This is a genomic window from Neobacillus sp. S1115 (assembly GCF_055385565.1).
The window spans coordinates 605,001-1,440,000 of record NZ_AP038275.1 but is presented as its reverse complement, the minus strand read 5'-3'; the positions used below and the strand labels follow the sequence as shown (position 1 = coordinate 1,440,000).

Sequence of the window (835,000 nt, the reverse complement as noted above, 5' to 3'; positions counted from 1 at the left end):
TCAAACAAACATGTATTGTCTGGCTCATATGTCCAGCTTATATCCTTAGAAAGGAGGTGATCCAGCCGCACCTTCCGATACGGCTACCTTGTTACGACTTCACCCCAATCATCTGTCCCACCTTAGGCGGCTGGCTCCTTACGGTTACCCCACCGACTTCGGGTGTTACAAACTCTCGTGGTGTGACGGGCGGTGTGTACAAGGCCCGGGAACGTATTCACCGCGGCATGCTGATCCGCGATTACTAGCGATTCCGGCTTCATGCAGGCGAGTTGCAGCCTGCAATCCGAACTGAGAATGGTTTTATGGGATTGGCTCCACCTCGCGGCTTCGCTGCCCTTTGTACCATCCATTGTAGCACGTGTGTAGCCCAGGTCATAAGGGGCATGATGATTTGACGTCATCCCCACCTTCCTCCGGTTTGTCACCGGCAGTCACCTTAGAGTGCCCAACTGAATGCTGGCAACTAAGATCAAGGGTTGCGCTCGTTGCGGGACTTAACCCAACATCTCACGACACGAGCTGACGACAACCATGCACCACCTGTCACTCTGTCCCCCGAAGGGGAAATTCCTATCTCTAGGAGTGTCAGAGGATGTCAAGACCTGGTAAGGTTCTTCGCGTTGCTTCGAATTAAACCACATGCTCCACCGCTTGTGCGGGCCCCCGTCAATTCCTTTGAGTTTCAGCCTTGCGGCCGTACTCCCCAGGCGGAGTGCTTAATGCGTTAGCTGCAGCACTAAAGGGCGGAAACCCTCTAACACTTAGCACTCATCGTTTACGGCGTGGACTACCAGGGTATCTAATCCTGTTTGCTCCCCACGCTTTCGCGCCTCAGCGTCAGTTACAGACCAGAAAGCCGCCTTCGCCACTGGTGTTCCTCCACATCTCTACGCATTTCACCGCTACACGTGGAATTCCGCTTTCCTCTTCTGCACTCAAGTCCCCCAGTTTCCAATGACCCTCCACGGTTGAGCCGTGGGCTTTCACATCAGACTTAAAGGACCGCCTGCGCGCGCTTTACGCCCAATAATTCCGGACAACGCTTGCCACCTACGTATTACCGCGGCTGCTGGCACGTAGTTAGCCGTGGCTTTCTGGTCAGGTACCGTCAAGGTACCGGCAGTTACTCCGGTACTTGTTCTTCCCTGACAACAGAGCTTTACGACCCGAAGGCCTTCATCGCTCACGCGGCGTTGCTCCATCAGACTTTCGTCCATTGTGGAAGATTCCCTACTGCTGCCTCCCGTAGGAGTCTGGGCCGTGTCTCAGTCCCAGTGTGGCCGATCACCCTCTCAGGTCGGCTACGCATCGTCGCCTTGGTGAGCCGTTACCTCACCAACTAGCTAATGCGCCGCGGGCCCATCTGTAAGTGTCAGCCGAAACCGACTTTCAACCTTCCCTCATGCGAGGGAAGAAATTATCCGGTATTAGCTCCGGTTTCCCGAAGTTATCCCAGTCTTACAGGCAGGTTGCCCACGTGTTACTCACCCGTCCGCCGCTAATCACCGGGAGCAAGCTCCCAGTGATTCGCTCGACTTGCATGTATTAGGCACGCCGCCAGCGTTCGTCCTGAGCCAGGATCAAACTCTCCAATAAAGTTGAGTTGATTAGCTCAAAAATGTTACGTTGGCTTCGTTTCAAAAGAAACGAATATTATTGTTTGTTGACGTTTTTGTTTGTTTAGTTTTCAAAGAACTATCTTGCGCGCCGCCCAAAAGCGACTTTATTAATATAACACATGGTGTTTGTTAATGTCAACACCTTTTTTAAAACCGTCTACTGCGGAAAACTTTTTGAAAATGTTTCGCAGCGACGGTTATTAATATATCAAGTATTCACGAAAAGGTCAATAGGTTTTTTTGTTTTTTTACGATAGTTTTTGACTAACGCGGTAACAGCGGTGAAAAACACCCTGTCCCTTTGTCTCAACATTAACGATTTCTAATAAATGTTTTTCAATTAAGTATTCAAGCAGGACTGACATATCAACGGAATACGGCATCAATTCCGGCTCACTCATGATTTCGCTAAACATCCAATGCTCTTTTTTACTTAAAACGTCTATTAAGTGGGAGGAACCGATGTTAGTTCTGGAGTGAATCAAGAATTCACTGGCAAGGAATAAAAGCTCGAGCCTTTGTTCCAATGTTTCCTCACTCACAACCAACTCAACATATAATTTATAAATTTCCGGTTCAATTTGCTTCACTTGCTGCCAAACCGTCAGTTCAGGATGAAGGCCATTTTCAATAATCGCTAATCTCGCCAGATGATGCAGGGAGTGAACGACATAATTATAGGCATCTAAATACTGTTTATTTTCAAACAGTGCTTTCCCATCCACATAGCGGCGGATTAACTTCGCAAATTCCAACCCCATTTTTATTTTTCGGCCATGGAACGGAAATTCTTCTAGTTCCTTTTTTAGATTGGCTACATATTCATTGCGGTCAAATAAAATTTTGGAATGATGAAGCCATTCAAAAATCTTTCGGTTGCTGCCTATTAAAATCCATTCTTGCAGCTGCGGCTCAGTGATAATATGCATGGCAGCTTTTTTGTCATCATACGAATAATGTTTTGTATATACAGGCTGATCTGCTTCTTTCACAATCATTAAAAGAATCGCATCAAACGAATCCGTCGTTTGACTTGACCGTTGTTTCTTTTCTACCAATAAAATCCCCAGGGTATTTAATTGGCTTGCCCTTTCTTGATAAATGGGCCGAAGAATGTCTTCCATCTTCTATACCTCCATTTTTCTAGCTAGCAATATATGTTCGACAGGAAGAAGAAATATCCTTCTAAAATTTAAGACAAAATTCGACATTCTTCTGTGTATCCTTTTTTCTCAATGGAGAATTGTGGTATAGTTTGTCTAGGAGGGAGAATCATGGCAAAATATTCGAGTAAAATAAATAAAATTAGAACGTTCGCATTGTCGTTGATCTTTGTTGGTTTTATCGTTATGTATGGTGGTATTTATTTTCGTACTTCACCACTTATTATGACCATCTTTATGATTTTTGGTCTGCTTTTTATTATCGCCAGCACGGTTGTTTATTTCTGGATTGGCATGCTGTCAACCAAAACCATTTCTGTCAACTGTCCCAGTTGCGGCAAACCCACTAAAATGCTTGGCAGGGTAGATATGTGCATGCACTGCCGCGAACCTTTGACTATGGATAAAGCCCTGGAAGGCAAGGAATTTGACGAAACTTATAATAAAAATAAAATGAAATAAAGGGATGACCAGCAATCGGTCATCCCCTTTTTTATAAACAAACAGCCGACTCCAAATTAGAATCGGCTTTACATTAGTGAACTTCTTTAGCAGAGCAATCTGGACAAGTGCCGTAAATTTCCATGCGGTGATTCGCCACTTTAAAACCAGTGACATGTGTTGCCAAGTGCTCCACTTCATCCAAGCCAGGATAGTGGAAATCAACAATTTTCCCGCATTCCTCACAGATTACATGATAGTGATGGGTCGTAACAAAATCAAAGCGGGCAGATGCATCTCCATAGGTCAATTCCTTTACAAGGCCTACTTCACGAAATACTCGTAAATTATTGTAAACCGTTGCCACACTCATATTCGGGAATTTGCCCTCTAAAGCTTTATAGATTTCATCTGCAGTAGGATGTGACATCGAGCTTATTAAATATTCAAGTATCGCATGACGTTGCGGAGTAATACGCACCCCAGTATCCTTTAAGGTATCCAACGCTTCTTTTAATTGATTCATCGCCATGCACCTCTTTTCAAAAAGATATTCTTACATTGTAATTGTTATAATTAGTTTACTAGGTAATTTGTACTTTTGTCAATATTGTAATACTGCAAACACCGAAGTTCATTAGCTATGTAATGTTTGTTCAGAAGCTCCTAACTGGTGGTTGACAAATCTTGCCGTGACAAACAACAAGTCAGAAAGACGGTTTAAATACGCCAGCACAAGCGGATTGACATCCTCCCCTAAGCCGACGGCACATCTTTCTGCTCTTCTTGCAATGGTCCTGGCCACATGGAAGGCTGCACCTGCAGGATGTCCCCCAGGTAAAATGAAATTCGTCAACGCCGGCAGGCTTGAATCCCATTCGTCAATTTGTTTTTCCAGTTCTTCAATATCCACTAAAGCTAATGACCACTTTACTTCCTTCCCTTTCGGAGTCGCGAGCTCAGCACCGACATGAAATAGGTTTGTTTGTATTTTATGATATGCTTTTTCAATTATTTCTTTCCCCTGAAAATTTTCCTTAGTTAAATAGCTTAATGCCAGTCCAATCATCGAATTCGTTTCATCACAGGTTCCGTAGGCCTCGACGCGAAGGTCGTTCTTTGCTACCCTTTGCCCGTAAATAAGTGAAGTTGTTCCTTTATCCCCTGTTTTCGTATAAATTTTCATTTTTCAATACCCCCTATTGGTAAATTTCAGCTTCACATGTCTATAAATCTTTTCTTCATCATATCACCTAGGTCATTTATTAGAAAAGAAAGAAGGCATAAAAAAGGGGTCCGAATGGACCCAATAAGTTTTATCTGAGGAGGTATGCCCTAATAAAATGATATTCACTTGAAGTACTTTTGCATTGGACAAAAGCCTTTTCTTGCGAAAATAGGCAGTCTATTATTGGTTTTCCCTGATATATGTTAAGGCTTCTTCGACATGCCCTTTCACCTGAACTTTTCTCCATTCCTTCGCAATATTGCCCTCTTTATCAATGATAAAAGTCGACCGTTCAATGCCCATGTATTCTTTCCCGAAGTTTTTCTTTAGCTTCCAAACACCGTAATCCCCCGCCACTTGATGATCGGTATCGGCAAGGAGCAGGAATGGCAGACCGTATTTCTCAACGAATTTTTGATGGCGGTCTACCGGATCTGGGCTCACGCCTAAAATAACGGCATTTAAGTCGGCAAACTGCTCATGTTGATCACGGAAATCACACGCTTCAGTCGTGCATCCCGGCGTCATATCCTTTGGATAAAAATAAAGCACAACATATTTTCCTTTTAACTCTGACAAAGTAACCTTCTCTCCAGTTTGTGCTTCTAGTGTAAAATCAGGTGCTTGTTTACCAATTTCTACTGTCATTTTATTCACTCCACTTTGAAAAATATTCCTATTTATAGCCTAACCAATGTGATAGAACAATACAACTTTCGTGCACCTGGGGATTTATTTTTCCCGATCAAACATGACCTTGGCAACGAAGGCCGCCGGGAGCGTATAGCCTATTAATGCTTCAATGACGGCAACCAGCCTTCCGATTCCCTGAGGAATCACATCTCCATTGCCAACTGAGAACAGCATCATCGCGCTAAAATAAAAGCTCGTTTCAAAAATGTTCCGGTGTTCGGTGTTATTTATTTCCGCCAAGACCTTCATTCCCGCTAATTCAAAAATTAAATAAATCAGCCCAAATCCGAAGATGACAGTTAAATAGCATGTTCCTAAATAAAAGAAATTGTCAAAGGACACCAATTTGCCCTTAATCGTGTTGGGAATAAACAAGGTTCGAATACTCATGAAGATGCAAAAAATCACAATCGGCAGCAAGAAATAAATCACAAGACCACCTCTAATATTTGTACAGATTAGTTCATTGTATGTGGGCTTGACCAATAAAATATCAAAAAACCGTGCCGAATGTAGCACGGTTTTAATTAATTATTAATTGCCGGCGCCGCGGTATTTTTTGACACCCTGATTCCAAAGGAATACGGAGAGCGAAAAAAAGATGATGCCGATTGCAGGTGTTAAAAACGAATAGATATACCATTCTTGTTTTTCAAGAAAAAAAGCAGCGGGATAGACGCCAACGAAAGCAAACGGCAAAATCCAAGTGAGCACGAAGCGGATCACCGTATTATAGATATTGACCGGATAGCGGCCGTAGTTGCTGATGTTGTACATCATCGGCATGAGCGAGGTTTTCGCATCCGCCCAGAAGCTGACGCAGGCGAGCATCACAAAGATGCCGCCGTAAACAAGCGCGCCGCCGATGACGAAAATAATAAAGAGAATCGGATCAAACCAATCCACCTGCAGGTTTAACCGGCTACCCGCATAAAACATGACAGCTAAGCCGGTGACCGCCCCTAATAAAGCTTCCAGTTCCAGCCGCTCGAGGATAATCTGAAAAAGACTATGAATCGGCCTAGTTAGGATACGGTCAAGTTCTCCCCTTACAATATAACGCTCGTTGAAATCCCAGATATTAAAGAAGGCCGAAAAGACCGCGTAAGGTACTAAGAAAAATCCATATATAAAAATAATTTCATCACGGCTCCAGCCGCCGAGCAGCTGGGTGTGGCCAAAGACGACCAGAATAAAGACGAGATTGATGGCCTGGGACATCAGGTCCGAGAAAAACTCGACAAACAGGTCAGACCGATATTGCAATCTTGTTTTCATATATTGCGACATGTATTGAAAAAACATCGTTACGTAAAACACCATTTACCCTCCTTGAATGACCAGCTGTTTTTTCGCAATAACCCAAAGAATTTGGATGGGAATGAGGAGGATGATAACCCAAATAAATTGCTGGCCGATGGCTTGAATGGCCTGCTGGTGCGTGAATCCCTCTGTATAGATCATGCTTGGTATATAGCTGATTCCCTGAAACGGCAGGAATTTCATAATTCCCTGCGCCCAGCCCGGGAAAAAACTCATCGGCAAAAGCAGCCCGGAAAACAGATCAATGACGACCCGCTTAGCACGGATTAGGCCTGAATTATTATATAAGAAGAAAGTCGTAATTCCGGTTAATAGATTTAACTGGGTGTTAATGAAAAAGCTTAGTAGGATGGAGATGGCGAATAATCCCCATACGTCTGGCTTTAATGTGATTTGGATCGGAAATACGAAATAAACAATAATGAGTCCCGGCAGCGAGAAGAAAAATAACCGAAAAATCCCTTCCCCCAGTCCCTGCATGGTTTTCATGCCGAGGTAGTTGTAGGGACGGATCAGTTCAACGGCCACCTTCCCTTCCATGATTTCCATCGCCATTTCCCGGTCCAGGTTGTTGAAATAAAAGGCCCGCGCCATCCAGGAAATCGCCACATAGGTTGTCATTTGTGTAATGGATAGACCCTGGATTTCCTCCTTGCCGCTGTAGATCGCTGTCCACAGAAAATAATAGGCGCCGATGTTGATGCCGTAAATGAGGATGCCCGTATAATAATTTGTTCGGTAGGCGAGCATCATTAAAAAACGGATGCGAATCATTTCTAAATATTTATCCAAATTCCACCGCACCCTTTTCGTAAATATTGCGGATGATTTCTTCCGTGGATGTTTCGTTGATTTTAATGTCCTTTATTTTAAAAGCAGCGACGATTTTGGCAATCAGCTGTGAGATGAGTTCGTCGTTATTTTGCATGTTGGCGGTAAAGATTTGTTCCTTTTCGTCGTGCTCCCATTTGACAGGAAGGGCGGCTGTAAGTTTTTTTACGGCTGGCAGATCGACATTTTCAAGGAACTGGAATTGCAGCTCTTTGCCATCCCCTAATGTGTCTTTTAAATTCTTCAAAGCCCCATCATAGATGATATTTCCTTCATCAAGCATAATGACGCGTTCGCATAATGCCTCTATGTCTGAGAGGTCGTGGGTTGTTAAGAGAATGGTTGTATTGTATTTTTCATTGATTTCCTTTAAAAATTCACGGATTTTTAATTTTACTAGGACATCCAGGCCGATCGTCGGTTCATCCAGAAAAAGAAGCGGCGGATTGTGGATGAGTGCCGCGGCCAGCTCGCAGCGCATTCGTTGTCCGAGCGATAGCTTTCTGACTGGTTTGTCGAGAAGCGGCTCGATATCAAGTGTTTTGATGACATGGTTCATATGGTCGTCATATTGTTCATCCGTTACCTTATATACCTTTTTGAGGAGCCGGAATGATTCCTGGACGGCGATGTCCCACCATAGTTGGGAACGCTGGCCAAACACGACGCCGATGGTTTGGACAAATTTTTCCCGCTCCTTATGGGGATTCATGCCGTTCACTTTGATTTGCCCGCCGGATGGGGTTAAAATACCTGTTAACATTTTGATAGTTGTTGATTTACCGGCCCCGTTTTCGCCGATATAGCCGACCATTTCCCCTTGCTTGACGTTAAAACTGATATCGTTGACTGCACGTGCTATTTTATAATTTCGTGTAAAAAGGTCGCGGAACGCGCCCGCTAAGCCGGAACGGCTGGAATAAGCTTTGAATTCTTTTCGTAAGCTGTTTACTTCTATAGCGTTCTTCATTTATATGGCACCTCCTGATGTGGCATGTGGCTTACCCTAATGTTTTAGTTTAGCCAATCAGGGGCGGAGGTACAACTATCTTGCTTTTTATTTTTGGAGAAGGATTGAGGCTGGAAGTGGGTTGCTGTTCTTGTAAATTGGGTGCGAGTTGATTCCTATTAGACAGTTCTTGATTTGAGACAGGGGAAATGTCTTTTAGAGGTGCTTTTATTGAACAAAACGTCCCACCTTCATCTCATGATGTCCTTCATCCGCCATATGAAGGACAAAAACCCTTCACCTCCACCCCATAATGTCCTTCACCCCCGCCCCACCCCAAAATGTCAAAATAGTAAATCACAAAAAACATGCTAGAATAGGAATGTTAATAAAAAAGGAGGAAACCCAAGTGCATTTTACCAATTCAGAACGAATACATAATGAAGCTCTCGAACATATTGTCGGCGGGGTCAACAGCCCATCCCGTTCCTATAAGGCAGTCGGCGGCGGCGCACCGGTTGTGATGGAACGCGCTCAGGGCGCGTATTTTTGGGATGTTGACGGCAACCAGTACATCGATTACTTGGCCGCCTACGGACCGATCATTACCGGTCATGCCCACCCGCATATAACCGAAGCCATCAAGCGCGCGGCAGAAACCGGCGTCCTATACGGAACTCCGACGCCGCATGAAGTAAAATTCGCCAAAATGCTAAAGGAAGCTATTCCTTCATTAGACAAGGTCCGCTTTGTCAACTCTGGAACAGAAGCGGTCATGACGACAATCCGTGTAGCCCGTGCGTACACAGGCCGAGACAAAATCATCAAATTTGCCGGCTGCTATCATGGTCACTCTGACCTTGTTCTTGTCGCCGCAGGTTCTGGACCGTCAACCTTAGGTACTCCGGATTCAGCAGGCGTGCCGAAGTCGATCGCCCAAGAGGTTATTACTGTCCCATTCAATGATATTGAACCGTACAAAGAGGCACTAGAAAAATGGGGCGATCAAATTGCCGCTGTTCTCGTTGAACCGATTGTCGGCAACTTCGGAATCGTAGAACCAAACCCTGGTTTCCTAGAACAGGTAAATGAACTTACCCACGCGGCTGGTGCGCTAGTAATCTACGATGAAGTAATTACAGCCTTCCGGTTCATGTACGGCGGGGCCCAAGACCTCCTCAACGTCAAGCCTGACCTTACCGCAATGGGGAAAATCATTGGCGGCGGACTGCCAATTGGGGCCTATGGCGGACGGAAGGAAATCATGGAAACAGTCGCCCCTCTAGGCCCTGCCTACCAGGCGGGAACGATGGCCGGCAACCCTGCCTCGATCCTATCTGGAATCGCCTGCTTAGAAGTGTTAAAACAAGAGGGCCTTTATGAATACTTAGATCGCCTTGGCGCGATGCTGGAAGAAGGTATTCTTGAGGCTGCTAAGGAACACAATATCCAAATTACCATCAACCGCTTAAAGGGTGCCTTAACCGTCTATTTCACTGATGAGAAAATTGAAAATTATGAGCAGGCGGAAAAAACGGACGGTGAGATGTTTGCGAAGTTCTTTAAACTGATGCTGCATCAAGGAATCAACCTCGCTCCATCCAAATATGAAGCTTGGTTCCTCACAATCGCCCATACTGAGGAAGATGTGGAAGCAACTCTCCACGCGGTCAGAAATGCATTTTCTTCACTAAAACAGGAATAAATATGCATATTTCATGCACGAAAGGGAGCTATACATGCTCTCTTTTTATTAAAAAAAACAAATTGTAAACGTTTTCATGTAAGGCTTTTCATCTATATTTTCGATTAAAATCATGCCAAATTGATATCCAAACTCTTGAATAATTATTTGATTTCTGAAAATTCGTATGATACGATATGTTTATTATTTTTCCTTTTTTCTCTTAACTTTTTTCCTGCAATTTTTCAAGTTATCAATTATCAGGAGGTGAAGCGGCTTCCTTTAGGAATTCTGAAGAAGCCCGACAAAATGACACAAAGATGGACGCCATCTCAATTTAAAGATTTTCATAAACATGAACACGATGCTTGTGGAATAGTCGCTTGCCTTGAAAAAGCACAGACCCCAACAAGGAACAACATTTTTGCTTGTATAGACGCTCTAGTGACCATGAACCACCGCGCAGGCTTTATTAACGGTGAGGGAGATGGCGTTGGAATCCATACGGATATCCCAAGGGACCTTTGGAAGGAAAAGCTGCTTCAGGCAGACCTGGACCCGGCACTCACGGAAAAAGAGGGCTTTGCTGTAGGTCATGTTTTTATCAGCAGGAAAGCAAATTGGGCTGAGGTTAAGCAAGAATTAGCAGACAAACTAGTAAAATATGAATTGAAGCTAATCTTTGAAACAACTGAGGTCACCAATCCATCAGCATTAGGTCCAATTGCCATTCAGGAAAACCCGATTTTCTGGCAATTTGCCATCCTATCAAACAAGAACGGCCAGGAATTAAACAAGGTCCTGTTCGAAGCATTGGTTGATTTTGAAAAAAATGAACTTGTTCACGTAGCGTCTTTCAGCCAAAACCATGTTGTTTACAAAGTAATGGGCGCAGGTGACATTCTGCCGCGCTATTACCAAGACTTAGCAAACCCACTTGTGGCTTCCACCATGACACTTGGCCACAACCGTTATTCTACAAACACTCTCTCCAGCTTTTTCCGGGTACAGCCTTTCAGCGTGCTTGGTCACAATGGTGAAATCAATACCATTTCCAAGCTTCGTGATGAGGCAAGAATGATTGGTGTACCACTTGTAAAAGACGGAAGTGATTCCCAGGATTTAAGCAGAACGATGGAAACATTAATCTGTCGTGATGGCTACTCCTTATTTGAAGTAATGGATTTATTATTCCCGCCGATTATTAATGAAATCAAAGCTTATCCAGAGCATTTACAAGATTTATATACTTATATGCGTGAAGCTTGGGGACATTTTGCCCAAGGGCCTGCCGGCATTATTTCAAGATATGGCGATGAGGCCGTGTTCAGTGTCGATGCACTTGGACTCCGCCCGCTGTGGATGCTTGAAACGGAAACTTCCTACCTATTCTCGTCTGAACCAGGAATCATTCCTTCAAACGAATACGTGAACGATCCGAAGCCATTAGCACCTGGTGAAAAGGTTGGCTTTAAGTGGAACGGAAACCAGCTTGAAGTTTTTGAACAAAGCCAATACCAAAATGTCGTTTATAACCGTTTTTCAAAACGGGTTAACCTCCAAGGAGCAAGACTGCGTCTGCAGCCGCCGGCACTTGGCAAAACCGTAACCATGAATTATCCAGATAAAATTCATAACGGGCAATACAAATCATTTGGCTGGGAACGCGAGCATATTCAATTAATCGAGCAAATGGCCGAAAAAGGGGCCGAGCCGATTCGTTCACTTGGCCACGACTCACCGCTTGCAGCCTTAAATCCAGAGCGTGTCAACATTGCCGATTATATTAAAGAAAGCGTAGCAGTTGTCACAAACCCAGCGATTGACCGCGACCGGGAAACAGAGCATTTCTCCACCCGTGTCATTATTGGCAAGCGCCCAACATTATTTGCAGCTGCCGAAAAAGCAGAATCAGTCATTGAATTGACAACACCGCTGCTCTTAGAAGGAAAAGCTGGCTTCGCATGTGCAGAAAGCTTAGGACAGCCGACTTTTGATCAGCTTGTCCAGCATTTCCAAGAGCAAAAGCTGATCGCTTATATTTCAACTACCTTCCAAACGGATGAAACGGTTGATGCTGCCATTGAAAGACTTGCAAACGAAGCTGTTCAGGCTGTTCAGGCCGGTAAGTCGCTGCTTGTCCTTGACGATGCAAAAGCCCATCAAGAGAATTCTTATTGGCTTGACCCGCATCTCGTCACATCGGCGATTGATCAAGCTTTAGTGAAAGCAGAATTAAGAAGAGATTGTTCATTATTGCTTCGCTCTGCTGCGATTCGTTCGCTTCATGACATTATTACTGTTTTTGGCTTAGGTGCAGATTTAATCAGCCCATACTACATGTTCTTAACGGTTCAGAATGAATCAACAACGCCGTTAACGAACCTTTACAGTGCATTAACCAAAGGGATAGAAAAAGTCATTTCAACGATTGGTATCCATGAACTGCGCGGCTATGGACGCCTGTTCTCCAGTATCGGTCTGCACGAGTCGATTGCCAATGTATTAAACATTGTGAACTTCTTCGGCTCCGATGAAATTGAAAATAATTTTGAAGCACTGAAACAGGATGCTTTAAAAAGAGCAGAAGATTATCAGAATGATAAGGAAAGAGTCGGAAAAACGTTCAGCCTCTTCCCACGGATTTGGAAAGCGATTGGCGAAGTGGCCTCCACTGGTGATTACAGCGCATATCGCGATAAAATCTCCGAGCAGGAAGCAGCAAATCCGGTTACAATCCGCCATTTAGTTCAATTAAAGCAAGGCCTAAATCAGGTATCGCCTAACGATGTTGATCTTCGTGTCGGTGATCATGATCTGCCGTTTTTGATTTCCTCTATGTCCTTCGGTTCGCAAAACGAAATTGCCTTCAGAGCTTATGCTGAAGGGGCTGACCGCTTGAACATGGTGAGCTTGAACGGTGAAGGCGGCGAGATCAAGGATATGCTTGGCAAATACCCAAGAACACGAGGCCAGCAGATTGCTTCCGGACGATTTGGGGTTAACGCCGAACTTTTAAACTCTTCTAATCTATTAGAAATCAAAATCGGTCAAGGTGCAAAGCCTGGTGAAGGCGGACACTTGCCTGGTTCTAAGGTGACGGCCAAGGTTGCGGCAGCACGTAATGCTACACTTGGTTCTGACTTAATTTCACCGTCCAATAACCATGATATTTATTCGATTGAAGACTTGGCACAAATGATTCAGGAGCTAAAAACAGCAAATGACCAGGCAAAGATTGCCGTTAAGGTGCCGGTCGTTCCAAACATCGGAACAATTGCAGTCGGTATCGCTAAAGCTGGAGCAGATATTATTACTCTGAGCGGATTTGATGGGGGTACAGGGGCAGCCAGAATCCACGCCCTGCAGCACGTCGGCCTCCCTGTTGAAATCGGCGTAAAAGCTGCTCACAATGCATTACTTGAAAGCGGCCTGCGCCACAAGGTGGAATTATGGGCTGACGGCGGTATGAAGAGTGTAATGGACGTTATGAAAATCATGCTTCTTGGTGCCAACCGTGTTGGCTTTGGTACATTAGCAATGCTGTCGATTGGTTGTACGACCTGCCGCGGCTGTCATTTAGATACCTGCCACGTTGGTATTGCCACTCAAATTGAAACGGAAGCACAGGCAAAAGACCACGGTCTTCGCCGCTTCGTTCCGCGTCAATTTGATTTAGCTGTACAAGGAATTATGAATCTATTCACTGCATTTGGTACTGAATTAAAAGCACTTGCAGCAAGCCTTGGAATCCGCAATCTGCAAGATGCCGTCGGTCATTCCGAACTATTAGAGCAAGTGAAAGGCCAAAATCAGTTGAACCTTTCTTACCTATTAAAGCCATTAGAAATCAGCCAGTTTGCTAAAATTGAAGCTTCTAAGTCTGTTTCCGAAGCGCAAATGCAAGTGGCAGCTGGCGCTGAGTATCTTGATGCAAGTGTGGATCAGCTTCACTCTTCAAGAGAATTCGTCAGCATCACATCTGAACAGCGGGTATTGGGAAGCCGAGTTTCCTGCCACCGTGTCCGCGGCAGATTGGATGGCTCTTACAAGCAGCTTCCGCCTGTCCAGCTTAAGTACAAAGAAGGCTCCATCCCTGGTAACGGACTAGGCGCATACAACAGTGAAGGAATTGAAATCACCGTTAACGGCGGCGGTCAGGACGGCGTTGGTAAGACCTCCTTTGGCGGTAACATTCATGTTCTGAAATCAAAAGGCAAAAACGGCCAATACGTCAACGGTTCTGTTGGTAAAGGCTTCGGCTACGGTGCCCAAAAGGGTCTCCTTGTTGCCCAGGGCAATGCTGATGCCCGTGCCGGAATCCGCCTCTCTGGTGCCGATCTTATAATCGGCGGACAGCTGAAAAAGCCGTTGCCTGAAAAAGAAAACGGCAATATCGGTTCCAACGCTAATATCAAAGGATTTGCGTTTGAATATATGACAAACGGACGCGGTCTTGTTCTTGGGGACCCAGGTCCATGGATTTGCGCAGGTATGACCGGCGGTGTCATCTATGTCCGCCAGCAGCCTGAACTCGGATTAACCAAGGAAGCTGTACAGAGACGCGTTGCCAAAGGCGCCAAAGTATCTGTCGTCAATTTAACCGAAAAAGGCAAACAGGATATTAATGAGCTCTTAGGCAAATATACAGCCCTGTTAGCCGAGAACGGCCAAACGGAAGAAGCCGAACAGCTTCAAAGCTTGCTGGCAAGCCCAGAAGAGCACTTCGTGCAAATTACTCCTGTTAAAGAGCAGGCTGATCCATCCGTATCTACAGAATAATAAATTTTCAAAAAAGCATTCGCGTACTATTGCGGATGCTTTTTTTAAGCAACTTTTAAAAATAATGTCATATAATTTCTCTTGATTAAATAGTTTAATCCCTGTATAGTACTTAATTGTTTAGCTCTCGAGCAAACTATTAAGAAATTATGTATCATTGAAAGGAATCTATTATCAAATGAAGTTAGGTGCCCGCATTTTAAAAACGGGAATTGCGATTGTCTTGTCTCTATACTTGGCCTATTTGCTGCATTCACCCTCTCCCGTCTTTGCAGCCATTGCCGCGATTTTTGCCATCCAACCGACCATTTACCGCTCTTATTTAACGATTATTGAACAAGTTCAAGGGAACATCATTGGCGCCATCCTTGCGGTCGTCTTTGTTCTTCTGTTAGGAAATCATACGATCGTCATTGGACTGGCAGCGATTATTGTCATCACGCTTAACCTTAAATTTAAATTGGAAAATACGATTGGGTTATCGCTCGTTACGCTTATTTCGATTATGGAGGCACCGGGAAGTGATTTTATCACCTTTGCCGCAATCCGCTTCTCCACGATCATGATTGGGGTATTTTCGGCCTTTATCGTCAACCTGGTGTTTATGCCGCCCAAATATGAAAATAAGCTTTATTTAAAAATTGGCAGCACAACCGAGGAAATCATCAGATGGATCCGCTTGAGCATACGCCACGATTACGACCATCAATTGCTGAAAACGGATATTGGCAAGCTGAAGGAAAACATCAAAAGCATTGAACAATTTTATACGATGTATAAAGAAGAACGAAGCTATTTTAAAAAGAACCTCTTAGAAAAATCAAGAAAACTCGTGGTTTACCGGCAAATGACCATAGCCGCTAGAAAAGGTCTTGATACCTTAAAAAGAATTCATCGCTTTGAAAATGAACTATTGCTGCTGCCAGAACCATTTAAGGAAGCCATCCAGGAGCAGCTTGACAGCCTCATTTACCAGCATGAACAGATTATGCTGCAGTTCATTGGGAAAATTCCTATTACAACAGCTTCACCCGTAGAAAAGGTCAGCACAGATAAAAAGCTGCTCTTTGACTTATTTCTAGTCCATCAAAAAGAGTTTGCAGCTGATGATGATAATCAGCATCTCTACCATACCATGCAAATTGTCGCCTCGATTATTGATTACAGCGAGCAGGTGGAGCATCTTGATGTGTTAATTACCAGCTTTCATTCTTTCCACCACAACGAAATATCCATTGAAGAAGAAAGCAACCAATAGAAAAACCGAAGCCATGACGCTTCGGTTTTTTTTAAATGGATGTTTGTTCATTTTTATTGTCCAGCTGCTGGACTTGAAATAGTTTATAATAGTTCCCCTGCTTAGCCATTAACTCATCGTGCGTACCTGATTCCACAATCTGGCCATGTTCAATTAGAATAATTCTGTCTGCGTGAGTGATGGTCGATAATCGGTGCGCAACAATAAAGGTCGTCCGGTCCTTCGCCAGTTCCTCCAGCGCCTCTTGAATGTAGTGTTCACTTTCCAAATCGAGTGCTGAGGTTGCCTCGTCAAGAATTAAGATGGGCGGATTTTTCAAAAAGACACGGGCGATGGCGACCCGCTGCTTCTGGCCGCCGGACAGCTTGACGCCTCTTTCCCCCACCTTCGTATCATAGCCTTCCGCCAGATGTTGGATAAACTCGTGGGCATTGGCCGCTTTTGCCGCCGCAAACACTTCTTCTTCGGTAGATTCTGGCTTACCCAGTAAAATATTATCCTTAACCGACTCACTGAATAAAATATTGTCTTGGAACACGACACCGATTTTATCCCGTAACGATTGAACCCTAAATTGGCGGATATCTACCCCATCAAGCGTAATCCGGCCGTTGGTGACATCGTAAAAGCGCGGAATCAAACTTACCAGCGTGGATTTCCCCCCGCCGCTCATCCCGACAAGCGCGATCGTTTCTCCTTTTTTCACTTGAAGGTTTATATTTTTTAATACCGACGCTTCGTTTTCGTTATAAGCGAAGGAAACATTTTCAAAGTTAATATTCCCCGTTACCTGCCCGCATTCCACCGCATCCGGGGCATCCAGCACATCATATTTTTCATCCAAAAATTCAAAAACCCGGTCCATTGATGCAAACGACTGAGTAATCGTCGTGGACGAGTTCACCAATCTTCTTAACGGATTGTACAGCTTATCAATATAGGCGAAAAACGCCACCATTGTCCCTAGGGAAAGCTGATGGTGAATCACCAAATAAGCGGAGTAGCCAATCACAATTAACGGAGCAATATCGGTAATCGTGTTGACTGCCGAAAATGATTTCGCATTCCAGCTCGTGTGTTGGAGTGCTTTTTCCAAAAAGTTCTTATTCTGCTTATCAAATTGGGTTTGTTCATATTCCTCAATCGCAAAGCTCTTAATTACCGGCATACCCTGCACCCGCTCGTGGAGATAGCTCTGCACCTCAGCAAGGGCTTGTGACCGTCTTCTCGTGAGATTGCGCAGATTCCCAAAAAAGTACCTAATCGAAAACGCATAAAGCGGGAACAACAAAATAGACACAAGCGTCAGCTTTACATTCATGGAAAACATGAGAATAATGGCAATAACGATGGTGGCGATATCAAGCCAGAGGTTCATCAATCCGGTCACAACAAATGTTTTTGTCTGTTCAACATCGTTGATGACCCGCGAAATGATTTCTCCTGCCCGGGTATTGGCATAATATTTAAAGCTTAATTTTTGAATATGTTTATACATTTTATTGCGGATATCATATAAGACCTTATTTGATGTCCATTGCGCATAATACTGGCGATAATACTCAATCGGCGGCCTCAGGATCACAAAAACGAGCAGCATGACGCCCATGATGAGCATTAATTTATGAATTTTTCCATCGGTGGATAATGCATGATTGCCAATGATATCATCGATCACATACTGAATTAAAATGGGAATGATGAGAGGAATGGAAAATTTAATAATACCGATGAAAATCGTGGCGATGATTTGCCAGCGGTATGGTTTGACAAATTGAAGGTATCTGCGGATGCTCTCCAAACCAGTTTCCCCCTTCGTGTTAAAATGAAGACATATAAAAACCTGTTGATGCTCATCAACAGGCGTTTGTTTCCTACACACCAATTAACGTCTGTATGTTAAATAACGTTCATACCAAATATCAATAAAATCTGGTGCGAATGGGCCGCTTCGCTGCCTAATCCATTGAATCAGCTTATCTACATTCCGTTTTAAAATTTGGTCAATGACATCCGGATAATTCATTTCCCGGCGGTGACGTTCGTATTCATCCTCGTCAAGAAGATTAAAAGTCATGTCAGGATACACCTTAATATCAAGATCATAATCAATATATTTTAACGCCTCTCCATCAAAGATGAAGGGTGAGCTTATATTGCAATAATAATAAATCCCGTCTTCCCGAATCATGCCAATCACATTAAACCAATATTGGGAATGAAAATAACAAATGGCCGGTTCTCGTGTAATCCACGTTCTGCCATCCGACTCCGTGACAAGTGTCCGATCATTTGCGCCAATCACTAAATTCTGCGACCCTTTTAAAATCGTTGTTTCTTCCCAGACGCGATGGATGTGCCCATTGTGTTTATAGCTATGTATTTGTACTGGTTCACCTTCGATGGGTACGCCCATTTTCTCCCCTACCTTCATTTCCGAACCTTTGCTAACCTGACCTGCTATTCAAATAAACCGACAAAAGGCAACAAAGTAAATTCCTTTTTCTATTATTATAACGGTTGAAGCCAGAATTTAAAACAAAAGAACCATATTTCTATGGTTCTTTGTAAATTTTGCGGATTATTTTTTCCTCTAAATGGTTTGTGTTAAATTCATTTCCCGGTAGGAATTGATCACTTCTTCAGTCTGTTTTTCAAACATCGCCTGAATTTCTTTTAATTCCTTTTTCATTTGTTGAATATCGGCTTGGATACTTTCTAAATCAGTTTCATTTTGCAATGCCTGTAATTCCGCTTCAATCTGCTGGCAACGCTCAAGTTCTGCTTGAAGAAAAAGCAACTTTTCCATTGTTGCCATTTGCTCGGAAACTAATCGATTAAAATGATCCATTTCCCTCACCGCCTTAATAATTGTCCTTACTAATAATTCTTTGTGGCAGATATTTTTTCCTTTGACTACTTATGTAAAGAAAAGGGAGGTTTTGTCGAATTTCCGCACCAAAAAAGAAGGCACTCTGCCGAATGAGAGTGCCTTCACGTAAGTATTTTTATTAGCTTTGGCCAAATTGACCAGATGTACCTTGGTTTTTACGAGCTTCTGATTGTTGGTTTTGCTGTCTTACTTCCTGTGCATTTGTTTCAGAACCAAATTCTGTTCCGAATTGGCCAGCTGCACCTGCACCAGCAGACTGAGCGTTTTGTTGTCTTACTTCCTGGATGTTAGTTCCAGCAGAAGTTTTGTTTGGTTGTTGATTGAAGTTAGCCATTTGTTATCACCTCCACGATTTTTAATTTACCCAGCCTCGTGGAGATTATCCTTAAATTTTTGAAAAATAAATTTAAACCAGAAGCGAAATGCCTCCATCAACGATAATTGTCTGTCCGCGAATCATGTTGGAGTCGTTTGAAAGCAGGAACATAATGCAATTTACCATATCATCCACTTCGACCATTTTTCCTGCAGGCGTTTTTTGTCTTGCCTCTTCTAGGAGTTCTTCGCGATTTGGAAATGATTTAAGGGCATCCGTATCAACAGCCCCTCCCGAAACGGCATTCACAATAATATTTTTCGGCGCCAGTTCCACTGCTAAATATCTAGTGAGTGCTTCTAGCGCCGCTTTTGATACCCCAACGGCTGTGTAATTTTCCAAATAGCGAATTGATCCTAATGAGCTGATGCTGACAATTTTTCCGCCACCGTTTCTTTCCATCAGTTTTGCCGCTTCCTGCGCGCAAAATAACAGGGCTTTACTGTTGATGTTTAGTGTCCAATCCCAATGTGATTCCTCCAGCTCCATCGCTGGCCGCTGAACACCGGATGCGGCGTTGTTTACAAATATATCTAAGCGGCCAAATTCCTCGTCAATTTGCTTGAACATTTCTTTTATTTTACTGACATCGCCGACATTGGCTTTGATAATGAACGCTTTCCTGCCTAATGCTTCCACCTGCTCCGCAGTTTCTAAGGCGCCCTTTTTGCTGCGCGCATAATTGATTACAATATCATATCCTGCCTCCGCTAACCGGATGGCGGCTACTCTGCCAATTCCACGGCTGCTGCCAGTTACTAATGCTACTTTTTGTGTCATCTTTCTGTCTCCTATCTTTTATTCAATTGGTTTCATTTTAGCTTTTCCATGAATAGATGACAATTAATATACAAAACTAAGGCAAGAAACCCTTTTGAAAGGATGTAGTCAAATGTATGTAGGACGAGATATGACCGAACTCTCGATGATGGCAAAAAATGATTGGAAGGATAGCGAACTTGCCTTTTTTCATCATGCCTTGCAGCAGATTACTCCCTATTTGAACAGTGAGGGACAATCTATTCACAGACAGATTATTGAAGAAATTGAAAACCGAGGTGGCTTCGACAGAACTGAAGCAAATTACACAAACGGCACCAAGCCCACATACGATTAACTGATTTATGCTCAAAAAAAGGGCCTAGCCCCAGAGCTGCATGACTGTGTTAAGCTTTAGCAGCATTGGGGCCAGGCCTATTTGAATATTCGAGATAGATTTTGAACATTTTTTGATAAGGGACTGGGAAGGCGTAGTCCTTTATTTCATCTATGGTGACGAGTTTCCAATCGCTTCCTTCCGGTATGTTGGATTGTAATTCTCCGTTATAAATTTTGATATTCCAGACAAGATGAGAAAAAACATGCTCGAGTTGCCCGATGATTTTTTCTAACTTTAAATGGATTTTAAGTTCTTGCTCAAAAAGATCGGAAATTTTTTCACGCTCATGGTGTAACGGGTGCTGAATTTCGACGTTCGGGAATTCCCATAAATTAGCAAGCAATCCATCCGATGGCCGTTTATGAATTAGGATTCTTCCTTCTTCATCTGTAAGCAGTACGGCTGCAAGCTGCACATCGCGGGTTTTATTCTTTTTCGTTTTGATTGGCAGTTCCGCTTGCACCCCTTCCTCAAACGCTTGGCAGTGTTCGCGGACTGGACAAAGCAGACAGGATGGCGAAGTCGGCGTACAAACTAGCGCCCCAAGCTCCATTAAAGCTTGATTAAAGGCTGAAGGATCCTCATGCGAAATCAATTCCCGGACAGCGTGTTCAAAAACTTTCCGTGAAGATGGTTTCGCGATATCCTCCCATATATTTAAAATCCTCGAAAACACCCTCATCACATTGCCATCTACGGCAGGTTCCGGAATTCCGTAGGCAATACTTAAGATGGCGCCTGCCGTATACGGGCCAACCCCTTTAAGCGTAGATATTTCTTCAGGGGTGTTCGGCACTTCGCCATTATATTTTTCTTTCACTTCTCGAACGGCGGATTGCAAATTTCGGACCCGCGAATAATAGCCGAGTCCCTCCCAAGCCTTAAGGACCTTGTCCTCATCAGCTTCCGCCAAGTCATCTATGGTCGGAAACCAATCGATAAAACGATTAAAGTACGGGATTACCGTATCCACTCGTGTCTGCTGCAGCATGATTTCGGAAACCCAAACCTTATAAGGGTCACGGTCCTTCCGCCAAGGCAAGTCACGCTGCTCTTCCTTAAACCAGGTAATTAAATCATGTTGAAAATCATTTATATTGATTTTTTCGATATTTTTTAGCTCAATCTTCATAAACTTACTCCTTCTTGCTTGTAAACAACTCTAAAAAGGGGGAATATAATATTAACAATTCTTTTTTAACGATATGCCATATTGGGCATTTTGACAAGATAATTTGAAGGGGGATTTTTTACCTTTGGATACTGGAACTCATGTTGTAATGGGCATTGCGCTCGGGGGGCTGGCCACGCTTGACCCGGCCGTATCCGCCAGCCATGCCACTGCTGCCAGTGTTTTAATTGGAACGATTGCCGGTTCACAAATACCGGATATTGATACGGTTTTAAAGCTTAGAAATAACGCCATTTATATACGAAATCATCGGGGAATTACCCACTCGGTTCCTGCCGTCCTGTTATGGCCGCTTCTCATTACTGGGGTGATTTATTTCTTTTTCCCGAATGCCAACCTGCTGCACCTCTGGGCGTGGACGTTTGCTGCGGTTTTTATCCATGTCTTTGTTGATATTTTTAACGCCTATGGAACACAGGCACTAAGGCCTTTTTCGGCTAAATGGGTTGCACTTGGTGTCATTAATACGTTCGATCCGTTTATTTTTACCATGCATATTATTGGGATCATCGCTTGGGTACTCGGAGCACCTCCTGGATATACTTTTTTAATCATGTATGTAATTATTATCGGTTACTATCTCAGAAGGTACCAGGCTAAAAAACGTGTTCTTGTCGAAGTTAGGGCTTTAATTCCTGATGCGACCGAGATCATAATTGCGCCAACGATGAAGTTCCATCAATGGCGGATTGCGGCCATGAATGAAAATATCTTTTTTGTGGCAAGGTCGATTGACGGGAAGGTCGAAATTCTCGACCGTTTTAGACGGATTCCTGTGCCAAAGACACCTGTCATTGAAGCAGCCAAAAAGGATCATAACATATCAGCGTTCCTTTCCTTCTCTCCAGTTTATCGCTGGGAGGTAGACGAATATAACAACTATTACGAGGTCCGCTTCATTGACCTCCGCTACCGGAGTAACGGCCATTATCCGTTCGTCGCTGTTGTCCAGCTTGACTGCGATTTAAAGCCAATCAGCTCCTACACCGGCTGGGTTTTCAGCGAGAAAAAACTGCGAAAAAAATTGGGGATTATTCCAGGATAACATAGAAAAAGCGGGGGATATTTTAATCACCCGCTTTTTTTAATGCAATATATTTTTTGCATGAGCTAAATATATTTCATATTTAGGATTGGTTGTCGTGAAATCATGCAGTTTGTCTCCATAATTTTCAATCCACTGTTTGACAACTCTCTCTGTCATTTCGCTGCCCATATACTCTTGGCCGGCCCTCGCGAATGTCGTTTCAAAATCGTCCCATAAAAGCTCTACCCATGTCCGGGCTTCGTTATAAGAAAGATGGTCATTTTTGTTTAATAATAGCTTGGTCAGTTTTTCATGATAGTCGTTCATCTATCCACCCCATTGGCAATTTCTTATCACATAAGCAAAAGAATTAAGTAAATAATAATAGTGCGTGGTCAGCATCAGGCTGTCCTATGCTTTTCATGTTTTCTCATTCCCTTTAACTGGAGGTACAGCATGAGAAATAAACAGCGCAGCTTTCCAAATCAAAATAACAACAAGCTCGAAGGAGAGCCACGGGCGAAAGCCGAATATGCTTCTAAAAGAGCAGACGGCACCATTAACACGCATCCGCAGGAGCGCATGAGAGCCTCTGGCGAGCGTGATGATGAATCGCCTCAAGTTTGGCAGTAAGTTTTAAAAACAAGCCAGAGACCTTGGGTTCTCTGGTTCGTTTTTATATTATTTCAGCCATTTTAATAAAGAAATCGGCAGTGCCTCTTGGGTTCCGTCCCCTTTCGTACGATAGCCCCAGGCAAAAACGCCGTTCATATAATCAATTTTGAAATACTCTCCAGGTGCACCCTCAATTTCGTAAATTTCACCAGGCTTAAAGGTACTAGGGTCCATTATGTACGCCTTTGCCATAAGCACCTTTCTTTCCAACACGGCAAATTCACTGACCATTCCCATTTGTTCCGCTTTGCGGGCTTTCTCTTGAAGCTTGGATATTTCCTGTCTTAATTCCTGCTCGGTCATGTCACTATACCGTTTCTCCTGCTGCATCGATAATTCCTCCCCGTTCCTCTTTATTTTAGTATAGTGATTTTTGTAAAATTAATAAAGGCAAAACTACGGAAGGATATGACGATATGAAAACAATTATTATTACCGGGGCTGGGTCCGGATTAGGAAAACAATTAGCGCTGCTTTTCTCCCAAAAAGGGTATCATGTAGTGCTGGCCGGCCGGACTGCTGAAAAATTGTCTACTGTGAGGAATGAACTTGCGGATGGCGGCGGGAATGCCGATGTTATGGTCGTGGATATTAGGAATCGTGAGGATGTTTTTTTTAAGGTAAAAGAATTGTCTGGCAGGTATGATGTGTACGGCCTAGTGAATAATGCCGGGGTCGGCCATTTTGGGCCTTTCGTGGAAATGGATGATGCTCAGATTGTGGAGATGTTAGATACCAATGTGTTGGGAACTATTCTTATGACGAAAGCGGTTCTGCCTCAGTTGGTTAGGCGCGGTGAGGGGCGGATTATGAATATAATCTCCACTGCCGGCCTGCGCGGAAAAGTAAACGAAGCCGTTTATTGCGCCAGCAAATTCGCGGTGCGCGGGTTTACGGAAAGCCTGCAGAAGGAAATTGAAGGGCGAGGCATTAAAATAAACGCTGTCTATATGGGCGGCATGGACACACCGTTTTGGACGGACAGCGACAATGTGAAAGACCCGTCGCGTTTGCGATCGGCCCGGGAAGTGGCGGAGATCATTATCGAGCAGATGGAGCAGGATACGATTGTTATTGAGAGCAATAAAGGATGACAGTTATTATTTAGTGCTATGGACTCCATGAAGGACATTTTGAAGGCGGCTCCCGGTGCGATTTGTCCTTCATTGGTTCGATGAAGGACTTTTTGAGACGGTATCTGAGGCAGTCTGGTCTTCATTGGCTTGATGAAGACCATTTTGTGGCAGCTCCTAATGTATTTTGTCCTTCATGGGCTTGATGAAGGACATTTTGAGGCGGCTCCTGATGTGTTTTGTCCTTCATGGGCTTGATGAAGGACATTTTGACCCGGACCCCCTGGTATTTTGTCCCTCATCAGCTTAATGAAGGACATTTTGAGGCGGCCACTAGGGTATTTTGTCCTTTAGAGATCTCCTATTGGACATTTCCTCTCCAAGCCCTACCCGTTTTGTCCTTTACCTGCTTTCTATTGGACATTTCCACTTAGAGCCGCTCCGGTTTTGTTCTTTAGAAGCTCTCTATTGGACATTTCCACTCAAACCCGCACCCGTTTTGTCTTTTAAAAGCCTCTTAATAGACATTTTTCTTCCAAAGGGATAGCATATTGTCTTTTACAACTCAGACAAGTACTTTTCAATCAACTCCATGGAAAAACCTTTCCGATAAAGTGCCTGTTTCATTTTTTGCTCGAATTCAAAACCGCTATATTGCGAGTATTTCCGAACGGCCTTTTCCCCTTGATAACGGATTGCTTCAAGCTCGCCACCACCACCGCCATCATCGTCAGCAGCATCAGCTCTCATCGTACCCGCATCCTCAAGCGCAATCTGAATAACCTCAAACGAATACCCTTTACGAAGCAGCATTTGTTCCAACTTTTGTTTTTGAATCCGCAGCGAATCCTTAGACTCCTTTTTGAAAAACTTCTCACAAAGCTTTGCGGCCTTTTCGATTTGCTGTTCCCGCGGAAATTCCTTTAGCGCCTCAACCAAAATTACCTCGATAATCCCCTTTTGTTTCAGTTCCTGCTTGACCACATCAGGGCCTTTATCCGTGGTATTTGCCTGTGTCCGCACATAGGCGAAGGCAAATTCCCTGTCATTTATGTATTTCTGAGCTGTCAGCTTATGAATCACTTCATTTACAACTGGCTCTTCCATTTCTTTTTCAACAAGATAGTCTCGTATTTCTTTCTCCGACCTTATTCGCCTTGCCAGGTAATGAACTGCTAAATTGTAGGCTTTTCGGATGTCGTCCTGATATTGAATTTCCAAAAGAGAAAATTCATCCACTTCCATCCCTTTTTTTAAGCCAAATTTGATCAGAACATCACTGTCAACACTAAAGGCAAACTGTTCACCTTTGCCATAATCCATAAAAATATTAAAACGGTCTGTATTTTTTTGCTGTGTGGTGATTTTTGTAATTATAGCCATCACGGTCACCCCCACTCTAATTTACCATATTGGTCAAAAAATATAATAAAATAAAGGTAATAAGGAGGGCGGAAAAATGAAAATAGCGATTGCGGGCGGAACAGGCTTTGTTGGCAAAGCACTTGTACATGAATTAACCAAAAACGGCCACCAGGTAATTGTTTTAACGCGAAACTCAAATCAGGATAGCCCCAGCGTTCAATATGTCCAATGGCTGCAAGCAGACTCAAACCCTGCCTCGTCCCTGGCAGGAACAGATATCATCATCAACCTAGCTGGCGAATCCATAAACAGCTGCCGCTGGACCGAGCAAAGAAAGCAAACCATTTTGAACAGCCGGCTCGAAGCCGTCCATGAGCTTCTAAAAATCATGAACGAATTAAACCCAAAGCCAAAAGCATTTATCAACGCCAGTGCGGTCGGGTATTATGGAACCTCATTCGATAAGACTTTTTCAGAAGAAAATGAAGGCAGCTGCGATGACTTCCTATCGCGTACAGTCATGGAATGGGAAAAGGAAGCCGCAAAAGCAACAGAAATCGGGATTCGAACTGTTTTCTGCAGATTTGGCATTGTCCTTGATCGAGCAGAAGGTGCCCTGCCAAAAATCGCACTCCCTTATAAATCGTTTATCGGCGGGCCCATCGGGACAGGAAAGCAGTGGATGTCTTGGATTCATATTGACGACGTTGTGAAGGCCATACTCTTTATCATCGAAAATGAGACGATTCAAGGTCCGGTCAACTTTACAGCCCCAAATCCTGTCACCATGAATGAATTCGGCCAAGTGCTAAGTAAAGTCCTCAAACGGCCGAACTGGCTTCCGGTACCTAGTATCGCCCTAAAAACCCTCTTAGGGGAAATGAGCACACTGGTTGTCGATGGGCAGAGAGTACTGCCAAATAAACTTTTGGAATCCGGCTACACCTTCCAATATCCAGATTTAAAACCTGCGCTGAAAAATATATTTTCCTAAAGACAGTATCTTTCCTCATCGATAAGGCAAAAATGGTGAAGTGTACATTATGTACCATTTTTACCTAATTCAAATAGTTGAAAGGAATGAGCATGATGTCAGAAAATAAGAAGCGCAATAAGGATCGGGAAAGAACTAATTTAACAAGTATGCAGGAGGTCGCGTACGGCCATGAGTTTAAAATGGCGGACCGGGCTGGCGGCTACACGAAACGTAAAAGATAACAACTAAAAACTTTATATAATTTTTCCATTAATGGACCCCTTGCCATTTGCAAATGCTAGTAAAGGGAGCAGGCCTTTTGCTCCACTAGCGATAAAATGAAAGGGGTTTTTTTAATGGGCCGTTCACACGGACATAAGAGTCGTGACAAAAACAAAGCCTCACTTCCTCAAGTACCGAAAAATATGAAATCAGATGGACAGGACGTAGAATTCTCCAAGGAAATGGCTGATGGAGCTGATTTAGAAGCAATGGCGCGCGCAAATGCGGCAAACCAGCGCGTCAGAAATCGCAAATAATAAATGAAAACTCGCCGATTGGGGAGTCCAAGAGGACGGTTCATGAGGCGTAGTTGAATTTATACTTTTAGCTAAAAAAAGAAGAAGCAGGATTCCTGCTTCTTTAATGTATTTAAAGGGGGAGTTAACGATTATTAATTGGTGCTGCCTTATTGCGTTTTTACTTCATTTACATGAGCTTTTTTGAAATAGCCTTTGATAAAAGGAACTGCATATCGGTCAAGACCGAAGTAGTAAGCTCCTGCACCTGCGAATAACAGAATCATCGCAGCTGTATAAAGAATTGGGTTCGTGCTTGTCGTACCTGCCAGCATAAAGTTCAAGTTCATAAATGCACCGGCAATCAAGGCTGGGATTGTGGCTAAACCAACGATTAAACCAAGACCGACTAACATTTCTCCCCAAGGTATTAATGTATTAAAAATTCCCACGTTAGGCATAGCGAATTGCTGTAAGAAATCTGCATACCATGCTTGAACCGCAGGGTGTTCGCCAGTTGCTGCCGCCATTGCTCCTTTTAGGAACCCTGTAGCATCGAAACCACCAGTTAACTTATGATAACCTGCTTCAATCCATTGTAATCCAAGCCAAACCCGTAATACTGTCCAAACAACTGCTGCGTAAGGAGTTTTGTACCATCTCATCATAATCATCTCCATAGCTTTTTGTGAAGTATTTCACAATTTTAACTTTAAGTTATTCCCTTAAGAAAGGGATTGATCAGCTAGCTGTGTCTTGTAAGGAAGTCCTTGTGAATTGCTTCACTATCTTCTTTACACTTTTAATATACTCTCCTGCTATTGAAAAAACAACGGCTTTCACAGTTTCTTAACATATTAATGTTAGATATATGAAGAGATTGTGAACGCAATACAGCACGTTCCCCCTCCTCTTTTGTGGACAATGTTAATAATGTGGACAACACCAGCTAACCCCTTATAAAATCTGATTTTCACAATCAGCTTTTCTGTTAATAACTAACAGTGGATAACCGCTTTCAAAATTGTGGATAATGTGCATAACATTGTTGACTACCTATAAATACAGGACTTTAGATGTGGAAAAAACACTGGATAAATGAATGTCCATTCATAACAAAAGGAGCATCACATAAAGATGCCCCTCAATCCAACCCTATAATGCCTTCGCTTCCTCAATACCCCTCACGAGGAATTCTTCCTTACCCAGGATCGAAAAATATTGAACCGATGGTTGCCTTTGCGCAAGCTGCTCGATGTCCTTTTTGGAACCCTTTAGGACAAAGATTCCCTCAGAGATTTCATCCACCAGGGTAATCGCGGGACTGCCATATTTTTGGACCAGACCCTGGACCAGCCAGTACTCCCTCTGGTGTTCACTTTTCAACTCAATGTCCTCCCCTGAGGTTTTCAAATAATTAGATTTCGTCACGTGGCTTTGACATACGTGGACCAAATCCTCGATTACGGCACTAGCCGTTGGGTACATGCCTGCGCCCGGTCCTTGAAGGGTGATTTCGCCAACGATATCAGATTTTACATTTACCGCATTCTCTACTCCCTCAACATGGTAAAAAGGGTGCTCAGAGCCGACCAGAACCGGCTTCACCGATGCCTGGATGCGGGTGCCTGACTTCCAGATGCTCGCAATATGTTTAAACCTTAACCCTAAGTTTTGCGCTGCTTCAATCAATTCACTCGTAATAGACGTAATCCCTACCCGTTCAACATCACGCCAGTCAGGCTCTTCTCCAAATGCCAGCCTGCTTAAGATCATCGTTTTATAAAAAGCATCATAGCCTTCCACGTCATTGGTCGGATCCGCCTCGGCATAGCCATTTTCCTGCGCCCGCAGCAAGCTTTCGGCAAATGACTGCCGCTTTTCCCGCATCTCGGTCAAGATGAAATTGGACGTTCCATTGAGGATTCCCAGGATCCGCTGGACACGATTAATTTTTAAAAGCTGACCAAGCGTTTGAATGACTGGAATCCCCCCGGCCACTGTCGCCTCAAAACCAACCGACACCTGATGCTGTTCTGCCAACTCGATAAGCTCATTCCCGTGGTGGGCAAACATCTCCTTATTCGCTGTAATGATGTGGCAGCCCCGTTGGATTGCTTTTCTTAAGTAGGAAAAAGTTGGGTCTTTATCCACGATGCATTCAATCACGACATCAAGCTTCGGCAATTGCAGAATTTCTTCGAAGTCCGTTGTCAGCAGAACATTCCCGCTAATATCCCGCGGCTTTTGCTTATTTCTAACAAGGACGGCAGCAACCTCTACTTCCTTCCCTAATTCTGCCGCCAGCTCATTGCTATGTGATTGAATGGTCCGATAAACCCCTTCACCTACCGTACCGAACCCGAGAATTGCCACTTTAATTACAGACATGTCTGCCACCCCTTTATTTTTTTGAAAAATAAAAACCCTCTTCATAAGAAGAGGGCTCTATTCCTCCTCTTATCTATCAGGCTACAAATAACCTGCAGGAATTAGCACCTTTTCAAGGAATACCTTGAAGGTTGCCGGGCTTCATCGGGCCTAGTCCCTCCGCCGCTCTGGATAAGAGTATTTATTTGATTTTTCATTAAATTTCCAAAGATATATAAAAAGTATATTATCTGAATTTTCAAGAGTTGTCAATATTAAAGTGGCAAAAGGGCGACCGTTTCTTTTGCTGCTAATTTCTCAACCATGTCCAGCCATTCCTGTGGTTTATTGGAAAGCACAGAATAATAGGTAGTTAGAAAGTCTTTGACAAGTGATGCTGGAATTTCGGCGATTTCTTCCTTAATCGGCATGAAGCATAGATCAAGGCCAGACACCGCTTCCCCGTTGTTTTCCCAGGATGGGTGCACGTAGGCAAGGTCAAGGCGCTGATAGCCTAAATGTGACAGAACCTCACGGCGCACGTACGGGTCCATGACCTTCACGCCGCCAAATTCGTGGTGCTCTACACGGTATGGGTCATAGATTTCGGCAAACATTCCGAACAGCTCCTTACCGTTTTGGGCAGCAAGCTGTTTTAAGTCCTTCAGACGATTTTCAGCTAAAAATCGGCCAAGCGAGAGGCCAGGTTTGCTGATAATCGTGAAGTCGGTCATCGCAATATTCCAGTCAGGATAATAGCGGTACTCAGTCGCACCGACGACCTGGTCCTGATCGACAGCAACGAATACGCGGATACTTGGGTCTTCTAACGGTTCTTTCCACAATTCATAATCTAGGACCTCTTCCGGTGGAAAAATCTGTCCCATTAAATCATGAAGCTTTTTAAAATTGGGGTCTTCAATATTGGTAATGCGTTTAAATTCCATTGGTTCTGATTCCCCTTATAAATTATTTAAATGGGTTCTTCCATTCCATTAATGCCGCATTGTTAAGGGATTCTTCGTCCTCTAAATAGTTTCTGGCGACACCGATTGGCACACGTCCGCAGCGAAGGAGAAAGCTGATGACAGGGTCTTTTAGCTCGCCTTTAATGACAGCGTCCAGATACTCTTCCGGCGTCATTTTTTCAGCCACTTTATGATAGCCCGGCATCCGCCCGCCGCCAAGCAGACGGTCATACCTTTTTTCAATGACCACATGGTACATGGCATGCATCATTAATTTTCCGAGTCCCAGCTTGCGGTACTTTGGGCGGACGCTGATATCGACAATGTAGAGGGTGTTGCCGTTCGGATTATGGTTGCGGATATAGCCGTGGTCAGTCACTTCTTCCCATGTATGGCTGTGATTAGACGGGTCCAAATCAACACAAACTCCGGTCAGGGAGCCCGCCAATTCACCATTAATTTCAACGCATAATGCCCCTTCCGGAAACAGTGTCACATGATTCGTTAATTGTTCTTCATTCCACCAAAGCTCGGATGGAAAAGGAGGCGGGAAGCATTCGGACTGGATTTCGATGAGCTGGTCAAAGTCCTCCATTGTGTAATTACGTACACAAACCGGCAGCGGCCGGTCCTGATCATAAACGTAAAATTCACTGCGATACATGAAAAGGCCTCCCTCGTTTTAATTCCAATCTGTATATAAATCAGTGCGGCGGTCGCGCCAGGTGGTCACAGACCCGCGCTCGCGAACTTCGTATAGCAGTTCCAGGTCAAGGTCGGCGGTTACGACCATGTCGTTGTTGATTTCCCCTTCTACTAAAAGCCCTTTTGGCGGGAACGGGATATCGTTTGGAGTGATGATGACGGCCTGGCCAAAGTTTGCCCGCATGAAATCAACAGTCGGCAGCGCACCAACCGTTCCGGTTAATACTACATATACCTGATTTTCAATTGCTCGGGCATGGCTTGTGTAACGAACGCGGTGGAAGCCGTGGCGGTCGTCCGTGCAGGATGGACAGAAAATCACGTCTGCACCCTTCGCCTTCGCCATCCGGACGATTTCCGGGAATTCAATATCATAGCAGGTTAACAGAGCAATTTTTCCTTTTTCTGTTTCAAAAATTTGAAACGAGTCCCCTGCTGCCATATTCCATTCGTTAACCTCGGTTGGCGTGATATGCAGTTTAGCCTGCTCGCCGACGCGGCCGTCCGGGTAAAATAAATGAGCAGTATTGTAAAGCTTGCCATCCTTTTCAAGGACATGGGTCCCCGCGATGATGTGCATGTTGGTTTCTTTTGCAAATTTGATAAATAGTTCACGGTATTGGTTGGTAAAGCTAGGCAGGTCATTGATGGTCAGGCTTTGTCCCTGGCCATTTCCAATGGAAAGTAGTTGCGTAGTAAAGAATTCAGGAAAAAGGACAAATTCAGCCCCGAATTCTTCGGCGGTTTTTATATAATGCTCACATTGAGCGGCAAATTCCGCAAATGAGTTGATTGTGTGAAGATGGTACTGAACAACAGATACTCTAAGTTTCATTTTTCGCCTCCAGGTAAGTTATTGGAAGATAGATTCCATATTGAATTATCTTATAATCTAGCACTTTATACAAATGAAATGCATTCCAAATTGAAAGTAGATAAAAAGCCAGCAGGGGCGCTGGCTTTAATGTAGATATCCTACTAATTTCTTTCCCAAAAGGTAATTTAGTTACCTATTAAACAGCTTACTGCTCTAGTTTTCCCTCAGCAAGTTTAATTTGCTCTCTTACCTGCTCTGGTGAGGTACCGCCAAAGCTATTTCGGACCGCCACCACATGCTCTGGCGCCAAAACAACGTAAATATCCTCTTCAAACAGCGTACTGAACTGCTGATATTCGTCCAGTGTTAAATCCAATAGGAATTTGCCGGATTGAATCGAGTAAAGAACAATTTTTCCAATCACTTCATGAGCCTCGCGGAATGGCAATCCTTTGCGGACGAGGTAATCGGCAATGTCAGTAGCATTAGAGAAGTCATTATTGATGGCTTTTCGCATGACATCCTTGCGAACGGTCATTGTTTCAATCATCGGTGCCAAAAGCTTCAATGAGCCTTCTAGGGTTGCCACCGTATCAAACATTCCTTCCTTGTCTTCCTGGAGGTCCTTGTTATAAGCGAGCGGCAGTCCTTTCAACACAGTCAGCAAGCCAATCAAATTGCCATACGTGCGGCCTGTTTTTCCGCGCAGCAACTCCGGTACGTCAGGATTCTTTTTCTGCGGCATGATGCTTGATCCTGTACAGAACGAATCATCGAGCTCAACAAACTGAAATTCCTGGCTTGACCAAATAACCAATTCCTCGGAAAGACGAGAAATATGTGTCATGATAATCGAGCCAATCGACAAGAATTCAAGGATAAAGTCGCGGTCGCTGACGGCATCCATGCTATTAGGATAAATGGTTTCAAAACCCAATTGCTCAGCAACAACCCCACGGTTAATCGGGAAAGTTGTTCCTGCCAATGCACCGGAACCAAGCGGAAGCCAGTTCACGCGTTTCAGCGAATCCAACAGTCTCTCCTTATCGCGTTCAAACATCCAAAAATACGCCATTAAATGGTGGGCGAATGAAACAGGCTGTGCGCGCTGCAAATGGGTGTAGCCCGGAATCAGCGTTTCGACATGCTCCTTCGCTTGTCCGATAATCGCCTGCTGAACCTCTTCCACCAACGTGATCAGTTCAGTAGTCTTTGTTCTTAAATAAAGATGCATATCCGTCGCCACTTGGTCGTTCCTGCTGCGGCCTGTGTGGAGCTTGCCGCCAACAGGTCCAATCTCTTCGATTAGCTGTCTTTCAATATTCATATGAATGTCTTCATCTTCAACTAAAAATTCGACCTCGCCGCGGTCTACTTTTTCCTTAATCAATAGAAGGCCATTTTTAATTTTTTCTGCATCCTCAACCGGAATGATGCCGCATTCACCAAGCATCTGCACATGGGCAAGGCTGCCTGCAATATCTTCCTTGGCCAGCTTTTGGTCAAAGGAAATCGAAGCTGTAAACTCTTCTACTAGTTTGTTAGTTTCCTTCGTAAAACGTCCGCCCCATAGCTTAGACATCACTTGCTCCTCCTAAATGTAAGAAGATTGCCCCCGAAACAGATTCGAGGGCACTCCGAATTTATTTTTCAATCCCAAATTATTGCTTTACAACCGATTCTTCTTTTTTATTAACCTCAGAATATACCTTTGTTGGCAGACCCCAAAGCTTAATAAAGCCAACTGCTGCATTATGATCAAATGCATCGCCTTTTGTATAAGTAGCAAGCTCTTCATTGTAAAGGCTGTGAACGGATTTACGGCCGACAACCATATGGTTACCCTTATGGAGCTTCACGCGAATGGTTCCGGAAACAACCTTTTGAGTTTCGTCAATAAACGCATCAAGAGCCGCTTTCAATGGTGAGTACCAAAGACCTTCGTAAATGATTTTCGCCATTTGCTGGTCTACCTGTGTTTTAAATTGAGTTACTTCACGTGGTAATGTCAAGAACTCCAATTCTTTGTGAGCATTAATTAAAATAAGTGCTGCTGGGTTTTCGTATACTTCACGGGATTTAATCCCTACTAATCTATTTTCAATGTGGTCGATACGGCCGACACCATGCTTGCCGCCAAGGGCATTTAACGTTTCAATTAATTGAACAAGCGGTAAAGTTTCACCATTAAGGGCTACAGGAACACCTTGTTCAAATTCGATTTCAATGTATTCAGCCTGATCTGGAGCTAATTCAATTGGGTTAGTCCAATCGTATGCTGCTTCAGGTGCTTCTGCCCAAGGATTCTCGAGAACTCCTGCTTCGCAGGCACGGCCCCAAATGTTGGCATCAATCGAGAATGGATTGTCTAAATCAACTGGAATCGGAATCCCATGCTCCTGTGCATAAGCGATTTCTTCGTCACGGGTCATCCCCCACTCACGAACTGGTGCAACCACCTTTAAACTTGGGTTTAAGGCTTGCACGGAAACTTCAAAGCGGACTTGGTCGTTTCCTTTACCAGTACAACCATGGGCAACTGCTGCTGCTCCTTCCTGCTCCGCTACATCAACCAATAATTTTGAAATTAATGGTCTTGATAGCGCAGAGGATAGTGGATACTTGCCTTCATATAAGCAGTTAGCTTTTAATGCAGGGATAATATAATCTTTTGCTAGCATTTCTTTAGCATCTACCATGATGGCTTTAATAGCGCCAACATTTAATGCCTTATTTTTAATAGCTTCCAAGTCTTTTCCTTCGCCGACATCAAGTCCTAGCGCGATGACATCATAGCCATATTTTTCTTGGATCCATTTAACCGAAACTGATGTATCTAAACCGCCTGAATAGGCTAATACGATTTTTTCCTTTGCCATTTTAAACGCTCCTTACATTACCGTGTATTTAAATTCATTCAACGGTATTATTATACAACAAATTTCAAAAAAAGAAAGTCTATTTCTCTAGTAAAAGTTTTAAAATTGCTTTTTGTGCATGAAGACGGTTCTCTGCTTCATCAAAAACAACGGAATGAGGGCCATCGATAATTTCTGCAGTTACCTCTTCGCCGCGGTGTGCAGGCAGACAATGTAAGAAAAGATAGTCGTCTTTTGCCAGCTTGCATAGTTCTGTATTCACTTGATAGCTTTGGAATGCCTCAAGGCGTTTTGCCGTTTCTTCTTCCTGCCCCATGCTGGTCCAAACATCTGTTACGATTACATCTGCATCTTTAACCGCTTCCTGTGGATTGTTTGTAATTGTAACGGTACTTCCTGTTTGTTGCCCAAACTTGATGGCTCTCTCGGCAATTTCCTCATTTGGCAAATATCCTGCCGGGCTGGCGATGCTGATATCCATGCCTACTTTTGCAGCACCTTCCATTAATGAATGAGCCATATTGTTATTTCCGTCGCCCACATAGGCAAGCTTTAAGCCCGCTAATTTCCCTTTATTCTCTAAAATGGTTAATAAATCTGCCAGGACCTGTGTCGGGTGCTGCAGGTCAGTTAAGCCGTTAATAACCGGAACGGTCGCATGCTCTGCTAATTCTTCAACCGTCTCGTGTGCAAACGTACGAATCATAATGCCGTCGACATAGCGCGATAAGACCTTTGCTGTGTCAGAAATGCTTTCCCCGCGGCCAATCTGGATATCTCTTGAACTTAAGAAAATCGCATGCCCGCCTAGCTGCAGCATTCCTACCTCAAAGGATACTCTTGTACGTGTAGATGATTTTTCAAAAATCATTCCCAGGACCTTGCCGCCCAAATGCGTGTGCGGCTTCCCTTGCTTTTGCTGGGCCTTTAATTCCTGGGCCACTTCCAGCATATAAAGAATTTCTTCTGTTGTATAATCAGCCAGCTGAAGGAAATCCTTCCCCTTCAGCTGTAATTTATTTGAATTTATTTTAACGGCTTCTAACATGAACCGCACCTTCCTTTTCCAATTGATAAAACTCACTTACAGTATGAACTGTAAAATCTGCTGCCACTGTTTTTTGCAAGTCGAGGATTGCTTTCACCGTATCAAGATGGGTGTACACCGGCACCTTATAGCGAATCGCCTGCTCGCGGATATAAAAGCCAAATTTCTGTTTGTTCCGTCCTTGATTTGGCATATTGATTACAGCTTTCATGTTTTGCTTTTTGAACAGGTCATTCACATCCTGGTCGTTTTTCACAACAGTCTCGACAACGATGCCATTGGCTGCTAAAAAGGCTGCAGTGCCTTCTGTTGCGGCAAGCTTCCATTTTCCTGCAAGCTCTTTTAGAATTGGCAGGCTTCCTGCTTTCTCACGGTCAGAAATGGAGCATAACAGGTAATCTTCTCCGGCCATTCCACCTATGGAAGGAAGTGCCTTATTGAGAGCCTCCTGGAAAGTTCCGCCCATACCAAGCACCTCACCGGTTGACTTCATTTCCGGACCAAGCACATGGTCAACACCCTTTAACTTGCTTGATGAAAAAATTGGTGCTTTTACGGAATAGTATGCCGGTTCAGGAAGCAAACCTGTTGTTTGACTCACATCCTTAAGAGTCTCGCCTAATTGAACTCGTACGGCCCATTCAATCATTGGAACGCCCGTTACCTTGCTGATAATCGGCACCGTTCTTGACGAACGCGGATTCACTTCCAAACAATAGACGATATTTTCATAGACGACGAATTGGATATTCATCATGCCGATGATGGAGGTCGCCTTGGCAATTTTGGCACCGTACTCGATTAACGTCTCTTTCGTATCTGCTGTTAACGAAATCGGCGGGAATACGGAGATACTGTCACCGGAGTGGACCCCTGCTTTTTCAATATGTTCAAATATTCCAGGAACGACAATATCGTTACCGTCACTGATAACATCAATTTCACACTCTAATCCTGGCATATATTTATCTACTAATAATGGCCACATTTTTTCGTTTGAATTTTTTTCAAGCTGCTGAATGTAACCAATTAATTCTTCCTCTGAAAAAATTGTAAACATGGACTGTCCGCCGATTACGTAAGACGGTCTTACGAGTACCGGGTAACCAAGGTTTGTTGCCGCATTGAGCAATTCCTTAGCATTTTCAGCTGTTTTCCCTTCGATATGCGGAATATCTAGTTCCTCTAAGAGCTGATAAAATTCTTTTCGGTCTTCGAGTTGATCGACATGTTTTACAGAAGTTCCTAAAATTTTGACTCCCTCTGCTTCTAACTCATGGGCAAGATTAATAGCTGTCTGCCCGCCGAACTGAATCAGGACGCCTTCAATCTGTTCTTTTTCAATCACATGCAGAACATCCTCGGCAGCAAGAGGTTCAAAGTAAAGGCTGTCGGCAACGGAGTAATCCGTACTGACTGTTTCCGGGTTATTATTGATAACAACCGCCTGATAGCCTTTTTTCTTGATAGCCTTAGCGGCGTGTACAGAACAATAATCGAATTCGATTCCCTGACCGATTCGGATTGGACCTGAACCGATGACAAGGATTTTGGGCAAATCTTCAGCTTCCACCTCGTCAAAGCCGTGCCAAGTAGAGTAATAATATGGCGTTACGGCGTCAAATTCTGCGGAGCAGGTATCAACCATCTTATAGCCTGGTTTCAGGTTTAGTTCTTTACGCTTGCTTCTAATTTCTTTTTCAGGAACACCATAGATTTGCGACAATAGCTTATCACCAACATTGGTGCGTTTGGCTTTCTTCAGGAGTGTGTCAGGCACTTCGCTCCATTGGTAACTAGCCAATTCCTTTTCCAGGGCCACAATAGAGCTAATTTTGTGTAAAAACCACGGGTCAATCTGAGTTAGCTGCTGTACCTGTTCAAGCGTCATGCCTCTTCTGAATGCTTCAGCAATGATAAACAAGCGTTGATCATTGGCCGTTTCCAAAAGCTGTACCAGGGCAGTTTCTTCTAAAGCTTGATTTGCTTCTTTGCAAAGACCGTATACATTCATTTCCATCGAGCGGATCGCCTTGTTTAGGGCACCTTCAAACGTACGGTCAATCGCCATGACTTCGCCGGTAGCTTTCATTTGCGTCCCTAGTGTCCGGTCTGCTTCCGGGAACTTATCAAACGGGAAGCGCGGCAGTTTTACCACAATATAATCAATTGCCGGTTCAAACGAGGCAAAGGTATTGCCTGTTATCGGATTCACAATCTCATCCAAGTGATAGCCAATTGCGCATTTAGCCGCCATCCTTGCAATCGGATAACCGGTTGCTTTGGAGGCGAGTGCCGATGAACGGCTGACCCTTGGATTTACTTCGATGATGTAATATTCGTTGGATTCCGGATGGAGTGCGAACTGAATGTTGCAGCCCCCGATAATCTCTAATTCTCTGATAACCTTTATAGAAACGTCACGGAGCATTTGATACTGAACATCTGTTAATGTTTGTGATGGAGCAACGACAATTGAGTCGCCGGTATGAACGCCGACTGGGTCCATGTTTTCCATATTACAAACGATGATACATGTATCATTGGCATCCCGCATGACCTCATATTCAATTTCCTTCCAACCCTTGATGCTTTTTTCCACTAATACTTGATGAATCGGGCTGGCTGCCAAACCTTTCTTCAAAACGATCTCAAGGTCTTCTTCGTTATAGGCAAAACCGCCGCCATCTCCACCGAGCGTATAGGCAGGGCGGATAATAACCGGATAGCCGATTTCGTTAACGAATGCCAGGCCTTCGTCGTACGTGTGAATAATCGCTGATTCCGGAATCGGTTCGCCGATTTGCAGCATCAAATTCCGGAACTTCTCGCGATCCTCGCCGTTTTTAATGGAGGCAACCGAAGTTCCAAGCAGCTCCACATTATATTTTTCAAGAATTTTTTGTTCAAATAATTCAACGGTTAAGTTCAAGCCTGTTTGCCCGCCTAGGGTACCAATGACCCCGTCCGGTTTTTCTTTTTGAATGATTTTTTCAATCGTTTCCACATTAAGGGGTTCAATATAGACCTTATCGGCAACTGCTTCATCTGTCATGATGGTCGCCGGGTTGTTATTGATGAGGACAACCTCAAGTCCCTCTTCCTTCAGGGCGATACACGCCTGCGTTCCTGCATAATCAAATTCTGCAGCCTGCCCGATGACAATCGGGCCTGATCCGATGACTAGTACTTTTTTCAGGTTTTTATTTAATGGCATAACGTGTCTCTCCCACTGAAGCAATCTTGCTTACGAATTCTGTTAAAATATAAGCGGTGTCGCTTGGTCCCGGGTGTGCTTCCGGATGAAATTGCACGGTTTGAATTTGATAGTTTTTATGTGTTAGTCCTTCAATGGACTTGTCATTCACATTTCGGTAGGTGACATTGAATACCTTTTCGTCGATGCTGTTGTCGACGACTACGTAGCCATGGTTTTGGGCGGTGATTTTTACCTTTCCGGTCATTAACTCTTTCACCGGATGGTTGCCGCCGCGATGGCCGTAGGCAAGCTTTTCTGTTTTAGCTCCGTAAGCAAGGGCAATAAGCTGGTGTCCAAGGCAAATGCCTAGTGTAGGATAGTTCTGGCTTATTTTCTTGATTTCCGGGAACCATTTTTGCAGTGACATTGGGTCCCCAGGGCCGTTGCTGATGAGGACTCCATCTGGATCTAAAGATTTTATTTTTTCAAAAGGTGTGTTGTAAGGAACAACCGTTACCGCGCAATTTTCTGCTAAAAGAGCGGTAAGGATCGATTTTTTATAACCGAAATCCATTAAGACCACATGCGGGCCGTTATTTTTGAAAAATTGCACCTTTTTCGTGGATACTTGGTCTACCCATAATGGTGCTTTTTCATCTTTCGTGAAGCTTGCTTCAGCCTTTTTGCTGATGTAGCCCTTAACGGTTCCGCGGCTGCGGATGGTTTTGACAAGAAGTCTTGTATCGACATTCACAATCCCGGGAACGCCGGCCTGTTTTAGTTTGTCAGAAAACTTTTGAAAGGATTGATAATGGCTCGGTGTTTCACATAAGTCACCGATGACAACCCCCGCAAGTGCCGGTGAAATACTTTCATCATCTAAGGCGTTGATTCCATAGTTTCCGATAATCGGATAGCAAAATGTAATGATTTGTCCAGCGTAGGACGGGTCAGTGATAATTTCCTGATAGCCAGTCATGCTTGTATTAAAAACTACTTCCCCGAGAGATTCCTTATTTGCGCCGATTAGCACACCTTCAAATACTTCTCCCGTTTCCAAAGTAAGATATCCCTGTTCCAACTTACCTCACTCGCCTTTCTCTAAACTTTGGAACGCCTTTTCCAGTTTTATAATAAATTCGTCGATTTCGTCTTTTGTAACAGTTAACGGCGGCAGAATTCTAACCACATTCGGGCCTGCTGTTAAAATTAACAGCTGGTTCTCGATGGCTTTTTTGACTATCGCTGAAGCATCAGTGTCAACGACCAAGCCTTTTAAAAGCCCTTTGCCGCGGGTTTCTTTAATAAACGCATATTTTGTTGACAGGTTCTCAAGCTGTTGATCGAGATACCCTGCCATTTTGTTCGCGTTGGTAAGAATGTCGTTTTCAAGTATATGTGTAACGGTTGCCAGCCCTGCTGCTGTTGCCAGCGGGTTGCCGCCAAATGTGCTGCCGTGGCTGCCTGGTTCAAATCCTTTTGCCGCTTCTTCCTTGGCAATAATGGCGCCGATTGGGAATCCAGAGCCAAGACCTTTAGCAACGCTGATAACATCCGGTTCAATGTTGTATTGTTGGTAGGCAAAAAGGGTTCCTGTACGGCCGATGCCGGTTTGGATTTCGTCAACCATCAGAAGAATCCCGTTTTCCTTACAAATCTGGTCGAGCTTTTGTACCCATTCCGGGAAGGCTGGAATAACGCCGCCCTCACCTTGGACAAGTTCGAGAAGAACAGCGGTTGGCTTTAATTCGCCAAGCTCTTCAAGTGCTTCCATGTCGTTGTAAGGCAGGTAGCTGAAACCTGGCATCAATGGCGCAAAGCCGTTTTGAATTTTTTCCTGGCCGGTTGCCGTTAAGGTCGCTAATGTTCGGCCGTGGAAGGATTGCTTGAAGGTCACGACTGTCGATGAGCCGCTCCCTTTTACTTTGTTTGCGTATCTTCTAGCCAGCTTAATCGCTGCTTCATTTGCTTCCGCTCCGCTGTTGCAGAAAAACACTTGATCGCCGCAGCTGTTGGCTGCAAGGAGTGCTGCCAGTTTTTCTTGATTTGGTATATTGTATAGATTTGAACAGTGCCAAAGGTTTTGCAGCTGTTCTTCGAGTTTTTCTTTTATAGCATCCGGTACATGGCCCAGGTTGCAGGTTGCGATCCCGGAGGTGAAATCTAAATATTTTGTGCCTTTATCGTCCCAGACGTAGCTTCCTTTGCCTTTTTCGAGAGTGACAGGGAAACGTCCGTAGGTTGGCATTACCGGTGAAAGTTGAGAGACGGTATTATTGGCTGTCATTACGCTATCTCCTCTTCTAAAACAATTTTTGTTCCTGTATTTTTTCCGTTCACGTAATCTAGTAAGCTGCTTTTTTCAAAACCGTTGATGATGGCCACTTCACTAATGTTATGGACAAGTCCATCGATGGCCGCTTTTACTTTTGGTATCATGCCGCCGTAAATGGTTTTGTTTTCGATTAATTCTTCAATAATCGCTTTAGAAACTTTATCAAGCTTCTTCTTGGCTCCATCTTCTTCGACCAGGATTCCTGGGATGTCGCTGATAAAGCAAAGGTTAGCCTGGAGCGCCTTGGCGATGGCAGACGCCGCGATATCGCCATTGATGTTGTAGCGCTGGCCGTTTGCGTCAATTCCGATTGGGGAAATAACTGGGATATAGCCTTGGCTGACGATCCCCTCAATCACATTTTTATTTACTTCAACAACTTCCCCTACAAATCCGAGGGTTTGGGCGTCTGCTGTTGGTTCAGCTTTTAACAAGCTGCCATCTACGCCGCTGACCCCAAATGCGGTTCCGCCGACTTCGGCGATATTTCTAACAACCTGCTTATTGACCATGCCGCTTAATACCATTTCCACGATGTCAAGGACATCATGGTTGGTTACTCGAAGTCCGTTCACAAATTTAGTTTCTATATTTAAACTTTTTAATAGTTGATTGATTAATGGGCCGCCGCCATGGACAATAACCGGAGTCCATTCGCCTGCTTCTTTCATTTTTACAATATCTTCATAAAACGACCTTGGCAGATTTTCTAACACACTTCCGCCACACTTAATGACTAAGTATTTCATTTTCAAAAAGCCTCCTTAAGTGCTAAGTGCGGTAGGATGCGTTGATTTTTACGTAATCATAAGTTAAGTCGCATCCCCAGGCGGTTGCACTGCTATTTCCTTGGTTTAACTCTACAAAAATTTGTACTGTTTCTTGTTCTAGGTAACTCTTTGCTTCTGCTTCGTCAAACGGACAAGGCAGCCCGTTTTCAAATACAGGAATGGAGCCTAATGAAACCTTTACTAGGTTTGGTTCAACTGGGACACCGCTGTACCCAATTGCCGTCACAATTCTTCCCCAGTTGGCATCGGTTCCGTAGATCGCTGTTTTTACAAGGTTTGAAGAGATAATGGATTTTCCAACTGCTCTCGCATCTTCTGCCTTTAAAGCACCATTTACCTGAACCTCGACAAGTTTTGTTGCCCCTTCACCGTCACGGGCAATTTTTTTAGCAAGGGTTTCACTGACAACTTTTAATCCGTTTACGAACACATCCCAATCTGGATGGTCTTTGGTAAGCTGGTCATTTCCAGCTAATCCATTTGCCATGACCAAAACCATGTCATTCGTACTGGTATCGCCATCAACTGTAATCATATTGAAAGTTTGGTTGGTAACTTCTCTAAGTGCTGATAAAAGATCTTCATGGGCAATGTTTGCATCCGTTGTGACAAAGCCAAGCATGGTTGCCATGTTTGGATGGATCATGCCGGAGCCTTTTGCTGCCCCGCCGATGCTGACAGTTTTGCCGTCAATTGTGAACTGAACGGCTATGTGTTTTGCGCAAGTGTCGGTAGTTAGGATTGCTTGCAGGAAGTTCTCCTCTGCTTCAAACTCGGGTTGAAGGATTTGGCTAATTCCTGTCGTTATCTTATCCATTGGCAGCAGTTCGCCTATCACTCCTGTTGAAGTGACAGAGACTAGGTGCTCTTGAATATTTAATTGACCTGCAAACTCTTTTTGAATCTGGTAAGCGTCTTGAATCCCCTGCTCCCCTGTGCAGGCGTTGGCGTTACCGGAATTGACAATGATTGCTTGAGTCTTATTTTCTTTTGCGATGCTTTCTTGTGTTACTAATAATGGAGCCGCTTGGAATAAGTTGGTTGTATATACTCCTGCCACATCAGCGGGAACCTCTGACACAATATAGGCCAAATCAAGTCTTTTTCTTTTCACTCCGCAGTGCATTCCGCCTGCTTTGTATCCCTGTGGTAATGTTATTCCTGCATTTTCTAAAACAACGATTTCATTGGTTGATGTTGCTTGTGTCAATGTCATTTCCCCCTTTATGGTTCCCTTGTTCGTATTCAATCAAACTAGTTAACTATCGATTTTTATTATGGATACATTGGGATATCTTGGAGACCTGCTCGCTCATCCCAGCCGTTCATTATATTTGCATTTTGGATTGCTTGCCCTGCCGCCCCTTTTACTAAGTTGTCAATAACGGATATGATGGTAAGGCGGTTTGTCCGTGGGTCAACATGCAGGCCGATATCGCAATAGTTGCTTCCCCAAACTTCTTTAGTTGCTGGCACTTTTCCGACTGGCCTTACCCTTACAAATGGTTTATTTTTATAAAATTCATCATATATTTGATGAACATCTTCGGTAGTAACCTTTTCTTTAAGTTTTAAATAAATGGAACACATAATTCCTCGAGTCATTGGCACCAAATGTGTTGTAAAAGATATCGTTATTGGTTGGCCGCTTTCGTCTGTAAGGATCTGTTCGATCTCCGGAATGTGCTGATGTGCGCCTAGTTTATATGCCTTTAGGTTTTCATTGATTTCGGCGTAATGGCTGGTGAGAGAAAGTCCCCGTCCTGCTCCGCTTACACCTGACTTTGCGTCAATTATGATAGAATCGCAGTCTGCAAGGTTTGATTTCAAGATAGGAATTAATCCCAGCGTAGATGCTGTTGGATAGCAGCCTGGATTCGAAATTAGGTTCGCATTTTTAATATTTTCTCCATAAATTTCACTTAAGCCATATACCGCTTCATTCAAATAATTTTCAGGTGCCGGTGAATGCTTATACCATGTTTCATATACTTCCGGCGACCTTAACCTGAAATCTCCAGATAGGTCGATACATTTTATACCTGTCTCCATCAATTGAGGGACAAGGTTACTGCTGACACCAGATGGCGTAGCTAAAAATACAATCTCATTTTCTTTAGCAATATTTTGAACATCAAACTTTTCCAAGGGTTGTTCTATAATCTCCGACAAATGCGGATAGCTTTCACTAAAGTTACTTCCTGCTTGAGAGTTAGAAATAACTGAACCAACCTCCAAATATGGATGCTTTTGGATTAATCTAATTAGCTCGATTGCTCCATATCCTGTTCCACCAATAATCGCTGCTTTCAATTCTTTCAACTCCTAAGTACCGTTAATAATGAATTATTATACATCTATATATATAATTATTCAATGCAAAAATCACATATTTTTCAGATTTAATTCTATTTTCAGGTATAAATTTGTGTAAACGCTTTCAATTTTTCTTAAATAAATATACAACTATTTATGCAATAATCCATAAAAAAAAGCCCATAAAGGGCCTGATACTATGTATTCTATTTATTGATTTAACAAGTTTAACATAGTTCTTAATTCATTAACTGCAATTTGTCCGGGGGCAGAACCAACCTTTGCCGCACCGAAAGTCAGTGCCGAACCAAATCCGGCTACACGAGTGATGGCCCCTTTTTGGCCCATCGAAATGGTAATAAACGGTCTGTCTGCATATTTTTCGTACATTGTATTTGTTGCATCTAACAATGTAAGTACATCTTCATTTGTTTTAGGCATTACGGCAATTTTCGGGAGGTCCCCTCCAAGTTCCTGTGCCCTGCGTAAGCGTGATACAATTTCTTCCTTTGGGGGGGTTTTTTCAAAATCATGGTTGGAAACAATCACTAAAACATTGTGTGAATGAGCAACCTTAATTAGTGTTTTAACATCCTTTTCTTCATTAAATAACTCCACATCAACCAAATCAACCTTGCCAGTCCTCGAGATTTCCATATTTAAATTGATGTAATCTGCTTGGCTGATTTCCCTTTCTCCACCTTCCTTCTCACTACGGAAAGTAAAGATTAAGGGGGTGTCCGTTAATACACTACGAATATTGTCAAGTGCCTCTTTTACTTGCAAGATGTCCTTTACCTGCTCGAAATAATCAACCCTCCATTCTACAAGGTCAAGGTCTAATGTCTTTAGCAGTCTGGCTTCTTCCATTAATTGGGGTGTTGTTTTCCCTACCATTGGTACACAAATTTTAGGTGCACCTTCACCTAACGTTAACCCCTTAACTTTAATTGTTCTCTTCATTACTTACACCTTCTCTAAAATTTCGTCGGCAATTTGCTCAGGAGATTTGTTATCAGTACTAATTTTTATTTGATGATTAGAATAAATTTCTCTTCTATTATTATAAAGTTGTTCCATTTCTTCGATTGTTTTTCCATGCAGGACTGGGCGGCTGTCAATGATAAGGTCTAACCGTTCTTTCCAGCATTCAAAAGAAATATCAAGTAAAATGACTGTAGCCTTGGATAAACAGACCGTGCGTATATCTTCTTGAAGAAAGGCACCGCCGCCTAACGAGAGAACTAGGTTCTTTTCCTCATTTAAGCTAGTGATTAGGCTTTTTTCCTTTTCTCTAAAAACCTTTTCGCCATATACTTTAAATATTTGCGAAGGGGGCATTTTGAATTCCTCTTCAATTAATTCATCTGTATCAATAAATTGCCGATTTAGTTTCTCTGCAACAAGTTTTCCTACAGTTGTTTTTCCTGCTCCCATAAATCCTATAAAAATGATGTTTTTATTTTCTGTGTTTTGGCGTACCGTCAAAATTTTCAACTCCTATCTTAGATGCGTATAGTCGATTTTTTATTGTAACAAACAGCCACTGTGAGGCTGAGATTGGATTGGAATGACGAGATCCCATAACATTAAGTCCCATGATAAAAAGGAATCTGCACCATAAAACTTCAAAGCTATTATAACTAATAATGCAGGTACAGTTGTAATTAACAACCAGTATATTAGCAGCCTTTTTTTATCTCTTTTTATAAAATGAACCACTAGAAAACACAATATTAGCATGATTGATATAGAAATTACCGATAGAAAAGGCATAGCGACTACGAAACTACCGCCTAAGGCAAAAGTAAAAAGAGCTAGAATGATTAATATAGCCGGTACTGCTAGGTACTTCAATCTACATCTCTCCTTAACATAATACCTTTTAAGAGTCTATACTTATGAAGGACATTTTCTGCTCATTCTATTCCCATTTTGTCCTTCATCGGCTTTATCAAGGACATTTTTAGCTCGTTCCATCCCCATTTTGTCCTTCATCGGCCTTATCAAGGACATTTTCCACCTGTTCCATCCCGATTTTGTCCTTCATCGACCTTATCAAGGACATTTCCCACCTGTTCCAGAACGACTTTGTCCTTCATCGGCCTTATCAAGGACATTTTCAGTACGTTTTAACCCCACTTTGTCCTTCATCGTCTCGTCTTAGTCCTTCATCCTATTATGAAAGATATTTTACCAAAACACCACAAGAAACTTAAATATTCTGCAAACTCATAAACTAGCACCCCAACAGAAAAGAGACCCCTCTAGGAGCCTCTCACGTTATTGTTTCATCTTCGGATCAAGCACGTCGCGCAACCCGTCCCCCATCAGGTTAAAACCTAATACAGTCAGCATAATCGCCATACCTGGGAAGAACAATGTCCACGGTGCTTGGGTAATATAGTTCTTAGAATCAGCGAGCATTTTCCCCCATTCAGGCTCTGGCGGTTGGGCGCCTAACCCTAGGAAACCAAGAGCAGCCGCTTCAATAATCGCAGTTGCAATCGCCAATGTTGCTTGGACAATAACCGGGGAAATACTGTTCGGCAAAATATGCCTCAACAGAATCCGGGAATCCTTCATCCCGATAGCCCTGGCTGCCATGATATACTCCTCCTGCTTGACGCTCAACACCTTCGAACGAACTAGTCGGCCAAAGTTTGGGATATTGATTACCGCAATCGCGATAAGAGCATTTCGTAAAGACGGTCCTAAAATGGACACTACTGCAATCGCTAATAGAATACTAGGAAACGCCAGCATAACATCAAAAACCCTTGAAATGATGGCATCCACCCAGCGGCCGTAATAACCGGCAACAATACCAAGTAGCGTTCCAACTACTACAGATCCTAATACGGAAAAGAATCCAACCCATAAAGAAATTCGCGCACCATATAAAATCCTTGAAAAAATGTCCCGGCCAAAGTCATCCGTGCCAAACCAATGCTTACTTGACGGGGCCTGCATCCGGTCGGCCAAAACTTGTTCTTTGAACCCGTATGGCGCCACCCAAGGAGCAATAAACGCAATAACAATAAAAAATAGCACGATACCCAAGCCAACAACGGCCAGTTTATTTTTATAGAAAGATTGCAGTGCTTCCTTCCATGGAGGTGTCAGCTTTTCTTCAGCAGGTACCACCGGGATATCTGCTGTATTTTTAGCAAGTTCAGCCACATTAACTCCCTCCTACTTATTGTATTTAATCCGTGGATCAACAAAGACATACAGTAAATCCACAATTAAGTTAATCAATACGAAAATCGCCGCGATAAGCAAAATTCCTGACTGGATAACAGGATAATCGCGATACGCAATCGCGTCATATAGGTATCTTCCGATTCCCGGCCAGCCAAAGATCGTTTCTGTTAGAATTGCTCCTCCTAAGAGAAGGCCTGTTTGTAGACCAATCACCGTTAAAACAGGTATAATGGCATTTTTCAAAGAATGTTTGTAAACTACCCAGAACATCCTTAAGCCTTTCGCACGTGCTGTACGAACGTAATCCGAGCGCATGACCTCAAGCATGGTGGCGCGCGTCATCCGGGCAATGATTGCCATTGGAATTGTCGCCAGTGCAAGGCTTGGCAAAATTAAATGCTGAACAACGGTCCAAAATTGATCAAATCTACCCTGCAGCAAGGTATCAATTAAATAAAGATTTGTAATCGCTGTGATGGGATCCCTAACATTCTCCCTGCCAGTAGTAGGCAGCCAGCCTAATTCAATCGAAAAAGCCCACTGTTCCATTAGACCGAGCCAGAAAATCGGCATCGAAACACCTACTAGGGCAAGAACCATTGCCACATAATCAAACCATGATTTAGAGAACCAGGCACTGATGATTCCTGCGTTTACGCCGACAATGACAGCTATAATCATCGCAACCAGAGTCAATTCAAATGTTGCAGCTAGATATGGCCAAATCTCCACGTTGATTGGACCTCTGGTTCTCAAAGAGGTACCTAAATCCCCTTGAAAAAGCTGGCCAATATAATCGAAATATTGTATGTACCAAGGCCTGTCCAACCCTAATTCCCTTGTTAACGTTGCAATCGCTTCAGCAGTAGCCCTTTGTCCAAGGATCACCTGGGCGGGATTCCCCGGAATCGCATGGATAATCGCAAATACCACAAGCGTCATTCCAAATAAAACTGGGATTAAAGAAAGAATTCGGCGAACTGTGTAAGTAAACATTTGTTTCACCTCTTTTTTTCAAAAGTTCTTTTCTAAAAGATTGCTGTTTCGTTATTTCGCTAATAGAACCTCGAAATTCGCTAATAAAATGCATTAATTCGCTAATAGAACGTTGAAATCCGCAAATAGAACTCAAAAATTCGCTAATAGAGTGTAGTTTTACACCTTTTTCGATCCCTTAAATACGGCAAACTGTACCTTTTGTTGATAAAAGGGGAGGAAAAAACTCCCTCCCCCATTCAAGATGGATTATTTAAAGTACACTTTTGTCAGAGCTTCAGAACCAGTTGGGTGCGGCAGATAGTCTGCTACATCTTTAGCTGCTGCTAACAGCGGTGTTGAGTGAACAAGCGGTACCCATGGAGCGTCTTCATGAATGATTTCCTGTGCTTTCTTGTAAAGCTCGTTACGCTTAGCTTGTTCTGTTTCGGTCTGCGCTGCAATCAATACATCATGAAGCTCGTCATTGCTGTATTGAGAGTAGTTGTTGCTGCCGATGCTGTCTTTATCAAGCAATGTGTATAAGAAGTTATCAGGGTCACCATTGTCACCAGTCCAGCCAAGCATGAACATGTCAAACTCACCCTTAGCGGCCTTATCTAGGTAAGTAGCCCAGTCAACAGATTGAATCTTCGCTTTAACATTGATTTTCGCTAAGTCTGCTTGGATAACCTCTGCAACTTTTTGTGCTTCAGGCATATAAGGACGTGCTACAGGCATTGCCCATAGGTCGATTTCAAAGCCTTTCTCATAGCCTGCTTCTTTCAATAATGCTTTTGCTTTTTCTAAATCGTAATCATAATCCTTGATGCTATCGTTATAGCCTTCAATGGAAGGAGGCATAGGGTTCTTCGCTGCAAGAGCCTTTCCGCCGTAGAATGCTTTGATAATATCCTTCTTATTAACAGCATGGTTGATTGCTTGACGGACAAGCTTGTTATCAAATGGCTTACGAGTAGTTGTTAAGCCAAGGTAACCAACGTTCATAGACGGACGCTCAATTACTTGAAGCTTGTCATTCCCTTTAACTGTTGCTTCGTCAGAATTGTTCAAGCCATCCATAACATCGATTTCGCCATTAGCAAGAGCGTTTAGACGTGCAGTGTTTTCCGGAATAACACGGAAGACTACTTTGTTTAACTTAGGAAGACCTTTTTGCCAGTAGTCAGGATTCTTTTCAAGTGTAATCGTATCGTTTTGCTTCCACTCTACGAATTTGAATGGACCTGTTCCAACTGGATTTTTTCTAAAGTCGTCGCCGTATTTTTTAACAGCCGTTGGGCTGGCGATACCGAATGGAGACATAGCCAGGTTCTTTAAGAAAGGAGCCTGTGGTCTTTTTAAAACGAATTCTACTGTGTACTGATCCACTGATTTCACTTCTTTAATGACGTGGCCTTCATCAGCCTTATAGCCGCCAAACATTGTGTAGTACGGGAATTTATCTTCGTTCCCGTTCATCCAGCGGTCGAAGTTGAAGACTACAGCGTCAGCATTGAAGTCTGTTCCGTCATGGAATTTCACGCCCTCTTGTAGCTTGAATGTATAAGTTAACCCATCATCGGAAACCTTCCATTCTTTAGCAAGACCAGGATGTAGAGTCGTATCTTGGTCACCATACTGCAAAAGTGTTTCAAAAATATTCTCAGTTACTTTGAAGGCTTCCCCTTCAGTTGTAGTGATTGGGTCTAAAGATGTGGAGTCACCGCCACGGCCATAGACTAGCGTATCCTTTGCTGAACCGCCGCTCTTAGCAGGTTCTTTTTCGCCGCCTGTTTCTTTGGTCGTTTTGCCGCCGCAGCCTGCTAAGAACATGCTGAGGGCCAATAAGGAAATCAACAGCAATTTAATTGACTTTTTGCTCATAAGCGTTTTTTTACCCCCTAAAGCTTTTTTATTTATCATCAATGCCGCCTATTACTTGTTATACAAATGACAGGCAACAAAATGACCATTAAGATTGTGTTCTGTTGGTCTAGTAGTTTTACAAATATCCATGCACTCCCCGCATCTTGTGTGGAAAGCACAGCCTGATGGCGGATTTGCCGGGCTTGGCAGTTCACCTTCTATTAAAATAGTCTTCTTTTTGACATCCGGGTCCGGAATCGGGACTGCGGACAGCAGTGCTTTCGTATAGGGATGCTTTGGATTTTCATAGAGTTCCTCACTATCAGCTAACTCTATCAATCTTCCTAAATACATCACGCCAACGCGGTCGCTGATATGGCGAACCACACCTAGGTCATGAGCGATAAATATGTAGGTTAACTGGAACTCTTTTTGGATGTCCTTCATCAGGTTCAGGACCTGTGCTTGAATCGAAACATCGAGTGCGGATACCGGTTCGTCGGCAATAATCAGCTTTGGCTTTGTCATCAATGCTCTGGCGATGCCAATCCGCTGGCGCTGCCCGCCGCTGAATTGATGCGGATAGCGTTTCGCATGATAGCTGCTCAAGCCTACAACCTCAAGCATTTCCTTAACACGTTTTTGGCGTTCCGTTTTTGTTCCAATTCCGTGCACAATTAAAGGCTCTTCAAGAATTTGCTCTACCGAATGCCGAGGGTTCAATGAAGCATAGGGATCCTGGAAAACCATCTGGATATCGCGGCGAACCTTCCTTAATTCCGAATTCGACATACTCGTAATCTCTTTATCTTCAAAAACAATTTTCCCATCACTAGCCTCAATTAAGCGCATAAGCAAGCGACCGGTCGTTGATTTGCCACAGCCGGATTCGCCTACGATGCCTAAAGTTTCACCTTTTTTCACATAAAAAGAAACATCATCAACGGCCTTTACTTCCCCTTGTTTTTTTCCAAAAAGTCCGCCGTTGATTGGAAAGTACTTTTTTAAACCATTAACTTCAAGAAGTAACTCCGACATGTTTGTCACTCTCCTCTTTCAATGTATGTAGGAAACAGCGCACTTCATGTCCGTCTTTTTCCGATTTAAATAATGGTGGAGAATCGGTATGGCATTGATCAAACGCTTCCGCACATCTGGCGGCGAAGCGGCAGCCATTGGTAACAGTGCCTGGGACCGGAACCGTTCCTGGAATGCTGTAGAGTCGTTCTTTCTTGCCTCTCAAGTCCGGGACCGATTTCAATAATCCTTTTGTGTAGGGATGCTGCGGGTCTTTTAAAATTCTTCTGACATCGCCCTGCTCAACGATTTGTCCGGCATACATGACGACGACACGTTCACATATTTCTGCGACTACGCCCAAATCATGAGTAATAAGGATGATGGATGTTTTCGTTTTTTCATTTAAATCCTTCATTAAGGCAAGGATTTGTGCCTGAATGGTGACGTCAAGTGCCGTTGTCGGCTCGTCCGCAATCAGGACTCTTGGGTTGCAGGCCATCGCCATGGCGATCATCACCCTCTGCCGCATGCCGCCTGATAATTGATGCGGATGCTCTTTTAAAATCCCTTCCGCTCTTGGTATTCCAACTAGCTTAAGTAATTCAATGCTTCGGACTCTTGCCTCTGCCTTAGAGAGGTCCGTATGTAAACGAATGGCTTCCATCAGCTGATTCCCGATGGTAAACAGTGGGTTTAAAGACGTCATCGGCTCCTGAAAAATCATCGAGATTTGGTTGCCGCGGATTTTCCGCCACTCTTTTTCTGTTAAATTCGTTAAATCAGTTCCATTAAAAATAATTTCGCCCTTTTCAATTTTTCCTGGCGGTGATGGAATTAAGCCCATCGTTGCTAAGGAGGTGACACTTTTACCGCTGCCGGATTCCCCTACAATTCCTAGGATTTCGCCTTCCTTAAGTTCAAAACTAATCCCATCCACTGCAGGTAAGAGCTTTTTTCCGGATTGGAAGGATACTTTTAAATCGTTTATTCGAAGAATGGAATTTTGATCCATACTAAACACCTGCCTGACTAGACTATTATTTTCAAATGAATAGTGTTCTGAAATATTATAATATAATAAATTTTAAAATTATTATGACATAAATCACCCTGTAAGCGCTATCTAAAAATGTCATTTAGGGGAAAATTTTTTAAATGAGGAAAAAATAGGGATAATACTTTAAAGCGTTAAAGTGGCAAAAAAACGCAGAAAAGGGCAATTTAATTCGTTAACGTAAAGAGGCCAGGCCCTTGCGTTCTCTTATCTTACGCAGTGTCGGCCTGACCTCAATGGTTAGTTATTTTTTATACCAGTATAGATTTGAATAGCATCTCTTAGAAACTCGGCCGTTCCCGGCTGGTCTTTGTCATAGTAGGCTTTGAATCTTTCATCGTCGACGTACATTTGCGCCAGTCCCGCATGTGCTTCTTTACTGTATTCCTTCCAGTAAAAGCTGAGCCAGCGCTTGTGGAGGTCTGCTGCTTTCTGTGCCAACTCTCCTGCCGGATTGCCAGTTTTTATAGCCTCCGCTAAGGTGGTTTTAATTTCCTCGCCTAACGCGGTGACCTCTTGATACTGCTCCTCGGTCATCTTCATAACCTTGGCATTCGATTGATTGACCGCATCATCGCCATACTGGGCGCGAACTTCCTTTCCATATTTCCCCTCATTTTCATCTATCATTTTCTTCTTGAAGCCTTCGAATTTTTCTTTATTAGACATCTTGAATCTCCCTTCTGTCATCGCGATTGTCTTTTCAACATTCGCGATTAACAAGTCTAATTGTTCCCTCTTTTCGAGGAGCTTTTGGCGATGTTCCATGAGTGCTTCGGCACCATCGAAGGAAGGGTCCGTTACAAACTCCTTGATTTGGTCGAGACTAACACCTAACTCCCGGTAAAACAGAATTTGCTGAAGCCGATCCACTTCTGCCTGCCCGTATATTCGGTAGCCTGATGAATTGATTCGTGCCGGCTTAAGAATCCCTATTTCATCATAATACCTTAGCGTCCGGGTGCTAATCCCTGCCAAACTCGCAAGCTTTTGCACCGTATATTCCATTCCTATCACCTCCTCACCAACAACGATACACCTTAACGCAACGTCAATGTCAATCACTAGTATGCCTATATTTTTTAAAAATTTCTTTGCACAAATTGTCGAGCAGTTTTAATAATAATTGGTTCTTTTTCCCTTTATAATGAGAGGGTGATTGTACTATTTTTAGAGGGTGAAAGGGGAAAGCAAAGATGGCTAAATTAGTTGTAATTTATGATCAACCGAAGGATCAAGAAGGTTTCGAAAACTATTATTTCAATGTTCATATTCCTTTAGCAGAAAAACTGCCTAATATCACAGGTGCGGAGGTTCACCGTGTTTTGCAAAAGCAAAATACGAGCGATAACCAATACCTTCTTGCAGAACTTCATTTTGAAAACCCAGCCATTCTAGCTCAGTCATTAGCATCCCCAGAGGGCCGTGAAGTCACTGCAGACGTGGCCAATATGATGCAATTTCTGAACAAACCCCCAGTTGTTTTAATCGTGGATTAATTAATAGGGATATTAACAAGCAGCAGGCACCAGTGCCTGCTGTTTTTTCATTCCAGAGAAACTATCTGTCATGGTTTGTCCCCATTATTGCATATGTATTACAAAGGAGGCGGACAAACATGCATACTTCATTTTCAACTATGAATTTACTGCGCTATTCGGTCGCATACGTGTTTATCATCTCGGGCTTAATGAAATTGCTTAACACTGATTTAGCCAACTATTTTTTGAGCCTGGGCCTGCCCTATCCTCAGCTCATGTTGAAGCTTGTCATCCTTCTAGAAATTGGCTGCGGGGCTTTAATCCTAGCGGGTAAAGCTGTAAAAAATGCCGTCATCCCCTTAATCGCAATTATGATAGCCGCTATTTTATTAACGAAGCTGCCTACCCTTAACACAGGGCTTTTGCAATTCGCTTTTAACGCCCGCTTAGACATCGTCATGTTAGTTCTATTAATCGCTTTATACAAACGAAATCCGTGATTAGGTTTACCAGATTGTTAATGCAATCTGGTTTTTTATTTATAGGAAATATTAGACAGAATCCGCGATAAATTTCCTATGATAAAATTATAGAAACAATATGGTTCGGGAAGGGAAAAAACATGGATTTAAAAGAAAAGGTAAAAAATCTCCCCCTCACACCCGGGGTTTATCTGATGAAGGATTCTGCCGGCCAAATCATCTATGTAGGAAAAGCCAAAAATCTGAAGAATCGCGTTCGGTCCTATTTCCAGCACTCCAAGGCTCATTCCAAAAAAACACAAAAACTTGTTTCGACCTTAAAGGATTTTGACTACATCCTGACCGACACAGAGTTTGAAGCTTTTCTGCTGGAATGCCAGTTAATCAAAGAAATCAAACCTTTTTTCAACTGGAAGATGAAAAACCCGCAGAACTATTCCTATATCGTTGTGAAAATGGACGAGCGTTATCCCTCACTTGAAGTAACGAATGTTTACATTGAAAATGACGGAAATCTTTATTTCGGACCGTTTATCAGTAAATTCGCAGTGGAAAAAGCGGTCCAGGGGATCAAGGAATTTTTTAAAATTAGCTGCAGCAACCGTTCCTCAGGAGGCTCTCCCTGTTTGAATCATTCTCTTGGTCTGTGCATCGGTTTGTGCACCGGAAAAGTCTCGAGAGAAAAATATGATAAGATTTTAAACCGCATTATTGCTTTGATTAAAGGAAATAACTTAAGCCCATTTGCGGAAATGGAGGAAAAAATGTCTGCTGCTGTGGAGCAATTGGATTTTGAACTGGCCGCAAAGAATAAAGGATATATCGAGGCAATCAGTTTTCTTCATTATAAAGAGGGTGTCATTGATTTTGCAGAGGCCAATCAAAATATCGTCACGATCGAATTTTTGGATGACGTCACTTTTAAACTTTTTTTAATCAAAGGCAACAGGGTGTTGTTTTCTGAGAAGTATTTGCTGGAGGGAACGGATGTCGATGTAACGGTAAAGTCGAATATCTTGACCTTTTTCAAAGGTGCCAGGGATGAAACTCCCCTTATTGTCCACAAAGAAGACCTTGATGAAGCGCAAATTATTTATAGCTATTTAACCGGTAATCATGGCAGGTACGTCCTAATTCCTGATGCTTGGCTTACGACGCAGGATCACACTCTCATGGATGATGCCATTCTAAAATTGCTATCAAAGCCCTAGAAATCTCGAGGGCTTTTTTATTATGGATAAATTACCTGACAAGGGTAAGGATATTATTTATTCGAAAATAATAACTATTTTAAAAAAACTTTCTTTTTATATAAAAATTTCATAAAAACACGATAAAATCAAGGTTTTAAGCCGAATTGTAAATATAATCCCAGAATTAAATTTTTGACGATTCTAAACTATAAAAGTATTATAAAATAATAAAAGGAGGTAGATTTATGTCAAACATAAATAAACAGAAAATTGTGGACAGTGTACCTCAGAAGGGTTTTTTCGGTCACCCTAAAGGCTTATTCACACTGTTCTTCACAGAGTTTTGGGAACGCTTTTCTTATTATGGAATGAGAGCAATTCTTGTATACTATATGTACTATGAAGTTTCCAAGGGCGGCCTTGGAATGGACCAAACCCTGGCATTGTCTATCATGTCCATTTACGGATCGTTAGTTTACATGTCCGGAATCATTGGCGGCTGGCTGGCTGACCGGATTTTCGGTACATCAAAAGCAGTGTTCTATGGCGGTATTTTAATCATGTTTGGTCATATTGCGCTAGCCATTCCGGGAAATATTACTTTATTCTTTGTTTCGATGGTATTGATTGTTCTTGGTACAGGACTGCTTAAGCCAAACGTTTCCACCGTGGTTGGTGATATGTATGCAGAGAACGACAATCGTCGTGATGCAGGTTTCAGTATATTCTATATGGGGATTAACCTTGGAGCCTTCATTTCACCATTAATCGTTGGATCCCTCATGAGTGTCAGCTTCCATTTAGGATTTGGAATCGCAGCTATTGGTATGTTCGTAGGATTAGTAATGTTTGTTTTAACAAAGAAGAAAAACCTTGGATTAGCTGGTACTACAGTTGCAAACCCGCTGTCACCTGCTGATCGAAAAAAAGTCTTTACTACTATTGGATTAGGTGTAGCCGTCATTGCGGTAATTTGCGCCATTGCGATTCCTAATGGGTATTTAACATTTGAAACCTTTGTTAACCTAATTGGTATTTTGGGTATCTTAATTCCCACTTTATACTTTATCGTCATGTACCGCAGCAAAAAAACAACATCAGTGGAACGCTCTCGTTTAATCGCTTATATTCCATTATTTATCGCATCTGTTATGTTCTGGGCGATTCAAGAGCAGGGTTCAACGATTTTAGCAAACTATGCGGACAAGCGTACCCAGCTTGATTTTGCAGGAATTCATATTTCTCCTGCATGGTTCCAATCCTTAAATCCATTATTCATTATCACCTTAGCTCCAGTTTTTGCTTGGCTTTGGGTGAAGCTTGGAAAAAGAGAACCAAATATTCCACAGAAGTTTTCATTAGCATTATTACTCTCCGGTTTATCATTTATCGTGATCTTGCTTCCTGCCTACTTTGGCGGTACAGATTCTTTGGTAAACCCATTATGGTTAGTGCTCAGCTATTTAATCTGCGTGCTTGGTGAATTGTGTCTATCACCAGTTGGATTGTCAGCTACAACGAAGTTGGCGCCTGCTGCGTTCACAGCCCAGACAATGAGCTTATGGTTCTTATCAAGTGCTGCTGCTCAAGCGATTAACGCGCAAATCGTAAAATTCTACACCCCTGAAACAGAAATGGTCTACTTTGGTACGGTTGGAGGGGCGTCACTAGTATTAGGTATCATCCTCTTAATGCTTGCGCCTAAAATTCAGGGATTTATGAAGGGAATTCGATAACGAAAAAAGGTGTCTCCCCTAAAATGGTGCAGACACCTTTTTTTATTTTTCAATGTTTTATTAAAATAGTAATTGTTGGTTAACATGTCATTGGAATTCCAATCTTCAAAATAGAAAACCGATAAGCACTTAGTTCCATCACTTTTATTGCAATATATACTTAATTGGCAATCTTTCTAATTTTGCTTTTTTCATATATTTTATTGACGATTTAATTATTATTAAATTAAGATAATTATATTAAAATAATAATATATCAACGGAGGAAATTATATGGATGCAGCAATGGACCGACAACTCAAATCCAAGCAATCAAAGAAGCACCCCCCTGGACTATACCTCTTATTTATGACAGAAATGTGGGAACGTTTTAGCTACTACGGCATGAGAGCCATTCTTGTCCTTTATTTGACGAAATCATTGGTCAGCGGCGGATTGGGTATGAAAGAAAGCACCGCCCTAATGTTATACGGATTTTTTACCGGTGCAGTTTATTTCACACCGTTAATTGGCGGCTATTTATCTGACAGGTTTTTAGGCCAGAGGCTTGCTGTTACGATTGGCGGTATTACAATGGCCCTTGGTAACATCGTATTGTTCTCTAATCAAAGTTTCACTGCCGTTTATATTGGTTTAGGATTATTAATTATTGGTAACGGCTTCTTCAAACCGAATATCTCTACTATTGTTGGTGAGCTTTATGACGCTAAAGACAAACGCCGCGATGCTGCGTTTACGATTTTCTATATGGGCATTAACACAGGTGCATTCTTCGCTCCATTAATCATTGGTTTTATTACTGATAAGTGGTTTGCGGTGCATGTACATGGCGTAATTGAATATGGTTATAAATATGGATTCCTTGCATCTGCAATCGGAATGATTATAGGCCAAATTCTATTTAATGCTTTAGGCAACCGTTTCTTAGGCGAAATTGGCAAAAAGCCGGTTGGAAAACCACAGGCTTCAAAATCTGGCACTACACAAAATCAAAAAATGACGAAGGTCGAAAAAAACCGAACAATCGTGATTTTCATTTTAGCTGCTTTTGTTGTCTTTTTCTGGGCAGGATTCGAACAGGCTGGAGGCGCATTAAGTATCTATACAGATAAGTTCGTAGACCGCACCCTTTTTGGCTGGGAGATTCCAACCTCATGGTTCCAATCTGTTAACCCGTTATTTATCATTCTTTTAGCACCTGTTGTTTCAATGTTATGGGTAAAACTTTCAAACAGCAAACGGGGAGATTTACCGGTACCAACGAAAATGGCATTTGGTATGATTCTTTTAGGAGCGGGCTTTATTGTTTTATTATTTGCCATCATGCAAACAGGCAGTGATGATAACCATATTACAACAAAAGCAAACATCCTGTTTATCGTTTTCACGTATCTGCTCCATACAATTGGTGAGCTGTTCTTATCGCCAGTTGGGCTATCCTTTGTAAGTAAGTATGCTCCTGTGAAATTCGCCTCTTTATTAATGGCAGTTTGGATGGCCAGCTCTTTTGTGGCAAACCTTCTTGCCGGCCAATTAGGTGCCTTTACTGAAACAATGGGTTACTTTGAAGTATTCTCTGTCATTGGTATCGCTGTAATTGTCCTTGGTCTGATTCTCCTTACACTTTCCAAGAAGCTTGTGAAAATGTTGGGTGAAGAGGAAACAAAAGAAGCGAAGCAAGCTGCATAAGCTTTTAACGCTGCTGATTAAAAAAGAACGAAGGCTCTTTGATAAGCCTTCGTTCTTTTTTATTTTTTATTAATCAAATGTTTTACTCCATAAATAGGATGATACAACAGCATCCACGGGCCGGAGTAGCGCATGACGGCTTTGATTTTTTGTCGGTAGGATGGTTTATAACAGTGAACTTTACAATGGGAGCAGGATGATTTCTCCTCACCAAAACGGCAGAAGGAGAGCCTTAACATACAGTAGTTTTTCAACTCCTGACATTCATTGCACAAACCATTGGGATGTTTATGCTTGCGGCGGCAATAAATCTCAATCATTTGCTTGACGATTTCTTTTTCCTTTTGGATAACTGGACCAGTGTTTGGTTCTATTAAACGCGCTCCCATGTTAAAAACCTCCTACTTTTAGATATTATATAAATCCTTATCTCTTACCTTTAACATATCATGGAATCTCTTAAATAGATGGAATACTATTTACAATTTCCGCACATTTAGAAGCAATAGAAAAGTGTCAATCCATTTTGGCCACGTTACCTAAAATGACAAAAAAACACTCATTTGGAGTCCTTTTTGTCACTAGATTTCACGAAAAAAAGACCGGACAATTTCGATCTTTTTGAGTATGAACCCTATTCCTTTTCCATCTCCGCAAATACTTGTTTTGCTGTTCTGAAGCTGTCAATTGCTGCGGGAACACCACAGTAGATGGCCGTCTGCAGGAATACCTCTTTAATCTCATCCTTTGTCAGGCCATTATTGATCGCTCCTCTAACATGAAGCTTCAGTTCATGCGGGCGATTGAGCGCCGTAATCATCGCAAGGTTAATAATGCTTCTCGTTTTTCTATCAAGGCCCGGTCTGCCCCACACTTCGCCCCAACAGTATTGTGTAACCAATTCTTGCATTGGCATATTAAAATCATCCGCATTCTGAATGGATCCATCTACATATTCAGCACCTAATACACTTCTTCTAATTTCTAGTCCCTTTTCAAATAACTCTTTATTCATGATCATTTCTCCTAACTATTTTTATTATTATTTTTCATGCAATGCATGGAATTAAAGCGTTAAGCGATTCTTACTGCTATACCTTCTAGCCCTTCCACTGCCGGGAACTTTTCCATTACAGCAGGGTCATGGCCTGGGATGATCAGGTCCGGAGACTCGGCCAGGTCGTTGACAAAGTCAAACGCATCATACATCTGGGCAAGGTTGGCGACGATTGAACTTGGCCGGTCTTCTTGGATGTTTTTATAAAAATGGCTCACATCCGAAGCAAGAATGACTTTTCCTTTTTCTGTCGGTACCTCAACCACCTGCAGTCCCTCGGAATGCCCACCCGTTTTATGTACAGAGATTCCCGGCAGGATTTCCTTGCTTCCATTGACAAACTTGACCCGCCCTTTAAAATTTTCTTGTACCAAATGAACCACATCATCAGGTCTTACATGGTGCAGAAATTCTTTTCTGGAAGCATATTTGCCTGTCCAAAAGGCCATCTCTGCTTCCTGAACGATAAATTGGCCATTCGGGATTTTATCCGCATTACCCAAATGATCGTAATGCATGTGGGTAATCACCACCTGCGAAACCGAGTCAACTTCGACCCCAAACTCTGGCAGGAGGCTGATCGGGCAGCGCAGAAAAGTGCGATTTCTTTTCTTTGCTTCCTCTTCATTGAATCCTGTATCCACAACAATTGCGTGCTCATCCGATTTTATAAGCCAGATGAAATAGTCCATGGTCATAGAGAAATCTTCATGCGGATCGGCCGGACCGTGGAAATAGCTGCTGCAGGTAGCGTCGCGTGTCGCGTATTTGATTGCATAAACCTCATACTTAGGTGCTTCATTCATTGTCATAAGAACCTCCTTCCCATAGCATTTTATCGACAGATTGTGAAGCTGACTGACCCTGATGCGTACAACCTCTCACTTTTTCGGGTGACGTGCTTATGAAACTACCTCCTTTTTGTGCAAGCGTTCATTCGAAATCTTTTCTAAAAACTTAATAATTTCCGTATGGTCCTGATCAGGTTCTCCCGTTCTTGCGGCTCCCTCATAGACTTGTTCGACTAAAGAAGCGAGAAGAACCGGTACTTTTGTGTCCTTGGCGATGTTATTGACCATGCCCACGTCTTTTAGTAATAAATTTAAAGAGAACCCTGAGTTATAGGTTTCCGGCAGGATAAAGGTTGGGAATTTATAATGGGTGGAAAAGCTTTGTCCTGAGCTTGTATTGATTGTATCCAGCGCCACATTCAAATCGATTCCAAGCTTATTAAGCAGGATCATTGCTTCACAAGAAGCATAAAGGGATGTCGCAGACAGGTAGTTGTTAACCGCCTTGAGTGCATGTCCTGCCCCGGACTGCCCGACTAGATTAATTGCTTTGCCTAGACATTCTAAAATTGGCAGCACCTTAGAATAATCCTTCTCCTCAGCTCCAACCATAATAGTAAGAGTTCCGGCCTTGGCTCCTTTAACGCCTCCAGATACCGGTGCATCAATTAAGGTTAAACCGAAGCTTTTCGCTTCTTCTGCCAGCTTTCTTGTGCTGAATACATAGGAACTGCTCATATCAATGATGATCCCGCCACTATTCATGGAGTGAAATAACCCGTCTGTTCCAGCTAAAATAGCTTCTACGACGCTAGAATTGGGCAGCATCGTGATCACAATGTCATTTTGTTTTCCCAATTCAAGAATGGATGTTGCAACGATGGCCCCCTTTTCTTGCAGTGGTTTCATTGCCTCAACATTTGTATCATAAACGGTAAGGCAGTAGCCGGCATCCAACAGATTTTCGGACATCCACCTTCCCATTTTCCCTATTCCGATAAAACCTATCTTCATAAGCTCTCATCCCTTCAATTTTTGTTCTTCACTCTACTCTGGAAATAATATTTCCAGTGACCGAAGCGATCGAATCTCCTGTTCATATATCGCTCGTTTTCCTGCACTGACGTCCTTTTCTATTAAGGCCTTTACCTGTTCCCTATGTTCATTTAAAGAAGAGGTTAAGTTGGACCCTTGTGCCATAGATAGCATTCTGAAAGGACGAGCAGATCGCCTTAAGGATAAATACATTTCACTTAAGACCTTATTGTTGGCGATGGAAAAAATTAAATGGTGGAATTCTTCATTTAATTCATAGTAAAGCTCAAGATCATAGTTCTCGACCGCTTGCTCCTGCAATTTGATAACGTTTTCAAATTTATCAATGCCATCTTGATCAATTTTAACGATTGCCTTTTCCATCGCAATTTCTTCAAGCCTGTAAATAACATCATACAATTCATAAATATCGGTTCTCGTAAACCTTCTTACTACTACCCCTTGATGGGGAACTCTCTGCACAAGCCGATCACGTTCTAGCATGAGGAGGGCTTCACGAACCGGTGAACGGCTTGTCTTAAATTCCTCTGCTATTGCAGCTTCAACCAGATGTTCACCAGGGTGTAGAATTCGCTTTCCTATTCTGGCAGTTATTTCTTCAGCAATTGTGATAGCTGTTGTCTTCTTTACATTTGTCACCATGTTTCCTCCCGATCAAATTAAACATACAATATTGTCGACAATTTAGTATGTAATCATTATGCCATTTGACAGATAATTTGGTCAATAGCTAATTTTTATAATATTCATAATACGTAAAATTACATTTACCCATAGAAGCATCCTCTTTATTTGTGCGCTACCAAGCGCACATAAAAAAGTACTCCCGCGAGTACTTTTTTAAATAACTTTATATCTCTTGCAAATCCTTGTGAAAAACAATATCGTCCAAGGCTAATTGCAGCGTTCCTTTAAACTCTGCCTTATGACTGATATCAACTCCCGAGGCAATCAGACTTTTGACAATTTCGGCCCGCATACCGGTGAGGATCGTTTTACAGCCCATCATCGAAAAGCCTTGGATGATTTGGACAAAGTTCCGTGCGGCTTCTTTTTCCATCGAGGCCACACCTGAAAGGTCGATTATTAAAGTTTGAATTTGCCGATATTCAATTTCAGTCAGCACTTTATTCTGAATCGTTGAAATACGCAGATCATCAAGTGTTCCAATTAAGGGCAAAATGCAAATCTCTTTATTAATTGGAATAATTGGAACAGATAGGTTTTCGACAAGCTTTCTTTGGTTCTCCAGCAATTCATCCTTATATTTCGTGTACGTGATAAAAAAGTGTGTCAGAAACTGATCAATTAATTCATTTATACTTTTTTCCATTGAAAAAAATGTAATTCTATCAGTCTCCAATTTATTGAAAGCATCAAAGTTATAGAGAAAATCCCATAGTGTTCGGCGGATCGCCTGAATCCATTCCAACTTAAACGCAAGGGTCAAGGAATGCTTCGCCCAAGCCATGCCCTCCTGCTTGGCAAATGAGATTAGTTCATGTTCCCGACCTTCAACGACATATAGAACTAACTTATGGGCATTGTTAAGTAAATTAATTCCGACATTATGTATATCATCAATTTTGTCACTTACATTCGTCGCCTCAGCCAGCAAACGGTCTTCAAATACTTTTTGATTTTCCAAAAAGTATTCCTTTATTGAATATTTATCGTCAAACATAACATCCAATTTTCTCACACCCCGTTGTGTTTTTTGCTGCTGTTGCGGAAGCCTTATCGTAAAAGTGGTTCCTTGATTTTTCTTGCTGTCAACCAAAATCATTCCGCCATGCTGATAAATGACTGAGAACACCTGAGCTAGTCCCATCCCTGTCCCCTGATCCTTGGTCGTAAAAAAGGGCGTGCCTAATAGCGAAAGTTTCTCTTCGGGAATGCCAACTCCTGTATCTTGAATCGTCACAATAACTTCATTATTCTTTGTGTAATGTGTCAGAGTAATGGCGCCTTCCCCGTCAATCGCTTCAATTGCATTTTTAATTAAATTAAAGAAAGCCTTTTTAAATTGATTTTTCCTGCCGTAAATAGCAGCGCCAGTATCTTGAAAATCAGTTTGGATGATAATCTCATACATCTTGTCCTGGAATAGGTTAATGATGGATTCCAATTCGACTGACAAATAAATAGTTTGGAATTCTTCGTCCTCCAGATCAGGCTTAGAAACCTGAAGGAGATTATTTAAAGTTTTCAGGGCGTTATCAAGTTCGGAATGAGCAATCTCTAGGTATTCATTTTTTTGATCTTGCTGCAAAAGCTGTAAAAACCCTTTGACCGCTGTTAATGGATTTCGCACTTCATGGGCAATTCCTGCAGCAATTTGGCCAATCGAAGCCAATTGGCTTAAATGATTGGCCATTCCATTCTCGGCGTAAACCTTTTCTTCGGTGTTCATCTTTTATAAACTCCTTTCCATCAAAAGGTACATAAGGGTTTATTTTCAATAGTTTGAATATTTCCATTCCCTAAATATTAGTTTACTAGAAAAATTTTCAAGGTAAATACTAAGAATTATGCATTCTTTTCCATTTCATATAGTAAAAAAGTCGTAATACCCCAAAAATAAAAAGGGGAAGAAAGACTCGTTATTTTAACTGTTCTTTTATTCCTTCTATGATGTCCAAGGGCATGACTCCGTAATGAGAGAGAACTTTTGCTTTTTCTTGTCCGGCCCTTGCATGAAGGTAACTTGCGGCAATCATAGCATGTAAGGGTTCCGCACCCTGGGCAAGAAATGAGGCAATCAAGCCAGTAAGAACGTCCCCGCTGCCTCCTTTTCCGAGGGCATCATGACCGAGCGGGTTTATATAGACCTGTCCATCCGGTGAGACAATAATGGACCGGTGTCCCTTCAAGAGCAAAAACACATGGCCCTCCTTCGCATATTCCCGGGCAATTTCAATGCGGTTTTCCTCCACCTCTTTGACGGTCCTGTTGACTAACCTCGCCATTTCACCTGGATGTGGAGTGAAAATGACAGGCCCCTTATACTGGCGGACCAAGTCCATCAAGCTTCGTATGAAATAAAGGCCATCCGCATCAATGATCAAAGCCTGACCGTCCATTGACCCAATTAGTAATTTGAGCCACTCCTCTCCGCCAGTAAACCGCCCCATCCCGGGACCAACGGCTACACAGTCAAACTGCTGAAGGTGCGGAATAATCTCATGAACTGCCCTGGCAGCAAAATGACCATGCTCATCAGATAAAGGCAAAAATAATGATTCCGGATTTTGCGCCGCCGCCATCGGATAAATCCCTTCCGGAACGGCCAGCGTTACCAGACCTGCACCAGAATGTAAGGCTGCCCTCGCTGAGAATATCGGGGCACCTACATATGGGCGTGAGCCGCCGACTATCAGGGCATGACCGAATGTCCCTTTATGACCATGCCTTGGCCGTTTTGGCAGCACCTCCCGCACAAGAGGCCCTGTTATCACCTTTGGCATGTCCAGCCCTAAATCTGCCGCGGCCGAGGGCGGTACAGAAATATCAACCGCCTTCCAGTCACCGATATATTTTGGCCCTTCCTGTAAAAAGAAGCCTTTTTTCGGAAAAACAAATGTTATCGTCTTATCAGCTTTAATTGCTTCTCCTACAACCTTCCCGGTATCGCTGCTGACACCTGAAGGGATATCAACAGACAAGATCAATTTCTTTCCAGTATATTCGTTGACCATGGAAATCACATTGCTGAAGGGTTCCCTGACAGGACCATTTACCCCAGTCCCCAAAATGGCATCGACAACCACATCCGCCGTGTTCAATTCATTTTTTAACCCCTTAAGTGAATGTTCTTGAAGGTAAAAGACAGGCAGCCCGCGATTCATATACACATCAAAGTGGATTTTTGCATCTCCCTTTAAACGGTCAGGATCGACGAGCAGACAAACAAGAGTCCTGACTCCCGCATCAATTAGCCTGCGGGCAATAACAAAACCGTCGCCGCCGTTATTCCCGCCGCCAGCAAGAACGATGACCCGTGGATTTGGGCAAGGGAAGTCCGCTATAATTTCCTCTACTACTCTTGCCCCGGCATTTTCCATTAGGACCACACCAGGTAAACCAATCCTTTCCATCGTATACTGATCCATCCGCTGCATGTCCCTTTGCCCCGCCGCAAACATGTCAAACCAACCTCCTCATCGAATATATCTAGTTTCATTTTACATCTTTTCCTCCAAAAAAGAGCCCAAGGTGTTTGGACTCTTTTGGAAATTATTCAGATTTTAGATCTGATTCATTTACATACATAATAAAATCAATTATTTCTTCTCCACTATGAAAAGAATTTCCGTTCGCAGTGGCCTTGATGGCCGCTTCCTCCCCAGAGCTTTTATAGGGTGTCCAGCCAAAAAACAAGTCCCTTGCAGGAAATACATCTTGAAAAAAATTCGACTGCTTTGCCTTGTTTAATTCATCAAAAGAATCGATAACGGAGCTCCATTCGGCGGGCATCCTTAAAACACCATAGGATTTACCGTCAAGAGACACCGTTTTTTCTAGCAGAATGCCCGGATAATAAGTCTCTATCCCGTCCCTTATTAGATAATTCCTGTCTTTCTTTAAATAAAACTTCATATCGCTGACCGCATCATCCGGGTGGATGTTCCATACAATCGTGTAGGTGGACGGAATCTTAGGGTTAACTCGCCAAACCTTAGGCTCGCCGGTATTATCAATATATACAGCCTTCCATCGATGATTTTTCCATGACCAATAGCTTAATCCGTAACGGTTATCCTTCGATACAAACGGGACAAGTTTATGACGTTCATCCACATGGATTATATCCTGAATGGCGTCAGCTGCCACTTCGGGAAATACATAATTTAATTCCTCAACCAATCGCTTATTCGTTAAAAATTGATCTGGCTTGGAAAAATAATACCAATATGCTGTAAACGCGGACAAGAGCAGGATTCCTATACCAGAAATAATCATCATCCGTTTTTTCATCTCATTGCCCGCCCTTTAATATCGATTCGTCCGAACGAAAATAATGCTGTTTTTCCGGTGTCGAAATCAATAACCCTTTTCCTTCGTTTTCAACGTAAACAATTACATTAAGGCCACTACCAAACTTGGGAGTAGAACCAATAAGCTGATAAGGGAATCGTTCACTTTTTTTATCCGTCTCTTCCTCTGACTCATGGAACCATTCCATACTGTGGATGGATTCTTCCATCATTTTTGGGAGCTGCTCTTGCAATGATTTTTTATCCAGGGTGAGGTTTTGTGCAGTAGGGAAGGTACTAATAATAGAAGCTCTCTCGATGTTTGAAATATAGACGTCTGCCTGGTTTTCCGGATAAATAAAATGATACAGCGGTATATAAGCTAAGGTTGTCGCTAGAAAAATATAATTAGCAGAAAATCCAAGCCAGGCAAAGTGCCGATAAATCTGCCACTGTTCTGTCCTGCCTCTTAACCAGAACAAGAACCAAACTCCTAATGGCAAAATAGCAAGCTTAATGGTCGTTTCAGACATCTTCCAATCGAAGGAAAAAGAAAAAACACCTATGAATAGAATAACAATCACTTTCCACACGCTTATTTTTATGGTCTGTTTTTTATAAATTCGATAGGCGAAATAACCGGTCATTCCCCATCCCAAAATTCCCAGCAAAACAGCGATGAGATTTACATTCCCAATAGAAACTCATCCCTTTCTCACTTTTTCCTTAATTTAACAATAAGGCATAAATAAGAATTTGCACATCCTAATTTAAATAATATTTCACATTTTTGGATATACAGGGTAAATTTAGTGAAAATGTTTTTATTTGTTTTTGCTCATCCTATGATTATAAGAAATTTTTTAAGAGGTGTTTAATAAATGGGGAAAGCCAATTTTCAACTGGTTTTGCAAACAGTTAACTTAGTTTTAGGGTTCATGATTTGGGTCATCATTTCTTCTTTAATATCTTTTATTCAAACTGATATTAAGCTTACACCCGGTCAGTTATCGATCGTAACAGCCATTCCGGTCATTCTCGGATCGATCTTAAGGGTTCCAATCGGCTTTTGGACTAACCGCTATGGCGCAAGATGGCTGTTTACAATTGGTCTGCTATTTCTGATTTTGCCTGTTTACTATATTAGCCTGGCGGATTCCTTCACCGATTTAATCATCGGCGGTTTAGCCCTTGGTGTCGGAGGGGCGTTGTTCTCAATCGGGGTCACCTCCCTGCCGAAATATTATCCAAAAGAACGGCATGGGTTTGTAAACGGCATCTACGGGGCTGGTAACATTGGTACAGCCTTTACTTCCTTTTCGGCCCCGCTTTTGGCCAATTCCATCGGCTGGCGAAGCACGGTTCAATTATTCTTAATTTTAATCGTGATTTTCGCGGTTCTGACATTTATCTTTGGTGACAAAAAAGAACAAACGGTAAGGGTCTCCTTAACCGCTCAAATTAAAAGTGTTTATAAAAATTATCGGCTCTGGTTTTTATGCTTGTTCTATTTTATAACTTTCGGTTCATTTGTTGCCTTTACTGTTTATTTACCTGCCTTCCTTGTTAACCATTTTCATTTAACGAAGGTGGATGCCGGTTTCCGAACAGCCGGGTTTATTGTCATTGCCACCATCATGCGTCCAATCGGGGGCTTTCTTGCTGATAAATTTAACCCTTATCTCATCTTGATTGTGATCTTTAATGCGATTACTTTTGCCGGATTTCTGTTATCGTTTACTCCGTCATTGCCTATTTACACCGTGGGCTGCATTTTAGTTGCCTTTTGTGCTGGAATCGGGAATGGTACCATTTTCAAGCTTGTGCCTTTATATTTTTCAAAACAGGCCGGCATTGTAAACGGTATTGTAGCGGCCATGGGGGGACTGGGCGGATTTTTCCCGCCAATCGTGTTAACGATTCTATTTAATATGACCGGCCATTATGCGATTGGCTTTATGGCTCTTTCCGAATTTGCACTTGCTGCTGCGATTATTGTGACAGCCCTATACTTCCTTGATAAATTACAGATTTCTAACCAGGTTATTGAAAGCACTGCGGAAGGAATCATGGTGACAGATTTAAAGGGGGTTATTCAACGGATTAATCCTGCATTCACTGCTGTTACTGGGTATTCGAAAGATGAGGCCATTGGCAATACACCCGTTATCCTTCGCTCCGGAAAACATGATGAAGCTTTTTATACAAAAATGTGGGAGGATATCCGTGAAAACGGCTCATGGCAAGGTGAAATTTGGAACAAAAAGAAGGATGGGCAAATTTATTTGGAGTTGTTAACCATCAGCACCATTAAGGATGAAAATGATAATCCGCTGAATTATGTGGGAATGTTTAATGAGCTGCGTTAGGTGTTTTTCGGACTTCTGAATTGATGGTCATTTTTCATCAAGAATAGCTGGCGATCAGCAAAGTGAGAAATGAATAAAGAAAAAATTATATCTAAATGAACAAAAGAGTTGAGGAATCAACTCTTTTGTTATTTTTATGATAATTTTCATTTTGTTGGAAATAGTAAGGGAATACTTGGAAAAGTACCCACATGAAAATCAAGTGTCAAGATGAAAGGATGGTTTGAATTGTCAGGACCTAGCTTAAAAAAACAAGATGCACATGACTTAATACATGAATCGGCATTAAACGAGGCGAAAGAATTAAGGATGTTATTACAAAAATGCGTGGAAGATGATCAAAAGGAAAAAGCCATTAAAGTTGCAGAGGTATCAATTGAACATTGGGAATCTAGGACATTGCAGCATGCAAGTTCAGAGGAAGAAGGTTTATATAAGGAAATGGTAACTGAAAAACCCCATCTAAAAACTCTTGTCATACAGTTGACTCGTGACCATGACCTTATGCGTAAAATAGTAGAACAAATGAAGGCTCTGTTAATAAATAATGAGATTGATGAAAGATTAGTATCTTTAATGGATTCCTTAATTATTGTTGACTCTCTACATAATGACGATGAAATGAATAAACTTCTAGGACATAACGAATTCTATAAGTTGGAAATTATGGAAGAGAGTGATGAGATTGCTTGAGGAAAGACTATTACGCTATGGAGCACCCGCCTTATATGACAAGATGGTTGAGACTTTCTCGAATTTTCATATTCATCCATATGATGTTCAATCCACAGTATTAAAAGTCGAGGACAAATTTGAAGTTTCATTGAAATTTTCTGCTGATTTTTCTCAATCTGTAACCCGTCAATTCACTATTGAACAAATGGAGCATCCTGATGAAGAAGTGACAAGCTTTTTTCAAGAATCTGCAGAAAAATGCAAGTCTATGTTAATTGCTGATTACTACAAAATGATGAAAGTGTGAAAGGAGTTGAAACGCTTTTGTTTTCATTTCAAGCAGATGCACTTTTGGTTGATGACCGAGAAGATTTGATTGCCGTTTTACAAATGAGATTCAGCACTTTACCGGGGGAAATGATCCAAAAAATTTATGAAATTAATGATATGAATACATTGCAGCGTCTCATCTTATCTGCTGCTAATTCGGCAAATTGGGATGTTTTTGTAGAAGATTTTAATGTCAGTAAAGATTCCTATCGATTATTGGGAGATAACTTTAACCCACTAAGAGATTTAATAAAGGAAGGAGAGATGTGCGATGGAGGAGCATAAGAATAATTTGTTCCATTCTCTTAAACATCTCGTTCGCGGAGACCGAATTAATGATGGTTGGACAGAAGAAAGTCCGCGTCCACGGGATTGGGAGTCAGCTTACCGTAATCGTTGGGGACACGATAAAGTCGTACGATCTACTCATGGAGTAAACTGTACGGGTTCTTGCAGTTGGAAAATCCACGTAAAAGATGGGATTATCACTTGGGAAACACAGCAAACAGATTATCCTTCTACTGGGGATGATTTTCCGGAATATGAACCCAGAGGGTGCCCTCGTGGTGCCAGCTTTTCATGGTACACATACAGTCCAACCCGTGTGAAATATCCATATGTTCGTGGCGAACTCTACTCTTTATGGAAAGAGGAATTGGAAAAAGCCAATAACCCAGTTCAGGCATGGGAAAATATCGTTACTGACCCTATAAAGCGTGAACGTTATGTTAAAGCAAGAGGAAAAGGCGGTTTTGTTCGGGGGAATTGGAATGACCTTTGTGAAATGATTGCTGCCGCCAGTATATATACGATAAAAAAATATGGACCAGATCGTATCGTTGGATTTAGCCCTATTCCTGCAATGTCAATGGTCAGCTATTGTGGCGGCACAAGATTTTTGTCCTTAATCGGGGGAACCATATTAAGTTTCTATGATTGGTATGCCGACCTCCCACCGGCTTCACCACAAGTTTGGGGTGATCAGACAGATGTTCCTGAAAGTGCAGATTGGTATAACACTAAGTATTTTATTATTTGGGGAACCAATATTCCACAAACGAGAACACCAGATGCCCACTTTATGGTGGAATCAAGATACAACGGGACAAAAGTAGTCGGGGTCAGCCCAGATTACGCAGAGTACGAAAAATTTGCTGACATGTGGCTGCCTGCCAAAGCTGGGACAGATGGAGCGCTTGCCATGGCGATGACACATGTGATTTTAAAGGAATTCTATGTAGATAAGGAAACGCCATATTTTATGGAATATGCAAAACAATATACGGATTTGCCATTTTTAATCACATTAAAAAAGAAAAATGATAGTTACCGTTCTGATTGTTTCTTACGTGCATCAGATCTTTCTGACCAAGAAGAATTAGGTGAATGGAAAACAGTGGTTTGGGATGAAACAACTGATAACTTTGCCATCCCTAACGGCAGCCAAGGTTTTCGCTGGGATAATGGAAATCAATGGAACTTAGATTTATATAATATTAATCCCAAAATGAGCTTCTTAGATGATTCAGATGATACCGCTATGGTCGAATTCCCTTACTTCGGCCAAAAGGATGGCGGTTTGATTAAGCGTGAAGTTCCAGTAAAAAAAATAAAAGATAAATCCGGAAATGAATTACTCATTACTACTATCTATGATTTAATGTTGGCCCATAACGGAATTAACAGAGGTCTAAAGGGTGACTATCCAAAGGACTATAATGACGATCAAAGTCCCTATACTCCTGCTTGGCAAGAAAGTATCACAGGCGTTAACAAAGCTCATGTCATTCAAGTGGCCAGAGAATTTGCGGAAAATGCAGCATTGACAAAGGGTAAATCAATGATTGCAATGGGTGGTGGAACAAACCACTGGTATCATAGTGACCAAATTTATCGCTGTATTTTAAATCTCATTCTTTTAACCGGTTCACAAGGTGTAAATGGCGGGGGTTGGGCCCATTACGTAGGTCAAGAGAAAGTACGTCCGCTTGAAGGATTCTCCCAAATTGCATTTGCTAATGATTGGGTGAAGGCTCCAAGGTTTATGAACGGTACTTCCTTCTTTTATTTTGCAACAGAGCAATTCCGCTATGAATATGAAAAAAAAGAAGAAGAATCAGAGTGGGGAAGCAAATATTCCAGCATGCATCCAGCTGATTTTAATGCCCTTTCAGCAAGATTAGGATGGTTACCAAGCTTTCCACAACTTTCTCAAAATTCTTTAGATGTAGTAAGAGAAGCACGCTCAGGAAACAAAAATGATCAAGCGGTTATCGAAGATATCACAAAACAACTAGTGGAAGGAAAGCTTGACTTTGCCATTGAGAATCCAAACGATCCACGTAATTTTCCGCGAGTCTTTTTCAACTGGCGTTCAAATTTATTAGGAGATAGCGGAAAGGGACATGAATATTTCGTGAAGCATTTAATTGGCGGACAAGATTCTGTATTAGGTGATTATGAAAATTCTTGGCAACCCGAGGATGTGAACTTGTCTGAAAAACCACCTGAAGGGAAAACAGATCTTTTCGTCAGCATGGATTTTCGAATGACTAGTTCAGGACTTTTCTCCGATATTATTTTTCCAGCTGCTACGTGGTATGAAAAATACGATATTAGCACCACGGATATGCATCCATTTGTCCATCCGTTTAATGCAGCCATTTCTCCTCCTTGGGAGACAAGAAGCGACTGGGATGCATTTAGGGAAATTGCCAAAAGTTTTTCTGAACTTGCTAAAAACCATCTTCCTGCTCAAGAGGACCTTGTTCTGTCGCCACTTGCACATGATACCATCAATGAAATTGCTCAGCCTTTCGGAAAAGTCAAAGACTGGCGAAAAGGTGAAGTGGAAGCAATACCGGGAAAAACCTTACCAAACTTTAATTTTGTCAAACGTGATTATCCAAATGTATACGATATGTGGATTACCGTTGGGCCAAATATTAAAAATGGATATGGAACAAAAGGGGTTAAAATTCCTGGTGATCAAGTTTACAAGGATTTACTTGACCGCTTAGGACCATCCAAACATATAGGAATTGGAAAAGGTTATCCTGACCTTTATACCGATATAAAAGCCATTAATGCCATTTTGTTAATGTCCGGTGCTACAAATGGCAAGCGAGCGGTTGAAGGTTGGAAATCCGTGGAGGAAAAGACAGGTAAAAAACTGACTCATATTTCCGAGGAACGTGCGGAAGAAGATTATACGTTAGACGCCTTAACCATTCAACCAAGACCAACCCTTTCTTCCCCAGTATGGAGTGGGCTCGAAAAGGATAATCGACGGTACTCTCCGTTTACGATTAACAAAGAATTTAATATACCGTGGCATACACTTACTGGAAGGCAAAGCTTTTATCTTGACCATGAAGTGATGCTTGATTTTGGCGAAGGGCTTCCTTTATATATTCCTCCGATTACAAGAGGCGCTTTTGTGAAAGGAGAAAAAGAAGTCGAAAATCAAGGAAAGTCCATTTCATTGCGTTACATGACTCCACACCAAAAATGGGGCATTCATACCATGTTTACAGATACGAATAACATGGCTCAATTGTTCCGTGGCTGGCAAGTCGTTTGGATGAATGAAGAAGATGCAGCCGCTATCGGCATTAAAGACAACGATTGGATTGAAGTATATAACCGCAATGGTGCTGTTGCTGCTAGAGCTGTTTTAACGTACCGTATGCCAAGAGGTGCAGTTTATATGTACCACGCTCAAGACAGGCATATGGGGGTTCCTGGGAATAACATTAACAAAGTACGTGGTGGAACCCATAACAGTGTGACCAGAATTTATCCAAAAGCCACACATATGATTGGCGGTTATTCTCAATTAAGTTATGGATTTAATTATTATGGACCGACTGGTAGTCAGAGAGACACAATGGCGATTATTAGACCGCTGAAGGAGGTCGATTGGCTTGAGGATTAAGGCACAAGTTGCAATGGTCATGCACCTTGATAAGTGTATTGGTTGCCATACTTGTTCTGTTACTTGTAAAAATGTATGGACCAACCGACCTGGAATGGAGTATGTGTGGTTCAATAACGTTGAAACACGACCTGGGGTAGGCTATCCAAAGGAATGGGAAAACACCAACCGCTATAAAGGCGGTTGGGTGTTGCGAAACGGTAAATTGCATTTAAGAGCCGGTGGACCTCTTACAAAATTGGCGAATATTTTTTACAATCCCAATATGGCAGATTTAAATGATTTTTATGAGCCATGGACGTATGATTTTCAGCATCTTCACAAACGGGATAAAGGAGATAGTTTACCTGTAGCCCGTCCTCGTTCCATGATTACAGGAAACTATATCGATAAACCGGTATGGGGTCCAAACTGGGATGATGATTTGGCGGGAGGGAGCGAATCTGTTCCAAATGACCCGAATGTACGAAAACTTCAGGAACACGTTAAAACGGAATATGAAAAGACCTTTATGATGTACCTGCCAAGGATATGCGAGCATTGCTTAAATCCTTCCTGTGTTGCCTCTTGCCCTTCTGGTGCTTTATATAAAAGGGACGAAGATGGAATTGTATTAGTAGACCAGGATGCTTGTCGGGGATGGCGGTTTTGTATGAATGGATGTCCATATCATAAGGTGTACTATAACTGGAATACACACAAAGCCGAAAAATGTAATTTCTGTTATCCGAGAACTGAAGCCGGTTTACCGACCATTTGTTCAGAAACTTGTGTAGGTCGAATTCGATATATTGGTGTGGTCTTGTATGATGCAGATCGGGTGAAAGAGGCTGCATCCGTTAAAGATCCTAAAGATTTATATGAATCCCAACTCTCCGTATTTTTAGACCCATTTGACCCTGAAGTCATTGCGGAAGCAGAAAAACAAGGAATCAATCATAGTTGGATTTTAAGTGCACAAGAATCTCCAATCTATAAGATGGCAATAAAGTGGAAGATTGCACTTCCGCTTCACCCAGAATACCGGACGTTTCCAATGGTATGGTATGTACCGCCGCTTAGCCCGATTATGAACCACATTACTAACGAACAAGATTTAAGTGCGGAAGGCTATATTCCAGCAGTAGATCAAATGAGAATTCCAATGGAGTATTTGGCTTCGATTTTAACTGCTGATGATACTTCTGTTATTCGTAAGGTCTTATTAAAAATGGCAGCGATGAGGGTTTATATGAGGTCAAAAACCGTTGGTGGAGTGGACGAACAAAAGTTGACTAAATTAATGGATGAAGCAGGTACCCATAATGAAGAATTAGAAGAGATGGCTCGGTTACTTGCAGTTGCAAAATACAATGAACGATTTGTCATTCCGACTGGCCGTCGTGAAATGAATGATGACTTACATTACAAACAGGGAGCGTGCAGCATTGAAGATTTAGCTCCTCCTGAAGGTATGATGACCTATCCATTTGAAAGAAGTGAAAATGCATAATGAATGAAGAAAAAGCGATTTTAATGCTTTTATCGCGTCTCTTGGATTATCCGGATACTTCTTTTTTTGAAGATCAAGAAACAATCATAAGCTTTATTTGCGAATCTATCACATCAGAGGATATTCAAAAGGAAGTATTGAATAGAATTTCTCCCTTCTATCAAATGCCATCGGTGCAATTGGAGCAGCTATATGTAGAGACCTTTGATTATAAGGAAGGAACCAATCTATATTTAACTGCACATGAACTAGGAGACAGCAGAAAACGCGGTTTTGCTCTTATCCAATTACAAAAACTCATATCTGAAGCCGGACTTGATTACATTGGACATGATATGGCAGATTATATCCCTATGTTGTTAGAACTTTTGGCGGTTGTACCCGAAGAGGAAAAAATCAACAAACTTTCAAGAAGAATTGCCTATGCCGTTGACCGGATCTTAACAAATCTTCCTGAGGATAATCCTTACAAGAAAGTGCTTGAATTAGGGATGATGTATGTTTTTGAAACTCCGAATGCAGAAGAGATCTCTGCTTTAGAAAGACTTCGGGAAGATGCTGACCTGGATGAGTTGCCATATCCATTGATGTATCGCTAAAAAGGAGGGGCTATGATGGAAGTTGTATTTTGGTGGACAATTTTTCCTTATATTTGCGGAACAATCCTAATTATTGCAACATTTTATCGTTTTGTTTTCCGTGGCAAAAGTTGGACTGCGCCTTCAACAGAAATTTTTGAAAAAAAAGGATTGGGAATTGCATCTGTCCTATTTCACTATGGGATTATCTTTGCTTTTGTTGGACACGTAATGGGCGTATTAATTCCACTACGTGTATACAATGCACTCGGAGTCAAAGACCATATCTATCATTTCTTTGCGATAGCAGGAGGTGGTCTTGCGGGTCTCATGGTGGTAATTGGGCTAGTTTTGATGCTGATTCGAAAATTCAATTCACCAAGGGTTCGTGCCCATACTACCGGGACAAGTTATTTCACCATCATATGGCTTATATTAGTTGCAGGGCTTGGGGCATATATGACGATCGTCTATAATACAACCGTAGGGGCATACGAATACCGTTTATCAATCGGACCATGGTTCAGAAGTTTGTTCACATTCCATCCAAGGTCGGATTTAATGCTTGGGGTGCCCTTGCTCTTTAAAATTCATATCATTGTAGCGTTTATTTTATTTGCTGCTATCCCATTTACAACTCTAGTCCATATGTTCAGTTTTCCATTAAGGTATCCTTCACGTGCTCCGCAACAGTACCGATCAAGAAATGGTTATAATAAGAATAGCAGGTAGAACTAGTTTAAGAAGGTTTTGCCTTACCTGATATAACCGTTCTTTTTTAAGAATTAACAATACAACAATAAAAGCAGTGCATTTCACAACTGAAAACTGCACTGCTTTTCCATGTTAATTTATCTACTTGATAAAGCCTTGTTATGATAGGACTCATTCATTTAATAAATTTGTAAATCTTAAGTCTCTTTTGTTTCATTTAACTCATCAATTAGCTGTTTTGTCCTCTTCGCATTCCCTTCCGCAAAGTTTTCTAGACGTTCTTTTAGCTCATCATCGTCATGAACCCGTTCGGCGGTAATTAAATATGTACGCATCAAATCTTCTTCTATTTCTAGAGAATCTTTGAGAACCGCTTCTAGATTTTCCTTTTCTTCATTTCCTTTAAAAAAACCCATCTGGCATCCTCCTTTTTATCATAGGATTCACCATTAGGCTATTGTATATCCAACATAAAAAGGATATGGAATTAAAATCCATATCCTGCTTTGCTGACAATTATTTTTTCATCCAAGATGGTTTTCCAAAACCCTTGAATTGGTCATCAATCACTTTTTCAAAATCTGCTGATTCAACAACAGCTTTAATATCTTTTGATAACTGTGAATCCTTGTTGGAGGTTTTTACTGCGACAATATTACGGTAATTGTCTGCCATGTCTTCTAGAGTTAATGCATCTAACAGATTCATTTTTGCAGCAAGAGCAAAATTTCCAGGTACAGCAGCTAAATCTGCACTTTCAACAGAGCGTGGAAGCTGGCCTGCTTCGATTGGCTGGAACTTAAGGTTTTTCTTGTTTTCAGCGATGTCTTTTTCAGATACTTTTAGTGGATCCGCATCTGCTTTGATAGTGATAAGTCCTGCATCACGAAGTGTGTTCAAAGCACGTGCTGCATTTGTCGGGTCGTTTGGAAGTGTAACAGTTGCCCCTTCTTTTACATCTTTAATCGATTTTATTGTGTTTGAATAAATTCCCATTGGTGCAGTTGGCACAGAAATAAGTGCTGTTAAATCCATGTTGTTTTCTTTCGCGAAATTTTGAAGGTAAATCGTGTGCTGGAAAAGGTTTGCATCGATATCGCCATTGTTTAATGCTTTGTTTGGCTGGATATAGTCACTGAATTCAACAATTTCAACTTTGTAGCCTTTTTTCTCTAGGCCTGGTTTAATCGCTTTTGTTACCATGTCGCTATATGGGCCGGCAGTCGCGCCTATTTTAATTTCTTTTGATTCTGTTGCTTTCTCTTTTCCACTGGCTGCTTTTTCAGTGTTGCTACCGCAAGCAGCTAGTGCAAAGACTACACAAAGTAATAGAATGCTTGTTAACCATTTTTTCATAATAATTTCTCCCCTTTATTTATCTTCTTTTATCTACAACTTTGGCGATATAGTCACCAAGAAGCTGAATGACCTGAACTAAAATAATTAAGATTAAAACTGTTGAAATCATAATGGTATTGTCGTACCGGTAATAACCGAAGCGAATCGCCAAGTCTCCAATACCGCCGCCGCCGACTGTTCCGGCCATAGCGGAAAATCCTACTAAACTGATGAGTGTTAAAGTGACACCTGAGATAATGCCGGATCTTGCTTCAAGTAATAGGACATCTTTTATAATCATCCACGGGGTTGCCCCGGCGGCAATAGCTGCTTCGATTACTCCTTTATCAATTTCTCTCAATGCATTTTCAACAATCCTTGCAAAAAACGGAATTGCCGCAACCGATAGCGAAACACTGGCGGCAGTTGGGCCTATGGTAGTCCCTACGAGTATGTTTGTCAGTGGGAGCAATGCCACCAATAATATAATGAAAGGAATCGACCGGACCATGTTGACAATAAAACCCAGGACATTCTGGACGGCTCGATTTTCCATAAACAATCCTTTATCGGTTATGTAAAGCAATATCCCAACCGGCAATCCGATTATCGTCGATACGACCAACGAAATCGCAATCATATAGATGGTTTGAAAAAATGCTTTATTAATATCCGGAATAAGCTCCATCAGATGTGCAAAATCAAAGCCCATTGTGTAACACCTCCACCTGTGCTGCCCGGTTCTCAATGTATTGAAGGGCTTTTTGGACTTCTTCTTTTTGTCCCTTTAGCTCCATTATGAAAATACCAAGCGGCAACTCTTGAATGTATTCAATCGAGCCATGGAGGAAATTCCCTTTTACGTTAAATTGTTGAAGAGTATCAGAAATGACTCCCTCTCCCGCCACCTTACCTTTAAAGGTAACTTTTATTATTGGCCCCTGGCAGCTTTTTAGAATGACTTCCGGGATTTCAAGGGTCACGACACTCTCAATAAATTCTTTTGTAAGTTCTGTATGCGGGTTGGCAAAAATATCATATACCGAACCTTCCTCCACAACTCGTCCTTCCTGCATAATTGCCATCCGGCTGCAGATTTCTTTTACAACATCCATCTCGTGAGTGATCAATACAATGGTGATGTTAAGTTCTTTATTGATTTTTTTCAATAGATTGAGTATCGACTTTGTTGTCGTAGGGTCAAGTGCAGATGTTGCTTCGTCACATAAAAGCACCTTCGGATTATTTGCGAGAGCCCTTGCAATACCGACTCGTTGTTTTTGACCACCGCTGAGTTGGGATGGATAGACATCACGTTTATCAGAAAGGCCGACCATTTCAAGGAGTGCCTCTACTCTAATTTTAATTTGTTCTTTTGGCATGTTGGCCGCTTTTAAAGAAAACGCAATATTCTCGTAAACCGTTTTTTGACTGATTAAATAAAAGTGTTGGAAAATCATACCAATCTTAAGCCTAGCTGAACGTAGTTGCTCGCCTTTAAGGGAGGTAAGGTTTGTGCCATCAACCATAATACTTCCCGATGTGGGACGTTCTAATAGATTAATACATCTGAGCAGGGAGCTTTTTCCGGCGCCTGAATAGCCGACAATACCAAAGATTTCACCTTCCTGGACGGTTAGTGAAACATTGTCAACACCTTTTACTTCACCCTTTTTTGTCTTATAAATTTTACTAAGGTTCTTTATTTCAATCATACTGATTACCTCATTTTTCCGATATCTAAACTAGACTTTATACCCAAACAAAAAGCCCCATTCATTCTGAAAGGGGCGTCGAAATTAAATAGAATTTCGGCTTATCTTTCAGAATGATAGTACAGTCATTCTGCAGGAATTGGCACCTTCCCAATCGGGGGTTGCCGGACGTCATCGGGCCATGTCCCTCGGTCGCTCTGGATAAGAAAATTAAATTAACAAATAATTAAGTTATATTAAGATAGTACAAATCTATTTTTGTTTTGTCAATCATCTAAATTATAGCGCAATTTACCCGATAGCGTTTTCAATATTGTCATATCAACTTATTATTAATTTAAAAATTTTTTTATTCGATTAGAAAAGAGCTTTTCGCATGAAAAGCTCTTTGTGCATAACATTAGGCTAGAGCACCAGCAACATCATAGTTATGAATATCAATTTCCAATTGTTTTCCGAGTGCTAGTTTAGCGAGTTCTGCCCCTAAGTATGGTCCGCTGGTTAATCCTGATGAACCGAGACCATTGGCTAATAAGATTCCTTCATAATTCGGAATAGCTCCAATAATGGGAAGAAAACCGGGAGTAAAAGGACGAAAACCTACCCTAGTTTCCAATATCATTCCACTGGCAAGTCCTGGAGCAACTGCCAAAGCTTTATTTAAGATTTCTTGGACACCTCCAGCCGTTACCCGATTATCAAATCCAGCATCATTTTCATGAGTTGCTCCAATGACGACACGCCCACCTTCAAAGGATAGAATATATTGATCGGATGGTGGCATGATTACAGGCCACGAATTTGTGTCCATATCTTGCATATGTAGATGTATGATTTGCGCCTTTTGTGGCCTTACCAAAAATTCAACTCCCAGCGGATCCAAAAGTTCCTTTGCCCACGCTCCTGCAGTGACTATGACTTGATCAGCAAAAAATGACCTATCTGATACTTTAACTCCTTGGACTTTATTATCACTACTAATTAATGAAGCATCCCCTTTAACAACTTGGGCTCCATTCTTGACTGCGGCGTCTACAAGCGCAGTACGCAATGCTCGGCCATTTACACGTGCCCCGCCACTAACATAAACCGCGCCATATTCATTGGACAACGGCGGAAAAAGTCGATTCGTTTCAGTTGGAGATAAAATTGTTATTTCGCCGATTTCGGGAGCATCCTCCCAACGGGTCCGTGCCCGTTCTGCCATCTTTTCCAACTTTGCTGGATCAGTGTGAATACTTAATGCCCCAACTCGTTTATAACCCGTATCTTTTTCCCCATCTGCTTCTAACTGAGCTATTAATTCTGGATAATACCGGGCTCCACCTTTAACCAACTGGTACCAGGCTTTATTACGCCGTTGGGACAACCATGGGCAAACAATCCCCGCAGCTGCGTCAGTGGCTTGACCGGGGACATGCCGGTCCACTATGATAACCTCGGCCCCCCATTTTGCAAGGTGATAAGCAGTGGATGCTCCGAGTATTCCTGCCCCAATTACAATTACCTTTTGCATAACTCACCTCAATACAAAAACTCAGTCTTACAGACTGAGCAAAGTAGATACTATATATATTACAACAAATACACTACTGCTTTAAAGTTCCTTTGTGCGCTGCCTTCTCTCCATTACTTGCTCACACACCATATTATACATAATCTCAACACCTTTTTCAGATGCTTCGAAGTTAAAGGCATTTTCAACATCAATCCCAAGACAGCCCGCTTCTTCCTTAGCATCGATGTTTGCCCCCAAAAAGATAAACTCCCAATTATATTTCTCCTTTTGGTGCTTGATGAGTTCCTTCACTTTTGTATAGGAAAATTCACTACTTGCGTTTTCCATTCCATCAGTCGTGATCACAAATATTACCTTACCGGGCTTATCATTTTCAGGAGTTGTGGATAACCGATATCCTACGTCAAGAATGGTTTTCCCCACTGCATCCAACATTGCCGTCATACCTCTTACGTAATAATCCTGATTCGTAAGTTCAGCCTTCTTTGCCTCAATTCCATTCCACAGTATTTCATATTGGTCATCAAATAAAACGGCTGTAACCAACGTATCCCCCTCTAACTTCCTCTGCTTTTCAATAAGCCCGTTAAACCCGCCAATCGTATCACTTTCAAGGCCTGCCATCGATCCGCTTCTATCCAGCAAAAAAATAATCTCCGTTAAGTTTGTATTCATTACTATCATCCTTTCAATATTGTTTATAAAATAATAATAGGGTATTAAATTTAGGAGATGGTCGCCTCTCAAGCGACATTTATGGGGGGAAAATTATGCTGGACAAACACTTACTAGTAGAATTGCAGGAATACGTTGAAAAAAACTTAAACTTCCTTACTTACTCCATGATGGAGTCTAATGAAATACATAGTCTCGAATTAGAGGATTTTATCAAAAACAAACGCCAGCCGACCTTCAACCAAACTTTATTCAAATTGATAGATAGAAAGGGCGCCGCCGACTTAGAAATCTATAAAAAAGCCGGATTGGACCGCAGGCATTTTTCTAAAATCCGCTCCAACCCCGAATACCGTCCAGGAAAAAATACGGTAGTTGCCCTTGGATTGGCCCTTGAATTAAACAAAAAAGAAACCGACAAACTGTTAAGTTCAGCCGGTTACTCTTTATCTGACAGCGATACCTTTGATTTAGTCATTCAATTTTGTCTGGAGAAAAAAATATATGATGTCCATGATGTTAATCAAGCGCTGGACTATTTTAGTCTGAAGCCATTGATGGGTGTGGCAGAGTAGAGAAAGGGGGGCCTTTACCAGGCTTCCCCCACATCAACCCTTATCCATTTGCTGATGGATGACTATCGGCATCGTCCAACTGTTGCGCTAAATCATCCGCTAATAACAATTGCTCAGATTTACCATCAGTGGTCTGTGCTAATAGAATTTCTTTTTCCGGAGCGGGCAATGATTTTTCTGCCACCAATTGCTCCAATCGGTCCACTCTTTCCAGTAGACGGGCATGTTCTCCCTCTTCCAATCTGGCTTTGGAAGAATAATACGGATCATTCACCCACCAGTCCATGCCTATTTCTCTTGCCTTATCAACTGAGGCGACCAACAGCCTGATTTTGATTGTTAATAAATCGACATCCGCCAGGGATATTTTAATATCACCCGCAATGACGACCCCTTTATCGAGGATTTTTTCCAAAACCTCAAGCAAATTTGAAGATTGAGGTGCATGCTGAATGGGCATAGTATCTCTCCTGTCGTTCGTCTTACAATAATCTCCCCAGCGGGCCTAGTTCTATATTTAGTTCTTCGTTTTCTAAACCAAAGACAATCTTTAATTCTTCCATTTTTTCTTCCAGTCTCATCAGTGTCAGCCCTAATTCCTCTAACTGTTCATCCGTAAGCGAATCACTTTCCACTCTCCGCATCGCCTGCCGTTCCATCAGCTGGCGAAGCAATTCGATAATCGTCAGGACTAATTTAGCTAACCCTTGCTCCACACTATTGGAGTCTAGCGGCAAGCGTTCCATTTTCTATTCCCTCCCTGCCATTCATACGTTCATAGGAACCAAAAGCACTTTCAATAGATGATATAAGCAGCTTAAGGTCGACAATGATTAAGTCAATATCGGCAATAGAGATCAGGATTTCCCCCCGCACCACCACACCTGTATCAATGATTCCATCTAATAAATCCAAAAGCGTTACTTCTTTGTTTTCTAAGGGATGATACCGTTCCATTACACCTTCTCCTTCACAAACTTAGTGAAGTGGTAGGGCGGCCATGGTCCTGTTATCTGAAACGAACATCCTAATGCTTCATACGTTTTTTCTAATTCAGCTATTTTATTTAAAAATTGTTCCACTTTACTTTCGTGAATAAGAAAATCAAAATTTCCGACCATCTCATCTTTTCTTTCTGTCACTTCTTTTCCCCAATTTTGGCGGAGATTTGAATCATCAATGACTGATCCAAGCTGGGGTAAAATCTCATGGCGCCATTTGGCTTGCTCAAGCTCGAATTCCGCAGCGACTAGTTGATCAAGCTTTTTTCTCATCAAAAATTGTTTTCCCTTTGGCATCGAGACTAATTTTCGCTTCATCTCTGTAATCGCTGGATTATTCTTTAACACATAGGATAAAGCCAGCCCCGAATCACAAAACAGCTTCAAATTCCATTCTTGTTTCCCCTTAAGATAAGTAAGTTTTTCTAGTAGTAGATCGTATTGTCCGGTCAGTAAGCTTTCCAAATTACCTTCGGTTTGAAAAATTGTACAAAATGACATCGGGAGAATGGTAAAATTCCGCTGAAATTCTGCAATGATTTCATGATGATGAAACGCTTTTCCCTGCAGCCATTTAGCATCCTTTAGTTGAAAATCAATTTGTTGTTGGGAATAGTTAGTGGCATTTACTGGGGTAACGAGAGCTGCTATCTCTTGAAAAATTTTTATGTTAATGGGGCTGTGGTCAATTCCTAAAACGTCTGGAACCTCTGATTTCTGCAGTTCCGCTGCTAAGCAAACTCCGTACACATAAATGAATTCTTTATCTACATTTGTAAGAGTCATGTTACCTCCCCTTAATCCCATTACTCGCCTTTTTCTCTTTCTTTTGCTGTTTTATAACGGTTAAGCAGTTCTTGTTCCTGCACTAAGTAGGTTTCTTCGTCTAGTTCCCCCATTTCGTACGCCAGGTGCAATTCCATCAACTGCTGTTGAATATACGGAATATTGTAAAGCTCCTGCTCAGCCTCATCCTGAATTTTCTCTGCAAGCTTTAGTATCGATCGAATGGGCAGTGTAAATAATTTATGAATCATGATTTTCTTCAATCCTCAATCGAATATTGACAAAGTTATACGCCGGCCATGGACCTGAATATTTAAATTCCGCCTTATCCTTCCAGGATTCATATAATTCGTTTACCTTTTGGTCAAAGGCTTCTTCTTGTTCCCGGTCCACTAAAAACGCGGCATTCAATAAAATTTTCCCGGGAATGGTATTATTCTGCTTGCCTGCCTCTGCCAATTCCAATAATGGTTCATAGATTTCCATGTCTGCTTGTGCTTCAAGACGTAATACAAAGTTTTGGGCTAATTCACCCAATTGGATTTGCTCGTAAAAAGAACCGGGGGCAGTGAGATTCTTTTTCCCAGACTTCCATTCATTTAAAATTGGGTCATTTGCTATTTCTTGTTCCACCCATTCCCGCCTGACCATAACCTTTAGACCAACTTCTATCTTGTTGTCTAATACTAAAAACAAGTTTTCAAAATGATCATGTAAATTCTCCATTATAAGCAGTACATCTTTATCAGAATGAAACACATTTCCAAAGCTCATCGGAATGACACAGTATTGTTTCATTACCTCCGTAATGGTTTGTTGATGAGCAAATAAATGATGACGGTCCGGTAATACTTCTCCACTAGCCTTGGCAGCAATCATCGCGGTATTTTTGTAGTGGATAGTATAAATCTCGCTTTCCTGTCCGTTAATCGTTACTTTGCCAAATGTTTTTGGTTTTGTTTCACGAATCGCACAGAAGACATACACTCCGCTTTGCTGGTCCATTACCCCTCTTCCCTTCTCAACATTTCCTGTAAAATTAGCTCCTTAATTTCTTTATGCTTTAAATCAGGAAAATTTTGATTCACCGGTCTTGTTAATACATCGAAGCAAAGTGTCTGATAATCTTTGTTCCCAGGGCCAATCGGTATATTTGCCTCCTTTGCAATCGTGGCAATCATAAGTGAGGCCCGCAAGCTCGGGCAAAATCTCTTTCCATAGCTTCTAAGATTGGAAACGAGTCTTACCACCTCATTTGCTTCGAATTCGCTAATTTCAGTTTTCTTTTTGATTATTTCAGCCTCTGTTTCTTTGTCACAATAATCGAGGTTAATCGTTATCAGCCTATCTAAAAGCGCATCTTGGGTATGAAAGGTCCCTGCATATTCATCCGGATTACTCGTAAAAATGATGGAAAAGTTCGGATGGCATTTTACAAACGTTTCCTTCTCTTTCCCGTAAACCGGGAGAATTTTCTCCTCCAATAGGGCTAAAAATATATTATTCGTTTCTGGGCGAGAACGTGAGAACTCATCGTAAATTACGATATGGCCGTTTTTCACGGCATCGATCAGCTGTCCCTGGACCCAAATTGGTTTTATTTCTTTTTCTGTTTTATAGACTGACCGAATATAATTATCTACTACCTCTCGCTTAACAACACCATAATGATGCCCTAACAGATCTTTGTTTGACATTTCATGGTGTCCGCGGATAACGGTAACAGGCCTGTTAAATTGCTTTGCGATATATAAAGCCAAGCTTGTCTTTCCTACACCGGATGGACCGACAAAATGGACAGGATAGCCGGCCTGCATATATCGGAGGCTCCTCAATATAATTTCATCGAAAAATGCAGTTTTAACAAACCCTCCATCTCCATCTATCTCCCTTCGCTGATTCAACATCATTTACTCCTTTCTTTTAGCAAAAAAGCCAAGGCTTTAAAAATATGCCTCGGCTCCAGCTTTTCAAACTATTTAAACTGCTTCTTCCATTTCAAGAAGTTCATCATCTTCTTTATCCTTTTTAAGGAGTCCAACCGCATCTGCATATTTCAACCATGTTTTTACACTGGCAATAACAATCCGTGCCTCAATTGTAAGCAGCTCAATTCCAACTAACGAAACACAAGCCCAGATGTCAATAACCACGCCTTTATCCAGAATACGGTCAACAACCTCGGCTAAGCTTGATGAATCTACACTTTTTTGAATGGCAGCCATTTCATCCCCTCCTTTCATTGACAAAAAACACGGGAGATTCCTATAGAATATTCACTCATTCACCTGCAGTTACTGAAGGCCGTCCCTTCATTACAATCATAGATAATACGAATTTCTATAGTATATGAACAAGAGTATGATTGGCATAGACAAGTGTTCTTATATTTGAATAATATCAAGTGAGTTAACAAAAGTTGCCAACAAAAAAACACCCAGTCCGAAGACTGGGTCCAATATTATTCTAATGTGATACTTTTTCTCCTCTTCTGGAACGAATCCCATGAATGATAAAGGTAACTAGGAACGCCAAGACAAGGACAACGATAAAGATCTCATTTGCAATATGAATATCGATAAGTGTCAATCCCATTTTTACAGCAATAAAGGTAATCAGCACATAAGCCGTTGTTTCAAGCTCCGGTACTCGGTTCATTAAGCCGATGAAAAACGTGGCAACGCCCCGCATCATAAGAATTCCAATCATTCCGCCCAGCAGAATGACCCAGACCTCATCGGAAACCGCCAGCGCGGTAAGGATACTATCCACTGAAAAAGCCAAATCCATCAGCTCAACGCTGATAACAGTCGCCCAGAAGACTCCAAATGTTTTCATTAACCAGCCCTTTGGCTCCCGTGCTTTTTCCTCTTCTCCATCCTCACTGCTCTTAAATCTGTCAATAAAGAACTTAACAGCAAGCCAAAGTAAATACAACGCACCAATTAATTTAATAAACCAAAGCTTGATCAAAAACGTTCCCAGTCCGATGAAAATAAAGCGAAATACGTACGCTCCCCAAAGACCGTATACCAATGCTTTCTTTTGCTGCTTTTTCGGTAAAGGTTTTACGAACGCCGACAACACCAGCGCATTATCCGCCGATAAGATACATTCCAGTACAGCCAATGAGAGAATTAATCCCCAAGCCTTAGGCGAAGTTAATACCTCTGCCCACATATGCCAGTCAAGCATCGAGACATAAGTGGCTAAAATATTATCTACCATTCAACATTACTCCTTTGTTGTTCTCTATCTAATATTACTACTTGTCAAGATTTTTATAAAATTATTTTGCTGCAATATCGTTGAGTTAGCTATTTTATGTCGTGTCCCTCTATTAGTACATAATTCCATTTTTGCTGTTAAATACTAACTTAACATGGTCATTAGAAGTCTGGTGGTGGACAAATGTTTTTTAAAAAGAGGCCAAAACAAAAAACGGTTACACATTATGAAACGCAAGAAAAAACCATCAGTGAAGTATTGGATAAAGCCAATCAATCCAGTGATTTTTCGACGATATCTTCTCCATCGAAAGATGATTTCATAATAGTAAGTTACTATAGCACGTTAATTGATTACGATTTACTTCATCGCTCACTGCTTCAAAAGATTAAGGAGAATTCTACTGTCATCACCACACTATCTGATTTAAAAAGGATTATTCCATTAGAAAACTTTCAGATAACCCGAGATGCAAAAGAAATTGAAAAAGGGCTCTTTAAAGGAGCCGCCATGGTCCATTTACGTAATGACAACCGGGAATATGCCCTCATTAGTCTAGAAAACTCCCGGCTTGGCATGCGGGAAACAAATGAAGGCGAAAATGAGTTTAGCGTGATTGGCCCGAAAGTTGGATTCATTGAGGATTTAACTACAAACCTTCATTTATTGCGAAGCCATTTAGTCACATCCGACCTTATCTTCGAAGAATTTGAAGTAGGGACAAGGTCTAAAACAAAAGTGATTGTCGCCCATTTGGCGGGAGTGACAAATCCGCAATACGTTCAAACAGTTAAACAGCGGATCCAAGACCTTGATATAGAAGTCATTTATGATAACACACAATTGGAACAGTTAATTTCTGATCACTCCTCAACCATATTTCCTTTGTATCTCACTACGGAAAGAGTAGATAGAACCGTTAGCACCTTGATTTCCGGTAGTATTGCCATTTTAAGTGATAAATCATGCTATGCCATCACAGGACCAACGACGTTAATGAATTTTTTTGCAACGCCTGAGGATTACTACTTACCTTGGGTGGTTGCAACATTTTTTAGATTAATTCGGATTATTGGCATCTTATTTTCCATTTTTGTTACGCCATTTTATGTAGCGATTTTAACTTTTCATTTTGAAGTAGTCCCAAAGGATTTATTAGGGCCGATTATTTTCTCTAGAGCTAATGTTCCTTTCCCGCCTGTGGTAGAAGTGTTATTCCTGGAGATCACCATTGAATTACTTAGAGAGGCAGGGGCGAGATTACCAACGAAAATCGGACAGACGCTTGGGATTGTCGGGGGCATTGTGATTGGCCAGGCAACTGTTGAGGCGGCATTAACCAGTAATATTTTATTGATTCTAGTTGCATTGGCAGCCTTGTCTTCCTTTACCACCCCGATTTATAAAATGTCCAATGCAGTCAGGCTATTGCGGTATCCGTTTATCCTGCTGGCGGCGATTTGGGGTGGTTTAGGGATTTATGTAGGGATCGTTTTTTTAATTGGGCATTTACTGCGCCTTAAATCTTTCGGAGTTCCTTATATGCTGCCACTTTTCCCCTATAGGAAAGGCGGTTTTTTCACTTCTTTTACACGTCTTAACTTTATTCGTCAAAAAAAACTCTCTCCCTATTTACGGCCGCTTAGCCGAACTAGTTTCAATCCTAAGGATAATCAAGATTCGGAAGATGGGCTTAATTCCGAATAAAGTACACACTGTCACGGCCCGGTAATGCATGATAAATCAAAAGGGAAAGATGCGATTCGAATGAAAAAATGGAAAACATTGTTCTTAGTCATCCTTTGTTTCGTCCTTCTGATCGGTTGTGCAAGAATGAACATCATCGATCAATTAAGCATTGTTCATGTATATGGATTTGATGTCTCTAAAGATGGACAATTGGTTGGTACAGTATTGTATCCAAACTATACAAAAAGCAGGGGTAATCCAAATATTCAATATTTAACTGAACATGCGCCTCCCAATTCGGTGATCTATGAAAAAATGGACAAGTACACCAGTACTCCTATAAAGCTGTCGAAAATCAGAGTATTAGTCTTTAGCAAAAAATATGCCAAGACAAATATAAGCGATATCATCAAACGATTCATTACCACCCCGGAGCTTGGAACTAACATTCAAATTGTGGTTTCGGAAAAATCAGCACAAGAAATACTGAAGGCCATAAAAGAGGGAGAAGACCTTACCTTAGCTGACAGATTAAAACAAAATATGCTAACACAAAATCTTCCGGATATGAACCTTCATGTTTTTTTAAACCATTTCTTTGGTGACGGGATGGATGCCTATGTACCGATTGTTTCCATAAACAGAAATAACGGTATTGACGTTGGCGGAGTCGGAATCTTCAAGGGTGACAAGTTTAAGTTGCAGTTAAACGAGGAGCAGAGCTTTTTCTTTTCCATCTTAGAAACGGTGAAAACTCAAGGATGGCATCGATTTAAAGTGGATGACAATGGTCAACGGGGGATTATTATTGTCCGTGGGTTCAGGAGCAAGAAAAATTGGGATTTAATAAACAAACAAAACAATCCGGAATTGAACCTCACCATGAACCTTGAGTGGACCGTTTTTAAATATCCAGACTGGTTGGACCTTTCAAATGATACGGACCTCAAACGGCTAAAAACCATGATTGAAGAGGAAGTCAAAAAACGAGTGGAACAATTATTAAATACTTTTAAAGAAAATAAAGTCGATCCGCTTGGGATAGGAAACATCGTTCGTGCACGAGACAAGAATTGGGAGGAGACTACCTTCTACAAAAAATATCCCAACCTGCCTATCCATGTGAAGGTGAATTTGGAAATCATCCATACCGGTCTTGAAAAATAATAAGCAAGGAGGAATGATCATGCAGACTAGGGTTAAAGAAAATATGATGGTATCACCTTATTTCCTGTTCTTCCTGATTCATTCCTCCCAGACAGGAATCACTGTATTAAAATACCAATCAAAAATTATTAAGGGTGCTGGACAGGATGCATGGGTCTCCGTTCTTTTAATTGGACTAAGCCTGCACCTAGTTTTCCTGATGATGGTCTATATCCTTACACACGCAAGCGAGAAGGATATTATTTCTTTCCATACGGATACATTTGGAAAATTTATGGGTGGAATGCTGAATATGCTCATGGTTTGTTACTTTTTATTGGCAGGATTATTACTCATGCATTCTTATGTTGATATTTTGCAAATCTGGGTGTTTGAAGGGATTAATGCTTGGGAATTTTCCCTTCTCCTTTGTGTCATCACTTATTATTTAATTGCTGGAGGGTTTCGAGTCATAACGGGAATTGCCTTTTGGGGAGTCATTATTCCAAGCGGGTTGCTGCTATCTATATTTTACTTACTTAGCTACAGTGAATTTTCATACCTTATGCCGTTCTTTAATCATGGGATGAAGGATTACATCCTCTCAGCAAAGGAATCTGGGCCTTTATTTTTTGGATTCGAAACCATGCTTGTTTATTTTCCGTTTATAAAAAATGGGGAAAGATCCAGTAAATGGGGCCATTTCGCATTATTATACACAACAATTCTTTACCTTGTCGTCACAATCACAACCTTTTCATTCTTCACCCAAGGAAAACTAAAACTATTAACCTGGCCCACCCTTACCATGATTAAAATTATCTCATTTCCATTTTTGGAACGATTTGAGTTTATATTTCTTTTCACCTGGCTGCTGGTCATTATTCCACCCATTTGTCTTTATTTATGGGCTTCTATTCGGACGATTAAATTGACCTTTATTAAGATTAAACCCACATGGGCCCTATTCTTTTTTCTTCTCTGTTATTTTTTGTACGATAGCATTTTAGTTGATATGTACTTTACACAAGTATTGAATAAGTTTTACAGCTATAGCGGATTTATATTCCTTTATGGTTATATACCGCTTCTATTTATCATCACTTTCATCAAGAACAAGATTAAAAACAAAAAAAGCATCAGACATAACTGTTGATTATGAATGATGCTTTCCCTGTTTTAATACTTTATTCACCTTGCTGCTCATGCACAAGATTCCGCCACTCCAAGTCACCGCGCTCCAAGCCACGGATCAGTATTTCCGCAGTTCCCATATTGGTGGCCAACGGTATAGAATACACATCACAAAGGCGGATAAGCGCTGAAATATCCGGCTCATGCGGCTGTGCTGTTAATGGATCCCGGAAAAAGAAAACAATATCCATTTGGTTTTTAGCAATTAAAGAACCAATCTCCTGATCTCCCCCCAGCGGCCCCGATTTAAAACGTGTAATTTTTAAATCTGTTTTATCCATAATTCTGCTGCCTGTCGTACCTGTGGAATATAATTCATGCTTGCAAAAAATCGGCTCATATGCGACTGCAAAATTTACGATGTCATTTTTCTTTTGGTCATGTGCTATAAAAGCAATTTTCAAAACATACACCCCGTTCTTATTTCAATTCACTCTATTTAATATCTTAAACCTTTTCCTACCTTAAAGTCGATAATTCATGTGATTCCCCGCTTGTTTTTTTTGAATATTAGGATGTTTTTAAGAAAAATTTAAGATTGGTCCTTTAGAATGGAGGAAATAATAATTTTAAGAGGGAGGGCCGAATGAAAAAGAATTTTAAGATTTATATTCCTATTATCATTACAGTTTTAATTTGCCTCATCCTAATCGGATTATTTCTATTTTATCAAATTACAAATCCTCACGATGGTCCGGAAAATTTAGCAGGTAAGCCCCGGGACCGCGAGGATGAAGGCGGAATTTTTAAACTCATGGGGAACGGTGCGATTTTGGCCGGAGCGTTGAGTTTTTCATGGTTTCTTTTGAAAAAGAAACTGAAATCTCCGTTTCCAATTGTTAAGATTGGTGCACGAAAAGCTCACAGCCTTCATACGTATGCCGGCTGGGCGGCCTTGGCCCTTGTTGTCATCCATGGCGGATACTATTTAATTAAGGAATTCACCAAAACAGACAATTTAACGGGCGCTTCTGCCTTTTTATTGCTGTTTTGTTTGGCTATATACGGATATGTACTGGACCGAAAGAAGAAAAAACCGATTCGCTCGGCTCACTTTGTTCTTAGTATTCTGTGGATTGCCGCCGTTCTTGTTCATGGCGGTGGATTTGCGGTTGGAACTGGGGTAACAATGGCCGTATTATATATTGGTGTGACATGGCTTGAAAGGAAAAACTTAAAGCCGGCAGGTGCGAAGTAATTAAAAATGGATCGTCTATCGAAGACGGTCCATTTTTTTGAGTTAATTTAGCAAAGCTTCGACCATAGTCTGTTGCTGACAGCTTCTGTGCTTCTTTCGATGATGGAGTAGGCTGCATTGGTGATTGCCTGGGCCAATGTTTCCCCAGTTCCCGTTACATCATTGAAGCAAACCTCTGATGGCCCTTTGTTTGTATAGGTAAATCCTAAATTCTCTAATCTGTCAACAATGATCATCGCATGATCCAGGTTGTGCTCCGGTTGAAAGTCTGCATCATGGATGAACATTCCCTTTTCATAATCGTACCAACGATCCCACCTATTTAACTTCCAACCTAGAATTCTCCGTGCAATTGAATCTACCTTGTTCATCATTTTTTCCCCTTTCATCCACATTGTTATATAACAACTTTAGTATTTACAAAGAATTATATAACAGTATTTTTAAAATTGCCACTGTCTTTTTTAAAAAATTTTCTGTACTTTTTGATTTTTTTCCCAACAACAAAATGAAAGCCTTTTCTTTTCCAGTGCTTTTTTTGATAGTAAAATGAATTCACGACCTTTCGAGGTAATATGATAGTTTTAAAAATTAATAGGTTTTCCAAGGAGGAGTTTTAGTGAAGAAAAAGGTTTTAGCTTTCGGATTGTCAATCGGTCTTGCCGCCAGTGCCATTGCCCCAGCATCATCATTTGCCGCACCCAAAAATGTCCTGTCCAACTACAAATACAATGAGCTAGCTGGATCCCCAGAGTTTATTTCAGGCAAGCTTACAAACCCATCAGGTAAAAGTGCAGAAGCCATTGTTCTTGAATATGTAAACGCTAACAAAGACAAATTTAAACTTGGTTCCAAATCCGCACTGGAATCGTTCAAAATCACCTCCAGCAATAAAGACAAGCTTGGCGGAACGGCGCTGAGACTCCAACAATTGTACAACGGTGTTCCTGTTTGGGGCGCTGCACAGGCAGCATTTGTCGCGGAGGACGGAACTCTGAATGTGTTCTCCGGAACAGTCACCCCGGACCTTGAAACGAAAAAGGGTCTGAAAAAGGAGAAAAAGGTCAATGCCAATCAAGCAATAAAAATTGCGGAAGCCGATCTTGGGATTTCTCCTGATTACGAGAAAAAGCCATCTGCCGACCTGGTTGTTTTCACACAGGGTAATGATGCTAACTATGCATATCTAGTAAACTTAAATTTCCTCGAACCAAAGCCAGGAAATTATAATTATTTTATTGATGCATCCACTGGGGAAATTTTAAATAAATACAATGACCTTCATGAAGCAAAAACCGGCCCAGGCGTAACAGGTACAAATACAACGGGCAGCGGAGTTGGTGTTTTAGGTGATACGAAGGCCTTAAACATGCTTTTATCCAGTTCAACTTATTATCTGCAGGATAATACAAGAGGAAACGGGGTAATCACATACGATGCATCCAACCGTTCCCGTACGCCGGGGTCACTTTGGACAAGTGTTGACAACCTCCTAAATAGCTCGTATGAAAGCCCTGCAGTTGATGCTCACTATTATGCAGGTAAAACCTATGATTATTATAAAAATGTCTTTGGCCGGAATTCCTATGATAATAACGGCGGAGCCTTAAAGTCTACGGTCCACTATGGACGAAACTACAATAACGCCTTCTGGAATGGCACCCAAATGGTGTATGGGGACGGAGACGGAACTACCTTTATCCCGTTATCAGGTGGTATTGATGTTGTTGCCCACGAGCTGACCCATGCGGTTACAGACACTAGTTCCGATTTGGTCTACCAAAATGAGTCCGGAGCATTAAATGAAGCCATTTCTGATATTTTTGGTACACTTGTTGAATTTTATAATGGGAAAAATCCAGATTATGAGATTGGCGAGGACGTTTATACTCCAGCAAAGGCAAACGATGCCCTTCGTTCGATGAGTGATCCGACGAAATACGGCGATCCGGATCATTATTCAAAACGTTATACTGGAACAAGTGACAACGGCGGCGTTCATACGAACAGTGGCATTATCAATAAAGCTGCCTATCTGTTGGCTGCCGGCGGAACTCATTATGGTGTCATGGTTCAAGGAATTGGCAACGATAAAGTGGGGGCAATTTATTATCGTGCAAATACCATCTACTTAACAGCCTCCTCTACCTTCAGCCAGGCACGCGCTGCTCTGGTACAAGCTGCTGCGGACCTTTATGGGGCTAGCTCTGCGGAGGTTACCGCAGTCAATAAATCGTTTGATGCGGTTGGCGTATATTAAATTTTTTTATAAAATAAAAAGAAGCTCCAGCATGGGTTGGAGCTTCTTTTTCAATTCAAATTTCACTGCGCTAATTTCATAAAAATAGGAACTCATTACAAAATTCAGGAGGCTTACTACATAATTTTGCTCCTTCACTACAAAATTCAGGAGTCTCACTACATAATTTTGCTCCCTAACTACAAAATTCAGGAGTCTTACGACAAACTTTGGAATAAAACGGAAACCAACGAAGTTTTCCTTTCCTAATCATGTACCGCAATAGGTTCTGTATGGTCTGTTCGCAGCTGCAGGAATTGTACAGTATTCTTCCTGTTCTGGTGTGTAGGCATAAGGGTTCGACAAAGCACTTAGCAGCTTCATCATGACGCTGAAGTCGCTTTGACTGACTGCTGCATCAAGCGCTTCCTCCACTCGGTGGTTGCGCGGGATGACTGCGGGATTGGAATTCCGCATTAACTGTTGGGATTCCGCTGTTGCTTCCTGCTGCCTGCCGAGTCTTTCCTGCCAGCGCTTCTGCCATTCGGAAAATTCCGGTGCTTTAAACAGCTTCGCTCCCTCCAACTGACCCAATGTTAAAGCTCGGAAGGTGTTGGTGTAGTCAGCACGATGTTTTTGCATTAGACTAAGCAGGTCTTCCGCAAGCGATTCATCTTCTGCCTCTTCATTAATAAGACCCAGCTTTGCCCGCATTCCGGCAAGCCAATTTTGGCGGTATAACCCGTCATATTCTGAAATAGCCTCTTGGGCCAATTTAACTGCTTCCTCCTCGTTTTCATGAAGCAGCGGCAATAAGCTTTCCGCAAATCGGGCCAGATTCCAACCGCCAATAAACGGCTGATTGCCATAGGCATAACGTCCCTCCCTGTCGATAGAACTGAATACGGTTGCCGGATCGTAGGTGTCCATAAAGGCACAGGGGCCATAATCGATGGTCTCTCCGCTAATAGTCATATTGTCCGTATTCATGACCCCGTGAATAAAACCGACGAGCTGCCATTTGGCAATTAGTGAGGCCTGACGTTTTATAACTTCCTTAAGAAATGAGAGGTACTTGTTATTATCAGTATCAGCTGTGACTTCTGGATAATGGCGTTTTATTGTATAGTCAGCCAGAATCCTTAATTCATCCACATTGCCTTTCCCGGCAGCATATTGAAAGGTTCCAACCCTAATATGACTGGACGCAACGCGTGTCAAAATCGCACCAGGAAGCTCGGTTTCACGATAAATGGCGTCCCCTGTAGTCACTACGGCCAGACTGCGGGTAGTCGGAATACCCAGCGCATGCATCGCTTCACTAATGATATATTCTCGAAGCATCGGTCCAAGCGCCGCCCGGCCATCCCCTCCGCGGGAAAATGGTGTTCTGCCTGAGCCCTTCAGTTGAATATCATACCGTTTTCCGTCCGGAGTGATTTGCTCCCCCAGCAGCACTGCCCGGCCGTCCCCCAGCATTGTAAAATGGCCAAATTGATGCCCGGCATAGGCTTGCGCAAGCGGCGCAGCACCTTCGGGTATTTTATTCCCAGCAAACACCGCAACAGCTTCTTCGCCCTGAAGAGCCTCGGGATTCAACCCCAAAGCAGATGCCAAATGACCATTAAGAATAACCAAGTTCGGTGAAGCAACTGGTGCAGGATTCGTATCAGTAAAAAAAGCCTGCGGGAGTCGGGCATAACTATTTTCAAAATTCCAGCCTGGATTACTCATATTTTCGTTTACCCCTTCTTTGAAGCATGGGGACGGTTCTTTTGCTTCTGAAGCAAAAGAACCGTCCCCATGATCTAATTTATATTCAGTTTATCCTAAGTGGGTTTAAATTAGCACTTATTTTATACTATGAAAATCTAGTAAATTATTAATGATAAATTAAGAATATTGTTGTAGACTTAGAATGTGTTATGGGATTAAAGTCGGTGGACTTGATACCGAGGTTATTAGGCATTTATGGGGGAAGATTTATGAATAACGCAGAAATGAATCTGGTTGGAGAAATACCTACCAGACGAGGCAAATCAGTCAAAGGCAATCGAAATTGGAAGTTTGTTGCAGCAAGCAGCGCCTCTATTATCGTACTTTTAATTGCAGGAATTAGTTATTACCAGGCAACCCGATTCAATTCGCAGACTACGATTAATGACATAAATGTCGGTGGGATGACGGCTGATCAGGCATTGAAAAAATTACAAACCACTGTCTTACAAAATAGGGTCTTTGTCGGACAGCAGCAAATTTTAGATGAAAACGATACAAAGATGGGTTTTGCGGATCAGGATTTGCCTGAGGTTAAGAAAATACTAAAAAGCCAGTGGACATTTTTTCCATCGACAAAGGCAAAAGGTTATCATCTGATACCTGAAAAGGCAGACCAATTCCGAACCGAAACAATGAAAAAGCTTGTGGAAGAAAAGCTCTTATTCATGAATAAAAGTTTAAAAGCACCCCAAGATGCAGCGGCGAAGCTTACGCAGGGCAGCATTATTATCACCAAAAGCAAAGATGGAGAACAATATGACGTCTCAAGCCTATTGAAGGAATACGACAAGCAGCATTATAAGAGTGACATTCATCTTAGTCCTTTATACATACAGCCAATCAAAGAAAATAGCGCAATTGTAAAAAATGAACAGAAAATGCTGCAAGAACTTCTTGGGCAGACTGTTGAATATAAGGTTCAGGATCAAGTCTTTTCTTTAAAGGCTAGTGAAGTAATTAAAAATGCCTCTGTGACTAAGGATTTAAAAGTTACAATTGACCCGAATGACATTAAAAACAAAGTTGCGGAAATAAATGATACAAAATCTACATTAAATAAAGACTTCTCCTTTAAGACCCACTCGGGTTCGGTCATATCTGTAAAAGGAAAAGGCTACGGCTGGGCATTAGATGTTGACAAAGAAACAGCTCAAATTCAAGCTGCTTTTGAAAAGGGAGAGAACTCCATTTCTGCATCCAATGTTATTGGACACGGATGGAAGGGTGAAGGCTACGGTTACGATACAACCGCGAACAATGGAATTGGCGGCACGTATGCTGAAGTATCCCTTGCCGAACAGCGAATTTGGATTTACAAAGATGGTAAATTGGTCATCACAACAAATGTCGTTACCGGGAAACACAGCACCGGTCATGATACATCAACAGGAGTTTGGTATATTCTTTATAAACGATCACCTTCCATACTAACAGGCAGGGAACTCGGTGGAAAACCAAGTTATCAAGTACAGGTAAATTATTGGGCTCCTTTTACGAACGATGGACAAGGGTTCCACGATGCCAGCTGGCGGAAAAATTGGGCAAGCAATGCCTATCTTAACGATGGCTCGCACGGCTGCGTCAACACACAACCAGACGATATGAAAATCGTCTACGAAAATCTCAGCACATACGAACCGGTTGTTATATACTGAAACATGGGACGGTTCTTTTGCTTCAAAAAATGAAGCAAAAGAACCGTCCCCTCTTTTTAATGATCCCTATTAACAATATAGTTCAGTAAATGCTTCAAAAAAGTCGTGTTGCGCGGCACTTCCTCTAGTGTGTCCATCGCCAGACAATAATGGTCCCACATCGCTTTTTTCGCATCTTCTGCGCCCAAGATGGATACAAACGTTGAGCTGTTGTTAGCAGCATCCTTGCCTGCGGGTTTCCCTAATACGTTCTGATCCCCTTCCAAATCTAAAAGATCATCCTTAATCTGAAAGGCAATGCCGGCATGCCTGGCGAATTTTTTCAAGGCGGACAGTTCGGACGCGTGAGCTTGTGCAAGAATCGCGGGCATGATTAGAGCCGCTTCGAAAGCGATTCCGGTTTTATAAAAGCACATTACATTCAGTTGATCCAGTGTTAATGGCTTGCCTTTAGATTCCAGATCCATCGCCTGCCCCTTACACATATCCTCTGTTACCTGGGCTGAATATTGAATCAAGCGAAGCACTGTTTCTGCATTGAACCGGGTAAGCGAAGTCTGTTCCTCGATCGCCTTTTGGGTTAAAAAAAGCGCAGTTAGTTCAGCAATGGCGATGTTATAGGTCTTATGCAGAGTTGGCCGCCCCCTGCGGATTGCAGCATTGTCCTGAGATGGAAGGTCATCAAAAATAAGTGATGCCGTATGCATGTATTCTAATGAACGTAAAAGCGGGGTAATGGAGGAACCATCCAATCCATATCCATCAACACCCATAACCCACGTCATAATGGGACGGAGCCGCTTCCCGTCACCCTCAAGACTGTAATTGGCAGCATCGATAATGGGGTCATTCCTTAATGGTACATCTTCAATTTTCAAGGTCCTGTTAATTTGGTCGCGAACCGTTTCGATTGTATCTAAAAAGTCGTCCTGCTCCATACGATCATTTTTTAAATTTGTAATAATATGGTCGCGCAGCAGCTTATCAAAGAAATCCACATCGTCTGCTTTCTGGACCATTTTTTGAATCACACGATTGAATTGCGGCATTCCTGAGGTAAAAAGCCCAAATATTTCGTTGTATTTTTGCGTTCCCATCCGCACTTTAAATCGCTTCAATCCGTTTATGGCGCGGTCCAGTATGACCTCGCATGTCTTTGGATCGGAGTGAAAGACATTGTGAATCAAATTAGCAATAACCGCCCAGTACAACTCAAATGGGTTGATAAGGTCATCGCGCTGGTTGTGGTATTTTATATAGTAGGTATACGGCGTGACGGCACCGTCCTTTATGTCATCGAACATATCGGCAAAATCATCGGCCAGTTGATTATAAATGCCGTAATAGAAGGTTCGGCTGTCAAACCCCTCATCCTCAGGAGCACTGATGACAGAACGGGCAATCAATCGGGACGAAGACGCTTTTAAAATAATCGGTATGTACAGTTCTTCATTGGTGTAATTGGGGTTGGATAAACTTTTAACGCGGTCCACTTCTTGAGAATTAAAAAAGATATAGGCCTGCTCGAAAAAATGCTTTCTCGTTCCCGGATGCTGATGGGACTTAATATAGTCAAAGGCATCGCGGAGTTCGGAATGAATATAACGAATGAGACTGGCATTAGGTCCTGTCCAGTTGCCTAAATCAGGAACCGATCCTGTAACAAGGGTGGTCCGGATTAAACTGGAGTATTCCTCTTCTTCTTTATCGGACAAAACACGGGCATCAAGTAGATCGTCAATAAAGGGATAGGTTAGACCGTAGGCATAGCCCAGCCTGATGGCTTCATCAAGCCTCCGGCTTCGTTCTTCTTGGGCAGTTTCATCAGCCATCTCTTCATTTACATGCAGGATGACCCCCGCAATGATTTTAATCAATTTTCGTTTGGCATGCTCGGGATCCATTCCCTCCGGAATGTTGTCGGATACGATTTTCAGTCTATTCATTAGCCAAATAAAGGCGGATTCAATCCCTTCCTTCTGCGCCCAGCGGTACAATCCGGCCATGCTGAAAAAATCAGTTTTGTCATCACGGCTTGTCAGGTTATTTTTTAAATTGGACACAACACTCCGTATCCTAGCCAGTGTCTCCGGTGACTCCAGAGATTTGCCGAGGTCCCGCATGTAAAGATAGGAAATGCTTCGGTCCAGATAATGGTCCAGTTTACCGGTATAGTCGAGCCATTGTATGTATTGGTGGTATCCCCGAACATCCGGCCTTTGCCTTCTTCGAAATAGGAAGGTTAATAGAGGATGACGAATATGGTTGTGTTTCCACTCTTGGAAATCCTTTGTCAAAGCAGTGACATAGCTTTTTTCTGTGACCAGTTTGTATAGCCTCCGAAAATATTCAGCAGCCTTCTCCTCACCCAGCTGATAGCACTCATCGGCATTTAATAATAACTCTTCAATCATTTGAAGCACAACCTCTGCTTAAGGTTTTTTATTTTTGCAATACTCATTAAATTGAGATTACCACAATCCCCTTCATTTTTTCTTATAAACTAGCAAATTATATTTAAATATAGTGCGAAAAAAATAACTTTATTACTGGAAAGCTTATTAAGTGCAAAAAAGCAAGTAGACTTGTCCACATAGACATCGTCTACTTGCCTGTTTTTTCGCAACTAGTTCTTTTAAAATTTTTTAAACTAGAGACCGGAGAATGAAAAACAGTAAATTTAAGTATAATTTCAAGTTTTTATGTAAGCGTTTTTGGTCTAAAACCGCCTTTCATTAAATATTTTTGTAGAGAGACAACCCATTACAAATGAAAGGTGAGGACCGCCTATGTTTGCTGTGCATTTTCTTGAAAACAAAAATGTTTTATTAACACAGCTGCTAAAACGTATTCCGGCCGTTGGAGAGGATTTAACCATTAAAGGCCGCAAAGCCAAGGTTTCAAACGTCGAGCATATTGACGAAAAAACGATACATGTGAAAGTGGTTTTAGAAGAAATCAAAAAAGGCAAAGTGGCTGTTGTCGATAATTCTAAGAAGAAAAAGAGATAGACAATGGGGACGGTTCTTGTGCTTCAAATTGAAGCACAAGAACCGTCCCCATGTTTCACTTATTCTCCTACTATCTTCGCGTCCTTAATTAAATCTTCTGTTAGGGTGATGCCTTCTTCAGCAGCGGCCTTTTTGTTGATGACGAGCTCTAGTTTTTCAGGGAAGCCAACTGGAATTTCGCTCGGTTTCTTTCCTTTTAGGATTTCGACTGCCATTTTACCAGTTGAATAGCCAAGGTCATGGTAGTTTAGTCCATAAGAGGCGAATGTTCCACGTTTTACAGAATCTCCTTCACCAACAAATGTTGGGATATCTTTCGCATTTGCTACAGTAATAACGGATTCAAGAGCAGCAACAACCGTATTGTCCTTTGGAATGTAAAGGACATCCACACGGCCAACTAATGATTCAGCAGCCTGCTTCACTTCGGAACCGGCTGTAATAGTTGTTTCAACTGCCTCTAGTCCCTCTGCTTCGATTGCTTTCTTGGCATTCTTCACGTTTACAACCGAGTTAGGCTCACCATTGTTATAGATGATGCCGACCTTCTTGGCATTAGGAACAAACTTCTTGATGGCAGCAATCGTATTCTTGATGGCATCTGGGTGCGTATCAGATGTTCCAGTGGCATTGCCGCCTGGCTTATCAAGGCTTTTAACCAATTGCGCTCCAACCGGGTCCGTGATTGCCGTAAACAAAACTGGGATTTCCTTCGTGTTTTTTAATACAGCCTGTGCACTTGGAGTGGCAATAGCTAAAATTACATCATTCTTGTCCGAAACTAATTTTTGGGCAATTGATAAATTGGTATTCATGTCGCCCTGTGCATTTTGGTAATCAAGCTTCAGGTTCTTTCCTTCTTCATAACCAGCATCCTTCAAGGCCGCGATAAACCCTTCGCGGGCGGCATCAAGGGACGGATGCTCCACGATTTGCGTAATCCCTATTTTTACTTCTTTTTCTTTCTTTTCCCCACTAGTTTCCTTGCTTCCCCCACCACAAGCAGAAAGCAGCAACAATACTCCCATCAAAACAATGGCTAAACTCTTTTTCACCTTTTCTCCCCCTCAGCGGACTATGTACGCAGTAATAACCGCTTTAATTTTTCTGAAAAATAAATAATATTCAGATTTTACCATATATTATTGTTATAGAACAATAGATTTTCGATAAAAATTTTATCACTTTAAACCAAAAAAGCGTTGCTCATTTTTGATAAAGCAAAGGGACGGTTCTTGTGCTTCAAAAATTGAAGCACGAGAACCGTCCCCACGTATCATATTTTTGTAAAAATAATCCCAAGAATCGCAGAAAATATGCCGACAAGCTGGTATCGTTTCAATTTTTCCTTAAAGAACCAACAGCCTGCCAGGATGACCACAAGGCAATTCAAGCTGACGATTGGGAAAATAATGCTGGCAATCCCAGTCTGCAGTGCAAAGAAATAACAGCTGTAACCGATAACACTGACCAGTCCGGCAACTGAGCCGACATTGGCTTCGGACCTTCTCCAGGTTTCCTTTTCCCGCAGGCTTGTCAGCCCCAAATAAATGCTGCCTCCGCCATACATACAAATTAATGTACTAAGCGAACTGATATGCAGATAAGATGTTGTTTTCATTAAAATCCCGAGCATTCCGAAAGAAAGAATGGCAAGTACAACCCTGTAGATCCATGGGCCGTAATTCGTGCCGTGGTTTGCACTCGGCGAATATTGAATCATCAGCGCAGAACCTAAGATTACCACAATTCCGAGCCAATGGTAAAGACTGATTCGTTCATGAAAAATAATCGCGGCTCCAAGAATCGGCATAATCGCATTTGCCCCAATGAGCGGTGAAGTTAAGCTGGCAGGCCCCTTTTCAAATGCTTTGGACATCTGAATATTGCCATTCGCATTTAAGATGCCAATCAGGCCGCCCAAAATGATGGCATAAAGATTAAACCGTAAATCCCCAACATAAATTCCATAAGCAAGTGTTAAGATAAACGCCACAAAATAAAAGAAAAACTGGATATGCACTTTGGACAAACCACGGCTTGTACTCCATTTAAAAATCGTGTTATTTGTACCGAAGCTTAAGGTAGTTACCAATGCTGCAGCAATCCACATGCTGAAACCTTCTTCCCTATCATATTACTCTCTCATTTTAAATCTATCAGAAGGGATATCGCAATATTTTATTTCCTGCTAAATTTGCAAAAAGAACCCACACTGGAATGGGTTCCTTTTTCTATAATTGAATGTTAAGCCGCTTTTTGCTTTGTATTATTTAAAGATTGCAAGTATGAATTTGCTTTTTGCTTATCAAACTGGCCTTCCCATTTAGACATAACCACTACAGCCAATGAGTTTCCAATGACATTGACAACGGTTCTAGCCATATCTAAAATACGGTCGATACCAGCAATAAACGCAAGTCCTTCCAACGGAATTCCTACTGTTCCGAGCGTGGCCAAGAGAACAACGAACGAAACCCCCGGAACACCGGCAATTCCTTTTGATGTTACCATTAAGACAAGCATCAAAGAAATTTGGTCAGCAATGGACAAATCGATGCCATACATTTGGGCAATAAACAGTGCTGCTAATGCTTGGTACAGTGTTGAGCCATCAAGGTTAAAGGAATAACCCGTAGGAATAACAAAGGAGGTAATCGCTTTTGGACAACCGAATTTCTCCATTTTCTCCATTAATCTTGGCATTACCGTTTCAGAACTTGACGTGGAATAGGCCAAAATTAACTCATCTTTTAGCAGACGGATGATATTAAAGATATTCACGCCGGCTAATTTGGCAACTGCCCCTAGGATCACCAATACAAAGAACAGCATCGTCGCATAGCCAATAATGACTAATTTGCCCAATGGCAGTAATGATTCAATACCGAACTTAGATACGGTCACGCCTATTAATGCGAATACACCGAAAGGGGCAAATTTCATCACTTGATTCGTTACCCAGAACATGGTTTCCGCGGTCCCTTGGAAAAAGGCAATTACCGGTTTTCCTTTTTCTCCGATGGCAGTAACGCCTAGTCCAAATAAAATTGAGAAGAAAATGATGGCTAGCATGTTTCCATCAACAATTGCCTTAATAAAATTTGGCGGGACTACGTTCACAAAGGTTTCTGCCATGCCATGACTTTCAACAGTTTCAGCAGTATCTACGTAACTGCCAATATCCGTTTTTTGTAATGAACTCATATCAACCCCAGAACCCGGGTGAAAAATATTCGCTGATAGCAGCCCAATTACAATCGCGATTGTTGTGATAATTTCAAAATAAATAATGGTTTTGCCGCCGATTTTCCCAAGCTTCTTTGTATCACCTACACTGGAAACCCCTACAATTAAACTGGAGATAACAATTGGAATGACAATCATTTTGATCAGTCTTAGGAAGATATCCCCGATTGGCTGTAAGTACTTTGCAACATCGGGATTACCATAGAAAACGGCACCAATCACAATACCAAGGATTAGTCCGATTAAGATTTGCCAAGCTAAACCTATTTTTTTCATTCAAGCACCTCTTTTTAATTTTTTTAACGATTTGGTCTTAGAAGAGTTTTTTTTCAATGGATTTCTAGCTAAAATAAAACTATAATTTGAGGCAGTGATTTACTGAGAGCGTTTTCAGTGGGGCTAGTCTTAATGTAAAATAGTAACTACACAATATAACAAGAAATCTACAAAAACCTACAAATTTTTTTTGCATTAAATGATGGATTGTTAGAATATGAGGTTGTGGCGAAAATTGAACATTAAAATTTTTTCAAAAAATGAACTTACCTTACTGGCGGCAATGGCCATTTTGGTTCCGCTTGCTGGGGAGGTGAAATTTTATCCATTTAATGAGGTCTATCGGGTGAGCTTTGGACCCCCTGCCCTTTTTCTCTTTTTATTGGGGCTAAGAAAAGTACCCGCTATTTTGTGCGGCACGCTTGCAGGGGTTTCCGTGCTAGTTTTTCGAATCCTTCTTGATGCTATTTTTCTCGAACCGTTTGATTGGCTGGTATCCATTCATACTAACCTGCCATCCTTTGTCTATTATTTCACCTATGCTTTGGTCTTTTTCTTATTGAAAATCCACCAGTTTAACCAGTTGCCTTGGGTGATAGGCCTATTGGGAATAGTAACAGAATTTGCGGCTGGAATGTCAGAGTTGTTTTTCGAAAGGCTTTTATTTGAAGAATTAACAACTATTGATGCCGTCCATAAAATTTTGATTTTCGCTGTATTTCGAAGTTTTTTTGTAGTTGGTTTATTTAGTACTCTTAAATACCATGAATCCAAGCTGAAGGAAACGGAAATCCAAAAGCGAAATGAACATATGATCATGGTCGTTTCGAATCTTTATGAAGAGACCATCCTTTTGAAAAAAACCCTTCAGTTTGCCGAGAAGGTCACCAAACAATCCTACAATCTTTACAAGGATTTGCACGAAATCAACGAGGGACAAAGAGACTTCTCATTGGCAGGGATTCCTCAGCAAGCCTTGCGGATTGCTGGTGAAGTTCATGAAATCAAAAAGGATAATCAACGAATTTTATCCGGGCTTTCCAAACTGATTACCGAGGAAAGTTTGCTTGATTATATTGACATTGACTCCCTTTTTTCAATTATTGTAAGGACAAATAAAAAGTATGCTGAGCTGTTGGGGAAAAAAATTGAGTTCGTCTTTTCAATTAGCGGAACACACCCCGATTATCATGCATATACATTTACCTCCATTGTCAACAACCTTGTTTCCAATTCCGTCGAGGCGATCAATGAAACGGGGAAAATTAAGCTATTGGCTGAACAAAATCAAGATTGGCTGACAATCCGCGTTAAGGATACCGGGCCCGGAATTCCCAGCCAATATAAAGATGTCATATTTAAACCCGGATTCACTTTAAAGTTTGACAGCACTGGCAAATCCTCCACTGGGATTGGGTTGACCTACGTTAAGGAAGTGGCAGAAATGCATGATGGCAATGTTCTGCTTAATGATTCGGAGGATGGCAAAGGGGCAGCTTTCACTGTTCACCTGCCATTGGCAAAAATAACGAGAAAAGAGTGATTTCATGCGATTTTTTATCATTGATGATGATATATCGATTCGTACGATGCTTAGCCATATTATTGAAGATGATGACCTTGGCGAAGTCGTCGGCGAGGCTGCCAATGGTTCCGAGGTTAGCGGAGAACTTTTAGATATGAAGAAGGTTGATATTTTACTAGTTGACCTGTTAATGCCGATTCAGGACGGCATCGAAACAGTCCAGAAAATCAAGCCGGTTTTTAAAGGAAAGGTCATCATGATTTCACAAGTGGAATCTAAGGACCTGATTGGACAAGCTTACTTAAAGGGGATCGACCATTACATAACAAAGCCGATTAATAAAATCGAGGTCGTTTCGGTTGTAAAGAAGGTTATCGAGCATGCCCGATTAGAGAAATCCATCCAGGATATCCAAAGGTCTATACAAAATGCGATGAATATTAGCTTTCAAAAACCAGAGGGCAATTTACATCGGGAAAAAGGGAAAACATTCTCTGATGCCGGGCGGTTCCTTCTTTCGGAACTGGGCATTGCCGGTGAAAGCGGGGGTAAAGACCTTTTGGAGATTATGCAGTTTTTCCATGACTACGAACAGCAGCAAACATTCACTAATGGATTTCCTTCCCTTAAGGAGACTTTTAGATTCATAGCTTTGAAGAAACTTGGTGAAGCAGCCAGCGAGGCAGATCTTCAAAGAGAAATAAAAGCCTCCGAACAGCGTGTCAGGAGGGCTATTTATCAATCGTTGAATGGCCTCGCTTCACTAGGGCTGACAGACTTTTCCCACCCAAAGTTTGAAAATTACTCATCAAAGTTTTTCGATTTTACAACCGTCCGGCAAAAAATGAAAGAATTAAAAGACAAAAAAACCGCCACACCGAGCCCACTCCGAATCAACATGAAAAAATTCATCCAAGCGCTCTATTTCGAAATACACCACCGAATGTAATAACCCAGCCCCGAAAAAGGACTGGGTTTATGTTTGCCCATTTTATGAAACAGAAAATAGACAATAGGTATTATCCTTGTGATATATGTAGAATCGAATAAACGACCCCACTTACATCTTTTACGCTACTTAAATCATTTAAGAAATAAAACACTTCGTACTTCCATCTCTCCGGATTATAAATAATAAGATATTCTGTCTCGTCTATTGTCGGGATGCTTTCCGCAATTTTATCCTTCAAGTTGTTTAGACTTTCTTGCGGTGGAATTTCTTTTGTGATTTGAAATATGTACTTATTGTCTGTGATTTTAGACGTAGTGGTATCAATCAGGGGAATTCCGACATTCACTTGCTGCCAGCCAAAGGAGTTTAGGATATTGTCATAAAACCCATTAAATAAAAACTTGTTCAGTCCGTTATTCCCTTTCCAAAGATATAACGGGCTATAACTGTTTTGCAAATTATTATGGATTCCTTTTTCAGTGATCAAATAGAGTTTAAACTTTAAATCTTCAAACCCGTCTGTTTTATGGCCATTATTTTTCACTCTGTCTCTGATTATATTCATATCATAATTGCTCGGCAGTGTAATCTTATATTGGGTTGCAATCATTTTTTCTCCACCTCCACGACACTATTTTAACAATTTTCCTTTACTTGTACCTCTACTTCCACCAATTAGTCGGTATCTTTTTTAAATCAATAAACCTCATTTTTTCCTCAGAATGGTTGCCTTCCTTCCAAATAATAAAAAAGAGGAGTTTCTCATCTTTATCATAAAACCCACAGTCATCCTTACATTCCCATTGGTAAAAGCCCTTTTCGTCCAAGGAAGGGATACCTGCTTCATAATGTGGTGGATGGATATTAAAATCGATATACTCGATTGATTTGCTGCCTTTATATTGAACTTCAATTCTATAACTACCATTAAGTCCAACTAATTTTGAGTTGATTTTAATGGACCAATTTGCATCTTCCCCCAAATATGTTACTGTTTTTGTTCGAAAATTCACGTCATATATTAAGATTAGCACTACCAATACAATGAGCGTTCGAATCAGTTTCCTTTTCATAAAAATACACCTCTATATAAGAGATGTACAAAATGGGTAAATATGACAGGGTGGTGGGACGGAATCCGGAACCAGCATGTCTTTTTTTCATTTAATCATTCCCTAATTGGTCCGTTCAACCATTTAATGGTATTATTTTTAAAAAAGCATAGGATATGATGAAACAGGTCATTCGGAACGGAAAAATTTGATGCACGGGGACGGTTCTTTTGCATCAATAATGATGCAAAAGAACCGTCCCCGTGTTACATTTATGGATGGAGGTGGCATCATGGCACGGGAGCGCAAGTTTTCGACGGAGGAATTATTTCAGTACACCAAGCAGCTGCTGCTCGAACATGGATATGAGGGTTTTACCTTCAGTCTATTAGCAGAACGAATGGAGATTTCCCGCGGCGCGATTTACAAATACTTCGAAAATAAGGAAGAACTGATTACCGATTATATGTTATTTGAGATGAAGCATTTCCTTTCAGAATTAAAGGAAATAGCCCAATTAGATGACTTTGACAGGCAATTTGAATTCCTTTTTGAACTTATTTTTAGAAATAGTGAAATCCATCAACTCATTGAGATAGGCAGGCAAATCCCTTCCTCCCTCACTGAAAAGGTACTGAACAATACGCAAGAGCTAGAAAAAATGCACTTGGAAATGTACAGTTATATGCAAAACTTTGTGACACTCGGGAAAGCCGAGAACAAGCTGAAGACCCATATTCCTGATGCACTAGTGCTAGGAATTATTTTTCAAACCATCGCCATTCCGAATCACTTCGGCATCCAACAAGATGTTTGGATTCAATCGATTAAAGAGATTATCAGTCACGGAATGTTCATAAACAAGTAATTGACACATCTGTCACTTTAAAAGATAATGTTAGTGACAATAGTGTCAATTACTTTTTATTAAAAGTGACACAAGTGTCACTTTGTGTCGGTTTTTAGAACAATAGTTTTATAAAAACTAACTCAGAAAGGTGCTTATGCAATGAAATCATTCTTGCAATCTCTCACAGACCGTGTCTCGACCAAAAAAGGAATGTGGATTACGCTTGGAATCTGGTTTGCGGCCGCAATGCTGTTGGCAGTCCTGGCCCCAGGCGCCAAGGACTATGAAGTATCCAGCCTCAAATCTATTCCGGAAGATGCCCAGTCGGTCATCGCCCAAAAGAAAGTGGATAAATACTTTAAAGACAATGAAGGAATCCCTGCGATACTCGTTTTTCAATCGAAGGATGGTGAAATCACTTTCCCTCAGCTGGCCAGCCTCGTTGATAAAATTGAAAAGGAAAAAATCCAGGGCGTGGACCAGATTGTGCCGTTATCAAAACTGCCGCCACAGGCTGCCGCAGGCTTCTTTTCAGACGATAAAACCACGGCAATTATTCCTTTAAGCATTGATTCATCAATTGAGACAAAGGAAATTAAAAAGGTGGAGGATGCGATTCAGGAAATCGTCAAGAAAAACTCCGATTTAACCTTGTACGTAACCGGCCCAGCCGGTATTGCCACCGATACTCTGGATCTATTTTCAAGAGCAGATATTGTTCTTTTATTATCAACAGTCGGACTGATCCTAGTGCTATTGATTGTGATTTACCGCTCACCGCTGTTGGCGTTAATTCCGCTGTTGGCTGCTGCCTTTGTGTATGAAGTGGTGATGCAGACACTTGGCCTTATGGGCAAGGCAGGACTGGTAATGAGCAGCCAAACGCTGTCTATCATGACGATTCTTCTGTTTGCCGCCGTGATTGATTATTCTTTATTTGTGTTCTCGCGATTTAGGGAAGAATTGAAAAAACATGAGAATAAATTTGATGCGATGAGGCAGGCGATGCGGGAAGTCGGAACCCCTGTGTTCTATTCCGGCGGGACCGTTCTTGCGGCCATGTTGGTATTATTTTTTGCAAGATTTGGTGATTACCGGAACTTTGCTCCAACATTTGCCACCACTATGCTGATTATCATGATTGCATCGGTGACATTAGTTCCAGCCCTGTTTGCCCTTTTTGGCAGAAAATCCTTTTGGCCGGTTATTCCTAAGGTGGGCCAGGATGCCATCAAAAACAATTCGTTATGGAGCCGGATCGGGCGCTTTGTTGCTAGAAAACCGGGGACTTCGGTGGCCGTGATTGGCTTGTTCCTACTGTTGTCAGCAGGCAATATGGTGAACATGAAATTTGAGTTTGATACGATGAAATCATTTCCGAAAGATATGCCATCCCGAATGGGCTATGAAATTCTAGAGGAGAAATTTGAGAAAGGCGACCTCGCGCCAACGACCGTTTTATTTGAAGGTTCAGAGCCACTATCTGCAGAACAACAGGATGCATTGAAAGACAAACTTGCTGAACAGGACTTGGTAAGCTCCGTTAGAGTCAATGGTACCGCAGAAGAGGGTAAAGTCGTTCAATACAGTTTAACTTTTGCGGAAAATCCATACTCCGCGAATACGATGGATACTTTGGAGGATATGCGGGACAGCCATGATAAAATTGCTGCCTCGGCTGGTGTGAACGGGGACATTTATTTTGCCGGCGAAACAGCCACGAAAGTCGATGACCGCTCCATTAATGACCGCGACCTTATCGTGATTGTGGCGCTTGAGACGCTTTTGATTTTCGTGATGCTGATAAGTTTGACCAGGTCAATCAAGATGTCGGTTTATATGATTGGGACCATCTTGATTTCATTCCTTGCCGCCCTGGGGCTGGGGATGTTCCTAAGCAATCTGTTCTTTGATATCGATACCATCAGCAACCGCGTTCCACTGTATTCGTTTGTATTTTTAATTGCACTTGGGATTGATTACAATATCATGTTGATTTCCCGTTACCAGGAAGAGCGGGCTAAGCACTCGGTGCGAGAGGCAGTCGAAATTGCGGTCGCTAGCACGGGAGGAGTCATTTCTTCCGCAGGACTAATTCTCGCGGCTACCTTTGCCGTTCTGATGACACAGCCCATTCAACTCCTATTCGTTTTCGGCTTCATCGTCGCCATTGGGATCCTGCTGGATACCTTCTTGGTAAGGGGTGTGCTGTTGCCAGGGTTGATTGTGTTGTTTGAAAAGCGGGAAAGGCAATTGGCGGGCAAACAATAATAAGGATCACAATGGGGAGCAGCTTCATGGGCTGCTCTTCTTTTTTCTTAACCCTTTTTTAAACAATAAAAGACTACCACTGGGCGCTTTTGACACTTTTCTGTATAGAGGCAAAAAAAGAACGAACACCATAGATGTTCGTTCTTGAGTCATTATTTTTCAGTTGCCATGTTCCCCATTGAAATAGAGATTCTATTCCAACTGTTGATTTGATTGATGATTAGAACAAGGTCAACATATTGTTTCTCGTCAAAATGTTTACGGACCCGTTGATAAAGCTCATCTGGAACACGTTTGGTTGGAATTAACGTGATGTGCTCTGTAAGCTCTAACGCCACCTTTTCTTGCTCGGTATAGAATTCACAGTCTTCCCAAGCGCTTACGCAGTATATTCGTTGTTCGGTTTCTCCCATTTTCCGAGCATCTTCTGAATGCATATTCAAACAAAATGCACATCCGTTAATTTGGGAAGCACGAATTTTTATCAACTCACGAAGTTTTCGATCGATTGCTGTTGTTTTCGTATACTTCTCCATCTCCATCATAATTTTCAAACCTTCAGGTGCAATGTCATAGTAGGGAACCCTTAAGACCATAAAGCAAGACTCCTTTGATTTAATATAAGACTATTATATCCTTCTAGTAATATTGGTACTAAAACTTTGTCTTATTTCATATCCCTTGCGCTATCTTTTCTCTATTCTTCCATCCCCGTGACGTGCAAATCTCCCATCCTCTGGTTCATTGACAGGGTCCATCCTGCCCCATGGCCAGCCGCCAAATTGTGTTCTGCGATAGTCATTAAAGGCTTGTATGATTTCCTGTTCTGAATTCATCACGAATGGGCCATGCTGCACGACTGGTTCGCCAATCGGTTCACCTTCAAGAACGAGAATATATGCCTCTTTTTCGCCATTGGTGATTTCGATTTCCTGGTCCCCTGAAAGCTTGACACGGTGATAAGCTTGGACAGTTGTCCCCTCCAGATGGATTTCTTCTCCTTCGTAAAAATAAATGTTCCGATTCAATGTTTTGGATACCGCTGGCAGTGTAAACGCTGCTCCTGGTTCCATCCGAATAAGGTAGATTCCGACATGATTAATAGGGTCTTTTGCCCATGAAGCAGCAGCCGGATCTAAGCTGTTTTTCCCCTGAAGTTTCCCTGCAATCAGCCGGACTGTCGTTTTCTTCCCATTTGCATCTGCGGATTCTATTTCAGGGATATCTTCAGCCCACAGCATTTTATAATCAGGATTAGCCGTTTTATCCTTAGCGGCAAGATTCAGCCAAATTTGAAAAAGCTCCAGCGGGTTGCCTTTGTCCTTATGGACAAGCGGAAACATTTCAGTATGCAGGCAGCCTTTCCCAGTTGTCAGCCACTGCACATCTCCATTTCCATAACGCCCCTTTGCCCCAGTCGAATCAAAATGGTCGACCAAACCCTCCAGAACAATCGTCACCGTTTCAAATCCCTTGTGCGGATGCGCCGGAAATCCCGGTACCATTTCGCCATGATACATCCGAAAGCCGTCTTTAATCGTAAAATCCTGCCCAAGATTTCTGCCGGCCAATGAAGTGCTTGGCCCCTGTTCATCATTTCCCGGTGGATAAGCATCCTTATGATGCACAGTCATCAAAAAAGGATCTTCCGTCACCCATGGAAAGCCCAACCTCTGTATATTAAGGATTTTCTTATTTGACATCTTATTTACCCTCCTAAATTTTCAAAAAATGTTCTTATTTATCTCAAAACAAAGTTATCTGAATCACACCTTCTTATACTCCCCAAAAGTACAATCGAATTGATTTTAACAAAAACAAAGGAGATGATGCATCTTTGCGGATTTTGAAGCACGGGGACGGTTCTCTTGCTTCAATTCTGAATGAGGCAAAAGAACCGTCCCCATGCATCACTTATCTTGATTTAGGAGGTTATTTTTTTGTTGAATATTTTGGTTTTTGTGTTGATTGCGGTTACTTTGGTTCTGTTGAGTATTTTTGTGGATGGGCTGATTGAGTTGAATAGGCAGGAGCAGGAGGATAAGAAACATTTTGTAAGAGATGGTTTGGAGGGTTATATGGACCAAACTTTTGGATTCGGGAGATTTAAAATCTTCAAAACGTTGCTTGATAGCGATGGCAACATCCGATATCTCGTATACCTCCCAAAGTACGAGTGGTTAAAAGCCCCGAAATATCAATGGTATGAGGTGTACGCAACCCAAAATGGCTATCACCATAGCGAGTTTGTAAGATAGTTTTTATAAGAACACCCTAAGGAAGTTCCCTTGGGTGTTCTTCTACTTAAGTCTTTTAAGTTAAACACTTCTCCATATCCTCGTAAGCGTTATGAAAAGGGAAAAGCGAGAGAATGGCCGCTCTCCCGCTTATCTATTTGAATTATTGAATTTGTTTTAATACCGCTTGATGGACAATAAAGCCACAGATTGGAAATACTCTGTCTGAAACGGAGTAGGTTTTGTCATTTATGAGGACGGTATTGTAATCCACCTTTTGACACTGATTTCCTCTTTCTTTCAGGTCGTGAACGACAATCTCGCTTAACTCTTCCTGAGTCCGATACTGATCATATAAATCTAATACGATGGTTTTCTTTTTTGAAAACATGGCTTTCAGCCCCCATACAAACCGCTTTTGTGAATCTATTTACATTATTATCATAACAGATTCATGTATAGGTTCAATTAGTTTGTTAAAAATTTCACAATGTTATCACAACTAGATAATTGAAGCCTGCCCCATTTTTTTAAAGCATCGTATTGGTCATTTCCCCCATGACCCAATTTGTCCGCGCACCAGACTCTCCAGTACTCGGGCACTTGCCGCCATCTCCTGTCAATTCCTCTACTATCGTTTCCACAAGAGGCTGATGAACATGCTGCAGCGGTTCAAAACTCCATTGCTCCACGCCTTCAGCAGTTGTCAAAACAATAGGTTCCGACCCAAAAGTGGAAAAGGTAATTTTCCCTTTGCTCCCGATGATTTCGTTGACATCGACATTTTCAAAAGCGGAAAAGCACCAAGTTCCTGTCCCATGGATTCCGGATTCGAACATGTATGTACCAGTCACAATATCTTCCGCCCGGTAATAATCCGCCTGGTTGGAGGCAAATCCGTTAACGTTCTTAATCGGCCCCAGTAGAAAATCGAGCAAATCAAGGGTGTGGCTGGCGAGGTCGAAATACAGCCCACCGCCTGAAATTTCAGGTTGCACTCTCCATGAAAGTTTTTCGGGGTCTTTTACGTCATCTGAAGCTTTTTGATACTGTGTTGTTGAAACAAAACGGACATCTCCGATTGCATTTTTCTCCAACAACTCTTTAATTTTTAAAAATCGAGGCATTTCCCTGCGGTAGTAGGCAACAAACAATGGAACGCCGGCGGCTTTGCAGGCAGCAATCATTTCCTGGCATTCGGCAAAGTTGAGCGCCATTGGCTTTTCTACATAGACAGGTTTTCCCGCTTGTGCAGCTTTAAGGGTATATTCTTTGTGTGAACCTGGCGGTGTAGCAATGTAGACAGCATCAACATCCGGGTCGTTTATAAGTGAATCGGCATTATCGTACCATTTCGGGACATGGTGTCTTTCCGCATAGTCTTTCGCTAGTTCACCGGTTCTCCTCATAACAGCAACTAACTCTGAATTCTTAACTTTTTGAAAAGCTGGCCCGCTCTTTACCTCGGTAACATCGCCGCAGCCAATAATACCCCAACGAACTTTTTCGAATTTCATGGTCATAGGTCTCCTTCTTCTTTGGTTGTCTCGGATTTATTAAATTTTCCCTAATTTATCTAGAAATACAGGTTGCTCTTGATATAAGGCCATTATCTCTATGTATATTAGAAAATCAATTTCTAAAGGTAAAAGTTTTTTTCACAAAAAATATCACCGGCCTCCAAGCAATTGATAATTTAAACGGCAAATCTTACCTTATGGTCAAATGATACACTGGGACGGTTCTTTTGCATCACTAAATGATGCAAAAGAACCGTCCCCTTGCTTCACTTGATTAAATTTGCTGGAGTGTCGCCTGTTAGGCCGGAAACGAGGTTAGTCGCCGCTGTCATTGCCATTTGAAAACGGGTTTCATAGGTGGCTGAGCCGATATGCGGCAGGGTTACTACGTTCTTCATGGAAAGTAGCGGATTGTCCATATTAATTGGTTCCTGGACAAACACATCCAAGCCGGCACCAGCAATTTCACCAGTTTGCAGGGCCTGAATCAATGCTTCCTCGTCAACGGTTTTCCCTCTTGATGCATTGATAAAAATCGCCGACTTTTTCATGAGTTCAAACTCTCTTTTTCCGATTAGCTTTTCGGTTTCCGGCATTAGCGGCGTCAGGAGACAGACAAAATCGGATATCTTCAACAATTCTTCCATTGAACAATAGGTGGCGCCATACTTCTCTTCTGCAGCCATATTTCTTGATCGATTGTGGTAAAGAATCTCCATATCAAAGCCACAGTGTGCCCTTTTGGCCACGGTAGTGCCGACTCCGCCCATGCCAATAATTCCCAATACCTTATGATGGACATCTACCCCATACCACTGTTCTTTCAGTTCGGATTGCCACTGCCCGGTTTTCATCCATTGGTCCAATTCCGGTATCCTTCTAGCTGCAGCCAAAATTAATCCCATAATCGTATCTGCTACCGTATCATTCAATACATCAGGGGTATTCGTTGCCATGACTCCACGTGCTGTCAATGCTGCTATATCCAAATTATCGTACCCTACTGACATATTGCTGACTATTTTTAACTGAGGAGCCTTGTCCAATAATTTGGCGTCCACTTTCAACCTTGAACCCAATATCCCATCTGCATTTTTCAATTCCTGAAAAAATGCAGGATATGTATTTGAATCTAGTTCCTCAAAATAAACAACTTCACATGTTTGCTGTAAAAATTCCAAAACATTAGAATCTACTTTTTTATAAACTATCACTTTTGGTTTCATCGTAATCCCTCCTATTTACATTATATAGCATTGAAACATAGGGACGGTTCTTTTGCCTCACGTAAGTGAGGCAAAAGAACCGTCCCCATGCATCACAAAATCTTATATTGGTTAACAGGCCGGCCAATTCCGCCATATTCGATGACGATTTCCACTTTTCCGCTTTGTTCGAGATATTCTAAGTATCGTCTCGCGGTGACACGGGCGAGGCCGATGCCTTCTGCGACTGCTTCTGCAGAGATGGCCTGGTCCTGCCCTTTTAAATATTCGATTACCTTTTCTAGTGTCAACATATTCAGTCCTTTTGGGAGCTCGCCTTTATCCTGCTTGCCTCGCTGAAATAACAAATGATCCAATTCCTGCTGGGAAATCGCATCTTTTTTCAAAAGGCTGCTATAATAATTCCGGTAATTTATCAAAGCTTGCTGAATCCGCTCAAATTTAAAAGGCTTCATGATATAATCAACGGCCCCATGCTGTAGGACATCACGGACCGTTTCAATATCACTTGCTGCCGTTACCGCAATGACATCCGTTCCGAGTTCCTCTGAGCGAATTTGTTTGATTGTCGTAATTCCATCCTGGTTGGGCATATAAATATCGATAAAAACGAGGTCCGGCCTTTCTTTTTTGATAAGCTCAATCCCCTCTTTTCCATTTGAGGCAACACCAATGACCTTATACCCTTCTACCCTCTCCACAAACTGCCTGTTTATTTCTTGAACCATCGGATCATCCTCTATTAACAGAACCCGAATTAGCCCTTCAGCCATATAACAATCCCCCTTGTTAAATCGTTACAATAAAGGTCGTCCCTTTTCCAAGGTCTGATTCTACCTGAATCGTGCCGCCCGCCCGATCAACGATTTCTTTTATTAAATAAAGCCCAATTCCATGATCCAAGCTGTCCTTGGTTGAAAAGCCCTTTATAAAAATATGCGGCAGAACGTTTTCAGGAATGCCGCTCCCGTTGTCTTCAACGAGAATCGATAAAATCTCCTCATCATGTTCGATACTAACATAAATATTTTTCTCATCTATATCCTTGTTCCTATAGGAATCAAACGCATTTTCAATGAGGTTTCCGATAATAATCACAAAATCATGTTCATCCAGCGGTTCTGGGAACGAATGCAGCCGGCTGTTGCGGTCAATATGTAAATGAATGCCCAATTCCTTGGCTCGGCTAACCTTACTGATCAACAGACCGGAAAGACTTTCACTCTTAATATTCTTCGACAAAAATTGTGTCAGTTCTTCTTGCTCTTCGGCTGTTTGAAATACATATTCAAGCGCTTTTTTCGGGTTCCCAAGCTGCAACAGTCCAGCAATTGTATGAAGCTTGTTCATATGTTCGTGATTTTGCACCCTTAAGGCACTGACAAAAGCTTTAAAGCCGGTTAACTCTTCGGCCAGTTTTTTCACTTCGGTGCGGTCTTGGAATATGGCAAGCGCTCCAATGATTTCATTATTTACTTTAATCGGAATGCGATTACTGTGTATATTTAAATTACGAACGGTCAGCTCTTTGTTATAAATCGGCTTCTTGAGCTCGAGAATTTCCGGCAATCTTGTGTCCGGTACTACCTCGGCAATAGACCTGCCAATCACATCTCCTGAAATCCCCATCATTGTTTTTGCTTTATCGTTAAAAATCGTAATCTTTTCTTCCTTGTCAATGGCGATAATCCCTTCATGCATGGCATTAAAGGTTTCCGTCCGCTCCTGCACTAATTGAGCAATCTCGTGCGGTTCCAAATTAAACATTTGCTTTTTCATTTTAGAAGCAAACAGCCAGGACCCCCAGCCGCCAAACAATAATGAGATGAAGCCGGCAAATAGAATTTCCATCCGTAAATCCCAAATCATTTCAAAAAAAGTAGGAAGTTTATAACCTGCCAGGACGACCCCGACTTGCTGATGCTCCTCATTCATAATCGGCACAAAGGCTCGAATCATGGTACCTACTTCACCTTTTGCTTTTGTCGTGTAGGTAAGTTCGGCAAATGCCGGTCCCTCATCGCTCCCATTGGACCTTTTTCCTATCAAGCTTGGAAGGGGGTGAGATAGACGCATATGATTCATATCCATCACAACAATATAGTCCGCATGATGGATGATTCGCAGTGTTTCCACTCGTTTGCGAATCTTCCTCTTGTCCTCCATGCTTCCCGTAATATTGGATTTGATTCCTCCATCCTCTGCAATGGTTTGTGCCGAAAGTAAAGCCCTTTTTTGTAATTCAGCCTCTTCAGTATTGATGAAATTACTAATAACGATAATTCCGGCAAGTAACAGAGAGAATGAAACAATAAAAAAGATCAGCGCCGTAATCTTGGTCTGTATTGAGAGACGATTCATAGGAGTATTCCTTTCAGATGAAATCTACTAAAATAATTTTAACATGTTAAAATAATAAGGAAAACAAGGGGGAATTTCTGATGAAGTATTTAATTGCATCAAGCGTGCTTGTCATCACCTTAATAATTGGTTTCTTCTTCTTGCCCGCCAGTTTGTTAAGCGGGAAGGAAATCCCCTATGATGATGAACAAGACGGATTGTCCAAACAAATCGTCATCCGTTTTAGCCACGTTGTTGCTGAAAATACTCCTAAGGGGCTGGCCGCGCAAAAGTTCGCCCGGCTGGTGGAGGAAAAAACAGATGGCTTAGTCAAAGTAGAAGTGTATCCAAATGGAAGTTTGCATACTGACGAAGATGAGCTCGACGCTCTTATTGATAACGATGTCCAAATGATTGCCCCCTCCGTATCCAAACTGACAAACCTGGCACCAGAATGGGGACTGTTTGACTTGCCGTTTTTGTTTGAGAATGATCAAGATATTGAAGAGACACTTTCAAGCGAGCTTGGTCATAGGTTTTTATCAATAAATGAGAACAAAGGAATCAAGGGGCTTGCCTTGTGGAGCAATGGCTTTAAGCAAATGTCAAGCAATCTTAACCCCCTTTTGTACCCAGATGACTTTAAAGGTCAAAGATTTCGAATTATGCCAAGTCCCATTATAGCTGAACAATTCGAGGCATTAGGCGCTCAGCCTGTCGAGGTTCCTTTTAACCAATTATATACATCGCTTCAGGAAGACCAATTTGACGGTCAAGAAAATACGATTTCAAATATTTATTCCAGACGCATTTATGGTATGCAAAAGTATATGACGGTCAGTAATCATGGATTTTTGGGTTATGCGGTTCTAATGAACAAAGAGTTTTGGGACAAGCTGCCTAAAGAGGTCCAGCGGGATATTCAAGAGGCAATGTCCGAAACCACCTCGTGGATGATTTCCGAATCACAACGGGTAAACAAAGAGCAGCTCAATCTAATAGAGCGGGAATCCTCCATCCAAATTTATCGATTAACGGAGCAGGAAAAAATGGAGTGGTATCAAGCCTTAAGACCTGTTTACCAGAAGTTTCTGCAAACTACAAAAGACAAGGAAATGAAAGAATTTGTAAAGAAAAGGATGGACCAACTGGAGACACACTAAAGTTTCGCTTATTGAAGAATTCTAATATGACCTTTAGAGCCTTGATTATTCAAGGCTTTTTTTGTTGATGTTTTCAGGACAGTGGAATGTCGAACACGCAGTACAGTACTAGCATATGTTACTACAAAGACTCAACATAAATTGTTCGGTCCACCCATTATGTAATGAAAGGATGGTGAAACTATGGAGTGGTTTGGGGATAATTATGCTAAGTTCGATTTTGAAATGTTTTCATTAAGTCATTTTATCATTATGGGTATCTTCTTGGGTTTTACAGCGGGACTTTACTATATGCGAGGCCGGTTAAAGGACGAAAAATGGAGACACGCAGAAATAGGCTTAGCCATCTCATTGATTATACTAGAATTGATTAACCATTTATGGATGTATGTAAATGGAAACTGGAAAGCAAGTCATTCTCTCCCGCTTGAATTGTGCAATATTAGTTTGCTTTTGACGATTATTTTCTTATTTTCTAGAAAGAAACTTCTTTATGAAATTTTGTTGTTCACAGGCCTGCTAGGTGCCACGCAAGCTATTTTCACCCCATCATTAAACTACGACTTCCCACATTTCCGCTTTTTTCATTTCTTTATTACCCATATGGTGATCGTTTGGGTGCCGCTTTATTTCACATGGGCAAAGGGGTATCGGCCAACGATTTGGTCCTGTGTAAAGCTGTTTGTATTCATAAATGTTTTGGCGCCGACAGTCTTCCTTATCAATCATCTTGTAGATGGAAATTATATGTACCTAAATCATAAACCCAAACATGCAAGTTTATTAGACTTCTTGGGCCCTTACCCATACTATATTCTTTCACTAGAAGTACTTACCATTATACTTACCTTAATCGTTTGGTTCGTTTTCAGAGAAAAAAAGGGGAAAATTAGATAGCTGAAAAATAGTCGAAATTGGGATTGCCTTGGCAGGCAGTCCCTTTTCTTATTATTAACACTAAATATACTTTGCCCAATTCTAAGACCAAAAAGACCAAAAAGACCATTATCACCTAAAATATTAAAATTTCAAATTATCAATTAATATGAAAACAGGGAGAAATGAAAACGTTATCAAACAAAGGGGGTAAATGGAATGAAAATTAATTTTCGCAATTTAACGGTTCAAGTTATTATCGGTATTATTCTAGGTATTGCAGTCGGGTTTCTGTTTCCAGAGTTTGGGGCAAAGCTAAAGGTTCTAGCAGATATCTTTATTAAACTAATAAAAATGGTCATCGCACCAATCATCTTCTTTACCATCGTCATCGGTATTGGAAATATGGGAGATTTAAAGAAGGTTGGCCGTATTGGCGGTAAGGCACTGCTTTATTTTGAAATTGTCACTACGTTCGCATTAGCAATTGGGATACTAGTTGTATCCATCATAAAGCCCGGACATGGCTTTAACACCAAAGGCGCTGAAGGAGCGGACGTAACGCAGTATACAAAGGCTGCTGCGGAATCAAGCCATGGCTTGATGGACTTCTTCATGGGAATTGTTCCTGATAACGCCCTTGCAGCACTTTCTGGAGGAGAACTGCTGCCTGTTCTGTTTTTTGCCGTATTATTCGGAATTGCAGCTGCTTCTTTGGGGGAAAAAGCAGCACCAGTGATCTCATTTTTTGAAAAAGTATCAGAGATCTTCTTCTCAATTGTTAATATCGTTATGAAGTTTTCACCAATCGCAGCATTCGGTGCGATGGCCTTTACAATTGGTAACTTTGGAATCGGCTCACTTCTTTCTTTAGGAAAATTGATGGGCTCCGTTTATCTTACAATGTTCCTTTTCATTGTTTTCATTCTAGGTACGATTGCGAAATTCTATAACTTTAATATCTTTAGTTTCTTAAAATACATTAAAGATGAAATCCTGCTTGTGTTAGGTACATCTTCTTCGGAATCAGCTCTTCCTAAAATGATGGAAAAGCTTGAGAAATTTGGCTGTTCTAAGTCAGTAGTAGGTCTGGTTGTTCCAACTGGTTATTCATTTAATCTTGATGGTACCTCCATCTATCTTTCAATGGCAGCGGTCTTTATCGCTCAAGCCTATGGAGTAGAATTAACTATTTGGCAGCTATTAACCTTACTTGGCGTATTAATGCTTACTTCAAAAGGTGCTGCAGGCGTTACCGGATCTGGATTCATTACATTAGCCGCTACGTTAGCTGCCTTCCCAATGATTCCTGTTGAAGGAATGGCGCTTATCCTAGGTGTAGACCGATTCATGTCTGAAGCGCGTGCGATTACCAACTTAATTGGTAACGGTGTAGCAACGGTTGTAATTTCAAAAACTGAAGGAGAATTTAAAGCAAGCAGCGCACCTGCGGCTAAAACAAAAACTTCTATTGCTTCTTAATAATACGTATAAAAAAAGGGCTGGCTCCACTGAGTCAGTCCTTTTTTGCATCTTCCCAAATGTCATAAATTCATAACATATCTAACAATAGTAAAGTGGATAATCATATTATAATAAAAATATAAAGGAAAGCGATTTCAAACATCTCATAGGTTTCAATAACTTTTTCTAATAGAAAGGAGTTCTTAGTTATGAACTACCTAGAAGTAAAGGAAAAATTAGAAGCTTCAAAACATAATTTAGAGAAAAGTTTGGAGAATCTTCAACTATCAAAGGAGGAAAAAGAAACTCTTCTTCATTCCATTGATAACTACAACTACATTATTGAATTAACCGATATGAATCATTACGCCCGAGGGTAACATCCTCATCTATAAATCTTAATGATAGTTCAAAAGCAACTGCCATGACGGTTAGTTACTTTTTTTATTAATTTTCTTTTCCTTCGGTACTAATTTCACCACTTTATACCCAGGCTTTAATTTAACCCTTCTTGTTTCCTTATCTGTTTTAAGTTGATAAATCGTATATTTACGCGGCTGATGTTCAACCAGATCAATCTTTTGGATGGATTCGTTTTTATAATATTTCCGTATTTTCTTTTCCTGCTTCTCTTGTTTTTCTCCATAAAACACATCATATAAAAAAATGAATACATACACGAAAATGGCGCCGACTACTAGCGTATAAAGAAGTGAAGACAAAATTGACACATGTGACATCCTTTCTTAATTAGCGGAAATAAAATATATTTTATCGTTTCTTCCGGCCGCTTTCCATTTTTTCTACAATTGTTCTTAGCTTGTTCATTTTTTATTCATATTCATTCTGTACCATAGATTTTATAAATGAAAACTCGCGATTGGCGAGTCCGTTTGGACGAAGACAGAGGCGTAGTTGAATTTATGCGTTAAGAAAGTATAAAGCTTTCGACAGAAAGTTTATACTTCTTACTAGCTAAAAATTTAGGAGTGAAATAATTGAAAAAATGGATTCTTTCAGGATTTATGGTTGGCGCTTTGGCTTTGGCAGGCTGCAGCAGCAGCTCCATCATGAAATCCGACGCAGGAAACATCTCTCAGGATGAATTATATCAAGCGATGAAAGACAAATATGGAACACAAACACTTCAGCAGCTTGCAGTGGAAAAAGTGTTGGCAAAAAACTATACCGTTTCTAAGTCTGAAGTGGACGCCCAAGTGAATAAAACAAAGGAGCAAATAGGTGATTCATTTCTATCCACCCTTCAGCAATATGGCTTTAAAGACGAAGACGACTACCGAAACTCTGTAAAACTAAATCTTCTGGAACAAAAGGCAGTGTTTAAAACCCTTAAGGTAACGGATAAAGAACTGAAGCAGGCATACGATGATTACAAACCGGAAATTCATGCCCGGCATATTTTAGTGAGCGATGAAGCAAAAGCAAATGAAATTGCAGCGAAACTCAAGTCTGGAGCTAAGTTTGAAGATTTAGCGAAGGAATCAGAGGATACCGCCACTGCCTCCAAAGGCGGCGACCTTGGCTGGTTTGGCACCGGCGTCATGGATCCTGATTTTGAAAAAGCAGCCTATGCTTTAGAAAAGGATCAAATCAGTGACCCAATCAAATCCTCCTACGGATACCATATCATCCAGGTAACTGATAAAAAGGAGAAAAAATCATACGAGGAAATGAAAAAAACCCTTACCGAACAGGTAAAGCAATCAAAAGTCACACAGGATCAGATTGTTAAAGTGTTAAAAGACGAGTTCAAAAAGGCAGATGTCAGCATTTCTGATAAAGATTTAAAAGCTGCTGCGGAGTTTTCTGCAACAGCTGTTCAATAAGAATTTTCCATAGAAAAAAGCCGAGAAAATGCTCTCGGCTTTTGCTTTTTTGGTTGAGGTTATGATTTAAATAGGGCATTTCATCAAAAAATCCTGCATGGCCTGAATTTTTAGTTTTCTTCTATTTCTCTACGATTTTTTTTAAACAACTTAGAAAGCACTTCATACACAATTGGAACAACGATTAAGGTTAATAGCGTTGAACTTGCTAAGCCGCCGATAACAGTAATGGCAAGACCTTTCGAGATTAATCCTCCGCCACCTTCACCAAGTGCCAATGGGATTAACGCGCCAATGGTAGCAATAGCGGTCATAAGGATTGGACGAAGACGTGTCGCTCCGGCCTCCAAAACGGCTTTCCTCATACTCAAGCCATCGCGTTCCATATGAATAATCCGGTCCACCAAAACGATGGCGTTCGTAACAACGATACCAATCAGCATCAACAGCCCCATCATGACCGAAACGGAAATGGTTTCCCCAGCAATTAACAAACCTACCAAGGAACCAATCACTGCAAATGGCAGTGAGAATAGGATGGCAAACGGCGCAACACCTTCACGAAAAGTAACAACAAGGATGAAGTAGACGATTGCAATCGCTGCTGCCATGGCCGCTCCTAGCTGGGTAAAGGTTTCCGTCATATCTGCTTGGACACCGGCAACGCCAACTGTCACTCCCTTAGGGAGATCCAATTTATCTATTTCTTTCCCCACCTTAGAGGTTACTTTCGAAAGGTCTTTGCCTTTGATTGTTGCTGAAACGGTTGCATAGTATTCACCTTTACTGCGCGCCAATGTATTCATCGTGGTCCCCTTCTTGACAGTCACTAACTCAGAGAGCGGCACATTTGCCCCTACTGCCGTCGGTACCTGTTTAGAAAGCATCTCATCGATAGATTCCGGCTGGGTCGTTTGGGCCTGCTGAACGATGACGTCTAAAGCTTTCCCGTTTTTGTCAACAGTTGTTAATACATCCTTCGTTTTCTGCGGATTTAACATCATCACAAGCTGGCCAGTTGTTAGCCCATACTTTAGAAGATGAGCTTGTTCAACTCGGAAGGTATACTCAATATAAGCATCCTCGGCAGTTGAAGTCACATCTTTTAAATCTTTATGTTTCTTCAGAACTGATTCGACTTTTTTTACTGAATCATTCAGTTTATTTAAATTTTCACTGTAGAACGTATAGCTGACTTCATTGGTCGATCCCGACATGGATGAGAAGTTCTGGCTTTTCCATGTTCCCGATTGGCCAAGACCTGTTACATACTTTTCGATCTTCTCCTTAACGGATGGGAAGTTCTGCGTATCCGGATCAAAAATCAGATACATTAATCCCCCTTTTGATCCGCCGCCCATCATAGCCCGCTGCGGGTCGCCTTCTTCGGTAATGGAGATTTGAACAATATCAATATCTTTACGTTTCAGCATTTTTTCTTCGACCGCTTTAACATTTTCCAATGTCTGCTCGTGAAGTTCGCCGGCTTTTGGTGTGTAGGATAAGTATATGACCTTATCTTCTTCGCTGCCCATGAAGCTGAAACCAATTAGTGGCGTTAATGCTAAGCTGCCGGCTAATAACAGTACAGCCAAAACAGAAGCGATGACTTTGTGGTTAAGTGCTTTTTCCAAAAACCACTTATACCATTCGGCAAGCTCCCCGGCATCTTTATGACGGATGGCCGTCTTCTCGCTGTATAATTTTTTCCTGAATAAGAAATGCGAAAGAGCCGGTACGATGGTAATAGCCACGAGCAATGAAGCTCCCAGTGAAAATGCCATCGTTAAGGCAAATGGTGTGAACAATTCACCAACCATACCACCTACGAAAATCAACGGTGCAAAAACGGCGACCGTTACCAATGTCGAGGACATAATTGGTTTGAACATTTCAATGGTCGCTTCACGGACCAAGGCGCGCCCTGTTAACATCTCTTCCTTTAAATGCAGGCGCCGGTAAATATTTTCCACGACTACTATGGAGTCATCGATCACCCGGCCGATCGCAACTGTTACTGCCCCAAGTGTCATGATATTTAAAGTGATATCCATCCAGTTCAGAATCAGCAGGGCCATTAGAATCGACACTGGAATTGAGACGATAGAAATAATCGTCGATTTAAAATCACGCAAGAATAATAGAATGATTAGAACTGCGATCAAACCGCCAAACACGGCCTTTTCTACCATCGTGTTTACAGATTCCTGAATAGGTTTCCCTTGGTCAAGCGTTACATCAATCGTAAGTCCATCATATTTCGCTTTTTCATCTTTTATTAATTTCTTTACCTTGTTTACAACATCTACGGTATTTGCCTGCTGGGCTTTGACAACTTGAATCGCAATCGCATCTTTGCCGTTTGTTCGGGAAATCGATTGCACCTTACCGATTGTCTTAACCTCAGCAATATCGCCAAGTTTCACAACCGGTGCTGGATTGGATGCTGATGGTGTAACAGGGATCAGCATATTGTTTAGTTCATCCACCGTCATGAACTTTCCGTCAATTGCAACAGCCTGCTCGCCTTCCTTAAACTGGTAAAGACCTAAGGAAACAGCCATGTTGCTCGCTTGAATCATTTGTTTTACTTTATCTTCTGTTAAACCTAACTCAGCCAATTTAGCCTTATTGTACGTAAGGTCTACTTCGTCAATATGCTGACCAGTAATGGTTGCAGATGCAACACCATCCAGTTTCTCAATTTTAGGAACCAAGCTTTCCTCAACGGTTGATGTAAGCTCAACAATATCCTCTTTTGAACTGCTGACACTTAGCGCAACGACAGGCATCATGTTCATGCTGATCGCTGTGGTCGTTGGTTTCTGCGCCCCTTCCGGCATTTTCAAGGAATCCAATGCCGATTTTAATTCACGCTTTGCCTCATCCATATCGATACCATACTCGTATTCCACCTGGATGCTCGCCATATTTGAATAGGAATTGGAATAAACGGCTTTAACGTGATCAAGGCCCTCCGCCGCTTTTTCAATTGGCATGGAGATGTCCTTCATAACCCGTTCTGGGGTGGCACCAGGATAAACATCCGTTACCATTAAGTACGGAATGGAAATATCGGGAATCATCTCGGTTTTCATTCGCATCCCCGAATAAATACCAGATACCGTAATGATGATAGTCAACAACCAAACTGCTAATTTATTTCTTAAGACAAAATTGACTAACCCTTTCACTATTACACCTGCCCTAAATTGACTTAATGAACTCAATTCCTTATAATAATGACCAATCAGTCATTTGTCAATTAAAGACCATAGGAGCGAGGTCAATAGATGATCAAAAAACAATTAATTATGGAAAAAGCGCTGGAGCTTTTTGCAGAGCAGGGGTTTGAGGCCACTTCGGTACAGCAAATTACAGAGCATTGCGGTATATCTAAAGGAGCTTTTTACCTGTCTTTTAAGTCAAAGGACGAATTGATTATTGCTTTAATCGACCAGTTTATGATGCAGGTTGTTACGGACATTGACCGCATAGTCAGAGATACTAACGATGAGCAGCTTTTATATGAATTTTATTATTCAATTTATCAGTCTTTTCACAAGCATTCTGACTTTGCCAAGGTACTCATGAAGGAGCAGTCGCAAACACTGAATAAAGAGCTCATTCAAAAAATGAGATCTTATGACAAATTATTAGAGGACACTATCCTTTCGATGATTGAACGTTTATACGGGGGCAGAGTCCAAGAGATAAAATATGACTTAATGTATTCGATAAAAAGCTTTATGAATATGTATTCTCATTTATTTGTATTCTACAGCATTCCAGTAGATTTGATGTTACTGGCTGACTCCCTTGTGGAAAAAACAAATTTGCTGGCTAACAACGCCACCGTCCCATTTGTTTCTATGGAGCTTCACCACATGATGGAGCCCATGAATGAAGAAATAACGAAGGAACAAATCCTAGACACTCTTGAACAAAAAATCGCAGAAATAGAAGAGCCAATTGAGAAAGAATCGTTGATTCTGTTAAAGCAACAGCTTTTAGAACCGGCCTTCAGTCAGGCAATTGTGAAGGGGCTGCTAGAGAATATTCGGAATCATCCACATTGTAAATGGATCTCCTATTTGCTTCGCCGGTATTATAAAGTTTAAATTAAAGCCATCCATAAAAAAAAGCCGAGATTACTCTCTCGACTTTTTTTATGTCGCTGGATGACAAGTCTTTCATTTCTTCGCGCCATCAATCCTGAGAATCTAGCTGTACGATCATTCCAGTTTGAATAGATTCATAACAAGCCTGAATAGCCCTTGTGTTATTAATTGAATTTTCTGCGGTGTAGGATGGTTCACCATCCTCTAAAATGACGTTTGAAATATGTTCGACCTCTAATTTATAAATATCGCCGGTAATTTTTTCTTCTCTTTTAACGAATTCCTTCTGAACAATGACTAGGCCTTCCCCGCCTTGATGGTCTGGGCGGAATGCTCGTGGGACTTGAATTTTTCCTTCCGTTCCGATGATTTCATACTCAGCTCTAAATGTCATATCAAAGCTGCAATCAAAATAACCAGTCATTCCGTTTGCTAGTTTCATGTAGACAAATGCTGAGGTATCCACCTCATGGTCCGGGTCAATGTTGGCATGAACATGGACTTCGACAGGTTCTGTTTGCAATACATTACGAATCGCATGTACACAGTAGCAGCCCACATCATAAATACTTCCGCCGCCTTTTTGCTTATCCATTTTGATATTCCCTTCCCGCTGGGCAAGTAAAAATGAAAAGCTAGCACGCATGTATTTCACTTCACCGATTTCACCGGAGGCAATAATTTCCCGGACCCGTTCATGCTGCGGATGAAACTGATACATAAAGGCTTCCATAAATTTCACATTTTTCTTCCGGCAAAACTCCGCCATTTCCCTTGTTTCATCAGGAGTCATCGACGCTGGCTTTTCGCAAAGAACGTGCTTGCCATGCTTTGCCGCTTCCATCGTCCATTGTTTATGTAAATGATTAGGCAGTGGAATATAGACAGCATCTATCTCGGGGTCTTGAAGAAGTTCCTCGTAGCTGCCGTAGCATTTGGGAATGTTAAACTTCGCCGCTACTTCCTCCGCTTTTCCACTACCACTGGCGATAGCCGCCACTTCCGCATTTTGCGCTCGGCCAAATGCAGGGATTAACTCTCTTTGGGCAATTTTTGCAGTACTTAAAATACCCCAACGAACCTTTTTCATTTGATATCATCCTTTTGTTTTAATCATTATCAATCTTTGGACCGAATAACCGTAATACTCTAAAAGGTTCCTCACCGAGGTTTTGCACCGTAAAGCCTGAAGCTTTTGCAGGGATAAAAAATTGGTCCCCTCTTTTCATTTCCTGACTTGATCCTTCATACATGAACTTAGCCTTACCAGACAAAACAAATAATCCGGAAAACACCCCGGTACCGATGACTTCTTCCTTATTCTGCACCTCCATTAAAGACATTCGAAAGTATGGTGTTGAACTGTACCCAATAAGCTCTGTCTCTTTATTGCCATTAGATTCTTTCAGCACTGATGGCGATACCTTCCATTTATTCAGCGTCTCTTCTCTTGAATAAGTATCATAATTGAAAACATCAAACATTTTTTCAAATCCTAATCCTTGATGACACATGAAATCATCTATTTTGAAGCCGGAAGGTGAAGTTTTTTCAATTCGAATAGTATAATCAGTTGGTTCCTGAATTTCCACTAATAAGCATCCAGAACCAATTGCATGAGGGGTTCCTCCCTCAATAATAAAGGTTTCTCCCGGATTTACATAAAATTTGTGCATACACTCAAGCATTCCCTGAATGTCCTGATCAAAAAACAGTTTTTCCCATTGTTCTCTTGTCACCCCTGGTTTAAACCCAAGGTAGACATACGGAGGTTCCCCGTCGATTTCTCTGCCGCCTAAAATGTGCCAGCTTTCAGTTTTTCCATAGGCTGATTGGAATATTTCCTTTGCTCTTTCACGGTCTGGGTGCACCTGAACCGTTAATCGTTCTGCAGAATCAATAATCTTCACTAATACACCCGTTTGATTGCCAAACTTCTGCACATGACTTTTCCCTAAAAACTCTTCAGGTTGTTGATCAATTAAGGTCTTTAAGGCAATTTCTTTATTAGGAAGGGCCAATTTGCTTAAACCCTCATCCTTTATGTGTTCCCTACCGACATTTCGGGCAGTAACAACAGACATAATCCATTCTTCGGGAAAATGACTATCAATGGAATCTTCTATACCATACAACTCATCAATTAATTTTCCTCCTAGGTAGGTGCGCCATGCACGTGTAGAGGATAACTTAAGTGGATTAAACGCTTCTTGTTTCATGGTGTTATTTTCCAAGTTAACCGTATCCCTTCTTATTAAATTAGACACCTGAGTAGGCCATAAACCCGCCATCAACTGGAACTGTAATCCCTGTTACAAAGCCGGAATATTCTTCATCTACAAGCCATAATAAAGTTCCTAGCAAATCCCTCGGTTCTCCGAAACGTTTCATCGGGGTGTGAGTGATGATTTTTTTCGTCCTTGGAGTATGTGAACCATCTTCATTTAATAACAGATTCCGATTCTGTGTCGTCAGGAAAAAACCTGGAGCAATGGCATTCACCCTTAGACCTGTCTCAGCAAAATGGACAGCCATCCACATCGTGTAGTTGTTGATGGCGGACTTAGCAGCACTGTAGGCCGGAACCTTAGTCATTGGTGAGTAGGAGCTCATCGATGATATATTGATAATCACTGGTGAATCCTGTTTAAGCAGTTCCTTTCCAAAAACCTGACAGGCTGCAAATGTGCCCGTGAAATTGCTCGAGAACACCTTATTAAATCCAGTTTCTTCTAAATCAAAAAACGATTTTTCACAAGGACCATCTTTAAAAGTTTCTACATCGGTTATCGCATCAGGATGGTTCCCGCCTGCTCCATTTATTAAAATGTCAACCGCCCCGAAAGTGTCTATAACCGCATCCTTCGCACGTTCCAAGGAAGAGCGGTCAAGAATATCGGCAGCAACGGCAATAGCGCGTCCACCTGCATTATTTATCTCTACCGCTACCGCTTCCCCCTTTTCTAAGGTTCTGTTGATAATCGCTACGTTAACTCCCTGGCGTGCCAGTTCCCGTGCCATTTCAGAGCAAAGCACTCCGCTTCCTCCAGTAATGACTGCGGTTTTTCCCTGTAAATTATTATGTAAAGGCAGCATTTATTTTTCCTCCTGTTTCACCGTTTGATAGGCATCCCATAATCCAAGCAGGTGCATAATCCCAAGGGCCCGGTCGTATAACCCATAACCTGGACGGCATTTTTCGCCCCAAATATGTCTTCCGTGGTCCGGCCGGACATAACCGTCGTACTGGCTGTCGGATAATACTTTTACAACCCCTTTAACATCAAGTGAGCCATCTGAAGATAAATGAGACGTCTCAATAAAATCGCCATTTTCAAAAATTTTAATGTTGCGGATATGCGTAAATGGCGAAAATTCCGCATATTGAGCAGCAAGTTCAACCACATTATTTTCCGGGTTTGAACCAAGCGAACCAGTACAAAAGGTTATTCCGTTAGATTTTGAATCTGAAATTTTTCGGAGTCTTTCAAAACTCTCTTTCCCAGTTATAATCCTAGGTAAGCCGAAGATGGACCATGGCGGATCATCCGGGTGGATCGCCATTTTAATGCCAGCCTCTTCCGCGACAGGAAGGATCTCTTGTAAAAAGTAACCGAGATTTTCCCATAAATCTTCCTCTGTCACTTCTCGGTATGCGGCAAATAACTCTTTTATTCTGCCAATTTTCTCAGGTTCCCAGCCAGGGAGAGTCATTTCTGAGTAATTAGAAAAGGTTGCAATAAGCTCCACTGGGTCGCGGTTCTCGACCTTTTCTTTTTCATAGAACATGGATGTTGATCCATCCGGCAACGCCCGAAACAGCTCGGAACGAGTCCAGTCGAAGATGGGCATGAAATTATAGCAAATCACTTTCACGCCAAATACACCTAAATTACGTATCGTTTGTTTGTAATTTTCGATATATCGGTTGCGCTCAGCGTTTCCAAGTTTGATAGATTCGTGAATATTTACGCTTTCAACCACGTCCGTATGAAAGCCAAAGGCCCTTATATAATTGATTTCCGCCTCAATTTCTTCCTTCTCCCAAACCGCGCCGACTTCCTTATGATGAAGCCCCCATACAATTCCTTTTACACCTGGAATTTGCTTAACATGCTCCAGCTGGACCGAATCATTCCCCCGGCCAAACCACCGAAATGTGATATTCATCTTTTTTCCTCCATTAATTATACATATGTAATTCATTACCAGGAATTTTCTGCAAGTTTATTAGATAAAGGATGCCAAATAATCGGCATCCTTGTCTATTCAAATTATTCGTATGATTTATTCCGGAATATTGGTATATTGCTTAATGTTTACCAAATACCATATCCGGAATAAATAGGACTAAATCAGGGAAGAATACCATAATTGCTACTACTGCACAAATTGTAATGTAGAATGGAATGGCTTCCTTCGCTGTTTCCTGCGGAGAACATCCCATAATTTGTGAGACAGTAAATAATGAAACCCCCATTGGCGGTGTCATGATTCCAAATGTAGTTACAGTCATCATTACCAGTCCAAAGTGGACGGGGTCAATTCCAACACTGGTAACGATTGGAACAAAAATTGGTGTAAGCAATAACGCAATAACTGTTGTTTCAACAAACATACCAGCTGCAATTAAGATAAGGATGATGATTCCAAATAAGGCATAATGACTTTGGGTAATTCCGGCGATTAATTCAGATAAGCTGTGCGTTACGTTATCATAAACTATACCGTATCCAAACATACCGGAAACTGAAATTATCAGCATAATCGCACCAATATCAATCGCACTTTCTTGAACTGTTTCCCAGAATTTTTTCCAATTCATATCTTTGTAGATGACCATTCCTACGAAAATGGCATATACACAGGCAAAAGCTCCTGATTCCGAAGGGGTAAATATCCCATATCTAATTCCGATAATTAAAATAATCGGGAATAACAATGCCCAGATACCATCTTTAATCGCAATGAAAACTTCTTTTAAACTAGGAAATTTTTCCCTTTCAGGCATATACTTTCTTTTTCTGCTTGTTAAAGAAACAGCAATCATAAGGGCGATCATCATCATAAGTCCCGGCATAATTCCACCAGCAAATAGCCGGCCGATGGAAACTTCACCAATAGAGCCATAAATGATTAAACCCATACTCGGAGGAATTGTAGCAGTTATTAAAGATGCGACTCCATTGATGGCCGCTCCGTAACCTCTGGAGTATCCTTTTCTCACCATATCTGGGCCTAAAACCCTTGATTGCATGGCTGCATCCGCAACCGCAGAACCCGAGACGCCGCCCATTAATGTAGCCAACACAACACTGATTTGGGCAAGATTCCCATACATATGTCCTGTTAAAACATCTGCCAACTTAATAAGCCTTTTCGTAATTCCCGTACTGTTCATTAAGTGCCCTGCAAAAATAAAGAGCGGAATCGCAAGCATCGTAAATGATTGCGAAGTCGTCAAGGTCCTTTGAACCGCGATAGAAAGGGGAACCTCAGGAGTATTCAGGAAAAACGTCAATCCTGCTATACCAATCGCGAAGGCTACTGGCATTCCAAAGAATAATAAGAACAAAAATACACCTAATACTATTAACATACGCTCCCCCCTACCAGTTCTCTTTTTTCAAAGCTTTGAATACTTTGATACTTGTGCTGATAATCATTAACAGTGAACCAATTGGCACACTGATGGTTGCCCAGGAATAACTGATTCCCAATGTTTGAAACAGCCTACTGGTACTTTCAATAGCCAGAGGGATACCATGCCATAATAGAAAGAATAAAAATAGTATGATTACGATGTTCCAAAAAATATAAATATATTTCTGTACTTTCTTTGAAAATTTATTTAACAATAAATCCATATTTACTAGTTCGGTATTTCTAAGTGCCATATCGGCACCTAGAAATACGACCCAGGCAAATAATAACATCGATAAATCTACTGCCCAATTCAATGGGTATTTTATTGTTCTAAATATAGCGGAAATAAAGACTAGGAACGTGATTGCAACTAAAAAGCTTTTAACCAGAGTCTCTTCTATTTTGCAAAAATACCCATAAATTTTTTTCATATCATTACCTCATAAACTATTCTTTGCCAATTTCTTTAAAGATTTTATCTCTCGTTTCTTTTAGTCCTAAAACATCATAAGCCTTTTCAGCAGCCTTTTTAAATGCGGCTACATCTGGCTCTACAATTGTCATGCCTTCATCTTTTAATTTCTTTTCATAGTCTTCTTGCAAGTTTGCAATTTCTTTTGCATTTTCTTCGGCAACTGCAGCTGTTTCATCTAATAGAAGCTTTTGCAAATCTTCCGGTAAAGTCTTAAACCATTTCTCACCGACGATAATTCCGTTAATTAATTGGAAGTGACCTGTCTTATCCACATATTTTACAACTTCATACATTCTGGATGGGTACGTTGAGGTATACTGAGCTTCTGCACCATCAATGGCACCTTGCTGCACAGCGGAATATGCTTCACCCCAAGGCATTGAGATTGGAGTTGCTCCCATAGCTTTGATTGATTCCTGCCAAACTGGTGAACCAGGAGTACGGATTCTAAGTCCTTTTAGGTCTTCTGGCTTTTTAACTGGTTCGTTTGTAAGGAAATGTCTTGGTCCATCATACCAGTTGAAGGAGAGAACTCTGACTCCATGTTCTTCAGCTAAGGCTTTCTCCCAAGTTTTAAAAGTTTTGCTTTGTGTAATCTTCAAAACATCTTCATAGTTATCAGCTAGATATGGTGCACCGATAATACCCATTTCTTTCACATAAAGCCCCATGCGGCTACCATCTGTAAGAACGGCTACGTTAACGCCTTGTTCAGCTTGCTCAATTACATCATCATCAGAACCAAGCTGTGCACTTGGATAAACTTCCATCTTTAATCTACCATCAGATTTCTTTTCTAATCTTTTGGATAATTCATAGAATCCTTTTACGATAGGTGATGTTTCTGCCTGCTGTGTTGACATCTTTAAAGTATAAACCTTGCTATCTTTTTTGCCTGAACCTTCAGAAGATCCAGAGGTGCTATTGCTGCATCCTACGGCCCCAATAGCAAGCAATAACACTAGGACAATACCGAATAATTTCTTCATACTTTTCCCCCACATATGTATTTTTTTCTTTACTGAAAGGCAATCCAGTATACTAAACTTTCAGTCTATTGGAATCGTTTCCAGTTACACTATTATCCTAGCATACCCATTTTTACCAAATCAATAGTTAATTTACTCAACAAACAAAATTTCAGAATTTATTTAGCACCTTTCGAATTTTACATAAAAAAAATAACATTTGTAATAATTTTACATGTATTATTATGGTAATTACTGGTTGCCTTTCTCTTTTTAACAAATGATATATCGATCTCTTTTTTACAAAAGTTCCCTTTCTCCAACATCACATTATAGAGTCCTCCATTTGAGAATAGTTTTCTAAAATAGAGTTCAACCGGGTCTGTGGAGAAACTTTCCCGTTTTCAATTGTCTAATACTAGAAAATCGCAACAGAAAAAGAATATGGAGAAGCAGCAAACTAACAACCTAATAGGTAAAGGCAGCTGACAAACGAAAAAAGATACGGCAAAAAAGCGCTCAGATTAACTCTAAGCGCTTTTCTCCAAATTTTCACCATTGTTATTGTATACTACTTTTGCAATACTCTAGACGCACTTGAGAATTTGGACGGATCATAAGATGCAATTTTCACCACATCACCTGTTTGCGGCGCATGAATATACTGTCCTCCGCCAATATAAATACCAACATGATAAGCGGGGTTACCCCTAAATACAAGATCACCCGGCTGCACTTGGCTTGGTGAGATTCTTGTTCCAACATTCTGCTGGTCACGTGAGACCCTTGGTAGACTAATCCCAACTGCATTCCTAAACACGTATGAAGTAAATCCAGAACAATCAAATCCGCTTGGCGTTGAACCGCCCCAAACGTAAGGAACGCCTAAGAATTGTTTTGCATAAGAAATAACCTTATTTGCCGCATCAGGGTCAGATGGGCTGGCAGCGGCAACCGTTGGCGCTGGCGCTGGGTTTGAAGCAGTTTTGACGGAAGGCTGCTGCACTTGCGCCGGCTGTTGCGGCTGGGCCAAGCGCGCTTGACGCTCTGCCTCTTCCCTTGCTGCTATTTGAGCCTGACGCTCAGCCTCTTGTTGAGCAGCGAATTGGTCCTGTTGATCTTGTAATTGGGTTTGAGCTGCCGCCAATGCCTGCCCAACTGCAGCTTTATCTTCTTCAATCTGTTTCTGTTCAGCAGCTAATGCTACCTGGCTCTTATTTAAATTAGCTAACTCATTTTGCAGTTTATCTTCTGCATTTGTTAATGCTTGTTGTTTTTCCTTTAACCCGTTCAGTTTGTCCGTGTCATTTTGAATAATTTGCGAAATCGCTGAAAAGCGTGTTAAAAACTCAGATAGATTATTAGATGAAAGCAAAACCTCTGCGTAAGCGGCGACGGAGATTTTACCCTCTGCCTGAATGCTTTTTAACCGCTCAGAGTATGCCTGTTTGTAAGCTTCCAAGTCATTTTTTGCTTTTTCAATTTCAACCTTGGATTTTTCGATTTCCCCTTGTTGAATTTGAATTTGGTCGTTCAAATTTTGACTTTTCTCTATCGCTAAGTTAATTCGGTTATCTAATTGTTGAACTTGTGTTTCAAGGTCATCGACATGCCCTTGAGTCGCATTAATTTGGCTTTGTGTAACATTTCCTGGTTCTGCAAAAGCAGGTGTTGCTTGTATCAAAGATGCGAGGACGACAGCCGATACTGTATATGTAAATAGTTTTTTTATCATCACAAATCTCCTCTAGCTTCCTAGTATTATTTCAAATTCTTAATCTATTATTAGTTTATATTCCCATTAGACTAAAAACAATGAAACTGTCGGATTTGTAATGTAATTGTAATTTTATGTAGAAAAATATGACAAAAATTTCGACATCTACGGAAAAAGGGCCAGATCCCGCACCTATAATGCGGGTTGACTGGCCCTTTTTTTTAAAACTCAACGTTTCAATTTTTCACCGTTTCTTTTAAAAATTATACAAGCTTATGAGAATACCATTTTTCCCCTTTGAATCTTCCAGTAAAAATCAATCCACGGACCGCCCATTCGATTACCATAGCGGCCCAAACACCGATAATACCAAATTCAAGGGTAATTCCCAAAATATACCCAAGGACAACACGGAGCAGCCACATCGACAGCAACGATGCCACTGATGTAAAGTTCGAATCTCCAGCTGCTCTTAGTGCGGATGGCATAATAAAACTAAGTGACCACAAAAATGGCTGGGCAATAGCAACGATTAAAGTCATCATAAAAATGGTTCCAACAATCTCTTCAGGTGGACTGAACATTTTGATTAATAGAGGATACAACGGCACAACGATTACTGCAGCAATCACAAAGAGAATCGAGGAAAAACCAATCAGCGATTTAGTAAATTTCCTCGCATCCGTGGTATTCCTTTGCCCGATACATTGCCCGACAACCGTTACACTTGCAATACTTAAGGCATTCGGACCTATTTGAAATAACAAAGCAAAGGAATTGCTGATCGCGTAGGCCGTCATTGCCATCGTCCCAAGTTGGACAATAAACGTTTGGGTTAACAGCTTTCCGCCATTGAAAAATAACTGTTCCGCCGCAAAAGGCAGACCTATTAACATTACTTTTTTAAGGATGGATACATCTATTTTCAAAGCCTCTTTTATTCGGAAATGAATTGTCTCATTGTATTTAATGATATAAATCATGGAAGCTGCCATTCCGATTACTCTTGCTAAAATAATCGACATCACAAGACCTTCCACACCCATATGAAAAATGGTTATAAACAACACATTGAGGATGGTGTTCGTTACATTCATGATTAAGGATAATTTCAAGCACGGCTTTGTCTCCCCAACACCGCGCAATGAACCGGACACAGCTTGAAAGATGGCGATGAAGGGATAAGAAATACAGCTGCCAATTAGGTAGATTCTAGCATTATGAAATACATCCGCTTCCGCTCTACCAAACAGGATATTTAAGGTTGGTGTATGAAAAATGATAATAAGGGAACTGATCAATACAGAAAATAAGGTAACAGCGGTTATTGCCTGCGTTGCCGTTTTGGAGACCATCCCCATGTTCCCACTGCCTTTATATTGGGCAACAATTACGGTACCTCCTGTCGCCACGGCAATAAAAACATTAACTAGGAAAATATTCAATGAATCTACCATACTTACCGCACTGACTGCAGCAGCCCCTGCGGAGCTGATCATCGCGGTATTTAAAAAACTCATCAAGACAAGGAATGCCTGATCGACAAAAAGAGGAATAATGATAGCAATCATTTCCCTGTAATCAATCGATTCTCCGCTAAAATATTTATTTAACAATGGTTTTGCCTTACTTTTCATCATTCCAAAGGTATTATTCATTCTCAACACTTCTTTGTTAAGATTTAATTTGTTAAATGATAGTGATTATTATACCACTTTTATCAAACTATCAAATCAAATAAAAAGTGCCTTCATCTCAAAACAGAAGAGGCACATTCATTCTTTATTTCCATGTAACATGACACAGGTAATTCGATTAACATACTTTTAATTTTGAGAAACTTCGCTAACCTTTTGCGTTTGAGATAATTTTCTTATAAGCTTCTGTTAGGACGATGGCATCCATGCTATACGCGACGGAATCAAATCCCATTGCAAAGTTTTTCTTAATATCTGGTTCAGATCCGGCAAAAATAAAGGCAAATTTATCGGCCTTTTTGCAGGCATTAAGCACTTTTTGCATTGCCGCTTTTACCTCTTTATCTTCGAATTGTCCAGGTTTGCCCAACGCCGTTGACAAATCAAATGGACCCACAAAGATGCCGTCTACTCCATTAAGGGCGGCAATTTCATCAATATTTTCCAAACAGCCATGTGTTTCACATTGCGGAATAAGTAACGTTTCATTGTTGCTGACCTCGAAATAATGCTCCAAGCCCTGTGAAGCATAGTCTGTATACCAATATGAGCTTCCGCTGGTAGGAGCAATACCACGTTCACCGACCGGAAAATATTTTCCGGATTTTATGATGTCTTTTACGTCTTCAACCGTTTGTACGTTGGGAATGATTAAGCCCATTGCTCCCACATCCAGCATCTTTAGGATAGAGTTTCGTTGTCCATCCTTTATTCGGACAAGCGGAGTAATTCCGGCCAATTTAGCTGCACGTATGTACGTTTGCGCACTTTCCACATCAAATGGTCCGTGTTCTGCATCGACAATCACATAATCAAGACCTGCATATCCTAAACACTCAACAGCAGTAGCACTGCCTATTGCGTGAAAAGTGCCCAAAGTTTTTTCACCTCTGAGCATCTTTTCTTTTATTTTGTTTTTCATATGATTTCCTCCCATCATTTTTAGATGATCTTTAAACTGCCAGAATTCTACTCCCAGCAGTTTTTTGAGGAACTATCCCTCGCCTTCTATGTTATACAATAAGCCTGATTAATTCATCTTTCATTTGGACATTCACGTCCTTGGTTGGAATCACATCTAAGTATTGGCCGGAATTGGTAATGACTACAGGAGTATTAACATCGTAGCCTGCTGCTTTAATTCTTTCAATGTCAAATTGAATCAGCAAGTCTCCCTTTTTAACGGTATCCCATTGTTTTACATGCGCAGTGAAAAATTGACCATGCAGATTAATGGTATCTACCCCAACATAAATCAAGATTTCGGCACCATTTTCTGATGTAATTCCAATGGCGTGATCGGTTGGAAACAGAGTGGTCACCATACCATCCACCGGGGAAACCACTTCACCCTTGGTTGGTTCAATCGCAATGCCTTTTCCTACCACTTCAGTTGAAAATAACGGATCTTCAATTTTGCTTAAGGGAATAATTTCTCCGCTTAACGGACTTAAAATGGTTTCCCTCTTTACATCTGCTAGTCCAAATTCTTTAATCGTTTTGGCTGATTCAGCTTTATTTTTTCCTTCATAGCCAATTACTAATGTAAGAACCAGTGCAAGTATTAACGCCGCTATAGTCCCAATTAAATAGAGTCCGATCGGTGTAAAGACAGGAATAGACAAGAAACTCGGGAGAGCAAAGGCAGTCCCTTTTACTCCAAATGCCCCATTAATAGCTCCACCAATTGCTCCGGCTATTGCCACAATCACCATCGTTCGTTTGTACCGTACAAGGATACCATATGTAATGATTTCAGTTGTACCAGCTAAGGCACTAGGAATAAGCCCAGATCCAGCCAGTGTTTTTAAGTCCCTATCCCTAGTTTTTAAGAGAACCCCAAGACCCATCCCAATTTGCGCAAATGGAGCTGCAGCTACCATCGGGCTAATCGGGTCACCGCCAGTGGCCAGATTAGCAATCATGATTGGCACAACTGCCCAGTGAAGACCTAATATGGTCAAGAATGACCAGGCAGCACCCAGCACTGCTCCTGTAAGAATACCGCTTTTTGCACTTAAAACTTTGATCACCAATGCTAAGCCCCCTCCTACATATGTACCAAAAGGACCAAAAACAAGTACGGTCAAGGGAACAATAATAGCTAATGAAATAAGAGGATTCAAAAACATTTGTAAGTCTTTATATATCACTTTTTTCAAAAACTTATCTAATACTGCATAAATGGAAGCAGCAATTAATATTGGAAAAACAGTTGAGGAATAGTTTGCTAATATAACCGGAATCCCTAAGAAATCTACGTTTTGAGCTTTTGATGCAACTAAATCCGTATAATGGGGTTCCAAAAGTGCAGCACCGATCGCACCGCCGACATAGCCATTAGCTCCAAGTTTTGTGGCTAATGTGATTCCAAGAAAAACTGGGAAGAAGTAAAAAATAGCATGCCCAGCTGCAGAAAGAATGGCAAAGGTTCCGCTTTTAGGAGATATCCACCCTAATGTCATTAGAATTGATAATAAAGCTGAAATGAGTCCGGATCCAGCAAGAACCCCTAGAATAGGTGCGAAACTCCCACTGATTACTCCTAATATTTTATTCATGACCGTTTCTTGTTTTTCTTCAGCAACATCTCTCGAAGTATTAATCGCATTCACGTTTATGATCTCCTTGGTTGAAATTTACGTTATTACGGACTTATCGTACAGCAACTTCATCTTATTGTTACTTTTTTCATTTAGAATCATCCTTAACATAGCCTATAAAAACTTGAAACCATTCGTAAAAAAACTATTACGAATGGTTTCTATAATAAATTCAATTTTGTTAGTGCTGCACCCGCTACTTGGTTCAACTAAGTTGACAAACTTTTTTTACCCACGTCAACTTAGTTGACAAACTTTATTATTAGTGTTATTATCAATCTAGTTGACATCAATTTGGATTGGAAGTGATCAATTGTTTAGTATTGGAGATATGGTCGTCTATTCCACACATGGCATTTGCAAAATTGATGATATTTGCGAAAAAACAGTATCGGGTAAAACAAGCCTGTATTATGTATTACATCCTACAGAGGGCAATCATCATTTAACAATAAGTGCTCCTGTTCACAATAGTAAAGTGATTATGCATGAACTTCCTGATAAAGGAGAAGCAAATGAAATAATAGAGTCTTTTAAATATCCGGGCGTAAAATGGAATGACAAACCTAACGTACGTCACCAGTTATATTCGAATATTGTTAATTCAGGTGATCGAAAAGAAATTGCTAAAGTGGTAAATACACTTATGAGGCAAAAAATTGAAGCGGAGTTACGCGGAAGAAAACTTTATGAACAAGACCGCAAACTTTTGGACACAATACAAAGTATCCTATTTAAAGAATTAGCTATTTCTCTTGATACGACTTCTGGAGAAATAAATGAAATGATCATTGATTTAATAACTGAAAACAACTAATTATTTTCAACGAAAGAGAAACCTCCTTTTGTATTAACAAGAGGAGGTTTCTCTTTAAACTAGCAATGATTATTATTCTATTCCCCAATCTAACTTTAATAGCTCCTTAAGGGCTTTCACTTGCTCTGCACCTATTTTTTCTGCAATTTTATTCTCAAACTGTTCTTTAAGAGCCGCGTTTTTTTCGTAGCATTCTTCACCTAAGGCAGTTAACTGGATGCACTTCTCTTTTCTGTTGTTTTCTGCATTGCTGATTTCCACTAGCCCTTTTGCAGCAAGGTTTTTCATAAATTTATGGATCGCCTGGCGGGAAATGTCTACGTTTTTTGTAACAAACGAGATGGTAGGTCTCTTTTTATAAATCCTGGCCATGATATACCACTCAGAATTTGAAATATATATATCACTTTGATCATTCCATGCTTTCTCCGAAATTCTTCTGACCAAAGTATGACGCTCGCTTAATAAATCTATAAGGTCTAAATTTTGTAATCCAGAGGCGGAACTCAAACGATTCACTCCAATCATCATCTTCGCCACTTACTATACAAAATTCCGTTATTATATGTCAACTTGCTTGACATATTTTGATTGCAACCTATTTTGCATTCGCATCCGGCTGATGAATTCCAAAAATATTCCCTTCGGTATCCAGATAGTATCCTTGCCAGGCCATCCCAGGCAGTGCATATTTAGGAATAGCAACCTTGCCGCCATGCTCAAGAATTGTAGCTTCGGTTACGTCGTAATTTTCCACTCCCATTGTACAAGCAAAAGCATTTAAAGCTTGGTTTGTTTCCGGCGGAGCACTTTGACGTTGCATTAAGGCACCATTAATTCCAGGTTCATCTTCATTCCCTGTCACTGCACCAAAGTAAGGCATTCCAGCATAGTCACTCCAATCTTGGAATGTCCATCCGAATACCTCTCCATAAAACTTCTTTGCCCGTTCCATGTCATTTACATGAATTTCGAAATGAATTAATCTTCCCATAATTACCTCCTGTAAATTTTTTAGCAAAATTTTCCATTCGATTTATTCGATCGTCTGCGTACAATTCCCCCTCTATTATCGAAAACTATTTGGAAAAATATTCAAACAACATTCGTTTATTTCATTTTAAGCTAGGAAAATTCGCAACCGAGTTTCTGGCGACAGTGTTTTTCTTAAAGTTTAGTTGAACTCAAGAAAGTAGTAATAAAATAATTACTATTTCTTTTTATTTATTGAACCAAATCCGAAATTAGTAATATAATTATTACTAATTTAAGGAGGATAGTATATGATTAAGGAAATAGCAAATGAATATATCGCCCTGATACCAAACCTTTTTGGGAGTTTTAGCGAATTAAACAAGGATTCTTCGGAATTATCACATATGCAGAATCACGTCATTGAATATATTTACATGCAAAATAGGGGTTTAAATCTTAAAGAAATTAGTCTAGGATTGAATATCGCCAAGCAGCACCTAACGAATATTGTCAAGGAACTGGAAGTTGGGGGCTATTTAATGAAAGTCCCGGACATTAAGGATAAACGCGCAGTTTTAGTTTCACTCACTCCAAAAGGAAAGGAAATAGAAGACAGTAAATGGACTAGGATTTATCAAAAATTCAGCGGAAATTTAGGCAGGTTAAATACGGAAGAGCAGTTAGACTTAAAATTTGCCCTTCACAAGGTTAATGTATTGTTAAAAAAAATGGAGGATTAGAGTAAAAGTTTTGCCTATCCAACTTTAAAGGAGTAATAATGATGGTCTTATCCCATAAAGTTAATTTAGAAAACGAAATGGAAACCCTTCTGATTACCTTATATGCAAAATCCTTAGATAGCCGTTCAAAAAATCCCATTCTTAATGATAAAAAGGCAGAAGAAATCATTCAGATGATTGACTACAACTTTGAAAAAATCAATAGTTTTGGGAACGAAATCATGGTCATTAGAGCAAAACAATTAGATACATGGATTCATGATTTTATACAAAATTATTCCGATGCAACGGTACTAAATCTTGGTTGCGGTCTGGATACAAGAATATCAAGAATAAATCCGCCATCAACTGTTCGTTGGTTCGATTTGGATTTCCCTGAGGTTATCGAAGTACGCAAGCACTTTTTTTCAGAACAGGCAGGATATACAATGATTTCGTCTTCAGTTACCGAAATCAACTGGTTAGAGCAAATCCCAAGCGACAAGCCTGTCATGATCATTGCTGAAGGAATGTTGGAATATTTGACAGAAGATGAAGTACAAATCCTTCTTAATCGGTTAACCAACTATTTCCCGCAAGGACAAATTGCTTTTGATATCATGAACTCATTTGCCGTCAATTCAGGAAAAGACCAGCTTAAAGAGACTACGGGAGCGGTACACAAATGGATTGTTGATGACATTCATAATGTCGATAGATTAAACTCCAAAATTAAAAGAATCGCCGACTTATCTATTTTTAAATCCAGGTTCATTCATAAACTCCCATTTAAAAATCGTTTGATTTTTACTGTAATGGCTCTTTTTCCAAACTTCAGGAATATGATGCGGCTATTGTTGTATAAGTTTTAACCCAATGCTACATCTAGAATCATCATCAACACGAAACCAACCATTAAACTCATGGAAGCCAAATCTTTATTGCCATTTTCTTGTGAACCTGGAATCACTTCTTCCGTCACTACGAAGATCATTGCTCCAGCCGCAAAACTCAATGCATAAGGTAATAGCGTTTCAATAAATGCGACAGCAAATGCACCAATGAGAGCAGCAATCGGCTCAACCATACCTGAAAATTGACCATATAAGAAGCTCTTTCTACGGGACATTCCTTCTCTTCTTAATGGCATGGAAACCGCAACGCCTTCAGGAAAGTTTTGAATACCGATTCCAAGGGCCAGCGTCAAAGCTCCGGCTAAGGACGCTTCCGTTCCTCCATTTGCAAGTGCACCGAATGCAATACCGACAGCCAGCCCCTCTGGGATATTATGTAATGTGATGGCGAGTACCATCAGTGTACTCCTTTTCCTCCCTTTTGGATGATATCCTTCCGCTTTGCCAATCGGCGCATTCGGATGAAGATGGGGTAAAATTTTATCGATGCCCCATAAAAAAACTCCGCCTATTAAAAACCCAAAAGCTGCCGGAAACCAAGTGCCGATTGAATTTCCTTCCGACATTTCGATGGCAGGAGCAAGTAACGACCAATAGCTGGCGGCAATCATGACACCGCCAGCAAACCCTAACATACTATCCATTAATCGCTGGTTGATTGTTTTCGTGGCAAAAACTAAGGCAGCCCCAATAGCAGTCATTCCCCAAGTAAATAGAGTAGCTATGAACGCTTGAGTTATAGGATTAAATTCTTGAAAAAACTCTACCATTATAATGAACCCCTTTATAGAACGAAATAGTATTATCGGAACTTCACCAATCATTATTCCTAGATTGATGAAATTTAGTTGATAATATCCGGAAAAATCAGAGCATTTTTAAACCGTGGCCATCCTCCAAAAAACAAATTGAGCATATAAATGTTTTTTACCGAGGTATGGTAAACTTAAAAAAGTGACGAAGTTTAAAATATTTAAGAGGTGGCAGCAGTGAAAACAGTCGTAGTGATTGGCGGCGGTATTACGGGACTTTCAGCCATGTATGAATTGCAAAAATGGAAGAAGACAAACGGATTAGACCTAAGGCTGGTACTGGCTGAAGCGTCCCAGCAGCTTGGCGGGAAAATCCGAACCGTCAAACAAAATGGATTATTGATGGAAGCGGGGGCGGATTCCATTGTCTCCCGGAAAATGGAGACAATGCCTCTATTCGAAGAGCTAGGTTTGGAAAAGGAAGTTGTTTACAATGCAACAGGCCGTTCCTTTATATACGTTGATGGAGAATTAAAGCCCATTCCGGATGATGCAGTTTTCGGTATTCCTGCAAGTATTGAATCACTGGCGAAGAGCACACTCGTTTCTGCCGAAGGAAAAGTGGCGGCACTGAAGGATTTTTATACAAAAAATGAAACGTTCACCAAGACTGACTCCATCGGTTCTTTTCTGGAGCATTTTCTTGGAAGGGAATTGGTTGAAAAACAAATTGCCCCTGTCCTATCCGGTGTCTATTCCGGAAAACTTAGTGACTTAACTATCGCCTCCACCCTTCCCTATTTAATTGATTATAAAGAAAAATACGGAAGTATCATCAAGGGCCTTGAAGCAAATAAGCAGAAATTTAAAGGTGGAGAAAGGAAGTTTCTTTCTTTTCAAAATGGCTTAGGCTCGCTTATAGATGCGTTTGAGGAAAAGCTCGATGAAGTGGAAATTTTACTAAATACAAATGTCACGAAAATAGAACAAGAAGGCAGTCATTACAAAGTGGTTCTAAACAATCAGGAAATCATCGAAGCGGATTACATTATCCTTAGTATTCCGCATACGGCTGCTGAATCCTTAATCAATGACCCTGATCTGTCACAAGATTTCGCTGGGTTGAAAAACAGTTCATTGATTAGTGTGTATGTTGGTTTTGACGTGCCTGACAGGGTCCTTCCTGCTAATGGAACAGGGTTTATCGCTGCGAATACAGATGAGTTGTCCTGCAACGCCTGTACTTGGACAAGCCGGAAATGGGAGCATACATCAAAGTCGGGAAACCTGCTTGTTAGATTGTTTTATAAAAGCAGCCATCCTGCATTCGGTGCATTAAAGGAAATGGATCAAGAAGAACTCCTAAAGGTTGCACTTGGTGATATTCACAAATCCCTTGGTATTACAGCAAATCCTGCTGCAAGTGTAATTACCAAATGGACCGAACAAATGCCGAATTATTTGATTACCCATCCGAAGAGTGTTGAAGCACTTGAAAGCAAAATGGCAGCCGCTTACCCGGGTGTTATCCTAGCCGGTTGTTCTTACTATGGCGTGGGAATCCCTGATTGCATTGAAAACGGTATAGATTCAGCAAAAAAGATTGTTCAGACGTTCTAACATTTAAAGGATAGCTGCTTTTATTCAGCTATCCTCTTTTTAAATTAAACATTATCAAACAGGTAATTCAACTATAAAAGCAGTCCCTTTATTTTCTTTACTTCTTACATCAATGTGACCACCATGCAGGTCGATAATTCTCTTAACAATTGATAAACCGAGCCCTGTCCCTTCAATGGTTCGAGTTCGTGCCTTGTCTGCCCGATAAAAGCGGTCAAAGATCCTTTCTAATTCCAAATTATTCATCCCTATTCCTGTATCCTCAAAAGTCACGTAAACGAATTTCCCTCTTTTTTCAATCGAAATATCAATAGTCCCATTTGGTCTATTATATTTCATAGCATTGGACAGAAGGTTATCCCAGACCGTATTCAGCATGGATGGGTCGCCGACAATCTCGATATCCGGCAGGGAATAGCTTAGCATGATCTCTTTTTCATTTATTGCCCATTGGTGATTTCGCACCAATTCCTTGATTTGCGCGCCAACATTAAATGGATTTTCCCTTAAAATATCCTCATTTCGATCTAGCGAGGCGAGGAGCAATAATTGCTTTGTTAAGGTGGAAAGCCTGCTAATTTCACCATTAATAATAGATAAAAATTGTTTTCTTTCTTCTTTACTTAACGATTGATTTTCTAATAGGTTCGTATATCCTTTAATATTGGAAAGCGGCGACTGGATATCATGAGAAATATTCGAGATAAATTCCTTTCTCATGTCTTCCATTTGTGCTAACTTTCTCGCCATCCGCGAAAAACTTTCGGAAAGTTCCCCTAACTCATCATGGCGGGTACTATCCAATTCCACATTAAAATCGCCGTTTGCCAGTGATTTTGTGGCTTTTGTCAGGTTAGAAATTGGCTTCACTAAATATTTTGTATTAATTAGGACCATCACAATGGTTAAAGTAATTGCCAGTACAAGGATCCAACCAAATAAAATGTGCATCTCGTTGAAAAGGAACTTGATATCCGGCCTAATAAAAAGAGCATAGTTTTTTCCTTTATGTTGCAATGGAACACCGATCGTATTCTTTAGCTCATCAGCAAAAAAGCCCGTAACAAATGTTTCCTGAGGAAAATGAAGCATCCCGTGAAAAATATCGCCACTTAATACATCCTGTTGAGTGGAAACTGGAAGACTTTTATCCCGAAACGGGTCTCCCAAAAAGATTCGGTTTCCATCCTTATCGACAAGGCATATTTGATAACCGACTTTAGTGATGCTTTTTAGATACTCCGTCAGGCTTACCTCAGGATGCGCCTCCGCAAAGGAAGCAATATCTAGTGCCACCTTTGTGTTTTTATCGTCATTATAAGGCTTCAATTTCTGCTGGTAATAGATATTGGAGACGAGGAAAGCTAAGATAAAGCTTATCAGCATCATTCCAATCGTAATCACGATAAATTTCACATAAAGTGTTTTCATTAATGGTGGACCTCCAATAGATATCCAACACCGCGGATTGTTTTTATTTGAAAGTCATGCGTCAACTTAGAAAACCGTTCTCGTAATCTTTTTATATGAACATCAACGGTCCGCGCATCCCCTTCATAATCCAAGCCCCAGATTTGTTCAATCAGGTGTTCTCTTGAAAACACTTGCTTAGGATTAGCTGCAAGATAATATAAAAGTTCAAATTCCTTTAAAGGCAAGAGTAATGTTCGGTTCCCAATCTGAACTTCATAGCTCTTTTTGTTGATTGTTGTACTGCCAATTCTTAGGATCGATTCATCTATTTGATGATTATATCGCCTTAACAACGCTTTAATGCGGTATGTTAACTCCCTAGGTTCAAAGGGCTTAACGAGATAATCATCGGTTCCTGCTTTAAATCCCTGCTCCTTATCTTCGATTTGATTTTTTGCCGTCAAAAGAATAACTGGAATATCGTAATCTTTACGAATCTCTTTTGTTAAATCATAGCCATCCATAAACGGCATCATCACATCCACTACTGCTATATCACAAGCATCCTTTTTCAGCATCTCCAATGCTTCCATTCCGTTCTTCGCCTGGAATACCGTATAGTCTTGTTCAGTTAAGTGAATATTTAATAGCTTTAATATATTGATATCATCGTCAACAATTAAAATATTTGGCATTCATGGTTCTCCTATTTTTTCTATCTGTAAAAATTAAACTGCACTTGGTAAAATCTGTCCATCACTCATTTTAATAATAGTGTCAGCAAATGACAGCATTTCTTCATCATGAGTCACCATTAAGGTCGTTATGTTAAGCGTTTTTGTTAAATTGCTGATTAACGTCATCACATCTTTAGACCTTTTTGAATCTAAACTGGCAGTGGGTTCATCTGCAAAGAGGACTTTTGGTTTATGGATTATGGCGCGGGCAATGGCAACCCGCTGTCTTTCACCACCGGATAAAGAAGCCGGGTAAGCATTTTTCCGATGATCCATTCCAACTAATTTTAGGATTTTAACAATTTCCTTTTTTTGCTCATGTTTCTTTAGTTTAGATTCCGATACATCCAACATTAGCATTAACTGCTCTTCTACGGTCAGAAAAGGTACCAGATGGGCAAATTGAAAGACGAACCCGAAATGATTAGCTCGGATTTGTCGCACCTGCTCTGAATTCATCGAAGTTATATTTTGCCCCTCAAATATTACTTGCCCGTCTGAAGCCGGCTGGAGTCCTGCCGCTATCGTAAGCAGTGTGCTTTTCCCGGAACCTGAAGCACCCACTAAGGCGGTTATCTCACCTTCTATTAAAGAAAGGCTAATTCCCTTCAGGATTTCCTCGTTAATTTCACCGATTGAAAAAGTTTTCCGTACTTCATCAATTGTAAATATAGTCATATTATATCTCTCCTTGTTGAATCGCCTGCAATGGCTCGACTTTTTTTATTTGTATACCCGACAGTGTAGCCCCAATAAAGCCAATCAATAGGAAAATGATGGACAATTGTACTGTTGTTTCAAGGGTTAGATGAAAAGGCAATCCTTTAGGTGCCGCCATATTAAAGATTTGGCTTAGGACAACAGATAAACTAAGCGAAATGGCTGTTATAAAAACCATTTGAGTCCACATCATTTTAAACAACGCACTCGTTTTGACACCAATGGCTTTAAGAATACCGTACAATCCCATTTTTTGAACGTTCATCATGTAGAAAAAGATGGCAAACAACATTCCGCTAATGACTACCAAAAAACAGATGATCATATTGAGGGACATCTGTTCAGCTTTATAACTCGAAATCGTGCTCAGAAACTGATTGTTCGAAAAAGCTTGTAAGCCTGCGAATTGTGCCCCATCCCCTCCAGGTATAAAGATCAATTGCATATCGTTAACCCGGTACATTTCCTTGAAGTCCTCCATATTAATAAAGGCAACTGGTGCATGGCTGAATTTTTGGTTGTCCACAAAGCCTTTAACAACAAACTTGCCATTATACTGATTGTTTGTAAAAGTTTCACCTATTTTAATACCATCTTCTTTCATCGACTTGTCCAGGATGATTTCTCCCTTTTTCACATTTTTAAACAGCCTTGAATCAGTCGAAGTAACAAAGGCGGCGCTTCGCTGCTTCCCATCACTGTCAATCAAAAATCCCATTTGAATGGAAATGGCTGCAGCGTTTTTTTGCTGATTTAAAACTTTTTCTTGGATACTGTGATTTATTCTTGAAAGGTTATAGTTTTTATCTGCATCTTTGGTCATATAAAATGTTCCATCGGGCAGATTTTTAATTAATGCTGCATTATCTTGTGATAATCCATTGGCCAAACCAGATATAATAAACGTGAGTAAACTGACGAGAAAAACGATTGACCCTAATATCAAAAACCGTGCTTTATTTTTCTTCATTTCTTTCCAAGCAATGTTCATGTTCATACCTCCATTTCCTTAATGACATTCTTAGTTTATAATCGCTGTGTGAACTGACGATGAACAGGAGGTTACATAAAAAAAAGAAACAATTTCTAATCGCTAGTTTAGAAACTGTTTCTTTTCTTTAGATTGCCATTCCTTTATAGTAACCCGACCATTTTCAGGCCGTGGAAAATTCCATTTTCATCAACGGATTTGGTTACATATTTTGCGGCTTTTTTCACCTTTTCTTCAGCATTCCCCATTGCCACACTATTCTCTACGGTTGTGAGCATTTCCAAGTCATTCAGTGCATCGCCAAAGGCATATTGCCGTTCCGGAGGAATTCCTAGTTTTTCAGCGATCCTTTCAATTCCTTTTGCTTTTGACCCTCCCTTTGGAAGAACATCAACAGCGAGGGGGTGCCATCTTATAAAATCAAAGTCATGGAAATCCCGTTCGTATTGTTTTTCTTCACCTTCCGTACAAAACAGGAGCGTTTGAAACAAATCTCGCCCTTTGTAATAGTGCGGGTCGTGCGTAGGAGTTCGATCGATTTTTAATGTTCCAATGCTTTCATTAATGTAGGCATGGTCCGGCACATTGGCTTTCATATCCTCATGGTCCATGAAGACAACGGGATGATTATTTATAAGCGCCGTTTCCGTTAGTTTTTCCAATGAAGTCGTATTCAGTGGATTGGTATATAAAACTTCCCCGTTTAACACAACATATTGTCCGTTGTAGCTTACAAATGTATTGATATCCAATTCTTCTCGCAAATCTTCAAACATAAAAGGAGCCCGTCCGGTAGCAATTGCGACAATATGTCCCAGTTCCTTTAATTCAAGAACGGCCTCTTTGGTTGCTGCAGGAAGCTCTTTTTTTGAGTCAAGCAGCGTTCCGTCTATATCGAAAAAAATCACGCTTTGTTTCACTTTTGTTCCCACTTTCAAAGTATAATTATTTTGTAACATTCCCAAATTTTCATTTTAGCAATCCTTCATTCCTGATCATTTATTAGTCTAATTTATGAAACGGGTTTCATGTCAATCAAAGAAAAAGGACCTTAAAGGGCCCTATTAAAGTGTATTCGATTCTAGTCGAAAACCTTCAACAATTACTTCTTCATCTACCTCCAGCAATAGGCAGCGTTTTCCTTCGTATGTTATGTATTTTACGTTTTTCAAGTCTTTCGGATTAATCGTTACATCGGCAATCTTGGTGCTTATTTTTATCGATTTCGGGACTAAACTGCTTGCCTTGAACTCATGCTTTTCATCAGCAACGACACTTTTGAAGGCATGCTCCACTTTGGCTGTATCGATATTTTCGACACCGCTGACTGTTAAGATCCGTTCGATGTCCCGATAGTCCAATGTAGGGATTTCACTTTCCTCGTTTTCTATATTCTCTTGTACTACCCTATCGATTTCCTCGTAAACATTTGAAATAACCGCGGAATCTACTTCGTCCCCTATTACCTCTTTTAAGACCTGATCAAAACTGTCCTTATCTTCCTGAGCCGTAATGATGTCTTCACAATTGAGAACCTCTTCAATAAATGTGAAATCAGGTTGATTTGCTTTCCCAGCACAGTAAAGAATATGGTTCACATCTGCTGCATTGTCATTAAAAGCAGGGAACAGAAAACCTGATAATGGGGAGTCTAAATTAATAATAGGATCCACAAAGTTATAGGATTTGAATTCTTTCTCGATATAATCAAACATTAATGCCTTTTTCGGTTGATCGGTTTTATTGAGGCTGCAAAGGATAATTCCGCTGGAATAAATCTCATCATCCCCGCCTTCTTCGGACTCCTGGTTCCGCTTCTTCGTCTGTTTTCGGTATTCCGCCCGAATAAATGTTACAACTGTATCAAATTCATAGGCCCCACGCGCAAACATTTTTGTGACAATTTCCAGCATGTATTCTTGCCAGTCTTCCGAGTCCGCCTGCAATCCTTCGTAGAGGAATGATTGTGTACTGTCTTCCACATCACGCGTGAACTTCAGCTCAAACAATTTGGCATCAAGTTGGCCAGTCAAAACTTTTTTAAAGTTTTTCAAAAACAATTCCTGCGTTTCCTGTTCTAGCATTTGAAATGGCTGGCTGACTTGGTGATAAATCTCACCTGATTCTTTTTGAACGTAAACATTGAAGATTTCACGAATGTTCATTCGATAATTGTCCAATTTAAATTCCTTGCGGATATTAGCGATGTCTTTTTTATTCATTTGTCTCATCTCCCATCCCTGATTATACTGTCTAAAAAAATATTCGGAAACCTCTAAGCTAGCTATGCTTGTACAATTTGGTTTGATTCGTATACGTGGATTCCTGAAGTGCCTTTTTGCGCAATACGAAGCATTGCACCTGCTACTGTTTCCGCATGAACAGGCTTGTACTTTTTCAGTGTTCCTAAGAAGAGCGGTGACAGTATACTAGAAAAGACTGCCGAAATGCGTTCTCCGAATCGAAATTCCTCCCGGTTACCAAGTAAAAGCGATGGCCGGAAAATGTGTAATGCGGAAAGACCAAGTTCACGCAATTCCTTCTCAACCTCTCCCTTCACGCGAATGTAAAATGTCCGGGATGCGGGATTTGCTCCCATTGATGTTATTAGGAGGAACTGCTTTGCCCCCTGGGCTTTTGCCATTCGGCCAAGTGCTAGCGGATATTCATAGTCTACCAAGCGGAAAGCCTTTTGGCTGCCTGCTTTTTTAATCGTCGTTCCAAGAGTGCAAAACACATCCGCTCCCGTCAAATCTACATCGGATTGCTCCAATCGGTTGAAATCGACGATCTTCTCCTGCAGCTTTGGATGGGCAATCCCTGTTGGCCGCCGGACAATAAGCGTTACAGCTGTGTATTCCGGATTGTTTAGTAAAAGCTTTACGAGCTCCTTTCCTACCAAGCCGGTCGCCCCAGCAACAACTGCTTTTCGATTCATCTTATTATTCCTCCCAATTTCCCGTTAAAAATCCTTTAAACAAGCTTTTTGTCAATATCTGATGTGTCGACGTGATCGCCAAACCAATCTTTAAGTTTTTCTTTTGCTTTATTTTTTATGTCCTCATCAATGTACATAGCAACTTGCAATAGCGCGACTCCTAACGCTCCTAAGTCATCCGTGTACCCGACACCGACCGCAACATCAGGAATTAAATCAAATGGCAGGATGAAATATCCCAAAGCGCCGATAATGATGGCTTTTGCTTTAGCCGGTACTTCCGGTTTTTGAAGTGTATAATATAAGAGCAAAACTGCATATACAACGGATGAACCCGCTTTTTTGGCAAATTTCTTTAATTTATCCCAGAACTTATCGTCGGAATAATTCTCACCAGAGGCTTCCATTTGCTTTTTGATATCTTCTTCGTTATTAGCCACTTTCCACAATCCTTTCATTTGTTCATATCATTATTTTACCTCAATTTATTATCATTAAGTAAAAAAGGAACCTCGTCCAATCGAACGAAAGGTTCCTTTCTAAATGTATTTAACATCTATTTATTTTAATAAACATCGCGCAGATAACGTCCTTGCTTCTGCAGCTCCTTCAGATATGCCTCAGCTGCCTCACGGTCAAACGAGCCTTCTTTTTCTATCACAGAAATTAGCGCATCATTAACATCCTTCGCCATATGTTCCTTATCTCCACAAACGAAGAAGTAAGCGCCCTTTTCCAGCCATTCAAATAATTCTTTGCCATGTTCAAGCATTTTATGCTGTACATAAACTTTTTGATCTGAATCGCGGGAGAAGGCAGTATCTAGCTTTGTCAGAACCCCATCTTTTTGATAGGTTTCCAACTCTGCTTGGTATAGGAAATCTGATGCTGCATGCTGGTCCCCAAAGAACAGCCATGTGCGGCCAGCTGCTTTATTAACGGCACGTTCCTGGATAAAAGAACGGAATGGTGCAATGCCTGTCCCTGGACCAACCATAATAATATCTGTATCACCCGACTCCGGCAAATGGAAATGCTTATTTGCCTGAACAAATACTGGCAAGGTATCTCCCTCTTGAACACGTTCTGCACATAAAACAGAGCAAACCCCTTTTCGCTCACGTCCATGTGAAGTGTAGCGAACAGCTCCAATAGTTAGATGAACTTCATCCGGATTAGCAGCAATACTGCTTGCAATAGAATAGAGGCGCGGTGTCATTTTTCTTAATAAAGAAACGATCTCCTGTGCAGATGCCTTCCATGGGCCAAAATCACGTAGCATATCGAGCAGGTCTCGCCCATAGCAATATTCCTTTAACTGAGCTGCATTTTCAACCAAAATAAGTTTTTGCAAATCTTCGTTTTCAGTGAATGTTGCTGCCTGTTGTAAAATTTTCTTCGATAGCAGTGTAATTTCAAAATAGCTTGTCAGCGCTTCCTTAAGGGACAGTGTTTCACCCTGCTTGCCAACCGTTACTTCCGTCTCTTCATCCCAGGCCATTTCCTCAAGAAGGGCTGCCACAAGTTCCGGGTCATTTGCAGGGACAACGCCAAGTGCATCACCTGGATTGTAAGAAAGGCCTGAGCCTTTTAATGATAACTCAATATGCCTTGTTTCTTTACTAGAGCCTGACCCATTTAAATTAATATTTTTTAGAACCTTCGCCTGAAAAGGATTGGTCCTTGAAAATGGCTGGATGTCACTTTTGGTATTTTTAGTATTTTCTAAAGTAAGTTGCATTTCCCATTACCTCCAAAAGTAATATATATCTAAGATAACATATCACTATCATATCAGATGTGTCGTTTCACACACACTGGTAAATAATTTTAAAATTATTGAAAAAATTCTTTTCTTTGGTAGGACTTAATGATGCAAAGAAGGAGATAGTCAATAAATGGCTATCTCCTATTAATGTTAATTATTATCCCTAAACATACGTAAGTTTAACTTTTAATATGTTCCAACAAGTATCTTCCCGTGATCGACTGCTCCGAATTGATGATTTTTGATGGTGTACCCTCGACAACAACCTGGCCGCCCTTACTGCCTCCGTCCGGTCCCATATCAATGATCCAATCCGCTTGGCTGATCACGTCGAGGTTGTGCTCGATGACAATCACCGTATTACCGGTATCCACGAGGCGGTTCATGATTCCTAAAAGGTGACCGATATCTGACATATGCAGGCCGGTCGTCGGCTCGTCCATCACGTAAATGCTTCCCTTTTTATGCAGCTCGCTTGCAAGCTTGATCCGCTGACATTCCCCGCCAGAGATCGTGCTAAGCGGCTGACCGAGTGTTAGATAGTTCAACCCCACATCACTCATCGCCTGAAGCTTTTTCACAACCTCTTTTAGCTGAAAAAAATCCAACGCCTGCTCCACGGTCAGCTCCAACACATCTGCAATTGATTTGCCGTTCAGCTTGTACTCGAGCACCTCTTCCTTAAACCGTCTACCTTCGCATACTTCACATGGCAGCTTTACACTGTCGAAGTATGAAAGGTCCTTATACACAACACCCAGCCCTTGACAGTTCTCGCAAGCCCCCTTGGAATTGAAGCTGAACAATCCTTGGTTGACTTTGTTCACAGAAGCAAACGCCTTGCGCACATCATCCATAATGCCTGTGTAGGTCGCGGGATTCGAGCGTGTTGACACTCCTATCGCCGATTGGTCGATGACGATTGCATCCGAATGCTGGCTGAGGAATACGTCGTTAATTAGTGTACTCTTGCCTGAGCCGGCGACACCCGTTACGACTGTTAGCACTCCGGTTGGAATATCTACACTCACGTTCCTTAGATTGTGCAGTGTGGCATCCTTGATAGACAGCTTGCCTGATGGCTGCCGTGAGGTCTGCTTTAGCTGGAGCGGCCGCTTCATATGAGTGCCTGTCAGTGTGCCTGACTCCAGCAGGCCTGGGAAGCTTCCCTCATACACGATGGTACCGCCGCGTGTGCCGGCGTGAGGCCCGACGTCGACGATATGATCTCCCACTTTGATTACATCGGGATCATGCTCAACAACAAGAACGGTATTGCCCTTGTCGCGAAGCTTTTGAAGTAACCCATTTAACCGGTGAACATCACGGGGGTGCAGGCCAACGCTGGGCTCATCGAAGATGTAAGTGACATCCACCAGACTGCCGCTAAGATGCTTCACCATCTTGACGCGCTGCGACTCTCCGCCGGACAATGTATCAGTCACACGGTCCAGCGTCAAATAATCTAGTCCGATATCCACCAGATGCTGCAGCCGCTCCGTCAGCGACTTGACGACCGGAGCGGCGCTCTCGTCATCAATCTCCCGAAGAATGCGGATTAGCTGACCCACCTCCTTAGCGGACATTTCCGCTATGTTGAGTCCATTGATCCGGCATCCCAGTGCAGCCTGACTGAGTCTCGCACCGTGGCAGCTTGGGCAAACTCCCTCGGAGATGTACGGAGCAACTGTTTGTTGTGTGCGCTCGGAATACGTCTTTAAATCCTTTTTGATGTACTTGTTGGTGAACTTCTCGAGGACGCCTTCCACTGTAATATTCACTGTCTTCCCGCCAAACTGCGTCGGCACTTTCCTCGCCTTGCTGTACAGAAGTTGTTTCAGCTCCTCCTCCGAATAACACTGGAGCTTCTTGTCGGGATCGAATGACCCCGACTGAAGGATCATGTTCCATTCCATGCTGTCAACCGAATAGCCCGGCAGCATGATGGCCCCTTCATTCAACGATTTTGACATGTCCAGTGCCTTACTCATGTCGACGGACATACTGCGACCAATACCGGTGCAAACTGGACACATACCTTGCGGATCGTTAAAGGAAAAACTCGACGCACTTCCGACATAAGGCTGACCCACACGGGAGAAGAGAAGACGGAGAAGAGGCGAGATATCGGTAATCGTGCCCATTGTAGAATGGGAACCTCCACCTAATCGTTTCTGGTCGACGACAACTGCCATGCTAAGATTTTCAATCGCGTCTGCATCCGGTTGCGGAAAACGCGGCAGAAAGGTCCGGACGAAAGTACTGAAGTTTTCGTTCAGCAAACGCTGGGATTCGGCGGCAACGGTATCGAAAACGATTGACGATTTGCCAGAACCGGATACTCCAGTAAATATAGTGATTTTGCGCTTGGGAATACGTAAAGATACATCTTTAAGGTTATTTTCGCGAGCGCCGCGGATTTCTATATATTCTTGGGTCATAAAATAACTTCCTTTACTCGTATTAAGCTCATTATCGATCCGAATCTGTTTATGCGTTTCATAACTTATTAATTGAACTTGTAAACTGAAAATCTAATGATATTTCTGCTATTAATTTTTTATTTTTGACAAATGGTATTTGTTTTATTCTCCTATCATCAAGTTTATAGGATTAAGCTTCAAAAGTATTGATCACACAAAAAGGGCGAACCCCCATTTTTCTTTTAAGGTTTCGCCTCTTATTCTCTTACTATTTTTGTTTATAGCACCTTGCTTAAGAAAGCCTTCGTTCTCTCATGCTGTGGGTTGCCGAATAACTGATTCGGTTCATTTTCTTCGACAATATACCCGCCATCCATGAAAATGACACGGTCTCCAACTTCTCGGGCAAATCCCATTTCATGCGTCACAACCACCATCGTCATACCTTCTTTGGCAAGCTGTTTCATAACTTCTAATACATCCCCTACCATTTCCGGGTCAAGTGCAGAAGTTGGTTCGTCAAAAAGCATGATTTTTGGATTCATGGCCAGCGCCCTTGCGATGGCAACCCGCTGTTTTTGTCCGCCGGACAGTTCTCCCGGATAGCTGCCTGCTTTTTCTTTAAGTCCCACCTTATCAAGTAACTCAAGAGCCTTTTTTTCAGCTTCCGCTTTATCTTTAGAAAGAATTTTAATCGGCCCTAACGTGATATTTTCTAAAACAGTTTTATGAGGGAACAGATTAAATTGCTGGAAGACCATTCCCACTTCCTGCCTGACTTTATTGATATTAATTTTCGGGTCAGTGATATTATGTCCGTTAATCACTACCTCGCCGCCCGAGATTTCCTCCAGGCGGTTTAAGCAGCGAAGGAATGTACTCTTTCCCGATCCAGAAGGACCGATTACACAGATAACTTCTTTCTCTTGAACCTCAGCATTAATATCTTTTAATACCTCTAGGTTCCCGAATGATTTTCTTAAGTTTTTTACAGTAATAATGCTCATCGCATCTCGATCCTCCTTTCTATAAAGTTAGCAAGTATGGTTAATAGATAAATAATGATAAAATAAATGACACCTACAGTCAGCCAAATTTTAAAGGCTTCAAAGGTTGCAGCAGCCTGTATTTGACCCTGTTGTGTTAAGTCAGCAATACCAATAACCGATAAAAGAGAAGTATCTTTTAAACTAATAATGGATTGGTTTGTAATAGTAGGGAGCATCCTTCTAAACGCCTGAGGCAGGATAATGAAACGCATCGTTTGTGCAGACGTAAAACCAATCGACCTAGCTGCCTCTGTTTGCCCCTTATCAATTGATTGAATACCCGCTCTGATAATCTCTGCAAAATATGCCCCAGCATTGATCGCTACAGTAATAATACCCGCTGTCGTATTGTTTAGGGAAACCAAATGCAGTGAATTTACTCCAAAATAAATAAAAAATAACTGCACGATAAATGGAGTTCCACGAATCGCATCGACATATACCTTCGCAATCCAATTCAAGATTTTAAACGGAGCAAGACGTAACAAGGCCATTAATAAACCAATTAAAAACCCTAGAATAATAGCAATAACAAATATATAAAGTGTGACTTCAAGTCCTTTTAATAATATTGGTAATGCTGCCGTAATTATATCCACTCTTTTTCATCCCCTTTCTAGAATAAAAAGCGCGCTGTGAGCGCGCCCTATATTTGATATTTATTTTTTGCCAAGGTATGTTTCTACAATTTTATCGTAGGTTCCGTCTTTTTTGAGTTCTTCAAGGCCTTTATTAATCTTCTTTAATACATCCTGGTTTTGTCCTTTTAGGACAGCAATTCCATATTGGTCGCCATTTAAGCGATCACCAACGATTTTCAAACCAAGGTCTTTTTGGGCAATAGCATAAGAAATTACAGGATAGTCTTCGATAAGCGCATCTGCATTTCCATTAGAAACTTCCTGGAACATTGCCGGGCTATCGTTGAATTGAACGACTTTAATTTCTAGTTTCGATGCATTATCTTCTGCATATTTGGCACCCGTTGTTCCTTTTTTAACGGCAACAGTTTTCCCTTTAAGATCATTAACTGATTTAATAGTTGAATTGTCTTTTTTAACAACAACTGTTAATCCTGCATCAAAATACGGTGTTGAAAAATCTACTACCTTTTTTCTTTCATCTGTAATACTCATTCCGGCAATGGCTACATCAAGCTGATTAGCTTGCATAGCTGGAATAATTCCACCAAAATCCATTGGATTAAGCTCAATTTTAATACCCTGATTTTTCGCGATTGCATTAATCAAATCGATATCGATACCCTTATAATCATTTCCCTCTTTATATTCAAATGGAGGGTAAGTGGTATCTACTCCAACCTTATATACCTTTTCATCTTTCGCTTTCTCTCCGGATGTTGATGTTTCCTTGCTTCCGCATGCTGCGATAAAGATCGTAAGGATTAAAAATAAACTAAATAAACCAATCTTTTTCATTCAATGTACCCCTTTTTAGATTATTTTTAATAGATAAAACATTAATACTTTATTAATATATCATACCTAAAAATCATATAAAACTATTAGTTTTTGGTAAATTGAATATTTTTAAAGTATTCCACTATTTTTTATTTTACTAATTTTCAGATTTTATTATTTATATATAACAAAAATAGTTTTGTTATTAGGTTTTTTGAAAACGTCACAATATATCCAAATCATTCTATAGGAAGCACATAACAAATGTTGAATTTTAAAAGTAAGAGAAAGTGGGGTGAATTTAATGCCGTGGTTGATAAAGAAAATTCGGAATTGGATTTGGTATCGGCACGGGAAAGTTAGATATCGTATTTGGCTTGACGAAGATAGATACATTATCTCTGCAACGAATGGGGAACTAACCGTTCATGATTGTTATGGCAGTACCCATGAAACAGCTAAAAACTTAGCGCTATTTAAGCTTCATCAAGCATTAAGCGATAAAGAAAAAAAACAAAAATGGATAACCAAAGGGAATGGATATGAATTATTTCGGATTAAATAAAAGACAAAGCCGTTCCATTTGGAACGGCTATTTTCATCGAATCAACTAATCATTTAATCCCTTTCCAGCGAGAATTTTCTCCATACATTTTTCAATCCTTGACACCCGGGTTTTGGATTGTTTGGGTGCTGAAAAATGAAGAATGTATGCTCTTTGCCGCCCCGGCGTCAATGCATCAAATGCAGTTTTCAAGGCAGGGATATCCTCAAATTTATTTTGAAGTTCTTCAGGAATTGGCTCTGGATTCTTTTTAGTATTCACTTTCAAACCAGCTTTTTCCGCTTCAACGGCTTCATAAATATACTCTTTTAAGACTGGTTCGAGCTCAACTATTTGCTTAACATTGGTGAACTTTACCAGGCGTCCCGCTTGCGTATTTTCCCCTGGCTTTTCTAGAATCCGATGGGCATCTTTTAACAGAGCACCTTTGAAAAAACTAAGCGAACAGTATTCTTTAAAAGCACTTATTATCAGTACATTACTTTTCTGAAATGTGTAACAAGGAACTCCCCATTTCAATTCTTCTGTCAACCCGCAGTCAAGAACAATCATTCTTAATTTCTTTAATTCTTCCTGCCAATTGTTGACTTTACAGTCGGGAGTAGCTCCCAGCGAGCAGCGCATACAGCCATCAATTAAATATTTATCAACCTTAGGATTCATTCACTGTCACCGACTCATCAATATTTTTCACAAAATGATCAAGCAATGCACGTACTTCATCTGTTGATTTCGTGCTCATTAATTGATTTCTTAATTCAGCAGCTCTTGGGAACCCTTTGACATAAATTTTGAAAAAGCGGTGAAGCCCTGTGATTGAACGCGGCAGTACTTCCGCATAGCGATCTTGTAGATCAAGCTGCAGTCTTAAAAGATCAAGGTATTCTTTACTGCTATGCTCTTTTGGCTCTTTTTCAAAAGCAAAAGGATTTTTAAAAATACCTCGTCCGATCATAATGCCATCAATACCATATTGTTCAGCAAGTTGCAGCCCGGTTTGCCGGTCAGGAATATCTCCATTGATTGTTAGTAGCGTATTTGGTGCAATACGGTCACGTAATTTTTTGATCTCCGGAATTAGCTCCCAATGCGCATCTACTTGGCTCATTTCCTTTCGTGTACGTAAATGAATTGAAAGGTTGGCAATATCCTGTTTTAAAATATGCGTTAGCCACTCCTCCCACTCCTGAACTTCTTTATAGCCAAGTCGTGTTTTCACGCTGACAGGCAGCCCGCCCGCTTTAGCTGCTTGAATAAGTTCTGCCGCAACGTCTGGACGCAGAATAAGGCCACTGCCTTTCCCTCTCGATGCCACATTCGGTACAGGGCAGCCCATATTAATATCGATGCCTTTAAATCCTAGCTCTGCCATGCCAATACTCATTTGGCGGAAATATTCGGGATTATCCCCCCAAATATGTGCCACCATTGGCTGTTCATCTTCTGTAAAAGTCAAACGGCCACGCACACTTTTCATGCCCTCTGGATGACAATAGCTATCCGAGTTTGTAAACTCTGTGAAAAATACATCCGGTCGACCCGCTTCACTTACTACGTGACGAAAAACAACATCTGTCACATCTTCCATTGGTGCAAGAATAAAAAATGGTCGTGGTAAATCACGCCAAAAATTATCTATCAATTCAAACTCAAATCCTCTCATAATGGATATAATTTCACGCACTAGGCCAAAAAATATAAAACCAAAAGTTTTACTTCTTTTACACTTATATCATGCTTTATAACTTATTTTCAAACACAAAATGTTCCTTTCAGGCGATGGTTGATTTCCGAAATAAGAATAAACCCAGTCCTGCGACTTGGTAAATGCTACAGACTGCAATTCCGCCCAAAAATCGAATTAATTTTTCTCAAGAAATTAATTCCAGATAGAAAAAGCAGACAAAATCTAGTAAGATATCCACATGTGACATTAGATAAGGAGTTAAAAAAATGAGCGTATTAAACGTACAAAATTTAAGTCACGGTTTCGGTGATCGTGCGATTTTTAATGATGTGTCTTTTCGACTTTTAAAAGGAGAGCACGTTGGACTAGTTGGAGCGAATGGTGAGGGTAAGTCTACTTTCATGAATATTGTTACGGGGAAGTTGCAGCCCGACGAGGGGAAAGTTGAGTGGTCACGAAAAGTTCGTGTAGGTTATTTAGACCAGCATGCTGTACTTCAAAAAGGTACTACGATGCGTGAAGCTTTGAGTACTGCTTTTCAATATCTTTTTGATGCTGAATCAGAGATCAATGAGCTTTATGCAAAAATGGGCGATGAAGGCGCTGATATTGATGCATTACTTGCAGAAGTTGGAGAGCTGCAAGAAACTTTAGATAGTAATGATTTCTATCGAATTAATGCAAAAGTGGAGGAAGTTGCCCGTGGTCTAGGATTAGACGATGTTGGACTCGATCGAGATGTAGATGATCTTAGCGGTGGGCAACGTACGAAAGTTTTGCTAGCTAAGCTTTTGCTAGAAAAGCCTGAAATCCTATTACTAGACGAGCCTACGAACTATTTGGATGAACAGCATATCGAATGGTTGAAGCGCTATTTACAGGAATATGAGAATGCATTTATCTTGATTTCACATGATATTCCATTCCTAAACAATGTTGTTAACTTGATCTATCACATGGAAAACCAAGAGTTGAATCGCTATGTTGGTGACTATGATAACTTCTTAAAAATATATGAAATGAAGAAGCAACAGCTAGAGTCCGCTTACAAGCGTCAACAACAAGAAATAGCTGATTTAAAGGATTTTGTTGCTCGTAACAAGGCAAGTGTTGCGACTCGTAATATGGCGATGTCTCGTCAGAAGAAGCTCGACAAAATGGAAGTAATTGAATTAGGGAAAGAGAAGCCGAAGCCAGAGTTTAACTTCAAAGAAGCTCGTGCAGCTAGTCGTTATATTTTCACGGCTGAAGATCTTGTTATTGGTTACAATGAACCACTTTCCCGCCCTCTGAATTTAAAAATGGAACGAGGACAAAAAATTGCATTCGTAGGTGCAAATGGTATTGGTAAGTCTACTCTTTTAAAAAGTATTCTTGGGTTGATTGATCCCATTTCGGGTAAAGTGGAACGTGGTGAGTATCAACACATTGGTTACTTCGAGCAGGAAGTTAAACAGTCCAACTACAACACTTGTATTGAAGAGATTTGGAGCGAGTTCCCAAGTATGAATCAGGCTGAAGTCCGAGCTGCTCTTGCAAAATGTGGATTAACGACAAAACATATTGAAAGTAAAGTCGAAGTCCTTTCTGGTGGCGAAAAAGCCAAAGTTCGCTTGTGTAAAATTATTAACACAGAAACGAATTTATTAATCCTAGACGAACCTACCAATCACTTAGATGTGGACGCAAAAGAAGAATTGAAGCGTGCTTTAAAGGCATATCGCGGAAGTATCTTGATGGTATCCCACGAACCTGATTTCTATCGTGAAATTGCGACCGATATTTGGAATTGTGAGGATTGGACTACCAAAGTGTTTTAATTAAAGATTAAGGGGTACCCAACACTTGGGTACCCCTTTTTACAAAACCATCTAAATTTTTTAATAAAAATATACTAAGATTTCTTAAAAAAGCTCATCCAATCTAAAGTTAGAATGAGGTTCTATCTATTTTAATATTAATTTTGCAACAGCTTCCACATGCGCCGTCTGCGGGAACATGTCCACTGGCTGTATATATTTCACATCATATTTGGAACTTAACGTTTGAATGTCTTTTGCCAAGGTCGATGGATTGCATGAGATGTAAATGAGCTTTGTTGGTTCTGCCTGAAGGATGGTTTGAATTAACTGTCCCTCAAGACCTGTTCTAGGTGGATCGACAACAATGACATCGGGCTTCCAACCCTTTTTGACCCATTTTGGCAGGACCTCTTCTGCCTTTCCAGGTACATATTTTGTATTGTTCAATCCGTGACGCTTTGCGTTTTTCTTCGCATCCTCAATCGATTCTGGGATGACGTCCATTCCACGGACTTCTCCTGCCTGATCGGCGAGCCATAACCCGATAGTGCCCACTCCACAATAAGCATCTACTACTTTTTCTTGACCAGTCAGCGCGGCTGCTTTTTTCACTTCATTATAAAGCTTTACGGTCTGAACTGGATTTAATTGAAAGAACGTCCTTGCAGAAAGCTCAAATTGAAGATCTCCTAGTGTTTCTTGGATAAACTCTTCACCCGCTAACGGAAGTGTTTCCTCGCCAAAAATAAGCGACGTCTTTTGCCCATTTATGTTCTGAATAATTGATTTCACATTTGGAAGACGTTTTTGGATTTCCTGAATGATGATGTCCACTTTTGGTAATTCTTTTTGTGTTGTGATTAGGACTATTTGTAGTTCGCCTGTTTGAATGCCAACCCGTGTAACAATGGTTCGAATAATACCTTTTCTGGATTTTTCATTATAAATAGGAATTTTTAATTCCTCTAAAATCCTTTTAACCGCTGATGTTGCTTCATTTGTTTGTGAATGCTGCACAGCACATTCGTCAATATTAATCAATTGATGGGAATTAAGGCCATAAAGCCCAGCAAGTACCTTGCCATCTATTGCCTTCACTTGAAAACTGCTCTTGTTTCGATATCCCCATGGGTCTTCCATTCCAATGGTTTCAAGGATATCAAGTTTTTCAATGTTGAGCTTTGTATGGCGTTCAAGCGATTGAATTACGATATCACGCTTTTCCTTAAGCTGCTGGTCATATTGTAAATGCTGCAGTTGGCAGCCTCCGCATTGGTCATATACCGGGCAAAGCGGCTTTACTCGATGCGGCGACTTAATGCGGATTTTCTTAATTTTTGCCTCAGCATGTTTCGGGTGGATATTTGTTGCCTCCACGACAACTTCTTCGCCTGGAAGCGCACCTGGCACAAACACGACTTGCTTTTTAAAATAGCCTACACCTTCGCCGTTAATGCCAAGTCTTTTGATGGTCAGCGGGAAGGTCTGTTTAGGTTGTATTTTGATATGTTGTTCTGTTTTCATAAAGTTCACTCCAAATTATTCGATGCTTCTCCATAAGTAAAGGGAAGCATAGCTTAAATAAGGCTCCCAGCCTTGTTTGTATTGTTCCATTTCTTCATAGGACGGCTTTTTTTCGAGCTGATATAGTTTCTTGATAGCGTTTTGTATGCCTATGTCAGCCAATGGAAAAAGATTTGGACGGCCCAGTCCGAACAATAAGAAATTTTCCACCGACCATCTGCCGACGCCGCGGATTTTCATTAGCCGTTCAAAAATTTCCTCATCCGATTGGTTTTTCGAGGCGTCTAAGTCGAGGCCATTTTCGACGATTTCTTTGGCAATTCCAATCATGTACTCAGCCTTCCTGCTGCTGATTTGCAGTGGTCTTAACTCTTCCACCGTTAACCTAGCAGTTGTTTCCGGTTGTGGGAAAAACCATACTCCATCTATCTCATAACCAAACGTTTTGACAAATCGCTCGGTCAAGGTATAAGCAAATTTCATATTTATTTGCTGGTGGATAATGCATTTTAATAACGACCCAAACAAATCGAAATCTAGAACCAGCGGGGTGCCAACGAAAGAATCGAATATTTCCTTTAAATCTGTTTTTTCAAAGTGGTCATGGACATTTGCTAAAGAAACATTCCATTGAAAAATTTCCGCTATGCGCTGGATGATTGCATCTTTGTCGGTATCGCTTTTTCCTGAAACGATGAACGCCGGTTCGCAGATTGTTCCAGCTGCCGTTACCTGTACTGCATGTGAACTGCTCCCGATTACTATCGGGATTCGAATTGTACGTTTGGCTAAATCGAGCACCTTCAAAGGATCCGGCGCATGTCTTTCCAATACACTGTCAAAATTATACGGACCGTCAATACGTATAGTTTCTTGCCACATATGGGCTCCATCCTTTAGTATTTTCCCCGTATTATAGCATGAAATTGAAAAAAACCGAATTTCAATGAAATTCGGTTACTTCTTCTTCGCTTTCTTCTTCTTTTCATTCGGTTTCTTCATCAAATGGTCGAGACTTTTGAATTTGTATCCTTTCTTTTTCATATCTTGGATGGTTTTTTCAAGAGCATCCGCGTTGTCCTTCGAAACGGAATGTAAGAGAATGATTGCACCTGGATGAACTTGCTTCATCATATTGTTGTATGAGTAATGCCAGCCCTTTTGGCTGTTTACATTCCAATCGACGAAAGCCAGGGACCAGAAAATATGTGTGAAGCCCTCTTCTTTTGCAATTTGCATCGTTCTTTCACTAAAAACACCACGCGGCGGGCGCAGATAGTGCATTTCTTTTTGACCGGTTATCTCCTTGGTTTTATCCCTTACTTTGCGCAATTCTGTGCGGACCCTTTCGTCACTAACGCGGGTAAAGTCAGGATGGTGCCAGGAATGATTCCCAATGATGTGCCCTTCATCAACTATTTGTTTAGAGAGTTCCGGCTGCGACAGCAGGAAATGCCCAGTCACAAAAAAAGTCGCCGGCACTTTTTCTTTTTTTAGGACCTTAAGAATCTTAGGGAGGTGTCCGTTCTCATAGCCGCTGTCAAAGGTAAGATAGATGATTTTTTTATTCGGGTCACCTTTGTAAACTGCCCCGTATTTAGCAAGAATTTCATCATATTCCGCCCCTGCCTCCGGTGGCACTTCATCAACTGCTTTTTTAAACCCCCAATGTATCGGCCGATTCGGCAACGCCGCATATGTAAGAGTCGGTAACAATAGAACCATTATGCTAAGTAAGCACAATAATTTTTTCATCCAAGTTTCCCCCAATATTGTTTTTTATAGTGTTTGTTCTCGGGGGGAAAACATAATTGGGATATAAAGGTATTTGGGGCTCATAATAAATTCGATGGTTCCTGTCTCCTGTATAGGGGAGATTTAATATAGAGAAAATATAGGTGGCGATTCTTGAGGAAGGCAGTTGAAGAAAACTACATAATTCTTGGTTTGTAATAGTTGGGCTAATAATTAGAAAATAATCATTAATTGCTTTTAAAAAGGCATCATAGGAAACAAACTCACATATGGGACAAATCCAGCTCATTCTATGATAATTCATAGGCGTATGTAAACATCTTGGACATATCACACCAGGAATAATTTCGTTTCTGAATATGCCAAACATTTTTAATACATCTGTTTCCTTTTGAGTATGGTTTTTTAATAATACCTCTATTATGTTTTCTATCGTGTTATTGTTTATTACATCCTTCTTAAAAATTTTCTCAGTGAACTCAATTACCCTTAATAAGTCACCCACTCTTCGAACCTTTTCCTCAGCTTCCCTATAACCAGTTTTAATATTCACTTCGGTGGAAGGTCTAGTAATGAGGACAAAAAAATCAATTGGAATAAAAGGAATTTGATACTGATTAAAAAAGGAATTTAATAAAATCTTGTGTCGATTCGCTTGTGTGATAGGGTTCTCATATGTTTCCCTCATGCCGTTATAAGTTTGGGTCATTTGCAAAGGATCAATTTGGAGTGTTCCTGAATGATTTTTCCCTTCAAGCATGAGTAAGATTTTTTTCGAAAGGAGCGCGGCATCAATTTGGAAGTACGTTTCACCATAGGGCAAGCGTATATCGTGGAAAATATGATACTTGTAACTGGGGATTTGCTTAAGGTAGTGATTAATTGCTTTTTCCCCGTTATATCCAGATTTCAAAGATTTTATCTTCATTTTAACATCTGGTATTTTCGGATGGTTAATTGGTATTCTCCCTTCAAGCGCCTCAGTTTGGAGCAGGATTTTTGGGACCATAATATCTCTGTCAAACAAAAAAATTCCTCCTTTAATTTTATTAACATACATTTCTCTACAAATTTTTGATATCCCTACTACAAATTCATAATACTTATGAACACTTTTTGTCATTTATCCTTAGGATAAAAAATTGGTATTTTTGTTTTCCCCTTTATTCCTGCTTTCTACATAATTTGAACCTCTCACAACTAAATTCCGGGGGTTCACTACATAAATCCCTCTTCTGACGACATTTTTTTGAATAAATAGGTAAATTTCTAAATCAGGTACATTCTCTCTAGATAATTTGAACCTCTCACAACATAATTTCGGGGGTTCACTACATATATTCCTACTTTCACGACATTTTTTGGAATAAACAGGTAAATCTCTAAATCAGATACCTTCTCTCTACATAATTTGAATCTCTCACAACATATTTTCTGGGGTTCACTACATAAATTCCTCTTCTCACGACATTTTTAGGAATAAAATAGGCAAACCGCTAAACCAGGTACATTCTCTCTACATAATTTGAATCCCTCACAACATAAATCCAGAACTTCACTACATAATTCCCTCTCGTCATGACATTTTACTTTTAAAAATAGGTAACTGCACAAAAAAAAGATAGACCCGCATAAGCGAATCTATCCAAAGTTACCTATTTAAAAACCGGCTCCTTAAACTGGGCCAATTTCTCCAAGGATGATTTGTCAACATCAGCATGTAAGCTGTTGCCATGCGAATCCATTGTAACTACCGCTTTGAAGCCCTCAACACGCAGATGCCACATTGCTTCAGGTATACCAAATTGCATTAGGTCAACGCCTTCGACACCCTTGATACAGTCAGCATAGTACTGGGCAGCGCCGCCGATGGCGTTCAAATAAACACCGCCATGCTCTGCTAAAGCAGCCAAAGTCTTAGGGCCCATTCCGCCTTTACCGATAACAGCGCGGATGCCAAATTTCTTCATGATGTCGCCTTGGTAAGGCTCCTCACGGATACTTGTTGTCGGGCCAGCAGCTTTCACGTGCCATACGCCGGCTTCATCCTTCAGCATAACCGGGCCACAGTGGTAAATCACTTGACCGTTTAAATCAACAGGTGCGTCATGGTCGCTTAAATACTTATGAATCGCATCGCGGCCAGTGTACATCAAGCCGTTGATTTGCACAACGTCACCGACTTTCAAAGCACGAATTTGCTCTTCAGTAATTGGCGCCTGCAAAGTGATGACTTCCTGTTCAGAAGCAGCAGCAACTTCTTGTTCTGCCTCATCTTGTGCGAAATCAATGAACTCGCCGTCTTGGTAAGCCCATTCAACAATTGCGCCAGTTTCAGGGTTAACGGAAACACCCATGCGGCGGTATGCCCAGCAGTTGTAAGCAACAGACACATAGAAGCTGGCAGGAATGCGGTGCATGACACCGATTTTACAACCTAGCAAAGTTGCTTCGCCACCGAATCCCATTGTACCGATTCCTAATTTATTTGCATTTTCAAGTACATACTCTTCCAATTTACGAAGATCTTCATTAGGATTCACATCATCAACCGAACGGAATAACTGTTCTTTTGCTAAATCATAGCCAGAGGAACGGTCGCCGCCGATGCCGACGCCGATGAAGCCTGCAGAACAGCCTTGTCCCTGTGCCTGGTAAACAGAGTGCATGATACACTTGCGAATCCCATCAAGGTCGCGGCCAGCCCGTCCAAGTCCTTCTAATTCACAAGGCAGGCTGTACTGAATGTTTTTGTTTTCGCAGCCGCCGCCTTTTAAAATCAGCTTCACATCAATATATTCTTTTTCCCATTGATCAAATTTAACAACCGGAACGCCGGCGCCTAGGTTGTCGCCACTGTTCTCACCTGTCAAAGAGTCAACAGCGTTAGGGCGTAGTTTGCCCTCTTTTGTTGCTTGAACAATCGCCTTTTTAATAGCTTCTTTTATTTCTAATTGGTTGACACCAACCGGAGTTTTAATTTTAAAAGTAGGAAGTCCTGTATCTTGGCAGATTGGTGATACCTGGTCGTCCGCCATTTTAATGTTGTTGGTAATGGTCGCTAGACTCATCGCAGCGCGAGTCCCGGCATTTTCTTGTTCCTTCGCTGCTTTGATAGCGCGGCGCACATCCTTTGGCAGCTTTGTGGAAGTTTCAACAACTAGCTCGTACATGCTTTCTTGGAATTTCTCGATATTCACGTGTCTGTTTCCCCTTTCCCTATTTTCCCCTAATTATGCATAAATTTTTACAACTTTTTGACGGTTATAATTATACTCCTATAGGCGAAAGAATTAAAGGATTTGGATGTAATCGATTTCGTGGAAACTTTTTCTCAAAAAAAAAGAGCCTGCTAATTAACAGACTCACTTAATTCACGGTTATTGAATTCTCTTATTTTTGATTCCAGCTCGTCAATCATCGTAATCAGACGGTCAATATCGTCTACATCGGTATCTTCCGGGTCAATGGCTTCTAGAATGTCGAGAAACATATTAAGACGATGCTTTAAAAAGTCTAATTGGGAATTTTTATCATGAGTGGGACTGCCCATCGAAATTCGCTCCTTTTTTTCAATTGCCTTTCTCATCCTAACCAAATTTCAGTGGTTTTGCAATCTTCTTTTTTAAAATGAAAACTCGCCGATTGGGGAGTCCGATAGGACGATGACAGAGGTAGTTGAATTTATATATTCCTATTAGCTAAAAAAGCTCCTGCCGAAACCATTGGCAGGAGCTAGTTCAAAATAAATTTAGCGTGGACGTTCGGAAGCGAGAAATCCAAAGGAAACATAGTCCTGCACAGGAATCCATGCACCGATTCCCTGTGAGGTTACGTTTTTGATGACAATGAATTTGCGGTTTCCTTTTAACATTAAGTAGACTTCACCATACGTTACTTTTCCCTTTTCATTCACGGCAGGCGCATAAGCATAAAGGTAACCAAGCCGGTTTGAAGGGATGTTATAAATGTGATCGTTCTTTGTACCGGCACCGATAATTGTATCAAATGAGAGCGGCAAATTCGTTTTTTGCATTGCCTTTAAAAGAATCATTTTCTTCACATCTTCGGCATTTGGAATTTTGGCCGTTAAACCGCCTCTGACAATTTTCTGTGCTTCCTGAACATATTTAATTTGATATGGGGCGTTGCCGCCGCGGTTATCAAAGTAATTCGTATTGATTTTTTGATACTCCCAGTTCGTCGAGGTTTCCAAAGACTCATAGTTCAACGGCCACTGGCCAAGGTAAATGATGGCGCGGTAGCCGACAGCAAACGGTGTGCCGTTTATGCTTGATTCGTTAAGCATGCGAATAAGGTCAGGGTTTTCAATTTTGACCTTTGAAGAATTTATAAGTTTTTTTGTCAAATCACTTGGCTGTAGAAAAGGCAAATCCTGAGTCGAATTAGGATATGTATTTTCCTTTGTGATATTCCTAACCGAGGATGGAATTTGGGTCTTTATCGGTTCCTTTTTTACAGCAGTTTTTTCAGAGAAGACAGACGGTATGAAAGAAATCATTAAAACAAAAATTAAAAGACCCGAGGCAATTTTTTTCAAAAGAAAAACTCCTTTCGCAAATAGCAAAAATAATCTGCTAGTAGTTTCTTCGGAGTTGGGCCATATTATCCATTGGCAAGTACTGCATTTGCAAATTTTCTCAGTGTCCTAATTCTGTATCTATCTGCGCGGTCAAAAAGTAATAAAAATGTAATAATCTGAACATTTACAAAATTCAGATTGCAAGTTATAATAAACTTAACTTTCAAAAAGGAGGGCTGCAATCAATCGACAAAGCTGACTTAGTTTAATTAATTATTATTATTAAGGAGGTTGGGATACTCTTATATATGCATTCAACAGTCGTGTTTTCATAAATTAAACATGAAGGTTGGTGGTTGATGGTCCCAAGTAATAGTAATAGCGATTGATGAATTTCCCTATATTATGAAAGAAAGCTCGGCCCAGAACATAAGACTTAACCCATATAAAAAGAAAAGACTCTAAGCCAATCGGCTTGGAGTCTTTTTACTGAAAATAATTATATTAGGTAGAATCCAATCCCCATAATGACATAGGCGGCAAGTAAGGTCAGACCTTCGAACCAGTTGGTTTCACCATCGTTGGAAATGACAACCATCAATAATACCGATGAAACCATCGCGATTAGTTCCTGCCAGCTGAATAGTAACGGCATAGATTTTTCGTATAACAAGGAAATTAACACTAAAACCGGGGCAACAAACATCGCAACCTGCAAAGTGGAGCCAATGGCGATTTCCACAGCTACGTCCATTTTATTTTTAAAGGCCATTAACACCGCTGAGGCATGCTCTGCCGCGTTTCCGACGATAGCCACAATGATAATCCCAATAAACAGCTCCGACCAGCCAAAGGATTCCGCCACAAATTCGAAGGTATGAACGAGATTCTCGGAAATGTAGGCAACCGCAAGCGTTGCTATAAGCAACACCAGGATGGCTCTTCCTTTCCCCCATTCCGGCTCTTCATCATGATGCTGGGCCTCGTTATCACTTTGATAAACCCCACGATGCGTAACAAGCTTAAAAAATAAAGCTGCGAGGTAAAGCAGGATTAAAATAACCGAAATGCCGACACTCAGAGATAATTTCTTAGTATCATTCATATCCATTGAAAAAACCTCTGGAATAACAAATGCAATCATCACCGCAAACATTAGCAATCCGGAATTATGGCGGGCGTCATAGACATTAAACTTCTGCCGTTTGTATTTTAAGCCGCCGACAAAGAAAGACAGACCTGCCACGAGCAGCAAATTCCCGAGCACCGAACCTGTCAACGATGCAAGGACAACCCCGACAAGCCCCGCTTTTAAGGCAAATACGGAGATAATCAGTTCGACGGCATTTCCAAAAGTGGCGTTCAACAGTCCGCCGATGCGCGGCCCAGCCACAATGGCCAAGCTTTCCGTTGCCCGCCCCATATAGCTTGATAATGCAATGATTGTTAAACAGTAAATAATAAATAGGATAATACTTGGCCAATGCATCAGTGTCCCAATAACTGAAACGGGGACCCCGATAAATGTCAGCAGCATAAAAATTTTATTTGTCACCGATTTCCCTCCATATATGTATTTTAATCGCTTCTCTTTTTTATCTTTCTTTCCATTATGCCCAAATTTTTCAAACTAAAGATTACCATTTCAAGGAATGAACTTGCAACATTTTTCTTGCAAATAAAGCATAATCTGATTTACCATCATTAGGAAGAACGTCTGAAGTAGAGGAATATTCAATGAAAAATAATTATCGGTTTACAATCCTAGTCAGCATTGTGGCCATCTCGGGTTTCTCGCAGGGAATGCTGCTGCCGCTGATTGCGGTTATTTTTGAAAAAGGCGGGGTGTCTTCCTCATTAAATGGACTTAACGCAACCGCTCTTTACATCGGAATATTGTGTGTGGCTCCTTTTATGGAAATGCTATTACGAAAATATGGCTATAAACCAATCATTATTGTGGGCGGCGGGCTTGTGTTTACCGCACTTGCTTTATTTCCGTTATGGAAGGCCTTTTGGTTTTGGTTCTTCCTAAGGCTGATGATTGGAATTGGCGATCACGCCCTGCATTTTGCGACCCAGACCTGGATTACCTCCTTTTCGCCGCCAGATAAACTAGGAAGAAACGTTTCCTTGTACGGCCTTTTCTTTGGCATTGGTTTTGCCGCTGGTCCGCTGATGACACCGCTGGTCAATCTAAATGAAGCCCTGCCATTTATAGTATCTTCCATTCTTTGCTTAATCGGATGGGGATTTGTCTTTGTGCTTAAAAATGAATTTCCTGAACAGGAAGTGAAAATTAATTCCTTTTTTTCAACAGTCAAACAGTTTACAAAAGCCTTAAAATACGGCTGGGTTGCTTTTTTGCCTACGTTTGTTTATGGCTTCCTGGAAGCTTCCTTGAACGGAAGCTTTCCGATCTACGCCTTACGAATGGATTTAGCAGTATCGAGCGTATCCCTTGTTTTATCGGGATTTGCCATTGGCAGCATCATTACCCAGCTGCCATTAGGACTGTTAAGTGACCAATATGGGCGAAGGAAAGTTTTAATGACAGTTCTTTTTCTCGGCTTTTGCAGTTTTACAGCCGCCAGTTTTGTCGAGCATTCGTCATTTGGCTTATTCCTGACCTTCCTTGTCTCCGGCATGCTCGTCGGGTCTACTTTCTCATTGGGAATCAGCTTCATGGCCGATTTGGTACCGAGAAATTTGCTGCCGACCGGAAATTTACTATGCGGCATTTTTTACAGCCTTGGAAGCTTAGCCGGCCCTGTTATCGGCGGTTTATTCATTAAGTATTTTCAAAACGTCAGCTTCTTCTATATTATTAGTACGCTGTTGTTGTTTGTCTCCTTCACCATCTTTATGTTTGGAAAAAGAAACGTCTTTATTCCCCACCAAGAAAATTCTTAGCGCAAAACCGTATCCATCACATAAAATGTATGGTACAATGAAAATAAATAAGAATAATTCTAATTAGTAAGTTCTGCTGTCATCGCTTGATGACAGCTTTCGTGTTTTTTAGGGGTTGTGATTTTGATTATTTTTCTCAATTAGAATTCATTAAAGGAGGGTGAAAAAAATGGTGTCCGAAACAAAAGTTCTCACGAAGGGAATTCCAAAGACCAGTTTTCTAGAAAAAATAAAACCGCATGCAGAATTGATTGCTGCCGGGTTAAGTGGTGTCTTCATCCTTGCAGGCTGGCTTCTCGATAAAAACGGCCAAGAAGCAGAATCAATTGTTGCCTATCTGCTCGCATTCGTCATTGGCGGCTTTGCCAAAGCAAAAGAAGGCATTGAGGCAACCTATGAAAACAAAGAATTAAATGTTGAAATGCTGATGATTTTTGCCGCGATTGGTTCTGCTATTATCGGCTATTGGACAGAGGGGGCTATCCTCATCTTTATTTTTGCTGTCAGCGGGGCAATGGAAACCTACACGATGAATAAAAGCCATAAGGAAATTTCCTCACTCATGGAGCTGCAGCCTGAAGAGGCCGTTCTGATTTCCGGCGGTTTAGAAAAGCTGGTTTCGGTATCTGAACTGCGGGTCGGCGACCTAATTCTCATTAAACCGGGCGAACGGGTTCCGGCCGATGGAATGATTGTCAAAGGGCATACAAATATCGACGAAGCAGCGATTACCGGTGAGTCAATGCCTGTTTCCAAAGGCGAACAGGAAGAGGTGTTTGCCGGAACTGTGAATCTGTCCGGTGCTATTACTGTCAATGTTTCTAAGGAAAGCAGCGATACTCTTTTTCAAAAAATCATTCAGCTCGTGCAATCGGCCCAAAGTGAAAAGTCGCCGTCACAGCTTTTCATCGAGCGCTTTGAGGGAACATATGTTAAGGTGGTCCTGCTAGTAGTATTGGCGATGTTCTTCGTACCACACTTTTTGCTTGGCTGGGACTGGCACGAATCCTTTTACCGGGCGATGATTTTATTGGTGGTAGCCTCCCCATGTGCGCTGGTGGCTTCGATTATGCCTGCCACTTTATCGGCTATTTCCAATGGAGCAAGGCACGGAATATTGGTAAAGGGCGGAGTCCATTTGGAAAACCTCAGCCATTTAGGAGCCATTGCTTTCGATAAAACCGGTACTCTTACAAAAGGCAAACCGGTTGTGACTGAAGTGATCGTCAAGGATGGGCTTGATAAAGACAGCCTTATTTGGAAAGCGGCTTCGATTGAAAGTCATTCCAATCACCCGCTTGCGCAGGCGATTGTGAAATATGCGAAGAAAAACTTTTCTAAGGAGTTATTTCACCCTGACAGCCTTGAGGACGTCCCAGGCTGGGGAATTAAAGCGGTAGTAAATGGGGAACAGTGGAAGATTGGTAAAGCTGCGTTTGTTGGGAAAGAACTAACAGAGAAATTCGCGGACGGTCTTGCAAAAGATCTTGCGAGCCAGGGCAATACCCTTGTTTATGTGGAAATTGACGGAGAATTAAGTGCCGCAATAGGCTTAAAGGATGTTGTCCGCGAAGAAACAAAGCTTGCTATTGACCACTTAAAAAAACAAGGCATTCATACGATTATGCTAACCGGTGACAGTGAAAAAACGGCGAGGGCGATTGCCGCAGAAAGCCACGTATCGGAATACTTCGCCGAATGCCTGCCGGAAACAAAAGTGGAGTATCTGAAAAAGTTAAAAGACAAATATAAAAATGTCGCCATGGTCGGTGACGGTATCAACGATGCCCCGGCACTCGCCATTGCCAATGTCGGGATTGCCATGGGTGAAGGATCGGATGTGGCCCTGGAAACGGCAGATATTGTTCTTATGAAAAACGACCTGCCAAGGATTTCAGAAGCCATTCGGTTGTCACAGCGAATGAACCGGATCATTAAGCAAAATGTTATTTTTTCGATTGCGGTCATCATGGTGTTGATTTCGTCAAACTTCTTTCAGATTATCGACTTGCCATTTGGCGTCATCGGCCATGAGGGCAGTACAATTCTGGTCATTTTAAATAGTTTACGGCTTTTAAAATAAGAATGCGGGCGCACTTCGCAAGTTGGCAGCGGTTATCCGCGAGTTAGGGCGCGTTATCCGCAAGTTGGGGCCGCCTATCCGCAAATTAGGCAATCATTAAGGACCGGGTACAAAAGTACCCGGTCCTTTTCTATAACTATAACCATTAATGGTATCCGTTTGACCCATTAGCGGATCCTGATGTCTTATTTCCTTTGCTGCCCTTGCCTTTTTGTTTCGTGCCGCCGTCTTTTTTTGTATGTTTTGTCATCGTCCAAACCTCCCTAGTAATGAAGTAGTCCCCAATCCTAGTTTGGACAGATAAACGGTTTTCATAAAGGTAAGTATTAGCAGTTAGAACGGTTTTCTTCACTGAAAAATGCATTAATTTCGCCGCCTAAAATGATGATAAAGGCTGAAATGTACAGCCAAAGCATCAACACAATAATTGCTCCAATACTACCGTAGGTAACCGAATAATTGCCGAAATTCCCCACATAGTAAGATAAACCAAGCGAGGAAATGATCCAGCCGACAGTCGCAAAGGCGGCACCCGGAAAGGCACTCCGGCAGCGAAGTTTAACATTTGGAGCCACCCAGTATAGTCCTGTAAAAATTAGAAATAAAATAATCGCGCTAACAGCCAGACTTAATGTATTCCAAAGTTTTAAAAATTCACTTGAATAGCCAAATTGCGAAAATAAAAACAGGCCTATTTCCCTGCCAAACACCGGCAATACGATGGCGACAATAAAAACGATTACCATTCCGAACGTCAGCAAAATGGCCATGCCGCGGGAAACGATAAAGGAACGACTTTCTTCGACATTATATGCCTTGTTAAAAGCCCTCATAATCGCATGAATTCCATTAGAGGACGACCAAATCGTCCCGATTACCCCGAAAGAAAGCAATCCGCCATTCCGGTGACTCATGATTTCACTTATATTTTTTTCAATCAATTTCATAGCATCTTCCGGCGCAAAGCCGCTTATGATCCCTAAAACATCATGTTCGTGAAAAGGGAGATAGGGCATTAGGGTAAAAATTACAATTAAAAGCGGAAACAGTGAAAGAAGAAAATAATAGGCTAACTGCGCACTCATTCCCGGAAGATCATCCTCGTCAATTCGGTGCCAAAGCAGGCGGATTAACGAAGATCGAACATTTCCTTTGTCCTTCATTATCACTTCTCCTTTATTTATTTGAATTCTTTTTCATCAAAGATTTCCTCAACAAAGTCGGCATCCACATCATCTCTGAAAGTTTTCTTTGTCTCCTTGATTGTCTCGGTCACTTTAGGTGTCAGGTCGCGAAGCTCATCCACCTTATCCATGATATAGGAGATATCTTCTCCCGCCTGTTCGACGGTATCAATAATTTTCTCTGCCGTTTCCTTTACCTTCCCGACCATTTCACCCGGATGCCGGACAATATGGGACACCTTTCCGGAAACTCTGCCCACGTGTTCTTTCATAATTCGCCGGGTTTGTTTATCGAACATACTGACCGCTCCGCCAGCAATGGCTCCAATGAGCATTCCCTGCCAAAATTTATTCTTTGTCATCTTAACCTCTCCTTGCTTAATCATAAAAATGAATGAAAATTATTCCAATGATTTTTCCTATCATTTATTTTGCTTTATCTAGAGAGGGTATGCAAGTCTGACCCTAATTTTTCTATGTTGACATCATTCAGTGAACATGAAAAGATGGACATATGAATTCCGAAAGGGTGACCGCGAAAATGGATTTATCGTTGAAGTCGGTAGAAAATGTTGAATATATGATTGAGCAAATTAAAGAGAAGTTAAAGGTTTTGAATCTAGGCGCAATTAAACCTTCCCATTTTGATGAGGAAATGTATGAAGAGTTGAAAGAGATTTATGAAATGGTAATGAAAAAGAATTCCTTCAGCCCTAATGAAATGCAGGCTCTAGTTGAAGAATTGGGAAACTTGCGTAAAAAATAAAAACAGACCTCGAATGAGATCTGTTTTTTATTTTTTAATCTTGATCAGTTAAAATGATCGGGCCATCTTTGGTGATGGCGATTGTGTGCTCATATTGGGCGGAATAGGTGCTATCGACGGTCCTTGCTGTCCATCCGTTTGAATCCATTTTGGTGAATAATAATCCGATATTCACCATTGGCTCAATCGTAAATACCATTCCCTCTTTAATTCTTGGGCCTTTACCTGGCAAACCGTAATGCGGTACATCCGGCTTTTCATGAATCACTGCTCCAATCCCATGTCCGATAAAGTCGCGGACAACCGAGAGTCCTTCACTTTCCACATAAGTCTGAATGGCATGACCAATATCGCCAATCCGGTTGCCTGGAACCGCTTGTTCAATTCCCTTGTACAAGGCTTCCTTTGTGACTTTTAACAAATGCTTAGTCTCTTCGGAAACCTCGCCAACTGCGTAAGACCATGCTGAATCAGCCAAGGCTCCGTTGTAATTAACAACCATATCAATCGTGACGATGTCCCCTTCCTGCAATGGTTCTTTGCGCGGGAAGCCATGGCAGATTTCATCGTTAATACTTGCGCATGTTGCGTATTCGTAGCCCTTATAACCTTTTTGTTCCGGAGTGGCATTATGCTTTTTTAAAAATCCCTCTACAAACTGGTCAATTTCCCAAGTGGTAATCCCTGGCATCATCATTTTTGCAATTTCTTTGTGACAGGCAGCGAGGATTTCCCCTGCCTTTTTCATTGCTTCGATTTCTCGTTGTGACTTTAAGACAATCATGTAATGTTCCCCTGCCTTTTTGAATAAATTCTTTTGTCTGGAGACCTATTTGTGCGAATGCTGGTATATAAAAAACGATTACTATATGACATTTTTGGCAACACTTTAATATTAACGCTAACGGACTTATTTTTCAAAACTACTTTCTCAATGTAAAAATTAATTATGCAAATTTCGATAATTTGCCATATTCCTTTGTTCTTAATATGGTACTCTCAAATTCTTTTTGATAGAATGATGTTATAAATTATTTTTAGGTGTGTGAGAATCCATGATAGGTGACCGCGTAAAGAAATTCCGCCAAGAGAAGAAGATGTCACTTTCTGAACTAGCAGAGCAGGCAGGTGTTGCAAAATCCTATTTAAGCTCGCTTGAGAGAAACCTTCAAAAAAATCCGTCCATACAGTTTCTTGAAAAGATTGCCGGTGTATTAAACATTCCGGTTGAGCATTTAATACATGAGCAGATTGACAAGACGGCATTGGACAATGATTGGATGAATTTAGTAAAGGAAGCCATGACCTCCGGTGTTTCAAAAGATCAATTCCGCGAGTTCTTGGAATTCAATAAATGGCGGAACAATCAAAGCAACAGCTAATATGAGCAAAAATAAAGCACCCTACAGAATGCTTAATTCTTGTAGGATGCTTTTTGCTTTTGATATGTATGAAACTGTTCAGATTTGTTGTTACCGCTAAGGAAATTTCTTATTTCCTCTACCGACAATCCAATTTTCTTAGCTTCCATAATTAGTGTCAACCAATCTCTGTCAATCTTCTCCATCTGCTCTATCCCCATCTTCATTTTAACAACCCCCTAAAATACTTACCCGTATTTCAGGCAGCCCGGCCATCATAGCTTCTCTCTATTTCCACCGTAGATCCTCGGCTTTGCGTCCCTGACTTTCACCAGGTTTGCCTTTTCTGAAATTTCCTATTTATTATTAGTCCTTAAATTCTAGGCCTAAATTCACATTATTATTTAGTAAGTTCATTATATCTAGTCCTTTTTTAACATAGTGTTAGTTTTTGTCAGCGTTTTTCATATTCTGAACCTCCTTGTTAGACAAATTTAGTCAAGTTTCCGCAACTTTTCCTTCAATTTCCATCCCTTTAAAGCGGAATATAAAAATAATAGAGCATTTGAAGTCGAATATTCTCCTAATTTGTGGGAAGAAAATTTTTCCTTCTTTATTTTTGGCTCTGATTTTATGACGAAAACATTTGTCTAATTTGTGACGATTAGCATATAATATTAACAACATAATAATATACAGAATATTGTTAATATTCAAATAGAGGTGATAGGCTTTGACCATTATTCATGTGTTAAACTTTTCAATCCCCATTGCTTTTATGGTATTTGCGGGTTATTTCTTAGACCGCATGTGCAAGCCTGCCAAATTAGAAGAAAAAGCTGGTGAAGAGGAATTGTAAAAATTCTCTCCTCGCCAGCTTTTTTTGGCTAATCAGAATTTATTTAAACCGTTTTTCTACCTTTTGTTCGTAATTTTTAAAAATGGACGAATTTGTTTTCGCCCCTCGTTTTGACATCAATTGATTAAAGCGAAGAAGCTTTTCATTTAACTTTTTTTGCAAATCTTCCTTCTTACCGCTGTCGTCACATTTTTTGATGAGATCCTCGATGGTCATCATCTCTTTGCGTAAATGGTTTTCTTCTTCTGAAAAGCCTGCATTTTTCATGATTTTGTAAGCCATGCGCAGTTCTTCTGGAATACCTGATAAATCTTCAAGCTTCAGCGGTTTTCCATATCCAGGAAGATTTTCAAATTCCCCATCTTTGTATGCTTTTTTAATCCGATCTTCTGAGACAATATGAAACATATCCATGTTATTGCCCTCCTTTTTTAGCATACTCACTAGATTTATTATAACAAAGGTCCATTTTGGTTGAAAAATAAATCGGTAATGATTTCAGCTTTATTGGGGCATGCTACAAGCGATAACGAAAGGAGTGTTAGACTTGGCACGTGGAGAACATTTTAATCATAAAAACAAAAACCATCCGGGTGAATTCCCAAAGAACACCATGACCGCGAGTCATGCTGAGCAGGCAATTGGTGATGAAGAATTTATTGTCACCCAGGAGGCCTTTAAAAATAGAATTGAGGAAGAGGACACGCGGCAGGATACCGCCCGCCTGCTTCCTGAGCAGACAGAGTAAAAGGCGTGAAGAGTTTTCACGCCTTTTTACTCTGTTTTATTTTTCGAAGCTTAATTTCTTCATAAACTGAGAAAATTCCACAGTTTTCAGCCATTCTGCCAGTCTTTCGATATCCTTCGAGAAGATGCGGTCCTGCTTAATGGATGCCACCTGCTCCCGGCCTTTTTCATAGAAGTTCTTCGTATGGGTCGCCATTTTCTCTACACCGCGATATTCGACGGCCTGCATGGCGCAAATCATCTCAATCGCAAGGACCCTGCGAGTGTTTTGGATGATTTGATGTGCATGCCTTGATGCTATCGTCCCCATGCTGACATGATCCTCTTGGTTTGCCGATGATGGAATGGAATCCACACTAGCTGGATGTGCCAAAGTTTTATTTTCTGAAACAAGTGCAGCCGCTGCATACTGCATAATCATTGCCCCTGATTGCAGGCCTGGCTGCGGGCTTAAAAACGGCGGCAGATCGCTTAATTGCGGATTAACTAACCGTTCCACACGACGTTCCGAAATATTAGCAAGCTCTGCTACTGCGATTTTCATAAAGTCCATTGCAAAAGCAATTGGCTGCCCGTGGAAGTTTCCACCGGAAATGACCTTTTCTCCATCATCAAAAATTAGTGGATTGTCAGTCGCCGCGTTCATTTCGATTTCCAGCTTTTCTTTTACATAATCAAGCGCTTGCCAGGAAGCTCCTTGAACCTGCGGGATGCAGCGAAGAGAATAAGCATCCTGAACCCTCAGTTCTCCCTGCATCGTTGTTAATAAGCTGTCACTCAAATAGCGGCGAATTCTTGCTGCTGTATCAATCTGCTGCTGGTAGCCTCTGGCCACTTGAACCTCTTCTGCAAAAGCATCGAGAATTCCATTTAACCCTTCAATCGTCATGGAAGCAATCAGTTCGCTCTCAAAAGCAAGCTGCTCTGCTTCTAGGTATCCGACGACCCCCATAGCTGTCATGGCTTGCGTTCCGTTAATGAGAGCAAGACCTTCTTTAGCCTCAAGTGTTAGTGGGAAAAGACCTTCCTGCTGAAGTGCAATGCCTGCTTCCACACGCTCGCCTTTATAGAATACTTCGCCTTCACCTACAACAACTAATGCCAAATGGGATAATGGCGCCAAATCCCCGCTAGCCCCTAGTGAACCCTGCTGCGGAATAACCGGAATAATGTCTTTGTTAGCCAGCTCAATCAGTCTTTCAATGACTACCGGACGAATGCCTGAGTAACCTTTTAACAGGGCATTGGCACGAAGTACGACCATTGCTTTTGACACCACTTCTGGGAATGGCTCCCCGACTCCACAGGCATGCGAGCGGATTAAATTCAACTGCAGATCCTGCACATGTTCTTTATCGATAAGTACATCGCTGAACTTTCCAAACCCGGTATTGATTCCATAAACCACTCTACGCTCAGAAACAATTCGTTCCACCGCTTCCCTGCTTTTGGCTGCTGCCTCCATGCTTTGTTCCGAAGCGCCAACCTTTTGGCCGCGGTACAATACTTCCTTCATTTGCTCCAATGTTAGACTGTTACCTGTTAATGTGATCATTTCTCTCCACTCCTCTATTACTTTAGTAAGATAAAGAAAGAGGCTGGATTCCATTTCTGATTAGATTTGGAATCCAGCCTCTTTAATAAACGTTATAAAATTTTGAACGGTTCTTCGGCGCTGCCTCATGATTTTCCACCCATTCTAAAAATTATTATTAGTTTGATAATATTTTATGTGACAGATACCTTGCCTGTCAACAAAATTTTCTGAATTTTAGCACATTATCACTTTAGCAGGATAATGAATGAAAGAGGCTATTCATAAAGAAATTCAATCTTCATGAATAGCCCCATAAGTATGGTGTTAATCAAACTTCAACCCTTTTAACGCGTCAGCCAACGCACTATTCAAAGGTCCTTCATCTTTGTCCTGGTTCTTTAAATATTTTTGTACTGTCCGTTTATCCACTTTTCCGACGGATTCTTTTTTCCGGCGTTCCTGGAAAACAGAAAGTTTCTCACGATATCCACATTTACATGCGAAGATTTGGCCCTCACCCTCGCCACGCAGCTCAAGTTTTTTATGGCATTGTGGACAGCGCGCGTTTGTAACACGTGAGACATTTTTACGATGCCCACATTCCCGATCTTGGCAAACGAGCATTTTTCCCTTTTTGCCATTCACTTCAAGCATTGGTTTTCCACAGTCAGGACAATTTTTTGTAGAAATATTATCGTGCTTATATTTTTTATTACTTGCTTTAATTTCAGCCACGATTTCTTTCGTGTAGTTTTTCATTTGGCTGATAAACACTTCTTTTTTCAACTTGCCATGCGCAATTTGATCAAGCTTTTGTTCCCACTCCGCTGTTAAAGCAGGGGATTTTAGCTCTTCCGGCACTAAATCCAGCAATTGCCGGCCTTTGGAAGTAATATGAATGTCTTTGCCTCGTTTTTCGATTAAGAACGAGTTGAATAGCTTTTCAATAATGTCGGCTCGTGTTGCAACAGTTCCCAGTCCACCCGTAGATTTTAATGTTTCTGCGAGGTGTTTATTGGTTGTTTCCATGTACTTTACAGGGTTTTCCATTGCCGAAAGTAATGTCGCCTCATTAAATCGAGCTGGCGGATTTGTTTGTCCAGCCGTTTGGGCGATCAGTTTCACAATTAATGTATCGCCTTTTTCGATGCGAGGTAAAATCTGTTCTTTCAAATCATCTGACGCATCGTCATCTTCAAAGCGATTATTGTAAACTTCTTTCCAGCCACTTGAAATAATCGTTTTTCCACGAGCCACGAAGTTCTCATCACCGATTTTGGCTCGCAGCGTTAACTGCTCGTACTCGAATGCCGGGAATAATACCGCTAAGAAACGTTTGACGACTAAATCATAAATTTTACGCTCTTTATCTGTGAAGGCTGAGAAGTTTACATAGCTTTCTGTTGGTATTATCGCATGATGGTCTGATACTTTGCTGTCATCAACAAAAGCTTTAGAAGCTTTAATAGGCTTACTTAAGACCTTATTAGCTAATGGACGATATTCACCTATTGCACATGCTTTCAACCGTTCAGGGAGTGTTCCGACAATGTCAGAAGAAATGTAGCGCGAATCAGTACGAGGATACGTTAAAACTTTATGCTGCTCGTACAGCTTTTGCATAATGTTTAACGTTTCCTTAGCAGAGTAGCCAAAGATTTTATTCGCATCGCGCTGCAATTCTGTTAAGTCATAAAGACCCGGAGAAAAAGATTTCTTAGGCTTTTTCTCAATTTCCGTTACAATAGCGTTTTGTCTGCCAAGCTTTTTGACAATGGCCTCAATTTTTTCTTTATCGAAGCTTCGGCTGTTTCCTTTTGAATCCTGCCAAGTCAGCTTTAGTTGGTTGGATGTTTGGGCTTCAATGCCGTAATAGGATTGCGCTCTGAAGTTTTTGATTTCGTCCTCACGTGCTGCAATTATCGCAACAGTAGGTGTTTGTACACGTCCGCAGTTTAGTTGGGCATTGAACCTAGTCGTTAAAGCACGTGTTGCATTCAGCCCAATATACCAGTCAGCTTCTGAACGTGCGACAGCTGAAGCATATAAATTGTCATAAGACTTGCCAGGCTTCAAGTTTGCAAAACCATCTTTAATCGCTTTATCAGTAACAGATGAGATCCATAGACGTTTAATAGGTTTATTGACTTTTACTTTATCAATAATCCAACGTGCAACTAATTCTCCCTCTCTCCCTGCATCCGTGGCCACGACTATTTCGTTGACATCATTCCTAGTCAGTTGACTCTTAACGGCATTAAATTGTTTCCCGGTCTGCCTAATGACTGTTAACTTCATACGTTCAGGCAGCATTGGCAGGTCTTCTAATTTCCATGTTTTATATTTCACATCATAATCTTCTGGGTCAGCAAGCGTGACAAGGTGTCCTAGTGCCCAGGTAACGATATATTTCTCGCCTTCTAGATACCCATTTCCTTTTTTATTACAATGAAGCACACGTGCAATATCACGTGCGACAGAAGGTTTTTCAGCAATTACAACACTTTTTGCCATTTTTAAAACATCCTTTCAAATTACAGTAAGTTAAATATAGCATACGTCTCTAATGGATTCAGTAATTCCGAAACTTCAACTACATTATTGTTAAACAATGATAGGAAAGCTGTCTCTTTTTTTCTTGTATTCCCTTCCACTTGAATAGTATGATAAATTGGCACGATTTTTGGAAATGGAGATTTTTTAATGCGGATTAGAGATTGGGATACGAATTTAAAGGTTCGCCTGTTCGGTGAGGCGGCCATGAATATTACTTATTGGATGTTCTTTCCGTTTCTGTCGATATATTTTGCAGAGGAATTCGGCAAGAGCAAAGCTGGTTTGTTATTGGTTTTTTCACAACTATTTGCGGTGGCGGCCAACCTGTTGGGCGGCTACTGTGCCGACCGATTTGGGCGGAAACGAATGATGGTTCTCTCTGCCATCGGGCAAGGGTTTTCCTTTTTAGCTTTTTCAGCAGCAAGTTCTCCCTGGTTTCAGTCCCCAATACTTGGATTCGCAGCGTTTGCGGCGGCCGGTGTTTTCGGCTCCTTTTATTGGCCGGCAAGCCAGGCCATGGTTGCGGACTTAGTGGAGGAAAAACACCGCAGCCAGGTATTCGCCATATTTTATACATCTATCAATATTGCAGTAGTCATCGGCCCAATTTTAGGCGGGATTTTTTATGCCCATTACCGCTTTCAGTTATTGCTTGCCGCTGCGATTGTTTGTATGATGCTTGGCATTATTTTAGGAAAATTAACAAAAGAAACAGTGCCCGTTCAAAAAACTTCAGCTTTATCCGTCAACGGAAAATGGTACTATTTTATAATTAATCAATTTCGGGATTATGCAATCATTGTACGGGATAAAACGTTTCTCTTGTTTATCGTGGCGGGGGTTTTAGCCGGCCAAACATTTATGCAGTTGGACCTATTGTTTCCTGTGTATATGAAGGATGTTGTTCACAATCAAAATCTACTTTCTTTTGGGGATTGGTCATTTAAGGTTGGCGGCGAGCAAGCCTTTGGAATGGTGCTTGCCGAGAATGGCCTGCTGGTTGCGTTATTAACTGTCATCGTGACCAAATGGACAGCTAATTTTAATGAAAGAAATATTTTCGTATTTTCATCGGTTGTATACGGAGTTTCATTGATTCTGTTTAGCCAAACGCAGTGGATTTGGGGATTGATGTTGGCAATGGCGGTATTTACTTTTGCAGAATTGATGGGTGCAGGTCTCCAGCAAAGCTTTGTGTCCAAACTTGCCCCCGAACATATGCGGGGCCAGTACTTTGCGGCAGCGAGCCTGCGGTATACCATCAGCCGAACCATCGCCCCGTTGTCCATCCCGATGACCGTTTGGATTGGATACAACTGGACATTTTTTGTACTATTTTTGCTCACTCTCCTCAGCGCCTTCTTTTATTGGCTGATGTTTTATTCATTTGAAAAAGAATCTATTAAACTGGGATCCTAGCTGAGCAGGGTCCCTTTAATTAATGTTCAAATTTCAGACAAAAAATTGTACTAAATTATTCACAATTACCCCTTTTAGTATTATACTTAGAGTGTAAACATTACATATTTCAAAGGCGGTGGACAAAGTGGAATTGTCAACATTTATGGCTCCCACTTCATTGTCAGGCATTATTACATTTATCGTTTTATTTTCCGCAGGGGTATATTTTAATATAAAAGTTTATGGCAGCAAACTGCAGTAGGAACACTATTCCTGCTGTTTTTTTTTGCTTAAAACACTGCCCCTCTATCATTTTCTTTTTCAAAATAAAAACGCTACAATAAAGGAAGATTCTGATAAAGGAGATTATACATATATGAGCCATTTTCAAACTAACCTTGAAAAATACGCGGAGCTTGCAGTTAAAGTCGGCGTCAATATTCAAAAAAATCAAAGCCTATTGGTCAACGCTTCCTTGGACGCAGTCGAGTTTGTCCGCTTAATCGTTAAAAAGGCTTATGAAGCGGGCGCCCGCAATGTCATTGTCAACTGGGCCGATGATGTAGTTACAAGAACCAAATATGAACTGGCACCAGATGAGGTATTCAACGAATACCCGCAGTGGCGGGCTAAGGAAATGGAAGAATTGGTTGAGCAGGGTGCTGCCTTTATGTCGGTGGTGTCTTCAAGCCCAGACTTGCTAAAAGGCGTTGACCCGCAGAGGATTGCCAACTTCCAAAAGGCTGCCGGAAAAGCAATGACTAAGCATCGTCAAGCGATTCAATCAGACAAGGTCAGCTGGACTGTCGTTGCCGCAGCGTCCCCTGCCTGGGCTGCCAAAGTGTTTCCGAGCGAACCTGCCGAAAAGCAGGTTGAAAAGCTTTGGGATGCTATTTTTAAAGCAGTCCGTGTGGATGCTGAAAACCCGGTTGAAGCCTGGAAAAAGCATGATGAAACCCTTCATGAAAAAGTCACATACCTCAACGAAAAACGGTATGCAAAGCTTCATTACAAAGCACCTGGCACAGACTTAACAATTGAGCTGCCGAAAAATCATCTGTGGGTTGGCGCAGGCAGTGTCAATGAAAACGGTGTAGAGTTTATGGCCAACATGCCAACAGAAGAGGTCTTTACGGTTCCATTAAAAACTGGCGTAAACGGCACCGTCACAAGCACGAAGCCGCTCAGCTACAGCGGAAATATCATTGACCGTTTTTCAATTACCTTTGAAAAAGGCAGAATTGTCGGGGTAAAAGCTGAAGAAGGCGAAGAAGTTCTGAAGCATCTTGTGGAAACCGATGAAGGCTCCCACTATCTTGGTGAAGTGGCACTAGTTCCGTATAACTCGCCAATCTCCCAATCTAACATTCTGTTCTTCAACACATTGTTTGATGAAAATGCCTCAAACCATCTTGCTATCGGAATGGCATATTCTTTCTGTATCGAAGGTGGCAAAAAAATGTCTGCCGATGAATTAAAGGAAAACGGGCTAAACGAGAGCATCACTCACGTTGATTTCATGATTGGATCGACTGAAATGGACATCGATGGCATTACCGCAGATGGACAGACAGAACCTATTTTTAAAGCAGGAAATTGGGCGTTTTAATCCAATCAAAAATCAAAAATGAAAGAGCAGGCACTCTAAGGCCTGCTCTTTCTCTATTGACTATAAATAACCGTACCATCCGGCTTTTTCATAATCTCATCACGCATTTTGTTTAGCTTTGATACAGGATCATTCGGAATCAGTATTCCCAGCAACTTTGAAATCCCCAGCGTGTTCAATAAGCTTTCTTCGATCTTTACCAATTGGTTAGTCAGAGTCGTGTCTGCCGGACATACCTGATTTAGGTCAACCTTTTTTGTTAATGCCTCATCGATTAATTGCAAGCCCAGTTCCTTCGTGATTACACCGTTTGCAGACTGAAGCTTTGAACAAACTGTCTGCACCGTCTGATTTGCCGTATTAACCGTACCGTTTACCACCGGTTCTAGCGGTTTGATGACAGGCTCCAACTGCTGCACGACCGGTTCTAGCGGTTTTAGTGCAGGCTTAAGTGGATTTAAAGCTGGTTCCAGCGGCTGCAATACTGGATCCAAGACGGTTTCTACAGGTCTCAAAACCGGGTCTAGTACACTAACAATCGGGTCTAACGGTTTTAAAACAGGCTCTAATGGCTTTGTCACTGGACTTAGCGGGTCCGTGATTCCACCAATTACGTCCTGAAGCGGGTCAGTAATTTTTCCAACCAGATCCTCCGAAGCCCCAGCAGTGTTACTATCAGCACAGGTAAGCGGCAGGTGTCCCGACATGATTTTTTCAATTTCCTTTTTCAATTGCTCCAAAGGAAGCTTGCTTAAATCTTGAAGGATTTGCAGCTTGCCCGGCTTTTCAGGGCCAGCGTTTCCTGAAACCGTTTTTAGTGTCAATTGATTGATGACGCTGTCATCTGACTCCATAAAGTGAGCCACCATCGTAACATTTTCCATCCCTAGCTGTGGGACTGTTTCTGCCGCATGGATACAGGCTCCTTTAAAGGAAATGGCCGAGATATCAACTGTCATTCCATATACGGTAACTGGTCCTTTTGCATTTAAGAAAATGCTTATTGGTCCGTTGCCGGAATTAACCCGCTTTGTTAATTTCATACCATATATCGTAGCCGATTTATATTTAATTTGCAGCATCGGCTTTTTGTCAGTTGCAGATGTTTCTCGCTCTACAATGGAAGCTGACATCCCAGTCCCAACCACTCGGTCTGCCTCAATGATAAAGCCTTCCATATCGGTTGTTGTTTCTGCCCTAGCACCGTAACTGAAAGAGAAGAGCGAGAAAAACATGATCGCAACACTGCAGCTTATCAAGAAAGATTTGTTTTTCCACCACATAATTTGGTCTCCTTTAGAAGGTGAAGGTGTGTTGAACGGTTTCTTCGACACCGCTTGACCTTGTAGACTTCACTTTAGCCGGTCCCAAGTGCCATGCTGTCAAGAGCGAACCTCCGATAATTCCAAAGATTGTTCCAAAGAGAAACCCGCCTAACGCCCCAATTACAGATAATATCGATAGGAATATTGTAAAAATCCCTAGAATTCGTGACGCATTAGGGAAAAATAAGGCAATGATTCCGATTAACGTTATCATCCCGCCAAATAATAAACCAATAACGGCAATCGACCCAGGAAGGAAGGTGCTTAAATATAAGTTTAACGGTACCCATAAAATCATCAGCCCGCTTATAATTGTTAGCATGGCACCCCAAAACGGCCGCTTTTTTCGCCATTTTTTCATACTAGTTCCCTCCTTATTTTTTAATTCTTTCTACAGTCAGCTTCATACCGTTCATATTAATCGTTTTCTGGAAAAGGTAATGCGTTTTCAATTTGGCGTGTTCCAAGATAATGGTCGAAGATTTTTGCTGGAATTGCTTTTGCCAGTCATCACTGTGATTCTCCTCGAGGACCAGGTTCTGGAACTTGGCATCTGCTTCAATAAGGCCGGCATCATGCTGCAGTCCGCTGATTTGAACTGGCTTGGAAGCCTGAATTTTGACTCGTATCCACTCACTGCCTACCTTAAAATCCTTGTATAATTGCAAATTGGTAATCGTTAGATTTTCAATAAGGTTTGTTCCTTGTGGTGCAGAATCCTCTGAGCTTGTTTCCCCCATCTTTGGATAGAAGGTATACCCTGTGCCTTCTAATTTATCAAACTCAACATAGAAATCACCTACACCCGCAATTGGCACTGCATAAGCGACACCAGAAATGCCGAATGACACTAACAGCAGTCCCAGAGCTAAAAACCCCGCTGTCAATGCTGACCAGAAAGCTTTCTTACTAATTGTTCCTTCAAGTTGAACTGGATTTTCCATAAAAACCCTCCTACAATTCCGAATATTTAAATAATAATTACTTACTTTACCTTACACTTCTTTTTAGACAACTACAATCACTGAAAATATCGGAAATTTATAAGGACCCCCGTCAAATGTCGGGGTAATACTACTAAGGGCGTATTGGAAATTTTTCCAATCCATATTATTATATAAATATAGATTGTCCGGAGGTGGAAGCTTTATGGAAGAAAAAGTGGAGCGGCTCTTATTAAAAGGACTTTCCATTCTTTACGAGCTAAGTTCACCCTTTTTAAAAGAGTGGAAGATACTTATGCCTTCATTAAAATATCGCAATCAAAGTTTAGTTGATGAAATTGATGTCATTATTCAGTTTGCTATTAAAGATGTATTTCAAAATAAAAGCCTTAATGCTGATTCTTTTATCCTATCCTTGCTTGCCGAATGGCAAAAGCGTTTTTCCAGCAAGCATGATGAATATGAAGCCCTTTCTCTTGTCACAACCATTGAAAATATGTTTCACAAGCTTCTGGACAGAAATCCAGAGTCCACATTTCTTGACCATCAGGCCATCCAAGCTTTTTTCATTAGAATACTAGACCAGGCACTTCTTAGTCAGGACATGGAATACCGAAACGAAAACAGCGCAAAAATCATTATTGAAACTAATGTTCTCCCTCTGAAGTGGGTTGCCATTGTGAAAAAAGACAAAGAAGAGTATGTCATCGATAGCGTTGTCTGTTCCGATGAGAATCCAGTAGACGGCCATTTGCTTGAAATGTGTAAAAGCTTAAAGGCTCGGGAAATCGGCCACCTATCCATTGCAATTGAAAGATTAATAGGCCAAAACTCGGGTGATTCTCCCCTTATCCAAATTCCTTGCTTAAATGACACCCTGCTTATTTGCCTTGAGAATGAGAATTTTCAAGTAAAAGAACAGCAAATCGATTTTATTAGGGAAATGTATCTTCATCAGCTAAAGCTTTACCATTTGGAAAGCAAAATTGATTGGAAAAATACTTCGCTTTTATTTTTACAGCACCTGCTTCTTTCCCGCAGTGCAGGCGATGCTGTTAATGCGATTACGACAGGCCTGGTTGAATATATGCCATTCGAACGCTGTGCCTTATTTTTATATAATCAGTATGAAGAAAAAGGGATTGGTGTTTCCGGTCATAATGTCAGCACATCGTCCGTCCAGCAAATTAGGGAGGAGATTTTTAAACTTCCCCTAATTAAAAAGTATCTAAATTCGTTAACGCATTCACAGCCTCTCTTTTTTTCCAATGCCGCAGAAGTGCTGCCAGAAAAATATATTCATGAATTTAAACTTCGCTCGTTAGTTGTGCTGCCTATTTTTGTTCCGACAAAAAACAAACTGATTGGAATCGCCATCTTGGACCAAGGGGAATATTCTGATTTTCTTGTGTCGAATCAAACCTTAACCACACTAATTAAATTTGGCCATTACGCTGGGGAGTTGTTGTTTTCCATTTGGGATGAGGCTCTCCAGCAGTTCGGAAGCTTTGACACACTGTTAACACCTAGGGAGAAAGACGTGCTAAAACTGATTGCCGAAGGAGCTTCCATTAGTGAAGCAGCTAAGGAGCTCCATTTAAGCAGCTACACAGTGCGTGATTATGTGTCGGTTATTATTCAAAAACTAGAGGCAAAAAACCGGACGGATGCGGCTGTCAAGGCGATTAAAATGAAATTAATTTCTTAGGTCTTTGGTCGGGGTTGCAGAAGTTTGCACTTATGGGTACAATTTTATATTAGCCATTAAGTGGAGGTAGAATTGTATGTGGAATGAATTTAAGCAATTTGCGATGAAAGGCAATGTCATCGATTTAGCAGTCGGTGTTATTATCGGCGGAGCGTTTGGGAAAATCGTCTCATCATTAGTTGCCGATGTGATTATGCCAATCATTGTATTGTTGACCGGGAAAGTGGACGTTAAAGACCTGGCCTATAAAAGTGTTAAATACGGTCAATTTATCCAAAATGTCATCGACTTCTTTATTATCGCCTTTACAATATTTCTATTTGTAAAATTTCTTAACCGCTTTAAGAAGAAGAAGGAAGAGGTAAAAGTGGAGGTAAAAGTCGACCGGACTGAGGAATTGTTAGCTGAGATTCGCGATTTGCTAAAAGAAGACAAAGTTTTTTTACGAAAAAATGAAACTCCTTGACCACTTTTTCGTATATCTTTAATGTAAGCAAATTATTTATGAGGTGAAGATAAATTGTATAATACACAAACTTCGACTGAAATGATGCCATCGGTATTACGGACGTTTGCGTTATCCCTTGCCATTGCCTTTGTTGGAACGATGGCCGGTGTTTATGTTCCTCCTGCCTTATTTATGCCATTAGCTATTTTAGAATTCATCATGATTCTTGCTGCTGTTTTCTTTAGAAGAAGGAAAGCCATCTCTTACTCTTTCCTTTATGTCTTTACGTTTATTTCGGGAATTACCCTGTATCCGATTGTCGCTTATTACGCAGCAACTGCCGGTGCCAATGTTGTTGTCATGGCGTTTGCTACAACAACCGTCGTATTTGGAGGAATTTCCATTTATGCGGCTAAATCCAAACGGAACTTCTCGTTCCTTGGCGGATTTCTGCTCGCTGCCCTGCTTGCGTTAGTAGCAATTTCCATTTTCAACATTTTCTTTCCGTTAAGCTCAACCGGGATGCTTGCCTACTCCTTCATCGGGGTACTGGTATTCAGCGGATATGTCCTTTTTGACATCAGCCGAATGAAGCATTACGGTGTACGCCCGGAAGATGTTCCAATGATGGCGTTAAGCCTGTACCTAGACTTTGTCAACCTATTCATCAGCATCCTGCGTATTTTCGGGATTTTGAATAGCCGTGATTAATTTCATATAACAAAAGGAGCTTGAGAACACACTCAAGCTCCTTTTGTTATATAAGTTCCAACCCCCGTTGAATTAATTGTTTGATGGAAGGGCCCCAACCCATTTGGTGAAGTGTTCTTATTAATCCTTGAACATTAGAATGGCCTGCATCATGTAATTGATAAAGTTCCAGAATTTCCAACCGCAATAACCACTCTTTTGGATAGTTGTCATCAAGGAGAGCTGTAATTTTCCCTACCTCCGAGGCATTCCAATTAGAGCTTTCGCGAATTTGGCGAATCGATTCATAAAGGCTTTCAAGTTCGGTTTCACAATCCCTTACCGTTTCTTCTTCAAGCGGTATTGCAGGCTGCATATCAAAAAAGGAGTATGGATCGGCGGCACCTGCAAAAACGGATGTAATTCCCGCCCCGACAGCCATGTCAAAGGTTCCCCAATCGGGCTTAAATAAAAGTTGATTCTTATGCCTTACCGTACAATCCTTAAATGAAATGAGAATCGGTTTCCCCTCAGCAAGCAGAATCTTCGTAACTATCCCTTCCACTTTAATACCACTTTCAAAACACAGGCTTGTTGGGCTATCCTCGTAAATTCCCAAGGCATGCAATTGTTCCGTTTTGCAATCCTCCAGAACAATCCCGTCTGCTAAGCGGCCAATCGGTGTTCCAAACCCTTTTCGGTGGGTTTCCGTACTATGACCTGTTAACTGTATATCATCAAAGGATAAGGCTGTCGGCCCGTTTGTCCGGAAATAAACGGCTTCCTCCCTGTCATCCTTAATCAACTCAGCCAGCGTCCCAGTTATCTGCAGGCCTGAGGAAAAAACAATCGTGGCGATTGCTTCCGTTCTTAATGCTTTTTCAAGGCTTTCCGTACCGCCTTTCCTGAAGGCCATTGTTTCGGCGAATTCATCAATTTCCGCAGCTAATTCTGCAAAGCTGCTACATACAAATAACTGTGGCTGCGGCTTGGTCACATCATACGGGGTGTGGATACATCCCTCAACGGAAAAGGGAATTTTCCGTACATCATCTGCAAGACAGCTTTGGCTTTCACCTACTGAAGAAAGAAGCCCTGCCCCGTAAATTTTTGGATAATCTAGGTCGCCAATTAATCCGTATTCAACCGTCCACCAGAAAAGCCGGGAAACTTTGTCGGCCTCTGTTAATCCCTTTACCTTCTTTCTTGCCTCGGCAACCCTATTCTCTGCTTCCCTTACCTGCTCGGGAGTAGATTTTGGGTCTTCTGCTACAATCGTTAAATGGCGTACCGCTTTAAATACCTCCAGCTTTTCCTTGCTTGAGAGAGCCTTTGCCCCCATTTCCCCTATTTTTCTAACAAACTCGCGGTATGATGGGTCCAAGAGAATAGGAGCATGTCCTGCCGCCTCATGGATAATATCCGGTGCAGGCGTATATGCGATATTTTCAATTTTTCGTATGTCTGTCGCGATTGGCAGAATGCGGTTTTCTAGAAAGCTATAAAAAGCGGCACCAGGAATCAAACCATCTATTGCTACAGCCCCCCAGCCAACTTGTGCTAATTTTTCATTCATTTCCTCAACCCTCGGAATCGATTCTATATTAATTCCAGAATCTTTCAATCCTTTTACATAAGCGGAATGAGCAATATTCTTCAAATAAAAATGGTTTTGCCGCATGACAAAACGCCAAACAGCGTGGTTAATCGGCGTATACTGCCGATAGTGCTGCTTGGCGATATATTGCTGCAGGTGGACAGGAATCTTTTTACTCACTGTGACCTTCCCCTTTTTTAAAAAATATTTATCTATAAAATATTATTCAATTTAGCGTTTTTAAAGTACTTTTGTCTAGTGTTCCATTGTTTTTGGAACAGTCCCCTTCATAAAAAAGGTAAGTCCAATTTTTTTGCAAACAGTAGCATAATGCATCAAGAACAATAACACCGAGCCTGTATTCATGCCAATAATGACTCCATTCATTCTCCACTCATACATCGAGCCAAGCCAAAGAATCAGAGCGAAGCCAATGACCGTCGACCAAATAATATGGAAAAACGCCTCTTTAATCATATCCAGTCCAATCATAAACGCCTGAAGCGGCATGATGAAGTAATGGAATAAGAAAAACGGCCAGAGCAACTGAAGATAAATAGCCGATGTTTCTGATTTAAAAAATAAAGAGGTTAACTCGGGTGCAAAAAAGTAAAAAATCGTAACTGCCGCAATACCATAGAAGAAGGTAAGGACCATTACCTGCTGAAGCATCTTTCTAAGCGATGAGTAATCCCGGTCAGAATGGGTTTTCGAGACGGCCGGGATTAGTACGATCAGCAAGGAGTGGGCTATAAACGCCGGGAAAAAGCCGATCGACATCGCCACTCCCATCAGCATCCCAAACTGTTCAGTCGCCGCTGTGTGAGTAAGGCCGGCATGGACTAGGGCCGCTTTGATAATAAAGGGCTGGATGGCACCCGTAAAAGCCGAAAACAAGCGCATGCTAGTGGTTGGAATAGAGACCGCCATTAAATTTTTCCTGACAAGCTTGCGATTGAGATTAGAAAACGGCTGGCGTTTCACGTGGTGATATTGAATCATGAACATGTAAATTAAATAAAGAAAGACGACAACTTCACTGCCAATCAGCGTCCCAAGGGCCACTAGCAAGGAGGTCTCAGCGTTAAATTCAAAAAAGCGGAACAGCGCAAACAAAAGCCCAAGCTGGACGGCTTTCCTGAGGAAATTAGAAATCGCAATCTTTCCCATTTGCTGCTTGCCCATAAAATAGCCTCTGGCAACAGAGGTAAAGGAAATCACCGGTATTAAGAGGAGCACAAGCCACCTGATGTATGGATGGTAGGTATCAAATACCGGGATAAACGGTATCAGCGCGGTTCCTGCCAGCAATAAGATACTTGTGAAGACAATTGTAAGTGTTATCGCATGATAGAGGATATTCCGATGATATCGTTCTTCTCTTTCCGCGACAAATTTCGAAATTGAGACAGGCAATTCAAAACTCGAAAGCAAGACAATGAGAAAAACGGTCGGAAGAATAGACATATACAGCCCGAGACCATGGGATCCCAATTCCCGCGCCAGGATCATATTAACCAAAACTTCAATTCCTTCACCTAAAAAAGCGGTTGCCGCCAAAAAGAAAATACCCTTGTAGTAAACAGCCATTTTGGATTCCCCTTTATCAATCTCACTTTTATAAACTTATGAGACAAGTTCTCGGATTAGTAGGGGATTTTTTCGGCGAATAAAAAAAAGGGCGCGTGGCCCTTTATGCTGTTGTTGTTACTGTTCGTTTTCTAATAAACCAAGTCATGAGAATAATGACGAGTACCAATGTTATTTGGGTTATGGTCGTTTCCATAGTAGGGTAAAGCCCGAGCCAATCAATAAACGGCAGGTTTTGAACCGTACTAGTTGGCAGGATGTTGGAAATTTGCAAAGCATGAATGCTGATTCCAAGAATTTTAAAGGCCAAGAAGTAGATTAAGATAGTAGCCACTTTAAAAAATAGGCTGATCGGTATTTTCACGCTGTAGTGAATAATCGCAAAGCCTACAACAGCGAGAATGGCAATGGCCAGCACGACACCAATCACAAGCTGCTGCAAACTGATATAAGGAGTTATTCCAGCATAGAAGATAATCGTCTCTGCCCCTTCGCGGAATACTGACAAAAAGCTGATAAAAGCAAAGGAAATAAGACTCCCTTTGGCAATCGCCTGCTGCATCTGTTGGTTAATTAACTTATTCCAACTGCCGATACTTGATTTATTATGCAGCCATGCGCCCACTGTCAGCATCATGATCACAGCCACTACTCCAGTAATTCCTTCGATATATTCCCGGCTCGAAGCTGCTGTAATGTTTGAAAAAATGATATTGATAATGACCGCCAAAACCGCACTCGCCACAATCCCAGCTGCTACTCCGCCCCAAATCCACTTTTGTTTCGCTGTCTGGCCCATTTTCTTTAAAAAAGCTAATAGCGTAGCAACGATTAATAAGGCCTCCAGCCCTTCACGCAATAGAATCAAGGCGGCATCCCATAAGGAATAGTTCATTTTGCTGGTTAAAGGCTCCAACCGCTCATTAAGATCCTTTACAACGTCCAGCGCTTTTTGGGAATCCACTGTTTTAGAGTTTAAAATACTGATGGCTGTTGGAACTTTCGTTTCGAGGTCGCTGTAAAGCTTACTGTCTCTCGTTTGCACATCGCCTTCGACCATCGGCCAGATAGTAAGAACTTCATTTAATTCATTTGAGGCCAGCGGATATTGTTTACCTGCAATCTGTTTTTCTGCTTTAGTTAATAGATTGGCTAGGTCCGTTAATGTGTAGCTCTCATTACCCTGTTTAGGAATCTTGCCAGCTAAAAAATCTTCAACCTCTTTTTTTAGAAGCTTTAGATTTTGTCCTGCCTTGTCAAGATCGGCCGGCTCTTGGGTAATCCCAATCCGGATAAGAGCCATATATTTTTCAATGTTCCCGTACGCAGTAATACTTGAATCATGAACAATTTTTTCCGATGCAGTCCACTGATTCATGAGAGTCTGGTATTGTGCTTTTAGTCCCTCTGAGTTCCCCTGTGTGATGGACTGCTGAAATTTTTCAATCTGCAGCAGCATCGCTTTTACCTTTTCTTTTTCCTTGGCTTTGTCAACCGGGTTCTGTTCCTGATCGTATTTCACGACAGAACTGGAAAGAGTAGATAGGCTTTTCGAAAGCGTTTCTAGATTTACATTCTTGTTTTTTAGCAGGCTCTGAACCTCTTTAAGCTCTTGATCCACATTTTTCGCCTGTTTACTATCCGTCTTCTTTAAGGAATTCCACTCCGATGCAAATGATTCAATGTTTTTGGAAACTTCAGCAGTATCACCTGCTTTTGCCTTCATAAGGCTGTCACCAATCAAAACAAAAAGCTCATCATGATTTTCTGCTGCTGTTCCATGATAGGCTGGCTGGAAAAATAAAACCAACGCCAATATTAGTAAAAATGGTCTCCACATGTTAAGCCTCTCTCCTTTAAAAACGGAAAACATTAACGAAAAAGTGTTTCTCCGATAAACCCGCCTTGTTTGCATCCTGGTAAACAAGCAAAAATGGCACTGCCGCGGTGGGTCGTATATTCATTTAATTTATCCATTTTCGCAAGCCGCTCTTGAATCGGGATAAATTGCTTGCTTGGTTTCCGCTGAAAACAAATGAACAATAGTCCGGCATCAAAGCTTCCCGTTTTCATATCCATGCCATTGGAATAAGAGTAAGCTCGGCGAAGAATTTGCTGAGTACCGTCCCCGTGTGAAAGGCGGACGTGTGAATCCGCCGGGATGTAATATTCACCCTTGTCATTCTTTTTCTTTAAATCCAGCTTTTCAAATTCCTTTTTCTGGCCAAGCGGTGCTCCATTGTCCCGATAGCGACCAAAGGTATTCTCTTGTTCCTTTAAGTTCGTACGGTCCCAAACCTCGATATGCATTTCAATTTTCCGGACCACCATGTAACTGCCGCCTGCGAGCCAATCCGGTCCATCTCCAGTCTGAACCCAAACCTGTTGATTCATTTGGTCCCCGCTGCTCACATCCGGATTTACCGATCCATCCTTGAAGCCAAACAGGTTCCGCGGAGTTTTCTCTTTTGGATCAGCTTGCTTCGAACGCTGGAATCCTGGCTGTGCCCATCTTAAGGTTGCTTTCCCTCTGGCAATCCTAATCAGATTGCGAACCGCATGAAAAGCGACTTGCGGGTCATCTGCACAAGCTTGGATACATAGGTCGCCGCCCGTCCATTCCGGTTCTAATGCATCGAGCGGAAATTTCGGAAGGTCCGTTAACTCTGCTGGCTGCTTAGCTTTGAGTCCAAAGCGGTCTTGGCCGTCCTTTTGAAAAAGACTTGGTCCAACACCAAAGGTAATTGTCAGGTTTGATGCCGATAAGCCCTCCGCTTCCCCGGTGTCTTTTGGCGGTAGGAATTCATTGCTGGTAAGATCCCCAACAGGTTTCCCCTCTGTCATTAATGCCGCTGCCTGTGACCAGTACTTAAAGAGTCTGGCAAGTTCCTCTTTATTAGCGGCTGTGACATCTAGGGCTGCAAAATAAAGATGGTTTTGCGTTTTCGTTGTAATGCCGCCTTGATGATTTCCATAAAACGGGACAATTTCAGCTTTGGCAGTACTTGTTGCCTCTCCCTCACTGATGGACAGGATGCCTCCTAATCCGGATGCTCCGATGAGAACCCCTACACCGCCGGCTCCTGCTGTTTTCAAAATATCCCTGCGCGTAAATTTCTGACTTGTCATAGGTGATTCAGTTTTTGACATGTTAGGATGCCTCCGTTACGACTCCGATTTGGGAAAGTGGTTCAGCAAGGGCGTCAATCGCCTGGCTAAGCCCTTTCACTTCCTCCTGAGATAAATCTGTATAGACCTTATATCCGGAATCTTGTTTATGTTTGTTTAATAGATTGTAAACATCCGCAAAACGTGCTTCGATTTCCTTTGAAACGTCCGCATCTTTCTTTTCTAACTCTGGTTTTAATAGCTGATAGATTTTCTCCGCCCCCTCCAGGTTCGCGGCAAAATCATATAAGTCAGTGTGAGAATAACGGTCTTCCTCTCCAGTAACCTTGGAAGTGGACACTTCATTTAAAAGGTCGACTGCACCAGTGATTAACATTTCTGGTGTCACCTCAACCGTTTCCACTTTAGCTCTCAATAGATTTACATCCTTCTTCAACTGATCGGCATATTGTTCATAGCCTTTTGTTGTATTTTCAATCCATAATCCTTTTTCAATGCGGTGATAACCGCCCCACTCTGCTTCAGGTACATCGCCCTCACGCGCATCAATTTTTGGATCAAGGTCACCGAACACCTCTGCAATCGGCTCCGCCCGTTCATAATGCATGCGTGCAGTTGGGTAAATCTCCTTTGCCTTTTCGATGTCACCTCTTTTAACAGCCGTCGTAAAGCTCTCAGTAGCCTTAACAAATTCCTCTATTTCTCCGATTGCGTATTTTCGGTACTCATCAGTCACTCCTTTTAGGGCTGCTGATTCGATTTTCTTTGATTCTTGTGGTTTTTGGGCCGCTGTTTCCTCATTAGGTTTGCTGCACCCAAACAAAAGACTGCTTGAGATTAATAGAATTCCAGATACTTTAAGTAATTTCATATTTATGTAATCCTCCGATATTAATTTAGAATGATAATCATTATCATTGATAATTATAATAACAGCAATTGAGAAAGATTTTCAATTGTTTTTTATTAAAAAATTTGAGAATGGTTTCGCTCACGACATAATTTGGTCGCCTCAAGACAAATTTTCGAACCCTCTCTACATGATTTCAGGTCCTCACGACATTTTTTGGAACAATTTGGATTCCCCTAGCACAAAACAAAAAAGACTCCCCACTCATGGAAAGTCCTTTGAAAAATTTATTGAATCAACGAATGCTTAAATGCATAAATAACCGCCTGGGTGCGGTCCTGGACATTGAGCTTGCTTAAGATATTGCTGACATGTGTTTTGACGGTTTTTAAAGCGATAAAAAGTTCGTCAGCAATTTCCTGATTGGTCTTGCCCTGGGCCATTAAAAGCAAAATTTCAAGTTCGCGGCTGGTTAGGTCCTCATGGGGCAGATGCTGGCTTTTTTGACGCATTTTCACCATCATTTTTCCGGTTACTTCCGGCTCAAGAACGGTTTGGCCCTGGTAAGTGGCACGAACAGCATTAGCGATTTCACTCGCCTTTGAGGTTTTCAACATATAGCTTGTTGCCCCAGCCTCCAACGCCGGGTACACTTTTTCATCATCCAAGAAGCTGGTCACGATAATGATCCTGGCTTCCGGCCACTGTTCGATAATCTGCCGTGTTGCCTCAATTCCGTCCATTTCCTTCATGACCAAATCCATTAAAATGATATCCGGGCGCAGCTGCAACGCCAGCTCCACTCCAGTTTTTCCATTATCCGCCTCACCGACAACCTCAATATCAGGCTGTGCTGAAAGATAAGCGGACACCCCAATTCTAACCATTTCATGATCATCGACAAAGACTACTCTAATCATCCGCACCCTCTCCATAACTCATCAACGGGACCTTCACTTCTAGCCTCGTCCCTTTATTTTTCATACTGACAACCTTTAAAGAACCGCCAACTTCCAGCGCCCGCTCATGCATATTCTGCATGCCATAAGAGCCGGCCTTCGCAGATTCAATCTCAAAACCAATTCCATCATCGACCACCCTCATGATAATCAGATGGTCTCGCTTGATTAACAGCACATCCAGTTTTTTCGCCTTCGCATGGCGCAATGTATTGGAAACCGATTCCTGAAGAATCCGGAAAAGATGATCCTCAACACCCTTATCAAGCGGAAACTCCTCTACCTTCCACTGAATATCCATCGATACCTTTTGCCTTAATTCGAGCAGCAGCTCCTCAATTCCTTCCTGGAGTGATTTGTTCTTTAAGGCAATCGGACGCAGATGGAGAAGGAGTGCCCGCATCTCAAGCTGGGATTGATGAATCATTTCTTCCACCATTTTTAACTGTTTTGACTCAAAGGATTCCGCAGATACTTCCCTTGTCTCATTGATGGCTGACATCATCATCGAGGCTGCAAATAGCTGCTGGCTGACGGAGTCGTGCAGTTCTCGTGCTAACCGATTCCGCTCCTGTTCAATTATTTCCTGAATGCGCGCTTCCTGGTCCTCCACCTTTTCAGTGGCGAGACGCTGTGAAAGCTTTGCCTGCTCCGCCAGCTGTTTGCCGATTTTTTCAATTCGTCCGGCAATCGCCTGCATTTCTGCCACCGGCTGTTTGCCAGTAACATCCGTATGCCTTCCCTCCTCCAGTTGATGGAGGGAGTGTTCAATACTGTGAAACTGCCTTCTCCAAAAAAGACCCGTCACAGCACCAAGCAGAATCCCGCCAGCAATACTGAAAGCGGGCACAAAAATGGCAATCGGAATATCCATGAAATTTCTCGTCCATAATTCTGACCAGTCTTTCAAAGGAAAAACTATCGTAAAAACGGCAGTAATCATAATCGCCAAACCTAAGGCAAAACTGATACTCCACATAATCTGACGGCCTGCTGCACTCATATACGGCTCACCTCTAAATTCCCGACGATGAGCGAAGTAAAGATTTTCACCTTGTGCTCGGCCTCTTCATAACCCGGTGTTTTTAATTGAAAAATCTGGTTAAACATTTTTGCTTCATGATGATCAAATACCGTTGAGGAACCGACCAGGCAGGAATGCTGGACACTGACGTCCACCTCATACGGGACGAGAATCTGCACATTTCCAATCAGGTTTCGGATCAATATGACCGTTTCCCCTTTTGGAAGCATCGTATAGCTAAGGTCAATGATTGTGTCGCCGATACCGGCCTGGATATTGATATCATTCCATTCATAAACACCGACCGGCGTTTTTTGCTGGCCCAACAAGATATTCTCAAATAATGGCTTTGTTTGAATGAGCATTTCTTCTTTAGATGTTTTTTCCGTTTCGATAATTTGCAAATCAATCTTATTAGGATTCTTTTTCGAGGTTATAAATTGTATAAAAAAGTGCAGTAAGATTGCTAATAGAAAAAATTTAAAAGTCATCATGTTTAAGACGCTGATGACAAAGAAAATGATTCCGCCGATGAAAAGCAGTTTGCCAGACTTTTTACCAGACCTTTTACGGCCCAAATAAACCATACCGCCTGCGATAAATAAAGAGAAAATGAGCCCGCTGTTGAAAAATAATATTTCTAAAAGCAATATGACCACGCCGACAAGCATCAGCCAGCCTAGATAGTCATTTTTTACATTTTTAAACATCGGTTCACCTCTCCTCTTGTTTTATGTATAGTCAAAAGGCGTAGGACCCTACGCCTTCTTTCATAAGAATACCATGTTTTGGTTAAGAAATGGACTTGCTTTCTTCCAATTTTATGTTTTTTTCTAGTTCGGCAACCCTTGCGTCAATCGTGCTGCGGTAATAAGAGCTGTTCACCTTGTGCTCAAGGCCATCAAGATAGTTCTCAATTTCCTTGAAGCGGGAGAAAGCTTTATCCGAATAGGTATTGGAGTCTAACACCTGATTCATGCGCTGGTTAGCACGCGTGACGTTCTCACGGCCCATCAGTTCCATCCGGCGAAGCTGCATGTCTTTCAGCTTATGCTTCATTTCTTCATATTTTCTTTCCAATTCCCCAAGCTGACCTTTTACCTGGTCAAGAGAGGCACTTAGGCGCTCGACACGGGCAGCATATTGCTGGAATTCGCTTTGAGCAAATTGATATAACTCTTCTTCTCCGGCTTTCGCAGCCACTTCTGCTTGATACTTTCTTTTCGCGGCCATTTCCGAAGCCTGATGGAGTTCTTTTGTAAATTCATCCCGCAGGCGGTACTGGCGCTCGACCAGTTTTCTTACCTTTTCAGTTTCCTGCTCGCTTTCACGAAGATATTGATTTAGCAGGGCAATCGGGTTTTTGTTTTCCTTTTGGTCAAGTGCCTCATGTAAATCGGCTAAAACAGTGTTTTTAATTCTTGTAAATAAGTTGGTCATGATCATACTCTCCTTTGATATTAGTTTTTGTTTAGATCGTTCCATTGTTTTTCAAAATTAACGAATGGATCGGATTCTTCCTTAAACTTGATGGTTTTGTTTTGATTCCATTTTTTGTAAATGATATATAGCACATATGCTGCGACGGCACCGATGATGGCAGGTACATTATGGAAAGCTGCCATCAGGACGATGAATCCGATAATCCCAAGACCTATTTTTGCCCAGATGGAATCTGCTTTTAAAAATTGCTTTGCTATGAAGTAAAGAAGCACCAGGCTGACCACTAATCCTACCATTGGACCGATAGTGGAAAGTAACACCACTGCGGCGATACCCCCCGCAACCAATAAACCAAACTTTTTCATTTTGTTGTTCACTCCCTTTCTTTATCTTGATTTCATCTTACCTTTTTCTCATGGTTTCCATAATTGCGCTAGAGCTTGATTTTTAGATAGGTCTCGAGACTTAGAAAGGGGTCGGCCCGAAGAAACATAAAAAGGGTCAGTTTCTTTTGAAACCGACCCTTCTTCCATGTTATTTAGATATAAACATTTGCACCCAATAATGCCCGTATGAACCGCCCTTTGCGTAACCAACACCGATATAAGTGTTAGAGCTTAAAATGTTGGCGCGGTGCCCAGAGCTATTCATCCATGACTGTACCACAGATGCCGGTGTTGTCTGCCCTGCAGCAATATTTTCGGCTGCACTGCGATAGGAAATTCCAAAACTCTTCATCATTGTAAACGGACTGCCATAGGTAGGACTTGTATGGCTAAAATAACCCTTGTCCCGCATATCCATCGCCTTATAGCGGGCAACCCGTGACAGCTCCCAATCCGCGGTCATCGGCTTTAAGCCATTTTTCGCACGCTCCTGATTGGTCAATTGAATCACTTGGTTCTCAATCGATTTTACCCCGCCTAAATCCGGTATCGTTACCTTTTGGCCAGGATAGATGAGAGCCGGATTTTTAAACTGGGGATTGGCAGAGATAATTTCCGAAAGACCTACCTGATACCTGACTGAAATTTTCCAAAGCGAGTCTCCCGGCTGAACCGTATAGATCTGCTGGGCAAAAGACACGCTTGGGATACAAAATAGAGCTAGCAAAAACAAGAAACTAAACCATAGAGATTTTTTCATTTTACACCTCCTCCGAATATAGAATTTTGATTTCAGGCTCAAAATATACAGGGAAGGATAAATATAATTTAAAGCCGATGTATACGAGGCTTGTGGAGGACTAAAAACGAGTGAAAGACATTTCCTGGATGACTTATATTATGTTAATTTTGGCGAGCTATCGTTTTACCCATTTAATTGTTTTTGATAAAATTACCGAATCGATTCGCAGGCCATTTATGAAAAAAGTAGAGGTAAAAACGGAGAACGGGGAGGTACATACCAAAGAGGTCCCAAAATCCCTGTTTGGTTACTTATTAAAGTGTTATTGGTGTGCCGGTGTCTGGAGTGCGATTATTCTGGGAGGCGCCTATTTGATTTTTCCCAAAATAACTTTAGTTTTTATTTTTATTTTTTCCATTGCCGGAGGCCAATCTATTATTGAGACGTTTGTCGGCGTCAATATTAAAAAAGTTGATTATTATTCAGAGCTAAAGAAAAAGGATAATTAGCAAGATTATTTCCCCTAGCGCATATATTTTTAAAAAGATTTTAAGGGGGAATATTGTGGGTGTCTGGTGGGTTACGACAATTGGCGTGGTGATTTGTCTTGGTCTTGCAGGTGGTGTATTGGTTCACTTTTTAAGAAGTGCCTTAGATATCGAAGACTCGACCCGTATAGATAAAATCGACAGCAATAACGAAACCCAATTTACAGACAAGTCTTAAATGGTGATATTCGCACGGACCCTGTTTACGCAGGGTTCTTTTTTATTTAGCTTACATTGATTTTTCATTTTAGGAAAAATTAAACAAGAGATTATTTTGGTAATGGAGGGTATTTATGAGTTCTAATAAAATTCCAAGATTCCCGAAGCCTTATTGGCGGGAAATCGAATTGCCTTCTTTTGAAGCCTTAAATGAAGATTTATCTGTTGATGTGGCTGTGGTCGGCGCTGGAATAACCGGTATCACCGCCGCCTATTTATTGACACAGGAAGGCCTAAAGGTCGCAATTTTGGAGGCCGGCACTGTGTTAAACGGCACTACAGGCCATACGACCGCTAAATTAACGGCCCAGCATGACATAATTTATGATGAATTGATTAGTCATTTTGGGGAGGAAAAGGCCCGACAGTATTACGAATCGACCTCTTCGGCTATTGAGTTCGTCGAACGGCTTGTAAATGAAAAAGGAATTGACTGTGATTTCAGCAAAGAAGATGCCTATGTGTATGCCACTACAGAGCAGTCGAAAAAGAAGCTAGGAACCGAATCTGAGGCCTACCAGCGCTTGGGGATTCCTGGCACGTTAAAGGATACAATTCCTTTCAATATTCAGGTAACAGGAGCTTTGGCCATGCATAACCAGGCCCAGTATCACCCGTTGAAATTTTTGCGGGCACTTTTGGATGAAGCTGTGAAGGCCGGCTGTCAGGTTTATGAACATACGACGGCTTGGGATATTGAGGATGCGGAAGGTTCCCAGCCTGTGGTGGTAACCAAAGGCGGCAATCGTGTATCGTGCAAGCATGTGATCATGGCTTCGCATTTTCCTTTTTACGATAAACCAGGGCTATATTTTGCAAGAATGTATGCGAGCAGATCCTACGCCATTGGAATCAAGCCAGCTAAAGAGTATCCCGGAGGCATGTATATCAGCGCCGACGACCCGCCCCGCTCCATCCGTTATACGCCTATAGATGGGGAAAAGTTGATTATTGTGGGCGGCGAAAAGCATAAAACTGGCCAGGGTGAAGACACGATGAAGCATTTTGAAGCTTTGGAGGCCTTTGCTGAAGAGGTATTTGGGATTAAGGAATATGGCTACCGATGGTCCGCGCAGGATTTGATCACCTTGGACAAGGTTCCATATATCGGCCCGATTACGGAAGACCGGTTGAATGTTTTGCTGGCGACCGGCTTTAAGAAATGGGGCATGACGACAGGTATTTTTGCCGGTCACCTGCTCCGGGATTATGTATTGGACCGGGACAATCCTTATAAAGACCTGTATTCACCGCACCGGTTCCAGGCAGACCCTGAATTAAAAAATGTCATTACGACGAACTTGGATGTAGCCAAACACCTTATTAAAGGGAAAATTGAATTTGTTCCGAAGGATGCCGATGAGTTGATTGCTGGCGAGGGCTGTTCCGTCATGTTTAACGGGAAAAGGGCCGGAGGCTACAAGGATGATAACGGCAAGGTTTTTGTGGTAGACACAACCTGCACCCATCTCGGCTGCGAATGTGAGTGGAATCATGCCGAAAAGACTTGGGACTGCCCATGCCACGGTTCCCGCTATTCCTTTAAAGGCGAAGTGATTGAAGGACCGGCCAAGGAAGGGTTGGAATTGCTGTCGGAAGGTTGAAATTAGGTCGAAGAGGTGCGGATTAGGACCTGGGTTGTGGATAACGACCTTTGTTGACCAATACTCAAAGGACATTTATGTTAGATATCTACAAACTATTAGCAGATATCTATAATTTTTTATGGATATCTACAAATTATTAGCGGTTATCTACAAAAATTCAAAGATATCTACAAATTTTTAGTGGATATCTACAATTCGACCTTCCTCCTAAAAAAAACGCCTCCCAGTCGCTCAAGGGAGGCGTTTTTATCTCAGTTATCTAGGGTTCCCGTGCGGACGGTTCTGTTTTAAAGCTTCGCCAGTTTCAAATTCAACCAATTCAGAGCTTGTTTTCATGGCTTTCTTGCGGTTGTTATTACGCTGGGCATTTGCGTTGCCAAGTTTCGTTCTACCCACACTAATCAGCTCCTTTTTTAAAAAGTCATTGATAGTATGAGTGAAAACAAAATGACTTATTCTAAACTTAAAACAGGTGCTTTTCTTAATTTTGTCAGCTGTTCGAATGCATAGGCCGCCTCAATCAAAACCGGTTCGCTGTAGGCGGTTCCGGCAAACGTGATCCCCACCGGCTCACCACTAACAGTAAACCCGGCCGGCACAGCGATGGATGGATAGCCCGCTTTGGCGCTAATGTGTGACCCTTCATCACCTGGAAAAACAATTGCATCCAACCGATATTTTTCCAAAGCATAATCAATTCCTTGCTCTGTCGAATGATATAAGTCGAATTCCAACGCATCCACATAAGCAGACTCTGTTAAAGATCCGCTTGTCTGTTCTGACTCCAGCAGCACTGCCTGGCCATATTTCAGCATTCTCTCTTCATCCGCATGGTTAAACGCAATCAAGTCGCGCAAGCTGCGAATTGTAATAGATGGATGTAAACCGTTCAAATAGGCATTCAGGTCTGGCTTAAATTCATAGGTTAACACATCATATTTCCATTCCGCTTTGGCGCAAGGAATTTCAATTTTCTCCACCACTTCCGCACCAGACGATTTCAAAGCCTCTATTGCCGCCTGTAAGACGTCCTGCTTTTCCTTTGTTAACAGCTCAAGAAACCCATCAACAGCGATGCCAATCCTTTTACCTGCCAAACCGTCCTTAAGAAGACTTTTTAAAAAATCGACCCCCGCCAGCGGATTCGTCAGCGTAATTGGGTCTGCCTTATCTCTGCCGCATAAGGCGCCCAGAAGAATCGCAGCATCTTCGACCGTTCTTGCCATCGGTCCTGCCGTATCCTGAGTATGGGCAATTGGAATAATCCCGCGCCGGCTAATCAAACCGACTGTCGGTTTAATGCCGACTAGCGAATTCTGACAGGAAGGATTTAAAATCGACCCAGAAGTTTCCGTCCCAACCGCGGCTGCCGCGAAATTGGCAGCCACTGCTGCACCCGAGCCCGAACTGGACCCGCCGACATCAAATTTACCTGGTCCATATGGATTTAATACTTGACCGCCGCGCGAGCTATAGCCGCTTTTCATTCCATACGCCATGAAATTGGCCCATTCCGTCATATTTGTTTTTCCAAGAATAACCGCACCGGCTTTGCGTAATTGCTCGGCTACATAGGAGTCCTTCAAGGCAATTGAATCCTTTAACGCTAGCGACCCGGCACTGGTATGCATTTTGTCATGAGTGTCAATATTGTCCTTTATTAAAATCGGAACGCCATGCAGCGGACTGCGCGGCCCCTTCACTTTTCGTTCTACATCAAGTGCTTCCGCTATCTGTAAGGCATCTGGATTTATTTCCAGAACCGAATGAATCTCCTTATCATAAACTGAAATCCGTTTTAAATATAACAGGACCAATTCCTTGGATGTAAGCTCGCCGCTTTCTAATCTTTCTTGAATTTCACTAATGGTGACTTCTTCAAGCCATTCTTCAAAAAACTTTTTTAATTTTGGACTTTGCATCACGTTTCCCCTCCAATTTCACCTCTTATTATTCAAGAAAGTTACCTAAAATCCTTTCCCATTATGAAAAAAAGGCTGTGGAAAATCCACAACCCTCTAACGCCGCAGCGTCTGCTGCTCCGCCACGATTTGCCCTCTATAGAAAATTCTTTTTTCAACCGACACTTTTAATTCCCGGCCATACTGTTTTAATTCCCGCTCTTCCCGGTCTGTTACCAGTGAGATGACCATGCCATCCGCTCCCATCCTTCCGGTTCTGCCGGCGCGGTGGATATACTGGGTAATATCTTTTGGCATGTCAATCTGGACAACATGAGTGACTCCCTGAATATCAAGCCCTCTTGCCGCCACATCAGTCGCAATCAGCATTTTCAGTTTTCCATCGCGGAAAGCCTTCAAAACCGCCTGACGGTCCAGCTTTTTCATTTCACTATGTAATATTCCAACTGAAAGTTCTTTAAAATCGAATTTTTCCTTCAGTACCTCGAGTTCGCCGATATCATTGATAAAGGCAAGCGACTTGCTGCCTTCAAGGCGGGCTATTTTTTCAAGCAATTTGATTTTGTCACGGCGTTCGCTGACAAAATAAACATGCTCAACCTCTCCACCGGCTGAAGCCAAATCATTCCGGGAAACTCGTAAAAATTCCGGCTCATTTGCTAATTCCTTAGCAGTCTTTTCGACCGCAGGCTTCAGTGTCGCAGAAAACAACACGACTTGCCGGTCGGCCATCGTGGATTTCACAATAGTTTGCACTGAACCCAAATGCTCATGAATAAGCAGCTGGTCGCCTTCGTCCAAAACAATCATTTTGACTTCGTGCATTTTCACTTTTTTCTGCTTAATCAATTCGAGCAGCCGTCCTGGTGTGGCAAAGATGACATGCGGGCGCTTTTTTAATTTTTCAAGCTGGCGTTTCAGGTTGGCCCCGCCAATAATCGATGTACCCCTGATGCCGCTGCCTTCCGACCACTTCTGGAACTCTTGAAAAATCTGCATCACCAGCTCCTGGGAGGAAGCCAGTACAACCGTTTGAAGGGACTGCGCATCAGCATCTATTTGATTAAGCAATGGCAGTAAATAGGCTAGAGTTTTCCCGGTTCCCGTGGGCGATTCGGCAATCACATCTTTTCCCTCTAGAATTAATGGAACTGCCTGTTCTTGGACGGCCGTTGCAGTTTGAAATCCAGACTTTTCCCATGCCTCTTGTAAAAATGGCTTTAAATTATTTAACATGTTGTACTCCCTTTTCTAAATCATTTATCATGTTGTATTTGATACTAACGTAATTAGTTGCAAGTGTCTAGTTGGCAAAGGTTAGGCTGAGGTATTGAGATAGAGGAGAATCCATACCATATGGAAAATTAGCACAGAAAAATAAAGAACACAGGCGGAAATTAAAAGGGTGCGAACCCTTCCCTTTAAGGGATTAAGATAATATAAACCAATTAACAAAAGGGGAAGGAAAACTTTAATCAGGTAAAAATACTCCCAGCCTTTTTCAATTACCGCCTTTATCAGAGGATTTCCCTCTTCCACGACTCCTAAAGATATTCCGAAATGTGTCAAAAGCGCATCCAGCGCCCCTGCACCCAACAAGAAAAAGCAAAGCCTCACATTAGTCCCCCTTTCACTATACAGTCTTTCTACAAAGCAATATGCCGATACGTGATATATATAAAGACAAAGATAAATTTATTATAACAAACAAACGAACGTTATGTTCTCAAAATAGAACAATATATCAAAAAAATGTATTGATAGATATCACTACAAGCAAATTAGAAACCAGATAAAATGGAATTAGAAATGGTCGATTAAGGAGTGGAATTAGAATGTGCTGTGAACATGGCTGCTCACATGAAGCTTCATGTCTCATGTCTGTACCTGTTTTTAAAGGGTTGAATGAGGTAGATCGACAAATTTTGCAAAAGGTAACAAGGAGCCGATCCTTCAGTAAAGGGGAATTCATTTTTCGCAATGGAGAACAATCTGAAGCCTTATTTGTAGTTAATGAAGGATTGATTAAATTAACTAAAATGTCTGCCGAAGGAAAGGAACAAATCGTCCGTTTGCTGTTCCCAGGGGATTTTTTCGGGCTGTTTTCCTTATTGAAAAATGATAAGCATTATGTAGATGCGGAAGCTGCCGGGCACCTTACTGTTATTTGTTACATTGATAAAAAGGATTTTCTGAAAACAATGGAAAGTAATGCGGATTTGTCCTATCGCTTTTTGCTTGCCCTAAATGACCGGCTTTTTGAAGCCGATGAATCTATGGGACAATTAAGTCTAATGGAAGTGGAACAGCGTCTGGCCAGAGCCTTGATACTATTTCATGATAAACAGCGGGCTGAAGGCGGGGCATTTACGCTTCCCATCACAAAAAGGGATTTAGCGAGTTATATAGGCACAACTCCAGAATCGGTCAGCCGTAAGCTTTTGGCGTTTGCGAAGCAAAAGCTGATTGCGCTGGACGGTCCAAGGCAACTTCAGATTCTGGAGCTGGAACAACTTAAGAAAATTGCCGAAATCTCTTAAAACTCATCAAGTTTGACGGACATGAGGCGGACATGCATCGGTTCAAGCTCATTCACAATGACATTCATCCCCAAGGACTGCAAATTCGCAATAAGCGGTTCCGCCCGAAATGGCAGATGAATCTCAAAAATAGTTCCGATGGGGGCTGCTTTAATAAAATTTAATATTTCTCGGCGTGGATGTTCCCCCTTAGCAATTCGTTCCCGGACATCCATGACCGCTTTCTTATCAACTATCTCAAACATAATTCATGCTCTCCCTTATATTGATTTAATTAATTGAAATCAGTATATCGTTTTCTTTGACTTGCCGAATTGATTCAAATCAAGGTCAACAAATTTTTTTTAAAACTAATAAGTAAATAGAAAACACAGACTGATAATTTGACATGTTTGTGAACAATGCTTTCAAAATAATATTCATGGGAAGAAAAATGATAGAATGAACAACAAGGATGTTAACAATATAATGGAGTTGAAAATAATGATAAAGAAAATCTCCTTCATGGTATCCATGTTGTTTTTTCTATTAGGAACCAATGTATTTGCACACTCCCATTTGGAAGATTCCTCTCCGAAAAATGGCGAGGTGGTAACACAGGAACTTAAAGATATTACCCTTACCTTTGAAACTAAATTAGAACAAACCAGCAGCTTTTCATTGAAAAATCAAAACGGTACGGAAATCCCTCTGACACAGGTTACTGTTGATGGCAATAAATTAGTGGGAACGCCAACGGATAAATTAGAAAACGGCGGATATACTGTACATTGGAAGATTATCGGAATTGACGGCCATTTATTAGAAGGCGATATTCCATTTACGGTGCAGCTCCCTGAGGTTCAAAAAGCTGCTGCTTCAACAGAAGGCACTTCTACTGAGCAAGCATCAACAGAAAAGGCAGACAAAACTGCCGATACTGCAACAAAGGAACAGAAAGCTAAGAGTGCCGCTGTTATGGCTAAGAATGTTGAAACAGACCAACCGACCTTTAAAAACTATGTGATCCCTGCCTCAGTCGGCCTTTTAATTGTCGTCGGTGCGGGAAGCTATTGGTTACTCTATAGAAGGAAGCGTGCTTAATGTTCATAGCAAATGTCCTTAGTGAAGCCTTACTTTATTTGTGCTTTTCCATATTGTTAGGAAGTTTTATTGTACAGCTTGTTCCGGAAACGGCACGCCCTCAAATAAAAATTCCAAAAGGTATACTGCTGACAGCAACTCTTGGAGTTGCTTTTCTTTCGTTTGTTCCGGTTTTAAAAATCATTCTTTATTTGTATAAGGACCTAGGGGTAGGTATGACCGTTAAATCCGTGCTCCTCAACTTTGAGGTTGGGAAGTCTTGGGTTCGTACTGCTGTGATCAGCTTTATTCTGTTGATTTTTTTATTACCTATCCGTCTTGAGAAAAAGCGATTCTTTTCCTTTATAGGGCTTATCTTTACCATCATTTTAATAAATGTGCGAGGCTCAGCGAGTCATGCCAGCTCCATTGCGGGATGGCAGGGTTATTTCACCCATTCGACCCATTTTCTTGCCGTTTGCACATGGATAGGAATTCTCGTAACGGTCGGCTGGTTTTCAAAAAATCATGATAATTGGAAGCGGTTCTTAAAGTGGTTTACCCCTGTGTCCGTCATTTGTTTAGTCCTGATTGCCCTGACAGGATTTGACCTGATGAGCTATACGATGAATGAAGGGGACTATGTCAATTCGTGGTCTTTATCTTGGGGACAGGCACTACTGCTTAAACATTTAGCCATTGCTCCGCTTTTGGCATTTGCTTTTATTAACAGCATCCTGATTCGGAAAAAACTAACAAGTGACGCGGCATTTAATCCGCTTCCTTGGGTGAGACTTGAAAGTGTTGTCGTGTTACTGATCTTTTCAATGACAGGGGCACTTGGCCAGGAATCGCCGCCGCATAATATCCAAACAACACTTTCTGAGTCTGGATACTCACCGCTCTATACCTTTTTTCATGATGGCAAGGTTACATTTCCGCTGCATTTTTCACCAGGTCTCATGTCAGTTGGGCTTTTCATATTAGCATTCATTTTTTTGGGAATGATCGTCTTAACCTTTACCAAAATGGCGCCAAAAATGATGTCCATTATCATGAGTATCCTATTTATCCTTGCTGGATATTTAGCTTTAATGCTGGCTGTTTAATAGCCAAAATAAAATGAGCGTGAACCTCTGAATGTGGTTCACGCTTTTTTTTAATGGCCACCGCTTCGCTCATGGCTTACTGATAAGCCAACTGCCGCCTCATTAGCGGCAATCCGCATATCCATAAAGCTTTCCTCCGCGTAGGCATGTTCGATAACGTCCTTGTATTTTTTCTGAATTTCCGGCAGGCGGACCTTTAAAGACGGGGTCAGTTCACCATCATCAACTGTCCACTCCTTACCAATAATGACAACCTTTTTTGGCTGTTCATACTTGGCAAACTTTTTCGTAAATTTGGCCACTTCCTTTAATAACAAGTGCTGCACTTCCGGCTCCCTTAACAGCTGCTCGATATTTCCGGAAAGCCCTTTCTTTTCTGCCCATGGCAAAAGATTCTCCAGGCTTGGGGTGATTAAGGCAATGACATACTTTTTGTCCTGGCCAACAAGAACTGCATTAGATATATAAATACTTTGAGTCATCGCATTTTCAACTGGCTGCGGGGCGACATTCTTTCCGGTCGTCAGGACAATAATCCGCTTTTTCCGGTCAACAATTTTTAAATAGCCTTCCTCATCGATACTGCCGATGTCCCCGGTTTTAAACCAGCCATCTTCGAATACCTCTGCGGTCGCTTCTTCATTCTTGTAATAACCCTTCATAACACTTGGACCTTTGACCAATACCTCACCATCCGGAGCAATTTTAATCTCCAAATTCGGAAGCGGTTTGCCAACAGTCCCTACTTTGGAACGGACCATCGGATTTGTACAGACGACAGGCGCCGTTTCCGTCAGACCGTAGCCTTCAAGTGCTGGAATATCGACAGCCCAGAAGAACTTGCCGATTTCTGGATTTAAAGCACCTCCTCCAGAAATAAGCCCTCTTACTCTGCCTCCAAGCTTAGCTTTAACCTTGTTGTAGACAAGGGCATTGGCAATCTTCCAGCTGCGCTTGATTTCTTTAGGCAGGAAGCCTTCTTTCATGAAATCATCAAAGCTTTTGCTTAAATAATGCTCGTATTTTTTCAAACCCACTCCAATTGCCCATTTAAATATTTTCTTCCGTAATGGCGTACCGGATTCGACCATTCTCTGGGCAGTTGCATAGACTCGTTCAAACAGGAGCGGTACGCTGACTAACACAGTTGGCCTGACCTCCAAAAGGTTTTCTTGAACCTTTTCGATTCCTTCAGCATAAGCGATGGTTGAGCCGACTGATAATGGCATAAATTGTCCGGCCATCCGCTCAAACACGTGCGATAGCGGCAAATGGGAAAGCATCACATCGGATGGTCTTGCCTCAAGCACCCAGAATTGAACTCCTTCGATGTTAGCCAGTATATTGCCGTGTGACAGCATTGCTCCTTTCGGGTTGCCTGTTGTTCCTGACGTGTGGATAATCGTGGCGAGGTCGTCCCTGGTCAATTCATCCCAAATTGATTGCCAATTATCTAACGGGTATACAGAACCAAGTTGGGCCAAATGCTGCAGTGAGAGAAGGGTGTCTGTTTCGGTGAAGTTCGTAGGTGTGAAGATAAGCGCCGTTTTCATGGGAACGCTCCCATTTTGAGGCACCTTTTTTAAATAGTTTTCATCTTGAACAAAAATAAAGGTGCAATCAGCATTATTTAATATATACTCGACCTGGTCATTTGGAAGCGTTGAGTGGATGGGCACGCTGACAGCTCCTAGACTTAAAATGGCCAAATCAGCTACCGGCCAGTAGGGGTTATTTTCTGATAATATCGCAATCTTATCATTTCGTTTTACACCAAGATGGGCAAGGCCTGCTGCCACCTGTTTCACTTTTTCCCAAAAGGTAAAATAGCTGATTCCATGCCATTTCCCATTCTGCTTCCATAAAAATGCATCTTTATCAGCGTAGCGGCGGGCAGTGCGGGCAACGACTTCCACTAGATTATTCGCCTTCATTGGCAACCTCCTATCAAATTTAGATTTTAAAGAAAACCCGGTAAATTACCGGGCCGCTTAATCTTACAAACTGTCTCTTACGTTATATTGACGAAGAATGCTTTCAATCTTTAAGGCCTTACCCATATCCCCTTTAATTTTCAGCTTGCCGGTCATGAATGCCATCGTGCCGTTTAATTTGCCGAGCATGAATTGGTGGAAACTTTTCAAAGACATAATCAAAGTACAGTCCGCTGGTGTTACAGAGCCTTCCTTGACCGCTGACTTGCCATCCTTGAATTGAAGCTGGTATGTGCCGCCATCATCGCCGGTTATGTCAAATTGATAGGTTGCTTGGAAGCCTTCAATCGGACCGGAATTCCCATTTAATGTTTCCTCAATTTTTTTCATTAAATCTGCTAAAGAATATTCTTCAATTGTTTTTGACATGATTAATCCCTCCTAAAATAGATATAAAGTATTAGCGGTCCGGAAGCATTATTGGTATCATATTCTTCTCCGCCCAGAAGGTTCTGTTCTGTGTCAAAGCAGTCTTTACATACCATCGTTATATTTAAAAGAAAATGATCCACTTTGTCTCCTTTGAATTGATAGTGCTGAATTTTCAGATATTTTTATGATACCAATACGTACTCGTATTACACAACCGAAAAATTTCGATACTTTTCGACATCCCCCCTATGAATATGTTGTTTTCCTCTGTATTCGGGCAAGAATGCCCCCAAAAAAAGCACCCGTTAATTGGTTAAATTAACGAATGCTGCGATAACTATTCGGTTGAGAAGCCGGGCTAAATCATCATAATGGTAAGGACTGTCATCCTTTCCTTTATAGTTTTGTACGACTACTTCATTTATAGCTCCAATCATGGCCTGGGATACGATATGTAGTTCTGTCTCGGAAGCAGTTTCAGGAAGGTAGCCTCGGACCGTTTGAAACATCAGCTGCGCAAATCGGAGGTGGGCCTCACTTCTGGCCATCTCAACGTCTTGGGAAACACCGACTGACTCCACCAGCATTAAATTGGCCACTTTTACGTCAGTAAAACAAATCTCGATATAGCGGCGGATACCGACATACGCCTTATAAGCTGTCCGGGTTTCTTTGTCAATGGCCAGGTTTACCTCTTGAAGGATTTCGGTTGCCACTACGTCAAAGAGGCTGGCCAATAATTCTTCCTTGCTGTTGAAATGCTGGTAAAAGGTTGTTTTTGAGACTCTTGCCATCTCGACAATATCAAGAACTGAGGTGTTTTTATACCCCTCATTTGTAAATAGAACTAGTGAGGAATAAAGGAGTTTTTCCTTCGCTTCCTTTGGCATTTCCGTAACAAAAAGCATCAATAAATCAGTCCAATCTATTTAATACCTGTTCATATGAGTTGTCTTAATTTTAAAAGATATTTTTCTATTTAACAAGAAACAGTTTTTCAAAAAAGACGGGCCTCTTAGTGGCCAACATAATTCGCATCCGGAATCAATTGCTGCCATTCTTTATAGGTAATAATCGTATCCCAGTGGCCGGTTAGTTTTGCCAAAACGACAACTATGAAAAACAATGCAAGAAATCCAACAGGAATGAACCATTTATTTACCTTTTTGTTCACTACCGTCATGTTCAATGTATCTTTAATTGGGCAAGCCTCCACACAGGACATGCAGGCATTGCAATTTGGCGAAGCGACAACCTTTTTGGTATGAACCTTGATTCTTTGCGGACAAACCTTTGTACACATTTCACAGTTCGTACAGGTATCTTCATTACGGCGCACCTTTGTAATTCTGAACAGGGAGCCAAGGCCGATCATTGCGCCATATGGGCACAGGAAGCGGCACCAGAAGTTTCTGAAGAATAAGGACAGGACAAAAATCACTAAGATGACCTTCAAAGCAAAACCGCCGATGTTTAAAAAGAACAGAAGCATTTTTACATCAGAAATTTTATTATACGGTTCCTCTAGAAATGCCTTTGCCTCAAACGTCGGCATCGCAAGAATCATACTGATGAAAAAGTACAGGAGTAAATATTTTAACGGAGTTAAAATCCACGTCATCCAAGTTGGTATCTCAAAATTCTTTTTAAAAAGCTTTCGTCCAAACCAAGCAGTTATTTCACTGACGGTTCCAACCGGACAGAACCAGCTGCAAAACGATTTGCGAAAGATAAGCCCCGAACCGATAAAAAAGGCAAATAAGACAAGTCCGGCCGGGTGAATCATATCAAATTCTCCGCTTGACAGCCAAACCTTCAACGCTACCAAGGCACTGATTGGAAGAAACCCCTCGACTGCCGATGGACGCTCAACAAAAGGCTTTTCCCCAAGCGTTTCAAAGTGCATATAAAACTGATAGAATCTTAGTCCAACGTATAACAAAAATAACAGGAAAATAGCTTGAACAGCATATCGTGTTATTTGAACAGGCTTTCGTTTCAACTGTTTCCTATACCAGGCTTTTGACTTCATAAAGTTCCCTCCGTTCCTCATATCTTAACTATAAGGAACAGGAAAATATGGATATGTGATTTTAATCATCGCATTTAGGTAATTCATAAAGCTGTCAAATTAGCGACTAAATTCTGTCAAATAATTTTTTTTAAAAAAAGTACTTGAAATATTATTGAAGTATAATATAATCAATCTATAAAATTTATTTCGACTTTTTAGAAACTTCAAAATCGATGACGAGAAGAGTAGCTTGTAATTCTTAGACTTTAGAGAGCCGGCGGGTGGTGAAAGCTGGTGTCAGGACGCAAGTGAAAATCATCTCCGAGATGCAGGGCTGAAAAACCAAGTAAGCTCTGCCGGACCGCCTGCCGTTACAATAGGACACGTATGATGGTACGTTGATCGAGAGCCGCAACTGTTTTTTTGTGTTGCGGAAGTAGGGTGGTAACGCGAGCATGCTCGTCCCTATCCATAGGGACGGGCTTTTTGTATTGTTTTTAGAAAATCGTCAAAAGGGAGAGAGAGTTATGAAAAAGAAAGACACACTATTTGTTGGACTCATGCTATTTTCAATGTTTTTTGGTGCAGGCAACCTCATTTTCCCACCCTTTTTGGGAATGGGCGCAGGAACTTCCTTCTGGCCGGCGATTACCGGATTTGTTGTAACAGCGGTTGGATTGCCTTTACTTGTTTTGGTTGCAATTTCCCTTGTAAAGGACGGCGCTAATACTTTAGGCAACCGTGTTCATCCATGGTTCGGGACCATTTTTACAATCGTTGTCTATTTATCAATCGGACCATTCTTCGGGGTTCCACGCAACGCCAATGTCGCGTTTGAAATGGGCTTCAAGCCGTTTTTGGGAAATGTATCTGTCGGCCAGACCGTTCTCTTATTCGGTTTTACGGCAGTATTCTTTCTACTTGTTTATTTATTAAGCTTAAATCCATCAAAAGTGGTCGACTATATGGGCCGCATCATCACACCTGCATTATTATTGTCAATTGTTGTTTTGTGTGTATTAGGATTTGCAAAACTTGATAAACCGCTTCAGGCTCCGTCTGAAACGTATCAAACAGCGTCCCTTTTCAAAGGCTTTATCGATGGCTATTCCACCATGGATGCCTTAGCAGCGCTAGCGTTTGGGATTGTAATTTTAACTGCGTTGAAACAAAAAGGTGTAACTGAGAAGAAAAAATTAACGGCTTACACTCTTAAAACGGGTATGGTTGCTGGTGTGGCACTGGCACTTGTATATGTTGCTATCGGGTTCCTTGGTGCAAAAATGGCGGCTTACGGAACATTTGATAACGGTACAGCATTGTTATCAACTGCTTCTACTATTGTCTTAGGCAGCAGCGGCAAGGTTCTGCTTGGTCTAATTTTTACACTCGCTTGCTTTACAACCTGTGTCGGCTTGACAATCGCTTGCGGTCAATATTTTTCAAAAATACTGCCAAAGCTAAGCTACCGTTTTGTCGTAACTGCTGTAACGATTCTTAGTTTCTTGATTGCTAACCTAGGCTTGAACCAAATTATCGCCGTTTCTGTTCCATTCCTTGTAATGGCATACCCATTAACAATCGTACTTGTCGTACTGGCATTCTGCCATCGCCTCTTCGGCGGTTCCCATAAGGTATACGCAGGAGCCATGCTGCTGACTGGACTTGTCAGCCTGTATGACGGCTTAAAAATGTTTGGTCTTGAGTCGAGCGTTCTAAACCATTTAATGAGCAATCTTCCATTTGCCTCTGTTGGTTTAGGCTGGGCTGTTCCAGCTTTGGCCGGTGGTTTGGCCGGGGTTGTTTTGGAAAAATTAAGTCGTTCATCCTCTTCGAATGAGGAATTACAATTAAAAAAAGCTTCTTAATTATAAAGAGGTGCCGGTGGATTTTATGGTTCCACCGGCATCTTTTTTTTTAATCTGTTTATGCCTGTTTTTCGGATGAATTAATAGCAACAATGGAAAAATATCAGTATTTATGATATGAATATAGATAGATAAGATGAAAGAGGTTGAAAAGGATGGATAATCAAACATCTAACTTTATTAAGGATATAATGATAAAAGATTTGGAATCAGGCAAGCACGACAAAATCGTGACCCGCTTCCCGCCTGAACCAAACGGCTATTTACATATTGGCCATGCCAAATCCATCATCTTAAATTTTGGCTTGGCGGATGATTTTAACGGACTGACTAACTTGCGCTTTGATGACACGAATCCATTAAAAGAAGATATTGAATATGTAAACTCTATCAAAGAGGACGTCAAATGGCTCGGCTTTGAATGGGACGACTTATTATTTGCCTCCAACTATTTTGAGGAAATGTACAACCGCGCTGTCCTGCTAATCAAAAAAGGGCTTGCATACGTTGATGACTTAAGTGCAGATGAAATTCGTGAATACCGAGGAACACTGACTGAGCCTGGTAAGGAAAGCCCGTATCGGGACCGTTCCATCGAAGAGAATCTTGACTTATTTGAACGGATGCGTGCTGGTGAGTTTAGTAACGGTGAAAAGGTGTTACGTGCGAAAATCGATATGGCTTCGCCAAATATTAACCTGCGCGACCCGGTTATTTACCGCATTTCTCACGCCACACATCATAATACAGGCGATAAATGGTGTATCTATCCGATGTATGCATTCGCTCATCCGCTCGAGGATGCGATTGAAGGAGTTACCCACTCTATCTGTACGATTGAATTCGAGGATCAGCGTCCACTTTATAATTGGGTTGTTGAACAATGTGAGATGGAGAACACACCGCAGCAAATCGAATTTGGCCGTTTGAATTTAACCAATACCGTAATGAGCAAGCGGAAGCTGAAGCAGCTAGTTGATGAAGGGTTTGTTGATGGCTGGGATGACCCACGCATGCCGACCATTTCCGGAATGCGCAGAAGAGGCTTCACCCCTGAGTCTATCCGGGCGTTTGTTCGTGAAACGGCTGTTACCAAAAATAATGCTACAGTTGATGTGGAAATGCTCGAGCACTTCGTCCGAGAGGATTTAAAATTAAAGGCGCCACGGACAATGGGTATTATTAATCCATTAAAAGTGGTCATCACCAACTATCCAGAGGGACAAATTGAGCTTTTGGATGCAGAAATCAACCCGGAAAATCCGGATATGGGAATGCGGAAAATTCCTTTCTCCCGTGAGATTTACATTGAGCAGGATGATTTTATGGAAAACCCGCCAGCAAAGTACTTCCGCCTCTTCCCTGGCAATGAGGTCCGTCTGAAGCATGCGTATTTTATTAAATGCGAGGAAATTGTCAAGGATGCAGATGGCAAAGTGGTTGAACTGCGCTGCACCTATGATCCTGAAACAAAGAGCGGTACGGGCTTTACTGGCCGAAAAGTAAAAGGAACTATTCACTGGGTCGAAGCGGCACATGCCGTTCCTGCTGAGTTCCGTCTTTACGAGCCGCTGATTTTAGACGAGACAGAAGAAGATGAAGGCGCGACTTTCCTTGATAAAGTGAATCCAAATTCGCTGGAAGTGCACCAAGGCTATGTTGAGCCAAACATGAAGGAATGCCAGCCGCATGACAAATTCCAATTTTTCCGGCATGGTTATTTCAATGTTGATCCTAAGGATACCGCGTATGGTGAAAAGCTTGTGTTTAATAGGATTGTTTCCTTGAAGAGTTCGTTTAAACTTTAACAATAAAGAGGCTGCCCCGGGTTTCGGGGCAGCCTTTTATATCATTCTGATTATTTAATTCGCTGATATAAACGGACGATTCGCTGATATACTTAAACCCACATTCTTTAATCCTATGATATCGGCACTTCCAGAATGATTTTCGTGCCAATCCCCGGTTCAGTATTAATCGACAAGATGCCGCCGACTGAACGAGCCCGTTCATCCATACTGAACAGCCCGACTCCTGGAGACTGATTCCCCAGATCAAACCCTTTCCCCTTATCTTCAACCATTACTCGGACAACATTGTCCATTTCCCTAACTGTTACGGAAGCATCCAAAACCTCGGCATATTTACGAATGTTTGTCAGTGCTTCCTGGATAATTCGGTAAATCGTCAATTCAATGCTGATGTCAAGGCGCCGGTTTAACGCGCAATCGAAATAGACGTCAATATTATAATGATTGGAATACCGAGAAAGATAAGAGCGAATCGCCGGAATTAAACCTAGGTCATCCAAGACAGAAGGCCTCAGTTCCCAAGAGATTTCCCGGATTTCTTCAATTAATTGGGTAGCTTCCTCCTGCATCTGCTGCAAGAGCGGATGGTCCATCTCCGACAAAAGGCGGTTAATGGTAATCAGGTGACTGTAGAGGTTTTGTCCGATTCCGTCATGAAGATTCCGTGAAAAACGCTTTCTCTCCTCCTCTTGGACATCGATGATCCGTGCCATCATTTTTTGCAGTTCCTGCTCGACCCGCTTACGTTCAGTAATTTCATAACGTATTGCCAAATACTGATACGGCCTGCCCTTATCATTTAAAAAAGGAACAATCGTCGTATCGACCCAATAATAGGTCCCGTCTTTGGCTTTATTACAAATCTCGCCCTTCCACACCTGACCGCTGCCAATTGTTCTCCACATCTCTTTAAAAAATTCTTTTGAATGATGTGCCGAATTGATGATACGGTGATCCTGCCCAATCAGTTCTTCCCTTGAAAATTTAGATATTAGGCAAAACTGGTCGTTAACATATGTAATCATCCCCCTCGCATCGGTGATGGCAACAATTGAGGAGGCATCAAGGGCAAATTTGTAATCCGTCAATTCATTTCTTGTTTGCTGTAAATCCTTGTCCATTTCCATCCCCCGCATCAAAATAAATGCTCCTTTAATAGCTGTTCGAGAGCTTGGGCAGATTCAGCCACCTTTTCCTGCTCCTCTTCTGCAAAGAAGTACTCCTTTCTTTTTCCGATAAGGAGCACTCCCTTTGGTATGCCACTAAAAAATAAAGGGACCGCATAGGTAGCCACAAGTTTTTCAGCAAGATTAATGGGATAATCCGTCACTTTTCCTATGATAGAGTTTGGAAAATTTGTAATCATCATAGGGCTGCCGCTTGATATAATTTTTCCTGCGATTCCTTTTCCGAAACGGACCGTTATTCGTTTGTATTTATCGTTTAAATTTCCGGAAGCGTAATGCCACCTGACATCAGGACCTGATTCATTTTGCAGGGCAAGCCCGACAAAATCGCAGCCGATCTCAGCTCTTAACCGCTCACAAACTATAAACAATTCTGGGAGTTCCCTTAACTCTGACATCTACGCACGTTCTCCTTAAATGCCATATCCCAATAGCCCCTTCCTAACGGCATATTCGACCAGCTCAGGCCGGGTTTTCATTTGCAATTTTTCCATCAGATTGCTTTTATGGGTTTCGACCGTTTTGACACTGATGACCAACTGCTCGGCAATCTCTTTATTAGAGTATCCTTTGGCAATAAGAGTAAGCACTTCTTTTTCCCGCTCGGACAACAGATTGTACGTATCATTGCCATCCTGTTTTACGCCTGCTAAGTATTCCTCCATCAGGCGTTTTTGTGCAGACGGATGCAGGTAGGCATCTCCTTTAGCCACAGATTCAATTGCCGACATTAATTCATCATGCGGGGCGCTTTTTAAAATACAGCCGCTGGCGCCGCCTTGGATGGCTCTGAACAGGTATTCCTCGTCATCATGCATCGTTAAAATTAAAATATTCACTTCAGGCATTTGCTTTTTTAATTCCATTGTTGCGGTAAGTCCGTCTTTTCCATGCGGCATGCTTAGGTCCATGACAACCACATTCGGTTTTAGCTTCAACGCTTTTTTGATGCCTTCATTGCCTTCAGATGCTTCTCCGACTACTTCCATTTCAGGATTCGTTTGAAGCAGCATTTTCAGGCCGCTTCTTACCACGGCATGGTCATCTACCAACAGGATTCTTATCAATGTAAACTCCCCTTTAATTCGATAATGGAAGAGATATTTCTATCGATGTTCCTTCTCCTATTTTAGAGGATATCACACACTTACCGCCAATCAGAAGCATTCTTTCCTTCATAGCCGCGAGCCCTGAAGAAGGTTCATTTCCTTGGAACTCTTCAGGCTGGAATCCTTTCCCGAAATCACGGATGGTAATCTTTAGTTCAGATTCTTTCCAGAAAAAATTCATTTTTACAATGGCTGTATCTGCATACTTTGCAATATTGGTTAATGCTTCCTGACATACACGAAATACGGCAATCCGTTGTTTTTCCGAGATTAATTTTCCCTCGCCGCTGGACTTTAACTCCACGATTATGCCAAATGTGGAGGTATAACATCCAATATAGCTTTTCATGGCCGGTAACAATCCAAGTGTTGTCAGGGCAGGCGGATGGAGTTCGACGGAGAGCAATCTAAGTTCCTGGATTGTTTTTTCAATCAGCAGGTTCATTTCCCTCATGTAGCTTTTCTTAGACGAGTCCTGTTCTCCTGATGCGAGAAACTGTAAGCCTGTTAAAATACTATATAAGTTCTGGCCAACCCCTTCATGCAGTTCATGCGCAATTCTTTTGATTTCCTCTTCTTGGGAGTCAATGATATATGTGCAAACATTAGGGTTTGTTCTTAATGAATCCATTTTTACCTGCCCTCCTGTCTTCTAATTCTCAATTTAAATATATCTCGATTCTAATTTTTAACCTATTGGTGATTTAAAAAGCTTATAAAAAAATTCAGGTTCTCCTAGAAGACCTGAACCTTTTTAAACGTATAGGTTAAACCACTTTCCTCATCGGCAGCCGACCACAAACCAGCAGACTCCGTTACTTGGCTTGCCAATGGCACTGCCAAAAAGTAAAAATCATCAAAATAGAAGCGGAGATGGGTTCCATCTGGGCAAAGCTGAACCTTTTTTATCGATTTGCTCACCACAGGGGCCTGGTCCCCACCCTCCCGGTCCTGAATGGCAATTTCAACTTCAGCACCGGCGAAACGCTCCTGTATTTTCTTGATATCAATGGACGCCACAGCTATTACATCCTCTCTCAACAGGGTAGATGAACATCTTGTAGCCTTGCAGGTACTCCCAAAACTTCTCTCCCGCGTTTTCCTCGATAAACTTAATCGTTTCGTCCTCGGACACCCAACTGCTCATCCCTTTAATTTCAGCAATCACCATTTCGGCACCTTCAACGACCTTTTCTTCGAGATACCAATTTAAACGTTTCTTGGCAAACAGCGATTTCAGCAGTTCGTCAATCTCCCCAGAAAATCCACCGGCCTGCGGGCGAACAAAGCAGAAATCAATATACGTTTCACTAGTCATTGACATTCACACCTTTTTTATAAATGATGAATGCAACTGGGAATAAGATAACATTCACAACAGCAGCGATGATGGTGCTGGTGTAATTTTCGTAAAAATATTGATGCACCATGTATTGTGTAAAAATAATATTTAACATCAGCACCACAAGCAGCAGGCCGACTGGGATATAACTACGCTTCATAACGCTTCACCCCCACGGCATAGACAGCGCCGTTTTCCACTTTCACATGGATTTCAGGCAATGGACGTCTTGGCGGGCCGGCAATTGGTGCGCCTGTTTCAACATCAAATTTTCCGTGATGGCAAGGACATAGCATCTCGCCTTCATCCTTTTGCCAAAAAACAGGACAACGCAGGTGTGTGCAGGCATTTTGGTACGCCACAAATTTCTTTTCCGATATGCGAATCAGAATGGCGCTGTCGTGTTCGCCAGGAAAATGAAAATCAACAGCGTCACCTACAGGAACCTGATCTAAATCAGCAATTTTATGTTTCGGATATTTTTTATCTTCTAAGCGGTTGAGCTCCTTTGCCGCCATGACTCCCCAAGGAAGTGATGAAACGGCGAACACTCCAGCGGCACCAACCAAGGTCTTCATGAAACCGCGGCGGTCCAACTTTCGTTCGTTATTTCTATTAATATTGTGGGTATAGTTATCTTCATTGAACGGGATTTTATTATTTTTATCGCTCATGGTAATCCCTCCTAGAACAGTTTAGTGACGCCCTGCAGGATTCCAGGGAGATTCACACGTACGTTAGTTTCGCCTTCTAAATATGGCATGCTGGTTACCCATTTGCCATTATCAAGATTAAATTGCTTTTGTTTTGCTTCGATTTCTTCGTCTGTTAACCATTGAAGTGTATTGGACGGACATACGCTCGCGCACATTGGCGGGATACCGTCCTTGGTGCGGTCAATACATAGGTCACACTTATACATTAAATTCTGCTCTGTATCGAACTTCGGTATTCCATATGGGCAGGCAATGGTACAGTTTTGGCAGCCGATACATTTTTCCACAAGAGCCGAAAGGACGGCTCCTGTTTCATGGATTTGGATCGCTTGGGCCGGACAACTGCGCGCACATGCCGGATTCACACAGTGAAGGCACATTAAAGGCATCGTCTGCCGGTTCTTAAGCGGATTTACATCGTAAACATAGTTGCGGTTGCGCTGTTCGTGTCCGCCGCACTGTGTGCAAGCAGCCAAACAGGAACGGCATCCTATGCAATTTTCCAGTTCAAGATATAACCTCTTTTTTACCACTTTATTGCACCTTCTTCATTTCTAGTTTTTCAATCTGTGCGGCACAAGCCTTGAATTCCGGCATTCTTGAAATGGGATCAAGAGCGGCAATTGTTAATAGATTGATAGATTTCTCGTGACCGAAATGGTACGGCACGAACACTGTATCCTTACGAATAGCTTCGGTAATTTTCACTTTATATTCAGCCTCTCCTCTGCGAGTATAAAGGCGGACATATTCTTCATGTTCAATATTATATTTTGCAGCTGTTTCCGGATGAACCTCAACATATGGCTCCGGACACATATCACGCAAGAATTGAATGCGGCGTGTTTGGTTACCAGATAAGTAGTGGAACACAACACGTCCGGTCGTTAAGCGCAACGGATATTCCGCATCTGGCTCTTCTGCAGGCGGGCGGTATGGCAATGCGCAAATTTTTGCTTTTCCGTCTGGATGATAGAACTTCTTATCTAAAAACATATGTGGTGTACCAGGATCCTTTTCATCACGGCAAGGCCAGAACACACCGTCTTGTTTATCGATTTTATCCCAGGTAGCGCCATAATAGTCAGCGTATCCACCTTTTGAAGCTAAACGGAATTCATCTGCTACATCTCTGGCTGTTTTTAAGTAGGAGAAATATTTTCCCCTGCCAAGTTTTTCAGCAAGCTCCACTTGCATTTGCCAGTCGGGCTTTGATTCGCCTATCGGCTCCTGCGCCTTATTGATTTTTATGATGCGCCCTTCAATATTTGTAACCGTTCCTTCATCCTCTGACCAAGTAACGGAAGGAAGAATAACATCGGCAAATTCTGCTGATTCAGAAAGATAGAAATCAGCGCAAACCATAAAATCTAATCCTTTTAATGCCTTACGGACAAAGTTTTGGTTTGGTGCAGATACCGCTGGATTTGAACAAAGCAAATACAAACCGCGTATTGTTTTTTGATCCATTAATTCAAACATTTCATAAGCAGATACACCTGGCTGCGGCATTTCTTCAGGGGTAATCCCCCACACCTGACATACTTCCTCAACATGCTTTGGATTAGTGAGCTTACGGTAGCCTGGCAGCAGGTCTGATTTTTGGCCATGCTCACGGCCGCCTTGACCGTTACCTTGGCCGGTAAATGTTGCAACACCTGATTTCGGACGGCCGATTTTTCCAGAAACTAACGCCATGTTGGTGTAACCAGAAACGTTGTCGACCCCTTTATGCTGCTGTTCGATGCCGCGTGCAAACATCACGACTGCGTTTGGCGCTTTACCATAAATCTCCGCAGCACGGATAATTTTTTCAACTGCAATTCCTGTAATCTCGCTTGTATATTCAGGAGTAAATTCTTTGACTAATTCTTTTGTTTCTTCAAAGCCATTTGTGTGTTGGTTGACGAATTCTTCATCAACATAGCCGTTTTGGATCAATAGGTTCACAATACCATTAGCAAGTGCCAAGTCTGTTCCCGGTCTTAAATCCAAGTGAACATCGGCACGTCTTGCAATCGGGGTTTCACGTGGGTCGGCAACGATCAGATAACCGCCTCTTTCCTGGACGTTCCAAACGCGGAACATCGAAGTTGGATGGCATTCTGCCGTGTTGCTTCCAGCGATGAACAAGCAATCTGTTTCATGGATATCGGTCCATGGTAATGTCGAACCACGGTCAACGCCGAATGAGCGAAGGAATCCGCCGGCTGCACTGGACATACAGAAACGTCCGTTATAATCGATATAGCGAGTTTGCAAACCAACTCTTGCAAACTTACCTGTTAAATAGCATTTTTCATTGGTCATTGATACACCACTGAAAACAGACAATGTATCTTTGCCGTATTTCCCTTGAAGCTCTTTGAATTTCCGAGCGATTAAATCATAAGCTTCATCCCAGGTTGCTTCACGGAACCCTTTGTCTGTTCCTTTTAAGGAAGCATCGTCACGGATTAACGGTCTTAAAATTCGGTCCGGATGGTTCGTCTGCTGGTAAGCAGTAACCCCTTTCGGACACATTTTTCCGACCGTAACCGGCCATTCATAGCGAGGCTCAACCCCGATAATTTTGTTTGTTTTTGTATTTACGCGTAAATTCATCCCGCACTGCATGCCACAATAGGCGCAGTGTGTTTTTATTAAGGTTTCATTTGGATGACGTACGTTTTCGATTTCTCTAAAAAATTTATCTTTTGGGGCTTTTTGGTTAACCTCTTGCATTCTGATTTGCCTCCTTGACCTTCACTTGATGGGTAGGGAATCCTGAGAATCTTGCGATACGGTACTTTCTGCGACATGGCAGGCACAATTCCGCAAGATTAAAGCCGTCTTCCATGTTGAACTCCATGTTGTTAGTTCCCAATACTTGAATAATATCGTTCGATTGTTCGACTGATACAAATTTATCTCCGCACACTTTACATTCTTTCATATGCTGTTCTCCATAATGTTCACGGTAGTTTCTAGCAAATACGCTCATCGGACGGAACGGAATATGAGCAAGCTTACCAAACGGAAGATAGATAAGCGTTACAATGACTGAAAACTGGTGGATCAGCGACATTTGCGGCTGCATCCATCCATGTAAGAATACGTTTTGGACTGTCAATAATAGACCAGTTACTGAAATAAATAACAACATATAGAGCGGCAAGAAATCGTACATGAATTTTTGCTCTGCTCTTGCCTGCATATTTTTCATGCGGCGGTAAAGCGCCATGCTGACACCTGAAATCACCATAATGGCTGAGATGTTTAAAGCGTTGTAAGAGAACCAAGCAATGATGCCATCTGCTTTAATCCGTACCAAGTCCATTCCCATTAAGACGACTGTGTAATAGCCATTTCCATCCATATTGAAGTACATCCAGCTGAACACGAGCGGGAAAGTAACTAAACAAGCAAGCACACAGCCCCACCCGATTAATACGTGCTGCATCCAGCGGTAAAATCCGCGCTTTTTGATGAAGTCGTAAATCGCTAAGTGGCTTACTACTGTTTTTGGAGTGCTTTTTCTAAAAAGCAGCTTTAAGCCCTTTTTAATGATAATTTTGGTTGGCGGTCTTTCTCCCCAGGAGATGAAGCGGTAAAAGAAACCTCCTATGAAAGTAATCGTTCCTACCATATATCCATAAAGGTTTAAGTCAATATGTGTAAACATTCTTGTTCCGATAAACACCAAAATCGCAAGTCCAGCTACGCTTAAAAACATTGATTTGGCAAAATGGGAAGCAAATGCATTATTGACGGTATTATCCCGTTTTTTCGCCGATTGAATAGTTGACTCCATTTTCTTGATCCTCCCTAAAAAAAATAACACTATCGTTTTCTTATTCTTATTGTAAGAAAAACGACAGTGTTATCTTTATCAGGGAACTCCCCCATCCTAGGGGGAAAAAACCCTTATATATTTCATATTTTGACAAAAGTTCGTCACATTTGCTTTTTGATGTACTTTTTATGCCATGAATAAAGAAGCAACACAAGCCCGATTATTAATTGCAGCGTGGACAAGGATGCATCCCAGAAATGATAGGTGGACGGTCCATAGCCAAAACAGTGGTGGATCGTAGTCATTGCATATAACATTTGCGGGAGATAATAACCAAAAAATAACGATAACGTAAGCCCTACACCCAACACATAAAATACGGTATAAGTGATAATCGTCTGCTTTTCTTCTTCAAATACAACCTCAGTTTGTCGGGCAGGTTTTCTAAATCTAAACCAGTTTCGAAAAACCTGCTGGGCATTTTCCATAAGATTGTAAACACCCGTCGAGTTTTCAAATACATAATATAAATCTGTTTTCATATAGATGCAGCACTGATAAATCATCCGAATAAAAGCATCTAGGACAATTACCTTCAGCACACTCAGGAAAATCCCTGACCCGTCTGCGAAAATCAACTGACCTAGCAGTGCTGCAAAAAGAACGAACGTATCAAAACAAAGCCCCGCGAAATATAAAACATTTCGATCTTTTGAAGGTAGTTTCCAAACAAATGACATATCTGTTTCGAAAACGACAAGGAAAAGGCGGTGTCCGATGGTTAATTTCGTGGGAAGCTGGTAAGCCCTCATGGCCAGCACATGCCCAAATTCATGAAGCAATACAAAGCAGAAGGATAAAACGAGCCACGCCGGGATATTCAGTACCATTAAATCAAAAATAAAGATATCCTTAAAATCCGGAAATAAGGATGGGTGGGTTAGAAAAAGAAAAACGTTGATGAAAAATAAGGCTGCGTAAACAGTATAAGCCGCTTTATTGAAAAAGAATTTTCCCAACTTAGGAGAAATCCACTCAAATCCAAGGGGATCTTGCTTCTTTATTGGGGCAGCGAGTTTCACACCATCCATTTCGACAACCAATTGCAGTTCGAGAAGCTGTTCGGCAAAATCGAGTAAATCGACCTCATCATGAGAATACTTGCTTTTAAGCCGGCTTTCAATTTCACCTAACTGATAGCCTTCGTTGATTAATTGAATCGCATCGATACAAACCTCCGGCATTTCATAAAATTCCCCGGAGTTGGTATCTTCAACGATATAATTCTTTTTATCTTTCCTAATTTCAATTGGGACTAATACGAGATGTGAATGGAGTGTAAGGTTCATTTTTTTACACCTTTAACCTGTTATTTTTCAATAAAGAAGGATGCATGGCATCATGCCAGCATCCACATTTATCATGGTTTATATCCTGGAACGAAAGGACACCACCAACACGTAGTTCTTACCTTTTTGAGTTTTCGAATTTTCATCCTCCTACCTCCTTAAATAATGTCATTTTGTCATTCCATGGATATTTAGAATGAAATTCAACCCATGCAGGATAAACCTTCTTAAATTGTTCAACCAGCATTGGATCAAATTGAGAACCCTTCCCTTCAATGACCCGGCTGTAGGCTTCCTCTACAGGCATAGCCGCCCGATAGGATCGGGAAGAAGTCATTGCATCAAAAGCATCTGCAATAGCGGTAACTCTCGCAAGTAATGGAATCGCTTCTCCCTTTAATTGGTCAGGATAGCCTTTTCCATCCCAGCGCTCATGATGAGAACGAATAACACTAATAGTATCCTTTATTCCCTCGACGTCTTTTACCGCATCAGCACCAACCACAGGATGAGATTTGATAATTTCATATTCATCATTACTTAATTTGCCAGGCTTCATTAAAATTGAATCAGGAATGTGAACTTTACCTATATCATGCAATAAACAGGAATAATAAAATGATTTTTGTTCATCTCCTGAAAAACTGCCAATTTCTTTAGCTAGTAACAAGGCGTAGCTTGCGACACGCTCACTATGTCCCCTAGTATATGGATCTTTTAACTCTAAAGTTGCAATAACCCCTCTAACCATCCCCTGCAATTGGTTATCATAGGAAGTGCTTATTGAACGAACATAACCTTGAAAACGAACCAATAAAAAGAAAGACATTATTGAGAGAACAGCAACTAAAATGATTGGAATTAAGACATAGGAGTTATTTAATATAATGCCGATTAAGGCGTATTTTAAAGTAATTCCAAGGCTAACTAGCCAAAAATATTTTGTATTAATAAATAGAGGTAACGATAAAATCAAATATACCTCAACAATATTCCCAGTAAAATATGAATCTCCTCTACCGTAATACATAAGTATATCAACAATAAAAGTCGTAAATAAATAACTAACAAAGAACACATATTTAATTAATGATTGCTTGTTTTTACGAATTAAATAATATGATACAGGCAGTAATATTAAAATAACTATATAGGTAAGGTATAAATATTTATTAGGTACCCCAATATCTTTTTTTGCTATAAAGACAGGAAAAAGATAATAGTAAAAAAAATCATACCCTAACAAAATGATATAAAAAAACACTAGAAACCATTTTACAGTCTGTTTCTCTTCATGTGGTATCATAAAATCCTCCAAATTACCCATCTCATTTGGTTCAGTCCAAGCAAGATAGAATAAAAGAATCCGAATCTTTTTGGCGGTTTGACAAAATCTATAAAAATTCTTTGTTCCTCTACATTATATCTTATTAGTTAAACCCTTGAAACATTTAATTTAGCTGATTTTTGTACAATTCGAGAACTAAACTTTAAAAATATTATTCTGGGATATCGGCAATCTGACTATAACTTTAGTCCCAGCTCCTAATATACTCTCAATTTTCAAACTGCCGCCATGGCCTTCAATAATTTCCTTAGTAACAACTAACCCTAGACCTGTCCCATCTTTTTTGGTCGTATAAAATGCTTCGAAAATATGTTCAAGTTTGTCCACCTCGATACCAGGGCCTTCATCCTCAATCACTATTAATAACGACGATTCTTCTGTCATTTTCATTTGGATTTTTAATAAACCACCATCCGGCATGGCCTCAACCGCATTCTTTAACAAATTAATAAATACTTGCTTTAATTGTTTTTCATCACAATCAATCAAAGGTATTGTAGCATCGGTATCTATTTCCACGTTCACACCTTGAACCTCTGCCTGCTGACAAATTAATGAAACTGTATAATCAACAATTCCTTTCATATCTGCCTTTTTAAAATTAATTTCCCTTGGTTTTCCAAGGTACATAAGGTCATCTACAATAGAATTTATTCTCTCAATTTCCTGAATCATAATTGGATAAAAGCCGCTGCTATTTGGATTCGATTCATGTTGTAATTGGGTAAACCCTTTTAGTGATGAGAGCGGGTTTCGAATTTCATGCCCTATCGCTGCTGCCATTTGGCCTATCACTGCAAGTTTTTCTTTTTTATTCAGTTCCTCATGAACAGATGTTAAAGACTTTATATATGAATAAAATCTAATTAAAATGATAAAGGCAATTGCCGATAAAATGATAATGACGAAAATAGGCGGTATGATATTAGTATCATGGAGTATTAGCCCTAATAGAACATACCTTCCAATCAATCCTAAAGTTACACTCCAATAGTATTCCTTATTAACAAACACTGGTGAAAAAAAGACAAACAAAAGCTCTACTATATTTCCTGAAGCAAACGTTAGATTAGTTCCATAATACTTCATAATAAGATCTATGCTATCAATTAGGATGTAACCAAATAACAAAAGGTATTTGACAATATAAGGATTTCCCTTTTTTATAAATGAAACGGAGATTGGCAGAAGCAAAAATACTAAAATATATAGCCAAAAACCAAGTCCGCTACCAGGGAATTGAACCGCTCCGTAGTCGGTAAATCTTGGTAAAACAATATACCAAAAAAAATCATATGCAATAAAGAAGAAATAAAATAACCATAAAAATAGCTTTATTGCCTTTTTTTCTTCATATATTAGTTTCGGTCCTTTGCTACTTATTTCCATGAGTGTTCTCCTTAAACTAGATACTATTCTAAAAATTCAAAATTTCGTTCATTACTCATACTATTCTACCACTTTTTTAGAATAACATTATAAAATAAATGAAAAAACGATGATTTTCGACATTTTATTGGGAAAATTTAAAGGGGAGTCCCATTTGAGTGGAACTCCCCTTAAATTAGCTGACCTTTTTCAATTGTCCAGATGAATTATTTAATGTCGAATGCTTTCGTCCATAGCCGAAGTAGACGAACAATCCAATTACCAGCCAAACACCAAAACTAATCCATGTTATAGCCGGCAGCTGTACCGCTAAATATCCGCAGAACAAGAATGCCAAAATCGGAATATACGGTACAAACGGGACTCTGAAGCCTGTTTTAGGCACTTGGTTGTTTTTTCGAAGATATAAAATCCCGACTGAAACTGTCATGAATGCGAACAAGGTTCCAATGTTTGTTAATTCAGCCAGTTTACTTAATGGAACAAATCCTGCAATAACAGACACCAATAAACAAATGATCCAAGAGTTTATAACCGGTGTTTGTTTCTTTTCATCTACCTTGGAAAACACTTTTGGCAGCAATCCGTCACGGCCGATTGCGTAGAATAGGCGGGATTGTCCGTAAAGTAAAACTAGAAGTACCGTTGTAATACCAGTGATTGCCCCAATTGAAATGAAACCCGCCACCCAATCCTGATGGATATAGGTTAAGGCGAATGCAACTGGGTTTTTAACGCCCAACAAATTGTAAGGTACAATTCCGGTTAGGATAGCGGAGACGACAATATATAAAACCGTACAAACAAGCAATGAAGCAATAATTCCGATAGGCATGTTGCGCTGCGGGTTTTTAACCTCCTCAGCAGCTGTCGATACAGCATCAAAGCCAATATATGCAAAGAAAATCGTAGCCGCTCCAGTCGCTACGCCGGAGAATCCGAATGGCATAAAAGGAGTCCAGTTAGCTGGCTTTACATACCATACACCAACACCAATAAATAAAAGAACAACAACAAGCTTGATAATTACCATGATGTTATTTAAACGGGTAGATTTCTTTGCCCCCTGAGATAAAAGCAAAGTAAGTAAAAAGACGATAACGATTGCAGGAACGTCAACAAATGTCCCGTTTGCCGGGTCAAACGCACTTGTTATGGCTTTCGGAAAATGAATCCCAAACCCTGCTAGCAGCCCTTGAAAATAGCCTGACCAGCCGCTGGCAACCGCCGCAGATGCAAAGCCGTACTCGAGAATTAAATCCCAGCCTAAAATCCATGCGATCAATTCACCAAAGGTCGCATAGCTGTAAGTATAGGCACTTCCGGAAACCGGTACATTTGAAGCAAATTCCGCATAACAGAGGGCAGCAAAAATGCAAGCTAAACCTGATAAGATAAAAGAAATAATGAGTGCTGGCCCAGCATGTTCCGCAGCAGCAACCCCTGTGACAACAAAAATTCCGGTCCCGATAATCGCCCCTATCCCAAGCATCGTTAAGTCAAAGGCCCCCAGCTCTTTCCTTAAAGCGGCACCTTTTTTCTCTGATTCCTGGATCAGGTCCTGAACTGATTTTTTCCTAAATAAATCCATTTATTATTTAAACCTCCTCAGGTTCGATGTTATAATTTTCTGAAAAGATAAATAAATTTATATCGGTATAATATAATCTTTTTATCGAAAAAGCAATATTTTTTTTAAAATAAAAAAATTGGTAATATTACACTGGGAATATACTGGTTTTGCATTGAATTAACATAAAATAAACCTTATTGAAATTCATCTTTTTTCTCTATTTTGATATAGTTTATCCGAATAAAAAAAACAGATGACATCAAACGAAAGGATGTCACCTGTTTTTACATTATTTTAACTGCTGTCGGTTCTTCATTAATGATACTGCTAACTAACTCTTCCTTTTTACCTGCTGGAAGAACAATTGTTACCGTTGTTCCCAAACCTGTTTCACTTTGATAGAAAACCTTTCCTTTTATCGTTTCAATAATTCTTAAAGATACCGAAGTCCCCAGCCCCGTTCCCTTATCTTTGGTCGTATAAAACAATGTTCCAATCCTCGATAGTTGTTCGGTTGTCATTCCTTTTCCGTTATCAGTAATCAAAACGGAGGCATGGGTTTGATCGGACTTTGTATGTATCGTGACAATGCCTTCCTCTGAGGTCGCTTCAATCGCATTTTTCACAAGATTTACAAGAGCCTGTTTTAACTGATTTCGATCTGTATAAAGGCAAAAATCGGATGTGTCCAATTCACTTTCTAGTTGTACACCCTGCTTTACAGCATAAGGTTCGAGCAGGGTGACTATTTCCTTCAATATGTCTTTTAAGGCGAATTCTTCTAGTTTTTCTAATTTCGGCTTGGCAAAATTCAAGTAATCGCTAATGATCGCCTCAGCCCTTCCTAATTCACTTAAAACCAGCCCAAAATATTCATAATTCTTCCCTTTCTCATCCTGCTGCATCAATTGTAGAAATCCCTTTACCACTGTTAAAGGGTTGCGGACTTCATGGGCGATAGAAGCCGCCAGTTCACTTAATGTATTAAGCTTTTCTGCTTTCAGTATCTCTTCCTTCATTTTATCTTTCTCAATCAGCCCTTCATATAACTTTGCAGCAAGCATTAGGGAAGCGGTATAAATAAGAGCGAAAAGCAGTAAATCGGGAATGTTTATAAACAATTTGAAGGTATTTCCATTTAGATAATGATAAGTTAGAAGTGATAAATAGCATAGAATTAAAGACCAGACGCCCGATAATAAAGTGAACTGTACTCTTCGATTTGAAGAAGCATTCCAAAAGCGGGTTCGCAAAAGGTAAGGGACAATAGAAGTAAGCAGGCAGCCCACAATGGCGTAATGGACACTGCCACCACCCATCATAATGCGAGCTCCAATAATAGAGGCAATGACCATCCCGCCGCCAGCAGATCCTGCATATAAAATGGCAAGAATAAGCGGAGCGTAGCGAAGATCCCAAATAAGGCCATAATTTGAATAACTAAAAATCATGCAGGCTATTGCTGCCAGACTGTGCATAGACCCACAGATGATTGGTGAATTCCATTTTTTCTTATAGTCAGTTAAAGCACTACAAAGCAGGACTGGTGCTAATACAATTAACAGTTGCAAAAGAAGCTTTTCCGCCAGCATCGTCATTCCCCCGAGGAATCAATTATATTATCCATTACAATACGACAAAAAACGGCACTTTCCTTCTTATGCTGAAAATTTTTTGGCAGAAAGTGTCGATGGCGGTTTTTCTTCTCCGGAAAACTTTTAAAAAGACGTCAACGGCTGTTGCCGGTAAATGTTCCGTAGTATACATAGCATTTGCGGTCTTCGTCAATCTCCCGCGAATCCAAGGCAAATTCTAAAAACTTATCTCCCCTCTCAATATAGATGAAATCCGAGTGAAGGACAGCCAGCACTTCCTCGTGTTCCCAAATAGCTTTCTGGTCGATTAAAATGCTCCCCTGGTCGTTTAGTTCCCTTATCTCAAATCCAATATGCGAATGATATTTATCCAGCGTATCATTACTGAACTTTTCTCTTTCAACATAAATGACTGCCGTTCCGTCTGGGTCAAGTGCAGTAGCGGTAACCTTGTACGTCTCATTGTTTTTTACAAAATATTCACAGGTCATTCGCGCGGCCGCTTCCGATTTGGAAATGTCGTAGTAGTGCCATAACGCAGGGTATTGCTGATTTTCTTCATCTAGCCGATATTCAAGCCTCAAACCAATCTCTCCTTTTTTCTTTTACTTTTCCATTGTTTTCCTTAAAATTCATTTTATAATAAAATTACAAATTGAAAAAGGAGAGTGAGAAGTTTGAAGAAAACTAGATTGCTTATCACGGGCGTTCTTACTTCTCTAATGGCCGGAACGATCGCTGGCTGTTCCGACGACCTGCCGCCCCAGCCGGATGACAGTAGCTGCCGGGACTGGGATTGGGATGATGAGCAAGGTGTCTGGCAATGTGACGACACAGGTTCTAGCCATTATGGGCACTTTTTTTATGGCGGCAAATATTTCCGAAATAAATCTTCGCTTCTGAAATCCTCCTCCTATAAGTCCTATCATTCCTCTTCCAGCTTTAAAGGGGGCTTTGGCAGCGGAACGAAGGGCGGATTTGGAGGTTAGAATGGGGGATTATTCTACACGGCGCAGACAGTTTTATTCGCAATTCCCGTCGTTTTGGTCAGACTTATATGGCAGTGAATACAGTTTATTTCACACTTTCCCCATTTCAAGTACGACCTCTTTGCTGATTAGAGAAGCAACGGAGAGAATGGGCAGAGTCCTTTTTAAAACAGCAACACTTCTGCGGAGCCTTCCGGATGAGCAGCTCTTGCAGCTTGGATACCCGCTTGAGAGCCTTCCATTTTTACGATTGAAAAATCTTTTTCCTGAATCAGTAATTTCCCGGTTTGATTTTGCTGTAACAGAAACGGGTGTGAAGTTGCTGGAATTCAACAGTGACACGCCGACCTTTATTGTGGAATGCTTCCACATCAACGGGAAGGTCGGCAAGGAATTTGGCTTAGTCGACCCGAATCAGGGCGGGGAGCGGCTTCTTTCTTCAGGCATTACCAAAGCGGTATTAGAGGCTGCTGAGGGAAAAACCTCCCCTAATGTCGTTTTTACAGCCCATCAGGATCACATGGAAGATTGGCAGACCAGCGTTTATTTAAGCGAGCTTTGTCAGGTAAGAAATAAATTGGTTCCATTGGCTGACCTGCGGATTACAGATGGTGCTTTAGCGGATGCCGATGGGATCCCTATCGATGTACTATACCGGCAGACATACCCGCTTGAACATTTACTGGAGGACAGAGATCCAATCAGCGGCGCTCTAGTTGGCATTGAACTTCTACAGCTAGTAAAAGATGGAAAGCTGGCTGTAGTCAATCCTATTTCAGCTTTTTTGCTCCAGCCAAAATCGGTCCAATGCTTAATTTGGGGATTGGCTGAGCAAGGCGTTTTTTATTCTGTGGAAGAACTAGGCTGGATCAAGGAATATATGCTGCCAACCTATCTTGATCCGGATGCCTTTGTTGGCAAGGCACCCTATGTTGAAAAGCCGTCCTTTGGGCGGGAGGGGGACACAGTGACGATTTGGGATGCTCATGCTAGGGTTTATGAACAGAATGCATTTGCAACCTATAAGGATGAATTGTCAGTCTATCAATCTTATTGTTCGCTTCCGACTGTAACGCTTGAAACAGAAAAGGGGCAGGAAGAGCTTTCCTATGTTATTGGATCCTTCCTCATCGCTGGAAAACCAAGTGCGATTGGAATCCGCGCTGGAGGAAAAATTACCGGCAATGAGTCTTACTTTTTGCCAGTTGGAGTAAAAAAGGGGGAATAATGGATCATGACGGATTTTTTATTATATTTGGCGGTTTCGCTTGGTTTGTTGATTGTTGGGCTATTTCTTATGGAGGTCACAACCAAGGTTAAGGAATTTTCCTTAATAGCTAAAGGGAATAAGGCAGCGAGTTATGTTCTTGGCGGCAGACTGCTGGGCCTCGCGATTGTGCTGTATTCTACGGCAGCTAATTCGGTTTCTTTGGCGGATATGGCCATTTGGGGCGGAATTGGAATTTTAGCGCAGATTATTGTGTTTTATTTGGCGGAGTGGCTGACGCCCAGGTTTAATGTCAATCAAAGCATTGAGGACGATAACCAGGCAGTTGGACTTTTTTTGATGTTTTTGTCGGTTTCTATCGGCGTGATCATCGCCGGATGTTTAACTTATTAGGTAAAAAAAACGCATCTCCACCGGGATGCGTTTTTTATATCCTTTGATAAGTTTTTTTGTCGCAAATAACAAACAGTCTCGCTTCTTTTGGGATTGGGTCGTGCCATTTTTTGAGGATGTTTAAGTCATCCCGATCGGCAATCAGCTGGGCTCCTTTATTTTTCAAGGATTCGTAGGCCTCGCCGTATGTTTTCCATTCCGGTTTTAATTCTACCTCCCAAAGGTCGCTCCCAGCGTCCCCATCCCTTCTGCTTAATAATTGTGTAAAAAGATGGCTCGTACCCTTGGTTTGGGCGGATTTAGCCATAAGGTTGGATACAGATTGGTGTGAAAGAATGAACTCGTCTACTTTTACATGGTTGAAATTACCGACATGCCTTTCATTTAATATTTCTGCGATGGTGTAAATATTACTTTCTGTTCCTTCATCATAGCGTTCGATGGAGGAAGCCGTTAGGAGTGTTTTCCCGTCAGCTAAATCGGGATTGGTGATGCCGTCAGGAGCAAAAAGCAATACCGCTTTTGCTTTTTCGATTCTTGCCCTTTTGAGGGTCTCCTCATCGGTAGGGCTTCCTTGTATGTAGAGGAACCGTTCATGCTCATACGGCGTTTTCTCCAACTCGTCAATTAGTACAATTTCCGTTTTGGGCTCCGCTGCAAACAGCTCTTTAATCGTGTTTTTGCTTTTGGCTGTCCAGCCAACAATGACAAAATGATTTTCACCTTTGAAGGTCATCCTGCCTTCCTCCTTCATTTGCTTATACCTGGAAACACTGTCAATAATCATCCCGATGACGGTGCCGAAAAGCCCGATACCCAGCGTATAGACGATGACCATCGCCCAGGTCCGCCCCAACTGCGTCGTCGGGTAAATATCGCCGTATCCGACCGTTGTCATTGTGGTCAGAATCCACCAGACCGCGTGAAAGGTATTTTCAAAGGTTTTCGGCTCCAGCATTCTCATAATCTCTGCATTGATAAATATGTAAATGGTTGTGAAAAGGATGACGGTTCGATAGCGGTATTTGGATGCCGTTAGAAATAATCTTCGGAAGAAGATCATGAAGGGACACCTCCTTTGCAAGAATTTGTTTTTAAGTTTTAAAACGACCAAGGACTCCGCTTTTCATCCAGTTCAGGTGTTATGAACCCTTCATAACGACCGAAGACTCCATTTTTCAACCGGTTCGGGCGTTATAAACCTTTCATATCGACCGAAGACTCCGTTTTTCATCCGGTTCAGGCGTTATGAACCTTTCATATCGACCCAAGACTCCGTTTCTCATCCGGTTCGGGCGTTATAAACCTTTCATATCGACCGAAGACTCCGTTTTTCATCCGGTTCAGGCGTTATAAGCCTTTCATAACGACCGAAGACTCCGCCTTTCATCCGGTTCGGGTGTTATAAGCCTTTCATAACGACCGAAGACTCCACTTTTCATCCGGTTCGGGCGTTATAAGCCTTTCATAACGACCGAAGACTCCACTTTTCATCCGGTTCGGGCGTTATAAACCTTTCATAACGACCGAAGACCCCGCCTTTCATCCGGTTCGGGCGTTATAAGCCTTTCGTAACGACCGAAGACAGTTATGCCCGCCTCCTCCACCAAATCGAATTTAAAATAACGGATTCGATTGCACCGGGATCCATATTTCTGTTTGTTCAAGTTGTCCGGCTAGAGCATACAATAAATCTTCCCGTCCCCGGGCGGCCATGAATTGTACTCCGACCGGCAGTCCATCCGGGGTGAGATGCACCGGAACTGTCATCGCTGGCTGACCGGTTAAATTGGCAAGCTGTGTGAAAGGAGTTCTCTTCAGATTATTTTCCGCTACCTGTTCGACCGTGCCGACCTTCTTCAAAATACCGCTCAAGGATAGCTTCCCTGCAGCAGTCATCGCCAGTTTCTCTGAACTGGTTGGCTCAAGTTCTCCGATTTTTGCCGGAGGGAAAGCGGTCGTTGGCGTCATAAAGAAGTCGTATGTTTCATGAAATGTTTCCATAGCAATGGCCGCATTATCCCATTCGCGAATACTTAAAACTATCTCTTCAGCAGATGTGGCCTTTCCAACTAATCCTAAAATCCAAGTAGGCAGCTCCACATCGCTCATCTTCGCTTTCCGGCCAAGGACATCTTCTAGAGATGCCAATGTCGCAGCAACTTCCCCGAAATACATCGTTAAATAGCTTTTTGCAATTTTCCTGCCATCCACAGGCGCATCCATTTCGACCACATTATGACCCAATGATTCCAGCAGTCTGGCTGTTTTATAGACTGCCTCCTGACATTCCATATGGACCTCCGCCCCTAAGGGAGACTGGATCGAAAAAGCAATCGTTAATTTCTCTGCTGGTCCGCTCTGTACCTGTTGAAAGTAGGAGCCATCAAATGGCGGGGCATGAAAGGCAGCCGCTTTTTCGTAAATCTTAATTTCATCAAGCATCGCCGCACTATCTCTTACCGTTCTTGAGAGGATATGATCAACAGAAGCCCCCTGCCAGAGCCGGCCGTAAACAGGGCCGACCGGCGTCCTGCCTCTTGTAGGCTTCATTCCAAACAGTCCGCAATATGAACCCGGAATCCGAATCGATCCGCCGCCATCATTCGCGCCAGCAATCGGTACCATCCCAGTTGCAACCGCCGCTGCCGATCCGCCGCTCGAACCGCCTGGTGTATGCCCTAGATTCCATGGATTTCGGGTAGGGCCATAATACTTTGGCTCGGTAATGCCCATTAAGGCGAATTCCGGTACATTAGTCTGCCCGACAAATATGACGCCCGTCCTACGTACTTGCTTTACATAGGTGGAATCTGATTTTGCCCGGTAGCCCTGATACGCCTTAGAACCAGCCGTAATCTTCTCCCCTTCCACTTCTTGAGTAATATCCTTTAACAGCATTGGCACACCTGCAAAGGCCCCCTCTAAATCAACATTTTCCGCCTGTTTTTCGGCTTTTTCGTAAAATTTATTAATCACAGCGTTAAGCTTTGGGTTATATTCCTCAATAGCTTTGATGGCTTCCGAAAACACCTCGGTCGGTTTCACATCTTTCTTTTTTATCAACTCCGCCAATCCAAGTCCGTCATAATTCTTATAATGAAAGCCCTCCATCTGGTCCCCCCCTTTTTAAATAAATACTTCTATTTACTATTCAAATAATCCTTTTTATAGAAATGTTTAAAAAAAAGCGGAAACCGCGAAGTCATTTTTACATTACCTATTGACAAACTTCAACTAACCATGTATTATTAAATTTCTTGCTTTTCATTTGTATAACTTGAAATAAATAGAGGATACACAATGTAAGAATTTTACTGGCTTTTCACTCGTGTTTTTTTTGGAAAGACTTATTCACACTGGAACGGCCTCGGAGCCGTAAGGATGTTAGAGAGGTAGGGCTGGCATCGTTTAGGTTTATAAAACCTACTGGTGGAAATTGTACCGCGGCATATTTAATTAAGAAATATTTAAATTTTTACATGAAGGCAGCATAATGAACTTGCAGCAATTCAAGTTACGATAAATCCTAAAATAAGGAAAGCATTAGAAGGCAGGGGAGCTATTCCTCTGCCTTCGTCCAATTTTCGGGAAACTATTGGATCACTATTGCTTGTTTGCCCATTTGCTCCCAGGCCTTGATGAAGTTTTCTCGGTCCAATTTTTTGTTCTTTGTACCGTATGGGTCATTGACATAGATGTGGGACTGGTCATAACCAGTAATCACCACACTGTGTTCACTGAAGGTGATGTCGATTTTTCCCTCTGGGGTATTCCAGGTTTGAAATACGTTTACCGGAGCAAAGCTTGTAGTCGTGATAATCCAAACTGGATGTCCTTGGTTTACTTTTTTCAACAGGTCTGAAAATGGACTACCCGTTAAATTTATGGCACGGTTCCCTGCATATTTTTGAGCAAGCTCGTAAACGGGGCCATTGTACACCCCAAGTCCCGGCCCATGTGCCATATCTCCAACAAATCCGGTATTTGGATTTCCTTTAAGACCATTACTATAGCTAAACGGAACTGTTTTAATATTTTCAGCAAGCTCGTTTTTCGTCACTTTGATTCCATGATACTGCATTACCATCGCAAGGCTTGTCACTTCACAGCCATTGTAAAGCAGCGGCTTATCCATTTGATTAATCAATGGGACATCGAGCAGCTTGCTCTCAGGCAAAATAGGACTATCTTTTTGAAGCGCTATCTGTCGTGTTTTTAGAGGCGGGGCTTCCAAAACGGATTCTGTTGCCGATCTTATCGCTTGAACTCCGATGATGGTTTTTGTACCAAAGAGAGTCGCTATGATAACAATAAGCACAATAATCGTTTTCTTCATATTTGATAAATACCTTTCCTGTTAACAATTAAATACAGTACTAATATACTAATATATTACTATACCAAACATTAAAAGAACCTAAAAGAGGAAAAGTTTCCAAATGAAATCCAGAGGCTGTTCCATGTATAAAGATGAAAGAACAGCCCCTTAGAAAAAATTTATATTTTTAACTTTCTTTCATTGATTTTCCGAATTACTTGATTGATCACTTCTGAGAAAACTAACCCAAAGGCGATAGTTCCCGCAAGCATCAAAACCTGAGCAGCAGAACCAAGTGCAGTGTTATAATTCTCTTCCACAAAATTTCTCATGGCATTATAAGCGAGTCCCCCTGGAACTAATGGAATAATTCCAGCAACGCTAAAAATAATCACAGGGGTTTTGTATAATTTTGCCAATTCCTGACTTAGCACAGCTATAAAGACCGTCGCCAGTAATGTTCCTAATACAGGATCATCATAATATCCTTCTACAAGATAATAAACCAGCCAGCCTCCTGCACCAATCAACCCGCATTTCACCAAGGTATTCCTCGGTGCATTAAAAAGGATGCCAAATGCCCCTGTTGCAATAAAGCTGGTTATGACCTGAGCTAAAATATCCACTTTTCCAAGACCTCACTCACAAGAATTTCAGTATTACCGCAATTCCAGCCCCAATGGCAAAGGCTGTCAGAAACGCTTCGGCACCTTTTGACAGTCCAGAAACAAGGTGGCCTGCCATTAAGTCTCTAATGGCGTTGGTTACTAATAGACCGGGTACTAACGGCATGACCGATCCAATAATGATTTTATCCAGCTGATGGCCCACCCCGACGATTACAAAAAGCAAAGAAAGCAGCCCAATCACAAATGCCGCCAAAAACTCGGAGAAAAACTTGATCGGTACAAAGCGATGGAAATAAACAAAGCTTAAATATCCCGCACCTCCAGCAATCATTGAAGGCAAAAAATCATTCCATTCACCCTTAAACATAATCATAAAACAGCCGCTTGCCAAGGAGGCTGCCGCGACCTGTAACCTAAATGGGAAGGAAAGGTCCTTGGCTTCAATTTCCGTTAGCTGTTTCATCGCTTCTTTACTATCCAGATCACCGCTTGATATTTTTCGTGAAATACTATTCACGATAGCAACCTTCTCTAGATCTGTCGAACGCTCTGAAATTCTAATCAACTTGGTTTTTGTCGGTTCCGACCCTTCGGCGGAAAATATAATGCCCGTCGGCGTAACATAGCTATGTGACTTTTCAATCCCGAACGAGGCTGCCATCCGCATCATCGTATCTTCCACCCGATACGTCTCCCCTCCGCTCTGCAGCATAATTTTCCCCGCCAGAAGACAAACCTCCATAATTTCATACGTTCGTTCTGCTTCATTTTTCATCTATATCTCACCACGTCAATTTCAACATTTGATAAATAGTTTAATTCAAAAACCTGTTATAAGGCAATTTCTAGTCAGTTTATCAAAATTTCGGGAAATTTGTCAAAATTCACAAAAAATTCGCTTGAATTCAGAAAATAATAAAATATAATAATATTATTCTAAATAGGAAAGGTGTGAATTTTTGTGAAAGCGTTTAAATCCATTATTATCTGGGGAGTCATTGCCGCCCTCGGTGCAGCAGGTTTTGCCGTGATGGCCTTAAACAGGGGTGAAAGCATCAGTGCGATTTGGCTGTTAACAGCCGCTATCTGCGTATATGCCATTGCTTACCGTTTTTACAGCAAGTTTATCGCAGAAAAAGTCTTTCAGTTAAACGATAAAAGGAAAACCCCTGCCGAAATTCATAACGACGGAAAAGATTTTGTTCCGACAAACAAATGGGTTTTATTTGGCCACCATTTCGCCGCTATTGCCGGTGCAGGACCATTAGTTGGTCCCATTCTCGCAGCTCAAATGGGATATTTGCCTGGAACACTTTGGATTGTCGTTGGTGTTGTTTTGGCTGGTGCTGTTCAGGATTTTGTTATTCTTTTCGCTTCCATGCGCCGCAACGGTAAATCACTCGGAGAGATGATTAAAGAAGAGATGGGCAAGGTTACAGGCGTCATTGCGATGATCGGGATTTTAGGAATCATGGTTATTTTATTAGCAGTTTTAGCCCTTGTCGTCGTAAAAGCACTTGTAGGAAGTCCGTGGGGAATGTTCACGATCGCAGCAACGATTCCGATTGCGTTATTAATGGGAATTTACATGCGCTTCATCCGCCCTGGCCGCGTTGGCGAAGCATCCATTATCGGTATTGTTTTACTTTTACTTGCCTTAGTTTTTGGACAGACAGTTGCCGAAACCCCAACTTTAGCAGCCATGTTCACGTTCAAAGGCGAAGCGATTGCCATTATGATGATTATTTATGGCTTTATTGCATCTGTGCTGCCTGTTTGGCTGCTGCTCGCACCACGCGATTACTTAAGTACGTTCTTAAAAGTGGGTACCATTATGGGACTTGCCATCGGTATTGTCGTAGTTGCTCCACACCTAGAAATGCCTGGTGTAACGAAGTTTATTGATGGTACGGGTCCAGTATTTGCAGGAAACCTCTTCCCGTTCTTATTCATAACTATTGCCTGCGGTTCTGTTTCCGGTTTCCATGCTCTCGTTTCATCCGGTACAACACCTAAAATGATTGAAACAGAATCTCATGCCCGCCCAATCGGCTATGGTGCGATGCTAACAGAATCGTTTGTTGCCGTCATGGCAATGATTGCTGCCTGCGTGCTGCATCCCGGTGTGTATTTTGCGATTAACAGCCCTGCTGCCTTAATTGGAACTGACGTTACCCAAGCTGCTTCTGTTGTATCCAGCTGGGGCTTTACGGTCACTCCTCAAGATTTAGCGAATTATGCCAAGGATGTAGGGGAAGCTTCGATTCTCTCCAGAACCGGCGGTGCCCCAACCCTAGCGATTGGTATGGCGGTTATTTTCTCAAAAGTTATTGGCGGAAAGGCGTTAATGGCATTCTGGTACCATTTCGCGATTCTTTTCGAAGCGTTGTTCATCTTAACAACTATTGACGCCGGTACTCGTGTCGGCCGCTTTATGATCCAGGATATTTTAGGAACCGTTTATAAGCCATTTGCGAAAACTGACGCGCTGGTTCCAAACCTTATTGCAACTGCATTATGCGTTCTATTCTGGGGTTACTTCCTGTATCAAGGCGTTATTGACCCGCTTGGCGGTATTAATACACTATGGCCGCTTTTCGGTATTGCCAACCAAATGCTGGCTGGAATCGCCCTGCTCTTTGGAACTACGATTCTCTTTAAAATGGGCAAAAAAGCGTATGCCTGGGTTACCTTGCTGCCGACCGCTTGGCTATTAATTGTTACGCTAACAGCAGGCTGGCAAAAGCTATTCCATGAAAATCCAAAGATCGGCTTCCTTGCTCATGCCAAAATATTCAAAGAATCGAATGATGCCGGCAAGGTTCTTGCACCAGCGACTTCTCCAGCACAAATGAATCAAGTACTGATTAATGATTACGTGGATGCCACACTAACAGGCATTTTCATGGTTGTTGTCATTTTGGTATTAATCGCTGCCATTCGAATTTGGCTTCAGGTTTTAAACGGCAAAAAATTAACGGTACACGAAGAACCATTTATTCCGCGTACCGAAGGGGATATGAAGAAATATGCTTAATCGCTTGAGAAAGCTCAACGCCTACCGTAAGCAATTTATTAGTTTACTGGTTGGAGTTCCAAGCTATGAAACATATGTAGCGCATATGGAATCGCACCATCCCGGTGAGCCTATTAAAACACGGAAAGAATTCTTTTGTGAGGCTCAGGATGCACGTTACAATGCGAAGGACGGTAAAGTTTCACGCTGCTGTTAAAACAGAAAAAACAGCCTAAGACCCAAGGACGGGTTTTTAGGCTGTTTTTTATTAATTGGCTGCAGGTGATTTCGCCATTTGGACAATCCGCTTATTTTTTCTTTCTCTAAAAATCAATCCAGTTAATACACAAAGGAATACAAACGGAATACTTGTTTTATAAAGCTCTGCGAAACTAGCCGAGATTCTTTTTTCAGCAAAATCTCCTACTTGTTTGGAATAGCCTTTAACCAAAATACCTGTTTTAACAATTTCCTCATCCACTTGCTTTTCCACTTGCTTATAAATTTGATCTTTGGCCGCGCTTCTTTGGTTTTCAGGAATAGAGGCTAATACTTTTGCAGCGTTGTCATCAATAATTTGCTGGCGCTCCGCTTTTGTGATGAAGTCTGAATCAGCTTTCTTCGTTTGTTTTTCATTGTTGATCGATTTTTTTGTTTCCGATAAAATCTGGGCTTTAACGGTTTCCGGCACATTCAGTTTTTCAAGTTTTTGCTGTGCATAATGCATAACATCCTGTTTTTTATCATGAATATTGTTCGTCAACCCGGCCACAAAAATTGCTACAGCTAAAACAACTCCCACCTGACGCAGCATCGAAAAAACACTCTGAGATGCCGTCAGCATTTCCCCTTCAAACGAAGACGTGCTGGCAATAGTTGCGGAAGAAATCACGAAGCTAAATCCCAGCCCGAGCAAACTGCAAAGCAGAATAATCTCCTTTGATGTGCTGTGAAGATTTAAGTTATGCAATAAATAATATGCCGTTCCCATAATGGCAAAGCCAATCATGACAGGAATCGTGTAACCAATTTTTTTTGTTAGCAAACCTGCAAAGTTGGAAAATACAAAGATGGCGGCGGATACAGGTGTGACGAGGAGTGCGGCTTGGAGCTCTGTCTTGTGCTGGAAGTTGGTTAAAAACTGTGGAAGCAGGACCATGACACCAATAAGGAAGATGAACCCTATAGTCACAATCACAACTGAACCTGTAAATAAACGGTCTCTAAAAAGATTTAAATTAACCATCGGCGCTTTTGATTTTTTCTCTGCAATAATAAAAAGTACAATGGATGCGGCTGTTAAAAGATAACAAATAATCGCCTGGCTGCTGTCCCAGCCCCAATTGTTCCCTTTGATTAGGACTAGATTTAGCGGGAATATGGCAGAAACCGAGAAGATTAGGCCGAACCAATCGATGGATGATTTTACTCTGTTTTCGTTTTTTAACGTTAAGATCATAAGAGAAGCGGCTATAGCAAGTAAACAAATCGGTACATTGACATAAAAGACCCAGTGCCAGCTAAGCTTTTCCGTGATAATCCCGCCGACTGTGGGACCGAGAGCAGTTGATAATCCTTGTGTTGCCCCAAGAAGCGTCAATGGCAGCACCCTTTTTTCAATCGGCATCGCAGCAATCCCAATCACCATGCTGCAAGGAATTAGGATAGCGGCCCCCAAGCTTTGGATGAACCTTGCGGCAATTAAGAATTCTCCGCTGTATGCCAGGCCGCATAAAGCCGAGCCAAATCCGAAAATAAACAACCCGACAATAAAAAATTTATTTCGTCCAAACATTTCAGCAAACCTTGCCAACGGAATCGCTAAAACTGCAATCGTCATCGTGTATACATTCAGCATCCAAGAGCTCGTTTCCAGCGATGTGTGCAGACTGTCCTGGATTGCCGGCAGCGTAATATTCATAATCGTTGAATCAAGCATACAAACAAATACCCCTACGCACATTAACAGTACTACCTTCATTCCGCCCGTCCCTTTCATGCTATTGCTCCCCTTTATCATTCAACTTTTTTAATTCTTCATCAATCATGTTCACAACCATTTCTGCCTGCCGAATACCAAACTGAAGAGTAAACCGCTTGTAGCGCTCCATGTCTGAACCGCACATTTCATCGATTCTGGTAAGATTGTCATACATCGCCTGGTTCTTTTCTCGTTCCTCCTCAAGCCACTCGATGATCTTTTCCTTGGTGGTAAACCGCCCGAAAAAAATACGGATTAGGATATCTGATCTAGTCACAGTTGGGTTTATTGGACTGTTAAGGTATTGCTGGAATTGTTCCCGGCCTGCATCAGTAATCGCAAATAAGTTCTTGTTTGGCTTCCCCTCCTGCTGAATGACCTGTTTTTCCACCAGTCCCTCTTTTTCCATTTTTCTTAATGCTGGGTAGATAGCACCGAACGATGCATCAAAAAAGTATGAAACGGAATTCTCCATCATTTGCTTTATATCGTAGCCGCTCATTGGCTCCTCATATAGAAAACCTAGAATGACATCTTGCATGTTCATATATTGTTCACCTCAATATTATTTATGTTTATATTATCAACATTAATATGTTTAGTGTCAATATATAAATTGGATATTTTTTCAAATCTTTTTAAAATACTGCTTCATAAATTAAAAAAAGCCAATCGAATCCTAATCGATTGGCTCCCATCTTGGGCTGAAGTAATTACACAAAGTTTAATTTAGGTCTAGCGGCCGCAGCTTTTCTTCTATCTCTTTTCGGCGATGCTCTAAAAATGGCGGTAATGCCAGCTTTTGACCCATTGTTTCCATCGGTTCGTCTGTTGCAAAGCCTGGGTCATCTGTTGATAATTCAAACAAAATGCCATTTGGCTCTCTGAAATATAATGCTTTAAAATAATAACGTTCTACTTTTCCTGAGTTCGGCAAACGATAATCCTTCAAACGTTGTGCCCATTGATTATATTCTTCTTCATTTGGAACACGGAAAGCAACATGATGAACTCCCCCACGTCCTAATCGAGCTTTTGGCAAATCGGGCCTTCTTTCAATATGCACTTCTGCGCCGCTGCCCCCTTCACCTGTTGCATAAACCAATATTTCAGGAAAATCCCCTTCAAGTGATGGGTATGATCCCACATATAGAAATCCCATGACTTCAGTAAGCACACCAATGGTAGGTTCTGCCATTCCAACAGTGAGGGTAACAGGTCCTAAACCTATTATGGCATGTTCTTTTGGAATATCTTCCCGTACCCAAGGAACCCCCGGCCTAACACCTTCACCGTTGTCGGCGACCAGTATTAAACGTGTCCCATCGAAATCTTTGAAGGCTAATGTATCACGATTTGCTCTTTTTTCAATTTCATCATGTTGAACACCAGCCTGTTTCAATCGTTCCTTCCAAAACAATAAAGAATTAGTAGTCGGAACTCTTAAGGATACAGTGGAAATATCTGAAGTTCCCCTGTATGAACTTCCAAGATTAGGAATGTCAAAGAAGGTTACCTCAGTACCGGGATTTCCTTCTGCATCCGCATAGAAGAGATGATATGACGATGTATCATCTTGGTTTACTGTTTTCTTTACCAATCTCATTCCTAAGATTTTTGTATAAAACTCATAATTTCTTTCTGCTTTTCCGGTCAAAATCGATACATGATGTAACCCTAAAAGTTTCATTTCTTTCACTCCTTACATTCTTATTTTTTCAAAATCGGTTAGAATAAATGTAATTATCTCGAATTCAAGATATTATTTCAAAAAATAACCTTCAATTACCCTAAACAGGATATCTTGAAGTTGAGATAATAGTAACCCTTTTACATTTATATGTCAATAGACTTTCTATTAGCGACTAAATGAAAACAAACTCCCACTTGGTTTACGAAAGCGAGAGTTTTTATTCCTACCAACATAACTCCAGGCCATCCATTCCTGGTGGCTTTGTCGTTAAAATCTACTCCCCAATATTGTTCTCAAACCATTCCTGCAACTCTTGTAATGAGGTAAAAGAGAAGATTTCTTCTCCATTCTGACCATTATCAAAACCGGTGTTTCCCCTTAAGGTAATCTTCCCTTCATCCTCTGAAATCAGAATCGCATAGGGATGATTCACATTTATGTACCTGGCATCCAAATCATTATCAATCCAGTTCTTACTTCGTAAAAAAGTTTCACAATGGTTCACTAATCATCACTCCTTCACTAAATATTGTTCCAAAAATGCAAAAAAAAAAAGAGACAAAAAAATTGTCTCCATTAAAGATTTTTTTCGATAAATTCTAATGTTTTTTCGATAATTACCTGCTGGTCGTTATCAAGTGTGGCCACATGGTAGCTGTCTTTCAACCGATGAAGTTCTTTAACCTCTGAGCGAATGTCATCATAAATGATTTGCGAGTTATCCGGCGGGACGACATGGTCTTCATCAGATACAAAAATTAATACCGGGCAGGAAATTTTGTGAAGGTCTGCTTTTACCTCATCCATAAAGGTCAAGATTTCCTTCACAGATTGAACCGGTGTTTTTTCATAGGCAAGTTCCACGACACCCGGCTTCTTAATATCTGAACCGATCGCATCTAAATAACGCACATCTTCTAATTGGCGGACTGGTAACATGGCCGGAATATCAACAGCCGCATTAATAGGGATAATCGCGCGAATTTCTGGATGGGTTTCAGCCATATACAAGGTTAATGTTCCGCCCATTGATAAACCAGTCACAAAAATCGTGTCACAGCATTCCTGCAGCCACTGGTAAGCTTCCTCTACCGAAGTAATCCAATCTTGATATGTAGTTTGCTCCATATCTTCATAATGTGTTCCGTGCCCTTTTAAACGCGGCCCGCAAACCGTGTAGCCTGCTTTGGCATAAGCCTCCCCAAGCGGGCGCATGCTTTGGGTGGACCCCGTAAAACCATGTGAGACCAAGATACCGACACGATTTCCTTCAAAATAAAACGGTTCAGCACCTTCTAGAACTGGATATTTTTCAGACATGAACTTCCCTCCCATAATAATTTGCATATACGTTTAAAATATTCGCTGCATACACCTTTTTCCCTTTCTTTTTTAAAACTATCTAATAATCTCTTTATGTATGTTTAACAATAGTTATAGGACAAATTGTAGTGTGCAGGAATATTTTTTCTTATATAATGATACTGGAGTAAAAATTTTTTGAACTATACAATAACGCTTCATAAAGGAGATTAACCCAATGACTAGAACGTCTTACTATCTCGGTGTTGATATTGGTACCACAAGTACAAAGTCAGTTCTTTTTGCAGAAAAAGGTAAAGTTATCAGCATGCATCATGTTGAATACCCTTTATACAGCCCTGCCCCGTCCATTGCAGAACAGGATCCGGAGGAAATTTTCCATGCTGTCCTAGAAACGATGAAAGTAGCTATCAAAAAGGGCGAAATCAATTTGGAACAGCTTAAGCTTGTTTCCTTTAGTTCCGCCATGCACAGCCTTATCGCCATGGATGATAACGGTAAACCAATTACCCGCTGCATTACGTGGGCAGATAGCCGCGCTACAGTAACAGCTGAAAAAATTAAAAACGAATTGAATGGTCTTGCCATTTATCGTAGAACCGGAACACCGATTCATCCGATGTCACCGCTTGCCAAAATTACTTGGCTAAAAGAGGATCATCCTGAAATCTTTAGCAAAACCAGCAAATTTATCGGTATTAAAGAGTACATATTCTTTAAGCTATTTAATCGTTATGTGATGGATTATTCCATCGCCTCTGCAACAGGGCTGTTTAACCTCGAACAGCTTAATTGGGATGCAGAAGCATTAAGTGTTGCCGGTATTACCACTGAACAATTGCCTGAACCAGTTTCAACAAAGTTTTATTTAACCGGCTTAAAAAATGAATTTGTCGAGGAGCTTGGAATATCAGGGAACACTCCATTTGTAGTCGGAGCAAGTGACGGTGTTCTTTCCAATCTCGGCGTCAATGCCATTGACCCAGGAGTAATGGCTGTCACGATCGGCACCAGCGGCGCGATTCGGACTGTAACGGACAAACCAGTGACTGATCCAAAAGGGAGAATTTTCTGTTATGCGTTAACTGAAAATCATTGGGTTGTCGGCGGTCCAGTCAATAACGGTGGGATGACCTTCCGCTGGGTTCGCGATCAGCTTGCCTGGTCGGAGGTTGAAACAGCAAAACGACTTGGCATCGACCCTTACGATGTCTTAACAAAAATTGCCGACAAGGTCACACCTGGTGCAGAGGGGCTCATTTTCCATCCGTATTTGGCGGGTGAACGTGCACCTTTATGGAATGCCAATGCCCGAGGTTCGTTTTTTGGACTTGGCCTTCATCACAAAAAAGAGCATATGATTCGTTCTGTCCTTGAAGGTGTCATTCTAAATTTATATACGGTTATGCTCGCCCTTCAGGAAATGATTGGCGTACCGCAAAAAATCCAGGCAACAGGCGGGTTTGCCCGGTCAGCATTGTGGAGACAAATGATGGCGGATATTTTCAACCAGGAAGTTGTTGTGCCGGAAAGCTTTGAAAGTTCCTGCCTAGGTGCTGTTGTCCTTGGAATGTATGCACTTGGGGAAATTGAGGATTTCTCGATTATGTCAGAATTGGTCGGTTCCACCCATGCTCACCAGCCAATTGAGGAAAATGTGGCCATTTATGAGGACCTAATCCCGATTTATATCCGCCTATCACGGTTATTAAGCGAAGAATACGGTGCCATCAGCAGCTTCCAGCAAAAATGGGTGAGGTAATCACCAATGTCGCAAAACTGTCTAGGAAAAATTCGTTCTTATTACGCAAGGCTTAGTGAAAAAGAAAAAAAGATTGCTGACTACATCTTGGACAGTCCCGAAAAAATCATTCATAACACCATAAACGAAGTGGCAGAGGATTTGAATGTCGCCGATGCCACTGTTTTTCGGTTTTGCAAAAGGATTGGTTTCAAGGGGTACCAGGCAATGAAAATTGCCCTCGCTTCTGAAATATTTGAACCTATTCAACAGATTCATGAAGAAATTAAGGAAGATGATACGGAGAAGACAGTAGCGGTGAAAATTTTTCAGTCAAATATCAGAGCATTGGAAAACACCTTGCAGATTCTCGATGGGCCTTCTATTCAAAAGGCAGTTGATTTATTATTGCAGGCTGACCGGGTTGAGTTCTATGGAACGGGCGGCTCAAATGTAATCGCCATGGATGCTTTCCACAAGTTTGTCCGGACAGGGATTAAAGCATTTGCCTTTATCGATTCCCATTTCCAGCTTATGTCGGCTTCCCAGCTCGGCGAAAAAGATGTGGCTGTGGTGATTTCTCATTCGGGAACAAACAAAGACACCATCAATATTTTAAGAACAGCGCAAAAAAATGGCGCCAAAACAATCGGTATTACAAGCTATCCAAAATCACCAATTGGACAAAACGTGGATGTTGCTCTTTTTACAAGCTCTGAAGAGACCGAATACCGCTCCGAAGCACTGTCTTCGAGAATCGGCCAATTAAGCCTGATAGATGCTATTTATGTTAACATGATGATCCGCAATAAGGACAAGGCCAAAAACTCACTTGATAAAGTTAGGGAAGCCATTTCTAATACACGAATGTAAATCTAAATGAGGATGCCTTTTTGAGGCATCCTCTGCTTTTTTACTTAGACAAGCATATTCACTATAAGTGCCCCAATAAAGGCGACAAAGGAAAGAATGGTTTCGAGTACCGTCCACGTTTTAAAGGTTTCTTCAAGAGTCAGTCCCAAGTATTCTTTAACCATCCAGAACCCGGCGTCATTGACGTGTGAGAACATTAACGAGCCTGCGCCTGTTGCAATAACCAGCAATTCTAAATTGACTCCGGACATTCCGGCCACAATGGGAGCAACGATTCCAGCGGCAGTCGTTAATGCCACTGTTGCAGAGCCTGTTGCAATCCGGATTAACCCTGCAATCAAGAACGCCAGCACAAGTGGTGATATGTTTAAATTTTGAGACATATCAGCAATGACCTTCGCCACACCGCTATCAATCAGAATTTGCTTAAAACCGCCGCCTGCACCAATGATTAAAATAATTGAACCGACTGGTATAATACATTCTTCCACGAGTTTCTTAATTGAGTTCCTATCCATTCCATGACGGAAGCCAAGGAAATAAAAAGCTAAGAAACAAGAAATTAACAGAGCGATGACTGGGCTGCCGATAAAGGTTAACACTTTTTGCGCACCAGCTGAAAGATGCAAATATGGTGCCGCTGTTCCTAATATCATTAATATGACTGGCATTAAGATCGATAGGAAGGAAACACCAACACTTGGTACCGACTTTTTATCGGCTTGATCGTCGATTTTCACCAACGTTGGTTCGCCGGTCGGGATAACCCGTTTGTTAATCATCCATGCAAATAACGGCCCGCCAATTATACCTGTAGGAATCGCAATAATTAAAGAGTACAGCAATACTTTTCCAAGATTAGCCCCATAAATTCCGATTGCCGCAATCGCCCCGGGATGCGGCGGGACAAGACCGTGTGTGATGGACAAACCAGCAATAGCCGGCAGACCAACTAATAAAATATTTTGTTTAGACGCTTTTTGGATGGAAATAACCAGCGGTAACAGAATTAAAATTCCCACTTCAAAAAATACGGGAATACCGATAATAAAGCCTGAGAAAAACATCGCCCATGGCAGCTTCTTTTCGCCAAATGCCCTAATAAAGAAATTGGCAATTTGCAATCCTGCCCCTGATTCAGCAAGCATTTTACCTAAAATTGTACCTAGTGCCAAAATGCCTACTAAATGTCCTAAGACTGCGCCGACCCCTGTTTCATAGGAACCGACAATCTTGTCCCAGCCCATTCCGGAAAAAATCGCCAAGAATAGTGCTGCGACCATTAAACTAATAAATGCATGCCACTTAAACCAAGAAACTCCTAAAATGACAATGATAATTGCCAGCAGTGTGATGAGTAACAAATATGCATCCATTATAACTGCCACCCTTCTGTAATGTAAAAAAGCTTATAAATGATTTGAAACCATTTTCACGCCTATTTGCTATATTTCTCCTTATTGTTCTTCAACGAGTACGAGCTTATACAAATAGCCAATCCGTCAAACCATAAATGTAAATAAAATTTCCTATTTAAATTTTTCTGAAATTTCGGTAAAATAATATTTAGAGAATCGAAATAAATACAGAAAGAAGTGTTATCTAACTTGAAACAACAGGACCAGGCAAAACGAAATTTGGCCATCATGTGGTTCGCCAACTTTTTTGTAGCTGGAAGCATGACAATGGTTCTGCCGTTTATCTCCCTGTACATCGAGTCACTTGGTGATTTTTCAGAGAAATACGTCCAGCATTGGTCAGGTTTAACATTCGGTATTACATTTGTGTCCGCCTTCCTCTTTTCACCGATTTGGGGCCGGATCGGCGACCGTTATGGCAGAAGAAAAATCCTGATCATTTCCGGAATGGGAATGGCTTTTTCAATCCTGTTAATTGGGTTTGCCCAATCGGTTTGGCAGCTTTTCATGCTCCGCTTTTTTATGGGCTTCTTCTCAGGATTTATTCCAATGTCACAGGCACTTATCTCCACACAAACGCCGAAGGAAATTGCCGGCCGTGTCCTCGGCACCCTGCAAACAGGAAGTATTACGGGTTCCTTATTAGGCCCGATGCTTGGCGGGGTTCTCGCTGACACCTTTGGCTATGCAGACACCTTTAAGTGGACCTCCGTCACGATTTTCCTTTCCGCCCTGCTTGTGCTAGCAGTAAAAGAAGTTCGAATAGAAGTAAAAAAGGGAGTGAAGTCCCACTATTCAAGCAAAGAAGTTGTCCAGCATATTATCCGTAATCCGGTCATGCTGACTGTTCTGCTCATCTCAGCCCTTGTACAAATCGCCCATTTTAGTATTCAGCCAATCCTATCACTATTTGTAGGCGAGCTGCATGGCCCTAAAAATATCGCCTTTTATTCAGGAATTGCTTTTTCTGCTGCTGGTTTAGGGAATTTATTGATGTCCAGAAGATGGGGAAATATTGCTGACCGGCACGGTTATATTAAGGTTTTGGTGATTCTTCTTTTCCTAGCGGGAATTATTTACTTACCTGGGGCCGCGGTTACAAATCTTTGGCAGCTAGTCATCATTCGGTTTGTTCTAGGGGTTGCCATCGGGGGAATTATTCCGGTGCGAATTGCTTATATCCGCCAGGAGGCACCTCTTGCCATGCAAGGTGAGGTTCTTGGCTATAACAACAGTCTGAGGTTTCTTGGAAACATCATTGGCCCAATGCTCGGCGGCTTTATTTCAGGATATCTTGGTTTTTCGGCTGTATTTATCAGTACCAGCGCGTTATTAATCATTAGCGGTGTAATTTTGTTGGTATCTATGTATAAGCATCCAAAGCTGGCAAAGCACACAGCATAGAGGGTGAGCAACTTTGCGCTCACCCTTTTTATTATTTATTTGCCTTGCTGCAGTTGCAGTTCATACACTTTTAAATTGGCATAAACAGCTTCTAAAACCGGAACTGGAATTTGTTCTTTACGGGCGATCGTTAATAAATACCCATGCAGATGGTCCGCTTCGACAGAAAGCTGCTTCTCCATATCCCGCTGCATCGAGGATTTCATCGCATAGCCCAAGCTATCAATTTGATTCAGTTGAAGTGCTGCTATATCTTCAGGCAGAGGCGCACCAATTTTGTTCATGACGGAAATGATTTCTTGTGACAGTTTTTCGATTGTTGCCCGGCCGCTTGGCATTTCCCTGATTGGTCCAATCGGCGCCCTCATCAGAGTCGTAATTCCTGACATCATCGAAATAAACAAATATTTGTTCCATAAATCCTGATTAATGTTGTCGCTGAGTCGATAGCCAGACCTAGTGCCGCTGAAGGCTTCTTCAATTTTTAAGATTCTTTCAGTCTTTTGACCGGTTAATTCACCAAAGACAATATCGTGTCTTGGGCTTGTTTGGATGATTCTTCCCTCTTGGTCTAGGGTAGTTTCAATAAAGCACAGGCCGCCAATGATCCGCTCTTGGCCGAACTCTGCTGCTAATTGTTCAATATGGGAGATTCCGTTTAATAATGGAAGAATGGCTGTCTTTTCATTTACATATTGCCGGAAGCTATCAATTGCACCTTGCAGGTGATAGGCTTTCGTCGAGAGGAGGATTAAGTCAAACGGATCCGCTTCTTCTCCTGACGAAATCAGTTTTGGAGTCAGTGTGACGCTGCCGTGAACACTATCAATGACAAGCCCTGCTGGGTCAAGCTGCTTCTTTCTTCCTTCTCTTACTAAAAAAGTGACATCAACGCCTTTTTCCTGCAAGCGTCCGCCAAAATATCCGCCAACTGCCCCTGCACCAACGACTAAAATCCTCATGCTACAAACCCCCTATGTATAAAACTATAATTCTAGTATAAGGGAATTCTTACTAAATAGTAAGATAAAAAAGCAGGATACTCTGTCATCCTGCTTTTAAATATTGGTCTGCCGTTTTGAAAAATCAATGTCTTGATAATAGCTGTTTTTGACAAGTATATTTGGGCCAAGACACCTTACGGATGGACAGTGGCAGCTCAGTTCTTTTGCTAAGTTCGAGGTTTGCCATGTCTGATACGCATCTTGAAGTTTCGTCGTTTGAATGTTTCCGAGCGGAGGAGCATCACCAAAATCAGTTACGATAATATCTCCGTTGAAGATGTTGACATTTAGACGGGAGCGGCCGTCAGGGTCGTTTCGAACGGTGATATTTTTGCTGGAATAGAGCCGTTTTAATAGGTTAAGGTCCTCCTCTTTATTGTTGCACGGATAAAATGGCAGTGTGCCAAACAGCATCCACGTTTTTTCATCCCTAATGTCCAACAAACGATGGATCGCCTCTCGTATTTCTTCGAGCGTCAGCACTTCCAAATTGCTAGCGAAGTCACTCGGATACATCGGATGCACCTCGTGCCTTTGGCAAAGCATCTCATCGACAATTTGCCGGTGAATTTTTTCAAGATGCGGCAGCGTCCGTTTGTTTAACATTGTTTCAGCGGATACCATCACACCTGCTTTGACAAGCTCGCGGCTGTTCTCTATCATTCTTTCAAAATATTTAGCCCGCTGCTGGTAATCAGGCTTTTTTTCCATCCGGGCAAAACCGCCCTCAACAAAATCGTCTATAGTTCCCCAGTTATGCGAAATATGTAGGACGTCCAAATAAGGAATAATTAATTCATAGCGGTCGAGGTCCATTGTTAAATTAGAATTGATTTGCGTCCGCACTCCGCGTTCATGTGCGTATTTTAAAATGGGAACGACATAATTTTTGATTGAGGAAAGGGAAAGCATCGGTTCGCCGCCAGTGATGCTAAGGGCTCTTAGTGTCGGGATTTCCTCCAGCCTTTGTAATAGCAGTTCGAGCGGAAGAGCCTCCGGATCCTTTGTCTGCAAAGTATATCCGACCGCACAATGCTCGCAGCGCATATTGCAAAGTGTTGTGGTGGTGAATTCAATATTCGTCAACTGGGGCTTTCCGTACTCCTCAATATCCAGATAGGCTTCCCAAGGATCATATTGAGGGGAAATTTTTTTCATCGTTTTCATGATTTGCTCCTTTAAATCGAATCTAACAAACTTAATTATTATAGCCGACTTTGTGGATTTTATGGTACACAAAAGCTTATGAACACCATTACGTTTATATTCAAATGGATGCTTTTCAATCTGCTTATCCGTTTATCGACAAATTGCCGGGGAAATAGAACAAATTTATAGGAATATCGACAAACTCTTTGAATTTTCAGGAATCTATATTCCCGTCTTTCAAAAAAGGCTGTACCTGACACTAGCGCCTTGTACAGCCAGGTTTTTATTTTTTTTTGCTTAAAAAATACACATATACTTTAATCATAAAATAACTCACTTCATCTGGGAGCAAATCTTTAATAGGTTTTAGGCGGTCCCGGCCAGCTTGTTCCACTGCTTTTTCTAAAAGCGGAATATACTCGCCTGGAATCAGCCTTGTAAAATCAACAGCAAGTCCCTGCTGGGCACACTGCAGCAAATGATTTTCGACAGTGCTTACTGCCAACTCGCGCTGTTCGGCTATTTCCTGAATGGATAATTGGCTTTGATGCAGGTTCAATGTCTCTAAGTGCGAATCTGTCACCGCTTTTTTCGCCGGCTTTTTTGCCACGACCGGTTCAGGTTCCAATTCGCTTTGGTAGTTTGGGTTTTCCTCTAAAAACGCTCGAATCACTTGGATAAACTCCAGTCCATATTTTTGAAGCTTGTGTTCCCCTACCCCGCTCACATTTAACATTTCTTCACTTGCTTTCGGCAGCTTAGCACACATATCCTTGAGCGTTGCATCTGAGAAAATCACAAACGGAGGGACTTTTTCTGCCTCGGCAATCCGTTTGCGGGCTTCCCTTAATTCTTCAAATAATGGGTCACTCTTAGTTACTTGTTTCACCTGGACAGTTTCCCTGCGATGGACCTGCTGATTTCCGAGTAAAACTTCTTTTCCCTTTGGTGATACATAAATGGTTGGAAAGGTACCTTGCTCAATCGCTAGTAAGTCCTGTGAAATCAAGAATTCAATAAAATCGCTGACATCCTTTGCACTTTTGTCCTTCATGATTCCGTACGTTGATAACCTTTCGAAACCCATTTCGGTGACTTTTTTATTTTTCGAGCCTGTTAATACCTGTGCGGTGATGTTTTTACCAAAGCGCTGCCCCATCCGAATCACACAGGACAAAACCATTTGCGCTTCTTTTGTTACATCAATGCTTGTCCTTGCGTCCGTGCAATTTCCGCATCTGCCGCACGGCTCCGTTTCTGTCTCACCAAAATAATGCAAAATAAATTCCTGCAGGCAGCTTTCTGTATGGCAATAATCGACCATCTGCTGGAGCTTTTCAAGTTCTTGAGTCATTCTGGTCCTATCGCTGGATTGGTCAATTAGAAAACGCTGAATTTGCACATCCTGCGGTGAGTAGAGCACGATACATCCGCTGGCGAGTCCGTCACGGCCTGCACGTCCCGCCTCCTGATAGTAGCTTTCCATGTTTTTTGGAAGCTGCAGGTGAATACAATAGCGGATATTGGATTTGTCGATTCCCATTCCAAATGCAGATGTCGCTACCATAACCGAAGCTTGGTCTGTTAGGAACCGTTCTTGTTCGTGGGCGCGTTCCGCATCCCCCATTCCGGCATGATAGCGGGCGACATTGATATTTTCCTTTCGGAGCCGTTCGTAAAGGATATCGACATTTTTTCGTGTCGCAGCATAAATAATGCCCGCCTCTTTGTCATTCTTTTTCAGATAATCTAACAGATACTTAAGACGATCCTGTCCTTTAATGACAGAGAATGAGAGATTTTCACGTTCAAAGCCTGTGATAATGGTGTTTCGTTCATCTATTTCCAGCAGGCTGCAAATATCTTCCCGCACCCTTGGTGTTGCCGTTGCAGTTAAAGCGATGACGCTTGGCCTTTGCGGCAGCATTTGAATCATTTTTTGGATATGCCGATAGCTTGGACGGAAATCATGGCCCCACTGCGAAATACAGTGCGCTTCGTCCACTGCGATTAATGGGATTTCCATTTGTCTAAGGTCGTTTAGGAATTCCGGCGATTCCAACCGTTCGGGTGCTATGTACAATAATTTGTATTCTCCGTGCTTTGCTGCTTGGATTCGTTCATAGGCCTCCTGGAAACTAAGCGAGCTGTTAATAAAAGTGGCTGGAATTCCTACCTGAATAAGGGCATCGACTTGATCCTTCATTAATGAGATCAGCGGAGAGACAACAATGGTGGTACCCGGGAGAATAAGAGCAGGAATCTGATAGCAGATCGATTTTCCGCCGCCAGTCGGCATGACGCATATAGTGTTATTTCCTGTTAAAACGGATTGAATGGCCTGCTCTTGGCCGGTGCGGAAGGAGCTGTAGCCAAAGTGGGATTGCAGCAGGGGAAGTGCTTGTTCAAACAAGGGAAGTCCTCCTTTTTTCTTTGAAGATTGGTTTTATCCCCTCTATTATACTACTTTCTAAATAGATATGAAAAATTGAATAGTTATGGTTTGGTTAATCTTCATAATGACAGGGGAATTGATTTCTTTCTTCGGTCGGGTGTTATGAGCCCTTCATAACGACCGAGGCTCCGACTTTACCCATCGGTCAAGTCTTATGAGTCTTTCATAACACCACGCTCAAAAAAATAAATAGATTAAACCTGACTGGCTGAAGCAAGCTGCAATTTAAAATCAGCCACTAATTCACCGATTATTTCATTACGGGCATTGCGCAATTTCGGGCGGTGGTACTCAGCAAGTTCTTCAATTTGCTCCGCAGTTAATAGATTCAGTTGTTTCAACACTTCGACTGCTACAGGAAAGACGGCACGGCTATTGCCGTCTTCAACCTTGATGGCAATCCCCAGCCCTGTTTCAAGATCACCTATACAATAAACAGCCTCAGCCCCAACCTTTCCTATGAATCTGCCTTTTCCTATCCTCATAAAATCGGAACAAAAACGGTCTGTCCCGCCAACCATTTCCGGGGCTGTTATCATTGCCTTCGCCACCCGTCTAACGGCATTACGGCGATTTTTAGGCAGGGCATCCGGCTGTGCCAAGCGGGCATATCCATAAGCGATTTTTTCAAGAGGCAGGCCATGAACCGGTACGCCGCATCCGTCGATACCTATTTCTATTTTTTCTATTGGATAATCTGTCATCTCACTGACAGCGGCAAGAATCCGCTGTTGAACGGGATGATTCAGCTCGTAATAGTTTTCCAGTGTTTCTCCTAAATGTTTGGCAGTCACGAGCATCCCGGTATGCTTTCCGGAACAATTATTATATAAAGGAGTAATCTCTTTACCTTCACGGATTAGCTCTTTATATCTCTCTTCCCATCGCGGCGGATGGGTTCCACATTTCAAGCAAATGTCTTCAAGGCCTGCCCTTGCAAGAATGGCTAGAACCCTGTCTGTATGCATTTTCTCTCCATTGTGCGAAGCACAGCATAACGAAAGATCGGCATCGCTGAAGCCATAATGATCAGCTGTCCCCGTTTCCACTACAGGAATGGCCTGAATCGGTTTCATCGAGGAACGTGCGAATACCACTGCATTAGGATTGCCTGCATAATAAAGTAAATTCCCCTTGGCATCCACCACTGCAATATGTCCATGATGAACGCTTTCAATTAAATTGCCTCTTGTTACGTTTACTAAGTTGGTAGAATTCAAGTTCATTCATCCCTTATATAAGTTTCAAAATCTTATAACAATTATGGAACAAAAATAGGTCCTTCACAACCAAGAAAAATGTTTTAAAAATGTTCAAATTTTACTCTGTTCTATGTGACTTATGTCACGAAAATGGAAGAAAACATTATATACAATTTAATTAAGTTATTAAAAGGGGGGAATTAAAAATGGCATTCGCTTGGTTGGTTACAATTGCTTCATTTATTCTTTTTTATTATACAACATCCGTTATTATGGAAGGACTTAGAGAAAGAGAACAATATGAATTATCTATTTTAGATGCTCAAATTCAAAGTAACTTCGCAAATCATTTAGAGATTCCCAAACAAGCAAGTTAGTTTGAGTTTTTAAAAAGCATTACTATTATAAAAACAGACTGCCGGTAGAAACCGGCAGTCTTTACTATTTTAATTAGGCTAAACCCCAAATTCCTTTGGTACTGCATCGCTCAAACTATCCCTTATTTGTTGGCCCTGGGTTGAAAAGCTCCTCTAATTGTTTGCGCAGAACGAATTTCTGGATTTTTCCGCTAGCGTTCCGCGGCAGCGCTTCACAGAAAATGTAATTGCGCGGACGTTTATAGTTTGCTAGGCTGTTGCTGTTTTTGCAATACTCGTCTAGGGCCTGCTCCGTGATATTCGGGTCCTTTTTCACAACGAAGGCAGTGACGGTTTCCCCCCAGCGGTCGTCAGGCTGACCGATGACAGCCACATCAAGCACACCATCATGTGCATGGAGCACGTCTTCCACTTCGCGTGGGTAAATATTTTCGCCGCCGCTGATGATCATGTCGTCGACCCGATCATTTACAAAAAGGTAACCCTCATCATCCATGTAGCCGATGTCGCCTGAATGATACCAGCCCTTATACATCGCCTTTTCTGTAGCCTCTTCACGATTATAATAGCCGAGCATCATACTTGGACCTCTTACAATAATTTCACCTGCTTCTCCTGCCGGACAAACATCATCCGGTTCGGACGGTCCATCTTCCTTAGTCCTGACAACCCGGATTTCATGGTTTAATCCTGCTTGCCCCGCAGACCCAGCTTTTCTCAGCTGATCTTTTTCCGACAAGAAGGTTATCGCAGGACCCATTTCTGTCATCCCGTAAGCTTGAATCAAGGAGATGCCCAAGCGGTCATGGAGAGCATGAACAAGTGATGGCGCCATTGGAGCAGCACCATATAAGCCTAGCTTCAGGCTTTCGGTATTGTACTTGCTTAAATCTTCCTGCAGAAGCATATTCCACATGGTAGGCGCTGCAAAGAACTTTGTGATTTTTTCGTTTTCGATTAATGACAGTATCACTTTCGGATTAAATTGATGCAGGACGACGTTTTTCGCCCCTATTTGCACCCTTGGCAGGAACGCACAGTGGAGTTCGGCACAATGGAACATCGGGGCTGTTACAAGGCCGACATCCTCTATTTCAAGCTTTTGGGAGGCAACGCAGAGCAGGCTTTGGTCGACCATATTGCGGTGGCTATGCATGACCCCTTTAGGTCTTCCCGTTGTTCCGCTCGTATAAATAAAGGCATAAATATCATTTTCATTTACTTCGGCTTGGATTGTTTCTGCAGTGGTAGAGGCGAGTTTTTCTTGGTAATTGGCGGCATAGGCTGGAGCCTCTTCATCAATAAACCAGAACGAGATTTTGTCAAAGCGGCTGGCAATAGCCGTGATTACTGGCTCCAATGCCTTTTCAAAAATTACAACCTTAGGGGCGGCATCGGATAAAATAAACGCTACTTCCTCCGACATCAGGCGGAAGTTAATCGGGTTGAAGATGGCACCGATTTTCGCACAGGCAAAAAAGGCGGTTCCTAGTTCTTCTGTATTAAACATAAAGGTGGAGATGCGGTCTCCTTTTTTCACGCCTTGTTTAAGGAGAGCATTTGCCAGACGATTAACCTGCTCATTCCACTCTTTATAGGTGTAGCGGACATTTTTGCGAACATCATAGAGGGCTTCCTTGTTGGGGTACTTTTGGACTGTTAATTCAAAAATTTTACCGATAGTCGTATTGCTCATTTACTCGCCTCCATTTTATTTGGATTTATAAGGAGGCAATCGGCCAGCGGCCAATTGCCATCATTATCAGGTGGTTTTTTATAATCCTAAATTTTTCGCAATTATGGTTTTCATAATTTCATTGGTACCTGCATAAATGGCTCCTACTTGAATATCACGGAACCGTCTAGCAATCTCGTATTCTTCCATGTAGCCGTAGCCGCCATGTAGCTGCATACATTCAGACGCGACTTTTTTTGCAATATCGGTCAGCTTCCATTTTGCCATGGACACCTTGGTCACAACGTTTTTCCCTTCCATATGCTCGGCAATCAACTGGTCCAAAAAGGCTCTGCCCATTTCAATTTCGGTGGCCATTTCGACAATTTTGAATTGCGTATTTTGGAACTGGCTGACTGGTTTGCCGAACGCTTCACGGCTTTTTACATATTCAATCGTCTTTTGCAGCATTACTTCGGCAGCTGTTTGCGCTCCAATTGCCACTAGCAGGCGTTCCTGCTGGAGTTTTTCCATCAAATAAAGGAAGCCTTTTCCCTCTTCTCCTAGAAGGTTTTCCTTAGGCACCCGGCAGTCTTCAAAAATTAATTCTGCCGTGTCCTGGGAATGGAGACCAACCTTGTTCAGCTTGCGGCCTCTAGAAAATCCAGGAGCGTCACGCTCAATGACCAGCAGGCTGACGCCCTTATGCTTTGGAACTGCCTGCAGATCGGTCTTCACCGCCACCACAATGAGGTCCGATTGAATACCGTTGGTGATAAAAGTTTTTTGTCCATTGACAATATAATGGTCCCCGTCAAGCTTAGCAGTGGTTTTAATATTGGCAAGGTCAGAACCTGTCCCTGGTTCTGTCATCGCAATCGCAGTAATGATTTCACCAGTGACGCATTTCGGCAGCCAGCGCTGCTTTTGTTCCTCTGTTCCATAAGCGGTTATGTAAGGAACGACTATGTCACTATGAAGTCCAATTCCAATCGTTCCGGTTCCGACTCGTTCAAGCTCTTCATTAATAACAACCGAAAAGCCCCAATCTACCCCGCTGCCGCCATACTTTTCATCGATGTCTGGACATAGGAAGCCTTGCTCACCCATCTTCGTCCAAAACGAGCGGGGAATGAGTCGATTTTCCTCCCATTGCTCATAAAAGGGATATGCTTCCTTTTCTAAAAATTTTCTTAAAGACTGGCGAAAAATTTCATGATCTTCGTTTAAATAGGGATGTTTCATTTCTACAAACCTCTCTTTCTAGAAAACGCTTTCTTTATTTTCTATTTTAACAAAAACAGAGACTTTTTTGTATTTTTAATCCTTATTTTTCCACATAAAAGATGTCGGTGCTCCTTTCTACTAACCAATTGCGGGACACTTTTGATTTTTACGTTTAGAATTAACTAGAAAAGTCAAATCAGTTACCTTTTTTTGAAAATTCCTATATCATTAGTTTAGATTGATTTGCAATGAATGGAGGAACCAAGCCTTGCGAAGAAAAATTGTAATTACCCATAACCTTGAACAACACCTGCTCAGTCAAATTAAAGAAGTAGTCCCCGATTGGGAATTGATAGCCAGCAAGGAGAAAGAAATCTGGCAAGCACATGCTAAGGATGCTGAAATTATTGCAGGGTGGAAAAAAGGCCTTGCTGAATACTGCCTTGCGCCTGATTCAAAACTGAAGTGGCTCCAAAGCTGGAGTGCCGGAGTCAATACCTTGCCGCTTGAAAAGCTGGAAGCCCATAATATTCTTTTAACAGGTGCAAGCGGCGTGCATGCCTATCCCATTTCTGAAACAATTTTCGCCTTAATGCTAGGTCTAACCCGAAAAATCCATACATATGTACGAAACCAGCAAGCCAAAACCTGGCATCATGCTAATATGAAGCTCGAAATCCATGGAAAAACGCTTGGCATTATCGGGGTCGGAACAATCGGAAAGGAAACCGCCAAAATCGCCAAAGCTTTTGGGATGAAGGTTCTCGGTGTACGGCATTCGGGCCAGCCGGCTGAGTTTGTCGATGAGATGTACACTACCGATCAATTGGACGCACTTTTACCGCAGTGCGATTATGTGGTAGTCACCTTGCCGCTGACGAAAGAAACACGCCGGATGTTTGGCGCCGAACAGTTCAAACTCATGAAACCTGAGGCCTTCTTTATCAATATCGGCCGTGGTGAAATCGTGGTTGAAGAGGAAATCGTCAAAGCCTTGCAGGAAGGTGAGATTGCCGGAGCAGGTCTAGATGTTTTCGAAAAAGAGCCATTAAGCCAGGACAGTCCGCTTTGGGAAATGGAAAATGTCATTATCACTCCGCACACCTCCGGTTCCACTGAGCATTATAATGATCGTGTCGTCGAAAATATCTTGATACCAAATTTAAAAAACTACCTTTTAGGTGAAGCCCCTTCTATTAATCTTGTTGATTATACAAAAGGGTATTAAATAGAAGAGAGACCACTTGCGGTCTCTCTTCTATTTTTTATATCTTCCAGGAGTGTATTTTTCACTCGCCTTAAAGTTATATACCGGTTTAATAAAGCTTGCAATCACGACGGTTTCTTCCACTTTTTCAAGAATTTCATTGATTGGCTTGTAGGCCATTGGCGCTTCATCGAGTGTCTCTTCGGAAACCGATGTCGTCCATACGCCCTTCATTGTGTTGTAGAAATCATCCAGCTTTAATTTCTTCAATGCCTGGGTCCGGCTCAAGACGCGGCCCGCTCCATGCGGTGCCGAGTAATTCCACTCGTCATTTCCTTTGCCTACCGCTAAAATCGACCCGTCCCGCATGTTGATAGGAATAATCAACCGCTCCCCTTTTTGTGCAGATACTGCGCCCTTACGCAAAATCAGGTTATCTGTATCGATATAGTTGTGTATTGTATCGAAACGGTCCGCTTCTTCGAACCCCATATTTTCAGTAATCGCTCTGGCGATTTCTTCACGGTTGGCTTTTGCGAATGCCTGAGCCAGTTTCATGTCATGAATATAGTCATTAAAATCCTCGCCTTCCAAATAGGCTAAATCATCCGGAATGATGGGATTTTTTTCTTTGTAGTTTTGAATCATAGTTTGAATTTCCCTTTGGCGCCCCTCAGCCTTTAGTTTTTCAATGATTTCGCTTAAATCATGCTTGCGGAGCTTAGAAATGGCCAACTTTTGATAATATTGAGCAATCTTTGCCCCAACATAGCGGCTGCCGGTGTGAATGGTTAAATAGTGAAATCCGTCAGAGTCAGTCGAAACTTCAATGAAATGGTTCCCGCCGCCAAGTGTTCCAAGACTATACAAGCTTTTATTCTGACTCAGTATGTGTGCCGCTTTAAATTCTACCGTTGACGGAAAACTCGTGTTAACGAAACCGACGGTCTCATCCGTATGAATCTCCTGCCCGCTAGGAACGTACGTCCTTATTACTTTATCCAGTTTATTAAAATCGACCTTTTTCTCCTGAAGCTTGACGGTCAGAACACCGCAGCCGACATCGACGCCTACTAGGTTCGGGACCACTTTATCCTTTAACTTAATGGTCGTGCCGATCACGCAGCCTTTTCCGGCATGATAGTCTGGCATAATACTAATTTTTGTATCTTTTAGAAATGCTTGATTACAAAGCTCTTTGATTTGCTCAAGCGCTGCTTCCTGCGGGTAATTGGAGAATACCTTTGCCTCCGACTGTGTTCCCGTTATTTTAATCACGAGTTTTTTCGCCTCCTTTTACAGATATTAACAATAGGCTACCATCGATGGGGGAATTAAACAATGGATTTTTTTGCGACAAATTTCTTTTTCAACTATCTAGATATATGAAGGACATTTTGATGCGGACGGCACCTGATTTTGTCCTTCATACGGCTTATCAAGGACATTTTGTTACTGTTGGCACCTGATTTTGTCCTTCATCCCGCTTATCAAGGACATTTTGCTACGGACGGCACCTGGCTTTGTCCTTCATCCCGCTTATCAAGGACATTTCGTTTCGGCCGACACCCATTTTTGTCATTCATACCGCTTATCAAGGACATTTTGCTACGGACGGCACCTGATTTTGTCCTTCATCCGGCTTATCAAGGACATTTTGTTACTGTTGGCACCTGATTTTGTCCTTCATCCCGCTTATCAAGGACATTTTCCCCTCAACCGCTCCTCTATTCATCCCCCAGCAAATAAAAAAAGAAGATGCCCACCACTGGACATCTCCCAACAAAAACTATTAATATATCGTCTGCATTCCTTTACCGGCCACTGTCATCCACTCGAACTGGCGCAGCCTTACCTCGAACAGCGTCAGCGGGTCGCGGAACATTTGCGGGTTGGCGTTCAACTTGTTCAGCATCTCGCGGTTTGCTGCCGCTTCTCCGCGCGTTTCTTCCACTGCAGATTTTAAGACACCTAGTGGACTCTTGAAAAACCAAGAGACATCCCTCTCCAACGATTTTTCAAATAGCTCGAACGGTTGGAAAAACTGGCGGCAGACCTGTGCAGCAACCTCTGTATAATCCTCGTTTTCCACAAAGGACTTGTATTTGTTATATACCATCGTTTTGTTCTGCGACAAGGCCCCAAACAGTTTCCCCGCACTTTTCAATAAGAACTGCGAAGGAGTCCGCTTCAGCAAAATATTGACAGGCTCAAGCACGAATCGGCTTGTCATTCGGTCGATATCGCGGCGCCAATCATCAAGCACCTTAAAATCACACTCAAGGCTAAGCCTCTCTTCGCCATACATTTGGTTGAAACCTGCGCCGAGCTCAATTAATAAATCCTGCCCTTGGTCAAATTCCTCCCGACAGCCCTTAATCCATTCCTGAAGCCTTGTATAGTAATTCGGCATTACCTGCTGCTCCAGATAATCTTGAATGCGGTTGTTCATCTCATGATTGAGGTCCAAATGAATGGTACTGAAATTACTGTCCTCCTCGATCAAGTTCGAGCACTCTGACAGCATTTTGGGAATAGCTTCAAAAATATCCGCTTCAATCGATTCCTTTACAGAGCGGTACAGCTTGGTGATTGACTTTGTTTTCTGCGATACCTCATCATTCAATTGATGGACAGCACCACTTAACTTCATATTCATTTCTTCGTTCCAATGAACCGTTTCAATTAAGCGATTTTCAACGTCAAGCCGCTTTTGCAAAAGACCTGCAATCGTCGCGCGAATAAAATATAACAGTTTAGCAAGACGTTTATCTGCTATGTTTCTTGTATTCCGAATTGAGTCGATAAACACCTGTAGATCGCTTAACTGCTGTACACGGTCATATTGCGAAGAAAAGCCTAACAACTTGGCATCAGGCAAATAAGAATGAATCGCATGCTTCGTTTCCTCATAAACCTGAATGGCATCCTGTTCATTTACAATTGTGTCCAGCTTACTCAACAGAAAATGAATCGGCAGGTCAGGGGCAAGTCCTTGGATTTGTGCCACAACCGCCCGCTCTTTTTCCGTAAACGGAGCATTCGCATCCAACACAAACAAAACAGAGTCAGCAAGATTTAAATACTTCAAAACCTCAAAACGGTCGTTTTGGTTCCCTTTTAACCCTGGTGTATCAATTATAGCCAAACTATTCTCCTGTAAAAAAGGAGTTGGCTGCTTAAATTCAATGATGGACTCAAGCGCATTACGAAGACGGTCCATGCGCTCTTGGAAGTCCGTAAATCCGGAAAGTGTCTTAACCTCTCCGTCAGTTATTTCGGTAATATCCACTTCCCCGCCGTTTTTAAACATCACAACGGATGAAGTCGGGCTGTCCTGGACGTCCTCACCGAAGATGGTATTGATAAAGGTAGACTTTCCGCTGCCTACGAGTCCGGTAACAAACAGATGCTGCGTATCGAAATCAACAAGCTGGTCAACAATCCAGTTCACACGGTTGTTTTTCCCCATATCGTTGACTTCCGCCCATTTAATAATCGCTTCAAATAACGACAAGCACTCTTCCAGTTCATCCATGTCACACTCTGTCTTGCTGATTAAATGTTCAGCCTCCTCCACAATGGAGACGCTGAGGCTTGCTGGAAATAGTTCGTTCCAGGACAAAATTGCCGCTGCCGCGGCAACTACATTCCCACCATCAGCTAGCCGAACCCAATTTGTCAGCAGGTCCGGAAGAAAATCATCAATTTGTTTAATGTAGTACTTACCGCCAATATAGTGAAAATACGTCTCTTTATGCAGTCGCGAAAGCTCGCGCAATTGATCTTGGCGGTCCAACTCCAGATTCAACAATAATTGATTGATTTCCTTAATCCAAAGCAGATAGGAATTTTCATTCATATAACTGTTCCATAACGATGAAACAAGCTGCTCAAATTTTTCCTTATTTACGCCATACAAACTAAATAAGGCATGGGAAAAATAGCTAGGTGACAGCGCCCGTGTCACTCCTTTTTCCACATAGGTGTTTAGAATTTCAAACCACTCAAGCGATTCTGTCCGCTTTGCTTCGTTTACCGCTAGTTCAATGGCATTATCCCAATCCTCCCGCTCTTCAAAAAAAGCGCGGGCCACATTCGTGACACTTGGGTAATCCGGATAAGCAGCCACCGTTCTTTTAATGACCGCCACAGCGGCATCAATTTTGCTCCGTTCAATATAAAGAGCAAATAACTTTAACGCGACCTCAGCATTCAACGTAGAATTATCGGTTTCAATCACCGTGTATATATCTTCCGCCGCCGACAACAGGCCCAGTTCATAATAAGCATCGGCGGTATTTTTTCTGGCCCACGGTTCGAGCTCGTTGATAATATTTTCCCATTTAAAAATAGCTGCTTCATAGTCCTTATGATGAAAATATACTTCTCCTTGGGCATACCTTATCCGTGTTAAATCCGGGAGATCCTTTCGGGCTTCCTCCTGAAATGCTTCCCCCAGCACCTTAATGGGGTGTTCATCTTCATGTTCATTAATGAACATTTTATAAAAGGTTTTGTCCTTTAATTGTTTTTCAAACGTCATTTCTATCCCCCCAATTGCCAACACTCTATTGTATATATGGTAAAGAGGCATAATTATTCCTCATACTATTCGAAGGTGATGTGGCTTATAAGTCCCTTTTTACCGATTTTACCAAATGTTTTTATGTAAATTATATCAGTTGTATTTCATTTTCGAGACAAACAACATACCTTCATTCTGTTTTAAAAAATAAAAATTACATCATACTTCCTTATTTACCTTCTCAAAAAGTATAATAAGACAAATAATCCAAAGGAGAAATCTATTATGGAAAGGGAGCAGGCATTATTTTTATCAAAAAAAATCGAAAACTTAAGGTCCACTGAATATGAGATAAAGAAATTAGAAACCGTTAATGGTACATTACCCAAGTTCCACCAATGGACGAATGGGAAGACTACCTTAGCTGCCTTTAAGGTAAATAAGCCAAGTACTGAAACAGGCTGTTACCTTCTATTTATTGATTGGCACCGCAAGGGAATCTATTACTTAGTTATATATGCTTATGACAAGTCTACTACCTTGGCAGAATTACGGCAGGTACAGGATATTGACGGAACTCCTCATATTATGTGGAGCTATAAACCTTTTAAGCGTGACGGAAAAAATGATCAACGAAAAGCTTATTTTAAACAGATGTTCGGTTCCACTTCAGTTCAAATTCCCTTCCCGGTTTCCGAAACGGATGTTGATGACTTTTTAACACAATTATTTAAGCTATGTCAAAATCGAATAAAAGCTGATCAAATTGTAAACGTATTCGAGCTTTAACATTTTTTTTCTTTTTGCGCCAAGCGATAGCTAAAGAAAAGGGAGGCATAATCCGCCTCCTTCCGTTTTCTATAAGACTTTACTTAAAAACGCCTTTGTCCGTTCTTCTTGAGGATTTTCAAAAATATCCTTCGGTACCCCTTCTTCGACCACAAAGCCACCATCCATAAAAATCACCCGGTCTCCTACCTCGCGGGCAAAGCCCATTTCGTGTGTCACGACCACCATGGTCATACCTTCTTTGGCCAGTTGCTTCATAACTTCAAGTACCTCGCCGACCATTTCCGGATCGAGCGCGGAGGTAGGCTCATCAAACAGCATGATTTTCGGTTCCATCGCCAATGCTCTTGCAATTGCCACACGCTGCTTCTGCCCACCTGACAGCGAATCTGGATAGGCATCTGCTTTTTCGGCCAAGCCGACTTTGTGTAAAAGCTCCAAGCCTTTTTCCCGGGCTTTTTCCGCTGGGACTTTTCTTACCTTAAGTGGCGCCAGCATGATATTATCAATGACCGTTTTATGCGGGAACAGGTTAAATTGTTGAAACACCATACCCACTTCAGTACGGATCGCGTTGATATCCGTTTTCTTATCGGTAATGTCAGTCCCTTCAATCCAAACATGGCCGTCTGTAATCGTTTCTAGCAGAGTAAGACAGCGCAGAAAAGTAGATTTTCCGGATCCTGATGGCCCGATAACCACAACTACCTCCTGAGGCTTTACGGATACGTTAATTCCTTTCAGTACCTCGTTCGTTCCAAATGTTTTTTTCAGATTCTTTATTTCTATCATTCTGTGGCCAACCTTCTTTCAAGTTGATTTAACAATAAGCTGAGTGAAAAAGTTAAGACCAAATAAATGAGTGCTGCTGTAATATATGGTTCCCATGCACGGTAGTACTGCCCCTGCATGGCCTGTCCCCAATACATCAATTCCTTAACAGCGATAATGGCTACCAGTGATGAATCCTTGATTAAGACAATAAATTCGTTTCCAAGCGGCGGAATCATCCTTTTAATAGCCTGTGGCAGGATAACGAAGCGCATTGACTGTACATGATTCATCCCAAGGGAGCGGGCGGCTTCCATCTGGCCCTTATCAATTGATTGAATACCGGCGCGGAAAATTTCTGCCACATAGGCTGCTGAATTTAACGATAGAGCTGTAATACCAGCGATAATGCCATTTGTTTCACCTATAATGAGTGGAATAAGTCCAAAGTGAATTAATAAAATCTGTACTAATAATGGCGTGCCCCGGAAAAACGTAATATAAGCCTTAAACGGGAAAGCAAGCCACTTATTCTGCACCATTTTCCCCAGCCCAATAAATAGTCCGAGGACAGTGCCTATTAAAATACTGGCAATGGAGAGGCCAATGGTAAGTAATGTTCCTTTTGCAAAAAATGGAGCATATTCAGCAAGTATGTCCCAACGAATATCCATTCATGAATCCCCCTATTTAAACCTTGTGCTTAACTGTGATGTTGTTAAGACAAAAATTGCGTAACTGCTAGTTTGTAAGAGTTACGCAATTCTAGTTTTAAAGATTATTTTTGTTGTGCTTTGACTTCGGTAAGGTCCGGATCTACCTTAAACCACTTCTTGTAGATTTTCGCATATTCACCGTTTTCCATGACTTCTTTAATAGATTTATCAAAATCAGTTTTTAACTTGCTTCCCTTAGGGAACAACAATCCGTAAAACTCTTTATCAAAGGCAGCTTCATCTTCTATGATGACAAAATTTTCTTTCGGATTATTTTTTACATACTCTTCAATGACAGTGTTATCAGCAACAACCGCGTCCGCACCGCCGCCTTTTAACTCCATAATTGCCAGATTGTTATCCTTAAACTTTTTAAGATTTTTATTTTCTGCTCCAAGGAGCTTTTCAACTGCTTCCTGACCGGTTGTTCCGTTCTGTACAGCTACGACCTTGTCTTTTAAATCCTCTGCGCTTTTAATAGGGCTGTCTTTTGGAATCATGATTTTATTAGTAGATAAGAAGTAAGGTACTGAGAAATCATAGGTTTGTTTACGTTTGTCGTTAATCGTAATAGCAGAAATTCCAATGTCCGCTGTTTTCCCTTTAATTTCAACGAATAATGGATCCCAGCCAACATGTTCAACCTTTACTTTGTAGCCCGCTTGCTTTGCCACAGCGTTAATAAAGTCGATATCAAATCCGACCACTTCCCCTTTATCTTGGTACTCGAACGGGGCATATGCCGCATCTGTCACGACTCTTAACGTCTTATCCTTGTCCCCTTCGCCCCCGCTTGTTTTGCTTGTTCCGCATGCCGAGAGAATGAACACAAATGCAGCAACCAAAATTGTAGTGAATAATTTAAATTTCTTCATTTTGGACCTCCTATATTTTTTTATTAAATCATTTTTTGTAATTCTAATAATATTTTGAATATACACTATTGAATAAATTTTTAAAAGTAGTTTATCAAAAATGTTTATAATATTGGGATAATAAATTTTTATACCTAACAATGTTTATCTATTCATAAACTTTAATTTATTACTATATTAATAAGTTAAAATCATATTATATATATAGTTTTTTGAAATCTTACACATTCCTAATTCATTTAGCTCATTTTTTAAAATTTTCAAAAGGGTTTTCCCTGGGTATTAGCCGTTGCTCCTCCACGAATACCTACATATTGTATATCACATGCACATAAATAAAGGAGTGTAGCCCAATGAATCCATACGGTTATTATCATATCCCGCAATCGCAAGTGGACTATAATGCCTATGTCCCGCAAATCCTTCCGCAAGGAACCCAAGCTCAGTTCGATCCGAATAGACAACCACAGCAACTTGAGCGCAGGGTCAACCAACTTGAAAGGGAAAATAATCGCCAGCAGAAGGAAATCGAGCGGCTTTCCCGTGAAGTTAACCAGCTCTCGCGCCGCCTGCAGCGTGTAAATCAACGCCTGCGTGCTGTTGAAAGAAGGTTTAACTTTCCGTTTACTCCATTCGATGGGGAATATTAATAAAAATGATCCAGGTCCAGCACCTGGTTCTTTTTTATTACCCCCGTAAGGTTTCCTTTCAAGTTCCCAAAACCCGTTTTAAAAATTATGTTACATAATCTCACAGAATCCCTGACAAAAATCGAAAATTCAGATAAATTTTCCATATAAAACTAGAGAGGATGATTCATATGAATCAAAAAAATTCCGTTCGATTAGCTAAAACGATTCTTCTTTTAGATAAATTACGGGATGAGTTATACGAAGAACTCATGAAAAACCTGGGCTCAAGAGGGCACGAATTATTAAGAAGACTTCAAAACCATTAAGCGTGGGGGGAAGTTTTACTAGATACCCTGTATAAATTTTTTCCCAAAGCAAAACAAAATAAATGTCAAATCGAATTACATGTGAGAAAATATAACATAAGAATATATTAAGACTTATTGGACCTTAGAATGGAGTGTGGTGAGAAGTAAACATGGGAAATGAATCATCTTACAAAGATAAAAAGGTTATTACCATCGGCATTGTTAGAGAACTTACCGGTTTATCCGAAAGACAGATTCGTTACTATGAAGAGCGGAAACTCATTTTTCCGGAAAGAACCGCCGGCGGCAGCCGGAAATACTCGTTCGCAGACGTGGAACTATTAGTGGATATCGCCAATAAAATTGAGGACGGTGTCCAGACACACGAAATCAGAAAGGAAATGCTGAAAACACAAAAGAAACAAAACCAGGAGGAAATTCGCAGAAAGATGATACAAGGTCAGCTAAATGCCCAATTCGGGATACGAAAAGGCCCAGCTTCTCATTAAGGAAGCCGGGCTTTTTTGTTGCCTACGGGCTGACTCTGATTCCAATATCAACAACGAAGACCTTCCAAATAGCAAAAACCATGTGAGAATTCCTAACAAGATTGTAGAACTCCTAACAAATACATGTAAAAATACAACTACACCAAACGTTACAAATACTAACATACTTTAAAGGAGGAACAAACATGGATACTTTATTTTTAATGAACAGTCTGTGGGTGATGCTGGGAGCAGTCCTCGTCATCTTGATGATCGGTGGCTTCATCCTCTTGGAAACAGGATCAACTCGAATGAAAAATGCCGGTCATGTGGCCGGGAAAACCATTCTTACCTTTGGTATTGGCTCCATTGTATTTTGGGCAGTTGGCTACGGCCTCATTTTTGGTAAAGGAAATTCTCTTATTGGTTTCTCCGACTTCTTTTACTCAGGATATGAAATTGATGGTTTGGCGCTGTCAGGTTCAGTATTCTTCCTATTCCAACTAGCATTTGCAGGCATTTCATTAACAATCGCCCTTGGGGGATTTGCCGAACGCGCTAAATTAGGCGCCTATCTCGTTTTCGCCCTCCTATTTTCCGTTATCGTCTATCCGCCGATTGCCCATTGGATCTGGGGAGGAGGCTGGCTGGCGGAGCATGGCAAACAAGATTTTGCTGGCTCCACTGTTGTTCATTTAACAGGAGCGATGGCGGCATTGGCAGCTACGATTATCTTAAAACCGAGGATCGGCAAATATAATAAGGATGGCTCCGCCAATAATCTTGCCGGTCATAACCAAGTATTTACCGCCCTTAGCGTGTTGCTTTTATGGGTAGGCTGGTTCGGCTTCAACGCCGGAAGCACGTTATCAGTTGACAAAGCCTTTTTCGGTTTTGTTGCCATCAATACCAACTTGGCCGCTGCTGCCGGTACCATCGCGGCGATGATGATCTCCTGGATGGTTTTAGGAAAAGCCGATGTGCCGATGATGTTGAACGGGGCACTAGCTGGTCTTGTGGCAATTACTGCTTCTTGCGCATTTGTTGAAACCTGGGCGGCAGTGGTAATCGGATTTATTGCAGGAATCCTCGTCTTCTACAGCATTCGTTTTTTTGAAAAAAGAAAAATTGATGATCCGATTGCAGCATTATCCGTTCATGGCACAGCAGGAGTTTGGGGTACCCTGTCAACTGGATTCTTCGCCACGAAAGAATTAGCAACGGTCGGGCAGCCGGGATTATTTTACGGTGGCGGCTTACATCAGCTTGGCATTCAAGCATTGGGGGTTTTGGTATGCGGCGCCTTTGCCTTTATTGTCTCCTTCATCCTTCTTAAGATTATGAAAACGACAATGAACGGACTGAGAGTAACTGAAGAGGAAGAAATTATCGGTCTTGATATGAGCGAACACGGCAGCTACGGCTACCCTGAATTACTAGAATCCGAACAACGGCTTAATGCTTAAGTTTTATCACTAATGAGACTGTTCTCGGACAGTCTCCTCTTTCAAAAAGGGGTGGAACCTAATGGAGGACTCCTCCTATATGGAAATCCGTAAATTTCGGGATGACAAAATGAATCAAGCATCTCACGACCACATTAAATTAAATCAACTCCACGATGAAATAATGAAAAAGGTCATCCATTTCTCCTTAAACCAAACTGCTGAAAAGCTCGGACCTTTGCCTTGTCCCTTCTCATTTTTTGTCATGGGTTCAGCCGGCCGGTTTGAACAGTCTATCTGGAGCGACCAAGATCATGGGATTATTTATCAGGATGATCGTGTTGAAACAAAGGTTTATTTCCTTGAACTTGGAAAAGAAATATCAAGGGGGCTATTCCAAGCCGGATATGCTTATTGTGATGGCGGGGTGATGGCCAGCAATCCGTTGTGGTGCAAATCCTTATATGAATGGGATCAGCAATTGATGAAGTGGATTTTTGAGTTCTCCTGGGAGTCTGTTCGCTATCTATTAATCTTTATAGACGCGAGAACATTAGTGGGTAATGAGGAATTTGTAGATACTTTAAAAAATCAAATCTATCAGACCGCCAATAAAAATCAGCTTGTTAAAAAAATGTTTAACAACACGAAGTACCTTAGAAATGGCATTAATGTATTCGGAAAGTTGGTAACTGAAACATACGGGCCATACGCAGGATGGCTAAACATCAAAGAAATCGGCATCTTACCTTACGTAAATGCCGTCCGTCTCCTTGCTATCAAAGAGAATCTGCTTATAACACCCACACTTGAACGACTAGATCAGCTTTCAGAACTACATTTTTCCGATATTGATTTAGATTTTTTTAAACATCAGTTTATTAAATTATTAAACTTTCGGCTTATCTATTGTAATCACACAAATTATGATTCTGGTCATTATTTGCCTGTTGCCCACTTATCGAAAGAGCAATCGAAAGAATTAAAAGATATGATCAAGTACGGCTCGGCCCTTTTTCACTCTGTCCGAAAGTTAATTGAAAAGGAAGATTCCCATGCCAATGAATGAAATGATTCAATTCTTCAGACAACTATCAGGAAAAATCAATTCTAATCTTTACGCAGGCCTGCCGTGGAGCTCTTCACCGCAGCATCAGGCATTCCTCAGGGAGCTGCAGAAAGAACTCAAGCAGATGAACACACTGCATATCCCTCTCCATGAGCTGCCCGTAGTAGTATTTGATATTGAGACAACAGGTTTTTATCCCGAGAAGGGGGATCAGATGATTTCGATTGGAGCAGTCAAAATGATCGGAGCAGAAATGAAAGCGGAGGAAACTTTTTATACTCTCGTAAAGTCAGACCTTCCTCTATCAAAGGAGATTTCTGAACTAACCGGTATTCAAGAGAAACAATTACGTCATGCCCCTAATCCCGCAGAAGTACTGGTGGATTTTTTCAAATTTATCAAAAGTAATATTCTTGTCGCCCATCACTCCAATCATGAGCTGAATTTTATGAGAAAGATGACAAGGGATTTTCTGCGCTGTAGTTTCGACCACCGTATTGTCGATACATCCTTCCTGCTTCGTCTTGAAGACCCATTCTTTAATCCAAGGCCGCTCGAGGAAATCTGCCAGAACTGCGGCATTGAAATAAAGAACCGGCACCATGCTCTTGGCGATGCGCTTATGACAGCCAAGATTTGGAGTCGTTATCTAAAAGCGGCAGAAACAAAAGGCTTTAAAGATCTGCAGGAAATATATGAATACCTTTCAAGGCTTAAGTAACGATAACAGTCAGTTGAATAAATATACAAGGCTCTACATTTTTTCTACTATAATTAATGGAAGGAAAAGTTAACTTTGTTTCCGTTTATTTCCTCCCCTCCAATTTAAATTCCCACAATAAATCTGCAAATAAAAAAATTCATAAATTTTTTTATTTTCGTTATATCCCCATGATGAAAGGATTGTAAACGCTCCCAGTTTGTTTAACTAGTTTGAATTGTCAGATTTTTATGTTGACCATGTCTTTAATTGGTTGTATGATAATCGTCAATAAGTACTAAGAAATTTTTCTTGGCGCCTTTATTCATTTCTTTATAAATGAGAACGACAAAGGCTCTTCTTTTTAATAACGGAATGGCTTGTCAATATGAAGAAACAAACCATGACCTGTCAGTTAGGAGATCGTAAAATGAGAAGCGATATGATTAAAAAGGGGATTGATCGTGCTCCCCACCGCAGCTTACTATACGCAACAGGGGTCAAAACGAGTGACCTAGAAAAACCGTTTATCGGTGTTTGTAACTCGTACATTGATATTATCCCTGGTCATAAACACCTTAATCATTTCGGTGAAATAGTCAAGGAAGCCATCCGTGAAGCCGGCGGTATTCCTTTCGAATTTAATACAATCGGTGTTGATGACGGTATCGCCATGGGACATATCGGAATGCGTTATTCGCTTCCAAGCCGTGAAATCATCGCAGACAGTGCCGAAACAGTCATCAATGCCCATTGGTTCGATGGAGTCTTCTACATTCCGAACTGTGACAAGATCACGCCAGGCATGTTAATGGCAGCAGCCCGAACCAATGTACCATCCGTTTTTGTATCAGGTGGCCCGATGGAGGCAGGTGTTTCACCAACAACAGGAAAAAATCTTTCCCTTACTTCAGTTTTTGAAGGTGTTGGTGCTTACCACAATGGTACCATCAGCCAGCAGCAATTGTTAGAAATTGAAACTAATGCTTGCCCTACTTGCGGCTCATGTTCTGGAATGTTCACAGCAAATTCCATGAACTGCTTGATGGAAGTTTTAGGAATGACCGTTCCTGGCAATGGAACGATGGTTGCTACTTCTGAAGAAAGACATGATTTAATTAAGCAAGCAGCAAGACATTTGATTGACTTAATTAAAAAAGATATTAAACCTCGCGATATCATTACACGTGAAGCCATTGATAATGCCTTTGCACTAGACATGGCGATGGGCGGATCAACTAATACTGTGTTACACACATTAGCGATTGCTCATGAAGCAGGTATCGATTATGATCTTCGCGAAATTAATAAAATTGCTGAAAGAGTTCCATACCTTTCCAAGATTATGCCCGCATCTGATTATTCAATGGACGATGTTCATCGTGCCGGCGGTGTAAGTGCCATCATTAATGAACTTTATAAAGTCGAAGGTGCTTTGCATGATAACTGTCTAACGATTACAGGAAAAACTCTTCGGGAAAATGTGAAGGAAGCAACAATCACCAATGAAGCAGTCATCCGGACAAAAGATAATCCATATAGCCCAGTTGGTGGACTATCCATCCTATATGGAAATATTGCTCCAGATGGCGCCGTAATCAAGGTTGGCGCTGTAGATCCTTCGATTAAAACATTTTTAGGTGAAGCAATTGTGTTTGAATCACAGGATGAGGCATTAGAAAGCATTCATAATGGAACGGTAAAAGCCGGCCATGTAGTAGTTATCCGCTACGAAGGTCCTAAAGGCGGTCCAGGAATGCCGGAAATGTTAGCTCCTACCTCCGCTATTATGGGCCGAGGCTTGGGGAAAGAAGTTGCCTTAATCACAGATGGCCGCTTCTCAGGTGCAAGCCGTGGAATTTCCATCGGCCATATCTCACCCGAAGCTGCAGAAGGCGGACCAATCGGTCTCGTTGAAAATGGTGACAAAATATTAATTGACCTCGAAGCACGTTCAATTGAACTTGTCGTGGATGATGTTGTGTTAGCTGAAAGACGCAAGAATTGGGTAAAGCCGGAGCCTAAAATCAAATCTGGCTATCTAGCAAAATATGCAAAACTCGTTACTTCTGCCAACACCGGCGGAGTAATGAAAATATAAAACTAAAAGCGGAAGCGCCCGTTTAGCGGCGTATGGCCTGGAGCGCTTCGACTGAGATAAAGGAAACACGAAGAGCGCTAGCGATTCGATGTTGACTTATCGTAGGGAGAAGAGCGAAGGACACTAGCCGCTGGGCGCTGGAGCTAGACAGTTATCTAGATAAAAAGTGGTAAAAAGATTATTAAACAAACCGGGAACCACTAGTACCCCTCCCCTTCTCTTAAGAAGTTAAGGTACTACAACAAAATCTTTGACAATAAAATAGTCAAATCGATGACGGGAATAAAGGTGTAGGAATTTGTATTTTCAGAGAGCTGGGGTTGCTGGAAGCCCAGTAATACAACCTACTCCGACATCATCCCTGAGTGTTATTCTGAACGGTTTTTAACTCAGTAGGTATAGCCGGGTGTCAACTTAGAGCACCTGTTACAAAAAGAAGCGTTTCTTTTAGATTAGTTGTCGCTTCATGAGGCAGTATTCGTAAGGATACTGTAAAACCCGGGTGGTACCGAGAAAATGAAAGGCCTTTTCTCCCCGAACATTCTGCTTTTGATGTACTTGACTGCAGTTTATTCGGAGAGAACAGGCCTTTTTTACTGTGTTTAAACACAGTTAAAGATTTAGTTTTTTAAATATTCAATTACCCATAAGGAGGGAACTATGACGTGAAAGCAGAAGCAAAGCTGGAATTCCAAACCAGTACGGCACCAAAAACAGGTGCAGACCTTCTCATCGATCTTTTAATTAAAGAAGGTGTTGATACATTATTCGGGTATCCTGGGGGTGCCGTCCTGCCGATTTACGATGCGATTTATCGGGCACAAAAATCCATTAAGCACGTCCTCTTCCGTCACGAGCAAGGAATGATTCATGCTGCTGAAGGGTATGCCCGAATTACCGGTAAGCCTGGAGTTGTCATTGCCACTTCTGGTCCTGGGGCAACGAACTTGGTTACTGGAATTACAGATGCCATGATGGATTCCTTACCACTTGTGATTTTCACAGGGCAGGTAGCACGGACAGTCATCGGAACAGATGCCTTCCAAGAAGCAGATGTAATGGCGATTACCACGCCGATTACAAAACACAATTATCAAGTGCAATCTGCAGCCGATCTGCCAAGAATTGTTAAGGAAGCTTTTCATATTGCTTCTACAGGAAGACCAGGACCGGTGTTAGTTGATGTACCGAAGGATATCTCTTCTGAAATTTTAGCGGCATACCCAGGAGAAGCTGCCATGGACCTGCCAGGCTATCAGCCAACAATTAAACCGAATCCATTGCAAATTCGGAAGCTTGCTGAGGCCCTTCCAAAAGCTAAAAAGCCTGTGATTCTTTCCGGCGCTGGCGTTCTCCATGCAAAAGCCTCCGCTGAATTAACGGCTTTTGCTGAAAATCATAAGATTCCAGTCGTAACCACCCTGCTTGGACTCGGAACCTTCCCGGCAGACAGCCCGCTCTCCTTAGGAATGGGCGGTATGCACGGAACTTATGCAGCTAACATGGCTTTATACGAATGCGATTTGCTCATCAATTTCGGTGCTCGTTTTGATGATCGATTAACAGGAAACTTGAAGCATTTTGCTCCATTTGCGAAAGTTGCTCACATTGACATTGACCCTGCGGAAATTGGTAAAAACGTTCCAACTCAAATTCCGATTGTGGCCGATGCCAAAGCAGCTTTAACACAATTGATTGAAGAAGCAGCGGATTCCCCATCAAATGAGGATTGGCTGGAAACTCTTAATCAAAATAAAAAGGACTTTCCGCTTTGGTATAAGCATGATCCAAACGGCATGAGCCCGCAATGGCTAATCGAAGCAGTTCATAAAGTAACGAATGGTGAAGCGATTGTCGCTACAGATGTTGGCCAGCATCAAATGTGGGCTGCACAGTTCTACAACTTCAATCATCCGCACCGCTGGATTACTTCAGGCGGACTTGGAACAATGGGCTTCGGCTTCCCTGCTGCGATTGGGGCGCAGATGGCTGAACCAAACAGTACCGTAGTGGCAATTGTCGGAGATGCCGGGTTCCAAATGACACTACAGGAATTGTCGGTCATTTATGAACGCAACCTGCCGGTTAAAATCATTATTGTTAATAACGGTGCACTTGGTATGGTTCGTCAGTGGCAGGAGCTTCAATATGATAATCGGATTTCCGAATCCCTGCTTCATACCCAGCCTGATTTTGTCAAACTGGCTGAAAGCTACGGAATCCGCGGTGCAAAAATTGATAATCAGGAAGACCTAGTTGCCTCCCTGCCAGAGCTTATGGCCTATGATGGTCCGGTTCTCATTGATGCCCGAGTCCTTCAGAAGGAAAAAGTATTTCCAATGGTTGCTCCTGGCAAAGGGCTTCATGAAATGATTGGGGTGAAACCAGAATGAAACGAATTATCACACTAACTGTTCAAGACCGAAGCGGTGTTCTAAATCGCGTGACGGGACTGCTGCAAAGGCGTCAATTTAACATTTCCAGCATATCCGTTGGTGCTACTGAAATCGAAGGCGTTTCTAAAATGACTCTTGTGGTTGAAGTAGAAGACGAGCAGCGCCTTGAACAAGTAACGAAACAACTTAACAAGCAGATTGATGTTTTAAAGGTTTCTGATATAACCGATAAGGCCATTGTCGCTCGGGAACTCGCCCTAATCAAAGTAACATCTGGTTCACAGCTGCGCAGCGAGATTAACGGGCTCATCGATCCATTCCGCGCGATTATTGTGGATGTATGTAAAGACAGCATTACCGTTCAGGTTACAGGCAAGCCTGATAAAATTGATGCCTTAATCGACTTGCTTCGCCCATTTGGCATTAAAGAAGTTGCCAGAACCGGCTTGACCGCCTTTTTACGAGGCCACCAGCCACAAGTAAATGAATTATCAGCATACTCACTAACAAAATAACTCTTAATTCTGAAAGGATGATTGTAATGGTTAAAGTACTATATAACGGAGATATTCAAGAGGAAGTTTTACAAGGAAAAAAAATCGCGGTAATCGGCTACGGCTCTCAAGGCCATGCCCATGCCCTTAACTTAAAAGAAAGCGGCTTTGATGTAGTTGTTGGTTTACGCGGCGGAAAATCTTGGGATAAAGCTGTTGAAGATGGTGTTGAAGTAAAATCTGTTGCTGATGCAACTGCGGAAGCTGATGTAGTTATGGTTCTTCTTCCAGACGAAATGCAGCCAAAAGTATATGAAGAAAGCATCAAGCCTAATCTTCAAGCCGGTAACTCTTTAGTATTTGCACATGGTTTCAATATTCACTTCAGCCAAATCGTTCCTCCTGCTGATGTTGACGTATTCTTAGTTGCACCAAAAGGTCCTGGACATTTAGTTCGCCGTACCTATACAGAAGGTGCTGGAGTTCCTGCACTGTATGCAGTTTACCAAGACTACACTGGCCAGGCTCGCGAGATCGCGCTTGCTTACGCAAAAGGAATCGGCGCTGCCCGTGCAGGTGTTTTAGAAACAACCTTCCAAGAAGAAACTGAAACTGACCTTTTCGGTGAGCAGGCTGTTCTTTGCGGCGGTACAACTGCCCTAATCAAAGCAGGCTTTGAAACACTTGTTGAAGCAGGTTATCAGCCAGAAGTTGCTTACTTCGAATGTTTACATGAATTGAAATTAATCGTTGACCTTCTATACGAAGGAGGACTTGAAAACATGCGTTACTCCATCTCTGACACTGCTCAATGGGGAGATTTCGTATCAGGTCCGCGCGTTGTAAACGAAGATACAAAAGCACGTATGAAAGAAGTACTAAAAGATATCCAAACTGGCGCATTTGCTAAGGGCTGGATTTTAGAAAACCAAGCTAACCGCCCACAATTCAACGCAATCAACCGTGCCGAAAATAATCATCAAATCGAAGTGGTTGGCCGCGAGCTTCGTGCGTTAATGCCATTTATTAAGAAGCCCGTAAATCAAAAGAAAGAAGTGGTGGTAAATGGTTCACGTTAACATCTTTGATACAACCTTACGCGATGGTGAACAGTCCCCTGGTGTAAATTTAAACCAACTTGAAAAATTGGAAATTGCCAGACAGCTCGAACGGTTTGGCGTTAACATTATGGAGGCCGGCTTCCCGGCTTCCTCTCAAGGAGATTTCGAAGCGGTAAGAGCCATCGCCAGAACGATTAAAAACTCTTCCGTCACAGGTCTGGCCCGTGCCACTAAATCGGACATTGACATTGCGTGGGATGCTTTAAAAGATGCTGCAGAACCAAGATTGCATGTATTCATTGCAACCTCCCCTATCCATATGCAGTACAAACTGATGAAAAAACCAGAGGAAGTCGTGCAAACCGCTGTTGAAATGGTGAAATACGCACGGAAAAACTTCCCGCAGGTTGAATGGTCAGCAGAAGACGCTTCACGTTCAGATTTAGATTTTCTGGTTCAAATCATTACGAAGGTAATCGATGCCGGCGCTACTGTCATCAATCTTCCTGACACCGTTGGTTATACCACACCGGCCGAATATGGACGCATGTTCCGCTATATCCGCGAAAACGTGCCTAACATCCATAAAGTAGCATTATCGTGCCACTGTCATGATGACTTGGGGATGGCTGTTGCCAACTCATTGGCTGCTATTGAAAACGGCGTTACCCAGGTCGAGGGCACCATTAACGGAATCGGTGAACGTGCCGGAAACGCGGCTTTAGAAGAAATTGCTGTGGCATTAAATATTCGTCAGGACTTCTATCCGTACACAACGGATCTTGTGTTAAAAGAAATCAAGCGCACCAGTGACTTAGTCAGCCGCTTTACAGGAATGAAGGTCCCTGGCAACAAAGCCGTAGTCGGAAAAAATGCCTTCGCACATGAATCCGGAATTCACCAGGATGGCGTGTTAAAAAATACGTTAACCTATGAAATTATTACACCAGAGCTTGTTGGTGTTGGATCCAATGACCTTGTTCTTGGAAAACACTCAGGACGTCATGCATTTAAAGACAAAATTGAGCAAATGGGCTTTGAATTAGAGCAGGATAAACTAAATGAGGCATTCCAGTCATTTAAGTCCTTAACAGATAAGAAAAAAGAAGTAACGGATGAAGATTTATTCACGATCCTAACAGACATTCAAACCTCGGGCTTCGATGTGAAAAAATACGAGTTAGTCGCATTCCAGGTTCAATATGCTTCAGCTAACCTGCCGACAGCTACTGTCGCATTAACCACTCCTGACGGTGAAAAAGTGGAAACAGCACGCACAGGCTCCGGAAGTGTAGAAGCTCTTTTTAACACGTTAGATGCTCTAATTAAAGAAGAGATTCATCTAACAGATTATAGTTTAAGCTCAGTCGGCCGAGGACGTGATGCCCTGGCTGAAGCAAATGTCAAATTGACCGTAAATGGCGTCAATGTCAGCGGCCGCGGCTCTGCCCAAGACGTTCTTGAGGCATCTGGGAAAGCATTTATCAACGCGGTTAACCGAGTCTTCTTCAACAAAAAAATCGGTGTTAAAGAACCGGCTGCACTATAAAACAATTGTAATCCAAGTTTGGTGCAGGTACTGAAACCTGCATTATAAAGAGATAAGCTAGGAACTTAATTTTTAAAAATAATAAGGAGGTTGCTTCTAGTGAAAAAACGAATTGTCTTACTACCCGGTGATGGTATCGGCAAGGAAGTTATGCATTCCGCGAAAGAAGTATTAACGGCGATTGCAGAAGAATATAATCATACTTTTAGCTTTGAAACCCATGAAATCGGAGGAGCAGCCATTGACCAATACGGCACTCCCCTGCCGGAAACGACAGTAGATGCCTGCAAGCAGGCAGATGCCGTTCTTTTAGGTGCTGTCGGCGGTCCGAAATGGGATAACAATCCGTCCCATCTGCGTCCTGAGCGAGGCCTCTTGGGAATCAGAAAGGCCCTTGATTTATATGCCAATTTACGGCCAATCAAAGGCTTCAAAAATCTTCTTCACGCTTCGCCGCTTAAAGAAGAAATTGTTTCTGGAAGCGACCTCCTTATTGTCCGTGAATTAACTGGCGGTATTTACTTTGGTACTCCAAGTGAACGGCGTGATAACGGCGAATCGGTTGTCGATACTCTAGCTTATACTCGCCGCGAGATTGAAAGAATCGTAGATAAGGCATTCCAAGCTGCCCAAGGACGCCGCGGCAAGCTTACTTCGGTCGACAAGGCAAATGTGCTTGAATCCAGCAAGATGTGGCGTGAAATCGTCGAGGAGAAAAAGGCACAGTACCCTGAAGTGTCTGTTGAGCATGTGTTAGTCGATGCCGCAGCAATGAAGCTAATCACCAACCCTGCTTCTTTCGATGTGGTTGTCACTGAGAACATGTTTGGCGACATCTTAAGCGATGAAGCATCTGTGTTAACAGGCTCCCTGGGTATGCTACCTTCTGCCAGCTTAAATGAATCTGGCGTCGGACTTTATGAACCGGTTCATGGCTCAGCGCCTGACATTGCCGGAAAAGGCCTAGCCAACCCGGTTGCGATGATTTTATCCGCTGCCTTGATGCTAAGGTATTCCTTCGAACTAGAGGACGAAGCCAAAATTATCGAAGATGCTGTCCAGTCTGTACTTGATGCCGGCTATCATACTGCTGATTTGCAGATTCCAAACGGCCGCAAAGTGGGCACCGAGGAAATGACAAAATTAATCGTCGACTACATCCGTACACTGAACGCATCTAAGTGTATCGCAAGCTGCTACTATTAAATTTGAGGACGTTACCGCCAGGCTGGTGCAGAATTGGCCTGGCGGTTTATTCTAAAGAGAATACTAGTTTACCTGCTATTTCAGGCAAAAAATCTATAAACGTGAGGAAGGAAGCTATGCAAACACCAAAAAATATCATTCAAAAAATTTGGGAACGGCATGTTGTCCATCAAGAAGAAGGAAAGCCGGATTTACTTTATATTGATTTGCATCTCGTTCATGAAGTGACCTCTCCTCAGGCATTCGAGGGCTTACGCATGACCGGGCGCAAGGTTCGCCGCACTGACCTTACTTATGCAACAATGGACCATAACATCCCAACCCGCCAGCGTCTTGTAATCAATGACCCTATTTCAAAAAAACAAGTCGATACATTACAGCAAAACTGTGAGGAATTCGGCATTACACTTGCAGACCTTCACCACCCAGATAACGGAATCGTTCATGTCATCGGTCCTGAGCTTGGTCTTACCCAGCCTGGAAAAACGATCGTCTGCGGCGACAGCCATACCTCTACACACGGTGCATTTGGTGCCCTTGCTTTTGGTATCGGTACAAGTGAGGTCGAGCATGTCCTTGCTACACAAACACTTTGGCAAGCACCGCCAAAAACGATGAATGTCAAAGTCAATGGCAAGCTTGGGACAGGCGTTACCGCTAAGGACTTAATCCTTGCGATTATCGGAAAATACGGCGTCAAATTTGGAACTGGCTATGTCATCGAATATACCGGGGAAACCATCCGTGGATTTTCCATGGAAGAGCGCATGACTGTCTGTAACATGTCGATTGAGGGCGGTGCAAGAGCCGGACTTATCTCCCCAGACGATACAACAGTCGAATATTTACGCGGCAGAAGACACGTTCCGCAAGGTGAAGCTTTCGATGAAGCCGCTGCTGACTGGAAGTCCCTTGCAACAGACGAAGGTGCCACCTATGATACAATTGTTGAAATCGAAGCTTCAGAAGTAGAACCTCAGGTAACTTGGGGAACGAATCCTGGAATGTGTATTCCGGTAACTGCAAACGTACCAAGTCCAGATCAAACTGATAAACCGGCGGAAAAAGACGAAATTCAGCGCGCTCTTCAATACATGGGGCTTGAAGCAGGTCAGCCTATCTCAAACGTAACAGTTGACCATGTTTTCATCGGTTCTTGTACCAATTCACGTCTAAGCGACCTGCGTAAAGCAGCTAACATCGTTCGCGGCAAGAAGGTTAACCCTTCGGTTACTGCGATTGTCGTTCCAGGATCTTTCAGCGTCAAGCTTGCAGCGGAAAAAGAAGGCTTGGATCAAATCTTTAAAGAAGCAGGCTTTGAATGGCGTGAAGCGGGCTGCAGTATGTGCCTCGGAATGAACGACGATATCATTCCATCTGGTGAACGCTGTGCTTCCACATCCAACCGGAACTTTGAAGGACGTCAAGGTAAAGGGGCCCGCACTCATCTTGTCAGCCCTGAAATGGCGGCTGCTGCAGCAATTGCCGGCCATTTCGTCGATGTCCGCAAGTTCACTGCTCAGGAGGTTATGTAGAAATGGAACCATTACGCATACATCAAGGCCTTGTCTGCCCAATTAACCGCTCAAACATTGATACAGACCAAATTATCCCGAAGCAATTTTTAAAGCGCATTGAACGAAGCGGCTTCGGCCAATTCTTATTTTATAACTGGCGTTTTGACGATGACGGTAATCCAAATCCGAATTTCGAATTAAATCAACCGCAATATAAAGGTGCTTCTATCCTGGTTGCCGGTGAAAACTTCGGCTGCGGCTCCTCCCGCGAGCATGCCCCTTGGTCAGTTCAGGACTTTGGCTTTAAGGTTATCATCGCGCCTAGCTATGCAGATATTTTTAAAAATAACTGCGTAAAGAACGGGATCCTTGCCATCGCTGCAACGGAAGAGCAAGTCCAAACTATTATGAAAAAAGCAGAAACTGAGGGCTATTCGCTTACAGTAAATCTTGAAGAACAAAAGGTTTATGACAACGATGGTTTTGAATTAACTTTCGACATCGCTCCATACCCAAAGGAAATGCTCCTAAATGGTTGGGACGAAATCGGTGTTACTTTAACCTATGAAGATAAAATCAAAGAATATGAGCTTGCACGTTCATAAAAAAAGAGAGCCAGGCTCTCTTTTTTTATTTTTATAGGTTTTCTAATATATTGGTATTGTCCGGTTCTTCATTAAAGGTCAGCACCTCATCAGCCGGCTGATAGGATTCACCGTAAAAATGTTCATCCTTATAGGTATGAATCAAATTATATGTTTTTTTCATCGCTTCAAAAATCATTTCCTCCGACTCTTGATGCGGCGCCCAATAGAGTATTTCCATCTTATTTACTTCATTTGTTGCCAAGGATCTTCGCTCGTAACCAATTGACTCGGCATGCTCAAAGCCTTCACGCTTATAATAGCGCAGTCTCTTTTCTGTATCGCTGTCCTCGTAATTAACCGGCTCCACCTCGAGGATAATTGGCTTCCCTTTTTGCTTCATTTTTTCCATAAGCTTATGTCCAAGTCCCTGACCCCGGGCATCGCTTGAAACAAACAGATAATCAATAAAGACAAAATTATCAAATTCCGCATACATCAACACATGATTGGGTCCTTCATCCTTATGATAAATATTAGGCCGCTCCCGGAGCAGGGTTTCCATATGTTCCCGCGACTTCATTTCCTCAACCGGAAAGTATTGATTCAACTTTTCATACCAATGCATAACATGGCTCCTTTTTTTATGTATATATTGATTTTCCACTAATCGTGACGGGATTATTCCACACTTTAGAAAAGCAAAAAACTGAGCAGAGACTTATCTTACTCAGTTTTTCTAAAATTAAAATTCAGGAAGCTGATCAAGATTATTTTCTTTAATACCGTCCGGCTCGCTGCGGATGATATCCCTCCCGTATTTATGAAAAACATCAATATGGGCAATCTTCCCTGCCTTCGCTTCATCCAATGCCTGTAGGTAATTCAATTCTCGTCCATTGCTGGTCTTAAACGCAATAATGTCCCCATCATCATTTTTCTTAACAGCAACAAACTCTTCTTTTCCATCAGGATTAGTTGCACCGACCTCCACTTGGGCTTGCTGCTTATATTGCTCATAAACTTTTTCAAAATCCTTTTGTTCCATCGACTCCACCTCCGAACATTTGTTAGTATTTTTCCTTCTTAGGAAAATATCCCTGATTTAAAAAATTGTCAAAAAATGTTCCAAAATTATCTTTTAGCCAACATGGTATAATTTAACTGACTAGGAGGCGGTAAACCATGGACAGTCCGGAGGGAAATGTCTGGTTTTATATTCGTGACCATCAACAACAGGGTCCCATAGGCTTATTTGAAATAAAAAAGCTGTATGAACAAGGTGTTTTAACTGGCGACAGCTTTCTTTGGTCCTCAGATATGGATTGTTGGTGTATGGCTAAAACCCTAAATGTGTTTCAGTCAACAGATAATAAACAGGATGCAATAAATTATGCCTTAGATTGGGAGGAAATCAAAAAGGATACCTATCCTACCGGAAGGCCCTTTGTGAGATTTCTTGCCAGGTTCTTTGATCTTGCCCTCTTTACATTTTTCCTTATAGCTTTTGTTTCTATTTTTTCTCCGAAGTTTATCGTTGAATCCTCAGCCATTACCGTATTCATGATTTGTCTAATCCTTTATATCCTTGTAGAGGCGGCCATACTCTCTGTCTTTGGAAATACGCTTGGTAAGTCTCTGTTAAACACACGTATGAAAACGGTTACGGGTGAACCTATTAATTTTGTAACCGCACTAAAACGAAGTATTTTTGTAACAGCCGCTGGAATGGGACTAGGAGTGCCCATCATTAATTTTATTTGTTTTGGTTTCTCCTATAAAGATTTAAAGAAACACGGGTACGCCACTTGGGATAAACAAATTGGAACCATTGTTTTATACGGAAGGGTAAGCACTGCCAGAATGCTTGTTGTCAGCATAATCCCTATTGGATTATTAATAGCTGGCTTGGTCATTTAAACTTTTCTTTTTAGCCACATGTGAAAAGTCAAACAATCTAATCTGTTCGTAAATATTCTCCATAACCGGATATAAACAATCAATCGCATTTGAAATAAAAACAGGACCAAATTGGTCCTGTTAATTTACCTTCTTCTCAAATAGCGTCTTTTTATCCTTACTTGTAATCGTGATTTCGTAAGGATCATTTTTTACCTTCTCCCATACACCGTCCGTATGAATAAAATCGTCAATCATTGAATAAATGTCGTTAGCCCTCTCCTCAGCATTCGGATCATTGCTCGATAGAGTCATTCTAATATGGATATAAAAGACACCTTCTTTACTGACATGGCTGACCATTTTCACATTATATTTTTTGTAAGTCATCAATTCCCTTCCGATGGCGGCAATCGCATCCCCCCAGCGGTTATATTGCTGTCTTTTTTCAAGATTAAATGTTCGATGTTTGACTTCTACTGAATCTTTCCCAGCTGCTCGCAGTGCTTCTTCTACTGATTTCTTGATTTCTACAATTTTCTCTTTGCTCTCGGTGCTTGGAAATTCAAGTTCCACCGTATCTGGACCACCGCCAAATCCGTTGCTAAAATCATAGCCTTTTGTTTTTAGAACCTGCTCGACAATGGCAAAAATCTCAGTGGTCTCCTTGTCTATCTGTTCCTGTTCCTTTTTCCACTTTTCTGATGGCTCGATATATTTTCTGACCCGAACGTAATAATCCTCGGTTTTTGTGCCCTTGTATTTGTTGCTTTGAATAATGTTGTATCCAATTTTTTCAACACCGGACTCCATCTTTTTTATGTTTGCCTCCGAGGCATCAAGAAAAATATGTACCCCTTCTTTTTTACCGCCAACATGCTCCTGAACTGCTTTAACTGGATAACCCGCTTCTTTAAGGTCTTTTTCAATATGGTCAGAAACATCTCCATCAAATCGTTCGTAAATGGCGCTAAGCGGAGGGATTTTTGCCATCATTTTTGCCATTGCTGGGGAAACAAAGCCAGAACCAACAAACAACAGGAGACTAGCTGCAGCAGCCATCGTAACTGCTGCTGCTTTCTTTCCGGATGACCATTGCTTTTTCGCTTTTTTTTGGTAAAGCTTCCACTCACGATCAACCTTCTCTAACCGGCTTTCATCAAACTCTCCCTCTGTAAATCTTTGCGGAAGCTTCTTTGTAAACCGTTCAAGTGATACGGGAACCTGCAGCTGATTCAGTGCTTCATTCCTACGCTCCTTGTTAGATTCCATATGACTTCACCTCCATAGGATATCGATCATTCTTTTTCATTAAGTCGGCGAGCTTTTGTCTTCCACGTTTCAGCCTTGTTTTAATCGTATTGGTATTTTCATTGAGGATAAGGCTGATTTCCTTAATCGATAGGTCTTCAAAATAGTAAAGAAGGATGGGTACACTTTGATCTTTATGTAGAGTTAAGACTAGGTGAAGCAGCTCTTCGGTGTTTTCATTCTGGATTGCTTCATACTGGGCAGATGCCGACTTCATTTTAACCAGTGCCTCGGGATTATCTTCAATATCACTTAATTGGACACGGGAGTTTTTCCGGTAAAGGTCGATTGAACGAGAATAAACCAGCCTGAAAAACCAAGCCTTAAAATTTCGTATATCCTTGTTTCTCATAATGCTGATATAACTATCCTCCAATGCCATTTGAACAGCATCTTCGGCCAAATCTTTAGAATGGAGCATAAGATAAGCTGTACGATAAGCGCTGTTCAGCAATTCTTCCACAAGTAAACTGAACGCTTCCCCATCCCCCTGCTGAATCCGATTCATTAGGTTTTGTTCCCTATTCAAACTGGGGCCCCCCTCCATTTCATTTGCTCTATAAGTAAGTCGTTTTTTAGCACCTGTTTGGTTTCACTTTTTTTAAAATTAATGTGCCAAAATGTGGGTTTTATATAAAAAGGCTATAATAGAGTATACAGGCTTTAAATTTTTGGAGTGAACAAGATGTTAAAGTTAAAGAAAAATCACGACCCTCAGAACAATGCAGACCTGCTGATGCAAATCTTTGGCGGACGAATAGATATCAGAGATGCACTAGAGGAATCGGGGCAGCTATTTCAGTCATTGGGCGAAAAAGGCGGTCCATCAGAGAGCGACGGTTCTACAGTCCAACCAATGCCTTTAAAGCAGATGGCCATAGAGCGGCTCTTTCGTATTTTGGCAAAGCGCGCAAAGCTCCTGGACCCAACACGAGTTTCTATGGATTCAGATGGAAATGTGATTCCTAATTGGAAAGGGAAATTAGCTCAAGAATTCACCCTGCTTTTGGGGACCATTAAGAAAGAAGTAAATGTCGCAGATTTTGGAGCAGTCGGGGATGGAATTACTGATAATACGGAAGCTTTTAAAAAAGCAATCGGAGATGGGCGTGTACAAGTGGCCGTTCCGCCCGGAGTATTCATTGTGAAGGGAATCAGGCTCCCGTCATGGACTTGCCTCGCAGGTGCGGGTAAGGGGATTACCACTATCCGGCTTCATGATGAAGCCCCTAAAGGCACCAGGCTGGTCACCAACGCCAATCATTGGCGAGGAAATCACCATATCTTCGTGCAAGGCCTTAGCCTCGACTGGAATGTCGAAAGACTTGGGGATACTGCTAAAACAAGTACACGGGGGAACCATTCTAGCTGCCTAACTTATGCAAATGTAACATATGGGTGGGTAAAGGACGTAGACGCCATTAATCCAGGTCTCCATTGCTTTGATATTACTTCAACCCTGTACAATTATGCCGGTGATGGTTTCCGGGCCCGCGGAGGCAGCAAGTATGTCTGGCTAGATAATTTAAACGGTCATGGCTTTGGTGATGACGGAATCACCACCCACCATAGTGATTATATTTGGATTTCAAATTCACATATGTGCGACCCGAGCGGCCGCGCCCACCAGAAAGGATTTTCAAACTCGAATGGGATTGAGGTGGATGATGGGTCGAGGAATGTCCTCCTAGTCAATAATTCCACGGCCAGGTGCTTTGGAGGAGTGGAAATCAAGGCACATCAAAATTCTTCAGCGGCATCCAACGTGCAAATCGTCGGGCACATTTCCCTGAACGATAACCGGTCCTTTAACTTCCGGCATATCGGCCATCATAAAAGCACAGACATGGAGTCGAAAACAGCCTATAATATTTTGGGGGTAAATTTGGCTTCAATTGCACCTGTTTTTTCAGATTTATATAAGGATTCCTCTCCAAGGGGTTTGGTGGTTTCCGCTTATAAGAATGTGGCGCTGAACCATATAACTTTTATTGGCGATCCCGACTATGACTATAAAGGAAATCCAATCGCAGCCATTCAATATCGAGCAAGAAATGTTGCCCTAAACAATATTTCTTTTAAAAATTTTAGAACGGCAGGTGCCGGAATAAAAGTATTTGGCGGTGAAAACCGGGCCGATGCTGTCCATATACATAATGTCCTCATTAAGGATTCTAATGTAAAAGCAGTTCAAATTGGAAGCGGCATTCAAGATATAAATCTGCATAATATTAAAGAATTCGAAATGCAAATATAATAATAGGCCCGCAAATACATAAGGTGCTGCCGCACCTTATGTATTTGCGGGCCTTCTATTAAAGCATTTTCTCAATGACAGCTTTAGCTGTACTGTCTTTATTAACAGTCGATTCTTTGTAGGTTCTTTTAAAATATTCAGCATAGAGCAAATCCAGCAAGTAAAGCTGGGAAAGCTTGGCCGAAAGGCTGCCGCCTTGAAGAGGTCCTTCATTTGCTCCGCAAAGCAGGGTAATATCTGCATAACTAGTTAAAGGGGACTTTGCAAAACGAGTTATCGCAATAATCTTTGCTCCTCTTTCTTTTACCACCCTTGCCACTTCAATCGTGTCCTTTGTTGAACCGGAGTAGGAGATCAGAACAGCGACATCTTTATCCGTCATCAAAGCAGCTGACATTATTTGCAGGTGAGTATCAATGGAGCATTCTGTTTTATTGGTAACCCTCATAAACTTGTTCTTAGCTTCCATCGCAGTCATTAAAGAGGCGCCAACTCCAAAAAAGTGAACTCTATCTGCAGCTATGATGTAGTCTATCGCTGTTGAAATATCGTCCTCATTAATTAGTTTAAACGTGTCAGTAAGGGCACTTACATTCGTTGTTAAAATCTTGGAGGCAAGCTCCCCAATTGTATCCTGCATCGTAATTTGACCTGATATCTGCGGTGTTTCTTCACCTTGTGAAATGCTATGTGCTAATGCAATCTTAAACTCTTGATACCCTTTAAGATTCATAGTTTTGCAAAACCGAAAAACGCTTGATTCGCCTACATCGCAGGCGTCAGCCAGGTCCGTAATCGACATATAGATGACATCCTTAATATTTTCGAGGACGTAATCCGCCACCTTTTTTTCTGTATTTGTAAATGAATTATATCGTGACCGAATAAGTGAAAAGATATCTACCGTTGTCATAAAGCACCCCTTCTATTTCCCGCTCGTTAAATGAAGTGAAACGGCACCTAGCATCCCCGCTTTATTTCCCAAAGAAGCTTTGATGATTTCCACATCAGAAAAGCTCTCCATAATCAATTCTTTTACTTTCGCAGAAACCCTTTCAACCAAAAACTCCTGTTCCATGACGCCGCCGCCAACAATAATAGCAGGAGGGTTAAATATATGGATTAATGAAGCCAACCCCAGCGCGGCTTCATGAGCCCAAGATTCGACAACCTTCAACAGCCGTTGATCACCTTGGTTTATTTTTTCGAAAATAATCTTACCATTTATACATTCCTTGTCAATCACTAATGCCATTCTTACTAATGCTGATGTGGAAGCATATGTTTCATAGCAGCCTCTTCCACCGCAATTGCATGGATTCCCTGCGGGATGGGTAATAATATGGCCAAATTCTGCTGCAATTCCTTTATGACCCTTGTATACCTTGGAATCAGCAATTATGGCACCGCCGATTCCTGTTCCATATGTCAAACAAAGGAAATCATGAAATCTTCGGCCGGCACCAAAATATTTTTCACCTAATGCCGCGGCATTGACATCATTTTCTACTTTTACAGGAACTTTAAATTTTCCCTCAAAAATATGTTTTAAATGCGTTCCAGTATAATTCGGTATATTTTCATTAGCATAAATAATATAGCCTTCCTCACTGTTTACCTGTCCTGCAGTACTGATGCCAATCGCGTCAAAACCGGCAAATTCCGAAATAATCTGGATTAGTTTTTCTATTAAGTATGGTCCGCCTTTTTTACTTTCCGAATCATATTCTTTAAATACCTTTATATTTCCTTTTTCATCGGAGAGGCCTAACTTGATGGATGTCCCTCCAATATCGACAGCTAATATTTCCACAATTCCCACTCCCCGCCAATATCTACCTGAGAAGGCATTAATCCCGCGAGAAACTCGGGGGATTAATCTTGGAAAAAATTTTCTCCATTATTGAATAACGTGAACAAATCTTTTGGTAATTTCCATCGGTCTTGTGATCGCAGTTCCAACCACCGCGGTATGAATACCAAGCTCAAAAACAGTTTTTAATTGCTCAGGTGTCCAGATACCTCCCTCAGCAATTACCGGAATGGGCAGTTCACGAACTAAGCTCCCTATTAAATCCGTATCCGGCAGGCTCGTTCCTTTTGTATATTCTGTATACCCGCTTAAGGTGGTACCAACACAATCGAAGCCTAATTTATAGGCCGTCATACCTTCCTCATAAGTAGAACAATCCGCCATAAAGAGTTGATCTTTATACTTTTCTCTAATTTTAGGAAATACCTCTTCAATCGTCGTGCCATCTGGTCGGACTCTTTTTGTAGCATCTAAAGCAATGATGTCCACACCCTCACGGTAAAGAAGGTCAATTTCTTCCATTGTAGGTGTTATAAATACATCAGACCCATTGTAAACTTGTTTAATAATTCCGATAATCGGCAAATCAACCGTTTTTTTGATTTCCTTAATATCTTCTACACTATTAGCGCGGATGCCGCACGCTCCGCCAAGCTTGGCCGCATACGCCATTCTCCCCATAATGTATGGACTGTGCAGCGGCTCCTCCGGAAGAGCTTGACACGAAACGATTAATTTACCTTTAACTTGTTCAAAAATTTTATCCTTATTATCCATTTAAAAGCATCTCCAAGTTGAATTTTATCCCTTTTCTGCCCCAATTGCTAAGCCTTTAGTAAAGTATTTTTGGAAGAAAATAAAGATTAACAGCATTGGAACTGCAGCAACAGTAGCTCCTGCCATCTTGTAAGCAAAGTTTGGATTTAGATCCTGCATTAATGAAGCAATACCAACCATTAAAGTTTTCGATTCTTCACTCTGGCCAACCACCAGCTGCCATAGGTAATCGTTCCATACCTGAACAAAGTTTAGAATAAATAATGCACCAATACCCGGTTTTACAATTGGCAAAATAATTTTGTAGAAGGTATATAATTCACCTGCACCGTCAATTCTGGCCGCTTCACGTAATGAGTCAGGTATCGAATCAAAGAATCCTTTTAGCAGGAATACACCAAAAGCGGTTGCGACGTTTGGCCAAATCATGCCATTTAGCGAATTGACCATACCTAAGTCTTGAATAATTCTGAACAATGGAACAATCATAACCTCTTTTGGAATCATTAAGCTTGAGATAAAGATAATGTAAATAACATTTTTCCCTTTAAAATGCAGCTTTGAAAAAGCATAGGCTGCCAGGGAACTGACTACGATAACTGCAATGGTTGAGACAAGTGATACAACAATACTATTAAATGTCCATTTTAATGCCGGCTGATTTTGGAATACATCCACATAGTTGCTGAAGGATATGGTTTTTGGAAACCAATCCGGCGGCATTTTGATAACATCCGCACTATTTTTTAACGAGCTTGTAAATAACCAGTAGAGCGGAAACAGGTTTAGGATAGCAAAGAAAAGAATGATCACGTTTGCAACTACGTCAACCGTTTCTCTTTTTCTTTTATTTTTATTTTTCAACATGCTCTGTCACCTCAATCCTTCTTAAACATTGCTCTTAATTGTGGAACCGATAGCACTAATGTAATTAAGAACATAATGACACCAACAGCGGAAGCAATTCCAAGTTGATTGAACTTAAACGCGTTATTATATAAGAAATACATGAGCGTTGTAGAAGCATTATTTGGTCCGCCGCCCGTTAAGAGCTGGATGACAACGAATATTTTTAATACTGCAATTATATTCATGATAATAATATAGATGGTAGTAGGCTTTACCATTGGAATTAGGATCTTAAAGATGATCGTCGTTCGGCTGGCACCATCAACCTCTGCCGCCTCGAATAAATCCTTTGGAACTCCAATCATCGATGCTATATAAAGTATGATCGCTTGACCAACGTTAGTTGCAAAGGTTACAAAAATGATGACCGGCAATACGGTTTTAGGGTTGCCCAAGAAATTGATTGATGACATTTCCATCTGTTTTGCAACATAAGGAATGAGACCATTAGCCGGATTAAGCAAAAAGCTCCAAACCATACTCATGACAACCATTGAAACCATTACCGGGATGTAATAGCTTCCTCTAATGAAAGAAACATATTTCGCATTTTTATCAAAAACAGCCGCTGATACGAATAGGGCAAAAATAACAGTTAAAGCAACGATAAAAATAACAAATACGACAGTATTTATAGTTGATTTTACAAAGACCGGATTCTGAAATAACTTTTGATAGTTTTCAAAACCAACAAAAACTTCATTCGTATAGTTAATCCGATATAAGCTTAAGCGAATTCCTTCAATAATTGGATAAACGAGAAATACCAAGAAGAGTATAAGCTGTGGAGCAATAAACAGGTATCCCGTCAAATTCTCTTTTAAAGCATGCTTGTTGAAATTCATAAGAAGCCTCAACCTTTCTAAAACTTAAGCCCCAATATCGGGGCTTAAGCTTTTATTTATAACGCTGAAGGTTATTTAATCACCGAGTTTTCTTTTGCATCCTTAATTACTTGATTACCATTCTTCTGATAATCTTTGATTGCCTGTTCAGGTGATTTTTGACCAGTATAGAGGGCTTGAAGTTCAGGGAATAATACCTGTCTTAACTGGCTGTAACCTGGAACGCTTCCTGTAAAGTTGAATAAATACTGAGCGTTTTTGTCATAAGCTTCGAATAATGGATTTTGTGATTTGAACTCATTTGCCACTGAAGTTCTAACAGGAACACCATTTTTAGATGCTTTTACTAGCTCAGGGTCAGTTGAGAAGAATTTTACAAAATCCTTACTTACTTTAATTCTAGTTTCATCTTGTGTGTTAAATACGGCAGCACCTGATACATAAGTAAATGTTAATGGGTCGCCGCTTTCAGAAGGAATGTTTGCAAGTCTGATATCGAACTTAGGAGCCTTGCCTTGTTCCATCTCAGCTTTTGTGTTGTTAAATAGTACTGAGTTAGTGAAAGCAATAGCAATCTTTTGGTTCTTAAACATAGCTAGTACGTCGTTAGAAGAAACTGATTCGGCGCCAGGATTGGTTAAACCAGCATCGTAGGTTTTCTTTAACCATTCTGCAGCTTTCACACCTTTAGCATCATCCAGGACAATATTTCCCTTTTTATCAAAGAACTGATTGCCAAACATTCTTAGATACGCTAGGTTCCAAGTATCAGCTTGGTTGTTAAGAGCATATAATCCCATTGGATAGGCATTTGGATATTTGTCTTTTGGCAAGTCCTTCTTAAGAGAATTTAAGATAGTTTCATATTCTTCTAAAGTCCACGTTTTAATTTCATTCTCGCCGCCGATATATTTTTCAAGTCCGGCTGCCTTTAACATATCAGCGTTGTAAGCAAATGTTCCTGGCATATGGGAGAATGGATAGAAATAAATGTCCTTGCCAAACGTCACAGTATCCCAGTAGTTCTGATCAATATCTTTCTTAGCTGCATCATCAACAATATCATTTAATGGCACTAATGCACCGCGATGAGCGTAGTCACCCATGGCAAACGTATTTTCAAAGAAGATATCTGGCGGGGTGCCGCCGTTTAACTTAACGTTTAACAGTTCGTCCCGTTGTTCACTGGCAACGACTTCAACCTTAACCTTTACGTCATAGTCCTTATATTGCTTGGAAAATTTCTCTGCTGCATGCTTGAAGAAGCTATCATAGTCAGCTCCTTGTTCTGTTGCATCCATAACACCCTTCCATTGAGGTGTTAACATCAAGGATAATTCTACAGTCTTTTTGTCTTTGGAGCCTTCAGCCGGTTTACTTGATTCTTTGTCTGAACATCCAGCTAATGCTGAAAGGGCAAGTACACCAGATAAAGCGGTTGCAAGAAAACGCTTCTTGAACATAAATTTCTCCCCCTTAAAAATAAGTTTTTATTTTATTGAAGACAAGCTCAGCAAGAAGCCTGTGTCCTTCCTCATCAAGATGCATAAAATCGATTTGATTCATAGAAACGATTCCTTTTGTATCAAGAAATTCAGTTTTTTGAATATGCATCAATTCGTTTAAATGGGTGGAAAGTTCCGATGATTTGATGTCACATGCTTTCCCCATCGACTTTCCCACTTCAGTTTCATAGTATTCTTCACCAATCGGAGGCGGGGCAATCACTAAAACTTTAGGAAAAGCCCCGTTTACGCCTGCTGGTGTGTTTTTGGCCTTATATGAAAGTCTTGCTATGCCTTGGGCGATGTTATAGGAAGTTAAATGAAACCGTTCTTTCGTATCATTTGTACCAAGCATGATGATTACTAGCTCCAGCGGCGCATGACTCATTAAACATGGATGAATATAGGCCAATCCACTTAACCCTTCAAATAAGGGATCATCTACTACAGCTGTCCTGCCTGATAGCCCTTCTTCGACCACTTGAAACTCTTCCCCCAAAAACTCGGCCAGAATGCTGGTCCATCTGATACCTTCCGGGAATCTTTCCAATGTTTTGGCATTATAACCCCATGTGTTAGAATCACCAAAGCAAACAATTCTTTTTTTCATTCTTTTACCTGCTATATTTAAGGATAGCTTGATCAATCATATCCTTAATTTCTTCTACCTTTTTCAAATCCTCGCCTGTTACAGGCTCAAGCGGTCCTCTAACACTTCCAACATTGACACCACGTAATTTTAGAAGTTCCTTAATCGTGGAATACATATGGCCATTTAGAGAACATAAGGCAATGATGATATCGTTAATATCCCGTTGGATATTTTTCGCTTGTTCAAAATTCCCAGATGACACAAACTCTTCTGCTTTTAAAAGCAATTCAGGCATTGCCGCATACGTACCGCCGATTCCGCTGTCAGCGCCAATTACTCTGCCGGAAACATATTGCTCATCAGGACCATTGAAGACAATAAAGTCTTCTCCTGCTGCTGCCTTGAAGCGTTCGATATCCATTACCGGCATCGATGAATTCTTTACGCCGATTACCTTTTTATTTTCAATTAGCTTCTTAAAGGCTGACAGCGAAAGATTGTATCCTGTTGTTTGCGGGATGTTGTAAATAATAAACGGCAGTTCAGTAGATTCCATTATTTCTGACCAATACTTAATAACCGAGCTGTCTGGAAGCTTAAAATAGATTGGCGGAATGGCAGATAGTGCATCATAGCCAAGCTCTTCTGCATATTTTGCTAAAATGACGCTATCACGAGTTGATGGTGCTCCGACATGTGCAATTAATGTCAGCTTCCCTTTGGCCGCTTCGGCAACATATTTTAGGGTTGCTTTTCGTTCCTCAAGATTTTGGTAGATGCATTCTCCTGAGCTCCCGCCGACATAAAGACCCTTTACCCCTTTTTCATAAAGATAGTTGCAGAGGTCTTTTGTTCTGATTTCCGATACTTCACCTGCATCATCATAACAGGCATAAAATGCGGGAATGATCCCTTTAAACTTTTCTAAATTCATGTATATCCCCACCTGAGTGAAAGTAATGTTAACGTTTACAAGCAAAATATATCATAATATTTTAATAGTGTAAATAATTTTCTTCATTTATTTTATTTTTGAAAAAAATATCCACTTTCTCAATGCCCTTTGGAAAGATTATCTGACCTCAAAATCCAGCTTAAGATTTCCATTAATTCGGTAAATTTCTAACCTTTTATTATAAAATTCATCTTCAAAAGGATAATCTTCCCGATAATGAGCGCCTCTGCTTTCCTTTCTTTCCAGCATTGCCTTCAGAAGCAGATCGGAAAGAATCAGGAAGTTTCTTGCTTTAAAGGCGCTTTTTCTTTCTTTTATATTATTTGTAAAAATCCCCATATTAAAAGATGCTTTCAAGTCCTTGATTTTATTCAAGGCTGCCTGGAGATTTTTTTCATCACGAATGACGTTGCCATGGAACCACATGATTTCCCTGACCGCATCCATTACTTCATGTGGAGTCAGAGCACTTTGTGAATCTGCTGAAAAGGCATGAATCCCCTGTGTCAACTGTGTTGTCATCTGATGTAGATTGATTTCTAGCCGCTCGATGCTTTCTGCATATTCAAGGCAATTTTGGGCAGCTCGTTTTCCAAACACCATGCAAGCTCCGGTAGAATTCCCACCCAAACGGTTGGCACCCTCAATCCCGCCGGCGAGCTCTCCAATTGCATATAGCCCGGGTACGCCTGTCCGACCGTAGCTGTCAATTTTGACGCCGCCATTGCTGGCATGAGCAAACGGAGCAATTTTCATCTTATTCTTGGTTAGGTTTATGCCGCGGTCTTCCAGCCAATTTAAATAAATCGTATAGAAATCACTTTTATTCTTGTAAATTTCGGGATCGTAAAGTAACTCGAAACCATCTTCGCTTTTCGTTCTGAAAATTTCTTTCATCATCGCGATATCAAAATATTTGGATGGCAGGGAATTTGTAAACGGACCGTGGGTACTGCGAATTTTAAAGCATTCTTCCTTAGAAATGCCTTCTGGCAGCACACTATCTAAAATGCTGTTTCCTTCCTCATCCACAAAATCCTTGCAATAATTTAACGTGTGCTCGCCCCATAATGTCTTGTATTTTGGCGATGTAAAGCCCGGAATAAATTGAATAAACTCCATATTTACAAGGCTTGCACCTGCTTCAAGAGCCAGGATATGGCCCGAGCCATCGACGTCATTTGGGTTCAAATTATGCTTATATATATTCCCAAATCCCCCGGAAGCAAGGACAACGGCTTTACAATTAATCATGATAAAGTCATTATCCCGGTTTAAGAGAATCGCCCCTGCCACTCTGCCATCCTGCTTTACCAAGGAAATGACTGCCGTTCTATCCATGAGGGTAATATTAGGGTAATGATCGATGATTTCGGTAACATTTTCCCTGATTTTATTCCAATCCTTCAGCATGTAAATAGTTCTGCCATGGTTGGCAAAACAGGCCTTCCGATCATCGGAAAGCTTATAAGGCTCTATTCCGATTTCGGGAAACTCCTCGACCCTGTCCCGAATCTCGTCAATATAGATTTTTGCCATCTCACGGTCTTGCATACCATGGCTGACTGCATCTATATCCGCTAAAAACACGGCTTTGTCTTCATCGTTTTTCGTTACTTGTGTCCCTAAAGAGGCCTTTAGGGGAAAAAAACTGGATCCGGAACAAAGCTGTGTTTTTGTCGACATGATGATGTTTTGTCCGGCTTTTGCCAGTTCCATGCTCACCTTAAGCCCGGCAATCCCGCTGCCAACGACCAATACATCCGTTGTCATGATTTCTTTAATCATCTGTCCCGCACATCCTAAATAAGAATTTTAAAAACTACTTTTCTGACCTTTTCAGCTTCGTCCACCTTAATGCCCGTCATATGGACATCGCTCGAGTATAAGAGCATAAAATTGCCCTTTTCAAGCTTCACTTTGGACTGCACTTTCCCCTCCAGCAGGAAATAATCATCCTGTTCATCGTAGTCTTGTTTTACCGTCATTCTCTCAAAAAGCTCGTGGGCGACAAACTCTTTTCCCTCAAGAATATAGTGAAGATCGATATATTTTTTATGGGATTCCCAGAACCGCTCCTCGGCTTCTTTCGTTTCATATTCTATTAAGTTGAAAAAAAGTTCTTCCCCTTCAACTTCATGCATGCCTGTTTGAAGGCTTGAAAAATTGTGGGTTTGAATATAATGAATAGCACGATTCACTCTTTCGTTTATCCCTTTATATAACTCAAAATTACTAATGTGATCGGCAATCATCTTTATCGGCTCCTTCATAAATTGGTTTCTTATTGTTAACCGTTTTCAAACAAAATATAGCATACTCACGAAGTTTCGTAAATTATTTTCTCTTTTTATATTATAAACGGAAGAAATTTTCACCGATTATGTATAAAAAAAACAGAGACCATTATGATCTCTGGCGCTTTCCTTCTTTGTCAATCACGATGCCGTCAACGAGCTTCTCTGCCGCTTTTCGATATAAATTGCTCATATGGACAAGGGACGAAATCATCAACACCCGTTCCAGATATGGCGACGTATCCTCCTGCCCTTCAGCGATTTCTTCCTTTACCTCCAACCCTCTTCTTGTCATTTCCTCTTTGAAATCGGAGACATTTTGGGCAGTCAAATTTAGATAACTGTTATAGAAAGAATCTAAATCGATATCTTCCTTTATTATTCTTTTGTTAATCCCATCAAGACTCGTTTTGATATCGTTAATGGATAGAGCACCTTTAAGCTGATAGATTAAACTGATAAGGATGAGATGCTCTTTGGAGTATTTTTTATTTTTAATAGGAAAAATAAGCTTTCCTTTGGCGTAATTGTTAATCATGGTTTTCGTAAGAATTTTTTCATCATCGTTCCGCTTCGATTCCGCAAATTTATTTTCGAAAAGCTGGATGACCTGATCCATATATAAATCTATCTTTGGAATCTCATCCAACGGCAAATTCGCTTCCAAATCAAGTTCTTCAATGATTTGATTGATTTTTTCCATTACTGTTAACCCCGTTCAATTCTTAATATTTTTTATTATACCTGAAGACATAGACGTTGACTAGATTCTGATATACTTGTATCATTATATGTAGTTATTAAAACTACGTAACGGAATAGGAGTGTTAAAAAATGAATGCGTATATTCGGGAGCCCATTAACGGACTCACTCATTTGACGGGTGCGATTCTGTCTTTTGTCGGACTGTTGGCGATGGTGATTAAAGCCTCACTGACTTCCCCTTCGCCCCTTGCCATTGCCGCTGTCATCATTTTTGGTATTAGCATGATTCTTCTTTATTCAGCCTCGGCAACCTACCATATGGTCATTGCGCGGGATAAAGTGATTGCTTTTTTAAGAAAGCTTGACCATTCGATGATTTTTATCCTGATTGCCGGTACGTACACTCCATTCTGTTTTATCAGCTTAAATGGAAAAACAGGTGCTGTTCTCTTTTCGATTATTGCAGCAATCGCCATCTGCGGCGTTGTTTTTAAAATGGTTTGGTTTCACTGCCCGCGCTGGATTTCAACAGCCCTTTATATTGCGATGGGCTGGATGGTGGTCTTTGTTTTCTCTCCGCTCTCCGGCAGCATCAATCCATACGGCTTATTCCTGCTGGTACTGGGCGGTGTTTTTTATACCGTTGGCGCCGTCATTTACGGGGCAAAGCCGAAGTTTTTACAATTTAAAAATTGGGGTTTTCATGAAATTTTCCATATCTTCATTATGCTTGGAAGCTTGGCCCATTTTATGTGCGTGTTTTTATATGTCATCTAACGAAAAAGAGCCTGGAAGCGTCCAGGCTTTTTTCATGCTTAATGTATGTTTTTAAATCCGTATTTTTTAAAAATGTCCATCGATGTTTGATTTTGAAGATATTCGAGAAACAACTCGGCTTCTTTTGGATGTGCCGTTTCTTTTACAACACCTACCGGATAGATGATGGGAGTGTGGGTGTTGTCCTCTGCCGTTGCTGCTATTTTAACCTTTTTGGAGGTTAAGGCATCAGTTTTATAGACAACTCCCGCATCCACATTGCCGGTTTCAACATAGGTAAGGACTTGGCGGACGTCTTTTGCGTAGACCACTTTACCTTGAAGGGAATTCCAAATATTCAATGCTTCGAATGTTTCCTGCGCATATTTTCCGGCAGGCACCGATTCCGGGGTACCAACGGAAATGTTTTCCGCGCGCGAAACATCTTTAAAATTATTAATCCCTTTCCTATTGTCCTTCGGAACAACTAACACCAGGTCATTTCCCACAAGATTAACGCTGTTTTTCTTTTCAATATCTCCTTTTTGGACCAATAAATTGAATTTATCCTCTGCAGCCGAAAAGAACAAATCTACAGGCGCTCCTTGAGAAATTTGCTGCTGCAGGGCTCCAGAAGCACCAAAGTTATAATTTATTTGTACATTTGGATGGGCTTTTTCAAAGCTTGCTTTAATATCATTCAAGGAATCTTGCAGACTTGCGGCAGCGGAAATGGTTAATTCCACTTTAGCATCTTTCTTATCCGTTTTATTGGCTTGATTATTGGAAGAACATCCGGATAGAACTAACACTAACAGCAGTGCTGTGAAAAATATTTTTTTCACCCGATGTCCCCTCTCTTCGTTAACCCCTCATACAAAACCACCGCATGGTTATAGACCGTGTCCTTTGCACCGTATAAAAGCGTTACGTTTTGAGAAGCTGCCATCTCGAATATTTGACTAGTTAATCGAAGCTTTTCCTCATCAGTACGAAGTTCTTGAATATAACGGCTGCGAAACTCGTCAAACAACTCCGGTTTGTGGCAAAACCACTTTCTAAGATCTGGGCTTGGCGCGATCTCTTTATACCAATGATCGAGCCTTGCCGCTTCCTTCGAAATCCCCCTCGGCCAGAGCCGGTCCACCAAAACCCTGCACCCATCCGATTCATCGTAAGGCTCATATACTCGCTTTAAAAAAATATTTGCCATTAATCCTCATCCTTTACGTCCAAGTCTTCAGGTATAGGTTCACTCAAGATTTCCTCTACAAGCTGTTTGTATTTTTCCATTTGTTTTAAATGGGTGTTAAATTGTTCCTTGTTGATTAAGTAATCACTGCCGTCAAAAAGAGCGCGGATTTTTTTCCGCTGAATGAGCTTTTTAACGTCAGCTTCAGATGTGGATAAAAACTCTGCTGTTTCTTTTATTGAAAGGTACATTTAATTTCCTTCTTTCCTTAAACAAATAGCTTCGACAACATGGTCTTCCCTTCCATGTGTGGTTACGGCCTGGGTCAAGGAATTAAGAATCGCTTCCTCCGCCGCTTCAGCTGCTGCGGCAAATAGCTGATTCATAATAGGATGGTCTTCGCGCAGCTGTGTCCGTGTTTCAGCCGTCTCATCTGAAAAATGAGGAATTTTATGAGCGTTTGAAAAGGCAATCACAATATCGCCACTGCCGTGACTGAAATGGCTACCTGTCCGCCCAAGACCAATTCCGCAACGCTTCGCCACGCGTTTTAACTGCCGATCGCTCAACGGGGCATCAGTTGCTAAAACGATAATAATGGAACCGTCAGCAGTTTCTGAAAGTCCGGCTCCGGTTTCATATTGAAAGCCGCGGAAATCTTCTTTTTTGCCAAAATTACTGAGAACCATGCAGCCCACTGTATAGCCTGATGCCACTCGGGATGATGTGCCAATCCCGCCCTTGTAGCCAAAGCAGACCATGCCTTTTCCGGCACCAACGGCCCCTTCTTCAGCTTGCTGATTGGAGGCCTTTTTGATTGCTTCAATGGCATGCTCAGGTTTAACCGGAAACTTACGAATTGAATTTAAATAGCTGTCATTGCATTCCCCAACCACAATATTGATGGTTCCAGTCGTATCACCGATTTCTGGATTTTCCTCCAGCATATATTCAAGCGTGCCTTGAGTCACCGCCGGGACTCCAAAGGTGTTTGTTAACATAATCGGCGATTCGAGAACACCTAATTCATTTACCTGTACTAGTCCGGTTGTTTTGCCGAAACCATTCAGGACACAGCTTGCTGCCGTCACTTTTTCTTTAAATATATTTCCGCTATGGGGTAAAATGGCGGTTACTCCCGTACAGGCATAGTCTGTGCCGGTTTCATTTAAAGGATAATCTAGTGTCACGTGCCCAACCATTACCCCAGGGACGTCAGTTATGCAGTTTTTTTCGCCAGTCGTAAGCTTTCCAATGTTCATACCGATTTGACGGATTTTCATCGAGCTGCCCCTGGCCGGTGATCAAGGAAGTTTTGTGAGGCAAAGCCCCTAACCTCTTCTTCGCTGTAATGTTTTAAAAGTTCGTTGATCAGGTTCTGTGATTTGGCAGCATTCTCTAAATCAATGATAAATTGGGAGATTCCATCAAAATCCGATCCTAAGCCAATTTGCTTTACCCCGCCAAGGGAGCAGAAATGATCAATATGCTTGATAAGGTCACTAATGTTCGCATCGCCAGATTCATTGATAAATGGCGGATTATAGACGACATGGATCAATCCGCCCTTTTGGAACATGGCCGCAGCTTGCTCATCAGTTAAATTACGCGGGTGATTACAAAGGGATTTGGCATTGGAGTGGCTCGCAATCGGGTAATCTGCAAGTTCTATGACATCCCAGAATGCTTTTTCGCACAAATGAGAAACATCCGTTAGGACTTGATGTTCGTTGTTTAATTGCACGATTTCCTTACCAAATAGTGTAAGCCCCGCCCCGCGCGGCTCGCCGGCACCGTCAGCCGCCAAATTGGCGTTATTCCAGGTAAGACCGACAGAACGGACACCTAATTGGAACAATGTACGCAACTTCATAAGGTCATTGCCAATCGCGTCGACACCTTCAAGCGTCAGCATCGCGCCAATCTGGCCAATTTTGAGCTGGTCAAAATCAGCCCAATTCTTTATATGTACTATATCGGGATTTTCCCCTAAGACTTCCTTATAAAAATAATCTACTTGCTCCAGCGCTGCCTGGAACTTTTGGTCAGATGGGATATCCGGTTCGATAAAGATCGCAAAGCACTGTGCCTTGATTTTGCCTTGCTGCAGGCGAGCTTTGTTTGTCTCTAATTCCGGGGCATTGGCAAAGCGCAGCTTACCTTTACCTTCCGAAAGCTTAAGTAATGCATCACAATGCAGGTCAATGATATTCATGTCGGCCGACTCCTTTTTTTAAGGAAATTGTATCATAAAAAAGCTAGCGGTTATAACCTAGTATTTAAATCGTATATATTCAATTTTGCAGTCCTTTTTATTTTTGGAAGGACTTTATCCCACCTTGTAATAATTACGTACACTAACAGAATACTAGTATGGAAAGAATATATGTCAGATATAGAGTTCAGGGGGGATGGTGCGCATGGAAAGACAACAATTGGCAAGAAGAATCTCGGTTGCATCCGGTAAAGAACCAGCGGATACAGTTATTAAAAACGCAAAAATTATCGATGTTTTTAATGGGGAAATGATTGAAGGGGACATTGCGATTGCGGATGGTTACTTTGCGGGCATTGGCACATATGAGGGGAAACAGGTGATTGATGCGAATGGGGCTTATTTAACTCCAGCCTTCATCGATGGACATGTTCATATCGAGTCATCCATCGTCACACCTTCCGAATTTGCCAAAGTTCTTCTTTTGCATGGTGTAACGACTGTTATCGCAGATCCACATGAAATTGCCAACGTTCTCGGTACCGAAGGAATCCAATATATGCTCGATGCTTCCGAAAACCTGCCGTTTGACTTTTACTTTATGCTCCCTTCCTGCGTCCCTGCGACTGAGTTCGAACATTCCGGTGCTGTTTTAAATGCCGAACATTTAAAACCTTTTTTTCAGCAGCCAAAGGTTCTAGGATTGGCTGAAGTCATGAATTTTCCTGCAGTCCTTAACTGTGACAAGGATATGCTCGAAAAGATTGCTACTTCCAAAGCCTTTGGGAAAAAAATTGATGGCCATGCTGCCGGTCTTTCCGCAAATGATATAAATGTGTACATGGCTGCCGGCATCCGAACCGATCACGAATGTACAAACGCAGCCGAAGCAAAGGAACGTCTCAAGCGGGGGATGTATGTCATGATCCGCGAAGGGACTGTGGCCAAGGATTTACATCAATTGATTCCCGTCGTAAATGAGTGCAATGCCCGCCGCTGCTTATTCGTGACAGATGATAAACATCTTGACGACCTGCTTCATGAAGGAAGCATCGATCACAATGTTAGGCTGGCGGTCGCATCGGGCATCTCACCAATAACCGCTATTCAAATGGCAACGATCAACGCAGCAGAATGTTTTGGACTTGAGGAAAAAGGGGCTATCGCCCCCGGATATAAAGCAGATTTCATCATCTTGGAAGATCTTGAAACGATTAAAATTGCCGATGTTTATAAGGACGGGACAGCTGTTGTCAAAAAAGGAGCCATTGTACACTTTCCAGAAAGCAGCCAGCCGGAACTCCCAAGCTCTTTAACCCAAACCGTTCGTTTCCATGAAATTTCCGAGGATGAATTTCAAATTCCGGTTCAATCCCACAAGGCAAACATCATCGAAATCATTCCAAATAGCCTGGTGACACGTCATATCGTTGAACAAGTGGAAACAAATGAGTCCGGTTTCTTTCAATGCTCTTTGGATATGGACCAGCTAAAATTGGCCGTGATTGAACGCCATCATCAGACTGGTTTTATCGGTTTGGGAATTGTCAAAGGTCTGGGGCTGAAATCCGGTGCCATAGCGACTACAATCGCCCATGATTCCCATAATCTTGTGATTGCCGGCACAAACGATCATGATATGGTGATGGCCGCCAAAACGATCAAAGAAATGCAAGGCGGTATGGTGGTCATAAAACACGGCCAAATTCTTGCATCATTAAAACTTTCGATTGCAGGATTGATGTCGGACCGCCCCTATCAAGAGGTTTACACCAACCTGAACGAGATCCATCTTGCACTAAAGCAGTTGGGAGCTAATCTCACGTTTAATCCATTTTTAACTTTATCCTTTTTAACACTGCCGGTCATACCCGAATTAAAGCTTACCGACATGGGCTTGTTTCAGGTTTCCAAGTTTCAGCATATTTCTATTGATGCAGGTTAAAAATGGTACCCATTTCCAAGAATAATCCTCCAGTTGGGTAACCAATAAAGGATATGAATGACCGAAAACGAAATCATTTCGCAGGTTCGGTAATCAATAAAGGGTATGAGTGACCGAAACTGAAAACATTTCTCAGGTTCGGTAACCAATAAAGGATATGGGTGACCAAAACTGAAAACATTCCACAGGTTCGGTAACCAATAAAAGATATGGGTGACCAAAACTGAAAACATTCCACAGGTTCGGTAACCAATAAAAGATATGGGTGACCAAAACTGAAAACATTCCACAGGTTCGGTAACCAATAAAGGATATGGGTGACCGAAACCGAAATCATTTCGCAGGTTCGGTAATCAATAAAGGGTATAGATGCCCGAAACCGAAAACATTTCGCAGGTTCGGTAATCAATAGTTACCCAAGGATAATGGGAAAATTACCAAATTGGGAAGCAATCTTATAGCCACAATGTTTACGAAAAAAAAGAACCCGTTCTAAGGTTCTTTTTTTTCTGTCTCTGATTGAATCACTTTTAGGCCGCTGTTTTCCCTGCCCGTTTCCACGATATGTTTCAACACAGAAAGCCTATTGTTCCAGAATTGGTCATAGAACTGCTTTAGCTCCGAGAGCGGTTCAGGATGGAGCCGGTAAATTTTTTCACGGCCTTCCTTTCGTCCGCTGACCAATTCCGCCTCGGAAAGGATTTTCAAATGCTTGGCAATAGCCGTCCGGCTTATCGAAAAATGCGATGTGATTTCCGAAATTGGCAATTCTTTTTCAGAGAGAAGCTTTAGCACTTCTCTCCTGGTAGGGTCAGCAATTGCCTGAAACACATCATGCTTTTGTGCTGCTGCAGACACTTAGCCCTCCACAATCCTTTTTAATTTTTCGATAATGCCATTCCAGCCGCCAGACATGTGTTCACGAATGACACTAGATTTTTGACCGGCTTTACCAATGACTTCATCAGCAGGCTTCCAACCGCCATGAATTAACGTAAACTCTGTTTTCTCGCCTAAGTCTTTCAAAATAAAGGATGCAAACCAGCCTTCTGTATCCCATTTAAATGACAGACGATTGGGCGGATCAAATTCGGTTACTTTACAAGGAGATGGACCAAATGGAGATTGCAAGTGAAATTCATGACCCACTTCCGGTTTGAAGTCGTTTGGCATGAACCATTCCCCAATCGCTTCAGCCGTAGAAACATGCTCCCATACTTTTTCTATTGGTGCTTCGATGACAATCGATTTCTTGATATCTTCTAGTGTATTTACCATTATAATTCGCCTGCTTTCTCAAAAAATATACAACCTTTTGGTTTCACATTTACAATTATATAAAACCATTTGGTTTCATGTCAACACAAAAGTTCCTTAATACTTTCCCCAAAAATGCATATAAAAAATCCCTTCCACAAATCAGAAGGGATTACGCTGTCTGCTCGATTTTCCTTTTTCGAAATATAACATGCTCTAACACAAAACATAAAATGAGGCCGACGAGCAGTCCGTTGGACACAATGTTCCGCAGCCATGGAGCGATATTTTCAAAGGCTTCTGGCGGTAAAAACATGATCCCAATTCCTGTCATTAAAGAAATCCCAATCACCATCAGGTTCCGTCCCGTCGGCTCCTGCCCCATTAAATCGCGGATACCAAACCCTAGCAATTGTGTAAACATTGTAAAAAGGGATGCATAGGCAACTTCTAATGGCAGTGTTGCTAAAAACCCTCCTATATACGGAAAAAATCCTGACGCTGTGATTAACACCGCTCCTATAATGAGCGGTAGCAATTTTTTAATGCCAGTGGTCATAATGAATCCAGCAGAAATAGCCAGCGGGATGACGCCCACTACGGAAAAGAGACCGGAGAAGATTAAACCAACTCCATTCCCAAAAATCCCCTTCTGATACTGAGTAGGCTTTACCCTTTTTTCTAAGGCCAGTCCCACTACCAAAACGCTGGAGATTACGTTGGAGATGAGGACGACCGAAGTAAGAATCGTGGTTAAGGCAATCCCAATATCAAACTTCGGGGTTCCCCAAGAAAAAAATTCAGGAATGCTGAACCATTTGGTGGGTTCATAAGCTTGTTTTGTATCACCCAAACCAAAGAAATGAAACATGGCCCAGCCAACAATAATCCCAGCTAACGGACCTAAACTTCTTAAAATGCCAGTTGTTTTTAATGATATGAATAAAATAATGACAACAACTAGGAAACAAATAAGTGCAATTTTCCCGTTTAAATGGCCGGTAGCGGTGAAGCCAAGCATGCTTTTTAAAAACGAACCACTCAATTGACTGACTAGGAGAATTAAGTAAACACCCGTCACAATTGGTGTAAAGAGGAGGCGTATATTTTCAATAATCGGCAAAAACCCGATTATAGCCAACAATATTCCGGCGATGATTAGCCCCATTTCTAATTGTTGGAGCACATTTCCTTGATTTGCTGGGACACTCATAGTACCGAGCAGGATAAAGATGGCCCACCACATTCCTGCTGCCCCTTCCACGAGGGGAAGACGATGGCCGAAAAAAATCTGAATTAAGGTAGCGATTCCGGTTACAAACAGCATGCGCTGCATAAAGTCAGCGATTTCAGCCGGTGCCATATGAAAGGCTGCTCCAACAACGACCGGCACTGCAATTACGTTCGTTAACATAAAAACAGCCCACTGAATTCCCTGGACACTAGTAATCAATCCGCTATCCTTTATTGTTTGTTCCTTCATGATAAAATTTCCTTCTTTCTAGACAGCAACTGAATCCTGCTTTTCCGCGCCTTTTTGGTAGTATTTTGCGATAAAATGTCCATTTAAAGACGCTAATATTTGTTGGAAAAGCATCCCTACCACTACCGGAACGGCCACCGCCGGCGGGAAATAAGTGACGCTGATGACAGCCCCGGCACTAATATTTCTCATTCCCCCTGAAAAGGTCAAGGTGATGGCCGTATTCCGATCGCCAATCAAAATCCTCCCCAGGAAAAAAGAAAGCAAATATCCGCACAGTGCAATAACAAAGACTGTAACCATGATACCGATTAGTTTAAGGTCAATATTTCTAAGATAGGGAGCAACAACCGCTCCATTCAGCATCACAACAATACCCATACTGATTTTTGAAAATGGGGCAAGCTTTACCCCTAATTGTTGATTTATTTTTCCTTTTGTCCACTGGTTTAACAGCATTCCGATAATGGATGGGATCACAATCATTCCCAATAATCCTTTCATGATATCGACATAATCCATTTCAATTTTTTGTCCCATAAAAACTGAGAGAGAATATGGAACAATGATTGGTGATAACAAGGTGTCGATTAAAATAATGGATAACACAAGCGGAATATTTCCTTTATAAATGGAAACCCAAACAAAGCTCGTAATGCCTGTTGGAATGACCATCCCTAAAATTAAACCCGTAATGGTATAGGCATCATTCGGGAAAGTGATATGCCCCACTCCCCACGCAAACAGCGGCATGAGAATATGGAGAATCAGCATTGCTATAAAAATTGGAAAAGGATGAAGCATCGCGTCTTTCAACGATTTGAAATTGGAATTTAAGCTTCCGGCAAATGTCATAAAGGCGAAAATCCACGGGATTAAAAAGGACAAATCCTTTATATAAGCACTTAAGATAACCCCGGTTATAACACTAACCGGGGTTATAAATGGCATAATTTTCTCTAGTTTTTTATTCAATTTTTGCAGCATAAAGGATCGCTCCCTTTTTTAATCTTCAAGTGACTTTAAAAAGTCCCTCCAGGCTGTGACGCCGCCTTCCAATAGCGTGACCTGATAATTTTCTCGTTCAAGGATATTCGCGCACTTCGCTGCCGAATTCCCGGTCGTGCAGGTAACAATGACCTCTCTGTCTTTAGGTAAGGTAAGCTGTTTGTCCTTATTTTCTTCAAGTTCAAATATTTCTGTTTTTGGAATGTTGCAGCTTTCAACATGGGAATCTTCTATGTGAAACTCATTGTATTTCTCGTTTGCCCGGACATCCAAAATCATAACATTTTCTTGTCCTTGTAATCTTTCATGCAGCTCTTTAGCTGTAATTTTTTTCACTGTCACCCTAACCACCCCCATTCAAAAGAATAACACAATTTTATAATTTGGGAATGTAATATCTTTCGTTAATCGAAAAAAAGCTGAACAAAAAAGACTTCCACTGTTGTATAATATTGCCATTATATTTTATGGAATAAGAAAGAAGTGGAGATATGGCAAAAGCGCAAAAATTCCAGATGTATTTGCTGCTCGTTATGGTAATGGCAGTTTGGGGATTTAATGTTGTCGGTATTAAAGTAATTGTTTCGAATTTTCCTATCGTTACGATCACGTCATTACGGATTTTCACTGCAGCAATATCTGTCTTTACTATCCTAGCCTTTTTAAAGAAGGTCCGGATACCGACTAGAAAGGAACTCCGTTATATCGCTGTGGCTGGATTTTTTAACGTGGTCTGTCATCATTTCTTTTTGTCGATTGGTTTAAGCAAAACCACTGCCACAAACGGAGGGCTCATTCTTGGGCTTGGTCCGCTCTTGTCAGCCATTCTGGCGTTTATCTTTTTAAAGAGCAGGGTAACGTTAGTAAAATTTTTGGGAATCATCTTAGGCTTTACTGGGGTTACCTTTATTGTAACGGCAGGACAAGGCGGTTTGTCCCTAAGCAGCATTTCCCTTGGCGATCTGTACATCTTTTTATCGATTCTTACACAGGCATATAGTTTTGTGCTGATAAAGAAAGTTTCCGATACGTTGGATCCCCGCTTATTGACTGGATACATGATGCTTTTTGGGTCGATTGTTTTATTTTTCATTAGTTTATTTATGGAACCAGGCGGGTTAAAGGAATTATCTAACGGGTCCTTCGGTATTTGGATGATTTTTCTCGCTTCTGCCGTATTCGCCACTGCGATTGGTCATATGATTTACAATTATGCTGTAAGCAAGGTTGGCGTAACGGAAGCAGCCATCTTCATCAACTTTGAGCCCTTCTTTACCTTAGTCAGCGCGGTGACGATTCTTGGAGAAAATATATCCGTTGCGCAAATCCTTGGATTCCTTCTTATTTTATTTGGGGTGTTATTTGGCTCTGGGGCGCTCGAGGAATTCCTTCATCAGTCGCAGCAGAAGAAGAAACCGGTGTATGGCGGAAAAGCAAAGCATTTATAGTTTCTAAAAAGAGCGGGCGCTTAAATCGGCATTTTTCAAGCGCCCTCTGAATTAATCAAAACTTTTCCGATCCCCATGCGGTCTATGCTTTCTTAGGCCGGAAACCGGAACCGCTCTTTCCCCCAAATAAATCCTTGCCTCGCTGACAATCGCAAATAGGGCAGTTCCGATAGCAAGGTGAAGGACGGCCCACGGGATGGAAATCGAAGTTTCAATTACCGCCGCACCAATGATCAATTGAAAAAAGACGGTTAATGTCCCCAACAATAAGCGTTTCTGCAGACCCTTTCCCCATCTTTTTGAAAAAGACCAGTATGTCAAAAGCAGGATGTAAACTGCGGAAATACCAGCCAGACCGCGGTGGAGGGTTTGCAGCAACTCAGGTGTACTTGAAGGAAAAAATGTTTGCCGACAGCCCAGCCACCCGCAAGCCATACCAAACGATTCATGTTTAATATAGGCTCCAAAGGCAACTGTACATGTCAAAAGAATGAGTAATATGTTCAGATGGATCGTAGCAGTTAGAGTCTTTTCAGTAATGAAGTCAACTTGAATAGCCTGATTTTGAAATCCTCGGTATCTCCAAATCCAAATTAAGAAAACAAGAAAAGTAAAAGCGATGATGAGATGAATGGTAATTATGATGGATGGCAAATCGCGGACTACAACAATCGCACCAAGCAGGATTTGAATAATAAGAAGCCCTAACATTGAAAAAGCAGCCAATCCGACCGTCTGCCCCCTATTTGCCCTCAAAAGCTTAATAAATAGAACAAGGGATAAAATCCCTAGCAAAGCACCAATTATTCGATGACCAAACTCGATTAAGGTTACCCCTTTTAAGACAGGCACTACTTCTCCATTACATAACGGCCATTCCGGCCCACAGCCCATTCCGGAATTAGAGGAAGCCACATAGCCGCCAAACACAATTAAGAAATACGTTAGAAGCATACAAATAAATGCTAACCGTTTGATTGTCACCTTTCGCCCTCCAATTTAGGGAAAATTTTGAATCTATTTACAATTTAACAAAAACGGACAATCATTTCGGTGATATGCATCACGATTGTGCCTCTAGGAACCAAATTTCCGCCTTAAACATACCGTATACTGCTATGCTGTTTGCTATAAAAGGAGTGTTATGATGTATTACAACCCTTTTCATTATTCTGTAAATCCGCCAATGACGTATTATCCTTCCTACACCATACACTTTCCTCCGCCAAGGGCCTACCCGCCAGTGAATACGAAAATTTTTGAACAATCCATCAAAACTTTCCGTGTTTTAATGAGGCAGGGGAGCTTGCTGCTCGATCGGCTTAGTGATGTCGGATTTGCCCGCAAAATCATGAACGCCGCCCAGCAGGGGAAGCACGCCGAGGTTGACAGCCTCATTAAATCGATTGGACTCACCATTCCTGTTGGCACAAGGTTTACGCCATCAGGTGTAGCTTTCATCCTCACTACACCAGCCACTCAGGCTCAGCCTGCTGACTGCTGCACTTTATCTATTAACATGAAATGGGGGCAATGACTTACCCTAATCGGCATCTTCATATAAATTCCTTCCGAGCGGCAGCATAAGGTATTTCTAAAAAAAAGTGGTACCCATTAAAAACGGATACCACTTTTATTGCGTTCAAGATACATCTCAATCTCGTCTGGCGGTAATGGTTTGCTAAATAGGTAGCCTTGGCCGACAGCACAGTCATTTTGCCGCAGGAACTCCAATTGATGTCCGGTTTCAATGCCTTCTGCGATGACTATATAATTCAGGTTTAACCCCATATCAATAATTGTTTTTACCAACATTTCTTGACTTGCAAGGAAAGGTACATCCTGTACAAAGGATTTATCGATTTTGATTTTATGAATGGGAAGACGGTTTAAATAGCTTAACGAGGAATAACCCGTCCCGAAATCATCAATGGATAAAAGCACTCCCATCCTCTCCAATTGATGAAGGATGTAAGACGATTTTTGCAGATTCTGCATGATGCTCTCCGTGATTTCCAATTCAAGAAGCCCTGCATCGAGTCCTATTTCTTCCAAAACCGCTGCAGTATATTCAATAAAATGGTCATCTTCGAACTGGCGTACCGATACATTGACAGCGATTGGAAAATCCGCTTTTCCCGCTTTGCTCCAATCCTTCCTTTGTCTGCAGGCTTCCCTAAGAACCCACTTGCCAATTGGGACAATCAGCCCCGTCTCCTCAGCAAGCGGAATAAATTCAGAGGGTGGAACAAAGCCGTGTTCCGGGTGATCCCAGCGGATTAATGCCTCCATTCCCACAATCTCCCCGGTTGTCAAGGAAAATTGCGGCTGATAATAGAGCATCAGCTGGTTGAATTCCAATGCTTTACGCAGACCATTTTCCAATTCCATCTTTCGGACTGATATTCCATTTAAACTAGATGAATAAAATTGAAAGTTATTCCCGCGCTCTTTTGCCTTATACATAGCGGTATCGGCATTTTTTATTAAGCTTTCCTCATCAGCGCCATCTTCAGGATAAAGACTAATTCCTATACTTGTTGAAACAAAGAATTCCTGATTATTTACGCAGAAGGGCTTTGAAAAGGCAGTTAGGATTTTTTCGGCTATATAGGTCACTTGCTCCTTATCGGTGTCTTCTAGTAAAATGATAAATTCATCTCCACCCTGCCGCGAAACAATCCCATTCTGTTGAACTGCACCTTGCAGTCTGCCTGCTGCCATTTGAAGGATTATATCCCCAATAGAATGGCCCTTCGTATCGTTAATAATCTTAAAGCGATCCAAGTCTAAAAATAACACAGCCGGTTTTTGGTGTTGGTGATTTGTTACTGCCTCAGTTAAGTGGGCCTTAAAGCTGTTTCGATTTGGCAAGCCGGTTAACGCGTCATAGTAAGCCATTGTTTTAATCGTTTGCTCTGCCCTTTTCCTTTCCGTAATATCCCTGCCGACAATTTGCACAGCAAATCTGCCTTCGAAAAGAATTGGGTTTGAAGCCATTTCGACATCTATTAATTCACCATCAAGCCGTTTTACCTGAAATTCGAAACTTACTCTTTCCTGAATAGGGTTATCATAGGATCCAACCCTCCTTCGAATTGTCCGGAAAATGTTATTGGGAACATAATTTAATGGCGACTTGCCAATTAGTTGCTCCGGATAGGCTGCGCCCATCAGCCTCCATCCAGCCTCGTTAATATATTCAATTTTCTCCTCACTAACAACAGCGATGATGTCAGGGGACATTTCTACTAAACTGCGATAGCGGTCCTCACTTTCCTTCCGGTCGGTAATATCAAATAGTACACTACTAAAATAAACAAAGTTTCCTTTGGAATCCAAAGTCGGGAAACCCCTGTCATAAATCCATCTCACCTCACCGTTAGGCCGGATAATTCGATACTCACTTGTAACTGTTTCCCCAAGTGCTATTTTATGCTCACGTTCAGATATGATGGGTAAATCATCCGAAAAAATGACCTTTTTCCATAAAGCATGGTCATGATAAAAGTCTTCTAACGATACTCCATACAATTTCTCAATCCCTTGGGTAATGAAAAGCTGATTGGTTTTGAGGTCATGGGACCAAATCGCTACATCTAGGGAATCATAAATATTTTTTAACTTTTGTTCATTTTTTTCATATTCTACTGATTTTTTCCCCATTTCCTTTAAAGTGACCAGGAGAAAAGGAATGGCACATACAATCACCGCAATGGTGGTAAAGTGAAATAGTTTAATAGATGGAAAATTGAAAGAAACAATTAAATCAAGTAGCTCTGAAAAAACAAGCAAACAAATGATGATCATCCACTTTATTCGAAAATTTGCCAATTTCATTTCCCTCAACGTTCTTTCCCCTTTTTTCGCTTCGAAAATCATTAATTTTAAAATAACAAAAAACATCTAACTTTACAATTGTTGTTAAAGCGGAAGTGGCAGCGTTTTCAATGGTAAAAAATGCGGGCATCCACTTTGAATTTTGTACCGTTCAAGGAACTGTCAAAACATTTCGAACAAACTTTGAACTTATTACTATAGCCATGTTTTTTACTGAAAAATTCTATATATTGGAAGTAGAAAGAAACAAATAAATTTTGAAAGGTGGAATGAGTTATGTTTAACAAATTCTTAAGGGAGAACAAAGTCTCCGCAGCCATCTTACTTGTTATCCGCTTATACCTTGGTTACGCTTGGTTCACAGCAGGTCTTCATAAATTAACAGGCGGCTTCGATGCAGCAGGATTCTTAAAAGGAGTGACAGCAAACCCTGTAAAAGGTCCAGATGGAGCTGTTGTTTACGGCTGGTATGTAGATTTCTTAAAAGGTGTGGCCCTGCCAAACGTAGATCTCTTCAACTTTATCGTCCCTTGGGGTGAAATGTTGGTTGGTCTTGGATTGATGCTTGGATGTTTGACAACTGCAGCTATGTTCTTCGGTCTTGTGATGAACTTCGCCTTCTTCTTAGCCGGAACTGTATCTCATAACCCTACTGACATCTTCCTTGGCTTTATCATTCTAGCCGCCGGCTATAACGCAGGACGATTTGGTTTAGACTACTGGGTAGTTCCTTTCTTCAGAAAAATGACCAAGAAACATGCTGTGACTGAAAAACCTAATACCACTGCTTAACAAACTCTAGCAAAAAAGACGATTCGCAAAGTCGAATCGTCTTTTTTTATTTCAAGCGATATACCCTTGTTTCATATGGCTTTAAAATTGGTTCGCTCGTTTTTGGAACTTCATAATTATGAAGCAGCAAGGAGCTATTTTCAAAGTTAACTCCTTTTACCTTTACCTTACTATCTGAAAGGTTGGCAATTACCAGCACCTTTTCCTTGCCAAGTGTTCTGGTGTAGGCAAATATTTGTGGGTCTTTTGCCAAAAGTAAATCATACGTGCCATACGTAAACACTTCATTGGCCTTTTTCAAACGGATCATTTTTTTGTAAAAATTCAATATGGAGTCCTGGTCGTATTCCTGTGCCGCCACATTGATTTTGCGATAATTTGGATTGACCTTTAGCCATGGAGTTCCGACGCTAAATCCAGCATTCACTTCATTTGACCACTGCATCGGCGTCCGGGAATTATCGCGGCCGCTCGCCCAGATTATCTCCATGATGTCCTCATGTGGTACACCATCCGCCCGTTTCAAGCGGTACATATTTTTTGCCGAAACATCATCATAATCCTCAATGGAATCAAAGCGGACGTTAGTCATGCCGATTTCCTGGCCTTGATAAATAAATGGCGTCCCCTGCATCAGAAAATAAATCGCAGCAAAGGCAGTGGCACTTTCCCGCCAGTATTCCTTATCATTTCCCCAGGTGGAGACTACGCGGGCCTTGTCGTGGTTTTCAATAAAAAGGGCATTCCAGCCGCTCCCTTCCAGCCCTTTCTGCCAGCGCGACAGGACATCCTTAAATTCTACTATATCCAGTCCTTTTTTTACCTCAGCATCCCAAAGAGCAAGGTGCTCGAATTGAAAAATCATGTTGAATTTGCCCTGCTGTTCCCCGACCCAAAGCTCAACGTCCTTAGCATCATCAGCGGTGACACCATTTGCTTCACCAACCGTCATAATGTCATATTTGGAGAACGTCTCTTCCTTTAATTCCTGAAGAAAATCGTGTATCCCGGTCACGTTCATCATTTTTTCAAAGCACGGAACATAGGGAAGCCCCATTGGATTCGGCATGTCGGGGAGGCCAGCTTCCTTTTTGATATGGCTGATGGCATCGACGCGGAAGCCGTCAATCCCTTTATCAAGCCACCAATTTACTGTTTGATAGAGGGCATGGCGGACCTCTTCGTTTTCCCAATTAAGGTCAGGCTGTTTTTTTGAGAAAAGGTGCATGTAATATTGGTCAGTTGTTTCATCATATTCCCAAGCAGGCCCGGAAAAAATGCTTTCCCAGTTATTCGGTTCCTTTCCGCCCTTACCGTCGCGCCAAATATACCAGTCGCGCTTCGGATCGTCCTTAGAGGCGCGGGATTCAACAAACCATGGGTGTTCATCGCTCGTGTGGTTGATGACTAAATCAAGAATTAGCTTCATCCCTCGGCGGTGAGTTTCTTGTAAAAGCAAATCAAAATCCGCCATCGTTCCAAACTCTTTCATGATTTCCTGATAATTGCTGATATCGTAGCCGTTATCATCATTTGGCGACTCGAACATTGGGCAGACCCAGATAACGTCGATTCCTAAATCCTTAAGGTAATCAAGCTTCGTGATGATCCCCTGGATATCGCCAATCCCGTCTCCATTCGAATCCATAAAGCTGCGTGGGTATATTTGATAGGCCACCGCTTCTTTCCACCATAATTTACTCATATCTTCCTCACTGACTTTCTATTTGTTAGTCCATTGTTAGTACTTACCTTTTTGGGGCGCATGATTTTCGTTCAATCAGCTTCGTCGGGATTGTAATTCGTTTTGGCAGGGTGTCTGGATGCTCAATTTTTTCAATTAAACATTGCGTTGCCACCTGGCCCAGTTGAAAGGTACCGATATCCACTGACGTTAATGGAGGCTTCGAGTGCTCCGATAATGAAAGGTTATTAAAGCTGATAATCGAAATATCTTCTGGCACTCGAATGTTCAAAGCATCCAAGTGGCTGATGATTTCATACGCCATTAAATCGTCCTGGGTGACAAATGCAGTTGGCTGCACTTCCAAATTGATCAAAGATTGAATGGCATCCCGTCCATTTTCATTAACAAATCTTTCATGAACCAAATAGGCTTCATTTACGGGAAGACCCGCTTCTGTTAAAGCCATTCGATAACCATTTAAACGGTCATGAGCGACAACAAAGTCCAAATTCCCGCCCACGAAGGCAATGTTTTTATGACCAAGGTCAATCAAATATTTTGTCACCTGATTAGTTATAAAAATATTATCGTTGTCAACATACGTAATTCGTTCTTCATAGGTGCTTGGCCGGCCCACTACGGTAAATGGGAAGTCTATTTCCGAAAGGTACTGCATGGTGCGATCATTGACCCGTGAATATAACATGACAATCCCATCGACCCTTCTCCCATTTACCATTGACAGCACTTCCTCGTGAATTTCCTCCTCCGTTGAACCTGTGGAAAGGTAAATCCCGTATCTGCTGTCATGGGCATTCATGCTGATTCCTCGTAAGACTTCAGGGAAGAACGGGTTGCGGAAAGCATGATAGGCTGAGTTCGGCATAATGACACCGATCGTTTGGGTGCTTTTGGCGGCCAGACTTCTTGCTTGCAAATTAGGATAGTATCCTAATTCCTCCATGACCTCTTTCACACGCCTCTTAGTCTTCTCACTGATTCTCGGATTGTTGGCTATCACCCGAGAAACCGTTGAGGGCGCCACATTAGCTGCCTTTGCTACATCCTTAATCGTTACCACAGTGCTTCCCCCTAAGCCAATAAAGTTTGATTCTATTATATAGTAAATTTGTTATTTAACTGCACCTTCGGAAATCCCTTTAATAATTTCACGCTGGGCAAAGAAATAAGCAATGATGACTGGAATAATCGCAATGGTTAGTCCGGCAAGGGCCAGATGCCACTGCTTCGTATACTCTCCAAAGAAGAAGAACATCTTGAGCGGAATCGTCTCCATTCCTTCCTGGTTAATAACCAAGGATGGAAGCAGGTAGTCATTCCAAATCCAAATTGTATTCAAAATCGCGACGGTAACCGTAATTGGTTTTAACATTGGGAAGATGATATACCAAAAGATTTGGAATCGGTTAGCTCCGTCAATAGTGGCTGCTTCATCCAATGATTTAGGAATGCTATTTAATGTACCATGATATAAAAAGATTGATAAACTGGCGCCAAATCCGAGGTACATAAAGATAATGCCAGCCCGGTTCAACATTTCTAATTCCCCAAATATCGTCACCAATGGAATCATAACTGATTGGAACGGGATCAGCATTGCTGCAACAAACAGGAAGAATATAAAACTACTGATTTTACTTTTATTCCGCGATAAAGCATATGCTGCCATCGATGAAAAAACAATGATCACCAGTACGCTAACCACTGTAATCAACACGGAATTCATGAAAGTTTGAAGAAAATTCAGCTCCGTAAAGGCTTCGATATAGTTATCGAAGTTAAAGCCTGCCGGAAGCTTTAGCGTATCCTCGAACATTTCACGCTTTGTTTTAAAGGAGTTCACAATCATTAAGTAGAAGGGAGAGAGCCAGATAAGACCTAATATAATACCTAGGATCTCAATGGGCCATTTATTTTTCCTCATTACATTTCAACCTCCCTCTTCTTATTGATGTATACCTGTGTTAAGGAAATGACAGCAACAATCACAAAGAAAATAACCGCTTTTGCCTGCGCATACGCCATTTCACTTTCAGTAAAGGCCGTTTTAAAAATTTCCATTGCCACCATTTGTGTGGAGTTATATGGTCCTCCGCCAGTAAGCGATAGGTTTTGGTCGTAAAGCTTGAACGTATTGGACAAAGTCAGGAACATGCTGACTGTAAAAGCAGGTGCGACTAATGGGAAAATAATGTAGCGGAGACGTTGGAATGGACTTGCTCCGTCAATTTCTGCTGCTTCTATCAATTCACCAGGCACGCCTTCCAAATAGGCAATGTAGATGACCATGATGTATCCGGACATCTGCCAGCTCATTAAAATGACAAGTCCCCAGAAACCTGTTTGGGTAGTAGAAAGCCAGCCTTCTAAACTTTGAATTCCAAACACTGAACCAATTCCAGCAAATACTTTAATGAAAATAAACTGCCAGATAAAACCAAGAATCAAGCCGCCAATTAAGTTTGGCATAAAGAAAATCGTTCTTAAGAACTTATTGGATTTAATTTTTGAAGTGACAATAAGGGCTAAAGATAAGCCAAAAAGGTTAATTAGAATAATGGAAACCACTGAAAATTTCACGGTAAACCACATGGAATCTAAAAATTCCTTATCATCCAAAATGGCCAAATAATTCTCAAGGCCAACGAAACTGCCTACTTCGATTCCGTTCCAATTAGTAAAAGAATAATATATACCAAATACCAGCGGGACGATCACAACCATAGATAAGGCCAACAGAACTGGTGCTAAAAATAGCCAATAGGATAAATCCCGAGTACGCATCATGGTAAAAAACCTCCAAGCAATAATCTCTATCTCTCGTTTTATAATGAGAGAAAAGGGGCTGATTGATAAGGGGAAGCTTCCTTACGAACCAGCCGCTTGTCTCTCAAACAATAATGGGTCCTTTTGTTAAGGACCCATTATAAATTTGTGTTAGAACAACGCCTCAGCGTTCATTGATTATTTATTTCTGGATTTCTCCCAGGCTGCTTGAGTAGCTTTCACAACATCTTCCCACTTAGCTTCTTTGCTCAAGTATTTCTGGATTTGCACGCCAAGCTCGTTTTGTCCCCAGCCAGTTGGGTAACCCATGAATGTCCAGCCGATTGTTTTGCCATCTTGGGCATATTGATAAATTTCTTTTGAAAGCGGATCGCTGATTTTTGATGCATCAAAGCCATCATAAGCAGGGATAAATTTAAAATCGTTGATAACCGCTGCTTTACCTTCGTCAGAAGTATATAACCAGTCTAGGAATTTCTTCGCTTCAGCAACAGTTGCTTTGTCCTTGTTGCTGTTTACGCCCCAGTACATTGGAATCCCTACAGGAATCGCATCTTCTTTGTATCCTTCAACAGGGATTGGCAGGATGCCGATGCCTTTTTGGGCAAATTCCTTGTCAATGCCTTCGATGGAGCCATATACCCAGTTACCTTGCTGGATCAATGCTACTTTTTGCAGGGAGAATAATTCTTCAACCTGCTTAGAGTAATCTAAGCTTACAGTTGGCTGTACAGAATAATCGTTTTGCAGATCAAGCACTTTCTTGAATGCATCGCCGTATTTGAAGTCAACTTTTTTTGCGTTATATGCGTTTAATACGTTGTTATCAAATTCCGGAGCAAGGAAAGCATTGGATAAGTGAAGACCAGTTACCCAAGTTTCTTTACCAGGAAGAGCAAATACCGCTTCAAGTCCAAGTTCTTTTTTCTTGGAATCTAATGTTTTAACTGCTTTTTCTAGGTCAGCATAACTCTTGATTGATTTTGCATCAATGCCGGCTTTTTCAAATACAGCTTTGTTGTAAATCAAACCGTAGCCCTCTTGGTTGTACGGTAAACCAAGAATTTTTCCGTCCTTTGATACTCCGTCAAGAGTACCTTTTAAGGCAGCTTTTGATGCTTCAGTATCAGAAAGGTCAGCAAGTTTCTTCTGCCAATCTTCTACGTCCTGCGGACCGCCAATGTTATAGATGGCCGGTTCTTTGCCGGAAGCAAATTTGGATTTAAGGGCCGCACCATAATCTTCACCGCCGCCAACAGTCGTGATGTTGATTTTTACACCCTTGTGTTCTTGCTCATATTTTTTAGCAACTGTTTCAAATTGCTTTTTAAATTCAACCTTAAATTGGAAAACATCAATTGTCACATTGCCTTTTGAACTTTCGTTGGAAGAGCCCTTATCAGCGTTTCCACAGCCAGTTAAAAGAAGGCTTAGCGATAAAACCCCTGCACCTATGCCGGAAAATAACTTTTTCTTGTTCATCATTTACCCCCATGCTTTGCATAATAATTTTTGGTACATCGTCTTTTGCGCAGCTACCATATTGACAGAGATGTAGGTAGTATTGACAGATACGACTTCTAATACTCTATTAAAGATTTGCGAAATCGTTTGCACAATTCCGTATAGTAAAAAATCTAACTACTTTGTTAAAGGAAAGTCGAAATTGTCATCTATCAAAATACTATTTTGCGAAATCGTTTGCGCAAAAGTGAAAAAAAACATAATAAATCTAGCAGGCAACAATTCAATTTAACTGCGTATAACAGCCTTTGTCTATTTAGACCCCCTATCTCATTATGTAGCAATTAGTGAAAACGTTTGCACTAATCGGTAGATTCATAATAACACTTCTGGGCTAAATGTGCAAACATTTTTTTCAGAGCCTGGATCCCCACTCTTTATCAGGACAGTTCGGGTTCAGGCCCCTGGTTAATTAGCGTGTTAAAACGACTACTTCAAATGGCCGGAGTTTTTCTATGTTTAAGCCTTCGTAATTTGAAAGAATGACGTTGTATTCAGAAATTCTTGTCAAAAGTTCATTCTCTATAGCCACGTCCTTATCCCCAAAATTGCAAATAACAATCACGCATTCTTCTTTCCATTTACGTTCATAAGCAAACAATTCGGGGTGGTCTTCAAGCAGCAATTGAAAATCACCTTCGACAATGATGTCCAGTTCCTTTCTTAAGGCGATTAATTTTTGATAAAAATAAAAAATAGAATTCTTATCATCTAGAGCATTCTTCACATTTACTTCTTGATACCTCGGGTTCACCTTAATCCAAGGGGTTCCTGTGGTGAAGCCTGCATGTTCCGAATCATCCCATTGTATTGGGGTTCTGGCATTATCCCTTCCCTTTGCATAAATGGAGGTCATGATTTCCTCATGGGAATATCCTTGAGATGTCCGTTCCTTGTACATATTAATTGTCTCAATATCACGGTAATCTTCAAAAGATTTGAATTTCACATTGGTCATGCCGATTTCCTCGCCTTGGTAAATATAAGGTGTTCCTTGCATAAAGTGCAGGCACGCGGCCAGCATTTTTGCTGATTCCACCCGATATTCTTCGTCATTGCCAAAACGCGAGACAATCCGAGGCTGATCGTGATTGTTCCAGTACAGGCTGTTCCAGCCCCTGTTATGTATAGCTGTTTGCCATTTCGCCAAGTTTTCTTTTAAATCGAGGAGATTTAAAGGCTTGAGATTCCACTTTCCACCGGGTGAGCTGTCAAGGTCCATATGCTCAAACGTAAAAATCATGTTCACTTCACGGCGGTTTGGATTCGTATAGAGAACTGCATCCTCCGGAGTGGTTCCAGGCATTTCCCCGACTGAGATGGTTGGGTACTGGGACAAAACTTCTTTATTCATTTCTTGTAAAAACTCATGAATTCTAGGGCCATTCATAAAATAAGGAGCGCCGTCACCAAATAATTGCCCGCTATGCTGCACTCCATCCGGCAGCCCTGGAGCTTTGGAAATCATGTTGATGACATCCATCCGGAAGCCGTCGACACCCTTTTCCAGCCAGAACTTCATCATCTGGTAAATCTCTTGGCGAACCTTTGGGCTTTCCCAATTTAAGTCGGGCTGTTTTTTTGAAAAAAGGTGCAAATAATATTCATTCGTCGCCTCATCGTATTCCCAGGCCGGGCCGCTGAAAAAAGACCCCCAGTTATTCGGTTCTTTTCCGTCCTTGCCTTTCCGCCAAATATAGTAATCACGATAAGGATTGTCCTGAGATTGTTTCGATTGGACAAACCACTCATGTTCATCAGAAGTATGATTGACGACTAGGTCCATCATTAACTTCATATCCCGCTTATGAATTTCTTCAAGAAGCCGGTCAAAATCAGCCATCGTTCCAAATTCGTTCATGATTTCCTGATAGTTCCGGATATCATAGCCGTTATCATCGTTGGGCGAATCATAGATCGGACTCAGCCAGATGATATCGACACCTAGTAATTTTAGATAATCCAGTTTTTCAATAATCCCCGGAAGGTCTCCAATTCCATCCCCGTTCGAATCACGGAAGCTGCGCGGATAGATTTGATAAACGACGCTTTTTTTCCACCATTGGTCAGTTGTATTCATTTTTTTGCTCCTCCTTCCCTTCAATAACACCTACATCATAACACAACGGTCTTATTTTGAAAGGGCTGCCAATACAAAATAAAAGCAACCCGAATGGCTGCTTTTTACCTTGTTAATCCTGTTGCTCCGTTGATTTTTGTTCCGCAGTACTGCCTTTCAGTGTTTCAGCAATTTTTTCGTTCATTTCTATTTGCTCATTATCTAATTTGGTATCCCAAATACTATAGGGGATTGAATTGGGAGTGTTTTTCTTTGCCATTTTTCAAGCACCTCCAATTTCTATCATTTCTTTTATAAATAAAACTATGCAGGATTATTTGGGCATAAAAAAGATCCTCTGTGTTGATGAGGATCTTCACGATTTATTCATGGTCCGGGCTATTCACCATAATGCCGGCCACTTGTGTTAAGCGGTCATAGAATGCCTGTCCTGCAGGGATCTGGTCAAGACCGATTTCTTGAAAAGCTTCCTTCATGCAGCGAAGCCAGCATTTCGCCCGTTTTGGTGTCACTTCGAACGGGAGATGGCGGTGTTGCATTGCAGGAGGGCCGAATTCCTGGCTGTAGAGTGCCGGACCGCCTGTAAATTGCGGCAGGAACATTTTCTGCTTCCGTTTGATTTCTTCCATATCCCCTTCAAATAATGGAGCTAAATCAGGATTGGCATAGACGCGCGGATAGAAAGCTTCCACCAGTTTATCAATCGTCTCTTGGCCGCCGATTTCCGAATAAAGTGTTTTTAGTTGGTATTCCAAAGTTCTACACCTTCCTTTGCAAAATTTTCCCTGTTTTTATTATTATACTGATTTACCTGACGGTGTTTCGTGATTTATATCACACTTTCTAACGAATACACAATTTCCCATTGTGTTTAATTCGGATTGAATCAATTTTTTTAGCGATTGTGATATCCTAATATACTATAGGTTAAGCTTGCTTGTTAAAAAGCTGGCTTTCATGAGGTGAGACGATTGAAAAAAGCTTGGTTATTCGTAGCTTTAACTTGTTTATTTGAATTAATGTGGGTGTATGGATTTAATGTCGCTGAAACCTGGTGGCAGTGGGCCATCGTTATCGCGATTATTTTTACCGATTTTCACTTTCTACCGGAAGCCTGCAAAGAACTGCCGACTGGAACAGTTTATGCCGTTTTTTCCGGTGTTGGCACGATTGGGACCGTTATGATGGATGTCTTCCTTTTTGGGGAAGGATTCAACAGCGGCAAGCTTTTGTTTATCGCGATTATTGTGCTTGGGGTGATTGGTTTGAATTTGGCGGACAACACGGATGGAAAAAAAGAAACGGCGAAGGAGGCTGCCTAAGGTGGGGTGGTTATTTGTCGTTTTGGCAAGTGTAAGTGAGATTATTGGTGCCGCCGGGTTAAAATTGTACAGTCAGCAGAAAACATTGAAAAATGGAGTGCTCTATATTGGCGGGTTCAGCGCATCGTTCGGATTTTTATATACATCTTTTCAATATTTGCAAGTAAGTATCGCTTACGCTGTCTGGATTGGGGTCGGGACGGCTGGCGCGGTTTTGATTAATATGTTTTTATTCGGTGAGTCGAAAAATACCGGGCGGTTTGTCAGTGTTGGGTTGATTATTGTGGGGGTTATCGGGCTTCGTTCAGTATCGTAATATGCCGGATACCTCAGAATTTGCGCATTTTTACATTGAGGAAAAATATATCTGCGGATTATTGAAATATATCTGCAAATTTTTCATTTTATCTGCGAATTTCAGATTATATCTGCGGATTTTTCAATATATCCGCGAATTCTCAATTTTATCTGCGAATCCGAAAATGACGCCACTGTGAAATACAAATGGAAAAATCGGTACCTCAAAAAGATACCGATTTTTTTATTACTATAGTTGCTCCCCATTAGTTGCAATGACATTTTTATACCAATGGAATGACTTTTTCGGTTTACGCTCTAATGTACCGCTGCCGTCATCATGCTTGTCGACGTAGATAAATCCATAACGCTTGGACATTTCACCAGTAGACATACTGACTAAATCAATACAGCCCCAGCTTGTATAGCCCATTAGCTCTACTCCATCTTCAATTGCCTCTCCCATGGCTTTGATATGTTCACGAAGGTAATCTATCCGGTGATTATCGTTGATGGTACCGTCTTCCTCCACTTGGTCATACGCCCCTAACCCATTTTCTACAACAAATAACGGCACCTGGTATCTTCCATACAGCCTGTTTAAGCTGATTCGCAAACCGGCAGGGTCAATCTCCCAGCCCCAATCGCTTGCTTTCAGGAATGGGTTCTTCACTCCTCCGACAATATTTCCATTTGCCTTTTCCTCTTCAGCCTTAACTTTTTTATCAGTACGGGACATGTAATAGCTTAAGCCAATATAATCTACCGTTCCTTCTTTGATTAATTCCAAGTCCCCATTCTGAATCTCAAGTTCAACACTATGCTCTTTAAAGAAGCGCTGAATGAAGGAAGGGTACTCCCCGCGCACATGAACATCTGCGCAAAAATAGTTAAACAGTTCCTCTTCTTTTAAGGCATAGAGGACGTTTTCCGGGTTACTATCGTAAGAATAAACAGGTGCAAACAGAATCATACAGCCAATCTGTGCATCTGGCATGATTTTTTTACATGCTTTAACCGCGATAGCACTGGCAACAAACTGATGATGGAAAGCCTGAAAGGTTTCTTGATAACGGTCATCTTCTCTGTCAGGCGAGAAGCCCATGCTCATGATTGGCATCTTCAAGGCGCCATTTATTTCATTAAAGGTCATCCAATATTTCACTTTATCCTTAAATCGGTTAAAAAGCGCCGTTGCATATCTTTCAAAGAAAGTAACAACCTGACGGCTTCGCCAGCCGCCGTATTCTTTCACCAAATGCAACGGCATTTCATAGTGAGAGATGGTCACAACCGGTTCGATTCCATACTTATGTAATTCATCAAAGACCCGGTCATAAAAAGCCAGACCCGCTTCATTCGGTTCTAACTCATCACCATTTGGAAAAATTCTTGTCCACGCAATCGACATCCGAAATACTTTGAAGCCCATTTCCGCAAACAAGGCGATATCCTCCTTATAACGATGATAAAAATCAATCGCTTCATGGTTTGGGTACCTATATTTCTGATGATCAATCTCAAAGTTAAATCCAGGCGACATCAATATTTTCAGGCGCTCTTTCCCTCCAGGTAGAACATCTGAGATATTCAAACCTTTATTGCCTTCGCGAAATCCGCCTTCTATTTGATTGGCAGCAGTTGCGCCGCCCCAGAGAAATCCTTCGGGGAATCTGGCATTATGTTGATTCATTTAGATTTCTTCCTTTATATTAAAATTAATTTTGGAAACTTTATGTACCATTTTATTATTCGTTTTTTACTCAGAAAGATGTAAGGAATTTTAGAAACACAAAGACAAAAGGGCTAACTCAAATTCTTGTGTCAGCCCCGACCAATTTTCATTTAATCTACTTTTCTTTCAAATATGGCTTCATAATAAGCCGCAGACCCATATGCAGCAATTCCCGGCGCAAAAATCTGGACCAACCTCCAGCCGTTCCTCGCGTTCTGATGAATAATTTCCTGATAATCCCCTTTAGGTTTTCCGCTTAATTTGCTTAGCTCAATTTTTTCAAATTTATATTCGTACATGGTTCCCCTCCGCAAATTATATTTTTTATATTCTCATTATCCCAAAAACTGTAATTGACTGCCATTTTTTTATGTATTAATATAATAGTTTGTTAATATATTACCTTAAGTGGTTCGAGAACCTCCCACTATAAAAAACTAAGGAGAAATGAATATGGAAAAAACAACAAATATGCTAGACGCCCAGTATAATTCGGGCGCTGCAAACAGCAAGGTGCGGGAGATTGTTGTAAACGGTATTGTCGCAGCTTTGTACATCGCCGTTTCGGCATTAATTCAGCCATTTGGGTTTACCCAGGTGCAATTCCGCGTTTCAGAGATGTTTAACCATCTCATCGTTTTCAATAAAAAGTATCTCTACGGGATCATTTTAGGGGTATTTTTAACGAATTTATTTTTCTCGCCAATGAAGGCCTATGACCTCATTTTCGGAGTTGGCCAATCTTTGATTGCTTTGGTCATTACGATTTTAAGTGCGCGGTTTATTAAAGGAATCTGGGCTCGGATGATTGTGAATACGTTGGTGTTCACTTTTACGATGTTTCTCATTGCGATTGAACTGCATTTGGCGTTCAATCTGCCATTCCTATTTACATGGTTAACTACTGCAGTTGGGGAGTTCGTTGTAATGGCTGTCGGCATGCCAGTCATGTATTTCATTAACAAACGCGTTCATTTTGATAAAATCTTTAAATAAAAGATTTCAAGAGCTGTTGCTTCAGGGGTACACCCCAGGCGGCAGCTCTTTTTTATGGTATTTATTTCAAAAAAACTCTAAAATGAAGGTAGTTAATTTTTCAGACTTTTGAAAGGGGTTTTTCGAATGTTGCAGCGTCCTAATAACAATGAGTTTCCAGATTATTATGTACCGTATGTTCAGTTAGTTCCAGAAGGAGATTTATTGCAGATTCTTAAGGAAGGCCTTGAAAAAGCGGTTTCTCTTTTCGAAGGGATTTCAGTGGAAGATGCGCAATTCCGCTATGAACCTGGTAAATGGAGCATCAAGGAAGTACTCGGCCATATGGCAGATACTGAGAGGATCATGAGCTACCGCCTGCTTCGAGTTGGCCGCGGCGACAAAACTCCATTAGCAGGGTTTGACGAGAATGATTATGTGGCTGGAGCACAAATGGGAGAGCTGCCACTAAAATCTATCCTTGCTGACTTCATCGCAGTCAGGAAAGCAACTATCACGCTGATCGAGAACATGCCAGAGTCAGCCTGGACAAATGGCGGCAACGCCAATGGCACGGAGGTCACCACCCGCGCCATCGCCTACATCATCGCCGGCCATGCAATCCACCACCTCAGCATCGTGACAGACCGATACTTAACTAATTTGAAATAACGGGTGGTGTCAGGCACCGCTCGTGGACAGTGTCCTCCTCAGGCGGACACTGTTTTTTAAATCCGATAGTTTGAGATAAACTCGAGAAATTCTTTTTGTTTGGAGTGGTCGTATTTCATGATGGCGTAGGTGTTTGCTTCGGGCAGGTGGATGGTTTGGCAGTCTACTTCTAAGAGCCTCCCTTCTAGCAGCTCTCTTCTGACCGTTGATGTCGGAAGGAAAGAGACACCCAGCCCTTCAACGATGAATCTTTTTGTAATGTGTACCTGTGACACTTTCATCATTTTCACCTTTGGATATTTGCTTTTTACCGCGTGGCAAAGAACATCCCAGTAACCTGGGTGATTATGGGTTAACAAATAGTTCGATGTTAAAACCTCTTCTTCATCTAACGGTGGTGCTGTTTCGGAATCTCTCCCATCATGAGGCGCAACTAGAATAACCCTATCCCTATATAAAAGCTCACTAATCAATTCAGGATGAAGGCTGTGTAAACAGGACAGCCCGATATCAACTTCCTCCCTTAATACCGCTTCTTCGATACCAACGGATTCAATGATTTTAACCGAGATTTCTACTTCCGGATGCTTGTTTGTATAGCTTTTTAAAACATATGGCAGGATGGTATCTGCGATTAAAGGTGATATGGCAATGGAAAATTTCGTTGTGTAGCCTTGACTAAACGAGTGAATGTCCTCGAGTCCCCCCTGATAAACCTCTATCAGTTTTTTTGCATGAACCAAATATCTCCTCCCCGCTTCAGTTAGTTTTACTTTTTTTCCATCCCGATCAAATAATTGAATACCGAGCTCTTGTTCCAATTGTTTTATATGAACCGTTACAGATGGCTGTGAAATATAGAGGATTTCCGCCGTTCTGCGGAAATTCCCGCAATCAGCTGCCGTAATAAACGTGTTAAGCCATTGGAATTCCATATTCTCCTCCTTATTAAGAAAATTAATCAATTCGTTTAAAATTATTTAATTCCATTAATCAAATTTATTATATAAACTATTAACAAATAAAGGAAGGAGAGATTTTGTATGATTCAGAAGGGTTTAAAAGGAATTGTCGCCGCCGAAACATTGATCAGTCATATTGATGGTGAAAAGGGAGAGCTTATTTATCGGGGATATGAAATCGGAAGGCTTACTAACCGTTACTCATTTGAAGAAGTTGCCTACCTGCTCTGGCACGGCTACTTACCTGATGATGCTCAGTTACGAGCTTTGAAAAATGAGTTAAAGAGCAACCGTGAACTTCCGGAAAATATAAAAAAGTTAATCGACCTTCTCCCTTTTGGTATGGACCTAATGAGTGTGATGAGAACAGCCATTTCAGCTGAAGCCGGGAATTTCAATTATGGCTGGAAGCCGACTGTGTCACAGGCTATTCGTATTACCGCCCTTGCCCCGACAATCATTGCATACCGGCAAAGACAGCTGGAAGGTAAAGAGTTTGTTCCACCGTTGAATGAATTGGATCATGTGGCTAATTACCTTTATATGCTTAATGGTTCAATCCCATTAGAAGCCCATGTGAAGGTACTCGAAACGTATATGATTTTGACACTTGAACATGGAATGAATGCCTCAACCTTTTCAGCAAGGGTTACGGCATCAACTGAATCTGATTTAGTATCAGCCGTTTCATCAGCGATTGGAACGATGAAAGGACCGCTTCATGGCGGCGCCCCTTCAGGAGTAATTGAACTTTTGGATGAGATTGCGGCGGCTGGGGATGCTGAAAAGGTGATGCGGGATAAATTATCGAAGGGTGAAAGATTAATGGGATTTGGACATCGGGTGTACAAAACCCACGACCCGCGTGCTATTGCCTTAAAGGCCAAATTACGGGAGCTAGTTGGTCAGGATACATGGCTTGATCTCGCTATGGAAGCAGAAAAGACCGCAGTAAGAGTTTTAGAGGAATTAAAACCCGGCCGCTCCCTTTATACAAATGTAGAATTCTACGCTGCAGCCATCATGAAAGCCATCAACATGGACGCAGTCCTTTTCACACCAACCTTCACTGCAAGCAGAATCGTCGGCTGGACAGCCCACGTTCTGGAGCAAGCAGAAAACAATACCATCTACCGGCCGCAATCCAAATATATTGGAACACTCAAATAAACCAAAATACACTAATTGTTGCGATTTCCCCTATCCTCCCAGGCGGCATCACTTTTTTAAAAACAATTGACGAACGTTTGTTCTGTGTCTTATAATGAAATTATTGGTTAATAATAGAAATTGTGTTGTTTTCAATGGCTGTTGGTCAATGGAGGCCTCATTACTAAAATGTTAACTAATAATTTTTGATGGATTCAAGGAGTGAATGTTCATGTCAGTAAAATTAATCCCCTATTTCGTGATGAACGGTACCGCTAAGGAAGCGATCCAGTTTTATCAACAGGCACTGGATGCACAGGTTTTATTCTCTCAAAGTTTTGGTGAAATGCCTGAAAACCCAGAATATCCTCTGCCTGCTGAAGCCAAGGATTTGGTAAGTCATGCGACCATTAAAATTGGTGAGTCAGAAGTAATGTTTTCCGACACCTTCCCTGGACAGGATCATCAAAGCGGAAATCAAGTGACCATTTGTATTTCAACCAATGATGCAGACCAAGCAAGGAAAATGTTTGAAGGTCTTTCCCAAGGCGGTCAAGTTGGAATGCCTTTACAGGAAACTTTCTTTAGCCCTGCCTATGGTCAAGTAACAGACAAATTCGGCATAACCTTCCAAGTTTTCACAGAAGGCAAACCGCACCAATAATATCTTATCCAATAACAAAAGGCTCTGTTCGCAGCAATGGAACAGAGCCTTTGTCGTATTAGGAGGCTCCCACTACTAAGACTTATTTTTAAACATCATAATTTTCCTCATTTTTCTAACACTAACGAGAGATGAAAATCAATGGAGGGTTAGAAAATGAGCAGCAATAAAAGTCAAAAAAAGCAGACGTTTCCGCCGCAGCATCAGAACCATCAGCCGGGAACTGAGAGTGAAATGAACCCAAAGCCGATTTCTGTTGATTCCAACTATAAGCCGGCTGGAAAATTATCCGGAAAAACCGCAATTATTACTGGCGGCGACAGCGGAATTGGAAAATCAGTTGCAATTTATTTTGCTAAAGAGGGTGCAGATGTAGCAATTGTTTACCTAGAAGAACATCAGGATGCTGAGGAAACAAAGGGCATCGTTGAAGCTGAAGGACGAAGATGTCTTCTCTTTTCTGGCGATATTGGCAATGAGGACTATTGCAAAGAGGTTGTGAAGAAAACAATTGATGAGTTCGGCAGATTGGATATTTTGGTCAACAACGCAGCGGAGCAGCACCCGCAGCCAAGTATTTTAAATATCACTTCAGCGCAGCTGGAAAAAACATTCAGGACCAATATTTTCTCCTATTTTTATATGACGAAAATGGCGCTTCCTTTTTTAAAGAAAGGAGCATCCATCATCAATACGGCTTCCATAACAGCTTACCATGGACATGAACAATTGCTTGATTATTCGGCCACAAAAGGAGCGATTGTCACCTTTACTCGTTCGTTAGCCCTTTCATTGGCGAAGCAGGGAATCCGCGTAAACGGGGTTGCCCCTGGTCCAATCTGGACTCCGCTTATTCCATCGACCTTTACGGCGGACCAGGTCACCACTTTCGGATCAGATACTCCAATGGGGCGTGCCGGGCAGCCTCATGAACTGGCGCCAAGCTATGTTTTCTTAGCCTCAGAGGATTCGTCCTATATTAGCGGGCAAATGATTCATGTGAATGGCGGGACGATTATTAATGGGTAGAAAAAACGCATCGGGCTTACCGATGCGTTTTTTTCTGAAGCTCAGGCGCCTATTGGCGACTATTACACTCGTTTTTTCAATAGTTTGGGCACAAATCGGATATAACTAACCCATCTTCGCTCTTGATGTTGCCGGCTGATACTTTCTCATCGGTCCAAATTCAAGAACTTCTTGCAGATAAAGATTACCTTTTGGACTTGTCCGCTTAAGCAATTCCATCAAATATGTAATATCGTCCATCGCTCTATGTGTTTGATAGTTTGTGATTTTATGGGCTTCCAAAAGGGTAATCAGCTTGCCATTTGGAAAGCCATACTGTTTCCAAGGCACATTCCTCATCGTGCAAAACCACTGCAAGTCATTCACTTCCGGATACATGTGGTAAAGGAAACTGCGGTCAAAGGAAGCATTGTGGGCAAAAACAGAGTCAGCACGATGAAAATAGGTTTTAATCTTCACATCATAAAAACTTTTTCCTCGAACCATGTCATATGGTATACCATGAACCCGATAAGCCCTATCATAATTCTGGCGAGCCGAGTTTGAAAGCGGCTCTCGCAAAAAGGAATCTTCCTCCAAAATTTCTAATATTTCACCGGTTTCCGTACAGTAAGAAAATAACTTCAGGGCCAGTTCAATAACCTCATCAGTAGTCGGTCCCAGCCCCGTAGTTTCCACATCCAGCATTAATCCTAATTTCGCCTGTCTTTGCAAAGTGATCATTCCTTAAATCGAAAATTTCCTTTATTATACCAGATTCCCTTCACCCATCCCATAGCTTAAAAATTTCCACGCTGCTCTAATCCAACCATAAACGCTCTTATGACAATTTCCAGACTCTCATCCAAATCCAATGACATCTTAAATCCACCTCTTTGCTCTAGGGACGAGAATCCGTGCAGGACACTCCGCAGTCCCCTTACAGCATGGATGGCGAGATCACCTTCGAGGTGAAAAGCCTGCAGGACCCGGACGGAAAGGTCGACTATTTTTGCCCCCGCCTGCTGGACATCAACATCCTCCGGATCCGGTGCAAGCAAGGTGGCCTCATAGATTCCAGGATGTCTCCTGGCAAAGCTTACATATGCCTTACTAATCGATAGCAGTGCATCGGTTCCTGACACCCCGATAGCTGCCTGGGCCAATTCATCATACAACATGTTGAGTCCATAGATAGCCAGCTTTTTCCTTAATCCTGCCAGTCCATCGAAATGATTATATAGAGAAGGCGGGCGAATGTTCAGCTCTTTTGCCAGATTTGCCAAGGTAACCTCCTGCATGCCATATTGGTCGGCAAGGTCCCCTGCCACTTCCAGTATCGCGGATAATTCAAGTCCAACTTTCGGTCTAGCCATTTTAGTGCTCCTTTTTTCTTAATTTCTGTTCGAATTTATTGATAGCCATCGCCATGACTGCAACTGGGTTTTCTACCATTTCCCCGTGTCCGACAGCAAGTAAACTTGGGTTTAATTCAGCCAGTTTTCTAGCACTTTTCAGAGCGGTTTGTTTGCTCCACGTACCGAACGCGGGAAATGGAAACAGTGGTCTTATATCCCCTGCAACCGCTATGCCTCCTCTTGTCTGGAAGGCGTCACCTGCTACTAAAGCCTTCGTCCGCAAATCAAGAAATGACATCGACCCAGGTGTATGGCCCGGTGATTCAACCACCCTTAAGTGTCCAAGCTCATCCCCTTCCTTCAATAATACACTGGCTCTAGTTTTCAATTTCTTCGGCACACCGCCTTTAATCGGGGTCTGATCTTCATGGGAATCTAGGGAACGGTCACCGCACATTAATCGGTTATCTCTCACCGAAATATAAACAGGGACGTCCGGCAGTCTTTCCTTTAACAAATCCAGAGCTCCCACATGATCCTCATGGGCATGGGTTAAAACAATCTTTGTAATAGGTTTTCCAATTCTCTCGGCAGCCTGCAATATTCCCTTTGCACCAAACCCTAAGGCCGCATCAATTAGGGTTAAACCGTCGTCTTCGTCCACTAAATAGCAATTCACCGGAAACAAATTCGCCATAAACGTTACCTGATACAAATATCCCTTCTTGATCATTCTCATTATGACCAACCCCTTAACTAATATCATTAGTTTCATTTTAACTAATAACATTAGTTAAATCAAGAGGTTTATTTGAAAAATTTTCCTAAATTATCTTCCCTTCCAGTATGTAACAAATTGTTCAAAGCTTTTTTACGAATATGTGAATTAGTGAACAAAAAACTCTCAATTCAAACTAAATTTGATATATTAACAGTGTAGAAATTATTTAAAACTTATAAACCTTTTAAGGAGATGTTTCAAATGTTTGCAAATTGGTTGAGAGAAAACAAGATCGCCGCTGGAATTTTAACCGTCTTACGTTTATATCTCGGATATTCTTGGTTCACTGCCGGTTTTCATAAATTAACTGGAGGTTTTGATGCCGCTGGATTTTTAAAAGGAGTTACTGCCAATCCAGTAAAAGGTCCCGATGGTGCCGTTGTTTATGGCTGGTATGTGGAATTCCTTAAAGGCTTCGCCCTTCCTAACGTTGATATCTTTAACTTTATCGTTCCTTGGGGAGAAGTTTTAGTCGGCTTGGGGTTAATGTTAGGCTGCTTAACTACTGCCGCTGCATTCTTTGCCTTAGTGATGAACTTTGCGTTCTTCCTTGCAGGAACTGTATCTCACATTCCTACTGACATTTTCCTTGGCGTGATTATCTTAGCTGCAGGTTACAATGCTGGCCGCATTGGTCTTGACCGTTGGGTTGTTCCATTCTTCCGTAAAACTGTTTTAAAAGCAAACGATCCGGTTAAACTAAACGCTTAACAAAAAATCGCCTCAGTTCCAGCCGAACTGAGGCGATTTTTATTTTGTTCTGCCCAAACTTCTTCCGGCCTGAGATCAGTCGATTTCGGCCTCCAGCATTTCCAATTTGGTCATGTAACAAAGTGTTCAAAGCTTTTTTACGGATATGTGAATTAGCTTCCACAAAGCGCTCAATTCAAGTTTTATTTGCTATATTAACAGTGTAGAAATTATTTAAAATTTATAAATTTTTTAAAGGAGATGTTTCATATGTTTGCAACATGGTTAAGAGAAAATAAAATTGCCGCTGGAATTTTAACCGTCTTACGTTTATATCTCGGATATTCTTGGTTCACTGCAGGTTTTCATAAAATAACTGGAGGTTTTGATGCAGCTGGATTTCTGAAAGGTGTTACTGCTAACCCAGTAAAAGGCCCGGATGGTGCCGTTGTTTATGGCTGGTATGTGGAATTCTTAAAAGGCTTTGCCCTTCCTAACGTTGATATCTTTAACTTTATCGTTCCTTGGGGAGAAGTTTTAGTCGGCTTAGGATTAATGTTAGGCTGCTTAACAACTGCCGCTGCATTCTTTGCCTTAGTGATGAACTTTGCGTTCTTCCTTGCAGGAACCGTATCTCACATTCCTACTGACATTTTCCTTGGCGTGATGATCTTAGCTGCAGGCTACAACGCCGGTCACTTCGGTTTAGACCGCTGGGTTGTTCCATTCTTCCGTAAAGCAGTAATCAAAGGAAAAGAACCTATTAAACAAACCGCTTAACAACCATTAATCGCCTCAGTTCCAGCCGAACTGAGGCGATTTTATTTCGTTCTGCCCGAATTCTTTTCAGCCTGAGATCAGTCAATTTCGGCCTCTAGCATTTCCAATATCGTCATGTAACAAAGTGTTCAAAGCTTTTTGACCGATATGTGAATTAGCCACAAAAAAGCGCTCAACTCCAATTTGATTTGCTATATTAAGAGTGTAGAAAAGAAATTATTTAAAACTTATAAACCTTTTAAGGAGTTGTTTCAAATGCTTAACAAATGGTTAAGAGAAAACAAAATTGCCGCTGGTATTTTAACTGTCTTACGTTTATATCTTGGGTATTCTTGGTTTACCGCAGGTTTTCATAAGTTAACAGGAGGATTCGACGCCGCAGGATTTTTAAAAGGAGTGACTGCTAACCCTGTAAAAGGTCCTGATGGTGCCGTTGTTTATGGCTGGTATGTGGAATTCTTAAAAGGCTTTGCCCTTCCTAACGTTGATATCTTTAACTTTATCGTTCCTTGGGGAGAAGTTTTAGTCGGCTTAGGATTAATGTTAGGCTGCTTGACTACTGCCGCTGCATTCTTTGCTTTAGTCATGAACTTTGCGTTCTTCCTTGCAGGAACTGTATCTCACATTCCTACTGACATTTTCCTTGGCGTGATGATCTTAGCTGCAGGCTACAATGCAGGACATTTCGGTTTAGACCGCTGGGTTGTTCCATTCTTCCGTAAAGCAGTTTTAAAAACAAACAACCCGGTTAAACATACTGCATAACTAAAAAACACCTCTATCTCAGCCTTGAGATGGAGGTGTTTGTTTTTTGTAGATTAATAGCTGCTATCTTCCTTGAAACTCTGTCTGTTAACGTACCAATTTGTAACCTGTGTCAGGATAGCAAAAACAGCAAAGAAATTCATTGCCCAAACGTTAATAAATGGCGTAAGGCCGCCGAATTCTATCGTAGCATAGCCTTTAAACTTCATGACAATCATGGATTCAATAAAAATCAAAATGAAACCTACAACACCTGCAACCGCCGCTCTTATCATTAGTAATCCCTCCGAAAAGTTTTTGCTATATACTCAAATAATTTTTGTCTAAATTGTGAACTTGTTATACCCATTATATAGCAATTCAGAAGGAAACCAAAGTAAAAAAAATCACATTTTAAAAAAATAATTTGGTTTAAAAGAAAGGTTTCCAAAGTGCCAAAACCGCATTAACCAATACACCGACATGGACAACATCCAACCCTGTGTAAAATTTAAATAGATACGTTCTGCCTTCCGGGCTTAGGAGATCGCCTTCTTCATTCGACGGCTTCATAGCCACTTTATATTTATTCATCCTCGGTACAATATATATGATAAAAAATAGCAGCATAACACTTGCAATCATTTGTTTGACGCCAAGCCAGGTTAACTCGAAAAACCCGTATCCTGCAGCGATTGTCATGAGGATACCTGTTAGGAGCACTCCAACAGTCGCGATTTTAAACATATTCTCTGTGGCTAAAATCATCTTGGCATACTCCATCTCAAGTTCAGTCCCTCTTGCTTTTTTCAAGTTTGGCAGGATATAAAAACGCTCATAAAAAGCACCCCCAAACCAAACCATAACGCTAATTACATGGATTAGCAGCAATAATGTAAACATCGTCTTCCCTCCTATATTTTACGAACCGGCATCCCGTTATCATTTAAATTCTGATAATCCGCTTCAGCGACAGCCTTGAGCTTTTTCAAACTTTTGATGGTCATCCATTTTAAAAAAGGTTCCAAGATATAACGGTCGGCCATATTACCAAACCAAGAACGATTTGTATTCATTCGGATATTCGTTGAAAACCTAGACCGTCCATTACCCAAATCCTTGTAATGCCACGATCCCCCGCCTGACTTAAATGGAATGCCTTTACTTGCAACCAACCTGACAGCTGAACGCTGATTCGGTTCAACAGTGACATATTCCATGTCCAATTGAAATGATCCAAACATGCGCCCAATTGATCGGAACTTTGCCCCCTTTTGCGGTACAATCGCATCCACAAGCTCTGCTTTGATAATTCGATAGTCCCATTCCGGACGCCGTGCCGGGCTTTGCGTCAGAATCCATACCGTTTCGACAGGTGCTTCAATATCAACAGAAAAATTGCAACTTGCCATTGTGAATCTCCTCTTTTCTTTTTGTCGTTCAGCATTTACCATTATTAGTAACAATTTGTAAATTCTGATTATCATGGATTTATCTTATTCGAATACGAACGTTGAAACTATTATCCATTGGTATACCTATACGTATAAATAGTCATTGGCACAAAGGAGAGATAAGGATGGCAAAGAGGTGGGGAGACTATATTCGCCAAATGAAGCAGCAGTATTTCATTGGCCGAGAGCAAGAAAAAACGTTATTTATGAATTACCTTAAAACTGAAGAATTGGAGGAGAAAATTCTTTATTATTGGGGTCCGGGAGGCATTGGTAAATCTACCCTGCTGGATGAATTCTCTCGTTTAGCTGTGGAAGCGGACAGCTTTTTTTTGTACCTTGACAGCCGTGATTTCCCCCATTCACCTCAGGGCTTTTCAAAAAGAATACTTTCATTGATAGACGGCAAAGAGGCAGCTGAAGGCTTTGACGAATGTATCGCTGCCCTCCATACCAAAGCGGAACAGCAAAAAGTAGTCCTGGCCATTGATACGTATGAAGATATGAAGAACATGGATGAATGGCTCCGGGAGGACTTTTTCGGAGAATTGAATGACCGGTTTCTCGTTGTGATGGCAGGACGTTATCCACTTGATGGAGAATGGCTGCATCCGATTTGGAAACGCATGGTAAGACAAACCCAACTTGCCTTTTTCGATTTGGAGACGACCAAGAATTATGCGGCTTCATTTTCACAATATAGTGAAGCTTATATTCAGCGGCTATATTCGCTAAGCAAGGGGCACCCGTTAACCCTTTCATTAATGATGGGGCTATCTGAACAGGATTTTTCGGAGGATAGTCCGGGCGATATTCATAAATTGCTGAAACGGGTTGCCGAAAGCTGGTTGCGTGAAACCCGAGATCCCTTTCTTCAGGAATTAATCGAAGCGGCTGCGATGGTTCGTGTTTTTAATCAAGAAACATTGGAAGAAATGCTGCAAAAAACCATCCCGGTGGATGAGTTCGGACATTTGGTCTCCCTCTCGATTATTCGCAGCAGTAAGCGCGGCTGGTTTGTTCATGATTTGCTTCGCCCTGTACTTATCCAGGAATTTAAGCTGAGAAAGCCGACCGTTTATCGGGTCCTTTCTGAACGATTAATTGCCTACCATCATAGCGTCTTAACAGCCAGTTCTTCTGAAACAGAAAAATCTTTGGCTGCTTTGGATTTGGTTTTTACGTTAGAGGATTACACGCTAAGGTCCATTTTTCTAACAGAAACCTCTGAAAGCAGCTATTATGCTTCACCGGTCACGGCTAGCCAGCTGGAGAAGGCGAAGGATTATATAAAGCAAGTCGTTTCAGGGAAACTGGATGTCATTCAGGAATTCTATGACCCGCAAACCCATCAACGCTATGAGAGCATCATGCCTTTTCGCTATATTGAGAATGCCTATAAGATTATCAATCTGGATGAGTGGATTCACTTAAGTGATGATGTAATCTTTTTGATTAAGAACGAACAACACCAGCCTATCAGCATGGTAGTGAATATTCCAATACACCGTGATTCCCTGCCGATACTAATGAAGAGTCCTATTTCCAAGCATTATTTTAAGAATCTGTCCAAAACTGAGCTCGAGAAACTAAAATCGTCGCCGGACAGTCCATCGGGATGGTATTTCTATCATATAGACCAATGGCAGGACCACAGCCCCCCTGCCAGGACGGCATTTTTCCAATTTATCATGCTGAATTTGATGAAACCAGGGCTGTTTCTGCATTCCTCACCATTAAAGCTGCATCAGGACACCGTTGCCAACCTGGGGTTTACAGAGGTTGCAGGCGCTGAACATGACGATTACGGGAGTGAGTTCCATGCTAAAACCTTTCAGTTGGATTTACGAGGAGAAAAGTATAAATACTTTATGGAAAGGCTGATTCGAATTCCAAATTCCGGGACAGATGTTTCTGTTCCCGACCCAAAAAGAGCGGAGAACTTAACCCCCAGGGAAAAGGAGATAGTAGAGTGGGTGTTAAAGGGATTGACCAACGTGGAAATTGCGAAAAACTTATACGTAAGTGAAGTCACCATAAAAAAGCATCTTGGCAGCATCTATGAAAAACTAGGTATAAAAGGAAAAGCCCAGCTTATCAAAAAAATGCTGGACTAATTCTACAAAGGTGTCAGTAAAGTGCCTGACACCTTTTTTATGTTTTGGATTGACCTGCTTCATTTAGGCAAAAGTAATTTTACAGTAGTCCCTGATCCTTCATTACTCTCTATTTCTATTTCACCTTTGTGCAATTTCATGATACTTTTGGCGATATGCAGCCCCAGTCCAGTTCCTCCGGTTTCTCTGCTCCTCGCTTTATCAACTCGGTAAAACCGCTCAAAGATATTATGAATCTCATCCCGCGGGATTCCAATCCCATAATCTTTTACACGAATAATGGCAAATTGTTCTTTCTGCTCTAAGAAAACCTCAATTTTTTCCTGGCTATATTTCATGGCATTGTCCAGCAAAATGATAATTACTTGTTTAATCTTTAATTCATCTGCATGGACAATGATTGGTGACGTGTCATATTCCAATGTTATTTCTCGTCTATAGACATGTTTTAGTTGCTTCAAAATACTTTGGCATAAAGCAACCAGGTTTACTTCGTTGATTTCTAATTCCGTTTCCTTTTCCAGGGTGGCTAAGTCCAAAAACGTATCAGTCATTTTTTGAATTCTCGTTGCCTCAGAATGAATAGCCTGAATGGCTTCGTCAGCCATTTCTTGATTTTCAAGGCCGTGCCTTCTCAGCAGATTTGCATAGCTTTTAATGACCGTTAACGGGGTTTTTAATTCATGGGAGGCATCAGAAATAAACTGTGATTGCTTTGTTAAATTGTCCTGAAGTCTATCTATCATCCGATTAAATGTTCTAGCCAAAGTTTGCAGTTCGTCCTTTGCCCTATTTTGAATGGTGATGGTCTTTGGAACACCGCTTTTTTCAATTTCCTCCATGGTTGTAATCATATTAGAAATCGGTCTCATGATGATATTTGACAGCCATCTTCCTCCGAGTAAAGATAATAAGGCAGCAAGGATCGTACTAAAGATTAAAATCGCTCTAAGAATCTCTTTTCTTGCTTCTAGACCCTGTAATCGTTCTCCAAGCTCGAGGCTTCCTTTCAATTGCTTCGTATTAATCGGAAAATGAACAACCAATACTTGTTCTTCCCCGTTTTTGCCAGAAATTACGTAAGTTTGAGACTGTTGATTTACAGCGTATTTCCCTTTTATCTTTCTGGATAGCACCTTATCGTTTGAAACCTCGTGGACGATTTTGTTCCCGGGCCCGATAATTCGGATATAGGAGTATTCGGATAAAAACCCTTTTAATTTATCCTCCATATCACTAGAGGATTGGCTGTTATCAATTTGTTTTTCAATATCTGCAGCCTTTTGAAAGAGCATATCCTCTTCCATATTGATGGTCGTTTTCATAAATAAGAAGAAGACAACAACATTAACGAGTATTAATATACAAAGCATCCAAGCCGTTGTTAACAGGTTAATTTTCGTCGAAATCTTCATCCGTTTTCTCCTTTATCGTAAAGCCAATCCCTCTCACAGTTGTAATCAACGGGACAGAAAAACCTTCATCCACCTTTTTTCGCAGATGTCTAATAAAAACATCGATTACATTGGTCTCCCCCTCGTAATCATAGCCCCATACATTAAGGATGATGTTCTCTCGGGTAACCACTTTGTTTTTATTCATGACTAAATAGACCAAGAAGTCATATTCCTTCGGTGTTAATGTAATAAGTTTTCCATCCCTTTTGACTTCTCTTGATTCCTTATTGATGATTAGATCCCCAACAATTAATTGAAGTTTTTCCCCATTCGGGCGATTCCGCAGGCACGCACGAATACGAGCTAGCAGTTCTTCGATTTCAAAGGGCTTTGTGACATAATCATTAGCACCATGATCCAGGCCTGATACTTTATCAAAAGTTGAATTCCGTGCTGTCAAAAGAATGACAGGAGTCACTGTGTTTTCTCTTCTAAATCTCCTTAATACTTCCATTCCACTTAATTCAGGCAGCATGACATCCAATAAGATTAAATCAACGTCTGTTTGTAAGGCGGTTTTCAATCCAGCCTTCCCATTGTGTTCAACTGTTACCTCATACCCTTCATACTCAAGCTCCATTTTTAAAACCCGGGCAATTTGCACTTCATCCTCGATTACTAAAATGTGTGTTTCCATGAAACATACGTCCTTCCAAAGCTTTTTAAGGAGTTACTATCTTATTGCTTATTTTGAATTTAATATCTCTCCAGTACAAGCCGGAACATTTCAAACAATAAGAAGTTAAAAAAGATCCAGACACCGCCATATACATATCCACCAGCAATGTCGCTTGGCAGCTGCGAAGTTGATGCGATATTAACTATCGCTATTCCTATTAATAAGCTTAAACCAATTAAAGAAACAATAAGGGGAACATAGTTTTTCCTAGAATGACGGACAAGTAAAAATATGCATGTCCCATAAATGATCATCGTTAGAGTACTGCTTAAATCAGGAAAATTACTTGAATGAATTTTGCCTACAAACCCGATTGATTGAAGAAAAGAAAAAGCCTCAATAACTGATTCATGAAACAACCTTGCCCCTAAAATGGGAACAATCAGTAATAAATATTCTAACACCCTATTCTTTCCTTTTCCCCAAATACGGATGACTGTAAATCCAATCATCACACCGAAGGCATACGGAGATTGAAATATTTCAAATACCTTCATCCAACTCATAAATATAGCAGTCTTCACCATATATTCTGTAAGTTCATTAAACTGACTAAACTCACCATATAAATAATCTTGTGCAAGTCCCAGCATCAGAGTAACCATGCCAATAAAAACTAAAGTAAGAAAAGTAAGAAATACTTCCGCTGCTCTTATCGTTTTCAGTCGTTTAACCAATAACCTTACCCAACGAATAAAGAAGTTTTTAATTTGGGCTTTATAAAAACGGTAAACAAAGTAGCCTGCTAAAAATACAGCCAAAACAATAACAAAAATAATGAAGTATTTACTTGCCGTGTGATGGAAAACCTCCCAGCGTGGTCCTAAAATCTTTCCTAAGGTAATAAAGCAAATCCCCCATAAGAAAGATCCTATATAAGCAGGAATGATAAATTTTTTAAACGGCATTTTTGAAATCCCGGATATATAACCAGTGAAATGCCTAATTCCAGGTATAAAATAAGCAAAAATCAACAGTTTACTGCCGTACCGTTCAAACCAAGCAGCTATTTTCTTATACCGTTCGGGTCCAAGATGAATATATTTTCCGTATTTTTCTATAAGTTTATATCCTCCCACTTTCCCAATCCAGTACGTTGCGGTTATTCCTGCGCCACCCGATAAAAAAACGGTCAGAAGTGCTAAAATATAATTCATTTTTCCCTGATAGACAAAATAGCCAGCATAGCTCATTAAAAATTCTCCTGAAATAGGCAGAGCCATTAATTCCAGGAAAATCCCAATAAATAGGATCAGATAACTATGCTGTTCAAATAAAGTAATTAAATGTGACATATACATGCCTCCAAAATTTTTAAAAAGGAAAACAAAAGGTCGTTTAAATACAATTTAGCACGATAAATCCATATATTTACTATTTTAATGAATTCTTAATCCTTTATTAAGAAAACAAATAGGCGAATGGATAAAATAAAAAAGCTATGAATATGAAGGTTCCTAGCTTTTTTAAAAAGGAAAACTTAATTAAATTTTTTTGACCCGAATTGGACTGACCATTAAAAGGGCAAGGATTAAGGTAATCCATGCATTACTATATGAGAAGAATCCCATTCCCGCAAGCGGCAGGCCGGCAGCTGGAATCGGCAGCCCCTTAAAATAGCCGATGGTCGGCTTGACACTAAACCTCGCTAATCTTAATGCCCCCATCATCGGAAAAAGGATAAATGCCAGAGAAGTTAGAATGGATGGTGCTGCTATTGAATGAAATAAAAGTGCCGGTGCCACCCCAAAACTCACAATATCTGCCAAGGAGTCCAATTCAACCCCTAATTCACTGTTCACTTTTAATTTTCTTGCAATCCTTCCGTCAAGAAGATCTAACACAGCTGAAAAAAATATAAAGATCGAGGCCACTTCGATAAACCCACTCATATTTAAAGTAATAGAAAGAACACCGCACAATAAATTTCCTAATGTAAATAAATTAGGAATCGCTTTTATTAAATGTTTGAACAAGGTTGTCCCCCCTGACTTTTAAATCCCCATTTTTTTAGCTTTTTCTATATATTCTTCCGTTATTCTTAGAAAGTTTTTTCCATCTTAATGAAATATTAATCTTTTATTAAGTGAACAAACAGACTCGTTATATATACTTTGAAGTGCCCAATTTTATTGCAAGTCCAATCATGAATTCACAGCAGAAAACAATCATGTTAAATCATAGATGGAGTAATGGGAGGAAAAACAATGAAAAAGTTAGTAGAGGCAACCATGCAAAGAGCCATTCTTATGATTGTGTGTGTTGTCATAATCTTGGCCTGGGGCGGGATTTCAGCTTACCAGATGCAGCGGGATTACTTGCCTGGGATTAACAATACGACCCTGACAGTAAGCATGAGAGTTCCGGGGTATCAAGCGGCTCAGGTAAAACAGCAGGTTACTGATAACCTTGCGGGTGCCGTCAAAACAGTGGATGGTTTGTCCAATGTAGAAACAACCTCTTATGACGGCGGCTTATTTATGAGTTTGTATTTTCCAATGAATACAGACATGAAACTAGCCGAGGACCAAGTAAATAAAGCCTTGGCAAATGCCGACCTTCCGTCAACGATTACAAGCACTCCTTCAGTGACTCGATTAACAACAAGCTCATTTCCAATTTTGACTTACAGTGTAACAAGCTCTAAATTGGATGAACAAACACTGCGTTCCACTGCAACTCAGGAAATCATTAAACAATTAAAATCCGTTCCTGGCGTAGCGGACGTATCAGCAATCGGGGGAGCAAAAGATGGATATGTTTTAACTGTTCGCATGAAAGACCTCGTCAAAAACGGTTTAACATTAGATGATGTGAATAAATCATTTGCTTTGGCTGTTCCATCCATGCCACAAGGGAACATTGTAAACAATCAATTATCCATTCCAGTATCTTTTGATGGGCTGCCATTAACAGAGCAGCAAATGGAAAACGCAATAATTAAGAATAAGGAAGGAAAAGTAATTCCTGTATCGGCATTCGGTACCATTACCCATTCCTTAAATGACGTGAAGACCGTCTCAAGAACAAATGGAGCACCAAGTGTTACTTTGAATGTAATCAAAACCCCATCAGCTAATATTACTGATGTCGCAGAACAAGTTAAAGACCGTGTTTCTCACCTTAACTTGGTTTCAGTAAATCCAAAAGACGTTTCGTTCCAAGTTTTACTTGACCGAGAAAAAGAATTAAACAGCTCTCTTTTCGGTTTAGTTCGAGAAGGTTTGCTCGGCTGCTTATTCTCTATGGTCTGTGTGTTCTTCTTTTTCCGAAATGTAAGATCGACACTGTTAATTGCGATTTCGCTGCCAATTTCATTGTTAGCGACAACGGCTTTCTTGAAATCAATGGGCATCACATTAAACATCCTAACGGTTTCTGGATTAATCGTTGCGATGGGACGAATTGTCGACGATTCCATCGTTATCTTAGACAACATGTATCGAAAACGGGAAGAATCGAAAGATAAACCGCTGCTTTCCATTCTTGCTTCATCTGTTGTTGAAATGATTCCAGCAATTTTAGGCTCTACCTTAACGACTATTGCGGTTTATATTCCAATTGCCTTTGTTGGCGGCGTCATCAGTGCTTCATACAGCGGATTCGCTTGGTCTGTCGTGATTGCGCTTATCATTTCATTCTTTGTTGCCATGCTTGTCATTCCTGCTCTTGCTTTTATGGGATGGAAAGGCGGAAACAGCGAAAAACAAACGGTCAAGCTCGATTCAAAAATGAAACCAATTTTACAATCTGCATTCAAGCATAAAAAAGCGATGATTATTGTTTCGATCCTAGTCTTTTTAGGCGCCGGCATTTATTCTGCGTTCCTTCCAGTAAGTCTATTACCTAGTGGAAAAATCGGACAAATTGCCATAAAAGCAGAATTACCTAAAGGAAGCACTCTAATCCAAGTAGATTCTGAAGTGCAAAAAATTGAAACAGCATTAAAAGAAAACCCAAAGGTGGATGCCTATTCTGCCAATTTTGGTTCAACGATGACACCGCAAAGTGATGACGTGTTTGACCAAGGCGGCGGCTTTATCACCTATCCGAATGTCGCTAACCTTTCAGTTGTATTGAAAAACGACAAGGATGCAGATTCTGTCATTAAACAGTTACAAAAACAGCTTCCATCATTATCTAAGGATGTTACTTATACGGTAACAAGCCAGAACATTTCTGGTGATGATGCACAAATGCGGATCTTGTTTACTGGTTCCGACCAAGCGACATTGGATCAAGTAGCGCAAGAAGCCAGAACAAACCTATCGAAAATTGCAGACTTGAGTGTCGATGGAAAGGTTGATTTAACAAACGGTGCACCTAAGTACAAGGTGACATTTGACCAAAATGCGATAGAGGATAAAGGGGTTAAAGTGGCGGACATTCTGACCGTAGTGAACCGTTACATGTCTGCCTCTAAGGATGCCACGATTACCGTTGATCATAAGGCATTTCCTGTGGACCAATATTTAGATCAAATCGCTTCGGGCAGCAACTCAAATATTACATTAGAGGCTTCTGCGGATGATGTTTTAGCTTCGCTTGCCGCTGAAACATTTACAGGCAATAATGGTGATTTAGTCCGTTTTGACCAAATTGCTAAAATCTCAAAAGACCAGTCCCCATCAACCATTAGTGAACGAGATGGGCAGCCATTCTCTCTGGTGACAGCACAGATTACATCCAATGATATTGGTAAAGTGTCCAGCCAAGCAGAGAAAGCTCTAAGCAGCATGAAACTTCCTAAAGATGTAACGTACTCATTAGGTGGAATCTCTGAACAAGTAAAAGACATGATTTTTGATATGTCAGTTGCAGTTGTCTTTTCCATCCTGTTAGTATTGCTCATTACTTCTTCTATCTTCAAGGGATGGAAGGCGCCATTATCAGTATTATTAAGCATTCCGCTAGCATTAAGCGGTGTGGTTATTGCGTTAATTTTATTCCATGGTGAATGGAATTTAGCAGCATTAATCGGCATTCTAATGCTTACAGGTATTGTCGTAACGAATGGAATTGTGTTGATAGACAAAATTGAAAGAAATCGAAAAGAGGGCATGCCTGTTGAGGAAGCAGTTTTGAATGGCAGTCTTTCAAGGATTAGACCGATCTTGATGACAGCAGCAGCAACGGTCCTTACCTTATTGCCGCTGGCATTTTCTCATAATGCAGATACGGTGATTTCGCAAACACTTGGTATCGTCGTGATCGGCGGTATGGTAACATCGACCATCAACAGCTTTATTATCATTCCGATTATTTATCAATGGCTGCATAGAAAGACATCAAAAAATATATCGATGAATTCAAAAAGTATCAGCTAAAAAGCTTATAAAAAATGGCTTGGAGTAATTATAAAAAAGGTGACTGACACATTTTTGTGCTGTCACCTTTTTTTATCGTTAGAATGTCACCAGCATATCCCATGATGTTCCATCAACACCAATCTTTTTAAAGCCAAATCGTTTGTATAACTGCAGGGCAGGATTGTCTGGGTCAACGCTTAAAGAGATTCCTTTATATCCGGATTCTTTTGTGATTCTTAGTATTTCGCCAAGCAGAACAGTCCCTATCCCCTTTCCCCGGTATTCCGGCATAAGCGCCATTCCCAATAGAGGAGTTTGACTGTCGATATAGCCGTAGGTTTTATTGAATTCATCGAACAATCGAACCCAAACCGCACCGATGGGTTGATGATCATTATCCTCTGCAATAATGGCCGTATCTCCGTTTCTGCCCCAGCCTTTTAGAGACTTTTCAATATGTGGTTCGTTCAAAATATCCCTGGATGGCCTCGGCTGCCCTTCCGGTATATAGATAGCTTGATAGAGCATTTCCCATAAAAATTGTTCATCTTTATTGGTCGCTAGTTTGATACTATAACCGTTCAAATGCTTCCCTCCTTAATTTTTTGCAATAATTGCATCAATTTTATCTCTGCCATAGAAGATAGCTTGTGACTATGGCCATAAAACTCTAAATGCGATGTAACTTGATTCGGCACTACCACACAATGAACTCCTGCTTCTCTCGCCGCTTTAAGTCCGTTCAAGGAATCCTCAAAGGCAACAGCTTCGGATGGTTTGATTCCTAGTGCTTTGACAGCTTGAATATATAATTCTGGGTCCGGTTTCACTTTTGAAACATCGTCCCTCGTTTTAATCACATCAAAATATTTGAGAATATTGAGCCTTTGCAAAAAGCCTTCCACCCATTCACGTGTCGAGCTAGATGCTAACCCAATTTTCAATCCTAATTCTTTTGCTGCTTTAAGGTAGTCCCTTACCCCTTCTCTCGTGGCGGGCTCCTTCGTTTTTTCTAAAACTAATTCTTTGACAGAGTTTTCGATGACTTCGGGATTAACTGGTGTCGAAAGGTTTTCTTGGATATACGCAAATAATTCTGTGTCTTCTGTTCCTATGACTTTGGAAAACTGCTGCAGCGTAAGGTTTATTCCATAGCCTTTTTCTAGGACTTCCTTATAAGCCTCGAACCAGATTGTTTCCGTATCCACAATTAGTCCGTCGAAATCAAATATGATTGCTTTCAATTTATGTATCACCTCATTTAATTTAGACGAAAGTTTCCGGAAAAGGTTTTATCGGGTCGGAATGTTTTTGCTGGGGTTATTATAATTTAAAACGACCGGAGCATCGTTTTTTTATATCGTTCGGGTGTTATAAGCCTTTCATAATGACTGGAGCCTTGAATTTTTAAGCTGTTCAGGAGTTATAGCTCTTAATAAGATTGCGGTACCCTATTGGAAAAATGTGTTAAATTTTATCTAAGTAATTGCTGCCCCATGGGGAATCGAGGATTTGATTCATATGGAAGTTAAACCTACCCCATTTTTTTTGGCAAATATGGAGCTTAATAAAGTTTATTTTAATCGGGTTAAAACAAAGAAATGGGAAGGGACATGGAGTCAATTAAAGATATTGACCTAATCATCAGATAGCGAAAATCTTCACAACTTCCACATAAGTTCCCTATAAGTTCTACACAAGATACTATTAATATAAAAGTAACTTAATTAGGAAATAAGTTCATTGAACTCATTTCTTAAAACTTCCCATAATTTTGATTGGTGCTTGCGCCAATCTATTTTTTTTGCTTTAAAAATAAAGCCCCTCACTTTAGAGTAAAGTGAGGGGCTAATTTTTAAAAGGTTTCCGCAAATGTCTGGCTTTCTGTTTCAAATGGGTTGTCTTCAATTTCGAAGCCAAGGTCCTTAATTAGTTGATAGTCTTCACTAGCCCCTTGGCCGGCAGTTGTCAGGTAATCGCCGACAAAAATGGAGTTGGCGATAAACAGTCCCAGATTCTGAAGTGATCGTAAGTTAAATTCACGGCCGCCTGAGATGCGGATTTCTTTTGTCGGATTGATGAAGCGGAACAGTGCCAAAATTTTGAGGCAACGTATTGGTGTCAGCTCGTTTAGATCCTCTAGCTTCGTTCCTTTGATCGGATGAAGGAAATTAACCGGAATGGAATCAGCATCCAGTTCCCTTAACGCAAAGGCCATCTCAACGATATCATCATCGGTTTCTCCCATTCCGCAAATAACACCGGAGCAAGGGGAAATCCCCGCTTTCTTCACATTTTCAATCGTTTCGACACGGTCGTCATAATCATGTGTAGTCGTGATATTAGCATGGTGATTGGCACTTGTATTGATATTGTGATTGAAACGGTCAACCCCTGCCTCTTTCAGCCTGACTGCCTGCTCTTCGTTGACCAGCCCCATACAAGCGCAAATCTTGATTTGCTCAACCTCGCTCTTAATCTCTTGAACTGCTGAAATGACGGTATCGACCTCATTGTTGGTCGGTTTCCGGCCACTCATGACGATACAGTATGTACCAATTTTGTTTTTCTTTGCTTCCTTGGCACCCTCGACAATCGTCTGCTTGCTGATAAGGGTATACCGGTCGATTTCGGTTTTCGCATTAATCGACTGCGCACAATAGCCGCAATCCTCCGGACATAGGCCGCTTTTGGCGTTAATGATTAAATTTAACTTTACCTTTTTCCCATAATAATGCCGGCGGATTTCATAGGCGGCATTGACCAGCGACAAAATTTCATCGTCTTTGGAAAGCAGGATTTCCTTGGCTTGCTCTTTTGTTAAAACATACCCATCAATCACTTCGTTTGCTAGATTAGACCAACTCACATTATCACCTCTAATTTTATTTGTTAACTATAAATACAATTTGGTTTACAAATAAAATTATAAAGCAATTATTCTGTAAATTAAACCATTTTGTACCAAAGTTTTAAGAAAGGTTTTCGAGGAATTGGGGAAATACAGGTTTTTGAGCAAGGTAACAAGAGTAAATCTTCACAACTTCCCCACAACTTTCCCCCAACTTCTACATAACTTTTCACTATTATAAAAGTAACTTAATTAAGAAATAAGTTCCTTGAACTCATTTCTTAAAACTTCCCATAATCTTGATTGGTGCAGTCACCAATCTATTTTTTTTGCCCTTTTTTCCAATTCATTGTTAAGATTCAATTAGAATATATTTTTATTAGAGAAGGAGGAGTCCAATGCACATAGAAGATTTTTCGCCGACACAAGGGTTTGCCAGGATGTTAGACAAGGAGGATGCCCTATCGAGGTTCCGTGATGAGTTTTACAAAAAGCCAGATTCCATTTATATGGACGGGAATTCGTTAGGACTACTTTCCAAACGGGCGGAACGTACACTTCTCGATACTATCGAGGATTGGAAGGACTATGGAATTGACGGCTGGACAAAAGGAAAGCAGCCATGGTTTTTCCTGTCAGAAAAATTAGGAAAAATGATTGCACCGCTTATAGGGGCAGCTCCTGACGAAGTAATTGCAAGCGGTTCCACTACTACTAATCTCCATCAGCTTGTTGCTACTTTTTATAAACCAACAGATTCCCGCATGAAAATATTAGCAGATGAATTAAATTTTCCTAGTGATATTTATGCTTTAAAAAGCCAGCTACAAGTTCATGGTCTTGATCCAGAAACTCACCTTATATCCGTGAAGAGCCGCGATGGTAGATTCATAAAAGAGGCGGATATAATCGAAGCCATGGCTGAAGATATTGTCTTGATAATCCTTCCGACGGTATTGTACCGCAGCGGTCAGGTGCTGGATATGAAACGGTTAACCTTGGAAGCACACAAGCGCAATATTTTAATAGGCTTTGATGCCTGCCATTCAATTGGCGCCATCCCCCATTCCTTCAGCGAATGGGATGTTGATTTTGCCTATTGGTGCAATTACAAATATTTAAACGGAGGGCCTGGGGCCGTCGGTAGTTTGTATGTGAATCGAAAACATTTTGGGGCATCCCCTGGTTTAGCCGGATGGTTTGGCTCGAACAAAGAGAAGCAATTTGACCTGGAGCATACCTTTACACCGGCGGAAACAGCGGCCGCTTATCAAATTGGCACACCGCATGTTTTGAGCCTCGCCCCGCTAATTGGCTCCTTGGAGATGTTTGCTGAAGCCGGGATTGAGAATATTCGGCAGAAATCTTTGCATCTTACCCAATATCTAATGAAATTAATTGAACATGAGTTAGCTAACATGAATTTCGTCATCAGAAACCCTCGTGAGGATTCCCGCCGCGGTGGACATGTCAGTCTTGAGCATGATGAGGCGGCCCGAATTTGCAAAGCATTAAAGGAAAATGGGGTCGTTCCAGATTTCCGTGCTCCTAATATTATCCGGCTGGCTCCGGTTGCCCTTTACAACACCTTTGAAGAAGTTTGGAAGGTTGTTCAAGTTTTAAAGATCATTATGTCGGAAAAACAGTATGAAAAGTTTGTTAATGAGCGGGATATTGTCGCGTAGCCTTAGGTCTTTTTTTTAAAAATTTCCTAAAGGAGCCTAGATATATGGAAAGCGATGCGCAAGACCAAAACTTGGATTTAGACAAGGAAATTCAGACTGACTTTCAAAAAGAAATGTCCTACGGAGATTATCTTCATCTCGATAAAGTTTTATCAAGCCAGAACCGGTTATCCGACCACCACGATGAAATGCTGTTTATCATCATCCACCAGACGAGCGAGCTATGGATGAAGCTGATTCTGCACGAATTGAACGCCGCCATCCAATGTATTCTCCGAAACGATTTGGAGCCATCATTCAAGATGCTGTCGCGCGTTTCTAGGATTCAGCAGCAGTTAATCCAGGCGTGGAATGTTCTCACGACCTTGACGCCTGCTGATTACATGCAATTTCGCCATAAACTTGGACGTTCTTCTGGGTTCCAATCGTATCAAAATAGGTTGATTGAGTTTGCTTTAGGTCAGAAAAATCCTAGGACATTGGCTGTTTATCGGCATCAGGCTGATCTATATAAAAAGATGTGCGATGCTCTTGGCGCGCCCAGCATTTATGATGCAGCCATCTCGGCCCTTGCGGCTAATGGATTACCTGTTGATAAGGTTGTTCTGAAACGAGATTGGTCGGTGTGTTATGAGCCGAATAACAGTGTCGAGGAGGCTTGGCTGACGGTTTACCGCAATACCGATAAATACTGGGACCTCTACGAACTGGCTGAAAAGCTGGTCGACATCGGTAATCAGCAGCAGCTTTGGCGGTTTCATCATATGACGACAGTGGAGAGAATTATTGGGCATAAGAAGGGAACTGGCGGATCCTCCGGTGTTACATATTTAAAAAAGGTCATTGACCATCAATTCTTTCCGGAGCTCTTGAGCCTCAGGACAAAGCTGTAATACACTTAGGCTATAAATGTGTTGGAGGCGGTATTTAAATGAATAAATGGATAGATATTTCGCAGCGGTTGCACAACAATATTACGGTTTGGCCGGGGGATACCCCTTTCTCTTATCGGGTGAGTTGGAGTATGGAAGAGAGCGGCTCTTGCAATGTCGGCGAAATCAATATGAGTGCTCACACCGGCACCCATATTGATGCCCCCTACCATTTTGATAATGATGGAAAAAGGGTAATTGATTTGGATATTAATTTGTATATTGGTCCGGCGCGGGTTGTTCATTTGCCGAATATGGCGAAAATAGGAGTTAAGGAGCTTAACGGTGTGGATTTGGAAGGGGTTGAGCGGCTTTTAATTCGGACTGATGCTTGGTCAGACCGTCGTGCGTTTCCTAGCTCAATTCCCCCAGTAGAGCCTGAGTTAGCGGCTTATCTTTCTGAACGGGGTGTACGGCTGCTTGGACTCGATTTGCCATCCGTGGATGAGTTGGATAGTAAAGAACTTTCCGCCCACCATGAGCTTACTCGCTGTGGGATTCATATTTTAGAGGGATTGGTCTTGGATGAGGTGGAGCCAGGGGATTATGAGTTGGCTGCATTGCCGCTGCCTTTGGTGGAGGCTGATGGGAGTCCAGTGAGGGCTGTGATTAGGAAATTAGGGTAGAAAGATCCCTGCAGTTCAATTCTTAAAGTCCATTTTTCAAATATTAATTGATTTTGGGAAATTTACCCTTTATAATAAATCCAATATATTCATCATAAGCGATGACGAGGAAAAGTAAAATGACGATACTTTCACCAGAGAGCTTCGGGAGCTGAAAAGAAGCAAAGTGACTCATTTGAACAATGGCCTCTGAGCTCCGTTCTGAACGTTACACCCTGTAATTAGTAGGCTGCGGCGAGAGTTGGTACTCGTTATCAAAACCACAGTATCGAACATCAACGTTCCGTACTTGCAGAGACTGATTGCGTGAGCAATTAGTAAATTAAGGTGGTACCACGGGATATTAATACAACCCCGTCCTTATCTATTTTCTATGGATAAGGGCGGGGTTTTTTGTTTTTCAAAAAAAGGAGGTAATCGAAAATGAATGTATTTATTGGAGGAGCATGGCCGTATGCGAATGGATCACTGCATCTCGGCCATATCGCAAGCCTTTTGCCGGGCGATATTTTGGCCCGTTATTATCAGCAAAGAGGAGAAAATGTATTGTACGTTTCGGGAAGTGACTGCAACGGGACGCCGATTGCCATCCGCGCCAAACAGGAAGGTGTCTCCCCTAAGGCAATTGCCGACCGCTACCACAACGAGTTCGACGACAATTTTAAAAGGCTGGGATTTTCATACGATTGTTACACGAGAACAGATTCAGAGCATCACCATAAAACGGTACAGCAAATTTTCCTGGACCTCATCAACAATGGCTATATTTATAAAAAAGAAATCGAGCAAACGTATTGTGAATCCTGCGAGCAGTTTCTCCCTGACCGATACGTCGAGGGGATTTGTCCCAATTGCGGTCAGCCATCACGCGGCGACCAATGTGATTATTGCTCCACCATTCTGGACCCAATCGACCTATTAGAGAAAAAGTGTAAGCTATGTGAGAATACTCCGGCCATTAGGCAAACAGAGCACTTCTATTTTTCATTAAAGAATTTCAAAGAACCGCTCACAAACTTGGTTTCCAGAGCTAAAGAGAATGCTGCCTGGCGGGAAAATGCTATCCATTTAACTGAAAGATACATCAACGAAGGCTTACAGGACCGGGCTGTCTCTAGAGATTTACCAGTGGGAATCAGCGTTCCTGTAAAAGGCTATGAAGAGAAAAAAATCTATGTTTGGATTGAGGCAGTCTCGGGGTATTATTCCGCCAGCAAAAAATGGGCCTTAGATTCCGGAAAAAATGATTCAAAATTTTGGGGTGAGGAGGCCGTTTCTTATTATGTGCACGGAAAAGACAATATTCCTTTTCATAGCATCATTTGGCCAGCGATTTTACTCGGCATTCAAAACAAAAAGCTGCCAGACCATATTGTTTCGAATGAATATTTAACTCTTGAAAAGAAAAAGATTTCGACCAGCCGCAATTGGGCTGTGTGGGTGCCGGATATTTTGGAAAAATATCATCCCGATTCGATTCGCTATTTTTTAACGATTAATGCACCTGAGAATCGAGATACTGATTTTTCCTGGCGGGAATTTATTTATAGCCACAACTCCGAGTTGCTTGGCGGGTATGGGAACCTGGTCAATAGGACGTTGAAGTTTATTGAAAAATACTACGGGGGACGTGTACCAATTGGTTCTATTAAACCTGATATTCAAACAAAAATTAAAAAGGCCTATCAGACGGTCGGTAAGAATATTGAAGGCGGACATTTCAAACAGGCATTAGAAGAGGTTTTCAGTCTTGTCCGCTACACGAATAAATATTTTGACGAACAAAAGCCATGGAAACAAATTGCTGAAAATAAAAGCGAATGTGACCAAACCATTTTCAATTGTACGATCGTCATATTGAATTTAGCGCAATTATTAGCACCGTTTTTGCCGTTTTCCAGCAAAGAGGTCAATCAGATGTTTGCTCGTTCCGAATTTACATGGGAATCTATCGACTCTATCCCGGACAAAATTACTGAAGTGAAGCCATTATTTGAACGAATTGACGTGAATGCCATTCAAGATGAATTAGAAAAGTTAAATACCCAATCCAATTAAAAAAGCTAGCCTTCGCTAGCTTTTTATCTATATTTATTGATTTCCGTCACCAGCGTCTGCAGTGCTTCCCCTTGCTGAGAGCGCTTCATATTCTGGCGCATTTCCGCACTTTTTTGGTCAAGCGATTCTAAATGTTTCAAAAGTGACTCGCTAGTTAATTTTTCTTCTTCAAGGGTGAGGGAGAATCCTTTTTGCGCAAAGGCTTTTGCGTTTAAAATCTGGTCGCCCCTGCTTTGCTGCAGACCGAGTGGAACAATTAACATCGGGATATTTAATGCCAAAAATTCAAAAATGGCATTAGAGCCTCCTCTTGTAATCACCAGGTCTGTTGCTGCTAAAATATCCGAGAGCTCTTCATGTACATATTCAAATTGCTTGTACCCTGGAACACCTTCAAGGCTGGGGTCAAGGTTATTTTTTCCACACAAATGAGCAATTTGGTACTTTGCCGTCAGCTCTTTGAGCGAGCCTCTTACTGCCTCATTGATCTTTCTTGCCCCCAGGCTTCCACCCATAATGGTCAGAATCGGCCGGCCGCTAGTGAACCCTAGGAAGCGTCTCCCCCTGTCCGACGAGCCTTCTAAAATTTCCTTCCTTATTGGTGAGCCAATGGCCTTCACTTTACCTTTCGGAAAATATTTTTCCGTCTCTTCAAAGGATGTAAAGATTTTGTCCGCGAACCTTTGGGAAATCTTATTCGCAAGACCCGGGGTCATATCACTTTCATGTATAAAGATCGGGATTTTCAAAGAACTGGCCGCAATAATGACCGGCACAGACACAAATCCACCTTTTGAAAACACCAAATCGGGCTTTAATTTTTTCAGTACCCTTCTTGCCTCCAGGCATCCCTTTAACACCCGGAAGATATCCTTTACATTTTCAAAATCAATATACCTTCTCAGCTTCCCGCTGCTTATTCCGTAATAAGGGACTTCAATTTTTTCAATTAATTCCTTTTCAATGCCCTTTTTGGAGCCAATATATTTTATATCCCAGTCATTTTTTATCTCACTGATGATGGCGAGATTGGGTGTAACATGGCCTGCGGTACCCCCGCCTGTAAAAACAATCGTCTTTTTCGACATTTCTGCCTCCTACAACATTGCATAATAGAATAATTATATGAAATTGTTGAAGGCAATACCATCTTTTAGAATTTTATTTTTTCAACAGATAAAGATATTTCGGTATAATTCCATAATTGTCCAGTTCAAAAAATAAACCCTTTGAATACATTGTATTACCTCGTAAAAAGGAGGTGAGGTTATGTACGGCTACAACAATAGCTTCGTTTTAATTGTTGTTCTGTTCATCCTATTGATCATTGTAGGAACAAGCTTCGGCAGATACTAATTTAGTTTGGACAACCCTCCTAAAACCTCCAACCGTTTTGAAGCGTGGCAGCCACCACGCTTCTTTTTTCATTTTATTACAATAAGTACGAAAAAGACCAAACCTGGATTTGGTCTTTTTAACGTTCTTAGGCCACTTTAATTGCTTTGCCAAACGGCACTCTAGGAAGGAATACACCTGGTACGAGCCAAAACATTTCATAATCAAGCTTTTCTAAGTCCTCAGAAAAAAAGCCGGTAACATCGGTAATATAAAACAGCGTATCAATTTGTTCTTCCTTTGCCCACTCAAGAACTAATGTATAGGAGGATTTCCCGTGAGAATACCATTTAATGGTGTCACTTTTTATCGGAGAAATGCTCCTTATTTTAAAATCTGCTTGAACCAAAATCGTATCGGGTTTGACTGTTTCAAACAGTTTGACTATGTTATTGATGAGAATCGTTGGGGCATCATTACTGGAAGTGTCCACTGCCAAGGCCACCTTTTTATCCTGACGTTCCTGAATCATCGAAAGAATCCGCTTATGCCATTTCACACCGTTTCCCCCTTTGCAATATTCAAGCGACCGCTATTATTTTCGGTAAGAAAGAAGCGGTTTATGATTGGATAAATGCGCCAGAAAAATGGGGTAACTAAAGTATTTCATGGGGGAAATTATGCTTATTAAAATAAATTTTTTACGGTTTATCTTAGTGGTTTAAGGGTGAGAATACTTGATGTTAAAACAACATATTGAAAGGATCAATCGCTTGATTCAATCCGCCGCTCACCACACGTAAATGCAGTTTTAAGCTTCATAAAATCATACATAAGGGCTGCCTTCCGCCCTTTATCCGTATGCCTGTTTCTTTTATGTTTCAGGCATTCCATAAACTCAAAATCGCATTGGCATGGGTCGATTCCTTTGCTTAAACAAAAGTCATGCCCCTGACAGCATTCATCAACATCATTAATCGGGGCTCCCGGCCCGCTGCAGCCTGGTCCTCACCAGCGGTAGCCAGGGAATACGCAAAAGCGAAATGGGTTTCGGTATTCGCGGTTGTGCACTTGTTCCACCTCCCTTAAGGTTGTCCTTATACTACTAAAATATGTACAACCTATGGAAAGGGAATTGGCGCATTTACTATTTTAAATTACTAAATAAAGCGGGACCCGTCTCAGAATCCTGTGAAATAAGACCTACCTTTTCTAAATTCGCCACAATAAAAAAAGGTGCCTGACACCCTCAGGGTCAGACACCTTTTTTTATTACTATGCTGCTAATTCTTTTGGTTCTTCGTCAACCTTATGGCCTTCCCATCTTGAGATCACGATGGCAGCTAAGGAGTTACCGACGATATTGACGCAGGTCCGCGCCATGTCAAGGATACGGTCGATTCCGGCGATGAAGGCAAGGCCTTCTACTGGGATACCTACGGTTCCCAAAGTGGCAAGAAGAACAACGAATGATACACCTGGAACTCCGGCAATCCCTTTAGAGGTAATCATCAATACAAGCACCAACGTGATTTGGTGGCCGATGCTCATATGGATTCCGTACATTTGTGCAATAAACAACGCCGCAATTGCTTGGTACAAGGTAGAACCATCGAGATTAAAAGAATAGCCCGTTGGTATAACGAAGGAGGTAATCGCCTTTGGACAGCCGAGTTTCTCCATTTTTTCCATAATTTTAGGAAGAACTGTTTCCGAGCTTGCTGTAGAATAACCTAATAATAGTTCGTCTTTCAAATATTTCAACAGCTTGAAAATATTAAAGCCGACTAGTTTAGCTGTTAATCCTAAGACCACTAAAATAAAGAACGCCATGGCACCGTACACAACGATGACCAATTTTCCTAAAGGAATTAGCGAAGATAACCCAAATTTTGAAACCGTTACACCAATTAAGGCAAATACACCAATTGGAGCAACCTTCATAATTTGATTGGTCACATAGAACATAGCATCAGCTGTTCCCTTGAAGAAATTGATTATCGGGGTTCCTTTTTCCCCAATGGCGGCAACGCCCAATCCGAACATGACGGAGAAGAAGATGATCGCTAACATATCACCGTTCGCTAATGACTGCATGATATTGGTCGGAACAATATTGACAAAGGTATCAGCCATTGAATGGGTTTCTGTTGTTTTGGCAGTTTCCACATACGTGTTAATGTCAGTTTTCGTTAAGTGAGAACGGTCAACGCCAGTCCCTGGATGGAAGATGTTACCGGCCAAAAGACCAACAACAATGGCAATTGTTGTAATGATTTCAAAATATAGCAGCGTTTTGCCGCCGAGTTTCCCTAAAGATTTCATATCACCGGTACCGGCAACCCCTACTATGATACTCGAAACCACAATTGGTACGACAATCATTTTAATTAACCGAATAAAAACGTTTCCAATTGGCTGTAAATAATCTGCAATATGCGGGTTTCCATAGAAAATGGCACCAACAATAATACCAAGCACTAAACCAATGAAGATTTGCCAAGCCAAGCTAATTCTTTTCATAACATGCACCTCTCTTGTTGTAATGTTTAAATTGCATAGAGGAATTATTCATTCTACCTCTTTTCTTTCAAAAAACAAATGAAGATAATCACAATTTTATCGCCTAATATAATTTTATTTTCAAACGGCATACAAATCAATGGCAAAGAAATACCATTTTAAAGTAATTCATTAGGACTATTTTAAAAATAAAATTATTTCGAAATATTAAATAATTATGTATATCGAACCATAACGAAAAAAAACCCTGTTTCCAGAGTTCTATGCTGCTTATTATTGCCTAAATATTCGTCAGCATTTGTTTAATCTTTATACATTCGTGATAAAATTTTTCAGGTTCTTCAAAGTTCAATAGATGGGCTGAGTTTTCAAACCAAACAAATTCCTTATGCGGGCATTTTAGTGCGTCAAAGTATTGTTTGGCCAAGGCGGATGGTGTTTGATAATCCTGCCTGCCGCCAAAAATATAAACCGGCACCTCAAGCTTTATCGCATTCGTTATGAAATCGATCGGCAACAGCTCTTCCCACATAGTTTCCAAACAAAATTTTCCTGCTTTTATGTAGGAGAACCAGTCCTTCAGCGTGTATTCATTGGCGAACAGCATGTTAGAATAAATCAAATTAAAATCATTGACCCCGATATAGGAACCGCCAAACTTTGTCAGCCATTTTCTTTGGACGTTTAAATAGTCCATGTCAGCAGGATTATAAACAAGCCCTTCCAGTTCCTTAAGAGCTTTCACGTTTTTTTGTTCACGGGCCTTGTTCAATGTATAGTCATATGATAGCTTTTCCCCCGCCCGCATATCGGCCACCTGGCCAATGCCGATATAGCTCAAGATATATTCCGGACATTTCTGAACAGCCAAAATGCCAAGCACCGTTCCCCACGAATGCCCAACAAGAATCAGCTTTTCTTTGTTGAAACGCTTGAGGAGATATTCAATTACTTCGATGGTGTCATTTAATATGTTTTCAATGGTTAGGTCTTCTTTTCGAATATCAGGAGAGTAAGACAAGCCTGCCCCTCTTTGGTCCCAGTTGACGATTAGGAATTCCTTTTCGAGATCCTTTTGAAATTTCGGGGCAAATCCGATCTGTGCCGTCCCCGGTCCGCCGTGCAAAAACAGCATAATCGGCTGGCTAACATCTTCCCCTCTGAATAGCACCCATTGCTTCCGGCCGCCAATCATGACTTCTTCCAATGCCGCAATGGATTCCGTTTGGCTTTCTATCTTTTTCGTTTTTCTTGTGAGCATTTCGTACCACTCCAATAGTTTGGGTTTTTTACCATATCCAACCATATTATAAAGGCTGGAGTCCTCTTTTTATATAAAAATTTTAAGAAAAAATTGTCGGTTTATGATAAATTTAAGTTTAGGAGATTTCGAGATTGGAAGTGATCCATTATGTTGGAAAAATTCACCCTTTATATGACTTCGTTTCAGCAGGATAGAATGATTCGCGTTTATTTGCCTGAATCCTATCAGAGCGGGCAGAAGCGATATCCCGTTCTCTATATGCACGACGGGCAGAATGTGTTTGAAGATGAAGGTGCGATTAAAGGCACTTCATTAGGATTGAAAAAGTATTTAGAGGAATCTGGTCTTGAAATTATCGTTGTCGGGATTGATTTGAATACCGAGGGAGAGGGTCGGATAGACGAATACTGCCCTTGGAAGCAAGGAAAGTTAAGTGAGGAAATATTAGGTTATGCCAGTCCTTCAGGAGGAAAGGGCGAGGACTATTTAGATTTTATCGTTCATGAGTTAAAGCCATTTATTGATCGAAAATATCGGACACTTGAGAATGAAACGGCTATGGCTGGGATTTCATTAGGTGCGATTATTTCCACTTATGCCGCCTGCTGTTATCCGCAGATTTTTAGAAAAGTGGCCGTCCTTTCACCGGGCTATTATCGGAATCAAGAAGCGTTGGAGGATTTTATTAGACAGAGTGATTTGGCGGGTGTGGAGAAATTTTATATGGATATCGGGACGAAGGAAGTTCCGGAAGACCCAGAAGCAAGCAAACTGTTCTTTGACCTTGCCAGACAGGTCTATGACATTATAAGCAGCCAAATAGCCGATACCCGCTTTGTGAGCGTGGAAGCTGGCGAACACCATTATCGTTTTTTCCGGGAGAGAATGCCGGAGATTCTGTCTTACCTGTTTTCGGAAAGGGGATAATAGTGGTAAACAAAGTTGATTGGATCGATGGAGGGCAATGATTAGTCAAAACCGTATTGTTAAGTTTCTTTTTATTGTCATTGGGTTTATCGCACTTGGCTTGGGGATTGTAGGGATTATTCTACCGGTGGTGCCGACGACACCATTGCTGCTGCTGGCATCCTTTTGCTTCATGAAAGGGTCAGAACGGTTTGAGCGCTGGTTTAAAGGGACAAACCTCTATAAACGCCATTTGGAAAGCTTCGTCCGGGAACGTTCGATGACTTTAAGGAAGAAGCTGTCGATATTGTTGTTTGCGGATGCAATGATTGCGATTCCTTTTTTCCTTCATCCAAGCTATATCGTGAAAAGCGTGCTGCTGTTAATTGTCATTTATAAGTATTATTATTTTATTTTTAAAATAAAAACCGTTCGGTCAGATTAAGGCTTAGACGAAGAAAGACAGGAATGCGCTTCCTGTCTTTTATTTTTTTACCGGTGCGACATCCTTATTACGCCGGTTCTTGACCTCATCCATTTTGGAGTAAAAGGTTTCCTCAAGGTCGAGGCCAAAATAATTATAAAGTTTGAGCATGTAGGCGAGGCAGTCAGCTAATTCCTTGCCTATGTCTTCTTTTACAAAATCCTTAGACATTTCGAAGGCCTTCCCTTCCTCCATGCCTTCATGGACTAGAGTCCTTGTCATGTTAAAAGCCTTTCTCAGTTCCTCTGCGACCTCCGCCACTTCTGTTGTCAGCAGCATGTAGTTATTTAAAAGGGAAGCCCGGGCTTCCTCAAAGCTTTCATTGCTGATTTCCCAGTTCATTTCTTTATGGAATTGTTTGGCGAATTCCTGGATTTCTTTCATGGGTGTCCCTCCGATTCTGTTTTTCAGCTGTCTTTAAAAAGAGGCAATTCCTTTATGTACCTTTTGGGCAAATTGAATGAAATAGGCGATATTTCCGTCTCCGGCCATTTTGGGGTTAGAGGCGTCCAGCAAATGGTCGTCCTCTATATGCAGCCATTCCAATGTTCCTTCATCCATTGTTTTAACTGTGGGGGAGGGTTCAATGTTCCGGTTCAATTGGAAATAGTAGACGGATAGTCTTACACCCGACTTGAATTCCAGCGTGGTTAAGTGACTAGATGTTTGAATATCGGACTGTTTTAAACCCGTTTCTTCCTGGAGCTCCCGAAACATGGCATGCTGTGGATCCTCACCAAGTTCGATTTTCCCACCTACACCATTGTAAAGATATTGGTAAGGCGGCTTGTTTCTTTTTAACATTAAGACGCGATCCATTGTGTGATTAAATGCAAAGCCGACTACGTAATGCTTCATCTTGATAACTTCCTTTGACATCAATTAATACATCCTCTTAGTATAGCTCTCCTCAAGACTTTTTTGAATGGTATCGACGCTGGAATCGGGGAGCTTTGCGTGGGCAAAAAGGATCTTAGCCGCAGATGGCAGCAGTTCTTTTTCAATCCAGGACTCTGTATCCCATAAGCCGGAGCGTTTAAAGGCCTTCGCACAATGTATAAAGCATTCTTCTACTTCAACCCCAATGCCTAAAACAGGATTTTTCCCGCCAACTGCCATCTTCTCAAGCAGCTCGTCATCTCTGACTATACAAGCCTTCCCATTGACCCTCAGCGTCTCCCCTAACCCCGGTATGAAAAACTGCAGACCAACTCTGGGATTGGATAAAATATTACGCAATGAATCTACCCTCTTGTTGCCTGGCCGCTCCGGTATGACAAATTGTTTTTCATTTAAAACAAGGACAAATCCAGGCTGGTCTCCCCTTGGGGAAACATCACAAAACCCCTGCTCGTCAGCTGTAGCCATCACTAAAAACGGTGATTTTGAAAGAAATTCCACGCAATGATCGTCCAAATGATGAATGACTTTTTTGGATGCGAGTTCACTCGGTGTTCCCAGCAATGACCGCAGTTCTGCCTCAGTTTCAATAATATCTTTAAACAAAATCCCATCCTCCTAAAGTTTTTAAAAAAATGGATATAAGGCTTTTCCAGTTGTGTTCGAATTTGCAATAAGCGAAATTTTTCGTTTGGCTAAGGAATGGTTTAATGGTATGGCTTTTACAAATGAGTTCCCCAGATTCTTGATACTCATTTCAGGTACCACGGTAATCCCAGACCCGGCCGCAACGTATCCAATTAAAAAATCTCCAAAATCTATTTCTCTAATAATCTTAAGCTCTTTCTCCTGTTCATGGAACATCCTGCTGACACTTTCCCTAATCGTACAGAAGGAAGGATATAATACAAATTCCTCGTCACTAATCTCTTCAATCTGAACAGACTGTTTTCTAGAAAGTTTATGAGAAGTGCGGAGGATCGCATATAAAGGCTCTTCAAAAATTTCCTTTTGCCAATACGTTTTATTGACCGGCATTTCTTCAATGATGGCGGCATCGATTTCGCCATTTTTTAGGAGTTCAAATACTTCTTGAGAGGCATTCTTTATAACAACTTCCACGTGAATCCCTTTCTCCTTCAATTTTAAGATTCGGGACGGGATATAATTGCCGGCCAAACTTGGCAAGGTTCCAATTCTATAACTTCTTATTTCCTTCAAACTGTTAAGATCATTTTGAAGAGTCGATAGATCACCAAGGATTTGCGGCAGCCTTTTGTAGACTAACTCCCCTGCCTCGGTAAGCACGACTCCTGATGTGGACCGCACTAATAATGGCGCATCAAAGAAATCTTCTAATTTCCGAATTTGCTTGCTTAATGCTGGCTGCGATATATTAAGACGTTCACTTGCCTTGGATAGACTTTTTTGATTGACCGTTTCTACAAAACTTCGAAAGTAATCAATATTCATATAGCTCTCATCCTTTTTTTAAAGCCCTTTAGAACATTTTACCATCTTAGATAAACTTCGGAAATGAACAAACTATCTGTCTAGCGAAAGGTAGTATAATGTATGTACAAGTAATGAAGAATTGAGGTAAAAAAATGAAAAGAAGCAAGTCTAACGCGGAACACTACATATGGGGACAACAATGTGACGGCTGGCATTTGGTGAAGGATGCAAATTTGAGTATCATCCATGAACGCATGCCTCCCCACACTGCCGAGGAAAGACATTACCATGTCCAGGCTCGGCAATTCTTTTTCATTTTGTCCGGAACAGCCACCCTTGAGGTTGATGGAAAACGGGTGATTCTCAAACAAATGGAAGGCTATGAGGTGCCGCCAATGGTTCCTCATCAAATTTTCAACGAGACAGACAATGACATTGAATTTCTAGTCACTTCGCAGCCCAATAGCCGAGAAGACAGAATTTCATTGTAAAAAAAGTCACGAGTTGATTTACTCGTGACTTCATCCTTTAAAATTCAAAAATTTCTCCGTTAGACGGGACCGTGACATTACGCAAGCCATTTTTTGCAATATATCCCCTCAACTCTTCCCTGCTCAACAGGCAATGATTCCATGACTCCATGTGAACCACAATAATTTTAGAGGATGGGGCCTCTTCACTTACTCTTTCAATATCCTTAATTCCCATAGTAATCGGATCACCTGTTAAAAACTGCGCCTCCCCGCCATTTAAAATGATGATTTCAGGCGAGGGTTCCGTCAAGGCCTCCTTAACTTCATCGCACCAAATGGTGTCTCCGGCAATATACAGAGAAGGTTCTCCCGCAGAATCCATAATAAACCCGGACACAGCTCCCATCTGCTTGCCTAATTCACCAGTTCCGTGCTGCCCTCCCGTTCTGGTAAGGCGGATCCCATTCCAGTTCTCTTCTTCCTTAATTTTTGTAACGTTGGAAAAACCATGCCCACGAAGCTTTTCTTCATCTTCGGGCTGGCAAAAAATCTTTAAATCCTTCGGTATGGTTTTGATTGCGGCATCATCAAAGTGGTCGCGATGGGAGTGGGTTAAAATGACCGCGTCAATGTCATGGAGGATGGTTTCAATAGGAAGCGGCAATTCCACTAAGGGATTCCTGAACTTATTGGCCGCATTCCCTACCGGATCCATCTCTCCTTTAGAGCTGAACATCGGGTCCACTAAGAAATGATATTGATTCATGCTGATTTTAAGAGTTGCATGTCTGATTAATTGAATTTCCATAGATATCACTCCTGTTTTATTTTTATTGTTTTATCGTGTCGCCAAGAAGTTCATTTGGACGTAAAATTTTTATATTAACATCTAGTTCATTGCCTCGTTGTATTAACCTTTCCTCCACATTTTCTGCTTCGATATAAAATGGAGGATTGTTAAAGGTTCCATAATGAATCGGAACCAGATATTCAGCATTTAATATTTTCGCTGCTTCAACTGCCTCCTCAGGCGTCAAACAGGCTGGCAAACTGCTTTGTGCTTTCAAACCGGCAACATGGAGGATGGGGCCGTTTACTGGAAGACATGCAGCATGGATTGGCCCATACTGCTGCTCCATCCGCCACCAAAAACCATGCCACTGGGTATCTCCGCAGTGGACAATCGTATGGACACCATCATTTACAACCCATGAAACTTGTGGGGAACCAAAACCATCCATTGAATAGGAGGCAGAAACCTTTACATGGTTTACTCTGTAATCCTCATTTGGGCTGACTCCGATTACATTTTTAAATCCACATTTAGCGGCATAGCTCACAGATTCCTTTGGAAGATAAAGAGGAACATCCTCACCGAAGCTAGCCAAGACCGATTGATAATCAAAATGATCCGGATGGAAATGGGTAACCAAAATTGCATCGGGCCTCTTGATAGTCCCAAGCGAAACTAAAGGCTCTAAAGGTTCTCCTAATTTAGCGGCGAGCGGCCAATCCTGCCCTTTAATTGGTGCCCCCAGTGGATCAATAAGGATTGAAGTTTCATTTGATTCCATTACTACAGTTGCCCACGACAGTTTTTTTAATTCCATAAAAGTAACCCCCTAAACCTTTGTTATCTCTATGTTACACCGTTCCATTGTCTGGAAGAAAATACAAATCTGTTATAGGGTTATAACTTTTGATTATCACGAATGTACGGATAAATTTCCTTTTTTAACGGAAACAAAAGCCTTGTCCCATTAGTCTAATATTAAAAGGGGGGAATTTTTTTGAAATTTTTGCTTATGATTCTATTGTTTGCATGGTTTGGGTTAGTCGGATGCAGTTCAGATAAAGAACCCGGTATTGAAGGATATATCGTGAAAAAGGAAGCTGGCAGGATACTGGTTGTTGCCCAAGAGGCAAAGGATTTTAGTTCGACTGGCGGTCTAAAGGAATTTTATAATGCGATTTGGTTTACAAATGCCCCGAGAAAAGTTGAAGCCGGGCAGAAGGTCCAGGTTTGGTTTGATGTGGTGCTTGAGTCTTATCCAGGTCAGGCTAAAGCGAAAAAGGTACTAATTATGCAAGACAATAAGCCCGATAAAGCAAAGTTAAGTGAATTTGAAGTAATTCGGAAGGCGTTGACTTCTCCGGAGATCCATGCTTACGAAGTTCCGGCAATAAAGTCTGTACAGTTCAATCCTGATTATAATACATGGCAGGTTACTGTTAGACAAGGCGAAGATGATTCTATTATTAGTGTGCTTGATACTCCTTGAGATAGAATCTTTTTTGTCTGCTTGGAACAAAATGATAGGTAAGGTTTGCTTAGGAGGCATCAGTTTGAAAAAAGCCATTTTATTATTAATTGCTATTATCATGATTTGGTTTTTCCTGTTCGGAATACGGCTGATTGGTTATTTTTCGTCTATTAATGAAAAAGGTCTGCGCGCCACAGAATGCGGAACAAATGGATGCAGTGACACTATCTTGGTATTAAGCACAATCTGGACATTTTCTTTCTTCATAGTCATTCCCCTTATCCTTCCAATTGCTATTGTCGTTTATTGGAGGATGAAAAAACAATAAAAAATGCTTTACCCGCTTATGTAGGTAAAGCATTTTTCAAATTCTTATTTCTGATAGTTCAGCAGCCAGCCAATTCCAAATCGGTCAACCAGATTGGCATGCAGCGCACCCCAGAACGTTTCTTGTAAAGCAAAGGTAACTCTTCCTTCGCTGCTAAGCGAATCATAGACTCTGGTAATTTCCTCTTCACTCTCACACTCCAACGTGATTCTCACGTTATCCCCTGCATGGACTTTGCTAAAGGTGTCAGAAAAGTGGATGATGCTATCACCTAAATGAAGCTCAGCATGAAGACACTTGCCATCTTCTGTTTGCTGAATGTTTTTAATGTCCCCTCCCAACAAGCCTTGATAATACTCCATTACTGTCAGACAATTATCGATAAAAACATATGGATTTGCACTTTTCATAATAAATTCCTCCTCATAAAAATTACTTGCTTGCGGACTCTTTTAGTTCATTTACAGTGACAAATTTATAGCCTTTGTCGGTTAACGATTGCAAAATCCCCTCCACCGCTTTCAGTTCTTCAGCGGACCCACTGTACCAAGGGTGCAGCAGGATGATGGACCCAGGTTCTATGTTTTTCCTTACATACTCCACTTTGTCTGAAGCAGTGGTGTAGTAGCTGTCCGGCTCCAGGTTCCAGGTAATCGTGTCTCTATTATGTTTGCTTAAATAATAGGGTAATCCGACAAGCTTCTTTCCGTTCGGCGGCCGCACATCAATTTCACCTTTATACCCTGCTTCACGTATTAACTGATCTGTTTTTTCAATTTCATCTCGAATAAAAGCAGGTGATTTAAAAATCATTCGTTCATGGGAATAAGTATGGTTGCCAAGCTGGTGGCCAGCATCGGCCAGCTCTTTCGCTACCCCGGGATGTTTCTGGATATCGCTGCCGATTAGAAAAAAGGTTGCTTTTGCATCGTATTTCTTCAATAACGGCAGAAGCCCCGGTATGTTTTTCGAAGGGCCATCGTCAAACGTCAACGCTACAAGCTTCTGATTTGTATCTACCTTATAGGTGAGGTCCCCAAATACCTGGAAGGTTCGTGAATTCATTAATTTATAGGTGCCTAGCAATAGTAGAAAAACAAGTAGAATTCCAGCGCCTGTAAAGGCTAGTTTCTTTTTCATAAAACACTCCTACATAACAAAGTGCAAAACCGCGGGGGCTTTGCACTTTTATTTTACCTAAAAAGGTTTAAGTATCATAAGGGTAATGATTATGATAAAAATAAAATTTTCCAAGTTTTCATAAAAGAAAAGCTCTTTAGATAACCGCCAATACTCTTCTGGTATGTCATCTCCTTTATGGGACTCCAGCATCGCCTTAATGGGTTTGGACCTAGGCGATAAGACGATTGGGCCGATTGCGAGTGCCGCCAAAAAGAGTATGAGACTTATGAGATACCATCCTTGACGGAACAGTGCTGTATTGAATAAGCCAAGACCTAAGCCTGTGACCAGTAATAGCGTACCGCCAATCATGACATATATATGTAACTTATTACGGATTGCATAGGAATGGCGCAGTTCGGTCATTGTTTTTCCTGATTTAACAACCGTTGTTAAAATAAATCCTGGACCCATCCCGATAATGGCAGAAAAAATGTGTATGAAAACTAGAGCTTTGTAGAAAGTCATCGTCAGCTACCTCCATTCTCTACAGGACAATTTTATCATAAACAAGATTATTAATATAAGGAGGTTTGTTACATATTTTTGTAGATTCAAACCGATACAGTTTTAAAAAAAGGATTGTTTGTCCAAGCCTTTTTTCTGTACAAGCATATTTTAATAAATAATGCTGGAAAGGGGGGTTTTTTTGAGTGTATAGTGGATGGAGAGATGGCGAAAAAATAGAGATTGAAGTAGAGGGCTTAACGAGGCATCACCGTGACAAACGAGGAAGAATCGTTATTGATGCCGACCAAGTCGTCATTCGTGCTAATAAAGTAATTGTTGTTAAAGAAGAAGAGAAAGATAAGCATCATGATTTTTTTGATGATTTTAAGAAATTTTTTTGGATCTAGTGACTGCGGGTATTTGAAAAGACAAGCCCTTGAGCAAAAACCGGAATAGCCCTTTGTGAAGGCTAACCGGTTTTTTGGTCTAATCATTTGGGTTAATAATCGCCAGCACCTGGTGGTCTTCCCATTTTCCATTGATTTTGACATTCTTGATGGCGATTCCTTCCTTATGGAAGCCTGCCTTTTCCAGCACCCGGATCGAGCCGATATTATGCGGCATGACTCCTGCTTCTATGCGATGCAATTTTAATTCATTAAACCCATACTGCACTAGGAACTTTGCAGCCTCAGTAGTGTAGCCTTTCCCGTTGTGCTTTTGGTCCAAAAAGTAACCAATGAAGGCGCTTTGGAGAGAACCGCGGAGAACTTGGAAGAGATTGATTGTGCCGATTAAAGCGTCATCCTTTGTAAAAATTCCGAAGGTATACGCCTGATCAGCTTGCCAATCCTTTGCAAACTCTTTGATTCTGTTTTGCTGGACCTCTAATGTGTAAAAATCGTTGGAGCGCTCATAGGAGAACTTTTCGAAAAAACGTCGGTTCTCTATTTGCAATTTGAGCAGGGATGCTGCATCGTCTTCGGTAAAGGGTCTTATGTAGATGTTATTGCTTTTGAGCACTATGTCCCCTCCCATTTTAGTTATAGATGTAAAACCATATACTCCTCATCGAAATATTCACCATTCACTATTAATGCCTTTTCTTCATAACCAAAAACTTTAAAACCATGCTTGGTATAAAGCTTCTTCGCTTTTTCATTACTTGCTGTTACAGTTAAATTTATTTTTTCGATCGTTTGGATTGATTTTGCTTTTTCAACGGCGGCTGAAAGTAAAGCACTGCCTACACCGGATACACGTTTATGAGGTGTCACGTACATCGCAAAAATGTTGGCCTTGTGACGGATTTTGCTTGGTTTCTCATGCATTAGGGTGACGACCCCAATGAGTTCTTGGTTATTGAATGCCCCGAATGTATAGGTTCCTTCTTCTGATAGATTCCGTGCTGTCTGTTCCACTGGTTTTTCTCTTTTTATGGCATCTTCATAGCTTGTTAAAAAGGCCTCCGGATTTTGCTGCAAGGCTTCTAATCTTAGCTGCCAATAGCTGGCGGCATCGTTTGAGTTTAATAGTCTTATTTCCATACTTATCTCCCTTGTAAAATTTTAGGGTTATACTGGGGTGGTTTGTCTGTTGAATGGATTATATGTGCTCCCCGTTTTTTGATGAAGGACATAATCAGGTGGGTATCGGTTCAAAATGTCCTTCATTGGCTTGATGAAGACCAAATTCATGGGAGCCTTAGTTCAAAATGTCCTTCATTGGCTTGATGAAGACCAAATCCATGCGGCCCCTCGTTCAAAATGTCCTTCATTCCCTACTAAAGTAAAGCTAGACAACAAAAAATCCTAACGCTTAAACAACCTGATTACCTCTTTCTCTAGTTCGCCTACTAAACTAAACGACCCCTGGTACCTGAGGCTCTCCACTAACCTTGTATAATACCACTCCTGCTTCTCCTTGCCACGGTTAAACCTTTGCCACACCGCTTCGCCATCCTGCTCATAATCTTTAATAATTGACCGGATATTGTGAAGTTTATCGGCACAGGCAACCGCACGGATATCGCTGGAGGCGGTTTTCAAAAATTCGATCGTGTGTTCCTTCCGCTCTTCCCAAGAAAGCGACTTATCAGGCTCGGAACAGCCCGCCACGATTTCAGCTATCTCTTCACCAAAGTCATGTTTGATGTCTGCTAATTTGTAATCGGTATCTTCATCAGTATCATGTAGAATTCCCGCTGCTACGACTTCATCGCGATAACCCGCTTTCATCAAAAGCATGCCAACAGCTACAGGGTGTGCTATATACGGGATGTCTGTTCCTTTCCGATACTGGCGTTGATGCGCTTTACTGGCAATTTGAAGTGCTTTATCAATCACGTCCATGTTAAACCCCTCCCTAATTCTCGATATGAATATTTTACCATAAGAAAAGGAGCCTTTATAAAGCTCCCTCTCCAAATTAAGCCTCTTCACTTTTTTTCAAAACAGTTGCCCCTTTGAAAAGCGGAACTAGGAATAACACCCCGATGATAAATAACAGCGCAGTCGTTTCATACATCGCCACAAGCGAAAACTTTTCCTTGAGCCAGCCGCTTGCCGTCATGGTAATGACCATGGTCCCCATGAACATCGGATTCAGTATTCCGTTTACCCGGCCAATAAAGTCTGCATCAGTATTTTTCAAAATCATTGTATTGATTCCAATATGGATACATGGCATAAATAAGCCGGCGAGAAATTGAACCGATAAAGTCAGCCAGAACACCTCGGATAACCCCAGCATCATAAACACAATCGCATTGATCGCCATCCCCAGTGCCAACAAGATTTGCGGCGGGGTCTTTTTGGCCAATCCTACAGTTAAGCCTCCCCCTAAAATCATCCCTGCTCCAAACGCGGCCATCAGCCACTGCAGCTGCTCTTTTGGCAGGCCGAGCTTTTCTGTCACAAGAAATACTGCCAGCGGCTGCGTCAGTCCCAGCGCCAACCCGGCCGCCGCAAAACATCCGCCAAGCAACGTCAATGGACGGCTGTTCAACACGTAACTGAACCCTGCTTTCATTTCCTGCGTGATGGTTGTTTTTTCAGCCTTTTCCTCTACCTCATAATCGGCTGGAAGTAAAAATAGAATTCCCGCCGACAGCAAAAAGGCAACACCCATAATAGCAATCGCGGCATCAATTCCGTAACGTTGATAAACAAACGTCCCAATCACCGGGCCAAGAATCATAAACAGTGCAAATAGGGTTTGGTAGATTGACATCCCCATTTGAATGAGTTCTTCCCTTACATGCAGTTTGAACAGCTTCATCCCTGATGGCTGTGAAAACTGGGAAAGTATAGAGGATACGAGTGTCGCAAAGAAAATAGCTTTCCAGCTTCCAAAGACAAGTGCCAACAGCACAACAAAGATCGAAATAGCACTAAGGAAATCACACCATATCATCGTCCTTTTTGGCCGCCAGCGGTCGGCAAATGTTCCGCCAATAAAGGAAAATAGAAAGATTGGAGCAAATTCCGCCACCGAAATGAGCGACACGGCTACTGCATTTTCATTTGTTTTTTCTACTACGAATAGTAAAATCGAGTAATTTCGGACCCAAATCCCAATCTGCAGGAAAAAAGTTGAAAGCAGGATTGTTTGAATCACCCGATTTCGAAACAATGCTCCAATGGTCATGTCTGAATTTGTTGTTTCCAAAAAAAAACCTCCTTATCCGATCAACTGGATAGGAGGTTTTTCAGGCGCAAAAAGTCATAGTACACCAAGTACCATTGAATCCTTTTTATAAAAAAGCCCATACCAATCCTATCCAGAATTATGTTCGTTATTACGAATTATTTCTAAAAATAGGATTAGTTATTCATTGGCTTAATGTTCACCCTTCCGAATTTGAGTAATTTTCATTTTACTGGATTTATTTTTAAGTTTCAAGCAAAATTATGTTAGTTTATGGTAAATTTTTCTCGAACAACACCATATCCAAAGCCCTAATTCCATTTTCATAAATTGGGTCAGGGTATTTTTTGAAAAAATCCTTTTTAATTTCCGACATTCGAAAGCCGGCTTTTTGATAAAAGGCGAGGTTGGCAATGCTGGAATTGGCGGTGCCGACAATCATTTTGTTGAATCCTCTGGACCGATAAACTTCAAAGGACTCTATTATGGCCATTTTGCCAATTCCCATTCCCTGATACTTTTCTGATATAGCCATGTTCTTAATTTCCACAACGTGGTCCGGATGGAAGGTGAATAACATAACGCCGGCAACGGCCCCTTCATACTTGATGGAGTACATTTCACCTTCAAGTATATATTTGTTAACGATTTCTTCGCTTTCATCTGCTAAAAGAAGCAAATCAAAAAAAGACAATCTTTGATCCCATTCAACGGGCTTTAAAACAACCTTTTTCATAAAAATAACCCCTGCTTATGTTTTCTTTATTTTATCAAAGATTTGGAAAAAGAAGGTTATTCAGGTCTAATTTACGAATATAAAGATATGAGGAGGGATGGCGTTGGAAAAAGCTAGACTCTTGGGAGTGCTCGGTTCTTTAGGAGGTCTTTTATACTGCGGATACTTTTTATTTAATAACCCTTACGTTGGAGGTCCTCCGCCTGAGGATGTTCTTGCATCCTTTTCACTTTCGTATTTTCTTCCGATGATTATAGGTCTTTACGCAAGCCGCTCTTTTAAACCTATCTTATTATTGATTTGTGCAATCTGGTCCTTCCCGTTAACTTTATATTTGGCGGCAACACCTGGAGTGTTTAAATGGCTAGTTATTTCCTCGGCTTTATTAATGGCAGCTGCTATTATCATGTTTAGGAAAAGAAAACATTCTCATAACGAGGTGAGTCTGAATGACGAAAAATAAACCATTTAATGATGTCATTGATCACTATGATAAAATCGAAGGCAATGCCGCAAACGGAAGTTTAAAGAAACTGCCAAAGCCGTTAAGGTATTTTGAATACTTTTTTATTAGTTTTTTTGCTTTAGGGGTATTGTTGTTAATTTTTTTGAATGTGCTGAGGTAGTTTTAGAAAAATGAGGTGATGAAATGCAAAGATGGTTGAAAAATCTTATTTGGTCATCCATTCTCATTCTAGTCCTTCTCGTTGGATCAGTGATTCAGACTCAGTTAAGGGAATACCAAAGTATGTATTTTAGGGTAATGCCCAATTTAATCTTTAGTGTACTGTTTCCTATTTTTGTGGGAAGCTTGCTCCGGCTGCCAAAGCTGGTAATAGAAATTCGCGAAAAGAAACGCTGGGCAGTAGATTGGGGGATAATACTGTAATTGAAACAGAGCTTCGGACGGAGTATTTGGGGAATTATTAGATCTGTTATAACGCCCTGGGTGTTGAATTTTTGACGGTTTCAGGTATTATGAGACCTTCATAACGACTGAGGCACCGACTCTTTCTTCCATTGGGGCGTTATAAGCCTTTTATAACTACCCAGGCACTGTTTTTTTCTATAGATCGGGTGTTATAAGACCCTTCATAACTACCGGGACACTGACTCTTTCTACGGATCAGGTGTTATAAGCCCTTCATAACTACCGGGACACTGACTCTTTCTACGGATCAGGTGTTATAAGCCCTTCATAACTACCGGGACACTGACTCTTTCTACGGATCAGGTGTTATAAGCCCTTCATAACTACCGGGACACTGACTCTTTCTACGGATCGGGTGTTATAAGCCCTTCATAACACCCCGCCCACTTATACTTTAGACGGTTCGGGCGTTATGATCTCTTCAATTACCAATTTCGTCCACCCTGTTGCCAGCAGTTTTTATTAATTCCACTCAATGTTATGTATCGTCCGCGAACTTTCCTCTTTTCAACAACTTCCCACTTCTCAGGGCCACGTTTTATTTTTAAAAGAACATTTCTCCCATTAATTTCTTTGTAAAAAATGTACCCAGTTAAAGAATTCCCCCACTTTTCACTGTACTCTCCACTAGTTATAACTAACCTTCTTTCACCAATGGATGTTCCGCTGAATAACGAAATCAGGGAATCCAAATGGGGATCTTTTTTACCAATCGGCAAGCTCATCTTAATCAGGTCCTCATAATTATAGCTCCACGCATTTTCCTTTTTCATTAGTTTTTTTAAAAAAGGATAACTGGCTTGTATGTCCTTCTGGACATTTTTGTTAAGCAAATCGTAACATTCCGAATTGCCCGCAACCGGAGAACACATTGCCTGAAATACAAATAAAAGGGAAAAGAATTTTTTTATTACAACCCCCTCCTATTGGTATCTTCTCAATCTAGATAGAAAATACTCCAAAAAAAGTATTGAATATAGACGCAGCGCGAATGGAAATCTAAATTTGTAGCCAAGAATGCAAAAAACGGGGTGTTTTTTATGGCAGATAGTTTGGACTCAAAGGATTACGAAACAGGGTCAGCCATTCGGACATTTAATATTATTGAGACGAATGTTGGGGCCGAAGGATATGAGGTTCTTTTAGAGATGGATTTGGACAGTGGATATGATTTGGAAAGCGTAAGAATGAAAATTTCCCATGAGGATATGGTGGCATACGAAACAAGCGATATTCATGAAGCTGTAAAGTATGCTTTAGGATTCTTTGAATAGACTCTTATCGGGAGGCAATTGATTTGAAAAAACAAAATAAAAAACGCCAGCCTGCACAGGGGAATACCCAAAGCCAGGAAGTTAAAACACTAAAAACAAATGATAATATAAAGGATTATAGCCGTGCATGGGAGGACGACCGCCTATAAACGGCGTCTTCCCCTTTCCCCCGTTCACTGCAGCAGTTTTGCCATGTAATATTCATCAACAAATTCACCTGCAATTAGCAAGGAATGTTTCTTTGTTCCTTCAATCTCGAAGCCCATTTTTTTATATAGAGCTACTCCGGCTTCGTTACGTGTAATGACAGTTAATTCCAAGCGATGAATCCCATGTTCAACCGCCCATTCATCAAGCTTTGTAAACAATTTAGTCCCGACTCCTTGCCCTCGATACTCCTTCAAAATCCCAACCACAAGATAAACGGAATGTTTGTTCCTTCTGGCCGTTCCACCTATCGCGAACATATAGCCAACTAAAGCCCCGCCGTCTACTGCCACAAAAATAGTCGAATTCCCGCTCTTTTTCATTGATTCGATTCTTTGCCGGTGCTGCTCAGGTGTAGCTTTTCTTTCGCCTGGTTCCATCAACATATATTCAGATTCGGCCTCAACCTGTTGAATAAGTCTCGTAAGCTTTTCGGCATCTGCAAATTCTATCTCTTTTATGAACATGGCAGTCTCTCCCTTTAAAAAATAACACAGCCTTTTTTAGCCTCTTCAACTTTTATGCGAAACCTTAGTTCCTTTTATAACGTCTAAATGGAAAAATCAGTTAAAAGGCGGTACAGTGAGATGATAAAGAAAAAAGGACCATTTGATTTGAAACAACGATGGATTCAGAATGTTTATCGTGAAATATTAAATAAACAAAAGAAAGAAAAGAATGAAAGTAAGAACGTCTTTCTATTTATTGGCTTTATTATTTTCTGTTGCTTAGTATTAGGGGTTTTCGAACAATTTCTTCGGTAACAACTAACATCCTTTTACTTCCACAGAATTGTTAACATAATTCCCGCTCAATAATCCCATCCTATACGTAAAACAAAGGGGGAATTGAGTTGAGAAAGATTTTAATCAGCTTCCTAACCGCAACTGCCCTTGTTTATTTATGTAGTATTCCTATGGTTCCAAATCATCAAGTAAATGCACAGCAAAAACCTATTCCAGCCTATGCAAAATGGGGCAAGCTCGCGATGGAAAAAACACATAAAAAATATCCGAATGCCCAAATTGTCGATTATCTCCATATTGGGAGAGTAACCGGTGCCACTTCCTCAGTTGAAAAATTCAAGCTTTGGTTAAAAGAGGGGCAAAGAGAATTTGGTGTTTTTATCGATATTCAATTTGATAATAAGACTGAAAAGGTTCTAAAAGTCACTTATAAAGAATCGACTAGGTAATCCAAAATTAATCGGCGAAGGAAAGTCCCTTTGCAGCTAACGCTTCCCGTATTCGTTCCATCGCTTTTGGACCCATGCCATGCAATTTTAATATCTCTGCCTCGCTTAGCTTTGATAACTGGTCCAGCCGGAAAATACCCGCTCCTGCTAGTGCCCTAAGTGCAGGCTTGGCCAATTTCTCCGGCAGGTCGCTTTTTTCAAAGTCCAAATTCTGTTCCATCTCCCCCTCACCCCCAATGGTTTATTTAATCAGCATTTCTTGTTTGTGCTCGACAATTTTTAAAAGGTCCGTCAGCTCGCGAATTTCATAAGTCGGTTTGATACCAATATTGTTATCTTTATAATTTGGATTAAACCAGCAAGTATCAATTCCGTAATTGAGTCCGCCTTGGATATCAGAAGTCAGGGAATCACCCACCATTAAAACTCGTTCTTTGTTTGTAATTTGCAGCTTGGAAAAAGCATAATCAAAGATTCCTGTATGAGGCTTTTGATATCCTGCTTCTTCTGAAATAATAATCTCCTCGAAAGCATGCGCAAGAGAAGACCCCGAGATTCTAGACTTCTGAACCTGACCAAATCCGTTAGTAATGACCGCCAGCCTGCAACCGTTCAAATTGCTGCACACTTCAAATGCTCCGGGAACAAGATGACTTCCCTCTCCCAAATATTCGAGATAAATACGATTAAAGCGGTCTGCATCAATCCCGAGGTTATATTCCATAAACAAGCGTTTAAACCTCTCCACGCCCAATTCGGCCAAAGAAATAAGCCCCTGCTCTAATTCCCCCCATAAAACCTTGCTTATCTCTTTATATCGCGGACGGTAATCTTGAACTCCAGAGGGAAGACCGAATTCTAAAAATGCCTTTTGCAGTGCATTCTGTTCTGTTTTTCCAAAATCGAACAATGTATCATCTATATCAAAAAATATCGTATCGTATCTCATCGCTGCCTCCATTAATCTATTAATCTTGTTTTCTCTATTTTATCATTTTTTACTGTGGGCAGCTTAGAAAGACCTCACGTTTAAAGTTCCACTTTTTTGAAATGCTCAACTGTTGGGAACGGATCATAGAAATGGTGAAGGAGCTTTTTCCATTCTTGATACTCCTGCGACTCTCTAAAGCCTACTGTATGGTCTTTCAATTTTTCCCACCGTACCAACAGCAAGTACCTCCCCTCCACTTCTAGGCAGCGCTGCAGTTCGTGGGAGAGATAGCCTTTCATTGATGAAATAATGGAAGATGCTTTACGGAATGCGCCCTCAAATTCCTGTTCCATTCCTGGTTTAACTTGGAGCATCGCAGCTTCTAAAATCATAATTTTATCTCCTTTTCTTTAAAATAAATAAATTAATTTAGGGAAACCTTAAAACTTAGGAGGTGTCTGACTTTGAAGAAAATTCTTATGTTATTTTTCTTAATAGTACTATATTTCAATTCTCCAGCAGCCGCTGAAGTCCTCGAGACGGGAAAAGAAATAGAAGTGAAAAACGTTGCGGCAAAGAGTTTTATATACAAAACTCTGGATCACTGGATAATCAAAGAGTCCAGCGATTTCTATCATGAAAAATTTAATGCCAAATCGGTCATGATGGATCCGCCGGAAATGAGTGACATCCGCATTTGGATCAAGGAGGTTAAGAGAAAACCGGCTCTCTCCGAATATACTCATATTGTTAGGATTCATCTGCCATTTGACGGAATCACTTTAAACGAAAAAACAGAAATAAAGGCAGTCGATACAATCGTTCTTGCTGTTAATACTGATTTTATTGCTTTTGCAAATAGCAACAATCCTCACTTAATTGCAAAATCCGTTAAACTAATGGATTATTATCATAAGGATAAGAAAAAATAACGGCTCAATCTTTGTTGGGCCATTATTTTTTGAAAGGAAGAGGAGAATGCTAAAAAAATTCACTTTGAAAACCGGGAAACGGGATGAAATGATTGAAGTTACCGAACAGGTACAGGATTTTGTAAATGAGCAAGGGCTACATGATGGAGCGGTGATTGTTTATTGCCCTCATACAACGGCCGGAATCACCATTAATGAGAATGCTGACCCGGACGTAAAACGGGATATGATCCGCCGCTTTGATGAAGTGTATCCATGGGAGCATAAATTGGACCGTCACATGGAAGGCAATACCGCGGCACATATGAAGGCAAGTACAGTTGGTGCATCACAGCATGTTATTGTTTCGGACGGCCGGCTGCTTCTTGGTACATGGCAGGGCATCTACTTTTGTGAATTCGATGGTCCGAGGACGAGGACGTTTTATGTTAAGGCATTTTAGGTTTTTTACTGTTTACAAGCCACAGACCAATTTATAGCCAAAATCCCCTGTTCGACTTCAGGGGTCCTATTGTTTTCGACACAGGCCTTTTTGGCGTTTTCAAGCGAATAAATATTTAAAACGAATATTGCTACAAATAATGAAAAAATAATGAATCCTGGAATAAAAAGTCTCCTTCTTTTTATCGGCATTTTTAGATCCTCCATTAAATATTCATAAGTTTAAAGAATTCCGATTCAGGCTTCATCATTTTCGTGCCTTTTTCTGATTGAAGATAGATTCCCTTGTCGCCTTCATAAAGCACCTTAACTTCTATATCTCCCGCTTTAATAACACTCGTTTTTTCACGGGGCTGTACCTCTCCGTTCCAATCAATAGCATCATTGATTAAACGGACCATTTCTTTTATTTGAGATGGGTCTTGAATTTCGAAACAGTTTTCATCAGAAGTACTTTTATATATACAGATAGCATTGGGAATTTGATCAATCCACGCGGTTGAATGTAAGATTGGATTTTTATCAAAAATAACCTCTGTCTGATTGTTCGTTTTATAATAGCCCCCGCTAACAGACAATTCCCAATCTAGCCCATTTTTAAGCCAAGTTGACCTAAAACCTGGTACTTCCTCATTAGAAGAACTCTGTTCATATTCTACCTTCCAGCCATTCTTCGGGAGTTCCTTTTTGTAAAAATCATAGATCTCCTTCCAGTGGTTTCCTTCCATTACATACTCATGACGGGTTGGTTTCAATCCCTCAAATAGCGGAATATCCTTGTGCTGCTCAGGAATAATCGACATGCCTTCATATGTTTCATCGGTGACCTTTTGATATGTAAACCAGCCTGCAGCGATTAAAATGGCAATTGCGCTAAAAAGGAACCATTTTATTTTTTTCATATATCCCCCTTAAAACTCCCAATGATATCGCGATTAATTATTTCATTTTTCAAAATTTATGGTAAATTAAACTTAACAATTTTTCAAAAAGGAGGCTCATACCGTGGAGAACTTTTATTTGTTTGTAATTATGTGTATTTTGCTTATTATTTTGCCTGGTCCGGATACAGCGATTGCCACCAAAAACACCTTAACAGTAGGACGCGCAGGTGGTTATAAAACGGTTTTAGGCACCTGCTGCGCTCTTCTTATTCATACAACAGCTGCTGTTATTGGACTTTCTGCCATTATTGTAAAATCAGCTTTATTATTTTCCATCTTCAAATACGTCGGTGCAGTTTACCTTGTGTACCTGGGCATCAAAACGTTATGGGCCTTGAAGAACAAAGAAGTAGCGGCTGCAGCCGAAATGACGATTGAGAACAAGTTTGAGAGTAAATCCTGCTTTAAACAAGGCTTCCTTACCAACCTACTCAATCCGAAGGTGGCGGTATTTTTCCTAACGTTCTTACCCCAATTCGTTCATTCCGGAACCAAGACCTTTATTCCCTTCCTCATTATGGGAATTACGTATACTGTATTAACTGCCATTTGGTTTTTGTTCTACATTTATTTGTTGAATCAGATAAGCGCCTTTATGAAAAAACCACGGACCCAGAGAGTTTTTGAAGGACTTACAGGTACAGTGCTGATTGGGTTTGGCATCAAGCTCGCTCTTGAAAAAGCGCATCATTAGACCACTATTTACCCCTTGGATACCTTCTCCAAGGGGCTTTGTCTTCTAGTTAAATCGATTGATGGAAAATAAAGAAATGTCCTGTTCTGTCTTCCCTGAAATAATCAATTCGGCTAAATTCTTTCCAACCGCACTGCTAAATTTAAAGCCGTGTCCCGAAAAACCAGATGCGATAGCGACGTTTGGATAGTTCGGGTGCAAATCGATAATAAAATCTTCATCTGGTGTCAGGGTGTAGATACAAGTTTTACCGTATTTTAATTTTTGGTTCTGCGGCATAAAGGCATTCAGAAATTGCACCAAATCAGTTTCATCCTCCGGAAGTTCACCAAATCCAGGTATCGCGTTGTCCGGATTAATTTTTTCTCCGCCGTCATGCCGACCCACTTTCAAACCTGCTCCATCTATACTTGGAAATCCATAATGAAGGCCCTGAGTGGTTTCAAACGCAAAGGCTGGAAAATGTTTATGATTATATAAATTCTCATCCGCTTCAAACCAGGCAAAAGTTTTTCTAACTGGCTCGAGAGGAAGGTTCAAATCTAACTGTGAAAGAAGCTCGCCTGACCACGCTCCTGCCGAAACGACTAAGGATTTTGCATGAAACATTTGGTTCTCAGTCTTGATTGTTACTCGGTTATCATGAACCTTTATTTCTTTTACCCTGCTATTTGTTAAAATTTCAGCGCCATGCTTTATGGCGAGTTCCCGGTAAGCCTCGATGCATTCTTCACATTTCAGCACACCTGATGTTGGTTCAAAGCAGCTTATGTATTCGTTAGATAATGAAATACCTGGCCAACGGCGGTTTACCTCGCTTGAATTTAAAACATCCAGTGGCAAAGAGTAAGTCTCTGAACTGGAAATAATGTTTTGGATGAAATCTGATTTTTCAGGACCCACATTGAGAACTCCGGTTTGGAGAAACAACCTTTTTCCTGATTCTATCTCTAGGTCATTCCATAATTCCTGCGCTTTAAGGGCAAGTGGGACATATTCTGCTCCCTCCCCATAAGCATATCGTATGATTCTGGTATCGCCGTGATGGCTGCCCTTGTTATGCGGCGGGTTGAAGGAATCTAATAACAGCGTGTTTTTTCCACTCTTTGCTAAAAAATAGCCCGCTGCCATTCCCATTGAACCTGCTCCAATGACAATGACATCATAAATTTTCTGTTCCATAATTTTTCCACCGCCTACCTAAAATTTTTGAAAAAGCTGAATGGCTATGTAAATGGCTACTCCCCAGATAATGAGGGCGGATAGTTTATTTATCATTTTCAGGAATTTCCCTTGAGAGTCGACATTCCCTACTATTCTACCGGCTACAGCAAGCCCGGAGAACCAAATCCATGATACGATGATACAGGCTGCCGTAAATGCCGCTTTTTCTGTACCGGAATAGCTGAGTGAACTCGTTCCAATCACGCCAATTGTGTCAAGGATAGCGTGAGGATTCAATAGTGAAACCGACATCGCAAACATGATTTGTTTTTTTGGCGGCATAGAGGCTTCCTTGCGGGATAGGTCTGATGGATCACTTTTCCAAATGGACCAGCCCATATAAATTAAGAATAATATACCAGTAGAAAATAACACGGTTTGTAAGACCGGCACTGTTAATACAATGACCGAAACCCCTAATACGGCTAATAAAATTAGCAGTGTATCGCAAAGTGATGCTGTAATAATGACTGGAATAGTCCCTCTAAACTTTGGCTGCGATGCCCCTTGATTAAAGACAAATACGTTTTGGGCACCAAGAGGAAGAATTAACCCAAAGGCTAATACAATTCCATGAAGTAGTGCTGCTAGCATTGATGTTCCCCCTCATCTTTTCTATATGAATCTATTAAGTAGTCTGAATTGATAACTTGGTTCTCTAACTCTGAGTCCGCACCTTCTCCAACGGGGATCGGGCAATATTGCGGCTCTATTTTTACCGTTTGCACCCCTTCCAACAGGGTAACGGGCAATATAACAGCTCTTTTTTTACCGTCCACACCCCTTTTAATAGGGCACCGGGCAATATAGCAGCTCTATTTTTACCGTTCACACCCCTTTTAATAGGGCACCGGGCAATATAGCAGCTCTATTTTTACCGTTCGCACCCCTTCCAACAGGGTAACGGGCAATATAACAGCTCTTTTTTTACCGTCCACACCCCTTTTAATAGGGCACCGGGCAATATAGCAGCTCTATTTTTACCATTCGCACCCCTTCCAACAGGGTAACGGGCAATATAAAAGCTCTATTTTTACCATTCGCACCTCTTCTAATAGGGCGGCGGGCAATATAAAAGCTCTATTTTTACCGTTCGTACCTCTTCCAATAGGGCGGCGGGCAATATTGCGGCACTATTTTTACCGTTCCCACCTCTTTCAATAGGGCCCGGGCAATATTGCGGCTTTATTTTTCCAAAGGAGTCCAGTAAGGATACCTCTTTTCTAAAGTTTTACTTATTTAGAATTTAATTTTTGAGCTATCCTTTGAATAACTGTTTCATAATATGAAAGTTGATGCGTGACAAATTGATCCTTTCCTGCCATTTGGTCAATATGAATTTTATTGCCCTCTTCGCCCATTTTAAAACCTTCGATATGGATGGTTTCCTTTCCACCCAGCCAAAAGTCAGCAAAGTCAGCAAACTTAACTTTTATGATTCCAGAAACCTCGTCCTCTTGAAGTTTGAAATCTTCAAACCCGCCCGATATTTTATATAAAAATATGTTTGCAATTTCTTTATCTATGAAATTTCCTTTGGTCACGCAGTAATCGATTACACCCAACGGCTCCAGTTCATCAAAAGAAACATCGATGCCCAGCTCTTCGCTTACCTCCCTGACGCCATCCATAACCGATTCATCTGCCAGCAAATGTCCCGCGGCGGTAATATCAAATAGACCAGGATAGTCCTTTTTTGCTTCACTGCGGAGCTGCAGATAAATATAGTCGGTATCCTCTTCCTTAAGAACAAACCAACAATGAAAAACTTCATGCCAATAACCGGCTTTATGTACTTCTTCCCTGGTTGCAATACCTATTTGATTTCTGTCATCATCAAAAATTTTTAAATGTTCACTTTCCATCAATCTTCTCCTATTAAACGACTTTGTCCATTTATTTTACCATGAAATCCCATTAGTAAGTTTCATCAAAAGAGGAATTGCCCCGATGCAATTCCTCCTATGCTTTAAAAATTTATCTCTTTCTTAATGAATAACTGTTTATTTTTATAAGCCAGCATTCCCACACCTAAAAGCAAGGCAGCCGATATAAGGAAGACACTTTGTACCCCGAAGTAGTCTGAAGCCAATCCCATTATTAATGAGGAGACCCCAAAGACTCCGGTAGAAATGGTGCCAATAGCCGCGTAAACCGTGGCCAATTGTTCTTTTGGGACGCTAGTTTGGAGCACCGTCTGCTGGGGAATATTTTTTAACTGGCCGAAGAGACCAATCAATCCAGATAAAACCAAGGCTATCAGCGGTAAACTTGTTACACCGAAAAGCATGGTTACTATACAAGTTGAAAAGACTCCGAAAACAATGAATCTATTTCGATTGCCATCGACGAATGCGGAAAACCGCACACATATTAGACTCCCTACAACCAGGCCGATGAAATAGGCACTGTTGATGAATCCCCACCATTGCTCTCCCGCATGTAATACCTGTTTAACATAAACTAGCAATATCGCGGCAATCCAAACCGAACCTGCAATCGTTTCTAAAAATTCCATTTTTACGAGGATTTTTAAAACAGGTGTCACCTTAATGGTTTGCCAGCCTATGGTCAACTGTGACCAGGTGTTTCCCTGTTTTTTCGATTGGTGTTCCACTTTTTCCAAAAGGCACAAAAGGATGCTGGAAATGACAAACAGTGCGGCAACCAGCCAGATAAGCTGGATTGGAGTAAATACCATCAACAGCAAACTGCCAAAAAACCACGTTCCTATTTGAATGGATTGGGTAATCGTTTCGGCGAAGCCATTCGCCTTTAACAGCCGCTCCTCCGCTACGTAATACGGAACCAATGCCTGCCTGACCGGGTTGGCGCAGCCGTCAAACAGGGCAATGGAGGCGATGACAATAAAAATCAAATACAGATTTTGTTCCATCATTAACATCGTACCTAATCCGAACATTAAAACCGTCTTAGCCGCTTGTGACCATGTCAATAATTGTTTTAATGGAAACCGTCCTATAAAGATTGGTGTAATGGTTCCTGAAATAAACATCGCAGAAGTGATCGTAAACGGAACGAATGTCGATGCTGCGGCCGACTGGGTAGCATCATAAATAATGCTTATCACAGCCACGATGTACAAGACATCGCCAATATTGGCAAGCGACTGCCCCAGCATCAAGAAAAGGAAGTTACGATTATTTTTCAAAAATTCTCCCCCACTTATAATTTAATCCTCGAAGTGTGGGCGGCCTTAAATTGGAGTATTGGACATGTATTTGCTCCTTTTATAAGGATGCATCTTGATAAGCCTTAGGGGGAAACAGACTTGATCTTATCGCATCCCAATTTTTTATCATTAATTTGTAGTGGTATATTAATATTAATTAAAGAATACCATAGCCACTAGTGTTCGTGGATTTTTAAAAATAAGGATGTGAAAATAAATGGATTTTTCAAATAAAACAGTGATTGTTACAGGAGCAGGCAATGGAATCGGAAAAGGAGTTGCGCTTCTTTATGCCCAAAAAGGCGCTAATGTCGTTCTGGCAGACATAGATGAGAAGGCAGGTTTACAAACAGCAAGCGCGATAACTGAACAAGGCGGCGAAGCCCTTTTTGTAAAAACTGACGTGAGACTGGAATCAGACATTGTCCGATTGATGGAAACAGCCTATCAAACCTACGGCCGGATTGATATTTTAATCAATAACGCCGGTAAAGGATTATTCAAGTCCCCTTTTGATGTATCCGTCGAAGAATGGGACGATATCATCAACACGAACTTAAGAAGTGTGTTTTTGAGTTCGCGGGAAGCAGCGAAATATATGCGTCAGAACGAAGATGGCGGGGCGATTGTGAATTTGGCCTCCACACGAGCCATCATGTCTGAGCCGAATTCAGAAGGCTATGCTGCCACTAAAGGCGGAATCGTTGCCATAACGCATGCACTTGCAGCATCTCTTAGTGAATATAGAATCACAGTCAACGCCATTTCCCCAGGCTGGATTGAAACAGGAGATTATGAAAAGCTTAGCAAGGCTGATCATGAACAGCATTTTTCAAAGCGTGTCGGAAAGCCGGATGACATTGCCCGGGCCTGCCTTTATTTAACTGCCAAAGAAAATGATTTTGTGACCGGGATCAACCTGGTAGTCGACGGTGGAATGACTAGGAAAATGATTTATGAGGAGTAGGAAATGAGGACGGACCATTGAGAGTGGTCCGTCACTTATTTACGTCCTTTTCACTTTACAAGAGTAAAATAAACCATTTGAAAAATCCAAATCAGGATAATCAGCCAGATGGCAAGAATAATGGAGCCTGCAATCCAATTCTTTGGTTTCCCATTGGTCATCATTTCCTGTGCTTTCAATTCGCAATCATGGACCACATCTTTTGGAATCATTTTTAAGGCAAGCTTGATTCCTAATGGAACTAGAATGATGTCGTCAAGGTAGCCAAGGATTGGAATAAAGTCAGGGATGAGGTCGATGGGGCTGAAGGCATACGCCACAACACAGATGGCTAATAATTTTGCGTACCAAGGCACTCTAGGGTCTTTATAGGCCAAATACAGGACGAATATATTTTTTTTCAAACCTTTTGCCCAAGTTTTTAATTGATTAAACATGTTATTTCTCCAGTTTGTGAGTGTCTTGTATACTATTCTTTATGTTTTTTCACAAATTCATTAATCTGTTTCACTGCTACCTTCAAGGCATCGATTGTGGCTAAAACATCCCCTTTTACTTCCAGGCTGTGTTCTGTATTTGGTATTACAACTGTATCTACAAGATGATTAGTTGTAATGGCTGATATCCGTTCCTCATTATAATGATGGTCCTGGTCACCGATTACACAAAGTGAAGGAAGATCGGTGTTTAAAAGAGCCTGATAAACCCCATCCATTTTGATAAGCGGCGTTAACCAGATTCCAAAAGCATTGCGGATGAAATTCCTTTGTTTCCACTCCATCGCCATTGGAATCGTGCCAATTGATTTGCTTAACAGAAAACATTGGTCATAGGAACGTTCCTTCGATACTTCATCAACAACTGCTTTTACATCCTCGTACATCCATTGCTCTTGCTCTGGCTTAGGAAGTTTTTTAAAATGTTCATTATTTGCAAACTGGTAGTTTATGTGAAGAACATCAATGTTTTGGTCCAGACAAATTCCAGTTGAATAATGAAACAGCGGCCGCTGTGTGGTATAACCAAGTCCTGGAAGCATAATACAGATGCTTTTTGCTGGTTGTTTGCTGCGAATCCATGTGTAGGGAATGGTGGAATATTCAGTTCTTAGCACTTGTCCTTCTATAAATTCATACATTGATTGTTTCACCTCGATGGTTGGTTACTTACCTAGAGAAACTTGATTTCCTCAATCAGCCCGCATTTTTGGAATCCGAGATTTTGATATACCTTATTGGAATCTGGATTCTTTACATCTGCATAGAGCATCGGAATTCGATTCTCTGACTCTATGATTTCACAAAGTTCAGCGACAAGCGCACTGGCATAGCCGTTTTTTCGATGTTGGAGTGGGGTAAATACGGCATTGATTCTGGCATGCCTTGGAGAACGGTGGGAAATGTTCGCTTTCGCCACTGGCTGGCCATTGACGATCCAAAGGTACAACCCGCCACCAGCAATCATCGTGGCAGCCCTTGTCTGCTGAGATGACGGTTCAACAGTGGTCCCAAATGCATCCCTCATAAAGCCCGCGAGATAATCTGCAACAACGTCAACATGCTGTTCCGTTGCTTTAAGGATTTCTCCTTTCACACCTTCAGGCTTTATGAGCTTTGGACAATGGTAGGCTTCCATGGTCATATCCGTTTCGTATTGAACGTTATTTATATTTGAAAAAATTTCAGTGAACATCCGTGCCGTTTTGGGGTCTCCAGTAACTCCCTGCAAGGGCACTTCTGCGAGCTGGTTTATAAGTTCATTTATTAGGGATGTTCGTTCCTTCGATGGGATATCGTTCGAAATCCACAGCCAGCCCTTATGTCCGGGCGTTTGGGCAAAAATCATTTTTTCGTCTGGTGTTTTAAGACATAAGGAGTTAGGGTCTTCACTGATTCGATGGATTAGATTGTATTGGACTTCATCCGAAGTAAATGGACTTCCTTCTGTGATTGCGGTGTCATTGTGGATTAATTTTAAAAACATAGTTTTCCACTCCTCATTTAATACCTATTAGGATTGTAGATTTTCATACGTACTTTTATGAAGGACACTTTGACCCCCTTTTCAAGCGGTTTTGTCCGAAGGCTGCACTGGTTCGGACACTTCCACCTCTTTTTCAAGCAATTTTGTCCGAAGGTTACCTAGGTTCGGACACTTCCGCTCTTTTTCAAACGATTTTGTCCGAAGGTTGCTCTAGTTCGGACACTTTGACCCCTTTTTCAAACGTTTTTGTCCGAAGGCTGCTCTGGTTCGGACCACTTTGACCTGGGATTTTAGTCGATTTGTCCTTTTTAATCACTCATTCGGTCCGTAGACCCTTTTTGTAATATCCGGTATTTCCCTTTTCTTAATTCTTTCCCCTAAAGTAGTTAGCAGACCTGGCGCGAGCAATTCACACCGGGCAAGTTCACGCATTTCCTCAAAATTCGGCTTCCTTGCATGAATAATCTCATTGCACTTCTGAATAGTCCACTGCGGATAAGGGCGCTCAATCAACGTAAAGCCCGGCCCGGCTTCAACGAAACCTTCTTTTAACACCCGAAAATACCACCCGGTCCGTCCGGTATTTTGGATAAGCAGTGCGAGGGTTTTGATTTTAAAACGGCGGGCCGGCTTCCAGCATGGCTGGCGGGGCTGGGATACCTGAACAACCGCTTCGCCGATTTGAAAGGTATCACCTATCGAAATCAAATTCTCCCTAGCATTTTCCATCAGAAAATTCTCGCCCATAGCTCCTGGTCCAATATGAGAGTCCAATTCCTTTTGCCAGTCCACATAATGTTCCGAGGCATACGCAAATACAGCTTTCTCCGGACCGCCATGGTGCTCCGTATCAAATACCCCGTCTCCCGCCAAGCCTGTTTTGCCGACCCAGATAGACCCCTCAACAGGTTCTTTAAAAATCGCACTCGTCCACTCACGGTCCATCAAACTGGCGGCATCCTTATCACCGACTGTTTTTGGCTGCCCGGCAAAAACCTTATTTAATAAAAATTCCATCCTTAATCCCCCAATTCATTCATCATCCGAAACCCTATCTAGTGCTCTTATTTTGAAAAAAACATTTGGTTATGATATCCAAATTCTATCACAGCAATTTACGAATATTAACAAAAATCGGATTAGGACTATTTATTTTGAAACCTTCACAAGGTAAATTCGTAATAAAATTTACGGGGGGATGTAAAATGGGATTCAAGATGAAAAAGAAAAAGAAAAAGAAGGAAGAGAAGGGCGACAAATGGGAATTCTTTAAGTTCGCTTTCGATCTCATTGAACCTATATACCTGCTTATCAGATGGGGCGTCCGAGTAATAATAAAAATCCTGCATTAAATAAGGATAGAATTGAAATAGCCCAGTATGAATACCAGGCTAAATAAATCCTATTCTTTTCTAGTCAATCCTCGACTGACTTCACCATATCTCCGCACCGCATTCCGCCACATCAGGAAGCCGGTTTCCATCAACGACATTGTCAGCCCTGTCCAGAAAAACATACAAGAAAGGGGATAGCTTTCCAATTCTTTTGAAAAATCATCGTCTTTTACGGGAGCTGCCGGTTTCGAAGACTCAAGCGGCTCATTTTTAACTTCCTCCACAACTGTGGATGTTGACGTATCAGGTGTTTGTATTTTGCTTTCAACAGGTTTCCGTTTTGCATCCTTGACTGCCCTAATACTGACTACTTTTTTCCTCGGCGTAGTCCTGACAGTTTTCATTGAACCCTTTGCCCGGAAAAACGCGTCTGCTTCGATGGCCAGCCCGGACATGGACTTCATGGCCTCAACAATGACCATGATTAACTCATCTTTTGAAAAATCTCTTACTGATATCCAGCCGCGTGCATCAACCGTGTAGTTGTTTTTCTTAATGACTTCTTCAGACATGTACTTGCCAAGCACATAGCCATTGCCGCTCTGCTGCAATTCCCTGGCCAGAACCAGGCCTCTCTGCTTACTCTCGGGATAGTTAAAGTTCACTCTGCCGTTGCTGATTTCTTTCTCCTCCAGCTTGAACGTGCGGAAAATCTCCTTTTTCTCCTCAAACGATAACATTGGTCTCGACTCCCCTTCCTTTTTAACTTATTTATCTATTTTTTATAGTTGTTATTCAATTTCTAGTAATAGACTTCTCGATATATATCCTTTTTCCTGCAAAACTTTTCAAAGGTTATGAAAAAAGTAACTTTTCCTCGATTGAGAATGATTTCCTTTAATCAAGGGGAATTTAAGATTAGAAAGGAGGTTCCATTATGCCTTATTTGATTAGAATTCTTCATCTTATTTTACCCTGGTTTTCCATTGCTTTTCTTCCAAGAAAGTCTCTTCGGCAGTTCTTACCTGTTTCCATAGTTGCTTCATTATTTGTAACTGTGCTGTGCTTGCTGGCTATTCCATATAAATGGTGGACTGTAAAAGGTGGATGGAAGGGGAAACTTTTAAACGATAGCAGCTTTATTCTGGGGCCATTCTTCGTGGGAACCCTATGGATATTCCATTTTACCTTTGGGAAATTCAAACGGTATATGTTGGTTAACCTGATCATGGATTTATTATTTTCTTTTCCATTAAGCTTTCTTTATCAAAAATTAAAGCTTTTTAAGTTGATTAACTTTAAACCTAAGCACATCTTTTTATCTTTTATCAGTTTTTCTCTAATCATTTATGGTTTTGAGCGATTAAAAAGGGGCCTTAAATAAAAAATTGAGCGGCTGAAAAATTAAACCGCTCAATACTTTTTTTAAAAATTCAACCGATAGGCCCAGACGATAATGCCGTCATTTACCGGTTCAAAACCGTATATCTGTCTTTCAATCAATCAAACTAAAACTACCCATAAAATCATCGTCACAACGATCGTAACTGCACCCTGCAATAAGGTTGCCATAGTCTGGGCTTTGTAAGCATCGGTAACTTTCATTCCGCTGAACTGCGTTACAACCCAGAAGAAGCTGTCGTTTACGTGGCTGACTGTCATCGCACCTGCACCAACCGCCATGACAACTAGTGCCAACGGAACAGCTCCCTCAATGCCAAGAGTCGGCAGCATTGGAGCGATTAAAGATGAAGTAATAACCAATGCAGCAGTTGATGAACCCTGTGCCGTTTTTAATGCAGCAGCAATAATGAAAGGAATCAATAAGAACAGTGCGCCGCTAAATGTGTCGCCGATTGACCAGCTTTGAATCGCATCCGCAATTCCAGTGTTTTTGATAACACCACCAAACGCACCGCCTGCGCCGGTAATTAACAGGATTGGAGCAGATTCTACTAAACCTTCTCCCACCCATTTTGTTAAGGTCTCTTCATCAAATTTTGGCAGCAAGGCAAAAGCAGCGATGACACCGGCAAGCAACGCGACAAGCGGTGTGCCCAAGAATACTAAAAATTTAGCGATATTTCCTTCTGACCCAAGGAAAGTAACAACAGACCCAATACCAATCAAAACGATCGGCAAGACAATCGGCAAGAATGATAGAAACGTAGATGGCATTTTTCCAAAGGAACGAACGATTTCGTCATAGTTCAATTCCTCACCATCGTCTTCTACCTCAATTTTGTTCGCTACTTTTGTTGCCCAGAAATAGCCGACGATGGTTGCTGGAATAGCTGTAATAAGACCAATTAAAATGATAGTTCCCAAGAAGTTGCTTGCGCCAATGTTTCCTGCCGCGGCGATTGGCCCCGGTGTTGGCGGAACAAGCGTGTGAGTAGCGTACAAGCCGGTTGCAAGCGCCACAGACATCGATGCGACCGCTACCTTTGCACGCTTTGCTAGTGCTTTTCTTAAACTTGATAAAATAACAAACCCGGAATCACAAAATACAGGAATCGAAACAATGTATCCAATTAAACTCATCGCAAGCTGCGGTCTTTTTGGACCTACAACGCGGAGTACGACTTCAGCCATCCTGAGGGCCGCTCCTGATTTTTCAAGGATTGTCCCAATAACGGTTCCGAACACGATAACGAGACCGATTCCCCCCATCAATCCTCCGAATCCGGTATTCACGTTTTCCACAATCTTCATCAGCGGCATACCTGAAGCAAAACCTACAAAAAATGTACCTAATAATAACGATAAGAATGGGTGCAGCTTAAATTTCGTCGTGGCGATGACGACTAACAGTACGCCAATTAATAAAACTAGAAATAACATCTGTATTACCCCTTTGTTGTTTTGTAAAAATCTTCTCCTCTTTACAGCAAGGTTTTTCTCCCTGCCAACCCCTGTTCGTATTCCAAACCCTTAAGCTAGTGAAGCCAAATATGTCCGCATTACCTGCTCTCCTGACCGCTCGAGCAGTTCAGCTCCTCGGTCCATTGCCTCTTTTAGCGTCATCGGAGCATTGATGATACTATGAACACTCGAAATCCCATGCTCATAAAGCTGGTCAATCCCTTTGCCAATCGACCCGGCAAGGACGAATACCGGTATGTCCAGTTTCTTCGCCTCTTGAGCCACGCCCATCGGCGTTTTTCCGGAAGCGGTTTGAAAATCTGTCTGGCCTTCTCCGGTAAACACACACTGAGCACCGTCCAGCTTTTCTGCAAGCTTGGTGTACTCGATGACGATATCGATGCCCCTTCTTGTTTCGGCTGGAAAAAACGCCTGGAAAGCTCCGCCAATTCCGCCTGCTGCCCCGGCACCCGGCTTGTCATGAAGTCGGATACTCGTTTTGGCTTCAACCAAATCGGCCCAATGGCGTAAATATCCATCCAGAATTTCCACCATTTCAGGTGTGGCCCCTTTTTGCGGACCGAACACATGAGATGCTCCGCTCAGCCCCACTAAAGGATTCTGAACATCTGTGGCAATTAGAAACTGGGCCCCGGCAATGCGCAGGTCAAAATCCCGGTCATCAATGGAAGCAATCCGGGCAAGCTCACCTGCACCAGCCCCATCCTGCACAGGATTTCCATCCGAATCCAACAGCTTCATTCCTAGTGCCTGAAGCATACCAATTCCCCCGTCGTTGGTAGCGCTTCCACCTATGGCCAAAATAAATTTTCGGCAGCCATCGTCTAATGCTTTTTTAATCAGTTCCCCTGTCCCGAAGGTGGTCGCCAGCATCGGATTACGCTGTTCAGGCTTAATCAAATTTAAGCCGGATGCGGTCGCCATCTCGATGACACAGGTTTCCTGATCGCCAAGAATTCCATAGGCTGCCTTCACCGGTTCTAATAATGGGCCTTTCACCATGACATCCACCATTCGGCCATTTGTTGCCGCAACTAAGCTATCGGCTGTTCCCTCTCCTCCATCAGCAACCGGCACAAGCACCGTTTCTGCTGAAGGGTTCGCCCTTTTGATGCCCCGAACGATTGCCTGGGCAGCTTCAAGTGCAGTAAGCGATCCTTTAAACGAATCGGGTGCAATAACAATCTTCATTGTGTTTTCCCCTTTTTTCTACAATATTCTGCTTAAAACAATTATAATCTTCAGATATTTGACATTCATCAGTCGCCATAAACAAAAAAACAGAAAACTTTTTTGAATTTTTTGTGTATAATAAATAAAAACGCTTACAACGGAATGGTGATGGCATATGCTAACACAGGAAATGGCAGCTGAAATTGTCAAACAAACGATGATTCGTCTCAACCGCAACATCAATATTATGGATCATACCGGGACGATTATTGCATCAGGGGACCAAAGTCGTATTCATCAGCTCCACTCTGGGGCATTAGAGGTTTTAAGAACCGGCAAGCCTTTATTTATCAAAGAAGATGACCCGCAGCAATGGGAAGGTTCCCTGCCTGGCATCAATCTTCCCATTACATTCCAGGACCTGATTATTGGCGTTATCGGAATTACCGGTAAACCTGAGGAAATCATAGAGTTTGGCTCGTTGGTCAAAATGATCACAGAGATGATGATTCATCAATCTTTTATCGCCGAACAATTTGAATGGAAGCAGCGGCTGAAGGAGCAAGTCTTTGAAGAGTTATTGAAAGACCAATACGATGTGGAGTCCATTAACCAACGGTTGAATTTAATAGAAATCAAACTAACTCCATCTTTCCAGATTGCTATTATTGAAGTTTCACAAACCCCGTTAAAAAAACGAGAATTACTGCAAATTCTCGAGAACTCTTTTGACGAGGGCAGCTCGCTGGTGGGATTTTTAAACAGCAGCAGAATCTTTCTGCTGACATCCCAGCTGTCTGAGACAAAACTGATACAAAAATTGAAAACTGTTTTAAACTCTACCAATCTATTTTTAAAAATCGGAATCGGTTCAACAGCAATGGATTTTACCCAAGTACGCCATTCCTTTCAGGAGGCACAGCAGGCTTTACTGTTTGGAGGCCAAGAGAAATTGACCACTTTTGCAGAAATTGAACCACAAGCCCTCTTGGCGGGATTGGATGAGCGGGCTAAGAGTCAGTACCTAAACCGAGTCATCGGGAATCTATCGGACAAGCTGATCGAAACATTGGATTATTTTTTCAAAAGCAATCAAAATATCGGGGAATGTGCCAAGCGCATGTACATCCATCGCAATTCGCTTATTTATCGGCTTAAAAAAATCAAGGAAGTAACTGGACTCGACCCGCAGGTGCTAAATGATGCGGTGACCCTGCAGCTTGCGGTTTGGCTTTTGCAAATGAACAATAGGGAAAACTAATTCAAACGGACATTAAAATGGCTGACTTCTTTAAAGTCAGCCTTATCATATTAATTTTGAAGGTTATTCCTCATTAAATCAGCTATAAGCCTATCATTTGGGTCAGTTGAGCTTTCTAGCCGCTTGATGATTAACTTTTGACGTTCAACTGGGTGGTTTTGACTAAGTTTTGCCTTTCCCTCAATTTTAGTAATATTGATCCGAAAACCTACAATACCTCTTGTCATTCCTTCAATGTAACTTGGATCTACATCCTTTAACTGATAGGAACTATTGGGCTTTTCATATGTAGTAACCATTTCTGCTAACGCACCAAGCAGTTCCTGACCATCTTCCACAATCTCCAATTGGCCATATACATGAACGGCAACATAATTCCAGGTTGGCACAGCCTTATTGGTTTCGTACCATGAAGGGGAGATGTAGCAGTGCGGGCCTTGAAATATGACTAAAACCTTTTGATTTGCAATATCCTTCCACTGTCCGTTCGGACGGGCAAAATGGCCATATAAAACACCTTCCTCTTTATGAATGGTTAATGGAAGGTGAGTGGCATATGGTTCCCCATTATGCTGCGAAACCAACGTGGCAAAGCTGTTATTTTCCATAAAGTCATAGAGGATTTCTTCATTATCTATTTTGAAATGGTTTGGAATATACATTTTTTAATACCCCTTATTCTGAGAAGATTTTATTCCGGCAGCTCATGCAGGTTGTCCGCAATTCCTTTATAAAAACTGTAGATATCTTTTAAGCCAAGATTATCTTCAGATCCAATCCCGATAAAATCAAAATGATCCCAGCCAGACTGCACATCAAAGTGATTCCATACCCCTTTTTCAACATGGCCATCATACCTCTTATGATCATGACCGTGCGGGTATTTCGCCGAGACTACATTGACAATCCCATCATTTGGCCACCAGGCAGAATCAATAACAGGCTCAGGGCTTTTTCTTGAATAAGCTCCCATTAACATGCTGGAGGCTTTCATTAAAGGATTCATGTTAAACATCGGATACGCCCGGCCGGTCAGAACGCCTTTATAGGTGGCATCCCCAGTATAAGAAAAATAGTAAACATTCTGATGCGTCTTCACCCATTTATTGAGGTTAGCCGCTCCATAAGTGGTTAAATCATTTAGGCTGCTGTCTTTGCTTGTCCAAATGGCACTTTTGAAAACCCTGTCAACATATTCAAAGTATGACTCTCCCTCTTCCCGCTGTAGCCCCCATTGGTTAAGTTTATAATCATAGACGATGTTTTCATCACTTGCCCCTGATAAACTCCCAGCGTAAAAGACCATCTGATTCAGCCATGGTGTCATCCCTTCTTCGTCCGCAAACGTGGAGCCATTATGGGGCGTACCAAGGGTTGTGACACTATGGACCCAGCTTTTTCCGCCTTTGAACAAGTCAGATAGCCCTTCTTCCGGATGCTGCTCAGCGTATTCCCGTTCCGCCGCACTTCCATTTTCCAGCAGTTCGACCAATGTCCTGATGGTTTGTCCGCCCATACTATGGCCGACAAGGTGAATTTTCTCGGTGACATCCCATTGGCTGTATATCCCAGGGTAGGTTCTGCCAAACCGTTCATGCCCGTGCTCTTTAGCATGGGCCGCCCCGTAGTCTACCGTTCCGCCTTTGATGTACGCATATAGCTCAACGGCCCGGTCCCAGTTGCTAGAAACAGGTCCCACTGTCGCTGTATAGGTTTTATGTCCTTTTTCATTTAAGTACTCTTCGAGGTCGCGGACCCCGCCCCAATATTTAATTCCCCCCATTTCATCCCTGCCCCAGCCGGTTAATCCATGGACAAGGATAATCGGAAAATCATTCAATTTTTGTGAAGCTCTTGGTTTAGTTTTTCCTGAGAGCGTTGCGAAAAAAGAACTTGTTAATAGACATGAACTTGGAAACAATGTTAAACTCCCAATCATTAAATTGACCTCCTCCTTTTTGCTGAATTTTCACAATTTTTTAACCCTATTATATCATATTGGTATAATCAGTTTTCAAATTAATAGAAGTGTACAGGTAGACACCCTGAGTCTGCTTGGCATCATTTTATTGTTCAATTTTCTTCACTTTTGGTGAAACTTTATATAGACTAATACGTAATACATGTTTGTACCATTCTAAATATTATGATAGGCAGGAGATAGAAAATTGGGTTCTTATATTATGCTAATTGGACAGTATGCTTTTGAGGCATATTATTGGTTAATTTTAATATCGATTTTTGGTTCTTGGTTCCCGCGTTTTCAAGCAACAAAAGTGGGCGAATGGATTTATAGGCTGGTTGAACCTTACTTAAACGTCTTTAGGAAATTCATTCCTCCTTTAGGTCCAATCGATTTTTCTCCAATCATCGCCTTATTTGTATATCGATACATCGGCGGGTTTGCACTTGAGGGACTGCGCTCATCCATTAATTTTATTGGGGTTTAAAAGACATATGAAAATTGAAGCGCCTAAGATTCCTGACGAGTTACGTGATAGGAATTTCCATGAAATTTTTTATGAAGAAGATCCGGAATTAGAAATGTGCAAGATTAGCGACTCCGTTTTTGAAAATGAAGCGGCTGTCCGTGTCCGGCTTTACAATGTGGTGTTGAAGAATTGCCGGTTCACCAATACTGATTTTCAAAAAATGGATCTAACGGATGTAATCTTTGAAAACTGTGATTTATCCAATGCCGATTTAAGCAAATCTTCGATTCACAGGGTCATCTTTAGGGATTGCAAATTATTAGGGGTTAATTTTGAAGACTCCCGGTTTGGAAACGTTCAGTTCATCAATTCCGTCTTAAACTTAACGGCATTGGCCACTTCCAAGTTTGAAAAGGTACTTTTTCAGGATAGTTCATTAAAGGGTACTGATTTTTATGACTGTAAATTCAAAAGTACCGAATTTCAATTTTGCAATCTGGATGGAGCCAGCTTTGACCACACCTCCCTTAAGGGCGTGGATATCAGTTCCTCGAATTTCAATACACTGACCGTCGCCATTGAAGATTTAAAAGGATGCAAAGTCTCAACGCATCAGGCTTTGCAATTTTCTACTTTGATGGGGTTAATTATTAAAGATTAATTTTAAAAAAGGAGTTCTGAACCAAGTTTGGTTTCAGAACTCCTTTTTGGTTGCCTACGCTTGTTCGTTTCTTTCCATTCTGCGTTGCTGCTCGGCAATGATTTCATCATCCTCGGAATTGTCCCTAATGACTTTCTGGGTAAGGATGGAGCCCACAATAATTAGCAGCATCACCGCAATATAATATCCCTTTTCATTCAGCTCTAGGTCAGCATTATAAATGCCGATTGCAAATAAACAAATTCCCGCAAACAGGGTAAAATAGGCCAAGAATGTGAACGCTGGCGTGTTTCTTCTTTTATGTTTTTGTGGATACATCAAGTAGCCCCCTTTTTCTATTTCTTTCATAGAAATATAAATAACTGCAATTTTATTATAAGTAGAAACAGGCAATTAAGTAAACTATTTCCATATCTGAATAATGAAATATTAGGGTCCCGTTAACAACGGAAGGGGGGTTATCATACATTTAAAACAGGGGTGAAAAGGGATGCCACGAGCAAAATATAATATAGATCATCGGATGTTGATCTGGTAGCAAGGATGATGAGAGCAGAAGCCGAAGGCGAAGGAAAAATGGGAATGCTGCTTGTCGGGAATGTCATCGTTAATCGTCTTAAAGCAGATTGTTTAGACTTTAAGGGGCTGCGGACCATTCCACAAGTCATTTATCAAGTACAAGGCAATAATTATTCTTTTGAAGCTGTTCAAAAGGGTAATATTTTTTACCAGGCAGCCAGAAGTTCAGAGAAAAGATTAGCCAAACAAACGTTGGATTATTGGAGGGGCCAACCAGCTAAACATGCCCTATGGTATTTTAATCCTTATGCTCCATGCCCGCCAACATGGTATGACCAGCCACATTCTGGGCAATATAAACAGCATTGTTATTATGAGCCCAAAGAATGTCCTAATGCCTATAGTTGGTAAAAAAGGAAAATCCCACAGAACTTGCAACAGGTTTACTTGTTAGGTGCAAAACGGTAAATCACAACCTTAACCACATAGTAGAGCACATAATTTTCACAACACAATTCACTGTATATTGCACAGTCCATAAGGCTCTGAGATGAAAATATCTCTAAGCCTTTTTCAAATTTTTTTTATCTGACTAAAGCAACCGTAAGTTGTATAAGTTCATTAGACACTGTTTGATAAATAAGGGTAGAAATTCCCCTTATTTAGTAAATAAGATTAAGAATAACTTAAATAGGTGGAGAAATTTCCCCTATTGACTCATAAAACATCAATATTGGAGATTTTTCTTTATTTAAGCGGAAAACCTTCCCTTATTTACGCCGGAATGAGCCCTATTCTCCATTTAGCGGAAAAATCTTCGCTTATTATTGTGAATTCAAGTGTGTTTAGCTGTGTGGTTTAAAATGATTGCACCTCCTAAAGTAAACCCGTTACAGAATTTGTGGGATTTTTCTTTTTTAAGATTTTTCTTCATAAATAATAGTTTAAGTTAATGATAGTATATCTATATATAATCTGGTAAAATTATCAAAATTAACTTAGGGGAGGAAATATCCATGATTACCTATCCTTTTTTGAAAAAAGGAGCGACGATTGGGATCACTGCACCTTCATCGGGTGTCCCTGTTGAATTGCATGATTTGGTCAAGGAAGCGTGCAGCCGGCTGGAGCAGAAAGGATATCGAACAATCTGCGGAGAAACGGTTTGGACGCAGGACAAGGCCAAATCAGCACCAGCGATAAAACGGGCAGCGGAATTGAATGCGATGTTGAGCGATGCTGAAATCGATCTCATTCTTCCTCCTTGGGGCGGCGAGCTTTTGGGTGAGATTCTTGAGCATATTAACTTCGAAAATATCAAAAACAAATGGGTGTTGGGATACTCTGATACAAGCGGCCTGCTGCTGGCCATTACATTAAAGACAGGGATTGCAACGGCTCATGGGACGAACCTGGTCGATATTCGGGGAGAATATTGGGATGAAACAACTGCGATGTGGGAGACCGTCTTATCGACAGCAAGCGGCGGGTCTGTCCTTCAGCACTCCTCCCCCCTTTACCAAAAGGAATGGCAACACGATAACCCATCCCCATGTGTATTTCATTTAACCGAGGAGACCCTTTGGAAAACCTCTTCTAACAGGGGCCTTAAAATAAATGGGCGCCTGCTCGGCGGCTGTGTTGACATCATCAGACATCTTGTCGGCACACCATATGGTGATGTGCAAAGCTTTAGAACACAGCATATCCCTGGAGAACCTATCATTTGGTATTTGGAGAACTGTGAATTGAGTACAACTGATTTGCGGAGGTCATTAGTACAAATGAAGCTCGCCGGCTGGTTTGACAATTGTTCCGGTCTGCTGTTTGGCCGGAGTCCGGCGAATATGCCTGTAGAGAACTATACCATTGAGGATGTTTACCAGGACCTTGCTGAAGATCTGCAAATACCGATTGTTTATGATATTGACTGCGGCCATGTTCCGCCACAGATTACTATTATCAATGGGGCTTTTGCGGAGGTAGAAGTTGCGGAAGGCAAAGGGACAGTCCTGCAAATATTTAAATAACGTTGGCAAAGGGCCGGTCCATGTTTGCTTAAGATTGCTCCTTAAAAGCAAAGGGTCAGGCTCCCGCTTCACTTTCCTGTTAAAGCGATGGGGCCTGACCTCTAATTTTAAAACGGATTTTGCCGCCTGGGCGGAGCTGGGAGATTTTCCATATATCTTCTTTCGCAATTTTTCCGATTGTGGCGTAGCCGCCAATCGTTTGGGCGTCGGCCATTAGGATGATCGGCTGACCGCTGTTAGGAACTTGGATCGTCCCAAATTGAGTGGCTTCCGAGAGGATATCTCCTCCGTTTTTAAACCTTAGCTCAGGACCTTTAAGGAGGTATCCCATCCGGTCCCCGCTCCTCATCGTATACGGAGTTTGGAAAAATTCCTGTAAGCTTTCCGGTACAAACATTTCTGAATGCGGACTAGTCCAGACACTAACCTCTACCTCATCCGAGTAATCCGGGATTTCACTTGGAATCAACCCTCGATGAAACCCAGTCGATTTCTCTTTCTTCGCGTAGAGGATACCATCCTTCTTAATGGAACTTCCCAGAAGCCCTTTTGGATAAACCGATGCGCTGCCCAGCAGTTCTTCTGAATGGAACCCACCTTCAGGAAACACATAGGCGATACTGCCTTTATTAGGACTAGTAAACTTTAATGACTGCCCTTGATGAATCGAGAAGGTTTTCCAGAGCGGAACAGCTTTTCCGTCCACCTGGGCCCCTAGATCCGCTCCTGTGATGACAATTCGATGATCCAACAAAACCTCAAATTCCTGCCCGCCTAAAAACACTTCCAGCGCTGGGCTGCCAGATGGATTCCCTAAGATGTAATTTCCCATTTCGTAAGCATAGGCGTCCATCGGTCCAGATACAGGAACGCCAAAGCGCTGAAAGCCGAACCTTCCTTTATCCTGAATGGATCCGTAGACACCAGCCTTTCGAACCTTCAATAAAGGAATCATGCAGGTGCTCCTACTGACCGGACAAAAACATTTTCCTTTTCTAAAGCTTGGCGAATCAGTGCGGTATGTTCAACCACATTTGCCCCATCCCCATGGAAACAAATCGTGTCTGCCTGCAAAGTAATCCAGCCTCCTGAAAGACCCTTCACCCGCTTATGGAAAATAATCTCTTTCACCTGTTGCAAAATCTCATCATGGTTTTTCAAAACAGCATTCGGCAAAAGCCTTGAACACAGCCGTCCGTCATCCGTATATTGTCGGTCCGCGAACGCTTCGGAAGCTGTTTTCAAGCCTGCTTCTTTTCCGGCCTTCACAAGTTCACTATTGCACAACCCAAATAAATAAGCATCCGGAACCGTATCATACACAGCTTCAGCGATGGCTTTTGCCACTGCCGGATTCTCAGCCGCCGTATTATATAAGGCGCCGTGAGGCTTCACATGCTGTATAGCCATCCCCTGAATCTGGGCAAACATTTTTAGTGCCCCAATTTGATAGACCATGCAATTATAAATTTCCCGCGGTGTCATCTGCAGGTTTCTCCGGCCGAATCCTTGAAGGTCCGGATACCCCGGGTGGGCGCCAATCGCCACGCCGTTTTCCTTTGCTTTCTTCACCGTATCGTTCATCACGTTATAATCTCCGGCATGGAAGCCGCAGGCGATATTGGCAGATGTAATATATTGAAACAGATTCTGATCATCGCCAATGGTATAAGCGCCGAAGCTTTCCCCCATATCTGCATTTATATCGATTCTCACTCAGGAGCCCCTCCCTTCTAAAAATCCCCTTTTTCTAATTCTCTACGATAAACTCACTGATAGATTCAGGATGCTTTGCTAATTGCACTTGTATGGCGCTAAATTCAGTTTGGGAGATGGCTGTAAACTGAAGCGTGTCTCCCGTACGAATAAAAAACGGTTCCTCCCGGTCAGGCCGATAAATCTCAAGCGGTGTTTTTCCGATAATGTTCCATCCCCCAGGACATTCAATCGGATAAATTCCCGTCTGGCTGCCGCCAATACCAACCGTGCCCTTTGGCACTTTTGCCCGCGGGTTCGGAAGCCTGGGTGTTGCTAATTTTGGATTTAACTCTCCAAGGTAGGGAAATCCAGGTAAAAACCCTATCATATAGGTGGTATATACCGTTTGGGAGTGAAGCGAGATAATCTCACTGTCCCGCAATCCGGTATGCCCCATCACTCTTTCCATGTCCAAAGCAAACTCTACATTATAGCAAACGGGAATTTGCAGTTTTCTAGGATTCCAGTCTGGTTTCCCTTTTGATTGATGTTCCCATTTTGCTAACAACGACTGAATGAAGGGTTCTTTTTTTTCCAAATCCTTCTTTAAATAAACCGTTACCGTGTGATAGCTTGGGACCACTTCTTCAATGAAAAAAGATTCTTTTTCCAACATGTGACAGAAGCTTTGCACCTGGTTAAAGATTTCTTTCCCAACCTGATTGCTGAAGGCAAAGCGAATGCTGCGTTCCCCCGTGATGTTTACTCTTGGAAAAATAACTTTCGTGTTACTCATGTTCCGCTAACACTTGAATGCAAGTGTAGATCCCCCGTTTTAAATCCTCATGCGACCAGCTTGGGATCTTTCCGTGTTGAATCGCCAGCTCATGGGAGGCAGGAATATGAATAAAACCTGAAGGCATTTTCTTGTTTTGTGTTTTTGCATAATGCAGGCTTTGATACATAACATGATTGCATAAATAAGTTCCTGCTGTATTAGAGATTTCAGCCGGCAGACCTGCCTCCTTCAATTGGTTGACCATGGTCCGAATCGGCAGGGTTGTCATGTAGCCGTCTGCGCCTTCAGCCTGAATCGCTTCATCGACAGGGGTGTTGCCACTGTTGTCTGGTTCTCCGTCATTGACATTGATGGCAATTCGCTCCGGCGTCATTTTGAAACGGCCACCCGCTAAGCCTAAGGAAATCACAGCGTCCGGCTTGATTGCCTCCAAGTGTTCCAACAGCTGTTTCCCTGCTTTCTTAAAATCTACCGATAAGATTTCCCCATGAATCTTGTAGCCGCCAACTTCCTGACCGTTCAGTTCTTCCACAATTCGCATGGTTGGATTGATCGTAAAGGATAGAAACGGTTCAAAGCCTGTTAGTAAAAGTGTTTTCATTGCAAAACCCTCCCCCTGGTTTTATAAAAAGTGCATTTTTAAAGTTATCTGCGAATCTTAAAATAACCATGTGCTTTTATAGAGAAATCGGCCTGTTCCGTTCCAAACCGAAGCCGTTTCGGTCATCGCGTTTGACCTCGATTTCAGCTTTTTGCAGAGCTTCCAAAATCGCTAAATCAAAGACGATATGCGCTTCGACGCAGCTTTGAAGCACTTCACCGTATATCACTTCATCCGCTGTTTCAGAAATGATTTCGGCCGCAATCCACCCTGGGTACCTAGAGATTCCAATTGTTCTATACGACGGTGCCACCGAAGCAGAGCGATAAAAATGAATCCCCGGCGCCTCTTCAATTGGAAAAACATTTGGCAGCCACTGGTTTCCGTACTTTATAAAACGCCCCTGCCAGTATCCATTCTCTTCCTCAATCAACGTCCCACGAATTCGACTGCTGACCTGACCAACAATTTTATCTACATTATCTTCATGCAGAGTCTGATACTCTCCGTTCGATAACCGAGCGATACCATAGATTTTCGCACTTGGCAAAAAGTAAGATACCGGGAAACGCGGCGGACTATTATAGCCAGCAAACGGCTGTACCCACTCATGTGAAGGGATGCCGTGATCATCAATGATGACATCAGGAGCCCATCGCTTCAGCACTTCCGGATAAATATTAGCTTCTCCAAAAACTGTTTCATGGAAGCGAACCAAGGAATATTCCAAACCTACCGCATTGTACCTGGCCGCATGATGCTTCCATTCCGGATGCTCTTCCGTCAGCTTCGTCAGCAATTCGTATCCATCTGGGTTTGCCAATGGAAGGATCACCACGTTGACTTCCTTCAGCCAGTTTTCATATTCAGCCCCGGCACGATTGATAAACTGAAGGATCGCAGGTGTACTGGATACCTCATTCGAATGATGTCCCGCTTCGATGAACACAGTCTTTTTAAAAAGAGACATTTTTAAAGGAGAATAGAACTCTTCCCCAGCATCCAGGAAGCACTCAATGACTGGGATCGCCTTGCCAAGATACGAATGGTCTGGATAGACAACTCGATAAGGTGATGAAGTGTTCAGCCATTGCTGAACATCGGGATGTATATGCTCAGTCGGTTTTTCAAACTCCTTAATCTCCAGGTTTACGACCACTTCCCCGTTGGTAATGACGGCTTCAGAGAACCTGCCATCTTCCGTAAAGGAAATCGCTTTTGTCACTGAGTTTTCCAGCGGCTTATCTTCCCATTTGTACACGCGAATCTGAGCTTCCGGCTTTTCGCCGACTCTTACATGCATAAATGGATGAACGCCCCCAGGTGCATCAAACGACTTACCTTCCAGTTCTTCTCCCATATAGGCAAAATAATCGAGCGTATTAAAATATAGGTCTTCGTGGAGAGCTTCCAGTGAAGAAATACGTTCCTCGTCCACTCCAAGCTTCTGTTCCTCTTCACTCATCCAGACATCGATTTCAATTCGGTCGAATAATGGACGGTTGCGGCCCTGGCCGGGATTGTACTTCGAAACTTCTTTTCTAAGCTTCGGCAGCACTTCTTCGACATAATAACAGTAAAATCGTTCTCGGTCCGTTTGAATAAGATGTTCTTCTTCACGTCCTCCATCACCACTGATGCGAACAACACTTGAAACAGGATAAACGTAGCGCTGATGATCTAGGTAAAGAAGCTTGGATACAGGGACATCCAAACAGCCTGCAAGCTGCTTTTCCTCTTTCTCATTCCATATATGGACCTCATATGTATGGTCAAGGTCCTTCACCAGCTTGAAATGGACACAATCGGCCTTCAGACCGAGCTTCTCTTCCAGGCAGCGGTCCACAGGATACAGCTCCTGAATCCAGCGAATCGGAAGCTCGAGGCCCATCTCCCCTTGTTCCTCCCGCACATAAATATCCATTTTCGTAATGGTTTCCCCTGCCGTTTGCAAGGAAGGCAGAACCTCTTCCATCATCCAATGAAAACCAGGCTTAAAGGCGGAGCGGATGGATAGGGAGTGAATAGCAGGAAAAATTGCTTTCCACTCAGCCACCAGACGGTTTCTCACCTCTAATGGTTCCGATAAGAAAATCTCAACGTTCGCTGCCTCAAGATTCTTGGATGCTTCTAATACCTTGAATGCTAAATCCACTTCCCGCTCACCTGACCATACCGATTCAAACAAAAGCGGGGCTTCTTTTTTCTGGGAAAATAGATATTCCTGTTCCCAATAGCCAAATACTCCTCCTTCACTCCAATGCTTAGCTTTCGCCAATTCATTCAGAGCGGCAGGCAGTGCTTCCCTCTTCCCGGTTAAGCGGAGTTGGTTTGATCCTAAAAGCTCGAGCACCGCTACATCAGAGCCCTCTTTTATATCAAACTGAAACCGGGCAGCCTGATTCCCCGTAATCGGAAAAACGATACTTGTAGAATACATGGCAGCTCTAGCTGCAAAATGACAAATTTCAGGTAATACACTTGTTGTCATAAATGGTTTTTCAACTGATATATTTAAGTTTAGTAGCTTCGAAGGAGAGGCTTCCTGATTTTTTCCAAACCCGGAAAAACTCCAAAGATGGCTGAGGCTGTGGATATCAGAATAAACTTTAGGTTCTGATTCAGCACCGGTTTGGGTCCCCTCTTCCCTGCCCCAGTTCACCGCAATCAAGTCGGTACCTGCATATAAGTGGCCGTCTCTTAATTCAACAACCGGACTGTCCATCCCGGCTTCCGGCTTCATCGCTGCAAGTAACTGAAGGAGCAATGACAATTCCGATTCATTTTTATAAGAAAAAATAATTTCTTCGTTTTCCCATCGTGCTTCTGTTTTTAAACTTGAACCGACAAAACGGATATTCACAGCCTCTTCGCTTGGTTCAAAAAAGGTGAATGATAGGGAAGTAGTTTCAAATCCCAGACGGGCACTGAAATCGATTAAACCTTCCGGCGCCAATCCCTCTGGCAAATCGATAAAAACAGAAACTCCGTCAACCACACCATCGCCATTTTTATCCCTTAGAAGTCCATCCTTCGTCCAAATCGCCAGAATATTATTCATGACCATCACCTACATCTTCATATTCGGGTCAAATTTATCTCGGAGCCAGTCTCCAAGTAAATTGAATCCTAAAACAGTCAACATAATCGCAATCCCTGGGAAAGTCGCCGTCCACCAAGCGGTTGTGACATAGTTCCGGCTGTCGGCAAGCATTCCTCCCCAAGAAGGAACGGTCGGGTCAACGCCCAAGCCTAAGAATGTTAACGATGCTTCCAATAAAATAAACTCCGCAATATACATCGTTCCAAGCACGAGAATGGATGACATGACATTCGGTAAAATATGTTTGCGGATAATCCTAAACTGGGTGCCGCCGATTGCTTTCGCTGCCTGAATATATTCCTGTTCCTTCAGCGAAATAACCTGTCCTCTGATGAGGCGGGCAAAGCCGACCCAATACGTTAATCCTAGGATAAGGATAATTTTCCAAATACCCGTTCCAAGGACGCTCATAATAACAATTGCAAACAGGATAAACGGAAAGGCTAATTGAATATCGGCAACCCGCATGATTAAATCATCCATCCATTTTCCAAAGTAACCGGAAATCAGGCCAAGGATGGTTCCTATAATCATCGAAATCAATACGCCAAAAAAGCCGACCATTAAGGAAATCTTCGCCCCGTAAATGATTCTGCTTAATAGGTCGCGCCCCACCTGATCAGCCCCAAGGAGAAATACGGACTTGCCGGTTTCGTCTGCCAAGGACGGCGGTGCAAGTCTTGATGAAAGGCTTGCCTTAGTCGGATCAAACGGAGCAATCCATTGAGAAAATAGCGCACAGCTTACACTGAGAAGAACAAGTAAAATCCCGATGAAGCCGGCTGGGTTCTTTTTCACAAAACGCCAAAAGCTTTGAAGAACAGTTCTTTTTTTCGGAAGAATGGCAACCTCCTCCTGAACCTGCTGCTGTAAGGTTGTCATGCTCGTCCACTCCCTCCTGCCTTAATTCTTGGATCAATCAATGAATAACTTAAGTCGACAATTAAATTCACTACCACCATGATGACGGCAAGGAAAATGACGCCGCCTTGAATAACAGGATAATCACGCTGGTTAATGGCATCAATAATCAAACGCCCGATTCCAGGCCATGAGAAAATCGTTTCCACGATGACCGTTCCGCCGAGCAAGGAGCCAAATTGCAGACCAAGAAAGGTGATGGTCGGCAGCAAGGCATTACGGAAAGCGTGCTTAATAATAACTGCCCAATCGCTGATACCCTTCGATTTTGCTGTTGACACATATTGCTGATTCATGACTTCCAGCATGGAAGAGCGGACGAGTCTTGCCAATATACCAGACAGAATCATCCCCAATGTAATCGATGGTAAAATCAGATGCTGCGGTCCTTCAAACCCGGAGGAAGGCAGCCACTTCAAATTAACGGCAAAAATCAAAATCAGCATGATTCCTAACCAGAAGTTCGGGAAAGAAATACCAATCAAGGAAAAAATGCGCCCGAAGAAATCGACAACAGAACCGCGCTTGACGGCTGAAATAATTCCGACAGGAAAGGCAATTAAGATGGAGACAATGGTTCCGCCAATGGCAAGCGCCAATGTAGCACCGGCTCTTTCCATAATTAAATCCATTACCGGCATATGGCTGCGAAACGACTCGCCAAAGTCAAATGTTACAAGTCCCTTTAAAAAGATTAAATATTGCACATAAAGCGGCTGATCGAGCCCGAGATTTCTTCTTACTTCCTCTATTGCTTCTTTCGTTGGTTCACCTGCGGAAAACATTACCGTCACCGGGTCCCCCGTCAAGCGGATCGAAAAGAAAATTAATAATGATATCGCAAATACAACTAAAACCGTGTGAAGTAATCTTCGAATCACGTAAGCTATCATGTTATTCCTCCGTCCTCTTTGATAAAGAAAGAGATAGCATGAGGACCATACTATCTCTTTTTTAAGCCAATCAGAATTGGTATCCAGCCATTAAACACATCGCGTTTAGCATCCCATAAGGGGACCGGAGCGTTAAGCGGGCAGTATTTTTTTACTTAACTGATACTTCTTCCAGGCGCATACGGTCCTCGTGTGGCGGTTGGAAGTTTTGAACTCGCTTATTAACGGCATATAAATCTACTGCTTGGTACAGATTAAGCTCTGGAGCCAAATCATATAGCACTTCGGTTAATTCTTTAAAGATTTTCTCACGTTCTTTTTGGTCAACAGTGGAACGCTCGGCAGCTAACAATTCTTCTACCTTCGCATCTTTAAAGGATGGATTCCATTTCTGTCCTTCGCTGTACATCAGGTACGCCGTGTTATCAAAGTCAAGCGTCCATCCGCCCCAGCCCTGGCGGTACATATGACCAGCCTTGCCGTTTGGAATCAAGTCAGAAATTAATGTTGTACCATCTACACTATTGATATTTAACTTTAAGCCTACTTCTTCTAAGTAGAAGGAAACAGCCTGAGCAATTTCTTTAAATGTTGCATCGTTACCAGGAATGAACAGATCGATTTGAGTTCCTTCTTTCACTCCTGCTTCTTTTAACAATTTTTTAGCTTTTTCCGGATCATATTTATATGGCTTCAGATCTGGGTTGTTACCAAATGAAAGCTCACTTTGGTATGTGCTGATTGATTTTCCATAGCCAGATAGGATGTCTTTTATAATCGCATCTTTATCCACTGCATAGTTTATAGCCTGTCTGACCTGCTTGTTGTCAAACGGTTTTTTAGCTGTATCAAAACGCATCGAATAAACAGTTGGAGTACCTACATCTTTCAATTCTAGGAAACTTGATTCTTTAACTGTTTTTGCCTGTGCCACTTCGACACGCTTCATGATATCGATTTTTCCAGTTTGAAGTTCTGCTAATCTAGTAGAAGATTCCGGAATCACTTTAAATGTAACTTTATCTAACTTCGGTAATCCTTGCTTCCAATAATTCGGGTTCTTTTCCAATACGATTTCTTGGTCGCGTTTATAGCCTGTCATTTTGAATGGTCCTGTACCAACTGGGTTGTTGTTGAAGAACTCATCGCCTTTTTCTTGAACGTATTTAGGTGGAACGATTACGGCACCATAGCCGGCAAGCTTTGTTAATAGGACTGGGTCCTTGGATTTCAATTTAAAGTTAACAGTGTATTCATCAACAATTTCCACATGGTCAATCGAATTATAGTTCGCATACTGTGGACCTTTCTGTCCTTCTGGTCCTAATAAACGGTCAAATGTAAATTTAACAGCTTCTGCATTAAACGGCTCGCCGTCATGGAATTGAACACCTTTACGCAATTTGAATTGAAGTGTGCTATCGTCCAGGTAATCCCAGCTTTCTGCAAGTCCTGGCTCCAGTTTTAGATCTAGCGTACGGTCTACTAATCCTTCAAATACAGAGGTAGCGACTGTGCTCCAATCTAGCAAAAATGTATCAATTGGATCCCAGTTTTGCGGTTCACTTGTAACACCGATAACAATTTCATTTCCACGGTCTTTAACAGGATTCTCTTCTTTACTTTTACTAGAAGAGCTTGCATTGGATTTTTCGCTCTTGCCTGAAGAACAAGCGGATAAAACAAGTGTGAAACTAAGTAACAGTGCAAATAGTACTGACAATTTCTTCTTCATGCTTTTTCTCACCCCTATGTTTGATTCGTTGCTATGGTTTTTCCATATGGATATGGATGGTTATAGCCTAATTTCTTGGAAATTTCAGCAGCTGCCTCCCAAAGCGGTCCAACAAAATGATCCACCTTATCTCTTGGCAGGCTGGTTGAAAAACTGGCAATGCTTAACGCGTACTGGACAGCTCCGCTGCTATTAAAAATTGGTACGCCAATCGACGCGGTTCCCTCTTCTAATTCCGAGTCGCTGTACGAATAGCCCCTATCCCGTATTTGCTTGATTAAAAGAAGAACATCCTCTTTCGTTGCCGGAGACTGGCTGGCATACTTTGTCAGAGGCTTGTCCAAAATCTCTTGTATTTTTTCTTCAGGCAAATAGGCGAGAATGGCACGCGGGCATGCTCCCGCATATAACGGGGCGTGTCTTCCCACTTTTGTGTACAGCCGAACGGGCAGTGTACTTTCTACCTTTTCAATGTACACACCTTCGTCCTGCTCTCGGGCAATCAATTGGATAGCCTCATTAAACTGCTCTTGAAGCTTTTTCATATAAGGATAAGCAATTGGGCGGATATCGAACCTTTCGGCTACTCGCTCTCCCATTTCCAGGAATTTCAACCCCAGCCCGTAGCTTTCTCCGTCAATCACGAGCCCCTCCTGCTGGAAGGTCATCTTTTTTAAATAACCGAGTTCTACAAAAGTTCTTAGCAGGCGCAAACACGTTGGCTTAGGGACACCTGTAAAAGTAGAAATCTCATCCAGCTTCCAGTAAGGTTTCTGTTCCGTAAAAATATCAAGAAGCTGCAAAGCTTTTTTTACTGTTTTACTCATCGAGATTCACCTGCGGCAATCTGTTCCTTGGCGCCTTGATATAAATGGCAGGAAACGAGATGGTCCTCATGAACCGCCTGCAGGCTTGGCTGTTCCGTTTTACAAACATCTAAGCACTTAAAGCAGCGCGGATGAAAGGTACAGCCGCTCGGCGGATTAGAAGGACTTGGGACATCCCCCTGAAGAATAATCCGCTGCTTCTTCTGAAGCGGATGGGAGCTTGGCAATGCTGAAAGCAAAGCTTCTGCATATGGATGAAGCGGAGTATCATACAAACGGTTTTTATCCGCTACCTCTACCATTTTCCCAAGATACATCACGCCAATCCGGTCACAGAAATGCTTAACCACGCTTAAGTCATGAGAGATGAAAATATAGGTCAGTCCAAACTCTTTCTGCAAATCTCTCATGAGGTTAAGAACCTGTGACTGAATGGAAACGTCAAGGGCCGAAACCGGTTCATCGGCGATAATCAGCTTAGGCTTTGAAATCAGCGCCCGGGCAATCCCAATCCGCTGGCGCTGCCCTCCGGAAAATTCATGCGGAAATCTGGTTAATTGCGCCTTAGTTAAGCCTACTTGGTCGGCCACTTCCAAGACCCGTTTTTCCCGCTCACTTCTGTCGGTCACCCCGAAATTAATCAGCGGTTCCTCTATCGTTTCTTTAATTTTCATTCTTGGGTTTAACGACGCAAACGGATCCTGAAAGATAATTTGAATATCTTTTCTCAGCTTTCGCATATCGTTTTTTGAAAGCTCGGCAATATCTCTTCCCTGGAAAAGAATCTTTCCTTCCGTCGGCTCTAGTAATCTAAGAATCGTCCGTCCGGTAGTACTCTTCCCGCAGCCTGACTCACCGACGATTCCAAATGTTTCCCCTTCGTGCACATCAAACGAAACACCGTCCACGGCTTTAACCTGCTTTAAGGTTTTTTTGCCGAATACCCCGCCTTTTATGGGGAAATACTTCTTTAAGTCTTGAACTTGCAATATTGGATTTTGTGTCACAGTACCGCCTCCGAATCACCATTTTCATAGAGCCAGCATTTTACCTTTGAGCCGTTCACCTCATACAATGGCGGCGTGCTCTTGCAGCGTTCATGAGCAAAGCTGCAGCGTGCGGCAAAGCGGCAGCCGGAAGGCATTTTCCCTGGGGCCGGTACCACACCCGGAATCGAAGATAGATATTCCTTCTCTTCATTCACATCCGGCAGGGAGGATAATAACCCTTTTGTGTACGGGTGCCTTGGACGGTCGAACAGTTCGACCACCTGTGCTTCTTCGACGATTTCTCCCGCATACATGACGATGACACGGTCGCACATTTCTGCCACAACACCTAGGTCGTGTGTGATTAGTACAATCGACATATTTAACTGTTCCTGCAGCTTTTTCATTAACTCAAGGATTTGCGCTTGAATGGTCACGTCCAAAGCCGTTGTTGGTTCATCGGCAATCAGGATTTCCGGATTGCATGAAAGAGCGATGGCAATCATGACCCTCTGCCGCATCCCGCCGGAAAGCTGGTATGGATATTCATCAAGAACCTGCTCCGGTCTTGGAATTCCGACAAGCTTCAGCATTTCTAGCGCGCGTTCTCTCGCTTGTTTCTTCGAGACGTTCTCATGGCTTAAAACCATTTCGACAATTTGCTGGCCAATTGTGTAAACCGGGTTTAGCGAGCTCATCGGTTCCTGAAAAATCATCGCAAGTCTTTTTCCTCTGATTTTCCGCCAATCCTTCTTTTTGAAATCCTTAAAATGAAGGCTCTCTGTTTTGATATCGCCGTCAAACCACTCCACGCCAGGCGGCAGGAGCCCCATTAACGATAGCGATGTCATACTCTTCCCGCACCCGGATTCTCCTACAATCCCAAGTGTCTCGCCTTTATTCAGGGAGAAGCTGATTCCGTTCACAATCGCAATTTTATTCCCATCATCATTAATACCGACTTTTAACTGATCAATCTCTAACACTTTTTGAACCATTATGACACTCCTAACGGTTTCATTTTGTGAAATGCAATTTCATTTTATGATTTTAATAATATAAAATAATGCGAATATTTTCAATAGTATTTGATGGAAAATAATTTAGAAATGTCGAAATAATCAATAGTCTGGTAAAAACTGTCGCATTTTAGCTTTTCCCTGTTCTATTTACATGGGGGTCTTCCATTCAAATAGATATTGAGAAATTAGCTATTTTGTGGTTGGATTAGTATATCTGGGAGGGCTTTACAATGAGTGTGAAATTTAGATTAATCATGACGATGCTCATCTTTGGGAGCATTGGAGTGTTTGTTAAGAAGATTGATTTGAGTTCAAGTGAGATTGCTTTCTTACGCGGGGTGATTGGCAGTCTATTCCTGCTTTTAGCTAGTTTTCTAGTAAAACACAAACCGTCTATGAAGGCGCTGAAAGAAAATGCGGTGCTGCTCCTTTTATCAGGCGGGGCAATTGGTCTTAACTGGATTTTTTTATTCGAGTCCTATCGGTATACGACCATATCCAATGCCACAATCAGCTATTACTTCGCACCAATATTTGTGATGATGTTAGCTCCTTGGGTTCTGAAGGAGAAACTGACGGGTGAGAAGGTTATTTGTATCGTCATGGCTATGGCGGGCTTATTTTTAATCGTGCAGAACGGTCCTGGCGGGGGAGGCGGGTCACACAATCATACCTTAGGGATTTTCTATGGCCTTTTGGCGGCATCCTTATATGCCAGCGTGATTTTAATGAACAAATTTATTAAAAATCTATCTGGTTTTGAAATGACATTAGTTCAATTAATGGCGGGAGCTTTAGTACTGTTACCCTATGTATTGTGGCAAGGGCAGCTTAACCTTGCTGGATTGAACTCCACTTCGATTATTTTTATTTTAATACTGGGTATTGTACATACGGGTTTAGCTTATTTCATGTACTTTACTTCCATTCAAAAACTAAAAGGACAAACCATTGCAGTTCTTAGCTATATTGACCCGATTTCCGCCGTCATCATCGCGGCGTTATTCCTGCACGAAAGTATGACATGGGTCCAAATGATTGGCGGCGCCCTCGTATTGGGCTCGACATTTTTGAGCGAAAAACTAGAATTAAAAATCGAGAAAAACGGGCAGACTCCTACTACCTCGCCGTAATAGGGGTCTGTTTTTTCTAAATTGGGATTGGAGGATTAATGAATGAGTTCGCCATGGTCTCCTGAGAGAGTTATCTCTAATGAAGAAGCGATTATGCTGATTGAAAAACAGTTTCCGCAGTTGAAACCTGTAACTATACAGGTATTGGGTGAAGGATTTGACAATTCCGTCTTTCTCGTAAATGAGCAATTTGTGTTTCGTTTTCCTAGGCGTGAAATAGCAGTAAACTTACTTAAAGTCGAGATCCGGCTGCTTCCGGTCGTGGCTCCTTTACTGCCAATTCCAGTACCGGATCCTATTTTTCAAGGCATTCAAGAAGAAGGATATCCGTGGGCTTTTGCTGGGTACAAAATGTTAAGCGGAAAGAACCTGTCCTGCTTAACTCCTGAACAGCGAATGCTGTCAGTGGAACCATTAGCTCAATTTTTAAAAACACTTCACGCTTTTCCGATAAACGAAGCGGAAAAGCTCGGCGTTCCTTACGACGAGCTGGGTCGGACTGATATTTTAAAAAGAAAGCCTATGTTGGAAACGAACATCGAAAAGGCTGTGGATTTAGGTTTGATTGGCGGACATCAGCTGGGGCAGCTGCAGTTATTTCTTTCAACAGTTGAGAAACCTTTTGAGGATGATAGCTATGCACTAGTACACGGTGATTTTCATATTCGAAATATGCTAGTCGATGACAGCGGCAGAGTGTCCTCGGTGATTGATTGGGGCGATGCCCATATTGGCAGCCCGGCGATAGACTTGTCGATTGCGTATAGTTTTATTCCCGAGGAAGGCAGGGAGTTCTTTTTTCGGCTATATGGTGAAGTATCGTCTGGGGTCAAAAAGATAGCAAGATTTAGAGCCATCTATTCGCTTATCATGCTGCTTTTGTATGGAAATAGTCAGCAGGATGAGATTTTGGTCGCTGAAAGTCGGGAAGGGTTGGGGTTGGCATTGGCAGGTTTATAGCAGTGCGCCCTCTTTGCTTATTGTGGGGGGACATAACTACCTGAGATGGGGGGCTATTTCTTGTTCGGGGGTTATGGGGCGGGTCATAACTACCCGGGATGGGGGGCGCTTTCTTGTTCGAGGGTTATGGGGCGGGTCATAACTACCTGGGATGGGCCGCGCTTTCCTGTTCGGGCGTTATGAGGGGTTCATAACTACCCGGGATGGGCCGCTCTTCCCTGTTCGGGCGTTATGGGGGGGTCATAACTACCCGGGATGGGCCGCTCTTCCCTGTTCGGGCGTTATGAGGGGTTCATAACTACCCGGGATGGGCCGCGCTTTCCTGCTCGGGCGTTATGGGCGGTTCATAACTACCCGGGATGGGCCGCGCTTTCCTGTTCGGACGTTATGAGGGGCTCAAAACTACCCGGAATGGGGCGCTCTTCCCTGTTTGGGCATTATGAGGGGTTCATAACTACCCGGGATGGGCCGCGTTTTCCTGTTCGGGCGTTATGGGGTGACTCATAACTACCTTGGCCAGCGGCTCTCGTTCAGTTCAGTCCGTATAAATCCTTTATCTGCGACCGATCCCTGAAGAATTCCCAATTCAGTAGCATATATTTCACCGGAAGTTTTTTTGGGTCTGGCACTAGACAATTAACCTAAACAAACGCTTAGAGCGAAAAATTCTCTAGGCGTTTTTTATCATGGAAAAATTCAAAAAGTTCTTGATTTTTTAAATACGGCATATTATGATTTTGAATTAAGTAATCCTATAGTTATTATCGGAATTTACTTTACCATCATAAATTGGGCTGACTTTAGAGGAATAGGATAAGTGCCCTACACTCCTTTACTGCTTATATTTATTAAAACTAATACCTGGTTCATAACATTCCTGTCCCAGCACTCCCTTAGGGAGCTATTTTTAGCAGTGAATGTTGACTGAAATACTCAACATTAAGGAGAGGAACTCAAAATGAAGGTATCAAGTAAAGGCGAATATGCCTTAAGGGCCCTGCTCCTGCTTGGAGGGCATCAAGGCAATGTCCTCGGCATCCAGGAAATTGCCGAGAAGACCCTGGTAACCACTAATTACCTCGAACAAATCCTGCTTCAATTAAAAAAGCTGGGCTATGTAACAAGTAAACGAGGGGCAAAAGGCGGCTATATGCTCCTAAAAGAACCGCAGGAAATCAATATTGGAGAAATCATTCGGGAATTGGAAGGGCCTTTGTCACCGATGGGATGTGCATCCATTACGAAGTATGAACCATGTCCACTAGAGGTGGGCTGCCAATTAAAGCCCCTATGGTCCTTGGTCAGAGATACCATTGCTTATGTCCTAGACCGGACAACACTTGAAGATTTATTAGAAAACAAAATAAGTCTAGTAAAAGGAGAGGATTTAGTTGTCATCAAAAATACACCTTAATCATCAAGTGCTAGAAAAACTCGAAAGTTTGTTGGAAGGATTAGAATTTGGAACTGTGCAAATCACCGTTCACGATTCGCAAATCACGCAAATCGACCGGTTAGAAAGACACCGGCTGCCACTGCAGAAAAAAACCAGCCAAGTAACGAACAACAGGAAAACCGAAAGATGAATATGCTGCCGATCGGACCCCCGAAGGCCCTTTAGTTAGATGTACGTGACGATGTACATGCAAAAACTAATGGGCTTTTTTTGTTGAAAAAAAGCCCCGCCAATACACAAAAAAAGGGGAGTTAAAAATGCTCAAAAAAGTCTTAATAACGTTAATTTCACTCATGTTTCTTGTAGGGGCGGCCGGTTGCTCGAGCCAAACTTCAACTGAACCGGCCAAGTCCAAAAAAGATGCCGCCGCAAAGGAAACCAGTAAGAAACCGATTGAACTGCTAAATGTGTCATATGATCCAACCCGTGAACTTTACGAGGAATATAACAAAAGCTTCGCCGCCTATTGGGAGAAGAAAACTGGTCAAAAAGTGACGATTAACCAATCTCATGGCGGTTCCGGCAAGCAGTCCCGCTCTGTTATTGACGGACTCGAAGCCGATGTCGTGACGCTGGCCCTTGCTTATGATATCGATGCGATTGCAGGAGCAGGCAAGCTTGCGGACGACTGGCAGGAGCGGCTGGCTGACAACAGTTCACCGTACACCTCAACCATTGTCTTCCTGGTGCGAAAAGGGAATCCCAAAGGAATCAAGGACTGGGATGACTTAGTGAAAAAAGATGTTTCCGTTATTACCCCGAATCCAAAAACCTCTGGCGGTGCACGTTGGAATTACTTAGCTGCTTGGGGCTATGCACTGCAGCAAAATAACGGAAATGAACAAAAAGCACAGGAATTTGTGGCAAAGCTCTTTAAAAACGTACCGGTATTGGATTCCGGAGCCCGCGGCTCGACGACTACCTTCGTCGAAAGAGGAATCGGTGATGTATTGATTGCATGGGAAAATGAGGCTTATCTTGCCCTTAAGGAATTCGGCGAAGACAAATTTGAAGTAGTCAATCCATCTGTCAGCATCCTGGCTGAACCTCCTGTTTCCGTTGTCGATACAGTGGCGAAAAAGCATGGGACCGAAGAAGTGGCAAAAGCGTATCTTGACTATTTATATACAGTTGAAGGACAGGACATTGCCGCGAAGAATTTTTACCGCCCACGCAATAAAGACATCGCTGAAAAATATGCGAGCCAGTTCCCGGATATCAAACTATTCACGATTGATGAGGTTTTTGGCGGCTGGAAGAAAGCCCAAAAAACTCACTTTGATGATGGCGGCATCTTCGACCAAATCTATAAACCGTAAAGAATGGAGGCTTTCACGTGTTTAATCAATCCAAACGCCGCCGGGTGCTCCCGGGATTCGGCTTGTCAATGGGGTATACGGTCATTTATCTCAGCCTAATTGTCCTGATCCCGATTGCGGTTTTATTTTTAAAAGCAACTACCATAAGTTTGGCCGAATTTTGGGAGACTATAACGAATGAGAGAGTCGTAGCTTCCTATAAACTGACCTTCTATACCTCCTTCGTTGCTGCAATGGTGAATGTTCTATTTGGAACGCTTATTGCCTGGGTATTAGTCAGATATGACTTCTTTGGGAAACGATTCGTTGATGCGCTTGTCGACCTGCCGTTTGCCCTGCCGACTGCAGTTGCAGGGATTGCACTTACCGCCATCTATGCTCCGAATGGTTGGATTGGTCAATATTTAGAAGCAGCCGGGGTGAAGATTGCCTATACACAGTATGGAATCATGATTGCGTTGACGTTTATCGGCCTCCCCTTTGTGGTTCGTTCTGTCCAGCCTGTCTTGCAGGAATTGGATCAACAGTTTGAAGAGGCCGCCGCGACACTTGGTGCCAATTCGTCCCAGATTTTTTTCAAAATTATTTTTCCAGCCATTTTCCCGGCCATGTTAACTGGCTTTGCCCTTGCCTTTGCAAGGGCTTTGGGTGAATATGGGTCGGTCGTGTTCATATCCGGTAACATGCCGATGAAAACGGAAATTGTCCCCCTGCTCATCATTACAAAATTGGAGCAATACAACTACGGGGGTGCCGCCGCCATTGCTGCTGTCATGCTCGTAATCTCCTTCCTTCTATTATTCTTAATTAATTTTTGGCAGTGGAGAACGGCGAGGAAACATCAAGTGACCTAGAGGAGTTTGAAAAATATGATTGCTAGAGAACATGTCCATCTAAAAATTCCAGGAGCCAGCCGGATTAAGCTGGCTCCGATAAGAAAATGGCTGCTGATTGGAACTGCCCTGGGATTCTTAGGGATCTTTATCCTCATTCCCCTCATCGCGGTTTTTACTGAGGCTTTGAAAAAAGGAATTGAATTATACTTCGCGGCCATCACAGAGCCTGATGCCCTTTCAGCGATTAAACTTACGCTCATCACCGCGGCTATTGCCGTTCCCTTGAATACCATCTTCGGCGTCATTGCCGCTTGGGGAATGGCGAAATTTAATTTTAAGGGTAAGAATATCCTGATTACCCTGATTGATATCCCTTTTGCTGTTTCCCCTGTTATTGCAGGTCTCGTGTTTGTGTTGTTGTATGGTTCAAATGGGGTGTTTGGTCCGTTTTTGGAAGCCAGCAATTTAAAAATCATATTTAGTGTACCGGGAATTGTTCTCGCTACTACTTTTGTCACCTTCCCGTTTGTAGTTCGCGAGTTAATTCCAATTATGCAGGAACAGGGCACTGAAGAGGAGCAGGCAGCAATAACACTTGGTGCGAACGGCTGGCAAATGTTTTTTCGGGTCACTCTGCCAAATATTAAATGGGGATTACTGTACGGTGTGATTCTGTGCAACGCCCGGGCGATGGGTGAGTTTGGCGCCGTTTCGATTGTTTCCGGCCACATAAGAGGGCTGACCAACACCCTCCCTCTTCATGTTGAAATTTTGTATAACGAATATAACTTTACCGCCGCTTTTGCCGTCGCTTCCCTATTGGCTCTGCTTGCGCTTGTTACGTTAGTTTTTAAAAGTATTTTGGAATGGAAGAATAATAGAAAGGGAGATTAAGATATGGGGATTACAATCAGTGGCGCAACGAAAGTATTTGGTGCTTTTGCGGCCGTCAAAGATATCAAGCTAGAAATATCAACCGGAGATTTTGTGGCATTATTAGGTCCTTCCGGTTCTGGGAAAACCACCCTTCTCAGACTGATTGCAGGACTGGAGGGGCTGGATACAGGTTCGATATTTTTCAACGGTACGGATTATTCTTTCAAGACTGTAAAAGAACGAAAGGTTGGCTTTGTATTTCAGCATTATGCCCTGTTTAAACATATGACAATTTTTGAAAATGTGGCTTTTGGGTTGAAGGTACGACCGCGCAAATTGCGTCCTTCCAGGAGTGAAATCAAGGATAAAGTACTAGAGTTATTAAGGCTGGTGCAGCTGGAGGGTGTGGCCGACCGTTATCCCTCCCAGCTTTCAGGTGGCCAAAGGCAAAGGATTGCGTTGGCCCGGGCACTGGCCGTGGAGCCGGAGGTGCTGCTTCTTGATGAACCATTCGGAGCGTTGGATGCCAAGGTTCGCCAGGAGCTGCGTCATTGGTTAAGGGAAATCCACCGAAAGCTTAATATTACCACTGTATTTGTCACGCATGATCAGGAAGAGGCACTTGAGATGGCCGACACTGTTGTGGTGATGAATCATGGGAAAATTGAACAAATTGGTTCACCTGCGGAAGTTTATGAAAAACCGGCAAATGCCTTTGTCTATAGCTTTTTGGGCCGGGTGAACGAATTCCGTGGGGCTGCTTTGTATAATGATGTTGCAATTGCGAGGGATTCGGCGGTTGAAGCGGTCGGGTATATCCGCCCCCATGAGATTGGGTTGAGCAGGTTTTTCAATGGGGTTGGCATACCAGCAGAAGCCTCACATGTCAATGCGGTTGGATCTACTGTTCGGGTTGTCCTGAAACGCCTTGATACGGAAGATTATTTTGAAGCGGAATTGACGAGTGGCAATTTTCGGGAACTTGGTCCGTTTCATAAAGGGGATATTCTTTATGCTGATTTTACAAATATCGTCGTGTTTGAGGCTAAACTGGATGCTGATCATGCAAAAGTAATGGAAAAGGTAACTGCTGGGGCTTTTTCGGCGTTTACGTAGGTTCTAATTCAAATTTATATGGAGACCGGTCGCCAATAATTCCTATTGGTGACCGGAGCTCTTGATTTTCCCATCGTTCGGGCGCCAATAACCTCTATTGGTGACCCGGGCTCTTGGTTTTTCCGTCGTTCGGGCGCCAATTGCCTCTATTGGTGACCGAAACTCTTGACTTTTACACTGTCCGGGCGCCAATTGCCTCTATTGGTGACCGAAACTCTTCATTTTTACACTGTCCGGGCGCCAATTGCCTCTATTGGTGACCGAAACTCTTGACTTTTACACTGTCCGGGCGCCAATTGCCTCTATTGGTGACCGAAACTCATGATTTTTACACTGTCCGGGCGCCAATTGCCTCTATTGGTGACCGAAACTCTTGATTTTTACACTGTCCGGGCGCCAATTGCCTCTATTGGCGACCGAAGCTCTTGATTTTTACACTGTCCGGGCGCCAATTGCCTCTATTGGCGACCTAAGCTCTTGATTTTTCAGCTGTCCGGGCGCCAATAAAGGTTATTAAATCATCAGTATCTCTCTAATATCCTCTTCCGTCAGTGTCCCCATCGCCTTCTCATCCGAATCAATAATTTCCTCAATTAAAAGCCTCTTTTTGTCCTGCAGTTCATTAATCTTTTCCTCGATGGTGCCGCGGGCGATAAGCTTGATGACCTGAACCTCATTTTGCTGGCCCATCCGGTGCGCGCGGTCTGCGGCTTGTTCCTCGACGGCCGGGTTCCACCAAGTGTCATATAAAATAACGGTATCCGCCCCCATCAGATTAAGGCCGGTTCCGCCTGCTTTCAAGGAAATCAGGAAAAGGTCGCGTTTACCGCGATTGAACCGTTCGCAGATTTCCACCCGCTCTTCAGATGGAGTCTGCCCATCAAGGTAAAAGTATGGCTGTCCTTTTGCCGTTAACCGCCGTCCAATCAACGCCAGCATTTTCGTAAACTGGGAAAAGATTAACACCCGTCTCCCGGAAAGCCGTGATTCCTCTAATATTTCCATGAGCTGTTCAAATTTTGCCGACCCGCCTTGATAGCCGTCTACGAACAAGCCCGGATGGCAGCAAATCTGCCGCAGGCGGGTCAACCCCGCTAAAATCTTGATACGATTTTTTCGAATCGTGTCTTTGTCCAGATGCTTTAATGTATCATGCCGAAGCTTGGCCAAGTAAGCAGCATACAGCCTCTTTTGTTCAGGTAACAGCTCAACCAAATCCAACGATTCGATTTTTGCAGGCAGTTCGGATAAGACATCCTCCTTCATCCTGCGCAGCAAGAATGGCCGGATCCTGCGAGCGATTTGTTTTCGGGTCAGCTGGCTGAATTCCTTTAGCCCAAGGAAAAGCTCCGGAAAAACGACATGAAAAATCGACCACAGCTCCTCCGATGAGTTCTCAACCGGCGTGCCCGTCAGCGCAAAACGATGATGGGCCTGCAGCTTTTTTACCGCCCGGGCTGTTTGCGTTAACGGATTTTTAAAGGCCTGGGCCTCGTCAAAAAACACGGTATGAAAGGTTTGTTTTTCAAACCAAAGGATGTCCTTACGCAGCAAAGGATAGGAAGTGACAATGACATCGACATCGGAAAGATCCTGTTGCTGCCTGTTCCGCTCCTCCTTCGAACCATCGATGACCACTGCCCGCAGTTGGGAGGTCCCCGTAAATTTCCTAAACTCGCTTAGCCAGTTATAGGTCAGAGAGGACGGACAGACAACGAGGACCGGCTGCTTTTGCTTGCGAATTTCCGGAAGTACCGACACAATAAAAGCGATGCTTTGAATCGTCTTTCCCAGTCCCATATCATCGGCCAAAATCCCCCCGAAGCCAAAGTGGACAAGAGTCTTCATCCATTTAAAGCCAACTTTTTGATAATCTTTGAGAATAGGCTCAAGACTGCGAGGCACCTCGAAGTCCAGGCTGCCCGGGTTTCGGAGCTGTTCCATAAACTGCCGGAACGATTCCTCTAGCTTAAAGGTGTCGCTCACCTCCACCGTATCCAGCAGCTGCAGACACTGTTCGATAGGCAAGGCCAGTCCATTCCCTAAGTCACCGGCCTTCATAAGTGGTGAATGGAGAAACTGCTGAATCTCCTCGAATTCCCTTGTTTGCAAGGATAGCAGAGAGCCATTCGGCATTCTATAATACTTCCGTTTTTCCTCCAGCGCCTCCAAGACATAGCGAATCTGATTGTCGGAAATACCGTCCATTTCAAACTTGAATTCCAACCAATTGGTCCGCTCCTTCTTTACCTTCACTCTTATTTTCGGAAAAACATTTTCTCGAAAAATTCGACTACGGACAGCCGTGGTCGCATATATTTGGGCGAGCTTTTGCAGGCGGGGTACGACATAGACCAGAAATTCGTACTCAAGATCCTCATTATGCAAAAAATAGCCCCCATCCGTCTTGGCGAATGAGCTGTCCTCCATGATTTGTAGGATTTCCGCTTCCCTCTCGACATCCCTAACGACCATGGAGCCTGAGGGGAGTTCCCTGCCCTCCAAAGGATTGATCACCATATGTTCATAGTGAAACTCAAGCCCTGCGAGGAGTCGGTTTTTCACCCGATCCAAGTAGAGCTTGGCCTTCAACGGTGTTTTCATCCAGGTTTTTGTGATGGAATCGGCAATCTCTACCTGTCCTAGTTCTTTCAATCCCGGAGCGACTTTTTCAAGAAAAAACGGAATTTGTTCGTGCGGGATCGGGATTTTGTTGGTCCTGGAATCATGGAGCATTCGCTTTAGTTCCAATAACCTCTGGAAATCCTGATTCTTCAATTGTGTTATTTTCCCCTCGTAAAGAACGGAGCGATAGGTTTCGAGAATCAGTATTTGATCGAATCCTTCAACCACCAGTAGATTTTCCGTAAAAGCAAACTGTATTGGCAGCGAACCGTCTGACAGCTGGAGTTCCTCATAGGTTTGGCCATTGTAATGTATTTTGACCCGGGAAGCCTTTATAAGTAATGGCAGGAGCCGGTCCCATAAGGATGCCGAAATCGGCAGGACTTGCAGATCCAAAGCTTCCTTGCCATACGCCTGTTCATCTCGAACCATGTTAATCAGCTGCTGAATGACGGCGTCGGTTTCTTTTTGAAAGCAATGAAGGCTTGGGTCGTAGGTAAAGGACTCCGAAACAATACATGGATTTCCATTGCTGACCTTGTTCAAAAACTCTCTGATATTCTTAACCTTGTTCTCTTCCACGTCCATCTCAATGCCAAGTATAAGCCGGCCTTCGCCTGCTGCGACTGGTTTACAGGTAAACCCGGCATCCAGCACGGTTCTTTTTTCAAAATAATTCTGGTGTCCGCTAGACTGGACGGGCTTATGATCGAAAATGGTCATCAGGCCGGCGGTCAGTTCCTGATTTGGTGTGGTCCCTTGCTGCTGATGGTCGTAGATCGCCAATAAAACAGCAGCAATATGCTGGCAATCCTTTTGAAAAGAAGCTAGCTTAGGGCAGCTGCAATTTGTACGAATCTCACCATCTGCATCCGTTTCAACAGTTACATGAAAATCGCCATCAACTGTCGCCTGACAGCGATCCAGACCATATTCAGTGAAGGTCACTTTGTTCGTCCGATAAAAATAATCTCCTCTTTTGAAGGAGACCGCGCCACACATATCACTGATGATTTTATAAGTTAACTCTATGTTCATGCGGTCGCTCCTTCGTTAAGAGATTTCAATATTACGATTTTATCACAAGTTCGGTTCATATTCATACCTAAGCGAATGCTGAAAATATAGGCATTGCTCAAACCTTCCAAACATATATCAAGAAGTACAATATACAACTTTTGGTTTATTTCTCTTTTGCCCCTCAATTGCTTTAATAAAGGATGATCGTCCGCCTGCCGAGTTACTAAAATTCTATAAAGCCCACAAATTTAATTTTAAAAGGGGGAAGAAACATTGAGTAATACCGACAAAACTCCAGCACCACCATACTATGCGGTCATTTTCACATCGGTACGAACCGATGGTGACAATGGTTACGAGAAGATGGCAGAAAAAATGGTCGAATTAGCTTCAAGGCAAAAAGGTTTCTTAGGAATTGAAAGTGCCCGTGACAAAGAGACAGGAATTACCGTATCCTACTGGGACTCTTTGGAGGCGATAAAGGCATGGAAGGAACATACAGCACATAAAGCGGCGCAGGAAAAGGGCCAAACTGAATGGTATAAGCATTACAAAGTGAGAATCTGCAGGGTGGAGAGAGCTTACTCTTTCGATAAATAGTAGCGCACATTGCTTAGAGTGTGAGCCACTTTTTTGACCGGTTCACCTTTGCCCTTGATTCCGCTACAACACAATCTCAGTCATAACCTGCTCCTTCTGATGTCGATTATGCTCATTCTACAATAGATTTAGAGTCCTCTTATTTTATCCTAACAATAACCTTCCCTTTTGCTCGTCCTGTTTCCACGTAATCCAATGCTTCCTGTGTATCGACAAACGGATAAACTCGGTCGATTACAGGGATGATTTTACCCTGCTCGATTAAACCTTTAATAAAGGTTAACTGCTTACCACTTGGTTTCATGAAATGATAGAGATACTCTACGTTATACTTCTTTTCTAATGATGCAGTTTTGAGGTTGACGAGTGAAAAGAGAATCATTCGAAATAAACCTAAATTTTCTTTTCTAGCAAATTTGGCATCAGGCAATGCGGCAATGGAAACAATTTTTCCAAGCGGTTTTAAAATTTCAAACGACTTGACCAGCGTATCTTTTCCTACCGTATCAAATACTGCATCGTAATCTTTTAAAATCTCTGCAAAACTCTCTTTTTTATAATTAACGATTACATCCGCCCCTAGGGACTTAACGAGGTCGTATCCCTTTTCGCTGACAGTGGTTGCCACGTATACCCCCATTTCTTTAGCCAGTTGGATCGCAAAGGTGCCTACCCCACCTGAACCTGCAGGTATAAAGACTTTTTGTCCTGCTTTAAGCCCCATCATCTCAAAAGCTTGGATTGTCGTTAATCCCACCAATGGGATTGAGGCAGCTTCTTCAAAGGATAAATTACCTGGCTTTAAGGCGATGTCATCCTCGTGAACCGCAATCATCTCAGCAAATGTCCCGATTCTGGTTTTTCTAGGCCGTCCAAACACCTCATCTCCGATTGAAAACTTTGTTACCTTCGATCCCACCTGGATGATTGTCCCCGAAAAATCATTCCCCAACGTTAAAGGAAATTCATATTTCGCTAGTAGCCTCACGATTCCATCTCTAATTTTAAAATCTACAGGATTAATGCTTGCTGCATGAATTTCAACCAATACCTCATGTTCACCAAGCAGAGGCGTCGGTTTCTCCATTAGGCGTACAGGAACATTTTTACCATATCGATCTATGACCATTGCTTTCATTTTGTAACTTATCTTCCCTTCCGTTATCGGAATAAAATTGACAATAAATTTACAATTCCTCCAAAATGGATTAACAAAATTCGTCTATACTGAGTTTATCAAACTCAAATCTAAAGGAGTTGTAAGAATGATTGATTTCTTGTTTCGCCTTATTATATTAACTCCAGTTTGCACGCTGCTTTGCCCTTAACATCCCCTTCTAGGGAGCCCCAAACATTGTAACACTCAGCCCACACTCTACACAGCAACTCCTCATTTAGTAGAAAAAAAGCGAACAGCACCAATTTACCGTTCGCCTCTTAAAATCTTAATGGGGCTTTAGACGTACAAAGTTCTATCCCTTCCAGTTTTTTTACGGACAAATAGAATTCTAGCCCGGACTTGACAATATCTAATTTGGTTCGGGGGCCGATCGTTATTTTGCGAACCAAAAGCTTGCCTTCCCGTGATTCATCATTTTGGTCAACCACAGGTACTTTAATAAACGGGATAAATGCCCCTCGGGACACCCGAAAGTGGATGTGTTCATCGGATTTTGGGATGAAAATGAATCTGAATTCTTCTTCGCAGGCAAAGGTGGGATGCTTAATAAAGCAGCCTAATGTTCCGAAAGTAAATAGCAACACACGCGAAAAACTCTCCTCTGACAAATTGGAGTTTCTTACCAATTTCAGCAGTCTGGTAATCACTTCTTTCACAATTTGCCTTTGTTTCTCCTCATCATAAACCACTTTTCCAACAAAGGTAATTTGTGAGTTAAATGATTGCCCAAAAAATTTCGAGGCGTCGATTCCGATATTGCAGCCCTCATTCGCCCCGTAGTTATACCAGAGCGGCAACGAATCAGGGTTTTCCGTTAAGGAAAAGGCGAAGATGTTTAAATCCTTATAATAACTTTCGGTGGAGGCAAAATCCTTGTATAAGGCAATAAAGGTGTCTTTTTCTTTGCTGTCCTCAATCTCGCCAATAATCGCCCGAACTACTTCAGTCACATAGGCGATCTCTTTGTAATCGTTCATGAAGTCCACACGGGTAATCCAAAAGCACTTTTCCCGGTCCAGGATATTATTCAATGCTTTCATGGACGTATAATGATAAAGCAGCGGGCCCTGCATAATCTTGTCCAGGTTTTCAAAAATATGCTCTTTAAAGTATTCCGCCATTTCTTGGCTGAAATCGTCTAAAATGACTTGTCCCAAAGACTGCTCCTCCTTCAAATTTTTCTTATAGTATTTCTATTTTTTGGAGGGAACATTTCGGTTTGGGTCAGGTTTTTGGAAAAACTTCTGAATTCCAAATTAAAAGCGTGGCCGCTTCAAGACCACGCTTAGCTTTTTGGGACGAATTTTACGAAACCGCACTATAAAGGAACTCCTTCATAATTTTGAAGCGCCTTTTGTAAGTAACGGAGCTCTTTTTGGATACTTTGGAATGATATGATTCCAGGAATCGATTTTAGGGGCGGTGCTTTTTTCAAATGGGTCGCTATCGCCATCGTTTCACACGCTAAGAGCAGCTGGGCAAGTTCATCATCAGCAAGAATTGGACGGTTGCTTAATTTAGCTGCATTCTCCAGCAGATAACCTAGATGTTCAATAGAATGGACTACCGGCCAGTAATAATCCAATACATCGCGATTGACCGGAATCTCACCTGAAGCAGTATTATACAGGATTTTCAAATTCAAAATGTTCGTTCTCATTTTCTTTAACTCTGTGCTATTTCTAGCATTAAACCCCTTTCCTTGGTCAGAGAAGAGAACAAATAAAAATTGCGACTGACTGCGAATGGTTTTGCTGATTAAGTGCGGAAGTCGGCTGGAGGCGGACCTCCTTCCGACCAGCCATACTCCTATTAGACCAATGATACTGCCGATAAAAACATCCATCATTCTTGCCGAGGCAAAATAGGCAAAGCTAAAGCTCCCATGGCTTGTGCTTTCTGCCATGAGTAACGCATTAGGGGTGAAAAACAATGCCGCTAACGCATAATTTTTCACGATAAACAGCTCAGTAATGAACGTAAACAGTAAAACTAATAAAGCGATTATGTATCCATCAGGCTGAATCGAAAGAATCAAGCTGGCAATCAGAATTCCAAGCAATGTACCTATTCCTCTTTGAATGGCCCGATGGTAAGTGGCGACTATGGAATAGCCTGACATGACGGCCACGCAGGACAATGGGACCCAAAAGGAACGGGCAAATCCGACCTCAAACGCGAAGATAGCAGCAATGATTGTGATGATCCCAAACCTCATGGCAGCAATAAAAATAATCGAGTTTTTATCAAAGGCCCCGCCAAAGACACTCTTAAGTGACAATTTTGAGAATTCAACCTCTTGATTGATTTTGGAAGTGGGTTCATTCATAACTGCATCTGCATCATAAATCAATTTAAATAAATGAGCGACCGAAGCATCCATCTCTTCAGGCTGTAAAATGACTTCAGAATTAGTGTCACTTTTATTTTTTTTGCTTAACGAGTTTGCTATTTTTCGGACAGACTGCGCTGCTTCTGGCGGTAGTGGTACTCGGTCTTCTGGAAAATCTTCAAGTAAATAGGTAAAAATATTATGAGCCGAATTGTTTAATACATATAAACGTTTGAAATAGTTCGTTTGCCTGATAGGCGTTTGCCCTGATGCCAATGTTTCGTCCGCATCCATTAATGCTGACATGACACGGTGCCGCGACTCGTGGAATCGGTCTGTCCCTACTGAATCAAGCAATGCTGCGAGCTCTAACAGGCCCCTTTTAACTACTCCTGTTTCAGGACCATGGGGATCAGAAAACCAGCCAAGCATAGCCAAAATCCATGATAGACTTCCGCCTAGGAAGACTAGGCCTGCTCTTAATGGAGCAAGCTCAGGTGCCTGGGGCATTCCTGTTACCATTGAAAAAACGAGGACCAGGAAGATGGCAGCAGGACCTGCAATCCTTAAGGCTCCGAAAATAAAGATGGCTGCAGCTCCGATGATGCCCATAAAAATCGCTACCAGCATGGGATAAGGGGCCACCAGTGTACCTAACGCGGTAAGGAAAGTGAGGGCAATGACAATCCAAAAGATCTTTTTCGCTCGCTGCGCGTATGGAACATTAAACACATATAGATATGTAAATCCGCCCAATCCGGCAATTAATCCATATTCCAGGTTGCCAAATAACAAGCCAATCAAAATCGGCAGTGCCGCAGCCAGTCCTGCTGTAAAGGCCTTTAGCCACGGAAATGGCTTCCTATTGACGGTCAAAGCTTGTTTTAATATAGATGGTGATTTCTCCATACCGACCACTTCTTTCTAAAACTTAAGTCACAAAATACATTTTAAACCAAATATTTTTTCAAGGAGGAAATAATGCTTATATTATCGGAATAAAAAAGCCTAAATCACAGGATGATTTAGGCTTTTTTATTATTTCCTATATTGCTCTATAGTAACCGAATAATGGACTGACCTAATTAGGCTGAATTCCCTTTTATTAACGAAACTATTTTTACAATCATTCCAATGAAAACATAAAGAATCCCGTTGCCGACGATCATTAAACCAATAAAAGCAGCGCCAATGGCTCCGCCTTCACCTGTGCCGCCTGCACTATGGTCCATCTTCACAAATATTGCCCCGATTAAAAAGGCAATGATGGGGCCAAGAATACTGATAATAATCCCGGACCAAAAAAAGTGCAATTTTTTATTATTATGAAAAGAAATAGCTCCCCAGTTGAAAAGGGTAAGCAGCAGCAAGATCAACAGCCAAATTACCGCATCCATCTAAACACCTCCGTTAATCTTCTCATAATTTTCGGCTTTTCCCGCCCGACTTGATGATTATATTCACGCCATTTACATCGGCACTATCAATGTGGCTTTTCATTTTCGATACATCAATATCTGCTTCAATCTCCACTCGTTTACTTTCCTTCCCATCAAGCTTAACTGCATAAGGAGCATTGATGTTTAGCAGTGTTAAGAATTCGTCCTCATATTTATCGTAAAATTCAATGGTAAAGCTGACGGGTTTGCTGCGGTTGTTTTCAAATGGAAGTACACATTCGCCGTGCAATATTTTCTCATCAGCCATTTCAAAATGGCACCGGCTTTCGTTGTGATTGAAGGAGATTGTGTAAATACCTGTTGCAAAATATTTTTGAATGGAACTGGCCAAAAGAGATGGGAGAACCATTGCCCCCAAAAAGGCAATAACTATGAATCTAGTTTGATACTTATTCAATGATTTTGAAAGCAAATATAGACTCATCATTAACGCAACAAATAAGGCAATGCTAAAATAGTTCAAACCATTTGCCGGTCTAACTTGTAAATGGAACATCGAAGCAAGCGTCTCGCCAAGGGTACCTTCATTTGGGAAAGGGAGGGTTAACACGATTACGAGCAAATATAGGATGATAGATATATATAAGGATTTTTTATCCTTTATCATATAGGAGCCCTCCTGCCTTCTAAACATTCTTAATTTAAGTTTACCATTAATTTGGATAGATTTGGAAAAATTTAATAAACAAAAAACAGCCTGGATGCCAGACCGTTTCCATTCCCGATAATTTAATTTTATTTCCAATGAGCCGGAGTCCTTAATGCAGGCGGCAATTTTGTATAGCGGTCGCCCTTTGCTGCATTTACTTGCGCCTGCGTAAGAAAGATACTTCCAGTAAGATTGGCACCGCTTAGGTCGGCATCCCTCATGTCCGCACCAATAAAGTCGACTCCTCTAAGGTCCGATTCTCGAAGATCGGCTGCGATTAACAAAGCCCCCCTTAAATTTACTCCCCTCAGGTCGGCACTTCTCAGCTTTGCCCCAATCAGGTCACTGCCTTTGCCGATTTTGTTGCTATTTTTCCCAGGTGGATTCTTTGCCCGGACTAGTTCACTGGTACGTAAAAATAACTTATTTACCTTTGCCCGATGTGATGGGACATCAAGATTCAAGATTTCCTTTGGCGTTAAATTGGTCAGGCTTTCTGTTTCTTCAAAGGCCGCATGCAGTTCATGATGAATGGCTTTTGTTTCTTCAAAACGCATTGCCTCATTTAAGTAATAAAGCATTTCGTGGAGCTGCTGCATGATGGGAAATACATTGAACATTTCCTTGGCTGACTCGGGGTTCTCCCGCCAATCTCTTCCCTCATACGTATTTTGGGAAACCTTTTGGCCTGCCCCAAAGCATTCGTAGGCAGAACAGCCGCGGAACCCTTTATCTCTAAGATTTTGATGAATTCTGCAGCGGTGATCGGATTGCAGGTTCTTACAAGGGGTCCCGCTATCTTTATCAAACGCAAAATCGGCAGACTTGGCGTAGGGCAGCGCAACACAGCATAAAGCAAAGCAGTTCTCACAATCGGCGGATAAATTTTGATGCATTTTATTGTTATTGGCTAATGGATTTGACACCCCTTACACTTCCTTTTGATGATTATAAAACTAACAAAATTTGTTAAATAACTGCAAATGACAAATTATATTATAATGCTTCAGTGTTTGGATTTATATTTAAATTTTTGATAAAAGTCCAGTGTTTAATAGAAGTGGAATGAAATGATCGGTTTTGTAGATAATACGTTTATAAATTAATCTAGTTATATGAAGGGGAATACTTTCAATGAAAAAACACTGGATACTGAGTGTATCTATTGTCCTTATAGCATGGTCGACGCTCCCTTTTTTGGGAAAGAGCAACATAAAGAGATATCTTCCTGCATCCATCCTGATTTCGTTGATAGAAGGACTTAATGTGCAAATTGCCAGAAAACGCAAATGGTGGATTATTCCCAGAACACCAAGGTCGTTTTTCTTTAGAGAGTTTCCTTATAACATCGGACCGCATTTAGTCGGTTCCTTGTGGATATTAAAATGGACTTACGGAAATTTCATTCGTTATATATTATTAAATGCATTGGTAGATGCTTTCTTTGCTTTTCCTTTTGCAGGTTTCTTAGAGAAAACGAAAATATTTAAACTAGTGCGCATTAATCATTTTCAGTTTTTCCTTTACTTTTTTTACAAGGCCTTTTTGCTTTACGGAATTCAATCCTTTTTCGAAAATAAAGCTAAGAATTTAATAAAGTGAAAATACCCTGCCGATTATTGGCAGGGTATTTTCATTAATTCATCTCTTATAAACCTTTTCCCCTTGGACCCAAACTTCGCGTATGTTTTCCGGGCGGGCGAGGTACAAAATTTTTTGGAAGATATCATGCAATTTTTCTTCTGTATCATAGAGTGGCAGCCGGGCAGTCTCTATAGCTGTATCGATGATTTGGATGTCCCAAGCATAGTTTTCCTCAAGACGGCCGATTGGGAGAGATAGGCTTTCTCCTCCTCCGGCAGTGGCCAGATAGAATGCTTCACCTATAGTGATGCGAGAATTCGGCACTCCCCGGTCTTCAGCAGGCAAAGCCGGGTTCACTCCATCCTCCAGCATTCTTGAAGACATCAATGCTTGTCTTACATTGTCGAACAGACTTGGTGAGAACCCTCCGGAAATATCAGACCCTAAGCCAATCTCGACTCCTTTTGCTTGGAAACGGGCGATTGGAATGACGCTGTTCGCAAAATAAGCATTGGAAATAGGACAATGGGCAATAGCCGTGCCGGTTTCCGCAAACAAGTCTGCATCGTCATCACTGAGAAAATTGCAATGCGCCATGACGGATTTTTCCCTTAATAAGCCGAAATCATGTAACGCAAATGCGTCATTTTTGCCCATGCGATCCTGAACATAGCCATGCGCCCAATCGCTTTCACTGCAGTGCGACTGGACATGTGCATCGTACTTAGCCGCCAATTCACCTAAACCTTTTAGAGTTTCGTCAGTACAGCTTGGAATAAAGCGCGGTGTCACTACTGGGAATACCCCCTGTTTCGCCCGCTTCGCCACTTCTTTTACCGCTTTGATAAATTCCTCTGTATCTGCCAAGGCAGTTGCTGTGTCCGAGTCCCGATAATATTCCGGTGTCTGGTCAGGGTTATCCATGACCACTTTCCCGACTAAGCCGCGCTGCCCTTTTTCCGCACATATTTCTGCCAGCAGGACGCTTGCTTCTTTATGTACAGTTGCGAAATAAAGAGCCGTGGTTGTCCCGTTTGCAAGCAAGGTGCTGACAACGTCCTGGTATACCTTTTTCGCAAACTCTAAATCAGAAAATTTTGCCTCAATCGGGAAGGTGTATGTATTTAACCAATCATAGAGCGGGATATCGAGTGCCGTTCCAGATTGAGCCCACTGCGGCGCGTGCACGTGCAAATCGACGAAGCCTGGCAGGATGTATTGTCCTTCGGTTAAACGATGAAAGTTTGCTCCGCCTTGATATTCTGATAATAAATTTTGATAGTTTTGATCGTCAGGAGAGACAACCTTCTCAATGGCTCCGTCATCGTTAACAAAGAACAGATGGTCTTTTAAAATTTGTACTTCTTTTGGGGACTTGCTTGAGAAAGCGGTCCCTTGGAAAATCTGTGAATATTTCTTCATGTTTGTCCGTCCTTTTATTGATTACATAGATTCTAACTGGTTTAGAAATTAGCATAATCAATATAAAATTGCAAAGAATACATGTAAATACGGTCAAGGGGAACCAGTTAATGAAATTTTTGGGGAATGGGAAAAAGAATTTTGATTTTCCAAGTAAACAATTAAATGAATCGTTGGATACGTTACCGGAAATTCCTCTTGATTCGGAGTTAAATAGAAATATCGAAATACTAAAGTCGGCTTATAAAGATTGCTCTGATGTGGTATTTCGCGAATTTCGTATCGCTGGCAGTGTCCATGCCGTTCTTCTTTACATTGATGGCCTTTCGAATACGGAAGAGGTCGACCAGCATGTGTTAATGCCTCTGTTACGAATAAAAGACCTTGATTACAGCTCCATATTGGAGAGCACGAAAAAGGAAATATCCGTTTCGGGCCTCAAGGAAATTCACTTTATTCCTGATGTTTTTAAACAAATTTCAATTGGCAACCCGATTATTCTGATTGAAAAACAAACGAAGGGAATATCGATTGGCCTGCCGAAATGGGAAAAACGCAGCATCAAGGAGCCAGACGCCGAATCTGTCATTCGTGGCCCTAGAGAAGGTTTTATTGAAACTTTACGGGTAAACACCTCCCTGTTACGGAGGAAAATTCGTCATCCTTTATTAAAAATGAAACAAATAGATATTGGCGGCTACACCGAAACACAAGTCATCGTCGCTTTTATCGAAGGAATTGCCGACAGCACTTTAGTTGATGAGGTTACCAATAGATTAAAGCGAATCAAAATTGATGGTATTTTAGAAAGCGGGTATATTGAGGAGTTGATTCAAGATTACCCATTTTCGCCGTTTCCGCAGCTTTTAACAACGGAACGTCCGGATGTCTCCGCTGCCTGCCTTTTAGAAGGACGAGTTGTTATTTTAATTGACGGCACCCCCATCACCCTGATTGCACCTTGTACGTTTGCAAGTCTTTTGCAGGCACCTGAAGATTACTATAATCCATTTTACATTAGTACCTTTATCCGTTGGCTGCGCTATTTCTTCTTTTTTATCGCTTTACTGGCACCATCGGCGTATGTGGCAATCTTAACGTTCCATCAGGAAATGCTTCCAACCTCATTGCTTCTAACTATCGCCGAAAGCCGTGAACAAATCCCCTTTCCGGCGTTGGTGGAAGCATTTATTATGGAAATCACCTTTGAGGCGCTAAGGGAAGCTGGTGTGAGATTGCCAAAACAAGTGGGATCTGCTGTTAGTATCGTCGGAGCCCTCGTCATCGGACAAGCTGCGACGGCAGCAGGACTGGTCTCGTCACCTATGGTCATGGTGGTTGCCATTACAGGAGTCGCCTCGTTTTTAATGCCAAGATATGCGACCGGCATTTCGATTCGGATTCTCCGCTTTCCGATCATGATTTTATCCGGCATGCTGGGGTTATTAGGCGTTATGATTGGGATTACAGCGATTGTCGCCCATATGTGTACGCTCAAATCCTTTGGTGTACCCTATTTCAATTCAGCAGCACCGCTTAAGATTCAAAATTTAAAGGATGTCCTTGTTCGTGCCCCGTGGTGGGCTATGGATACACGGCCTGAATTTTTTTCTAATAATTCTACTAACCTAAGACGTGAGTCCAGGAATCAAATGCCCCGTCCAAGCAAAGGTGGCGGTGAAAGTTGAGATATAAATTTCGAGTAAAAAAGAAGGCTTTCACTTTATTCCTGCTGTTTGTCCTCACCTCGATTGTTCTGACAGGATGTTGGGATCGTACTGAGGTAAATGATTTGGCACTTATTTTGGCGGCCGGTATGGATAAAGGAAAAGACAAGAATATCGAACTCTCCGCCCTCATTTTTATTCCACACCCCCAGCAAAGCGGGCAAGGATCCGAGATGTCGGGCGGAAGCAGCAGCGGTAAGTCGTTTGTACGATCAGCTGAGGGAGAAACCGTTGCAGATGCGATGGCGAGGCTTCAGGAATCACTCACGAGGGAAATATTTTGGGGGCAAAATGAGGTGCTCCTAATTGGCGAAAAGTTAGCCAGGGAAGGAATAAGCGATCAGATTGATTTTTGGATGCGGCACTCAGAACCACGGATTCGTGCAGACGTGTTTGTTTCAAAAGGTGAGGCGAAGAATGTTTTGAAAGCCATGCCGGAATTGGAACAGGACGCATCGAAACAGCTGCGCAAAATCGTGAAAACCCATATAGGGGTAAAAGTAACGGTGAAGGATTTATCGCAGATGCTTTCCGGTGCATCCGAAGCAGCAGTGCTGCCATGGGTTGTAAACCTATCCCCATCTCAGATGGATAAAACGAACAAAGCCATTCCAATCATTAGCGGAGCAGCCATATTCAAGCAAGGCAAACTGGCAGAAATCTTAAGTGATAAGGAAACAAGGGGAATTCTTTGGCCAAGAAACGAAATTGAACACGGCATCATTACAATCTCTTTAAAAAACGAAAAAGGCTACATCTCTTTAAATCTTTTAAGAAGCAAAACTGAATTGGCCCCATCCATCAAAAGCAGCAAGTGGCGTATGCACATCAAAACAAAGGCAGAACTGGAAGTCATTCAAAACACGACAAAACTAAACTTATTCGATCCAAAGGTCATAAAAGAAGCCCAGCAAAAGGTGGTATTTGAAATTGAACAAAGAGAACGGCTGGCTTTCTCGGTAGTACAGAAAAAATTAAATGCTGATATTTTTGGGTTTGCTGAAGAATTCGAGAGAAAATATCCACAAGTATGGAAACAAAAGAAGGATGAGTGGAACGAAATATTCCCAAAGGTTGCCGTTACTTATGACACAAAGGCAAAGATCAACAGAACCGGTTTGGGAACTGCAAAAAATAATAGAGGTGAAGAACGATGAAGGCAGGAGGAATATTAGGGGTAACAGCTATACTGCTCCTTATCTTTTTGCTCCAATGGCCCAAGTTGAAGAAAAATGAAAGAAAGGTAAAAATGGCCTTTTGTTCGTTGATGGCGGTGAACTGGCTCCTGGCTGTTTTGCTTGTCTTCTTTCCGGAAATGCCGGGACCAGGGCAACTCATTGATTTTCTCTATAAGTCCTTTAAACCGTTTTGGTAAAATAGACTCCTTTTAGAAAAGGAATGAACAAACATGATTGAAAAAGGCAGAATTTCCTACTTGGAGCTAGCCCTTATAATGTATGCAACCGTTGTTGCAACGGCCATTCTTTACATACCATATGTCACCGCACAGCATGCAAAACGTGATTTATGGCTGTCTCCCATCTGGGGTTCTTTGAGCGGCTTTCTGATCGTCTTGATTATTGTCAAGCTCTCAAAGCTATTTCCGGGTAAAACACTCATTGAATATTGTGATTCTATTCTTGGCCGGTCCCTCGGAAAGATCATTGCGTTCATTTATTTGTTTTTTCTACTACACGATACGGCAATCGCATTTAGGGAATACGGCGAGTTCATTGAAAGTGCCTTTTTACATAAAACACCAATGATTTTTGTTACAGGCAGTATTGCCCTTTCTTGCGCCATTGCGGTCCATGGGGGCATTGAAACGATTGGACGATGTGCTTTAATTTTTTTGCCGATTGTATTAGCCCTTTATATACTGATTTATATCTTTCTAATTCCCGATTTAAATGTAAAAAATATTTTACCGATCATGCAAGATGGGGTAATGCCCTCTATCCAAGGTTCTCTTGCCCCACATGCCTGGTTAAGTCAATTTTCATTGATGTCGTTCCTGCTTCCGTTTTTAATGAAACAACAAAAGGTTATGAAATGGGGAATGTTTTCGGTCATTGCCAGTGTCTTGACAATGGTGTTCATTAATCTTGGAAATCTTTTTTTATTCGGCGGAATTATCGTCAATTTTCAATTTCCAGTGTTTGAGGCGGCAAGATTTATTAGTATCGGCTCTTTTTTTGAACATATTGAATCGATCGTGATCGCCATATGGGTACTTGGCGGTTTCGTTCAGCTGTCCGCTTTTTTTTATATGCTCGTTCTTGGTACTTCCCAATGGCTGACATTGCCTAGTTATAAACCATTTGTCTTGCCAATTGGTTTTTTAATTATTCTATTTTCAATCTGGTCCATCCCGTCGTTTGAGGACATGATTCGGGGGATGGGTACAACCGTACCCTATTATTTCCTAACGGTTCAGCTGCTGATTCCCTTTTTCCTTTTGTGTGTTGCGGTAATACGCAGGAAAAGTGTGAAATCGGGCTTGAGCTAATTTGCGGATTCAGCACTTTTATTTGCGATTTTACGAGTTTTATTTGCGATTTTACAATTTTTATTTGCGAATCTTTATTACCAACAAACGTATGAAAAATGCCTTTAATAAAAGAAAACTGCCCTCAACCAAGGCAGTTTTCCAACTAAATCTCACAATTAAAAATCGTAATTATCAATATTATCCTTCGTAAACACCACCCGCTCCGGCAATAAGATAATACCGCTTCGATCATCGGTATAATCATAGCCCTGAATGGTATTTGGCTCAATCTTCACGTGGCCGATATTCGGTACATCAAACTCGTCGCCGACCTTCAAATCCTTGCCCTCGACCGTCATTAGGTAGGCAACATACGCAGCCAGCGCCCCCTGCTTTTTGACATCCCACAGCCCGAATTGCTTCACCGTGCCGCGCTTGACAAAGTCCCGCATAACGTTTGGTGTCGAGAATCCAGTAATCGCAATTTTGCCTGCTACGCCAAGGTTTTCAGCTGCTTGAGCCATGGCCGGCAGCGCAGTGGCGTCCGGACAAATGACAGCGTCGATGTCAGGATACGTATTAATAATATTTTGACCGACAGTCAGCGATTTCTGGGCATCATTTTCGCCGAATTGCGTGGTGACAATCTCCCATCCCGGGTGCTCAGCTTTAATTTTTGCCTTGGCAGCTTCAACCCATTGGTTTTGGTCCGTTACTGTAGGGCTAGAGTAGAAGAATGCAACCTTCGCCTTGTCGCCAACCTGCTCAGCCGTCATATCAATCAGCATGCCGCCCAATTGGTCAGGAGTCCCTTGGTTAATATAGAAGGAACGGTGCTCAGGGTTGACATCCGAGTCCCAAGTCAGAATCTTAACTCCGCGTTTTTTCGCACGGTCCAAGGCCTGGTTCAAGCCGTCGACAGAGGTGGAGGATACCATTAATGCCTTATAGCCCTGGTTAACAAAATTGTTAATGTACTTAACCTGCCCGGCAACAGACGCCTCACTTGGGCCATCGTAGGTCAACTCCACGCCAAGCTCTTTGGCCATCTCTTTTGCCCCTTCACCGCCGGAGGTAAAGAAGCCAACACCGGTCAGTTTAGGGATAAACGCTAACTTCACGTTCTTTTTGTCGGTTTTCCCGCCGCCGCCCCCGCTAGACGACTTCTCCCCGCTGCTGCTGCATGCTGCCAGTACCAGCAGTGCCGATAAAATAATAGTGAGCAGTTTCAGATAACCAGATTTTCTCATTACGCTACACTCCTTTTAAGGCCCCTTCACTTCTGCCTTTTTAATATGAAACTTTTTAAAAAGCCCCCAATTGGTTAAACGGAGTAACACGGCAATGATTAACAAAAATCCAATAACCACACTTGTTTCCTGGCTGGTCATACTCATCATCTGTAAGCCATACTGCATCATACCAATCACAATACTGGCAATTCCTGTACCGACTACTGTACCTTTGCCCCCTGTAATACTTGTTCCTCCCAAAACAACTGCCGTAATGACAGGCAATACGGCTTCCGTTCCGAGGTCTGACCTGGCGGAACTAAAGTAGGATGTCAAGATTAGCCCACTCACACCACCTCCCAAACCGGCTATAATATATGACCAAATTAAGACTGATTTTACCCGAATCCCACTGTAGCGGGCGGATTTGCTATTGATTCCCACGAGAAAAACCTGCCGGCCAAATCGGGTAAGATTCAAAATGACCGCAAAGAAAACCATAAAGCCTACAAAAAACAGGATCGGATTCGGCAGTCCAAATGTCTCCCCATTGGCCAGCATCACAAACCCATCCGGAAACCCGCTGATTCCTTCATATCCGGAAGCACTGCTGCCGCCGGATATGACCAAAGCAATTCCGGAAAAAAGAAACATTGTTCCCAGCGTCACAACTAACGGCTGGACATTAGTAGTCGCGACAATGGTTCCGTTAACTGCCCCTGCACTGGCACTAATCAACAGGGCAATCAGCACGGCCAGCCAAACATTGAGCCCATTCATCCAAAGAACACCGATGACAATGGAGGTTAAGCCGATTGTGGAGCCAACCGATACATCTATTCCTCCCGTAATAATTACGTACGTCATCGGAATTGCGGCTAGTCCAATGTAGACATAATCATTCATGCTGAAAATCAAGTTCGTCAAATTTAAAAAGTCGGGGTTCATTACTCCGAAGAAAATGAGTTCAAGGATGAGAAAAATGACAAGTGCGCCCTCCCATCTAAAGAGTAGCTTCATCGCCCTGACCCCCTCCTTCCGCTTCAGCCGTTTCCTTCTTTTTAAATTGGCTATTCGCTAAAAAGCTTTGGAATCTAGAATCGCTGATAACAATAACGAGTAGTAAAAACCCGGAAATCGCGTTATTCCAGTACGCGGGAATTTTTAAATAGATCAACGAGCTGTTAATGGCTGTTAAAAAAATCGCCCCTAGCCCTGCTCCCAGCACCGTCCCGAGACCTCCGTTTAAGCTGACACCGCCTAATACCGCCGCCGCAATGACCTGCAGCTCCATCCCGCTTCCGGTTTGGTTTGGGACAAAACCGATATTCATCACAAAAATCAGCCCGGCAACCGAAGCAGATAGACCTGATAGCACGAAGGCGAGAACTCTCACCTTGGAAACAGGAATCCCAATCAGCCTTGCCCCGTCAGCATTATCCCCAACCGCATAGAAATAACGGCCAAACTTGGTCAGCCTCAAAGTAAGGTACGCAGCTACAAGAATCACAATTCCAACCCAAACCGGCAGCGGCAAACCGATCAAATCCGTTCCCGACAGCTTTTTAAAATAATTCGGAATGTCCTCAATCCACTTTCCGCCTGTTAAAATAATCATGAAACCTCGTAAAATTCCTAAAGTCCCTAATGTCATAATGATGGCGGGAATCCGTAAACAGGCAACTCCGAGACCATTAAACAGACCGGCCAGCACACCAACGGCAAGCACCGCAAGAGCCGAAACCCAGCCCGAAACCCCGCTCGTCAACAGCAGGCCGCATACCGCTGCCGATAACCCCATCGTCGACCCGACCGAAACATCTATCTCTCTAGTTAACAGAACAAACGACTGACCGACTGCCAGGATGAGCAAAATAATCGCGCTCTCCACTAACAAAAGCAAACTTTTCCCTGTTACAAATTTGCTATTCACCATTCCTACTATTGCTATAAACACAACAATCAGAACGACAATCGAGATTTCTCGCTGCTTCATTATTTTTGAAAGGAGATTCATAGCGTCTTCAACTCCTTCTGGATCCCGAATGCGGCTGAGGTGATGGAATCGATGGTTAAGTCCCCTTTGGCTATCGTTGTTGTCATCCGCCCTTCATGCATAACAAGCACCCGGTCGCTAAGCTGGACGATTTCTTCGGTATCGGAGGAGATGAGAATCACCGCCAGCCCTTTCTGCTTCAAGTCGTCGATCATCTTGTAAATATCACCGCGCGCTCCGGCGTCAATACCGCGCGTCGGTTCATCCAAAATAATAACTTTTGGACCAGTTTCCAGGTATTTCGAGAGAACAATTTTTTGCTGATTGCCTCCAGATAGGTTGCTGATTAATTGGCTCGGGCCTGTAGTGACAACTTTTAGGCTGTTGATGGCTTGAGCGGCGATGGCTTTTTCTTTTTTAAAAGGGAGGAATAGGCTGCGAAAGGTGGGAAGGATGGTGGATGTGATGTTCATTTTTAAAGAGGCGATCGAGAATAGGCCGTGCTGGTGGCGATCCTCAGGGACGTACACCAAACCGCGGTTAATCCGTTCACGCAAAGAATACCTCTTAATACTTTCCTTTTCTAAAAAAATATCTCCGGAATCCGATGGTTCAAGGCCAAAGATGGAAGTGGCAAGCTCGGTCCGGCCAGCACCGACGACGCCGGCAATTCCTAAAATTTCACCGGGGTATAGGTCAAAACTGATATTTTGAAACCGGTGGCCCGATAAACTTTTCACGGAAAGAATTGGTTCGCGATGCTGCCCAGCTGAAGGCTCCTCCTCCGTTCGTTCCACTGGAGGAACCAGAACTTCTATTTGTTCCGGCATTAATCCTGCCAACAATTTTTCATAAGTAAAATACCGGACGGGCCCGTTTGCCGAGATGACGCCATCCCGAAGGACAGCAACGGTATCAGCCAGTTCGAAAATCTCGGTTAGTCGATGGGTAATATATAACACGCCAAGGCCTTCGCTTGTTAATTTTTTGATGGTGGAAAAGAGAGAATTGATTTCACTAAAGGTTAGGGTGGAGGTTGGTTCGTCTAGGATCAGAATCTTGGCATTTCGGATTAACCCTCTAAGCAGTTCAACCAGCTGCTGCTCCGCAATCGACAGGCTCAGGCCCCTGCGGTTCAAATCCAAATTCCAGCCTAGGACGGAGAGATAATGCTGAATCCGTCTCTCGCATTCGGCTTTATTCTCATGCAAACCAATGGTCACGTTTTCGCGAATCGTCATATTGGGGAAGATTAGTGGTTCCTGTGGGACTAGATAGATTCCATGTTTGTGGGCATCGGATGGCTGGTGAAACAATACTTCGCTGCCCTCCACTACCATTTGCCCTTGATCGGGACGATATAATCCCGTGATGATTTTCATTAACGTTGACTTACCAGCACCGTTTCCGCCCACAATCGCAAAGACCTCCCCTCTATGAAGGGTTAAATCCACACCCTTTAATACGGGGTTCCCTGCAAATTGCTTGTATATTTGCCGGATGTGAAGCAGCTGGTCATCCATTCCAATCACCCGCCTTGTCCGGTTATCACACTAGTTATCTAAACATTTTTTCATGACGGCAACTTTTGTGTCAGCTCATTAAAACGCTTACAACCCAAATATTAAATGACAAAATACCCAGAGTCAATACGTTTATTTTAAATTATCTAAATTTTTAGAAATTAATTGACTTTCCATTTTCAGCCCCCTATACTCAGTATCAGAGTGAACATTTGTTACGTGATTGATTTTTTGTTGAAAGGTTGAGGAAGATGACGAACAATGATGCGTTCACTGAAAACCTCCTCGTAAAGGTCGCCTGGTATTATTACAAGGATAATCTCACACAGACCGAAATCGCAGAACGGCTCCAATTATCAAGAAACAAAGTTGTTCGTTTACTCGAGCGCGCCCGTACCGAAAATATTGTGCAATTTCATATCCAAGGTCACGGGGTCCACTGTCTGGAAATCGAACGTGACCTCGTCTCCGTCTTTAAGCTGCCGCAAGCCTTTGTCATTCCAACTCCTACTAATAACCTTAGCCGCTCCTTATCTAAAGCTGCCGCTCAATATCTAGAAAACTGCATTTCTAACAATGATTTGATAGGGTTCGGATGGGGCGAAGCTGCCTCTAGAACCATTGAAGCTTTATCCATCGATCCTGCCATCGAGGTATCCATGGTCACCCTCACTGGCGGTGTAAACTACTATTTTCACAAGCGCGATTACTCCATAGAAGGCGGCCTCGATAAATTCAAAGGCGGAATCCATGTCATTCCGGCCCCATTTCTCGCCTCCTCGGAAAGAATGGCGAAAAATATGTTATCAGAACCTTCGGTGGAAAATATACTTGATTTGGCAAGTTTGTGCCACCACGCCGTCGTTGGGATTGGCGGGTTATCCGCCGATTCGACGATCATCAAAGAAGAAAAGATGACCCTGAACGAACTGCTTTATATTAAAAATCAAAATGCTGTCGGCGATATTCTTGGCCAATTTTTTGATGCTAATGGCGAGCTTCTAGAATTGCCGCACCACACCCGGTTAATCGGCACCCATCTTCATACATTGAAAAAATTAAAGAATGTCATCGGCGTGGCCGGCGGTCCGAATAAAGTGGAGGCCATCTTCGGCGCGTTGAAAGGAGGTTACATCGATACCCTGATTACCGATGAAGAAACCGCTGCTGCACTACTAAAAAAGGAGGCTGCTTTTTAAATGGAGTACATCCTAGTTTTTGATGCCGGCACCGGCAGTGTGAGAGCTGTTCTTTTTGACAAAGCGGGTAAGCAAGTGGCCGTCTCACAATATGAGTGGACGCACCTGGAAGACCCGCGCTACCCAGGCTCGATGGATTTTGATGTGAACCGGAATTGGGAGATTATCCAAACCTGCATCTCCGAGGTGTTGGAGCGGTCCGGCGTTCCCCCTAGCAGCATTAAAGCAATCAGTGCCACGAGCATGCGTGAGGGCTTTGTCCTTTACGACGAAAACGGAAAGGAAATTTGGGCGTGCGCCAATGTCGATGCCAGAGCGATGGCAGAAGCCAAAGAGCTTAAAAACGGTGACCCCGAACTGGAAAAACGACTCTATGAATTATCCGGACAAACATTTGCCCTAGGCGCCCTCCCCCGTCTGCTCTGGATTAAAAACAACCAACCGGAAATTTATGAAAAAATCGCCTACCTAACCATGATCAATGATTGGATTCTCTTTAAACTCACCAATAAACTTCAAGTAGACCCCTCTAACGGCTGTACCACCGGACTTTTTGATTTGAAAAATCGCGCTTGGACACCAGCCATTGCCGAAGCCTGTCAGCTGAAAAACAACATCTTCCCTCCCGTAAACGAAGCAGGAATTCTACTAGGAACGATTCCCGAATCAATCGCTCATTCTACTGGACTAGCAAAAGGCACGCCCGTTTTTAGCGGCGGCGGTGATGCCCAGCTTGCATCCGTTGGCGTCGGCGCCATTGGTGACGGCCAAACGTTTATATGCGGAGGCAGCTTTTGGCAGCAGGAAATCAACACCAAAGACTCGCTGATTGACCCTGACTGCCGAATCCGTGTGAATTGCCACGCCGTCCCGGATTTATGGCAAATTGAAACCATCGCCTTCTTCCCCGGACTTGTCATGCGGTGGTTCCGCGATGCTTTTTGTGAACTGGAAAAAATGGAAGCCGCGCAAACGGGACGCGATGCCTATGAAATTTTAGAAGAAAAGGCAAAAGACGTTCCTGTCGGTTCGAACGGCATTATTCCGATATTCTCAGACGTTATGGATTATATCTCATGGCGGCACGCAGCCCCCTCCTTCCTTAATCTCACTATTGATCCCAACAAAACCGGTAAAAAAGAAATGTTTAAATCGATACAGGAAAACGCATGCCTCGTGACCTATGGCAACCTGAAGATTGTCGAGGAAGTCACCGGGCACTACCCTACGGAGGCTATTTTTGCAGGAGGTGCCTCCAAGGGTAAGCTTTGGAGCCAAACGCTTGCGGATGTTCTTGGCATTCCTGTTAGGATCCCTGTCGAAAAAGAAGCGGCCGCCCTTGGTACTGCTATTATGGCTGGGGTGGGTGCTGGTTTGTTTCTAAATCTCGAAACTGCTATTTCAGGTCTAGTGAAGTGGGAACGGGTCCACTATCCAAACATGGATAACCATGCTCGTTACCTATTACTATATGAAAATTGGCGGGCGGTTTATGCCGAGCAGCTGCGATTAGCCGATTCGGGAAAAACCAACCACATGTGGATGGCACCCGGGTTGATTGTTTAATTTTTGAAAGGGGGTGAAACGCCAATGTTTCACGTGAACGAAGAAAACCTCGACTACCGTTATGGCACCCACGGGCCGAAGTACTTACGAAAAGGACCAAATGTCGATATTGGCGTGGTGTTGTTAAAACCGGGCGATGACCATGAAAATCACTATCATACGACCTGCGAAGAAATTTTCTATATCCTTGAAGGGGAAATGGATATTTATATAGACGGCGAGCCTGTACATGTCAAACCTGGCGACATGCTGCAGGTGCGGCCATTCGAAACCCATTATTTAAAAAATACTTCCTCTGTCGATTTCAAAGCGGTGTTTATAAAATCGCCGCATATCAGCGAGAGAGACACGGTCATTGTAGAAAATCCGAAGATGAAGGAGTGATTTTGAAGATGAATTGGGGATTTCAAAATAGAATGAGTCAAATCTTTCCGGGTGGCAAGGCGGTCATGCTGGCGGTAGACCACGGCTATTTCCTCGGCCCTGTTCATGGGTTGGAAAAACCGGGCGAAACCGTTCGCAGCCTGCTGCCGCATACGGATTCGTTATTTGTGACTAGGGGGACACTCGATGCCTGCATCCCTGCCGATGTGAATAAGCCAATGCTGTTGCGCGTTTCCGGCGGGCCAAGTGTGCTGAGTGACCTTTCAAACGAGACAATCGTGACGCCGATTAAGGAAGCAATTCGCCATAATGTTGTTGGTGTCGGAGTATCGATGTTTGTTGGGTCTAAGTACGAAACGCAAACGGTGGCGAATTTGGCGAATGTCGTAACCGAGGCTCATGAGTATGGGATTCCTGTTTTGGCAATTACCGCTGTCGGCCACGAACTTGAGAAGCGGGATGCAAGATTTTTAGGATTGGCTTCTCGGATTGCTGCCGAAATGGGGGCGGATATTGTTAAAACCTATTATTGTGAGGGGTTTGAAAAAGTTACGGGGACCTGTCCGGTGCCGGTTGTGATTGCGGGCGGTCCTAAGTTAGAGACGATTAAAGATGCGCTGGAGCTTACGTTTAATGCGATGAATCAGGGGGCGGCGGGCGTTGATATGGGCCGCAATATCTGGCAATCGGAGTATCCGGAAGCGATGATTCAGGCGATTAACGGGATTGTGCATAAGGGGCTGAAGGTTGGCGAGGCATTGGAGCTGTATGGGCAGTTGACGGGGGTAAAGGTGGGCTAAAATTGTTGCATTAATTGGTGTGGAGGGCAAAACCTGGCCCTCCCTTTTTATTTGGTCAATTTTCACTACATAGTTTGTGCCTCTCACGACATAATTCATGGATCTCACTACATAATTTCCTGTCCTCACGACATTTTGGAATAAATCGCGTTAAAATACCCTATTTTTCCATTTGCTGATTATATGAAACTATTAGACTCGTCATTTCGTCTTTTATAGTGATATAATTTTTCAAAAACAAGAAAGGAACTTCTAGCTTTGAAACGAAAAAGAAAAAGAATACGAATAAAACGAGTATTACCTTTATTAGTTCTCGTGATTACCATAGTGGTAATCTTTTATAATAATACGAATTCTGATACTCCGAAACCAGCGATCGCAAAGGATGTTGCAATGCCGACTGAACTCAACCCGGTCGTGAAGGAGCGGGCCGATCAGCTAATCCAGCAGGCTGCCAAAAAAGGGATTGTCGTGGTCATTACGGATGGGTTTCGCAGTGCCGATGAGCAGGACAGTCTTTATGAACAAGGCCGTACCGCTGATGGAGCGGTTGTCACCCATGCAAAGGGCGGCGAGTCTTATCACAATTACGGGCTGGCGATTGATTTTGCACTGGAGACGCCTTCGGGAGATGTGGTGTGGGACCGGGAATATGATCGGAATGGAAACTCGAAATCCGATTGGATGGAGGTCGTCCAATTGGCGAAAAAGCTGGGGTTTGAATGGGGCGGAGACTGGGCCAAATTTAAGGATTATCCCCACCTGGAGATGAATTTTGGCTTAACGATTGCTGATCTGCAGAATGGGGAACGACCAGATTCCTCCTTGGTTGCCGGACCAAATTCAGGCGAATAGTGATTTTCACTATTCGCCTGCGGATGTCGTTATACTTGGTCAAAATCTTTTGTAGTACCAGTGTTCATTTATCATTATTGGATACATTTTCCGTTTGAAGTGGATGGTTTTGTAAAATGGTTTCTACTTCTTCATATCCCTCTAGAAAGGCAAAGTTATATCTAGCCGGCAGCGCGAAAACATATTTATCATTTTCTCCCAGCTTTGTTGGACCAATAGGTGCTGCTCCAATATGAAATTCCCCTTTTTCAAGTGAGGACCATTGATCAAGCGTAAAAATCATAATCGGAATATCCTGTCTCGGGTTCGCCTCCGTCCAACCTGGGTGTCTAATTAAAAGGATTTTGCCACTCTCGATTATTTTATTTTGTTCAGTAGATATACCTTCCCAAGTATCCGTTACAATCTGGTACCCCTCCCAGCTTTTCGGTAACGCAAAGCTAAATCCATATTCTGTATTTTCATATAGACTAGGATCTGTTGATTTAGGATCAGCTGGGTTCTTATTATCATTTTCCTCTTTGTTTTTATCTATTGTCACAGGTTCTTTCGTTTGTTGCCCTGGTGTATTTGAATTAGAATTTGATAGTTTATCCTCAATGAACGGAATAGCTAAAACAGCGAATAATATGAACGCAGCAACACTAGCTAAACCTACTAACATCTTTTTCATTATTGCAGCTCCCCTTTTCTTGTTATCATATGAACTTGCAAATTGTAATAGGTTTTCATGGATTTTATCTTGGGTATCTTTAGTAAACTTTTTATCATAATCAGGTTCTGGTAATGAGCGAATTTTTCTCTCTACATCACCAAATTTCTCATCATTTTTCATAGAGAGTATCCCCCTATACTTTTTTGTAGTGTCTTTAACGCACGATGATAGGTTATTCGAACCTTATTTTCATTCCAATTCAAAATGGATGCTGTTTCAGATACAGAGAGTTCTTTAATCCCTCTCAGGATGATGACATCCCGATAATTTGTTTTTAAAGATTGGATTGCTTGATACAGGAGCCTATTATTTTCATTTAATTGGAGAATTTTCTCCGGTGTTTCCTTATCCTTTTGCTCCTCCCTGAACCAATTCATTTGCTTGATCCTTAAACGCTTTCTTTTTCTAATTTCATCTATTCCCACATGGCGCGCAATCGAAAAAAGCCAGGTTTTAGGACTTGATTTTTCCTGATAAGTATCAAAGCCTTTAATGGCTCGGATAAAAACTTCCTGCACCAGATCTTCTACATCACTTGACCCGATGTAATAAACCAAAAAGTGGTATATATCTTTGTTGTACAAGTAAAACCACTCCGAAATTGTGTTGCTTATCATCAGCTGGTCAACTCCATTTTTTCTCCTATTTTTAATCCCCACAAATTAGTCGAATTAGCGCAATATTTATTTCACTTTTCACAATATTTAAGTTAACACGAAAACCTCCGCCCGGTTAGTGAAAAAATATTTTATATAACGATGTAAATAAAAGGAAAACCCCTCCCTCATCTCGAATAAAGTTAATAAGTATGATTATCGTTTGAAAGGAGAACGTTCATGTCCAATACAATTGTTGAAAGCGTTTACGGTAAATTACAGGGAGAACAGATTGACGGTGTTTATTCTTGGAAAGGGATCCCCTTTGCAAAACCGCCGGTCGGTCCGCTTCGGTTCCGCGCTCCAGAGCTGCCTGATTCTTGGGAAGGTGTTCGGGATGCTACCTCCTTTTCACCGGTTGCAGCGCAAACTCAAAAAGAAATAATGGAGTTTTTCGGGAATGACGTCTCGAATGTGAGTGAGGATTGCTTATACCTAAATGTATGGTCACCGGGAGCAGATGATAAAAAACGTCCCGTGATGGTGTGGATTCATGGTGGTGCTTATGTTACTGGATCTGGATCTGGTCATTGGTATGATGGTTCTTCGTTTGCTGCCCAAGGCGATGTCGTTGTCGTGACAATTAATTACCGGTTGGGAGTTTTCGGCTTCCTTCACCTTGGCGAAATTGGCGGAGCTGAATATGCCACTTCCGGGAACTGCGGGATCCTTGATCAGGTAGCCGCACTGCATTGGGTGCAGGAGAATATTGCTGCGTTTGGCGGCGATCCAAATAACGTAACGATTTTTGGAGAATCGGCCGGGGCCATGAGTGTTGGTGTATTGCTTGGATTCCCTTCTGCTCAAGGTCTTTTCCAAAAAGCAATCCTGCAAAGCGGCGCAGCCGCAAACGTCCATCCTCCTGAAACCGCAACAAAAGTAGCGGGCGCCATCCTAGCAGCTTTACAAGTAGAACCTACTAATCTGGCAAAATTGGAGGAATTACCGGTTGAACAGCTGCTTCAAGCTGCTGATCTTCTCCCGTCAATGAGCTTAGGACCGGTTGTTGATGGTGTATCCCTGCCAAAACATCCACAACTGGCGATAGCCGAGGGTTCAGCAAAGGATATCCCAGTTTTGATTGGTACCAACAAGGATGAATTTAATATTTTCAGTGTCTTTGACCCTGAGTGGAAAGATGCAGATGAGGCAAAGGTTAAGGCGATTTTTGAAAAAACCTTTGGACCGCTCGTACCTCTTATTGCAAACTTTAATCCTGAACCACTAAGCCAAGATCTATTCAATAAACTGCTGACCATTCATATTTTTACATACCCTGCGCAAAAGCTGGCAGAACTGCAGGGTAACCAAGGCGCTCCGGTTTGGATGTATCGCTTTGATTGGGAGACACCGGTATTTGACGGCGCTCTTAAAGCAACACATGCATTAGAGATTCCATTCGTATGGAACACATTGGATAAGCCGAACACAACAAACTTTACGGGTTCTTCTCCGGAACGCCAGTTGGTAGCGAATCAAATGCACCAGGCCTGGATTAATTTTGCACGGAACGGGAACCCAAATACCGACGCCCTTCCTTCGTGGCCAAAGTATGATTTGAATTTCCGGCCAACGATGATTTTTAACCTGGAGAGCGCCGTCGTCAATGACCCGAACCGGGCAGAACGGATGATTTGGGAACAAGCGGCCATGGTAATGAAATCGTAAAAAATAAGGTCTAGCCGGATCGAAAACCGGCTAGACCTTATTTGTTTTAGGCTGTTTTCATACAGCTTTTACAGTGGTTTCGAACGGTTCTTCCGCTTCGGTATTGAAGCAAGAACCCGTCCTATGAATCATAATTTAATTAAGATCCCTGTTTTATCGTCAGCAAGTTTTAGCCGAGGGTATTTTATACATATTTTGTCTGAATGCTCCAGTTGGATGATGTGGTTTTTTAAAGTCTCTACCCCATGGTTGAAGGCATACTTGGCAGATTCGGTCCATATGGAATACTCCACAGTTGGATTTTGTGAAGGCAGCTGCATTCCATCGGTTAACAAAAGGATCTCGGTGATATTTAGCAAAGGGACCTTGCCACATTCGACATAATCCATAGCTTCTAAGCTGCCATCAATAATACTGTATCCATTTTTTGTATTTAGCTTTTTTCGGTTTTCAATCAGGGTTGGCAGAATCTCTGCTCTGATTTCGTTTAAAAACTTTTTCACATCTTCTTCGTTGTTCTCGTTTGGAATTTCCCCTTTTTTATAGCGGTCCATGATTTTACCGTGCATCATTTCAATTGCTACACTATCCAATTTGAATAAATGTTCATGGGTAAGTGATCTAATTTCTCCATCCCGATATTTTATAAAAATCATGCAGTCACCAGCATGTACATATTCTAGATTTTTATCATTTATTTTTATTGCTGCTATCCCGCAGGTGCTCCTATTTTCCTTTGGGATGCTTTCGATTGCACTGCCACATTCCTTATTCGTTTTAACGCCAAGGTCATTGTTGCCTTTCTTAATACAGTCCAAGAGTGTATCGAAGGTGCTATAACGGTTCAAAGCATGTCCAATGGTCTCTGCAGCTATTTTACCGGAAAGGCCCCCTAACCCTGTTGCTCCATCAATCGCAGAAAAAATGTTATTCGTTTCGTTTATTACATAAGCATCCTCATTCGTGGGGTTACTGCCTATTTCATATGTCATTTCAACCTTCACGGTCCTTTTACCTCCCCATTAATGATGTACAACAAATCCCGCTAAAATTAAGAACACGCCTATAAGTGAAACAACGATGTACTTCCACATGTTTTCTTTTAAAAACGACAATAAGACGCCAACACTTACATTTACCAAAATTAGTACGCCGGCTAAAATAAGCATTAACATTCCAGCTTCATCAAATTTTTGTTTACTCGCTATGTTGATTGACCCGATAATAAAACTAATAATGGCGGTGAAAAACGCAAGCATTTGTAAATTTTGCGTTTTCATATGTTCCATTTGTTCTTTCATATGTGCTGCCGCTTGTTGAATAGATTTTTCCGAAGTCAATACGGAGGTTTTCGCTTCTTCAATCTCTCTTACAACATTAGTATAGAGTTTTTTCGTTTTAATAATGGAAAGATAATTTTTATAGTCGCTGATTCTCATAGCGTAATCATTTGAAGCTGGATTTTCGATATCAATGGCGTGAATAATATTCTTTTGGGCCTCTTCAAATAATCCTCTTTGAGCCAGCAATCTGCCTTTGGTACAATAAAATTTTGCATAGTCATGCTTTAAAGTAATGACAGTTTCAATAAAAGAATTCGCAGCGTTGATATCTGCTTCCTCAATCGGAAGTTCTTCCTCTATACCTGCCACAACCGCTTCGCAAAAATTATGTAAAACACCAATATGCCGGTTTAATTTCATAACTGCCAGCTTGCCATATTCGATTGATTTTAAAATCCCATCTCGGTCACCGAATTGCTTGTGCATTAAAGATAATATATGATAATGCAAACTAAAATTCCTAAATTCATCTATGTATTCATCGACAATCTTTTTAAATTCACTGTGATTATTTTTCCTGCGATGATACGAGGCTACTCCAAAAAAAGCACGAAACCGTAACTCTAAATCAGTTTCATTCCTTAGTATATAAAGCAAATCATCTACAAGCGAATCATCACTTTTCGTTAATTTTTCCACCACGGCATCCTCAAAGGACCTCTCCTCAGTAGAAGCCAGCTCCAACAAAAACTTTTTCAAATCCTCAATAGAGCTTGTTCCTACAACAACCATAGCCTCCATATAAACTTCCCTCCCTGCCATTTATTATAATATAGGGACGGTTCTTTTACCTTATTTTTTCAATGAGGGCGGCATTCCTGCAGGTTCTTATCACACTAGATTCGCAAATAAATTAAAAGGAAAATACCAGTTACCAATCGAATAAAACTAGCAACAACAGAGATAAATTTTACCAAAAACGGATGATTTGGGAACAAGCGGCCATAGTGATGAAATCGTAAAAAATGAGGTCTAGCCGAATCGAAAACCGGCTAGACCTTGTTTATTTTTAGAGTGATCCTATCAAGCAGACTTCCAATCATAATGCCTATTATGTAACGCAACAGATCCACAACAAGAAAACCTTGCCCCAAAACAAGCGCTCCGAGCACCGTACCGCGAATCTGATTAATCCAGTTGGCCTGATATAATTGGCTGAATTCAATTCCGAAACTAAAGAATATGCTAAGTATAATGACAGTGAAAATGCTTTTTTTTATTAGCAAGAAGCGGAATCCGAAATAGACCATCATCGCCCACAACGCATCACCGGCATTTTCCGCGATAAACGACGGCAGAAACTGGCCGTATTTTCTGGATGCGAGACCTAGTAAAATCACAATGATTATCGTTAATAAATAAATGCCTCTTTTAGCATTCAGTGGAATCCCCCCTCGAAATAAATATTACGCTTTCTTCCATTTTTAAGCATCATATGTTACTTTCTTTTTATGAAAAAATCTTGTGTGAAAGAGGGATTGTTATAAACATTTTGTGGGATTTCGATGGAACGCTTTTCGATACCTATCCAGCACTTATTGAAGGATTTGTACAGGTAGCTAGGCAGGAGCTAGACCGTGGTGAGGTTTTAAAATGGCTGAAAAAGGATTCAAAAACGGCCTTTAAACATTATGGAATTGACGAGAGCAGGAGAGGTGAGTACCAAGTGTCTTTCAATTATTTTTCCAAAAGGATCAGTAGGCCGTTTGATGGCGTGGAGGACGCTTTATCAGCAGTCGGGAACAATGTGATTGTGACGCATCGCGATAAGAAATCCACCCTTTATCTGCTTGAGAAATTTCATTTATTAAAATACTTTAAGGACATTGTTTCTGTTGAAGAACAAAGGTTTATCAGAAAGCCTCATCGTTCTTCTTATGAATATGTTCTTAAAAGCCATCACATTGATCTGGTGGTTGGGGACCGGGACTTGGATTTAATTCCGGCACGGGAATTAAAGATCAAAACCTGTTCCTTTCAAAATCGTAACATTGAGGCTGATTTTCATATCGATAGCTATGCGGACTTTATTCCGATGGTTCTCAATAGGCTGTAGGAAAACTAAAAACCTTATCTTTATGAGGACTGTTACCATGGAATTTTCATTCGTTTTGTCCTCATGAGCCCTTCATGAGGACTCTTCCCTCGGATTTTTCAATCGTTTTGTCCTCATGAACCCTTTATGAGGACTCTTCCCTCGGGTTTTTCAATCGTTGTGTCCTCATGAAACCTCCTCCATGAGAATAATCTCAACAGAATCTTAACTATTTATTGATCAGCACTTCCCGCTTCTTCCCCAATCGGCTCATTTCCAATTTTGGGGTTCGTCTCAAAATTTGACTCTCCTTTTTCCCAATCGAAGCCCTGCTCCGTCGTGCCCGTTGACATTAATGGCTGCTCGATTCCGCTTTTATCTGAAGTCTGATTCTTTTTATTAATAGGAACCATTTTTCGCCCTCCATTTTTTGTTTTTCATATTATTTTCTTGATCCGCATCTCCTATACTTTACCTAAAATGCGTTCAACATGTTGTTCATATTTTTTTAATGCAGGTTTAACAATTTGCTAACATCTATAACACTGTTTATTAACATCGGAAAGTTATAGTATGTAATAGAGGGGATGGCAAGCGTGGCCATCACGGTATCTGGCGTAGGAGGAGCCGATACTTTATTATTCCTTTTTTCAATGTAATACAGCAGAAAAAGCTTTCCTTAAATTTGCCCGCAAACTTTACAGTCTATTTTTGTACAAGCAAATGGCTCAGTAGACTGGGTCATTTGTTTTCCTCTTTCCCCCAAAAGTCATTCTCTACCTGGTTGGAGTCATTTGCACTGTGCCGTTTTTATTGATGCACGGGGACGGTTCTCATGCTTCTGATGCATGAGAAAACCGTCCCCGTGTGTCTAAACGCAAGTAAACGATTGAATTTGCCGTAGGGATATTCCGGTATACATCCATCTAAATCCAGTCCATCGGTACCCTGCGATTGAGTTACGTCCGACAAATATTGGATAGAACCAAAATTGCTCAAAACCCCTTAGCCATATATAGGTGTATCTGAATAAACATCTTCTAATCCCCCCTGGATCAACTGCAAATGCTTCAGCTTGCTGTTGTGTCTGTGTGGGAACAAAAGATGGTGGTGGTGACGTTGGGGGTCCGACTTGTGGGATTTGCCCTGGTGGTCCCATTGGCGGTCCCCCTCCTGGGCCTTGACCTGGCGGTGCTGATGGCGGTCCAAATCCTGGACCTTGACCTGGCGGTGCTGATGGCGGTCCAAATCCTGGACCTTGACCTGGCGGTGAAAAGCCAGGTGCTCCTGACGGCGGTCCCATTGGTGGGCCAAATTGTCTTTCATAAGGGTTCACTTGGTAATAATACTCCTCTGGAAATGGAGTTGAATACACATGAATTTCCTGAGTATATGGATTGTTATTATACATAGGTATAGGATTAGAATACATTAAATGCACTCCTTTCTTTTAAAACTTACATCATCATATTCTTTAGTCATTGACCTATCAACTTGTTCTCTCAAAAATGGGCATCACCTATAAAAATGTTATTCACTCCCACGATATTTGTCCCAATCAGTAATCTCACAGTAAAAGACATCCTATGTTAAAATTTATTAAAGATACATCTTTTTCCAATGCGTTTCTACTTTTTTGAAAAATGAAGGAGGTTCACCTATGAAAACATGGCTAAAAAACGGATTTTCCATATCTACTAATAAAGAGTATTTAGATATTGATGCCATTCACAAATTTTTAAGCGAAGAATCATACTGGGCATTGGGCCGGCCAAAGGAAATCATAAAGAAGTCGATTGACAATACTGCCTTATGTTTTGGCGTCTATAAAGGGGATGTCAGCAAAGGCGATGTGGAGCAGGTTGGCTTTGCAAGGGTCGTCTCAGACTTAACGATATTTGCGTATCTTGCAGATGTGTTCATTGTGCCCGAATACCGTAAATTAGGCTTGTCCAAATGGTTAATGGAAGTGATCACCAACCACCCTGACTTGCAAAACGTCCGCCGGTTTATGTTAGTCACAAATGATGCCCACACCCTGTATAGCCAATTCGGTTTCAAAGCGATTGATCACCCGGAAAGGTTTATGGAAAAATTTCGCGGGTGATGCATGAGAACCGTCCCCATGATTCAAAGAATAGGAGATTTATAATGGGAAAAATAAATTTTTCGATTGTTGATGTTTTTTCGCAAGGGAAATATACCGGGAACCAGCTTGCTGTTTTCAAAAATGCGGGTAATCTATCTGGCCGGGAAATGCAGCAAATCGCGAAGGAAATGAATTATTCGGAGTCTACTTTTATTCTATCCGACCAAGTAAATGATGGTGGCTATGATGTCCGCATCTTTACTCCTAATGAAGAGGTGCCTTTTGCCGGCCATCCGACGCTGGGAACTGCCTATGTTATTCAACATGAGCTATTAAAGGAACCGGCAGAAACACTTACGCTAAATTATAAGGCTGGCAAGATTCCCGTCTCGTTTGATGCAAAGGAAGGTCTTATTTGGATGAAACAAAATAAACCTGCCTTCGGAAATATATTGGAGCCCGACCAGGTTTCTGGTGTCTTACAGATTGAGAAGGATGCCATTGATGAGCGGTTCCCAATCCAGGAGGTTTCCACTGGACTTCCTGTCATTCTTGTCCCTTTAAAAAGTCTGGACGCTGTCAAAAGAGTAAAGGTCCATTTAGAAAAGTACTATGAGTTGATTGAGAAAACTGAAGCAAAAGCGATAATGGTATTTGCTCCTGAAACGTATCATCCGGAAAATCAGGTAAATGTTCGTGACTTTGGAGATTATTATGGGATGCCAGAGGATGCCGCCACTGGCAGCGCAAATGGATGCTTGGCCGCCTACCTGGTTAAATACCGATTTTTCCAAACAAGCGAAATCAATATAAAAGTCGAACAAGGATATGAAATGGGCAGACCATCTTTATTGTTTTTAAAAGCAGATGAGGAAAACGGAGTCATCAATGTTTCTGTTGGTGGAAAAGTTGAAAAGATTGCTCAGGGTGAATGGTTACTATAAATTTCCACATACGTGGACGGCTCTCATGGTTTTTACATGCATAAGGGCCGTCCCCATGAATTACTCCACTGGAAGAAACAGTACACTCTTTTCTCCCCAAACTTCCCCTGTAGGAAGGAAGCCTATGAAGATTCTTCGAATGGCAGAATGTATCGATATGGAACAGGTGATGACAATACAGTAGAAGTATTGATGTTTCCAAATGGAATTAATTTATCGATTAATTGCCTCATACCATTCATGTTTGAAACAGCAGCTTTTAAAATATAGCTTACTTCCCCGGTCACACGATGGCACTCGATAATTCCCTCTTCTTTTTTAATGAATTCTTCAAATTCTTGTAAGGATACTTTAACGCCGCCCACTTGAATAATTAACAGTATGTCTCTTCCAATTGCAGGAAGGGAAATTCTGGCACTGTATTCTTCGATAACCCCTTTCTCTTGCAGCCGGTGAAGACGTTCCGAAATACTCGGCCTACTTAACGCTAACTCCTGTGATAAGTCGCTGATTGTCATGCGGGAATTTTTTTGCAAAAGCTCCAATAACTTAATGTCTATTTGATCCACCAAAAACACTCCCTTCATTATGAATATAAAACGATAGATTTTAATTCAAATTGAACACAACTTAATAATAACGCCTTCTTATTGATATGTAAAATTGTCCTTTTATCTTTTATTATTAAAATAGTTATTAATCGTATTAATATTGATAAGAGATTAGGTGATTTAAAAATGAGGAAGTCAATAGATATTTTCCTAGGATGCTTGGTAACAAGTATTGGGGTTATCCTTTTAAAACATGCCAATATTGTCACAGGAGGCACAGCCGGACTCTCGCTAAGTGTAGCCTATCTTTTTAATCTTCCATTCGCTGTGATTTTCTTTTTAGTAAATATCCCTTTTTATATTTTTTCAGTTTTTAGGATGGGATGGAAGTTTACCTTTAATACCGTTGTTTCTGTTTCCATCCTGACGTTATTGACTGGAATGGACCAATGGCTGCCACACTTTTCACTTCCGATTTGGATAGGTGCAATGTTGGGCGGGTTAATAATTGGAATTGGTGTAACGATACTGTTTATGAATGGAGCTTCCCTTGGCGGGGCTAATATTCTTGCTTTGTATCTGCAAAAGAGATTTCAATTCAACCCTGGTAAAATAAACTTCCTATTTGATGCCATTGTTGTTCTATCTAGTATTTACGTTGTCGGGCTGCTAAGAGGTCTTTGCTCCATCTTGTCGATTGCGGTAACAGCCCAAGTAATAAGCTATTATAAAAATGACATCGCGAACAGAAACAAAGCAGCTGAGAGAAAAGAAACCTTTTCCATTCATCCAGCGAAATCGAATGCAGCTGTTCCTAGATAGTGTCAATACATATGGGAAAATTTAAAAAGTATATGCTGGTGAATATCTGATTAGATTTGGGTTTTGTCTATATTTTAATGGCCATTTTGAAGAAATGTAACATAATGAAATTGGTTAGATTGAAAAAATATCAATTTTTGTCTTTCTTCATGATAAAGGCCTTAGCCATTTACGGGTTTCAATATCTCTTAGATAAGAAAAAACAATAATTGGAATAAAAAAGGGATTGCCTGCAGCAATCCCTTTTACCATTGTTAATTTTTCACATATCATCGTTATCCTTTTGGAAACCACGCCTCTAACATTTCTTGTTCTCTTTCCCACAAAACCCCTGCTTTAAGATTATGCTGCTGGCGGGCCTTCAGCCATTCATAAAACTCTTTAATCGTCTCTTCCAGAGCTCGGAAGGTAAGGCCAGCGTTCACTGCTTTTTCGATATTGATAGAAAAAGAGCCTTTCCACGGTTCTGTTTCTCCCTCTAGCGGGAAGTTCTCGGGAACCCATAGCGGCATTTCCGTCCATGGCTGCACATTACGCTCCAGCAAAAATTGCTCATCTGCCCATACCCATTCGCACTCACTATTGGCGACAGCTTTACAAGTATCCAACAGCTCTTCCATCGTCATTTTTTCGTTTGGGCCTGTCACATTAAAGGTTCCAGCTTTTCTGTTTTCCGCCATATCAAACACCCATTTGGCGATATCTTTTATATCAATCAGTTGAACAAGACGGTCCGGACGCCCCGGCACCAATACTTTTCCTCCCTGTACTACCCGCTGGACCCAGTACGGAAGCCGGTAAGTGTAGTCAAACGGTCCGACAAGCTGTCCTGCTCTTATTTGCAGCACACGTCCCGGCCAATGCCTTTCTGCTTCCCTCTCACATAGGACCTTCAACGCACCGTAATACTCATAAGGAGAAGCTTCCCCTTCCTCAACAGCTCTTAGTTGATCCTGCGATAAAGTTTGTAGATGATAGTCTTCGGTAATATTGAGCGGAACCCAATCTTTATAAACAGAGATGCTTGAAATATACGTATAATGATGGATGTTGTCCCCAAGTACCGCTGCGATTTTTTGAATCTGCCGGGGAACAAACCCACACGTATCCATTACCACATCCCACTTGCGATTTTTCAGAAGGGACACATCTCCGTCCCGATCCCCAATTAGCTTCTCCACTTCAGGAAATACCTCTTTATTGGTTCCACGATTAAATAAGGTTATTTCGTGACCCCTATTCAAGCCTTCCTCTACCAACGCTCTTCCTAAAAAACGAGTCCCTCCTAAAAGTAAAACCTTCATCCTTCTCCCCCATTCCATTTATAAATCTCTTTTACTTTATATAACGATTATTTTTTATAAAAAGATACGGGGAGGATAATAAATTTATCCTAGGGGGAATTTTCACAATGGAAAAAGTTCAATTTTTAATACCATATTTTCATCACTCCTTTATGAAATTATTTAACCATTTTTTTCCTTATAATCACTATTCAACTAAACCGCCCCTAAGCAATGCTCTTATAATGTTTACTGTAAAATATGTAATTTAATTTTGTTTTGGACAAGGATTAAATAATTTTTTAGAAGCATTCTATATTTTGTGTTGTAAACAAATAAAAGGAGGAAATACAAATGACAAATCAAGTTGACACTAATAAATTGAAACAAGCAGAGGCGGCTTCTTCTATTGTAAAAGATATGATCACTTCAGCCATTGAACAATCAGCTGCTAACACCACTCTCTGCTTAGAAGCATTGAAACAAGCATCAAGTGAAGTTGCACAAATTCAAACATTGATAAGTCAAGTGCAGTCCCAGATGCAAACCCAACCGTCTTATTCAGAAGAATAATTAATGACTTTAATCTTCTTTCAAAGAAGAAAAAAGAACACTAATTGGAGGGGCTTCCGCAAAGGAACCCCCTATTACCTTTGTGGAAATCCAGAAGGTGTTAGAAGAACGAACATTAAATTGGAATTTGTTGTTTATGCTCGATGCTTTGGGTATTTAAAAAAAAAGAGGAACATTGCCATCTCACAAAAAAAGACTGCCCCTAAAAGTTATACTTTTTGGGACAGACTTTTTATTTGGTTACTATGGAAAATAGAAACCGAATATTTCGTTATGGCAATTTCCAAGCTACATTATAGTCATCATAGCCGCCATAGTACTGCCAGATTTCGGCCTTTTCGGTTGTTCCTGGGAAGTTGACCCAGTATGAATTGCTGGTTGTCAAATCGGATGGGATGTCACCAGGGTAATAGGCAACCCAATAAGCACCCGGAGTATTTGGCGAAAAGTCCCCCATGGTACGGTCCCAGTTGCCTGGAGATGAATAGGTTCCTGGTTTTACACCTTGTCCATATTGATTTAAATAATTGACGAATGCGTTATAAATCTCATGATTATTAGCATAGTCATAGTCACTTAAACCGGTATAAGCCGATTCTACATCAATAAAAATAACGGGTCTAACCTTTGAGCCATATACACTCTTCATAGCTTCGTAGCTTTCTAGAGCTAATTTTGCCTGCTGCGCTCCCCAATCGCTTGCGGAGATTCCTGCTGGCGCTGTTTGCATACCCGATAAAAACCAATAACCGTACACATAGCTGGCACTCTGTGCTCTTGCACTGCTGAAATAAATGGCACCGCCCGTGTTTGCATCAAATTGCACCGTGCTCCCATAACCTAACTTCCCAATATAAAAATCTTCCCCTGCAGGATTCGCTGATGAAGCGGAATCCGATCCGAATAGATATCCCGCAGTTTCAGCAGTTGTAGTCGATTCTTCTAATTGACTATCAGAAGTAGTTTGATAGATTGCTGAGTTTTCAGAAGCATGCATTTTTGCGGTTTCACTGGCATGTATGCTTGCCTGTGATTTTCCGATGCTTCCTTCTTCTTTATGTTCTACTTCAGTTTTGACTTCCTCTATTGGCTGAGCATCAGCTTCGACTTCTTCTGCTGTCTGAACAGCTATCTCCGTCCCAGCAGGAACTATAGGGGTTTCAACCTTTTTTTCATTGGCATGTCCATTTTGGGAGCCAACTGCTTGAACAGCTTTAACAGGCTCCACTTTTGCTTTATCGAGTCCTGCCGCTGCAGTAAATTGGCCTCCTGACATAAGTCCAAACGACAATACTCCAGTTACTACGAAAGATTTTACGAGTTTATATGTTTTAAGATAATGTTTCATTTTCCAATTTTGCTCCTTTATTTTTCGTTACGCGTGGCTTAATTAGCAGTTAACGTTTTAAAAAAAGGAGCTGTTTCTGGTGGTGGTGAAGGTGGAGCATTAATCCATTGGTGACTGTACTTAGCTTGTCGGGAAGTGTAGTTCAGGCCAAGGGTCAGTGATAAATGTTCATCCCAGTCTGACCAATTTGCTATAAAACCTACCGCACCTGTCCCAGGACTGAACTGAACATCAGACTGCCCTCCTGGGGATGACGTAAACTGCGGAAGGATATTCATGACCTCGAAAGGAATCTTCCTATCGTTAGATGGAGCCTTGCTTTCTTCAACTATATGTGGTTCCTGCGAAATGCTAGTCTTTATTGATACTAAGGAATCATTTTCTTCCGTAATGGTTTCTGACTTAACAATCAAACCTGAAGGATGGCTGTCCATTTCGGCTTTAGGAGCTGTTTGGTTTGAGTGCGTTGACTCAGGGACCTCCTGAACTTGGTTCGTGTCGACATTTGGCTTTGCGGGCCCTGGTTGTCCTATGTCCTTCACCTTTGCAGTCTGTTCAGCAGATTTACTTGCATTCTTACCCTTATCTAAGGGAGGTGCTGCCCCATTCCTTTTGTTTGGTGACGCTGAAACAGGCTTGATTGGTATGGATTTTTGTGTACTAGGATTCGCCTCCGGTTTTTGAACCACTTCACCTTGACTTTTATGTACATTTTCAGTTGGAACTGGCACTTCTTTTTCAGAAACTATTGGATTTTCAGCATTCGCTGAAACTCGAGTTTGTGCTGCTGCGTTTTGCTGTTCCGGTTGGCCGGCTGCTCCGTTTGCCAATGCATTATTTGGCAAGAAAGCGGCCGCCCCTAAAATAACACCCATTAGAATAAAATGCCGAAAGTACATTCTTTCACCCCCTTTCAAAAGCAGAGTTTTATCACTTCCACTGACAGCATTCGACATAATCATTAAATTTTTTGTCGGTTTTAACAATAATGGGTTCTTTTAACCTAAGCAGAATTTATAATCGATGAGTCAAAATCCCTCTACATAGGGGCTATACTCACAGCAAATCTTCTAATGAGATGCCCCCTTATAAATGCAGCTTGCTCCGAACTGTTTAGTGCCCTAACTGAGAGTAGAAACGACTTCTATTTGGTGAAATGTTCGCCGAATATTGGAAATACTTTAATGTTTTACGTTCCGAATTAGGTTGTTATAATGGTGGGTATGAAACGTGAGGAAGGAGATGCCGCAATGACCACATTTGAAAAGTTGAAGCCGATTATTGCAGATCAACTGGGGGTTAAAATGGAGGAGGTCAGACTTGATGCATCATTCAAGGATGACTTTGAAGCTGATTCGCTTGATATGGTGGATCTGACGATGGAAATTGAGGATGAATTTGCGATTGAAATTAGTGATAAAGTGGCGCCGACGCTTCAAACTGTCGGTGATGTCTTAAACTTTATTGAAAAAAGTCGTTAACAAAAAAGGCGGATAGCCCTACGCAGACGGACACTCGACCGTATAGCAGAAGGCATCCGCCTATTTGTTTGAATTGAATCACCTAGCCATCCACTCCTTAGTTAAAACCCCGGATCATCTACTTCGCAGCGCCAAATGGTCTATCTACTAAGTATGTGAAAATCCACATTTACACTGATATAAATCCATACTAATTTGTTGTACAAGCATAAAATAACTAGAATCTTATTTTAAAGGAGGAACAAATATGAATCTGAATGCCACGCTTATTTCGTGGAATGCAACCACGGGTGCCCTTACCTACAGCGTTGCAGGCATCACAAAGACGTCAACTGTCGTGTCTACGACAACCCCGCATCGTGCGCAGCTCAATCGTTTCTTACCAACCGACCCTGTCCTTCCCATCGTCACGCGCTGGAACAGACTCATTGATGCGGTCAAGGGTCCGGTTACTTTCGGCCCAACGAACCCGCCGCTCGATATTCTAAACACCTTCAGCGGAATTACCGGTGAACTTGCAGCCGCTGGCGCAAATATGCAAATTCATCTTAAACCACATAGCAATACCATAGCATCCCTTCGACCAATTCCGTTCATACCACCAAATCCAGTTTGATCAATAAAAAAATTACCTCGAAGAAAGCACTTGAATTAATGGTGCTTTCTTTTATGTAAAAATCACTGTTTGGAAACCTATCAATTTTTAAAAAAAGCAGCCCTCAAGACTATTCGAAAATAATCCTCGAGGGCTTCAGGCAGCCAAAAAGCGGGAGGAACGAGAAAACCCCGTGCGCGAATATCCGCCACTGTTACGATTGCCGCTTTTACTTTTACCAAAATTTCATTTTCTTTTGGAATAGGCTTTTCAACCTCTTTCAGTTGAAGAACATCGGGGGGACCATACTTTGTGTATACAATTGCCCTCATCAATCCTCCTCATAATTCGTTTGTTTTATTAATATCATACGAATCACACTGTTAAATAGAACAAATGACACATGAGAACCGTCCCCATTATTATTTTGCCGTCCCCGACTTGATCTTGCCATTTTCATCGGATTGAAAGTGCTTGACACTGAACAAAGGTCAGGCAAAAGAATTTCGCCGAAAATTTTTACCTTATACCAAAAAGTTGCATACATGCAAAAAATATTTACAAAGGCAATAATCCGTATTAAAATAGATTCATATATTATTTAGTAGGAATTCAATTAAAAAGTTGCACTATCGAAAGTTATTTAACCTTACGCATATTCAGGAGGAATGACCAATGAATAGTCAACCAGAGTATGCAGCAAAGGAGCATGGGTGGTTAAAGCAAAGCTCTAATATAAGCTTAGAAGAGGTAAATAATACAGTAAGTGTTCCAAGTAAAGGAGGTTTTTGGCGTAAGCTATTAGCCTTTATGGGACCTGGCTCATTAGTGGCAGTTGGCTATGTAGACCCAGGAAACTGGGCAACTTCCATTGCAGGCGGAGCCCGATTTGGTTACACGCTGTTGATTGTCATTTTACTATCCAATTTAATTGCTATGCTGCTACAAGCATTATCATCAAAACTTGGAATTGTCACAGGAAGGGATCTTGCCCAGGCCACTAGGGATGCAACTGGGAAGAAAACAGCCGTTTTTCTTTGGATATTAACAGAATTAGCCATTATTGCCACAGATTTAGCTGAGGTAATTGGTTCAGCCATTGCTTTAAATTTATTATTTGGTATTCCCTTATTATTAGGCATTGCCATAACAACATTAGATGTGCTTCTATTGCTTTATTTACAAAAGAAAAGCTTCCGAATTATCGAATCGATTGTCATTGTCTTAATGGTTACGATATTTATTGTATTTGCATTTGAAGTCATTATTTCAAAACCTGAAATTGCAGACCTTTTCGGTGGGTTTGTTCCTAAACCAGAAATTGTCACGCATCCACAAATGCTCTTTATTTCTTTGGGGATTTTAGGGGCAACGGTGATGCCTCATAATTTATATTTGCATTCTTCCATCGTGCAAACTAGACAATATAAGCGGACAACAGAGGGAAAAAGAGAAGCCATTAAATTCTCTCTCATTGATTCAACCTTTTCGTTAACCGTGGCTTTTCTTATTAACTCCGCCATTTTGATTTTGGGAGCGGCAGCTTTTTATGGAACGAATTTAGATGTATCCGAAATCGAAGCAGCCTATGAATTACTTAGTCCGACGCTCGGAGTAGGGATAGCTAGTACTTTATTTGCGGTTGCCTTACTTGCTTCTGGTCAAAATGCGACCATTACTGGAACGATTAGCGGTCAAATTGTTATGGAAGGATTTATCAACCTGCGAATTTCACCATGGCTTCGTCGCTTGATTACACGTTTATTAGCGGTCATACCTGCTTTTATCGTGACCTGGCTGGCTGGATCCAAAGGAACAGGTGAATTACTGCTATGGAGTCAAGTCGTCTTAAGCTTAGCACTCCCATCTGCCGTCATTCCTTTAGTTATATTTACTAGTAATAAAAAGAAAATGGGCGAATTTGTAAACAAAATGCCAGTAAAAATAGCAGCATGGGTCTGTACCATTGTGATCGTCCTATTGAATATATTCTTAATAGGATATATTGTTGTTACAGGTCAAGATTTAGGGTAAATACTATGGTAAGTAACCGCTCCAACTGAATGAAATCTAATATGTTAATGCAAAGAGCAGCCACTAAATGGCTGCCCTTTATTCATTATAGGCTTCCTACTGCTCTTTTTTCGGCAATTAAATCTTCTAATCTTTCTTTCTGGCTGACTAGTTCTTCAACGGTCAGTTCTGCTCTTGGTGACTGAAAACTGATGGTTGGGACATTATTTTGAACTAGACTTTTTAGTTGCCCGCTGTTTTGTTCGTACAAACGGTACCCAACTGCTCCAACTACAGTTCCTGAAAGAAATCCCATTAAGAAATCACGATTAAAAAACTTAATTCTGTTGAATCACCTTTTTTCTAGCCCATTTTTTCATAAAGACTCCATGCTTTGGTGAAAGCAATAAAGCGCCGAGGAATAGTAAGCCTGCTACAGCCACCATCGTTCCCCCGATGGATGCATCCAGGAGGAAAGCAACGTAATACCCAAGGAGCGAACAGACAATGCTGAGGAAAATACTGATCATAATCATCTTGCTTAATTTATCTGTTAATAAATAGGCGGTTGCCGCAGGAACAATTATCATCCCTACCACCAAAATAGCCCCAACACTTTCGAAGGATGCAACGGTTGAGATGGAAACTAAGCCCATCAATAAATAATGGAAAAACACGACCGGAATTCCTAACGCAGCAGCCAGTGCAGGGTCAAAAGTGGTGATTTTAAACTGTTTATAAAACAGGCTAATGACAAGAACATTTAAGAAGAAGCTTGCCCCAACACCCCAAACAGCTTTTGGCCCGATACTCTGCCCTCCAACATGCAGTGTATCCCACGGAGCATAAGCAATTTCTCCATATAAAACACAATCAAGGTCCAAATCCACCTGCCGTGTAAATAAACTAATTAAGACAACCCCAATCGCAAATAAGGCTGTAAATACAACTCCAATGGATGCATCTGACTGAACCCCGCTGTTTTGAAACATTTGAATGAGAAAAACCGTTACTAATCCAATGGCCGCTGCACCAAACATCATGACTAGTGAGTCCCTCGTACCGCTGATCAAAAAGGCAATGACAATTCCCGGTAAGACGGAATGACTGATAGCATCACCAATCATGGACATTTTTCTTAATACAAGAAAGCATCCTAAAATACTGCAGGACGATCCTACTAGCGCCCCAATCAGAATAATCCAAAAATGGTTCATAAAGATTTCTCCTTTACACCACGGTTCGTAAATGGCTGCTGTTCTCTCTTGACGGAGCCTCGTAATCTAGTTTTTGCTAATACTCCTCGATTCGGCGCAAAACACACGGAAACCACAAACAAAATGGTGGCTGCTAGAACAATCAGCGGACCCGTCGGCAAATTATTCACCATTGAACTTGCCACCGTCCCGATTAATCCGCTTAAAGCCCCAAACAGGCCGGCAAGAATCACCATTACATGCAGCTTCTCTGTCCAATACCTTGCTGCAACCGCGGGTGTGATCAACAATGCGGCCATCAGCACCACACCTACCGCCTGAATTCCAATCACAACTGCTGTAACAATAAGGAGCATCATAAATTGATCCAATAAAATGGTTGGCAGACCAATCCCTTTTGCGAATCCAGGATCGAAAGAGAGAAGTTTAAATTCCTTAAAAAACAGAAAACACAGTACAACTAGCACGACACTAATCCCAGCAATGGTGTAAACATCCTGTTTCACCATCGAGGCGGCATGGCCAAACAGAAATTTATCCAACCCGCTTTGATTACCACTATGACTATGCTGTATTTGTGTTAACAGAACAATGCCTACCCCAAAAAACACGGTTAAAATTATCCCTAATGCCGAGTCCTGTTTAATACGGGTGTTTCTTGTAATATAGCTAATCGCTATGGTTGCCAAAACCCCGGCAATGATAGCCCCAATGAGAAAGAAAAAGATAGACTTTGTTCCTGTTACCATATAGGCAAGACACACCCCTGGAAGAGCCGCGTGGGATAAGGCATCCCCCATTAACGATTGTTTTCGTAAATAAGCAAAGCTTCCAATCACACCGCTCGCCAATCCTAGGAGCATGGACCCCATTAGAATCCATTGTGTATTAGGGTCAGATAAAAACGAGAGCCAATTCATATCCTCACCTCGGGTTGATCATAATGGGAGATGAATCGGATTCAAGCATGGTTAAACTCCCACCGTATGTTTTTTGTAAATAATCCTTGGTAAACAAGTCTTCCGTTGGGCCTATTCCGATTAGTTTCACATTCAAGAGCATAATCCAGTCAAAGTATTCTTTTACGGTATTTAAATCGTGATGTACGACGAGAACCGTTTTTCCTTGCTTTTTCAACTTCATCAACAGGGCAATGATGGCCTTTTCCGTCGCAGCATCTACTCCTACAAACGGCTCATCCATAAAATAAAGATCCGCATCCTGGGCAAGCGCTCTAGCTAGAAAAACACGCTGCTGTTGTCCACCTGATAGCTGGCTTATTTGGCGATCAACATATTGACTCATTCCCACCTGGTCTAAACATTCCAGAGCATAGGCTTTATCCTTTTTATCCGGGCGTTTAAACCAGCCTAAATGTCCATATCTCCCCATCATTACGACATCCAAAGCATCCGTTGGAAAATCCCAATCGACAGATTCCCGCTGCGGCACATATCCGACTCGTTTTCTCGTATTTTTATAGGAATCTCCAAATATTTCTACCTTTCCGCTAATGGCGGGAATCAATTCCAATATTGATTTAATCAGCGTCGATTTACCCGCACCGTTAGGACCAATAATCCCAATTAGTTTCCCTTCAGGAACACGAAAAGAAATATCTTTTAACACAGGCTTTTTCTGATAGGCAACCGTTAGATTTTTTACCATAAGAGGGTACGTCATAACCCCATCATCCCCTTCCTATTTCAATGCGCTGACAATCGTATCGACATTATGCCTAACCATCCCTATATAAGTGCCTTCCTCTGTTCCTTCTGCCCCCATAGCATCAGAAAAGAGTTCCCCGCCAATCGTGATTTTGTGTCCTTTTTGTTTTGCTCCTTCAATCACAGCTTCGATGGCTTTCTTAGGTACACTTGATTCAACAAATACAGCTTTAATCTTGTTTTCAACAAGATAGTCTCGAAGTTCACTAACATCCTTTGAGCCATATTCGGAGGCTGTACTAATTCCTTGGAGCCCCAGCACTTTAATATCATAGGCCTCTCCAAAATAACCGAAGGCATCGTGGGCCGTCACTAGAACCCGTGTCTGTTTCGGGATTGTGGCAATTTGCTCCGTAACGTATTCATCAAGTTCTTTCAATTTCTCAATGTACCTTTCAGCATTTTGTTTATACTCTTCAGCATGTTTTTCATCAAAAGCAGAAAGTTCCTCCGCGATTGTTTCTGTCGCCGAAATCCAATTTTTCACATTAAACCAAACATGGGGGTCAACTTCCTGTGATCCGTCTTGTGGGGCATGAAGCTGGTCTTCCGGAATATTCTTCGTAACGGCAATCGTTGGCTTTTTCTTTGCCATTTTTTCAAAAATATCCACCATCTTCCCTTCAAGATGCAGCCCATTGTAAAAAATAATATCGGCTGTATCTAGCTTCTTTATGTCTCCTTGAGAAGCTTTATAAAGATGAGGGTCGACCCCAGATTTCATTAATCCAATAGATTCCACATGCTCTCCCCCAACATTGTTCACGATGTCATTAATCATCCCGATGGTGGTAGTAACACGGATCTTACCCGTTTCTTTTCCTTCATTTGCCACCTCCGAAGCAGAACAGCCTGCCACAGAGAATAGAAGGACCATCACCGCCGCCAACTTTTTAAACTTTCGCTTCAAGACAATTCCTCCAATCTAGCATTATAGCAATTTTTTTATCCCAAGCCATTTTTGTTATATTCATCAAAAAAAGTTTCCCTTATGCAACTTTTATGTTAAACAGGAATCACAATAAGGTCAACAAAAAACGTATACAATATTTCGACAATAAAAATGGGATTAAACTCATCTTCCGAGTTTAATCCCAAAAATACAGGGTTTAGCGTGATATTTATGTCGCCAAATTCGTAATAAATATCATGGTTAATAGTCCAATAACAAAAGAAAAAGTTGCCGATCGTTCGTTTCCATCTCCATGGCTTTCCGGTATTAACTCTTTATATACAACAAACAGCATGGCTCCTGCTGCAAATGCTAATCCATAGGGGACAATCCTGAGGAATTGGTCAGTTAATTGAAATCCACTATAAGCTGCTGCAAACTCAATGGCACCTGTTAAAGCAGTATATAAAAAGGCTTGGACTTTAGAAATATGATTCGTCAGTAAAAATAAGCAGACAAGAAAGCCTTCCGGTATATTTTGAAGCCCAATAGAAAAAGAAACAACGGATCCCAGCCCTTCATACTGACTTGCATTGCTGACTCCTACTGACAGTCCCCTATGGAATATTATGAATAGCCATTGCAGCTACTAACAGAAGTGGCCTGGCTTGCCGAGAACCATGGGTTGAATGGTCAACTTCTACATGTGGTAAGCACATTTCTAATAAAGTGAGCACAGCTGTCCCAAATAAAATTCCTACGGTTAAAACGAACATGTTTGAAAGCTTTAAGGTAGAAGGAATTAATCCGTAAGTAGATGCCGCAACCATAATACCTGCACTATATGCCAATAAATTATCCTTCACACGGTGAGATACATTTTTTAATAATAAAGCTGGCACAGCTCCTGCTGCAGTACATAGCGCACTCATAATTAATCCTAAATTGATTTCCACCAGATTCCACCTTTATCCATTTTTAATTGCATTATATGTACAAACTCTCAAAAAAAAGACAAGTTTCAATTAAACTAACTCATCTTCCATTTGCCTATCAATAGGAACTATTACGATTTAATAGGAATATTTAATTTGTGTGTGAATGAAATAGTAATACGTGCATATCAATATGATAGGAATGATAGATTCAAGGAGGGAGATTTAATTATGGCTTTTTTATATAAAATGCTAAAAGATAGTTTCGTTATTCTATTATTTTGTTCATTCCTTTTCCTCTTTCTCTTTGCGGAGGAAATGAATAAGCACTTAATATTTAGTAGAATCCCAAATTCCTCTTTTAATGTGAATACCATTTTCTTGAGTATTATCTTAGAAGCCATTCCATTTATTTTATTAGGTGTATTTGTATCAGCGATTATTCAAACATTTGTATCTGAAAATGCTATTCGAAGGGTAGTGCCGCGAAATGCTTATTTAGCCATCATCCCCGCAGCATTGTTAGGGATCATTTTTCCCGTTTGTGAATGTGCTATTATCCTAGTGGTTCGCAGGTTAATAAAGAAGGGCATGCCTCCGCATGTAGGAGTTGTCTTTATGCTTAGTGCTCCTATTCTAAACCCTGTTGTCTATGCATCCACCTATTTTGCTTTTAAGAGTACTCCTTATATGGCAAATGCCAGGATGCTAGTTGGATTCATCAGTTCCATTATCATTGGATACATCATTTATCAAAAATTCAAGGGGGAAAATATTCTTAAAACAGTTGAAAATAACCACCATCACCATCATAAAAAAGGAAATAAACTATTAGATACGTTCTATCATGCAAGCGATGAGCTATTTGATACTGGAAAGTATTTGTTTATAGGCGCTTTCCTTGCTAGCCTGTTTCAGACCTTCTTAGACCGCAATGTTCTATTGTCTATTGGGACAAGCACGACTTTAGCACCGGGCGTGATGATGGGTCTCGGCTATGTTCTTTCAGTGTGTTCTTCAGCGGATGCCTTTTTAGCTTCTTCCTTTGGTTCCACCTTTACGGAAGGCTCCATCCTAGCATTTCTTGTCTTCGGTCCAATGATGGATATAAAAAACACAATCATGTTGTTTGGGTATTTTAAGAGAAAATTTGTTCTATTTTTACTTCTAGTAACTCCTATCGTCGTTTATTTATCCGTCTATATCTTTCAACTTTTATTTTTTTAGGGGGACCTTATGAAGAAAACAAATAATGTTCAGGATTTCTCATTTCATTATTTAATCAGGGGAATCATTCTAATTGGATTCATGCTGCTATTATTTAAATTATTATTAACCAATCATATTGCCCTTCTGATTGCACCAAAAATGATTCTTTTTATTTACTTCACTCTTTTTGTATTCCTTATTCTGGGGGTCCTTTTGATCCTAAGAGGAACTTCGGGGCAAAAACATTCTTATCATTGTGATTGCGAGGGGGAACATTCATACCCTACTTCATTTAAGAAGGGACTGTTTCTTTATTTATTGTTTATTTTCCCTATAACCACTGGATTGCTTTTCGCAGACAACGTACTTGATAGCTCTGTTGCCAATAATAGAACCCTTAAACTTGGATCGAGTTCAAATGATAGGGAGCAAATCAATACGGTTAATAATAATCCGCCCTCTTATTCTAGTAATTCCCGAAACTCTACGAATAGCGACAATGTACTCGATGATCAACCCGAGCCATTATCACAGTCTCAATACACCGCCTTAAAGGAGAGCATGTTAAAGACCAATAATATAAACATTACAGATGAACAATACGTAAATATGATGAATATCCTTCAAGATCATTTAGATGGAATGATTGGTAAAACAATTACGATAAAAGGGTTTGTGTATCGTGAAAAGAATCTCATGCAAAATCAAATCATCATAGCACGTTTCGGAATTACATGTTGTATTGCCGATTCCTCAGTATACGGAATCATGGCAAAAGGAGACGTAGCAGCACTGTCCAAGGATGAATGGGTACAAGTAATGGGGACAATTAAACAAACTCAATTTGACGGAGAATCAATCCCAATAATAATGATAAAACAGATTTCAAAAATTCCCGCTCCCAAACAACCATATGTATTTGATGTGGGAGTAAAAATTAGTTAAACATAGGGAAAAATAAGGACGGTTCTCATGCTTCTGATGCATGAGAACCGTCCCTTGTATCACTTTATTGATAATTTTAATGACTCTAAATTTTTTTTCATAACGCCAATATAGTCTAGACCTTGTTTTTGTTCTTCTTTTGTTAGTCCTTCTAATGGGTTTAATACGGCTGTTTCAGCGCCAATTTCTTTGGCTAGAGTTTCAGCTACTTTTGATGAGGTTAATTCCTCGAAATAAATGATCTTTATATTTTTTTTCTTGGTTAATTCCGTTAATTCAGCTAATTTCCCTAATGTAGGTTCGACATCTGGGGATAAGCCGGCAATAGGAATTTGCGTTAGCCCGTATTGTTTGGCTAAATAGCCAAATGCAGCATGCTGGGTAACAAATTCTTTATTCTTAGCTTGGTCAATAGTTTCTTTGAATAAGCGGTCTAAATCGGCAAGCTGAGAATTCAAATCAGCAGCATTTTTCTCATACTGTTCTTTATTGTCAGGGTCCACCTCTCCTAGAGCCTTCGCTATTGTTTCCACCTCTTGCTGGGCTAACACCGGAGATAGCCAAACATGGGGATCTTTAGAAGACGAATGTTCGGAATGGTTATGGTCCGCCTCTTCCCCTGTTTCCAGTGCATCCATCAAATCAATTCCATCAGAAGCCTCGACAACCTTTAATTTTGAAGTATCAATGCTCTTAAGCACTTTTTCAGTCCAAGTTTCAAAATAATGGCTATTATAAATAAACACATCAGCATCTTGAATTTTCATCATATCTTTTGTAGTTGGGTCCCAATCATGCGGCTCGACACCATTTGGTATCAATAGTTCAACGTTTGCTGAATTTCCCGCCACTTTCTCGGCAAAATAATAGATTGGATAAAAAGTAGTGACAATTTGCAGTTTTTTGGATCCGTCACTCTGTTTTTCACTGTTTGTTGAAGCTGCGTTAGAGCAGCCACTTAATATCAATAAAAAAATAATAAATAGACTTATATGTCTTTTCATACTCCCTTTACCTCCATAATTATCCTAAATTAGGAATCATTACGATTTAATCCCTATAATTATCTGTATTTTATAAGTTTTTTAGATTTATCAAATCGAAATTATTACGATTTAAATCGTATAACGATTTATTGTTTCTGTCAACAAGCAAATTTTAACGAAAAGAACTGACCATTAATGCACATTTTAAAAAGAAATGTTAACCTGCTGCAGTAACGGTCCAAACAAATGGATCCTTCATTTTATTCCAATCTTGTACCATCTCCTCTTCGGTCAACAAACAATGGTCTAAAGAGGCTTTCACAAGGTTTTGATCCATATCGATTCCAATTAGAACAAGTTCATTCTTCCGATCACCGAATTGTTCATCCCAGTCATCTTTTAATTCAGGACTTTCAATAAAGTACTGTGTTTGCTGCTCAGAAGGCAAAGAGGCTACCCAATAAGAAACAGGGTCTAATTGTACCGAAGAACCTGCTTGTGAGAATAGTAAAGCAAGATCATTCCTGGTTGCACACCATACGATTCCCTTCGCCCTTACGATTTCTACAGGCATTTCTTCTATCCAATGATTAAATCTTTCAGAATGAAATGGGATCAAACTTCTATAAACAAATGAGCTAATCCCATACTCTTCCGTTTCTGGCGTATGCTCAGGTGCCTCCAATTCTTTTAACCAGCCGGCCGACTCACTTGCTACTTCAAAATTAAATAAACCCGTATTTAAAATCTCTGCAGCAGCTATTTTTCCCTTTACCGTCCTGTGAAATTTTGCTGTAGGCTGCAGTTTTCTTAAAAATACCTCCAGCTGATTTAATTGTTCTTCCTCCAATAAATCGCATTTATTAAGAAGTAAAACATCACAAAACTCAATTTGGTCAATCAATAAGTCTGCAACCGAGCGATCGTCCTCTTCACCTAGAGCTTGGCTTCTTTCTAAAAGTAAATCCCCCGAAGCAAAATCATGCCAGAACCTATTTGCATCCACCACTGTCACCATGGTATCCAGCCTGCAAGATTTTGTCAGGTCGATTCCCAATTCATCATCTATGTAAGAAAATGTTTGCGCCACTGGTACTGGTTCACTAATACCTGTTGATTCAATCAAAATGTAGTCAATATTTCCTTTCTTGACCAGACGTTCTACTTCTTTTAAAAGATCTTCTCTTAGCGTACAGCAAATGCAGCCATTCGATAATTCAACTAGTTTTTCTTCGGTCCTATTTAGGCCTCCTCCTTGTTTCACCAATTCGGCATCCACATTGATTTCACTCATATCATTGACAATGACTGCAACTCTTAACCCATCGCGGTTTTGAAGAATATGATTTAATAATGTTGTCTTACCTGCTCCTAAATACCCGCTTAATACGGTTACTGGAATCTTAGTATCATTCATAAGAATTCTTCCTTTCTTTTTTAAATCAAAATCATTACGATTTAAAGATTATGCTTATACATGAATAAATAGAACATTCAAGATGCTGCTTGGATCCGACTTTCGAAAAAGCTACTTCGTTTCTCTATGCAGTGTATATCGTTTTAATCGGGGAGAATATTTCTGCAATTCCAGCCGGTCAGGATTATTTCTTTTGTTTTTAGTTGTGATGTAATTTCGATCACCTGTTTCCGTACATTGCAGGGTTATTTTTACTCGCATATTATTTCCTCCTTTAGATAAATCGTAACCATTACGCTTTGTATTTTATAGTAGTTCTTTTTAACAAGTCAAGTCCAAAACGAAACACGGGGACGGTTCTCATGCATCTGATGCATGAGAACCGTCCCCATGATTCACTTTATAGGATGATAAACGCAAAGACAATGGCAAGGATGATGCGGTAGTAGGCGAATGTTGATAGCCTTACTTTGTCTAGCAGTTTTAGGAATGCGATGCAGGATAGCAATGCGACTACAAAGGCTGTTACAAAGCCGATGACAAAGGTTGTGATGTCTCCTGACGTGATGGCGTCCATATTTTTCAATAAGTCTAATCCTGTTGCTCCTACCATAATAGGCAATGCCAGAATGAAGGAAAATTCGGCAGCTGTTTTTTGGCTTGCACCCACTAGTAATCCTCCGGAAATGGTAGAACCGGCTCTTGAAAATCCTGGCCAAACAGCTAAGCATTGAAACAAACCAATATATAGGGCTTGCTTATAAGATAATTGATCAATGGTGTGCGCTGTAACCGTTGTGTTCTTTTTGTCAGCATAAATTAATAAAAAGGCACCGACGACTAAAGCTACCAAAACGACTGTTGCAGAGAACAGAACATTTTTAATAAAATCGTGGAGGACAAAGCCTACAATCACGGCTGGCAGTACTCCTAAAAATACGTGAAGAAGATTCAGTTTCGTTCTATTGTTGTCCTTTATATTTAAACTCTTAAAGTCTAACAGTGAAAAAAACCTTCTCCAATATAACACGACAATCGCTAGGATCGACCCTAATTGAATGACAACTTCAAATGTTTTCGCCCGATCTCCTTCGAACCCTAATAGATGACCAGCTAAGATGAGATGTCCTGTTGATGAAACGGGAAGATATTCTGTTAACCCTTCTACGATTCCCATTATAAAAGCTATTACGTGCTCACTCATAAAAATATTTCCTCCTAATTAAATGCTACCTTTTAATAATACCCGTTAATGACCAAAAAGCAGTATTAATTTTTAGTTAAAAAATATTTTAACATAAAACATAGGGACGGTCCTCATGCAACTGATGCATGAGAACCGTCCCTATGAATCACTAATGTCCGCCAAGGTAGGCTTTTTTGATTTCTTCGCTTGCTTGGAGTTCGGCAGCGGTGCCTGAGATTTGGATGCGGCCGGTTTCGATGACGTAGGCCCGGTCAGCGACGGATAAGGCCATGTTGGCGTTTTGTTCAACAAGCAGGACCGTCGTTCCTTCCTTATTGATCTGCTCGATAATGTTAAAAATTTGTTTCACGATCAGCGGAGCCAAGCCCATTGAAGGCTCGTCCAGCAGCAGCAGCTTTGGCTTGGCCATGATGGCCCGCCCCATTGCAAGCATTTGCTGTTCCCCGCCGGAAAGTGTCCCGGATAGCTGCTTGCGGCGTTCGAGCAGCCGCGGGAACAATTCATAAACTTTTTCCATATCCTTGCGAATCCCGCTTGCGTCCTTTCTGGTATAGGCGCCAAGCTCCAAATTTTCCTCTACTGACATATTGGAGAACACGCGCCGTCCTTCTGGGACGTGGGAAATGCCAGCCTTAACTATTGCTTGTGGTGCTTTGTTTGAGATCGTCTCGCCTAAATATTCAATCGTTCCTGATTTTGGCCTTTGCAGTCCGGATAAGGTTTTCAAAAGCGTACTTTTTCCCGCTCCGTTAGCCCCAATTAAGGTGACAATTTCGCCTTCCTTCACTTCTAATGAAATGCCTTTGAGCGCCTGAATGTTTCCATAAAATACATTAATATCATTGACCTTAAGCATGTTCGTCAGAAACCTCCTCTCCCAAATAAGCCTCGATGACCTTCGGATGGCTCCGAATTTCCTCTGGAGTACCTTCCGCAATTAGTTGGCCATGGTCGAGGACATAAATACGTTCACAGATTCCCATGACCAGCTGCATGTCATGTTCAATTAATAAAATCGTCAAGTCAAACTGTTCACGAATAAAGGCAATTAGTTCCATTAATTCGTGGGTCTCCTGCGGGTTCATCCCCGCTGCCGGTTCATCCAGCAGCAATAGTTTCGGACCGGCCGCTAACGCCCGGGCGATTTCCAATCTCCGCTGCTGGCCATACGGTAAATTTTTCGCCTTTTCATCTTTAAATCTTTCCAAGTTAAAAATTTTTAAAAACTCGAGCGCTTTTTCTTCCATGTTTTTTTCCTCGGAAAAATGAGAAGGAAGACGAAAAATGGAGCTCAAGATGGAGTTTTTCGCTAACGAATGATAGGCAACCTTTACATTGTCTAACACGGATAATTCACTAAACAGGCGAATATTTTGGAAGGTACGGCTGATCCCGCTTTGCGTCACCTTGTAGGGAGGCAGTCCGTTCAGCCGCTTTCCGTTAAACAAAATCTCGCCTTCTGTTGGAACGTAAACACCTGTTAACAAGTTAAAGCTAGTGGTTTTTCCGGCTCCGTTCGGTCCAATTAATCCGACCAGTTCGCCTTGGTTAAGTCTCATATTAAAGCCAGAAACAGCTTTTAATCCGCCAAACTGAATGCCGGCATTTTTCACTTCAAGTAACGCCATCTTAATTGCCTCCTTTTGCCGGTTTCCACTTGAATAAATCGGTGACTTCACGTGTGCCCATCAAGCCTTGAGGACGGTAAAGCATCACGATGACCAAAACTAAGCTATAGATAATCATCCGTGTTTCCGGATATTGTGCCAAGAATGCTGATATAACGGTTAATAAAATAGCTGAAATCACTGACCCGGTAAGGGTGCCAAGACCGCCTAAAACAACGAAGATGAGGATATCGAATGATTTTAAGAAACCGAAATTTCCCGGCTGGATGATATAGAAATTATGTGAAAATAGCCCGCCGGCAATTCCGGCAAAAAATGATCCGATTGCAAAAGCAAGAACTTTATAATACGTGGTATTGATTCCCATCGCATCAGCAGCAATTTCATTTTCCCGCACCGCAATACAGGCCCGGCCGTGCCTAGAATTCGTAAAGTTCGTAATCACCAGAATCGTAATGACCAGACAGACAAACGTGACGGTCCAAGTCGTAAGATGCGATACCTGCATACCAGCGGCCCCGCCTACATAATCAATATTAAATAAGGCAATTCGAATGATTTCTGCAAAACCAAGAGTCGCAATCGCCAAATAATCACCACGGAGCCTTAGGGTCGGGATGCCGACAATCAGACCGGCCAAAGCGGCAATAACCCCGCCAAGCACAACGGCAAGAATAAATGGCAGCTCTAATTTCATTGTGACAATCGCTGAAACATAAGCGCCGACTGCCAGGAAACCAGCGTGGCCGATGGAGAACTGGCCGGTGATGCCAATGACCAAATGGAGACTGACTGCCAGAATAATATTAATGGCAATGGTAATCAACAAATTACTATAATAAATATTTATGAACCCTGAGCCGATGAAAAATTGGACGACTACGTACACAACCGCCGCTAGAATCAGAAATGCCCAAAATGATTTTGATTTCTTCATTATTTTTCACCTATACTTTCTCTCTTGTATTTTTCCCAAAGATGCCGGATGGTCTGAAAATAAGGATGAGAATCAAAATGACAAAGGCGGCTGCATCTCTCCATAAAGAAAATCCTGCTGCACTGACAATCGATTCAATGACACCGAGGAAAATCCCGCCAACCATCGCTCCCGGTATACTGCCGATGCCCCCTAATACGGCGGCAACGAACGCTTTTAACCCAGGAATGACACCCATCAGCGGTTCAATTTTTGTATAATAAACACCAAACACGACCCCTGCTGCTCCTGCTAATGCCGAACCAATGGCAAACGTGAAGGAAATCGTTTTGTCAACGCTTATTCCCATTAAGCGGGCGGCGTCCATATCAAGAGAGACAGCGCGCATCGCTTTTCCCATTTTCGTGCGTTGAACAATAAATTGTAAAATAATCATTAAAATAATTGATGTTAATAGGATAAATAAAGACTGGCTATTAATATGGACACCAAAGAAATTGATGGCCTTATTTGGCAATACGTCAGCAGGATATGCTTCCGGCTGAGCGCCGCGGATATAGATCATTCCGTATTCAATCAACAAAGACATTCCAATCGCTGTAATCAAGGCAGCGATTCTCGTAGCATTCCGAAGCCGTTTGTAGGCAATCCGTTCAATTAATACCCCAAATACCGCACAGAATACCATCGAAATGATGAGTGCAGGCAAGAAGCCTAATCCCCATCCCTTAATCGCATAGAATCCAATAAAGGCACCAACCATAAATACATCGCCATGTGCAAAGTTAATTAATTTAATGATCCCATACACCATGGTGTATCCTAATGCGATTAAGGCATAGATGCTGCCGAGTGAAATTCCATTTATCAGCTGTTGTAACCAATCCATACGTTTTTGCTCCTTTTTTCTAAGGCTGTGTTAAACTTGTCTGTTCTATTTATCAATAGTTCCCAAACTAACAATTATTTTTAGCATAGCCTTTTTTTACAAAAGTAAAATGGAAGGATAATCCTTCCATTTTACTGGTCTAAATATTAAGGATTAATTTTCGAGTTAAATACTTGTTTACCGTCTTTGTATTCTAGCACTGTTGCAGATTTAATTGGGTGATGATTTTTATCAATCGATAATACTCCAGTTACAAGTGATAAATCTTTCGTTTTTGCTAATTCCTTTTGAATCTTGACAGAGTCTGTGCTGCCTGCACGTTTAATGGCATCTGCTAAGAAATAAACAGTGTCATAACCAAGGGCATTGAAAGCGTTAGGCGCATCGCCATTGTTCTTGTCTTTGAATGCTTTAACAAAGTCTTGAACCTTTTGATCAGGATCTTCAGTTGAATAGTGGTTGATTAGGTAAGTGTTATTTAATGCTTCAGCACCTGCTAAATCAACTAACTTTGGTGAATCCCATCCGTCAGCACCCATTAAAGGAGCAGTGATGCCAAGCTCGCGTGCTTGCTTAACAATTAAGCCAACCTCTTCATAATATCCAGGGATAAAGATAAAGGATGGATTTTTCGCCTTAATACGAGTTAATGTAGCACGGAAGTCAGTATCCTTACCTACATAAGACTCTTCTGCAACGATTTTGCCGCCAGCTTTTTCAAATGTTTTCTTGAAAGCATCGGATAGTCCTTTTGCATAGTCACTTGAGCTGTCTGAGAAAATGGCCGCATCTTTTACTTTTAAATTATTTGCGGCAAAGTTCGCAGCAACTGTGCCTTGGAATGGATCAATAAACGATGTACGGAAAACGAATTCTCTTACTTTTCCTTTTTCATCAACAGTAACAGTCGGGCTAGTTCCGCCTGGTGCGATTAGAACGGTTTTCGTATCATTGGCAATTTGTGCTTGGGCCACTGTATTTCCGCTTGTTGCTGCACCGATTACCGCATTTACTTTATCTTGGCTTGTCAGCTTGATAATTCCGTTTGTTGCTTCAGCCGCTTCTGATTTATTGTCATTTTTAATCACTTCGATTTTCTTGCCCTCAACACCGCCAGCTTTGTTAATTTCCGCTACGGCCATTTCAACACCTTTTGCCATGGATTCACCGTATGATGCAACGTTACCGGAAAGCTCCATGTTTACGCCAAGCTTGAAGACATCTGAATTGCCTCCGCCGCCGCTGGCGCTTTGGTTTCCTGTCCCACAGCCGGCAAGGATTCCAGCAGCTAATGCTGATACCATAAATACCTTACTAAATTTCTTTTTCATCTCTAGGTTCCCCCTCTGTTGTTTTTCTCTTTTTTGATTTTTCTGACATTATTAACCGAATATTAGTATCGGGAAATGATAGTTAGAAATGTGTTAACAATTAGTATATTAAAACAATTTTTTATTTTCGTCTAGTATATTATTTTAATATTTCAGAAACTTGCATATTTTATGGAAATGACAGTGCTTTCATGAGGAAAAACATAAGGAAAAAGCGGGTGTTTTCCATAAATTACATTAATTCGGATAATAAACTAATTAGATATAAATTATTATGAAATCAAAACCAAAAAAACAAGGGGACTGTTCTGTTGGCCTTTGCGGCCGCTAGAACTGTCCCCCTGGTTATCTCTTTTTATCGATTTCTCCGTCTGCGCAGGAACGATGGAATATCCAGAGATTCCTCTTCTGGCTGTTCATAGTATCGTTCTGGTTCTGGTTCTGGTTCTGGTTGTTGTTGTTCGTAAACCGGCTCCTCGCGTTTTATTGGAGTGCGCCCGAATCTTTCTTCTCGCTGAAAGGTCCTTGTTGGCTGAGGGGCAGGCTGTTGAACTTCAGGCGCTTGCTCATCGAATCCTGTCGCAATGACCGTTACGATTATTTCATCCTTCAGGCTTTCGTTAATAACCGATCCAAAAATCATATTTAATTCCTCATGAGAAGCAGAAGCAACTAAATCGGCTGCCTCTTGAACTTCAAAAAGGCTTAAATTGGCTCCTCCGGTAATGTTCATGATGACACCCTGCGCTCCATTGATAGACGTTTCCAAGAGCGGACTATTTAAGGCCTTCTTGGCAGCTTCCGCAGCGCGATTATCCCCTTTTGCTACACCAATTCCCATGAGGGCCGTGCCTTTATGGGACATGACCGTTTTCACGTCAGCAAAATCTAGGTTGATTAAACCCGGAACAGCGATTAAGTCGGAAATCCCCTGAACCCCCTGCCTAAGCACGTTATCAGCCTCGCGGAAAGCTTCGATCATCGGTGTTTTTCTATCGACGATTTCCAACAAGCGGTCGTTTGGGATAATAATTAACGTGTCTACCGCATTTCTCATGGCGTTAATTCCATTCATAGCATTTACTGAGCGCTTGTGTCCTTCAAACTTGAAAGGACGCGTGACAACGCCAACCGTCAGGGCACCGATTTTTCGAGCGATCTTCGCAATTTCAGGCGCTGCCCCAGTGCCTGTCCCGCCGCCCATTCCGGCTGTAACGAAAACCATGTCTGCGCCTTCCAGCACTTCTTCAATCTGCTGCCTGCTTTCTTCCACGGCTCTTTTGCCGATTTCCGGATTGGCCCCCGCTCCTAAGCCTCGTGTCAAAGATGAGCCAATTTGCATCGTAATCTCTGCTCTTGATTGGTGGAGTGCTTGTGCATCCGTATTGACAGCAATAAATTCTACACCGCCAACGCCATCCTCAATCATCCGGTTTACAGCATTGTTCCCTCCGCCGCCGACACCGATGACTTTAATCCTAGCAAATTGGTCCAAGCTTGGTTCAAAGTTAAACATATTTTTTCCTCCTCATTCATCCAATTTTCCTTGTTTCATACGAATCATGGCCGCCCAAAGGGCTCCTATGTAATTGTCAGATCAATCTTTATTCTGTGTATATTTAATAGATTAGGAGCCAGAAAAAAATCGCCTTAGTTTTCTAGCAAACTTCCAGCAGACTCCAAATAGTTTATTTAATAGTCTACTTAACCATAATCTTATTGTCCAGTTAAGAATAGCCTATTTTCGTTAAAAAGCTTGAGACATGTGGTGAGGCATGGGGACGGTTCTCATGTGTCATTCTTGTGGTGGCATTTCAGGGATCGGATCTGATGGATGATTCAGCGCAAATTTCCGAAATCCCAGAAATGATGCATAAGAACCGTCCGAGACTATTGAAGAAACTTCCTAAGAAGGCGGATGAAAGGAAATTTTGCCTCCTGGACAAGTCGTTTTGGTCTTCATAGACCTTATGAAGACCATTTTCCTCCCTGGCCTGGGTCGTTTTGGTCTTCATTGACCTTATGAAGGCCATTTTCCTCCCTGGCCTGGGTCGTTTTGGTCTTCATTGACCTTATGAAGACCATTTTCCTCCTTGGCTTGGGTGGTTTTGGTCTTCATTGACCTTATGGTGGGGGATTAAAGACTTTTCAACCACGACTCAGCCGCTCTTTTTTGTCTTTATAAAACCGAGGTAGGTTGTGTTATTCAGTAGTCACGAACGCCCCCATGCATCGCCCCTGCCCCCGCACAAAAAGAACCCTAGGCGTTTCAGCCCAGGGTTCTGCTAAAAATTTATTAATGCGACCCGCCAAACAGTTTTCCGACGCCATAGATTTTTTCAAATATTACTATAAATATCACGGATATGAAGATAACGATACTTGATACGGAGGCGACCATTGGATCATAGGAATCCTGCATATGGAAGAACAGTTCTAATGGCAGGGTTCTCATATCGGTTGATACCATGAACAGAGAGACGGTGACGTTGTCAAACGAAATCAGGAAGGCAAACATCGCACCGGACAAAATCGCAGGACGGATAATCGGCAGCGTAATCTTCCAAAATACCACAAACGGATTTGCGCCAAGCACTGCCCCCGCCCTCTCCAGCGTATAATCAAAGCCACTCAACCCCGTTAACACAAATCGTATCGCATAGGGCACACAAATGACAATATGGGCAATCAGGAAGCCGGTCGGTTTACCCGCCAGCAGCATCGGCGTGAAATAAATCAACAACGCTGCTCCCAGCACCAAGTGCGGAATCGTCAACGGCGATGTCAGCAGCGAAACGATAAAGGTTTTTCCCGGCACTTCATATTTGGCCAATGCCAGGCCTGCAATGGTACCGAGCAGGACCGAAAAGAACGCAGCTAGGAAAGCAAACTTCACACTATTGAAAAAGGCATCCATGTATTCCGGACGGTCCAATATTTTTTCATACCACTGCAGGGAAAAGCCTTTTGGCGGAAACGTCGGGTAGCCTGCAGTGGTAAACGATGCTCCAATGGTCACAATGAGAGGAATCAGCAGAAAAATCAAACCTATCACAGTAACGGTAATTCTTACAGCCTTCATTATCGGAACACCTCCTTGAACTTCCTTTCAAAAATCCTTGAAAAAATCGTAACAGAAATTAACGTAACCCCGAGCAAGATATAAGAGATTGCCGAACCGAAAGTCCAGCGGAATAGAGTATTAATTTGCTCATAAATGACAATTGGAAGAACCGGCACGTTCGCCCCCCCCATAAGTGCAGGCGTTACGTAGGAGCTCATCGACATGCTGAAAACCAAGACAATTCCGGCCACAACACCTGGGAGGCTCAGCGGCAGCGTAACCGTGAAAAAGGTTTTTAACGGACTTGCGCCTAAAATACTACTCGCCTTTTCTAAAGATGGGTCAATATTGTACAGGCTTGTGGCGATCGACAGAACCATAAATGGCAGGAACGAATTCGCCAATCCAATAACGACCCCTGGTACGGAAAACAGAAGCTTTAAAGGCGAATCTGTAATTCCAATCCCCATTAAAAATTGATCAATAACCCCGTTTGGCACAAGCAGCAAGTACCAGCCAAAGTTGCGGACCACCACGCTAATCAATAATGGCGATGCCACAAGCAGTGTCAGGTAGCCCCTCACCCGGGCCGAGCTTTTCGCCATTGTCAATGCAATAGGGTAGCCAAGGATAAGAGCGATGATAACCGCATAGACGCTCACCTTAATCGTCATCCAAAGCGATCTTAAAAAATAGGGATCTGTGAAAAACGTCAGATAGTTACCGATGCTGTAACTGGCATTGGAAACATCGAGCCCTTCCACCTCGATAAAGCTTAAATAAAATACGTAAATCATCGGCACGACAAAGAATGCAAGGATAAATAAGAGCAGTGGTGCAAGAAGCAGCATGGCTGCCATGTATTTTCGAAAGACATTTATTTTTCTTTTCTGTGCCAGTGGCAGGTCCGCGCTCATCTTTTGGTCAGGCGAATATCCGAGGTTTTCCATTCCACCAACACCTCCGTCCCTACCGTCCAGGAATTCTCAATCGTTGGCCCGATAATTTGCACATGGTGCTTCCCCTTAACGGATACTTCAATTTCCCATTGTGAACCGAGGTAGTTCATTTGTTTGATGACGGCCTTTTGCTGAACAAGAACAGTGTCAGCCACGCCCAGCCCTTGGTCAGCCGCCTTTATCGAGATTAATTCGGGCCGAATATACAGATTGACCGCATTGTGGACATGGAATGTCCGGTCCTTCCCTATGACATTTTCTTTTTTCGTTTTGATGACCCACCCCTCGTCAATTTCAACATCCATTTGGTCACCATCAATCTCTATAACTAAGCCTTCAAAACGATTCGACTTTCCGATAAACTGAAAAACAAATTCGGACTGTGGATTTTGATAGATTTCGGTCGGTGTGCCAATTTGCTCAATCTTCCCCTGGTTCATAACGACAATCCGGTCTGACATCGAGAGTGCTTCATCCTGGTCATGGGTAACAAAAATGGTCGTGACCCCGACTTCTTTTTGCAAACGCTTAATTTCCGCCCGAAGCTCATGGCGCAGTTTGGCATCTAGGTTACTTAGCGGCTCATCCAGCAGCAATAACTCTGGCTCCACAACCAACGCACGGGCAATCGCCACCCGCTGCCGCTGTCCGCCTGATAACTCCCGTGGGTACCGCTTTTCTAAGCCTGTCAATTTTACCAATTGTAGTGCTCTTTTAATTCTACCTTCCATTTCATCCTTTTTTAACTTCCGCAGCTTAAGGCCAAATACAAGATTTTCCTGCACGGTCATGTGCGGAAACAAAGAATACGTTTGAAACACCATCCCTAGGTCCCGTTTATAGGGAGGGACGCCATTCATCTTTTTTCCTTTTATATATAGTTCTCCCTCGTCCGGATCGAGGAACCCTGCAATCGCATTTAAAGTCGTAGTTTTGCCGCAGCCGGAGGGGCCAAGCAAGGTAAGAAGCTCACCTTGCTTGATATCCAAGTCAATATTCTGCAAAACGACATTTGTTCCAAATCTTTTACTGACACCGCGAATCATTACATCACTAGTAGTCATCTTCAATCCCTCCAATGTTCGTTGATGCTAATTACTTCTTCACCTTTTTCCCAAGCTCAGGAGTAACTTCTTTCGTCCACTTTTCGGTCCATTCCGGCTGGATTTTGGCTATACCGGCGAAATCAGGTTTATAGACAGGATCGCTATCTTTAAAGCCGATAATAGAATCGTAGTTTTCAGGTAGTTTTACACTTTTCACGACAGGATAGAAGGCAATTTCGGCAATCTTCTTCTGAGAATCCTCTGTTACCATGAAATTAATAAAATCTTCAGCAGCCTTTTTGTTCGGAGAATTCTTCACGACTGTCGCGACGATCGCTTGCAATGGAGCTCCTTCTTTCGGGATCACCATTTTGACCGGAACACCCGCATCATGTAAGCCTGCTATTGTATAGCTGGCTTGTACCGTCACGGCTGCGCCCTGCTGCATAGCCGGTTGAATCTGTGTTGAGTTTTTATAGAACGTATCGGAATAGGCAGCTAATTCCTTGCCCTTATCCATACCAGGCTGCATATTGTCAATGCCGCCGCCATTTGCTTTTGCCAAGCTCAAGAACATTGTGAATCCTGAGTTACTGGAGACATCAGGGAAAGCTGTCATCCCTTTATAATCAGAGCTGATCAGGTCATTCCAGGAACTTATTGCCTTCCAGCCTTTTTCTTTAAAAATATCCGTGTTATAGCCGACCGCAACGGAGTAGCCTAAGACAGGAACACTATGTTCATCAATTAAATAACGTTCATCAATACTGTCTAAGCCTTTAATACTTTCCTTCGCAATGGCCTCAGTCAAGCCTTCCTCCTCAGCACGAACCGCTACAGGGGAATCATACATGGCGATATCGATTTGCGGGTTATCCTTTTGCAGCTGGACTTTTGTTATAATTTCATTGGAAGAACCGGCTACAAAATTAATCGTAATACCATACTTTTCTTTAAACTTTGGCGCCAAATCATCACGGATTAACTTCTCAATTTTTCCACCATTGGCTGCAATCGTAATTTCTTTTGTCTCTGTTTGCGGTTCTGATTTCGTACCGCTTTCCTTGCTTGTTTCTTTAGAAGAAGGGTTTGGAACACCACAGGCTGCCAGCATCATGACCATTAAAAGAATAACTACACTAAACATTCTTTTCATCTTAATTTCCCCCTAAATCAGATCTATTTTAAAAATTATCCTGTTTCCGTAGGCAGTGAACGTTCACAAAAGTCAGTTCCTTCAAAAAATTCAGACTTTTTTAAACAAGAACTTCCCCATTTTGTAAAATTACTTTTCCATCTGCGATAACGGTAGGTTCTGTCATAATCAAATCATAATGACAAGCCGCTTTTACATTTCCCCCTAACGTAATATTGGTACCAATCCCGATATGCACGGAACCGAATACCCCTTCATCTTCAAGCATCGAGCCAATGAATTTACAGTTAGGATTGAGCCCAACGCCGATTTCTGCGATGTTATAAACATTCGGATCATTTTTTGAAGCAAGGTTTTCAGCCAGCATGTCGGCCTGTTTTCCGCCTGAAATGGAAACAATCATTCCATCTTCCACTTTTACTGTCACCGGTTGGTCGAGCAATCCAATCCCTATGTAAGGAATGCTGGCATCTGCTACAATCACGCCCTGAGCGGATCCTTCGATTGGTGACACATTCGCTTCAACCGTTGGCACTGGTGCAAATTCACCCGGTTTTACCATACATGGCATGGCGTTTGAGCGTCTTCCTGTCGCTGAAAGTGTCAAGTCTGTTCCATGTGGAGTGGTGAGCCTGATTTCATTTGCTCCTTCAAGGGCGTTGGCTACTGCCCGGCAAATCGGTTCAACGGCTTTAAAATCAGCATGTACTCCACCCTCAATCAGCATTTCATCATGGAACTGGGTCAGCATGATTCCTCTTGAACCAGCATCCACAGCATTGCGGACTGCACTAGTGTGCGTAATCGATGTATAGACAGCACTGATAAAAACATCACTTGCTTCCATGGCAGCGGCGATTGGCGCCGGCGGTTCCTGGCCATCTGAAGTCCGAGGCGGCATCATAGCCATTGTCGGCTCTGCCCCTGCAGCGACTACGGCTGCGGAAATGCTCTTGGCAATATTCATCATTTTTGGTTCTGTCACGATCAATACTTGTTCATTTGGTTTGACACTCGCGCACACTTCTACAATCGTACGGGCCCCTTTACTCATCAGAATTGTTTTCATTTGATTCTCTCCCCTTTGCTATCGTTGGATTAATAAAGTTTCTATATTCTATAGAATTATTATTTAAAAAAATATATTCTATAGAATTTATATTTAATAAAAAGTGAGAGGTTGGTACTTCTCACGATTATCCCTTACTCAGGAGACTGGGTCCCATTCTTTTTGGACGAGTTTTCTTGTTTGATATATTCGAGTCCATTTTGAATATGTACTCTCATCGCCTGTTCCGCTTTGTCCGCATTTTTCTCTTTCAGAGCATGGAAGATTTCCAGATGCTCTGCCTTGATTTTTTCCCTACGGCTTGAATTGTAAGCAGAAATATTGCGGTCATGATAAATCACGTCACTGACTAAACCCAAGAGCATCTTTAATTTCGCGTTTCGTGCATACTCAATGATGACCGAGTGGAGTTCGGAATTTAACCGGACTATTTCGGTTTCATTTTCTGCCTCAAAGGATTGTTCGAGCAATATCCGCATCCTTTCAATCCCCTGTTCATCGATATTCTCGACCGCCAGCCTAATCGCCAGTGTCTCCAATGCTTCACGGCATTGATACGATTCCTTCACTTCCTCATCGGAAAAGCTTTGGATGACGACCCCTTTCCAAGGGACGATTTTCACCAAACCTTCTGCGGCCAAGCGGCGAAATGCTTCACGAACTGGTGTTGGACTCACCTTCATTTGTTTCGCCACTTCTGTCTCGGTTAATCTGCTGCCTGCCTGCAAATCACCTTTTATAATAGCGGCCTTTAAATTCTCATAGATCCTAACATTTAAAGGCTGCCTCTCCACCGATTCTACTTTTGAAAGATCCAAGTAACCCTGGCTCAACTGCTTCACCTCTCTGTATGTATCCGTTTTCAGATAATTCTTAAATACATTATTATTTTTGGGCTTATAATTTGTCAATACAATATTCTATAGAATATTGAATATTTTTTATTTTTATTATTTTATAAAAATAAAACCAAAAATAATTATATTATTTTACAATAAAAACCGTCTTTAAAAACAGACGGTTTAATATTTTTGAATCCCTTTGAAATTTGAAATGTATCCTCTTTTATCTTTCAAAGAGCAGCTGGGATAGACCAGCCGCCAGCCATAACGAAAAGTCTTTTCGTTTCATCTACTTAACCTAACGGATTCTCTCCGAAACGCTCCCATAATATCGGGAACATCTCCATTAGATCATCCTCGTCTTCCCAATCAAATTCAATGTCCCCATTATGGTTCAGACCTTTTTCGGCCAGCAGGTCAAACATTTCGTCATACAACTCCCCGTCCCAGTCCTCCGGATCCCCGTCCTTTTTCAAGGTGTAGGCATCAAATCCAATATTCAGAAAATCCTCATTTTCCGGAAGCCCTTCTTCTCCCAGATTTTCATCCGAGATATATCCAGCCAAGAACTCAGGATTTTTTAATGCTTGTTCATAAACTAACTTGCCTTGCGAAATAAGCCAGCCTCGAAAATAATCGAAAGCATCATCTGAACATCCTCCCATAATAAGGTAGGCCGCTCCCCAAAGTCGTGATTGATAACTTTCATTCAAGTAGCTTCGGAAAATAAACTCATAATCCAATATTTCGCTTTCTTCTTTATTACTTAATACCTCTGTCAGCCATTGTACCTGGTCTTCTTTATACGTCTTTGATTGCTCTATTAAATTCCAAAATTGTATTTTATCCATTTCAATCCCTCCAAGATAAACAGCCTTTGCAACAGTTGTATTCTCGGTGGAGGCAAGGAAATCCTGCTCGTTTTTACTCCTTCTCAAGGACAATTCCGACTGATTTTTTCTAGTTTTGTCCTTTACACCGTTTCTTAAGGACGTTTTGACCTAGTTTTTTACTAGCTTTGTCCTTTAGATCGCCTCTTATGGACATTTCCACCATATTTTTTATAGAAGGTTATATTCGAAGATAGATTCATTGTAAAAAGGATGGACATTTTTAAAACATTTTGGAAGAATAATGGTATTATGACATATGGAATTTGATTTTATAAAATAAAACAGCAGATTTTTTTATAATAAAGGAGTACCTTGTGAAAAGAATAATTTTGTTCCTTATAGCGGCGTTATTAATAGCATTTTTTGTTTTAAAGTTCGGCATTAACCATGATAATTCGTCAGTGGAAGCACATGAAAAATTAAGCGGACAAGGTTGTGCAGTTCTAACCTACCACAGGATTAATAAAGATAGTTTTTTTGACAAGTTTAATGGATTTGTTACTAATGACCCTCAGCTTACCACATACAATATATATAAAAGTGACTTTGATCAACAGATGAAAGATTTAAAACGTAATAACGTGGAATTTATTACACCACAATTTTTACAAGAATATATGACTAAAAAAAAGGCTTTACCTTTAAACCGCAAATGCGTACTTATCACATTTGATGATGTAGATGAATCTGTCTATCAGAATGCATTCCCTATTTTAAAAAAATATCAAATTCCTTTCACTGTTTTCCTTATAATGGGGCAGGTGGGAAACAAAGATTATAATGGAGTAAGTTTGGCTGATTGGAAACAATTCGAGGAAATGCAAAAGTCGGGATTGGCGACATTTGGAACCCATACCTATGACCTGCATTATTTAAAATCTAATGGCAGTCCCCCATTCTTAGTAAAGAAGAACATTAATGCTTTTCAAAAGGATGCACATTCAACCATAAAAACATATGAGAAGCATTTTGGATCTAAACCAGATTACTTTGCCTATCCTTATGGATTTGGAACACCTCGAACAGACAAAGTATTAATGGATGATGGATATAATCTTATCTTTTCATTACGATATGGCCTAAATAAAGCAAACGATCCCACCTTTTTTGTGAAAAGAATCCTTTTAACTTACAAGGATTGGGATGACGTTAAAAATTGGATTCAATCAAAATGATGCAGGGGGACGGTTCTCCTGCATCATTCTGCTGTGCCGGATTTGGCCCGTGTTCGCAGTGAAATAACTTACTTCTCTCATGCGCTTTTTTTTAAAGTGTGTTTTTTAAAAGATGGCTTTATTTCAGCAATTAAAATGGCCATCATAATGAGCATAGCTCCCATAATCATACGACCGGTCAATACTTCATGTAAAAATAAAACAGACAACACCATTCCGAAAAATGATTCTGTGGATAAAATAATGGATGCCTTTGTAGCGGTTGTAAATTGAAGTGCCCTATTTTGAGTAAGATAGGCAATCGTTGTTGAAAACACCGCTAAGTACAAAATCGAATACATTCCTTCTCCCTCAATCGTCGGCGGTATATCACCCTGGATGAACACCGAGACTACACTTAACAAAGATGCTGTGATGAATTGTACTATCGTCAGTGAAATGGTATCTTCCTTTTGGACAAAAAGATTGGTGTAAAAAATATTAAAAGCAAAGGCTATTGCACACCCAAGTGATAAGGCGTCGCCTATATTGATTCTCATAGAGCTTTGCATGGATAAAAGTCCAATGCCTACTATAGCTATGAATGAACCGAGCATTTCAAATCGATCAATTCTTCGCTTATAAATGAGGTAAGCAATGATCGGCACAATGACAACATTGACGGCAGTTAAAAATGCATTTTTAGATGGTGTCGTATATTGCAAACCAACCGTTTGTAAAGCAAATCCCAGATATAAAAAGGTTCCTAGAATAGTACCTTTCCTCACGACAGCTTTTGTAAATTTTTTAAATTTGTAGCCAAAAAGCACTGTAAGTAAAATTGTAGCTAAAACAAATCTACCTGCCATCACCTGATAAGCAGTAAAATATTTTAGTGCAATATCGGTTACAACAAATCCGCTGCCCCAAATTATTGCTGTAATGAGCAGCATTCCATCACCTATATATTGTTTCAACTCTTTCCCTCCCTGACTATAACCAAGGATATCACAAGAAGAAATACAATAGTTTGATTGCATTTCTAAACTTTTCAGCTTATTTTTGGATTGATTACAATCTGCTTTCGTTTACTTAATCAGAAAAAGCTGTCAAATCGACAGCTCCTACCTTAAATTCTTTCCCCGGTTTATCAAAAAAATCGACTTTGCTTGCCCAGCAGACCACCAGTTAGGATAATTTTATCCTGTAAAACTGTACGTTAGTTTAGAGTACCCCTTCTATTTTTGATTTAATTTGTTCTATATAATGGAGTCCACGAAGAGAGTCTACTTTTTTTCCATCTTTAAATATCACAAGCGTGGGGATTCCTTGAACTTCATATTTTACAGTGAGGTCTGATTCTTTATCAGTGTCAACCTTTGCGATTGAAATGTTATCTCCCCATTCCAAAGCTAACTCCTCTAGAATGGGCTCCTGGATACGGCATGGCGGACACCATTTAGCACCAAACTCAACCAGTGTAATCCCTTTGTCAATTTCTTTATTAAAATTATGAAAATCTAATTCTTTAATCATCTGTAAAACCTCCCTCTAATTTCCACCATCAAAACGGGTACGTTCTTCCTTAATTGAGGTTATCCGTTCAATTAAATTAGAGCGAATCATCGAAAGCAGCTGAATTTGATCATCCAGCTCCTGCAGTTTTTCTTCGTAGATTGGGAGAATTTCATTACAGAAAGCTTCTTTGTTCTTCAAGACACAATTCAAAAAACCTGAGATTTGCTCAATCGTGAGTCCCAAATTTAAATAAAACTTAATGGTGTTCACTTGTTCTACTGCCAAATCATGATATTCACGATATCCGTTTGCTAAGCGTATAGGGCTTAGAATTCCTTGTTCTTCGTAGTACCGTAATGAACGAACACTCACCCCAGTTAACCTAGATAACTCACCAATTTTCATTGGGGAACCCCCCTTCTTAATGATGTTATGGTTATTATAAACCCTCACATTAATGTTAAGGTCAATGTTTTTTTTAGAAAAAAACATAAGGATTTTTAAGGAAAGCACCCGTTAATGGAATGCTATTATGATCTTGCATAAAACCATCTGCCTCCCAATAAACTTCATTTAATCTATACACTGAGTTTACAAGACTTTAATAATCAGATGTTATGATTGGTTTACCAACGAATGAGGAGGCAGATTAAATGAATGTGCGTGCAATATTTATTGATATGGATGGTACACTTCTAAAGGCCTCAAACAACATTTCCTACAGAAATATGGAAGCCATTTATAGGCTCATGAATCAGGGGGTCAAGGTGTTTCTAGCTACTGGACGACACTATGAAGTGACTGCTCCCTACCATAAAGAAATTGGATTAGGAACTCCAATGATCTGTTTGAATGGTGCCGCTATCCACGATGGACAAACAGGAAAAGCTATACAAATGCAAACCGTTCGAGTGGACGAAGCACGATTTCACCAGCTAACTGCCGAAAATCCTTTTAATGTTATTGTTCATACAGCAAATGGGCTTTATTGTAAGGAAACAAATGAAGAAATTGATTATTGGACAAAAGTTGGGCAAATTCCGCCGCGATATATCGGAGATTTAAGACAGGCAAATTACAAGGATGTACTGAAATATAGTGTTCTAACAGGTGCACCAAGTCCGAAGTTTTCTGCTTTGTTTAAAAAGGAAGCAGAAGTCATCGATTGGAATAATGGATTTGAACTGCTTGCTCCTAATGTTTCCAAATGGTCTGCCATAAAAAGCTTACTTCGGGCTTATCGAATTAGTCCAAAAGAAGCCGTAGCCATTGGAGACGGCCCCAATGATATAGAGATGCTTCGTCATATAGGTACTGGTGTGGCAATGGGGAACGCTAGCGCAGAGGTTAAAGCAGCAGCTGATTTCGTGACTGGACACCACGAAAAAGATGGATTAGCAGAATTTATAGAACGTTATCTTCATAAAGCATACGTGGTATGATGCATGGGTGGTTCTGGTTTGATGCATGGGGACGGTTCTCTTGTCTCATTTCGGTCCTGGCTAAGGGTTCTCTTGTTCCGAACCGTTGCATGATTATGTATATTTTTAGAAAGCCCGAAATGATGCATAAGAACCGTCCCCATGCCTCACCCATTAGTGAATGTCCTTTTTCTTAAAACGGCCGCCATGTACTGCGGTTACGTCTGTTGCGATGATAAAGGCTTGGGGGTCTAATTCTCTGATGATGTCTTTCATTTTTGTTTCCTCCAGCCTTGTAAAGACACTTAAAATTACCCGTTTATCTTCGCCGCTATAGGAACCCTCTCCGTGCAGGAAGGTCACTCCCCGGCCTAATCGCTCAGATATGGCATCCGCTATCTCCGTGGTGTTATCACTTATGATATACACGGATTTCATATCATCCATACCTTTTACCACAACGTCAATGGTTTTGAAGGCAATATAATAGGTAAGCATCGAAAATAAAGCATTTTCGACAGAGAACACAAATGCTGCAACTGAGAAGATAATCACATTCACAAACATGATGATTTCGCCTACAGAAAACGGGACCCTCTTCTCAACTAGAATGGCCAACGTTTCTGTACCATCTAACACTCCGCCATTTCTGATGGTTAACCCTACTCCTAAACCTAATATTAACCCTCCAAAAACAACAGCCAGCAATTCATTATTTACGATTGGTTTTACATGATGCATGAAAGAAGTCGCCACAGATAAAGCTATAATCCCATATAACATGCTAATCGCAAAGGTTTTCCCAATCTGTTTATAGCCTAAGAAAAAGAACGGCAGGTTTAGAATAACCAAGAAAATACTAAGGTTAAAGGCTGTCACATGGCTCAATATCATGGATAAGCCCGTTACTCCGCCGTCAATCATATTGTTTGGAATTAACACAGCCTCTAACCCATAAGCCATAATGATGGCGCCAACCGTAATAAATAATCCCCTTTTAACAATATTTCTTGCCGTTAACCTTTTATGATTTGCTTTCTTTTTGTCTACATATGTACTCATACAATTCCCCCTCTATTTTTGCTGCATGGATGATGCACGGGGACGGTTCTCCTGCCTCATCCATAAAGCGCAATAAACTCTTACTGCTAGGCCTCTGGACAATCACATGCCCTTCTTCCAAATAATATGGAGTAAGGAGGGTGATTTAAAATGGCAAACTCACTCAATATAAGTCAATTTAAGGTACAAGCACTTTCCAACAATGCCAACGTAAATTTTAGCGGAACCACTCAAAACAGCCATACTTCTAATAATATCATAATCGGCGGCAATTTTAGTTTCGGCGATGGCTCTTCAAACACATTCACAAATATTAATTATGGCAATATAACCGTTCCAAATGAAAACACAGGCCAAGATTCTTAGGTAAACGAACATCGCGTTTTTGTTTAGGATTTGTATTAAACAATGTTTGATGCATGGGGGCACATATTTCTGAAGACACCTAAATTGATGCATGAGAACCGTCCGAGACCACTGAAAAAGGTAGATTAAAGACAGTTTCACTCTAAATCGAGGTAGTTTTGTCTTTAATAAGCCGGATTAAAGACATTTTACCCTCAGTCGAGACAGTTTTGTCTTTAATAAGCCGATGTTAGGCGTGTTTTTTTCAGTGATCTCGAACCGTCCCCTTGCCTCATTCTCAAACTAAAAAGGCTTTACTCCTTATTTGAAGTAAAGCCTGTTTATTATTCCTTTGTAGTCGGAGAAACTGATGCATGAGAACCGTCCCTCTGTCCCTTTTTATACCCTATATAAAGAATCAGAAACCAAATAGGCGCTACGTATATGGCTATCCGCATTTCTGGGATAAATGCCATTAAGATGATGACAAGTGCTAGAAACGTTAGGGCAAAATAGGTTGACAATGGATAGAACGGAATTTTAAATGCTAGTTTTTCTATTTCTTTTTCTGTTTTTGATTGCCTGAACTTTAATTGTGCCATCAGGATAATCGTCCAGCTAGTGATAACTGCAACCGTGGCAACAGAAGAAATATACAAGAACACTTTTTCGGGGACAATATAATTCAAAACGACTGCCACTAATAAAATGAATGACGAGAAAAGGACGCCGCGTCTCGGACTGCCGCTCTTGCTAAGCTTTCCGAAATATTGCGGACCGTTATTTTGCAATGATAAGTTATATAGCATCCTTCCCGAACTGAATAACCCACTATTAAAAGCAGATAATGCTGCTGTTATGACGACAAAGTTAATAATATCGGCGGCACCTGGAATGCCAACTTTGTCAAAAATCAATACAAACGGGCTTCCCTTCGTGCCAATCTCATTCCATGGATATAGAACCATCATGATACCTAACGCACCAATATAAAAAATCAGTATCCTCCAGACGACATTGTTGATGGCTGATGGAATCGACTTTTCAGGATTTTTTGCCTCCCCTGCTGTAATTCCAACCAATTCTACTCCGCCAAATGAAAACATGACAAGAACCAATGACATTAAAATACCTTTGATTCCGTTTGGCACAAATCCCCCATGAGTCCAAAGGTTTTCAAAAGCGATCGGCTGACCTCCATTGCCGAAGCCGAAAAGGATAATTCCTAATCCAAGAATAATCATTCCAATAATGGCAACCACTTTAACCAGAGCAAACCAGAATTCAAACTCGCCAAATGCTTTTACATTGGCAAGATTGATCATTGTAATGACGACAAGTACGACCAGTGCGGTCAGCCATTGCGGAATATCTGGAAACCAGTAATTCACATAAACACCAGCCACCGTGATCTCAGCCATTCCAACGACAACCCACATAAACCAATAGGTCCACCCGGTGAAGTAACCTGCAAACGGCCCTAAATATTTGTTTGCATATGAACTAAATGAACCTGAAACCGGTTCGTCCACAGCCATTTCTCCCAACGCTCTCATTATGGTGAAAATAACCAGGCCTCCGACTAAATATGACAACAGTACAGACGGACCAGCCATTTGAATCGTCGCACTTGAGCCATAAAACAGCCCAACCCCAATCGCACCCCCAAGTGCAATTAACTGGATATGCCTATTATCTAAACCTCGCTGCAACTTCTCACTTTGTTGATTTTTCCCCAACCATTACTCCTCCTGCCTTTATGCCTCTACTAATTTGCTTCTATTATTACCTTATTTAAGAGATTATAATTATTTAAGAATTTTCAAGCAATGATGCAAATTAACGCTTTACTGTTTTAAATTACAAAAGTTTTTTGGAATACAATCATTAGTTGAGTCATTGGAACGTGTTTTTAACCTCTTCTCCTTGCCGTTATATTATTTATTTTTGTTGGCTAAAATTAAACATAAAAGTAAAAAAAGAGGATTCTGATGTATTTACTGTTAGTTGTAGGGGTTTATATCATCTTTGCGAAGGTATTTGTAGACTGGAAGAGGTGGAGGGAATTCTATCCGACTGTCCAATTCTATATTATTTGCAATTTGCTTTATAATTTTCTCTTTTATCAGCACACCTTATGGAGATATAAGGCTGTAACCGTTCCCTGGTTAAACCATACTTTAATAGAAATTACCTTTTCTTTATTCATCGTCCCTATTGTGTTATTCATCTACCTGCAGTATTTTCCCAAAGGAAAGAAGAAATACGTCTATCTTGGTTTTTGGGTCACCTATTTCTCGGTTATTGAATTAATTTTTGAGAAAAAGGGATTATTCGTATATGAAAACGGATGGAACCTATGGTGGTCAATCCTATTTAACCTTATTGCCTTCACCATGATTCGAGTTCATCATAAAAACCCAATTACCGCTTTCGTCATCTCTTTCCCGATAATAGTGGTTCTTTTACTACTCTTTCATCCAGCACTAGCAGAAATGAAATAGGAGGTAAACAGGATGGAAACCCTATCTACTCCTATATTTTTAATTCTCCTTACAGTCATTTACTTATCCTTGGCCTTGTTTTTAAAACTACAAGGTAAGAAGAAAAAATGATGCATGGGGACGGTTCTACTGCCTCATCCTGCCGTGCAAGTTCCAGAAGATGTTCGTTTATAGTGCAAGTGCTACATATTTCTGAAAACACAAGAATTGATGCATAAGAACCGTCCCCATGCATCACCCTTGCCTAAAAAAAAGGCTGCTCAAGGGCGTTGTTGCTGGGCCCTGCTGAGTCAGCCTCTTTGTTTTATTCGGGATATTATCGTAACGTTTTTAGAGCTCCGCTCCAGGCATTAACTTCATCAAGCATGGCATTTACATTGTTGAGATGTAATTCTTGTGGTTTAAATTCAGATCCATTTACAAAGTCTGTAAACAGGCTTAAAGTTGGATGTGTGCGGACATCCGCGACTTTTTGTTCGGCAAGAATTCCACGTAAATGTTCAGCTGCGCGAGCACCGCCTGTCGAGCCATAGCTGACAATACCAGCTGATTTGTTGTACCATGCTTCACGAGCAAAATCGATAGCGTTTTTTAACGCCCACGATGAATACAAATCCATCAAGGCTTGCCAATTTCTCATTCCAAGCAGCAATGCCTGGTTCTGATCCATCAGTAGTTCCTAAAAATGGAAGATTAAAGTCGGCAATATCGACGATTTCATAGTTGGCATCGCCGCGTTTATCAGCAATTCCTTTGACCCATTCTCCAACCTGCGGGCTTACACGACCTTGGCGTGTGCTGCCTAAAATGATTCCAATATTTAATTTTTCTGTTGTCATTGCTACTTCCTCCTTAGATTCTTTCCCAAATAGTTTGTCTATAAAGCCCATTTTCTTTACACCCCTAAAATTTTTATTTACTTGTTTCTCTTCGAACGATTGGCGCTACTTCTGTCGCCAACAATTCAATTCCTTCGGCAATTTTCTTAAATGGAATACCACCTATATCAATCTGTGCTATAAACCGCTGATGCCCAAAAAGTTCGTGTTGTCGAAGGATTTTCTCCGCAATCTGTTGTGGGCTTCCCACAAACAAGGCGGTATCCGGACCTGTCATAGATTCAAAATCTGATTTTGGTATTTTTCCGCTTGCCATCCCGCGCTGGCGGTTTACAGAATACCAGTAATTTGAATAGTAAGGGTAAAATTCATCCTTGGCCTGCTGAGTTGTTTTTGAAATATACCCGTGACCCGTAACGCCTACCTTTAATTTTTCCAAATCATGCCCCGCAGCAATGCCCGCATTACGGTACAGTTCTACCAGTGGCTTAAAACGAACTGGGTCGCCGCCAAGTATGGCCAAAGCCATCCCAACACCTAATCTGCCAGCACGGGCCGCACTTTCCGGCGTTCCCCCTACACCAATCCAAATGGGAATCTGGTTTTGGAAAGGCCGCGGAGCAATTTCAGCATTTTTTAAAGAGGAACGAAAGTTGCCCTCCCATGTAATTCGCTCGTTTTCATTAAGCTTTAAAAATAAATCGATATTCTCAGAGAACAAGGCGTCATAGTCATTTATGTCATACCCGAAAAGAGGGAAGGATTCTACGAATGCCCCGCGGCCTGCCATGATTTCTGCCCTTCCTTCTGAAAGCAAATCCAGTGTAGCAAAATCTTCAAAAAGGCGAACAGGATCAACTGTGCTTAATACGGTCGTAGTACTTGTCAATTTAATTCGTTTGGTTTTTTGCGCAATTGCCGCTAATACGACTGGAACGGCAGACGTGGCATAGTCTAAGCGGTGATGTTCACCCACTCCGAACACATCGAGCCCGGCTTCGTCGGCAAGAGTAGCCGCAGCCATGATTTCCTTTATTCTTTGCCCTGCACTGATCGTTTGACCAGTATTAGGATCTATGCATATATCACCAAGTGTATAGAGGCCAATTTCTATTCCAGTATTTCTTTCCTGTCCCATAACAGCTAATTCCCCCAGTTATGATGGATAATTTTTCAAACTTTCAGGATGATGCGGTTACCTGAAGGATCAGAAGTAATGAAAGAACCATTTTCTTCAGCAACAGATGCTCCAATACTCTTCAGTTGATTTATCATATTATTTCTCTTTTCATTATTTGCCAGCATGAGAGTAAATGTTTCAAGCCCAACACTATTAGGAGAAGGTGCAGGCGCCCCTACGCCGTTCCAAGTATTTAAACCAATATGATGATGGTAATTGCCATCGGAAATGAAAAGTGCCTGACTGCCAAATCGGTTTACTACTTCAAATCCAAGACCTTTTGTATAAAACTCTTCTGTCTTTTTTAATTCGGAAACATGTAAATGGATATGTCCCATCACAGTACCCGCCGGCAGCCCTTCCCATGCTGGCTGTTTCCCGCCAGAAAGCAGGTCGGAGAAATTCAACGGGTCAACCGTCATTGCCACCTCTCCCTTATTCCAATTCCATACGGAAGGGTCACGGTCGATATAAATTTCAATTCCATTTCCATCAGGGTCAGATAAATAAAGAGCTTCGCTCACAAGATGATCGGACGAACCGAACCGCAAGCCGATTTCTGCAAAATGCTGCACGATTCTCGCTAAATCAGAACGATTCGGGAGAAGAAGAGCATAATGATACAATCCTGTCGTTTTTCTCTGCTTAGGGATAACGTTATCTGGTTGTTCTATGGATAATAAAACGGTCTTCCCATCAGCAGTAAGGGTAGCGGACCTTTCAAATTGTTCCAATACCTTAAAACCAATCACTTGTTGATAAAAAGCTAATGAACGTTGTAAATTTTCTACCTTTAGGTTCACTTGGCCTACAAATGTAATAGGTTCACGATGAAAGTTCATTTTTATTGCCTCCTTTTAAGCTTTCTCAGAGCGAAACAGGACGTTATCCAAAGCTAGCACTGATTTTTTTGCTGCAGCAAGATAGATAGAAATTGCCATTAAAGCTAAGTCAAGCTCGTAGCCTGCCATTTGACCATTGCCAAGAAATCCGACAGCGATTTTTACTTTTACAATGGCAACAGCCAAAACAATCGCAAAGAGAATCGAAATTACCCTTGTTCCTATTCCTAAAATAACCGCGATGCCACCGATTAATTCGATTAGAGCAACCACATACGCTGTAAAACCAGGAATACCTAAACTTTCAAAAAAACCGACCGTATTTTCAATCCCGCCTTGAAATTTTGCCAACCCATGTATTAAGAAGGTTGCCCCCAAAAATACTCGTAAGATAGTTGTTACCACTTCATTTTTTATTGCCATTTACTATGCACTCCTTTTTCTTGATTTTGTTTTAAAAAACAATTTGTTAGTTAGTTACTTTATGTAAGTAAGTATATTGCGATAAGTTAATAGTGTCAAGTGTGTAAATTGTAAAAAACAATTTAATTATTTATAAATATGTTTATAATAATTAGTAAGGAGTTGATTCAATTGGATAAGTCGATTTGTCCTCGCTTTGAAAAAGCCATGGGGTTATTGAGCCAACGATGGACCGGTATGATCATTTACCAGCTTTTATCTGGTCCGCAGCGATTTTGCACGATTGAATCTTCAATTGGTGTAAGCGGCAGAGTGCTCTCAGAAAGGTTAAAGGATTTGGAAAATGAAGGAATCGTAAAACGGGAAGTCTTCCCGGAAACTCCAGTCCGAATCGAATATTCCCTAACCGACAAAGGCCAAGCACTAAAACCACTCATGAACAGCATAGAAGACTGGTCACAAAACTGGTTGTGATGCATGGGGACGGTTCTTTTGCCTCAAATATTTTTCTCGAAAAACAGAATACAAAACCTATAAAAAAGGGCAGACTTCCACTATTAATTGTAATGGGAGTCTGCCCTTTTTATTGATGCATAGGGACGGTTCTTCTGCCTCATCCCGCAATCCGGTATCTTTGCCGTGTTTGTGCTGGGTGAGTGCGAAAACTTCTCAAAACACCTGAAATGATGCATAAGAACCGTCCCCTTGCCTCAATTTAACAATATGAAAAAAATGAATATTTAGGAGAGAAATATGGAGTTTAAACCAACTGCTGGAGAGATTTCGAATATTTGGAGATTCATTATTGGTAATCAAGCACATCTTTGTTTCCTTGAACATTGGACTTCACACGCGGAAGATGAAGACCTGAAAATGATATTACAACGCTCTAAGGATCTAGCACACCAAATTGTTAGTGAAGGTTTAGATCTATATGAAAGAGCAGGTTTTCCTCAACCAATTGGGTTCCCTGTAAATAAAGATGTCATTCCAGATGCACCAAGGTTAATGTCTGATAAACTGGTGCTTTTCGTACTTCAAATACTCTCTGAATATGGAGTATATGGATACGGTTTAACATTAGGTAAAACTGAAACACCTGAAGTTCTTGCCTTTATAAAAAAATGTCTTTTTAATTCGACTGAACTGTATCAAACCATTACAGAAGCAATCCATAAAAAGGGGCACCAACATCAACCTGTCTTTGTTTCCCCACCTAAACAGTCTGAATTTGTTCAAGAACAATCCTTCTTAGCAGGTTGGTGGGGGGAACAACGTCCCGTTAGTGCCATAGAAATTGATAGCCTATTCTATAGTCTCCGAGGTGTTATGTTAGCAAAAATAATGCTTATGGCATTTTCTCAGATTGCAAAAGATCCAAAGGTCCAAAAGTATTGTAAAAGAGGGCAGGAACTCGCAGCAAAGCGAGTGGAGAAACTCCAATCTCTAAATGCAACCGAGAACTTGCCTTTTTTAGCTACATATGAATCTGAAATAACAGACTCCTCCACTTCGCCATTTTCAGATCAATTAATTATGTTTGAAGCCCTATCTCTTGTCGAAATCGCTATCAGCAGGTATGGAAATGCCCTAAGTGTCGTTGCAAGAAGAGATTTAAGCGCTATATTTGCCTCCTACATCGTGGAAACGGGTACCTTTCTAGATGATGGATTGAGTCTAATGATTGAAAAAAAATGGTTTGAACAGCCTCCGATGGCCTCCGAACGAAACTCATGATGCTTGGGCATGATGCATGGGGAGATGCATGGGGACGGTTCTTCTGCCTCAAATTTTTTTCGAAAATTTCAGAGTGGAAACCAATAAACAAAGGGGTAGACTTCCGCTACTTCATAGTAATGGGAGTCTGCCCCTCTGTGTTTACTAATTAATACTCACTTTCCATCAATTTAATCCGCTCATAAAGCTCTTTGTTGACCGGGGTCGGAATTCCAAATTCCCCCCCTAATTCCAAAACCGTGCCAGAGAATAAATCCACTTCACTGAACCGTTTTGCTTCAACATCTTGAGCCATTGACGGCTTTCCTTCCGGGCTCAATGTGCCTAGCACGGTTAACCAATAGTCTAAGTCTGCCTCCGTTAAATGGACTCCTTCTTTCTCAGACAACGCAATGACCTCACGCATAGCAGCAATCATCGTATCTCTTGCTTGTCCCTCCCGCTGTATTTCACCATAGTCGCTCCTGTAAACAGCAACCGTTTGATTCACACCAACGTTAAGCATAAATTTGCCCCATAATCTTTTCTTCATATCTGTGTCTACTTGATAAGGGAGTTCCATTTTTTCAAAAAATGCCGCTACACTCTTGACCTTATCTGAAAACACCCCAATTTCCCGGTCTCCAAAACAGATCATTCCCTTATTGGCATACGTTAGCTCATTTCCAACTTTTACGGCGTCCATACCTTGTGCGACACTATATAGGATTTTATCGATCCCAAACGCTTTGCCAATAACAGCCTCACTGCTGATGCCATTTAGCAGTGATAAAATGATTGTGTTTTCTCCGACATGATTTCTTGCAGCTTGTATCGAGTCCTCCAACCCATCATATTTCACCGCAAAAATCAATAGATCAGCTGGTTCGCATTTTTCCTCTGGTGTTACATAATGGAATTCACAGCGTTCACCATTGCAATAAACCCCGTCAGTTTGATACCTCACAATTCGATCCTGATCGGCAATAATCCTTAAATCATTCTTTGGCATTTTCCTGGTCAAATGATGACCAAACAAAATCCCTAAAGCCCCTAATCCAATAATCGATACCTTTTTTATTTCCATGACAGCCTTAATTCCTTTCTCATTATGATGCATGGGGACGGTTCTGCTGCCTCATTCCGCGGTACGGTTCAAGGTATGTATTCGGTACATGGTGCAACATATTTCCGAACGCAATCCACTGAATTGATGTACAAGAACCGTCCCCTTGCCTCAATTATTTTGTAATACAATATTTGCGGTCTAACCATTTGGAGATGCTGAGTGCAGCGACTCCGATAAATAGGTATACAAAGCCTCCAACTTCTATTACATATCCAAAGTTAGGAATAAGTCTAGGGAGAAAAACCATACCGAGTATAGATAGTGTCATAATGAAAGATAATAAGACAAAATCTTTTACTTTATTTGATACTTTGTAAATAGATTGTTGCAGCCATTTTAAGATTAGAACCACATCAAGGAAAATGATACAAGCAACGATTATAAACGTAACAATGGCTGTCCCGACATACACTGTCTGATCGCTATTTTTAAAATAGTGGATAATGAGGTCTCCTATTCCATTCACTACAGCTATTATGCCTGCCAGTTTCACTAACAAAAAGCCTATAAAATAAGCTGTGCTTTTCCCCGATTCTTTAGGTAACTGCTTAATCATTTCATCGCAGTAAGCGGATGGATTCTCGCCAAAAATATCCACTGCTCGTTTTCCTTCTTTCTGTGCCCCTAGGATATGATCTAACAGCTCCATTAATAATTCTTCTGACTGCTGCTCTGAAACGGCCAAACTCGCTCGAATATAAACGAGCATATTACCGTAATATTCTTCATTTTCTTTCGTCAATTCTTTTCGTTTTCGATTATTTAGTTCAATCAACTCTTTAGCGGTCATCCTCAAACCCCCTATTTAACAATTTATCTACAGGTTTCTGAATATTTTCCCATTCCTCTCGAAATTCAGCTATTGCCTTTTCCCCTTGAATAGTAAGTTGGTAGTATTTCCGTTTAGGACCTGTCGGGGAGGCGCGCATTTCACCTTTAATTAGCCCCTCCTTTTGGAGCCGGAGCAAAATGGGATAAATGGATCCTTCACTCACATCATTCAAGCCAAATTGTTGAAGTTTCTGTGATAGTTCATACCCATAAACCGTTTCTATTTCAATAATTGATAAAATACATCCTTCTAAAATTCCTTTTAATAATTGGCTTCTTAGAGACATAAACATTTCGTCCTTATCACTATATTGTAATGCAAGATACTGCGTATTAATATAGCTACCTTGCAAAACAAGATAGCTTGTTATTACCCAACATAACCTATTTTTGGTAATCGGTCAAGTCTTGATGCATGGAGTTGGTACTTCCACTAGGACCGTTCTCTTGCCTCATTCCGCGGTCCGGCCCTGGCCCGCATTCGGTACCGGGTGCAACTTATTTTTGAAGCAAAAGAACCGTCCCCATGCCTCATTATTGTAAAATAAATTCAAAATAGTTGAGAATATGCCGATGGTCGCTTCGTTATAGTTATTGAAAAAGCTTTTTCAAAAAATGAAGGAGATATAATATGGCCGTTTCTAGCAAGAATTTTATTAAACGTTTAAAAAAGCAAAAAGAAGATGCCCTGGAGTATGTAATTGATGAATATATGCCCTTTGTCAAAGCCATTTCACTGAAAATATTACAGCCGCTTAGTAAACGTGATGCCGTCGATGATTGTATAAATGATGTGTTTTTAGAAGTTTGGAAAAACAGCCACCAATTTAATGGGGATGAGGCGGATTTCAAAAAGTGGATCGGCACCATCACAAAGTATAAAGCCATCGATTACTATCGGGTCTTTGAAAAACAGACGGCACGCGAGGCTCCTCCCGTTGAACTTGAACAGATTAGTTCACCTACGAGTTTACAAAAGTCCGTATTAGATCGGGAACAAAAAAATGAGTTACTTTTTGAACTATGCAAACTCGCTGAACTAGATCGCGATATTTTTATCATGAAATACTTTTTAGAGATGAGTAATAGTGAAATTGCCGATTCCCTCCATTTATCAAAGGCTGCAGTCGATAATCGATTGTATCGTGGAAAGAAAAAATTAGCGAAAAATATGAAATTGAAGGAGCAATTCATTATATGAGTTACTATAAAAAGTTAGCAGATCTCAATATTGATGAAATCGAACCTGTGGCAGTCAGTGAGATTGAAAAAAAACGCGTGAAACAGCATGTTATGGGAGTGGGCGCAAAGAAGAAAATAAAGGTTTTTAAATATATGGCAGTGGCAGCAACGATTGCACTTGGGGCCACGATTGGTGCCAGTTTTGCCGTACCATCACTCGCATCTCAGATTCCATTTATGAATAATATTATGAGCTACTTTCAAGATGAAAACTCTTATACTAGCAACTATTCCAAATTCGCAACATCTATTTCACAAACCCAGTCAAGTAATGGTGTATCCATCATGATTGAGGATGCTGTATTCGATGGATCGTCGATTACTGTTTCTTATGCGATTGAAACCGATAAAGATTTAGGAACAAGTCCTGGAATGTCATCAGCATTCAATGTAAATGGAGCAGAGGCAATTGGGGCGGCTGGTACGATTAAAAAAGTGAATGACACAACATATGTAGGTACAGAAAAAATAACGCCTACATTTCGTGGAAGCAAACCTGACCGTATTGAAATCAGCTGGGAACCGGGGGCATTCACAAATCTAGAAACAGATGAATCCATTGCAGGTGATTGGCATTTCTCCTTTGAAGTGTCCGCTTTGGAAAACAAGTCGAAACTTGTGAATCAGTCCGTTACAAATCATGGTGTTTCAGTTAAAATTACGTCCATTGAAACGAATGGTTTATCGACAGTGATCCACTACGAACAGCTGGTGGAACGCCGTATTCTAGACAAATGGCCGCATGTAACCGCAGAAATTAAAAGTGTACAAGATGATTTAGGGAATAGCTACAGCGCCGATGGGAACGGCGGTGTCAGCCGTGACAACGGAGTATCCTTTGAGTGGAGCAGTACGATCAAATCTATCCATCCAAACGCAAAATCCCTAACAATAGTACCAGTCATCTACTATTCCCTTGGCTCAGGAAAAGGACTAGAAACAAAAGAAATGGACCCCATCACTATCGAGCTAAAATGATGCAGAGGGACGGTTCTTGTGCCTCATTTTTTTGAGGCATAAGAACCGTCCCCATGCTTCACCCAAGCTTCATCTTAAGACGAGCACCCGCTTCCGCAGCTCGAGCAGGATGAGCAGCTACTCCCCCCACTATCTCCTCCTCCGCTATCCCCGCCGCAATTCCCGGAATGATTCCCGGAGTCGTCCGAAGAGGAAGATCCGCAAAAAACAGCGGTAGAACAGCCGCTTGTATATTTTGCCGCTTCAGCAAAGGCAAACGCTCTCATGTAGTCCCAATAATGATCAAAATAAAAATACGAAAAAAAAACCATCCCCAGCGCGAGTGGAGCCATATCGCCATATGTCCGCTGTTTCGAAAAGGAACCTTTCGGGTTGGCATTATACATATTTTCAGCTTCGCTTAATTGCTTTTTCAGCCGATTAACCAAAAATTCAAGGACGTCATTGTTTTCCTCGCTCCGCTGAAAATATTTTTCTATCAATGTTTCCGTACTGCTTTCCTTAAATTCTTTTAATAGCTCGCTAGCCATCGGGTATTTGAAAAAACTCCCCCATGTTTTCCAGCTGAACTGAGTAATTTCAAACAGCTGTGAAAAAATCCAGTCAAAAAGAGCTCGCTCCTGAGGTGCCGGTTCAGGATTGGTGTTGGGTGTATGGTGCAGCATTTTTCCTAAGAATTTCTCGGAAAACACCTGATAATTTTTTGTAAAAAGAATCATTTCATGCCAGATTTCATCGACATCCTCACTAAACATCGGCGCCTTCTTTAAAATGTTGGCGAAGATGAAATACCGTTTTAATTCAAACAGCAGCCATTCAAACTCATCTTCACTTCGATTCGGAAAATCCTTTAAAAAGCGCTGTTTTACCTGCTGTATGTATTCATCGTCTAGTGCGGTGTTTAATTGATCAATCAAAGGCTGTATCGGGACATGACTTAGCACACCTAAGTTGGCCGGGATATTCTCCTTGGCTAATTTTGGCCGCCTTTTGCCCGCCGACGAAATATATAGCACGATAACTCCTACGACTATTACCCCTGTTATAATAACCCCCACAGTCATTCCATTCCCCCCTCGTGGATGTTCCGTTTGGAAAAATTTCCTAACCTATAAAAATTATAAACAATAGAAATATAATTTTTAATGTTTTTTCAGAAAATTTACTCAAACTTAACAATCCTTGTTGATGCATAGGGACGGTTCTCTTGCCTCATCCTGCGGTACCGAATCAGGGTTTCTATTTAGTGAATGACCTTGAAATGATGCATAAGAACCGTCCCCGTGCATCATTCTAAAATTATCCTACACGAGAGATGGAGTTTCTTAGACATGCAGATGGAGCGTTTGATCTTGGCTGCAATGTGGCTGTTCGGCTTTGCTGGCTTTCTTTTGTTTATTCCACGAAAAGATTGGCGCAAGGGAATCTTGGCCTACATGATGTTTCAGGCTATCATCTGGATTTGCGATATGCCTTCGTTTCATTTCGGCTTGTTAAGTGCACCTGTTCGAGAGTTCCCAAAAGCAAGCGATCTTCCCATTACAATCGATTATTGGTTTTATCCCGTTTTGTTTTCCATCTATTACGTGCATAAGAATGTAAAGGGCAGCCGATGGCCCAGATTTACATACTTTTTGGTTTGGGTCTCTGCCATCACGTTGTTTGATATTACTCTCGAGAGATTTACTGATTTATTAGAATATAAAAGGTTGACTTGGTGGGGGATGTGGATTTACATTTGGTTTCTCTTTTACGTGAGTCAAGTCTTGTGCAATTGGTTCTTTAAGGACAAAGCTTTGTTTCAAGCAGAACGGCGGGATATCCGATGAGAATGGAATGGTGGCTCTTATTATCGGTCTACGTTGTGGCGACTGGCACTCTTTTCTTCATACCGAAAAATAAATTTCGCCTTGCAGTAGTGGCTATATTGTTCAAACAGGTTATTACCTTTCTTATAGGTTTAGTAGTCGTGGAGCACGGACTGCTTGAATATCCTGTTCGATTATTTCCTTCTGTCAATCGGACGAGCTTTACGTATGAGTACTTTGCTTTTCCAGTCATATGTGCCGCCTTTAATGTTTGGTATCCCAATAACCGAGGTACTCTTTTTCAATTGGCTTATTATGTAGGCTTTACCTCCGTGTTGACGATCGGCGAAATTATTATCGAAAAATACACCGACCTCATTACATACATACACTGGGATTGGTATATTTCTTGGATTTCCATTTGCCTTTCATTCTTTATATCGCGATTATTTTGTCGCTGGTTCTTTGCAAAATGATGCACGGGGACGGTTCTCTTGCCTCATCTGTGGTGCCGGTCCAGATTCCATTATGAGTGCATGGAGCTGTGCGTAAGCCCCATGCATCATCCATCATTCCTTGAGTATCCCCCACTCAATAATGATGAAGTTAACAATGAGGCCGACCCATATATTCACATTCAGCACCTTTTCCACCATTGCCACCCTGCCTTCCGGAAGAGAGAAGCCGTTTAAAATGCAATAGGTTAATAGCAATACCGGCACCACAAGTCGACCGCTTACTGCTACTAGCGTGACGCCAAAACTGCGAATCATCCATTTACGATGTTCGTCAAAGTCTTTTCTCACAGCGGTTCGATAGCCTTTCCAGCAAGTAAAGAGCCATAGAAGTGTTAATACTAGGAAGGAAGTCGCTTTTGAAAAAACCTCAACGTAAAAGGTGTATACCAATGCGAGAACCGCGCTAATGAAAACACTGCCTACATACACTCTTCCAAGATAACGATGGACCTTAGGTGCCTTTATTCGAATCGGCTCCAGAAATTGAAAAAAGCCCGATAGCAGTGCAACACATGCTGTAATAATATGAGCAACTAATAAAGGAAATTGTATGGCCGCCGCTGTGAAAGATACACGGCTATTTTCGGGATTAAATGTCAAATAGGGAGCCGAAAAGGGAATGATGACTCCAAAGGATACAATGACTAAAATCCACCAGCTTTTTTTAGGTTTCAATCTAATTCACACTCCAATTTTGTTACTTTCTTCTATAGTAATAGTAATGGGTGTGTCTAAATGGATTCTAAACGAAATCTAAAAAAAGTATAAAAATAATATCACTCAAACTTCTAATAAAAAAACGGCCAAAATAATGCATAAGAACCGTCCCCATGCATCATTTAAACATTAAACCGGTATCCGACGCCCCAGATGGTTTCGATATATTGCGGCTTGGATGGGTTCGGTTCGATTTTTTCGCGCAGTTTGCCGATAAACACGGTTACCGTGGCGTTATCACCCATGGAATCCAGGCCCCATATTTTTTCAAACAATTCGTCTTTGCTGAAAACCCTGTTCGGGTGCATCGCCAGAAACAAGAGCAGGTCGTACTCTTTCGAGGTAAACGAGACTTCTTTTTCATTCAAAAATACCTTACGGGACAGCTTATCAATGCGAATCCCCCGGATACGGATTTCGTCCTTTTGTCTCATCAGATTATCTGTCATTAATCGGTCGTATCTAGCAAGATGAGCCTTAACCCGGGCCACCAGCTCGCCGACACTGAATGGTTTGGTCATATAATCGTCTGCACCAATTCCGAGACCACGGATTTTATCGATTTCTTCCTTTTTGGCAGAAAGCATTAAGATGGGAATGTTTTTCTCCCGGCGGACTTGCCGGCAGATTTCAAATCCGTCCGTATTTGGAAGCATGAGATCGAGGATGATGAGGTCATACTCCTCTTCAAGTGCCTTCTTAAGGCCGGCATCTCCGCTTGTGGCAATTTCCACGTCGAACCCGCTTGCCTCCAAATAATCTTTTTCTACTTCAACAATGACCTCGTCGTCCTCAATGATCAGAATTCGTTTCAATCGTCTTCACCCTCATTAGCGTAAAATAAATGCCGGTTCCTTCACCTAATTGACTTTCCGCCCAAACGTTTCCACCTTGTCCTTCAATGATCTGTTTGACAATCGCAAGACCAAGGCCTGACCCTCCCGTTTCTGTATTCCTTGATGGGTCTGCTCGGTAAAAACGGTCAAAAATATAATGCTGCGCTTCGTAGTCAATTCCCGGTCCGTTATCCTGAATATGAACCGTCGCTTTCTCATCATCCACAAACAATTCCACCAGGATTTCCTTTTCTCGTTTATCCATATATTTCAGGCTGTTGTCGATAATATTCACCATCACCCTGCTCAACTTTTCACGGTCGGCCATTACAGGAACTGGATTATCATTGGATGTGGAAAACGTAAGCTTGATGCCTTTCATTCGCGGGTCGATACGCAGCTCTTCGACATATTCCCGTAAGAACAAGCAAATGTCCAACGGTTCCAAATGAAACGGCAGCCGATTTAAATCCAGCTTGGAATATAACATTAATTCATCTATCAAACCATCCATATCTTCGGCTTTTTTGGCAATCATCTTTATATATTTATCCTGTTTGGCAGCCGTATCCGCAATGCCATCTTGGATGCCCTGAACACATGCCTTTATCCCAGTAATCGGTGTCTTTAAGTCATGCGAAATATTAGAGATGAGTTCTTTGCGGTTCTCTTCATACTGCAGCTGGAGATGAATCGATTTATGCAAGCGGGCCCGCATCTCTTCAAACGCCGCTCCCAACTCCCCGATTTCGTCTTTTCGTTTCAATCTAACCTCATAATCCAAGTTTCCTTCTTTAAAATGATTTGCAGCTTTTTTTAACATGTACAATGGTTGGATAAAGCTGCGGGAAACTAAATAGGTAAGGAATCCGTTAGTTAGCCCAATGACCAATAACAGCGATAGAAAAAGCAACGGAAAAAACTTTCTAGCTTCGTCGAAAAACGATTTCAAATCGGAAACAAAATATACCGTCCCAGAAGTTCCATTACTGAAATCGATATTGTACTTTTCAACTGAAAAACGGCCATTTCCCCAACGATTTTGGGTCCGGCTCGTTTGCATATCTTGGATCGGCTGTTTAAGTTCAAGGTTTTCCACGAAAGGAGATGTGAAGGATACCCGATTATTTTTCAAGACCACGAGACCTGTCTGCAAACGATTCAATTGTTCGTCTGTTTTTTTCAAAAAATCATGATCCGTGAATCGATCAGGTTCTGTTTGGGCCATAAATTTCACACCTGAAATCAGGTCGCGGCGCTGAGCAGACTCCTCCCAAAAGGCCGGCACCCCCTTCCTTCCCCCGGTTCCCGCCATATCTGTGTAGAAGGCTGAGAACAGTGCAGTTGCAATCAAAGCAAACAAGACGATGGGAATAAAGGTCATCGCGATATAGGAAAGCAGTAGTCTCTTCTTGATGGACATGGGCAAATCTCCTTAGAGCTGTTTTTTCATAAACAAAATCAAGCCGGCTTTAAACATTATGATAACAGGAGTAGGAACGTATTGATAAGTTTTGCAAGTGCTTGAAAAACTTCCCCGATTCTATCCCCTGCGAGTTCATCTTGCCGAAGCATTCTATAATTCATCCTACTCCATATATCTAAAACACCTCTAAACCAATTCTAAAAAAAGTATAAAATTCAAAAAAGGCACTTTAAATATCATTTGGTAAAGCTTTTTCGATATCTACATTCCAATTCTTCACAGAACTTTTTATTAATATTTTAGGTTTTGTTCAGAGTTTGATTATAAACGGGATGTATTCTGAAAATGTATTGAATTTACCAAAAGGAGACGATGTTTATGCATTGGGGCTATTTTCACCCATTTGGTTTTATCTTCTTTTTATTATTACTCGGATTGATTTTTGCCAATTTCAGATTATGGCGAGGTAAAAGAGGGTTCTGTTATCAAGACAGGCATCATCATGACCCCCTGCTTATTTTAGATAAGCGATTGGCCTCGGGAGAAATCACAATCGAAGAATACACAAAGCTGAAGGATTTCTTGAGCGGGAAACAGAAGTAAACATTGGGATAGTTCATTACAGTTGTCTTTTTTTATAAAAGCTGACAAGCCCGACCACTACAAAAAACTCAGTTCCGTTGTCTGGAACTGAGGTTTTTTGATTATTCACCAATACCGCTGGATATCACCGGAAACGAAACTAAGCTGGACCTTGGAATGATGCATAAGAACCGTCCCCATGCATCATCTTTAATTTATCTGTATACTTCATAATCAATACCCATAAAATAATTTCAGAATAATATATAGAAAAACTGGAGGTATTTTTTTGGGGATTTTTAAGCAAAAATCGGCAAATAAATTAACCGCAGCGGAAGTATCCGCTCTTTGGCTTCAGTATATGGGCGATAGTATGGCGATCTGTGTCTACAAATATTTTCTTAAAATTGTTGAAAATAATGAGATTAAACCCATTTTAGAATTCTCTTTACAGTTAGCTGAGGGTCATATTACAAAAATCACCGAATTCTTGAAAAGTGCAAATTTCCAAGTCCCAATCGGATTTACAGAGAATGACGTGAATGTTAATGCCCCACGTCTGTTTTCCGATCAATTTTTACTATTTTACTCCTATATTATGACCATTCATGGGTTAACCGCTTATAGCTTAGCGATTACGAATACAGAACGAGAAGACATTCAAAATTATTTTTTTGAATGTGCGGAAGAATCTAAGGAATTATTCCAAAAAATAGTGAAATTGGCTAAAAGTGAGCCAAAATATTCAAGTGTTCCCTCCATTCCTTCACCACATGGGGCTGAATTCATGGAATCACCAGGATTCATTTCTAATTTAATTGGAGACAAACGGCCATTAAACAGTTCGGAAATCAGCACCCTTTTCTTTAATTCAACGAAAACTGGATTTATCAGTTCATTAAGTTTGGCATTTAGTCAGGTGGCAGTGCGGGAAGATGTTCGTAATTTTATGCTAAAAAACGTTAAATTAGCAGGAAAAGATGCTGAAAGCTTTGACACTATATTGCAAGAGGATCATTTGCCAATACCTGAAAAATGGGATGGAGAAATTACTGATTCTACTATAAGTCCATTTTCTGACAAATTGATCATGTTTCACGCGGGGTTTTTAGTAAATGCAGCTCTTACTTATTATGGTGCGTCATTAGGTTCCAGCTTTAGGTCGGATATACTCGTAAACTATACCAAAGTATTTACCCACGCTTTGGAGGCTGGTGCAATTTCATACAATATTATGGTTAAACATGGATGGTTAGAAAAGCAACCTGAAGCGATTGACAGAAATCATCTGATTCAAGATTCATGAAATGAGACGGCTTATTTTGCGTTGTATCCTACCTTTTAGCTGTCTTTACATCTGCTACATATATTTGGGTGTTTTGGGGAAATTGATATTAGAGAATTTTGTCTAATTTATTGGAGGTTGAATTATGGAGTCTGGAAATCAGGTGAGGCTTACTTCGGCAGAGATTACATCTTTATGGGCTTCTTATATCAATGACAGCGCTATTTCATGCAAGTTGAAATATTTTTTATCCAAAGTTGAGGATGAAGAAATTAAACCATTACTCAAAAAGGCTTTTGATATTGCTCAAGGAAATCTTAACACTCTAACTGAAATTTTCAAAAAAGAAAAATATCCGATTCCATATGGTTTTAAACTAGATCAAGATGTCGATACATCCGCTCCAAGATTGTATTCAGATCCATATATGTTAAATTACCTCCATCAGGCATCTCAAATTGCTCTCCAAGGGTATAGCATGAATCTGCCCTTATCTGTCAGGGGAGATGTTTATAGTCATTTTAATGAGTGTATTTCACAATTAACAACATTTCTAAGAGAGGTAAAGGAACTTTTGTTATCAAAAGGGCTTTATATCAGGTCTCCCTATTTGCCAATACCAGATGATATAGATTTTGTTAAAAAGAAAAGTTTTTTAAAGGGTTTTTTTGGAGAAAAACGTCCTTTAACAGGTACAGAGGTTACAAATCTCTTTACTAACGTTCAAAGAAATGCTTTTGGGGTAGCAAGCTTGCTGGGATTTAGTCAAGTTGCCCAGTCAAAAGAGGTTACCGAGTATCTGGTTAGAGGAAAGGACATTGCTAAAAAACACTGTGAAATTTTAGGTTCCCTTCTTAGTGAGGATGACCTCCCTGTACCAATGACATGGAATACCGAAGTAACAGAGTCAACGGCGTTTACCTTTTCAGATAAGTTAATGATGTTTTATACTACATCATTAATCGCCCTTAGCATCGGATTTTATGGAACAAGCATGGCAGTAAGCCCTAGGAAAGATATAGGTCTTCATTATATCAGGCTTTCCGCTGAAATAGCAGAGTATGCAAAAGATGGAGCAAATATAATGATTGAAAACGGATGGTTAGAACAGCCGCCAATGGCCGCGGATAGGGATGATTTGGCAAAGAAATGAGGCATGGGGACGGTTCTTCTGCCTCATTCTGGATGCTGGATGCTGGTCCATGGTCATTTTCGGTCCATGAAATGCCTGACATGGATGCATAAGTAGCACCCCCTTTGTCTACAATCTGTGACAAACACTCTTGAGATCTTCGACCGAGAATTATTAATTCTCAGTTGCAGTATCCCCCATCGCAATGCTTTCTGGGGAAAAAAATGCTTGATTACTTGCGTAAACGCGGCTATGGTCGCTCTCAAAGCATTTACAACAAAGCCCCTTTATTCGACAAATTTCCAGGGAAATGTAGTTAACCAAACATTTGTGTAAAAATAGCCAAACCCCTGTTAAATCATATGTTCGCGGCTTTAACTTACAGAAAAAATTGCCGAGCGCTGTCTTAAGCCCACAAAAATAAACCTTGCTCCACAACAGCAAGGTTTATATGAGAGGAGGATTCATAGGACGGTTCCCTTCTCTCATTCCGCGGTACCATTTCAGGTACCATCTTCAGCACATAAGCTGAAAACGACTGAAAATGATGCACAAGAACCGTCCCCATCCATCACCATGTATCATTTACGTTGAGCTTTTAGCCATTCCATTGCAACGTTTGCGTGTAGGGCTGCTCCGTATTTGAAGATGTTTTCGTTTTGGTGCATGCGAGGGTTGTGCACTGGTGGTTCTCCTGCTTTTCCTGTTCCTAAAACGACAAATGCTGAGGGAACGGCCTGAGAAATATGAGAGAAATCTTCTGATCCCCCCAAACTTCCAAGGTCCACGACATTTTCTTTACCTACAACAGCTTCTAATGCCGGCGTAATTTCATCAATGAATTCAGGATGATTGTGAGTAGTCGGTGTATGGAAATCAACAATGTTATACTCGCCGCGCCACGCTTTGACGATATGATCGATCATTTCCGGTATACGTTTGCACATATGATCTCTCGATTGTTGATCAAAGCTGCGCATATTCCCTTGCAGGACAGCCTTATCTGGGATAATATTTGTCACTGTCCCCCCGCTCATTGCTCCAATGGAGAAGGTCACACTTGCCTTTGGATCCACTTCGCGGGTATATAATAAGTTTAAGCTGGTATAGAGTTGATTCATAATCATATTAGCATCAATGGTTTTATGCGGCTGTGAACTATGCCCGCCATTTCCTTGGATTTCAACAATATACGTATCCATTGCCTGTGATACGGTTCCTTTGGTAACAGATAACGTACCAGCTTCTTGGTCAGGCATAATATGGATGGCAAACGCTGCATGTACTTTAGGATTTTCAAGCAGCCCGTCATCAATCATTAACTTGGAACCATAGCCCCATTCTTCCCCCGGCTGGAACATTAATTTAACAGTTCCTTGCAGCTTATCTTCATGCTCCTTTAACATTCGGGCAGCGCCCAAAAGCATGGCGACGTGTGAGTCATGACCGCAGGCATGCATTTTACCCGGAATCTTCGATTTATATTCGGAATCATATTCTTCTTCAAGCGGCAGGGCATCCATATCGGCACGAAGCAAAATACAAGGTTCACCTTTACCAATCGTTGCCACTACACCTCTACAATTTTCCTGTAAGCCAAATCCTGCTTTCGCATATTTTTTGGCAATTTCCTCTGGCACGACACCGCATGGCTTATTTTCAATCCCCATTTCATCCAAACGCTGCCGAATATATTTTTGTGTGTTTGGCAAATCGAAACCAAGTTCTGGATGTTGGTGCAGATAGCGGCGATCCTCAATGATTTGTTCTTCATACTTCTTTGATTCCTCAAAAAAATTAACCTTATTTGATAAAGTAGAAGTCATTATTCTGGTCCTCCCTTTTACTTGGAATACCCCGCCTTTATGGGCAGGGTATGGCGATCTTTTAAATTTTAAAACAAATTACACCGCTTCTTTTTGTGGTATATCTGTATTTAATCCAAGCTTTGGTTTTGTTTTTACTGCAATGAAAAATAATACAAATTCCACAACCGCAAGCAAAATCAACATTTTTATCAGTAATCCATAGGAATGATTAACATTATAAATTAATCCCGAGACGATTGGAGTGACAGCGGCACCTAATGATGTAAATAAAGATACGGTTCCATATTTTGCACTGTATTCTTTCTCACCAAATAACGCTGCTGTAAGATAGGCTGGTGTTACTGTAACTGCCGTTGAGCCTAATGCTGAAAAGACGGTATAAAGTATGCCAGGAATTAATAGATTGCCCTTCATTAAAAATAGAAAACAGATGATATCTGATAAAACTATAAATACCAAAGTTTTGATTAATCCAATCTTGTCATATAATCTTCCAACTAATAGCTTCGCAACGATTACCATCGCTGAACCCAATGATAATAGCAATGCAGCATGTTGCGCTGTGGTACCAATATCCGTTAAATAGGGTACCAAGTTAATAATCATGCTATTAACAACAATTCCACCGATGACGATTCCTAAGCAAAGCACCCAAAATGATACGGTCTTGAATGCTTCCTTTTGAGTTACCCCTACCAATTCTTTCTTTGCTGTCGTGTTGGAGGCTTTTTCTCCGCCAAGTGGAGACAGCCCTTTATCAGCTGGGCTTAATTTTATAACAAACACGATCAATGGAATAAGGACAACCAATATTAAAATCCCAATCGTAAGATAAGCCGTTCTCCAACCGTAGTCTGTGATAATCCAAGTAACTAAAGGACTGAGAATCATAGACCCGAAACCAGTTCCCGATAAAGCAATCCCTAAGCTTAATCCGCGTTTTGTATGAAACCAATTTGTAATAAGAACGGAGACAGGAATCATTCCGGCCCCTGCAAGGGCCATACCCATTGGTACTGCAAATAATTGAAAGTGAATGAGTTCAGTAGCAAATGAAAACCCTATATAGGCCCCTGCACCTAAAATAGTAAATAAGGTCATGTATACTCGAATATCCAGCTTTTTCATTAATCTGCCCGCTATTGGGGCTGTAATCATGGCAGTTGTAGCCATTATGGTGTAATACATGGTAAACTCAGCTCTTCCAAAACCAAGTTCTTCTGTAACAGGCTTCGTAAAAAGTGAGACGAGGTTTGCAATAGGAGCATAAAGAAATGTCATAATCATGAAGCCTGCTGCCAATATCCACCAGCCGTAAAAAATACCACCTTTTTTATTCATAATCTATCAATCCCCCTTTGGTCTTTTGTTGTATTGACTATCTGTTCTCTTCTAGTATCATTTCACTAAAACTATTGGTTTTTACCATTCCGTTGCGACGTTTGCCTATAAAGCCTTGTCGATATGTTCATTCTCTGTGTATACGCTTCCAAATATATCCACGGAATATAGTTTGTCCGTACTTATTCGTTAGAAAGGTACTATCCTACCTCCAACTTCAAGCATCCCCCCTAAATATAATTGTTGGACTCTTTAATATATTTTATATTATATATAATATTTTTATATTTACAATAAAAAAATAATTCCGTCTACTTTTGACAGAATTATTCTATGGATGATGCATAGGGACGGTTCTCTTGCCTCATTCCGCGGTGCCGGTTCAGGTTCCGTTTTCGGCACATAGGCTGAAACCTACTGAAAATGATGCATAAGAACCGTCCCCATGCATCAAAAGAAATCAAAAAATGCTGATTTGTTCAGCGGGACCTTCTTCTCAAACAGTTTAATCTCGTTTTTGGAGCCTTTTAAGTAGCCCGTTTCATAGAGTTCCATTGGTCTTTTGTAGCCAAATAGGATGGCTGATAGGGAATTGATATTGAGTTGAATCCCTTTTTTAGGGGGATGGACACATTGGCCGCCTGCTTTTTCTTTAAACACCTTTATTTCTCCGTTTCCGAGCAGGTAGCTGCCATTATTCCACGGTGCGTGTGAATCTTCGAGATGCAGGAATAGGGGCTCATTTTCATGAACAAAAGGGAACCTCTTTAAGCATTCCTCAGCATCTACGATCCTTGCCATAAAATAAGGCGAAACCTCCTGTTTCACATTCGGCTGCTGCAGAAAGTAAGGAAACGGATCATGAACAGCAAGTTCCATCGTCACTGTGTCAACCATGGAATCATGCTGGCAGATAAAATTCCAAAGCCCAATTCTAGCTTCATGTTCAAGTGCAACGAGCTCCTGCACCTCCATTTTTTGATCCCTTACATGATACAACATATAACCCAAAGCCTCTTTTTCGGAACGGTAATAGACAGCAAGCTGGGAATGATCATCATACACGCTCCGCTTCCACCAATCGGTCTCACGCTTCAGCATCCCTGTATACTGACTGCAATACTGCTGATAAATCCTTTCTATCTCCTCATTGTGGGTATCTTTTGAATATCTTCTTATAAAACCTTGCTGCGGTTCGAGGAACTTAAGATTAATTTTTTCAATCGTCACTTTCTTCTTTTCGGTTAATATCTCCCACCCATATTTCCGATAAAAAGCGATATCAAACGGGTGTAAAAGAGATACGATCTGATTATCATCATGCATCTGTTTTAAGGATTCGATCATGAGTGATTTGACGTAACCGGTTCTTCGGTATTCCGGGTAGGTAGCGACTCCTGCAATGCCGCCCATTTTCCATTCAGCATCCATCATATAAACACTTAACGGGATAATATGTAGTTTGGCAGCCAGATTGTCCTCATCCCAGATTCCTAAAATTTTGTGGTTTTTCAATGCTTCTTTCCGAGCCGGTATGCTGTCCTCTGGAACCTTATATTGGAATGCGTATTCAGATAGTTTCATAGTTTCTAGGTATTCAGCTTCAATCACTTCTCTCACTAACATTAGTCCCACCCCTTTTCATTCATTGGATGCATTTTTTAAAATAATGCATCCATAACCAATTTTACCAAAACCTAACAAACCTTGCACCGGGTACCTTGGCCGCCTTTTCCCATGGTTCCTTTCCTCTAAAATAAAAATAGGCGCATTTCTTCTTAATAGAAATGCGCCTATCGCTAGATTAGTTGAAGCAGGAGAACCATCTCCACACTTCTTAGTATTTATAAGATTGTCCGCCATCTATTGGAATAACGGTTGCGTTGATGAAGTTGGCTTGGTCAGATAGCAGGAATGCCACTAAATAGCCCACTTCTTCTGGTTTACCGAAACGTTTCATTGGGTTTGGCTGAACAAATTGTTTTCCGACCTCTTCCCAGTTATCTGGATCCATTTGTTTTAATGAACCTTCGACCATCGGTGTCATGATGGCGCCTGGTGCGATGGCTTTGATGCTGATTCCGTATTGACCGTATTCAATTCCAGAGTTTCTTGTTAAGCCGACCACTCCGTGCTTACTAGCTGCATAACCAGATTGGTTTCCTACCCCGCGAATACCACCAACAGAAGCAGTATTAACAATGGAGCCAAAGCCTTGTTCTCTCATGACTTTCAATACGTGTTTCATACCATAAAACACACCATTTAAATTGACGCCGACTACCTTTTGGAATTCATCAATGCCAAAATCCTCTGTCAGGTTTTGTTTTCCTTCGATTCCTGCGTTGTTGAAGAAACCATCGATTTTTCCAAATTTCTCAACTGTTTCATTTACATAGTTTTGAACCGCTTGTTCATCAGCCACATTGGCAGTGATCAGTAACACTTCTGCGTTTGGTGCAACTTCTAAGACTTGTCTTTTCGTTTCTTCTAATGAAGCGGCGTTTAAATCTACAAGCGAAAGTTTGGCTCCTTCTTTGGCAACTTGTAGGGCTGAAGCTTGACCTAAACCAGAACCTGCACCTGTAATTAATACTACTTTTCCATCAAAACGATTACTCATGGAAATTTCCTCCCTTTGTTTTTTTAAAAAAAATATTTCGAAATAAATTATCTCACATTAAATATATATACCCATGAAAGGTCATCATTTAACATAATTCAAAGGATTTATTATTGAGCCGTATACCCGCCATCAACAGTCAAACTATTACCAGTCATGAATGAAGAATCATCAGAAGCCATGAATAATACTGCTTTTGCCATTTCTTCTGCTTTACCTAGACGTTTCATTGGTGTCACTTCAGCTAAAGCTTGCTTGCTTTCTTCCGGAATAATTGGTGTGTCGATAAAACCTGGGCATAATGCATTAATACGAATATTTTGTTCAGCATATTCAAGTGCAAGGGATCGAGTTAAGTTAATAACGCCGCCTTTTGCCGCATTATAAGCTGCTGAACCTGGTGATCCAACCCAACCGTACATAGATGCCGTATTCACAATCGTACCGCCGCCTGTTTTTAACATTTCACGGATCGATTCACGTGCTACTAAGAAGACACCATCCAAGTCAACATTTACGGTGTTGCGCCATTCTGAATACTCTAGTTCATGTGAAGGCTGGACACGGCCAATTCCCGCATTGTTGAAGACCACATCCACTTTGCCAAATGTTTCAACAGTTTGTTTAAAAATATTGGCAACTTCTTCTTCACTCGTAATATTTGCTTTTATAAAAAGAGCTTCGGCATTAAGCGTTTTCAATTCTGCTTCAAAAGCTTTCCCTTTTTCCTCATTTAAATCAACAAGAACCACTTTGGCTCCTTCGGAAACGAATAAGCGTGCTGTAGCTGCCCCAATACCAGATGCTCCACCGGTAATCACTGCTACTTTATCTTGTAATTTTCCCATCCTAAGTCCTCCTCGTATTCAAGAATTCTTTAGCACAGTCTAGAGAAAAATAATAGATAAATCTATTATCTGTGCTTTATTGTTCACAATTTAATTGTACTATTTTGTTCACAACTAACAATCATTAAGATATCATTAAGTGTCGACTAATTAGACACTTCTACTAAATCTGTCTATATTGAGGGAGTTTTTTTCATGAATAATGAACAAAATACAACGTCTCAACGGCAAAATCGAACAAAAGCACATTTAAAGCAAGCATTGATTGAACTCATAAAAGAAAAAGGGTACCATTCCGTAACGGTAAAAGACATCGTCGATTACGCCGCTTATAATCGCAGTACCTTTTACATTCATTACACAGATAAGATCGAATTGGCTGAGGATTTACTTATTTCCATGCTTGAGGGGTTGGAAGATTCGGTAGGCAAAGCATATGTACCTGGTCAAAAGGTTTATACTACCAAGCTAAATGCCCCATCTTTTAATATCGTTTCTTACATCTATAAAAATCAGAATTTTTTCACATTGATCAACTACGATGACACGTTACCAGGATTGCATACACGGTTCCCTCAAACTATCATAAAAATCTATAAGGAACAATTTATTTTCGAAACCATCAACAATATCCCAGTTAATATGGATTATTTTAAACGCTATACAGCTTATGGCTTCTATGGACTCCTCCAGAATTGGATCGAAAATGGCTTCAAAGAAACTCCAGAAGCATTTATCCAAGAAGCCATTGAGCTAACAAAAACACATATTTACTCATTTCAATATGTTGGACATAACAAATAATGATGCATGGGGACGGTTCTCATGCATCATTTTGTTGCGATTGCCGGTTTCAGGTTCCATCATTGTGTTTTATTAGGCTAACTGCTATTGAAATGATATACAAGGACCGTTCGAGACCGTTCTTGTCATTTCATCCCCTATACCCCAAAAGGAGCCGCCCCCTGAGAATATGCTAAAATTTACATGAAAGGGGGTTCGTAAATGATATTGGTGAGTTCGTGTTTAGCGGGATTGGAAGTGCGCTATAACGGTACACATAGTTTAAATAATAAAATTAGGAAACTAGTAGAAGAAAATAAAGCTATTACCATTTGTCCAGAATTACTTGGCGGCTTTTCAACGCCAAGAGCGCCTGCTGAAATCATCGGCGGCAACGGTGAAGATGTGCTGGATGGAAAGGCGAAAGTAGTAGATCAATCAGGAAAAGATGTTACCCAGCTTTACCTAAACGGAGCCTATACTACACTCGAAAAAGCAAAAGAAATAAAAGCGACTTTAGTGGTTCTTAAGGAAAACAGTCCGTCCTGCGGGAGTTCGATGATCTATAACGGCAAATTTATTGGCGAAAAAATCGAGGGAATGGGAGTCACTTCTGCACTACTAAAGAGAAATGGATTTAAAGTCATTTCCGAAGAACAATTTGCGGAAAGCTTCCTTTAAATATTGACACTTTATGGGGGATAAAATGCTCCAAATACTGAAGAATTCAAGTCATTTGATTATTGTTATACACGAAATCTATGGCATTAATCAGCATATGGAAGACTTTTGTGATTTATTATCAACACAGGGTTTTGATGTGATCTGCCCGAACTTATTAGAGCGAGAACAACCTTTTACTTATTCTGAAGAAGAGATTGCCTACCATCATTTTATGAACAATGTAGGTTTCACCGAAGCTGTTAAAAAAATCAAGAATCTATTGTTAGATGTTAAAAATAATTACGAAGAAATATATCTGATTGGATTTAGCGTTGGCGCAACGGTTGCTTGGCTGTGCAGTGAGGAAGGTTGTTTGGATGGAGTCGTTGCCTATTATGGTTCGAGAATTCGAAATTACCAACAGATTGTGCCGCGATGCCCTACGGTTTTATTCTTTCCGGAAGAAGAACAATCCTTTAATGTGGATCAGTTAATTTCGAATCTCGGTCAAAAAAATATCGATATCCATAAATTTAACGGTCAACACGGATTCAGCGACCCGTACTCTGCTAAATTTAATGAACAATCATTTCAACATGCCTTCAACGAAATGTTGAAATTTTTAAAGAAACACCATTAAGGGAACGTATTTACATTTTTTAATTTATGAAATATAAACACTCCGGATAATTCACTTGCAGGAAGAACATAATATCTTTAGCTTATAGATGCCAACTATTACCGTTTTGACTTTTGCAAGGGAGAACAGCGATGCCAGGATCTTTAGAAATCATCTTTAGAACCTTAACTGCATTTATCATCTTATGGGTTTTTGTACATATTCTTGGGAAACAGGCCATATTCCAAAAGACGTATCACCTTTTCATCGCTACGATTACAATGGGAACCATTGCAGGAAATCTAGCATTCAATCTAAATATTAAGTTCCGGTATTTTATCCTTGCATTCGTTATAATGGGTGCTGTTATTTTTACATTGAATACCCTTGCTGTTAAAAAACACCGCTATAAGGAATGGATTGCCGGAAAACCAACTTTCTTAATTCAAGAAGGAAAAATCATGGAAGAATCACTTAAAAAGATTGGTTATTCATTAGATATGCTTACACAGGCATTACGAGGAAAAGATATCTTTAATATAGAAGAAGTGGAATGTGCCATTTTAGAAGTAAATGGTTCTCTATCGGTTTTAAAAAAAGCAGAATACCAAAATGTAATGCGAAAGGACCTAAATTTGGTCCCACCCTCAAGTAAGGTTCCTATAGAACTGGTTATTGATGGAGAAATATTAGAGAAGAATTTTTCTAACCACGAATACGATAAAGACTGGTTCTTGGCAGAATTAAAAAGGAGAAACATTCAGGCCTCTGAAATTTCTTACGCAGTTGTAGGAACAAAAGGAAACTTGTATATTGATTTATTTCGCGACAACTCAAGTTAAAACGATTGAGGCTATCCCTCTTGAATGATGCATAGGGACGGTTCTCTTGTCCCATTCCACATTGCCGGTTCAGGTTCCATCCCCAGCAAATACAGCTGAAAACAGCTGAAAATGAAGCAAAAGAACCGTCCCCATGCATCTACCCATGCATCTAATTTAGGTTGACAGGTTTATTGTCTATGACTGATTGGGTATCTTTCACGGTTTGGTTGTTGCTTTTTACTTTGCGTTTAAGTACTGTTTTTCTTATGAATGGCTTCATCCAGCCGTCAAGTCCGACTCTTCCAGCATTAGCGCCTGCAAATAGGATTATAACTCCTAATAGAATATCTAATGGGTTCGAAGAAATCGTTCCAGCAAATAAATAAGAGAAGTTCATCAATAGACCAAAGAACATGGCAGCTGTTGTTAAGCATCCTAGTAATAATCCTAAACCAACAAGAAATTCTCCTAAAGGAATAATCGTATTGAAGATATGGGCATTAGGCAATGCAACATGTTTTAAGAAATCAACATACCAGCCAAAAACTACCGCACCGTCAGGACCTTTAACTGGGTTAGCGATTGCTCCTTTTAAAAATCCCGAAGCGTCAAAATCTCCGCTTGATAATTTGTGCCACCCCGCCGTGAGCCAAACGTAACTAAGATATAAACGAAGAACAGTTAAAATACCCGATGCAGTTTTGCTTTGTCTTAACCAATTTACTAACATTAACAACACCTCCGCAATTTAGTTTCGATACATCCACAGCATAGCAAATGTATTTTGGCTTCAGGGAGGATTGTTCAAGATTTAACAATCTCTTAAAATAAATTCAAACAAGTGCAAAAAAATTTTAACAAATCAAACTATTTGTTACACGAATGTAGTAGAAATTCAGCTGTTACTATTTAATAATGTTCTTCCAGTAGTGCCAGGCTTTTAAATATTCCTCAAAATCTTGTGGATGATATTTCGCTCGGAAGAAAACGATTTTTATGCTGTGCGCGGGAGTAAGTAGCTGTATAACGAATGGATTTCTTAAATTTATTGTTTAAGATAAAATTTGGCGCATTTCTTCTTAATAGAAATGCGCCAAATAGTGTAACAAACCTATTTCTTTTCTTACTATGCCGGTTTAGGTTCCATCTCCGGCAAATGAGCTGAGAACAGCTAAAATGATGCAAAAGAACCGTCCCCATGCATCCTTCCCATGCATCCTTATTTTTCTTTTCCAACCATGAGTTGTTTTTATCAATTATAAGTCAGAGATCATTCCGCCATCTACTACAAATTGGGCTCCAGTTGAATAGCTTGAATCATCAGATGCAAGGTATATAACTAAATTAGATACTTCTTCTACTTCTGCTCTTCTTCTTAGAGGAATATCTTGTTCAAGTTGCTTTAGATATGCTTCTACATCTGGTTGGTCAGCCATAGGTGTTTTGATAATTCCTGGATGTACAGAATTTACACGGATGTTATATTGTCCAAGCTCAGCAGCTGCACCCTTTGTCATACCAGTTACAGCATGTTTAGAAGCACTATAAGCAATAGCCGTTGGTGCACTCACCAAACCATCTACAGATGAAATATTAACAATGGAACCTACACCAGCTTTTTTCATAGAAGGCACTACTTTTTGCATTCCTAGGAATACTCCAAGCTCATCTACTTTAAATGTTAATTCAAAGTCTTTGACAGTTAGTTCTTCCAATGTTTTGAAGATACCAATCCCTGCGTTATTTACTAACACATTGATAGGACCAAAGGTTTCTTCTGTTTTTGTTACAACTTCTATCCAATTCTCTTCACTAGCAACATCTAATTTAAGAGCGATTGCTTTTTCCCCTAATTCATCGGCTAGTTTTTGTGCACCCTCCAAGTTAAGGTCAGTAATGGCTACTTTTGCTCCTTCTTCCACGAATTTACGAGCATGCATAGCACCCATACCTTGTGCTGCCCCTGTAATAATGGCTACTTTACCGTCTAGTTTACCCATGATGCATTCCTCCAATTTTATATAAATCAACTAACTTATCGACCTCACAACTATTATTTGTCAACGGAATATTTTTTATTTTAGAATTAGCCGGCTTCAATATATAATCATTATTCAACAAAAAATAATTCTCTGTAGATCTACTGTATTGGCATGCCTTTTTTGCTTTTGGTACGATATATAAGGTAATTTTTAGTTATCAAATATACTTTATGTAACCATAGTACTTCTCAAATTTGTAGTAGTCAAACAAAGTGTCTCGAATCTGAGATAATTTCATTCAACAAAATATGAATAATTACAACCAATTACTTCTCCCATAGCCTTCCATTATAATGATGATTAGGATGCAAGTAATTCTGCAGGAAAGAAGGACAATATATGCTATTTTATGTAATTGCCATCCTCGTTATTATGATGGATCAGCTTTCTAAGTTTCTAATTCGGGCATACATTGATATCAATGAAACATTTTCAGTATGGGGAGTACACCTCACACATATCGAAAATAGCGGAATGGCCGGAGGGTTATTTCAAGGTAATGCACGACTCTTCGGGGTTGTAGCTGTGATTTTTGTAATAGGTGTTTTATATTTTCGAAGAACCGAAGAAATGAAGGGTGCCCTCATCGATAGTAGTTTTGGATTCCTAGTCGGAGGAGCGATTGGAAATGGCATTGATAGACTTTTGTTTGGGCAGGTGACAGATTTTATCATTCGCTCCGGTGGAATTCTTAACTTGGCCGACCATGCAATCGAGATGGGTGCGTTACTGCTTATTATTTATGGGGTCGTTAGATGGTTGAAAAATAAACACTAAATTCTCCTGCAAATGCTTTGGCGATTAAACAATTCCAAAACCCTTTCCAAAACACGATTCCAGGTCCAATCTTCCTCCTTTAATTCTGTCGCTTTCACCTTGCTTATTTTTGTTTATGAAGTAGTTTGTAAACAGTCTCATAAAAAAGAGACGGTGTTTCCCGTCTACTTATTTAGCTTATCTAACTTGTCAGCTATAGTTCTTAAAATATTATTTTTTTCCTGCTGTATATTAAGGAATTTAACTAGAAACCAAATCACAAATACAATAGGAACTATGTAAAATAAGAAAGTTACGATTGGAAAAATTGCATTCATTTGCGAACCTCCATTTGTTTTGGATAATTATACCATATAAAGTCACGGAATTATGTTATCAATCTATAAAATTAGTCAACAGTACGATGACAATATGCAGTGCTTATAATCAGCATTTACCAAAACGTTACAAACAAGCTTTCAGTTTTTTTATATAATAACCTTAGTGCAGGTTTATTTTGAAAGGGTTAAAAAAAACACCAAAAAGGGGGATTCTGTTTTATGCAGCATATTGACACATTACTTCACGAATATGAGTTGTACCATATGAAAGCAGATATTATCTCAGCTTTGAAAAATTCTATAAAAATAGAAAAAACAAAAGTAGATGAAGAGTTTATTCCAATTGGTTCTTCGAAATTAGGCGGTTTGCCAGATTTGCCTGATGAATTGGAATTCCCCAAATATGATAAAGGCTATTTAACGTTTATCGGCCAATTTAACCTAAAAGAAATTAAACCATTTGATAAAGATTCTTTGCTTCCCGACAGCGGGATTTTGTATCTTTTTTACGATGTTGCTGAGCAGCCTTGGGGCTTTGAAGAGGATGAGGGATGCTTTAAAGTCCTTTATTTTGATGGCGACTTGACCACATTGAAAAGAAAAGAGTATCCGGAGATCACCGATGACTATTATCCATTAAATGCTTTCCAGGTGAATTTCAAGAACATCTCTACGATATCTGAAAATCCTGCTAATCTAACATTTGAAAACGAAGACGAAGAAGAGCGCTTTTGGAACTTTCGTCAAGAATTAATGCAGCCGGAAGATGAAGAAGATAACACCTCCCCCGCCCACTATATGCTGGGAGAACCATTTAATGTTCAAAACGATGTGTTTGAAGAGCTTTACGACGACGAAAAGGAACCGGTATTATTGTTCCAAATCGACTCCGATGAAGAGGATTTAGGGGTGATGTGGGGAGATTGCGGGCTTCTTTACTTTTGCATTAAAAAGGAAGAATTAGCAAACAAGCAATTTGATAGAGTAAGGTTTACATTACAATGTTTCTAATCCTGAAAAGAGCATCCAATTTGATGCTCTTTTTTGGATCTATCTATGATGACCTTTATTAGTGTTCCAAACGATTTTTCCAGTAAACCCAATATTAAGTTTATTCCCTAGAAGCATCATTTGATGCTTTTTTTATTCACAAGGAATTTACAGAAGACACGCTGATAAATTTATTGTTACAACCCCAAAGAAAATATTTAAATTGCCAGGATATCCTCCGTAACCCTACCCGTCACAAAAAAACCGGCATCCTAAAGGTGCCGGTCAAGTGTTGTTTTGCTATTTTATATTTCCTGTATTAGTAAGGAATGTGGCTATCTCTGGGAATACCGCTAGCAGTCCGATGAATAGTATCATGATAATCGCGTATGAAAAGACACCACGAGTAATTTCTGACATAGAGGCGGATTTGTCTACTCCCTTTAATACGAATAAATTCAATCCGACAGGTGGTGTAATTAATGCTAATTCCATATTAATAACCAAAATAATAGCGAACCAGATTGGATCAAAACCTAAAGACGTAATAATTGGATATAAAATTGGAACAGTAATCACGATAATGGAAACCGTCTCCAAGAAACACCCTAGAATCAACAATACGATATTTATTAAGATAAAAATAACCCAAGGGGATACATCCCATGATGTTGCCATTTCGGTAATGGTTTGTGGGATTCTTAGAACCGTTAAAATAAAGCCAAGCAGCATTGCTCCAACAATAATGAAAAGAATCATTGCATTGGTTTGAACTGTTGAAAATAAGATTTCTTTCATATTTTTAAACGTTAAATTTCTATAGGCCAATCCAGCGACTAATAAGCTGATGACTACCCCCACTGCCGCCGCTTCTGTTGGTGTAAACAGGCCTGAATAAATACCGCCAATAATGATAACTGGCAGAATTAATCCCCATATAGCTTTTTTCGATGCCTCAAATCTTTCTGCCCATGTTGCAGCCTTTTCCTTAATATGTCTTGTCTGCCAGGAGGCAAATATGGTGAAAAGTAATGTAAGGAGCAATCCAGGTACAATACCTGCAATGAAAAGTTTGCCTACAGATTCTCCAGTGATATTTCCATAAAGAATCATCGGAACGCTAGGCGGGATCAAAATCCCTAAGGTGCCACCTGCAGCTACTAAACCTAAAACATATCTTTTCGTATAGCCTCGTTTAACCATTTCTGGAATAGCCACTGAACCAACGGTTACAGCCGTTGCGACACTAGAACCTGAAATAGCAGCAAAAATGGCACAGCAGAAAATGGTTCCAATAGCAAGCCCGCCAGGTAAATGTCTGAACCATTTGCTTGCCATTTCATATAAATCCTTCCCTACACCGCAAACTAACAAAATCTGGCTCATCAATACATATAATGGAAGAGCCGTTAGCTCAAATGAATCTAGTGCCTTATATGAAATAATCGGTATTTGGTTGAAAGCTAGTGTTCCACCATTAAAGAAGTACATTCCGCCTATCGTAAGTAAGCCTAGAGTAAAGGCAACGGGCAGACCAATTAATAGGAGAGTCCCCATTCCTCCAAGGAAAAATATATTCATGCGTGAGTCTCTCCTTTCTGACTAAAACCATCAATGATTTGTAAAATGAATGCCAAGCAAAGCAATACCCCGCCGATAGGAAGCATCATTTCCGGTAAATACATCGGCACCCTTAATAGTGATGAGGAGGTTGTTCCGATTGTATAAGTCCCTTGTACATGCAGGATCGAGTAAAATGTGAAAATGACACTAAAAAGGAGCCCTAAAAGATTGGAGATCACATCCAAAATATTTTTTACTTTTAATGGTACCGCATTTGTTAAAAGATCCACTGTAATATGTGAAAAGGTTCTTAACGCGTATCCGCTTCCGATAAAACAGCTTCCAATCAACGAATAAATGGATAATTCTGTCGCAAAGATCGTTGGGGAATTGAAAATAGCACGAGACACGATCTCATAAAAGATCATTCCTGTCATAAGCACTACGAATATGCCTGAAATGATTCCCCCAAGACGAATGATTCTATCGATGATTTTATAAAGCGTCTTAAATAAATCCATTTTTCCCTCCAAACTATGTCAGAAACGACATTATTTAAAAATTCACCCGGGAGGCATGCCCTCCCAGGTGATTATATAATTCTACTAATTTAGTTTTGTTTTTCAGCAAGGTCTAGAAGTTCCTTACCAAGATCTCCGGCTTGTTTTTCGAAAATATCATATACTGGTTTAGCGGCGTCCTTCCAAACTTTTAGATCTTCTTTAGGAACAACGTAAACTTCTACACCCTTCTTTTCTAGTTCTTTAGCAGTTCTCGCATCTTCAGCCTTTGCTTTTTCACGAATCGAGTGTTCTGTTTCGGCAGCAGTTTCCTCAATTAACTTTTGTGTTTTGGCAGGAAGCTTATCCCAATAAGCTTTATTTACTGCTAAAATAAACTCCAAATAGGCATAATTGTTAATGGTTAAATATTTAACCACTTCATCATATTTTCTTTGAAGCATCGCAGTTGTTCCAGATGTTGCACCATCAACTGTATTACGCTGTAATGCCATATAAACTTCCCCGGCTCCCATAAACACTGGAGAAGCTCCATATGCTTTAATTAGTTCTGATGGAATTTCACCAATACTTCTGATCTTTAAGCCTTTAAAATCTCCAGGCGATTTAAGCGGTCTAACATTATTAGCAAATTGAGCGTAACCATAGTCAGCAAATAATAATACCTTTGCACCCTTTTGTTCCATAGCAGACTTTAGTTTGTTACCCATTTCACCTGAAAGTGCTTTACCAGCAGCGTCATAATCATGAAAAACATAAGGGACGTCAAAGATACCCATGGAAGGAACGGTTGAAGCCCAAAGGGTCGACGAGTTTAAACCCATCTCTACCCCGCCTGTCAGAATCGACTGGTTCATTTCCTTATCACTTAATAACTGTCCAGCTGGATATACTTGCACTTTTACCTTACCGCCAGATTTTTCAGTAACCTTTTTTGCAAATTCTTCAATACCCACAGAAATGTGATGGTCTTGAGGAAGATTGTACGCTAAACGAATGGTAGCTTCTTCGTACCCGTCTCCGCCGCTGTTGCTTTCAGCTTTTTCCCCTTTTGCAGGAGCTGCTTGATTTGTTGCCTTTCCCCCACAAGCTGTCAAAATTCCCATTAATAAAATTAAGGCTAGAAAACTTGAAATTACCTTTTTCATTTTAAATCCCTTCCCCTTTCAACTATTTTTCTTTTTTATAAAACCTTCCGTATCCAATAGAGATATTCTATTAAACATTTAAACTAATCTCGTGTTGGGCATCCCTCTTACGCTCAAAAGGTTTTGTGTCCCTCTATTTAGGCTTGGCAACCTTTTACTTTATGAAGATGACCCGTCAATTCCCGATTTGTAAATGGTTTCAGTAATTCGATGCAAGCTAGAAGCTGCTCGAAGTCAATTCCCGTATCAATGCCCATTTCATGCATCATGAAAACAAGATCCTCTGTTGCTGCATTACCAGCTGAACCAGGGGCAAATGGGCACCCGCCAAGACCGCCGATAGAAGCATCAAAACGATTGACCCCCGCTTCTAATGCAGCCATTACATTTCCCAGTGCCAGGCCATATGTATCGTGAAAATGAGCAGAAATACTTGACTTTGTTTTTAAGGAAATGGCAGCCTGAAATAACTCAAAAACCTGCTTTGGATTTGCTCTTCCAATGGTGTCGGCAAGAACAATTTCATCTGCACCTAGCATTTCTGCTTCCTCGACCATTTTGAGAACCAGGTCAGCATCTACTTTTCCCTCAAACGGGCACCAAAAAGCAGTTGCAATACTATAGCGGATAAAAATATCATTTGCCTTTGCTTTTTCGATTACCGTTGCAAGATTAGTAATAGATTGCTCCCGGCTCATTTTTACATTTTTTAAATTAAAGCTGTCACTTGCACCTACTACCAGTGATAGTGAATGGACCCCGCTTTCTATCGCCCGGTCATACCCCTTCTCATTAGGAATCAGCGCCATATATTGAACGGAAGGGCTTTTTTCTATGCCGTTTAGAACTTCCTTTGCGTCCTTCATTTGCGGCACATAGTTCGGATGAACGAAAGAGACTGCTTCCATCCGTTTAATTCCAGTTTTGCTAAGTGCATTGATTAGCTCTATTTTCTTTTCGGTCGGGATAAAATTAAATTCATTCTGAATCCCGTCCCTGGGTCCGACTTCTATTATTTCTACCTTATCCGGAAGATTCATAAGACACCCCCTCTTTTATTTTAAGAAATGCAAGCTTTATAAATTGAATTCTCTTAAATAACCCCTTTTGCTTTCAGATCCTTTATTTGCTCTTCAGTCATGCCAAGCTTCCCGCCAAGAACATCATCGGTGTGCTGCCCCAATTCTGGTCCTGCCCACTGAATTTCACCAGGGGTTTCACTCATCTTTGGCACAATTCCAGGCATCTTCAACATGCCAAGACCATCAACGGCTACTTCCTGAATCATTTTCCTGGCTTGATAATGCGGGTCATTGACTATATCCTCCACAGAATAAATGGAACCAGCCGGGACACCAGCTTTATCTAAACGTTCCTTTACTACGTCGAATGGCAAACTTTTCGTCCATTCTTCGATAAGACCGTCTAAGAATGCAGCATGTTCAGATCGTTTGGCATTGTTTTCATAGCGCGGATCCTCAGCAATGTCCTCACGTCCCATTGCATACATAAGCCTTTTAAAAATGGCATCTCCATTCGCACCAATAACGATATACGTACCATCCGAACAAACATATGTATTTGATGGTGTAATTCCCGGCAGCATGCTTCCTGATCTTTCACGAATCAATCCTGCACGGTCATATTCGGGAAGAACGCTTTCCATTAAACTAAACACCGATTCATATAGGGCAACGTCAATTACCTGTCCCTCTCCTGTACCATTCACATCACGATGGTAAACCGCCATTAATGCACCTATCACGGCATAAAGTGATGATAAGGAATCCCCAAGACTTACACCTACTCGTACCGGCGGACGGTCTGGATATCCCGTGATATAGCGAAGACCTCCCATTGCTTCCCCAATCGATCCAAATCCCGGTTTATCTTTGTATGGACCATCCTGACCATACCCGGACACCCGAATCATAACTAGACCTGGGTTAATTTTTTTTAATTCCTCGTATCCGAGGCCCCACTTTTCCAATGTTCCAGGGCGAAAGTTCTCTATTAAAATATCAATTTCTTTCACCAGGCCGCGGATCAGCTCTTGCCCTTCCTGGTGCTTCAGGTCAATGGTAATGGACTTTTTATTTCTGGATTGAACATACCACCATAGACTTGTACCGTTTTCCATAACCCGCCATTCTCGGATTGGATCACCCTTAGCGGGAGGTTCGACTTTTATAACCTCAGCACCAAATTCAGCTAATAACCGAGAGGCAAATGGACCTGCAATTAGCTGCCCCATTTCCAGCACTTTTAAGCCTTCTAACGCTTTTTTTCCCATATGTATTCATCCCCCCATAGTCTCAATCTGTTTAAAGCTAAAGAAGATATCTACTTATAAATTGATATAAGTGCCCTTAAATCATGCTCAATATGTTCAAGCATTACCTTTGCGGCTTTATCCCCATCCCTTTCTTTAAGTGCTGAAAGGATTCGTGAATGTTCTTCGATAGGGCTCTCATCTTGCATGGCTTCTTTGACAACACTGTTCCTTAGATAGGTCACTTTATCCCGAATCATATTGGTTAATGAAATCAGCTGGCGATTACCAGATGACTTCAGGATAATCTCATGAAATTTGATACTCAATTCCACTACATGATTTTTATCCTGGTTTAACCATGCTGTTTTAGTTTCTTCAACGATCTTTTCAAGCACTTCTAATTCTGAAGATTCAATTTTCTGCGCAGCTAATTTAGCTGCGAGCGATTCCATTTGCTGCCGAACTTGATAAATATCAATCATATCGGATGTTGAAGGGCTGAACACATGTATGGCGTTCCCCTGTTGCACAAGCAACTCATCTTGAATAAGGATTTTTAAAGCCTCACGCACCGGTCCGCGGCTGGTACCGAATTCTTCCGCAAGTTTTGCTTCTACCAATCTATCACCAGGAATGTAGTCACCTTCCAATAAACGTTTCTTTAATATTTGATAGATTTGAGTATTTAGTGTATCTCTAACAATCGATTCCAATGAAAGCGCCCTCCTTTGTGAACCACTTTGCAAGCGTTTTCTCAAACTATTTTTAATAGTAAGACAATTTCGGTTAACTGTCAACGGTTAACAATCAGTATATTTAATATTTTCTGAATACCATTTTCAAAAAAATAGCCTACAAAATTTGATAGAAATACCCCCAAAATCGGAAGCCGTGTTTACTAATGCCATGAATGAGGAATATGTCTACATTTATAAAAATAAACGTAAATAATCCCCGTCCTGATTAAAGGTGGAGATCATTTGCGCTTATTCTTTAGCTTTTAATAATCCAATTGTTGCAAATGATGCATAGGGAGGGTTCTCTTGTCGGTTGGGCATTTTTCTTTTTAGAAGAGAATTCTTCTACTAAACAGCCCAGTTAGCAGAACATAGATTTCAAGGCTCAGTAACAACGCCCCCTTCTTGTTAAAAAATTCCCAAAATGGATTGAACAGGAAATAAAAAATCGAATATCAATAAAGATATAAGCCGTTTCTATAAAGCAGCAAATCGAATAGGATACAACTAAGAATGTATAAAAGGTGGTGAATCCCTTTGGGTGATAAAACTCCATTACACCTTGTTTACGTATCCAATTCTGGTGATGATAGAATATCGATTATTAACATGAAAACAAGAAAAGTTATTGAGACTATTAAAACAGGTGATAAGCCTTGGGAGATTACAGTCGGACCAAACGGCAAATTTGCCTATGTTGTAAATATGAACGATAACACCCTTCAAGTAATTGATAGAAAAAAGAATAAGGTTATTCGCACAACAAAAGTTGGGAAGCTTCCAAGCGATGTTAGTACCTCAAAAAAATTTGTCTATGTTACGAATGCAGCTGATGATACTGTTTCAGTATTGGATTTAAAGGGAAAAAAAACTCTAGCTACTATTAAAGTGGGTGACAATCCTAGTGGGGTTAATGTGTTGCCAGGTAGAGGTCCCAGTCAAGTTTATGTTGTTAATTTTAACAGCAATACACTAACAATAATCGATGAGAAAACCCTTGAGGTAATTAAAACGATAAAAACTGGAAAAGGTCCAGACCAGATTGCATTTACTAACGATGGAAAAGTTGCCTATATCACCAATAGACTTGATAACACAGTTTCCGTTATTCATACTAAAAAACGAAAGATCGTGAAAACAATCAAAGTGGGAAATGAACCTATTGGTGTTACTGTTACGCCTGACAATAAATTTGCGTATGTCACTAATTTTGGTGACGACACGGTTTCTGTCATTGACATTAAAAAGAATAAGGTCATAAAAACAATAACAGTTGGCGATGGCCCCGTTCTTGTCGCAATAACAAAGGACAGCAAATTCGCTTATATTATTAATAACCTCGGAGACACGGTTTCCGTGATTAATATTAAACGCCAAAAAGTGATTGATACGATTAAAGTCGGAGATACTCCTGCTGGCATTGCCATTTTTCCATTTAAATAAGGGTCAGACCCACAAATGGACAAAATCCTGGGTCTGACCTCACTTAGTCCTAACAAAACGAGTTAGTCTAATTACTATATATTGGGTCACTTCACTTTTTTTTTCGTAATATTTTGGTCTAATGAGACATTTAATAACAACTTCTTCTTGAACCATGCTACCCTATAGTTTAACAATAAAAAAGAGTTGCCATCGAAGCGCCATCTTCAAGGCAACTGTTAGTTAAACAAGACACAAAAGGAGCCTCATTCTTATGAATATTTTAATTTTAGGAGCAACTGGACGAGTTGGAAGTCAAATAGTGAGTTATGCCTTGCATGACAGACATCGTGTTACTTTATTAGTTCGCACTCCAGAGAAGGTTCAAATAAATAATGAAAATTTAACCATTCTTCAAGGGAATGTGTTAAACAAAGATGATATCGTACGTGCCATGCATGGGATAGATGTAGTTATTAGTGCACTAAATACGGATGGCACAACCACTCTATCAGAAAGTATGCCACTTATGATCGAAGCAATGGAAAACGAAGGTATAAAACGAATCATCACTATAGGAACGGCGGGAATTCTGCAGAGTAGAACCACGCCTAATTCTCTGCGTTATCAATCAAGTGAGTCAAAGCAGAAGTCAACCCGTGCCGCGAAAGAACATCATAAAGTTTACGATATGCTCAAACAATCAACCCTCGATTGGACGATTGTCTGTCCTACATACTTGCCTGCTGGAGAAAGGGTAGGCCGATATCGTATAGAGCGAAATTATTTGCCGGAGGGTGGAACTAAAATATCCGTACCGGATACCGCAGAATTTACCTTTAAACAGATTAAAGCAAGCGATTATATAAAATCACGTGTAGGTATCGCCTACTAATAATATTCTTATACTACTTTCATATTGGATTAACCGGTTTTTTGAAAAAGAAAATGGAGTGCGGCAACAATCCCCACTCTTTAACTAAAGCTCCCTTTCTAGTAGATCTATATATGAATTCTCTTTTAGGAGGTTCTCCACAACAGCTGAATCACTTTTCTTAAATCACATTTTTCATCTTTTAATCCGTCATATATGTGTTAACTAATTCATAACATCTTTCCTTTGTTGATTCGTATAAAGATATATACATGGCAACATTTTCAAATGTTCCCCCGTTATACTTTAGTCTTTCATCGTTTGCCTTTTTTTCTTTCTGTTTGATCCATTTAATTTGTTCAGCTTTTAAATCCTTCATTGTCTCTGGAGATAATTCTTTTTTTAGTAAGGCATAAATCTCATTTAATTCTTTGTCATACCTTTCGTAAGAGATTCCATAGTAGTTTTTCATAGCATTTGTTACGCCTTTATCCGAGTCCTTCTTTTCTGGTAAAGCATCCAGTTCTTTTTGGATGTTATCTAATCTTTCTAGGAACTCGGTTCTTCTTCCCTCAATTTTGGTTGCTGCATTTGTTGAATTTTCTTCCTGAATATTTTCATTTTCCTTTGTTTTATTTGTATCTGTCGAAACTTCTTTTTCGATTGATGTTCCATCTGAATGATTATCGGATTTCACTGTACTATCGGTGGATGCATCATTTGATTCAAATCCATCTGTACTTTTATGCTCAGAACCTGAATCATGATTGATTGATGCAGCATCTTCAGATGAATTGCTACAAGCAGACATTCCGACTAATAAAACAGCTAATAAAGACACAACGATAAAAAAGTTACTTTTCTTCACTTTTACATCTCCAATCATTCATGAAATAAATATCTCGCACCATATTTACACTTTACCATAAATTCCCTGATTTCTTTAATAAAAAAAGTCCGCTAATATCCAGCGAACCATCTCAAGTAAAGAAGTTTAACTCAAAACATCCCCTGCTATTTGGCGAATTTCTGCAGTATGCATAACCGTTCGTGCAACAAGAAAAGAGTCGTCGGAGCAAGCAACCCATTAATTTGCGAAGCTTTGCAAACATAAAAAATATAAGCGGCTATTTGCAGAAATGGAAAAGGCTGTTCCAACTAAGGAACGCCTTTATTCCATTTCAACTATATTTTGTGCAATAACTGTTTAATCGTTTTTCAATTTTATTCGCACAAGTCGCACAGGTCATTCCATTAAACTAGTGATGATATGAATAAAAGTAATACCGGAAGCCATGACTGGCTATGGTATTACTTTAAAATAATTATTGAAAAATTCCATTATCCAAATTAAGAGGTCTTATGTGCTCACATATCCCTACTTGTCCTGTTTTACTTTCCTGTTTCTTTAGTTCAACAAAAAAGACCGCCGCAGCGACCTTTAACTTTAATTAACGCCCCTGTTAGTGCAATAAGAAAAATGCTGCCTCAATTGGAAGCTAGGGTCTTTATAGAAATATACTTTTATATTAGGAGAAATGCCTGCCCCTATTTGGACAACTTATCATAATATGTAATGAAAACCTATGAAAGGAGGTATTTATTATGTCTTTTCCAAATATCCCTAATATTAACCCGCTTATTGGGTCCACCCCTACTTGTGAGGGAAATTCTACTTTTCTCAGTTTCCCTACTGATACTGATCCGAATGCCGGTTGGACAATCACTTTTGTATCATTTGACCCGAATACACAGACTTACTGTTATAGTGTAGATGCAGTTGGACAACCCCAAGGGTTAAGCCACTGGACTATAGGAGTGGATTGTCCTCCAGAGATATTAGCAACTTTTGATGTAACCTGTACACGTTCCGACGGTGTACCCCAAATTTGTGAAATAGTTATCACTCCGGATGAAAATGAAGTCCCTGGTATAAAATTTGACAATATTCAAAATTTGGAGTTTGATAATCCCCCAGTAACATTTTGTGTAACTATTAATAATCCTAGGCCATTATTTCTTGGATGCGTCTTAGCGAGTGGGAAAGCAGGGCAACTATCAGATACAGGCGACAATACAATACCAGGTCCATCATGCACCCCAAATAATCCTTTTACTACAGATCAGGTAATTCCATTGCTATTGAGCTCTATTGCTTTTGAGGAACTTGCCTTGGCTCATATCATGAATGCCGAAGCAGAGAAGCTTCAATTTGTTCTAGGAACATTAACTCCTACTAGAACAACATTCTCTCCTGCAACTGTCAACTTGACAAATCTTCTTGCTCTTGACGCTAGCGTCCAAAGAACACTTCGTGATGTGATTAAAAAGGAAATGCTGCTAGAATTCAAATTTGAAAACATTCTGGATTTGATTTCGATTACTCCGCTCCCTTAACAAGAACTTACTTGATTTAGTTGTATTTGAAGTCCCAATCATAGCAGGGAAATTGGGTTTTATATCCACTTTTCCTGCTTTTATCATATTGATTGAGGATTTACTTTGATTTGTTTACTTTTTATTATGGGCTATTTAAGAGTAACCAGGACATAATCTTTCCAGCTTAAACGGAAAGATTCCCGTTATGAGGTCGGGAAACGTAGGGGGTTCCGGCTTGATTGGAACCGGGACATCATGGCTTCAAAATGAGGCTTTCCAGTAAGCTAAAGTCTAAAACTCCCTCTACTTTTATACACTTCCAATCGTTTTCAGCCTCCTTAATAACCTCGTTCATTGGTAAACATTCTGAAGGACATACAATAGACAGTTCGTCAGTTCTCGTATTAGAGAATAAATCAGAGTTTAATGCCCACAAATGAAGAGTTTTCTTTAGCTGTTGCAGTAGAGAGTTCCTTTGCAAATAAAAGGACTGTTCAACTAAAGGATCTACAATACATGGAAACAGTAATGTTTCCTTCTAATCATCAGTGTCGTAAATTAGTTGATAAATTTTGCACGGAACTAGGATTTCATCTACATCCAAAGATTGAAACTACAACAATATCCTCTCTAATTAACATGGTACAGCAAGGAATTGGGGTAAGTGTTCTGCCAAAATTGTTACTTGAAAATTTTAATAACAATGATATTAAAATTATTAAGTTAACTAATCCCACACCGAGTCAAAATATTTGTATAGTTTATCGCACTGAAAAGTACTTGGGATTTGCAGCCCGAGCGTTTATCGACACTTTGAATACCTATATCGAAACAGCGATAAATCATGCAGAATTAATCAATGATCACACGTGCTGAAAAGTAAAGTCAAAACTTTAAACCACTTTATTGTCATTCAACACTCAGCGTTTTATATACGGATTTACAGCGTTAAGGATATTCAAAAATAAAAATCCCAATCTCTCAGTGATATAAATGAGAAATTGGGATTCATTTATTCAACAATTGCGCCCATTTGTTGAATAGCTATATATAATTTATAGTGGTTTTAATTTTGATCTCCCTATAGTGATCTCTCTATTTCCTAACAACCGGAATCCACATTTCACCAAATACAGAGCCGTTTCGCTGCCCCATGATGACCGCTGTATTTGGCCCGCCAACATAGGCAAAATCCTTTGCTTCTGGCAATACTTGACCAAAGGCAATGCCAGTAACCATATTACTCAACTGTTCAGCCGTCTCCGCTTCCCCTTTTACAACGAGATATTCACTTTTAGGAAATTGAATCACTCTGGATGCTTCTGGTAAGGATGCCTCTGTCATGACGCCGGCATAATGCATCATCTTGTTATTCACTGCTTCATTCACGACAAAAATGTAGTCATTTGTGGCAACGGCTTTTAACTTGTCAAGCCTTCCATCTTGATTGACGGCCGACCAGAAGTCTGCCTTTTCTTTGGTGATGCCAGCATAGTCTGTGTAGTCGCTCTTAAGCTCTGTTCCAATACCTAAAACGGTGAAGCTTTCCTTTTCTTCTAACGTATAATTTGTCATATTCAATCCATCCTTTTTTTAAAATTTATCAAATGATTTATCTTTTCACTTGATGAGTTTATAATAATCTTTAATCATGTCAAAAAATGAAACTGTTTAGGAGACCCCGATGAAAAAAGTTGAACGGATTAATATCATCATGCGGTATATCAACAACCGATCCCACTTTACTATTTCTGAGATCATGCAAGAATTTAACATCTCTCGTTCGACCGCGATTCGAGATATTCGGGAGATTGAAGCTATGGGGATGCCGCTTGTCGCTGAAGTTGGCAGGGATGGCGGCTATTTTGTAATGAACAATTCGGTCCTGCCCACCGTCCGCTTTACCGATAATGAGATTAAAGCTCTCTTTATTGCCTTTATGGCCACAAGAAATCAACAACTCCCTTACCTAAAGAGCCGTCAGTCTTTAGCTGAAAAATTACTAGGTCTGATTTCAGAAACCCAGCAGGATGACCTGGTCCTATTAAATCAAATCCTGCTTTTTGAAGGGACAAACCCCAATAACCCAGACCTGCTTGAACTGTCAGACCTTCCCCATCCGATGTTAGAAAAACTTATTCAAATCCTTCTTTTGGATCGCTATTTATTGATTACCATTAAAGAAGGCAAGGTCATAAAGTCTTATCCCATTTATCTCTTACACCTTTATCAGGAAAAAGGCCTTTGGCTGATTGAAGGCTTTAACTTAAAGGAGGAAAAGAGACAAATTTTCTCTGTCGACAACCTCACCGATGTACAACCATACCCCAAGGAAAAAAGATTAAGTAAGAAAAAGATTTTAGAAAAACTAAGGAAGCAGGAAGAAGTAATCAACCTTGTCGTTGAACTTGGTCCAAAGGCGATTGCCCAGTTCAAAAAATACCATCCATTAAAGGTTTCCATTTCCTATACGAATCCATACCAAACCACAGCCATTCTAAAGACTTTTATCAATGTGAATCATTCAGAAGAATTGACCGAAATAACCAATTGGCTGCTTTTCCTAGGTGGGGATATCAAGATCAGGGAAGTACCCGATGAAGTCTTAGATGGTTTACAGGAGAGAGTATTTTTATTTTGTACTTAAGCAGTGCCAGTTAAACCTCATATAGATGCGTTACGGTGAATCGTATCACAAATAAATGAAGTTTTTAGCAAATGCCTCTCCTTAAGGTTGGGGACGCTAGAACATGAAGTATTTGAAACTAAGTGACAAGACGGTAAAATCAGTACTTTCTCAACTAGTTGATAAAAAGATGCTGATTTCCGCATCTGGGACCATGAGAATCGGCTTTTATCGGTTGCGGATCAGGTTAAGCACCCGATCTGATAAATAGACAGAAAAATTCCGCTTAATTAGTGAATACTTATAAAAAATAGCTTAAATAGACGGAGAGATTCCGCCAATTGAATAGAAAAACATGAAAATGAGGGATTTTGCTTTGCATAATCGGAAAACCTCCCCTTATATATCCCGAAACGAGATCCACTCTGCAGCTAACCGAAAATTCTCCGCTTATTTTACTTCTGCTAATTATTGGTTTATTAATGCTCACATTCCTTCCAAATCTTACAGCGATTACAATCGCTAGCATCATCCTAGGACTTGGTGTGGGTGCCTCTGGATCCGTAGACTCGGCGTAGCACGTATTTTGCCCAAGAAAAGAATGCTGCGAAGGACTTTGGGCTGATGAACGTGGCCAATGCCTTGCCGTAGACGGTTGTTCCTGCCCTTGCACCTTTATTGCTTGGAATTGGCGGCTGGACCTTCTTCTTCCTTGCGCTTATTGCCTGCGTGGTGTTTGGTATGTTTGCCCTTAAGCCCCTGCCGGAGTTGGGAGAGCATACAGGTGAGGTAGTAACGGTCCTTCAGGAAGCTAAATAACTTTTCTCATCTTGGTAAGAGGGAGTCCTCTTTCCTAGTTGTTTTTATCAGAGTGTAGTTTTTTTATTTCGTATTGAAAGACTTAAATAAGAGGTGCCTTAAAATGTCGCTGTGTTGTCGAAATATAAGGAAAATAGATTGACAAACTTAACAATTCTATTAAACTAAAAGTAGTTCTATCCTCAAATTCTTCTCTAAATATTCTTTTTTAAATTAGCTATTCCGCAAGTCTATATTTGTTTTTACAATCTACCATTGAAGCCACATTATACACTTCTTTCACTCATATTATTACTCATTATTTTTAAGAATCTGTCTGAATTCATAATGGAAACCTTTCATTCGTGGCATAGAATATGTTTGCTATTAAATACCCATGTTGTGGACGTTTTGCATTTGAAGATATTATTACAAAACTCATAAAGTTCATCTTTTGTATGAGGTGCGGTTATTAATACATCGAAACAGTAGAGAAATATACCGAAAACATATTGGATTCAGGGGACATTTGATAATAGGAGAAATGGAGGAGAGATGATATGGGATTTGAAGAAGAATACCAGGCCTTTATGAATGCTCACTTGCAAGCAAGAACCGGTGAACGGCTGCGGCGCTTACAAGAAGGTCACAATCAGGCTGAAATGTTGTTTTTGAAGCAAGTAAGGTGGCCTTTATTTTACCATTTCCGATATCTTCATCCAGAATATGAAGTCAATGATTTCAAGGATGGCAAAAGGTATTTGGATTTTGCTTATATTCGTCCAGCCATCCGTATTTGCCTTGAGGTCGACGGCTATGGCCCTCACCTTAAGAACATAAGCAGATGGCAATTTTCCGACAGCTTGGAACGTCAAAACCAGTTGGTGATTGACGGATGGACCGTGATCCGCTTTTCTTATGACCAAGTTAAAGAGAAGCCTCGTCGATGCCAACAGATCGTTCAGCAAGTGATTGGCCGATGGCTGGGTGATGAACTGGACCAGACATCTCTATCATTTGTCGAAAAGGAAGTGCTTCGGCTAGCGATTCGAAAAGGAGAAGCCATAGCCCCTATAGAAGTCGAGAAGTATTTGAAGTTAAGTGACAAGACGGTAAAAAAGGTACTTTCCCAACTAGTCGATAAAAAGATGTTGATTCCTGCATCTGGGATCAAGAGGATCCGCTCATATCGTTTGGGGGATCAGGTTAAGCATCCGATCTGATAATTAGGCGGAAAAATTCCACTTAATTGGTGAATGTTACAAAAAATAGCTTAAATAGACGGAGAGATTCTGCCTATTGACAGGAAAAACGTGAAAATAGGAGATTTTGCTTTGCATAATCGGAAAACCTCCCCTTATATATCCCGAAACGAGATCCATTCTGCATCTAACCGAAAATTCTCCGCTTATTTTACTTTCTCTGGTTACTTAATTAAGGATAGGACTTCTATTTATAAAAACCTCATTTTGATGGGTTACGGTGAACCGTATCACAAATACGATTTGGTGTTTTGCTCGCTTCGATGCTGCAAACAAACAAACAAACAAAACAAGCTGCCAGTTATGGCAGCTTGTTTAAATTAAATCGCAAATTAAGCCATTACGTACGTTTCTTCTAAAGTCTTCTTTAAAAATAAAGCGAGTTCGAGCATTCCGTATTTTCCGGCTTTTGCTTCTGCATCAGAATTATAGTTCGTGTTTGTATTAATATCATAGGTAAAAATTTCACCATCAGCATTTCTGATGAACTCGATTCCAGCTATTTGAATATGATTACCAGCTAGAACCTTTTTATATTTTTCAACGATATCGTCCTCAAACCCTTCAATGATTTGGAACTTAGGCTTTTCTTCTACTTCTTCTCCCACAGGACAGAATAAATCGCCAATTTGGCAGGCGTCAGCAGGGCAAAGTTCAAATCCTTCCGAGGTATCAACCTTAACGGCATAAACAAAGTTTCCTCCTACAAATTCACAGCGGGTGATATAGCTTTCAGGGGATTTAATGTATTCTTGAATCAGGGTAATGCCATCGACCGGTTCTTCGAAAGTTGGGCCTTCCACATAAGCTTTTAATGCTTCTACACTATGGAATAATTGTACACCCAAGCCTTTACCGGCACGGTTATGCTTTGTAATAAAGGATTGTCCTGCAAATGCTTCGGCTGCCTTCATAATATTTTGTTTTCCAACTGCTGCAATGGTTTTTGGCGTCTTCACACCATACTTGTTTAACTCTAAGTACTGCAACACCTTACTAACTTCCAGCTTTAGGGCGCTCGTTCCATTTAACACCGTACGGCCATGCGCTTCAAGCCAGGCTAATACTTGCGCAGAAAATTCCGCTGCAAAACGATGATCACGTGTATGAGAGGATGCACTCATTCTGCTATAGAAGATTCCTTTTGGTGGCTCTGTTGTTAAATCTAGCGTCCCTTCGTCTAAATGCCATTCTTCATAAGGGACACCAAGTTCCTCTAACCTTTTTGTCAAATGGACGGTCCACTCACTATTTTCATGGATGACATATACCTTGCTCATTTTTATGACCTCTTTCTAGCTGTTTAATTGCGTTAATTCAGTATTCGCTTTATTTCGGATACGTCACTTTAACTATTGCCCGCAGGGTCATTTTCAACAGCCGTTTTTATTGTACCTTTACTAATATAAGGTTTTGCACTCTTTTTTTTGTTTGTACTGGCTTGCCAACGATTCCAACCCTTCTTGCCTGTTCCTCTCCCTGTTCCACCTTTTCCTTTAGCTTTACTCATACAATCACCCCATTACTATCTAGTCATGTTACCTATCTGGTTACTCTCTTTGTAAAAAATAAAAAGAAATTAGGTAATCCACCATTTATATGCTACACTTGGTTTACCATTTGATTTACTGTTTTCAAGTACCCTGCTCGTTACCCGAGTGGGGTTATTTGTTTTTCTAAGACAAATAAAAAACAGACTCTAAAATAGAGTCTGTCCAAGTTTGCCATTATAATTAAGCTTTACGAACGTTAGCTGCTTGTGCTCCACGTTGACCTTGCTCAACATCAAAAGTCACTTCTTGACCTTCTTCTAATGTTTTGTAACCTTCGCCTTGGATAGCTGAGAAATGAACGAATACATCTTCTCCACCTTCACGTTCGATGAATCCGAAGCCTTTTTCGCCATTAAACCATTTTACTTTACCTTTTTCCATGTTTGTTGCCTCCTAGTGTGTTCACACACACAATGTATTACTATCCTTGCTCTCAGTGATCATCAAGACGAAAAGTTATACTAATACTATCCTTTACACCGAACAAAAATAATTCATACTTAGAATAACATTTTTTGAAATTATTTGCAAGGAACCCTGAACATAACAAAAAGATGGCTTCTTAAAGTAATACCTGAGGAGTTTTTAAATGGTTAAATTATCAAGAATTTAACTCCTTGAATATAAATTTTTTCATCAACAGCCCTAATGTTATACCAAAAATAAAGGTACTGAAAATATGGGAATAATAATCATTGATCGGTCTAATAGGTATATACTTGCCTTCTACTAATGCTGTAAATAAAAGTTCACATACTAACCAGGCCAGTAAACTGCCCATAGCAGTTTTAATAACTAAATGGCATGAACCTAACTTCTTAAATATAAAGTAAAGTAATATGGCAAACACACTACCCGTTAAAAAATCGACGATTAATCCTATGTTAAATACAGGCCTGTTAAATGTAATAATAAGACTAGCTAATTCATAAATACTATACTTACCAATGCCAGTATAAACAAATATCCTTGAAGCAATCTCCCCTGGTATTGTTGACAGAACACCTAATAAACCAATTAACAGCACCTTATCTTGGAACATATCATCATCAATTCCTTAATCTTAATCTGGATAAATTTAGTTTACAAATTATTTACAACTTTATACGTGATAAAAGAAGACACCTTTTTATTCATACTTTTTTAATTGTCCGTCATAAAAATAGTGGCTGAAAGTACAACTATCCTTCCAATCAATGTCTGCAAATGCCTATTTGGCATTATTAAAAATAAAGAAGGATTATCCAACTTAAGAGTGGAATGGATTATTTATAGATAAAATCGACGAAAAAGCTGGACATACAGTTTTTTTTAAAAAAGCCATTATAGGTGGGGAACATGAAAAATAAACTATTATACATAGAAGACGATCAGGAAATCGGCGCCTGGGTCAGCAAAGATTTAACAAGAAGAGGCTATCATGTGACCTGGCTTACCTCGGGGGATGATGCTGCCAATTACATGGAGGACATCGACCTAGTCATCCTTGATATCATGCTTCCTGGATTGGACGGATTCTCGATCGGCCAGCGGTTAAAAAAGGAATATCCAGAGACACCGATTCTTCTCCTTTCTGCTAGAACCTCTATTGACGATAAATTGCAAGGTCTTCATTTTGCCGACGATTATGTAACAAAACCCTTTCATCCCGATGAATTGGCGGCACGTGTGGAAGTGCTGTTAAGACGGCATGAGAAGATGGCACTACCTCTGATTCAACTATCACATCTTTGCATTTATTTAGACCAAAACCGCATTGTCGATACAAGATCGAATCATGAAATTGTCCTAACGGCAAAGCAGTTTCAGATTTTTACATATTTGCTTCGTCATCCAAACCAAATTCTCACAAAAGAACAAATCTACGAAGCTGTTTGGGAAAGCCCCTATATTGCTGGAGATAAAACGTTGATGGTCCATATTCGCCATTTACGCGAAAAAATAGAGGAAAATCCGAGCCAGCCGCAAATTATTGAAACGATCCGGGGGATCGGATATCGGGTGCAGCAATGAAGTTCCGACATTCACTGTTGGCAAAATATTTACTGATCATTATGGTAGCACTTATCATATGGCCGTTTGTTTTACCTGCCTATTACATCCCCTCCTATTTTCTGGACAAGGATTTTTCACAGAGAGCTCAGTATATGGATACGAACAAATTAAAGAAAATGTGGCATCATGAGGCGGCAAAGCTGGATGGAGCCACTCCAGCGCAGGTAAATCAGAAGCTTCACACAGTAAAGGAACAGTATCCGCTCGCATCGATATTCTGGGTGGACGGGTCGGGCAAAACCAAACTAATACTTTCCGAACAAAAGAATATTCCGGCTCAATGGACCTTAGAAAACAGTATTGGGTTTATGAATCATAGCGAAGAAGATCCCATTACTTTTGTGTCTTTTATCGGCAAAGACCAGAGCAACGGATTTATGGTTTTCCAAATACCGCCCTCCGTTTCCAAACTTCCGACCCTTTCCTTGATTGATGACAAGCTCTTGGCAATCTATGCTTTTCTCGTATTTGGTCTCTTTCTATTGGTCTCTTGGCTATTTTTCTTCAAGATACGGAAACGGCTCGTTCATCTCCAAATTGCCATGACGGAAACGCAGGAAAACGGGATTCCCGAAAAAATCGTTATCAACAAAAAAGACGAAATTAGTGAATTGGGCAAAGCGTTTAATCATATGATCGATGAACTGATCAAAAGCAGGCAGCATGAACAAGAAGAAGAAACGCTGCGCAAACAGCTGATTGCCAATATATCCCACGATTTACGAACACCGCTCACAGCCATTCGCGGGCATGCCTATTCATTACAAAAAGAACCTTTATCATCCAAAGGGAAAGAATCACTTCATTTAATCGAAAACAAGGTAGATCTCTTAAGCCATCTGCTTGAAAATCTCCTTTCCTACACGCTATTATCAGCCGGAAAATACACATTACAAAGAAAAGAAACGGACATCATTCGGTTCATTCGAGAGTCAATGGCAGGATGGTATCCGGTATTTGAGAAAGAAGGCTTTGAAATAGATGTACGTCTGCCCGAAAAGGCTTTGATCTGGAATATCGATCCCCATTGGTTTATGCGCATTCTAGATAATCTCTACCAAAACGTGATCAGACACGCTAAGTCGGGGCGGTATGTCGGTGTCAGCATCGTGGATTATGAAGGAAAAACAGCTATTCTGATTGAAGACAGTGGCCCTGGCTTGGATGTAACAACGGACAAAAAAGGGGCCGGCATCGGCCTCTCCATCGTGTCACTCATGCTCCAGGAAATGCAATTAGGATGGAAAATAACAAGTTCACCAAAGGGCACGGCCATCCATCTGTACGAAAAAAAAGACGACTTAAACAAAATTTAAACGAAACCTCACCTTCATTTTAACCTTTAGTGATTAGATGAAAGTGAGGTTACTTGTTTTGAATAAAAAATGAATGGATAAATATCAGTCACAAAAATTCATAAGAAATACTTATGGAATATCTATAAAAAATAATAATCAACTTATAGTAGTTATTACGGTAGGATTAAGTTGTAATCGGAGTTCGTTCATCATCAAGGAGGGGTGATTTTATTGGAAAAAGAAATCCAGTTTAGAATAGCTACTGAACAAGATTTGGATAGAATTGTTGAAATGCTTGCTGATGATGAATTGGGAAGGAAGCGTGAGCGTTATGAACATCCACTTCCAGAAAGTTACACAAAAGCATATCAAGCTATCACATCTGACCCTAATAATGAGTTGGTAGTAGCTTATCAAGGTAATGAAGTGATTGGAGTTCAACAAATTACATTTACTCCATATATTACACACCAAGGTGGATGGAGAGCTACTATTGAAGGTGTCAGAACAACCTCATCTGTACGTGGTAAGGGAGTAGGAACCGAACTTATAAAATGGGCAATTCAACGTGCAAAAGAACGTGGTTGCCACTTAATTCAACTTACAACAGATAAACAAAGAGGCGATGCATTACGATTTTATGAACGTCTAGGTTTTAAATCAACTCACGAAGGGTTAAAAATGAAATTAGAATAGTAGCACGGTGACGTTAGTACAACAAGCTAGCAAAGATGCTGATTCCCTCATCTGGGTCTGTGAGGGTCCACTCTTATCTGATGGGGGCAGGTTAAGCACCGGATTGGATAAATAAGCGGAGAAATTTCTCTTAATTAAGAAATAGCACAGAAAATAGCCTAAATAGACGGAAAGATTCCGACTAATGACTCGCAAAACGCGAAAATGGGTAATTTTGCTTTGCTTAATCGGAAAACCTCCGCTTATATACCCCGAACCAAGCTCTATTCTACAGTTAAGGGGAAAATTTCCGCTTATTTTAAATATCACTGTTACTCAATTAAAGATTAGACTACTTATGTTTCTAATCATTTTTGTAAGATAAATTGTATATCAAATTGAGGTTAAAATTGTAGGGGTGCATTTCCCTATAGTAAAGAGTAGTGCTCTTTTTATATATAAATTAAACAAAATTTAAACGAAACCTCACCTTCATTTTAACCTTTAGTGATTAGGATGAAAGTGAGGTTATTTGTTTTGAATTAAAAAAGAAAGGATGATTACATTGAATCTCACATCGCCTTTACGGAATAATGAGGCTAAAACAAAATGGAGCAGCTGGCCCTCATGGATCGGTTATGCCGCCATGCTATGGTCGACGCTGTACGGAGCATTACATCTTTACTGGTTATTGGGTGGAGCTGGATATCCATTTAAAAATGACGGTATGGGATTGTTCGCCGCCATGGTGACCTATCTTTCCGCACAAATTGGCGGTATTGTTTTTGTCACGCTATGTCTCATGAGCATTGGAATAGGTCTTGTCATGCAAAGACCACAATATACGGCTTTTTCTCGGAGGTTTGCGATTGCCTATTCATGGGGGTTCTCACTTGCGCTTCTCCTGTTTATTCCTGATACCAGGTTAATTGCCGCTATGGCTTACGCTTTTTTATTTAAATTCGACTTTAACTGGGAAATGTTGAATCAAATTATTTGTCTTATTGGAGCGCTTCTTTGGATGATGGTCGCTGTTGTTTACCAAAGAAAAACTCGTCATGCATGTGAATATTGCGGACGGACCGACAACGGAGAAACATCTTTATTGATTCATTGGGGTAGATGGTTGACCATGATCGCAGTGTTGGCACCTATTCCTTATGCCTTTATACGCTTCTCGTGGGCACTCGATATCCCTTTAGGAGTTGATCCGCAATTCCTTAGGGATTTCTCGACCGCTAATCCGATGGCACGTCTGACGGAATGGGTGTTTGGATCTGTATGTATAATCGGAGGTTTCCTTACACTTGGTTTGATTCAAAAATGGGGTGAAGTCTTTCCTCGCTGGTTCCCGTTCATTGGTGGAAAAATAGTCCCCATTATGCTGGCAGTGATTCCTGCTTCTATTGTTGCCATAGCTGTAACCGCAGCAGGCTTTGTTTTTACTTTTGGTATCATCGCCACAGCACTTCATCCCCAGTCGATGGACAATATTTTACTCAGTCAAGGCTGGGGAGCTATGGGTCCGATGATTTTTTGGGTGCCATGGGGAGTGGCTCTTGGGCTAGCTGCAATCGCCTACTATTATCGTCGGCGCGGCCGATGTTCCCGCTGCGCAAGAGGTTAAAAAGGAGGACTGCGTGACCATGAATGAAAAAACAAGCAATGTGAAAGCTCAAACGGAAAGGCTAACTGCCTTTGAGCAATGGACGAAAAAAGCGATATGGCCAGCTTACCTCGGTTGCTTCTGGGCAGTCATGTATGCCGTTTTCGTCCGATTTTATCAAGCTGCTGGCGGAACTTTAGGTCTCCCTGGGCAGCTGGAGAATCCTAAAGCGATGTACATGGGAAGTTACCTTGCGGGCGTCTTGATCATGACCTGTGGGTTCATTTTAATTGCCCTTGTCAAGCCATGGGGACGAGTAGTCCCAGCATGGATGCCGTTTATTGGAGGGAAAAACATCCACCGTCTCATCATATTAATCCCTACCCTTTCCTGTACTGCTTATTTAATAGCACATGGAATCAGCGGGATGATTACAAAAACCCTTCTTCTGGCTGGTGTTATTACCATTCAATTCACTGGCTGGATTTCACTTGATGTCCAGAGCCTGGCGTTATGGTCTCTTTTGTTTTATGAGCCATGGTTTGTGATCATGGGCATTTTGTCCGGCTTAACAGCCTCCCATTACGCACAAGCCACCGGCATTTCACTTTCTGCATTTAGACGAAGCCTAGTCATCTATTTATTTTTCGTTTTTCTACTAATGATGTTTTGTGTATTCTATATCATTTTTAATCTCTCATAAACGGGATGTATTTTCTTACGATGGCTTCTAACAATCGGGATATTATCATGGTCCCTAGGCGTGGGTAAGTTTCAGATCACTACAACAAAGCGCTGTTCTTCGACAAATTTCCAGGGAAATGGAGTCAACCAAACGTTTTATAAAAAATGCAGAAGTATTGCCATTAAAGGATTTTGTCCTTCAAATGGCAAAAAATTTGTCAATTATACAAGCGTGAGTGTAAAGCGGATCAAAACCTTAATCTATAAAGGTTTCCAGCTGTAGTCACACGAAGAAAATTGCCGAAAGATGTCTTAAGCCCAATAAATTAAAAACGCTCACTTCACAAAAAGCAAGGTTTTTTAGATGATGCATTGGGCTTGTTTTTTCAGGTGCACTACTTTTCATTCCTCCATAAAATCAATAATTTGATTATACAGCTTCTCGGGGTGGGTGAGATTAGCCATATGGTCAGCACCCGGAATTTCTATGATTCTAGCATCTGAGTGGTTTCGAAAGTAATTGGCAACTAGAAGGTTATCAGGTGATTCCTCCTTACCGATTATCAATAATGTTTTTGCCGTCAATTCTCCTAATCTTTCGATGGCCGGTGGTTGCGGCCAAATCAATTTAACCGGAGGCCATTCAAACATTCGGTTCATATGATGCCGGAGCATTTGAACCATCAAATCCCGGTGCGGACTCACCGCTACAACACGATTCGATGGGTCACAGAGTAAAAGCTCAATCATCTTATCAATATCGGGGGCAGCTTCATGAATCTTCTTCATTCTCTCTCCAAATTCCTTCGAATAGCTAAACCCAGATAAACCCGGCGCAAGCAAAATTAGTTTAGAAACCCTCTCAGGATAATTCAGAGCGAATTCAGTGGCAATTTGGCCGCCCATTGAGTGACCGATGAGCGTTGCCTGATTGATTTCTAGATGATCAAGCAGTGACAACAAGTCTTCAACAGGATTGACATCTTCTATAGGAGACGGCGATTTCCCGGTCCCACGTCCGTCAAAAGCAACGACCTTATAGTGTTTCGCTAAAAGAGGTGCGACAAATGTCCAATTTCGTACATCAGCCCCACCAGTGAGGAGGACCACAGGTTGACCAATACCATTAACTTCGTAATACAAATCCATTGATATTCCCCCACCTAACATAATTTAATATTTTCATTTGAACGTGCGATAGGATTACCGAAAAATAACCATGAAGTTAAGTTTTTCACTCACACCCTCCCCTAACCCTACACACATTACATATTTTACCATGAACAAATAAGATAAATGCTGAATTTTTAGAAAATAGCCCTTTGTTTCAGCTATTTAACTTCCTTAATTCAAATAGCTTACTCCATGGTCCATGTTGAATAAAAGCTAATAAAGATTATTTAACCTGCATCCGTTTGTATAATAAAGAATTTATAAAAAAGGCGGTTAATCCTGCCTGGATCACCGCACCCGATAGTTTAAGAAGAAATCTTTAAAGTTGGAGATCTAAATCATTTAAAGTCCCATTCAAGATCGCTCTGCAAATACGTTCTAATTTATTTGACTAATACACCCGTTTAGCCATCCATAAAGCAGGAAAATCACCCGCTTCACCATAGAGAATGAAATGGGCTTCACACCGTCAATACTGCTTCTACGGCTGGGCGAGGAAGGTCGCTGAATTATGGTGCTTTAGGACCAATCAACGCCACCCCAAGAGGATTGCAACTTTCGCAACAGAACAATTTGGCCGAGATGATACGTATCGTGCATCATGATATTGCTGAGTAAACGCTCAATAGAGTACCTGTTAGCTGCATACGGAGCTTTTAACTTTTCATCGTCAAGGTCCGCAATGACCGTTTTTAATTTATTCATGACTTCATTAAGGCGCTGCACTGTCTGGGCCCACCCAATTTCGTCTTCTGGATCCCCCGGATTTCCAAAGGTTTCTTCATTGTCTTCTGCCTTATGCGGATTCTCTGTGCCCTTAATTCGATGGATTACGTCTTCATTCCAAAATATCAAGTGGTTGACAATCTGCCATATCGAATTGCTGATTCCCGAACTTGTCCATGCTGCCTCAGCTGCAATGACTCCATGAAGCGCCTGTTCCATGGATGCAAACCATTCATTCTCATGGCAATGCATGTCGAGTTGTTCTAAAAACATTTTGGCTATAACTTGCATAAAATCAATCTCCTCACTGTATAATGTAATCCTTCAAAGTTAAAAGTGGTGGCATAAAATTACCTTCATTTTCGACTGTCGGGCATATAACGAAAAAAATACTGTCAATGAAATACTCCAATCATTTATTTTGAGAATACAAAAAAACAAGTTCACTATGATTTATTCGACCCATCCAGTTTTTATTCTTTCATCATGACAAATAAGATACCCCTTGAGGTTATTAGACAAAAGCCTTTCTTCGACCATTCCTAATTTAACTAAACTGCATCCGTTAGTGAAACAAGAAAAGCGACTGCTCTTATTTGACAATCGCCCCCTTTAGCTTAAATAAAATATTTCACATTCATTAATAATTTCTGCCTTTTTGCGCGCAAAACTTCCGATACCCCCGTTATGAACCGTCCCTGTGGTGTTTCTCGTTACTACTTTCAGTATTAGTATCCAACTGTAACTGAAGTAGCGGCCGGGGCACTGGTACCTGCATCATTTGATGCTGTAACAGAAATGACATAAGTTTGACCTGGTTTAGGCTTACTTAACGTTGCATGTGTTTCTGAGATGGGCCTCAATCTATACGTACGGCCATTCACAGTAAACCAAACGGTAAATTTGACATTTTGAGTAATGGCATTATTGTTGTCCCAGCTAATAACAATATTATTAGAGTTTTTATCAAAATAAGCTTGCAAATTGGTTGGACTGTTTGGCACTTCTGTTTTTTCTTCAACTGTTATTGAAACAGATGCTGGATCACTTTTTATCTCTTCAGAAATGGCAACGATTGTAAATGTATATGATTTTCCTTTCTCCGGGCTTTGAAGTACTGCTTGGCTTTCATTTGTGGATGTTAGTTTTGTTGTCATTCCACCTACTGTATAAGAAACATCAAAGGTTGTTTCTGAACTGGTTTCAGAAGCATAATTCCATGATAATTGAATGCTATCTGAAGCTTCATCATATTTCGCCTGAGCATTGGTTGGTTTATCAATCTTAGGTGCTGGTGGCTTTTCTCCGCCTTGTACATAGTATTCCTTGCCTAATTTTCCAACACTGCTTGGTTGTATAAATCCTTCCGTGCTGGTAGCTGCTCGTGACATAATCTCTTTAAACGCTAATTTAGAGAAGTGCTCGCTTTTTCCTCCTAAATAGTCATCTGAAGAAGTAGTTTCTGTGTAGCCTGTCCAAACAGCACCTGTGTACTGCGGTGTATAACCTACAAACCATGCATCTCTTGTCGCATTATTAGGTAAACCGTATTTCTCTATTGCTGATTGATCGAAGCTGGTTGTTCCTGTTTTTCCAGCTATATCAAGACTGCTAACATTTGCCATGGTTCCTGTACCTGAATCCACCACAGTACGTAACATATCTGTGATGAGGAAGGCAGTAGAGTCTTCCATTACTTTCTTTTTACTTGAAGCTAAGTTCTTTTCCGTTCCATCGGGATAAATTATTTTGGAAACAGTAAATGGTTCTGCATAGTAACCTCCATTCCCGAAAGCTGCATACGCTCCAGCCATATTTAAAGGAGATGCTGCATCAATGGCGCCTATTGCATTCGATTCATTTGCTTTTTGAGATTCTGTAATAGGAAAACCAAGGCTATTGGCAAAATCAGTGGCATAGTCTGCTCCAACTTCCTGATATGTTTTTAATGCAGGAATATTACGTGACCAGGCCAGATGATCTCTAATCGTTTTATCTCCTGCATAGGTATGACTTGCATTTCGAATAGGGGTTCCATTTGAGTATTGATACTTCTCATCTTTTATTATGTGTCCAGTTGACCATTTGAATTTTTCAATGGCTGGGCCGTAGTCAAGAATTGGTTTAATCGTAGAACCAGGATGACGTTTAATCCTTGTTGCATAGTTAAATTTGCCGGTTTGATAATTTCTTCCTCCGCCAATGGCTTTAATGGCTCCAGTCTGGGTCTCGGCAATGATAACAGCTGTTTGCAGCTTATCATTACCTGGAAAATCGATATAATCATTTGTTGAAAGAACATCTTCCGTAACTTGCTGGATTTTTGGGTCAATGGTAGTGTAAATTTCTAATCCATCTTCAAAAATATTCCCACCTGTTTTTTCTTGTACTTCTGAAATGGCAGTATCAACAAAGGCTTGATATTTATTTGATGCCGCTTTTTGAATATTTAATGTATCTTCAATTGGTGTACTTTGTGCTTTCTCCATTTCTGATTTAGAAATATATCCATGTCTATTCATATAATAAAGAACCATATTTCTGCGTTTTTCTGCTGCATCAAGATTATTTTCAACAGTAGGTGTATAGTTATTGGGACTTTGTGGAATCCCGGCAAGGAGTGCTGCTTGTTCCAGTGTTAATTTATTTAACTCATCGGGACCAAGCCCGAAGAACCTTTCGGCCGCTTTTGCGACGCCATATACATCATTACCATATAAATTCTTGTTAAAATACATTTCTAGAATTTGATCCTTAGAGAACTTTTTTTCTAATTGAATGGCTAAATACCATTCCTGCACTTTTCTTGTAGGGGTTTTTTCAATTGATAAAAAAGAATTTTTCACAACTTGCTGTGTAATCGTACTGCCGCCTTGAGAAGAACCAGTTGTAATATTCGTCCAAACAGCAACAAGAGTACGTTTAACATCAATTCCATGATGCTGATAAAAACGGGCATCCTCTGTGGCCAAAACAGCATTTTTTAAGACATCAGGTATTTGCTTAATATTAATTTCATTCCGTTTCTCTTTACCGATTTCGGCAATGACGGTTTTCCCATCACTAGCAAAAAATTTGGAAGATAAAGGATCCTTCAATAGCGTTTCGTCAAACTTAGGAGCGTCTTTAATGATCCAGTAAAAAGCGCCCACTCCAAACAAGAACAGTACAATTCCGAGTGTAAGACAAATGTATAAGAATTTTTTCCAAAATCCTCTTCTTGGCCTCTTGTTCTCATCCTGTTTTGAAGAACTTTGTTGTTGTTCTTGTATATTTTTTCTCCGCTCAGTCCGAGACCAATCATTTTCTGTCATGTTTCTTTCTCCTACCTTTCAAGACCATGGCCAAGACGGCCCGATTTGAACGAGGCGAACCGTTCCTGTGGTGTTTTTAAAATAAAAGTTGCGATCATCCAAGAACTTTCAAAGCGAAAAGGTATAAGTATTATTATCTCCACCCCGATACTATTTATGGGTTGCCAGCTGGCTAAATTAATTAAAATCATTATGGAAGAGTCAATTTCAAGTATGGAAAAATATTTATTAAATGTGCATTTTCATTCCTAATGACAAAACGAGTGCACATTGACACTCGTTTGAACTACATTATTAATCAATTGTCTATTGCATCAATTTAAGAAAAATTCCAAGAAAAAAGCCATGAGAACTGTCCCCATGGTTCACACTTGGTTTATATATTTTTTTATAACCAAAATTAAGACTAAGATTACAGGTATAAGAATTTGAAAGGGAATATGCATATAAAGCGGAACAATTTTTAATCCAATAAACAAGTGTTGAAAAATATTTTTAGACAAAATAAATGTGGATAAGAACGTTATGGCTGCCGCGATGATTAGTAGTCGATTTCGCTTTGTCTTTGGAAAGGAGTTCTCCAGTATCATTAGCCCACTGTACATAAACACAGAAATTTTTACAAATCCACCTATTAAATTGATAATAACAGCCATAACCTCTATATGAGGTAAAATCTCTAATAAGCTGGTTAGTTCCAACGCCTTTACAAATGGAAAAACATACGAGGTAACGGTTTCTGAACCTAATAAGCCGAGCATCATCTCACCTGCTAAAAGCAGCAGTACACCAGTGATACAAATCGAAATCCAGCCGTATTTTCGTAAGATCTTTTTATCGTTTACATACGGAAATAACATCGTAAATACGATGAGTTCGCCATATGGAAAGGTTAATCCAGTTGGGAATACAGAAGAAATTACCTGCTTCCAGCTTGTTCTGAAAACGGGAGTTAATCGGCTGATTTCAAAGAAGGGAGAAATATATCCGAACACAATGAGTACGAAAATAATCACACCGGTAAACGCACATAGTATCAAAGAACTTCTTGCTATCGCTTCAATACCGAGATAACAACAATAGGACACCACGAACAGAAAGGTAAACGAAATCATCCAAAAAGAGACATTGTTAAAAAGCACTGATCCGATGAAAAAAGAGAAATCCTTTAACACTCTTCCTGCAATATATAAAAAGTATAGACAATACATAAATCCCAAGATTCTGGACAGCCATTTTCCAAATCCTAATTCTAAAATTTCAATCAAGTTACTCCATTTTCCTAAAGAATAGAGAAGGATATAGAGATAGAAAATCCCGATCCCTATAATCAATGATAAAATAATCACGATCCAAACATCTTGTTTTGTATCGAAGTTCCAGCCAACGACGATAGCACTTCCGAGCAAAAAGTTGACCATTAAGGTGAATATTTCCATCGGTGCTATTTTGACCATTCATCTATCTCTTCCCTTCCACTCCATAAAGCTTATCTGCATTTACGATGAAATGTCTCCTACATCTAAAACTTTTATCCTCACATTTGTTTGAATTTGGACGGTTGAATATATAGAATTCCAATGGTTTTTGAGCCTATTCCAGGTTCTTGGTTGTTTTCTATATAAGGCTTCACCGAATCCCTTTATATCCGTTTTTTTATTTTGCGTCTTTTCTAACAACTTATTAATCCGTTTTTGAAGCTCTCGTTCTGCCTCGTGTTCTAAGGAGGCAATGTTTTTCGTGTTTGAAGTGTCTATCTTACACGAAACGTCAGAAAGCTTACCTGTAATTTGAAGCTGAAGGTGAAAGGAAGGAACTCCCTTATTATCACTTATTTGTATTTGTGGTTTACCTCTAACGTCCTTCCATGTCACATAGCCTTTCTGTTTTTGGCACTTCGTTATAATTGTGGTATCTTTAATTTTGCCTTGAATTAACGCATATAAATTACTTTCTTCAGAAGAAAGCCAGTATGAAAGTTTTTGATCTTGAAAAACAGCTAATCCTTCTAATGATAGAATCGTCTCCGGGGTAGCCGTTTCAATATTAGCCTTCGATGTTCCTTTTGAAAAAGAACCATTCATCGTGATGTAAGGAATGGTTACTTCCGTTCGATTCTGCACGATCTTTTCCTTTATATTATTGGAGGTGATATCAGATAGCCTCCCCCAGGACTCTCGTTTTCTTATAAGCATTTCTTCGAATCTGCTTCCAGAAATTTTTTGTAGAGGCGTAAAGATCCGAAGCAGTTTATTTGCTGTAACTCCCTTGGATATAACAAACCTGATGTTTGCAGGTAAATTGGATTCTCTCATAAAGTAATTAGTAATAGAAGAAATTCCTTCAGATTTTGCTAATGCTTCTCCTATTACCGCTACTTCCGTATTATCTAAGAAAATTGGCCGTGCTACTTTATTTTGAATACTCTCCATTGCTTCAGGGAGGGTTCTTCCCTTTGCACTGTATGTGTAAGAACCGGTTTCAGCTGCTCCTTCTTTGCTATTAGAGGCAGGATTATATATTTGTAAGCTGGCAATATATCCGTCCTTACTCTTATCAATTCCAATCGCGGAAACCACACTAAGTTTATTTAACAATGTGTCCTGGACTTGTTTACTTACAATGATGGAAAAAATGATTCCTATCGCTAAAAATATATTAATATTTGACTTCATATGCTTGAGCTTAACCTTGTTATTACTTTTATATGTCTCTTCCATCGTTTCTTCAGACATAAATTGTGACTCATCATTAGTCATTTCCACTAGTGATAGCTGAATGGCACTGTCTTTTAGATCATGTCCAACCAAAGGAGCAAAAGGAGATAAATAAGGCACTCCAAAGCTGCGCAATGAGCATAAATGAACCAATAATAAAAGTGACAATAAAGCGATGCCATATAAACCGAGAGCCGCACCTGCAGCTATAAAGCAAAAAACGATATTTGCTGCTGTTATACGCAATTGGTAAATCGGAATGACACTTGTTAAAATATACGTGAGGCTGACAATCACTAAACTGGCAGGTTCAACTAATTGTGCTTCTATTGCGGACTGCCCTAAAATGATTCCACCAAATATGGAAATGGTTACGGCAATGTTTTGCTGTAACCGAGTGGAACTTTCGTTTATGGCGATAATCACAATAATTAATATGGTTACTTCTAATGAAGTTGGAAATGGTACCAACTCCCGCTGTGAAACAAATCCCACTAACAGTTTGACTGGCAAAAGGTTTGCATGGTAGGTCATAAAAGCAACATATACACCTGGAATATACAATGAGACAAAAAATAAACAAAAACGAAGTAATCTTGTATTAATGAAACCTGTATTACTAAAATAATAGTCCTCAGGTGTTTGGAAAAATTGAATAAATACAGCAGGGGCAATAAGTACATATGGAGTACCGTCTACAAAGATGGCGATTTTTCCTTCAAGTATTTCGGCAGCAACCACATCAGGTCGATCGGTATTGAGCATAAGTGGAAAAAAAGACATAGACTCCTTTGTAAGAACCGACTCTATATAATTGGTTCCGAGCACGGCATCCAAATGAAGGCTATCAAGACGCTTATAGATGGTTTGAAGCACTTTCTTATCCACCACGTTCTCCAAGTACATGACAGATATATCTGTATGGGTTTTTGTTCCATACTGTTTCGTCGTGACTCTGAGATTAGGATTTTTTATTATTTTTCGAACAAGAGATATGTTGGTGCTCCTATTTTCATTGAAACCTTGGTCTGGTCCTTTTGCAACACGCTGTCCTTTAGGACTTTCAATACTGCGCCCGTTCCATTTGGTCGTATCTGTTGAAAGGATTGTACTACATCCTTCCACTATAATCAGCGTTTTGCCTGTCAGTAACTCAACTGAAGCAAGATTTATATTTTCCACTCGTGTAATTTTTTTTGTTTGAATAACCGCTGACTCCAAAAAGGAAAGCAGTTCTTCATCTATTTGGAAATTGGGAAATGGATATGTTAATAAAGGTTCCAAAATGTACTCCTGTATGGAATTTGAATCTACAATTCCATCGATGAACAACACGGCTGCTTTCTTATCTTTACGCGTCAACAAAATGTCCCTTATTTGAAGATCGGAACTTTCCCCCAGAATCGTCCTTATGGCATGTATATTGTTACCAAGATCACTCGAAGTGTCTTTGTTACCAGTCATTTTCATCACCTGGGTTTAATTGGTATTGTTAAGTTAGTATCTCTTGAAAGCAAAAAAATATGCAGGACTCAACATGGAGAACCTGCGCTCTTGATTTATTCCGCTATGGGATCCTTTGGCGTCATAATATTAAAATTAGGGTCTATTTTATCTATTACTCCCAGGAAAGATTGCCATATATGTTTATCTCCCTGGATAATGATAATAGAATTATTGGTATGATTATTCGTTGTAACTAGATTGTATAATGTTTCTTTCCACATCGTAACCGTTACATCGGCACCAATGAATAACTCATTCTTCAAATATCTAAAAATTCCACGTTTTACTTCCGTTGATGCCGCTTCCTTTCGGTCAGGAATCACAAAGTTTATTTTGTAATCAAAATCTCCTGCTAACTGACCATCGATTCGAATGCTCAATAGATTCAAAATGCTTTGGAGTGGTATAGCATCCAATACCTCTTTTGTTCTAGTCGATATTGGAATGAGTCTTTTCCCATAGCGCAGCTCTTGTGCGCCCATCAAATACTCATTTCTCCATGGCCCAGATTCTGCAATATACCCTAATTGTTCTAGTGCATCGGCACATAGAAGCTTCGCTTCTTCATGGTTAGGATTAGAATAAATCACATGTTTTAGTACTTCTGCTGTCCATTGATATTCACCATTCTGATAAGATTTTTTTGCTTTTTCAAGGACCGCTTCCTCTCCCCCCATATATTCCACGTATTTTCTAGCCGATTCCCCTGGGAGGAGCTTATTTAAATCTATTGGATTTCCATTATACCAACCCATGTATTTTTGATAGACTGCCTTGGAATTATGATTGACTGTCCCGTAAAATGAACTGTTGTACCATTCTTCACTTAGACTTTCGGGCAGCTTCACCATCTTTCCAACCTCTTCCAAAGTAAACCCTTGATTAATCAAACGTAACGTTTGGTCGTGGATATATTGATAGACATCTCTTTGTTTTTCTAAGTAATTTATACAATTTGTATGACCAAAACGAGCCCAGTTGTGTGCTCCAAATATACTGCTTACTTCATTACCAAATACATCAATGGCTTGTTGTAAATAGAATGCCCAAGCCACAGGATTTCGAACTTGGGCACCTCTTAATGTATATAAATTATGCATAGTAACGGAGGCATTTTCTGCAATACATAAGGACTTTTCACTTGGAATATAAATGTTCATTTCTGCAGGAGCTTCTGTATCCGGAGTAAGTTGAAATTGTAAAGTGACCCCATCAATAATCTTTTCTACATAGGATAAATCATTAGCTGGAGAAATTTCTTCGATATTCGCCCTCAACGTTACTTTTCCAGTGGATATCGTTTTACCGAGGCCATCATCTATCTGTCCTTTATCATTATTTGGCAGGTGAAGCCCGAACATAAAGATTCCACGTCTATTCATAGCTACCCCTGCAGTAATGTTTTCTTCAATAACGGAATTCATAAAACCCTTTGGAGCATACACGATTACCGATTCTATATTAGCGTCTTCTAAAATTCCTGAGATCCCGCCGTAATGATCCACATGTGAATGAGTAATAATGATAGCACTGATTGAAAAATCACCTGAATATGATTGCATTAATTGTATGGCAGCTTGTGCGGTTTCCATACTAGTTAGACAATCAATGACAATCCACCCCGTTTTACCCTTAATGAAACTAATATTGGCGATGTCAAATCCTCTTATTTGATAAATATTGTCTGTTATTCTATATAATCCTGTATGCAGGTTTAATTTGGCTTGTTCCCATAGCTTTGGATGAACCGTATCAGGTGTTTGCTCTTTTAACAAAAAAGCATATTTACTTAAATCCCACACGGAAAAATTAGTATGTTGTCTTTGAATGACTGGCAAAGGAACATTCACCAACAGATTTTCCTTTACTAACGCTTGTTCCCTTTTTAACTTTCCCCAATTGATTTCCCTATAAAATGCCTTATTGACCCAACTAGTCTTACTTGTTGCTGGTTTTCTGGTATCATTTAGCTTATTGTCGTCGTCATAAAAGGGCATACATACACCTCCCATATATAACCATAGGGACGGTTCAAATAGCTTAACTGGGAAAGAAAAAGCGAGATCACTAGAACAGTCCCCTTGGCTCATCTTTGTTCTCCCTCATCTGAAGAATAAGTTCCATATAATAGTAAAAGCTCTTCGTGAGAAACTTCATATACTGGTTCGATACGTTTCTTTTGATCAAGAGGAAGATCAAGAACAGAATTCACAGCAGCTAACCAAAGGTCATAACTTGGTGCATCTGAAGCATTGGTAAGAACCGCAACGCCGAGATGTTCTTCTGGTACAAATCCAAAATAAGAGGACACTCCAGGCTGGCTGCCGCCATGTTGAACCCAATAATAAGTTATGATGGTCCAGTTTTTTTTCAATTGAACATCTCTTCAATCTATCTTACATAAACCGCTTTTAATCTATAACCAATATTCTATATATCAAAGCCAAAACAGATGTATGTAAATTGTAAAATCACGAAAGAGATTCAAGAATTGTATGAGATGGGACAGAAATACGACACGGATTTTTTGAACCTAGAGCTTACTCTTTACAGGGACGGCTATCATACATGGAGTAAGTTTAATAATCACGTACACGGTTCAAAGCCTGACCTTCTTAAAGACATTGAATTTCATATTTCAATTAAACATTCCAATTCTAATAAAAACTAGAAGTTGAATATGGAAGACATCCAATAAAAATGAATGTCTTTTATAAAGAATGCTGGTTTTCCTTCTTATTCAACCTGCCCCGAATTTAAGTACAACATTTCACAATCTTTCTTGTGCAAAAAGAAAAAGGCGACCTCCTTCTTGAAGGACGCCCACGTTTAAGATAGATCCCAAATCGGGACCCTTTATTATAATTGATGAAACGTTTTAATCAATTAAACGAGCAATTTACTCTGGATTGTATTCCATAAGTTAATATGTCTTATTGTGTTAATAGTTTCTGAGCCACTATATACCCCGATCCACCATTTACCCCATGTCCGGGCCAAGTTGCGGCCCCGAGCATATACACATTTGGAATTGCTGTCTGATGACCCGGCTGCCCTGGTAATGGTCTCAATAGATAACTCTGACCTAAATCATGTGCACCACCATACGGATCCCCCGGACCAGCATTAGGGTTATACTTAGCAATTGTGTCTGGTGTGACTACGTATTTTCCAATGACTGAGCTTGGGATGTTTGGTATATGCTTGCTGACCACGTTTAGCACACGTTCTGTAAAACGCTCTGTCAAATCATGCGACCATGTCCCATCCCCCACATCGATGAGATTTGCAGCATCCCCGTTTGGCCTTATAGGTACTTCCAGCACTTGAATACGCATGATTGCCTTTCCTGACGGTGCCCTTGTTGGATCAAGATTTGTCGAACAGTCTACGGTAAAGGTCGGATTTGACGGTAGCAGATTAGCTGCGCCTTGGGCAATAGCTAAGGTAAATCCGTCTAGCCCATCTGTTAGATGTGGCTGACCGACACGGTTAAACCGCTTATCCGGCCAGTTTGGCGGCTCACTCAGAGCTAAATGAATTTGTACACATCCTCTGCCGTATCGAAACTGTTTTGCTTGCGCGCGCAGTGGCGGTGACATTTCGGTATCGGCTAATAGCGAGAGATACAGCTGGTCAGGTGTAGTTGAGGCCACGACCGCCTGTTTGGCACGGTATTTCTTCCCCTTTGAGGTCCTTACGCCAACTGCTCTACCATTTTCCACTAAAATCCGCTCGACCTGAACCTCTGTAAGAATTTCCCCGCCTTTGTCCGTGATCAGCTGAGCTAATGCCTGAGCTAACTTCTCGCTGCCGCCCTCCGGTATTGGCATTCCACCGCCCATCAATGCCAGCACGGTGAGCGGCACCCAAATTCCACTTCCCACCTCATCCGGTGTGCGGCCAAGGTGAGTAACCCAGGAAGCAAGCATCGCCCTCGTCACAGGTGACTGAAGCGAACTAACCGTATTACGAGCCGTTGAAACGAGCGATGCTGCAAATGGTGAATAACCCACGCCGCCCTCTTGATGAAGTAAACGCTGGACGATAGGTGCAGCTTCTGGACTGGAAAGATCCATGTTAAATAACCCAAAAACATCGTTTACATAAGGATTCAACTGTTCAAACATGCCTGCCAGCGCTGTGCCGTCACCAGGGGCCAACCGTTCTGCCTCAGCGATGAGCTCCTCAAAGGAAGAAGGAAGGACCGCTGTTCGTCCGTCTTCCATCGAAACGCCAGTCGGCAGGTCTGTATTTAAATAGCGAAGCCCGCGTGCTTCTAAGTCCTCTCTTAACTCTGCGTACGCTGGTCCGGTTGTAAAGAGCGGATGAGCAGCAGCATAGACATCATGTTTGAAACCTGGCAGTGTCAGCTCTTCTGTGCGCAAAAATCCACCTGGACGGTCATTTTTTTCTAAAACTAATACACTTCTCCCAGCCCGTGTTAAATAGGCAGCTGTTATTAACGCATTATGGCCGCTGCCAATAATAATGACATCAAATTGATCCATCATATCTCTCCTTTTACGATATCTACGTAAAAGGATATTATGGTTTTTAGATAATAAGCACTAAATATAGGACATTAATAAAAAATATTTTAGGACGTCTCTACCATTAAGGAAGGCCCTTTAACCTAGAAATTGTGTACAAAGCGAAAAAGCTATTGAACTGCCACATTAAAAAAAAGGCCACCGAAATGGCTGCGAATTTTTAAAGAAGTGCACCCATTAGAAGAAGATCAATTATAAATAGGTATCTTTAATAATGTCCTTCCAGTAGTGCCAGGCTTTTAGATATTCCTCAAAATCTTGTGGATGGTGCTTAATACAAGTACCTAACCTAAGATATAAACCTATCATGACTTCTAAATATAAAAATGAATTATTTTCATTTTTTATCATCAATTCACTTAGTGCTGAATCAATGGTTTCTTTCGTCAAATCATCTGGAGAGGAGCAAAAGGAATAGATTAGATCATAGAGAGGATCGCCAATAACAGGGGTTGGGTCAATGACCCCGCTTAGCCGTCCGTCACTAAAAATGAAATTATGGACCCCGCAATCCCCGTGTAATAAGTATGGTTTTCTATCAGTATTCATTTTTTCCAAGAGGTTAAGAACGAAGGTATGTTCACTACTATCTAATCGGGAATCGATAATTTTATTTGCCTCAATTATATTGTTCATAAGAAAACTCTGCCAAGAATCTGTTGGTTCATCAGCCCAACCCCACCCCATATCAGGAACGGACTTATAATGATTTAGAAGTTTTTGTACAAGTGCCATGAGCATATCCTTTTTGTTATTTGGAAGATAATTGGTTGACCCTTCTATGAATGAATACACTATGTACTTATATGATTTTTCCACGAATAGCAGTTTAGGTAACAAATTTGATTCATTGTAAGTATTAAGAAAATTTGCCTCTGATTCGATAATTTTTGGTTCATTTAATTTAACAACATATTTCGTGTTGTTACTGTTAAGCAGGTAGACCTTACTAACAGTGCCCCCATTTAATTTTTCATATTCTATTGGTTCTGAATCAATCATTCCGCTATGAATGAGGTCTAAAATTATCTTTTGAATATCCATTATGTCACTCCAGCTTCTACTTATTCTTCTTAAATTAAACCGAACCCGCAATCTCTTAATCATTCAGTCGTATAGAGAAGCTATATGCGACCGAACCGGCGATCTTTAAATTTTCCAATTATATCATTATTATAGCAGTGAGATTAGTTCGGATGGCTTGTATTTTCCCTCAAAAAGTAACAAACATTACAAAGAAAACTTACCCACGAGTAAAAATTAAAAAGGGACTACAGTTTCCGCTAATTATAGCAGGAATCCGTAGTCCCCTCTCACCACTCAAAGTTTCTCCGAATTCTATTAATATCTTGCCGTAAGCATTTTCTTACGAGTATAGAATTCTACACCATCTTTACCATTTGCATGCAGGTCGCCGTAGAATGACTTTTTATAGCCAGAGAATGGGAAGAAGGCCATTGGAGCCGGGACACCCATATTGACCCCAAGCATTCCTGCGTCGATATTTTCACGGAATTCACGAACTGCTTTCGCACTATCCGTGAACAGGCAAGCGCCGTTAGCGAAATCAGATTGGTTTGCCACTTCAATTGCATCTGTAAGAGTTTCAGCACGAACAATGGATAGGACAGGTGCAAAAATTTCATCCTGCCAAATTTTCATACCAGGTTTCACGTTATCAAAAATTGTTGGACCAACAAAGTAACCTTCACCATTTACTGCCTTATCCTTACGTCCGTCGCGAACAAGAATGGCACCTTCAGATTCACCGATTTCAATGTATTTAACGGTACGTTCCTTATGGGCTTCACGGATTACTGGTCCGAGGAAGCTGCCTTTTTCAAGGCCGTTGCCGATTGTCATTTCCTCACAAGCTTTCACAAGGCGGCTGACTAATTCATCCGCAACATCCCCAACCGCTACAACCACTGAACAAGCCATGCAGCGCTCACCAGCAGAACCGAAAGCTGCGCCGATAATATTTGTAACAGTCAAATCTAGGTCTGCATCAGGAAGAACGATTGTATGGTTTTTCGCACCAGCTAAAGCCTGAACGCGTTTTCCGTTTGCAGCAGCTGTTTTGTAGACATATTCTGCAACCGGCTGTGATCCAACAAAGGAAATGGCTTTCACATCTGGATGCTCAAGGATTCCGTTAACGACATCGTGCGCACCGTGAACTACGTTCAGTACGCCATCTGGAAGTCCTGCTTCCTTGAACAATTCAGCCAGGCGGTTTGCAAGCAATGGTGTACGCTCAGAAGGTTTTAAAATAAACGTATTACCGCAAGCAATCGCTAATGGGAACATCCAGCAAGGAACCATCATGGGGAAGTTGAATGGTGTGATACCGCCGACAACCCCAATTGGGTAACGGTACATTCCTGACTCGATTCCTGTTGCGATGTCAGGAAGCTGAGTACCCATCATAAGTGTCGGGGCACCTGCAGCAAATTCCACGCACTCGATTCCACGCTGCACCTCTCCGTATGCCTCATCATAATTTTTTCCGTTTTCCATCGTAATCAAGCGGGCGAGCTCATCCCAGTGATCAACAAGAAGCTGCTGATAACGGAATAGAATTCTGGCACGTTTAGGAACAGCGACATTTTTCCAGGACTGATATGCTTCCTTCGCCACTTCTACAGCACGATCAAGATCCTCACGGATTGACAGCGGTACGTTCGCTAATGTTTCACCTGTTGCCGGATTTGGAACAGCCTCTGTTTTTTCAGATACAGAAGAGACCCATTCTCCCCCGATAAAGTTCTTTAATGTTTTCGTTTCAGCTGTTGCTGACATGAATATTTCTCCCCTTTCCGTACGCTGATATTATAAAGCTACTATTATTGTATAATACAATTATTTTAATAAAGCCAAAAACGCAAGTAATGTACAAAAACTTGCCTATTTTTGGCTTATTAATTTATTTCCTTTGCGATATTGTCCCTTTGTTCAAGAACCAATGATGTCCTTTGTAAAAATAAAGCCTATAAACCTTTTCCTATTCATCGATTAAATTTCCGTTTTCATCATAATACTTATATTTATATTCCGCAGATTTATGTTTAGGCAAATCGATCCACGCTGCTGAACTTTCGTGTACTTTAAATTCCTGTTTAAAGATCTGACCGTTCACGTCTAATTCTACTTTTGCAATCTCATTATGTTCATTAGTCACGAACAAAAACTTTAAATTAGGTAACTCCTCACCTTGGAGATGGACCAGGAAAGAAGCGAAAGACTGATTTTCCCTCTTCTCAATATGATTCCATTCATAGTCCCCTCTTTTATTCTTGGTAAATTGAATATAACCAGGATTATTATTTAGTAAAAATGGAACAACCCGTTCTTTTTTTATATCCTTAATTTCCAATATCTGTATGGATTGAGAGTTATATCCGTCAATTGATCTGATTACCTTTAAGATAGATTCTTCATCATTACCATACTCTTTCTTCGTAGCTTTTAATATGAATGTTATTAAAATAAGTACTATGATTACCAAAACAACATAAAAAATCTTTTTATTCTTAATTACCAAAAACCTATCCCCCCTCTTATCTTTATTCTACAAAAATCCAGCATTGTCCTGTTAGTCCAATAAAAAGGGGTGCCTCAGCAACCTTAATATTTTGAACTATATACCATTTCCAATATACTTTTTTGCAAATAAATCTAATGGACTATAAATTATAGAAATCTATTTATGAAAAAGCGAACTCCTTTAAAGGAGCTCGAACACATTGGGTCATTATATAAAAGTGTTATTCAGTATTCGCTATTTCTGATAAGTGACTTTAACTATTGCTTGAAGGGTCACAACATCCGTTTTTATTGTCCCATTATTATTCTCATCAAGTTACCTATCTGGTTAGTCTCTTTGTAAAAAAATAAAAAGAAATTAGGTAATCCACCATTTATATGCTACACTTGGTTTACCATTTGATTTACTGTTTTCAAGTACCCTGCTCGTTACCTGAGTGGGGTTATTTGTTTTTCTAAGACAAATAAAAAACAGACTCTAAAAAAGAGTCTGTCCATGTTTGGCATTATAATTAAGCTTTACGAACGTTAGCTGCTTGTGCTCCACGTTGTCCTTGCTCAACATCAAAAGTCACTTCTTGACCTTCTTCTAATGTTTTGTACCCTTCGCCTTGGATAGCTGAGAAATGAACGAATACGTCTTCTCCACCGTCACGCTCGATGAATCCGAAGCCTTTTTCGCCATTAAACCATTTTACTTTACCTTTTTCCATGTTTGTTGCCTCCTAGTGTGTTAGCACACCAATGTATTACTATCCTTGCTCTCAGTGATCATCAAGACGAAAAGTTTTTACTAATACTATCCTTTACACCGAACAAAAATAATTCATATTTAGAATAACATTTTTTGAAATTATTTGCAAGGAACCCTAATTCTTTAAATTTTACCTGAATTTTATCTTCTAGCTATCATGTCGATTTCAACGTGCACCAAGAGGCAGTGATGCACCACCTATAGTTGTATGAGCAGGATATGGCTCAGAAAATTGTTTAGAATAAACTTTTAAGTAATGTTCTAGCAAAAAGTAACAAGATACAAAATAGTTATAACTTGCGAACTTATGTACGATGTGGTAAAAATGATGTACGCCCATTAAGGGATCAGTGTATTTTAAAGGAGTGTTATCAATGAACAAAACAGATCTTGTGAGTCAAGTGGCTCAGACTTCCGAACTAACCCAGAAAGATGCTAGTAAAGCTGTAGATGCAATTTTCAATTCTATTTCGCAAGCATTAAAAGATGGAGATAAAGTCCAATTAATTGGTTTCGGTAACTTCGAAGTTCGTGAACGTGCTGCTCGTAAAGGACGCAACCCACAAACAGGAGAGGAAATTGAAATCCAAGGTGGAAAAGTACCTGCATTTAAGCCTGGAAAGCAATTAAAGGATGCTGTAGCTGGTAAATAAGCACTAGCATAACTACATAACAAAAAAAGTGATGGTCTTGATCCATCACTTTTTATTTTGGTCTCTACATGGTTAATCTACTAGAGAGGCAATTAGGATAGAATAACTTGGCAAAATGAGATTGGAAGTATTTTGAATTCCTAGTCGGAGGAGCAATTGGAAATGGAATTGATAGACTTTTGTTTGGGCAGGTGACAGATTTTATCATTCGCTCTGGCGGAATTCTTAACTTGGCCGACCATGCGATCGAGATAGGGGCGTTCCTGCTAATTATTTATGGGGTCGTTGGATGGCTGAAAAAGAAGCACTAGATTTTCCTACAAATGCCTTGGTGATTAAATAATACAAAAGACTATCTAACATTAAACAAACATCGATTGACTACGGTCCCATAAATGGGGGCATTATTCCTTAATAAGGAGCTGTGCCCGTTTTTGTATTCTTTAACTATTTGCTTATTTCTTTCCAAATTGCTTCTTAAAATAATGATTCCTCAAATAATTTTCCCAAAACTTAACAAACCTTGTACAGAATACATCGAAATTTCACCAGTGGTGATGTCAAAGATGAAATGAGTTGTCTGCCTTAGCAACTTTACCTATGCCAAATTGAGCTTGTCCACATATCATAATACAGAAGTTTCATATATTTATAAGAAAGTAGGCAGAAAGATTAAATGGGACAAAAAAAGAATGTCTTTGATTATATTGTGATAGGCGCAGGAACCGCAGGAGGGGTAGTCGCTAAGAAATTAACCGATGATTTGCGTACTTCTGTACTAGTTCTTGAGCCAGGAATCAATAGCACGGAAAAGCTAAAGAACCCGTTCATTTTAGATGCCGTCCAGAATGCCAGTGATAATAAGTACGCCTTCAACCTTATATCTAAATTAGAGTCTATGCTTGGAAGGCAGCTTGTTACGGTGAATGGGAGAGTCATTGGCGGGAGCTCGGAAGTGAACGATATGTATGCTGTGCGCGGAAGTAAAGAGCTGTATAACGAATGGGCTTCGATTTCCGGAAGTGACGAATGGAACTACGAGCATGTTCGCCCTCTTTTTATCGAAAATGAAACCTATACGGGCAGCACAGACCCCACGGTACCTATAGAGAGGGGAACACAAGGGCCAATATATATTAGACAACAGCATATTCCCTCTGACCCGGATGGACTGATACAAAGGCTAGCAAATGCAACGGCAGAAGTATTAGATATTCCGATTGTCGAGGATTATAACAATGGCGTAAGGGACTGTACTACTTACAAAGGTCAATATACCCAGAGGGAGGTTGGCAACGAGCCCATTACCCGTTCATCGACTGCAACAGGATATTTAAATGAGAGTATTGTTACGCAAGGTAACGAGTTTCATCCAGATGAGTTTGGGGTAGGCAAAAGAAAATTAGTTATTTTCGCTAAAACAACGGTGAACAAAGTATTATTTAAGAAAAAGCATGGAAAGCTTATTGCCATGGGAGTTGAATATGTCAAGGATGGTGTTTCCCACAAAAGCTTCGCCCGAAAAGGTGTGATCATTTCGGCCGGTTTTTTCTCCTCAACCATCCTGCAACGATCTGGGATCGGCCATCCAGCTGATTTGATTGATGCAGGGATTACATCTTTAGTTGCAAATTCAAACGTAGGCAACCATTTGCAAACACACGCCTATGCAGGACTTGGAGTTGAAGTAGATACTTCCAAAATTAGTCCAATCTTATTCGCAGATTTTAATCAACCGCTTCTCCTCAGTGCTTTTAAAGCAGAGCATAAGGAAAGCTTGGAGGGCCGCCGTCTTCAAATTCTTGGTGCACCTGCTCCCCTCTTTCTTCCTCCATCAGATGTAGCGCAAAATGGATGGGAATTGGATTTAACTAAAACGATTAATATCATGAGTTTTGGCCTGATCGACCTCAACCCAAATAGCAGGGGCAGCATTAAGGCCTCCCATAGCGATCCTGAAGCACTTCCGTCGTTTTCCTTTGATCCGTTGACGCAAGAAAATGATTTAGATTTCTTGGTGGATCAGTATATTAATATGTTTAATATTATTAAAAAGGTAAAATCACAGCCAGACAGCGGGATTGGAGAATTTGTCTATCCTACAGAAGACGTGTTCATGGATAGAAACAAGCTTAAGAATTTTGTTAGAGCATCTTATTCGAATTTCTTCCATTATGGAGGGCATTGTAAGATGGGGAAAAGTATTCAAGATGGGGTGGTCAATAAATTCCTTGATGTGTTTGGTACCGTCAATCTTAAAGTAGCTGATATCTCAATTGCACCCATTTTACCAGATGGAAACACTTCCCTGGCGGCCCAAATGATAGGGTTAAATGCCGCACGATTCATTCAAACTAATCCTAATCCGTATGTGTTGGACGATGAGGATTTTGAGGATTTTGACGGCTTTGAAGAAAGCAGCGATGAAAGTTCTAGTTCTGACTAAGATTCCGATAAACGTTCCAGTTCCAATTATGCTAGTGATATTCACTACAAAAGTAAAATTCTTCATAGCTAAACTTTAATAACCCCCCTTAATCAGCCCTATAAATATATTCAATGCAATGACAAGGGAGAACCTACCTAAATATCGATAAAGTTTCGGATATTTCTTTTTCATAGAGATAAACTTATAGAAGTTGGTAAAATGTTTTTTAAAGCCAGGTGATATTATCTGGCTTTTTTTATTCCGGGTCAATGAGTTTAGTCCTCAAAAATGTTATCAACAATCCTATTAATATGAATTTCCGCTGTATTTAAAGAATGGATCGTTAAATCCTCATTTTTGATCAACATAGGAAGTTCTGTGCAGCCCAATATGATGCCCTGTATACCGTCTCGATTTATCATTTGCTTGATTATCGTTAAAAAACCTTCTTTAGTTTCGTTGTTCACGATACCATTTTCCAATTCCTCAACAATGTTTCTATGTATGTATTCCTGTTCCGATTGATTTGGCACGACAATCTCTATGTTATGAGATACAAATGGCTTTTGGAAAAAATCATTTTCCATCGTAAACTTCGTCCCGATTAGGCCAATCTTTTCTAAGCTCAATTCCTGTGCTTTTAAACATGTTTCCTCTACAATACTGATCATAGGAACTTGGACGTTTTGCTGAATTTGGTCAAAAACAATATGCGGTGTGTTTCCACACATGACCACAAAATCAGCTCCAACACTTTCTAATTTTTGAACAGCATCCGTTAAATAATGAATGACCTCTTCTGTCTGTCCATTCATAAGCATTCGAAACATCTTGTACATATTAATGCTGTTGATATAGAGTTCTGGTAATTCCTCTTTACTTCCTATCTTTTCTTGAAATTTTGAAATGATCGTTTGGTAGTAATCTACTGTCGCTTCTGGCCCGATACCTCCAACAATTCCAACCTTTTTCATCCTTTCAGCCTCCCATCAGATCCTTAACTTTTTAGTTTATGTTAATTTGATTTTTCATTATAGTCAATTTTTCGTGATGCATAGGGACGGTTCTCTTGCCTCATTTTTGCAGAGACGTTTCAGGTTCCAATGATGGGGTGCATGGAGCCGAAAACGACTGAAATGATGCACAAGAACCGTCCCCATGCATCTTGAGAAAAGTGAGAAAAGTGAGAAGCTGAGAAATAGAATAGAATTCGAGATTTAATTGCTGCGATGAGAAAAATGAGAAATTTCTAGTAATGATTTTACTGCCGATTTTTTGAAAACATGGATAGGATCAGCACTTTTCTCCTTTTTTAAGTTGGCACAAAATTTGCATTATTTAAAGTGTAAATGTATTTAAAAAGGAGATGATTGTATGAAATTAGGTTTATTTTTAATGCCGTCACATCCACCGGAAAGAAGTTTATATGATGCAACGCAATGGGATTTAGAGATGATTCAGTACGCTGATACTCTTGGATATCAAGAGGCTTGGATCGGAGAGCATTTTACTGCACCATGGGAACCTATTCCAGCTCCAGATTTAATGATTGCTCAGGCTTTAACGTCAACTAAGCAGATTAAACTTGCACCAGGTGCTCATTTACTGCCATACCATCACCCTGTTGAGCTCGCTCATAGAGTGGCGTATCTTGATCATCTCTCACAAGGGCGTTTAATGCTGGGAGTTGGAGCGGGTGGCCTGCTGACAGATAGTGAAACCTTTGGTGTTGATGCTGCAATTGGTGAGAATCGAACAATGATGGCAGAAGCTTTAGAAATCATGCTGAAACTTTGGAATGAGAAAGAGCCTTTCCAATTTGAAGGAGCTTACTGGAAGGCAAATAAAATTGAAGGCAATCCATTTGCAAGCTACCATATTTATCCTTATCAACAGCCACACCCGCCAATTGGTGTGACCGGATTAAGTCCTGGTTCAGAAACATTAAAAACCGCTGGTGAAAAAGGATTTATTCCAATGAGTCTTGGAGCTAACAATGAATATATAGCCGGTCATTGGAAATCTGTTGAGGAAGGTGCAAAAAGAAGCGGCAGAACTCCATCGAGAACTGACTGGAGGATTACACGTGATGTGTTTGTAGCAGATACGGATGAGGAAGCAATTGAAGGATCACTAAATTCAATGATGGGAAGACAGCATAGCGAATATTGGATTCCCCTTTTCCGAAGCCTTCGTGCAGTATCTGTATTCAAGCACGAAGAATCTGTTGATGAATCACAAATCACTACTGAATATGTTGCCAAACACAATTGGTTTGTTGGCTCTCCAGAAACTGTAGCAAACAAAATAGTAAATCTTTATGAAACGGTTGGCGGATTTGGGGCCTTACTCGTAACAGGCTATGATTATAGCGAGACACCCGATATTTGGAAAAAATCAATGAGATTACTTCAAGAAGAGGTTATGCCAAGAGTGAACCACAAAATAGCTAAAGTTCGTATATAGGCACTACCTTAAACATTTATTTTGTAAAGATAACCGATACACGAAGGGGATAGGCTCCCCTATTCATGAGTTAACTCTGTGCACAATTAGATAAGGGCCAGATTGGCCCTTTTCCTTTTGGATTGCCTTATCACCAAAATCAATCAGTATTGACTTTGGCTATAAAACATATTTTTCATTATATATGAAACTTTTTTATTTTACGGTAAAACGTACTTAAAGGCATTCCAATTAACGAGGCAGCTTCTTTTATATTGCCATTCGTACTCTGAAGCGCTTTTATCATTTTTTCCTTTTGAAGCTTATGATTGTTTGAATAGAATCCCCCCTCTAACTTATTTGTTGACTCTACTTTAGGTTCTATCGGTGTGCTGGGATTGTCATGGCTTTCTTTAATATACGAAGGCAAATGTGAAAGCTTCAAAGATTTCCCTTCGGATAAGATCATCATTTTTTCCAAGACATTAAATAACTCCCTGATATTCCCGGGCCAGGAATACGTCGTCAATTTATCCATAATAGTTGATGAGATAGTAAGATTTATATTTTTAGACTTAAAAAAGTACTTAACCAGCTCAGGTATATCCTGTTTCCTTTCACGCAAAGGCGGTATTTTAAGATCAAATACATGGATACGATAGTATAAATCTTGTCTAAATTCACCACGCCTAACTAGTTCTTCTAAATTTTTATTTGTCGCTGTGATAATTCTTACATCAACAGGTATCGGCTTTTCCGAACCAATTGGTACTACTTCTTTCTCTTGAAGGACTCTTAATAAGGCTATCTGCATGGAATATGGCATTTCTCCAATTTCATCTAAAAATATAGTTCCTCTATTGGCCTGAACAAATTTTCCTTCGTACCCTTTTTTTCTAGCCCCTGTAAAAGCACCTTCTACATAACCAAATAATTCACTTTCCAATAATTCCTTTGGAATAGCTCCACAATTAACGGCAACAAAGGGTTTGTATTTTCTGTCGCTATTTACATGAATCGACTTAGCCACCACTTCTTTCCCTGTTCCGCTTTCTCCATAAATAGAAACCGTAACATTGGATTTTGCCGCTTTTTTCATCTCACTTAGAATCTTTCTAAAAGCGATACTATTTCCTTGTTCTCCCATAAATGTAAAGTTTTCTACTGCAGATAAATAATAATTAGAATTCTCATTTACATGCTTCACAAAATGTTGGAATCCAATTAATCGATGATCCCCTGAGTAAAGAGGCTGCTTCGTTAAAATTTTTATTCCGAAATCTTTTAGGTTTTTCACTTCAAAATCATGAGGGTTATTACCATCTCTTATGATTTTCATGATGGAATCACTAGCGGTAACAAAATAACCATTTATATCTGAGATCATCATTTGTTCATTGCCCTTTTGTTTAAACTGCAGAAATAGTTCTACCAGTGTGATCCGATCTCTTTGCTCCTGCAGCTTCCACTCAGATTCAATGGCATATGCTGTCGATACAGTGAGACTATAAATATCGAATTCGTAATATGGCTGGTTCTTAGATATATCCAAAACGCCAATTAACTCACCACGTGAGTTTTTAATCGGGGCAGCTGAACAAGTCCAGTTTTGTGATAGGAGTGAATAGTGTTCTTTCCCGACGACATGAATGGGCTCCTCTATTGCCAGTGCCGTTCCAATGGCATTCGTCCCGACTTCCTTTTCGGTCCACTTTACACCCTCAATTAGGTTTAATTGGTTACAGATCGGATCGATTATGCTATCTCTTATCACCTTTAAAACATAACCGTTAGCATCAGTAAGCATAATAATTCTAGATTTATCTTTGATGGACCGCCATAAGGATTGAATATAAGGAGTGGCTATTTTTAATAACGTTTCATTTTCTGATACTTTACTAAAATATTCGTCACCGAACAACACTGTCTTGCCTTTGACTAAATAGGGATCTACGTTACTCTCTTTACATCTGTACCAAGATTCAAGAATTTGTTTAGAAATTCTGCTCGAATCCAATACATCTTCTTTCACAAATCTCTCCCAAGTGCGATTCAAAAGAATAGTATGATCCATCTTTGGTCCCCTCCCCCTTTTCCAAACAGAAAATTATCACTTTTTCATTTTGGTAACGCTTACATCAGACGGAAAATGAATTGGAGTAGTAAAAACCAATGTTATAGGGTGCATTTTTTCTAACTTCTATTAAAGTGAAATTAGCTTATGTATCACGTTAATAAAAAGCTTAACCACTAAATAATGCCGTCTCTTTTACTTTATCAAGATACAGCGGTCTGGTAAAGTGAATTTTCATAATTATCTGTATCTAGTATTAGGAGATTCTTTTATCGGGGGAATTTCACAAATTATCTTTTGATGAAATTGCTGAAAGCCTTAACCCCCTCGAACGGCACGAGGTAAAAGGCAAACTTGTCGCAATGGTCTAGTCTCGCATAACCCTAAAGCATGATAATTGAACCTTGCCGGTTTATCAGCAAGGTTCTAATACTGCATCTCTACTTTTTTCATTAATGATAGAATTGTCTTCTTAATTTTTCCTACTAAAGACAAGAGAACTGAGTGCTTCTGGGATTAAAATTTACTCAGAAAAATCCTTTACGTCACAAATTTATAATAACGAAACGCCAGTAAATTCTGCTCTTCCTATAGGCATTGGTGCAACATTGGTTCTCCAAGTGTTTGTAGCTGGGTTATACGCTTCGACAGTAGTAAGTGGTGTAAATGATCCTTCAAGAACGCCACCCATTACAAATATTTCATCTCCACAAACAGCAGCTCCAGCATTGGAACGCGCAGTAGGCATTGGCGCTCCCGTTGTCCAAGTATCCGTAGCAGGGTCGTATATGAACACAGTATTAACGGTTGTTGAACCGTCGAATCCACCAATCACGTATATTTTTCCATCAAAGGCAACAGTAGAATAGATATCCATGCGCGGCAGAGGCAATGGCGCCCTGGTTGTCCAAGTATTTGTAGTCGGGTCAAAGACCTCGTGTGTTACAAAAGCACTTCCACTTCGTGGTTCTGTACCATTTCTTCCTCCAATGGCATGTAACAATCCATTTAATTCAACCACTGCCAAACCGGCTCTTGGAGTTGGTAATGAAGGACCTAATGACCAAGTACTAGTGGTAGGATCAAATATCTGTACGCTGCTAAAATTATCACGCCCCCCTACAACGTAATACTTGCCATTGAGGAGTGTTCCCATCAGTTCGGCATTGATGACTGGCGCATTAGGACCTGCCGACCAAGTATTCGATACAGGGTCATAAATTTCCACGGTGTTTGTATCACCAATATTTTGTGACTCACCATGACTAACAATGACTCTTCCATCGGGAAGAAGTGCCGCTGCGTGTCCTTCCCGCGGTATTGACATTGGTGCAAGTGTCGTCCAAGTATCTGTGAGACAGGAATAAACATCGGTTTGATTAGTGTTAACACCGAAAAATCCGCCGCCTGCGGCAAAAATCCGCGTAAACCTTGGTCCTGGTGAAGGTACAAGCGTTGAAATTAAATCTAATGTGTTTTCAAACTTGAACTCCAGCAGCATTTCCTTTTTGATGACATCACGAAGGGTTCTTTGAACACTATTATTGAGGGTAAAAAGATTTGATAAAGAAACCACTGCAGGGGAGAAAGTGGTACGTGCAGGGGTTAATGTACCTAGAACAAATTGAAGTTTCTCTGCTTCTGAGTTCAATAAGTGTGCCAGCGCCAATTCCTCGAGGGCAACAGAAGCCAGTAATAATGGAACAGTCTGTGCTGTTGACAGAGAGATTGTTGGAGTGATGTTATTAAAATTAGCCTGAGACATAATTTTACCTCCTAACTATAAAATAAAGTAACTTGAGAGCAAAGCTTGTACTCCCATGGTTCTCTTTATAATATTAAAAAATAATTTGAAAGGAAGTGTGTTTTTCCTATTATAAATGCGGATTTTTCAACTTTCATCTTTAGACTAAAAACACATCCTTGATGCTAACCTCCTCGTTAGTCAATAAGAAAAATGGGATCGCCGCAGATCGCGCCAGTCATTTACATCGCATTGGCCATGCTGATTCCAACCCACAGCCACCACAGTACTGTCAGATTTAAGCCCAATTGTATGAGCATTAAACTGGTCAATTTCTCCGATTTCGGAAATAATCGTTGCCGCGATTTTTCCTCCTATACCGGGAATTGATTGGATTATCTTACATTCTTCAATTTCTTCTGCCAGAACATCTATCTGCCTCTCTAAGCTTGATAGGTGTTCTTGGTATTGAAGAAGCATAGTAATGTACATATCTAAAATGAACAAGTGGCTTTCATAAACATCTTGTTGGAAAGGATTATGTTTAGCCGAAGCTATCAATTTGGCTACCCTCTCCATCATACAACTTGATGATCGTTTAATACGCATTTCCTCTAATCGTGCAATAATCCTGGGTTCCCCTGCCATAAGAACATCTTCAGATGTTGGAAACTCTTTTAATATTTTGAGAGAAACTTGCAAAAATAAATCCCCAAAGACTCCCCTATATTCAGGAAATACCTGATCAAGAATCGTATGGAACTGAAGTTTAGCCTGGATATAAAGGTTCGTAACGGTTTCGTATTGCCTTGATAAGGTTCTCAGGTTTAGAAGTCTTAGTCCTCTTTTTTTATAAGGCTCAAATTCTTCCTTGTAATAAAGAATACAAAGATGATAAGCATCAACCGCATCTGTTTTTACCTTCCTCAGGCTTGTTTTCTTTGCCTGATAAGAGATAATCGGGTTTACCAAGATATATAAAAATTGATTATTCTCCAGACATTGAATAATTGGTGTATGGTAATGTCCAGTAGATTCAAGGATTATAGCTGGCCGAACACCAGTCTTTTTCTCTATTCCTCTCAAGAAAGAAACAAATGAATCTAAATCCTCCTTGATATGCTTCACACTAAAGCTTTTTCCATAAGGCTTATCTTTATCAAAAGGCTTGAGCTTCACTTTCACCTTTGGCCACATCCAGGCCTACTACCGGATTCAATAATCATCTCTCCCTTTGATGTACTCACCAGTAACCCCTATACCTTCCTGTAGTTCCATAGCTTTGCTTGTTATACGAGATCATATGTCCCAACCAGCCTAAAACATCATTCTACAAGTAGGGGACGAACAGTTTAGTTGACGAAATCTAACTCCCACGCACCCGTACGCTCTACCCTGGCTACTGAAATAATAGGTCCTATAAAAAAAAGAGCAACCAGTAAAAACTGGTTAACTCTATAATACGAAAGCCCCCGATAGTTTAAGTGTAAACCTTCACAATGTTGAACAAAAAATTGTGCTAATCCTCTAAACGAAGCCAGTTTATTTTCACTGCACCCTCTATTTACCTTAAACATGGACAAGAATACAGTCCACTTAATATTTAATTGAATATATTATACAGCACCAATTTACAATTATATAAGGAGTTGAGTAGTATTGTCTTTGCCAAATATTCCTAATATGACACCTACCATTTCGCTCAGCACCGGACAAATCGTTCCTTTGCTACTGGCATCCATTGCCCTGGAGGAAATAGCGCTAGCACATATGATCAATTCGGAAGCAGAAGGAATCCAAAGTTTTTTAGGAACATTGAAAGGTGGTATAGCAGTTTCCCCTACATTCATTACTCTTTCAAACTTTCTTGATTTGAATTCCAGTGTTGAAAACAATTTTCGTGACAACATAATGAAAGAAATGCTGTTGGAATTCAAATTTCGAAACGTTCTGAATTTAATCGCAACTACTCCGGTTCCTCCCCCTACTGTAACAGTTACCTTGAGTTCTGTAGCAGACTTATTATGTACTTCGGGAACAGGTCTTGGTACCACGCTTCTAACTGGGCAAGTGTTGGTGAATGGAAGTCCTCCTCCTGCAGGCACACCGGTTTCCTTTACACTAAGTAATCCTGCTATTGCTATAGTAACTACCAACCCTACTCAAACAGATCCATCTGGTTCTTTTTCTGCTACTTTCGAAGTTAATACTACCGTACCTAATACAGAAATGATTACCGCTACTGCTTTGGGACAAGACAGCAATACCATTACTATTGATATTGTAGACTGCGCAACAAACGTTACAGTTACCTTGAGTTCTGTAGCAGACTTATTATGTACTTCGGGAACAGGTCTTGGTACCACGCTTCTAACTGGGCAAGTGTTGGTGAATGGAAGTCCTCCTCCTGCAGGCACACCGGTTTCCTTTACACTAAGTAATCCTGCTATTGCTATAGTAACTACCAACCCTACTCAAACAGATCCATCTGGTTCTTTTTCTGCTACTTTCGAAGTTAATACTACCGTACCTAATACAGAAATGATTACCGCTACTGCTTTGGGACAAGACAGCAATACCATTACGATTGATATTGTAGACTGCGCCGGTTAACATAATACCGATTTTAGCAAGTACACAAAAATTCCACTCCCTTGTCATCAGTTGATTAAAAATAGCAAAGGATTTCTACGAATTTTTCCTATTTAACATATAAAAGCGATTCGATTTCATTTGTGAAATGTACTGCTTTTATATGTTTTTTCTTATGTTGGTACATCAAAAGATCTGCGTTATACATTGTCATAGGGATTTTAATAAATCAATAAGTACTACTGCACAGGTTGCTCCCCTGCTTTTGGCTTCCATTGCTCTTGAAAAACTATCTCTTGGCCCCCGTTCGTTTAAGTGAAGTTATTCACAAATATATAAAATGGTCAAATTTTAGTTGGACCAAAAAAATCATCCTTGAATACCATTTTTTAAATCGAAATTAGGTAAATTTGTTTGTCTAAAGGGCAGATGAGATGGATTTGCTTCTTCTCATTTTTTTGCCGCTGTTATAGTAACTGACGGAGTTTTCAGCAGCCGCAGCCACCTTGTTTTATTTTTGGAAATTCTCTTTTTATTGGCTGACGATTTGATGATTTCATTGTATTCTGCGTGTTTTGTGATTGCCTGCATTTTGTGCATTGATGCTTTGCTCATTCATAGTTTTGTGCCCCTCCTCTTAAATAAACGAAAAAAACAATTCCCATTCAAATTTCGGAATGGAAATTGTTTTAACTCATCGTCTGTCAAAGTTAAGGGCAAGGAGTTATTTCGATGGAACCGCCTGCAGGTGATATACCAGTGAATTCAACCAGAGTACCATTAATTTCAAACACTAGTCTAAAGGTATCAAAAACACTACCATCTTCCAGTAGTAAACTGAAGTTAGAACTGAACGGAGTACCATTAAATGTACCCATGCCAGTTCCCGTTACTTCCATGGCACTGTTGGTATCTCCGATAATACAAGTAACCGAAGTGATTGTGTTAGATATGAAAGATACGACGAAATCTGACACTCTTGTAAATGTGAACCCACTGCCTGTTGGTTCGCAGCCAGGGCAAATCGCTCCTGTTAGAACTTGAGTAAATGCGGAAGGCGGTGCAACCTGAGAGAAGTTTAAAGTGGCAGAGCAGTCGCAAGCGAATGGAGGTGTTGTTGTATTAGCGATTAGGTCTAGGACGTTTTCAAATTTGAACTCGAGCAGCATTTCTTTCTTTATGACGTCACGAAGGGTTCTTTGAACACTCGCATTGGCAGTAAGAAAATTGGATAACGAAACATTTGCTGGGGTAAAATTCGTGTTTGTTGGGGTTAAAGTGCCGAGGATAAATTGAAGTCCTTCTGCTTCTGCGTTAACCAGGTGAGCGAGAGCCAATTCCTCAAGTGCTATGGAACCTAACAGCAATGGTATCGTTTGTGCAGTGGAAATTGAAATGTTAGGTGTCATACTGGGGAAACTTGGTAATGACATAATTTTCACCTCCTTGAAAGTTAATATAATAGAACAAAGACTTGTACCGCTTTTGTTCTATTACATTATACTCTACTTCACTCTGAGAGATTATGTCTTTGCCCTTTACTGGCTAAAAAAATATAAAAAGTGTTATTCCTCAATTGCAATACCAAATTTTATTAGAAATGTTCCTCTAGAAATCGTCCATTACTTCAGACAATTGTAAAAAAACAACCAATTTATTAGTAGATAATTTCCCTACTCTTCTTCAATTAACCTGCATCGTTAGCACAAGAAGCAAAAAGGAAGCATGGGGACGGTTCTCTTGCTTCATTTTGGTTAGCCGGTTTATGTTCCATGCTTGGGTGTATTGAGGAGAACGACATTTGAATTGGTACACAAGAAAACCGTCGTCATGTGCCTTTTCGACAAATTTCCAAGGAAATGAAGTGACACAAACGTTTATGTAAAAGCTGCAGAAACGCTGCTATTAAAGGGATTGCCCCTCTCCCATCGCCAAATAAATTGTCATTTATATGTATTTGGTAGTCAAGAAATGTCGCTTATGGCAGTATTTTCGAATAAGAAATAAGGCTTAATATACAAGGTATGCATAACATCTTGTATTTTAAGCCTTTAAATACATATGCTTATTCAATTAACGCACCCGTTCGTTTATCAAGCCGTTACTTGTTCCAAATTCTTTTCCATTACCACTGTTTTTACAGGGTAACCATTAGGATTGGTTACAACCTCTTCTTTAGAAACTATATAACCCATTGCCTCGTATAAACTTATATTTTTAGATATTGAAGATCGAACTCGACATTTCATTTTGATTTTTCCATTTTCTTTAGCATATTTCTCAAGCCACAATAATATAGCCTTTGCAATCCCCTTTCCTCTTGCGTGTGGTGTTACAGATAATCTTGAAAAGTATAATGAATCACCTTTAATTGTAAATCTTGAGGAACCTAATGGCTCACCATTTACGAAGCACAATAAAGCATTATCTGAACCGTTTTCAAGTACATTTATTAAAGAATCTAATGATTCATTTAATGCACTTGAAGGAACTTCAAGTAATCGATATTCTTCAAACGCCTCTAACATAAGCTTATGAACAATTGGAGCTTCTTTCTCAATTGCCAACCTTATTTCTAAATTCATATTTCTCCCTCCTAATAGAATCCAAGAAAACCATATACTTATTTATATATTTATAAATACCACATAAAAAATTGACAGATGGTACTTTTGTAAGGAAATCTAACGAAGTTTTTTGGGTTAAACTATCTTTTAAATTAATTTGTTTTGTTTCTTTTTCTTCTTTAACTATCCTGCTTCTTTAGCGGAACAAAAAAAGAGCCAACACAGCCCCAAATTGAAAGAAACAAAAACCGCACCGACTTATCAGTACCTATCACTAAAATTCCACTCATCTGATGCTTTAATGAATGCGAATTCCTTATCTCCTTGTGACAAAACATCTTGATGAAGGAATGCTAAATAAGTTGGATCTTTTACAAAGATACCTACTTCATAGCAATCTATCTACACAGAACCATTCGCTTCTTCAATAATTGCCTCCGTTTGTTTAAGTGCATCTTTTCACAAACTAAAAACCTTGGTCACTTGTAATTTCAACGCCATTAGGGTCTACAATAGGTGATGAAATGAGGTTTTTTATTACCGCTTGTTTGATTGTAACCACGTCTCCAACTTCTGAACTAATGTTATATGCAGAATTACCGAACAAAGTAAAAAGGTCGCTTTCTAATCCTGCTTTTTTTGTTGTTAAATTTAATCCCTGGATTTTTACCTGGTGATTAAAGGATTCTACTGCATCTTCATTGGTTTGAAGTTCAATTCTAAAATTGTATGGTGTTGCAATAAAGGTTCGACGTTCCCCTTTATCTACCTCCCAATTCATTTTTGCTGCATTTTCATATATATCAGCTTGTTCTTCTTCTGAAACTAGAAAGCCAATATGGTCAAACATAATTTTCTTTCCAAAACCAAAAGTAATATTTACTGCCCCTTTTCTTGCCTCTATAATACGAAAAAGAATCTTTTTTCCACGAAAATCATCCCACTTTAACGGGGGATTAAAGGCTTGAAAATCGCCATTGTATTTTCCTATACGTTGAGAAATACGGAATCCATTTTCTAAATAAAATTTTTCTGTTTCTTCTACATAAGGGGTCCAAAAATGATAATGAAAAAGCATAAGGTCTCCTTTTTAAAAAAGATATTTTTATTATCTATTCGATACAAAAAATCGGAATTCCTTGTTGAACTAACCTACATCGTTAGCACAAAAAGCAAAAAGGACCGCCGCAGCGATCCATTTTGACTCTGGCATTCCACTGTAAAAAACTACAACTTTGGGAACTTACAATGACTAAGTCAAGGGTTTAACATTATTAAATAAAGAACAAAAAGAAGAAACACGCTGAAATCTCAGTGTGCTTCTTAATGACTATGTGACATGGTCCTTCTTCTAATACTAATATGATTAATACTGTAAACCCATAATGCATTTAGCAGTAATAAAGCACTTGTGGTGAAGAACACATAATGTATGCCAAAGAAGGCTGCCATTTGCCCGCCTAATACAGATCCTCCGAGAGTACCAATATACTGTGCGGATTGATTATATCCGAAAATCCGGCCAACTATTTCATCTGGTGCACTTTTTCGGACAAGGTTGTTTATGGATGGCAATAATCCAGCTGTCGCAAGCCCAAGACAGAAGCGCAGTCCCATGAGTTCCCAGGGTGTTTTCACAAATGCTTGTGGGATAAAGATAATCCCTGCAGCAATAAGTGCCCCGATCAATATTTTTCTTGAACCAATCCGGTCAGCAAGTTTACCTAACCGTGGAGCAGCGATTATATTGGCTAAACCGGCAGCAGCCACCACCATTCCCGCTATCATAGATAAATGGGCTGCATGTGGTGATAATTCTTTTACATAAACAGTAATTAATGGCTGAATGGACATATTGGCAATTTGTAAAATAAATACGCTGGCAAACAATGAAATTAGCAATCTCGTATCAGGAACTAGCTTCCAAACTTGGCTAAAGGCTAACGGTGTTTTATGAACAGGTGTAAATTCTTCCTTTACCAAAAATAAAACGGCAAAGAAGCCGATTAACAATAACACGCTTGTTACAACAAAACAACTTCGAATACCAAAGAATTCAGTAATAACCCCCCCCATTAAAGGACCTAGAAGTCCACCACTGACGGAACCTGTTGAAAGTGTACCGAGTGCCCAGCCTGAGTTTTTCTTCGGTGTTTGTGTGGCAACTAAGGTAACCGCTGCAGAGATGTAACCGGAAACGGCACCCATTAACATCCGTAATGCGAGCAATTCATAAACGTTTTGTACAAATCCCATCATAAAAACGACAATGGCCATTCCAAGGCTTGCACGGAGTAACATTAGCTTTCTGCCCTTTTTATCTGCAAGTTTTCCCCATATAGGCGAAACAATGGCTGAGATTAAAAAGGTTGAACCAAAAACCAATCCAGACCATTTTTCAATATCTGAAGTTGCGTGTACACCTAGCTGATCTATATATAAAGGTAGCATAGGAGATATTTGACTCATCCCTGCGGCCGTCACAAATGAACCGAACCAACAAACAAACAAATTTCTTTTCCAATTCTCCATATAAACACCTTTCTTATTCGTTAGAATTTATTTCGACTCCCAAAATAATTGATATTCACAATCATACTCCAAATAATTGATAATGAATAATATATATATTACTATTTGCTTATAGGTTAAGGACTATTAGTAGAGGTGGACAAATGGATTTCTTACAATTAAGGTATTTTCAAACGGTTGCCAAGTTTGAACATATGACAAGGGCTGCCAAAGAGCTTACGATTGCACAACCATCACTAAGCCAAACCATTTCTCGTTTAGAGGAAGAGCTGGGTGTTTCCCTTTTTAATCGAGAGGGAAGGAATATTAAACTAAATCAATTTGGAAAAATTTTTTTAAAAGGGGTAGATAGAGCTTTTTCTGAATTAGAATCTGCCAAGCTTGAGATGGCGGAACTTGCAGGAAAGAGCAGGAATCAAATTTCACTTTCGGTCATGCATATCCCATTATTGCCGAATATGATTAGTCAATTTCGTAAGACCTATCCATTCGTCAATTTTCAAGTAAGTTTGCATTCTCCTTTGCGACTGGAGGAACAATTGGAAAAAGGGGAAATCGATTTATGTGTGACTTACTTTCCTATTGAAAAAGAAGGAATCAGTTGGATTAATCTGATGGAGGATGAAGTATTCCTCGTAGTGCCGGATACCCATCCTTTGGCTAGGAGAGATAGCATTCAGTTAAAGGAAGTGGCAGATGAACAATTTATTCACAGAGAGCCGACCAATCCCTTCAGAATGCTAACAGATGGTTTTTGTGAAAAAGCAGGATTCACACCGAAAATCGCCTTTGAACTCGAAGAACCGGGATCGATTCATCACTATGTAGAGGAGGGATTGGGTGTATCCTTTTTAACCGAGCATACCCTTCGCTATTCACACTATGAAAAACTTGTACCATTGCACATTGAACAGCCTGTCTGTACAAGAACGATCGGAATGGCATGGAAAACGGACCGGTATACCTCAAAGGTCGTCCGGGAATTCCGGGAATTTATGATTAAATTTTTTAAGGAATTAAACTAAATGAAGCTTGGGCAATTTAGGAAATATGTATGGGTTTGTTTGGTTCCTGAGCAACTGCTTTTTCCATGAGTATGGTCATGATTAAAATTTCTATCACAAAAAACGCTCTCCACCATTAGGAGAGCGAGCAATCTATCAACCTTCGTAAAGATCATTTGGAAGGTAAGGTTTTTCCCATTTAAACACCCGACTATAGAAACCATAATCCCAATCGCAATTAGTTATCCACCTAATCCTCCAAACAGGAATCGTAGCTGCTGTTTTAGTGGCATAAAGCTCTAAATCGACAATTTTTGTATAAATATTAGTGTTTAAAAAGCTTTTTTTAAAAGTGATTCGAAGATATTTTTGGTACCTTGATTAGAGTCAATTTTTTTAAAAAATAAACAAAAAAATGACCAATGCAGCATCTATCCACGAAAAGTGGTATCAAAATGGCTAATGAAAATGTATAGGAGGGGTATCTTGAAAAAGCTTGTAAAAGTTGTTGCTGCCATCATTGAAAATGAACAGCAAGAAATTCTGTGTGCTCTTAGATCTCCAGTAATGTCGATTCCAAATAGGTGGGAGTTCCCTGGTGGAAAAGTGGAAGCAAATGAGGACATTCATTCAGCGCTAAAAAGGGAAATTGCTGAAGAGTTGGGCTGTAAAATTGAGACATTTAATGAAGTTTTTAATGACAACACCCATGAATACGACAAATTTATCATTAATTTAATCTCCATTAAATGTAGAGTAGTTAAAGGAACACCAAGGCCAAGTGAGCATTCAAAGTTAATCTGGTTAAAAAGACAAAACTTAGATTCGCTCAAATGGGCTCCGGCTGATCTTCCGGCAGTTGAGCAATTAAGCCAAGAAAAATAGTCTTCTCGAAATGAGAAGACTATACTTTTTTGGAGATATATTCCCCGCTGCTTAATAAAGATAATTCTTACCTCGTCGGGTCGTGCCAGACATCATAAAGGAATCTCTTGGTTACGAAGTGTAACTTGTACCTCTTCCTCACAATATTGAATAAAGTTTACGATATTTCCAACAAGCTCATGATGGTAGATTTCTCCGTTTTCTTTAGTAGAAACAGTAGGATCCCCAACTACACCTATATTCAGGGCGCCTTCACGGTATGCTGCAACATCACTAGGAACAAAGACACAATCTCCTCCTGAATAAGGGTCATGCTGAAGGAACGGATGTTTCTGATGCACATTCTTTGACACAATAAGGATAAAAATTAAAGCTATATAAACACTAGGAACAGTGTTTTATTTTTAGAAATCCCCATCCTTTGCAATAAATTTAATTTGATTACTTGTTAGAATGCTTTTTCGTATTAATACTAAAATTATTTATATATTGAAAACCATAAAGAATTAATCCCCTTAAAAAGTGGATTGTTAGGTATTGAAGTTTTGTTAATTTTTCTAAGGAAGCAATTTTATAATGTTTTAAAAATTTTAAACCTCCTAGATAAATAAAACAAATGTGAAGAATTAGGTTTGAAATTAAATACAATGGGAATTTACCAAAAGTAAATTTTAATATCCAAAGACTTGCAACAAGATATGGACCAAAATTAAAAAAGTTCGCGCTATCCAAAGGTGGTATACCTTTATAAATTCGCCACAATTTTTTCTTTTCACCGAATAAGTCTAAAGCTTTTGTCAATGTACTTATAAATATTGCTGCTGGTAGGTATTTTTTAAATGCATTTCGCCCTAAGAATGGTACTGTAAGCCAAGGTACAATCAGCAAAGCTATATAAAATAATTTTGAATTTTTCAATATACCAGCTCCAAAGTTTATGATATGTATTTGATAACAATTAATTCAGAAATAGTCCACCCTTTGTCTTGTTCAACTATTCTGCACTTTTAGTGAAAAAGCGTTACTGATAATACAGAAACACACTCCGCTAGTTTACAAGTACCGTTAAATGATTTTAGAGTTATTTAGCAAATGTAAAAGGAATATCAAAGTAGGATATTAAAAAGATGATTATAAATATAGAAATGATATAAGCTTTGAAGGGTTTATATTGATGCAGTGCAATTACTGAAAACATGACAATATCAAATAAAAAAGAATACCAAAATTTCCATCCATTCTGATATGAGATTCTTCCTGACACATCCAATATCCACTCAACGGAAATGTAGATTCCACACCAAAATAATATGTAAAAAAGGCGTTGCAACCATCTTTCTGGAAAATGGGAAAGAAATAAAAAGATACTAACAGGCATCGTAATTACAGCATAAACAATCACGACCATTTCATGTCCATATAAGAAATCTGGGTGGAACTTCCATAAGGTATTTTCCTTTACAATATATTCGTACAGCAAACCGCCCGTGGAAATAAAAAACATACTGGCATGGTATTCTCTCCAGTTTTTCCAGTTTCCCCACTTAAAGGAAGCCACAATGGTTAATACCGCAATAGCAATGTGCATTAATTACTATCCTTTCCTTTCCTATACTTTTAAAAAAGTTTAGCCTATATACAAACCTAATCAATTTATAAATCAACAGGAACCCTGTCCTTATGTTCCGATTATGGTTACTAATACATCATCATTTATTTATGAAACTCTTTTTTCTTATTTTTCCCTTAAGATATTTTTTTATGTAAAGTAACCTTATTCAACAAACCTGTACCGTTACTTAAATAAGAAAAGACTTCACTCCAAATTGAAGTAAAGTACATGTCAGTAAAATAAGTTGAAAGGAGGTTGACCATAAAAAAAGGCAGCCTCCTTAGATTTATAACGGGATTTTAAATTGTCCCATTTGCTGTCGCTCCAGACTAGCGATATAGGAACGCATTAGTTTCATGGAAAACTGAAAGATGGGGCTTTGAATAAAGGTATATGCAAACGTCATAATAAAGACAGGACCGCCAAGGATTAAGCCGATAATCAAGATGACACTCTCGACAACGATTCTTGCCCGACTGACCGATAACCCGGTTTTTTCCGAAACGGAAAGCATGAAACCATCCCTTGGACCTGCCCCGATTCCCGCAGCCACATAGATTCCTCCGCCAATGCCTGTTATGATGATACCCATTAACAAGATTAGTAGATTTACCCACCAATACTCGTTTTCACGAGGAAGAATATTGAGATGCAAAAAGAAATCCATGATTGGGCCAATTGATAAGGCATTTAGAAAGGTCCCAATACTAATATACTTCCTATCAAAGACAAGAGTAATCAGCACCAGTACTAAACCGCATATGACACTCCAAGTCCCAATCGTGAATCCGATCCGTTGGAACAGAGCGACGTTTAATACCTCCCATGGATGCAGCCCCAAGGATTGAACATTCACTGCTATCGCATTTCCTAATCCAAAGAAAGTTAAACCAAGAAAAAAATAAAATACCGTAATAGCCAAAGTGACATCTCTACACCTCTACATCATATATTCATCATCTACTTTAGATGTAGAGGCCAAAAAGAACAAGATAATTTATAGAATTCAAAGGTTGTTAACGGGGAGGAAACATATGGTAAACTTAGTAAAGAATTAACTTTCAGTAGAAATATATGGGGGAACACTAATGAATAAAACTCTTATTTATTCAGGACTTGGATTAGCAATAGTAATGGGAGGCTCATATACATATTTTTCGTCTAATAATGATAAAGCAGAAGCAGTCTCAACTCAAGATCGTCATAAAGTTAGTCAGGATGAATCAGATAATACAGAAAAAGTAGTAGTTCATAAAGTTAGCCAAGCCGAATTGGTTAAAGCGGCAAAGAACTTTCAAGAAATTGAGGGTGATGTAAAGGGTGATGACTTATTCTACTACGGAATGATAACGATGGCTCTTCAGAAGTTAGAATTCAAGGGTGAAGAAAACTTCAGTATCCCAAATACTCCTGATAGTATCAAGAGAATTCAGTTTGACCGAGCTAATCTTCAATATTTTAAAAACAAGGCAGTGGAACTAAAAGCATCCGAACCATATCAGAAAATCTTAGATAAATGGCTAAATGGAGACTTTTCTAACTTCGAAAATGACTATCTGACAATTAGGAACATAAAAGGCGATCCTTCACAGCCAAGCGAAAGTCCAGTATTGAAAGTAAGAACTGTTGAAGAGGAACAGAAATACATCGAGCACTTCTTTGGTAACGAGGGATTACAAATAAATAAAAGAGATTGGCTATAAGAATATGATAGGCTCTGGGTCTTCCCAGGGCTTACTTTTTGACTTAATACATACATATTCGAAAAGGATCATTAACGATTCTGAAAATTTTCTTAAACTAACGCCCCCGTTTACTTAAGTGTAATCCTTCATAAACTTACAAAACACTTCGTTAATTTAATCAACATTACCATATTGAAGCCTATAGAAATCGTTTATTGTTCCAACATTTAATGATCTATTTATAAGAGGAACCTCACTGATTTGAAAAGTGAGGTTTCTCGACAAGCTGAAAGGATAGATGAAGATCATCTATCCTTATGCTACGTTAATTTTATTATTTTCTACTGATACAGTGATTGCAGTTACGTTTTCACTATGAATAATTAAAGAAGTGATTTTATCTTCAATTTGCTCTTGAATGACGCGTCGAAGTGGACGAGCACCAAACACATTGCTATATCCTAATTCAGCAATCTTTTCTTTTGCTTCCTTATCGATTTCAATGGAAATCCCTTGTTCCTCTAATGTTTCTTTAAGCTCCGCCATCATAATCACGATAATTTCCACAAGGTTCTCTTTTTGTAGGTGGTTAAACTCAATAATCGAATCAATACGGTTTAAGAATTCAAGCTTAAAGTGATTTCCAATTTTATCGACAATATTTGACTCTGCTCCTTGCTGTTCATCGCCGCCAAAACCAATTGGCCCTAAAGTTTTGTTTCCAACACCTGCGTTTGAAGTCATGATAATAATCGTTTCCGTAAAGCTTACGACTCTTCCTTGGCTATCTGTTAACCTGCCATCTTCCATGATTTGAAGAAACACATTCATCACATCTGGGTGTGCTTTTTCGATTTCATCCAGCAGAATGATGGAATAAGGGTTTCGGCGAACTTGTTCCGTTAACTGACCTGCGTCTTCATGTCCGACATAGCCAGGAGGTGAACCAATGAGCTTAGAGACAGAATGTTTTTCCATATATTCACTCATATCTAGGCGAATCATCGCATCTTTACTACCGAATAATTCGGCGGCAAGTGTTTTCGTCAACTCGGTTTTACCTGTACCTGTTGGACCTAAGAATAAAAATGAAGCGGTTGGACGTGTTTTCGGTTTTAATCCAACACTTGCCCTTAAGATTGCATTGGCTACTTTTTCAATAGCTTTCTCCTGACCAATAATTTTACTTGCTAGTCTCTCTTTCAAGTCTTTCATTTTTTGCTGCTCTGCTTTTTGTAGCTTTTGTACTGGGATTCCAGTACTTTTTTCAATAATCTCTTGGACCATTTCTACGGTAATATCTTTCGTTACACCGTTTGAATATTCAGATAATATTTGTTTTATTTCTCTCTCTTCATCACGAAGAATCGCCGCTTTTTCGTAGTGCTCTAATTTCGTTGCTTCTTGTTTTTCTTCAGCAATTTCTTTTAAGCGCTGGTTTAAATAGTTAATATCTAGCTCTCCGTGAGCAAGGTTTAGCATTGCACCGGCCTCATCCATTAAATCGATGGCCTTATCTGGTAAGAAGCGATCTTGAATATAGCGTTTTGATAGTGTCACACATGCTTTTAGGACATCATCCGAATACGTTACATCGTGATACTTTTCATATGCTGGCCGAATTCCTTTTAAAATTTCAAACGCCTCATTCACAGACGGTTCTTTCACGCTCACCGATTGGAAGCGGCGCTCAAGTGCAGGATCTTTTTCAATCATGCGATACTCTTTCATCGTTGTTGCACCAACAATTTGAATATCACCGCGCGCTAACGCTGGTTTTAATATATTCCCTGCATCCATTGAACCGTCAGACGTACCTCCAGCACCGACCATCATGTGGAGTTCATCAATGAACAAAATGACGTTTTCACGTTGTTGTAATTCAGCAACAAGTTTTTTCATTTTTTCTTCAAATTGTCCTCTGTAGGCTGTACCTGCTACAAGTGAACTGATGTCTAGCACATATACTTCTTTCGTTTTTAGTTTCGGCGGTACTTTGCCTTTGACGATTTGAAGGGCAAGGCCTTCAACGATCGCTGTTTTCCCGACACCAGCCTCACCAATTAAGACCGGATTATTTTTTGTACGACGGTTTAATATTTGAAGGATCCGTTCAATTTCTTGATCCCTGCCGATCACATTATCAATTCGCCCTTCTTTTGCTTCATTCGTCAAGTTCCGTCCATGTTGATCAAGAAAGCTAATTTTTTTTCGTTTCTTTGGCTTGGTTACATGGACATTTTTGTTTTGCTCAGGCTGGCTGCCATCTGTGTCCAACAGATTGAACATTTGGTTGTCAAGTTGGATGGAGCCGTTTTCCAATTTTTGTTTTGCGATATCATAACATTCCGCACACAAACTAATTTGACTTTGCCCCTGATTAAATGAGAAATTTAACTGATAACTCGCTACCGATGTTTGACAGTTTTGACAAAACATATTTCCAGCCTCCTTTTGCCTTTGACTATTTTTGACTATGAAGATAGAAAAAGGAGCCACTTCTACTAGTAGGCCCGGTGAATATTTTATTAAGTTTCTTTCTATTTTATTGTAATTCTTTTAACATTTCTACAGGTAATGGTTGGGTATATACCCAGCCTAGTAAACGTTTACTCCACCTTAAGTGCATTCAGAAAATCTCTCTATAAGTAAAGTGTCATTCCAAATTCCCAAATGTAGGAGTTTCTTTTGATTATCATATTTTTAATCAAATTTGAACCACTCTCTCTTAAATAGATGACGCTACAATATATTGGACAATAGAATAACTATATATAATATAGTAAGAGAAGATGATTTAATAATCTCTGAGAAAGGATGAGACCATGGAAGAAACAATCCTTGAAAATATCGTCGTTGCTTTTTCATCTGGAAAAGACTCCGTTTTCTTAGTCAACCAATTGTTAAAGGATCCAAAGTATAAAATCATATCGTTAGTGACAACCTGTACGAACAATGGAAACGTCACTAGTCACCACATTGATGAACTGCTAGTAGAAAAACAAGCGGAAGCCATTGGACTGCCTCTATACAAAATAAAAATGAACAAATTTACCACTGAGAATTTCGAAGATGGTTTAATCAGCACCATGGTTTATTTCAGGAAACATTTCGGAGTCACAAAAATCGCGTATGGTGACTTATTTTTGGAAGAGGTCAAGACCTATAAAGAAAAATTACTTGCGAAATACGGATTTGAATTGCTGCTGCCATTATGGGGACGGAATACGAAAACATTAGCTCGACAATTGGTGGAAGAAGGATGGAAAGCTGCTTGCATATCCATAGATTCAACGAAATTGTCGTCCGATTTTTTAGGGAAAACCTTAACAAAAGAATGGATAGAAGCATTGCCTCCTGATGTAGACCCATGTGGAGAGTACGGCGAGTACCATACCTTTGTATATTATGGACCTATCTTTCTATATCCTATTCCAATAGAAATTGACTATCAAATTATAAACGGAAGGGATCGTTGGAAATTCGTCGGAATTAAATTAAAAGGTGAGGAAGGTATGAGATGATGATGTTATAAAAAATACTTTTAGAAATGTGAAAAAGCAACGGAATTATTCCGCTGTCTTTTCCACTATTGCACCCTCATATCTATTCTTTTCAAGTATCCGTGCAGAGCTAACATTCGCATGAATTACGGTGGCATGGTGTTTCTGAAGATTAAGTGATTTAAATACCACTATTCATCATCATTAAAACAATTAGATTCATTTAGATTTAATCAAAACCATGATCCAATAATAGGATATCGAAAAGGACGCTCATTAAATGCTTTAACAATTCCAACAATCGGAGCTATTATAGCAATGAGTCCAAAAATAATGAGGAATGGAATCCCGATTAATATCCAAGAAAAAAAAGCAGACACTGAGATTAAAATACCGATCACAATATGAAATACCAAAGCCTGTAAGGATAAGCTTTTAATTTCTCGATCTGAAATAATAAAATATGTGATAATGGGAACTAGTATGGGTGCAAACCAAGTACTAGCATGAATCAATATTTTGAATCCCTTATTTTCCATTTAACATTTACTCCCCTTTGTATCGTAATATTTAACAAACCTTTATTCCTTAATCATTATAAAGTTTTGGTTAAACTATTACATCAGGCTATGAACTAAATCGTTATACGTCTTAGGTCGTAGCCCAAACCAAAATTCCAGTATGCGAACTATTCTTTTACATTTTCCAGCTACTGAGATTACTCCACTAAATGGCCAAATAAATTGAAAAAAGACGCTGATCCTTGCTACAGGAAAGCGCCCGTTTGTGGAAGACGTAAAACTACTTCCAGTATATAACCATATTGTAGAGATACCGATTGTATTTTGTACAACACATTCCCTTATAGTTTATAATTTCGCATGCTTTGATGATAGTTGGTTAGATCCTATTAATGAAAAAATTATCGACAAGATTAAAATAATAACAAAAAAGATGAAAGCATAACTGAAATGAGAGTACGATTCTAAAATGCGGCTTGATATGGCCGGTCCAAATGACATGCCCAGAAAGTTGATAAGATTATATATTCCTAAACCCATCGCATTTTTGTCCTTTTCTATCGTTTGTGGAATTTCAATATTGATTGCCACAGTCATCATTGTAAAAGCAATATAAATGGAACAAACGCCAAGTGTTGCGAATACAGATTGTCTTACACCGACAGTCGCCAATATCAGGAATCCGATAAGTTCTATGATCGCAGAATATCCTATAAGTTGCTTACTGCTTATGACATGCAGGCTCTTTTTTGCGATGAAACTTATCAAAAAGGCAAAGATTGAGATCACACCCAAAATAAAACCTGTGCCAATGGCTGAATGATGAAAACGCTGCTCAGTTAATAATGGGAATAAAAAGACAATTCCCACCATTGCTGAGTTATTAACAAAGCTTATCACAAGCAATCTGTTAAAAGCGAAATGTCCAAAAACAGATAGATCGACAAATAGAGCCAAATCTTTGCGGTTGCCATGAGTCATTAAACCAACTACTGACAGAGCAGTTATGATAAGGAGATAGCCATTCATTTTAACACCCAGAATAAACGACACAACGAAAATCAATAAATAAAATAACCCGACGAAGTCAAAAGGAAGGGTTACTTTTTTCCCGTTGGCATACCCGGAAGGCATAACCATAAATAACCCGATGAGTGTCAGAACCACCAACAACATCAATAAAAACAAAGAATGCCAGCCCCATAAGAAAGTAAACGTGCCGCCAATCAAAAATCCTATTCCTGAACCTAATGATAAACATCCACTAATTAACGTTAATGCCAGTTCTCTTTTAGATGCTGTCATATATTGATTGGCGATAATCATGGACAAGGCAATGAAAGCACTACCTCCAGCAGATTGAATAATCCTTGCAATGATCACAAAGATATACTGATTGGTTATAGAACCAATCATGGAACCACTCACGAACATACACACACCGAAGATTAATAAGGTCTTAAGTTGGTAGTATGACGCCAATTTACTGTAAGTAATAGAACCGAAGGCAATGACCAATGTATATAAAATCACAACCCAACTAATCATTGAAGTTGTTACCCCTAGTTCTCTTTTCATATCTACAAGTGCCACATTAAACAAAATTGAATTCATCACACCCGATAAAACGATGAAACATAAGGTTAAGATAAGTCCATTTTCTTTACTTTTCATCTTCATATTTTTTTCTCCTTCTCACATCGTTTTAAAGTCATAAAACATTATGACTTTAGAATAAAAAAAAGTGGCTACATCAGAGCGTAGCCAAAAACCCCGGTAAATAATAATCAAATATCTCTTTGTTTAGCGTGACATACTTTGTCACACCTTCACGTTCAATCAGTACTAATTGTGCGTCGGATAAAATTTTCAAATGATATGAACCGTTTGACTTACTGATCCCTAAACTCCTTCCAATTTCCGAACACATAGGGCGATTGCTCTCGTGAAATAGTAAACGAATCATCTGTATTCTTTTCTCATCCGCCAACGCATTAAATATCTTAATGCGTTGTTGATCATCCAATTGTTTTAATACCATAAAACTATTATATAAATTAGCTCAAATTTGTCAAACCATTTTGGTGGAATTCAAATCTACTTGTGTATTGCTGCTTTCACTATTGTCTATCAAAGATTACCTTTAAATTTACATTGTAACAACATGGGTTTACTCCATTATCTGGCCCGTTTGTGGAATAAGAAAGGAAATAGGAAACTCCAATTCTATAGTATTAGTGCATCCTATTGTTATACGTTTGTTAAACTTATATACAATATTTGAAATAGAAAAATACTAAAAAATAGTCGGTACCATTCCCCCATCCATACGGATTGGAGAACATTTAAATGCGGATGCATAAGGACTACACACAAATGTAGTTAATCTACCTATTTCAATTGGCTTGATAAACCGTTGTATTTCAGATTGAGGTAGGTTTGTAGCCATAAATTCTTTCTCTTTTTCTGAAAAAGTCATATTATCATTAGGGTATATACCCTCAATTATTTGATGAACATTTTCAGAGAGTGTTGGTCCTGGCATGATCGTATTGACTGTAACTTCTGTTCCTTTTGTTAATTTAGATAAGCTTTTTGACAATGATAAAAGCATTGATTTTGTCATGCAATACTGAGGCATTTGTCCTGAAGGCATGATTGCTTCTTCACTCGCAATAAAGATAATGCGTCCATAATCATTTTTTAACATTTTAGGTAAATAAAATTTAGATAATCCATTTGCAGCAAGAACATTAGTACGGAAGTATTTTTCCCATACTTCATCGTCAATGTCCTCATATTGCATAATTTCATAAATACCCATATTGTTAACTAAAATATCAATTGTGGGGTATTTTTTAAATAAAGCTTCTCTTTGTTGAATATCGACAATATCGGCTGTAGCATTTTGAGGAGAGGTAGCCGGGAAATCCGATTTAATTTCATTTACGATTCGTTCTACCTCTTCATAATTTCGTCCATTAATTAGTACATTGACACCTTCTTTGGCAAGTTCAATGGCAATTGCTTTACCTATACCTTTCGTTGATCCAGTAACTAATGCTGTTTTATTGTTTAATCCCATATCCAAAATACATTTCTCCATTTCATTTACCTTTTATGATTATAAAAAGTTAATATAAAAAAACGCTCCTTTGAGGTTTTAATTAGGTTAAACTTTTTTAATATCGTGTTAAAAAATTTACTTTTAAGACACAGTTAATTTATCGGATTTTCACCAAAATGTTCAGTACGCCAATTTGAGGGAGTATCACCTTCCCAAATGCGGAAGGCGCGGTAAAATGAGTTCTGGTCTTCATACCCAATCATGAAGGCTACTTCTTTAATATCGAACGAAGGGTCTGCCAAGTACTCTCGAGCCAACCCATGTCGGACTTGTGTCAAAAGATGCTTGAAGCTCGTGCCTTCGTCAGTAAGACGTCGCTGTAAGGTACGATCGCTCATCCCCAACTCGCTTGCGACAGTCTGAATGTCAGGACGCCCTCCTGCTAGGCCGCGTTTCATGATCCACTTGACCATTTCGGTGATTGAGCGACTGCGTTGCTGCTCATCCAACGATTTGTCCAATACGGGAGTCAGAATCTCCAGCAACTCTTCGTTGTACGAGACAAAGGGGAGGTCTAGATCTCCTCGATGTAGCGTCAACCTGTTACAATTTGCACCAATCCGGATATGGCAGCCGAAGTAAGCTTCGAGTGCCTGTATGTCTCCCATCGAGTGCGAAAATTCGACAAATTTCGCCATCAACGGTTTACCTGTGCCTCGACGTCCAAGCTCCAAAAGAAACGCCAGAGTGATTCCAACCAGCATCGGTGGACCAGGTTGCTCGGCATACAACCAATCTAGTTCAATGGTACAGTACTCACTTCCCTCGGTGATACGTAAGCTTTCAGGGGGACACAGTTGTTTGTACCGTGCCATTCGTTTTAGAGCGTCACGGTAGTCACGAGCATGGTAAGTCGCTAAGACTGCGGGTGGGTAATGCGCTGTATCAAAGACGGTCGTAAGCTTGATAATTCCTTCGGCGGTGTCCTCAATGAGATCCGAATAAGCCTGCCAAATCGCGAAATATTGGTCGGTAGTAACAACTGGGTCATTAATAATGGTGAGCGGTAGTCGTGCTTTTCGAGCCACGTCGTGGGGGGCAATCCCTAATTGATGTATGCCTGCCCAAAATCCTGCCGGGATTTTAATACGAGTATGAGACTTCATAATGGGTCCTCCTTTAGCTATCTACACATTCACTAGTTTTGGTTGTGATTGTGTTTTGCCTAGTTAACGGGACAGATATTATATTACCTATTCCACGTATCCTTGTAACTAGCAAAGGGCGACATTTTACTAGCCAACTACGTCGAATAAATCCGTTAGTAATAGGTTCCATTAACGTAATGAAGCTGCCATTTATACAGGCAGCATCATTAATAGACACCCTAAATAATCCTATTTACCTAAGTGGTTTAAAAATGTATTAGTGTTTTTGTTATTTGTACCTACTCATCAGAAAGCCACTCATTATAATCTCGGGCTTAAATTGATTCTTAGCATTAAATTAATTTACCCGGTTTCAATATGTCTATACTTCACAATATGGCCCTTATAGAAACTTATTTTTTCTTTTACAAACGATTTGTATTGGGTTTCCATCAGGTTCTTATACCCAACCCGACCTTAGTGTCACTCCACATTCTGTTAATAATGTCCGATGTTTCAATTCATCTATTAGCCATAATTCCCGTACCTAATAACACCAATAATTAATAACAACACTAATACAAATATGCCTATTGTTCCGATTAAAGCTAAAACATTCAGGATTTTATTTGCTTTTGTACGAAACAGCTTACGAAATACAATATAAACTCCAACTCCAATCATTCCACCTAATGTATTTCCCATAAGGTCAGTTATATCGCTGCCTCCTATAGCAAAGGTGAATTGCAATACTTCGAATAACAAACTAACTCCCGCTATTGGTACAATCTTTTTCAAGAAAGACCAACTTGGTTTTAGCATACTGATATAAATTCCAAATGGGATAAAGGCAAATACGTTATAGATGATTTCACCAACATCTATTTGATCGTTTTTAATAACTGAACCAGCAAAAGGGATTAAGTTGATTCCCCTAAAATCCGTGAAATGACGCAAGTCTTGAAAGGAAAATTGCATTTTAAAGAGGATAATCCATATTAATACAAATAAATATACAGCCAACAAGCCAGTAGTTATTTTATTTTGATTAGTTTTTGATTTTTCCATATAAATCCACAATCCCTACATACAATTTAAGCTTTTATTCTAGTTTACTATCTGATTTTTACTATTATTTTCCCCTTCGCCCTTCCTGACTCCGCATATTCCATCGCTTTTTGAGCATCTTCAAAAGGGAAAACTCTATCAATTATCGGTTTGATTTTACGTGTCTCAATAAAGTTAGCTATGATACGTAATTGCTCTCCACTTGGCTTCATAAACAAAAACGTGTATTGAACATTATGCTTTTTTTCAAGCTTAGTAATTTTATGACTTGCTGCTGAAAACAACAACGTTTTTAAAAATCCTGAACCGTATTCTTTACCAAAACGAGCATTCGGTAATCCCGAAACGGAAACAATTTTTCCTCTGCTTTTGATCACTTCAAATGATTTTTCGAGTATCTCGCCCCCAAGTGTATCAAATACGGCATCATAGTTTTTCAGTATCTCTTCAAATCTTTCTTTCTTGTAATTTATAATTTCATCTGCAGCACCAAGAGACTTTACTAAATTCGCACCAGCAACACTTGCAGTTGTTGCAACAGTGGCACCCATTAATTTGGCTAGTTGAATAGCAAAGGTACCGACACCACCAGCCCCAGCATGAATTAAAATCTTTTGCCCCTTTTGTAATTGCAAAATGTCTGTTAGGGCTTGATAGGAGGTTAACCCAACCAGCGGGATCGATTCTGCTTCTTCAAAGCTCAAATTTTTAGGTTTTAAGGCGATGTCATCTTCATGAATAGCGATATATTCAGCAAAAGTGCCGATTTTACTCTTACGTGGACGTGCATATATTTCGTCACCAACTTTAAAACGAGTTACTTTTGCACCAACCTTTGCAACGACACCAGAAAAGTCATTCCCTAAGATAAGAGGCATTTTATAGTTAACTAACAATATGTAATAAAGCTTACTCAAAGAGTAAGCCTAACCTCTATAAACACTATCACATGTTCCAGGTTTTGGTTCATAAAAACAATGTTCTTTAAATTGACCAGTATGAGGTTGACCATACCATGTTGGTGGACATGGAGCATGTGGATTAAAATACCAAAGAGCATATTTCGCAGGATGAACTCTCCAACCATTTATATTTTGTTGTGCTAATCTTCTTTCAGAGGTTCTTGATCTTTGATAAAAAACATTCCCTTTTTGCACTGCTTCAAAAGAATAATTTCCTCCTTGTATTTGAAATATTACATCATGAATATTGTTTACATCTTTGAAATCTAAGCATTCTGCAACAACACGATTTATTATAACATTTCCAACATATAACATTCCTTGCTTTCCTTCGCCTTCTGCCTCTGCTCTCATCATTCTTGCCATTTCATCTACTTCATGACTTCTAGCCCTTACTCTTGCCATTTCATCACCTCCCAAAAATATAGTATGAAAAAAAGCCTGCATCAATGTCATTGTTTAAATAATAAGAATGCTTTGTTACCTTTATGCAACTGTACTCCCTGTTACTTGAATAAGAAAAAAGCGATCCTTCATTATTGAAGCATCACACTCGTTAGTTGAACAACTCCATGGCTTATAAACGGTTCATAATTTCATTTGGTTAGAGATACCGTTCTCAATAAAAATAGTTGCCCAATCCATTCATATATCCTTTTTCATTCATATTTGAAGTTAGGTGGGCTACTAGGCATTCATCCAATCCAGCTTTGACCCTCAGCATAAACTGGTTATTAGTCTAATTTCAATAAGGAGTGAACTTCGAAATATGGAAAATATACGACAAATGCCACTCTATTCCCTGAGTCCCTGGGGTCTTGAAAATTGTATCTATCGTTTCACATATTTGTGGCTTAGAAACGGCGATAATTTCTGGTTTTTTTTGACGACTGTCGGGCATCAAAGAGCTTATGGCTATAGGTTTTTCGGCGGAAGATGGAATCAATATTCGGTTGCTTTAAGAGATATTGTTAACTTCCATTGTTCTCCTCCAACTCCAACTCTATATTAAACACTGCGTCTGACCTTCGTAATTGTATCGTCCAGTCTTACTTTAGAAGGTTCTGGGCTTTTACATTCGATTTGAGCTTTATTTTAGGACCTTTTTTTGTTGAAACCATCTGGATTTTCGTTTACATTCGGATTAGCCAAAACACATCTTTTTCACTGCCATTTGCTATGCCCTTGTAATTTATGGCTTCCAATTATTCATAACTCATAAAAAATCCAGTAAGTAAGTAAAACTGGATTTTTTTCGTCGTATTTTGGGTCAAATAAAACATTTAATAACAACTTCTTCTTGAAGTAAACTGCCCCGTTCGCAAAACTGGCCTCCCCTTCATTAAGTCACAACTAATTATCAAGTTGTATGAAATCCTGCGAATAAGCGAGTATTCGTGAAAATCATATTTATCTGAAGGAGTTTAAGTGCATCATTTCACAATCTTTACTTTCATTAAAAAGGTTTCCTTGAAATATAGAGCTCTTTCACACACGGCCACAAAATTATTTTATTCCTCTAATTACTAGTATTGAACAACTCACCACATATCTGGTTTGTTTCAACTTTCCGTGCTTGAGATTAATCGTATAGTTCCAGTTAGTGTTGGGCAAAGTTAAAAAAGCAACTTCAATAATTATGAGAGGGAAAGTTTATGAGACCCAGTTTTTCCATTCAAGAGACTTACCACCAACTCCTAGAAGCTTTTTCTTACAGCTCGGATTTAACTATGAAAACAATGAGCTTTCCACCATACGAATATGCGCTTTTTTACTTGGATACAATGGTCGATTCGAAAGTTTTTCAGGAACATATTGTAAAGCCGGTGTCACTAAGACCTGATACGAATCCCCAAGAAGTTATCACAGTCCAGGATATGAAGGAGACCGTGGACTTTCATGAGGCTGTGAAGGCACTCGTACAAGGGAAGACGGTATTGCAAAAGGAAGGAGAAAGTGTTTTATTACTTCTCGGAACTGAGTTACACAAAGAGCGTCAGATTAATTTTCCTATGAATGAACGAGTGCTTCGGGGGTCAAGAGAAGCCTTCGTGGAGCATTTGGAAACGAACATCAATCTGCTTAGGCAGCGGATTGCCTCACCTGATCTTGTCGTTAAGCACTTCACCATAGGACATGTTTCGCAAACTAAGGTTTCAGTCCTTTACGTTAAAGGGATAGCAAATCCGAAAGTTACTAACTTAATTGAGCAAAGACTGCAAAAAATAGATATTGATAGCATTTACGCTCCTGGGTTCATCCAGGAATTCGTCCAAGACAGACAATTTAGTTTATTTCCGCAAATGCTGACATCAGAGCGGTTAGATCGGACGAGAGCATATTTAATGGAAGGAAAAGCCGCTATCATTATGGAAGGCTCTCCTGATGCGTCAATAATGCCGGTATCGTTCTGGGCTTTTTTTCAATCCCCGGACGATTATCAAATCAATTGGTTGATTGGCAGTGCAATTAGACTGTTGCGTATCGCCTGCTTTTTTATTGCTCTCGGATTACCTGGATTATATACTTCGCTTATTATATTTCAATCATACGTTCTTCCAATGAATATGGCTTTGACTTTTCAAGGCGCATTAAAATATATCACGTTTCATCCCGCGTTTGAGGTGATACTCTTGCTGCTTGCGCTTGAAATATTAAAAGAAGCGGCGGTGCGGCTTGCAAGTCCTGTAGGACAAGTTATAGGGGTTGTGGGAGGCATTATCATCGGAACATCGGTCGTCCAGTCCAATTTGTTTTCAAATACGTCCGTCGTTGTCGCTGCGTTTACTGGCATGGCGTCATTTCTCATACCTTCTTACGAAATGAGCAACTCCGTCAGACTCCTTAGCATTCCAGTGACCTTGCTTTCAGCGCTTTTTGGCCTTGTGGGACTTGTTTTCTCCTTTCTTATGCTGAATATTTATTTGTGTCGAATGAACTCTATGGGTCTTCCCTATTTTTATCCGGCGTTCGCCGATAGTGGAGTGAAAGATACGCTTATAAGAGCGCCCGTTTGGAGCTTAAGAAAACGTCCGAAGGAAGCTGCTCCAATTAATCCGCAGCGACTCGGAAATCCCGAAGGGTGGAAGGAATAAATGAAGGAGGAGTCTATTTCCAACCGGCATCTTCTATTCCTTGTTCTACTTATGCAAATAGGCAGCAGAATATTGTCTTTGCCTTACGTAGAGGCGAAATATGCAGGTATTTATGGATGGCTGGCTGCTCTTATCGGAGGAGCTGCCTCTCAATTAAGTATTATGCTGATTTGGAAGCTTGGAAAACGTTATCCAAGTCAGCATATCTTTCAATATGTTTATACGATTGCAGGCAAACCGATTGGTAGTGTCTTAACCCTCCTATATGCAGTTTACTTTTCCTATAGTGCGCTCATTGTCGCACTGTTATATATCGAAAAGCTCAGCCGATGGGTATTGCCTAAGACCCCCTGGTGGGTGCTGCTACTCTTAATTTTTATAGTTAGCGGTTATGCGGCCATGTCGTCATTGCGATTGCAGTCTTTCATCAGTCTTTCACTGGTACCTATCCTCTTTGCAGGATATTTGGCGATAGTAGTTAGCGGACTTAGAGAAGCAGATGTCCGTAATGTTTTACCTATAGGGCACAGCGGGGGCTCTTCATTTGTAAGTGGCGTATTTCAAGTTTACAGTGCTGGTTTTGGATATGACCTGCTCTTGTATGCATTCCCTTTTGTAATAAGCCAAAGCAGTAGAAAGATTCTGGGAGCGATGACTTGGGCAAATGGCTTGACAACCCTATTTTATGTGACAGTTATTTTAATTTGTTCTTTAAACTTCACTCCCGACCAAATGAGCAGCATACCAGAACCAACTGTATTCATATTAAAGCAATTACGATGGGATGTTGTGCAAAGCATAGATATGTTGTTTATTGCATTATGGTTTTCCATTCTTGCAGCTACCGTATATGTTTATCTTTTTTTGGCCGCCAAAGCACTATGTCATATCGGAGCTGTTCACAAGAAAAAGCATGTCCAATGGGTTTGGATATGCACAGGAATCTGCTTTACGATTGGATGCTGGATGCCAGAAGGAAATGTGATAAATGCCGTATCGGGGAAACCATATGAAATAATGAGTATAGTTTGTATAGTTTTCATACCGCTCATTTTATTGCTCATACCTAAACTTTCACGTTTGAGGGGGAGAAATATTTGAAAAAACTTTCATTCTCCTTTTTAATTTTGCTTATGTTATGCGGATGCTGGGATCAGCAAAATTTTAAGAACCTCCAAATGATTGATGTGATTGGATTTGACAAGGCGAAGAAGTCCGAAGGTATGAAATTAAGCCTCGCCATTTCCTCACTATATGAAGCGCATCAGGGTGGAGGAAAGCCGGATATGGATGTAATTACGACACAAGGATCTAGTTTAGCGGACGCTATTGAAAACACAGATTTAAGGGCACCTGGAGTGCTGACTTTTAATCAAACCCGTATGTATATCATGAGTAAATCGTTCGCATCCGACAATCCGATAGAGAAAATGAAAGTATTAGGACAGGTCGCCACCTGCCCATTAACATCAAGTGTTGCTGTGTATGACGGAGAAGTTTCCGAATTGCTTGCAAAAAAAGAACTAAAGAAAAAAACGATTACAAATTATTTGGCTATTTTAATAAAAGAGGCCGAGTCTATTAACTTCATTCCCAAAGAGACCCTGCTCCGGTTTCTTTTTGCAAAAAATGACCCCTATGTTGATGTTGCATTACCATTAATTAAGTCCAAAGGCGATACTATATCGCTGAATGGGACGGCTTTATTTCGGGAAGGAAGTTACTCAGGAGTAGATTTGTCCCCAACTCTGACAAAAATAGTTTTGCTTATGAAAGGAGTGGCGGGAACAGGCATTCATCTCATCGTAGATATGGATGGAGCCTCATATGATGTATTGATAAAAAAGGCCAGCAGTAGCATTGTAGTCAGCTCCAAGGATAATAAGGTTACTGAAATCATGCTGCCATTAAAAATACAAGCACAATTACTGGATTCTCATTCAAACAAAAATCCACTGACACAAGCAAAGCTGAACAATTTAGAGAAGATGCTGACAAATGAAATAAATTATCAAGCGCTTCAAGCAATCCAGACTTTACAGAATGCAAATTGCGACTATCTAGGACTCGCCCGTGAACTTCATGCTTATCATCATGTGGAATGGAGTAAGATGAACTGGCGAAAGGAATATCCAGGATTAAAGATTCGTCCTGAAATTAAACTTCGGATATTAAATTCTGGAGTCATGTTCTAAAAGACAGCTTTTAATGACAACACCCATGAATACGACACATTTATCATTAATTTGATCTCCATTAAATGTAGAGTAGTTGAGGGAACCCCAACGCCAAGCCAGCATTCAAAGTTAATCTGGTTAAAACGAGAAAACTTAGATTCGCTTAAGTGGGCACCAGCGGATGTTCCAGCAGTTGAGCAATTAATCCAAAAAAGTATAGTCTTCTCAAAATGAGAAGACTATACTTTTTTGGAGATATAATCACCGCTGCTTAATAAAGATAATTCTTACCTAGTCGGGTCGTGACAGACATCATAAAGGAATCTCTTGGTTACGAAGTGTAACTTGTACCTCTTCCTCACAATATTGAATAAAGTTTACGATATTTCCAACAAGCTCGTGGTGGTAGATTTCTCCGTTTTCTCTAGTAGAAACAGTAGGATCCCCAACTACACCTATATTCAGGGCGCCTTCACGGTATGCTGCAACATCACTAGGAACAAAGACACGATCTCCTCCTGAATAAGGGTCGTGCTGAAGGAACGGATGTTTCTGATGCACATTCTTTACTGCATTTTCCTCTTCACATAGTTCTGGGTGTATATAGTACATATGCGAAGTTTCCATTTCGGCAGCATGACCAATTCCACCCGCCTCGGACTGGCGAATCCTTCTTCCCACCTGCTCAGCAATATAAAAAGGGTCGGCAATGGCAATAAAAGCACCAGTTCGATTTCTTAGTTTCGTAGCGGCGATTTTGAGCGGCGGAAGGTTCGCTTCTCTGTGGCCATTGATCAAGATAATTTTTTCAAATCCGTGATAAACCAAGCTTTGGATAATATCCATCGCTACATTCGTAAGTGTTTCTGGACGAAGGGTAATCGTTCCCGGAAAAGCCATGTGGTGCGGTGCCCATCCTACCCAAGTAGGGGGAGCCACTAATGTTCCCGTTTGAATAGCTGCCTCTTCTGCTACCTTAATCGCCACTAAGGAATCGGTCCCCATAGGCAAATGCTTAGCATGCTGTTCTACACTACCGAAAGGAACAAGAATTGTCTTTTTACTTTCTAAATAACGTTCAACATCTTCCCATTTATTTTCCTGTAACCATACACTTTTCATTGATCATCCTCTTCTTTCCATAGTTAGTCTATTAATTTAAGCTTCTTGGGCCTTTGCCTCATCTTCACTCATTTCCTCTTTCTTGCCACGGAAAATGAAGTAAACTCCAACCCCGGTTAACAGCCAAATACTCCCCCAGAGAATCGCCTCTGGTTTGAGATAGTACATCTCAATCAAGGTTCCCACAATCCCTAGGACAGGGAGAAGGATACCAAAGGGGACCTGGAAAGGCCGTTTCACATCTCTTCTTTTGAATCGAAGGATAATGACGGATACGTTGACTCCTATAAATACAACCAATGCCGTAAAGACACCTGCTGAAGCAACCAGTCCTAAATTTCCGGTAAGCGTTAGCAATAGAGCGAAGATACCAGTTACGAGTGTAGCTGTACTTGGCGCTTTAAACTTTGGATGTATTTTTCCAAAAAATGACCAAATTTGTCCCTGTCTTGCCATGGCCAATCCAACCCTTGGTCCACCAATCATACAGCCTAGTCCAGATGTGATCGTAGCCGCCACCCCAGCTGCTGCAACAAAACTTGAAGCCCAGCCAGAGGTCACTACCTCTAAAGCAGAAGCCAATGGTGCCTTTAATGTTGGAAGAACATCCGTTGGGACAAGTGTAACGGATACCCAACCGACTAAAGCATAGAGGATTACCACAGTAAAAATGGCCCAAACTGTAGCACGCGGTACGTCGCGATATGGCCTTTTTGCTTCTTCTGCAACGGTTGTGATGGCATCAATATGAATTTGTCCAAAGGCAATGATCGCAGCAGCTGCTATTAATCCAGCGATTCCATGCGGCAAAAATGGCTGTTGATGAATCGGTGCAGGCAACTGAGGATGCATAAACCCAAGAACAATGAACAAAATCAGAGCAAACACCTTAAAAACAACAAGGAGATTGATAACCCCTTTGGAAATGGCAATTCCTCGATATAAAAGCGCAATCGTAAGAACCCCGAGAATACATGCCCATACGGTTACAGAAAGATTGGGGACAAAGAAACGAGCATACAACCCGAAACCAAGCCAAACGGCAGCCCCTACTGCAACATATTGAGTCAAAAGAGTCCAACCAATGACCGAACTTACAAGATCGCCTACTCCCTTACCTAATGTGGAGAAGGCCTGTCGGCAATATTCGTAGCTAGCTCCCGCACTCGGAAACATCGAGGACAGCTCAGCGTACGATAACGCCGTAAATGTAGCAATGGCACCCGCAATGATAAAACTCAGAAATAAACCAGGGCCTGCAGGTTCTGCTGCGACTCCGGTCAAAACGAAAATCCCCGTTCCTATCAGAGCAGCAACACCTAAAGAATAGAGATCCCAAAAAGATAGCGTTCTGTTTAGTTTCTGTTTCTCCAAGCAAAATCCCCCTTTATAAAAATGAATTAAAACCCACCATTTCATTAATTGAAATGACTATTCCGAATATTAACATTATAGAACATTAGAAATATTATGTAAATTAAAATTCAAAATAAAAAGGATATCTGTTTTCCAATTCATAAAGATTGGAAAACAGATATCCAATGGGTCTACATTCCCTTTAATTTAAACGAGATATTAGCCGAGCACCTATTTAATGCTTCAATAATCTGCTGTATACTTCCCTCGCTAAAGTCATTTTCCAAACCAATTACACTAAGAGATGCTACAGCAGAATAATAATGGTCGAAGATTGGCACTGCGATGGCTATAGTGCCTTCATGCAACTCGCCCTTGCTAATCTCATATCCCTTTTCTTTAATCGTTTGAAGTTGTTGTTGAATCTGTTCTATACTATTCATAGTTTTTTCGGTAATCGGCCGATAGGCAAATTTGCTTAGCAGTTTAGTTTGTTCATTTTCAGGGAGGAAGGCCAATAGCACTCTAGGACAAGCTGCCGCATACAAGGGAGCCCTTCTTCCAATCTCCGGGTAAACCCGAATCGGTTTCAATGACTCTATTTTATCTATATAGACTGCATCCAGACCATCTCTAATTGCAAGCTGAACGGAAAGCCCCGTCTCGTCACGAAGGTCCTTCATGATATCGCGCGCTGCCTCACGAAGATCCATTTGTTCTACGACAAGATGGCTTTTTTCAATAAAGCTCCAACCAAGGGAAAATTGTACTTCACCACTTGTTTGTTTTCTTTTGATATAGCCAAATTTCTCAAGCGAACAGATCATTCGAAATGCCGTAGAGCGAGAAAATCCCGTACGTTCCGAAATTGCGTCAAGAGTTAAAAATGGATTCTTTCGGTCAAAGCACTCTAATATTTCAAGCGCTTTCTCTACGCTGCCGCTTTTGCTTGACTTACCATTCATGAGCTAATCCTCCCAATTGACTTTCCTATCTACTTTAAAAGCCTACTAAAAATTCAATCTATTGTAAACTTTTATATGTTTGTCCACCTGTTGAGGTCACCTAAAATCGTGGTTATCTTATCTAAAAAAAGTGAAGAGTCTGGCCCTATGAAACCTGGCAATTCGGGGCGTGACAGCATCAAAATTAAGGTGCCAAAAATCGGGGATTCATACGAAGCAATGGCGTCAGATGGTACCACATTCGTATAGCACTGTATCGGCAGTACGCCAGAAGTGGCAAAAAAGATGGCGTTATATCGTTTGCACCAGGCATACGAACAAGGAGTAATAAAAAGGGCCGAATGGCCCTTTCGCTTATAACAAGATCGATTCATTAATCTTTCAACCTTTAAAACCAACAATAATTTAATTCCACGATGATGTAAATAGCGCATCCAATTATCAACTTTTTTAAACTGTTTATCATCCGTAACTAAAATTAGCAGATTAAGTGTACTCTTAGGCATTACCTTCGTTTCTCCACTTTTGTAAGTTGTTAAAAACGTCTTGAGTTATTTTTACTGCTCTATGTGGACAATCACCATGTACATGTATACCTATAGCTTGATAATTACTATCATCGATCCAAACTGGACCTCCACTGTCTCCTTTAACTGTGTAAAGCTTATAAGCTATATATCGATCGTATAAAGGGGGGTTTTGAATATAGCCCAAGCTATACCACTGGGTAGCTAATTCAGCACCTACTTTGTCTGATGGATAACCGGCAATTTTTATAGGCTTGTCCAAGATAGCAGAATCGCCAACTTTATAGCCAAAATATCCAGTTCTCTCCCCCACCTTTTCTGATAATATTAAAGCACCGTAATCATACTCGCTATTAAGTTGTTCAGTCCACCCTTTTACTGAACGAAATTTATCCTGAGTAACAGTAAACGTTCCGAAGGGTGGATCTCCATCAGCAATACTTCCATTTTTTCCTGGGATAACGGTGATTTCTTTGTTCCATTTTCTTAAATCACGATTAAACACAATGTGTCCTGCAGTAATGACGGTCCCTTTGCCGCTTAGCCAACCACTTCCGACGCCTATTCCTCCATTAGCATCTGTTATAATTAACCAACAAATTGCGCTATGAGGAAATATTTTTGTATCAAATACTCGTTTTCTGGTATCAGATGTGCCACAAATGTCTGTTTCTTTTTCACTAAATTGGGATTGTGCAATAGAAAGTAACTTTGAAATATCCAATTGTATTTTAGTATCATTTGCTTTAAAATCAGCACTCAGATCCCCTGCAAAAAATCCTGCCTCATTTTTATTATTTTCTAGCAATTCTGAATCAATAATAATAGGTCCCTTATTACTTACTGGATCATGGTAGCTCATTATTTTCCGTCCCCTTTAACATCATAACTACTGGACCGGCCTGTATGAATATTCAACTCTAACCTTTTGCCCTTCAAACTCAAACCATCCTAAACTACCACTATACACATGATTATACTGGATGTTACTCTCAGGACGTGACTTATAATACCATCCTAAATCATCATCTGGGGTGGTATCATCATCTTCCATTAAATGGGCTTCAAAGAACAACCACTGGTTGGGATAAAGTGGTAATCTAACAGATCTTTCAATTATAAATGCACCATGTTCACCGATGTTAACTCCCTGATCATCTTCTTTTCTCCACATTATCTCCCTATTTAAGTTCATTTCATGGTCAGTTGATCCTGTTCCTACCCAAATAGTACCACGAACTTCTATGTTTGAACCGTCGTCATTACCTATGTCTTCACAATAAATACGATGTATTGTAACCTCAACCATTTTAGGCGCTACTCTTTCATCTCCTGTAACATCAACCATTTTAGGCACTGCTTTTTCATCTTCTGTAACATCAACCATTTTAGACACTACTTTTTCATCTTCTGTAACATCAACCATTTTAGACACTACTTTTTCATCTCCTTTAAAGGCTTTTGCTAACAATATTAATATGTATAAAATTAATTTTGATATAAGGAGCAACTTATGTTAATTTTTAGGAGGACACATCAGCCAACGATTGTTATATTTATAAAAAGCGTGCTTATTTTATGTTGCTGCATCCTCAAACAAACCTCCCGTTTGTTTAAGTACAAATTCTTCCCATTCCCCTATGTGAAAAATAACAAAATGAAGGAACTATAACGTTCCAACCTTTTTTTGGATTTTAGTTATGGTTTTTGTCTGTTAAAAGTGTGAATAATCTTGTGCTCCTCATTGCAGAAAACTTGGGTATTACCATCATAAATAGGGTAATTGTCTTAGAAAATGTCTCAAAAAAAGGAAATCTAACTGATAAACCTCTTTTTAATTTAAAAGATGTTTACCACCCAAATTTTTTGTTTACTAAAAATTATGGATAGCATCGAGTGTTACATTTAACGGTTACCGTTGGACCTTTCGCATAAAAATAACCACAGAATATAGTATATTCCCCTCTGTTACATGTTTCGGGATTACTTATACGTTGCCCACTATTATCTATTTCCGTAGCCCAGGTGCCTCCTGGTTTGTGTCCCCACTCCCATTCAGGTCCGTTCTGGATACATCGATAGAAGTGAAAATCCGTAGGTGTGCTTGGCTTAATCGCTAATCCAATAATTAATACGTTCGATGCACCTGGCCAACAACTATGGTGATTCCAACCATCTGCAAATAGACCACCTTGTACCTCACTACAATTAATATCCCTTGCCGGACGACCTCCTTGTAGCCCAGGATAAGCATAGCGACCAGCTGCAACATGATTGGCGGCATAGGCATAGCAATTACTATGTTTAACGTTATATGTATAATTGAATAGATTTGAATCACGACCACTAAAATAATTAGAATGGCAAGTCTCCCATCTAATGGCCCGCAAGATTTCATCATCAGCTGGGTCATCAATTTCACGGGGAGTTGGTACTAAAATAGCTCCCCTTGAAGTCTCTATAAAGAGATCTTCCGGTACTCTACTACGGTGATTTTCTGACGTTTTCAGAAGCCAATCAGCTGCATGCTTCGATGATTTACTTCCAACCCTAAACTCACTAGGAAATGGCTTCTCCAATGTTCGATTTGTTCTGCTCCAAATACCCTCTTCCGGTTTAATTTCTCTGAGAATTAATCCACGGTAGCCTAGGCCAAACTGCTCTTCAGACGTATAAACCGGTGAAACTTGTGTTGGATCAGAAAGTAATATATCTAGTAGTTCCTTCTCCTCTTCCTCAGTTAAAACCCATGTTGGATTGGGTCTTCCTGAAAAAATATCCAATTCAACTTCTAACATACTAGATCCTCCAAATTAAAATTTATTGTGTAGGTTCCATGATTTTATTCTCTAATATCATTACCCTAACAAACTTAAATATTTATTCGTAAATAATTGGCGGAATTCTAAGTAGTTTTATAAGCAAACTAAGGATATCGCTAAGCTACAAACCATCTTGATTCCAAGCCTGAGAGCACGCTGAGCTATATCGGGATTACCCAAGAAGAAATCGAGGACAGCCTGAATGACTTCGTTTTATCTTCTTCGAAGAAAATAGAATTCCCTTTCCCAAAATAAATATACGGTTCAGTTTGGAGGATGGGTTTTTATGTTCAAAACCAAACTGTCTCTGTATCTAAGAAAGATAAAAAGACCAAGCCGTTTATCTTGCTTGGTCTTCCTCCGCCAGGAGTTATTAAATTCGCGGACTTACCTATTTTTTAGATTTTCTGTCCCGCATCAATTTGGCCAAATCCCCCATTCCCAAACGGAAGGATTCGTATCTAACCTTATGTACGCCGTAGCCCTCTAAATCATCATATCCCCGAATGTTATTGGATGTAAAACATTTGTATCCTTCTAGAACTTTAAATATTTCTATATCCACGTACAAATTCCTGTTTAAATATAAACGGAAAAGTTCGTGTGTTTCAATGAATGGTTCAGATGGATTCATGTGTGAAACTCCTTTCAGATATGCCATAAGCACCGCGATTATGTTATTTGAACATAAGACACCTATTTTTTGATCTTCTTGCGGGATCTCTTCCGGCTCTTTAGCAATTGCTCCCTCCTTGGATGGAGGACGAAAGAGAGTGGGTTGCTGCCGAGTTCCCCGGTAATCTTCTTTAATTGGTCGGCATTTTGCAGCTTCGTATTAAAGGATGCTAGCCGGCAAGGAACAGTGATGATGAGACCGTTCCGTAACGTGACTTTAGTTTTTAGATAAAAGCCGTTGGTTCTGACAATATACTCGGGATTAAACCACATGGCGTCCTCATGTTTGGACGATTTGGTGGCAAACACACATATATTGTGAATCGGATTGACCATGATGGGACACATTGAGATGTCACCAAGGATCCATTTGGCAGTGGCAATCGCTCCTTTTAAATCAAAACCGATACAGCGAATGCTGTCTGCAAGAATTTCCATTGGAGACTTGTCGACTATGATGGTTCGGGACAGTTCACGTACGAGTGAACAAGGCTTGCCATTTCGGTCATTGTGTCCCGCCATATTCATAAAGTGCTGGTTGATAATATAAAATTTTTCAATGATCAACATACTCGCCCCTCAATCGTTAGTTGATTGAATTTTTTTTTAAAAAAGATATACTTATCAATAAGTTAGTTTTTTAAAAACTAATGGTACCAAGAGTATCGTCTTTCCGGGACACTTGCTCTTGGTTGTTTTTCTGCCCTTTTCACATTTTCCTCAACTCCTTTCCTGCATACAATTGAATGAAGCGGTTGCAAAAATATATAATTTTAAAAAGAAGAGTGACTTGACATTATAGGTTTGAAAAACGCTAAGAAAAACTAGAAAGCATCTGACTGACAAAGAGGTTGGTTGGGTAAGAATTTTCATAGTTAGTAGGGTATCTTGGAGAATATTTATTATTTTTAAAAAATAATTACACATAAAAAAATAACACAAAATATTACATAATTGGTCTGTTTTAACAGAACAAATCGTAACATTTTGTGTCGAATTTTAGCGTTTTATGGCGAAATATTAACAAGTTCTTCATATTAGGTAGTTTTATAAATGAGGAAGGCAGTATCATTCTTCTTCATCGGTGTCTACTAAGTTAATAATCTGACGAATATCTTTTACATCAAGTGCTTCTGCAATCTTTTCAATATGGCTAAATTCAATTCGCTTCCTTTTTTGATTAGCCAATTCGCTTATAGCTGCATGGCGTACATCAGATAGAAGGGATAATTCTCTCATTGAAATTTTATACGTATCAAGCAATTTATGGATTTTTACATATACTTTTTTAGCCATAGATTGCCGCCCACCAATTCAAAGTACTATAAAGAAAAATTAACATAACGGCACTTTTTAGGTGGTACGCTTAAGCGTAACGTTCCATCAAATCAATTCATGATTGTCACTTTTATTTTTTTTCGTGCTCCTGTCCGCCATTGCTTTACAGCCGATACCGTGACTTTTTCTAGTTCGGCGATTTCTTTAACGGAAAGGTCATCCCAGAAGGTGTACAAAAGCCATTTCTGCTGATTTGTGGTAAGCGTTTCGCAATAGGATAACAGGATTTCTCTTTCCAAGGTTCTGTCTGTTTGGAAATCACCAGCTATCCTCCAGAATTCCTCCTCAAGAGAAACACATCGTTCCTTGGCTAGCGCCATTTTTCTCAGTTCCACGAGCAGGCGGCCTCTGATAAACGTATAAGCATAGTTAGTGAAATCCCCCTTTTCGGGATTAAATCGCTGGCTTGCCTCCCATAGGGCAATCAGGCCATGCTGATAAAACTCTTCCTTGTCTTTGTATAGATGAAGAGAGTTGATGATTTTATGAATCATTGGTTTATATTGTTCTGTAATCTTATCAAAGCTTTCCAACGGACATTCCTTTCAGGAAAGCGCGCTTTGCCAATGTATTCCCGGGTACCTCTACCATAACGGGAATCCCTCATTTCATCGAACTCCTCTAATTCACTTTCAACACCAAAAAGTACCCCAAACCCACACATTTTTGCTTCAAAATACAAATATTGATGCGTTTTTTTGAATTTCGAACAAATACAATAAGAATTGATGCATGGGGACGGTTCTCGTGCTTCATTTTTATCCATTGGGCTAGAGAAGTTTTGGGGCGGATAGGGGGATTTTCATTTTTTAGATTAAAGCCCACTGCCCCATTGAAAAGGTAGTTGGCTTTAGTCATGTTGGGATTACCAAAGGGCGGTATGATGATCACCCCTTCATTCGCTCAGGTAGGCTCTGTATCGACTGGACGACTAAATCAAGCTTGGATTCTATTCGATATAGAAGATATAGGGTCACAACGATAGGGAAGCCGACCTCATTGATAAATGAGATGATTTGTTCCACGGCACATTCTCTCCTTTCCGAATCATATTTTAAAAGAGGCCGGTTTCGTAAAAGAATCCGGCCTCTCCCTTAGAACATATCGATTTGACCAAATTCACCGCAAATTCGATACCTAATAACCTATTAAACAATTTCATACTCAACTACGTTGCGGTCGATGACTCTTGCACCTTTTGAAGCAACATATCTGCCGCTGGCCGATGTAAATACATCTGCAGCAATGATCTGTTCCATCGCTTGTTTGACAGCAGCCTCATCAACTGGTTCCTTCGGATTGTCCACTGCAATACGAGCGGTCTTTCCAAACTCCGTACCAAACATTAATTCCAATGTTTTTGCCATTCTATTCACCTCCCTTCTTTGAGAAATGGAGACGGTCCTTTTGCTTCAATTTATTCCAATCCTCCTGCTTGATAGGTTTGAAGCTTCGTTGATTCATAGCATGAATAGTTTTTTTAGATTACCAGAACCGTCCCCGTGCACCATTTGAATCACGAGAATCACCCCTTAGCTTCCGTTACGCAGTAAGTTCAGTACTGTCGCTTCGTTCTACCTTGTTAAGCGGGTCATTGCATAAAGCTGAGATGGCGGTTGCCACTTGAAATAACTGGTCAACAGTCGATTCCATTTTGATGTTGCTGAATGTTTTGGTTTTTAGAACAGGATTTCCCTGTTCGTCCAGATCCACCTGGAATGCCAGCCGAAGCTTTGAACCTTCTAATAATGCTTGTGCCATTGTCTCTCACCTCCTTTCACCCTTTATTTATGGTTTTTGGAGGGAAAAGGACAGGGTGGAAAATATTTTTTAAGTCAGCAGGCAGGACCAACGAACTATGATTTAATTGGGAATTCAAGGATGATAGAAATAACCCAAGATATTGGTGGATAACCAATCAAACACTGGGATCGTACTGTCTGAATATCTCTGGAAGTTATATGCTGACTCGTTGTCCTTACATTCCAATTCATTTAAATCCTCATGTAATAGATTTCTTTGTTTTAGAAAGACAATTCCATAAAAATAGGTAAGCGGATTTTTGTGAAGTAGCAGGAATCGTAAAATAGACACATCTCTTAAAGGAAAAAGTTCAAAAGTAACAGATTCAGCTTTATTTTTTTCATGAGTCGTTAAGGATGATGGGTATTATGAGGGTATGGGGAACCTAGGTATGCTGCCTGTTCCTGAAGCAGTCATGTCTGACAAAAGATCAAGAGAGTTTTAATTTCGGGATTTTTATAATAAGGTCCAAAGAAGTGAACTTACCTTTATGGCTTCTGTTGATGTAAAACAGCTTAAGATGGTTCGAAAAGCCGGATTGGGAAATCTTCCTGTGATGATTTTCTCCTCCAGAGCGGAAGAAGCAGAACATAAAGACTGGCAGAAATCGCAGGATGCGTTACTTCAGTTATCAACAGACAGTAAAAGAATAATAGTGGAAGATTCCGTTCATTACATTCACCATGATCAACCGAAGTTTGTCATTGATAGCATTATGGAGATAGTAAAGAAAACAAGATAAATGTAATACCTTCAACCTCACTTAAAAAAAGAAGGGTTAAAGTTTACCTTCAACATCTCCAACCTTTTTCATTCTATCAGTCCCTTACCAAGTATTATTACCTTTTAGTTTATGTTAATTAGAATTTTATTGGAGTCAATTTTTGAATAAAATAAGTAATACAATTAGCTTTTATAATAAAAATAAATTGGAGGTTATACGATGCCTGACAAGTTTGCACCAGAAGTCCGAAGCAGAATCATAGGTTCGATTCGATCAACAACCAAGCTTGAGGAAATTGTTTGCAAATCTTTATGGCATCGTGGGCTTCGGTTAAGATAAAAAGTCAATACTGCTAAAAAGAAATACATGCTTTCATAATGGTGGAATAAACTGCTGCCAGAATGAAAGCCTAATGTCCATAAAGAACAAAACGTTTTTAACGTGTATCTATACCCTTAATGGATTGACAATTAAATTTCTTCATTAGGGAAACTCTAAAGCATATTAAATTTTTAGTAGAGGTTTTATAATGGCTGATAACTTGACAAAAGACCAAAGGTCAAAAAATATGAAGGCAATCAAATCAAAGTCTGCTCTCGAAAATCGGGTAACTAAATCACTATGGAAAATGGGTTTCCGCTTCCGTAAAAATGTTAATATTTTTGGAAAACCGGATATTGCTATAAAGAAATATAAAATTGTCATTTTTATTGACTCTTGCTTCTGGCATTGTTGCCCTTTACACGGCAATATGCCAAAGTCTAACAAAGATTATTGGGAAAAGAAACTTGAAAGAAATAAAAAAAGGGATATAGAGGTGAATAAATATTATGAGGAAAAGGGGTGGTGCATCCTACGGGTTTGGGAACATGAATTCAAAAAAGATTTCGATACAACAGTAAAGAAAATAGCGGAATTCATTGATAGAAACAGCAGCAACTAACTTTTTTGAAAAAAATAGAGCCAAAATGATTTTGGCCCCTTAATACTATTTTTTAGCATCGAGTTATTGAAAAAATCCTATTTTAGGATCAATCAGTAATGTCCTATCTAAAAACAAATTCCCAATTTCACAAGATGTTTCAGGCAAGTAAGAACAGCTATGACAGGCAGCTCCATTCAAATTATTTACGCCCTGGCCATAGGATTTTCCAATTTCTGAGCAAACCGGATCCGAACTGCACCATCTTGCCTTATCGATTGCTTTTTCTACTACTGGAAAAAAGTTCTCTTTCTTACCCATTCGAACAAGGCCGCCAAATGTACCATCAACATCTCCAGAAGATGTATAAATTAATACACCACATTGTTCACCATGATAATAGAGCCGCTCACGAAGCGAAGCAGTATTATAACCACATGTTAAAGCTAGTTCATCTATAATAATATGTGCCAAGGTATGAAGCAGTACGTTTCTTGGTTTTATAAAGGATTCATCAACAGTTGTACCCCTTTTCTTCACACGAGACAACAATCTATTGAAATAATTCGAAACATCCTCTCGCTGTTCCCAAGACAATAAATTATCAAAGTTTAGAGTAAAGAATATTCCTTCACCATAAACCTTATAGGCCGGAAGCCAACTATTTTCAGGGAGATTTGGGTCTTTAAACAGAAGTTTCTTTCCCTTGATAATTTGATTCTGACTCTTTTCATCTTCATTCATGCTAAGGCGGCTAAAACCGGTCAAGGCTATCGTTTCCTTTAACTTCGTAACCCGATTAATAAGACTAAAATAGGTGGAGTAATCCTCAATAACAACCTGTTCGCAATTCCATTCTTTTTTAACCTTTAAGTTTTTAGATTCTATCTCTTTTATCAAAGTTTCGAATTCTTTTTTCCTTAGTTCAGTTTCAGCTCGATTCGATTTAAATTGTTCAACTTCTGCTTCATCCTCTAATGCCCCTTCAATATAAAGAATTGCTAATTCTATATCCGATTGATTAAATTCTTTAAATTCAGGAGGACATAATCTTTTGGCAATCTTTATCTTATCTTCAATTTTGTCAAAGTCACTAAGCAAAGAAGAACTAATTCCATTTTTTTCAAACATATCTATAATATCTTCTACTTCTTTGTTTTCCCCAGGCAAGTGAATAGCACTTATAGTATTGGGATAATACACATTAATAGAGTTTTTTAATACTGCTACAGGAAAAGAAGTGCAGCCTTCTTGATCTTTTTCGGAGCCATACCATGGTGTATAACCCGGGCATTGATATAATTCATTTGTCTTTTCATTTAATCTCCTGCTAAGTTCACTGACTCTATCCTCTTCCATTTCAGAGTTTGATTTACGTGACATTATTCCTCTAAGTGACCTTTCTTTGTTACAGCTGCATTTAACCTTAAGGGAATCTAGAGTCGCTCCTCCAGTAGAAACCAACTTCATTAATCCATTACAGGTTGTATTTTCATCGCCATGCACCCATTCTCTCCAAGGGAAATCGGATATATGCCCTTGATTACAAACCATAACAAAGGGTACCTGTATCATCTTTCTTTGTTTTTTACACTCTTTGCAGTCCAGCCAGCTGGTCCTAGATGACATTGATGTTTGATGCAGAGTTTTACAAGAAGGGCAGTAATGCCAAGTAGGAAATCTTAACAAAGGTATATAGATATCAGTATTAGTTTGAGTTATTGCATTTCCTGCGCCTTTATATTTATAGCTTGGTCTAAAATCAGGCGGTAATAATAATTGCTTAACCTTCAATAATGATTTTAGCCTTGGTTCGTGAATATCAAATTCATCTAAAGAATCAATACGGCGTTCATTCTTGTCGTAATACCATTTATCCAGGGCGCCTATCATGGCCGATTCCCCTTCTGGGCTAATAACTAAGGCCCCTGGTCCAAAGGTTGTAACTAACTGCCCTCTTCTTAAAGGTAAGTCTTTCATGAGAACAGAGCCTCCCAACTGCTTTCACTATCATCAGAATTCGACTCAGAAATATAAACAGAAGCAATTAACCCCCTGCATTCAGAATCCACATTTCTCATGGAATTAATCATAGATTCTGCTTGGTTTTTTAATAATTTGGGAACAACAGTTCCTGCTGGATACATATATCCTGTAACATTTGAATCAACCTTCCATGCAGTATATCCGCCTTTTTCCAGCCTTTTTAAGGCAGTTAAGAATCTCTTTTTCAGTTCATCCACTTGTTCGGAATCAACGAGTTTTGCTCTCTCTATTAACCGATTATAAAAAGGGAGAATCTTGTTCTTCATAAACTTTTCAATCTCTTTCCAGTCCGGTGTCCTAGCTATATCATCGTTTAGGGCCTGGCGTAAATATCCAACGATTACAGCATGAAGCCCCCTATCTAAACAGGAATCCGAAAAAGGGGTAACACTTGTCGGTTCTACCTGAGCATATAATTTCTGATGATACTCTCTAAAATGCTCAAAATGGGACTTATCCCTTGATTTTGTATTTGAGTATAATGTAAAAATGAGACCTGGTCTCTCCCACCATCGACGTCCTACTCGTCCGCTTACTTGAATATACTGGGCAGTCATTTTCGGCTGCCCAACAATTGCCATTACTGATAAACGGTCGATATCGACACCTACCTCAATAATGTTTGAAGCTAAACATAAATCAATTGTCGTATCTCTTTCTTTATTATTACCTGGAGTATACACAGTTTTTAAATCGTCAATAGTTTTAGAAATTTCATGGCTTTGCTTTCTGGATGTTAATTCCAAAACATTATTAATATATCGGCTCTCCTTAAGATTTCCTTTTCTCATTGACATCGACTTAGAATACTGAGGTATGTCTGTCTGTGTTAAGGTTAAGCCGCCCCCTAGTTCCCGCAAAGTATTATAGAAGGTAAGTAAAGTCCAATAGGGATCCCGTTCATCTTCTTTAATTTCAGAAGCCGACTGCAGAATCGACGAAAAGGTCATAACCTGAGACATCATTAATCGGACCGTTGTTGTATAAACCCCAACATATTTCCTGCCTGGCATAGGCCTCCCTGAATTCTTATCTATTGCAGGCGTGGCAAAAAAGGAATCTTCATTCTCTAATCCAGGGCTTGGGAATAACCGAGCATTTTTCCTTCCAAAAAGGGCAAGTGCCTGTTCTTCAAATTGTTTAATAGTAGCAGTTGCCGCAATAATTTTTGGTTTTATTACTTTTCCACCATTATTTTTTAAACATAGTTCCTCTATTAACACTTCAAAAAGACCCGTTAGTGTCCCTAGAGGTCCAGAAATTAAATGAAGCTCGTCCTGAATAATTAGAGACGGAGGGCTAACAAGGCGATTTCCATCCTTATCAATCCCAAAGAGCGACCTTGCCTTTGGCTGCCAGACTAACTGAACAAATTTATCAACAGTTCCAATCAAAAAGGTTGGCCGTTTTTCATAAATAGTTTCATCAACTATATGAATAGGTAATTCATCATGAAAACAGCAATTCTTATCAGGGCAATGAATAACCAACCTATCATTGTCGATCTTATATCCAAAGTAATACTTCTTTTTACTTCCCTTTTCTTCATAATGGCCTAATTCTGCCCCGCACCATGGACAATTATTAACAATGAAATGCTGAGCATTTCTTTCGTTTTTCTGTAATTTGAGTAAAGCAGTTTTTGCCGCTTTATTCGTATTTGGAGTTGTATTTGAACCCACCCAAATTCCAATGGAAAAAGGGGATATCCCTAGCTTTTCCTCGTGTTTTTCTCGTAAATATTCCAAGGCGCAAATCAGCCTAGAAGATCGCTGAAACTGGTCCGCCGTTAAAAGCCGCAGTGTGTATCTCATCATAACATCGACCCCAGAGTCCAAAGGATTCTTTAATCTTCTAAGAATCATTTGAAAAGCCGCCACTCCTAAATAGGCTTCTGTTTTACCGCCTCCAGTAGGAAACCAAATTAAATCGACGACTTCCCTTGAAAAACTGCTTTCATCCACTAACGACTCAACTGACATCAAGATAAAGGCAATCTGGAATGCCCTCCAGGTATTTTGGGCAGAACTAAGTTTTATTTCGTCGATTACACTTTCTTTGATGGGTGTTGTAAATAGTATTTTATTTCCTTCCACACGTCCCTGGCGTTTCGTTTTTCCATTCTCTTGCTGTAAAAGAATCGCCAAGTTTGCTAGACGAAATGCTTCTAGTATTTGATCATCCTTTAGCAGTTCAAGTCCCTTTTTCATTCTGGTTAAACTTTCCCTGCATAAATCCATGTGCCGATTTGCAGCAGGCTTTAGTAATACCGGAATAAGGTTGATTTCCTTTTGTTTCCTTTCAATCCATTCGCTATATCCTTCAATTAAGGGTTGAAGGATATTTTCTGGGTGACCATGTGAGGAAAGGCCAGCTAAATCACTCATTTTAATCTCTAGTTCAATTTTCTTATTACCCTCTTTTACAAAAACATTTGGTGTCATGCTGAGCGTTTCATATTCTGGCATAAATGTTGTAGATATCTTCTGTATGGTTTGACTGTTTTGTTCCCAATCTGCAGCACATCCATGACCAAAAGCATATACGCCTTCATTCCGATAAAGTAGTTCTGTCGATGCCTCTTCATCACTCAAATACTTTTTCATTTGATATTGTTTAGGATAAACAGAAAATGCGTGTTTTTCAGGAGTGATAATAGACATTTTCGCTTGAAATAAAATTAATTGCTGGCGGTCAAACTTTGCTGTTTCAGAGCGGTTGGTGACACTTATAGTAATGATATATTGGCCTTTGACCTCCCGAAGACGTGCCTGAAATTGAACTTGGAACTGGCTGAGTTTTTCCCCTTTTTTATTAGTTATATCCACAACCTTTTCAATTTGTTTCTGGGTAATAAGTTCAGTCAAAGGCAAATCCCATTTCCCTTCAACGGTTTCCCTTAGCCACCACTTAACAGTATTACTCTCTCCTTTAACTCTTACTGAATGCGGAGTGTAGCTTCCTCCCTCTATGATGACCTTTAATTGTGGAATATCCTTATTTACACAAAAGGTCAATCCCATTGTTGACGGCATAAAATCATTACGTTGAGGAAATAACTCTACTTCACCATCATCCTCAGTCGTTTCAACACCATCATTCTGTTGAAATAGATTATCGATTTTCCCTTCGTCATCCTGATTCTCATTGGAATCTTCATTTACAGGAGTTTCAAGGGTTAATTCATCATCCCTGCTAATACCTAATGGGAATAAATGCCCGCTCACATAACGTTCTGTTGGAGTTTCCCTTTGAAGAATCTCTTCTTTTACACCACCAATTTCCCAGTAGTAGGGCTTGTATAATTCTTCTCTGGACTCAAATATTGTTGTTCCAATAGGATTAAATTTTTGATAGTGACTTCTAATTTGTCCAGGACCTATAATTTCTTCCTTTACATTGTTCAGTACCTTCTGCCGATTAATTAATGAATTTTCTAAAGAAATTCCCATATCTTGCAATTCCTTTCCATCCTTAATCTATATTAATTGGTTTCATTAGATTATAAGGAGCAATAAGATATCTAGAATGATCGATTGAAACAATTCTTTCAATATTAAATGAAGCTCCATTAAATTCTTTGGACTTGAAGGTATAGAGACCTTTTTCCTGTAATTCCCTCATTATGTCTTTAGAAATTTCATTCATTAGTTTTTCAGAAATAATTCTTCCTGCCTTACGGTGGGCTTGTTGAATTTTTTTCATTGTTTCATAAATCTCTTCGAGCCTATTCTTCTCATACTTAAGAGCCTTTAGAAGTTTGGGCAGCTCAGTTGGACAAATAGATTCTTCATTACACCAGGACCTCAAAGATTGTGATGATGCCGTATTAATTTGATACCTATTCGTCAAAATATCACTTACACGTTTAATGCCTTTCTTTTTAACATTAAAACGCAGTTTATCCTTCCATTCGCTTTGTAGTGTACGAAAATATTTCGCCCTTGATTTTAATACATCTTGGTCAGCTACTTCAGCAATAAGTTTTGTATCCCTATCATTCCGAATAACTATATAATCATCAACTTCGACATCTTTAAAATTAATTTGCTTAATAAAGTTTGTTTTTTCATCTGGATTAAAAACACGTATCTTTGAATCCCTTGGGGCAAATAAGAATCTTTCATTTTCTAAATAGACAATATTCGCTTCAACTAAATCAGAAGAGTTACTATCTTCATTTTGTTGTTCTTCGATAAATTTATTTACTGTTGCGTTAGTAGAGTCTGAACGTTCTAAATTGATATTACCTTTCTTAATTGAAGGTTCTCCAAACGTAATATTTTTAAAAATTGTACTATAGGCTCCATTTGGATTAATCTCATCAAAAACCTTATTTGGAGTCATTGAATTAGAAAAAATATCATAGGAAATAAATGTTACCGTCTTGCCCTTAAAAGTGTTAGTAACGTATTCACCGAAGTATTTGGGATTACCAATATAGATAACATAATCAAATGTATCCAAACTTTTTCTAAAGCTATTTTCAGTAAAAAAGTAAGTCTTAATAGATGATTTTACTTCGGTATTGATTAACATTATCTCCTCACCGGAAAGTGACCTTTTAGTAACTAGCGCAACCCTCATTCCAACTTCTGCATTACTATTAATATAAACACTCAAATATTCATGTAAATAATTATTAGTTTCCTCTACTACTTTTCTATACGACTTTGCAATAGGAGTAATGATATGTTCAAATAAATCTGGATAACTTCGTTTCAGCTGAAAAAACCTTTTGAGCATTTCATTTTCCAAATCACGATCAATAACTTTATTAAAAGGGAGAAAACTACTTGTAAACTTGAAGAATACTTTTTTCAATACGCCAAGCACTTCAAGTAAATGTTCGTCGTTGTCATATTTAGTTTGAGTTTCAATCCTGAACCTCTCTATACCATTAGCAAGAACAAGTAATTCTTTGCTTTCTACGTGCTTAAATAAAACTGAGCATGCGTCTAAATCATATAAATCTAATATTTTGCTAAAATTCATAATCCATTACCTCCAAGCAAGAAACTCAACGCCATTAGGTATCGGTGCACTAATAGATTCGAAGAATCCCACAATTTCACTAGTAACTAGTTTATAATCACCCTGAAGCATCTCTCTTTTTATTTCTTCTTTTATTTCATGAAATCGAAAATCGTTTTCAGCCCTGCTTGATACAATAATTTTTGGATTACTTGAAAAGTATTTTACTTGCTTTAAATAGCTGATTACATTTGTAAAAATTGCTGGTGCTTCATTATTTATTTCTGCTTCGATTTTCTTTATTTGTGACGAGAAAAACTTTCCGTTGGTATAACTATTCCGGTTATCCACGTAAAGGAAATCGCTTACAGAACCAGTTATACCATTATAAGTAAAAATCTTTTCCTCTATTGACTCTTCGAATTGTGACACATTTCCTATTAGATAAAACTCATCCCCCGGATAAAATGCAGTAGTATTTAACTGGTTAGTGGTATAAAGCTTTTTAAGTAATGGGCTATCCAATCCTATTTTTTGATTTTTACTTACTTTTCTTGTTCGTTTAATCTCATCGAATTCTTCATCCAATAAGATAATCCTCTCCATCCATTGTTTTTCTGGAATACCTCTTTCAATCTTTCCATCCTTAATTTTAAGAATCATTTCATTTTCAAATACTGGACTTGGTTCTACACAGATTACAGACGCTTTCCTAGAAGACTGTTCATCCTGATAAATGATTCGGCTTCCTTGTCCTAAACTTAATATAGTTTTCCTAATCGACCTCATCTGTTTACGCATCGAAAAGGTTTTATCCGCAATTCCCATCGCTATAAATAACGAATAATATTGATCACTAGGAAGGGAAACAATAATATTTACAGGTTTTTTATACTTAATTCCATGTTCATAAAAATACGCTCCTAAATTAAAAGCAAAACGAATCCATTCAGGTAGTTTAATTACCCTTTTATTATGTAAAACCTTTAAATCTTCAAGAGACAAATTACCCACCTCTTTCAATTTTATACTAAAGTAATTTTATCACATTATTTGGCAAAAGGTTTTAGTTATCCCAGTAAACTTCCTGTTAAACGTGTTATTTTTTGACATACTTATTTTTCTAAGTAAGAAGTAAGACTAAGAGGGTTTTCTATCTTTGGTTTCAAATAAAAAAGAGCCAAAAAAAATTTTTGGCTCTTTACAGACTCATTTTATTTAACTAACATTTTTTTCTTAGGATTGATAATGTCACTAATTTTTTCTTCAACTTCAATTCCGAGTGAATCTAATAAACTTTCACCCACAAACCTAGCCATTAACGGAGGTACTGCATTCCCAACTTGCTGATACTGAGAATCTTTTGATCCAAAAAATCTATAGGAATCCGGGAATGATTGTAATCTTGCTGCTTCTCTAATACTAATTGCTCTATTAATTTTAGGATGTATCCACATTGACTTCCTTACATTAACAACAGTATCGGAAGGTTGATTATAGTCGAGTCTCTTATATATCGTATTCTGCGTCCTACTATGATCGGTATAAGTCGACTTCAATGTATCATCTAAGTCATGGAAATTTTGACCTTCTTTTAATGATTCGAAACGTTTTAAAGCGACTTCCCTTGAGTCTGTTCTTACATGATTGTAAAGAGGTTTATTAGGTTGATTATTTAGATATTCATTTAGAGGATTTCCATTAATTACTCTCGCTTCTTCTCTATATATCTCGTCATCTTTAACATTTGTTTTAGGTGGTAAATTTTCAAGGTCATAGATGGCATCTTTTATTTTATAAAAGCTTTCCTTATCATGAAAAATAGGTTCTGGCAATTTAAGCGGCCTTCCGTTTAAAGCATCCTCTCTAACTCCAAATAAAATGAGTCTCTTCCTCTCCTGCGGAACACCAAATTGCGCTGCATTAAAGATATGATTACCGGCATTAAATACATAATTTAAAACCGAAAGCCTTGCCTTTATATACTCAAATACATTGTATGATTTAATATGAATTTCAGCGTTGTCACTGATAAGTTCATCTCCATAAAGTTTTATATTATGGTGAATGATTTCAGAAATTTTATTTATTAATCTTTGGGCTTCAATAATTTGTTCAAGTAAATTCGAAAATTCCATAATGGAAGAAGTGTCATTTTCTAGGATTCCATTAAAGTTATTCCCTAAATTATTCCAAGCTTCTCTATACTTAATATCCCAGTATTCTTCGTGAATTTCATTCCATTTATCTTTTACAACCCTTAAAAAATATTTGTGATTGTTTTCCTTATTAACAAACTCATTAAAGCTATTATCTGATTGTTTTTTTGCATGCCTTAACAATAAATTTAATTTTGAAAATAAATCTTTATTTATTTTATAAGGGGCTAATTCAATTTTATTTTTATAAGCATTAATTAAAAACGATTTTAGACTATCTGGATTTACTGTTAGTGTCCCTATTTTAAAATGCTCATCTTTTTCTTCTAGATTTAATCCTGCAATCTCAACTTCGTCATCTTTACGAATAAAAAATTTATGTTTCTCTGATTCCAGAGTCTTGACATTTTCCATGACAAAAGCTACCGGTTGAATCTCCTCAATAGCCTTTAAATACTCTTTCACGAGTTGATTATTTGAAGAAATAAGAGTATTCTTCTGTCTATTTGCATTTGAAAATCCCTGGCATGGCGGTCCGCCAATGATAACTTTTATATTTTGAAATTCTTCTTTTAAGTTACCATTTTCATCTTTATATCTTAATTTTGTGATGTCTTTATAGAAGAATTTTTTATTAAAATGAGGATGGTTTTCCAAATACGTTTTCCTAGCATTTTCATTAATTTCAACAGCAACTTTTACTTCAAATTTCCCTGTCTGCTCAAATCCATTGCTGAGACCACCGGCACCTGCAAAAAGATCCATTACTTGTAGTTTTTTATTTTCCATTTGCCTCACTCCTACAAGAAGAAGTCTTCTTGATATTTTTATAAATACCTTTCAGGAATCAGAAAGGATTCTTCAATTCATATTTTAATACAAACATACGTTCTCATCAAATATTAAGCTATTAACTTATCAATTATATCATCAAAAATTAATAGAGGTAATACGAGATTTTTAACAAGAAAATGGTAACAATCATCGATTAATTATCTATCTGAAATCTTAATCTCCGAAGTTAACTAAAGGTAATTTGCGATAAGCAAAACACCCTTTGTCTCAAGGAAACAAGGCAAAGGGTGTAAATAATTTTTTAAATAAGATTACTCAATTCCTTCGAACAACTCTCCTTAAACTGTACCCAGCAAGCTTCTTGTTTTGCCCACTGAGTTACGTTCCGGTCTCCGGCAGAATCTTTGAGGAAAGCTAGTGTCTTATCAGCAATTATCCGTATCACTTCGTCCCATTTATCGGATAGAGACTGTGCATTCCAAACCTCTACCAGGTCTATCTTGTCACTGTATAAATGGTTAAGCATTGCCACAGTATAATAAATGACATTTGCCTTATAACCTCGCAGCTTCATCTCTTCCACAATTTCTTGAACACGTTTATTAATAATGGCTTTGCCGATTAACTTTTGGTAAACAGATAATGTCATTTTAGATTGAGAGTTTCCTTCTGTCTTCCAGAAACTCTTGTTTAAATCCATAAACTTATTAAATGCTTCTTCCCCGCCCTTACTTGAAGTATGAGGATAGCCTTCCCATGACATAAAGTACTTGGCTATATCTACCTTGGTCAAAACTTTATCTTTAGGATACTGCTTTTTAAATTCTGTTTGTTCCTTTCCACGTTTCCTGCGGTTAATATCTACCATGTACTGGCCTCTTGCCCGCTCAAAATACCATTTGCTCTCAGGCTTACGTCCATCAAATACAGGAATCCAAATATTTCGGGAAAACTTCTCCAAGTCTGACATAAACCTTGTATTGGCAAGGAGGTCAGATTTGTTAATTTTATTTTGCGTATTGGCGTACTGGGAAATGCGTGAGACCATTTCATCTTCTAACAGATGCTGGTCCTGCGTAGTAAACTCATTAACCAGCAGAATCGTTAACTTTGCTTGGACAAAGACATCCTTCAGATTGATGCCATCTTTGTATGCCTGGTGAATAGAGGCCGTTGTTTGCCCGCCATTTACAATCTGCCAGCCGCTTAGTCCTTTGATTTTATATAAATTTTCCGCCGTATCAATCTTCTCAATTTCGGCGGCACGGGCTACAGTTGAAATACCGTTATTATAAGCAACGAACATTTTCCGCTGGAATGGGTCCTTTAAAGTATCGCGAATTCCTTTATTTGTTCCACCCCTTGCTTGAAGGAAGGATCTTACATTTCGTTCCACCAGTTTCTGGCCCCACTCGTCATAGGCTTTTGCCAAAAGCTCAGCTGAAATGTAGCCAACATAACAATCAAAGTTTTTTACACCGCTTACGGGGTCCGGCACCAGTACCATTGTTAATTGTTCCCCATAATCCCGCTCAAAATCAATATAATCTGTTTCTATGCCCTGCTCCGACGTTATCAGCTGCTGAACCCGGTCAATATCCCAGACTTGGACATTTACAGTCTCTATCCCTGGAATGGAAATTTCAACAGGTTTATTTGAGGTATAATATAAATTTGTGACCACAAAAATATTTATTTCATTAATAGATTCAATATGATCCGATATTAACTTAGCAAGATCATAAGACTGCAGTGATTGATCAATGGTGTCCATCAAGGATTGCGCATTCGTCATAAACCTTTTTGCCTTGTTTGCAATTTCCGATATTGCCGTCATGCTGATTGTGAGCAAATCATCCTCGTTTTGCTCAAAATTATAATCAACAACATATAAATCTAACGTATTGTTCTCCTCATCATATGCATAAGCATTAATTGCAATATTTTTCGCTGTATCTAAATACGGAGGAAACAAAATTTCAGGTTCATCCGGGCGGTCCATAAAGGTCAGCATCTTATCAAGAAAAGGAATTTGGTAACTTCCTGCCTTTATTGCCTTTTCTTCTAATTCCTCCATAAAATCTATAAGAAATTCTTTTCGTTGTCTTAATTCAATCATTTTTCCCCATCCACTCTAAAGTATTGAAATACTGTCTCCTTATCCCTTCCAAATTCCGTACAATGAGTTAAGTCTATATTATATGTTACATGAGAGATTCCTCTTGGGAGGTCCTTTTTAAGCAGCCTTGGAAACCCTTCCCTCGCCTCATAAACCTCAATATTTTCTACAAAGTAAAGGGGTTCGGCATATTCCTCTTCCCTAAATCCCAGATCCATTAAGAAGTCGTTATAGATTAGGGCAATTCGTTCTGAACGCTTCGCAATTTTTCCTTTGACCTGAACTGCTAAGTCCTGAAGAGACATTCCATGAGTCTTGCTTTGCTCTAAGAAACAAACATACAGATAGATTGTAGAAATAGCTTCACTTAGTTTTAATTGGTCCTCATTCGAGATTTTAATTGATTTAGATAGTTTCTCTGTAACAGTTTTTATTTCCAATCCGAATCTATTGCTTTTAAAATCAATTCTTCCTTTAGTCGGCCCATACCACTGCTCAATGATCAGAGGTGGCTGGCCGGGGAACTTATCCAGCCATTCATTAATAAACCATAGCTCCCCGAATAAGCCTCTTTGCTGCTCATCCGAAAGCTTTCTAAAACCGCCTCTTTGAAAAAATGTTCTCCATCTATCCAAGACAGTAAATATATTGGAAAAAAGAGAATCCTCTTTATTGTTCATTAAATGATCCACTAAGTTTTGAAGGACCGAATCAAAGATCTCTGTGTTTTGTTCATCTTCTTGCCGTATGATTAGTACATGCCGATTTTTCAAAGAAAAAATCTTCTCAAAATACTCCATTTTTATCGATAAACCGCGCCATTTTGGGAGGGCATTTAGCTGTTCATCCTCCCAGGGGGATTGTCCTAAGTCAATATACAGCATTCTATTTAGATTGCCAGCGTCAATCCCTGCAAAAATAAATGGAGCTTCATCAGTTAGTACATTCAATTTATAAAATTCATCATTTGATTGGTCTTTAAGTTCCCCAATCATTTGTTCAAATTCCGTTTTAACGTCTACCACAGCCATTCTCCTTTTAATCAGTTATTGGACAGTCTTATTTACCTGGTAAACATCAGTTTCGTCTAAATCGGAATAAGGGAAAGAAATGGCTATACCGATTGGGACAAGTTTTTCCGAAAATGGGACATTCAAGTTCTTAAAGACAGGGACATCTGGGTTCAATGGGTAGATTAACAGCATCCCATTTTCTCTTGGACGCAATTTACGTTTATCCTTCTTATCCTTCTTATCTTTGAGTTTTTCCTGGTCGATATCAACAAACTCCTGATTAGGAGCTACAATTGCCTTTATATCTACATCCTGTTCCTTATTGCCCGTTGGTTTCATGTCTATTGCCCGTCCGACTGCCGATTCTAAAAATAAACCTCCTATATATACCGGGAATGGACCAGCACCTGTCGGATCCCCTTCAACAATAGCAACAGTCCAATTTGTTAATTCCCCTTTATCGTTGGCAAATTGAATATAATTCTTCATTAAACCGGAATCAGCCTTATTCCCTCTAGTCTCATAATCGCTGAGAAATTCTTTAACAATGTCTGCTTTTACATCGGATGCTACATAATAACCGGTCTTTCCCTTGCCAATCTTTGTTTTTTCTAAATCAAGACTTTCAACCAGCTTTTCTGTAGCCTCCATATTTGTTTTATAAAACTGTTCGCTATGTCCGAATATCCTAGTCTGCTGCAAGGTCCCTTCATAGATAATTGTTGATGAAATAGCATTTTTCATTTTTAGCGGGCTTGTTAAGGTCATGGTTGGATGGCTTAACATTTTCACCGCATATTCCATAGGAGTTTTGCCCATTTGTGCGAGCCGGTCGAATTCCTCCCTTAACTCGACCATAGCGATGGCCAAATGCTCAAAGTTCGAAGCTATTTCTTCAGAAGTGTAAATTCTGCATAAATCCATATATCCTTTTCTATATCCAAACCAGCGTCCCATCTGCATAAGCGTGTCATACATGAGAGTGTTTCTGAAGTAATAGGTAATGCTCAACCCTTCAAGTGTCAGACCGCGGGATAATTTATCTCCCCCGACCGCAATGACATTCAGGCCATCCTCTTTATATTGATGGTAATCCAAGGCATCTTTGCTGTTTCCGTTAATTTCAAAAACCTGTAAAATACTAGCTGCTGCTTTAAGTTCCTCATAAACCTCTTCCCAGCTGTATATTTTAATATCTTCCGGCCAATTCTCCGTCGTAGGCATGAAATCTTGTTCGTAAAGAGCTTTTATTTCTTCAAGAACGTTACTTTTCGGATTATATTGAATCTGATGTGAGATCGCCTCGAAAGTCCTTGCCACTTCATCCTTTACATTGGACTGTACATCTTTGAATCGTGAAGTGTGGATTAGCATAGAATTATGGGTTTTCCGTTGGCCCCTTAGATTCCTAATGGCTATGGTAAGTAAAAATGCTAATATGGCCTCACGCATTTGAGGAGGAACCTCTTCAAACTTATCCGCATCCGTTTTTTTCTTTATGGTAGTAAATATCTCAATATCTTCTTCTCTTAGATGACGGATCAAACTTGGCTTCTTATACGACGGGTCTTCATAGACATTAAAAAACTCCTCTGGACCGCAATAATCCTTTGGTTTTGGAAGCCCCACCAAGAAGTCTTTCGGATAAAGGTCTAGTCCCTCTTCAGCTGTCCTTGCTTCAGTATTTATAAGGAGATTGGCAAACGGCGTTGCCGTATAACCCGCATAAGCCTTCCGATTGAAAACCTCTAATATTTGTCTTATCAGTTTGTTAATCGTTTTAGGATCCTCATTCTTGACTGGGTCAGAAGTGTCAACGGAAGCCTGGTCTGCTTCATCATCCACAATTAAAACAGGGATATCCAAATTATATAAGTCCCGATGGTGAATCAGCTGATCACGTAAAGATTCTAAGACTGTTTTATTTTTCTTTACTACCATTAATGTAGGGTAATTTAAATTGCTGGTCCCCCCATGCTGCGAACTAATATCATTTTCTACTGTAGTCCAAGAGGAGATAATATGTTCTTGAGTATTAGGATAAATACGGGCAACCCCTAACGCCTTGCCTTCCTTATCCATCATGTTCCCAATAACTTCTTGATTTAATCTGATCTGCGTCTGAGCTCTTAAGTCATTGTGAATGCCCGAAAGTACAATTACTAATTTATATCCCACATCGTATGCTTTATTAATTAATCCTGTAAAGTTGGCCGTTTTACCGGACTGAACAAACCCCAGGACTATTCCGCGTTTATCAAACGGCTCCATGGATTTAGGATTGCCAAGGGATTTCATGATTTCATTGGTTGTATCATCGATAGCCTCAACTGATTCCATTGGCCAGCCTTTAATTTGAGTCAAAAATTGGCGGTATCTTGTCCAAAAAAAGCCGTTAGATACCATTTCAGGGCTGTACCAGTTTTTGCTGATACTTCCATGCATACTATATACTTTTGGAATTTCTTGGCCAATTTTATATTTCTTAAACATTTGCATTGACCAGATCTCAAAAGTATTTTCATCGATGCCGCCTGAGCTTGAGACAATCATCCTTGCTAATTCAAGTGCCTTTTCTGCAGCTTCTTGCTGAGTACTGTAAAATGCTTTTAAAGAATAAAAGTTAGTAGAAAACGTTTGTTCAAAAAGCGTTTTTTTATCAATTAAAGTCAATTAAACCGGCCTCCATTACAATCTTCTTGAGGGTTGCTCTATTAATGCCGTCAAATGCTGGCTGTGTAATCAACATATTCAGAAGCTGTTCTTCATCCCCAGCAACATTTATTTTTAATAAAGTCGAGGCAAACTGAATGACAAGCTCTTTTTGAGCGTCAGAAACCTCTTGAATAATTTCTTCCGGTACTTTTGGTGAATCTATAATGTTGCTCGGCGAACCCAATTGGACAAACTTAAGATATAAATTAAGTAGCTTCGCAGCTTCATCATCCATTTTTTTAAATAGCTCAGCTAAAATGGGATGATTTCGATTCAAGATAAATTGCGGTCCATCTTCTCTTCCAGACTGTTCCCACGTGTTCAAACTGCCTTTAAATGTTTGTCCTGGCTTTGTGCTTTGAGTTCGGAAATAGAATATTTCCTTTGATACCTTCCGAGCAATTGCTGAGATAGCCTCAAGTCGTCTTTTGGCTTCTTCAGGAAGATTGATTCCAGACTTTTTTATATCTACCTGCCAATCGGAATCCGCTGCATTCGGCAGATCAATTCGTACCCTTGCAAGCTGTGCAGAAGCATCCTTCGGGAATAACCCCATCCAATCGCCATAATGCAATAGGCGATTCTCCCGGTAGATGTAAAACCCTTGATGATCTCTCCAGCCCTTATAACCGCCTGCTTTTTTGTACTCAGGTTCAGTTAAGTGAGAAGCATGGGGCAGAATAAAATATTGAACTTTTATTCTGTTTTCGTTAATTCTCAGAACTTGCATTTCGCCTTCGATTGTATGCTCATGGTATCTCATAAAGGGATCCCAAGGGATTATTTCCTTCCCGTTAATAAACATTTGGACATTGCCTTTTTCTAAAATGGAATGAAAAACAAATTCCAAATGCTTATTTATCCTTGAAACCTTATTAAAAAAGCTGGCTTCTTTTAATGTACGCTTTCCTCCGTATCCCATAAAACGATCCAATTTGTCTATGCAGACTATCGTACCGCTATTTCCTTCTATTGTTCCCATTTTCTGTTTAACTTCTTCGGGAATAGAAGTGAAAAGCTGCCATTCGTTGCATTCTGAAACGTGGTCCAAATCCCAGCATCGTTCATGGTAAACGCCTTCAAATTTGGTTAGGACACTTAAACGTTTACCAAGCGAGAAGGATGCCGTCTTTAAACCCATTCCGAATCTTCCGAGCTCATTAGCGCCTCTTTTAGCCCGCGGATCTTTTGATCCGATGTTCATGGCTGTTTGCAGCATCTCTTCGTTCATGCCGGTTCCGTTGTCGGTTATCGTTATCATGCCGTCTGATTCATTGTATTCAAAATTTATATTAATCACGGATGCCTTTGCATCCAGACTGTTATCTGCTAGGTCAGCTACCGCAGTGCTTGGGTTGTAGCCGATGGATCTTAGGGCATGTATTACTGGTGCCGCTGACGGTTCTGTTTTAATTACGTTCATTATTAAAACTCCATTCCTTACGATAGTCCTATAATAATTATAACAAATTACAAAATTTGCAAAAGGAATAGATGTTGATACCATATTTTTAAACATTTAATATAACTGGAGAATAACTAAAAAACACAACCACCTTAAATGATCCACTGTCTATTACACAACCTAGGTCGAGTTTCTAGTCACCCCTTAATTCTAGGTTGTGATGTGGTAACAAAGGTGGGGGGATATGCACGAAAGTGCTTTCGAAGAAGAGTGGAAAGAGTGGGTTCAGGAAGTTGAGCAATGGTTTCATGACAAGATAACCCGAATCTATGCATCCACTTTTTCCAAATTCAGCAATGAGAAGTGGACATATTTACCAAATCCAACCATACAAGCTATGTATTTGTTCTGTAAGTTAAAAAATCAATTGTCTAAGTTAAATATAGAATTTGAAATTGCTTTGGAGGTTGGTTTCTTCACAGAAACTGAAAACAGGTTCATTGATATAGCTGTTTTGCACAATGGAGTGAAGCATGCTATTGAAGTCCATGGGAGCAAGGAGGATGAGGAGAAATTAAAAAACCAAAGAGTGCTTTTAGAAAAATATAATTGGATTGTCGACGATATCTATACCCTGGAAATAGAGGATGATGAAGTCCTACCACATTCAATAAATTATCTTGTAAAATAAATTACAAATGATTCATCAAATTCATATAAAGTATTTCCATTGATCATGCTAAAAAAATAAGCATAAATAAAAACAAGCAATTGAAAAATTGCTTGTTTTATAAAACAGTTTTTAATCTTTAGCAAAGTCTATATTTCATTATTTTACTTACTGAGTAAATTTATTTTCCTGTTTTTCAATTAGACTAACAACATTTATTGGTGGCAAAATTAATGGTGGTACATTTGCATTTGCTGTAAAACTTGTGATTAGAGCTCTTATGTAAGGGAATAAAATTGCCACCCCATTAACCTCAGCAAATGTGACTCTGTTTTCGAGGTGAACGTTTTCGAGTTCAAAAATTCCCGTCACATTTACCATAAATGAAAAAGGGAAGTTATTTTCCTTGGGATCATCAAAAATATTTACCACTAACGTAACTAACATAGTATTTTCTTCATCTTCAAGATATTCTACATATCTATCAATATTAAATTTTACATTTAATGGTCTATCAACAAAATCTTCGTTAATATGAAATTCTATATCATTAACATTATAGTTAATAAATTTTAATCCACTGTTAATACTTTCATTCATTATGCTACCTCATATTTTGAATAGACTGTTGTAGGGTAATCCTCGAACTGGTAATTTGCCTTCTTGGGAACATAAATATAATTATTTTTTTCAGCTGCTAAATCCTCTTCAGTAATCATTTTCATATGAGAATAACTACTTGGTTGAATTCTGCCTAGACCAGCCTTAATTAAATTTTTTTCTAATTCTTCTTTAGTTATTTTTTGAAAGTGCTCTTCAATTTTTTTTAATTTTTCATTTAAATCCATTTTAATTCCTCCTAAAAGAAGAAAATCAACTGCTTTTTTTCTTTCTTATTATATGGTTAAAACCTCTGGAATTATTGTATGATGTATTCCCAGAAGTGTTATCCTCAAAGTAATAATCACTCATTATTATCCCAAATGTGTCTAATCTTTCCTTAAAGTCATACTCAACTATATCCTTGACAACATCAAGATTCTTTATACATATCTGCTCTTGAGGCATATATCCAATTCTTGTTTTTATCCTAAAATATTTCCGTTTATTCATTGTAAAAATTGCCCTTACAATGTCAAAATCTTCAATATACGCTAATTCATTAAACATGTAGTTAATAACTATACCTTCAGCAATTTCATCATCAATTTGCCTTTTACCTTTTATTTCTTTATATACGCGGTCAAAGAGAACTTTATGTTCAGTTTTCGTTAGATCAAATACCTTATTCTTGTTTATATTTACATTACCTGAAAGTATTAAATAATAACGTATTAGATTTTCATAATTTAATCTAAATTTTTCGTATCTATCTTCAAACATATCAGCTATCCATTTATATGCATGAAAATCTTCAACAAAGAAATAGCTTCCATCACCTAGCCAATGATTCTCCCCCTGTGATGCTACCATTCTTTGATTATCTATTATCTCTTGACCTCTAACTCTATTTGAACCATGATACAATGTTTCACTATACATTAGAACCCCTTATTATTAATTATTCTTTTAAGGCAATTAATTCCCTGCTTATTATTGAAGAAAATTAAGTTTTTATGTACTATCTCAAGAATAATTGTTTTTTTTTCCATTTTCAAGTAATACATATAGAAATACTTACTTTTGTCGAAAAGAAGGAAAGGCTAGGTTTTTATTTATAAGCCAAGCCCTTCCACTAATAAATATTACTGCTTTAATATTTTATTAAGAATAGATTTATTTATTAACAGTGTATATTTTTGCTTTACCATCACTTGTGATACGGTTCACCGTATCATATATACAAAACTTTTCACTTACAAGAATTTCATATTCTTACCTTCAAAATAAGAAATGTACTTTATTAATATTTCTTACCTAATACCCGACTGCAAGTTACTGCAATTTGATCAGCAAAATTATTAACCCATATCTGAGCATCAATATTTTCGTTAATTTTTCCCGACCAAGCGATTTTATAAATTTAGGGTAAGCATCTTCAAACAGTTCACAGCTAGGATACGTTGTCTAAAGACAACGTTTGGGTTAAAGTTATTTTTAGCCGACATTCTTTAACTGCATGTGAAACCTCAATTTTCTCCATAATATCAATAATTCTGAAGACGATTCACTCAGTGATCCAGCTCGTCCAGTATTCCCAAGTTATTATCCGTGCCTCTTCTTTGACCAGGAGATCTCAATATTTCAAATGTGTTTTTATTTCCCCCTCCCACTTCATCTCGCCCTCTTAAACCGGCCCGCTATGGCTGGAAAACTCTCAAAATCCTTCCTCATCTCCCGAAAGCTAACCACCTCTTTTCCTCTCTCAAACTCGAATTCTAGTGGATATTCGTGACAGTTTAATGGGCTTTGCTGAAAGATTTCGGTAAAGAATTGAGTTGCCTCTTGTGGACTGCTGGCAAAGATGAATAGAAAGTCCTTCTTGTTCATCTTTAGTGAGAAGACGCGAACCTTCTGAATGCCTAATACATTCTTTCGGATCAATTCCGCTACTTTCTGGTTATCTGCTTGAACTGCGTCTAATTTAGAAATGTCGTCCTCTAAGGAAATTTTCCGTTCCGCTAGTAAATGGTAGATGTAATGAGCCAAAGTGGATTCTTCATAAAGGAAACTATCTTCGTAAAACTCTTTCACCAACATGTGATTACACCTCATTATTTTTATAATATAGTCCGCGGGCTTCTTCCTTAATGACCGCTGGACAGCTATACAAGGGGTTGATCCGGTTCCTTTTTTTCATCAATCGCTCCCGTATACTCGTTGTAATTTACGGCGATGGTTCCAACTTGGCCATTTCGATTTTTCGAGACAATGATTTCAAGGGAATGATCTTGAGAATCCTTGTCATAATAGGCTTCGCGGTAGAGGAACAAAATGACATCGGCATCCTGCTCCACACTTCCCGATTCCCGAATGTCAGACATCATCGGTCGTTTATTGGCCCTTGATTCCACTGATCGATTTAGCTGCGCTAAACAGATGACGGGGCAATCAAAGTCCTTCGCCATCGTTTTGAGAGATTTTGAAATTTCCGTTACTTGTTGGTGGGAATTCCCTCCGTAAGATTGACTAGATTGGATCAGTGTTAAGTAATCGATAAATAGGATCGGTCTCTTGCCGGGAAATTGATTCATCAGCTTTCTCGTTTTCGCTCTCATCTCTGCAATCGTTTGTCCAGCCCCATCAAAAATTTGCATATTGGTTTCCGTGAGATCACCAATCACATCGGACCATTTATCCTTTTGATGTTGACTGAGCATTCTTTTCGGATTCCTCATTTTCGAACGGTTAAAGCCCCCTGTCGAAGCAATCAATCGTTTGGTAATCAGTTTCTCGGGCATTTCTAAGGAAAATACGAGTGGCAGATACCCAGCCCAACCGGCCATTTTGGCAAAATGAAGCATCACGTCGGTTTTTCCCATGGATGGTCTGGCCGCTAGAATCGTGACTTCCCCGCCCTGAAAGCCTCCCGTCATGTCGTCGAGCTGTTTGATACCCGTTGTGACACTTTTCAGGCGTAATTGATCTTCCCAGGGTGCCTCATAGATGTTGGCCAACGCTTGTTGTAACGAAGTGTGATCCTCGAGCTTTAATTGGTTGATTTTATCCAACTCCCTCACGACCTTCGCAATCTCCCAGTCATTCATGGCGGCAACATTCAAGATGTTCCTCTTTTCCCGCTCCTTCCACGACTCAAGAATGAGCTTTTCCGTTCCATCAAATTTCTCGATGTCTGCATAGGACAACAGCTCTGAAAGATAGGACATTCCCCCTACTGATTCGAGGTCGGGCAGGGTTGAAAAAGTAATCAAATCAAGATTCTTACCGGCACGTTTGAACTCCACCATTTTTCGCATGATTTCTTTATGCCTTACGCTTTCTAGCTGCTCTGGCTGAATCACAGTATCCGTTAGTAAGTACTCCGCCTTCATCAAACTGCCTAAGAACGCTTTTTCCGCCATACTCATTCCTCTTCACCTGCCGTTAGATCAAGTTGGAATCCGCTTGGAATATCTCTTCCGGTACGAACGATTTCAGTTGATTTTCTTGACATTGGTACTGCCTGTTGGGGTGCCTGATGGGCATCAACATCTGCTACGGTCAGTAACGATTCATTTTCCCAGTTTCTAAGAATCGCAACTATATAGTTGAGCCTTCGCTTGTTATTCGCACAGGCAATCTCCATGGCTTTTAGAATCATCTCTTTCGGCTGTAAAAAGCTAGAATCCTCTAACCACGCTAACAGCTGCTGCTTCGCCATCACGTTCGTAAAGCCAAAACCATTTGTGTCCCAAAACTCGATAATTTCATTCACATCTTCTGGTTTTGTCAGATTCTCTAAATCTGGAGCATTCTCAATATCTGGCTGAGAAGCTATTTTTTGTTTTTGTTTTTCTTTTTTATTTTCTTTTTCTTTTTGCCCACGTATCGTCTCACGGCACGTTGACGTATCGTTAAACTCTTCGTCTTCCGTATCGGTATATGTATCCTGTTCCTCGCATTCACTGTCCTTGTTGCCAAAAAGCAATTCATCTTGTCCACTAAAAGATTCGTATAGGCTGCTAATTCCAAGATTAGTAATGCCTTCCGAAACATACGAAATAAGCGAGCGGTCCTGGACCTCTTTTAGCTCGGCGGTTATACAGTCCATGATCGGTTTCCCGCCTTTATGCAGGTTATATTCCCCCCAGTATTTAATCGCCAGTTCTCTTGTTTCCGGATTGTAGCGAATCAACTGATGCTGCTCGGCAAATCGTTCCATTAACGAATGAACAGTCTCCATCGAATAGCCCAAATGAAAAGCCATTTGCTTCTTCGTGATTCGATAGATGCCAATTTGAGTTGTTTTCGAATTTGTCAGCAGATAGAGGTAAAAATACTTCTCCTCCGGGGTCATTTCTTCCACAACGGGATTTTCCCAAAATTCAGTTCGCACCATTCGATACTTTGCCATCCTTAACCACCATCCTTGTTTATTGGAAAACTCTATTCATTCTTTATTTATGGTTTTGTGTAGGAAACGGATAGGGTGGTTTCTATAGAAAGGTGGATATTTTGTGACAATACCTGTCCTAACGGAGCATAAATGGGCACAAAAAAAGGCCTAGTCACTCCCCGGATAATGTCGATGAATTCGGCAAAATCCAGGGAGTGACTAGGCACCAGTTATAAGGTGGGGATGTTTTATACTCAGCCTGACACCCTAATCCTTATGAGAGGATAAACCGTTCCGTTTTGAGGTGCACATTATATAATTGACAACAAAAATGGCGTGTGAACTGACAACAGTTTTGGCACGCCATTTTTACGTTAATTAAGTCATAGTTAACATTGAAACTTGCTTTACTATTAGATGGTTTACTAAATTAATTTGTTGTCTATTTTTATTGAGTATCTTTTAGGTTCAAAAATAATGTGGTTGCTACCTTCATAAAAAACACCTCTCGTATATTTCAAACTGTTAATTGTTTTTTGGCTGTGAATCCAAGAAATTCTTTATAGGTTTTTGAAGTACGTCAACAATGGCTGCAATGATACTTGTTGCCAAGATGCCCATTAGACCTAGAGATATTGGACCTGCTGCATCATCACCTGTGAATTGAACACGCACCCTTAAATAAACTATTGCTAAAAAAATGAAGAAAATGACAGTAAAAGTGCATTTTTTAATTACCTTTAAAGATTGAAGAGATAACTCAGAAAAAGCATTATTCTTTTCGACATAGGTTAAAAGTTTAAATATTTGATACAACGCTGCAGAAAACGTAATACATATTCCATATGCACTTACCAAAAGTGGATATAGCGAATAATCACCTGGGCGTTCTATTGCATCTCTTCTGGCTGCTTCAGGCAAAAAATATATACACACGGCAAGCACTGCAATTCCAACCAGAAAAATAATAACCTCTAAGAAAGTGGTAGAACCTCGTTTAACATTCAATTAAAACACCTCACTTATTTAATGACAATACGAATTTAACATATTATATATCGTTTATCAATAAATTATTATTGTTTTTTATTGTATTATTATTTTTATTGAAATTTCCTTTTAACTTTAAACAGAAATAAAAAGCATTTCTCATTACAAAGAAATGCTCTTACTTTAAAATGTTAAATTTACAACTTGTTCATCAAAACAGAACTTTTTAATAAATGCATCTTTTATTCTGAATATAAAAAACCACGCCCATATCAATTACGATAAGGGCGTGGTTTTCCTCCTTATTTTAAAACTTAATTAGTTCTGACCACTACTTTACTTTCATTTATTGACACCGAATTTTTTTCTGATCGAAATGTATTGGATAAACTGCCCAGTTTCTCAATTTCAATTGTAACGATGTCGCCATCTTTTAACCTAACCCTTGCTATAAGCTTTGTATCGTATTTCAATTTTAATGTTCACTTTCTTCATCCTCATTTTTTTGTGAGATATTGTTTTCTGCTCTCGATTCTATGTCATCATTATTTTATCTCAATTAAGAAAAGCTGCCGAAATTCAACTTTAAAAACCGGCATCCACCATTTATGTGAATGTCGGTTCGTTAGGAGAACATCAACTTTTATCAGTTTGAAGAAAGAACATGAAAAAAAAAAGAAATTAAATCGGTTAAATCTGGTAAGAATAAATCTGAATTACAAATATTCTTGCGGAGTTTTAAAATAAAATGAATAATTCAATCACCGTTTTACAGGCATGTATGTTAATTGTTACGTCAATAGGCATATTGGATCACGTTATTATTATTCCCATTCTTCTCCGAACAGCTGGAAGGGATGCATGGATATCGGTTCTATTAAGTGGTGGTATTTTGTTTCTTTTGATTCCATTGATTTACTACATCATAAAGGGAATCTATCCTCAACACCTTTACGACTGGTTATCAATACGATTGGGAAAGTTCATAGCAACATTTATTATCCTATGGATCGTCTTGGAAATGCTAATGATGTCTGCAATGACATTAAGGGATGTATCCTATTGGGCCAAGGTCTCGTATATGCCGAAAACCCCTATTTTGGTTATTGTCTTATTTTTTTGTATCGTTTCTTACTATTCTTCCCTTTCAGGGATACGTTCTATTGCAATAACCAATGGCATTCTGTTACCTTTCGTCGTCCTATTAGGCTTTTTTGTTATGATTGCTAATTTCGCAAACAAAGACTATGCTTTGCTTACTCCAATGCTTGAAAAAGGCTTTCCCACTGTAATAAAAGGCATGGAATATGCAGGATCTGGATTCAGCGGATTTTTTTTGTTCATTTTAATGCAGCATCATTTAAAAAGAAAAATTGGTCTTCTTCCTTTTTTCATTACAGGGTTTATTCTCATTAATTTAACGCTTAGTCCATTAACAGCTGCTATTGCAGAATTCGGCCCAATTGGTGCATCTAGACTACGCTTCCCGGCATATGAAGAATGGCGACTTGTGACCTTCGGACATTTTCTTGAACATGTTGATTTTCTTTCAATTTATCAGTGGTTGGTTGGATCTTTTATTCGGATTTCATTAGCTATGTTTTTGATTCCCGAAATGTTTAACATTCAAAGTCAACCTAAGCGAATAGGTTTGTTGCTTTCCATCTACACCCTTCTTATCGGAATTTCCCTAATCCCGATTAGTGATATGAAGTTTATGGAATTATTAAGAAGTATCTATCTCCCATTTACTTTAATATTTAGCTTGGTACTCGTAATACTGCTTGGTCTACTCGTCTTTATTTCCAGAAGAAAAGAGGTATCTGATTGAGCCAGCAAAAGTTTCTTGTCAATAAGACAAACGGGGAGTCCATGACCGTTGAAAAACATACGGAAGGAAATGTAAAAATCCTGCACCAATTATTTGATAACTGTGCCGATGTGAAAATTGAAAAAAAAGAGTTTCAAAATGACCAAATCGAAGTATCTGTTTTATTGGTCTATTGTGAAGGATTATCTGATACAAAGCAACTTAACCAGACAATCATTCCGCAATTACAATATTTTTTTCATAAAGTTCATCTGGAAACATTTTGTGAAAAGCAGCTGTTATCAGCTTTGCAAATAGCTTCTATCAGTAAAGTGATGGAGTTTGACCAAATAACAACGAATGTGTTTAGTGGACAATTAGTATTGTTTTTCGATGGATTAGAAGCAGCTTATTCCATTGATATAACAAATCCTCCCCAACGCAATCCAGAGGAATCTAGTCTTGAAGTGTCTATTATAGGGCCAAAGGATGGATTTGTAGAGGCGTTGAACATGAACGTTGCGTTGGTTCGAAAAAGGTTAAAAACCAGTTCGCTATCATACCAACAATTTATCATAGGCAAAAGGAGTCAAACCAAGATAGGCTTGTTGTTTATAAAGGATATCGTACAACCAAGTGTCATTGAAGAGGTCAAAAAGAGGATTACGAAAATAGACATGGATGCAGTTTATAGCAGTCAAGAATTAATTGAGCTAATCAGTGAGAAACCAACATCCCTTTTCCCGCTTTATGACCATACAGGACGACCGGATTACGTTGTTGCTTCTCTATTGCGTGGGCGTTTTGTTATTCTAATGGATGGATTGCCAACAGCTATTATTGCTCCCATGAATCTTTTTTCTTTACTTAAGTCTCCTGAAGATATTCATCTACATTATTTATTCGTATCTTTTGAACGACTTTTTCGGTTAGCTGGCCTAGCAATTGCATTATTTCTTCCGGGTTTTTATATCGCAATTTGTACCTATCATCCCGATCAACTCCCTTTGTCTTTACTTGCTACAATATCAGTCTCTAGAAAAGGGGTTCCACTTCCAACCCCAATTGAGGCTTTTTTAATGCTACTTTTATTCGAATTATTCCGGGAAGCTGGGGTGCGGTTACCCAACGCAATTGGGCAGACCCTTTCTGTGGTGGGCGGGCTTATTATCGGCGATGCTGCCATACGAGCAGGACTAACTAGTCCATCTATGATTGTCATCGTTTCCATCACAGCCGTCGCTAACTTTACTTTGGTTAACCAATCACTAATTGGAGTTATTACCATAATTCGGATTGGAATTCTTCTCCTATCTTCCGTCATGGGCGTATTTGGATTCATTCTTTCGGTAAGTCTTGTTGTTATTTACCTTTCGAACTTGCGATCCTTTGGTATTTCTTATTTAGCTCCAATATCTCCTGTAACATTTGGAGACCTTCTACCAGCTTTATTAAGACCTCCGGTTAAGTACTTAAGGCAACGTGCACGTATACTTAACCCTGTGGATAAGACACGGAGAGGGAATAATGAATAAAATCAAAATTATGTTACTTTCGATATTGACGCCGTTTTTATTAACAGGTTGTTGGAACATGCGGGAGATTGAACATTTATTCTATGTCCATTCGTTAGGAATTGACTATACTGATAATCAATATGTGGTATATGCCCAAGTCTTAAATTTTGAAACCTTGGCAAAAAAAGAAGGTGGTGGTGGAAGTGAACAAAGTGGGGCTTGGGTGGGAATAGGGGCTGGAAAAACCATCGAATCCGCTATTCAAAACTTATACTCTAGCTCCCAACGCAGGCTTTATTGGGGTCACTTAAATTCAATAGTTTTTAGTGAAGCCTTACTAAAACATGGAGTGGAAAATATCGGAGATTTAATCACCCGTTACAATGAAGTTAGGCTTAACGTATGGGTATTTTCTACCCGAAATTCGTTAAAAGAACTTTTGTTAACTTCGCCCATTCTAGAAAACTCACCCGTATATTCATTACTCAGTGACCCTCGTGATGTGTATAGACAGAGTTCATATATTGCACCGATTCGTTTCAATCAATTCTTTTCCATGTTATATGAACCCGGTGCCACACCTCTTATTCCCAATCTCAAGATTAGGAAAGACAAATGGAGGGATCAAAAAAAGAGTCATCCTTCCATTGAAATTGAGGGAATAAGTGTATTAAAGGAAGGGAAATGGGCCGGTCGGTTTCCTAAAATAGACATTCCGGGACTTCGTTGGTTAGATAATCAAACAAGTAGAACTCCATGTATTATCTATTTAAAAGGTGAACCAGTTGCTGTCCTAATATTGGAAAATCCAAGACCTAAAATTACTCCTGTGTTACAAGCAGGAAAAATAACGTTTCAGACAAGCCTATCTATTTCCGGTAGTGTAATCGAAATGAGAAAAGGCTTAACAGAAAAGTACATTTGTGAACAAGCTGAGAATACTATAAAGAAAGAGATCTACAAAACATGGGAAGAAGGTTTAAAAAAAGATGTGGATTTATTTAATCTCAATGAAGAAGCATATCGACATTTTCCAAGGGAATGGCATAAACTTCTAAAAAATGGAACACTCCCTTTAAAGGAAAATGCACTTGTCATAAATCATGTAAAAGTGAATTTATTGGATTCAGGCAGATCAAATATTAACATAGAAAATCCATTCAATGATTGATGATTTAGAGTGGTTCACAAATTTTAATTTGTGGCCACTTTTTTTTACAAATCAGGGATGTATCGAAGTAATCTGCTTCGTTGGTTCAATAAGTAAGAAGAAGATGCACTTGCAACCCCTTATTGAGCAATCGCACCCTTTAGTTTAAGTGCAATTCTTCACAATTTTACGTTCCCTGTTTGAATTCCTTAATTATTTACCTTAGATCCCGTTTATTTCTCCTTCTTGAAGAAGTTCCTCCTCCCTTCCTCTGTTTATTCTCATTATTAAAGGGTATATTCCCCAAATGATAATCATAACTTATATCAAAAATTTAATTTCATTCTATAGGAAAATGCCGAGAGGAGTGTATGTAATGGGATTCCCGCCTCAGCAACAAAATAAACCTGGTATTGAATCATTAATGACACCTAGACCTATATTTGATAACCCCAAATACAAACCAGCCGGTAAACTAATGAATAAAGTAGCACTCATAACTGGTGGGGATAGTGGAATTGGGAGAGCTGTAGCTGTCGCATTTGCGAAAGAAGGTGCAGACATTTCAATCTCATATCTGAATGAACACAGTGATGCAGAAGAAACGAAGTTCTATGTCGAAAAGTACGGCGGTCGTTGCATTATCATTCCAGGTGATATTGGGTATGAGCAGCCCCGCCAAGAAGCTGTAATGCGAACGATTCACCATTTTGGTCGTATTGACATTTTGGTGAATAATGCAGGTGTACTTTACGTAAGGAACAGTCTACTCGATATAGATTCGAATCAACGAGCAAATACTTTTCACACAAATGTTTTTTCGCAGTTTATTGTAACGAAAGCTGCTCTGCCATACATGAAATCAGGTAGCTCCATAATAAATACAACATCTATTAGTGCCTATCTAGGAAATAACGACTCTATTGATTATTCGGCATCAAAAGGAGCCATTGTTTCATTTACACGTTCGCTGTCATTGTCACTGGCATCTCAAGGGATTCGAGTCAATGGTGTGGCTCCAGGACCAATTTGGACTCCATTAATTCCATCTTCCTTACCTCCTGAACAGATTGCCACATTTGGGGACAATGTTCCCATGAAGCGAGCCGGTCAACCGTTTGAAGTGGCACCTGCTTATGTATTCTTAGCCTCCGATGATGCATCCTACATATCTGGGCAAATTCTACACGTGAATGGTGGGGAAATTGTAAACGGTTAAATATTTCTAAAGAAGAAAATTATATGCTGTTTAATTAATAGGTAATCACCTAATTGAATAAAAACAAGCTTTTCCTAGATATAAGTCATAGTATGAAAAGTGAAAACTTGAATCCAGACATGAGAGTATATGTTTCATCATTATGGAACAGGATATATGCCATATCCTTACTACGGAACGCATATGGGATACGGATACCAATCTTATGGAATGGGGTACTATCATCACTACCATTTCCACTATCACCCTCATTCTCAGCGTATTCTTCCCAGCCTATTCCTGAACATATGTTAACTCCATCCGTGCCTTTTCGATAGGATTTTAGAAAGTATACAAACTAAAAACCCTTGGACGTGAAATGAACCCAAAAAGTTAGACAAATATTTTAAGCAGATAGTGAGGATTGAACTCTCTATTGTACTAGGGTCAATCCTTTTAATTTTGCTTTGATTCGTTTGTGAATTTGCAAAATAAATATCGTAAATGATTTTTATTGTTCATTTGTCGCCCTTCAGACTTCCGTGGGGCTTTTTCAATGTAACCTTAGGTATCTGAACCGAATATGATAGGGTGTAATAAACCCATCACAGGAGGGAAATTTTTAATGCATACAGGAAATTATGGGGATTGGTCGCAATATTACAGGATACATCCGATTATCGACCAAATTATAGCCAATTGGTCCGAACCTCAAAAAAATGTTGTTCATAAGTTAATCAATAAATACGGGCTACCAAACGAAACTAGTTCAAGAAGACTCATTTGGCATCATAATGGTCCGTGGAAGCGAACTATCGTTTATCTTGATACTGTACCACACAACTTCCCTACTCCCCATCTTGATTTTTTGAAACAGACCATTGATTACAAGGTGCCTGTTGAACTTTTTGATAAAGTTGCACAATTTGATGGAAGTGTTTATCCTGATCGCACGAGCGGTGAAGCTTCGGCGAAATGCGACAAAGAAGAAATGAATTTTCTAGCATTGAATATGTTAAACGATATTGTTACTGGAAAGCGTACCGTGGGTGAAGCAAAACGCTTTTTCGCCGAAACTGCCATAAAATTCCATCAAGGTATATCTTCACCTTATATCGAAAAATTCCTTTTCTCAAAGCAAACACATACTGCTGATCCCGATGTGCGTTTATTCTGAGCCTCCTACAGCTCCAAAAAACTATGGGGCTGTCTCGAAAGTATTTAATGGACAATCCCATACGCTGATTTCGACAAAGGGCTTTACTTTTACTCAAGTAAACCCGTGAAGTTAAATAATGAAAAAAATTTAATAATATAAACATTATACTTAGGCTTAAATGCAAAAAAGCCTTTAATCACATGCTCTTGAACACCTTAAGTTCAATCGTTCTACCTGTCGCACCTTGAACGTGAACCTTGTACGTTTTGTTGTAACTCGGTTCGATACCGGTTCAAGACATTATCTCAACATTGACGGTAGACAGTTCGCAAGGGTTATTAACCATATCTTGACAAAGAGAAAAAACGTCTTGGGTTCAACGCACATTCAAAGTCAATCTATCCTTTTTTGTACAAATAAATGGTGTTATGCCGTTGATAGCGTCTTTCGATTCGTCATATAAAAACATTATCAGATGTTGAGGTAAATATTGAAAATTGAGTTAAATGCTGCTTCCCAATGCCTCTATCATAGAAACTGTATGGTTTTTCAGATTAATTCTAGTGTTGGCACCAATTTATTTAATCCACGAACACCTGGACCATCAATAACATCACCTTCATAGGAATACCGGGAACCATGGCATGGGCAATCCCATGACTTTTCAGCTTCATTCCATTGACATTCACAACCACAGTGGGTACAGGTTGTATCTACAATATATAGGTTGCCATTCTCATCCTTGTAAGCACCTGCACTTTTCCCTTTATACGTAACGATTGAACCTTCCCCATTCCGAACGTCCCTTGTTTCTTTTGAAACAAACTTCACCTTGCTTGTTATATGATGAAATGCAACATCCGCATTTGTTGTTAATGCGGCTAACAAATCAGGATTAGCATCAAAGCGTGAAGGAGAATAAACTTCTTTATATGGGTTTTCCCGATTGAGAACATAATCTGTTAACAAATGTGCAGATGAGATCCCATTTGCCATGCCCCAATCATTAAAACCTGTTGTGACTAAAATATGTTCCTTGCCTTGTGTTATAGGTCCAATGTAAGGGACCCTATCAAGGGTAATATAGTCCTGTGCGGACCAGCGGTAGGAATAATCTCTTATACCAAACAGCTGCTCGGCATAATCCTGAAGTTCGTTATAATATTTAAGGGTATTAATGTCTTGCCCGGTTTTATGACTACCTCCGGCAATGAGAAGTAATTTCCCTTCATTTAAAGGGGTGTAACGAAGGGAACGTGTCGGGGTATCAACACTAATATATATTCCACCTGGATATTCCTGATCGGTTTTGATGCCAATTATATAAGACCGCTGCGCATACATTCTCGCAAAATAAAGCCCTGGTTTATCATAAAATGGGTAGTTGGTGGCGATAATCACATGGTTGCAATTTATTTTGTACCCGTCTTTTGTAATAACCTTGGGACTGATTTTATCCTCTTCCAAATCCACTGCCGTTGTATTTTCAAAGACCCTACATCCCATCTTTATCGCTTCATTTAAAAGCCCTCTTAAAAACTTTGGCGGGTGAAATTGAGCCTGACCTGCCATCTTAATCGTATTTTTTATTTGGAGATTAAACGGAATCGTATCCAATAATTCCCCTTTTATACCTAACTTTTGATAGGCTGTCCACTCTTTCTCAATATCTTTAGCATATTTATCTGATACAGCATAAACATACGCATCTTGCCTGCTGAAATCACAGTCGATTCTTTTTTCCCTTGAAGTATTCTCAACAAACTGGATAGCATTTGAACTAAACTCATAATAAAGCTTGGCTTTTTCCTCGCCAAAAAATTTTATTAAGTGGTCGTAGATTAAGATATGTTGTGCTGTTAGCTTAGCTGTAGTATGTGCCGTTGTGCCGTTCAGGACACTCCGAGCTTCGATAATGGCAACCTTCACGCCTTCTTTCGAGAGTAAATAAGCGGAAGTAATTCCTGAAATTCCTGCCCCTATTATGGCAACATCCACCGTTAAATCTTCATTTAGTGTATTAAAAGTTGGAAGCTCTATATCACGCCAATAAGTTGTTGAAAATTTATGGACATTTTCCGATGAACCCATATGCAATCCCCCAAAATTAAAAATTAACCTTTGATTAACTTTTCCTAAGAGATAAAATTAATTCTCTTATAGTAAATAAAAATAGAAAGAACCGTGAATGCTTCATGGTTCTTTCTATTGGAATAAAATATTTAACAATGCTCGTTAGAAAAGGGTGTATTTCAAAAACAATTAATCATAGCATTACTACACTAATTAATGGTGGCGACAGTGGAATTGGAAGAGCTATCGCTACTTATGAATGGTGGGGAAATAGTAAACGGTTAGATATTTACAATACAGCAGTATTATTTCATTTTGCTGACAGGCACTTTAAAGAGCAATAACATTCCTACAATGATCAGTACAGATAGCCCATAGGCTAATAATGGCTTTTTGTAATGGAGCCGTATAAAAGGCACTTGAACGAGGTAAAAAATCACAGACCACCCGAAATTCCAACCATTATGGTAACTCATTAAACCCATTATGTAGTTTACTAACTCGACGACAGACAAAAGAGTCACCCAGAAGATGATCCAAGCAACCTGTTTTACCCATCCAGTTGGATACCTTCCCAAATATATAAACACAATGGATGGATAAGAGAGAAACGTTACAAGCAGATTGTTAAAAGTATGATTTGGAATAATATCGGTAGGTTCATATTCCCACAACGGATAATTATATGTAAGAAAGTTATATAACAGGTCCAGGAGAATGAAAAAGAGAAAGGTGGACTGATAATTCTTCCAATTCCGCCAATCCCCCCAACGCCATGCCGCAAGAATCCATAACATCATGCGTACAATAATGTACATTTACACCATCCTATTACAATAAATATTTAGCGTTTATATTATGACTAATTTTATTTTAAAATATGTGTTGCTTCCTATTGCTAATTATCCGCCAATAAGTACGTTAACTCTTCAACAAACTGTCCCGATTGTTAAAAAAGCTAATGACGATTGTTCAACTAAACACACCCATTTGTTTCTGTAGTCCTTTACAAAGAAAAACGAGACTGCACTTTATTTGGAGAGACTTAGCCAGAATCCTTGATACACCTTGCTTCATGGCTTATAATCATGCCCTCAGAGGCTCAAATTAAAGTGACAAATTGCCTGTACTTACTTTCAGTAGAGGGTTCGACAATATTTGAAAATAACTTCACAATGACGTATTCACTTAATAAAGCACTACACTACATTTAAGTACAATTCTTCACAATATTGAATTTTCCCTTTTCGGTAGTAATCCGTAATTTTATATGCCTTACTTTCTCCCTCAGTTTAATACGATTTTCTCTCGAATACTCGCTTATTCGCAGGATTTCATAACCCTTGATTTAGCGTTAACGATAAAATGAAATAAGTTTAAATCATTATGGCTTCGTGAAGGCATAGTCAAATAGAGGAGCGAATTAGTTCCCCATATTTTACCATATAATGTACATCTCCACGCCTCCCCTGGAGGCTTTCCCTCCCATGTCTCAACGGGTCGTCTGCCCTATCATTCCTTCGTCATGCCTATCCAAGGGGTGGAGGCCAGTTTTGCTAATTAAATGGGTCTGTGCCCTTACGAAAATAGAATCTGGTACTCCGTACATATTTGAAATCCTGCGAATATGCCAACATTCGATTAATATGAGTGTCCAATATTATTTATTTCAGGGCGATAAATAATCTTTATTTCTGAAATTTCATTAAGCTGCCAACGGTGATAATGGTTTGATTTTATCAGGACAATATGATTCGTTTCGTCTAGATATACTTACAAAGATCCTGGCCAACTTGCCAATTAACTTCATAATTGATTTTATTTTCTTCATTTTTTTTACTTTGACATTTTGAGAATGTAATGCCCGAAATTCTGGGTTATTCACTACAAGACTAATTGTAGCTAAGTAAAGGAATCGCCTTAGTCTGGAGCGTCCTCGCTTGGAAATGACAATTTGACCTTTCCATTTCCCTGAACTTGCTTCGACTAAATGCAATCCAGCATGGCGAAGAAGGGAATTACCGTGAGTAAAACGACTTAAGTCCCCCGCTTCACCCAATATCCCAGCTAAAGAAATTTCACTTATCCCCTTTATGGCAAGTAACATCTTAGCGAAAGGTATTTTATTTAGTGCAGCGGTAACTTGTTGTTCCACTCTTTCGAGTTGTTTTACGGCTAAGTCATATTCCTCTAATAGCTGCTCTAAATGAAATTTATAGGCATCAAGTGCCTGTCTAGTACCTACAGATTTCTTAGCCAACTGGAGGAGTAATAGGGCTTTCTTTAATCCAGGGTGCCTCTTCATCACAGATTTCCAACCTGTAATAACCTCGTGAGGCTGCATATTCTCTAAGTCCATAGGGGACGGGAATAAACGAAGGGTTGTGATTGCCCCTTTAGCCGTAATATCCTTAAATACCTGTCGGAATTCAGGAAAGACAATATCTACCCAACGGTTTAATTGATTAATAGAACTAACAAGGCGTTTAACTACTACATCACGGTTAGACATCAGGATCCTAAGTTTTTCGAATGTTTCCGATGTGTACCTAACTTCAGAATAATAACCGTTCTTTACCATATCAGCGATAACTAAGGCATCTTTTTTATCACTTTTTGATTGAGTATTATCACGATTTTCTTTATTCTTTTTTACTAAATGTGGGTTTACAGTTACTACTTCAATATCTTGATTAGAAAGCCATTTTGAAAGATTGATCCAGTAGTGTCCAGTTGGCTCCATCCCAACAATAGCTTCATCCAGGTTGTTTAATCTTTGAAGATTTTTAATCCATTTTAGAAAACTAGCAAATCCTTCTTCGGTATTTTTAAATGTAATTGGATCTCCGACTATAATTCCACGGAAATTTACAGCTCTAGCTACGTGAAATTGTTGCGCAATATCAACTCCAACAACTAGATGTTTAACTGAAATTCTTTCTATTAGTTGATTTTGTTTGTTTTGCATTTTAAACTTCATTATAGGGGTTCCTCCTTAAGGTTTGAGTTAGATTGGTCTCTATACTCATATCTTACTGAGGAGCTCTATTTTTTTCAAAGTCGAAAAATAACGATCTACAGGAATGCTAATTAGATTTTATTCTAATTCCCATTTGGACATATTAAAAAGGAAAACTCACTTATTTTTTTAGGAGATACTAATGCAAACTTCATTTTCAATCTTTTTTATAATTATTGGTTTACTTTTTGGAGTCTGGAATCGTTGGAAAGAATTCTATCCCACATTATTATTTTGGATTATTGCTAATCTGCTTTATAGTACCTTGCTCAATCATTTCAGGGTATGGGAATATATTCCTGTTGGAATTGATAAAAAAATTTTTCCTACACATACAATCATTGGTTTGAAAATTCCTTTTTTAACCTACCCATTCGTTATTCCCGTCTTTTTAGGAAGGCTTCCTAAGTTATTATCCTATAAAATCGGGTGGATTATTTTTTGGGCACTTCTTTTTGAAGGTGTAGAATTTATAGCATATCTTAACAAGAGTATTACTTACCATTATGGATGGTCGCTACTTTGGTCTTTTTTATTTAATTTAGTCACCTTCACTGTATTAACAGTACACCATTGGAAACCTTTGATAGCTTGGTTACTGTCTTTTATATACATTATTATTTTATTCATTATTTTCCAACCTCCTATTCCAAGATAAATATAAAAAATTCTTTTTCTTTCAATCCCTTTATCCAGGAGTAAGATAATTTCATCCTTTTGCAACTAACCTGCTACTTTAGCTTAATAAGGACTGCGGTTTCAATTTAGTGAAACAGGTCAATAATTCCTGAAAAAAAGAATTTTTTTGGGAGAGATGAACTTGTTATTATCTAAAGCATGGGAAACGTATGAATCTGATAAACGAATTGAAGGCTTTTAGCCGCAAACTTTAAAAGCATATAAACTCCAGTCTGTCTTACTTATACGCTTTTTTAATGATGTTCAACTTGATACGATCACTACGGATCAATTAAAAGCTTATTTAGCAAAATCAAGTGAAAACCTTAAGCCTGCAGAATACTGGTCACTACACCACTTTACAAAAGAAGGTTTAGAAAAACGATAATGAATACCTTCACCCAACCCTCTCATACCACCCCGCAATAGCCGGAAAACTCTCAAAATCCTTCCTCATCTCCCGAAAGCTAACCACCTCTTTACCTCTCTCAAACTCAAATTCTAGTGGATATTCGTGGCAGTTTAATGGGCTTTGCTGAAAGGTTTCGGTAAAGAATTGGATCGCCTCTTGCGGGCTGCTGGCAAAGATGAAGAAAAAGTCCTTCTTGTTCATCTTCAGGGAATAGACGCGAACCTTCTGAATTCCTAATACATTCTTTCGGATCAATTCCTTTACTTTCTGGTGATCTGCTTGAACTGCGTCTAATTTAGATATGTCGTCTTCTAATGAAATTTTCTGTTCCGCTAGTAAATGGTAGATGTAATGAGCCAAAGTGGAATCTTAAAAACGGAAACTATCTTCGTAAGCTTCTTTCACCAACATGTGATTACACCTCATTATTTTTATAATATGGTCCGCCAGCTTCGTTATTAATGGCTGCTGGACAGCTATACAAGGGATTGGTTCTGTTCCTTTTTATCCTCAATCCCTCCCGTATACTCGTTGTAATTCACGGCGATGGTGCCAACTTGGCCGTTTCGGTTTTTCGAGACAATGATTTCAAGGGAATGATCTTGCGACTCCTTGTCATAATATGCCTCGCGGTAGAGGAACAAAATGACATCAGCATCCTGCTCGACACTTCCCGATTCCCGAATGTCAGACATCATCGGCCGTTTATTGGCCCTTGATTCAACTGATCGATTTAGCTGTGCCAAACAGATGACGGGGCAATCAAAATCCTTCGCCATGTTTTTGAGGGATTTGGATATTTCCGTTACTTGTTGATGGGAATTCCCTCCGTACGGTTGGCTGGATTGGATCAGTGTTAAGTAATCGATAAACAGAATGGGTTTCTTGCCGGGAAATTGATTCATCAGCTTTCTCGTTTTCGCTCTCATTTCGGCAATCGTTTGTCCCGCCCCATCAAAGATTTGCATATTGGTTTCCGTGAGATCACCAATTACATCCGACCATTTATCCTTTTGGCGTTGACTTAGCATTCGTTTTGGATCCCGCATTTTCGTACGGTTAAAGCCCCCTGTCGAAGCAATTAATCGTTTGGTGATCAGTTTCTCAGGCATTTCTAAAGAAAATACGAGTGGCAGATAACCAGCCCAACCAGCCATTTTGGCAAAATGAAGCATCACGTCGGTTTTTCCCATTGATGGTCTGGCCGCTAGAATCGTAACTTCCCCACCCTGAAAGCCTCCCGTCATGTCGTCGAGCTGTTTGATACCCGTTGTGACACTTCTCAGGCGTAATTGATCTTCCCAGGGTGCCTCATAAATGTTGGCCAATGCTTGTTGTAGCGGGGTATGATCCTCGAGCTTTAATTGGCTGATTTTATCCAGTTCGCTAATAACCTTCGCAATCTCCCAGTCATTCATGGCGGCAACACTCAAGATGTTTCTCTTTTCCCGCTCCTTCCACGACTCTAGAATGAGCTTTTCCGTTCCATCAAACTTCTCCATGTCTGCATAGGATAACAGTTCAGAAAGATATGACATTCCCCCTACTGATTCAAGGTCAGACAGGGTTGAAAAAGTGATCAAATCAAGATTCTTACCGGCACGTTTGAATTCCACCATTTTTCGCATGATTTCTTTGTGCCTGGCACTTTCTAGCTGTTCAGGCTGAATCACGGTATCCATCAGTAAGTACTCCGCCTTCATCAAACTTCCCAAGAACGCTTTTTCAGCCATACTCATTCCTCTTCACCTGCCGTTAGATCGAGTTGGAATCCACGTGGAATATCTCTTCCGGTACGAACGATTTCAGTTGATTTTCTTGACATTGGTACTGCCTGTTGGGGAGCCTGATGGGCTTCAACATCTGCTACGGTCAGTAACGATTCATTTTCCCAGTTTCTAAGAATCGCAACTATATAGTTGAGCCTTCGTTTGTTATTCGCACAGGCAATCTCCATGGCTTTCAGAATCATCTCTTTCGGCTGCAAAAAGCTAGAATCCTCTAACCATGCTAACAGCCGCTGCTTCGCCATCACATTTGTAAAACCAAAACCATTGGCGTCCCAAAACTCGATAATTTCATTCACATCTTCTGGTTTTGTAAGATTCTTTAAATCTGGAGCGTCCTCCATATCTGGCTGAGAAGCTATTTTTTGTTTTTGTTTTTCTTTTTTATTTTCTTTTTCTTTTTCTTTTTGCCCACGTATCGTATCACGGCACGTAGACGTATCGTTAAGCTCTTCGTCTTCCGTATCGGTATATGTATCCTGTTCCTCGCGTTCACTGCCCTCGTTGCCAAAAAGCATTTCTTCTTGTCTACTAAAAGATTCGTAAATGCTGCTAATCCCGGGATTGCTAACGCCTTCTGAAACATACGAAATAAGCGAGCGATCTTGGACCTCTTTTAGCTCGGCGGTGATACAGTCCATGATCGGTTTCCCGCCTTTATGCAGGTTATATTCCCCCCAGCACTTAATCGCCAGTTCTTTTGTTTCCGGATTGTAGCGAATCAACTGATGCTGCTCGGCAAATCGTTCCATTAACGAATGAACAGTCTCCATAGAATAGCCCAAATGAAAAGCCATTTGCTTCTTCGTTATTCGATAGATGCCAATTTGAGTTGTTTTCGAGTTTGTCAGCAGATAGAGGTAAAAATACTTCTCCTCCGGGGTCATCTCTTCCACAACGGGGTTTTCCCAAAATTCAGTTCGCACCATTCGATACTTTGCCATCCTTAACCACCATCCTTGTTTATTTGAAAACTTTATTCAGAGTCTATTTATGGTTTGATGAGGAAAACGGATAGGATGGTTTTTATAAAAAAGTGAATATTTTATGGCAATAGCTTTCTTTATGGAGCAAAAAAAAAGCACCTGTCACCACCCGAATAATGTCGATCAAATATCAACAAATTCCGGATAGTGACTGGCACTTTTTTATAATTCCTATATATTTTCCGAATTCCTCAGTATAGGCTTTCCAGACAGAGAATTTATTAATTAATAGTTCCTCTGTTTCTAATACGAGTTGAGAAATAATAAAAGGGCAAACCTGAGAATGCAAAATATGAAAGATCCTTAAATCTCGTCTTGCGATGGTTTTTATCTCACTTCTTTTTCAATAAGAATTCTTGTCCTTAAGTAAGGTACCAGCTAAAGGAAAATAAGCGGAAATTTTTCGGTTAGATGCAGAATGAAGCTACTTTCGGGGTAAATAAGGGAAGTTTTTCCGATTATGCAAAGCAAAATCCCTCATTTTCACGCTATTCGAGTAAATAGGCGGAATATCTTCGTCTATTTAATCTTTTTTACATGCTAATTGCTAATTAAGCGAATTTTTTCCGTCTATTTATATGTCACAGACAGCCCAAATGAACTTTGTAGCCCGCTTCTATTGCACCAAACAAAAATACTCCCTCCAAATTTGTTTTGACCAGTAAAATTCATGTAACCTAAAATAAAACAAAAAGGACTATATAATAGAAGAAAGTCGTGACCCTCATTACCTTTGGAGTCTGTAGTAGTGATTAGGTAACTCATCCACCTATATATGACATTTCAACCTTTTTCCTGGCTTTTCTCGTTTCCTCGGTGCGTTCATCAGAATAACGGTCGGAACGATGATTCCAAATGCCTTTAATTCTTTCTTCTACATCTTGATCGGTAGCTCCACTTCTAATAAAATCCCTAATATTATGGCCGTTTCCATTAAATAAACAGGTGAAAATTTGCCCATTTGCTGACAATCTTGCACGGGTACAGGTTGAGCAAAACGATTCAGATACTGAGGTAATAAAGCCGAAATCAATATCCGTCCCTTTATAACGGTAACGCTTGGCCACCTCTCCGTAATAAGCAGCTTCCACCGGTTCAAATTCAAAGTGTTCTTTTAATATTTCATATATTTGTTGCTTTGTAACAACGTCCTCCATCATCCAACCATTTGTACTGCCGACATCCATATATTCAATGAACCGTAGTTCTAGGTTCTGTTCTTTACAGTAGGTTGCCATCTGAATAATTTCAGAGTCGTTAAGTCCCTTTTTTACAACCATATTGATTTTTATGCGAAGGCCTGCGCCTTTTGCAGCCTCAATTCCTTGGAGTACCGGGCCAACTCCAACATTCCTGCCATTTATTTCACCAAAAAGTTCATCGTTTAAACTATCTAAACTTATATTGATCCTTTCAAGACCGGCTTCCTTCAGCTGTGAAGCATATTTCGGGAGCAATACGCCATTGGTCGTTAAAGCAATGTCCTTTAGACCATTAGTTTTTGAAAGCATTTCAACAAGAATTGGTAAATCCTTTCGAAGAAGAGGTTCACCTCCAGTTAATCTAATCTTCTCAACACCTAATTTAATAAAAATGCTGGCGAGACGTGTAATTTCTTCATACGTTAGTAATTCTGATTTAGGTAAAAATGCATAATCTGGACCGAACAGTTCCGCAGGCATACAGTATTGGCAACGGAAATTACATCGGTCAATCACAGAAATTCGAATATCACGAAGCGGCCTGCCTAATTGATCTTTAACTTGTTGTTTGGTCACATTTTTCAACTCCAAGTGGGTAATAGCGCAGCGTTCCAAAAAGACCACAGGGGCGGTAAAGCGGCCTTTTTGACCAGCCAGAACCGTCCCCCGGAATCTATTCTATTTATCTAGTTAATTGTTTCACCTTTATTGGGTTTGTTTCTTTGCTTAATTTGATGATTTCGCCGATAATACTGATGGCAATTTCTTGTGTTGTTTCTGAGTTAATATCCACCCCGATGGGAGAAGAAACGCGCTCCAGCAGTTCTTCTGAGAATCCTTCATCTTTTAATTTTTGTAATATTTGTATGGCCTTGCGCTTGCTAGCAAGCATGCCAATATAGGAACAAGGAAATTGCAGAGCTGTTTTTAATACGATTTCATCTTGATCTTTTGTCACAATCACTAAGTAAGACTTTTCATTTAGGTTGGCCGCAAGCGTTGCCTTCCCAATATCCTCATCCACAATAAGCCTGGTCGCATTTGGAAAGCGTTCCTTCGTACAATAACCCTCCCGGTCATCCACAACGCGATAGGGAATTTCAAGAAAATCGGCGAGTTTTGAAAGCGCAATGGCTACATGACCTGCACCAGCCAGAACGAGTTCAGGCCTGCTTTTATAAACTTCAATAAACACCCGCACTGTTCCTCCACAATTCATTTGAATGCCGTCTTTAGCATGTTTATTTAATTTATATTCAACGATTTTCGATTTACCCTTTTGAATTGCCTGCACACACTCATCAATGACAAAGTATTCAACTAATCCCCCTCCGACAGTCCCTTCAATCGTGCCATCAGGGGATACAATCATTTTTCCAACATGGCTGGGAGTCGAGCCTCTTGATTCAATGATCATGGCTAAAGCAAAGGTTTCGTTTTGACGATTTAACATGGCGACTTTTTCCATCAGTAACATGTATGACTCACCCCCCTTTTTTTAAATTAATTCGGTTGATATTGTGGCGTGTTAAGAAAATAACGCAAAAGATTTAAGGCGACCGTTTTCCTGTATACTGCTGTGGAGCGCTGGTCGTCGATTGGCCGAATGATTTGTTCAAAGTCTGCCACAATCGAATCAATGTCCGCATCCGATAATGGGAACGGTTTTCCTAGCAGCTTCTTCTCAATATCAATCGAACGAACCATCGTCGGTCCGACCGCTCCAAAGGCAAAGCGAATGTCATCGATTCGTTCATTGCTGATCCGGATAAGTCCTGCAAACCCTACTTTAGCAATGGCATCCGCGTTACGGTTGCCGATTTTTTCAAAAACAACATGTGTACCTTCTTCTAGTACGGACGGCAAGATAATTTCAGCCAAAATTTCATTGCGCTGACGCCCGATCTTTCGTACCCCTTGAATAAAATCACTGATTGCCACCACACGATCCCCATTAACGGAACGCAGCAAAAGTTTTGCGTTGTAAACATATAATAATGGCAGTGTGTCACCCGCCGGAGATGCATTGCAAATATTTCCTCCCAATGTCCCTCTGTTTCGAATGGCCGGAGCTGCAATCGTTTTGATTGCGTTTTTTAAGGCAATGGGAATTAACGGGTTTTCCAGTAATTCACCATAGGTACTGCAGCTTCCGATATGGAGATCTTTATCTTTTTGATACACCCGCTTTAGCTCGGAAAGATGATCAATAAAAACAACTGGCTTAGGAATTTTAGGAGGCACTCCCCTTCCACTTTTGTGAAGGACCATGACATCGGTGCCACCGGCTACGATGGCACAGTCCTCTTTATTCAATTGGCTCAAGGTTTCGTCTAAATAGTCAAAACGATACGCAGTTATTTTTTCTGGCATATGACTTCACCTTTTTTCGCTGCCAATTTAACTGCATCCACAATCATATTGTAGCCAGTGCATCGGCATAGATTTCCAGAAATGCCTTCACGAATTTCCGCTTCTGTTGGATTGGGATTTTCAGATAACAAAGCGGCACTTGCCATGACCATCCCCGGGATACAATAGCCGCACTGTACCCCTCCACACTCGGAATAGCTCTCATCTAAAATCTTAAATTGTTCGGTTTCCATTAATCCTTCGATCGTTTGAATTTCTGCACCCGCAATCGCGCCAATAGGGATTAGGCAGCTGTTTTGCAAGGAATTATTTACGAATATACTGCAGGCTCCGCATTCCCCTTCACCACAGCCTTCCTTTGTTCCGATTAATCCAAACTCTTCCCTTATTAAATCTAGTAATCTTGCAGTGGGAGGAGCATCGGTTTCCACCGTTTTTCCATTAAGGGTAAATTTAATCAACCCTATTCACCAACCTTCGCTCAAGACTTTCCATAATGACTTCCGCTGTAACCGGAATTTGCTGAAAAGAAGTTTGCAGTGCATCTTCAATCGCCGACTGGACTGCCGGGGCTCCGCCGATTAAAGTCAATTCACCTGCGCCCTTCGCCCCGTACGGGCCATCCGCATATGGGTTATCAAATAACTTGCTTTCGATTGGAACAACGTCCAATGAAGTCGGAGGCCCATAATCCGATATGCTTTTTTGTTGGATTTTGCCTTGCTTTGTCGTCATCTTTTCCAGATACCCGTATGCTAACCCTTGTGCAAGACCACCATCAATTTGGCCTTTCATAATCCGATCATCGATGGCCTTCCCCACATCGTAATTTCCGTATACTTTTTCTAACTTTACAATTCCTGTTAACGTATCTACTTCTACTTCCACGAAATTAACGCCCCATGAATAAGCAGGGTAGGCATCTCCAGTGAAGGTTTTTTCGTCCCAAGGAATCATTTCACGGTGAACATAATGCTCAAATACTTCTTGTTCCTCCCCTGACTTCCACTCGGCCTTTAGTTTTTTTGCGGCCCGTTCAAGTAATTTTCCAACAATCATCGTCGTTCTGGAGGCTACGGTTGGACCGGAGTCGGGAACCTCTTTTGTATCGGGATCAGGGTAGGAGACTTGTTCCAACGGGAGGTCGAGCTCTTTGGCGACAATTTTACTCAATGTCGTATAAATTCCCTGGCCCATATCAGAATTTGATATTTTTAAAAGAACCTTGCCGTCCTTCGATTTAACTAGTTTCACCGTTGCTTTAATATGATCTCGTTCGCCGCTGCCTGTAAATCCACAGCCGTGGAGGAACACCGAAGTCCCAATGCCTTTCTTATAGCGCAGGTTTTGTTGATTAAATCGCTGAAACTCCTCTTTTTTCTTGTTGTAATCTGAGGCATCCAACAGGTCCTCAATCATTTCTTCCATTAAGATTGGGTCGCGGAAATTTCCTTTTGTGATGGTAGGGTCTCCTTGTTTGACGAGGTATTTTCGTTTATATTCAAGAGGGTCTAGTTGAGTGTGTTTACTAAGATGTCCCATATGACTTTCGATTCCGGCAAAGCTTTGCGGGGCACCAAAGCCTCTGAAGGCACCATTCGGAACGGTATTGGTTTTTAAACAAAAGCCCTTGGCATGAAAATGAGGAATGTTATAGACACCGGCACTGTTTAATAATGACCTCTGCAGCACAACAGAACTCAATCCTTCATTCGCCCCGCCGTCAAGAAAGACGTCAACACACATGCTCAGAATATTTCCTTCTTGATCAAGGGCAGTTCGATACTTGAATTTGGCTGGATGCCTTTTTGTCGTCACCACCATATCCTCATGGCGGTCGAACACGAGCATGACTGATTTCTTAACAGCATTTGCGGCAATGGCTACGTGACAGGCCATCATCGAAGGAAATTCTTCTTTTCCGCCAAAACCGCCGCCTGTAGGGCTTTGCACCACTCTGACCTCATCGTCGCCACAGGCTAAAGCGCTTAGCAATGCATTTTTTATATAATAAAGAGCTTGCATCGATCCGTGGACGACAATTTCATCATCCTTATAAACGGCAAGCATTCCTTGTGGCTCAAGGTAGACATGCTCCTGATAACCCGTCGTATATTCTTCTTCAACAATTTGATGGGCATCTTGCTCGATAGCTGAAATGATATCTAAGCTTTCCCCAAATTCATAGCTAACGAAACTTGCGGAAGATATCTGATCGATTGCTTCATCCAATGTATAGATAGCCTGATGTTCTTCAAATTCAATCTTCACTTCATCTCTCAACCCGTAGAGGGTGTTCAGATCTTTGCCGACGAGCATGAGAATCGGCTCACCAATATAGTTGACCCACTCATTGGCGAAAATAGGTTGGTCCTGTTTAATAATTTTTACGTAATTCGGACCCGGGATATCCTCTGCCCCAACTACATCATATCCTTCAGGAAGATCTGGCACGTAAATGGATTTGATTTTTCCATATGCAATCGGCGACCGATACAAAACACCATAAACCATATTGTCTACTTTCACGTCACTAATATAAGGCAGCTGGCCTGATACTTTATCTTTATGGTCCTTTTTGGGCACTGGAGTGCTTATATCCTTTAGTCTCATTGCAGCCACTCCTTCCGATTAAATTTTTTCACCTGAAACATAGATTAGTAGAAACCCCTTTCAAAAATTTATATATAAAAATGAATTTTATAATTCATTTTTATCCCCATAAAGGTAAATGAGACATTTTCGTTTTATAATAATCCATGGCTTTTTGGTAATCCTCCGGTGTATCTACATCCATGAGTACTCCAGGATCATCTATATTCATATAATTCCTTTCGTAACTGGCAAGGACCGTACGCAAAATTCCTTTTGAATCGGTATCTAGAATTCTCTTTTTCACTTCACTTGATAATTTGATCGGGTGACCGCCTTTATAGTTAAAGCTGGGAATCACAACGTCCCCTCTTTGCATGGCGATTAGCTGGATGGTCTCTTTCTTAACAAGTGGACAATCCCCCGGTGTTAGAAAGAAGGCTTGGTCACTTACTTCACGACAGCCCTTTTGTATAGAACTGAACATTCCTTGGTCAAAGTTTTCATTATAAACAAATTTCAGCTGGAACGAATAGGCATTTTTATTGCTGATTTTCGTTATTTCCTCTTCGATGATTTCCGCTTGAAACCCAGCTACGATATTGGCCCTGCTGATTAACCCTTCAAATTTAGAAATCGTTTGCTCCAATATCGTCATATGCCCCAGCGGCAAAGTCATTTTATAGGCATTCGCCCGGCTGGAATATCCAGCAGCCAAGATGATTGCTTCTATTTTTGGTCACCTCCGTGATAAATACAAACTAAGATGCTGGCGTAAAATAACTTTTTGAATTTTCATATTATTATGATATCATAGACGTATACTATACGAAAAATATATAATTTATATAGAAATCATATATTATTTAAATAGATGGAGAAATGGATGGATATCAAACAATTACGGTATTTTATAGCGATAGCTGAGGAAAAGAATATAACTGCTGCCGCTGCTCGGCTACATATGTCTCAACCGCCTCTTAGTATGCAGCTGAAACAATTAGAAGAAGAGCTTGGTGTTAAATTAATTGAGCGAAATGGCAAGGGTATGGAGTTAACTGATAAAGGAAACGTGCTCTATAAACATGCTTTGCTTCTAGTGAACAGTATCCAAGAAATAAAAAATGAATTACAGGAAACAGAAGATGGGAAGAGGGGCGTACTATCTGTAGGTATCAATACCCTATCGGTTACAGGATTTTCAGAAATGTTGCAATCCTTCCACAAAAAATACCCGCTTGTACCATTAAAAATTGTTCAAAATGATTCCCCTCGTTTGGCGGGAATGGTAAAATCGAGAGCCATTGAGATCGCATTTGTACGTCTTGCCATTGACCATCGCGGCTTGACTTATCATCATCTCATTAATGAGAACTTTGTTTTCGTAAGCAATAAGAAGATACAGGCAAACATAATCTCTTTGAAAGAGATTTCTCATATGCCCCTTATTATTCCGAGTTCTGAGGGTTTAGGCATCTATAATACCATTTTTGAAGCCTTTTCTAGACAAAAGCTGCAACCAATAATTATTGGTGAATGCTCTGACATGCATGTATTAATGGAGATGGTTAAGGGGGGAATGGGGGTAACCATCGTGCCAAAATCTGTTTTAGATGTCTATGGGAACAGCGGTCTCTACTCTACACCAATTAGGGATGCCAATTTAATCTCTTCTTTAGGTGTCATTTGGCTTGAAAATCATTTTGTCTCCGCCTCTGCTAAAAATTTTATAAAGTTAGTAAATGAATACCTATAGTCATCCAAAAAAAATGAACTTAGGGCCGCCTTCATACTCATATTCTTACTAAAAAAAACAGGATCACTAAAATAATCAGTGATCCTTCGAATTAATCTATTATCAAATACTTGCTTCTGCCGAATGATCCGACTTTAGCTCTTTTAATAGATTTTTAGCTTAATAAACTTTGGGCTCTGATATTTTTTTACCTGAAACATATCTTTCTTTAATATTTCTATCATCACCAGTATAGATAAATTTCTGTAATCTTTCTTCTACCGTAAACGTTCTAAAAGCAGGGATATTACGATCATCAATGACAAGAGCGTCAAACTCATAATCTTCTTCAAAACTTCCTACTTTTCCAAAGAATTTACCCCCGCCTTTTGTTGCCAGATAAAATAAATCCGCGGTACTTAAAGGCTGATCAACTCTATTGTTTTCAATCCATTTGATATTTGCTGCCTGTGCACTACTGGTAATGACGTTCATCATTGATAAACTATGCCCACCTGCTATATCGCTGGCAAGTCCTACAGAAACCCCTCTTGAAACCAGTCTTCTTATTGGGGCAATACCACTTGATAAATTAAAGTTTGAATTAGGACTATGTGCAACATATACATTTTTCTTTACCATTAGTTCAATTTCATCCTCATCTACTAAAATGCAGTGTGCCATTATAGTAGGTACATCTCCGAATAAACCAGCGCCATTATATATTTCAGCGTAATTTTTATACTCAGGATGTAATGATTTTACAAAACTAATTTCACCATAATTCTCACATAAATGAGACTGTACAGGAACATTATATTTTTTAGCTAACTCTCCAAGCCCTTTCAGAAGTTCAAAGCTACAGGTAGGAACAAATCTAGGTGTAACAATTGGCTTTACCAATTCATATTTGCCGCAATATTCTTCTAAAATTTCTTTCGTGTCATTAAGCGAAGCTTCTGTCGTTTCCGTCAAATAATCTGGTGAATTTCTGTTCATATTCACCTTCCCAACATAGGCTCCAAGACCTGAATCTGCGAATAGTTCCATCAATAATTTTGTTGTATTTTTATGAATTGTTGCGAAAACACAGGACCTGGTCGTACCGAACCTCCACAGTTCCCTTATTAAGGAAGAATATACCTTTCTAGCATAATGAACATCTGAATATTTCGATTCCTCCGGGAATGTATAGGCTTCAAGCCAAGGCATTAATTCTTTATCAAGACCTAATCCTATGTTAGCAAACTGGGGTGCATGTAAATGAAGATCAACAAAACCAGGTATGATTAAAGAATCACCATAGTCCTCTACCCTTATATTCCTATATTCTTCTGTAAGTTCTTTATAAACACCTTTAATACTTTTTCCATGAACAACAATATATCCATCTTCCATTATTTCATATTTGCCGAATTCCTTCGTAAAAATAATATTGCCTTTAACGGCAAAAATTTCTTCCATTAAATATTCCCCTTTCTAAATTCCCCATTTAAACTTAAAAACGGGTGGCCGAACATAAAAAGACTACAAGAATAAACTAAAGCTAATACAACATAGCTTCAGATTATTCTTGTAGTCAGGTAGTTTACGGCAACCCGGTAGAGACAATTAGACCAAATTTCTAATTGTATACAAGAAAATAGATTTCTTCATTTCGAGAATCTGAGCTGCCTGGATAAATCAGGCGGCTTTTATTCCATTTATTTGAACATAAAATAAATAAGGAAGATCGCAAAGAATAGGTACATGATTGGATTAATTTCCTTGGCTCTTCCCTTCACAATCATGGTGATCGGGTAGAAAATAAAGCCAACGGCAATACCAGTTGCAATGCTGTAAGTAAGAGGCATGGTAATCATGGTTAAGAATGCAGGAACAGCAATTTCAAACCTTTTCCAGTCTATTTCTCCAAGCGAGGATGCCATTAATATTCCGACGATAATTAATGCCGGTGCCGTTACAGGTGTTGTAATAACGGATAAAAGCGGGAAGAAAAAGAGTGAAAGAATAAAGAATCCAGCTGTGACCAATGAAGCAAATCCTGTCTTCGCTCCCGATGCTACCCCTGCAGATGATTCAATATAAGAAGTAGTTGTTGAAGTACCCAGCACCGCACCTGCCATTGTAGCAATGGAGTCTGCCAACAACGCTCTTCCGGCATTCGGAAGTTTGTTATCCTTCATTAAGCCCGCTTGGTTGGCAACTGCGACAAGGGTTCCTGCATTATCAAAGAAGTCAACGAATAAGAAAGTAAGAACAATCCCCATCATGGCGGTTGACCAGAATGAAGGGTCGCCAAAGGCCGAAAATACGGCGCCAAAGGTTGGTTTAATATCTGGCACACCGCCAACCACTTGATGCGGAAGGGAAATTTGCCCGAAAATCATTCCAACAGCAGCTGTAATAATCATTCCGAAAAATACTGCTGCCTTAACTCCTCTAGTCATCATAATAACCGTAATGAGAATTCCAAAAATCGTTAAAAGTGCAGTCGGGCTAGTTATCTTCCCTAAACCAACCAGCGTAGCGTCATTTTTAACAATAATGCCCGATCCCTGCAAGCCGATAAAGGTAATAAATAAACCAATCCCCGCTCCAACAGCATGCTTTAATTCAACCGGAATCGCGTTGATGATTTTTTCACGAATGCCGGTAAGTGTTAAGAGAAAGAAGAACACACCAGAAATCAATACCGCACCAAGGGCGTGCTGCCAAGGAATACCGCTTCCCAAAACAACGGTATAGGCAAAGAAAGCATTTAACCCCATCCCCGGTGCCAGTGCTAATGGATACTTACCGAGCAGCCCCATCACAATCGAGCCAACAGCAGATGCAATTGCCGTAGCCACGAAGACAGCACCATAATCCATTCTTAACGCATCTGGAAAATCCTTAATACTTGCTAAGGAAAGTGTCAGCGGATTGACTACTAAAATATACGCCATCGCTAAAAAAGTGGTTAAGCCGCCAATGAATTCTTGACGATAACTAGTCCCCAATTTTTCAAACTCATAATAATTCTTCATCCTATTTCCCCCTGAAAAATTTTTTCTACTAAAAAAACTCCCCAGCAGCTATCAGTGCGTTTGACTATGGTTGCCTAAATATAAATGGAGTGAGGGACTTCGTTTACCATACGAGATGAAATTGTTTCAAGCACTTCCCAAGATAACACTTCGAATGGATATTTTATCAAATACTTGCTTCTGCCGAATGATCCGACTTGAGATCTTCTAATATATCAATACTCTTTTGTTCTTCCCTTTTGTTTAAAAATAGATTGAGCCCAATAGCGGTAAAACTGCCTATTACGATTCCGTTTTGGAAAATTAAGCGCAATCCCTCTGGTAATTTAGCAAATGCGTCAGGGACAACTGAGGCCCCCAGACCAATTCCTACCGAAACCGCTATAATCAGTAGATTTTCATTTTTATGAAAATCGACCCGGGAAAGCATTTTGACCCCAGAAGAAATCACCATACCAAACATCGCAATCATGGCTCCTCCAAGAACAGGATTTGGAATGATGGTTGTAAGCGCTGCCACTTTTGGCACCAATCCTAGTATCATCAGGATCACACCAGCGGCAATGACGACATTGAGTGTTTTAATTCTCGTAAGGGCAACCAATCCAACATTTTGGGAAAATGAGGTGTATGGAAAGGAGTTAAAGATTCCTCCAAGAACACCAGCCAAACCTTCCGCCCGGAGTCCTTTTTTGATGTCTTCCGATTCCAGTTTCCTATCGCAGACTTCCCCCAATGCCAGGAATACACCTGTGGATTCGATCATGCTTACAATGGCGACAAGAGTCATTGAAAGAATCGCGGTTACATGGAAAGTGGGAATCCCGAAGTAAAAAGGCTGCACCATATGAAACCAGGAAGCCTCTCCAACTGGTGACAAATTCACCATTCCCATACCCGCAGCTGCCAGAGTACCTATAATCATGGATAGCAGAACAGAAACAGCCTTTATGTAGCCTGAACTGTATCGGTTGATTACTATAATCAGGACTAGTGTCAATGCTGCCAGTAATAAATTTCGCGGATTCCCAAAATCAGGTGCCCCTGCTCCACCTGCAACGTTGTTCATCGCCACAGGAATAAGTGATATCCCAATGATCGTTACAACAGCTCCTGTTACGACAGGTGGAAAAAACCTCATTACCTTACTCATAAATTGAGCAAGTATCATAACGATGATCCCGGAGACGATGATGGCACCATAAATGGCGGTAATGCCTTGAAGTTTTCCAATGGCAATCATCGGCCCGACGGCAGTAAAAGTACACCCCAATATAACTGGAAGCTTGATTCCAAACTTCCTTCCTCCAACCACTTGAAGCAATGATGCAATTCCGCAGGTGAACAAGTCGATGGAGATAAGGTAAGCCAATTGCTCCGCGGTCATGCCTACTGCAGGTCCTACAATAAGGGGAACGATAACGGCCCCAGCATACATGGCCAATACATGCTGAAGACCTAAAGTTCCTAGTTTCCATGGAGTTAACTTTTCCACTTATTCTCCTCCCTTGGTAAAAAATTCTTTGATCATTGTGCCCATTTCCATATTATAGGTTTTTACTCTTAATATTTTTTCTATTTGCGGCATTCCCCCTTTCAATAAATAAAGCTCCGTTTTTCCAAGTGCAAAAGATGCCGTCTAAAATAGCCCCCTCTTGAATGGACGAGGCCACAAACAAGCCAACGATAAATTTTGCGAAAAGCATTGTAGTAGTCTGAAATAGCTTTAGAAAGATTCATAGGGGCAAACAATAATTTTAAACGTAGTCATCTAATGAAATTTTCCTTTATTTCAGTAAATGGTAGATGCAATGGGCCGGCGAGGATTCTTCATAAAGGATATCATTCTGGTAAATATATATTTTGCAAGTTAAAGATAGTGGAAATGTATTTATTTGAATATTAGCAATTTTTGTACACTCTTACCAATATTTAATTTGTATGCTTACTATATGACTAACCTAATAATTACTCTTTATTTGCTGTTTTTTAAAAAATCAGATAATTATTCTTATCTCTTTTTATCTTTGTTATAATCAAATTATTCTGATTATAATATCAGGGCATTTACCGATTGCGCAGTGAGAGGAATAAAGTTAAATAGCGACCTGCACAAAGATTTAATTAGGTGGAAATAATTAGGATCCCTTATTCATTAACTCTTTTTAGAAAAGGACGAATTGATTATGGTAGAAATAAGAACCCCGATACAAATAGGAGAAGCAGTTGAAAAGGTTATGAAATTTGCCCGCTTTGGAGAAGTAGAGGAAATAAAGCTTGAACAAGCTTATGGAAGATATTTATGCGAGGATTTAATTGCAGACCATGATGTACCTCATTTTGATCGTTCTGGGTATGACGGTTTTGCGATTTGTTCAAAGGATTCACTAACAGCTAGCAGTCACGAACCTGTTGTTTTTGAAGTCATTGAAGAAATCGGTGCTGGTTATGTTGGAACAAAAGAAGTGAAACCATTTCAAGCAGTCCGTATTATGACAGGTGCACAAATGCCAGATCTTTGTGATACTGTTGTCTTACTTGAGTTAACAAGGGAATTTGAGCAAGACGGAAAAAAATACATGGCCATCGAACGTTCATATCAAGTGGGTGACAATGTAACTTTTAGAGGAGAAGATGTAAAAAAAGGAAATATACTAGTTCCTAAAGGTACATATATTAATCCTGGTGTTCAAGCGTTACTGGCAACATTCGGCTATAACCAGGTCAAAGTTGTAAAAAAGCCTCTTATTGGCATTTATGCAACAGGAACTGAACTGTTAGATGTTCATGAGGAACTTGAACCCGGGAAGATTCGGAATAGTAATGCACCTATGTTGCATGCACAAATTAAACGTGTGGGTGCGATTCCTTATTATTTTGGCAAGTTAGCCGACAATTTTGAAGACTGTTATAAAGCTATTTCAAATGCAATAAACCAGGTAGACCTTTTGATTACAACAGGTGGTGTATCTGTTGGTGACTTCGATTATTTACCTGCCATTTATGAAAAGCTTGGTGCACGTGTATTATTTAATAAAATTGCTATGCGTCCAGGAAGCGTCACGACAGTTGCCGAATTGAACGGCAAATTATTATTTGGGATTTCAGGGAATCCTTCAGCTTGTTATGTTGGATTTGAACTTTTTGTAAGACCGATAGTGAAAACTTTCTTTGGTTCAAAAAAGCCTCATTTAAAAAAAGCAAGGGCAATCTTACAAGCAGATTTTCCAACTCCAATTTCATTTACTCGTTTAGTTAGAGGTTATATGTCTTTTACCGAAAAGGGGTTAGAAGTTATACCAGTTGGATTTGATAAATCAAGTATGGTATCAACACTTGCTACAGCAAATAGTTTAATAATATTGCCGGGTGGGCAGAGAGGTTTCAAGGCAGGTTCAGCAATCGATGTGTTGCTTCTCGATGATTTGGAAGGCAGCGAGTGGCCTTGGTAAGGAACTAACTAAAATGCAAGCTGACTTTTGGTCACCAGTCGGACTATCCATTGAGGTCGCATCTGTATCAGGAATATGGGTATTAATTTTTGGAGTTTTTTTGGAAAAGTTATGGCGAATAAGAAATTCAAAGGGAAAGTTCTTGTTGAAACGATTTTCCTTTTTTCGTTGGTTTTACCTCCTACTGTTGTCGGTTTCTTGTTAATTATTATATTTGGAAAGAATAGTCCAGTAGGTCAATTGATTGAGTGGGTATTTAAACAGCCTGTTAAAAAAAGCACCTGTCACCACCCGAATAATGTCGATCAAATATCAACAAATTACGGATAGTGACTGGCACTTGCTTATAATTCCTTTATATTTTCCGAATTCCTCAGTATAGGCTTTTCCAAACAGGGGATTTATTAATAGTTCCTCTGTTTCTAATACGAGTTGAGAAATAATAAAAGCACAAGAACCCTCCCTCTGCTTTACTTAAATATCCTCTCGCTGATCTGATGGAGGAAGTTAGCCCACTTTTCCTGAAATTCGGGACTTTCTGGCGCCAGTCCGGTAATCATTTGGGTAACGTTACTGTAGAGAACAGGATAGATCGTTAGACTGGAAATCATCAAAGTGATGAAGGCTGGGTCCAGCTCTTTCGGAACCAGCCCCATCTCTTGATTCGCCCTCATATCCTCTACATATGAATGCAGAACTTTTCTTCTACTTTCCGTTCCGTTGCTGTTTTCCGGGATACTCTCAACTGCCTCCCAAGCTGTGAATTTCAGGAATTCCATTAAATGATCGATGTTCACCTTGTATCGTTATGCTTTTGGGGAAATTAGGTAATGCTACAAGTAAGAATTTATGAACACTAGACAACATCCATGGCAATTTACACCAAAAAGTAAAACCATTAAAAAAAAGGAAGGAAGTTGGATTGTATGGGAGTTCAAAACATTTTTGTGAATTTGCCAGTTAAAAACCTGGAAAAAACAATGGAATTTTTTTCAAAGGTAGGTTTTGAGTTTAATCCCCAGTTCACCAATGAATCAGCCGCCTGTATGGTAATTAATCAAAATATATATGCCATGCTTTTAGTAGAGGAGTTTTTTAAGTCTTTTACAAAAAAGGAAATTCCCAATACGGAAAAAAGCTCACAGGCTATTATCGCTTTGTCTGTTGAAAGCAGGCAGGAAGTTGATGAGTTAGCAGAAAAGGCATTGGCAGCCGGCGCAACGCCTACAAACGATCCGCAGGACCACGGCTTCATGTACTCACGAAGCTTCGCCGACCTTGATGGCCATCTATGGGAAGTATTTTTCATGGAAGCATCACATGTAGAAAATAGTTGATTTTCTGAATCAACCTCTCAAAAAATATCAATATTTATAAACCAAAAGGCACAATTCCGTAACAAGAATTGTGCTGTTTATTTATATATCTATTTTTATTTCGACAATCCTAAAATTAACTCTTTATAGATATCGAAGAATGCAAAGTAGTAATCTTTGTAGACATATTCATCTGTTTTGTGTGCCATTTTTGTTTCGCCTGGACCAAACATCATGAATGGGAAGTTGTCATCTTTACCTCGTAATAAGTTTGATGCATCCGTCACCCCTGGCGAGCCTTTAACAGCAATTTCTAAATCTAAATGTTTTTTACCGAGTTTTTTCGCAAGATCAACCATTTCAGACTGTCCTGAAGTGAAAACACTTGGTAATGACATGGTCACTTCAACATCAATATTTGAGCCTTCTTTATTGTAAATGCTCGCTGTTGTGTTGAATAAGTCAATCACTTCATCGTTATCAAATTCTGGAATCGTACGCACGTTTATTTCAGCTACTGCTTTTTCTGGAACTGAGTTTACTTGGTTCCCTGCATTAAAAATAGTTGTACTCATCACCAATTTATCTAGAACTTCATTTTTACGATCATCGCCATTCAATTTTGCGTCTAGTTCTAATAGATATTCCATCAATGGATTAATCGCGTTATAACCTTGGTCAGGCATAGAACTGTGTGCTGCTTCACCAATAGACGTTACACGCACGTTAAGTGATCCTTTGTGAGAGTATATAATGGTGTCATGAGAAGGTTCAGCTACCCATAAATAATCTACATCATCCATATAACCTTCTTCGTATAATTTTTTTGAACCTGCTCCACCGACCTCTTCACCAGTCGTTGCCATAAAACGGACAGTACCATTTTTTAATTCATTATTTTCTTTAAGTTCAATCATCACTAAAGCAAGATTTACTAATCCTGCTTTCATGTCATTTGTTCCACGTCCGTATAATTTTCCGTCCCTTTCTGTCAATGTGAACGGATCTGAAGTCCACTCGCTTTCATCACCAGGAGAAACGACATCCATATGACCCGAAACACCAATGACTGGACTCCCGCTTCCAATTTCAGCCACTAAGTTAACGCGAGTGTCAGTAACTGGAACAATTTTAGATTCAATGCCATATTCAGCAAATAAATCTTTCAAGTAACTTGCCACTTCTATTTCGTTTTCATTAATAGATTTAATCGCTATAATGTCAGATAAAATCTTTATCTTTTCTTCTTCTGTAAAATGTTTCATACTTAATTCCTCCGAAATTTTATCTGTCTATCGTCAATAAGAATACAACTGTATTTTACCCAAAAGTCCATTATTCAGTTATCCTCTTAGGACTTTCTGGAACTACTCCTCTGAAACTTTTTGTACATTTGGTGAACGCTCCTCTCTTTTACCCCTAGTTCACGAAACGCTCAATTTTACTTAACCGAATCTTAACACTCGTTATAGATAATGAGCCTGTAAAAACAATTCGGAAAAATCCTCTCTTAATGAGAAATCCTCTGATATGGAGATGAGCTTAAACATGAATAAACTATTTATTGCTTCCGTTGGTGCCATTGTTGCCACAATCGTACTTGGGTTTAGTGTATTCTACTTATTTATACTAGATTCAAAGGGGCAGCCAGCGGTAAGTTCTGCAGCATCTGCACCATCATCAACATCTGGAGAACAAACATCAACCAAACCAGACCATCCTTATTTACCGCCAAGTATGGACGATGTTCCGGAAGGGGAAGAAGGGGAATTAATTAAACTAGGGTATAAAGAACATAACGAAACCAGCACGGTTTTAGATGATTATGTAGGAAACAAACTGAGCTGCGCCAGCTGCCATGCGGATGGTGGAGTTGCTTCCTCTCTTGATCTAGTCGGTATTTCAAAAACTTATCCACAATATAATCCACGTGCAGGGAAAGAGGTTACCATCGAAGAACGGATTAACGGTTGTTTTAAAAGAAGTATGAATGGAAAACCGCTTCCTTTAGATAGCAAAGAGATGAAAGCAATGGTTGCTTATTATACGTATATTTCAACCAATGTTCCTGATGGTACGAAGGAAAGACCTTGGGCTAAAATGCCAAAAGCTGAAGGGGATTTAACCAAGTTAAATGTGGATGCCGGCCGAGAACTATATAACAAAGCTTGCATTACCTGTCATGGAGAAGGCGGTGACGGCGGCGCCACAGGACTTCCTCTTTGGGGAGACGAATCTTACAATATTGGGGCAGGTATGGGTCGTGTAAGAACGGCTGGGGGCTTTATCAAAAAGTATATGCCTAAAGCGCCAATGGGCGGTTATAAAGCAGGTTCCTTCACAGATGAAGAAGCGATGAATATCGCAGCCTATATTAACTCTATGCCTAGACCTGATTTCCCTGATAAAATAAATGACTGGCCGAAAGGCGATGCACCGGATGATGCAGCCTATGAAACACTTGCCGGGAAGAAGGATACGGAAAACAAATAATCGGAATGACCCGTTAACAGCGGGTCGTTTTTCTATATAACATCACCTTTTGTAAAACTCTCTTTATCACTATAATGGAGGCAAGGGGTTGAGGAAGTTGGAAGATAGAAGATTGAGAGGAAAAACCATTTTAATTATTGATAGCAATAGTGAAAATAGAGCTGTATTAAGATTTCATCTGACTAGACAGGGTTTTGAAATATTGGAGGCTGTTAATGGACAAACAGCTCGTGAAATGTACTTAAAGCACGATCCCTGCTTTGTGCTTTTAGAAACATCTCTTCCTGATATGGATGGACTCGAAGTATGCTCCTGGATGCGTTACGAACTGGACAGTAATGTACCAATTATTATTGTATCTTCCAATAATACGGACCAGGATCGAATCGAAGGGCTGAAACAAGGGGCTGATGACTACATTGGTAAGCCATATAATGTAGAGGAATTGTCAGTTAGGATTGAAACAGTTTTACGAAGAACGGCCAATCGCTGCAGTAAACTAAGCTATAAAGGGTTAACGATTAAACCATTAAAGGGAGTCGTTAAATTCCACGATGAAGTACTTGATTTAACCCATTTCGAGTACAGATTGCTCTATCTATTTATGACCCACCCAGATCAAATTTTTTCAAGAGAACATATTATCAATACCGTATATAAAAAGAATGAAAAGGTAATCAATGAACGAACAGTAGATGTTCATATCAAAAATTTAAGAGAAAAAATTGCTGAGTATACAGATTATCCTTTTATCGTAACGTTAAGAGGGATTGGGTATAAGTTTGCAACTGAGGGTTAGGGAAAGGTGTGAAAAAGTGTGCCTGCCACTACCCTCTAGGAATCTGTATCAACTATAAAAAATAGGACCAATTAGGTCCTATAAACTAAACATCTACTAATCTTTGGATAAGTCCAGAGCGTGACTAGCACCAGTATCTAATGGAAGACAAATAGTAAAAATAGACCCATATTTCGGAGTACTACTCACCTCAATAGTTCCCCCATGGTCCTGAACAATTTTCTGACATATGGATAGCCCCAGACCCGTTCCTTCTGCTTTCGTTGTAAAGAAGGGATTAAAGATTTTTTTCAGGTCTGCATCTTCTATACCTACACCTGTATCACAAACCTCACAAACTGCTAAGTTCCCCACTTTGAACAATCGAATCGTAATATGTCCACTTTCAACCATAGACTGAATGGCATTGTTAATTAAATTTACAAAAACCTGTACCATTTTATTGAAGTCCATTTTCACCAAAAGATCAGGATTATACTCCGTGTGTGTGTATACGATTTGATGTCCTACACTTTGGGCTTCGGATTTGGTTAAGGAAATGACCCTCTTTAAACACTCGTGGATGGAATAAGCTTGGTATTGAGAAACATCCGGTTTTGAAAATTGTAGGAATTCAACCGTTAATTTATTCATCCTGTTGACTTCACTAGTGATTAAATCATACCAAGGCTGTATATTATAATTATCCTCTTTGGAATGTTGCAGAAACCCTTGAATGATCGTCAACGGGTTTCTAATTTCATGTGCAAGTCCAGCAGCCATTTCTGCTATTAGCTTCACTTTTTCCTCTTTGTGCAGTAATTCTTCACGTTTCTTCTCTTCAATAAGAGTATTTTTTTTCGCTTCCATTTCAATAATATACTGAATGATTAGTACTACAGCTATTGAAGTTAGAAAGTCCGATCCAACCCCAAATATGCTATAGGAATTTACAGGGGAATACGTAGCGCGAATAGCAGTGTAAAAAACCATGAAACCAAAACCAATAAAAATCCCCTTGGCGGCTCCCTTGACTTGGAATAAAAATTTACTAAGTAAAATGATATAAATGGAATAACACCAATTCAGTTGGCTGGTGTAATGAAACAATAGTAACGAAATGATTTCACCAGATGCGATAAACAAAAATAAGTGGGTATACATTCTTTCCAAAAAGATACTGGCTATAAAAAGAAGACCAAATACAATCATAAAAAAAGCATTTTGAGTTTTCTCTAACGAAACCGAGGCGAAAATGACAAATACTACATAAACAGGCAAGACAATATGATACATTAAGCGAAAAAACATAATTTCTCTCCATTTCATCTCCCATGGCAATCAAATTAATTATACACAAAGCTTCCACTATAAAACATTAGTTAAAGTTTACCTTAAAATAAGAAAAGTGCCTCCCCGAATAATTGCAAACAAAAAACTCTAACAGTATTGAATACGGTTAGAGTTTTTTCTCATCTTACTAGATAAGAGTTGAACATAGAATCCCAAAGGATGTAAACTTAGCAATTTACTTAGAATATGATATGTCTAAAACCGCCAATACTGGCCCAGGGAAAATTCATTATCCTTTAATGGAGGGAACCATATGACTACCTTAATTATTTATGCCCACTCAAATAAGGATAGCCTTAATCATGCGATATTAGAGAACGTTATGAAAGGGTTAAAGGAAGCCAAACGGAAATTTGAATTAATTGATTTATACGCGGAGAAATTTGATCCTGTTTTAGTCATCGATAATCAGCATAAACCAAGGGATTTAATCCATGATCCATATACTGAAAAGTATCGAAAAAAAATTGAGCAGGCTGACCAGTTAATTTTCATTTACCCGATTTGGTGGTATGGTGTACCAGCGATTTTAAAAGGCTTTTTTGATCGCGTGTTTGTTTCCGGATTTGCGTATCAACACAAAGGAGCATTTCCGAAAGGGTTATTGAAGAATAAATCGGCATGGGTTATTTACACCATCGATGCTCCCTCTTTATTTATTCGATTGTTTAGAAAAAATGTCGAATGGATTGTAGTAAAAAATTACATTTTAAAGTTCTGCGGCATTAAAAATATTAAAAGAACTCGATTAACGTATGTTAAACATTCTACCTATAAAACTCGGCAGAAATGGCTTCAAAAAATCTACCAGCACGCAAAAGTAATTTGAACATATGGGATTGCACGTCTAAAATAAGTGAAGTTAAAAAGGAGTGCGAAATTTGTTAACGGGTTCCGTTTCCTATCGCAAAACGTCAATTTGCACAGAAAAATGCAAACCAAAATGTAATCCTTTTTGCACAATAAAATGCAAGGAAATTTGTAAGGCTAAAGAGATTAAAAAACATTAGAAATAGCAAGGGTTCATTCCCTTGCTATTTTGCTTTTAATTGCTAAATTACGATTTAAGAAGTTTGAAACCATTTCCGCCTTTCTTCGTATCGGTTTTTGTGTAGGTATGAAATTCATAGGCGGAGAATTTCCGGCTAATGTATATAGGGAAACTTAAGAAGCGAAAATAAGCGGAGAATTTTCGGTTGACTGCTCTAAATAAGACAAAATCCAAAGATTTGGATAATATAAGCGGAAAAACTCCCCTTATTTTAAAGGAAATATGGGTATTTCCCAATTTAGCCGGAATTTTTCCGTTTATTTTTCATACCCAGTCAAATCACACCAAGATACAGCAGGGCCTAACCTTAATTTTTCTGTATATCATTTTGCAAGTAAAAATGTAGTTTATTTTGCTGCAGTACACTGGCTATTGTACCCCACATTTTAATATACAAATCGCACTACAAATTCCCCAAAATAATAATCGAAATCCCTTTATATCAACAAAAATAGACCTTCAAATTACCATACAATTTGAAGGTTATTTTGTATTACATTTTTATGGTTTGCGATAGTTAACGGAACCCGTTAGAAATTTGTGCTCCTTTTCTTATTAAAATTGTGACTAATTGATTTGATTTTTTTACTCATTAAATAAATGCATATTCATATTGCTAGATGAATATGAATACATAGTGAGTTTTTGAAAGAAGGTGGGTATCATGATGGATCGGGTAAATGCGGAAATCAACCTAATCACCGATCAACTCATTAAGGACCAATCAGCTGACGGGTCCTGGCAATATCCCTTCGAGACCGGAATCGCATCAGACTGCAGTATGATTATCCTATTACGGACATTGGAGATAAATGATGAGGAGTTCATAAAAGAATTGGTGAAACGGATCGCAGGAAAACAGCAGGAAGATGGGTCATGGAAGCTGTTTCATGACCAAGAAAAAGGAAGTCTGACAGCCACAGTTGAAGCTTATTATGCCCTTCTTTATTCTGGTTACCGCGATCGAAAAGACCAGGAGCTCCAGGCTGCAAGAAGGTTTATTATGGCCAACGGAGGGGCTACGGAAGTCCATATGTTTTTGAAAATCATGTTGGCCATAACAGGACAATGTGAGTGGCCGCACTTCCCCATTAATATTGAAGTGATGCTTTTACCAGACTCCTTTCCCATCAATTTCTTTGACCTCTCCGTGTACGGAAGAGCGAACATTATCCCTTTTTTGATTCTCGCCAATACGAATTTTCGTAAGAGAACACCTCGATCGCCCAATCTCTCCGATTTGTTTCAAAAGAAAGCTATTCGTTTTTTTACAGAGGATCAAGCAGAAGAGGCCCGCTCGGTGATCAAATGGATTAAACAGGGGATTAAGGGTCTGAAATCCCATGTAAATCTTCGCGAATTGGCATTATATCGTGCCGAAAAATATATGCTGGACCGAATCGAACCGGACGGCACCTATTTAAATTATTTCAGCACTACTTCTCTCATGATTTATGCCTTATTGGCGAGGGGGTATTCGAATTCACATCCGGTGATTACTCGTGCCGTGCAAGGTTTAAAAGCGATGACCTGCCGTATTGACGGAGAACTTCATTGCCAATATACGACGGCTACGGTATGGAACACGACGTTAATTAGTTATGCTCTGCAAGAATCTGGTGTCCCCTATTCAGCGGATACCGTCCAGAAGGCAAACCAATATATCCTCTCCCGTCAACATATCAAATACGGGGATTGGGTCATTCATGAACCAAACTTGCTGCCTGGAGCCTGGGGCTTTGCGGACTTGAATACAATCCATCCGGATATTGACGACACAACGGCAGCACTAAGAGCGATTCGAACTTTGGCTATCGAACAGGCAGATTGTCGGCAGGCGTGGGATCGCGGAATCAACTGGCTCATTTCCATACAAAACAATGACGGTGGCTGGGCAGCATTCGAAAAGAACGTCAACAAGAAAATATTGAACCTGTTACCGATTGAGGGCGGAAAAGATTTGTTGATTGATCCGTCGACGGTTGATTTAACAGGAAGGACATTGGAATTTTTCGGTAACTACACCCATTTGGATTTCCACCATCCCATGGTGAAACGTGGGATTCGTTGGCTGTTAAAGAAGCAAAATTCGGATGGTTCTTGGGTAGGGCGCTGGGGCGTCTATATTTATGGAACATGGGCGGCTGTAACGGGATTGGTTGCGGTTGGGATTTCCCCTAATCATCCATCCATTCAGAAGGCTGTAAACTGGTTAAAATCAATTCAAAATCAAGACGGGGGTTGGGGAGAATCCTGTAAGAGTGATATCGATAACTGTTATGTGCCGCTCCGCGAAAGTACCCGTACTCATACAGCATGGGCCCTTGACACACTTATCTCGGCCTCGACTGTTGTCACACCTGAAATGGAACACGGTGCAGCTTTTTTAGTGGACGGAAAAGAAAAAGATTGGACAAAGACCTATCCAAAAGGAAGGGGAATGGCGGGATCCTTTTATCTCAATTATCATTGTTATGAATACCTTTTTCCATTACTGGCACTCGCGCATTATAAAAATTTAGCTGAAGGGAGTTAAAAACAAGGCGAATTGGCTGTTAGGGATGCTAAAAAGAATGATAAAACATATAGGCTGGCATATTTTTATATCCTGTCCCATACACTGAACAAAACTACAACCATACAACGTCTTAATAAGCAGGAGGTAAAAGATGCTTGAAACTTTACTCCAATTTTTCGACCTTCATACAGTCATTTGGTTGTTCCCTATCATCTTTATTTTCCATGACCTAGAAGAGATCATAACAATTGAATCTTCCATGAGTAAATACAAATATAGTTCTCAAAAAACTCCATTCGTCGAACTAACATTAAAAATGAGGAAAAAACTAGGTTCAACCGCTGCCCAACTTTCTATTTCGGCTACATGGATTTTGCTGATTATCTCATTCACCACCTTGATGACTGCCCATTTCTCCGTGAACGGAGGGGGCTTTCTCTTATATACAGCAATACTCAATTTATTTATTCTGCAGGCGACCATGCATATTGTTCAGTCCATCTTTTTTAGAGGATATACACCTGGTATCATAACGGCGCTGTTCCTCCTCATCCCTTACTGTCTTATTGCGTATTACAGTTTGTTCGAGCGCGGCTTGATAGACTTGCATTTCATTTTCGCAAGTATTCCCGTCAGCCTATTAATGATCCATATTTTTCTTGTCGGCAATCTCTTAGGCCGTTATTTTATTCACTAACTGGTCCTCATTCTTTTATTTACTTGGTCTTCATTTCATAGTTCGAATAACGATGGCTGCTTTTCCTCATTTAACCGATAAGTTAATTCATAATAAAAAGGTAGTTGCTGGAGGCGAGTAAATTGCATGTTGTCTTAACAGGAGGATCCGGGTTTATTGGTCAAGCCTTAACACACCTGTTGACTCAAAAAGGCCATCGGGTAACCATATTAACACGACGTCTTCCTGCTAATTCTAGAACAGATGAGTCCGTTCATTATGTTGAGTGGCTTTCTGAAGATCATCAGCCTGAAAACGAACTTGAGGATGTGGATGCAATGGTCAATTTAGCCGGGGAATCAATCAATGGCCGGCGATGGACCAAAAGTAAAAAGGAGGCTATTTTGAATAGCCGTCTCACCGCCACAAAAGAGGTCATTCGAATTCTAGGACAGCTTCATCCCAAGCCAAAAGTGCTTGTTAACGCCTCAGGTTTAAGTTACTACGGGATGTCAGACTTCAAGACGTTTAATGAGACCTCACAAAGTAATGCAAATGATTTTTTAGCAAAAGTTGTAAGGCTGTGGGAGAATGAAGGGGCTAAGGCCAAAGAATTTGGCATTCGAACGGTCTTCGCACGCTTCGGTATCATTCTTGGTCAAAAGGGTGCCTTACCGCTAATGGTGCTACCGTATAAATTTGGTATTGGGGGGACAATCGGCAATGGAATGCAATGGATTTCCTGGGTTCACATTCGAGATGTAGTTGAGATGCTTTACTTCGCCATCATTAATCCCGAAATAGATGGACCGTTGAATGTGACCTCTCCTAATCCCATTCGCTTGTCATCATTCGGAAGGGCAATTTCAGACGTCCTTCACCGCCCACATTGGCTCCGTGTGCCTGAGTTTTTTTTAAAAGTGGCACTTGGTGAAATGAGTCAGGTTGTATTAAAAGGGCAGCGAGTACTTCCTCAAAAAGCACTTTACCACAATTACTCCTTTCATTTTACAGATGTAAAAAGTGCACTTTCTGATATTCTAGGTTAACGTTGCTTCTAACTTCTTCATCTTCAGGAGCATAAAAAACTTTATTCAATTTGTCTAAATCAAATGGATTATCCCTACCTTCATAGAACTCAAGAACCGATGGGTCTGAGAGCCATTTTGCTAACAGGAAATTATCTTCCTCTAACATTCGAACTTTTAAATTCCCCATTATGATTATGAAACAACATAATAATCCCCCACTCTCAATTAAAAAAACTATTTATAGAATTTATACAATACTATTGATTGGTGACTTCCCTTTTATGAATATAGTTAAGGGGATCAGTCTCTATTTCATATGGATATTGTTTTTAATACCATTCACTGTTTTTCTTAGCAGCTTTTTGAAAAGCAGCGGGCTTGTGGCAGCATTTACACTGTTATTGAGTATTCTTTTGACACTTTTAACATCGCTTCTCAAGAAATGGATGGAATGGAGCCCAGCCCAGCTGACAAATGCCGCCACTTTCCTATTTACAGAAGGGAAGATTGAGGGACCATTCATACTCCCGCTTATTACGACCGTCATTCTTACGGCCCTTTTCCTATATCTTGCAGCCGCCCGTAAATCAAGTCTAGAACGGCTTGGTTAACCTGTTTCAAAAAATAATCGGTTGCTCTAGGAAATGAAAGATTTAAAAAAAACAGGTTGTCCTCACATGGGGCAACCCTTCGCATCTCATTTACCTATGATCCGGTTCAACGCATCACAAATAGGACTGACCCCCAATCAGTTAAAGCTTTATGCTGTTTTTGATACTATGTATGCTACAGGACCACTGATTTTTTCGAGAGTTGGGGTCACATTGTTTAACTTTTTTAAAAAAGAAACGAAAATCGAAATAAAATCTCCGATTGTTGGAACAGCCCTTCCCATTTCGGAAGTCCGGATGAAGTGTTCGCTTCAAAAATGATGGGAGATGGAATGGCGTTTGAACCTTCAAAAGGTATTCTTTATGCACCTGTGGATAGAGAAATCGTTCAAGTATTCCCAACCTTGCATGCGGTAGGAATCAAAACTAATAGTGGTCTGGAAATCATACTCCATATTGGAATTGACACCGTAAATCTATCAGGTGATGGCTTTGAAAGTTTCATTAACGTGGGCGACAAAGTGAAGGCCGGCCAAAAATTAATATCCTTTGACCTAAACCTAATCAATGAAAAGGCCAAATCAGCCATCACACCACTTATCATCACCAACATGGACAAAGTCGCAAATATTGAATACAACTACGGTGCAGCAACTAAAGACACTTCCGTTTTAATAGTAAATGTAAACTAACAAAAATGTACGACAGGGACGTTTCTCATGGCCTGTTCTTCTCTTCCGATTACCAATAGTAGAACCGTCCCTGTGTTCTTATTTATTTGAATAAATACCGTTTTCTCCTTATTAAATCCCTTTATTAATTCCCTTTTAGAGGGACTCCCCACGTACCCGTCGATTTGGGGAATTTACCCGTCAGAAATCAGAATTTAGAGTTTATCCCTAAAAAAGGGACAGTCTCCACTTTACTTTTATCGTTAAAGGAGCTGTCACTTTTTTATTAGCTGCTAAACAAGCCTATCAACTTCAGACATCATTCACTTCTAATATTGCTATTTATTAAGAACATCACCGCCATTAACCGCTTTCGAGGTCTCTTTATTTATTATTTTTGAAATCATGATGAATTTTTGAAAGTCTTGGGTTGTAAATTGCTCAAGGTCTAATGTTAGTAAAGGTTGGGATAGCAACCAGACAAAAATGAAAGTAGCTGGCTTTAACAGGGGAGTATATTCCGCCGCAGATTTGAATTCCTCTTTGCTTTTACCTTTTTTCACGGGGGAGTTAATTTAACAGTACATGATAAAATAATTAAACTTAATTTAAACCAATAATTACATTGAATTCATGTAAATGATGTGAGAACAGTTGATATTCCAATAGTTCTCACATCGATGTTAAGATTAGTCTGCCGAGACCCCAGAAATGACTGTTCTTTTGGAGACAGCATGATATCATCCATCCTACTGCGATTCTTGTTCTATGTTCCGATAACTATATATTATCGGATGTTCCCTATATAACGTAGAGTAGCAGAAAGATGAAAATGATTTAACATTTCCTGAAGCACAGTAACACCCCTGGTAGCTTTGAAAAACCAATAGCCGAACGTTTTCCGTAACGTATGTCTTTTGGACACTTTATATTGCTCGCACCGCCTTTGCCACTAGTTCTGCATAGACCTTAGCGCCTTTTTCACTTAAATGGACACCATCAGGTGCAAAATATTCATCATGGCCAGCACTTTCGTCGTACCAATTAACCAAGGTGGTATTCGTGCATTTTGCTGTTACCTCTTTCAGCGTATTGTTTACCACAGTTTCCCAAGGGCGTGGGACACGGGTATTGATAAAAACAATTTTGCGGTCTTTCCCAATTAACTCAATCATCGATCGTAATTGTTCTTTATTAATTGGGCCATTTGTCCCTAGTTCTATGATTACAGTATCTCCTAATGTTCCATCTTGCTTCATTTTTTTGACTACATCAACTGCTTGAAACATTTGACGACCTACTTTCCCATCAGCATTTATAGAAGGAAAATATTCAGCTAAGTAATTGGAAACATCTAGTAATACCGAATCACCAATCGCCGTCACCCTTTCATTATTTGGGATAATGGCTTCTGTTTGCGGAAGCTCATTATTACGAACTAGTTGATTTTCCTTGTCCTCTTTTATTCTTAAGTGTTCTACTTTCGGTTGTTTGCTCGTACCGTCCTCTTTCGTTAAAGCAGTAGTTTCCACATTTTTATGTACTTTTGCAAAAGCTACATTATAAAAAGCTAAAAAGGAAACAAGCATGATTAGCGATGCGCAACCAATGACTATCCCCTTTTTGAAGGTAAAATGAGTAAGAAATATATTTTTAAAGGAAACCTTTCTCATGCTTTTTTTCCATCCTCCTTGACGTATAGGATTTTCGATAAAATTCCAAGATAATGCTGATAAGCCAAAAATACATAGTAATTGAAATAGTACTCTGCTAAACGAAAGTCCTGTTGTATCGATGGCCGGACTCGTTAACAAAAGGACAGGATAGTGCCACAAATAGATCCCATAGGAACGGACACCTAGCCATCTTAGAGGATATACATTAAATAGTTTACTAATGCTGTTAGCTGGATGAACAAGCACTGCAACGAATAACATAGTTGCAAGCGATATTAAAACCATCCCTCCGCGATAAAGGAAAGGATCGTATTGATTGGTCAGTCCAACTAATAAAGCAATTGCTATAAATGCAATGGTCCCGACTATATGAAGAAAATGCCGTGCATGTGACGGTATGTTTGTAGCAAGCTTTTGGCTTGGCCAAATAAGAGCAAGCGCTGAACCAATTAACAGCGAAAAAACTCTTGTGTCAGTCCCGTAATAGACTCTGCTAGGATCCAATCCGGGTTGGTATAATACGGCCATTGTTATTGCTGAAATACCGGCAAACGTGAGCGTTATGATTAAAATCAAACGTTTGGAGATAAAGCGTAATCCGATTGTAAGCATCAATGGCCAGAAAAGATAATATTGTTCCTCTACTGCTAAAGACCAAAAATGCGTTAATAACGAGGGTGTCTGAAAGCTGTCAAAATAGGATTGGTGATGAAAGATGTACCACCAATTACTAATATATAGTAAAGCTGCCAACGTATCCCCTTGCAAATTTATGAGAAGCTGATGGTGAAACAAGTATACCCAATCAATAAGGATCACTAACATAAAGAGTAGGGCAGGAAGTAAACGTCTGGCACGGCGCATCCAGAAGTTCTTTAAATTAATTCTTCCTCGTTGTTCCCATTCGCCCATTAGAAGATCGGTAATAAGGTAGCCTGAAAGCACAAAGAACACGCAAACACCTAAAAAACCTCCTGATGCCCAGGGAACTCCAATGTGGTAAAAGATAACCCAAAGCACTGCCAGGGCTCTAAGACCATCTAATCCTATCAAGTAACGTCTATTTTGCACTTTAGTGACAGTCATGGTCTTTTACCCCTGATTCCAAACTCGTATTTTTTTTAGGATAGTTTTTTTAAAATAATGTAAGTAGTGCATAGCTAAATTCCTTTCTTTACCTTCATTAAGTCATAATTTGTAAAATCCTTGAAATATCTGCAAGATGGAAGTTCATCAAAAGAAGTCATTCTTTTTTTCCGTTATAAATGCTAGAACCCTTTGTTTTAACTGACTCTCATAAAAAACTCCTCTTTCCTTAGATAGGTATCTTTAATCAATCACGTATTATAGACTAATGGCATGAAAAAAAAGTTTGAGAGATTTTGTAGAAAATTGTTATTTAAATTGTTAGTTATTTTCTTAAGATAATCACGAGTATTTCGTACGCTGAAATTGACTTTCCGGCAATATTCATAATAGTGGGTAATTTAAAAATACAAACTTTTTCTTTATCTATGGACGTCTATTGTTTAGAACGCAGTCCGCAAGGAGGTGACTAACAATGAACAAAAAACATCAACAATCACTACTTACAGACTTTATCTTGGAAAACAAAGAGAAAATTTATCGTTTAGCCTATAGCTACGTTAAAAATGAAGCAGATGCTTTAGATATTGTTCAGGAGTCAATCTATAAAGCCCTGAAAAGAATTCACACCTTAGAAAATCCACTGGCGTTAAAAAGTTGGTTTTTTCGTATCGTTGTTAACACATCATTAGATTTGATAAATAAAAAGAAAAAGGTATTGGTAGTAGAGGATAGTATTTTAGATTTTTTTTCTCCCTCCGCTAATGACAAATATGAAGATGTTGACTTAAATAAGTTACTAAATGAATTGCAGCCTAAATATCGAATTGTCATCATACTTAAATTTTTTGAAGACCTGACCATTAATGAAATAGCCGGAATTCTAAATGAAAATGAAAACACGATTAAGACTCGTTTATATAAGGGACTTTCAATACTACGAGTAGAAATGAATGAAATTTCATTTTAGGAGGTCGTTCAAATGAATAAAAAAATGGTAGATTTAATGAAAGAATATAATGAGATTCCAATCCCAAGTCAGTTAGATATTGTGGTTAAAAAGGCACTAAAACAAAAGCCCAAGAGGCGCATGATGAAAAGTGCGACGGTTGGATTAGCTGCTTCTGCCGCGATTTTTATTGGGGGGATAAATGCAATTCCCGCGTTTGCCAATACGATGGCAGAGGTTCCTGTTTTAAAAGATGTGGTGAAAGTATTAACATTTAGAGAATTTAAGGTGGATGAGGGTACGTATCATGCAGATATTAAAGTACCAGAAATTAAAAACCTTGATAATAAAGAATTACAATCAACGTTAAATCAAAAGTACCTTAATGAAAGCAAAGAACTCTATCAACAGTTCCAGGCTGATATAAAAGATTTAAAAGAAAAGGGCGGCGGACATTTAGGCATAGAGAATGGATACGAAGTAAAAACAGATAATGACGAAATCTTATCCATAGGACGTTATACGGCAAACACAGTCGGTTCTTCATCAACAACGTACCATTTTGACACGATTGATAAGAAAAATAAACTGCTTATCACATTACCAAGCCTGTTTAAAAATAATGCATATGTGGATTTGATTAGCAATGAAATTAAAAAGCAAATGATTGCCAAAATGGAAAAAGACCCTTCCTTATTTTATTGGGTAAATGATCCAAATAAAAAAGAGAAAAATTCAATAGCCCCATTTGAAAAAATAAAGCCCGATCAAAATTTCTATATTAACAACGATCACCAATTGGTCATTGTTTTTAACAAATATGAAGTGGCCCCGGGTTACATGGGGATTGTTGAATTCATCATCCCTACGGATGTCCTCAAGTATAATCTGGTTAGTCATGAATATATAAAATAGCATCCAAATAAAGTTGCTCTCCATAAAATTGAGCAGGAGTGGGTGATTAACCCCCGACCTCTTACACCACCGTACGTACCGTTCGGTATACGGCGGTTCTATTAAGATTGACGCAAAATTTCATAGCTAATATATAGCCTTCTCAACCCTCGTTGACTCCAAAAAGAGTTATCGAGGGTTTTGTGTAATATTGGACTACATGCGATTCTCCAGTATTTCTTTCTGGAGTTGCCCCATTCATATGCTTTGTAATCAGGGACGCCTTTATGGAGGCATTTTTTATGGAGAAGAGGGAGATATTTTACCTGATTTAGAGTCATTTAAAAATGATATAGAAATTGGATTGACGCAGAGGTAGCAAAACCTACTCCTAAAGAAAATGAAATACTGGTCAAAGTCGTCGTCGCCAATTGAAGAACGTCGGGGGGACCGTCCTTTGTACACAATTGCATTCATCACTTCTCCTCCAATTCGTCTGTTATATTAATATCATACTGATAAATAGAACAAAAGACACACTACGGTTTACCGCACCTGGTTAAGAGGCGGTTTTTTTGAAATATTTTTCAAACTAATAGCTATATTCCATACTTCCAAGAAAAAAAGCTGAGGAAATTTAAACTCGGAAACAGGGGTAGCCAATTATTAATCGTGTTGAAGATGAGTTCCCATTAGTTACAGTGAATTATTCTTTCATCAGCGTAAATAGCGGGTAGTGACAGGCACATTTAATGGTGCACTGTACATTTGTGTTTTTTACAGTTGTATTTATTCACTTTTTTCCTGTATGGGGAGGCTTGTGAATGTTGTAAATGCGTTTGCTACTTTTCTCGCGAACGAGAGAGGCGGTTCTACCGATTGAATATGAAGATACATCAGATTTGGTTGGGCAAATATCCAGTGATTATGCAAGGCACTCACAATTAAGCCTTGCCCCACAACAGATCTTGTGAAGTTTGGGATTTCCTGCTCAAGTAATGTGATCTCCCCAAGGTTTAGTGCATTGCCATTTACATCCAATGACTCAAATGAAATTCCTACTGGTATTACAGAATGACTTGGCCGCCCTTGGACATGAACATTAAAACTGCGCTTTAAGCTAACCGAACAGCCATTTTTCTCCATTTTAGCTTTTCCATTTAATATTTGGGCAAATTGGTCTCCCAACTGCTTCAAGTTACTCATTCATTAGCCCCCTTTTCGCGTTCTCCGAAAATAAGCCTATTTAGATTATATTCACGAATGAAAAATATATTAAGAAAACTCGCCGATTGGCGAGCCCTTAAAGGGGAAGGCGGATAAGTAGTTCTCGTCTAAAAGCTCAGCTTTTAGGCTGTGCTGCAACTACTAACGAAGCAATTTTAAACCGTACGATCTATTCTCAAGTTGTCGAGGGAGAACGTATTAATCAACATAAACTGTATTCGATGAAACAAACCCAAAATATAATTTTTCGAATTGTGTCTAGTAGCTACTAGTTACTTTTTAATCCCACCAAAAATACCAATAAGAAGAATTAATAAGTGTTCCTGCGAGTGAATTTACTGTCCCTACACCTTGCCAAACTATATCACCACAAAATCCAAATTGTTCCCAAGCGAGTAATTCTGATTCTTCTTGAGTCTTTGGAGGATTCACAATATATAATTCCCATACATCTGGTGTTACTAAAGCGGGAGTAGCTCCATACTTTTCATACCAATATTTGAACACTGCAACTTGCTCTTCTGGCATTGGGCATTCATTAAACCCGCCCATTGGAACCCAAGCAGCTACTTCCCAAGGTTTATCCGTTGGAATCTTTGCGAGAATGATTTTTTCATTAACTGCTTCTTCAATTGATAGAAAATGATTTGTCCGTTTCTCTATCGCAAACTCGCCAGTGATATCGTAGTCTTCATCCTCTTCCATAGGCATGACCTCGTCAAGCAGGCTCTTTAACAATTCCTTTACATCAATATCCTTCGCTTTAGCTAAAATTGATTCCCGATTATCGTTTAAGTATTCTTTATCCGACTCGGCTTCAATGACTTCTAACATCATTTCCGAAGGGATTATGATAAGTGGTGTATATCCTTCTTTTTTGCCTTCCATGAGAGCTTGATGATACCTGTTCATGACACCTTTAACATTTTTCTCCTCAATAATCATGCAGTCACAATCCAATATAGCAATTATTTCTTTTATATAATCTTTCTTTTCCTTTTTCTTGAATTTATCAAATATACCCACGTTCTTCATCTCCTACAGGTAATGTTGTTGGTCATATTTATAAATTCAATTAAATTTATATTTTTCCTCTTAGAACCCCGCTTGGTAAAACAACAAAAGCTCCCTATCCGTATAAAAAAACTCTAATATCAAAAACTTCTTGATTAACTTTTACCCATTTCACTTTACTTATGAAACGTTTCACCGTGATTGATCTAAAGGAGGTTTTTTTATAAATTATTAAAGACTTATTTACAGACAATTACTTCACGAGTAAATGATCCCTTTTTAACAACAGCGCGGTCACTAATGGAAAATCCCGCATTTATGAGGATTTCATCGATGAATTCAACCGTAACGACTACGACTTTCTTAGCAATCCTGCGTGCACTTTGAAGTATTTCGAGTTGCTCTTCAGGCGATATGACAGAACACAAATTGTAGGGTAAATCGATAATCGCTACATCATATTGATTTGTGACATTTCGGATATCTGCCAATTTCACTTCTCCAGAAAGCCCAAAATGTGCGATATTCTCTCTAGCTCCACCAAGAATAAGAGGATTTCTATCGCTCCCAACTATATTAATCCCCATAGATAAGGCCTCTACTAGTACGGTCCCAATCCCACAGCAAGGGTCAATGGCCTTGATTCCGCTTGGGTCTGGAATGGCAATATTCACAATCGCTCTTGCCACACGTGTGTTAAGCGCAGTGGAATAACTATGCGGTTTCTGTTGATGGCGAAACCAAACAGACTCACTTTTCATATAATCCCCGAATACCCATCTTCCGTTTATATTCATAACGCCAAATAATCTCTTCGGATGATGAAGATCAGCCTCACCATTAATATGTAATCCGATTTCCTTCTCAATTGCCCGGCGGTATTCCATGCCATTCTCTACATCTTTTGCCTGCCCGCCATTTTTTACATAATACACTTTAAACGTTTCCCCAGTTACTTGCAGGGCTGCTACTTGTTCGATGAGCTGTTGAAGACTTTGCCCCTCATAAATGACAGCAAGTCGTTCCTTGATAAACGGACTCCGACTTGGATCCATTTTCACATGGCTTTCCAAGATGTTTGTTTGTGACTCCTCCCCAAATAAGGAGCGCATTTCCAAAGCACACAAGGGACGTTCATCCTCATAGCAGGCGTAAGTATATATATAGGTCGTTAGTTTTTCGTGTTTACAATCCACTAGTTCCATCCTCAATCTCTTAAATAATAAAAGGCAATAGGTATGCTTATTTAATTGCACCTACCGCCTCTCTTGATAAAATTTTATCTAAAAAACACCTTGTCTATATTGTACTTCGACTTGAGTTCATTAGTAATATACGTTTCGTATATTTCTCTATGGACAGGGTCTTCAATCACACAAACTTCAATTTTAGTGACTTCATCTCTATGCATTTTGATTGGGGATACCGTATCCTCAAAATGCTTTTTAATCCTAGGTCTCAACTTCCTTGCTTTACCTACGAATAATAGTTCTTGTTTATTGTTATAGAACATAAAAATACCACCCTTATCTCTAGGGATAAGATGAAAATCAGTAAACCCATAAATATTACTTAACTCAGGATTATTCTGTTTGGTAATGGTCACACTTGGTTTTGGAATAGTTATATTTATCAATACATTCACTTCCTCGTTTAATATCTCTTAAGATGTTATCATAACAGGAATTAAATTACCTCATTTACTTATGGTAAGGTGCACCTCATCTGCTTAACCAGCAGTATATCTTTACAAAAATTCGCAAACTATACGCTAACATTATTTTTGAACAATAATAACTGTCCTTTGAACATACGAATAGGATCGCACTTTAATTTGGTGATGGTCCTTTCAGTCCCTCATTCACAATTATTATCAAAAAACATCTTTTGTGAGATACATCACAATTGGCATTCATTATTAATGCTATCATTATTAATGAAGTTAGGAAATCATTACCCAGAAGAGGCCGATTTTTTTCTCACTAATATTTGTACTATTTTATTCTTCTCATAATCGGAGATTATATATAGGAGGTTTTTATATGTCTAAAGAAAAATTGTCTGAATTAATTAGTCCTGAAGCTGTGATTAACTTTGAAACTGGTGCGATTAAAGCAAGCACTTTGGATTCAATCATCAACCTTTTGCCATTTGAAATGGGCTTTTGCGATGCCAACGATATTTTCCGTTGGTATTCAAATAATCCAAACCGCGTGCATGGTCGCCGTAAAGAAGCGATTGGTCGCCCTGTACTTGAGCTTCACCCAAAAGTGGCTCACCACGTTGAAAAATTGTTGAATGATTTCCGTTCGGGCACACGCGATGAATGGGAATTTTGGTTCCCAAAACGCACGGGTGAAACCGGCCAAATTTACCAAAAATTCATGGCTGTACGTGATGAACATGGAAAATACCTTGGCTGTATGGATGTGACCGTTAATATCGACATTTTCCAAGGAAAAGAAGGCAAAAATACCCCTGAAACGATTGACGAATTTATAGCTGTTAAGCCTAAACAATAAAAGAGAAGCCTGAAAAACACATTGAATTGGGGAATTCAATGTGTTTTTTTTTAATCATCATGGTGGTTTTCATCTCCATTCTGAGGTTAGTCTAAAAAGTGGACACGTAAAAATGAGATTTAGATTATAATACAATCATCATTTAAAAGGACGTGTTCACATGGGTAAACATCATTCTCAAGAGTATAAAGAATATGTTGCAAAGTTAATCGTTGAGGAGGGGAAAAAAGCCTCCCAGGTAGCTTTTGAACTCGAGATCTCCCCTAAAACTGTTAGTCGATGGGTGGCAGCTTACAGGACTAAAACAAGTGCTGGGAAAGCTGGAGAAAACTATCTTACACCCACAGAACTTGAAAAACTGAAAAAGCAACACGAGAAAGAGATACAAAAATTGAAAGAGGAAAACGAAATTCTAAAAAAGGCCATGCACATCTTCACGAAAAACCAAGCGTAATTTATACGTTCATTCAAGCCCACTCTGATGAGCACGCTGTGGCGAAGATGTGCAAAGTTCTTAAAGTATCATCAAGTGGCTATTATAAATGGCTAAGGATCCAGAATAAACCTCAATCTGAGAAAGATGCCTACCGTAAAGAAATCAAGCAAAAAATAAGTAAATCATTTCACGAGAGCTATGGTACGTATGGGAGCCCCAGGGTCCATGCCGACTTGGTGGAGTGGGGTTATACCATTTCTCAAAAGACGGTTGCACGTATGATGAAAGAGATGGGTTTAACAGCCACACCAAAAGAAAAGTTTGTCATTACTACTAATTCAAATCATGATTTACACATTTATCCTAACCTGCTTAATCGCCAATTTAATGTTGAAAAGCCCAACCGAGCATGGGTAACTGACATTACGTACATTTGGACGCTTGAAGGCTGGGTTTATTTATCATCCGTTATGGATCTATTCTCAAGAAAAATCGTAGGCTGGAGTATGGCTTCACATATGAAAAAGGAGCTATCCATACAAGCATTAAATATGGCGATTGTTACAAGGCAGCCTAGTGAAGGGTTAATCCATCATTCGGACCGTGGGTCCCAGTATTGTTCAAATGATTATATCGACATCCTGAAAGGGAAAAACATGCATATCAGTATGAGCAGAAAGGGCGATCCTTACGACAATGCATGTATTGAGTCTTTTCATGCCACAATCAAGAAAGACTTGATCTACAGAAGACGCTTTAAGACCAGGGCTGAAGCCGTAAAAGCCATTAATCATTATTTAAATAGTTTTTATAATGAAAAACGAAAACACTCTACTTTAGGGCACAATTCACCGAATCAATTCGAGAGAAACCACCGGCAAGATGAAGTTGCATATACCTCATAATATAGCCATTTGGTGTTAGGAAATGAGCAGTCATGCTTTTCGACTGATCATTTCTAATACCGTACCAAACGAAGTGCGGTAGTGGTTTGGTTTCTAAAAGTCTTAAATTTTACTGTCCACTTTCTTGACAGAAGACCAATTCCAATTAAATAACTTAATTAAGCAACCAGTGAAAGGAAAATAAGCGGATTTTTTCCGACTAAATGCAGAATGGGGCTCGTTTTGGGCAAAATAAGGGGAGATTTTCCGTCTATTGAAATCAAAATCTCCTATTTTCGCATTTTTCGAGTCAATAGGCGGAATTTCTCCGTCTATTTATGCTATTTTTAAAGTTATTTGGAAAATAAGCGGATTTTTTCCGTCTATTTATCTGATCTATCGGAAATGGTAAACTAAAGCCCCCCCTGCTCCTTCAGTCACCTTCTTATAAGCATCAACCGTTCTCAAGTTCTTGCCTGCAAGCGACCATTCATAAAGGTCTGGTATCCTTCCTCAAATCCCATAGTATGTTCTAGCCTCTCCCAACCTTAGGAAGAGGCTAGAACTAAAAACCTCATTTACTTATGATACGGTTCCCCGCTTTTCTTCTAAATGAGATTTAATATGTGCTTGAAAATACGGGATTGGTTGGGTATTCTTAAAGCAGAATCTCCCTTTAAGGATGTGTCTAACCTGCGATTAAATAAATATATTTCCGAGTCTGGAAAAACATCTAGACGCGGTGCAGATAAATTGATTAGTGAAGGAAAAGTGACCATTAACGGAAAAGTTGCCACATTAGGAAGCCAAGTCGAACCAGGCGATGATGTTCGGATTGGTGGAAATCCGGTCAAAGTGGCTAAAAATTACGTTTATATCGCCCTAAATAAACCTGTTGGCATTACTAGTACGACAGAACGACATATTAAAGGAAATATTATTGATTTAGTCAACCATCCATTAAGAATATTTCATATTGGAAGACTGGATAAGGATTCAGAGGGCCTGATCCTCCTGACTAATGACGGAGATATTGTCAATGAAATTCTGCGGGCTGAACATAAGCATGAAAAGGAATATATCGTGACAGTAGACAAGCCCATCACTCCAGAGTTTTTAAAAAGAATGGCAGGAGGCGTAGAAATACTGGATACAAAAACGCTGCCATGTAAAGTAGAACAGCTTTCTAAATATGTTTTTAAAATCATTTTGACACAGGGGTTAAACCGGCAGATTCGCCGTATGTGTTCTGCCTTGGGATACCAGGTTTGTCGACTGCAACGAATACGAATCATGAATATCCATTTAGGGAACCTTCCTATTGGCCAGTGGAGAGATTTATCCAAGAAAGAACGTACTCAATTATTTAACGAACTTCATTATGAGCCAAAAGAATGGTAAAAAAAATTGCCTGTCACCACCCGAATGGTGCCGACGGCTGTAATAAGCTAGAATTCTCTATCCATGCTACCAGCTGATGCTCCTCGCCATCACGTTGTAAAACCTTTTGCTAACAGCCTTTTAGTTGAGGAAATCCGGTCAAAAAGAAAATGAAGAAAGTCATGCGTCCATGGCTTTCTTCATTTTCTTTTTTATTCCTTTTCCCTGGCAGTTCTTCTAAGATCAGGTACGTCCGTTTCCTCACCAAATTCAGTTCCATAATTTGGTTGTCCACTATAGTTACTCCGGTTCACTTCTCTGTTGGCATCCGTCGCTTCCCATCGCTTAAACAAGAGAGTTAAACAAACTAACCCGCTTAGACCAACTAGACTGTAAATAACTCTTGATAGGAAAGAGTCTTGTCCGCCAAATATTGCTGCAACCAAATCAAATTGAAAGAAACCAATTAATCCCCAATTTATAGCCCCAATGATGGTCAATGCTAAGGCAATTCTTCGCAGGGTATTCATGATTACACCCCCTTTCCAGCTTGATCATTTTATTCACACAAATTAATACTCCTCGGTGAAATGTCTACACCTTAAGTACATTATTTGTAAAATTATTATTTTTATTAAAGGTGGGTTTCATACATGCCTGTCACTACCCGAATGTAATGGATGAAAAATAAAGAGAGAAGTGCTGTAACACTTCTCCCTTCAACCTCTACCGTCGTAAATCAAACTTGTTTATTTAACCCGGAACTGCTCTTCTATTTCTTTTTTACCATTATAGTTGATAATGTAACTGTCGAATTTCCTGCGTTGTCGAATGCTTTATAGGTGATGGTATAGATTCCGTCCGAACCGCTTATTTCATTCCTCAAATAAAAGTCGGTATCCGCCGTTCCATATTCCGCGTTGTTGCAGACGTTATTTTTTATCATAAGACTTTGTCATGCCTAGAGGTTCAGATGACGTCAAACCATAAGGACTCATCGTCATCAGGTTCTCCATTATAGTTTATTAGAATTTCTTCTCCAGCTTTTATGTCGATATGTGCATAAAAGTCAATTGTTCTATTTGCAAAGTTGAGTCCATATATGGCATTAGGACTATAGGAGTGGTTAAATAAAGAACCATATCCTAACGCAAGTGCAACTTCATCATTATCTTGGTCCCACCAGAACACATAGTCCCTCATTATCGTCTTTGTCAAATATTTGTAATCTTTACCAGGAGATACAATAACTGGAGCTTCATGTATCAGTTCACCATTATGAATGTCACGGGTTGCAAATATCCCTCTGCCATATTTTGATTTCTTTACTTCAATCATTTTCTCTCACCGCCATTTTTTAATAAATGAATATTATTTTATTAATTTATGCCAGCACGTTCCTATGTGATAAGTATTCCCTCTGGACAGTGCTGCCTAGAAACGATACAACTCCTTCCTTCTAGGTTACTTATAAACTGCTGAGCGAAATAAATCGACTGCAATGACACACCTCCTGAAAATAAAAAAAAGCTGCCCATTTGGACAGCCTAGAAAAATTTCATTAAGGGTGAGGGGAACACCCCTCTCCTCCTCCAAAGAGCCGATAGGCGACACCAACTTAGTAAAAGGAAAATCAAAAAAAGGGAAGCAGCTTGCGGCGATGCCTATGCCTAATGCCCTCAAATCCCACGGTAGTGGTCCACTCAGAATTCTCCCCTTTTTCCCCTGGCCGCTAGGCCGGTCAATTTCACTTGATACAACAGAAATATCTCTGATTCATTAATCAGAGATATTTCGTTCTTTAGTTAAAACCGCGTCAAGACTTAACGGTTATGAACCTCTCTTAACCTTAATATGCTCTCTTTCACCTATGATTAGCGGTTATGAGTCTCTCATAATTAATGACTGCCACTGATTAACAAAAAAAGACAGTGTGAAAAACAGCTAAGTTACCATCTTTTCATACTGTCTACATTATTAAAATCATATTACTATTAAAGTTTAGTAAGGAGTTTTTGCACCGAGATATCTAGTCTTCCAATAGGTAGATGTCATATCTGAGATTGTTACACCTGTTGAGGCTGCGCTGATAAATTTGTTGTTTCCTAAATAGATGCCAACATGGGATGGTCCGAGTTTATAGGTTTGAAAGAAAACAAGATCTCCTACGCTTGGCGAAGCCACTGGTGTTGTTGCATCCCATTGTGTTGCAGCAGTCCGTGGCAATGAGATGCCGACTTTATTGAACACATATACAGTAAAGCCACTGCAATCGAAACCTGCTGGAGTGTTTCCTCCCCATTTATACGGCGAACCAAGATATTTCTTAGCCTCTTCTATCACTCCCTGAACGAGAGAAGCTGATGAAGTTGCAGGTTTTTGAGCTGCTTCAGTAGAAGGTGCTGGCTTTTGAACTGGTGCTGCTTGATTTGAATCCGTTGTTGAGTTTCCAGTTGTTGCTGTTGAACTAGATGTTACCGGTGCTTTTTCTGTCGTTGCCTGTGCACCGGATGCTGCCGGTGCTTGTCCGGTTGTTGCACCAGAAGTTACTGCAGAATTATCTGCCGCTATTGTATTAGAAGCTTCCTCTGTAGTACCAGTTGCTAGTACCCTTGATGTTGTCTCTACGCTTTGTGATGATCCTGCATTAGAAGTGGCTTGAGTGCTCGGTGTTGATTCAGCACTTGAAGCTGCTGCTATATTTCCAGTTGTGACTGATTCTGATTTCGTCACAATGGCAGGATTTTCCACACCACTAACCTTTAACGTCTGTCCAGCATAAATCGTGTCAGAGGATAACTGGTTTATTGCTTTAAGCTGGGACACTGATAGATTAAAACGGGATCCGATGACTGATAGAGAATCTCCTTTTTGAACTTTATAAGAAGAAGCATTTGAATTTGTTGCTACAATTTTTAATGTCTGTCCAATTCGAATAAAACTTGATGTCATGCCATTCAACCGTTTTAGTTCATCTATAGTTGTACCATTGTCCTTAGCAATTTTCCAAAGACTATCTCCTCGTTTGACAGTGTATGTAAGTGATAGTTTCTGATTGACATAGATGGTATCACTTGAAAGGGAATTCCATTCTTTTAATTGGTTAATAGATACATGATTGGAATTGGCAATTTTCCAAAGGCTGTCACCAGGACGAACCGTATATGCGGGTTCTTGTGCACTTGCTGTGGCTCCAAAAGCAGTAAGGACGAGCCCAGCTGTTGCAGCTGCTGTTACAAGATTTTTCTTCACTGTTTTACTTCCTACCTTTCATTATTTTGCTCCAATAAGACATAATAATGAAATGACCAACAAAAAAACATCCACCAAAAGTGGCAGTTGGTTGCTAATCTACTAATATGAATACAGAATTGGTAGAATCTATACTTTTTATTACAAATAGTATATTAATAACTATGCAGGAAGAATAATGAAATCAAGGGAATTCTATGTTTACACCTCGATTTGTGTAATATACTCGTAATCATTTTGTAATATTTAATTATATGACAAAGTGTGACAACAACCGTTTTCATCAAAGTCAGCTTGTTATTCCTAGGAAGGGATGATCAGTCTGGAATGCTCTAATTTTTACCAAATTTAACCTTCTCATTCTTCTGATAAACATGACATCTTGAAATCATCTGATTTGTGATATTGCGGATATCTGTCAATTTCACTTCTCCAGAAAGCCCAAAATGTGCGATATTCTCTCTAGCTCCACCAAGAATAAGAGGATTTCTATCGCTCCCAACTATATCCATCCCCATAGATAAGGCCTCTACCAGTACGGTCCCAATTCCACAGCAAGGGTCAATGGCCTTTATTCCACTTGGAACTGGTTTAGTTTAATTTGTGAAGGATTAAACGAACTGGTACTTAAGTTTAGATGGGATAGCTACGGCAATCCCGTTTTCTTATTGTGCTAGCGCTCCTATAGCCAAATAGGAAATTTATGGGAATATAATGGTTCCAAGTTTTAGGTAAACCCCAATTAATGGATTTGACTACGATTTGCTTTCATTATTTTGAAGCATACTATACTAAGCACAGTGATTTAATTAACGTTTTAGATGAAAAAGGGATGGTGTATGATGAAAAAGCCGCTTCCACCTGGCCAATTCGAAACAGAAAAATGGCCAATACTGCATACAGGGGATGTTCCCGAGTTTAATGAAATCACATGGAATTTCAGACTTTTTGGTGAGGTAAAGGAAGAAAAGTTCTTATCCTATAAGGAAATCATGGAGCTTCCAAAGACCATATCAAGCGTTAACATGCATTGTGTTACCACCTGGTCTAAGTTTGATACAACTTTTGAAGGAATTGCACTTAGAGAGTTTTTGAAATTTGTTGAAATTAATGAAGGTGTAAAATACATTAAAATTTACGGTTACTACAATGGGGACAGATTTGGTTATTCTGCAAACCTGCCGCTAGAACCTTTATTAGGGGACGATTCTTTGTTTGTATACCGTTGGAAGGATAAAAATCATGATTGGCAAGATATTGATTCAAAACATGGTTATCCACTAAGGTTTATTCCACCAGAAGTATTTTATCTATGGAAAGGTTCAAAGTGGGTTTCAGGGATTAAGTTTATGAAAGTAGACGAGGCTGGTTTTTGGGAAGAGCTTGGCTATTCGATGACAGCAAATCCATTTAAAGAAGAGCGGTACCGTTAACACAGATACGTCTAGGTAGCAATAAGGAGGGTAAGAAGTACTTAAATTTTTGATACTTTGCTTCCAATAAAAAAGAAAGGCTATTTTTTTAACGGGGCAGGTAAATGGAAGTGCAATAATGTAAAATATGCGATACCTAGAGGATCGCTTTTTTTATTTGCTAACGGTACAGTTTAGTTGAATAAATTAAATGGGAAAAGATACACAAGTTTTCGAAAGAAGGTTGAGTATGGGGGATTTTGGCAAATCATAATTAGACGGAGGATTTGAAAATGAAATTTACTATTCGTATTTTCTTTAGCGAAAACTTTAATAATTCAATATTTGAAAGAGAGCTAAAAAAATCCTTAGAGGAAATTAGTGTATCTATTACAAGTATTAATTTTAATCAATTTGAAGAAAATTACATACATAATAAAAGGAATATTATTGAGATAAATGTTGAAGTTAAAGGGAATTTTATCGATTACAGAACCGTTTTTGGTTGTGTATTTTTAGTATTAGATGAACTTTCTTTAAATTTATCTGGATTAGATATAAATGAATAATAGGCTTCCCTAAGTGTTTATATATCTAAATTTTCCCTAATAAAAAATTTGTTTTTTAAGGAGGAAATTATGAAAGAATTTATTATTTCATATATAGACGTTAATGAAATGGGTGTCCATAAAAAGGAAATCTACGTTGTGGGCGAGGACTTTCAATCATGTTATGAAGAGCATATTCAAAAATATCCAACCATGGTAGGTATTGTTCAGCAGTTTGATGAAGAGCACGAAACCATAAATTTACTCCGCCCTAACAATATTCAAATAGAAAAAGTTACTGACGAAATCTTCGAGGAAGAAGAGAAAAAAAGAGAAGTTTATGATGGATGATATATATCCACATTTCAGACTTTGTGACAATACCTTCTTAACGGAGCACAAAATAGGCACCAAAAATCGAGGCTTTATGACCATTGCATTTTTATTCATAATAACGTATGAGTCTAACGTATTAACTTGAGGTAAAACCCTTATTTTTAAAGGACTTATTAAGTCATTTTCCCCCTTTACACTTGATTATGTAAACTGATTGTGTATATAATATTATTGTTGCAGACAAACGCAGTCTGCGAAATCGGATATATTTACTTTTTCTAAAATAAAAATTTGCTCAAAAAAACACATTCTATTACCCTCTAAAACAAGCATTCAATCTTGTAGGGGTCTAGATTGAATGTGAAAATAAACTGCAAAAAGGAGGTAGGGTGTAAGGAGCATCATGGAAGGATGATTACATGAGTGTAGATCAAACTAAAGGTCTCCAAGAAGAAGAAAAAGACGATTATTCATTTGATAAGGTTCCGGTAGGAAAACGGAATATGGGTTGGTTTAGCGTAACCAACATAACGTTTGGTATTGCTACTGCGATTTTTTATTTTCAAACAGGCAGTGTTATGGCCCTTCAGTATGGTGCAATGAATGCTATTATTTCAGCGATTTATGCCATCGTGATTGCTGGAGTCTTAGGTACAGTGATTGCCTATTTATCCGCGAAGTCAGGAATGAATGTAAACCTCATGTCCAGGCAGGGGTTTGGCTACATTGGTGCTTCGTTAACTTCATTGATATACGCATCAAATTTCATTATGTATTGCGCCTTTGAAGGTATGATTCTCGTTTCCGCAGTACATGCATTTTTCCCCGAAATTCCACTTTGGCTTTTAATTATTGTTTTTGGATCCATTGTCATCCCGCTAAATTGGTTTGGTATTAAACAATTAGATAAATTACAAAAATGGTCATTACCGATCTTCTTTCTATTTTTAATTGCCATCATCATTGTCGCAGCCAATATACCGTCTCAATTTGATGGTCACTTTTGGACCTATATGCCTGAGGGTGTACAGTTAGGTGGAACAGGTTTACTATTATGTATCGGAATGCAGCACGGGATTATGGGATTAACCGCCTTAATTGCGTCAGATTATGCGCGTTTCCTTAAACCAAAAGATATTAAACTTGGATCCATTATGATTGGATTTATTCCGCAAGTTTTCTGTTTTGGTGTCATGGGCTTACTTGGAATATGGTTTGGTGTCCGGTTAGCTGAATCGAATCCAGGGGTTTATATTGTCACCATTCTTGGACTAGGTGGAGTCGCTTTTACGTTATTAACACAATTACGTATTAACGTTACAAATATTTATAGTGCTTCCCTGTCATTGTCCAATTTTTTCGAGAATGTATTCCATTTCAAACCTAATCGTCACTTTTGGGTTGTTGTCTCAGCCGTCGTATCGATTGCGCTCATGCTTGGCGGTATATTAGATTATTTAGGTAGTGCAATGACATTCCAAGGGGTTCTCTTAATGGCATGGGCTGCTATTTTAGTTACAGATGCATTAGTCGTGAAGAAGTTGATGAAAATTGGACCGAAAGAATATGAAGCGAGACAGGAAAAACTATATAAATGGAATCCAGTTGGAGTTGCACCATTAATTATCTCAAGTGTTCTTGGAACGATCGCTGGATTAGGGTACATGGGAACGTTCCTACAAAATACAGCCACTTTCTTTGCAGCCATACTTGCCTCATTCCTCACTGTTGCAATAGCTGTCTATACGAAGGGGAAATACTACAGTAAAGAGTCTGGGGAAGTAAAGGTAAAACGTAAAGAAGAAAAAGAGAGAAAACAGCCAACATTCACAAAAGAAGTACCAGTTGAATAATGCAAATAAAGGTAATTGATACAGGTTTGATTAAAGGTTAGGTGTAAGATATCAAAAGAGGCTGACCCAAAGGTCGATGAATGACGACACTTTTGGGTCAGCCTCTATTTTTTGCTAATCTTGATTTTTATTTAATCTAAAAACTAAGGTCTTCGCCGTTCGTTGCAATCACTTTCTTGAACCAATCAAATGATTTTTTCTTTGTTCTTTTTAATGTTCCATTTCCCTCGTCGTCCATATCAACATAAATAAAACCATATCGTTTTTTCATCTCTCCAGTTCCTGCTGAAACTAAATCAATGCACCCCCATGGTGTATAGCCCATTAAGTCAACACCATCTAAAGTAACTGCCTTTTTCATTTCTGCAATATGATCTCGGAAATATTGGATCCGATAATTATCCTCTACATATCCATTTTCATCCGGTTGATCAATCGTTCCCATTCCGTTTTCAACAATAAAGAGAGGTTTTTGATACCGGTCATAAAGTTCAGATAAGGTGTATCTTAGCCCAATAGGGTCAATTGCCCAGCCCCACTCCGTTTTTTCAACAAAAGGATTCACATCCCCCATTTGTCCGCCGGTATCGGTATTCTGAACAATTTCAGTATGGTACACACTGCTTCGGTAATAACTAAATGATAAGAAATCTGAAGGATTCGCCTTGATTATTTCATCGTCCCCTGGCTCCTTTTTTATGGTTACCCCCATCTCTTCAAATAAGCGGTCAGCGTAAGATGGATAATATCCCCTCATCATGACATCAGAATAAATCAAAGCTCCTCTTCGATAATCCAAAGCTCCAAATACATTTTCCGGCTTACAATCTTTCGGATAAATGCAGCTTAATGCAACCATACAGCCAATCTTTGCATCTGGAATGATCTCGTGACAAAGCTTATTGGCACGGGCACTCGCAACAAACATATGATGCTTTGCTTGATAACGCACCTGCGCATCGGCCTCTCTAGTTCCCATAAACGCATAACCATTTAAGACATTAATTTCGTTAATAGTGATCCAATACTTCACTAAATCCTTATAACGTGTAAAGACCTCTTTGCACATTCTTAAAAAACAATCAATCGTCTCACGTCCGCCCCATCCATTAAAATGTTCAGCCAAATAGGCAGGAGTTTCAAAATGATAAAGAGTGACTAATGGTTCAATATTATATTTTTTGCACTCTTTAAAAACATCTTCGTAAAATTTTAGCCCTTCCTCATTTGGTTGTTCCCCTTCGATTCCACCTTTTGGGAAAATACGGGACCAACTAAGAGATAGCCGGAAACACTTAAAGCCCATTTCTCCAAAAAGGGCAATATCTTCTTTGTAATGGTGGTAAAAATCAACCGCATTATGGCTTGGATAATAAACATTTTCATCAATATAGCCTGATGCACCTTCTGGGATCGTGTCCACTTTCGGATCCCCAGTAGGTCGTCGGTTTACCATTGTTTTTGTGCCATCCTTTAACTTGATGGTAATTTTTCTAGGACGGTCTGCAGAACCATTTGTGATGAAGTCGCTTGTTGCAAGCCCTCTTCCGCCTTCCTTGTACCCACCTTCATATTGGTTTGCAGCTGTAGCTCCGCCCCATAAAAAATTTTCTGGGAATGTTTTTTTCATTTCAGTTCATTTCCTTTCTAAAATGAAGACTATGGGTTCCACTATAAATTTCTCTCCTTACGATCATTGTAAAATGAGTAGGCGAAATCATTTTGAATGAAAAAAGCCCAAAATAAGTTGGGCAATTCAAGAATGACAGACATTTTTTCAGTTACAATTTACTTTTTCAACCATGCGTTTGCAAGGCTGCCAACAATGTTTAACTTTTCATTGTCTTGGGAGGATTTTGCTTTAATCCTTTTTGATCAGTTTGTGCAAATCGATGATTTCTCTGGCCAAATCTTTAAGAGTCATCGAAGTCATTAAATGGTCTTGGGCATGAACCATAATAAGAGGAAGATCGAATTTCGCTCCGCCTGCTTCTTTTTGGATTAATTCCGTTTGAAAATGATGTGCTTCATTGAAGGCAGCATCTGCTTCGGTAAGTTTTGCTTCCGCTTCATCAAATTTGCCTTCTTTAGCTACATACATCGCTTCCATCGCCAAGCTTCTTGCATTGCCAGCATGAAGGATTAGTTGAAATGCAAGATTGTAAAGTTCTTCTTTATTCATAATTAACAGCCTTTCATTTGATTTACTTGATAAGGAACATTGGAATGAGACAGGCACTAGTCAACCTAATGCCCTGTCACTTTATTACGCAATACTTTCTTTCGTTTTACCTGCGTTCATCGCATCTTCTTCTTTCTTCTTCGCGTTATCATATATTTTGAAGAATGGAAGATAAATTAAGAATGAAATCACAATGTTAACTACATTCATGATAGCACCTGAAATATGTCCGCCACTAGCAAGATATCCTGAGATAATTGGCGGCATCGTCCAAGGTACTGCAATACCAACAGGTTTTGCGACCAAGCCCATATCCATTCCAAGGAACGTGACAATAACGGTCACGATGGAAGTAACGACGAATGGAATGATCATGATTGGGTTTAACACAATCGGCATACCAAAGATTAATGGCTCGTTAATGTTAAAGATACTAGGAGCAAATGCTAAACGACCAAGACTTTTCATTTGTTGAGATTTGGCGAACATTATCATCGAAAGAACCAAACCAAATGTTACGCCCGTTCCACCGATGTGGATGAAATTATCCCAGAATTGTTGTGTAACAATGTGTGGTAGTGGTTGGCCCGCTTGATAAGCTGTCATATTGTCACCCATTGCACCAAACCAAATGGGTTCCATTACACTTTTAACGATGTTTGTACCGTGTAATCCAGTAGACCATAGGATTGTTACGAATAATTCGGCAACAATCGTACCTCCTAGAGTAAGACCTACTAATTTCAGCGGATCACCTAATAGGGTCGTCACTAAGCCGTTGATACTTGCATAAGGAGTCATTTCGACAAGTAAACGTATGACCCAAACAGTTAAAAGAACAATAAATCCAGGAATTAATGCTGCAAATGATCGGCCAACACTTGGCGGTACGCCTTCTGGCATTTTTATCACAATATCTTTTTTGACGACCCAACGATAAATTTCAGTTGATATAATGGCAAAAAGTAACGCAACAAACAACCCTTTACTGCTTAAGAAAGCTTTTGAAATAGCACCGGTTACCAAAACTCCTTCTGTTGCTCCAGCTGGAGTAAACATGAAACTAAATGGCGTTGTTAATAAGAAAGCAGCAACTGAAATCGTACCCGCACTCATCGCGTCCAGTTTATAGCTTTCTGCTAATCGGTACGCTACCGCGAATGCTGCAATAAGGGACATGATATTGAATGTTGCATCTACTGGATAACTTAATTTGGCAGCCCATGTTGGACCAAAAATAGAAGTCATCCAATCAGCATAACCTGGAATTGGCAAGTTAGCTATGATTAAGAAAAATGAACCAATAACGATGAATGGCATCGTCGCAATGAGACCATCACGAAGGGCCAATAAGTGCCTTTGCGCACCAATCTTTGCTGCAACAGGCATGACTTTTTCTTCAAGAATGCTGTTGAATTTCCCCATTTTATTTTTCTCCCTTATTTATTATTTGTTATTTACTAAATTGATAGCTGTTTTTAGAACTTCCGGGCCATTACACATACCGTAGTGGACTGGATTGATCATATCGACTGGGATGCCTTTTTCTTCACCTAACTCTTTCATTTTTGAAAGCAGGAATCGAACTTGTGGTCCTAAAAGAATGACATCTGCCTTGTCAATGTGCAGATTGACTTGATTAGCAGGAACCGCCCAAATTTTTCCTTCTAAACCTTGCTCTTGGGCTGCTTTCTCCATCTTGGTCACAAGCAAACTTGTACTCATCCCAGCGGCACAACACAGTAAAATATTCATCGATTTATTCCTCCTATTATCCATAAAAGTTATTTTGAAAAAACAATCAGCCAATTCATCTAAACTGATTAATTTGGCAACTGTTTTAAGAGTGATTGAATCACTTTATGTTTATAGTTTATGTTGAAAGCGTTCCATTTTACAGAAAGGATTTTTCCGTTACGTAACGGAAAAATGGATGGGCACTAAAAGTTATGTAAACTCATTATCCACTGATAATATGCCCATAATCTTAAAAGGGGTACTCCTTTTGGAATACCCCCATTCTTTTTCTATTAAATTGCTTCTTCGTTACGATCAATTTCCTATTTGTTAAGATTCATTTAAAATCTTTATAATTTCTTCGGCTGATTTACTCTTTAGTATTTTTTGGACCGTTGTACTGTTTTCAATTAAAGCAATGAGCCTTTTGTACATCTTTTCCAGATCACCCTCGGGTTCTTTTCTTATATTTAGTAAGCAAATAAATTGAACCATCTGTTTATCTGTCCATTCGATGGGCTTCTTTAATGTGCACACGGTCCAAAATGTTTCCTCTGTTTCCGGTGTAAGTGGATGAGGGATGGCCACAAGATTCCCAAAGCTGGTTGGAGCGAGTGCCTCCCTTTCCAACACCGAATTCACATAATCTTTGGAGACGAGTTTTTGTTTGTATAATTCTTCACACATAAAACGGATAACGCTTTCCTTTTCCTCAAAGTCTTTATGAATAAAAACTTTGGACTCCTCTATATAGCTCCGTTCCTCCCCCTCTTTTACAGACGATAAGCCCTTCCGGATATTTGCAATATCCCCTTCTCCCAAAAAGGTATTGACGACTTGTACTGGAACGCCTAAATCTACTTTTATGGGAATCGTACTAATAATAAAATCAAGAGAGGATAGGTCGTATTCGTTTAATTGATAATAGTTGGTTGTAGCCACGATCTCGATTTCTTCTTTAAATTCATTTTGCAAACGATAAAATAACAGCCTTGCACTCCCGACACCAGAAGCACACACTACAATGACCCGTTTTGCCTTTTTCTTCCTTGTCTTCATTCTTTCTAATGCCACACCAATATGTAAGGCAATATAGGCAATTTCGTGTTCTCCTACCTCAATCCCCAAATATTCGTCGATACATCTGCTGGCAATGGCTGCACCCTCAAAGGCGGTAGGATATTTCCTTTTAATTTCATCTAATAATGGATTCCGAATGTTCATATTGTACCGCAGCCGGTTCATTGCCGGCCGAATGTGCAAAGTCAGCGCTTGAATGAATTCGGAGTCGTCATGAAAATCCCAATTTAATTTAGTTTTCAACTTTTCCAGCATGCAATGAATGATGGTGTCTAACTCATCAAATTTACTAAATTCATTCAACGTATTCTTATGAATTAATTTTGTCCCTAACAAATGGACAATAATATAATTAATTTCTGTTTTTGGAAAGTTTAAGCCAGTAAACTGCTCTACTTCTTTTACAATTTCATTGGCTACTATTTTTTCAAAGGGGTATTTTCCTTCTAAATCGTGTTCGAGGTTTTCAATGACAAACCCTTCCTCAATTCTCTTGCATCCAATGGTGATATGGGTTGCCAAATTTTCGAGTGCTATGTCAGATATCTCAATTTTGTACTGATTCACTTTTTTTATGATGATTTCTTTTATTTTTTCAAATAGTCTTTCGTCCAATAGTTGAAAAGAAGGACTGTCAATGTTTAAGCTGCTATTCCGGCTTAAAATATAATTTGAAAAGCATAGCCGTTTCATATATTCATCGCCTTCGACCAGCGTACCATAATGCGGTCTGGAAACTAACTTCAAATGATAATGCTCCAATATTTCACGGACGGCTTTTAAGTCATTTTGAAGCTTTGGCTTGGAAACAAATAGTTCTTCCTCAAGACTTTCTAATTTTATCGGTTCCTTTTCTAATAAAAATCTTTTTAATATATACAAAACCCGATTTTCCTGTTCAGAAAAATGAGATTGATTTTCATTGATCCCGTCATTCGCATTAGCATTAAACTCTTTTTCAAATACTTCGTCATCCGTTATATGTAATAGATATCCTTTTGCCCGAACCGATTCTATCATGATTCCTAACGAAGGACATTGTGATTGAAGTTCCTTGATCTCGGTGCGAATGGTTCTGTCACTCACACCAAGTTCTTTTGCCATCCATTCGGCTGTAACAGGTTCTTTCTCTTTCATTAAAGACAATACGATGTCTTTTTGCCGTTTTGAAACCATTTATCTACCCACCTTTCTTCATGAGAGATTATTTGTTATTTTTTAGTTTGTTCACTACTCTTGCCATTGACTCCTAAATCATTATAACCGGTACTTGAGAAGTATTGTTAGAGTGTTATATCGAGAACAGGCATAAAAAAGTGCCTGTCACACCCCGAATAGTGCCGAAGGAATCGACAAAATACTGGAGGCGACAGGCACTTAAACTTCTAAATTTTCCTTTTCATAACTTTTCTTATTGATTGTAATAAACAAAGAAACGCTGCCTAATAAGATAAAAGTAACGGCAGACACGGTAAATACACTTGCCAAGCCAAGCCATTTCCCGAGGAGCGATCCCATGACCGGGGCAAGAAGACTGGATGCACTTTGAACGGCTGTAGAAAAAGCACTAATTCTCCCTAGCATATTCGATGGTGTTTCCGTCGTTAGAATAAAACCATAGGGAACAAATAGAGCCGTTCCAACACAACCGATCATGGCAAGCACCATCATCCAAAATAGAAGGTTCCCATGAGCTAGACCATAGCAGCCCCATCCAACTACAAGCATGAATACTCCAGATATGATCCTGCCTATAGACATAAACATCAGCGGATTTTTCCTCCAATTTGTATAGGTGCCGCATAAGAAAGATTCCGTGACAGAACCCGCTCCAAGTGCACTGCTGATTAATCCATAACCTGTTTTATCTAGTCCCAAAGACAAGGATAAAGGAGCAAAAAAACTATCATAAAGAAAGATGATAAACATGGAAATGGATGTAATCGAAATAGCTGATAATAAAAGTCTGTTGGATCGAATAAGCGAAAAGCCTTCTTTAAAATCCACCCAGTACGAAGATTTGGCAGAACAATTTTCTTGTCCCTCCTTTTCTAAGGCTGGAAGTTTGTAAATCAACATTAGTGCCATACCATACATGATTCCTTCTATCAAAAATATCATTTGCGGCTTCGTCATAACCAGCAGCCCTCCACCTATTAAAGGGGCAACAATCTTGGTCACATTCACCACAATCTGACTAAGGGACGGAGCCTCTGCCATGTACTTATCAGGAACTACTTTTCGAGTAGACGATTGTCGAGCTGGTTCGAAAACAGAAGCCAAAGATGATTTCAAGAAAATAAGCGCAAGTAGTACCCATATGTTAGGTGCCACAAGGAAACCAAAAATCGCCATGACACGAAACAAAGTAGAAAAAATCATGACCTTCTTTTGATCCCATCGGTCAATCCAAACTGACGACAATGGCCCAATAACAATATAAGGGAGAAACATCGCGATGACTGATGCAGCGTTCGCCCGTAAGTCTAATCCCCACTGAAAGGAAATGAGGGCATTAATCGCAAGTAAATCAAGCCAATTTCCAAAACTTGAAAATACCTGAACGGAAAACAACAATCGAAAATCTTTTCGTTTTAATAAGGCAAATGTTTGTGATTTTTTCAAAAAAAACATCCCTTTCTTACCTTGGTAAGAAAAGGATAGCAAGGAAATGTCAGAGGAATATCAGAGGGATTTATTTAATAATTGTTCAATCTTTATTGTTAATCTTGGAAAATCATACTGTTACGAGAAACTTTCCCATTTATTTTTATAATCGTGTGGAAGATCGATGGTCAAATGATTGCTTAGTAAAATGATATCTCTTACTCCATTTATGATATGGGGAACAAACTTAGAAGACAATAAGCTCATGAAACCTTCATCCATTTGTTGAATGGCCTCTTTCTTATATCCTTTCATCCATTTGGTAATCCCCTTTAACATGAGATACCTCCCCTTTTCCCGCAAATAAGGATATTTTTCAAATAGCTGATCACCTTCTGCGATATGGGTTTCAACGGAAAGAAAGTTTCTTGTTACCAATTCCTTTTTCATCTCTTGAATCTTTAGGTACGTTAATATACTTTCATGAACGGCACCCTTATCAATTTGTGAACGCACTACATTTATATTCTTTTTAGCCTTTTCAAACTGACCCTTATCGATGTTTATTCCGATCATACCCAATTCTTCTAATTCAAGCTGCTGTTTGAATGGAATTATGTTTAATCGTAATGCCTTTTGAACATAAGCATAGGTTTTATCAATATTAAATTGGATCATCCAATAAATATGCAGGAGATAGAACAGTTTTTGTGAAAGAGGAATATCCGAACTTGTCACAAACCATTGAAAATCTCCCTGTACAAAATGAAGGTATATTCTCTTATGTACTTCAATGGGAATATCTAATGCTTCATGCTGCATCACAATGGTTTTTAACCCGTTTGCTTGCCCGTAAAGAATGTATTTATTATATAAGACATCCATACTTTCTCTAAACTCTTTATCATGATAGAGGGGATTATCTTGATGATTTTGTTTGATTGTTAATCGATAGCCGACGCCTCGAACCGTTTCTATTAAAATATCCTCTAAAAAAGATAACTTTTTTCGCAAACGGTACACATGATCGTCAATCGTACGGTCTGTAGGATCCTCCATTGCCCAAACCTTATCTAGTAAGATTTGCCTTGATAGTGTTTGATTCCTATTTTCATATAAACATTTAAGAAGTTGGTATTCTTTAGGTAATAAAAGTATTTTCTCATTATGAAATAAAACGGAGTAATCGTTTATATCGAACTGGAGCTTTTTCATATCTTTCCTCTTAAATAAAATTTGGTAGATAGCGACCCATTATTCCAAATAGCTAACTCTTATTTCTGCATTTGATCTTAATTTTCCTTTATTAACTGACCAGTTCTTTTGATGAAATTCCTTTCGGGGCTTTGCCTTTCCTCACTATTCGGGTGTTTTAGGCCTTTCATAATGACCAGGACCCTGACTTTCTTCACCATTCGGGTGTTATGAGCCTTTCATAACGACTAGGACTCTGCCTTTCCTCGCCGTTCGGGTGTTATGAGCCTTTCATAACGACCGGGGTTCTGCCTTTCCTTGCCTTGCGGGAGTTATGAAGCCTTTTATAACGACCGGAACTCTGCCTTTCCTCGCTGTTCGGGTGTTATGAACCTTTCATAACGACCGGAACTCTGTCTTTCCTCGCTGTTCGGGTGTTATGAGCCTTTTATAACGACCGGGACTCTGCCTTTCCTCGCCGTTCGGGTGTTATGAGCCTTTCATAACGACCGGGGTTCTGCCTTTCCATGCCTTGCGGGAGTTATGAAGCCTTTTATACGTACCGGAACTCTGTCTTTCCTCGCTGTTCGGGTGTTATGAGCCTTTTATAACGACCGGGGTTCTGCCTTTCCTTGCTGTTCGGTCGTTATGAGCCTTTCATAACGACCGGGGTTCTAGCTTTTCAAACCGTTCGGTCGTTATGAGCCTTTTATAACACCTGGGGCTCTAGACTAAAATCGTAAGTTACTCCCGTTAACTTCTCAGATACATCCCACAATTTTTTCATGGTTTCCGGATTATATACACCTGATCGAGGGGTTTCAATTGCAGGGTTCCCTTTTCGGTTACCCCTTCCATCTGGACCTATGTATTCCCCTCCAATTAAACTCGTATCTGTTGCAGCATAGAGTGTCGGAAGTGCTCCTATTTCAGCCGGCTGTAGGAATAGCTTCATTAATGCCTTTACATATCCAGGAGCATCTTTATTCCCTATTTTGAATAGGTTTGTGGAGGAAATGCCTGGGTGACAAGCTATACTTTTTGTCGCAATTCCATTTTGCTTTAATCGATGATCCAATTCTTTGGCAAACAACAAATTAGCGAGCTTGCTTTGTCCATAAAATTTCATCGCTTTATAGCCCTTGGAGCCGTCCAAGTTGTCAAAAAAGATGCGTGCGCCTCTGTGGGCAATACTGCTCAGTGTCACGACACGAGAGTTAGGTGTTTTCTTTAGTAATGGCAGCAATAATCCAGTTAAAGCAAAATGGCCTAAGTGGTTGGTGCCGAATTGCATTTCAAAGCCGTCTTTCGTTTTTTGGTATGGCGGAACCATTACCCCGGCGTTATTGATTAAAATATCCAATGTATCAAAACGGCTGCGATAATTTTGTGCAAATTCCCTCACACTCTTTAAATCAGCCAAATTGAGGCCCATGACCAAAACCGAACCTTTCGGATTCCCACTTAGTATGGTTTCTTTGGCAATTCCCCCCTTTTGCTCGTTACGGACCGCCAGAATAACCTCAGCACCTTTTTGAACGAGAACCTTAGCGGCCTCCAAGCCAATCCCGCTATTTGCTCCGGTAATAATAACCCTTTTGCCGGTCAAGTCTTGTTCAAGCATATAGAAATACCTCCACAAATTTGCTTAAATTCATTATATATAAATATGATGAAATACAATGTTATCAATCTATGACATTTATACGAAATAAGCTACAAGGTGATAGAATTAATTTCAGAATTAAAACAATGCCTGTCACGACCCGTGCCGAAAAATTCGGCGAAATGGGGGATGTGACAGGCATTCAAACTAACCGTATCTTTTTTCTATTTCTTTTTATCTAAATACACATTACCTAGAATTCCAATTAAAATAATAGCTGCATTCATGAATACAGATGAAAGGGTACCCTGTTTTCGGCTTTTCGGCATGTTTAGTATTTTTATGGAAGCAGGAGCTTCCTGTTTTGGTTTATGTGTGACGTAAAAAAGGAGAGTATCATACTTCTTTCTTTTTTCAGCGTTATTAAGAATTTCATATGCTTCTTTGACACGTTTAAACTGTTCAGCATTCCCTTTTTCTGTATCTGGGTGTACCTCTTTTACTTTTTTTCGATAAGCTTCCTTAATTTCAGTAAAGGTTGCATCATAGGGCACGTCTAAAATACGATAGTAATTTCTAAAGAATCCCATGTATTTCCCCACCCTCTTTTACTTTCTTGCTTTCTCGTTTTAATCCTTCCAAAATAGTATTCTGGTTGTTTATGAAATATTCATGTTTTAAAACCGCTAAAATATCCATTTTTAAAATGCGGGAGTTAACAGCGTACTTTAACTAAACCACACCATATATAACATTCCGCAGCCTTGGGTGGTGAATCGCTTCAAAGTTCGGAACCATTTGCTGCATGTAAACAGCTGATAAATTTTCTTTCATATCGACCATTAGCCATGTACCGGCCCTGCCCATCCATCCAAATTCGCCTAACGAGCTATTGCTGCCCCCGGCGGCTGGATTGATCATCGTGCGAACACCAAGGCCATACCCATAACCTTTCAGAGCATCCCAATTATAATGCTGCAAAAGTTCTGGTGATAGATGGTTGGTAGACATGAGCTCAATGGTTTTCCGCCCTAAAATGCGAATACCATCCAGCTCTCCCCCATTCGCCAGCATATGTCCGAAGCGGCTATAATCCTCCAGTGTAGACAGTAGCCCCCCTCCTCCGCTTTCAATAAGAGTACCCGGCTGGTATCGCGAATCCATGCTGGTATTTTTGATTAACTGGCCTTCTTCGCTACGGTCATATAAGCTGCAAAGCCGGTGCTTCTTCTCATCAGGAATCTTGAAAAATGTGTCCTGCATTCCAAGCGGCTCAAAGATTTCATCCTTTAAAAATTGACCGAAGGTTTTACCGGACAACACTTCAATCAGTGCGCCAAGAATATCATGGCTAAATCCATAATGCCAACGGGTCCCCGGGTCAAATGCGAGTGGAATGGATGCAAGGGTTTTTGACAAGCTTCGTACATTCCAATCCTCGCGTTCAGCTTCTGTCTCTAACCTCTTGGCCACTTGGCGTTCCGTTTCAAACTGGTTTCCTGCGTATGTCAGCCCGGAAGTCATCATAAATAAGTCTTTAATGGTAATAGACCTTGTGGCAGGTACTATTTCAAGCTCATTATCTTTGCCAGTTTGATAGACTTGAGGATGTTTAAATTCTGGCAAATACTCTTCAAGCGGATCATTTAGCAAAAAGAGGCCGCGCTCATATAACATTAATGCAGCCACGCAGGTAATCACTTTTGAGTTTGAATAAATTCGATAAATGGTGTCGGGTGCAATTGGCTTTTTCGTTTCCAGATCCTTATTGCCAACATAATCTTCAAACACAACTTCTCCATTATGCATGACCGATAAAGCACAGCCTGCAGGACCGTTTTCTACAAATCTTTTTAATAACGGGCTTAATCTATCTAATGATTCCAACTGCTTCCTCTCCTTTTTTGTTAGATGACTGCTAATTAAAATTAGTAAAACAAGAAACATACGTAGATTTTTATTAAAAAAAGAACAAAGTTGTGTCCCGGTAAATTTTTTGGCACAACACGGTTGATTAAATAACCATTACCGGGAAAATCTAATAATATACCTTATAACGGGGTATGAAAAAAATAAGGAGGCATACACAATGAACGTTATCACTGTTTATTCGACCAATACTTGACCGTACTGTACAATGATGAAACAATTCCTTGAGGCTCAGGGATTAACCTACAAAGAAGTAAATGTACAGTCAGATCCTATCGCTGCCCAAAAGCTGTTCCAGGAAACCGGACAGATGGGCGTACCGCAGACAAAGGTCAATGGCCATTGGGTTCTTGGCTTTGATCCCGAAACCTTGATGCGATATGTAAAATAAGCTAAGACCTAAAGGGGCAACATCCGCAGTGGATAAGTTGCCTTTTTACGTTTTCAGTGCCAGATGTTCTCTCTATTGTGGAATATATAACCATTATAACCTTTCAATATGCTATGGGAAACAATCAGTAGATTTTAATTAACCTCTTTCAGACAGTTTTATGATGACACTGTCCATATTCAATACAGCTTTGTAGCCGGTACAAGAAACGTTAAAAAAAGTGCCTGGCACCACCCGAATCTTGTCGAGGAGAAGGGTAGTGACAGGCACTTGTCTTTTTTCAAGTTGTATTTATTCATTTTTTTCCTGTATGGGGAGGCTTGTTAATGTTGTAAATGCGTTTGCCACTTTTCTCGCGAAGGAGAGAGGCGGTTCTACCGATTGAATATGAAGATACATCAGATTTGGTTGGGCAAATATCCAGTGATTATGCAAGGCACTCACCATTAAGCCTTGCCCTACAACAGATCTTGTGAAGTTCGGGATTTCCTGTTCAAGTAATGTGATCTCCCCAAGGTTTAACGCATTACCATTTGCATCCAATGACTCAAAAGAAATTCCTACTGGTAAAACAGAATGACTTGGCCGCCCTTGGACATGAACATTAAAACTGCGCTTTAAGCTAACCGAACATCCATTTTTCTCCATTTTAGCTTTTCCATTTAATATTTGGGCAAATTGGTCTCCCAACTGCTTCAAGTTACTCATTCATTAGCCCCCTTTTCGCGTTCTCCGAAAATAAGCCTATTTAGATTATATTCACGAGTGAAAAATATATTAAGACAACAGCCGTTGCTGAAAAGAGTTTGCTTAATGCCCTTTTATAATTATTAGCGATTTTTCAGGAAAACCTAGTTTATAAAGATAGGACAGGAGGGCAAAAAAATGGAAGAAAGTCGAAAGACGAGCAATAAGACATTTTGCATGAGTGAATACGATGTATTAAAACGAGTAGTCCTTTGTCAGCCCCAATACATGACGATCCGTGAAGTAATTAATGAAACGCAGGAGCATTTTAAGAATGAAGGTATCCATATTGAGCGTGCGCTCGAGCAGCATGGCGAATTTGTCAAAACACTAAAGGATCATGGTGTCGAGGTTATTTTATTGCCTTATCACAAAAAATATCCTGAACAGGTCTTTACTCGGGATATTGGTTTTACACTAGGGCAAACAATCTTTGTTGCCAAGATGGCAACCGATGTTCGCTCAGGGGAAGAAAACGTTTTAAAACAATGGCTGGAGGATGAAGAAATCTCCTATTATAATTTAGCTGAGGAACGAATTGAAGGCGGAGATGTGATGATTGATCGGGAAACAATTTACGTGGGGCTTAGCAATCGGACGGACCAAAAAGCTGCTGATCAATTACAGCGTCTTTTGAATCAATTCAATGTTATTGCCATCCCTTTTAAAGAAAAATACCTACATTTAGATTGTATATTTAATGTGATTTCACCTGAAGTAGCACTCATTTACCCGAATGCCTTGACGAAAAAAGACATTGAGCTTTTTAGTTCACGCTATGACTTAATTGAAGTTTCGGAAGAAGAGCAATTTCAGTTAGGCACAAATGTATTGAGTATTGGCAACAAGAAAATTTTAAGTCTTCCGGTCAACAAGAAGGTAAACAAAGAGCTTCGTAATCGGGGCTTTGAAGTCATTGAAGTGGATATCACAGAAATCATTAAATCTGGCGGCTCCTTCCGTTGCTGCACCTTACCAATTTTACGTGAAAAATAAAAATATTATTAAAATGGCCATATCGTGTGGAGCATACAAAAAGGTTTCGTTTTTACTCTTTTTACTTCTTTTTAGATGTTCACTGAGGAATTCTATCTGTTTAGCTGTTAATGTATGTTGAATTTCATTAACTTCTCTTTCTGTTAAAGGTTCCATCGGCTCACCACCATTTTTTTCATTCTAATATAATTTACCTTTTGCGTATAAGTCCTGCATAGGATTAGCGACTTTATGTTTCATTGTTGATTTTCGTTCAGGTATGAGAATTCAAAGGCGGAGAATTTCCGGCTAATGTATAAAGAGGAAGCTTAAAAAGCAGATATAAGCGAAGAAATTCCGATTAACTGCTCAAAATAAGACAAAATCCAATGATTTGGATCATATAAACGGAAAAACTTCCATTATTTTTAAGGAAATAAGGGTATTTCCCAACTTAAACGGAATTTTTCCCTTTATTTTTCAAACTCTGTCAAATCAACATTCAGCTATAACAAAGCCTTTCCGTTGCCTGGCACTACCCGAATCTTATCGAGAAGAATTTGACAAATTGCTGGTAGTGACAGGCACGTACTTACCACCCTGCCTTAATTAAACAGGGCCTGTCCTGTATGTTTGCCAACTCCATCCTTTAACCATTTCGCTGTCAATGTTTCTGCATGTAACATCTCTTCTGGTGTGCCTTCGAATATAATTTGTCCGCCCTGTTTTCCTCCACCTGGACCCAATTCGATTACCCAGTCGCTCGCCGCTATAAAGTTTTGATTGTGTTCGATGATGATGACAGAATTTCCTCTGTTTACGAGTTTTTGAAATACGTCTAGGAGTTTTTCATTATCTTCTGTGTGTAGTCCTAAGGATGGCTCGTCTAATAGGTAGATTTGTCCTTCTTTTTGTAAGTGGCTTGCGAGTTTTAGACGTTGGATTTCTCCTCCGCTTAGGGAACTTGTCGTCTGTCCTAAGGTCAGATACCCTAATCCTACATCTTTTAGCGTTTGCACTCTTTTTATGATTTTTGGTATTTCAAAATATTTAATAGCCTCGTCTATTGTTAAATCTAAAATCTCTACTATATTTTTATCTCGATATCGAGAGACAAGCGCCTCGTCTGAATATCTCGTTCCGGCACACGCTTCACAAGGGATTGTCACCGGATCTGCAAATGCTACTTCTGGCGTTAGGACTCCTTTTCCTTTGCAGATAGGACATGCTCCTGACGAGTTAAAGCTGAACAAACCTGCTGGCTGTCCAGTTTCTTTTGAAAATATGGTGCGAATATCGTCCATTATTCCCATATATGTAGCCAGGGTCGAACGATTGGAGATTCCTATGCCGCCTTGTTCTACCATTATGGTTCCCGGATACTTTTTCGTGAAGGCTTCCAACATGAGGGAGCTTTTACCTGAACCAGATACGCCACTTATACAGACTAAGACATTTTTAGGAATATCTACGCTTATATTTTTCAAGTTATTATTACTTGCTCTTTTTATTGAAAAATAACTTTTTATATCCCTTGGATTTTTATTTATTTTTAGCTTGTGGTTTAGGGCTGCGGCGGTGGGAGAGTTTTTTAGCCCTTCCAATTTTCCTTGATAGACAACTTCCCCTCCATTTACACCTGCTCCCGGCCCCATCTCTATTATTTCATCCGCTACCTTTATGACTGATAGATTGTGTTCGATTACGATGACAGTATTATGTTGGTCTTTTATCCTTCTTAGCATCTGTATTAACATATCCACTTCTTCTGGATGGAGTCCTGCACTTGGCTCGTCGAAAATGTAGGTGATATTGTTGAGACTGCTCCCCAAATGACGGGCGATTTTTACTCTTTGGGCTTCGCCAGCGGACAGGGTGCCCATTTTTCTTGAAAGACTCAAATATCCTAGTCCCATGTCGACTAGTTGTTTTACATGCGGGATTGCTTGTTGTGCTATTGATTCTCCCATAGGATCTTTTATGTTCTTTAGTTCTTCCAGTATTTCTGGAAGTTCTAATTGATCGTATTCTGCGATATTTAGGCCATTTATTCTACATTTTAATACCTCTGGGTTAAGGCCTGAACCTTGGCAGGTCGGACATAATGAATGTGTTGAGACTGCTAAGACGTCATCTTGGGATACTTGTTTTAGTTTGGAGATGTCTCTATTGATATAAACGCGCGTAAATCTAGGCAATAACCCATCCCATTCTGCGTTATGTGGTCCATTTTTTGTATGAAACGGCGCATAGGCTCTTTCACCTTCTCGAGGACCATATAAAAATAGATGGAGATCTTCTTCTGAGTAGTCCTTTAATGGTTTATCCGGATCGAATAATCCGCAGGTCATCATCCAATGACCTTGCCAGCCTGAAGGCGATAATGGCTTAAATTTCACGGCATACTCTCGAAGTGACTTATCGAAATCAATTATCTTATTTAGGTCGGGCGCAATTACCTCCCCAAATCCGCCACATTCAGGACATCTGCCAAAGGAACTTTGGCTCGAAAAATCATTGGCAGAACCTATTGGCGGATTTCCTATTCTTGAGAACAACAGTCTAATTAATGGATTTATATCCATATAGGTGCCTACTGTTGAGCGGGAATTGCCCCCTATTTGCCGTTGTTCCACTACGATAACCGGGCTTAAGTTTTGCATCAGATCGGCATGGGGTCGTTCGTACCTTGGCATTTGATTCCTGACATAGAGAGGATAGTTCAACGTCATTTGTCTTCTGCTTTCTGTTGCTAATGTATCAAAGACGACCGAGCTCTTTCCTGAGCCTGAAAGACCAGTAAATACGATGATTTTTTCTTTTGGTATATTTAAATCTATGTTTTTTAAATTATGTTCTTTAAGCCCTCTTAAAATGATTTCATCTTTCATTTCTGATATTTTGTCATCCTTTCTGATTTTATCTACCAGTATTACTTCATTTGAATAAGGCAAAACCCATTACTAACAAATTTACTGTTTCGCCTAAATTAAACTGTACTTTTGCTACTTTTCCGTCAAAATTCTTTTTAAAGAAGATTCATATACCTTAAAATCATCCTTAGAGAATAAAACCATGGCAACCTCACCTAACTGGTTTGTTTTCAAAAATTCGATGATGGTTCTAAGGGTAATGGCAGCTGCCAATTCAATTGGAAAACGAAAAATACCTGTAGAAATAGAAGGAAATGAAATGCTTTTAAGATTTTTTTCTGAAGCTAGCTTCAGAGAGTTATTGTAGCATTTGGCTAAATGCTCTTCTTCGTTGTTGGTATTCCCTCTCCATACCGGCCCAACCGTGTGGATCACATATTTTGCCGGCAGGTTGTACCCCTTGGTAATAACAGCTTCCCCGGTAGGCAGATTATTTCCGTTTAAAACCTCATAACGAATCTTTTTGCACTCTTGCAATAACTCTGGCCCTGCTGCCCGGTGGATGGCCCCATCAACACCGCCGCCCCCTAAAAGCGACCCGTTTGCAGCATTTACAATTGCTTCTGTATTTCTTTTGGTGACATCTCCAAGTACGAGCTCAAGTGTATTCCCATCTATTATGGCTTTCATCGAAGTACCTCCTTCACTCTCTCTTAATCGATAAAGAATCCTTAGAAATACTTTGTCTTTTGCCGCTGTTGCCCATGTTCCATCACAGAAACGTTCTTGACGGACATAATAGGTTAATATTGCTTTTAATAATTCCAAATCAGCAGCTGGAATCGCAGCAGGTAGGTTATGATCTTTTACACTTTCCTCCAAGTATTCGAGGTAGTCTTTCTTTAATAAATCTGTGCTATAGACGGTATCTATAAATTCAATAAACTTTTCATCATATTGTGGATAGCCGGAATTCCACAGGCAGAATTCTTTTTCGTTGTTTTCAAAGTATGGTATGAATTCTAATAGCTTTTGGTAATCTCCCAATATAAAGTCCCCCTTCCACTTAATCCTCTCATAACACTCCACATCAGAAATGAAACATTTAGAAGTTTTCATTCCTATTATGGAATCATCTTATGATTTATTCACGACGAATTTAGTTTTGTATCATGCTACTGAAAATCCAACTTGCATAATGGACATAAACGAAGAATTGAGAAAATATGGACTATGAGGAACTGGTAGGAGTGGCGGTTTTATACATATTTAATATTTCAGTAACCATGGGGACGGTTGTAATGCAACCATTTTTGTCTTTGGACAAAATGATGCAAGAACCGTCCGAGACCACTGAAAAACACTCCTAAGCTTGGGTTCTTAAGACAAAACGGCCTCGGTTGAAGGAAGTATACCTTTAATAAACCAGTTATTTTGCCCGTGAGTACAAGAAAAGTAGCATATCGGTAAAAATAAGGCTGCTATTCTTCCCGTGAGCATAGGAAAAGCAGCGTTCCGGTAAAAATAGGCTGTCTATTCTTCCCGTGAGCATAGGAAAAGCAGCGTTCCGGTAAAAATAAACCGGTCTATTCTTCCCGTTAACGCAAGAAAAGTAGCATACCGGTAAAAATAAGCCGTCTATTCTTCCCGTTAGCACAGGAAGAGCAGCGTTCCGGTAAAAATAGGCTGTCTATTCTTCCCGTGAGCATAGGAAAAGCAGCGTTCCGGTAAAAATAAACCGGTCTATTCTTCCCGTTAGCCATCCATGAAGCGCAAAAATCAGCGCTTCACCACAGAGAATGAAAATGGTTTTAAACCGTCAATACTGATTCTACGGCTGGGAGAGGAAGGTCGATGAACTATGGTGCGTTAGAGCCCATCCGTTAGTCTGACTCCAACGACCACGGTGCACCACTGACTGTCGCTCCCTTACGGGAAGCACACATGGTAGATTAATCCTATTCTGGTTGCTGCACCAGCCTCTAATATTATTGTGAGCCGTAGAAAGGATGTTTTCAATGGATATAGTCGTTGAAAGAGCATGCGGTATGGATGTCCATAAGGACAATATTACTGCCTGTATTTTGACACCTGAAGGAAAGGAGATTCAAACGTTCTCTACTAAAACTGTATTTCTTTTACAGTTGGTTGACTGGATTAAACAACATAATTGTACCCATGTCGCCATGGAGAGCACGAGTGTTTATTGGAAGCCTATTGTGAATTTACTAGAAGCTGAGGATATTGAGTTTTTAGTGGTTAATGCTCAACATATGAAGGCAGTTCCAGGACGAAAGACAGATGTGAAGGATGCAGAATGGATTGCCAAACTTCTTCGCCACGGACTACTTAAAGCCAGTTATATTCCTGACCGAAATCAACGTGAATTGCGTGAACTCGTTCGCTATCGTAGAAGTATTATTGAAGAGCGTGCCAGACAACATAATCGAATCCAAAAAGTGTTAGAAGGAGCGAACATTAAGTTGGGGTCAGTTGTTTCAGATGTGTTGGGCGTTTCAGCACGAGATATGCTTGATGCCATTGCCGACGGTGAAGAGGATCCTGAAAAACTAGCAAACTTCGCACGCCGCACTATGAAAAAGAAGAAAGAAGAATTGGAACTCGCCCTAAAAGGCTATATAAGTTCACATCAACGCCTTATGTTAAAAACCATTTTAGGTCATATCGACTTTTTAACTGAGCAAATCGAGATGCTTGATAAGGAAGTTGCGGACAGAGTCAGTTCTCATCAAGAAGATATAGCACGATTAGATTCGATTCCAGGTATAGCGACCAGAATGGCTGAACAAATCTTATCTGAAATTGGGACTGATGTGAAGAAACAATTCCCCACTGCAGCTCATATGTGTTCTTGGGCAGGATTAGTTCCTGGGCAAAACGAAAGTGCAGGAAAAAGAAAATCAGCAAAAACTAAAAAAGGAAATAAGTATTTAAGATCGGCGTTAACCGAAGCAGCTCATTCAGTCAGAGGATCCAAAAACTATCTTGGAGCACTGTATAGGCGTACAGCATCCCGAAAGGGTAAGAAACGTGCTGGTATTGTAGTCGCTCACGCAATGTTACGTATCTCTTATTATCTATTAACTCGAAAAGAAATGTATGTAGACTTAGGCGAAGACTACTTTGATAAGCAGAGACAACAGTCAATTGTTCGACATTCTCTGAGACGACTCGAAAGCTTAGGATACACCGTTACGTTGGAAGAACCTAAAATCTCTTAATCCAGTCCACCTTATTACCATAAATCCATGAAATTGGCGCTCTCCCCTTTTAAAAAAACGAATGAGCTGCGTCCTCTTTAGTATTGCCTTTTTCTGTGAATTACAGAAGTTAATTTTCATGGTAGCGCAAGAAAAGTAGTATACCGGTAAAAATAAGCCGTCTATTCTTCCCGTGAGCACAAGAAAAGTGTCGTTCGTGTAAAAATAAGCCACTTATTTTGCCCGTGCAGCTCAAGGAAAGTAGCTCTACAACTTCTTAGGATGAATTTTTCAGTGGTCTCGAACCGTCCCTATGCACTAATCTTCTTTATCTTAAAGAACGTATGCCTTGTATATGATATTGGATAACATCTCTCATTCTTTGTCTCTGTGAATCGGCCATTGGGAGGTCAGCAGCCTTGTTCAGGTCTACCCATTGGTACGCAGTAGACTCACTGTCCATCTCAAGCTGACCGCTTTGAATTTCACCTTTATACAGAATGGTAAATTCCTGGCGCACTTCACCGTCTGAATAGGCTATGACTGTATTAGGATTTGTGTATGTTCCAATAATATCTGTAATGACAACCTTGTATCCACTTTCTTCTTGGACTTCACGGATTGCACAGTTTTTTAGATCTTCTCCGAAATCCAATGTCCCGCCGGGCATCGTCCATTTTCCATTATCTCGGCGCTTTAGGAGTAAAATCTCTTCCTTTTCGTTCATAATGGCCACGGCCGCTGCTGGCTTAATGGAATTTGCCTTTGGGGCGTTAGGGTCATTGGTAAAATCCGAACGGACCGTCTTTACTTTCGTCCGAAGCCATTGCGCGATCGTGTCTGTGACATCAAGGTTTTGCTTATCATTCCCTGGAGGTGTTTTAATAAATAAAATGGCCGTACCAGGTTTAGACCGCTGTGCATATTTCACACCAGGTGGAATTTTATAAAAGTCCCCTTTTTTAAACTGATATTCTTCCCCTGTTTCGACATCCAAGTATTCAGTCATCCCGCTAATCATGTACTGATATTCATGGGCCTGCAAATGATAGTGGGGTTCTTCTGAAATGAAGTTATCATAAGAGGTGATCCCGATCTCAATCTGAGAATCATCTATATGTTTCAGCATTTGCGGTCTGCCTAACTGTCCGACTAGATACTGGCGGGTCGTCTCTGATAAAGCTAATTCAATATCTCCATTTTGGATCATCATGATTTTTCGATTCATTCCTGTCACCCCATTATAAAAATATTAGCTGGATAGCGGATGGACTCTCACCGGCCATCATATTTTTCGTTAATTCCTGCTCTCTTAGGTAGTTTAGATAGTCTGAATTGCGAGTGATTTCTTCTACCCCAGCAGGAACCTCCACTTCTATGCCCTTTAGCTTGCATCTTAATAATCCCAAACTGGAAACAATAATCCCCCATTGCTGGTTAATCTGCAGATAAATCTTATTGGCGTAACTGTAAAATTTAGCAGCATCTGCATAATTCCCTTTTTGAAAGGCCATTTCTGCTAAGGATGAGTTGACATGGCCTTCCCATCCTTTTATGCCGTGACGCTTAATGATGATAGCGGATTGTTCAAATAATTCGGCTGCCTTTTCATAATCCTCTTCCGTCCGGAGGATATCCCCCAGCGTGCAGAGCAGATAAGATTCATATCTGTCAAAGCCATTTTCTCTCGCAATTTTGATCCCATACTCCGTACATATTTTCGCCCATTTGATATGTCCCTTTAGGCGCAATACATCCGCATATTTTCGCAGCGTCCTGCACAGGTAATTGGCTCGTCCTTTTGCTTGAGCATATCGGATGGACTTTACTAACCATTTTCGGCTGAAGGACAAGTCGCCGTGTAAAACGCCTAGATTACCGCCAAGCATAAATAAAGTCTCATTGTATTCTTCTTCATAACTTTCCGAGATAAGCGGCTCCAGATGCAATAGTTTATCAATTAAAGGTTTGACAGGCTTAAAATACATTTGGTGATGAACCTTACGGATAGTAAGATGCAAATCGTCTTTAGATTTAATTATATCCTCCATTGGCGTTCCATCATAATAGTTCTCAATTTCATCAACCGCTCTTTCATACTCACCGCTTAAATGAATCATATCAATTAAAATGGCAAATAGAGGGGTATTCATATTTTTCGAACCAATATCATCGTAAATATTACCTAACAGATTTTTTAAAAATCGAATCTCGCCTCGTAATTGATATTTTTTCAGGTAAGTGATTCTCTCCCTTTCCAGCCACTCAGTAAATTGTTGATTAGAAAGAGTGGACTTCTTGTGATAGATATTTTCTTCCAGCACGGAGATTTCCTTTTCATTATTTGACAATAGACTTTGATTATTTTTTAATAAATCCTCATAGTAATGAGCCATTAATTCATGAACTTGCTGAACGAGTTCGGGACTTGTGTAATTCAATATACCTTCCCTCATGAGAGCGTGAATATAATAATTTTGCTGCTCTTTTGTAATAAAAGAGAACTTATTAAAGTCAGCAAATTTCGTAATCGGATACCCTGTTTTAAAATGCGATAGCAAATAGACAAACACGTCGCGATTATAATAATGAGGAATGGCCATGATTTTGAGTGTTTCGATTTCCTCATCTGATAAATACCGTAAAAACCGGTCAAGAATTTCTCGCTTATTGGAACCGAACTGGTCCGGATGGAGGCTCTCACCGCGGTTTTTTATTTCAAAATAGGTGTCAACGGATAAATCCAGATGGTAAGGATGGCCACTACTGGCATGAATCATTTTCCCACGAATTTCTTCCTCTTCAATCCCACATTGCTGCAGGAAGTAATCTGCGTTATTGCTGTCCAAGTTTCCTAAAATATGATGTTCGACAATCTCTTTCCAATCTTGGTCAACAATCTCCCATTCTAAATATTCGCGGCCGCAAATGACAAATAAGACATTAGGAAGCAAGGCAATTAGCTCCCTAACCCATCCATCTTTGGTGTATTTTGTGGCCTCATTTTTTACATCTGTCCAAAGGGCTTCATATGTATCAATGAAAATAACAGAAACGGGTATATGATGCTTGGCGATTCCTTGTTGTAAATCGAAGGAAAAGAACGCCGGAAGACGGTCTTCTATTTCTTGCAGTGAGCAGCTTTCAAGCTCTTTTAACTGTTCTTTCACATCTTTGTTAAGATTCCACTTTTTCTTCGTATCGTATAATTTTTCGATAATTCCTGCGGCTGCTCCTACCACCCCTAATCCATCCAAAGCAGCAACCACACTCCCGATAATATTCAACTCTGATTTAAACGGGAGTTGTTTCTCATTATAAGAGATATCAGGATTCCTTTTGAAAAAATACAGAGAATAGGCAATCTCAAAATGAGGAAAGTGAATTTTATGTTTAAATTTCGTCTCCCTTACTAATTCCAATAGGGCCCGAGCAGGTGAATGTATGGCATTGTTCATAAAGTCGATCGAAGTGTATAGAGCATTCGGAACTTGTGTGAGCAGTTCTATTTTTAATTGTCTTTGTAAACTAGATTTTCCTATTCCCCCTACTCCGTAATACATAACGACATCATGTTCCGTTTCAGAGGCAGGTCTTTGGATGATTCGTTCAACCCGCTTGGCAAATACTTCTCTAGGAAACTCTCTATCAGTAAACTGCTTAGTAGCAATATATCTTCGTTCTTGTCGGCCTAATTGAAACTTGGGCTGAATGGCCATATGTATCTACTCCTATCCGTTGTTGCTAGAAGATTTTATAGTTTCGTATAGGAGTAATTTTACATCAGTTCCTTATAATAAAAAATAAATAATAAATAATACTAGTGACGCACTCCGGCTTCATAGGATGTATTTTTCATGGTCGAACCGTCCCCATTTTTAATCAAGAAAGATGATATTGACCTTCCTTCTCATCTCCCGCTTCACCCCCGCTTGGTAAATCAGTAAAAACTCCTTCACCGGATGCATAACGTGGGAATCATCTGGTTAAAAGTAATCCCGCTAGTGATTTTACAACTGCTTGATGCAGTATCGACATAAGCAATACGTGCCTCTTCCAAAGCCCTCACACCTTTTCAAGAAAATCCCAAAGATACTTTTATTATAATATAAAATTTAGGCTATACTTTCTTGCTATTTAATACACTCGTTAGATCAATATTATCTTCATAAAATCTCCATGATTGAAGACTCGTAATGCCAAAAATTGCAATTATAATTAAGGAAATAGCCTGGACAGAAGGTGTAATAACTTGAACATTGCACTAAAAAATCAAATTAAACAAATTCTTTTAATCATTAATCAACTTGGTCTTTCTTGGAAACCAGGGAAGGAATATTATCACTTATTAAAACGAAAGAAACGCCGACACATTCCACTAGATTGGGCACTACAGGATTATAATAGAATGATTATGAATATACTTAATGACAAGGAGAACGATATTTATATCTATTTTAAGGAAGGCTTTTTACAGAATTACTTTATTTTTGCAGATGGAAACGCTTGGATTGTTATAATTGGAGAAGATGGTATTATTGATACAGCGATGATTGCAGATAATTATGTTAATTACTTAGACGAAGCAAAAGGTTATAGATATATTGGTAAAATTAAAGAGGTGTGGCAATAATGGAATTCTTAAAGGATATCGAATTTTACGGTGAAGATGTTACTGACTTTGAAGTAAGCCCCTTTGAAACAATTGATATGCTGCACCGCCGCAGTGGACTCTATAAAAACTCCTCCAAAATGACACAGCAAGAGAGAATTCTTCTAATGAAATATGATTTAAAGCTGCTCGAAAATGTAGAACGAATGGTGGAGCATCTTGGAAAGGTCTATGATTTCGCGCTTTCTGCAGAACCGCTTGAAGAATGGTGGTGGCACTTGGATAAAGTGTCATCGGGGGAATTAGAAGTTGGGATTGGGTTGAAGCAGAAGGATAAAGTTTTATAATATCGCCTATATGGTTGTAATTACCACTTAAAATAACTATGGAGAGGGACTTCCCCTCTCCATAGTTATTCTAGCCCAAAAACGGGATCAGATCCCCAAAAGTGTCAAGACCATAATAGCCATAGTATTTGAGTATTACAATTTTTCACTCAACTCTTCAATTGCAGCATAATCAAGATTTGTTGCTCTTGCAATCAGCTTAATGGGTAATCCCTCTTTTAACAAATTGAGAGCAATTTTTCTTTGGGCTTCAAGTTTCCCTTTTTGTATACCTTCAAGTAATCCCTTTTCTCTCCACGAATTAGGTAATTTTAAAATTTGCTCAGCTTCGTCTTTATCCAATTGTTTAATCTCTTCTATTAGTTCCTTCTACTCGCTTTCATTCAATTTTAAATACGTTTCTAAGAAGCCAATGACCAATTCCATTTTTGCGGGGTTTAACTCCATTTTAGCTAACATCCGCAAAAACTCTCTTTTCACTTTTTCGGTACTTATACTGTGGGCACCGGTAGGTATGGAAAGGTTCAAACACCCGAACTCTATTAAAACTGTAGCACCCGGTCGTTATGAAACGCTTATAACACCCGAGCGCTATTTAAACTGTAGTCCTCGGGAGTTATGAAAGGCTCATAACTCCCGAGCGCTATTTAAACTGTAGTCCCCGGGAGTTATGAAAGGCTCATAACGACCGTACGCTATTTAAACAGAGGTCCCCGGGAGTTATGGTAAGATTCATAACGACCGTACGCTGAAAAAACGGGGGCACCCGGTCGTTATGAAAGGCCCATAACACCCGAACGCTATTAAAACTGTAGTCCCCGGGAGTTATGAAAGGCCCATAACGACCGTACGCTATTTAAACAGAGGTCCCCGGGAGTTATGGTAAGGTTCATAACGACCGTACGCTGAAAAAACTAGGGCACCCGGTCGTTATGAAAGGCCCATAACACCCGAACGTTATTAAAACTGTAGCACCCGGTCGTTATGAAAGGCCCATAACACCCGAACGCTATTAAAACTGTAGTCCCCGGGAGTTATGAAAGGCTCATAACGACCGTACGCTATTTAAACAGAGGTCCCCGGGAGTTATGGTAAGGTTCATAACGACCGTACGCTGAAAAAACTAGGGCACCAGGTCGTTATGAAAGGCCCATAACACCCGAACGTTATTAAAACTGTAGCACCCGGTCGTTATGAAACGCTTATAACACCCGAGCGCTATTTAAACTGTAGTCCTCGGGAGTTATGAAAGGCTCATAACTCCCGAGCGCTATTTAAACTGTAGTCCCCGGGAGTTATGAAAGGCTCATAACGACCGTACGCTATTTAAACAGAGGTCCCCGGGAGTTATGGTAAGATCCATAACGACCGTACGCTGAAAAAACGGGGGCACCCGGTCGTTATGAAAGGCCCATAACACCCGAACGCTATTAAAACTGTAGTCCCCGGGAGTTATGAAAGGCTCATAACGACCGTACGCTATTTAAACAGAGGTCCCCGGGAGTTATGGTAAGATTCATAACGACCGTACGCTGAAAAAACGGGGGCACCCGGTCGTTATGAAAGGCCCATAACACCCGAACGCTATTAAAACTGTAGTCCCCGGTCGTTATGAAAGGCCCATAACCTTCTCTAGGGGTTATGACTAATCAGGGTAAATTGTCCATTACTAGGCAGGGGAGTATCCAACCTGCTTTTCTTCAGCAAGATACAACCCTTCTTCGTCTAAAGGAGTGAATACCCGAAATTTCCTTAATTGCTTTCCATAAACATGGATCGTGATAGCCGGGGAATCACCTGCCCCCTCCAGGATATGACAGTCTGCCGGAGGCAATAGCTTTCCTGTATTCTTCTCGTTTACAACAATAGAATCAGCAGGCTGTAACTTCACAATTTTCCCCCCTGATAATTCCTCTAATCGGATATAATTCGTCACTTTGACCTGACCCGTGACAACTCCTTCTGCTCCCCATGTATCATCGTGATCATGAAGAGGGGTCTTCTGGCCAGGCTTCCAGACGAGCGCGATCACTTCGAAACGGTCCTCTGGGTCACAATACAACGGATGCCGTGAGTACCCCTCATCACTTGGTCTTATCTTCTCAGCAGGAAGCCATGATTGGAATTGAATTAATTTACCAACCAACCTCTCCGCTTCCACAACACATTCCTTAGCGCTCTGACTCTGTTCCACCATTATGGTCAGATCATGAACAAAATTTTTGAAATCATATTCATTTGCGTAATCCATCCTAATTCCTCCTCAATATAGCTGTTTTCATCCGGTTCATTTCCTGATCGAAGTTGTTATGCATTTCGCATCTTCCCTAACTAGGTAACTTCCACACCAATCTATATTGCAAAAATCATGCCAAAGTAATAATTCCCCTTAATGAAGCAGGGTTGGTGCTGCTTTTGTTGGTATAACAAGGTTTGATCATTTTCTTTCACAGGAAGAACCCATTGCTTTTGCTGGAGTCTTGGCAAATGTGAAAAAATCCATCTCACATCCGAAAAAAAATCCTTCCTTTTACATAAAAGTAAAGGAAGAATATCTGGAGATCGTCATCACATGCAAGGCGGCAACAGAGCGTAAGATACAAAAAAAGATTGCAAATGTGATTTGCAATCTTCGGCCCTTACCTATGAACAAAGTTTATTTAGAAATTGTAATGTTCGTTCATGCTCTGTATGTTCAAAAATTTGCTGAGGTGTTCCTTCTTCAACGATCACACCTTTATCAATGAATACGACTTTATCCGCTGCTTCACGCGCAAAATTCATTTCATGTGTCACAACAACCATGGTCATTCCTTCTTTAGCCAGTTCTTTCATGACCTTTAGAACCTCTCCTACTAACTCAGGGTCTAACGCGGAGGTAGGTTCATCAAAAAGAAGGACTTCAGGTTCCATTGCCATCGCCCGTGCGATTCCTACACGCTGCTGCTGTCCACCGGATAACTGGGATGGATAGTGGTTCGCCCGTTCCGATAATCCTACTTTCTCCAGCAATTGAAGAGCCTTCTTACGAGAGGCTTCCTTGTCCTGTTTACGAACATAAACAAGACCTTCCATAACATTTTCAAGTGCCGTCATATGAGGGAATAAATTGTAACCTTGGAATACCATACCTGTTTGTTGACGGAACTTAATCACTTGATCTTTTGGCACTGGTTTTTTTTCCTGAAAATCCAAAGAAAACTTTCCAAGCTTAATGGCCCCTTTTGTAGGCGCTTCCAATAAATTCAGACAACGTAACAAGGTTGTTTTCCCTGAACCCGATGGGCCAATAATACAAACTGTATTGCCTACCTCAATTTTTAGGTCGATTCCCTTTAAAACTTCTGTTTGTCCAAATTGCTTATGCAGGTTCTTTATCTCAATCATGCGGAAATCCTCCTATCCAATTAGCCCGTCACATAACGATCAAGTCGTTTTTCCATTCGTCCTTGAGCGTTAGAAAGAACTGTACTGAAAATCAAATAAATAATTCCTGCTAGACAATAGAGTACCAATGGTTCATAGGTTGTTGCCGTAATTTGCTGGGCAACCCTAAACATTTCAGTCACCGTAATGGTAGCGGCCAACGATGTATCCTTTACCAAGCTAATAAAACTGTTTGCCAAGGGTGGTACAGACACTCTTGTTGCTTGAGGAAGAATAATCCTTGTTAATGCTTGGCGATAGCTCATCCCGATTGAGTAACCTGCCTCCCATTGACCTTTGGGAATGGAAAGTATAGCTGCGCGAATAATCTCTGAGTTATAGGCGCCAACACTAATCGTAAAGCCGATTATAGCTGAGGGCAGCGGACCAATGGTAATCCCAACACTTGGAAGGCCATAAAAGATAATAAACAACTGAACAAGCAGCGGTGTTCCCCTAATCACCCAAACATAAAATCTTGCAACAGTGTCAAGAGGTTTAATTCCTGAGATTCGAGCCAGTGCAGTAAGCAGAGCAAGAATGAGTCCCAGAAAAAAAGATATGAGTGTCAACGGTACGGTAAATGCAATCCCTGCTTTTAACATTGGTAAAAATGAGTCTACAATTATAGTAACGATTCGTTGCATTCTTTCATCAGCAAACATTTAGAACACTCCTTATTTTGAAACATCTTTACCAAAGTATTTTTCTGAAATACTTAAATACTTCCCGTCTTTCTTCATTTCGGAGAGTGCGTTATTGATGGCGTCTACTAATTCTTTATTTCCTTTCCTTAACATAATTCCCATTTTTTCTGGTTCGTCAAGCTCTGCTACAGATTTAATTGGCGCATCAGGCTTTTGCTTTTTGAAATCAAGGTAGGATAGTCCATCGTTTACAACCGCATCCGCACGTTTTGAAAGTAATAAATCAATGGATTGATTAAAGCCTTCTACTCCAACGATCTCAGCACCATAAGATACTGCTATATCTTTATAGTTACTAGTTAATGTCTGAGCTGATTTTTTGCCTTTCAAATCTTCAAATGATTTAATCGAATTATTGTCCTTGTGAACAATCAAGAAAGGTTTTGACATAATATACGGGTCTGAAAAGTCGTATTTTTCCTGGCGGTCAGGGCGAATCCCTACATTATTAGCAATAATATCGAACCGCTTTGAATCGAGTCCCGCGAACATACCGTCCCATTGGGTTTCAATAAATTCTGGTTTCACACCGAGTCTTTTTGCTACTTCCTCTGCGATCTCTATATCAAAACCAGTCAATTTTCCTGATGCATCATGGTAGCTAAACGGTGCAAAAGTTCCTTCTGTACCGATTTTAATCGTACCATCTGCTTGAATTTTTTCTAGCAGGTTCTTGATTTCAGCCGGCTTATCAGGTTTGGCTGCTGTTTGATTTTGAGAGTTTCCACATGCCGTTAATACAAGTGCTGCGAGCAGCGAAAATGCGATGATGATTAAGCTCCTTTTCATAAAAAATCCCCCCTATATTTTTTGAAAAAAATGGATGATTTGCAGATTTCTAGTTATATTTTTCTGTATCATCCTAATATTCAGATAATTATCTTCATTTCAATATCTACCCTCTCCAAATTAACTCCACCTCCTCTTTTTCAGTTACTTATTATGCAAGAGTTGTGCCAAAATAGAATCCTTGTAAAATCAACATTCCTGCTTCCAAATAAAATTTGAAATTATCAATTCTGCGATGATGATAGTGAAAACCTACCATTCAGTACTGTTCTTCTTTTCCCAAATTTGAAAAGATTTTTTTGAATTATTCAAAAATATTCTTCCTAGATTAATAAAATGGCCAATAAATATGGAGCAGCTGCTCTATATTTATTGGCTCTAGGCAAGGATTTTCTATCCTAGTTTTCCACTTGCCTCTACAATTTGATTAAGAAACCGTTCAACCTCTTCCTGACTTTTTCCCAGTTTACTTACAAAGCGGTTCAATTCCTTCCCTTCTTGAAAAGCAATAAAGCTTGGGATTCCGTACACATCTAGCTTCTCTAATACCTCTGGGAATTGTTCGCGATTTACTGCAATCATTTCTACTTTATCTTTATACGCTTCTTCCAAGATGGGCATAAATAAATCCGTATGCTGACAGTCTGGGCAATATTCGGCATAGAATTTGGCCATTACTGGTTTTGTTGATAAAATCGCCTCTTCAAACTCTTGTTTTGTTTTAATCTCTTTCATTATATTAATCCTCCCTTATATTTGGTTTTCAATGATAGATTGATTGTTTCCACTACATAATTCACTTTCATCCAGATATTTTTCGCAATCCAGAGCAGCCATACAACCACTTCCCGCGGCCGTAATAGCTTGGCGGTATTTATGATCTTGAACATCCCCGCAGGCAAATACACCTGGAATATTCGTTTGGGTTGTACCAGGATTCACCATGATGTATCCCATATCATCCGTTTTGATTTGATTGTCTAAAAATGATGTGTTCGGTTTATGCCCAATGGCAATGAAGACACCATCAGTTTCCAGAAATTCCTCTTTTCCTGTTTCGCTGTTTTTTATTTTCAAGCCAGTAACATGTCGATCCCCGGCAATCACTTCTTCAGGAATGGAGTTTAAGCTCCATGTAATTTTTGGATTCTTCTTGGCACGGTCTTGCATAATTTGGGAAGCACGAAGCTCCTTTCTGCGGTGGACAACCCGAACCTCCGAAGCATACCTCGTTAAAAAATTTGCCTCTTCCATAGCAGAATCCCCGCCGCCGACAACGATAATTTTCTTTCCTCTAAAGAAAAATCCATCGCATGTTGCACAGGTGCTCACCCCACGTCCAATATTTTCTCTTTCCCCCGGAATCTCCAAAAGTTTCGCAGAAGCTCCAGTTGAAATGATTAAAGATTGAGTTTTAAGTTCCCCTATTCCTTCCAAAGTTAAGACAAAAGGGTTATTCGAAAAATCGACCTTTTTAACCCATCCTCTTTTAAACTTTGCTCCAAAAAACTCTGCTTGCTTGCGCATGTTTTGCATTAACTCTCGTCCCATAATACCTTCAGGAAAACCAGGAAAATTCTCGACATCAGTTGTCAATGTCAATTGCCCCCCTGGTTCAGGCCCTTCAATGACCAAAGGACTTATGTTAGCACGTGCTAAATAGATTGCTGCGGTTAACCCCGCAGGTCCAGTCCCTAGAATAACAGCTTTATACATCTCTTCCCCCCTTAGATCATAGTCATGAATATTAATTTGCAAGATTCGTGCCAAACTTTAATTCCTTGTAAAATCACTATTTTTTCAGTCTCTTAAAGGTTAATCATTCCTATTTTCTATCACGTTTGAGAAAGATTTTTTCAAGACCAAGAAAACATGGACAACTTACCAAATAAGAAAAGGCGATTCCTATAATGTGATCAGGAATCGCCTACATAAAAACCTATTTACTTAGACCGCTTTCGTTGCTGTTTCAACATCCTCGAGCTTCTCAGGCTTTAACTTCTTTATGGCAAATCCAGTAGCACCATAAATTAAATCGAATAATGGCACCAAGAAGGCCAGGAAGACATATGGGAAATAGACTAATGGCGATACTGCCAACATCTGCGAGCAATAGATGGCGTTGGAGTTCCAAGGGATAATTGGTGCACCCATTGTCCCAACATCCTCGATATTACGCGAAAGGTTTTCGGGCGCCAAATTATTATTTTTATAGACATTTCTCATAAGTGAACCTGCTACAATCGCAGTTAATAACATCGATGAGCCGATCATATTTGTGATTAATGCAATCAACATTGTCGCTAGTGTTACTTTAAAAGTAGAGCCGTGGGTTTGTTTAACTAATGGCTCTACTAAAGCACTCAGAATGCCTGATTGTTCTAACATGCCCGTTACACACATTGCTAAAAGGACAACAAGGAATGAGCTCATTAAGCTGTAGAGCCCGCCTCTGCTAAGGATAGGATCCACTAACTCACTGCCGCTTTTAAATACAAATCCATTGGTCATGATATCAAACATTTTAGTTATATGAAATCCCTGAGTAAAAACAGCAACAGCCAGGCCGCTAAACACACCCATTAACAGCGAAATAATCGATGGGATGCCTTTCACAAGCATCACCAGTACAATAAGGAGAGGCAGCAATGAAATCCAAGATAAATCAAAATTCTTTGCAATTATGCCTGTTATTTCATCAATCTGCTGTAAATTCGATCCTTCTTTTCCATACTTTAAACCTAAAAAGAAAAATATGATAGCGGTAAGAATATACGATGGGACAGTTGACCATAACATATGTTTAACGTGCGACATTACTTTAGAACCAGCAACGGTTGCTGCTAAAATGGTACTGTCAGACAGCGGTGATAACTTATCTCCGAAGAAGGAACCGCAAATAATGGCACCTGCTGTCATGGCTTGGGGAATGCCAAGCGCATTACCAACTGTCATTAATGCCAATCCAACCGTACCCAAGGTTCCCCACGAGGTTCCAGTTGCAAGGGAAGTTGCGGATGTAAGGAGCAAAGCCGTGATTAAAAAGAATTGCGGTGAAATGATTTCTAACCCCCAATACATAATATAAGGAATTGTACCAGAAGCCATCCAAGTAGAAATCATTACGCCAACTACTAAAATAATCGTATTCGGTTCAAAAGACTGCTTTCCCATCTCCCAAGCCATATTTTGAACTTCATTATATTTGTATCCTAGTTTCATGACCAGCAAGGCCACGACAATCCATAACAACAAGAACATTAATTCCAGGGATGCACCAAAACCAAGTGTTCCCGTAAGCAGCAATCCGAAGAATACCAAGACAGAAATCAATGCATATTTAAATGACACCGGAAATTTATACGATTGAACATCCCACGAAACAATTGCATTTCCGTGACCTTCAGGTTTGTTCCCCATAGACAAAACCCCACATTGTATTAGTTTTTAAAAACCATATTTATCATAATTTACCTTAATCTGTTTTAATGCGCGTTCTAGTAAGGACCTTGTACAAGCAATGTTTACTCTTACAAAATGACCACTATCTTTTCCATACGATTCCCCAGCATTTACTCTAACCCCAGACTCTTCGAAAAATTCAGCCAGCGCTTTACTATTTAAACCTAACTTTTCACAGTCGATCCATAATAAATAGGAACAATCAGGATACTGAACCGTTAACTTTGGCAGATATTTGTTGATATATTTCAAAGAAAAATCAATATTGCTGCGTAAATAGTCATTTAATTCATTCACATAATAATCGCATTCATTGTAAGCAGTAATTAAAGCCTCAACACCTAAATAGTTATAATCAAAATGATATTTTACGTAAATCTCATCAAAGGCTTTCTTTAAATTTTTATTTTTTACAATCACATAGGCACTAAAGAAAGATGCTAAATTAAAGGTTTTGCTTGGAGAGTTCATGACCACCACATTTTGATCTTCTTCCTCGCAAAATTCTAAAAAGGAGTGAAAAGACAGCCCTTTGTGAATCATATCGCTATGAATTTCATCACTAATAATCATCACATTATTCTCGCGGCATAAATCGTACATTTTCTGCATTTCCTCTTTTGTCCACACCCGTCCAACTGGATTTGCAGGATTACATACAAGGAGGATTTTCACATCAGGCCTCTTTAGTTTGTCTTCCAAATCTTCAAAATCAATATGATAATCTCCTTCGCGAAATAGTAACGGATTGTCCATTGTTTTTCTATTAAAGTTCTCAATTACCCTTTTAAATGTGGCATAGACTGGGGGCTGTATCACTACTTTGTCTCCGGGATTGGTATAGGCATCTAAAAACATCCATAAAGCTCCTGTCATTAATCCGGGAGCATAACTAATTTGATCTTTCTTAATATCGATTTTATGATGGCGTCCATACCAACCTTTTATAGCATCAGTAAATCGATCATGCGGAAAATGTCCATACCCGAATACCCCAAAGTCTACTTTTCTCCTTACAGCATCTAATACTTCACTTGGCGCCCTATAGTCAGTATCGGCAATGCCTAGTGGAATCAAAGTGCCGCTCTTTCCCTCATGATCCCACTTATCCGAATCGGTACCGATTCTATTTATGGTTTCATCAAAGTTGTGTCGCATCAATTTCCCCTCGTTTTTTAAAAGTAATTACGTATGCGTTTTCATTTTTACGTAAACCGAAATTTGTTAATTATCAGTTTTACTTTTCTGTATCATTATAATGTTCCGAAAATTAAATCCGCTACAATATCTACCCTCTTCAAATATACTCCACCTCCTCCTTTTTCAGTTACTTATTATGCAAGAGTTGTGCCAAAATAAAATCCTTGTTTATTCAACATTCCTGCTTCCAAATAAAAGGTGAAATTATCAATTCTGCGATGATGATAGTGAAAGCCTGCCATTCAGTACTGGTCATCTATTCCCAAATCTGAAAAATGCTTTTTTAATTATTCAAAAATATTCTCCCTTAGAATCAATAGAAGATGGAAAAAACTCCTAATCTTAGGAAGAGATTAGAAAACTTTTATATTGTGCCGTTCTAGCTTACGATAAAGTGTCGATAAACTAATTTTCAATTCATCGGCCACTTTTTCTTTATCATTTCGGCCTTGACCACTCATGAAGAAACTTTGAATAATGGATTTTTCATATTCGGCCACCATCTCATCTAAGCTTAACCCTTTGGTATGAATAGGTGCCTGAATCTGGTACAAATAATCCGGAAGATCAAGAAAACCGATCACCTCCGATTCTGCCATATTCACCATATACTCCACAACATTTTCTAACTGCCGGATATTCCCGGGCCAATCATATTGGATTAGCCATTTTTCTAACTGCGGGTCCACCGTCATGAATGGGCGGTTTAAGATTGAACAATACTTACATATGAAGTATTGGAGAAAGAAGGGAATGTCCTCCCTCCTCTCCTTCAATGACTTTGTATGTAGCGGAATCACATTGATTCGATAATATAAATCCTCGCGGAAGGTACCGTTTTGAACCATTTCTTCTAAATTGCGATGTGTTGCCGTTATCACACGAACATTTACAGGCAGAGATTTGCTTCCTCCCACCCTTTCAATCTGTCGTTCCTGTAAGGCCCTAAGAAGTTTAGGCTGCAAAGAAAGAGGGAGATCTCCTATTTCATCAAGAAACAGAGTTCCATTATTTGCCAGTTCGAACTTCCCTGCTTTTCCTTCCCGGTTTGCCCCAGTAAAGGCCCCGCCCGCATAGCCAAATAATTCACTTTCTAGTAAACTCTCCGGTATAGCGGCACAATTAACCGCAATAAAGGGGTGAGTTTTCCGATTCCCTTCATAATGGATCGCCTTCGCCAATACCTCTTTCCCCGTTCCCGTTGCACCTCTAATTAAAACGTTTGACGTACTATTTACAATACGCTTGGCTTTTCGGATCACATCTTTCATATCCTCATTTTTGCTGATGAAGCTATCAAAGGTAATGACTTTATGGACATTTAATGTATCTTCGTATAAATTGCATTGTGCTTGGAATCTTTCATTTTGCGAGATTAGCTGGGATTCTACTATAAGACTTAGATGTTGTAGAAATTCCTTAAGTGATTCTGCATTTTCGATCATCTTTTCTTTTTGTTCCGTTGAAAAGCCCATAAGCCCTATGGCTCCTAATGTTTCACTTCCCTTGACGATTGGAAAACCAATGGTTGCTGTCTCTTTACATTCCTGAAAAAATTTACAACTCATACAATGGGATTCATTTTTAATGACATCATAGGTCATATCGGGTCTGCCAGTTTTCATTACAGCCCGCAACAAGGAGCCATCAGGTGCAGGTTTGCCAATTTGCTGTTGATAACTTCCTGTTCCACTAACCCGATTACCGTTGCGGTCAAGTATGGTGATATCAAAGCCAAGTACCGCCGTAAGGTTTTCCGAAAATAATTGAATAAATTCCCGATTTTGAGTGATACCCCTCACGTTTTCTCCCTCCTGCGTGCTCAAGTGCTTTTAAATTTTTCCGTATCATTATTCTCTGTACAATTTTCAAGCCAAATTTATGATGATTTTTTAAAATTGATAAGGTTCTCTGACATTTTAGTAACAAAAACTTTACTGGAAGAGCGATGTGTTGGCATATAACGCTGGGGATCCGCCAGAGTGCACAAATAGAATGTTATCTTCCCGCTTAAAGAAGCCTTTTTGGATTAAATCAATTAGTCCCGCTGCCGCTTTACCTGTATAGACTGGATCGAGTAAAACACCTTCTGTTCTTGCCATGAGCTTGACAGCCTCGACCATTTCGGGGGTAGGTATAGCATAGCCCGGTCCGACATACTCATCAAAACACGTAACCGCCTCACGCGGGATTGAACTTGGGATGCCAATATATGCTGAAGTTTCTTTAACAAGCTGAAAGACTTTCTCTTCTTGTTCCGCTTTCCCTCTGCTTATATTCATTCCAATTACCGGAATATTACTTTGACTTCCATAAAAGCCTGTCACCAAACCTGCATGCATTCCGCCGCTGCCGCTAACACAAACAACGTTATTGAGCGGGACTCCTTGATCGAAGGACTGTGCCAAAATCTCCTGAGCGCACGCAGCATAACCTGTTGCCCCAATCGGATTCGATCCCCCAACCGGAATGATATAAGGTGTATGTCCTTCTTCTGTTACCTCATTCGCAACCTGCTGCATTTCTTTCATCAAGTCTGTCCCATTCGGCACAACCTTGACTTTTTCAGACCCCAGTAAATGATACAAGAAATAATTCCCATTAAAATCTGGCTCAGAATCGGTTAAAAGCCCCTTTTCCAATACAAGAATACACTTCATATTCTCTTTCACCGCAGCAGCTAGCGTTAAACGACAATGATTGGATTGAATGCCTCCACAGGTAATTATTGTATCCGCACCTTTTTCTACTGCGTCTGCAACAAGGAACTCCAGCTTTCTTGTTTTATTTCCACCAGCCGTCAGCCCAAGTAAATCATCCCGTTTCATATAGATGGAAGGACCCCCAAGAACCTCAGATAAATGATGTAATTTTTCAATAGGTGTATAGGCGGTTGTATATCGCTTTCTAGGAAATTGTGCTAGATTCATATGAATCTCCTCCTGTATCCTCTGTATTAGGCTAATTATATATAATTGAAAGAAAAGAGTAAGGGAAAACTTTCTAAAATTCATAGATATATATTACACTAATTCAATTCTTTACAAGACTGATAGATAAGTTCAAAAAGGCTGTCCAGATCCTTTAATTCAACACAGGAAAATGCAATCCGAAGGTCTGTCTTGGCAAGGGAGATGGTACCCACTCCATACTGATTGAGCAAGTGGCTCCTTAGTGTTTCAGCATCGGAATGCTTGATGCGAAGGCATACGAAATATCCTGAGTTGAAGGGATAAGGTTCGAATTCATCCGCATATTTCCCGTCAGCTAAGATCTCTTTGACCCGTTTGGCCCTGTCTTCCATTACTTTATTTCTCTCCCTGCGCTGCATTTCAAATTCAGGATGTAACAAAGAATCCAAAATGATGGTTTGGGAAAGGTGCGGACTGCATGAGATTGTACTTCGAATGGAACCCATCGTCTTTTTCTCCAACGCTTCTAAAACCAGTGGATCTTCAATGCCAAATGTGAGAAACCCAACACGAAAACCCCAAGCATACTCTTCTTTCGTTGCCCCATCAATTTTAATTGGGAGAACACCTGGGTGTAATCCTACTAAACGGGCAAAAATAGATTCCTTGATTGAATCTTCGTAATATAATCCAAAGTAAGCATCATCCATAACAGCAACAATATTAACCCCGAGATCTGCTGCCTGCTTGATTGTCTCAAGAATTCCTTCTGCCTCTTTCTCCGTAGGAGTATACCCGGTAGGATTATGCGGAAAATTAAGCACAAGAATCGCTTTACCATTTTTGCAGGATAAAAGGACCGCAAGCAAACCTTCTATATTAAATTTATTTTCTTTCGTAAATAAAGGATAGGTCACGGTCTCACTGCCATGGCGGATGTTGAAGAGTATATGATAGTTATCCCAATACTTATCCGGCAGTATAATCGAATCGCCTTTTTCCACAAATAGGTCCGATACGATACTCAAGCCATGGGTCAGCCCGGTTGTCACAATCGGGGTACCAATTTCTTTTCCTTCTAGGGAGGGGTTATCCTTCAGGAGCTTTTTTCTCCAAACCTCACGCAGTTCCGGTTTTCCTTCAGTAGGTGCATACGGATACAGGTCTTTCGGATGATAGGAGGAAAGGTTTTGATGAATCACATCCATATAAATGGGCTGCCCACCCTCTGAAGCGATCCCGATGGTTGCATTGAATCGATCCGCTTTTCCCCTTGCCTCCGCAGCTTGGCTGACAATCCCTTTTGGAAAATACAAGGATTTCCCTAACAATGAAAGCATCTCAAATACTGGTTTATTCCGTTCTTCTATAACATGATTTAATTCTAATGCCAATGGGTTTAGCATTTTATTCCTCCTTTTTTCTCTTTCTTCCGTAGGAATGACCTCATATGCCATCGAAGCTGGATGTTGAATTAATGTACCTACATCACCCAGGGAAACTCCTAAAGTACTCAGTTAAACTGAATTCACTTTTATTCAGCTTGCTTTCTTGGCATTACAGCAATTGCTTCTATCTCACAAAGAACGCCTTTTGGAAGTTCCTTAACCGCTACACAGCTTCTTGCTGGTTTTGATACAAAATACTTTGAATAAACTTCATTAAAGGCCACAAAATCTGTCATATCTGCTAGGAAACATGTGGTCTTAAAGACATATTCAAATCCACTTCCTGCTTCATCAAGAATTGCTCCTACATTACGGCAACTCAGTTCGGTCTGATCTATAATCGTATTTCCTACCGTTCCATCTTCTGGATTTACTGGAATTTGACCGGACGTATATACCAATCCATCCACTATAACTCCCTGTGAATATGGTCCAATCGCTCCTGGTGCATGTTTAGTTTCTACTATTTTCATAAATCATTTTCCTCCCTCTATAAATGTTCATTTATCAACAGTTAGACTGATTGATGGATGAATTTCGTGTTCCTTTTAAATCTGTCCATTTTTTCGTTTTGTATATCGTGTTAGTATCACTTCATCACTGGTTACACCTATTAACTGCCTCCTCCAAGATATTATTTATAAAAGGTCTTTTTATGTTACCGCTATTATAAAATATAATCGTTTGGTTGAATAATGGATTAATTCTATTTATAATATAGCCAAAAGTTATATTATAAAAAGGAAAGATTGGTTAATGAACTATTATGAAATAGAAGCATTTCTAGCAGTTGTAAAGTACGAAACACTAACAAAAGCCGCTGAGGCCATTCACATCTCCCAACCTGCTTTAAGTAAACGTATTTCGCAGCTTGAAGAAGAACTTGGGTATCCATTGATTATTAGACAAAGAGGTGTTCGAAAAACAAAACTTACTGAAAAAGGGAACTCTTTTATATCTATTGCAAATCGCTTCAAAGAAATTTGGATTGATGCAAAGGCACTAGATACTATCAAACAATATAACTTATTCCGTGTAGCATCTTCAGATGGACCACATTTATTTGTTTTGCCCAAAGTTTATAATGAAATGATCAAAAAATTTCCTGACTTGGCACTTCGTTTGAGAACATTAAACTATCGTGAATGCTATCAAAGAGTCGCTAACGGAAGTATTGAGATTGCATTAGTAGGTGCTAACTATTATTTTAAAGGGGTTACATCCTTACCTGCCTATAGTGAAAAAATGCATTTTATATGCCGAACTGATTCAGACTATCCAGATATAGTTGAACCTAAAATGCTTTCTGTTTCAAATGCTGTCTATTCTCCGTATTCATCAGAATATATGATTTGGTTTGATCGTTGGTTTAAAACACAGCATGAACCGCTTATTGAAACTGATTTAATTTTACTTGTTGAAGATTTTCTTACATCTTTAAATAAAAATATATGGACATTTGTTCCAGCATCAGCCTTGGAGTATTTTCTGAGGAATCCGTTATTAACCACTCGAAAATTCATCAACAACCCACCGGACAGAAATATATTTTTAATAAGTAAGCCACATAATGAATCAGAGTATATGGAGCCTTTTATAGAAATACTTAAGAATACCATTAATGCCCTTGATGGCGTTAAATTGCTTCTTCCTTAAACTAATAGACCACCTCAAGTTCCGAAGTTAAAAACGTGCTTAACTCTTGACTCCATCGCCTTGAGATTTGTCAAACTTGTACTCATGATAAAGTTAGAAAATGAGGGACAAAAGGAGAGCAACTTAGCATAGGTCGTAACATGACTAACCTACCTGTTTTTTTTAAAATTGGAGGAAATTCTGCATAAGTAAAAAATAAAGGACTCTCTTTATCCTTTTTTGAATGATAATGCATGGGGTGGAACTCTATATGAAAATAAAAGAATACGACGATATCAAACTGGATAGGGTTAAAAAATAGCTTCCTTTGATATCAGTACAATTGGGTCGTGTAAATGCATACAGTGAGAGATTATTTGATTTCCAGCGATACAAACATCGAGTTAGATTTCATTTGCGATCTTTTCACCCAACAATGGAGCCATTGAAAAGATCTGCCCAATCCATTATAGATGATGACGATCTTCCTTTTTAACAGGAGTAAGACTGTGTAATATGTAAAAAAACCAAAAATATGCATAAAAACAAATAGAAACTTGCATATTTTCGGCTTTTATATAATTTGAGGCGGCAACATGGCTGCTAAGTCAGCATAGTAGTGCGCCCTCTATATCTAGTTCGACTTTTCCAGAGCATATTAACCTTAACGCTTAACGAATTCCTTAAGCCGCACCGTTATTGTAATGCCATTTCAAGATCCTTCCATATATCTTCTACATCTTCAATTCCAACCGAGAAACGAACGAGTCCATCATCGAGACCTGCTTTTTCTCTTTCTTCCTTAGGGATGATTGCATGTGTCATCGAAGCTGGATGTTGAATTAATGTACCTACATCCCCCAGCGAAACTGCTAAAGTGCTCAGTTTTACTGAATTCATAAGTTTAACACCAGCCTCGTATCCATCTTTCAAGACAAAAGAAATCATCGCCCCAGGACCTTTCATTTGTTTCTTCATGATATTTTTATCTTCAAAACTGGCCAATCCCGGAAAGTAAACCTTTTCTATTGCCTTATGTTTTTCCAAACGTTCCGCCAAAATTTGTGCATTTTCTTGTGAGCGATCCATGCGAACGTGCAATGTACGTATTCCTTGATAGAGAAGCCAGGCATCCATAGGGGACAAATTGGCTCCCATCGTCTTCTGCACTTCTTTTCGCATCGGCTCAATTATTTCCTTGCTGGAAATCACGAGTCCGCCAATAAGGTATCCATGACCCGACAAGTATTTTGTTGCACTGTGGACGACAATATCAATGCCATATTGTATTGGATTTTGTAAATATGGGGACAAAAACGTATTATCAACAACAGTCAAGATCCCTTTTTGCTTAGCGATCGCCGCTACACTTTTCATATCCACTAAGGAAAGTGTAGGATTGGAGGGGGTTTCAAAGTAGACCACTTTTGTTTGATCTGTAATGTGTGGTTCAAGCTCTTCCCCTGTCTTAAACGGTACAAAAGTTACATCAATTCCAAACTTTTTTACCGTTTTGGATAGAAATGCATGTGTCGCCCCATACAACGCTGTGTGTGCAACAACGTGATCTCCAGCCTGCAAAACGCCAAAAAGGCAGCCCGTTATGGCAGCCATTCCGGATGAGAAAGCCAAACAACCTTCACCAAATTCCAATTCGGCTACCTTCTCTTCCAGTTCTCTTACATTTGGATTCCCCAGGCGTGAATACATAAATCCTGGATCTTCTCCTGCGAAGCGTTGAGCTCCTACTTCTGCATTATCAAAAACAAATGTTGAGGTCAAATAAACAGGGGCGATGTGTGAGCCATGCCCTGGATCTTTATTTACTTTTACCAGTTTTGATGAATAGTTCATGAGTATGACGCCTCCTAATTTTCGTTAATCTGAAATGCTGCCGTTTTTATTTCTTCCTATAAGCAGTATATGCAAAAGTTATGCCAACTCTGTAAACCTTATTAAATGTACATTTTTAATTGTATAATTCTTTATTTATTTTTATTTTTGCGAAGGTGCGCTGGAAAACGTAGGAATAATCGAACTTACCACTTTGGCAATTTCGATAATATTTTTCCAAAGTTGGAAGGGATTTTATGCTTTTTCTTTTGCAAAAATGAAAACGGCCGATTTCGAATTTAAAATCGGCTTTAACAACATTTTATAAAACTACAGCTTGAACGGGGCAGCCCCCAATCAACCACCTTGCTAATGGCTCTTTCATGATGCTAAAAAACGATGGGTGGCTGGTTTTCATTCATTCTATAGTCTAAATATAGAAGATTCCCTCCTCCATTATCTGCAAAGGAGAAAATCCATTTTATAACAGGACAAGTATACAGTCTTTGCTATGTTTTTTTAATAATATATAAAGAACAATGGATAAGGAGGTGAAAAAATGTCTCAAGCTAATATTAATAATATCACGCCAACAATTTCTCTTTCGACAGCACAGACAGTTCCTTTACTGTTGGCTTCTGTTGCCCTTGAGGAATTATCTCTGGCTCACCTAATGAACGCAGAAGCCGAAAAGCTTCAATTTGTTCTTGGAACATTACGTACTCCTGGACGTGAGTTCTCTCCTGCAGCTGTTTCATTGACAAATCTGCTTAATCTCGATTCAAGTGTCCAAAGAACAATTCGTGATGTGATTAAGAAAGAAATGTTATTGGAATTCAAATTTGGAAATATTCTTGACTTAATTGGAACGTTATGCAGTATTCAAATGACGGCTACGGAAGTGAATCCTTGTTTGTTTAACATTCCTGGGACGGTGACCTGCTCAGGAGAAGTAGTTCCATTCCCAGTAACCATTGACTTTGAATTATTTATTAACGGGGTATTAGCCGCTCAGGCAACCTTCACATTTGCTAGTGGTGCGTTCGAAGTATCTGTATTTTTTGGGACAGGGACAACTGGAACAGCAACGGTCACTGCAACAACCACAGTAAACGGACAGACCGTTTCAACCGCAGTTTCATTTAATGTAAACTGTACAGGATCAGGGGCTGCACCGGGATCAGGCGGAGGATTCTTAGCTATCGAACCCCCTGTTTGATGTCGTACTACTAATCTCGGTATAGCATATTAAAACGAATTAGCGAAGATTATTGATATAGATGAATAATATATGACGGTGGTGGTGGATATATCTGAAGATGGATTCACCACAAATCGTAAGTACCATTAGACCGTTTCCTACTTTTTAGGAGACGTTTGTTATTTATTAGTTAAGTGTAAAAACACTAAGAGAAAAAGATTCCTGAAAAACAGAAAATCTACCTATGCACAACAACATCTCAGCATTATTGCAACGAATTAAATTTTAAATATTCCTTTAACAAGTAAGTTTTGTAGCATTTCCATATCCATGTGTACGTCCCCTTTGTAAACTTAAAGGTTTTGTATTATTGCCAATATGAATGAAATTACACCAAAATATATATGGAGAGGGACTTCCCCTCTCCATAGTTTATTTTAACCCCAAAACGGGGTCTGACCCCAAGAATCTAGGTCATATTTAACCTTAACTCTTAACGAATTGCCAAAGCCGCACCGTTATTGTAATGCCATTTTTAGATCCTTCCAAATATCTTCTACATCTTCAATTCCAACCGAAAAACGACACGCACTTCACTTGTCTAGGGTATATGCATCAACGCATGACGTCCTGGTAAGTTAAAGGACCCATTCAAGTACTTTCAGCGTTCAGTTACTCCTCCTCTTTACAAATGTGTACAGTAAAATTCAAATATTAGTAGATGGAATTAACTCCAAGTTTTCTAAGTCAATTGTAAAATTATAAGATTTTAGAATATCCAATCCGAGTAATCCATTGTGACTATTAGGTAACATCCCTACATCTATTTCAAATTCTTTTATTGCAAATGAATCAATTTTTATTTTATCCATAACCTTTGTATAAAATGGGACAGTGCCACCAATTCCATAAGCTTCATAAATCATATCTCCATTTTCATAATTAACCCCAATTTCCTCCAAAATATCCGGGCTAATTACAGTATGGGAAGATCCTGTATCTACTATTACATCACTAATTTTTATTGACCTTCCTCGAAATTCCACATAAAAAGTTGTTGTAATTAGTTGCCCGTCATATGAAAGCTTCATTATTTCCTTCTCACTTTCATTAAAGGATCTCTTCTAATGTGAATCACAAACTCTTCATTAGAAGTGTGATAAACTACAGTTCCTTCTTTAGCCTGAAAGAATTCTTTGGTGGCTTCCTTTTGAGAAATGGTTCTTATTGGGGCTACTTCATCAACTATTTTCTTGTCACCTTCTTCATGATAATCAAGAATTGAAACCAAAAGAAATTGATTAGGGAAGAGTTCCCTAACTTCTTTCCATTTCATATTAGCCGACCTCCTCCTCTTTCCCATTATCCTATATTATACTTGGTTCAATAAAAAACATCATATAAAACTGAAGAATGTTATGCTGCTTGTCGATAGAGATATTTAATAGAGTACAAGGTGTGGTTTTGTTAGTAAGGAATATATGTCTAAGACTAGCAGGTGTTTTTTGGGGGAAAAATAAATACATAAGATTGGCTGTAATGGCTATTTAGAATAGCTATAGAGATCGGCAGCGAAATGGAGTAATTCAGCAACAGTCTTAAAAAATTAGCCAAAACACACTCTTACATTCCCTTCTTTTTGCGCTGTTGCTAAACAGTTTAGTATAAAATTCAGGATTTGTTTTTGATCCCAATTTAAAGGATCATTATCTGATAGGGAATCACTTTTATCAAATAAATGATTGTAGGAATTCAAGGCCATTTCAATTTGTTGTATTGAGTACGTAGAACTGTCGCCTGATCCACTAACTCCTGCATTGTAATCATTTGCATCAAAAAAACTGTACAGTAAGATAGCATTATAATTCCCCATACTAAACCGCGCATAAGCAATTTCTTCTCCTGCTTTATTGTATCCTGAAATATCGTGACCCATTTTATAATCCTCCTTCAAAAATAAATTTGTAAACCAGAAATGATATACTGCGCCTTAGGAAGTTGAAAAATGACAATAAATAGACTACATGCCTTATCACTCCTTTCACGTTTGAACATTACGCAAGGAAAAAGGATGCTACGGTAGAAAAATGTGGAGATTCAATTAAGAGGGTGTTCGGAAACGTTTGATTAATTCATGAGGTGTTACATTCTTAAGGATTCCATGATACCGTGGTTTTGATGGAGAAAATTATGAAGGACAGAAACGGAATTATTTATTTTTATTGTCTTGTTTCCATCTTGCTACGTTCCTACGAAAAAATAATATCACATTACATTTCAAATAAAATTAGTCTTATCTAAATCTTTTCTACATTTATGTGAACAATTTCTTCAAAAAACCATTTAAAGCCTAACTTATATATATCAAACAATAAAAAAACCTCCACATCAAACTAGTAAAGGGTTCCGTTTTGAGGTGCTTTTCTTAAAATAGTGCCAAAATGACAAGCGGCGTATTGGCAAAAAAGTAAAACTCGCCATTATAATTGGCGAGTTTCTTTATTAGTAATACAATAACCTTATTTATATAATACATCACTTACTTGTTCACCGTTCTCTTTGAAAAACTCACTCCCTATTAAATATGAGCCTTGTGGCCTTAATCGAGTAACCAGCAAAAGTAAAATAAGCGAATGTTTTACGGTTAAATATAGAAAAGAGCTCGTTTTGCGGTAAATAAGGGAAGAATTTTCGGTTATGCAAAGAAAAATCCCCCATTTTTGCATTTTCCAATTCAATAAGCGAAAATTCTCCGTCTATTTAGGCCTTTTTTAATAGTAATCACTAAATAAGCGAAATTTTTCCGTCTATTTTCCAGCTCGGGTGTTTAACCTGATCCCCCAACCGATAAGTGCGGACCCACCTCTCGATCCTAGACGCGGGAATCAGAATACCAAAAACATTATATGGAACCGTTGCTCATGTACCATTAAATTGAAGCACGAGAACCGTCCCCATGCTTCAATTCTTGAGAATTTCTAACCACTTTCCCGCCAGGTCCTTCATATTCCCGGCCCCATCCCGTTAATACAGAGGATAATAGAACCAAGAACAGTACCATGCAGTAAATCATACCGCTGCTGACTTGTGTTAGTGATAGTGGTGCAACAAAATCATACCCTTTTGAAAGCAACGCACCGATAAATACAAAAACACTTAAAAAAGGAATAACGAGAACGATCGCATTCGCAAAACCATCCAGCAGGTAGGAACGACGGTATGGATGCAAACCAACACGTTTGCCAATCTCATTCTGTACTTTTCCAAATGTCGTCATCGATGCACTGGTGACGCCGCCGAAGATTAAAGTTGTAAACGAAATTCCTAACATCATTGCGATCTCGGCACCTCGGACTGTCCTGCCCATTTTGCTGCTAAGGATGCCGTTTGTGACTTTTTCAAGCACTCCCGCACCATTGAGCACACCCATTATGCCGTAGACTGAAATAACCAACGTGACCGTTGCCATCATGCTGCTGACACCGCCCGTCAGGAATCCTTTCGGAGCCCCATCCTTAACGGAGATCACATTGTCGAAAGTTAAGAGATTAAACACCAGACCTGTTATCGTCCCTAAAATGATACCTATTGTAATAGCTATATAGATATTGCGAGTCTTTATTGCTGCAATTAACATAACTGCTACCGGAACCAGCATGACCAGTGTGGTAGGATTCATGCTTTTCGTAAGAATTTCCGAAGCGCCATCACCTACCGTTCCGCCGCCCCCGAAGATCCAGAACAGAACAAAAGAGATAGAACCTGCGACCAAGGAATACTTCAGCCGGCTGGAAACACAGCCGCCGATTTCAGCAAACCCTTCTTTTTTGGTATATTCTTGAGTTCCTGCAGAAATGATGGTGGTATCAGATATTGGCGCTAAGTTATCACCAAAAATAGAAGCACTGACGATGGCACCCGCAAGAACAGCAGGATCGCATCCCAACAATACTCCTGCCGGGTAGAAAATAGGAAAGCACGTAAACATGGTTCCGATCGATGACCCAGTAGCAGTAGAAATGACACAAACTGCTAAGAAGGTAAACGCAGTGAATAGTCCCCCATCCACGCCCAGCAGGTCGGCAAGCCACACGAAACCTGACGAAATGTTCGTGCTTTTGATCAACTCCGAGAACATCCCGATGACGAACAGCAAAATGGCAATCGGAACGGCTTCCTTTACGCCGTCATATACCGAATCCCAGAAGCGATCGTAGTGACCCTTTTTTACAAAAAGGGCACCGACCATCAGTGCGACGAAAGCGCCCATTGCGAGAGCATACATTTCAAACGCTTTAAAGACAATAAAATACAATACGCAGAAAAACAGAAAGATCACAACTGGAATAAACGCAGTACCCCATCCACCTCTAAATTCAAGTCTCTTCTTCATATCGAAACTCCCTCTCCTCTACTAAACTCTCTATTCTAGACTAAACATACACTCTCACTTACTCTTCATTTAGATTCATCTTCATAATATTGCGATATTTTGAGCCAACAGTACGCTCTAACTCAAAAGGTTCACCGTCTAATATTGGATAGTTGTCTAAGTATTGTTTGATTTCTTCGATGTCGGCGTGCTCGAGTTCGAAACTAAAAATTTGCGCATTTGACTCCACATGCCGGCTATTTCTAACGCCAATAATAGATGCCCCGACTCCTTGCTGGCTCAATATATATTTTGTAGCAATCTGAGAAGCCTTGACAGAATACTTTTTACCGATTCGTTGCAGCATTAACAATAATTCCTGATACCCATCCCAACCCAAGGTATCCTCAATCACCTGAAAATATTTAACATGTGAGCGTGTTTCCGGTTGAATCGATGGCTGGCCGATCCATTTTTCCGCTAACAAACCGCCTGATAATGTACCGTAACATAGCAGGGAAATTCCCTTGCTTTTACAATAATCTAGTAATTCTTTTTCAGGACGTCGATCAAAAATCGAGTATTGATTTTGACAAGACACAATCGGGATACCGGCATCAACCAGCTCGCTTAAATGCTTCGTATCAAAGTTGGTCACGGCGATATTGCGGATCTTTCCTTTTTCTTTAAGCTTCAACAGATCCCCCGCTGTCTCAATATAGCCTGGAACATCATAATCCCACCAATGAAACTGCACCAGATCCAAGACTTCTCGTTTTTGACGTTGGAGGCTTCTGTCAATTATTTTTTCTGTGTAGTTGTAATCCACCTCACTGAGCAAATTGATATCCGGTACATACTTGGTATGGATTTGAATATCATGCGGTGAAAGGGTGCTCCCAGCTTTTAGTTCCGTTAAAAATTCACCTAAGAATTCTTCCGTACCCGTATAGATATCTGCACAATCAAATGTCGTAAATCCTCTTTCAGCAAGCATATGGAAGGCCTTCATGGCATCTTGCATATCTAATTTTGTTTCCAAGCTATGGCCTTCCGACAGCTGCCAACAGCCGTTGATCACTCTGCTGATCGTATAATCTTTTGCTAATTCAAATCGTTCTGCTGCCATTATGGTTGGTCTCCTTTATGTATAGGTTCTATTGTGCATTCAGCATGACTAAATTCCTTCGTTCCGGTGCGGGTTATTCTGAATCTGGCACCGCAGTTTGGATCTGGACAGGCTATTAAACTATCAGACAACATCCAGTCATTCCCGTGCAATGGCCGCTGCTTTGCCGGCAGTAATGGCAAAATCGCGCTTAAAGCATACATGGAAAATGAATTCGTTTCCGGGAAGATCAGGTCCTCCCCAATCACTAAGAAATAGTCACCTTCCTTATGCCTGCATACCATTGGTTGATCGGTAGCTACAACCTCTACTTTTAAGTTATATAGCGTAAATTTATCTTCCATTGGCACCTACTCCTTTCAACACTTTCAGCTGATTAAGGTTATAAAAAAATAAAAAAACACCTGTCCTCAAATTAAATAATAATTCAAGGACAAGTGTTAACCTGCGGTACCACCTTGTTTGATATGTATCAACCATACCCACTTTGTAGAGTGCTCACACACCCTTAGCCCTGTAACGCTGGCTCATGCGTCTAAGCTACTAAGAAAATTTCGTTCGCTTCGCCCTCTGAGGCCCATTTACTGTGACTGCATCTGTCCGGCTTCCACCATCCCGGATTCGCTGAGAGACCGTTTAACAGTTTTACTCCCTCTTCTTCGGTTTATAGAAATGTTAGCATCATAGATTTCTATTGTCAATAATAGTTTTAATTTTTAGATAACTGGACCTAATTTCCTCAATTAAGAACCGGATAGCCGGCGGCCTGAATTCTAACAACCGGATATTATTAGAGTAGAAGTGGTTAAAGCAAATGAATCGTTTATAAATTAATAGCTGCATTAAAAAAGGCGTAATTCTTGCTCCAGAATTGCGCCATGTCGTTGAAGATTCCCTTCATACATTCAAGTTATGCCTGTTTAGCTGAAGCAATCTATTAACTAGACTTTTCTATTTACTACTTGAGGAGGTTGTTCAAACCATTTTTCTTTTATAGCTAAAAGTAGACCTTGACCATAATACTTCTTCATATCCTCAGATATTTTGTCCAATTTAGAAACAATATCTGTTCTTAAGCTGGAAGTCATAGCCTGACTTATCATAGCAAAACAGAATATTCCCAGACATGTATTCGTAAAAAACAACATTAACTTATCGGAAAATGGCGACATCTCTACATCGGAAATTTTGTAGTCCCCTGATGCTGATATCGGAATATTTTCTTTTTCAAGAATTTCTTGAAGTGAATCTAACACTTTTTGGAGTCCATCTCTGCCTTTACTAAAATATTGTTTTAGGTCTTTTGTTTTCGCTAATTTACTAAACGTGACAAATACCATTTTTGAAAACTGTGCTCGATGAACAATTCTGGATAGATTTGCAATTTCAGGAGCATTTAAAGGTCTAGATCCACCAAAAAACCCATTAAGATATAGCATGGAATCAGCTATTTCTACCTCGTTATCGATCGCTACTTGTGGAGGACTCAAATATACTCCTTGTGATAGCATCAAATCTAAAAGTTCATTCTGGATTTTCACAAAAAAGGCAATGTTTTTTTGAAAATGTTCTCGGACATCGTTTCTAGTGCAATCTGAGAATGCAATTGGATATGTACTCATCGCTAGGTATGTAAGATCAAAACAAAAATATAAAATAAATGTATCGGAAAATACCTTTGGTACGCCAACCCTTACGTCTTCATCCGTAAAACCAAGAGGAATAGTGAGATTATCTTTGATAAAAATCTCCTTGAGTTCATTTATACTATTTTCAGTTTGATTTAACATTTTTTCGATGACTTGTTTTGTTTCGTTACTTTGAGTACTTGCATAAAAATATTCAAAAAGTCTAAGTTCCATACTGCTCTTTAAATAGGATGACCAAAGGTTAGATACCTCGCTTGAGGTTAATTCTGCTATTGGCATATGGTTTTTTGTATCACTCATTTTATTCACTCCTTTCCAATTAGTTTTTCCAATCTTTCACTTAATATTATTCTCCTCGTGCACCCCTTTTTATAGATGGAAATCGAAGCAGGAAAAGGGCGGAGTTACAACGATAAGGAAATTACCATAATAAAAAAGCCCAATTTCTCAGTAGTAAATGGAGAAATTGGACGGACTGCTACAGTAACTATGGACGAGGTTTGTATTATTCCGAAGCTAAAGCCTGTGCTTTAGTTACATGAACTGTTCCGGCGGGGTGTTGTGGAGGAGCGTATATAGAATAAAGTTTTAAAGGGATATTACCTGTATTGGTTACATTATGCCAGGTGCCTGCAGGGATCATAATGGCAAAATCATCATAAACGTTTTGAACAAAGTCTAAACGCCCTTTTGTCTTGCCCATTTGCACAACACCTTGACCTTGTTCAATCCGTAAGAATTGGTCAATGTGAGGATGAATTTCTAAACCAATGTCTTCACCAACATTGATACTCATCAATGTAACTTGCAAATGATTTCCTGTCCATAAAGCGGTACGATAGGTATTGTTCTGCCTGGCAGCCTCATTAATATTGACTACAAATGGTTTCCGTCCATAATCTTTTGCCTGGATTCTTGCGTTATCATACATATTCCAGTAATTAGGCTGTCTTGTATAATTATTATACATTTGGACATTGGGTTGATATGGATTTGGATATGAATACATCCAAGGGGTATAGTTCATCAAATTCAATCCTTTCATAGATTAATACAAATTATCGTATGCACTATTTTATGTGAAGGTACCTTAATGTACGGAGCTAACTTAGTTTTCTATTTCTTATAGGAGATTACTATAAAACCAAGTTCGATCATACATCTTGAGTCTCCACTTCAAATGAAAGGATCAATGCAGTGACGGCCGTCATGCCTTCCTCCGCTTTCTTCCGATAAACGTTATAATCAGAACCAAAGCAGGCAAAAGAATCAATAGCGGCAGGTGGATCATAGCAGGAATCACGTTCAGTCCCACTTGGAGATGTTGGGAAATATTATCCGAATAGGTATATGAAAGCAAATAATTGATCGTTAAAATCAAAAATGCTAGAAATTTAGGATTTACCCTGCTCATGGTATGCTTCGCAAGGTTGATACTGGCAAATGTAAACACCGTTATTTTAAAGTATCCAGCAATGATAAAAATAATCACCGCCAATGTATCCAGCCGTTCAATGAAATCAAAGAGTTTCACCCTTTCAATCGCCGTGATTAAGGGAAAGGTATAGTTTTTGGCTAATTCCGGATGAAGGATACCAATAATTAAAAAGCTAAAAAGAGACAGTAAAATTATAAAAAAGATTATCATGATGGTGCCTTTTTTTGATACACCTGTTATGTCCGTGCGGTTTAGGAAAGGAAAGATTAATAAAAAGGCAAGCAATTCACCGTATGGAAATGTCATAATCGTTGGAAGTAAGCTGACTATTTTCTCAAAATGAAATGACAGAATCGGGTCAACATACTCCCACCGAAAACTTCCGCTTAACATGATGACGATGGGGAGTAATAGGAGGAATAGCAGTGTTATAGTTCCCATAATCACAGCAGAACGGATGAACGCTTCCAATCCTTTCATATATGTATAAACAACAATCAGAAAGATCGAAGATTTTATAAAGAAAGGATGCATCGTAAATAGTAAGGTACTATTGATAAAAAAAGTAAAATCTGTTAACACACGTGAAGCCAAGTAAGCAAAGTACAGGACATATACAAGGGAAACTAGAGAACCAAGGTGTTTTCCGAGACGTTTGTTAAAAATGTATCCTAAGCTTTTGAAATCGTTGTTCCTCCAAATATAAACATACATGTGGAATAGAAGCAGCCCGATGCTGCCGGCGAAAAGATTGACCATCCAGGAACTTTTTTCTGCTGTTAAATTCATCCCTACAATAATGGCACTTCCAATCAGGAAAAGCAGCATCGTAAACATGGTTTCGATGATTCCGATGTTAGGTTTGTTCTTCAATTTAGTCACCTCTGGACTTGTAGTTCCCGATACTATTTATGGAAACCTTTGTATTCAGCTTAATTTCAGCATTTTTCAGATGTGCCGGCCAGTCTTCTTTTAGTTTCTTCCATTCCTTGGGGCGCTGTTCACTAAGCATAAGGCCTAACCCTAGTGGATCTAATTCGTTTTTTTGAGCTAATGTAAGAAGGTCATGAACTTTTATCTGTATTGTTTTCTTCAGTTGTTTTTCAAGTTGTTCTATTTGTTTAGGATCTTCCAAGTTCAAACCGCATTGATATTGGCTGATGTCGCCTTTCAGCCGCAAATCATAATGAAAGATATATTGATTTTTATGTACCTCGACTTTTCCATCATTGGCGAAATTGCTAAATACTCTATACACAAAATAATCTTTCTTTTCTTTTGGACAGCTAGATTCTATGGAATAACCTGCAGCGCTTCCTTGTAGTAAGGACAAAAAGGCCGCTTCCCTGTATTCAATAAAAGCAGTAAGCTGATTTCCTTTAAATAACGCCAATCCCCCATAAGCAATATGAGCCGGGCTGGTTGTTTCAAAGTTCCCCTTCGTAATCCCTTTTTTTAGATTGCCTTTTAATTGAATGAAAGGCAGTGCAAAATCTTTTCCTTCCTTGACCATATCGACCTTGATTTCAGAGGATGTCTTTGGGATATCCTTTCCAATCTTTTTTATCGTGTTGGAAATTTCAAATGCTGAAAACCCTTCTACAGGTGAATAAACCTTTAGCAAATCACTTGGACTGACAGCTTTGGCAATCACGATATGGGTATTAGTAGGAACCTGGGAAGAGTGCAGGACATATTCTGCAATTTCATTGATTCTCCCTTTCCGAGCTAACTTTTCACCTATAATAATGATTTCCACTTGCCTTAAATGCACAAACCGTGAAAGGTTGACGGAGATTCTTTCAAAAGCCGAGTCAATGGTCTTTCCTGTTGCTTTATAAACAATATAGGGTGAGTTTTGGATGGGCGTTTTTCCGGCAATTGCAGCAGGATTGATTAGTTGCAGGGAAAGTTCATACCCATCTTTAGCTTCATCTATGCCCATTGCAAAAGTAAAGGAGAGTTCATTTAATTCATGTCTATCTGCAGGTGCAAAAAAAATAGAAGCCATCGTTAAGAGAATAAAAAGAGCATAAAGATATCTCATAGAAATCACTCATTTACGGCTATTTTTTAAAGATCGTCCTTATTATATTTTTTCGGTGTATTAATAATTTTCTTCAATGGAAAACGAATAAAGGTGTCTTTAAAATCCGCTGTTTTTACTGGTGTAATCGGTGATAAATATGGGACACCAAAGCTGTTTAAGGAAGACAGATGATTAATCAATACAATCGTTCCTAAGACGATTCCATATAAGCCAAAAGTACTCGCCAGAAACACCAGAATATAGCGGATGATTTTAATGGCATTACCAAAGGGATGAATAGGTACAGAGAAATTCAATACATAGGTTGCTGAAATGATGACCAATGTTGATAATTGGACAAGCCCCGCCTCAGCGGCAGATTGTCCCAAAATAATCGTCCCAATAATTGAAAATGCCAATGTGATGCCTGTAGGCAAGCGGATGGAAGTTTCCAAAATCACTTCAAAAATCATCATGAGGACGAGCACTTCAACAACTAATGGTAACGGAACAATCTGCCGCTGCGTCGCCAGGTTAATAAGTAACTCACTGGGAATCAGTTGCTGATGAAATAAAATAAAGGCAATGTAAATAGGAATCAGAAAGATCGACGTAATAAAAGATACAATTCTAATTATTCTGGCTGCACTAAACATAGAGCTTTCATAATAGTCATCAGCTGATTGGAAAAATTGCATAAGCAAAGCAGGGACAATCAATACATTTGGAGAACCGTCACAAATAATTACGATCTTTCCTTCTAAAAGGTGCCCCGAAGTAACATCCGGCCGTTCCGTTGTTAACACGATAGGAAATGGAGTGATTTGATCGTCAGATATACTCTCCTGAATATACGATGAATCAAGAATCGACTTTAAATGAATCGAATCCATTTTACTTTTCACATGATTTAATATGTCACGGTCTACTTTCTCCGTTAAATATAAAAGGAAGACACCCGTGTTGGTTTCTTCTCCGATTGTCTGATCCTCAATGGTGAGTTGATCGTTTTTAAAATATCTTTTAATAAGAGAAATGTTATTTTGGGCGAGCTCAGTAAAACCTATTTGAGGTCCCTTTAACACACGTTGTGCCTGTGGCGGAGAAAGGGAACGGTCCTTCCAATCTGCAGTATCGGCTGAGATGCACTGTGTGACTCCGTCAACAAGAATGATGGTGTTTCCACTAGACAGCTCTTTTATCAACTTATTTAAATCATCGATTGTCTCTATCTTGGAAATCTCAATGGTGTTTTCGATCACTTTAAGCGAATCTATTGAGAATGACCCTATTTTTAATAATGGGCCCAGGATATGCTCTTGAATCATTTTCTTATCAGCGATAGTGTCTAAATACACCAAACATCCTGAGGATTCAGCTGAAAAAAAGAAAAATCGGATAATTAACTCTTTATTATGGTGAAAAGAATCTTGAATGAAAGATAAGTTCTCGTTCAAAACTTTAGACAAACTTGATTTAGCCGTTTTCATATAAACACCCAAACTGGTTTTTCCTTAATTTCCCCCGTTAGGAAGATTATATACGGATGAGGCATGGGGACGGTTCTTGCCTCATTTTAGTCTAATAGGTGATGCATGAGAACCGTCCCCATGCATCTTTCCCTATTTTATTTGCGAAACCTAGCCTTTTATTTGCGAATCTAAAATGAGGTGCTCCTTCCCTGATATTTATTTGCGGAAAATGAACATTTATTTGCGAATATCCCTGTTTTATTTGCGAATCTAAAATGGAGTGCTCCTGCCCTGTTTTTTATTTGCGGAAAACGAACATTTATTTGCGAATAAAACTGTTTTATTTGCGAAACCTCCCCCTATATTTGCGTATAAAAAAAGAGTGCCTGTCACCACCCGTAATTTATCGAAAAGAAATCAACAAATTCCGTGCAGTAACTGGCACTTTTTCAAAAATGAAGCACGAGAACCGTCCCCATGCTTCAAAAACTTTTTAGGATGCAAAGCCCTTTCTCCAATTCGTCGGAGTCTTTAGGAGATGTAAGTGAAATACGAATAAACTGGGGAGATTCATCTTTTTTGACCAAGAAACGATGAGAATGATAAACATGGATCCCCCGGCTTAAAGCTATATGCTCAAACTGGTTGAGCTGCCATTCTTTATGCAGTGGTATCCAGCGAAAAAAACTAATCGGGTTTTCGCTTTGATCATCAATTTTAAAATATTTCTGGTAAATCTCGTTTCGTTCTTGCGAAATTTCCCGCTTTTTCTTAATGATTTGTTCCGCAGCCCCTGTATTAATTAATTCTGTGATAATTTCTGCATTTAAGGCAGATGTTTTTACGTTGAGATTGAAAATTCCGTACGTGATTTTTTCAACAAACTGATCGGCATAAGCGATAAAGGCAACTCGAATACCAGAGCTAAGTGATTTGGCAACGCTCAGGATATAAATAAACCGTTCCGGCACAAAATGCGAAATAGGATAATAGCCGTCCGGTGCCAGGAACGAGTATACATCATCCTCTATTAAAATAAGCCCATGTTTATTGATGACCTCAGCTATTTCCTTTCTGCGCTTCATACTCATAGTCACAGCAGTAGGATTATTGCAGGAGGGACTTAAATAGATTCCCTTCAATGGATTTGTTCGGCAGACGGCCTCTAATTTCTCCGGCTTCATGCCTTGCTCATCGCCCTCAATAGGGATTAATTGGATATTCATTGTTTTGGCCAGTTCAATAAAGTTAGGATACGTATAGATATCAACCGCAATTTTATCTCCCGGATGAAACAAGGACATTAGAATCAGCGAAAACGAATTTTGCCCGCCTGAAGTGATCGCAATATTTTCAATGGGGGCATCCATGTTAAAGCGCTGCATCCACTTTTTGGCTGCCATTCGATGATAAGGCATTCCCAACGGGTGCCTGTAATCTAGCAAATTTTCCAGATAATCTTTGGCGGCGATACTTTTAATCGCTTGTGCGACGAATGAGTTTGTGTGATCAAGGGGCTTGATGATCCCCATCTCTATGTAATTCTTATGCTCATCACTATCTGCCATGAAAATAGCATTTTTTACATTGGGCGTCACAAAGGTTCCCCTTCCGGTAACGGCATAGATTAATCCTTTCACTTCACATATTTTAAAGGCCCTTGTCACAGTGCTGAGGTTAATATCAAGATAATCTGCCAATTCTCGCTGAGGGGGAAGTTTCGTATTGGGTGCGAGAAAGCCATTGAGAATATCATATTCCAACAAACTAGCAACCGATCGATACAATGGAGGGACAAGCTGTTTTTTATCCGGCTTCCATGACATCGGATAATTTTCAAATGAATTAACCGGCATATCACACTCCTCCTTGAAAAATTGTATTGCATACAATTATATCATTGAACCCATACAATGATGATGATAAAGTAATTTTTATACAAATAATTTATATCAGGGGGTGAAGGATGATGAACATCAGTGAAAATACATATTTGCGGGAGGAAAGCAGCTTCTTTGCCGGTGTACGGGATTGTCTTCCGACTGTACTTGGTTACTTAAGCATTGGATTTGCGGCCGGTGTGGTGGAAAAAACTGCAGGACTTTCGATTGTTGAAATTGGACTGATCTCCTTGCTTTTATATGCAGGTTCTGGACAATTTATTGCTGCCGCGATGATTGGGGCTAATAGTCCCGCGCTAGCGATTATCTTTACTATTTTCTTTATTAACCTCCGCCATCTGTTGATGAGCGCGGCTATATCGCCTTATTTCCGTCATCTTACACCCTTCAAGAATGTATTAATCGGTTCTTTACTTACAGATGAAACATTTGGTGTAGCCATGAATGAAGCAGCAAGGAAGAAATCGCTCAGCGAAAAATGGATGTATGGTCTCAATATAACGGCTTATTTAAATTGGTTCCTAGCCAATATTGCAGGAGCATTTTTCGGAGAATGGATTTCCGATCCGGAAAAATTCGGCCTTGATTTTGCCTTGCCGGGAATGTTCATTGGCCTTCTCGTTCTGTCAATGTTCAGCCGAAGAAAGTGGATGAAAGATATTGTAGTTGCCCTTAGTGCTGTTGCCATTGTTGTTGGGGTAAGTATGGTGGCTTCAGGAAGCGCAGGGGTTATTGTGGCGACAATCATTGCGTCAACCATAGGATTGGCGGTGGAAAAATGGAAGTAAGATGGTCTATTTTTTTAATTATACTAGGCTCAGCCCTTGTCACTTTCATTCCAAGAGTGCTGCCGATTGCTGTCTTAAGTCGTGTTGAACTTCCAGAATGGGCGATGCGCTGGTTGAGCTATGTTCCGATTGCGGTTATGGCAGCCTTAGTGGGGCAAGAATTGCTCATGCCAAACGGAAAATTGGCACCTTTGACAGATAACCTTGAACTAATCGCTGCACTGCCTGCTTTTATCATTGCCATTGTGACTCGCAGCTTATTAGGAACGGTTGTAGCTGGAATCATCTCTATCATGGTATTACGGTTTGTGTTTTAAAGTGGTACAACGTGATTGGCAACCATGCGGGATAATCTTCTAACCTATCAATAAATATTTTTGTTAAAAACTCTTCAATAACTTTTTTTGGGGAGTTTTTTAATATTAGAGTGCCTGCCACCACCCAAGTAATGCTGATGAAAATCAACTAATTTCGGATAGAGTGACTGGCACTTGCTTTACTCCTCTTATATATCGCATTAAGTTTCTGACAAATTACACTTTATCTTTTTCCCTTTTAAAGACCGAATAGGAATAAATCATGATCAGCGCAATTCCAACCGCTAATGCTGCCAGGAAAAAGTACATTCCCATGGACCCTATGAAGGTGGTGATTAATGGTACAAGGCCAATAACAACAAAAACATATCCTCCAAACCGGTGTGTTTTTTTCCAAACATATTCCGATGCCAGCGTCCAAGGGGTCCGAATGCCAAAGAAATAGTTATGCCGGATTTGCGTCATGAAGTTTCCAAGAACGATAAACAAAATACCTAGTAGTACCGGTACAACTTTTTGAAAAGGTATATCGTATCCTAGCCCGCTGAACAGCCCCAATAAATTCGTGATAACAAGAAATAAGATAATGACAGAGTTGATGATAGAAAATGCACCGCTATGCTTTTTATAAGCTTCTCTCTTCGGATCAATGGACGGCAGAAAATTTAAAAACACAAACAGGACAAGGGGTAATGCACTCATGGTGAGCTGTTCGATTCTTGACCCATACCGATCTGGTTCACCGCTAGGTCCCCAATGAACCGGAAACTTATTAGGCATATGTGGAAAGGCAATAAGATTTACAATCAGTGGAATGAAGGAAATGATTAGCGTAATATAAAATAGTTTATTTTTTTTCATAAAACCCATCCCCCTTTTTGTCTAACAACCATTTAATTACATCCTGCAAAACAGTTGAGTTTAAGGAGTAAATAATAAACTGCCCTTTTTTCTCATCCATCACTAATCCTGCGGATTTCAGGATTTTTAAATGATTGCTAATCGATGGCTTGCTCATTTCAAATTGCTCAGCTATGTCCCCTGCCGTTAAATCCTGATCTTTTAACAAATCCAGTATCTTTCTTCGAGTTGGGTCTGCCAAAGCCTTAAAAACCTCATTCATGATATTCCCTTCTTTGTTATTTAGTTAATTATCTAAATATATAATAACATATTTTTCTATTTTTAAAAGTGTTATATACACCATTTTGATTCTCAAAATTGTAGGCTTTAGTACACAGGGAAAATAAATAGCTATATTAAAAATTGAGGCACGAGAACCGTCCCCATGCCTCATTTAAATTTTATGAATCCTTTCCTATTTCACAACATAGGTATAAGGTGGTATGCAACTTTTGGCTGGTTTCCAAGGAAAGGTGATGTAACGATGAATATTTTAGAAGTCCAGAATTTAAAGAAGTCGTTCGGTTCCATTCAAGCCGTAAAAGATATTAGCTTTTGTGTAAAAGCGGGAGAGATTTTTACCATCATTGGACCAAACGGGGCAGGAAAAACGACTACACTAGAGATGATAGAAGGCTTGGTTACACCGGACCATGGCGAAATACAGTTTGGCGAATTGAACTGGAACAAGCATGCAGTAACGATTAAAAAGAAAATTGGCGTACAGCCGCAATCTAGTGCCATGTTTGATTTATTAACCCCTGAAGAAAATTTGAATCTATTTGCTACTTTTTACGATAAGGCACGGTCGACTGAAGAAATACTCAAATTGGTCAATTTAACCGAGCATCGAAAGAATCAAGTCAAGAAATTATCTGGGGGTCAGCGGCAGCGGCTTGCGATTGGGCTTGCCATGATTAGTGATCCTGATATCGTATTTCTGGATGAGCCAACAACCGGACTCGATCCACAGGCTCGACGCAATGTGTGGGAAATTATACTTGAACTTAAGAAGTTAGGGAAAACGACGATTCTCACCACTCATTACATGGAAGAAGCGGAAAAGCTAAGTGACCGGGTATGCATTGTTGACCAAGGGTTGGTCATCACCTTGGATTCCCCCTCCGCCCTAATAGAAAATTTAACAAAGGAAAGAGAGGTTCGTTTATCCTTCCTTGATGGAGAGAGCGCTGCCCATGATGCGGAGCTTTTTGCAAAAGCGCTTGATTCCGTGACGCGGACAGAACGGGATGGCACCGCACTTAAGCTATGGACCATTAAACCCCAGGATTTATTGTTTGACCTTTTTAAATTTACAAAAGACAAGGACTATCAAGTCGAGCAGGTTTCGATTCGCGAAATGAGTCTTGAAGATGTCTTTATCGCTTTTACCGGCAAAGAGTGGAGGGATTAGGATGAATAATCTCAAGCAATTTAAGCAAATGTTCCTTGCTCAATTAAAATTAACGCTCCGCGAAAAACAAGCGTGGTTTTGGGGGATTTTTTTTCCAGTAATCTTAATGGTCATCTTTATGACGATATTTGGAGGCGGTTCAAATGATGATTTTAGCACGAAAGTTGCCATTGTTAACGAATCTCCAAATGAAACGTCTACTATGATGGCTAAGCAATTGCAGCAAATTCCGATTCTGGAAGTTAGTAAAAATGAACCTGCTAGTGAAAAAAAAGCAAAAGTGTTGGTAAAAGAGAAGAAAGTCGATGCTGCCATCATTTTGCCAGATTCGGCACATGCTACCTCGATTAAACTTATTGTAAATAAAGAAAATGAAAAAAGTGTCTCAACCCAAGTCGTTTCGGGTGTCCTGGATCAATTCATTCAGCAGGCAAACTTGCAAGCAGTGGGTGCATCTCCAACCTTCAAGCAGCAATTTGAAACCATTTCTTCAGGCAGTGCGGAATTAAAATATACTGATTTTCTCTTGACTGGGATGATTGCCTTATCGATTGCCCAAGGCGGCTTATTCGGCATGGTTGACTTAGTGGATATGCGCAGAAAAGGGTTAATCAAAAGGCTCCGGATGACCCCGGCTAAAATGGGGATCTTTGGGCTTAGCGATATGGTGATGCGCCTGTTATTCAGCACCATTCAAATCATCCTCTTATCTTTAATTGGCGTTTTCGTATTCGGTGCTAATCTATTTATTAATTTTCCTAGTTTACTCATGGTCTTCTTAATGGGAGCCCTCTCCTTCAACGGAATTGGTTATTTCATTTCTTCCTTTAGCAATACGAATGAGGCCTACATGGGAGTTGCAAATATTGTCAGCTTCCTGATGATGTTTGTCAGCGGCATTTTCTTTCCGGTTGAAACCATGCCTGAATGGCTACTGCCTATATCAAACATTCTCCCACTCACCTATTTTGCAGATGGCCTAAGAGACAGTATGGTCTATCATACTTCTATTCTTTCATCTCCACTCTGGTATGGATTTGGGATCATGCTCCTTTGGGGTGGAATTGCCTTTATCATTGGTTCGTTGTTATATAAACGGAAATCGATTGTTTCAGTCAGGTAATTACGATAAAACACGAAGAGTGCCAGTCACCATCCGTATATTGTTGTGGAGATATACGGATGGTGACTGGCACATTTTTCAGTAGGAATAGCTTATTGCCACGCTGTATGTGCCGAACACTTGGATAAATAACAAGTCCGGTTACATACAGCCTTTCTACGAACCCTTACACTAGATTAATTCAGCGGTTCGGTCGCATACAGCCTTTCTATGAACCCCAACTCTTGAAAAATCCAGTGGTCCGGGCTCATATAGCCTCTCTATGAACCCCGACGCTTGAAAAATCCAGCGGTCCGGTTGCATATAGCCTTTCTATGAACCCCAACTCTTGAAAAGTTCTGCTGTCCGGGCTCATATAGCCTTTCTATGAACCCCAACTCTTGAAAAGTTCTGCTGTCCGGGCTCATATAGCCTCTCTATGAACCCCAACTCTTGAAAAGTTCTGCTGTCCGGGCTCATATAGCCTCTCTATGAACCCCAACTCTTGAAAAGTTCTGCTGTCCGGTCGCATAGGAGCTAAAACAATGTGCCGAATACTGTATAAATACTCCAAACCTCGATTAATTAAAGACAAAAAATGCATTCCTTTAGAAGTTTCCCGATTAATAGAGCGAATGGAGAATATTGGGTATATTCCCATCACTAAAGGAAAACTTATAACTAATTATTCAAAACGGAGGTTAGAGTTTGAATAAACCGGTAAGCACCATTGGGTTCTATAATGCGCTATTCTTGATGTTACTTAGTTCAGGCCTTTATAATCATGTAATTTTAATCCCCCTCCTTTTAAAAGCGGGCGGGAGAGATGCTTGGATAGGGATCTTAATGGCATCACTCATTATACCGTTTTTGATTTTTTTTATCTTAATCATATCCAAAAGAACGAATGGAATGCCGCTATCATTATGGCTTATACAAACGTTTGGTAAAGTAATAAGTTACATCTTCATAATCCCTATTGCAGGTTGTATTTTGATAATGAACTGTGTGGCCTTTAGAGATACTATTAAATGGTCGATTGCTAGTTATTTGCCCTATACACCACCTTTAGTTTTAGCCATTTTCTTAGCCATACTTTGCTTTAGCGCTTGTATGTCAGGAATCCGCTATATTGCCTATACGGCAGGCATAATCGGACCAATAGTCATTATTCTAGGAATTGGTATAATGTCCGCAAACATGCCTAAAAAGGATTATACCTACATATTTCCTTCTTTCGAGAATGGAATGATCCCTGTTTGGCATAGTGCATTTTTTATGCTTGGCGGAATAATCGAGCTATTTCTAGTTTTACTATTCCAACAACATCTTGTAAAAAAGACTAAGATTTTATATCTATCCATTCTAAGTGTCATTCTAATAGGATTAACAATCGGCCCGCTATTAGGTTCTATCTCTGTGTTTGGTCCTGAAGAGGCATTAAGCCAAAGGTACCCTGCTTTTGAATTATGGCGTATTGCTACAATTGGCAAGTATATATCACATATTGATTTTTTCGCCATATTTCAATGGTTATCTGGTGCATTTATTCGAATTTCTCTATTGGGTTTCTTAACATTAGATTTATTTAGAGTACAATCCAGAAAATCTAAGGTCTTCTTTTTGGCATCTATTCATATCATTTTGATTTTTTTTGCCATGTTACCTATAGACGAAGAGTATCTTTTTCACCTAATTATGAAATATTATACTTTTTTAATCTTAATTGTCTTTGGAGGGGCATTATTGCTTCTAACGGGGGTTTCCACTTTTAAAAGAAAGCCAGAGGGATAATTTATGAAGCTCGAAAGAAATCCTAATTTTAATGAATTATTTGAGGGATGCGATGACGTAAAAATAAATAACCATTCTTTTGGCGGGCAAAATGCTGAGTATAATATCAAGATGATCTATTGTGAAACATTGGTTGATGGAAAGGACATTAACCAAATTGTTTTGCCAGCATTAGAAAAGATGGCAAATAAACAGAATGCAACAATATTAGCCCAATTAAATGAAAATAATTTATTAAATATCACAAAAGTGGATTCTGATATCTGCTCAAAAATCGCGGATGAGGTATTTAACGGGAAAATATTGCTTTTTCTTGAAAAGGAAAAGGCCCTTTTCAGTTTGGATATGGCAAACATACCTAATAGGAAACCTGAGGAATCTAATCTTGAGGTCACTACATTGGGTGCAAAAGATTCTTTTACCGAGGATCTTCGTACAAATGTAGCCCTAATTCGGAAACGGTTACGAACGAATACTTTGTCTTATGAGGAATTTGTGATTGGAACGCGTTCAAGAACTAAGGTTGGACTTCTATTTGTAAAGGATCTAGCAAAACCTGAAATCCTGACAGAAGTGCGAAAAAGACTAAAAGGCATTAATAGAGAAGCGCCAACACAAGCTATGCTTAAAGAATCCATTTCGGACCATACCTTTAGCCTTTTCCCAATAACGGATACAACTCAACGGCCAGAATTAGCGGCCGGCTGCTTGTTAAATAGCCGCTTTGTTATATTAATAGATGGAATGCCGAGTGCTACCATTGCGCCAATTGGTTTATTTGAGCTGCTAAATTCTGCCGAAGATTCTTATTTTCCGTTTTTCATTGTATCGCTCCAAAGATTACTGAGACTTGTTTCATTAGTCATTGCGCTATTGCTCCCAGGAGCATGGATTGCCGTTACATCCTATCATCCCGAACAATTACCTGTTCCACTATTGGCAACCATTTCAATGGGGAGATACGGTATACCCTACTCATCAGCGTTTGAGACCTTTCTTATGCTAGTTATGTTTGAGTTATTTCGTGAGGCAGGACTTAGACTGCCCAAAGCCGTCGGTCAAACTGTTGCTGTTGTAGGTGGAATTATGGTAGGGGATGCTGCCATCCGGGCAGGACTCACATCACCAAGTATCCTTGTCGTAACGGCCGTTTCAGCCGTTGCAAGCTTTGCTTTGGTCAATCCAGCATTAACATATTCTATAACTGCTTTAAAATTTTTAATCATGATTTTTTCATCGATTTTGGGTTTCTATGGTTTTTTTCTTTCATTATTTGGAATTTGTCTCTATCTAACGTATATGAAGTCATTCGGTGTCCCTTATTTATTACCTGTTTCACCGTTTAACCCTCGAGAAGTTATTTCAGCTATTTTTTCAAAACCATCTATTTATGATGATGACAAACCAAGTAGAATCACAAAATCAAAACCAATGAAAAGAGGAGGAAAAAGGGGTGACAACTAAAAAGATTGCTTTTTTGTTGTTATGTTCAAGTGTTTTCCTCACAGGATGCTGGGACCAGAAAGTGATTCAAGACATTTATTATGTTGGAACTGTGGGGGTTGATTTTAAAGACAACAAGTATACAACCTACCTGCAATTATTGGACTTTTCAACCATCGCAAAAACAGAACAAGGAAAATCAACTGAAAAAGTCCCAAGTTGGATTTTGACGGGGTCGGGAGAAGACTTGTTTGATGCGATTAGGAATGCCAAGAAAATGTCACAACAACCGATTGTTTTTAGTCATGTCAGCAGTTATATTCTTACAGATGCAGCTCTAAAGCATAATTTTCAAGATACTTTAGACTTACTGCGAAGATATCCAGATTTTAGATTAAGTGGATGGATATTTGGGACCAAAGGCGATTTAATGAAGATTTTAAATACAACACCTATACTCAATAATTCACCTTTAACCCTTATCGAGCATACTCCAAAAGGGATTACTAAACAATATCATCGTATTTCACCTTTAGAAACATTAGATTTCAATCGGCAATACAGAGATACGGCACGAACACTTTTGCTGCCAAACTTATCACTAACAGATTCATGGTACAGTGGAGACAAGTCAAACCTAATACCTTATATAAATGGGGCTTTTTTGTTTCACAATAAGAAGTATCATGAGTGGTTTTCGGACGAATCACTCAGGGGGTCCAGATGGTTAACATCGAATACAAAACGGTCAATTTTAAAGGTTATGGATGATAATAAAAACACGGCCCTTGAAGTGGCCGTTTGGAAAATCAGCCCCAAAATTATAGTCAATGAAAAAAAAGGGTTCCCTCAATTTGATATCCATATAAAGGGAAAAGCCACGATTTTGAATTCACTAGAGAAACATAAAAATTCTCAGCAGCTAATACAAGATGCCATCAGGAAGGAAATACTTACAACCTATAATCAAGGGCTAAAAAAGGATATTGATATATTAAATTTAGAAAACACGCTGTACCGGCAAAATCATCAACTCTGGAAAAAGGCCGTAAAAGAAAATCCGTTAGCATTTCGGAAATATCTACTTAGACATATTACAGTAAATATCACAATTGAGAATACAGGAAAAATACATTTATAGAAAACATGGAGTAATCAGAGGGATACTAGTTTTTACCCACAAGCGCATACAATACATAATCCCTCCCTGCTAGGGAGGGATTATGTATATTTCCCCTTTGGGATACACCGGCTCTCGAACGGGCACGTGTGGCTCCAGCATTAGTGGACTACGATTTCGAAAACCGCCCAGTAGATTAATAGAATATGTGTTGTACGGTAAAACGCCTGAATCATAAAGATTCAGGCGTTTTTGCTATTAAAATGAGGCATGAGAACCGTCCCCATGCCTCACGTATGTATATTATGAGGCTGGTTATATTAATTATATATTTTTAATAACTGGGGGATATATATGAATTTACAATCTGGAACTTATTATTGGCCTACTACTTTTCCTGATGCTCCCTCGTACCCGGCGTTGGAAGAAGACCTATCTTGTGATGTATTAATCATTGGGGGCGGAAGCTCGGGGGCACAGTGTGCCTATTATCTTGCTGATGCAAATGCAAATTTAGAGGTGGCTGTCATTGAAAAATCAACCATTGGCAGCGGCAGTACTAGTACAAATACCGCCCTCCTTCAATACTCCGGCGAAAAAATGTTTACAAATCTGATCAACACCTTTGGAGCAGATTACATAAGAAGGCATTTACAATTACTAAAGGAAGCTATTAATGAAATTGAAGCAGCCTCAAAGAAAGTCACAATTGATTGTGAATTTAACAGAAGAGATACCCTTTACTCCGCTAGCTGTCCAGAGGACGTTGAAAAACTAAGAAAGGAATACGAATTTTTAAAGCAGCATAACTGTGACCTTACTTTTTTAACAAAAGAAGAGATAGAAGCAAATTACCCATTTAGCAGGGATGCTGCTATTTACTCATACAATGATGCAGAAATCAATCCTTTCCGATTCACCCATGCGTTATTGGATTACGCCGCAAGAAAAGGAATCCGTATATATGAAAATACGGAAATGAACGGTCACCATTATGATAAAGAACGAGGAAAGATGATTGTTTCTACAAAGAATGGGAGTTCGATTCAAGCACGCTATCTTATTTTGGCAGCGGGTTATGAAGGAATGGAAATCAAAAAGGAGAAAAAAGCCTCCTTTGTCAGTACATATACGGTCACAACCAATCCAGTCGACAATTTCTCCGAATGGTATTACAGGACACTCATTTGGGAAACTGCTCGTCCCTATTTATACATGCGGACAACTAGAGATAACCGGATTATTATTGGAGGACTTGATGATAATACTCCATACCCTGAAGACCGCGATAGTAAGCTGATTCACAAAAAGGATAAACTGATTGAAGAGTTTAATAAAATGTTTCCCACTATTAAGGTCCAGCCAGAATATTATTTAACTGCATTTTATGGTGGCATAGCGGATGGTATTCCGATTATTGGCCAATATGAAGAATATCCTAATAGTTATTTTCTATTTGCCTTTGGTGATAATGGGACGGTCTACAGCCAATTGCTGTCGAAGATTATTGTAAAGCAGATTGTCGAAGGAAACTGTCCTGATTTGACTCTTTACTTGCAAGACCGCCCTTTGCTTAATAAGGGATGAAAAAAATGGGGATGGTTTTCCCCATTTTTCTTGTTTTTTGCGATTCTCCACTCCTCAAAAGCAGTGCCTCTCACTCCCTGAATAGTGTCGTAGAATTCGACAAAATTTGGGAGTAACAAGCTAAGTATTCTTTTAAAACTATTTATTTGTCTTGAAATCAAAGTCACCGGTAATCGGAGGATTTACACCAGCGTATGTCGACTTAATCCTAGTAAAATTCAACCCAATTGTTTCAAACATATTGTCAAAGTTATAATCTGAGATCAGGACGTCGAGTAACTCAATTGTGAGAATAGGTGTTGGGGATTCACCGCGTGATACGAACACGATTTTGCAATCAGCACTATGTCTTCCTGTCAACAAATCCTGAAATATTGGAACAGAAGAAGAATCGTAGCTTTTCTTGACAACGAACTCATTGAGTGAGGGTTTCCCTGTACTTCCTCCCCCGCCTGCTCCTGTACTGAGCACTTGAGAAGCATCAAATTCAACTCCAGTTAGTACGATCCAATCTTTATATTGTTCAGCTGAGGACTCTCCTTTTATATTACCCAATTTCATATAAACATCATAATTAAGAGCAGGACTTCCATCACCAGCAGGCAATGAAACTCCTGGCGGTCCCTGTGGTCCAACAGCACCGTCTTTTCCGTCAGTCCCGTCTTTTCCTGGAGGTCCTTGTGCCCCCTGTTCTCCCTGTGGCCCCTTTACGTTCCAGGAAATCATTTTCTCATTTGGACCACATGATGTATCTTTGTCAACCAAACGGATTTGTCCATTGTCTTTCGTGCAAGCATAAAGTGTTTGGTTGTCATCATCCTGCTGTGCAGCCGCATAAACGCCAAAGCCTGAGAAAATTACCACGATTACACTTAACAAAATGGCAATGGTCTTTTTACTAAGATACAATACGTCTCCCTCCCCTTCTGAATATTACAAATGACGCACTCCCTACTAACTATATTTCGTTAGGATGGCATATATGTACGGTTCTGTGGGCTCTTTAACTACTATGGAAAAGATTTTATTACTTACCAATACCTAACCCTTATAAGGCTATTATAAGTTTTTCCTTTGCATGTAAAGCACTCCATAATGCTGATCTTCCTTCCATGCTTTCCTATTCTCAAAATCTGGGTGCATTTCAACCGATGCGGTGGAAGCACAAAAAAACTCCCTCAACTCTTAGTCTGAGGGAGCATAACAAGTACTTCTATATTAGATTTTTCTTGCAGACATTATAAAATTCTTAGGAATTTCCCACCAAATCGAATCCAGAATAAACTGCTGGCCACATCCTCAATTAGAACCCTACTCTCATGGCATCTGGATCCGATCCAGAGCGGCTGTTTTGGTTGAGTCCATCAATTTTTTCCATGTCTTCTGCGGTCAGTTCAAAGTCAAATACATCGGCGTTTTCAATGATGCGATGCTCTTTGATGGATTTTGGAATTGTTACGACGCCATGTTGCAGATCCCAGCGCAGGATTGCTTGTGCAACGGATTTATTATATTTAGCCGCAATATCTTCCAGAACTGGTTCATTTAACAGTTCTCCTTTCTTTAATGGCGACCATGCTTCTAGTTGAATTCCTTCTTTTTTACAATAAGCGAGAAGCTCTTTTTGAGTTAAATGGGGATGGAATTCAACCTGGTTGACCATTGGTTTAATTTCAGCGTCTCGAATCAAATCTTCTAAATGATGAACATGGAAGTTACTGACGCCAATGGCACGGACACGACCGTCTTTGTATAGCTTTTCGAAAGCCTTCCACGTTTCTTTATATTTATCAACACCTGGCCAGTGAATTAAATATAGATCCAAATAGTCGAGTCCAAGCTTGTTAAGACTTGTTTCAAACGCTTCTAATGTGGATTCATATCCCTGTTCGGTATTCCAAAGCTTTGTTGTAATAAACAAATCCTCACGGGGAACGCCGGATTCACGAATCGCCTGCCCCACACCTTCTTCATTTAAATAGATCGCAGCCGTGTCGATGCTGATGTATCCGTTCCGAATTGCCGCCTTTACAGACTGAATTACCTCGTCCCCTTCACTTACTTTAAAAACTCCTAAACCTAACCACGGCATTTCCACGCCATTAGATAAAGTAACCGTATCTTTTAAACTTGTTGGCATTATGAATCCTCCTATCAAAAAAAGATTTCACTGAGGATATTCCTCTCCATAAAAAGAAAATACCACAGTCCTAATGACTATGGTAGCCCCCAATTTTTTAACTTTCATATTTATTGAAAAAAGGGACTTTCAGGATCAGTCCTTTTTTCATTCGATGTATTAGAAAAGTTATTGATTTCCGCTTTTTAGGAAATATTATTCCATAATGTATGAATGTAAAATTGGAGGTTGTCCTAATGGATGATAAAACACATATTCCCTTAACCGCCGCGGAAATGTCTGGTTTATGGACTCAATACATGGGTGATACAATAATTGTTTGTATGAACAGCTATTTCTTAGAAAAAGTAGAGGATGAAGAAATACGTCCTATTATTGAATGGACACTTGATACAGCAAAAGAGAATATTTCCATCATGCAGGAACTGTTTCAAAAAGAGAATTTTCCAATACCCATTGGATTTACAGAACAAGATGTCAATACCAAAGCTCCAAGACTTTTTACAGATACTTTTTTCTTAAAGCATTTAAGTCAACTGGCAGTATTTGCCATGACAGCCAGCAGTGCAGCACTAACTGTTGCGACACGTCCAGATGTTGTTGCTTTTCATAAGCGAATCTTAAATAAAGGGGTAGAATTGCAGGATCGAACACGTGATTTAATGCTAAAACAAGGGATTTATGTAAAACCACCTTCTATACCTATTCCTGATCAGGTCGATTTTGTAGAAAAACAGCATTATTTAACTGGTTTTTTTGGGAAAAAGAGATCGATTAATTCACTAGAAATCACACACTTATACTTAAACACTCTAATAAATGTGATTGGTAAAGAATTAGTAACGGGCTTTGCCCAGACCGCTCAAAATGAAGATGTAAAACAGTATTTCTTAAGAGGAAAAGAGCTTGCCCAAAAATACATAGATATATTTAGCAATTTTTTAACCGAGGAGGATCTGCCAGCCCCTATCAGTTCAGGTTCAGCTGTTTTAAATACAACAGCAAGTATTTTTTCAGATAAACTAATGATGTTTCATGTTACAACCATGGTTGCAGCAGGAATCGGCTATTATGGAACTGCATTAGCAGCAAGTCAAAGGAGAGATTTAGGTCTTAAATATATATCATTGATTCCAGAAGTCGCACTGTATGTGGAAGATGGAGCCAATATTATGATTAAACAAGGCTGGATGGAGGAACCTCCACAAGCAGTCGACCATGATAAATTAATACAACAATAATGTTCTACAATATGGGGTGCTCTTTTCTTAGGGGAGGATTATACGTATTTACAACGTTAATACAGAAAACTTTGTATCAATAGGTTTTAATGAGATTTAATCTACTTAGCGAAGATGAAACACAGGGACGGTTCTCATGCTTCAGAAGCAGAAGAACCGTCCCCATGCCTCAAAAAAAGGCTTAATCAAAAAATGATTAAGCCTTTTAACAGATTGGATTTTCTTAAACCATTTTTCTCTTTCTTAGATATAAGAAAATTCCACCTAAAACGACTAAAATAATACCGCTTGCTACTAGGTTAAAATGGTTTGTTGCTGTATTAGGAAGTTTATTTCCAGAACTAATATTCTGAGATTTGTTTCCATTTGCATTGGATTCATTTGATATATTTTCCGAGGAAGTTTCTTCAAATACTCCATATGCACTAAAATGACTTACTTGTACCCATACAATTCCATTAGTAGAATCATATTTAGCAGGAATGATCTTCTCTGCTTTTTTCCCATTCTTGTCAATATAGTAAACCGCAACATTTTTCCAATCTTTAACCTTTGATGGATCAACTTTAAATTTTAGAGTAATTTGATTATCTTCAAATTTATCAATAAATGCTCCACTTTCGGTTTGAATAGAGAAATCAAATACTGGACCTACTGCACCCGCAAATGATTTTGGAAGTATGGTTAACGTTACTTTTTGATTAAGCTCTTTCAGTATAACTAACGGTATTTCAACTTCCACATCGCCTTTATTTACCTTTACTTTGGCATTTGGATTTGTCCTTAATAGATCTTGGACCTGATCTGTGGTTAATTCCAAGCTTAATTGAGGGAATGTTGAGAAATCAAAAATGATTTCTCCATTCTCATTCATTAAGCTCTTGTTTAAATCCTTATAAGCGCTGTATGGTTTCTGCGGCGGAGCTTGTTGAGCAACGGTAATGGCAGCAGCCGCTGAGTACATTTGATTTTTCGTTTGAACTGTAATGGTTGCATTTCCGGCAGCGATTGCCGTTACTTTACCATCTTGCGTTACCGTTGCAATTTTATCATTAGAGCTTGTCCAAGTTAGTTCTTTGTTTTCAGTGGTGTCAGCTGGCAAAATGCTCGCATTTAATTTTGCCGTATCCCCCACTTTAAGACTGACTTGGGCTTGGTCGAGCGTAATTCCTTCAATCGGTTTAATAGGATCGACTTGAAATTCGTTTACAGAGACGGTTCCGCTGACCTCGTTTCCTACTAAAACAAGCGGACGTCCTGTAGGACTTACCTGAGGTGCAATAAATTCAAGTCCTTCTGGTGATACATCACCCGCAACAGCTTGGGAAAAATCTCTACTATTAACATAGTTTACAAATTGAACATTTTCTGGATTGGAAATGTTATAGGTCATAACCCCGCCAATTCTCTCAAGTCCAACAAATGCATAGAGCTGGCCACCTATCATACCCACTTTTACATCTTCTGGCTCTGGCCCTTTTTTCGCACTGCGCTTATCCATTTTATTATCGTCATTTGACCAGTTAAAAAAGTCCGGATAACGCTCTGCTGTGATGGTTTCAAAGTCACTTCCACTGTCGTAAACCAGCTCCATTGTATCGGCTTTCCAAATAGAGAATGATCGTCCGCCCAAGGTATAAATGGCATCATTTCCGCGATCCGTGAATACTTCTAACTTCTTATAATCCTCGGAATTTTTCATTTTATCAAAAACTGCTTGTGCTTCTTCAGGTGTCATCCCTTTAAAAAGATTCGTGTCAAGGGTAATCGTATTCTTTACATCTTTAAAGTCTGCTACATTGATAAACGTTGGATCATCTTCAGGCCACTCCGTTGCATCTCCCTCATTAGCAGTAATAAGGTAATCAGTACCACCAATGTTGGCATAAGAAATGCCATCTGGCATATAAGACCCCAAAATTGGAAGTCTTTCAAGTTCTACTTTACCGTTGTTGGCAGCATCCAGTTCATTTCCGGGCAATGAATGGTCTTTATATCCAAGAGACTTTACAGATAATACTTTCCCTGCCTCGATATCAATCGTTGCAATGGCATTATTCTCTTGTAATGTAACAAATGCTCTTTTGCCATTGTTTGAAATTGCAATGTATTCAGGCTCCAAATCTTTGACAGCATCTGCTTTCGTTCCATTTTTTCGAATATGAACTTTGTCATCAATGACACTTTCGTCATTAAACTTTACTTTAGTTACTTTACCAGTTTCAACTTCGACAATCGTTACGGATCCTTCTGGGTCTACGGTTTCAAGACCACCACGCGGCTCCCCTTCATCAGCTGATAATATATACTTTCCATCAGCTGATATCTTAACCATATCTGGCTGTACACCTGTGTCGAATGTTTTTTGAATTTCTCCATCATAATTCATCACGATTATTTTTCCATTTTTTGTGTAATCGGACTCTTGAACGGTTGCAGCAATCATGTCATGGGCCGTGTTAACATCAATGCTTGTTACGTCTCCATATGTAAAAGTATCCGTGTTTACCGCATTTGCAATATTGATTGATTTATCTTTTTGAAGCTGTTGCACTGTTTCAGAAGATGTTAAATCTTTAAGACTAACAATATCAATTGTTTGTCCATAACCATTGATCACGTAAAATTTTTCGTTGTCAGAATTGTATTTAACAATTTCAGCAACTCCACCATCTTCATTTGTTAAACCCATGCTGTACCCAGCAATTTTTTTGACCTCTAGCTTATTTTGAATCGTAGTTGCAGCATTTGCATCATGCACATTCATTCCGATGCCTGAAGCTAGTATGATACTGGCTAAAAAAATCTTTCTGAACCGGGTGAACGTTCCGTTCCTCTTCATCTAATTTCCTCCTTATTTCTTCATCTTCCAATCTTTTATTACAAATTTAGACATATACAAGTAGTATAGAATATTAATATTTTAAAATTATGGGATATTTGTAAATCTATTGTATTTTTTTCGTAAAAAATAAGAGGCTGGTATCGCCCACCATTGCCCCCGGCTTCTTATTATTCAGTCCCTTTTCCCATTTCAAAAATTATTGGTACTTTTTTTAAAGTCGTGAAATATACTGATTTTAAAAATGAATGAATCATTCATTCAAAAGGAGAGAGCTAAAAAAATGGCGAATAATACTACTAAAAAAGACTGGAAGTTGCAGGACAAATATGTATTGATTACAGGTGCCACAAGCGGAATTGGCCTTGCTGCGGTCAAGGCAATGGCAACACGCGGAGCTAATCTAGGGATCATTGCTCGAAATCACAGCAAAGCAGAAGAAATTTCAACCCTATTAAAGTCGCAAACAAGCAAACCAATTAATGTAGATGTATTTATTGCTGACCTATCCTCCCAAAAGTCCATTCGCCAAGTTGTAGCGGAGATTCTTGAACGGTGTCCAAGGATTGATATTTTAGTGAATAATGCAGGCGCTTTATTCAATACCTTTCAGAAAACAGAAGAAGGCGTGGAAATGACCTGGGCTGTGAACCACTTAGCCCCTTTTCTCCTCACCTCACTGCTTTTAGAACGACTTAAGGAAAGTGATTCCGCTCGGGTGATTAATACGGCTTCTCATGGACATAAGATGGCAAAAGACGGCTTTGACTTTACCCATGTAAATGGAGAGGCCCTTTATAGAGGGTTTAAAAAAATAATGGGAGGACCGACCATACGCTATGCACAGACAAAGCTCGCCAATATCTTATTTACATCTGAATTGGCGCGTCGTCTTGAAGGAACAAATGTCACCGTTCATTGTTTCGATCCAGGACTTGTGGCAACAAATTTTAATCAAAATAATGGAATGATGGCTAAGACAACTATGGCTGTAATGAATCTTTTTTCCCGTACCCCAGAAAAGGGTGCAGATACGTTGGTTTGGCTGGCAGAAACAAAAGATGTCTCAAATCTTAACGGGAAATATTGTGTTGATCGACAACAGAAGGAACCGGCAGAGGTGGCAGCTGACAAAGAATTAGCAAGTAAACTTTGGAAAATAAGTGAAGAACAAGTTATGTTCTCGGTGAATGGCTGAATACATGCGAAATAAAAAAAGAAAAGAGTGAAGAAGATGCCTCCATTTAATGAGCAGCAACTAGACCAGAACCGTGAAGAACGAAGAGAACAAATAAAGAAAGCCGCCCTAAAAGTATTTGCAAAACGCGGAATTATTGGCACGAAAATAAGCATGATAGCCAAGGAGGCTGGCATCAGTCAGGGGCTTACCTATCGATATTACCTTTCAAAGGATGAACTTTTTATTGAACTTGTTAAGGATGCTATGGAAGAAACCGCCGAGGCATTTGCTTCATTGGAGAATATGTCGGGCTCTCCATTAGAAAAAATTAAAGAATTTACCAAGAAAATGCTCGATACAAGCAATAAACATTCGTTTATGCTCATACAGCAAGTACAAACCTCTGATGAAGTCCCAAACAAGGCAAAGGAAATTGTCCGACAATATCCAATCCCTTCTTTTATTGAGCAGCTGATTCCCGTTTTTAAAAAGGGGCAGGAGATCGGAGAATTTTGTATGGGCGACCCTGCTAAGCTTTTGATGCTCTATTTCTCGGTCATTTCCGGTTTGATGTTACTCCCGAATAAGGATGAGGAGGGTCATCAAGCCCTGGATGTAGATATTTTAATGAAACTTTTAAGAGAATAGCTTCTCATACGATTATTTCTATTAAGACTTCCACAGGGATGGTTCACCAAATTTATGTCATTCGGCAAAAATGATGCAGCAGAACCGTCCGAGACCACTGAAAAACGCTTACTAAGAGGAAGATTAGAGACATTTTCTATTAATGCAGAATTGTCTTTAATGAGACGGATTAATGACATTTTAATCTTCCGAAATGGCAACTTTATCTCTAATATACCGAATTTTTGCAATTTAAAGACATTTACGCTTCTTTCTTGGGCTGTTTTGTCTTTAATAAGCCTTGTTAAAGACATTTTAGGCATTTTCAAAGGTCACTTCGTCTTTGATAACCCAATTTTTTACAGTTTAAAGACATTTCCGCTTCTTTCTTACCCTGTTTTGTCTTTATTAGGCCTTATTAAAGACATTTTAACCATTCTCAAAGGTCTTTTTGTCTTTAATAACCCGAGGCATGGGGCAGTTCTCAGTGATTTTGAACCATCCCCATGCCTCAGAAAATAAATCTCTTATCAAATGAATTTAAACTGAACTAACAAGCCAGCCCGCAAGAACATTTATTTTTTCCAAAAAATAAGGAGTAAGCCGCTGGGAATTCTTGATTGACCCTTTGGACCTCTTTTGCAAACTCCTCCTCCGTTTGAGGCACGGGTGATAATCGGTCCGCCTTTCCTTGGGTATCAATATGAGCGCCCGGGGGAACAAACCGATTGGGTTCCAATACCACCCCATTCGTTACAACAGCTCCTGAAGAAATAAAACTTCCTTCCCCTATCAAAGCATTATAAACAATGGTGTTAAAGCCGACAAAAACATCATCATCAATCCGACAAGGGCCATGAATCAATGCTCCATGAGCGCATGAAACCTTATTTCCAATATAGATGGAATAATGTTTATTTTCCTTTTCAATATATCTATTTTTAAGACCATGAAGAATAACACCATCCTGCAAATTGCTATTGCTGCAGATATAAAATGGCGTTCCTTCATCCGCCCGGATACTTACGAATGGGCCGATATATGTATTACTCTGAATTGTTACATCACCCACAATATAAGTAAACGGACTTAAGAAAGCACTGTTGTGGATCCTTGGAAATTTTGGATAAGGATTCACTGAAGTTGGCGGATTATATCCTATATAATAACTATACATATTGAAAGGGCCATTTTGACTACCAGAATGATTCCACAAAATAAAACCTCCCTTCAATTCGCGAAAATTCTTCTTACTACTTATACGTGGAAAATTTTATTTCATGCAGTAATGTATATAGCACTTCTAAGCTTTTCAATGGGAAGGGAGGGTTGGACTACGTAATAGGGGCCAACAATATTTGATCCAATAGCAAGTGATGAGCAGTTCCAGAAAACCGACAATTAATTTATCCCCATTCGGAAGTTTTGCACGTAAAAAAAGGCCCGACTACCGGATAGAAGCTAGTCGGGCCTTTTTTGTATTTCAGGGATTGTTCAGCGGGACAGTTCCCTAAACATACAAATTATTCTTTTGTTGCAGCTTCAACAGTTGTATCTTCAGCAACTGCTTCGTCTGTAGTTTCATTAACTGTTACAACTGTTTCCGCTTCTTCCACAGTTACAGCTTGTACAGCTGAATTGGCAGCAGCGACAGCTTTAGCTTGCGCGCTTGCATTTACGCTAGCCTGTGCGTTTGCTTTGTTAGATAGGGATGGGTTTACTTTTTCTGTATCAACTGTTTCTTCTTCAGTTACTTCTGCAGTTTCATCAGTAACGACTTCTGTTCCAGCTTCAACTGATTCTTCAGTTCCTGCAACAACAGCATCAGCTTCTTCCGTGGCATCAGTTGTTTCTTCAGTTGCTTCATCAGTTACAACCGCTGTATCTTCTTCAACAGCTTCAGTAGCTTCATCAGTTACAACGGCTGCATCTTCTTCAACTTCACCTTCAGTGGTTTCATCTGCTACAACCTGAGTATTGTCTTCCACTGTCACTTCAGTTGTTTCTTCAGCTTTTTCTTCAGATGCTGCTTCTTCAGAAACTTCCCCAGAAGCATGGACAGCTGCGTTTGCATTCGCGTGAGCTTTAGCTGTATCACTTGCATGTTCGTATGCTTGTGAGTTTATTTTATTGGCAGCTGAAGGATTAACCTTAGGTTCTTTATCTGTGTCTGTGTCTGTGTCTTCGTCATCTGAATCTGCATCTTCTTCATTCTTCGAAGTTACGATACCTTCGTGATTATATTCGACCTTCTTTGAATCAGAATTTTGGTCGGCATTTTCGGTATCCTCTGCAGCGTCTTCAGAATCAAGATCTGTTGCTTGTACATCTTCCTTAACAGCCGCTTCATCTTCAACTGTTACAGGCTCTTCTGATTCCACTTCGGTTTCCGTACCTTGTTCTTCTGCAGTAAGGTCCGTATTGATGTCAACGTTTTCCTCTACTGCAGGCTCTTGTACAGGGGCTTCTTCGATTACCGGCTCTTCTGCAGCAGGTTCTTGTACTGGAGCTTCTTCCACTTTTCCAATCTTGCCGAGAACGGCTGAGTTCGGATTCGCATGCATTTTTGCCGTTTCACTGGCATGCACACTCGCTTGAGATTTGGCTGCTTGTTGTGCCTTCGGCTGTTCCTTCACAGCTGGTGTAGCAGGAACTGCAGGTTTTGTCACGTTAGCTTGCACTTGACTTTCGGCCTTTACTTGAACGGTGTGGTCTGGTTTTGCCTTATCAGGTCCAGCCGCCTCAGTAAAATGTGCACCCGCAAATACTCCAAATGATACTGCTCCTGCTAATACAAAAGATTTCATAACCTTATTAGTGTTTAAATAATGTTTCATTATTGATTTCGCTCCTTTAATTTTCGTATGCCGTGGCATTTAGCTTCGGTTAACGGTTTTTAAAAAAGGAGCTGCTTGCGGCGGTGGTGAAGGCGGGGCATTCACCCATTGAGTATTCAGTAATGCATGGCGAGAAAGGAATGGTTGGACAAGTCTTATTTCAAAGTACTTATTCCACTCAAACCACTTGTCTGCCAAACTGGCCGTTCCTATTCCCGTGCTAACTCGATCATTTGATGAGCCGCCGGTATTGGTTGAACGTTGTGTTGGGTTCATTGACTGATCGGCTGGAGGCGGCTCTTCCCTGCTTGAAGGAGCCTTGTCCTTTTCTACAGGAGCGGGCGACGGTGCCGCAGGATTACTTTTTGATATGTTTGGTTCTTCCTCTTGAGACTGAAGTCGATTTTTTGTCTCATGATCAGAGGGATTTTCAGTCATATCATATGTAAGTAGTTGTTTCGTTTTAAACCCGCTATCTTTTTCCTGAGCAGCTGCTTTTTTCTCCTGGCCTGGAGTATTTACGGTTTTCTCAGTCTTTTTTATATCTGATAATCCATACCCGTTCCCATTGGCCTGCGCCGGCAAAGTTCTTGCCGTTTCATTAGCAGGTTGAGGTGAAACGACCTGTTTAGGAGCAGCCTTTGAAGAAAGTGGTTTAACTGCCTCGCTATTTTGTTTCGCTTGTTCAGGTACTTGTACCGTTTTTTCTATTGGTTTAGCACTTTCAGCAATTGAAGGAACGTTAGCTTGTGCATCTGAGTTCTTCGATGTTTCAGAAGTTTGTACCATTTCTTTATTGGACTGTAACGCTCCATTTTGTTCACCCTTCTCAGCGAAAGCATTTCCTGGCAAAAATAGAGCTGCCCCCATCATAAGAGCTGGTATTAGAAAATGGCGGAAGTGCATTGTCTCACCCCCTTTCCTCTTAACGACATTTTCATAGACAGTATTCGGGGGATTCAAACGCTTTTCGACCATTTTTTCGCCCATTTGCAAGAAACGATTCCTTTCTCCTACAAGAATGATTCGAAAGAAGCAGGGGACAGTTCCGTGCTTCATTTGTTAATAGGTTTCTGGTACCTACACTGTTGGGGCGCTAGGAAAAATGCTAAAGAAGGGCTACTAAATTTAATACGGACCCAATCCCTCTGAAACAACCTTCTACCTACCGTATAAATAATTTTGATAAGAAAAAAGGGGTGTTACTTTTGAAATATTTAGGAATGACTATTCCATATTGAGGATATTTTTAAAGGACGAAGTACAAAAAAACAAGAATTTTGTCGAATAATATAATTGTTAAGCAAAAAGTCTGATTACAATAAGCAAGACAAGTAGCTAATTCCCCCAAAAATTTTTCGAGGTGCAAATATGTCATTAAATCTTAAAAGTAAAGTGGTAGACAAGAAAAAAAAGAAGGAAATACTTGTTCGTAGATTAGATTTGCTGTTGCAACAAAACAGAAAATTGAAGACTTATGGCAAAGGAAAAGAATCTTAAATTCCAGTTATCTCGGGCTTTATTAGAGATGAATTTTACTTTCAATCTTTCCTATCTTGAAACTCCCGCAAACCTTATGATGCAGTGATTCTTGGGCGCTGATCCTTATAAAAGGATAGCACCCGATATATTGCATAATCATATTCGAACTGTTCGTTAACACAACCATTTTAAAAGTTCCTCTTTCCCCTTTCCTTTTTATTTATCTTCTTCGACAATCCTGCCTTTACACACCAAGTTTATCTGCTACAAAAGAGCAACCATGCCCCCTCGTTTGTTTTTTTCATAATAAGGCGACACCTTGATTTATCATAGTGAAATTAGTAAAAGGGACCGCTCTCTTTAATGAAGTCTTTACATTCTTTTAACACTAGATTTAGAAAGAATACTTATTTTCCCAATATATTATAAGGAAGCTAGTTTAGGGGGGGATTTCATGAAGATTACTGTTGCTGGTGCGGGATATGTGGGATTGGTTACTAGTGCTTGTTTGGCTGATTTAGGACATCAAGTCACATGCATAGACATTCAAAAAGAGAAAATTGACTTGCTTCAAAACAATCGTTTGCCAATCTACGAGCCAGGGCTTCGGCATCTTTTGGCAAAAAATCTTCAAAACGGAAAACTGGTCTTTACAGTTGATCCTCATCTTGCCTATTCAAATACAGAAATCATTTTTATTGCAGTGGGGACACCTGAGAAATCCGATGGTTCAGTAGAACTAAAATATATCCATGAAGCTGCCCAACAAATAGCTCACTATATTGAAAATGACGTTATTATTTGCACAAAAAGTACTGTGCCAGTTGGAACAAACGACATAATTAGACAAATTATTGATAATCAAAAGGCGCCGACTCTCCGTGCCGAGGTGGTCGCAAATCCTGAATTTCTCCGAGAAGGCTCAGCAGTTCACGATTTCTTCCATGGCGACCGTATTGTGATTGGTACCGATAATCTTGAGGCAGCTTCGGTTTTGAAAAAAGTTTACCAGTCCTTAGCCATCCCCGTTATAACAACGGATATTAGGAGCGCAGAAATGATAAAGTATGCATCCAACGCCTTTTTGGCAACGAAAATCAGCTTTATCAACGAGATAGCTAACATTTGCCAAAAAGTAGGGGCTGATATTGAAGAAGTGGCTTTTGGAGTTGGTCATGATAAACGGATTGGTCATGACTTTCTTAAAGCAGGCATTGGTTATGGGGGTTCTTGTTTCCCGAAAGATACAAAGGCACTTTTAGGAATTGCCAGTGATGTTGAACATCACTTCGATTTACTAGCGGCTGTCATTAACGTGAATAACTTTCAACAATCATTGCCTGTTTTGATGGCAAAAGAAGCCATAGGCTCGTTACAAGGTAAAAAAGTAGCTTTGCTTGGATTAGCATTCAAGCCTGAGACTGATGATATTCGCGGTTCAGCTTCCCTTAGGATTGTAAACGAACTACTTACAGAAGGGGCCATTATCAGAGCTTATGATCCGGCAGCTATCCCAAATGCAAAGCGCGTTTTAGGCGATACGATTGAATACGCATATGATCTTAGATTTGCCCTTCACGAAGCCGAACTGGCGATTATTGCAACAGATTGGGCACAAATCAAAAATGCACCGCTTGAAGTATATCCATCATTTATGAAAGACCCGATTATAATCGACGGGCGAAATTGCTATTCACTTAAGGAAATTCAAAAGCATTCGCTTACTTATCTATCAATAGGAAGGCGCTGTATTTTTAAAGATAGTCTGATAGATGATAAAAAAATGCTGCATTTTTAAGGAGGAGGGATCATATGAAGATTGCCATTTTCACTGATACATTTTATCCGGACATCAATGGAGTTGCCCAAACCCTTAAACGATTGACAAATTATTTAACAGAGCAAAAAATTACCTTTAAAGTCTTTGCCCCAACTTCCACGGTAGAAGAAGATCTATCCGGACCTTTTCATCGATTTAATAGCCTGCCCTTTTTCTTATATCCAGAATGTCGCTTAGCTGTACCAAATCTTTTCGAAATCAAGTCAACAATCCAGGATTTTTCCCCTGATTTAATACATGTTGCCACTCCCTTTTCCATGGGACTTTGCGGTGTTTATCTTGCAAAGAAATTGAACATTCCTCTCGTTGGCTCCTATCACACCAATTTCGATCGTTACTTACAGTACTATGGTATGCCCTATCTTTCAAAAATCGCTTGGAAATATATGCATTGGTTCCATCGACCCTGTGAAAAATTGTTTGTTCCCTCCATTGATACGTACCAGCAACTAAAACAGCATGGATTTACCAATTTAGAGATTTTTCCTAGAGGCGTAGACTGTAAGCTTTTCCACCCTCATTATGATACCGCTGCTGTCAAAAGTCTCTATAGTTCTCAAGGAAAGTACCTGCTTACTTACGTGGGCAGGTTAGCCCCAGAAAAGGATTTGGAAACACTTCTTGCGGTTGCAAAATCGATTCCTGCAGAATTAAATGAAAAAATACAGTGGTTAATTATTGGGGATGGCCCATTACGAGAACAACTCGAAGCACAAGCACCAAATAACGTAATCTTTACAGGATACCTAAATGGAGAAGGTTTGGCCCAAGCCTATTCCGCATCCGACCTATTTGTTTTTCCTTCTTCGACTGAAACATTCGGAAATGTTGTTCTTGAGGCACTTGCCAGCGGCGTTCCCGTTATAGGAGCGAATTCGGGTGGCGTAAAGAATATCATTAAATCTGGTGAAATCGGAATTTTATGCACCCCGGGTAATGTAGAGGAATTTACAAAATCCATTATTCAGCTTATAAAAAATAGTCCACTTAGAAAGCAAATGGGGATAGCCGGTAGAAATTATGCCCTAACACAAAGTTGGAACAGAATTTTTGAAGATCTAATTTGGCAATACGCAAGTGTTATAGATAAACAGAACGAACGGAAATATGCTTAAAGAAAGGGTACACAGGGACGGTTCTCATGCACCACTTTTTATCTTTCGACAAAATGATGCAGCAGAACCGTCCCCATGCCTCAAAACCCATTTTCCACTAACCATTTCATTATGCTTTCTTCTCTTTTCTTAATATTGTCATGCTGTGCATCGTATTTATTCATTTTCTTCTGTACAACAATATTTCCATCTACCATAAACAGTATTCTTTCGGTTTTTGCTGCCACCTTTACATCATGCGTAACGAGCATGACGGTTGTCCCTTTTTTATTAATCTCTGCAAGAAGGGACATAATCTCTTCTGTGGATTTGGAATCTAATGCTCCGGTCGGTTCGTCTCCAAATATGATATCCGGATTATTTATCAATGCTCTGCAGATGCCAACTCTCTGTAGCTGTCCACCAGAGCCTTGGGTGATAGTATAATCGGCAACCTTTTCAATTCCTGTCATTTCCATTAGGTTTTTTGCCTTTTCATAGACCGCATTTTTATCCGCATCTTTTGAGACAAGTGCAGGAAACATCACATTGTCAATCAATGATAAATTTTTTAATAGATTAATATCCTGAAAGATAAAGCCCATATTTTTTAAACGGAGCTGGGCCAGTTCTTCTTCTTTCATGCTGCTGATTTCTCTGCCTTTAAATTTCACACTGCCGGAAGAAACACGATCCATTCCGCTTACATTGTACAGAAGTGTGGATTTCCCGCTTCCGGACGGTCCCATGACCGATACGAATTCACCTTCTTCTATATCCAGGTTGACATCCCTCAAGATATGAAGCTCATTCTCATTTCCTAATGCTACTTTTTTGCATACACTTCTTGCTTCTATTATATTAGTCATATTATATTTCTCCTTAACTTCTTAATACGACAGATAAATCATCTTTTTCGGCTACCTTACAGGACTCAAATATCGTCAATCCAACGGCTATAATCAGCGCTAACGGACAAAGCAGCCAGGTCTGCCAGATAATATGGACAAATTCAATTTTTGCCGCTCCCATATAAGACATGGCCGTACTTACAAGAAACTCCCCTAAATAATTCGAAACCAGTACGCCAAGTATAATTCCCGCTACCAGGACCATCATCGTTCCTGCCATATATTGATGACTAATTTGCTTGGACGTTAATCCCACACTTCGCATGATGGCGATTTGAGACATATCCTTTGATAATAGCATTCGCACGAATAATGCAGTAATCAATACAGCTATGATGAGGGCGATTACGATTCCGCCTATCACCACCGTGCTCATCTGTTCAATGAGATTTCCAAGAGTCTGATAGGTATACTCCTTAATATCATTTACCTGTGCAGAATCGTACGTATTCTGGTAGTAGTCCATTTTCACGCGTTTATCAACGCCCGGAGCCAGGTCCATGCTCACAATGTACCAAAGAATGGCCTCTTCATTTACCCCAAGACTCGTATGCGCCTTTGCTGTTTTTCCCCCATTTGTAATATCCTGATAAATACCCGTTACTAATAAAGTCTGTTCTTCCCCGCCAACCCTGACGGTTACTTCCTCTCCTACTTTCTTGTTTAATCCATCTTTTCCGGCATTGGCAAAGGAAAGCGAAATTTCTCCTTCCCCCTCAGGTGCTCTGCCTTCCAAATATTTTAATGGAAATACGGAAAAATCTCCGGTTTCAATATTAAGATAGTCCCAAGAACCTTCCGCATTTTGAACTGGGTAGGAACTTGTGATGTAGGTTGCAAACTTTTCAACATCATTATCATTTTTCAACTCTTCCTGCAGTTTTTTAAAATCTTCTGTAATACGATCGGTCCTTCGAAGATCGATTCTCATGTCGGATTTCCCTATTCCCATATATGTGGAAAACTCAGGGGAGTTCATGGTGTTAAAAATGTTTAAGGGGAGTATGACAATAAACGTACATACGATAAAAATAACAAACAGCAGTCTGTATAATTTGAATCGTTTCCCTACATCCCTAAGTCCGATATAAATATTGGTGCTAAAGAATTTGTTCTTAAGCAGCGAAAAACTGTATTTTCGGCTCTTTCCAGGCTCCATAAAATCTCTCCGTAAAGCTTCCACCGCAGAAATTTTATCGATTCTTTTCAATATTTTCTGGCAGTACATCACAATCATGAAATAGACAAGTAATGGAGCTATTAGCGATAGTACATATTTTAAGCTTCCCGAAAAATCGGAAGATAGATAAAGCCTCATATTACTGTTTAACAGATTTACCACTGTAAAGGACATTAGATAACCAATCAGACCGGCTGCTGCTGAGATGACTCTGTATTTGTTAAGATAGACCTTTTTTATATTTTTTTTGGATATCCCGATTGCTTTCATAACACCGATTTCTCTAATATCTTCATCAATCGTTGCGAGAAATGTAAGTCTGATACAGAGAGTAGCAATTACAATGAGCAGACCGCTGATAAATATAATGACAATCGCAACGGCCATATCTGACATGGCATTAAACATCGTAAATATTTTTCCTTCCAGCATAGGACCGTTTGCCGGAAGACCCGCATTGATATAGGCCACCTGAACAGCAGCAGCATCCCCGTTTTCATCTAATTTAAATTCGATCAGATATTCCAGTTCCCCAGCCTGCATTTCAAGCATTTCATCATAGTCTTTTTGATTGATCACAAACCGTTTCGATGAAGTAAGGGAAGAGTTCATCTCAAAGTCTCTTGCATAATCAGAAATGACAAACTCTTTCTCATACCCGCCACTTTTCACCGTAATCGTATCGCCTATTTTTAAGTCATGTTGTTCCATGAAATAGATGGGAACGGCAACGAAGCCTTCCTTAATATCCAGCTTATCGTTATCCAGATCCAAGATAAAATCAAATTTCTGATTCTGTACAACAAAGGAAATATCCTGTATCGTTCCTGCCATCGTTTGATTTTGGCCAAAATGAATATTGCTTCCATCAATATTCTGAAGCACCATCGTCTCCTGCATCGCAATATAGTCACGGTATTGTTCTGTAAATTGGTTAATCTCTGCCTGGTCATATTCTCCGGCATGCATCACCGTAATGTCAGCTGGTACTGCACGCTCCTGAAGAGCTGACATCGACTGAATCAGATTGGCAATGTTATTGATGGCACTGGCTGCCAAAATAACGGACATCGTGATAAATACAAAGACTGTTATTGATACAATTTTGTTTCTTAGGAAATCATTTTTGACTATTTTTAAAAACAATATTTTTCCTCCTTCCTGCCTGCATCCGATAACATTTTTTATCCTTGCCTCTATCCATCTTTTTCAAGTTCTTCGGAGGAATCATTTCCATCCACTTTTTTGATTCATAATATTCTTACATGCTGGCTTCTCAGTAGAATTAACGTGGAATTATTTTCCTTCCCACTAAAGTAATCATACAAAATGATATTAATAAGGTTAACCTGCTTGAGCCTAATTACTTACTAAGTCCTCAGCCCTATTTTAGAAAGATGACTATGAGAGGTTATTAGAAAAGAATCAATTCTATTAAAATAATACAAATTAAAAATGAGGCACGAGAACCGTCCCCATGCCTCAAAAAGAGAATTACACCGATTTATATGTTTCTTTGAGAAAAGCGATACTTCTATTAATAAAAGGTTCCTTTGTTTCTTCTAGTAATATATTGATGAAAGGTTTTTTCTGTTTTATCCATTTGAAGACAAGCTCGTAATTCAAGAGTCCCTCTCCGACCGTTGTGGTTTTCACAATGTTATTTTCAATGATAAAATCCTTGGCGTGAAGGATGACGATTCGGTGTCCAAATAGTTCGAGTGCTTCTTCGATAACTGCTTCTTGGTTTTTGTAGTTTTCAATCGTTAAATAATTGACTGGATCAAAGATTACCTGAAGATTGTTCGAGTTAACACTGTCGAGGAGCCTTTTCATCCTTGCAGGTGTATGGACAGGATGATTGATTCCCCCCTCTATGCCGACGATGACACCGAATTTCTCTGCTTCCTCCACAAGCTCCGTTACACTTTTTACTACTTCAAGAAACGGTTCTTCTTTAAAATTTTCCTTTGTATAGACGATATCCTGGTTAACATTTCCTGTTTCGGTTCCAACGACACTGCAACCAAAATCTCTGGCGAAACGAAGATGCTCCTTGAATCGATCCAACGCCTTTCTTCTTTCCTCCAAATCCGGATGGATCATATTAATATAACAACCCAAGACAGCAATTTGAATATGATTCACGCGAAACGCATTTCCGATATAATTAGCCATTCCAGGACTAAGACTGCCTAAGTCTGTGTTCATATATGGAAAAGTTTTGCTTAGCGCTAACTGAACGGATGTCAGCCCTTTAGAAGAAATCTCTCTTACCAATTCCTCCAAGGGTAAGTTTTCAATATCATGTGCCCTTATCCCCAAATTCATGATTCATCCACCTCTCTATTGAATAGAAAAATAAGCCATATCGTTAATCGATAGGGCTTATTTTAAATGTTATCGCTAAAGTTTCACTTCAAACGGCAGTGCTGCATCGACTACTTCACCGTTAACATAAACATTTCGTTTTTCCGTTTTCGGCAAATAGATTGTAACAGTATCATAAGGAAGCTGATAATTCCCTTCCATAGATACATTGATTTCCACACGATCTCTTGTAGTCTTCATATCTACTAATAGGAATGAGTACTCGCCTTTTGTATAATTTAATGAAACACCATCATCTTCGTAGAAACGTTCGCTCTTATGCTCTTCCGTTAATGAAGGATAGATCCGGATTCCTCTTTCATCCTCGGATTTATTCTTAAACGTAATTTTCCCATCACGAATTGGGAACGCTGAACCTGCCTGTGCAAACAGCGGAATCACGTCGAGCGGCGCATTTACAGTAATGATTTGACCGCCTTCATACCATTGATCAGAATTCATATCATACCAGCCACGATCGTTTTCCGGCAGATACACACTTCGTTCAACAGCCCCTTTTTCTACTACACTGCAGACTAAGAGATTTTCACCGACCATAAAGTCATCATTTTCTTCGAACGTTTTTGGATCATGCTCAAAATAATAGAAGGTTGGCGTAAGGATTGGTTTATAGTCCTGATGCGCTTTGGAAAGCAAATGATAAAAGTAAGGGATCCATTTTACGCGTTCCTTCATAAATTTCTGGATGACATCGCTATGTTCCGGATACATCCATGGAACATTTACTGTTTGATCATCATTCCAGGAGTGAATCGTAAATCTTGGGTGGAAAATGCCATTTTGAATCCATCTTATCAATAATTCAGGCTCTGGAGCCAAGCCGCTAAAGCCCCCAACATCATGTCCTAAATTATATACACCTGACAGACTCATGCTTAACCCCATCTTGATATTAAATCGCAGTGTTTTCCATTCCGTAAAATTATCACCCGACCATGTTTGTACATAACGTTGCATGCCAGGACCGCCAGATCTTGAGATTAGATATGGCCGCAAATCTGGAGCAAATTCTTTTTGCGCTTCATAAGAAGACTTGAGCATTAACAGCGTTTGAATGGGTTTAATGTAATCAACAGGTATACTGTTGCCAAAACCATTTGCCGTTGCACGTTTATCCCAAATTTCAAATTCATTGTTATCATTCCAAGTGGAGTCAATTCCGAAAGACAGGAGCTGCTCTTTCACATTGTCCTTCCACCATTGGATCGTTTCCTCATTCGTAAAGTCAAGATAGGATCCATTATCATCCCAAAATTGAACGATTTCCGGATCTTGACCATTTTCCGACTTGATGAACATTCCCTTTTCAGCAAGCTCATGATATTTAGGATGATCCTGGAGTAAACATGGCTTAATATTGGCACATACATGCAGGCCATTGTCATGGAAATGCTGGTTCATTGCATACGGGTCCGGTATTTTGTCATAATTCCAGTTAAATACATATCTCTTTCCATCAATGGTTGTATACCCGGATGACAGCTGGAAGGAATCACACGGAATATCGTATTCCACACAGGAATCAACAAATTTCTTTAGTTGTTCTTGTGCGTCAGGTGCATCCGTATAGGTCATCGTCGATCCTGAATAGCCGAGGCTCCATTTTGGAGGAAAAATTGTCTTTCCAGTAAGCCTGGAGTATTTTTCAACGACGTTATGAATTTTTGGACCTAAAATAAAGTAATAATCAAGATCTCCCTTTACCGCTTGATAATACCGGTATAAGCCGTGATAATTATCAAGTTCAGCCCCCATATCAAAAATAGAGTCGGAATAGTTATCATAAAACAGGCCATAGGATATGTTTGTTTTTTGATTGTAGGTTAAATAATATGGAATATGTTTATAAAGCGGATCAGTAAATTCTGCATCATAGCCCATGGCATCAATCGTTTTCATGATATAACGTTTTCTTGTCTTATTGAGATTCCCGCTTTTCTCCCCTAAGCCGTAATACTGATCATCCTTGTAGCGTTCAAGATAATGAAAAACACCTTCACCAAGCTTGTTATTGTAGTTATAACTCTGAGTTTTGCGGTCATTCGCTACTAAAATTTCCTCACCGTCTACCTTTGCATACCAAGCTATTTTAAAGCCCTCTAATTGAATGACAGCCTTTAAAAGGCTCGTTTCAATGATTGCTTCCTCACTGCCGGCTACCTTTTGATAGGCTGGCAATGAGAAAGGTGATAAATCAAAGCGGTCCCTCCCTTCAAAAGGAATGTCTTCTGCAGCTGGGGCGATTGCCCAAGTTTTCGTTAAGGCAGGTTCTTGATCCGACGGCATAAATACTCTAAATAGATCTTCTTCCAGGACCATGAAGGTAACTCTTTTATTATTGCATTCAAAGATCAGCTGATTATCTTGTTCTTTTATCAAATCAAACTTCCAAGTCAAGCTCATGTTTTTCACCTTTTCTCGATTTTTAAAATAAAGAGATAAGCCTAGTGGATTATCTCTTTCGTAAACTTTTATTTTGTTAGCTATGATTTTATTAATCCTTCATACCAGAAGTGGCCATTCCTTGGATAAACTGTTTTTGGAAGATTAAAAAGACAATTAAGACAGGAATCATGGTCACTACTGACATCGCTAGAAGGCTTCCCCAGTCCACATTAAATTCTCCGATAAAATTGGATAGCGCTAATTGGACTGTATATTTGGTTGGATCACTGATGACCACCAATGGCCAAATAAAGTCGTCCCATCTCCACATGAAGGAAAAGATGGCCAATACAGATATAACGGGTTTAGCGATTGGAACAATTAGCTTCCAAAAAATCTTCCATTCCCCAGCTCCATCAATTCTGGCTGCTTCGATCAGTTCATCAGGTACCGTCAGCAAATACTGTCTAATCAGAAATACCCCAGTTGGTGTCGCAGCAGGAGGAATAATAATACCCCAAAGTGAATTGTAAAGGCCAAGCTTACTAATCACTGAAAAAATTGGGGTCATGATGACTTCAAGAGGAATCATCAATGTTGAAATAAATCCGATTAACAAAAACGTATCCCCTTTAAACCGATACTTACTTAGAGCATAGCCTGCCATCGTGTTAATTATTAATGTCAGGATCGTAGCCGTTACCGTTACAAACGTACTATTGAGAAAATAGGTGCCAAAATTCCCTTTTTCAAATGCTGCAAGAAAGTTGTCAAAGGTTGGTTTACCCGGAATAAACTTAGGTGGCAAACTGTATAATTCACTAGAGCCTTTTAAGGATGATAGCATCACCCATATGACTGGAAAAATAAAGATACAAGCTAGAACAATCAAACCTACATATAAGAGGATATTCGACTTCTTTTTCAATCGATTGTACCTCCTTTTGTCCATTTAAATTGAATGATAGTAAAGATGGCAATGACGACAAACAGAACAACTGACATTGCACTTGCGTAACCCAATTCGCCTTTTTTGAAACCATATTCATATATATATTGAACAAGGAAAGTCGTTTCTTTACCAGGTCCTCCCCCTGTCATAGCCAAGACTAATGGATACTGCTTAAAGGATTCGATAAGCAATAAAATTAATACTAACAAACTAGTTGGTTTTAATAATGGTAATGTGATGCTCCAAAACATTCTGAACTTCGAAGCCCCATCCATTTGTGCTGCTTCATAATATGAAGTAGGGATACTTTGTAACCCCGCCATAAAGATCACCATAAAAAATCCGATTCTTGCCCAAATCGTTCCAACGACAACCGAAATCTTTGCAAACACTGGGTCGGATAACCACTTTACCGGCTCTAACCCGATCGATTCTAACAAATAATTTAAAATCCCAAAGCTATCCCCAAAGATCCATTTCCAGGTAACACCCACAATAATCGCCGAAATCATCGTTGGCCAATAGAAGATTGCCCGAAAGAAACCTTTCGCTTTAATCTCTTTGATCAACAAATTAGCAATTAATAGGGAACAGATAAAAATAAGGGGGACTACTGCAAAAGCATATTTAAATGTATTGCTAAATATCTTCCAATACTCTGAACTATGGAACACTTCTTTGTAGTTTTCAAGTCCAATGAAGTTCATTTCAGATAATCCATCATAGTCTGTGAAAGAGTAATAAAGCCCTACGAAGGCAGGAATGACAATGAAAATAAAAAAGATTAAAAAGTTTGGAAGCACAAACAAATAGGGAGCAATTTGTCTTTTCAGTTTTTCTGTTTTAAAGGAGAATTGTTTGGTAGTTTTTGTTTGTGTTTGCTCTTTGATTACTGGTTCCACCGAATTCACCTGCCTAGAATCAATTTTTTTCATTTTAATAGCAGTGCCCCCCCAAAATCTTGGGGGAGGCTGCCACTAAAAAGTTATTTAGAATCTGCAATAGCTTGCTTTAGTTTCTCCGCAACTTTGTCCATTGCTTCTTTAGAAGAGATCCCTCCACTAATAGCTTCTACAACTGCGTCTCTCATATCAGTAGTAACTTTGGAGATTACCACCTGATTTCCCCAGTCATTTGCTGCAGCTTCTGGTGTATTTTGTAATTCATTTGAAAATACTTTAAACATATCTTTACCAAACGCATAATCTAATTCACTGTTATCTTTTCTTGCACTTAAGAATAAAGATTCTTGGTTAAATTTCGCATTCACTTCTTTTGAAGCTAAGTATTTAATAAAGTCAGCAGTCTCTTTTTCTACTCCTGTCTTTTGGAAGCCCATGATATATTTGCCGCCAGGTACGGAAGAACGAATTTTTTCTTTAGGCAGATACGTAACGCCCCATTCAAAGTCTTTAATATCTTTGTAGTTACTTAACATCCAGTTACCGGCTAAGTGTGCTGCTGCTGTTCCAGAACGGAATAAGTTATTTGGATTTTCTCCGCCTAACCAAACAGACTCAGGGATGATTCCTTCTTTATGAAGCTTTTTAAAATAGTCTAATGCTGCAATACCTTCTTTACTATTAATGGCAGGTGCAGAACCGTCTTTATTAAAGATGCTTCCGCCAAATTCATAAAGTAAAGTAGAATATCTATGCGGTGTAAAGTCTACTAATAATCCGTATTTTGCTCCGCCTTTTTCTTTTACTTGTTTAATAGCCGACTCAAATTGATCCCATGTCCAAACGTCATCTGGAGATTGTGGAACTTGAACGCCAGCTTTTTCAAACAATGTTTTGTTATAGATAAGGCCGTTTGCTGTTACATCCATTGGGGTAGCAATAATTTTGTCGCCCTTCACGTAGTAAGGTTTAATAGAAGGAAGAAACTGAGAAGTAAATTTATCAACTCCCCCTACATATGGCCCAAGATCCATCGCTTGGTTTGCAAAAACTCCAGTATCAGTTACTCGTGCTAATGCAGGCGGCTTGCCACCGGCAATCATCGTTTTTAATTTTGTGGCGTAATCTGCATAAGCTACTTCAATTAACTTGACTTCCACGTTTTTATGTTCTGCTTGATAATCTTTAATGATTCCACGCATGACATCGCCTTCGACTCCATCAGTAAACCAAAGGAAATCCAATGTGACTTTTTTACCGTCTGATTTGCCGCTGTTGCTGCTGCTTGATTTTGAGCTGTCAGAGCATCCAACAACACTGATCAATAAAACGACTGCCAGTAATGATAAAGAAATCATTTTCAGCATTTTTTTCATCGTAAATTTCTCCCCTTTTTTGTTTTTTAAATAAGAAATTTATATGGTATATAAATCTTATCTTCTTAGACTGCAGCAAACTCAGTTTTCGCAAACTCCAGCGCTTCAATTAGCAATAAGATTGCAAGTGATTGCCCATAGGTCATTGGGCTGATTGGGATGTTTTTATAAAAATCATCATCTATCCCTACCGGGGTTCCGTATGAAACTTTTTGAAGTACCCCGTTTTCATCGATTTCCTCGATCACACCCTGTAATGCTTTCAAACCAATTTGTAGGTATTGTTGATCCAGATAGCCTTTTCTTACACCTTTAATGATTCCAAATCCAAAAGCGGCCGTTGCTGAGGTTTCTTCGTAGGAGCTTGGGTCATCTAAAACGGTGTGCCATAAACCGCTGTCTGCCTGCAATTTTGCTAAGGCGCTTACCTGGCTGAGCCATGTATCCAATAAAAATTCTTTGATGCCTTTTTCTAACTCAACAATTTCAAAAAACTCTAGTAATCCACACGTATACCAGCCGTTCCCTCTTCCCCAGCGGACAGCACCATAATTGTGATGTTCATTAAAATCCCAACCGTGGTAGAATAGGCCGGTTTCCTTGTCATATAAGTATTTAATATGGATGAGAAACTGTTTTTTCGCTTCTTCGATATAATCGGGCCGTTTAAAGTAAGTTCCGGCTTTCGCCAAAAATAAAACGGTCATAAACAAGGTATCAATTAAAATCTGTCCGTCGTTCGGATCACCTGTAATCATATGCTGCAAGGCTCCATCACCTGTTCGGATCATATCCTCGATAATCCGGGTGCTCCACTCATTACATACTTCAATGTACTTAGGGTTACCGGTTTCTTCGGCAAGGTGCATAAGTGTGAGCAGCGGTGCCATTGTATTGACGTTTTTTTCAGGAAGCCCTTCGGCTATTCTTTGATCGAACCAATTGGTTAAAAAGTTAAACGTCTCTTCGTCTTTTGTTAATTGATAGTACTTATATAAGCCATAAATCCCGACACCCTGCGGCCATTCCCACAAATTGATGTCAATCAGCCCGATCGGGAATTCTTCTTCAAAACTGTTATCACTTTTTAACGATTTCAGGGCATTCGTCACAAGCTGAACTTTCGATTCGATTAATGTTGAATCAATGACCATTTTTCCAGCACTCCTTCCGATTGCTGATTCCCATTTGATTGGATAACACCCTTTACCTTGAAAGGTCCCTGCCAAGAGCTTTGAACAAGGCCATGAATTGGATCTTGGAACTGGAACTCCTGCTGTTGCCTTTCCCATTTTACGTTTTTCATGGTTTCTTTAAACTGGGTAAAATCAGCAAATTGCTGTACATGGCTGTTGCGGATGATCCAAGTATTTTCTCTTCCAAAAGAGATCAGCTCGCGGTTTTTGTTAGCGCCCTCGGTCTGTAATTCCAAGCCGTTTTTCGCAAATAGGGCAACATAGGAATCTCCTATTCTTCCAAAACACCAATGCTCTGTTAATTCGACTTCCTCAAAGGCAGCGATTGGAAAATAGGCGTGCGTATAAGCGATTTCATTTTCAGGATTAATATTGTAATGAACGATGGCGAGATCCTGATATTGATCCACTTTCGGCAGGACTCCGTTTCCTGCCCAGAAACTTGGCCGCCCTGTCCCCAGTTCCGCTTCTTCTCCGGGATGATTAATCCAAACGATCGCTTCCGAACTTAGCGTAGAATGAACCACATGCTCGGAGTAGCCGCTTATTCCTGGCCGATATTCTACTGCACTTGAAAGCAGGCCATAACGATTTTTAAACGTATACAAATCAACAAATCCCTCAGGACCTTGATGATGCTTAAACAGAACGTTCTCACCATCGCTTAGCTGAATGAATGGACGGTAATCTGGCGGTTCATAGCCAGAAACCGAAAATGCTGCTGATGCGAAGGTGGCATTATTTAGGTTTCCTTCCCCATAGGCGATCCAGAGCAGGGAAGTTGTTGCATTGTTGTAATTTCCTTTTAATTCTTTTTCGTAAATCCGTCCGTGTGAACAGGATACATAACCTTGATGACTATTTAACGCCATTACTCGGAAAGTCGTATCCAATGCCGTCTTAGCTGCCGCTTTTAACTCTTGATCATTTACTGAATCATAGATTTGAAAGAATCCCATCAGGTTAATTGGAATGTAGGCACTGGAGTTCCATTCGGCTAAACCTTCCTTGGCAAACTTTTCAAACCAGTGAAGCAGCCTGACCCGAGCCTTTTCCATGTGTGCAGCACCGGTGATGCCCGAATTTGTGAAGATTTCTTCCGGGAATAGTTGCCCTGCTAAGTACTCACATGTGTGGAAAAGAAGAGCATGATTCTCGCTAAAGAACCACATCACATCATCCCCAGGCTCATCGAACCAATACCGGTAATTTAAGATGGCCTGCTTACACTCGAGCCAAAAGCTTTCATTGAACATGTCTTTATCGGAAAAGTCTGTCCAGAACCGGAAAAGCTGGTTTAGGTAAAAGTCACTGCAATCAAACCTTGAATTGACCACATGCAGTGTCTCTCTAACTATGGATTCCACTACTTCTAAATCATTCCCTGTTCTAGCCAGCAAGTAGGCGCGATGAATATCATGGTTCCCATACTTTGCGATAAAGGCTGCAGCCTGCTGTTTTCTTGCTTGAAGACTGTCCGGTATGGCCTTGGGTACGAGATGTTTTGGATACAATTCAAGAAACATTTCCTTTTGAATGGAAACTGATTGATATTGAATCGCTAGGGATAAAAGCGCATTGCCCATTCCGATTTGTTCTGCTTTTCCGAACACCACTTGTTTGCTGCCTGGTGGGACGATCTGATTCAAATCCCGTTTCTCTCCCCACCACTCCGTTTTCATCGTACAATTCAATTGAATTGGTTCATTGAGAGGGTTTTCAAAATTCAGGATCACGTCTCCCTCCGTCACTGCATCGCTCGGAAACCAGGCGTTTTTTAAGGCATCTTCCAACCGGTGAATGTCATCTGCCATCATATCGCCAATCGGCATCACGACTTGCAAGGCATCCTGTCCCAAATAATCCATCCGAAAGTAATACAATGTATCCCGTTCTGCCAGATCCTCGAACAGAACTAAAAATTCATTATCGCCTTCCTGAAGCATAACCTCAAATTGGATATTCTTTTCTTCGTTTCTTGTATACGGAGAAAACGTCAAAACTTTCTCGCCATTTACCCAAAGATTCACACTTCCGCATGTAAATAGTTTAAAAGATACCTTTTGAGCTTTCGTTGTTCGGATGGTCGTTGCTGCCCACGATTTTAGGTGAGTGGGTTGCTGCCAAAAACCCGACCGTTCAACTTTTTTGTTCCTCCAAGGGAAATAGAGCTGCCAATTCTTTGTTGCGGACTCATAGGTTAGCGGTTTCCTAGGAATAATTTCCGATAGGTCAATTTTTTCCTTTATAACCTTCTTTTCTGAGTCGATGAATTCTTTTCGGCTAGGATTTTCAAAGACCGCAAACCCCTCGGTCAGCCAGCGATTCAAGTCCCCTGTATAATTCATGGTTATCTTTTTAAAGGATTTTTCCTCTTCAAAAGTCCCTGCCACCAACCAACGGTTAACAGCTTGATTATGGCTTAAGGGATATATGATCTGGTTCATTTATTTCCCACCCTTATTTTGGTAGCGTTTGCAAATAAGTGATTAAAAATAATTTTCTTACTTTTAATTTTATTTGATTACAAAAACTAGATTGGTTGAAATATTTGTTTTAAATGTAGAAAATATTGCAGAGGCGAAAAAAAGTAAAAGAAAACCCCCGATGAAATTTTCATCCGGGGATTTTCAATGAATCATGGGAGTTTCTTATAATCTGAAGGTGTGGTTCTCATAATTTTTTTAAAGACTTGCCCAAAATATCTGGCATCGATAAATCCAACTCGTTTTGCCACTTCGTTGGTTTTTAAATCAGTGGTCGCTAATAGCTTTTGGGCAACCTGCATCCTTTTTCCAGTGATAAAATTACTTAAATTTTCACCTGTCTCCTTTTTAAAAGAACGGCTTAGATAGCTGAGACTCACCTGAAGCTCGTCAGAAATAAATTGCGCGCTTAAATCTGGATTTGCATATTCTTTATCCACAATTCTTTTTGCCAGTTCGACGACTCCGAGATTATTTTTATTCATCATTTCATAGAGGTGATTTTTGATCGAAATACAGGTATCCTTCATAAAGTCTCTTAGTTCATCGAATGTTTTGCATTGCTCCAGCTGCTCATAGCCAACAAACATTTTAAAATTTGCATCCCATTTTGCGACAATAAATCCAAGTTTGATTAATAGCTCTAAGCAATGGTTGACTACTAACCGCTTATCATAGGTATACTTAATTTCTTTGAGGATGGAGTCTAATTCATCGAGAATATCCTCTTGGTTCCTTTCCTCAAACATTTCTATGAATCTTGCTGATTTTGTTGTGACGTCTGGATTCGTCATTCCGTCGCTCATCTCATCATGAAAATGTACTTTTCCACTGCCTGTAAAAAAGCTTTTCGATAACGCAGTTAAAGATTGCAAATAAGAAGTATGGATGGAATGAATGGAAGTATAAATTTCGCCTATACCAATCAACGCTTTGATACCATTCCCCTCGATAGAATAGTGAAATATATCTTCCGACAGGTCTATTAATTGTGTTTTTATTTCTTTATTTGTCTTGTGCACTGGAAATGCGGGAAATACAAGCAGCTGCTGATCATAACTCACAAACCGGACTGCCACATTTTTCCCCTTACATATTTCCTCGATAGAGGTTCGAATCGATTCAAGGGCCTGTTTACTGTGTAAATTACTATATACCTCAATCGTAATAACGGCACCTTTTCCAAAGGTAATATGAAAGCTATCAATTCTTTGGTTAATAATTTCAGTATTTACGATCCCCTTAACGGCGATATCAAGTAATAATGATTGTTCGATGATAGGAATGCTCTCCTGTAAAGCGGATTCCAAATGCTCGTATTTTTTCTCTTTATCTCTTTTTTGTTCAAGAGCCTTTACAGCTTTTTTGATGACATTCCTTACCTCATCTATGACTGTCGGCTTAAGTAAATAATCAAAAACGCCACATTTAAGGGCCTCTTTTGCAAAAGTAAATTCATCATACCCTGATAATAGAATCATCATCATGTTTTTATAATGTTGCTGAACATAATCAGCCAGCTCCAAACCCGTATAACCAGGCATGACTATATCCGACAAGACAATATCCGGTTTCAGCTGGTCTATTTTTTCTTTTCCCTCATATCCATTCGCAGCTATGCCGCAAATGCTGCAGCCTAAACAAGCCCAATCGATTTTTTCAGATAAGCCTTTACTGATAAAGGATTCATCGTCAATAATAAGCACTTTATACATTTTTCTACCCCTCCCTTTGAACAGGCAAAATCAGTTCAAATAAGGTCCCAACATTCATATTACTTTCAATCTTTAGCCCATGCTCTTCACTGAACAATAACTTGATCCTGTTCTGTACATTTAAAATACCGTTTCCTGTCCCTTGTTTTTCATCATGTTGAACATAGCTTCCTTCGGAAAGGGCTTGGAGGGTATCTCCATCCATCCCCGCTCCATTATCAATGATTTGGATGTGTAATTTGTTGTCTTTCAAATATCCATTGATAAATAAATACCCGCCGCCAATCTTCTTTTCAAGTCCATGGATCATGGCATTTTCAACGATTGGCTGCAGAATCAGCTTTGGCACTAAACAATCGTTAGCCTCTGGATCAATATTGATGGAATAATGAAGTCGGTCTTGAAATCTAATCTTTTGTATTGTCATGTAATCATTAATATAGTTCATTTCCTCTTCAAGCCGAATACACTCTTGGTTATTTTTTATACTCGTTTTTAACAGTCTGCTCAACGCAACCGTCATTTTACTGACTTCATCAGATTTTCCGAACTGTGCCATCCAATTGATCGCATCCAATGTATTATAAAGAAAATGGGGGTTAATTTGGGCCCGCAGTGCTCTCAGCTGTGCGTCCTTTTCATTTATATCCTTTTGATAGATATCGGAGATTAAGGTGTTAATTTTATTCATCATTCGATTAAAACTATCACCGACTCTTCCAAGCTCATCGATCCGTTCTATTTCAACCTGAGCATTGAAGTTATCTTTTTCAACTTCATCCATGACTACACTTAATTTATTTAATGGTTTAACAATAGAGTTGGTACTAATCCAAATAAAGATAATTCCGATGATAATGGCAGCGATTCCAATTAAAAAGATAGTTTTCCCAATCATGGCAGGCCCTTGCGATATCTCATTCAAACTGACTAACGAAATAATTTTCCACCCTGTTAAATTAGAGGTATATTCACTTACAAGCATTTTCCCGTATTTCGGAATCTCAATATATGAATCTTTTTCAACTGAAGTATTCTCTGGATTGGATACCCATGATTTGACTCTTTTTACTTCTTCATCATCTGAATTAGATACAACCAGATTATTTTGGCGATCCAGTATGATGAGATGTCTCTCTTCAGCAGGATTAAACTTTTGGATTCGATCCTGTAAATACGATTTGTCCATTGACATCGTTAAATAACCAATTGTGTTCATTTTATCAGCGTTTACATCGTATATCATCCGGTTGGCTGTAATCAAAGATTGTTCAACTCTCCAGGTAACTTTCCCGCTCTTATCATAGATGTTCGGTCGTAAAGTATTGAAAAATGGATAGTTTCTACTATTTACGCTTCTCCTTATATTTACTCTTACATCTTCCGTATCGTAAAGACCGATTAAGTCTACTTCTTCAAACATCATGGTCTCATCCGCAACATTAGATAATAAGCTTTTATTTAGGAAATTCTTATCTGTTTCATTTTTATATTTGGTCTTCAATAGACTTTGTACATCACTATTAAATGATACTCCATCCATCACACGATTAAACGAATCTACCATATTATCGATACTTTTACTGATTTGCGTCACCATCACCGTATTATATCGGATTGCTTCTTTGACTTGGATATCGATGGCAATGTTGTAGGTAATGGCCGCGGTTAACCCGATAATCAGGCTGATCCCAATAGCATTTTGGAACAGCAATTGATTCTTCAAACGGCGAAATCTGGGGAACCGTACCAATCTCATTTTCTTCACACCGTTTTTTCGGAAGAATATTTATTTTTTATCTTAAAAAAAGTGGTTCTTGACACCCACATCATCATCATACTTGTCATGCTGCCCCCAAAGAATACGAGAACCGGCGAGAAAGCAGAAAATAGAAAATAAAGCAGAATGCTCGCCAATAAAATGGCAATGGTGCTAAGCGGACGATAGACTCCTAGTAAACATGCAAATTTAATCGATTGTAATAGGCTAATTTCGTATGTTACCAAAACAGGGAATATATAAATTAATAGGATACAATATATAATAGTTACCAAAACCACTAAGGCAGTCAGTATCTTAAACGCAAAACCTTCAAAGCTTGAAAAAAAGCTAAAATCAATATATAAAAAGATTCCTGCTATAGCGACAAATGCCCCCATCAAATTTACTTTGACAAAATACTTTTTATACGCCGCCCAGAAACACTTAAAAACCGGGAGATCCGTCTCCCCTTTAAGCCACTTTCTTGAGATCTCAAACATAGCAGCTGTTGAAGGGAAAAAGCCTAGTAAAATGGCTCCCAGTAAAGAAAATACAATCCATAGAACATTTAAAATAGCTAGACGCATAATCCATTCACATAGTGTATACAAGCCTTGAAGTAAGCCTTTCATGCATAAGCCCCTCTTTCTTAAGATAGCGACTGTTGAAATGAGTCCATTTATATTAATATAACAAAATAATAACAGAGCTTCCTTAACTTTCTGAACTTTAGCAAAAAGTAACAATAATAATCATTGGTTAGTTTTAATTAATACTATCTTCCGTTTAGTAACAATATTATTTGGTTTATGTATTTCTGTTTGATTGCGCTGATATATTACCAGATAACGAATCTGATACATTATTATTGAAACCGCTTACCAATTGATTCAAACTAAATATTCCCTAAATTTCATGATATCAAATAGCATAGAAAAAAATTGGTGGAAGGTTTTGAATCCTTTGTTGAAAATATTGAACTATTTTTCTTTTAAGCTAAGGGTGTCTTTAAGGAAAGTACAACTACTTAAGAAGCGATTGCCTCAAAATACCAGAGGAATAAAAAGAGATGACCACTGTTTACTTAAGGGGATTTGTAAGGAACCATGAACTCAAATCGTGCAACCTTTAGGATGGCTAAAGGGGCCTTCCGTTAATGAACCAGCCCCTTTAGATTGCACCAAAAGATTAGAATGGGTTCGTCGCCAGCATGCCTGCTGTTTTTACATAAATGCGTGGATGCAATTTTAATTGAGCAACTATAAACTCAGCAATGTCTTCCGGCTGCATATATTTTTCATCATTGTTTTCAGCGATTAGGTTTGTTTTTATCGCTAGTTCAGTAGCCACTGTGCTCGGGGTTAAGGCGGTAACGCGGATATTGTTTCTTCTGACTTCCTGTGCCAATGATTCCGTTAAACCAATAACTCCAAATTTAGATGCACTGTACGCACTGGAGGTGGCAGCCCCGTTTAGTCCATTTGTAGACGAAATATTGATAATGTCGCCACGATTTTTTTCGATTAATTGCGGAAGGACCGCACGCGTTACATAATAGGTTCCCATCAAGTTAACATCAATAATTTGCTTCCATTCCTGCGGGTCCATCTCTAAAAGTGTGGCAAATTTTCCAATGCCAGCATTGTTAATCAGTATGTCAGCTGTTCCCAGCGCTTCCGTCAATTTACTCACAGCTTGTTCTACGTCATCTTGAGAGGCAATATCCACTGCCGCGTAAGCTGCTTTCACCCCTAAACCTTCTACTTCACTTACGACCTTCTTTAATTCAGCCTCTGTTCTGGCAAGCAAACCGATGTTTACACCTTCATTCGCTAATGCCAAGGCTGCGGCCTTGCCAATGCCTCTTCCAGCACCAGTGATGAAAGCTACTTTTCCTTTTAATGATTGTGCCAATTTCAACAACTCCTTCCACATCTCATTATAGTATTTTGGGAAAATGATTCTAACTATATGCTCCCCAAACTTATAAATCGTCGATTTAGGAAGGAAACTTTTCATCCGACAAGTGTGAGGTGCTTTTGATCATAAAACCGAATAAATTGTGAAAAGGTCTTGAAAAAGCGGAGAACTAAAATTTTATATAGTATACTAGGGTATAGTAAATAGACGGAGGTGAATCCATACCATGAAGTTGAAACTCATCACAGCGCTATTATTGGCTTCCAGTTTATTGGCTGCTTGTTCTGGAAATAGCCAGGATCAAGGGGCCGCTGAAAAAGCAAAGCCGAGTGACGTTAAGGAAATGGTTGGCGATTACAGCGCACGGAAATTAAAAGCCGAAAATGCATCCATTACCTCTCAACAACTTATTGTTACGGACAAGTCTGGAAAAGAGACCAGTTATGATTTGCCGAAGGACGAATTTTTCGTGTCAATCGCACCTTATACCAATCAAACTCATCCCTGAACGAATCATAGCTTGACAGGTTGTCAAGGTGAACTAGCAAATGAAAAGTTTGATGTATATATGGAAGACAGTGATGGGAACGTAGTCGTAGACAAAACCGTTACATCACTATCAAACGGCTTTATCGATTTCTGGCTCCCACGCGATAAAACCTACAAGATTAAGATTTCACACGATGGAAAAAAGGCAGAATCAAAGATTTCCACATTTGAAAAGGACGCCACTTGTATTACGGACATCCAGTTGTTTTAGAGAAAAGGGTCAGTCCCCCACTCAGCTGAAGCTTTAAAGCGACGGGGGGCTGACCCCTATTTTTCGGGTCACCGGCCTACATAATTCCTCATTTATTTTTCCAAACAAACATTTGTTTAAAAGTAATAAAAATTCAACAATAATAAGCTTTCCATTCTTTTATGGTTAAAAACATTGTCGTTTACACCAACGTCTGATTAAATCTGGTAAAAACCTTAGTGCAGCGGGAAAATGGCGCTTTTGGGGGCAAAAAAATTGTTGAACAAACAAGAAAAAAGTTCGAAGCTACCTATTTAAAAACTTCAAATGCTCTTACCTTCGCCAATCTTCACCAAATTTCCCTTCTAGTAATCTACACAAACGTTTAGTTAAAAACTCTGGGATGCCTGTTATGAAAGTACAAACCCTTTACAATATCCTAAAATAATTGTCAGTTACACAATCGTTTGATTAAATCTATTCAAAACCAACTTGCAACGGGAAATTAGCTGCTTTTAATGGCAAAAAAATTGCCGACTTTTGGCTCCTAACAAAATAAATAGAAATTAAAAAATGAGGCACGAGAACCGTCCCCATGCCTCACTTTAAACCGTCATTTTCCAACTTGATAATGTCAGCCAGTTTTCTTTTTCTTTATAGTCAGGCATTAGTTTCCCTACCAAGCGCCAGAAGGAGCGGTCGTGATTTAGATGGACCATATGGCACATTTCGTGAACGACTACATAGTCAATGACCTCCCGTGGTGCCATTGCCAGTCTCCAGTTAAAGGTTAACTGCAGTTTTGAATCACAGGTTCCCCATGTGGTTTTGCTATCCGTGATCCGAATGCCACGTGGTTTTGTCTTGAAGTGGCTTTGATAGGAGGAGATGCTTTTCTCCACTAATGCCTTACATTGCTGGTAGTAGAATCGTTTTAGAGCTTGTTGTATTTTTTCAAGGTCATGCTGTTTTACATATATATAAAGCCTATCTTCTTTAAACTGCACATGTTCTTGCATAATAGTTATATCTTCAATAATCTCAATGGGATAGGTGTTTCCTAAATAAAGAAAACTCTCACCATGCTCATAGACCTTTTCCTGTGGCCCGTCCAGTCTGCCCTTCATTTCCATTAATTTTTGCTGAATGATGCCCCATTTTTCCTCTAATAACTGAAGCACTTTTGCATCAGATGTCCCTTTCGGAGCCTGGACTTCCACATTTCCATAACTATCGATCTTTATTCCTATAGACGTGCGATTTTTATACTTGATTTCAAAACGTATTGTAGCCCCTAAGTAGGTATGTATCATCTCATCACCTGCATGGCTTATCCTCTGTATTTAACCGCCAGCCCTTTTAAGAAGTTCCTGGCGAATTTATCGCCGCACTCTTTATAATTCTTGTGGCCTTCTTTTCTTAATAAAGCGCCGAGTTCCCCTTTTGAAACCGTGATTCCTGCTTCCTCAAAAATATCCAACATATCTTCAGTCGTTAATGCTAGTGCTATTTTTACTTTTTTCAACAGGAGATTATTGACGTTTGCACTTTTCTTAATTGACGGTTCGGATGTTTCAGGCTGTCCTGGTTTAGGCTCTTGCTTTCCTCTTTTATAGACAATAAATCCATTTAAAAACGAATCGAACATACTGTTATTACATTTGAGCTGTTCGTCGCTTTCATCATCTTCCTTCGTGAGAATCTTTATTACGTCTGGCACTGTTACATCCACACCGCCAAGCTGAAAGATCTCAGCCATTTCTTTATTTTTTAGTTCCAGCGCATATCTAAGCCGTATTAAAATATCGTTATTATCCACAATTGGCCTCCAAATAAAAAATTAGTGCGTTTCGCATATCCAAGCACCATTTGATTTATCTAATATTACAGGATTGCCAACCGGATTTCAAAAATGAAACATGGGGACGGTTCTCATGCCTCAATTTATTTATTTCTACAAAAATGATGCATGAGACCCGTCCCCCTGCCTCAACTTGTTTCTTACCAAATATAAAAACAGGAACATGAGCAGCGGGATGATGTAGCTGATAGATTCTAGTAGCAATGATGGTGGGCCGTCTTTTGTTATGATAATTCCCCCGCCGGTACTTCCAAGTGTTCCGTTAAAGATTCCGTAGCAGACGTTCAGTCCCCAGTGGATTCCGGTGTCAGCCCAGATGCTGCCTGTTTTATAAATGGCATAGGTGAGAGATAGGCCAAGAAGAAGGGAAAACAGCGTGTTGGAGAGGCTGAACCCTTCATTCCACGAATCATCAAGCGCGTAGAGCACAAGAGAGAGTATAAACACCCATTTCATCGGTATTTTTCCTTTTAAATGGCCAAATACGTATCCCCGAACGATGATATCGTTTAAAAATGAACCTACGAAAAACGTCAACATGATCATGAGCAGGGAAAGTATCATTTGAGAAAACGGCATTGCTCCCACAATCTCATATCCATTTAAGGAATATTCGATACCGTACTTGATTAGCCAAAAGGAAAAGCCAATCGCAAACCCCAACATCATATTCTTCCACCATTTTGGATGAAGGCTGATTCCGATTCTTTGAAAATCCTTTTTTGTTAAAAACAGAATTCCTTTCAATAACGGAAAAAACAGAAGGACCAATACAACCTGAACCAAAAATGAACTGGCTCCTGCAATTCCGACGTTCAAATAAACGTCTAAAATGATAAAACCAACTATTGCTTTGACAAAATAGCTCATGTTTCACTTCCTTATTTTATGTTTTTCTTCAGTACGCGCCAGCTAAATGAAATCTACTCCCAACTATAGGAAACTATTTCATTTTTTACCACAATTATATTATGATAGAAGCATTCTAGGAAATAAAGGAGTTTAGTCATGCGTCCTTCTAACCAGCAGCAGCCAATATGGGCATGGGTTGTCCTCATTGGCGGTGGATTATTTTTATTTACGTCTCTTCCTGGTCTACCCTTTATCATTTTCATGACCTTTTGGAAAGCAAATGAACTGAATTTCTTCTCGCTGATTTTTATAGTCATTTCATTAGCCATTATCACCGTTATCATCTGGGGAATGAAGCGGGCCTATAATGCACTGAGGGATTATAATCGGGCCAAAAAGGCCTATGAGCTTGAATCTTTGCAAGAACCAAAACTATTAAACAGTCATTCTTCTGAAACGAAAAAAACGATTTGGCCCTGGGTTGTGATTGGTCTTGGTGCTCTGCTTATAGTGGGTACAGGTCCAGGCATCATCATGTTGCCGATTGCACCACTCTTTTTAGCAGGTATGTCTACCGATTCAGGCACCACCCCGGAATATGTGCCATTCTTGATTATCGTTATCGGATATGGATTAATGGCTGGCTATATTATTCTTCTCATAAAAGCAATTAAAACTCTCAAAAGCAAAAAATAAAGTTTAATAAGCATGTCCTTCATTCGCGTGATGAAGGGCATGTTTTTTTTACAGAAACTAGCAAAGCAACAAGTAATTTAGGAAGATTCTATATTCCAGTTTCATATAGTTCAAACTGCTTCTGAGGCAAAAGAACCGTCCCCATGCATCGTTTACAGACTATTAAAGTAATTAATGTTTTTTTTACAATTCCTTACACCCCCTTTATTAACATACTGACGGTAGTTACCTATAATCATAGATAAGGAAGAACAAAAACAGCCATATAAGAGGAGGTTATTTATATGTTTCAAAATATCGGAGTTCCTGGTTTGATTCTTATTCTTGTTATCGCCCTAATTATTTTCGGTCCTTCAAAATTACCGGAATTGGGCCGAGCAGTTGGCTCAACATTAAGGGAGTTTAAAAAATCAACAAAAGAGTTAATTTCCGATGAAGAGCCAGAAAAGTCACAGCCTCAAAAAGAGGAAAAAGCAATTTAATCCAATCATTTTTGAGGGAGATGTAAGAAAGCTTGCATCTTCTTTTTGATAAGGAGGCTCTACATGAAAAAACAAGACATGGAACTTATTGGTCATATTGAGGAATTACGAAAACGTATTATTTTCGTACTCGGGACCTTTATCCTGTTCTTCATTTTGTCCTTTATCTATGTACAGGACATCTATTACTGGCTAGTCAAGGACTTAGAGGTGAAACTAGCCATTTTAGGACCGAGCGACATTTTATGGGTCTATATGATTCTTGCAGCTGTCGTCGCCATTGCAGGAACTATCCCAATGGCCGCCTATCAAACTTGGCTGTTTGTCCGTCCCGCATTGAAAGAATCAGAACGAAAAATAACGCTGGCTTATATTCCAGCACTATTTTTTCTTTTCATCCTAGGAATCTGCTTTGGTTATTTTGTCATTTTTCCAATGGTATTCCAGTTTCTCATCTCCATGTCCGAGGATATGTTTACGACCTTTTTTACTACAGAAAAGTACTTTATGTTTTTAATTCATATGACACTGCCATTTGGTTTTTTATTCGAACTTCCTGTCATTATCATGTTCCTAACCAGTGTCGGAGTGCTAAACCCATATAGATTGCAAAAGATTCGAAGATACGCCTATTTTGTACTGATTTTAATAGCAATCTTCATCACCCCGCCGGATTTTCTATCGGATATATTGGTAGTGATCCCCCTTATTTTCCTATATGAATGCAGTGTGCTATTATCGAGAGTTGTATATCGGCGCAAACAGCAAGTTAATCTAGCCGCGTAAGATGAAGAAAGAAGTCTTTAGTCCATTTGCTGAGACTTCTTTTTTTAAGTCAAAAAGAAAAGATGTAAACCGCAAAACAGGCCGGTTTACATCTTTTTTTGAATGGATTCCACAATTAGATTAATTCTACTCCGTGGCGCTCAAATGCTGCAGCTTCTAAAACGGACATACCTTGTGCCTCGGCAGCCTTAGCCACTTTTTCCGAAACTTGTGGCGCAAGATTCGCAGGAGCAGCATAGGACATTTCCCTTGCACGTGCAGTGTTTCTGCGTTGGAACGGTCCCCAGATGGCAAAGGTTTGACCTGGTTCTTGAATATTGACAAAAAGCGTGTTTCCATCAGGCGAGAAGGTTGGTCCTGCCAATTCAGATCCACTTTGACGGTTGGCAGCAAAAGGATAGACTTTGCCTTCTGGGGTAATTCCCATCAGTCGATCTTGGCCTGAACCATCTTCTGCAAACCAAAGGTCACCCCATGGAGTCATGCAGATATTATCTGGATATTCCATTTGTCTTGCATCATTTCCCTCATAGAAAAGCTCCAATGTATTCGTATGAGGAATATAGCGGTATACTCGTCCAAGTTTTTTCTCACCGGCAGAGGTGTCGTCGAACCAGAAGACTCCCTCTTGGAAGAATGCTCCTTCTAGTCTACTAAACTCAATGCAGCCTTGTGCCTTTGCATCTTCGCGGCACAGATGAGGATCTAACTCCTTCCACACAAGCTCAAACTTTTGTCCTGTTTTAAAGGTGCTTGCTGCTGGACGTTGTACCGCTTCAATGGCCGCCGCATAAAGCTTTCCGCCTTTTTGCAGGGCACCCGGCTCCTGGCTAGTGTCATTTGGAATGAAACGGTAAAAGTAACTTGGGCTTGCATCTTCAGTTAAATATACATATCCTGTTGCAGGATCAATCGCGCAGGCTTCATGGGAAAAGCGGCCCATTTCTTTGATTGGAGTTCTGGACATTTCGTTCTCTGGCTGTGTCGGATCCACTTCGAACACATATCCGTGTGTCGCGGAACGTGTTTCTTCACAAGTCAACCAAGTTCCCCAAGGCGTCGCACCGCCAGCACAATTTCGGACTGTACCTGAAGAAGTTACATATTCTTTGATGACTTCACGGTTTGGACCGACGACTAGAGCTGTTGTACCTCCTGCAGCTGCTGCATCGAAAGGTTTGCTGCCCACCACAGGATTTGTTGCTCCCGGGCTTAATTCATGATTACGAACAAGAATGGTCGTATTATTAGGTCCTTCGAAAGCGGCCATTCCATCAAAGGCGCCGGGGATTTTTCCACCGTTAGTCAATTGACCGCCTTCTTCAGAGATAATTTTGTAATGGAAACCTTGTGGAAGATCGAGAATTCCATTTGGATCTGGAACCAAAGGACCATACCCGCCAAAACCGCTGGTTGGATTATTGGTTGTATCCGCTAGTGCTTTTGAACCGAGTGTTAACACTCCAGTTGATCCAATCGTAAGTGCAAGTGTGCTCATTCCTCCTGCTTTTAAAAAATCGCGTCGATTCATACCATTTTTAGATGCTTGATTTTCCATAAAGTTTCTATTCCTCCTCTTAAATCTATTATCAAACTATTACTAGCTTAACTGGTAAACATTAAATACATATGTACATATTGTAAGAATTGGGTAAATTAGGGTTAATTGATTGTAAAACACAGTAAAACCCTGGGACAGTTCTTTTGTTTCAGGAACCGAGGATTTTTTTCGACCTCTTCCGAATACAATGAAGGAAGGAATTTTTAAAGGAAGGGAGTGCTCTAATGCATTATCAAAACCCCTGGATGCGGGCACAGCCTGAATGGAGAGCCTTTTCTAGAAATGGCCAAAATATCTTAGAAGTAACAGGTGAAGGTTCGGTATCTGTAGCACCAGACATGTCCATCGTTACATTAGGTGTGAATTCTGAGAATATGAATCTTACAGATGCCCAACAAGAAAATAATGAAAAAACGACTAAAGTGATACAGTCACTCAGAAGCTTAGGGATTTCAAAGGAGAATATTAAAACGGCAGATTACCGAATCGAAATGGTATATGATTACGAAAACGGTAAACAAACATTACGAGGATACAGAGTGGTCCATTTGCTTCAAGTCCTAAATGATAAGATTGAACAAACCGGGTTTATTGTCGATACTGCTGTTAAAAACGGGGCAAATACTGTCACAAATATTGAATTTAAAGTAAAAAATCCGCAAATCTACTACAATCAAGCATTGGCACTTGCCCTCAATGATGCTCAATTTAAGGCTGCAGAACTAACAAAGGAGATGGGAGTAACGCTAAATAAGGTGCCTTTTTCGATACAAGAATTGAGCCAAACTTCACCAATCATTCCTTTGCAAACTGCTATGTTTGCCAAAAGTGAAGCTTCAACTCCGATACAGCCTGGTAAACTTAAAATTTCCGCGTCCATTCAGGCAAAGTTTTCATATTTTTAACAGATTGAAGCACTCACAAATGAAATAGTGAGTGCTTTTGAAAAATCCACTATATCTGTCACGGTGCACCGCATCTTTTTAAACAGGTCATCTTGGCTCTATACTAACCTATCAATGCTGCTCCAACAAAAAAAAAGCTTGTAATAAAGGATGGGTGGTTTTTATCGAGAAAAAGCTTCTTACTAATGAACAAATAAAAGAAAGTATAATCAAAAAACTCCGGACTGCTGGGTGTGTTTACGCTGAAGAAGAGGCTGCGCTTCTTCTTGCTGAGGCGCGGACGTTGGATGCCCTCTTCGATATGGTCAATAACAGGATAACTGGTTCTCCTCTTGAGCATATCCTCGGTTGGGCGGAGTTCTGTGGGCATAGGATAGCAGTAGAACCCGCAGTCTTCGTCCCCCGCCGTCGTACTGAGTTTCTCGTCCACCAGGCAGTAGCTTTTTCTAAACCTGGAGTCACAGTTGTTGACCTTTGCTGCGGTACTGGCGCAATTGGTGTCGCGATTGCCAAAGATCTGGGTTGGATTGAGTTGCATTCGACTGACATTGATCCTACTGCAGTTCGATGCGCACTCCGAAATGTTACCAGCTTTGGTGGTCAAGTATATGAGGGTGACCTTTATACGCCTCTCCCCTCTAAACTTCGTGGGAAAGTGGACATCCTAGTAGCAAATGTACCATACGTTCCTACCGGCCAAATCAAGCTGCTTCCTCCAGAAGCCCGTCTACATGAACCGAATGTGGCGCTTGACGGGGGAGTTGACGGACTTGACATTCAGCGAAGAGTGGCAAAAGAAGCACCCCTTTGGCTGACAACTGGAGGACACTTATTGATTGAGACGAGCAAAATGCAGGCATCTCAAACCGTTGAAATTTTCTCTCAAAATGGACTAATACCACAATTAGTACACAATGACGAACTAGACTCTACTATAGTAATTGGCACCAACCCCCTTCATGTATAAATACGGAGTAACAGGCACTTTTTCTATATCATTCAAAGTGGAGGTTTTAGACAACCTAAAGCGGCATCGCTCTGACTCCAGAGGAACTAATTTGTGTTTCCGAACTATATTGGGCCCATATTTAAGGGCCTTATTAACCTAGCAATCATTCCATTTTACGTACGACGCATATAGGCACGGACCGTCATAGGTGCAAAAAGTGCCACGATGACGGCTGCTCCAATGAGGGAAATGACTAAATCAGAGCCAATGTTACCGTTGTTAACAAGTTCACGGACGGCAGTTATTAGATGGGACAGTGGGTTCATCTTTACAAACCATTGGAGCCAGTCGGGCATAGTATTAACTGGCACAAAAGCATTAGAGAGAAACGTCAGGGGGAACAGCGCAAGCATGGAAATCCCTTGTACGCTAGAAGCCGTTCGTGCAATCACACCAAAAAAGGCAAAAATCCAACTCATGGCCCAGGAACAGGCAATGACAAGAACTCCAGCCAAGACGACGTACCCAAGTCCCCCTTCTGGCCGGTAGCCCATGATATACCCCATCGTAAAAGTTAGCACGGTGGCAATGGTATATCGGATCGTATCTGCTAAAAGTGCTCCCGCTAATGGAGCAATACGTGCGATCGGAAGGGACTTGAAACGATCGAATACACCCTTATCCATATCCTCCCGCAGTTGGACTCCCGTCACAATGGAAGTTGTTATGACGGTCTGAACGAGAATGCCCGGAATGATAACCGGCAAATAGCTTGCCACATTTCCTGAGATGGCCCCGCCAAAGATGTAGGTAAACATGAGGGTGAAAATAATGGGCTGAAGCGTAACGTCAAACAATTGCTCAGGTGTGCGCCGAATCTTCAGCAAGCCTCGATAGGCCATCGTCAATGAATTTTGCACTGACTGCCGAAAAGTGGTGTGGTTTTTCAGTTGACGATTGGCATATACCGTACTTTTCATCGTATTACCTCCTCTACTTTGACCGCTTCATTTGAGACATTAGATGCGTCTTCACTCACCCCATGACCAGTGATGGTTAAAAACACTTCATCAAGGGTTGGTTTTTGCATACTTAATTCCGCCAAATGGATTCCAGACTCACGTAGTGCGATAAGCAAATCAGCGACCCGGTCAGCATCCGCCATCGGTGCAATAATCTTCCCGCCTTCAGACGACACAGTTGACTTCGCATTTAACACTCGTTCTACCGTATGTCGGGCTGCCCCAATATCCAGAGGATTTTCGATTCTCAGATGCAGGGATGAGCTGCCAACTGATGACTTTAGCTCATCTACTGTACCCTCCGCAACAACGATTCCTCTATCGATTACCGCAATTCTATCCGCCAATTCATCCGCTTCCTGTAAATACTGTGTTGTTAACAGAACAGTTGACCCTGTTTTTACTAAACGGCGGATAGTGTCCCACATTTGATTCCGTGTGCGCGGATCAAGCCCTGTTGTCGGTTCATCTAAAAAGATAAGCGGCGGCTGGGCAATAAGACTAGCTGCCAAATCAAGACGGCGCCGCATACCGCCGGAAAAATTTTTCAACGGACGCCGTGCCGCTTCTGTTAACCCAAATTCTTCGAGCAGCTCTTCTGCCTTACGCTTGGACTCTGCACGCCCCAATCCTAGAAGCCTAGAAAATATCACCAAGTTCTCAGTTGCACTTAACGATTCGTCAACTGAGGCATACTGACCTGTAACCCCAATCAATTGACGAACGATCTGTGCCTCCTTTGCAACATCATGCCCAAAGATTTTTGCAGAACCAGCATCAGGTCGCAGTAAGGTTGCGAGCATTCTGATGGTAGTGGTTTTGCCAGCCCCATTTGGACCAAGCATGCCATAAATGGTACCAGCCTTCACGTTCAAATCGACGCCGTTGACCGCACGATTTTCACCAAAATTTTTCAAAAGACCGCGAGCTTCAACGGCCCATTCACTGTTTTCTGAAATGGTTCGGTGTAAATGTTCCATTATCATTCCTCCTTATCACTACGCACATGGTAACAAGCATTTATGAACTGAATATGAATTCTTAGTTCATACTAAGTTCATAAAAAACATGTATGCTAAAAAAGACTTAGAATATTTTTTATGAAAAAGGATGAAATAAAATGACCAAAATTCTAATTGTCGACGATGACCCTCATATTCTGAAATTGGTTGGCGTGATTTTAACCGGGGAAGGCTTCTCGATTTTGGAGGCGGAGGATGGGAATGAAGCGTTATCCCTGCTGGATTCTGGAAAAGTCGATCTCATCATTCTGGATATTATGATGCCAAACATGGATGGCTGGGCACTTTGTGAGCATATTAGAGCTTATTATTCTGAATCTCTCCCGATTTTGATGCTGACCGCGAAAGGAGAAACAGTCCAAAAAGTAAAAGGCTTTGAACTCGGAGCGGATGACTATTTGGTCAAACCATTTGAACCAGCTGAATTGATTGTTAGAGTGAAGGCATTACTCAAGCGTTTCCACATTACTCTTTCCAATAAGGTAAGAATAGGAGCAGTGGAGCTTGATCGAACCGCCTTTCAAGTGTTTGATGGCAGGAACCATATCACATTTCCGCTTAAGGAATTTGAGCTTTTGTTTAAATTCATGTCACATCCCAGTAAAACCTTTTCAAGAGAACAGTTAATTGAGGATATTTGGGGTTATGATTACGAAGGTGATGAGCGAACCGTGGATGTTCACATAAAACGTCTAAGGCAGCGCTTTTCAAATGACAACTGCCCTTTTAAAATTACCACCATTCGCGGGCTTGGCTATCGTTTAGAGGTGAAAAAATGAAAATCATCAAGTTTCTAAAAAAAAGCGGTGAAGTTTTAGCCATTTTAATCGTATTATTTTTATGCTGGACAGCTGCTTTTTATATCACCTCCTGGTTTTTCCGTGTTTTTTCAATTAATCGTTTAACTATCTACCCGACGCTGATCATCGATTCTTTTGTAGGATTTTTCCTCTTTGGCCTGATCATGTTTGGTATTTCCAAAATAAAATTTTTCCAAGAAAAGCAGAGTCTCTTTTTACGCCCAATGATTGAGGCGATGAAAGATATGGCACAAGGAAATTTTAATATTGATCTTTCTTTCTACAAAAAAGAGTTTGGTAATCGAAATCATCCTTTTAATGAAATAGCAGAGAGTATTACGCATATGGCGAAAGAGCTCGGAGAAATGGAACAAATGCGCCAAGAGTTTATTTCCAACGTTTCTCATGAGATCCAATCACCTCTTACATCCATTTCAGGATTTGCTCATGCCTTAAAAAATGAACATTTATCTCATGAAGAACGCAGGCAGTACCTTGAAATCATTGAAGTGGAAAGTATACGGCTTTCTAGGTTGAGCGATAACCTGTTAAAGCTGACCTCATTAGAATCCGATCATCCGCCATTTGAGCTAAAAACCTATCGTTTAGATCAACAATTACGTAGAGTTATCCTTTCAATTGAACCCCAATGGAGAAATAAAAACCTTGAAATGGATGTTTCTTTGGATAGAATGATGATTAATGCTGATGAAGATCTGATGAATCAAGTTTGGACTAATTTAATCCATAACAGCATTAAGTTTACACCCAATAATGGAAAAATAACGGTGAAATTAATAAAAAGTGATATGGATAGGATAGAAGTGATCATTAAAGATACAGGAATTGGGATGACAAAAGAGGTTCAAATGCATATATTTGAGCGTTTCTATAAGGCAGACCCATCAAGGAGCCGATCTTCCGGCGGGAGCGGGTTAGGACTTGCCATTGTAAAGAAAATAATTGAAATGCATAAAGGGGATATACTGGTTGAAAGCTCACCAAAAGAAGGTACGGAAATAAAAGTGATAGTACCAATTAACTTTATATGAGGGTGTCCCAAGTGTAAGTTAGGAACTTCCCTCCTTGTTTGACTTTTTAGTTTACTAAGGAATTAAAAATACTTAAAAAACCTCCAAACAATGTATTTGGAAGTTGATCTTTCTTAACGACTATTTTAAGGAATTCCAATTAGGTTAGAATACCATTAGTTTTCCCTAATGTTGTTAAACCATTGATACTATTGAGTTGCTTAAAGTTTGAAATACGCGCCTTAGAGGATTCGAACCTCTGACCGTACGCTTAGAAGGCGTATGCTCTATCCAACTGAGCTAAAGGCGCATGATATTTATGGCGGAGAAGGAGGGATTTGAACCCTCGCGCCGGTTGCCCGACCTACACCCTTAGCAGGGGCGCCTCTTCAGCCTCTTGAGTACTTCCCCATAAAAAAAATGGCTCCGCAGGTAGGATTCGAACCTACGACCGTTCGGTTAACAGCCGAATGCTCTACCACTGAGCTACTGCGGAACAATTAGAATTATGTTTGATGGTGGGCCTAAATGGACTTGAACCATCGACCTCACGCTTATCAGGCGTGCGCTCTAACCAGCTGAGCTATAGGCCCATATATTGCGGGGGCAGGATTTGAACCTGCGACCTTCGGGTTATGAGCCCGACGAGCTACCGGACTGCTCCACCCCGCGATAATAAGAAAGTATTAAGTTTACGCCATGCTAGAAGCTAGCGTAGGACTGTATCAATCTCAGAAAGCTTATACGAGCAGCAGTTCGATTGATACAACTCGCAGACTATTCACAGAAGCAACGCTCGTTGCTCCACCCCGCGATAATAATATTGAGAAAACTTATGGCGGAGGAAGAGGGATTCGAACCCCCGCGCGGTTTAACCCGCCTGTCGGTTTTCAAGACCGATCCCTTCAGCCGGACTTGGGTATTCCTCCGAGATGATAAATTGGTAGCGGCGGAGGGGATCGAACCCCCGACCTTACGGGTATGAACCGTACGCTCTAGCCAGCTGAGCTACACCGCCAAATTACATATTTAAAATAATGGTGGAGCCTAGCGGGATCGAACCGCTGACCTCCTGCGTGCAAAGCAGGCGCTCTCCCAGCTGAGCTAAGGCCCCATTGATTTTAGTGAGAATGGTCGGGAAAACAGGATTCGAACCTGCGACCCCTTGGTCCCAAACCAAGTGCTCTACCAAGCTGAGCTATTTCCCGTACTATTAAATTTGATGGCGCGCCCGACAGGAGTCGAACCCATAACCTTCTGATCCGTAGTCAGACGCTCTATCCAATTGAGCTACGGGCGCATTATTTATTAAGTGGTGCCGAGGACCGGAATCGAACCGGTACGGTAGTCACCTACCGCAGGATTTTAAGTCCTGTGCGTCTGCCAGTTCCGCCACCCCGGCATTATTGGAGCGGAAGACGGGATTCG

The 835,000-nt window shown here is 40.5% G+C and carries 794 protein-coding genes, 12 tRNA genes, 1 rRNA gene, 11 pseudogenes, 5 riboswitches and 2 other annotated features (1 of these 825 running past the window's edge); of the genes and pseudogenes, 272 read left to right on the top strand and 546 right to left on the bottom strand.

Features of this window, described 5'->3' with window-relative positions:
• Nucleotides 1–49: 49 nt before the first annotated feature.
• A 16S ribosomal RNA gene (locus ACZ5B7_RS07000) occupies nucleotides 50–1,599 on the bottom strand.
• A gap of 271 nt (nucleotides 1,600–1,870) precedes the next feature.
• On the bottom strand, nucleotides 1,871–2,746 hold the full coding sequence (locus ACZ5B7_RS06995; protein WP_423801310.1) for a nucleotidyltransferase-like protein: 876 nt from the start codon (nucleotides 2,744–2,746) through the stop codon (nucleotides 1,871–1,873).
• A gap of 147 nt (nucleotides 2,747–2,893) precedes the next feature.
• Here ACZ5B7_RS06995 and ACZ5B7_RS06990 point away from each other — a divergent pair, with 147 nt between their 5' ends.
• Nucleotides 2,894–3,247, top strand: a complete 354-nt coding sequence (locus ACZ5B7_RS06990) for a YgzB family protein (RefSeq protein WP_464494449.1) — start codon at nucleotides 2,894–2,896, stop codon at nucleotides 3,245–3,247.
• 73 nt (nucleotides 3,248–3,320) lie between these two features.
• On the opposite strand, the gene perR is transcribed toward ACZ5B7_RS06990, so the two are convergent.
• The 7 genes from perR to ACZ5B7_RS06955 all read right to left on the bottom strand — a co-directional run bounded on the left by perR (nucleotide 3,321) and on the right by ACZ5B7_RS06955 (nucleotide 8,271).
• A complete protein-coding gene (gene perR / locus ACZ5B7_RS06985; RefSeq protein WP_378584452.1) occupies nucleotides 3,321–3,758 on the bottom strand; it encodes a peroxide-responsive transcriptional repressor PerR in 438 nt (145 codons plus the stop codon).
• 105 nt (nucleotides 3,759–3,863) lie between these two features.
• Nucleotides 3,864–4,412 carry a cob(I)yrinic acid a,c-diamide adenosyltransferase gene (locus ACZ5B7_RS06980; RefSeq protein WP_213146709.1) on the bottom strand — a complete coding sequence of 183 codons (549 nt, stop codon included), beginning with the start codon at nucleotides 4,410–4,412 and terminating at the stop codon, nucleotides 3,864–3,866.
• A 222-nt stretch (nucleotides 4,413–4,634) separates the two neighbouring features.
• Entirely contained in the window at nucleotides 4,635–5,102 is a 468-nt protein-coding gene (gene bcp / locus ACZ5B7_RS06975; RefSeq protein WP_464493228.1) for a thioredoxin-dependent thiol peroxidase, read from the bottom strand.
• Nucleotides 5,103–5,186: 84 nt separating this feature from the next.
• The gene (locus ACZ5B7_RS06970) at nucleotides 5,187–5,579 is read right to left on the bottom strand and encodes an ion channel (protein ID WP_464493227.1); all 393 of its coding nucleotides are present in this window, start codon (nucleotides 5,577–5,579) and stop codon (nucleotides 5,187–5,189) included.
• Between the two features lie 102 nt (nucleotides 5,580–5,681).
• Nucleotides 5,682–6,467, bottom strand: a complete 786-nt coding sequence (locus ACZ5B7_RS06965; protein WP_464494448.1) for an ABC transporter permease — start codon at nucleotides 6,465–6,467, stop codon at nucleotides 5,682–5,684.
• Between the two features lie 3 nt (nucleotides 6,468–6,470).
• Nucleotides 6,471–7,262 (bottom strand): ABC transporter permease, encoded by a 792-nt coding sequence (locus ACZ5B7_RS06960; protein WP_464493226.1) that lies wholly within the window; start codon nucleotides 7,260–7,262, stop codon nucleotides 6,471–6,473.
• Nucleotides 7,255–8,271 carry an ABC transporter ATP-binding protein gene (locus tag ACZ5B7_RS06955; protein WP_464493225.1) on the bottom strand — a complete coding sequence of 339 codons (1,017 nt, stop codon included), beginning with the start codon at nucleotides 8,269–8,271 and terminating at the stop codon, nucleotides 7,255–7,257. The genes ACZ5B7_RS06960 and ACZ5B7_RS06955 overlap by 8 nt, the downstream gene beginning before the upstream one ends.
• 388 nt (nucleotides 8,272–8,659) lie before the next feature.
• On the opposite strand from ACZ5B7_RS06955, the gene ACZ5B7_RS06950 reads away from it, so the two are divergent.
• The 3 genes from ACZ5B7_RS06950 (at nucleotide 8,660) to ACZ5B7_RS06940 (ending at nucleotide 15,974) form a co-directional block, all read left to right on the top strand.
• A complete protein-coding gene (locus ACZ5B7_RS06950) occupies nucleotides 8,660–9,955 on the top strand; it encodes a glutamate-1-semialdehyde 2,1-aminomutase (RefSeq protein WP_213146705.1) in 1,296 nt (431 codons plus the stop codon).
• A gap of 288 nt (nucleotides 9,956–10,243) precedes the next feature.
• A complete protein-coding gene (locus ACZ5B7_RS06945; protein WP_464493224.1) occupies nucleotides 10,244–14,716 on the top strand; it encodes a glutamate synthase-related protein in 4,473 nt (1,490 codons plus the stop codon).
• A gap of 178 nt (nucleotides 14,717–14,894) precedes the next feature.
• Nucleotides 14,895–15,974: an FUSC family protein gene (locus ACZ5B7_RS06940; RefSeq protein ID WP_213146704.1), complete on the top strand. Its 1,080-nt coding sequence runs from the start codon at nucleotides 14,895–14,897 to the stop codon at nucleotides 15,972–15,974.
• A gap of 31 nt (nucleotides 15,975–16,005) precedes the next feature.
• On the opposite strand, the gene ACZ5B7_RS06935 is transcribed toward ACZ5B7_RS06940, so the two are convergent.
• The 5 genes from ACZ5B7_RS06935 to fabL all read right to left on the bottom strand — a co-directional run bounded on the left by ACZ5B7_RS06935 (nucleotide 16,006) and on the right by fabL (nucleotide 20,023).
• The gene (locus ACZ5B7_RS06935; protein WP_464493223.1) at nucleotides 16,006–17,775 is read right to left on the bottom strand and encodes an ABC transporter ATP-binding protein; all 1,770 of its coding nucleotides are present in this window, start codon (nucleotides 17,773–17,775) and stop codon (nucleotides 16,006–16,008) included.
• 84 nt (nucleotides 17,776–17,859) lie between these two features.
• Entirely contained in the window at nucleotides 17,860–18,390 is a 531-nt protein-coding gene (gene ntdP / locus ACZ5B7_RS06930; protein WP_213118024.1) for a nucleoside tri-diphosphate phosphatase, read from the bottom strand.
• Nucleotides 18,391–18,567: 177 nt separating this feature from the next.
• Nucleotides 18,568–18,825: a YgaB family protein gene (locus tag ACZ5B7_RS06925; RefSeq protein ID WP_213118025.1), complete on the bottom strand. Its 258-nt coding sequence runs from the start codon at nucleotides 18,823–18,825 to the stop codon at nucleotides 18,568–18,570.
• Nucleotides 18,826–18,985: 160 nt separating this feature from the next.
• Nucleotides 18,986–19,201 (bottom strand): gamma-type small acid-soluble spore protein, encoded by a 216-nt coding sequence (locus tag ACZ5B7_RS06920; RefSeq protein ID WP_464493222.1) that lies wholly within the window; start codon nucleotides 19,199–19,201, stop codon nucleotides 18,986–18,988.
• Nucleotides 19,202–19,273: 72 nt separating this feature from the next.
• Nucleotides 19,274–20,023 (bottom strand): enoyl-[acyl-carrier-protein] reductase FabL, encoded by a 750-nt coding sequence (gene fabL / locus ACZ5B7_RS06915; protein WP_464493221.1) that lies wholly within the window; start codon nucleotides 20,021–20,023, stop codon nucleotides 19,274–19,276.
• Nucleotides 20,024–20,135: 112 nt separating this feature from the next.
• Here fabL and ACZ5B7_RS06910 point away from each other — a divergent pair, with 112 nt between their 5' ends.
• Entirely contained in the window at nucleotides 20,136–20,360 is a 225-nt protein-coding gene (locus ACZ5B7_RS06910; RefSeq protein WP_464493220.1) for a hypothetical protein, read from the top strand.
• 49 nt (nucleotides 20,361–20,409) lie between these two features.
• Here ACZ5B7_RS06910 and mutY read toward each other — a convergent pair whose 3' ends face one another.
• Nucleotides 20,410–21,534 (bottom strand): A/G-specific adenine glycosylase, encoded by a 1,125-nt coding sequence (mutY, locus tag ACZ5B7_RS06905; protein WP_464493219.1) that lies wholly within the window; start codon nucleotides 21,532–21,534, stop codon nucleotides 20,410–20,412.
• Between the two features lie 124 nt (nucleotides 21,535–21,658).
• Here mutY and ACZ5B7_RS06900 point away from each other — a divergent pair, with 124 nt between their 5' ends.
• Nucleotides 21,659–22,639 (top strand): metal-dependent hydrolase, encoded by a 981-nt coding sequence (locus ACZ5B7_RS06900; protein ID WP_464493218.1) that lies wholly within the window; start codon nucleotides 21,659–21,661, stop codon nucleotides 22,637–22,639.
• Between the two features lie 39 nt (nucleotides 22,640–22,678).
• Here ACZ5B7_RS06900 and ACZ5B7_RS06895 read toward each other — a convergent pair whose 3' ends face one another.
• Nucleotides 22,679–22,948, bottom strand: a complete 270-nt coding sequence (locus ACZ5B7_RS06895) for a YfhJ family protein (RefSeq protein ID WP_213146697.1) — start codon at nucleotides 22,946–22,948, stop codon at nucleotides 22,679–22,681.
• Between the two features lie 129 nt (nucleotides 22,949–23,077).
• Here ACZ5B7_RS06895 and ACZ5B7_RS06890 point away from each other — a divergent pair, with 129 nt between their 5' ends.
• Nucleotides 23,078–23,254, top strand: a complete 177-nt coding sequence (locus tag ACZ5B7_RS06890) for a small, acid-soluble spore protein K (protein WP_423801300.1) — start codon at nucleotides 23,078–23,080, stop codon at nucleotides 23,252–23,254.
• A gap of 48 nt (nucleotides 23,255–23,302) precedes the next feature.
• On the opposite strand, the gene ACZ5B7_RS06885 is transcribed toward ACZ5B7_RS06890, so the two are convergent.
• Nucleotides 23,303–23,626 (bottom strand): YfhH family protein, encoded by a 324-nt coding sequence (locus ACZ5B7_RS06885; RefSeq protein ID WP_213146695.1) that lies wholly within the window; start codon nucleotides 23,624–23,626, stop codon nucleotides 23,303–23,305.
• A gap of 86 nt (nucleotides 23,627–23,712) precedes the next feature.
• On the opposite strand from ACZ5B7_RS06885, the gene ACZ5B7_RS06880 reads away from it, so the two are divergent.
• Entirely contained in the window at nucleotides 23,713–24,390 is a 678-nt protein-coding gene (locus ACZ5B7_RS06880; protein WP_464493217.1) for an SDR family NAD(P)-dependent oxidoreductase, read from the top strand.
• A 121-nt stretch (nucleotides 24,391–24,511) separates the two neighbouring features.
• Here the strand turns inward: ACZ5B7_RS06880 and ACZ5B7_RS06875 are convergent, their stop codons facing one another.
• Both ACZ5B7_RS06875 and recX read right to left on the bottom strand, forming a co-directional pair.
• The gene (locus ACZ5B7_RS06875; RefSeq protein WP_464493216.1) at nucleotides 24,512–24,637 is read right to left on the bottom strand and encodes a hypothetical protein; all 126 of its coding nucleotides are present in this window, start codon (nucleotides 24,635–24,637) and stop codon (nucleotides 24,512–24,514) included.
• Between the two features lie 290 nt (nucleotides 24,638–24,927).
• Nucleotides 24,928–25,752 carry a recombination regulator RecX gene (gene recX, locus ACZ5B7_RS06870; protein ID WP_464493215.1) on the bottom strand — a complete coding sequence of 275 codons (825 nt, stop codon included), beginning with the start codon at nucleotides 25,750–25,752 and terminating at the stop codon, nucleotides 24,928–24,930.
• Between the two features lie 76 nt (nucleotides 25,753–25,828).
• Here recX and ACZ5B7_RS06865 point away from each other — a divergent pair, with 76 nt between their 5' ends.
• The 3 genes from ACZ5B7_RS06865 (at nucleotide 25,829) to ACZ5B7_RS06855 (ending at nucleotide 27,249) form a co-directional block, all read left to right on the top strand.
• Nucleotides 25,829–26,728, top strand: a complete 900-nt coding sequence (locus ACZ5B7_RS06865; protein ID WP_464493214.1) for a TIGR01777 family oxidoreductase — start codon at nucleotides 25,829–25,831, stop codon at nucleotides 26,726–26,728.
• A gap of 95 nt (nucleotides 26,729–26,823) precedes the next feature.
• Entirely contained in the window at nucleotides 26,824–26,952 is a 129-nt protein-coding gene (locus ACZ5B7_RS06860) for a YfhE family protein (protein ID WP_213118037.1), read from the top strand.
• A gap of 114 nt (nucleotides 26,953–27,066) precedes the next feature.
• Entirely contained in the window at nucleotides 27,067–27,249 is a 183-nt protein-coding gene (locus tag ACZ5B7_RS06855) for a YfhD family protein (RefSeq protein ID WP_213118038.1), read from the top strand.
• 149 nt (nucleotides 27,250–27,398) lie between these two features.
• On the opposite strand, the gene ACZ5B7_RS06850 is transcribed toward ACZ5B7_RS06855, so the two are convergent.
• From ACZ5B7_RS06850 to ACZ5B7_RS06740, 23 genes are all read right to left on the bottom strand, one after another.
• The gene (locus ACZ5B7_RS06850; protein ID WP_213146778.1) at nucleotides 27,399–27,893 is read right to left on the bottom strand and encodes a DoxX family protein; all 495 of its coding nucleotides are present in this window, start codon (nucleotides 27,891–27,893) and stop codon (nucleotides 27,399–27,401) included.
• Between the two features lie 490 nt (nucleotides 27,894–28,383).
• A complete protein-coding gene (locus tag ACZ5B7_RS06845) occupies nucleotides 28,384–29,619 on the bottom strand; it encodes a homoserine dehydrogenase (protein ID WP_464493213.1) in 1,236 nt (411 codons plus the stop codon).
• A 66-nt stretch (nucleotides 29,620–29,685) separates the two neighbouring features.
• Nucleotides 29,686–29,797, bottom strand: a riboswitch (SAM riboswitch).
• 76 nt (nucleotides 29,798–29,873) lie between these two features.
• Nucleotides 29,874–30,545 carry a GNAT family N-acetyltransferase gene (locus ACZ5B7_RS06840; RefSeq protein ID WP_464493212.1) on the bottom strand — a complete coding sequence of 224 codons (672 nt, stop codon included), beginning with the start codon at nucleotides 30,543–30,545 and terminating at the stop codon, nucleotides 29,874–29,876.
• Between the two features lie 22 nt (nucleotides 30,546–30,567).
• The gene (locus ACZ5B7_RS06835; RefSeq protein WP_464493211.1) at nucleotides 30,568–31,230 is read right to left on the bottom strand and encodes a GNAT family N-acetyltransferase; all 663 of its coding nucleotides are present in this window, start codon (nucleotides 31,228–31,230) and stop codon (nucleotides 30,568–30,570) included.
• Between the two features lie 18 nt (nucleotides 31,231–31,248).
• A complete protein-coding gene (locus ACZ5B7_RS06830; RefSeq protein ID WP_213146688.1) occupies nucleotides 31,249–32,106 on the bottom strand; it encodes a carbon-nitrogen hydrolase family protein in 858 nt (285 codons plus the stop codon).
• A gap of 187 nt (nucleotides 32,107–32,293) precedes the next feature.
• On the bottom strand, nucleotides 32,294–33,670 hold the full coding sequence (gene argH / locus ACZ5B7_RS06825) for an argininosuccinate lyase (protein ID WP_464493210.1): 1,377 nt from the start codon (nucleotides 33,668–33,670) through the stop codon (nucleotides 32,294–32,296).
• A gap of 79 nt (nucleotides 33,671–33,749) precedes the next feature.
• Nucleotides 33,750–34,967, bottom strand: a complete 1,218-nt coding sequence (locus ACZ5B7_RS06820; protein ID WP_423801291.1) for an argininosuccinate synthase — start codon at nucleotides 34,965–34,967, stop codon at nucleotides 33,750–33,752.
• Nucleotides 34,968–35,046: 79 nt separating this feature from the next.
• On the bottom strand, nucleotides 35,047–36,015 hold the full coding sequence (argF, locus tag ACZ5B7_RS06815) for an ornithine carbamoyltransferase (protein WP_464493209.1): 969 nt from the start codon (nucleotides 36,013–36,015) through the stop codon (nucleotides 35,047–35,049).
• On the bottom strand, nucleotides 35,999–39,232 hold the full coding sequence (carB, locus tag ACZ5B7_RS06810) for a carbamoyl-phosphate synthase (glutamine-hydrolyzing) large subunit (RefSeq protein WP_464493208.1): 3,234 nt from the start codon (nucleotides 39,230–39,232) through the stop codon (nucleotides 35,999–36,001). Before carB ends, argF begins: the two co-directional genes overlap by 17 nt.
• The gene (locus tag ACZ5B7_RS06805; RefSeq protein ID WP_464493207.1) at nucleotides 39,219–40,295 is read right to left on the bottom strand and encodes a carbamoyl phosphate synthase small subunit; all 1,077 of its coding nucleotides are present in this window, start codon (nucleotides 40,293–40,295) and stop codon (nucleotides 39,219–39,221) included. Before ACZ5B7_RS06805 ends, carB begins: the two co-directional genes overlap by 14 nt.
• Nucleotides 40,296–40,301: 6 nt before the next feature.
• Nucleotides 40,302–41,501, bottom strand: coding sequence for an acetylornithine transaminase (locus ACZ5B7_RS06800; protein WP_464493206.1), 1,200 nt, complete (start codon nucleotides 41,499–41,501; stop codon nucleotides 40,302–40,304).
• Nucleotides 41,501–42,298 (bottom strand): acetylglutamate kinase, encoded by a 798-nt coding sequence (gene argB, locus ACZ5B7_RS06795; protein ID WP_464493205.1) that lies wholly within the window; start codon nucleotides 42,296–42,298, stop codon nucleotides 41,501–41,503. The genes ACZ5B7_RS06800 and argB overlap by 1 nt, the downstream gene beginning before the upstream one ends.
• 22 nt (nucleotides 42,299–42,320) lie before the next feature.
• Nucleotides 42,321–43,556, bottom strand: coding sequence for a bifunctional ornithine acetyltransferase/N-acetylglutamate synthase (gene argJ / locus ACZ5B7_RS06790; protein ID WP_464493204.1), 1,236 nt, complete (start codon nucleotides 43,554–43,556; stop codon nucleotides 42,321–42,323).
• A 59-nt stretch (nucleotides 43,557–43,615) separates the two neighbouring features.
• Complete coding sequence (argC, locus tag ACZ5B7_RS06785; protein WP_464493203.1) at nucleotides 43,616–44,653, bottom strand: N-acetyl-gamma-glutamyl-phosphate reductase; 1,038 nt, start codon at nucleotides 44,651–44,653, stop codon at nucleotides 43,616–43,618.
• 213 nt (nucleotides 44,654–44,866) lie between these two features.
• Nucleotides 44,867–45,619 carry a type I 3-dehydroquinate dehydratase gene (gene aroD / locus ACZ5B7_RS06780; RefSeq protein WP_464493202.1) on the bottom strand — a complete coding sequence of 251 codons (753 nt, stop codon included), beginning with the start codon at nucleotides 45,617–45,619 and terminating at the stop codon, nucleotides 44,867–44,869.
• A 3-nt stretch (nucleotides 45,620–45,622) separates the two neighbouring features.
• Nucleotides 45,623–46,093, bottom strand: a complete 471-nt coding sequence (locus ACZ5B7_RS06775; protein WP_464494447.1) for a shikimate kinase — start codon at nucleotides 46,091–46,093, stop codon at nucleotides 45,623–45,625.
• A gap of 90 nt (nucleotides 46,094–46,183) precedes the next feature.
• Nucleotides 46,184–46,513, bottom strand: coding sequence for a hypothetical protein (locus tag ACZ5B7_RS06770; protein WP_464493201.1), 330 nt, complete (start codon nucleotides 46,511–46,513; stop codon nucleotides 46,184–46,186).
• Nucleotides 46,514–46,939: 426 nt separating this feature from the next.
• Entirely contained in the window at nucleotides 46,940–47,839 is a 900-nt protein-coding gene (nikC, locus tag ACZ5B7_RS06765; protein ID WP_213146677.1) for a nickel transporter permease, read from the bottom strand.
• Between the two features lie 12 nt (nucleotides 47,840–47,851).
• Nucleotides 47,852–48,859, bottom strand: coding sequence for an ABC transporter permease (locus ACZ5B7_RS06760; RefSeq protein WP_423801280.1), 1,008 nt, complete (start codon nucleotides 48,857–48,859; stop codon nucleotides 47,852–47,854).
• A gap of 249 nt (nucleotides 48,860–49,108) precedes the next feature.
• Nucleotides 49,109–50,725 (bottom strand): ABC transporter substrate-binding protein, encoded by a 1,617-nt coding sequence (locus tag ACZ5B7_RS06755; protein ID WP_464493200.1) that lies wholly within the window; start codon nucleotides 50,723–50,725, stop codon nucleotides 49,109–49,111.
• Between the two features lie 51 nt (nucleotides 50,726–50,776).
• Nucleotides 50,777–51,745 (bottom strand): ABC transporter ATP-binding protein, encoded by a 969-nt coding sequence (locus ACZ5B7_RS06750; protein ID WP_464493199.1) that lies wholly within the window; start codon nucleotides 51,743–51,745, stop codon nucleotides 50,777–50,779.
• On the bottom strand, nucleotides 51,726–52,739 hold the full coding sequence (locus ACZ5B7_RS06745) for an ABC transporter ATP-binding protein (RefSeq protein WP_423801278.1): 1,014 nt from the start codon (nucleotides 52,737–52,739) through the stop codon (nucleotides 51,726–51,728). Before ACZ5B7_RS06745 ends, ACZ5B7_RS06750 begins: the two co-directional genes overlap by 20 nt.
• 282 nt (nucleotides 52,740–53,021) lie before the next feature.
• Entirely contained in the window at nucleotides 53,022–53,789 is a 768-nt protein-coding gene (locus ACZ5B7_RS06740) for a MerR family transcriptional regulator (protein ID WP_464493198.1), read from the bottom strand.
• A gap of 188 nt (nucleotides 53,790–53,977) precedes the next feature.
• Here ACZ5B7_RS06740 and ACZ5B7_RS06735 point away from each other — a divergent pair, with 188 nt between their 5' ends.
• The 5 genes from ACZ5B7_RS06735 (at nucleotide 53,978) to ACZ5B7_RS06715 (ending at nucleotide 59,362) form a co-directional block, all read left to right on the top strand.
• The gene (locus tag ACZ5B7_RS06735; protein ID WP_423801276.1) at nucleotides 53,978–54,280 is read left to right on the top strand and encodes an EthD family reductase; all 303 of its coding nucleotides are present in this window, start codon (nucleotides 53,978–53,980) and stop codon (nucleotides 54,278–54,280) included.
• A gap of 119 nt (nucleotides 54,281–54,399) precedes the next feature.
• A complete protein-coding gene (locus ACZ5B7_RS06730; RefSeq protein WP_423801275.1) occupies nucleotides 54,400–54,762 on the top strand; it encodes a DoxX family protein in 363 nt (120 codons plus the stop codon).
• A gap of 122 nt (nucleotides 54,763–54,884) precedes the next feature.
• Nucleotides 54,885–55,955, top strand: coding sequence for a GIY-YIG nuclease family protein (locus ACZ5B7_RS06725; RefSeq protein ID WP_464493197.1), 1,071 nt, complete (start codon nucleotides 54,885–54,887; stop codon nucleotides 55,953–55,955).
• Nucleotides 55,956–56,182: 227 nt separating this feature from the next.
• Entirely contained in the window at nucleotides 56,183–57,673 is a 1,491-nt protein-coding gene (locus ACZ5B7_RS06720; protein ID WP_464493196.1) for a peptide MFS transporter, read from the top strand.
• A gap of 273 nt (nucleotides 57,674–57,946) precedes the next feature.
• Nucleotides 57,947–59,362 carry a peptide MFS transporter gene (locus ACZ5B7_RS06715; RefSeq protein WP_464493195.1) on the top strand — a complete coding sequence of 472 codons (1,416 nt, stop codon included), beginning with the start codon at nucleotides 57,947–57,949 and terminating at the stop codon, nucleotides 59,360–59,362.
• Nucleotides 59,363–59,421: 59 nt separating this feature from the next.
• Here the strand turns inward: ACZ5B7_RS06715 and ACZ5B7_RS06710 are convergent, their stop codons facing one another.
• The 9 genes from ACZ5B7_RS06710 to ACZ5B7_RS06670 all read right to left on the bottom strand — a co-directional run bounded on the left by ACZ5B7_RS06710 (nucleotide 59,422) and on the right by ACZ5B7_RS06670 (nucleotide 67,889).
• Nucleotides 59,422–59,751, bottom strand: a complete 330-nt coding sequence (locus ACZ5B7_RS06710) for a nitrous oxide-stimulated promoter family protein (RefSeq protein WP_213146666.1) — start codon at nucleotides 59,749–59,751, stop codon at nucleotides 59,422–59,424.
• Nucleotides 59,752–59,996: 245 nt separating this feature from the next.
• Nucleotides 59,997–60,377 carry a 4-carboxymuconolactone decarboxylase gene (gene pcaC, locus ACZ5B7_RS06705; protein WP_464493194.1) on the bottom strand — a complete coding sequence of 127 codons (381 nt, stop codon included), beginning with the start codon at nucleotides 60,375–60,377 and terminating at the stop codon, nucleotides 59,997–59,999.
• Between the two features lie 59 nt (nucleotides 60,378–60,436).
• On the bottom strand, nucleotides 60,437–61,231 hold the full coding sequence (locus tag ACZ5B7_RS06700) for an N-acyl homoserine lactonase family protein (protein WP_464493193.1): 795 nt from the start codon (nucleotides 61,229–61,231) through the stop codon (nucleotides 60,437–60,439).
• 90 nt (nucleotides 61,232–61,321) lie between these two features.
• Nucleotides 61,322–62,224 (bottom strand): NAD(P)-dependent oxidoreductase, encoded by a 903-nt coding sequence (locus ACZ5B7_RS06695; protein ID WP_464493192.1) that lies wholly within the window; start codon nucleotides 62,222–62,224, stop codon nucleotides 61,322–61,324.
• A 33-nt stretch (nucleotides 62,225–62,257) separates the two neighbouring features.
• A complete protein-coding gene (locus ACZ5B7_RS06690) occupies nucleotides 62,258–62,908 on the bottom strand; it encodes a GntR family transcriptional regulator (protein ID WP_464493191.1) in 651 nt (216 codons plus the stop codon).
• A 208-nt stretch (nucleotides 62,909–63,116) separates the two neighbouring features.
• Entirely contained in the window at nucleotides 63,117–64,679 is a 1,563-nt protein-coding gene (locus ACZ5B7_RS06685) for an ATP-binding protein (RefSeq protein ID WP_464493190.1), read from the bottom strand.
• Between the two features lie 190 nt (nucleotides 64,680–64,869).
• Nucleotides 64,870–66,411, bottom strand: coding sequence for an NAD(P)H-hydrate dehydratase (locus ACZ5B7_RS06680; RefSeq protein WP_464493189.1), 1,542 nt, complete (start codon nucleotides 66,409–66,411; stop codon nucleotides 64,870–64,872).
• A gap of 91 nt (nucleotides 66,412–66,502) precedes the next feature.
• Nucleotides 66,503–67,243 (bottom strand): hypothetical protein, encoded by a 741-nt coding sequence (locus ACZ5B7_RS06675; RefSeq protein ID WP_464493188.1) that lies wholly within the window; start codon nucleotides 67,241–67,243, stop codon nucleotides 66,503–66,505.
• 1 nt (nucleotide 67,244) lies between these two features.
• Nucleotides 67,245–67,889 (bottom strand): hypothetical protein, encoded by a 645-nt coding sequence (locus tag ACZ5B7_RS06670; protein ID WP_464493187.1) that lies wholly within the window; start codon nucleotides 67,887–67,889, stop codon nucleotides 67,245–67,247.
• A 234-nt stretch (nucleotides 67,890–68,123) separates the two neighbouring features.
• On the opposite strand from ACZ5B7_RS06670, the gene ACZ5B7_RS06665 reads away from it, so the two are divergent.
• The 8 genes from ACZ5B7_RS06665 to narI all read left to right on the top strand — a co-directional run bounded on the left by ACZ5B7_RS06665 (nucleotide 68,124) and on the right by narI (nucleotide 77,355).
• Nucleotides 68,124–69,611, top strand: a complete 1,488-nt coding sequence (locus ACZ5B7_RS06665) for a nitrate/nitrite transporter (protein ID WP_464493186.1) — start codon at nucleotides 68,124–68,126, stop codon at nucleotides 69,609–69,611.
• A gap of 228 nt (nucleotides 69,612–69,839) precedes the next feature.
• Nucleotides 69,840–70,304, top strand: coding sequence for a hemerythrin domain-containing protein (locus ACZ5B7_RS06660; protein WP_464493185.1), 465 nt, complete (start codon nucleotides 69,840–69,842; stop codon nucleotides 70,302–70,304).
• Complete coding sequence (locus ACZ5B7_RS06655) at nucleotides 70,291–70,593, top strand: hypothetical protein (RefSeq protein ID WP_464493184.1); 303 nt, start codon at nucleotides 70,291–70,293, stop codon at nucleotides 70,591–70,593. The genes ACZ5B7_RS06660 and ACZ5B7_RS06655 overlap by 14 nt, the downstream gene beginning before the upstream one ends.
• Before the next feature lie 17 nt (nucleotides 70,594–70,610).
• The gene (locus tag ACZ5B7_RS06650) at nucleotides 70,611–70,901 is read left to right on the top strand and encodes a hypothetical protein (protein ID WP_464493183.1); all 291 of its coding nucleotides are present in this window, start codon (nucleotides 70,611–70,613) and stop codon (nucleotides 70,899–70,901) included.
• The gene (locus tag ACZ5B7_RS06645) at nucleotides 70,888–74,553 is read left to right on the top strand and encodes a nitrate reductase subunit alpha (protein WP_464493182.1); all 3,666 of its coding nucleotides are present in this window, start codon (nucleotides 70,888–70,890) and stop codon (nucleotides 74,551–74,553) included. The genes ACZ5B7_RS06650 and ACZ5B7_RS06645 overlap by 14 nt, the downstream gene beginning before the upstream one ends.
• Nucleotides 74,543–76,045: a nitrate reductase subunit beta gene (gene narH / locus ACZ5B7_RS06640; RefSeq protein WP_464493181.1), complete on the top strand. Its 1,503-nt coding sequence runs from the start codon at nucleotides 74,543–74,545 to the stop codon at nucleotides 76,043–76,045. The genes ACZ5B7_RS06645 and narH overlap by 11 nt, the downstream gene beginning before the upstream one ends.
• Nucleotides 76,045–76,644 (top strand): nitrate reductase molybdenum cofactor assembly chaperone, encoded by a 600-nt coding sequence (gene narJ / locus ACZ5B7_RS06635; RefSeq protein WP_464493180.1) that lies wholly within the window; start codon nucleotides 76,045–76,047, stop codon nucleotides 76,642–76,644. The genes narH and narJ overlap by 1 nt, the downstream gene beginning before the upstream one ends.
• A 15-nt stretch (nucleotides 76,645–76,659) precedes the next feature.
• Nucleotides 76,660–77,355, top strand: coding sequence for a respiratory nitrate reductase subunit gamma (gene narI / locus ACZ5B7_RS06630; protein ID WP_464494446.1), 696 nt, complete (start codon nucleotides 76,660–76,662; stop codon nucleotides 77,353–77,355).
• Nucleotides 77,356–77,534: 179 nt separating this feature from the next.
• On the opposite strand, the gene ACZ5B7_RS06625 is transcribed toward narI, so the two are convergent.
• The 6 genes from ACZ5B7_RS06625 to ACZ5B7_RS06600 all read right to left on the bottom strand — a co-directional run bounded on the left by ACZ5B7_RS06625 (nucleotide 77,535) and on the right by ACZ5B7_RS06600 (nucleotide 82,584).
• Nucleotides 77,535–77,753 (bottom strand): hypothetical protein, encoded by a 219-nt coding sequence (locus tag ACZ5B7_RS06625; RefSeq protein ID WP_464493179.1) that lies wholly within the window; start codon nucleotides 77,751–77,753, stop codon nucleotides 77,535–77,537.
• 100 nt (nucleotides 77,754–77,853) lie between these two features.
• The gene (locus tag ACZ5B7_RS06620) at nucleotides 77,854–78,693 is read right to left on the bottom strand and encodes a MetQ/NlpA family ABC transporter substrate-binding protein (protein WP_464493178.1); all 840 of its coding nucleotides are present in this window, start codon (nucleotides 78,691–78,693) and stop codon (nucleotides 77,854–77,856) included.
• A gap of 19 nt (nucleotides 78,694–78,712) precedes the next feature.
• Nucleotides 78,713–79,387: a methionine ABC transporter permease gene (locus ACZ5B7_RS06615; protein WP_464493177.1), complete on the bottom strand. Its 675-nt coding sequence runs from the start codon at nucleotides 79,385–79,387 to the stop codon at nucleotides 78,713–78,715.
• Entirely contained in the window at nucleotides 79,377–80,390 is a 1,014-nt protein-coding gene (locus tag ACZ5B7_RS06610) for a methionine ABC transporter ATP-binding protein (RefSeq protein WP_464493176.1), read from the bottom strand. The genes ACZ5B7_RS06615 and ACZ5B7_RS06610 overlap by 11 nt, the downstream gene beginning before the upstream one ends.
• Nucleotides 80,391–80,488: 98 nt before the next feature.
• Nucleotides 80,489–80,598, bottom strand: a riboswitch (SAM riboswitch).
• Nucleotides 80,599–80,790: 192 nt separating this feature from the next.
• Nucleotides 80,791–81,906, bottom strand: coding sequence for an NAD(P)/FAD-dependent oxidoreductase (locus tag ACZ5B7_RS06605; protein WP_464493175.1), 1,116 nt, complete (start codon nucleotides 81,904–81,906; stop codon nucleotides 80,791–80,793).
• 81 nt (nucleotides 81,907–81,987) lie between these two features.
• Entirely contained in the window at nucleotides 81,988–82,584 is a 597-nt protein-coding gene (locus ACZ5B7_RS06600; RefSeq protein ID WP_464493174.1) for a vWA domain-containing protein, read from the bottom strand.
• A 95-nt stretch (nucleotides 82,585–82,679) separates the two neighbouring features.
• Between ACZ5B7_RS06600 and ACZ5B7_RS06595 the strand changes: the two genes are divergently transcribed.
• Nucleotides 82,680–83,159 carry a hypothetical protein gene (locus ACZ5B7_RS06595; protein ID WP_464493173.1) on the top strand — a complete coding sequence of 160 codons (480 nt, stop codon included), beginning with the start codon at nucleotides 82,680–82,682 and terminating at the stop codon, nucleotides 83,157–83,159.
• Between the two features lie 169 nt (nucleotides 83,160–83,328).
• Here ACZ5B7_RS06595 and ACZ5B7_RS06590 read toward each other — a convergent pair.
• The 9 genes and pseudogenes from ACZ5B7_RS06590 to ACZ5B7_RS06550 form a co-directional block, all read right to left on the bottom strand.
• A pseudogene (locus ACZ5B7_RS06590) lies at nucleotides 83,329–83,619 on the bottom strand (gas vesicle protein); the annotation flags it as partial.
• 22 nt (nucleotides 83,620–83,641) lie between these two features.
• On the bottom strand, nucleotides 83,642–83,905 hold the full coding sequence (locus tag ACZ5B7_RS06585) for a gas vesicle protein K (protein WP_464493172.1): 264 nt from the start codon (nucleotides 83,903–83,905) through the stop codon (nucleotides 83,642–83,644).
• On the bottom strand, nucleotides 83,877–84,116 hold the full coding sequence (locus tag ACZ5B7_RS06580) for a gas vesicle protein (RefSeq protein ID WP_423801250.1): 240 nt from the start codon (nucleotides 84,114–84,116) through the stop codon (nucleotides 83,877–83,879). The genes ACZ5B7_RS06585 and ACZ5B7_RS06580 overlap by 29 nt, the downstream gene beginning before the upstream one ends.
• Nucleotides 84,116–84,946, bottom strand: a complete 831-nt coding sequence (locus ACZ5B7_RS06575; RefSeq protein WP_464493171.1) for a GvpL/GvpF family gas vesicle protein — start codon at nucleotides 84,944–84,946, stop codon at nucleotides 84,116–84,118. Before ACZ5B7_RS06575 ends, ACZ5B7_RS06580 begins: the two co-directional genes overlap by 1 nt.
• Nucleotides 84,947–84,966: 20 nt before the next feature.
• Nucleotides 84,967–85,197: a gas vesicle protein GvpG gene (locus ACZ5B7_RS06570; protein ID WP_464493170.1), complete on the bottom strand. Its 231-nt coding sequence runs from the start codon at nucleotides 85,195–85,197 to the stop codon at nucleotides 84,967–84,969.
• On the bottom strand, nucleotides 85,187–85,951 hold the full coding sequence (locus tag ACZ5B7_RS06565; protein ID WP_464493169.1) for a GvpL/GvpF family gas vesicle protein: 765 nt from the start codon (nucleotides 85,949–85,951) through the stop codon (nucleotides 85,187–85,189). The genes ACZ5B7_RS06570 and ACZ5B7_RS06565 overlap by 11 nt, the downstream gene beginning before the upstream one ends.
• The gene (gvpN, locus tag ACZ5B7_RS06560) at nucleotides 85,951–86,853 is read right to left on the bottom strand and encodes a gas vesicle protein GvpN (protein ID WP_464494445.1); all 903 of its coding nucleotides are present in this window, start codon (nucleotides 86,851–86,853) and stop codon (nucleotides 85,951–85,953) included. The genes ACZ5B7_RS06565 and gvpN overlap by 1 nt, the downstream gene beginning before the upstream one ends.
• Nucleotides 86,854–86,925: 72 nt before the next feature.
• On the bottom strand, nucleotides 86,926–87,171 hold the full coding sequence (gvpA, locus tag ACZ5B7_RS06555) for a gas vesicle structural protein GvpA (protein WP_464493168.1): 246 nt from the start codon (nucleotides 87,169–87,171) through the stop codon (nucleotides 86,926–86,928).
• Between the two features lie 241 nt (nucleotides 87,172–87,412).
• Nucleotides 87,413–88,174: a TerC family protein gene (locus tag ACZ5B7_RS06550; RefSeq protein ID WP_464493167.1), complete on the bottom strand. Its 762-nt coding sequence runs from the start codon at nucleotides 88,172–88,174 to the stop codon at nucleotides 87,413–87,415.
• A 183-nt stretch (nucleotides 88,175–88,357) separates the two neighbouring features.
• Between ACZ5B7_RS06550 and ACZ5B7_RS06545 the strand changes: the two genes are divergently transcribed.
• The 3 genes from ACZ5B7_RS06545 to ACZ5B7_RS06535 are packed head-to-tail and all read left to right on the top strand — an operon-like array spanning nucleotide 88,358 to nucleotide 92,165.
• Complete coding sequence (locus ACZ5B7_RS06545; RefSeq protein WP_464493166.1) at nucleotides 88,358–89,881, top strand: spore germination protein; 1,524 nt, start codon at nucleotides 88,358–88,360, stop codon at nucleotides 89,879–89,881.
• A gap of 60 nt (nucleotides 89,882–89,941) precedes the next feature.
• Nucleotides 89,942–91,030, top strand: a complete 1,089-nt coding sequence (locus tag ACZ5B7_RS06540) for a Ger(x)C family spore germination protein (protein WP_464493165.1) — start codon at nucleotides 89,942–89,944, stop codon at nucleotides 91,028–91,030.
• A 19-nt stretch (nucleotides 91,031–91,049) separates the two neighbouring features.
• Nucleotides 91,050–92,165 (top strand): GerAB/ArcD/ProY family transporter, encoded by a 1,116-nt coding sequence (locus tag ACZ5B7_RS06535; RefSeq protein ID WP_464493164.1) that lies wholly within the window; start codon nucleotides 91,050–91,052, stop codon nucleotides 92,163–92,165.
• A 31-nt stretch (nucleotides 92,166–92,196) separates the two neighbouring features.
• Here ACZ5B7_RS06535 and mgsA read toward each other — a convergent pair whose 3' ends face one another.
• Nucleotides 92,197–92,607 (bottom strand): methylglyoxal synthase, encoded by a 411-nt coding sequence (gene mgsA / locus ACZ5B7_RS06530; protein ID WP_213146641.1) that lies wholly within the window; start codon nucleotides 92,605–92,607, stop codon nucleotides 92,197–92,199.
• Nucleotides 92,608–92,789: 182 nt separating this feature from the next.
• Here mgsA and ACZ5B7_RS06525 point away from each other — a divergent pair, with 182 nt between their 5' ends.
• Nucleotides 92,790–93,401, top strand: a complete 612-nt coding sequence (locus ACZ5B7_RS06525) for a hypothetical protein (RefSeq protein ID WP_464493163.1) — start codon at nucleotides 92,790–92,792, stop codon at nucleotides 93,399–93,401.
• Between the two features lie 47 nt (nucleotides 93,402–93,448).
• Here ACZ5B7_RS06525 and ACZ5B7_RS06520 read toward each other — a convergent pair whose 3' ends face one another.
• Nucleotides 93,449–93,772 carry a BC1872 family protein gene (locus ACZ5B7_RS06520; RefSeq protein WP_464494444.1) on the bottom strand — a complete coding sequence of 108 codons (324 nt, stop codon included), beginning with the start codon at nucleotides 93,770–93,772 and terminating at the stop codon, nucleotides 93,449–93,451.
• A 248-nt stretch (nucleotides 93,773–94,020) separates the two neighbouring features.
• Between ACZ5B7_RS06520 and ACZ5B7_RS06515 the strand changes: the two genes are divergently transcribed.
• Nucleotides 94,021–95,661 carry a M4 family metallopeptidase gene (locus ACZ5B7_RS06515; protein WP_464493162.1) on the top strand — a complete coding sequence of 547 codons (1,641 nt, stop codon included), beginning with the start codon at nucleotides 94,021–94,023 and terminating at the stop codon, nucleotides 95,659–95,661.
• A gap of 249 nt (nucleotides 95,662–95,910) precedes the next feature.
• Here ACZ5B7_RS06515 and ACZ5B7_RS06510 read toward each other — a convergent pair whose 3' ends face one another.
• Nucleotides 95,911–97,374 carry a protein adenylyltransferase SelO gene (locus ACZ5B7_RS06510; RefSeq protein WP_464493161.1) on the bottom strand — a complete coding sequence of 488 codons (1,464 nt, stop codon included), beginning with the start codon at nucleotides 97,372–97,374 and terminating at the stop codon, nucleotides 95,911–95,913.
• A gap of 251 nt (nucleotides 97,375–97,625) precedes the next feature.
• Between ACZ5B7_RS06510 and ACZ5B7_RS06505 the strand changes: the two genes are divergently transcribed.
• Nucleotides 97,626–99,074 (top strand): L,D-transpeptidase family protein, encoded by a 1,449-nt coding sequence (locus ACZ5B7_RS06505; RefSeq protein ID WP_464493160.1) that lies wholly within the window; start codon nucleotides 97,626–97,628, stop codon nucleotides 99,072–99,074.
• A gap of 56 nt (nucleotides 99,075–99,130) precedes the next feature.
• Here ACZ5B7_RS06505 and ACZ5B7_RS06500 read toward each other — a convergent pair whose 3' ends face one another.
• Nucleotides 99,131–101,488, bottom strand: coding sequence for a polyprenyl synthetase family protein (locus tag ACZ5B7_RS06500; RefSeq protein WP_464493159.1), 2,358 nt, complete (start codon nucleotides 101,486–101,488; stop codon nucleotides 99,131–99,133).
• 375 nt (nucleotides 101,489–101,863) lie between these two features.
• On the opposite strand from ACZ5B7_RS06500, the gene ACZ5B7_RS06495 reads away from it, so the two are divergent.
• Entirely contained in the window at nucleotides 101,864–102,085 is a 222-nt protein-coding gene (locus ACZ5B7_RS06495) for a hypothetical protein (protein WP_423801230.1), read from the top strand.
• Between the two features lie 59 nt (nucleotides 102,086–102,144).
• On the opposite strand, the gene ACZ5B7_RS06490 is transcribed toward ACZ5B7_RS06495, so the two are convergent.
• The 3 genes from ACZ5B7_RS06490 to ACZ5B7_RS06480 form a co-directional block, all read right to left on the bottom strand.
• Nucleotides 102,145–103,140 (bottom strand): ABC transporter substrate-binding protein, encoded by a 996-nt coding sequence (locus ACZ5B7_RS06490; RefSeq protein ID WP_464493158.1) that lies wholly within the window; start codon nucleotides 103,138–103,140, stop codon nucleotides 102,145–102,147.
• A gap of 221 nt (nucleotides 103,141–103,361) precedes the next feature.
• Complete coding sequence (locus tag ACZ5B7_RS06485; RefSeq protein ID WP_464493157.1) at nucleotides 103,362–104,198, bottom strand: DMT family transporter; 837 nt, start codon at nucleotides 104,196–104,198, stop codon at nucleotides 103,362–103,364.
• 134 nt (nucleotides 104,199–104,332) lie between these two features.
• Nucleotides 104,333–105,610 (bottom strand): cation:dicarboxylate symporter family transporter, encoded by a 1,278-nt coding sequence (locus ACZ5B7_RS06480; protein WP_464493156.1) that lies wholly within the window; start codon nucleotides 105,608–105,610, stop codon nucleotides 104,333–104,335.
• A gap of 235 nt (nucleotides 105,611–105,845) precedes the next feature.
• On the opposite strand from ACZ5B7_RS06480, the gene ACZ5B7_RS06475 reads away from it, so the two are divergent.
• Both ACZ5B7_RS06475 and ACZ5B7_RS06470 read left to right on the top strand, forming a co-directional pair.
• Nucleotides 105,846–107,153 carry a sensor histidine kinase gene (locus ACZ5B7_RS06475; RefSeq protein WP_464493155.1) on the top strand — a complete coding sequence of 436 codons (1,308 nt, stop codon included), beginning with the start codon at nucleotides 105,846–105,848 and terminating at the stop codon, nucleotides 107,151–107,153.
• 4 nt (nucleotides 107,154–107,157) lie between these two features.
• Complete coding sequence (locus tag ACZ5B7_RS06470) at nucleotides 107,158–108,084, top strand: response regulator (protein ID WP_464493154.1); 927 nt, start codon at nucleotides 107,158–107,160, stop codon at nucleotides 108,082–108,084.
• Nucleotides 108,085–108,154: 70 nt separating this feature from the next.
• On the opposite strand, the gene ACZ5B7_RS06465 is transcribed toward ACZ5B7_RS06470, so the two are convergent.
• Together ACZ5B7_RS06465 and ACZ5B7_RS06460 are read right to left on the bottom strand one after the other, a co-directional pair.
• The gene (locus ACZ5B7_RS06465; protein ID WP_464493153.1) at nucleotides 108,155–108,697 is read right to left on the bottom strand and encodes a DUF4865 family protein; all 543 of its coding nucleotides are present in this window, start codon (nucleotides 108,695–108,697) and stop codon (nucleotides 108,155–108,157) included.
• Between the two features lie 52 nt (nucleotides 108,698–108,749).
• Nucleotides 108,750–109,160, bottom strand: coding sequence for a hypothetical protein (locus tag ACZ5B7_RS06460; protein ID WP_464493152.1), 411 nt, complete (start codon nucleotides 109,158–109,160; stop codon nucleotides 108,750–108,752).
• A 271-nt stretch (nucleotides 109,161–109,431) separates the two neighbouring features.
• Here ACZ5B7_RS06460 and ACZ5B7_RS06455 point away from each other — a divergent pair, with 271 nt between their 5' ends.
• Entirely contained in the window at nucleotides 109,432–110,007 is a 576-nt protein-coding gene (locus tag ACZ5B7_RS06455; RefSeq protein ID WP_464493151.1) for a TetR/AcrR family transcriptional regulator, read from the top strand.
• 141 nt (nucleotides 110,008–110,148) lie between these two features.
• The gene (locus ACZ5B7_RS06450) at nucleotides 110,149–112,260 is read left to right on the top strand and encodes an MMPL family transporter (RefSeq protein WP_464493150.1); all 2,112 of its coding nucleotides are present in this window, start codon (nucleotides 110,149–110,151) and stop codon (nucleotides 112,258–112,260) included.
• Nucleotides 112,261–112,412: 152 nt separating this feature from the next.
• Here ACZ5B7_RS06450 and ACZ5B7_RS06445 read toward each other — a convergent pair whose 3' ends face one another.
• Both ACZ5B7_RS06445 and ACZ5B7_RS06440 read right to left on the bottom strand, forming a co-directional pair.
• Nucleotides 112,413–112,856, bottom strand: coding sequence for a carboxymuconolactone decarboxylase family protein (locus ACZ5B7_RS06445; protein ID WP_423801217.1), 444 nt, complete (start codon nucleotides 112,854–112,856; stop codon nucleotides 112,413–112,415).
• 90 nt (nucleotides 112,857–112,946) lie between these two features.
• Complete coding sequence (locus ACZ5B7_RS06440; protein ID WP_464493149.1) at nucleotides 112,947–113,963, bottom strand: pirin family protein; 1,017 nt, start codon at nucleotides 113,961–113,963, stop codon at nucleotides 112,947–112,949.
• Between the two features lie 237 nt (nucleotides 113,964–114,200).
• Here ACZ5B7_RS06440 and ACZ5B7_RS06435 point away from each other — a divergent pair, with 237 nt between their 5' ends.
• Entirely contained in the window at nucleotides 114,201–114,518 is a 318-nt protein-coding gene (locus tag ACZ5B7_RS06435; RefSeq protein WP_464493148.1) for a hypothetical protein, read from the top strand.
• Nucleotides 114,519–114,660: 142 nt separating this feature from the next.
• On the opposite strand, the gene ACZ5B7_RS06430 is transcribed toward ACZ5B7_RS06435, so the two are convergent.
• The 5 genes from ACZ5B7_RS06430 to ACZ5B7_RS06410 form a co-directional block, all read right to left on the bottom strand.
• Nucleotides 114,661–114,888, bottom strand: a complete 228-nt coding sequence (locus ACZ5B7_RS06430; protein ID WP_464493147.1) for a hypothetical protein — start codon at nucleotides 114,886–114,888, stop codon at nucleotides 114,661–114,663.
• A gap of 139 nt (nucleotides 114,889–115,027) precedes the next feature.
• Complete coding sequence (locus ACZ5B7_RS06425) at nucleotides 115,028–116,014, bottom strand: Gfo/Idh/MocA family protein (protein WP_464493146.1); 987 nt, start codon at nucleotides 116,012–116,014, stop codon at nucleotides 115,028–115,030.
• 269 nt (nucleotides 116,015–116,283) lie between these two features.
• On the bottom strand, nucleotides 116,284–117,243 hold the full coding sequence (locus tag ACZ5B7_RS06420; protein ID WP_464493145.1) for a 2-hydroxyacid dehydrogenase: 960 nt from the start codon (nucleotides 117,241–117,243) through the stop codon (nucleotides 116,284–116,286).
• Between the two features lie 92 nt (nucleotides 117,244–117,335).
• Complete coding sequence (locus ACZ5B7_RS06415; protein WP_464493144.1) at nucleotides 117,336–118,016, bottom strand: response regulator; 681 nt, start codon at nucleotides 118,014–118,016, stop codon at nucleotides 117,336–117,338.
• A gap of 16 nt (nucleotides 118,017–118,032) precedes the next feature.
• Complete coding sequence (locus ACZ5B7_RS06410) at nucleotides 118,033–119,604, bottom strand: ATP-binding protein (protein ID WP_464493143.1); 1,572 nt, start codon at nucleotides 119,602–119,604, stop codon at nucleotides 118,033–118,035.
• Nucleotides 119,605–119,684: 80 nt separating this feature from the next.
• Between ACZ5B7_RS06410 and ACZ5B7_RS06405 the strand changes: the two genes are divergently transcribed.
• From ACZ5B7_RS06405 to ACZ5B7_RS06390, 4 genes are all read left to right on the top strand, one after another.
• Entirely contained in the window at nucleotides 119,685–120,746 is a 1,062-nt protein-coding gene (locus tag ACZ5B7_RS06405; RefSeq protein ID WP_464493142.1) for a DctP family TRAP transporter solute-binding subunit, read from the top strand.
• A gap of 183 nt (nucleotides 120,747–120,929) precedes the next feature.
• Nucleotides 120,930–121,643: a YwaF family protein gene (locus ACZ5B7_RS06400; RefSeq protein ID WP_464493141.1), complete on the top strand. Its 714-nt coding sequence runs from the start codon at nucleotides 120,930–120,932 to the stop codon at nucleotides 121,641–121,643.
• A gap of 198 nt (nucleotides 121,644–121,841) precedes the next feature.
• Complete coding sequence (locus ACZ5B7_RS06395; protein WP_464493140.1) at nucleotides 121,842–123,104, top strand: dicarboxylate/amino acid:cation symporter; 1,263 nt, start codon at nucleotides 121,842–121,844, stop codon at nucleotides 123,102–123,104.
• Nucleotides 123,105–123,295: 191 nt separating this feature from the next.
• Entirely contained in the window at nucleotides 123,296–123,466 is a 171-nt protein-coding gene (locus tag ACZ5B7_RS06390; protein ID WP_464493139.1) for a DUF3896 family protein, read from the top strand.
• Between the two features lie 51 nt (nucleotides 123,467–123,517).
• Here ACZ5B7_RS06390 and ACZ5B7_RS06385 read toward each other — a convergent pair whose 3' ends face one another.
• The gene (locus tag ACZ5B7_RS06385; protein WP_464493138.1) at nucleotides 123,518–123,817 is read right to left on the bottom strand and encodes a hypothetical protein; all 300 of its coding nucleotides are present in this window, start codon (nucleotides 123,815–123,817) and stop codon (nucleotides 123,518–123,520) included.
• Nucleotides 123,818–124,084: 267 nt separating this feature from the next.
• Here ACZ5B7_RS06385 and ACZ5B7_RS06380 point away from each other — a divergent pair, with 267 nt between their 5' ends.
• Entirely contained in the window at nucleotides 124,085–124,933 is an 849-nt protein-coding gene (locus ACZ5B7_RS06380; protein ID WP_464493137.1) for a peptidylprolyl isomerase, read from the top strand.
• A gap of 110 nt (nucleotides 124,934–125,043) precedes the next feature.
• Here the strand turns inward: ACZ5B7_RS06380 and ACZ5B7_RS06375 are convergent, their stop codons facing one another.
• Nucleotides 125,044–128,127: an efflux RND transporter permease subunit gene (locus ACZ5B7_RS06375; RefSeq protein ID WP_464493136.1), complete on the bottom strand. Its 3,084-nt coding sequence runs from the start codon at nucleotides 128,125–128,127 to the stop codon at nucleotides 125,044–125,046.
• A 99-nt stretch (nucleotides 128,128–128,226) separates the two neighbouring features.
• Between ACZ5B7_RS06375 and ACZ5B7_RS06370 the strand changes: the two genes are divergently transcribed.
• The gene (locus ACZ5B7_RS06370) at nucleotides 128,227–129,054 is read left to right on the top strand and encodes a TetR/AcrR family transcriptional regulator (RefSeq protein WP_464493135.1); all 828 of its coding nucleotides are present in this window, start codon (nucleotides 128,227–128,229) and stop codon (nucleotides 129,052–129,054) included.
• A gap of 88 nt (nucleotides 129,055–129,142) precedes the next feature.
• Here the strand turns inward: ACZ5B7_RS06370 and ACZ5B7_RS06365 are convergent, their stop codons facing one another.
• The 11 genes from ACZ5B7_RS06365 to ACZ5B7_RS06315 form a co-directional block, all read right to left on the bottom strand.
• Nucleotides 129,143–130,144 carry a Gfo/Idh/MocA family protein gene (locus tag ACZ5B7_RS06365; RefSeq protein ID WP_464493134.1) on the bottom strand — a complete coding sequence of 334 codons (1,002 nt, stop codon included), beginning with the start codon at nucleotides 130,142–130,144 and terminating at the stop codon, nucleotides 129,143–129,145.
• Between the two features lie 19 nt (nucleotides 130,145–130,163).
• Complete coding sequence (locus ACZ5B7_RS06360) at nucleotides 130,164–131,273, bottom strand: type I phosphomannose isomerase catalytic subunit (protein WP_464493133.1); 1,110 nt, start codon at nucleotides 131,271–131,273, stop codon at nucleotides 130,164–130,166.
• A gap of 40 nt (nucleotides 131,274–131,313) precedes the next feature.
• Entirely contained in the window at nucleotides 131,314–132,150 is an 837-nt protein-coding gene (locus ACZ5B7_RS06355) for an SDR family oxidoreductase (protein ID WP_464493132.1), read from the bottom strand.
• Nucleotides 132,151–133,224, bottom strand: a complete 1,074-nt coding sequence (uxuA, locus tag ACZ5B7_RS06350; RefSeq protein ID WP_464493131.1) for a mannonate dehydratase — start codon at nucleotides 133,222–133,224, stop codon at nucleotides 132,151–132,153. It lies immediately after the preceding gene.
• Nucleotides 133,225–133,366: 142 nt separating this feature from the next.
• On the bottom strand, nucleotides 133,367–134,653 hold the full coding sequence (locus ACZ5B7_RS06345) for a TRAP transporter large permease (protein ID WP_464493130.1): 1,287 nt from the start codon (nucleotides 134,651–134,653) through the stop codon (nucleotides 133,367–133,369).
• 10 nt (nucleotides 134,654–134,663) lie between these two features.
• Nucleotides 134,664–135,131 carry a TRAP transporter small permease gene (locus tag ACZ5B7_RS06340; RefSeq protein ID WP_464493129.1) on the bottom strand — a complete coding sequence of 156 codons (468 nt, stop codon included), beginning with the start codon at nucleotides 135,129–135,131 and terminating at the stop codon, nucleotides 134,664–134,666.
• Nucleotides 135,132–135,147: 16 nt separating this feature from the next.
• Complete coding sequence (locus tag ACZ5B7_RS06335) at nucleotides 135,148–136,164, bottom strand: C4-dicarboxylate TRAP transporter substrate-binding protein (protein WP_464493128.1); 1,017 nt, start codon at nucleotides 136,162–136,164, stop codon at nucleotides 135,148–135,150.
• A gap of 550 nt (nucleotides 136,165–136,714) precedes the next feature.
• Nucleotides 136,715–137,878 (bottom strand): C40 family peptidase, encoded by a 1,164-nt coding sequence (locus tag ACZ5B7_RS06330; protein WP_464493127.1) that lies wholly within the window; start codon nucleotides 137,876–137,878, stop codon nucleotides 136,715–136,717.
• A gap of 245 nt (nucleotides 137,879–138,123) precedes the next feature.
• Nucleotides 138,124–139,518: an MATE family efflux transporter gene (locus tag ACZ5B7_RS06325; RefSeq protein WP_464493126.1), complete on the bottom strand. Its 1,395-nt coding sequence runs from the start codon at nucleotides 139,516–139,518 to the stop codon at nucleotides 138,124–138,126.
• 187 nt (nucleotides 139,519–139,705) lie between these two features.
• The gene (locus ACZ5B7_RS06320; protein ID WP_464493125.1) at nucleotides 139,706–140,479 is read right to left on the bottom strand and encodes an HpcH/HpaI aldolase family protein; all 774 of its coding nucleotides are present in this window, start codon (nucleotides 140,477–140,479) and stop codon (nucleotides 139,706–139,708) included.
• 91 nt (nucleotides 140,480–140,570) lie between these two features.
• Complete coding sequence (locus tag ACZ5B7_RS06315; RefSeq protein ID WP_464493124.1) at nucleotides 140,571–142,172, bottom strand: glucose PTS transporter subunit IIA; 1,602 nt, start codon at nucleotides 142,170–142,172, stop codon at nucleotides 140,571–140,573.
• A 301-nt stretch (nucleotides 142,173–142,473) separates the two neighbouring features.
• On the opposite strand from ACZ5B7_RS06315, the gene ACZ5B7_RS06310 reads away from it, so the two are divergent.
• Nucleotides 142,474–142,977, top strand: coding sequence for a CarD family transcriptional regulator (locus ACZ5B7_RS06310; RefSeq protein ID WP_464493123.1), 504 nt, complete (start codon nucleotides 142,474–142,476; stop codon nucleotides 142,975–142,977).
• 72 nt (nucleotides 142,978–143,049) lie between these two features.
• Here ACZ5B7_RS06310 and ACZ5B7_RS06305 read toward each other — a convergent pair whose 3' ends face one another.
• Together ACZ5B7_RS06305 and ACZ5B7_RS06300 are read right to left on the bottom strand one after the other, a co-directional pair.
• Nucleotides 143,050–143,505, bottom strand: a complete 456-nt coding sequence (locus ACZ5B7_RS06305) for a MarR family winged helix-turn-helix transcriptional regulator (RefSeq protein WP_464494443.1) — start codon at nucleotides 143,503–143,505, stop codon at nucleotides 143,050–143,052.
• Between the two features lie 70 nt (nucleotides 143,506–143,575).
• Nucleotides 143,576–143,971, bottom strand: a complete 396-nt coding sequence (locus ACZ5B7_RS06300; RefSeq protein WP_464493122.1) for a VOC family protein — start codon at nucleotides 143,969–143,971, stop codon at nucleotides 143,576–143,578.
• Between the two features lie 289 nt (nucleotides 143,972–144,260).
• Here ACZ5B7_RS06300 and ACZ5B7_RS06295 point away from each other — a divergent pair, with 289 nt between their 5' ends.
• Both ACZ5B7_RS06295 and ACZ5B7_RS06290 read left to right on the top strand, forming a co-directional pair.
• Nucleotides 144,261–144,692, top strand: coding sequence for a winged helix DNA-binding protein (locus ACZ5B7_RS06295; RefSeq protein WP_464493121.1), 432 nt, complete (start codon nucleotides 144,261–144,263; stop codon nucleotides 144,690–144,692).
• Nucleotides 144,693–144,730: 38 nt separating this feature from the next.
• Nucleotides 144,731–145,543 (top strand): class I SAM-dependent methyltransferase, encoded by an 813-nt coding sequence (locus ACZ5B7_RS06290; RefSeq protein WP_464493120.1) that lies wholly within the window; start codon nucleotides 144,731–144,733, stop codon nucleotides 145,541–145,543.
• Here ACZ5B7_RS06290 and ACZ5B7_RS06285 read toward each other — a convergent pair.
• On the bottom strand, nucleotides 145,540–146,355 hold the full coding sequence (locus ACZ5B7_RS06285) for a ZIP family metal transporter (protein ID WP_464493119.1): 816 nt from the start codon (nucleotides 146,353–146,355) through the stop codon (nucleotides 145,540–145,542). The two genes, ACZ5B7_RS06290 and ACZ5B7_RS06285, sit on opposite strands and share 4 nt — an antisense overlap.
• A gap of 219 nt (nucleotides 146,356–146,574) precedes the next feature.
• Here ACZ5B7_RS06285 and hemG point away from each other — a divergent pair, with 219 nt between their 5' ends.
• Nucleotides 146,575–147,957, top strand: coding sequence for a protoporphyrinogen oxidase (gene hemG, locus ACZ5B7_RS06280; RefSeq protein WP_464493118.1), 1,383 nt, complete (start codon nucleotides 146,575–146,577; stop codon nucleotides 147,955–147,957).
• Between the two features lie 54 nt (nucleotides 147,958–148,011).
• Here hemG and ACZ5B7_RS06275 read toward each other — a convergent pair whose 3' ends face one another.
• The 13 genes from ACZ5B7_RS06275 to ACZ5B7_RS06215 all read right to left on the bottom strand — a co-directional run bounded on the left by ACZ5B7_RS06275 (nucleotide 148,012) and on the right by ACZ5B7_RS06215 (nucleotide 161,435).
• Nucleotides 148,012–149,388, bottom strand: coding sequence for a sensor histidine kinase (locus ACZ5B7_RS06275; RefSeq protein ID WP_464493117.1), 1,377 nt, complete (start codon nucleotides 149,386–149,388; stop codon nucleotides 148,012–148,014).
• On the bottom strand, nucleotides 149,388–150,065 hold the full coding sequence (locus tag ACZ5B7_RS06270; RefSeq protein WP_464493116.1) for a response regulator transcription factor: 678 nt from the start codon (nucleotides 150,063–150,065) through the stop codon (nucleotides 149,388–149,390). Before ACZ5B7_RS06270 ends, ACZ5B7_RS06275 begins: the two co-directional genes overlap by 1 nt.
• A gap of 33 nt (nucleotides 150,066–150,098) precedes the next feature.
• Complete coding sequence (locus ACZ5B7_RS06265; RefSeq protein ID WP_464493115.1) at nucleotides 150,099–150,785, bottom strand: ABC transporter ATP-binding protein; 687 nt, start codon at nucleotides 150,783–150,785, stop codon at nucleotides 150,099–150,101.
• Nucleotide 150,786: 1 nt separating this feature from the next.
• On the bottom strand, nucleotides 150,787–151,818 hold the full coding sequence (locus tag ACZ5B7_RS06260; RefSeq protein WP_464493114.1) for an ABC transporter permease: 1,032 nt from the start codon (nucleotides 151,816–151,818) through the stop codon (nucleotides 150,787–150,789).
• Nucleotides 151,819–151,961: 143 nt separating this feature from the next.
• A complete protein-coding gene (locus ACZ5B7_RS06255) occupies nucleotides 151,962–152,777 on the bottom strand; it encodes a Cof-type HAD-IIB family hydrolase (RefSeq protein ID WP_464493113.1) in 816 nt (271 codons plus the stop codon).
• A gap of 105 nt (nucleotides 152,778–152,882) precedes the next feature.
• Nucleotides 152,883–154,040 (bottom strand): DUF4317 domain-containing protein, encoded by a 1,158-nt coding sequence (locus ACZ5B7_RS06250; protein ID WP_464493112.1) that lies wholly within the window; start codon nucleotides 154,038–154,040, stop codon nucleotides 152,883–152,885.
• Nucleotides 154,041–154,102: 62 nt separating this feature from the next.
• A complete protein-coding gene (locus ACZ5B7_RS06245) occupies nucleotides 154,103–154,756 on the bottom strand; it encodes an oxidoreductase (protein ID WP_464493111.1) in 654 nt (217 codons plus the stop codon).
• Nucleotides 154,757–154,791: 35 nt separating this feature from the next.
• On the bottom strand, nucleotides 154,792–155,163 hold the full coding sequence (locus ACZ5B7_RS06240; protein ID WP_464494442.1) for a YkvA family protein: 372 nt from the start codon (nucleotides 155,161–155,163) through the stop codon (nucleotides 154,792–154,794).
• 158 nt (nucleotides 155,164–155,321) lie between these two features.
• Nucleotides 155,322–156,497, bottom strand: coding sequence for a sulfite reductase subunit alpha (locus tag ACZ5B7_RS06235; protein ID WP_464493110.1), 1,176 nt, complete (start codon nucleotides 156,495–156,497; stop codon nucleotides 155,322–155,324).
• 206 nt (nucleotides 156,498–156,703) lie between these two features.
• The gene (locus ACZ5B7_RS06230; RefSeq protein ID WP_464493109.1) at nucleotides 156,704–158,965 is read right to left on the bottom strand and encodes an ATP-binding cassette domain-containing protein; all 2,262 of its coding nucleotides are present in this window, start codon (nucleotides 158,963–158,965) and stop codon (nucleotides 156,704–156,706) included.
• A 260-nt stretch (nucleotides 158,966–159,225) separates the two neighbouring features.
• Nucleotides 159,226–159,954 (bottom strand): amino acid ABC transporter ATP-binding protein, encoded by a 729-nt coding sequence (locus ACZ5B7_RS06225; RefSeq protein WP_277398292.1) that lies wholly within the window; start codon nucleotides 159,952–159,954, stop codon nucleotides 159,226–159,228.
• Nucleotides 159,951–160,595, bottom strand: coding sequence for an amino acid ABC transporter permease (locus ACZ5B7_RS06220; RefSeq protein WP_378587056.1), 645 nt, complete (start codon nucleotides 160,593–160,595; stop codon nucleotides 159,951–159,953). Before ACZ5B7_RS06220 ends, ACZ5B7_RS06225 begins: the two co-directional genes overlap by 4 nt.
• 60 nt (nucleotides 160,596–160,655) lie before the next feature.
• Nucleotides 160,656–161,435 carry a transporter substrate-binding domain-containing protein gene (locus tag ACZ5B7_RS06215; protein ID WP_213146583.1) on the bottom strand — a complete coding sequence of 260 codons (780 nt, stop codon included), beginning with the start codon at nucleotides 161,433–161,435 and terminating at the stop codon, nucleotides 160,656–160,658.
• Between the two features lie 286 nt (nucleotides 161,436–161,721).
• Here ACZ5B7_RS06215 and ACZ5B7_RS06210 point away from each other — a divergent pair, with 286 nt between their 5' ends.
• Nucleotides 161,722–161,982, top strand: a complete 261-nt coding sequence (locus ACZ5B7_RS06210) for a hypothetical protein (RefSeq protein WP_464493108.1) — start codon at nucleotides 161,722–161,724, stop codon at nucleotides 161,980–161,982.
• 45 nt (nucleotides 161,983–162,027) lie between these two features.
• On the opposite strand, the gene ACZ5B7_RS06205 is transcribed toward ACZ5B7_RS06210, so the two are convergent.
• Both ACZ5B7_RS06205 and ACZ5B7_RS06200 read right to left on the bottom strand, forming a co-directional pair.
• On the bottom strand, nucleotides 162,028–162,645 hold the full coding sequence (locus ACZ5B7_RS06205; RefSeq protein ID WP_464493107.1) for a YdeI/OmpD-associated family protein: 618 nt from the start codon (nucleotides 162,643–162,645) through the stop codon (nucleotides 162,028–162,030).
• Nucleotides 162,635–163,624 (bottom strand): tRNA dihydrouridine synthase, encoded by a 990-nt coding sequence (locus ACZ5B7_RS06200; RefSeq protein WP_464493106.1) that lies wholly within the window; start codon nucleotides 163,622–163,624, stop codon nucleotides 162,635–162,637. The genes ACZ5B7_RS06205 and ACZ5B7_RS06200 overlap by 11 nt, the downstream gene beginning before the upstream one ends.
• Before the next feature lie 311 nt (nucleotides 163,625–163,935).
• On the opposite strand from ACZ5B7_RS06200, the gene ACZ5B7_RS06195 reads away from it, so the two are divergent.
• A complete protein-coding gene (locus ACZ5B7_RS06195) occupies nucleotides 163,936–165,489 on the top strand; it encodes an ABC-F family ATP-binding cassette domain-containing protein (protein ID WP_464493105.1) in 1,554 nt (517 codons plus the stop codon).
• A gap of 126 nt (nucleotides 165,490–165,615) precedes the next feature.
• Here the strand turns inward: ACZ5B7_RS06195 and rlmD are convergent, their stop codons facing one another.
• The 8 genes from rlmD to cax form a co-directional block, all read right to left on the bottom strand.
• Entirely contained in the window at nucleotides 165,616–166,995 is a 1,380-nt protein-coding gene (rlmD, locus tag ACZ5B7_RS06190; RefSeq protein WP_464493104.1) for a 23S rRNA (uracil(1939)-C(5))-methyltransferase RlmD, read from the bottom strand.
• Nucleotides 166,996–167,010: 15 nt separating this feature from the next.
• Nucleotides 167,011–167,877, bottom strand: a complete 867-nt coding sequence (locus ACZ5B7_RS06185; RefSeq protein WP_464493103.1) for a DNA-3-methyladenine glycosylase family protein — start codon at nucleotides 167,875–167,877, stop codon at nucleotides 167,011–167,013.
• Between the two features lie 75 nt (nucleotides 167,878–167,952).
• Nucleotides 167,953–168,750 carry a delta-lactam-biosynthetic de-N-acetylase gene (gene pdaA / locus ACZ5B7_RS06180; RefSeq protein ID WP_464493102.1) on the bottom strand — a complete coding sequence of 266 codons (798 nt, stop codon included), beginning with the start codon at nucleotides 168,748–168,750 and terminating at the stop codon, nucleotides 167,953–167,955.
• Complete coding sequence (locus tag ACZ5B7_RS06175) at nucleotides 168,725–169,873, bottom strand: nuclease-related domain-containing protein (RefSeq protein WP_464493101.1); 1,149 nt, start codon at nucleotides 169,871–169,873, stop codon at nucleotides 168,725–168,727. Before ACZ5B7_RS06175 ends, pdaA begins: the two co-directional genes overlap by 26 nt.
• A 532-nt stretch (nucleotides 169,874–170,405) precedes the next feature.
• Nucleotides 170,406–171,950, bottom strand: a complete 1,545-nt coding sequence (locus tag ACZ5B7_RS06170; protein ID WP_464493100.1) for a fumarate hydratase — start codon at nucleotides 171,948–171,950, stop codon at nucleotides 170,406–170,408.
• A 152-nt stretch (nucleotides 171,951–172,102) separates the two neighbouring features.
• Nucleotides 172,103–172,303, bottom strand: a complete 201-nt coding sequence (locus ACZ5B7_RS06165; protein WP_464493099.1) for an SE1561 family protein — start codon at nucleotides 172,301–172,303, stop codon at nucleotides 172,103–172,105.
• A gap of 198 nt (nucleotides 172,304–172,501) precedes the next feature.
• Nucleotides 172,502–173,311, bottom strand: a complete 810-nt coding sequence (locus ACZ5B7_RS06160; RefSeq protein WP_423801158.1) for a YfkD famly protein — start codon at nucleotides 173,309–173,311, stop codon at nucleotides 172,502–172,504.
• Nucleotides 173,312–173,792: 481 nt separating this feature from the next.
• A complete protein-coding gene (gene cax / locus ACZ5B7_RS06155) occupies nucleotides 173,793–174,848 on the bottom strand; it encodes a calcium/proton exchanger (protein WP_423801157.1) in 1,056 nt (351 codons plus the stop codon).
• A gap of 182 nt (nucleotides 174,849–175,030) precedes the next feature.
• Here cax and ACZ5B7_RS06150 point away from each other — a divergent pair, with 182 nt between their 5' ends.
• Both ACZ5B7_RS06150 and ACZ5B7_RS06145 read left to right on the top strand, forming a co-directional pair.
• Nucleotides 175,031–176,206: an MFS transporter gene (locus ACZ5B7_RS06150; RefSeq protein ID WP_464493098.1), complete on the top strand. Its 1,176-nt coding sequence runs from the start codon at nucleotides 175,031–175,033 to the stop codon at nucleotides 176,204–176,206.
• A gap of 169 nt (nucleotides 176,207–176,375) precedes the next feature.
• A complete protein-coding gene (locus ACZ5B7_RS06145) occupies nucleotides 176,376–178,289 on the top strand; it encodes a heavy metal translocating P-type ATPase (RefSeq protein WP_464493097.1) in 1,914 nt (637 codons plus the stop codon).
• 326 nt (nucleotides 178,290–178,615) lie between these two features.
• Here ACZ5B7_RS06145 and ACZ5B7_RS06140 read toward each other — a convergent pair whose 3' ends face one another.
• Both ACZ5B7_RS06140 and ACZ5B7_RS06135 read right to left on the bottom strand, forming a co-directional pair.
• Nucleotides 178,616–179,452: a YihY/virulence factor BrkB family protein gene (locus ACZ5B7_RS06140; RefSeq protein WP_213146572.1), complete on the bottom strand. Its 837-nt coding sequence runs from the start codon at nucleotides 179,450–179,452 to the stop codon at nucleotides 178,616–178,618.
• Between the two features lie 17 nt (nucleotides 179,453–179,469).
• On the bottom strand, nucleotides 179,470–179,835 hold the full coding sequence (locus ACZ5B7_RS06135; RefSeq protein ID WP_464493096.1) for a YtxH domain-containing protein: 366 nt from the start codon (nucleotides 179,833–179,835) through the stop codon (nucleotides 179,470–179,472).
• Between the two features lie 179 nt (nucleotides 179,836–180,014).
• Here ACZ5B7_RS06135 and ACZ5B7_RS06130 point away from each other — a divergent pair, with 179 nt between their 5' ends.
• A complete protein-coding gene (locus ACZ5B7_RS06130) occupies nucleotides 180,015–180,239 on the top strand; it encodes a DUF1128 domain-containing protein (RefSeq protein ID WP_213146570.1) in 225 nt (74 codons plus the stop codon).
• A gap of 34 nt (nucleotides 180,240–180,273) precedes the next feature.
• Here the strand turns inward: ACZ5B7_RS06130 and map are convergent, their stop codons facing one another.
• Nucleotides 180,274–181,023, bottom strand: coding sequence for a type I methionyl aminopeptidase (map, locus tag ACZ5B7_RS06125; RefSeq protein ID WP_464493095.1), 750 nt, complete (start codon nucleotides 181,021–181,023; stop codon nucleotides 180,274–180,276).
• 271 nt (nucleotides 181,024–181,294) lie between these two features.
• Between map and ACZ5B7_RS06120 the strand changes: the two genes are divergently transcribed.
• A complete protein-coding gene (locus ACZ5B7_RS06120) occupies nucleotides 181,295–181,621 on the top strand; it encodes a helix-turn-helix domain-containing protein (RefSeq protein WP_464493094.1) in 327 nt (108 codons plus the stop codon).
• Nucleotides 181,622–181,653: 32 nt separating this feature from the next.
• Here ACZ5B7_RS06120 and ACZ5B7_RS06115 read toward each other — a convergent pair whose 3' ends face one another.
• Nucleotides 181,654–181,827 (bottom strand): anti-repressor SinI family protein, encoded by a 174-nt coding sequence (locus ACZ5B7_RS06115; RefSeq protein ID WP_464493093.1) that lies wholly within the window; start codon nucleotides 181,825–181,827, stop codon nucleotides 181,654–181,656.
• A gap of 32 nt (nucleotides 181,828–181,859) precedes the next feature.
• Nucleotides 181,860–181,952: riboswitch (cyclic di-GMP riboswitch) on the bottom strand.
• A 381-nt stretch (nucleotides 181,953–182,333) separates the two neighbouring features.
• Between ACZ5B7_RS06115 and ACZ5B7_RS06110 the strand changes: the two genes are divergently transcribed.
• The gene (locus ACZ5B7_RS06110) at nucleotides 182,334–182,459 is read left to right on the top strand and encodes a hypothetical protein (RefSeq protein ID WP_464493092.1); all 126 of its coding nucleotides are present in this window, start codon (nucleotides 182,334–182,336) and stop codon (nucleotides 182,457–182,459) included.
• A gap of 39 nt (nucleotides 182,460–182,498) precedes the next feature.
• Here ACZ5B7_RS06110 and ACZ5B7_RS06105 read toward each other — a convergent pair whose 3' ends face one another.
• Nucleotides 182,499–182,873 (bottom strand): DnaJ family domain-containing protein, encoded by a 375-nt coding sequence (locus ACZ5B7_RS06105; protein ID WP_464493091.1) that lies wholly within the window; start codon nucleotides 182,871–182,873, stop codon nucleotides 182,499–182,501.
• A 133-nt stretch (nucleotides 182,874–183,006) separates the two neighbouring features.
• Here ACZ5B7_RS06105 and ACZ5B7_RS06100 point away from each other — a divergent pair, with 133 nt between their 5' ends.
• Nucleotides 183,007–183,207, top strand: a complete 201-nt coding sequence (locus ACZ5B7_RS06100) for a hypothetical protein (RefSeq protein ID WP_464493090.1) — start codon at nucleotides 183,007–183,009, stop codon at nucleotides 183,205–183,207.
• 36 nt (nucleotides 183,208–183,243) lie between these two features.
• Here the strand turns inward: ACZ5B7_RS06100 and hutH are convergent, their stop codons facing one another.
• The gene (hutH, locus tag ACZ5B7_RS06095; RefSeq protein ID WP_464493089.1) at nucleotides 183,244–184,761 is read right to left on the bottom strand and encodes a histidine ammonia-lyase; all 1,518 of its coding nucleotides are present in this window, start codon (nucleotides 184,759–184,761) and stop codon (nucleotides 183,244–183,246) included.
• Between the two features lie 306 nt (nucleotides 184,762–185,067).
• Nucleotides 185,068–187,257: a DNA topoisomerase III gene (locus tag ACZ5B7_RS06090; RefSeq protein WP_464493088.1), complete on the bottom strand. Its 2,190-nt coding sequence runs from the start codon at nucleotides 187,255–187,257 to the stop codon at nucleotides 185,068–185,070.
• 189 nt (nucleotides 187,258–187,446) lie between these two features.
• Here ACZ5B7_RS06090 and ACZ5B7_RS06085 point away from each other — a divergent pair, with 189 nt between their 5' ends.
• Both ACZ5B7_RS06085 and ACZ5B7_RS06080 read left to right on the top strand, forming a co-directional pair.
• Nucleotides 187,447–188,718: an MDR family MFS transporter gene (locus tag ACZ5B7_RS06085; protein ID WP_464493087.1), complete on the top strand. Its 1,272-nt coding sequence runs from the start codon at nucleotides 187,447–187,449 to the stop codon at nucleotides 188,716–188,718.
• Nucleotides 188,719–189,076: 358 nt separating this feature from the next.
• Entirely contained in the window at nucleotides 189,077–190,309 is a 1,233-nt protein-coding gene (locus ACZ5B7_RS06080; RefSeq protein ID WP_464493086.1) for an aminopeptidase, read from the top strand.
• A gap of 53 nt (nucleotides 190,310–190,362) precedes the next feature.
• Here the strand turns inward: ACZ5B7_RS06080 and ACZ5B7_RS06075 are convergent, their stop codons facing one another.
• From ACZ5B7_RS06075 to ACZ5B7_RS06065, 3 genes are read right to left on the bottom strand one after another with little or no spacing between them, the layout of a single operon-like run.
• The gene (locus ACZ5B7_RS06075) at nucleotides 190,363–191,592 is read right to left on the bottom strand and encodes a hypothetical protein (RefSeq protein WP_464493085.1); all 1,230 of its coding nucleotides are present in this window, start codon (nucleotides 191,590–191,592) and stop codon (nucleotides 190,363–190,365) included.
• 13 nt (nucleotides 191,593–191,605) lie between these two features.
• Nucleotides 191,606–191,995 carry a DUF6114 domain-containing protein gene (locus ACZ5B7_RS06070; RefSeq protein ID WP_213118156.1) on the bottom strand — a complete coding sequence of 130 codons (390 nt, stop codon included), beginning with the start codon at nucleotides 191,993–191,995 and terminating at the stop codon, nucleotides 191,606–191,608.
• Between the two features lie 13 nt (nucleotides 191,996–192,008).
• The gene (locus ACZ5B7_RS06065; protein WP_464493084.1) at nucleotides 192,009–192,578 is read right to left on the bottom strand and encodes a DUF6230 family protein; all 570 of its coding nucleotides are present in this window, start codon (nucleotides 192,576–192,578) and stop codon (nucleotides 192,009–192,011) included.
• Between the two features lie 205 nt (nucleotides 192,579–192,783).
• On the opposite strand from ACZ5B7_RS06065, the gene ACZ5B7_RS06060 reads away from it, so the two are divergent.
• The 3 genes from ACZ5B7_RS06060 (at nucleotide 192,784) to ACZ5B7_RS06050 (ending at nucleotide 195,445) form a co-directional block, all read left to right on the top strand.
• Entirely contained in the window at nucleotides 192,784–194,286 is a 1,503-nt protein-coding gene (locus ACZ5B7_RS06060; protein ID WP_464493083.1) for a response regulator transcription factor, read from the top strand.
• A 76-nt stretch (nucleotides 194,287–194,362) separates the two neighbouring features.
• The gene (gene mscL, locus ACZ5B7_RS06055) at nucleotides 194,363–194,752 is read left to right on the top strand and encodes a large conductance mechanosensitive channel protein MscL (RefSeq protein WP_464493082.1); all 390 of its coding nucleotides are present in this window, start codon (nucleotides 194,363–194,365) and stop codon (nucleotides 194,750–194,752) included.
• An 81-nt stretch (nucleotides 194,753–194,833) separates the two neighbouring features.
• Nucleotides 194,834–195,445 carry a Bax inhibitor-1/YccA family protein gene (locus ACZ5B7_RS06050; protein ID WP_464494441.1) on the top strand — a complete coding sequence of 204 codons (612 nt, stop codon included), beginning with the start codon at nucleotides 194,834–194,836 and terminating at the stop codon, nucleotides 195,443–195,445.
• A gap of 46 nt (nucleotides 195,446–195,491) precedes the next feature.
• Here ACZ5B7_RS06050 and ACZ5B7_RS06045 read toward each other — a convergent pair whose 3' ends face one another.
• From ACZ5B7_RS06045 to safA, 11 genes are all read right to left on the bottom strand, one after another.
• A complete protein-coding gene (locus ACZ5B7_RS06045) occupies nucleotides 195,492–197,201 on the bottom strand; it encodes an aromatic amino acid hydroxylase (protein ID WP_464493081.1) in 1,710 nt (569 codons plus the stop codon).
• 75 nt (nucleotides 197,202–197,276) lie between these two features.
• The gene (locus ACZ5B7_RS06040) at nucleotides 197,277–198,611 is read right to left on the bottom strand and encodes a polysaccharide biosynthesis protein (RefSeq protein ID WP_378587143.1); all 1,335 of its coding nucleotides are present in this window, start codon (nucleotides 198,609–198,611) and stop codon (nucleotides 197,277–197,279) included.
• A gap of 103 nt (nucleotides 198,612–198,714) precedes the next feature.
• Nucleotides 198,715–200,451 carry an FTR1 family iron permease gene (locus ACZ5B7_RS06035; RefSeq protein WP_464493080.1) on the bottom strand — a complete coding sequence of 579 codons (1,737 nt, stop codon included), beginning with the start codon at nucleotides 200,449–200,451 and terminating at the stop codon, nucleotides 198,715–198,717.
• Between the two features lie 32 nt (nucleotides 200,452–200,483).
• Nucleotides 200,484–201,761 carry an iron uptake transporter deferrochelatase/peroxidase subunit gene (efeB, locus tag ACZ5B7_RS06030; RefSeq protein WP_464493079.1) on the bottom strand — a complete coding sequence of 426 codons (1,278 nt, stop codon included), beginning with the start codon at nucleotides 201,759–201,761 and terminating at the stop codon, nucleotides 200,484–200,486.
• Between the two features lies 1 nt (nucleotide 201,762).
• Nucleotides 201,763–202,611, bottom strand: a complete 849-nt coding sequence (gene efeO, locus ACZ5B7_RS06025) for an iron uptake system protein EfeO (protein WP_464493078.1) — start codon at nucleotides 202,609–202,611, stop codon at nucleotides 201,763–201,765.
• Between the two features lie 266 nt (nucleotides 202,612–202,877).
• Nucleotides 202,878–203,510: a response regulator gene (locus tag ACZ5B7_RS06020; protein WP_213146556.1), complete on the bottom strand. Its 633-nt coding sequence runs from the start codon at nucleotides 203,508–203,510 to the stop codon at nucleotides 202,878–202,880.
• Entirely contained in the window at nucleotides 203,503–204,552 is a 1,050-nt protein-coding gene (locus ACZ5B7_RS06015; RefSeq protein WP_464493077.1) for a sensor histidine kinase, read from the bottom strand. The genes ACZ5B7_RS06020 and ACZ5B7_RS06015 overlap by 8 nt, the downstream gene beginning before the upstream one ends.
• Nucleotides 204,549–205,283, bottom strand: a complete 735-nt coding sequence (gene liaF / locus ACZ5B7_RS06010) for a cell wall-active antibiotics response protein LiaF (protein ID WP_464493076.1) — start codon at nucleotides 205,281–205,283, stop codon at nucleotides 204,549–204,551. The genes ACZ5B7_RS06015 and liaF overlap by 4 nt, the downstream gene beginning before the upstream one ends.
• Nucleotides 205,284–205,365: 82 nt before the next feature.
• Nucleotides 205,366–206,013, bottom strand: a complete 648-nt coding sequence (locus ACZ5B7_RS06005; RefSeq protein ID WP_423801139.1) for a PspA/IM30 family protein — start codon at nucleotides 206,011–206,013, stop codon at nucleotides 205,366–205,368.
• A gap of 20 nt (nucleotides 206,014–206,033) precedes the next feature.
• Nucleotides 206,034–206,381, bottom strand: coding sequence for a lmo0954 family membrane protein (locus tag ACZ5B7_RS06000; protein WP_213146552.1), 348 nt, complete (start codon nucleotides 206,379–206,381; stop codon nucleotides 206,034–206,036).
• Nucleotides 206,382–206,550: 169 nt separating this feature from the next.
• The gene (gene safA, locus ACZ5B7_RS05995) at nucleotides 206,551–207,162 is read right to left on the bottom strand and encodes a SafA/ExsA family spore coat assembly protein (protein WP_464493075.1); all 612 of its coding nucleotides are present in this window, start codon (nucleotides 207,160–207,162) and stop codon (nucleotides 206,551–206,553) included.
• Between the two features lie 110 nt (nucleotides 207,163–207,272).
• On the opposite strand from safA, the gene ACZ5B7_RS05990 reads away from it, so the two are divergent.
• The 3 genes from ACZ5B7_RS05990 to ACZ5B7_RS05980 all read left to right on the top strand — a co-directional run bounded on the left by ACZ5B7_RS05990 (nucleotide 207,273) and on the right by ACZ5B7_RS05980 (nucleotide 209,515).
• Nucleotides 207,273–207,653, top strand: coding sequence for a DUF1360 domain-containing protein (locus ACZ5B7_RS05990; protein WP_284037307.1), 381 nt, complete (start codon nucleotides 207,273–207,275; stop codon nucleotides 207,651–207,653).
• Between the two features lie 55 nt (nucleotides 207,654–207,708).
• Nucleotides 207,709–207,870 carry a hypothetical protein gene (locus tag ACZ5B7_RS05985; protein WP_213146549.1) on the top strand — a complete coding sequence of 54 codons (162 nt, stop codon included), beginning with the start codon at nucleotides 207,709–207,711 and terminating at the stop codon, nucleotides 207,868–207,870.
• Between the two features lie 115 nt (nucleotides 207,871–207,985).
• On the top strand, nucleotides 207,986–209,515 hold the full coding sequence (locus tag ACZ5B7_RS05980; RefSeq protein WP_464493074.1) for an FAD-dependent oxidoreductase: 1,530 nt from the start codon (nucleotides 207,986–207,988) through the stop codon (nucleotides 209,513–209,515).
• 258 nt (nucleotides 209,516–209,773) lie between these two features.
• Here the strand turns inward: ACZ5B7_RS05980 and ACZ5B7_RS05975 are convergent, their stop codons facing one another.
• From ACZ5B7_RS05975 to ACZ5B7_RS05960, 4 genes are all read right to left on the bottom strand, one after another.
• Complete coding sequence (locus ACZ5B7_RS05975) at nucleotides 209,774–209,914, bottom strand: hypothetical protein (RefSeq protein ID WP_213118169.1); 141 nt, start codon at nucleotides 209,912–209,914, stop codon at nucleotides 209,774–209,776.
• A 56-nt stretch (nucleotides 209,915–209,970) separates the two neighbouring features.
• Nucleotides 209,971–211,440 (bottom strand): amidase family protein, encoded by a 1,470-nt coding sequence (locus tag ACZ5B7_RS05970; RefSeq protein WP_464493073.1) that lies wholly within the window; start codon nucleotides 211,438–211,440, stop codon nucleotides 209,971–209,973.
• Between the two features lie 96 nt (nucleotides 211,441–211,536).
• Nucleotides 211,537–212,676: a DEAD/DEAH box helicase gene (locus tag ACZ5B7_RS05965; RefSeq protein ID WP_464493072.1), complete on the bottom strand. Its 1,140-nt coding sequence runs from the start codon at nucleotides 212,674–212,676 to the stop codon at nucleotides 211,537–211,539.
• A gap of 81 nt (nucleotides 212,677–212,757) precedes the next feature.
• The gene (locus tag ACZ5B7_RS05960; protein ID WP_464493071.1) at nucleotides 212,758–213,057 is read right to left on the bottom strand and encodes a DUF5658 family protein; all 300 of its coding nucleotides are present in this window, start codon (nucleotides 213,055–213,057) and stop codon (nucleotides 212,758–212,760) included.
• 218 nt (nucleotides 213,058–213,275) lie between these two features.
• Here ACZ5B7_RS05960 and ACZ5B7_RS05955 point away from each other — a divergent pair, with 218 nt between their 5' ends.
• Nucleotides 213,276–213,980 (top strand): Crp/Fnr family transcriptional regulator, encoded by a 705-nt coding sequence (locus tag ACZ5B7_RS05955; RefSeq protein ID WP_464493070.1) that lies wholly within the window; start codon nucleotides 213,276–213,278, stop codon nucleotides 213,978–213,980.
• Here ACZ5B7_RS05955 and ACZ5B7_RS05950 read toward each other — a convergent pair.
• Entirely contained in the window at nucleotides 213,977–214,225 is a 249-nt protein-coding gene (locus ACZ5B7_RS05950) for an amino acid decarboxylase (protein ID WP_378587178.1), read from the bottom strand. The genes ACZ5B7_RS05955 and ACZ5B7_RS05950 overlap by 4 nt on opposite strands.
• A gap of 238 nt (nucleotides 214,226–214,463) precedes the next feature.
• Here ACZ5B7_RS05950 and ACZ5B7_RS05945 point away from each other — a divergent pair, with 238 nt between their 5' ends.
• Together ACZ5B7_RS05945 and ACZ5B7_RS05940 are read left to right on the top strand one after the other, a co-directional pair.
• Nucleotides 214,464–215,063 carry a copper resistance CopC family protein gene (locus tag ACZ5B7_RS05945; protein ID WP_464493069.1) on the top strand — a complete coding sequence of 200 codons (600 nt, stop codon included), beginning with the start codon at nucleotides 214,464–214,466 and terminating at the stop codon, nucleotides 215,061–215,063.
• Nucleotides 215,063–216,151 (top strand): copper resistance D family protein, encoded by a 1,089-nt coding sequence (locus ACZ5B7_RS05940; protein WP_464493068.1) that lies wholly within the window; start codon nucleotides 215,063–215,065, stop codon nucleotides 216,149–216,151. The genes ACZ5B7_RS05945 and ACZ5B7_RS05940 overlap by 1 nt, the downstream gene beginning before the upstream one ends.
• 50 nt (nucleotides 216,152–216,201) lie before the next feature.
• On the opposite strand, the gene ACZ5B7_RS05935 is transcribed toward ACZ5B7_RS05940, so the two are convergent.
• The 4 genes from ACZ5B7_RS05935 to ACZ5B7_RS05920 all read right to left on the bottom strand — a co-directional run bounded on the left by ACZ5B7_RS05935 (nucleotide 216,202) and on the right by ACZ5B7_RS05920 (nucleotide 220,549).
• Entirely contained in the window at nucleotides 216,202–218,085 is a 1,884-nt protein-coding gene (locus ACZ5B7_RS05935) for an AMP-dependent synthetase/ligase (RefSeq protein WP_464493067.1), read from the bottom strand.
• 63 nt (nucleotides 218,086–218,148) lie between these two features.
• On the bottom strand, nucleotides 218,149–218,514 hold the full coding sequence (locus tag ACZ5B7_RS05930; protein ID WP_464493066.1) for an SCP2 sterol-binding domain-containing protein: 366 nt from the start codon (nucleotides 218,512–218,514) through the stop codon (nucleotides 218,149–218,151).
• A gap of 308 nt (nucleotides 218,515–218,822) precedes the next feature.
• Entirely contained in the window at nucleotides 218,823–219,425 is a 603-nt protein-coding gene (locus tag ACZ5B7_RS05925) for a TetR/AcrR family transcriptional regulator (protein ID WP_464493065.1), read from the bottom strand.
• A 107-nt stretch (nucleotides 219,426–219,532) separates the two neighbouring features.
• A complete protein-coding gene (locus ACZ5B7_RS05920) occupies nucleotides 219,533–220,549 on the bottom strand; it encodes a 4Fe-4S binding protein (protein WP_464493064.1) in 1,017 nt (338 codons plus the stop codon).
• A gap of 206 nt (nucleotides 220,550–220,755) precedes the next feature.
• Nucleotides 220,756–221,001 (top strand) — a binding site (T-box leader).
• 57 nt (nucleotides 221,002–221,058) lie between these two features.
• Between ACZ5B7_RS05920 and brnQ the strand changes: the two genes are divergently transcribed.
• Nucleotides 221,059–222,399, top strand: coding sequence for a branched-chain amino acid transport system II carrier protein (brnQ, locus tag ACZ5B7_RS05915; protein ID WP_464493063.1), 1,341 nt, complete (start codon nucleotides 221,059–221,061; stop codon nucleotides 222,397–222,399).
• Nucleotides 222,400–222,554: 155 nt separating this feature from the next.
• Nucleotides 222,555–224,207, top strand: coding sequence for a glutamine--tRNA ligase/YqeY domain fusion protein (locus tag ACZ5B7_RS05910; RefSeq protein WP_213146538.1), 1,653 nt, complete (start codon nucleotides 222,555–222,557; stop codon nucleotides 224,205–224,207).
• Nucleotides 224,208–224,320: 113 nt separating this feature from the next.
• Here the strand turns inward: ACZ5B7_RS05910 and ACZ5B7_RS05905 are convergent, their stop codons facing one another.
• From ACZ5B7_RS05905 to ACZ5B7_RS05825, 17 genes are all read right to left on the bottom strand, one after another.
• Nucleotides 224,321–225,331, bottom strand: coding sequence for a PAS domain-containing sensor histidine kinase (locus ACZ5B7_RS05905; protein ID WP_464493062.1), 1,011 nt, complete (start codon nucleotides 225,329–225,331; stop codon nucleotides 224,321–224,323).
• 14 nt (nucleotides 225,332–225,345) lie between these two features.
• Complete coding sequence (locus ACZ5B7_RS05900; RefSeq protein ID WP_464493061.1) at nucleotides 225,346–225,795, bottom strand: GAF domain-containing protein; 450 nt, start codon at nucleotides 225,793–225,795, stop codon at nucleotides 225,346–225,348.
• Nucleotides 225,796–225,810: 15 nt separating this feature from the next.
• The gene (locus tag ACZ5B7_RS05895; RefSeq protein ID WP_277398200.1) at nucleotides 225,811–226,464 is read right to left on the bottom strand and encodes a response regulator; all 654 of its coding nucleotides are present in this window, start codon (nucleotides 226,462–226,464) and stop codon (nucleotides 225,811–225,813) included.
• A gap of 13 nt (nucleotides 226,465–226,477) precedes the next feature.
• On the bottom strand, nucleotides 226,478–227,137 hold the full coding sequence (locus ACZ5B7_RS05890; protein ID WP_464493060.1) for a sensor histidine kinase: 660 nt from the start codon (nucleotides 227,135–227,137) through the stop codon (nucleotides 226,478–226,480).
• A gap of 104 nt (nucleotides 227,138–227,241) precedes the next feature.
• Nucleotides 227,242–227,526 carry a hypothetical protein gene (locus ACZ5B7_RS05885; RefSeq protein ID WP_464493059.1) on the bottom strand — a complete coding sequence of 95 codons (285 nt, stop codon included), beginning with the start codon at nucleotides 227,524–227,526 and terminating at the stop codon, nucleotides 227,242–227,244.
• Nucleotides 227,513–227,824, bottom strand: coding sequence for a hypothetical protein (locus ACZ5B7_RS05880; RefSeq protein ID WP_213146535.1), 312 nt, complete (start codon nucleotides 227,822–227,824; stop codon nucleotides 227,513–227,515). Before ACZ5B7_RS05880 ends, ACZ5B7_RS05885 begins: the two co-directional genes overlap by 14 nt.
• Nucleotides 227,817–228,008 (bottom strand): hypothetical protein, encoded by a 192-nt coding sequence (locus ACZ5B7_RS05875; RefSeq protein ID WP_464493058.1) that lies wholly within the window; start codon nucleotides 228,006–228,008, stop codon nucleotides 227,817–227,819. Before ACZ5B7_RS05875 ends, ACZ5B7_RS05880 begins: the two co-directional genes overlap by 8 nt.
• Nucleotides 227,998–228,522, bottom strand: coding sequence for a Rieske (2Fe-2S) protein (locus ACZ5B7_RS05870; protein WP_464493057.1), 525 nt, complete (start codon nucleotides 228,520–228,522; stop codon nucleotides 227,998–228,000). The genes ACZ5B7_RS05875 and ACZ5B7_RS05870 overlap by 11 nt, the downstream gene beginning before the upstream one ends.
• An 11-nt stretch (nucleotides 228,523–228,533) precedes the next feature.
• Nucleotides 228,534–229,097, bottom strand: coding sequence for a 4Fe-4S dicluster domain-containing protein (locus ACZ5B7_RS05865; RefSeq protein ID WP_213118184.1), 564 nt, complete (start codon nucleotides 229,095–229,097; stop codon nucleotides 228,534–228,536).
• Nucleotide 229,098: 1 nt separating this feature from the next.
• The gene (locus ACZ5B7_RS05860) at nucleotides 229,099–231,288 is read right to left on the bottom strand and encodes a molybdopterin oxidoreductase family protein (protein WP_464493056.1); all 2,190 of its coding nucleotides are present in this window, start codon (nucleotides 231,286–231,288) and stop codon (nucleotides 229,099–229,101) included.
• Nucleotides 231,275–232,357, bottom strand: coding sequence for a hypothetical protein (locus ACZ5B7_RS05855; protein ID WP_464493055.1), 1,083 nt, complete (start codon nucleotides 232,355–232,357; stop codon nucleotides 231,275–231,277). The genes ACZ5B7_RS05860 and ACZ5B7_RS05855 overlap by 14 nt, the downstream gene beginning before the upstream one ends.
• A gap of 143 nt (nucleotides 232,358–232,500) precedes the next feature.
• Nucleotides 232,501–233,688 (bottom strand): hypothetical protein, encoded by a 1,188-nt coding sequence (locus tag ACZ5B7_RS05850; protein ID WP_464493054.1) that lies wholly within the window; start codon nucleotides 233,686–233,688, stop codon nucleotides 232,501–232,503.
• Between the two features lie 142 nt (nucleotides 233,689–233,830).
• Nucleotides 233,831–234,994, bottom strand: a complete 1,164-nt coding sequence (locus tag ACZ5B7_RS05845; RefSeq protein ID WP_464493053.1) for an HD-GYP domain-containing protein — start codon at nucleotides 234,992–234,994, stop codon at nucleotides 233,831–233,833.
• A gap of 177 nt (nucleotides 234,995–235,171) precedes the next feature.
• Complete coding sequence (locus ACZ5B7_RS05840; RefSeq protein WP_464493052.1) at nucleotides 235,172–236,425, bottom strand: ATP-binding protein; 1,254 nt, start codon at nucleotides 236,423–236,425, stop codon at nucleotides 235,172–235,174.
• 175 nt (nucleotides 236,426–236,600) lie between these two features.
• Nucleotides 236,601–238,016: an amino acid permease gene (locus tag ACZ5B7_RS05835; RefSeq protein ID WP_464493051.1), complete on the bottom strand. Its 1,416-nt coding sequence runs from the start codon at nucleotides 238,014–238,016 to the stop codon at nucleotides 236,601–236,603.
• A gap of 266 nt (nucleotides 238,017–238,282) precedes the next feature.
• Nucleotides 238,283–239,590 (bottom strand): ATP-binding protein, encoded by a 1,308-nt coding sequence (locus ACZ5B7_RS05830; protein ID WP_464493050.1) that lies wholly within the window; start codon nucleotides 239,588–239,590, stop codon nucleotides 238,283–238,285.
• A 137-nt stretch (nucleotides 239,591–239,727) separates the two neighbouring features.
• Nucleotides 239,728–240,177, bottom strand: coding sequence for a hypothetical protein (locus tag ACZ5B7_RS05825; RefSeq protein ID WP_464493049.1), 450 nt, complete (start codon nucleotides 240,175–240,177; stop codon nucleotides 239,728–239,730).
• Nucleotides 240,178–240,270: 93 nt separating this feature from the next.
• On the opposite strand from ACZ5B7_RS05825, the gene ACZ5B7_RS05820 reads away from it, so the two are divergent.
• The 3 genes from ACZ5B7_RS05820 to ACZ5B7_RS05810 are packed head-to-tail and all read left to right on the top strand — an operon-like array spanning nucleotide 240,271 to nucleotide 242,203.
• On the top strand, nucleotides 240,271–240,582 hold the full coding sequence (locus tag ACZ5B7_RS05820; protein WP_423801109.1) for a hypothetical protein: 312 nt from the start codon (nucleotides 240,271–240,273) through the stop codon (nucleotides 240,580–240,582).
• A 1-nt stretch (nucleotide 240,583) separates the two neighbouring features.
• A complete protein-coding gene (locus ACZ5B7_RS05815) occupies nucleotides 240,584–241,810 on the top strand; it encodes a glutathionylspermidine synthase family protein (protein ID WP_464493048.1) in 1,227 nt (408 codons plus the stop codon).
• Nucleotides 241,811–241,816: 6 nt separating this feature from the next.
• On the top strand, nucleotides 241,817–242,203 hold the full coding sequence (locus tag ACZ5B7_RS05810) for a DUF350 domain-containing protein (protein WP_464493047.1): 387 nt from the start codon (nucleotides 241,817–241,819) through the stop codon (nucleotides 242,201–242,203).
• A gap of 34 nt (nucleotides 242,204–242,237) precedes the next feature.
• Here the strand turns inward: ACZ5B7_RS05810 and ACZ5B7_RS05805 are convergent, their stop codons facing one another.
• The 5 genes from ACZ5B7_RS05805 to ACZ5B7_RS05785 all read right to left on the bottom strand — a co-directional run bounded on the left by ACZ5B7_RS05805 (nucleotide 242,238) and on the right by ACZ5B7_RS05785 (nucleotide 247,928).
• Complete coding sequence (locus ACZ5B7_RS05805) at nucleotides 242,238–243,266, bottom strand: potassium channel family protein (RefSeq protein ID WP_464493046.1); 1,029 nt, start codon at nucleotides 243,264–243,266, stop codon at nucleotides 242,238–242,240.
• A gap of 554 nt (nucleotides 243,267–243,820) precedes the next feature.
• On the bottom strand, nucleotides 243,821–245,317 hold the full coding sequence (locus ACZ5B7_RS05800) for an amidase family protein (protein WP_464493045.1): 1,497 nt from the start codon (nucleotides 245,315–245,317) through the stop codon (nucleotides 243,821–243,823).
• A 481-nt stretch (nucleotides 245,318–245,798) separates the two neighbouring features.
• Complete coding sequence (locus ACZ5B7_RS05795; protein ID WP_464493044.1) at nucleotides 245,799–246,542, bottom strand: C39 family peptidase; 744 nt, start codon at nucleotides 246,540–246,542, stop codon at nucleotides 245,799–245,801.
• Between the two features lie 161 nt (nucleotides 246,543–246,703).
• Nucleotides 246,704–247,150 (bottom strand): threonine/serine exporter family protein, encoded by a 447-nt coding sequence (locus ACZ5B7_RS05790; protein ID WP_378587250.1) that lies wholly within the window; start codon nucleotides 247,148–247,150, stop codon nucleotides 246,704–246,706.
• Between the two features lie 16 nt (nucleotides 247,151–247,166).
• Nucleotides 247,167–247,928, bottom strand: a complete 762-nt coding sequence (locus ACZ5B7_RS05785) for a threonine/serine exporter family protein (protein WP_464493043.1) — start codon at nucleotides 247,926–247,928, stop codon at nucleotides 247,167–247,169.
• Nucleotides 247,929–248,114: 186 nt separating this feature from the next.
• On the opposite strand from ACZ5B7_RS05785, the gene ACZ5B7_RS05780 reads away from it, so the two are divergent.
• The gene (locus ACZ5B7_RS05780) at nucleotides 248,115–250,190 is read left to right on the top strand and encodes a carbon starvation CstA family protein (protein ID WP_464493042.1); all 2,076 of its coding nucleotides are present in this window, start codon (nucleotides 248,115–248,117) and stop codon (nucleotides 250,188–250,190) included.
• Nucleotides 250,183–250,386 (top strand): YbdD/YjiX family protein, encoded by a 204-nt coding sequence (locus tag ACZ5B7_RS05775; protein ID WP_464493041.1) that lies wholly within the window; start codon nucleotides 250,183–250,185, stop codon nucleotides 250,384–250,386. Before ACZ5B7_RS05780 ends, ACZ5B7_RS05775 begins: the two co-directional genes overlap by 8 nt.
• Before the next feature lie 51 nt (nucleotides 250,387–250,437).
• Here ACZ5B7_RS05775 and ACZ5B7_RS05770 read toward each other — a convergent pair whose 3' ends face one another.
• The 5 genes from ACZ5B7_RS05770 to ACZ5B7_RS05750 all read right to left on the bottom strand — a co-directional run bounded on the left by ACZ5B7_RS05770 (nucleotide 250,438) and on the right by ACZ5B7_RS05750 (nucleotide 255,163).
• Nucleotides 250,438–252,168, bottom strand: coding sequence for an MFS transporter (locus ACZ5B7_RS05770; protein ID WP_464493040.1), 1,731 nt, complete (start codon nucleotides 252,166–252,168; stop codon nucleotides 250,438–250,440).
• Between the two features lies 1 nt (nucleotide 252,169).
• Nucleotides 252,170–252,697: a PadR family transcriptional regulator gene (locus ACZ5B7_RS05765; RefSeq protein WP_464493039.1), complete on the bottom strand. Its 528-nt coding sequence runs from the start codon at nucleotides 252,695–252,697 to the stop codon at nucleotides 252,170–252,172.
• A 177-nt stretch (nucleotides 252,698–252,874) separates the two neighbouring features.
• Nucleotides 252,875–253,840 carry a ring-cleaving dioxygenase gene (locus ACZ5B7_RS05760; protein WP_464493038.1) on the bottom strand — a complete coding sequence of 322 codons (966 nt, stop codon included), beginning with the start codon at nucleotides 253,838–253,840 and terminating at the stop codon, nucleotides 252,875–252,877.
• A gap of 277 nt (nucleotides 253,841–254,117) precedes the next feature.
• Entirely contained in the window at nucleotides 254,118–254,348 is a 231-nt protein-coding gene (locus tag ACZ5B7_RS05755) for a hypothetical protein (RefSeq protein ID WP_423801097.1), read from the bottom strand.
• 71 nt (nucleotides 254,349–254,419) lie between these two features.
• Complete coding sequence (locus tag ACZ5B7_RS05750; RefSeq protein ID WP_464493037.1) at nucleotides 254,420–255,163, bottom strand: alpha/beta hydrolase; 744 nt, start codon at nucleotides 255,161–255,163, stop codon at nucleotides 254,420–254,422.
• 220 nt (nucleotides 255,164–255,383) lie between these two features.
• Between ACZ5B7_RS05750 and gntK the strand changes: the two genes are divergently transcribed.
• Complete coding sequence (gene gntK / locus ACZ5B7_RS05745) at nucleotides 255,384–256,928, top strand: gluconokinase (protein WP_464493036.1); 1,545 nt, start codon at nucleotides 255,384–255,386, stop codon at nucleotides 256,926–256,928.
• 6 nt (nucleotides 256,929–256,934) lie between these two features.
• A complete protein-coding gene (locus ACZ5B7_RS05740; RefSeq protein WP_464493035.1) occupies nucleotides 256,935–257,780 on the top strand; it encodes a MurR/RpiR family transcriptional regulator in 846 nt (281 codons plus the stop codon).
• A 44-nt stretch (nucleotides 257,781–257,824) separates the two neighbouring features.
• Here the strand turns inward: ACZ5B7_RS05740 and ACZ5B7_RS05735 are convergent, their stop codons facing one another.
• The gene (locus ACZ5B7_RS05735; RefSeq protein WP_464493034.1) at nucleotides 257,825–259,156 is read right to left on the bottom strand and encodes a GntT/GntP/DsdX family permease; all 1,332 of its coding nucleotides are present in this window, start codon (nucleotides 259,154–259,156) and stop codon (nucleotides 257,825–257,827) included.
• Nucleotides 259,157–259,375: 219 nt separating this feature from the next.
• Here ACZ5B7_RS05735 and ACZ5B7_RS05730 point away from each other — a divergent pair, with 219 nt between their 5' ends.
• A complete protein-coding gene (locus ACZ5B7_RS05730; protein WP_464493033.1) occupies nucleotides 259,376–260,602 on the top strand; it encodes an MFS transporter in 1,227 nt (408 codons plus the stop codon).
• 35 nt (nucleotides 260,603–260,637) lie between these two features.
• On the opposite strand, the gene ACZ5B7_RS05725 is transcribed toward ACZ5B7_RS05730, so the two are convergent.
• The 4 genes from ACZ5B7_RS05725 to ACZ5B7_RS05710 form a co-directional block, all read right to left on the bottom strand.
• Nucleotides 260,638–261,564 (bottom strand): ketopantoate reductase family protein, encoded by a 927-nt coding sequence (locus tag ACZ5B7_RS05725; RefSeq protein WP_464493032.1) that lies wholly within the window; start codon nucleotides 261,562–261,564, stop codon nucleotides 260,638–260,640.
• Between the two features lie 96 nt (nucleotides 261,565–261,660).
• Nucleotides 261,661–262,773, bottom strand: coding sequence for a radical SAM/CxCxxxxC motif protein YfkAB (gene yfkAB / locus ACZ5B7_RS05720; protein WP_464493031.1), 1,113 nt, complete (start codon nucleotides 262,771–262,773; stop codon nucleotides 261,661–261,663).
• A 265-nt stretch (nucleotides 262,774–263,038) separates the two neighbouring features.
• Nucleotides 263,039–265,168, bottom strand: a complete 2,130-nt coding sequence (gene recQ, locus ACZ5B7_RS05715; protein ID WP_464493030.1) for a DNA helicase RecQ — start codon at nucleotides 265,166–265,168, stop codon at nucleotides 263,039–263,041.
• 236 nt (nucleotides 265,169–265,404) lie between these two features.
• Nucleotides 265,405–266,436 carry an asparaginase gene (locus tag ACZ5B7_RS05710; protein ID WP_464493029.1) on the bottom strand — a complete coding sequence of 344 codons (1,032 nt, stop codon included), beginning with the start codon at nucleotides 266,434–266,436 and terminating at the stop codon, nucleotides 265,405–265,407.
• Nucleotides 266,437–266,618: 182 nt separating this feature from the next.
• On the opposite strand from ACZ5B7_RS05710, the gene ACZ5B7_RS05705 reads away from it, so the two are divergent.
• Complete coding sequence (locus tag ACZ5B7_RS05705) at nucleotides 266,619–266,789, top strand: hypothetical protein (RefSeq protein WP_464493028.1); 171 nt, start codon at nucleotides 266,619–266,621, stop codon at nucleotides 266,787–266,789.
• Between the two features lie 115 nt (nucleotides 266,790–266,904).
• Here ACZ5B7_RS05705 and ACZ5B7_RS05700 read toward each other — a convergent pair whose 3' ends face one another.
• Nucleotides 266,905–268,485 (bottom strand): fatty acid--CoA ligase, encoded by a 1,581-nt coding sequence (locus ACZ5B7_RS05700; RefSeq protein WP_464493027.1) that lies wholly within the window; start codon nucleotides 268,483–268,485, stop codon nucleotides 266,905–266,907.
• A 78-nt stretch (nucleotides 268,486–268,563) separates the two neighbouring features.
• Entirely contained in the window at nucleotides 268,564–269,709 is a 1,146-nt protein-coding gene (locus ACZ5B7_RS05695) for an acyl-CoA dehydrogenase family protein (protein ID WP_464493026.1), read from the bottom strand.
• A 250-nt stretch (nucleotides 269,710–269,959) separates the two neighbouring features.
• On the opposite strand from ACZ5B7_RS05695, the gene ACZ5B7_RS05690 reads away from it, so the two are divergent.
• Nucleotides 269,960–270,919 carry a D-2-hydroxyacid dehydrogenase gene (locus ACZ5B7_RS05690; protein WP_464493025.1) on the top strand — a complete coding sequence of 320 codons (960 nt, stop codon included), beginning with the start codon at nucleotides 269,960–269,962 and terminating at the stop codon, nucleotides 270,917–270,919.
• A gap of 30 nt (nucleotides 270,920–270,949) precedes the next feature.
• On the opposite strand, the gene ACZ5B7_RS05685 is transcribed toward ACZ5B7_RS05690, so the two are convergent.
• Nucleotides 270,950–272,176, bottom strand: coding sequence for an RtcB family protein (locus tag ACZ5B7_RS05685; protein ID WP_464493024.1), 1,227 nt, complete (start codon nucleotides 272,174–272,176; stop codon nucleotides 270,950–270,952).
• A 514-nt stretch (nucleotides 272,177–272,690) separates the two neighbouring features.
• Nucleotides 272,691–275,444: a dynamin family protein gene (locus ACZ5B7_RS05680; protein WP_464493023.1), complete on the bottom strand. Its 2,754-nt coding sequence runs from the start codon at nucleotides 275,442–275,444 to the stop codon at nucleotides 272,691–272,693.
• 267 nt (nucleotides 275,445–275,711) lie between these two features.
• On the opposite strand from ACZ5B7_RS05680, the gene ACZ5B7_RS05675 reads away from it, so the two are divergent.
• Complete coding sequence (locus ACZ5B7_RS05675; RefSeq protein ID WP_423801081.1) at nucleotides 275,712–276,215, top strand: hypothetical protein; 504 nt, start codon at nucleotides 275,712–275,714, stop codon at nucleotides 276,213–276,215.
• Nucleotides 276,216–276,284: 69 nt separating this feature from the next.
• On the opposite strand, the gene ACZ5B7_RS05670 is transcribed toward ACZ5B7_RS05675, so the two are convergent.
• The 3 genes from ACZ5B7_RS05670 to ACZ5B7_RS05660 form a co-directional block, all read right to left on the bottom strand.
• On the bottom strand, nucleotides 276,285–277,007 hold the full coding sequence (locus ACZ5B7_RS05670) for an amino acid ABC transporter ATP-binding protein (protein WP_464493022.1): 723 nt from the start codon (nucleotides 277,005–277,007) through the stop codon (nucleotides 276,285–276,287).
• Nucleotides 277,004–277,660, bottom strand: coding sequence for an amino acid ABC transporter permease (locus ACZ5B7_RS05665; RefSeq protein ID WP_423801079.1), 657 nt, complete (start codon nucleotides 277,658–277,660; stop codon nucleotides 277,004–277,006). Before ACZ5B7_RS05665 ends, ACZ5B7_RS05670 begins: the two co-directional genes overlap by 4 nt.
• 104 nt (nucleotides 277,661–277,764) lie before the next feature.
• Nucleotides 277,765–278,577 carry a basic amino acid ABC transporter substrate-binding protein gene (locus ACZ5B7_RS05660; RefSeq protein ID WP_464493021.1) on the bottom strand — a complete coding sequence of 271 codons (813 nt, stop codon included), beginning with the start codon at nucleotides 278,575–278,577 and terminating at the stop codon, nucleotides 277,765–277,767.
• 353 nt (nucleotides 278,578–278,930) lie between these two features.
• Between ACZ5B7_RS05660 and ACZ5B7_RS05655 the strand changes: the two genes are divergently transcribed.
• The 13 genes from ACZ5B7_RS05655 (at nucleotide 278,931) to leuD (ending at nucleotide 294,148) form a co-directional block, all read left to right on the top strand.
• The gene (locus ACZ5B7_RS05655) at nucleotides 278,931–279,227 is read left to right on the top strand and encodes a hypothetical protein (RefSeq protein WP_464493020.1); all 297 of its coding nucleotides are present in this window, start codon (nucleotides 278,931–278,933) and stop codon (nucleotides 279,225–279,227) included.
• A gap of 460 nt (nucleotides 279,228–279,687) precedes the next feature.
• On the top strand, nucleotides 279,688–280,026 hold the full coding sequence (locus ACZ5B7_RS05650; RefSeq protein WP_423801076.1) for a MerR family transcriptional regulator: 339 nt from the start codon (nucleotides 279,688–279,690) through the stop codon (nucleotides 280,024–280,026).
• Nucleotides 280,027–280,211: 185 nt separating this feature from the next.
• Nucleotides 280,212–281,471, top strand: a complete 1,260-nt coding sequence (locus tag ACZ5B7_RS05645; RefSeq protein WP_464493019.1) for an ammonium transporter — start codon at nucleotides 280,212–280,214, stop codon at nucleotides 281,469–281,471.
• Nucleotides 281,472–281,550: 79 nt separating this feature from the next.
• Nucleotides 281,551–282,519: a DUF294 nucleotidyltransferase-like domain-containing protein gene (locus tag ACZ5B7_RS05640; RefSeq protein WP_464493018.1), complete on the top strand. Its 969-nt coding sequence runs from the start codon at nucleotides 281,551–281,553 to the stop codon at nucleotides 282,517–282,519.
• On the top strand, nucleotides 282,506–283,240 hold the full coding sequence (locus ACZ5B7_RS05635) for an exonuclease domain-containing protein (protein ID WP_464493017.1): 735 nt from the start codon (nucleotides 282,506–282,508) through the stop codon (nucleotides 283,238–283,240). Before ACZ5B7_RS05640 ends, ACZ5B7_RS05635 begins: the two co-directional genes overlap by 14 nt.
• A 409-nt stretch (nucleotides 283,241–283,649) precedes the next feature.
• The gene (ilvD, locus tag ACZ5B7_RS05630; RefSeq protein WP_464493016.1) at nucleotides 283,650–285,320 is read left to right on the top strand and encodes a dihydroxy-acid dehydratase; all 1,671 of its coding nucleotides are present in this window, start codon (nucleotides 283,650–283,652) and stop codon (nucleotides 285,318–285,320) included.
• A gap of 665 nt (nucleotides 285,321–285,985) precedes the next feature.
• Complete coding sequence (gene ilvB, locus ACZ5B7_RS05625; RefSeq protein ID WP_464493015.1) at nucleotides 285,986–287,713, top strand: acetolactate synthase large subunit; 1,728 nt, start codon at nucleotides 285,986–285,988, stop codon at nucleotides 287,711–287,713.
• Nucleotides 287,710–288,231 (top strand): acetolactate synthase small subunit, encoded by a 522-nt coding sequence (gene ilvN / locus ACZ5B7_RS05620; protein WP_213146491.1) that lies wholly within the window; start codon nucleotides 287,710–287,712, stop codon nucleotides 288,229–288,231. The genes ilvB and ilvN overlap by 4 nt, the downstream gene beginning before the upstream one ends.
• Nucleotides 288,232–288,257: 26 nt before the next feature.
• Entirely contained in the window at nucleotides 288,258–289,289 is a 1,032-nt protein-coding gene (gene ilvC, locus ACZ5B7_RS05615) for a ketol-acid reductoisomerase (protein WP_213146490.1), read from the top strand.
• Entirely contained in the window at nucleotides 289,276–290,820 is a 1,545-nt protein-coding gene (locus ACZ5B7_RS05610; RefSeq protein ID WP_213146489.1) for a 2-isopropylmalate synthase, read from the top strand. Before ilvC ends, ACZ5B7_RS05610 begins: the two co-directional genes overlap by 14 nt.
• A gap of 99 nt (nucleotides 290,821–290,919) precedes the next feature.
• Complete coding sequence (gene leuB / locus ACZ5B7_RS05605) at nucleotides 290,920–292,026, top strand: 3-isopropylmalate dehydrogenase (RefSeq protein WP_213146488.1); 1,107 nt, start codon at nucleotides 290,920–290,922, stop codon at nucleotides 292,024–292,026.
• A gap of 116 nt (nucleotides 292,027–292,142) precedes the next feature.
• Nucleotides 292,143–293,561 (top strand): 3-isopropylmalate dehydratase large subunit, encoded by a 1,419-nt coding sequence (gene leuC / locus ACZ5B7_RS05600; RefSeq protein ID WP_423801068.1) that lies wholly within the window; start codon nucleotides 292,143–292,145, stop codon nucleotides 293,559–293,561.
• Nucleotides 293,562–293,563: 2 nt separating this feature from the next.
• Nucleotides 293,564–294,148, top strand: coding sequence for a 3-isopropylmalate dehydratase small subunit (leuD, locus tag ACZ5B7_RS05595; protein ID WP_464493014.1), 585 nt, complete (start codon nucleotides 293,564–293,566; stop codon nucleotides 294,146–294,148).
• 31 nt (nucleotides 294,149–294,179) lie between these two features.
• On the opposite strand, the gene ACZ5B7_RS05590 is transcribed toward leuD, so the two are convergent.
• Together ACZ5B7_RS05590 and ACZ5B7_RS05585 are read right to left on the bottom strand one after the other, a co-directional pair.
• Nucleotides 294,180–294,755: a GNAT family N-acetyltransferase gene (locus ACZ5B7_RS05590; protein ID WP_423801066.1), complete on the bottom strand. Its 576-nt coding sequence runs from the start codon at nucleotides 294,753–294,755 to the stop codon at nucleotides 294,180–294,182.
• 117 nt (nucleotides 294,756–294,872) lie between these two features.
• The gene (locus ACZ5B7_RS05585; protein WP_423801065.1) at nucleotides 294,873–295,175 is read right to left on the bottom strand and encodes a DUF3892 domain-containing protein; all 303 of its coding nucleotides are present in this window, start codon (nucleotides 295,173–295,175) and stop codon (nucleotides 294,873–294,875) included.
• A gap of 137 nt (nucleotides 295,176–295,312) precedes the next feature.
• Between ACZ5B7_RS05585 and ACZ5B7_RS05580 the strand changes: the two genes are divergently transcribed.
• Entirely contained in the window at nucleotides 295,313–296,047 is a 735-nt protein-coding gene (locus ACZ5B7_RS05580) for an RDD family protein (protein ID WP_464493013.1), read from the top strand.
• A gap of 120 nt (nucleotides 296,048–296,167) precedes the next feature.
• On the opposite strand, the gene ACZ5B7_RS05575 is transcribed toward ACZ5B7_RS05580, so the two are convergent.
• Nucleotides 296,168–297,298, bottom strand: a complete 1,131-nt coding sequence (locus ACZ5B7_RS05575) for a DUF4179 domain-containing protein (RefSeq protein WP_464493012.1) — start codon at nucleotides 297,296–297,298, stop codon at nucleotides 296,168–296,170.
• Nucleotides 297,288–297,866: an RNA polymerase sigma factor gene (locus ACZ5B7_RS05570; protein ID WP_464493011.1), complete on the bottom strand. Its 579-nt coding sequence runs from the start codon at nucleotides 297,864–297,866 to the stop codon at nucleotides 297,288–297,290. The genes ACZ5B7_RS05575 and ACZ5B7_RS05570 overlap by 11 nt, the downstream gene beginning before the upstream one ends.
• Before the next feature lie 156 nt (nucleotides 297,867–298,022).
• On the opposite strand from ACZ5B7_RS05570, the gene ACZ5B7_RS05565 reads away from it, so the two are divergent.
• A complete protein-coding gene (locus ACZ5B7_RS05565) occupies nucleotides 298,023–299,594 on the top strand; it encodes a glycosyl hydrolase family 28-related protein (RefSeq protein WP_464493010.1) in 1,572 nt (523 codons plus the stop codon).
• 58 nt (nucleotides 299,595–299,652) lie between these two features.
• Here the strand turns inward: ACZ5B7_RS05565 and ACZ5B7_RS05560 are convergent, their stop codons facing one another.
• The 11 genes from ACZ5B7_RS05560 to ACZ5B7_RS05510 form a co-directional block, all read right to left on the bottom strand.
• On the bottom strand, nucleotides 299,653–300,507 hold the full coding sequence (locus tag ACZ5B7_RS05560) for a MurR/RpiR family transcriptional regulator (RefSeq protein WP_423801062.1): 855 nt from the start codon (nucleotides 300,505–300,507) through the stop codon (nucleotides 299,653–299,655).
• A 12-nt stretch (nucleotides 300,508–300,519) separates the two neighbouring features.
• Nucleotides 300,520–301,407 (bottom strand): ROK family protein, encoded by an 888-nt coding sequence (locus tag ACZ5B7_RS05555; protein WP_464493009.1) that lies wholly within the window; start codon nucleotides 301,405–301,407, stop codon nucleotides 300,520–300,522.
• Between the two features lie 87 nt (nucleotides 301,408–301,494).
• Nucleotides 301,495–302,184 (bottom strand): N-acetylmannosamine-6-phosphate 2-epimerase, encoded by a 690-nt coding sequence (locus ACZ5B7_RS05550; protein ID WP_464493008.1) that lies wholly within the window; start codon nucleotides 302,182–302,184, stop codon nucleotides 301,495–301,497.
• A 24-nt stretch (nucleotides 302,185–302,208) separates the two neighbouring features.
• A complete protein-coding gene (locus tag ACZ5B7_RS05545; RefSeq protein ID WP_378587351.1) occupies nucleotides 302,209–303,051 on the bottom strand; it encodes a carbohydrate ABC transporter permease in 843 nt (280 codons plus the stop codon).
• Nucleotides 303,052–303,062: 11 nt separating this feature from the next.
• Nucleotides 303,063–303,938, bottom strand: a complete 876-nt coding sequence (locus tag ACZ5B7_RS05540) for a carbohydrate ABC transporter permease (RefSeq protein WP_423801059.1) — start codon at nucleotides 303,936–303,938, stop codon at nucleotides 303,063–303,065.
• A gap of 71 nt (nucleotides 303,939–304,009) precedes the next feature.
• Entirely contained in the window at nucleotides 304,010–305,401 is a 1,392-nt protein-coding gene (locus tag ACZ5B7_RS05535; RefSeq protein ID WP_464493007.1) for an ABC transporter substrate-binding protein, read from the bottom strand.
• Nucleotides 305,402–305,414: 13 nt separating this feature from the next.
• The gene (locus tag ACZ5B7_RS05530; RefSeq protein ID WP_464493006.1) at nucleotides 305,415–306,053 is read right to left on the bottom strand and encodes a GDSL-type esterase/lipase family protein; all 639 of its coding nucleotides are present in this window, start codon (nucleotides 306,051–306,053) and stop codon (nucleotides 305,415–305,417) included.
• Between the two features lie 4 nt (nucleotides 306,054–306,057).
• Nucleotides 306,058–306,969: a dihydrodipicolinate synthase family protein gene (locus ACZ5B7_RS05525; protein WP_464493005.1), complete on the bottom strand. Its 912-nt coding sequence runs from the start codon at nucleotides 306,967–306,969 to the stop codon at nucleotides 306,058–306,060.
• A 138-nt stretch (nucleotides 306,970–307,107) separates the two neighbouring features.
• The gene (locus ACZ5B7_RS05520; RefSeq protein WP_464493004.1) at nucleotides 307,108–308,778 is read right to left on the bottom strand and encodes an FAD-binding protein; all 1,671 of its coding nucleotides are present in this window, start codon (nucleotides 308,776–308,778) and stop codon (nucleotides 307,108–307,110) included.
• 14 nt (nucleotides 308,779–308,792) lie between these two features.
• On the bottom strand, nucleotides 308,793–309,245 hold the full coding sequence (locus ACZ5B7_RS05515) for a NanQ anomerase/TabA/YiaL family protein (protein WP_464493003.1): 453 nt from the start codon (nucleotides 309,243–309,245) through the stop codon (nucleotides 308,793–308,795).
• A 151-nt stretch (nucleotides 309,246–309,396) separates the two neighbouring features.
• Nucleotides 309,397–309,990 (bottom strand): DUF1836 domain-containing protein, encoded by a 594-nt coding sequence (locus ACZ5B7_RS05510; protein ID WP_464493002.1) that lies wholly within the window; start codon nucleotides 309,988–309,990, stop codon nucleotides 309,397–309,399.
• Nucleotides 309,991–310,121: 131 nt separating this feature from the next.
• Between ACZ5B7_RS05510 and trhA the strand changes: the two genes are divergently transcribed.
• Entirely contained in the window at nucleotides 310,122–310,769 is a 648-nt protein-coding gene (trhA, locus tag ACZ5B7_RS05505) for a PAQR family membrane homeostasis protein TrhA (protein WP_464493001.1), read from the top strand.
• 38 nt (nucleotides 310,770–310,807) lie between these two features.
• Here trhA and modA read toward each other — a convergent pair whose 3' ends face one another.
• From modA to ACZ5B7_RS05480, 5 genes are read right to left on the bottom strand one after another with little or no spacing between them, the layout of a single operon-like run.
• A complete protein-coding gene (gene modA / locus ACZ5B7_RS05500; protein WP_464493000.1) occupies nucleotides 310,808–311,593 on the bottom strand; it encodes a molybdate ABC transporter substrate-binding protein in 786 nt (261 codons plus the stop codon).
• Nucleotides 311,590–311,961, bottom strand: a complete 372-nt coding sequence (locus tag ACZ5B7_RS05495; RefSeq protein WP_464492999.1) for a DUF488 domain-containing protein — start codon at nucleotides 311,959–311,961, stop codon at nucleotides 311,590–311,592. Before ACZ5B7_RS05495 ends, modA begins: the two co-directional genes overlap by 4 nt.
• Complete coding sequence (locus tag ACZ5B7_RS05490; protein ID WP_464492998.1) at nucleotides 311,961–312,191, bottom strand: excisionase family DNA-binding protein; 231 nt, start codon at nucleotides 312,189–312,191, stop codon at nucleotides 311,961–311,963. Before ACZ5B7_RS05490 ends, ACZ5B7_RS05495 begins: the two co-directional genes overlap by 1 nt.
• The gene (locus ACZ5B7_RS05485) at nucleotides 312,192–313,223 is read right to left on the bottom strand and encodes a DmpA family aminopeptidase (protein WP_464492997.1); all 1,032 of its coding nucleotides are present in this window, start codon (nucleotides 313,221–313,223) and stop codon (nucleotides 312,192–312,194) included.
• Nucleotides 313,220–314,155, bottom strand: a complete 936-nt coding sequence (locus ACZ5B7_RS05480; protein ID WP_464492996.1) for a dipeptidase — start codon at nucleotides 314,153–314,155, stop codon at nucleotides 313,220–313,222. Before ACZ5B7_RS05480 ends, ACZ5B7_RS05485 begins: the two co-directional genes overlap by 4 nt.
• A gap of 199 nt (nucleotides 314,156–314,354) precedes the next feature.
• Between ACZ5B7_RS05480 and ade the strand changes: the two genes are divergently transcribed.
• The gene (gene ade / locus ACZ5B7_RS05475) at nucleotides 314,355–316,100 is read left to right on the top strand and encodes an adenine deaminase (RefSeq protein ID WP_464494440.1); all 1,746 of its coding nucleotides are present in this window, start codon (nucleotides 314,355–314,357) and stop codon (nucleotides 316,098–316,100) included.
• Nucleotides 316,101–316,592: 492 nt separating this feature from the next.
• Here ade and ACZ5B7_RS05470 read toward each other — a convergent pair whose 3' ends face one another.
• The 5 genes from ACZ5B7_RS05470 to ACZ5B7_RS05450 all read right to left on the bottom strand — a co-directional run bounded on the left by ACZ5B7_RS05470 (nucleotide 316,593) and on the right by ACZ5B7_RS05450 (nucleotide 320,190).
• Entirely contained in the window at nucleotides 316,593–316,958 is a 366-nt protein-coding gene (locus ACZ5B7_RS05470; RefSeq protein ID WP_213146463.1) for an ArsR/SmtB family transcription factor, read from the bottom strand.
• Nucleotides 316,959–317,378 carry an SRPBCC family protein gene (locus ACZ5B7_RS05465; protein ID WP_464492995.1) on the bottom strand — a complete coding sequence of 140 codons (420 nt, stop codon included), beginning with the start codon at nucleotides 317,376–317,378 and terminating at the stop codon, nucleotides 316,959–316,961. It lies immediately after the preceding gene.
• A 151-nt stretch (nucleotides 317,379–317,529) separates the two neighbouring features.
• Nucleotides 317,530–318,840: a purine/pyrimidine permease gene (locus ACZ5B7_RS05460; RefSeq protein WP_464492994.1), complete on the bottom strand. Its 1,311-nt coding sequence runs from the start codon at nucleotides 318,838–318,840 to the stop codon at nucleotides 317,530–317,532.
• An 18-nt stretch (nucleotides 318,841–318,858) separates the two neighbouring features.
• Nucleotides 318,859–319,827 carry a bile acid:sodium symporter family protein gene (locus ACZ5B7_RS05455; RefSeq protein WP_464492993.1) on the bottom strand — a complete coding sequence of 323 codons (969 nt, stop codon included), beginning with the start codon at nucleotides 319,825–319,827 and terminating at the stop codon, nucleotides 318,859–318,861.
• Nucleotides 319,828–319,845: 18 nt separating this feature from the next.
• Entirely contained in the window at nucleotides 319,846–320,190 is a 345-nt protein-coding gene (locus ACZ5B7_RS05450; protein ID WP_464492992.1) for a rhodanese-like domain-containing protein, read from the bottom strand.
• 149 nt (nucleotides 320,191–320,339) lie between these two features.
• On the opposite strand from ACZ5B7_RS05450, the gene ACZ5B7_RS05445 reads away from it, so the two are divergent.
• Nucleotides 320,340–321,296: a DMT family transporter gene (locus ACZ5B7_RS05445; RefSeq protein WP_464492991.1), complete on the top strand. Its 957-nt coding sequence runs from the start codon at nucleotides 320,340–320,342 to the stop codon at nucleotides 321,294–321,296.
• 51 nt (nucleotides 321,297–321,347) lie between these two features.
• Here ACZ5B7_RS05445 and ACZ5B7_RS05440 read toward each other — a convergent pair whose 3' ends face one another.
• Nucleotides 321,348–322,280 (bottom strand): COX15/CtaA family protein, encoded by a 933-nt coding sequence (locus ACZ5B7_RS05440; protein ID WP_464492990.1) that lies wholly within the window; start codon nucleotides 322,278–322,280, stop codon nucleotides 321,348–321,350.
• Between the two features lie 259 nt (nucleotides 322,281–322,539).
• On the opposite strand from ACZ5B7_RS05440, the gene ACZ5B7_RS05435 reads away from it, so the two are divergent.
• Nucleotides 322,540–322,833: a hypothetical protein gene (locus ACZ5B7_RS05435; protein WP_464492989.1), complete on the top strand. Its 294-nt coding sequence runs from the start codon at nucleotides 322,540–322,542 to the stop codon at nucleotides 322,831–322,833.
• A 77-nt stretch (nucleotides 322,834–322,910) separates the two neighbouring features.
• Here ACZ5B7_RS05435 and ACZ5B7_RS05430 read toward each other — a convergent pair whose 3' ends face one another.
• A complete protein-coding gene (locus tag ACZ5B7_RS05430; protein ID WP_464494439.1) occupies nucleotides 322,911–325,136 on the bottom strand; it encodes a bifunctional diguanylate cyclase/phosphodiesterase in 2,226 nt (741 codons plus the stop codon).
• Between the two features lie 276 nt (nucleotides 325,137–325,412).
• Between ACZ5B7_RS05430 and ACZ5B7_RS05425 the strand changes: the two genes are divergently transcribed.
• Nucleotides 325,413–325,928 (top strand): DoxX family membrane protein, encoded by a 516-nt coding sequence (locus ACZ5B7_RS05425; RefSeq protein WP_464492988.1) that lies wholly within the window; start codon nucleotides 325,413–325,415, stop codon nucleotides 325,926–325,928.
• A 46-nt stretch (nucleotides 325,929–325,974) separates the two neighbouring features.
• On the opposite strand, the gene ACZ5B7_RS05420 is transcribed toward ACZ5B7_RS05425, so the two are convergent.
• From ACZ5B7_RS05420 to ACZ5B7_RS05385, 8 genes are all read right to left on the bottom strand, one after another.
• Nucleotides 325,975–327,633 (bottom strand): glycoside hydrolase family 13 protein, encoded by a 1,659-nt coding sequence (locus tag ACZ5B7_RS05420; protein WP_464492987.1) that lies wholly within the window; start codon nucleotides 327,631–327,633, stop codon nucleotides 325,975–325,977.
• 43 nt (nucleotides 327,634–327,676) lie between these two features.
• Nucleotides 327,677–328,696 (bottom strand): LacI family DNA-binding transcriptional regulator, encoded by a 1,020-nt coding sequence (locus ACZ5B7_RS05415; protein WP_464492986.1) that lies wholly within the window; start codon nucleotides 328,694–328,696, stop codon nucleotides 327,677–327,679.
• Nucleotides 328,697–328,747: 51 nt separating this feature from the next.
• On the bottom strand, nucleotides 328,748–329,560 hold the full coding sequence (locus ACZ5B7_RS05410) for a carbohydrate ABC transporter permease (protein WP_464492985.1): 813 nt from the start codon (nucleotides 329,558–329,560) through the stop codon (nucleotides 328,748–328,750).
• On the bottom strand, nucleotides 329,560–330,420 hold the full coding sequence (locus ACZ5B7_RS05405) for a carbohydrate ABC transporter permease (protein WP_213146749.1): 861 nt from the start codon (nucleotides 330,418–330,420) through the stop codon (nucleotides 329,560–329,562). Before ACZ5B7_RS05405 ends, ACZ5B7_RS05410 begins: the two co-directional genes overlap by 1 nt.
• A gap of 180 nt (nucleotides 330,421–330,600) precedes the next feature.
• Nucleotides 330,601–331,905 (bottom strand): ABC transporter substrate-binding protein, encoded by a 1,305-nt coding sequence (locus tag ACZ5B7_RS05400; protein WP_213146748.1) that lies wholly within the window; start codon nucleotides 331,903–331,905, stop codon nucleotides 330,601–330,603.
• A gap of 454 nt (nucleotides 331,906–332,359) precedes the next feature.
• Nucleotides 332,360–334,027, bottom strand: a complete 1,668-nt coding sequence (locus ACZ5B7_RS05395) for a glycoside hydrolase family 13 protein (RefSeq protein ID WP_464492984.1) — start codon at nucleotides 334,025–334,027, stop codon at nucleotides 332,360–332,362.
• A gap of 112 nt (nucleotides 334,028–334,139) precedes the next feature.
• The gene (locus ACZ5B7_RS05390) at nucleotides 334,140–334,286 is read right to left on the bottom strand and encodes a hypothetical protein (RefSeq protein ID WP_464492983.1); all 147 of its coding nucleotides are present in this window, start codon (nucleotides 334,284–334,286) and stop codon (nucleotides 334,140–334,142) included.
• 103 nt (nucleotides 334,287–334,389) lie between these two features.
• Nucleotides 334,390–334,782 (bottom strand): globin domain-containing protein, encoded by a 393-nt coding sequence (locus ACZ5B7_RS05385; protein ID WP_464492982.1) that lies wholly within the window; start codon nucleotides 334,780–334,782, stop codon nucleotides 334,390–334,392.
• Nucleotides 334,783–334,989: 207 nt separating this feature from the next.
• On the opposite strand from ACZ5B7_RS05385, the gene ACZ5B7_RS05380 reads away from it, so the two are divergent.
• The gene (locus tag ACZ5B7_RS05380; protein ID WP_213146449.1) at nucleotides 334,990–335,349 is read left to right on the top strand and encodes a DMT family transporter; all 360 of its coding nucleotides are present in this window, start codon (nucleotides 334,990–334,992) and stop codon (nucleotides 335,347–335,349) included.
• 1 nt (nucleotide 335,350) lies between these two features.
• A complete protein-coding gene (locus tag ACZ5B7_RS05375) occupies nucleotides 335,351–335,665 on the top strand; it encodes a DMT family transporter (RefSeq protein ID WP_464492981.1) in 315 nt (104 codons plus the stop codon).
• 231 nt (nucleotides 335,666–335,896) lie between these two features.
• On the opposite strand, the gene ACZ5B7_RS05370 is transcribed toward ACZ5B7_RS05375, so the two are convergent.
• Both ACZ5B7_RS05370 and ACZ5B7_RS05365 read right to left on the bottom strand, forming a co-directional pair.
• A complete protein-coding gene (locus ACZ5B7_RS05370; protein ID WP_464492980.1) occupies nucleotides 335,897–337,339 on the bottom strand; it encodes a glycoside hydrolase family 1 protein in 1,443 nt (480 codons plus the stop codon).
• 152 nt (nucleotides 337,340–337,491) lie between these two features.
• The gene (locus tag ACZ5B7_RS05365) at nucleotides 337,492–337,680 is read right to left on the bottom strand and encodes a DUF4177 domain-containing protein (protein WP_464492979.1); all 189 of its coding nucleotides are present in this window, start codon (nucleotides 337,678–337,680) and stop codon (nucleotides 337,492–337,494) included.
• Nucleotides 337,681–337,783: 103 nt separating this feature from the next.
• Nucleotides 337,784–337,828, top strand: a riboswitch (PreQ1 riboswitch).
• 24 nt (nucleotides 337,829–337,852) lie between these two features.
• Here ACZ5B7_RS05365 and ACZ5B7_RS05360 point away from each other — a divergent pair.
• Nucleotides 337,853–338,377 (top strand): QueT transporter family protein, encoded by a 525-nt coding sequence (locus ACZ5B7_RS05360; protein WP_464494438.1) that lies wholly within the window; start codon nucleotides 337,853–337,855, stop codon nucleotides 338,375–338,377.
• A 126-nt stretch (nucleotides 338,378–338,503) separates the two neighbouring features.
• A complete protein-coding gene (locus tag ACZ5B7_RS05355; protein ID WP_464492978.1) occupies nucleotides 338,504–339,028 on the top strand; it encodes a DinB family protein in 525 nt (174 codons plus the stop codon).
• Between the two features lie 56 nt (nucleotides 339,029–339,084).
• On the opposite strand, the gene ACZ5B7_RS05350 is transcribed toward ACZ5B7_RS05355, so the two are convergent.
• Entirely contained in the window at nucleotides 339,085–339,963 is an 879-nt protein-coding gene (locus tag ACZ5B7_RS05350; protein WP_464492977.1) for a LysR family transcriptional regulator, read from the bottom strand.
• Between the two features lie 108 nt (nucleotides 339,964–340,071).
• Here ACZ5B7_RS05350 and ACZ5B7_RS05345 point away from each other — a divergent pair, with 108 nt between their 5' ends.
• The 3 genes from ACZ5B7_RS05345 to ACZ5B7_RS05335 all read left to right on the top strand — a co-directional run bounded on the left by ACZ5B7_RS05345 (nucleotide 340,072) and on the right by ACZ5B7_RS05335 (nucleotide 342,832).
• The gene (locus ACZ5B7_RS05345; RefSeq protein ID WP_464492976.1) at nucleotides 340,072–341,160 is read left to right on the top strand and encodes a citrate synthase/methylcitrate synthase; all 1,089 of its coding nucleotides are present in this window, start codon (nucleotides 340,072–340,074) and stop codon (nucleotides 341,158–341,160) included.
• Nucleotides 341,161–341,371: 211 nt separating this feature from the next.
• Nucleotides 341,372–341,803, top strand: coding sequence for a VOC family protein (locus ACZ5B7_RS05340; RefSeq protein ID WP_464492975.1), 432 nt, complete (start codon nucleotides 341,372–341,374; stop codon nucleotides 341,801–341,803).
• A gap of 156 nt (nucleotides 341,804–341,959) precedes the next feature.
• The gene (locus ACZ5B7_RS05335; protein ID WP_464492974.1) at nucleotides 341,960–342,832 is read left to right on the top strand and encodes an SDR family oxidoreductase; all 873 of its coding nucleotides are present in this window, start codon (nucleotides 341,960–341,962) and stop codon (nucleotides 342,830–342,832) included.
• Between the two features lie 105 nt (nucleotides 342,833–342,937).
• Here ACZ5B7_RS05335 and ACZ5B7_RS05330 read toward each other — a convergent pair whose 3' ends face one another.
• Genes ACZ5B7_RS05330 through ACZ5B7_RS05320 form a run of 3 tightly spaced genes read right to left on the bottom strand, consistent with a single transcriptional unit; the run spans nucleotide 342,938 to nucleotide 344,908 of the window.
• A complete protein-coding gene (locus tag ACZ5B7_RS05330; RefSeq protein ID WP_464492973.1) occupies nucleotides 342,938–343,555 on the bottom strand; it encodes an exonuclease domain-containing protein in 618 nt (205 codons plus the stop codon).
• Nucleotides 343,556–343,611: 56 nt separating this feature from the next.
• Nucleotides 343,612–344,187 (bottom strand): TetR/AcrR family transcriptional regulator, encoded by a 576-nt coding sequence (locus tag ACZ5B7_RS05325; RefSeq protein ID WP_464492972.1) that lies wholly within the window; start codon nucleotides 344,185–344,187, stop codon nucleotides 343,612–343,614.
• Between the two features lies 1 nt (nucleotide 344,188).
• Nucleotides 344,189–344,908, bottom strand: a complete 720-nt coding sequence (locus ACZ5B7_RS05320) for an MBL fold metallo-hydrolase (protein ID WP_464492971.1) — start codon at nucleotides 344,906–344,908, stop codon at nucleotides 344,189–344,191.
• Between the two features lie 243 nt (nucleotides 344,909–345,151).
• Here ACZ5B7_RS05320 and ACZ5B7_RS05315 point away from each other — a divergent pair, with 243 nt between their 5' ends.
• From ACZ5B7_RS05315 to ACZ5B7_RS05305, 3 genes are all read left to right on the top strand, one after another.
• Nucleotides 345,152–345,661 (top strand): DoxX family membrane protein, encoded by a 510-nt coding sequence (locus ACZ5B7_RS05315; RefSeq protein ID WP_464492970.1) that lies wholly within the window; start codon nucleotides 345,152–345,154, stop codon nucleotides 345,659–345,661.
• 249 nt (nucleotides 345,662–345,910) lie between these two features.
• Entirely contained in the window at nucleotides 345,911–346,420 is a 510-nt protein-coding gene (locus ACZ5B7_RS05310) for a DoxX family protein (protein ID WP_423801017.1), read from the top strand.
• 255 nt (nucleotides 346,421–346,675) lie between these two features.
• On the top strand, nucleotides 346,676–347,185 hold the full coding sequence (locus ACZ5B7_RS05305) for a DoxX family protein (RefSeq protein ID WP_423801016.1): 510 nt from the start codon (nucleotides 346,676–346,678) through the stop codon (nucleotides 347,183–347,185).
• 53 nt (nucleotides 347,186–347,238) lie between these two features.
• Here the strand turns inward: ACZ5B7_RS05305 and ACZ5B7_RS05300 are convergent, their stop codons facing one another.
• The 3 genes from ACZ5B7_RS05300 to ACZ5B7_RS05290 all read right to left on the bottom strand — a co-directional run bounded on the left by ACZ5B7_RS05300 (nucleotide 347,239) and on the right by ACZ5B7_RS05290 (nucleotide 348,576).
• Nucleotides 347,239–347,460: a hypothetical protein gene (locus ACZ5B7_RS05300; protein WP_213146436.1), complete on the bottom strand. Its 222-nt coding sequence runs from the start codon at nucleotides 347,458–347,460 to the stop codon at nucleotides 347,239–347,241.
• A gap of 136 nt (nucleotides 347,461–347,596) precedes the next feature.
• Nucleotides 347,597–348,067, bottom strand: a complete 471-nt coding sequence (locus tag ACZ5B7_RS05295) for a DUF2269 family protein (protein ID WP_423801015.1) — start codon at nucleotides 348,065–348,067, stop codon at nucleotides 347,597–347,599.
• Between the two features lie 11 nt (nucleotides 348,068–348,078).
• Nucleotides 348,079–348,576, bottom strand: coding sequence for an SRPBCC family protein (locus tag ACZ5B7_RS05290; protein WP_464492969.1), 498 nt, complete (start codon nucleotides 348,574–348,576; stop codon nucleotides 348,079–348,081).
• A gap of 167 nt (nucleotides 348,577–348,743) precedes the next feature.
• Between ACZ5B7_RS05290 and ACZ5B7_RS05285 the strand changes: the two genes are divergently transcribed.
• Nucleotides 348,744–350,735, top strand: a complete 1,992-nt coding sequence (locus ACZ5B7_RS05285) for a LuxR C-terminal-related transcriptional regulator (protein WP_464492968.1) — start codon at nucleotides 348,744–348,746, stop codon at nucleotides 350,733–350,735.
• Between the two features lie 59 nt (nucleotides 350,736–350,794).
• On the opposite strand, the gene ACZ5B7_RS05280 is transcribed toward ACZ5B7_RS05285, so the two are convergent.
• The 4 genes from ACZ5B7_RS05280 to pssA form a co-directional block, all read right to left on the bottom strand.
• Entirely contained in the window at nucleotides 350,795–352,150 is a 1,356-nt protein-coding gene (locus ACZ5B7_RS05280) for a sensor histidine kinase (RefSeq protein ID WP_423801012.1), read from the bottom strand.
• A complete protein-coding gene (locus tag ACZ5B7_RS05275) occupies nucleotides 352,128–352,829 on the bottom strand; it encodes a response regulator transcription factor (protein WP_464492967.1) in 702 nt (233 codons plus the stop codon). Before ACZ5B7_RS05275 ends, ACZ5B7_RS05280 begins: the two co-directional genes overlap by 23 nt.
• A 59-nt stretch (nucleotides 352,830–352,888) precedes the next feature.
• The gene (locus ACZ5B7_RS05270; RefSeq protein ID WP_464492966.1) at nucleotides 352,889–354,166 is read right to left on the bottom strand and encodes a VTT domain-containing protein; all 1,278 of its coding nucleotides are present in this window, start codon (nucleotides 354,164–354,166) and stop codon (nucleotides 352,889–352,891) included.
• A gap of 189 nt (nucleotides 354,167–354,355) precedes the next feature.
• A complete protein-coding gene (gene pssA, locus ACZ5B7_RS05265; RefSeq protein WP_423801009.1) occupies nucleotides 354,356–354,847 on the bottom strand; it encodes a CDP-diacylglycerol--serine O-phosphatidyltransferase in 492 nt (163 codons plus the stop codon).
• A gap of 231 nt (nucleotides 354,848–355,078) precedes the next feature.
• Here pssA and ACZ5B7_RS05260 point away from each other — a divergent pair, with 231 nt between their 5' ends.
• Nucleotides 355,079–358,198, top strand: a complete 3,120-nt coding sequence (locus ACZ5B7_RS05260) for an efflux RND transporter permease subunit (RefSeq protein ID WP_464492965.1) — start codon at nucleotides 355,079–355,081, stop codon at nucleotides 358,196–358,198.
• A 78-nt stretch (nucleotides 358,199–358,276) separates the two neighbouring features.
• Here ACZ5B7_RS05260 and ACZ5B7_RS05255 read toward each other — a convergent pair whose 3' ends face one another.
• Nucleotides 358,277–358,765 (bottom strand): N-acetyltransferase family protein, encoded by a 489-nt coding sequence (locus tag ACZ5B7_RS05255; protein ID WP_464492964.1) that lies wholly within the window; start codon nucleotides 358,763–358,765, stop codon nucleotides 358,277–358,279.
• Nucleotides 358,762–359,424 (bottom strand): HAD family hydrolase, encoded by a 663-nt coding sequence (locus ACZ5B7_RS05250; protein ID WP_464492963.1) that lies wholly within the window; start codon nucleotides 359,422–359,424, stop codon nucleotides 358,762–358,764. Before ACZ5B7_RS05250 ends, ACZ5B7_RS05255 begins: the two co-directional genes overlap by 4 nt.
• A gap of 241 nt (nucleotides 359,425–359,665) precedes the next feature.
• Between ACZ5B7_RS05250 and ACZ5B7_RS05245 the strand changes: the two genes are divergently transcribed.
• Nucleotides 359,666–359,821, top strand: coding sequence for a nucleotidyltransferase family protein (locus tag ACZ5B7_RS05245; RefSeq protein WP_464494437.1), 156 nt, complete (start codon nucleotides 359,666–359,668; stop codon nucleotides 359,819–359,821).
• A 214-nt stretch (nucleotides 359,822–360,035) separates the two neighbouring features.
• Here the strand turns inward: ACZ5B7_RS05245 and bioB are convergent, their stop codons facing one another.
• Nucleotides 360,036–361,049 (bottom strand): biotin synthase BioB, encoded by a 1,014-nt coding sequence (gene bioB, locus ACZ5B7_RS05240; protein WP_464492962.1) that lies wholly within the window; start codon nucleotides 361,047–361,049, stop codon nucleotides 360,036–360,038.
• A gap of 380 nt (nucleotides 361,050–361,429) precedes the next feature.
• On the opposite strand from bioB, the gene kynU reads away from it, so the two are divergent.
• The 4 genes from kynU to metG all read left to right on the top strand — a co-directional run bounded on the left by kynU (nucleotide 361,430) and on the right by metG (nucleotide 366,332).
• Nucleotides 361,430–362,716 carry a kynureninase gene (gene kynU / locus ACZ5B7_RS05235; protein ID WP_464492961.1) on the top strand — a complete coding sequence of 429 codons (1,287 nt, stop codon included), beginning with the start codon at nucleotides 361,430–361,432 and terminating at the stop codon, nucleotides 362,714–362,716.
• A 44-nt stretch (nucleotides 362,717–362,760) separates the two neighbouring features.
• Nucleotides 362,761–363,609: a tryptophan 2,3-dioxygenase gene (gene kynA / locus ACZ5B7_RS05230; protein ID WP_464492960.1), complete on the top strand. Its 849-nt coding sequence runs from the start codon at nucleotides 362,761–362,763 to the stop codon at nucleotides 363,607–363,609.
• A gap of 38 nt (nucleotides 363,610–363,647) precedes the next feature.
• Nucleotides 363,648–364,274 carry an arylformamidase gene (gene kynB, locus ACZ5B7_RS05225; RefSeq protein WP_464492959.1) on the top strand — a complete coding sequence of 209 codons (627 nt, stop codon included), beginning with the start codon at nucleotides 363,648–363,650 and terminating at the stop codon, nucleotides 364,272–364,274.
• Nucleotides 364,275–364,366: 92 nt separating this feature from the next.
• Nucleotides 364,367–364,639: a binding site (T-box leader), on the top strand.
• Between the two features lie 58 nt (nucleotides 364,640–364,697).
• The gene (metG, locus tag ACZ5B7_RS05220; protein WP_464492958.1) at nucleotides 364,698–366,332 is read left to right on the top strand and encodes a methionine--tRNA ligase; all 1,635 of its coding nucleotides are present in this window, start codon (nucleotides 364,698–364,700) and stop codon (nucleotides 366,330–366,332) included.
• 23 nt (nucleotides 366,333–366,355) lie between these two features.
• Here the strand turns inward: metG and ACZ5B7_RS05215 are convergent, their stop codons facing one another.
• Nucleotides 366,356–367,420 carry an undecaprenyldiphospho-muramoylpentapeptide beta-N-acetylglucosaminyltransferase gene (locus ACZ5B7_RS05215; RefSeq protein WP_464492957.1) on the bottom strand — a complete coding sequence of 355 codons (1,065 nt, stop codon included), beginning with the start codon at nucleotides 367,418–367,420 and terminating at the stop codon, nucleotides 366,356–366,358.
• A gap of 181 nt (nucleotides 367,421–367,601) precedes the next feature.
• Here ACZ5B7_RS05215 and ACZ5B7_RS05210 point away from each other — a divergent pair, with 181 nt between their 5' ends.
• Nucleotides 367,602–367,688 carry a YjcZ family sporulation protein gene (locus tag ACZ5B7_RS05210; RefSeq protein ID WP_378587872.1) on the top strand — a complete coding sequence of 29 codons (87 nt, stop codon included), beginning with the start codon at nucleotides 367,602–367,604 and terminating at the stop codon, nucleotides 367,686–367,688.
• A 127-nt stretch (nucleotides 367,689–367,815) separates the two neighbouring features.
• On the opposite strand, the gene ACZ5B7_RS05205 is transcribed toward ACZ5B7_RS05210, so the two are convergent.
• The 3 genes from ACZ5B7_RS05205 to ACZ5B7_RS05195 form a co-directional block, all read right to left on the bottom strand.
• Nucleotides 367,816–368,226 (bottom strand): hypothetical protein, encoded by a 411-nt coding sequence (locus tag ACZ5B7_RS05205; RefSeq protein WP_213146421.1) that lies wholly within the window; start codon nucleotides 368,224–368,226, stop codon nucleotides 367,816–367,818.
• Nucleotides 368,227–368,942: 716 nt separating this feature from the next.
• Nucleotides 368,943–370,190, bottom strand: a complete 1,248-nt coding sequence (locus ACZ5B7_RS05200; protein WP_464492956.1) for a cation:dicarboxylate symporter family transporter — start codon at nucleotides 370,188–370,190, stop codon at nucleotides 368,943–368,945.
• A 280-nt stretch (nucleotides 370,191–370,470) separates the two neighbouring features.
• Nucleotides 370,471–371,451 (bottom strand): alpha/beta fold hydrolase, encoded by a 981-nt coding sequence (locus ACZ5B7_RS05195; RefSeq protein ID WP_464492955.1) that lies wholly within the window; start codon nucleotides 371,449–371,451, stop codon nucleotides 370,471–370,473.
• 150 nt (nucleotides 371,452–371,601) lie between these two features.
• Here ACZ5B7_RS05195 and ACZ5B7_RS05190 point away from each other — a divergent pair, with 150 nt between their 5' ends.
• Both ACZ5B7_RS05190 and ACZ5B7_RS05185 read left to right on the top strand, forming a co-directional pair.
• Nucleotides 371,602–372,381: an alpha/beta hydrolase gene (locus tag ACZ5B7_RS05190; RefSeq protein ID WP_464492954.1), complete on the top strand. Its 780-nt coding sequence runs from the start codon at nucleotides 371,602–371,604 to the stop codon at nucleotides 372,379–372,381.
• Between the two features lie 37 nt (nucleotides 372,382–372,418).
• On the top strand, nucleotides 372,419–372,805 hold the full coding sequence (locus ACZ5B7_RS05185) for a YbaN family protein (RefSeq protein ID WP_464492953.1): 387 nt from the start codon (nucleotides 372,419–372,421) through the stop codon (nucleotides 372,803–372,805).
• A gap of 39 nt (nucleotides 372,806–372,844) precedes the next feature.
• Here the strand turns inward: ACZ5B7_RS05185 and ACZ5B7_RS05180 are convergent, their stop codons facing one another.
• From ACZ5B7_RS05180 to ACZ5B7_RS05165, 4 genes are read right to left on the bottom strand one after another with little or no spacing between them, the layout of a single operon-like run.
• Nucleotides 372,845–373,228 carry a MazG nucleotide pyrophosphohydrolase domain-containing protein gene (locus tag ACZ5B7_RS05180; protein ID WP_464492952.1) on the bottom strand — a complete coding sequence of 128 codons (384 nt, stop codon included), beginning with the start codon at nucleotides 373,226–373,228 and terminating at the stop codon, nucleotides 372,845–372,847.
• A 33-nt stretch (nucleotides 373,229–373,261) separates the two neighbouring features.
• Nucleotides 373,262–373,723 carry an NUDIX domain-containing protein gene (locus tag ACZ5B7_RS05175; protein ID WP_464492951.1) on the bottom strand — a complete coding sequence of 154 codons (462 nt, stop codon included), beginning with the start codon at nucleotides 373,721–373,723 and terminating at the stop codon, nucleotides 373,262–373,264.
• Nucleotides 373,724–373,726: 3 nt separating this feature from the next.
• Nucleotides 373,727–374,353, bottom strand: a complete 627-nt coding sequence (locus ACZ5B7_RS05170) for a pyridoxamine 5'-phosphate oxidase family protein (protein ID WP_464494436.1) — start codon at nucleotides 374,351–374,353, stop codon at nucleotides 373,727–373,729.
• Nucleotides 374,354–374,371: 18 nt separating this feature from the next.
• Nucleotides 374,372–375,217 carry a LysR family transcriptional regulator gene (locus ACZ5B7_RS05165; protein ID WP_464492950.1) on the bottom strand — a complete coding sequence of 282 codons (846 nt, stop codon included), beginning with the start codon at nucleotides 375,215–375,217 and terminating at the stop codon, nucleotides 374,372–374,374.
• A 134-nt stretch (nucleotides 375,218–375,351) separates the two neighbouring features.
• On the opposite strand from ACZ5B7_RS05165, the gene ACZ5B7_RS05160 reads away from it, so the two are divergent.
• Nucleotides 375,352–375,690: a cupin domain-containing protein gene (locus ACZ5B7_RS05160; protein ID WP_464492949.1), complete on the top strand. Its 339-nt coding sequence runs from the start codon at nucleotides 375,352–375,354 to the stop codon at nucleotides 375,688–375,690.
• 37 nt (nucleotides 375,691–375,727) lie between these two features.
• Here ACZ5B7_RS05160 and ACZ5B7_RS05155 read toward each other — a convergent pair whose 3' ends face one another.
• Together ACZ5B7_RS05155 and ACZ5B7_RS05150 are read right to left on the bottom strand one after the other, a co-directional pair.
• Nucleotides 375,728–376,480 (bottom strand): MBL fold metallo-hydrolase, encoded by a 753-nt coding sequence (locus ACZ5B7_RS05155; protein ID WP_464492948.1) that lies wholly within the window; start codon nucleotides 376,478–376,480, stop codon nucleotides 375,728–375,730.
• 22 nt (nucleotides 376,481–376,502) lie between these two features.
• Complete coding sequence (locus tag ACZ5B7_RS05150; RefSeq protein WP_464492947.1) at nucleotides 376,503–377,282, bottom strand: MBL fold metallo-hydrolase; 780 nt, start codon at nucleotides 377,280–377,282, stop codon at nucleotides 376,503–376,505.
• A gap of 180 nt (nucleotides 377,283–377,462) precedes the next feature.
• On the opposite strand from ACZ5B7_RS05150, the gene ACZ5B7_RS05145 reads away from it, so the two are divergent.
• Nucleotides 377,463–377,954, top strand: coding sequence for a YobA family protein (locus ACZ5B7_RS05145; protein ID WP_464492946.1), 492 nt, complete (start codon nucleotides 377,463–377,465; stop codon nucleotides 377,952–377,954).
• 64 nt (nucleotides 377,955–378,018) lie between these two features.
• Entirely contained in the window at nucleotides 378,019–378,264 is a 246-nt protein-coding gene (locus ACZ5B7_RS05140) for a hypothetical protein (protein ID WP_464492945.1), read from the top strand.
• 44 nt (nucleotides 378,265–378,308) lie between these two features.
• Here the strand turns inward: ACZ5B7_RS05140 and ACZ5B7_RS05135 are convergent, their stop codons facing one another.
• From ACZ5B7_RS05135 to ACZ5B7_RS05125, 3 genes are read right to left on the bottom strand one after another with little or no spacing between them, the layout of a single operon-like run.
• A complete protein-coding gene (locus ACZ5B7_RS05135) occupies nucleotides 378,309–378,674 on the bottom strand; it encodes a VOC family protein (RefSeq protein ID WP_464492944.1) in 366 nt (121 codons plus the stop codon).
• Nucleotides 378,675–378,696: 22 nt separating this feature from the next.
• Nucleotides 378,697–379,404 carry a polysaccharide deacetylase family protein gene (locus ACZ5B7_RS05130; RefSeq protein ID WP_464492943.1) on the bottom strand — a complete coding sequence of 236 codons (708 nt, stop codon included), beginning with the start codon at nucleotides 379,402–379,404 and terminating at the stop codon, nucleotides 378,697–378,699.
• Between the two features lie 57 nt (nucleotides 379,405–379,461).
• Nucleotides 379,462–379,914, bottom strand: coding sequence for a DUF2269 family protein (locus ACZ5B7_RS05125; protein WP_464492942.1), 453 nt, complete (start codon nucleotides 379,912–379,914; stop codon nucleotides 379,462–379,464).
• A 185-nt stretch (nucleotides 379,915–380,099) separates the two neighbouring features.
• On the opposite strand from ACZ5B7_RS05125, the gene ACZ5B7_RS05120 reads away from it, so the two are divergent.
• On the top strand, nucleotides 380,100–380,303 hold the full coding sequence (locus tag ACZ5B7_RS05120) for a hypothetical protein (RefSeq protein WP_464492941.1): 204 nt from the start codon (nucleotides 380,100–380,102) through the stop codon (nucleotides 380,301–380,303).
• 79 nt (nucleotides 380,304–380,382) lie between these two features.
• Here the strand turns inward: ACZ5B7_RS05120 and ACZ5B7_RS05115 are convergent, their stop codons facing one another.
• The 5 genes from ACZ5B7_RS05115 to ACZ5B7_RS05095 form a co-directional block, all read right to left on the bottom strand.
• A complete protein-coding gene (locus ACZ5B7_RS05115) occupies nucleotides 380,383–380,922 on the bottom strand; it encodes a GNAT family N-acetyltransferase (RefSeq protein WP_464494435.1) in 540 nt (179 codons plus the stop codon).
• Nucleotides 380,923–380,939: 17 nt separating this feature from the next.
• A complete protein-coding gene (locus ACZ5B7_RS05110) occupies nucleotides 380,940–381,443 on the bottom strand; it encodes an N-acetyltransferase family protein (RefSeq protein WP_464492940.1) in 504 nt (167 codons plus the stop codon).
• Between the two features lie 264 nt (nucleotides 381,444–381,707).
• Complete coding sequence (locus tag ACZ5B7_RS05105; RefSeq protein WP_464492939.1) at nucleotides 381,708–382,322, bottom strand: HD domain-containing protein; 615 nt, start codon at nucleotides 382,320–382,322, stop codon at nucleotides 381,708–381,710.
• A 1-nt stretch (nucleotide 382,323) separates the two neighbouring features.
• A complete protein-coding gene (locus ACZ5B7_RS05100; RefSeq protein WP_464492938.1) occupies nucleotides 382,324–383,565 on the bottom strand; it encodes an MFS transporter in 1,242 nt (413 codons plus the stop codon).
• 250 nt (nucleotides 383,566–383,815) lie between these two features.
• A complete protein-coding gene (locus ACZ5B7_RS05095) occupies nucleotides 383,816–384,280 on the bottom strand; it encodes a GNAT family N-acetyltransferase (protein ID WP_464492937.1) in 465 nt (154 codons plus the stop codon).
• Nucleotides 384,281–384,383: 103 nt separating this feature from the next.
• On the opposite strand from ACZ5B7_RS05095, the gene ACZ5B7_RS05090 reads away from it, so the two are divergent.
• The 3 genes from ACZ5B7_RS05090 to ACZ5B7_RS05080 are packed head-to-tail and all read left to right on the top strand — an operon-like array spanning nucleotide 384,384 to nucleotide 385,169.
• Complete coding sequence (locus ACZ5B7_RS05090; protein ID WP_464492936.1) at nucleotides 384,384–384,743, top strand: hypothetical protein; 360 nt, start codon at nucleotides 384,384–384,386, stop codon at nucleotides 384,741–384,743.
• Nucleotides 384,730–384,906 carry an amino acid transporter gene (locus tag ACZ5B7_RS05085; protein ID WP_464492935.1) on the top strand — a complete coding sequence of 59 codons (177 nt, stop codon included), beginning with the start codon at nucleotides 384,730–384,732 and terminating at the stop codon, nucleotides 384,904–384,906. Before ACZ5B7_RS05090 ends, ACZ5B7_RS05085 begins: the two co-directional genes overlap by 14 nt.
• A gap of 23 nt (nucleotides 384,907–384,929) precedes the next feature.
• Nucleotides 384,930–385,169: a hypothetical protein gene (locus ACZ5B7_RS05080; RefSeq protein ID WP_464492934.1), complete on the top strand. Its 240-nt coding sequence runs from the start codon at nucleotides 384,930–384,932 to the stop codon at nucleotides 385,167–385,169.
• A 467-nt stretch (nucleotides 385,170–385,636) separates the two neighbouring features.
• On the opposite strand, the gene ACZ5B7_RS05075 is transcribed toward ACZ5B7_RS05080, so the two are convergent.
• Nucleotides 385,637–386,044, bottom strand: a complete 408-nt coding sequence (locus tag ACZ5B7_RS05075) for a hypothetical protein (RefSeq protein ID WP_464492933.1) — start codon at nucleotides 386,042–386,044, stop codon at nucleotides 385,637–385,639.
• Between the two features lie 207 nt (nucleotides 386,045–386,251).
• Between ACZ5B7_RS05075 and ACZ5B7_RS05070 the strand changes: the two genes are divergently transcribed.
• Both ACZ5B7_RS05070 and ACZ5B7_RS05065 read left to right on the top strand, forming a co-directional pair.
• Nucleotides 386,252–386,485: a hypothetical protein gene (locus ACZ5B7_RS05070; RefSeq protein ID WP_464492932.1), complete on the top strand. Its 234-nt coding sequence runs from the start codon at nucleotides 386,252–386,254 to the stop codon at nucleotides 386,483–386,485.
• A 23-nt stretch (nucleotides 386,486–386,508) separates the two neighbouring features.
• On the top strand, nucleotides 386,509–386,634 hold the full coding sequence (locus ACZ5B7_RS05065; RefSeq protein WP_261363804.1) for a hypothetical protein: 126 nt from the start codon (nucleotides 386,509–386,511) through the stop codon (nucleotides 386,632–386,634).
• Nucleotides 386,635–386,658: 24 nt separating this feature from the next.
• On the opposite strand, the gene ACZ5B7_RS05060 is transcribed toward ACZ5B7_RS05065, so the two are convergent.
• Complete coding sequence (locus ACZ5B7_RS05060) at nucleotides 386,659–387,159, bottom strand: N-acetyltransferase family protein (protein WP_464492931.1); 501 nt, start codon at nucleotides 387,157–387,159, stop codon at nucleotides 386,659–386,661.
• Nucleotides 387,160–387,545: 386 nt separating this feature from the next.
• On the opposite strand from ACZ5B7_RS05060, the gene ACZ5B7_RS05055 reads away from it, so the two are divergent.
• Complete coding sequence (locus ACZ5B7_RS05055) at nucleotides 387,546–387,887, top strand: YqzG/YhdC family protein (RefSeq protein WP_464492930.1); 342 nt, start codon at nucleotides 387,546–387,548, stop codon at nucleotides 387,885–387,887.
• A gap of 7 nt (nucleotides 387,888–387,894) precedes the next feature.
• Here ACZ5B7_RS05055 and ACZ5B7_RS05050 read toward each other — a convergent pair whose 3' ends face one another.
• The 3 genes from ACZ5B7_RS05050 to ACZ5B7_RS05040 form a co-directional block, all read right to left on the bottom strand.
• Entirely contained in the window at nucleotides 387,895–388,107 is a 213-nt protein-coding gene (locus tag ACZ5B7_RS05050; RefSeq protein ID WP_464492929.1) for a helix-hairpin-helix domain-containing protein, read from the bottom strand.
• Between the two features lie 21 nt (nucleotides 388,108–388,128).
• Entirely contained in the window at nucleotides 388,129–388,836 is a 708-nt protein-coding gene (locus ACZ5B7_RS05045) for a YjjG family noncanonical pyrimidine nucleotidase (protein ID WP_464492928.1), read from the bottom strand.
• An 80-nt stretch (nucleotides 388,837–388,916) separates the two neighbouring features.
• Nucleotides 388,917–389,210, bottom strand: coding sequence for an antibiotic biosynthesis monooxygenase family protein (locus ACZ5B7_RS05040; protein WP_464492927.1), 294 nt, complete (start codon nucleotides 389,208–389,210; stop codon nucleotides 388,917–388,919).
• 72 nt (nucleotides 389,211–389,282) lie between these two features.
• On the opposite strand from ACZ5B7_RS05040, the gene ACZ5B7_RS05035 reads away from it, so the two are divergent.
• Complete coding sequence (locus ACZ5B7_RS05035; protein ID WP_464492926.1) at nucleotides 389,283–389,750, top strand: hypothetical protein; 468 nt, start codon at nucleotides 389,283–389,285, stop codon at nucleotides 389,748–389,750.
• A gap of 46 nt (nucleotides 389,751–389,796) precedes the next feature.
• Nucleotides 389,797–390,192, top strand: coding sequence for a secondary thiamine-phosphate synthase enzyme YjbQ (locus ACZ5B7_RS05030; protein WP_464492925.1), 396 nt, complete (start codon nucleotides 389,797–389,799; stop codon nucleotides 390,190–390,192).
• 205 nt (nucleotides 390,193–390,397) lie between these two features.
• Here the strand turns inward: ACZ5B7_RS05030 and ACZ5B7_RS05025 are convergent, their stop codons facing one another.
• On the bottom strand, nucleotides 390,398–391,093 hold the full coding sequence (locus ACZ5B7_RS05025) for a hypothetical protein (RefSeq protein ID WP_464492924.1): 696 nt from the start codon (nucleotides 391,091–391,093) through the stop codon (nucleotides 390,398–390,400).
• Between the two features lie 103 nt (nucleotides 391,094–391,196).
• Between ACZ5B7_RS05025 and ACZ5B7_RS05020 the strand changes: the two genes are divergently transcribed.
• Entirely contained in the window at nucleotides 391,197–391,829 is a 633-nt protein-coding gene (locus ACZ5B7_RS05020; RefSeq protein ID WP_464492923.1) for a LysE family translocator, read from the top strand.
• A gap of 45 nt (nucleotides 391,830–391,874) precedes the next feature.
• Here the strand turns inward: ACZ5B7_RS05020 and solA are convergent, their stop codons facing one another.
• The 4 genes from solA to ACZ5B7_RS05000 all read right to left on the bottom strand — a co-directional run bounded on the left by solA (nucleotide 391,875) and on the right by ACZ5B7_RS05000 (nucleotide 396,225).
• Nucleotides 391,875–393,011, bottom strand: coding sequence for an N-methyl-L-tryptophan oxidase (gene solA, locus ACZ5B7_RS05015; protein WP_464492922.1), 1,137 nt, complete (start codon nucleotides 393,009–393,011; stop codon nucleotides 391,875–391,877).
• An 18-nt stretch (nucleotides 393,012–393,029) separates the two neighbouring features.
• Nucleotides 393,030–393,647, bottom strand: a complete 618-nt coding sequence (locus ACZ5B7_RS05010; protein WP_464492921.1) for a LysE/ArgO family amino acid transporter — start codon at nucleotides 393,645–393,647, stop codon at nucleotides 393,030–393,032.
• A gap of 641 nt (nucleotides 393,648–394,288) precedes the next feature.
• Nucleotides 394,289–394,918 (bottom strand): NUDIX hydrolase, encoded by a 630-nt coding sequence (locus ACZ5B7_RS05005; protein WP_464492920.1) that lies wholly within the window; start codon nucleotides 394,916–394,918, stop codon nucleotides 394,289–394,291.
• Nucleotides 394,919–395,022: 104 nt separating this feature from the next.
• Nucleotides 395,023–396,225, bottom strand: coding sequence for an MFS transporter (locus ACZ5B7_RS05000; RefSeq protein WP_464492919.1), 1,203 nt, complete (start codon nucleotides 396,223–396,225; stop codon nucleotides 395,023–395,025).
• 238 nt (nucleotides 396,226–396,463) lie between these two features.
• Here ACZ5B7_RS05000 and ACZ5B7_RS04995 point away from each other — a divergent pair, with 238 nt between their 5' ends.
• The gene (locus ACZ5B7_RS04995; RefSeq protein ID WP_464492918.1) at nucleotides 396,464–397,213 is read left to right on the top strand and encodes a glucose 1-dehydrogenase; all 750 of its coding nucleotides are present in this window, start codon (nucleotides 396,464–396,466) and stop codon (nucleotides 397,211–397,213) included.
• Nucleotides 397,214–397,263: 50 nt separating this feature from the next.
• On the opposite strand, the gene ACZ5B7_RS04990 is transcribed toward ACZ5B7_RS04995, so the two are convergent.
• From ACZ5B7_RS04990 to ACZ5B7_RS04975, 4 genes are all read right to left on the bottom strand, one after another.
• Nucleotides 397,264–397,650, bottom strand: a complete 387-nt coding sequence (locus tag ACZ5B7_RS04990; protein ID WP_423800965.1) for a YkvA family protein — start codon at nucleotides 397,648–397,650, stop codon at nucleotides 397,264–397,266.
• Between the two features lie 32 nt (nucleotides 397,651–397,682).
• Nucleotides 397,683–398,351, bottom strand: coding sequence for an alpha/beta family hydrolase (locus tag ACZ5B7_RS04985; protein ID WP_464492917.1), 669 nt, complete (start codon nucleotides 398,349–398,351; stop codon nucleotides 397,683–397,685).
• Between the two features lie 32 nt (nucleotides 398,352–398,383).
• Nucleotides 398,384–399,196 (bottom strand): GNAT family N-acetyltransferase, encoded by an 813-nt coding sequence (locus tag ACZ5B7_RS04980; RefSeq protein ID WP_464492916.1) that lies wholly within the window; start codon nucleotides 399,194–399,196, stop codon nucleotides 398,384–398,386.
• 312 nt (nucleotides 399,197–399,508) lie between these two features.
• On the bottom strand, nucleotides 399,509–400,213 hold the full coding sequence (locus ACZ5B7_RS04975) for an MOSC domain-containing protein (protein ID WP_464492915.1): 705 nt from the start codon (nucleotides 400,211–400,213) through the stop codon (nucleotides 399,509–399,511).
• Between the two features lie 188 nt (nucleotides 400,214–400,401).
• On the opposite strand from ACZ5B7_RS04975, the gene ACZ5B7_RS04970 reads away from it, so the two are divergent.
• On the top strand, nucleotides 400,402–400,548 hold the full coding sequence (locus tag ACZ5B7_RS04970; RefSeq protein ID WP_464492914.1) for a hypothetical protein: 147 nt from the start codon (nucleotides 400,402–400,404) through the stop codon (nucleotides 400,546–400,548).
• Nucleotides 400,549–400,598: 50 nt separating this feature from the next.
• Here the strand turns inward: ACZ5B7_RS04970 and ACZ5B7_RS04965 are convergent, their stop codons facing one another.
• Nucleotides 400,599–401,270 (bottom strand): hypothetical protein, encoded by a 672-nt coding sequence (locus ACZ5B7_RS04965; RefSeq protein WP_464492913.1) that lies wholly within the window; start codon nucleotides 401,268–401,270, stop codon nucleotides 400,599–400,601.
• 197 nt (nucleotides 401,271–401,467) lie between these two features.
• On the opposite strand from ACZ5B7_RS04965, the gene ACZ5B7_RS04960 reads away from it, so the two are divergent.
• Nucleotides 401,468–401,914: a hypothetical protein gene (locus ACZ5B7_RS04960; RefSeq protein ID WP_464492912.1), complete on the top strand. Its 447-nt coding sequence runs from the start codon at nucleotides 401,468–401,470 to the stop codon at nucleotides 401,912–401,914.
• 119 nt (nucleotides 401,915–402,033) lie between these two features.
• Here ACZ5B7_RS04960 and ACZ5B7_RS04955 read toward each other — a convergent pair whose 3' ends face one another.
• Both ACZ5B7_RS04955 and ACZ5B7_RS04950 read right to left on the bottom strand, forming a co-directional pair.
• Complete coding sequence (locus ACZ5B7_RS04955) at nucleotides 402,034–403,374, bottom strand: GntP family permease (RefSeq protein WP_213146378.1); 1,341 nt, start codon at nucleotides 403,372–403,374, stop codon at nucleotides 402,034–402,036.
• A 90-nt stretch (nucleotides 403,375–403,464) separates the two neighbouring features.
• Entirely contained in the window at nucleotides 403,465–404,607 is a 1,143-nt protein-coding gene (locus ACZ5B7_RS04950) for a glycerate kinase (RefSeq protein ID WP_464492911.1), read from the bottom strand.
• Nucleotides 404,608–404,764: 157 nt separating this feature from the next.
• Between ACZ5B7_RS04950 and ACZ5B7_RS04945 the strand changes: the two genes are divergently transcribed.
• Nucleotides 404,765–405,850 (top strand): CdaR family transcriptional regulator, encoded by a 1,086-nt coding sequence (locus ACZ5B7_RS04945; protein WP_464492910.1) that lies wholly within the window; start codon nucleotides 404,765–404,767, stop codon nucleotides 405,848–405,850.
• Nucleotides 405,851–405,900: 50 nt separating this feature from the next.
• On the opposite strand, the gene ACZ5B7_RS04940 is transcribed toward ACZ5B7_RS04945, so the two are convergent.
• Both ACZ5B7_RS04940 and ACZ5B7_RS04935 read right to left on the bottom strand, forming a co-directional pair.
• Nucleotides 405,901–406,512: an FMN-binding negative transcriptional regulator gene (locus ACZ5B7_RS04940; protein WP_464492909.1), complete on the bottom strand. Its 612-nt coding sequence runs from the start codon at nucleotides 406,510–406,512 to the stop codon at nucleotides 405,901–405,903.
• A gap of 29 nt (nucleotides 406,513–406,541) precedes the next feature.
• Nucleotides 406,542–407,789 (bottom strand): esterase/lipase family protein, encoded by a 1,248-nt coding sequence (locus ACZ5B7_RS04935; protein WP_464492908.1) that lies wholly within the window; start codon nucleotides 407,787–407,789, stop codon nucleotides 406,542–406,544.
• 244 nt (nucleotides 407,790–408,033) lie between these two features.
• Between ACZ5B7_RS04935 and ACZ5B7_RS04930 the strand changes: the two genes are divergently transcribed.
• Together ACZ5B7_RS04930 and ACZ5B7_RS04925 are read left to right on the top strand one after the other, a co-directional pair.
• A complete protein-coding gene (locus ACZ5B7_RS04930) occupies nucleotides 408,034–408,300 on the top strand; it encodes a YggT family protein (protein WP_464494434.1) in 267 nt (88 codons plus the stop codon).
• A gap of 7 nt (nucleotides 408,301–408,307) precedes the next feature.
• Nucleotides 408,308–408,943 carry a pentapeptide repeat-containing protein gene (locus tag ACZ5B7_RS04925; RefSeq protein ID WP_464492907.1) on the top strand — a complete coding sequence of 212 codons (636 nt, stop codon included), beginning with the start codon at nucleotides 408,308–408,310 and terminating at the stop codon, nucleotides 408,941–408,943.
• Nucleotides 408,944–408,997: 54 nt separating this feature from the next.
• Here ACZ5B7_RS04925 and ACZ5B7_RS04920 read toward each other — a convergent pair whose 3' ends face one another.
• The gene (locus ACZ5B7_RS04920; RefSeq protein ID WP_464492906.1) at nucleotides 408,998–409,261 is read right to left on the bottom strand and encodes a YiaA/YiaB family inner membrane protein; all 264 of its coding nucleotides are present in this window, start codon (nucleotides 409,259–409,261) and stop codon (nucleotides 408,998–409,000) included.
• A gap of 225 nt (nucleotides 409,262–409,486) precedes the next feature.
• On the opposite strand from ACZ5B7_RS04920, the gene ACZ5B7_RS04915 reads away from it, so the two are divergent.
• Together ACZ5B7_RS04915 and ACZ5B7_RS04910 are read left to right on the top strand one after the other, a co-directional pair.
• The gene (locus ACZ5B7_RS04915; protein ID WP_464492905.1) at nucleotides 409,487–409,873 is read left to right on the top strand and encodes a cell wall hydrolase; all 387 of its coding nucleotides are present in this window, start codon (nucleotides 409,487–409,489) and stop codon (nucleotides 409,871–409,873) included.
• 605 nt (nucleotides 409,874–410,478) lie between these two features.
• Nucleotides 410,479–411,492, top strand: coding sequence for a S66 family peptidase (locus ACZ5B7_RS04910; protein WP_464492904.1), 1,014 nt, complete (start codon nucleotides 410,479–410,481; stop codon nucleotides 411,490–411,492).
• Nucleotides 411,493–411,571: 79 nt separating this feature from the next.
• Here the strand turns inward: ACZ5B7_RS04910 and ACZ5B7_RS04905 are convergent, their stop codons facing one another.
• From ACZ5B7_RS04905 to ACZ5B7_RS04855, 11 genes are all read right to left on the bottom strand, one after another.
• Nucleotides 411,572–412,447, bottom strand: a complete 876-nt coding sequence (locus ACZ5B7_RS04905) for a 5-oxoprolinase subunit C family protein (RefSeq protein ID WP_464492903.1) — start codon at nucleotides 412,445–412,447, stop codon at nucleotides 411,572–411,574.
• Nucleotides 412,444–413,208: a LamB/YcsF family protein gene (locus ACZ5B7_RS04900; RefSeq protein WP_464492902.1), complete on the bottom strand. Its 765-nt coding sequence runs from the start codon at nucleotides 413,206–413,208 to the stop codon at nucleotides 412,444–412,446. Before ACZ5B7_RS04900 ends, ACZ5B7_RS04905 begins: the two co-directional genes overlap by 4 nt.
• A 34-nt stretch (nucleotides 413,209–413,242) precedes the next feature.
• Nucleotides 413,243–413,986: a 5-oxoprolinase subunit PxpB gene (pxpB, locus tag ACZ5B7_RS04895; RefSeq protein WP_464492901.1), complete on the bottom strand. Its 744-nt coding sequence runs from the start codon at nucleotides 413,984–413,986 to the stop codon at nucleotides 413,243–413,245.
• Nucleotides 413,979–414,590 (bottom strand): pyroglutamyl-peptidase I, encoded by a 612-nt coding sequence (gene pcp, locus ACZ5B7_RS04890; protein ID WP_464492900.1) that lies wholly within the window; start codon nucleotides 414,588–414,590, stop codon nucleotides 413,979–413,981. Before pcp ends, pxpB begins: the two co-directional genes overlap by 8 nt.
• A 76-nt stretch (nucleotides 414,591–414,666) precedes the next feature.
• Complete coding sequence (locus tag ACZ5B7_RS04885) at nucleotides 414,667–417,651, bottom strand: M14 family metallopeptidase (protein ID WP_464492899.1); 2,985 nt, start codon at nucleotides 417,649–417,651, stop codon at nucleotides 414,667–414,669.
• Nucleotides 417,652–417,660: 9 nt separating this feature from the next.
• Nucleotides 417,661–418,575 (bottom strand): ABC transporter permease, encoded by a 915-nt coding sequence (locus ACZ5B7_RS04880; RefSeq protein WP_423800944.1) that lies wholly within the window; start codon nucleotides 418,573–418,575, stop codon nucleotides 417,661–417,663.
• The gene (gene nikB, locus ACZ5B7_RS04875) at nucleotides 418,572–419,507 is read right to left on the bottom strand and encodes a nickel ABC transporter permease (RefSeq protein ID WP_423800943.1); all 936 of its coding nucleotides are present in this window, start codon (nucleotides 419,505–419,507) and stop codon (nucleotides 418,572–418,574) included. The genes ACZ5B7_RS04880 and nikB overlap by 4 nt, the downstream gene beginning before the upstream one ends.
• A 151-nt stretch (nucleotides 419,508–419,658) precedes the next feature.
• Complete coding sequence (locus ACZ5B7_RS04870) at nucleotides 419,659–421,242, bottom strand: ABC transporter substrate-binding protein (RefSeq protein ID WP_464492898.1); 1,584 nt, start codon at nucleotides 421,240–421,242, stop codon at nucleotides 419,659–419,661.
• A gap of 14 nt (nucleotides 421,243–421,256) precedes the next feature.
• Nucleotides 421,257–422,069 (bottom strand): IclR family transcriptional regulator, encoded by an 813-nt coding sequence (locus ACZ5B7_RS04865; RefSeq protein ID WP_464492897.1) that lies wholly within the window; start codon nucleotides 422,067–422,069, stop codon nucleotides 421,257–421,259.
• Complete coding sequence (locus ACZ5B7_RS04860) at nucleotides 422,066–423,076, bottom strand: ABC transporter ATP-binding protein (protein ID WP_464492896.1); 1,011 nt, start codon at nucleotides 423,074–423,076, stop codon at nucleotides 422,066–422,068. The genes ACZ5B7_RS04865 and ACZ5B7_RS04860 overlap by 4 nt, the downstream gene beginning before the upstream one ends.
• On the bottom strand, nucleotides 423,073–424,056 hold the full coding sequence (locus ACZ5B7_RS04855; protein ID WP_464492895.1) for an ABC transporter ATP-binding protein: 984 nt from the start codon (nucleotides 424,054–424,056) through the stop codon (nucleotides 423,073–423,075). The genes ACZ5B7_RS04860 and ACZ5B7_RS04855 overlap by 4 nt, the downstream gene beginning before the upstream one ends.
• A gap of 254 nt (nucleotides 424,057–424,310) precedes the next feature.
• Between ACZ5B7_RS04855 and ACZ5B7_RS04850 the strand changes: the two genes are divergently transcribed.
• The 8 genes from ACZ5B7_RS04850 (at nucleotide 424,311) to ACZ5B7_RS04815 (ending at nucleotide 431,776) form a co-directional block, all read left to right on the top strand.
• The gene (locus ACZ5B7_RS04850) at nucleotides 424,311–425,213 is read left to right on the top strand and encodes a DMT family transporter (RefSeq protein ID WP_464492894.1); all 903 of its coding nucleotides are present in this window, start codon (nucleotides 424,311–424,313) and stop codon (nucleotides 425,211–425,213) included.
• Nucleotides 425,214–425,255: 42 nt separating this feature from the next.
• Nucleotides 425,256–426,173: a phosphotransferase gene (locus tag ACZ5B7_RS04845; protein WP_464492893.1), complete on the top strand. Its 918-nt coding sequence runs from the start codon at nucleotides 425,256–425,258 to the stop codon at nucleotides 426,171–426,173.
• A 958-nt stretch (nucleotides 426,174–427,131) separates the two neighbouring features.
• Nucleotides 427,132–427,587, top strand: a complete 456-nt coding sequence (locus tag ACZ5B7_RS04840) for an RrF2 family transcriptional regulator (RefSeq protein WP_464492892.1) — start codon at nucleotides 427,132–427,134, stop codon at nucleotides 427,585–427,587.
• A complete protein-coding gene (locus tag ACZ5B7_RS04835; RefSeq protein ID WP_464492891.1) occupies nucleotides 427,565–427,759 on the top strand; it encodes a YezD family protein in 195 nt (64 codons plus the stop codon). Before ACZ5B7_RS04840 ends, ACZ5B7_RS04835 begins: the two co-directional genes overlap by 23 nt.
• Before the next feature lie 127 nt (nucleotides 427,760–427,886).
• Entirely contained in the window at nucleotides 427,887–428,948 is a 1,062-nt protein-coding gene (locus tag ACZ5B7_RS04830; RefSeq protein ID WP_464492890.1) for a sulfate ABC transporter substrate-binding protein, read from the top strand.
• Between the two features lie 17 nt (nucleotides 428,949–428,965).
• Nucleotides 428,966–429,802, top strand: a complete 837-nt coding sequence (gene cysT / locus ACZ5B7_RS04825; RefSeq protein WP_464492889.1) for a sulfate ABC transporter permease subunit CysT — start codon at nucleotides 428,966–428,968, stop codon at nucleotides 429,800–429,802.
• A gap of 15 nt (nucleotides 429,803–429,817) precedes the next feature.
• The gene (cysW, locus tag ACZ5B7_RS04820) at nucleotides 429,818–430,678 is read left to right on the top strand and encodes a sulfate ABC transporter permease subunit CysW (protein WP_464492888.1); all 861 of its coding nucleotides are present in this window, start codon (nucleotides 429,818–429,820) and stop codon (nucleotides 430,676–430,678) included.
• 3 nt (nucleotides 430,679–430,681) lie between these two features.
• A complete protein-coding gene (locus ACZ5B7_RS04815; RefSeq protein ID WP_464492887.1) occupies nucleotides 430,682–431,776 on the top strand; it encodes a sulfate/molybdate ABC transporter ATP-binding protein in 1,095 nt (364 codons plus the stop codon).
• A 513-nt stretch (nucleotides 431,777–432,289) separates the two neighbouring features.
• On the opposite strand, the gene ACZ5B7_RS04810 is transcribed toward ACZ5B7_RS04815, so the two are convergent.
• Nucleotides 432,290–435,439, bottom strand: a complete 3,150-nt coding sequence (locus tag ACZ5B7_RS04810; protein ID WP_464492886.1) for a DEAD/DEAH box helicase — start codon at nucleotides 435,437–435,439, stop codon at nucleotides 432,290–432,292.
• A 255-nt stretch (nucleotides 435,440–435,694) separates the two neighbouring features.
• Between ACZ5B7_RS04810 and ACZ5B7_RS04805 the strand changes: the two genes are divergently transcribed.
• Entirely contained in the window at nucleotides 435,695–436,021 is a 327-nt protein-coding gene (locus tag ACZ5B7_RS04805) for an antibiotic biosynthesis monooxygenase family protein (protein WP_378587650.1), read from the top strand.
• A gap of 139 nt (nucleotides 436,022–436,160) precedes the next feature.
• Here the strand turns inward: ACZ5B7_RS04805 and ACZ5B7_RS04800 are convergent, their stop codons facing one another.
• The 7 genes from ACZ5B7_RS04800 to guaD (ACZ5B7_RS04770) form a co-directional block, all read right to left on the bottom strand.
• Nucleotides 436,161–437,159, bottom strand: coding sequence for an NADP-dependent oxidoreductase (locus ACZ5B7_RS04800; protein ID WP_464492885.1), 999 nt, complete (start codon nucleotides 437,157–437,159; stop codon nucleotides 436,161–436,163).
• Between the two features lie 299 nt (nucleotides 437,160–437,458).
• On the bottom strand, nucleotides 437,459–438,358 hold the full coding sequence (locus tag ACZ5B7_RS04795; RefSeq protein ID WP_464492884.1) for a DUF2971 domain-containing protein: 900 nt from the start codon (nucleotides 438,356–438,358) through the stop codon (nucleotides 437,459–437,461).
• Between the two features lie 161 nt (nucleotides 438,359–438,519).
• Nucleotides 438,520–440,442: an FUSC family protein gene (locus tag ACZ5B7_RS04790; protein WP_464492883.1), complete on the bottom strand. Its 1,923-nt coding sequence runs from the start codon at nucleotides 440,440–440,442 to the stop codon at nucleotides 438,520–438,522.
• Nucleotides 440,443–440,618: 176 nt separating this feature from the next.
• Entirely contained in the window at nucleotides 440,619–440,930 is a 312-nt protein-coding gene (locus ACZ5B7_RS04785) for an ABC transporter permease (RefSeq protein WP_464492882.1), read from the bottom strand.
• A 22-nt stretch (nucleotides 440,931–440,952) separates the two neighbouring features.
• Nucleotides 440,953–441,600 (bottom strand): hypothetical protein, encoded by a 648-nt coding sequence (locus ACZ5B7_RS04780; protein ID WP_464492881.1) that lies wholly within the window; start codon nucleotides 441,598–441,600, stop codon nucleotides 440,953–440,955.
• Nucleotides 441,601–441,728: 128 nt separating this feature from the next.
• Complete coding sequence (locus ACZ5B7_RS04775) at nucleotides 441,729–442,568, bottom strand: pentapeptide repeat-containing protein (RefSeq protein WP_464492880.1); 840 nt, start codon at nucleotides 442,566–442,568, stop codon at nucleotides 441,729–441,731.
• A 715-nt stretch (nucleotides 442,569–443,283) separates the two neighbouring features.
• Nucleotides 443,284–444,648: a guanine deaminase gene (gene guaD, locus ACZ5B7_RS04770; RefSeq protein ID WP_464492879.1), complete on the bottom strand. Its 1,365-nt coding sequence runs from the start codon at nucleotides 444,646–444,648 to the stop codon at nucleotides 443,284–443,286.
• Nucleotides 444,649–444,758: 110 nt separating this feature from the next.
• Here guaD (ACZ5B7_RS04770) and ACZ5B7_RS04765 point away from each other — a divergent pair, with 110 nt between their 5' ends.
• Genes ACZ5B7_RS04765 through ACZ5B7_RS04750 form a run of 4 tightly spaced genes read left to right on the top strand, consistent with a single transcriptional unit; the run spans nucleotide 444,759 to nucleotide 448,884 of the window.
• Nucleotides 444,759–446,336, top strand: a complete 1,578-nt coding sequence (locus tag ACZ5B7_RS04765) for a spore germination protein (RefSeq protein WP_464492878.1) — start codon at nucleotides 444,759–444,761, stop codon at nucleotides 446,334–446,336.
• Nucleotides 446,333–447,532, top strand: coding sequence for a Ger(x)C family spore germination protein (locus ACZ5B7_RS04760; protein WP_464492877.1), 1,200 nt, complete (start codon nucleotides 446,333–446,335; stop codon nucleotides 447,530–447,532). The genes ACZ5B7_RS04765 and ACZ5B7_RS04760 overlap by 4 nt, the downstream gene beginning before the upstream one ends.
• Nucleotides 447,529–447,750: a hypothetical protein gene (locus tag ACZ5B7_RS04755; protein ID WP_464492876.1), complete on the top strand. Its 222-nt coding sequence runs from the start codon at nucleotides 447,529–447,531 to the stop codon at nucleotides 447,748–447,750. The genes ACZ5B7_RS04760 and ACZ5B7_RS04755 overlap by 4 nt, the downstream gene beginning before the upstream one ends.
• A gap of 33 nt (nucleotides 447,751–447,783) precedes the next feature.
• A complete protein-coding gene (locus tag ACZ5B7_RS04750; protein WP_464492875.1) occupies nucleotides 447,784–448,884 on the top strand; it encodes a GerAB/ArcD/ProY family transporter in 1,101 nt (366 codons plus the stop codon).
• 158 nt (nucleotides 448,885–449,042) lie between these two features.
• Here the strand turns inward: ACZ5B7_RS04750 and lsrB are convergent, their stop codons facing one another.
• The 4 genes from lsrB to ACZ5B7_RS04730 are packed head-to-tail and all read right to left on the bottom strand — an operon-like array spanning nucleotide 449,043 to nucleotide 453,617.
• Nucleotides 449,043–450,116, bottom strand: coding sequence for an autoinducer 2 ABC transporter substrate-binding protein LsrB (gene lsrB, locus ACZ5B7_RS04745; protein WP_464492874.1), 1,074 nt, complete (start codon nucleotides 450,114–450,116; stop codon nucleotides 449,043–449,045).
• Nucleotides 450,117–450,131: 15 nt separating this feature from the next.
• Nucleotides 450,132–451,118, bottom strand: a complete 987-nt coding sequence (locus ACZ5B7_RS04740; RefSeq protein WP_464492873.1) for an ABC transporter permease — start codon at nucleotides 451,116–451,118, stop codon at nucleotides 450,132–450,134.
• Nucleotides 451,102–452,115 carry an ABC transporter permease subunit gene (locus tag ACZ5B7_RS04735; protein WP_464492872.1) on the bottom strand — a complete coding sequence of 338 codons (1,014 nt, stop codon included), beginning with the start codon at nucleotides 452,113–452,115 and terminating at the stop codon, nucleotides 451,102–451,104. Before ACZ5B7_RS04735 ends, ACZ5B7_RS04740 begins: the two co-directional genes overlap by 17 nt.
• A complete protein-coding gene (locus ACZ5B7_RS04730; protein WP_464492871.1) occupies nucleotides 452,112–453,617 on the bottom strand; it encodes a sugar ABC transporter ATP-binding protein in 1,506 nt (501 codons plus the stop codon). Before ACZ5B7_RS04730 ends, ACZ5B7_RS04735 begins: the two co-directional genes overlap by 4 nt.
• Nucleotides 453,618–453,868: 251 nt before the next feature.
• Between ACZ5B7_RS04730 and ACZ5B7_RS04725 the strand changes: the two genes are divergently transcribed.
• The 5 genes from ACZ5B7_RS04725 to ACZ5B7_RS04705 all read left to right on the top strand — a co-directional run bounded on the left by ACZ5B7_RS04725 (nucleotide 453,869) and on the right by ACZ5B7_RS04705 (nucleotide 458,421).
• Nucleotides 453,869–454,816, top strand: coding sequence for a sugar-binding transcriptional regulator (locus ACZ5B7_RS04725; RefSeq protein WP_464492870.1), 948 nt, complete (start codon nucleotides 453,869–453,871; stop codon nucleotides 454,814–454,816).
• Nucleotides 454,817–456,382 (top strand): autoinducer-2 kinase, encoded by a 1,566-nt coding sequence (gene lsrK, locus ACZ5B7_RS04720; protein WP_464492869.1) that lies wholly within the window; start codon nucleotides 454,817–454,819, stop codon nucleotides 456,380–456,382.
• Between the two features lie 24 nt (nucleotides 456,383–456,406).
• Nucleotides 456,407–456,766 (top strand): cupin domain-containing protein, encoded by a 360-nt coding sequence (locus tag ACZ5B7_RS04715; RefSeq protein ID WP_464492868.1) that lies wholly within the window; start codon nucleotides 456,407–456,409, stop codon nucleotides 456,764–456,766.
• 8 nt (nucleotides 456,767–456,774) lie between these two features.
• Nucleotides 456,775–457,566 (top strand): 3-hydroxy-5-phosphonooxypentane-2,4-dione thiolase, encoded by a 792-nt coding sequence (gene lsrF / locus ACZ5B7_RS04710; RefSeq protein WP_464492867.1) that lies wholly within the window; start codon nucleotides 456,775–456,777, stop codon nucleotides 457,564–457,566.
• A 258-nt stretch (nucleotides 457,567–457,824) separates the two neighbouring features.
• Nucleotides 457,825–458,421, top strand: a complete 597-nt coding sequence (locus ACZ5B7_RS04705; RefSeq protein ID WP_464492866.1) for a M15 family metallopeptidase — start codon at nucleotides 457,825–457,827, stop codon at nucleotides 458,419–458,421.
• A 64-nt stretch (nucleotides 458,422–458,485) separates the two neighbouring features.
• Here ACZ5B7_RS04705 and ACZ5B7_RS04700 read toward each other — a convergent pair whose 3' ends face one another.
• On the bottom strand, nucleotides 458,486–459,256 hold the full coding sequence (locus ACZ5B7_RS04700; RefSeq protein ID WP_464492865.1) for a hypothetical protein: 771 nt from the start codon (nucleotides 459,254–459,256) through the stop codon (nucleotides 458,486–458,488).
• Nucleotides 459,253–459,753 (bottom strand): RNA polymerase sigma factor, encoded by a 501-nt coding sequence (locus ACZ5B7_RS04695; RefSeq protein ID WP_464492864.1) that lies wholly within the window; start codon nucleotides 459,751–459,753, stop codon nucleotides 459,253–459,255. The genes ACZ5B7_RS04700 and ACZ5B7_RS04695 overlap by 4 nt, the downstream gene beginning before the upstream one ends.
• A gap of 219 nt (nucleotides 459,754–459,972) precedes the next feature.
• On the opposite strand from ACZ5B7_RS04695, the gene ACZ5B7_RS04690 reads away from it, so the two are divergent.
• The gene (locus ACZ5B7_RS04690) at nucleotides 459,973–461,460 is read left to right on the top strand and encodes a carboxylesterase/lipase family protein (protein WP_464492863.1); all 1,488 of its coding nucleotides are present in this window, start codon (nucleotides 459,973–459,975) and stop codon (nucleotides 461,458–461,460) included.
• 128 nt (nucleotides 461,461–461,588) lie between these two features.
• Here the strand turns inward: ACZ5B7_RS04690 and ACZ5B7_RS04685 are convergent, their stop codons facing one another.
• The 3 genes from ACZ5B7_RS04685 to ACZ5B7_RS04675 form a co-directional block, all read right to left on the bottom strand.
• Complete coding sequence (locus tag ACZ5B7_RS04685; RefSeq protein WP_464492862.1) at nucleotides 461,589–462,464, bottom strand: protein phosphatase 2C domain-containing protein; 876 nt, start codon at nucleotides 462,462–462,464, stop codon at nucleotides 461,589–461,591.
• 18 nt (nucleotides 462,465–462,482) lie between these two features.
• The gene (locus ACZ5B7_RS04680; RefSeq protein ID WP_464492861.1) at nucleotides 462,483–463,544 is read right to left on the bottom strand and encodes a hypothetical protein; all 1,062 of its coding nucleotides are present in this window, start codon (nucleotides 463,542–463,544) and stop codon (nucleotides 462,483–462,485) included.
• Nucleotides 463,545–463,795: 251 nt separating this feature from the next.
• Nucleotides 463,796–464,143: a ribosomal maturation YjgA family protein gene (locus ACZ5B7_RS04675; RefSeq protein WP_464492860.1), complete on the bottom strand. Its 348-nt coding sequence runs from the start codon at nucleotides 464,141–464,143 to the stop codon at nucleotides 463,796–463,798.
• A 152-nt stretch (nucleotides 464,144–464,295) separates the two neighbouring features.
• Here ACZ5B7_RS04675 and ACZ5B7_RS04670 point away from each other — a divergent pair, with 152 nt between their 5' ends.
• On the top strand, nucleotides 464,296–464,859 hold the full coding sequence (locus ACZ5B7_RS04670) for an HAD hydrolase-like protein (protein WP_464492859.1): 564 nt from the start codon (nucleotides 464,296–464,298) through the stop codon (nucleotides 464,857–464,859).
• Between the two features lie 212 nt (nucleotides 464,860–465,071).
• Here ACZ5B7_RS04670 and ACZ5B7_RS04665 read toward each other — a convergent pair whose 3' ends face one another.
• Together ACZ5B7_RS04665 and ACZ5B7_RS04660 are read right to left on the bottom strand one after the other, a co-directional pair.
• Nucleotides 465,072–465,251, bottom strand: a complete 180-nt coding sequence (locus tag ACZ5B7_RS04665; RefSeq protein ID WP_464492858.1) for a hypothetical protein — start codon at nucleotides 465,249–465,251, stop codon at nucleotides 465,072–465,074.
• A 458-nt stretch (nucleotides 465,252–465,709) separates the two neighbouring features.
• Nucleotides 465,710–466,270: a hypothetical protein gene (locus ACZ5B7_RS04660; RefSeq protein WP_464492857.1), complete on the bottom strand. Its 561-nt coding sequence runs from the start codon at nucleotides 466,268–466,270 to the stop codon at nucleotides 465,710–465,712.
• Nucleotides 466,271–466,498: 228 nt separating this feature from the next.
• On the opposite strand from ACZ5B7_RS04660, the gene ACZ5B7_RS04655 reads away from it, so the two are divergent.
• Together ACZ5B7_RS04655 and ACZ5B7_RS04650 are read left to right on the top strand one after the other, a co-directional pair.
• Nucleotides 466,499–466,945: a GNAT family N-acetyltransferase gene (locus ACZ5B7_RS04655; RefSeq protein WP_464492856.1), complete on the top strand. Its 447-nt coding sequence runs from the start codon at nucleotides 466,499–466,501 to the stop codon at nucleotides 466,943–466,945.
• Between the two features lie 44 nt (nucleotides 466,946–466,989).
• Nucleotides 466,990–467,871 carry a PhzF family phenazine biosynthesis protein gene (locus tag ACZ5B7_RS04650; protein WP_464492855.1) on the top strand — a complete coding sequence of 294 codons (882 nt, stop codon included), beginning with the start codon at nucleotides 466,990–466,992 and terminating at the stop codon, nucleotides 467,869–467,871.
• Between the two features lie 122 nt (nucleotides 467,872–467,993).
• Here ACZ5B7_RS04650 and ACZ5B7_RS04645 read toward each other — a convergent pair whose 3' ends face one another.
• A complete protein-coding gene (locus ACZ5B7_RS04645; protein WP_464492854.1) occupies nucleotides 467,994–468,440 on the bottom strand; it encodes an Lrp/AsnC family transcriptional regulator in 447 nt (148 codons plus the stop codon).
• Nucleotides 468,441–468,608: 168 nt separating this feature from the next.
• Between ACZ5B7_RS04645 and ACZ5B7_RS04640 the strand changes: the two genes are divergently transcribed.
• Nucleotides 468,609–469,244, top strand: a complete 636-nt coding sequence (locus ACZ5B7_RS04640; protein ID WP_464492853.1) for a YitT family protein — start codon at nucleotides 468,609–468,611, stop codon at nucleotides 469,242–469,244.
• 275 nt (nucleotides 469,245–469,519) lie between these two features.
• On the opposite strand, the gene ACZ5B7_RS04635 is transcribed toward ACZ5B7_RS04640, so the two are convergent.
• Entirely contained in the window at nucleotides 469,520–470,548 is a 1,029-nt protein-coding gene (locus ACZ5B7_RS04635; protein ID WP_464492852.1) for an SDR family oxidoreductase, read from the bottom strand.
• A gap of 333 nt (nucleotides 470,549–470,881) precedes the next feature.
• Here ACZ5B7_RS04635 and ACZ5B7_RS04630 point away from each other — a divergent pair, with 333 nt between their 5' ends.
• A complete protein-coding gene (locus ACZ5B7_RS04630) occupies nucleotides 470,882–471,100 on the top strand; it encodes a hypothetical protein (protein ID WP_213146297.1) in 219 nt (72 codons plus the stop codon).
• Between the two features lie 271 nt (nucleotides 471,101–471,371).
• Here ACZ5B7_RS04630 and ACZ5B7_RS04625 read toward each other — a convergent pair whose 3' ends face one another.
• On the bottom strand, nucleotides 471,372–472,448 hold the full coding sequence (locus tag ACZ5B7_RS04625; RefSeq protein ID WP_464492851.1) for a glycoside hydrolase family 25 domain-containing protein: 1,077 nt from the start codon (nucleotides 472,446–472,448) through the stop codon (nucleotides 471,372–471,374).
• Between the two features lie 38 nt (nucleotides 472,449–472,486).
• Nucleotides 472,487–473,347 carry a hypothetical protein gene (locus tag ACZ5B7_RS04620; RefSeq protein WP_464492850.1) on the bottom strand — a complete coding sequence of 287 codons (861 nt, stop codon included), beginning with the start codon at nucleotides 473,345–473,347 and terminating at the stop codon, nucleotides 472,487–472,489.
• A gap of 351 nt (nucleotides 473,348–473,698) precedes the next feature.
• Here ACZ5B7_RS04620 and acpP point away from each other — a divergent pair, with 351 nt between their 5' ends.
• Together acpP and ACZ5B7_RS04610 are read left to right on the top strand one after the other, a co-directional pair.
• The gene (gene acpP, locus ACZ5B7_RS04615) at nucleotides 473,699–473,929 is read left to right on the top strand and encodes an acyl carrier protein (RefSeq protein WP_464492849.1); all 231 of its coding nucleotides are present in this window, start codon (nucleotides 473,699–473,701) and stop codon (nucleotides 473,927–473,929) included.
• Between the two features lie 247 nt (nucleotides 473,930–474,176).
• On the top strand, nucleotides 474,177–474,545 hold the full coding sequence (locus tag ACZ5B7_RS04610; RefSeq protein ID WP_464492848.1) for a hypothetical protein: 369 nt from the start codon (nucleotides 474,177–474,179) through the stop codon (nucleotides 474,543–474,545).
• A 137-nt stretch (nucleotides 474,546–474,682) separates the two neighbouring features.
• Here the strand turns inward: ACZ5B7_RS04610 and ACZ5B7_RS04605 are convergent.
• Nucleotides 474,683–474,856 (bottom strand): annotated as a pseudogene (locus ACZ5B7_RS04605) (NAD(P)-dependent alcohol dehydrogenase); the annotation flags it as partial.
• A gap of 343 nt (nucleotides 474,857–475,199) precedes the next feature.
• Between ACZ5B7_RS04605 and ACZ5B7_RS04600 the strand changes: the two are divergent.
• A complete protein-coding gene (locus ACZ5B7_RS04600; RefSeq protein ID WP_464492847.1) occupies nucleotides 475,200–476,558 on the top strand; it encodes an Nramp family divalent metal transporter in 1,359 nt (452 codons plus the stop codon).
• An 85-nt stretch (nucleotides 476,559–476,643) separates the two neighbouring features.
• On the opposite strand, the gene ACZ5B7_RS04595 is transcribed toward ACZ5B7_RS04600, so the two are convergent.
• From ACZ5B7_RS04595 to ACZ5B7_RS04570, 6 genes and pseudogenes are all read right to left on the bottom strand, one after another.
• Nucleotides 476,644–476,853 carry a hypothetical protein gene (locus ACZ5B7_RS04595; RefSeq protein WP_464492846.1) on the bottom strand — a complete coding sequence of 70 codons (210 nt, stop codon included), beginning with the start codon at nucleotides 476,851–476,853 and terminating at the stop codon, nucleotides 476,644–476,646.
• 22 nt (nucleotides 476,854–476,875) lie between these two features.
• Complete coding sequence (locus tag ACZ5B7_RS04590) at nucleotides 476,876–477,754, bottom strand: metal ABC transporter permease (RefSeq protein ID WP_464492845.1); 879 nt, start codon at nucleotides 477,752–477,754, stop codon at nucleotides 476,876–476,878.
• Nucleotides 477,751–478,674, bottom strand: coding sequence for a metal ABC transporter permease (locus ACZ5B7_RS04585; RefSeq protein ID WP_464492844.1), 924 nt, complete (start codon nucleotides 478,672–478,674; stop codon nucleotides 477,751–477,753). The genes ACZ5B7_RS04590 and ACZ5B7_RS04585 overlap by 4 nt, the downstream gene beginning before the upstream one ends.
• 4 nt (nucleotides 478,675–478,678) lie before the next feature.
• The gene (locus ACZ5B7_RS04580) at nucleotides 478,679–479,437 is read right to left on the bottom strand and encodes a metal ABC transporter ATP-binding protein (RefSeq protein ID WP_464492843.1); all 759 of its coding nucleotides are present in this window, start codon (nucleotides 479,435–479,437) and stop codon (nucleotides 478,679–478,681) included.
• Nucleotides 479,438–479,455: 18 nt separating this feature from the next.
• Nucleotides 479,456–480,358: a metal ABC transporter solute-binding protein, Zn/Mn family gene (locus ACZ5B7_RS04575; protein ID WP_464494433.1), complete on the bottom strand. Its 903-nt coding sequence runs from the start codon at nucleotides 480,356–480,358 to the stop codon at nucleotides 479,456–479,458.
• A 244-nt stretch (nucleotides 480,359–480,602) separates the two neighbouring features.
• Nucleotides 480,603–481,305, bottom strand: a pseudogene (locus tag ACZ5B7_RS04570) (ZIP family metal transporter).
• Nucleotides 481,306–481,539: 234 nt separating this feature from the next.
• Between ACZ5B7_RS04570 and ACZ5B7_RS04565 the strand changes: the two are divergent.
• Complete coding sequence (locus tag ACZ5B7_RS04565; RefSeq protein WP_464492842.1) at nucleotides 481,540–482,535, top strand: permease; 996 nt, start codon at nucleotides 481,540–481,542, stop codon at nucleotides 482,533–482,535.
• A gap of 9 nt (nucleotides 482,536–482,544) precedes the next feature.
• The gene (locus ACZ5B7_RS04560) at nucleotides 482,545–483,462 is read left to right on the top strand and encodes a TIGR03943 family putative permease subunit (RefSeq protein ID WP_464492841.1); all 918 of its coding nucleotides are present in this window, start codon (nucleotides 482,545–482,547) and stop codon (nucleotides 483,460–483,462) included.
• A gap of 59 nt (nucleotides 483,463–483,521) precedes the next feature.
• Here the strand turns inward: ACZ5B7_RS04560 and ACZ5B7_RS04555 are convergent, their stop codons facing one another.
• From ACZ5B7_RS04555 to ACZ5B7_RS04475, 17 genes are all read right to left on the bottom strand, one after another.
• Entirely contained in the window at nucleotides 483,522–484,466 is a 945-nt protein-coding gene (locus tag ACZ5B7_RS04555) for a metal ABC transporter substrate-binding protein (protein ID WP_464492840.1), read from the bottom strand.
• Nucleotides 484,467–484,665: 199 nt separating this feature from the next.
• Nucleotides 484,666–485,865 (bottom strand): GTP-binding protein, encoded by a 1,200-nt coding sequence (locus ACZ5B7_RS04550; protein ID WP_464492839.1) that lies wholly within the window; start codon nucleotides 485,863–485,865, stop codon nucleotides 484,666–484,668.
• Between the two features lie 111 nt (nucleotides 485,866–485,976).
• Nucleotides 485,977–486,126: a 50S ribosomal protein L33 gene (rpmG, locus tag ACZ5B7_RS04545; protein ID WP_464492838.1), complete on the bottom strand. Its 150-nt coding sequence runs from the start codon at nucleotides 486,124–486,126 to the stop codon at nucleotides 485,977–485,979.
• Nucleotides 486,127–486,265: 139 nt separating this feature from the next.
• Nucleotides 486,266–487,069, bottom strand: coding sequence for an undecaprenyl-diphosphate phosphatase (gene bacA, locus ACZ5B7_RS04540; protein ID WP_464492837.1), 804 nt, complete (start codon nucleotides 487,067–487,069; stop codon nucleotides 486,266–486,268).
• 151 nt (nucleotides 487,070–487,220) lie between these two features.
• On the bottom strand, nucleotides 487,221–487,928 hold the full coding sequence (locus ACZ5B7_RS04535; protein ID WP_464492836.1) for an ABC transporter ATP-binding protein: 708 nt from the start codon (nucleotides 487,926–487,928) through the stop codon (nucleotides 487,221–487,223).
• Nucleotides 487,921–488,700 carry an ABC transporter ATP-binding protein gene (locus ACZ5B7_RS04530; protein ID WP_464492835.1) on the bottom strand — a complete coding sequence of 260 codons (780 nt, stop codon included), beginning with the start codon at nucleotides 488,698–488,700 and terminating at the stop codon, nucleotides 487,921–487,923. Before ACZ5B7_RS04530 ends, ACZ5B7_RS04535 begins: the two co-directional genes overlap by 8 nt.
• Before the next feature lies 1 nt (nucleotide 488,701).
• On the bottom strand, nucleotides 488,702–489,637 hold the full coding sequence (locus ACZ5B7_RS04525) for a branched-chain amino acid ABC transporter permease (RefSeq protein ID WP_464492834.1): 936 nt from the start codon (nucleotides 489,635–489,637) through the stop codon (nucleotides 488,702–488,704).
• A gap of 10 nt (nucleotides 489,638–489,647) precedes the next feature.
• Nucleotides 489,648–490,526 (bottom strand): branched-chain amino acid ABC transporter permease, encoded by an 879-nt coding sequence (locus ACZ5B7_RS04520; protein ID WP_213146289.1) that lies wholly within the window; start codon nucleotides 490,524–490,526, stop codon nucleotides 489,648–489,650.
• A 146-nt stretch (nucleotides 490,527–490,672) separates the two neighbouring features.
• Entirely contained in the window at nucleotides 490,673–491,857 is a 1,185-nt protein-coding gene (locus tag ACZ5B7_RS04515; RefSeq protein WP_213146288.1) for an ABC transporter substrate-binding protein, read from the bottom strand.
• Nucleotides 491,858–492,212: 355 nt separating this feature from the next.
• Complete coding sequence (gene ftsZ / locus ACZ5B7_RS04510; protein ID WP_464492833.1) at nucleotides 492,213–493,373, bottom strand: cell division protein FtsZ; 1,161 nt, start codon at nucleotides 493,371–493,373, stop codon at nucleotides 492,213–492,215.
• 780 nt (nucleotides 493,374–494,153) lie between these two features.
• On the bottom strand, nucleotides 494,154–494,939 hold the full coding sequence (locus ACZ5B7_RS04505) for an ABC transporter permease (protein ID WP_464492832.1): 786 nt from the start codon (nucleotides 494,937–494,939) through the stop codon (nucleotides 494,154–494,156).
• On the bottom strand, nucleotides 494,939–495,871 hold the full coding sequence (locus ACZ5B7_RS04500) for an ABC transporter permease (RefSeq protein ID WP_464492831.1): 933 nt from the start codon (nucleotides 495,869–495,871) through the stop codon (nucleotides 494,939–494,941). Before ACZ5B7_RS04500 ends, ACZ5B7_RS04505 begins: the two co-directional genes overlap by 1 nt.
• On the bottom strand, nucleotides 495,835–496,944 hold the full coding sequence (locus ACZ5B7_RS04495; protein ID WP_464492830.1) for an ABC transporter ATP-binding protein: 1,110 nt from the start codon (nucleotides 496,942–496,944) through the stop codon (nucleotides 495,835–495,837). The genes ACZ5B7_RS04500 and ACZ5B7_RS04495 overlap by 37 nt, the downstream gene beginning before the upstream one ends.
• Nucleotides 496,945–496,975: 31 nt before the next feature.
• Nucleotides 496,976–498,082: an extracellular solute-binding protein gene (locus ACZ5B7_RS04490; RefSeq protein WP_464492829.1), complete on the bottom strand. Its 1,107-nt coding sequence runs from the start codon at nucleotides 498,080–498,082 to the stop codon at nucleotides 496,976–496,978.
• Between the two features lie 100 nt (nucleotides 498,083–498,182).
• A complete protein-coding gene (locus tag ACZ5B7_RS04485) occupies nucleotides 498,183–499,151 on the bottom strand; it encodes an aminopeptidase (protein ID WP_464492828.1) in 969 nt (322 codons plus the stop codon).
• A 134-nt stretch (nucleotides 499,152–499,285) separates the two neighbouring features.
• Complete coding sequence (locus ACZ5B7_RS04480; RefSeq protein WP_464492827.1) at nucleotides 499,286–499,984, bottom strand: GntR family transcriptional regulator; 699 nt, start codon at nucleotides 499,982–499,984, stop codon at nucleotides 499,286–499,288.
• Nucleotides 499,985–500,286: 302 nt separating this feature from the next.
• A complete protein-coding gene (locus ACZ5B7_RS04475) occupies nucleotides 500,287–500,844 on the bottom strand; it encodes a DUF4240 domain-containing protein (protein WP_464492826.1) in 558 nt (185 codons plus the stop codon).
• Between the two features lie 356 nt (nucleotides 500,845–501,200).
• On the opposite strand from ACZ5B7_RS04475, the gene ACZ5B7_RS04470 reads away from it, so the two are divergent.
• Nucleotides 501,201–502,061 (top strand): polysaccharide deacetylase family protein, encoded by an 861-nt coding sequence (locus ACZ5B7_RS04470; RefSeq protein WP_464492825.1) that lies wholly within the window; start codon nucleotides 501,201–501,203, stop codon nucleotides 502,059–502,061.
• Nucleotides 502,062–502,138: 77 nt separating this feature from the next.
• Here the strand turns inward: ACZ5B7_RS04470 and ACZ5B7_RS04465 are convergent, their stop codons facing one another.
• The 3 genes from ACZ5B7_RS04465 to ACZ5B7_RS04455 all read right to left on the bottom strand — a co-directional run bounded on the left by ACZ5B7_RS04465 (nucleotide 502,139) and on the right by ACZ5B7_RS04455 (nucleotide 503,963).
• Complete coding sequence (locus tag ACZ5B7_RS04465; protein ID WP_464492824.1) at nucleotides 502,139–503,017, bottom strand: DMT family transporter; 879 nt, start codon at nucleotides 503,015–503,017, stop codon at nucleotides 502,139–502,141.
• Nucleotides 503,018–503,264: 247 nt separating this feature from the next.
• Entirely contained in the window at nucleotides 503,265–503,576 is a 312-nt protein-coding gene (locus tag ACZ5B7_RS04460) for a thioredoxin family protein (protein WP_464492823.1), read from the bottom strand.
• Nucleotides 503,577–503,591: 15 nt separating this feature from the next.
• A complete protein-coding gene (locus ACZ5B7_RS04455) occupies nucleotides 503,592–503,963 on the bottom strand; it encodes a MerR family transcriptional regulator (RefSeq protein WP_464492822.1) in 372 nt (123 codons plus the stop codon).
• Nucleotides 503,964–504,211: 248 nt separating this feature from the next.
• Between ACZ5B7_RS04455 and ACZ5B7_RS04450 the strand changes: the two genes are divergently transcribed.
• Nucleotides 504,212–505,000: an HAD family hydrolase gene (locus tag ACZ5B7_RS04450; RefSeq protein WP_464492821.1), complete on the top strand. Its 789-nt coding sequence runs from the start codon at nucleotides 504,212–504,214 to the stop codon at nucleotides 504,998–505,000.
• A gap of 153 nt (nucleotides 505,001–505,153) precedes the next feature.
• Here the strand turns inward: ACZ5B7_RS04450 and ACZ5B7_RS04445 are convergent, their stop codons facing one another.
• Nucleotides 505,154–506,041, bottom strand: coding sequence for a YitT family protein (locus tag ACZ5B7_RS04445; RefSeq protein ID WP_464492820.1), 888 nt, complete (start codon nucleotides 506,039–506,041; stop codon nucleotides 505,154–505,156).
• A gap of 150 nt (nucleotides 506,042–506,191) precedes the next feature.
• Between ACZ5B7_RS04445 and ACZ5B7_RS04440 the strand changes: the two genes are divergently transcribed.
• On the top strand, nucleotides 506,192–506,407 hold the full coding sequence (locus ACZ5B7_RS04440) for a hypothetical protein (protein ID WP_423800880.1): 216 nt from the start codon (nucleotides 506,192–506,194) through the stop codon (nucleotides 506,405–506,407).
• 323 nt (nucleotides 506,408–506,730) lie between these two features.
• Here the strand turns inward: ACZ5B7_RS04440 and ACZ5B7_RS04435 are convergent, their stop codons facing one another.
• Entirely contained in the window at nucleotides 506,731–508,125 is a 1,395-nt protein-coding gene (locus ACZ5B7_RS04435) for an amino acid permease (protein ID WP_464492819.1), read from the bottom strand.
• Nucleotides 508,126–508,377: 252 nt separating this feature from the next.
• Here ACZ5B7_RS04435 and ACZ5B7_RS04430 point away from each other — a divergent pair, with 252 nt between their 5' ends.
• Complete coding sequence (locus ACZ5B7_RS04430; RefSeq protein WP_464492818.1) at nucleotides 508,378–508,890, top strand: CBO0543 family protein; 513 nt, start codon at nucleotides 508,378–508,380, stop codon at nucleotides 508,888–508,890.
• 316 nt (nucleotides 508,891–509,206) lie between these two features.
• Here the strand turns inward: ACZ5B7_RS04430 and ACZ5B7_RS04425 are convergent.
• The 4 genes and pseudogenes from ACZ5B7_RS04425 to ACZ5B7_RS04410 all read right to left on the bottom strand — a co-directional run bounded on the left by ACZ5B7_RS04425 (nucleotide 509,207) and on the right by ACZ5B7_RS04410 (nucleotide 512,174).
• A pseudogene (locus ACZ5B7_RS04425) lies at nucleotides 509,207–509,780 on the bottom strand (NADPH-dependent FMN reductase).
• Between the two features lie 22 nt (nucleotides 509,781–509,802).
• Entirely contained in the window at nucleotides 509,803–510,867 is a 1,065-nt protein-coding gene (locus ACZ5B7_RS04420; RefSeq protein WP_464492817.1) for an LLM class flavin-dependent oxidoreductase, read from the bottom strand.
• A 35-nt stretch (nucleotides 510,868–510,902) separates the two neighbouring features.
• The gene (locus ACZ5B7_RS04415) at nucleotides 510,903–511,751 is read right to left on the bottom strand and encodes a VOC family protein (protein ID WP_464492816.1); all 849 of its coding nucleotides are present in this window, start codon (nucleotides 511,749–511,751) and stop codon (nucleotides 510,903–510,905) included.
• Nucleotides 511,752–511,766: 15 nt separating this feature from the next.
• Entirely contained in the window at nucleotides 511,767–512,174 is a 408-nt protein-coding gene (locus ACZ5B7_RS04410) for a DoxX family protein (RefSeq protein WP_464492815.1), read from the bottom strand.
• Between the two features lie 171 nt (nucleotides 512,175–512,345).
• On the opposite strand from ACZ5B7_RS04410, the gene ACZ5B7_RS04405 reads away from it, so the two are divergent.
• Nucleotides 512,346–512,648 carry a winged helix-turn-helix transcriptional regulator gene (locus ACZ5B7_RS04405; protein WP_277398168.1) on the top strand — a complete coding sequence of 101 codons (303 nt, stop codon included), beginning with the start codon at nucleotides 512,346–512,348 and terminating at the stop codon, nucleotides 512,646–512,648.
• 279 nt (nucleotides 512,649–512,927) lie between these two features.
• Nucleotides 512,928–513,911 (top strand): DUF3231 family protein, encoded by a 984-nt coding sequence (locus ACZ5B7_RS04400; protein ID WP_464492814.1) that lies wholly within the window; start codon nucleotides 512,928–512,930, stop codon nucleotides 513,909–513,911.
• 148 nt (nucleotides 513,912–514,059) lie between these two features.
• Here the strand turns inward: ACZ5B7_RS04400 and ACZ5B7_RS04395 are convergent, their stop codons facing one another.
• The 3 genes from ACZ5B7_RS04395 to ACZ5B7_RS04385 form a co-directional block, all read right to left on the bottom strand.
• Complete coding sequence (locus tag ACZ5B7_RS04395) at nucleotides 514,060–514,977, bottom strand: ketopantoate reductase family protein (RefSeq protein ID WP_464494432.1); 918 nt, start codon at nucleotides 514,975–514,977, stop codon at nucleotides 514,060–514,062.
• Nucleotides 514,978–515,131: 154 nt separating this feature from the next.
• Nucleotides 515,132–515,809: a DUF1129 family protein gene (locus tag ACZ5B7_RS04390; protein ID WP_464492813.1), complete on the bottom strand. Its 678-nt coding sequence runs from the start codon at nucleotides 515,807–515,809 to the stop codon at nucleotides 515,132–515,134.
• Nucleotides 515,799–516,137, bottom strand: a complete 339-nt coding sequence (locus ACZ5B7_RS04385) for a PadR family transcriptional regulator (protein ID WP_464492812.1) — start codon at nucleotides 516,135–516,137, stop codon at nucleotides 515,799–515,801. Before ACZ5B7_RS04385 ends, ACZ5B7_RS04390 begins: the two co-directional genes overlap by 11 nt.
• Nucleotides 516,138–516,481: 344 nt before the next feature.
• Between ACZ5B7_RS04385 and ACZ5B7_RS04380 the strand changes: the two genes are divergently transcribed.
• Complete coding sequence (locus tag ACZ5B7_RS04380) at nucleotides 516,482–517,051, top strand: sigma-70 family RNA polymerase sigma factor (protein WP_464492811.1); 570 nt, start codon at nucleotides 516,482–516,484, stop codon at nucleotides 517,049–517,051.
• Nucleotides 517,048–518,070 carry a DUF4179 domain-containing protein gene (locus tag ACZ5B7_RS04375; protein WP_464492810.1) on the top strand — a complete coding sequence of 341 codons (1,023 nt, stop codon included), beginning with the start codon at nucleotides 517,048–517,050 and terminating at the stop codon, nucleotides 518,068–518,070. Before ACZ5B7_RS04380 ends, ACZ5B7_RS04375 begins: the two co-directional genes overlap by 4 nt.
• A gap of 74 nt (nucleotides 518,071–518,144) precedes the next feature.
• On the opposite strand, the gene ACZ5B7_RS04370 is transcribed toward ACZ5B7_RS04375, so the two are convergent.
• A complete protein-coding gene (locus ACZ5B7_RS04370; protein ID WP_464492809.1) occupies nucleotides 518,145–519,134 on the bottom strand; it encodes a glycine-rich domain-containing protein in 990 nt (329 codons plus the stop codon).
• A gap of 267 nt (nucleotides 519,135–519,401) precedes the next feature.
• Here ACZ5B7_RS04370 and ACZ5B7_RS04365 point away from each other — a divergent pair, with 267 nt between their 5' ends.
• Both ACZ5B7_RS04365 and ACZ5B7_RS04360 read left to right on the top strand, forming a co-directional pair.
• A complete protein-coding gene (locus tag ACZ5B7_RS04365; RefSeq protein ID WP_464492808.1) occupies nucleotides 519,402–519,899 on the top strand; it encodes a CBO0543 family protein in 498 nt (165 codons plus the stop codon).
• Nucleotides 519,896–520,354, top strand: coding sequence for a CBO0543 family protein (locus ACZ5B7_RS04360; RefSeq protein ID WP_464492807.1), 459 nt, complete (start codon nucleotides 519,896–519,898; stop codon nucleotides 520,352–520,354). Before ACZ5B7_RS04365 ends, ACZ5B7_RS04360 begins: the two co-directional genes overlap by 4 nt.
• A 93-nt stretch (nucleotides 520,355–520,447) precedes the next feature.
• On the opposite strand, the gene ACZ5B7_RS04355 is transcribed toward ACZ5B7_RS04360, so the two are convergent.
• The 3 genes from ACZ5B7_RS04355 to ACZ5B7_RS04345 all read right to left on the bottom strand — a co-directional run bounded on the left by ACZ5B7_RS04355 (nucleotide 520,448) and on the right by ACZ5B7_RS04345 (nucleotide 523,372).
• Complete coding sequence (locus tag ACZ5B7_RS04355) at nucleotides 520,448–521,071, bottom strand: DUF2306 domain-containing protein (protein WP_464492806.1); 624 nt, start codon at nucleotides 521,069–521,071, stop codon at nucleotides 520,448–520,450.
• Nucleotides 521,072–521,235: 164 nt separating this feature from the next.
• Nucleotides 521,236–521,928 (bottom strand): response regulator transcription factor, encoded by a 693-nt coding sequence (locus ACZ5B7_RS04350; RefSeq protein WP_464492805.1) that lies wholly within the window; start codon nucleotides 521,926–521,928, stop codon nucleotides 521,236–521,238.
• The gene (locus tag ACZ5B7_RS04345; protein ID WP_464492804.1) at nucleotides 521,906–523,372 is read right to left on the bottom strand and encodes a sensor histidine kinase; all 1,467 of its coding nucleotides are present in this window, start codon (nucleotides 523,370–523,372) and stop codon (nucleotides 521,906–521,908) included. Before ACZ5B7_RS04345 ends, ACZ5B7_RS04350 begins: the two co-directional genes overlap by 23 nt.
• A gap of 381 nt (nucleotides 523,373–523,753) precedes the next feature.
• Between ACZ5B7_RS04345 and ACZ5B7_RS04340 the strand changes: the two genes are divergently transcribed.
• From ACZ5B7_RS04340 to ACZ5B7_RS04330, 3 genes are all read left to right on the top strand, one after another.
• A complete protein-coding gene (locus ACZ5B7_RS04340) occupies nucleotides 523,754–523,978 on the top strand; it encodes an SHOCT domain-containing protein (protein ID WP_213118471.1) in 225 nt (74 codons plus the stop codon).
• Nucleotides 523,979–524,246: 268 nt separating this feature from the next.
• The gene (locus tag ACZ5B7_RS04335; protein WP_464492803.1) at nucleotides 524,247–525,263 is read left to right on the top strand and encodes a DUF3231 family protein; all 1,017 of its coding nucleotides are present in this window, start codon (nucleotides 524,247–524,249) and stop codon (nucleotides 525,261–525,263) included.
• A 124-nt stretch (nucleotides 525,264–525,387) separates the two neighbouring features.
• On the top strand, nucleotides 525,388–526,395 hold the full coding sequence (locus tag ACZ5B7_RS04330; protein ID WP_464492802.1) for a DUF3231 family protein: 1,008 nt from the start codon (nucleotides 525,388–525,390) through the stop codon (nucleotides 526,393–526,395).
• A 560-nt stretch (nucleotides 526,396–526,955) separates the two neighbouring features.
• On the opposite strand, the gene ACZ5B7_RS04325 is transcribed toward ACZ5B7_RS04330, so the two are convergent.
• From ACZ5B7_RS04325 to ACZ5B7_RS04305, 5 genes are all read right to left on the bottom strand, one after another.
• Nucleotides 526,956–528,200, bottom strand: coding sequence for a M20 metallopeptidase family protein (locus tag ACZ5B7_RS04325; RefSeq protein WP_464492801.1), 1,245 nt, complete (start codon nucleotides 528,198–528,200; stop codon nucleotides 526,956–526,958).
• A 78-nt stretch (nucleotides 528,201–528,278) separates the two neighbouring features.
• Nucleotides 528,279–529,544 carry an MFS transporter gene (locus ACZ5B7_RS04320; RefSeq protein ID WP_464492800.1) on the bottom strand — a complete coding sequence of 422 codons (1,266 nt, stop codon included), beginning with the start codon at nucleotides 529,542–529,544 and terminating at the stop codon, nucleotides 528,279–528,281.
• A gap of 450 nt (nucleotides 529,545–529,994) precedes the next feature.
• Nucleotides 529,995–531,170 (bottom strand): GNAT family N-acetyltransferase, encoded by a 1,176-nt coding sequence (locus ACZ5B7_RS04315; RefSeq protein WP_464492799.1) that lies wholly within the window; start codon nucleotides 531,168–531,170, stop codon nucleotides 529,995–529,997.
• Between the two features lie 211 nt (nucleotides 531,171–531,381).
• Nucleotides 531,382–532,167, bottom strand: a complete 786-nt coding sequence (locus ACZ5B7_RS04310; RefSeq protein ID WP_378585114.1) for an SDR family oxidoreductase — start codon at nucleotides 532,165–532,167, stop codon at nucleotides 531,382–531,384.
• 110 nt (nucleotides 532,168–532,277) lie between these two features.
• Nucleotides 532,278–533,015, bottom strand: coding sequence for an SDR family NAD(P)-dependent oxidoreductase (locus ACZ5B7_RS04305; RefSeq protein WP_464492798.1), 738 nt, complete (start codon nucleotides 533,013–533,015; stop codon nucleotides 532,278–532,280).
• 195 nt (nucleotides 533,016–533,210) lie between these two features.
• On the opposite strand from ACZ5B7_RS04305, the gene ACZ5B7_RS04300 reads away from it, so the two are divergent.
• The 4 genes from ACZ5B7_RS04300 (at nucleotide 533,211) to ACZ5B7_RS04285 (ending at nucleotide 535,922) form a co-directional block, all read left to right on the top strand.
• Nucleotides 533,211–533,819, top strand: coding sequence for a TetR/AcrR family transcriptional regulator (locus ACZ5B7_RS04300; RefSeq protein ID WP_464492797.1), 609 nt, complete (start codon nucleotides 533,211–533,213; stop codon nucleotides 533,817–533,819).
• A 201-nt stretch (nucleotides 533,820–534,020) separates the two neighbouring features.
• The gene (locus tag ACZ5B7_RS04295; protein WP_464492796.1) at nucleotides 534,021–534,479 is read left to right on the top strand and encodes a 2-thiouracil desulfurase family protein; all 459 of its coding nucleotides are present in this window, start codon (nucleotides 534,021–534,023) and stop codon (nucleotides 534,477–534,479) included.
• 25 nt (nucleotides 534,480–534,504) lie between these two features.
• Nucleotides 534,505–535,101: a dienelactone hydrolase family protein gene (locus ACZ5B7_RS04290; protein WP_464492795.1), complete on the top strand. Its 597-nt coding sequence runs from the start codon at nucleotides 534,505–534,507 to the stop codon at nucleotides 535,099–535,101.
• 131 nt (nucleotides 535,102–535,232) lie between these two features.
• Nucleotides 535,233–535,922 carry a DUF421 domain-containing protein gene (locus ACZ5B7_RS04285; RefSeq protein WP_464492794.1) on the top strand — a complete coding sequence of 230 codons (690 nt, stop codon included), beginning with the start codon at nucleotides 535,233–535,235 and terminating at the stop codon, nucleotides 535,920–535,922.
• 151 nt (nucleotides 535,923–536,073) lie between these two features.
• Here ACZ5B7_RS04285 and ACZ5B7_RS04280 read toward each other — a convergent pair whose 3' ends face one another.
• On the bottom strand, nucleotides 536,074–536,634 hold the full coding sequence (locus ACZ5B7_RS04280) for a DoxX family membrane protein (protein WP_464492793.1): 561 nt from the start codon (nucleotides 536,632–536,634) through the stop codon (nucleotides 536,074–536,076).
• 526 nt (nucleotides 536,635–537,160) lie between these two features.
• Nucleotides 537,161–537,904: an SDR family NAD(P)-dependent oxidoreductase gene (locus ACZ5B7_RS04275; RefSeq protein WP_464492792.1), complete on the bottom strand. Its 744-nt coding sequence runs from the start codon at nucleotides 537,902–537,904 to the stop codon at nucleotides 537,161–537,163.
• 381 nt (nucleotides 537,905–538,285) lie between these two features.
• On the opposite strand from ACZ5B7_RS04275, the gene lspA reads away from it, so the two are divergent.
• Together lspA and ACZ5B7_RS04265 are read left to right on the top strand one after the other, a co-directional pair.
• Nucleotides 538,286–538,723: a signal peptidase II gene (gene lspA / locus ACZ5B7_RS04270; protein WP_464492791.1), complete on the top strand. Its 438-nt coding sequence runs from the start codon at nucleotides 538,286–538,288 to the stop codon at nucleotides 538,721–538,723.
• 539 nt (nucleotides 538,724–539,262) lie between these two features.
• The gene (locus ACZ5B7_RS04265) at nucleotides 539,263–540,054 is read left to right on the top strand and encodes a YwqG family protein (protein WP_464492790.1); all 792 of its coding nucleotides are present in this window, start codon (nucleotides 539,263–539,265) and stop codon (nucleotides 540,052–540,054) included.
• A 279-nt stretch (nucleotides 540,055–540,333) separates the two neighbouring features.
• Here the strand turns inward: ACZ5B7_RS04265 and ACZ5B7_RS04260 are convergent, their stop codons facing one another.
• The 6 genes from ACZ5B7_RS04260 to ACZ5B7_RS04235 form a co-directional block, all read right to left on the bottom strand.
• Entirely contained in the window at nucleotides 540,334–541,614 is a 1,281-nt protein-coding gene (locus ACZ5B7_RS04260) for a TRAP transporter large permease (protein ID WP_464492789.1), read from the bottom strand.
• Entirely contained in the window at nucleotides 541,611–542,117 is a 507-nt protein-coding gene (locus tag ACZ5B7_RS04255) for a TRAP transporter small permease (RefSeq protein WP_464492788.1), read from the bottom strand. Before ACZ5B7_RS04255 ends, ACZ5B7_RS04260 begins: the two co-directional genes overlap by 4 nt.
• 89 nt (nucleotides 542,118–542,206) lie before the next feature.
• A complete protein-coding gene (locus ACZ5B7_RS04250) occupies nucleotides 542,207–543,265 on the bottom strand; it encodes a TRAP transporter substrate-binding protein (protein ID WP_464492787.1) in 1,059 nt (352 codons plus the stop codon).
• 137 nt (nucleotides 543,266–543,402) lie between these two features.
• The gene (locus tag ACZ5B7_RS04245) at nucleotides 543,403–544,305 is read right to left on the bottom strand and encodes a hydroxymethylglutaryl-CoA lyase (protein ID WP_464492786.1); all 903 of its coding nucleotides are present in this window, start codon (nucleotides 544,303–544,305) and stop codon (nucleotides 543,403–543,405) included.
• A 53-nt stretch (nucleotides 544,306–544,358) separates the two neighbouring features.
• Nucleotides 544,359–545,558: a CaiB/BaiF CoA transferase family protein gene (locus ACZ5B7_RS04240; RefSeq protein WP_464492785.1), complete on the bottom strand. Its 1,200-nt coding sequence runs from the start codon at nucleotides 545,556–545,558 to the stop codon at nucleotides 544,359–544,361.
• A gap of 50 nt (nucleotides 545,559–545,608) precedes the next feature.
• A complete protein-coding gene (locus ACZ5B7_RS04235) occupies nucleotides 545,609–546,253 on the bottom strand; it encodes a GntR family transcriptional regulator (protein ID WP_464492784.1) in 645 nt (214 codons plus the stop codon).
• A gap of 561 nt (nucleotides 546,254–546,814) precedes the next feature.
• On the opposite strand from ACZ5B7_RS04235, the gene ACZ5B7_RS04230 reads away from it, so the two are divergent.
• Together ACZ5B7_RS04230 and ACZ5B7_RS04225 are read left to right on the top strand one after the other, a co-directional pair.
• Entirely contained in the window at nucleotides 546,815–547,720 is a 906-nt protein-coding gene (locus tag ACZ5B7_RS04230) for a YVTN family beta-propeller repeat protein (RefSeq protein ID WP_464492783.1), read from the top strand.
• Nucleotides 547,721–547,973: 253 nt separating this feature from the next.
• Nucleotides 547,974–548,594: an NAD(P)-dependent oxidoreductase gene (locus ACZ5B7_RS04225; RefSeq protein WP_464492782.1), complete on the top strand. Its 621-nt coding sequence runs from the start codon at nucleotides 547,974–547,976 to the stop codon at nucleotides 548,592–548,594.
• A 181-nt stretch (nucleotides 548,595–548,775) separates the two neighbouring features.
• On the opposite strand, the gene ACZ5B7_RS04220 is transcribed toward ACZ5B7_RS04225, so the two are convergent.
• A complete protein-coding gene (locus tag ACZ5B7_RS04220; RefSeq protein WP_464492781.1) occupies nucleotides 548,776–549,441 on the bottom strand; it encodes a lysozyme inhibitor LprI family protein in 666 nt (221 codons plus the stop codon).
• Nucleotides 549,442–550,178: 737 nt separating this feature from the next.
• Between ACZ5B7_RS04220 and ACZ5B7_RS04215 the strand changes: the two genes are divergently transcribed.
• Both ACZ5B7_RS04215 and ACZ5B7_RS04210 read left to right on the top strand, forming a co-directional pair.
• A complete protein-coding gene (locus ACZ5B7_RS04215) occupies nucleotides 550,179–550,970 on the top strand; it encodes a hypothetical protein (protein WP_464492780.1) in 792 nt (263 codons plus the stop codon).
• Nucleotides 550,971–551,378: 408 nt separating this feature from the next.
• Nucleotides 551,379–551,828, top strand: coding sequence for a LysR family transcriptional regulator substrate-binding protein (locus ACZ5B7_RS04210; RefSeq protein ID WP_464492779.1), 450 nt, complete (start codon nucleotides 551,379–551,381; stop codon nucleotides 551,826–551,828).
• 219 nt (nucleotides 551,829–552,047) lie between these two features.
• On the opposite strand, the gene ACZ5B7_RS04205 is transcribed toward ACZ5B7_RS04210, so the two are convergent.
• Nucleotides 552,048–552,527: a GyrI-like domain-containing protein gene (locus tag ACZ5B7_RS04205; RefSeq protein WP_464492778.1), complete on the bottom strand. Its 480-nt coding sequence runs from the start codon at nucleotides 552,525–552,527 to the stop codon at nucleotides 552,048–552,050.
• Nucleotides 552,528–552,636: 109 nt separating this feature from the next.
• On the opposite strand from ACZ5B7_RS04205, the gene ACZ5B7_RS04200 reads away from it, so the two are divergent.
• From ACZ5B7_RS04200 to ACZ5B7_RS04190, 3 genes are all read left to right on the top strand, one after another.
• On the top strand, nucleotides 552,637–553,599 hold the full coding sequence (locus ACZ5B7_RS04200) for a helix-turn-helix transcriptional regulator (RefSeq protein ID WP_464492777.1): 963 nt from the start codon (nucleotides 552,637–552,639) through the stop codon (nucleotides 553,597–553,599).
• A 103-nt stretch (nucleotides 553,600–553,702) separates the two neighbouring features.
• On the top strand, nucleotides 553,703–553,849 hold the full coding sequence (locus ACZ5B7_RS04195; RefSeq protein ID WP_464492776.1) for a hypothetical protein: 147 nt from the start codon (nucleotides 553,703–553,705) through the stop codon (nucleotides 553,847–553,849).
• A 1,087-nt stretch (nucleotides 553,850–554,936) separates the two neighbouring features.
• Nucleotides 554,937–555,599, top strand: coding sequence for a DNA-binding response regulator (locus tag ACZ5B7_RS04190; protein ID WP_464492775.1), 663 nt, complete (start codon nucleotides 554,937–554,939; stop codon nucleotides 555,597–555,599).
• A 371-nt stretch (nucleotides 555,600–555,970) separates the two neighbouring features.
• Here ACZ5B7_RS04190 and ACZ5B7_RS04185 read toward each other — a convergent pair whose 3' ends face one another.
• The 4 genes from ACZ5B7_RS04185 to ACZ5B7_RS04170 all read right to left on the bottom strand — a co-directional run bounded on the left by ACZ5B7_RS04185 (nucleotide 555,971) and on the right by ACZ5B7_RS04170 (nucleotide 558,233).
• Nucleotides 555,971–556,918 carry an ATP-grasp domain-containing protein gene (locus ACZ5B7_RS04185; RefSeq protein ID WP_464492774.1) on the bottom strand — a complete coding sequence of 316 codons (948 nt, stop codon included), beginning with the start codon at nucleotides 556,916–556,918 and terminating at the stop codon, nucleotides 555,971–555,973.
• A 68-nt stretch (nucleotides 556,919–556,986) separates the two neighbouring features.
• On the bottom strand, nucleotides 556,987–557,148 hold the full coding sequence (locus ACZ5B7_RS04180; protein WP_423800822.1) for a DUF3934 family protein: 162 nt from the start codon (nucleotides 557,146–557,148) through the stop codon (nucleotides 556,987–556,989).
• Nucleotides 557,149–557,371: 223 nt separating this feature from the next.
• Complete coding sequence (locus tag ACZ5B7_RS04175) at nucleotides 557,372–557,572, bottom strand: cold-shock protein (protein WP_027322326.1); 201 nt, start codon at nucleotides 557,570–557,572, stop codon at nucleotides 557,372–557,374.
• 220 nt (nucleotides 557,573–557,792) lie between these two features.
• A complete protein-coding gene (locus ACZ5B7_RS04170) occupies nucleotides 557,793–558,233 on the bottom strand; it encodes a hypothetical protein (protein WP_464492773.1) in 441 nt (146 codons plus the stop codon).
• Between the two features lie 296 nt (nucleotides 558,234–558,529).
• On the opposite strand from ACZ5B7_RS04170, the gene ACZ5B7_RS04165 reads away from it, so the two are divergent.
• From ACZ5B7_RS04165 to ACZ5B7_RS04145, 5 genes are all read left to right on the top strand, one after another.
• Complete coding sequence (locus tag ACZ5B7_RS04165; RefSeq protein WP_464492772.1) at nucleotides 558,530–559,204, top strand: response regulator transcription factor; 675 nt, start codon at nucleotides 558,530–558,532, stop codon at nucleotides 559,202–559,204.
• A 134-nt stretch (nucleotides 559,205–559,338) separates the two neighbouring features.
• Nucleotides 559,339–560,562: a HAMP domain-containing sensor histidine kinase gene (locus tag ACZ5B7_RS04160; protein WP_464492771.1), complete on the top strand. Its 1,224-nt coding sequence runs from the start codon at nucleotides 559,339–559,341 to the stop codon at nucleotides 560,560–560,562.
• Between the two features lie 213 nt (nucleotides 560,563–560,775).
• Nucleotides 560,776–561,240: an N-acetyltransferase family protein gene (locus ACZ5B7_RS04155; protein WP_464492770.1), complete on the top strand. Its 465-nt coding sequence runs from the start codon at nucleotides 560,776–560,778 to the stop codon at nucleotides 561,238–561,240.
• A 535-nt stretch (nucleotides 561,241–561,775) separates the two neighbouring features.
• Complete coding sequence (locus tag ACZ5B7_RS04150; protein WP_464492769.1) at nucleotides 561,776–562,846, top strand: hypothetical protein; 1,071 nt, start codon at nucleotides 561,776–561,778, stop codon at nucleotides 562,844–562,846.
• Nucleotides 562,847–562,865: 19 nt separating this feature from the next.
• A complete protein-coding gene (locus ACZ5B7_RS04145) occupies nucleotides 562,866–563,528 on the top strand; it encodes a DUF3995 domain-containing protein (protein WP_464492768.1) in 663 nt (220 codons plus the stop codon).
• Nucleotides 563,529–563,911: 383 nt separating this feature from the next.
• Here the strand turns inward: ACZ5B7_RS04145 and ACZ5B7_RS04140 are convergent, their stop codons facing one another.
• From ACZ5B7_RS04140 to ACZ5B7_RS04110, 7 genes are all read right to left on the bottom strand, one after another.
• Nucleotides 563,912–564,658 (bottom strand): alpha/beta fold hydrolase, encoded by a 747-nt coding sequence (locus tag ACZ5B7_RS04140; RefSeq protein ID WP_464492767.1) that lies wholly within the window; start codon nucleotides 564,656–564,658, stop codon nucleotides 563,912–563,914.
• Nucleotides 564,659–565,201: 543 nt separating this feature from the next.
• Nucleotides 565,202–565,699 carry a DinB family protein gene (locus tag ACZ5B7_RS04135; RefSeq protein WP_464492766.1) on the bottom strand — a complete coding sequence of 166 codons (498 nt, stop codon included), beginning with the start codon at nucleotides 565,697–565,699 and terminating at the stop codon, nucleotides 565,202–565,204.
• A 437-nt stretch (nucleotides 565,700–566,136) separates the two neighbouring features.
• The gene (locus tag ACZ5B7_RS04130; RefSeq protein ID WP_464492765.1) at nucleotides 566,137–568,722 is read right to left on the bottom strand and encodes a PBP1A family penicillin-binding protein; all 2,586 of its coding nucleotides are present in this window, start codon (nucleotides 568,720–568,722) and stop codon (nucleotides 566,137–566,139) included.
• Between the two features lie 365 nt (nucleotides 568,723–569,087).
• The gene (locus ACZ5B7_RS04125; RefSeq protein ID WP_464492764.1) at nucleotides 569,088–570,179 is read right to left on the bottom strand and encodes a GerAB/ArcD/ProY family transporter; all 1,092 of its coding nucleotides are present in this window, start codon (nucleotides 570,177–570,179) and stop codon (nucleotides 569,088–569,090) included.
• A gap of 42 nt (nucleotides 570,180–570,221) precedes the next feature.
• A complete protein-coding gene (locus ACZ5B7_RS04120; RefSeq protein ID WP_464492763.1) occupies nucleotides 570,222–572,903 on the bottom strand; it encodes a Ger(x)C family spore germination protein in 2,682 nt (893 codons plus the stop codon).
• A 95-nt stretch (nucleotides 572,904–572,998) separates the two neighbouring features.
• On the bottom strand, nucleotides 572,999–574,942 hold the full coding sequence (locus tag ACZ5B7_RS04115; RefSeq protein WP_464492762.1) for an alkyl/aryl-sulfatase: 1,944 nt from the start codon (nucleotides 574,940–574,942) through the stop codon (nucleotides 572,999–573,001).
• Between the two features lie 89 nt (nucleotides 574,943–575,031).
• The gene (locus ACZ5B7_RS04110; RefSeq protein ID WP_464492761.1) at nucleotides 575,032–575,319 is read right to left on the bottom strand and encodes a hypothetical protein; all 288 of its coding nucleotides are present in this window, start codon (nucleotides 575,317–575,319) and stop codon (nucleotides 575,032–575,034) included.
• 78 nt (nucleotides 575,320–575,397) lie between these two features.
• Between ACZ5B7_RS04110 and ACZ5B7_RS04105 the strand changes: the two genes are divergently transcribed.
• On the top strand, nucleotides 575,398–575,616 hold the full coding sequence (locus ACZ5B7_RS04105; RefSeq protein ID WP_464492760.1) for a Ger(x)C family spore germination C-terminal domain-containing protein: 219 nt from the start codon (nucleotides 575,398–575,400) through the stop codon (nucleotides 575,614–575,616).
• A gap of 262 nt (nucleotides 575,617–575,878) precedes the next feature.
• Here ACZ5B7_RS04105 and ACZ5B7_RS04100 read toward each other — a convergent pair whose 3' ends face one another.
• From ACZ5B7_RS04100 to ACZ5B7_RS04080, 5 genes are all read right to left on the bottom strand, one after another.
• Complete coding sequence (locus ACZ5B7_RS04100; RefSeq protein WP_464492759.1) at nucleotides 575,879–577,459, bottom strand: phytoene desaturase family protein; 1,581 nt, start codon at nucleotides 577,457–577,459, stop codon at nucleotides 575,879–575,881.
• 231 nt (nucleotides 577,460–577,690) lie between these two features.
• Nucleotides 577,691–578,542, bottom strand: a complete 852-nt coding sequence (locus ACZ5B7_RS04095) for an aminoglycoside phosphotransferase family protein (protein WP_464492758.1) — start codon at nucleotides 578,540–578,542, stop codon at nucleotides 577,691–577,693.
• 297 nt (nucleotides 578,543–578,839) lie between these two features.
• On the bottom strand, nucleotides 578,840–580,300 hold the full coding sequence (locus ACZ5B7_RS04090) for a CoA-acylating methylmalonate-semialdehyde dehydrogenase (protein WP_464492757.1): 1,461 nt from the start codon (nucleotides 580,298–580,300) through the stop codon (nucleotides 578,840–578,842).
• Between the two features lie 202 nt (nucleotides 580,301–580,502).
• Nucleotides 580,503–581,042 carry a hypothetical protein gene (locus ACZ5B7_RS04085; protein ID WP_464492756.1) on the bottom strand — a complete coding sequence of 180 codons (540 nt, stop codon included), beginning with the start codon at nucleotides 581,040–581,042 and terminating at the stop codon, nucleotides 580,503–580,505.
• 514 nt (nucleotides 581,043–581,556) lie between these two features.
• The gene (locus ACZ5B7_RS04080) at nucleotides 581,557–581,757 is read right to left on the bottom strand and encodes a cold-shock protein (protein WP_191273077.1); all 201 of its coding nucleotides are present in this window, start codon (nucleotides 581,755–581,757) and stop codon (nucleotides 581,557–581,559) included.
• A gap of 415 nt (nucleotides 581,758–582,172) precedes the next feature.
• Here ACZ5B7_RS04080 and ACZ5B7_RS04075 point away from each other — a divergent pair, with 415 nt between their 5' ends.
• The 3 genes and pseudogenes from ACZ5B7_RS04075 to ACZ5B7_RS04065 all read left to right on the top strand — a co-directional run bounded on the left by ACZ5B7_RS04075 (nucleotide 582,173) and on the right by ACZ5B7_RS04065 (nucleotide 584,897).
• Complete coding sequence (locus ACZ5B7_RS04075; protein ID WP_423800795.1) at nucleotides 582,173–582,451, top strand: HU family DNA-binding protein; 279 nt, start codon at nucleotides 582,173–582,175, stop codon at nucleotides 582,449–582,451.
• A gap of 146 nt (nucleotides 582,452–582,597) precedes the next feature.
• Nucleotides 582,598–582,762: pseudogene (locus tag ACZ5B7_RS04070) on the top strand (signal peptidase II); the annotation flags it as partial.
• A 365-nt stretch (nucleotides 582,763–583,127) separates the two neighbouring features.
• Nucleotides 583,128–584,897: a GMC family oxidoreductase gene (locus ACZ5B7_RS04065; protein WP_464492755.1), complete on the top strand. Its 1,770-nt coding sequence runs from the start codon at nucleotides 583,128–583,130 to the stop codon at nucleotides 584,895–584,897.
• 257 nt (nucleotides 584,898–585,154) lie between these two features.
• Here the strand turns inward: ACZ5B7_RS04065 and ACZ5B7_RS04060 are convergent, their stop codons facing one another.
• On the bottom strand, nucleotides 585,155–585,853 hold the full coding sequence (locus tag ACZ5B7_RS04060; protein WP_464492754.1) for an aspartate/glutamate racemase family protein: 699 nt from the start codon (nucleotides 585,851–585,853) through the stop codon (nucleotides 585,155–585,157).
• 400 nt (nucleotides 585,854–586,253) lie between these two features.
• On the opposite strand from ACZ5B7_RS04060, the gene ACZ5B7_RS04055 reads away from it, so the two are divergent.
• The gene (locus tag ACZ5B7_RS04055; RefSeq protein WP_423800788.1) at nucleotides 586,254–587,345 is read left to right on the top strand and encodes an LLM class flavin-dependent oxidoreductase; all 1,092 of its coding nucleotides are present in this window, start codon (nucleotides 586,254–586,256) and stop codon (nucleotides 587,343–587,345) included.
• Between the two features lie 178 nt (nucleotides 587,346–587,523).
• On the opposite strand, the gene ACZ5B7_RS04050 is transcribed toward ACZ5B7_RS04055, so the two are convergent.
• From ACZ5B7_RS04050 to ACZ5B7_RS04040, 3 genes and pseudogenes are all read right to left on the bottom strand, one after another.
• On the bottom strand, nucleotides 587,524–589,398 hold the full coding sequence (locus ACZ5B7_RS04050) for a sigma-54-dependent Fis family transcriptional regulator (protein ID WP_464492753.1): 1,875 nt from the start codon (nucleotides 589,396–589,398) through the stop codon (nucleotides 587,524–587,526).
• Between the two features lie 553 nt (nucleotides 589,399–589,951).
• The gene (locus ACZ5B7_RS04045) at nucleotides 589,952–591,163 is read right to left on the bottom strand and encodes a Kelch repeat-containing protein (RefSeq protein ID WP_464492752.1); all 1,212 of its coding nucleotides are present in this window, start codon (nucleotides 591,161–591,163) and stop codon (nucleotides 589,952–589,954) included.
• Nucleotides 591,164–591,460: 297 nt separating this feature from the next.
• Nucleotides 591,461–592,361: pseudogene (locus ACZ5B7_RS04040) on the bottom strand (IS110 family transposase); the annotation flags it as partial.
• 440 nt (nucleotides 592,362–592,801) lie between these two features.
• Here ACZ5B7_RS04040 and ACZ5B7_RS04035 point away from each other — a divergent pair.
• On the top strand, nucleotides 592,802–593,755 hold the full coding sequence (locus ACZ5B7_RS04035) for a hypothetical protein (RefSeq protein ID WP_464492751.1): 954 nt from the start codon (nucleotides 592,802–592,804) through the stop codon (nucleotides 593,753–593,755).
• 429 nt (nucleotides 593,756–594,184) lie between these two features.
• Here ACZ5B7_RS04035 and ACZ5B7_RS04030 read toward each other — a convergent pair whose 3' ends face one another.
• The 5 genes from ACZ5B7_RS04030 to ACZ5B7_RS04010 all read right to left on the bottom strand — a co-directional run bounded on the left by ACZ5B7_RS04030 (nucleotide 594,185) and on the right by ACZ5B7_RS04010 (nucleotide 598,833).
• On the bottom strand, nucleotides 594,185–594,349 hold the full coding sequence (locus tag ACZ5B7_RS04030; protein WP_464492750.1) for a hypothetical protein: 165 nt from the start codon (nucleotides 594,347–594,349) through the stop codon (nucleotides 594,185–594,187).
• 95 nt (nucleotides 594,350–594,444) lie between these two features.
• Nucleotides 594,445–595,167 carry a hypothetical protein gene (locus tag ACZ5B7_RS04025; protein WP_464492749.1) on the bottom strand — a complete coding sequence of 241 codons (723 nt, stop codon included), beginning with the start codon at nucleotides 595,165–595,167 and terminating at the stop codon, nucleotides 594,445–594,447.
• Between the two features lie 660 nt (nucleotides 595,168–595,827).
• Entirely contained in the window at nucleotides 595,828–596,319 is a 492-nt protein-coding gene (locus ACZ5B7_RS04020; RefSeq protein WP_464492748.1) for a GNAT family N-acetyltransferase, read from the bottom strand.
• A gap of 448 nt (nucleotides 596,320–596,767) precedes the next feature.
• A complete protein-coding gene (locus ACZ5B7_RS04015; protein WP_464492747.1) occupies nucleotides 596,768–597,379 on the bottom strand; it encodes a hypothetical protein in 612 nt (203 codons plus the stop codon).
• A gap of 245 nt (nucleotides 597,380–597,624) precedes the next feature.
• Nucleotides 597,625–598,833, bottom strand: coding sequence for a multidrug efflux MFS transporter (locus tag ACZ5B7_RS04010; RefSeq protein ID WP_464492746.1), 1,209 nt, complete (start codon nucleotides 598,831–598,833; stop codon nucleotides 597,625–597,627).
• Between the two features lie 143 nt (nucleotides 598,834–598,976).
• Between ACZ5B7_RS04010 and ACZ5B7_RS04005 the strand changes: the two genes are divergently transcribed.
• Both ACZ5B7_RS04005 and ACZ5B7_RS04000 read left to right on the top strand, forming a co-directional pair.
• A complete protein-coding gene (locus ACZ5B7_RS04005; protein WP_464492745.1) occupies nucleotides 598,977–599,858 on the top strand; it encodes a LysR family transcriptional regulator in 882 nt (293 codons plus the stop codon).
• Nucleotides 599,859–600,323: 465 nt separating this feature from the next.
• On the top strand, nucleotides 600,324–600,722 hold the full coding sequence (locus ACZ5B7_RS04000; protein WP_464492744.1) for a (deoxy)nucleoside triphosphate pyrophosphohydrolase: 399 nt from the start codon (nucleotides 600,324–600,326) through the stop codon (nucleotides 600,720–600,722).
• 92 nt (nucleotides 600,723–600,814) lie between these two features.
• Here the strand turns inward: ACZ5B7_RS04000 and ACZ5B7_RS03995 are convergent, their stop codons facing one another.
• The 4 genes and pseudogenes from ACZ5B7_RS03995 to ACZ5B7_RS03980 form a co-directional block, all read right to left on the bottom strand.
• Entirely contained in the window at nucleotides 600,815–601,063 is a 249-nt protein-coding gene (locus tag ACZ5B7_RS03995) for a hypothetical protein (RefSeq protein WP_464492743.1), read from the bottom strand.
• Nucleotides 601,064–601,163: 100 nt separating this feature from the next.
• Complete coding sequence (locus tag ACZ5B7_RS03990; protein WP_464492742.1) at nucleotides 601,164–601,640, bottom strand: hypothetical protein; 477 nt, start codon at nucleotides 601,638–601,640, stop codon at nucleotides 601,164–601,166.
• A gap of 163 nt (nucleotides 601,641–601,803) precedes the next feature.
• The gene (locus ACZ5B7_RS03985) at nucleotides 601,804–602,310 is read right to left on the bottom strand and encodes a CBO0543 family protein (protein ID WP_464492741.1); all 507 of its coding nucleotides are present in this window, start codon (nucleotides 602,308–602,310) and stop codon (nucleotides 601,804–601,806) included.
• 310 nt (nucleotides 602,311–602,620) lie between these two features.
• Nucleotides 602,621–603,264 (bottom strand): annotated as a pseudogene (locus ACZ5B7_RS03980) (YczE/YyaS/YitT family protein).
• Nucleotides 603,265–603,422: 158 nt separating this feature from the next.
• Between ACZ5B7_RS03980 and ACZ5B7_RS03975 the strand changes: the two are divergent.
• On the top strand, nucleotides 603,423–604,037 hold the full coding sequence (locus tag ACZ5B7_RS03975) for a hypothetical protein (RefSeq protein WP_464492740.1): 615 nt from the start codon (nucleotides 603,423–603,425) through the stop codon (nucleotides 604,035–604,037).
• A gap of 297 nt (nucleotides 604,038–604,334) precedes the next feature.
• On the opposite strand, the gene ACZ5B7_RS03970 is transcribed toward ACZ5B7_RS03975, so the two are convergent.
• Nucleotides 604,335–606,458, bottom strand: coding sequence for an ATP-dependent Clp protease ATP-binding subunit (locus tag ACZ5B7_RS03970; RefSeq protein ID WP_464492739.1), 2,124 nt, complete (start codon nucleotides 606,456–606,458; stop codon nucleotides 604,335–604,337).
• Nucleotides 606,459–606,844: 386 nt separating this feature from the next.
• Here ACZ5B7_RS03970 and ACZ5B7_RS03965 point away from each other — a divergent pair, with 386 nt between their 5' ends.
• Entirely contained in the window at nucleotides 606,845–607,543 is a 699-nt protein-coding gene (locus tag ACZ5B7_RS03965; protein WP_464492738.1) for a Dph6-related ATP pyrophosphatase, read from the top strand.
• Between the two features lie 212 nt (nucleotides 607,544–607,755).
• Here ACZ5B7_RS03965 and ACZ5B7_RS03960 read toward each other — a convergent pair whose 3' ends face one another.
• From ACZ5B7_RS03960 to ACZ5B7_RS03925, 8 genes and pseudogenes are all read right to left on the bottom strand, one after another.
• Nucleotides 607,756–608,061, bottom strand: a complete 306-nt coding sequence (locus ACZ5B7_RS03960) for a DUF4870 domain-containing protein (RefSeq protein ID WP_007083787.1) — start codon at nucleotides 608,059–608,061, stop codon at nucleotides 607,756–607,758.
• Between the two features lie 330 nt (nucleotides 608,062–608,391).
• A complete protein-coding gene (locus tag ACZ5B7_RS03955) occupies nucleotides 608,392–609,723 on the bottom strand; it encodes an MFS transporter (protein WP_464492737.1) in 1,332 nt (443 codons plus the stop codon).
• 73 nt (nucleotides 609,724–609,796) lie between these two features.
• The gene (locus ACZ5B7_RS03950) at nucleotides 609,797–610,069 is read right to left on the bottom strand and encodes an ArsR/SmtB family transcription factor (protein WP_328155940.1); all 273 of its coding nucleotides are present in this window, start codon (nucleotides 610,067–610,069) and stop codon (nucleotides 609,797–609,799) included.
• A gap of 270 nt (nucleotides 610,070–610,339) precedes the next feature.
• Entirely contained in the window at nucleotides 610,340–611,134 is a 795-nt protein-coding gene (locus tag ACZ5B7_RS03945) for an SDR family NAD(P)-dependent oxidoreductase (protein ID WP_464492736.1), read from the bottom strand.
• Between the two features lie 128 nt (nucleotides 611,135–611,262).
• A complete protein-coding gene (locus ACZ5B7_RS03940; RefSeq protein ID WP_464492735.1) occupies nucleotides 611,263–612,276 on the bottom strand; it encodes a helix-turn-helix domain-containing protein in 1,014 nt (337 codons plus the stop codon).
• Nucleotides 612,277–612,786: 510 nt separating this feature from the next.
• Nucleotides 612,787–613,326 carry a VanZ family protein gene (locus tag ACZ5B7_RS03935; protein ID WP_464492734.1) on the bottom strand — a complete coding sequence of 180 codons (540 nt, stop codon included), beginning with the start codon at nucleotides 613,324–613,326 and terminating at the stop codon, nucleotides 612,787–612,789.
• Nucleotides 613,327–613,373: 47 nt separating this feature from the next.
• Nucleotides 613,374–614,222, bottom strand: a pseudogene (locus ACZ5B7_RS03930) (NADP-dependent oxidoreductase); the annotation flags it as partial.
• A gap of 30 nt (nucleotides 614,223–614,252) precedes the next feature.
• Complete coding sequence (locus tag ACZ5B7_RS03925; RefSeq protein ID WP_464492733.1) at nucleotides 614,253–614,693, bottom strand: cell wall hydrolase; 441 nt, start codon at nucleotides 614,691–614,693, stop codon at nucleotides 614,253–614,255.
• A 1,250-nt stretch (nucleotides 614,694–615,943) separates the two neighbouring features.
• Here ACZ5B7_RS03925 and ACZ5B7_RS03920 point away from each other — a divergent pair.
• Genes ACZ5B7_RS03920 through ACZ5B7_RS03910 form a run of 3 tightly spaced genes read left to right on the top strand, consistent with a single transcriptional unit; the run spans nucleotide 615,944 to nucleotide 619,578 of the window.
• Nucleotides 615,944–617,383 (top strand): spore germination protein, encoded by a 1,440-nt coding sequence (locus tag ACZ5B7_RS03920; protein ID WP_464492732.1) that lies wholly within the window; start codon nucleotides 615,944–615,946, stop codon nucleotides 617,381–617,383.
• Nucleotides 617,384–618,484: a GerAB/ArcD/ProY family transporter gene (locus ACZ5B7_RS03915; protein ID WP_464492731.1), complete on the top strand. Its 1,101-nt coding sequence runs from the start codon at nucleotides 617,384–617,386 to the stop codon at nucleotides 618,482–618,484.
• Nucleotides 618,481–619,578 (top strand): Ger(x)C family spore germination protein, encoded by a 1,098-nt coding sequence (locus tag ACZ5B7_RS03910; protein WP_464492730.1) that lies wholly within the window; start codon nucleotides 618,481–618,483, stop codon nucleotides 619,576–619,578. Before ACZ5B7_RS03915 ends, ACZ5B7_RS03910 begins: the two co-directional genes overlap by 4 nt.
• Nucleotides 619,579–619,872: 294 nt before the next feature.
• Here ACZ5B7_RS03910 and ACZ5B7_RS03905 read toward each other — a convergent pair whose 3' ends face one another.
• The 14 genes from ACZ5B7_RS03905 to ACZ5B7_RS03840 form a co-directional block, all read right to left on the bottom strand.
• Nucleotides 619,873–620,682, bottom strand: a complete 810-nt coding sequence (locus tag ACZ5B7_RS03905; protein WP_464492729.1) for a creatininase family protein — start codon at nucleotides 620,680–620,682, stop codon at nucleotides 619,873–619,875.
• A 36-nt stretch (nucleotides 620,683–620,718) separates the two neighbouring features.
• Entirely contained in the window at nucleotides 620,719–622,056 is a 1,338-nt protein-coding gene (locus ACZ5B7_RS03900) for an APC family permease (RefSeq protein WP_464492728.1), read from the bottom strand.
• 173 nt (nucleotides 622,057–622,229) lie between these two features.
• Entirely contained in the window at nucleotides 622,230–623,003 is a 774-nt protein-coding gene (locus ACZ5B7_RS03895) for an IclR family transcriptional regulator (protein ID WP_464492727.1), read from the bottom strand.
• 71 nt (nucleotides 623,004–623,074) lie between these two features.
• Nucleotides 623,075–623,509: a hypothetical protein gene (locus ACZ5B7_RS03890; protein WP_464492726.1), complete on the bottom strand. Its 435-nt coding sequence runs from the start codon at nucleotides 623,507–623,509 to the stop codon at nucleotides 623,075–623,077.
• Entirely contained in the window at nucleotides 623,502–624,392 is an 891-nt protein-coding gene (locus ACZ5B7_RS03885) for a trypsin-like serine peptidase (protein ID WP_464492725.1), read from the bottom strand. The genes ACZ5B7_RS03890 and ACZ5B7_RS03885 overlap by 8 nt, the downstream gene beginning before the upstream one ends.
• A gap of 27 nt (nucleotides 624,393–624,419) precedes the next feature.
• Nucleotides 624,420–624,965, bottom strand: coding sequence for a hypothetical protein (locus tag ACZ5B7_RS03880; RefSeq protein ID WP_464492724.1), 546 nt, complete (start codon nucleotides 624,963–624,965; stop codon nucleotides 624,420–624,422).
• A gap of 445 nt (nucleotides 624,966–625,410) precedes the next feature.
• Nucleotides 625,411–626,328, bottom strand: coding sequence for a hypothetical protein (locus ACZ5B7_RS03875; protein WP_464492723.1), 918 nt, complete (start codon nucleotides 626,326–626,328; stop codon nucleotides 625,411–625,413).
• 415 nt (nucleotides 626,329–626,743) lie between these two features.
• Nucleotides 626,744–626,986 carry a hypothetical protein gene (locus ACZ5B7_RS03870; protein WP_464492722.1) on the bottom strand — a complete coding sequence of 81 codons (243 nt, stop codon included), beginning with the start codon at nucleotides 626,984–626,986 and terminating at the stop codon, nucleotides 626,744–626,746.
• Nucleotides 626,987–627,048: 62 nt separating this feature from the next.
• A complete protein-coding gene (locus ACZ5B7_RS03865; protein ID WP_464492721.1) occupies nucleotides 627,049–627,597 on the bottom strand; it encodes a competence protein ComK in 549 nt (182 codons plus the stop codon).
• Between the two features lie 498 nt (nucleotides 627,598–628,095).
• Complete coding sequence (locus ACZ5B7_RS03860) at nucleotides 628,096–628,323, bottom strand: helix-turn-helix domain-containing protein (RefSeq protein ID WP_464492720.1); 228 nt, start codon at nucleotides 628,321–628,323, stop codon at nucleotides 628,096–628,098.
• Between the two features lie 92 nt (nucleotides 628,324–628,415).
• Nucleotides 628,416–628,898: a sigma-70 family RNA polymerase sigma factor gene (locus ACZ5B7_RS03855; RefSeq protein WP_464492719.1), complete on the bottom strand. Its 483-nt coding sequence runs from the start codon at nucleotides 628,896–628,898 to the stop codon at nucleotides 628,416–628,418.
• 354 nt (nucleotides 628,899–629,252) lie between these two features.
• The gene (locus tag ACZ5B7_RS03850; protein ID WP_213117301.1) at nucleotides 629,253–629,390 is read right to left on the bottom strand and encodes a YvrJ family protein; all 138 of its coding nucleotides are present in this window, start codon (nucleotides 629,388–629,390) and stop codon (nucleotides 629,253–629,255) included.
• A 123-nt stretch (nucleotides 629,391–629,513) separates the two neighbouring features.
• Nucleotides 629,514–629,732: a DUF2922 domain-containing protein gene (locus ACZ5B7_RS03845; protein ID WP_378585596.1), complete on the bottom strand. Its 219-nt coding sequence runs from the start codon at nucleotides 629,730–629,732 to the stop codon at nucleotides 629,514–629,516.
• A 175-nt stretch (nucleotides 629,733–629,907) separates the two neighbouring features.
• Entirely contained in the window at nucleotides 629,908–630,126 is a 219-nt protein-coding gene (locus tag ACZ5B7_RS03840) for a DUF1659 domain-containing protein (RefSeq protein WP_213146163.1), read from the bottom strand.
• A 532-nt stretch (nucleotides 630,127–630,658) separates the two neighbouring features.
• Between ACZ5B7_RS03840 and ACZ5B7_RS03835 the strand changes: the two genes are divergently transcribed.
• Together ACZ5B7_RS03835 and ACZ5B7_RS03830 are read left to right on the top strand one after the other, a co-directional pair.
• A complete protein-coding gene (locus tag ACZ5B7_RS03835) occupies nucleotides 630,659–630,910 on the top strand; it encodes a hypothetical protein (RefSeq protein ID WP_464492718.1) in 252 nt (83 codons plus the stop codon).
• 511 nt (nucleotides 630,911–631,421) lie between these two features.
• Entirely contained in the window at nucleotides 631,422–631,835 is a 414-nt protein-coding gene (locus ACZ5B7_RS03830; RefSeq protein ID WP_464492717.1) for a very short patch repair endonuclease, read from the top strand.
• Nucleotides 631,836–631,898: 63 nt separating this feature from the next.
• Here the strand turns inward: ACZ5B7_RS03830 and drmB are convergent, their stop codons facing one another.
• The 9 genes from drmB to ACZ5B7_RS03785 form a co-directional block, all read right to left on the bottom strand.
• Nucleotides 631,899–633,794 carry a DrmB family protein gene (gene drmB, locus ACZ5B7_RS03825; protein ID WP_464492716.1) on the bottom strand — a complete coding sequence of 632 codons (1,896 nt, stop codon included), beginning with the start codon at nucleotides 633,792–633,794 and terminating at the stop codon, nucleotides 631,899–631,901.
• A complete protein-coding gene (locus tag ACZ5B7_RS03820) occupies nucleotides 633,791–637,312 on the bottom strand; it encodes a helicase-related protein (protein ID WP_464494431.1) in 3,522 nt (1,173 codons plus the stop codon). Before ACZ5B7_RS03820 ends, drmB begins: the two co-directional genes overlap by 4 nt.
• Nucleotides 637,313–637,334: 22 nt before the next feature.
• Complete coding sequence (locus ACZ5B7_RS03815; RefSeq protein ID WP_464492715.1) at nucleotides 637,335–638,855, bottom strand: DISARM anti-phage system protein DrmE domain-containing protein; 1,521 nt, start codon at nucleotides 638,853–638,855, stop codon at nucleotides 637,335–637,337.
• A gap of 6 nt (nucleotides 638,856–638,861) precedes the next feature.
• Nucleotides 638,862–639,848 carry a hypothetical protein gene (locus tag ACZ5B7_RS03810; RefSeq protein ID WP_464492714.1) on the bottom strand — a complete coding sequence of 329 codons (987 nt, stop codon included), beginning with the start codon at nucleotides 639,846–639,848 and terminating at the stop codon, nucleotides 638,862–638,864.
• A 200-nt stretch (nucleotides 639,849–640,048) separates the two neighbouring features.
• The gene (locus ACZ5B7_RS03805) at nucleotides 640,049–641,782 is read right to left on the bottom strand and encodes a DNA cytosine methyltransferase (protein WP_464492713.1); all 1,734 of its coding nucleotides are present in this window, start codon (nucleotides 641,780–641,782) and stop codon (nucleotides 640,049–640,051) included.
• Between the two features lie 307 nt (nucleotides 641,783–642,089).
• Complete coding sequence (locus tag ACZ5B7_RS03800) at nucleotides 642,090–643,907, bottom strand: AIPR family protein (RefSeq protein ID WP_464492712.1); 1,818 nt, start codon at nucleotides 643,905–643,907, stop codon at nucleotides 642,090–642,092.
• Entirely contained in the window at nucleotides 643,904–644,932 is a 1,029-nt protein-coding gene (locus ACZ5B7_RS03795; protein WP_464492711.1) for a PD-(D/E)XK motif protein, read from the bottom strand. The genes ACZ5B7_RS03800 and ACZ5B7_RS03795 overlap by 4 nt, the downstream gene beginning before the upstream one ends.
• A gap of 21 nt (nucleotides 644,933–644,953) precedes the next feature.
• Nucleotides 644,954–647,593, bottom strand: a complete 2,640-nt coding sequence (locus ACZ5B7_RS03790; protein WP_464492710.1) for a Z1 domain-containing protein — start codon at nucleotides 647,591–647,593, stop codon at nucleotides 644,954–644,956.
• Nucleotides 647,580–649,058 carry an ATP-binding protein gene (locus ACZ5B7_RS03785; protein ID WP_464492709.1) on the bottom strand — a complete coding sequence of 493 codons (1,479 nt, stop codon included), beginning with the start codon at nucleotides 649,056–649,058 and terminating at the stop codon, nucleotides 647,580–647,582. The genes ACZ5B7_RS03790 and ACZ5B7_RS03785 overlap by 14 nt, the downstream gene beginning before the upstream one ends.
• Before the next feature lie 226 nt (nucleotides 649,059–649,284).
• Here ACZ5B7_RS03785 and ACZ5B7_RS03780 point away from each other — a divergent pair, with 226 nt between their 5' ends.
• Nucleotides 649,285–649,731, top strand: coding sequence for a hypothetical protein (locus tag ACZ5B7_RS03780; protein WP_464492708.1), 447 nt, complete (start codon nucleotides 649,285–649,287; stop codon nucleotides 649,729–649,731).
• 147 nt (nucleotides 649,732–649,878) lie between these two features.
• On the opposite strand, the gene ACZ5B7_RS03775 is transcribed toward ACZ5B7_RS03780, so the two are convergent.
• From ACZ5B7_RS03775 to ACZ5B7_RS03745, 7 genes are all read right to left on the bottom strand, one after another.
• Nucleotides 649,879–650,310 carry a protein-export chaperone SecB gene (locus tag ACZ5B7_RS03775; RefSeq protein WP_464492707.1) on the bottom strand — a complete coding sequence of 144 codons (432 nt, stop codon included), beginning with the start codon at nucleotides 650,308–650,310 and terminating at the stop codon, nucleotides 649,879–649,881.
• A complete protein-coding gene (locus tag ACZ5B7_RS03770) occupies nucleotides 650,310–650,558 on the bottom strand; it encodes a hypothetical protein (RefSeq protein WP_464492706.1) in 249 nt (82 codons plus the stop codon). Before ACZ5B7_RS03770 ends, ACZ5B7_RS03775 begins: the two co-directional genes overlap by 1 nt.
• 25 nt (nucleotides 650,559–650,583) lie before the next feature.
• Nucleotides 650,584–651,252, bottom strand: a complete 669-nt coding sequence (locus ACZ5B7_RS03765) for a hypothetical protein (protein ID WP_464492705.1) — start codon at nucleotides 651,250–651,252, stop codon at nucleotides 650,584–650,586.
• A gap of 732 nt (nucleotides 651,253–651,984) precedes the next feature.
• On the bottom strand, nucleotides 651,985–652,410 hold the full coding sequence (locus ACZ5B7_RS03760) for a hypothetical protein (protein ID WP_464492704.1): 426 nt from the start codon (nucleotides 652,408–652,410) through the stop codon (nucleotides 651,985–651,987).
• A 65-nt stretch (nucleotides 652,411–652,475) separates the two neighbouring features.
• The gene (locus ACZ5B7_RS03755) at nucleotides 652,476–653,738 is read right to left on the bottom strand and encodes a DnaB-like helicase C-terminal domain-containing protein (RefSeq protein ID WP_464492703.1); all 1,263 of its coding nucleotides are present in this window, start codon (nucleotides 653,736–653,738) and stop codon (nucleotides 652,476–652,478) included.
• Entirely contained in the window at nucleotides 653,735–654,724 is a 990-nt protein-coding gene (locus ACZ5B7_RS03750; RefSeq protein WP_464492702.1) for a DnaD domain protein, read from the bottom strand. The genes ACZ5B7_RS03755 and ACZ5B7_RS03750 overlap by 4 nt, the downstream gene beginning before the upstream one ends.
• A 507-nt stretch (nucleotides 654,725–655,231) precedes the next feature.
• Complete coding sequence (locus ACZ5B7_RS03745; RefSeq protein ID WP_464492701.1) at nucleotides 655,232–655,714, bottom strand: DUF2975 domain-containing protein; 483 nt, start codon at nucleotides 655,712–655,714, stop codon at nucleotides 655,232–655,234.
• A gap of 730 nt (nucleotides 655,715–656,444) precedes the next feature.
• Here ACZ5B7_RS03745 and ACZ5B7_RS03740 point away from each other — a divergent pair.
• From ACZ5B7_RS03740 to ACZ5B7_RS03720, 5 genes are all read left to right on the top strand, one after another.
• Nucleotides 656,445–657,527 (top strand): GerAB/ArcD/ProY family transporter, encoded by a 1,083-nt coding sequence (locus tag ACZ5B7_RS03740; RefSeq protein ID WP_464492700.1) that lies wholly within the window; start codon nucleotides 656,445–656,447, stop codon nucleotides 657,525–657,527.
• A complete protein-coding gene (locus tag ACZ5B7_RS03735) occupies nucleotides 657,524–659,041 on the top strand; it encodes a spore germination protein (protein ID WP_464492699.1) in 1,518 nt (505 codons plus the stop codon). The genes ACZ5B7_RS03740 and ACZ5B7_RS03735 overlap by 4 nt, the downstream gene beginning before the upstream one ends.
• Entirely contained in the window at nucleotides 659,034–660,194 is a 1,161-nt protein-coding gene (locus ACZ5B7_RS03730) for a Ger(x)C family spore germination protein (protein ID WP_464492698.1), read from the top strand. Before ACZ5B7_RS03735 ends, ACZ5B7_RS03730 begins: the two co-directional genes overlap by 8 nt.
• A gap of 334 nt (nucleotides 660,195–660,528) precedes the next feature.
• Nucleotides 660,529–661,392 (top strand): SDR family oxidoreductase, encoded by an 864-nt coding sequence (locus tag ACZ5B7_RS03725; RefSeq protein WP_464494430.1) that lies wholly within the window; start codon nucleotides 660,529–660,531, stop codon nucleotides 661,390–661,392.
• A gap of 604 nt (nucleotides 661,393–661,996) precedes the next feature.
• A complete protein-coding gene (locus ACZ5B7_RS03720) occupies nucleotides 661,997–662,548 on the top strand; it encodes a hypothetical protein (protein ID WP_464492697.1) in 552 nt (183 codons plus the stop codon).
• Nucleotides 662,549–663,079: 531 nt separating this feature from the next.
• On the opposite strand, the gene ACZ5B7_RS03715 is transcribed toward ACZ5B7_RS03720, so the two are convergent.
• The 3 genes from ACZ5B7_RS03715 to ACZ5B7_RS03705 form a co-directional block, all read right to left on the bottom strand.
• Nucleotides 663,080–664,621, bottom strand: a complete 1,542-nt coding sequence (locus ACZ5B7_RS03715) for an FAD-dependent oxidoreductase (RefSeq protein WP_464492696.1) — start codon at nucleotides 664,619–664,621, stop codon at nucleotides 663,080–663,082.
• A 287-nt stretch (nucleotides 664,622–664,908) separates the two neighbouring features.
• Nucleotides 664,909–665,421 (bottom strand): CBO0543 family protein, encoded by a 513-nt coding sequence (locus tag ACZ5B7_RS03710; protein WP_464492695.1) that lies wholly within the window; start codon nucleotides 665,419–665,421, stop codon nucleotides 664,909–664,911.
• An 887-nt stretch (nucleotides 665,422–666,308) separates the two neighbouring features.
• The gene (locus ACZ5B7_RS03705) at nucleotides 666,309–667,583 is read right to left on the bottom strand and encodes an IS110 family RNA-guided transposase (protein WP_464490083.1); all 1,275 of its coding nucleotides are present in this window, start codon (nucleotides 667,581–667,583) and stop codon (nucleotides 666,309–666,311) included.
• A 181-nt stretch (nucleotides 667,584–667,764) separates the two neighbouring features.
• On the opposite strand from ACZ5B7_RS03705, the gene ACZ5B7_RS03700 reads away from it, so the two are divergent.
• Nucleotides 667,765–668,280, top strand: coding sequence for a CBO0543 family protein (locus ACZ5B7_RS03700; protein ID WP_464492694.1), 516 nt, complete (start codon nucleotides 667,765–667,767; stop codon nucleotides 668,278–668,280).
• Between the two features lie 417 nt (nucleotides 668,281–668,697).
• Here the strand turns inward: ACZ5B7_RS03700 and ACZ5B7_RS03695 are convergent, their stop codons facing one another.
• From ACZ5B7_RS03695 to ACZ5B7_RS03655, 9 genes are all read right to left on the bottom strand, one after another.
• Nucleotides 668,698–669,072 carry a hypothetical protein gene (locus tag ACZ5B7_RS03695; RefSeq protein WP_464492693.1) on the bottom strand — a complete coding sequence of 125 codons (375 nt, stop codon included), beginning with the start codon at nucleotides 669,070–669,072 and terminating at the stop codon, nucleotides 668,698–668,700.
• Nucleotides 669,073–669,188: 116 nt separating this feature from the next.
• Nucleotides 669,189–670,445 carry a replicative DNA helicase gene (locus ACZ5B7_RS03690; protein WP_464492692.1) on the bottom strand — a complete coding sequence of 419 codons (1,257 nt, stop codon included), beginning with the start codon at nucleotides 670,443–670,445 and terminating at the stop codon, nucleotides 669,189–669,191.
• A gap of 2 nt (nucleotides 670,446–670,447) precedes the next feature.
• Nucleotides 670,448–671,443 carry a DnaD domain protein gene (locus ACZ5B7_RS03685; protein ID WP_464492691.1) on the bottom strand — a complete coding sequence of 332 codons (996 nt, stop codon included), beginning with the start codon at nucleotides 671,441–671,443 and terminating at the stop codon, nucleotides 670,448–670,450.
• 803 nt (nucleotides 671,444–672,246) lie between these two features.
• Nucleotides 672,247–673,263 (bottom strand): GTP 3',8-cyclase MoaA, encoded by a 1,017-nt coding sequence (moaA, locus tag ACZ5B7_RS03680; RefSeq protein ID WP_464492690.1) that lies wholly within the window; start codon nucleotides 673,261–673,263, stop codon nucleotides 672,247–672,249.
• A gap of 106 nt (nucleotides 673,264–673,369) precedes the next feature.
• On the bottom strand, nucleotides 673,370–674,164 hold the full coding sequence (locus ACZ5B7_RS03675; protein ID WP_464492689.1) for an XdhC family protein: 795 nt from the start codon (nucleotides 674,162–674,164) through the stop codon (nucleotides 673,370–673,372).
• A gap of 26 nt (nucleotides 674,165–674,190) precedes the next feature.
• Nucleotides 674,191–675,060: an FAD binding domain-containing protein gene (locus ACZ5B7_RS03670; RefSeq protein ID WP_464492688.1), complete on the bottom strand. Its 870-nt coding sequence runs from the start codon at nucleotides 675,058–675,060 to the stop codon at nucleotides 674,191–674,193.
• A complete protein-coding gene (locus tag ACZ5B7_RS03665; RefSeq protein WP_464492687.1) occupies nucleotides 675,045–675,521 on the bottom strand; it encodes a (2Fe-2S)-binding protein in 477 nt (158 codons plus the stop codon). The genes ACZ5B7_RS03670 and ACZ5B7_RS03665 overlap by 16 nt, the downstream gene beginning before the upstream one ends.
• Entirely contained in the window at nucleotides 675,514–677,673 is a 2,160-nt protein-coding gene (locus ACZ5B7_RS03660; RefSeq protein ID WP_464492686.1) for a xanthine dehydrogenase family protein molybdopterin-binding subunit, read from the bottom strand. Before ACZ5B7_RS03660 ends, ACZ5B7_RS03665 begins: the two co-directional genes overlap by 8 nt.
• Nucleotides 677,674–677,773: 100 nt before the next feature.
• A complete protein-coding gene (locus ACZ5B7_RS03655) occupies nucleotides 677,774–678,370 on the bottom strand; it encodes a nucleotidyltransferase family protein (protein ID WP_464492685.1) in 597 nt (198 codons plus the stop codon).
• Nucleotides 678,371–678,538: 168 nt separating this feature from the next.
• Here ACZ5B7_RS03655 and ACZ5B7_RS03650 point away from each other — a divergent pair, with 168 nt between their 5' ends.
• Nucleotides 678,539–679,408 (top strand): LysR family transcriptional regulator, encoded by an 870-nt coding sequence (locus ACZ5B7_RS03650; protein ID WP_464492684.1) that lies wholly within the window; start codon nucleotides 678,539–678,541, stop codon nucleotides 679,406–679,408.
• Nucleotides 679,409–679,567: 159 nt separating this feature from the next.
• Here ACZ5B7_RS03650 and guaD (ACZ5B7_RS03645) read toward each other — a convergent pair whose 3' ends face one another.
• The 3 genes from guaD (ACZ5B7_RS03645) to ACZ5B7_RS03635 form a co-directional block, all read right to left on the bottom strand.
• A complete protein-coding gene (gene guaD / locus ACZ5B7_RS03645; protein ID WP_464492683.1) occupies nucleotides 679,568–680,851 on the bottom strand; it encodes a guanine deaminase in 1,284 nt (427 codons plus the stop codon).
• 92 nt (nucleotides 680,852–680,943) lie between these two features.
• Nucleotides 680,944–681,045: riboswitch (purine riboswitch) on the bottom strand.
• Nucleotides 681,046–681,090: 45 nt separating this feature from the next.
• Nucleotides 681,091–682,416, bottom strand: coding sequence for an NCS2 family permease (locus tag ACZ5B7_RS03640; RefSeq protein ID WP_464492682.1), 1,326 nt, complete (start codon nucleotides 682,414–682,416; stop codon nucleotides 681,091–681,093).
• A gap of 166 nt (nucleotides 682,417–682,582) precedes the next feature.
• Nucleotides 682,583–683,911, bottom strand: coding sequence for a nucleobase:cation symporter-2 family protein (locus ACZ5B7_RS03635; RefSeq protein ID WP_213118692.1), 1,329 nt, complete (start codon nucleotides 683,909–683,911; stop codon nucleotides 682,583–682,585).
• A gap of 691 nt (nucleotides 683,912–684,602) precedes the next feature.
• On the opposite strand from ACZ5B7_RS03635, the gene ACZ5B7_RS03630 reads away from it, so the two are divergent.
• The gene (locus ACZ5B7_RS03630; protein WP_464492681.1) at nucleotides 684,603–685,868 is read left to right on the top strand and encodes a molybdopterin molybdotransferase MoeA; all 1,266 of its coding nucleotides are present in this window, start codon (nucleotides 684,603–684,605) and stop codon (nucleotides 685,866–685,868) included.
• Between the two features lie 470 nt (nucleotides 685,869–686,338).
• On the opposite strand, the gene ACZ5B7_RS03625 is transcribed toward ACZ5B7_RS03630, so the two are convergent.
• Nucleotides 686,339–686,647, bottom strand: a complete 309-nt coding sequence (locus tag ACZ5B7_RS03625; protein ID WP_464492680.1) for a hypothetical protein — start codon at nucleotides 686,645–686,647, stop codon at nucleotides 686,339–686,341.
• A gap of 147 nt (nucleotides 686,648–686,794) precedes the next feature.
• Between ACZ5B7_RS03625 and ACZ5B7_RS03620 the strand changes: the two genes are divergently transcribed.
• The gene (locus ACZ5B7_RS03620; protein WP_464492679.1) at nucleotides 686,795–687,205 is read left to right on the top strand and encodes a VOC family protein; all 411 of its coding nucleotides are present in this window, start codon (nucleotides 686,795–686,797) and stop codon (nucleotides 687,203–687,205) included.
• 95 nt (nucleotides 687,206–687,300) lie between these two features.
• Here ACZ5B7_RS03620 and ACZ5B7_RS03615 read toward each other — a convergent pair whose 3' ends face one another.
• Entirely contained in the window at nucleotides 687,301–688,449 is a 1,149-nt protein-coding gene (locus ACZ5B7_RS03615; protein WP_464492678.1) for an ArgE/DapE family deacylase, read from the bottom strand.
• A 283-nt stretch (nucleotides 688,450–688,732) separates the two neighbouring features.
• Here ACZ5B7_RS03615 and ACZ5B7_RS03610 point away from each other — a divergent pair, with 283 nt between their 5' ends.
• Nucleotides 688,733–689,677 carry a c-type cytochrome gene (locus ACZ5B7_RS03610; protein WP_464492677.1) on the top strand — a complete coding sequence of 315 codons (945 nt, stop codon included), beginning with the start codon at nucleotides 688,733–688,735 and terminating at the stop codon, nucleotides 689,675–689,677.
• Between the two features lie 88 nt (nucleotides 689,678–689,765).
• Nucleotides 689,766–690,476, top strand: coding sequence for a response regulator transcription factor (locus tag ACZ5B7_RS03605; RefSeq protein WP_464492676.1), 711 nt, complete (start codon nucleotides 689,766–689,768; stop codon nucleotides 690,474–690,476).
• 96 nt (nucleotides 690,477–690,572) lie between these two features.
• Here ACZ5B7_RS03605 and ACZ5B7_RS03600 read toward each other — a convergent pair whose 3' ends face one another.
• A complete protein-coding gene (locus ACZ5B7_RS03600) occupies nucleotides 690,573–691,766 on the bottom strand; it encodes a two-component system sensor histidine kinase NtrB (RefSeq protein WP_464492675.1) in 1,194 nt (397 codons plus the stop codon).
• 295 nt (nucleotides 691,767–692,061) lie between these two features.
• On the opposite strand from ACZ5B7_RS03600, the gene ACZ5B7_RS03595 reads away from it, so the two are divergent.
• The 7 genes from ACZ5B7_RS03595 (at nucleotide 692,062) to ACZ5B7_RS03565 (ending at nucleotide 698,387) form a co-directional block, all read left to right on the top strand.
• Entirely contained in the window at nucleotides 692,062–692,637 is a 576-nt protein-coding gene (locus ACZ5B7_RS03595) for an NAD(P)H-dependent oxidoreductase (RefSeq protein ID WP_464492674.1), read from the top strand.
• Nucleotides 692,638–693,523: 886 nt separating this feature from the next.
• Nucleotides 693,524–695,395, top strand: coding sequence for a squalene--hopene cyclase (gene shc / locus ACZ5B7_RS03590; protein WP_464492673.1), 1,872 nt, complete (start codon nucleotides 693,524–693,526; stop codon nucleotides 695,393–695,395).
• A gap of 133 nt (nucleotides 695,396–695,528) precedes the next feature.
• Entirely contained in the window at nucleotides 695,529–696,074 is a 546-nt protein-coding gene (locus ACZ5B7_RS03585; RefSeq protein WP_464492672.1) for an HXXEE domain-containing protein, read from the top strand.
• Nucleotides 696,075–696,196: 122 nt separating this feature from the next.
• A complete protein-coding gene (locus ACZ5B7_RS03580) occupies nucleotides 696,197–697,102 on the top strand; it encodes a TIGR01777 family oxidoreductase (protein WP_464492671.1) in 906 nt (301 codons plus the stop codon).
• A 263-nt stretch (nucleotides 697,103–697,365) separates the two neighbouring features.
• Nucleotides 697,366–697,695: a hypothetical protein gene (locus ACZ5B7_RS03575; RefSeq protein ID WP_464492670.1), complete on the top strand. Its 330-nt coding sequence runs from the start codon at nucleotides 697,366–697,368 to the stop codon at nucleotides 697,693–697,695.
• Between the two features lie 33 nt (nucleotides 697,696–697,728).
• Entirely contained in the window at nucleotides 697,729–698,016 is a 288-nt protein-coding gene (locus tag ACZ5B7_RS03570; RefSeq protein ID WP_464492669.1) for a hypothetical protein, read from the top strand.
• A gap of 11 nt (nucleotides 698,017–698,027) precedes the next feature.
• Nucleotides 698,028–698,387 (top strand): PTS sugar transporter subunit IIA, encoded by a 360-nt coding sequence (locus tag ACZ5B7_RS03565; protein WP_464492668.1) that lies wholly within the window; start codon nucleotides 698,028–698,030, stop codon nucleotides 698,385–698,387.
• Nucleotides 698,388–699,153: 766 nt separating this feature from the next.
• Here ACZ5B7_RS03565 and ACZ5B7_RS03560 read toward each other — a convergent pair.
• Nucleotides 699,154–699,279: pseudogene (locus ACZ5B7_RS03560) on the bottom strand (site-specific integrase); the annotation flags it as partial.
• A 13-nt stretch (nucleotides 699,280–699,292) separates the two neighbouring features.
• Nucleotides 699,293–701,128: an acyltransferase family protein gene (locus ACZ5B7_RS03555; protein ID WP_464492667.1), complete on the bottom strand. Its 1,836-nt coding sequence runs from the start codon at nucleotides 701,126–701,128 to the stop codon at nucleotides 699,293–699,295.
• 475 nt (nucleotides 701,129–701,603) lie between these two features.
• Here ACZ5B7_RS03555 and ACZ5B7_RS03550 point away from each other — a divergent pair, with 475 nt between their 5' ends.
• Together ACZ5B7_RS03550 and rsiV are read left to right on the top strand one after the other, a co-directional pair.
• On the top strand, nucleotides 701,604–702,098 hold the full coding sequence (locus tag ACZ5B7_RS03550) for a sigma-70 family RNA polymerase sigma factor (protein ID WP_464492666.1): 495 nt from the start codon (nucleotides 701,604–701,606) through the stop codon (nucleotides 702,096–702,098).
• A gap of 12 nt (nucleotides 702,099–702,110) precedes the next feature.
• Nucleotides 702,111–702,992, top strand: a complete 882-nt coding sequence (gene rsiV, locus ACZ5B7_RS03545) for an anti-sigma-V factor RsiV (protein ID WP_464492665.1) — start codon at nucleotides 702,111–702,113, stop codon at nucleotides 702,990–702,992.
• A gap of 101 nt (nucleotides 702,993–703,093) precedes the next feature.
• On the opposite strand, the pseudogene ACZ5B7_RS03540 reads toward rsiV, so the two are convergent.
• From ACZ5B7_RS03540 to ACZ5B7_RS03520, 5 genes and pseudogenes are all read right to left on the bottom strand, one after another.
• Nucleotides 703,094–703,255 (bottom strand): annotated as a pseudogene (locus ACZ5B7_RS03540) (group II intron reverse transcriptase/maturase); the annotation flags it as partial.
• Nucleotides 703,256–703,760: 505 nt separating this feature from the next.
• Entirely contained in the window at nucleotides 703,761–704,177 is a 417-nt protein-coding gene (locus ACZ5B7_RS03535; protein ID WP_464492664.1) for a DUF1259 domain-containing protein, read from the bottom strand.
• Between the two features lie 300 nt (nucleotides 704,178–704,477).
• Nucleotides 704,478–705,224, bottom strand: a complete 747-nt coding sequence (locus ACZ5B7_RS03530; protein WP_464492663.1) for a DUF4253 domain-containing protein — start codon at nucleotides 705,222–705,224, stop codon at nucleotides 704,478–704,480.
• 227 nt (nucleotides 705,225–705,451) lie between these two features.
• Nucleotides 705,452–706,408, bottom strand: a complete 957-nt coding sequence (locus ACZ5B7_RS03525) for a TRM11 family SAM-dependent methyltransferase (protein WP_464492662.1) — start codon at nucleotides 706,406–706,408, stop codon at nucleotides 705,452–705,454.
• An 83-nt stretch (nucleotides 706,409–706,491) separates the two neighbouring features.
• The gene (locus tag ACZ5B7_RS03520) at nucleotides 706,492–706,848 is read right to left on the bottom strand and encodes a nucleotide excision repair endonuclease (protein ID WP_464492661.1); all 357 of its coding nucleotides are present in this window, start codon (nucleotides 706,846–706,848) and stop codon (nucleotides 706,492–706,494) included.
• Nucleotides 706,849–707,254: 406 nt separating this feature from the next.
• Between ACZ5B7_RS03520 and ACZ5B7_RS03515 the strand changes: the two genes are divergently transcribed.
• The 4 genes from ACZ5B7_RS03515 (at nucleotide 707,255) to rluF (ending at nucleotide 710,455) form a co-directional block, all read left to right on the top strand.
• Nucleotides 707,255–707,734 (top strand): PAS domain-containing protein, encoded by a 480-nt coding sequence (locus tag ACZ5B7_RS03515; RefSeq protein WP_464492660.1) that lies wholly within the window; start codon nucleotides 707,255–707,257, stop codon nucleotides 707,732–707,734.
• Nucleotides 707,735–707,894: 160 nt separating this feature from the next.
• Complete coding sequence (locus tag ACZ5B7_RS03510) at nucleotides 707,895–708,188, top strand: transposase (RefSeq protein WP_213140605.1); 294 nt, start codon at nucleotides 707,895–707,897, stop codon at nucleotides 708,186–708,188.
• Nucleotides 708,125–709,075 (top strand): IS3 family transposase, encoded by a 951-nt coding sequence (locus tag ACZ5B7_RS03505; protein WP_464494429.1) that lies wholly within the window; start codon nucleotides 708,125–708,127, stop codon nucleotides 709,073–709,075. The genes ACZ5B7_RS03510 and ACZ5B7_RS03505 overlap by 64 nt, the downstream gene beginning before the upstream one ends.
• 603 nt (nucleotides 709,076–709,678) lie before the next feature.
• Complete coding sequence (gene rluF, locus ACZ5B7_RS03500) at nucleotides 709,679–710,455, top strand: 23S rRNA pseudouridine(2604) synthase RluF (protein ID WP_464492659.1); 777 nt, start codon at nucleotides 709,679–709,681, stop codon at nucleotides 710,453–710,455.
• 191 nt (nucleotides 710,456–710,646) lie between these two features.
• Here the strand turns inward: rluF and ACZ5B7_RS03495 are convergent, their stop codons facing one another.
• The 4 genes and pseudogenes from ACZ5B7_RS03495 to ACZ5B7_RS03480 all read right to left on the bottom strand — a co-directional run.
• On the bottom strand, nucleotides 710,647–710,964 hold the full coding sequence (locus ACZ5B7_RS03495) for a DUF378 domain-containing protein (protein ID WP_464492658.1): 318 nt from the start codon (nucleotides 710,962–710,964) through the stop codon (nucleotides 710,647–710,649).
• A gap of 439 nt (nucleotides 710,965–711,403) precedes the next feature.
• On the bottom strand, nucleotides 711,404–711,772 hold the full coding sequence (locus tag ACZ5B7_RS03490; RefSeq protein ID WP_464492657.1) for an SET domain-containing protein: 369 nt from the start codon (nucleotides 711,770–711,772) through the stop codon (nucleotides 711,404–711,406).
• 663 nt (nucleotides 711,773–712,435) lie between these two features.
• Entirely contained in the window at nucleotides 712,436–713,686 is a 1,251-nt protein-coding gene (locus ACZ5B7_RS03485; protein ID WP_464492656.1) for a C40 family peptidase, read from the bottom strand.
• Nucleotides 713,687–714,084: 398 nt separating this feature from the next.
• A pseudogene (locus ACZ5B7_RS03480) lies at nucleotides 714,085–714,276 on the bottom strand (TRM11 family SAM-dependent methyltransferase); the annotation flags it as partial.
• A gap of 252 nt (nucleotides 714,277–714,528) precedes the next feature.
• Here ACZ5B7_RS03480 and ACZ5B7_RS03475 point away from each other — a divergent pair.
• From ACZ5B7_RS03475 to ACZ5B7_RS03460, 4 genes are all read left to right on the top strand, one after another.
• Nucleotides 714,529–715,119 (top strand): molybdopterin-dependent oxidoreductase, encoded by a 591-nt coding sequence (locus ACZ5B7_RS03475; protein WP_464494428.1) that lies wholly within the window; start codon nucleotides 714,529–714,531, stop codon nucleotides 715,117–715,119.
• Between the two features lie 272 nt (nucleotides 715,120–715,391).
• Entirely contained in the window at nucleotides 715,392–715,667 is a 276-nt protein-coding gene (locus tag ACZ5B7_RS03470; protein ID WP_464492655.1) for a hypothetical protein, read from the top strand.
• A gap of 69 nt (nucleotides 715,668–715,736) precedes the next feature.
• Complete coding sequence (locus tag ACZ5B7_RS03465) at nucleotides 715,737–715,997, top strand: hypothetical protein (protein WP_464492654.1); 261 nt, start codon at nucleotides 715,737–715,739, stop codon at nucleotides 715,995–715,997.
• Between the two features lie 404 nt (nucleotides 715,998–716,401).
• Nucleotides 716,402–717,835, top strand: coding sequence for a purine-cytosine permease family protein (locus ACZ5B7_RS03460; protein ID WP_464492653.1), 1,434 nt, complete (start codon nucleotides 716,402–716,404; stop codon nucleotides 717,833–717,835).
• A 136-nt stretch (nucleotides 717,836–717,971) separates the two neighbouring features.
• Here the strand turns inward: ACZ5B7_RS03460 and ACZ5B7_RS03455 are convergent, their stop codons facing one another.
• The 10 genes from ACZ5B7_RS03455 to ACZ5B7_RS03410 all read right to left on the bottom strand — a co-directional run bounded on the left by ACZ5B7_RS03455 (nucleotide 717,972) and on the right by ACZ5B7_RS03410 (nucleotide 730,128).
• The gene (locus ACZ5B7_RS03455) at nucleotides 717,972–719,465 is read right to left on the bottom strand and encodes a family 1 glycosylhydrolase (RefSeq protein WP_464492652.1); all 1,494 of its coding nucleotides are present in this window, start codon (nucleotides 719,463–719,465) and stop codon (nucleotides 717,972–717,974) included.
• A 231-nt stretch (nucleotides 719,466–719,696) separates the two neighbouring features.
• Nucleotides 719,697–720,017 carry a PTS sugar transporter subunit IIA gene (locus tag ACZ5B7_RS03450; protein WP_213118764.1) on the bottom strand — a complete coding sequence of 107 codons (321 nt, stop codon included), beginning with the start codon at nucleotides 720,015–720,017 and terminating at the stop codon, nucleotides 719,697–719,699.
• A gap of 84 nt (nucleotides 720,018–720,101) precedes the next feature.
• Complete coding sequence (gene celB / locus ACZ5B7_RS03445) at nucleotides 720,102–721,442, bottom strand: PTS cellobiose transporter subunit IIC (protein ID WP_464492651.1); 1,341 nt, start codon at nucleotides 721,440–721,442, stop codon at nucleotides 720,102–720,104.
• A gap of 21 nt (nucleotides 721,443–721,463) precedes the next feature.
• Complete coding sequence (locus tag ACZ5B7_RS03440; protein ID WP_464492650.1) at nucleotides 721,464–721,772, bottom strand: lactose/cellobiose PTS transporter subunit IIB; 309 nt, start codon at nucleotides 721,770–721,772, stop codon at nucleotides 721,464–721,466.
• A 312-nt stretch (nucleotides 721,773–722,084) separates the two neighbouring features.
• Entirely contained in the window at nucleotides 722,085–724,010 is a 1,926-nt protein-coding gene (locus ACZ5B7_RS03435; protein ID WP_464492649.1) for a BglG family transcription antiterminator, read from the bottom strand.
• Between the two features lie 201 nt (nucleotides 724,011–724,211).
• On the bottom strand, nucleotides 724,212–725,459 hold the full coding sequence (locus tag ACZ5B7_RS03430) for an MFS transporter (protein WP_464492648.1): 1,248 nt from the start codon (nucleotides 725,457–725,459) through the stop codon (nucleotides 724,212–724,214).
• 120 nt (nucleotides 725,460–725,579) lie between these two features.
• A complete protein-coding gene (locus ACZ5B7_RS03425; protein WP_464492647.1) occupies nucleotides 725,580–726,656 on the bottom strand; it encodes a winged helix-turn-helix domain-containing protein in 1,077 nt (358 codons plus the stop codon).
• A 688-nt stretch (nucleotides 726,657–727,344) separates the two neighbouring features.
• Entirely contained in the window at nucleotides 727,345–728,259 is a 915-nt protein-coding gene (locus ACZ5B7_RS03420) for an oxidoreductase (protein WP_464492646.1), read from the bottom strand.
• Nucleotides 728,260–728,465: 206 nt separating this feature from the next.
• Nucleotides 728,466–728,831 (bottom strand): J domain-containing protein, encoded by a 366-nt coding sequence (locus ACZ5B7_RS03415; RefSeq protein WP_464492645.1) that lies wholly within the window; start codon nucleotides 728,829–728,831, stop codon nucleotides 728,466–728,468.
• A 142-nt stretch (nucleotides 728,832–728,973) separates the two neighbouring features.
• Entirely contained in the window at nucleotides 728,974–730,128 is a 1,155-nt protein-coding gene (locus ACZ5B7_RS03410; protein WP_464492644.1) for a serine hydrolase domain-containing protein, read from the bottom strand.
• Nucleotides 730,129–730,378: 250 nt separating this feature from the next.
• On the opposite strand from ACZ5B7_RS03410, the gene ACZ5B7_RS03405 reads away from it, so the two are divergent.
• Entirely contained in the window at nucleotides 730,379–730,561 is a 183-nt protein-coding gene (locus tag ACZ5B7_RS03405; RefSeq protein ID WP_423800713.1) for a glutaredoxin family protein, read from the top strand.
• Between the two features lie 291 nt (nucleotides 730,562–730,852).
• Here ACZ5B7_RS03405 and ACZ5B7_RS03400 read toward each other — a convergent pair whose 3' ends face one another.
• A complete protein-coding gene (locus ACZ5B7_RS03400) occupies nucleotides 730,853–731,269 on the bottom strand; it encodes a DUF1259 domain-containing protein (protein ID WP_464492643.1) in 417 nt (138 codons plus the stop codon).
• 177 nt (nucleotides 731,270–731,446) lie between these two features.
• Here ACZ5B7_RS03400 and ACZ5B7_RS03395 point away from each other — a divergent pair, with 177 nt between their 5' ends.
• Nucleotides 731,447–732,304, top strand: coding sequence for a dimethylarginine dimethylaminohydrolase family protein (locus tag ACZ5B7_RS03395; RefSeq protein WP_464492642.1), 858 nt, complete (start codon nucleotides 731,447–731,449; stop codon nucleotides 732,302–732,304).
• Here the strand turns inward: ACZ5B7_RS03395 and ACZ5B7_RS03390 are convergent.
• The 3 genes from ACZ5B7_RS03390 to ACZ5B7_RS03380 form a co-directional block, all read right to left on the bottom strand.
• Nucleotides 732,290–732,460 carry a hypothetical protein gene (locus ACZ5B7_RS03390; protein WP_464492641.1) on the bottom strand — a complete coding sequence of 57 codons (171 nt, stop codon included), beginning with the start codon at nucleotides 732,458–732,460 and terminating at the stop codon, nucleotides 732,290–732,292. The genes ACZ5B7_RS03395 and ACZ5B7_RS03390 overlap by 15 nt on opposite strands.
• Nucleotides 732,461–732,888: 428 nt before the next feature.
• Entirely contained in the window at nucleotides 732,889–735,183 is a 2,295-nt protein-coding gene (locus ACZ5B7_RS03385) for an ATP-binding cassette domain-containing protein (protein ID WP_464494427.1), read from the bottom strand.
• A gap of 105 nt (nucleotides 735,184–735,288) precedes the next feature.
• Entirely contained in the window at nucleotides 735,289–736,203 is a 915-nt protein-coding gene (locus tag ACZ5B7_RS03380; RefSeq protein WP_464492640.1) for an O-acetyl-ADP-ribose deacetylase, read from the bottom strand.
• Nucleotides 736,204–737,174: 971 nt separating this feature from the next.
• On the opposite strand from ACZ5B7_RS03380, the gene ACZ5B7_RS03375 reads away from it, so the two are divergent.
• On the top strand, nucleotides 737,175–738,398 hold the full coding sequence (locus ACZ5B7_RS03375) for an IS110 family RNA-guided transposase (protein ID WP_464490125.1): 1,224 nt from the start codon (nucleotides 737,175–737,177) through the stop codon (nucleotides 738,396–738,398).
• Nucleotides 738,399–738,705: 307 nt separating this feature from the next.
• Here the strand turns inward: ACZ5B7_RS03375 and ACZ5B7_RS03370 are convergent, their stop codons facing one another.
• Together ACZ5B7_RS03370 and ACZ5B7_RS03365 are read right to left on the bottom strand one after the other, a co-directional pair.
• Entirely contained in the window at nucleotides 738,706–739,605 is a 900-nt protein-coding gene (locus tag ACZ5B7_RS03370; protein ID WP_464492639.1) for an NUDIX domain-containing protein, read from the bottom strand.
• Between the two features lie 13 nt (nucleotides 739,606–739,618).
• The gene (locus ACZ5B7_RS03365; protein WP_464492638.1) at nucleotides 739,619–742,096 is read right to left on the bottom strand and encodes a tetratricopeptide repeat protein; all 2,478 of its coding nucleotides are present in this window, start codon (nucleotides 742,094–742,096) and stop codon (nucleotides 739,619–739,621) included.
• A gap of 533 nt (nucleotides 742,097–742,629) precedes the next feature.
• Between ACZ5B7_RS03365 and ACZ5B7_RS03360 the strand changes: the two genes are divergently transcribed.
• The gene (locus tag ACZ5B7_RS03360; RefSeq protein WP_464492637.1) at nucleotides 742,630–743,010 is read left to right on the top strand and encodes a hypothetical protein; all 381 of its coding nucleotides are present in this window, start codon (nucleotides 742,630–742,632) and stop codon (nucleotides 743,008–743,010) included.
• Nucleotides 743,010–743,336, top strand: coding sequence for a hypothetical protein (locus tag ACZ5B7_RS03355; RefSeq protein ID WP_464492636.1), 327 nt, complete (start codon nucleotides 743,010–743,012; stop codon nucleotides 743,334–743,336). Before ACZ5B7_RS03360 ends, ACZ5B7_RS03355 begins: the two co-directional genes overlap by 1 nt.
• A gap of 135 nt (nucleotides 743,337–743,471) precedes the next feature.
• Here the strand turns inward: ACZ5B7_RS03355 and ACZ5B7_RS03350 are convergent, their stop codons facing one another.
• The 13 genes from ACZ5B7_RS03350 to ACZ5B7_RS03290 form a co-directional block, all read right to left on the bottom strand.
• Nucleotides 743,472–743,678, bottom strand: a complete 207-nt coding sequence (locus tag ACZ5B7_RS03350; RefSeq protein ID WP_464492635.1) for a hypothetical protein — start codon at nucleotides 743,676–743,678, stop codon at nucleotides 743,472–743,474.
• Between the two features lie 1,327 nt (nucleotides 743,679–745,005).
• Nucleotides 745,006–745,587, bottom strand: a complete 582-nt coding sequence (locus ACZ5B7_RS03345; protein WP_464492634.1) for a cysteine dioxygenase family protein — start codon at nucleotides 745,585–745,587, stop codon at nucleotides 745,006–745,008.
• 392 nt (nucleotides 745,588–745,979) lie between these two features.
• The gene (locus tag ACZ5B7_RS03340) at nucleotides 745,980–746,723 is read right to left on the bottom strand and encodes an amino acid ABC transporter ATP-binding protein (protein WP_464492633.1); all 744 of its coding nucleotides are present in this window, start codon (nucleotides 746,721–746,723) and stop codon (nucleotides 745,980–745,982) included.
• 20 nt (nucleotides 746,724–746,743) lie between these two features.
• Nucleotides 746,744–747,427 (bottom strand): amino acid ABC transporter permease, encoded by a 684-nt coding sequence (locus ACZ5B7_RS03335; protein ID WP_464492632.1) that lies wholly within the window; start codon nucleotides 747,425–747,427, stop codon nucleotides 746,744–746,746.
• A gap of 12 nt (nucleotides 747,428–747,439) precedes the next feature.
• On the bottom strand, nucleotides 747,440–748,258 hold the full coding sequence (locus ACZ5B7_RS03330) for an amino acid ABC transporter substrate-binding protein (RefSeq protein WP_464492631.1): 819 nt from the start codon (nucleotides 748,256–748,258) through the stop codon (nucleotides 747,440–747,442).
• A gap of 393 nt (nucleotides 748,259–748,651) precedes the next feature.
• Nucleotides 748,652–748,993, bottom strand: a complete 342-nt coding sequence (locus tag ACZ5B7_RS03325; RefSeq protein ID WP_464492630.1) for a thioredoxin family protein — start codon at nucleotides 748,991–748,993, stop codon at nucleotides 748,652–748,654.
• Between the two features lie 15 nt (nucleotides 748,994–749,008).
• On the bottom strand, nucleotides 749,009–749,974 hold the full coding sequence (gene trxB / locus ACZ5B7_RS03320; RefSeq protein WP_464492629.1) for a thioredoxin-disulfide reductase: 966 nt from the start codon (nucleotides 749,972–749,974) through the stop codon (nucleotides 749,009–749,011).
• A gap of 231 nt (nucleotides 749,975–750,205) precedes the next feature.
• Complete coding sequence (gene nhaC / locus ACZ5B7_RS03315; protein WP_464492628.1) at nucleotides 750,206–751,678, bottom strand: Na+/H+ antiporter NhaC; 1,473 nt, start codon at nucleotides 751,676–751,678, stop codon at nucleotides 750,206–750,208.
• Nucleotides 751,679–751,705: 27 nt separating this feature from the next.
• On the bottom strand, nucleotides 751,706–752,878 hold the full coding sequence (locus ACZ5B7_RS03310; RefSeq protein WP_464492627.1) for a MalY/PatB family protein: 1,173 nt from the start codon (nucleotides 752,876–752,878) through the stop codon (nucleotides 751,706–751,708).
• 395 nt (nucleotides 752,879–753,273) lie between these two features.
• Nucleotides 753,274–754,722 (bottom strand): sigma-54 interaction domain-containing protein, encoded by a 1,449-nt coding sequence (locus ACZ5B7_RS03305; RefSeq protein ID WP_464492626.1) that lies wholly within the window; start codon nucleotides 754,720–754,722, stop codon nucleotides 753,274–753,276.
• 132 nt (nucleotides 754,723–754,854) lie between these two features.
• Nucleotides 754,855–755,850: a D-cysteate sulfo-lyase gene (gene cuyA / locus ACZ5B7_RS03300; RefSeq protein WP_464492625.1), complete on the bottom strand. Its 996-nt coding sequence runs from the start codon at nucleotides 755,848–755,850 to the stop codon at nucleotides 754,855–754,857.
• 98 nt (nucleotides 755,851–755,948) lie between these two features.
• The gene (locus ACZ5B7_RS03295; RefSeq protein WP_464492624.1) at nucleotides 755,949–757,238 is read right to left on the bottom strand and encodes an aminotransferase class I/II-fold pyridoxal phosphate-dependent enzyme; all 1,290 of its coding nucleotides are present in this window, start codon (nucleotides 757,236–757,238) and stop codon (nucleotides 755,949–755,951) included.
• A gap of 128 nt (nucleotides 757,239–757,366) precedes the next feature.
• Nucleotides 757,367–757,753 carry a RidA family protein gene (locus ACZ5B7_RS03290; protein WP_464492623.1) on the bottom strand — a complete coding sequence of 129 codons (387 nt, stop codon included), beginning with the start codon at nucleotides 757,751–757,753 and terminating at the stop codon, nucleotides 757,367–757,369.
• Between the two features lie 283 nt (nucleotides 757,754–758,036).
• Here ACZ5B7_RS03290 and ACZ5B7_RS03285 point away from each other — a divergent pair, with 283 nt between their 5' ends.
• Nucleotides 758,037–758,936 carry a LysR family transcriptional regulator gene (locus ACZ5B7_RS03285; protein WP_464492622.1) on the top strand — a complete coding sequence of 300 codons (900 nt, stop codon included), beginning with the start codon at nucleotides 758,037–758,039 and terminating at the stop codon, nucleotides 758,934–758,936.
• A 675-nt stretch (nucleotides 758,937–759,611) separates the two neighbouring features.
• Here ACZ5B7_RS03285 and ACZ5B7_RS03280 read toward each other — a convergent pair.
• Complete coding sequence (locus ACZ5B7_RS03280) at nucleotides 759,612–760,769, bottom strand: trans-sulfuration enzyme family protein (RefSeq protein WP_464492621.1); 1,158 nt, start codon at nucleotides 760,767–760,769, stop codon at nucleotides 759,612–759,614.
• A gap of 538 nt (nucleotides 760,770–761,307) precedes the next feature.
• Between ACZ5B7_RS03280 and ACZ5B7_RS03275 the strand changes: the two genes are divergently transcribed.
• The gene (locus ACZ5B7_RS03275) at nucleotides 761,308–761,967 is read left to right on the top strand and encodes a hypothetical protein (RefSeq protein WP_464492620.1); all 660 of its coding nucleotides are present in this window, start codon (nucleotides 761,308–761,310) and stop codon (nucleotides 761,965–761,967) included.
• A gap of 689 nt (nucleotides 761,968–762,656) precedes the next feature.
• Here ACZ5B7_RS03275 and ACZ5B7_RS03270 read toward each other — a convergent pair.
• The 12 genes from ACZ5B7_RS03270 to ACZ5B7_RS03215 all read right to left on the bottom strand — a co-directional run bounded on the left by ACZ5B7_RS03270 (nucleotide 762,657) and on the right by ACZ5B7_RS03215 (nucleotide 775,894).
• The gene (locus tag ACZ5B7_RS03270) at nucleotides 762,657–763,040 is read right to left on the bottom strand and encodes a retropepsin-like aspartic protease family protein (protein ID WP_464492619.1); all 384 of its coding nucleotides are present in this window, start codon (nucleotides 763,038–763,040) and stop codon (nucleotides 762,657–762,659) included.
• Nucleotides 763,040–763,285: a hypothetical protein gene (locus tag ACZ5B7_RS03265; RefSeq protein WP_464492618.1), complete on the bottom strand. Its 246-nt coding sequence runs from the start codon at nucleotides 763,283–763,285 to the stop codon at nucleotides 763,040–763,042. The genes ACZ5B7_RS03270 and ACZ5B7_RS03265 overlap by 1 nt, the downstream gene beginning before the upstream one ends.
• Nucleotides 763,286–763,555: 270 nt before the next feature.
• A complete protein-coding gene (locus ACZ5B7_RS03260) occupies nucleotides 763,556–763,885 on the bottom strand; it encodes a hypothetical protein (protein WP_464492617.1) in 330 nt (109 codons plus the stop codon).
• 993 nt (nucleotides 763,886–764,878) lie between these two features.
• Nucleotides 764,879–766,342 carry a Na+/H+ antiporter NhaC family protein gene (locus tag ACZ5B7_RS03255; RefSeq protein ID WP_464492616.1) on the bottom strand — a complete coding sequence of 488 codons (1,464 nt, stop codon included), beginning with the start codon at nucleotides 766,340–766,342 and terminating at the stop codon, nucleotides 764,879–764,881.
• 58 nt (nucleotides 766,343–766,400) lie between these two features.
• Nucleotides 766,401–767,450, bottom strand: a complete 1,050-nt coding sequence (locus ACZ5B7_RS03250) for an aldo/keto reductase (RefSeq protein WP_464492615.1) — start codon at nucleotides 767,448–767,450, stop codon at nucleotides 766,401–766,403.
• Complete coding sequence (locus ACZ5B7_RS03245) at nucleotides 767,450–767,794, bottom strand: TIGR04076 family protein (RefSeq protein WP_464492614.1); 345 nt, start codon at nucleotides 767,792–767,794, stop codon at nucleotides 767,450–767,452. The genes ACZ5B7_RS03250 and ACZ5B7_RS03245 overlap by 1 nt, the downstream gene beginning before the upstream one ends.
• A 597-nt stretch (nucleotides 767,795–768,391) precedes the next feature.
• The gene (locus ACZ5B7_RS03240) at nucleotides 768,392–769,399 is read right to left on the bottom strand and encodes a DUF3231 family protein (RefSeq protein WP_464492613.1); all 1,008 of its coding nucleotides are present in this window, start codon (nucleotides 769,397–769,399) and stop codon (nucleotides 768,392–768,394) included.
• A gap of 205 nt (nucleotides 769,400–769,604) precedes the next feature.
• Nucleotides 769,605–770,126 carry a cupin domain-containing protein gene (locus tag ACZ5B7_RS03235; RefSeq protein ID WP_464492612.1) on the bottom strand — a complete coding sequence of 174 codons (522 nt, stop codon included), beginning with the start codon at nucleotides 770,124–770,126 and terminating at the stop codon, nucleotides 769,605–769,607.
• 180 nt (nucleotides 770,127–770,306) lie between these two features.
• On the bottom strand, nucleotides 770,307–771,410 hold the full coding sequence (locus ACZ5B7_RS03230; RefSeq protein WP_464492611.1) for a GerAB/ArcD/ProY family transporter: 1,104 nt from the start codon (nucleotides 771,408–771,410) through the stop codon (nucleotides 770,307–770,309).
• Nucleotide 771,411: 1 nt separating this feature from the next.
• Nucleotides 771,412–772,584: a Ger(x)C family spore germination protein gene (locus ACZ5B7_RS03225; RefSeq protein ID WP_464492610.1), complete on the bottom strand. Its 1,173-nt coding sequence runs from the start codon at nucleotides 772,582–772,584 to the stop codon at nucleotides 771,412–771,414.
• A 26-nt stretch (nucleotides 772,585–772,610) separates the two neighbouring features.
• Nucleotides 772,611–774,056, bottom strand: a complete 1,446-nt coding sequence (locus tag ACZ5B7_RS03220) for a spore germination protein (RefSeq protein ID WP_464492609.1) — start codon at nucleotides 774,054–774,056, stop codon at nucleotides 772,611–772,613.
• 464 nt (nucleotides 774,057–774,520) lie between these two features.
• Entirely contained in the window at nucleotides 774,521–775,894 is a 1,374-nt protein-coding gene (locus ACZ5B7_RS03215) for an aminotransferase-like domain-containing protein (protein ID WP_464492608.1), read from the bottom strand.
• A 113-nt stretch (nucleotides 775,895–776,007) separates the two neighbouring features.
• Between ACZ5B7_RS03215 and ACZ5B7_RS03210 the strand changes: the two genes are divergently transcribed.
• Both ACZ5B7_RS03210 and ACZ5B7_RS03205 read left to right on the top strand, forming a co-directional pair.
• Nucleotides 776,008–776,727, top strand: a complete 720-nt coding sequence (locus ACZ5B7_RS03210) for an AzlC family ABC transporter permease (protein WP_464494426.1) — start codon at nucleotides 776,008–776,010, stop codon at nucleotides 776,725–776,727.
• Complete coding sequence (locus ACZ5B7_RS03205) at nucleotides 776,718–777,044, top strand: AzlD domain-containing protein (RefSeq protein WP_464492607.1); 327 nt, start codon at nucleotides 776,718–776,720, stop codon at nucleotides 777,042–777,044. Before ACZ5B7_RS03210 ends, ACZ5B7_RS03205 begins: the two co-directional genes overlap by 10 nt.
• A 216-nt stretch (nucleotides 777,045–777,260) precedes the next feature.
• Here ACZ5B7_RS03205 and ACZ5B7_RS03200 read toward each other — a convergent pair whose 3' ends face one another.
• Both ACZ5B7_RS03200 and ACZ5B7_RS03195 read right to left on the bottom strand, forming a co-directional pair.
• A complete protein-coding gene (locus ACZ5B7_RS03200) occupies nucleotides 777,261–777,905 on the bottom strand; it encodes an SdpI family protein (RefSeq protein WP_464492606.1) in 645 nt (214 codons plus the stop codon).
• Nucleotides 777,892–778,167 (bottom strand): autorepressor SdpR family transcription factor, encoded by a 276-nt coding sequence (locus ACZ5B7_RS03195; protein ID WP_464492605.1) that lies wholly within the window; start codon nucleotides 778,165–778,167, stop codon nucleotides 777,892–777,894. The genes ACZ5B7_RS03200 and ACZ5B7_RS03195 overlap by 14 nt, the downstream gene beginning before the upstream one ends.
• A 264-nt stretch (nucleotides 778,168–778,431) precedes the next feature.
• Here ACZ5B7_RS03195 and ACZ5B7_RS03190 point away from each other — a divergent pair, with 264 nt between their 5' ends.
• The 6 genes from ACZ5B7_RS03190 to ACZ5B7_RS03165 all read left to right on the top strand — a co-directional run bounded on the left by ACZ5B7_RS03190 (nucleotide 778,432) and on the right by ACZ5B7_RS03165 (nucleotide 786,407).
• Nucleotides 778,432–779,361 carry an ABC transporter ATP-binding protein gene (locus tag ACZ5B7_RS03190; RefSeq protein ID WP_464492604.1) on the top strand — a complete coding sequence of 310 codons (930 nt, stop codon included), beginning with the start codon at nucleotides 778,432–778,434 and terminating at the stop codon, nucleotides 779,359–779,361.
• A 1-nt stretch (nucleotide 779,362) separates the two neighbouring features.
• Complete coding sequence (locus tag ACZ5B7_RS03185; RefSeq protein ID WP_464492603.1) at nucleotides 779,363–780,484, top strand: ABC transporter permease; 1,122 nt, start codon at nucleotides 779,363–779,365, stop codon at nucleotides 780,482–780,484.
• Between the two features lie 687 nt (nucleotides 780,485–781,171).
• Nucleotides 781,172–782,257, top strand: a complete 1,086-nt coding sequence (locus tag ACZ5B7_RS03180; protein ID WP_464492602.1) for an endospore germination permease — start codon at nucleotides 781,172–781,174, stop codon at nucleotides 782,255–782,257.
• Between the two features lie 3 nt (nucleotides 782,258–782,260).
• Entirely contained in the window at nucleotides 782,261–783,721 is a 1,461-nt protein-coding gene (locus ACZ5B7_RS03175; RefSeq protein WP_464492601.1) for a spore germination protein, read from the top strand.
• A complete protein-coding gene (locus ACZ5B7_RS03170) occupies nucleotides 783,711–784,841 on the top strand; it encodes a Ger(x)C family spore germination protein (RefSeq protein ID WP_464492600.1) in 1,131 nt (376 codons plus the stop codon). The genes ACZ5B7_RS03175 and ACZ5B7_RS03170 overlap by 11 nt, the downstream gene beginning before the upstream one ends.
• 333 nt (nucleotides 784,842–785,174) lie before the next feature.
• On the top strand, nucleotides 785,175–786,407 hold the full coding sequence (locus ACZ5B7_RS03165; protein WP_464492599.1) for an NAD(P)/FAD-dependent oxidoreductase: 1,233 nt from the start codon (nucleotides 785,175–785,177) through the stop codon (nucleotides 786,405–786,407).
• 138 nt (nucleotides 786,408–786,545) lie between these two features.
• Here ACZ5B7_RS03165 and ACZ5B7_RS03160 read toward each other — a convergent pair whose 3' ends face one another.
• Nucleotides 786,546–787,316 (bottom strand): Hcp family type VI secretion system effector, encoded by a 771-nt coding sequence (locus ACZ5B7_RS03160; protein ID WP_464492598.1) that lies wholly within the window; start codon nucleotides 787,314–787,316, stop codon nucleotides 786,546–786,548.
• A 394-nt stretch (nucleotides 787,317–787,710) separates the two neighbouring features.
• Nucleotides 787,711–788,547, bottom strand: coding sequence for an aldo/keto reductase (locus tag ACZ5B7_RS03155; protein WP_464492597.1), 837 nt, complete (start codon nucleotides 788,545–788,547; stop codon nucleotides 787,711–787,713).
• Nucleotides 788,548–788,783: 236 nt separating this feature from the next.
• Here ACZ5B7_RS03155 and ACZ5B7_RS03150 point away from each other — a divergent pair, with 236 nt between their 5' ends.
• Nucleotides 788,784–789,788: a DUF3231 family protein gene (locus ACZ5B7_RS03150; protein WP_464492596.1), complete on the top strand. Its 1,005-nt coding sequence runs from the start codon at nucleotides 788,784–788,786 to the stop codon at nucleotides 789,786–789,788.
• A 223-nt stretch (nucleotides 789,789–790,011) separates the two neighbouring features.
• Here ACZ5B7_RS03150 and ACZ5B7_RS03145 read toward each other — a convergent pair whose 3' ends face one another.
• Nucleotides 790,012–792,630 (bottom strand): choice-of-anchor I family protein, encoded by a 2,619-nt coding sequence (locus ACZ5B7_RS03145; protein ID WP_464492595.1) that lies wholly within the window; start codon nucleotides 792,628–792,630, stop codon nucleotides 790,012–790,014.
• Between the two features lie 283 nt (nucleotides 792,631–792,913).
• Here ACZ5B7_RS03145 and ACZ5B7_RS03140 point away from each other — a divergent pair, with 283 nt between their 5' ends.
• Entirely contained in the window at nucleotides 792,914–793,828 is a 915-nt protein-coding gene (locus tag ACZ5B7_RS03140) for an SDR family oxidoreductase (RefSeq protein WP_464492594.1), read from the top strand.
• 36 nt (nucleotides 793,829–793,864) lie between these two features.
• Entirely contained in the window at nucleotides 793,865–794,458 is a 594-nt protein-coding gene (locus ACZ5B7_RS03135; protein WP_464492593.1) for a TetR/AcrR family transcriptional regulator, read from the top strand.
• A 529-nt stretch (nucleotides 794,459–794,987) separates the two neighbouring features.
• Here the strand turns inward: ACZ5B7_RS03135 and ACZ5B7_RS03130 are convergent.
• The 3 genes from ACZ5B7_RS03130 to ACZ5B7_RS03120 form a co-directional block, all read right to left on the bottom strand.
• A complete protein-coding gene (locus tag ACZ5B7_RS03130) occupies nucleotides 794,988–795,614 on the bottom strand; it encodes an LbetaH domain-containing protein (RefSeq protein WP_464494425.1) in 627 nt (208 codons plus the stop codon).
• A 346-nt stretch (nucleotides 795,615–795,960) separates the two neighbouring features.
• Nucleotides 795,961–797,274, bottom strand: a complete 1,314-nt coding sequence (locus tag ACZ5B7_RS03125; protein ID WP_464492592.1) for a hypothetical protein — start codon at nucleotides 797,272–797,274, stop codon at nucleotides 795,961–795,963.
• 39 nt (nucleotides 797,275–797,313) lie between these two features.
• Complete coding sequence (locus ACZ5B7_RS03120) at nucleotides 797,314–798,264, bottom strand: hypothetical protein (RefSeq protein WP_464492591.1); 951 nt, start codon at nucleotides 798,262–798,264, stop codon at nucleotides 797,314–797,316.
• A gap of 946 nt (nucleotides 798,265–799,210) precedes the next feature.
• On the opposite strand from ACZ5B7_RS03120, the gene ACZ5B7_RS03115 reads away from it, so the two are divergent.
• Both ACZ5B7_RS03115 and ACZ5B7_RS03110 read left to right on the top strand, forming a co-directional pair.
• Nucleotides 799,211–800,554, top strand: coding sequence for a UDP-glucose dehydrogenase family protein (locus ACZ5B7_RS03115; RefSeq protein WP_464492590.1), 1,344 nt, complete (start codon nucleotides 799,211–799,213; stop codon nucleotides 800,552–800,554).
• Between the two features lie 14 nt (nucleotides 800,555–800,568).
• Nucleotides 800,569–801,711 carry a glycosyltransferase family 4 protein gene (locus ACZ5B7_RS03110; RefSeq protein WP_464492589.1) on the top strand — a complete coding sequence of 381 codons (1,143 nt, stop codon included), beginning with the start codon at nucleotides 800,569–800,571 and terminating at the stop codon, nucleotides 801,709–801,711.
• Between the two features lie 80 nt (nucleotides 801,712–801,791).
• Here the strand turns inward: ACZ5B7_RS03110 and ACZ5B7_RS03105 are convergent, their stop codons facing one another.
• The 13 genes from ACZ5B7_RS03105 to ACZ5B7_RS03045 all read right to left on the bottom strand — a co-directional run bounded on the left by ACZ5B7_RS03105 (nucleotide 801,792) and on the right by ACZ5B7_RS03045 (nucleotide 820,860).
• Complete coding sequence (locus tag ACZ5B7_RS03105; protein WP_464492588.1) at nucleotides 801,792–802,559, bottom strand: ABC transporter ATP-binding protein; 768 nt, start codon at nucleotides 802,557–802,559, stop codon at nucleotides 801,792–801,794.
• Between the two features lie 13 nt (nucleotides 802,560–802,572).
• Nucleotides 802,573–804,927 (bottom strand): ABC transporter permease, encoded by a 2,355-nt coding sequence (locus tag ACZ5B7_RS03100; protein ID WP_464492587.1) that lies wholly within the window; start codon nucleotides 804,925–804,927, stop codon nucleotides 802,573–802,575.
• Nucleotides 804,928–805,275: 348 nt separating this feature from the next.
• Nucleotides 805,276–806,112, bottom strand: a complete 837-nt coding sequence (locus ACZ5B7_RS03095) for a sugar phosphate isomerase/epimerase family protein (protein WP_464492586.1) — start codon at nucleotides 806,110–806,112, stop codon at nucleotides 805,276–805,278.
• A 75-nt stretch (nucleotides 806,113–806,187) separates the two neighbouring features.
• On the bottom strand, nucleotides 806,188–808,575 hold the full coding sequence (locus ACZ5B7_RS03090; RefSeq protein WP_464492585.1) for a glycoside hydrolase family 31 protein: 2,388 nt from the start codon (nucleotides 808,573–808,575) through the stop codon (nucleotides 806,188–806,190).
• A gap of 91 nt (nucleotides 808,576–808,666) precedes the next feature.
• Nucleotides 808,667–809,485: a carbohydrate ABC transporter permease gene (locus ACZ5B7_RS03085; RefSeq protein WP_464492584.1), complete on the bottom strand. Its 819-nt coding sequence runs from the start codon at nucleotides 809,483–809,485 to the stop codon at nucleotides 808,667–808,669.
• Complete coding sequence (locus tag ACZ5B7_RS03080) at nucleotides 809,482–810,444, bottom strand: carbohydrate ABC transporter permease (RefSeq protein ID WP_464492583.1); 963 nt, start codon at nucleotides 810,442–810,444, stop codon at nucleotides 809,482–809,484. Before ACZ5B7_RS03080 ends, ACZ5B7_RS03085 begins: the two co-directional genes overlap by 4 nt.
• A 50-nt stretch (nucleotides 810,445–810,494) precedes the next feature.
• Nucleotides 810,495–811,787 (bottom strand): ABC transporter substrate-binding protein, encoded by a 1,293-nt coding sequence (locus tag ACZ5B7_RS03075; protein ID WP_464492582.1) that lies wholly within the window; start codon nucleotides 811,785–811,787, stop codon nucleotides 810,495–810,497.
• 65 nt (nucleotides 811,788–811,852) lie between these two features.
• Nucleotides 811,853–812,941: a beta-galactosidase BglB gene (gene bglB, locus ACZ5B7_RS03070; protein WP_464492581.1), complete on the bottom strand. Its 1,089-nt coding sequence runs from the start codon at nucleotides 812,939–812,941 to the stop codon at nucleotides 811,853–811,855.
• Entirely contained in the window at nucleotides 812,920–815,430 is a 2,511-nt protein-coding gene (locus ACZ5B7_RS03065; RefSeq protein ID WP_464492580.1) for a hypothetical protein, read from the bottom strand. The genes bglB and ACZ5B7_RS03065 overlap by 22 nt, the downstream gene beginning before the upstream one ends.
• A gap of 191 nt (nucleotides 815,431–815,621) precedes the next feature.
• A complete protein-coding gene (locus ACZ5B7_RS03060; protein WP_464492579.1) occupies nucleotides 815,622–817,184 on the bottom strand; it encodes a response regulator in 1,563 nt (520 codons plus the stop codon).
• A 4-nt stretch (nucleotides 817,185–817,188) separates the two neighbouring features.
• A complete protein-coding gene (locus ACZ5B7_RS03055; RefSeq protein WP_464492578.1) occupies nucleotides 817,189–818,943 on the bottom strand; it encodes a sensor histidine kinase in 1,755 nt (584 codons plus the stop codon).
• 5 nt (nucleotides 818,944–818,948) lie between these two features.
• Nucleotides 818,949–819,578, bottom strand: a complete 630-nt coding sequence (locus ACZ5B7_RS03050) for a YesL family protein (protein ID WP_464492577.1) — start codon at nucleotides 819,576–819,578, stop codon at nucleotides 818,949–818,951.
• A 556-nt stretch (nucleotides 819,579–820,134) separates the two neighbouring features.
• A complete protein-coding gene (locus ACZ5B7_RS03045) occupies nucleotides 820,135–820,860 on the bottom strand; it encodes a 3-ketoacyl-ACP reductase (RefSeq protein WP_464492576.1) in 726 nt (241 codons plus the stop codon).
• 232 nt (nucleotides 820,861–821,092) lie between these two features.
• Here ACZ5B7_RS03045 and ACZ5B7_RS03040 point away from each other — a divergent pair, with 232 nt between their 5' ends.
• Entirely contained in the window at nucleotides 821,093–821,626 is a 534-nt protein-coding gene (locus tag ACZ5B7_RS03040) for a CueP family metal-binding protein (protein WP_464492575.1), read from the top strand.
• A gap of 584 nt (nucleotides 821,627–822,210) precedes the next feature.
• Here ACZ5B7_RS03040 and ACZ5B7_RS03035 read toward each other — a convergent pair.
• The 3 genes from ACZ5B7_RS03035 to ACZ5B7_RS03025 form a co-directional block, all read right to left on the bottom strand.
• A complete protein-coding gene (locus tag ACZ5B7_RS03035) occupies nucleotides 822,211–822,918 on the bottom strand; it encodes a M48 family metallopeptidase (protein ID WP_464492574.1) in 708 nt (235 codons plus the stop codon).
• 17 nt (nucleotides 822,919–822,935) lie between these two features.
• Nucleotides 822,936–823,424 (bottom strand): YehS family protein, encoded by a 489-nt coding sequence (locus tag ACZ5B7_RS03030; protein WP_464492573.1) that lies wholly within the window; start codon nucleotides 823,422–823,424, stop codon nucleotides 822,936–822,938.
• A 135-nt stretch (nucleotides 823,425–823,559) separates the two neighbouring features.
• Nucleotides 823,560–824,336 carry a CPBP family intramembrane glutamic endopeptidase gene (locus tag ACZ5B7_RS03025; RefSeq protein ID WP_464492572.1) on the bottom strand — a complete coding sequence of 259 codons (777 nt, stop codon included), beginning with the start codon at nucleotides 824,334–824,336 and terminating at the stop codon, nucleotides 823,560–823,562.
• 138 nt (nucleotides 824,337–824,474) lie between these two features.
• Between ACZ5B7_RS03025 and ACZ5B7_RS03020 the strand changes: the two genes are divergently transcribed.
• The 3 genes from ACZ5B7_RS03020 (at nucleotide 824,475) to tatC (ending at nucleotide 826,282) form a co-directional block, all read left to right on the top strand.
• The gene (locus tag ACZ5B7_RS03020; RefSeq protein WP_464492571.1) at nucleotides 824,475–825,014 is read left to right on the top strand and encodes a hypothetical protein; all 540 of its coding nucleotides are present in this window, start codon (nucleotides 824,475–824,477) and stop codon (nucleotides 825,012–825,014) included.
• Nucleotides 825,015–825,298: 284 nt separating this feature from the next.
• Entirely contained in the window at nucleotides 825,299–825,496 is a 198-nt protein-coding gene (locus ACZ5B7_RS03015; RefSeq protein ID WP_464492570.1) for a twin-arginine translocase TatA/TatE family subunit, read from the top strand.
• A 63-nt stretch (nucleotides 825,497–825,559) separates the two neighbouring features.
• Entirely contained in the window at nucleotides 825,560–826,282 is a 723-nt protein-coding gene (gene tatC / locus ACZ5B7_RS03010; protein ID WP_464492569.1) for a twin-arginine translocase subunit TatC, read from the top strand.
• Between the two features lie 115 nt (nucleotides 826,283–826,397).
• On the opposite strand, the gene ACZ5B7_RS03005 is transcribed toward tatC, so the two are convergent.
• On the bottom strand, nucleotides 826,398–827,840 hold the full coding sequence (locus tag ACZ5B7_RS03005) for an alkaline phosphatase PhoX (protein ID WP_464492568.1): 1,443 nt from the start codon (nucleotides 827,838–827,840) through the stop codon (nucleotides 826,398–826,400).
• Between the two features lie 227 nt (nucleotides 827,841–828,067).
• Between ACZ5B7_RS03005 and ACZ5B7_RS03000 the strand changes: the two genes are divergently transcribed.
• Both ACZ5B7_RS03000 and ACZ5B7_RS02995 read left to right on the top strand, forming a co-directional pair.
• Nucleotides 828,068–828,748, top strand: a complete 681-nt coding sequence (locus ACZ5B7_RS03000) for an SIMPL domain-containing protein (RefSeq protein ID WP_464492567.1) — start codon at nucleotides 828,068–828,070, stop codon at nucleotides 828,746–828,748.
• Between the two features lie 193 nt (nucleotides 828,749–828,941).
• A complete protein-coding gene (locus ACZ5B7_RS02995; RefSeq protein ID WP_464494424.1) occupies nucleotides 828,942–829,715 on the top strand; it encodes a putative protein N(5)-glutamine methyltransferase in 774 nt (257 codons plus the stop codon).
• A gap of 155 nt (nucleotides 829,716–829,870) precedes the next feature.
• On the opposite strand, the gene ACZ5B7_RS02990 is transcribed toward ACZ5B7_RS02995, so the two are convergent.
• Together ACZ5B7_RS02990 and ACZ5B7_RS02985 are read right to left on the bottom strand one after the other, a co-directional pair.
• Nucleotides 829,871–830,677, bottom strand: coding sequence for an ABC transporter permease (locus ACZ5B7_RS02990; protein WP_464492566.1), 807 nt, complete (start codon nucleotides 830,675–830,677; stop codon nucleotides 829,871–829,873).
• Entirely contained in the window at nucleotides 830,674–831,699 is a 1,026-nt protein-coding gene (locus tag ACZ5B7_RS02985; protein ID WP_464492565.1) for an ATP-binding cassette domain-containing protein, read from the bottom strand. Before ACZ5B7_RS02985 ends, ACZ5B7_RS02990 begins: the two co-directional genes overlap by 4 nt.
• A 140-nt stretch (nucleotides 831,700–831,839) precedes the next feature.
• Here ACZ5B7_RS02985 and ACZ5B7_RS02980 point away from each other — a divergent pair, with 140 nt between their 5' ends.
• Nucleotides 831,840–832,520 (top strand): response regulator transcription factor, encoded by a 681-nt coding sequence (locus tag ACZ5B7_RS02980; protein ID WP_464492564.1) that lies wholly within the window; start codon nucleotides 831,840–831,842, stop codon nucleotides 832,518–832,520.
• A complete protein-coding gene (locus ACZ5B7_RS02975) occupies nucleotides 832,517–833,593 on the top strand; it encodes a sensor histidine kinase (RefSeq protein WP_464492563.1) in 1,077 nt (358 codons plus the stop codon). The genes ACZ5B7_RS02980 and ACZ5B7_RS02975 overlap by 4 nt, the downstream gene beginning before the upstream one ends.
• 215 nt (nucleotides 833,594–833,808) lie before the next feature.
• Here the strand turns inward: ACZ5B7_RS02975 and ACZ5B7_RS02970 are convergent.
• From ACZ5B7_RS02970 to ACZ5B7_RS02915, 12 genes are all read right to left on the bottom strand, one after another.
• Nucleotides 833,809–833,882: transfer RNA gene (locus ACZ5B7_RS02970), tRNA-Arg, on the bottom strand.
• Nucleotides 833,883–833,892: 10 nt separating this feature from the next.
• A tRNA-Ser gene (locus ACZ5B7_RS02965) sits at nucleotides 833,893–833,983 on the bottom strand.
• Nucleotides 833,984–833,993: 10 nt separating this feature from the next.
• Nucleotides 833,994–834,068: transfer RNA gene (locus ACZ5B7_RS02960), tRNA-Asn, on the bottom strand.
• Nucleotides 834,069–834,088: 20 nt separating this feature from the next.
• Nucleotides 834,089–834,165: transfer RNA gene (locus tag ACZ5B7_RS02955), tRNA-Ile, on the bottom strand.
• 5 nt (nucleotides 834,166–834,170) lie between these two features.
• Nucleotides 834,171–834,244: transfer RNA gene (locus ACZ5B7_RS02950), tRNA-Met, on the bottom strand.
• 164 nt (nucleotides 834,245–834,408) lie between these two features.
• Nucleotides 834,409–834,501, bottom strand: a tRNA-Ser gene (locus tag ACZ5B7_RS02945).
• 12 nt (nucleotides 834,502–834,513) lie between these two features.
• A tRNA-Met gene (locus tag ACZ5B7_RS02940) sits at nucleotides 834,514–834,590 on the bottom strand.
• Nucleotides 834,591–834,610: 20 nt separating this feature from the next.
• Nucleotides 834,611–834,686 (bottom strand) — tRNA-Ala (locus ACZ5B7_RS02935).
• Between the two features lie 17 nt (nucleotides 834,687–834,703).
• Nucleotides 834,704–834,780 (bottom strand) — tRNA-Pro (locus ACZ5B7_RS02930).
• A gap of 15 nt (nucleotides 834,781–834,795) precedes the next feature.
• Nucleotides 834,796–834,872 (bottom strand) — tRNA-Arg (locus tag ACZ5B7_RS02925).
• A gap of 13 nt (nucleotides 834,873–834,885) precedes the next feature.
• Nucleotides 834,886–834,974: transfer RNA gene (locus ACZ5B7_RS02920), tRNA-Leu, on the bottom strand.
• A gap of 5 nt (nucleotides 834,975–834,979) precedes the next feature.
• A tRNA-Gly gene (locus ACZ5B7_RS02915) sits at nucleotides 834,980–835,000 on the bottom strand; it runs 54 nt beyond the window's last position.

Bases quoted from the DNA above. Each gene is read 5' to 3' on its own strand.
- ACZ5B7_RS03020 (WP_464492571.1), top strand. From the start codon at position 824,475: ATGCGTCCTTCTAACCAGCAGCAGCCAATATGGGCATGGGTTGTCCTC.
- ACZ5B7_RS03050 (WP_464492577.1), bottom strand. From the start codon at position 819,578: ATGAAAGGCTTACTTCAAGGCTTGTATACACTATGTGAATGGATTATG.
- gntK (WP_464493036.1), top strand. From the start codon at position 255,384: ATGACTAGAACGTCTTACTATCTCGGTGTTGATATTGGTACCACAAGT.
- ACZ5B7_RS03675 (WP_464492689.1), bottom strand. From the start codon at position 674,164: ATGTTACTGATGGAAAAAGTCGCCATGTTAAATCGTCAAAACGAAACC.
- ACZ5B7_RS04090 (WP_464492757.1), bottom strand. From the start codon at position 580,300: ATGTCAGCAACAGCTGAAACGAAAACATTAAAGAACTTTATCGGGGGA.
- ACZ5B7_RS06400 (WP_464493141.1), top strand. From the start codon at position 120,930: ATGGAGTGGTTTGGGGATAATTATGCTAAGTTCGATTTTGAAATGTTT.
- ACZ5B7_RS03570 (WP_464492669.1), top strand. From the start codon at position 697,729: ATGAAAGATTTAAAAAAAACAGGTTGTCCTCACATGGGGCAACCCTTC.
- kynB (WP_464492959.1), top strand. From the start codon at position 363,648: ATGAATAAATGGATAGATATTTCGCAGCGGTTGCACAACAATATTACG.
- ACZ5B7_RS03275 (WP_464492620.1), top strand. From the start codon at position 761,308: ATGTCTCAAGCTAATATTAATAATATCACGCCAACAATTTCTCTTTCG.
- ACZ5B7_RS04830 (WP_464492890.1), top strand. From the start codon at position 427,887: ATGCTCAAAAAAGTCTTAATAACGTTAATTTCACTCATGTTTCTTGTA.
- ACZ5B7_RS05945 (WP_464493069.1), top strand. From the start codon at position 214,464: ATGATAAAGAAAATCTCCTTCATGGTATCCATGTTGTTTTTTCTATTA.
- ACZ5B7_RS04725 (WP_464492870.1), top strand. From the start codon at position 453,869: ATGACGAACAATGATGCGTTCACTGAAAACCTCCTCGTAAAGGTCGCC.
- ACZ5B7_RS03075 (WP_464492582.1), bottom strand. From the start codon at position 811,787: ATGAAAAAAATGCTGAAAATGATTTCTTTATCATTACTGGCAGTCGTT.
- ACZ5B7_RS06015 (WP_464493077.1), bottom strand. From the start codon at position 204,552: ATGAGTGCAGCAGGCCGTCAGATTATGTGGAGTATCAGTTTTGCCTTA.
- ACZ5B7_RS03265 (WP_464492618.1), bottom strand. From the start codon at position 763,285: ATGAAATGGAAAGAAGTTAGGGAACTCTTCCCTAATCAATTTCTTTTG.
- uxuA (WP_464493131.1), bottom strand. From the start codon at position 133,224: ATGAATATCACATTTCGGTGGTTTGGCCGGGGGAATGATTCGGTCCAG.
- ACZ5B7_RS06755 (WP_464493200.1), bottom strand. From the start codon at position 50,725: ATGAGCAAAAAGTCAATTAAATTGCTGTTGATTTCCTTATTGGCCCTC.
- efeO (WP_464493078.1), bottom strand. From the start codon at position 202,611: ATGAAATTACTTAAAGTATCTGGAATTCTATTAATCTCAAGCAGTCTT.
- ACZ5B7_RS04375 (WP_464492810.1), top strand. From the start codon at position 517,048: ATGAGTTACTATAAAAAGTTAGCAGATCTCAATATTGATGAAATCGAA.
- ACZ5B7_RS06140 (WP_213146572.1), bottom strand. From the start codon at position 179,452: ATGAAGGACAAAGGAAATGTTCGATCTTCGTTAATCCGCCTGCTTTGG.
- ACZ5B7_RS05735 (WP_464493034.1), bottom strand. From the start codon at position 259,156: ATGGATGCATATTTGTTACTCATCACACTGCTGGCAATTATCATTGTC.
- ACZ5B7_RS06995 (WP_423801310.1), bottom strand. From the start codon at position 2,746: ATGGAAGACATTCTTCGGCCCATTTATCAAGAAAGGGCAAGCCAATTA.
- ACZ5B7_RS02990 (WP_464492566.1), bottom strand. From the start codon at position 830,677: ATGAAAAGTACGGTATATGCCAATCGTCAACTGAAAAACCACACCACT.
- ACZ5B7_RS05060 (WP_464492931.1), bottom strand. From the start codon at position 387,159: ATGTTCATAAAAGAGATAGAATTTGCAGATGCCGAAAAGCTTACGAGA.
- ACZ5B7_RS04320 (WP_464492800.1), bottom strand. From the start codon at position 529,544: ATGAATAAAAAAGGTGGTATTTTTTACGGCTGGTGGATATTGGCAGCA.
- ACZ5B7_RS06710 (WP_213146666.1), bottom strand. From the start codon at position 59,751: ATGGGAGCGCGTTTAATAGAACCAAACACTGGTCCAGTTATCCAAAAG.
- ACZ5B7_RS05300 (WP_213146436.1), bottom strand. From the start codon at position 347,460: ATGATAAGAGCGGCGGTTGCAGGTGTTGTAGGTTTCATTTTGATTTTT.
- ACZ5B7_RS04850 (WP_464492894.1), top strand. From the start codon at position 424,311: ATGAGTGTGAAATTTAGATTAATCATGACGATGCTCATCTTTGGGAGC.
- ACZ5B7_RS04560 (WP_464492841.1), top strand. From the start codon at position 482,545: ATGAAGAAAACAAATAATGTTCAGGATTTCTCATTTCATTATTTAATC.
- ACZ5B7_RS03770 (WP_464492706.1), bottom strand. From the start codon at position 650,558: ATGGATTTAAATGAAAAATTAAAAAAAATTGAAGAGCACTTTCAAAAA.
- ACZ5B7_RS05920 (WP_464493064.1), bottom strand. From the start codon at position 220,549: ATGAAGTCAAAAGCCTGGTATAGGAAACAGTTGAAACGAAAGCCTGTT.
- ACZ5B7_RS03245 (WP_464492614.1), bottom strand. From the start codon at position 767,794: ATGGAAGATAAATTTACGCTATATAACTTAAAAGTAGAGGTTGTAGCT.
- ACZ5B7_RS03625 (WP_464492680.1), bottom strand. From the start codon at position 686,647: ATGGAATTCCTGAAATTCACAGCTTGGGAGGCAGTTGAGAGTATCCCG.
- ACZ5B7_RS05410 (WP_464492985.1), bottom strand. From the start codon at position 329,560: ATGAGGAAAAATAAATGGCCCATTGAGATCCTAGGTATTATATTAGGT.
- ACZ5B7_RS06540 (WP_464493165.1), top strand. From the start codon at position 89,942: ATGAAAAAATGGAAAACATTGTTCTTAGTCATCCTTTGTTTCGTCCTT.
- ACZ5B7_RS04445 (WP_464492820.1), bottom strand. From the start codon at position 506,041: ATGAGTACATATGTAGACAAAAAGAAAGCAAATCATAAAAGGTTAACG.
- ACZ5B7_RS04305 (WP_464492798.1), bottom strand. From the start codon at position 533,015: ATGGGAAAATTACAAGATAAAGTAGCAGTGATTACCGGTGGAGCATCT.
- ACZ5B7_RS06750 (WP_464493199.1), bottom strand. From the start codon at position 51,745: ATGTCGGAGTTACTTCTTGAAGTTAATGGTTTAAAAAAGTACTTTCCA.
- ACZ5B7_RS06050 (WP_464494441.1), top strand. From the start codon at position 194,834: ATGATGCCATCGGTATTACGGACGTTTGCGTTATCCCTTGCCATTGCC.
- ACZ5B7_RS04175 (WP_027322326.1), bottom strand. From the start codon at position 557,572: ATGGAAAAAGGTAAAGTAAAATGGTTTAATGGCGAAAAAGGCTTCGGA.
- ACZ5B7_RS04210 (WP_464492779.1), top strand. From the start codon at position 551,379: ATGCCCACAAATGAAGAGTTTTCTTTAGCTGTTGCAGTAGAGAGTTCC.
- ACZ5B7_RS03005 (WP_464492568.1), bottom strand. From the start codon at position 827,840: ATGGAAAATCAAGCATCTAAAAATGGTATGAATCGACGCGATTTTTTA.
- ACZ5B7_RS05545 (WP_378587351.1), bottom strand. From the start codon at position 303,051: ATGTTGAAAAATAAAAATAAAAGAAAAAGAGAAACGGTTGACGTAGTT.
- ACZ5B7_RS06020 (WP_213146556.1), bottom strand. From the start codon at position 203,510: ATGATTAGAGTAGTCTTTGTCGATGATCATGAAATGGTTAGAATTGGG.
- ACZ5B7_RS04200 (WP_464492777.1), top strand. From the start codon at position 552,637: ATGAAAAAAGTTGAACGGATTAATATCATCATGCGGTATATCAACAAC.
- ACZ5B7_RS06460 (WP_464493152.1), bottom strand. From the start codon at position 109,160: ATGAAAAGGAAACTGATTCGAACGCTCATTGTATTGGTAGTGCTAATC.
- ACZ5B7_RS03270 (WP_464492619.1), bottom strand. From the start codon at position 763,040: ATGAAGCTTTCATATGACGGGCAACTAATTACAACAACTTTTTATGTG.
- ACZ5B7_RS03280 (WP_464492621.1), bottom strand. From the start codon at position 760,769: ATGAACTATTCATCAAAACTGGTAAAAGTAAATAAAGATCCAGGGCAT.
- ACZ5B7_RS06305 (WP_464494443.1), bottom strand. From the start codon at position 143,505: ATGATTGGAGTGAATCGTTTGAGTTCCGCCTCTGGATTACAAAATTTA.
- ACZ5B7_RS05800 (WP_464493045.1), bottom strand. From the start codon at position 245,317: ATGGAGGGCTTTCATTATAAGAATTATGACGGACTTGGATTGGCGGAG.
- ACZ5B7_RS05520 (WP_464493004.1), bottom strand. From the start codon at position 308,778: ATGATTAAAGAAATCATGACAACGGATGTATTGGTCGTTGGCAGCGGG.
- ACZ5B7_RS05890 (WP_464493060.1), bottom strand. From the start codon at position 227,137: ATGGATTCATTAAGAACAAACCCTAATGTTTGCACATATATCATTGAC.
- ACZ5B7_RS04045 (WP_464492752.1), bottom strand. From the start codon at position 591,163: ATGTCTCAGGCTAATTTTAATAACATCACTCCAACAATCTCTCTGTCA.
- ACZ5B7_RS05635 (WP_464493017.1), top strand. From the start codon at position 282,506: ATGCCAATGAATGAAATGATTCAATTCTTCAGACAACTATCAGGAAAA.
- ACZ5B7_RS04285 (WP_464492794.1), top strand. From the start codon at position 535,233: ATGCCAGGATCTTTAGAAATCATCTTTAGAACCTTAACTGCATTTATC.
- ACZ5B7_RS04310 (WP_378585114.1), bottom strand. From the start codon at position 532,167: ATGAGTAATCGTTTTGATGGAAAAGTAGTATTAATTACAGGTGCAGGT.
- ACZ5B7_RS05180 (WP_464492952.1), bottom strand. From the start codon at position 373,228: ATGAAAGAAATCCAGGAATTCGCCAAACAATTCCATAAAGAAATGAAC.
- ACZ5B7_RS05590 (WP_423801066.1), bottom strand. From the start codon at position 294,755: ATGCATTGGTATGAAAAGTTGAATCAATACTTTCCGGTTGAGGAAATG.
- ACZ5B7_RS05680 (WP_464493023.1), bottom strand. From the start codon at position 275,444: ATGACGTTTGAAAAACAATTAAAGGACAAAACCTTTTATAAAATGTTC.
- ACZ5B7_RS04790 (WP_464492883.1), bottom strand. From the start codon at position 440,442: ATGGAGAAATCACCATCTATATTAAAACAAGCTTTGACCGTCAATAGG.
- ACZ5B7_RS06600 (WP_464493174.1), bottom strand. From the start codon at position 82,584: ATGAATACAAACTTAACGGAGATTATTTTTTTGCTGGATAGAAGCGGA.
- ACZ5B7_RS04515 (WP_213146288.1), bottom strand. From the start codon at position 491,857: ATGAAAAAGAAATTTAGTAAGGTATTTATGGTATCAGCATTAGCTGCT.
- ACZ5B7_RS03965 (WP_464492738.1), top strand. From the start codon at position 606,845: ATGGAAGAAACAATCCTTGAAAATATCGTCGTTGCTTTTTCATCTGGA.
- ACZ5B7_RS03555 (WP_464492667.1), bottom strand. From the start codon at position 701,128: ATGACTGTCACTAAAGTGCAAAATAGACGTTACTTGATAGGATTAGAT.
- ACZ5B7_RS05445 (WP_464492991.1), top strand. From the start codon at position 320,340: ATGGCAAAAGCGCAAAAATTCCAGATGTATTTGCTGCTCGTTATGGTA.
- ACZ5B7_RS04255 (WP_464492788.1), bottom strand. From the start codon at position 542,117: ATGGATTTATTTAAGACGCTTTATAAAATCATCGATAGAATCATTCGT.
- ACZ5B7_RS03240 (WP_464492613.1), bottom strand. From the start codon at position 769,399: ATGAGTGATACAAAAAACCATATGCCAATAGCAGAATTAACCTCAAGC.
- ACZ5B7_RS05150 (WP_464492947.1), bottom strand. From the start codon at position 377,282: ATGGAATTAAAAAAACTGTCGTGGGCAACTGTAGTAATGGAATCAAAT.
- celB (WP_464492651.1), bottom strand. From the start codon at position 721,442: ATGGGGAAATTCAACAGCATTCTTGAAGAAAAAGTCATGCCTGTTGCA.
- ftsZ (WP_464492833.1), bottom strand. From the start codon at position 493,373: ATGTTTAACTTTGAACCAAGCTTGGACCAATTTGCTAGGATTAAAGTC.
- ACZ5B7_RS03400 (WP_464492643.1), bottom strand. From the start codon at position 731,269: ATGAGTAACTTGAAGCAGTTGGGAGACCAATTTGCCCAAATATTAAAT.
- ACZ5B7_RS05835 (WP_464493051.1), bottom strand. From the start codon at position 238,016: ATGGATTTATTTAGGAAAAAATCAGTTCAGGACCTGATCCAGGAATCA.
- narJ (WP_464493180.1), top strand. From the start codon at position 76,045: ATGAATGAAGAAAAAGCGATTTTAATGCTTTTATCGCGTCTCTTGGAT.
- ACZ5B7_RS06690 (WP_464493191.1), bottom strand. From the start codon at position 62,908: ATGGTGACAAATGTAAAGAAGACAACAGCTATCACAATTGCTGAAGAA.
- ACZ5B7_RS06405 (WP_464493142.1), top strand. From the start codon at position 119,685: ATGAAGTATTTAATTGCATCAAGCGTGCTTGTCATCACCTTAATAATT.
- ACZ5B7_RS03730 (WP_464492698.1), top strand. From the start codon at position 659,034: ATGAATAAAATCAAAATTATGTTACTTTCGATATTGACGCCGTTTTTA.
- ACZ5B7_RS05705 (WP_464493028.1), top strand. From the start codon at position 266,619: ATGGCATTCGCTTGGTTGGTTACAATTGCTTCATTTATTCTTTTTTAT.
- ACZ5B7_RS05795 (WP_464493044.1), bottom strand. From the start codon at position 246,542: ATGAAGAAAACGATTATTGTGCTTATTGTTATCATAGCGACTCTCTTT.
- ACZ5B7_RS04160 (WP_464492771.1), top strand. From the start codon at position 559,339: ATGGATACGAACAAATTAAAGAAAATGTGGCATCATGAGGCGGCAAAG.
- metG (WP_464492958.1), top strand. From the start codon at position 364,698: ATGAATGTATTTATTGGAGGAGCATGGCCGTATGCGAATGGATCACTG.
- ACZ5B7_RS03450 (WP_213118764.1), bottom strand. From the start codon at position 720,017: ATGAATAAAGAAGAACTTTACAATCTTGCATTTCAACTAATCCTTCAT.
- ACZ5B7_RS06885 (WP_213146695.1), bottom strand. From the start codon at position 23,626: ATGCAGCAGGAGAAACGGTATAGTGACATGACCGAGCAGGAATTAAGA.
- ACZ5B7_RS05335 (WP_464492974.1), top strand. From the start codon at position 341,960: ATGAGCAGCAATAAAAGTCAAAAAAAGCAGACGTTTCCGCCGCAGCAT.
- ACZ5B7_RS04095 (WP_464492758.1), bottom strand. From the start codon at position 578,542: ATGGATATTCAAAAGATAATTTTAGACCTCATTCATAGCGGAATGATT.
- ACZ5B7_RS05935 (WP_464493067.1), bottom strand. From the start codon at position 218,085: ATGAAGGCGAATAATCTAGTGGAAGTCGTTGCCCGCACTGCCCGCCGC.
- ACZ5B7_RS06485 (WP_464493157.1), bottom strand. From the start codon at position 104,198: ATGTGGATTGCTGCAGCATTGGTAACTACCTTAAGCTTCGGTACAAAT.
- ACZ5B7_RS04730 (WP_464492871.1), bottom strand. From the start codon at position 453,617: ATGGATGACCAGCTGCTTCACATCCGGCAAATATACAAGCAATTTGCA.
- ACZ5B7_RS04530 (WP_464492835.1), bottom strand. From the start codon at position 488,700: ATGGCGTTACTTGAAGTGAAAAATGCCGGCATTCAGTTTGGCGGATTA.
- ACZ5B7_RS03110 (WP_464492589.1), top strand. From the start codon at position 800,569: ATGAAGATTGCCATTTTCACTGATACATTTTATCCGGACATCAATGGA.
- ACZ5B7_RS05875 (WP_464493058.1), bottom strand. From the start codon at position 228,008: ATGAAGCGTAGTTATATCCCAGTCGGCCTGCTGCTTGTGGTGCTGATG.
- ACZ5B7_RS06335 (WP_464493128.1), bottom strand. From the start codon at position 136,164: ATGAAGAAATTATTCGGTATTGTCCTAGTGTTATTGCTTGCTATTGGG.
- ACZ5B7_RS05390 (WP_464492983.1), bottom strand. From the start codon at position 334,286: ATGGCAAAGAAAAACACTCCCAATTCAATCCCCTATAGTATTTGGGAT.
- ACZ5B7_RS04870 (WP_464492898.1), bottom strand. From the start codon at position 421,242: ATGAAGAAGAAATTGTCAGTACTATTTGCACTGTTACTTAGTTTCACA.
- ACZ5B7_RS04995 (WP_464492918.1), top strand. From the start codon at position 396,464: ATGGATTTTTCAAATAAAACAGTGATTGTTACAGGAGCAGGCAATGGA.
- mutY (WP_464493219.1), bottom strand. From the start codon at position 21,534: ATGAAGATTGAGCTAAAAAATATCGAAAAAATCAATATAAATGATTTT.
- ACZ5B7_RS06420 (WP_464493145.1), bottom strand. From the start codon at position 117,243: ATGAAACCAAAAGTGATAGTTTATAAAAAAGTAGATTCTAATGTTTTG.
- ACZ5B7_RS04575 (WP_464494433.1), bottom strand. From the start codon at position 480,358: ATGGTCCTTCTATTCTCTGTGGCAGGCTGTTCTGCTTCGGAGGTGGCA.
- ACZ5B7_RS06685 (WP_464493190.1), bottom strand. From the start codon at position 64,679: ATGAACACCGAAGAAAAGGTTTACGCCGAGAATGGAATGGCCAATCAT.
- lsrF (WP_464492867.1), top strand. From the start codon at position 456,775: ATGAATTGGGGATTTCAAAATAGAATGAGTCAAATCTTTCCGGGTGGC.
- ACZ5B7_RS05420 (WP_464492987.1), bottom strand. From the start codon at position 327,633: ATGAGTAAATTATGGTGGAAAGAAGCGGTGGCCTATCAAATATACCCA.
- ACZ5B7_RS06365 (WP_464493134.1), bottom strand. From the start codon at position 130,144: ATGAAAAAGGTTCGTTGGGGTATTTTAAGTACTGCAAAAATTGCCCAA.
- ACZ5B7_RS06535 (WP_464493164.1), top strand. From the start codon at position 91,050: ATGCAGACTAGGGTTAAAGAAAATATGATGGTATCACCTTATTTCCTG.
- ntdP (WP_213118024.1), bottom strand. From the start codon at position 18,390: ATGGGCGTACCCATCGAAGGTGAACCAGTACAAATACATAGCTATAAA.
- ACZ5B7_RS05540 (WP_423801059.1), bottom strand. From the start codon at position 303,938: ATGAATTTCAACAAGCATGCTTTAAAAGAGAATTTGACGGGATACCTG.
- ACZ5B7_RS06035 (WP_464493080.1), bottom strand. From the start codon at position 200,451: ATGTGGAGACCATTTTTACTAATATTGGCGTTGGTTTTATTTTTCCAG.
- ACZ5B7_RS05675 (WP_423801081.1), top strand. From the start codon at position 275,712: ATGGAAAGGGAGCAGGCATTATTTTTATCAAAAAAAATCGAAAACTTA.
- ACZ5B7_RS05610 (WP_213146489.1), top strand. From the start codon at position 289,276: ATGGTTCACGTTAACATCTTTGATACAACCTTACGCGATGGTGAACAG.
- ACZ5B7_RS06060 (WP_464493083.1), top strand. From the start codon at position 192,784: ATGGAAGAAAAAGTGGAGCGGCTCTTATTAAAAGGACTTTCCATTCTT.
- ACZ5B7_RS04520 (WP_213146289.1), bottom strand. From the start codon at position 490,526: ATGGATTGGTTACAACAGCTGATAAATGGAATTTCACTCGGCAGCATC.
- ACZ5B7_RS04205 (WP_464492778.1), bottom strand. From the start codon at position 552,527: ATGACAAATTATACGTTAGAAGAAAAGGAAAGCTTCACCGTTTTAGGT.
- ACZ5B7_RS05160 (WP_464492949.1), top strand. From the start codon at position 375,352: ATGAAAAGAAGCAAGTCTAACGCGGAACACTACATATGGGGACAACAA.
- ACZ5B7_RS04050 (WP_464492753.1), bottom strand. From the start codon at position 589,398: ATGGATCATACTATTCTTTTGAATCGCACTTGGGAGAGATTTGTGAAA.
- ACZ5B7_RS03650 (WP_464492684.1), top strand. From the start codon at position 678,539: ATGGATATCAAACAATTACGGTATTTTATAGCGATAGCTGAGGAAAAG.
- ACZ5B7_RS06605 (WP_464493175.1), bottom strand. From the start codon at position 81,906: ATGCAAAAGGTAATTGTAATTGGGGCAGGAATACTCGGAGCATCCACT.
- ACZ5B7_RS06820 (WP_423801291.1), bottom strand. From the start codon at position 34,967: ATGGCAAAGGAAAAAATCGTATTAGCCTATTCAGGCGGTTTAGATACA.
- ACZ5B7_RS06775 (WP_464494447.1), bottom strand. From the start codon at position 46,093: ATGGGAGCAGGAAAAACAACTGTAGGAAAACTTGTTGCAGAGAAACTA.
- ACZ5B7_RS03870 (WP_464492722.1), bottom strand. From the start codon at position 626,986: ATGAATCCATCTGAACCATTCATTGAAACACACGAACTTTTCCGTTTA.
- ACZ5B7_RS03455 (WP_464492652.1), bottom strand. From the start codon at position 719,465: ATGAAAAAAACATTCCCAGAAAATTTTTTATGGGGCGGAGCTACAGCT.
- ACZ5B7_RS04715 (WP_464492868.1), top strand. From the start codon at position 456,407: ATGTTTCACGTGAACGAAGAAAACCTCGACTACCGTTATGGCACCCAC.
- ACZ5B7_RS04500 (WP_464492831.1), bottom strand. From the start codon at position 495,871: ATGGAAAACCTCGGATATTCGCCTGACCAAAAGATGAGCGCGGACCTG.
- ACZ5B7_RS05275 (WP_464492967.1), bottom strand. From the start codon at position 352,829: ATGGAAACACACATTTTAGTAATCGAGGATGAAGTGCAAATTGCCCGG.
- ACZ5B7_RS05860 (WP_464493056.1), bottom strand. From the start codon at position 231,288: ATGCAAGAGGTTAACCAAAAAGCCCCAAAAGATAAATTTTTTAGAGAA.
- ACZ5B7_RS06325 (WP_464493126.1), bottom strand. From the start codon at position 139,518: ATGAATAATACCTTTGGAATGATGAAAAGTAAGGCAAAACCATTGTTA.
- ACZ5B7_RS03220 (WP_464492609.1), bottom strand. From the start codon at position 774,056: ATGAAAACGGCTAAATCAAGTTTGTCTAAAGTTTTGAACGAGAACTTA.
- liaF (WP_464493076.1), bottom strand. From the start codon at position 205,283: ATGTTTAAAAATGTAAAAAATGACTATCTAGGCTGGCTGATGCTTGTC.
- ACZ5B7_RS04980 (WP_464492916.1), bottom strand. From the start codon at position 399,196: ATGTTTTTAAAATTAATCCACAATGACACCGCAATCACAGAAGGAAGT.
- ACZ5B7_RS06275 (WP_464493117.1), bottom strand. From the start codon at position 149,388: ATGAAAACACTTTATGTGAAATTTATCGTGATTACGATTGGAATGATG.
- ACZ5B7_RS04385 (WP_464492812.1), bottom strand. From the start codon at position 516,137: ATGTCTCTAAGAAGCCAATTATTAAAAGGAATTTTAGAAGGATGTATT.
- ACZ5B7_RS05490 (WP_464492998.1), bottom strand. From the start codon at position 312,191: ATGTACCTTTCAATAAAAGAAACAGCAGAGTTTTTATCCACATCTGAA.
- ACZ5B7_RS03875 (WP_464492723.1), bottom strand. From the start codon at position 626,328: ATGTTAGAAGTTGAATTGGATATTTTTTCAGGAAGACCCAATCCAACA.
- mscL (WP_464493082.1), top strand. From the start codon at position 194,363: ATGTGGAATGAATTTAAGCAATTTGCGATGAAAGGCAATGTCATCGAT.
- ACZ5B7_RS06360 (WP_464493133.1), bottom strand. From the start codon at position 131,273: ATGAAACAAGAAGCGTTTAATCCACTTAAGTTATCCTCTACACGTGCA.
- ACZ5B7_RS04815 (WP_464492887.1), top strand. From the start codon at position 430,682: ATGGGGATTACAATCAGTGGCGCAACGAAAGTATTTGGTGCTTTTGCG.
- ACZ5B7_RS05005 (WP_464492920.1), bottom strand. From the start codon at position 394,918: ATGGAAAGTGAACATTTAAAAATTTTTGATGATGACAGAAATCAAATA.
- ACZ5B7_RS05130 (WP_464492943.1), bottom strand. From the start codon at position 379,404: ATGAAAAAGAAACTAGCCTTTACAGGCGCTGGAATTCTACTTGTTTTT.
- ACZ5B7_RS05650 (WP_423801076.1), top strand. From the start codon at position 279,688: ATGGGAAATGAATCATCTTACAAAGATAAAAAGGTTATTACCATCGGC.
- ACZ5B7_RS03615 (WP_464492678.1), bottom strand. From the start codon at position 688,449: ATGAAACATTTTACAGAAGAAGAAAAGATAAAGATTTTATCTGACATT.
- ACZ5B7_RS03630 (WP_464492681.1), top strand. From the start codon at position 684,603: ATGGTAGAAATAAGAACCCCGATACAAATAGGAGAAGCAGTTGAAAAG.
- ACZ5B7_RS05460 (WP_464492994.1), bottom strand. From the start codon at position 318,840: ATGAAGGAACAAACAATAAAGGATAGCGGATTGATTACTAGTGTCCAG.
- ACZ5B7_RS03960 (WP_007083787.1), bottom strand. From the start codon at position 608,061: ATGGAAAATAAGGGATTCAAAATATTGATTCATGCTAGTACTTGGTTT.
- ACZ5B7_RS04030 (WP_464492750.1), bottom strand. From the start codon at position 594,349: ATGAGCAAAGCATCAATGCACAAAATGCAGGCAATCACAAAACACGCA.
- ACZ5B7_RS04195 (WP_464492776.1), top strand. From the start codon at position 553,703: ATGAAGTATTTGAAACTAAGTGACAAGACGGTAAAATCAGTACTTTCT.
- ACZ5B7_RS04450 (WP_464492821.1), top strand. From the start codon at position 504,212: ATGAATGTGCGTGCAATATTTATTGATATGGATGGTACACTTCTAAAG.
- ACZ5B7_RS05070 (WP_464492932.1), top strand. From the start codon at position 386,252: ATGGCAGATAGTTTGGACTCAAAGGATTACGAAACAGGGTCAGCCATT.
- ACZ5B7_RS06735 (WP_423801276.1), top strand. From the start codon at position 53,978: ATGGCTAAATTAGTTGTAATTTATGATCAACCGAAGGATCAAGAAGGT.
- ACZ5B7_RS03740 (WP_464492700.1), top strand. From the start codon at position 656,445: ATGAATAATTCAATCACCGTTTTACAGGCATGTATGTTAATTGTTACG.
- ACZ5B7_RS06440 (WP_464493149.1), bottom strand. From the start codon at position 113,963: ATGTCAAATAAGAAAATCCTTAATATACAGAGGTTGGGCTTTCCATGG.
- kynU (WP_464492961.1), top strand. From the start codon at position 361,430: ATGCACATAGAAGATTTTTCGCCGACACAAGGGTTTGCCAGGATGTTA.
- narI (WP_464494446.1), top strand. From the start codon at position 76,660: ATGGAAGTTGTATTTTGGTGGACAATTTTTCCTTATATTTGCGGAACA.
- ACZ5B7_RS04660 (WP_464492857.1), bottom strand. From the start codon at position 466,270: ATGTATTCTAATCCTATACCTATGTATAATAACAATCCATATACTCAG.
- ACZ5B7_RS04600 (WP_464492847.1), top strand. From the start codon at position 475,200: ATGAATAGTCAACCAGAGTATGCAGCAAAGGAGCATGGGTGGTTAAAG.
- ACZ5B7_RS06675 (WP_464493188.1), bottom strand. From the start codon at position 67,243: ATGAAAAAACGGATGATGATTATTTCTGGTATAGGAATCCTGCTCTTG.
- ACZ5B7_RS04105 (WP_464492760.1), top strand. From the start codon at position 575,398: ATGTATGTAAATTGTAAAATCACGAAAGAGATTCAAGAATTGTATGAG.
- ACZ5B7_RS06105 (WP_464493091.1), bottom strand. From the start codon at position 182,873: ATGGATATGTTTCATATTGTCTCAGAAGATCGGATTAAAAAAGCATAC.
- argJ (WP_464493204.1), bottom strand. From the start codon at position 43,556: ATGACATTGACACAAGCAACATCAACCAATGAAATCGTTGTTTTAGAA.
- ACZ5B7_RS05285 (WP_464492968.1), top strand. From the start codon at position 348,744: ATGGCAAAGAGGTGGGGAGACTATATTCGCCAAATGAAGCAGCAGTAT.
- ACZ5B7_RS05580 (WP_464493013.1), top strand. From the start codon at position 295,313: ATGGACAGTCCGGAGGGAAATGTCTGGTTTTATATTCGTGACCATCAA.
- ACZ5B7_RS04010 (WP_464492746.1), bottom strand. From the start codon at position 598,833: ATGGAGAATTGGAAAAGAAATTTGTTTGTTTGTTGGTTCGGTTCATTT.
- ACZ5B7_RS06320 (WP_464493125.1), bottom strand. From the start codon at position 140,479: ATGAAAAACAAAATAAAAGAAAAGATGCTCAGAGGTGAAAAAACTTTG.
- ACZ5B7_RS05710 (WP_464493029.1), bottom strand. From the start codon at position 266,436: ATGAACTTGAATTCTACCAACTTAGTAAACGTAACAAGAGGCAATTTA.
- argF (WP_464493209.1), bottom strand. From the start codon at position 36,015: ATGTTAGAAGCCGTTAAAATAAATTCAAATAAATTACAGCTGAAGGGG.
- ACZ5B7_RS05320 (WP_464492971.1), bottom strand. From the start codon at position 344,908: ATGAGAATGATCAAGAAGGGATATTTGTATCAGGTAACGTTTATGGCG.
- nhaC (WP_464492628.1), bottom strand. From the start codon at position 751,678: ATGGGGAACAAACCTGAAGGTCACGGAAATGCAATTGTTTCGTGGGAT.
- solA (WP_464492922.1), bottom strand. From the start codon at position 393,011: ATGGAACAGAAAATTTATGATGTCATTGTCATTGGAGCAGGTTCAATG.
- ACZ5B7_RS05495 (WP_464492999.1), bottom strand. From the start codon at position 311,961: ATGGCAAATATTTTTTTAAAGCGAGTATATGAGCCTTACGATGAATCG.
- ACZ5B7_RS03150 (WP_464492596.1), top strand. From the start codon at position 788,784: ATGGATGATAAAACACATATTCCCTTAACCGCCGCGGAAATGTCTGGT.
- ACZ5B7_RS03195 (WP_464492605.1), bottom strand. From the start codon at position 778,167: ATGAATGAGGTTTTTAAGGCTTTGGCAGACCCAACTCGAAGAAAGATA.
- ACZ5B7_RS04180 (WP_423800822.1), bottom strand. From the start codon at position 557,148: ATGAGTAAAGCTAAAGGAAAAGGTGGAACAGGGAGAGGAACAGGCAAG.
- ACZ5B7_RS04665 (WP_464492858.1), bottom strand. From the start codon at position 465,251: ATGGTTCCTATTAATAAAAAGAATCAGACTTCAGATAAAAGCGGAATC.
- ACZ5B7_RS06000 (WP_213146552.1), bottom strand. From the start codon at position 206,381: ATGAAAAAGTTTGGTTTATTGGTTGCGGGGGGTATCGCCGCAGTGGTG.
- ACZ5B7_RS03710 (WP_464492695.1), bottom strand. From the start codon at position 665,421: ATGTACATTATTGTACGCATGATGTTATGGATTCTTGCGGCATGGCGT.
- ACZ5B7_RS03835 (WP_464492718.1), top strand. From the start codon at position 630,659: ATGGCTTCTGTTGATGTAAAACAGCTTAAGATGGTTCGAAAAGCCGGA.
- ACZ5B7_RS05325 (WP_464492972.1), bottom strand. From the start codon at position 344,187: ATGGCTAGACCGAAAGTTGGACTTGAATTATCCGCGATACTGGAAGTG.
- ACZ5B7_RS03000 (WP_464492567.1), top strand. From the start codon at position 828,068: ATGCATTATCAAAACCCCTGGATGCGGGCACAGCCTGAATGGAGAGCC.
- ACZ5B7_RS03200 (WP_464492606.1), bottom strand. From the start codon at position 777,905: ATGAAAAAAAATAAACTATTTTATATTACGCTAATCATTTCCTTCATT.
- ACZ5B7_RS06225 (WP_277398292.1), bottom strand. From the start codon at position 159,954: ATGAGCATTATTACTGTAAAAAACTTAAGAAAATCATTCGGGAACCTA.
- ACZ5B7_RS06925 (WP_213118025.1), bottom strand. From the start codon at position 18,825: ATGGATCATTTTAATCGATTAGTTTCCGAGCAAATGGCAACAATGGAA.
- ACZ5B7_RS04965 (WP_464492913.1), bottom strand. From the start codon at position 401,270: ATGTTATCGTTTGAGGAGAAAAAGGAGATTTTCCGCACGTTCAAGCTG.
- ACZ5B7_RS06830 (WP_213146688.1), bottom strand. From the start codon at position 32,106: ATGAAACTTAGAGTATCTGTTGTTCAGTACCATCTTCACACAATCAAC.
- ACZ5B7_RS06945 (WP_464493224.1), top strand. From the start codon at position 10,244: ATGACACAAAGATGGACGCCATCTCAATTTAAAGATTTTCATAAACAT.
- ACZ5B7_RS03415 (WP_464492645.1), bottom strand. From the start codon at position 728,831: ATGGGATTCTTTAGAAATTACTATCGTATTTTAGACGTGCCCTATGAT.
- ACZ5B7_RS06645 (WP_464493182.1), top strand. From the start codon at position 70,888: ATGGAGGAGCATAAGAATAATTTGTTCCATTCTCTTAAACATCTCGTT.
- ACZ5B7_RS05110 (WP_464492940.1), bottom strand. From the start codon at position 381,443: ATGGAAATAAGACTATTAAACTCAAACGATGCCGCCAGCTATTGGCAG.
- ACZ5B7_RS04690 (WP_464492863.1), top strand. From the start codon at position 459,973: ATGTCCAATACAATTGTTGAAAGCGTTTACGGTAAATTACAGGGAGAA.
- ACZ5B7_RS06505 (WP_464493160.1), top strand. From the start codon at position 97,626: ATGAATAACGCAGAAATGAATCTGGTTGGAGAAATACCTACCAGACGA.
- ACZ5B7_RS02975 (WP_464492563.1), top strand. From the start codon at position 832,517: ATGAAAATCATCAAGTTTCTAAAAAAAAGCGGTGAAGTTTTAGCCATT.
- ACZ5B7_RS06510 (WP_464493161.1), bottom strand. From the start codon at position 97,374: ATGAGTAATCCAGGCTGGAATTTTGAAAATAGTTATGCCCGACTCCCG.
- ACZ5B7_RS04150 (WP_464492769.1), top strand. From the start codon at position 561,776: ATGATTACATTGAATCTCACATCGCCTTTACGGAATAATGAGGCTAAA.
- ACZ5B7_RS04940 (WP_464492909.1), bottom strand. From the start codon at position 406,512: ATGTATATTCCAAACCATTTCAAAATAGATAATGAAGAAATCCTCTAT.
- tatC (WP_464492569.1), top strand. From the start codon at position 825,560: ATGAAAAAACAAGACATGGAACTTATTGGTCATATTGAGGAATTACGA.
- ACZ5B7_RS03250 (WP_464492615.1), bottom strand. From the start codon at position 767,450: ATGGCAGCAGAACGATTTGAATTAGCAAAAGATTATACGATCAGCAGA.
- ACZ5B7_RS05955 (WP_464493070.1), top strand. From the start codon at position 213,276: ATGTGCTGTGAACATGGCTGCTCACATGAAGCTTCATGTCTCATGTCT.
- ACZ5B7_RS04315 (WP_464492799.1), bottom strand. From the start codon at position 531,170: ATGTTAGTGAGAGAAGTGATTGAAGCTGAATACCTAGAAACTATGAAA.
- ACZ5B7_RS03495 (WP_464492658.1), bottom strand. From the start codon at position 710,964: ATGAATACCCTGCGAAGAATTGCCTTAGCATTGACCATCATTGGGGCT.
- cysW (WP_464492888.1), top strand. From the start codon at position 429,818: ATGATTGCTAGAGAACATGTCCATCTAAAAATTCCAGGAGCCAGCCGG.
- ACZ5B7_RS05830 (WP_464493050.1), bottom strand. From the start codon at position 239,590: ATGCTGGCGGAAAAGCTTCTTTTGCAACTGTTAATTGTATTAGCACCA.
- ACZ5B7_RS06620 (WP_464493178.1), bottom strand. From the start codon at position 78,693: ATGAAAAAATGGTTAACAAGCATTCTATTACTTTGTGTAGTCTTTGCA.
- ACZ5B7_RS02985 (WP_464492565.1), bottom strand. From the start codon at position 831,699: ATGGAACATTTACACCGAACCATTTCAGAAAACAGTGAATGGGCCGTT.
- ACZ5B7_RS06855 (WP_213118038.1), top strand. From the start codon at position 27,067: ATGGGCCGTTCACACGGACATAAGAGTCGTGACAAAAACAAAGCCTCA.
- ACZ5B7_RS03885 (WP_464492725.1), bottom strand. From the start codon at position 624,392: ATGAGCTACCATGATCCAGTAAGTAATAAGGGACCTATTATTATTGAT.
- ACZ5B7_RS06270 (WP_464493116.1), bottom strand. From the start codon at position 150,065: ATGCCAAATATTTTAATTGTTGACGATGATATCAATATATTAAAGCTA.
- ACZ5B7_RS04950 (WP_464492911.1), bottom strand. From the start codon at position 404,607: ATGAAGATTGTTATTGCACCCGATTCGTTTAAAGGATCGCTTACTGCA.
- ACZ5B7_RS03460 (WP_464492653.1), top strand. From the start codon at position 716,402: ATGAGTGTAGATCAAACTAAAGGTCTCCAAGAAGAAGAAAAAGACGAT.
- ACZ5B7_RS03090 (WP_464492585.1), bottom strand. From the start codon at position 808,575: ATGAGCTTGACTTGGAAGTTTGATTTGATAAAAGAACAAGATAATCAG.
- ACZ5B7_RS04015 (WP_464492747.1), bottom strand. From the start codon at position 597,379: ATGCTTTTTCATTATCATTTTTGGACCCCTTATGTAGAAGAAACAGAA.
- ACZ5B7_RS05870 (WP_464493057.1), bottom strand. From the start codon at position 228,522: ATGAGCGATAAAAATAATAAAATCCCGTTCAATGAAGATAACTATACC.
- ACZ5B7_RS04975 (WP_464492915.1), bottom strand. From the start codon at position 400,213: ATGGAATTTTTATTAAATAAGGTTTTTGCCGGGCAGCCAAAAACAGTC.
- safA (WP_464493075.1), bottom strand. From the start codon at position 207,162: ATGAAAAAATCTCTATGGTTTAGTTTCTTGTTTTTGCTAGCTCTATTT.
- ACZ5B7_RS03565 (WP_464492668.1), top strand. From the start codon at position 698,028: ATGGCGTTTGAACCTTCAAAAGGTATTCTTTATGCACCTGTGGATAGA.
- ACZ5B7_RS06465 (WP_464493153.1), bottom strand. From the start codon at position 108,697: ATGATTGCAACCCAATATAAGATTACACTGCCGAGCAATTATGATATG.
- ACZ5B7_RS04075 (WP_423800795.1), top strand. From the start codon at position 582,173: ATGAACAAAACAGATCTTGTGAGTCAAGTGGCTCAGACTTCCGAACTA.
- ACZ5B7_RS05750 (WP_464493037.1), bottom strand. From the start codon at position 255,163: ATGTCTGAAAAATATCCAGTTCTAGAAGGTGCTGAACCGTTTTATTTT.
- ACZ5B7_RS06355 (WP_464493132.1), bottom strand. From the start codon at position 132,150: ATGCTGCCTTTACATAATAATTTACAGGGAAAAACCGCAGTCATTACT.
- ACZ5B7_RS04115 (WP_464492762.1), bottom strand. From the start codon at position 574,942: ATGCCCTTTTATGACGACGACAATAAGCTAAATGATACCAGAAAACCA.
- ACZ5B7_RS05850 (WP_464493054.1), bottom strand. From the start codon at position 233,688: ATGAACCTTACACTCCATTCACATCTCGTATTAGTCCCAATTGAAATT.
- ACZ5B7_RS06495 (WP_423801230.1), top strand. From the start codon at position 101,864: ATGTTTGCTGTGCATTTTCTTGAAAACAAAAATGTTTTATTAACACAG.
- ACZ5B7_RS06880 (WP_464493217.1), top strand. From the start codon at position 23,713: ATGAAAACAATTATTATTACCGGGGCTGGGTCCGGATTAGGAAAACAA.
- ACZ5B7_RS06725 (WP_464493197.1), top strand. From the start codon at position 54,885: ATGGATTTAAAAGAAAAGGTAAAAAATCTCCCCCTCACACCCGGGGTT.
- ACZ5B7_RS05280 (WP_423801012.1), bottom strand. From the start codon at position 352,150: ATGAAGATTTCGACGAAAATTAACCTGTTAACAACGGCTTGGATGCTT.
- ACZ5B7_RS03340 (WP_464492633.1), bottom strand. From the start codon at position 746,723: ATGATTGAGATAAAGAACCTGCATAAGCAATTTGGACAAACAGAAGTT.
- pdaA (WP_464493102.1), bottom strand. From the start codon at position 168,750: ATGAAAAAATTATTGTGCTTACTTAGCATAATGGTTCTATTGTTACCG.
- ACZ5B7_RS03715 (WP_464492696.1), bottom strand. From the start codon at position 664,621: ATGGGTTCATCGGAAAATGTCCATAAATTTTCAACAACTTATTGGCGT.
- brnQ (WP_464493063.1), top strand. From the start codon at position 221,059: ATGAAAAAGAAAGACACACTATTTGTTGGACTCATGCTATTTTCAATG.
- ACZ5B7_RS04300 (WP_464492797.1), top strand. From the start codon at position 533,211: ATGAATAATGAACAAAATACAACGTCTCAACGGCAAAATCGAACAAAA.
- ACZ5B7_RS05565 (WP_464493010.1), top strand. From the start codon at position 298,023: ATGTTAAAGTTAAAGAAAAATCACGACCCTCAGAACAATGCAGACCTG.
- ACZ5B7_RS04495 (WP_464492830.1), bottom strand. From the start codon at position 496,944: ATGACTACTAGTGATGTAATGATTCGCGGTGTCAGTAAAAGATTTGGA.
- ACZ5B7_RS05310 (WP_423801017.1), top strand. From the start codon at position 345,911: ATGTTTGCAACATGGTTAAGAGAAAATAAAATTGCCGCTGGAATTTTA.
- ACZ5B7_RS03840 (WP_213146163.1), bottom strand. From the start codon at position 630,126: ATGGCACAAGCATTATTAGAAGGTTCAAAGCTTCGGCTGGCATTCCAG.
- ACZ5B7_RS04905 (WP_464492903.1), bottom strand. From the start codon at position 412,447: ATGATTCCTTTATTGAAGGTTCGAAAGGCTGGTGTCTACGGATCCATT.
- ACZ5B7_RS05575 (WP_464493012.1), bottom strand. From the start codon at position 297,298: ATGGAATCTAACAAGGAGCGTAGGAATGAAGCACTGAATCAGCTGCAG.
- ACZ5B7_RS03435 (WP_464492649.1), bottom strand. From the start codon at position 724,010: ATGGTTTCAAAACGGCAAAAAGACATCGTATTGTCTTTAATGAAAGAG.
- ACZ5B7_RS03185 (WP_464492603.1), top strand. From the start codon at position 779,363: ATGAATAATCTCAAGCAATTTAAGCAAATGTTCCTTGCTCAATTAAAA.
- ACZ5B7_RS05295 (WP_423801015.1), bottom strand. From the start codon at position 348,067: ATGTTTACATTATTGCTGCTAATCCATGTAATTAGCGTTATGGTTTGG.
- guaD (WP_464492683.1), bottom strand. From the start codon at position 680,851: ATGGAAGAAATTTTTGCCGTTAAAGGCAATATTATTTTTACGAAGGAA.
- guaD (WP_464492879.1), bottom strand. From the start codon at position 444,648: ATGAAGAAATATTCACAGATTTTCCAAGGGACCGCTTTCTCAAGCAAG.
- ACZ5B7_RS04915 (WP_464492905.1), top strand. From the start codon at position 409,487: ATGATGAGAGCAGAAGCCGAAGGCGAAGGAAAAATGGGAATGCTGCTT.
- shc (WP_464492673.1), top strand. From the start codon at position 693,524: ATGATGGATCGGGTAAATGCGGAAATCAACCTAATCACCGATCAACTC.
- ACZ5B7_RS05350 (WP_464492977.1), bottom strand. From the start codon at position 339,963: ATGGAATTCCAATGGCTTAACACGTTTATTACGGCAGCTGATTGCGGG.
- ACZ5B7_RS03260 (WP_464492617.1), bottom strand. From the start codon at position 763,885: ATGGGTCACGATATTTCAGGATACAATAAAGCAGGAGAAGAAATTGCT.
- ACZ5B7_RS03465 (WP_464492654.1), top strand. From the start codon at position 715,737: ATGAAAGAATTTATTATTTCATATATAGACGTTAATGAAATGGGTGTC.
- ACZ5B7_RS04810 (WP_464492886.1), bottom strand. From the start codon at position 435,439: ATGAACATAGAGTTAACTTATAAAATCATCAGTGATATGTGTGGCGCG.
- ACZ5B7_RS03845 (WP_378585596.1), bottom strand. From the start codon at position 629,732: ATGGCAAAAACATTGGAATTAATGTTTGGTACGGAGTTTGGAAAGACC.
- ACZ5B7_RS05950 (WP_378587178.1), bottom strand. From the start codon at position 214,225: ATGTTTGAGATAGTTGATAAGAAAGCGGTCATGGATGTCCGGGAACGA.
- ACZ5B7_RS06410 (WP_464493143.1), bottom strand. From the start codon at position 119,604: ATGAATCGTCTCTCAATACAGACCAAGATTACGGCGCTGATCTTTTTT.
- carB (WP_464493208.1), bottom strand. From the start codon at position 39,232: ATGCCATTAAATAAAAACCTGAAAAAAGTACTAGTCATCGGATCAGGC.
- ACZ5B7_RS04275 (WP_464492792.1), bottom strand. From the start codon at position 537,904: ATGGGTAAACTAGACGGTAAAGTAGCCATTATTACAGGGGCAGCACAA.
- ACZ5B7_RS03755 (WP_464492703.1), bottom strand. From the start codon at position 653,738: ATGAGTATGGCGGAAAAAGCGTTCTTAGGCAGTTTGATGAAGGCGGAG.
- ACZ5B7_RS05550 (WP_464493008.1), bottom strand. From the start codon at position 302,184: ATGGATAATAAGGATAAAATTTTTGAACAAGTTAAAGGTAAATTAATC.
- ACZ5B7_RS04065 (WP_464492755.1), top strand. From the start codon at position 583,128: ATGGGACAAAAAAAGAATGTCTTTGATTATATTGTGATAGGCGCAGGA.
- ACZ5B7_RS05345 (WP_464492976.1), top strand. From the start codon at position 340,072: ATGATTCAGAAGGGTTTAAAAGGAATTGTCGCCGCCGAAACATTGATC.
- ACZ5B7_RS06290 (WP_464493120.1), top strand. From the start codon at position 144,731: ATGATGGTCTTATCCCATAAAGTTAATTTAGAAAACGAAATGGAAACC.
- rsiV (WP_464492665.1), top strand. From the start codon at position 702,111: ATGAATAAAAAAATGGTAGATTTAATGAAAGAATATAATGAGATTCCA.
- lsrB (WP_464492874.1), bottom strand. From the start codon at position 450,116: ATGAGAAAATCTGGTTATCTGAAACTGCTCACTATTATTTTATCGGCA.
- ACZ5B7_RS05785 (WP_464493043.1), bottom strand. From the start codon at position 247,928: ATGAAAAATGAAGCAGAACGAACGTATGAAATTATGGAGGTTTGTCTT.
- ACZ5B7_RS06520 (WP_464494444.1), bottom strand. From the start codon at position 93,772: ATGAACAAGGTAGATTCAATTGCACGGAGAATTCTAGGTTGGAAGTTA.
- ACZ5B7_RS03470 (WP_464492655.1), top strand. From the start codon at position 715,392: ATGAAATTTACTATTCGTATTTTCTTTAGCGAAAACTTTAATAATTCA.
- ACZ5B7_RS03940 (WP_464492735.1), bottom strand. From the start codon at position 612,276: ATGAAGTCTCATACTCGTATTAAAATCCCGGCAGGATTTTGGGCAGGC.
- bacA (WP_464492837.1), bottom strand. From the start codon at position 487,069: ATGAGTGAGCACGTAATAGCTTTTATAATGGGAATCGTAGAAGGGTTA.
- ACZ5B7_RS03510 (WP_213140605.1), top strand. From the start codon at position 707,895: ATGGGTAAACATCATTCTCAAGAGTATAAAGAATATGTTGCAAAGTTA.
- ACZ5B7_RS06865 (WP_464493214.1), top strand. From the start codon at position 25,829: ATGAAAATAGCGATTGCGGGCGGAACAGGCTTTGTTGGCAAAGCACTT.
- ACZ5B7_RS06005 (WP_423801139.1), bottom strand. From the start codon at position 206,013: ATGACCAACTTATTTACAAGAATTAAAAACACTGTTTTAGCCGATTTA.
- gvpA (WP_464493168.1), bottom strand. From the start codon at position 87,171: ATGGCTGCCATTCAAAAAAGTGTAGATTCATCAAGCTTAGCCGAGGTT.
- ACZ5B7_RS06655 (WP_464493184.1), top strand. From the start codon at position 70,291: ATGAGATTGCTTGAGGAAAGACTATTACGCTATGGAGCACCCGCCTTA.
- ACZ5B7_RS04395 (WP_464494432.1), bottom strand. From the start codon at position 514,977: ATGGAAATAAAAAAGGTATCGATTATTGGATTAGGGGCTTTAGGGATT.
- ACZ5B7_RS05970 (WP_464493073.1), bottom strand. From the start codon at position 211,440: ATGCAAAGTCCAAAATTAAAAAAGTTTTTTGAAGAATGGCTTGAAGAA.
- ACZ5B7_RS05525 (WP_464493005.1), bottom strand. From the start codon at position 306,969: ATGAATTTAGAAAAGTTTAAAGGGATCATTCCCGCATTTTATGCCTGT.
- ACZ5B7_RS03390 (WP_464492641.1), bottom strand. From the start codon at position 732,460: ATGGAACCTTTAACAGAAAGAGAAGTTAATGAAATTCAACATACATTA.
- ACZ5B7_RS06240 (WP_464494442.1), bottom strand. From the start codon at position 155,163: ATGGAAGCCTCTGGTGAGAATTATTCCGACGATAAGTTCTGGGATAAA.
- ACZ5B7_RS05270 (WP_464492966.1), bottom strand. From the start codon at position 354,166: ATGTCACATTTAATTACTTTATTTGAACAGCATAGTTATCTGATCCTA.
- ACZ5B7_RS03145 (WP_464492595.1), bottom strand. From the start codon at position 792,630: ATGAAGAGGAACGGAACGTTCACCCGGTTCAGAAAGATTTTTTTAGCC.
- ACZ5B7_RS06895 (WP_213146697.1), bottom strand. From the start codon at position 22,948: ATGAACGACTATCATGAAAAACTGACCAAGCTATTATTAAACAAAAAT.
- ACZ5B7_RS06205 (WP_464493107.1), bottom strand. From the start codon at position 162,645: ATGAATCCTAAGGTTGATAAATATTTAATTGATGGCTGTATGCGCTGC.
- ACZ5B7_RS03155 (WP_464492597.1), bottom strand. From the start codon at position 788,547: ATGCCAACAAGTTTAAAAGATACGGTTACTTTATCTAATGGCGTGGAA.
- ACZ5B7_RS05965 (WP_464493072.1), bottom strand. From the start codon at position 212,676: ATGTTAAATAATTTAAAGCCATTTTTACAAGAGGCATGGGAAAAGTCT.
- ACZ5B7_RS03095 (WP_464492586.1), bottom strand. From the start codon at position 806,112: ATGAATTTGGGGATAAGGGCACATGATATTGAAAACTTACCCTTGGAG.
- ACZ5B7_RS06680 (WP_464493189.1), bottom strand. From the start codon at position 66,411: ATGTTTGCGGCGGGGCAAAGGGACATGCAGCGGATGGATCAGTATACG.
- ACZ5B7_RS03820 (WP_464494431.1), bottom strand. From the start codon at position 637,312: ATGGGAATTTCTTTAGAAAATTCATTAATTAATCGGCAGAAGGTACTG.
- ACZ5B7_RS06500 (WP_464493159.1), bottom strand. From the start codon at position 101,488: ATGATTGAAGAGTTATTATTAAATGCCGATGAGTGCTATCAGCTGGGT.
- ACZ5B7_RS04635 (WP_464492852.1), bottom strand. From the start codon at position 470,548: ATGAAGGTTTTACTTTTAGGAGGGACTCGTTTTTTAGGAAGAGCGTTG.
- ACZ5B7_RS03780 (WP_464492708.1), top strand. From the start codon at position 649,285: ATGCACGAAAGTGCTTTCGAAGAAGAGTGGAAAGAGTGGGTTCAGGAA.
- ACZ5B7_RS04265 (WP_464492790.1), top strand. From the start codon at position 539,263: ATGCAGCATATTGACACATTACTTCACGAATATGAGTTGTACCATATG.
- ACZ5B7_RS04245 (WP_464492786.1), bottom strand. From the start codon at position 544,305: ATGAATCTTCCGGATAAGGTAGAAATAATAGAAGTCGGACCCAGGGAC.
- ACZ5B7_RS05260 (WP_464492965.1), top strand. From the start codon at position 355,079: ATGAAAAAGTTAGTAGAGGCAACCATGCAAAGAGCCATTCTTATGATT.
- ACZ5B7_RS04340 (WP_213118471.1), top strand. From the start codon at position 523,754: ATGCATTGGGGCTATTTTCACCCATTTGGTTTTATCTTCTTTTTATTA.
- ACZ5B7_RS03475 (WP_464494428.1), top strand. From the start codon at position 714,529: ATGAAAAAGCCGCTTCCACCTGGCCAATTCGAAACAGAAAAATGGCCA.
- ACZ5B7_RS03750 (WP_464492702.1), bottom strand. From the start codon at position 654,724: ATGGCAAAGTATCGAATGGTGCGAACTGAATTTTGGGAAAATCCCGTT.
- ACZ5B7_RS05040 (WP_464492927.1), bottom strand. From the start codon at position 389,210: ATGATTTTAGAAGCTGCGATGCTCCAAGTTAAACCAGGAATGGAACAG.
- ACZ5B7_RS05925 (WP_464493065.1), bottom strand. From the start codon at position 219,425: ATGCTTTTTGTTACGGAAATGCCAAAGGAAGCGAAGGAAAAACTCCTT.
- ACZ5B7_RS04295 (WP_464492796.1), top strand. From the start codon at position 534,021: ATGATATTGGTGAGTTCGTGTTTAGCGGGATTGGAAGTGCGCTATAAC.
- ACZ5B7_RS03370 (WP_464492639.1), bottom strand. From the start codon at position 739,605: ATGAATCGAAAAATCATGATGATCCAAAATGGAGATATTGAATTAGCT.
- pxpB (WP_464492901.1), bottom strand. From the start codon at position 413,986: ATGAGTAACACGAAAGTTATTTTTCCAAGAGTAAACATCACGGGGGAA.
- ACZ5B7_RS06860 (WP_213118037.1), top strand. From the start codon at position 26,824: ATGTCAGAAAATAAGAAGCGCAATAAGGATCGGGAAAGAACTAATTTA.
- ACZ5B7_RS04490 (WP_464492829.1), bottom strand. From the start codon at position 498,082: ATGAAAAGAATGTTTAGTGTAGTTATTCTTTTAATGGTCATGATGCTG.
- ACZ5B7_RS06395 (WP_464493140.1), top strand. From the start codon at position 121,842: ATGAAAATTAATTTTCGCAATTTAACGGTTCAAGTTATTATCGGTATT.
- ACZ5B7_RS03205 (WP_464492607.1), top strand. From the start codon at position 776,718: ATGGAAGTAAGATGGTCTATTTTTTTAATTATACTAGGCTCAGCCCTT.
- ACZ5B7_RS04140 (WP_464492767.1), bottom strand. From the start codon at position 564,658: ATGGATTTGTATTACGAAGTTAATGGTATTGGTCAACCTGTGGTCCTC.
- pcp (WP_464492900.1), bottom strand. From the start codon at position 414,590: ATGAAAACACTTTTACTAACAGGCTTTGAACCGTTTCTATCCTTTACG.
- ACZ5B7_RS03610 (WP_464492677.1), top strand. From the start codon at position 688,733: ATGAATAAACTATTTATTGCTTCCGTTGGTGCCATTGTTGCCACAATC.
- ACZ5B7_RS03685 (WP_464492691.1), bottom strand. From the start codon at position 671,443: ATGGCAAAGTATCGAATGGTGCGAACTGAATTTTGGGAAAACCCCGTT.
- ACZ5B7_RS04740 (WP_464492873.1), bottom strand. From the start codon at position 451,118: ATGAAGCTACTCTTTAGATGGGAGGGCGCACTTGTCATTTTTCTCATC.
- ACZ5B7_RS04225 (WP_464492782.1), top strand. From the start codon at position 547,974: ATGAATATTTTAATTTTAGGAGCAACTGGACGAGTTGGAAGTCAAATA.
- ACZ5B7_RS05760 (WP_464493038.1), bottom strand. From the start codon at position 253,840: ATGAAACTTTTAGGGTTACATCATGTATCGATTTTGACCGGAAAAGCA.
- rlmD (WP_464493104.1), bottom strand. From the start codon at position 166,995: ATGAAAACAGAACAACATATCAAAATACAACCTAAACAGACCTTCCCG.
- ACZ5B7_RS03115 (WP_464492590.1), top strand. From the start codon at position 799,211: ATGAAGATTACTGTTGCTGGTGCGGGATATGTGGGATTGGTTACTAGT.
- ACZ5B7_RS04700 (WP_464492865.1), bottom strand. From the start codon at position 459,256: ATGAAAAATGATGAGAAATTTGGTGATGTAGAGAGAAAAATTCGCTCA.
- ACZ5B7_RS03975 (WP_464492740.1), top strand. From the start codon at position 603,423: ATGAATAAAACTCTTATTTATTCAGGACTTGGATTAGCAATAGTAATG.
- ACZ5B7_RS06295 (WP_464493121.1), top strand. From the start codon at position 144,261: ATGATTAAGGAAATAGCAAATGAATATATCGCCCTGATACCAAACCTT.
- ACZ5B7_RS05665 (WP_423801079.1), bottom strand. From the start codon at position 277,660: ATGGATATTCGTTGGGACATACTTGCTGAATATGCTCCATTTTTTGCA.
- ACZ5B7_RS05510 (WP_464493002.1), bottom strand. From the start codon at position 309,990: ATGGAAAAAATCAATCAAATCATTGAAGAACTTGATTTGGAAGCGAAT.
- ACZ5B7_RS04170 (WP_464492773.1), bottom strand. From the start codon at position 558,233: ATGTTCCAAGATAAGGTGCTGTTAATTGGTTTATTAGGTGTTCTGTCA.
- ACZ5B7_RS04920 (WP_464492906.1), bottom strand. From the start codon at position 409,261: ATGTATCCACAAAAACATAAAAGAAGAAACACGCCAGCGTTCACATTC.
- ACZ5B7_RS04910 (WP_464492904.1), top strand. From the start codon at position 410,479: ATGATTACCTATCCTTTTTTGAAAAAAGGAGCGACGATTGGGATCACT.
- ACZ5B7_RS06040 (WP_378587143.1), bottom strand. From the start codon at position 198,611: ATGGCTGTTTACTACAAGGGTATTTTCTTTTTGGCGGCAACCGCTTTT.
- ACZ5B7_RS05585 (WP_423801065.1), bottom strand. From the start codon at position 295,175: ATGGAACAAAAGGATTTTGAAAAAGTTTATGAGCAATATAAGCAGCAA.
- ACZ5B7_RS04390 (WP_464492813.1), bottom strand. From the start codon at position 515,809: ATGACCGCTAAAGAGTTGATTGAACTAAATAATCGAAAACGAAAAGAA.
- ACZ5B7_RS03700 (WP_464492694.1), top strand. From the start codon at position 667,765: ATGCAAACTTCATTTTCAATCTTTTTTATAATTATTGGTTTACTTTTT.
- ACZ5B7_RS06980 (WP_213146709.1), bottom strand. From the start codon at position 4,412: ATGAAAATTTATACGAAAACAGGGGATAAAGGAACAACTTCACTTATT.
- ACZ5B7_RS04750 (WP_464492875.1), top strand. From the start codon at position 447,784: ATGATTGAAAAAGGCAGAATTTCCTACTTGGAGCTAGCCCTTATAATG.
- ACZ5B7_RS05845 (WP_464493053.1), bottom strand. From the start codon at position 234,994: ATGATACCACATGAAGAGAAACAGACTGTAAAATGGTTTCTAGTGTTT.
- ACZ5B7_RS03420 (WP_464492646.1), bottom strand. From the start codon at position 728,259: ATGCTTGAACAAGACTTGACCGGCAAAAGGGTTATTATTACCGGAGCA.
- ACZ5B7_RS05940 (WP_464493068.1), top strand. From the start codon at position 215,063: ATGTTCATAGCAAATGTCCTTAGTGAAGCCTTACTTTATTTGTGCTTT.
- ACZ5B7_RS05155 (WP_464492948.1), bottom strand. From the start codon at position 376,480: ATGGAAATTCAATTAATCAGACATGCAACTCTTAAAATCAGCATGAAT.
- ACZ5B7_RS03490 (WP_464492657.1), bottom strand. From the start codon at position 711,772: ATGATTGAAGTAAAGAAATCAAAATATGGCAGAGGGATATTTGCAACC.
- ACZ5B7_RS06285 (WP_464493119.1), bottom strand. From the start codon at position 146,355: ATGGTAGAGTTTTTTCAAGAATTTAATCCTATAACTCAAGCGTTCATA.
- ACZ5B7_RS06715 (WP_464493195.1), top strand. From the start codon at position 57,947: ATGGATGCAGCAATGGACCGACAACTCAAATCCAAGCAATCAAAGAAG.
- ACZ5B7_RS06955 (WP_464493225.1), bottom strand. From the start codon at position 8,271: ATGAAGAACGCTATAGAAGTAAACAGCTTACGAAAAGAATTCAAAGCT.
- ACZ5B7_RS05095 (WP_464492937.1), bottom strand. From the start codon at position 384,280: ATGAAAAAGGTTGTTTTAAAGCCCGTTGAATGGGATCAAAGATTGTCT.
- ACZ5B7_RS03065 (WP_464492580.1), bottom strand. From the start codon at position 815,430: ATGAACCAGATCATATATCCCTTAAGCCATAATCAAGCTGTTAACCGT.
- ACZ5B7_RS05010 (WP_464492921.1), bottom strand. From the start codon at position 393,647: ATGCTAGCAGCACTACTTCATGGAATTGTATTAGCCTTTGGGTTAATT.
- ACZ5B7_RS03720 (WP_464492697.1), top strand. From the start codon at position 661,997: ATGCATACAGGAAATTATGGGGATTGGTCGCAATATTACAGGATACAT.
- ACZ5B7_RS03895 (WP_464492727.1), bottom strand. From the start codon at position 623,003: ATGAATGGTAAGTCAAGCAAAAGCGGCAGCGTAGAGAAAGCGCTTGAA.
- ACZ5B7_RS06610 (WP_464493176.1), bottom strand. From the start codon at position 80,390: ATGATTGAAATAAAGAACCTTAGTAAAATTTATAAGACAAAAAAGGGT.
- nikB (WP_423800943.1), bottom strand. From the start codon at position 419,507: ATGATAGCTTACGTGATTCGAAGATTACTTCACACGGTTTTAGTTGTA.
- ACZ5B7_RS03395 (WP_464492642.1), top strand. From the start codon at position 731,447: ATGGAAGAAAGTCGAAAGACGAGCAATAAGACATTTTGCATGAGTGAA.
- ACZ5B7_RS06920 (WP_464493222.1), bottom strand. From the start codon at position 19,201: ATGGCTAACTTCAATCAACAACCAAACAAAACTTCTGCTGGAACTAAC.
- ACZ5B7_RS05900 (WP_464493061.1), bottom strand. From the start codon at position 225,795: ATGTCAGAGTTAAGGGAACTCCCAGAATTGTTTATAGTTTGTGAGCGG.
- ACZ5B7_RS06845 (WP_464493213.1), bottom strand. From the start codon at position 29,619: ATGTCTGTAATTAAAGTGGCAATTCTCGGGTTCGGTACGGTAGGTGAA.
- ACZ5B7_RS05640 (WP_464493018.1), top strand. From the start codon at position 281,551: ATGGAAATCCGTAAATTTCGGGATGACAAAATGAATCAAGCATCTCAC.
- ACZ5B7_RS03290 (WP_464492623.1), bottom strand. From the start codon at position 757,753: ATGAAAATAGTAGAAACTAAACATGCACCAGGAGCGATTGGACCATAT.
- bcp (WP_464493228.1), bottom strand. From the start codon at position 5,102: ATGACAGTAGAAATTGGTAAACAAGCACCTGATTTTACACTAGAAGCA.
- ACZ5B7_RS05290 (WP_464492969.1), bottom strand. From the start codon at position 348,576: ATGGCAAGTTGCAATTTTTCTGTTGATATTGAAGCACCTGTCGAAACG.
- ilvN (WP_213146491.1), top strand. From the start codon at position 287,710: ATGAAACGAATTATCACACTAACTGTTCAAGACCGAAGCGGTGTTCTA.
- ACZ5B7_RS05340 (WP_464492975.1), top strand. From the start codon at position 341,372: ATGTCAGTAAAATTAATCCCCTATTTCGTGATGAACGGTACCGCTAAG.
- ACZ5B7_RS04590 (WP_464492845.1), bottom strand. From the start codon at position 477,754: ATGAACCATTTTTGGATTATTCTGATTGGGGCGCTAGTAGGATCGTCC.
- ACZ5B7_RS06165 (WP_464493099.1), bottom strand. From the start codon at position 172,303: ATGGGCAGTCCCACTCATGATAAAAATTCCCAATTAGACTTTTTAAAG.
- ACZ5B7_RS06850 (WP_213146778.1), bottom strand. From the start codon at position 27,893: ATGAGATGGTACAAAACTCCTTACGCAGCAGTTGTTTGGACAGTATTA.
- ACZ5B7_RS03620 (WP_464492679.1), top strand. From the start codon at position 686,795: ATGGGAGTTCAAAACATTTTTGTGAATTTGCCAGTTAAAAACCTGGAA.
- ACZ5B7_RS06585 (WP_464493172.1), bottom strand. From the start codon at position 83,905: ATGGAACGCTTGCCGCTAGACTCCAATAGTGTGGAGCAAGGGTTAGCT.
- ACZ5B7_RS06370 (WP_464493135.1), top strand. From the start codon at position 128,227: ATGATCAAAAAACAATTAATTATGGAAAAAGCGCTGGAGCTTTTTGCA.
- ACZ5B7_RS03125 (WP_464492592.1), bottom strand. From the start codon at position 797,274: ATGAAACATTATTTAAACACTAATAAGGTTATGAAATCTTTTGTATTA.
- ACZ5B7_RS06390 (WP_464493139.1), top strand. From the start codon at position 123,296: ATGAACTACCTAGAAGTAAAGGAAAAATTAGAAGCTTCAAAACATAAT.
- ACZ5B7_RS06745 (WP_423801278.1), bottom strand. From the start codon at position 52,739: ATGGATCAAAATTCCATTCTTCGAATAAACGATTTAAAAGTATCCTTC.
- ACZ5B7_RS03575 (WP_464492670.1), top strand. From the start codon at position 697,366: ATGAATATAGTTAAGGGGATCAGTCTCTATTTCATATGGATATTGTTT.
- ACZ5B7_RS05405 (WP_213146749.1), bottom strand. From the start codon at position 330,420: ATGCGTACTCGGGATTTATCCTATTGGCTATTTTTAGCACCAGTTCTG.
- ACZ5B7_RS06695 (WP_464493192.1), bottom strand. From the start codon at position 62,224: ATGAAGATAGGTTTTATCGGAATAGGGAAAATGGGAAGGTGGATGTCC.
- ACZ5B7_RS03905 (WP_464492729.1), bottom strand. From the start codon at position 620,682: ATGAAAAGTGTATGGTTACAGGAAAATAAATGGGAAGATGTTGAACGT.
- ACZ5B7_RS06300 (WP_464493122.1), bottom strand. From the start codon at position 143,971: ATGGGAAGATTAATTCATTTCGAAATTCATGTAAATGACATGGAACGG.
- ACZ5B7_RS06345 (WP_464493130.1), bottom strand. From the start codon at position 134,653: ATGTTAATAGTATTAGGTGTATTTTTGTTCTTATTATTCTTTGGAATG.
- ACZ5B7_RS04970 (WP_464492914.1), top strand. From the start codon at position 400,402: ATGGGATTCAAGATGAAAAAGAAAAAGAAAAAGAAGGAAGAGAAGGGC.
- rpmG (WP_464492838.1), bottom strand. From the start codon at position 486,126: ATGCGAGTAAAAATAACCCTGCAATGTACGGAAACAGGTGATCGAAAT.
- ACZ5B7_RS04505 (WP_464492832.1), bottom strand. From the start codon at position 494,939: ATGAAGGCTGTAAGAATTACCGTTACTGTGATAGGTTTGATTTTTCTG.
- ACZ5B7_RS04400 (WP_464492814.1), top strand. From the start codon at position 512,928: ATGGAGTTTAAACCAACTGCTGGAGAGATTTCGAATATTTGGAGATTC.
- ACZ5B7_RS06330 (WP_464493127.1), bottom strand. From the start codon at position 137,878: ATGATAAAAAAACTATTTACATATACAGTATCGGCTGTCGTCCTCGCA.
- ACZ5B7_RS06070 (WP_213118156.1), bottom strand. From the start codon at position 191,995: ATGAAAAAATGGCGAAAAAAGCGGCCGTTTTGGGGTGCCATGCTAACA.
- ACZ5B7_RS04695 (WP_464492864.1), bottom strand. From the start codon at position 459,753: ATGATAAGCAACACAATTTCGGAGTGGTTTTACTTGTACAACAAAGAT.
- ACZ5B7_RS03550 (WP_464492666.1), top strand. From the start codon at position 701,604: ATGAACAAAAAACATCAACAATCACTACTTACAGACTTTATCTTGGAA.
- ACZ5B7_RS03285 (WP_464492622.1), top strand. From the start codon at position 758,037: ATGAACTATTATGAAATAGAAGCATTTCTAGCAGTTGTAAAGTACGAA.
- ACZ5B7_RS04930 (WP_464494434.1), top strand. From the start codon at position 408,034: ATGCTAATTGGACAGTATGCTTTTGAGGCATATTATTGGTTAATTTTA.
- ACZ5B7_RS03595 (WP_464492674.1), top strand. From the start codon at position 692,062: ATGACTACCTTAATTATTTATGCCCACTCAAATAAGGATAGCCTTAAT.
- ACZ5B7_RS06450 (WP_464493150.1), top strand. From the start codon at position 110,149: ATGAAATCATTCTTGCAATCTCTCACAGACCGTGTCTCGACCAAAAAA.
- ACZ5B7_RS04785 (WP_464492882.1), bottom strand. From the start codon at position 440,930: ATGGATGCGGTAATTTGGCTGTTGATCTTGCTGCTGCTTACCCTTTTC.
- ACZ5B7_RS03985 (WP_464492741.1), bottom strand. From the start codon at position 602,310: ATGCACATTGCTATTGCGGTATTAACCATTGTGGCTTCCTTTAAGTGG.
- ACZ5B7_RS03860 (WP_464492720.1), bottom strand. From the start codon at position 628,323: ATGGCTAAAAAAGTATATGTAAAAATCCATAAATTGCTTGATACGTAT.
- ACZ5B7_RS06875 (WP_464493216.1), bottom strand. From the start codon at position 24,637: ATGTCCTTCATCAAGCCCATGAAGGACAAAACACATCAGGAGCCGCCT.
- ACZ5B7_RS06455 (WP_464493151.1), top strand. From the start codon at position 109,432: ATGGCACGGGAGCGCAAGTTTTCGACGGAGGAATTATTTCAGTACACC.
- ACZ5B7_RS06085 (WP_464493087.1), top strand. From the start codon at position 187,447: ATGCGGATTAGAGATTGGGATACGAATTTAAAGGTTCGCCTGTTCGGT.
- ACZ5B7_RS03515 (WP_464492660.1), top strand. From the start codon at position 707,255: ATGTCTAAAGAAAAATTGTCTGAATTAATTAGTCCTGAAGCTGTGATT.
- ACZ5B7_RS05210 (WP_378587872.1), top strand. From the start codon at position 367,602: ATGTACGGCTACAACAATAGCTTCGTTTTAATTGTTGTTCTGTTCATC.
- ACZ5B7_RS03705 (WP_464490083.1), bottom strand. From the start codon at position 667,583: ATGAAGTTTAAAATGCAAAACAAACAAAATCAACTAATAGAAAGAATT.
- ACZ5B7_RS04755 (WP_464492876.1), top strand. From the start codon at position 447,529: ATGAAGGCAGGAGGAATATTAGGGGTAACAGCTATACTGCTCCTTATC.
- ACZ5B7_RS04680 (WP_464492861.1), bottom strand. From the start codon at position 463,544: ATGGAGGCTATGGTTGTTGTAGGAACAAGCTCTATTGAGGATTTGAAA.
- hutH (WP_464493089.1), bottom strand. From the start codon at position 184,761: ATGATCACATTAACAGGTAACAGTCTAACATTGGAGCAAATGAAGGAA.
- ACZ5B7_RS06090 (WP_464493088.1), bottom strand. From the start codon at position 187,257: ATGGCAAAAAGTGTTGTAATTGCTGAAAAACCTTCTGTCGCACGTGAT.
- ACZ5B7_RS04380 (WP_464492811.1), top strand. From the start codon at position 516,482: ATGGCCGTTTCTAGCAAGAATTTTATTAAACGTTTAAAAAAGCAAAAA.
- ACZ5B7_RS06840 (WP_464493212.1), bottom strand. From the start codon at position 30,545: ATGGAATTTAAACGCATTACCAATATTGAAGACCCCAATTTTAAAAAG.
- ACZ5B7_RS06185 (WP_464493103.1), bottom strand. From the start codon at position 167,877: ATGTGGCAAGAAACTATACGTATTGACGGTCCGTATAATTTTGACAGT.
- ACZ5B7_RS04610 (WP_464492848.1), top strand. From the start codon at position 474,177: ATGAATCTGAATGCCACGCTTATTTCGTGGAATGCAACCACGGGTGCC.
- kynA (WP_464492960.1), top strand. From the start codon at position 362,761: ATGGAAAGCGATGCGCAAGACCAAAACTTGGATTTAGACAAGGAAATT.
- ACZ5B7_RS06595 (WP_464493173.1), top strand. From the start codon at position 82,680: ATGCTGGACAAACACTTACTAGTAGAATTGCAGGAATACGTTGAAAAA.
- ACZ5B7_RS04925 (WP_464492907.1), top strand. From the start codon at position 408,308: ATGAAAATTGAAGCGCCTAAGATTCCTGACGAGTTACGTGATAGGAAT.
- ACZ5B7_RS03175 (WP_464492601.1), top strand. From the start codon at position 782,261: ATGAAGCTCGAAAGAAATCCTAATTTTAATGAATTATTTGAGGGATGC.
- ACZ5B7_RS04455 (WP_464492822.1), bottom strand. From the start codon at position 503,963: ATGAAAATTGGTGAGTTATCTAGGTTAACTGGGGTGAGTGTTCGTTCA.
- ACZ5B7_RS06545 (WP_464493166.1), top strand. From the start codon at position 88,358: ATGTTTTTTAAAAAGAGGCCAAAACAAAAAACGGTTACACATTATGAA.
- perR (WP_378584452.1), bottom strand. From the start codon at position 3,758: ATGGCGATGAATCAATTAAAAGAAGCGTTGGATACCTTAAAGGATACT.
- ACZ5B7_RS03725 (WP_464494430.1), top strand. From the start codon at position 660,529: ATGCCGAGAGGAGTGTATGTAATGGGATTCCCGCCTCAGCAACAAAAT.
- ACZ5B7_RS06260 (WP_464493114.1), bottom strand. From the start codon at position 151,818: ATGAACATTGCTTGGAAAGAAATGAAGAAAAATAAAGCACGGTTTTTG.
- ACZ5B7_RS04120 (WP_464492763.1), bottom strand. From the start codon at position 572,903: ATGACTGGTAACAAAGACACTTCGAGTGATCTTGGTAACAATATACAT.
- ACZ5B7_RS05360 (WP_464494438.1), top strand. From the start codon at position 337,853: ATGCTAGACGCCCAGTATAATTCGGGCGCTGCAAACAGCAAGGTGCGG.
- ACZ5B7_RS04550 (WP_464492839.1), bottom strand. From the start codon at position 485,865: ATGAATGATACTAAGATTCCAGTAACCGTATTAAGCGGGTATTTAGGA.
- ACZ5B7_RS05770 (WP_464493040.1), bottom strand. From the start codon at position 252,168: ATGAAAGGGACGGGCGGAATGAAGGTAGTACTGTTAATGTGCGTAGGG.
- ACZ5B7_RS05695 (WP_464493026.1), bottom strand. From the start codon at position 269,709: ATGAAACATCCCTATTTAAACGAAGATCATGAAATTTTTCGCCAGTCT.
- ACZ5B7_RS05135 (WP_464492944.1), bottom strand. From the start codon at position 378,674: ATGAAAAGTGCAAATCCATATGTTTTTATCGATAATTGTCTGACAGTA.
- ACZ5B7_RS03235 (WP_464492612.1), bottom strand. From the start codon at position 770,126: ATGAACTATACCCCTTGGATGTATTCATATCCAAATCCATATCAACCC.
- ACZ5B7_RS05815 (WP_464493048.1), top strand. From the start codon at position 240,584: ATGGGGGATTATTCTACACGGCGCAGACAGTTTTATTCGCAATTCCCG.
- ACZ5B7_RS04585 (WP_464492844.1), bottom strand. From the start codon at position 478,674: ATGAATTGGCTCTCGTTTTTATCTGACCCTAATACACAATGGATTCTA.
- ACZ5B7_RS03130 (WP_464494425.1), bottom strand. From the start codon at position 795,614: ATGTATAGTTATTATATAGGATATAATCCGCCAACTTCAGTGAATCCT.
- ACZ5B7_RS06195 (WP_464493105.1), top strand. From the start codon at position 163,936: ATGAGCGTATTAAACGTACAAAATTTAAGTCACGGTTTCGGTGATCGT.
- ACZ5B7_RS03935 (WP_464492734.1), bottom strand. From the start codon at position 613,326: ATGGAAAAATCAAAAACTAATCAAAATAAAATAACTACTGGCTTGTTG.
- ACZ5B7_RS06265 (WP_464493115.1), bottom strand. From the start codon at position 150,785: ATGACTATATTTACAATTGATGAAGTACGGAAAACTTTTTCAATCGGT.
- recX (WP_464493215.1), bottom strand. From the start codon at position 25,752: ATGGCTATAATTACAAAAATCACCACACAGCAAAAAAATACAGACCGT.
- ACZ5B7_RS05330 (WP_464492973.1), bottom strand. From the start codon at position 343,555: ATGATCACTTTGCAAAGACAGGCGAAATTAGGATTAATGCTGGATGTG.
- ACZ5B7_RS04360 (WP_464492807.1), top strand. From the start codon at position 519,896: ATGAGAATGGAATGGTGGCTCTTATTATCGGTCTACGTTGTGGCGACT.
- ACZ5B7_RS03585 (WP_464492672.1), top strand. From the start codon at position 695,529: ATGCTTGAAACTTTACTCCAATTTTTCGACCTTCATACAGTCATTTGG.
- ACZ5B7_RS06145 (WP_464493097.1), top strand. From the start codon at position 176,376: ATGGTGTCCGAAACAAAAGTTCTCACGAAGGGAATTCCAAAGACCAGT.
- ACZ5B7_RS03330 (WP_464492631.1), bottom strand. From the start codon at position 748,258: ATGAAAAGGAGCTTAATCATCATCGCATTTTCGCTGCTCGCAGCACTT.
- ACZ5B7_RS05905 (WP_464493062.1), bottom strand. From the start codon at position 225,331: ATGGACAAGGATTTACAGCAAACAAGAAATGAATTGACGGATTACAAA.
- ACZ5B7_RS05080 (WP_464492934.1), top strand. From the start codon at position 384,930: ATGCAAAGATGGTTGAAAAATCTTATTTGGTCATCCATTCTCATTCTA.
- ACZ5B7_RS04460 (WP_464492823.1), bottom strand. From the start codon at position 503,576: ATGATTAAAGAATTAGATTTTCATAATTTTAATAAAGAAATTGACAAA.
- ACZ5B7_RS06430 (WP_464493147.1), bottom strand. From the start codon at position 114,888: ATGTTTTCAAAAAAGAAAACCATCGTATTAGATTTATATGATCAGTAT.
- ACZ5B7_RS05560 (WP_423801062.1), bottom strand. From the start codon at position 300,507: ATGACAACGGTAGATATCTTTTCACTTATTCGGTCACGATATAATTCA.
- ACZ5B7_RS03295 (WP_464492624.1), bottom strand. From the start codon at position 757,238: ATGCTAAACCCATTGGCATTAGAATTAAATCATGTTATAGAAGAACGG.
- ACZ5B7_RS04990 (WP_423800965.1), bottom strand. From the start codon at position 397,650: ATGTTTAATCAATTAAAAACTTGGGCAAAAGGTTTGAAAAAAAATATA.
- ACZ5B7_RS03190 (WP_464492604.1), top strand. From the start codon at position 778,432: ATGAATATTTTAGAAGTCCAGAATTTAAAGAAGTCGTTCGGTTCCATT.
- ACZ5B7_RS05485 (WP_464492997.1), bottom strand. From the start codon at position 313,223: ATGAAAATCCGTCAAATCGGTATGAACATTGGAAAGCTTACGACTGGC.
- ACZ5B7_RS03865 (WP_464492721.1), bottom strand. From the start codon at position 627,597: ATGTTGATCATTGAAAAATTTTATATTATCAACCAGCACTTTATGAAT.
- ACZ5B7_RS05810 (WP_464493047.1), top strand. From the start codon at position 241,817: ATGACGGATTTTTTATTATATTTGGCGGTTTCGCTTGGTTTGTTGATT.
- ACZ5B7_RS06570 (WP_464493170.1), bottom strand. From the start codon at position 85,197: ATGATTCATAAATTATTTACACTGCCCATTCGATCGATACTAAAGCTT.
- ACZ5B7_RS05200 (WP_464492956.1), bottom strand. From the start codon at position 370,190: ATGAAAAGAATTAGCTTGGCTTGGCAAATCTTCATTGGTTTAGTGCTT.
- ACZ5B7_RS05910 (WP_213146538.1), top strand. From the start codon at position 222,555: ATGGATAATCAAACATCTAACTTTATTAAGGATATAATGATAAAAGAT.
- ACZ5B7_RS06210 (WP_464493108.1), top strand. From the start codon at position 161,722: ATGCCGTGGTTGATAAAGAAAATTCGGAATTGGATTTGGTATCGGCAC.
- ACZ5B7_RS06250 (WP_464493112.1), bottom strand. From the start codon at position 154,040: ATGAATAAAAAAGACATCGCTAATATCCGCAAGGAATTTAAATTGGAC.
- ACZ5B7_RS04290 (WP_464492795.1), top strand. From the start codon at position 534,505: ATGCTCCAAATACTGAAGAATTCAAGTCATTTGATTATTGTTATACAC.
- ACZ5B7_RS03690 (WP_464492692.1), bottom strand. From the start codon at position 670,445: ATGGCTGAAAAAGCGTTCTTGGGAAGTTTGATGAAGGCGGAGTACTTA.
- ACZ5B7_RS04325 (WP_464492801.1), bottom strand. From the start codon at position 528,200: ATGACTTCTACTTTATCAAATAAGGTTAATTTTTTTGAGGAATCAAAG.
- ACZ5B7_RS06910 (WP_464493220.1), top strand. From the start codon at position 20,136: ATGTATGTAGGACGAGATATGACCGAACTCTCGATGATGGCAAAAAAT.
- lspA (WP_464492791.1), top strand. From the start codon at position 538,286: ATGCTATTTTATGTAATTGCCATCCTCGTTATTATGATGGATCAGCTT.
- ACZ5B7_RS04475 (WP_464492826.1), bottom strand. From the start codon at position 500,844: ATGGATAAAATACAATTTTGGAATTTAATAGAGCAATCAAAGACGTAT.
- ACZ5B7_RS05315 (WP_464492970.1), top strand. From the start codon at position 345,152: ATGTTTGCAAATTGGTTGAGAGAAAACAAGATCGCCGCTGGAATTTTA.
- ACZ5B7_RS05765 (WP_464493039.1), bottom strand. From the start codon at position 252,697: ATGAACATGCAAGATGTCATTCTAGGTTTTCTATATGAGGAGCCAATG.
- ACZ5B7_RS05045 (WP_464492928.1), bottom strand. From the start codon at position 388,836: ATGAGATACGATACGATATTTTTTGATATAGATGATACATTGTTCGAT.
- ACZ5B7_RS06835 (WP_464493211.1), bottom strand. From the start codon at position 31,230: ATGTATCGCAGTGAATTTTACGTTTATGATCAGGACCGGCCGCTGCCG.
- ACZ5B7_RS05530 (WP_464493006.1), bottom strand. From the start codon at position 306,053: ATGAAAAAAAGAATTGTTTGCTTTGGTGATTCTAACACATGGGGTTAT.
- ACZ5B7_RS03830 (WP_464492717.1), top strand. From the start codon at position 631,422: ATGGCTGATAACTTGACAAAAGACCAAAGGTCAAAAAATATGAAGGCA.
- ACZ5B7_RS03775 (WP_464492707.1), bottom strand. From the start codon at position 650,310: ATGAATGAAAGTATTAACAGTGGATTAAAATTTATTAACTATAATGTT.
- ACZ5B7_RS04595 (WP_464492846.1), bottom strand. From the start codon at position 476,853: ATGGGATTTCTTTCAGGAACTGTAGTTGGAGCAGTTGGGTACCGTTTG.
- ACZ5B7_RS05775 (WP_464493041.1), top strand. From the start codon at position 250,183: ATGCTTAATCGCTTGAGAAAGCTCAACGCCTACCGTAAGCAATTTATT.
- ACZ5B7_RS04625 (WP_464492851.1), bottom strand. From the start codon at position 472,448: ATGAAACATTATCTTAAAACATATAAACTCGTAAAATCTTTCGTAGTA.
- ACZ5B7_RS06130 (WP_213146570.1), top strand. From the start codon at position 180,015: ATGGATTTATCGTTGAAGTCGGTAGAAAATGTTGAATATATGATTGAG.
- efeB (WP_464493079.1), bottom strand. From the start codon at position 201,761: ATGTCAAAAACTGAATCACCTATGACAAGTCAGAAATTTACGCGCAGG.
- ACZ5B7_RS04800 (WP_464492885.1), bottom strand. From the start codon at position 437,159: ATGAAAGCAATGGTCATAGATCGATATGGTAAAAATGTTCCTGTACGC.
- ACZ5B7_RS04840 (WP_464492892.1), top strand. From the start codon at position 427,132: ATGAAGGTATCAAGTAAAGGCGAATATGCCTTAAGGGCCCTGCTCCTG.
- ACZ5B7_RS03925 (WP_464492733.1), bottom strand. From the start codon at position 614,693: ATGGCAAGAGTAAGGGCTAGAAGTCATGAAGTAGATGAAATGGCAAGA.
- ACZ5B7_RS05305 (WP_423801016.1), top strand. From the start codon at position 346,676: ATGCTTAACAAATGGTTAAGAGAAAACAAAATTGCCGCTGGTATTTTA.
- ACZ5B7_RS06175 (WP_464493101.1), bottom strand. From the start codon at position 169,873: ATGACAAAAAGTGTTCATAAGTATTATGAATTTGTAGTAGGGATATCA.
- ACZ5B7_RS03335 (WP_464492632.1), bottom strand. From the start codon at position 747,427: ATGTTTGCTGATGAAAGAATGCAACGAATCGTTACTATAATTGTAGAC.
- ACZ5B7_RS04240 (WP_464492785.1), bottom strand. From the start codon at position 545,558: ATGGGAAAAAAAGCGTTAGAAGGCTTAAAAGTGCTGGAAATGGGGCAG.
- ACZ5B7_RS05655 (WP_464493020.1), top strand. From the start codon at position 278,931: ATGAATCCATACGGTTATTATCATATCCCGCAATCGCAAGTGGACTAT.
- ACZ5B7_RS06235 (WP_464493110.1), bottom strand. From the start codon at position 156,497: ATGCAACTTACTTTAGAAAATACTAAAAATACCAAAAGTGACATCCAG.
- ACZ5B7_RS05840 (WP_464493052.1), bottom strand. From the start codon at position 236,425: ATGGAAATAAGTAGCAAAGGACCGAAACTAATATATGAAGAAAAAAAG.
- ACZ5B7_RS04855 (WP_464492895.1), bottom strand. From the start codon at position 424,056: ATGGTTCAAAAAGTGTTAGAGATTGATCAGTTAAAAGTCGGTATTAAT.
- ACZ5B7_RS04135 (WP_464492766.1), bottom strand. From the start codon at position 565,699: ATGCAAGTTATAGCCAAAATGTTTTTAGAACAACTCGACATGCATTGC.
- ACZ5B7_RS05185 (WP_464492953.1), top strand. From the start codon at position 372,419: ATGATTAGTCAAAACCGTATTGTTAAGTTTCTTTTTATTGTCATTGGG.
- ACZ5B7_RS04080 (WP_191273077.1), bottom strand. From the start codon at position 581,757: ATGGAAAAAGGTAAAGTAAAATGGTTTAATGGCGAAAAAGGCTTCGGA.
- ACZ5B7_RS06115 (WP_464493093.1), bottom strand. From the start codon at position 181,827: ATGAAGATGGGGATAGAGCAGATGGAGAAGATTGACAGAGATTGGTTG.
- ACZ5B7_RS03025 (WP_464492572.1), bottom strand. From the start codon at position 824,336: ATGAGCTATTTTGTCAAAGCAATAGTTGGTTTTATCATTTTAGACGTT.
- ilvD (WP_464493016.1), top strand. From the start codon at position 283,650: ATGAGAAGCGATATGATTAAAAAGGGGATTGATCGTGCTCCCCACCGC.
- ACZ5B7_RS03815 (WP_464492715.1), bottom strand. From the start codon at position 638,855: ATGAATTTTAGCAAAATATTAGATTTATATGATTTAGACGCATGCTCA.
- ACZ5B7_RS05660 (WP_464493021.1), bottom strand. From the start codon at position 278,577: ATGAAGAAATTTAAATTATTCACTACAATTTTGGTTGCTGCATTTGTG.
- ACZ5B7_RS03060 (WP_464492579.1), bottom strand. From the start codon at position 817,184: ATGTATAAAGTGCTTATTATTGACGATGAATCCTTTATCAGTAAAGGC.
- ACZ5B7_RS05740 (WP_464493035.1), top strand. From the start codon at position 256,935: ATGTCGCAAAACTGTCTAGGAAAAATTCGTTCTTATTACGCAAGGCTT.
- ACZ5B7_RS04640 (WP_464492853.1), top strand. From the start codon at position 468,609: ATGAGGAAGTCAATAGATATTTTCCTAGGATGCTTGGTAACAAGTATT.
- ACZ5B7_RS03600 (WP_464492675.1), bottom strand. From the start codon at position 691,766: ATGTTTTTTCGCTTAATGTATCATATTGTCTTGCCTGTTTATGTAGTA.
- ACZ5B7_RS03535 (WP_464492664.1), bottom strand. From the start codon at position 704,177: ATGAGTAACTTGAAGCAGTTGGGAGACCAATTTGCCCAAATATTAAAT.
- leuD (WP_464493014.1), top strand. From the start codon at position 293,564: ATGGAACCATTACGCATACATCAAGGCCTTGTCTGCCCAATTAACCGC.
- ACZ5B7_RS04650 (WP_464492855.1), top strand. From the start codon at position 466,990: ATGGGAAAAATAAATTTTTCGATTGTTGATGTTTTTTCGCAAGGGAAA.
- ACZ5B7_RS05395 (WP_464492984.1), bottom strand. From the start codon at position 334,027: ATGAATACAACTGACCAATGGTGGAAAAAAAGCGTCGTTTATCAAATC.
- ACZ5B7_RS06470 (WP_464493154.1), top strand. From the start codon at position 107,158: ATGCGATTTTTTATCATTGATGATGATATATCGATTCGTACGATGCTT.
- ACZ5B7_RS03375 (WP_464490125.1), top strand. From the start codon at position 737,175: ATGGATATAGTCGTTGAAAGAGCATGCGGTATGGATGTCCATAAGGAC.
- ACZ5B7_RS03800 (WP_464492712.1), bottom strand. From the start codon at position 643,907: ATGATTGAATTAAGACAACGAAAAGAATTTCTTATAGATTTTATGGAG.
- ACZ5B7_RS04440 (WP_423800880.1), top strand. From the start codon at position 506,192: ATGGCAAACTCACTCAATATAAGTCAATTTAAGGTACAAGCACTTTCC.
- ACZ5B7_RS04025 (WP_464492749.1), bottom strand. From the start codon at position 595,167: ATGTCATTACCAAGTTTCCCCAGTATGACACCTAACATTTCAATTTCC.
- ACZ5B7_RS05645 (WP_464493019.1), top strand. From the start codon at position 280,212: ATGGATACTTTATTTTTAATGAACAGTCTGTGGGTGATGCTGGGAGCA.
- ACZ5B7_RS06670 (WP_464493187.1), bottom strand. From the start codon at position 67,889: ATGACCGGTTATTTCGCCTATCGAATTTATAAAAAACAGACCATAAAA.
- ACZ5B7_RS03135 (WP_464492593.1), top strand. From the start codon at position 793,865: ATGCCTCCATTTAATGAGCAGCAACTAGACCAGAACCGTGAAGAACGA.
- ACZ5B7_RS03890 (WP_464492726.1), bottom strand. From the start codon at position 623,509: ATGCCTAAGAGTACACTTAATCTGCTAATTTTAGTTACGGATGATAAA.
- ACZ5B7_RS05195 (WP_464492955.1), bottom strand. From the start codon at position 371,451: ATGCTCACAAGAAAAACGAAAAAGATAGAAAGCCAAACGGAATCCATT.
- ACZ5B7_RS03670 (WP_464492688.1), bottom strand. From the start codon at position 675,060: ATGCCAGAAAAAATAACTGCGTATCGTTTTGACTATTTAGACGAAACC.
- ACZ5B7_RS03355 (WP_464492636.1), top strand. From the start codon at position 743,010: ATGGAATTCTTAAAGGATATCGAATTTTACGGTGAAGATGTTACTGAC.
- aroD (WP_464493202.1), bottom strand. From the start codon at position 45,619: ATGAAGAGAACAATTAAAGTTAAGGGGTTAACGTTAGGTGAAGGTGCA.
- rluF (WP_464492659.1), top strand. From the start codon at position 709,679: ATGTGCTTGAAAATACGGGATTGGTTGGGTATTCTTAAAGCAGAATCT.
- ACZ5B7_RS06075 (WP_464493085.1), bottom strand. From the start codon at position 191,592: ATGTGGTGGAAAAACAAATCTTTCTTGATAAGCTGCAGTGTTGCGATC.
- lsrK (WP_464492869.1), top strand. From the start codon at position 454,817: ATGGAGTACATCCTAGTTTTTGATGCCGGCACCGGCAGTGTGAGAGCT.
- ACZ5B7_RS04260 (WP_464492789.1), bottom strand. From the start codon at position 541,614: ATGAATATATTTTTCCTTGGAGGAATGGGGACTCTCCTATTAATTGGT.
- ACZ5B7_RS05125 (WP_464492942.1), bottom strand. From the start codon at position 379,914: ATGACTTTCTACAAAGCTCTAGTTTTCATACACATTTTTTCTGCCATT.
- ACZ5B7_RS03105 (WP_464492588.1), bottom strand. From the start codon at position 802,559: ATGACTAATATAATAGAAGCAAGAAGTGTATGCAAAAAAGTAGCATTA.
- ACZ5B7_RS05455 (WP_464492993.1), bottom strand. From the start codon at position 319,827: ATGCTGCAAAAATTGAATAAAAAACTAGAGAAAATTATGCCATTTATA.
- ACZ5B7_RS02980 (WP_464492564.1), top strand. From the start codon at position 831,840: ATGACCAAAATTCTAATTGTCGACGATGACCCTCATATTCTGAAATTG.
- fabL (WP_464493221.1), bottom strand. From the start codon at position 20,023: ATGACACAAAAAGTAGCATTAGTAACTGGCAGCAGCCGTGGAATTGGC.
- ACZ5B7_RS04420 (WP_464492817.1), bottom strand. From the start codon at position 510,867: ATGGGACAGGAAAGAAATACTGGAATAGAAATTGGCCTCTATACACTT.
- ACZ5B7_RS03140 (WP_464492594.1), top strand. From the start codon at position 792,914: ATGGCGAATAATACTACTAAAAAAGACTGGAAGTTGCAGGACAAATAT.
- ACZ5B7_RS05425 (WP_464492988.1), top strand. From the start codon at position 325,413: ATGTTTAACAAATTCTTAAGGGAGAACAAAGTCTCCGCAGCCATCTTA.
- ACZ5B7_RS06065 (WP_464493084.1), bottom strand. From the start codon at position 192,578: ATGGAAAATCCAGTTCAACTTGAAGGAACAATTAGTAAGAAAGCTTTC.
- ACZ5B7_RS06615 (WP_464493177.1), bottom strand. From the start codon at position 79,387: ATGGGCTTTGATTTTGCACATCTGATGGAGCTTATTCCGGATATTAAT.
- ACZ5B7_RS04955 (WP_213146378.1), bottom strand. From the start codon at position 403,374: ATGTTATTTCTAGTTTTATTAATTGGCGTACTGTTAGTCGTCATCGCC.
- ACZ5B7_RS04845 (WP_464492893.1), top strand. From the start codon at position 425,256: ATGAGTTCGCCATGGTCTCCTGAGAGAGTTATCTCTAATGAAGAAGCG.
- ACZ5B7_RS05880 (WP_213146535.1), bottom strand. From the start codon at position 227,824: ATGACTAGTGAAACGTATATTGATTTCTGCTTTGTTCGCCCGCAGGCC.
- ACZ5B7_RS04060 (WP_464492754.1), bottom strand. From the start codon at position 585,853: ATGAAAAAGGTTGGAATTGTTGGAGGTATCGGGCCAGAAGCGACAGTA.
- ACZ5B7_RS04655 (WP_464492856.1), top strand. From the start codon at position 466,499: ATGAAAACATGGCTAAAAAACGGATTTTCCATATCTACTAATAAAGAG.
- ACZ5B7_RS06580 (WP_423801250.1), bottom strand. From the start codon at position 84,116: ATGGAACGGTATCATCCCTTAGAAAACAAAGAAGTAACGCTTTTGGAT.
- ACZ5B7_RS06720 (WP_464493196.1), top strand. From the start codon at position 56,183: ATGTCAAACATAAATAAACAGAAAATTGTGGACAGTGTACCTCAGAAG.
- ACZ5B7_RS03640 (WP_464492682.1), bottom strand. From the start codon at position 682,416: ATGAAGAATTATTATGAGTTTGAAAAATTGGGGACTAGTTATCGTCAA.
- ACZ5B7_RS05215 (WP_464492957.1), bottom strand. From the start codon at position 367,420: ATGTCGAAAAAGACGATTGTTTTTACAGGCGGGGGTACCGCAGGCCAT.
- ACZ5B7_RS03225 (WP_464492610.1), bottom strand. From the start codon at position 772,584: ATGAGATATCTTTATGCTCTTTTTATTCTCTTAACGATGGCTTCTATT.
- ACZ5B7_RS04125 (WP_464492764.1), bottom strand. From the start codon at position 570,179: ATGGTCAAAATAGCACCGATGGAAATATTCACCTTAATGGTCAACTTT.
- ACZ5B7_RS06080 (WP_464493086.1), top strand. From the start codon at position 189,077: ATGAGCCATTTTCAAACTAACCTTGAAAAATACGCGGAGCTTGCAGTT.
- ACZ5B7_RS04935 (WP_464492908.1), bottom strand. From the start codon at position 407,789: ATGATTGGGAGTTTAACATTGTTTCCAAGTTCATGTCTATTAACAAGT.
- ACZ5B7_RS03970 (WP_464492739.1), bottom strand. From the start codon at position 606,458: ATGTTTTGTCAAAACTGTCAAACATCGGTAGCGAGTTATCAGTTAAAT.
- ACZ5B7_RS06760 (WP_423801280.1), bottom strand. From the start codon at position 48,859: ATGTTTACTTACACAGTTCGCCGAATTCTTTCTTTAATCCCAGTTTTA.
- ACZ5B7_RS05370 (WP_464492980.1), bottom strand. From the start codon at position 337,339: ATGAATCAACATAATGCCAGATTCCCCGAAGGATTTCTCTGGGGCGGC.
- ACZ5B7_RS04945 (WP_464492910.1), top strand. From the start codon at position 404,765: ATGCTAACACAGGAAATGGCAGCTGAAATTGTCAAACAAACGATGATT.
- ACZ5B7_RS04865 (WP_464492897.1), bottom strand. From the start codon at position 422,069: ATGAGTAAAACAGTAAAAAAAGCTTTGCAGCTTCTTGATATTTTTACG.
- leuC (WP_423801068.1), top strand. From the start codon at position 292,143: ATGCAAACACCAAAAAATATCATTCAAAAAATTTGGGAACGGCATGTT.
- ACZ5B7_RS04535 (WP_464492836.1), bottom strand. From the start codon at position 487,928: ATGCTTAAGGTCAATGATATTAATGTATTTTATGGAAACATTCAGGCG.
- ACZ5B7_RS06940 (WP_213146704.1), top strand. From the start codon at position 14,895: ATGAAGTTAGGTGCCCGCATTTTAAAAACGGGAATTGCGATTGTCTTG.
- ACZ5B7_RS04620 (WP_464492850.1), bottom strand. From the start codon at position 473,347: ATGTACTTTCGGCATTTTATTCTAATGGGTGTTATTTTAGGGGCGGCC.
- ACZ5B7_RS04190 (WP_464492775.1), top strand. From the start codon at position 554,937: ATGGGATTTGAAGAAGAATACCAGGCCTTTATGAATGCTCACTTGCAA.
- ACZ5B7_RS04430 (WP_464492818.1), top strand. From the start codon at position 508,378: ATGTATTTACTGTTAGTTGTAGGGGTTTATATCATCTTTGCGAAGGTA.
- ACZ5B7_RS03120 (WP_464492591.1), bottom strand. From the start codon at position 798,264: ATGGGCGAAAAAATGGTCGAAAAGCGTTTGAATCCCCCGAATACTGTC.
- ACZ5B7_RS05175 (WP_464492951.1), bottom strand. From the start codon at position 373,723: ATGTCAAAGGAAGTTATCAAGATGAAGCATTACGTAGTCGGCTTTGCA.
- ACZ5B7_RS06230 (WP_464493109.1), bottom strand. From the start codon at position 158,965: ATGACCCAAGAATATATAGAAATCCGCGGCGCTCGCGAAAATAACCTT.
- ACZ5B7_RS05365 (WP_464492979.1), bottom strand. From the start codon at position 337,680: ATGTACGAATATAAATTTGAAAAAATTGAGCTAAGCAAATTAAGCGGA.
- ACZ5B7_RS04885 (WP_464492899.1), bottom strand. From the start codon at position 417,651: ATGAATAATATTCTGGCGATTTGGACGAAGGATGGACTTCTAAGGGAT.
- ACZ5B7_RS06550 (WP_464493167.1), bottom strand. From the start codon at position 88,174: ATGGTAGATAATATTTTAGCCACTTATGTCTCGATGCTTGACTGGCAT.
- ACZ5B7_RS04565 (WP_464492842.1), top strand. From the start codon at position 481,540: ATGGCTTTTTTATATAAAATGCTAAAAGATAGTTTCGTTATTCTATTA.
- trhA (WP_464493001.1), top strand. From the start codon at position 310,122: ATGAATGCGTATATTCGGGAGCCCATTAACGGACTCACTCATTTGACG.
- ilvC (WP_213146490.1), top strand. From the start codon at position 288,258: ATGGTTAAAGTACTATATAACGGAGATATTCAAGAGGAAGTTTTACAA.
- ACZ5B7_RS03055 (WP_464492578.1), bottom strand. From the start codon at position 818,943: ATGAGATTGGTACGGTTCCCCAGATTTCGCCGTTTGAAGAATCAATTG.
- ACZ5B7_RS04880 (WP_423800944.1), bottom strand. From the start codon at position 418,575: ATGACAACCTTACAGCAGCAGGTTCAGGAGGAGGTTGCCATTCTTCCG.
- ACZ5B7_RS03405 (WP_423800713.1), top strand. From the start codon at position 730,379: ATGATGAAACAATTCCTTGAGGCTCAGGGATTAACCTACAAAGAAGTA.
- ACZ5B7_RS05670 (WP_464493022.1), bottom strand. From the start codon at position 277,007: ATGATAGAAATAAAGAATCTGAAAAAAACATTTGGAACGAACGAGGTA.
- ACZ5B7_RS04555 (WP_464492840.1), bottom strand. From the start codon at position 484,466: ATGAAAAGACATATAAGTCTATTTATTATTTTTTTATTGATATTAAGT.
- ACZ5B7_RS03660 (WP_464492686.1), bottom strand. From the start codon at position 677,673: ATGAGACTAAAGGATATAAGCACTCCAGTGCCCAAAAAGGACCATAAA.
- ACZ5B7_RS04370 (WP_464492809.1), bottom strand. From the start codon at position 519,134: ATGACTGTGGGGGTTATTATAACAGGGGTAATAGTCGTAGGAGTTATC.
- ACZ5B7_RS05030 (WP_464492925.1), top strand. From the start codon at position 389,797: ATGCTAAAAAAATTCACTTTGAAAACCGGGAAACGGGATGAAATGATT.
- ACZ5B7_RS03955 (WP_464492737.1), bottom strand. From the start codon at position 609,723: ATGAAGATGAAAAGTAAAGAAAATGGACTTATCTTAACCTTATGTTTC.
- ACZ5B7_RS04185 (WP_464492774.1), bottom strand. From the start codon at position 556,918: ATGAGCAAGGTATATGTCATCCATGAAAATAGTGAGTGGACCGTCCAT.
- ACZ5B7_RS05430 (WP_464494439.1), bottom strand. From the start codon at position 325,136: ATGAAATTGGCAAATTTTCGAATAAAGTGGATGATCATCATTTGTTTG.
- ACZ5B7_RS05355 (WP_464492978.1), top strand. From the start codon at position 338,504: ATGTTGCAGCGTCCTAATAACAATGAGTTTCCAGATTATTATGTACCG.
- ACZ5B7_RS06255 (WP_464493113.1), bottom strand. From the start codon at position 152,777: ATGTTACAAAATAATTATACTTTGAAAGTGGGAACAAAAGTGAAACAA.
- ACZ5B7_RS04485 (WP_464492828.1), bottom strand. From the start codon at position 499,151: ATGAAAACAATTCTGATGAGTAAAGGGGCCCGTACGATTGTAGAAGTG.
- ACZ5B7_RS03765 (WP_464492705.1), bottom strand. From the start codon at position 651,252: ATGTATAGTGAAACATTGTATCATGGTTCAAATAGAGTTAGAGGTCAA.
- ACZ5B7_RS05480 (WP_464492996.1), bottom strand. From the start codon at position 314,155: ATGAATATCATTGACCTGCATTGTGATGCATTACTTAAGCTTTCGGAA.
- ACZ5B7_RS04250 (WP_464492787.1), bottom strand. From the start codon at position 543,265: ATGAAAAAGGTAATTTCAAGTTTTCTAGCCTTAATTTTATTAATGGGA.
- ACZ5B7_RS04345 (WP_464492804.1), bottom strand. From the start codon at position 523,372: ATGTCCATCAAGAAGAGACTACTGCTTTCCTATATCGCGATGACCTTT.
- ACZ5B7_RS03365 (WP_464492638.1), bottom strand. From the start codon at position 742,096: ATGGCCATTCAGCCCAAGTTTCAATTAGGCCGACAAGAACGAAGATAT.
- argH (WP_464493210.1), bottom strand. From the start codon at position 33,670: ATGTCTAAGCTATGGGGCGGACGTTTTACGAAGGAAACTAACAAACTA.
- ACZ5B7_RS04960 (WP_464492912.1), top strand. From the start codon at position 401,468: ATGCCTTATTTGATTAGAATTCTTCATCTTATTTTACCCTGGTTTTCC.
- ACZ5B7_RS03920 (WP_464492732.1), top strand. From the start codon at position 615,944: ATGAGACCCAGTTTTTCCATTCAAGAGACTTACCACCAACTCCTAGAA.
- ACZ5B7_RS05400 (WP_213146748.1), bottom strand. From the start codon at position 331,905: ATGAACAAGAAAAAGTTATTTTCCGGCATAGGTGCAGGGGTTTTATCG.
- cuyA (WP_464492625.1), bottom strand. From the start codon at position 755,850: ATGAATCTAGCACAATTTCCTAGAAAGCGATATACAACCGCCTATACA.
- ACZ5B7_RS03015 (WP_464492570.1), top strand. From the start codon at position 825,299: ATGTTTCAAAATATCGGAGTTCCTGGTTTGATTCTTATTCTTGTTATC.
- ACZ5B7_RS04215 (WP_464492780.1), top strand. From the start codon at position 550,179: ATGTCTTTTCCAAATATCCCTAATATTAACCCGCTTATTGGGTCCACC.
- ACZ5B7_RS03440 (WP_464492650.1), bottom strand. From the start codon at position 721,772: ATGAATATTTTACTGTGTTGTGCCGCTGGGATGAGTACAAGTTTGCTT.
- acpP (WP_464492849.1), top strand. From the start codon at position 473,699: ATGACCACATTTGAAAAGTTGAAGCCGATTATTGCAGATCAACTGGGG.
- ACZ5B7_RS04365 (WP_464492808.1), top strand. From the start codon at position 519,402: ATGCAGATGGAGCGTTTGATCTTGGCTGCAATGTGGCTGTTCGGCTTT.
- ACZ5B7_RS03210 (WP_464494426.1), top strand. From the start codon at position 776,008: ATGAACATCAGTGAAAATACATATTTGCGGGAGGAAAGCAGCTTCTTT.
- ACZ5B7_RS03760 (WP_464492704.1), bottom strand. From the start codon at position 652,410: ATGTTGGTGAAAGAGTTTTACGAAGATAGTTTCCTTTATGAAGAATCC.
- ACZ5B7_RS06480 (WP_464493156.1), bottom strand. From the start codon at position 105,610: ATGAAAAAAATAGGTTTAGCTTGGCAAATCTTAATCGGACTAATCCTT.
- ACZ5B7_RS03345 (WP_464492634.1), bottom strand. From the start codon at position 745,587: ATGGATTACGCAAATGAATATGATTTCAAAAATTTTGTTCATGATCTG.
- ACZ5B7_RS03325 (WP_464492630.1), bottom strand. From the start codon at position 748,993: ATGAAAGAGATTAAAACAAAACAAGAGTTTGAAGAGGCGATTTTATCA.
- ACZ5B7_RS04985 (WP_464492917.1), bottom strand. From the start codon at position 398,351: ATGTATGAATTTATAGAAGGACAAGTGCTAAGAACTGAATATTCCACC.
- ACZ5B7_RS04580 (WP_464492843.1), bottom strand. From the start codon at position 479,437: ATGACGTACCCTCTTATGGTAAAAAATCTAACGGTTGCCTATCAGAAA.
- pcaC (WP_464493194.1), bottom strand. From the start codon at position 60,377: ATGAATAAAGAGTTATTTGAAAAGGGACTAGAAATTAGAAGAAGTGTA.
- ACZ5B7_RS05930 (WP_464493066.1), bottom strand. From the start codon at position 218,514: ATGTCAAAAACAATTGAAGAATATTCTTTAGCAGATTTAATGAAAAAA.
- ACZ5B7_RS06700 (WP_464493193.1), bottom strand. From the start codon at position 61,231: ATGACAATGAATGAAGCACCTAAGTATGAGGTTTATGCAATCAAATAC.
- ACZ5B7_RS04525 (WP_464492834.1), bottom strand. From the start codon at position 489,637: ATGAAGAAATCAAAATCATTTTGGGCATTTCTGATTCTAGCGGCGGTT.
- ACZ5B7_RS05050 (WP_464492929.1), bottom strand. From the start codon at position 388,107: ATGGAACAGAATTTGGACTTTGAAAAAAGCGACCTGCCGGAGAAATTG.
- gvpN (WP_464494445.1), bottom strand. From the start codon at position 86,853: ATGTTGAATCAGCGAAGGGAGATAGATGGAGATGGAGGGTTTGTTAAA.
- ACZ5B7_RS06445 (WP_423801217.1), bottom strand. From the start codon at position 112,856: ATGGTCTTAAGGGTTCCCTACTATGACATTGCACCTGAAGGTTTGAAA.
- ACZ5B7_RS05025 (WP_464492924.1), bottom strand. From the start codon at position 391,093: ATGAAAAAAATAAAATGGTTCCTTTTTAGCGCAATTGCCATTTTAATC.
- ACZ5B7_RS06665 (WP_464493186.1), top strand. From the start codon at position 68,124: ATGGGGAAAGCCAATTTTCAACTGGTTTTGCAAACAGTTAACTTAGTT.
- ACZ5B7_RS03915 (WP_464492731.1), top strand. From the start codon at position 617,384: ATGAAGGAGGAGTCTATTTCCAACCGGCATCTTCTATTCCTTGTTCTA.
- ACZ5B7_RS06135 (WP_464493096.1), bottom strand. From the start codon at position 179,835: ATGACAAAGAATAAATTTTGGCAGGGAATGCTCATTGGAGCCATTGCT.
- ACZ5B7_RS06245 (WP_464493111.1), bottom strand. From the start codon at position 154,756: ATGAATCGAAAAGCAGTTGTTGCTGGGGCGACCGGCTTGGTAGGAAAG.
- ACZ5B7_RS04765 (WP_464492878.1), top strand. From the start codon at position 444,759: ATGAAATTTTTGGGGAATGGGAAAAAGAATTTTGATTTTCCAAGTAAA.
- ACZ5B7_RS03255 (WP_464492616.1), bottom strand. From the start codon at position 766,342: ATGAAGAAGAGACTTGAATTTAGAGGTGGATGGGGTACTGCGTTTATT.
- ACZ5B7_RS04145 (WP_464492768.1), top strand. From the start codon at position 562,866: ATGAATGAAAAAACAAGCAATGTGAAAGCTCAAACGGAAAGGCTAACT.
- ACZ5B7_RS04055 (WP_423800788.1), top strand. From the start codon at position 586,254: ATGAAATTAGGTTTATTTTTAATGCCGTCACATCCACCGGAAAGAAGT.
- ACZ5B7_RS06575 (WP_464493171.1), bottom strand. From the start codon at position 84,946: ATGACTCTTACAAATGTAGATAAAGAATTCATTTATGTGTACGGAGTT.
- ACZ5B7_RS06215 (WP_213146583.1), bottom strand. From the start codon at position 161,435: ATGAAAAAGATTGGTTTATTTAGTTTATTTTTAATCCTTACGATCTTT.
- ACZ5B7_RS06740 (WP_464493198.1), bottom strand. From the start codon at position 53,789: ATGGAATATACGGTGCAAAAGCTTGCGAGTTTGGCAGGGATTAGCACC.
- ACZ5B7_RS05190 (WP_464492954.1), top strand. From the start codon at position 371,602: ATGTTGGAAAAATTCACCCTTTATATGACTTCGTTTCAGCAGGATAGA.
- ACZ5B7_RS06625 (WP_464493179.1), bottom strand. From the start codon at position 77,753: ATGGGTTTTTTTAAAGGAAATGAAGAAAAGGAAAATCTAGAAGCGGTT.
- ACZ5B7_RS03080 (WP_464492583.1), bottom strand. From the start codon at position 810,444: ATGAAAAAAATTGATTCTAGGCAGGTGAATTCGGTGGAACCAGTAATC.
- ACZ5B7_RS05700 (WP_464493027.1), bottom strand. From the start codon at position 268,485: ATGAGCAATACGACTATCGGTAAAATTTTTGAATTAACAGTCCAAAAG.
- ACZ5B7_RS05725 (WP_464493032.1), bottom strand. From the start codon at position 261,564: ATGAGGATTTTAGTCGTTGGTGCAGGGGCAGTTGGCGGATATTTTGGC.
- ACZ5B7_RS04020 (WP_464492748.1), bottom strand. From the start codon at position 596,319: ATGAATTTAGAAATAAGGTTGGCAATTGAGAAAGAAGCTCCAATTGTT.
- ACZ5B7_RS03785 (WP_464492709.1), bottom strand. From the start codon at position 649,058: ATGAACGTAATTAAAACAGAACCGTCAGCGGCACCAGTAATACATGCC.
- ACZ5B7_RS04630 (WP_213146297.1), top strand. From the start codon at position 470,882: ATGACAAATCAAGTTGACACTAATAAATTGAAACAAGCAGAGGCGGCT.
- ACZ5B7_RS05855 (WP_464493055.1), bottom strand. From the start codon at position 232,357: ATGGAGTCAACTATTCAATCGGCGAAAAAACGGGATAATACCGTCAAT.
- ACZ5B7_RS03165 (WP_464492599.1), top strand. From the start codon at position 785,175: ATGAATTTACAATCTGGAACTTATTATTGGCCTACTACTTTTCCTGAT.
- ACZ5B7_RS05515 (WP_464493003.1), bottom strand. From the start codon at position 309,245: ATGATTGCCGATCACATTAGTAATTTTGAGTTATATAAAGGGATAAAC.
- bglB (WP_464492581.1), bottom strand. From the start codon at position 812,941: ATGGTCATTGATTCAACATTAATCGAATCGAAAGTTCAGCTTGTGACG.
- ACZ5B7_RS06150 (WP_464493098.1), top strand. From the start codon at position 175,031: ATGAAAAATAATTATCGGTTTACAATCCTAGTCAGCATTGTGGCCATC.
- argB (WP_464493205.1), bottom strand. From the start codon at position 42,298: ATGAAATACTTAGTCATTAAGTGTGGCGGAAGTGTGTTAGAAAATCTG.
- ACZ5B7_RS05805 (WP_464493046.1), bottom strand. From the start codon at position 243,266: ATGATCTTCTTCCGAAGATTATTTCTAACGGCATCCAAATACCGCTAT.
- ACZ5B7_RS04735 (WP_464492872.1), bottom strand. From the start codon at position 452,115: ATGAATCTCCTTTCAAAAATAATGAAGCAGCGAGAAATCTCGATTGTC.
- ACZ5B7_RS03035 (WP_464492574.1), bottom strand. From the start codon at position 822,918: ATGATACATACCTACTTAGGGGCTACAATACGTTTTGAAATCAAGTAT.
- ACZ5B7_RS04130 (WP_464492765.1), bottom strand. From the start codon at position 568,722: ATGACAGAAAATGATTGGTCTCGGACTGAGCGGAGAAAAAATATACAA.
- ACZ5B7_RS06120 (WP_464493094.1), top strand. From the start codon at position 181,295: ATGATAGGTGACCGCGTAAAGAAATTCCGCCAAGAGAAGAAGATGTCA.
- ACZ5B7_RS06415 (WP_464493144.1), bottom strand. From the start codon at position 118,016: ATGGCTGAAGGGCTAATTCGGGTTCTGTTAATAGAGGATGATCCGATG.
- ACZ5B7_RS04780 (WP_464492881.1), bottom strand. From the start codon at position 441,600: ATGATAAAGGATAAAAAATCCTTATATATATCTATCATCCTATATTTG.
- ACZ5B7_RS06565 (WP_464493169.1), bottom strand. From the start codon at position 85,951: ATGGACCAGCAAAGCGGAGTGTATGTCTTCTGTGCGATTCGTGAAACA.
- map (WP_464493095.1), bottom strand. From the start codon at position 181,023: ATGATTGTCTTAAAGTCACAACGAGAAATCGAAGCAATGAAAAAGGCA.
- ACZ5B7_RS04415 (WP_464492816.1), bottom strand. From the start codon at position 511,751: ATGAACTTTCATCGTGAACCTATTACATTTGTAGGCCAAGTGAACCTA.
- ACZ5B7_RS06340 (WP_464493129.1), bottom strand. From the start codon at position 135,131: ATGAAAAAAATTTATGGGTATTTTTGCAAAATAGAAGAGACTCTGGTT.
- ACZ5B7_RS04330 (WP_464492802.1), top strand. From the start codon at position 525,388: ATGGAGTCTGGAAATCAGGTGAGGCTTACTTCGGCAGAGATTACATCT.
- ACZ5B7_RS05085 (WP_464492935.1), top strand. From the start codon at position 384,730: ATGACGAAAAATAAACCATTTAATGATGTCATTGATCACTATGATAAA.
- ACZ5B7_RS05980 (WP_464493074.1), top strand. From the start codon at position 207,986: ATGAGTTCTAATAAAATTCCAAGATTCCCGAAGCCTTATTGGCGGGAA.
- ACZ5B7_RS06425 (WP_464493146.1), bottom strand. From the start codon at position 116,014: ATGAAATTCGAAAAAGTTCGTTGGGGTATTATTGGCTGCGGCGATGTT.
- ACZ5B7_RS06730 (WP_423801275.1), top strand. From the start codon at position 54,400: ATGCATACTTCATTTTCAACTATGAATTTACTGCGCTATTCGGTCGCA.
- ACZ5B7_RS03425 (WP_464492647.1), bottom strand. From the start codon at position 726,656: ATGAAAAAGCTCCAGTTCGATATAAACGATTACTCCGTTTTATTTCAT.
- yfkAB (WP_464493031.1), bottom strand. From the start codon at position 262,773: ATGAAAACGATGAAAAAAATTTCCCCTCAATATGATCCTTGGGAAGCC.
- ACZ5B7_RS06800 (WP_464493206.1), bottom strand. From the start codon at position 41,501: ATGACAGCCAATAATACCGTCTCTCAACTTTCACCGGTAATGCCAACC.
- ACZ5B7_RS06525 (WP_464493163.1), top strand. From the start codon at position 92,790: ATGAAAAAGAATTTTAAGATTTATATTCCTATTATCATTACAGTTTTA.
- ACZ5B7_RS05465 (WP_464492995.1), bottom strand. From the start codon at position 317,378: ATGGTAAATACACTAGAAGATATCAAGAAATCGATTGTCATCGAAGCA.
- ACZ5B7_RS04165 (WP_464492772.1), top strand. From the start codon at position 558,530: ATGAAAAATAAACTATTATACATAGAAGACGATCAGGAAATCGGCGCC.
- ACZ5B7_RS05165 (WP_464492950.1), bottom strand. From the start codon at position 375,217: ATGAATATTGATTACTTTCGAAGTTTTGTAGAAACGGTCAATCAAAAA.
- ACZ5B7_RS03310 (WP_464492627.1), bottom strand. From the start codon at position 752,878: ATGCGACACAACTTTGATGAAACCATAAATAGAATCGGTACCGATTCG.
- ACZ5B7_RS04005 (WP_464492745.1), top strand. From the start codon at position 598,977: ATGGATTTCTTACAATTAAGGTATTTTCAAACGGTTGCCAAGTTTGAA.
- drmB (WP_464492716.1), bottom strand. From the start codon at position 633,794: ATGAAAGACTTACCTTTAAGAAGAGGGCAGTTAGTTACAACCTTTGGA.
- ACZ5B7_RS03805 (WP_464492713.1), bottom strand. From the start codon at position 641,782: ATGGAAAATAAAAAACTACAAGTAATGGATCTTTTTGCAGGTGCCGGT.
- trxB (WP_464492629.1), bottom strand. From the start codon at position 749,974: ATGTATAAAGCTGTTATTCTAGGGACTGGACCTGCGGGGTTAACCGCA.
- ACZ5B7_RS05535 (WP_464493007.1), bottom strand. From the start codon at position 305,401: ATGTTCAAGAAGCGTTTTCTTGCAACCGCTTTATCTGGTGTACTTGCC.
- ACZ5B7_RS04100 (WP_464492759.1), bottom strand. From the start codon at position 577,459: ATGATGGATCAATTTGATGTCATTATTATTGGCAGCGGCCATAATGCG.
- ACZ5B7_RS06890 (WP_423801300.1), top strand. From the start codon at position 23,078: ATGAGAAATAAACAGCGCAGCTTTCCAAATCAAAATAACAACAAGCTC.
- ACZ5B7_RS03215 (WP_464492608.1), bottom strand. From the start codon at position 775,894: ATGCCGGTTAATTCATTTGAAAATTATCCGATGTCATGGAAGCCGGAT.
- ACZ5B7_RS04410 (WP_464492815.1), bottom strand. From the start codon at position 512,174: ATGGCAATAAAAAATGAAGTGGTAACAACTATCTTACGAGTATTTTTG.
- ACZ5B7_RS04280 (WP_464492793.1), bottom strand. From the start codon at position 536,634: ATGTTAGTAAATTGGTTAAGACAAAGCAAAACTGCATCGGGTATTTTA.